Source organism: Comamonas sp. GB3 AK4-5, assembly GCF_041320665.1.
GTDB lineage: Bacteria > Pseudomonadota > Gammaproteobacteria > Burkholderiales > Burkholderiaceae_C > Comamonas.
Genome location: NZ_CP166730.1, coordinates 1257096 through 2171224 on the forward strand (window position 1 = coordinate 1257096; position 914129 = coordinate 2171224).

The 914129-nt window shown below is 62.4% G+C and carries 789 protein-coding genes, 35 tRNA genes, 3 rRNA genes, 1 other RNA gene, 11 pseudogenes and 2 riboswitches (2 of these 841 cut by a window edge); of the genes and pseudogenes, 490 read left to right on the top strand and 349 right to left on the bottom strand.

What is annotated here, in order from left to right:
• Nucleotides 1–229, top strand: the end of a protein-coding gene (locus tag ACA027_RS05585; RefSeq protein ID WP_370681418.1) for a cytochrome c oxidase subunit 3. It extends 653 nt beyond the left edge of the window; only the last 229 of its 882 coding nucleotides appear in the window; its start codon lies off the left edge, out of view; its stop codon occupies nucleotides 227–229.
• Between the two features lie 138 nt (nucleotides 230–367).
• Here the strand turns inward: ACA027_RS05585 and ACA027_RS05590 are convergent, their stop codons facing one another.
• Nucleotides 368–598, bottom strand: a complete 231-nt coding sequence (locus ACA027_RS05590) for a twin transmembrane helix small protein (protein ID WP_370681419.1) — start codon at nucleotides 596–598, stop codon at nucleotides 368–370.
• Between the two features lie 15 nt (nucleotides 599–613).
• On the opposite strand from ACA027_RS05590, the gene ACA027_RS05595 reads away from it, so the two are divergent.
• The 4 genes from ACA027_RS05595 (at nucleotide 614) to ACA027_RS05610 (ending at nucleotide 4844) form a co-directional block, all read left to right on the top strand.
• Nucleotides 614–1411, top strand: coding sequence for an SURF1 family protein (locus tag ACA027_RS05595; protein ID WP_370681420.1), 798 nt, complete (start codon nucleotides 614–616; stop codon nucleotides 1409–1411).
• Nucleotides 1395–2078, top strand: coding sequence for a hypothetical protein (locus tag ACA027_RS05600; RefSeq protein WP_370681421.1), 684 nt, complete (start codon nucleotides 1395–1397; stop codon nucleotides 2076–2078). The genes ACA027_RS05595 and ACA027_RS05600 overlap by 17 nt, the downstream gene beginning before the upstream one ends.
• Before the next feature lie 205 nt (nucleotides 2079–2283).
• Nucleotides 2284–2901: an SCO family protein gene (locus ACA027_RS05605; RefSeq protein ID WP_370681422.1), complete on the top strand. Its 618-nt coding sequence runs from the start codon at nucleotides 2284–2286 to the stop codon at nucleotides 2899–2901.
• A 248-nt stretch (nucleotides 2902–3149) separates the two neighbouring features.
• On the top strand, nucleotides 3150–4844 hold the full coding sequence (locus ACA027_RS05610) for a methyl-accepting chemotaxis protein (protein ID WP_370681423.1): 1695 nt from the start codon (nucleotides 3150–3152) through the stop codon (nucleotides 4842–4844).
• Between the two features lie 36 nt (nucleotides 4845–4880).
• Here ACA027_RS05610 and ACA027_RS05615 read toward each other — a convergent pair whose 3' ends face one another.
• The 7 genes from ACA027_RS05615 to ACA027_RS05645 all read right to left on the bottom strand — a co-directional run bounded on the left by ACA027_RS05615 (nucleotide 4881) and on the right by ACA027_RS05645 (nucleotide 13843).
• Entirely contained in the window at nucleotides 4881–5873 is a 993-nt protein-coding gene (locus tag ACA027_RS05615) for a Bug family tripartite tricarboxylate transporter substrate binding protein (RefSeq protein ID WP_370681424.1), read from the bottom strand.
• Nucleotides 5874–6036: 163 nt separating this feature from the next.
• Nucleotides 6037–6987, bottom strand: coding sequence for an RNA polymerase sigma factor RpoH (rpoH, locus tag ACA027_RS05620; RefSeq protein WP_370681425.1), 951 nt, complete (start codon nucleotides 6985–6987; stop codon nucleotides 6037–6039).
• 169 nt (nucleotides 6988–7156) lie between these two features.
• Complete coding sequence (fdhE, locus tag ACA027_RS05625; RefSeq protein ID WP_370681426.1) at nucleotides 7157–8077, bottom strand: formate dehydrogenase accessory protein FdhE; 921 nt, start codon at nucleotides 8075–8077, stop codon at nucleotides 7157–7159.
• Between the two features lie 72 nt (nucleotides 8078–8149).
• Nucleotides 8150–8815 carry a formate dehydrogenase subunit gamma gene (locus tag ACA027_RS05630; protein ID WP_370682516.1) on the bottom strand — a complete coding sequence of 222 codons (666 nt, stop codon included), beginning with the start codon at nucleotides 8813–8815 and terminating at the stop codon, nucleotides 8150–8152.
• 80 nt (nucleotides 8816–8895) lie between these two features.
• Nucleotides 8896–9879 (bottom strand): formate dehydrogenase subunit beta, encoded by a 984-nt coding sequence (fdxH, locus tag ACA027_RS05635; protein ID WP_370682517.1) that lies wholly within the window; start codon nucleotides 9877–9879, stop codon nucleotides 8896–8898.
• A 56-nt stretch (nucleotides 9880–9935) separates the two neighbouring features.
• Nucleotides 9936–13052: a formate dehydrogenase-N subunit alpha gene (gene fdnG / locus ACA027_RS05640; protein ID WP_370681427.1), complete on the bottom strand. Its 3117-nt coding sequence runs from the start codon at nucleotides 13050–13052 to the stop codon at nucleotides 9936–9938.
• Between the two features lie 443 nt (nucleotides 13053–13495).
• The gene (locus ACA027_RS05645; RefSeq protein ID WP_370681428.1) at nucleotides 13496–13843 is read right to left on the bottom strand and encodes a winged helix-turn-helix domain-containing protein; all 348 of its coding nucleotides are present in this window, start codon (nucleotides 13841–13843) and stop codon (nucleotides 13496–13498) included.
• A gap of 282 nt (nucleotides 13844–14125) precedes the next feature.
• Between ACA027_RS05645 and cutA the strand changes: the two genes are divergently transcribed.
• Nucleotides 14126–14515: a divalent-cation tolerance protein CutA gene (gene cutA, locus ACA027_RS05650; RefSeq protein ID WP_370681429.1), complete on the top strand. Its 390-nt coding sequence runs from the start codon at nucleotides 14126–14128 to the stop codon at nucleotides 14513–14515.
• Between the two features lie 191 nt (nucleotides 14516–14706).
• On the opposite strand, the gene ftsY is transcribed toward cutA, so the two are convergent.
• Nucleotides 14707–15894: a signal recognition particle-docking protein FtsY gene (gene ftsY, locus ACA027_RS05655; protein WP_370681430.1), complete on the bottom strand. Its 1188-nt coding sequence runs from the start codon at nucleotides 15892–15894 to the stop codon at nucleotides 14707–14709.
• A 28-nt stretch (nucleotides 15895–15922) separates the two neighbouring features.
• Between ftsY and ACA027_RS05660 the strand changes: the two genes are divergently transcribed.
• From ACA027_RS05660 to coaD, 4 genes are all read left to right on the top strand, one after another.
• Nucleotides 15923–17398, top strand: coding sequence for a M16 family metallopeptidase (locus tag ACA027_RS05660; protein ID WP_370681431.1), 1476 nt, complete (start codon nucleotides 15923–15925; stop codon nucleotides 17396–17398).
• Between the two features lie 19 nt (nucleotides 17399–17417).
• Complete coding sequence (locus tag ACA027_RS05665) at nucleotides 17418–18773, top strand: M16 family metallopeptidase (RefSeq protein WP_370681432.1); 1356 nt, start codon at nucleotides 17418–17420, stop codon at nucleotides 18771–18773.
• A 32-nt stretch (nucleotides 18774–18805) separates the two neighbouring features.
• Entirely contained in the window at nucleotides 18806–19531 is a 726-nt protein-coding gene (rsmD, locus tag ACA027_RS05670) for a 16S rRNA (guanine(966)-N(2))-methyltransferase RsmD (RefSeq protein ID WP_370682518.1), read from the top strand.
• Between the two features lie 211 nt (nucleotides 19532–19742).
• The gene (gene coaD / locus ACA027_RS05675; protein WP_370681433.1) at nucleotides 19743–20237 is read left to right on the top strand and encodes a pantetheine-phosphate adenylyltransferase; all 495 of its coding nucleotides are present in this window, start codon (nucleotides 19743–19745) and stop codon (nucleotides 20235–20237) included.
• Here the strand turns inward: coaD and ACA027_RS05680 are convergent.
• The 4 genes from ACA027_RS05680 to ACA027_RS05695 form a co-directional block, all read right to left on the bottom strand.
• Nucleotides 20234–21361: a putative zinc-binding metallopeptidase gene (locus tag ACA027_RS05680; RefSeq protein WP_370681434.1), complete on the bottom strand. Its 1128-nt coding sequence runs from the start codon at nucleotides 21359–21361 to the stop codon at nucleotides 20234–20236. The two genes, coaD and ACA027_RS05680, sit on opposite strands and share 4 nt — an antisense overlap.
• 136 nt (nucleotides 21362–21497) lie before the next feature.
• Nucleotides 21498–21818: a BON domain-containing protein gene (locus tag ACA027_RS05685; RefSeq protein ID WP_370681435.1), complete on the bottom strand. Its 321-nt coding sequence runs from the start codon at nucleotides 21816–21818 to the stop codon at nucleotides 21498–21500.
• 54 nt (nucleotides 21819–21872) lie between these two features.
• Nucleotides 21873–22289, bottom strand: a complete 417-nt coding sequence (locus ACA027_RS05690) for a hypothetical protein (RefSeq protein ID WP_370681436.1) — start codon at nucleotides 22287–22289, stop codon at nucleotides 21873–21875.
• A gap of 367 nt (nucleotides 22290–22656) precedes the next feature.
• A complete protein-coding gene (locus ACA027_RS05695) occupies nucleotides 22657–24012 on the bottom strand; it encodes a CHASE3 domain-containing protein (protein WP_370681437.1) in 1356 nt (451 codons plus the stop codon).
• 133 nt (nucleotides 24013–24145) lie between these two features.
• Between ACA027_RS05695 and ACA027_RS05700 the strand changes: the two genes are divergently transcribed.
• Complete coding sequence (locus tag ACA027_RS05700) at nucleotides 24146–24778, top strand: response regulator (RefSeq protein ID WP_370681438.1); 633 nt, start codon at nucleotides 24146–24148, stop codon at nucleotides 24776–24778.
• 65 nt (nucleotides 24779–24843) lie between these two features.
• Here the strand turns inward: ACA027_RS05700 and ACA027_RS05705 are convergent, their stop codons facing one another.
• From ACA027_RS05705 to gpmA, 4 genes are all read right to left on the bottom strand, one after another.
• A complete protein-coding gene (locus ACA027_RS05705; protein WP_370681439.1) occupies nucleotides 24844–25224 on the bottom strand; it encodes a response regulator in 381 nt (126 codons plus the stop codon).
• Between the two features lie 121 nt (nucleotides 25225–25345).
• Nucleotides 25346–26098, bottom strand: coding sequence for a ThiF family adenylyltransferase (locus ACA027_RS05710; RefSeq protein WP_370681440.1), 753 nt, complete (start codon nucleotides 26096–26098; stop codon nucleotides 25346–25348).
• 358 nt (nucleotides 26099–26456) lie between these two features.
• A complete protein-coding gene (locus ACA027_RS05715; RefSeq protein ID WP_370681441.1) occupies nucleotides 26457–27893 on the bottom strand; it encodes a S41 family peptidase in 1437 nt (478 codons plus the stop codon).
• Nucleotides 27894–28055: 162 nt separating this feature from the next.
• Entirely contained in the window at nucleotides 28056–28799 is a 744-nt protein-coding gene (gene gpmA, locus ACA027_RS05720; RefSeq protein WP_370681442.1) for a 2,3-diphosphoglycerate-dependent phosphoglycerate mutase, read from the bottom strand.
• 175 nt (nucleotides 28800–28974) lie between these two features.
• Here gpmA and ACA027_RS05725 point away from each other — a divergent pair, with 175 nt between their 5' ends.
• The 4 genes from ACA027_RS05725 (at nucleotide 28975) to ACA027_RS05740 (ending at nucleotide 31652) form a co-directional block, all read left to right on the top strand.
• The gene (locus tag ACA027_RS05725; protein ID WP_370681443.1) at nucleotides 28975–29382 is read left to right on the top strand and encodes a rhodanese-like domain-containing protein; all 408 of its coding nucleotides are present in this window, start codon (nucleotides 28975–28977) and stop codon (nucleotides 29380–29382) included.
• 75 nt (nucleotides 29383–29457) lie between these two features.
• Complete coding sequence (grxC, locus tag ACA027_RS05730) at nucleotides 29458–29715, top strand: glutaredoxin 3 (protein WP_370681444.1); 258 nt, start codon at nucleotides 29458–29460, stop codon at nucleotides 29713–29715.
• A 264-nt stretch (nucleotides 29716–29979) separates the two neighbouring features.
• On the top strand, nucleotides 29980–30435 hold the full coding sequence (gene secB, locus ACA027_RS05735; protein WP_370681445.1) for a protein-export chaperone SecB: 456 nt from the start codon (nucleotides 29980–29982) through the stop codon (nucleotides 30433–30435).
• 212 nt (nucleotides 30436–30647) lie between these two features.
• Nucleotides 30648–31652: an NAD(P)H-dependent glycerol-3-phosphate dehydrogenase gene (locus ACA027_RS05740; RefSeq protein WP_370681446.1), complete on the top strand. Its 1005-nt coding sequence runs from the start codon at nucleotides 30648–30650 to the stop codon at nucleotides 31650–31652.
• 24 nt (nucleotides 31653–31676) lie between these two features.
• Here the strand turns inward: ACA027_RS05740 and ACA027_RS05745 are convergent, their stop codons facing one another.
• The 5 genes from ACA027_RS05745 to ACA027_RS05765 form a co-directional block, all read right to left on the bottom strand.
• On the bottom strand, nucleotides 31677–32549 hold the full coding sequence (locus ACA027_RS05745; protein WP_370681447.1) for an alpha/beta fold hydrolase: 873 nt from the start codon (nucleotides 32547–32549) through the stop codon (nucleotides 31677–31679).
• Between the two features lie 40 nt (nucleotides 32550–32589).
• Entirely contained in the window at nucleotides 32590–33372 is a 783-nt protein-coding gene (mhpD, locus tag ACA027_RS05750) for a 2-keto-4-pentenoate hydratase (protein ID WP_370681448.1), read from the bottom strand.
• A gap of 14 nt (nucleotides 33373–33386) precedes the next feature.
• Nucleotides 33387–34307: a 3-carboxyethylcatechol 2,3-dioxygenase gene (locus tag ACA027_RS05755; RefSeq protein WP_370681449.1), complete on the bottom strand. Its 921-nt coding sequence runs from the start codon at nucleotides 34305–34307 to the stop codon at nucleotides 33387–33389.
• Nucleotides 34308–34534: 227 nt separating this feature from the next.
• On the bottom strand, nucleotides 34535–35320 hold the full coding sequence (locus tag ACA027_RS05760; RefSeq protein WP_370681450.1) for an SDR family NAD(P)-dependent oxidoreductase: 786 nt from the start codon (nucleotides 35318–35320) through the stop codon (nucleotides 34535–34537).
• A gap of 34 nt (nucleotides 35321–35354) precedes the next feature.
• A complete protein-coding gene (locus tag ACA027_RS05765) occupies nucleotides 35355–36338 on the bottom strand; it encodes a Bug family tripartite tricarboxylate transporter substrate binding protein (protein WP_370681451.1) in 984 nt (327 codons plus the stop codon).
• Between the two features lie 320 nt (nucleotides 36339–36658).
• On the opposite strand from ACA027_RS05765, the gene ACA027_RS05770 reads away from it, so the two are divergent.
• Entirely contained in the window at nucleotides 36659–37480 is an 822-nt protein-coding gene (locus ACA027_RS05770; protein WP_370681452.1) for a DNA-binding transcriptional regulator, read from the top strand.
• Nucleotides 37481–37516: 36 nt separating this feature from the next.
• Here the strand turns inward: ACA027_RS05770 and ACA027_RS05775 are convergent, their stop codons facing one another.
• Nucleotides 37517–38386 carry a MurR/RpiR family transcriptional regulator gene (locus ACA027_RS05775; RefSeq protein ID WP_370681453.1) on the bottom strand — a complete coding sequence of 290 codons (870 nt, stop codon included), beginning with the start codon at nucleotides 38384–38386 and terminating at the stop codon, nucleotides 37517–37519.
• 262 nt (nucleotides 38387–38648) lie between these two features.
• On the opposite strand from ACA027_RS05775, the gene ACA027_RS05780 reads away from it, so the two are divergent.
• Together ACA027_RS05780 and ACA027_RS05785 are read left to right on the top strand one after the other, a co-directional pair.
• Nucleotides 38649–39833 (top strand): M20 family metallopeptidase, encoded by a 1185-nt coding sequence (locus ACA027_RS05780; protein WP_370681454.1) that lies wholly within the window; start codon nucleotides 38649–38651, stop codon nucleotides 39831–39833.
• 78 nt (nucleotides 39834–39911) lie between these two features.
• Nucleotides 39912–40904 carry a tripartite tricarboxylate transporter substrate binding protein BugE gene (locus ACA027_RS05785; RefSeq protein ID WP_370682519.1) on the top strand — a complete coding sequence of 331 codons (993 nt, stop codon included), beginning with the start codon at nucleotides 39912–39914 and terminating at the stop codon, nucleotides 40902–40904.
• Nucleotides 40905–41193: 289 nt separating this feature from the next.
• Here the strand turns inward: ACA027_RS05785 and ACA027_RS05790 are convergent, their stop codons facing one another.
• Nucleotides 41194–42156, bottom strand: coding sequence for an aldo/keto reductase (locus ACA027_RS05790; RefSeq protein WP_370681455.1), 963 nt, complete (start codon nucleotides 42154–42156; stop codon nucleotides 41194–41196).
• Between the two features lie 400 nt (nucleotides 42157–42556).
• On the opposite strand from ACA027_RS05790, the gene ACA027_RS05795 reads away from it, so the two are divergent.
• The 4 genes from ACA027_RS05795 to ACA027_RS05810 all read left to right on the top strand — a co-directional run bounded on the left by ACA027_RS05795 (nucleotide 42557) and on the right by ACA027_RS05810 (nucleotide 49776).
• The gene (locus tag ACA027_RS05795) at nucleotides 42557–44569 is read left to right on the top strand and encodes a TonB-dependent receptor plug domain-containing protein (RefSeq protein WP_370681456.1); all 2013 of its coding nucleotides are present in this window, start codon (nucleotides 42557–42559) and stop codon (nucleotides 44567–44569) included.
• A 263-nt stretch (nucleotides 44570–44832) separates the two neighbouring features.
• On the top strand, nucleotides 44833–48843 hold the full coding sequence (gene cobN, locus ACA027_RS05800) for a cobaltochelatase subunit CobN (RefSeq protein ID WP_370681457.1): 4011 nt from the start codon (nucleotides 44833–44835) through the stop codon (nucleotides 48841–48843).
• A gap of 41 nt (nucleotides 48844–48884) precedes the next feature.
• Entirely contained in the window at nucleotides 48885–49415 is a 531-nt protein-coding gene (locus ACA027_RS05805; protein ID WP_370681458.1) for a MotA/TolQ/ExbB proton channel family protein, read from the top strand.
• Nucleotides 49416–49425: 10 nt separating this feature from the next.
• Complete coding sequence (locus ACA027_RS05810; RefSeq protein WP_370681459.1) at nucleotides 49426–49776, top strand: DUF2149 domain-containing protein; 351 nt, start codon at nucleotides 49426–49428, stop codon at nucleotides 49774–49776.
• A gap of 968 nt (nucleotides 49777–50744) precedes the next feature.
• Here ACA027_RS05810 and lysA read toward each other — a convergent pair.
• Complete coding sequence (gene lysA, locus ACA027_RS05815; RefSeq protein ID WP_370681460.1) at nucleotides 50745–51992, bottom strand: diaminopimelate decarboxylase; 1248 nt, start codon at nucleotides 51990–51992, stop codon at nucleotides 50745–50747.
• A gap of 179 nt (nucleotides 51993–52171) precedes the next feature.
• Between lysA and ACA027_RS05820 the strand changes: the two genes are divergently transcribed.
• The gene (locus tag ACA027_RS05820; RefSeq protein ID WP_370681461.1) at nucleotides 52172–53116 is read left to right on the top strand and encodes a LysR family transcriptional regulator; all 945 of its coding nucleotides are present in this window, start codon (nucleotides 52172–52174) and stop codon (nucleotides 53114–53116) included.
• A gap of 12 nt (nucleotides 53117–53128) precedes the next feature.
• Nucleotides 53129–53921, top strand: a protein-coding gene (locus ACA027_RS05825) for an IS5 family transposase (RefSeq protein WP_370678786.1) whose coding sequence is annotated in 2 segments (ribosomal slippage) — nucleotides 53129–53388 and nucleotides 53387–53921 — 795 coding nt in all. Because the reading frame shifts where the segments join, the coding sequence is not laid out codon by codon here.
• A 463-nt stretch (nucleotides 53922–54384) separates the two neighbouring features.
• Here ACA027_RS05825 and ACA027_RS05830 read toward each other — a convergent pair.
• The 5 genes from ACA027_RS05830 to ACA027_RS05850 form a co-directional block, all read right to left on the bottom strand.
• Complete coding sequence (locus ACA027_RS05830) at nucleotides 54385–54837, bottom strand: MaoC family dehydratase (protein WP_370681462.1); 453 nt, start codon at nucleotides 54835–54837, stop codon at nucleotides 54385–54387.
• Nucleotides 54838–54960: 123 nt separating this feature from the next.
• Nucleotides 54961–55992: a DUF1254 domain-containing protein gene (locus tag ACA027_RS05835; RefSeq protein WP_370681463.1), complete on the bottom strand. Its 1032-nt coding sequence runs from the start codon at nucleotides 55990–55992 to the stop codon at nucleotides 54961–54963.
• Nucleotides 55993–56188: 196 nt separating this feature from the next.
• Complete coding sequence (locus ACA027_RS05840; protein ID WP_370681464.1) at nucleotides 56189–56884, bottom strand: amino acid ABC transporter permease; 696 nt, start codon at nucleotides 56882–56884, stop codon at nucleotides 56189–56191.
• On the bottom strand, nucleotides 56881–57639 hold the full coding sequence (locus tag ACA027_RS05845; RefSeq protein ID WP_370681465.1) for an amino acid ABC transporter permease: 759 nt from the start codon (nucleotides 57637–57639) through the stop codon (nucleotides 56881–56883). The genes ACA027_RS05840 and ACA027_RS05845 overlap by 4 nt, the downstream gene beginning before the upstream one ends.
• A 586-nt stretch (nucleotides 57640–58225) precedes the next feature.
• Nucleotides 58226–59047, bottom strand: a complete 822-nt coding sequence (locus tag ACA027_RS05850) for an ABC transporter substrate-binding protein (RefSeq protein ID WP_370681466.1) — start codon at nucleotides 59045–59047, stop codon at nucleotides 58226–58228.
• Nucleotides 59048–59241: 194 nt separating this feature from the next.
• Here ACA027_RS05850 and ACA027_RS05855 point away from each other — a divergent pair, with 194 nt between their 5' ends.
• Nucleotides 59242–59619 (top strand): hypothetical protein, encoded by a 378-nt coding sequence (locus ACA027_RS05855; protein ID WP_370681467.1) that lies wholly within the window; start codon nucleotides 59242–59244, stop codon nucleotides 59617–59619.
• Between the two features lie 243 nt (nucleotides 59620–59862).
• Nucleotides 59863–60921, top strand: a complete 1059-nt coding sequence (locus ACA027_RS05860; RefSeq protein ID WP_370681468.1) for a hypothetical protein — start codon at nucleotides 59863–59865, stop codon at nucleotides 60919–60921.
• Nucleotides 60922–60939: 18 nt separating this feature from the next.
• Here the strand turns inward: ACA027_RS05860 and ACA027_RS05865 are convergent, their stop codons facing one another.
• The 3 genes from ACA027_RS05865 to ACA027_RS05875 form a co-directional block, all read right to left on the bottom strand.
• Nucleotides 60940–61962 carry a porin gene (locus tag ACA027_RS05865; RefSeq protein WP_370681469.1) on the bottom strand — a complete coding sequence of 341 codons (1023 nt, stop codon included), beginning with the start codon at nucleotides 61960–61962 and terminating at the stop codon, nucleotides 60940–60942.
• A gap of 277 nt (nucleotides 61963–62239) precedes the next feature.
• Nucleotides 62240–63271 carry a porin gene (locus ACA027_RS05870; RefSeq protein ID WP_370681470.1) on the bottom strand — a complete coding sequence of 344 codons (1032 nt, stop codon included), beginning with the start codon at nucleotides 63269–63271 and terminating at the stop codon, nucleotides 62240–62242.
• A 307-nt stretch (nucleotides 63272–63578) separates the two neighbouring features.
• Complete coding sequence (locus ACA027_RS05875; RefSeq protein WP_370681471.1) at nucleotides 63579–64610, bottom strand: porin; 1032 nt, start codon at nucleotides 64608–64610, stop codon at nucleotides 63579–63581.
• Nucleotides 64611–64927: 317 nt separating this feature from the next.
• Here ACA027_RS05875 and panB point away from each other — a divergent pair, with 317 nt between their 5' ends.
• The 4 genes from panB to ACA027_RS05895 all read left to right on the top strand — a co-directional run bounded on the left by panB (nucleotide 64928) and on the right by ACA027_RS05895 (nucleotide 68458).
• A complete protein-coding gene (gene panB, locus ACA027_RS05880; RefSeq protein ID WP_370681472.1) occupies nucleotides 64928–65809 on the top strand; it encodes a 3-methyl-2-oxobutanoate hydroxymethyltransferase in 882 nt (293 codons plus the stop codon).
• A 29-nt stretch (nucleotides 65810–65838) separates the two neighbouring features.
• Nucleotides 65839–66687, top strand: coding sequence for a pantoate--beta-alanine ligase (gene panC / locus ACA027_RS05885; RefSeq protein ID WP_370681473.1), 849 nt, complete (start codon nucleotides 65839–65841; stop codon nucleotides 66685–66687).
• Nucleotides 66688–67170: 483 nt separating this feature from the next.
• Nucleotides 67171–67917 (top strand): Crp/Fnr family transcriptional regulator, encoded by a 747-nt coding sequence (locus ACA027_RS05890; protein ID WP_370681474.1) that lies wholly within the window; start codon nucleotides 67171–67173, stop codon nucleotides 67915–67917.
• A gap of 223 nt (nucleotides 67918–68140) precedes the next feature.
• Nucleotides 68141–68458: a hypothetical protein gene (locus tag ACA027_RS05895; RefSeq protein WP_370681475.1), complete on the top strand. Its 318-nt coding sequence runs from the start codon at nucleotides 68141–68143 to the stop codon at nucleotides 68456–68458.
• A 273-nt stretch (nucleotides 68459–68731) separates the two neighbouring features.
• On the opposite strand, the gene ACA027_RS05900 is transcribed toward ACA027_RS05895, so the two are convergent.
• The 12 genes from ACA027_RS05900 to ACA027_RS05955 all read right to left on the bottom strand — a co-directional run bounded on the left by ACA027_RS05900 (nucleotide 68732) and on the right by ACA027_RS05955 (nucleotide 79498).
• A complete protein-coding gene (locus tag ACA027_RS05900; RefSeq protein WP_370681476.1) occupies nucleotides 68732–70186 on the bottom strand; it encodes a diguanylate cyclase domain-containing protein in 1455 nt (484 codons plus the stop codon).
• A 79-nt stretch (nucleotides 70187–70265) separates the two neighbouring features.
• Nucleotides 70266–70958, bottom strand: a complete 693-nt coding sequence (locus ACA027_RS05905) for a tRNA-uridine aminocarboxypropyltransferase (RefSeq protein WP_370681477.1) — start codon at nucleotides 70956–70958, stop codon at nucleotides 70266–70268.
• Between the two features lie 49 nt (nucleotides 70959–71007).
• Nucleotides 71008–71367, bottom strand: a complete 360-nt coding sequence (locus ACA027_RS05910) for a 5-carboxymethyl-2-hydroxymuconate Delta-isomerase (RefSeq protein WP_370681478.1) — start codon at nucleotides 71365–71367, stop codon at nucleotides 71008–71010.
• A gap of 108 nt (nucleotides 71368–71475) precedes the next feature.
• On the bottom strand, nucleotides 71476–72687 hold the full coding sequence (gene bioF, locus ACA027_RS05915; RefSeq protein WP_370681479.1) for an 8-amino-7-oxononanoate synthase: 1212 nt from the start codon (nucleotides 72685–72687) through the stop codon (nucleotides 71476–71478).
• Nucleotides 72678–73388, bottom strand: a complete 711-nt coding sequence (gene bioD, locus ACA027_RS05920) for a dethiobiotin synthase (RefSeq protein ID WP_370681480.1) — start codon at nucleotides 73386–73388, stop codon at nucleotides 72678–72680. The genes bioF and bioD overlap by 10 nt, the downstream gene beginning before the upstream one ends.
• Nucleotides 73385–74731 carry an adenosylmethionine--8-amino-7-oxononanoate transaminase gene (gene bioA, locus ACA027_RS05925; protein ID WP_370681481.1) on the bottom strand — a complete coding sequence of 449 codons (1347 nt, stop codon included), beginning with the start codon at nucleotides 74729–74731 and terminating at the stop codon, nucleotides 73385–73387. Before bioA ends, bioD begins: the two co-directional genes overlap by 4 nt.
• 132 nt (nucleotides 74732–74863) lie before the next feature.
• On the bottom strand, nucleotides 74864–75889 hold the full coding sequence (gene bioB, locus ACA027_RS05930; protein ID WP_370681482.1) for a biotin synthase BioB: 1026 nt from the start codon (nucleotides 75887–75889) through the stop codon (nucleotides 74864–74866).
• Between the two features lie 600 nt (nucleotides 75890–76489).
• A complete protein-coding gene (locus tag ACA027_RS05935; RefSeq protein WP_370681483.1) occupies nucleotides 76490–76858 on the bottom strand; it encodes a 6-pyruvoyl tetrahydropterin synthase family protein in 369 nt (122 codons plus the stop codon).
• A gap of 154 nt (nucleotides 76859–77012) precedes the next feature.
• Nucleotides 77013–77651, bottom strand: a complete 639-nt coding sequence (gene queE, locus ACA027_RS05940) for a 7-carboxy-7-deazaguanine synthase (protein WP_370681484.1) — start codon at nucleotides 77649–77651, stop codon at nucleotides 77013–77015.
• A gap of 90 nt (nucleotides 77652–77741) precedes the next feature.
• Entirely contained in the window at nucleotides 77742–78680 is a 939-nt protein-coding gene (locus ACA027_RS05945; protein WP_370682520.1) for a ScpA family protein, read from the bottom strand.
• A gap of 88 nt (nucleotides 78681–78768) precedes the next feature.
• The gene (locus ACA027_RS05950) at nucleotides 78769–78972 is read right to left on the bottom strand and encodes a DUF3460 family protein (RefSeq protein WP_370681485.1); all 204 of its coding nucleotides are present in this window, start codon (nucleotides 78970–78972) and stop codon (nucleotides 78769–78771) included.
• 37 nt (nucleotides 78973–79009) lie between these two features.
• Nucleotides 79010–79498 carry a hypothetical protein gene (locus ACA027_RS05955; RefSeq protein WP_370681486.1) on the bottom strand — a complete coding sequence of 163 codons (489 nt, stop codon included), beginning with the start codon at nucleotides 79496–79498 and terminating at the stop codon, nucleotides 79010–79012.
• A 114-nt stretch (nucleotides 79499–79612) separates the two neighbouring features.
• Here ACA027_RS05955 and ACA027_RS05960 point away from each other — a divergent pair, with 114 nt between their 5' ends.
• Entirely contained in the window at nucleotides 79613–80116 is a 504-nt protein-coding gene (locus ACA027_RS05960) for an outer membrane protein assembly factor BamE (RefSeq protein ID WP_370681487.1), read from the top strand.
• 399 nt (nucleotides 80117–80515) lie between these two features.
• A complete protein-coding gene (locus tag ACA027_RS05965; RefSeq protein WP_370681488.1) occupies nucleotides 80516–81592 on the top strand; it encodes a diguanylate cyclase domain-containing protein in 1077 nt (358 codons plus the stop codon).
• A 186-nt stretch (nucleotides 81593–81778) separates the two neighbouring features.
• Here the strand turns inward: ACA027_RS05965 and soxZ are convergent, their stop codons facing one another.
• The 10 genes from soxZ to ACA027_RS06015 all read right to left on the bottom strand — a co-directional run bounded on the left by soxZ (nucleotide 81779) and on the right by ACA027_RS06015 (nucleotide 93066).
• Nucleotides 81779–82108 (bottom strand): thiosulfate oxidation carrier complex protein SoxZ, encoded by a 330-nt coding sequence (soxZ, locus tag ACA027_RS05970; RefSeq protein ID WP_370681489.1) that lies wholly within the window; start codon nucleotides 82106–82108, stop codon nucleotides 81779–81781.
• Between the two features lie 189 nt (nucleotides 82109–82297).
• The gene (locus ACA027_RS05975) at nucleotides 82298–82798 is read right to left on the bottom strand and encodes a thiosulfate oxidation carrier protein SoxY (protein ID WP_370681490.1); all 501 of its coding nucleotides are present in this window, start codon (nucleotides 82796–82798) and stop codon (nucleotides 82298–82300) included.
• Nucleotides 82799–83155: 357 nt separating this feature from the next.
• On the bottom strand, nucleotides 83156–84499 hold the full coding sequence (locus tag ACA027_RS05980) for an NAD(P)/FAD-dependent oxidoreductase (protein WP_370682521.1): 1344 nt from the start codon (nucleotides 84497–84499) through the stop codon (nucleotides 83156–83158).
• Between the two features lie 558 nt (nucleotides 84500–85057).
• Nucleotides 85058–86101, bottom strand: coding sequence for a YeeE/YedE family protein (locus ACA027_RS05985; RefSeq protein ID WP_370681491.1), 1044 nt, complete (start codon nucleotides 86099–86101; stop codon nucleotides 85058–85060).
• Nucleotides 86102–86425: 324 nt separating this feature from the next.
• Nucleotides 86426–87712, bottom strand: a complete 1287-nt coding sequence (locus tag ACA027_RS05990) for an FCSD flavin-binding domain-containing protein (RefSeq protein ID WP_370681492.1) — start codon at nucleotides 87710–87712, stop codon at nucleotides 86426–86428.
• Nucleotides 87712–88059, bottom strand: a complete 348-nt coding sequence (locus tag ACA027_RS05995; protein ID WP_370681493.1) for a cytochrome c — start codon at nucleotides 88057–88059, stop codon at nucleotides 87712–87714. Before ACA027_RS05995 ends, ACA027_RS05990 begins: the two co-directional genes overlap by 1 nt.
• Nucleotides 88060–88478: 419 nt before the next feature.
• Nucleotides 88479–88766 (bottom strand): hypothetical protein, encoded by a 288-nt coding sequence (locus ACA027_RS06000; RefSeq protein ID WP_370681494.1) that lies wholly within the window; start codon nucleotides 88764–88766, stop codon nucleotides 88479–88481.
• Nucleotides 88767–88774: 8 nt separating this feature from the next.
• Nucleotides 88775–90844, bottom strand: coding sequence for a methionine--tRNA ligase (metG, locus tag ACA027_RS06005; RefSeq protein WP_370681495.1), 2070 nt, complete (start codon nucleotides 90842–90844; stop codon nucleotides 88775–88777).
• Nucleotides 90845–90992: 148 nt separating this feature from the next.
• The gene (locus tag ACA027_RS06010) at nucleotides 90993–92231 is read right to left on the bottom strand and encodes a patatin-like phospholipase family protein (RefSeq protein WP_370681496.1); all 1239 of its coding nucleotides are present in this window, start codon (nucleotides 92229–92231) and stop codon (nucleotides 90993–90995) included.
• A 271-nt stretch (nucleotides 92232–92502) separates the two neighbouring features.
• Nucleotides 92503–93066, bottom strand: a complete 564-nt coding sequence (locus ACA027_RS06015; protein ID WP_370681497.1) for a restriction endonuclease — start codon at nucleotides 93064–93066, stop codon at nucleotides 92503–92505.
• 210 nt (nucleotides 93067–93276) lie between these two features.
• Between ACA027_RS06015 and apbC the strand changes: the two genes are divergently transcribed.
• Nucleotides 93277–94368 carry an iron-sulfur cluster carrier protein ApbC gene (apbC, locus tag ACA027_RS06020; protein ID WP_370681498.1) on the top strand — a complete coding sequence of 364 codons (1092 nt, stop codon included), beginning with the start codon at nucleotides 93277–93279 and terminating at the stop codon, nucleotides 94366–94368.
• A 469-nt stretch (nucleotides 94369–94837) separates the two neighbouring features.
• On the opposite strand, the gene ACA027_RS06025 is transcribed toward apbC, so the two are convergent.
• The gene (locus tag ACA027_RS06025; RefSeq protein ID WP_370681499.1) at nucleotides 94838–96496 is read right to left on the bottom strand and encodes an L-lactate permease; all 1659 of its coding nucleotides are present in this window, start codon (nucleotides 96494–96496) and stop codon (nucleotides 94838–94840) included.
• A 307-nt stretch (nucleotides 96497–96803) separates the two neighbouring features.
• On the opposite strand from ACA027_RS06025, the gene ACA027_RS06030 reads away from it, so the two are divergent.
• The 3 genes from ACA027_RS06030 to ACA027_RS06040 all read left to right on the top strand — a co-directional run bounded on the left by ACA027_RS06030 (nucleotide 96804) and on the right by ACA027_RS06040 (nucleotide 101266).
• Nucleotides 96804–97475 (top strand): transcriptional regulator, encoded by a 672-nt coding sequence (locus tag ACA027_RS06030; RefSeq protein WP_370681500.1) that lies wholly within the window; start codon nucleotides 96804–96806, stop codon nucleotides 97473–97475.
• A gap of 28 nt (nucleotides 97476–97503) precedes the next feature.
• Entirely contained in the window at nucleotides 97504–98460 is a 957-nt protein-coding gene (locus tag ACA027_RS06035) for a threo-3-hydroxy-L-aspartate ammonia-lyase (protein WP_370681501.1), read from the top strand.
• Nucleotides 98461–98740: 280 nt separating this feature from the next.
• Nucleotides 98741–101266, top strand: a complete 2526-nt coding sequence (locus tag ACA027_RS06040) for an ABC transporter permease (RefSeq protein WP_370681502.1) — start codon at nucleotides 98741–98743, stop codon at nucleotides 101264–101266.
• 126 nt (nucleotides 101267–101392) lie between these two features.
• Here the strand turns inward: ACA027_RS06040 and ACA027_RS06045 are convergent, their stop codons facing one another.
• A complete protein-coding gene (locus ACA027_RS06045) occupies nucleotides 101393–102277 on the bottom strand; it encodes a LysR family transcriptional regulator (RefSeq protein ID WP_370682522.1) in 885 nt (294 codons plus the stop codon).
• Between the two features lie 279 nt (nucleotides 102278–102556).
• On the opposite strand from ACA027_RS06045, the gene ACA027_RS06050 reads away from it, so the two are divergent.
• The 3 genes from ACA027_RS06050 to ACA027_RS06060 all read left to right on the top strand — a co-directional run bounded on the left by ACA027_RS06050 (nucleotide 102557) and on the right by ACA027_RS06060 (nucleotide 105483).
• Nucleotides 102557–104011, top strand: a complete 1455-nt coding sequence (locus ACA027_RS06050; protein WP_370682523.1) for an MFS transporter — start codon at nucleotides 102557–102559, stop codon at nucleotides 104009–104011.
• Between the two features lie 47 nt (nucleotides 104012–104058).
• Entirely contained in the window at nucleotides 104059–104466 is a 408-nt protein-coding gene (locus ACA027_RS06055; protein ID WP_370681503.1) for a group II truncated hemoglobin, read from the top strand.
• A 429-nt stretch (nucleotides 104467–104895) separates the two neighbouring features.
• Nucleotides 104896–105483 (top strand): LemA family protein, encoded by a 588-nt coding sequence (locus ACA027_RS06060; RefSeq protein ID WP_370681504.1) that lies wholly within the window; start codon nucleotides 104896–104898, stop codon nucleotides 105481–105483.
• A gap of 531 nt (nucleotides 105484–106014) precedes the next feature.
• Here ACA027_RS06060 and ACA027_RS06065 read toward each other — a convergent pair.
• The 6 genes from ACA027_RS06065 to radC form a co-directional block, all read right to left on the bottom strand.
• Nucleotides 106015–106674, bottom strand: coding sequence for a Smr/MutS family protein (locus ACA027_RS06065; protein ID WP_370681505.1), 660 nt, complete (start codon nucleotides 106672–106674; stop codon nucleotides 106015–106017).
• Between the two features lie 75 nt (nucleotides 106675–106749).
• Nucleotides 106750–107919 carry an esterase-like activity of phytase family protein gene (locus tag ACA027_RS06070; RefSeq protein WP_370681506.1) on the bottom strand — a complete coding sequence of 390 codons (1170 nt, stop codon included), beginning with the start codon at nucleotides 107917–107919 and terminating at the stop codon, nucleotides 106750–106752.
• Nucleotides 107920–108013: 94 nt separating this feature from the next.
• The gene (locus ACA027_RS06075; protein WP_370681507.1) at nucleotides 108014–110572 is read right to left on the bottom strand and encodes a TonB-dependent siderophore receptor; all 2559 of its coding nucleotides are present in this window, start codon (nucleotides 110570–110572) and stop codon (nucleotides 108014–108016) included.
• 142 nt (nucleotides 110573–110714) lie between these two features.
• Nucleotides 110715–111719, bottom strand: a complete 1005-nt coding sequence (locus ACA027_RS06080) for a DUF4880 domain-containing protein (protein WP_370681508.1) — start codon at nucleotides 111717–111719, stop codon at nucleotides 110715–110717.
• A 7-nt stretch (nucleotides 111720–111726) separates the two neighbouring features.
• Nucleotides 111727–112239 (bottom strand): sigma-70 family RNA polymerase sigma factor, encoded by a 513-nt coding sequence (locus ACA027_RS06085; protein ID WP_370681509.1) that lies wholly within the window; start codon nucleotides 112237–112239, stop codon nucleotides 111727–111729.
• Nucleotides 112240–112398: 159 nt separating this feature from the next.
• On the bottom strand, nucleotides 112399–113088 hold the full coding sequence (gene radC, locus ACA027_RS06090; protein WP_370681510.1) for a DNA repair protein RadC: 690 nt from the start codon (nucleotides 113086–113088) through the stop codon (nucleotides 112399–112401).
• Nucleotides 113089–113187: 99 nt separating this feature from the next.
• On the opposite strand from radC, the gene ACA027_RS06095 reads away from it, so the two are divergent.
• Together ACA027_RS06095 and ispH are read left to right on the top strand one after the other, a co-directional pair.
• Nucleotides 113188–113655: a peptidylprolyl isomerase gene (locus ACA027_RS06095; RefSeq protein ID WP_370681511.1), complete on the top strand. Its 468-nt coding sequence runs from the start codon at nucleotides 113188–113190 to the stop codon at nucleotides 113653–113655.
• A gap of 1 nt (nucleotide 113656) precedes the next feature.
• On the top strand, nucleotides 113657–114646 hold the full coding sequence (gene ispH / locus ACA027_RS06100) for a 4-hydroxy-3-methylbut-2-enyl diphosphate reductase (RefSeq protein WP_370681512.1): 990 nt from the start codon (nucleotides 113657–113659) through the stop codon (nucleotides 114644–114646).
• 104 nt (nucleotides 114647–114750) lie between these two features.
• Here ispH and ACA027_RS06105 read toward each other — a convergent pair whose 3' ends face one another.
• Nucleotides 114751–115104 carry a hypothetical protein gene (locus tag ACA027_RS06105; protein WP_370681513.1) on the bottom strand — a complete coding sequence of 118 codons (354 nt, stop codon included), beginning with the start codon at nucleotides 115102–115104 and terminating at the stop codon, nucleotides 114751–114753.
• Between the two features lie 543 nt (nucleotides 115105–115647).
• A complete protein-coding gene (locus ACA027_RS06110) occupies nucleotides 115648–116319 on the bottom strand; it encodes an HPP family protein (protein WP_370681514.1) in 672 nt (223 codons plus the stop codon).
• Nucleotides 116320–116535: 216 nt separating this feature from the next.
• Here ACA027_RS06110 and serS point away from each other — a divergent pair, with 216 nt between their 5' ends.
• The 39 genes from serS to ACA027_RS06305 all read left to right on the top strand — a co-directional run bounded on the left by serS (nucleotide 116536) and on the right by ACA027_RS06305 (nucleotide 150932).
• Nucleotides 116536–117864 carry a serine--tRNA ligase gene (serS, locus tag ACA027_RS06115; RefSeq protein ID WP_370681515.1) on the top strand — a complete coding sequence of 443 codons (1329 nt, stop codon included), beginning with the start codon at nucleotides 116536–116538 and terminating at the stop codon, nucleotides 117862–117864.
• A 32-nt stretch (nucleotides 117865–117896) separates the two neighbouring features.
• A tRNA-Ser gene (locus ACA027_RS06120) sits at nucleotides 117897–117986 on the top strand.
• 2 nt (nucleotides 117987–117988) lie between these two features.
• A tRNA-Arg gene (locus ACA027_RS06125) sits at nucleotides 117989–118065 on the top strand.
• A gap of 149 nt (nucleotides 118066–118214) precedes the next feature.
• Nucleotides 118215–118291: transfer RNA gene (locus tag ACA027_RS06130), tRNA-Arg, on the top strand.
• 82 nt (nucleotides 118292–118373) lie between these two features.
• The gene (gene greB / locus ACA027_RS06135) at nucleotides 118374–118937 is read left to right on the top strand and encodes a transcription elongation factor GreB (protein ID WP_370681516.1); all 564 of its coding nucleotides are present in this window, start codon (nucleotides 118374–118376) and stop codon (nucleotides 118935–118937) included.
• Nucleotides 118938–119050: 113 nt separating this feature from the next.
• Nucleotides 119051–119650 (top strand): GspH/FimT family pseudopilin, encoded by a 600-nt coding sequence (locus tag ACA027_RS06140; protein WP_370681517.1) that lies wholly within the window; start codon nucleotides 119051–119053, stop codon nucleotides 119648–119650.
• A 7-nt stretch (nucleotides 119651–119657) separates the two neighbouring features.
• Nucleotides 119658–120293: a type IV pilus modification protein PilV gene (gene pilV, locus ACA027_RS06145; RefSeq protein WP_370681518.1), complete on the top strand. Its 636-nt coding sequence runs from the start codon at nucleotides 119658–119660 to the stop codon at nucleotides 120291–120293.
• A 24-nt stretch (nucleotides 120294–120317) separates the two neighbouring features.
• Nucleotides 120318–121373 (top strand): PilW family protein, encoded by a 1056-nt coding sequence (locus tag ACA027_RS06150; RefSeq protein WP_370681519.1) that lies wholly within the window; start codon nucleotides 120318–120320, stop codon nucleotides 121371–121373.
• Nucleotides 121374–121428: 55 nt separating this feature from the next.
• On the top strand, nucleotides 121429–122169 hold the full coding sequence (locus ACA027_RS06155; RefSeq protein ID WP_370682524.1) for a pilus assembly protein PilX: 741 nt from the start codon (nucleotides 121429–121431) through the stop codon (nucleotides 122167–122169).
• Between the two features lie 17 nt (nucleotides 122170–122186).
• Complete coding sequence (locus ACA027_RS06160) at nucleotides 122187–122663, top strand: type IV pilin protein (RefSeq protein ID WP_370681520.1); 477 nt, start codon at nucleotides 122187–122189, stop codon at nucleotides 122661–122663.
• A gap of 54 nt (nucleotides 122664–122717) precedes the next feature.
• Complete coding sequence (ribD, locus tag ACA027_RS06165; protein WP_370681521.1) at nucleotides 122718–123842, top strand: bifunctional diaminohydroxyphosphoribosylaminopyrimidine deaminase/5-amino-6-(5-phosphoribosylamino)uracil reductase RibD; 1125 nt, start codon at nucleotides 122718–122720, stop codon at nucleotides 123840–123842.
• A gap of 197 nt (nucleotides 123843–124039) precedes the next feature.
• Nucleotides 124040–124306, top strand: coding sequence for a 30S ribosomal protein S15 (rpsO, locus tag ACA027_RS06170; protein ID WP_042418801.1), 267 nt, complete (start codon nucleotides 124040–124042; stop codon nucleotides 124304–124306).
• Between the two features lie 217 nt (nucleotides 124307–124523).
• Nucleotides 124524–126758, top strand: a complete 2235-nt coding sequence (gene pnp, locus ACA027_RS06175) for a polyribonucleotide nucleotidyltransferase (RefSeq protein WP_370681522.1) — start codon at nucleotides 124524–124526, stop codon at nucleotides 126756–126758.
• Nucleotides 126759–126913: 155 nt separating this feature from the next.
• On the top strand, nucleotides 126914–127900 hold the full coding sequence (locus ACA027_RS06180) for an NAD(P)H-quinone oxidoreductase (RefSeq protein WP_370681523.1): 987 nt from the start codon (nucleotides 126914–126916) through the stop codon (nucleotides 127898–127900).
• Nucleotides 127901–127909: 9 nt separating this feature from the next.
• Complete coding sequence (tpiA, locus tag ACA027_RS06185; protein ID WP_370681524.1) at nucleotides 127910–128656, top strand: triose-phosphate isomerase; 747 nt, start codon at nucleotides 127910–127912, stop codon at nucleotides 128654–128656.
• A 38-nt stretch (nucleotides 128657–128694) separates the two neighbouring features.
• Nucleotides 128695–129096 (top strand): preprotein translocase subunit SecG, encoded by a 402-nt coding sequence (gene secG, locus ACA027_RS06190; RefSeq protein ID WP_370681525.1) that lies wholly within the window; start codon nucleotides 128695–128697, stop codon nucleotides 129094–129096.
• A 126-nt stretch (nucleotides 129097–129222) separates the two neighbouring features.
• A tRNA-Leu gene (locus ACA027_RS06195) sits at nucleotides 129223–129308 on the top strand.
• Between the two features lie 67 nt (nucleotides 129309–129375).
• Nucleotides 129376–129735, top strand: a complete 360-nt coding sequence (locus ACA027_RS06200; RefSeq protein ID WP_370681526.1) for an NADH-quinone oxidoreductase subunit A — start codon at nucleotides 129376–129378, stop codon at nucleotides 129733–129735.
• A gap of 25 nt (nucleotides 129736–129760) precedes the next feature.
• Nucleotides 129761–130240, top strand: coding sequence for an NADH-quinone oxidoreductase subunit B family protein (locus ACA027_RS06205; protein ID WP_066539321.1), 480 nt, complete (start codon nucleotides 129761–129763; stop codon nucleotides 130238–130240).
• 9 nt (nucleotides 130241–130249) lie between these two features.
• On the top strand, nucleotides 130250–130858 hold the full coding sequence (locus tag ACA027_RS06210) for an NADH-quinone oxidoreductase subunit C (RefSeq protein WP_370681527.1): 609 nt from the start codon (nucleotides 130250–130252) through the stop codon (nucleotides 130856–130858).
• Nucleotides 130859–130886: 28 nt separating this feature from the next.
• Entirely contained in the window at nucleotides 130887–132140 is a 1254-nt protein-coding gene (locus ACA027_RS06215) for an NADH-quinone oxidoreductase subunit D (RefSeq protein ID WP_370681528.1), read from the top strand.
• On the top strand, nucleotides 132137–132628 hold the full coding sequence (nuoE, locus tag ACA027_RS06220; protein ID WP_370681529.1) for an NADH-quinone oxidoreductase subunit NuoE: 492 nt from the start codon (nucleotides 132137–132139) through the stop codon (nucleotides 132626–132628). Before ACA027_RS06215 ends, nuoE begins: the two co-directional genes overlap by 4 nt.
• Nucleotides 132625–133998, top strand: coding sequence for an NADH-quinone oxidoreductase subunit NuoF (gene nuoF / locus ACA027_RS06225; protein WP_370681530.1), 1374 nt, complete (start codon nucleotides 132625–132627; stop codon nucleotides 133996–133998). Before nuoE ends, nuoF begins: the two co-directional genes overlap by 4 nt.
• Nucleotides 133999–134013: 15 nt before the next feature.
• A complete protein-coding gene (gene nuoG, locus ACA027_RS06230; protein WP_370681531.1) occupies nucleotides 134014–136128 on the top strand; it encodes an NADH-quinone oxidoreductase subunit NuoG in 2115 nt (704 codons plus the stop codon).
• Nucleotides 136125–137201, top strand: coding sequence for an NADH-quinone oxidoreductase subunit NuoH (nuoH, locus tag ACA027_RS06235; protein ID WP_370681532.1), 1077 nt, complete (start codon nucleotides 136125–136127; stop codon nucleotides 137199–137201). The genes nuoG and nuoH overlap by 4 nt, the downstream gene beginning before the upstream one ends.
• A gap of 15 nt (nucleotides 137202–137216) precedes the next feature.
• A complete protein-coding gene (nuoI, locus tag ACA027_RS06240; RefSeq protein ID WP_370681533.1) occupies nucleotides 137217–137726 on the top strand; it encodes an NADH-quinone oxidoreductase subunit NuoI in 510 nt (169 codons plus the stop codon).
• Nucleotides 137727–137756: 30 nt separating this feature from the next.
• Nucleotides 137757–138419: an NADH-quinone oxidoreductase subunit J gene (locus ACA027_RS06245; RefSeq protein WP_370681534.1), complete on the top strand. Its 663-nt coding sequence runs from the start codon at nucleotides 137757–137759 to the stop codon at nucleotides 138417–138419.
• On the top strand, nucleotides 138416–138724 hold the full coding sequence (gene nuoK, locus ACA027_RS06250; protein ID WP_370681535.1) for an NADH-quinone oxidoreductase subunit NuoK: 309 nt from the start codon (nucleotides 138416–138418) through the stop codon (nucleotides 138722–138724). Before ACA027_RS06245 ends, nuoK begins: the two co-directional genes overlap by 4 nt.
• A gap of 28 nt (nucleotides 138725–138752) precedes the next feature.
• The gene (nuoL, locus tag ACA027_RS06255; RefSeq protein ID WP_370681536.1) at nucleotides 138753–140792 is read left to right on the top strand and encodes an NADH-quinone oxidoreductase subunit L; all 2040 of its coding nucleotides are present in this window, start codon (nucleotides 138753–138755) and stop codon (nucleotides 140790–140792) included.
• Between the two features lie 12 nt (nucleotides 140793–140804).
• Entirely contained in the window at nucleotides 140805–142280 is a 1476-nt protein-coding gene (locus ACA027_RS06260; protein ID WP_370681537.1) for an NADH-quinone oxidoreductase subunit M, read from the top strand.
• Between the two features lie 24 nt (nucleotides 142281–142304).
• Entirely contained in the window at nucleotides 142305–143798 is a 1494-nt protein-coding gene (gene nuoN / locus ACA027_RS06265; RefSeq protein WP_370681538.1) for an NADH-quinone oxidoreductase subunit NuoN, read from the top strand.
• Nucleotides 143799–143815: 17 nt separating this feature from the next.
• Nucleotides 143816–144130 (top strand): DUF2818 family protein, encoded by a 315-nt coding sequence (locus ACA027_RS06270; protein WP_370681539.1) that lies wholly within the window; start codon nucleotides 143816–143818, stop codon nucleotides 144128–144130.
• Nucleotides 144131–144287: 157 nt separating this feature from the next.
• Complete coding sequence (locus ACA027_RS06275; protein ID WP_370681540.1) at nucleotides 144288–144767, top strand: DUF1178 family protein; 480 nt, start codon at nucleotides 144288–144290, stop codon at nucleotides 144765–144767.
• 364 nt (nucleotides 144768–145131) lie between these two features.
• Complete coding sequence (locus tag ACA027_RS06280) at nucleotides 145132–145902, top strand: ABC transporter ATP-binding protein (protein WP_370681541.1); 771 nt, start codon at nucleotides 145132–145134, stop codon at nucleotides 145900–145902.
• A 2-nt stretch (nucleotides 145903–145904) separates the two neighbouring features.
• A complete protein-coding gene (locus ACA027_RS06285) occupies nucleotides 145905–146627 on the top strand; it encodes an ABC transporter ATP-binding protein (protein ID WP_370681542.1) in 723 nt (240 codons plus the stop codon).
• A gap of 118 nt (nucleotides 146628–146745) precedes the next feature.
• Complete coding sequence (locus tag ACA027_RS06290) at nucleotides 146746–147942, top strand: ABC transporter substrate-binding protein (protein ID WP_370682525.1); 1197 nt, start codon at nucleotides 146746–146748, stop codon at nucleotides 147940–147942.
• A 115-nt stretch (nucleotides 147943–148057) separates the two neighbouring features.
• Entirely contained in the window at nucleotides 148058–148942 is an 885-nt protein-coding gene (locus ACA027_RS06295) for a branched-chain amino acid ABC transporter permease (RefSeq protein WP_370681543.1), read from the top strand.
• Between the two features lie 15 nt (nucleotides 148943–148957).
• Entirely contained in the window at nucleotides 148958–149950 is a 993-nt protein-coding gene (locus tag ACA027_RS06300) for a branched-chain amino acid ABC transporter permease (protein WP_370681544.1), read from the top strand.
• Nucleotides 149951–150290: 340 nt separating this feature from the next.
• Complete coding sequence (locus ACA027_RS06305) at nucleotides 150291–150932, top strand: DUF924 family protein (RefSeq protein ID WP_370681545.1); 642 nt, start codon at nucleotides 150291–150293, stop codon at nucleotides 150930–150932.
• Nucleotides 150933–151259: 327 nt separating this feature from the next.
• Here ACA027_RS06305 and ACA027_RS06310 read toward each other — a convergent pair whose 3' ends face one another.
• From ACA027_RS06310 to ACA027_RS06320, 3 genes are all read right to left on the bottom strand, one after another.
• Nucleotides 151260–152123 (bottom strand): sulfurtransferase, encoded by an 864-nt coding sequence (locus ACA027_RS06310; protein ID WP_370681546.1) that lies wholly within the window; start codon nucleotides 152121–152123, stop codon nucleotides 151260–151262.
• Between the two features lie 354 nt (nucleotides 152124–152477).
• Nucleotides 152478–153395, bottom strand: coding sequence for a DMT family transporter (locus ACA027_RS06315; protein WP_370681547.1), 918 nt, complete (start codon nucleotides 153393–153395; stop codon nucleotides 152478–152480).
• A 94-nt stretch (nucleotides 153396–153489) separates the two neighbouring features.
• Complete coding sequence (locus ACA027_RS06320; protein ID WP_370681548.1) at nucleotides 153490–154629, bottom strand: aromatic ring-hydroxylating dioxygenase subunit alpha; 1140 nt, start codon at nucleotides 154627–154629, stop codon at nucleotides 153490–153492.
• Between the two features lie 722 nt (nucleotides 154630–155351).
• Here ACA027_RS06320 and xseB point away from each other — a divergent pair.
• The 3 genes from xseB to dxs all read left to right on the top strand — a co-directional run bounded on the left by xseB (nucleotide 155352) and on the right by dxs (nucleotide 158501).
• The gene (gene xseB / locus ACA027_RS06325; protein ID WP_370681549.1) at nucleotides 155352–155597 is read left to right on the top strand and encodes an exodeoxyribonuclease VII small subunit; all 246 of its coding nucleotides are present in this window, start codon (nucleotides 155352–155354) and stop codon (nucleotides 155595–155597) included.
• Complete coding sequence (locus tag ACA027_RS06330; RefSeq protein ID WP_370681550.1) at nucleotides 155597–156514, top strand: polyprenyl synthetase family protein; 918 nt, start codon at nucleotides 155597–155599, stop codon at nucleotides 156512–156514. The genes xseB and ACA027_RS06330 overlap by 1 nt, the downstream gene beginning before the upstream one ends.
• Before the next feature lie 106 nt (nucleotides 156515–156620).
• On the top strand, nucleotides 156621–158501 hold the full coding sequence (gene dxs, locus ACA027_RS06335; protein WP_370681551.1) for a 1-deoxy-D-xylulose-5-phosphate synthase: 1881 nt from the start codon (nucleotides 156621–156623) through the stop codon (nucleotides 158499–158501).
• 108 nt (nucleotides 158502–158609) lie between these two features.
• Here the strand turns inward: dxs and ACA027_RS06340 are convergent, their stop codons facing one another.
• From ACA027_RS06340 to ACA027_RS06350, 3 genes are read right to left on the bottom strand one after another with little or no spacing between them, the layout of a single operon-like run.
• Nucleotides 158610–159242: a hypothetical protein gene (locus ACA027_RS06340; protein ID WP_370681552.1), complete on the bottom strand. Its 633-nt coding sequence runs from the start codon at nucleotides 159240–159242 to the stop codon at nucleotides 158610–158612.
• 2 nt (nucleotides 159243–159244) lie between these two features.
• A complete protein-coding gene (locus ACA027_RS06345) occupies nucleotides 159245–161551 on the bottom strand; it encodes a hypothetical protein (protein WP_370681553.1) in 2307 nt (768 codons plus the stop codon).
• 3 nt (nucleotides 161552–161554) lie between these two features.
• On the bottom strand, nucleotides 161555–164257 hold the full coding sequence (locus tag ACA027_RS06350; RefSeq protein WP_370681554.1) for a type VI secretion system Vgr family protein: 2703 nt from the start codon (nucleotides 164255–164257) through the stop codon (nucleotides 161555–161557).
• Nucleotides 164258–164630: 373 nt separating this feature from the next.
• Between ACA027_RS06350 and ACA027_RS06355 the strand changes: the two genes are divergently transcribed.
• Together ACA027_RS06355 and ACA027_RS06360 are read left to right on the top strand one after the other, a co-directional pair.
• A complete protein-coding gene (locus ACA027_RS06355) occupies nucleotides 164631–165713 on the top strand; it encodes a TRAP transporter substrate-binding protein (protein WP_370681555.1) in 1083 nt (360 codons plus the stop codon).
• 169 nt (nucleotides 165714–165882) lie between these two features.
• Nucleotides 165883–166962, top strand: a complete 1080-nt coding sequence (locus tag ACA027_RS06360; RefSeq protein WP_370681556.1) for a TRAP transporter substrate-binding protein — start codon at nucleotides 165883–165885, stop codon at nucleotides 166960–166962.
• Nucleotides 166963–167032: 70 nt separating this feature from the next.
• On the opposite strand, the gene nhaA is transcribed toward ACA027_RS06360, so the two are convergent.
• The 5 genes from nhaA to ACA027_RS06385 form a co-directional block, all read right to left on the bottom strand.
• Nucleotides 167033–168451 carry a Na+/H+ antiporter NhaA gene (gene nhaA / locus ACA027_RS06365; protein WP_370681557.1) on the bottom strand — a complete coding sequence of 473 codons (1419 nt, stop codon included), beginning with the start codon at nucleotides 168449–168451 and terminating at the stop codon, nucleotides 167033–167035.
• Nucleotides 168452–169634: 1183 nt separating this feature from the next.
• Nucleotides 169635–171425, bottom strand: coding sequence for a TRAP transporter large permease subunit (locus ACA027_RS06370; RefSeq protein ID WP_370681558.1), 1791 nt, complete (start codon nucleotides 171423–171425; stop codon nucleotides 169635–169637).
• 17 nt (nucleotides 171426–171442) lie between these two features.
• On the bottom strand, nucleotides 171443–172054 hold the full coding sequence (locus ACA027_RS06375; RefSeq protein ID WP_370681559.1) for a TRAP transporter small permease subunit: 612 nt from the start codon (nucleotides 172052–172054) through the stop codon (nucleotides 171443–171445).
• A 257-nt stretch (nucleotides 172055–172311) separates the two neighbouring features.
• Nucleotides 172312–172815 carry a low molecular weight protein-tyrosine-phosphatase gene (locus ACA027_RS06380; protein ID WP_370681560.1) on the bottom strand — a complete coding sequence of 168 codons (504 nt, stop codon included), beginning with the start codon at nucleotides 172813–172815 and terminating at the stop codon, nucleotides 172312–172314.
• 11 nt (nucleotides 172816–172826) lie between these two features.
• Nucleotides 172827–173711: a LysR family transcriptional regulator gene (locus ACA027_RS06385; RefSeq protein ID WP_370681561.1), complete on the bottom strand. Its 885-nt coding sequence runs from the start codon at nucleotides 173709–173711 to the stop codon at nucleotides 172827–172829.
• A 156-nt stretch (nucleotides 173712–173867) separates the two neighbouring features.
• Here ACA027_RS06385 and ACA027_RS06390 point away from each other — a divergent pair, with 156 nt between their 5' ends.
• On the top strand, nucleotides 173868–174860 hold the full coding sequence (locus ACA027_RS06390; protein WP_370681563.1) for a Bug family tripartite tricarboxylate transporter substrate binding protein: 993 nt from the start codon (nucleotides 173868–173870) through the stop codon (nucleotides 174858–174860).
• A 97-nt stretch (nucleotides 174861–174957) separates the two neighbouring features.
• Nucleotides 174958–176151 carry an amidase gene (locus tag ACA027_RS06395; RefSeq protein WP_370681564.1) on the top strand — a complete coding sequence of 398 codons (1194 nt, stop codon included), beginning with the start codon at nucleotides 174958–174960 and terminating at the stop codon, nucleotides 176149–176151.
• Between the two features lie 170 nt (nucleotides 176152–176321).
• Here ACA027_RS06395 and ACA027_RS06400 read toward each other — a convergent pair whose 3' ends face one another.
• On the bottom strand, nucleotides 176322–176699 hold the full coding sequence (locus ACA027_RS06400) for a hypothetical protein (RefSeq protein ID WP_370681565.1): 378 nt from the start codon (nucleotides 176697–176699) through the stop codon (nucleotides 176322–176324).
• Between the two features lie 98 nt (nucleotides 176700–176797).
• On the opposite strand from ACA027_RS06400, the gene ACA027_RS06405 reads away from it, so the two are divergent.
• Nucleotides 176798–177472: an ATP-binding cassette domain-containing protein gene (locus ACA027_RS06405; protein ID WP_370681566.1), complete on the top strand. Its 675-nt coding sequence runs from the start codon at nucleotides 176798–176800 to the stop codon at nucleotides 177470–177472.
• A gap of 400 nt (nucleotides 177473–177872) precedes the next feature.
• On the opposite strand, the gene ACA027_RS06410 is transcribed toward ACA027_RS06405, so the two are convergent.
• Entirely contained in the window at nucleotides 177873–178700 is an 828-nt protein-coding gene (locus ACA027_RS06410; RefSeq protein WP_370681567.1) for an alpha/beta hydrolase, read from the bottom strand.
• Between the two features lie 25 nt (nucleotides 178701–178725).
• Nucleotides 178726–179553, bottom strand: coding sequence for a peptidase (locus ACA027_RS06415; RefSeq protein ID WP_370681568.1), 828 nt, complete (start codon nucleotides 179551–179553; stop codon nucleotides 178726–178728).
• 237 nt (nucleotides 179554–179790) lie between these two features.
• Here ACA027_RS06415 and ACA027_RS06420 point away from each other — a divergent pair, with 237 nt between their 5' ends.
• The 6 genes from ACA027_RS06420 to ACA027_RS06445 all read left to right on the top strand — a co-directional run bounded on the left by ACA027_RS06420 (nucleotide 179791) and on the right by ACA027_RS06445 (nucleotide 190893).
• The gene (locus tag ACA027_RS06420; RefSeq protein ID WP_370681569.1) at nucleotides 179791–181296 is read left to right on the top strand and encodes an efflux RND transporter periplasmic adaptor subunit; all 1506 of its coding nucleotides are present in this window, start codon (nucleotides 179791–179793) and stop codon (nucleotides 181294–181296) included.
• 49 nt (nucleotides 181297–181345) lie between these two features.
• Nucleotides 181346–184531 carry an MdtB/MuxB family multidrug efflux RND transporter permease subunit gene (locus ACA027_RS06425; RefSeq protein ID WP_370681570.1) on the top strand — a complete coding sequence of 1062 codons (3186 nt, stop codon included), beginning with the start codon at nucleotides 181346–181348 and terminating at the stop codon, nucleotides 184529–184531.
• Between the two features lie 162 nt (nucleotides 184532–184693).
• Nucleotides 184694–187873 carry a multidrug efflux RND transporter permease subunit gene (locus ACA027_RS06430; RefSeq protein ID WP_370681571.1) on the top strand — a complete coding sequence of 1060 codons (3180 nt, stop codon included), beginning with the start codon at nucleotides 184694–184696 and terminating at the stop codon, nucleotides 187871–187873.
• A 254-nt stretch (nucleotides 187874–188127) separates the two neighbouring features.
• Entirely contained in the window at nucleotides 188128–189546 is a 1419-nt protein-coding gene (locus ACA027_RS06435) for an efflux transporter outer membrane subunit (protein WP_370682526.1), read from the top strand.
• 69 nt (nucleotides 189547–189615) lie between these two features.
• A complete protein-coding gene (locus ACA027_RS06440; protein WP_370681572.1) occupies nucleotides 189616–190248 on the top strand; it encodes a LysE family translocator in 633 nt (210 codons plus the stop codon).
• A 312-nt stretch (nucleotides 190249–190560) separates the two neighbouring features.
• Nucleotides 190561–190893, top strand: a complete 333-nt coding sequence (locus tag ACA027_RS06445) for a helix-turn-helix domain-containing protein (protein WP_370681573.1) — start codon at nucleotides 190561–190563, stop codon at nucleotides 190891–190893.
• Nucleotides 190894–190957: 64 nt separating this feature from the next.
• Here the strand turns inward: ACA027_RS06445 and ACA027_RS06450 are convergent, their stop codons facing one another.
• The 6 genes from ACA027_RS06450 to ACA027_RS06475 all read right to left on the bottom strand — a co-directional run bounded on the left by ACA027_RS06450 (nucleotide 190958) and on the right by ACA027_RS06475 (nucleotide 195382).
• Complete coding sequence (locus ACA027_RS06450) at nucleotides 190958–191755, bottom strand: LytR/AlgR family response regulator transcription factor (protein WP_370681574.1); 798 nt, start codon at nucleotides 191753–191755, stop codon at nucleotides 190958–190960.
• Nucleotides 191752–192816, bottom strand: coding sequence for a sensor histidine kinase (locus ACA027_RS06455; RefSeq protein WP_370681575.1), 1065 nt, complete (start codon nucleotides 192814–192816; stop codon nucleotides 191752–191754). Before ACA027_RS06455 ends, ACA027_RS06450 begins: the two co-directional genes overlap by 4 nt.
• A 6-nt stretch (nucleotides 192817–192822) precedes the next feature.
• A complete protein-coding gene (locus ACA027_RS06460) occupies nucleotides 192823–193113 on the bottom strand; it encodes a 2TM domain-containing protein (RefSeq protein WP_370681576.1) in 291 nt (96 codons plus the stop codon).
• 144 nt (nucleotides 193114–193257) lie between these two features.
• Nucleotides 193258–193662, bottom strand: coding sequence for a DUF2306 domain-containing protein (locus ACA027_RS06465; protein WP_370681577.1), 405 nt, complete (start codon nucleotides 193660–193662; stop codon nucleotides 193258–193260).
• Between the two features lie 125 nt (nucleotides 193663–193787).
• A complete protein-coding gene (locus ACA027_RS06470; protein WP_370681578.1) occupies nucleotides 193788–194807 on the bottom strand; it encodes a GlxA family transcriptional regulator in 1020 nt (339 codons plus the stop codon).
• A 14-nt stretch (nucleotides 194808–194821) separates the two neighbouring features.
• On the bottom strand, nucleotides 194822–195382 hold the full coding sequence (locus tag ACA027_RS06475) for an isochorismatase family protein (RefSeq protein ID WP_370681579.1): 561 nt from the start codon (nucleotides 195380–195382) through the stop codon (nucleotides 194822–194824).
• A gap of 219 nt (nucleotides 195383–195601) precedes the next feature.
• Here ACA027_RS06475 and ACA027_RS06480 point away from each other — a divergent pair, with 219 nt between their 5' ends.
• The gene (locus ACA027_RS06480) at nucleotides 195602–196426 is read left to right on the top strand and encodes an undecaprenyl-diphosphate phosphatase (RefSeq protein ID WP_370681580.1); all 825 of its coding nucleotides are present in this window, start codon (nucleotides 195602–195604) and stop codon (nucleotides 196424–196426) included.
• A gap of 493 nt (nucleotides 196427–196919) precedes the next feature.
• Here ACA027_RS06480 and mutS read toward each other — a convergent pair whose 3' ends face one another.
• A complete protein-coding gene (mutS, locus tag ACA027_RS06485) occupies nucleotides 196920–199508 on the bottom strand; it encodes a DNA mismatch repair protein MutS (protein WP_370682527.1) in 2589 nt (862 codons plus the stop codon).
• Nucleotides 199509–200295: 787 nt separating this feature from the next.
• Between mutS and ACA027_RS06490 the strand changes: the two genes are divergently transcribed.
• The 4 genes from ACA027_RS06490 to ACA027_RS06505 all read left to right on the top strand — a co-directional run bounded on the left by ACA027_RS06490 (nucleotide 200296) and on the right by ACA027_RS06505 (nucleotide 205273).
• Nucleotides 200296–200862: a fimbrial protein gene (locus ACA027_RS06490; RefSeq protein ID WP_370681581.1), complete on the top strand. Its 567-nt coding sequence runs from the start codon at nucleotides 200296–200298 to the stop codon at nucleotides 200860–200862.
• Between the two features lie 108 nt (nucleotides 200863–200970).
• On the top strand, nucleotides 200971–201645 hold the full coding sequence (locus ACA027_RS06495; RefSeq protein ID WP_370681582.1) for a molecular chaperone: 675 nt from the start codon (nucleotides 200971–200973) through the stop codon (nucleotides 201643–201645).
• A 212-nt stretch (nucleotides 201646–201857) separates the two neighbouring features.
• Nucleotides 201858–204266 carry a fimbria/pilus outer membrane usher protein gene (locus ACA027_RS06500; RefSeq protein ID WP_370681583.1) on the top strand — a complete coding sequence of 803 codons (2409 nt, stop codon included), beginning with the start codon at nucleotides 201858–201860 and terminating at the stop codon, nucleotides 204264–204266.
• Nucleotides 204263–205273 carry a fimbrial protein gene (locus tag ACA027_RS06505; RefSeq protein ID WP_370681584.1) on the top strand — a complete coding sequence of 337 codons (1011 nt, stop codon included), beginning with the start codon at nucleotides 204263–204265 and terminating at the stop codon, nucleotides 205271–205273. Before ACA027_RS06500 ends, ACA027_RS06505 begins: the two co-directional genes overlap by 4 nt.
• Before the next feature lie 78 nt (nucleotides 205274–205351).
• Here ACA027_RS06505 and ACA027_RS06510 read toward each other — a convergent pair whose 3' ends face one another.
• Both ACA027_RS06510 and ACA027_RS06515 read right to left on the bottom strand, forming a co-directional pair.
• Nucleotides 205352–206473, bottom strand: a complete 1122-nt coding sequence (locus ACA027_RS06510; RefSeq protein WP_370681585.1) for a sterol desaturase family protein — start codon at nucleotides 206471–206473, stop codon at nucleotides 205352–205354.
• A 155-nt stretch (nucleotides 206474–206628) separates the two neighbouring features.
• Nucleotides 206629–207492 (bottom strand): inositol monophosphatase family protein, encoded by an 864-nt coding sequence (locus ACA027_RS06515; protein ID WP_370681586.1) that lies wholly within the window; start codon nucleotides 207490–207492, stop codon nucleotides 206629–206631.
• 314 nt (nucleotides 207493–207806) lie between these two features.
• Here ACA027_RS06515 and ACA027_RS06520 point away from each other — a divergent pair, with 314 nt between their 5' ends.
• The 3 genes from ACA027_RS06520 to ACA027_RS06530 all read left to right on the top strand — a co-directional run bounded on the left by ACA027_RS06520 (nucleotide 207807) and on the right by ACA027_RS06530 (nucleotide 210292).
• Nucleotides 207807–208622, top strand: coding sequence for an RNA methyltransferase (locus tag ACA027_RS06520; RefSeq protein WP_370681587.1), 816 nt, complete (start codon nucleotides 207807–207809; stop codon nucleotides 208620–208622).
• Between the two features lie 34 nt (nucleotides 208623–208656).
• Nucleotides 208657–209517 (top strand): serine O-acetyltransferase, encoded by an 861-nt coding sequence (gene cysE / locus ACA027_RS06525; RefSeq protein ID WP_370681588.1) that lies wholly within the window; start codon nucleotides 208657–208659, stop codon nucleotides 209515–209517.
• A gap of 115 nt (nucleotides 209518–209632) precedes the next feature.
• Entirely contained in the window at nucleotides 209633–210292 is a 660-nt protein-coding gene (locus ACA027_RS06530; RefSeq protein WP_370681589.1) for a nitroreductase, read from the top strand.
• 403 nt (nucleotides 210293–210695) lie between these two features.
• On the opposite strand, the gene ACA027_RS06535 is transcribed toward ACA027_RS06530, so the two are convergent.
• Both ACA027_RS06535 and map read right to left on the bottom strand, forming a co-directional pair.
• Nucleotides 210696–211028 carry an SMR family transporter gene (locus ACA027_RS06535; protein ID WP_370681590.1) on the bottom strand — a complete coding sequence of 111 codons (333 nt, stop codon included), beginning with the start codon at nucleotides 211026–211028 and terminating at the stop codon, nucleotides 210696–210698.
• A 17-nt stretch (nucleotides 211029–211045) separates the two neighbouring features.
• On the bottom strand, nucleotides 211046–211840 hold the full coding sequence (gene map, locus ACA027_RS06540; protein WP_370681591.1) for a type I methionyl aminopeptidase: 795 nt from the start codon (nucleotides 211838–211840) through the stop codon (nucleotides 211046–211048).
• A 353-nt stretch (nucleotides 211841–212193) separates the two neighbouring features.
• Between map and ACA027_RS06545 the strand changes: the two genes are divergently transcribed.
• On the top strand, nucleotides 212194–213507 hold the full coding sequence (locus tag ACA027_RS06545; protein ID WP_370681592.1) for an NAD(P)/FAD-dependent oxidoreductase: 1314 nt from the start codon (nucleotides 212194–212196) through the stop codon (nucleotides 213505–213507).
• 936 nt (nucleotides 213508–214443) lie between these two features.
• On the opposite strand, the gene ACA027_RS06550 is transcribed toward ACA027_RS06545, so the two are convergent.
• Entirely contained in the window at nucleotides 214444–215355 is a 912-nt protein-coding gene (locus ACA027_RS06550; RefSeq protein WP_370681593.1) for a LysR family transcriptional regulator, read from the bottom strand.
• Between the two features lie 170 nt (nucleotides 215356–215525).
• On the opposite strand from ACA027_RS06550, the gene ACA027_RS06555 reads away from it, so the two are divergent.
• From ACA027_RS06555 to pobA, 10 genes are all read left to right on the top strand, one after another.
• Nucleotides 215526–216665, top strand: coding sequence for a 4-oxalomesaconate tautomerase (locus tag ACA027_RS06555; protein WP_370681594.1), 1140 nt, complete (start codon nucleotides 215526–215528; stop codon nucleotides 216663–216665).
• Nucleotides 216666–216716: 51 nt separating this feature from the next.
• Nucleotides 216717–218072 (top strand): MFS transporter, encoded by a 1356-nt coding sequence (locus ACA027_RS06560; RefSeq protein ID WP_370681595.1) that lies wholly within the window; start codon nucleotides 216717–216719, stop codon nucleotides 218070–218072.
• A 51-nt stretch (nucleotides 218073–218123) separates the two neighbouring features.
• The gene (locus tag ACA027_RS06565) at nucleotides 218124–219152 is read left to right on the top strand and encodes an amidohydrolase family protein (protein WP_370681596.1); all 1029 of its coding nucleotides are present in this window, start codon (nucleotides 218124–218126) and stop codon (nucleotides 219150–219152) included.
• Nucleotides 219153–219273: 121 nt separating this feature from the next.
• Nucleotides 219274–219957, top strand: a complete 684-nt coding sequence (gene ligK, locus ACA027_RS06570) for a 4-carboxy-4-hydroxy-2-oxoadipate aldolase/oxaloacetate decarboxylase (RefSeq protein WP_370681597.1) — start codon at nucleotides 219274–219276, stop codon at nucleotides 219955–219957.
• A gap of 362 nt (nucleotides 219958–220319) precedes the next feature.
• Entirely contained in the window at nucleotides 220320–221255 is a 936-nt protein-coding gene (locus ACA027_RS06575) for an amidohydrolase family protein (RefSeq protein ID WP_370681598.1), read from the top strand.
• Nucleotides 221256–221342: 87 nt separating this feature from the next.
• The gene (locus ACA027_RS06580) at nucleotides 221343–223034 is read left to right on the top strand and encodes a tannase/feruloyl esterase family alpha/beta hydrolase (RefSeq protein WP_370681599.1); all 1692 of its coding nucleotides are present in this window, start codon (nucleotides 221343–221345) and stop codon (nucleotides 223032–223034) included.
• A 20-nt stretch (nucleotides 223035–223054) separates the two neighbouring features.
• The gene (gene ligA, locus ACA027_RS06585; protein ID WP_370681600.1) at nucleotides 223055–223513 is read left to right on the top strand and encodes a protocatechuate 4,5-dioxygenase subunit alpha; all 459 of its coding nucleotides are present in this window, start codon (nucleotides 223055–223057) and stop codon (nucleotides 223511–223513) included.
• 3 nt (nucleotides 223514–223516) lie between these two features.
• The gene (locus tag ACA027_RS06590; protein WP_370681601.1) at nucleotides 223517–224386 is read left to right on the top strand and encodes a class III extradiol dioxygenase subunit beta; all 870 of its coding nucleotides are present in this window, start codon (nucleotides 223517–223519) and stop codon (nucleotides 224384–224386) included.
• 2 nt (nucleotides 224387–224388) lie between these two features.
• Entirely contained in the window at nucleotides 224389–225360 is a 972-nt protein-coding gene (locus tag ACA027_RS06595) for a Gfo/Idh/MocA family oxidoreductase (protein WP_370681602.1), read from the top strand.
• Between the two features lie 38 nt (nucleotides 225361–225398).
• On the top strand, nucleotides 225399–226574 hold the full coding sequence (gene pobA, locus ACA027_RS06600) for a 4-hydroxybenzoate 3-monooxygenase (protein ID WP_370681603.1): 1176 nt from the start codon (nucleotides 225399–225401) through the stop codon (nucleotides 226572–226574).
• A gap of 190 nt (nucleotides 226575–226764) precedes the next feature.
• On the opposite strand, the gene ACA027_RS06605 is transcribed toward pobA, so the two are convergent.
• From ACA027_RS06605 to ACA027_RS06635, 7 genes are all read right to left on the bottom strand, one after another.
• Nucleotides 226765–228075: a citrate synthase gene (locus ACA027_RS06605; protein WP_370681604.1), complete on the bottom strand. Its 1311-nt coding sequence runs from the start codon at nucleotides 228073–228075 to the stop codon at nucleotides 226765–226767.
• 32 nt (nucleotides 228076–228107) lie between these two features.
• A complete protein-coding gene (locus ACA027_RS06610) occupies nucleotides 228108–228401 on the bottom strand; it encodes a succinate dehydrogenase assembly factor 2 (RefSeq protein WP_370681605.1) in 294 nt (97 codons plus the stop codon).
• A gap of 12 nt (nucleotides 228402–228413) precedes the next feature.
• Nucleotides 228414–229118 (bottom strand): succinate dehydrogenase iron-sulfur subunit, encoded by a 705-nt coding sequence (locus ACA027_RS06615; protein ID WP_370681606.1) that lies wholly within the window; start codon nucleotides 229116–229118, stop codon nucleotides 228414–228416.
• Nucleotides 229119–229145: 27 nt separating this feature from the next.
• Nucleotides 229146–230951 (bottom strand): succinate dehydrogenase flavoprotein subunit, encoded by a 1806-nt coding sequence (gene sdhA, locus ACA027_RS06620; protein WP_370681607.1) that lies wholly within the window; start codon nucleotides 230949–230951, stop codon nucleotides 229146–229148.
• Nucleotides 230952–230985: 34 nt separating this feature from the next.
• A complete protein-coding gene (gene sdhD, locus ACA027_RS06625) occupies nucleotides 230986–231351 on the bottom strand; it encodes a succinate dehydrogenase, hydrophobic membrane anchor protein (protein WP_370681608.1) in 366 nt (121 codons plus the stop codon).
• A 30-nt stretch (nucleotides 231352–231381) separates the two neighbouring features.
• Nucleotides 231382–231816, bottom strand: coding sequence for a succinate dehydrogenase, cytochrome b556 subunit (gene sdhC, locus ACA027_RS06630; RefSeq protein ID WP_370681610.1), 435 nt, complete (start codon nucleotides 231814–231816; stop codon nucleotides 231382–231384).
• Between the two features lie 134 nt (nucleotides 231817–231950).
• Complete coding sequence (locus ACA027_RS06635; RefSeq protein WP_370681611.1) at nucleotides 231951–232742, bottom strand: GntR family transcriptional regulator; 792 nt, start codon at nucleotides 232740–232742, stop codon at nucleotides 231951–231953.
• A gap of 313 nt (nucleotides 232743–233055) precedes the next feature.
• On the opposite strand from ACA027_RS06635, the gene ACA027_RS06640 reads away from it, so the two are divergent.
• The 7 genes from ACA027_RS06640 to ACA027_RS06670 all read left to right on the top strand — a co-directional run bounded on the left by ACA027_RS06640 (nucleotide 233056) and on the right by ACA027_RS06670 (nucleotide 242744).
• Nucleotides 233056–234042 carry a malate dehydrogenase gene (locus ACA027_RS06640; protein ID WP_370681613.1) on the top strand — a complete coding sequence of 329 codons (987 nt, stop codon included), beginning with the start codon at nucleotides 233056–233058 and terminating at the stop codon, nucleotides 234040–234042.
• A gap of 12 nt (nucleotides 234043–234054) precedes the next feature.
• Nucleotides 234055–234852 carry a trans-aconitate 2-methyltransferase gene (gene tam / locus ACA027_RS06645; protein WP_370681614.1) on the top strand — a complete coding sequence of 266 codons (798 nt, stop codon included), beginning with the start codon at nucleotides 234055–234057 and terminating at the stop codon, nucleotides 234850–234852.
• Nucleotides 234849–235874 (top strand): CoA ester lyase, encoded by a 1026-nt coding sequence (locus ACA027_RS06650; RefSeq protein WP_370681615.1) that lies wholly within the window; start codon nucleotides 234849–234851, stop codon nucleotides 235872–235874. The genes tam and ACA027_RS06650 overlap by 4 nt, the downstream gene beginning before the upstream one ends.
• A 19-nt stretch (nucleotides 235875–235893) precedes the next feature.
• Nucleotides 235894–236481, top strand: a complete 588-nt coding sequence (locus tag ACA027_RS06655) for a hypothetical protein (RefSeq protein WP_370681616.1) — start codon at nucleotides 235894–235896, stop codon at nucleotides 236479–236481.
• Between the two features lie 69 nt (nucleotides 236482–236550).
• Nucleotides 236551–239136 (top strand): bifunctional aconitate hydratase 2/2-methylisocitrate dehydratase, encoded by a 2586-nt coding sequence (acnB, locus tag ACA027_RS06660; RefSeq protein ID WP_370681617.1) that lies wholly within the window; start codon nucleotides 236551–236553, stop codon nucleotides 239134–239136.
• Between the two features lie 185 nt (nucleotides 239137–239321).
• Nucleotides 239322–242243, top strand: coding sequence for an aconitate hydratase (locus ACA027_RS06665; protein ID WP_370681618.1), 2922 nt, complete (start codon nucleotides 239322–239324; stop codon nucleotides 242241–242243).
• 213 nt (nucleotides 242244–242456) lie between these two features.
• Nucleotides 242457–242744 (top strand): hypothetical protein, encoded by a 288-nt coding sequence (locus tag ACA027_RS06670; protein WP_370681619.1) that lies wholly within the window; start codon nucleotides 242457–242459, stop codon nucleotides 242742–242744.
• Between the two features lie 422 nt (nucleotides 242745–243166).
• Here the strand turns inward: ACA027_RS06670 and bamC are convergent, their stop codons facing one another.
• The 7 genes from bamC to ACA027_RS06705 form a co-directional block, all read right to left on the bottom strand.
• On the bottom strand, nucleotides 243167–244270 hold the full coding sequence (bamC, locus tag ACA027_RS06675; protein WP_370681620.1) for an outer membrane protein assembly factor BamC: 1104 nt from the start codon (nucleotides 244268–244270) through the stop codon (nucleotides 243167–243169).
• Between the two features lie 65 nt (nucleotides 244271–244335).
• On the bottom strand, nucleotides 244336–245232 hold the full coding sequence (dapA, locus tag ACA027_RS06680; protein WP_370681621.1) for a 4-hydroxy-tetrahydrodipicolinate synthase: 897 nt from the start codon (nucleotides 245230–245232) through the stop codon (nucleotides 244336–244338).
• 181 nt (nucleotides 245233–245413) lie between these two features.
• Nucleotides 245414–247525: a hypothetical protein gene (locus tag ACA027_RS06685; protein WP_370681622.1), complete on the bottom strand. Its 2112-nt coding sequence runs from the start codon at nucleotides 247523–247525 to the stop codon at nucleotides 245414–245416.
• A gap of 56 nt (nucleotides 247526–247581) precedes the next feature.
• On the bottom strand, nucleotides 247582–248160 hold the full coding sequence (locus ACA027_RS06690) for a class I SAM-dependent methyltransferase (RefSeq protein ID WP_370681623.1): 579 nt from the start codon (nucleotides 248158–248160) through the stop codon (nucleotides 247582–247584).
• A gap of 63 nt (nucleotides 248161–248223) precedes the next feature.
• A complete protein-coding gene (locus ACA027_RS06695; RefSeq protein WP_370681624.1) occupies nucleotides 248224–249036 on the bottom strand; it encodes an SDR family oxidoreductase in 813 nt (270 codons plus the stop codon).
• A gap of 42 nt (nucleotides 249037–249078) precedes the next feature.
• Nucleotides 249079–249249 carry a hypothetical protein gene (locus tag ACA027_RS06700; protein ID WP_370681625.1) on the bottom strand — a complete coding sequence of 57 codons (171 nt, stop codon included), beginning with the start codon at nucleotides 249247–249249 and terminating at the stop codon, nucleotides 249079–249081.
• Nucleotides 249250–249254: 5 nt separating this feature from the next.
• Nucleotides 249255–250448, bottom strand: coding sequence for an MFS transporter (locus ACA027_RS06705; protein ID WP_370681626.1), 1194 nt, complete (start codon nucleotides 250446–250448; stop codon nucleotides 249255–249257).
• Nucleotides 250449–250640: 192 nt separating this feature from the next.
• Here ACA027_RS06705 and ACA027_RS06710 point away from each other — a divergent pair, with 192 nt between their 5' ends.
• The 4 genes from ACA027_RS06710 (at nucleotide 250641) to ACA027_RS06725 (ending at nucleotide 256886) form a co-directional block, all read left to right on the top strand.
• Nucleotides 250641–252620, top strand: coding sequence for a DNA topoisomerase IV subunit B (locus ACA027_RS06710; RefSeq protein ID WP_370681627.1), 1980 nt, complete (start codon nucleotides 250641–250643; stop codon nucleotides 252618–252620).
• Nucleotides 252621–252805: 185 nt separating this feature from the next.
• On the top strand, nucleotides 252806–253597 hold the full coding sequence (locus ACA027_RS06715; protein WP_370681628.1) for a lytic transglycosylase domain-containing protein: 792 nt from the start codon (nucleotides 252806–252808) through the stop codon (nucleotides 253595–253597).
• Complete coding sequence (gene parC, locus ACA027_RS06720) at nucleotides 253594–255957, top strand: DNA topoisomerase IV subunit A (protein ID WP_370681629.1); 2364 nt, start codon at nucleotides 253594–253596, stop codon at nucleotides 255955–255957. Before ACA027_RS06715 ends, parC begins: the two co-directional genes overlap by 4 nt.
• 179 nt (nucleotides 255958–256136) lie before the next feature.
• On the top strand, nucleotides 256137–256886 hold the full coding sequence (locus ACA027_RS06725; RefSeq protein WP_370681630.1) for a class I SAM-dependent methyltransferase: 750 nt from the start codon (nucleotides 256137–256139) through the stop codon (nucleotides 256884–256886).
• A 93-nt stretch (nucleotides 256887–256979) separates the two neighbouring features.
• On the opposite strand, the gene ACA027_RS06730 is transcribed toward ACA027_RS06725, so the two are convergent.
• The 3 genes from ACA027_RS06730 to ACA027_RS06740 all read right to left on the bottom strand — a co-directional run bounded on the left by ACA027_RS06730 (nucleotide 256980) and on the right by ACA027_RS06740 (nucleotide 260403).
• Nucleotides 256980–258539, bottom strand: a complete 1560-nt coding sequence (locus ACA027_RS06730; RefSeq protein WP_370681631.1) for a malonyl-CoA synthase — start codon at nucleotides 258537–258539, stop codon at nucleotides 256980–256982.
• 34 nt (nucleotides 258540–258573) lie between these two features.
• Nucleotides 258574–259560: a Bug family tripartite tricarboxylate transporter substrate binding protein gene (locus tag ACA027_RS06735; protein ID WP_370681632.1), complete on the bottom strand. Its 987-nt coding sequence runs from the start codon at nucleotides 259558–259560 to the stop codon at nucleotides 258574–258576.
• A 93-nt stretch (nucleotides 259561–259653) separates the two neighbouring features.
• Nucleotides 259654–260403: an enoyl-CoA hydratase/isomerase family protein gene (locus ACA027_RS06740; protein WP_370681633.1), complete on the bottom strand. Its 750-nt coding sequence runs from the start codon at nucleotides 260401–260403 to the stop codon at nucleotides 259654–259656.
• A gap of 48 nt (nucleotides 260404–260451) precedes the next feature.
• Here ACA027_RS06740 and ACA027_RS06745 point away from each other — a divergent pair, with 48 nt between their 5' ends.
• Nucleotides 260452–261117, top strand: coding sequence for a GntR family transcriptional regulator (locus tag ACA027_RS06745; protein ID WP_370681634.1), 666 nt, complete (start codon nucleotides 260452–260454; stop codon nucleotides 261115–261117).
• A 63-nt stretch (nucleotides 261118–261180) separates the two neighbouring features.
• Here ACA027_RS06745 and ACA027_RS06750 read toward each other — a convergent pair.
• Nucleotides 261181–261387, bottom strand: a pseudogene (locus tag ACA027_RS06750) (NAD(P)-dependent alcohol dehydrogenase); the annotation flags it as partial.
• Nucleotides 261388–261836: 449 nt separating this feature from the next.
• Nucleotides 261837–262484, bottom strand: coding sequence for an OmpA family protein (locus ACA027_RS06755; protein WP_370681635.1), 648 nt, complete (start codon nucleotides 262482–262484; stop codon nucleotides 261837–261839).
• A gap of 431 nt (nucleotides 262485–262915) precedes the next feature.
• On the opposite strand from ACA027_RS06755, the gene ACA027_RS06760 reads away from it, so the two are divergent.
• The 4 genes from ACA027_RS06760 (at nucleotide 262916) to ACA027_RS06775 (ending at nucleotide 267048) form a co-directional block, all read left to right on the top strand.
• Nucleotides 262916–263356, top strand: coding sequence for a tripartite tricarboxylate transporter TctB family protein (locus tag ACA027_RS06760; protein WP_370681636.1), 441 nt, complete (start codon nucleotides 262916–262918; stop codon nucleotides 263354–263356).
• Nucleotides 263357–263358: 2 nt separating this feature from the next.
• On the top strand, nucleotides 263359–264858 hold the full coding sequence (locus ACA027_RS06765; protein WP_370681637.1) for a tripartite tricarboxylate transporter permease: 1500 nt from the start codon (nucleotides 263359–263361) through the stop codon (nucleotides 264856–264858).
• 83 nt (nucleotides 264859–264941) lie between these two features.
• Nucleotides 264942–265634, top strand: coding sequence for a response regulator transcription factor (locus ACA027_RS06770; protein WP_370681638.1), 693 nt, complete (start codon nucleotides 264942–264944; stop codon nucleotides 265632–265634).
• Nucleotides 265635–265650: 16 nt separating this feature from the next.
• Nucleotides 265651–267048, top strand: coding sequence for a sensor histidine kinase (locus ACA027_RS06775; RefSeq protein ID WP_370681639.1), 1398 nt, complete (start codon nucleotides 265651–265653; stop codon nucleotides 267046–267048).
• On the opposite strand, the gene ACA027_RS06780 is transcribed toward ACA027_RS06775, so the two are convergent.
• Together ACA027_RS06780 and ACA027_RS06785 are read right to left on the bottom strand one after the other, a co-directional pair.
• The gene (locus tag ACA027_RS06780) at nucleotides 267040–267678 is read right to left on the bottom strand and encodes a hemolysin III family protein (RefSeq protein ID WP_370682528.1); all 639 of its coding nucleotides are present in this window, start codon (nucleotides 267676–267678) and stop codon (nucleotides 267040–267042) included. The two genes, ACA027_RS06775 and ACA027_RS06780, sit on opposite strands and share 9 nt — an antisense overlap.
• A gap of 202 nt (nucleotides 267679–267880) precedes the next feature.
• Nucleotides 267881–268051, bottom strand: a complete 171-nt coding sequence (locus ACA027_RS06785) for a hypothetical protein (protein ID WP_370681640.1) — start codon at nucleotides 268049–268051, stop codon at nucleotides 267881–267883.
• A 647-nt stretch (nucleotides 268052–268698) separates the two neighbouring features.
• Between ACA027_RS06785 and ACA027_RS06790 the strand changes: the two genes are divergently transcribed.
• A complete protein-coding gene (locus tag ACA027_RS06790; RefSeq protein WP_370681641.1) occupies nucleotides 268699–270345 on the top strand; it encodes a methyl-accepting chemotaxis protein in 1647 nt (548 codons plus the stop codon).
• Nucleotides 270346–270686: 341 nt separating this feature from the next.
• Nucleotides 270687–272360, top strand: a complete 1674-nt coding sequence (locus tag ACA027_RS06795) for a methyl-accepting chemotaxis protein (RefSeq protein ID WP_370681642.1) — start codon at nucleotides 270687–270689, stop codon at nucleotides 272358–272360.
• Between the two features lie 176 nt (nucleotides 272361–272536).
• Here ACA027_RS06795 and ACA027_RS06800 read toward each other — a convergent pair whose 3' ends face one another.
• Entirely contained in the window at nucleotides 272537–272995 is a 459-nt protein-coding gene (locus ACA027_RS06800) for a RidA family protein (protein ID WP_370681643.1), read from the bottom strand.
• Nucleotides 272996–273143: 148 nt separating this feature from the next.
• Here ACA027_RS06800 and ACA027_RS06805 point away from each other — a divergent pair, with 148 nt between their 5' ends.
• From ACA027_RS06805 to ACA027_RS06820, 4 genes are all read left to right on the top strand, one after another.
• On the top strand, nucleotides 273144–275615 hold the full coding sequence (locus tag ACA027_RS06805) for a DNA internalization-related competence protein ComEC/Rec2 (RefSeq protein ID WP_370681644.1): 2472 nt from the start codon (nucleotides 273144–273146) through the stop codon (nucleotides 275613–275615).
• 111 nt (nucleotides 275616–275726) lie between these two features.
• On the top strand, nucleotides 275727–277253 hold the full coding sequence (locus ACA027_RS06810; protein ID WP_370682529.1) for a circularly permuted type 2 ATP-grasp protein: 1527 nt from the start codon (nucleotides 275727–275729) through the stop codon (nucleotides 277251–277253).
• A 49-nt stretch (nucleotides 277254–277302) separates the two neighbouring features.
• Nucleotides 277303–277443 (top strand): alpha-E domain-containing protein, encoded by a 141-nt coding sequence (locus tag ACA027_RS06815; protein ID WP_370681645.1) that lies wholly within the window; start codon nucleotides 277303–277305, stop codon nucleotides 277441–277443.
• The gene (locus ACA027_RS06820; RefSeq protein ID WP_370681646.1) at nucleotides 277437–278402 is read left to right on the top strand and encodes an alpha-E domain-containing protein; all 966 of its coding nucleotides are present in this window, start codon (nucleotides 277437–277439) and stop codon (nucleotides 278400–278402) included. Before ACA027_RS06815 ends, ACA027_RS06820 begins: the two co-directional genes overlap by 7 nt.
• A 58-nt stretch (nucleotides 278403–278460) precedes the next feature.
• On the opposite strand, the gene ACA027_RS06825 is transcribed toward ACA027_RS06820, so the two are convergent.
• The 3 genes from ACA027_RS06825 to ACA027_RS06835 all read right to left on the bottom strand — a co-directional run bounded on the left by ACA027_RS06825 (nucleotide 278461) and on the right by ACA027_RS06835 (nucleotide 280987).
• Nucleotides 278461–278793 (bottom strand): hypothetical protein, encoded by a 333-nt coding sequence (locus ACA027_RS06825; RefSeq protein WP_370681647.1) that lies wholly within the window; start codon nucleotides 278791–278793, stop codon nucleotides 278461–278463.
• 185 nt (nucleotides 278794–278978) lie between these two features.
• On the bottom strand, nucleotides 278979–279983 hold the full coding sequence (locus tag ACA027_RS06830; RefSeq protein ID WP_370681648.1) for an LLM class flavin-dependent oxidoreductase: 1005 nt from the start codon (nucleotides 279981–279983) through the stop codon (nucleotides 278979–278981).
• Between the two features lie 5 nt (nucleotides 279984–279988).
• Complete coding sequence (locus ACA027_RS06835; protein WP_370681649.1) at nucleotides 279989–280987, bottom strand: TRAP transporter substrate-binding protein; 999 nt, start codon at nucleotides 280985–280987, stop codon at nucleotides 279989–279991.
• 301 nt (nucleotides 280988–281288) lie between these two features.
• On the opposite strand from ACA027_RS06835, the gene ACA027_RS06840 reads away from it, so the two are divergent.
• Nucleotides 281289–283019 carry a thiamine pyrophosphate-binding protein gene (locus ACA027_RS06840; RefSeq protein ID WP_370681650.1) on the top strand — a complete coding sequence of 577 codons (1731 nt, stop codon included), beginning with the start codon at nucleotides 281289–281291 and terminating at the stop codon, nucleotides 283017–283019.
• A gap of 78 nt (nucleotides 283020–283097) precedes the next feature.
• Here ACA027_RS06840 and ACA027_RS06845 read toward each other — a convergent pair whose 3' ends face one another.
• The 7 genes from ACA027_RS06845 to bfr form a co-directional block, all read right to left on the bottom strand.
• The gene (locus tag ACA027_RS06845; protein WP_370681651.1) at nucleotides 283098–285290 is read right to left on the bottom strand and encodes a TonB-dependent siderophore receptor; all 2193 of its coding nucleotides are present in this window, start codon (nucleotides 285288–285290) and stop codon (nucleotides 283098–283100) included.
• A 78-nt stretch (nucleotides 285291–285368) separates the two neighbouring features.
• Nucleotides 285369–285548 (bottom strand): hypothetical protein, encoded by a 180-nt coding sequence (locus tag ACA027_RS06850; protein ID WP_370681652.1) that lies wholly within the window; start codon nucleotides 285546–285548, stop codon nucleotides 285369–285371.
• 33 nt (nucleotides 285549–285581) lie between these two features.
• Nucleotides 285582–286094 carry a hypothetical protein gene (locus tag ACA027_RS06855; protein ID WP_370681653.1) on the bottom strand — a complete coding sequence of 171 codons (513 nt, stop codon included), beginning with the start codon at nucleotides 286092–286094 and terminating at the stop codon, nucleotides 285582–285584.
• Nucleotides 286095–286184: 90 nt separating this feature from the next.
• The gene (locus ACA027_RS06860) at nucleotides 286185–286541 is read right to left on the bottom strand and encodes a DUF3325 family protein (protein WP_370681654.1); all 357 of its coding nucleotides are present in this window, start codon (nucleotides 286539–286541) and stop codon (nucleotides 286185–286187) included.
• A 3-nt stretch (nucleotides 286542–286544) separates the two neighbouring features.
• The gene (locus ACA027_RS06865) at nucleotides 286545–288218 is read right to left on the bottom strand and encodes a PepSY-associated TM helix domain-containing protein (RefSeq protein WP_370681655.1); all 1674 of its coding nucleotides are present in this window, start codon (nucleotides 288216–288218) and stop codon (nucleotides 286545–286547) included.
• Entirely contained in the window at nucleotides 288215–288523 is a 309-nt protein-coding gene (locus ACA027_RS06870; RefSeq protein ID WP_370681656.1) for a DUF3649 domain-containing protein, read from the bottom strand. Before ACA027_RS06870 ends, ACA027_RS06865 begins: the two co-directional genes overlap by 4 nt.
• A gap of 356 nt (nucleotides 288524–288879) precedes the next feature.
• Nucleotides 288880–289356, bottom strand: coding sequence for a bacterioferritin (gene bfr, locus ACA027_RS06875; RefSeq protein WP_370681657.1), 477 nt, complete (start codon nucleotides 289354–289356; stop codon nucleotides 288880–288882).
• Nucleotides 289357–289626: 270 nt separating this feature from the next.
• Between bfr and ahpC the strand changes: the two genes are divergently transcribed.
• Both ahpC and ahpF read left to right on the top strand, forming a co-directional pair.
• On the top strand, nucleotides 289627–290190 hold the full coding sequence (ahpC, locus tag ACA027_RS06880) for an alkyl hydroperoxide reductase subunit C (RefSeq protein ID WP_370681658.1): 564 nt from the start codon (nucleotides 289627–289629) through the stop codon (nucleotides 290188–290190).
• 97 nt (nucleotides 290191–290287) lie between these two features.
• The gene (gene ahpF, locus ACA027_RS06885) at nucleotides 290288–291844 is read left to right on the top strand and encodes an alkyl hydroperoxide reductase subunit F (RefSeq protein ID WP_370681659.1); all 1557 of its coding nucleotides are present in this window, start codon (nucleotides 290288–290290) and stop codon (nucleotides 291842–291844) included.
• 190 nt (nucleotides 291845–292034) lie between these two features.
• On the opposite strand, the gene ACA027_RS06890 is transcribed toward ahpF, so the two are convergent.
• The 3 genes from ACA027_RS06890 to ACA027_RS06900 form a co-directional block, all read right to left on the bottom strand.
• A complete protein-coding gene (locus ACA027_RS06890; protein ID WP_370681660.1) occupies nucleotides 292035–293879 on the bottom strand; it encodes a DUF885 family protein in 1845 nt (614 codons plus the stop codon).
• 237 nt (nucleotides 293880–294116) lie between these two features.
• Nucleotides 294117–295115 carry a Bug family tripartite tricarboxylate transporter substrate binding protein gene (locus ACA027_RS06895; protein ID WP_370681661.1) on the bottom strand — a complete coding sequence of 333 codons (999 nt, stop codon included), beginning with the start codon at nucleotides 295113–295115 and terminating at the stop codon, nucleotides 294117–294119.
• A gap of 114 nt (nucleotides 295116–295229) precedes the next feature.
• Nucleotides 295230–296408, bottom strand: coding sequence for a muconate cycloisomerase family protein (locus ACA027_RS06900; RefSeq protein WP_370681662.1), 1179 nt, complete (start codon nucleotides 296406–296408; stop codon nucleotides 295230–295232).
• A 144-nt stretch (nucleotides 296409–296552) separates the two neighbouring features.
• Between ACA027_RS06900 and ACA027_RS06905 the strand changes: the two genes are divergently transcribed.
• From ACA027_RS06905 to kefC, 9 genes are all read left to right on the top strand, one after another.
• Nucleotides 296553–297449, top strand: a complete 897-nt coding sequence (locus ACA027_RS06905) for a LysR substrate-binding domain-containing protein (protein WP_370681663.1) — start codon at nucleotides 296553–296555, stop codon at nucleotides 297447–297449.
• 260 nt (nucleotides 297450–297709) lie between these two features.
• A complete protein-coding gene (locus ACA027_RS06910; RefSeq protein WP_370681664.1) occupies nucleotides 297710–299932 on the top strand; it encodes a TonB-dependent hemoglobin/transferrin/lactoferrin family receptor in 2223 nt (740 codons plus the stop codon).
• A gap of 70 nt (nucleotides 299933–300002) precedes the next feature.
• Complete coding sequence (locus tag ACA027_RS06915; RefSeq protein ID WP_370681665.1) at nucleotides 300003–300461, top strand: hypothetical protein; 459 nt, start codon at nucleotides 300003–300005, stop codon at nucleotides 300459–300461.
• On the top strand, nucleotides 300458–301549 hold the full coding sequence (locus ACA027_RS06920) for a hemin-degrading factor (protein WP_370681666.1): 1092 nt from the start codon (nucleotides 300458–300460) through the stop codon (nucleotides 301547–301549). Before ACA027_RS06915 ends, ACA027_RS06920 begins: the two co-directional genes overlap by 4 nt.
• A gap of 91 nt (nucleotides 301550–301640) precedes the next feature.
• Nucleotides 301641–302549 (top strand): hemin ABC transporter substrate-binding protein, encoded by a 909-nt coding sequence (locus tag ACA027_RS06925; protein ID WP_370681667.1) that lies wholly within the window; start codon nucleotides 301641–301643, stop codon nucleotides 302547–302549.
• On the top strand, nucleotides 302546–303637 hold the full coding sequence (locus tag ACA027_RS06930) for a FecCD family ABC transporter permease (RefSeq protein ID WP_370681669.1): 1092 nt from the start codon (nucleotides 302546–302548) through the stop codon (nucleotides 303635–303637). Before ACA027_RS06925 ends, ACA027_RS06930 begins: the two co-directional genes overlap by 4 nt.
• Nucleotides 303634–304539: a heme ABC transporter ATP-binding protein gene (locus ACA027_RS06935; RefSeq protein WP_370681670.1), complete on the top strand. Its 906-nt coding sequence runs from the start codon at nucleotides 303634–303636 to the stop codon at nucleotides 304537–304539. The genes ACA027_RS06930 and ACA027_RS06935 overlap by 4 nt, the downstream gene beginning before the upstream one ends.
• 155 nt (nucleotides 304540–304694) lie before the next feature.
• Nucleotides 304695–305015: a hypothetical protein gene (locus ACA027_RS06940; protein ID WP_370681671.1), complete on the top strand. Its 321-nt coding sequence runs from the start codon at nucleotides 304695–304697 to the stop codon at nucleotides 305013–305015.
• Between the two features lie 189 nt (nucleotides 305016–305204).
• A complete protein-coding gene (gene kefC, locus ACA027_RS06945; protein ID WP_370681672.1) occupies nucleotides 305205–307055 on the top strand; it encodes a glutathione-regulated potassium-efflux system protein KefC in 1851 nt (616 codons plus the stop codon).
• 990 nt (nucleotides 307056–308045) lie between these two features.
• On the opposite strand, the gene ACA027_RS06950 is transcribed toward kefC, so the two are convergent.
• Entirely contained in the window at nucleotides 308046–308324 is a 279-nt protein-coding gene (locus tag ACA027_RS06950; RefSeq protein ID WP_370681673.1) for a DUF2798 domain-containing protein, read from the bottom strand.
• Nucleotides 308325–308469: 145 nt separating this feature from the next.
• Between ACA027_RS06950 and ACA027_RS06955 the strand changes: the two genes are divergently transcribed.
• A complete protein-coding gene (locus ACA027_RS06955; protein ID WP_370681674.1) occupies nucleotides 308470–309537 on the top strand; it encodes a LysR family transcriptional regulator in 1068 nt (355 codons plus the stop codon).
• Between the two features lie 233 nt (nucleotides 309538–309770).
• Here ACA027_RS06955 and ACA027_RS06960 read toward each other — a convergent pair whose 3' ends face one another.
• On the bottom strand, nucleotides 309771–310595 hold the full coding sequence (locus tag ACA027_RS06960) for a pyruvate, water dikinase regulatory protein (RefSeq protein ID WP_370681675.1): 825 nt from the start codon (nucleotides 310593–310595) through the stop codon (nucleotides 309771–309773).
• A gap of 218 nt (nucleotides 310596–310813) precedes the next feature.
• Here ACA027_RS06960 and ppsA point away from each other — a divergent pair, with 218 nt between their 5' ends.
• The 3 genes from ppsA (at nucleotide 310814) to ACA027_RS06975 (ending at nucleotide 315627) form a co-directional block, all read left to right on the top strand.
• Entirely contained in the window at nucleotides 310814–313204 is a 2391-nt protein-coding gene (gene ppsA / locus ACA027_RS06965) for a phosphoenolpyruvate synthase (RefSeq protein ID WP_370681676.1), read from the top strand.
• Nucleotides 313205–313229: 25 nt separating this feature from the next.
• Nucleotides 313230–313556: a DUF4212 domain-containing protein gene (locus ACA027_RS06970; protein ID WP_370681677.1), complete on the top strand. Its 327-nt coding sequence runs from the start codon at nucleotides 313230–313232 to the stop codon at nucleotides 313554–313556.
• Between the two features lie 61 nt (nucleotides 313557–313617).
• A complete protein-coding gene (locus ACA027_RS06975) occupies nucleotides 313618–315627 on the top strand; it encodes a VC_2705 family sodium/solute symporter (RefSeq protein ID WP_370682530.1) in 2010 nt (669 codons plus the stop codon).
• A gap of 226 nt (nucleotides 315628–315853) precedes the next feature.
• Here the strand turns inward: ACA027_RS06975 and ACA027_RS06980 are convergent, their stop codons facing one another.
• Nucleotides 315854–316207 (bottom strand): FKBP-type peptidyl-prolyl cis-trans isomerase, encoded by a 354-nt coding sequence (locus ACA027_RS06980; RefSeq protein ID WP_370681678.1) that lies wholly within the window; start codon nucleotides 316205–316207, stop codon nucleotides 315854–315856.
• 115 nt (nucleotides 316208–316322) lie between these two features.
• A complete protein-coding gene (locus tag ACA027_RS06985; protein ID WP_066539105.1) occupies nucleotides 316323–316628 on the bottom strand; it encodes a helix-turn-helix domain-containing protein in 306 nt (101 codons plus the stop codon).
• A gap of 459 nt (nucleotides 316629–317087) precedes the next feature.
• Here ACA027_RS06985 and ACA027_RS06990 point away from each other — a divergent pair, with 459 nt between their 5' ends.
• The 4 genes and pseudogenes from ACA027_RS06990 (at nucleotide 317088) to ACA027_RS07005 (ending at nucleotide 321334) form a co-directional block, all read left to right on the top strand.
• Nucleotides 317088–318305, top strand: a complete 1218-nt coding sequence (locus tag ACA027_RS06990) for a CaiB/BaiF CoA transferase family protein (RefSeq protein ID WP_370681679.1) — start codon at nucleotides 317088–317090, stop codon at nucleotides 318303–318305.
• Nucleotides 318306–318370: 65 nt separating this feature from the next.
• A complete protein-coding gene (xerD, locus tag ACA027_RS06995; RefSeq protein WP_370681680.1) occupies nucleotides 318371–319315 on the top strand; it encodes a site-specific tyrosine recombinase XerD in 945 nt (314 codons plus the stop codon).
• A 151-nt stretch (nucleotides 319316–319466) separates the two neighbouring features.
• Nucleotides 319467–320468 carry a Bug family tripartite tricarboxylate transporter substrate binding protein gene (locus ACA027_RS07000; protein ID WP_370681681.1) on the top strand — a complete coding sequence of 334 codons (1002 nt, stop codon included), beginning with the start codon at nucleotides 319467–319469 and terminating at the stop codon, nucleotides 320466–320468.
• A gap of 58 nt (nucleotides 320469–320526) precedes the next feature.
• Nucleotides 320527–321334, top strand: a pseudogene (locus tag ACA027_RS07005) (IS5 family transposase).
• A 128-nt stretch (nucleotides 321335–321462) separates the two neighbouring features.
• Here ACA027_RS07005 and ACA027_RS07010 read toward each other — a convergent pair.
• The 3 genes from ACA027_RS07010 to ACA027_RS07020 form a co-directional block, all read right to left on the bottom strand.
• A complete protein-coding gene (locus tag ACA027_RS07010; RefSeq protein ID WP_370681682.1) occupies nucleotides 321463–322758 on the bottom strand; it encodes an EAL and HDOD domain-containing protein in 1296 nt (431 codons plus the stop codon).
• 44 nt (nucleotides 322759–322802) lie between these two features.
• A complete protein-coding gene (locus ACA027_RS07015) occupies nucleotides 322803–324080 on the bottom strand; it encodes an EAL and HDOD domain-containing protein (protein WP_370681683.1) in 1278 nt (425 codons plus the stop codon).
• A 109-nt stretch (nucleotides 324081–324189) separates the two neighbouring features.
• A complete protein-coding gene (locus ACA027_RS07020; RefSeq protein WP_370681684.1) occupies nucleotides 324190–324999 on the bottom strand; it encodes a ferritin-like domain-containing protein in 810 nt (269 codons plus the stop codon).
• 47 nt (nucleotides 325000–325046) lie between these two features.
• Here ACA027_RS07020 and ACA027_RS07025 point away from each other — a divergent pair, with 47 nt between their 5' ends.
• Nucleotides 325047–325571 carry a gamma carbonic anhydrase family protein gene (locus ACA027_RS07025; protein WP_370681685.1) on the top strand — a complete coding sequence of 175 codons (525 nt, stop codon included), beginning with the start codon at nucleotides 325047–325049 and terminating at the stop codon, nucleotides 325569–325571.
• A gap of 32 nt (nucleotides 325572–325603) precedes the next feature.
• Entirely contained in the window at nucleotides 325604–326599 is a 996-nt protein-coding gene (locus tag ACA027_RS07030) for an Hsp33 family molecular chaperone HslO (protein ID WP_370681686.1), read from the top strand.
• Between the two features lie 181 nt (nucleotides 326600–326780).
• Here ACA027_RS07030 and ACA027_RS07035 read toward each other — a convergent pair whose 3' ends face one another.
• Nucleotides 326781–327989, bottom strand: a complete 1209-nt coding sequence (locus ACA027_RS07035; RefSeq protein ID WP_370681687.1) for a serine hydrolase domain-containing protein — start codon at nucleotides 327987–327989, stop codon at nucleotides 326781–326783.
• Between the two features lie 236 nt (nucleotides 327990–328225).
• Entirely contained in the window at nucleotides 328226–329053 is an 828-nt protein-coding gene (locus ACA027_RS07040; RefSeq protein WP_370681688.1) for a helix-turn-helix transcriptional regulator, read from the bottom strand.
• A 69-nt stretch (nucleotides 329054–329122) separates the two neighbouring features.
• Between ACA027_RS07040 and ACA027_RS07045 the strand changes: the two genes are divergently transcribed.
• Entirely contained in the window at nucleotides 329123–329881 is a 759-nt protein-coding gene (locus ACA027_RS07045; RefSeq protein ID WP_370681689.1) for an aspartate/glutamate racemase family protein, read from the top strand.
• 20 nt (nucleotides 329882–329901) lie between these two features.
• Nucleotides 329902–330546, top strand: coding sequence for a DUF2625 domain-containing protein (locus tag ACA027_RS07050; RefSeq protein WP_370681690.1), 645 nt, complete (start codon nucleotides 329902–329904; stop codon nucleotides 330544–330546).
• A gap of 44 nt (nucleotides 330547–330590) precedes the next feature.
• Here ACA027_RS07050 and ACA027_RS07055 read toward each other — a convergent pair whose 3' ends face one another.
• Nucleotides 330591–331472: a LysR family transcriptional regulator gene (locus ACA027_RS07055; RefSeq protein WP_370681692.1), complete on the bottom strand. Its 882-nt coding sequence runs from the start codon at nucleotides 331470–331472 to the stop codon at nucleotides 330591–330593.
• 77 nt (nucleotides 331473–331549) lie between these two features.
• Here ACA027_RS07055 and ACA027_RS07060 point away from each other — a divergent pair, with 77 nt between their 5' ends.
• Both ACA027_RS07060 and ACA027_RS07065 read left to right on the top strand, forming a co-directional pair.
• Nucleotides 331550–332476, top strand: coding sequence for a DMT family transporter (locus tag ACA027_RS07060; RefSeq protein ID WP_370681693.1), 927 nt, complete (start codon nucleotides 331550–331552; stop codon nucleotides 332474–332476).
• A 302-nt stretch (nucleotides 332477–332778) separates the two neighbouring features.
• Entirely contained in the window at nucleotides 332779–333219 is a 441-nt protein-coding gene (locus tag ACA027_RS07065) for a hypothetical protein (RefSeq protein ID WP_370681694.1), read from the top strand.
• Between the two features lie 261 nt (nucleotides 333220–333480).
• Here ACA027_RS07065 and dxr read toward each other — a convergent pair whose 3' ends face one another.
• From dxr to ACA027_RS07095, 6 genes are all read right to left on the bottom strand, one after another.
• Nucleotides 333481–334644 carry a 1-deoxy-D-xylulose-5-phosphate reductoisomerase gene (gene dxr, locus ACA027_RS07070; protein WP_370681695.1) on the bottom strand — a complete coding sequence of 388 codons (1164 nt, stop codon included), beginning with the start codon at nucleotides 334642–334644 and terminating at the stop codon, nucleotides 333481–333483.
• 474 nt (nucleotides 334645–335118) lie between these two features.
• The gene (locus tag ACA027_RS07075; RefSeq protein ID WP_370681696.1) at nucleotides 335119–335721 is read right to left on the bottom strand and encodes a hypothetical protein; all 603 of its coding nucleotides are present in this window, start codon (nucleotides 335719–335721) and stop codon (nucleotides 335119–335121) included.
• A 118-nt stretch (nucleotides 335722–335839) separates the two neighbouring features.
• Complete coding sequence (locus ACA027_RS07080) at nucleotides 335840–336118, bottom strand: septum formation initiator family protein (RefSeq protein ID WP_370681697.1); 279 nt, start codon at nucleotides 336116–336118, stop codon at nucleotides 335840–335842.
• A gap of 41 nt (nucleotides 336119–336159) precedes the next feature.
• Nucleotides 336160–337446 carry a phosphopyruvate hydratase gene (eno, locus tag ACA027_RS07085; protein ID WP_370681698.1) on the bottom strand — a complete coding sequence of 429 codons (1287 nt, stop codon included), beginning with the start codon at nucleotides 337444–337446 and terminating at the stop codon, nucleotides 336160–336162.
• A gap of 175 nt (nucleotides 337447–337621) precedes the next feature.
• Nucleotides 337622–338479, bottom strand: a complete 858-nt coding sequence (gene kdsA, locus ACA027_RS07090; protein WP_370681699.1) for a 3-deoxy-8-phosphooctulonate synthase — start codon at nucleotides 338477–338479, stop codon at nucleotides 337622–337624.
• Nucleotides 338480–338518: 39 nt separating this feature from the next.
• The gene (locus ACA027_RS07095; protein WP_370681700.1) at nucleotides 338519–340177 is read right to left on the bottom strand and encodes a CTP synthase; all 1659 of its coding nucleotides are present in this window, start codon (nucleotides 340175–340177) and stop codon (nucleotides 338519–338521) included.
• A gap of 104 nt (nucleotides 340178–340281) precedes the next feature.
• On the opposite strand from ACA027_RS07095, the gene coaBC reads away from it, so the two are divergent.
• The 4 genes from coaBC to ACA027_RS07115 all read left to right on the top strand — a co-directional run bounded on the left by coaBC (nucleotide 340282) and on the right by ACA027_RS07115 (nucleotide 343905).
• Nucleotides 340282–341496, top strand: coding sequence for a bifunctional phosphopantothenoylcysteine decarboxylase/phosphopantothenate--cysteine ligase CoaBC (coaBC, locus tag ACA027_RS07100; protein ID WP_370681701.1), 1215 nt, complete (start codon nucleotides 340282–340284; stop codon nucleotides 341494–341496).
• A 181-nt stretch (nucleotides 341497–341677) separates the two neighbouring features.
• Entirely contained in the window at nucleotides 341678–342205 is a 528-nt protein-coding gene (locus tag ACA027_RS07105; RefSeq protein WP_370681702.1) for a hypothetical protein, read from the top strand.
• Nucleotides 342206–342276: 71 nt separating this feature from the next.
• Nucleotides 342277–342726: a dUTP diphosphatase gene (dut, locus tag ACA027_RS07110; protein ID WP_370681703.1), complete on the top strand. Its 450-nt coding sequence runs from the start codon at nucleotides 342277–342279 to the stop codon at nucleotides 342724–342726.
• Between the two features lie 345 nt (nucleotides 342727–343071).
• Nucleotides 343072–343905: a hypothetical protein gene (locus ACA027_RS07115; RefSeq protein ID WP_370681704.1), complete on the top strand. Its 834-nt coding sequence runs from the start codon at nucleotides 343072–343074 to the stop codon at nucleotides 343903–343905.
• Nucleotides 343906–344046: 141 nt separating this feature from the next.
• Here the strand turns inward: ACA027_RS07115 and ACA027_RS07120 are convergent, their stop codons facing one another.
• Genes ACA027_RS07120 through ACA027_RS07130 form a run of 3 tightly spaced genes read right to left on the bottom strand, consistent with a single transcriptional unit; the run spans nucleotide 344047 to nucleotide 346507 of the window.
• On the bottom strand, nucleotides 344047–345453 hold the full coding sequence (locus ACA027_RS07120; protein WP_370681705.1) for a sensor histidine kinase: 1407 nt from the start codon (nucleotides 345451–345453) through the stop codon (nucleotides 344047–344049).
• On the bottom strand, nucleotides 345450–346139 hold the full coding sequence (locus tag ACA027_RS07125) for a response regulator transcription factor (protein WP_370681706.1): 690 nt from the start codon (nucleotides 346137–346139) through the stop codon (nucleotides 345450–345452). Before ACA027_RS07125 ends, ACA027_RS07120 begins: the two co-directional genes overlap by 4 nt.
• Nucleotides 346139–346507, bottom strand: coding sequence for a PepSY domain-containing protein (locus ACA027_RS07130; RefSeq protein ID WP_370681707.1), 369 nt, complete (start codon nucleotides 346505–346507; stop codon nucleotides 346139–346141). The genes ACA027_RS07125 and ACA027_RS07130 overlap by 1 nt, the downstream gene beginning before the upstream one ends.
• Nucleotides 346508–346664: 157 nt before the next feature.
• Here ACA027_RS07130 and ACA027_RS07135 point away from each other — a divergent pair, with 157 nt between their 5' ends.
• Both ACA027_RS07135 and ACA027_RS07140 read left to right on the top strand, forming a co-directional pair.
• Nucleotides 346665–346997 carry a PepSY domain-containing protein gene (locus ACA027_RS07135; protein WP_370681708.1) on the top strand — a complete coding sequence of 111 codons (333 nt, stop codon included), beginning with the start codon at nucleotides 346665–346667 and terminating at the stop codon, nucleotides 346995–346997.
• Nucleotides 346998–347092: 95 nt separating this feature from the next.
• Nucleotides 347093–348484: a ferric reductase-like transmembrane domain-containing protein gene (locus ACA027_RS07140; RefSeq protein WP_370681709.1), complete on the top strand. Its 1392-nt coding sequence runs from the start codon at nucleotides 347093–347095 to the stop codon at nucleotides 348482–348484.
• A 272-nt stretch (nucleotides 348485–348756) separates the two neighbouring features.
• Here the strand turns inward: ACA027_RS07140 and ACA027_RS07145 are convergent, their stop codons facing one another.
• Complete coding sequence (locus ACA027_RS07145; RefSeq protein ID WP_370681710.1) at nucleotides 348757–349281, bottom strand: peptidylprolyl isomerase; 525 nt, start codon at nucleotides 349279–349281, stop codon at nucleotides 348757–348759.
• Between the two features lie 234 nt (nucleotides 349282–349515).
• Between ACA027_RS07145 and ACA027_RS07150 the strand changes: the two genes are divergently transcribed.
• The 4 genes from ACA027_RS07150 (at nucleotide 349516) to ribB (ending at nucleotide 352762) form a co-directional block, all read left to right on the top strand.
• Nucleotides 349516–350643 (top strand): JmjC domain-containing protein, encoded by a 1128-nt coding sequence (locus ACA027_RS07150; RefSeq protein WP_370681711.1) that lies wholly within the window; start codon nucleotides 349516–349518, stop codon nucleotides 350641–350643.
• A 128-nt stretch (nucleotides 350644–350771) separates the two neighbouring features.
• Complete coding sequence (locus tag ACA027_RS07155) at nucleotides 350772–351290, top strand: MarR family winged helix-turn-helix transcriptional regulator (RefSeq protein ID WP_370681712.1); 519 nt, start codon at nucleotides 350772–350774, stop codon at nucleotides 351288–351290.
• Between the two features lie 110 nt (nucleotides 351291–351400).
• The gene (locus ACA027_RS07160; RefSeq protein WP_370681713.1) at nucleotides 351401–351691 is read left to right on the top strand and encodes a putative quinol monooxygenase; all 291 of its coding nucleotides are present in this window, start codon (nucleotides 351401–351403) and stop codon (nucleotides 351689–351691) included.
• Between the two features lie 96 nt (nucleotides 351692–351787).
• Nucleotides 351788–351956, top strand: a riboswitch (FMN riboswitch).
• Between the two features lie 104 nt (nucleotides 351957–352060).
• The gene (gene ribB, locus ACA027_RS07165; RefSeq protein ID WP_370681714.1) at nucleotides 352061–352762 is read left to right on the top strand and encodes a 3,4-dihydroxy-2-butanone-4-phosphate synthase; all 702 of its coding nucleotides are present in this window, start codon (nucleotides 352061–352063) and stop codon (nucleotides 352760–352762) included.
• A 66-nt stretch (nucleotides 352763–352828) separates the two neighbouring features.
• Here the strand turns inward: ribB and ACA027_RS07170 are convergent, their stop codons facing one another.
• From ACA027_RS07170 to ACA027_RS07180, 3 genes are all read right to left on the bottom strand, one after another.
• Nucleotides 352829–353725 (bottom strand): helix-turn-helix transcriptional regulator, encoded by an 897-nt coding sequence (locus ACA027_RS07170; RefSeq protein ID WP_370681715.1) that lies wholly within the window; start codon nucleotides 353723–353725, stop codon nucleotides 352829–352831.
• 3 nt (nucleotides 353726–353728) lie between these two features.
• Nucleotides 353729–354361 (bottom strand): YbhB/YbcL family Raf kinase inhibitor-like protein, encoded by a 633-nt coding sequence (locus ACA027_RS07175; RefSeq protein ID WP_370681716.1) that lies wholly within the window; start codon nucleotides 354359–354361, stop codon nucleotides 353729–353731.
• 271 nt (nucleotides 354362–354632) lie between these two features.
• Nucleotides 354633–355262, bottom strand: coding sequence for a DUF5610 domain-containing protein (locus ACA027_RS07180; RefSeq protein ID WP_370681717.1), 630 nt, complete (start codon nucleotides 355260–355262; stop codon nucleotides 354633–354635).
• A 341-nt stretch (nucleotides 355263–355603) separates the two neighbouring features.
• On the opposite strand from ACA027_RS07180, the gene ccoG reads away from it, so the two are divergent.
• The gene (gene ccoG / locus ACA027_RS07185; protein WP_370681718.1) at nucleotides 355604–357070 is read left to right on the top strand and encodes a cytochrome c oxidase accessory protein CcoG; all 1467 of its coding nucleotides are present in this window, start codon (nucleotides 355604–355606) and stop codon (nucleotides 357068–357070) included.
• Between the two features lie 327 nt (nucleotides 357071–357397).
• Here ccoG and ACA027_RS07190 read toward each other — a convergent pair whose 3' ends face one another.
• Nucleotides 357398–358831 carry a PLP-dependent aminotransferase family protein gene (locus tag ACA027_RS07190; protein ID WP_370682531.1) on the bottom strand — a complete coding sequence of 478 codons (1434 nt, stop codon included), beginning with the start codon at nucleotides 358829–358831 and terminating at the stop codon, nucleotides 357398–357400.
• Between the two features lie 298 nt (nucleotides 358832–359129).
• Nucleotides 359130–360017, bottom strand: coding sequence for a DMT family transporter (locus tag ACA027_RS07195; protein WP_370681719.1), 888 nt, complete (start codon nucleotides 360015–360017; stop codon nucleotides 359130–359132).
• Nucleotides 360018–360713: 696 nt separating this feature from the next.
• Between ACA027_RS07195 and ACA027_RS07200 the strand changes: the two genes are divergently transcribed.
• The 8 genes from ACA027_RS07200 to ACA027_RS07235 all read left to right on the top strand — a co-directional run bounded on the left by ACA027_RS07200 (nucleotide 360714) and on the right by ACA027_RS07235 (nucleotide 370543).
• On the top strand, nucleotides 360714–361925 hold the full coding sequence (locus tag ACA027_RS07200; RefSeq protein WP_370681720.1) for an ROK family protein: 1212 nt from the start codon (nucleotides 360714–360716) through the stop codon (nucleotides 361923–361925).
• Nucleotides 361922–363508, top strand: a complete 1587-nt coding sequence (locus ACA027_RS07205) for a sugar ABC transporter ATP-binding protein (protein ID WP_370681721.1) — start codon at nucleotides 361922–361924, stop codon at nucleotides 363506–363508. The genes ACA027_RS07200 and ACA027_RS07205 overlap by 4 nt, the downstream gene beginning before the upstream one ends.
• On the top strand, nucleotides 363411–364436 hold the full coding sequence (locus ACA027_RS07210; protein WP_370681722.1) for an ABC transporter permease: 1026 nt from the start codon (nucleotides 363411–363413) through the stop codon (nucleotides 364434–364436). The genes ACA027_RS07205 and ACA027_RS07210 overlap by 98 nt, the downstream gene beginning before the upstream one ends.
• A gap of 563 nt (nucleotides 364437–364999) precedes the next feature.
• Nucleotides 365000–365953, top strand: coding sequence for a substrate-binding domain-containing protein (locus tag ACA027_RS07215; protein ID WP_370681723.1), 954 nt, complete (start codon nucleotides 365000–365002; stop codon nucleotides 365951–365953).
• Nucleotides 365954–366214: 261 nt separating this feature from the next.
• A complete protein-coding gene (locus ACA027_RS07220) occupies nucleotides 366215–367309 on the top strand; it encodes a sugar phosphate isomerase/epimerase family protein (RefSeq protein ID WP_370681724.1) in 1095 nt (364 codons plus the stop codon).
• Entirely contained in the window at nucleotides 367306–368457 is a 1152-nt protein-coding gene (locus ACA027_RS07225) for a Gfo/Idh/MocA family protein (protein ID WP_370681725.1), read from the top strand. The genes ACA027_RS07220 and ACA027_RS07225 overlap by 4 nt, the downstream gene beginning before the upstream one ends.
• 123 nt (nucleotides 368458–368580) lie before the next feature.
• Nucleotides 368581–369507, top strand: a complete 927-nt coding sequence (locus ACA027_RS07230; RefSeq protein WP_370681726.1) for a sugar phosphate isomerase/epimerase family protein — start codon at nucleotides 368581–368583, stop codon at nucleotides 369505–369507.
• Nucleotides 369508–369646: 139 nt separating this feature from the next.
• On the top strand, nucleotides 369647–370543 hold the full coding sequence (locus ACA027_RS07235; protein WP_370681727.1) for a sugar phosphate isomerase/epimerase family protein: 897 nt from the start codon (nucleotides 369647–369649) through the stop codon (nucleotides 370541–370543).
• 18 nt (nucleotides 370544–370561) lie between these two features.
• Here ACA027_RS07235 and ACA027_RS07240 read toward each other — a convergent pair whose 3' ends face one another.
• The gene (locus tag ACA027_RS07240; RefSeq protein ID WP_370681728.1) at nucleotides 370562–371479 is read right to left on the bottom strand and encodes a LysR substrate-binding domain-containing protein; all 918 of its coding nucleotides are present in this window, start codon (nucleotides 371477–371479) and stop codon (nucleotides 370562–370564) included.
• Between the two features lie 139 nt (nucleotides 371480–371618).
• Here ACA027_RS07240 and ACA027_RS07245 point away from each other — a divergent pair, with 139 nt between their 5' ends.
• The 4 genes from ACA027_RS07245 (at nucleotide 371619) to ACA027_RS07260 (ending at nucleotide 376824) form a co-directional block, all read left to right on the top strand.
• On the top strand, nucleotides 371619–373340 hold the full coding sequence (locus ACA027_RS07245; protein ID WP_370682532.1) for an acyl-CoA dehydrogenase family protein: 1722 nt from the start codon (nucleotides 371619–371621) through the stop codon (nucleotides 373338–373340).
• Nucleotides 373341–373460: 120 nt separating this feature from the next.
• Entirely contained in the window at nucleotides 373461–374444 is a 984-nt protein-coding gene (locus ACA027_RS07250; RefSeq protein ID WP_370681729.1) for a tripartite tricarboxylate transporter substrate binding protein, read from the top strand.
• Between the two features lie 127 nt (nucleotides 374445–374571).
• Nucleotides 374572–375573, top strand: coding sequence for a Bug family tripartite tricarboxylate transporter substrate binding protein (locus tag ACA027_RS07255; RefSeq protein ID WP_370681730.1), 1002 nt, complete (start codon nucleotides 374572–374574; stop codon nucleotides 375571–375573).
• A gap of 39 nt (nucleotides 375574–375612) precedes the next feature.
• Complete coding sequence (locus ACA027_RS07260; protein ID WP_370681731.1) at nucleotides 375613–376824, top strand: CaiB/BaiF CoA transferase family protein; 1212 nt, start codon at nucleotides 375613–375615, stop codon at nucleotides 376822–376824.
• On the opposite strand, the gene ACA027_RS07265 is transcribed toward ACA027_RS07260, so the two are convergent.
• Nucleotides 376797–377438 carry a TetR/AcrR family transcriptional regulator gene (locus ACA027_RS07265; RefSeq protein ID WP_370681732.1) on the bottom strand — a complete coding sequence of 214 codons (642 nt, stop codon included), beginning with the start codon at nucleotides 377436–377438 and terminating at the stop codon, nucleotides 376797–376799. The two genes, ACA027_RS07260 and ACA027_RS07265, sit on opposite strands and share 28 nt — an antisense overlap.
• Before the next feature lie 159 nt (nucleotides 377439–377597).
• On the opposite strand from ACA027_RS07265, the gene ACA027_RS07270 reads away from it, so the two are divergent.
• Nucleotides 377598–379229 (top strand): acyl-CoA dehydrogenase family protein, encoded by a 1632-nt coding sequence (locus ACA027_RS07270; RefSeq protein WP_370681733.1) that lies wholly within the window; start codon nucleotides 377598–377600, stop codon nucleotides 379227–379229.
• Nucleotides 379230–379452: 223 nt separating this feature from the next.
• On the top strand, nucleotides 379453–380958 hold the full coding sequence (locus ACA027_RS07275; protein ID WP_370682533.1) for a class I adenylate-forming enzyme family protein: 1506 nt from the start codon (nucleotides 379453–379455) through the stop codon (nucleotides 380956–380958).
• 62 nt (nucleotides 380959–381020) lie between these two features.
• On the opposite strand, the gene ACA027_RS07280 is transcribed toward ACA027_RS07275, so the two are convergent.
• Nucleotides 381021–382127: an NADH:flavin oxidoreductase/NADH oxidase gene (locus tag ACA027_RS07280; protein WP_370681734.1), complete on the bottom strand. Its 1107-nt coding sequence runs from the start codon at nucleotides 382125–382127 to the stop codon at nucleotides 381021–381023.
• A gap of 306 nt (nucleotides 382128–382433) precedes the next feature.
• Between ACA027_RS07280 and ACA027_RS07285 the strand changes: the two genes are divergently transcribed.
• From ACA027_RS07285 to ACA027_RS07305, 5 genes are all read left to right on the top strand, one after another.
• The gene (locus ACA027_RS07285) at nucleotides 382434–383969 is read left to right on the top strand and encodes a TolC family protein (protein WP_370681735.1); all 1536 of its coding nucleotides are present in this window, start codon (nucleotides 382434–382436) and stop codon (nucleotides 383967–383969) included.
• A gap of 44 nt (nucleotides 383970–384013) precedes the next feature.
• Complete coding sequence (locus ACA027_RS07290) at nucleotides 384014–384772, top strand: efflux RND transporter periplasmic adaptor subunit (protein WP_370681736.1); 759 nt, start codon at nucleotides 384014–384016, stop codon at nucleotides 384770–384772.
• A gap of 196 nt (nucleotides 384773–384968) precedes the next feature.
• Nucleotides 384969–392618, top strand: a complete 7650-nt coding sequence (locus tag ACA027_RS07295; RefSeq protein ID WP_370681737.1) for an Ig-like domain-containing protein — start codon at nucleotides 384969–384971, stop codon at nucleotides 392616–392618.
• Nucleotides 392619–392636: 18 nt separating this feature from the next.
• Nucleotides 392637–394007, top strand: a complete 1371-nt coding sequence (locus tag ACA027_RS07300; protein WP_370681738.1) for an efflux RND transporter periplasmic adaptor subunit — start codon at nucleotides 392637–392639, stop codon at nucleotides 394005–394007.
• The gene (locus ACA027_RS07305) at nucleotides 394004–396127 is read left to right on the top strand and encodes an HlyD family efflux transporter periplasmic adaptor subunit (protein WP_370681739.1); all 2124 of its coding nucleotides are present in this window, start codon (nucleotides 394004–394006) and stop codon (nucleotides 396125–396127) included. Before ACA027_RS07300 ends, ACA027_RS07305 begins: the two co-directional genes overlap by 4 nt.
• 121 nt (nucleotides 396128–396248) lie before the next feature.
• On the opposite strand, the gene ACA027_RS07310 is transcribed toward ACA027_RS07305, so the two are convergent.
• The 3 genes from ACA027_RS07310 to ACA027_RS07320 form a co-directional block, all read right to left on the bottom strand.
• Entirely contained in the window at nucleotides 396249–397130 is an 882-nt protein-coding gene (locus ACA027_RS07310) for a plasmid replication/partition related protein (RefSeq protein WP_370681740.1), read from the bottom strand.
• Nucleotides 397131–397326: 196 nt separating this feature from the next.
• Entirely contained in the window at nucleotides 397327–398709 is a 1383-nt protein-coding gene (yegQ, locus tag ACA027_RS07315) for a tRNA 5-hydroxyuridine modification protein YegQ (RefSeq protein ID WP_370681741.1), read from the bottom strand.
• 248 nt (nucleotides 398710–398957) lie between these two features.
• The gene (locus ACA027_RS07320) at nucleotides 398958–399854 is read right to left on the bottom strand and encodes a LysR family transcriptional regulator (RefSeq protein WP_370681742.1); all 897 of its coding nucleotides are present in this window, start codon (nucleotides 399852–399854) and stop codon (nucleotides 398958–398960) included.
• Between the two features lie 215 nt (nucleotides 399855–400069).
• Between ACA027_RS07320 and ACA027_RS07325 the strand changes: the two genes are divergently transcribed.
• Nucleotides 400070–400834 carry a sulfite exporter TauE/SafE family protein gene (locus ACA027_RS07325; protein WP_370681743.1) on the top strand — a complete coding sequence of 255 codons (765 nt, stop codon included), beginning with the start codon at nucleotides 400070–400072 and terminating at the stop codon, nucleotides 400832–400834.
• 109 nt (nucleotides 400835–400943) lie between these two features.
• On the opposite strand, the gene tolA is transcribed toward ACA027_RS07325, so the two are convergent.
• From tolA to ACA027_RS07370, 9 genes are all read right to left on the bottom strand, one after another.
• The gene (gene tolA, locus ACA027_RS07330) at nucleotides 400944–402071 is read right to left on the bottom strand and encodes a cell envelope integrity protein TolA (protein WP_370681744.1); all 1128 of its coding nucleotides are present in this window, start codon (nucleotides 402069–402071) and stop codon (nucleotides 400944–400946) included.
• 61 nt (nucleotides 402072–402132) lie between these two features.
• Nucleotides 402133–402564, bottom strand: coding sequence for an ExbD/TolR family protein (locus tag ACA027_RS07335; protein WP_370681745.1), 432 nt, complete (start codon nucleotides 402562–402564; stop codon nucleotides 402133–402135).
• A 16-nt stretch (nucleotides 402565–402580) separates the two neighbouring features.
• Nucleotides 402581–403285 carry a protein TolQ gene (tolQ, locus tag ACA027_RS07340; RefSeq protein WP_370681746.1) on the bottom strand — a complete coding sequence of 235 codons (705 nt, stop codon included), beginning with the start codon at nucleotides 403283–403285 and terminating at the stop codon, nucleotides 402581–402583.
• Entirely contained in the window at nucleotides 403282–403707 is a 426-nt protein-coding gene (locus tag ACA027_RS07345) for a YbgC/FadM family acyl-CoA thioesterase (protein ID WP_370681747.1), read from the bottom strand. Before ACA027_RS07345 ends, tolQ begins: the two co-directional genes overlap by 4 nt.
• An 8-nt stretch (nucleotides 403708–403715) precedes the next feature.
• Nucleotides 403716–404912, bottom strand: a complete 1197-nt coding sequence (locus ACA027_RS07350; RefSeq protein WP_370681749.1) for a pyridoxal phosphate-dependent aminotransferase — start codon at nucleotides 404910–404912, stop codon at nucleotides 403716–403718.
• 81 nt (nucleotides 404913–404993) lie between these two features.
• Nucleotides 404994–405533: a transcription antitermination factor NusB gene (nusB, locus tag ACA027_RS07355; protein WP_370681750.1), complete on the bottom strand. Its 540-nt coding sequence runs from the start codon at nucleotides 405531–405533 to the stop codon at nucleotides 404994–404996.
• A 3-nt stretch (nucleotides 405534–405536) separates the two neighbouring features.
• Nucleotides 405537–406001 (bottom strand): 6,7-dimethyl-8-ribityllumazine synthase, encoded by a 465-nt coding sequence (ribH, locus tag ACA027_RS07360; RefSeq protein ID WP_370681751.1) that lies wholly within the window; start codon nucleotides 405999–406001, stop codon nucleotides 405537–405539.
• 6 nt (nucleotides 406002–406007) lie between these two features.
• Nucleotides 406008–407129 carry a bifunctional 3,4-dihydroxy-2-butanone-4-phosphate synthase/GTP cyclohydrolase II gene (gene ribBA, locus ACA027_RS07365; protein ID WP_370681752.1) on the bottom strand — a complete coding sequence of 374 codons (1122 nt, stop codon included), beginning with the start codon at nucleotides 407127–407129 and terminating at the stop codon, nucleotides 406008–406010.
• Nucleotides 407130–407333: 204 nt separating this feature from the next.
• Complete coding sequence (locus ACA027_RS07370; RefSeq protein WP_370681753.1) at nucleotides 407334–407630, bottom strand: 2Fe-2S iron-sulfur cluster-binding protein; 297 nt, start codon at nucleotides 407628–407630, stop codon at nucleotides 407334–407336.
• Nucleotides 407631–408200: 570 nt separating this feature from the next.
• On the opposite strand from ACA027_RS07370, the gene ACA027_RS07375 reads away from it, so the two are divergent.
• The 5 genes from ACA027_RS07375 to ACA027_RS07395 all read left to right on the top strand — a co-directional run bounded on the left by ACA027_RS07375 (nucleotide 408201) and on the right by ACA027_RS07395 (nucleotide 414842).
• Nucleotides 408201–409130 carry an SDR family NAD(P)-dependent oxidoreductase gene (locus ACA027_RS07375; protein ID WP_370681754.1) on the top strand — a complete coding sequence of 310 codons (930 nt, stop codon included), beginning with the start codon at nucleotides 408201–408203 and terminating at the stop codon, nucleotides 409128–409130.
• 142 nt (nucleotides 409131–409272) lie between these two features.
• A complete protein-coding gene (gshA, locus tag ACA027_RS07380; protein ID WP_370681755.1) occupies nucleotides 409273–410802 on the top strand; it encodes a glutamate--cysteine ligase in 1530 nt (509 codons plus the stop codon).
• A gap of 297 nt (nucleotides 410803–411099) precedes the next feature.
• The gene (locus ACA027_RS07385) at nucleotides 411100–412785 is read left to right on the top strand and encodes a methyl-accepting chemotaxis protein (protein ID WP_370681756.1); all 1686 of its coding nucleotides are present in this window, start codon (nucleotides 411100–411102) and stop codon (nucleotides 412783–412785) included.
• A 124-nt stretch (nucleotides 412786–412909) separates the two neighbouring features.
• On the top strand, nucleotides 412910–414064 hold the full coding sequence (gene pabB / locus ACA027_RS07390) for an aminodeoxychorismate synthase component I (protein ID WP_370681757.1): 1155 nt from the start codon (nucleotides 412910–412912) through the stop codon (nucleotides 414062–414064).
• Between the two features lie 154 nt (nucleotides 414065–414218).
• A complete protein-coding gene (locus ACA027_RS07395; protein WP_370681758.1) occupies nucleotides 414219–414842 on the top strand; it encodes an aminotransferase class IV in 624 nt (207 codons plus the stop codon).
• A gap of 11 nt (nucleotides 414843–414853) precedes the next feature.
• Here ACA027_RS07395 and ACA027_RS07400 read toward each other — a convergent pair whose 3' ends face one another.
• Nucleotides 414854–415084 carry a hypothetical protein gene (locus ACA027_RS07400; protein WP_370681759.1) on the bottom strand — a complete coding sequence of 77 codons (231 nt, stop codon included), beginning with the start codon at nucleotides 415082–415084 and terminating at the stop codon, nucleotides 414854–414856.
• 141 nt (nucleotides 415085–415225) lie between these two features.
• Here ACA027_RS07400 and ylqF point away from each other — a divergent pair, with 141 nt between their 5' ends.
• A complete protein-coding gene (gene ylqF / locus ACA027_RS07405) occupies nucleotides 415226–416158 on the top strand; it encodes a ribosome biogenesis GTPase YlqF (RefSeq protein WP_370681760.1) in 933 nt (310 codons plus the stop codon).
• Nucleotides 416159–416198: 40 nt separating this feature from the next.
• Here ylqF and ACA027_RS07410 read toward each other — a convergent pair whose 3' ends face one another.
• Complete coding sequence (locus ACA027_RS07410) at nucleotides 416199–417392, bottom strand: M20 aminoacylase family protein (protein ID WP_370681761.1); 1194 nt, start codon at nucleotides 417390–417392, stop codon at nucleotides 416199–416201.
• Nucleotides 417393–417802: 410 nt separating this feature from the next.
• Here ACA027_RS07410 and ACA027_RS07415 point away from each other — a divergent pair, with 410 nt between their 5' ends.
• From ACA027_RS07415 to ACA027_RS07425, 3 genes are all read left to right on the top strand, one after another.
• Nucleotides 417803–418804 (top strand): DHH family phosphoesterase, encoded by a 1002-nt coding sequence (locus ACA027_RS07415; RefSeq protein WP_370681762.1) that lies wholly within the window; start codon nucleotides 417803–417805, stop codon nucleotides 418802–418804.
• Nucleotides 418805–419855: 1051 nt separating this feature from the next.
• On the top strand, nucleotides 419856–420587 hold the full coding sequence (locus tag ACA027_RS07420; protein ID WP_370681763.1) for a TetR/AcrR family transcriptional regulator: 732 nt from the start codon (nucleotides 419856–419858) through the stop codon (nucleotides 420585–420587).
• A 53-nt stretch (nucleotides 420588–420640) separates the two neighbouring features.
• Nucleotides 420641–422347, top strand: coding sequence for an acyl-CoA dehydrogenase family protein (locus ACA027_RS07425; protein WP_370681764.1), 1707 nt, complete (start codon nucleotides 420641–420643; stop codon nucleotides 422345–422347).
• 172 nt (nucleotides 422348–422519) lie between these two features.
• Here ACA027_RS07425 and ACA027_RS07430 read toward each other — a convergent pair whose 3' ends face one another.
• Complete coding sequence (locus ACA027_RS07430; protein ID WP_370682534.1) at nucleotides 422520–423308, bottom strand: pseudouridine synthase; 789 nt, start codon at nucleotides 423306–423308, stop codon at nucleotides 422520–422522.
• 347 nt (nucleotides 423309–423655) lie between these two features.
• Between ACA027_RS07430 and ACA027_RS07435 the strand changes: the two genes are divergently transcribed.
• Nucleotides 423656–424654 (top strand): diaminopimelate dehydrogenase, encoded by a 999-nt coding sequence (locus ACA027_RS07435; protein WP_370681765.1) that lies wholly within the window; start codon nucleotides 423656–423658, stop codon nucleotides 424652–424654.
• Nucleotides 424655–424736: 82 nt separating this feature from the next.
• Here ACA027_RS07435 and ACA027_RS07440 read toward each other — a convergent pair whose 3' ends face one another.
• The 7 genes from ACA027_RS07440 to ACA027_RS07470 form a co-directional block, all read right to left on the bottom strand.
• The gene (locus ACA027_RS07440; RefSeq protein WP_370681766.1) at nucleotides 424737–425270 is read right to left on the bottom strand and encodes a RidA family protein; all 534 of its coding nucleotides are present in this window, start codon (nucleotides 425268–425270) and stop codon (nucleotides 424737–424739) included.
• Between the two features lie 68 nt (nucleotides 425271–425338).
• Nucleotides 425339–425824, bottom strand: a complete 486-nt coding sequence (locus tag ACA027_RS07445; protein ID WP_370681767.1) for a cytochrome c — start codon at nucleotides 425822–425824, stop codon at nucleotides 425339–425341.
• Nucleotides 425825–425853: 29 nt separating this feature from the next.
• Nucleotides 425854–427446: a flavin monoamine oxidase family protein gene (locus tag ACA027_RS07450; protein ID WP_370681768.1), complete on the bottom strand. Its 1593-nt coding sequence runs from the start codon at nucleotides 427444–427446 to the stop codon at nucleotides 425854–425856.
• 196 nt (nucleotides 427447–427642) lie between these two features.
• On the bottom strand, nucleotides 427643–428176 hold the full coding sequence (locus tag ACA027_RS07455) for a RidA family protein (RefSeq protein ID WP_370681769.1): 534 nt from the start codon (nucleotides 428174–428176) through the stop codon (nucleotides 427643–427645).
• A 72-nt stretch (nucleotides 428177–428248) separates the two neighbouring features.
• Complete coding sequence (locus ACA027_RS07460; protein ID WP_370681770.1) at nucleotides 428249–428731, bottom strand: cytochrome c; 483 nt, start codon at nucleotides 428729–428731, stop codon at nucleotides 428249–428251.
• A gap of 49 nt (nucleotides 428732–428780) precedes the next feature.
• Nucleotides 428781–430376, bottom strand: coding sequence for a flavin monoamine oxidase family protein (locus tag ACA027_RS07465; RefSeq protein ID WP_370681771.1), 1596 nt, complete (start codon nucleotides 430374–430376; stop codon nucleotides 428781–428783).
• Nucleotides 430377–430826: 450 nt separating this feature from the next.
• The gene (locus tag ACA027_RS07470) at nucleotides 430827–432017 is read right to left on the bottom strand and encodes an MFS transporter (protein WP_370682535.1); all 1191 of its coding nucleotides are present in this window, start codon (nucleotides 432015–432017) and stop codon (nucleotides 430827–430829) included.
• Nucleotides 432018–432465: 448 nt separating this feature from the next.
• On the opposite strand from ACA027_RS07470, the gene ACA027_RS07475 reads away from it, so the two are divergent.
• Nucleotides 432466–432804 carry a hypothetical protein gene (locus ACA027_RS07475; RefSeq protein WP_370681772.1) on the top strand — a complete coding sequence of 113 codons (339 nt, stop codon included), beginning with the start codon at nucleotides 432466–432468 and terminating at the stop codon, nucleotides 432802–432804.
• Between the two features lie 72 nt (nucleotides 432805–432876).
• Here ACA027_RS07475 and ACA027_RS07480 read toward each other — a convergent pair whose 3' ends face one another.
• Together ACA027_RS07480 and ACA027_RS07485 are read right to left on the bottom strand one after the other, a co-directional pair.
• A complete protein-coding gene (locus tag ACA027_RS07480) occupies nucleotides 432877–434220 on the bottom strand; it encodes a LysR family transcriptional regulator (RefSeq protein ID WP_370681773.1) in 1344 nt (447 codons plus the stop codon).
• A gap of 358 nt (nucleotides 434221–434578) precedes the next feature.
• Complete coding sequence (locus ACA027_RS07485; protein ID WP_370681774.1) at nucleotides 434579–435448, bottom strand: DUF4377 domain-containing protein; 870 nt, start codon at nucleotides 435446–435448, stop codon at nucleotides 434579–434581.
• 453 nt (nucleotides 435449–435901) lie between these two features.
• Here ACA027_RS07485 and ACA027_RS07490 point away from each other — a divergent pair, with 453 nt between their 5' ends.
• The gene (locus ACA027_RS07490; protein ID WP_370681775.1) at nucleotides 435902–436459 is read left to right on the top strand and encodes a DUF2242 domain-containing protein; all 558 of its coding nucleotides are present in this window, start codon (nucleotides 435902–435904) and stop codon (nucleotides 436457–436459) included.
• A gap of 64 nt (nucleotides 436460–436523) precedes the next feature.
• Here the strand turns inward: ACA027_RS07490 and ACA027_RS07495 are convergent, their stop codons facing one another.
• Complete coding sequence (locus ACA027_RS07495) at nucleotides 436524–437420, bottom strand: peptidoglycan DD-metalloendopeptidase family protein (protein WP_370682536.1); 897 nt, start codon at nucleotides 437418–437420, stop codon at nucleotides 436524–436526.
• A gap of 195 nt (nucleotides 437421–437615) precedes the next feature.
• Between ACA027_RS07495 and ACA027_RS07500 the strand changes: the two genes are divergently transcribed.
• Nucleotides 437616–438773 carry an acyltransferase family protein gene (locus ACA027_RS07500; RefSeq protein WP_370681776.1) on the top strand — a complete coding sequence of 386 codons (1158 nt, stop codon included), beginning with the start codon at nucleotides 437616–437618 and terminating at the stop codon, nucleotides 438771–438773.
• Nucleotides 438774–438835: 62 nt separating this feature from the next.
• Here the strand turns inward: ACA027_RS07500 and ACA027_RS07505 are convergent, their stop codons facing one another.
• Nucleotides 438836–439477, bottom strand: a complete 642-nt coding sequence (locus ACA027_RS07505) for an FMN-binding negative transcriptional regulator (RefSeq protein ID WP_370681777.1) — start codon at nucleotides 439475–439477, stop codon at nucleotides 438836–438838.
• A 263-nt stretch (nucleotides 439478–439740) separates the two neighbouring features.
• Here ACA027_RS07505 and ACA027_RS07510 point away from each other — a divergent pair, with 263 nt between their 5' ends.
• Nucleotides 439741–440874, top strand: coding sequence for a diguanylate cyclase domain-containing protein (locus ACA027_RS07510; RefSeq protein ID WP_370681778.1), 1134 nt, complete (start codon nucleotides 439741–439743; stop codon nucleotides 440872–440874).
• 127 nt (nucleotides 440875–441001) lie between these two features.
• Nucleotides 441002–441373, top strand: a complete 372-nt coding sequence (locus ACA027_RS07515; protein WP_370681779.1) for an oxidoreductase — start codon at nucleotides 441002–441004, stop codon at nucleotides 441371–441373.
• A gap of 169 nt (nucleotides 441374–441542) precedes the next feature.
• Here the strand turns inward: ACA027_RS07515 and ACA027_RS07520 are convergent, their stop codons facing one another.
• Complete coding sequence (locus tag ACA027_RS07520; RefSeq protein WP_370681780.1) at nucleotides 441543–443354, bottom strand: glutamine--tRNA ligase/YqeY domain fusion protein; 1812 nt, start codon at nucleotides 443352–443354, stop codon at nucleotides 441543–441545.
• 487 nt (nucleotides 443355–443841) lie between these two features.
• Here ACA027_RS07520 and ACA027_RS07525 point away from each other — a divergent pair, with 487 nt between their 5' ends.
• The 7 genes from ACA027_RS07525 to ACA027_RS07555 all read left to right on the top strand — a co-directional run bounded on the left by ACA027_RS07525 (nucleotide 443842) and on the right by ACA027_RS07555 (nucleotide 448775).
• Nucleotides 443842–444174 (top strand): hypothetical protein, encoded by a 333-nt coding sequence (locus ACA027_RS07525; protein ID WP_370681781.1) that lies wholly within the window; start codon nucleotides 443842–443844, stop codon nucleotides 444172–444174.
• Between the two features lie 139 nt (nucleotides 444175–444313).
• Nucleotides 444314–444760, top strand: a complete 447-nt coding sequence (aroQ, locus tag ACA027_RS07530) for a type II 3-dehydroquinate dehydratase (RefSeq protein WP_370681782.1) — start codon at nucleotides 444314–444316, stop codon at nucleotides 444758–444760.
• A gap of 147 nt (nucleotides 444761–444907) precedes the next feature.
• Nucleotides 444908–445864 (top strand): alpha/beta fold hydrolase, encoded by a 957-nt coding sequence (locus ACA027_RS07535; protein ID WP_370681783.1) that lies wholly within the window; start codon nucleotides 444908–444910, stop codon nucleotides 445862–445864.
• An 11-nt stretch (nucleotides 445865–445875) separates the two neighbouring features.
• Nucleotides 445876–446280, top strand: a complete 405-nt coding sequence (gene arfB, locus ACA027_RS07540; protein WP_370681784.1) for an alternative ribosome rescue aminoacyl-tRNA hydrolase ArfB — start codon at nucleotides 445876–445878, stop codon at nucleotides 446278–446280.
• A 222-nt stretch (nucleotides 446281–446502) separates the two neighbouring features.
• Nucleotides 446503–447405: a dioxygenase gene (locus tag ACA027_RS07545; protein WP_370681785.1), complete on the top strand. Its 903-nt coding sequence runs from the start codon at nucleotides 446503–446505 to the stop codon at nucleotides 447403–447405.
• Nucleotides 447406–447431: 26 nt separating this feature from the next.
• Nucleotides 447432–448103: an alpha/beta hydrolase gene (locus ACA027_RS07550; RefSeq protein WP_370681786.1), complete on the top strand. Its 672-nt coding sequence runs from the start codon at nucleotides 447432–447434 to the stop codon at nucleotides 448101–448103.
• Between the two features lie 105 nt (nucleotides 448104–448208).
• Nucleotides 448209–448775 (top strand): hypothetical protein, encoded by a 567-nt coding sequence (locus ACA027_RS07555; RefSeq protein ID WP_370681787.1) that lies wholly within the window; start codon nucleotides 448209–448211, stop codon nucleotides 448773–448775.
• 100 nt (nucleotides 448776–448875) lie between these two features.
• Here the strand turns inward: ACA027_RS07555 and ACA027_RS07560 are convergent, their stop codons facing one another.
• The 3 genes from ACA027_RS07560 to ACA027_RS07570 form a co-directional block, all read right to left on the bottom strand.
• Entirely contained in the window at nucleotides 448876–449628 is a 753-nt protein-coding gene (locus tag ACA027_RS07560) for an ATP-binding cassette domain-containing protein (protein ID WP_370681788.1), read from the bottom strand.
• Nucleotides 449629–449675: 47 nt separating this feature from the next.
• Nucleotides 449676–450590 (bottom strand): aliphatic sulfonate ABC transporter permease SsuC, encoded by a 915-nt coding sequence (ssuC, locus tag ACA027_RS07565; protein ID WP_370681789.1) that lies wholly within the window; start codon nucleotides 450588–450590, stop codon nucleotides 449676–449678.
• 61 nt (nucleotides 450591–450651) lie between these two features.
• Nucleotides 450652–451638 (bottom strand): sulfonate ABC transporter substrate-binding protein, encoded by a 987-nt coding sequence (locus ACA027_RS07570; protein WP_370681790.1) that lies wholly within the window; start codon nucleotides 451636–451638, stop codon nucleotides 450652–450654.
• Between the two features lie 193 nt (nucleotides 451639–451831).
• Here ACA027_RS07570 and ACA027_RS07575 point away from each other — a divergent pair, with 193 nt between their 5' ends.
• Nucleotides 451832–452632, top strand: a complete 801-nt coding sequence (locus ACA027_RS07575; RefSeq protein WP_370681791.1) for a hypothetical protein — start codon at nucleotides 451832–451834, stop codon at nucleotides 452630–452632.
• Between the two features lie 87 nt (nucleotides 452633–452719).
• Here ACA027_RS07575 and ACA027_RS07580 read toward each other — a convergent pair whose 3' ends face one another.
• Complete coding sequence (locus tag ACA027_RS07580; protein ID WP_370681792.1) at nucleotides 452720–453853, bottom strand: helix-turn-helix transcriptional regulator; 1134 nt, start codon at nucleotides 453851–453853, stop codon at nucleotides 452720–452722.
• 404 nt (nucleotides 453854–454257) lie between these two features.
• Here ACA027_RS07580 and ssuE point away from each other — a divergent pair, with 404 nt between their 5' ends.
• Nucleotides 454258–454878, top strand: a complete 621-nt coding sequence (gene ssuE / locus ACA027_RS07585; RefSeq protein ID WP_370681793.1) for an NADPH-dependent FMN reductase — start codon at nucleotides 454258–454260, stop codon at nucleotides 454876–454878.
• 67 nt (nucleotides 454879–454945) lie between these two features.
• Nucleotides 454946–456109 (top strand): FMNH2-dependent alkanesulfonate monooxygenase, encoded by a 1164-nt coding sequence (gene ssuD, locus ACA027_RS07590; protein WP_370681794.1) that lies wholly within the window; start codon nucleotides 454946–454948, stop codon nucleotides 456107–456109.
• 265 nt (nucleotides 456110–456374) lie between these two features.
• Here ssuD and ACA027_RS07595 read toward each other — a convergent pair whose 3' ends face one another.
• From ACA027_RS07595 to ACA027_RS07615, 5 genes are all read right to left on the bottom strand, one after another.
• Nucleotides 456375–457214, bottom strand: a complete 840-nt coding sequence (locus ACA027_RS07595; protein ID WP_370681795.1) for a zinc-dependent peptidase — start codon at nucleotides 457212–457214, stop codon at nucleotides 456375–456377.
• A gap of 37 nt (nucleotides 457215–457251) precedes the next feature.
• Complete coding sequence (locus ACA027_RS07600; protein WP_370681796.1) at nucleotides 457252–458064, bottom strand: UDP-2,3-diacylglucosamine diphosphatase; 813 nt, start codon at nucleotides 458062–458064, stop codon at nucleotides 457252–457254.
• Between the two features lie 160 nt (nucleotides 458065–458224).
• Nucleotides 458225–458752, bottom strand: coding sequence for a peptidylprolyl isomerase (locus ACA027_RS07605; protein WP_370681797.1), 528 nt, complete (start codon nucleotides 458750–458752; stop codon nucleotides 458225–458227).
• Between the two features lie 52 nt (nucleotides 458753–458804).
• Nucleotides 458805–459389: a peptidylprolyl isomerase gene (locus tag ACA027_RS07610; RefSeq protein WP_370681798.1), complete on the bottom strand. Its 585-nt coding sequence runs from the start codon at nucleotides 459387–459389 to the stop codon at nucleotides 458805–458807.
• A gap of 93 nt (nucleotides 459390–459482) precedes the next feature.
• Entirely contained in the window at nucleotides 459483–460016 is a 534-nt protein-coding gene (locus ACA027_RS07615) for a tetratricopeptide repeat protein (RefSeq protein WP_370681799.1), read from the bottom strand.
• A 196-nt stretch (nucleotides 460017–460212) separates the two neighbouring features.
• On the opposite strand from ACA027_RS07615, the gene cysS reads away from it, so the two are divergent.
• The 12 genes from cysS to ACA027_RS07675 all read left to right on the top strand — a co-directional run bounded on the left by cysS (nucleotide 460213) and on the right by ACA027_RS07675 (nucleotide 472558).
• Complete coding sequence (gene cysS, locus ACA027_RS07620; RefSeq protein ID WP_370681800.1) at nucleotides 460213–461592, top strand: cysteine--tRNA ligase; 1380 nt, start codon at nucleotides 460213–460215, stop codon at nucleotides 461590–461592.
• 16 nt (nucleotides 461593–461608) lie between these two features.
• Nucleotides 461609–462268, top strand: a complete 660-nt coding sequence (locus tag ACA027_RS07625) for a DNA-3-methyladenine glycosylase (protein ID WP_370681801.1) — start codon at nucleotides 461609–461611, stop codon at nucleotides 462266–462268.
• Between the two features lie 48 nt (nucleotides 462269–462316).
• A complete protein-coding gene (locus tag ACA027_RS07630; RefSeq protein WP_370681802.1) occupies nucleotides 462317–463288 on the top strand; it encodes an acetyl-CoA carboxylase carboxyltransferase subunit alpha in 972 nt (323 codons plus the stop codon).
• A gap of 233 nt (nucleotides 463289–463521) precedes the next feature.
• Entirely contained in the window at nucleotides 463522–464478 is a 957-nt protein-coding gene (gene tilS / locus ACA027_RS07635; RefSeq protein WP_370681803.1) for a tRNA lysidine(34) synthetase TilS, read from the top strand.
• 101 nt (nucleotides 464479–464579) lie between these two features.
• Nucleotides 464580–465845, top strand: a complete 1266-nt coding sequence (locus ACA027_RS07640; RefSeq protein ID WP_370681804.1) for an aspartate kinase — start codon at nucleotides 464580–464582, stop codon at nucleotides 465843–465845.
• 54 nt (nucleotides 465846–465899) lie between these two features.
• Nucleotides 465900–465992, top strand: a tRNA-Ser gene (locus ACA027_RS07645).
• 322 nt (nucleotides 465993–466314) lie between these two features.
• Nucleotides 466315–467849, top strand: a 16S ribosomal RNA gene (locus tag ACA027_RS07650).
• A 93-nt stretch (nucleotides 467850–467942) separates the two neighbouring features.
• Nucleotides 467943–468019, top strand: a tRNA-Ile gene (locus tag ACA027_RS07655).
• A gap of 30 nt (nucleotides 468020–468049) precedes the next feature.
• Nucleotides 468050–468125, top strand: a tRNA-Ala gene (locus tag ACA027_RS07660).
• A 379-nt stretch (nucleotides 468126–468504) separates the two neighbouring features.
• Nucleotides 468505–471380 (top strand): 23S ribosomal RNA (locus ACA027_RS07665).
• Nucleotides 471381–471505: 125 nt separating this feature from the next.
• A 5S ribosomal RNA gene (gene rrf / locus ACA027_RS07670) occupies nucleotides 471506–471618 on the top strand.
• The 16S, 23S and 5S rRNA genes sit together here with 3 tRNA genes alongside, the layout of an rRNA operon.
• A 205-nt stretch (nucleotides 471619–471823) precedes the next feature.
• Nucleotides 471824–472558, top strand: coding sequence for a 16S rRNA pseudouridine(516) synthase (locus tag ACA027_RS07675; RefSeq protein WP_370681805.1), 735 nt, complete (start codon nucleotides 471824–471826; stop codon nucleotides 472556–472558).
• Between the two features lie 154 nt (nucleotides 472559–472712).
• On the opposite strand, the gene ACA027_RS07680 is transcribed toward ACA027_RS07675, so the two are convergent.
• The 5 genes from ACA027_RS07680 to ACA027_RS07700 form a co-directional block, all read right to left on the bottom strand.
• Nucleotides 472713–472797: transfer RNA gene (locus tag ACA027_RS07680), tRNA-Leu, on the bottom strand.
• An 82-nt stretch (nucleotides 472798–472879) separates the two neighbouring features.
• Nucleotides 472880–472964: transfer RNA gene (locus ACA027_RS07685), tRNA-Leu, on the bottom strand.
• An 82-nt stretch (nucleotides 472965–473046) separates the two neighbouring features.
• Nucleotides 473047–473131 (bottom strand) — tRNA-Leu (locus ACA027_RS07690).
• A gap of 84 nt (nucleotides 473132–473215) precedes the next feature.
• Nucleotides 473216–473300 (bottom strand) — tRNA-Leu (locus ACA027_RS07695).
• Between the two features lie 120 nt (nucleotides 473301–473420).
• A tRNA-Leu gene (locus ACA027_RS07700) sits at nucleotides 473421–473505 on the bottom strand.
• Between the two features lie 34 nt (nucleotides 473506–473539).
• On the opposite strand from ACA027_RS07700, the gene rnr reads away from it, so the two are divergent.
• Nucleotides 473540–475945, top strand: a complete 2406-nt coding sequence (gene rnr / locus ACA027_RS07705; protein ID WP_370681806.1) for a ribonuclease R — start codon at nucleotides 473540–473542, stop codon at nucleotides 475943–475945.
• A 203-nt stretch (nucleotides 475946–476148) separates the two neighbouring features.
• Here the strand turns inward: rnr and ACA027_RS07710 are convergent, their stop codons facing one another.
• The 3 genes from ACA027_RS07710 to ACA027_RS07720 all read right to left on the bottom strand — a co-directional run bounded on the left by ACA027_RS07710 (nucleotide 476149) and on the right by ACA027_RS07720 (nucleotide 480638).
• Nucleotides 476149–477708, bottom strand: a complete 1560-nt coding sequence (locus tag ACA027_RS07710; RefSeq protein WP_370681807.1) for an NAD(P)H-hydrate dehydratase — start codon at nucleotides 477706–477708, stop codon at nucleotides 476149–476151.
• Between the two features lie 241 nt (nucleotides 477709–477949).
• Nucleotides 477950–479218 carry an FAD-dependent oxidoreductase gene (locus ACA027_RS07715; RefSeq protein ID WP_370681808.1) on the bottom strand — a complete coding sequence of 423 codons (1269 nt, stop codon included), beginning with the start codon at nucleotides 479216–479218 and terminating at the stop codon, nucleotides 477950–477952.
• 46 nt (nucleotides 479219–479264) lie between these two features.
• The gene (locus tag ACA027_RS07720) at nucleotides 479265–480638 is read right to left on the bottom strand and encodes an amidase (protein WP_370681809.1); all 1374 of its coding nucleotides are present in this window, start codon (nucleotides 480636–480638) and stop codon (nucleotides 479265–479267) included.
• 237 nt (nucleotides 480639–480875) lie between these two features.
• Here ACA027_RS07720 and rpsB point away from each other — a divergent pair, with 237 nt between their 5' ends.
• The 20 genes from rpsB (at nucleotide 480876) to ACA027_RS07820 (ending at nucleotide 502068) form a co-directional block, all read left to right on the top strand.
• Entirely contained in the window at nucleotides 480876–481628 is a 753-nt protein-coding gene (gene rpsB, locus ACA027_RS07725) for a 30S ribosomal protein S2 (RefSeq protein ID WP_370681810.1), read from the top strand.
• Between the two features lie 105 nt (nucleotides 481629–481733).
• On the top strand, nucleotides 481734–482627 hold the full coding sequence (gene tsf, locus ACA027_RS07730; RefSeq protein WP_370681811.1) for a translation elongation factor Ts: 894 nt from the start codon (nucleotides 481734–481736) through the stop codon (nucleotides 482625–482627).
• 73 nt (nucleotides 482628–482700) lie between these two features.
• Nucleotides 482701–483423: a UMP kinase gene (gene pyrH / locus ACA027_RS07735; RefSeq protein ID WP_370681812.1), complete on the top strand. Its 723-nt coding sequence runs from the start codon at nucleotides 482701–482703 to the stop codon at nucleotides 483421–483423.
• A 62-nt stretch (nucleotides 483424–483485) separates the two neighbouring features.
• Complete coding sequence (gene frr, locus ACA027_RS07740; protein ID WP_370681813.1) at nucleotides 483486–484046, top strand: ribosome recycling factor; 561 nt, start codon at nucleotides 483486–483488, stop codon at nucleotides 484044–484046.
• A 30-nt stretch (nucleotides 484047–484076) separates the two neighbouring features.
• Nucleotides 484077–484808, top strand: coding sequence for a polyprenyl diphosphate synthase (gene uppS / locus ACA027_RS07745; protein WP_370681814.1), 732 nt, complete (start codon nucleotides 484077–484079; stop codon nucleotides 484806–484808).
• Between the two features lie 14 nt (nucleotides 484809–484822).
• Entirely contained in the window at nucleotides 484823–485674 is an 852-nt protein-coding gene (locus ACA027_RS07750) for a phosphatidate cytidylyltransferase (RefSeq protein WP_370681815.1), read from the top strand.
• Nucleotides 485674–486849 carry a 1-deoxy-D-xylulose-5-phosphate reductoisomerase gene (gene ispC / locus ACA027_RS07755; RefSeq protein ID WP_370681816.1) on the top strand — a complete coding sequence of 392 codons (1176 nt, stop codon included), beginning with the start codon at nucleotides 485674–485676 and terminating at the stop codon, nucleotides 486847–486849. The genes ACA027_RS07750 and ispC overlap by 1 nt, the downstream gene beginning before the upstream one ends.
• A 143-nt stretch (nucleotides 486850–486992) precedes the next feature.
• Entirely contained in the window at nucleotides 486993–488342 is a 1350-nt protein-coding gene (gene rseP / locus ACA027_RS07760) for an RIP metalloprotease RseP (protein WP_370681817.1), read from the top strand.
• A 41-nt stretch (nucleotides 488343–488383) separates the two neighbouring features.
• Nucleotides 488384–490717 (top strand): outer membrane protein assembly factor BamA, encoded by a 2334-nt coding sequence (gene bamA, locus ACA027_RS07765; protein ID WP_370681818.1) that lies wholly within the window; start codon nucleotides 488384–488386, stop codon nucleotides 490715–490717.
• Between the two features lie 2 nt (nucleotides 490718–490719).
• Entirely contained in the window at nucleotides 490720–491223 is a 504-nt protein-coding gene (locus ACA027_RS07770; protein WP_370681819.1) for an OmpH family outer membrane protein, read from the top strand.
• A gap of 22 nt (nucleotides 491224–491245) precedes the next feature.
• Nucleotides 491246–492244 carry a UDP-3-O-(3-hydroxymyristoyl)glucosamine N-acyltransferase gene (gene lpxD / locus ACA027_RS07775; protein ID WP_370681820.1) on the top strand — a complete coding sequence of 333 codons (999 nt, stop codon included), beginning with the start codon at nucleotides 491246–491248 and terminating at the stop codon, nucleotides 492242–492244.
• Nucleotides 492245–492246: 2 nt separating this feature from the next.
• Nucleotides 492247–492684, top strand: coding sequence for a 3-hydroxyacyl-ACP dehydratase FabZ (gene fabZ, locus ACA027_RS07780; RefSeq protein ID WP_370681821.1), 438 nt, complete (start codon nucleotides 492247–492249; stop codon nucleotides 492682–492684).
• 6 nt (nucleotides 492685–492690) lie between these two features.
• The gene (lpxA, locus tag ACA027_RS07785) at nucleotides 492691–493485 is read left to right on the top strand and encodes an acyl-ACP--UDP-N-acetylglucosamine O-acyltransferase (protein ID WP_370682537.1); all 795 of its coding nucleotides are present in this window, start codon (nucleotides 492691–492693) and stop codon (nucleotides 493483–493485) included.
• Nucleotides 493486–493567: 82 nt separating this feature from the next.
• The gene (lpxB, locus tag ACA027_RS07790) at nucleotides 493568–494758 is read left to right on the top strand and encodes a lipid-A-disaccharide synthase (protein WP_370682538.1); all 1191 of its coding nucleotides are present in this window, start codon (nucleotides 493568–493570) and stop codon (nucleotides 494756–494758) included.
• The gene (rnhB, locus tag ACA027_RS07795) at nucleotides 494721–495449 is read left to right on the top strand and encodes a ribonuclease HII (protein ID WP_370681822.1); all 729 of its coding nucleotides are present in this window, start codon (nucleotides 494721–494723) and stop codon (nucleotides 495447–495449) included. The genes lpxB and rnhB overlap by 38 nt, the downstream gene beginning before the upstream one ends.
• Nucleotides 495450–495505: 56 nt before the next feature.
• A complete protein-coding gene (locus tag ACA027_RS07800; RefSeq protein WP_370681823.1) occupies nucleotides 495506–496297 on the top strand; it encodes a TrmH family RNA methyltransferase in 792 nt (263 codons plus the stop codon).
• Nucleotides 496298–496480: 183 nt separating this feature from the next.
• Entirely contained in the window at nucleotides 496481–497662 is a 1182-nt protein-coding gene (gene carA / locus ACA027_RS07805) for a glutamine-hydrolyzing carbamoyl-phosphate synthase small subunit (protein WP_370681824.1), read from the top strand.
• Entirely contained in the window at nucleotides 497655–500903 is a 3249-nt protein-coding gene (gene carB, locus ACA027_RS07810; RefSeq protein WP_370681825.1) for a carbamoyl-phosphate synthase large subunit, read from the top strand. Before carA ends, carB begins: the two co-directional genes overlap by 8 nt.
• A gap of 218 nt (nucleotides 500904–501121) precedes the next feature.
• Entirely contained in the window at nucleotides 501122–501598 is a 477-nt protein-coding gene (greA, locus tag ACA027_RS07815) for a transcription elongation factor GreA (protein WP_370681826.1), read from the top strand.
• Between the two features lie 11 nt (nucleotides 501599–501609).
• Nucleotides 501610–502068 (top strand): DUF4149 domain-containing protein, encoded by a 459-nt coding sequence (locus ACA027_RS07820; RefSeq protein ID WP_370681827.1) that lies wholly within the window; start codon nucleotides 501610–501612, stop codon nucleotides 502066–502068.
• A 137-nt stretch (nucleotides 502069–502205) separates the two neighbouring features.
• Here the strand turns inward: ACA027_RS07820 and ACA027_RS07825 are convergent, their stop codons facing one another.
• Both ACA027_RS07825 and ACA027_RS07830 read right to left on the bottom strand, forming a co-directional pair.
• Entirely contained in the window at nucleotides 502206–502958 is a 753-nt protein-coding gene (locus ACA027_RS07825; RefSeq protein WP_370681828.1) for a glycosyltransferase, read from the bottom strand.
• Nucleotides 502959–502993: 35 nt separating this feature from the next.
• The gene (locus ACA027_RS07830; protein ID WP_370681829.1) at nucleotides 502994–503464 is read right to left on the bottom strand and encodes a YhbY family RNA-binding protein; all 471 of its coding nucleotides are present in this window, start codon (nucleotides 503462–503464) and stop codon (nucleotides 502994–502996) included.
• Between the two features lie 32 nt (nucleotides 503465–503496).
• On the opposite strand from ACA027_RS07830, the gene ACA027_RS07835 reads away from it, so the two are divergent.
• From ACA027_RS07835 to glmM, 4 genes are all read left to right on the top strand, one after another.
• Nucleotides 503497–504153, top strand: coding sequence for an RlmE family RNA methyltransferase (locus ACA027_RS07835; RefSeq protein WP_370681830.1), 657 nt, complete (start codon nucleotides 503497–503499; stop codon nucleotides 504151–504153).
• A gap of 183 nt (nucleotides 504154–504336) precedes the next feature.
• A complete protein-coding gene (ftsH, locus tag ACA027_RS07840) occupies nucleotides 504337–506265 on the top strand; it encodes an ATP-dependent zinc metalloprotease FtsH (RefSeq protein WP_370681831.1) in 1929 nt (642 codons plus the stop codon).
• A 67-nt stretch (nucleotides 506266–506332) separates the two neighbouring features.
• Nucleotides 506333–507178, top strand: a complete 846-nt coding sequence (gene folP / locus ACA027_RS07845; RefSeq protein WP_370682539.1) for a dihydropteroate synthase — start codon at nucleotides 506333–506335, stop codon at nucleotides 507176–507178.
• Between the two features lie 50 nt (nucleotides 507179–507228).
• Nucleotides 507229–508563, top strand: a complete 1335-nt coding sequence (glmM, locus tag ACA027_RS07850; protein WP_370681832.1) for a phosphoglucosamine mutase — start codon at nucleotides 507229–507231, stop codon at nucleotides 508561–508563.
• A 326-nt stretch (nucleotides 508564–508889) separates the two neighbouring features.
• Here glmM and ACA027_RS07855 read toward each other — a convergent pair whose 3' ends face one another.
• Together ACA027_RS07855 and ACA027_RS07860 are read right to left on the bottom strand one after the other, a co-directional pair.
• Nucleotides 508890–511124: an EAL domain-containing protein gene (locus tag ACA027_RS07855; protein WP_370681833.1), complete on the bottom strand. Its 2235-nt coding sequence runs from the start codon at nucleotides 511122–511124 to the stop codon at nucleotides 508890–508892.
• A 256-nt stretch (nucleotides 511125–511380) separates the two neighbouring features.
• A complete protein-coding gene (locus ACA027_RS07860) occupies nucleotides 511381–512304 on the bottom strand; it encodes a Ppx/GppA family phosphatase (protein ID WP_370681834.1) in 924 nt (307 codons plus the stop codon).
• Between the two features lie 298 nt (nucleotides 512305–512602).
• Between ACA027_RS07860 and ppk1 the strand changes: the two genes are divergently transcribed.
• Nucleotides 512603–514669, top strand: a complete 2067-nt coding sequence (gene ppk1, locus ACA027_RS07865; RefSeq protein WP_370681835.1) for a polyphosphate kinase 1 — start codon at nucleotides 512603–512605, stop codon at nucleotides 514667–514669.
• A gap of 214 nt (nucleotides 514670–514883) precedes the next feature.
• On the opposite strand, the gene ACA027_RS07870 is transcribed toward ppk1, so the two are convergent.
• Complete coding sequence (locus tag ACA027_RS07870) at nucleotides 514884–516347, bottom strand: exopolyphosphatase (protein WP_370681836.1); 1464 nt, start codon at nucleotides 516345–516347, stop codon at nucleotides 514884–514886.
• Between the two features lie 375 nt (nucleotides 516348–516722).
• On the opposite strand from ACA027_RS07870, the gene pstS reads away from it, so the two are divergent.
• The 7 genes from pstS to phoR all read left to right on the top strand — a co-directional run bounded on the left by pstS (nucleotide 516723) and on the right by phoR (nucleotide 523395).
• On the top strand, nucleotides 516723–517763 hold the full coding sequence (gene pstS / locus ACA027_RS07875; RefSeq protein ID WP_370681837.1) for a phosphate ABC transporter substrate-binding protein PstS: 1041 nt from the start codon (nucleotides 516723–516725) through the stop codon (nucleotides 517761–517763).
• A gap of 161 nt (nucleotides 517764–517924) precedes the next feature.
• Complete coding sequence (pstC, locus tag ACA027_RS07880; protein WP_370682540.1) at nucleotides 517925–518863, top strand: phosphate ABC transporter permease subunit PstC; 939 nt, start codon at nucleotides 517925–517927, stop codon at nucleotides 518861–518863.
• Nucleotides 518860–519744 (top strand): phosphate ABC transporter permease PstA, encoded by an 885-nt coding sequence (gene pstA / locus ACA027_RS07885; RefSeq protein WP_370681838.1) that lies wholly within the window; start codon nucleotides 518860–518862, stop codon nucleotides 519742–519744. The genes pstC and pstA overlap by 4 nt, the downstream gene beginning before the upstream one ends.
• Before the next feature lie 18 nt (nucleotides 519745–519762).
• Nucleotides 519763–520545 (top strand): phosphate ABC transporter ATP-binding protein PstB, encoded by a 783-nt coding sequence (gene pstB / locus ACA027_RS07890; RefSeq protein ID WP_370681839.1) that lies wholly within the window; start codon nucleotides 519763–519765, stop codon nucleotides 520543–520545.
• An 11-nt stretch (nucleotides 520546–520556) separates the two neighbouring features.
• Nucleotides 520557–521258: a phosphate signaling complex protein PhoU gene (gene phoU, locus ACA027_RS07895; protein WP_370681840.1), complete on the top strand. Its 702-nt coding sequence runs from the start codon at nucleotides 520557–520559 to the stop codon at nucleotides 521256–521258.
• A 21-nt stretch (nucleotides 521259–521279) separates the two neighbouring features.
• Nucleotides 521280–521975, top strand: coding sequence for a phosphate regulon transcriptional regulator PhoB (gene phoB / locus ACA027_RS07900; RefSeq protein WP_370681841.1), 696 nt, complete (start codon nucleotides 521280–521282; stop codon nucleotides 521973–521975).
• 70 nt (nucleotides 521976–522045) lie between these two features.
• The gene (phoR, locus tag ACA027_RS07905) at nucleotides 522046–523395 is read left to right on the top strand and encodes a phosphate regulon sensor histidine kinase PhoR (RefSeq protein WP_370681842.1); all 1350 of its coding nucleotides are present in this window, start codon (nucleotides 522046–522048) and stop codon (nucleotides 523393–523395) included.
• Nucleotides 523396–523466: 71 nt separating this feature from the next.
• Here phoR and ACA027_RS07910 read toward each other — a convergent pair whose 3' ends face one another.
• The 5 genes from ACA027_RS07910 to trxA all read right to left on the bottom strand — a co-directional run bounded on the left by ACA027_RS07910 (nucleotide 523467) and on the right by trxA (nucleotide 528939).
• The gene (locus ACA027_RS07910; RefSeq protein ID WP_370681843.1) at nucleotides 523467–524825 is read right to left on the bottom strand and encodes an MATE family efflux transporter; all 1359 of its coding nucleotides are present in this window, start codon (nucleotides 524823–524825) and stop codon (nucleotides 523467–523469) included.
• 2 nt (nucleotides 524826–524827) lie between these two features.
• Entirely contained in the window at nucleotides 524828–526519 is a 1692-nt protein-coding gene (locus ACA027_RS07915) for a hypothetical protein (RefSeq protein ID WP_370681844.1), read from the bottom strand.
• Between the two features lie 118 nt (nucleotides 526520–526637).
• Nucleotides 526638–526883, bottom strand: coding sequence for a type B 50S ribosomal protein L31 (locus ACA027_RS07920; RefSeq protein ID WP_027015840.1), 246 nt, complete (start codon nucleotides 526881–526883; stop codon nucleotides 526638–526640).
• A 184-nt stretch (nucleotides 526884–527067) separates the two neighbouring features.
• A complete protein-coding gene (gene rho, locus ACA027_RS07925; protein WP_370681845.1) occupies nucleotides 527068–528330 on the bottom strand; it encodes a transcription termination factor Rho in 1263 nt (420 codons plus the stop codon).
• Between the two features lie 276 nt (nucleotides 528331–528606).
• Entirely contained in the window at nucleotides 528607–528939 is a 333-nt protein-coding gene (trxA, locus tag ACA027_RS07930) for a thioredoxin TrxA (protein WP_370681846.1), read from the bottom strand.
• Between the two features lie 374 nt (nucleotides 528940–529313).
• Here trxA and ACA027_RS07935 point away from each other — a divergent pair, with 374 nt between their 5' ends.
• The 3 genes from ACA027_RS07935 (at nucleotide 529314) to ACA027_RS07945 (ending at nucleotide 533078) form a co-directional block, all read left to right on the top strand.
• The gene (locus ACA027_RS07935) at nucleotides 529314–530573 is read left to right on the top strand and encodes an NAD(P)/FAD-dependent oxidoreductase (RefSeq protein WP_370682541.1); all 1260 of its coding nucleotides are present in this window, start codon (nucleotides 529314–529316) and stop codon (nucleotides 530571–530573) included.
• Nucleotides 530574–530814: 241 nt separating this feature from the next.
• Nucleotides 530815–532437 (top strand): ABC-F family ATP-binding cassette domain-containing protein, encoded by a 1623-nt coding sequence (locus ACA027_RS07940; protein WP_370681847.1) that lies wholly within the window; start codon nucleotides 530815–530817, stop codon nucleotides 532435–532437.
• A gap of 194 nt (nucleotides 532438–532631) precedes the next feature.
• The gene (locus tag ACA027_RS07945; protein ID WP_370681848.1) at nucleotides 532632–533078 is read left to right on the top strand and encodes a GNAT family N-acetyltransferase; all 447 of its coding nucleotides are present in this window, start codon (nucleotides 532632–532634) and stop codon (nucleotides 533076–533078) included.
• A gap of 31 nt (nucleotides 533079–533109) precedes the next feature.
• Here ACA027_RS07945 and ACA027_RS07950 read toward each other — a convergent pair whose 3' ends face one another.
• Entirely contained in the window at nucleotides 533110–533571 is a 462-nt protein-coding gene (locus tag ACA027_RS07950; RefSeq protein ID WP_370681850.1) for a GNAT family N-acetyltransferase, read from the bottom strand.
• A gap of 137 nt (nucleotides 533572–533708) precedes the next feature.
• An RNA gene (gene ffs / locus ACA027_RS07955) (signal recognition particle sRNA small type) lies at nucleotides 533709–533805 on the bottom strand.
• A gap of 90 nt (nucleotides 533806–533895) precedes the next feature.
• On the opposite strand from ffs, the gene dnaX reads away from it, so the two are divergent.
• The 3 genes from dnaX (at nucleotide 533896) to recR (ending at nucleotide 537307) form a co-directional block, all read left to right on the top strand.
• Entirely contained in the window at nucleotides 533896–536073 is a 2178-nt protein-coding gene (gene dnaX / locus ACA027_RS07960) for a DNA polymerase III subunit gamma/tau (RefSeq protein ID WP_370681852.1), read from the top strand.
• Nucleotides 536074–536164: 91 nt separating this feature from the next.
• Nucleotides 536165–536497, top strand: a complete 333-nt coding sequence (locus ACA027_RS07965; RefSeq protein ID WP_370681853.1) for a YbaB/EbfC family nucleoid-associated protein — start codon at nucleotides 536165–536167, stop codon at nucleotides 536495–536497.
• Nucleotides 536498–536713: 216 nt separating this feature from the next.
• Nucleotides 536714–537307: a recombination mediator RecR gene (gene recR / locus ACA027_RS07970; RefSeq protein WP_370681854.1), complete on the top strand. Its 594-nt coding sequence runs from the start codon at nucleotides 536714–536716 to the stop codon at nucleotides 537305–537307.
• A 314-nt stretch (nucleotides 537308–537621) separates the two neighbouring features.
• Here the strand turns inward: recR and ACA027_RS07975 are convergent, their stop codons facing one another.
• Nucleotides 537622–539133, bottom strand: coding sequence for a transglycosylase SLT domain-containing protein (locus ACA027_RS07975; protein ID WP_370681855.1), 1512 nt, complete (start codon nucleotides 539131–539133; stop codon nucleotides 537622–537624).
• Nucleotides 539130–539924: a hydroxyacylglutathione hydrolase gene (gene gloB / locus ACA027_RS07980; RefSeq protein ID WP_370681856.1), complete on the bottom strand. Its 795-nt coding sequence runs from the start codon at nucleotides 539922–539924 to the stop codon at nucleotides 539130–539132. The genes ACA027_RS07975 and gloB overlap by 4 nt, the downstream gene beginning before the upstream one ends.
• A gap of 19 nt (nucleotides 539925–539943) precedes the next feature.
• Between gloB and ACA027_RS07985 the strand changes: the two genes are divergently transcribed.
• Together ACA027_RS07985 and rnhA are read left to right on the top strand one after the other, a co-directional pair.
• Entirely contained in the window at nucleotides 539944–540717 is a 774-nt protein-coding gene (locus ACA027_RS07985; protein WP_370681857.1) for a class I SAM-dependent methyltransferase, read from the top strand.
• Between the two features lie 4 nt (nucleotides 540718–540721).
• Nucleotides 540722–541171, top strand: coding sequence for a ribonuclease HI (gene rnhA, locus ACA027_RS07990; protein ID WP_370681858.1), 450 nt, complete (start codon nucleotides 540722–540724; stop codon nucleotides 541169–541171).
• A gap of 214 nt (nucleotides 541172–541385) precedes the next feature.
• Here the strand turns inward: rnhA and ACA027_RS07995 are convergent, their stop codons facing one another.
• A complete protein-coding gene (locus tag ACA027_RS07995; protein ID WP_370681859.1) occupies nucleotides 541386–541862 on the bottom strand; it encodes a hypothetical protein in 477 nt (158 codons plus the stop codon).
• 1099 nt (nucleotides 541863–542961) lie between these two features.
• On the opposite strand from ACA027_RS07995, the gene ACA027_RS08000 reads away from it, so the two are divergent.
• From ACA027_RS08000 to ACA027_RS08025, 6 genes are read left to right on the top strand one after another with little or no spacing between them, the layout of a single operon-like run.
• The gene (locus tag ACA027_RS08000; RefSeq protein WP_370682542.1) at nucleotides 542962–543804 is read left to right on the top strand and encodes a M15 family metallopeptidase; all 843 of its coding nucleotides are present in this window, start codon (nucleotides 542962–542964) and stop codon (nucleotides 543802–543804) included.
• 36 nt (nucleotides 543805–543840) lie between these two features.
• On the top strand, nucleotides 543841–544110 hold the full coding sequence (locus ACA027_RS08005; protein WP_370681860.1) for a PAAR domain-containing protein: 270 nt from the start codon (nucleotides 543841–543843) through the stop codon (nucleotides 544108–544110).
• 60 nt (nucleotides 544111–544170) lie between these two features.
• Complete coding sequence (locus ACA027_RS08010) at nucleotides 544171–545718, top strand: hypothetical protein (protein WP_370681861.1); 1548 nt, start codon at nucleotides 544171–544173, stop codon at nucleotides 545716–545718.
• Between the two features lie 45 nt (nucleotides 545719–545763).
• Nucleotides 545764–549570 carry a type VI secretion system membrane subunit TssM gene (tssM, locus tag ACA027_RS08015; RefSeq protein WP_370681862.1) on the top strand — a complete coding sequence of 1269 codons (3807 nt, stop codon included), beginning with the start codon at nucleotides 545764–545766 and terminating at the stop codon, nucleotides 549568–549570.
• Complete coding sequence (gene tagF / locus ACA027_RS08020; protein WP_370681863.1) at nucleotides 549567–550574, top strand: type VI secretion system-associated protein TagF; 1008 nt, start codon at nucleotides 549567–549569, stop codon at nucleotides 550572–550574. Before tssM ends, tagF begins: the two co-directional genes overlap by 4 nt.
• Nucleotides 550571–551392 carry an OmpA family protein gene (locus ACA027_RS08025; protein WP_370681864.1) on the top strand — a complete coding sequence of 274 codons (822 nt, stop codon included), beginning with the start codon at nucleotides 550571–550573 and terminating at the stop codon, nucleotides 551390–551392. Before tagF ends, ACA027_RS08025 begins: the two co-directional genes overlap by 4 nt.
• Nucleotides 551393–551451: 59 nt before the next feature.
• On the opposite strand, the gene ACA027_RS08030 is transcribed toward ACA027_RS08025, so the two are convergent.
• The 3 genes from ACA027_RS08030 to aat all read right to left on the bottom strand — a co-directional run bounded on the left by ACA027_RS08030 (nucleotide 551452) and on the right by aat (nucleotide 553859).
• A complete protein-coding gene (locus tag ACA027_RS08030; protein WP_370681865.1) occupies nucleotides 551452–552258 on the bottom strand; it encodes an IclR family transcriptional regulator in 807 nt (268 codons plus the stop codon).
• 81 nt (nucleotides 552259–552339) lie between these two features.
• Nucleotides 552340–553107 (bottom strand): arginyltransferase, encoded by a 768-nt coding sequence (locus tag ACA027_RS08035; RefSeq protein WP_370681866.1) that lies wholly within the window; start codon nucleotides 553105–553107, stop codon nucleotides 552340–552342.
• Nucleotides 553104–553859, bottom strand: a complete 756-nt coding sequence (gene aat, locus ACA027_RS08040) for a leucyl/phenylalanyl-tRNA--protein transferase (protein ID WP_370681867.1) — start codon at nucleotides 553857–553859, stop codon at nucleotides 553104–553106. The genes ACA027_RS08035 and aat overlap by 4 nt, the downstream gene beginning before the upstream one ends.
• A gap of 304 nt (nucleotides 553860–554163) precedes the next feature.
• Between aat and ptsP the strand changes: the two genes are divergently transcribed.
• The 4 genes from ptsP to ACA027_RS08060 all read left to right on the top strand — a co-directional run bounded on the left by ptsP (nucleotide 554164) and on the right by ACA027_RS08060 (nucleotide 560582).
• Complete coding sequence (gene ptsP / locus ACA027_RS08045; RefSeq protein WP_370681868.1) at nucleotides 554164–556716, top strand: phosphoenolpyruvate--protein phosphotransferase; 2553 nt, start codon at nucleotides 554164–554166, stop codon at nucleotides 556714–556716.
• Between the two features lie 65 nt (nucleotides 556717–556781).
• Nucleotides 556782–558458 carry an N-acetylglucosamine-specific PTS transporter subunit IIBC gene (gene nagE, locus ACA027_RS08050; RefSeq protein WP_370681869.1) on the top strand — a complete coding sequence of 559 codons (1677 nt, stop codon included), beginning with the start codon at nucleotides 556782–556784 and terminating at the stop codon, nucleotides 558456–558458.
• 8 nt (nucleotides 558459–558466) lie between these two features.
• Complete coding sequence (nagA, locus tag ACA027_RS08055) at nucleotides 558467–559570, top strand: N-acetylglucosamine-6-phosphate deacetylase (protein ID WP_370681870.1); 1104 nt, start codon at nucleotides 558467–558469, stop codon at nucleotides 559568–559570.
• Nucleotides 559563–560582 (top strand): SIS domain-containing protein, encoded by a 1020-nt coding sequence (locus ACA027_RS08060; RefSeq protein WP_370682543.1) that lies wholly within the window; start codon nucleotides 559563–559565, stop codon nucleotides 560580–560582. The genes nagA and ACA027_RS08060 overlap by 8 nt, the downstream gene beginning before the upstream one ends.
• 70 nt (nucleotides 560583–560652) lie before the next feature.
• Here the strand turns inward: ACA027_RS08060 and ACA027_RS08065 are convergent.
• The 5 genes from ACA027_RS08065 to ACA027_RS08085 form a co-directional block, all read right to left on the bottom strand.
• Nucleotides 560653–560728: transfer RNA gene (locus ACA027_RS08065), tRNA-Asn, on the bottom strand.
• A 43-nt stretch (nucleotides 560729–560771) separates the two neighbouring features.
• Nucleotides 560772–560847: transfer RNA gene (locus ACA027_RS08070), tRNA-Asn, on the bottom strand.
• Between the two features lie 43 nt (nucleotides 560848–560890).
• Nucleotides 560891–560966: transfer RNA gene (locus ACA027_RS08075), tRNA-Asn, on the bottom strand.
• 46 nt (nucleotides 560967–561012) lie between these two features.
• A tRNA-Asn gene (locus tag ACA027_RS08080) sits at nucleotides 561013–561088 on the bottom strand.
• Between the two features lie 103 nt (nucleotides 561089–561191).
• Complete coding sequence (locus ACA027_RS08085; protein ID WP_370681871.1) at nucleotides 561192–561605, bottom strand: YbaN family protein; 414 nt, start codon at nucleotides 561603–561605, stop codon at nucleotides 561192–561194.
• 126 nt (nucleotides 561606–561731) lie between these two features.
• On the opposite strand from ACA027_RS08085, the gene def reads away from it, so the two are divergent.
• Entirely contained in the window at nucleotides 561732–562271 is a 540-nt protein-coding gene (gene def, locus ACA027_RS08090; protein ID WP_370681872.1) for a peptide deformylase, read from the top strand.
• A gap of 68 nt (nucleotides 562272–562339) precedes the next feature.
• On the opposite strand, the gene ACA027_RS08095 is transcribed toward def, so the two are convergent.
• Nucleotides 562340–562825 (bottom strand): YajQ family cyclic di-GMP-binding protein, encoded by a 486-nt coding sequence (locus tag ACA027_RS08095; RefSeq protein ID WP_370681873.1) that lies wholly within the window; start codon nucleotides 562823–562825, stop codon nucleotides 562340–562342.
• A gap of 97 nt (nucleotides 562826–562922) precedes the next feature.
• Here ACA027_RS08095 and murB point away from each other — a divergent pair, with 97 nt between their 5' ends.
• Nucleotides 562923–563981, top strand: coding sequence for a UDP-N-acetylmuramate dehydrogenase (gene murB / locus ACA027_RS08100; protein ID WP_370681874.1), 1059 nt, complete (start codon nucleotides 562923–562925; stop codon nucleotides 563979–563981).
• A 368-nt stretch (nucleotides 563982–564349) separates the two neighbouring features.
• Here murB and ACA027_RS08105 read toward each other — a convergent pair whose 3' ends face one another.
• The gene (locus tag ACA027_RS08105) at nucleotides 564350–564838 is read right to left on the bottom strand and encodes a hypothetical protein (protein ID WP_370681875.1); all 489 of its coding nucleotides are present in this window, start codon (nucleotides 564836–564838) and stop codon (nucleotides 564350–564352) included.
• A gap of 299 nt (nucleotides 564839–565137) precedes the next feature.
• Here ACA027_RS08105 and ACA027_RS08110 point away from each other — a divergent pair, with 299 nt between their 5' ends.
• Nucleotides 565138–565809 (top strand): 7-cyano-7-deazaguanine/7-aminomethyl-7-deazaguanine transporter, encoded by a 672-nt coding sequence (locus ACA027_RS08110; RefSeq protein WP_370681876.1) that lies wholly within the window; start codon nucleotides 565138–565140, stop codon nucleotides 565807–565809.
• Between the two features lie 10 nt (nucleotides 565810–565819).
• Here ACA027_RS08110 and ACA027_RS08115 read toward each other — a convergent pair whose 3' ends face one another.
• A complete protein-coding gene (locus ACA027_RS08115) occupies nucleotides 565820–566758 on the bottom strand; it encodes a DMT family transporter (protein ID WP_370681877.1) in 939 nt (312 codons plus the stop codon).
• Nucleotides 566759–566874: 116 nt separating this feature from the next.
• On the opposite strand from ACA027_RS08115, the gene ACA027_RS08120 reads away from it, so the two are divergent.
• Nucleotides 566875–567762 (top strand): LysR substrate-binding domain-containing protein, encoded by an 888-nt coding sequence (locus tag ACA027_RS08120; RefSeq protein ID WP_370681878.1) that lies wholly within the window; start codon nucleotides 566875–566877, stop codon nucleotides 567760–567762.
• A 142-nt stretch (nucleotides 567763–567904) separates the two neighbouring features.
• Here ACA027_RS08120 and argG read toward each other — a convergent pair whose 3' ends face one another.
• The gene (gene argG, locus ACA027_RS08125) at nucleotides 567905–569242 is read right to left on the bottom strand and encodes an argininosuccinate synthase (RefSeq protein ID WP_370681879.1); all 1338 of its coding nucleotides are present in this window, start codon (nucleotides 569240–569242) and stop codon (nucleotides 567905–567907) included.
• 194 nt (nucleotides 569243–569436) lie between these two features.
• Nucleotides 569437–569754 (bottom strand): pyrimidine/purine nucleoside phosphorylase, encoded by a 318-nt coding sequence (locus ACA027_RS08130; RefSeq protein WP_370681880.1) that lies wholly within the window; start codon nucleotides 569752–569754, stop codon nucleotides 569437–569439.
• A 504-nt stretch (nucleotides 569755–570258) separates the two neighbouring features.
• Between ACA027_RS08130 and ACA027_RS08135 the strand changes: the two genes are divergently transcribed.
• Both ACA027_RS08135 and potE read left to right on the top strand, forming a co-directional pair.
• Nucleotides 570259–572418: an ornithine decarboxylase gene (locus ACA027_RS08135; RefSeq protein WP_370681881.1), complete on the top strand. Its 2160-nt coding sequence runs from the start codon at nucleotides 570259–570261 to the stop codon at nucleotides 572416–572418.
• A gap of 11 nt (nucleotides 572419–572429) precedes the next feature.
• Nucleotides 572430–573749, top strand: a complete 1320-nt coding sequence (gene potE, locus ACA027_RS08140; protein WP_370681882.1) for a putrescine-ornithine antiporter — start codon at nucleotides 572430–572432, stop codon at nucleotides 573747–573749.
• A 137-nt stretch (nucleotides 573750–573886) separates the two neighbouring features.
• Here the strand turns inward: potE and ACA027_RS08145 are convergent, their stop codons facing one another.
• Nucleotides 573887–574426, bottom strand: coding sequence for a hypothetical protein (locus ACA027_RS08145; protein WP_370681883.1), 540 nt, complete (start codon nucleotides 574424–574426; stop codon nucleotides 573887–573889).
• A gap of 49 nt (nucleotides 574427–574475) precedes the next feature.
• Nucleotides 574476–574838 carry an ArsC family reductase gene (locus ACA027_RS08150; protein ID WP_370681884.1) on the bottom strand — a complete coding sequence of 121 codons (363 nt, stop codon included), beginning with the start codon at nucleotides 574836–574838 and terminating at the stop codon, nucleotides 574476–574478.
• 48 nt (nucleotides 574839–574886) lie between these two features.
• Here ACA027_RS08150 and folC point away from each other — a divergent pair, with 48 nt between their 5' ends.
• From folC to ACA027_RS08250, 20 genes are all read left to right on the top strand, one after another.
• Nucleotides 574887–576209 carry a bifunctional tetrahydrofolate synthase/dihydrofolate synthase gene (gene folC / locus ACA027_RS08155; protein ID WP_370681885.1) on the top strand — a complete coding sequence of 441 codons (1323 nt, stop codon included), beginning with the start codon at nucleotides 574887–574889 and terminating at the stop codon, nucleotides 576207–576209.
• A gap of 30 nt (nucleotides 576210–576239) precedes the next feature.
• On the top strand, nucleotides 576240–577145 hold the full coding sequence (locus ACA027_RS08160; RefSeq protein WP_370681886.1) for an SPOR domain-containing protein: 906 nt from the start codon (nucleotides 576240–576242) through the stop codon (nucleotides 577143–577145).
• A 16-nt stretch (nucleotides 577146–577161) separates the two neighbouring features.
• Entirely contained in the window at nucleotides 577162–577656 is a 495-nt protein-coding gene (locus tag ACA027_RS08165; protein ID WP_370681887.1) for a CvpA family protein, read from the top strand.
• 79 nt (nucleotides 577657–577735) lie between these two features.
• Nucleotides 577736–579244, top strand: a complete 1509-nt coding sequence (gene purF / locus ACA027_RS08170; protein ID WP_370681888.1) for an amidophosphoribosyltransferase — start codon at nucleotides 577736–577738, stop codon at nucleotides 579242–579244.
• A gap of 199 nt (nucleotides 579245–579443) precedes the next feature.
• Nucleotides 579444–580658, top strand: a complete 1215-nt coding sequence (locus tag ACA027_RS08175) for an O-succinylhomoserine sulfhydrylase (protein ID WP_370681889.1) — start codon at nucleotides 579444–579446, stop codon at nucleotides 580656–580658.
• Nucleotides 580655–582064, top strand: coding sequence for a glutamate--tRNA ligase (gltX, locus tag ACA027_RS08180; protein ID WP_370681890.1), 1410 nt, complete (start codon nucleotides 580655–580657; stop codon nucleotides 582062–582064). Before ACA027_RS08175 ends, gltX begins: the two co-directional genes overlap by 4 nt.
• Nucleotides 582065–582139: 75 nt before the next feature.
• Nucleotides 582140–582215: transfer RNA gene (locus tag ACA027_RS08185), tRNA-Ala, on the top strand.
• Between the two features lie 51 nt (nucleotides 582216–582266).
• A tRNA-Glu gene (locus ACA027_RS08190) sits at nucleotides 582267–582342 on the top strand.
• A gap of 48 nt (nucleotides 582343–582390) precedes the next feature.
• A tRNA-Asp gene (locus ACA027_RS08195) sits at nucleotides 582391–582467 on the top strand.
• Between the two features lie 98 nt (nucleotides 582468–582565).
• Nucleotides 582566–582641 (top strand) — tRNA-Glu (locus ACA027_RS08200).
• A 48-nt stretch (nucleotides 582642–582689) separates the two neighbouring features.
• Nucleotides 582690–582766, top strand: a tRNA-Asp gene (locus ACA027_RS08205).
• Nucleotides 582767–582776: 10 nt separating this feature from the next.
• Nucleotides 582777–582852, top strand: a tRNA-Ala gene (locus ACA027_RS08210).
• A 51-nt stretch (nucleotides 582853–582903) separates the two neighbouring features.
• A tRNA-Glu gene (locus ACA027_RS08215) sits at nucleotides 582904–582979 on the top strand.
• A gap of 48 nt (nucleotides 582980–583027) precedes the next feature.
• Nucleotides 583028–583104 (top strand) — tRNA-Asp (locus tag ACA027_RS08220).
• A 9-nt stretch (nucleotides 583105–583113) separates the two neighbouring features.
• A tRNA-Ala gene (locus ACA027_RS08225) sits at nucleotides 583114–583189 on the top strand.
• Nucleotides 583190–583240: 51 nt separating this feature from the next.
• Nucleotides 583241–583316, top strand: a tRNA-Glu gene (locus ACA027_RS08230).
• A 48-nt stretch (nucleotides 583317–583364) separates the two neighbouring features.
• Nucleotides 583365–583441: transfer RNA gene (locus ACA027_RS08235), tRNA-Asp, on the top strand.
• 10 nt (nucleotides 583442–583451) lie between these two features.
• Nucleotides 583452–583527: transfer RNA gene (locus ACA027_RS08240), tRNA-Ala, on the top strand.
• 51 nt (nucleotides 583528–583578) lie between these two features.
• Nucleotides 583579–583654: transfer RNA gene (locus ACA027_RS08245), tRNA-Glu, on the top strand.
• A 48-nt stretch (nucleotides 583655–583702) separates the two neighbouring features.
• Nucleotides 583703–583779: transfer RNA gene (locus ACA027_RS08250), tRNA-Asp, on the top strand.
• Between the two features lie 125 nt (nucleotides 583780–583904).
• Here ACA027_RS08250 and nth read toward each other — a convergent pair.
• Nucleotides 583905–584564, bottom strand: coding sequence for an endonuclease III (gene nth / locus ACA027_RS08255; RefSeq protein WP_370681891.1), 660 nt, complete (start codon nucleotides 584562–584564; stop codon nucleotides 583905–583907).
• 248 nt (nucleotides 584565–584812) lie between these two features.
• Here nth and ACA027_RS08260 point away from each other — a divergent pair, with 248 nt between their 5' ends.
• Together ACA027_RS08260 and ACA027_RS08265 are read left to right on the top strand one after the other, a co-directional pair.
• Nucleotides 584813–586009: a PLP-dependent aminotransferase family protein gene (locus ACA027_RS08260; RefSeq protein ID WP_370681892.1), complete on the top strand. Its 1197-nt coding sequence runs from the start codon at nucleotides 584813–584815 to the stop codon at nucleotides 586007–586009.
• Between the two features lies 1 nt (nucleotide 586010).
• A complete protein-coding gene (locus ACA027_RS08265) occupies nucleotides 586011–586235 on the top strand; it encodes a SlyX family protein (protein ID WP_370681893.1) in 225 nt (74 codons plus the stop codon).
• Nucleotides 586236–586641: 406 nt separating this feature from the next.
• Here ACA027_RS08265 and msbA read toward each other — a convergent pair whose 3' ends face one another.
• Nucleotides 586642–588402, bottom strand: a complete 1761-nt coding sequence (msbA, locus tag ACA027_RS08270; protein WP_370681894.1) for a lipid A export permease/ATP-binding protein MsbA — start codon at nucleotides 588400–588402, stop codon at nucleotides 586642–586644.
• 158 nt (nucleotides 588403–588560) lie between these two features.
• Here msbA and tolB point away from each other — a divergent pair, with 158 nt between their 5' ends.
• From tolB to ACA027_RS08295, 5 genes are all read left to right on the top strand, one after another.
• Complete coding sequence (gene tolB, locus ACA027_RS08275) at nucleotides 588561–589883, top strand: Tol-Pal system beta propeller repeat protein TolB (protein WP_370681895.1); 1323 nt, start codon at nucleotides 588561–588563, stop codon at nucleotides 589881–589883.
• A gap of 53 nt (nucleotides 589884–589936) precedes the next feature.
• Nucleotides 589937–590470: a peptidoglycan-associated lipoprotein Pal gene (gene pal, locus ACA027_RS08280; protein ID WP_370681896.1), complete on the top strand. Its 534-nt coding sequence runs from the start codon at nucleotides 589937–589939 to the stop codon at nucleotides 590468–590470.
• Nucleotides 590470–591240, top strand: coding sequence for a tol-pal system protein YbgF (gene ybgF / locus ACA027_RS08285; protein ID WP_370681897.1), 771 nt, complete (start codon nucleotides 590470–590472; stop codon nucleotides 591238–591240). Before pal ends, ybgF begins: the two co-directional genes overlap by 1 nt.
• Entirely contained in the window at nucleotides 591240–592061 is an 822-nt protein-coding gene (locus ACA027_RS08290) for a ThiF family adenylyltransferase (protein ID WP_370681898.1), read from the top strand. Before ybgF ends, ACA027_RS08290 begins: the two co-directional genes overlap by 1 nt.
• A gap of 62 nt (nucleotides 592062–592123) precedes the next feature.
• Nucleotides 592124–592199: transfer RNA gene (locus tag ACA027_RS08295), tRNA-Lys, on the top strand.
• A gap of 51 nt (nucleotides 592200–592250) precedes the next feature.
• Here the strand turns inward: ACA027_RS08295 and ACA027_RS08300 are convergent.
• Together ACA027_RS08300 and ACA027_RS08305 are read right to left on the bottom strand one after the other, a co-directional pair.
• A complete protein-coding gene (locus ACA027_RS08300) occupies nucleotides 592251–593258 on the bottom strand; it encodes a tyrosine-type recombinase/integrase (protein ID WP_370681899.1) in 1008 nt (335 codons plus the stop codon).
• A 54-nt stretch (nucleotides 593259–593312) separates the two neighbouring features.
• Nucleotides 593313–593708, bottom strand: coding sequence for a hypothetical protein (locus ACA027_RS08305; RefSeq protein WP_370681901.1), 396 nt, complete (start codon nucleotides 593706–593708; stop codon nucleotides 593313–593315).
• Nucleotides 593709–593834: 126 nt separating this feature from the next.
• Between ACA027_RS08305 and ACA027_RS08310 the strand changes: the two genes are divergently transcribed.
• From ACA027_RS08310 to ACA027_RS08355, 10 genes are all read left to right on the top strand, one after another.
• Nucleotides 593835–594002: a hypothetical protein gene (locus ACA027_RS08310; RefSeq protein ID WP_370681902.1), complete on the top strand. Its 168-nt coding sequence runs from the start codon at nucleotides 593835–593837 to the stop codon at nucleotides 594000–594002.
• A gap of 316 nt (nucleotides 594003–594318) precedes the next feature.
• Entirely contained in the window at nucleotides 594319–595590 is a 1272-nt protein-coding gene (locus ACA027_RS08315) for a replication initiation factor domain-containing protein (protein ID WP_370681904.1), read from the top strand.
• Between the two features lie 22 nt (nucleotides 595591–595612).
• Nucleotides 595613–595930 carry a hypothetical protein gene (locus ACA027_RS08320; RefSeq protein ID WP_370681905.1) on the top strand — a complete coding sequence of 106 codons (318 nt, stop codon included), beginning with the start codon at nucleotides 595613–595615 and terminating at the stop codon, nucleotides 595928–595930.
• 3 nt (nucleotides 595931–595933) lie between these two features.
• Complete coding sequence (locus ACA027_RS08325; RefSeq protein ID WP_370681906.1) at nucleotides 595934–596128, top strand: hypothetical protein; 195 nt, start codon at nucleotides 595934–595936, stop codon at nucleotides 596126–596128.
• Nucleotides 596129–596407 (top strand): hypothetical protein, encoded by a 279-nt coding sequence (locus tag ACA027_RS08330; protein ID WP_370681907.1) that lies wholly within the window; start codon nucleotides 596129–596131, stop codon nucleotides 596405–596407.
• A 54-nt stretch (nucleotides 596408–596461) separates the two neighbouring features.
• Nucleotides 596462–596698 (top strand): hypothetical protein, encoded by a 237-nt coding sequence (locus ACA027_RS08335; protein ID WP_370681908.1) that lies wholly within the window; start codon nucleotides 596462–596464, stop codon nucleotides 596696–596698.
• Nucleotides 596699–596831: 133 nt separating this feature from the next.
• Nucleotides 596832–598193 (top strand): hypothetical protein, encoded by a 1362-nt coding sequence (locus ACA027_RS08340; RefSeq protein ID WP_370681909.1) that lies wholly within the window; start codon nucleotides 596832–596834, stop codon nucleotides 598191–598193.
• Between the two features lie 11 nt (nucleotides 598194–598204).
• Nucleotides 598205–598492 (top strand): DUF2523 family protein, encoded by a 288-nt coding sequence (locus tag ACA027_RS08345; RefSeq protein WP_370681910.1) that lies wholly within the window; start codon nucleotides 598205–598207, stop codon nucleotides 598490–598492.
• Nucleotides 598493–598495: 3 nt separating this feature from the next.
• Nucleotides 598496–599566, top strand: a complete 1071-nt coding sequence (locus ACA027_RS08350; protein WP_370681912.1) for a zonular occludens toxin domain-containing protein — start codon at nucleotides 598496–598498, stop codon at nucleotides 599564–599566.
• A 119-nt stretch (nucleotides 599567–599685) separates the two neighbouring features.
• Entirely contained in the window at nucleotides 599686–600927 is a 1242-nt protein-coding gene (locus tag ACA027_RS08355) for a type II secretion system protein GspD (RefSeq protein ID WP_370681913.1), read from the top strand.
• Nucleotides 600928–600969: 42 nt separating this feature from the next.
• Here the strand turns inward: ACA027_RS08355 and ACA027_RS08360 are convergent, their stop codons facing one another.
• Nucleotides 600970–601227, bottom strand: a complete 258-nt coding sequence (locus ACA027_RS08360) for an antitoxin VbhA family protein (RefSeq protein WP_370681914.1) — start codon at nucleotides 601225–601227, stop codon at nucleotides 600970–600972.
• Between the two features lie 302 nt (nucleotides 601228–601529).
• On the opposite strand from ACA027_RS08360, the gene ACA027_RS08365 reads away from it, so the two are divergent.
• Nucleotides 601530–603332: a DUF262 domain-containing protein gene (locus ACA027_RS08365; RefSeq protein ID WP_370681915.1), complete on the top strand. Its 1803-nt coding sequence runs from the start codon at nucleotides 601530–601532 to the stop codon at nucleotides 603330–603332.
• 852 nt (nucleotides 603333–604184) lie between these two features.
• Here ACA027_RS08365 and ACA027_RS08370 read toward each other — a convergent pair.
• Together ACA027_RS08370 and ACA027_RS08375 are read right to left on the bottom strand one after the other, a co-directional pair.
• Nucleotides 604185–604328 carry a hypothetical protein gene (locus tag ACA027_RS08370; RefSeq protein WP_370681916.1) on the bottom strand — a complete coding sequence of 48 codons (144 nt, stop codon included), beginning with the start codon at nucleotides 604326–604328 and terminating at the stop codon, nucleotides 604185–604187.
• A 345-nt stretch (nucleotides 604329–604673) separates the two neighbouring features.
• On the bottom strand, nucleotides 604674–605795 hold the full coding sequence (locus ACA027_RS08375) for a fimbrial protein (protein ID WP_370681917.1): 1122 nt from the start codon (nucleotides 605793–605795) through the stop codon (nucleotides 604674–604676).
• Nucleotides 605796–606762: 967 nt separating this feature from the next.
• Between ACA027_RS08375 and ACA027_RS08380 the strand changes: the two genes are divergently transcribed.
• Nucleotides 606763–608307: a methyl-accepting chemotaxis protein gene (locus ACA027_RS08380; protein ID WP_370681918.1), complete on the top strand. Its 1545-nt coding sequence runs from the start codon at nucleotides 606763–606765 to the stop codon at nucleotides 608305–608307.
• A gap of 144 nt (nucleotides 608308–608451) precedes the next feature.
• Here the strand turns inward: ACA027_RS08380 and ACA027_RS08385 are convergent, their stop codons facing one another.
• Nucleotides 608452–608610 (bottom strand): hypothetical protein, encoded by a 159-nt coding sequence (locus tag ACA027_RS08385; protein WP_370681919.1) that lies wholly within the window; start codon nucleotides 608608–608610, stop codon nucleotides 608452–608454.
• Between the two features lie 935 nt (nucleotides 608611–609545).
• Between ACA027_RS08385 and ACA027_RS08390 the strand changes: the two genes are divergently transcribed.
• The 4 genes from ACA027_RS08390 (at nucleotide 609546) to ACA027_RS08405 (ending at nucleotide 613034) form a co-directional block, all read left to right on the top strand.
• Entirely contained in the window at nucleotides 609546–610493 is a 948-nt protein-coding gene (locus ACA027_RS08390; RefSeq protein WP_370681920.1) for a pseudouridine synthase, read from the top strand.
• 50 nt (nucleotides 610494–610543) lie between these two features.
• A tRNA-Gly gene (locus tag ACA027_RS08395) sits at nucleotides 610544–610617 on the top strand.
• A 584-nt stretch (nucleotides 610618–611201) separates the two neighbouring features.
• A complete protein-coding gene (locus ACA027_RS08400) occupies nucleotides 611202–611744 on the top strand; it encodes a hypothetical protein (protein ID WP_370681921.1) in 543 nt (180 codons plus the stop codon).
• A 249-nt stretch (nucleotides 611745–611993) separates the two neighbouring features.
• Nucleotides 611994–613034, top strand: a complete 1041-nt coding sequence (locus ACA027_RS08405) for a LacI family DNA-binding transcriptional regulator (protein WP_370681922.1) — start codon at nucleotides 611994–611996, stop codon at nucleotides 613032–613034.
• Between the two features lie 20 nt (nucleotides 613035–613054).
• Here the strand turns inward: ACA027_RS08405 and ACA027_RS08410 are convergent, their stop codons facing one another.
• The 5 genes from ACA027_RS08410 to xylF all read right to left on the bottom strand — a co-directional run bounded on the left by ACA027_RS08410 (nucleotide 613055) and on the right by xylF (nucleotide 618928).
• Nucleotides 613055–613966 (bottom strand): NAD-dependent epimerase/dehydratase family protein, encoded by a 912-nt coding sequence (locus ACA027_RS08410; RefSeq protein ID WP_370681923.1) that lies wholly within the window; start codon nucleotides 613964–613966, stop codon nucleotides 613055–613057.
• Between the two features lie 16 nt (nucleotides 613967–613982).
• Nucleotides 613983–615056 carry a lactonase family protein gene (locus ACA027_RS08415; RefSeq protein ID WP_370681924.1) on the bottom strand — a complete coding sequence of 358 codons (1074 nt, stop codon included), beginning with the start codon at nucleotides 615054–615056 and terminating at the stop codon, nucleotides 613983–613985.
• Between the two features lie 4 nt (nucleotides 615057–615060).
• Nucleotides 615061–616260 (bottom strand): sugar ABC transporter permease, encoded by a 1200-nt coding sequence (locus ACA027_RS08420; protein ID WP_370681925.1) that lies wholly within the window; start codon nucleotides 616258–616260, stop codon nucleotides 615061–615063.
• Nucleotides 616261–616264: 4 nt separating this feature from the next.
• The gene (locus tag ACA027_RS08425) at nucleotides 616265–617809 is read right to left on the bottom strand and encodes a xylose ABC transporter ATP-binding protein (protein ID WP_370681926.1); all 1545 of its coding nucleotides are present in this window, start codon (nucleotides 617807–617809) and stop codon (nucleotides 616265–616267) included.
• 111 nt (nucleotides 617810–617920) lie between these two features.
• Nucleotides 617921–618928, bottom strand: a complete 1008-nt coding sequence (xylF, locus tag ACA027_RS08430) for a D-xylose ABC transporter substrate-binding protein (protein WP_370681927.1) — start codon at nucleotides 618926–618928, stop codon at nucleotides 617921–617923.
• 1002 nt (nucleotides 618929–619930) lie between these two features.
• Between xylF and ACA027_RS08435 the strand changes: the two genes are divergently transcribed.
• Together ACA027_RS08435 and ACA027_RS08440 are read left to right on the top strand one after the other, a co-directional pair.
• Complete coding sequence (locus ACA027_RS08435; RefSeq protein ID WP_370681928.1) at nucleotides 619931–621352, top strand: MFS transporter; 1422 nt, start codon at nucleotides 619931–619933, stop codon at nucleotides 621350–621352.
• Nucleotides 621353–621430: 78 nt separating this feature from the next.
• Complete coding sequence (locus tag ACA027_RS08440) at nucleotides 621431–623596, top strand: beta-glucosidase (protein ID WP_370681929.1); 2166 nt, start codon at nucleotides 621431–621433, stop codon at nucleotides 623594–623596.
• A gap of 70 nt (nucleotides 623597–623666) precedes the next feature.
• Here ACA027_RS08440 and ACA027_RS08445 read toward each other — a convergent pair.
• The 4 genes from ACA027_RS08445 to ACA027_RS08460 form a co-directional block, all read right to left on the bottom strand.
• Nucleotides 623667–623757: transfer RNA gene (locus ACA027_RS08445), tRNA-Ser, on the bottom strand.
• An 85-nt stretch (nucleotides 623758–623842) separates the two neighbouring features.
• Nucleotides 623843–623933: transfer RNA gene (locus ACA027_RS08450), tRNA-Ser, on the bottom strand.
• A 353-nt stretch (nucleotides 623934–624286) separates the two neighbouring features.
• Nucleotides 624287–625195, bottom strand: coding sequence for an SPFH domain-containing protein (locus ACA027_RS08455; RefSeq protein WP_370681930.1), 909 nt, complete (start codon nucleotides 625193–625195; stop codon nucleotides 624287–624289).
• Between the two features lie 479 nt (nucleotides 625196–625674).
• Nucleotides 625675–626100 carry an NfeD family protein gene (locus tag ACA027_RS08460; RefSeq protein ID WP_370681931.1) on the bottom strand — a complete coding sequence of 142 codons (426 nt, stop codon included), beginning with the start codon at nucleotides 626098–626100 and terminating at the stop codon, nucleotides 625675–625677.
• Between the two features lie 158 nt (nucleotides 626101–626258).
• Here ACA027_RS08460 and ACA027_RS08465 point away from each other — a divergent pair, with 158 nt between their 5' ends.
• The gene (locus tag ACA027_RS08465) at nucleotides 626259–628826 is read left to right on the top strand and encodes an Orn/Lys/Arg decarboxylase N-terminal domain-containing protein (protein ID WP_370681932.1); all 2568 of its coding nucleotides are present in this window, start codon (nucleotides 626259–626261) and stop codon (nucleotides 628824–628826) included.
• A gap of 133 nt (nucleotides 628827–628959) precedes the next feature.
• On the opposite strand, the gene ACA027_RS08470 is transcribed toward ACA027_RS08465, so the two are convergent.
• The 5 genes from ACA027_RS08470 to fabI form a co-directional block, all read right to left on the bottom strand.
• A complete protein-coding gene (locus ACA027_RS08470) occupies nucleotides 628960–629736 on the bottom strand; it encodes a DNA ligase (RefSeq protein WP_370682544.1) in 777 nt (258 codons plus the stop codon).
• Between the two features lie 293 nt (nucleotides 629737–630029).
• Nucleotides 630030–630974 carry a ZIP family metal transporter gene (locus ACA027_RS08475; protein WP_370682545.1) on the bottom strand — a complete coding sequence of 315 codons (945 nt, stop codon included), beginning with the start codon at nucleotides 630972–630974 and terminating at the stop codon, nucleotides 630030–630032.
• 81 nt (nucleotides 630975–631055) lie between these two features.
• Nucleotides 631056–631691 carry a superoxide dismutase gene (locus ACA027_RS08480; RefSeq protein WP_370681933.1) on the bottom strand — a complete coding sequence of 212 codons (636 nt, stop codon included), beginning with the start codon at nucleotides 631689–631691 and terminating at the stop codon, nucleotides 631056–631058.
• Between the two features lie 50 nt (nucleotides 631692–631741).
• Nucleotides 631742–632263 carry a hypothetical protein gene (locus tag ACA027_RS08485; protein WP_370681934.1) on the bottom strand — a complete coding sequence of 174 codons (522 nt, stop codon included), beginning with the start codon at nucleotides 632261–632263 and terminating at the stop codon, nucleotides 631742–631744.
• A gap of 156 nt (nucleotides 632264–632419) precedes the next feature.
• Nucleotides 632420–633220: an enoyl-ACP reductase FabI gene (fabI, locus tag ACA027_RS08490; RefSeq protein ID WP_370681935.1), complete on the bottom strand. Its 801-nt coding sequence runs from the start codon at nucleotides 633218–633220 to the stop codon at nucleotides 632420–632422.
• A 72-nt stretch (nucleotides 633221–633292) separates the two neighbouring features.
• Here fabI and ACA027_RS08495 point away from each other — a divergent pair, with 72 nt between their 5' ends.
• Nucleotides 633293–635125, top strand: a complete 1833-nt coding sequence (locus ACA027_RS08495; protein ID WP_370681936.1) for an extracellular solute-binding protein — start codon at nucleotides 633293–633295, stop codon at nucleotides 635123–635125.
• A gap of 2 nt (nucleotides 635126–635127) precedes the next feature.
• On the top strand, nucleotides 635128–636141 hold the full coding sequence (locus ACA027_RS08500; protein ID WP_370681938.1) for a microcin C ABC transporter permease YejB: 1014 nt from the start codon (nucleotides 635128–635130) through the stop codon (nucleotides 636139–636141).
• Between the two features lie 242 nt (nucleotides 636142–636383).
• Here the strand turns inward: ACA027_RS08500 and ACA027_RS08505 are convergent, their stop codons facing one another.
• Entirely contained in the window at nucleotides 636384–636863 is a 480-nt protein-coding gene (locus ACA027_RS08505) for a DUF2127 domain-containing protein (RefSeq protein WP_370681939.1), read from the bottom strand.
• A gap of 146 nt (nucleotides 636864–637009) precedes the next feature.
• Between ACA027_RS08505 and ACA027_RS08510 the strand changes: the two genes are divergently transcribed.
• Nucleotides 637010–638071 (top strand): ABC transporter permease, encoded by a 1062-nt coding sequence (locus ACA027_RS08510; RefSeq protein ID WP_370681940.1) that lies wholly within the window; start codon nucleotides 637010–637012, stop codon nucleotides 638069–638071.
• Nucleotides 638068–639708: an ABC transporter ATP-binding protein gene (locus ACA027_RS08515; RefSeq protein ID WP_370681941.1), complete on the top strand. Its 1641-nt coding sequence runs from the start codon at nucleotides 638068–638070 to the stop codon at nucleotides 639706–639708. Before ACA027_RS08510 ends, ACA027_RS08515 begins: the two co-directional genes overlap by 4 nt.
• A 116-nt stretch (nucleotides 639709–639824) precedes the next feature.
• Here ACA027_RS08515 and pbpC read toward each other — a convergent pair whose 3' ends face one another.
• From pbpC to ACA027_RS08530, 3 genes are all read right to left on the bottom strand, one after another.
• A complete protein-coding gene (gene pbpC, locus ACA027_RS08520; RefSeq protein WP_370681942.1) occupies nucleotides 639825–642170 on the bottom strand; it encodes a penicillin-binding protein 1C in 2346 nt (781 codons plus the stop codon).
• Nucleotides 642171–642406: 236 nt separating this feature from the next.
• The gene (locus ACA027_RS08525) at nucleotides 642407–648397 is read right to left on the bottom strand and encodes an alpha-2-macroglobulin (RefSeq protein WP_370681943.1); all 5991 of its coding nucleotides are present in this window, start codon (nucleotides 648395–648397) and stop codon (nucleotides 642407–642409) included.
• Nucleotides 648398–648616: 219 nt separating this feature from the next.
• Nucleotides 648617–649246, bottom strand: a complete 630-nt coding sequence (locus ACA027_RS08530; RefSeq protein WP_370681944.1) for a lipocalin family protein — start codon at nucleotides 649244–649246, stop codon at nucleotides 648617–648619.
• Nucleotides 649247–649621: 375 nt separating this feature from the next.
• On the opposite strand from ACA027_RS08530, the gene ACA027_RS08535 reads away from it, so the two are divergent.
• From ACA027_RS08535 to typA, 8 genes are all read left to right on the top strand, one after another.
• Nucleotides 649622–649783 carry a hypothetical protein gene (locus ACA027_RS08535; RefSeq protein ID WP_370681945.1) on the top strand — a complete coding sequence of 54 codons (162 nt, stop codon included), beginning with the start codon at nucleotides 649622–649624 and terminating at the stop codon, nucleotides 649781–649783.
• A gap of 229 nt (nucleotides 649784–650012) precedes the next feature.
• Nucleotides 650013–650402 (top strand): thioredoxin family protein, encoded by a 390-nt coding sequence (locus tag ACA027_RS08540; protein ID WP_370681946.1) that lies wholly within the window; start codon nucleotides 650013–650015, stop codon nucleotides 650400–650402.
• Between the two features lie 204 nt (nucleotides 650403–650606).
• Complete coding sequence (gene rimP / locus ACA027_RS08545; RefSeq protein ID WP_370681947.1) at nucleotides 650607–651188, top strand: ribosome maturation factor RimP; 582 nt, start codon at nucleotides 650607–650609, stop codon at nucleotides 651186–651188.
• An 85-nt stretch (nucleotides 651189–651273) separates the two neighbouring features.
• On the top strand, nucleotides 651274–652761 hold the full coding sequence (gene nusA / locus ACA027_RS08550; protein WP_370681948.1) for a transcription termination factor NusA: 1488 nt from the start codon (nucleotides 651274–651276) through the stop codon (nucleotides 652759–652761).
• A gap of 24 nt (nucleotides 652762–652785) precedes the next feature.
• On the top strand, nucleotides 652786–655605 hold the full coding sequence (gene infB / locus ACA027_RS08555; protein WP_370681949.1) for a translation initiation factor IF-2: 2820 nt from the start codon (nucleotides 652786–652788) through the stop codon (nucleotides 655603–655605).
• A 3-nt stretch (nucleotides 655606–655608) separates the two neighbouring features.
• The gene (gene rbfA / locus ACA027_RS08560; RefSeq protein WP_370681950.1) at nucleotides 655609–655986 is read left to right on the top strand and encodes a 30S ribosome-binding factor RbfA; all 378 of its coding nucleotides are present in this window, start codon (nucleotides 655609–655611) and stop codon (nucleotides 655984–655986) included.
• 2 nt (nucleotides 655987–655988) lie between these two features.
• The gene (gene truB / locus ACA027_RS08565) at nucleotides 655989–656981 is read left to right on the top strand and encodes a tRNA pseudouridine(55) synthase TruB (protein ID WP_370681952.1); all 993 of its coding nucleotides are present in this window, start codon (nucleotides 655989–655991) and stop codon (nucleotides 656979–656981) included.
• On the top strand, nucleotides 656978–658804 hold the full coding sequence (typA, locus tag ACA027_RS08570; RefSeq protein WP_370681953.1) for a translational GTPase TypA: 1827 nt from the start codon (nucleotides 656978–656980) through the stop codon (nucleotides 658802–658804). Before truB ends, typA begins: the two co-directional genes overlap by 4 nt.
• Before the next feature lie 173 nt (nucleotides 658805–658977).
• Here the strand turns inward: typA and ACA027_RS08575 are convergent, their stop codons facing one another.
• Nucleotides 658978–660528 carry a TerC family protein gene (locus tag ACA027_RS08575; protein WP_370681954.1) on the bottom strand — a complete coding sequence of 517 codons (1551 nt, stop codon included), beginning with the start codon at nucleotides 660526–660528 and terminating at the stop codon, nucleotides 658978–658980.
• 296 nt (nucleotides 660529–660824) lie between these two features.
• On the opposite strand from ACA027_RS08575, the gene ACA027_RS08580 reads away from it, so the two are divergent.
• Nucleotides 660825–661919 carry an enoyl-CoA hydratase/isomerase family protein gene (locus tag ACA027_RS08580; RefSeq protein ID WP_370681955.1) on the top strand — a complete coding sequence of 365 codons (1095 nt, stop codon included), beginning with the start codon at nucleotides 660825–660827 and terminating at the stop codon, nucleotides 661917–661919.
• Nucleotides 661920–662029: 110 nt separating this feature from the next.
• Here the strand turns inward: ACA027_RS08580 and ACA027_RS08585 are convergent, their stop codons facing one another.
• Together ACA027_RS08585 and smpB are read right to left on the bottom strand one after the other, a co-directional pair.
• Complete coding sequence (locus ACA027_RS08585; RefSeq protein WP_370681956.1) at nucleotides 662030–663628, bottom strand: methyl-accepting chemotaxis protein; 1599 nt, start codon at nucleotides 663626–663628, stop codon at nucleotides 662030–662032.
• Between the two features lie 384 nt (nucleotides 663629–664012).
• Complete coding sequence (smpB, locus tag ACA027_RS08590; protein ID WP_370681957.1) at nucleotides 664013–664489, bottom strand: SsrA-binding protein SmpB; 477 nt, start codon at nucleotides 664487–664489, stop codon at nucleotides 664013–664015.
• 150 nt (nucleotides 664490–664639) lie between these two features.
• On the opposite strand from smpB, the gene ACA027_RS08595 reads away from it, so the two are divergent.
• The 10 genes and pseudogenes from ACA027_RS08595 to ACA027_RS08640 form a co-directional block, all read left to right on the top strand.
• On the top strand, nucleotides 664640–665092 hold the full coding sequence (locus ACA027_RS08595; RefSeq protein ID WP_370681958.1) for a type II toxin-antitoxin system RatA family toxin: 453 nt from the start codon (nucleotides 664640–664642) through the stop codon (nucleotides 665090–665092).
• A gap of 49 nt (nucleotides 665093–665141) precedes the next feature.
• Complete coding sequence (locus ACA027_RS08600; protein ID WP_370681959.1) at nucleotides 665142–665396, top strand: RnfH family protein; 255 nt, start codon at nucleotides 665142–665144, stop codon at nucleotides 665394–665396.
• A gap of 207 nt (nucleotides 665397–665603) precedes the next feature.
• Nucleotides 665604–667079 carry an IMP dehydrogenase gene (gene guaB, locus ACA027_RS08605; RefSeq protein WP_370681960.1) on the top strand — a complete coding sequence of 492 codons (1476 nt, stop codon included), beginning with the start codon at nucleotides 665604–665606 and terminating at the stop codon, nucleotides 667077–667079.
• 66 nt (nucleotides 667080–667145) lie between these two features.
• Nucleotides 667146–667598 carry a DIP1984 family protein gene (locus tag ACA027_RS08610; protein WP_370681961.1) on the top strand — a complete coding sequence of 151 codons (453 nt, stop codon included), beginning with the start codon at nucleotides 667146–667148 and terminating at the stop codon, nucleotides 667596–667598.
• 290 nt (nucleotides 667599–667888) lie between these two features.
• Entirely contained in the window at nucleotides 667889–668149 is a 261-nt protein-coding gene (locus tag ACA027_RS08615; protein WP_370681962.1) for a type II toxin-antitoxin system Phd/YefM family antitoxin, read from the top strand.
• Nucleotides 668146–668586: a type II toxin-antitoxin system VapC family toxin gene (locus ACA027_RS08620; protein WP_370681963.1), complete on the top strand. Its 441-nt coding sequence runs from the start codon at nucleotides 668146–668148 to the stop codon at nucleotides 668584–668586. Before ACA027_RS08615 ends, ACA027_RS08620 begins: the two co-directional genes overlap by 4 nt.
• Nucleotides 668587–668627: 41 nt before the next feature.
• Nucleotides 668628–670244, top strand: coding sequence for a glutamine-hydrolyzing GMP synthase (guaA, locus tag ACA027_RS08625; RefSeq protein ID WP_370681964.1), 1617 nt, complete (start codon nucleotides 668628–668630; stop codon nucleotides 670242–670244).
• 210 nt (nucleotides 670245–670454) lie between these two features.
• Nucleotides 670455–671687: a tyrosine-type recombinase/integrase gene (locus ACA027_RS08630; RefSeq protein WP_370681965.1), complete on the top strand. Its 1233-nt coding sequence runs from the start codon at nucleotides 670455–670457 to the stop codon at nucleotides 671685–671687.
• A gap of 117 nt (nucleotides 671688–671804) precedes the next feature.
• The gene (locus tag ACA027_RS08635; protein ID WP_370681966.1) at nucleotides 671805–672575 is read left to right on the top strand and encodes a hypothetical protein; all 771 of its coding nucleotides are present in this window, start codon (nucleotides 671805–671807) and stop codon (nucleotides 672573–672575) included.
• A 126-nt stretch (nucleotides 672576–672701) separates the two neighbouring features.
• Nucleotides 672702–672835: pseudogene (locus tag ACA027_RS08640) on the top strand (transposase); the annotation flags it as partial.
• A gap of 11 nt (nucleotides 672836–672846) precedes the next feature.
• Here ACA027_RS08640 and ACA027_RS08645 read toward each other — a convergent pair.
• Together ACA027_RS08645 and ACA027_RS08650 are read right to left on the bottom strand one after the other, a co-directional pair.
• A pseudogene (locus tag ACA027_RS08645) lies at nucleotides 672847–673614 on the bottom strand (IS30 family transposase); the annotation flags it as partial.
• Between the two features lie 41 nt (nucleotides 673615–673655).
• Nucleotides 673656–673790, bottom strand: a pseudogene (locus ACA027_RS08650) (transposase); the annotation flags it as partial.
• A 269-nt stretch (nucleotides 673791–674059) separates the two neighbouring features.
• Between ACA027_RS08650 and ACA027_RS08655 the strand changes: the two are divergent.
• The 3 genes from ACA027_RS08655 (at nucleotide 674060) to ACA027_RS08665 (ending at nucleotide 677434) form a co-directional block, all read left to right on the top strand.
• On the top strand, nucleotides 674060–674278 hold the full coding sequence (locus ACA027_RS08655; protein ID WP_370681967.1) for a helix-turn-helix transcriptional regulator: 219 nt from the start codon (nucleotides 674060–674062) through the stop codon (nucleotides 674276–674278).
• Nucleotides 674275–676062 carry a DUF927 domain-containing protein gene (locus ACA027_RS08660; protein WP_370681968.1) on the top strand — a complete coding sequence of 596 codons (1788 nt, stop codon included), beginning with the start codon at nucleotides 674275–674277 and terminating at the stop codon, nucleotides 676060–676062. The genes ACA027_RS08655 and ACA027_RS08660 overlap by 4 nt, the downstream gene beginning before the upstream one ends.
• A 142-nt stretch (nucleotides 676063–676204) precedes the next feature.
• Entirely contained in the window at nucleotides 676205–677434 is a 1230-nt protein-coding gene (locus ACA027_RS08665) for a phage/plasmid replication protein, II/X family (RefSeq protein ID WP_370681969.1), read from the top strand.
• 204 nt (nucleotides 677435–677638) lie between these two features.
• Here ACA027_RS08665 and ACA027_RS08670 read toward each other — a convergent pair whose 3' ends face one another.
• The 11 genes from ACA027_RS08670 to ACA027_RS08720 form a co-directional block, all read right to left on the bottom strand.
• Complete coding sequence (locus ACA027_RS08670) at nucleotides 677639–678793, bottom strand: thioester reductase domain-containing protein (protein WP_370681970.1); 1155 nt, start codon at nucleotides 678791–678793, stop codon at nucleotides 677639–677641.
• A gap of 9 nt (nucleotides 678794–678802) precedes the next feature.
• A complete protein-coding gene (locus ACA027_RS08675; RefSeq protein ID WP_370681971.1) occupies nucleotides 678803–679543 on the bottom strand; it encodes a thioesterase II family protein in 741 nt (246 codons plus the stop codon).
• Complete coding sequence (gene acnA, locus ACA027_RS08680; RefSeq protein WP_370681972.1) at nucleotides 679540–682203, bottom strand: aconitate hydratase AcnA; 2664 nt, start codon at nucleotides 682201–682203, stop codon at nucleotides 679540–679542. Before acnA ends, ACA027_RS08675 begins: the two co-directional genes overlap by 4 nt.
• Before the next feature lie 29 nt (nucleotides 682204–682232).
• A complete protein-coding gene (locus ACA027_RS08685; RefSeq protein WP_370681973.1) occupies nucleotides 682233–682973 on the bottom strand; it encodes a sulfite exporter TauE/SafE family protein in 741 nt (246 codons plus the stop codon).
• Between the two features lie 69 nt (nucleotides 682974–683042).
• Nucleotides 683043–688007: a beta-ketoacyl synthase N-terminal-like domain-containing protein gene (locus ACA027_RS08690; protein WP_370681974.1), complete on the bottom strand. Its 4965-nt coding sequence runs from the start codon at nucleotides 688005–688007 to the stop codon at nucleotides 683043–683045.
• A 50-nt stretch (nucleotides 688008–688057) separates the two neighbouring features.
• Entirely contained in the window at nucleotides 688058–688630 is a 573-nt protein-coding gene (locus ACA027_RS08695; RefSeq protein ID WP_370681975.1) for a PaaI family thioesterase, read from the bottom strand.
• Nucleotides 688631–688742: 112 nt separating this feature from the next.
• Entirely contained in the window at nucleotides 688743–689324 is a 582-nt protein-coding gene (locus ACA027_RS08700; RefSeq protein ID WP_370681976.1) for a glutathione S-transferase family protein, read from the bottom strand.
• A 34-nt stretch (nucleotides 689325–689358) separates the two neighbouring features.
• On the bottom strand, nucleotides 689359–690261 hold the full coding sequence (locus tag ACA027_RS08705) for an EamA family transporter (protein ID WP_370681977.1): 903 nt from the start codon (nucleotides 690259–690261) through the stop codon (nucleotides 689359–689361).
• Between the two features lie 21 nt (nucleotides 690262–690282).
• Nucleotides 690283–691071: a YqcI/YcgG family protein gene (locus ACA027_RS08710; RefSeq protein WP_370681978.1), complete on the bottom strand. Its 789-nt coding sequence runs from the start codon at nucleotides 691069–691071 to the stop codon at nucleotides 690283–690285.
• A gap of 93 nt (nucleotides 691072–691164) precedes the next feature.
• Nucleotides 691165–692880 carry a thiamine pyrophosphate-binding protein gene (locus tag ACA027_RS08715; RefSeq protein WP_370681979.1) on the bottom strand — a complete coding sequence of 572 codons (1716 nt, stop codon included), beginning with the start codon at nucleotides 692878–692880 and terminating at the stop codon, nucleotides 691165–691167.
• A 15-nt stretch (nucleotides 692881–692895) separates the two neighbouring features.
• Nucleotides 692896–694101 carry an aldehyde dehydrogenase family protein gene (locus tag ACA027_RS08720; protein ID WP_370681980.1) on the bottom strand — a complete coding sequence of 402 codons (1206 nt, stop codon included), beginning with the start codon at nucleotides 694099–694101 and terminating at the stop codon, nucleotides 692896–692898.
• A 319-nt stretch (nucleotides 694102–694420) separates the two neighbouring features.
• On the opposite strand from ACA027_RS08720, the gene ACA027_RS08725 reads away from it, so the two are divergent.
• A complete protein-coding gene (locus ACA027_RS08725; RefSeq protein ID WP_370681981.1) occupies nucleotides 694421–695959 on the top strand; it encodes an IS3 family transposase in 1539 nt (512 codons plus the stop codon).
• Nucleotides 695960–696265: 306 nt separating this feature from the next.
• On the opposite strand, the pseudogene ACA027_RS08730 reads toward ACA027_RS08725, so the two are convergent.
• A pseudogene (locus ACA027_RS08730) lies at nucleotides 696266–696525 on the bottom strand (IS3 family transposase); the annotation flags it as partial.
• On the opposite strand from ACA027_RS08730, the gene ACA027_RS08735 reads away from it, so the two are divergent.
• The 3 genes and pseudogenes from ACA027_RS08735 to ACA027_RS08745 all read left to right on the top strand — a co-directional run.
• Nucleotides 696476–697654, top strand: coding sequence for a GlxA family transcriptional regulator (locus ACA027_RS08735; protein WP_370681982.1), 1179 nt, complete (start codon nucleotides 696476–696478; stop codon nucleotides 697652–697654). The pseudogene ACA027_RS08730 and the gene ACA027_RS08735 sit on opposite strands and share 50 nt — an antisense overlap.
• A gap of 910 nt (nucleotides 697655–698564) precedes the next feature.
• Nucleotides 698565–698975, top strand: a complete 411-nt coding sequence (locus tag ACA027_RS08740) for a 4'-phosphopantetheinyl transferase superfamily protein (RefSeq protein WP_370682546.1) — start codon at nucleotides 698565–698567, stop codon at nucleotides 698973–698975.
• Between the two features lie 131 nt (nucleotides 698976–699106).
• Nucleotides 699107–699673 (top strand): annotated as a pseudogene (locus ACA027_RS08745) (IS481 family transposase); the annotation flags it as partial.
• Between the two features lie 239 nt (nucleotides 699674–699912).
• On the opposite strand, the gene ACA027_RS08750 reads toward ACA027_RS08745, so the two are convergent.
• On the bottom strand, nucleotides 699913–701193 hold the full coding sequence (locus tag ACA027_RS08750; RefSeq protein WP_370681983.1) for an IS110 family transposase: 1281 nt from the start codon (nucleotides 701191–701193) through the stop codon (nucleotides 699913–699915).
• An 80-nt stretch (nucleotides 701194–701273) separates the two neighbouring features.
• On the opposite strand from ACA027_RS08750, the pseudogene ACA027_RS08755 reads away from it, so the two are divergent.
• Nucleotides 701274–701634 (top strand): annotated as a pseudogene (locus tag ACA027_RS08755) (integrase core domain-containing protein); the annotation flags it as partial.
• 176 nt (nucleotides 701635–701810) lie between these two features.
• On the opposite strand, the gene ACA027_RS08760 reads toward ACA027_RS08755, so the two are convergent.
• Nucleotides 701811–702137 (bottom strand): helix-turn-helix domain-containing protein, encoded by a 327-nt coding sequence (locus tag ACA027_RS08760; RefSeq protein WP_370681984.1) that lies wholly within the window; start codon nucleotides 702135–702137, stop codon nucleotides 701811–701813.
• Between the two features lie 114 nt (nucleotides 702138–702251).
• On the opposite strand from ACA027_RS08760, the gene ACA027_RS08765 reads away from it, so the two are divergent.
• Complete coding sequence (locus tag ACA027_RS08765; RefSeq protein ID WP_370681985.1) at nucleotides 702252–703859, top strand: hypothetical protein; 1608 nt, start codon at nucleotides 702252–702254, stop codon at nucleotides 703857–703859.
• A gap of 390 nt (nucleotides 703860–704249) precedes the next feature.
• On the opposite strand, the gene ACA027_RS08770 is transcribed toward ACA027_RS08765, so the two are convergent.
• Entirely contained in the window at nucleotides 704250–705155 is a 906-nt protein-coding gene (locus ACA027_RS08770) for a hypothetical protein (RefSeq protein ID WP_370681986.1), read from the bottom strand.
• A gap of 425 nt (nucleotides 705156–705580) precedes the next feature.
• The gene (locus ACA027_RS08775) at nucleotides 705581–706213 is read right to left on the bottom strand and encodes a DUF2026 family protein (RefSeq protein WP_370681987.1); all 633 of its coding nucleotides are present in this window, start codon (nucleotides 706211–706213) and stop codon (nucleotides 705581–705583) included.
• Nucleotides 706214–706600: 387 nt separating this feature from the next.
• Between ACA027_RS08775 and ACA027_RS08780 the strand changes: the two genes are divergently transcribed.
• The 9 genes from ACA027_RS08780 to ACA027_RS08820 all read left to right on the top strand — a co-directional run bounded on the left by ACA027_RS08780 (nucleotide 706601) and on the right by ACA027_RS08820 (nucleotide 716541).
• Nucleotides 706601–708100, top strand: a complete 1500-nt coding sequence (locus ACA027_RS08780; protein WP_370681989.1) for a flagellin — start codon at nucleotides 706601–706603, stop codon at nucleotides 708098–708100.
• Between the two features lie 410 nt (nucleotides 708101–708510).
• The gene (locus tag ACA027_RS08785; protein WP_370681990.1) at nucleotides 708511–708660 is read left to right on the top strand and encodes a hypothetical protein; all 150 of its coding nucleotides are present in this window, start codon (nucleotides 708511–708513) and stop codon (nucleotides 708658–708660) included.
• A gap of 57 nt (nucleotides 708661–708717) precedes the next feature.
• Nucleotides 708718–709059 carry a transposase gene (locus ACA027_RS08790; RefSeq protein WP_370681991.1) on the top strand — a complete coding sequence of 114 codons (342 nt, stop codon included), beginning with the start codon at nucleotides 708718–708720 and terminating at the stop codon, nucleotides 709057–709059.
• A 35-nt stretch (nucleotides 709060–709094) separates the two neighbouring features.
• The gene (locus tag ACA027_RS08795) at nucleotides 709095–709475 is read left to right on the top strand and encodes a transposase (protein ID WP_370681992.1); all 381 of its coding nucleotides are present in this window, start codon (nucleotides 709095–709097) and stop codon (nucleotides 709473–709475) included.
• A gap of 131 nt (nucleotides 709476–709606) precedes the next feature.
• Nucleotides 709607–711745 (top strand): AAA family ATPase, encoded by a 2139-nt coding sequence (locus tag ACA027_RS08800; RefSeq protein ID WP_370681993.1) that lies wholly within the window; start codon nucleotides 709607–709609, stop codon nucleotides 711743–711745.
• Nucleotides 711745–713526: a UvrD-helicase domain-containing protein gene (locus tag ACA027_RS08805; protein WP_370681994.1), complete on the top strand. Its 1782-nt coding sequence runs from the start codon at nucleotides 711745–711747 to the stop codon at nucleotides 713524–713526. The genes ACA027_RS08800 and ACA027_RS08805 overlap by 1 nt, the downstream gene beginning before the upstream one ends.
• A gap of 624 nt (nucleotides 713527–714150) precedes the next feature.
• Complete coding sequence (locus tag ACA027_RS08810; protein WP_370681995.1) at nucleotides 714151–714498, top strand: type I restriction endonuclease subunit M; 348 nt, start codon at nucleotides 714151–714153, stop codon at nucleotides 714496–714498.
• Nucleotides 714498–715121, top strand: coding sequence for a hypothetical protein (locus ACA027_RS08815; RefSeq protein WP_370681996.1), 624 nt, complete (start codon nucleotides 714498–714500; stop codon nucleotides 715119–715121). The genes ACA027_RS08810 and ACA027_RS08815 overlap by 1 nt, the downstream gene beginning before the upstream one ends.
• A 118-nt stretch (nucleotides 715122–715239) precedes the next feature.
• A complete protein-coding gene (locus ACA027_RS08820) occupies nucleotides 715240–716541 on the top strand; it encodes a hypothetical protein (RefSeq protein ID WP_370681997.1) in 1302 nt (433 codons plus the stop codon).
• A gap of 402 nt (nucleotides 716542–716943) precedes the next feature.
• Here ACA027_RS08820 and ACA027_RS08825 read toward each other — a convergent pair whose 3' ends face one another.
• Complete coding sequence (locus ACA027_RS08825) at nucleotides 716944–717900, bottom strand: LysR family transcriptional regulator (protein WP_370681998.1); 957 nt, start codon at nucleotides 717898–717900, stop codon at nucleotides 716944–716946.
• A gap of 148 nt (nucleotides 717901–718048) precedes the next feature.
• Between ACA027_RS08825 and mdlC the strand changes: the two genes are divergently transcribed.
• From mdlC to ACA027_RS08840, 3 genes are all read left to right on the top strand, one after another.
• Nucleotides 718049–719674: a benzoylformate decarboxylase gene (gene mdlC, locus ACA027_RS08830; RefSeq protein ID WP_370681999.1), complete on the top strand. Its 1626-nt coding sequence runs from the start codon at nucleotides 718049–718051 to the stop codon at nucleotides 719672–719674.
• A 49-nt stretch (nucleotides 719675–719723) separates the two neighbouring features.
• Entirely contained in the window at nucleotides 719724–721172 is a 1449-nt protein-coding gene (locus ACA027_RS08835) for an aldehyde dehydrogenase (protein WP_370682000.1), read from the top strand.
• Nucleotides 721173–721236: 64 nt separating this feature from the next.
• Complete coding sequence (locus ACA027_RS08840; RefSeq protein ID WP_370682001.1) at nucleotides 721237–722637, top strand: MFS transporter; 1401 nt, start codon at nucleotides 721237–721239, stop codon at nucleotides 722635–722637.
• 24 nt (nucleotides 722638–722661) lie between these two features.
• On the opposite strand, the gene ACA027_RS08845 is transcribed toward ACA027_RS08840, so the two are convergent.
• The 9 genes from ACA027_RS08845 to ACA027_RS08885 form a co-directional block, all read right to left on the bottom strand.
• The gene (locus ACA027_RS08845) at nucleotides 722662–723744 is read right to left on the bottom strand and encodes an NAD(P)/FAD-dependent oxidoreductase (protein ID WP_370682002.1); all 1083 of its coding nucleotides are present in this window, start codon (nucleotides 723742–723744) and stop codon (nucleotides 722662–722664) included.
• Between the two features lie 12 nt (nucleotides 723745–723756).
• A complete protein-coding gene (gene fdxA, locus ACA027_RS08850) occupies nucleotides 723757–724086 on the bottom strand; it encodes a ferredoxin FdxA (RefSeq protein ID WP_370682003.1) in 330 nt (109 codons plus the stop codon).
• 306 nt (nucleotides 724087–724392) lie between these two features.
• Nucleotides 724393–725772, bottom strand: coding sequence for a sulfate adenylyltransferase subunit 1 (locus ACA027_RS08855; protein ID WP_370682004.1), 1380 nt, complete (start codon nucleotides 725770–725772; stop codon nucleotides 724393–724395).
• Between the two features lie 154 nt (nucleotides 725773–725926).
• A complete protein-coding gene (gene cysD, locus ACA027_RS08860; RefSeq protein ID WP_370682005.1) occupies nucleotides 725927–726859 on the bottom strand; it encodes a sulfate adenylyltransferase subunit CysD in 933 nt (310 codons plus the stop codon).
• 220 nt (nucleotides 726860–727079) lie between these two features.
• Nucleotides 727080–727715: a phosphoadenosine phosphosulfate reductase family protein gene (locus ACA027_RS08865; protein WP_370682006.1), complete on the bottom strand. Its 636-nt coding sequence runs from the start codon at nucleotides 727713–727715 to the stop codon at nucleotides 727080–727082.
• Nucleotides 727712–728098 carry a DUF934 domain-containing protein gene (locus ACA027_RS08870; protein WP_370682007.1) on the bottom strand — a complete coding sequence of 129 codons (387 nt, stop codon included), beginning with the start codon at nucleotides 728096–728098 and terminating at the stop codon, nucleotides 727712–727714. Before ACA027_RS08870 ends, ACA027_RS08865 begins: the two co-directional genes overlap by 4 nt.
• 44 nt (nucleotides 728099–728142) lie before the next feature.
• Nucleotides 728143–729927, bottom strand: coding sequence for a nitrite/sulfite reductase (locus ACA027_RS08875; protein WP_370682008.1), 1785 nt, complete (start codon nucleotides 729925–729927; stop codon nucleotides 728143–728145).
• 239 nt (nucleotides 729928–730166) lie between these two features.
• Nucleotides 730167–730532: a hypothetical protein gene (locus tag ACA027_RS08880; protein WP_370682009.1), complete on the bottom strand. Its 366-nt coding sequence runs from the start codon at nucleotides 730530–730532 to the stop codon at nucleotides 730167–730169.
• Between the two features lie 107 nt (nucleotides 730533–730639).
• The gene (locus ACA027_RS08885) at nucleotides 730640–731086 is read right to left on the bottom strand and encodes an Lrp/AsnC family transcriptional regulator (RefSeq protein ID WP_370682547.1); all 447 of its coding nucleotides are present in this window, start codon (nucleotides 731084–731086) and stop codon (nucleotides 730640–730642) included.
• 134 nt (nucleotides 731087–731220) lie between these two features.
• Between ACA027_RS08885 and ACA027_RS08890 the strand changes: the two genes are divergently transcribed.
• Both ACA027_RS08890 and rocF read left to right on the top strand, forming a co-directional pair.
• Entirely contained in the window at nucleotides 731221–732330 is a 1110-nt protein-coding gene (locus ACA027_RS08890; RefSeq protein ID WP_370682010.1) for an ornithine cyclodeaminase, read from the top strand.
• Complete coding sequence (gene rocF, locus ACA027_RS08895; protein WP_370682011.1) at nucleotides 732331–733308, top strand: arginase; 978 nt, start codon at nucleotides 732331–732333, stop codon at nucleotides 733306–733308.
• A gap of 130 nt (nucleotides 733309–733438) precedes the next feature.
• On the opposite strand, the gene ACA027_RS08900 is transcribed toward rocF, so the two are convergent.
• The 4 genes from ACA027_RS08900 to ACA027_RS08915 form a co-directional block, all read right to left on the bottom strand.
• Complete coding sequence (locus ACA027_RS08900) at nucleotides 733439–734284, bottom strand: type 1 glutamine amidotransferase (RefSeq protein WP_370682012.1); 846 nt, start codon at nucleotides 734282–734284, stop codon at nucleotides 733439–733441.
• Between the two features lie 108 nt (nucleotides 734285–734392).
• Complete coding sequence (gene mnmC / locus ACA027_RS08905) at nucleotides 734393–736303, bottom strand: FAD-dependent 5-carboxymethylaminomethyl-2-thiouridine(34) oxidoreductase MnmC (protein ID WP_370682013.1); 1911 nt, start codon at nucleotides 736301–736303, stop codon at nucleotides 734393–734395.
• A gap of 195 nt (nucleotides 736304–736498) precedes the next feature.
• Nucleotides 736499–737164, bottom strand: a complete 666-nt coding sequence (locus tag ACA027_RS08910; RefSeq protein WP_370682014.1) for a trimeric intracellular cation channel family protein — start codon at nucleotides 737162–737164, stop codon at nucleotides 736499–736501.
• A 175-nt stretch (nucleotides 737165–737339) separates the two neighbouring features.
• A riboswitch (glycine riboswitch) is annotated at nucleotides 737340–737434 on the bottom strand.
• 147 nt (nucleotides 737435–737581) lie between these two features.
• Entirely contained in the window at nucleotides 737582–737854 is a 273-nt protein-coding gene (locus ACA027_RS08915) for an oxidative damage protection protein (RefSeq protein ID WP_370682015.1), read from the bottom strand.
• Between the two features lie 148 nt (nucleotides 737855–738002).
• On the opposite strand from ACA027_RS08915, the gene ACA027_RS08920 reads away from it, so the two are divergent.
• Nucleotides 738003–739028 carry a sulfate ABC transporter substrate-binding protein gene (locus tag ACA027_RS08920; RefSeq protein ID WP_370682016.1) on the top strand — a complete coding sequence of 342 codons (1026 nt, stop codon included), beginning with the start codon at nucleotides 738003–738005 and terminating at the stop codon, nucleotides 739026–739028.
• 49 nt (nucleotides 739029–739077) lie between these two features.
• On the top strand, nucleotides 739078–739230 hold the full coding sequence (locus tag ACA027_RS08925) for a hypothetical protein (protein ID WP_370682017.1): 153 nt from the start codon (nucleotides 739078–739080) through the stop codon (nucleotides 739228–739230).
• A 797-nt stretch (nucleotides 739231–740027) separates the two neighbouring features.
• Here ACA027_RS08925 and putA read toward each other — a convergent pair.
• A complete protein-coding gene (gene putA, locus ACA027_RS08930; protein WP_370682018.1) occupies nucleotides 740028–743807 on the bottom strand; it encodes a trifunctional transcriptional regulator/proline dehydrogenase/L-glutamate gamma-semialdehyde dehydrogenase in 3780 nt (1259 codons plus the stop codon).
• 89 nt (nucleotides 743808–743896) lie between these two features.
• On the opposite strand from putA, the gene ACA027_RS08935 reads away from it, so the two are divergent.
• The gene (locus ACA027_RS08935; RefSeq protein WP_370682019.1) at nucleotides 743897–744403 is read left to right on the top strand and encodes an Lrp/AsnC ligand binding domain-containing protein; all 507 of its coding nucleotides are present in this window, start codon (nucleotides 743897–743899) and stop codon (nucleotides 744401–744403) included.
• A gap of 311 nt (nucleotides 744404–744714) precedes the next feature.
• Here the strand turns inward: ACA027_RS08935 and ACA027_RS08940 are convergent, their stop codons facing one another.
• The 3 genes from ACA027_RS08940 to ACA027_RS08950 form a co-directional block, all read right to left on the bottom strand.
• Nucleotides 744715–746160, bottom strand: a complete 1446-nt coding sequence (locus ACA027_RS08940) for an IS1182 family transposase (RefSeq protein WP_370678848.1) — start codon at nucleotides 746158–746160, stop codon at nucleotides 744715–744717.
• Between the two features lie 175 nt (nucleotides 746161–746335).
• Nucleotides 746336–746824: a hypothetical protein gene (locus tag ACA027_RS08945; RefSeq protein WP_370682020.1), complete on the bottom strand. Its 489-nt coding sequence runs from the start codon at nucleotides 746822–746824 to the stop codon at nucleotides 746336–746338.
• A gap of 121 nt (nucleotides 746825–746945) precedes the next feature.
• Nucleotides 746946–747182, bottom strand: a complete 237-nt coding sequence (locus ACA027_RS08950) for a hypothetical protein (RefSeq protein WP_370682021.1) — start codon at nucleotides 747180–747182, stop codon at nucleotides 746946–746948.
• 46 nt (nucleotides 747183–747228) lie between these two features.
• Between ACA027_RS08950 and rlmD the strand changes: the two genes are divergently transcribed.
• Complete coding sequence (gene rlmD / locus ACA027_RS08955; protein ID WP_370682548.1) at nucleotides 747229–748683, top strand: 23S rRNA (uracil(1939)-C(5))-methyltransferase RlmD; 1455 nt, start codon at nucleotides 747229–747231, stop codon at nucleotides 748681–748683.
• Nucleotides 748684–748947: 264 nt separating this feature from the next.
• Entirely contained in the window at nucleotides 748948–749652 is a 705-nt protein-coding gene (aqpZ, locus tag ACA027_RS08960; RefSeq protein WP_370682022.1) for an aquaporin Z, read from the top strand.
• A gap of 55 nt (nucleotides 749653–749707) precedes the next feature.
• Here the strand turns inward: aqpZ and ACA027_RS08965 are convergent, their stop codons facing one another.
• The 3 genes from ACA027_RS08965 to ACA027_RS08975 all read right to left on the bottom strand — a co-directional run bounded on the left by ACA027_RS08965 (nucleotide 749708) and on the right by ACA027_RS08975 (nucleotide 752188).
• The gene (locus ACA027_RS08965; protein ID WP_370682023.1) at nucleotides 749708–750076 is read right to left on the bottom strand and encodes a hypothetical protein; all 369 of its coding nucleotides are present in this window, start codon (nucleotides 750074–750076) and stop codon (nucleotides 749708–749710) included.
• A gap of 154 nt (nucleotides 750077–750230) precedes the next feature.
• Nucleotides 750231–750716 (bottom strand): SH3 domain-containing protein, encoded by a 486-nt coding sequence (locus ACA027_RS08970; RefSeq protein ID WP_370682024.1) that lies wholly within the window; start codon nucleotides 750714–750716, stop codon nucleotides 750231–750233.
• Between the two features lie 164 nt (nucleotides 750717–750880).
• Entirely contained in the window at nucleotides 750881–752188 is a 1308-nt protein-coding gene (locus ACA027_RS08975) for a cytosine permease (RefSeq protein WP_370682025.1), read from the bottom strand.
• A 503-nt stretch (nucleotides 752189–752691) separates the two neighbouring features.
• Here ACA027_RS08975 and ACA027_RS08980 point away from each other — a divergent pair.
• From ACA027_RS08980 to ACA027_RS08990, 3 genes are all read left to right on the top strand, one after another.
• Nucleotides 752692–752768 (top strand) — tRNA-Pro (locus tag ACA027_RS08980).
• Between the two features lie 123 nt (nucleotides 752769–752891).
• A complete protein-coding gene (locus ACA027_RS08985; RefSeq protein WP_370682027.1) occupies nucleotides 752892–753212 on the top strand; it encodes a single-stranded DNA-binding protein in 321 nt (106 codons plus the stop codon).
• A 230-nt stretch (nucleotides 753213–753442) separates the two neighbouring features.
• Complete coding sequence (locus ACA027_RS08990; RefSeq protein WP_370682028.1) at nucleotides 753443–754240, top strand: MetQ/NlpA family ABC transporter substrate-binding protein; 798 nt, start codon at nucleotides 753443–753445, stop codon at nucleotides 754238–754240.
• Between the two features lie 341 nt (nucleotides 754241–754581).
• Here the strand turns inward: ACA027_RS08990 and ACA027_RS08995 are convergent, their stop codons facing one another.
• Complete coding sequence (locus ACA027_RS08995; protein WP_370682029.1) at nucleotides 754582–754947, bottom strand: hypothetical protein; 366 nt, start codon at nucleotides 754945–754947, stop codon at nucleotides 754582–754584.
• A gap of 510 nt (nucleotides 754948–755457) precedes the next feature.
• Between ACA027_RS08995 and ACA027_RS09000 the strand changes: the two genes are divergently transcribed.
• From ACA027_RS09000 to ACA027_RS09030, 7 genes are all read left to right on the top strand, one after another.
• Nucleotides 755458–756444, top strand: coding sequence for a TRAP transporter substrate-binding protein (locus tag ACA027_RS09000; RefSeq protein WP_370682031.1), 987 nt, complete (start codon nucleotides 755458–755460; stop codon nucleotides 756442–756444).
• A gap of 206 nt (nucleotides 756445–756650) precedes the next feature.
• On the top strand, nucleotides 756651–757166 hold the full coding sequence (locus ACA027_RS09005; protein ID WP_370682032.1) for a TRAP transporter small permease: 516 nt from the start codon (nucleotides 756651–756653) through the stop codon (nucleotides 757164–757166).
• Nucleotides 757167–757194: 28 nt separating this feature from the next.
• Nucleotides 757195–758478, top strand: coding sequence for a TRAP transporter large permease (locus ACA027_RS09010; protein ID WP_370682033.1), 1284 nt, complete (start codon nucleotides 757195–757197; stop codon nucleotides 758476–758478).
• A gap of 286 nt (nucleotides 758479–758764) precedes the next feature.
• Nucleotides 758765–759751, top strand: a complete 987-nt coding sequence (locus ACA027_RS09015; protein ID WP_370682034.1) for a TRAP transporter substrate-binding protein — start codon at nucleotides 758765–758767, stop codon at nucleotides 759749–759751.
• 223 nt (nucleotides 759752–759974) lie between these two features.
• Nucleotides 759975–761252, top strand: a complete 1278-nt coding sequence (locus ACA027_RS09020) for a hydantoinase/carbamoylase family amidase (RefSeq protein ID WP_370682035.1) — start codon at nucleotides 759975–759977, stop codon at nucleotides 761250–761252.
• 46 nt (nucleotides 761253–761298) lie between these two features.
• Nucleotides 761299–762264 carry a helix-turn-helix domain-containing protein gene (locus ACA027_RS09025; RefSeq protein ID WP_370682036.1) on the top strand — a complete coding sequence of 322 codons (966 nt, stop codon included), beginning with the start codon at nucleotides 761299–761301 and terminating at the stop codon, nucleotides 762262–762264.
• Nucleotides 762261–762953, top strand: a complete 693-nt coding sequence (locus ACA027_RS09030; RefSeq protein WP_370682037.1) for an orotate phosphoribosyltransferase — start codon at nucleotides 762261–762263, stop codon at nucleotides 762951–762953. The genes ACA027_RS09025 and ACA027_RS09030 overlap by 4 nt, the downstream gene beginning before the upstream one ends.
• Nucleotides 762954–762973: 20 nt before the next feature.
• Here ACA027_RS09030 and ACA027_RS09035 read toward each other — a convergent pair whose 3' ends face one another.
• Nucleotides 762974–763399 (bottom strand): molybdopterin-binding protein, encoded by a 426-nt coding sequence (locus ACA027_RS09035; protein WP_370682038.1) that lies wholly within the window; start codon nucleotides 763397–763399, stop codon nucleotides 762974–762976.
• Nucleotides 763400–763620: 221 nt separating this feature from the next.
• Nucleotides 763621–764256, bottom strand: coding sequence for an FMN-dependent NADH-azoreductase (locus tag ACA027_RS09040; RefSeq protein ID WP_370682039.1), 636 nt, complete (start codon nucleotides 764254–764256; stop codon nucleotides 763621–763623).
• Nucleotides 764257–764397: 141 nt separating this feature from the next.
• Here ACA027_RS09040 and ACA027_RS09045 point away from each other — a divergent pair, with 141 nt between their 5' ends.
• Nucleotides 764398–765327 carry a LysR family transcriptional regulator gene (locus tag ACA027_RS09045; protein ID WP_370682040.1) on the top strand — a complete coding sequence of 310 codons (930 nt, stop codon included), beginning with the start codon at nucleotides 764398–764400 and terminating at the stop codon, nucleotides 765325–765327.
• A 14-nt stretch (nucleotides 765328–765341) separates the two neighbouring features.
• Here ACA027_RS09045 and ACA027_RS09050 read toward each other — a convergent pair whose 3' ends face one another.
• Nucleotides 765342–766919, bottom strand: coding sequence for a methyl-accepting chemotaxis protein (locus tag ACA027_RS09050; RefSeq protein ID WP_370682041.1), 1578 nt, complete (start codon nucleotides 766917–766919; stop codon nucleotides 765342–765344).
• A 399-nt stretch (nucleotides 766920–767318) separates the two neighbouring features.
• Between ACA027_RS09050 and ACA027_RS09055 the strand changes: the two genes are divergently transcribed.
• From ACA027_RS09055 to ACA027_RS09075, 5 genes are all read left to right on the top strand, one after another.
• A complete protein-coding gene (locus ACA027_RS09055; protein WP_370682042.1) occupies nucleotides 767319–767903 on the top strand; it encodes an RBBP9/YdeN family alpha/beta hydrolase in 585 nt (194 codons plus the stop codon).
• Between the two features lie 585 nt (nucleotides 767904–768488).
• Nucleotides 768489–769297, top strand: a protein-coding gene (locus ACA027_RS09060; RefSeq protein WP_370678446.1) for an IS5 family transposase whose coding sequence is annotated in 2 segments (ribosomal slippage) — nucleotides 768489–768819 and nucleotides 768819–769297 — 810 coding nt in all. Because the reading frame shifts where the segments join, the coding sequence is not laid out codon by codon here.
• A gap of 119 nt (nucleotides 769298–769416) precedes the next feature.
• Nucleotides 769417–770280: an SDR family oxidoreductase gene (locus ACA027_RS09065; protein WP_370682043.1), complete on the top strand. Its 864-nt coding sequence runs from the start codon at nucleotides 769417–769419 to the stop codon at nucleotides 770278–770280.
• Nucleotides 770281–770282: 2 nt separating this feature from the next.
• Nucleotides 770283–771779, top strand: a complete 1497-nt coding sequence (locus tag ACA027_RS09070) for an AMP-binding protein (protein WP_370682044.1) — start codon at nucleotides 770283–770285, stop codon at nucleotides 771777–771779.
• A 28-nt stretch (nucleotides 771780–771807) separates the two neighbouring features.
• On the top strand, nucleotides 771808–772779 hold the full coding sequence (locus ACA027_RS09075) for a Bug family tripartite tricarboxylate transporter substrate binding protein (RefSeq protein ID WP_370682045.1): 972 nt from the start codon (nucleotides 771808–771810) through the stop codon (nucleotides 772777–772779).
• Between the two features lie 40 nt (nucleotides 772780–772819).
• Here the strand turns inward: ACA027_RS09075 and ACA027_RS09080 are convergent, their stop codons facing one another.
• Entirely contained in the window at nucleotides 772820–773713 is an 894-nt protein-coding gene (locus ACA027_RS09080; protein WP_370682047.1) for a LysR family transcriptional regulator, read from the bottom strand.
• Nucleotides 773714–773951: 238 nt separating this feature from the next.
• On the opposite strand from ACA027_RS09080, the gene ACA027_RS09085 reads away from it, so the two are divergent.
• The 6 genes from ACA027_RS09085 to ACA027_RS09110 all read left to right on the top strand — a co-directional run bounded on the left by ACA027_RS09085 (nucleotide 773952) and on the right by ACA027_RS09110 (nucleotide 779680).
• Nucleotides 773952–774953, top strand: a complete 1002-nt coding sequence (locus ACA027_RS09085; RefSeq protein ID WP_370682048.1) for a sulfate ABC transporter substrate-binding protein — start codon at nucleotides 773952–773954, stop codon at nucleotides 774951–774953.
• Nucleotides 774954–775009: 56 nt separating this feature from the next.
• Complete coding sequence (cysT, locus tag ACA027_RS09090) at nucleotides 775010–775909, top strand: sulfate ABC transporter permease subunit CysT (RefSeq protein WP_370682049.1); 900 nt, start codon at nucleotides 775010–775012, stop codon at nucleotides 775907–775909.
• Complete coding sequence (cysW, locus tag ACA027_RS09095; protein WP_370682050.1) at nucleotides 775906–776934, top strand: sulfate ABC transporter permease subunit CysW; 1029 nt, start codon at nucleotides 775906–775908, stop codon at nucleotides 776932–776934. The genes cysT and cysW overlap by 4 nt, the downstream gene beginning before the upstream one ends.
• Nucleotides 776935–776965: 31 nt before the next feature.
• Nucleotides 776966–778093 (top strand): sulfate/molybdate ABC transporter ATP-binding protein, encoded by a 1128-nt coding sequence (locus tag ACA027_RS09100; protein ID WP_370682051.1) that lies wholly within the window; start codon nucleotides 776966–776968, stop codon nucleotides 778091–778093.
• Nucleotides 778094–778144: 51 nt separating this feature from the next.
• The gene (locus ACA027_RS09105; RefSeq protein WP_370682052.1) at nucleotides 778145–778642 is read left to right on the top strand and encodes a disulfide bond formation protein B; all 498 of its coding nucleotides are present in this window, start codon (nucleotides 778145–778147) and stop codon (nucleotides 778640–778642) included.
• 303 nt (nucleotides 778643–778945) lie between these two features.
• A complete protein-coding gene (locus ACA027_RS09110) occupies nucleotides 778946–779680 on the top strand; it encodes a pseudouridine synthase (RefSeq protein WP_370682053.1) in 735 nt (244 codons plus the stop codon).
• Between the two features lie 50 nt (nucleotides 779681–779730).
• Here the strand turns inward: ACA027_RS09110 and ftrA are convergent, their stop codons facing one another.
• On the bottom strand, nucleotides 779731–780741 hold the full coding sequence (gene ftrA, locus ACA027_RS09115) for a transcriptional regulator FtrA (RefSeq protein ID WP_370682054.1): 1011 nt from the start codon (nucleotides 780739–780741) through the stop codon (nucleotides 779731–779733).
• A 65-nt stretch (nucleotides 780742–780806) separates the two neighbouring features.
• Between ftrA and ACA027_RS09120 the strand changes: the two genes are divergently transcribed.
• Nucleotides 780807–781202, top strand: a complete 396-nt coding sequence (locus tag ACA027_RS09120) for a rhodanese-like domain-containing protein (RefSeq protein WP_370682056.1) — start codon at nucleotides 780807–780809, stop codon at nucleotides 781200–781202.
• 298 nt (nucleotides 781203–781500) lie between these two features.
• Here ACA027_RS09120 and ACA027_RS09125 read toward each other — a convergent pair whose 3' ends face one another.
• Nucleotides 781501–781887 carry a YkvA family protein gene (locus ACA027_RS09125; protein ID WP_370682057.1) on the bottom strand — a complete coding sequence of 129 codons (387 nt, stop codon included), beginning with the start codon at nucleotides 781885–781887 and terminating at the stop codon, nucleotides 781501–781503.
• Nucleotides 781888–781947: 60 nt separating this feature from the next.
• Nucleotides 781948–782619, bottom strand: a complete 672-nt coding sequence (locus ACA027_RS09130) for a glutathione S-transferase (protein ID WP_370682058.1) — start codon at nucleotides 782617–782619, stop codon at nucleotides 781948–781950.
• A gap of 319 nt (nucleotides 782620–782938) precedes the next feature.
• Here ACA027_RS09130 and ACA027_RS09135 point away from each other — a divergent pair, with 319 nt between their 5' ends.
• A complete protein-coding gene (locus ACA027_RS09135) occupies nucleotides 782939–783412 on the top strand; it encodes an OsmC family protein (RefSeq protein ID WP_370682059.1) in 474 nt (157 codons plus the stop codon).
• A 181-nt stretch (nucleotides 783413–783593) separates the two neighbouring features.
• Here the strand turns inward: ACA027_RS09135 and ACA027_RS09140 are convergent, their stop codons facing one another.
• Genes ACA027_RS09140 through ACA027_RS09150 form a run of 3 tightly spaced genes read right to left on the bottom strand, consistent with a single transcriptional unit; the run spans nucleotide 783594 to nucleotide 785338 of the window.
• The gene (locus ACA027_RS09140) at nucleotides 783594–784436 is read right to left on the bottom strand and encodes an MBL fold metallo-hydrolase (RefSeq protein ID WP_370682060.1); all 843 of its coding nucleotides are present in this window, start codon (nucleotides 784434–784436) and stop codon (nucleotides 783594–783596) included.
• 18 nt (nucleotides 784437–784454) lie between these two features.
• Nucleotides 784455–784745, bottom strand: a complete 291-nt coding sequence (locus ACA027_RS09145) for a hypothetical protein (protein WP_370682061.1) — start codon at nucleotides 784743–784745, stop codon at nucleotides 784455–784457.
• Between the two features lie 41 nt (nucleotides 784746–784786).
• Nucleotides 784787–785338 carry a sugar ABC transporter gene (locus tag ACA027_RS09150; RefSeq protein WP_370682062.1) on the bottom strand — a complete coding sequence of 184 codons (552 nt, stop codon included), beginning with the start codon at nucleotides 785336–785338 and terminating at the stop codon, nucleotides 784787–784789.
• Between the two features lie 157 nt (nucleotides 785339–785495).
• On the opposite strand from ACA027_RS09150, the gene ACA027_RS09155 reads away from it, so the two are divergent.
• Complete coding sequence (locus ACA027_RS09155; RefSeq protein WP_370682063.1) at nucleotides 785496–786392, top strand: LysR substrate-binding domain-containing protein; 897 nt, start codon at nucleotides 785496–785498, stop codon at nucleotides 786390–786392.
• Nucleotides 786393–786607: 215 nt separating this feature from the next.
• Here the strand turns inward: ACA027_RS09155 and ACA027_RS09160 are convergent, their stop codons facing one another.
• Entirely contained in the window at nucleotides 786608–787423 is an 816-nt protein-coding gene (locus ACA027_RS09160) for a DUF817 domain-containing protein (protein WP_370682549.1), read from the bottom strand.
• 432 nt (nucleotides 787424–787855) lie between these two features.
• Between ACA027_RS09160 and ACA027_RS09165 the strand changes: the two genes are divergently transcribed.
• Complete coding sequence (locus tag ACA027_RS09165; protein WP_370682064.1) at nucleotides 787856–789073, top strand: amidohydrolase family protein; 1218 nt, start codon at nucleotides 787856–787858, stop codon at nucleotides 789071–789073.
• A 118-nt stretch (nucleotides 789074–789191) separates the two neighbouring features.
• On the opposite strand, the pseudogene ACA027_RS09170 reads toward ACA027_RS09165, so the two are convergent.
• Nucleotides 789192–790033: pseudogene (locus ACA027_RS09170) on the bottom strand (LysR family transcriptional regulator).
• A 117-nt stretch (nucleotides 790034–790150) separates the two neighbouring features.
• On the opposite strand from ACA027_RS09170, the gene bla reads away from it, so the two are divergent.
• From bla to ACA027_RS09195, 5 genes are all read left to right on the top strand, one after another.
• On the top strand, nucleotides 790151–791110 hold the full coding sequence (bla, locus tag ACA027_RS09175; RefSeq protein WP_370682065.1) for a class A beta-lactamase: 960 nt from the start codon (nucleotides 790151–790153) through the stop codon (nucleotides 791108–791110).
• Nucleotides 791111–791616: 506 nt separating this feature from the next.
• Nucleotides 791617–792765, top strand: coding sequence for an HD-GYP domain-containing protein (locus tag ACA027_RS09180; RefSeq protein ID WP_370682066.1), 1149 nt, complete (start codon nucleotides 791617–791619; stop codon nucleotides 792763–792765).
• A 15-nt stretch (nucleotides 792766–792780) separates the two neighbouring features.
• On the top strand, nucleotides 792781–794478 hold the full coding sequence (locus ACA027_RS09185) for a PAS domain-containing protein (protein ID WP_370682067.1): 1698 nt from the start codon (nucleotides 792781–792783) through the stop codon (nucleotides 794476–794478).
• 284 nt (nucleotides 794479–794762) lie between these two features.
• Nucleotides 794763–795911, top strand: a complete 1149-nt coding sequence (locus tag ACA027_RS09190; protein ID WP_370682068.1) for an HD-GYP domain-containing protein — start codon at nucleotides 794763–794765, stop codon at nucleotides 795909–795911.
• 15 nt (nucleotides 795912–795926) lie between these two features.
• Entirely contained in the window at nucleotides 795927–797606 is a 1680-nt protein-coding gene (locus tag ACA027_RS09195; RefSeq protein ID WP_370682069.1) for a PAS domain-containing protein, read from the top strand.
• A 65-nt stretch (nucleotides 797607–797671) separates the two neighbouring features.
• On the opposite strand, the gene argA is transcribed toward ACA027_RS09195, so the two are convergent.
• Complete coding sequence (gene argA, locus ACA027_RS09200) at nucleotides 797672–799018, bottom strand: amino-acid N-acetyltransferase (RefSeq protein WP_370682070.1); 1347 nt, start codon at nucleotides 799016–799018, stop codon at nucleotides 797672–797674.
• 308 nt (nucleotides 799019–799326) lie between these two features.
• The gene (locus tag ACA027_RS09205; RefSeq protein WP_370682071.1) at nucleotides 799327–800556 is read right to left on the bottom strand and encodes an MFS transporter; all 1230 of its coding nucleotides are present in this window, start codon (nucleotides 800554–800556) and stop codon (nucleotides 799327–799329) included.
• A gap of 614 nt (nucleotides 800557–801170) precedes the next feature.
• Between ACA027_RS09205 and ACA027_RS09210 the strand changes: the two genes are divergently transcribed.
• Complete coding sequence (locus ACA027_RS09210) at nucleotides 801171–801419, top strand: hypothetical protein (protein ID WP_370682072.1); 249 nt, start codon at nucleotides 801171–801173, stop codon at nucleotides 801417–801419.
• 33 nt (nucleotides 801420–801452) lie between these two features.
• Here ACA027_RS09210 and ACA027_RS09215 read toward each other — a convergent pair whose 3' ends face one another.
• Nucleotides 801453–802604: a metallophosphoesterase gene (locus ACA027_RS09215; protein WP_370682073.1), complete on the bottom strand. Its 1152-nt coding sequence runs from the start codon at nucleotides 802602–802604 to the stop codon at nucleotides 801453–801455.
• Between the two features lie 137 nt (nucleotides 802605–802741).
• Nucleotides 802742–802906: a hypothetical protein gene (locus ACA027_RS09220; RefSeq protein WP_370682074.1), complete on the bottom strand. Its 165-nt coding sequence runs from the start codon at nucleotides 802904–802906 to the stop codon at nucleotides 802742–802744.
• A gap of 288 nt (nucleotides 802907–803194) precedes the next feature.
• On the opposite strand from ACA027_RS09220, the gene ACA027_RS09225 reads away from it, so the two are divergent.
• The 4 genes from ACA027_RS09225 to ACA027_RS09240 all read left to right on the top strand — a co-directional run bounded on the left by ACA027_RS09225 (nucleotide 803195) and on the right by ACA027_RS09240 (nucleotide 806355).
• Nucleotides 803195–803611, top strand: a complete 417-nt coding sequence (locus ACA027_RS09225; protein WP_370682075.1) for a hypothetical protein — start codon at nucleotides 803195–803197, stop codon at nucleotides 803609–803611.
• Nucleotides 803612–804120: 509 nt separating this feature from the next.
• Nucleotides 804121–804948: an RNA ligase family protein gene (locus ACA027_RS09230; protein ID WP_370682076.1), complete on the top strand. Its 828-nt coding sequence runs from the start codon at nucleotides 804121–804123 to the stop codon at nucleotides 804946–804948.
• Between the two features lie 29 nt (nucleotides 804949–804977).
• Nucleotides 804978–806129, top strand: coding sequence for an AAA family ATPase (locus ACA027_RS09235; RefSeq protein ID WP_370682077.1), 1152 nt, complete (start codon nucleotides 804978–804980; stop codon nucleotides 806127–806129).
• A gap of 73 nt (nucleotides 806130–806202) precedes the next feature.
• Entirely contained in the window at nucleotides 806203–806355 is a 153-nt protein-coding gene (locus ACA027_RS09240) for a lipoprotein (RefSeq protein ID WP_370682078.1), read from the top strand.
• A 65-nt stretch (nucleotides 806356–806420) separates the two neighbouring features.
• Here the strand turns inward: ACA027_RS09240 and ACA027_RS09245 are convergent, their stop codons facing one another.
• Together ACA027_RS09245 and ACA027_RS09250 are read right to left on the bottom strand one after the other, a co-directional pair.
• Complete coding sequence (locus ACA027_RS09245; protein WP_370682079.1) at nucleotides 806421–808364, bottom strand: AAA family ATPase; 1944 nt, start codon at nucleotides 808362–808364, stop codon at nucleotides 806421–806423.
• A gap of 17 nt (nucleotides 808365–808381) precedes the next feature.
• Nucleotides 808382–808606, bottom strand: coding sequence for a hypothetical protein (locus ACA027_RS09250; RefSeq protein ID WP_370682080.1), 225 nt, complete (start codon nucleotides 808604–808606; stop codon nucleotides 808382–808384).
• A gap of 320 nt (nucleotides 808607–808926) precedes the next feature.
• On the opposite strand from ACA027_RS09250, the gene hrpA reads away from it, so the two are divergent.
• Nucleotides 808927–813003 (top strand): ATP-dependent RNA helicase HrpA, encoded by a 4077-nt coding sequence (gene hrpA / locus ACA027_RS09255; protein WP_370682081.1) that lies wholly within the window; start codon nucleotides 808927–808929, stop codon nucleotides 813001–813003.
• A gap of 21 nt (nucleotides 813004–813024) precedes the next feature.
• Here the strand turns inward: hrpA and ACA027_RS09260 are convergent, their stop codons facing one another.
• Nucleotides 813025–813915, bottom strand: a complete 891-nt coding sequence (locus ACA027_RS09260; protein WP_370682082.1) for a LysR family transcriptional regulator — start codon at nucleotides 813913–813915, stop codon at nucleotides 813025–813027.
• An 89-nt stretch (nucleotides 813916–814004) separates the two neighbouring features.
• Between ACA027_RS09260 and ACA027_RS09265 the strand changes: the two genes are divergently transcribed.
• From ACA027_RS09265 to panD, 4 genes are all read left to right on the top strand, one after another.
• Entirely contained in the window at nucleotides 814005–814892 is an 888-nt protein-coding gene (locus ACA027_RS09265) for a CoA ester lyase (RefSeq protein ID WP_370682083.1), read from the top strand.
• A 69-nt stretch (nucleotides 814893–814961) separates the two neighbouring features.
• The gene (locus tag ACA027_RS09270; protein ID WP_370682084.1) at nucleotides 814962–815954 is read left to right on the top strand and encodes a tripartite tricarboxylate transporter substrate binding protein; all 993 of its coding nucleotides are present in this window, start codon (nucleotides 814962–814964) and stop codon (nucleotides 815952–815954) included.
• A 15-nt stretch (nucleotides 815955–815969) separates the two neighbouring features.
• Nucleotides 815970–817121, top strand: coding sequence for a CoA transferase (locus tag ACA027_RS09275; RefSeq protein ID WP_370682085.1), 1152 nt, complete (start codon nucleotides 815970–815972; stop codon nucleotides 817119–817121).
• Between the two features lie 168 nt (nucleotides 817122–817289).
• Complete coding sequence (panD, locus tag ACA027_RS09280) at nucleotides 817290–817670, top strand: aspartate 1-decarboxylase (protein WP_370682086.1); 381 nt, start codon at nucleotides 817290–817292, stop codon at nucleotides 817668–817670.
• On the opposite strand, the gene ACA027_RS09285 is transcribed toward panD, so the two are convergent.
• The gene (locus ACA027_RS09285) at nucleotides 817654–818901 is read right to left on the bottom strand and encodes an MFS transporter (RefSeq protein WP_370682087.1); all 1248 of its coding nucleotides are present in this window, start codon (nucleotides 818899–818901) and stop codon (nucleotides 817654–817656) included. The genes panD and ACA027_RS09285 overlap by 17 nt on opposite strands.
• An 89-nt stretch (nucleotides 818902–818990) precedes the next feature.
• On the opposite strand from ACA027_RS09285, the gene ACA027_RS09290 reads away from it, so the two are divergent.
• The 3 genes from ACA027_RS09290 to ACA027_RS09300 all read left to right on the top strand — a co-directional run bounded on the left by ACA027_RS09290 (nucleotide 818991) and on the right by ACA027_RS09300 (nucleotide 823455).
• Complete coding sequence (locus ACA027_RS09290) at nucleotides 818991–819914, top strand: LysR family transcriptional regulator (protein ID WP_370682088.1); 924 nt, start codon at nucleotides 818991–818993, stop codon at nucleotides 819912–819914.
• A 142-nt stretch (nucleotides 819915–820056) separates the two neighbouring features.
• Complete coding sequence (locus ACA027_RS09295) at nucleotides 820057–821487, top strand: MBL fold metallo-hydrolase RNA specificity domain-containing protein (RefSeq protein ID WP_370682089.1); 1431 nt, start codon at nucleotides 820057–820059, stop codon at nucleotides 821485–821487.
• A gap of 270 nt (nucleotides 821488–821757) precedes the next feature.
• Entirely contained in the window at nucleotides 821758–823455 is a 1698-nt protein-coding gene (locus tag ACA027_RS09300; protein ID WP_370682090.1) for a long-chain fatty acid--CoA ligase, read from the top strand.
• 103 nt (nucleotides 823456–823558) lie between these two features.
• Here the strand turns inward: ACA027_RS09300 and ACA027_RS09305 are convergent, their stop codons facing one another.
• Nucleotides 823559–824068 (bottom strand): HugZ family protein, encoded by a 510-nt coding sequence (locus ACA027_RS09305; RefSeq protein ID WP_370682091.1) that lies wholly within the window; start codon nucleotides 824066–824068, stop codon nucleotides 823559–823561.
• Between the two features lie 167 nt (nucleotides 824069–824235).
• Here ACA027_RS09305 and ACA027_RS09310 point away from each other — a divergent pair, with 167 nt between their 5' ends.
• The 6 genes from ACA027_RS09310 to ACA027_RS09335 all read left to right on the top strand — a co-directional run bounded on the left by ACA027_RS09310 (nucleotide 824236) and on the right by ACA027_RS09335 (nucleotide 828252).
• Nucleotides 824236–825012, top strand: coding sequence for a 2OG-Fe dioxygenase family protein (locus ACA027_RS09310; protein WP_370682092.1), 777 nt, complete (start codon nucleotides 824236–824238; stop codon nucleotides 825010–825012).
• Nucleotides 825013–825126: 114 nt separating this feature from the next.
• Nucleotides 825127–825564, top strand: a complete 438-nt coding sequence (locus ACA027_RS09315; protein WP_370682094.1) for a universal stress protein — start codon at nucleotides 825127–825129, stop codon at nucleotides 825562–825564.
• Between the two features lie 160 nt (nucleotides 825565–825724).
• Nucleotides 825725–826843 carry an NAD(P)/FAD-dependent oxidoreductase gene (locus tag ACA027_RS09320; RefSeq protein WP_370682095.1) on the top strand — a complete coding sequence of 373 codons (1119 nt, stop codon included), beginning with the start codon at nucleotides 825725–825727 and terminating at the stop codon, nucleotides 826841–826843.
• 143 nt (nucleotides 826844–826986) lie between these two features.
• Nucleotides 826987–827298, top strand: coding sequence for a DUF883 family protein (locus ACA027_RS09325; RefSeq protein WP_370682096.1), 312 nt, complete (start codon nucleotides 826987–826989; stop codon nucleotides 827296–827298).
• A 196-nt stretch (nucleotides 827299–827494) separates the two neighbouring features.
• Nucleotides 827495–827890: a phage holin family protein gene (locus tag ACA027_RS09330; protein WP_370682097.1), complete on the top strand. Its 396-nt coding sequence runs from the start codon at nucleotides 827495–827497 to the stop codon at nucleotides 827888–827890.
• Entirely contained in the window at nucleotides 827887–828252 is a 366-nt protein-coding gene (locus ACA027_RS09335) for a hypothetical protein (protein ID WP_370682098.1), read from the top strand. Before ACA027_RS09330 ends, ACA027_RS09335 begins: the two co-directional genes overlap by 4 nt.
• Before the next feature lie 115 nt (nucleotides 828253–828367).
• On the opposite strand, the gene ACA027_RS09340 is transcribed toward ACA027_RS09335, so the two are convergent.
• On the bottom strand, nucleotides 828368–829303 hold the full coding sequence (locus ACA027_RS09340; RefSeq protein ID WP_370682099.1) for a helix-turn-helix domain-containing protein: 936 nt from the start codon (nucleotides 829301–829303) through the stop codon (nucleotides 828368–828370).
• Nucleotides 829304–829547: 244 nt separating this feature from the next.
• Between ACA027_RS09340 and ACA027_RS09345 the strand changes: the two genes are divergently transcribed.
• Nucleotides 829548–830825, top strand: a complete 1278-nt coding sequence (locus ACA027_RS09345; protein WP_370682550.1) for a cytochrome P450 — start codon at nucleotides 829548–829550, stop codon at nucleotides 830823–830825.
• A gap of 3 nt (nucleotides 830826–830828) precedes the next feature.
• Here ACA027_RS09345 and fusA read toward each other — a convergent pair whose 3' ends face one another.
• Nucleotides 830829–832940 (bottom strand): elongation factor G, encoded by a 2112-nt coding sequence (gene fusA, locus ACA027_RS09350; protein WP_370682100.1) that lies wholly within the window; start codon nucleotides 832938–832940, stop codon nucleotides 830829–830831.
• Between the two features lie 446 nt (nucleotides 832941–833386).
• On the opposite strand from fusA, the gene ACA027_RS09355 reads away from it, so the two are divergent.
• Complete coding sequence (locus ACA027_RS09355) at nucleotides 833387–833725, top strand: ArsR/SmtB family transcription factor (protein ID WP_370682101.1); 339 nt, start codon at nucleotides 833387–833389, stop codon at nucleotides 833723–833725.
• Between the two features lie 275 nt (nucleotides 833726–834000).
• Here the strand turns inward: ACA027_RS09355 and ACA027_RS09360 are convergent, their stop codons facing one another.
• The gene (locus tag ACA027_RS09360; RefSeq protein ID WP_370682102.1) at nucleotides 834001–835047 is read right to left on the bottom strand and encodes a quinone-dependent dihydroorotate dehydrogenase; all 1047 of its coding nucleotides are present in this window, start codon (nucleotides 835045–835047) and stop codon (nucleotides 834001–834003) included.
• 34 nt (nucleotides 835048–835081) lie between these two features.
• On the opposite strand from ACA027_RS09360, the gene rpiA reads away from it, so the two are divergent.
• On the top strand, nucleotides 835082–835780 hold the full coding sequence (gene rpiA, locus ACA027_RS09365) for a ribose-5-phosphate isomerase RpiA (protein WP_370682103.1): 699 nt from the start codon (nucleotides 835082–835084) through the stop codon (nucleotides 835778–835780).
• 126 nt (nucleotides 835781–835906) lie between these two features.
• Here the strand turns inward: rpiA and ACA027_RS09370 are convergent, their stop codons facing one another.
• Entirely contained in the window at nucleotides 835907–836941 is a 1035-nt protein-coding gene (locus ACA027_RS09370) for a P1 family peptidase (protein WP_370682104.1), read from the bottom strand.
• 158 nt (nucleotides 836942–837099) lie between these two features.
• On the opposite strand from ACA027_RS09370, the gene ACA027_RS09375 reads away from it, so the two are divergent.
• From ACA027_RS09375 to ACA027_RS09385, 3 genes are all read left to right on the top strand, one after another.
• Nucleotides 837100–837933 carry a MetQ/NlpA family ABC transporter substrate-binding protein gene (locus tag ACA027_RS09375; protein WP_370682105.1) on the top strand — a complete coding sequence of 278 codons (834 nt, stop codon included), beginning with the start codon at nucleotides 837100–837102 and terminating at the stop codon, nucleotides 837931–837933.
• A gap of 164 nt (nucleotides 837934–838097) precedes the next feature.
• Entirely contained in the window at nucleotides 838098–839147 is a 1050-nt protein-coding gene (locus ACA027_RS09380; RefSeq protein ID WP_370682106.1) for a porin, read from the top strand.
• 311 nt (nucleotides 839148–839458) lie between these two features.
• Nucleotides 839459–840289 carry a MetQ/NlpA family ABC transporter substrate-binding protein gene (locus ACA027_RS09385; RefSeq protein ID WP_370682107.1) on the top strand — a complete coding sequence of 277 codons (831 nt, stop codon included), beginning with the start codon at nucleotides 839459–839461 and terminating at the stop codon, nucleotides 840287–840289.
• A 63-nt stretch (nucleotides 840290–840352) separates the two neighbouring features.
• Here the strand turns inward: ACA027_RS09385 and ACA027_RS09390 are convergent, their stop codons facing one another.
• The 11 genes from ACA027_RS09390 to ACA027_RS09440 all read right to left on the bottom strand — a co-directional run bounded on the left by ACA027_RS09390 (nucleotide 840353) and on the right by ACA027_RS09440 (nucleotide 850683).
• The gene (locus tag ACA027_RS09390) at nucleotides 840353–841561 is read right to left on the bottom strand and encodes a leucine-rich repeat-containing protein kinase family protein (RefSeq protein WP_370682108.1); all 1209 of its coding nucleotides are present in this window, start codon (nucleotides 841559–841561) and stop codon (nucleotides 840353–840355) included.
• Nucleotides 841562–841699: 138 nt separating this feature from the next.
• Entirely contained in the window at nucleotides 841700–842050 is a 351-nt protein-coding gene (locus tag ACA027_RS09395) for a copper-binding protein (protein ID WP_370682109.1), read from the bottom strand.
• Nucleotides 842051–842145: 95 nt separating this feature from the next.
• Nucleotides 842146–842643: a DUF411 domain-containing protein gene (locus ACA027_RS09400; RefSeq protein ID WP_370682110.1), complete on the bottom strand. Its 498-nt coding sequence runs from the start codon at nucleotides 842641–842643 to the stop codon at nucleotides 842146–842148.
• A 101-nt stretch (nucleotides 842644–842744) separates the two neighbouring features.
• The gene (locus ACA027_RS09405) at nucleotides 842745–843242 is read right to left on the bottom strand and encodes a plastocyanin/azurin family copper-binding protein (RefSeq protein ID WP_370682111.1); all 498 of its coding nucleotides are present in this window, start codon (nucleotides 843240–843242) and stop codon (nucleotides 842745–842747) included.
• Between the two features lie 15 nt (nucleotides 843243–843257).
• The gene (locus ACA027_RS09410; RefSeq protein ID WP_370682113.1) at nucleotides 843258–844646 is read right to left on the bottom strand and encodes a multicopper oxidase family protein; all 1389 of its coding nucleotides are present in this window, start codon (nucleotides 844644–844646) and stop codon (nucleotides 843258–843260) included.
• A gap of 1 nt (nucleotide 844647) precedes the next feature.
• Nucleotides 844648–846090 (bottom strand): TolC family protein, encoded by a 1443-nt coding sequence (locus ACA027_RS09415; RefSeq protein ID WP_370682114.1) that lies wholly within the window; start codon nucleotides 846088–846090, stop codon nucleotides 844648–844650.
• Nucleotides 846090–846548 (bottom strand): hypothetical protein, encoded by a 459-nt coding sequence (locus tag ACA027_RS09420; protein ID WP_370682115.1) that lies wholly within the window; start codon nucleotides 846546–846548, stop codon nucleotides 846090–846092. The genes ACA027_RS09415 and ACA027_RS09420 overlap by 1 nt, the downstream gene beginning before the upstream one ends.
• Nucleotides 846549–846642: 94 nt before the next feature.
• Complete coding sequence (locus ACA027_RS09425; protein WP_370682116.1) at nucleotides 846643–847086, bottom strand: hypothetical protein; 444 nt, start codon at nucleotides 847084–847086, stop codon at nucleotides 846643–846645.
• 288 nt (nucleotides 847087–847374) lie between these two features.
• On the bottom strand, nucleotides 847375–847530 hold the full coding sequence (hemP, locus tag ACA027_RS09430) for a hemin uptake protein HemP (RefSeq protein ID WP_370682551.1): 156 nt from the start codon (nucleotides 847528–847530) through the stop codon (nucleotides 847375–847377).
• 140 nt (nucleotides 847531–847670) lie between these two features.
• Nucleotides 847671–848330 (bottom strand): YitT family protein, encoded by a 660-nt coding sequence (locus ACA027_RS09435; RefSeq protein WP_370682117.1) that lies wholly within the window; start codon nucleotides 848328–848330, stop codon nucleotides 847671–847673.
• A 253-nt stretch (nucleotides 848331–848583) separates the two neighbouring features.
• Nucleotides 848584–850683 carry a heavy metal translocating P-type ATPase gene (locus ACA027_RS09440; RefSeq protein ID WP_370682118.1) on the bottom strand — a complete coding sequence of 700 codons (2100 nt, stop codon included), beginning with the start codon at nucleotides 850681–850683 and terminating at the stop codon, nucleotides 848584–848586.
• A 39-nt stretch (nucleotides 850684–850722) separates the two neighbouring features.
• Here ACA027_RS09440 and ACA027_RS09445 point away from each other — a divergent pair, with 39 nt between their 5' ends.
• From ACA027_RS09445 to ACA027_RS09455, 3 genes are all read left to right on the top strand, one after another.
• The gene (locus tag ACA027_RS09445; RefSeq protein ID WP_370682119.1) at nucleotides 850723–851178 is read left to right on the top strand and encodes a Cd(II)/Pb(II)-responsive transcriptional regulator; all 456 of its coding nucleotides are present in this window, start codon (nucleotides 850723–850725) and stop codon (nucleotides 851176–851178) included.
• A 146-nt stretch (nucleotides 851179–851324) separates the two neighbouring features.
• On the top strand, nucleotides 851325–852026 hold the full coding sequence (locus ACA027_RS09450) for an HAD family hydrolase (RefSeq protein ID WP_370682120.1): 702 nt from the start codon (nucleotides 851325–851327) through the stop codon (nucleotides 852024–852026).
• 147 nt (nucleotides 852027–852173) lie between these two features.
• A protein-coding gene (locus tag ACA027_RS09455; RefSeq protein WP_370682121.1) for an IS5 family transposase occupies nucleotides 852174–852966 on the top strand; the annotation gives its coding sequence in 2 pieces (ribosomal slippage) (nucleotides 852174–852433 and nucleotides 852432–852966; 795 coding nt in all).
• Between the two features lie 61 nt (nucleotides 852967–853027).
• On the opposite strand, the gene tssA is transcribed toward ACA027_RS09455, so the two are convergent.
• The 4 genes from tssA to tssJ all read right to left on the bottom strand — a co-directional run bounded on the left by tssA (nucleotide 853028) and on the right by tssJ (nucleotide 857288).
• On the bottom strand, nucleotides 853028–854080 hold the full coding sequence (gene tssA / locus ACA027_RS09460; protein WP_370682122.1) for a type VI secretion system protein TssA: 1053 nt from the start codon (nucleotides 854078–854080) through the stop codon (nucleotides 853028–853030).
• Nucleotides 854081–854490: 410 nt separating this feature from the next.
• A complete protein-coding gene (gene icmH, locus ACA027_RS09465) occupies nucleotides 854491–855279 on the bottom strand; it encodes a type IVB secretion system protein IcmH/DotU (RefSeq protein ID WP_370682123.1) in 789 nt (262 codons plus the stop codon).
• Nucleotides 855276–856631 carry a type VI secretion system baseplate subunit TssK gene (gene tssK, locus ACA027_RS09470; RefSeq protein ID WP_370682124.1) on the bottom strand — a complete coding sequence of 452 codons (1356 nt, stop codon included), beginning with the start codon at nucleotides 856629–856631 and terminating at the stop codon, nucleotides 855276–855278. Before tssK ends, icmH begins: the two co-directional genes overlap by 4 nt.
• 30 nt (nucleotides 856632–856661) lie before the next feature.
• Nucleotides 856662–857288 (bottom strand): type VI secretion system lipoprotein TssJ, encoded by a 627-nt coding sequence (gene tssJ, locus ACA027_RS09475; protein ID WP_370682125.1) that lies wholly within the window; start codon nucleotides 857286–857288, stop codon nucleotides 856662–856664.
• A gap of 306 nt (nucleotides 857289–857594) precedes the next feature.
• Here tssJ and ACA027_RS09480 point away from each other — a divergent pair, with 306 nt between their 5' ends.
• The 19 genes and pseudogenes from ACA027_RS09480 (at nucleotide 857595) to ACA027_RS09570 (ending at nucleotide 880159) form a co-directional block, all read left to right on the top strand.
• The gene (locus ACA027_RS09480; protein WP_370682126.1) at nucleotides 857595–858284 is read left to right on the top strand and encodes a tetratricopeptide repeat protein; all 690 of its coding nucleotides are present in this window, start codon (nucleotides 857595–857597) and stop codon (nucleotides 858282–858284) included.
• 67 nt (nucleotides 858285–858351) lie between these two features.
• Nucleotides 858352–858864: a type VI secretion system contractile sheath small subunit gene (gene tssB / locus ACA027_RS09485; RefSeq protein WP_370682127.1), complete on the top strand. Its 513-nt coding sequence runs from the start codon at nucleotides 858352–858354 to the stop codon at nucleotides 858862–858864.
• Between the two features lie 11 nt (nucleotides 858865–858875).
• Nucleotides 858876–860363: a type VI secretion system contractile sheath large subunit gene (gene tssC, locus ACA027_RS09490; protein ID WP_370682129.1), complete on the top strand. Its 1488-nt coding sequence runs from the start codon at nucleotides 858876–858878 to the stop codon at nucleotides 860361–860363.
• An 87-nt stretch (nucleotides 860364–860450) separates the two neighbouring features.
• The gene (locus ACA027_RS09495; RefSeq protein ID WP_370682130.1) at nucleotides 860451–860954 is read left to right on the top strand and encodes an Hcp family type VI secretion system effector; all 504 of its coding nucleotides are present in this window, start codon (nucleotides 860451–860453) and stop codon (nucleotides 860952–860954) included.
• A 93-nt stretch (nucleotides 860955–861047) separates the two neighbouring features.
• Nucleotides 861048–861536: a type VI secretion system baseplate subunit TssE gene (gene tssE, locus ACA027_RS09500; protein ID WP_370682131.1), complete on the top strand. Its 489-nt coding sequence runs from the start codon at nucleotides 861048–861050 to the stop codon at nucleotides 861534–861536.
• 32 nt (nucleotides 861537–861568) lie between these two features.
• A complete protein-coding gene (gene tssF / locus ACA027_RS09505) occupies nucleotides 861569–863404 on the top strand; it encodes a type VI secretion system baseplate subunit TssF (protein WP_370682132.1) in 1836 nt (611 codons plus the stop codon).
• Entirely contained in the window at nucleotides 863368–864444 is a 1077-nt protein-coding gene (tssG, locus tag ACA027_RS09510) for a type VI secretion system baseplate subunit TssG (protein ID WP_370682133.1), read from the top strand. The genes tssF and tssG overlap by 37 nt, the downstream gene beginning before the upstream one ends.
• Nucleotides 864445–864509: 65 nt before the next feature.
• Nucleotides 864510–867155, top strand: coding sequence for a type VI secretion system ATPase TssH (tssH, locus tag ACA027_RS09515; protein WP_370682134.1), 2646 nt, complete (start codon nucleotides 864510–864512; stop codon nucleotides 867153–867155).
• 54 nt (nucleotides 867156–867209) lie between these two features.
• Nucleotides 867210–870869 (top strand): type VI secretion system Vgr family protein, encoded by a 3660-nt coding sequence (locus ACA027_RS09520; protein ID WP_370682135.1) that lies wholly within the window; start codon nucleotides 867210–867212, stop codon nucleotides 870867–870869.
• Nucleotides 870866–871243 carry a hypothetical protein gene (locus tag ACA027_RS09525; protein WP_370682136.1) on the top strand — a complete coding sequence of 126 codons (378 nt, stop codon included), beginning with the start codon at nucleotides 870866–870868 and terminating at the stop codon, nucleotides 871241–871243. The genes ACA027_RS09520 and ACA027_RS09525 overlap by 4 nt, the downstream gene beginning before the upstream one ends.
• 77 nt (nucleotides 871244–871320) lie before the next feature.
• Nucleotides 871321–871683: pseudogene (locus ACA027_RS09530) on the top strand (hypothetical protein); the annotation flags it as partial.
• A 171-nt stretch (nucleotides 871684–871854) separates the two neighbouring features.
• Nucleotides 871855–872211 carry a hypothetical protein gene (locus ACA027_RS09535; RefSeq protein ID WP_370682670.1) on the top strand — a complete coding sequence of 119 codons (357 nt, stop codon included), beginning with the start codon at nucleotides 871855–871857 and terminating at the stop codon, nucleotides 872209–872211.
• Between the two features lie 28 nt (nucleotides 872212–872239).
• Nucleotides 872240–875161, top strand: coding sequence for a T6SS effector BTH_I2691 family protein (locus ACA027_RS09540; protein WP_370682137.1), 2922 nt, complete (start codon nucleotides 872240–872242; stop codon nucleotides 875159–875161).
• A 23-nt stretch (nucleotides 875162–875184) separates the two neighbouring features.
• Nucleotides 875185–875976: a putative type VI secretion system effector gene (locus ACA027_RS09545; protein WP_370682138.1), complete on the top strand. Its 792-nt coding sequence runs from the start codon at nucleotides 875185–875187 to the stop codon at nucleotides 875974–875976.
• Complete coding sequence (locus tag ACA027_RS09550; RefSeq protein ID WP_370682139.1) at nucleotides 875973–876734, top strand: putative type VI secretion system effector; 762 nt, start codon at nucleotides 875973–875975, stop codon at nucleotides 876732–876734. The genes ACA027_RS09545 and ACA027_RS09550 overlap by 4 nt, the downstream gene beginning before the upstream one ends.
• An 11-nt stretch (nucleotides 876735–876745) precedes the next feature.
• Complete coding sequence (locus ACA027_RS09555; RefSeq protein WP_370682140.1) at nucleotides 876746–877252, top strand: putative type VI secretion system effector; 507 nt, start codon at nucleotides 876746–876748, stop codon at nucleotides 877250–877252.
• A 686-nt stretch (nucleotides 877253–877938) separates the two neighbouring features.
• Entirely contained in the window at nucleotides 877939–878457 is a 519-nt protein-coding gene (phaR, locus tag ACA027_RS09560; protein WP_370682141.1) for a polyhydroxyalkanoate synthesis repressor PhaR, read from the top strand.
• A 252-nt stretch (nucleotides 878458–878709) separates the two neighbouring features.
• Nucleotides 878710–879518 (top strand): IS5 family transposase gene (locus ACA027_RS09565; RefSeq protein WP_370682142.1). Its coding sequence is split into 2 segments (ribosomal slippage): nucleotides 878710–879040 and nucleotides 879040–879518, totalling 810 coding nucleotides; the frame shifts between segments, so codons are not numbered across the junction.
• A gap of 308 nt (nucleotides 879519–879826) precedes the next feature.
• Nucleotides 879827–880159 (top strand): hypothetical protein, encoded by a 333-nt coding sequence (locus tag ACA027_RS09570; protein ID WP_370682143.1) that lies wholly within the window; start codon nucleotides 879827–879829, stop codon nucleotides 880157–880159.
• Nucleotides 880160–880371: 212 nt separating this feature from the next.
• Here ACA027_RS09570 and ACA027_RS09575 read toward each other — a convergent pair whose 3' ends face one another.
• Complete coding sequence (locus tag ACA027_RS09575) at nucleotides 880372–881403, bottom strand: hypothetical protein (RefSeq protein ID WP_370682144.1); 1032 nt, start codon at nucleotides 881401–881403, stop codon at nucleotides 880372–880374.
• Between the two features lie 246 nt (nucleotides 881404–881649).
• On the opposite strand from ACA027_RS09575, the gene ACA027_RS09580 reads away from it, so the two are divergent.
• On the top strand, nucleotides 881650–882621 hold the full coding sequence (locus ACA027_RS09580) for an IS481 family transposase (protein ID WP_370682145.1): 972 nt from the start codon (nucleotides 881650–881652) through the stop codon (nucleotides 882619–882621).
• 81 nt (nucleotides 882622–882702) lie between these two features.
• On the opposite strand, the gene ACA027_RS09585 is transcribed toward ACA027_RS09580, so the two are convergent.
• Complete coding sequence (locus ACA027_RS09585; protein ID WP_370682146.1) at nucleotides 882703–882960, bottom strand: hypothetical protein; 258 nt, start codon at nucleotides 882958–882960, stop codon at nucleotides 882703–882705.
• Between ACA027_RS09585 and ACA027_RS09590 the strand changes: the two genes are divergently transcribed.
• Nucleotides 882959–883276 (top strand): hypothetical protein, encoded by a 318-nt coding sequence (locus ACA027_RS09590; protein WP_370682147.1) that lies wholly within the window; start codon nucleotides 882959–882961, stop codon nucleotides 883274–883276. The genes ACA027_RS09585 and ACA027_RS09590 overlap by 2 nt on opposite strands.
• Before the next feature lie 626 nt (nucleotides 883277–883902).
• Here the strand turns inward: ACA027_RS09590 and ACA027_RS09595 are convergent.
• Both ACA027_RS09595 and ACA027_RS09600 read right to left on the bottom strand, forming a co-directional pair.
• Nucleotides 883903–884232 (bottom strand): hypothetical protein, encoded by a 330-nt coding sequence (locus ACA027_RS09595; RefSeq protein WP_370682148.1) that lies wholly within the window; start codon nucleotides 884230–884232, stop codon nucleotides 883903–883905.
• 613 nt (nucleotides 884233–884845) lie between these two features.
• Nucleotides 884846–885124 carry a hypothetical protein gene (locus ACA027_RS09600; RefSeq protein WP_370682150.1) on the bottom strand — a complete coding sequence of 93 codons (279 nt, stop codon included), beginning with the start codon at nucleotides 885122–885124 and terminating at the stop codon, nucleotides 884846–884848.
• 273 nt (nucleotides 885125–885397) lie between these two features.
• Here ACA027_RS09600 and ACA027_RS09605 point away from each other — a divergent pair, with 273 nt between their 5' ends.
• From ACA027_RS09605 to ACA027_RS09620, 4 genes are all read left to right on the top strand, one after another.
• On the top strand, nucleotides 885398–885916 hold the full coding sequence (locus tag ACA027_RS09605) for a hypothetical protein (protein ID WP_370682151.1): 519 nt from the start codon (nucleotides 885398–885400) through the stop codon (nucleotides 885914–885916).
• Nucleotides 885916–886215, top strand: a complete 300-nt coding sequence (locus ACA027_RS09610; protein WP_370682152.1) for a hypothetical protein — start codon at nucleotides 885916–885918, stop codon at nucleotides 886213–886215. The genes ACA027_RS09605 and ACA027_RS09610 overlap by 1 nt, the downstream gene beginning before the upstream one ends.
• 81 nt (nucleotides 886216–886296) lie before the next feature.
• Complete coding sequence (locus tag ACA027_RS09615; RefSeq protein WP_370682153.1) at nucleotides 886297–887613, top strand: hypothetical protein; 1317 nt, start codon at nucleotides 886297–886299, stop codon at nucleotides 887611–887613.
• Between the two features lie 185 nt (nucleotides 887614–887798).
• The gene (locus ACA027_RS09620; protein ID WP_370682154.1) at nucleotides 887799–888329 is read left to right on the top strand and encodes a VapE domain-containing protein; all 531 of its coding nucleotides are present in this window, start codon (nucleotides 887799–887801) and stop codon (nucleotides 888327–888329) included.
• On the opposite strand, the gene ACA027_RS09625 is transcribed toward ACA027_RS09620, so the two are convergent.
• A protein-coding gene (locus ACA027_RS09625) for an IS5 family transposase (RefSeq protein WP_370678786.1) occupies nucleotides 888316–889108 on the bottom strand; the annotation gives its coding sequence in 2 pieces (ribosomal slippage) (nucleotides 888316–888850 and nucleotides 888849–889108; 795 coding nt in all). The genes ACA027_RS09620 and ACA027_RS09625 overlap by 14 nt on opposite strands.
• 45 nt (nucleotides 889109–889153) lie before the next feature.
• On the opposite strand from ACA027_RS09625, the gene ACA027_RS09630 reads away from it, so the two are divergent.
• The 7 genes from ACA027_RS09630 (at nucleotide 889154) to ACA027_RS09660 (ending at nucleotide 895156) form a co-directional block, all read left to right on the top strand.
• Nucleotides 889154–889861 carry a VapE domain-containing protein gene (locus ACA027_RS09630; RefSeq protein ID WP_370682155.1) on the top strand — a complete coding sequence of 236 codons (708 nt, stop codon included), beginning with the start codon at nucleotides 889154–889156 and terminating at the stop codon, nucleotides 889859–889861.
• Nucleotides 889862–890246: 385 nt separating this feature from the next.
• Entirely contained in the window at nucleotides 890247–890576 is a 330-nt protein-coding gene (locus ACA027_RS09635; RefSeq protein ID WP_370682156.1) for a hypothetical protein, read from the top strand.
• A gap of 3 nt (nucleotides 890577–890579) precedes the next feature.
• On the top strand, nucleotides 890580–891008 hold the full coding sequence (locus tag ACA027_RS09640) for a hypothetical protein (RefSeq protein WP_370682157.1): 429 nt from the start codon (nucleotides 890580–890582) through the stop codon (nucleotides 891006–891008).
• Nucleotides 891009–891156: 148 nt separating this feature from the next.
• Complete coding sequence (locus ACA027_RS09645) at nucleotides 891157–891531, top strand: HNH endonuclease (protein ID WP_370682158.1); 375 nt, start codon at nucleotides 891157–891159, stop codon at nucleotides 891529–891531.
• A gap of 127 nt (nucleotides 891532–891658) precedes the next feature.
• Nucleotides 891659–892147, top strand: coding sequence for a hypothetical protein (locus ACA027_RS09650; RefSeq protein WP_370682159.1), 489 nt, complete (start codon nucleotides 891659–891661; stop codon nucleotides 892145–892147).
• Nucleotides 892148–892311: 164 nt separating this feature from the next.
• Nucleotides 892312–893850, top strand: a complete 1539-nt coding sequence (locus ACA027_RS09655) for a terminase large subunit (RefSeq protein ID WP_370682161.1) — start codon at nucleotides 892312–892314, stop codon at nucleotides 893848–893850.
• Between the two features lie 7 nt (nucleotides 893851–893857).
• Nucleotides 893858–895156, top strand: coding sequence for a phage portal protein (locus tag ACA027_RS09660; protein WP_370682162.1), 1299 nt, complete (start codon nucleotides 893858–893860; stop codon nucleotides 895154–895156).
• 6 nt (nucleotides 895157–895162) lie between these two features.
• On the opposite strand, the gene ACA027_RS09665 is transcribed toward ACA027_RS09660, so the two are convergent.
• Nucleotides 895163–895971 (bottom strand): IS5 family transposase gene (locus tag ACA027_RS09665; RefSeq protein ID WP_370682163.1). Its coding sequence is split into 2 segments (ribosomal slippage): nucleotides 895163–895641 and nucleotides 895641–895971, totalling 810 coding nucleotides; the frame shifts between segments, so codons are not numbered across the junction.
• Nucleotides 895972–896067: 96 nt separating this feature from the next.
• Between ACA027_RS09665 and ACA027_RS09670 the strand changes: the two genes are divergently transcribed.
• From ACA027_RS09670 to ACA027_RS09695, 6 genes are all read left to right on the top strand, one after another.
• A complete protein-coding gene (locus ACA027_RS09670; RefSeq protein WP_370682164.1) occupies nucleotides 896068–896586 on the top strand; it encodes a hypothetical protein in 519 nt (172 codons plus the stop codon).
• A 62-nt stretch (nucleotides 896587–896648) separates the two neighbouring features.
• Nucleotides 896649–897062, top strand: a complete 414-nt coding sequence (locus ACA027_RS09675) for a hypothetical protein (protein ID WP_370682165.1) — start codon at nucleotides 896649–896651, stop codon at nucleotides 897060–897062.
• On the top strand, nucleotides 897059–897520 hold the full coding sequence (locus ACA027_RS09680) for a D-Ala-D-Ala carboxypeptidase family metallohydrolase (protein ID WP_370682166.1): 462 nt from the start codon (nucleotides 897059–897061) through the stop codon (nucleotides 897518–897520). Before ACA027_RS09675 ends, ACA027_RS09680 begins: the two co-directional genes overlap by 4 nt.
• A complete protein-coding gene (locus ACA027_RS09685; protein ID WP_370682167.1) occupies nucleotides 897517–897918 on the top strand; it encodes a hypothetical protein in 402 nt (133 codons plus the stop codon). Before ACA027_RS09680 ends, ACA027_RS09685 begins: the two co-directional genes overlap by 4 nt.
• A 101-nt stretch (nucleotides 897919–898019) precedes the next feature.
• A complete protein-coding gene (locus tag ACA027_RS09690) occupies nucleotides 898020–898223 on the top strand; it encodes a hypothetical protein (protein ID WP_370682168.1) in 204 nt (67 codons plus the stop codon).
• A gap of 251 nt (nucleotides 898224–898474) precedes the next feature.
• Nucleotides 898475–898663 carry a DUF3775 domain-containing protein gene (locus tag ACA027_RS09695; protein WP_370682552.1) on the top strand — a complete coding sequence of 63 codons (189 nt, stop codon included), beginning with the start codon at nucleotides 898475–898477 and terminating at the stop codon, nucleotides 898661–898663.
• 66 nt (nucleotides 898664–898729) lie between these two features.
• Here ACA027_RS09695 and ACA027_RS09700 read toward each other — a convergent pair whose 3' ends face one another.
• Entirely contained in the window at nucleotides 898730–899035 is a 306-nt protein-coding gene (locus ACA027_RS09700; RefSeq protein ID WP_370682169.1) for a hypothetical protein, read from the bottom strand.
• A 60-nt stretch (nucleotides 899036–899095) separates the two neighbouring features.
• On the bottom strand, nucleotides 899096–900751 hold the full coding sequence (locus tag ACA027_RS09705) for a recombinase family protein (RefSeq protein ID WP_370682170.1): 1656 nt from the start codon (nucleotides 900749–900751) through the stop codon (nucleotides 899096–899098).
• Between ACA027_RS09705 and rimO the strand changes: the two genes are divergently transcribed.
• A complete protein-coding gene (gene rimO, locus ACA027_RS09710; RefSeq protein ID WP_370682172.1) occupies nucleotides 900738–902135 on the top strand; it encodes a 30S ribosomal protein S12 methylthiotransferase RimO in 1398 nt (465 codons plus the stop codon). The two genes, ACA027_RS09705 and rimO, sit on opposite strands and share 14 nt — an antisense overlap.
• A gap of 166 nt (nucleotides 902136–902301) precedes the next feature.
• Here rimO and ACA027_RS09715 read toward each other — a convergent pair whose 3' ends face one another.
• Nucleotides 902302–902769, bottom strand: coding sequence for an Lrp/AsnC family transcriptional regulator (locus tag ACA027_RS09715; protein WP_370682173.1), 468 nt, complete (start codon nucleotides 902767–902769; stop codon nucleotides 902302–902304).
• Nucleotides 902770–902919: 150 nt separating this feature from the next.
• Here ACA027_RS09715 and metC point away from each other — a divergent pair, with 150 nt between their 5' ends.
• From metC to ACA027_RS09735, 4 genes are all read left to right on the top strand, one after another.
• Nucleotides 902920–904128, top strand: coding sequence for a cystathionine beta-lyase (gene metC, locus ACA027_RS09720; RefSeq protein WP_370682174.1), 1209 nt, complete (start codon nucleotides 902920–902922; stop codon nucleotides 904126–904128).
• A gap of 73 nt (nucleotides 904129–904201) precedes the next feature.
• Nucleotides 904202–905197, top strand: coding sequence for a Bug family tripartite tricarboxylate transporter substrate binding protein (locus tag ACA027_RS09725; protein WP_370682175.1), 996 nt, complete (start codon nucleotides 904202–904204; stop codon nucleotides 905195–905197).
• Nucleotides 905198–905259: 62 nt separating this feature from the next.
• Nucleotides 905260–906192, top strand: coding sequence for a uroporphyrinogen decarboxylase family protein (locus ACA027_RS09730; RefSeq protein WP_370682176.1), 933 nt, complete (start codon nucleotides 905260–905262; stop codon nucleotides 906190–906192).
• 237 nt (nucleotides 906193–906429) lie between these two features.
• Nucleotides 906430–907932 (top strand): NAD-dependent succinate-semialdehyde dehydrogenase, encoded by a 1503-nt coding sequence (locus tag ACA027_RS09735; protein ID WP_370682177.1) that lies wholly within the window; start codon nucleotides 906430–906432, stop codon nucleotides 907930–907932.
• Between the two features lie 84 nt (nucleotides 907933–908016).
• On the opposite strand, the gene ACA027_RS09740 is transcribed toward ACA027_RS09735, so the two are convergent.
• Nucleotides 908017–908628: a LysE family translocator gene (locus ACA027_RS09740; RefSeq protein ID WP_370682178.1), complete on the bottom strand. Its 612-nt coding sequence runs from the start codon at nucleotides 908626–908628 to the stop codon at nucleotides 908017–908019.
• Between the two features lie 67 nt (nucleotides 908629–908695).
• Between ACA027_RS09740 and ACA027_RS09745 the strand changes: the two genes are divergently transcribed.
• Complete coding sequence (locus tag ACA027_RS09745) at nucleotides 908696–909616, top strand: LysR family transcriptional regulator (protein ID WP_370682179.1); 921 nt, start codon at nucleotides 908696–908698, stop codon at nucleotides 909614–909616.
• Nucleotides 909617–909691: 75 nt separating this feature from the next.
• Here the strand turns inward: ACA027_RS09745 and ACA027_RS09750 are convergent, their stop codons facing one another.
• Together ACA027_RS09750 and trpB are read right to left on the bottom strand one after the other, a co-directional pair.
• Nucleotides 909692–910258 carry a superoxide dismutase family protein gene (locus ACA027_RS09750; protein WP_370682180.1) on the bottom strand — a complete coding sequence of 189 codons (567 nt, stop codon included), beginning with the start codon at nucleotides 910256–910258 and terminating at the stop codon, nucleotides 909692–909694.
• A gap of 129 nt (nucleotides 910259–910387) precedes the next feature.
• Nucleotides 910388–911599 carry a tryptophan synthase subunit beta gene (trpB, locus tag ACA027_RS09755; protein WP_370682181.1) on the bottom strand — a complete coding sequence of 404 codons (1212 nt, stop codon included), beginning with the start codon at nucleotides 911597–911599 and terminating at the stop codon, nucleotides 910388–910390.
• A gap of 398 nt (nucleotides 911600–911997) precedes the next feature.
• Here trpB and ACA027_RS09760 point away from each other — a divergent pair, with 398 nt between their 5' ends.
• The 4 genes and pseudogenes from ACA027_RS09760 to ACA027_RS09775 all read left to right on the top strand — a co-directional run.
• Entirely contained in the window at nucleotides 911998–912960 is a 963-nt protein-coding gene (locus ACA027_RS09760) for a tripartite tricarboxylate transporter substrate binding protein (protein WP_370682182.1), read from the top strand.
• Nucleotides 912961–913443: 483 nt separating this feature from the next.
• Complete coding sequence (locus ACA027_RS09765; protein ID WP_370682183.1) at nucleotides 913444–913575, top strand: hypothetical protein; 132 nt, start codon at nucleotides 913444–913446, stop codon at nucleotides 913573–913575.
• 42 nt (nucleotides 913576–913617) lie between these two features.
• The gene (gene infA, locus ACA027_RS09770) at nucleotides 913618–913878 is read left to right on the top strand and encodes a translation initiation factor IF-1 (RefSeq protein WP_370682184.1); all 261 of its coding nucleotides are present in this window, start codon (nucleotides 913618–913620) and stop codon (nucleotides 913876–913878) included.
• Nucleotides 913879–913973: 95 nt separating this feature from the next.
• Nucleotides 913974–914129: pseudogene (locus ACA027_RS09775) on the top strand (RNA recognition motif domain-containing protein); its annotated part runs 195 nt beyond the window's last position; the annotation flags it as partial.

Genomic DNA, 914129 nt, shown 5'->3' on the forward strand with positions numbered 1-914129 from the left:
CAACCTCAAGCTCAGCTCGGGCGTCTATGGCTCCACCTTCTACCTGCTCACCGGCTTTCACGGCTTTCACGTGTTCGTGGGCATGGTGATGCTGCTGGTCATCACGCTGCGGCTGCAGCGCGGCCATTTCTCGGCCCAGCGCCATTTCGGTTTTGAAGGTGCGGCCTGGTACTGGCACTTTGTGGACGTGGTCTGGCTGTTCCTCTACGTGCTGGTGTATTGGCTGTAAGCGGGAAATGGCATGGCGTAGAAAAAACAGCGCTATGCCATGCATAGCTGCATGTGCAATGGAGTCAAGCCTTCTGCGTGGGTTGGATGCGAGAAGCGAGGCTGAAGGCGCGGTGGATGCTCTCTTTTTTGAGGGCAGCTACCGCTGCAGCGGCAGTCCGGTGGGCTGGATATACCCCAGCTTCCAGGCCAGCAGCAGGCAGACAAACAAGACCACCGACAGGGCCACGCGCACGGCCAATGCCCGGGCCATGCGGCGGCTGCGCTCCTGGTCGGAAGGGGCATCCTCACCTTGGCGCAGCATGAAAAACAAGGCGGCGCCCAGGCTGACAAGAATGGCCAGAAAGGCCAGTGCTACAAGGTATCCCATGCAAGGCATTATGGAATGAGCCAGTCGCCGCATCCCCGGGGAATACGCGGGTGGCTGGTGGCCGCTGCGGCCCTGGTCTGCCTGCTGGTGACGGCCCGTCTGGGCTGGTGGCAGCTGGACCGTGCTGACCAAAAACAGGCGCTGCAGACCGCCGTGCAGGCCCAGGCCGCTGCCCAGCCCTGGGACAACGCAGCCTGGCGCGTTGCACTGCAGGCGACGGACCATGTCGATGCCGCGGCGCAAGCCGGCGCGGCCCTGCTGCACCACCCCGTGCTGCTGCGCGGGCGCTGGCTGGCGCAGCAGCAGGTGTTTCTGGACAACCGCCAAATGCAGGGGCGCCCCGGCTTTTTTGTCATCACGCCGCTGCTGCTGGAAGGCGGCGGTGCCGTGGCCGTGCAGCGTGGCTGGGTGCCACGCAATTTTCAGGACCGCACGCTGCTGCCCGCCATCACCACGCCCACAGGGCCGGTGGTGGTGCAGGGGCGGGTGGCGCCACCGCCCTCAGCCCTTTACCAATTGGGAAGCGATGCCCCCGAGGCCGGGCCGGCGCAGATTCGCCAGAACCTGGACCTGGCGGCCTATGCGCTGACCACGGGGCTGGATCTACCGCCCTGGAGCGTGTTGCAAACCGACGCGGCAGCCGATGGCTTGCTGCGCGACTGGCCTCAGCCCGATAGCGGCGTGGCCAAGCACTACGGCTATGCGGCGCAGTGGTTTGGCCTGAGCGCCCTGGTGGCGCTGCTGTATTTCTGGTTCCAGATTCTGCGGCCCCGGCGCCGCACCCACGAGCATGCCCATGACCCCGTCTCCTGAATCATCCGCTCCCCAGCCCTTGGGCCTGACCGTGCACAGCCTGCCCAGCCCTCAGGACCTCCCCGCACAGCGCACCCGCCTGGGCCGCTGGAAGATGCTGGCCGTGCTGCTGGTCTGTGCCGCACCCGTCATTGCCTCCTACTTCAGCTACTACGTCATCCGCCCGCAGGGACGCAGCAGCTACGGCGTGTTGGTGGCGCAGCAGCCGGCCATGCCGCAGTTGCAGGCCCAGCGTCTGGATGGCAGCGCCGTGCCCCTGACCAGCCTGCAAGGCCAGTGGCTGCTGGTCAGCGTGGCGGGCGGGGCCTGCGCTGCGGCCTGCGAAGCCCATCTCTATCTGCAGCGCCAGCTGCGCGAAAGCCTGGGCCGCGAGAAGGAGCGGGTGGACTGGGTGTGGCTGGTCAGCGATGCAGCCACGCCGGCTGCCGCGTTGCAACCGGCCCTGGCCCAGGCCCAGGTGCTGCGCCTGCCGCAGGCGCAAATTCAGGCCTGGCTGCAGCCGGAGCCCGGCCAGGCACTGGAAGACCACCTCTATCTGGTGGACCCCCAAGGCCACTGGATGCTGCGCTGGCCTGCCAGCCTGAATCAGGCCAGCGCCGGCCGTGCCAAGCGCGATCTGGACAGGCTGCTGCGGGCCTCGGCCTCCTGGGACCAGTCGGGGCGCTGAATCCGGGCTGGACCAGCAGGCCCCCACCTGGGCACGGCGCCCCCATAGCCCCAGAGCGTGGCTGCTCCTCGCAAAGGCCGTCGTCCTCTTGGGGAGAAGGCTGGCGGCGCATCAGAGGGGAGGGCGTTACGATGGCACATTTGAATCAATGCGGGTGCCGCTGCGGCCAGGCTGCGAAAGCGTGCGCCGCTGTGGGAGAGTAAGAATGGACAAACGACGCGCACTGCACTGCCTGGTGGCGGCAGGCATGGCAGCCACCTTGGGCGCAGGCTTGGCAGGTTGCTCGGACCAGCCCGGGGCCAAGCTCAACGGGGTGGATGTCACCGGTGCCGAATATGCCAAGGGCTTTTCGCTGCCCGATGCCGATGGCAAGCAGCGCTCCATCAAAGACTTTGCCGGCAAGGTCACCGTGGTGTTCTTCGGCTACACCCAATGCCCCGATGTCTGCCCCACCACCTTGCAGGAGCTGGTGGAGGCCAAGCAGCATATGGGCGCCCAGGGCGACAAGCTGCAAGGCGTTTTCGTTTCGGTGGACCCGGAGCGTGACACGCCCGAGGTGCTCAAGGCCTATGTCGGCAACTTCGACCCCGGCATGGTGGCCCTGACCGGCACGCCCGAGCAGGTGGCCGCCATGGCCAAGGACTTCAAGGTCTATTACAAAAAGGTGGAGGGCCAGCAGCCCGGCACCTACACCCTGGACCACACGGCAGGCCTGTACATCTATGACCCGCAGGGCCGGCTGCGCGTGTACCAGCGTTACGGCGCGGGTGCCAAGGTGCTGGCCGAGGACGCTCTGACCCTGCTGGCACAGCCGGCGGCGTAAGTCCGTCCTGCTCACTACAGGCCGCTGCCGGGGCGCGGGTCTGTGGTGCTAATAAGGAAAATAAATCGATTGCAGGCCAGGGTTGATTTTTATCAACCGGTACGGCGGAGGTGCTGCGCATATTGGCCCATTTTGGGCGGCGCAGCCCTCTGTGCATGTGAACGAACCCCTCGCGGCGCACTCGCGAACGGGGTTGTCCACAGACTCTCAGTGGCGCGCACGCATTGTGCAAGTCACCGGGAGCCTCCATGCGGCGCAACCTGCCTGTCACCACGACTGAACTCCAGCTGCAAGATGACGCCACCTTGCTGTCGGCCACGGACCTCAAGGGCAAGATCATCTATGCCAATGATGCTTTCTTGAAGATTTGCGGCTACGACTACGAAGAGCTGCATCTGCAGCCCCACAACATCATCCGCCACCCAGAGACACCGGCGGTGTTGTTCGAGGACATGTGGAACACCTTGAAGCAGGGCGCCAGCTGGACCGCCGTGGTCAAGAACCGCTGCAAAAACGGTGACTTCTACTGGGTTCGGGCCAATGCCAGCCCCATCCAGGCAGGGGGCAAGACCATTGGCTATCTGTCGGTGCGTACCAAGCCCTCGGCCCAGGAAACCCAGGCACAGCAGTCGCTTTACGACCTGCTCAACAGCGGCGCGCAGCACCTGCAGGTACGGCGTGGCTTTGTTTTTCCCAAGGGCTGGCGTGCGTGGTGGAGTCTGCTGCACTTTGTGCCCATGTCCACCAAGCTCTATGCGGGGGCTGCCCTGTTGTTGCTGTGCGCCCTGGCCCTGGTGGGGGCGGCGGCCTGGGGCCTGGAGCCCCGCACGCTGGGGGCCATGGCCTTGTGCTGGATGCTGTGTGCCTTCACCGGCCTGCTGTGGGTGGGGCGCCGCCTGGTCTGGCCGCTGCACGCCGTGCTGCGCCAGGCACGGCAGGTGGCCAGTGGGGACAGTGCCCAGTCGCTGTTTCTGGAGCGGCGCGATGAAGTGGGCAGCCTGATGCGCAGCGTGGAGCAGGCCGGGCTGAACATGCGCTCGCTGGTGGGGGACATCGAAGGCAAGGCCGAGCAGGTCAGCGTCTGCGCCCAGCAATTGCAGGCCGGCAATGTGCAGCTGGCCTTGCGCACCCAGCAGGCCTCCAGCGAGCTGGAGCAGGCCGCCGCTGCGCTGGCGTCCCTGGGTCAGACCATCAGCAGCACGCAGACCCAGGCCGAATCTGCCATGCTGCAGGCGCAGGACGGCGTGCAAGGCGTGATGCAGGGGCAAAGCAGCGTGGACCAGCTGGTGCAGTCCATGGCGGGCATAGACGCCGCAAGCCGCAAGGTGGGCGACATTGTGGGGCTGATCGATGGCATCGCCTTTCAGACCAATCTGCTGGCGCTCAATGCCGCCGTGGAGGCCGCCCGCGCGGGCGAGCATGGCAAGGGCTTTGCGGTGGTGGCGGCCGAGGTGCGCCAGCTTTCACAGCAAAGTGCCCAGGCGGCGCGCGACATCAAGCAGCTGATTCAGGGCTCGCGCCAGCAGGTGGAAAAAGGCCATGCGGCCGCGGAGACTGCACGCATCACCATGCATTCGGTGGTGGAGGGCATAGAGGGGCTGGCCCACACCATGGCCAGCATCCAGGAGCACACCCAGGTGCAGGCGGCCGGCAGTGCGCAGATCAGCGACGCGGTGGCCCATCTGCGTGGTCTGAGCGATCAAAACCGCTCCATGGCCCAGGAAAGCGCCCAGCTCAGCGATGTGCTGGCCCTGCAGGCCCAGCGTTTGCACGGTGCGGCCGGCGTGTTCATTCCACGCCAGCGGCAGGCGCTGCACAGGGAGGAAGGCGCAGCCGGTATTGCACAGGCAGGGCTTGCGCCGCCAGCGTTCCAGCCACCTGCCCTGGCTCCAGCAGGCCTGGCACCGCGGCGCTCACCGGCACCGCAGGCCATGGTGGAGTGAGGCGATCCGCCGCTGGCCCACCCCGCTGCAGCCGGTTTACTGCGCGCGAATGCCTTGCTCGCGGATGATGCTGCCCAGGGCCTGCACATCCTGCTGAATGCGGTTGGCCAGGCCTTCGGGGCTGCTGCCCACCACCTGCCAGCCCTGGAGTGCCAGCTTGGCCCGCATCTCCGGCGTACGCACGATGGCGCTGACGGCGACGGCCAGTTGCTCCACATGCTCGCGCGGCATGGCCTTGGGGGCGGCCACGGCGTTCCAGATTTCCAGGTCAAAGTTCTGCACGCCCAGCTCCTTGAGGCTGGGCAGGCCGGGTGCCAGCGGGCTGCGCGCGACCGAGGTGACGCCAATGCCACGCAGCTTGCCGGCTTGAATCTGTGCCATGGCCAGTGCCGGCGGCAGCATGGACAGCTGCAGATCGCCGCCCTGGATGGCGTTGAACACCTGGGGGTAGCCGGCATAGGGAATGTGCACGGGCTTGAGGGCAGAGCGGCTCTTGAGCAGCTCCATGCCCAGATGACCCACCGTGCCCACGCCGGGTGAGCCATAGCTCCACTGGTTGCCGGCCTTGGCGCCTGCGGCAAAAAAGGCCTTGCCCTCCAGGGAGATGGCGGGCGCCACCAGCACCAGCGGGGCCACGCCGATGAGGCTGACGGGCTGCAAGTCCTTGACCGGGTCATAGCGCACGGCCGGGTTCAGCAGCTTGGCAATCGTCATATTGCCGTTGATCATCACGCTGAAGGTGTGGCCGTCTGTGGCCTTGGCCACGGTTTCACCGGCAATGTTCCCGCCCGCGCCCACCTTGTTTTCCACAATGATGGTCTGGCCCAGGGCTTTTTCCAGCGGTTCGGCCAGGGCGCGGGCCGTCAGGTCCGGCGAGGAGCCGGCCGGAAAGCCCACGATCAGGCGCAGGGGCTTGTTGGGCCAGCTGGGGCTCTCAGCCTGCGCCGGTAGGCCAAGGCCCAGGGCGGTGGCGCTGGCCAGACTCAGCAGGCTGCGGCGGCACAGGGTGCGGTAGGGGGATGCGCTCATGGCAACTCCAGATACAAAATTGATAGCTGCCTCAGCGTGTGGTGTCTGTAGCAAAGCATAAAAAAACCCGGAAATTATCCGGGTTTTCGTCTGCAACTTGGCAGCCTTGTCGGGCGGCTGTTTGCAGGTTTGTGCGGTCCAAGGCCGGTGGTCAAGCAGCTTCTTAGGCAAACTCGGTGAGGGCCTTCTTCATCTTCTTCATGGCCGCCACTTCAATCTGGCGGATGCGTTCGGCGCTCACACCGTACACGGCGGCCAGCTCATGCAGCGTCATGCCGCCCGAGCCGTCATCGTTCACCTTCAGCCAGCGCTCTTCCACAATGTGGCGGCTGCGGGCGTCCAGCGCTTCCAGCGCCTGGGCAATGCCGTCGGTGGCCAGCACATCGCGCTGCTGCGACTCGATCATGGAGGTGGGCTCGTGGGCGGCATCGGCCAGATAGGCGATGGGGCCAAAAGCCTTGTCGTCATCGTCGCTGGGCGAAGGGTCCAGCAGCACGTCACCGCCCGAAAGCCGGGTTTCCATCTCGATGACTTCCTCGCGCTTGACGTTCAGGCGCGCGGCCATGGCGTCGATCTCTTGCGCGGTCAGCGTGTCGCGGAAGGCGGCTTCGCCCCCTTCCATGGCGGCGTCGGCCTTGAGCTCCTGCTTCATGGAGCGCAGGTTGAAGAACAGCTTGCGCTGGGCCTTGGTGGTGGCCACCTTCACCATGCGCCAGTTCTTCAGAATGTATTCGTGGATCTCGGCCTTGATCCAGTGCATGGCGTAGCTCACCAGGCGCACGTTCTGGTCGGGGTCAAAACGCTTGACCGCCTTCATCAGGCCCACATTGCCTTCCTGGATCAGGTCGCTGTGGGGCAGGCCATAGCCCAGGTACTGGCGCGAGATGGACACCACCAGGCGCAGGTGGGACATGATCAGACGCCCAGCGGCATCCAGATCGTTTTGTTCTTTGAGCTTGCGTGCGTAGTCCTGCTCTTCCTCTTGGGTGAGCATGGGCAGGTGGTTGACCGCGGAGATATAGGCATCCAGGTTGCCCAGTGGCGGCACCAGAGCCCAAGGATTTGCAGGCGCCAAAGCCGTTGCAGCCGTAAGGTTGCTCGTCTGTGTAGTCATTGCTTTCATCCTTTCTTCCATCGGTTCATGTTAGCACTCTCTATGACCGAGTGCTAAACGAGAAGTTCCGTCCACATCACGCGATAAGGGTGTAACAGATTTCGCTAAACCCCAGGCCTGTTACAGGCCATCCGCCAGGCCCATGGGGCCGAGGCAGGATGGTTTCCGCTCAGTACCCCAGCAGATAGGGATTGAGCCCGCCGCGCCGATACGGGGTTTCGCTGCGCATCAGCAGGTCCAGGCCCAGGCTGCCCACATCGTCGGCCACGGGTTCCAGGCTGGGGTTGCGTACCTGGTAGAGCAGCTTGGTCCAATGGCCGCATTCCTTGCAGACCTCGGCCTTGACCGTGGCGTCGTCGGTACCGGCGCTGCGGTAGCTGATGCCCTTGGTGGAACCGCAGCACAGGCATTGGATGCGCACCTCGTTCCACTGCGTGGCGCAGCAGTTGCAGCTGGCATAGCGCACGTTCTCGATATCGCGCAGGCCGATGACGGAGGATGTTACGGGCAGGCCGCCGCAGGCCGGGCAGACGCCGGTGGCCACGGGCTGCAGCGCCTCGGCGGACAGGCTGGTGGCCAGGCGCGCCAGGTGCAGCTGCACTGCAGCCGCGGCAAACAGGTGGGGAGCCACCGCATCTTCAGGGATGGCGTCGCCCAGCACATTGGCCAGCAGCCAGCGCAAATCGTCGGCTTCGGCGCTGCGCAGGGCGTCCAGCGCCTGGCGTGCGGCGGCTGGCATGGTGATGCTGGTGGCTCCCTCGCACAGGGCGTGCAGGCAGTCCAGCAGCTGAGCGTCATCAGCCAGGGCCGTGCGGTCTATGGGAGGCAGACCGGCCTGCTTGGCTTGCTGCAGGCGTTCGCTGCTGATGGGCACTGGCGCCGGTAGCGCCTGCACCAGCCTGGCCTGTAGCGCGGCCAGGTCGCCGAGAAACTGCAGATAGGGCGCCAGATCGTTGCTTTGGGCCAGAAAGTGAAAGCGGCTGGCACGGCTTGTAAAGCATTGCGCGGGCGGTTGTTGCAGCGTGAACGGGGTCTTGGCAATGCCCCCGGTGATGAAGGAGGGATCGGGTTGGATAGGGCTGTCTGCCATGGGGGGAGGCCGGCAGGCCGGCGTTGGGAATCGGGGGGGCTCGGGCATCCGCGCTGGGCGGATGCTGCGAAATCAATCGGGTGAGGACTTGGTCGCAGGAGGTGGAGCAGCAGGCGCCGCCGCCTCATGCGGGCGCTTGGCCAGCTCGCGCAGCCATTTGCGGTGGTGGCGAAAGGCCCAGCCCCCGGTGACGGTGCCGCGCGTCATTGCCGGGATGGTGCCCCGCGTCCAGATGGCAGCATACACGTGGGCCACAAAGATGAAGAAGCAGCCCAGGGCCGCCGCCGCATGGGCGACCACGGCAATGCGCCGCAGCGGGATGGGGATCAGAAATGGGAAGTACTGTTCCCAGATCATGATGCCGGTGACGATGAGCAGCAGGATCAATCCGCTCATGCCCCAGAACACGCCTTTTTGCCCGGCGTTGTACTTGCCCAGCTCGGGCAGGTTTTCTTCCTTGCCCTGGAGCACATCGCCAATCTGCATGCTCCATTGCAAGTCTTCGCGGCGCGGCAGGTTGAGGTGCCACATCTGCAAAAACAGGCCCAGAAAGCTGAAGAACAGCAGCACGCCGATCCAGGGGTGGATCCAGCGCGTCATCTGGCCGCCACCAAACAGCTTGGACAGCCAGAACAGCGAGGGGTGGAAGAACGCTGCCCCGGTGAGCAGCAGGGCGATCATGCAGGCGGCCGTGATCCAGTGGTTGAAGCGGGTGATGCCGCGGTAGCGCACCACCATCACCGGCTTGCGGCTGGCCAGCTCATCGCCCTTGGCAGAGTAGACGCGCTGGCTTGCAGCGTTTTTTGTTTGGTCGGCCATCATTGCTCCTTGCCGTGCGCCTGTTCATGGCCATGGCTGTGGTCGTGCCCATGTCCATGCGGGTAGCCATCGCCGCCCTGGTCGACATCGTCCACCAGCTCTTGGGCCTCTTCCTCCTCGTGCGGGGTCACGGCATTGGGCTTGGCAAAAATGCCGTGCAGCACCGCACCCACGGTGGCCAGGCCCGCAGCGATCAGGCCCAGCTTTTTGGCCGAGCCCTTCCACAGCGCCACTGTGGGCGAGATCCTGGGGTCGTCCGGCAGGCCTGCGTACAGCGAAGGCTTGTCGCGGTGATGCAGCACATACATCACATGGGTGCCGCCCACGCCTTGGGGGTCGTAGAGGCCGGCATTGTCGTAGCCGCGCTCCTTCAGGTCTTCCACGCGCTCGGCGGCCAGGGCCTTCATGTCCTCCTTGGTGCCGAAGCTGATGCACTGTGTGGGGCAGGCCTTGGCGCAGGCCGGGCCCTGGCCCATGGCCACGCGGTCCGAGCACAGCGTGCATTTCTTGGACACATTGGTGGTCTTGTGAATGCGCGGCACATTGAAGGGGCAGCCCTTGACGCAGTAGCCGCAGCCAATGCAGTTGTCGGAGATGAAGTCCACGATGCCATTGCTGTACTGCACGATGGCGCCCGGCGAGGGGCAGGACTTCAGGCAGCCCGGTTCCTCGCAGTGCATGCAGCCGTCCTTGCGGATCAGCCATTCCAGCTCCCCGGTGCCGGGGTTCTGGTATTCGGTGAAACGCATCAGCGTGAACATGTCCGGCGTCAGATCATGCGGGTTCTCGTAGATGCCCACGTTCTCTTCCATGGTCGGGTGGGTGTCGTTCCACTCGATGCAGGCCGACTGGCAGGCCTTGCAGCCTATGCACTTGGACACGTCGATCAGCTTGGCCACCTTGGTCAGCTGGCGTTCGGGCGTGGGAACGTGGTCCGTGGCCGAGATCTTGATCACGTCCGTGGGCAGCAGATTCGACGCCATGGGCTGCACCGGCGGGTTGGCGGCCGCGGTGCGCGGCTGTTGGGCCTGGGGGAAGCTCATGACGTCAACCTCTTGATGTCTTCGGCGCTGGCCGGCTCGATGTTGACGAGAAAGGCCTTGGACTCGGGCGTGTCGATATTCGCCTCACCGGCAAACACCGTCAGGCTGTTGGCACCAAAGCCCTTGCGGGCCGCACCCTTGAAGCCCCAGTGGATGGGGATGCCGATCACATGCACCTCCTTGCCGTCGCAAATCAGCGGGCGTATGCGCTTGGTGACCACGGCCTTGGCCCAGACCTCACCGCGCTTGTTCCACACGCGCACGCGCCCACCCTTGTTGATGCCGCGCAGCGCCGCCAGCTCCTCGCTGATTTCCACGAAAAAGTCGGGCTGCAGCACGGCATTCACCGTGTTGTGCTTGGTCCAGGTGTGGAAATGCTCGGTCAGGCGGTACGACGTGCCCACAAAGGGGAACTCTTCGCTGGTGCCCAGCTGTTCCAGGTCGGCCTGGAAGATGCGGCCCACAGGATTGCCGCGCATCTTCTTGTTGAAGGGGTTCTCCACCGGGCTTTCCCAGGGCTCCATGTGCGTGGGGAAGGGGCCGTCGCGCAGCATCTTGCGCACGAACAGCCGGGCCGTGCCCTCCTGCGTCATGATGAAGGGGCGCACCACCTCGGGCTGGGCCGTGGGCGAGAAGTCCGGCACGTCAAAGCCTTCCCAGAGCTGTTTGTCGGCATTCCACTCCAGCAGCTTGCGCTTGGCGTCCCAGGGCTTGCCCTGGAGGTCGGCGCTGGCGCGGTTGTAGAGAATGCGGCGGTTGGCCGGCCAGGCCCAGGTCCAGTTCAGATAGGTGCCTATGCCGCCCTCGTCGTGGTTGTTGCGGCGGGCCATCATGTTTCCCTGCTCGGTCCAGGAGCCGGCATAGATCCAGCAGCCCGACATGGTGGAGCCATCGGCGCGCAGCTCGCTGAACGCCGCGTGCTGCTCGCCGGCCTTGCGAACCAGCTTGCTCGGGTCGTTGAGGTCGTATACGTCTTTGAGCGCCCGGCCATTCATTTCCTTGGCCAGTTCCTCGGGCTCGGGGTCATTGGGCTTGTGGTAGTCCCAGCTCAGATTGAAGATGGGATCGGGGCAGACGCCGCCTTCCTTGCGGTAGAGCTCACGCACGCGCAAAAAGATCTCGGCCATGATCCAGGTGTCATGCTTGGCATTGCCCGGCGGGTTGGCGCCGGTCCAGTGCCATTGCAGCCAGCGGCCGGAGTTCACCGTGGCGCCTTCGTCCTCGGCAAAACAGGTGGAGGGTAGCTCCAGCACCTCGGTCATGATCTCGGCCGGGTTCACATCGTTGTAGACCCCGTGGTTTTGCCAGAAGGCTGCGGTCTCGGTCTCCAGCGGATCGATGGATACCAGCAGCTTGAGCCTGGACAGCGCCCGCGTCAGCTTGGCCCGGTTGGGGAAGGACATCAGCGGATTGAAGCCCTGGCAGAAGTAGAGGTTGACCTTGCCTTCCTCCATCATGGTGAAGGTGCGCAGGATGTCGTAGTAGGGCACATCCAGCTTGGGCAGCCAGTCGTAGCCAAAGCCGTTGTCTGCCGTGGCCTTGTCGCCCCACATGGACTTCAAAAAGCTCACCATGAACTTGTCGGTGTGCTGCCAGTAGCTGGTCTGGCCCGGGAACATGGGCTTGTTGGTCTTGGTGGCCAGGTAGGCCTGCAGCGAGGTCTCGCGCTCGTTGGGCAGGCCCATATAGCCGGGCAGCATGTGGGACAGCAGACCCAGGTCGGTCAGGCCCTGGATGTTGGCGTGGCCGCGCAGCGCGTTCACGCCGCCACCGGGCAGGCCGATATTGCCCAGCATCAGCTGCAGCATGGCCATGCCGCGGATGTTTTGCGCACCCTTGGAATGCTGGGTCCAGCCCAGGGCGTAACAGGAGGTCATGACCTTGTCGGTGGCCGCCGTCTCGCCGATCATCTCGCAGATCTTCAGAAAGCGGTCCTTGGGCGTGCCGCAGATGTTCTCCACGAACTCCGGCGTGTACACCTCCACATGCTGGCGCAGCAGATTCCACACGCAGCGCGGGTGTTGCAGCGTGGGGTCGGTCAGCGGCTGGCCGTTGGCGTCGTACTGGTAGTCCCACTCGCTTTGGTCGTAGCTGCGCTGTTCCTCGTCATAGCCGTTGAACAGGCCATCCTTCCAGCCAAAGCCGTCGCGCACCAGGTAGCTGGCATTGGTGTAGTGCTTGAGGTATTCCCACTGCACCTTGTCATTGGCCATGCAGTAACGGATCACGCCCATCAGGAAGGAGATGTCCGAGCCCGGCCGTATGGGGGCGTAGTAATCCGCAACCGATGCCGTGCGGTTGAAGCGGGGGTCCACAACGATGAGCTTGGCCTTGTTGTGGTGTTTGGCCTCGGTCACCCATTTGAAGCCGCAGGGGTGGGCTTCGGCGGCATTGCCACCCATGACGACGACGAGGTCGGTGTTCTTGATGTCTGTCCAGGCGTTGGTCATTGCGCCACGGCCAAAAGTCGGAGCCAGACTGGCTACCGTAGGGCCGTGTCAGACGCGTGCCTGATTGTCGAAGGGCAGAACGCCGAGAGCGCGCACCGTTTTGTAGGTGATCCAGCCGGTTTCGTTGGTGCCGCCCGAGGCGGCCAGAAAACCCATGCTGGTCCAGCGGTTCACGGTGGTGCCGGCTTCGTTCTTCTCGACAAAGTTGGCGTCGCGGTCGTCCTTGATGTGGCGCGCAACCTTGTCGAGGGCAAAGTCCCAGCTGACCTCTTCCCAATGGTCAGCCCCCGGTGCGCGGTAGCGCGGCACCTTGGTGCGGGTGTCGGAGTTGACGAAGTCCTTGATGGCCGCACCCTTGGGGCACAGCGTGCCCTTGTTGGTGGGGTGGTCTGCATCGCCTTCGATGTGGATGATCTTGGCCTTTTCGCCCGCGTAGAAATCACCCTTGGAATACATGATGATGCCGCAGGCCACCGAGCAGTAGGTGCAGATGTTGCGGGTTTCGGTGGTGGTGGCCAGCTTGAACTGGCGCACATGGGCTGCCACATGGGCCTCGGCCTCGCCGAAGCCCATGGCCGCCAGCGATGTGGTGGCCACGCCCGCGCCGGCCAGCTTCAGAAAGCCGCGCCGGGAAAGGCTGTGGGGAATAGGGGTGTCTTGCATGTCGGTGGAGAGCCGGTTTGGACGGGGTGGGCGAACTGCGGTGCACCCTGATGCAGGGCGGAAAAACGAGGTTTACGGCGCACCAAAAGAATGTGCCGGCATACGCCTTGCGGTGATATGCCGGCACCCATTGCGCAATAAGCGTCAAGCGCAAGGTTGGTGTGGTGCTTCCGTAATGCGTTAGTCGCTCCTTTTTCGCGATGTGTTCCCGGTTGGGATCGCCAAAAACTGATGGATGGAAGAGGGCAGCGCAGTGGTGAAGAGAACAAGCGTCAACTCAAGGTCCCAGGCAGTGCGCTGACACGGCATGGCCGCTACCTTCGGTAACGGTTCGCTATATTTGACCATATATAACGAAGGCGGTGCAAGAAGCGCCGCCCAAAAGACTTGCAGGGTTCAGGGTCAGTGCCTGCGGATGGCGGCGAGCCCGTGCGCCGCACGGGTCAATGTTTCAGCAGGGCTTTCAAGGCATCGATCTCTGCCACGGCGGCCTGGCTGGCAATGGCCTCGATGTTGCGGTAGCCAGACACAATGGCTTCGCCGGTTGGTGTCAGCTGGGCACCACCCCCGCCGCTGCCGCCGGGCGAGGAAGTAACGGCAGGGCTGGTCAGCGACTGGTTCATCTCGTCGACCAGGTTCCAGGCCCGGCGGTAGGACATGTCCAGGGAGCGCGCAGCGGCGGAAATCGAGCCATGGGCCTGGATGGCCTGCAGCAGCTGCACCTTGCCAGGGCCAATGGCGATGGTGTCATCCAGGTAGATGCGAAGGCGAAAAAGGGCTTGGGTGGTCATGGGCACTCGTGGGGGCTGCATGGCAGCCGGCTTGCAAAGCGCCGGCGGCTGCGCCGTGGTGATGTGCTGGCTCTGCTGGTGTCCTGAGTTGGTGCTTGGTTCTGCGAACTTCTATTTCAGGACGCGAGGGCATGGCCGCGTGGGGCCCACAGTGTAGGTGAGGCGCTGTGGCCAGTGTCTTCGCACCCTGCCACACTGCCAGGCCTTGGGGCAGGGTGTTTGGTGCGACGCTGAATATGCGGCACTATCACCGTCTATCGGAATCGCTGTGAGGAGCGCTGCATGACTGTTCTTTCCCCCCGCCGTCCTGCCAAGGGCTTTGGTTTCATGGGCATCAGCGTGGTGACCACCACCTTGCCCACGGCCGAAGATGCCCAGCGCATGGCCAGCGGCGCCGTGCAGGCGCGCCTGGCAGCCTGTGTGCAGGTGGATGCCATCACCTCCCACTATGTGTGGGAGGGCGCGCTCGAAGAGCTGAGGGAATGGCGGTTGGTGCTGAAGACTGTGCCGGATGCGGTGCAGCCCCTGGTGGAATGGCTGCGCAGCCAGCATCCCTATGAGCTGCCGCAAATTCTGCTGCGCGGTGAGCAGGCCCAGCGCGACTACGGCCAGTGGGTGGCGCAGAACGTGCAACTGCCGGTTGAGGCGCCGGTCAGCCTGCGCAAAGCCTGAGAGCCGCGCGGCAAGCGGCCGCTGGTTGGTAGCATAGGCCTTGGTTTTTTGATAGCGGTCACTGCTGACGGGTTCTAGGTTTGCAATAGCTAAAAGTCGCAAATACAGCACTGAAGCGCGATGGCTGCTCCTGAAAAAACAAAGCCCCGCACGGGGCGGGGCTGGGATGCAGCGCTGCGCTGGCTTGAATGTCAGGCCAGCAAGGCCTGGGCAAACTCGGCGGCGTTAAAGGTTTCCAGATCTTCCACCTTTTCGCCCACGCCGATGAAGTAGACCGGAATCGGCCTTTCCTGGGCGATGGCGGCCAGCACGCCGCCCTTGGCCGTGCCGTCCAGCTTGGTGACGATCAGCCCGGTCAGGCCCAGGGCCTCGTCAAAGGCCTTGACCTGGTTGAGGGCGTTCTGGCCGGTGTTGCCATCAATCACCAGCAGTACCTCGTGCGGGGCCGTGCCATCGGCCTTGCTCACCACGCGCTTGATCTTCTTCAGCTCTTCCATCAGGTGCAGCTGGGTGGGCAGGCGTCCGGCCGTGTCGACCAGCACCACGTCCTTCTTGCGTGCCTTGCCGGCAGACACTGCGTCAAAGCTGACGGCGGCGGGGTCGCCCCCTTCCTGGCTGACGATTTCCACGGTGTTGCGCGTGGCCCAGACACCCAACTGCTCGCGCGCGGCGGCGCGGAAGGTGTCGGCCGCCGCCAGCAGCACGGTCTGGCCGTTGTCAGCCAGGTGCTTGGTCAGCTTGCCAATGGAGGTGGTCTTGCCCGCGCCGTTGACGCCGGCCACCATGATGACGGTGGGCTGGTGCTCGCCAATCACCAGCGGCTTTTGCAGGGGCGCCAGCAAATCGGTCAGGGCCTGGGCCAGCAGGCCTTTGACGGCGGCGGGTTCGGTGGTCTTGGTGTCCTTGACGCGGCGCTTGAGGTCTTCCAGCAGATGCTGGGTGGCCTTGACGCCGGTGTCGGCCATCAACAGCGCGTCTTCCAGCTCTTCATACAGCGCATCGTCAATGCGTGTGCCGGTGAAGACGGTGGTGATGCTGCTGCCGGTTTTGCGCAGACCGGCCTTGAGCCGGTCCATCCAGCCCTGGCGGGCGTCGGCCGCTTCGGGCTTGGCCTGGGGCTCGGCCACGGTGGGCATGGCGAAATCTGGGGGCGGCGCGTCGCCAGCGGGCTGGGCCGGAGTAGCATCACCCTTGGTGCCGCCAAAGGTGGTGCGCAGCCAGCCCATGGCCCCGCTTTTGGCGGGTTCCTCGGGAGCTGGCTGGGGCACGACAGGGGCGGGCGCATGGGACACGGGCGCCTGTGCATCGGACCGAAGGCCTTCCGTTTCGGGGGCGACGGGCTCGGTGTGTGGGGGCTTTTTCTTGAAAAAACTGAACATTGGTGGATTCTTGGAATCACTCCATTCTATGAAACGTACCCTTACCCTCCTAGGACTTGTGGCAAGCACCGCACTGGCGCAGGCTGGCTCTGCTGCCGGAGCCCCGGTTTTGGCCGCCTCGCCATCGCTGTCTTCCTCGCTGGCCGAATGGGCCATGGCCGCGCCGGGCGCCGCCTCCAGCGTGCGCCAATACCAGCTGGCCAATGGCATGCAGCTCATCGTCCAGCCCGACAAGCGCGCCCCCACGGCCGTGAACATGGTCTGGGTGCGGGTGGGCTCCATGGACGAGGTGGATGGCACCTCCGGCATCGCCCACGTGGTGGAGCACATGATGTTCAAGGGCTCGGCCAAGGTGGCGCCAGGCGATTTCTCGCGCAAGGTGGCGGCACTGGGCGGGCGTGAAAACGCCTTCACCAACCGCGACTACACCGGCTACTACCAGCAGATTCCCGCCAACAAGCTGCGCGAGGTGATGGCGCTGGAGGCCGACCGCTTTGCCAGCAACCAGTGGCCGGACGCCGAGTTCACCAAGGAAATCGAGGTGGTCAAGGAAGAGCGCCGCATGCGCACCGAGGACAATCCGCGCTCCATGCTGATGGAGCAGCTGATGGCCACGGTGTTCCAGGCCTCGCCCTACCACCGCCCCGTGGTGGGCTGGATGGATGATTTGCACGCCATGACGGCCGACGATGTGCGCCAGTTCCAGAAGGCCTGGTACCAACCAGCGAATGCCGTGATCGTGATTGCCGGTGATGTGGACCCCGAGCAGGTCAAGGTCTGGGCGGAAGAAAGCTACGGCCAGATTCCCGCCCGCGCCGTGCCTGTGCGCAAGCCGCGCCCCGAGCCGGCCCAGATCGGCGTGCGCCGCATCGAGGTCAAGCAGCCGGCCGAGCAGGCTTTTGTGGCCATGGCCTACCGCGTGCCCGCTTTTCAAAACCTGGCCCAGCCCGGCGAGCAGGACCGCGACGCGCTGGCGCTGACCGTGCTGTCCGCCGTGCTGGATGGCTATGACGGCGCTCGCCTGGAGCGCGCCCTGGTGCAGGGCAAGGGCCGCGTGGCCGATGGGGCCGGCAGCTCGGCCTCGGTGTTTGGCCGTGGCCCGGCGCTGTTCATGCTCAGCGGTGTGCCGGCCAAGGGCCACACCGCGGCCGAGGTGGAGAAAGCCTTGCGCGGCCAGATCCAGCGCATTGCCAAGGAGGGCGTGCAGGCCTCCGAGCTGGAGCGGGTGAAGACGCAGTGGATGGCCTCCAACGTCTACGAGCGCGATTCCGTGTTTTCGCAGGCGCAAACCCTGGGCAGCTACTGGATCATGGGCATGCCCGTGGATGCCGAAGACCAGGTGCTGCGCCAACTGATGGCCGTGACGGCCGAGCAGGTGCAGTCCGTGGCCCGGCGCTACTTCGGTGACGACCAGCTCACCGTGGGCGTGCTGGTGCCCCAGCCGCTGGCGGGCAAAAAGCCCAGACCCGCTTCTGCTGCCGCCGCAGGCGGTGATCTGCATTGAGCCCTCGGAGCATCACGATATGAAGAATATGAAAACCATAGCTGCCTGTGCTTATGTGGCTTGCACATTCGCCGGTTTTGGCATGAATAACGCCTGGGCGCTGCTGCCCATCGAGCATTGGACCCAGGCCAGCGGCGCCCAGGTCTGGTTGGTGGAAAGCCCCGGCATTCCCATGGTGGATGTGCAGGTCTCCTTCGATGCCGGTGGCCGCCGCGATCCGGTGGCGCAGTCCGGCCTGGCCAGCGCCGTGGCGCTGATGGCGTCCAAGGGCGTCAAGGCCGACGGCAAGCAGCCCGCGCTGGACGAAAACGCCCTGGGCGAGGCCTGGGCCGATCTGGGTGCCTCCTTTGGTGCGGGCGCCGGCCGGGACAGCTTTAGCTACTCGCTGCGCTCGCTGACCGTACCCGATCTGCTGAACCGCTCGGTGCAGCTGGCCTCGCGCCAGATGGCCCAGCCCAGCTGGCCGCAGGAGGTGTGGCTGCGCGAGCGTGCCCGCTGGAGTGCAGGCATCCAGGAAAGCAACACCCGCCCCGGCGTGGTGGCAGGCCGCAGCTTTGGCGAGAGGGTGTACAGCGGCCATCCCTATGGCATGCGCACCACGGAGCAGACCCTGGCCCAGATCCAGCTGCCCGCCATGCAGGCCTTGCATGCCCGCTCCTTCCAGGCCTGCCGCGCCAAGGTCAGCGTGGTGGGAGCCGTCAACCGCCAGCAGGCCGACACCCTGGTGCAGCAGCTGCTCTCGCGCCTGCCGGCCAATGATGGCAAGGGCTGCCAGAGCCTGCCGGCCGTGGCCGAGGTGCCAGCGCTGCAGAAGGCTGTCGAGGAAAAAATCCCCTTCCAGTCGGCCCAGGCCCAGGTGTTGATAGGCCAGCCCGGCATACAGCGCAAGGACCCGGACTTCATGGCCCTGCTGGTGGGCAACCATATTCTGGGCGGTGGCGGTTTTGTCTCGCGCCTGATGGAAGAGGTGCGTGAAAAGCGCGGCCTGACCTATGGCGTCTCCAGCGACTTCTCGCCCGGCCTGCATGCCGGCGCCTTTGTCATCAGCCTGCAAACCCGTCCGGACCAGGCCGAAGAGGCGCTGAAGGTCACGCGTGAGGTATTGGAGAAATTTGTGGCGGAAGGCCCTACGGAAGCCGAGCTGCAGGCCGCCAAGGACAATCTGATTGGTGGCTTTGCCCTGCGCGTGGACAGCAATGCCAAGCTGCTGGGCAATGTGGCCAATATTGCCTGGAATGGGCTGCCACTGGATTATCTGGACCATTGGACGGACCGCGTCCAGGCCCTGACCGTGAATGACATCCGCGCTGCCGTGCAGCGTGTGCTGCACCCGGACCGCATGGTGACCGTGGTGCTGGGAGAAAAGAGCAAGTGAGCCGCAACAGTTATCGCACCCTGGAAGAAGCCATGGCCGTGGAGGCCAAACTGCGCCGCCGCCAGGAAAAAGCCCAGCAGGAGGCCGAAGCCGCAGCCGGCGCCGTCAAGGGCGCGGCCAGGGCATCGGCCGCCCGGGCCAAGCAAGGCGGGGGCAACAAGGCGCCGCGCCAGGGCAATGTGGGCAATGGCGAGGTGCGCATCATCGGTGGCCAATGGCGCCGCCGTCGCCTGCCCGTGGCCACCAGGCCCGGGCTGCGCCCCACGCCCGACCGCGTGCGCGAGACCCTGTTCAACTGGCTGGGCCAGGACCTGGGCGGCTGGCGCTGCATAGACGCTTTTGCCGGCACCGGCGCCCTGGGGCTGGAAGCCGCCTCACGTGGCGCGGCCGAGGTGTGGATGGTGGAGCAGGACGCGGCGCTGACCGGTCAGATCCAGCAGCTGCAGCAGCAACTCGGTGCCAACGCCGTGCGTGTGCAGCGCGGCGATGCGCTGGCCGCGCTCAAGCAGGCCGCACCTGGCCACTGGCATATTGTGTTTCTGGACCCGCCTTTCGAGGCGGAGCAGCTGTTTACGCCCGCGTTGCAGGCGGCGGCACAGGCCGTGGCTGCCGATGGCTTTGTCTACCTGGAAGCACCCGTGGCCTGGGAGGGCGAGGCCCTGGCGGCCCTGGGCCTGCAGGCCCATCGCTATCTGAAGGCCGGCAATGTGCATGCGCATTTGCTGCGCCGCCTGCCGAAGGCCGAGCCTGCGGTTTAGTCTGGTGAGGCTGGAAGCTCCTGTTTCAGGAGCTTCCAGCGTAGATGCAGCAGGCAAAAGAGGCCTTTGAGGCCTCTTTTTTTATGGGCTGGAGCATGGCGATCTGGGCGCCAGGATATGGGGTCACACAGGCGCTGGTGCTTGCCAAAAGGGCGGCGGCATAATGGCCGCTGATTTTTTGGAACCGCTCGCAGAGCAAGGAGATTTGTCCATGTCGCATCCCCCGGTGATCGCTGTCTACCCCGGCACCTTCGACCCCATCACCCTGGGTCACGAAGACGTGGTGCGCCGCGCCTGCCAGTTGTTCGACCATGTGATCGTGGCCGTGGCTGCGGGCCACCACAAGAAGACCTTGTTCACGCTGGAGGAGCGCCTGGAGATGGTGCGCGAATCCGTGGCGCCTTACCCCAATGCCTCGGTGGAGAGCTTTACCGGTCTGGTGCGTGACTTTGTCGTGGCCAAGGGCGGCAAGGCCATGGTGCGTGGCCTGCGCGCGGTGACCGACTTTGACTATGAGTTCCAGCTGGCGGGCATGAACCGCCATCTGATGCCCGATGTGGAAACCGTGTTTCTGACGCCGGGCGACAAATACCAGTTCATCAGCAGCACCTTTGTGCGCGAGATCGCCTCGCTGGGGGGCGAGGTGGACAAGTTTGTTTCCCCTGCCGTGCAGGCCAGACTGATGGAGCGCGTGGGACGCGCTTAAGCGGAGACATCAACCGGCTGCGCTGGCAAGGCCCGTCGGTGGGCGGCCAGCAGCTCATGCACAAAGCGCAGCTTGGTCATGGCGCCGCTGGACAGGGCAAAGGGGTAGGCGTCCTGCTGGCCCAGGCTGCGGTTGAGGCTGTTGAGCAGCAGGGTCAAGGGCACCCAGGCCTGCAGCATGGCGTCGAACTGGTCCCAGGGCGGTGTGAAGGGGTCGTGCACGGCCTGCGGCTGGGCTTGGCCCGGAATGGTGACCGAGGTGCCAAAGCTGGCGGCGGTCTCCAACAGGTCCACCAGGTGCAGATAATGGGCCCAGGTTTCGGCCCAGTCCTCCCAGGGGTGTGCGCTGGCATAGGCGCTGACATGCTGGCTGTGCCAGTCGGCAGGGCCTGCCGGCCCCTGCACATAGTGGCGCTCCAGGGCCTGGGCATAGTCCTGACGCTCGTCACCGAACAGCTGGCGAAAGCGCTCCAGCACTTGGGCGTTGGCACGGACCAGCAGCTCCCAGAAGAAATGTCCGGACTCATGGCGCAAATGGCCTTCCAGCGTGCGGTAGGGCTCGTGCAGCGCTAGGCGGCGGCGGGTGCGTTCATCCTCATCAGCCTCGGCCACGTTCAGCACAATGGTGCCGTGGCTGTGGCCTGTGATCACGGGCGGCTGGCCGGGCTGGTCCGCCAGAAATTCGTAGGCCGGAGAGGGAACGCCGTCCAGCACAGTCAGGCGCAGCCGGGCCAGGGTGTAGAACAGCTGGCGCTTGGCGTCTTCCATCAGCCGCCAGCGGCGCAGATGGGCGCTGTCTTGCAGATCGGGCAGCCAGCGGGTCTGGCGGCAGGCCAGGCACAGCGCCTGGGGGTCATCCTCGTGCACCGAAAAATTGCAGGCCTGGTGCAGGGCCTGGTTGGCGCACATGCGCCAGCAGCGGGCCGGGGCTGCCATGTCGGCCGTGGGTGCCAGGGCTTGCCAGTGCTGCAGCGCGGGAGCTGCCGCGTCCATGGGCCGGGCAGGGCGCAGCGCCACCATGCGCAGCAGCTCGGGCACAAAGGCCAGTTTGCTGCCGCAATGTACGCAGTGCACGCTGTCGAAAAAGACCAGGTGGCCGCAGTGATCGCAGTTGAACGCTCGCATAGCGGCCCAGCTTAATCAAAGCAGGGCGCCATGCCCAATTCAAGGGTATGCCTTGAAAGCCAACAACACCGGCCCAGCTTGGCGCCAGACCGGTGTTGCAGGGAGGTGGTGGCGCCAGGCCGGTGGCCGGCGCCGTTCAGGGGCGCACGAGGATGCTGTTGCGCACGGCCTTCACGTCCTTGGTGTTGCGAGCAATGGACTCGGCGCGGTCTTTCTCTGCCTGGGTGGTGGCAAAGCCCGATAGCTGCACGGTGCCCTTGAGGGTCTCCACACTGATGGCCGTGGCCGAGACGGTTTTGTCTTCCGCCATCTTGGCTTTGACGGCGGTGGTGATGGCCGAGTCATCGATGTAGGAGCCAACGCTTTGCTGGTCGCGCACGACCGCGCAGCCGGTGGCACCCAGAACAGCGCTGCCCACAAGCAGGGAAAAGGCAATGGCACGGGTGGTGGCTTGCATGGTGGGGCTCTCCAAAAAGGTGAGAAAGGGAATGTGCAGGGGCCGGGCGCGGGCTCAGCGGCGGCGCGACCCCATCAGCAAGGCGGTGGCCAGGGCTGCGCCCGCTGCAGCGGCCAGCAAGATGGACTTGCCGGGTTGCTCCACCACGTAGCGGGTGGTGACCTCGGTGGCGTTCTGGAGCTGGCGCCGCGCGCGCTCCGAGCTGTCTGCGCAGAAGTTGATGCTGCGCAGGGCGATTTCTTGCGCTTTGGCCGCGAGCTCGTTGATGGAAGGATTGAGCTCGTGCTCCACGGCCTGGATGCCTTCTTGTGCCTTGTCAAAGGCATTGCTGGCAGCGGCACGGGAGGTTTTCATGGCTTCCTTGGCCGTGGCGGACACGTCATCCGCAAACTCTTTGGCGCTGTGCAGCGCTTCTTGCGCCTCCTTGGTGGCCTGGTCAAAGTGCTTGGTGGTTTTGTCGGAGATGGGCATGAGAAGTTCCTTGTATGAGACAAAGGTGTGAGGCCTTGGGGCTCAAATTCAGCACGGAGGCGATTGCCGCCAGAGTGACAAAGACATGTGCGCCGATGTCTTGGCAATGCCTGCCGTGCTGGCAGCTGCGCGACCCCATCCGGATGCGGCGGCAGTCAAGGCTAGCACCAGAAATACCGTGGCGTAATAGAGCAAGGCCCTGTTCGCGCTGCGGTAGGGGGAAGGGTCAATGTAGCGCCGCTGGCGCGGGAAGGGCTGCCGGCCAGCCTTTGCCGATGCTGACAGTGTGCGCTGATGTGGCTGTCCGAGAGGGACTACAAATGACCACAGCCAGCGGGGCTGGCTGTGGTGGGGACTGCGCGCGGGTTTAGGCCGCCAGGGACGACTGGGCCGAGGGGATCACGGCGGAGATGGTGGTGCCCTCGCCGAGGGAGGAGGTGATGGTCAGGCGACCTCCTGCGGCTTCCACGCGGTGGCGCATGCCCGCCAGCCCGTGGGATTTGGGGCGTATGCTGCGCAAGTCGAAGCCGTTGCCGTTGTCCTGGATCTGGACCGCGACATAGGTGGGGTAGTTGTGCACGCTGACCACGGTCCGTGTGGCGTTGGCGTATTTGCCGATGTTGGTCAAGGACTCCTGGATGATGCGGTAGACCGTCAGCTGGGTGGCGTCAGGCAGCTCCACCTGCTCCAGGCTGCTCTCCACTTCAATGTTGGAGCGCTGTGCAAACTCGCGCGTCAGGATTTCCAAAGAGGTGGTCAGCCCCAGGTTGGACAGCGAAGAGGGGCGCAGGTCTTCGATGATGCGGCGCTTCAAGGCAATCCCGCAGTTGAGCGTCTCGGTGAGGTGCATGATGCGGTCCGCCACCTCGGGCACGGTCATGTCGATGCGCGACTTGAGGCGGGCCACATCCAGCTTGGCGGCGGTGAGCAGGGAGCCCAGCTCGTCGTGCAGCTCGCGGGCCAGATGGCCGCGCTCGTCCTCACGCACCTGCTGCAAGTGGTTGGCCAGCTCCGTCAGGGTGGCCGTGCGTTCGCGCACCAGGTCTTCCAGCCGGCTGCGCTCTTCGCTCTGGATTTTCTGCTCCCGCTTGTGCACGGCTTCCAGGGTGTGAGATTGGCGCAGGTACATATAGAAAGCCAGCAGGCCGATGGCGGTCACGGTGGCAATGCCCAGGCGCGAAATCCACAAGGCTTTTTCCACATCGATGCGCTTGGCTTCTGCGCGGGCACCACTGCGTGCGATCAGCTGCTGGGTGTAGCCACGTATGGCATCCATGTTTTGCTTGCCCATATCGGTGAACATCACAAAACGCCAGGCCTCTTCATTGCCTTCGCGAAAAAGCCGCAGGCTGAGTTCCATTTCGGCGGTTTTGCGCGATACCTGTCGGGACAGCGGGGCAAAGGTGCTGAGGTCATCGGGGCTGGTGATGAACAGCTCGCGCAGCTGATCCATATCGCCGTTGATTAATGCAATGGCCTTGTTATAGGGCTCCAGATAGCGTTCATCGCTGGTCAGCAAATAGCCGCGCAAGCCGGTTTCGGCATCCAACATGTTTTGCATCATGTGGTTGATGGCATTGCGATTTTTTTGCGCATGCACCATTGCGTCGAGTGCCTGGTTGGAGCGCTGGTACCCAACCTCGTTAATTGCCACCATGGCAATTGCTGCCAGCATGGCCAGCGGCAAGCTGATGGCCATGCGGCGTATGTGGGTCCACTTCATCGAAATCCTCCTGCGGATGGGAGTGTGGTGCAGTTATTCTGCATAATCAAGTTGCTTCAGAAATGGTTCGTCATACAAGGGCGCTGTCGCTTTCGGCAAGACCGGCAGTTCCAATTCAAAGAGAGGTGTTGCAATGATCAAAGTAGGCATAGTTGACGACCATGCCATCGTGCGCCAAGGACTGCGTCAGTTCCTGTCGGAGCATGTGGATTTGCGGGTGGTCGGAGAGGCTGCCAATGGCAGGGAGGCCATCGATCTGGTGCGGGAGCAGGAAATTGATGTGCTGGTGATGGACCTCTCTATGCCGGGGCAAAGTGGTCTGGATGCTCTGGGCATGCTGCGCGCCAAGGTGCCCGATATGGGTATTTTGATTTTGAGCGGTTATCCGGAAGAGCATTACGCCATCAATATGATTCGCCAGGGAGCGAGCGGTTACTTGAACAAGGAGTGCGACCCTCCAGAAATTGCGGAAGCCATTCGCACCATTGCCTTGGGACGTCGCTATCTGACGCCTACGGTGGCAGATTTACTAGCCCAGCAACTCAATCGAAAAGACGATGCACCGCCGCATGAGCAATTGTCCGAACGTGAATTTCAGGTCTTTCTGAAATTGGCCAAGGGTGAAACAGCCGGTGATATTGCAAAATCTTTGTCTCTAAGTGTAAAGACTGTGAGCACTTACAGAACGCGCCTGATGGAGAAAATGGCACTTTCGTCAAATAGCGATCTGACCTACTACGCATTGAAAAACAGGCTGATTGATTGATATCAGTGCTCCAGCCATAAAAAAGCAGTCGTAAAGACTGCATTTTTTATGGCGCGGAGATGGTTTCAGGCAGCAGCGTTGCTTTGTTGCATGCAGTAATCCACCAATGCATCAATTTCATTGGATTTATCGAAGACGGCATCCACGCCCAATTGCGTGCAGCGTGCACGCACATCGGCCGTGGCGTAATTGCTGAGTACCACCATGCGCTGCTGGGGCGCGCGTTGCTGGCAGGCCGTCAGCACGCCCAGGCCACTGCCTTGGCGCAGAAAGAGGTCGACGATGGCGATGTCCCAGTGTGCCGCGTTGGCGGAAAGCCAGCTCGTACCTTCGCTCTCGGTCTCGGCAATGCCCACGGTCTCGACATCGGCCAGCTCAGCCAGAGCGTCGATCAGGTTTTCACGGATCGTGGCGTTGTCTTCAACGATGTAGGCGCGCAGTTTCACTGTGTTCTCGTCCAGGGTTGATGGGACGCAATGTGGACGATGGTGGAGGGAAATGGGCTGTGGGGTAAGCGAAGGTCGTCAATTGTGCCAGCGCCTTGCGGGGTGAAATGTAGGTGAACTCCTACTGGTTTTTGCTGCATACCGTGCAATCTGCGTTGCGGTGCGTGCGCATGCGGCTCCATTGCATGCTGCGGCCGTCGAGCATCAGCAACTGGCCTGTCAAAGGCTCTCCAATCCCCACGATCAGCTTCAGGGCCTCGGCGGCCTGCATGCTGCCCATCACGCCCACCAGGGGTGCCAGCACGCCCATGGTGGAGCATTGCACCTCTTCAAACTCCGCTTCAGGCGGGAAGATGCAGGCATAGCAGGGCGTGTCTTCCTGGCGCGGATCGAACACGCTGATCTGCCCATCCAGGCGAATCACGGCAGCGGCCACCAGGGGGATGCCGTGGCGTATGCAGGCCGCATTCACGGCATGGCGGGTGTGGTAGTTGTCGCTGCAATCCAGCACCACGGTGGCGCGGGGGATTTCCTGGTCCAGCAGCGCGGTATCTGCGCGCTGCACCAGACCATGCACTTGCACCTCGGGGTTCAGTGCCAGCAGCGCCGTGGTCAGCGAGTCGACCTTGTACATGCCGACGCGGGCAGTGCTGTGGCCAATCTGGCGCTGAAGATTGCTCATGTCCACCTGGTCGTGGTCAAGCAGGGTGATCTGCCCGACACCGGAAGCCGCCAGGAACAATGCCGCCGGGCAGCCCAGCCCTCCGGCGCCCAGGATCAGCACATGGGCGTCCAGTATGCGCTGCTGGCCTTCGATGCCGATTTCGTCGAGCAGGATATGGCGGGAGTAGCGCAGAAGTTGATCGTCATTCATGGTGGCTCAAAAGGATAAGGCTCTTTACGGCATATGGGATGGAGATGCGCCGGGGCAGTCTGGCGCAGTCAGTCTAGTGGCATGCTCTGGCCTTACGGCCAGTTGCCGCCTCGTGTGACGGCGGCCATACAGCGCTTCATGCTTTGTTGTTCGCCCTTGCCGTAGATGACGACTGTCTGCGGGCAAGACGCCGTGCCTGAAGCGCTGTGTGGGTTGAGGGCCCACGCCAGCGGTGCTGCAGAGGCCGGTTCCGGCCGATATCGGGCTTTGCCGTTGTATGGTGATCCCCAAAGAAAAAGCCGGGCAGGGTGCCCGGCTGTGTCTGAATTGGCTTGCCAGTCAGAAAAAAGCCGAGGGCTTACTCTTCCTTGGTTTCCGCAGGGCGCTCGGTGGCGGTCTTGCTGACTTGCACCGGCTTGCCCTTGAGCTGGTTCAGGGCCTGCTGCAGCTGGAAGTCCTTGTCCGAGCCAAACTCGGGCAGGCGGCGCTCGGCGATGGGCTTTTTGGCCTCTTCTTCCAGGCGCTTGCGGGCTTCTTCGCGGGCCTTTTCACGGGCTTCGTCCTTGACCTCGTCGCCTTGGCCGCTGGAAAGGTGCTTTTCCAGGTCGGCTTCACGCATGCGCAGGGCCGCATACATATCGCCATTGGCGGTTTCATCCAGCATCACGTCGGGCACGATGCCCTTGGCCTGGATGGACTTGCCGCTGGGGGTGTAGTAGCGGGCCGTGGTCAGTTTCAGACCAGTATCTGGGCCGAGGGGGCGCACGGTCTGCACCGAGCCCTTGCCGAAGGTCTGGCCGCCCATGACGGTGGCGCGGTGGTGGTCCTGCAGGGCGCCGGCCACGATCTCGCTGGCCGAGGCCGAGCCTTCGTTGACCAGCACCACCATGGGCACTTTCTTCAACGCTGCGGGCAGGCGCTGCAGCGGGTCGCCCTGGCCACGGCGGGTGTAGAACTCGGGGTTGGCCTTGAAGGTGGCCTTGCTTTCGGGCAACTGGCCGTTGGTGCTGACCACGGTCACGCCTTGCTGCAGGAAGGCGGCCGAGATGGCCACCGCTGCGTCCAGCAGGCCGCCCGGATCGTTGCGCAGGTCCAGCACCAGTCCCTTCAGATTCGGGTCTTGCTTGTAGATCTCTTCGACCTTGCGCACAAAGTCGTCCACCGTGTGTTCCTGGAACTGGCTCAGACGGATCCAGCCGTAGCCGGGCTCCACCAGCTTGCCCTTGACGGACTGGGTCTTGATCTCTTCGCGGGTGATGGTGACGGGGAAGCTGCGGCTTTCGTCCTTGCGCAGGATGGTTAGCGTCACCTTGGTATTGGGTTCGCCGCGCATACGCTTGACAGCGTCATTCAGCGACAGGCCCTTGACGGCAGCTTCATCGATCTTGGTGATCAGGTCGTTGGTCTTCAACCCGGCGCGGTCGGCGGGCGAGCCTTCGATGGGCGAGACGATCTTGATCAGCCCGTCTTCCTGAGTGATTTCAATGCCCACGCCCACAAAGCGACCGGAAGTGCCTTCGCGGAATTCCTTGAACGACTTCTTGTCGAAATACTGGGAATGTGGATCCAGGCTGGACACCATGCCGGAGATGGCATCGGTGATCAGCTTTTTGTCGTCCACCGACTCCACATAGTCGGTCTTGACGATGCCGAAGACTGCAGACAGTTGCTGGATCTCTTCCAGCGGAAGCGGTGTCATGGCACCACGTGCCACGGTTTGCAGCGACACGGTCGTCAATGCGCCGGCCAGCACACCCACAGAAACCCATCCAGCAATTTTCAGTTTTTGGCCCATAGATCCATACCTTTAACGGCGCAATATACACCGGGGACCTTGGCCCTTGGTGGGCCTCGGGTCCGAACTCGCTATAGATTTACCGAGTGTGACTTTTCAGCGTGTGCTTGTGATCTCCGCGCGAACACGGATTGGCGCTTCGCGGGGAGATCGCTCGCATGCTCAGGCCTTGCCTTGGGCTGCGACGGCTGCAGCCGCCTTGGCTGCGGCTTCGGCGTCGCCCAGGTAGTAGCTGCGGATGGGCTTCAAGTTGTCATCCAGCTCATACACCAGCGGAATGCCATTGGGCACGTTCACACCCACGATGGCATCGTCGGCGATGTTGTCCAGATACTTGATCAGGGCGCGGATGGAATTGCCGTGGGCTGCCAGCACCACGCGCTTGCCAGCCTTGATGGCGGGCGCCATGGTGTCGTTCCAGAACGGCATCACGCGGGCCACGGTGTCCTTCAGGCATTCGGTCAGCGGAATCTGCTCGGGCTGCAGGGCTGCATAGCGGCGGTCGCTGCGCTCGCTGCGTGGGTCGGACGCTTCCAGGGCCGGTGGCGGCACGTCGTAGCTGCGGCGCCAGACCAGCACCTGGGCGTCACCGTATTGCTTGGCCATGTCTGCCTTGTTCAAACCTTGCAGGCCGCCGTAGTGGCGCTCGTTCAGGCGCCAGTTGTTTTCCACCGGGAGCCAGGTGCGGTCCATCTCGTCCAGCACATGCCACAGCGTGCGGTTGGCGCGCTTGAGCATGCTGGAGAAAGCCAGGTCGAAGTCATAGCCCTCGGCCTTCAACAGGCGGCCTGCGCTCTTGGCCTGTTCCACACCGGTGTCGGTCAGGTCCACATCGGTCCAGCCGGTGAAGCGGTTTTCGAGGTTCCAGGTGGATTCACCGTGGCGGATCAAAACGAGCTTGTGCATGAAGTCCCTTGGCGCGGCACGCGCGCGGCAAACGAAATAAAGAAAAGGTGCGGATTGCGTAAAACCGTTGATTTTAGGCCGCAGCAGGCGCCGTGTTCGGGCTGCATGCCCGTTCAGACCGGAATGCCGGACTTCTCCCCCTAGAATTGCGCGGTTTGCTACCCCGAGGACTGACGTGAATTTCTTCATCGAGAACTGGTATTTGATCCTGCTGGCCATTGGCTCCGGCGCGTTGCTGTTGGTGCCTTCGCTCAAGGGCGCGGGAGCTGGCAGCCTGACGGCGGCCGACGCCGTGCAGCGCATCAACCGCGAAAAAGCCGTGGTGGTGGATGTGCGCGAGCCGGAAGAATATGTCCAGGGCCACATCACCAACGCCAAGAACATCCCGATGTCGCAGCTGGAAGAGCGCCTGCCCCAGGTGGTCAAGAACAAGGCACTCCCCGTGGTGCTGGTGTGCGGCAAGGGTCCCCGCGCCGTGCGTGCCGAAGCGGTGGCCAAGAAGCTGGGCTATGAAAAGGCCCAGGCACTGGCTGGCGGCATGAAGGGCTGGCGCGATGCCAGCCTGCCGGTTGTAAAGACCTGAACCGCCCCCAGCTGCTGAGCATGCGCGGCCCACAAGTTGGGCCGGCGCAGCCCCATCACCCAGGAAAGAGACCCCATGCAAGCCGTCAAGATGTACACCACCGCCGTCTGCCCTTACTGCATTCGTGCCAAGCAGATTCTGAAGTCCAAAGGCGTGGAGCAGATTGAGGAAGTGCGCATCGACACCGACGCCGCCGCCCGCGATCACATGATGCAGACCACCGGCCGCCGCACCGTGCCGCAGATCTTTATCGGCGACACCCATGTGGGCGGCTGTGATGACCTGATGGCCCTGGATGCCAAGGGCGGCCTCGTACCCCTGCTGAATGTTTGACACCCCCCTGAGGCACTGCGTGCCTTCCCCCCGCTCTCGCATCGCATGGCGATGCGGGCAGGGAGACGCTGCCAGCGCGGCGGGGCGGCCCTTGCGCGGCAGCCCTGGCCAGCGGGACGTCAGCTACATCGACTGTGGACGGTGCGCGGCATCGTGGTCCATAGAGATGCGCATTGCATAATGCTCGCCACACCCGCTGCACAGCTGCTGTGCCGGCGGGCTTTTTTGTATATCCGGTTGCTTTTGACCTGAAAGACTGACTCCATGTCCGAACAAGAAAACCCCGTGTTCCAGATCCAGCGCGTGTACCTGAAGGACCTGTCGCTCGAACAACCGAATTCCCCCGCCATCCTGCTGGAACAGACCCAGCCCAGCGTGGACATCCAGCTGGGTGTGGAAGCCACGCCCGTAGCCGAAGGCGTTTTTGAAGTGGCCGTTACCGCCACCGTGCAGACCAAGATCGAAGACAAGACCGTCTTCCTGGTCGAAGCCAAGCAGGCCGGCATCTTCGAAATCCGTAACATCCCCGAAGAGCAAATGGGCGGTGTGATCGGCGTGGCTTGCCCGCAAATCATTTACCCCTATCTGCGCGGCAACGTGGCCGACATCGTGACTCGTGCCGGCTTCCCGCCCGTGCACCTGGCCGAAATCAACTTCCAGGCCATGTACGAGCAGCAAGCCGCTGCCGCAGCACAGGCCGACGGTCAGCTGCCCCAGTAAGCGCGCTTTCAGCCGCTTTCGGTGATGTCCGCATGCAGGCTAGCCTGCAGACTCACCACAAGGCCCTGCGGGGCCTTTTTCTTTGGCCGCTTTTGAGTCAGGGTAGGGCGTGCGGGCCGCAGCGTCTGCTGCGCGTACCATGCGGGCTCGGCCTTGCCCGAGCAGCCGCATTGAATGACTATGGAAAGCTTATGGATACAGCACAGACAGCTATGAAAATCACAGTGATCGGCGCCGGCGCCTGGGGCACGGCCATGGCCATGGCCGCCGCGGCCCATCCAGCGGGTCACCAGGTGCTGCTGTGGGCGCGTGATGCACGCCAGGCCGAAGACATGTATGCCATCCGCCAGAACACCCGCTATCTGCCCGGCCTGTCGTTTCCTCCGGGCTTGAAGATCGCCCAGGGTGCGCAGCTGCGCGATGTGCAGGCCGCCGTGGCCGACGCGCAGTTGGTCATCATTGGCACGCCCATGGCCGCACTGCGCGGCTGGCTGCAGCAGCTGCAAGGCCTGCGCGTGCCGGTGGCCTGGCTGTGCAAGGGCTTTGAAGCCGGCACCGGCCTGATGCCGCACGAGGTCTGTGCCGAAGTGGCGCCCCTGCTGCGCTGCGCGGCCCTGAGTGGCCCCAGCTTTGCGCAGGAGGTGGCGCGCAGCCAGCCATCCGCCCTGGTGGCCGCCAGCCGCGATGCCCAGGTGCGCCGCGCCCTGGTGGACGCGCTGCACAGCCCTGCGCTGCGCGTCTATGGCAATGAGGACATCGTGGGCGTGGAAGTGGGCGGTGCCGTGAAGAACGTGATGGCCATTGCCGCCGGCCTGTGCGACGGGTTGGAGCTGGGGCTGAATGCCCGCGCGGCCTTGCTCACACGCGGCCTGGCCGAGATGACGCGCCTGGGCGTGGCCCTGGGCGCCCGTCCCGACACCTTCATGGGCCTGTCCGGCCTGGGGGATTTGATGTTGACCGCCACCGGCGACCTGTCGCGCAACCGCAAGGTGGGCCTGCTGCTGGCCAGCGGCATCAGCCTGGCCCAGGCCGTGGAGTCGTTAGGCCATGTGGCCGAAGGCGTGTACAGCGCCCGCACCGTGCTGGCCCGTGCCCAGGCCCTGGGTGTGGACATGCCCATCGCCGCCACCGTGGTCGACCTGCTGGATGGCAAGGTCGCTCCGGCCCAGGCCGTGCACCGGCTGATGGAGCGCGACCCCAAGCAGCAGGAGCGTTAAGCCGCCGCCGCATTCAATCTGCGGCTACGCAGCGCCTGGGTGCGCCAGAAATTCTTGAACCATGCGGTTGAACCTGTCCGCATGTTCCCACTGCGCCCAGTGGCCGCATTGGTTGAAGATGTGCATCTGGGCGTTGGGAATGCCCCAGATCACGCGCAGGCCGATGTCCAGCGGCACAAAGCGGTCATCACGCCCCCAGATGACCAGGGTCTGGGCCTGGATCTCGGAAAGGCGGTTGCTGTAGTCGCTGAACTGCCTGGGGTTGATCTGCAGGCTTTTGACGAAGTTCTCCAGATGGTCGCGGCGCGCGAGTATGTTGGCCAGGCGCTGCTGGTAGAGTTCCTCGGTGAGGCTGCTGGCGTCATAGACAAAGACATTCATCATGCGTTTCAGGTTCTCCACCGTAGGGTCACGGTAGAGCGCGCCGATGAGTTTGATGCCTTCGGTGGGCATGGGCACAAAGCTGCTGGGGCCACCTGTGCCGCCGCCCATGAGGATCAGCTTGTCCACCATGGTGGGGTGGGCCAGTGCAAAGCCCACGGCGCTGTGGGCGCCCATGGAGTTGCCGATGATGTGGACCTTGGTCAGGCCCAATTGGTCGAGCACGGCCTTGAGGCAGCGTGCATTGAGATCGGAGCGCGATCCCGTGCTGACAATGCTGTCGCTTTTGCTCCAGCCGGGGCAGTCCAGCAGCAGGACGCGCCAGCCGGCTTCGACCAGGGGCTCGATATTGCGGTGAAAGTTGGCCCAGCCGCTGGCCCCTGGCCCTGAGCCGTGCAGCATGACCACGACCTGATCGCCGTGGCCCACATCGTTGTAGTGCAGTTTGAGTGGTTTGCCATCTTCGGTGATGGTCACAAAGCGGCTGGTTTCTGCTTCGCCGATGCTGGGGTTCATACGTTGTTGTCTCCTGAATGCATGGTTGGGGGCGCGTGATTTATTGGCCAAACTGGGCACGTACACAGCCCAGGCCGCTGATATGGGCCTCGAAGCGGTCACCTGCCTGTACGGGCACCATGGGGCCCAGGGCACCGGTGAGTACCAGATCGCCCGCGCGCAGCGGCTGGCCCAGGCCGGCGAGCTTGCGTGCCAGCCATGTGGCCGCATTCAAGGGATGGCCCAGGCAGGCGGCCCCATTGCCCTGGGAGGCAGTCTCGCCATTGCGTGTGAGCCGCATCTCGCAGAGCTTGAGATCCAGAGCGTCAAGTCGTACGGGAACGGCACCCAGCACCACCAGGCCGCTGGAGGCGTTGTCGGCCACGGTGTCCACAAAGCGGATGTTCCAGTCGGCAATGCGGCTGCCCACAATCTCCAGTGCTGGCAGTGCATAGGCCGTGGCGTTGATGACATCGACCAGGGTGGCGTCTGGCAGGTCCAGGTCGTGCTTCAGGACCAGGGCGACTTCGGCCTCTATCTTGGGTTGCAGCGTGCGCTGCCTGGGCAGGACTTCATCGTCGCCATACACCATGTCGGCAAACAAGGTGCCAAAGTCCGGTTGGTCCACGCCCAGCTGCTTTTGCACGGTCAACGAGGTCAGACCTATCTTGCGACCCACGATGCGCCGACCCTGGGCCAGGGCATGGCGCACATTGGCCAATTGCACCGCATAAGCGTCGTCGTGGTCGCTCATTTCGTCGCGCAGGGGGGGAATAGGCTTGCGCATTGCTTCGGCTTGGCGCAGTCGCTGGGCCCAGGTCTGGATTTGCTCAGGAGAGGTCATGGAAAAGTCCTATTTCAGGTGTGCATGAACATCAGGCCGTAGCCTGCGATGAGCGCGGGAATCGCGCGGTAGGCATAGACGGGGCAGTGCAGAGGGTGGTCTGAAGGCAAAGCCGCACGTGCGACCAGCCAGGTCTTGGACTCATGGGCCGAGTTGCCGGCGAGCTCGGCAATCGAGGCCTCGCTCATGGCGCACAGCGCATCCAGCTCGCCGTGGCGCAAGGTGTTCATCCATTGCTGGTCCCAGTCCGGGTTCAGGGGTTTCATCCAGTGGTCGCCACGCGCCAGGGCCATGCCTGCGGCCATGACGCGCTCGGTCTTGGCGGCCTTGTCGGCTTCAGTCGGGAGGCGCTTGACCGTGATGCGCTCGCGCACGGCAGGGTCGGGGTGTTGCATGGTGGGCACGGGTGGCTCGTGTGAAAGCCCGCCTGAGCCAATGACCAGCGTGCGCTGTGGCAAACCGTCCAGGTAGGAGCCTATGGCCTCGCCCAGGGCCTTGCAGCGTGCCAGCCGTGCAATCCCAGGCTGGGCGACAGCGTTGAGGAAAATCGGGATCACAGGTGGGGTATCCAGATCGTCGCCCCACAGCACCTGCAAGGCCTGGGAGAAACCATGGTCGACTTGCATGCGGCGCGAGACGGCCAGGTCAAAGTGCCGGTCCATCAGATAAGCCGCCATCGATAGCGCCAGCTCCTCGGGCACGTTGAGAGGGCCTGCAGGGGTGAGGTAGTCGCCCACGGCCCAGGCCTGGCTGCCCAGGCAAAAAGGCGGCATGAGTTCGTTGAAAAAACCGTTGTAGTGATCCGGTCCTATGAGCACGATGAGCTCGGGGTCAAAGGCCGCTATGGCGGCACGCGCCTGCTCCACGGCTTCATCTAGCACGCGCTGGTCCTGCGGGTCTATGGGATTCAGGCCCAGCAAGGGGGAGTGGGACATGCCCAGAAAGGCGCGTTTTGGCGCTTGTTGTGGAGTCTCTGGCTTCATATCTTTCAGGGAGAAAATTCGGTCAATCTCGATCGATTGGAAGATTGTCAAGATGCCGCTGGTGAATGAGAACAGCGTGCGCAGAGTGCACCTATGACCCAGGGCTTACCCCCGGTTCGTCACACCGGGCGCAAAAAAGCCACCGCAAAGGGTGGCTTGAAATGCAGGAGTGGCTTGGCTTATTGCACCAGGCGCCCACCGTCTACGACCAGGTCGGCTCCCGTGATCATGCGGGCGTCGGCCGAGGCCAGAAAGGCCACGGCAGCCGCCACATCCGCAGGTTCGACGATCTGGCCCATGGGATTCATCTGTTTCACGGCTTCCAGGGCCTGCTCGCGGCCGCCGAAGCGTTCGGTCAGCTGCTGTTCCACAAAAGGTGTCCACAGATAACCGGGGTGCACCGCATTCACGCGCACCTGGTAGCCATGGCGCGCGGCGCTGATGGCGGCCTGCTTGCTCATGGTTTTGAGAGCGCCCTTGCTGGATGCATAAGTGCCCAAATCCTTGGAGCCCACATAGCCCGAGATGGAGCCCATGTTGACGATGGCACCGCCATGCGCTTGCGTCTTCATGGTCTTGAGCGCGGTCTGCATGCCCAGCAGGGCACCCTCTACGTTGACGGCAAACACCTGGCGCCATTCGTCCAGGTCAAGCTCGTCAAAAGCCGCAGGCTGCCGGGGAATCATGCCGGCGTTGTTGACCAGCACATCGAGTCTCCCGTGCTTGTCGACGATGGATTGCGCAATCTGCTCCCATTGCGCGCGGCTGCGCACATCCAGCTGGACCAGCTCGGGCGCAGACGCACCACGGTGTGCGAACTGGGCCTGAATGGCCTCGGGGTTGTCAAAGCGCAGATCGGCAAGCACCACATGCGCGCCTTCGCTGGCCAGACGCAGGCCACAGGCCAGGCCTATGGCACCTGCACCGCCGGTGATCAAAACGGTTTTTTTCTCAAAACGCTGCATAAGGGCTATCCATTCTTCAGATCACGCAAGGTGCTTACTCTGCCTTCATTCCGGCGTCTTTCATGATCGGCACCCAGCGCTTGGCTTCCTCGCGCGTGTAGCGGCTAAACTCCTCGGGAGAGCTGGTCTTGATCAGCAGGCCCTGGCTGAGGAATTTCTCCGCTACCTTGGGGTCGCGCATGCCAGCATGTGCGGCCTGTGCAATTCTTTGCACCACCGGGGCCGGCGTGCCAGCCTTGACGGCAACGCCATACCAGAAGGTGGGAACAATATCGCCATAGCCCAGCTCGGCCAGCGTGGGCACCTGGGGCAGCACTGTCGAGCGCTTGTCCTCGCCCACGGCCAGTGCGCGCATCTTGCCCGACAGCACATAGTTGCCTGCGCTGGGCACGGTGTCATAGAAGAAGTCCACCTGCCCGCTCATGACATCGACCAGGCCGGGGGCAGAGCCGCGGTAAGGCACATGGTTCATGGGCACGCCAATCTTTTTGCTCAGCAGCACGCTGAACAGCTGGCCGCCAGAACCCACGCCCTGGGATGCGTAGCTCAAAGGCTTTTGTGGATGGGCCTTGGCATGGTTGACCAGGTCCTGCAAGGTCTTGAATGGGCTGTTGTTGGGCACGACAAACAGGCCCGGAGCCACGGTGAGCTGAGAGACCGGGATCAAGTCTTTTTGCGGGTCATAGGACAGCTTGGCAAAAAGACCGGTGTTGGTGGACAGCGAAGGCACATCGCCGACCAAAATGGTGTGGCCGTCGGCAGGCGCATTCTTGAGCATATTGACCGCGACCTGTGCTCCGCCACCAGGGCGGTTTTCCACGATCACGGGCTGTTTGAAGTCCTGGGTCAGATAGCTGGCCAGCTCGCGCGCCAGTTGATCCGTGGGGCCGCCGGCGGCGTAGGGGACGACCAGGGTCACGGGCTTGGTGGGAAAGTCGGGCGCAGCCAGGGCCGGGCCGGCCAGTGCCAGCAAGGCAAGACCTGTGGCGAACGAAAGTGCGGTGCGACGTGTATTCATGCTTGTCTCTCGAAGGAAAACTGTTTTTGGAAGATGCCTGCAGTCCAGTACTCAGCCGTTGTGCCGCTGTAAAACCTATCCGCTCAGCGCCATGTTTCGCCACGGTTCATGGCTGCGGCGATTTTCATGACTCGAATCAAGTACCCCAATAGAGTGCACCTGGTGCACTTTTTGAAGAGGGTTAACCATAGGCAAATCTTGCACCATGGGGTTGCAGCAATGGTGCGAGGGAGCGCGCAGGCGCAATCCTCATGGCCAATGCTGAAGGCTGGCTTGGGGGGGCGGGGAGAAACCATGGCCGGTCCGGCCTATGATTTGGGATGATCTTTTCACCCCCCAGCCTGAATGGCGCGGACGAGGCCGACTACAAAGAGGTGCGCAGTCTTTCGCGCGGCCTGGCCATCTTGCAAGCGCTCAACCGCGCCCCGGGCGGCATGGCCTCGACCACCATGCTGGCCGAGACCACGGGTGTGCACCGAACCACCGTCAAACGCATCTTGGAAACCCTGCGTGCCGAAGGTTTTGTGCGGCGTGGAGAAAAGGAGGGGCAGTACTACCTGACCTTTGCCGTGCGCAGCCTGAGCGAGGGCTTTGCCGACGATGATTGGGTGGAGCAGGTGGCGCTGCCATTGATGCGCGCAGCGGTTCCCGAGCTCATGTGGCCTTGTGACCTGGGGACGTTGGAAGGCGGTTTCATGGTGGTGCGCGAAAGCACGCACCGCTTCAGCCTGTTGTCCCAGCACCGGGGCATGATTGGTGAGAAGCTGCCGCTTTTCTTCACGGCCATGGGGCGGGCCTATTTGGCGGCTTGTGCCGAAGACGAACTCGAAGGCTTGCTGGCGCTGCTGGCACAGCGCAACGATGCCGTGGGCCATATGGCCAAGGACCGTGCGGCCGTGGACGAATTGATCGCCAAGACCCGGGCCCGTGGCTATGCGGTCAATGTCGGCGACTGGGACCGGGAAGCACCGTTCGGAGCTATTGCCGTCGCCTTGCGCAGCGGTCACAGACTGATTGGTGGTGTGAACCTGATCTTCCCCAAGTCTGCGGTTTCGCCCGAGGACATCGAGGCCCGATATCTGCCTCGCCTCAAGCGCCTGGCGCAGAGGATGGGGCGCGACATCCAGCCCTGGGTGGGGTAAGGGCAGTTCATCACCTTTGTTGGGCGAGCCGCAGCTTCACCGCTGCAGCCCTTCCAGCGCATCGCGTTCAAAGCCGCGCCAGATGTCGTCGCGCCGCTGCAAGGTCTGGGCAACTTCGGTGGAGCGCTGCTGGGCCACGGCCGAGATCAGGGCATTGCCCAGAAAAAAAGCGGCGGTGTAGGAGTCGAAGGGCGAGGCATTGGCCGTGTGCACCAGCAGGTGGTGGCTGCTGTGGGCCAGCACCGGTGCCTGCGGGCTGTCGGTGATCACCAGCACCTTGCAGCCCTGGGCATGAAAGTGCTGGGCCGCATGCAGGGCGCCGCTGGAGTAGCGGCGCACGGTGTAGACCAGCAGCACATCATCCGGCTGGGTCCAGACCAGGCGGTCCACCATGAAGCGGGAGCCCGCGGCCAGCTCGTGCACATCGGGGCGGCACAGGCTGAGGTGGGTGGCCAGATAGGCCGAGACCGGTGCGCTGTTCTTCTCGCCCAGCACATAGACCTTGCCGGTGGACTGGGCCAGGGCCTTCACCATGGCGCGAAAGGCCTGCATGTCCAGGCCACGGCGCGTGGCTTCCAGGTTGTGCTGGTCATGCAGCAGCGTGTCGTCCACGTACTCCTCCAGGCTGCGGCCCTTGCCCAGGGTGGCGGGGGCGCGCAGGGCGGCGCTTTGCAGCCGGGTGGTGACTTCGGCACGGGCTTCGCGCCGCAGCTCGGCCAGGCTGTCATAGCCCAGCTTGGCCACCAGGCGCACCACGGTGGAGGCACTGGTGCCTGTACGTGCGGCAAGCGCACTGGCGGGCTCCAGCAGGCCATGGGGGTAGTCGCGGTGCAGGCTCTCGGCCAGCGTGCGTTCGCTGGCGGTGAGATGCGGTGCGTGGTGGGCAAGCCGTTCGTTCAGCAGCATGGAAAGACGAAGAAAGAGAGCTGTGGAGGCGGGGGAATCAGCAGAAAAACGCCTGGAAGATGCCTGTGGATACGGGCGCCCAAGCATAGCGGCAAGCACTGCGGCCATGGCTGCAGGGCAGCGGAAACCACTATTGCAATGAAATTTGCAGAAAAATATGATTTCTGCAATGTTTGTTTCATAATCGCCGCGCACCAGCAGGTGCCACCACCTGTTCTTGGCACGGGTTTCGACTGCCACTCTCCCCCCTCTGTTTGCCTCCATGTCTTCGTCTGTCTTGCATCCTGCTTCCGCTTTGGGCTCCAACCACCAACCGCTGCTGGATTGGCTGGCCTCCCAGCATGACGCCATGTGCGCATTGCTGGAACGTATCGTCAACATTGACAGCTGTAGCAAGGACGAGGCCGGTGTGCGCCTGGTCGCGACTGCCTTGCGCGAGCGCCTGGAAGCCGCTGGCATTGCCGTGCAGACCCTGGCCCAGCCCGGCTGGGGCGACTGCCTGCTGGCCACGCTGCCCGGCCGCGATGCCGCAGCCAACGGCCATATCCAGCTGATGGGCCATACGGACACCGTTTTCCCTGCAGGTACTGTGGCCGAGCGTCCCTTTGCGGTGCGTGACGGCCGTGCCTATGGCCCGGGTGTGGCGGACATGAAGTCCGGCCTGGTGCTCAACGTCTTTGTGGCCGAGGCCCTGGCCCGCTTCGGCGGCAATGCCTCGCCAGTGCAACTGCTGTTCACCTGCGATGAAGAAGTGGGCTCACCCGTGTGCCGCACGCTGATTCGCGAGCGCTCCCAAGGCGCGCGCGCCGTGCTGAATGCCGAGCCGGGCCGCATCAGCGGCAATGTGGTCAACCAGCGCAAGGGCTCGACCCGCATCGAATTCGAAGTCTTGGGCGTGGCGGCCCATGCCGGCATCAACCCGGCCCAGGGCGCCAGTGCCATTGCCGCCTTGGCCCACAAGACGCTGGCCCTGCACGCGCTCACCGATTCGCAGCCTGGCGTGACGCTGAACGTGGGCTTTGTGCAGGCCGGCATGGCCGCCAATGTGGTGGCGCCCCAGGCCCTGGCGCATCTGGATTTGCGCTACACGGCCGAGACCGATATGGACGCGCTGATGGCCCAGATCACCACCATCATCGAGGCCGAGTCACTGCCGCGTACCAGCGGCCGTATCCTGGCCCAGACCGGCACCCTGCCCATGGCCAAGACACCCGATGCGCTGCTGGCGCTGTACCAGCGCTCGGCCGCCAGCGTGGGTTTTGCCGTAGAGGGCGAATTTACCGGTGGCGCAGCCGACAGCGGTATCACCTCGTCCATGGGCATACCCAGCCTGTGTGCGCTGGGCCCTGTGGGCGGCTACCCGCACAGCGAGCGCGAGTTCTGCGATCTGAGCACCTTTGTTCCCCGTGCCCAGGCCATGGCCTTGACCGTGATCGGCCTGGAATAAGCCATCGAACCTGGCCTTGTCGCCCCCTGTTTTTTTATCTTGAGCATTCCCATGACAGAGCACACCAATTTCCCTGCCATGCCCGCGCGCCGCAAGGCCATGGGCCAGATTGCCGGCCTGGCCGCAGGCCTGGGCCTGGGCGGTCTGCCCGCGCTGGCGGCAGAAAAATATCCCACGCGGCCCATCACACTGGTTGTGCCATTCCCACCCGGTGGTTCGGTGGACGTGATGGCCCGCCAGTACACCGAGGCCCTGGGCCGTTTGCTGGGCGTGCCCATCGTGGTGGAAAACAAGGCCGGTGCCGGCGGCTCCATTGGCTCGCAGTTTGTGGCCCGCTCCAAGCCCGACGGCTACACCCTGGTGGCCTCGTCGCAAAGCAGCCACCTGGCCAACCCGCTGGTGCAGCCCAATCTGGGCTATGACCCGCTCAAGGACTTTGACAATATCGCCCTGATGGGCCGCCAGCCCAATGTGTTGCTGGTTCACCCCAGCCTGCCGGTCAAGACCTTTGCCGAGTTTGTGGCCTATGCCAAGCAGTACCCCGAGCGCCTGAATTTTTGCAGCGCTGGCGCCGGCAGCATGGGCCAATTGAATGTGGAGATGATGCAGCTGGCCACCGGCATCAAGGGCACAACCCATGTGCCTTACCGTGGCGGCTCGCCTCTGATCACGGCCGTGCTCAGCAACGAGGTGCAGTTCGGCCTCGATAACCTGGTGATCTTTTTGTCCCATATCCAGGCCGGCAAGCTACGTGCATTGGCTGTTGCCTCGCCCACGCGCATTCCGCAAATTCCGGATGTGCCCACATTTGCCGAGCTGGGCTTTCCCCAGCTCAACCAGCCTTCGTGGACCGGTATTGCCGCGCCTGCCAACACGCCGGCACACATCGTGGCCGCCATCCACAAGGCTGTGCGTACCGCCGCCACCGAGCAGTCCATGGTGGACAACCTCAAGAGCCGTGGCGTGATTCCGCCTGAGGAAATGAGCCCGGAGCAGTTGGAGAAGATGATGGCCGAGCGCTTGAAGGCCTACGCCGAGGTGGTGCGCAAGGCTGGCGTAAAACCTGAATAAGAGGCACCCCCTGAGCCGCTGCGCGTCTTCCCCCTCTTTAGGCGCTACGCGCCGGAGGGGGACGGCACCAGCGCGGCGGGGCGGCCCTTGCGCGGTGCCCTGGCATGGGCTGCGCTGGGTTAGAGCGCATGGTTTCATGCGTGCTTCTGATGGTGCACCAGTCATTCCCTTGGGCAATGCGTGCGTCCTCCTGGAGAGGTGCCTGCGCAGCGGATCAGCGAAATAGAAAACGGCCTGGTATTTGCCAGGCCGTTTTGCATGGGGCGGCGGATGCGGAATGCGAGGCGCTTTAGTCCTCCTGGCTGGCTTCGTTCAGCAAGTCCAGGGCTGCGGCATCGAGCTGCAGCGTGGCGGCGTTGACCAGGGATTGCAGTTGTTCCAGGTTGGTGGCACTGGCAATCGGCGCGGTGATCCCAGGCTGGTGCAGCAGCCAGGCGATGGCCACTTCGCCGAGCTGGGCGCGGTATTGGGCGGCCACTTGGTCGATTGCGTCCAGAATGCGCAGGCCGCGCGGGTTGAGGTAGAGGCCGGTGGTCTTGGCACCGCGCGCACTCTTGGTGGCATCGGCTTCGCTGCGGTATTTGCCGGTCAGAAAGCCGGCGGCCAGGGCGTAGAAATTGATCACGCCCACATCACGCTCCACGCACAGCGGCTGCAGCTCTTTTTCAAACACGGCGCGGTCGTAGAGGTTGTACAGGGGCTGCAGGCTGTCAAATCGGGCCAGGCCATGGCGTTCGCTGCAATCCAGCGCCTCTGCCAGGCGCTGGGCGCTGTAATTGCTGGCGCCAATGGCGCGCACCTTGCCCGCCTGGATCAGCTCGCCCAAGGTGCCCAGCACGTCTTCGAAGGGGATGCTCGGATCGTCGTCGTGTGTCTGGTAGAGGTCGATGTAGTCGGTCTGCAGGCGTTGCAGTGATGCATCCACGGCCTGCTTGATGTACTTGGGGTGCAGGCCCACTTTGCCGTCGCCCATGTCCTTGCCCAGCTTGGTGGCCAGCACCAACTGCTTGCGTTTGCCGGATTTTTTCAGCCACTGGCCTATCAGGCGTTCGGACTCACCGCCCTCATGGCCGGGCACCCAGCGCGAATACACATCGGCGGTGTCCACAAAGTTCATGCCCGCGCCCAGCCAGGCGTCCAGCAGATTGAAGCTGGTGGCGGGGTCTGCGGTCCAGCCAAACACATTGCCGCCAAAACACAGCGGCGAAACCTGCAAGGCCGAGCGACCTAGGGGGCGGGTAGGGAAGGACATGGAGGGCTCCTGAAGAAGAGAGGGGAGTGCTCTGATTAAGTGAGCTTGCTATGCAGATGTAATCTGCTTGAGGGGGTGTTTTGATGACAAACACTGTACACCTGCATTTGCAGCGCTTTGACGGGCATCGCCACCCGCGTGACAGGGTGATGGGCAGTACCAGGACCTGGTTCAGGGCAGGACGCGCCGTGTGCCATCCAGCCCGCAGACCGTGGTGCATGCAGACGCCCGCAGCGGCAGAAGTACCCTTGGTGGTTGTAAGCAAATGAAATATTGATAATACAAATGAGACTGGTTCCCATATACACTTTCGCGGAATTTCTCTCCCCCTTCATCCGGCTGCGGATGCGCCCTGTGCTCTTTTGGTGCGGGGCGTTTGTTTTTCCGAAAGTTGTTTCCCATGGATTTCCAGTCAGGCTCCGCCCCTGCCACCTTGCCTTCGTCGCGGGCCACCTCCCTTGCCACTTCCACGTTCCGTGCCACACCTTTGGCGTTGGCCTTGTGCCTGGCCATGCCGGTGCTGGCCCAAGAGGCTGCCCAGCAGCAGGAACAGCCGGTGAAACAGACCAAGCCGACGCAGACGGTGTTGGAGGACGTGACGGTCACTGCCACCATGAGCGCGCACGATGTGCGCACAGCACCGGCCAGCGTCAGCGTGGTCAACCGCAAAAAGCTCGATGAGCGCATGCCCGCCAACCTGATGGAGGCCGTGCAGGACGAGCCGGGTGTGGGGTTTAACGTGATCAGCACGGCGGGTCGCAAGACCTTGTCCCTGCGCGGCATGGAGAGCAAGCACATCCTGACCATGGTCGACGGCAAGCGCATTGCGGGCAGCGACGATGTGGTGGGCCACTCCGACTATTCGCTGGGCTGGGTGCCCATGGTGGCGGTGGAGCGTGTGGAAATCATTCGCGGCCCCATGTCCACGCTGTATGGCTCGGAAGCCCTGGGCGGCGTGGTCAATATGATCACCCGCGAGCCCGGCGACACCTGGAAAACCTCGGTGCTGCTCAAGGCCGGCACCCAGACCGATCGCTCGGGCGGTGGCTTCACGCAGCAGTCGATTTACTCCGCAGGCAAGGTCAACGATGTGCTGTCGCTGAAGCTCAGCGGCACCAATGCACGCAACAGCGATATCCCCGGCGTTCTGAACCCCCAGGTGTCCGAGCTGGAAGGCGCGCACAACATGCAAGGCGGTGTGGGCGGCATCTTGAACCTGGCCCAGGGCCACAAGCTGGACTTCAACGTCATCCGTGGCAAGGACGAGCGTTTCTTCGATACCTCCAGCGGAAAAAAAGGCACCTACCGCAACGGCTATGACATCAACCGCAGCCATGCCGACATCGGCTGGCGTGGCGAGCTGGCCGGCTGGACCGGCAAGGCCCGTGCCTATATGAGCCGCATCGAGTCCATCAACACCCCGGCCGCAGGCGTGGATGCCACGGCCGCACACACCTTGAAGGAGCAGGTGCTGGACACCTCGTTCTCGCGCAGCTTCAAGGACCATATGCTGACCTGGGGCGGTGAGTTCCGCCGTGAAAGCCTGGAGCATGAGGGCCTGACGGGGGGCAAGACCAATGTGAACCACCAGGCCTTGTTCGTGCAGGATGAATGGGCACTGGCGCGCAGCCTGGTGCTGACCTCGGGCCTGCGTCTGGACCACCATGCCCGCTTTGGCAACGAGCTGAGCCCACGCCTTTACGCGGTGTGGACGCCGACCGAAGAACTGGTCATCAAGGGCGGCTACAGCCACGCCTTCCGGGCTCCCAACCTCAAGCAGGGCGACCCCAACTACGTCTACAGCTCCAGCTCCTATATCTACTACGGCAATGGCGACCTCAAGCCCGAATCGGTGAACAGCTTCGAGCTGGGCGCATCGTGGAAGACCAGTGCGGCCGAACTGTCGGCCACCTTGTTTCACAACAATGTGCGTGACCTGATCAGCAGCGAACGCCTGGGCAAACAGGGCTCGACCACGCTCAACCGCTATGTGAACGTGAACAAGGCCAAGATCACCGGCCTGGAGCTGGGCGCCAACTGGGAGCTGGCCCGCCAGTGGAGCTGGATCAACAACGCCACGGTGCTGATGAGTGCCAAGGATGCGACCACGGGCAACCGCCTCAACTACCGACCGCGCTACAGCGTGAACTCTGCGCTGCAGTGGGAAGGCGAGGACGGCTGGGCCGCACGCGTGGGCCTGCGGCATGTGGGCAGCCACCAGGCCAGCGCCACCATTGGCCTGCCGGCCTACAACCTCTGGAATGCCAGCCTGAGCAAGCGGCTGAGCAAGACCTACCAGATCGGTGTGGCGCTGGAGAACATCGGCAATGTGAAGCTGGCCGAGCGTTCCAGCGACTTCAAGACCGCCGAGCGCGGACGTGCCATTTCGGTGAGCCTGCAAGCCGATTTCTGAGCGCTGCCGTGGCGCCATAGGCGCCATGGTGCGTGCGACAACCAAGCGATGGCAGAGCAGGTGCGGGCCCGTGGCGGGCCACATCGGCTTTGTCTTGTGAGCCAGGTAATGGAGAAGGAAAGAGCGCTTGCCGCGCTTTCCGAGACAGGACAAGTCAAGTGATAGCGAAATGGATAGGGCTGGGGCTGTGGTGGCTGTGCGGCCTCGGTGCGGGCGCGCATGCCCAGCCCGTGCCTCCGCAAGCGGCAACGCTGCCAGCCGGCATGACGGTGCTTTTTATCTCGGCCAGCAACGTGCCCCTGGGCAAGTTTCATGCGCTGGAAAAGATTGCCGCCCCCCACGGCATTGCCGTGCGCCAGCAATCCCTGCAGGGGCTGGCGGACAATGTGGACGCGGCCAGCCTGCCGGCGGCCGACCTGGTGGTGATCGATGCCTACCAGCAAGAGCAGGTGCAGGCCAAGCTGGGCCAGGCCATGGCCGATATGGAACGGGCGCATCGGCCCTATCTGTGGCATCTGGAAAAAGGCCCCCAAGGCAGCGGCATGCCGCAGGCCCTGGTGCAGCGGCTGGCCGCCTACTACCTCAACGGTGGGCAGGCCAACTATGCGCATTACTTCCAGACCCTGCAGCAGTGGCATGCGGGCTCGTCTGGGCCGGCCATTGCCGACCCCGTGGTCTATCCCAAGGTGGGCATCTACCACCCCAAGGCCCAGGGCCAGGTGTTTTTGGGCACCCAGCAGTACCTGGGCTGGCGACAGCTGCAGCCAGGAAATCTGCCGCCCGTGGTGGCCATCAACTTCCACCAGCAGCAGTTGAGTGGCATGCAGACCGAGGTCATCGATGACCTGATCGCCCGCATCGAGCAAACCGGCGCCGTGGCCTTGCCCTACTTCAATCCCTCGGCCGATGAAGAGGCCCACCACGCGCTGCTGACGCTGCAAGGCCAGCGCGTGGCCGATGTGCTGATCAACACCCGCATCATGCTGAATTCCGAGGGCTCGCGCCGCGCCTATGAGGCCCTGGGCATCCCCGTCATACAGGCTACGACCTACCGCAGGGGCAGCGCCGCAGACTGGGAGGCCGACCCCCAAGGCATACCCGCCATGGACCTACCCTTGTACGTGGCCCAGCCCGAGTTCACAGGCATTTCCGACATCCAGATTGCTTCGGCCGTGGATGGGCCAAGCGGCTCGGCCCTGCCACTGGAGGCACAGGCCCAGTCGGTGGTGAACAAGGCGTTGCGCCTGGTGGCCTTGCAGCGCAAGCCCAACGCGCAAAAGCGCATCAGCCTGTTTTTCTGGAACTCCCCGCCGGGCGAAAAAAATCTGGCCTCGGCCTTTATGAATGTGCCGGCCAGCATGGTGAATGCGTTGCAGGCCATGCAGGCGGCAGGCTATGCCACCGAGGTGCCGCCGCAGGAAGTCTTGATTCCCCAGCTGCAAAGCCTGCTCACCCATATCTACCGCAACACCCGCTTGCAGGATCTGGTGGAGCAAGGCCAGGCGGACACCTTGCCGGTGGCGCAGTACGAAGCCTGGCTGGCGCAGCTGCCCGCCTCGGTGCGCCTGGGTGTGGATGCGCGCTGGGGCGCACCCGCGCAATCGGACATGGTGATAACGCACCAGGGCCGCGCAGTGTTTGTCATCCCGCGCCTGGTGCTGGGCCATGTGGCCCTGCTGCCGCAGCCGCCACGCAGCGACAAGCGCGACGACCAGGAAAAAGCGCTCTACCACTCGCTCAGCAGCGTGCCCACGCACTTTTACCTGGCCACCTATCTGTGGGCGCGTGAGGCCCAGGGCGGCTGGGGCAGCGATGCCATCATCCACTTCGGCACGCACGGCTCGCAGGAATGGCTGCCCGGCAAGGAGCGCGGCCTGCGCGTGACGGACTATGCCTCGCTGATGGTGGGCGACCTGCCCGTGGTCTACCCCTACATCGTGGACAACATCGGCGAAGCCCAGCAGGCCAAGCGCCGTGGCCGTGCGCTCACGCTGAGCTACCAGACGCCGCCCTTCCAGCCCGCAGGCATGCACCAGGACTGGACGGCGCTACACGATCTGCTCCATGCCTGGCAGGAGCAGGACACGGGCGCAGTCAAAGACCAGTACCGCACCGACATCCTGGCCAAGGCACAGGCGCTGCGCATGGACAAGGACATGGGCTGGAAGCCGCCCCATACCCCCGAGAACTTCGCGCAGTTTGTTGACAGCCTGCATGCCCATTTGCACGAGTTGGCCGAAACCATTCAGCCCCTGGGCCTGCACAGCCTGGGCCAGGCACCGGCCGATGAGCACCGCATCGCCACCGTGGCCATGATGCTGGGCAAGCCCTATTGGTATGCGGCGGCCAGGGCCGCAGGCGTGGAAGAGGGTGAAATCGACGAAGCCATGGTCGGCCCGTATGAGACCATGCAGCAGTCGATACCGTTGCAGCTGCTGCAGCATGCGCTGCAGGGCAGCGGCCAGGTGGCAGGCCATGCGGCGGCCAGCATGGCCGCCTATGCTGCCGACCCGGCCCTGCGCCCCTGGCTGGAACAAGGCCGTGACTGGTACGCCCGCCTGGGCGCGCAAAACGAGCTGCCGGCCTTGCTCCATGCCTTGTCCGGCCAGTACATCCCGACGTCCTATGGCGGTGATCCGGTCAAGAACCCCGACGCCTTTCCCACGGGCCGCAATCTCTACGGCTTCGACCCCGCGCGCGTGCCCAGTCCCCAGGCCTGGCAGGCCGGCAAACAGGCTGCGGAACAAATGCTGGAGGTGCACCGCCAGGCCACGGGCAAGCCCCTGTCCAAGGTGACGTTCTCGCTGTGGTCGGTGGAGACCATGCGACACCAAGGCATCTTGGAAGCGCAGGCCCTGCACCTCATGGGCGTGGAGCCGGTGTGGGACAAGGGTGGGCGCGTGGTAGACGTCAAGCTGCAAAGCCGCCAGGCGCTGGGCCGCCCGCGCGTGGACGTGGTGCTGTCGGCCACCGGCCTGTACCGCGACCATTTCCCCAACACCCTCAAGCTGCTGGCCAAGGCCGCCAAGCTGGTGGCCACCACGCAAGAGGCTGACAACCCCGCCTGGGCCTTCAGCCAGCAGCTGCGCCAGCGGCTGCTGAGCCAGGGCGTGGCCGAGGATGTGGCCGACGATGCCAGCCAGACCCGCATCTTCTCTACCGCCTCTGGCGAATACGGCACCGGCCTGCCCGAGGCCACGCTGGCCACCGACTCCTGGGGCAGCAAGGAAGAGGGCAATGCCAAGCTGGCCCAGCTCTACCTGAACCGCATGCAGACGGCCTATGGCCCGGACGAAAAGCGCTGGGGTATGCAGGGTGTGGAAGGCGCGGCGCCCGGCACCAATCTCTATGCAGAACAGCTCAAGGGCACGCAGGCCGCCGTGCTGGCGCGCAGCTCCAACACCTACGGCATGTTGACCACGGACGATCCCTTTCAGTACCTGGGAGGCATTGGCCTGGCGGTGCGCGCACTCAATGGCGAGGCGCCGGCGCTGTACATCAGCAATCTGCGCAATCCCGGCGCCACCCGCACCGAGGCGGCCCAGGACTTTCTGGCCAAGGAACTGGCCACGCGCCAGTTCCACCCCGGTTATATCCAGGGGCTGATGAAGGAAGGCTATTCCGGCACCCTGCGGGTGCTGGATGCCACCAACAACCTGTGGGGTTGGACAGCCGTGGCGCATGAAATCGTGCGCGATGACCAGTGGCAGGAAATGGCCGATGTGTATGTCAACGACAAGCACCAACTGGGCGTGCAGCAATGGATGGAGGAGCGCAATCCCCACGCCTACGCCCAGACCATGGAGCGCATGCTGGAAGCCGCACGCAAAGGCTACTGGCAGGCCGATGCGGCCACGCTCTCTCAGCTCAAGGCCCGCTACAGCGCGCTGCAGCAGCGCTTTGATGTGCACAGCGCCAACCAGGCCTTCATGGACTATGTGCAGCAGGGCAGTGAAGTGGCGGCCTTGCCCACACCGAAGGCAATGCCTCAGCCCTCCGCACCGGCCGCACCGCAGGCCCAGGCTGCGCCGGCAGCGTCCCCGCCCGATCGACCCGAACAGCCTGATGACGCGCCGCCTGACAACGCCCCTCCCACCACCCAGGTGAGCGGCATGGTGCTGGAGAAGACCGAGCCCACACCCGACCCCAAGCCGGCCGACGCGGTGCTACAGGCGCTGGAGCAACTCTTTCTTGCCGGCCTGCTGCTGGCCATGGCCGCACTGGGCGCCTGGGCGCAAACCCGGCCCGTGGCCCAGGCCCGCCGCAAGGCATGACGACGCAAGCCCTTACCACCATAACGACACTGGAAACCACCATGAGCCACCATATTGAAAACTGGATGTACCTGATAGGGCAGATTTTTCTGATCCCCACGCTGGCCGCCATTGCCCTGCTGTTCTTCTATTCCCTGTTTGCCTTTGGCGCGTTTGCTGTGGCCTGGGGACAGCGCCGCAACCAGACGCTGCAAGCCGCTGCGCAGCAGCCTTCGCGGGCCTACCCCTTGCTGGCCCTGGCGCAAGCCCAGCCCGGCATGGGCGCAGATGCGCGCGACCTGGCCGCCCACAAGCTGCTGGAAGTGCCCCGCGTCATCACCCGCGTCATGCCCATGCTGGGCCTGGTGGCCACCATGATTCCCATGGGGCCTGCGCTCAAGAACATTGCCGGTGGCGATATTGCCGCCGTGGCCGACAACCTGGCCGTGGCGTTTTCGGCCGTGATCCTGGCGCTGATTGCCTCGTCACTGACCTACTGGATCGTCTCGGTGCGCAAGCGCTGGCTGGCCGAGGAGCTGGTGTGGCTGCAAAGCCAGGATGCAGCCAACGGCGCGGCACGGGCCGCTGCGTGAAGGGGCTGCCATGAAGTTTCTGCAGGAAACCGATAGCGACGATCCCATGCTGTCGGTGGTCAATCTGATCGACATCTTCTTGGTGATCATCGCGGCTTTGCTCATCACCATCGCCCAGAACCCCTTGATGGCCGCCATGGCCAAGCAGGACGTGACCGTGGTCACCGACGCAGGCAAGGACGGCATGGAAATGCTGGTGAAAAAAGGCGACAAGATCGAGCGCTTCAAGGCCAATGGCCAGACCGGCGAAGGCGAGGGTGCCAAGGCCGGCGTGGCCTACCGCATGAAGGATGGGTCGGTGGTCTATGTGCCCGAGAGCACCGAAGCCGCAGCCGGTGAAACCGCGCTGACTGCGCCCTGATGGTGGGCGTTGGCCAGGCGCGAGCGGCTCTTAAAAAGAGAGCTGTCTGCGCTCTCCATACAAGGGATTGAGGTGTGTTTGGCCTGATTAGCTACATACCTCAGATGAAGCTCCACTACGAATTGCGCTACAGCGCGGATATGACGTTCTGAGGCCGGGACTCGCCCCGGCGGGCGACTTCATTTTCTTGAGCGCTCAAGAAAACGAAGCAAAAGAAACCGCCCCTGCTGCCCATGTCCCTGCGCTTCGCTGCGGGCAAGCTCGGTGCTCGATCCCAGGGCGGCGCCGCAGAACTCGCTTTGCGGCAGAGCCGCGCCGCTCGAACAACCGCGGCGAGTCAGTTCACGAAGCAGCTGTGTCCTGCGGCACAGCTGCCCGCCCCGGGCTCTGCGCGCCAAGCCATGGGCAAAAGGGGAAGGCGGGAACCGGATACCTGCCCTGCGCGGGCTGCGCTATTGGCAAACCTTATTTTTCATCTCTCGACACCAGCCGCTTCGTCACACTGCTGGCGCTGCGGTTGTTCCCCTTCTATACACGCCTGCGGCGCACAGCACACAGGGCCGCATGGCTGCCGCAGGACAGCCATGCTTCGTCAACTGACTTGCCGCGGCTGTTCGAGCGGAGCGCTGAAAGCGCGCAGAGAGTTCTGCGGCAGGCCCTGTGTGTTGGGTGACGCAGGTTGCCCCGGCGCGACAGCGCTGGGGTCGGGGATAGCAGGGGCGCATTCTTCGCCTACCTTCTTGTGCGAGCAAGAAGGTAGGTCGCCCGCCGGGGCGAGACCCGGCTTCGGAACATCACTTCACAACAGTGCCTGAGACAAGTATCTAATCAGGGTGTTTGGCTCTGAATCCTTGGATGTATCTGCATAGGCTGCTATGTATTGGATAGTGCATAGCCCCATGCATGCACATTGAAAAAGCCCGCAGTGCGGATGGTTCTGCGGGCTTTTTTGTGGGGGTCGGTAAAGCTTACAGGCCCAGCTCCAGCGCCAGCAGCTCGTCCACGGTCTGGCGGCGGCGGATCAAGCGGGCCTGGCCTCCATCGACCAGCACCTCGGCCGCCAGCGGGCGGGTGTTGTAGTTGCTGGACATGGAGCTGCCGTAGGCGCCGGTGTCATGAATCACCAGCAGATCGCCCACGCTGGCGCCGGCCAGCGAACGCGGCAGCACCACGCCGCCGTCGCCCTGGGTGAACACATCGCCGGATTCGCACAGCGGGCCGGCCACCACGCTGTCGCGTGCGGGCAGTTGTTGGCCGTCGCGGCGCAGCACTTCCATACCGTGGTAGCTGCCATACATGCTGGGGCGCATCAGCTCGTTAAAGCCGGTGTCGACCAGTACAAAGTGGTTGTTGCCGGCGTTCTTGGTGGCGCGCACCGTACCCAGCAGCACGCCGGATTCGGCCACCAGAAAGCGGCCAGGCTCCAGCTCCAGGCCCAGGCGGTGGCCAACGACTGCTTCGGCCTGTTTGCGCGCCGCATCCCACAGGCCGTGGTAGTGGGCGGTGTCGATGGTGGCGTCGCCCTTTTTGTAGGGGATGGACAGGCCGCCGCCGGCAGAGATCGCATGCAGGTCCACGCCCGCGGCCTTGCTGCGCTCCACCAGCTTGACCATGGCACCGCAGACCTCTTGCAGATGGCCGTAGTCCACGCCCGAGCCTATGTGCATATGCAGGCCGGCCAGCACCAGGCCGCCTTGCTGGATGGCGGCCAGCGCGGCCTCCAGCTCGGTGTGCCAGATGCCGTGCTTGCTGTGCTCGCCACCGGTATTGGTCTTGTTGCTATGGCCATGGCCAAAGCCGGGGTTGATGCGCAGCCACACATGGTGGCCGGGCGATGCAGCGGCCAGCTGGTGCAGCATGTCGATGGAGCCTGCGTTGACGGGCACCTTGTGCTCCACCACGGTAGCCAGCGTGGCCTCATCCATCACATCGGCGGTGAAGACGATGTCGGCCGGCTCGCCAAAGCCGGGCGTGAAGCCGGCGGCCAGAGCACGCAGGATTTCACCGCGCGAGACCGCGTCCACCTTCACGCCTTGTTCGCGCATCAGCTTCAGGATGTGGATGTTGGAGCAGGCCTTTTGCGCAAAGCGCACGGTGTCAAACGCCTGGAGCTGGGCAATGCGCTCGCGGATGGTGGCCGCGTCGTACACCCACAGCGGGGTGCCAAATTCGTCGGCCAGGGCCCAGAGCTGGGCGGGGGAGAAAGGGTTGCGCATGGTGGGTACTCTGAAATCAATAGCTGCTGTTGCAGATACAGACTGCGCCAACGGCCAAAAACATGGTTTTTTGCAGCCTGGGCAATCTCACTGGGTGCTGAGAATGCCCCAGGGACTTCATCTGGTCGAATGCTTTGTTATGGCAAAGTCATTCATTTCTGATATGTGTTGATTTGCCCATGCCCCCATCCACCACCTCGTTGTCCGAACGCATCAGCCACCGCCATATCGAGGTGTTTCGCGCCGTGATGCTGGCCGGCGGGGTGACGGCAGCGGCCCAGCTGCTGTTTACCTCCCAACCCACCGTGAGCCGCGAGCTGGCGCGGCTGGAGCAACTGCTGGGCTATGCGCTGTTCGAGCGCGTGCAAGGCCGGCTGCGGCCCACGGCCCGGGCCTTGGCGTTGTGGGCCGAGGTGCAGCGCAGCTGGCAGGGCCTGGAGCGCGTGGTGGACAAGGCCTTGGAGCTGGGCCAGGCCCAGGGCACCCATGTGCGGGTGCTGTGTCTGCCAGCCCTCAGCCATGCGTTGCTGCCCGGGGCGCTGGCGCGCTTGCAGGCCGAGCATGGGGCGGTGCCGGTGAGCATCACCACCCAGGAGTCACCGCTGCTGCAGGAATGGATGGCGGCCCAGCGCTTTGACCTGGGCCTGGCCGAGCTGGCGGACGCTCCACCCGGCACGCGCAGCCTGCCGCTGCCGGCACGCGATGAGGTGGTGGTACTGCCCGCAGCCCATCCGCTGGCCCAGCGTGCGGTGTTAACGGCCGAGGACTTTGCCGGCCAGCCCTTTGTCAGCCTGGCGCGGGACGATCCCTATCGATTGCAGATTGATGCGGTGTTCGAGCAGGCGGGCGTGCCGCGCCAGTTGGGGCTGGAGACGGCCAGCGCCGTCTCGGTCTGCGCCCTGGTGCAGCAGGGCCTGGGCCTGGCCATCGTCAATCCCTATACGGCCCAGGCCTGCGCCGGGCCGCAGCTGGTGGTGCGGCCGCTGGCCTTTTCCATTCCCTACCAGGTGCATGTGCTGCTGCCGCTGCACCGACCGGCCGAACCCGCGGTGGATGCGCTGGTGGCCGCTCTGCAGCAAGCGAGCACAGCACTTAGAACGTGTTCAAAGTCTCGCCAGATGTGAGAAGCTCGCAGGATGAGAAAAGGCTACCCCAGCGATATCAAGCGCGAGCAGTTCGAAGTGATCCGGCCAATGCTGGAGAGTGCGCGCAAAAGGACGGCCCCACGCAAGGTGGAGCTTTACGAGGTGTTCTGCGCCGTGCTGTATCTGCTGCGCACGGGCTGCCAGTGGCGAGCGCTGCCCAGCGACTTTCCCAAGTGGCGCACGGTGCATTCGTACTGGGCGATCTGGAGCGAGCCCCGCGAGGAAGGCAGCCTGCTGGAGCAGGCTTTAAAAAAATCAGGTTGGCGCGGCCCGCGAGAAACTGGGGCGCAACGCATGCAGCGCGTTCTTGATTGTGGACGCGCAGAGCGTGAAGAACACGGACACGGCGGGGCTGAAGGGCTATGACGCGGGCAAGAAGGTCTGTGGGATCAAGCGCCACATTGCGGTGGACACGCAGGGGCTGCCACATGCCATTGCGGTGACCACGGCCGAGGTAACGGACCGCAAAGGTGCCCTGCAGGCCCTGCAGCGCTGTAAGCGGACGTTGGGGCGAGTGCAAGGCGTGCTGTGCGACAGCGGCTACGTGGGCCAGCCCTTTGCGCAGGGCGTACAAGAGATTCTGGGCGAGCACGTGACGGTGCAAATCGCCAAGAGGAGCGAGATGCACAGCTTTAAGGTCATGCCCAAGCGCTGGGTAGTGGAGCGCAGCTTCGCCTGGCTGGAGAAGAACAGAAGGTTATGGAAAAACTGCGAGCGTTGGCTCAACACCAGCTTGCAGTTCGTCCATCTGGCGTTCTTGGGGCTCTTGCTCAGGAGACTTTGAACACGCTCTTAGAGCGTGTTCACAATCTCTACGCAGACGCGTTGGAGCGCAATCGGAATGAGTTCGAGCCGATGGGACGCAGCTTGCACCGGGGTGCAAGCAAGAGCCAGCGCGAAGAAGTCGCCCGATTTCGCTTCAACCCGAAGGGCCAGTGCCTTTGCGGGCGGTCTACGGTGTTGCGAATCCTCGCAATAGCACGGCTATTGCTGCGGTATCGCGCCTTGTATCCCATCCCGCAAAGACGCTGGAGCGCCGCGAGGAGATCGTGAACACGCTCTTAGGCCCACCCCTTTCAAGGTCTTGGTGTCGGTGCTCTTATCTGACCTAAATCAGTCGGCAATCAACAGCAAAACCAGCATTGGACTGCCTGTTTTTTGTGCACGATGACACTAATTTGGGCTTGTTGGTGTGCAAATGCAGGTAGATAGAGCCGGTTGCTCAAACACCTTGAAAGGGATGGCTCTTAGGCCGCCGGCCGCTTGAAGGAAATCATCTTGGGGCGAAAGCGCTGCAGCACCTCGCCACGCTGGTTCTTGGTCTCGCACAGCACGCGCAGCATGGCGCGGTTGGGTTTGGACTGGGAGGGGATGATCTCCACAATCTCCGACTCCACATGCAGCGCATCCTCGGGGCGGGTGGGCTGGGGCCAGGCCAGCTCCTCCATGCCGCCGCCAATCACGCCATCGGCCAGCGGAATGCTTTCGGTCACCAGGCGCATGCTGATGGAGGCCGTGTGCCAGCCGCTGGCGGCCAGCCCCTGGAAGAAGCTGTGCTTGGCCGCTTCGGGGTCCAGGTGAAAGATCTGGGGGTCAAACTGCTGGGCGTAGGCAATGATTTGCGCCGCGTCCAGCTGGTGGTCTCGGCTCTTGAATTTTTGGCCTACGTACAGGTCTTCCAAATACAGCTTCTCGCTCATGCAGCTCTCCTTGTGAGGTGCTGGGCAGTATGCATGGTGCGATGTGGCGGCCCTGTAGCGCAGGCGGCAGCTTGCCGGCCAGAGCCTGCGGATCAGGCATCGGGGACAGCTGCATAGAGAACGCTAGCGGATGGGCTCGGGTGCCGGAAACTGCCAGCTGCCGTTCAAGACTTCTGGGCGGGGGCGATAGAGTCTGACGGTGTAGTTCCAGCCCGTGACGATGGGGAGGCAGTTGCTGACCTTGCTGCCGCAGCCGCCGAACTGCATGGTGATGGAGCCGTCCGCTGCCTTCTTCGCGGTGAGGTTGTTCAGCGTGTAAGCGTTCTGGGCGTTCTTCTGGAAATAGCCTTTTGCGTTGTAGACGCTGACGGACCAGAAGGCGTCCACGGGAACCTCTTTGACGTGCAGTCGATAGACCGTCTTGCCATCGTTTTTCTTCGGCGTCACGTTGAGGTAAACAGCGTCCTTGGGCGGGTTGCCGCCCCACGCCGCTGCGACCCCGATGAGGTGCTGCACCGGGTCCACTTCCTCTTTCGGGCCGAGCGCCTTTTTGAAGTCGGGGAGGGTGGTGGCAAGCGTCAACAATGCGTCACGCACTTTCTTTTGGCTGGCGGGGTCCCAGGTCGGCAGCTCCAATGTGCCGGCGCTTTTCTGAGCGACCGCAATCTGGTCTTGCAGGGCATGTGCCTGCTGGAGGTCTGCAGGAATGTTGGGGTCCATCAATGTGCGGACCACTGCTGCGACATAGCGTGTCCCGACGTTCTCTTTCGTCAGCTGGTGTGTGCCTGCGCCGTAAAAAACGTTCGGAACGAAATGGTCCTCGTTGATGACCTGCAGCGACATGAAGCGCTTGCCGGAGTCGGGCAGCGTGATGCTGACAGGCCCCGCATCGAGGTCGAAAACACCTGTTGAATACAGAGTGTCTCGGTTCAATCTGACGACGTTTTGCTGCGCGATGGATGCAGGCTCGCGTAGATGGAATAGCTTGCCCACCCCCGCCCTTTTCGCCAGCGATGCAAAGTAGGTGTCGGTTTCGGCACGCACGAAGTTTTCCACCGTGACCGGGTGGGCTGTGGGGGTGTCTTGAGAGCGGGCGCTGAGAGCCGTGAGTGAAACTACGGCGAGGATGAGCGAGACAAAGGGCGTCTGGTGCACAAATGGTCCTTTCTAGGCGGAGATCCTGAAGAGAAGGTTGACCGTGCTCCTTGTCATTCCGGACGCCGGTCAGTCGCGACCATAACGCTTGGGGGAGGGGTGTTGTATCGACTTTGAAAGCGTGCTTACGATCGTTACGTAAGCACGTTAAAACATCGATGGAATGGGTGGGCGGCAGTGGAGCGCAAGGCCGGGTTCAGGTATGCACGGGCCGCAGCTTGCGGCTCAGGCTCCAGGTCAGCAGGTTCAGCAGCGAGCACAGCAGCCAGTAGACGGCGCCGACAAAGATGAAGACCTCCGTGGGGTTGACCATCAACCTGGCATTCACCTGGGTGGCCAAAAAGGACAGTTCGCTCACACCCACGATATAGGCCAGAGAGCTGTCCTTGATCAGGGTGACCCACTGGTTAAGGAAGGAGGGCAGCATGATGGAGAGTGCCTGGGGCAGCACCAGCAGGCGCAGCACCTGCCAGCGCGTAAAGCCCAGGGCCGCGCCTGCATCCCATTGCCCCTGGGCAATGGCGTGGATGCCGGCCGCCACGCTGTGGGCCAGATAGGCTGCCGAAATCAGCGACAGTGCGCAGACCACGGAGAACAGGGCCGGCACATCCAGGCCAAAGAGCACGGGCAGCAAAAAGTAGATCCAGAAGATCAGCATCAACACCGGTATGGCGCGCAAAAAGCCCAGCACGGTGCGCAGCAGCCGGGCTCCCAGGCTGCGGCTGTCCTGGCCCATGGCCAGGGCAATGCCCAAGGCCAGGCCCAGCACGGCCGAGATCACCCCGGAGATGCCGCTCAAGATCAGCGTGAGCAGGGCTCCGCCGGGTGGGCCGTCGGGAAACGTACCCCACAGAAGGTATTGCCAATCATCGACCAGGGCAGAGAAGTTCATGCGCGCTCCATGCGAGAGCGGCCCCAGCGGCGACGGGATTGGATATGGCGGCTCAGCAGCTCCAGCAGCAGCACCAGCAGGATGTACAAGGCCGTGGCAATGCCGTAGACCTGAAAGGACTGGAAGGTCTCGGCCTCGGCCTGGCGCGCGCGGTAGGACAGCTCCACCAGGCCGATGGCCATGCCCAGCGAGGTGTTCTTGACGATGTTCATGTATTGGCCAAACAGCGGGCCCACGATGTGGGCCAGGGCCTGGGGCAGCACCACATGGCGCAGCACCGAAAGCGGCCGCATGCCCAGCGACAGTGCAGCCTGGGTCTGGCTGCGCGCCACGCTGCCAAGGCCGGCGCGAATCTCTTCACCCACATAGGCTGTGGAATACAGCACCAGGCCCACCATGGCCGCCACAAACTCGAACGAGGGCCAGCCCAGGCGCAAGCCCCCCAGTTCCAGCCAATGCGGGCTGTTGAGCCAGTCCATCCACTCCGGCGGCAGCAGGCCGGGCACGCCAAAGTACCAAAAAAACAGCTGCACCAGCAGCGGCGTATTGCGAAATATGGACAGGTAGACATGGGCCGCCCAGCGCACAGGCAGCAGCTGCGCCCCGCGTGCCACGGCAAACGCCATGCCCAGCAGCGTGGCAGCCGCAATCACCAGCAAGGAGGTGAGCAGGGTGACGGCCGCGCCATTGAGCAGCCAGCCCCAGTACTTGGCGGCCAGCAGCGGCTGTGACCATTCTGTAAGTGCAGCAATCATGGGGAAAAAGACAGCGCCTGAAATGGTTTCAGGCGCTGGGAGTGCAATGCAGAGGAACCGAAAATAATAGCTTGTACCGCAGCACTGGAAGCGCTTACAGGCTGTTTTTTCCAAAAGCTACGACCATGTCAAAACCGGTACAGCCCGAGCCGGCAGATACCGACTTGGGCTGTCGTTCACTTTGCAACTGGCGCAGCTCAGAGACCGCTTGCAATGGCCTATGCCGGCCGCGCCGTAGCGCGGCTGTCGTTACCCATTGGAGAATGTGCTGGCCCTGTCCATGGGAATGGCCGGCTTGGTGGCAGTCTCCAAAGCCAGACCCCAAATCCACAAAACCGGCGCAGCCCAAGCCAGGGACACCGTGCAAGGGCCTATGCCGGCCGCGCCGCCCCGCAGCACCGGTGTTGTCCCCCTTGAAGGAATAAGCCGGCCGTGCCCAGCGGACTTCTCGGCGTAGCAAAGACCTGCTGGCGCCCCAGCCGCACAAAACCGGCACAGCCCAAGCCAGGGACATCGAGCAAGGGCCGCCCCGCAGCACCGGTGTCGTCCCCCTGGGGGGAAGGCGCCGCAGGCGACTCAGGGGGGCTTACTTCTCCCCGATCTTGAAGTTGCGAGTCAGCGGTGTATTGCTCTTAGGGCCAAACCAGGTGTCGTAAATCTGGCCGGCACGGCCCTTGGCTTCCAGCTCCTTGAGCGTGGTGTTGACGAAGTCGGTCAGCGCTGTCTCGCCCTTGGGCAGGCCCACGCCGATGTAGTCGCTGGAGATGGTGAAGGCCGGCACCTCCCACTTGGCGCGTTCCTTGGCGTCCTTGATAGTGGCCAGCAGGCCCACCAGCTTGGGGCCGTCTTGCGAGATGGCCTGCACATTGCCGTTGCGTAGCGCGGTGAAGGCAAAGGGTGTGTCGTCATAGGCCACCAAGGTGGCTTGCGGGTAGTTTTGGCGCAGCACGATCTCATTGGTCGTGCCCTTGTCCACGCCAATGCGCAGGCCGCTGAGTTGCTCGGCCGAAGTCAGCTTGCCCTTGGGGGCCAGAAACTGGGTGCCGGAGGCGAAGTAGGGAATGCTGAAGTTCACCTGCTTGCTGCGCTCTTCGGTGATGGTGAAATTGGCCAGCACCAGATCCACCTTGCCGGACAGCAGCAGGGGCACGCGGTTGGCAGGGTTGGTGGGCACCAGTTGCAGCTTCACGCCCAGGCGCTTGGCGAATTCATGGGCATAGTCCACATCCAGGCCCACGATCTGGCGGGTCTTGGGGTCTACAAAGCCGAAAGGCGGGTTGCCATCAAAAGCGGCCACGCGTAGCACGCCGGCTTTCTGGATGTCTTGCAGGCGGTCTGCCCAGACTGAGCCCGAGGCCAGCAGGGCTGCTGCGGTGGTGGTGGCGGTGATCAACTTCTTCAAGGTCATGACACTCTCCCCGAAAGGGAACACAGGTGATGGGGCCAACGCGCCGGTCGCTGCCAAGGTGCAGCGGGAAAATACCGATGGTGTTGGGATGGAAGCTATTTTGGAAATAATTGGTTAGAACTGCAAAGAATATTTATTGAAAAATATATATAGTTTTGTGTATGAGGGATGTGAGAGTGATGGAGCCTGCCTGGATGTTTGAATTTGCCGATGCCGAAGTGGCGGCCTGTCAGCTGCAAGGCAATGTGCTGACCCTGCGCTTTGCCGCCGCGCGCGTGCAGTCGGGCCCGCGCAGCGAAGCGCAATGGATGGCGCTGCAGCTGCTGGCCGGTGGTGTGCAGCAAGCCAGTGCCGGAGGTGCCGCTGCCAGCGTGGGGCGCTTGCATGACGGCCTTCTGCGTTGGGCGGACGACGGCAGCCGCCAGCGCCATCTGCCCCTGCCTTTTCACAGTGAGCGCGCATGCATGCTGGAGCTGGAGTTTGCCCAGGGCGAGCGCTGCCTTTTTTCGGCACAGAGCCTGCAACTGCAAGTGCTGCCAGGGCGCTGCGCCGTGGATGCCTACCAGTGCTGAAGTGAAACAGCTCCTGCGTCGCTGATGTGCCTTCCCCCTCAAGGGGGGATGGCTTTTGCAGGCTGTGTCTGGCACCGTGCATGTCGGCGGCAAGTCCGCGGCATGTGATGCGGGTGGAGCGTCGCGCAATGGTCAGTGGGCATGGCGGCTGAGGGCAGCGGCTGCCGCGATACTCACGCATTGTTTTTTTACCCTCACCACAGGATGCCCCGCATGCACGAGCCCGTTGCTTCACGCCCTTCAATGACTGCCTGGACTTTTGCCGACCAGCTCAGCAGCTACCGTTTTTGGGGGCTGTTGGCTGCCTGGGTGTGCGCTGCCCTGAGCATGCAGCTGCTGCGCAGCAATGCGCTCAAGGACGCCATGGACGTGATGGGCCGGTTCGAGATGGTCCAGGTGATGGGCGTGGTTCCACCCCTGGGCATGCTGCTGGGACTGGTGTTGGGCTTGCTGCTGGTACGCGGGGCCTTGGTGCCTGGGCTGCTCGTCTTGTTGTCGCTCGCCGCCGTGCTGTGGCCGCTGGCTGCAGGCCTGTGGATGGAGCCATCGCTGCTGGCGCTGGGCGTGACGCTGCTGGTCGGCCAGCTGCTGCCATTCACCTTGATGGTGGTGGTGCTGGCTGTGCTGGCCGGCGGGCGTGGTGGCACGCTGGCGTTTGCCAGCGTGCTGGTGGTGGTGCTGGCACTGAAATCCATGTTGGAAATGCTGGCCCCGGGGCTGGGCCTTTATCTCCTGGACGGACGCTGGCCCAACTGGGCAAGCCCTGGCCTGGGGTTGTTGGCTGTGCTGTGTTTGCTGCCCTTGCTGCGGCCTGCAGCCCGGGCCTTGTTCAATGCCGCACCGCCCGTGCGCCATCAAGCGCTCAAGCCATGCCCGCGCAGCCCTTGGGGCATGGCGCTGTGGGTGGGCCTGGTGTGGCTTGCGGTGCTGATGCAATTGCTGCTGCTGTGGCTGGACATGGCCGGGCGCTGGACCTACCTGTCCCAAGCCTGTGCATTGGCCGGCCTGGTGGGGCTGGTGCGCTGGAACTATCGCCTGCATGGTGAAGTGGCGTTTGTGGCGCCATCCCCCGAACTGCTGACGCCGCGCGCAGCCGCCTGGGCCAGCTTGCTGGTGCCGCTGTCGTCGCTGCTGCTGCCGCTGCAACTGGCCGCTGTGCTCAACCAGGCGCAGCGCAGCCGCATCTCCATGGGCTGGCTGTTGTTCTGGTGCCTGTTGCTGCCGCCGGTGGCCCTGGCCTTGGTGCAGCGTGCGCTGAACGAGGCGGCCGCCACGCCGATGCGAACAGAAGGTGAATACTGAGAGAGCGCCAGCACGCTCTCAAAAGGAGTGGTACAGACCGATCTCTTGGCCAGAGAGGTTGGTGCCTGCTGTGACCGAATAGCTCAGAGTGCCTGCCAATTTGCGTGAGGCTTTTTTCTCGTTGCGCATATGTGCAACGGAGCAAAAGATGCGGGTGCGTTTTGACAGCGCGTAGGAGTATCCCAAGGCCAGGCGCTGGCTGTTGGAACTGTCTTGCACCTTGTTCTGGAACCAGGTGTAGCCCATGCGATATTCGCTGCTGCCCTGGTAAAACTTCCAACCCGCGCTATAGAGGTCAATGCGCTTGCTGTTTCCCCGTTCCGTGACGTACAGCAGCGTGGGTTGAAAGCCCCGTACTTTGTAGGAAGCACCCAGCTGGAAGGTTCTGTAGCTCACACCTTCGGCCTCGGTCCCCCCTCGCGCCAGGGCGTAGGCAGTGGCCAGTTGCACCGGGCCGCTGCTATAGCCGGCCCGCACCATGGTGTTGCTGCCCAGCCTGTCGTGGCCTGCCTGCTCGCCAAAGCTGTAGCCGAGTCGGCCAGAAAAGCCGCCCATATTTGGAGACAGGTAGGCGATGCTATTGGGGCTGCTCCATGAACTGGAGCCGTTGATGGAGCCGATGGCGGTTCCACTGATCATGTTGCTGGCGTTGATCCCGATAATGCCGGCGCCCCCCGTAGGGTTGAAGCCGTCGCGCATGTCGCTGAGCATATTGGAGAGCTTGCCGGTCTGAAACTCGCCAAAGCGGCCCTGCAGTTTGATGCGGCCGCCGGGCTTGATCTCATGATCGGCGCCATCTGCCTTGTAGCTGCTTTCTAGCTGAAAGCTCAGCTTGTAGCCGCCGCCCAGATCTTCCACACCGCGCACGCCGATATTGGAGCCGGAGCGTCCCCCGCTGGCCATGCCCGTCACACTGTTTCCGGGCATGGAGATATGGACCACCGAGGTATCCACTTCGCCATAGATGCTGAAGCTGGATTGGGCCGCTGCGCCATCTGCCATGGCAAATACCGCCGTGGCAAGAAGTTGTCTCTTGTTCATGTTTTTTATTCAATTCGATATTCGTGAACGCTTGCGCACCTGAATCGCAGAGCCATTAAATCCAGGCCGAACGAAACATTCTTTGTTTATTGGTATGTAATTAAAAAATTTTGTGCACGCATGTAACTGGTTGGTAGGGCTCTGGCATACCGCTCCATGCGCGCTTGTGCAGCGCTTGAAAAGCCTGGTTTTGAGGTTTGGGAGGATTTAAAACACAGGTGGTTTACCCCGGTGGCGAGCGTTGTGGAGATCGGATAGCGCTAACTTTTATTGGTCATCAAAACCTGTGGTAAATCCCGATTTCGTAACCACTGATACTTTGACCTGCACCTACGGAATGGCTGAGCATCGTTGCCAGCTTGCGTGCAGCATTTTTCTGGTTTTTCAAACGTGCCACGGAGCTGAAAATCTCTGTGCGTTTGGAGAAAATATAGGAGTAACCAAGAACCAGCCGTTGAGAATCGGCCCGGTCTTGTACCTTGTTCATGAACGATGTGTAGACCCCGCGCAGCTCGTGGGTGGCCCATCGGTATTTGATGCCAAGGCTGTAGAGGTCTACGCGCTGGCTGTTGCCGCGCTCCGAGCCAAGCAGCAGCATGGGCATGAAGCCTCTGATCCAATAAGAAACGCCCAGGTTGTAGGTGCGGTAGCTCACGCCCAGGCTGTTGGTTCCGCCACGGGCGAGGTTGTAGCCTAGGGACAGGTGCAGCGGGCCGTTGGAATAGCCCACCCGTGCGGAGATATTGCTGCCCAGGCGGTTGTTGCCAGCCTGTTCGCCAAAACTGTAGCTCGCCCGGGCATATACCTTCCCTAATTTGGGTGAGAGGTAGGTGATGCTGTTGGGGCTTGTCCATGAGCTGGAGCCTGTGATCGAGCCTACGGTGGTCCCACTGAGCTGGTTGTTGCCGTTGAGCCCCATGATCCCCGAGCCCCCGGTGGGGCTGAAGTCATCCCGCAGCTGGCTGAGAATGTTGGCATCCCTGCCCACGCGCAGCTCACCAAAGCCGCCTTGCAGGCCAATGCTGGAGTGACCGCTGAACTCGAAGGCCGAGGTGCTGCTGCCGTCTGATTTGACCCCGCCTTCCAGCCACAAATTCAGCCGGTAGCCATTGCCCAGATCTTCACGGCCACGAATGCCAAGCTTGGAGCCGGAGCGCCCGCAGCAGGCAAGACCCGCCACGCTTTTTCCGGGAATGGAAAGGTGAACCACCGAAGTATCCACAGCGCCGTAGATGGTGAGGTTGGATTGGGCCGCTGCGCCATCTGCCATGGCAACTACCGCCGTGGCAAGAAGTTGTCTCTTATTCATGTTTTTTTATTCAATTCGATGTTCGTGAACGCTTGCAATCGATGGATTGCTTTGTGTGGAACGCTTGTGTACCTGAATCGCAGAGCCATCAAATTCAGGCTGAATGAAACATTTTTTATTGGTATGTAATTAAATTTTCTTGTGTATGCCTGTAACTTTTTTGGAAGGGTTCGGCATACCGTTCCATGCGCGTTTGTGCAGCGCTTGAAAACGCCTGGTTTTGAGGTTTCGGATAACTTAAAACACAGGCGGTTTACCCCAGTGGCGAGCGTTACGGAGATTGGATGGCACTAATTTTTATTGGCCATCAAAACCTGTGGTAAATCCCGATTTCGTAACCACTGATATTTTGGCCAGCATCCATGGAATGGCTGAGCATCGTAGCCAGCCTGCGTGCGGCGTTTTTCTGGTTTGTCAAACGTGCCACAGAGCTGAAAATCTCGGTGCGTTTGGAGAAAATATAGGAGTAACCAAGAACCAGCCGTTGAGAGTCAGACCGCTCTTGTACCTTGTCCATGAACGATGTGTAGACCCCGCGCAGCTCGTGGGTGGCCCATCGGTATTTGATGCCAAGGCTGTAAAAATCTACGCGTTGGCCATTGCCGCGCTCTGAGCCAAGCAGCAGCATGGGCATGAAGCCTGCGATCCAGTAAGAAGCGCCCAGGTTGTAAGTGCGGTAGCTCACACCCAGGCTGTCGGTTCCGCCCCGCGCGAGGTTGTAGCCTAGGGACAGGTGCAGCGGGCCGCTGGAATAGCCCACCCGCGCGGAGATGTTGCTGCCCAGGCGGCTGTTGCCTGCCTGTTCGCCAAAACTGTAGCTTGCCCGACCATACATCCCTCCCAATTGGGGTGAGAGGTAGGTGAGGCTGTTGGGGCTTGTCCATGAGCTGGAGCCCATGAGTGAGCCTATGGCGGCCCAACGGAGCAGGTTGTTGCCGTTGAGCCCCATGATCCCCGAGCCCCCGGTGGGGCTGAAGTCATCCCGCAACTGGCTGATGATGTTGGCATCCCTGCCCACGCGCAGCTCTCCAAAGCCGCCTTGCAGGCCAATGCTGGAGCGACTGCTGAACGCGAAGGCCGAGGTGCTGCTGCCGTCTGCTTGGATTGAGCCTTCCAGCCACAGATTCACTCGATAGCCATTGCCCAGCTCTTCGGAGCCACGGATGCCAAGCGCGGAACCGGAACGCCCGCCGCCGGCCAGACCCGTCACGCTTTTTCCGGGAATGGAAAGGTGAACCACCGAAGTATCCACAGCGCCGTAGATGGTGAGGTTGGATTGGGCCACTGCGCCATCTGCCATGGCGAAGGTCGCCACGGCGAGAAGTTGTCTCTTATTCATGCTTTTATATTTGATTTAATGTTTGCAAGCACTAGCGATCGTGGAATCGCTTGGTGTAGAACACGCGAGCTTCGAAATCGCAATACCATTAAATCCAAGCCGAATGAAACATTCTTTGTTTATTGGTGTGAAATTAAGTTGATTTGTGTTCTCGTGTAACCAGTTGAGGTGGTGCGGGGATGCGTGCTTTCTGGGCGCTAATGCGACTCCCGAATGCGCCTGGTCATAGGGGCCATGGCCGCATCGCATAGACTCGCCGCAATTTCTTTGTCTTCCGGCTCGCCACCGCGGCCTTGAACACCCTGAGGAAGTTCTGCATGACCGTCTCTGCTCCCGCATCCGCCACGCCCTACGGTACCTTGCCGCCGGCGTCCCCCTTGCCCCAGCGCTCTCCGGTCAGCCTGCCGCGCCTGGCGCAGATGCGTGCCGCCGGTGAAAAGATCACCATGCTCACGGCCTATGACGCCACCTTTGCCGCCATGGCCGATGCGGCCGGGGTGGAGTGCATCTTGGTAGGCGATTCGCTGGGCATGGTCTGCCAGGGCCTGCACAGCACCGTGGGGGTCAGCCTGGACGATATGCGCTATCACACGGCCTGCGTGGCACGTGGCCTGCACCGCGCCCAGGCCACGGCCTGGCTGATTGCGGACCTGCCCTATGGCAGCTACCAGGCATCGCGCGAGCAGGCTTTGCACAGCGCCAGCGCACTGATGCAGGCGGGCGCGCACATGGTCAAGCTCGAAGGTGGTGGCTGGACCGCTGCCACGGTGCAGTTTTTGACGGAGCGCGGCATTCCCGTCTGCGCCCATCTGGGCCTTACGCCCCAGACTGTGCATGCCCTGGGCGGCTATCGCGTACAGGGTCGTGACGATGTGGCTGCCACCTTGCTGCGTCGCCAGGCGCATGAGCTGCAGGATGCCGGCGCCACCATGCTGGTGCTGGAGATGGTGCCTGCCAGCCTGGCCGCCGAGTTGACGCAGGCCTTGACGCGCTGCCACACCATTGGCATAGGCGCGGGCAATGGCACGGCGGGCCAGGTACTGGTGTTGCACGACATGCTGGGCGTTAACCTGGGCAAGACACCGAAATTTGTGCGCAACTTCATGCAAGACGCTGGCAGTGTGCAAGGCGCCATGCAGACCTATGTGCGTGCGGTGAAGGATGGCAGCTTTCCCGACAACCAGCTGCACGCCTGGTAAGCCTTTTTCTGAATCAGACCATCCGCTCCATGCACATCGTTCATTCCATTGCCGAGCTGCGCACTGCGCTGGCCCAACGTGGCCGTCCCGCCTTTGTTCCCACCATGGGCAATCTGCACGCCGGTCACCTGTCCCTGGTGCAGCTGGCGCGCCAGCATGGCGACGTGACCGTGGCCAGCATCTTCGTCAACCGCCTGCAATTTTTGCCGCACGAAGATTTTGATAGCTACCCACGCACATGGGGTGCGGACTGCAGCCAGTTACAGGCCGCAGGCTGCGACATTCTTTTTGCCCCGCGCGAAGCCGATCTTTACCCCGAAGCCCAGACCTTCAAGCTGCACCCCGATCCAGCGCTGGCCGACATGCTGGAAGGCCATTTCCGCCCAGGCTTCTTCACCGGCGTTTGCACCGTGGTGCTGAAGCTGTTCTCGGCCGTGTTCGCCACCACAGGCGGTGGCGTGGCCGTGTTCGGCAAAAAGGACTACCAGCAACTGATGGTGATAGAGCGCATGGTGCAGCAGTTTGCCCTGCCCATCACCATCATCGCCGGAGAGACCGCCCGCGTCGCAGGTGGCCTGGCGCTGAGCTCTCGCAATGGCTATCTGAGTGCCATGGAGCTGGAACAGGCCATGGCCTTGTCGCAGGCGCTGCGCCAACTGGCCCATGCCGCACGCAGCGGCAGCATGCCCCTGGCCGACCTGGAAACCCAGGCTTTGGACCAACTGCGCGCATTGGGTTGGGCGCCCGACTACCTCACCGTGCGCCAGCGCTGTGATCTGCAGATTCCCAGTGCAGCAGCCTTGCAACAGGCGCCGCTGGTGGCCCTGGGCGCGGCCAGGCTGGGCAACACCCGGTTGATCGACAACCTGGAGTTTTAGAGCGTGTTCACGATCTCTACGCAGGCGCGTTGGAGCGCAATCGGGAGGAGTTCGAAGCGATGGAGCGCAGCTTGCACCGGGGTGTAAGCAAGCCACAGCGCGAAGAAATCGCCCGATTTCGCTCCAACCCTTCGGGCCAGTGCCTTTGCGGGCGGTCTACTGTGTTGCGAATCCTCGCAATAGCGCGGCTATTGCTGCGGTATCGCGCCTTGCATCCCATCCCGCAAAGACACTGGCGCGCCGCGAGGGGATTGTGAGCACGTTCTAAAGCTGAGTTGCGAGCCCCGTCCATGCAGCGGCGTGATTGCTGCGCTGCTGTGTGGGCCTCTCCTGTCTGCGCCAGCCTCCGGATGGGAGGCTCAGACAGAAAGCTACTTTCGTGTAGCCAGCCAAGACCTCGCCCCGCAATATTTGCGGGGCTTTGTGCGTTTGGAAACCTGCGAACACAGACGCAGGCCATGGCATTTATGCACAATGCATTCCATGCCTGCCTCCTCCGCTTCCACTGCGCTGCAGCCTGTTTCACCGCCTACGCTGGCGCCTTTGCCTGCGTCCTGGCAGGTGTTGCAGCATCTGCCTTTGCTGGCGCATATGGAGGTGCCAAAGCTGCAGGCATTGGCGGGTCAGTTTCAGTGGCGGTTGCTGGAGCCGGGCCAGGCCCTGCCCGATGCCTTGTGCAGCGGTGCTTTGCACCTGTTGGTCACGGGGCGTTTGTGGGTGCGCTACTTCGGCAGCCAGGGGCGTGAGCTGGTGGTGGGCGATCTGCTGCCAGGCCAGTGGTGCGGACTGCATGTCCCAAGCAGCCAGCCCTCCGTGCACCTGGTGGCAGAAGCGGCGGAGTCCAGCCTGATTGCCTCACTGGACGCCGAGGTGGTGCAGGAGCTGGTGGAGCGCGAACCCGCCATGTTGCGCGCCATGCTGGAGGGGGCCAACCGCCTGATCTGGGCCCTGGTCGCCCGTGTGGTGGACATGGGCACGCTCAATGTGCGCGGGCGCTTGCATGCCCGGCTGCTGACCCTGGCCGAGCGCGCGGGCGTGCAGAGCAACCAGGCCTTGCTGCAGCCCGCACCCACCCAGGTCAGCCTGGCGGCACTGCTGGGCAGCAGCCGCGAAGAGGTGGCGCGTGAAATGTCGCGCCTCACCCGTCTTGGCTTGTTGCGTCGCGAAGGGCGTGGACTGTGCCTGACCAATGTGGATGGATTGCGGGTGCTGCTGGAGGACATGAGGTAGTACTCCCTGAGCCGCTTCGCATCTTCCCCTCTCTCGCAAAGCGCTGGACGGCACCGGCGCGGCGGGACGGCCCTTGCGTGGTGTCCTGGGCTGTGGGGCATTCCGGTGCGGGAAGAAAATGCTGCAGTGCGTGAGAAAACGCACAGACGCCATAAGAACTCCGGGAAGACACTGCTTGCCATGGCGTGCAAAGGCACGCTCTGCTGTCAGAAAGGACACTGTGATGCGCAAGCAATGGATGGTCGCCGCCGCGACCGTGATGACCCTGGTGGGCGCTGCCCACGCTGAAATTCAAACCACCCAATTGGTCGACGCCGCCACGCGCCAGCGCGCCGAGGTGCGGGCCGATCTGGAACTGTGGCACCAAGCTGGCATGAGCTTTCTGCCTTCGCCCGCAGCCTATCCCCAAGTGCGGGAGACGGCGCAATACCGCAAATATGAGCAGCTGCGTAATGGTCCTGCCTTCCAGGAGGCAGTAGCCAAATATTTGCCCGCAAGCCATACGCTGGCCCAGCAAGGCGAGATCGCCAAACAGCCGTAAGCGTGTGCTGACGATCTCCTGGGCGGCAGGCCTGCATGGAGATCGACAGAACGTCTTGAGAATCACGAGACACATGCACCGGATGGCCGGGCATGGCGTGCGTCAGGCCAGCCTTTATGGTGTGGCCTGCCGGATGAATAAGGGCTGTGTGCGCTGCTCCTGCATCCGGTTTCTGCACGGTTTGTACGCTGCCTTGGGGCAGCGTTTTTTTTGCCTGTTTTTTACGGGTTTATTTGCCCCCTACCTGTGCATGGCCCTGGCTTCAGCCCAGGCCTATGGCGGAGGGAGCACTTTCAAACCGCTGGGTGTGAAGAGCTGCACCACATTGCGCCCCTGGCGCTTGGCGCGGTAGAGCGCGCGGTCGGCCTGAGCCAGCAGCTCATCCAAGGCGGTGCTGGAGTGGGGGTCTACCGCCAGGCCTATGCTGACGGTGCAGCGCAGCGGGACGGCATGTCCGGGTACGGGAATGTGCAGGGCGGCGAACTGCCCACGCAGGCGCTGCGCGGCGGTCGCGGCCTCTTGCGCACCGGTGTGGGGCAGCAAGATGGCAAATTCCTCACCGCCCATGCGACCCAGCAAATCCTGTTCGCGCAGATGGGCGCGCAGCAATTGGCCAAATTGCGCCAACACCGCATCCCCTGTGGCATGGCCGTAGCCGTCATTGACGGACTTGAAATGGTCAATGTCCATCATCAGCACAGCGCAAGAGGCCTGCTGCTTTCGCAGGCTTGGCATGGTCTGGCGTGCGGCCTCCAGAAATGCGCGGCGATTGGGTAGCTGGGTGAGCGGGTCCTGGTCGGCCAGCAAGCGCAGCCGCTGCGCCAGGGCGCGGTTGGTGACCATGACGCTAGCAACCATGATGGGGGCCAGCATCATCAGCGCCAGGCCCAGGCGCACCGACAGCAGCAGCTCGCGGTCCACCATCTCCGGCGTGCCGGTCTGCAAGGCCATGGCCAGGCCCACCAGCGACCAGACGCTGACGCCAAAGCTCAGCACGGTGGTTGAGAACAGGTTGTAGCTGACGGCACACCACATCAGTGCAGGCACCGGAAACGCAATCGCCCCGGGCCCACCCACTGCGATGCCCAGCCCGACCGACAGCAGCAGCGTGAAGGCAGGCAGCAGCCTGGCGGGACGCAACTGCAGGCATTGTCTGTGTGGCCTGCGCCATTCCGGCAAGGCCAGCAGCATGGGCAGGACGGCAACCCCCGTCGCAAGCTCGGTGCCGCACCACATGGCAAAGCCTCGTAGCGGGCTATCGCCAAGCAGGTCGGGGCCGGCATACATGCCGAACAGGCCCGCAGTGAATGCGGTGCAAAGCAGGGCCAGCAATATATACAACACCGAAGCCGGCGTTTGCAGCCGGTGCATGGAGGGGGTTATCTGGCGAAACACCAGATAACCCACCGCCACAGAAACCAGATTGCCAGCGTTGATCAGCAGACTTTGCTCCAGAGGGCTGCTTGCCATGGCATCGGCCAGGACATAGCCCAGTGCTGCAGCCAACCAACTGCTGCGGTGGGCAAAGTGCGGGTAGCGCACCAGCATGCCCAGCAAGAAGGCATTGGCCGGCCAGAACAAAGCCAGATCGCCCAGGGGTCTGGAATAGATGCCCAGCAGGCACAGCAGCCATACGCCCAGGCCCAGCAGGCAGGCATTGGTGGTAGGGCGGTACAAACCTCGGGGGAGAAATGCAGCGTCCACGGCGCGGCGTGGAGGGGGAGTCATGCGGGAGAGGCAGAGACTGGGGAAGCAAGCCCTCCATGGTAGACGCAGAAGCTGTAATTGCGTCTATTTGTAAATGGGTTTAACTAAATTTGACAAGTTGGTCCTGGGGCGAGTTTTTATCCCCAGAGGCCCAGTGACGGTATTGCTGCTGCAGTGTGGCCATGGCCTGCAGCAAACCGTTCAGCGCAGGCTGGGAGGGCTCCAACTGGTGCAGGGCGGCCCAGCTCGCTTCCAGTGTGGATAGCTGGCCGGGCAGATGGGCCTTGCGTATGGTGTAGCTGCCTTCGGGCAGGTCACGCAGCGGCAGGCGCGGCAGCTGTTGCAGGGCCGGGTTCAGATAAAGCATTTTGCGGCTTTTGCGCCAGGTGCCATCCAGCACCACCAGGCGCAGGGGGCTGCCTTCGGGCAAGCGCGCCAGATCTGCCATCTCCCAGGCCGGTGGTGGTTGCAGCGGCAGGCTGGGGTCGGGCGGTGAAGGAGGGTAGAGCAGCAGCGTCAGCGCCGGGGCTGGCAGGGCAGCGCTCCAGCGACCGTGCAGCAGGGCTTGCAACTCGGCCTCGGGCCAGACCTCGGCCACTTCCATGCGGCTGTGGGGCAGGCACAGATGCAGCAGCCGTGCCGTGCCCTTGGGGTGCATGGCCTCCATAGGATGCTGCAGCAGCAGCACCTGGGTGCGGTGCTCCACCGGCTGCACGCAGTGGCAGATGCAGGCCGTGCTGGGGCGCAGGCATTGCGGGCAATGGGCGCGGCGGCCGGGTATGGGGTTGCGCATGAAAAAGAGCATTCAGCGCAGTCGGTGTCTGCGAAGAATGCTGTTGGGCTTACAGGCGATCTTTGTAGTAGCTGGTCTTGTCCATGTCGGCAATTTCTGCACTCAGTTGCACCATCACGCCAGCGGGGTGGGGCACCTCGGCGCGCAGCACGGCGGCGATGGCGTCGGAGAGTTCTTTCTTGACTTCCGGGGTGCGGCCAGCCAGCAGGCGCAGTTGCACATGGACAAAGCCACGATGTGCCGGCTGGGTGCCGATGCGGAACTGCGACAGTGCGGCAATGCGGGCCTTCACATCGGCTTCATCGGCCACGGTGGGGTGGCCGCAGACCACGGCGTTGAGCTTTTCGAGCAGGGCCTGCTCGTTCAGGCCGACGAGGTTGTTGCTGTATTCCACAAACAAATGGGGCATGGTGGTCTCCTGGGATGGTGGCAATAGGACAAGCTTGCAGCAGGCGGGCTGGCCGCCTGCGCCAGGGTCGATTGTCAGGGCAAGCGTAGCCCCTGCTGGAAAACCGGGCTATGGAGTCGCCAGCTCGGTCAATGCGGCCAGCAGCAGCTCTACATCGTCCTCGGTGTGGGCCGCCGACAGGGCGATGCGCAGCCGCGCCGTGCCCTGGAGCACGGTGGGTGGGCGTATGGCAGGCACCCACAAGCCGCGCTGGCGCAGGCCCTCCATCAAGGCCAGGGCGGCGGCGTTGTCGCCCACCACCAGGGCCTGTATGGCGGTGTCCGAGGGCAGCAGCCGCCAGCCCGTGCGCGCCAGCAACGGAGCCAAGCCCGCGCGCAATTGTTGGATGCGTGCCTGCAGCCGGGCTCGCAGCACGGGCTCGTGCTCCATCAGCCGCAGGCTGGCCTGCAGCGCCCGCGCCAGCAGGGCCGGGGCGGCGGTGGCAAAGGTGTAGCTGCGGGTTTTTTGCAGCAGCCATTCCACCAGTACTTCGCTGCCAGCGACAAAGGCGCCGGATACACCGGCTGCCTTGCTCAGCGTGGCCATGTACAGCACGCGGGGCGATGCCTGCTCGCCGGTCAGGCCGGCTGCGGCCAGGCTGCCACGCCCCTGCGGGCCCAGCACGCCCAGGCCGTGGGCGTCGTCCAGCATCAGCAGCGCGTCATGGCGCTCGCACAAGGCCAGCAGGCCGGGGATGTCGGCCACATTGCCATCCATGCTGAACACGGCGTCGCTGACCACCAGCTTGCGCCGTGCCGGGCTGGCGGTCAGCAGCGTATCCAGCGCGGCCAGATCGCCATGGGGGTAGCGCTGGATGTCGGCGCGGGACAGCCGGCAGCCATCGATGAGGCTGGCGTGGTTCAGGGAATCGGAAAACACCGCGTCGCCCGCAGCCACCAAGGCGGGAATCACGCTGGCATTGGTGGCAAAGCCGGCATAAAAGTACAGGGCGCGTGGCAGTTGTACAAAGCGTGCCAGGTCGGCTTCCAGCGCGGCATTGGCCGTGCTGTGGCCGCTGACCATGGGCGAGCCGCCGGAACCCACGCCAAAGTCTTGGGCTCCGGCGCGGGCCGCGTTCACCAAATCAGGGTGGCTGGCCAGGCCCAGGTAGTCGTTGCTGCAAAACTGCAGCAGCGGCTGACCGTCGACCAGGATATGGGCCCCCTGCAGCGGTGCCACGGAGCGGCGCGTACGGCGCAGCTGCTGGGTGTCCAGCGCGGCCAGTTGTTGGGGCAATTCGGCCAGCCAGGAGCTGTGGGGGAGGGCTTGGTTCATTGCCATTCCTTGGGCAGCTGTACCGTGCAGCGGCGGGCATCGGGCTGGGCCTGGTAGGGCATATCGGCCAGCAGCGGCGCGCCCAGATTGCGCTGCAGCCAGGCGATATTGGCCTCGGGCTCCAGCATGGCCGGGTCGACGCGGCTGACCATCCAGCCCGCCAGCGTCAGCCCCTGTGCCCGTATGGCCATGGCGGTGAGCATGGCGTGGTTCAGACAGCCCAGCTTCAGACCCACCACCAGCACCACCGGCAGTTGCAGGGCCACGGCCAGGTCGGCAATGGACAGTGCGGGTGCCGCTGAAGCTGGCACGGCATCCGGTGGTGCGTCCGACAGCGGCACCAGCCAACCGCCCGCACCTTCCACCACCACGGCATCGGCCAGCGTGGCAAGTTGTTGGTAGGCCGAGACAATGGGTGCCAACGTCACCACGCGGCCGGCGCGCTGGGCCGCGATATGGGGCGATACCGGGTCGGGCAGCAGCACCGGGTTGCTCAGCGCATGGGGCACGATCAGCGTGGAGGCCGCGCGCAGGGCCCGCGTGTCTTCATTGCTCCAGCCGCCCAGCCCATCGGGCTCAGCCCCGGCGGCCACGGCCTTCATGCCCACCACGCGGGGGTGGTGGCGCGCCAGGGCGTGCAGCAGGGCGCAGCTGGCCAGGGTCTTGCCCACGCCAGTGTCGGTTCCGGTGACAAAACAGCCGATCATGCTGATGCCTCCTGCGCAGGCAGCTCTTGTTCCTGTAGCAGGCAGTCTTCCAGCGCGGCCAGCGCGGCGCGGCCCAGGTGGGCCACGGCCTCATCGTCCAGCACATAAGGCGGCATGCAGTACAGCGTGCGGCCTATGGGGCGCAGCAGCAGGCCATGCCGCAGGGCTGCGGTGTGGTAACGCTGGGCAAAGTCGGGCAGGGCGGTGTCCACATCCCAGGCCCAGACCATGCCCAGCTGGCGTGCGTGGCGCAGGCGCGGGTGGGCGTTCAAAGGGGCCAGGGCGGCGCTGATGCGCTGGGCCAGTTGCTGGTTGGCCTGCAAGGTGTCCAGCTGCTCGAACAGCTCCAGCGTGGCCAGGGCGGCGCGGCAGGCCAGGGGGTTGCCGGTGTAGGAGTGGGAGTGCAAAAAAGCGCGCGCCGCATCCGTGCCGTAGAACGCGGCATAGACCGCATCCGTGGTCAGCACGGCCGACAAGGCCATGGTTCCGCCCGTGAGGCCCTTGGAAAGGCAGACAAAGTCCGGTGTGATGCCGGCCTGCTGGTGGGCAAACAAGCTGCCGGTGCGGCCAAAGCCGGTGGCGATTTCGTCCACCACCAGGTGCACCTGGTAGCGATCACACAGCAGCCTGGCCTGGCGCAGATAGGCCGCGTCATACATCACCATGCCGGCGGCGCACTGGATCAGGGGCTCGACGACCAGCGCTGCGGTTTCGGCATGATGCTGCTGCAGCCAGGCCTCCAGGCCCGCAGCGGCGCGCAAGGCCACATCGGCGGCCGTTTCCCCGGGCAGGGCCTGGCGCGCATCCGGGCTGGGCACGGTGGCGGACAACCGCGTCAGCGGCGCATAGGCGTTGCGGAAAATCTCCACATCGGTGACCGACAGCGCGCCCACGGTTTCGCCGTGGTAGCCACCGGCCAGGCCGACAAAGCGGTGCTTGCCCGGCTGACCCCTATTGCGCCAGTAATGGGCGCTCATCTTCAGCGCGATTTCGGTGGCCGATGCGCCGTCGCTGGCATAGCTGGCGTGGCCCAGGCCGGTGAGGGCGGCCAGGCGCTCGGACAGCTCCACCACCGGCGCATGGGTGCAGCCGGCCAGCATGATGTGGTCCAGCCGCTCCAACTGATCGTTCAGCGCCGCGCGGATATGGGGGTGGCCGTGGCCAAACAGATTCACCCACCAGGAGCTGATGCCGTCCAGGTAACGGCGCCCCTCGGTGTCATACAGCCAGGGGCCGCTAGCGCGGTCTATGGCCAGGGGCGGTGTGGCCTCGTGCCGCTTCATGGGCGTGCAAGGGTGCCAGACGGCCGCCGTGCTGCGGGCGGCCAGGGAAGAGGTGGTCATGCAAAACTCCCCGGGCCTGCAGCGCAGGCGCTGTCGGCCCCTAGGGTTGGGAACGGCGCTGCGGCGTGCAGCTATCAAAAGCAAAGCGCTGTCTGCGCTATGGCAAAGGCTTGGAGCCGGTTTTGGCTTGAATCAGGCTGCGGCCTGGGTTTGCAGTCCGCGCAGGCCCAGCTTGCGCAGCAGCTGGGTGTCGGCCTCCACATCGGGGTTGCCGGTGACCAGCAGCTTGTTGCCGTAGAAGATGGAGTTGGCGCCGGCCAGAAAGCACAGGGTCTGCACGGCCTCGCCCAGCTGCTGGCGGCCGGCGGACAGGCGCACGCGGGCCTTGGGCATGGTGATGCGGGCCACGGCAATCACGCGTACAAAGTCCAGCGGGTCCACGGGCTCGCTGTCGGCCAGCGGGGTGCCGGGCACGGGCACCAGGCTGTTGATGGGCACGGACTCGGGGTAGGGCTCCATATTCGCCAGCTGGGCCATCAGGCCGGCGCGGTGTACCACCTCCTCCCCCATGCCGATGATGCCGCCGCAGCACACGCTGATGCCGGCGCCGCGCACGGCGGCCAGGGTGTCCAGCCGGTCCTGGTACTGGCGGGTGCTGACCACATCCTGGTAGTACTCGGGGGCGGTGTCCAGATTGTGGTTGTAGTAGTCCAGACCAGCCTCGCGCAGCGATTGCGCCTGGTGGGGCTGCAGCATGCCCAGCGTGGCGCAGGTCTGCAGGCCCAGGCCTTTGACCGCGCCAATCAGTTCATTCATCTTCTCGATGTCACGGTCCTTGGGGGCACGCCAGGCCGCACCCATGCAAAAACGGGTGGCGCCTGCGTCTTGCGCGGCCTTGGCGGCGCGGGTGACTTCCTCCACGCTCATCAGTTTTTCGGCCTTGACGCCGGTGTCGAACTCGGCGGATTGCGGGCAGTAACCACAGTTCTCCGGACAGCCTCCGGTCTTGACCGACAGCAGCGTGGCCAGCTCGATCTCGTCAGCTGGCCAATGCTGGCGGTGCACGCTCTGGGCCTGGAAGAGGAGGTCCATCAAGGGCAGGTCCAGCAAGGCCTGTATGGCCTCCACCGACCAGCGCTGCGATGGCGTTGAGGCTGGCGCCGGAGCGGGGTGCCAATGCACGGTCTGCGTGGCAGTGGAGGTAGTGGCTTGCGACATGGCGATGGCTCCTGAATCAAGGGGGAATGCCAGGCATTGTGGGCAGGCCAAAGAGGGGATAAATCACGCCAAAACCGCCATGTGAACGCTCGCGCTGCAGGCAAGGGTTTTGGTGTGTTTTTATGGATAGATGCGGGCTGTTGGGTGTGGGTTGTCCGTAACTTTGGATAAATTGGCGTTAAGTTGCGGATATTTTGTGCTGATCTGCCTGGTTTTATCGGCTCAAACCCACAGGGTTTGCCGCTGTTTGCGGTCTTTCGGGGTGTGGATGCGCTCCCCGAGCAGGTGGTTGCAAAACATGCCAGCTGCAGGGCCGTGTTTGCTACCGACTCTGGCTGTTTTGGGGAAGAAAAAAGCGCCGGTAATTCCGAGCGCTTTGAGGGGGGATGTGATGTGGGGCGGTACTTGCTCTGGGGGCTGCCCCTCACCCCCCACCCTCTCCCCACAGGGGCGAGGGAGCAAGACTAGGTGCGCAGCGCACGGAACTAGCGCAGCGCTGGTGCAGCCCCACGCCAGGGCTCCGCGCAAGGGCCGCCCCGCCGCGCTGGAGCCGTCCCCCTCCCTCGCGTAGCGAGAGAGAGGGGGAAGACGCGAAGCGGCTCAGGGGGTGAGGTCCAATACACACCCATCCCCAATCCCCTCGCGCCACACGCGCACGCGGCTGGGGGCGGGTTGCAGGTCGGCCAGGGCGGTGGCGATGAACAGGCTGAGGTTTTCCAGCGTGGGCTTGCCCAGGCCTTCCACCTCGTCCAGAAAACGGTGGTCCAGCTGCTCACGCAGCTGATCGAGCCGCTGGCGCAGATAACCCAGGTCGCTCACCATGCCGCTGCCTTCATGGCGGGGGCCGGTGATGCTGACTTCGGCGTGGTAGGTGTGGCCGTGGATGCGGCGGCTGCTCTCGGTTTCGATAGCGCGGTCCAGCGTGTGGGCCGCATCGAAGAAAAAGCGTTGGTGGATGGTGAATTGCATAAAAAATCCGAAGAGGTCGAGGGCGCAGCATTAGAGCCGCTCACACGAGCCAGCAAATCGAAGATTTGCGTTTGAGACGAGGCGCGAAGCCGCAGGCAGTACAGGAGTACGACAAGGCTTCGCTACGACGTATCAAGGCTTGTGTGAGCGGGTCTCAACGTATGCCGGTGAGCTTGTGGGTCTGCAGGCTCAAGCGCCAGGCCGGGCGCTGCATGCACTGGGCAATGCAGGCCTCGGTGTTGGCTGCCTGCCGGGCGTTGTCCATGGGCTGCAGAAAGTAGTTTCCAAAGTGGGTGCTGGCTTCAATTTCGGATAAATCAAAGCCGGGTTGGGGCCACACCAGCTTCAGTTCCTGGCCGCTGCGTTGCACCCAGTCGGCGCCGGCCTTGGGGCTGATGCACAGCCAGTCAATGCCCGCGGGCGCGGCCAGCGTGCCATTGCTTTCCACGGCAATGCGAAAGCCGCGTGCATGCAAGGCATCAATCAGCGCGCTGTCCACCTGCAGCAGGGGCTCGCCGCCGGTGAGCACCACCATGCGGTGGCTGCTGTCGGTGGCCGGCCATTGGCCAAGAATGCGCTCGGCCAGGGCATCGGCCGTGCTGAACTTGCCGCCCTGCGTGCCATCGGTGCCGACGAAATCGGTATCGCAGAACTGGCAAACAGCGTTGGGGCGGTCCTGCTCGCGGCCGGTCCAGAGATTGCAGCCGGCAAAGCGGCAGAAAACTGCGGGCGTGCCAGCCTGGCCACCCTCGCCTTGCAGGGTGTAGAAAATTTCTTTGACGGTGTAAGTCATAAAAGTGGGTGCTGGAACAGCAAGGGGCTGCGCGCTGCGCAGCGAAACACAAAAAAGAGGGCCTGGGGCGCGGCCTACAGGAGCGCGCTTTTAGTCGGCCGAGAAAACGCCTTCGCCCGGGTCGGGGTCGATCTCGGCTTCGGCGATGGCCAGCACGGACTCAATGGGACGATAGGCCAGGCGCACATAAATCGGCGCATAGGCCTCGGCCTGGGTGATCTCGATCAGGGTTTCCTTGCCCAGCTCCAGCAGGGCAATAAAGGTCACCACCATCACGGTGCGGCCCTTGCTGGGATCGAAGATCTGCTCGAACTCCACAAAGCGCCGGCCTTGGAGCTGCTTGAGGATCTGGCTCATGTACTCGCGCACCGAAAGCTCTTCGCGCGTGATGCGGTGGGCCTGGACAAGCTTGGTGCGCTTCAGGATATCGCGCCACGCGGCCTGCAGCTCGGAAATCTCCACATCCGGAAAGCGCGGCTGCAGGCTTTGCTCGATATAGACCTGGGCCTTCAGAAAGTCGCGCCCGTATTGCGGCAACTGGCCCAACTGGCCGGCGGCCAGCTTGATCTGCTCGTACTCCAGCAGGCGGCGCACCAGCTCGGCGCGCGGGTCTTCAGCCTCTTCCTCGCCCTCTTTTTGTTTGGGCGGCAGCAGCATGCGCGATTTGATCTCGATGAGCATGGCTGCCATCAAGAGGTACTCGGCCGCCAGCTCCAGATTGCGTGTGCGGATCTCGTCCACATAGCGCAGGTACTGGGCGGTGACATCCACCATGGGGATGTCCAGGATGTTGAAGTTCTGCTTGCGGATCAGATACAGCAACAAGTCCAGCGGGCCTTCAAAGGCCTCGAGGAAGACCTCCAGCGCATCCGGCGGGATGTAGAGGTCATTGGGCAGATTGAACAGCGGCTCCCCGTACAGGCGCGCCAAAGCCACCTGGTCCACCACATCGGGCAGGCCGTCGGCGGACAGGGGCGTGGACGAGGCGCTCAGCGCATCGTCGGCACGGGCATCGGAGGCGCGCTGCATCATGGACTGCTTTGGAATCAGGAGCTATCGGTGCAGATGTGGTCTGCTTTAGCGCCCGAAAAGGCTTGCAAAACTGCAAGCCAGGCCATCAGCTGTTGGTCTGGTAGACGTAGGGCTTTTGCGCCACGGCAGCCTGGGCCGAATCGGCCGCCACTTCGTGGTTCACATTCTTGTCCCACAGCAGGGCGCGACCGGCCAGCTGCTGGGCTTCTAGCGCAGGGTTTTGCTGCTTGAGGCCGTTGATGAACTGGGTGGTGTCGGACTGGTAGTCGGGGCGGCGGAAAAGATACATGTAGTTAAACCTCGGTGAAGCCAATGATTTTAGCGGGTCAGGGACGGATTGCCTTGCGAGCGTCTTCCAGACAGACTGCTGCAAACTCCTTGCATTCCTCAGAGGCCTGGGGATGGTGTGCCAACTGCTCCAGCACGGCGGCGTATTCCGCTGGGCGCACGGGGTTGGGGCCTCCGGGCAAATCCATGCCTTCGGCACGTACGCAGCGGTCCAGCCAGCCCATGACCTGCACGCTGGGCTGGCGCTGCAGCGAGGCCAGCAGCGCCGGTGTGTAGGCAGCCATGGGATGCTCCTCAATCAGGCTGCCGAAAGGGCCGGGACCGCCATAGTCCAGCGTGGGATAGGTCTCGATCAGCTGCAGGATATGGGGCAGCAGCTGTTCCAGAGGCTGGGCCGCCAGCAGCTCCATGTGTTCATACACCGGATCGATGATCAGCCATTTGTCGTCCTGCTGCAGGGCTTGCGCGGCGCAGCCATGGAAGGTGGAAAACAGAGCGGGCAGGGGAGAGGAAGTCGTGTCAGGCACAGTATCTGGCGAGAAGGAAAAAGAGCGTCATCATGCCTTGAGGAATCCCAATCGCAGCGTATCTTGCGCTTCTGCGGCGATAGACTGGCTTTTTGCAATCACTGGGATATGCCCATGAAATTTTTCTCTCGTCTTGGCGGCATGCTGACGGCGGCAGCGCTGGGCGCCTTGAGCCTGCTGGGTTGCGACCAGCAAAAAATAGACAAGCTGGAGGAGGGGCTGTCCACCGAGGCCGATGTGCGCGCCCAGTTTGGCGAGCCGGCCTTTGTGTGGAAAGAGGCGGATGGCGGCCGCACCTTTGAATACAACCGCCAGCCCATGGGCCACCAGAACTACATGATCACCATCGGCGCTGACGGAAAAATGAGCGCGCTGCGCCAGGTGGTGGCGCCCCATGTGTTTGCACAAATCCAGCCGGGCATGAGCGACGATCAGGTGCGCCGCATGCTGGGCATGCCGGCCAAGCGCATGCGCTTTGCGCTCAAGCAAGAAACCGACTGGGACTGGAACTGGATCGATCCGCCCAACCGCGACATGATCTTCACCGTGACCTTTGGTGATGATGGCAAGGTGTTGCGCAGCGCATCCATGCAAAAGCCCCCGCAAGGCAACCACTGAACTTGCGGCAAGCAATGCAGGTTTGCGGGTCTGCATTGCAGGAAGGCCTTGCCATGGTGGGGCCGGTTTTCTGGATCGCGCGCGGCCCGGGCGTCAAGCGCTCTGTGTGCTGTAAGCGACGTTGCGATACCGCAGGGTTCAATTGATGCACTATATCGGTTGACGATTTTTTATAATTAAAGGCTAAATTGTTTGGGCTGCCTCTGATGGCGGCCTTGTTTTTTGGAGTCCTTGGGCAGTCGGTGCAGGGTGCGTTCCGCGCAGCCAGCTTTCCCGGCTGCTTTGCAGCTGCTTGCACAGGCCACCTGGCGCAGCAGGCTGCCACGCCCCATCCCCATACAGGCCATGGCACACACCTTGAGCGCTTCCGCCGCGCACCGCGTCCATTGGGCGGTGCGCATGAATTGGAAAAACCGCAGCCTCTCCTTTGTCTGGCTGGGCTTGGCCATTGGCAGCCACCTCTATGCCACAGGGGCTGCGCCCTGGGTCTGGGCTTGCCTGGTGCTGCAGTTTGGCCTGTACCCGCAGCTGCTGTATTTGCACGGCCGCTATGCAGCGCACCCAAGCAGGGCAGAGGTGCAGAACATGCTGATCGATGCGGCCTGCTTTGCCATATGGGCTGCAGCACTGGGCTTTCCGCTGTGGATCAGCTTTATCTTGTTCATTGGCGCGGGCATCAATTTGCTGGCCTTTCGCGGCTGGCTGGGCGGCCTGGAGGTGCTGGCCGTCATGGCCGCTGCGGTGGTGTTGGTGGGGCTGATACAGCCGCTGCATTTCAGCCCGGACACCACGGTGCTGACCACGGTGCTGTGCATGTGCACCCTCAGCAGCTTTCTGGCCGTGTTTGCCCAGGACAGCTTTCAGCGTGCCAGCTTGCTGCACCGGCAGCGCAATCTGCTGCAGGGCCAACTGGTGGAAATCCAGGCCCTGAAAGATCGCCTGGCCGAGCAGGCCGAGCGCGATGCCCTGACCGGCTTGCTCAACCGCCGTATGCTGGAATGGCATCTGCCGCGCCTGCTGGCCGGTTGCCGAGGGCGCCACAGCTCCCTGGTGCTGATGCTACTGGACATAGACCACTTCAAGCAGACCAACGACACCTACGGCCATGCGGCAGGCGACCAACTGCTGCAGTCTTTGGCGCGCCATCTGCTGCAGTACTGCCGCTCGCAGGACATGGTGTTTCGCTACGGCGGCGATGAATTTCTGGTGCTGTTCCCCGACACCTCCTTGGAAGTGGCGCATGCGCGGGCCAAGGCCTTGTGCGAGGCCTTCTCCCAAAGCCCCAGGCGGCTGGAGCGGCTGTCGCTGCCGGTGAGTCTGTCCTGCGGCTTGTCGGCATTCCCGTTGCATGCAGACCAGGCCACGACCTTGATCGAGGGTGCGGACAAGGCCCTCTACCAGGCTAAGGCACAGGGCCGCAACTGTGTGGTGGTCTATGCGCCTGCGTTTGATGTGGCAGTGCCTTCAAGCGCATGACCTTACGGGTTCACCTCGCGAGCCCATTGAACGCCCATCCGGATCGGGCGCGGACTCTGAAAAAGTGAGCTTCTCAAGCCTGCCATGTCAGCGTTTGCAGGCCATAGGAGCTGAGGCGCGCGCAGCTCCTGTGGACGAAAAAAAGCCCGGCCAATGACCTGGCAGGGCAAGCCGGCGCCTCCGCGCTCAGCCGACCGTGACCGTCTTTTGCGCGCGCAGTGTCTGGCCGGCATCGTCGTGCCAGACAAAGTGCAGCTCGCCGCTGCTGCGGGCCAAAAAGGTGAATTCGATATAGGGGTTCTGTGCAATGGAGATGCCCGGTGTCCAGGCAAACAGCGGCTGCTTGTCCAGCAGGGCTTCAAAGCGCTGGATGATGTTGCGCGGGCGCAGCTTGCCGGTGGCCGGGTCGGTGCGCAGACCGCTTTCCATCACATGTTCCATCTGGGCGCGCACGCGCAGCAGCTCACCCTTTTTGGGCGTGGCATTGCTGATCCAGATGCGGGGGGGCTTGATCATGGTTCTTCCTTGTTGCTGCCACCGTTGTCTGGGGCATGAGATTGACAGAGCGTGGTTTCGGCCGAGGGCCAAGGCCAGCAACCGCCGCGCAAAGGCCGCCCTGCCGCGCTGGCGGTGTCCCCCTCGGCTGCGCTTGGCGCAGCCAAACAGAGGGGGAAGGCGCACAGCGACTCAGGGGGTGTGGTGGTGTCACATACCGCAGCCGCTGGCGGCCACGGTCACGGCCTGCTTGGCGGCCAGCAGCTTGCCGCTTTTCATGCGGGCCAGGGCGTGTATGGTTTGCGACTGCGAAAGGCGTATGCGCACCGCAGCCTCGGCCGTGCCGGTCAGCGCGGTGAACTGCAGCTTGCAGGCCAGGGGCGAGGGATTGAGCTCGGCCAGCACGATGATTTCCTCGCACCAGTCCTGCTCGGTGATGGGCAGCGTGACCTTGACCTTTACCGGCACCGCGCTGGGGTTGTCTGCCAGCACGGGCACATCCAGCTGCAGGCCTTCGGCCGCCACCGTCTTACCGGCGCTGAACTGCTCCACCGCCTTCTTGAACTCGGCGGGATTGGGGGCCAAAGGGCCTACCAGCGGGGACTTGCCTGCCGGCGTGGAGGCCTGGGCCAGAGCGGCGCCAGGCAAGGCCAGCGCCATGCCCGAAGCCGCAGCGCCCAGCACCCAATTTCTGCGTGTGGTGTGGTTCATAAAAATTCCAAAACTCAAAAATCACTGTGTGGGTGCATCGTGCGTAGATGCCCATACAGCCCTTCATGCTGTGTTGCTCGCCCTTGCCGTACCCAGGTACTGTCTGCGGGCAAGCGCCTAGCCTGAAGGGCTGTCTGGGCGCTGTGGAGAGATGTCCAAGCGCATCTGTGCTTCCTCGGCCCGCTCTTGCTGAAATCCCAAATTCAATGTGATATCGCCGGAGCCTCAAAAACTGGCGCTCCCCTCGTCAGGGAACCGCGCAAGGGCCGCCATGTACCCCTGGTCGGCGCTGGTGCCGTCCCCCTCCCGCGTAGCGAGAGAGGGGGAAGACGCGCAGCGTCTCAGGGGGTGTCTCGGTTATATCCCCAGGAAGTCACTGAACTTGCTGTTGATCCAGTCAAAGTCTTCCTTCACCAGGTCGGAGGTGCGCACGTCCATATCGATCTGGTGCTGGATCACATTGCCGCTGGCCGCATCCACCTCGTATTCGAACTTGACCGAGATCTCTTCCTGCGGGTCGCCGTTGACCATCATGTAGCACAGGTTGTCGGGCAGCAGCGGTGTCACTTCCTTGCCTGCCACGCGCTGGGCGATGTTCTTGGCCACGATCTTGCCGATGTAGTTGGCCACATGGGCGCTCTTGGGGTAGTGGCCGAACTGGGGCGAGATGGCCCCCATCAGGTCGCCCACAAAGTAGACGCGGTCGTCGGTCTTGGCGTGGTAGAGGCGGTTGTGCATATCGGCCCAGCCCGTGGGCTTGCCGGTGGCGGGGTCCTTGCCGATCAGGTCGGCCTGCCAGACCATGTCGGCCGCCTGGTGGGGGGGCATGAGAATGGCGTCGTCGAACTTGAACTCGCCCGCCGCCGTCTTGATGCGCTTGTTGAAGGGGTCGACCTCCAGCACGCGGGCATTGGGCACATGGGTGATGATGTCCGGATACAGCTCTTCAAAAGCCTGCTGGTAGCCCATGCTGATGGGGGCGATCTTGGGCTTGGGGTCCAGGATCAGCACCTTGCCGGGAATCTTGTTTTTCTTGATGTGCCAGGCGATCAGACAGGCGCGCTCGTAGGGCGAGGGCGGGCAGCGGTGGGGCGGGGGCGGCAGCGTCATCACCAGGGTGCCGCCCTTGAAGTTCTTCACCTTCTGCTTGAGCGACAGCATCTCCTGGTTGGGGATGTAGGCATTGGGGAAATGCGTGCGTGTGTATTCAATCGCGCGCTGGTCGTTGCCAAACCAGGCCTCGTAGTCGTTGCGAATGCCGCCCGAGAGAATCAGGAAGTCATATTCGATCAGGCCGTGGGCCGTGCGCACCAGCTTCTGGTCGCGCTCAAAACCGTTGACCTCGGTCTGCAGCAAGGTGTAGCCGTATTTGTTGGCCGGGTGCAGCATGTCGCGGTTGACGAAATCGGTGTTGACGATGTCGATCAGCCATTTGTTGCTCATGGGGCCAGACCAGAACGTGGGGTTGCGCTCCAGCAGCACCACGTCGGAATTGGGGATCAGCTCGCGCAGATAGCGGGCCGCTGTCATGCCGCCCCAGCCACCGCCGCAGATCACAATGCGCGGGCCCTTGCCCTGGCGCGGCAGAATGCGCGAGGCCGGTGTGAGGATGCTGGGGGCCGCCTGGGCGGGCAGCACGGAGGCTGCGGCTGCACCCAATGCCAGTGCAGGCGGGGTCAGCAAAAAGCGACGGCGGGGCAGGGCCGTGTTGGCGGCGGTCGTGATGTCAGGCGTTGCGTGGTCTGGCATAGGGGCTCCTGGTGTGTGCACCGCAGCGATGCAATGCAATAGGCGAAGGCGTCAGCCCGCCTGGACGCTGCGGCCAGAGGCTGACGGCAGCGGCTCCCGCCCACAGGCACCATGGAGTCCTCCCTCAGCCGGCACGCGGCACAAGCGAATAAAGAACGTGTTTACGATCTCTACGCAGGCGCGTTGAAGCGCAATCGGGATGAGTTCAAAGCGATGGGGCGCAGCTTGCACCGGAGTGCAAGCAAGCTTCAGCGCGAAGAAATCGCCCGATTGCGCTTCAACCCTTCGGGCCAGTGGCTTTGCGGGCGGTCTGCGTCGTTGCAAATCCTCGCAATAGCGTAGCTATTGCTGCGGTATTGCGCCTCGCATCTCATCCCGCAAAGACACTGGCGCGCCGCGAGGAGATCGTAAACACGTTCTAAGCAAACGCAAATTCTAGAGGCGATGTCCGCCGCCACCCTCTATACCCTTGTGCAGTGCTGCGAAAGCGCCACAGCACTTGCAATACCCTCAAGCCTTCTGCCTTGGCAGGCGCAAAGCAAGCCAGGCCCCAGCCAGCATGCCCAGCACGGCGGGCAGGCTGGCCCAGGCCAGGCTGCTCAGCCCCGACAGCCCCTGGCCTATGGAGCAGCCCGCCGCCAGGGCGCCACCCAGGCCCATCAGCAGTCCACCCCCTGCCGAGGCGGCCAGGTGGCGCGTGCTGTCAAAGCCTTCCCAGCGTGTCTGGCGTGACAGCAAGGCAGCCACTGCCGCCCCGCACAGCACGCCCGCCACCAGGGCCGGGCCTATGCTGATGGCGCGGCCCACGGAGACTTGCAGGTACAGCAGGCTTTCGGCGATGGGGCCGATAAAGCTTAGCGAGCTGAGCTTGACGGGGTCGAAAGGGTCTACCTCCAGCGTGGCGGTAATCCACCAGCCCGTGGCCACCAGCAGGCCTATGCCCAGGGCCGCCAGCGCCTGCCAGGGGCTGCGGCGCAGCGCAGGCCGCCATGCGGCATAGGCCAGCAGCAGGGCCGCGGGCAGCACGGCCGTGGTGGTAAATATGGCCGCCGGGCTCCAGTCCCGGGCCAGCAGGCTTTGGGTCAGCGTGGCATGTTCCAGCGTCAGCGGTGCCAGGCTTCCCAGCCACTGGCGCAGCGGCAGCAGCACGCCAGTCATGCTGGCCTGGGCGCCCAGTCCCAGAAACACCACCGTCACCAGGCTGCGCAGATTGCCACCGGCCAGCAGCACCAGGGCCCGGGCACCGCAGCTGTTGGCCAGCACCATGCCCACGCCAAACAGCGCCCCACCCAGCAGCATGCCCAGGGCCGAGAAACTGTTGCGGGCTACCTGGGTCTGGCCCAGATCCACCAGGCCGGCCAGCTGCAGCCCCTGGGCCGCCAGCAAGGCCACGGCCAAGGCCAGGGCAAAAGCCTGCAGCGCCGGTGCGCTGCCCCGTGCCTCGCCCCCATCCAGCCCCAGCTGCTGGCGCAGCCCGCGCAACAGGCAAAAGCGCGAAAGACGGGCCAGCGCACCAAAGCCACAGCCCAACAAAAATCCAGCCCACAACAGCATGTCAGTGCCTCACAACATATTCAGGTCTTCGTGCCGCGCAGCCCCTCACCCCTACCCTCTCCCCAGAGGGGAGGGGGAGAAATTCAGGGGCCAAGCCCCCATCCCCGCCTTCCCCCGGCGGGGGAAGGAGCAACACGGCATGCATCCCACCAAGCTCCCAGCCAAAGGGGCGAGGGCGTAAGACCAAGGGCAGTGCGCGTAAAACTGGCGCGGCCCACGCCAGGGCACCGCGCAAGGGCCGCCCCGCCGCGCTGGTGCCGTCCCCCTCCGGCGCGTAGCGCCTAAAGAGGGGGAAGCGGCGCAGCCGCTCAGGGGGAGCGGCATTCATCCACCCCAGATGTCCGCACTGATGGCCCTGTACCAGTCCGCCCCATAGTCGGCCTCGGCCTTGCGGAAAGTGGCATTGCCATCCATGGGGCTGACGCCGCCCGAGCCCGCCACTTCGATCAGCTTGCCCTCCTGGGCGCGGTAGACGCCGGCCACGGAGATGCCGTAGTCCGAGCCAATCAGGCTGTAGCAGGTGTTGGCGTAGGCCGCCGTGGGCAGGGGCTGGCCGGTCAGTTCGGCCGCAATGGCGGCCGCGGCCACCTTGCCCTGGGTGTTGGCGACAAAACCGGACTTGGGCATGGGCGCGGCAATGGTGGCGTCCCCCAGCACGTAGACATGGGGCGCCAGCCGGGATTCAAAGCTCTCGGCCTTGACGGGCACCCAGCCGCTGGCGTCCGTGACCCCGGCGCGGTCGGCAATAAAGCCGGCTTTCTGCGGGGGGATGACGTTGAGCACATCGGCCTGGTGGATGGCGCCAAAGGCGGTTTCCACTTCGCGTTTGGCGGCATCCACGCGCATGACCTTGCCGTCGTCCGACTGCTTGACCCATTCGATCATGTCGCCATACAAGGCCTTCCAGCCCTGGATGAAAAGGCCCTGTTTGGAGAAGGCGTCCTTGTCGTCCAGCAGCAGGATCTTGGACTTGGGTTTGTGCTGTTTGAAGTAGTGGGCCACCATGGCCGCGCGCTCGTAAGGGCCCGGCGGGCAGCGGAAGGGGTTGGCGGGGATCACCATCACAAACTTGCCGCCATCGGGCATGGCCTCCAACTGCTTTTTCAGCAACTGGGTTTGGGGCCCGGCCTTCCAGGCATGCGGGGCCAGCTGGCTCGCCGCCTCGTCATAGCCTTCTAGCGCATTCCAGCGCATGTCCACGCCGGGCGAGAGCACCAAGCGGTCGTAGCGCAGCGTCTGGCCGTTGGAGAGTTTGACACTGCGGGTCGCGGCATCCACGGCTTCGGCGCTGGCTTGCACCACGGTCACACCGGCCTTGCGCAAGCCGTCGTAGCCATGGCCTATGCTGTCCCAGCTGCGCAGGCCGGCCAGGTAGAGGTTGGAGAAGGGGCAGGTGTAAAAGCGCGCGGCGGGTTCCACCAGCGTGACCTGCAACTGGGGCGCAAACTGGCGCAGATAGCGTGCGGCCGTGGCGCCGCCAAAGCCCCCGCCGACCACCACCACATGGGCGGAAGCGGCCTGGGCGCGCACGAAGGAGGGCAGGGCCAGGCTGGCGGCACCGGCCGCAGCACTGCCCAGAATCTGGCGACGGTTGAAACGGTTGAATGGCATCACTTGCCCTCCTTGCTGAACCAGGTGGCCAGCGCCTGGATTTGTGCGTCTTCATAGCCTTTGGCCAGGCGTGTCATCACGGTGGCGTCAGCCGCAGTACCGGCCTTGAAGGCTTGCAGCCGGGCCTGCAGATAGGCCGCATCCACACCGCGCAACGTGGGAATGCCGCCGGTGGAGCGGCCATCCGGCCCATGGCAGTTGGCACAGGTGGCGGCCAGCACGGCCACATCCTGGGCACGCAGCGGTGCCGGGGCAGCAGGGGCGGGCTGGGCTTGGGCCGCAGCGGCCAGCACCAGGCTGGGCCAGAGCAGATGGCCCAGGCGGGAGGGGGAGAATGCAAAACGCATCGGGGCTCCTGAATGGTCGGCGGGGCAGAGCCTGAAAAGGCGTTCTGACCCAGGGGAAAAAGCCTCCAAGCTTGGGCGTTCCCACCGAGGCGGTGGGGCGCGGAGCGCACCGTGGGTGCAGTCTCTGAGCCGTCACGCGGCACAAGCAGAGCAGGGGTTCTGAGATTCTAGGAAACAGTCTCTGTGGCGCTTCCCATACCGGGGCGGCGTAACAGGATGTTCTGGGTTATTTATTTATACCGCCGCATTGTGCTTGCGGCTGGTGCTTGCAGAGCAGGTGCTCCGAAAAAAGAAGCGATCAAAACTCTATGGATAAGCCTTGGCGCGGTATTTTTTGTGAAATATGGCGCGCTGGCGAGCGTGCGCAGGGGCGCCATGGCATGGACGCCAGAAGACGTGATCTGCGCGCTGGTGCTGGTTTATGGCGTTGGCGGCGGGCTGGGCTCGTCGCTGCCATGGTTGAGGGCGGGCTGCTGCGTTGCAGGGGAGGTGGGCGTTTCCTCTTCGGTCATGGCGTCATAGGCCTTGCCCACACCTTTGCCAACGACTTTGGCCGTGCCCACGGCCGCATCGGCCGCCACACCGACCACGGTGGCAGTGACTCCTACGGCCGCAGCGCCCACGGCGATGACCGTGCAGCCAGACAGCCACAAAGCACAAGCCCCTGCGGCCAGAACAGAACGCAGGGGCTTGTGCAAACAGGTCATGCGGCGCCTTAGCCTATGCGCATGCCGGGCTGGGCGCCGGGGAAGGGCTCCAGCACATAGATGCCGGGCTGGGCTTTTTCGTCGGCATGGCTGGCGGCCAGCACCATGCCTTCGGAGATGCCGAACTTCATCTTGCGCGGTGCCAGATTGGCCACCAGCACGGTGAGCTTGCCCTGTAGCTGTTCGGGCTGGTACATGCTGGCAATGCCGGAGAACACATTGCGCATGCGGCCTTCGCCGGCATCCAGCGTCAGCTGCAGCAGCTTGGTCGAGCCTTCGACGGGCTTGCATTCCACGATCTTTGCAATACGCAAATCGATCTTGGCAAAGTCGTCGATGGTGATGGTGGGAGCAATCTCCTCGCCACCTGGCTTCACGGCCTCGACCACGGGAGGTGCTGGAGGCTCGAACAGGGCATCGAGCTGCTCCACCACCACGCGCTGCATCAGGTGTTCGTATTTGCCGATGGCGTGGCCGGCGCCCAGCAGGCGGTCGGCATCGGCAAACTGCAGGGCCTCGACCTTCAGGAAGGCTTCCACCTGCTCGGCCAGGGCGGGCAGCATGGGCTTCAAGTAAATGGTCAGCAGGCGGAAGGCCTCGATGCAGGTGCTGCACACATCTTGCAGGCGGGCATCCATGCCTTCTTGCTTGGCCAACTCCCAGGGCTTGTTGGCGTCCACATAGCTGTTGACCTTGTCGCACAAGGCCATGATCTCGCGCGCGGCACGGGCCGTATCGCGGGCCTCGTAGGCGGCGATGATGGCGCTGTGGGGCTCGCGCAGCGCGGCCAACAGGGCCTGGCCGTCTTCGGAAACCTGGCCCAGCTTGCCGTCAAAGCGCTTGGCGATAAAGCCGGCGGCGCGGCTGGCAATGTTCACGTACTTGCCGATCAGGTCGGCGTTGACGCGCAGCATGAAGTCTTCGGCATTGAAGTCGATATCTTCATTCTTGCCATTGAGCTTGGCGCCCAGGTAGTAGCGCAGCCACTCGGGGTTCATCTTGAGTGCCAGGTACTTGAGCGGGTCCAGGCCGGTGCCACGGCTCTTGCTCATCTTCTCGCCGTTGTTCACGGTCATGAAGCCGTGCACGCAGATCTTGGTCGGTGTCTTGCGGCCGCTGAACTTCAGCATGGCAGGCCAGAACAGCGTGTGGAAGGTGATGATGTCCTTGCCGATGAAGTGGTACTGCTCCAGATCGGGGTTGGCCATATAGGCATCGTAGTCCTCGCCACGGCGGTTCAGCAGCTCTTTCAGCGAGGCCAGATAGCCCACGGGCGCGTCCAGCCACACATAGAAGTACTTGCCCGGTGCATCGGGAATCTCGATGCCGAAATAGGGCGCATCGCGCGAGATGTCCCAGTCGTCCAGGCCTTCGCTGGTCGAGCCATCGGGGTTGGTGCGCACACCAAACCATTCCTTGATCTTGGCGGCCACCTCGGACTGCACATGCTTGCCGTTCTGGGTCCATTCGGTCAGAAACTCCACGGCGCGTGGGTCGGAGAGCTTGAAGAAGAAATGCTCCGAGCTCTTGAGCACCGGCGTGGCACCCGACAGGGCCGAGAAGGGGTTGATCAAATCGGTGGGCGCATAGACCGAGCTGCAGACCTCGCAGTTGTCGCCATATTGGTCTTTGGCGTGGCAGCGCGGGCATTCGCCCTTGATGAAGCGGTCGGGCAGGAACATGTTCTTTTCGGGGTCGAAGAACTGTTCGATGACACGGGTTTCGATGAAACCGGCGGCCTTGAGATCGCGGTAGATCTGCTGGGACAGCTTGTGGTTTTCCGGGCTGTCGGTGTTGCTCCAGTTGTCGAAGGCGATGTGAAAGCCGTCGAGGTACTGCTTGCGGCCGGCGGCAATGTCGGCCACGAACTGCTGGGGCGTTTTGCCGGCCTTTTCGGCGGCAATCATGATGGGTGCGCCGTGGGCATCGTCGGCACCCACAAAGTTCACCGCATTGCCCTGCATTCGCTGTGCACGCACCCAGGTGTCGGCCTGGATGTATTCCATGATGTGGCCGATGTGGAAGTTGCCGTTGGCATACGGCAGGGCGGTGGTGACGAATAACTTGCGTTGGGACATACGGTTTTCTCGTTGCGGATCAAACATCAAACGAACCTGACATTGTAGGAGGCACAGCGCACGCGTGCCGGCGCTGGGACATGGGCTGGCTGCCATGCCCCAGAGGCGCTGCAGTTTCGCGGTTCAGGTCGGCTGGCCGAGGGGTGTATCAGGGGCTGTGCGGCGCCACCTGGGCGCTGCGCTCATCCCAGCCAAAAAAGTGGCAGACCTCGGCGCTGCGCGCCAACGTGTCCTGACGGCCCAGGTCCATGAGGCGGCGTGTATAGCCGGGCTCGAACAGCAAATAGCTGGCCAGCGCTGCGCTGCTGGCGCTGCCGTGCTCGGACACGCCGGTGGCGCCCAGCAGGGTGCGCACGGGCCGGGGCAGCTCGTGCAGATGCGCCAGTGCGAGCGCGTCCAGCGACTGCGAAGGCGTGAACACCAGCAGGTCCACGGGATGGAGCTGGCTGCGCGCGCGCTCGGCCGCGGGGATGAGGGACAGCGTGTGGTTGATGCGCTGGGCGCGCTCTATGTCCACCGAGAGCGCATCGAGAAAAATCGTGGACAGCGCATGGCCGGCCACCTGGGCCAGCGAAGGGTAGGGCGCATGCTGGCCCGTGGGCAGACGGGAGACCTCGTGCGAGCGGCCCACGCCCACGACCACGATGCGTTTGGCACCCAGGTGGATGGCGGGCGCCAGCGGCGCGGTCTGGCGCATGGCGCCATCGCCGAAATAGCCATACTCGCCATGGATGGAGAGTTCCGTGGGCGGGAAAATAAACGGGATGGAGGACGAGGCAATCAAATGCTCGTGGCGGATGCGGTCCTGCACGGCACGGCGCTGAGAGCGCGACCAGGGGTGCAGATGCGGGCCGGTTTCGTAGAAAGTCAGATGCTCGCCCGTGGTGTAGCTTGACGCGGTTACGGCCAGGGCCGCGAGCTGGCCGCTGTGCAGCAGCTCGGGCAGCCGCTCCAGCGGCAGTGTTTCTTGCAGCAGCTTGTGCAGCGGCGCGTTGTCCAGCAGCGAGCGCGGCTGGGTGCGGTGCCAGCGCGTCAAGGCCCATCCCAGGGTCAACAGGGTCAGCCAGCGTGCGCCGCTGCGCATCACGCCAAAGGAGTCGGCGCGATACACCTGGGCGGTCTCAAAATTGCGCCAGACCTTGGACAGGCGCTGCACGGCGGTGTCGAAATGATCGGCCCCGCAGGCCAGAGCTGTGGCATTGATGGCGCCGGCCGAGGTGCCTACGGCAATCGGAAACGGTGTGGGCTGGTGGCTGGCCCCGGCCTTTTGGCGCAGCCGTGACAAGGCCTGCAGCACGCCGACCTGGTAGGCCGCTCGCGCGCCCCCGCCGGAAAGCACAATGGCCGTGTTGGTGGATTCGGGTGCATGGTGCAAAGAAGCGGGCATCATTTCTCCACCTTAGCGCAGATGCGCGCAGCCACAGTGCCAGGAATACCTGGAGAATTTTCCGCCTTATATCTGTTAGCCCCCTGCCCGCGATCCCAGCGAGCGAAGAGGGAGGATGGGTGCGATGTGCCCACGGAGGTGGCTTGAATGCCACCTCCCCAAACGCAGCCCCTGGAGCGTAAAACCGGCGCGCTCCCAGATCAGGGACAGCGAGCAAGGGCCGCCCCGCAGCGAGGCTGTCGTCCCCCTCTGGGGGAAGCAGCGCAGCTGCTCAGGGGGTTTGTTTCACCAGCAGCGCGGCCAGGTCAGCCCCCTGCAGCACCACCATCTGGTGCGCGTCGGCAAAGGCGCTGGCCTTGGCCTGCAACGGCTGCAAGGTGATGTAGACCGCGTCCTGCAGGTTTTGGGTCTGGCGGGCCTGGTGCAACAGCTTCAATGGCTCCACGCCGTGGTGGGCGGCTTTCCAGCGCTTGGCGCAGACCAGGGCGGTCTTGCCTTGGCGCTCCAGACGGAAGTCGGCCGCGGGGCTGCCAATGGGCTGCACCGTGTAGCCCTCGGCCTGCCAGGCGGCCTGCAACTGGGCGGAGAACTGGGGCCAGCTTTGCTGGGCCGCCACATCAAGCAAGGCCTGGACCTTGGCGGGGCTGGGTGCATTGAACTGCCGCACCATGGCCACAATGCCCACGGCAAAAAATGGCGTGGCGCCCAGCGCGCCCACCAGCTTGTAGTCCAGCGGCAGCAGCGCAAAGGCCAGCAGCGCGATGACGGCCGCCACGGCAAAGCTGATCCACCAGCGCGAGCGCAGCAGGATGGCGAACAGGGAGTTGGGGGCCATTTTGAACTTCACAGGGGTGCCTTCGTCGTCGGGGCCGCGCAGCGGCTTGGTGGGGGTGCTGGATTGTCCCGTATACGCAAGGGGTGCTGTGCTTGGATAGACTGATCGCCCCATCAACGTCTACGAAGTTCCGCCGGGCGTACAGAACAATCACCCAGGCGCCGCATCAGCCCAGGGATTGCCTGCATGTGCGAGGCGGACACCACTGCAATGTCTCTTACCGAATCCAGTCTGCTGGCCGCGTTGGCAAGCGTTCAAGATCCCCATACCGGCAAAGATTTCGTCAGCGCCCGCGCCGTGCGAAACCTGCAGATCAGTGGCGGGGATGTCGCCTTCGATGTGGAAATCGGTTATCCCGCAAAAAGCCTGGTGCCAGGCCTGCGCAGCGCCTTCATTGCTGCGGCCAAGACCGTGGCGGGCGTGAGCAATGTCTCGGCGAATATCGTCACCAAGATCCAGGCCCATGCGGCCCAGCGCGGCGTGCCGCTGCTGCCGGGGGTGAAGAACATCATCGCCGTGGCCTCGGGCAAGGGCGGCGTGGGCAAGAGCACCACGGCGGCCAATCTGGCCCTGGCCCTGGCCGCCGAAGGCGCCCGCGTGGGCGTGCTGGATGCCGACATCTACGGCCCCAGCCAGACCATGATGCTGGGCGTCTCCGGCAAGCCCGAAAGCAGCGACGGCAAGACCATGGAGCCCAAGGTCAACCATGGCGTGCAGGTGATGTCCATCGGCCTCTTGGTGGACAACGACCAGGCCATGATCTGGCGCGGCCCCATGGCCGTGCAGGCGCTGGAGCAGATGCTGCGCCAGACCAACTGGAAGGACCTGGACTATCTGGTCATCGACCTGCCGCCGGGCACGGGCGACATCCAGCTGACGCTGAGCCAGCGCGTGCCCATGACCGGCGCCGTGGTGGTGACCACGCCCCAGGACATTGCTTTGCTGGACGCCAAAAAAGGCATTCAGATGTTCGAGAAGGTGGGCGTGCCCATCCTCGGCGTGGTGGAAAACATGGCCATGCATGTCTGCAGCAACTGCGGCCATGTGGAGCATATCTTCGGCAACGGCGGCGGCGCCAAGATGGCGGCCGACTACCACATCGACTTCCTGGGCTCGCTGCCCCTGTCCATGCAAATCCGCGAGCAGGCCGACAGCGGCACGCCCACCGTGGTGGCAGCACCGGACAGCGAGGCTGCAGAGATCTACAAAAAGCTGGCACGCGATGTGGCGGTGAAGGTGGCCCAAAAGGCCAAGGATTTTTCCGCCAAGTTCCCCACCATCACCGTCAGCCAGAACACTTGATTTGTTTTTGGGGTGGGCTTTTCGTTTGGGGGCGGCCATACAGCGCTTCATGCTTTGTTGCTCGCCCTTGCCGTAGATGACTACTGTCTGCGGGCGAGACGCCGCGCCTGAAGCGCTGTCTGGCCGTTGTGGGGGGAACTTCAAGGCCCACAGGGCTTCTTGGGCCCGCTCCGGCAGACCTACCGAACTTTCACAGTGTGCGTAAAGCATCAAAAAAACCGGCAGAGATGCCGGTTTTTTTATAGCTGCCTACGTAGATAGTGCCTGCATTTGCACATAAAAAATGCCGCAAACCCTTGGTGGATCTGCGGCATTAGCTCTTAACTTTTCAAGGCGCTGCGCCTAAAACTGGCGCGCCCCATGCCAGGGCACCGCGCAAGGGCCGCCCCGCCGCGCTGGTGCCGTCCCCCTCCATCGCATAGCGATAGAGAGGGGGAAGACGCGCAGCGTCTCAGGGGGTGCTTTCTAGCTAATTCACCATCAAGTGGAACGGCCAGACATAAGCCTGCAGCGTCACATACAGACCCATCAGGCAGGCCAGTGCAATCGAGTGGAAGAACACATAGCGCAGGATGTCGCCCTCATGGTTGAACCAGCGGGTGGCGGTGGAGGCCACGACGATGGACTGGGCGTCGATCATCTTGCCCATCACGCCGCCCGAGCTGTTGGCCGCGCCCATCAGGTTCGGCGACAGGCCCAGTTGCTCGGCCGCCACCTTCTGCATGCCGCCGAACAGCACGTTGGAGGCGGTGTCCGAACCCGTCAGCGCCACGCCCAGCCAGCCCATCAAGGTGCCGAAGAAGGGGTAGAACACACCGGTGTTGGCAAAGGCCAGGCCCAGCGTGGTGTCGGTGCCCGAATAGCGCGTCAGCGTGCCCAGGGCCAGCATCAGCACAATGGTCAGCAGCGAATAGCGCACCAGCCACAGCGTCTTGAAGAAGGTGCGAGCGATGGCCACGGGGTTGTACTTCATCACCAGGGCGCTGAGCACGGCCGACAGCAAGATGCCGGTGCCGGTGGCAGACAACAGGTTCAGCGTGTAGACCGCGCCTTCCTTGGTGGGTTGGGCCACCACGGGGGGCATCTTCTCGACCAGGTTGTGCAGGCCGCCCATGGGGAATGCCGGGGCAAACAAGGTGTTGAGCCAGGTCTTGACCGCAGGCAGGCCCCAGATGAAGACGAAGACCGACAGGATGAGCCAGGGCGTCCAGGCTGCAATCAGGGCCGAGCGGCTGTGCTTGGCCACGGCCTGGGGCGGCTTGGCTTCGGAAGCGCTGACGTCCTTACCGCGCAGCGAGGCCGAGGTCCAGATCTTCTTGGGCTGCCATACGCGCAGAAAGCCCACCAGGCAGACCATGGAGACGATGGCGGCAATGATGTCCACCAGCTCGGGGCCGATGAAGTTGGACACCAGGTACTGCGGAATGGCGAAAGAGACACCGGCGACCAGGATGGCGGGCCAGATTTCCCACATGCCCTTGCGGCCGGCAAAGGCCCAGATCAGCCAGAACGGCACCAGCACCGAGAAGAAGGGCAGTTGGCGGCCGATCATGGCCGTCACCTCCATCAGGTCGTAGCCGTGGACCTTGGCCAGCGTGATCACCGGCGTGCCCAGGGCGCCAAAGGCCACGGGGGCGGTATTGGCGATCAGCGACAGGCCGGAGGCGGCCAGCGGCGAAAAGCCCAGGCCGATCAGGATGGCGGCGGTCACGGCCACGGGCGTGCCGAAGCCGGCCGCGCCTTCAAAGAAGGCGCCGAAGGAAAAGGCAATCAGCAGCAGCTGGATGCGGCGGTCTTCGGTGATGCCGGACAGCGAGTCCTGCAGCACCTTGAAGCTACCGTTCTGTTCCGTCAGCTGGTGCAGAAAGATGATGTTCAGCACGATCCAGCCAATGGGCAGCAGACCGGTGAAGCCGCCATACAGCGCGGCGGTGCCAGCCATATCGGCCGGCATGTTGTAGACAAAGACCGCGATCAGCAGTGCGGCGACCAGGCCTGCGCCGGCCGCAATATGGGCCTTCAGATGCAGAAAGCCCAGTCCCACCAGCATGACCACGACCGGGATGGCGGCAAGCAATGTGGAGATCCACATATTGCCCATCGGGTCGTAGATTTGTTGCCAAACCATTTTTTATGCTCCCAAGTTATGTGTTGCGGGCGCAATAGTCCTGTGATAGAGGTTTTCAGCGCCTAGAGGAAACCCGTGGTTTTGCTGCGCTGCAGAAAATTTCAAAACCACGCGAAATACCTTCAATCTCTCAGCCCGGCATGGACAGCTGCCTGTCAGCAAATGCAACATCTGTCGGTGTGGAGAAACGAGCCGGTTTGGCGCAATGCGGGTGAAAGGTCGGAAGTGGGTGCCCGCATGCATGGCCGCGGTGTGGCGCTCGCATGGGGTTTGACAAAAAATCCAAATAAAAACAAAATGTCCAGAAATGAAAACGCCTACTTCCGAACAACGCTTGCTGCTGGAGCAGTTGCGCCATGTGGCCGACGGGCTGGGGCAGACGCTGGCCCCTTTTTGCGAAGTGGTGCTGCATGACCTGCTGGACCCGGCGCATGCGGTGCTGGCGCTGCACAACGGCCTGTCCGGCCGCGCCGTGGGGGACCCCACCACCGAGATGGGGCGGGCGCGCATCCATGACAGCGATTACGCGCAGGTCATTGCCAACTACCCCAACCAGTTTGCGGATGGCCGCCAGGTCAAAAGCAGCTCGATCGGCATCAAGGACAGCGAAGGCCGCTATGTGGCGGCGCTGTGCCTGAATGTGGATCTGACGCTGTTCCAGGGCTTTCAAAGCATGTTGCAGCAGTTCACGGCCGTCACCGGCAGCGCGCCCACCACGGAGTCGCTGGAGCCACCGGGCGGCGACGCCATCCGCGCCCGCATCGACCAATTTGCCGCCCGCCTGGCCACCACGCCACGCGCCCTGCGCCCCGAAGACCGGCGTGCCCTGCTGCAGGAGCTGCGTGCAGCCGGCCTGCTGGAGCTGCGCCGCGCCATGGACACCATCGCCGCCCACCTGGGCGTGTCGCGGGCCACGGTGTACAGCGATGTGCGGCCCAGCGCCCCGTCTTCCTCCGCCGCATCTGGCGATCCGATCTGAATCTCTCACCCTCTCAGGAGTTCTCGCAATGGCACAGCTTCCCACCTATGACGATGTCGTGGCCGCCGCCGCACGCATTCGCGGCCAGGCCCACCGCACCCCCGTCATGACTTCGCGCACGGTCAACGAAGCACTCGGGGCCGAGGTCTTCTTCAAATGCGAGCATCTGCAGCGCATGGGCGCCTTCAAATTCCGCGGTGCCTTCAATGCGCTTTCGCGCTTCACGCCCGAGCAGCGCAAGGGTGGGGCGCTGGCGTTTTCTTCGGGCAACCATGCCCAGGCGATTGCGCTGTCGGCCCAGATATTGGGCATGCCCGCCACCATCCTCATGCCCCAGGACGCGCCCGTGGCCAAGGTCGAGGCCACCCGGGGCTATGGCGCCGAAGTGGTGCTGTATGACCGCTATACCGAGGACCGCGAACAGCTGAGCCGTGATCTGGCCGCCAAGCAGGGCATGACCCTGATCCCGCCCTACGACCATGCCGATGTGCTGTGCGGCCAGGGCACGGCGGCCAAGGAGCTGTTCGAGGATGTGGGCCAGCTGGATGCGCTGTTCGTGCCCCTGGGCGGTGGTGGCCTGCTGTCGGGCACGGCCCTGGCCACGCGCGCCCTCAGCCCCCAGTGCAAGCTGTATGGCGTGGAGCCCGAGGCCGGCAATGACGGCCAGCAATCGTTTCGCAGCGGCCAGATCGTGCGCATCCCCACGCCACAGACCATTGCCGACGGTGCCCAGACCCAGTATCTGGGGGCACTGACCTTTGCCATCATCCAGCGCGATGTGAGCGACATCCTCACCGCCACCGATGCCGAACTGGCCTCGGCCATGGGATTTCTGGCCGCCCGCATGAAGCAGCTGGTGGAGCCCACGGGCTGCCTGGGCTTTGCTGCGGCCCGCCATCACAAAGACCAGCTGCAGGGCAAGCGCGTGGGCGTGATCCTCAGCGGCGGTAATGTGGACTTGCAGCGCTTTTGTAGTTTTCAATAAGTAAAGCTCCCCCTGAGCCGCTGCGCGTCTTCCCCCTCTCTCGCGCAAAGCGCGGGAGGGGGACGGCACCAACGCTGCGGGGCGGCCCTTGCGCGGTGCCCTGGCATGGGGATACTGCCAGCGCTGCGCCGATGCTGCGTACTGGCCCCTGGTATGGCTCCCTCGCCCCTTTGGGGGGAGGGTGGGAGTGAGGGGTCTGCCCGCAAGACGCAGCGCTTGCACCACGGCCCCTGTACCGCTACGTACCGAGGGCTTGCCCGCCTGGGTTATCGTGCGCAGCATGCATTTATCTTCTGTGTGGCGTTTGGCCTGGCGCAGCTTGTGGCGTGATGCCCGTGCGGGTGAGTTGCGGCTGTTGGCCGTGGCGGTGGCTCTGGCTGTGGCGGCGCTGACTTCGGTGGCGTTTTTTGCCAACCGCCTCGAAGGTGGTTTGCAGCGTGATGCGCGCCAGCTGCTGGGGGGCGATGTGGTGATTGCCAGCGACAACGCACCGCCGCCGCTGTTTGCCCAGCAGGCTCAGCAGCGGGGCATGCGTACGGTGCAGACCCTGAGCTTTCCCACCATGGGCCGCTCCACGGATGCGCAAGGCGGCGCTGCACGCCTGGTGGCCTTGAAGGTGGTGGACGCCGGCTACCCATTGCGTGGCGCGCTGCAGACCGCCTTGGCTGCAGACCAGCCGGGCGCCATCACGCAAGATATTCCCGCCCCCGGTGAAGCCTGGGTGGATGCGCCCTTGCTCACCGCGCTGGAGCTGAACGTGGGCGATACCTTGCTGCTGGGTGACGCCCGCCTGCGCATTGCCCGGGTCATCACGCTGGAGCCGGACCGGGGTGCCGGCTTTCTGGGCTTTGCGCCGCGCGTGATGATTGCGGCCGCCGACATCGCCGCCACCGGCCTGGTGCAGCCGGCCAGCCGCATCAACTGGCGCCTGGCCGTGGCCGGGGATGATGAAAAAACCATAGCGGCCTATGCCCAGTGGGCCGGCGTAGAAGCCGAAAAAACCATTTACCACGGCCTGCGCGTGGAAAGCATGGACAGCGGCCGCCCCGAGATGAAGCAGACCCTGGAGAGGGCCGAGAAATTCCTGAACCTGGTGGCCTTGCTGGCCGCGCTGTTGTCCGCCGTGGCCGTGGCCCTGGCCGCGCGCAGTTTTGCGGCCCGTCATTTGGATGCGGCCGCCATGCTGCGCGTGCTGGGCCTGCCGCAGCGGCGCATTGCCGGCGCCTACGCGCTGGAGTTCACGGCCGTGGGCCTGGCGGCCAGTGCCGTGGGCGTGCTGCTGGGCTGGGCCGTGCACCATGTGTTTGTCTGGTTGCTGGCAGGGCTGGTGGAGGCCGGCCTGCCGGCGCCCGATGGCTGGCCCGTGGTGTTTGGTCTGGGCATGGGCCTCACGCTGCTGCTGGCCTTTGGCCTGCCGCCGGTGTTGCAACTGGCCCAGGTGCCGCCGCTGCGCGTGATGCGCCGTGAGCTAGGCGCGCTCAAGCCAGCATCGCTGGGCGTGCTAGGCCTGGGCGTGATGGGTTTTGCCGCGCTCTTGATGGCAGTGAGCCGCGATGCCAAGCTGGGCAGCATTGCCGTGGGCGGCTTTGCGGCTGCCACGCTGCTCTTTGCCGGCCTGGCCTGGCTGGCGGTGCGCAGTCTGCGCGCCCTGGTGAACGAGGCCACGGCCCCGCGCTGGCTGGTGCTGGCCACGCGCCAGATTTCGGCACGCCCTGGCTATGCCGTGGTACAGGTCAGCAGCCTGGCCGTGGGCCTGCTGGCCCTGGTGTTGCTGGTGCTGCTGCGCACCGACTTGATTGCCAGCTGGCGTGCGGCCACGCCGCCGGATGCGCCCAACCGCTTTGTCATCAACATCCAGCCCGATCAGGCCCAGGACTTTCAGGCCGCGCTGTCGCGTGCCGGCGTGGCGCATTACGACTGGTATCCCATGATTCGCGGGCGCCTGGTGGCGGTCAATGGCAGGGCCATCAGCCCTGCTGACTATGTCGAAGAGCGTGCCCAGCGCATGGTGGACCGGGAGTTCAATCTCTCCAACGCCCTGCAATCACCCATGCACAACCCCATCACCGCCGGCCGCTGGACGCCGGGCGAGCAAGATGGCGCCAGCGTGGAAGAAGGCATTGCCAAGACCCTGGGTCTGCACCTGGGCGATACCCTGGTCTTTGATATGGGCGGCATCCAGCATGCCGCGCGCATCACCAGCTTGCGCAAGGTGGACTGGGGCAGCATGCGGGCCAACTTTTTTGTCATGTTCCCGGTGGCGCAGCTGGACGATGTGGCCACCACCTATTTGGCGGCCTACCGCGCGCCCGCTGCGCCTGGCTTTGACAACGCCCTGGTGCGCGACTTTCCCAACATCACCAATGTGGACATGAGTGCCACCCTGGCCCAGGTGCAGCGCGTGCTGGAGCAGGTGGTGCGTGCGGTGGAGTTTTTGTTTGCCTTCACCCTGGCCGCCGGCCTGGTGGTGCTGTTTGCCGCCGTCACCGCCACGCGCGAGGAGCGCGCCCGTGACTATGCGCTGATGCGGGCCATGGGCGCTTCGGGCCGCTTGCTGCGCCAGGTGCAGCGGGCCGAGCTGGTCGGCGTGGGCCTGCTGGCCGGGCTGCTGGCCAGCGGCATGGCCCTGGCCGTGGGCTGGGCCCTGGCGCGCTGGGTGTTTGACTTTGCCTGGACCGCACCGCTGTGGGTGCCACTGGCGGGTGCCGTGGCCGGTGGCTGCCTGGCGCTGCTGGCCGGCTGGTGGGGTCTGCGCGAAGTGTTGCAACGCCCGGTGATGGCCACGCTGCGCGAGGCGGCCGAATGATGACCCGGCCTGTTTTGCTCTTTAAAGCAGAGCTTCTGTTGCTTATGGGATAAGCACTGCAGGCTTTTTTTTGCAAATTACTGGGACCGGCCTTGCTGGCCTTGGGCTGAAAAGCCCCGGCAGTCTTTATCGGCCCTCGGTAAAAAGATGCTGGCTGGCAAAGTCCACAAAGGCCCGCACCTTGGGCGAGAGCTGGCGGCTGGAGGGCCACAGCGCAGAGAACTGGCCGCTGTGCGTGAGCTGCTCGGCCAGCAGGCACTGCAGCTCGCCGCGCTCCAGCGCCTCGCGTGCCAGAAAGTCCGGCATATAGGCCACACCCATGCCGGCGACGGCGGCGCCCAGCATGGCTTCCATGTTGTTGCAGACCAAGGCAATCGGCAGCGCATCCGGCAGGCCGGGCAGTACCCATTCCTCCAGCTTGCCGCTGCCCAGAAAGCGGTAGCGCAGGCTGTGGTGGCGGGCCAGATCAGTCGGCGTCTGCGGCACACCATGCCGGGCTAGATAAGCCGGCGATGCCACCAGGAGGAAGCGAAACGGCCCCAGCCTGCGTGCCACCAGCCGTGAATCGGCCAGCTCGCCGCTGCGGATCACCACGTCCAGGCCGGCTTCGATGACATCCACCAGGTGGTCGTTGAAGTCCAGGTCCAGATCAATCAAGGGGTAGCGGGCCTGAAAGGCCGGCAGCACCGGCAGCAAAAAGCGGTAGCCAATGGTGGGCAGGCTCACACGCAATCGGCCGCAGGGAGTCTCCGCCACGGCCTGCATGGCGGCGCGGGCATCGTGCAGCGCATCAAAAATACGCTGGCAATGCTGGTGGAACAGCGCGCCCTCTTGTGTGAGCCGTACTTTGCGCGTGGAGCGGTGGAACAGGCGCAGGCCCAACTGCTGCTCCAGCCGCGCCACGTTCTTGCCCACGGCCGAGGCCGAAATGCCCAGCGAACGCCCGGCCTCGGCAAAGCTCAGCAGGTCGGCCGCGCGCACAAAGGATTCCATGCCTTGAAAGCTGTCCAGGGGTGTGGTGGTGTTGATTGGCAACTTTGGGTTGGGAGTCTTGGGAGTGATGCCGCTATTTTCACTGGATTGAAGCGCTTTTATCTTTGATGCCTGAGCGCCGGGGTGGCCTGGCGTGTTGTGCAAGCGTTTCTTTTCAGGATTCCCGCCATGTCTTCTTCCCGCTGCTGCGCCGGTGCGCAGGCGAGCTCTCCACCTCGGTCGGCATCATCTGCCGCAGTCTCTTCACGCAGGGGCGCAGCCCTGGCCTTGCTGGCGGTGTGCCTGGCCGCATTGGCCATGCCCTTGAGCTTTACCGGGCCGGCCGTGGCCCTGCCTGCGCTGCGTGAGGCCCTGGGCGGAGGGCCTGTAGCGTTGAACTGGGTGACCAATGCCTTCATGCTGAGCTTTGGTGCCACGCTGATGGCCGCCGGCGCCCTGGCCGATGTCCATGGCCGGCGCCGCGTTTTTCTCTGGGGTGTGGCCGTGGTGGGGGCCAGTGCCCTGGCCCTGGCCGGTGTGCGCGGCCCAGGCGCCATCCTGGTGTTTGATGGTTTGCGGGCCGTGCAAGGCCTGGGTGCGGCAGCGGCCTTGGCGGCCGGTACGGCAGCCCTGGCCCAGGTGTTTGAGGACGCGCAGCGCATGCGGGCCTTCAGCTGTGTGGGCACGGCCTTTGGTGTGGGCCTGGCCCTGGGGCCACTGATGTCAGGCTGGTTGCTGGAGCATGGCGGCTGGCGTGCCGTGGTGCTGAGCGTGGCCGGGGTGGCGCTGGCTGCATGGGCATTGGGTTGGCGCTGTCTGCCTGAATCGCGCAATCCACAGGCCCAGGGCCTGGACCGTGGGGGCGCGTTGGCGTTCACGGTGGCCCTGGCCTTGCTGACCTGGGCTGTGCTGCAGGCGCCGGAGCGGGGCTGGAGCGATGTGGGGACGCTGCTGCCCCTGGCCGGGGCGGCGCTGGCGGCCTTGGTCTTTGTGCGTGTGGAACTGGCCTGCGCCCACTCCATGCTGGATTTGTCGCTGTTTCGCCTGCCGCGCTTTGTGGGTGTGCAATTACTGGCCGCAGCACCGGCCTATGCCTTTGTGGTGCTGCTGGTGTTGCTGCCTGTGCGCTTTATCGGTGTGGAAGGCATGTCGCCCATGGAGGCCGGCTGGCGCATGCTGCTGCTGTCCTTGCCCATGCTGGTCGTGCCCTTGCTGGCGGGTTGGCTCACGCGCTGGTGCTCGGCCGCGCTGCTGTGTCTGCTGGGCTTGCTGCTGTGCGCCGCGGGCTTGCTGTGGCTGGGGCATTGCCCTCCGGGAAGCGCCCTGGCGCAGATGGCCGGGCCGCTATTGCTGATAGGCGCTGGCATGGGCCTGCCCTGGGGCTTGATGGATGGCATGGCCGTCAGCGTGGTGCCGCGTGAGCGTGCGGGCATGGCCACCGGTATTTTCAGCACGGTGCGCGTGGCGGGCGAAGGGATTGCACTGGCCGTGGTGGGCGCAGGGCTGGCGGCCTTGCTGGCGCAGGAGCTGGCGGGCCAGCAGGGGGCACTTGCGGCAGACCCCCGCAGTCTGGCGCGGGCGGCCCAGCTGCTGGTGACGGGCGACCGGCAAAGCGCCCAGGCGCTGCTGGGGGACATGCCGCTGCCCGCGCTGCTCCAGGCCTATGGCCGCGCCTTTTCCTGCCTGCTGGGCTGGCTGGCCGGCATGACCGTGGTTACGGCGGTCAGCGTGTTTGCTTTCTTGCGCACGGGCCAGCATGCGCCGCATGCCTGACAATGCGGGATTGCAGTGACCAGTCCGCGTAGCCGGCTTTGTTTGCCATGTCAGAGGAATCCCCGAACACCACAGCCCAGACCCCTTTTGAATGGATAGGGGGCGAAGACCGCGTGCGCCAGCTGGTGGACCGTTTTTATGACTTGATGGATCTGGAGCCGGCCTATACCGAGCTGCGCGCCGCCCATGGCAGCACGCTGGAAGATGCCCGTCAGAAGCTGTTCTGGTTTCTGTGCGGCTGGCTGGGCGGGCCGGATTATTTTGTCGAGCGCTTCGGCCACCCGCGCCTGCGTATGCGCCATATGCCTTTTTCGATCGGTATCAAGGAGCGTGACCAGTGGGTGGCCTGCATGGACCAGGCCATGGGCGAGGTCGAGGTGCCCGCCGCGCTGCGCGAACGCCTGCGCGACAGCTTTATGCAGACGGCGGACTGGATGCGCAACCGGGGTGCTTAGAACGTGTTCAAAGTCTCCTCGCGGCGCGCCAGCGTCTTTGCGGGATGGGAGACAAGGCACGATACCGCAGCAATAGCCGTGCTATTGCGAGGATTCGCAACACCGTAGACCGCCCGCAAAGGCGCTGGCCCGAAGGGTTGGAGCGAAATCGGGCGATTTCTTCGCGCTGAAGCACAGCTTGCACACGAGTGCAAGCTGCGCCCCATCGTCTCGAACTCATCCCGATTGCGTTCCAACGCGCCTGCGTAGAGACATTGAACATGTTCTTAGCGACCGGCCAAAGCCCATGCTCTGCGTCAACGCTTGATTGATGCGGATCAAATGCCGACCGCTTTGGCTGGCGAGAGGCTGACGGTCGTACGTACATTTACCTAGGGATTCCGCTAGGATGCGCCATCCAAGAAAAATGACAGGGAGGCGCATATGGCCATGGGCGAGTGGGGAGTGTTGGGTATGGTCGTGCTGGCCCTGTTGTGGGCCATGGTGACCCTGAGGCGTTTGCGCCGCCTGTATCGCAGTGTGGAAGCCGCTTATGGCCAGATTGATGTACAGCTGCAGCGGCGCTATGCGCTGATTGCCCAATGGGTGGATGCGGCCCGTGCCTATCTGGCGCAGGAAACCGCTGTGCTGGAATGTCTGCTTCGCGCCTGCAGCGAGGCCCAGGGGGCGGCCAGCACGGCCCGGCTGCATCCCGGCCAGCCCGGCACCATGGGGGCGCTGGCCATGGCAGAACAAGGGCTGAACCACGAGCTGGACCGGTTGCGTGGGCTGGTGTCCGCCACCCCCGAGCTGCGCTCCGATACCCATATGCAGCAGCTTGGAGATGCCATTGCCACGGCTGAAAGCCATATTGGATTCACCCGCCAGATCTACAACGACCAGGTGCTGGGCTACAACGACCACGCCGCGCGCCTGCCCGATCTGCTGGTGGCCAGACTGATGGGCTTTGCCCCCTTGGACATGCTGGTGGTGGCGCCTGGAACCCGCGTTCGTTCCGTACCCCAGATGCCGCTGTAGCCGCTGCGGTTGCTCGGGCCGCGCTTTTCCTGGGGTCTTAAAAGAAGAGCGGTCTATGCAGATGCCGTGGGCCTTACAGGTCGATTTCGCCTGATTAGCTACATGCCTCAGATGAAGCTTCACGACGAACTGCGCTGCTGCGTCGACATGACGTTCTGAGGCCGGGACTCGCCCCGGCAGGCGAGGTACTTTTCTTGCTCGTGCAAGCAAAGTACCCAAAAGAACACGCCCCTACTGCCCATGTCCCTGCGCTCTGCTCCGGGCAAGCTCGGTGCTCGATCCCAGGGCGGCGCCGCAGAACTCGTTACGCGGCATGGCCGCTTCACTCGAACAACCGCGGCGAGTCAGTTCACGAAGCAGCTGTGTCCTGCGGCACAGCTGCCCGCCCTGGGCTCTGTGCGCCGAGCCATGGGCAGAAGGGGGAAGGCGGGTACCGAATACCGGCCCTGCGAAGGCTGCGCTATTGGCAAACCTTATTTTTCAGCTCTCGACACCAGCCGCTTCGTCACATTGCTGGCGATACGGCAGGCGTCAGCCGCCCGGCACCCAGCGCTTGCTGGGTTGCAGCAGCACCACCAGGGCGCCGGCCCCGCCTTCGGCCGGGCGGGCCTGCACAAAGGCCAGTACCTCTTTCTTCTGCACCAGCCAGCTTTGCACCCGGCCCTTGAGCACCGGGGTCTTGCCCGGCGAGCCCAGGCCTTTGCCATGCACCACGCGCACGCAGCGCAGGCCGGTGCGGTGCGACAGGCGTATGAATTGGCCCAGGGCCTCGCGGGCCTCGTCCACGCGCAGACCGTGCAGGTCCAGCTGGCGCTGGATGCTCCATTGCCCACCGCGCAGCTTGTGGGTCACCTCCGTGCCAATGCCGGGGCGGCGAAAGCTGAGCTGGTCATCCACGTCCAGCAGGGTGCTGACGTCGAAGGCATCGCTCATGGCTTCGTGCAGCACGCGCTGCTCGTCCAGCACAAACTGCATGGGCTCGGGCGGGGGCGGTTCGGGCGGCTGCCAGCATTGGTTGCTGGCGCTGCGCAGCGGCAGCACCTCGCCCACATAGTCCTGGAACAGGGTTTGCTCGGCGCGCCGGCGGCGTTCCAGCTCCAGGCGGCGCTGGCGCTCGGCCTCGGCGCGTGCGGCTGCTTGCGCCAGCGCCTGGCGCAGCGGCTGCAGTTCCTGGAGGGATTTGGCTTTCATGCCCGGGGTTGTACCGCATTCACATGGCGTTTTTGCGGTGGCGGGCGTTTTTCCGCAGTGCTTGAGCGGCTTTGCTCAGTCGACTGTGGCCGGTGCATTGCGCCAGGCCAGTGCGATGAACTGGGTGGTCTGGGCGGGGTTGAAGTTGTCGTCCGACACCAGCAGCAGCACACGCGAGCCATCGGCCAGCGATGGCCCCCAGCCCATGCCCTCCAGGTTGTCTACGGCCTGGGGTAGGCCTAGCTGGGCCATGTCGGCCACCAGGGTTTTGGCTACAGGGCGGTACTGGCCGGGCTGCAGCGCGGCGAGGTTCAGGGTGTCGCTGCCACTGTTCAGCGCCACGCGGTATAGCCGCACAGACACGCCCACGCCGGCGCTGTAGGCACGCTCCAGCACCAGCAGATGCTCAGTCCCGTCGGCCAGGATTTCGCTCACGCCGTTGTTCTGCGGCCCCAGGGGCACGCGGCGCGCATGAGGTATGGCGTCGGGCTGATAGGCCAGCTGGCGCAGTGCCTGGCCGCTGGCCGTGTCGAACGCGGTGATGCGCACGGCGCCGCCGGGGGCCTGGGGTGTGGCCACAGGGCCGTCCTGGCGCAGCGGTTCTTCCATGGCCAGCCAGGTGGTGCGGCCGTCGGGGCTGAGGGCCATGCCCTCCAGCGTGCCATTGTTGCGCGGGCCGCTCTGGCCTTTCCAGGGGCCGCTCAGCAGGGCGGGCAGGGGGCGCTCGCGCAGCCAGCGGCCGTCGCTGTGATGCTCCAGCCACTGGGGCGGATGGCCGTGGGCCGGGTCGCCCTCGCTGGTCCACAGCAGGCTGTCGCCACCGGGGGCCCAGCGTGCGGCTTCGGGGTCGGGCACGGCCAGCTGGACGCGTGCCTGGCGGGCCGATGGATAGGGCAGGCCATCGGGGGCCTGCAGCAAGACCACGCCCGTCAGCTGCACCGGCTCCAGCTGCCGGGCGCTGTAGCGGATCTGTGCGGTATAAAAACGTGCTGGCTGGTGGGCGCTGCGGTCATCGCTGAGCAGCAGCCAGCGGTCATGCGCGGGGTCGTAGTCGATGGCAGACAGCCCACCCACGGTGGTGCCCTGGTAGTCCATGCCCCGCGCCAGGGTCTGCATGCCGATGGCGCGCACACAGGGTGCAGCACTGCCGTTGCACACCCAGGCCGTCGGCGCCACGGGCTGTGCCGTGCAAGCCGCCAGCAGGGGCAGCAGCCCCAGTATCCACCCCGTTTGCCATTGCTTCATTGCGTCTTTCCCGTTGTCTGCGCCATGTTGCCGCCGGTTGTACCGCATACAGGTGTGCGGTGACCGCAAGTTCCATGGCGGTTTGCGGGAATTTTTAGAAGCGATAGCGGGCGCTGAACTGCACATTGCGCGGGGCGCCGTGCATGCCTGAATACCACCAGCCAGACATGGCCGAGATGTATTTGCGATCGAACAGGTTGTTGACGTTCATGGACAGCGTCAGCTGGTCGTTGACCTCATAGCGGGCCATCAGGCCCACCACGGCGTACGAGGACTGGCGGGCCGTCGCCATCTTGCCGATCTGCCAGATCTCTCCGGTGTACGAGATGCCGCTGTTCCAGTTGACGCCGCCGCCCACGGTCAGCCGGCGCCAGTCGCCGGGCATGCGGTAGGTGGTCCACAGACGGACCATCTGGCGCGGGAAGGTGGTGTTGATGCGCAGGCCGTTGGCGTCGTGGGAGCTGCTGAAGTTGTAGGAGGCGGCCACGGTCCAGTCACGGGTGATGGCGCCGTTGAGCTCCAGGTCTATGCCCTCTGTTTTCGCCCCCTTGATGGCGCGCGAGGCGGTGTCGCTGGTGCCGGGAATCAGGTGGCCAGGATCGTCGGCAGACAGATTGTCCTGGCGGACCTGGTAGAGGGCCACGCTGGTGCCCAGGCGCCCGCCCAGCCAGTCGCTCTTGATGCCGGTTTCGTAGGTATTGCCTTCTTGCGGGTCGAGGTAGGCGCCGTTGCGGTCGCGGGCGGTTTGCGGGTTGTAGATGGTGGAGAAGCTGGCATACAGCGTGTGCTGCGGGTTCAGGGTGTAGACCAGGCCGGCATAGGGCGTGAACACCCCGTTTTCCGAGGACTTGGGGTTGGAGTTCCAGCCTACGGACTCGGTCTGGTAGTTGCTGCGGTAGTTCATCAGCTTGCCGCCGACGATGAGCTTGAGGTCGTCGGACAAGGCGAAGCGGCCGGCGCCATACAGGCTGGTCTGGCGGCGCCCGCTGTCGTAGACCACGGATGGCGCGCCAAACACGGGCTTGCCGCTGTTGTCCCATTGGTAGATGTTGATGGGCTTGCCCCGCAGGCCGGAGATGTCGAAGCTGCCATCGGTCAGGCTCTGGAAGTCGGTGTAGTCCATACCCAGCACCAGCTCATGCTCGCGCCCGCCCAGGGTGATCGGGCCACGCATATTGATGTCAAAGCTCTGGTTGTGCAGGCGGTAGTCGCGGCGCTCGGCATTGAGCTTCAGACCATCGCCGGTGACGGGGTCGAAGGGCGGGGCACTGACGTTCAAATAGACCGCATCTTCGCGCTGGGTGGAGCGCAGGTAGTTGGCCGAGAGCTTGAGCTTCCAGTCATGGGCCAGCGATTGCTCCAGCGTGGCAAAGGCGTTGGTGGAGTTGGTGTTGAACTGGTTGTGGCGGCTGGCGCTGTTGAACGACACCGGGAAACTGTTTTGTTCGCCGTTGCTGTTGAACAGCGGAAAGCCCAGGTAGGCCTGCGAGCCGTGTGAACGGCCGCGCTGGTAGTCGATGCCGGCGGTGAGTTTGAGGGAGGCGTTCAGATCGGCCTCCACCACGCCGTACAGCACATCTTTTTTCTTGCCGTAGTAGTCGATATAGCTGTCGCCTTCATCGTGCACGGCCACCAGGCGACCGCGCACGCTGCCCGCCTCATTCAGAGGGGATGAAATGTCCAGCACACCGCGGCCCTGCTTCCAGGAGCCGGCGCTGACCTCTACCGATGCCTGGAATTGGTCGGTGGGCTTTTTGCGCACCATGTTGACGATGCCCGAGGGATCGCCCGCGCCCGTGGTCAGGCCCGATGCGCCGCGCAGGACTTCGATGCGGTCGTAGAGCGCCATGTCGGCAATGCTTTGTGTGGGCAAGGCGTCCAGCCCCAGAAACTCGGTATGGGTGCTGACGCCATCGAGCTGGTAGTTGGTGATGGCGTAACCCCGTGCATTGGCATTGGTGCGTTCGGTGCCGAGCACCGAGGTCGAGATGCCCGGGGTGCGCGCCAGCACTTCGTGAATGGTGGTGAGGTGCTCGTCCTCCATGCGCTGCTGCGTCATCACGCTGATGGACTGCGGGGTGTCGCGCAAGGCCATGGAGAGCCCGGTGGCCATGCTGGTCGGCCCTTTGGCGGTGTAGCTGCCCGTGCCTTCGGTGGTGCCGGATTCCAGGGCCGCTGCTGCGGTGACCTTGACCTCGGCCAGGCTGGGGTCTGCGCTGCGGGGCGTGGTGAGGGCTGCAGGCGACGCTGGCGCAGGGGCGATGGTGAGCGTGCCCTGCGGGGTGTGGGCCAGTTGCAGCCCACTGGCCGCCAGTGCCAGCCGTGCCGCCTGTTCCACGCTGTAGTCACCCTGGATGGCGGGAGCCCGCTTGCCGCTGAGCAGGGCCGGATCGGCGCTGATGCTGCGTTGGCCCTGGCGGGCGATGCGCGCCAGGGTGTCATCCAGTGCGCCTGCAGGCAGGTTCCAGCGGTAGGTGCTGGCGGCGCTGGCCGAGGCGGGCGCGGTCTGCGGCTGGGCCTGGGCGGCGGGGATGCCGGCCAGGGTGCATGCCAGTGCTGCGGCCAGGGGCAGCAGCGCTGTCGCGGGGCGCAGGGAGGAATGTGCAATGGGGGCGCCCTGGGTGGCGCGAGAGGCGTGGCGTGCGAGGGCCATGGTGTGGCAAGTCCTTGTGGTTGCAGCAAAGTGAATGGGATTCATTTCCTTTGTGCAACGAGGCTGGCAAAACCCGTCATCGCCGGCAAAAAACAATGCCAGAGGGCCTACGGTCAGGCCGGGCTGACTGCGCTATCCAGCTCTACCCCGAGCTGTTCCGTAGATCGATCACCGTGAGCCACGGCCCCCAGCGGCGCACATGCACGGGGTGGGTGGCTTCCAGATCCAGCAGCACCTGGGCGGGCCGGTCCAGCGGAAACACGCCAAACACCCGCAGTCGCGCGGCTTCCGGGCTGATGCGCAGCACACCGCTTTGATAGGGCCGCAAGGCGTCAATCACCTCGCCCAGCGGCTGGTTGCGCACCTCGATCAGGCCATCGGACCAGGCCGCGGGCGCCAGGCGTGTGTGCACTACCGGCGTGATGCGATCCGCCTCCATCCAGGCACTGGCGCCTTGGTGCACATCGTGCTGCAGGCCGGACAAGGTGGTCAGGCGCACGCTGTGTTCCAGCACATGCACCAGGGTGCGGCCCTCGGCCTGGCGCACCATGAAGCGTGTGCCCAGGGCCTGTGCCAGGCCTTGGGCGCTTTGCACCACAAAAGGCCGCCGCGCAGCCTGCTCGGGCGTGGCGCTGCGGGCCACCTGCACCAGCAGCGCGCCTTCGCGCAGGCGCAGCAAACGCTGGGTGGCGCTGTAGGCAATGTCGGCCCCCGAGCGTGCATCCAGCAGCAGCTCGCTGCCATCGGGCAGCCAGTGGTGGCCGCGCTCGCCTGTGCCGGTGCGCAGATCGGCAGCCAGCATGGCCAGCGGGGTTTGGCGGTCGATCAGCCAGGCCGTGGTCGTGCCCAGCAACACGGCGGCCACGCCACCGCGCAGCAGCCCGCGCCGGCGCGCTGCCGTGGGGGGCGGCGCGAGGAGGGCCTGGCGGCCCAGGCTGGCGCCGCTGTGCTGGCGCAACTGGACCAGCACCGGCTCCACGCCATGCGCTTGTCCCCGCGAGAGGCGGCCTTGCACGCAGGCCCAGGCCTGGGCATGGGCTGGCGACTGCTGCAGCCAGCATTCAAAGGCCTGCTGGTCTTGGGCCGTGGCATGGCCGGAGTCGAGCCGCACCAGCCAGTCGATGGCCTGATCGGTGGCGATGTCCATGGGGCCGTCAGTCCCGGGGCCACATCGGCGATTGGTAAAGGTGCACCAGGGCCTGCTTCATATAGCGTTCCACGGTGGTGATCGACACGGCCATCACCTCGGCAATTTCTGCATGCTTCATATCGTCGAGGCGGCGCAGCAAAAACACCTGGCGCACCTTGGGAGGCAGGCCGTCCAGCCACAGGTCCAGGGCTTCGACAGCCTCGCGCACCAGGGCATAGTCCTCGGGAGAGGGTGCGACCTCTTCGGGCAGGCTGGCGAGCGCATCCAGCCAGGCCTGTTCCAGCTCGCGTCGGCGCCAGAAGTTGTAGAGCACCCGCTGTGCCAGCGTGGTCAGATAGGCCCGAGGCTCGCGAATGGCATGGACCTGCTCGGCCACGATCACCCGGACAAAGGTGTCCTGCGCCAGGTCGGCGGCCTGGTGGGTGTTGCCCAGTTTGCGCAGCAGCCAGCCGTGCAGCCAGGCGTGGTGGTTGACATAGAGCGCGTGCACCGGGTCGGCGGCAGGAGAGGAAGACATGGCTCCATGTATGCAAATGAGAACTCTTCGCATTTTACATGCTGACATACCAAAGCCGCCGCTTTGCTGGTGAAGGGGCGGCGCTGCGGGCCGGTTGTGGGGGAAATCCGACAGCGCCCCTGGTGGCGCGCGCATGGCATGCAGGCCCAGTTCCCTCGGCTACAAAAGACCTTCTTCGGCCATGGACAGCGCCACGCCGGGGCCGACGATGACATGGTCCAGCACGCGCACGTCCACCAGGGCCAGGGCGGCCGTCAGGCTGCGGGTGAGCTCGCTGTCGGCAGGGCTGGGTTGCACGCTGCCGCTGGGGTGGTTGTGCGCCAGGATGAGGGCGCTGGCCTGGTGGTGAAGGGCGCGCAGCAGCACCTCGCGTGGATAGACCGCTGTGGCGGTGAGGCTGCCGTGGAACAGTTCTTCCAGCGCAATCAGCCGGTTCTGGCTGTCGAGGAATAGGACTGCAAACACCTCGTGTGGGCGCTGGGCCAGGCACAGCTGCAGGTGGTGGCGCACGGCCTGCGGGTCGGTGAACACCGTGCGCTCGCGCAGCTGCTGGGCCGTGGCGCGTTTGGCCAGCTCCATCACGGCCAGCAGTTCGGCCCGCTTGGCCGGTCCCAGCCCCTTGATACGGGCCAGGTCCTGGGCGCTGGCGGAGAGCAAACCTGCCAGGCCATCAAAACCGCCCTGGCTTGGCGTATTCAGCAGGCTCTGCGCCAGCTGCAGCACGTTGCAACCGGCCAGGCCGGTGCGCAGCACGATCGCCAGCAGCTCGGCGTCGGCCAGAGCGGCCGGGCCACGGGCCAGCAGTTTCTCGCGGGGTTGGGCATCGGTTGGCAGGTCTTGGAGGGCCATGGCAGCACAGTAGTGGCAAAGAGGGCTGCGGTTATGCGCGGAGTCTGCGCGGGGGCATGCCCGGTTTTTTACAATGGGGCCAGATTACTCGGGACCACCATGACGACTACGACCCACGCATCCACGCCCACCGTACAGCCGGGCTCCTTTCTCACCCTGCATTACCGCCTGGCCGGCCTGGCTGGGGACGTGATCAACACCTTCAACGAAAAGCCCGCCACGCTGTCGTTGGGCGCGGGTGAGTTGTCTCCCGCCATGGAGGAGCTGCTGCTGGGCCTGGCCGAAGGCACGCACACCACGTTCGAGCTGGTGGCCGGCGCCGCCTTTGGCGAGCGCAATGTGGACATGATGCAGTGGGTGGCGCGCAAGCTGATGAATGAGCTGGGCGACCCGGACGAGCAATACATGGCCGGCGATGTGGTGCAGTTCCCCACCCCCGACGGCTTGGGCAGCTATGCCGGTGCCGTGGTGCAGGTGCGCGAAGACGGCGCCGTGCTGTTCGACTTCAACCATCCGCTGGCAGGCCAGCCGGTGACGTTCGAGGTCAAGATCATCGGAGTGCTCTGACGTGGTCGGAGCCAAGGAAATCCTGCTGGCCGAGCCGCGCGGCTTTTGTGCCGGCGTGGACCGCGCCATCGAGATCGTGGAGCGCGCGCTGGCCAAGTTTGGCGCGCCCATCTATGTGCGCCATGAGATCGTGCACAACACCTTTGTGGTCAATGACCTGAAGGCCAAGGGTGCCATCTTTATCGAAGAACTGGATGACGTGCCTGCGGGCGCCACCCTGGTGTTCAGCGCCCATGGCGTGTCCAAGGCCGTGCAGGAAGAGGCCAAGGCCCGTGGCTTTGCCATCTTCGATGCCACTTGCCCGCTGGTGACCAAGGTGCATGTGGAGGTGGCCAAGCTGGCCAAGGAAGGCTACGAATTTCTGATGATCGGCCACAAAGGCCATCCGGAAGTCGAAGGCACCATGGGCCAGCTGTCCGAAGGCATTCACCTGGTGGAAGACGAGGCCGATGTGGCCACGGTGGCGCCGCGCCAGACCGAAAAGCTGGCCGTGGTCACCCAGACCACGCTGTCCGTGGACGACGCTGCCGGCATCATGGCCGCCATCACCGCCCGCTTTCCGCAAGTGCGCCAGCCCAAGCAACAGGACATTTGCTATGCCACGCAAAACCGCCAGGACGCCGTCAAGGTGCTGGCGCCGCAGGTGGACGTGTTGATTGTGGTGGGCAGCCCCACCAGCTCCAACAGCAACCGCCTGCGCGAGCTGGCGGCCCGCCTGGGCACGCCGGCCTATATGGTGGACAACGCGGACGAGCTGCGTGAGGAATGGTTTGCCAATGCCGCCCGCGTGGGCCTGACGGCGGGGGCCTCGGCACCCGAGGTGCTGGTCAACGACGTGATTGCCCGGGTGCGCAGCCTGGGCGCGGTGGCGGTGCGCAAGATGGATGGCATCGAGGAAACCATCAAGTTTCCCCTGCCCAAGGGCTTGAAGATCGACGCGGCCACCGGCCTGGAGATCGAGGTGCGCAAGGCGCCCGAAACCGGCGCCTGAGATTGAACCGGAAACGCTGTCTGGCGTAGACAGCTACTGAATAAAGAGCACTCCGTGCGTATGCGGCCAGACAATGCAGTCGAAAACTGCTGCAATCTGGCCACTCATGCGCTGAGGGTGCTCTTTTTTTTGAGGGTGGCTGGACGGTGGATGCCAGGCCCTGCGCAAGGCCTGGTGCAAGGCGCAACGCAAGAACTAATGCCAGGCGGCCACCGCCTGCGGGCGATGGCGCAGGCGCTGCTGAGCACGGCCAGCAGCAGGCTGCTGCGCCAGGGGGCAGAGCTACCCTGCCAGCTGCTCCAGCCTGCCGCGATGGTCAGCAGCAAGCTGGTCAGCGCGCCGCCCAGCATCAGCAAGACCAAGGCGGCCGCGCGCGCCGGGTTGGGGGCCTGCGGGTTCAGAGGCCAGAAGGCGAGTGTGGCGGTGCACAGCAAGCCCAGCAGACAAAGCACAAACATGGCAACTCCTTGCAAGAGCGTGTTGACGATCTCTACGCAGGCGCGTTGAAGCGCAATCGGGATGAGTTCGAAGCGATGGAGTGCAGCTTGCACGCGTGTGCAAGCAAGCCACAGCGCGAAGAAATCGCCCGATTTCGCTCCAACCCTGCGGGCCAGTGCCTTTGCGGGCGGTCTACTGTGTTGCGAATCCTCGCAATAGCACGGCTATTGCTGCGGTGTCGCGCCTTGTATCCCATCCCGCAAAGACACTGGCGCGCCGCGAGGAGATCGTAAACACGCTCTAAAGGGCACCCCTTTCAAGGTCTTGGTGTCGGTGCTCTTATCTGGCCTAAATCAGTCGGCAATCAACAGCAAAACCAGCATTGAACTGCCTATTTTTTGTGCACAACAGCGCTAATTTTGGCTTGTTGATGTGCAAATGCAGGTAGATAGCGCCGGTTGCTCAAACACCTTGAAAGGGATGGCTCTAAAGGGTGATGCAGCGCGTGGCGCATTCCTGGGGTCAATGTAGAGACTGCGGGCCTTTTGTGCGCAGGTTGCGCATCAACTCCACAAATCCAGAGGGGGATCGCTGGCAATGGCCTTGAGCAAGTCATTGCGCGAGACAAAGCCGGCCAGCTGCCCCTGGCCATCAGTGACGGGCAGGCCAGGCAGGCCGGTGTCCAGCAGCACGCTGGCCACGCGGCGCAGGTCGGCGCTCTCATCCACCGTGGGCACGGGGGTGAGCATCACCTCGGCCACCGGGCGGCGCGCCAGCGCAATGGCGTCGCGCACGGCGCCGGGCTCGGGCAGCAGATCCAGTGGCGCCATGTCGGCGCGCAGCAGCAGGCCAATGACCTGGCCGGCATCGTTGAGTACCGGAGCCTGGCTGATGCGGTGCTTGGCCAGGTGGTGCCAGGCGTCGTTGACCATGCTGCGCGGCGACACGGTGAATGCCCCGCGCGTCATCACATCGGACACCAGGCGCAGCGGGTGGCGTTCTTCCTTGGGCCCCTGGGCCGTGCCCTCATAGGCGGAGACGGCGCCTTGTGCCAGGGGGCTGCGCAGCGTGGTTTCCGTGGAGGGCTGGTGCAGGGCCGGGCTGCTGCTTTCGTCCTGGGTGGTGAGCGTGTTCAGCGCCTGGCTCCGTGGCACGCGGCGCACCGGAGCGATCTGCGACAGTCGCTCCGGGCCGCCGTGGTACATGGGGCCGTTGATGCCGAATACGTAAAACATGGAGTCTCCCTTGAATGGTGGGTGTGGCCGAACGTGGGTGCCGGCCTCTGGATTTCGGCAATGCCTGTACATGCTATCTATCGGCAGCTGTGCGCATTTCTTGTGGGTGGATGCGGTGTGCCGCCCTGAAGATTTCACGCGGCAGCACCTGCTCTGGGTTCGGAACATGCCACTGCGCTGCACGCAAGCGCGGCTGCACCACTAAAATCGCCGTCTATGCTCGATATTCAACTTCTTCGCAAAGACCTGGACTCGGTCGTCGCCCGACTGCTGACCCGCAAGAACCCGCAAGCCTTCCTGAATGTGGAAGCCTTCAAGGCGCTGGAATCCGAACGCAAGTCCATCCAGACGCGCACGGAAGAGCTGCAGTCCAAGCGCAACCAGCTGTCCAAGCAGATCGGCATGCTGATGGGCAAGGGCGAGAAAGACGCCGCCGAAGCTGCCAAGGCCGAAGTGGCCGCCATGAAGTCCGAGCTGGAGCAATCCGCTGCGCGCCTGGACCAGATCCAGAGCGAGCTGCAAGCCATGCTGGCCGCCGTGCCCAATCTGCCGCACGACAGCGTGCCCGTGGGCGCGGACGAAGAAGGCAATGTGGAAGTGCGCCGCTGGAGTCCTGATGGAAAAGGTCCCAAGCAGTTCGACTTTGCGCTCAAGGACCATGTGGACCTGGGCGCACCCCTGGGGCTGGATTTTGAAGCCGGCGTCAAGCTCAGCGGTGCCCGCTTCACGGTGATGCAGGGCCAGATCGCCCGCTTGCACCGCGCCCTGGCCCAGTTCATGCTGGACCTGCAGACCGAGCAACATGGCTACACCGAATGCTATGTGCCCTATATTGTCAACAGCGACTCCCTCAAGGGCACGGGCCAGTTGCCCAAGTTCGAATGCGATTTGTTTGCGGCCAAGAAGGGCGGCCAGGACGCAGAACCCGTGCCCGATACCGCAGCGCTCTATCTGATTCCCACGGCCGAAGTGCCGCTGACGAATCTGGTGCGCGACGAGGTGCTGGCCGAAGAGCGCCTGCCCATCAAGCTGACGGCGCACAGCCCCTGTTTCCGCTCGGAAGCCGGCTCCTCCGGCCGTGACACGCGCGGCCTGATCCGCCAGCACCAGTTCGACAAGGTCGAGATGGTGCAGATCGTGCATCCGGAAAAAAGCTACGAGGCGCTGGAAGAGATGACGGCCCACGCAGAGGCCGTGCTGCAGAAGCTGGGCCTGTCTTACCGCGTGATGAGCCTGTGCACCGGTGACATGGGCTTTGGCGCGGCCAAGACCTATGACCTGGAAGTGTGGGTGCCGGCGCAGAACACCTTCCGCGAAATCAGCTCTGTCTCCAACTGCGAAGCCTTCCAGGCGCGCCGCATGCAGGCCCGCTTCAAGAACGCCCAGGGCAAGAACGAACTGGTCCACACCTTGAACGGTTCCGGCCTGGCCGTGGGCCGCGCCTTGGTGGCTGTGCTGGAGAACTACCAGAACGCTGATGGCTCGATCACCGTGCCCGAAGCACTGGTTTCGTACATGGGTGGCAAAACTTTGCTGAAGGCCTGATTTTTTAGGCTATAATTTCAGCTTCGACACACGGAGAGGTGGCAGAGTGGTCGAATGTACCTGACTCGAAATCAGGCGTACGTGCAAACGTACCGTGGGTTCGAATCCCACCCTCTCCGCCAATGCGGCTGTAGCTCAGCTGGATAGAGTACTTGGCTACGAACCAAGGGGTCGTGGGTTCGATTCCTGCCAGCCGCACCAGATACAAGCCCCAGAAACGAAAGTTTCTGGGGCTTTTGTCTATTTGTGAAAGCCTTGTTTTTCAGCGTCATGAAAAACAGGTTCTCTTCCAAAGTAATTTGGAAAATTCGAATTTAGGGTTATCAACTGGCCCTATAATCGATAGCTTAGCGGCTGTAGCTCAGCTGGATAGAGTACTTGGCTACGAACCAAGGGGTCGTGGGTTCGATTCCTGCCAGCCGCACCAAACGACAAGCCTCAGAACAGAAATGTTCTGAGGCTTTTTCGTTTGCGCAGCGCATTGCCCGTATGTGTGAAGATGGCGGGCTATGAACAAGGCTTTCACCAAAGAATCCGACGGGGATGACGACGACGAGATCGGCGCGCTGCCGCCATTGCCGCCTGGGGGTAAGAACTACATCACGCCAGCAGGCTACCAACGGCTGCGTGCCGAGCTGCTGGAGTTGATCGACAACGAGCGGCCCAAGATCGTGGAGGTGGTGCACTGGGCGGCCAGCAATGGCGACCGCTCCGAAAACGGCGACTACCTCTACGGCAAAAAACGGCTGCGCGAGATCGATCGCCGCATCCGCTTTCTGACTAAGCGCCTGGAAATTGCCGAAGTGGTGGACCCCGCCGTGCACCATGGCAGCGAGCAGGTCTACTTTGGCGCCACCGTGACCTATGCCGATGATGAAGGTGTGGAGCGCACCATCACCATCCTGGGCATTGACGAGGCCGATAGCGCCCAGGGTCAGGTCAGCTGGATTGCGCCGGTTTCGCGCGCGCTGCTGAAATCACGCACAGGCGATGAGGTGCCGCTGCCCACACCCGCAGGTGTGCGCATGCTGGAGGTGCTGGAGGTGCAATACCCCAAGCCGGCCAACATGTAGTCAAGCCAGCAGTAAACCCGGCCGGGCCGCCTTGGTTTTGGCGCCAGCCGGGCGGTGGTGACCGGGGAACAAAAGGCGGTTGGGCAAAAAACGCCATCGCCATAATGGGCCGCATGCGTGGCCCTTATTTTTTAGCCGGTCATTTCAGATATGCAGGCTTCACTTTGGTGGAATTGCTGCTCACGGTTTTTATTCTTTCCTTGTGCTTGCTGTTGGCGGCGCCCGCGCTGCAAGAGTTCTTTGTCAAAATCAAGCTGCGCCGCATTGCCGATGATTTTGCACAAACCGTTTTCAAGGCCAGAAACACGGCGGTGGGCAAGAACGTCTGCACCACCATGTGCATCAGCAGCAGTGTTGACAAGGACTTGCCGGCCTGCGGCAGCAAGGGTGATGCGGACTGGCAGCCGGGGTGGATGCTTTTCCTCAACCCTTCTTGCGATGCCAATAAAAATACGCCGGATGCGCTGCAAGACATTATTGAGCTGCGTATGGGATGGAGCGAGGAATATTATCTGCAGTCCCAATCCGGGGTGAAGAAAATCAACTTCAACGCCCGTGGTGGAAATGCGATTGCCAATGCCTCGGAATTCGATATTTACTATCGCTCTGCCGGCAATGCCCTCAACGATAAATATGGCTTGAATATCTGCCTGGATGCGCTGGGGCGTGTGCGCACCATTCCCTCCAGCCGCAGCTGCAACAACTACAAATGAGCCGGACATGCGGACCCATCCATATGTTTTGCATCAAGCCGGGGCTTCGCTGCTGGAGGTGATGGTGGCCTTGCTGCTGATGGCCGTGGGCTTGTTGGGCATGGCGGCGTTGCAGGCGTCCACGGCGAAATACCGGGTCAATGTCCAGGCCCAGGCGGCCGTGGCCCTGTTGGTGTCCGACCTGGCGGAGCGGGTGCGCATCAACGCCGGTGCGGCAGGGCCGGGCTTTGGTGTGTACCAGGGCGGTGGTGTTTCGCTGTATGTACTGGAAAGCAGCTGGGCTGACCAGGCCGGGGCGCCGCCAACCGTGGGCAAGGACTGCGAGCGCACGCTCTGCAGCGCGGCCGAGCGTGCAGGTTTTGACATGGCGCTGTGGCGCCAGCGCGTCAGGGAGTTGCTGCCCCAGGGCGCGGCCATGGTGCAGGGCGATAAAGCCTTGGGCATCGATGTGACGCTGATGTGGATGGACAAGGAGCAGCTCAGCGAAACCCGGGAAAAAGACGGTGGCGGTATCGCCAAACAGCTGCGCCTGGCGCCGGTGTGCGTTCTAGACGCCGACCAGACCATGGTCTACAACTGCTGTCCGGGCCAGGCCCGGGCGCCTGCGGGTGTGCGCTGCTGGCGCATGTCGTTTCTGCCCTGATCTACCCTGATGCAAAGGCCGGCCATGCACAGGGCATATGCCAACCACCGGCAGCAGGGCCTGAGCCTGGTGGAGCTGATGGTGGCCATGGCCATCGGCCTGTGGGCCGTGTGGGCGTCCGCCACGGTCTATTTGCACACCGCCAGCCTGCAGCGTGCCCAGGAGCGGCGCAGCGCAGCCGAGGAGGCAGGTGCGTTTGCCATGGGGATGCTGGGCCGCGATATCTTGAATGCGGGCTTTTACCCGGCCAGTTTTGCGTCCAGCGCGGTTGATGGCAGCCAGGTGGGCGGCTATGACAGCTATCCGCCGCTGGAGTCTGCCGTGCGCAAAGACAGCGACTGGCAGAACATGGCACAGGGCTGGCCGCCCCTGGCCTATAGGGCGGGGATTTATGGCTGCGATGGTGGGGAATTCAATGTGCAGACCGCCACCTGCCCCGCGGTGGATGCCAGCCAGCCCGACAGTCTGGTGGTGAATTACTTCAGCGCCGATGCCATGGGCGATGGCGGCAGCCGCAAAGACTGCACCGGCTCGGCCGTGGACAACGACCCCAGCAACAAATACCGGAGCAATGCCGGAAAGAAGCTGAATCAACCTCCGTTGCAGCCGCTGTTTGTCTCCAACCGCTATGCGCTGCGCGATCTGAAGAATTTTGTCGATCAGCAGGATGTGGTCACCAAGAGCCTGGCCTGCTCGGGCAATGGCATGAGCGCCTTTGGCAGCCCCGGCATTTACCAGCCCATGGTCTCGGGCTTCAAGGACATGCGGTTTCGCTATGGCGTGTATTCTGGCGAGGCCGACAGCCTTCCCGAGCGCTTTTATTCCGCGGCGGAGGTCGATGCCATGCCGGTGGTGGGCATCCATGGGCAAGCCTATACGGGCTGGCAGCGGGTCAGTGTGGTCAAGGTCTGCATCCTCATCCAATCCCAGGGTGGTGCGGTGCGGCTGGAAGATCCAGCAGGTCAGGCAATGCGCTATCTGGACTGCGACGACAGGCCGCAGGCCCAGCCTGCGGGCCAATGGGTGCAACGCCTGGTGCAGCTCTTCGGGGTGCGCAATGCGTTGCCATACAGCTATTGAGCGGTGCACCCATGCTGCAGTCCGGCGCCCGCAGCGCGGGCTGGCCTTGATCGTGGTGTTGCTGTTTTTGCTCCTGACTGCCGCCATCAGCGTGTGGGGCGTCAAGCAATCCATTTTTTCCGAGCAGCTGGCACGCAACCAGCTGGATTACGCCGCTGCGCACGAGGCCGCAGAAACCGCGTTGCGCGATGCCGAGCGCGATCTGCTCAACCCCGGCATGACCTTGCTGACCAACGCCTCTTGCAGCCGCGGTGTATTGGCCATCACGCCGGCCGACTTCAGCGCCGATTGCGGCCGTGGCCTGTGTGTACTCAGTGATGCGGCCTACGCGGTGATGGACTGGAACAAGCCCATTGGCGGAGAGGTCTGGTGGCCCACGGCCAAGGGTGGAAAATGGAATAACAACTTTGCGCAAAAGCCCGGCCGCGTGCCTGCCAGCGCCGGTCGCTGTAATTTCTCGGGCGGCGTGCCCCTAGGGGCTTTTACCGGTGCCGCGCCGGTCAAGGCTGTGGCCCGCCAGCCCGAATACCTGGTGGAGTATTTCCGGCGCAAAAAACTGCGCATCAACCAGCAAGAATCGCAGACAACTTCCGGTGACAGCAATGCCTTGCCATGGTCTGCCATGTACCGCATCACGGCACGGGGTTTTGGCTATTCGATGCAAACCCAGGTGGTGCTGCAAACCGTGGTGTTCCCCGATGCGCAGCAGCCGGCGGCGGGCCAGGGAATGGCCGGCAGCACGGCGCCGCGCCTGCAGTGGCGGGAGATTCCCGGCCTGCGCACCTATCCCGATTAGCCAAAGGAGTCTGCGCCATGTCTTCTTCCCCGTCGCGCGGTTTTACGCTGATCGAGCTGATGATGGTGGTGGTCATCGTTGGCGCGCTGGCTGCCTTGGCCTATCCCAGCTATGCCGAACACCTGGCCCAATCCAGGCGCGTGGCCATGACGGCGGTGCTGGCCCAGGGGCAGCAGTGGCTTGAGCGTTTCTATAGCGAGAACTTCAGCTATTACCAAGTGCGGGGCAGCACGGCCTTGGCTGTGGATGGCTTTCCGCCCTCGTTGGCGCAGTCCCCGGCGCCGGGTGAGGGTGCTGCGCACTACACGCTGGAGTTGAGCGTGGATGCCAGGCAGCCTGAGGCCTATGGCCTGAAGGCCAGGCGGACGGGCGCCATGGACGCCGACCGCTGCGGTGATTACCGCATCGACCAGTACGGCCGCAAAACCCTGGAGAATTACGACAGCAGCCGCTTTGCCGATGCAAAGCAGGCCATGGCCTATTGCTGGAAATAGAGCATCTCAAACATCTCTCCGGCGGGCCAGGCCGCAGAAGAACAAAGGACCGATATGCAGGCAGCCGCCGCAGCACAGGCCAGCAGCCGCTGGATGGACAGAGCATTGGATTTGGCCGAGCAGGCGCTTTACCGCACCTCACCCAACCCCCGTGTGGGCTGTGTGCTGGTGGACGCGCTAGGCCAGGTGATTGGCGAAGGCGCCACCCAACGTGCCGGAGGCCCGCATGCCGAAGTCATGGCCTTGCGCGATGCCCAGGCCCGTGGTCATGCGGTGGCGGGCGCCACGGCCTATGTCACGCTGGAGCCCTGTGCCCACACCGGCCGCACGGGGCCTTGTTGTGTGGCCCTGGCCCAGGCCGGCGTGGCCAAGGTGTATGCCGCGCTGCTGGACCCCAACCCCAGGGTGGCAGGCCAGGGCGTGGCCTATCTGCGCAGCCAGGGTGTGGAAGTCGAAGTCGGCTTGGGAGCGGAGCGGGCCCGCGAGCTGAACCTGGGTTTTTTGAGCCGCATGGTGCGCGGCCAGCCCTGGGTGCGCATGAAGGCGGCCACCTCGCTGGATGGCAAAACCGCTTTGCCCAATGGCGCCAGCCAATGGATCACGGGAGAGGCCGCGCGCAACGATGGCCAGCAATGGCGGGCCCGTGCCTGCGCCATCCTCACCGGCGTGGGCACGGTGTTGGCCGACAATCCGCGCCTGGATGTGCGCAGCATGGCCACCGAACGCCAGCCACGGCTGGTGATTGCCGACAGCCAGCTGCGCACTCCGCCCGATGCCACCCTGTTTGCGGCCGAACGCCAGGTGCTGATCTATACCGCGCGGGCTGATGTGCCCCAGGCCGCAGCGCTGCAGCAGCGTGGCGCGGTGTTGGTTGAGATGCCGGATGCGCAGGGGCGGGTGGATATCCCCGCCATGCTGCGCGACCTGGCCCGGCGCGAGGTCAACGAGCTGCATGTGGAGGCCGGCGCCGTGTTCAATGGCGCACTGCTGGCCAGCGGCATGCTGGACGAGCTGCTGCTCTACCTGGCGCCCAGCCTGCTGGGCATGGGGGCGGACATGGCGCAATGGGGTCCGTTGACCGACCTGGCCCAGCGCGTGCCGCTGGGCTTTCAGGAGGTACGCCAGGTGGGGGCCGACCTGCGCGTGCTGGCGCGGGTGCCGGGGCGCGACCGCTTCTGAGGCTGCCAACACGCGCTTGGCACGCTCTGAAACTGTGTCATGGCGATGGGCTGCCGCTGGCTTGCCAGGATGCGGGATATGGGCTCTTGCTATAATCACAGGGTTTTGCATGGTGCAAGACGCACGCCGGAGCCTTTCCAGCCCTGGCGCAAGTAACCAAAAGATGGCCAAGCGCTGTCTTTCTACAAGGAAAAATCATGATCGCTGCCTCCAAAAAGGCTGAAGTTGTCAAGGCCAACGCCCGTTCCGAAAACGACACCGGTAGCCCCGAAGTGCAAGTGGCCCTGCTGACCGCTCGCATCAACGAGCTGACTCCCCACTTCAAGGCAAACGCCAAGGACCACCACGGTCGTCGCGGTCTGCTGCGTATGGTGAGCCGTCGTCGCAAGCTGCTGGACTACCTGAAGTCCAAGGATGCGGACCGTTACACCGCCCTGATCGCCAAGCTGGGCCTGCGTAAGTAAGCACAGTGCAAGATCGGAACGCCTGAGTTAGCGCGCTAGCTCAGGCGTTTTTTACTTTGGAGTTTGTGCAAACAGAGCGAAGCTGTGTCATTCCACCAGCCCACGGGCTATCAAAAAAGATAGCTGGATGTGCGTTTGTGGAATGGCATCGTGTTCTGTTTAGCCTCCAAGCCATTGCTGCAAAAGCTATTGCAGCTACATAACCAGGAGTACACATATGACGATGTTCAACAAAGTCACCAAGACCTTCCAGTGGGGCCAGCACACGGTCACCATGGAAACCGGCGAAATCGCTCGCCAGGCCTCCGGCGCCGTGCTGGTCAACATCGATGACACCGTGGTGCTGGCCACTGTGGTGGGCTCGAAGATCGCCAAGGCCGGCCAGGACTTCTTCCCGCTGACCGTGGACTACATCGAGAAGACCTACGCCGCAGGCAAGATCCCCGGCAGCTTCTTCAAGCGCGAAGCCAAGCCTTCCGAGCTGGAAACCCTGACCAGCCGCCTGATCGACCGCCCCATCCGCCCGCTGTTCCCCGAAGGCTTCTACAACGATGTGCACGTGGTCATCCACACCATCTCGTTGAACCCCGAAGTCGACGCCGACATCGCCGCCATGATCGCCGTCTCCGCCGCCCTGTCGGTGTCGGGCCTGCCCTTCAACGGCCCCATCGGTGCTGCTCGCGTGGGCTACATCAATGGTGAATACGTGCTCAACCCCGGTCAGACCCAGCGCAAGGATTCGCTGATGGACCTGGTGGTGGCTGGTACCGAAGCCGCCGTGCTGATGGTGGAGTCCGAAGCCCAACAACTGCCCGAAGAAGTGATGCTGGGCGCCGTGGTGTTTGGCCACGAGCAAGGCCAGATCGCCATCAACGCCATCCATGACCTGGTGCGTGAAGGTGGCAAGCCCGCTTGGGATTGGACCGCTCCTGCCAAGGACGAAGCCCTGATCGCCAAGGTGGCCGAGCTGGGTGACGCCAAGCTGCGCGCTGCCTACCAAGAGCGCAACAAGCAAGTGCGCACGCACGCCTGCCGCCTGGCCTACGCCGAAGTGAAGGCTGGTCTGACCGAGCAAGGCATTGCCTTTGATGGCGTCAAGGTCGAAGCCATGCTGTTCGACATCGAAGCCGGCATCGTGCGCTCGCAGATCCTGGCCGGTGAGCCCCGCATCGACGGCCGCGATACCCGCACCGTGCGCCCCATCGAAATCCGCAACTCCGTGCTGCCCCGCACCCACGGCTCGGCCCTGTTCACCCGTGGTGAAACCCAGGCCCTGGTGATTTCCACTCTGGGCACCGAGCGCGATGCACAGCGCATCGACGCCCTGGCCGGCGAGTTCGAAGACCGCTTCCTGTTCCACTACAACATGCCTCCCTTTGCCACCGGCGAAGTGGGTCGCATGGGCTCGACCAAGCGCCGCGAAATCGGCCACGGTCGTCTGGCCAAGCGTGCACTGGCTGCCTGCCTGCCGACCAAGGAAGAATTCCCCTACACCATCCGCGTGGTGTCGGAAATCACCGAGTCCAACGGCTCCTCGTCCATGGCTTCGGTCTGCGGCGGCTGCCTGTCCATGATGGACGCCGGTGTGCCCATGAAGGCGCATGTGGCCGGTATCGCCATGGGCCTGATCAAGGAAGACAACAAGTTCGCCGTGCTGACCGACATCCTGGGCGACGAAGATCACCTGGGTGATATGGACTTCAAGGTGGCCGGTACCACCAATGGCATCACCGCCCTGCAGATGGACATCAAGATCCAGGGCATCACCAAGGAAATCATGCAAGTCGCCCTGGCCCAGGCCAAGGAAGCCCGCATGCACATCCTGGGCAAGATGCAAGAAGCCATGGGTGAGGCCAAGACCGAAATTTCGTCGTTCGCTCCCAAGCTCTACACGATGAAGATCAACCCCGAGAAGATCCGTGACGTGATCGGCAAGGGCGGCGCCACCATCCGTGCGCTGACCGAAGAAACCGGCACCCAGATCAACATCGCGGAAGACGGCACCATCACCATCGCTTCCAGCGACGCTGCCAAGGCCGACGAAGCCAAGCTGCGCATCGAGCAGATCACGGCCGAAGTCGAAATCGGCAAGGTCTACGAAGGCCCGATCACCAAGATCCTGGACTTCGGCGCCCTGGTGAACCTGCTGCCCGGCAAGGACGGTCTGCTGCACATCAGCCAGATCGCCCACGAGCGCGTGGAAAAGGTCACCGACTACCTGCAAGAAGGCCAGATCGTCAAGGTCAAGGTCATGGAAACCGATGACAAGGGCCGCATCAAGCTGTCCATGAAGGTGCTGGCCGAGCGTCCCGCCGGCATGGAGCGCAGCGAGCGCCCAGCTCCCGCCGAGCGTGAGCCCCGTGCTCCTCGTCAACCTCGCGAATCCCGTGAGCCCCGCGCTCCCCGCGAATCGCAGGACGACGTTGAGCAGCAGCAACAACAACAGCAATAAGCTGGGTTGAGCGGCTTTGCCGCAGGCCGTGGACAGGTGGCGCATTCGTGCGCTGCCATCCACGGTTTTTGTGTCAAAAAAATGAGCTGCCGTCGCTTTCTCTATCTGCGTGAGCGACGGTTTGGCTGCCAATTTGTAAAGGACGTGCGCACAGCATGCAGGCCATAGAAATCAGTCGTTTCGGTCCGCCCGAAGTGCTGCAGCCTTGCGAGCGCCCCATGCCTCAGCTGCAAGCAGGTGAGGTGTTGATCCGGGTGAGCGCCAGCGGCGTGAACCGCCCGGACGTGGTGCAGCGCAAGGGTGCTTATCCACCGCCGCCGGGTGCTTCCGACCTGCCGGGTCTGGAAGTGGCAGGTGTCATCGAAGCGGGTGACGCGGTCGCCATGGCGGCCGCAGGCTTTGCCGTGGGTGACCGTGTCTGCGCGCTGCTGCAAGGCGGTGGCTATGCGCAGTACTGTGCCGTGCCGGTGGGCCAATGCCTGCCGGTGCCGCAGGGGCTGAGTGATGAGGAGGCTGCGGCTTTGCCGGAGACCTTCTTCACCGTCTGGAGCAATGTGTTCCAGCGCGGGCGTCTGCAGGCGGGCGAGACCTTGTTGATTCAAGGTGGCAGCAGCGGCATTGGTGTGACGGCCATCCAGCTGGCCAAAGCCTTTGGGGCGACGGTCATCGTCACGGCCGGCGCCGACGCCAAATGCGCCGAATGCCTGAAGCTGGGTGCCGACCACGCCATCAACTACAAGACCCAGGACTTTGAGCAGGAGGCCTTGCGGCTGACGGCCAAGCGGGGTGTGGATGTGATTTTGGACATGGTGGCCGGCAGCTATGTGGAGCGTGAAGTGCGCTGCCTGGCGGAAGACGGTCGCCTGGTGGTGATTGCCGTGCAAGGCGGTCTGGAAGCAGGCCTGAATGCCGGCCTTTTGATGCGCCGTCGCCTCACGGTGACGGGCAGCACGCTGCGCCCGCGTGACGTGGCCTTCAAGGCGGCCATTGGCCGCGAACTGCGCGAGCAGGTGTGGCCGCTCCTGGAGCAGCGCCTGGTGCGTCCCATCATCCACAGCCGTTTTGCGGCGCAGGATGCGGGCAAGGCCCATGCGTTGATGGAGTCGGGTGATTTGATCGGCAAGATTGTTTTGACCTGGTGAGCAAAGCGGATGAAGAAGAAACTGATTGTTGGCAACTGGAAGATGAACGGCGGTCTGCAGGCCAATGCCGAGCTGCTGGCGGGCATCCGCCAGGGGCTGCCCGCTGCGCTGTCGTGCGGCGTGGGTGTGGCCGTGCCGGCGCCTTATCTGGTGCAGGTGCAGGCAGCCGTGCAGGACTCGCCCATTGCCGTGGGTGCGCAAGATGTCTCGCAGCATGAAAAAGGGGCTTACACCGGTGAGGTGTCGGCCGCCATGCTGCAGGAGTTTGGTGTGCGCTACGTTCTGGTGGGTCACAGCGAGCGCCGCCAATACCATGGCGAAACCGACGCTGCGGTGGCGCTGAAGGCCCAGGCTGCACTGGCCAAGGGCATCACGCCCGTGGTGTGTGTGGGTGAGACCTTGGCCGAGCATGATGCGGGGCAGACGGAGGCTGTGGTCAAGCGCCAACTGGCTGCGGTGATCCAGCAGGTGGGCCATTGCGTCAGCGAGCTGGTGGTGGCCTATGAGCCCGTGTGGGCCATTGGCACCGGCAAGACCGCCACACCCGAGCAGGCCCAGGCCGTGCATGCCGTGTTGCGGGCCCAACTGGCTGCGGCCACGGCTCAGGCCGATCGCGTGCCGCTGCTGTATGGCGGCAGCATGAATGCCGCCAATGCAGCCCAACTGCTGGCACAGCCCGATATCGATGGTGGCCTCGTGGGTGGCGCCGCATTGAAGGCGGGTGACTTTTTGCAAATTATTGCTGCGGCCCAATGATGGTACGCACAGCAAGCTATTGATTTAGGAGTGATTGAATGCAAGCATTATCTGGTGTGATTTTGGGTGTGCAAATGCTCACCGCCCTGGCCATGATCGGCCTGATCCTGATCCAGCACGGCAAGGGTGCGGATATGGGTGCTGCCTTTGGCAGCGGCAGCTCGGGCAGCCTGTTTGGAGCCTCGGGCAGTGCCAACTTCCTGTCGCGCACCACCGGCGTGTTGGCCACGGTGTTCTTTGTTTGCACCTTGGCCCTGGCCTATCTGGGCAACAGCCGCCCTGCTGCCAGCACGGGCAGCGTGCTGGAAAGCACGCCCGCAGCCAGCATTCCTGCACCTGCAGCGCTGAACCCCGAAGTGCCCGCTCCGGTGGTCAATGACGTGCCTGCACCCGTGCAGCAGCCTGCTGCGCCGGCAGCAGAGCAGGTGCCTGCGAAATAAATGGGCACCATCCTGAAAAATCCTCAGAGCAGGGGTTTTTCAGGATAGAATCTGGGGATCGCCTGGAAAGCCAAAGCCTTTGTTAGAGGAGGCTCCTCATGCCATCCAGGCACTCGGGACGAAAAAGCCGTCGTGGTGGAATTGGTAGACACGCTATCTTGAGGGGGTAGTGGCGTAAAGCTGTGCGAGTTCGAGTCTCGCCGACGGCACCACACATAACAAGCCTGCCCTGATCAGGCAGTGGTCGGGGCAAGGTCAAGCGGGAAACGCGACCTCAAGATGAACCTCGATCAATACCTCCCCGTTCTCTTGTTCATCATCGTGGGCATGGCCGTAGGCATCGGCCCCCTGGTGCTCGGCTACGTGCTCGGCCCCAACCGCCCGGATGATGCCAAGAACTCCCCTTACGAATGCGGCTTTGAGGCCTTCGACGATGCCCGCGGCAAGTTCGATGTGCGCTACTACCTCGTCGCCATTCTGTTCATTCTTTTTGATTTGGAAATCGCTTTCCTGTTGCCCTGGGCCGTTGCGCTCCAGGACGTGGGTTTGGCCGGTTTCATTGCTGTGCTGATCTTCCTGGCGGTTCTGGTCGTGGGCTTTGTCTACGAGTGGAAAAAAGGCGCCCTGGACTGGGAATGACAGCGAAATACAAAGAGGAAACACGATGATCGAAGGTGTGATGAAGGAAGGTTTTGTCACCACCAGCTATGACGCTGTGGTGAACTGGGCCAAGACCGGATCGATCTGGCCCATGACGTTCGGCCTGGCCTGCTGCGCAGTGGAAATGATGCATGCCGCTGCAGCACGCTATGACCTGGCGCGTTTCGGTGCGGAAGTGTTTCGCCCCAGCCCGCGCCAGTCCGACCTGATGATCGTGGCCGGCACCCTGTGCAACAAGATGGCCCCGGCCCTGCGCAAGGTGTATGACCAGATGTCCGAGCCGCGCTGGGTGCTCTCCATGGGTTCCTGCGCCAACGGTGGTGGGTACTACCACTACAGCTATTCCGTGGTGCGCGGCTGCGACCGTGTGGTGCCTGTGGATGTGTACGTGCCTGGCTGCCCCCCCACTGCCGAAGCCCTGATCTACGGCATCATCCAGCTGCAGCAAAAAATCCGCCGCACGAACACCATCGCTCGCGTCTAAGGAGTTCAGATGTCTGCAATCGCTATTCAGCCCGAAAAGCTTCGGGATCTGGTGGCTGCTGCCTTGGGCGAAAAAGCCCGCAGTGTCACAGTCGCGCTGGGCGAGGTCACCGTCGAGGTGTCTGCCCCCCAGTATTACGCCGCCATGCAAGTGCTGCGCGATGCTCCGGAATGCCAGTTTGAACAGCTGGTGGATCTGTGTGGCATGGACTACTCCACCTATGCAGAAGTGGGCACCGAAGGTGCCCGTTTTGCTGCCGTGTCGCATCTGCTGTCCGTGAGCCTGAACCAGCGCGTTCGCGTGCGTGTCTATGCCGAGGATGACGAATACCCGGTGGTGGCTTCGGTGACTCCGCTGTGGAGCGCGGCCAACTGGTTCGAGCGCGAAGCCTTCGACCTGTACGGCATCGTGTTTGAAGGCCATGACGACCTGCGCCGCATCCTGACCGACTACGGCTTCATCGGCCATCCCTTCCGCAAGGACTTCCCCCTGTCTGGCTATGTGGAAATGCGCTATGACGAGGAGTTGGGCCGTGTGGTGTACCAGCCGGTGACCATTGAGCCGCGCGAGATCACCCCGCGCATCATCCGCGAAGAAAAGTACGGAGGCCTGCACTGAAGCGCGTAGCGCCTCCTAGTGGACGATCATGGCAGAAATCAAAAACTATTCCCTGAACTTTGGTCCTCAGCACCCGGCTGCGCACGGTGTGTTGCGCCTGGTGCTGGAGCTCGACGGTGAGGTGGTGCAGCGTGCCGACCCGCACGTGGGCCTGCTGCACCGCGGGACTGAAAAGCTGGCCGAGCACAAGACCTATATCCAGTCGCTGCCCTATATGGACCGACTGGATTACGTGTCCATGATGAGCAACGAGCATGCTTATTGCCTGGCCATCGAAAAGCTGCTGGGCCTTGAAGTGCCCAAGCGCGCCCAGTACATCCGCGTGCTGTTCTCCGAAATCACGCGCCTCTTGAACCACCTGATGTGGCTGGGTTCGAACGGCATGGACTGCGGTGCCTCCACGGTGCTGATGTACACCTTCCGCGAGCGTGAAGACCTGTTCGACATGTACGAAGCCGTGTCCGGCGCGCGCATGCATGCGGCCTACTTCCGTCCGGGCGGTGTCTACCGCGACCTGCCGGACACCATGCCCCAGTTCAAGGCCAGCAAGGTGCGCAACGCCAAGGGCGTGGCCGAGCTGAACAAGAACCGCCAGGGCTCGCTGCTGGACTTCATCGAAGACTTCACCAACCGCTTCCCCAAGTGCGTGGATGAATACGAAACCCTGCTGACGGACAACCGTATCTGGAAGCAGCGTATGGTGGGTATCGGCGTGGTGACGGCCGAGCGCGCGCTCAACATGGGCTTTACCGGCCCCATGTTGCGTGGCTCCGGCATTGCTTGGGATCTGCGTAAAAAGCAGCCCTACGAGGTGTATTCCGAGCTGGACTTCGACGTGCCCGTGGGCAAGACCGGCGACTGCTATGACCGCTACCTGGTGCGCATGGCCGAAATGCGCCAGTCCACCAGCCTGATCAAGCAGTGCGTGAAGTGGCTGCGTGCCAACCCCGGTCCGGTGATCACCGAGAACCACAAGGTGGCGCCGCCGGCCCGCGAAGCCATGAAGTCCAACATGGAAGAGCTGATCCACCATTTCAAGCTCTTCACCGAAGGCTTTACCGTGCCCGAAGGCGAAGCCTACGCAACGGTGGAACATCCCAAGGGCGAGTTTGGTATCTACATGGTGAGCGACGGGGCCAACAAGCCTTATCGCGTGAAGATTCGTGCCCCGGGCTTTGCCCACCTGTCCATGATGGATGAGGTGATTCGCGGACACATGCTGTCTGACGTGGTGGCCGTCATCGGCACCATGGATATCGTGTTCGGAGAGATTGACCGATGATTACTGAAGCGACTAAGGCGCGCTTTGCGCGCGAGGTGGCCAAGTACCCGCCCGAGCAGAAGCAGTCTGCCGTGATGGCCTGCTTGTCCATCGTTCAGCAAGAGCAGGGCTGGGTCAGCCCCGAGAGCGAGGCGGTCATCGCCGAAGTGCTGGAGATGCCCCAGATTGCGGTGCATGAAGTCACCACCTTCTACAACATGTACAACCAGCAGCCCGTTGGCAAGTACAAGCTCAACGTCTGCACCAATCTGCCATGCCAGCTGCGTGACGGCTACAAGGCCTTGAACCACCTGGAATCCAAGCTGGGCATCAAGATGGGCGAGACCACGGCCGATGGCATGTTCACGCTGCAGCAGTCGGAATGTCTGGGCGCCTGCGCCGACTCGCCCGTGATGCTGGTGAACGACCGCTGCATGTGCAGCTTCATGAGCAATGAAAAGCTCGACGAGCTGGTGGACGGCCTGCGCGCTGCGGAGGGCAAGGCATGAGTGGCATCCTGAACAATCCCGCCGCCAATGCGGTGCTGGCCAAGTTCGCTTCGTCCGGCAACGAGACCTGCTTTCATGGCCGCCACATCAACCCCCAGATCTATGCCGATCTGAATGGCAGCAACTGGTCCATCAAGGACTATGAAGCGCGTGGTGGCTATGCAGCCCTGCGCAAGCTGCTGGGCAAGGATGGCAGCGAAGGCCTGACGCAAGACCAGGTCATCGCCACCCTGAAGGAATCCGGCCTGCGCGGTCGCGGCGGTGCGGGCTTCCCCACCGGCCTGAAGTGGAGCTTCATGCCCCGCACCTTCCCCGGCCAGAAGCACCTGGTGTGCAACTCGGACGAGGGCGAGCCGGGCACCTGCAAGGACCGCGAGATCCTGGTGCACAACCCCCATATCGTGATCGAGGGCATGATCATTGCTGCCTACGCCATGGGCATCACGGTGGGCTACAACTACATCCACGGCGAAATCTTCGACGCCTACGAGCGTTTTGAAGCCGCCCTGGAAGAGGCGCGTGCCGCTGGCTATCTGGGTGACAACATCCTGGGCAGCAGCTTCAGCTTCCAGCTGCATGGTCACCATGGTTTCGGTGCCTACATCTGCGGTGAAGAAACCGCGCTGCTGGAATCGCTGGAAGGCAAAAAAGGCCAGCCCCGCTTCAAGCCGCCATTCCCGGCCAGCTTCGGCCTGTATGGCAAGCCGACCACCATCAACAACACCGAAACCTTTGCGGCCGTCCCCTGGATCATCCGCAACGGCGGCCAGGCCTACCTGGAGTGCGGCAAGCCCAACAACGGCGGCACCAAGATCTTCTCGGTCAGCGGTGACGTGAACCTGCCTGGCAACTACGAAGTGCCCATGGGCACGCCGTTCTCCAAGCTGCTCGAGCTGGCGGGTGGTGTGCGCACCGGTCGCAAGCTCAAGGCTGTGATCCCTGGTGGTTCGTCCTCGCCCGTGTTGCCGGCCGACATCATCATGGAATGCACGATGGACTACGACTCCATCTCCAAGGCCGGCTCCATGCTGGGCTCGGGCGCCGTGATCGTGATGGACGACTCGCGCGATATGGTCGAGAGCCTGCTGCGCCTGTCCTATTTCTACCAGCACGAATCCTGCGGCCAGTGCACGCCCTGCCGCGAAGGCACGGGCTGGCTGTGGCGCGTGGTGAACCGCATCCAGCACGGCGAAGGCCGTCCGGAAGACATCGAGTTGCTGGACTCCGTGTCCGTGAACATCATGGGTCGCACCATCTGCGCCCTGGGCGATGCAGCGGCCATGCCGGTGCGCGCCATGATCAAGCACTTCCGCCACGAGTTCGAAGCGAAGATCCAGAACGCTTCCAAACAGGCTGCCAAGGCCGCCTGATCGCGAGATAAGCATATGGTTGAAATTGAACTGGACGGTAAAAAGGTGGAGGTCGCTGAAGGCTGCATGGTCATGCATGCAGCCGAGAAGGCCGGCACCTATATCCCGCATTTCTGCTACCACAAGAAACTGTCCATCGCGGCCAACTGCCGCATGTGTCTGGTGGATGTGGAGAAGGCTCCCAAGCCCATGCCTGCCTGCGCCACGCCTGTGACGCAAGGCATGATCGTGCGCACCAAGAGTGACAAGGCCATCAAGGCCCAGCAATCGGTGATGGAGTTTTTGCTCATCAATCACCCGCTGGACTGCCCCATCTGCGACCAGGGCGGCGAATGCCAGCTGCAAGACCTGGCCGTGGGCTATGGCGGTGGCAGCTCGCGCTACGAGGAAGACAAGCGCGTGGTGTTCCACAAGGATGTGGGTCCGCTGATTTCCATGCAGGAAATGAGCCGCTGCATCCACTGCACCCGCTGCGTGCGTTTTGGCCAAGAGATCTCCGGCATCATGGAGCTCGGTATGGTCAACCGTGGCGAGCACTCGGAAATCACCACCGTGGTGGGCGATACCGTGGACTCCGAGCTGTCGGGCAATATGATCGACATCTGCCCCGTGGGCGCCTTGACCAGCAAGCCCTTCCGCTACAGCGCCCGTACCTGGGAGCTGTCACGCCGCAAGTCGGTCTCGCCCCATGACTCCACCGGTGCCAATCTGATCGTGCAGGTCAAGAACCACCGTGTGATGCGCGTCGTGCCGTTCGAGAACGAAGCCGTCAACGAATGCTGGATTGCCGACCGCGATCGCTTCTCCTATGAAGCGCTCAATGGCGAAGACCGCCTGACCCGCCCCATGCTCAAGCAAGGCGGCGAGTGGAAGGAAGTCGACTGGCAGACCGCACTGGAATACGTGGCCAACGGCCTGCGCAACATCAAGAACGACCATGGTGCCAACAGCGTTGCCGCCCTGGTCAGCCCGCACAGCACGCTGGAAGAGCTGTACCTGGCCGCTGCCCTGGTGCGCGGCGTGGGCAGCGACAGCATCGACTGGCGCCTGCGCCATGGCGAATTCGCCGCCGCACAAGGCGTGCGCTGGCTGGGTATGCCTATTGCCGCGCTGAACGAGCTGCAATCGGTGCTGGTCGTGGGCTCCAACCTGCGCAAGGACCATCCGCTGTTTGCACAGCGCATTCGCCAGGCTGCCAAAAAGGGCTGCAAGGTGTTCGCCATCAATGGCCGCGTGTACGACTGGGCACTGCCCGTGACGGCATCGGTGGTGGCTCCGACCGACTGGGCCCAGGCCCTGGCCGATGTGGCCGCTGCCGTGGCCCAGGCCAAGGGCGTGGCCGCACCCGTGCCGGGTGCCGGCAATGCGGAAGCCGCTGCCATCGCGCAAGCGCTGCTGTCGGGTGAGCGCAAGGCCGTGCTGCTGGGCAATGCCGCTGCACACCATGCCCATGCGGAAAGCCTGCTGGCACTGGCGCAGTGGATTGGCGAGCAGACCGGCGCAGCCGTCGGCTACCTCACCGAAGCCGCCAACACCGTGGGCGCACAATGGGCCAAGGCCCAGCCGCAAGCCCAGGGCCTGAACGCTGCGCAAATCACCTCGGGTCAGGCCAAGGCCGTGATCCTGCTGAACAACGAACCCCTGCTGGATACGGCTGCGGGTGCCAAGGCGGCCGAAGGTCTGTCCAAGGCCGAGATGGTGGTGACGCTGAGCCCGTTCAAGACGAATCTGGAATTCAGCGATGTGCTGCTGCCCATCGCCCCGTTCACCGAAACCTCGGGCAGCTTCGTCAACGCCGAAGGCCTGGTGCAGAGTTTCCACGCCGTGGTCAAGCCGCAAGGCGAAGCCCGTCCGGCCTGGAAGGTGCTGCGCGTGCTGGGCAATCTGCTGGGCGTGTCGGGCATGGACTTCGAGTCCTCGCAAGACGTGCTGGCCGTGGCCGCTGGCGGCACCAGCCAGCTCACTGCCGAGCTGAGCAACCGCACCACCGCCGCTGCGGCCGTGGTGGCAACGCCGGCCGCCGACCCGGTGACCGCAAGCATTTACCAATTGGACAGCATCGTTCGCCGTGCGCCTGCGCTGCAACTGACGGCAGATGCGCGCGAGGCCCGTGAAGGAGGCGCTGCATGATCGACGCAATCTATAACGGCGGCCTGAATATGGTCGCAGCCTCTTGGTGGGCGAGTGCCGCCTGGCCCGTCATCTGGGCCTTGCTGGGCATCATCTGCATCGTGGCGCCGCTGATGATCGCGGTGGCCTATCTGACGCTGTGGGAGCGCAAGCTGCTGGGCTGGATGCAAGCGCGTCCCGGTCCCAACCGCGTGGGCCCCTGGGGCTTGCTGCAGCCCATGGCCGACGGCCTGAAGCTGCTGACCAAGGAGCTGATTTTCCCCACGGCTGCGGCCAAGGGCCTGTTCTATGTCGGCCCGGTGATGGCCATCATGCCGGCACTGGCTGCCTGGGTGGTGGTTCCCTTTTCGCCCGACGTGGTGCTGGCCGACGTGAATGCCGGCCTGCTGCTGGTCATGGCCATCACCTCCATCGAGGTCTATGGCGTGATCATTGCGGGCTGGGCTTCCAACTCCAAGTACGCCTTCCTGGGCGCGCTGCGTGCCTCGGCACAGATGGTGAGCTATGAAATCGCCATGGGCTTTTGCTTCTTGGTGGTCATCATGGTCAGCGGCAGCATGAATCTGACGCAGATCGTGGTGGGACAAGGCCAGGGCCAGTTCGCCAGCATGGGCGTGGGCATTCTGTCGTGGAACTGGCTGCCGCTGCTGCCTATCTTCATCGTCTACCTGATCTCCGTGGTGGCCGAAACCAACCGTCACCCCTTTGACGTGGTGGAAGGCGAGTCGGAAATCGTGGCTGGCCACATGGTCGAGTACTCGGGCATGGGCTTTGCCGTCTTCTTCCTGGCCGAATACGCCAGCATGTGGCTGGTGTCCATCCTGGCGGTGATCATGTTCCTGGGTGGCTGGTTGCCTCCGCTGGATGTGCTGTCCTTCGTGCCGGGCTGGATCTGGCTGGCCATCAAGACCTTCATGGTGGTGTCCTGCTTCATCTGGATCCGCGCTACTTTCCCGCGCTTCCGCTATGACCAGATCATGCGTCTGGGCTGGAAGATCTTCATTCCCGTCACCCTGGTGTGGCTGGTCATCGTGGGTGCCTGGTTGCACTCGCCTTGGAACATCTGGAACTAAGCGGGGATACGAAGAATGTCTGCTGTTGCTGCAACCCCATTTTCCTTCAAGGATTTCCTCAAGAGCTTCATGCTCTGGGAGCTGGCCAAGGGCATGGTACTGACCGGTCGCTACGCGTTTTCGCGCCGTGTGACGATTCAGTTCCCCGAGGAAAAGACCCCGCTGTCGCCACGCTTCCGTGGCCTGCACGCGCTGCGCCGCTATGAAAACGGTGAAGAGCGCTGCATTGCCTGCAAGCTGTGCGAAGCCGTGTGCCCCGCCATGGCCATCACCATCGAGTCGGATGTGCGTGACGACGGTTCGCGCCGTACCACGCGCTACGACATCGACCTGACCAAGTGCATCTTCTGCGGTTTCTGCGAAGAGAGCTGCCCGGTCGACTCGATCGTGGAAACACAGATCTTTGAATACCACGGTGAAAAGCGTGGCGACCTGTACTTCACCAAGGACATGTTGCTGGCCGTGGGTGACCGCTATGAAGCCGACATCGCCGCTGCCAAGGCAGCCGATGCCAAGTACCGCTGAAGCGGCTCCTGATCCAGAAAGATTCGAATCATGGATGCCAAGACTGGTTTTTTCTATCTCTTCTCGGCGGTGCTGCTGTTTGCAGCCTTCCGGGTCATCACGGCGCGCAACCCTGTGCACGCTGTGCTCAATCTGATTCTGGCCTTCTCGCAAGCTGCGGCCGTGTGGCTGCTGCTGAAGGCTGAATTCCTGGCCATTGCCCTGGTGCTGGTGTACCTGGGTGCGGTGCTGGTGCTCTTCCTGTTCGTGGTGATGATGCTGGACATCCGCATCGATACCGTGCGGCGCGGTTTCTGGCGGCATTTCCCGCTGGCAGCCTTGATCGGCGCGGTCATCACTTTCGAGATGGTTCTGGTGGTGATGGGTGGCTTCAGCAGCATGGATGAACCCAAGCCTGTGGCCGAGCTGCTGAATGCTGCAGGCCAGGTGCTGCCTTACTCCAACACCCAGGCACTGGGCAAGCTGCTGTATACACAGTATCTGTACCCGATCGAGATCGCCTCGGTGATTTTGCTGGTTGCCATGATCACGGCCATTGCCCTGACCCTGCGCAAGCGCAAGGACAACAAGGCCATCAGCGTTTCGCTGCAGGTGCGCGTGCGTGCCGAAGACCGTCTGACCATGGTCAAGATGCCCAGCACCCAGGCCCCCGCGCCTGTGGACGCAACCGTTGTCGAGGAGAAGAAGGCATGACGCTCACACTGGGACATTTCCTGACCTTGGGTGCGATGCTGTTCGCCATGTCGGTGATCGGGATTTTCCTGAACCGCAAGAACCTCATCGTGCTGCTGATGGCCATCGAATTGATGCTGCTGTCGGTGAACATGAACTTCGTCGCGTTTTCGCATTACCTGGGTGACATGCACGGCCAAGTGTTCGTGTTTTTCATCCTGACGGTGGCAGCGGCCGAATCGGCCATCGGCCTCGCCATCCTGGTGCTGCTGTTCCGCAACAAGTCCAGCATCAATGCGGAAGATCTCAACGCCCTGAAGGGCTGAGTCGCCCGTCTTAGCAAGGTCCAGAAGAATGAGTCAAACCCTCTCTGCATCCATGCTCCTGGCGGTGCCATTGGCACCGCTGGCGGGCTCCGCGTTGGCAGGCATATTCGGCACTGCCTTTGGCGGCAACAAATTTGGTCGCGCGGCCAGTCGTTCCCTCACCATCCTCGGGGTGTTGATTGCGTTCGTCCTCTCCGCGATGACGTTCCAGTCCGTCGTTTTCGACGGAGCCACTTTCGATCAGACCATCTATGAATGGATGACGGTGGGCAGCCTGAAGATGGAGATCGGTTTCCTGATCGACAGCCTCACTGCCATGATGATGTGCGTGGTGACCTTTGTGTCGCTGATGGTGCACATCTACACCATCGGCTACATGGAAGAAGATGACGGCTACAACCGTTTCTTCTCCTACATCTCGCTGTTCACCTTCTCCATGTTGATGCTCGTGATGAGCAACAACCTGCTGCAGCTGTTCTTCGGCTGGGAAGCCGTGGGTCTGGTGTCCTATCTGCTGATCGGTTTCTATTTCAAGAAGCCCTCGGCCACCTTCGCCAACATGAAGGCCTTCCTGGTCAACCGTGTGGGTGACTTTGGCTTCATCCTGGGCATCGGCCTGATCGCTGCCTACACCGGCACCTTCAACTACGCAGAAATCTTTGCCAAGCTGCCCGAGATCCAGAACACGCTGCTGCCGGGTACGGCATGGCTGCTGGTGACGGTCACGGCCATCTGCCTGTTCATCGGTGCCATGGGCAAGTCGGCCCAGTTCCCGCTGCATGCCTGGCTGCCGGATTCGATGGAAGGCCCGACCCCCATCTCCGCGCTGATCCACGCCGCCACCATGGTGACGGCAGGTATCTTCATGGTCTCGCGCATGTCGCCGCTGTATGAGCTGTCGGACACCGCGCTGAACTTCATCCTGGTGATCGGCGCCATCACGGCCCTGTTCATGGGCATTCTGGGCATCATCCAGAACGACATCAAGCGCGTGATTGCGTATTCCACGCTGTCGCAGCTGGGTTACATGACGGTGGCTCTGGGTGTGTCTGCCTACTCGGTGGCTACCTTCCACCTGATGACGCACGCCTTCTTCAAGGCCTTGCTGTTCCTCGGTGCGGGCTCGGTCATCATGGGCATGCACCACAACCAGGACATCCGCTGGATGGGTGGCGTGCGCAAGTACATGCCCATCACCTGGATCACCTTCCTGCTGGGCAATCTGGCTTTGATCGGCACGCCGTTCTTCTCGGGCTTCTACTCCAAGGACGCCATCATTGAAGCGGTGCACGCCTCCAACCTGCCTGCAGCTGGCTTTGCCTACTTTGCGGTGCTGGCTGGTGTGTTCATCACGGCCTTCTACTCCTTCCGCCTGTACTTCATCGTCTTCCACGGCAAGGAGCGCTACGACCAGAACCCCGATGCCCACCATGACGAGCACCATGCGCACGATGACCACCACGGTCATGGCCATGATGCCAAGCCGCATGAGTCGCCCTGGGTGGTGACCGGCCCTCTGGTGCTGCTGGCCATTCCTTCGGTGGTGATCGGTGCCATGGCGCTGATGCCCATGCTGTTCGGTGACTTCTTCAAGGGCGTGATCTTTGTCGACGCCACCAAGCACCACGCCATGGCCGAGCTGGCACAAGAGATCCACGGTTGGGTGCCCATGGCACTGCATGGCTTCCAGGCTGCGCCTTTCTGGCTGGCTCTGGCGGGCGTGGTGGTGTCCTATGTGTTCTACATGGTCATTCCCAGCATTCCGGCTGCCATCAAGTCGTTCTCGCAAAAGATCGGCCTGTACCAGGTGCTGGAAGGCAAGTACGGCGTGGACTGGGTCTACGAGAACGTCTTTGCCCGCGGTGCACGCTGCATTGGCACGGGGCTGTGGAAGGCCGGTGACCAGACCCTGATCGATGGGGTGCTTGTCAATGGATCCTGGAAGCTGGTGGGCAAGATTGCCGCACTGGTGCGCCGTCTCCAGTCTGGCTACATCTACCACTACGCATTGGTCATGATCCTGGGCATCTTCCTGCTCATGACCTATTTCGTGTGGCTCAACAAATAAGGAAGTAGAAAAATGGGATTGTTGAGTCTTGCTATCTGGACACCGATCGCCTTTGGTGTCCTCTTGCTGGCCCTGGGCCGTGAAGGGCAGGTCCGCACTGTGCGCTGGCTGGCCTTGATCGGTGCAGTGCTGGGTCTGCTTGTCACGCTGCCGTTGATTGCCGGTTTCGACACGTCTACGGCCAATATGCAGTTTGTCGAAAAGACACTGTGGATTGAGCGCTTCAATATCCACTACCACCTGGGCCTGGATGGTCTGTCGTTCTGGTTTGTGCCGCTGACGGCCTTCATCACGGTGATCGTGGTGCTGGCTTCCTGGACCAACATCACCGAACGTGTGAACCAGTACATGGGCGCCTTTTTGATCCTGTCGGGTCTGATGGTGGGCGTGTTCTGCGCACTGGACGGTCTGCTGTTCTACGTCTTCTTCGAAGCCACCCTGATCCCCATGTACCTCATCATTGGTATCTGGGGCGGTCCGAACAAGATCTACGCGGCCTTCAAGTTCTTCCTGTACACCTTGATGGGCTCGCTGCTCACACTGGTTGCGCTGATCTATCTGTACAACCAGTCCGGTGGCAGTTTCGACATCCAGACCTGGCACAAGCTGCCCTTGAGCGGCACGGCCCAGACGCTGATCTTCTTTGCCTTCTTCGCCGCCTTTGCGGTGAAGGTGCCCATGTTCCCGGTGCACACCTGGCTGCCCGACGTGCACGTGGAAGCGCCTACCGGCGGCTCCGCCGTGCTGGCCGCCATCATGCTGAAGCTGGGCGCCTATGGCTTCCTGCGCTTCTCCCTGCCCATTGCCCCTGACGCCGCCCGTGAATGGGCCTGGCTGATGATTGCGCTGTCGCTGATTGCCGTGATCTACGTGGGCATGGTGGCCCTGGTGCAGACCGACATGAAGAAGCTGGTGGCCTACTCGTCCGTGGCGCACATGGGCTTTGTGACCCTGGGCTTCTTCATCTTCAATGACCTGGGCGTGGCTGGCGGCATCGTGCAAATGATTGCCCACGGCTTTGTCTCGGGCGCCATGTTCCTGTGCATCGGCGTGCTGTATGACCGTGTGCATTCGCGTGACATCGCAGCCTACGGCGGCGTGGTCAACACCATGCCCAAGTTCGCGGCCTTCGCCCTGCTGTTTGCCATGGCCAACAGCGGTCTGCCTGCCACGGCTGGCTTCGTGGGTGAGTGGATGGTGATCCTGGCCTCCGTCAAGTTCGACTTCTGGGTCGGCCTGGGCGCAGCCACGGCGCTGATCTTCGGTGCCTCCTACAACTTGTGGATGTACAAGCGTGTCTACCTGGGCCCGGTCGCCAATGACCATGTCAAGGAACTGAAGGACATCAACTGCCGCGAGTTCCTGATTCTGGGCGTGCTGGCCGTTGCCGTGCTGTACATGGGCATCTATCCCAAGCCCTTCACGGATGTGATGGATGTTTCGGTGGCCCAGCTGCTGCAGCATGTGGCACAGAGCAAGCTCCCCTGACAGGAATGAACTGAGAGATTCGAGATGATTGACAACATCAGCTGGCTTTCGATCTACCCGGAGATCGTGCTCCTGGTCATGGGGTGCGTAATCGCCTTGGTAGATCTGGGCATCAAGAGCCCCCGCCGCACCGGCACCTATGTACTGACCATGCTGACCCTGGCCGTGGTGGCCGTCATGCAGGGCATGTATGCCGCAAGCGGCAACACCTTCTATGGCTGGGGCAATATGGTGGTCTCCGACGCCATGGGCAACTGGCTCAAGTGCTTCGCCACCATCGCCGTGATGGTGACGCTGGTCTACGGCCGTCCCTATGCGGCCGATCGCGACATGCTGCGCGGTGGTGAGTTCTTCACCCTGTCCATCTTTGCGCTGCTGGGCATGTTCATCATGATCTCCGGCAACAACTTCCTGCTGCTGTACCTCGGCCTGGAGTTGCTGACGCTGTCCAGCTACGCGCTGGTGGCATTGCGCCGCGACCACGCCACGTCGACCGAAGCCGCCATGAAGTACTTTGTGCTGGGCGCCATGGCTTCGGGCTTCCTGCTGTATGGCATTTCCATGATCTACGGCGCCACTGGTTCGCTGGACATCGGTGAGGTGTTCAAGGCCATCAACTCCGGTCAGCTCAAGCACCAGGTGCTGGTGTTCGGCCTGGTGTTTGTGGTGGCAGGTCTGGCCTTCAAGCTGGGCGTGGTGCCTTTCCACATGTGGGTGCCCGACGTCTACCAGGGCGCGCCTACGGCCATTACCGCCCTGATCGGTGGCGCGCCCAAGCTGGCCGCGTTCGCCATGGTGATGCGCGTGCTGGTCGACGGCCTGCTGCCGCTGGCCATCGACTGGCAGCAGATGCTGATGGTGCTGGCCGTGGGCTCGCTGCTGGTGGGTAACCTGGCTGCCATCATGCAGACCAACCTCAAGCGCATGCTGGCCTACTCCACCATCTCGCAGATGGGCTTTGTGCTGCTGGGCTTGCTGTCGGGTGTGGTGGACGGCAACGTCAACCCCGCGAGCGTGGAAAGCGCCTACAGCTCCGCCATGTTCTACGTGGTGACCTATGTGCTGACCACCCTGGCCAGCTTCGGCGTGATCCTGCTGCTGTCGCGTGAAGGCTTCGAGAGCGAAGAAATCTCCGACCTGGCCGGCCTGAACCAGCGCAGCCCGCTGTACGCTGGTGTGATGGCTGCCTGCCTGTTCTCCATGGCCGGTATCCCTCCGCTGGTGGGCTTTTACGCCAAGCTGTCCGTGCTGCAAGCGCTGGTGGCTTCGGGCCAGGCGCTGTATATCGGTCTGGCGGTGTTCGCGGTCATCATGTCGCTGGTGGGTGCCTTCTACTACCTGCGCGTCGTCAAGGTCATGTACTTCGACAAGCCTCTGACCGCCACCACGGTGTCGGCCCCCTTCGATGTGCGCGCCGTGCTCACCGTCAACGGTGCCCTGGTGCTGCTGCTGGGCATCTTCCCTGGCGCACTGATGTCCCTGTGCGCCGATGCGATAGTGCGCTCTTTGGCGTCTTGAGGCCCTAGAATCGAAGCGTGACCCAAACTGCTTCTATCTGGCTCGTGATATTGGCTGCCCTTGTGGCAGCCAATTTGCCTTTTCTGAATGAGCGCTGGCTGCTGGCCGGCCCGGCGGCGCGTCCGCGCAAACCCCTGTGGGGCCGCTTGCTGGAGCTGCTGCTGCTGTATTTCCTGGTCGGAGGCCTGGCCCTGGCGCTGGAGCACCGTGCCGGCCAGATCTACCCCCAGGGCTGGGAGTTCTACGCCGTGACCGCCACGCTGTTCCTGACGCTGGCCTTCCCCGGTTTTGTCCATCGCTACCTGGGCCAGGGCCGCCGCGCAGTGGCCTGAGTGCCTGATATGACCGCATCCCCTGTGGCGCTTTGCGCCTTTCCCCTCTCTGGCTGTGCCGGAGGCGGATGCCAGCCCAGGCATGGGGCATGTATCTGCTCCATGGGTTGCGCGTAAAGCGCAATGCCATGGGGGCAGAGATAAAGGACGACGGGCCATGAAGGTGTTTGATCTGCATTGCAGCCAAGGCCATGTGTTCGAGGGCTGGTTCGGCTCGGAAGACGACTTCCAAAGCCAGCTGGCCCGCGACCTGATTGCCTGCCCCCTGTGCAACAGCGTGCAGGTGCGCAAGGGCTTGAGTGCCCCCCGATTGAATCTGGGCGCAGCGCCCGTACAGAGTGCGGCTGCGGCTTCTGAATCCGTAGCGCCTGCGCCAGCCTCTGCCCCCTCTGTTGCGGATGAGCGCCTGCGAGCCCTGCAAGCGGCCTGGCTGCAGATGAGCCGGCGCATTGCACAGCAGACCGAAGATGTGGGTGCAGGCTTTGCCGACGAGGCTAGGCGCATCCACCGGGGTGAGGTGGAAGAACGCGGCATCCGCGGCCAGGCCACGCCCCGTGAGGCCATGGAGCTGCTGGATGAGGGCATAGGCGTGCTGCCGCTGGCCTTGCCCGACGGAGCCAAGGAAACCTTGCAGTAAGGCCTCCTCTTTTTTCTTCCCATCGATCCCAAGCGCCTCTCGAGGCGCTTTTTTGTGGCCTGCATATCCACGCAGACCGGCTTGTTTGCATGCAAGCTGACAAAAAGCTGCCGAAGCACGGAAAAGGCGACAGCCTTATGCGCGCAATACGACTGGCTCTGTATCGCAAGTGATTGAAATTTCAGGTGATTTTGGTTATTTGTGAAGTCTAGGGTTTGTGCTTAGGTTGTAAGTCTTACGCATTACTCCCAGTGCGGTGGAGCAGCCCCCTCCGTAGGATGCGCTGCAGCATAAAACATGGATGGCGCGGCATGGGAACAGGCCGGTGACGGCGCCTTCTCAACCTGGAAGTGGGACTGCAGCGATGAGCGATGTCATTTTGGAAACCCGGAACCTGACCAAGGAGTTCAAGGGTTTCACCGCCGTGAGCAACGTCAATCTGGACGTCAAGCGCGGCAGCATTCACGCCCTGATCGGGCCCAACGGCGCAGGCAAAACCACATGCTTCAACCTGTTGACCAAGTTTCTGGTGCCCAGCTCGGGCACCATCAAATTCAACGGTGCGGACATCACCCGTGAAGCGCCCGCGCAGATTGCGCGCCGTGGCGTTATCCGCTCCTTTCAGATCTCGGCCGTGTTCCCCCATCTGACCTTGATGGAAAACGTGCGCGTGGGTCTGCAGCGCAAGCTGGGCACGGAATTCCATTTCTGGCGCAGCGAAAAACTGCTGGACCAGCTCAACGGCCGCGCCATGGAGCTGCTGACCGAAGTGGGTCTGGAAGACCTGGCCGATGAGGTCACGGTCAATCTGCCCTATGGCCGCAAGCGGGCGCTGGAAATTGCCACCACGCTGGCCATGGAGCCCGAGCTGATGCTGCTGGACGAACCCACCCAGGGCATGGGCCACGAAGACGTGGACCGCGTGACGCAGCTGATCAAGAAAGTCTCGGCCGGCCGCACCATCTTGATGGTGGAGCACAACATGAAGGTGATCTCCTCCATTGCCGACCGCATCACCGTGCTGCAACGCGGTGCGGTGTTGGCCGAGGGGCCGTATGAAGAGGTGTCCAAGAATCCGCAGGTGATGGAGGCCTACATGGGCACCACCGATGGCCAGTTGCAAGGGGCGCATTGAGCATGAATAACAAGACGAATACGCCGGCACTGGAGATCAAGCAGCTGCAGGCCTGGTATGGCGAATCCCATGTGCTGCATGGTGTGGACATCGTGGTGCAGCCCGGTGAGGTGGTGACGCTGCTGGGCCGCAACGGTGCAGGGCGTACCTCCACCATGCGTGCCGTGATGGGACTGACCGGCGCACGCAAGGGCTCGATCAAGGTCAACGGGGTGGAGACCATCCACCTGCCCACGCACAAGATTGCCCACCTGGGCGTGGGCTACTGCCCCGAGGAGCGCGGCATTTTCTCCAGCCTGTCCTGCGAGGAAAACCTGATGCTGCCCCCGCCGCTGAAGACCGGCGAAAAAGGCATGAGCGTGGACGAGATCTACGAAATGTTCCCCAACCTCTACGAGCGCCGCCACAGCCAGGGCACGCGACTGTCGGGTGGGGAGCAGCAGATGCTGGCCGTGGCCCGCATTCTGCGTACGGGCGCACGCCTGTTGCTGCTGGACGAAATCTCGGAAGGCCTGGCCCCCGTGATCGTTCAGACCCTGGCCCGCATGATCACCATGCTGCGGGCCAAGGGCTATACGGTGGTGATGGTGGAGCAGAACTTCCGCTTCGCCGCACCGCTGGCTGACCGCTTTTATGTGATGGAGCACGGCTGCATCGTCGAGCGTTTTGAGTCCGCACAGCTGCAGGAAAAGATGTCTGTACTCAATGAATTGCTGGGGGTCTGAGCGCAGCCCGCGCCAGGCATCCACTCTCAGAACAGGAGCTGCTTGTGCAAGATGCACAGCGCTTCCAAGCCCTAAACGATTCCGAATTCAAGGAGACAAAACCATGCAAGCATTCTCGATGAAAGCCCTCGCTCTGGCACTGACCGCCACCGGCCTGCTGGGCGCTAGCGTCCAGCTCCAGGCCCAGGCACAAGAGAAGGTGAAGATCGGCTTCATCACCGACATGTCCAGCAACTACGCCGACGTGGACGGCAAGAACGGCGCCACCGCCATCCAGATGGCCATCGACGACTTTGGCGGCAAGGTGCTGGGCAAGCCCATTGAGTTGCTGACGCAAGACCACCAGCACAAGCCAGACATCGCCGCCACCAAGGCCCGCGAGTGGATCGACACCCAGAACCTGACCATGCTGTTTGGCGGCACCAACTCCGGCGTGGCCCTGGCCCTGGCCAAGGTGGCTGCGGAGAAGAAGCGCGTTTACTTCAACAACGGCGCTGGCGCCTCGGCCCTGACCAACGAGCAGTGCACCCCTTACACCGTGCACTACGCCTACGACACCGTGGCCCTGGCCCGTGGCACGGGTGGTGCGGTGGTGGACCAAGGCGGCAAGAGCTGGTTCTTCCTGACCGCCGACTACGCCTTCGGCCACTCGCTGGAAGCCGACACCACCAAGGTCATCGAGGCCAAGGGTGGCAAGGTGGTGGGTGCGGTCAAGCACCCGCTGAACGCTTCGGACTTCTCTTCCTTCCTGCTGCAGGCCCAGAACAGCAAGGCCCAGATCCTGGGCCTGGCCAATGCGGGCGGTGACATGATCAATGCCGTCAAGGCTGCGCGCGAGTTCGGTATCAACAAGAGCATGAAGATGGCCGGCCTGCTGGTGTTCCTCACCGACATCCACAGCCTGGGTCTGAAGAACACCGAAGGCCTGTTGCTGACCACCAGCTGGGACTGGAACCTGAACGATGAAACCCGCGCCTTCGGCAAGAAGTTCATGGCCAAGACCAAGCGCATGCCCACCGACATTCAGGCCGCCAACTACTCCGCCACCACCAACTACCTGAAGGCCGTGGAAAAGGCCGGAACCACCGACGCGGACAAGGTCATGGCCGTGCTCAAGAGCACGCCGCTGAAGGACTTCTACGGCCAGGGCGTGATCCGTCCCGACGGCCGCTACGCCCACGACATGTACCTCATGCAGGTCAAGGCACCCAAGGAATCCAAGGAAGCATGGGACTACTACAAGGTCGTCACCAAGCTGCCGGCCGACCAGGTGTGGACCACCAAGGCCGAAACCAAGTGCGCGCTCTGGAAGTAAGCCGCAGCCGCTGCGCCTGAGTACCTAAGGTGCTAGTGCGCGGCCCGGCCTCCGCCTGCAGGTGGGGGCCGGTGCCAGCAGGGCATTTCCCTTTCCCCCTTTTGTGTTTGTCCCCATGGAAATCTTCGGTGTGTCATTGCCGGGCCTGATGAGCCAGCTCTTGCTGGGGCTCGTCAACGGCTCGTTTTACGCGATTCTGAGCTTGGGCCTGGCCGTGATCTTTGGCCTGCTCAATGTGATCAACTTTGCGCATGGCGCACTGTTCATGCTCGGAGCGATGGTCACCTGGATGGCCATGAACTATTTCGAGATCAATTACTGGGTCATGCTGATCCTGGCCCCCTTCATCGTCGGGCTGTTTGGCGTGTTCATCGAGCGCTTCTTGCTGCGCTGGATCTACAAGCTCGATCACCTGTATGGCCTCTTGCTCACGCTGGGCCTGTCGCTGCTGATCGAGGGCTTGTTCCGCTCGGTCTACGGCGTTTCCGGCCTGGGCTACGACACGCCCGAGCTGCTGGAGGGCGCGACCGATCTGGGCTTCATGATCCTGCCCAACTACCGTGCCTGGGTGGTGGTGGCCTCGCTGGTGGTGTGCTTTGCCACCTGGTATGTGATTGAGAAGACCCGCATCGGCGCCTACCTGCGCGCCGGCACCGAAAACCCCCGCCTGGTGGAAGCCTTCGGCGTGAACGTGCCGGTGATGATCACCCTGACCTATGCCTTCGGCGTGGGCCTGGCCGCCTTTGCCGGCGTGCTGGCCGCACCCGTCTACCAGGTCACGCCGCTGATGGGGCAGAACCTCATCATCGTGGTGTTTGCCGTGGTGGTGATTGGCGGCATGGGCTCCATCATGGGCGCCATCCTCACCGGCCTGGGCCTGGGGATCGTCGAAGGCCTGACCAAGGTCTTCTGGCCCGAAGCTTCCTCCACCGTGGTGTTCTTCATCATGGTCATCGTTCTCCTGATCCGCCCCGCCGGCCTGTTCGGCAAAGAAAAGTAAGCAGGGGCACGCCACATGAACTCCAAGAAACTCGCTTCCCTCGGTTACGGCCTGCTGCTGCTGGGCCTGATCGCCGCCCCCTTCTTCGGGGCCTATCCGGTGTTCGTCATGAAGCTGATGTGCTTCGCGCTGTTCGCCTCGGCCTTCAATCTGCTGCTGGGCTACACCGGCTTGCTGTCCTTCGGCCATGCCGCCTTTCTGGGCGGTGCTGCCTATGTGGCGGGTTATTCGATCAAGGCCTGGGCCGTCACGCCCGAGCTGGGCCTCATCTTGGGCACCCTGGCTGGTGCCGCCCTCGGCCTGGTTGCGGGCTGGCTGGCCATCCGCCGCCAGGGCATTTATTTCTCGATGATCACCCTGGCACTGGCGCAGATGCTGTTCTTCGTCTTTCTGCAAGCCCCGTTCACGGGCGGCGAGGACGGGCTGCAAGGCGTGCCGCGCGGAAAATTGTTCGGCCTGATCGACCTGTCCAGCGACCTGACCATGTACTACGTGGCCCTGGCGGTGGTGACCCTGGCCTTCTTGCTGATCGTGCGCACCGTGCATTCGCCCTTTGGCCAGGTGCTCAAGGCCATCAAGGAAAACGAGCCGCGCGCCATCTCGCTGGGCTATGACGTGAACCGCTTCAAGCTGCTGGCCTTTGTGCTGTCGGCCGCGCTCACCGGCCTGGCGGGCTCGCTCAAGACCCTGGTGCTGGGCTTTGCCACGCTGTCGGATGCACACTGGACCACCTCGGGCCATGTGATCTTGATGACCTTGATGGGTGGCCTGGGCACGCTGTCCGGCCCCATCGTCGGCTCGGCCGTGGTGGTGGCGCTGGAAAACAAGATTGGCGACTTCGGTGCTTTCCTGGCCAAGCTCACCGGCGTGGAATGGTTCACCACGCTGGGCGAGTCGGTGACCATCGTCACCGGCCTGATCTTTGTGATCTGCGTGCTGGCCTTCCGCCGCGGCATCATGGGCGAGATCATTGGCTGGCTGACACGATGCAAGAACGGAACGGCTTGACATAAAGCACTCCCTTGCGCCGCTGCGCGTCTTCCTCCTCTCTGGCGCTCTGCGCCGGAGGGGGAGGGCACCAGCGCGGCGGGGCGGCCCTTGCGCGGCGCTCTGGCATGTGTGCTTCCCTGTCTGGCTCCCTCGCCCCTTTGGGGAGAGGGCCGGGGTGAGGGGCTGGCACTGGTCCGGCACCGGCTCTTTGATGCATCAACGCCACGGGCCAAGGTCCGTGGCGTTGTGCTTTGCGGCTTTGCACCGCGGGCGCCGTGGTGTGGGGCTGTGGTATTGCCGTCAATGGCTGCAGCGCGCACTACCATGCGGGTTACGGTGCTGAAACAAGGAGAGAGAAATGGTGTTCACCCTGCAAACAAGCCAGCCGCCGCTGGACCCAAGACTGGCACAGGTGCTGGAGTACTGGCTGGGTGCCGAGCAGCCCAGCAATGCCTCGGCGCTGGCGCGCAAGCAGCTGTGGTTCACGAAGTCGGAAGCCGTGGACGAGGAAATCCGCCACCGCTTCGGCGCCGTGATGCAAGAGGCCCTGGCGGGCCGTCTGGACCATGAGGTGGCGACACCCCTGGGGCGGCTGGCCGTGCTCATCGTGCTGGACCAGTTCATGCGCAATGCCCACCGGGGCACGCCCAAAAGTTTTGCTGGCGATGCCCAGGCCCTGCAACTGGCTCTGGATGGCGTCTCCCACGGTCATGACAGCGACGACAGCGTGCCTGCCGCAGCGCGCATTTTTTGCTATCTGCCGCTGGAACATGCCGAAGACCTCAATATGCAAAACCACAGCGTGGTCGCCTTTGAGCAACTGGCCCAGGAAGCCACGCCCGACACCCGCGAGTTTCTGGCCGGCACCCTGGACTACGCGCTGCGCCACCGCGAGGTGATCGAACGCTTTGGCCGCTTTCCCCACCGCAACGCCATGCTGGGGCGTACCAGCACCGAGCAGGAGCTGGAGTATCTGGCCCAACCAGGGGCGGGGTTTTAGGGGCCTGCCTGAGTATCGAGATCAGAACAGCCTGAGGAGGTACTTGTCTCAGATGTGGCTGTGAGGTGTTATCCCGAAGCCACGAGTTCGCCCCTCGACTTCGGAATCCCTTTTGCGCACAGGATTCAATTCGCCGTGGAGGCCTAGTTGAGACAGAATTTTCATCAGTAAAATAGGCTTCTAGCGCTTTCCTTGTAAGCGATGAATGCTCATAAATAAAGAGCGCCTGCGCGAACACCTTGTGCCAATAGACAAAGAAAAAGCCCTGCATCGCAGGGCTTTTTCGCAGCGCCGCCGCAGCGGCAGCGGGAGAGTGGGGGCAAGGACTCAGCCCCGCTCCACCGACCGGCTCGCATCCGAGCACCATTCGCTCCAGCTGCCGGCAAACAGCCTGGTGGGGGCGTAGCCCGCCACTTCCATGGCAATCAGATTGGGCAGGGCGCTGACGCCGCTGCCGCATTGGTGCACCACCGTGGCGGGGTCGCGGCCCTGCAGCAGTGCGTCGAATTCGGCGCGCAGCAGGTCTTTAGGTTTGAAGCGGCCGTCGGCGGCGATATTGGTGGAGAACAGGCGGTTGAGTGCGCCGGGGATATGGCCGGCCACGGGGTCCATGGGTTCTTCATCGCCCCGATAGCGGGCGGGAGCGCGGGCGTCGATCACGGTTTGCACTGCGGGCTGGCCCAGGGCTTGGAGCACGTCGCTGGCCGTGCTCAGCTGGCGCAGCGGTGTGCCCAGTGCAAACTGGCTGGGCGCAGGGGCTGCGGCGTTGCCGGCTTCCAGGGGCAGGCCGGCGGCTTGCCAGTGCTGCAGGCCGCCGTCGAGCACGGCCACGGCCTCATGGCCAGCCCATTTCAGCATCCACCACAGGCGGCCGCAGTAGTTGGCGCCGTTGCGGTCGTAGACCACGGCCTGCATGCCATTGGCAAAGCCCACGCTGGACAGCCAGGCCGCAAAGCGTTCGCGGCTGGGCAGGGGGTGGCGGCCACCGGAGGCGGCCTGGTCGCCGGGCTGGGCGCTGAGGGCCTGGTCCAGGTCGGCGTAGACGGCGCCGGGGAGATGGGCTTGCAGGTACTGCTCGCGGCCCAGGCTGGGCTGGGTCAGGGCAAAGCTGCAGTCAAACACCATCAGGGGCTGGCCCTGGGCCTGCAGGGTCTGGAGCTGGGCAACGGTGATGAGGGTGGAGTAGGTCATGGGCAGAGGGCGTGGGTCGGCACAGGTCAAACAATGCAGACATTGTGCGCCAGCCGGGTGCATGACTTGGCAGCGCGCTTCAAGCGCATGCAATGCGGTGACGCTGCAGGCATGCACTCCCTGGGCCCAAAGCCTTGTGGCTTTGCTGTGGCATCGTGGGAAGACGCCCATACGGTGCTGGATGCTGCGCACCCTTGCCGTGAGGAGCACGGTTAAGAGCACTGCTCTGCGGGCGTGCGTCGCGCCAGGGGTCGCGTCTGCTTGTTGTGGGAGATTGCCAGCGCCGTCGCCACATTGCAAAAGCCCACGCCTGCAGGCAAGGCGAGCTTCTGTGCCCGCCATGCTGTGGGGCGTCTAGGTTTTGCTGGTGGGTACCGGCTGGGCCGCACCCCGGGCGCGGAAGATGGAGGCCGCCATGCCGCAGATGACGATCAGTGCCATGCCGGTCCAGCCGGCAAGGCCCAGCGCGTCGCCAAAGAGGAACAAGCTGTACAGGCTGGCAAACACGATGCCCGAGTACTGCAGATTGGCGGCCACCAGGGTGCTGCGCTGGGTTTTGGCGCTGGAGTAGGCCTTGGTCAGTGTGATCTGCCCGCCCGCGGCGAGCAGGCTCAGGGGCAGCAGCCACAGGGCCTGCTGCCAGCCCGGCCAGGGGGACATGCCCATGAACACCATGCCGCCCAGGCCCATGAGCGTGGAGCCCAGGCCAAAGTAGAAAACGGTACGGCTTTCGGGCTCGCCAATGCGGGCCATGGCACTCAGCTGCATATAGGCCAGGGCCGAGAGCAGGCCCGAGCACAGGCCGATCAGCGCGGGCACGGTCTGGTCCTGGGCAAAACTGGGCTGCAGCATCAGCACCACGCCGGCAAAGCCAATGGAGATGGTGATGACCAGGGGAATGTTCAGCGCCTGGCGCTGGCCCTGGTAGCCGGGGCGCAGCGTCCAGGCCGCGCCCAGCAGCAAGATGACGGCAATCCACAGGCTGCTCATGTAGTTGAGCGTCATGGCGCTGGCCAGCGGAATCTGGGTGAGGGCATAGAACCAGCAGCCCATGGAGGTGACGCCGGTCAGGCTGCGCCAGGCGTGCATAAAGGGGTGGGGGGTTTTGAGGCTGACGCCCTGGGAGCGCGACATGGCCCAGAGAATGGCCATGCCCACCAGGCCGCGGTAGAAGACGATTTCTGCCGTGTTGAAGCTCTCCGACGCGTATTTGATGCACACCCCCATCGTCGCGAAGAGGAATGTACTCACCACCACCCACAGCACTTGCATAGTTGAAGGGCCGCTGACTGCGGCTTGCAGAACGAAAAAAGCTGCCGACGCTTTTTTCCAAGCGCCGGCAGCTTTGCAAATGCTAACAAAAACCTCAGCCTTGGGGCACGTGCTCACCCATCGTGGATCGATACCACTCGTGGAAATGTTGCATGCCGTCTTCCATGGGGCTTTGATAGGGGCCGACCTCGTTGTCGCCGCGTTCATACAAGGCCTTGCGGCCTGCGTCCATACGCTCGCCGATCTCGTCGTCTTCGATGGCAGTTTCCATGTAGGCGGCTTTTTGGGCCTGCACGAACTCGGGCTCAAAAGCGGCGATTTCTTCGGGGTAGTAGAACTCGACCACGTTCATGGTCTGCGTCGGGCTGACAGGGTGCAGCGTGGACACGGTGAGCACATGCGGATACCACTCCACCATGATGTGGGGGTAATAGGTCAGCCAGATGGCGCCGCGCTCAGGCAGCTCGCCGTTGCGATACTGCAGCAGCACCTCGTGCCATTTTTTGTACACCTCGGAGCCTGGCTGGCCAAAGCTGGGCGCCACGCCCACGGTCTGCACCGAGTACTCCTTGGCAAATTCCCACTGCAGGTCATCGCAGGTGACGAAGTTGCCCAGGCCGGGGTGGAAGGGGCCTACGTGGTAGTCCTCCAGATAGACCTCGATAAAGGTCTTCCAGTTGTAGTTGCACTGGTGCATTTCCACATGGCTGAGCACAAAGCCGTCAAAGCGCAGCTGCTCCTTGAGGCACATGCCTGCCAGGTCCGCATTCACGTCGCGGCCATTGGCCTCGAACAACATGCCGTTCCATTCCTGCAGCGGGTAGTTGTTCAGATGCAGACAGGGGTCGTGACTGAAGTGGGGCGCGCCCAGCAGCTCGCCGCTGGGGCTGTAGGTCCAGCGGTGCAGGGGGCAGACGAGGTTGCCGCCGGCATGGCCTTTGCCCTCGGTCAGCAGATTGCCCCGGCCCCTGAGCATCACGGCCTGGCGGTGGCGGCAGATGTTGGAGATCAGCTCCACCTTGCCGCTGGCATTGCGCACCAGGGCACGGCCTTCGTTTTCTTGTGGCAGAGCGTAGTAGTCGCCTGCCTCGGGGACCGAGATGGCGTGGCCCACATAACGTGGTCCTCGCTGGAAGATGGTTGCCATTTCGCGCTGGAACAGCGCTTCATCGAAATAGCTGGAAACTGGTAGTTGGCTGGCCGCCTGCTGCAGTTGAAGACTTAAATCAGACATGGAAGACCTGACCTAAAGACTCCCCACGGGAGGGTGCGCGTGCGCACGCAATGAAAACAAAAACCGGCCATGGGGCTGGCAGAAAGCGGACAGGCTTGGCTGGCAAGAGGCTTGCACAGCGGGGCGTCCGTCTTGTTGCACAGGCGCCGTGGGGCCGGTTCGACGGGAATGGGATTGTAGGTGGTGGGGTTATTTCCGCCCCGTATGTATGTGTATTCGGATTTTCGTTAATTGCCTCTTGAAACGCTTTCCCCCACCCCTCGCGCTCGTAGCTCGGTGCGGGCTGCGGGAGGAGGGCATCACTTCGGGGTGGCCCTTGCCCGCAGTCTCTGGCCCGAGCTGCGCCAGTTGCATTGGTTGGATCAGGGGGCGCAAGGGCAAGCGAGGTCTCTGGCCTTTTAGAGCGTGTTTACGCCCTCTACGCAGGCGTGTTGGAGCGCAATCGGGATGAGTTCGAAGCGATGGAGCGCAGCTTGCACCAGGGTGCAAGCAAGCCACAGCGCGAAGAAATCGCCCGATTTCGCTCCAACCCTTCGGGCCAGTGCCTTTGCGGGCGGTCTACTGTGTTGCGAATCCTCGCAATAGCACGGCTATTGCTGCGGTGTCGCGCCTTGTATCCCATCCCGCAAAGACACTGGCGCGCCGCGAGGAGATCGTCAACACGCTCTTACAGTCAGGCACAGCGCCTAGAATCCTGGGTTTTCTTCCCTTCGAGAGCTGCCATGCCCAAAAAGGCCTCCGCGCCCCCCGATCCCATTGAGACGCCAGAGAGTTATGAGGCGGCTGTGGCCGAGCTGGAGCAGCTGGCCGTGCGCATGGAGTCGGGCCAATTGCCGCTGAACGATATGCTCACCGGCTACCGCCGCGCCTCTGTGCTGCTGGCTTTCTGCCGCGAGCAGCTGGATGTGGTGGAAGCCCAGATCAAAGTATTGGACGGCGAGACGCTGAAGAAATGGGCCCAGGAGTGATGCAAGCAATGAGTGAGGATGTGAAGGCAGGGGCGTTCGACCTGTCCGCCTGGTGCCAGGTGCAGTTGCAAGCGATGGAACAAGCGCTGTCGGCCTGGGTGGGCGTGGATGCGCCGGCAGGCCTTGGCGAGGCCATGCGCTACGCCGTGCTGGATGGCGGCAAGCGCCTGCGCCCCTTGCTGGTGCTGGCCGCCTGCGAGGCGGTACGCGGCAATGCCGAGGCCGCGCTGCGCGCCGGCTGTGCCGTGGAGCTGATCCACGCCTATTCGTTGGTGCACGACGACATGCCCTGCATGGACAACGATGTGCTGCGCCGGGGCAAGCCCACGGTGCATGTGGCTTTTGGCGAAGCACGCGCCTTGCTGGCGGGTGACGCCTTGCAGGCCCTGGCCTTCGAGCTGCTCACCCCTGAAGGCGACACCGTGCCCGCCGCCATGCAGGCCAAGCTCTGCCGCCTGCTGGGCCGCGCTGCCGGTGCCCAGGGCATGGCCGGTGGCCAGGCCATTGACCTGGCCAGCGTGGGCCTGCCGTTGAATGAAGACCAACTGCGCCAGATGCACCGCCTGAAAACCGGAGCCCTGCTGGAGGGCAGCGTGTTGATGGGCGCGGCCTGTGGCCAGGCGGATGCGACAGCGCTGCAGGCCTTGCAGCGCTATGGTGCTGCGCTGGGCCTGGCTTTCCAGGTGGTGGACGATGTGCTGGACGTGGTGGCCGACTCCGCCACACTGGGCAAGACCGCAGGCAAGGACGCCGCCAACGATAAGCCCACCTATGTCTCCCTGATGGGTTTGGAGGGCGCTCGCGCCCATGCCGGCGCTTTGCTGCAAGAATCACTGAGCGCGCTTGCTGGCAGCGGCCTGGAAGATACCCAGGCCTTGCGTGCCCTGGCGCACATGGTGGTGGACCGCTCGCACTGAGGCTGCCTGGCGGTTCAGCTGGGAGCCGCCAGACCACCGACCCATTGATGAAAACTGCTGCTTATGTAGGCCCTTTCTGCATGAGCAGCTCTCAAAAAAATAGCTGATGACCACCAACGCCTACCCCCTGCTACAGAAAGTGAATGCGCCGGCCGACCTGCGCGCCCTGTCCCGTGGCGACCTGAAGGCGCTGGCGCAGGAATTGCGCGCCTATGTGCTGGACAGCGTCTCCAAGACCGGTGGCCACCTCAGCTCCAACCTGGGCACGGTGGAGCTCACCGTGGCCCTGCACCGCGTGTTCGAGACGCCCTATGACCGCATCGTCTGGGACGTGGGCCACCAGACCTATCCGCACAAAATCCTCACTGGCCGCCGTGACCGCATGGCCACGCTGCGCCAGTTCGGCGGCCTGTCGGGCTTTCCGCTGCGCAGCGAAAGCGAGTACGACGCCTTCGGCACGGCGCACTCGTCCACCAGCATCTCGGCTGCATTGGGCATGGCCATGGCGGCCAAGCAAAAAGGTGAAAACCGCCGTGCGATTGCCGTGATCGGTGATGGCGCCATGACGGCGGGCATGGCCTTTGAGGCGCTGAACAACGGCGGCGTGGCCGATGCGAACCTGCTGGTCATCCTCAACGACAACGACATGAGCATCAGCCCGCCCGTGGGCGCGCTGAACCGCTATCTGGCCCAGCTCATGAGCGGCCAGTTCTACGCCAAGGCGCGCGATGTGGGCAAGAGCGTGCTCAAGCAGGTGCCGCCGCTGCTGGAGCTGGCCAAGCGCCTGGAGCAGCAGGCCAAGGGCATGGTGGTGCCGGCCACCATGTTTGAGCAGTTCGGCTTCAACTACATCGGCCCCATCGACGGCCATGATCTGGACTCGCTGATCCCCACGCTGGAGAACATCAAAAGCCTCAAGGGCCCGCAGTTTCTGCATGTGGTCACCAAAAAAGGCCAGGGCTACAAGCTGGCCGAGGCTGACCCCGTGGCCTACCACGGCCCCGGAAAGTTCGACCCTGCCGTGGGCCTGGTCAAGCCGGCCACACCGCCCAAGCCAAGCTTTACCCAGGTGTTTGGCCACTGGCTGTGCGATATGGCCGCCAAGGACCAGCGCCTGGTGGGCATTACCCCGGCCATGCGCGAGGGCTCGGGCATGGTGGAGTTTCACCAGCGCTTTCCCGGCCGTTACCACGATGTGGGCATTGCCGAGCAGCACGCTGTCACCTTTGCCGGTGGCATGGCCTGCGAAGGGCTGAAGCCCGTGGTGGCCATCTACTCCACCTTCTTGCAGCGCGCCTATGACCAGCTGATCCACGACGTGGCGCTGCAAAACCTGCCCGTGGTGTTTGCCCTGGACCGCGCAGGTCTGGTGGGCGCTGATGGCGCAACGCACGCCGGCAATTACGACATCGCCTTTGTGCGCTGCATTCCGAATATGAGCATGGCCTGCCCGGCAGACGAGCGCGAAACCCGCCAGCTGCTGAGCACTGCCTACGAACAGAACCACCCCGTCTGCGTGCGCTACCCGCGCGGCGCCGGTGTGGGCGTGGAGCCGCTGCAAAGCCTGGAAGGCCTGCCCTTTGGCAAGGGCGAAATCCGCCGCGAATCCGCAGGGAACAGCACCTCCAAGAAGATCGCCATCCTGGCCTTTGGCACGCTGCTCTACCCAGCGCTGCAAGCCGCCGAGGCCCTGGACGCCACGGTGGTGAATATGCGCTGGGCCAAGCCCTTGGACGAGGCCTTGCTGCTGCAGGTGGCTGCCGAGCACGACGCCATCGTCACCGTGGAAGACGGCTGCACCATGGGCGGCGCCGGCTCCGCCGTGGGTGAGGCCCTGGCCGCCGCAGGCCTGGCCAAGCCGCTGCTGCAGCTGGGCCTGCCCGACCAGTTCATCGAACATGGCGACCCGGTCAAGCTGCTGGCGCTGCAGGGGCTGGATGCCGCGGGTATAGAGCGCTCTATTCGGGAGCGGTTTGTGGAGGGGTGAGGCCGGCTTTCAAGCAGTTTCTCGTACCTTCTAAAAAGCCCTTATCCTGTTTGCAGGATGAGGGCTTTTTAGTGGGTATTTTTACTGAAAATTGATATCGCCTCTATATTAATCGAGAAATTCAATACTTTGAATAATTTCCAAAGCATAAGGGAGTAAATTGCTTCTGGGATCATTTAGCATCATTATGCGACCGTTGCCGCATAGAACCTGAGTTTTGTGTATAAGGCAAAAATCTAGCATTCGCCGCCTTCTTTCCTCATCGCCATTGATATCATCTTCTGTGATAGCAAATCCTTGACTATTTTTTGCTTTAATATTTTTTATCTCTGTGACTTTATCTAAAATATTGGCAAGCTCAGGATCATCACTGGTATCAAGGCGGTTTTTTATATTTTTAATCCAGATTTTTTTTTGTTCATCGAACTGTATCGCTCTGCCCTTTTGCCAATCATCAGAAAATTTCTCAAAGCAAATAAAACTAAACCCTAATTCATTGTACACAGACTTCATGTTTTTTATTATTGCATGTCGATAACCGCTTCCTCCAATACTTGCATTGTAAGGGTTGAGAATATTTATATGACAGTTTTTTGATTCGGAATTTTCTCTGAAGGATGGTATATTAACCTCGGAAAAATATGAAGTGGCGATGGGTATATATTGTCGTTGCTCTTCTGCATGTGAATTTGCGATGAAAAAAGCTACTAGAAAAAAATAGTCAGATATTTTTAATCTCATGATTATCGCCTGGGTAAATATCCTTCTGGAAATGAAATTGTCAGTACACCTGAAGCATCTGGGAATGATATTTCTCCTAGAACTGCAAGTGCCTGAGCCCAAGGAACACAGCGGGCAATGTAACCGTTGAAATTTCGATTGTAATTATTTACAGCACTAGGTAAGTTTACTGATGCTGATGCATTCCAAAAACTCTGACTACTGTAGTATGTTTTTATGCTATTATTTGTTTTAATGGTGTTTCTTGTGATAGTGCTTTTTTTGTCAGCATATGTCGCCATATTGTTTTTTATCCAATAAAAACCAGCACTGTCTGCCGGGGAGTGGATGTTTTCTATGCTGAAAGAGGCGCCATCACCAGCAACTTGATCTCGCCATAGCTTTATCTGCTCTGTAATTTTAGGCCAATCTTTATCAGCAACACTTTTTTTGCTGTTGCTGGCGTCAGCCATGGATTGATAAAGAGAATCATCAATTTCTCTTCCCCTGAAACGCCAGTAATTCATGTAATTGTAAGGGTGGGTAAGTTGTAAAAATCCACGGCCATCCCATGGGGCATACCATGCTGAACTTAAACCTTCATGAAGCTTACCCCACCATTGGGTCTCTTGAATGGAATTTCCAAAATATGCAGCCATGCGATATGGTTTGTTTACTCCATATTTTCTCATCATGATATTTTGAGATTTTCTATGTTTAATAAAAATACTGTCTGATTTACTAATATCAGTACCAACGCGCTCCCAAATAGCTTCATCTTTACCTTTTTCACGTAGAACTTGTTTTGGCAGGAGTTGCATGAACTCCTTTGCACTCAACCACCCACACTTCCTAAAATGAACAATAAACTCCACGGGATTTAAATGCCAGTGCTTCTGCGTGAGGCGGTTCTTATCCTCCACCGGTAATTTTTCCCAAAAACAGAGCTTTTGCGCAAAGTCGCTCATTTCCGTGAAATCACTTTCATCCTGTAGCGGGTAGGGAACATAAGGACTCCCCTGTTCGCGTACCCAGGCCCAGCGTGTGCGTACTTCGGCATCAGCCCATTCGGTGGGGAATTTGCAAATGGTCTTGCCTAGCTGCCGCTGGATATCCGTGTCGGCCAAGCTGCGCAGTCGGTTTGCGGCTTTTTGAGCGGGCGTGGTTTGTGCCATTTCGGGTGCTGGTGATGTGGAACCCGTCAAACTTGGTGCCGTTTGAGGCTGTGCAGGGGGCGAGAGCATGGCATCGATCATGGCCGAGTTGCATTGGCTGTTGCTGTCCTCGATATCGTCATCCACCAGCTTCCAGCCCATCCAGTGCGGGAAATCCGCATCGCTGAATTTCTTGGTGCCAGCAGCATTCAGGTCCACCCAAACGGCCCCTGCTTGGCCAGGGAGAGAGACCTTGCGCCAGTGGGCTGCATTGCTGGGCAAAGGGTCAGGCCCCAGGTTGCGGCCAAAACGCAGCAGCTCATACCAGCCGCTGGGGCTGCTATCTGGCAACGCGGTTGCACTGTTGCCTATTTGCAGATTAGTGCGCAGATTGTTGTGGCGTTGAGTGGCCTCCGTGTAAAGGTTGTACTCAGCGTCCTTTTCTGGAACGGGAACCCCTTGAACCTCTCCGGTGAGTTGGTAGGTGGTTAATGTTGCTTGCCCCATCGCATGTTGAATCCCTATGACGAGCTGCTCTGCGCCGCTATCGCCTGAAGGGGCTGGGTTGTTGGCTGCGCGAGGATCGCTTGCATAACAAGCGCTTTGGGCGGGTAGCAGCACATAGATCTGCCCATAGACCGCATCGCTGCGGCCATCGCGTGTCAAATCCAAGTCCCCTGTGCTGCGGCCCAGCAGCTTTTGGGCATCGGCGTCGCCCGCGACGATTTCCAGGTGGATACGGTTGGCTGTGCCATGGATAAAGCCCGCCAGTCCCAGCTTGTCCTTGCGGTAGATGGGCTGACCTACAGCGGGCAAGTCCTTGTCGAGTTTGCGCAGGTGTTGGTAGATGGAATAGAACACCACTTCCGTTGCGGTATCTCCCTGAGCACCTATTTCGGTCGTGTGGCGCAGCACGACGCAGCCCGTGGAATGGTCTTGGGCGTCGTAGCGCACCAGTTCTGCATCGCGTTTGAAAATGACCACCCCATCTGCAATGGCGCGAACGGGCTCCTCGGCCGATGTGGCTGTGAAATGCATTCCTCCATGCCATGCCATGGCTTGGCTGACGGGGAAAAAGCCATTGCCAGGCGCGGCGTTGGGCATGAGGGTGCGTACATCCTCTTCGCTGTAAACCGCTGTGTCTTTCAGGGGAAGGAACGGTGGGCTGATGATCATGGCTTAGAGAGAAAAGTTGAATTTCCGAGCCGGAGGTTTGATGCGTGGCGTTTCCAACTCCACCTCTCCTGCGGGCAAATCCGGCAGCGCCGCCGGGCTCCCCCCCGGCCCCACAAAGCTCTTGGTCACCCCCTTGATGTCCAGCAGCCCCGGCATGGTCAGCGTGATGTTCTCTCCGTCGAGCTCTATGCTGACCTCGCCCGCAGCCAGCCTGATCTTTCCCTGGGCCAGCACTTCCACGTCTTCGCCGCTGCTGGTGACGGTGATGTTGTCCTGGGCCGTCCATTCCAGCGGGCCCTGGTGGGCTTGCAGGGAGACGGGGCCGGCCTGGGCGATGGCCTTGAGCCCGCCTTGCTGGCTGTAGAGGCCGGCGCTGCCGCCTGCGGCCATGGCCAGGGTGCGCCCGGCTGCGGCATGCCAGTCTTGCTGGCTGGTCCAGTGCAGGGCCTGGCCGCCATAGATGGCGGTGCTGGCCGGTGTGGCGGCGTTGAGGCTGTTGGCGGCGTCAAACACCATGGCCGGCCTTGCGAAGGCGGGCACGGGCTGTGTGCCCTGGCGCTGGCCAGGGGCTGCGATGGTGGCACTTTGGCCGTTGAGCTGATCGGGCAGCTTGCCTTTGGCTTGCGGGTTCAGGTCATCAATAAAGGCTTGCAGGTCTGCGGTGGCTTGCAGCGGCAGGCCCTGGGCCTGGGTCACGGCATCGTGGATGCGCTGGGCCGTGTCGTGGGCGGCCTGGAACTGCCCCACGGCGGCGCTGGCCTCATGCACCGTGCCGGCGGCCTTGGCTTGGGCGGTGGAGCTAATCAGCAAGCCTTCGCCGGCGCGCACCACGGTCCAGGCATCGCTGCGCAGCTCGGCGCCCGTGCCGCGCCAGGCGCCGCGCTGGCTGCTGTCGGGGGCGTGGTTGATGAGGTGGCCCAGGTTGAGCTGGCTGGCGGCCTGGGATGAGGCCAGGCGGGTGCGCACCTGGCCGGGCGCATCGTCGGTCAACCATTGGTTGTAGCCGCTGCCGTCCAGGCTGGTGGCATGCCAGCCCGAGATCACGCCAGGGTGGTTGCCTGCACCGTCCTGGCCCGCGCTCCAGGGCGGCAGGTCCTGGGCGGAGTGCAGCTGCTGGCTGACGAGGGGGCGGTCGATATCGCCGTCGATAAAAGACAGCAGCACCTCGGTGCCCACCCGGGGCAGCACAAAAGCGCCCCAGTTGGGCCCGGCCATGGGCGTGGCCACGCGCAGCCAGACGCTGGGTGTGTGGCTTTTTCTGCGGGAGGCCGTGGCACTGCGTGGCGTGTCTGCAGCATCTGCAGCGTCTGTGGCGGTATTGCCTGCGGGGCCATGCTGCTGCCAGTAAAAGCGCACTTGGACGCGGTGGTCGCGCTGGGTGTGCACGGCGTGGCGGCCGCTGCCTTCGGCCGTGTTGTGCGCATCTTCGCTGTCATCCTCCTTGCCTACGACCAGAGCCAGCATGGCGTCGGGTGCGCAGGGCTTGGCCCTGGGTGTGGGGAGGATGGCAGCCTTGGCATCCAGGGCCTCGAAGCGGTTGCGGTAGCTGCCGGCTTCGATCTCCGGGCGCTGTAGCAACTGGGCCATTTGTGCGCCCAGGTTGTTGGCAGCCCGGTGCCAGAGCTGTGTGGGGCGCAGCTGTAAATCCGTGCCCGCTTCCTGTCCATAACGCTCATGGCCGCTCAAGGCAAAGTGCTGGCCGGGGGCCAGATCGCGCACGCTGGACTCGGCACGCCAGCGTTTGGCCTGGGCCTCCCAATGCTGCAGCCAATGCTCGGCCTGGGTCTGGGCTGCATCGCTGTCGGCATGGCCTTGGGTGCCCAGGGCCATGTGCTGCTCCAGCAGTGGCAGCTGGCCGAGATCGAGTGCGCTGCGGGTCTGGGCCGAGGGGGCGTGCAAGCGGCTGTGGTCCCAGGAGGAGACGGTGGCGATCTGGGGCACGGCCTGGCGCATGGCCTGGAGGCGGGTGATGCTGTCGCGGCCCTCGGTGGCATCGACTCTGTGAAAGCGTATGGGGCTCAGCGGGTAGGCGGGGAATTCGGTGCGCTCATCAAAAATGAGCAGCTTGTGCTGAGAGGGCGGGCTTTGTGAGCCGTTTGTGCCTGAATTGCTGTCATCCCCATCTTGCTGGTGTTCAAACCGATAGCTCAGGCCTTCATCAGCCAGCAGGCGCAGCACAAAGTCCAGATCGCTTTCGTGGTGCTGCACCCTTGTGGGATAGGCTTCCCAATCGCGCTGGGCCTGGATGGCAAAGTGGGCATTGGGGTAGTCGACAAAGATGTCGGCCAGGATATCGGGCAGGGTTTGCATGCCCCAGACATGGCTGTCACGGCGCAGCTGCAGGGCCGATACCCAGGGGCGTAGATACAGCTGGTGGCGGGCCAGGCCGCCGTCGCCGCCCAGGGCATCGCAACCCTGGAGCACGCCATGCCAGGCGCGAAAGCTGCCATCGGCCTGCAGCAGGCGCAGCGTCAGCTCCTGGCCGATCAAGCTGGCGGGGGCAAAGCTGGCATCCACACACAGTGTGGTGACGTCAAAGGCGAACAAGGTGTTCAAGCCCTCATGGCCGTCAAAACGCTCCACCACCAGCGCTGGTGTGTCCGCTCCCTCGGGCAGCTGTATTTGCAGCAGGCGTGCGTTCTGGCTGGGCAAGGCCACGCTCAGGCCGCTGAGCTTCCATAAGGTCTGGAGGGGACTGCTTGACATAGGCGAAATAAAAAATAGGAAAACAACCAAGGCCGGGGCCGTGAAACCGCAAGCGGGAGTGGGGCGCGTTGCATGATGTCCGGGCCTGCGGTAAGCAGGTCATACAAGGCGGTAAGACTTTGAAAGAGCAGCGCCGGAAATGCCACGGCATTCGTCGGAGAGTGCTGCTCCCGCCTCGCGTTGCGGGTTCCGGCAGCGCCAGGCTGGGCGACGGCTGACAGTTGTCTGAAGCCCGGCTGGGCATATGCACCAAATTGGGGGTTTACCCCCGCGGGGCGTGCATTTGTCCCTTCCTACAATCGCGCACTGTTGCGCTGCCATCGTCCCCCGGCGCCTGCTGCAGCTGCTTCATGTGCACTTTTCAGGAGAAAAAATGGACCGTCGTTCCCTTATCAAAAAGGCTGGCCTGGCTGGCGTGTTGGCGGCTGGTGTCGCCCCTGCCGTACATGCCCAGGCCGCGGTGCGCTGGCGCATGGCTGCAAGCTTCCCCAAATCGCTGGACACCATCTTCGGCAGCGGCGAGAAGTTTGCGCAAACGGTCAAGGCGCTGTCCGGCGGCAAGTTTGAAGTCTCCCTGCACGCTGCCGGCGAGCTGATGCCCGCCTTTGGTGTGGTGGACGCGCTGGAGAACAGCACCATCGAAATGGCGCTGACGGCTCCCTACTATTTCACGGGCAAGAGCTCCATCTTTGCCTTCGGCTGCGCCGTGCCCTTTGGCCTGACCGCACGCCAGATGGATGCCTGGATGGAGCATGGCAACGGCCGCAAGTTGTTCGATGCCTTCTGCGCCAACTACAACATCAAGAGCTACAGCGCCGGCAACACTGGCACGCAAATGGGCGGCTGGTACCGCAAGGAAATCAAGTCGGTGGCCGACCTCAAGGGCCTGAAGATGCGCCTGGGCGGCGGCCTGTTCGGTGAAACCATGGCCAAGCTGGGCGTGGTCTCGCAGAACATGCCTGCCGGTGATGTCTACCAGGCTCTGGAAAAGGGCACGCTGGATGCCACCGAGTTCGTCGGCCCCTACGACGACCAGAAGCTGGGCTTCAACAAGGTGGCGCCTTACTACTACTACCCCGGCTGGTGGGAAGGTGGTGCCGAGCTGGGCTTCTTTGTGAACAACAAGGCCTACAACGCGCTGTCGACCGAGAACAAGGCCATTGTGGACGCGGCCACCCGCATCGCGGCCCGCGACATGACGTCCAAGTACGACGCAGTCAACCCCATCGCGCTGAAGAAGCTGGTGGCCGACAAGACCATTCTCAAGGCCTTCCCCAAGGACACCATGGACGCTGGCTACAAGGCCGCCATGGAAGTGTTTGCCGAGCACGAGGCCAAGTCGCCCGAGTTCAAGAAGATCCACCAGGACATGCGCGCCTTCCAGCGTGACCAGCTGCTGTGGGAGAAGTTCTCCGAGTTCCGCTACAACAGCTATATGGCCTCGATCAAGCTCTGATAGGTTCCCATGCTGCAACACATTCCGCGAGGACTAGGTTGCAGCTTGCACTGCAAGCCGACACCGAAGTTCGATTCACATCGAACGATGGGTCGGCTTTTTTGTGCCTGAAATCCGCCACAGAAGCGGATTCGCTTCCCGCAACCTGAGTCAACACAAGGAGAAGTAAATGGACCGTCGTTCCGTACTCAAGCATGCCGGCGTTGCCGGTGTGCTGGCTGCCGCTGCAGCGCCAGCCGTGCATGCCCAGCCCATGGTGCGCTGGCGCATTGCCTCGAGTTTCCCCAAGTCGCTGGACACCATCTACGGCTCGGCCGAGGTGTTTGCCCAGGCCGTCAAGGCCATGTCGGGGGGCAAGTTTGAGGTCTCGGTGCACCAGGCCGGCGAGCTGATGCCCGCCTTCAACGTGGTGGATGGCGTGCAAAACGGCACGGTGGAAATGGCCCACACCGCGCCGTATTACTTCTTTGGCAAGAACGAGGTGTTTGCCATTGGCGGCGCCATTCCCTTTGGCATGAACTCGCGCCAGCTGACCTCGTGGATGGTGGATGGCAACGGCGCCAAGCTGATGACTGAGTTCTATGCCAAGTACAACATCGTGCCGATGCTCGGCGGCAACACCGGCGCGCAAATGGGAGGCTGGTTCCGCAAGGAGATCAAGAGTCCGGAAGACATCAAGGGCCTGAAGTTCCGCGTCGGCGGCTTTGCCGGCAAGGTGCTGGAAAAGCTGGGCGCCGTGCCGCAAAACATCCCGGCCGGCGAGATCTACCAGTCGCTGGAAAAAGGCACCATCGACGCGGCCGAGTGGATTGGTCCTTATGACGACCTCAAGCTCGGTCTGAACAAGGTGGCGCCTTTTTACTACTACCCCGGTTGGTGGGAAGGATCGCTCAACCTGTCCTTCTACATCAACGACAAGGCCTTCAACACCCTCAGCAACGAGCAAAAAGCCATTGTCAAATCCGCAGCCCACGAGGCCCATGTGACCACCCAGGCCCGCTATGACGCCCGCAACCCTGGTGCACTCAAGCAACTGGTGGCCGCCAAGGCCAAGGTGTTGCCCTTCCCGCAGACCGTGATGGATGCCTCGTTCAAGGCCACCATGGAGCTGTACGGTACGCTGGACTCCAGCAACCCCGACTGGAAGAAGATTTACGCCGACTACCGCAACTTCCAGCGCGACCAGGTGCTGTGGTTCCGCTTTGCAGAGTCGCGTTTTGACAACTTCATGTCGGCGCAAAAGCTGTGAGGGTGTGAATCCATAGGAGCACAAAAAACCGGGCAGCTGCCCGGTTTTTTCATGTGGGCAGTACGGTGTCTTACTGCGCCAGGCGGTGGCGTACCAGCAGGCCGTAGGCCAGACCCAGCACGGCCGAGGTGGCCGAGGCCGCCAAAATACCCAGCTTGGCCGCGCCCAGCAGGGCTGCATCGTCAAAGGCCAGGCCGGCCACAAAAATGGCCATGGTGAAGCCAATGCCGGCCAGCAGGCCCACCAGCAGCACGCCGCGCAGGTTCACCCCTGGGGGCAGGGCGCACAGGCCGCTGCGCACGGCCAGCAGCGTGGCCAGCACCACGCCCACGGGCTTGCCCAGCACCAGGGCCAGCAGCACGCCCCAGGCCACGGCCTGCGGGGCGCTGGCGGACAGGTCCACACCATCAAGCTGCACACCGGCATTGGCCAGGGCAAACAGCGGCATCACGCCAAAAGCCACCCAGGGGTGCAGCAGCTGCGGCAGGCGAAACACCGGAGGCAGCAGATCGCGCTGGGCGCGCTCCACGGTACGCAGCTCCTGGTGCAGGGCTGCAGCGTCAAAGCGGCCTTGCTCGGCATGGCCCTGCACACGGCCCAGCGCCTGGTGGGCGGCCTCCAAGGGATGGGCGCGGGCCGATCGCAGGGCCACGGGCGTCATCAGCCCCAGCACCACGCCGGCCAGCGTGGGGTGGGCGCCGGTATAGAGCAGGCCCAGCCACAGCACGGCACCGGGCAGCACATAGGCCCAGGCACTGGCCAGGCCCATGCGCTTGAACAGCAGCACCAAGGCCAGGCCCGCCAGGGCCACGACCAGGCCTTGCCAGGCCAGGCCGCCGGAGTAGAAAAAGGCAATGATGAGCACGGCCACGATGTCATCGATGATGGCCAGGGCCAGCAAAAAGATGCGTAGCGGCCCCGGAATATGCCGCCCCAGCAGGGCCAGCACGCCCACGGCAAAGGCAATGTCGGTGGCCGTGGGAATGGCCCAGCCATTGCGCGCGGCGGGCTCGCCCCAGCTCAGCCCCAGGTAGAGCAGGGCGGGCACCACCACGCCGCCCAATGCGGCCAGCACCGGCAAGGCCGCCAGGCGCAGCTGGGACAGGGCGCCCTGGTGCAGCTCGCGCCGGATTTCCATGCCTACCACCAGGAAGAAGATGGTCATCAGCACATCGTTGACGATGAAGTGCAGATCGGTTTGCCAGCTCCAGGGCCCCAGGGTCAGGGCCACGGGTTGGTGCCAGGTGGCGAAATAGCTGGCTGCCCAGGGCGAGTTGGCCCACAACAGGGCACAGGCAGCAGCCAGCAACAGAACGGTGCCGCTCATGGCCTCGATATGCAGCCAATGGGCGATATGGGCCTGGGCGCGTTCGGTGGCGCGCTGCAGCGGCGGAATATGCGGGCTGGGTGCGGGAAAGTCGGGGTGGAGCGCGGTGGCGGTCTGGGCGGCGTGCGCGGACGCCTGGCCCTGCGGGTCGTGAGGGTGCATGGACGGAGTTGTGGCCTGTGATGCACAGGCGGCCCGACCTGTGCTGCAACAACCTGCCATCACCCCCGTATGGGGTGGGCACCCAGCAGGCAGTGTAACGGGCTGCCAGGCCCCGCGTGGGAAAACCGTCTGCCCCGCGGGGCATGGCTTGACGTCGCAATCACTGGCCTGACTGCTCATCAAACCAGAGCGGCTACAGCGTTTGTGTATTGGGTTTCCAAATTCAAGTACCTGATTAGGTACTTATCTCAGGCACTGCAGTGAAGTGATATTCCGAAGCCGGGAATTCGCCCCGGCGGGCGACCTACCTTCTTGCTCGCACAAGAAGGTAGGCGAAGTTCACGCTTGCGTGGGGCGGAACTTATATGGCGTAGCCATGTAAGTGGAGACCAATGCGCCCCTCTATCCCCGACCCCAGCGCTGTCGCGCCGGGGCAACCTGCGTCACCCAGCACACAGGGCCTGCCGCAGAACTCTCTGCGCGCTTTCAGCGCTCCGCTCGAACAGCCGCGGCAAGTCAGTTGACGAAGCATGGCTGTCCTACGGCAGCCATGCGGCCCTGTGTGCTGTGCGCCGCAGGCGTGTATAGAAGGGGAATAACCGCAGCGCCAGCAGCGTGACGAAGCATCAGGTGTTTATGGCTTGGAGATAAAGTTCGTCAACGGCACAGCCTATGCAGGGCAGGTATTCGGTTCCCGCCTTCCCCCTTTTGCCCATGGCTCGGCGCGCAGAGCGCGGGGCGGGCAGCTGTGCCGCAGGACACAGCTGCTTCGTGGTCAAGCTTGCCGCAGCATGTTTGAGCAGAGCGGCTACGCCGCGCCGCGAGTTCTGCGGCACCGCCCAGGGATCGAGCACCGAGCTTGCCCGAAGCGAAGCGCAGGGACATGGGCAGCAGGGGCGGTTTCTTTTGCTTCTGTTTTCTTGAGCGTTCAAGAAAATGAAGTCGCCTGCCGGGGCGAGACCCGGCCTCGGAATGTCATGTCTGCGCAGCAGCGCAATTCGCAGTGAAACTGCATCTGAGGCATGCCGCTAATCAGGTCCAGGCGCTCAAAAGTGCAGCGTGCAAACGCTATGGACGCTCACTTTTTTGTAGCTTTCCTGTGCGCGTGGAATGGCCTGGGCATGAAAAAACCCCTGGGCCGGGGCCGCAGGGGTTGGATGGGGCGCAGGGGGCGCTGGGGTGCTTACTTGGCGGGGGACTCGCTTTGCAGCGCGTCCTGCATGGCCTTGAGCGGGTCGTCCTCGGCGGCGGGGGCGGTCTCGGGGGCTGGTTCAGGGGCAGCCTCCGGCGAGGCTTCCATGTAGGGATTCTCGAAGTCTATGGGCGCTGCCATATCGGTCTCCATTTGCTCGCGCACCTTGTCCAGGTCATAGTCCACCTTCTCGTCCAGGCCGCTGGAGACAATGCCCGGGAAGGCAATGATCAGGCCCACCATCAGCAGCTGTATGCACAGGAAGGGGATGGCGCCCATGTAGATCTGCGTCGTGGTCACCGGGGCGATGCGCTGCTTGGTGAGCTTGTCGGTGTACTCCTTGTCCGGGGCCACCGAGCGCAGGAAGAACAGTGCAAAGCCGAAGGGCGGGTGCATGAACGAGGTCTGCATATTCACCGCCAGCAGCACGCCGAACCACACCAGGTCGATGCCCAGCTTGTCGGCCACCGGGGCCAGCAGCGGCACCACGATGAAGGACAGCTCGAAGAAGTCCAGGAAGAAGGCCAGCACGAACACCATGATGTTCACGACGATCAAAAAGCCTAGCTGGCCACCAGGCAGGCCGGCCAGCAGATGCTCCACCCACAGCGGGCCATCCACGCCCTGGAAGGTCAGGCCGAACATGGTGGCGCCGATCAGGATGAACAGCACAAAGCAGGACAGCTTGGTCGTGCCCACCAGGGCTTGGCGCAGCAGTTGGTAGTTCAGGCGCTTGCGCAGCAAGGCCAGGATGATGGCGCCCAAGGCACCCATGGCGCCGCCCTCGGTGGGCGTGGCAATGCCCAGGAAGATGGTGCCCAGCACCAGGAAGATCAGCAGCAGCGGCGGGATCAGCACAAAGGTGACTTTTTCAGCCACCTGAGAGAGCAGGCCCATGCGGGTGATGCGGTTGATGGAGGCGGCCACAAAGGCCAGGGCCACGCCAAAGCACATGGCGAAGACGATGGTTTCATCGGTGGCCACTTTCTCCACCACTTCACCGGACAGCCAGGTGTGGATGGCTTCCATGTTGTGGGCGGCGAACAGGGACACGCCCACGCACAGCACGGTGAGCACCAGCAGCGAAGGCAGGCCGGAGGAGCCGTCTTTTTCCTTCAGGCTGCGCGCTTCGGGCGGCAGGGCCGGCACCAGGGCGGGCTTGAAGATGGCCAGTGCAAAAATCAAGAGCATGTACAGGCCCACCAGCATGAAGCCGGGGACAAAAGCGCCCTTGTACAGATCACCCACGCTGCGGCCCAGCTGGTCGGCCAGCACGATCAGCACCAGTGATGGGGGAATGATTTGCGCCAGCGTGCCCGAGGCCGCAATCACGCCCGAGGCGATGCGCCGGTCATAGCCGTAGCGCAGCATGATGGGCAGCGAGATCAGGCCCATGGAGATCACCGAAGCCGCCACCACACCGGTGGTGGCGGCCAGCATGGCACCCACCAAGATCACCGCGATGGCCACGCCGCCGCGAATGGGGCCGAACAGCTGGCCCACGGTGTCGAGCAAGTCCTCGGCCATGCCGCTGCGCTCCAATATCAGCCCCATCAGGGTGAAAAAGGGAATCGCCAGCAGCGTTTCGTTTTGCATGATGCCGTAGATGCGCAGCGGCAGCGCCTGCATCAGGGCTTCGGGCAGCACGCCCATTTCGATGCCGACCACGGCAAAGAACAGGCCACAGGCGCCCAGGCTGAAGGCCACGGGGAAGCCCAGTAGCAAAAAGCAGATCAGGCCCGCGAACATGATCGGGGCCATATTGTTGGCTAGGAATTCCATCGCTGTGTCTCCCGCGTTCAGGCGTGCTTGGCGCCGTTGCGCGCGGCTTCTTCTTCGGCTTTGCGTATGGCTTCTGCCAGCGCTTCTTCTGCGGTTTTCTCCACGATCTTGACCGTGGGGTCATCGATCAGGCCCATCAAAAAGGCAATGCGCTTGATGAACTCCGAGACGCCCTGCAGCAGCAGCAGGCCAAAGCCCAGGGGCATCATCAGGTAGACGGGCCAGCGAATCAGGCCGCCGGCGTTGCTGGACATTTCTCCGCTGCTCCAGGCCTGCAGGAAAAACGGCGTGCCGTAGCGCAGCACCACCACGCACATGGGCAGCAGGAACAGGGCAAAGCCCAGCACATCGATCCACACCCGGGTGCGCAGCGACAGCTTGGCGTTGAGCACGTCCACCTTCACATGCTCTTTCTCCAGCAGGGTGTAGCCCGCGGCCAGCAGGAAAGAGGCTGCAAACAAATACCACTGCACTTCCAGGAAGGCGTTGGAGCTGGTGTGGAAGACCTTTCGCACAACCGCGTTGATACCGCTTATGACGGTGGCGGCCAGGATCAGCCAGATAACGTAGCGGCCGACCAGCGCGTTGAGCCGGTCTATGCCTCTGGATAGCTTGAGTAAAGCCTGCATGGTGTCTCCGAAGAATGGCGAAGCGCAAAGCCCGCAGTCCTGCATGCCAGTGACGGTGCGCACTGACAAACCAAACCGCAAGACGCTTACGAAGGCGCGATTTTACGGAGCACTGTCGGTCGTTTCTGACGGCAGCGTGACGGTGGAATCCCTAGTTGCTGTCTGCATTTGATGCTACTAAATATGAAGCATTAAGGGTTAACGCGAGGCTTGATGTGGGTCATTTCGCGCGGCCGGCAGGCGCGAGGGGGCGCGCCCTATGGCAGCTGCGGGTGCAGGCGCGCCAGATGCTGCAGCAGGCCTTCGCAGGCGTCTTCCACCAGATCCAGTACTTTTTCAAAGCCCTGGTTGCCACCGTAATAGGGGTCGGGCACGCTGGCGCTGTGGTGGTGCAGGCAGAACTGGGTCAGCAGATGCAGCTTGTGCTGCAGGGCGGGTGGGCACAGCTGTTCCAGCCGGGCCATGTTCTGCGGGTCCATGGCCAGAATCAATGCGTGGCGCTGGAAGTCCTCGGCCTGCACCTGGCGGGCTCGCAGATCGGACAGGTCATAGCCACGCTGCAATGCGTGCTGCTGGGAGCGGGCATCAGGGGCTTCACCCACATGGTAGCCATGGGTGCCGCAGGAATCCACCGTGACCAGCGCCTGCCAGCCGCGTGCGGCAATGCCGGCACGCAGCACGCCATGGGCAGTGGGGCTGCGGCAGATATTGCCCATGCAGACCATCAAGACCGCAATAGGGATGGGGTGCGGTGTGGGCATGTTCTTATGGCTTATGTGAGTTGGTCTTTGAGCAGCCGCAAAAAGCTGTGCATGCAGACCGAGGTGTCGTCGCTGCGATGGACCGCTGCCAGCTCCGCCGTGACATGTTCGATGCCGTTGATGGGGAGGTGGGTGAGCGTGTCATTGCGCAACCGGGTCAGCGAGTGCGGAACAATGGCCGTGCCCATGCCGCTTTCCACCAGCAGCAAGATGGTGGGCACCATGGACAGCAGGGTCGGCCGGGTGGGCAGGTCCGCCTGTACAAACAAACGCTCCAGCAGATCGCTGAAGTAATGCGAGTCCTTGGAGTGGTAGCCGATCACGCGGGTCTGCATGGCCTCTTGCAGGCTGACCGAGCCCACGGGTTCTTTGAGGCCCTCGGAGGGCAGGCTCAAAAACATGGGCTCGCGGTAAATCACCTGCGAGCTCAGGGCATTGCTGAGGGCAAACGGCCGGGCAATGGCCAGGTCGATGTGGCCAGCCATCAAGGCCTGGCCCATGTCGCGTGAATTCATCTCCTTGAGCGTGAGCTGCACGCGCGGAAACTGCTCGCAAAAGCGCCGCAGCACCTGGGGAATGGGCGAGAAGGCCGCCGTGGGCGTGAGGGCGATGGCGAACTCCCCCTCCATGCCCAGGCCGGTCTGCCGCACGGCCTCGATGGCCAGGCGGTGTGCTGTTTCGATCTCGGGCAGGCGCTGCAGCAGCTCGGCGCCGGCGCTGGTGAGCTGCACATTGCGCGTGGTCCTGACGAACAGGGGCACGGCCAGCTGCTCCTCCAGCTGGCGAATGCTCAGGCTCAGGGGCGGCTGGCTCATGTTCAGCCTCTGGGCTGCCCGCCCGAAGTGCAATTCTTCGGCCACGGCCTTGAAGGCGCGCAGCAAGCGACTATCGATCATCACATTAAGACACGCATCCTATTAATCCATCCAAAAGCGGTATTGGACCCGGTGCTCTCCTGTTTCCTACTATTGCCCCGAGCGCCAACCAACGCTTTGCCCAAGCGGCTCATGCAGCGGCTTATCAACAATAGATTGTAGAAGTGAGACATTCAAATGGGGAATCGTAGAACCACCGTCGCGAAGTTGCTGGCTCTGGGTGTTGCCGGACTGGGCCTGTGCCAGACCGCAGCGGCCAACCAGCCGGCCTATCCGAGCCAGGTCATTACCTTCATCGTTCCCTATGCGGCAGGCGGCAGCTCGGACACGCGTTCGCGCCAGCTGGCGCAACTCATGGGCCAGGAACTGGGCGTGACCGTGGTGGTGGACAACAAGCCCGGTGCCAGCGGCAACATCGGCACCACGGCCATCGCCAAGGCCAAGCCCGATGGCTACACCATAGGCCTGGGCAATTTTGCGCCCCTGTCGGTGAACGCCCACCTGTACGGCTCAACCATGCAGTTCAACCCGCAAAAAGACCTGGCTCCGGTGGCCCTGATCGAGCGCGGCGCCGTGGTGATGGCTGCCAAGGCCAATGGCTCCATCAAGTCGGCCAAAGACCTGATGGCAGGCAAAGCCACCCATGCGCTGAGCTATGGCTCCACGGGCGCGGGCAGTGCTTCGCACCTGAGCACCGAGCTGTTCAAGCAACTGGCCAAGGTCGAGGCCGTGCACGTGCCCTATCGCGGTGGCGCACCGGCGCTGAACGACCTCATGGCCGGCAATATCGACTTCTACATGGAGCTGCCCAGCCTGTTCATGGGCTATGTGGGTGGCGACAAGCCCCGCATCGTGCCTTTGGCCGTGGCCGGCCCGACCCGCCTCAAGGCCATGCCCGATACGCCCACGTTCGAGGAACTGGGACTCAAGGGCATGGTGGCCTTCAACTGGTTTGGTGTTGTGGCGCCTGCCGGCACACCCAAGGCCATCGTCGACCGCCTCAACGCCGCCGTGAACAAGGCCTTGAAAGATCCCAACTACCGCTCGGTGGTCGAGTCGCAAGGTGCCGAAGTGGCTGGTGGAACGCCCCAGGAGTTCAAGCAGTTCATTGAATCCGAGTCCCAGAAATGGTCTCAGCTGATCAAGGACCGTGGCATTCAGCTGAACTGAGATTGCCTGGGCCCTGCGCGGCCAGGTCGCTTCCCTCTCCCGCTTGGGGAGGGGGTGGCTGCTGGGCGATGGAGGGCTGCGGCCGGCGCACAGCGCCATGGATAACGAAGAGGTAGTGCATATGTGGGAGTGGCAGCGGCACGGATTCATGTCCGAGGTCCAGATCAAGGCATGGGCATGGCTTCCTGCCATGCAGGAGGCGGCCCAGGAAGCCGGCGGCCCTTTGGCCGGGTTGAAGTTCGGTGTCAAGGATGTGATGGACGTTCAGGGCATGCCCACGCGCTACGGCTGCGAGGGCATGCCAGAGACTCCCAGAGACTGGGACGCCGCGGTGGTGGCGCAGCTGCGTGCCGCAGGCGCCATGCCCATTGGCAAGACCGTGACCGCCGAGTTCGCGTTTGTGAAGCCCGGCCCCACATGCAATCCCCACGCCCTGGCACATACGCCGGGGGGCTCGTCCAGTGGCTCGGCCGCTGCGGTGGCTGCCGGCATGGTGGACTTTGCACTGGGCACGCAAACCGGCGGCTCCATGATGCGGCCTGCGGCCTATTGCGGTGTGGTCGGCTACAAGCCCAGTTTTGGCCTGCTGCACCGCCAGGGCATGATGGTCACGGCCGAAACCCTGGACACGATTGGCTGGTTCACGCGCGACGTTGCACTGTCCAGCCAGCTGCTGTGCACCCTGACCCAGCAGCCGCCTGCCGCACTGGATTTGCCACAGAAGATGGTGCTGGTGCGCGGCTGGCCCGAGCTGGAGCCCGAGGCCGTGGTGGTGCTGGAAAAAGCCGCCATGGCGCTGCAGCAATACGGTGTGGCCGTCGAAGTCATAGACGCCATGCCGCACTATCTGCAGCAACTGGCGGAGCTGCACCAGCTCACGGTGCGCTACGAGCTGGCCCGTGGCATGTTGGGGACCTTTCAGGCCAGCGAGCATTTGCTCAGTCCCCTGCTCAAGAGCGCCATTGCCCAGGGCCTGACCATTGACCGGGACAGCTATGCGCGCGCCCAGCAGGCGCGCGGGCGTCTGGCGCAGCAACTCACCGAGGTGCTGGGATCAGCGGCCTGCATCATGGCACCCAGTGCCATCGGCCCTGCACCACAGGGCCTGACCAGCACTGGCTCGTCCCTGCCGAACCGGCCCTGGTCCTTGCTGGGCTGGCCCAGCATGCACTTGCCCGTGGGGCACTCGGCCCATGATCTGCCGCTGGGGGTGCAGCTCATAGGCCGGCCAGGGAAAGACCATATGCTGCACGCGCATGCTGCGGCCATCGCAGGGATTCTGGGCGCTTAGCTGGAAGCAAACGCTGACACTGCACAAAAAAGCCGGCAAACCCGTTGTGGAGGTTTGCCGGCTTTGCTGCATTTTCAGTAGCTGCTTGTGCAGCTGGGCAGCGCTTTACACGCTGTTTTGACTGAGAATTTGAAGCCTGCAGCGCCGCGGGCTGGCGCTGCCGTGCAGGCCTAGTCCACGGCGAAATGCTGGACAAAGGCTTCGGCAAAGCTGCTGCGGCCCGTCAACGTGAGGGAGAGGGTGAGCAGCGCATCGCTGGCCACGGGCGGGTGGCGCAGCGCGGAGGCATGCAGGTCCGCATCCAGCGCAATGGCGTGGCCTGCGCCATCGCTGGCGCTGAGATCAAAGTCCCAGGCCGCGCCTTCATCGATGGCACCGCGTTGCTGGGGAAATTGCCGTTCGGCCCAGCACAGCACCTGCAGCACCTCCTGCTCCAATGCAGGCAGGCGCTCGGCACGCACCGTGGCCATGGCGTCCCAGGTGGCGGTGCCTTCGTCGTCTTCGCTGTAGTCAAAAATCAGATAGTCCAGGGCGGTGGTCATGGGCATGAAATCCTGCAAGGGCGCAGATTGTGCGGTGTCTGGGCATCGCCATGGTTTCTAGAATGGCATGCCCCTCATCGTCTCTCAAAGGAATGGACTCACCCATGCCGTCTGTGGTTCCCGGTTTTTTGCCTGCACCCCGCAGCTTGTCTGCGTCACATCAACTACAGCTGCAAGGGCTGGAGATCGGCCATGGGCCATGGCAGCTGTGCCAGGGCTGGAACCATGGCTGGGCGCCGGGGCTGCATTTGCTGCAAGGGGGCGATGGCGCGGGAAAGAGCAGCCTGCTGCGGGTGCTGGCGGGCGCAGAGCCACCGCGCGCGGGACAGGTGCTGCTGGCTGGCCAGCCGCTGCAGGCGCAGGACTGCTTCTGGATGGACCCGCGCCAGGCCCAGAGTGCAGACCAGGCCCAGCAATTGGTGAAGGACTGGGTGGGGGCGCAGCAAAGCCGCTACCCACGCTGGCAGGCCGCGCAGTGGCAAGCCCATGTGCAGCACTGGCAGTTGGAGACGGCGCTGGACAAACCCTGGCTGGCCCTGTCCACCGGCACGGCACGCAAGCTGTGGATGGCGGCCGGCCTGGCCAGTGGTGCGGCCCTGGTGCTGATTGACGAGCCCATCGCCGGGCTGGACCGCCCTTCGGTGGCCTATCTGCACGCGCTGCTGGCGCAGCAGGCCGGCGTGCAAAACCGCTGGGTGATGGTGGCGCATTACGACGATTTGCAGGGCCTGCCCTGGAATACCCAATTGGTTCTGGAAAGCCTCCCCCTGAGTCGCTGACGCGCCTTCCCCCTCTCTGGCGCTGCGCGCCGGATGGGGACGACAGCCTCGCTGCGGGGCGGCCCTTGCTCGCTGTCCCTGGGCTAGGCTGCGCCGGTTTTATGCAGCGTGGGTCAAATCCCATCCTTGCTCTACGAAAGAAGTCCCCGTGGGCACGACATGCTCAAGCTCGGAGTGAAGATGATGTCGGTGCTACGAGTCAGAAACCTGGATTTTTCAGTCGGCCGGAGCGGGCCAGCGCAGCACAGCGGGCGTTCAACCAACATCCCCAACGGCCAGACAGCGCTTCAGGCGCGGCGCGTGCCCGCAGACAGTATTCCTATACGGCCAGGGCACGCAACAAAGCATCAAGCGCTGTATGGCCGCCTCAAAACGAGGCAAATCCCAGAAATATTTGTTGTTAACGTTGTGCGCGCTGGCGGACAAATTCCAGGTTGAGCAGGGCCGCTTCCATGGAGGCAGCGCACGCCTCGGGTTGCTCCATGGGGAAAAGATGGCTGCCATCCAGCATGCTGATGCGGCCCTGGGTGATGCGCTGGGTCAGATCCATGCCGACTTGCTTCATCTCGCGCGAGGCGCGCCCGCCGATAAAGGCCACGGGGCAGCGCAGCGGGTGGCGGGCCAGCCAGCTGCTGAGGTTGTCCGGCAGCGTGTTGTAGATGGCGGTCTCCACCTCGCGGGTAAAGCGCAGGCGCTGCTGGCCCTGGGCATCGGCCTCCAGGCCAGAGGCCAGATAGTCGTTCAGCACCTGGGGATGCCATTGGGCAAACAGGCGCTTAGCTTGGAAATGGCTGTGTGCATCCTGGGGGGAAGGCCAGCTGTTGCGCCGCCGCTGGCTGATCTTGCCGGGGGAGACGCTGCCCACCAGCTGGGTGCGTTTGGCCACCCCCAGGGTGGTGGCGCGCCAGCCGGCAATCAAGGGGGAGTCCAGCATCAGCACGCCCCGGGCGAGCTCGGGGTATTTGGCCGCCGCCATCACGCTCAAGAAGCCGCCTAAAGAATGGCCCACCAGAAAGGGCGCACTGCCCCAGCGTGCCTGCTGGGCCTGGGCGAATTCGGCCAGCTGGTCCACCAGATGGGGCCAGTTGTTGGAGACGGGAAAGCGCGGGTCATGGCCAAAGCGGTCCACGGCCTGCACCTCCATGCCGCGCTGCTGCAGCAGCTCAAACAGCAGGGAATAGGTGCCGGCCGGAAAACTGTTGGCGTGGGCAAAGACAACGGGAAGCATGGCAGGGCAATCTAGCCGCAAGGGCTTACACCAGCTTTTCGCTGGGGGTGGTGATTTTCTTCAGCGGCTGTGCGCGCACGCTTTGCACCCGAATCGGGGGGCTGCTGTTGGCGTTGTTCCAGTCCGGGCTGTCAAGGCTGTCGAAGGCCGCGCGCAGGCGTTCGCCCCAGCGCTCGTGTAGCATGCGCAGATAGGGGTTGTGTTCGTCGATGCAGACCAGCTTGTCGGAGCTGAAGCGGTCTGCTGCATAGATCGCCATGTCCAGCGGAAGGCCCACGGTCAGATTGGATTTGAGCGTGCTGTCCATGGACACCAGCGCGCATTTTGCGGCTTCGTCCAGCGGCGTATCGGCGGTGATGACGCGGTCCAGCACGGGCTTGCCGTACTTGGTCTCGCCGATCTGGAAGTAGGGCGTCTCGTGGGTGGCCTCGATGAAGTTGCCGGCCGAATACACCTGGAACAGGCGCATGCCCTCGCCCCGGATCTGGCCTCCGAACAGCAGCGAGACATTGAAGTCCACACCGGCGCGCTGCAGGGCCGCGCCGTCGCGCTCGTACACATGGCGCACGGCGGCACCCAGTACGCGGGCGGCATCGAACATGCTGCTGGCATTCCAGATGGTGAGCCGCTCGCCAGTGGCATCGTCGTGGATGCTCTGGGCCTGCAGGATTTCGCGTATGGACTGCGAGATGGACAGATTGCCCGCCGACAGCAGCACCATGAAGCGCTCGCCGGTCTGCTCGTAGACCATCATTTTTCGAAAAGAGCTGATCTGGTCCAGTCCGGCATTGGTGCGGGAGTCGGACAGGAACACCAGTCCGGCATGGAGCTTGATGGCGACGCAGTAGGTCATGGTGGGGCGGGCAGCGACAAAGTAGCGAAGTGTAGTGCGCAGGCGTGGATGCCGGTCGGGCATGCGGGCAAGGCGCAGCTCGGAAGCGCCAGCCTGCCAGCGAGTGCCATGGTCTCGAAACCCGCATCGCGCAAGCCTTTGGGAGGCGCCAGACGGTCTCGGTGAAGACTACGTAAAGCTTACAAACCAGGCGTGGAGCGCGGCTAGGATGGCGGCAGTCGTTGTTTGGAGTGGACTATGCATTTTCCGCAGAGCATGCGCGGGCGGGTATCGAGGGCATGGCTGGTGCTGGGCTGCGCCGCCGCGCTGGTGGCGGGTGGGTTGTGGTGGTGGCTGGGCCATCGCCAGGCGGATACCACGCCGGGCGCTACGGCCACGCAGGGGCCGGGGCGGGGCGGGCGCATGGGCCCGGGCGCGGCCGGTGCGCAGCCGGTGTCGGTGGGGGTGGTGGACCGGCGCGATATGCGCCAGCTGGTCAGCGCCATCGGCACCATGAATGCCAGGGCCACGGCGGTGGTGCGGGTCAAGGTCTCGGGCGAGCTGCAAAAGCTGCACTTCAGGGAAGGCGACGAGGTCAAGGCTGGGCAGTTGTTGGCCGAGATCGATCCACGCAGCTTTCAGGCCGTTCTAGACCAGGCGCTGGGCGCCTTGCAGCGCGACCAGGCGCAACTGAAGAATGCCCAGCTGGATTTGCAGCGCTACCAGGCCTTGCTGGCCCAGGATTCGATTGCCAGCCAGCAGGTGGACACCCAAAAGGCCTTGGTGCAGCAGCTGCAGGGCACGGTGGCCAATGACCAGGGGCAGGTGGATGCCGCCAGGCTGCAGCTGAGCTACACCCGGGTGACGGCCCCCATTGCGGGCCGGCTGGGTCTGCGCCAGGCCGATCTGGGCAATGTGCTCAACCCCACAGACACCAACGGTCTGGTCAGCATCACCCAGGTGCGGCCGATTGATGCCGTGTTCTCCCTGCCCGAGGTCCATGTCAGCACCCTGGCCCAGCAACTGGCCAAGGGCCAGCAACTGCCGGTGGAGCTGTGGGATCGCGACCAAAAACAGCTGCTGGGCAAGGGGCAGTTGAATGCCCTGGACAACGCCATCGACACCACCACCGGCACCGTGAAGGCCAAGGCCGCATTCCCCAATGCCGACGGCAGCCTGTTTGCCAACCAGTTCGTGAATGTAAAGCTGCAGGTGAACCGCTTTGACCAGGCGCTGACCGTGCCCAGCACGGCGGTGCAGAACAACTATGTCTACCTGGTGCAGGCCGATCACACGGTCACCCAGCGCAAGATCAAGGTAGGTGTCACCGACGGCGACCGCGTCAGCGTGCAGGGCGAGCTCTCTCCCGGCGACCAGGTCGTCACCGACGGCATAGACCGCCTGCGTGAAGGCGCCCAGGTCACGGTGATCGCGGCCGACAAGGTGGAGAAGGTGGACCAGGCCGTGCAGGAGGCCCGCAGCCAGCCGCGTGGCATGGGCAAGCTCACGCCCGAGCAAAGAGAGCGCCTGGCCAAGCTGCCACCCGAGCAACGGGAAAAGCTGGCCAAGATGGGCCCGGATGAGCGCAAGGCGTTTTTCCAGAAGCTGCGCGCCGAACGGGATGGCAGCGCAGGCGGTGCCGATGGCGCGGGGGCATTCCCAGCGGCATCTGCTACTGTTTCGGGAGCTGCTCTTGCAGACGCCGCAAGCACAAAAGCCGCATCTGGCAACAATGCGGCAGCAGGTGCTGCGGGTGGCCGCTGAGTCGGTTTTTATTGAATAGCGCAGCAACGCAGCAGCGTCTTCGGCCACCATGAACCTCTCCCGCCTTTTTATCCTGCGGCCCATTGCCACCTCGCTCTTGATGGTGGCGGTGCTGATCTCCGGCATCCTGGCCTACAGGCTGCTGCCCACCTCGGCCCTGCCCGAGGTGGACTACCCCACCATACAGGTCACCACGCTGTACCCGGGTGCCAGCCCGGATGTGATGACCTCCAACGTCACCGCGCCGCTGGAGCGCCAGTTTGGCCAGATGCCGGGGCTGGACCAGATGTCCTCCACCAGCTCGGGTGGAGCCTCCGTCATCACCTTGCGCTTTGCGCTGACCATGGCCATGGATGTGGCCGAGCAGCAGGTGCAGGCCGCCATCAATGCCGGCACCAATCTGCTGCCCACCGATCTGCCCATGCCGCCGCTGTACAGCAAGGTGAATCCGGCGGATGCACCCGTGCTGACGCTGGCCATCAGCTCGCCCTCGCTGCCGGTGATTCGCGTCAACGATCTGGTGGAAAACCGGCTGGCGCCCAAGCTGTCCCAGGTCAAGGGCGTGGGCCTGGTGGCCATTGCCGGCGGGCGTCGTCCGGCCGTGCGCATCCAGGCCAACCCCACGGCCCTGGCCAGCTACGGCCTGACGCTGGACGATGTGCGCACCGCCATTGCCGCCGCCAACGTCAACAGCGCCAAGGGCGGGTTTGATGGGCCGGAGCGTGCCTCCACCATCGATGCCAACGACCAGCTGCAGTCGGCGACCGAATACCACAACCTCATCCTCGCCTTCAAGAACGGCAACCCCATACGCCTGAGCGATGTGGCCGAGGCCGTGGACGATGCCGAGAACACCCGCCTGGCAGCCTGGGCCGGCACGCCCGCGCAAGGCTCCACGGCGGCGGTGATCCTCAACATCCGTCGCCAACCCGGCGCGAACGTGATCGCCACGGTGGACGCCATCAAGGCCTTGCTGCCCCAGCTGCAGGAGACGCTGCCCGCCGCGCTGGATGTGCACATCCTCACCGACCGCACCGTCACCATCCGCGCCTCGGTGGCAGACATGCAGTGGGAGCTGGCCCTGGCCATTGCCCTGGTGGTGATGGTGATCTTTCTGTTTCTGCGCAGTGCCTCGGCCACCCTCATTCCCAGCGTGGCCGTGCCCCTGTCCCTGGTGGGCACGTTTGGTGTGATGTATCTGGCGGGCTTTTCCATCAACAACCTCACGCTGATGGCGCTGACCATTTCCACCGGCTTTGTGGTGGACGACGCCATTGTGATGATAGAGAACATCGCCCGCTATGTGGAAAAGGGCGAGCCGCCCATGCAGGCCGCGCTCAAGGGCGCCAAGCAGATTGGCTTCACCATCATCTCGCTCACTATTTCGCTGATTGCGGTGCTGATCCCGCTGCTGTTCATGGGCGATGTGGTGGGGCGCCTTTTCCACGAATTCGCCATCACCATGGCGGTGTCGATTCTGATTTCGGCCGTAGTCTCGCTCACGCTCACGCCCATGCTGTGCGCCAGATTGCTGCGCCACCAGCCGGTGGATCCGGGCGCGGCCCCGGCCCAGCGCAGCGCCTGGGGCCGTGCGGCCGATGCCGTGGGGCGCTGGTTTGACGGCGTCATCGCGCATTACGGCCGCTGGCTGGACTGGGTGCTGGAGCACCGTGGCCTGACCTGGGCCGTGTTCCTGGCCACGCTGGCCATCACGGTGCTGCTGTACATGCTGGTGCCCAAGGGGTTCTTTCCTGACCAGGACACGGGCACGATTACCGCCACCACCGAGGCTGACCAGTCCATCTCGTTTGCCGCCATGGCCGAGCGCCAGCAGGCTCTGGCCGAGCAGTTGCTCAAAGACCCGGCGGTGCAAAGCATTTCCTCCTTCATCGGCGTGGATGGCAGCAACACCACGCTGAACACCGGGCGCATGCAGATCGACCTGCTGCCTCATGGCCAGCGCGAGGCCATGCCTGCCGTGCTGCGCCGCCTCAGCGATGGCGCCGAGCAGGTGAGCGGCATACGCCTGTATGCCCAGCCGGTGCAGGACCTGACCATCGAAGACCGTCAGGCCCGCACCCAGTACCAGCTGCTGCTGTCCTCGCCCGATATGGCCCAGCTCGAGCGCAGCACCCAGGCCCTGGTGGAGCGCTTGCGCCAGCTGCCGCAGCTGCTGGATGTGGGCAGCGATCTGCAGAACCAGGGCCGTCAGGCCTATGTGGAAATCGATCGTGCCCAGGCCAGCCGCCTGGGGGTGACGGTGGCTGCGGTGGACACCGCGCTCTATAACGCCTTTGGCCAGCGGCTGATTTCCACCATCTTCACCCAGTCCAACCAGTACCGCGTGGTGCTGGAAGTGGCGCAGCAGTTCAAGCTGGGCCCCGAGGCGCTGCAGTCCATCTATGTGGCCTCCACCACGGGGGCGCCCGTGCCCATGACCTCGGTGGCCACGGTGCGCGAACGGCCCATGGCCTTGGCCGTGAACCATGTGGGCCAGCTGCCGGCGGCCACCATTTCCTTCAACACGGCGGCCGGCGTGTCGCTGGGCGATGCGGTGCAGGCGGCCCAGCAGCAAATGCAAACCCTGCGCGGCGAAGGCCTGCTGCCGCTGTCGGTGGATGCCGAGTTCCAGGGCGCGGCCCTGGCCTTCCAGGCCTCGCTGTCCAACACGCTGCTGCTGGTGCTGGCCGCCGTGGTGACCATGTACATCGTGCTGGGGGTGCTGTATGAGAGCACCATCCACCCCATCACCATTCTTTCCACCCTGCCTTCGGCCGGTGTGGGCGCGCTGCTGGCGTTGCTGATGGCGGGGCTGGATCTGGACGTCATCGCCATCATCGGCATCGTGCTCTTGATCGGCATCGTCAAGAAGAACGCCATCATGATGATTGACTTCGCGCTGGAGGCCCAGCGCGAGCAGGGCATGGCGGCACGCGCCGCCATCCACCAGGCTTGCCTGCTGCGCTTTCGCCCCATTCTGATGACCACATTGGCCGCCTTGCTGGGTGCGCTGCCGCTGATGATTGGCGGCGGCGTGGGCAGCGAGCTGCGCCATCCGCTGGGGGTGACGATGGTGGGCGGTCTGCTGCTGAGCCAGTTGCTGACGCTGTTCACCACGCCGGTGATCTACCTCACGTTTGAAGGCTGGGTGGAGCGCTGGCGCGTGAAGCGCGGTCTGCCCGCCGTGCAGCATCTGCGGCACATGGACGATGCGGCGGAGGACGGCCATGTGTGAGCGCACAGTGCAGATGGCTTTGCTGCTCCATCTCCCTCACCCTATCTCTCTGGGAGAAGGCAGGGGTGAGGGGCTCCTTGCCAGGGACTGGGTTTGTCCCCGTCCCAACCTTCCCCCGGTGGGGGAAGGCGTGGGCACGGGTCGTATGAAGGGGCCGCAGCCATGAGCCTGTCCACCCCCTTTATCTTCCGTCCCGTGGCCACCATGCTGCTCACCATCGGCATGGCCCTGGCTGGCGGTGTGGCCTATTTCCTGCTGCCGGTGGCACCGCTGCCGCAGGTGGACTTTCCCACCATCTCGGTCACGGCCAGCCTGCCCGGCGCCGCACCGGACACCATGGCCGCCACCGTGGCCACGCCGCTGGAGCGGGCCCTGGGGGCGATTGCCGGGGTCAATGAAATGACCTCCAGCTCCAGCCTGGGCAGCACGCGCATCACGTTGCAGTTTGATCTGTCGCGCACCGTGGACAGCGCCGCGCGCGATGTGCAGGCGGCCATCAATGCGGCGCGCACCCTGCTGCCCTCGGGCATGCCCAGCAATCCCACCTACCGCAAGGTGAACCCGGCCGATGCGCCGATTCTGATTCTGGCGCTGACCTCGGACAGTCTCACGCGTGGGCAGATGTATGACGCGGCCTCCACCGTGCTGGCACAAAAGCTCTCCCAGGTGGAGGGCGTGGGCCAGGCCAGCATCAACGGCGGCGCCCTGCCGGCCGTGCGTGTGGAGCTGGACCCGGTGCGCCTTGCGGCCAATGGCGTGTCGCTGGAGCAGGTGCGTACAGCCATCACCAGCACCAATGCCAACCGCCCGCTGGGTGCCGTGGAGCGCGAGGACCATTACTGGCAGATCGCCACCAACGACCAGGCGACCAAGGCCGCCGACTACGCCCCCCTGGTGCTGCGCTGGGACAACGGCAACGCCGTGCGCCTCTCGGATGTGGCCGAGGTCAAGGACTCGGTGCAGGACGTGCGCAACTTTGGCGTGGCCAATGGCAAGCCCTCGGTGCTGCTGCAGGTCTTCAAGCAGCCGGACGCCAACATCCTCGAAGCGGTGGACCGGGTGCGTGCCCTGCTGCCCCAGCTCCAGGCCTCCATTCCCGCCGCCATCGACATGACCATCGTCTCCGACCGCACGCCCACGCTGCGGGCCTCGGTGGAGGAGGTGGAGCGCTCGCTGCTGATCTCGGTGGCGCTGGTGATCCTGGTGGTGTTTCTGTTCCTGCGCAATGCCCGCTCCGCGCTGATTCCGGCGGTGGCCGTGCCGGCCTCGCTGATGGGCACCTTCGGCATCATGTATTTGTGCGGCTACACGCTGGACAACCTCTCGCTGATGGCCCTCACCGTGGCCACGGGCTTTGTGGTGGATGACGCCATCGTGGTGCTGGAGAACGTGATGCGCCACATGGAAAAGGGCAAGTCACCGCTGCAGTCGGCGCTGCAGGGCGCACGCGAAATCGGCTTTACCGTGGTCTCCATGAGCCTGTCGCTGATTGCGGTCTTCGTGCCCATTTTGTTCATGGGCGGCATCGTGGGACGGTTCTTTCGTGAGTTCGCCGTGGTCATGTCGGCGGCCATTCTGGTGTCCATGCTGGTGTCGCTCACCACCACGCCCATGATGTGTGCCGTCCTGCTGCGCACCAATGCCCAGCAGACCGAGGCCAGGGCGCGCAGGCCTGCCGGTCTGTGGCGCCAGCGCTGGGACGGGCTGTGGCAGCGGGTCTCCTCCGCCATAGGCCGGGCCGAAGACGCGCTGGCCCATGGCTACCGCCACTCGCTGGCCTGGTGTCTGCGGCGCCAGCCCCTGGTGCTGCTGGTGCTGCTGGCGGTGATTGGCCTCAACGTCTACCTGTATGCGGTGATCGAAAAAGGCTTTATGCCCCAGCAGGACACGGGCCGGGTGATGGGCTTTATCCGTGCCGACCAGGCCGCGTCCTACCAGTCCATGGAGCGGCGCATCCAGCGCTTTCTGGCCATCATCCAGCAAGACCCGGCGGTGGAATATGTGACGGGCTTCACCGGTGGCGGCCAGCGCAATTCGGCCAGCGTCTTCATGTCGCTCAAGCCCCTGGCCGAGCGCAAGGACTCCAGTGACCAGGTCATTGCCCGCCTGCGCGAGCAGCTGAAAAACGAGCCCGGCGCCACATTGTTCATGATGGCCCAGCAGGACATACGCATAGGCGGGCGCCAGAGCATGGCCTCATATGACTACACGCTGCAGGCCGACGACAACGCCGTGCTGCGCACCTGGGAGCCGCGCATACGCCAGCAGCTGTCCACCTTGCCCGAGCTGACCGATGTGAACAGCGATGTGCAGGACAAGGGCTTGCAGACCACGCTGGTGATCGACCGCGACCAGGCCACACGCCTGGGGCTGACGGTCTCACAAATCGACAATGCGCTGAACGACGCCTTTGGCCAGCGCCAGGTGGGCGTGATCTACAACCCGCTCAACCAGTACCGGGTGGTGATGGAGGCCGCGCCCCAGTTTCTGCAGAGCCCGGAAACGCTGCGTGGCTTCTTTCTGGTCAACAGCAGCGGCGAGCAGGTGCCGCTGACGGCATTTGCCAAGGTCACCACCACCAACACGGCGCTGTCGGTCAGCCACCAGGGCGGCACGCCAGCCAGCACCATCAGCTACAACCTGCCGCTGGGGGTGTCGTTGTCCCAGGCCAATGAGGCCATACGCCAGTCCATTGCAGGGCTGGGCGTGCCGGTGTCCATACGCGGCAGCTTCAGCGGCACGGCCGGGGCTTTTCAGCAGGCACTGGCGGGCCAGCCTTTGCTGATTCTGGCGGCCATCATCACCATCTACCTGGTGCTGGGCGTGCTGTATGAAAACCTGGTGCACCCGCTGACGATTCTGTCCACGCTGCCATCGGCCGGTGTGGGCGCGCTGCTGGCGCTGATGCTGTGCAAGACCGAGTTCTCGCTGATCGCCTTCATCGGCGTAATCTTGCTCATAGGCCTGGTGAAGAAGAACGCCATCATGATGATTGACTTCGCGCTGGAGCGCGAAAAAAGCGGCCATGTCTCTGCGGCCCAGGCCATTTACCGCGCCGGCAATCTGCGGCTGCGCCCGATTCTGATGACCACCATGGCCGCCATCTTTGGCGCGCTGCCGCTGGCCCTGGGCCGGGGCGACGGCGCCGAGCTGCGCCAGCCGCTGGGCATTGCGATTGTGGGCGGTCTGCTGGTCAGCCAGCTGCTGACGCTCTACACCACGCCCGTGGTCTATGTGCTGCTGGATAGGCTGCGCCTGCGCGTGCAGAAGATCTGGCAAGGCCGCCCCGCCTGGCTGAAGCGCGGTGCGGGCCATGCGGCAGCTTCGGGAGCCAGTGCATGACTGCCTGGATTGAATTTATGCAAGAAATCGGTCTGAAACGCCCAGCCCATAAGCAGAACATGCTCATAAAGATGATCTCTCCCCTGAGCCGCTTCGCGTCTTCCCCCCAGGGGGGGGCGGCCTTTGCTCGGGCAGTCCATGCTGCGGGGCGGCCCTTGCTGGCCGTCTCGCGCAAAGCAGTTCTGCGGACGCCTGGTTCGTGGACGCGTTCCGCCTTGCCCTTGGCCGTGGCCGCTGTGCTGGCCGGCTGCAGCATGGCGCCGCTCTACCAGCGCCCGGCGCTTTCTGTGCCGGCCCAGTTCAAAGAGGCCACGCCGGCTGCGGCCGAGCAAGGCATCTGGCTGCCGGCCCAGCATGGTGCAGACACCCCGTCCAGAACCTTGCCCACCGACTGGTGGACGGTGTATGGCGACGCCACGCTCAACCAGTTGCAGGCCCAGGCCGCGGCCGGCAGCCCCTCGGTGGAACAGGCCGTGGCCCGGCTGCGCGCTGCCCAGGCCCTGGTGGCCAGCAGCCGGGCGGCCCAGTCGCCCACGCTGGGCCTGTCGGGCAGTGGCAGCCGCGCCCGTTCCAACACCACCAACAACAGCAGCAGCACCCAGTCCAGCCGCATCAGCGAAAGCTATTCTCTGGGCCTGAATGCCAGCTGGGAGCTGGACCTGTGGGGGCGGCTGTCCGGCCAGGTGGATGCCAACCGCCTCAGCGCCCAGGCCAAGCAGGACGACCTGGATGCCGCCCGCCTGAGCGCCCAGGCCACGGTGGCGCAAACCTATTTCTCGCTGCGTGCCGCCGAAGCGCAAATGCTGCTGCTGCAAGACACGCTCAAGGCCTACCAGCAAAGCCTGCAGCTGACGCAAAACCGCTACCGTGCCGGCGTGGCTTCGTCCGCCGATGTGGCCCAGGCCGAGTCGCAGTACAAAAGCACCCAGGCCCAGCTGCTGGCCAGCCAGACCACGCGCGCCCAGTACGAGCATGCCTTGGCTGCCTTGCTGGGCCTGGCACCGGCCAGCTTCAGTCTGCCCGTCACCGGCCAGTTGCCGGCCCCGCCCCAGGTGCCGGCCATGCTGGCGTCCACCCTGCTGGAGCAGCGGCCCGATATCGCCTCGGCCGAGCGCAGCGTGGCTGCCGCCAATGCCCAGGTGGGTGTGGCGCGCGCCGCCTACTTTCCCTCGCTGACGTTGTCGGCCGCCGGCGGCTATGCCGGCAGCACCTTGTCCAATTTGCTGAGCGCGCCCAATCTATTTTGGTCACTGGGCCCGGCGCTGGCGCAAACCCTGTTCGACGGTGGTGCGCGCTCGGCCGCCGTGGAGTCGGCCCGCGCCGCGCTGGACCTGGCGGGCGCCACCTACAAGCAAACCGTGCTCACGGCCCTGCAGGAGGTGGAAGACAACCTGGTGGCCGCCACCAATCTGGCACAGCAGCAGCAGGTTCAGACCGAGGCCGTGGCCGCTGCCGAGAAAGCCCTGAGCGTGGTCAGCAACCAGTACCAGGCCGGCACCGTGGCCTATCTGAATGTGCTCACCGCCCAGACCACCATGCTCAGCGCGCAGAGCAGTTTGATCAGTGCGCAAAACCTGCGCCTGGCGGCGATCAACACCTTGCTGAAAAACCTGGCCGGGCGCTGGACGCCCCTGGACGCCGTGGCCCGCAACGAGGCGGGGGCAACGCCTTGAGTGTGGCCTGAACGCCCTGCCCACAGGACTTCTATACTGGCCGCCTTTTTTGCTTTGCATGGTGCAGATATGGATGCCCTGGCCTTTGCCCCGCTGAGTGTGCTCATTGCCCTCACGCCTGGCCCCAACAATTTTTGTGCGCTGAACAACGGCATGCGTACCGGCGTGGCCAAGGCGGTATGGGCCACCTGGGGCCGGGTGGTGGCGTTTGCCATTTTTTTGACCGTGTCGGCCGTGGGCCTGGGAGCCATGCTGCTGGCGTCAGAAACGGCGTTCACCGCCGTCAAATGGGTGGGGGCTCTTTATCTGTTCTGGCTGGGCTGGCGCACCTGGCGCAGCCGCGACTTCAGCGGCCTGGATCTGCTGGACGATGATGCCAATGGCGCGCCACCCCAGTCCTGGTCGCTGCGCAGGCTGATAGGCCAGGAGTTTGCCCTGGCCATCACCAATCCCAAGGCCATCATCTTGTTTGCGGCGATTTTTCCGCAGTTCATCGATCCGGGGCAAGCCGCAGCACCGCAGTTTCTGGTGCTGGGCTCGCTGTATCTGGCGGCGGAATTTGTCTCCTCGGCAGTCTATGCAACGGGTGGGCGCCAGATCCGGCGCTGGATACGCACACCGCGTGGCGCGCTGCGGCTGAATCGTGCCACCGGTGGCATTTTTATGGGTGCAGGTGGCCTGCTGCTGGGTGCGCAGCGCTGACGAGGAAGCAGTACCTTGGCCGCCAGAAAATCCCAGGGCTGCGGCCTTTAAAATACGCAGGAATATTCGCTTTGGCGCGATTCGAAAATCAAGCAGGCGCAGTCGTTGATTTTCTAAAAATAAAGTATCTTGCGGCAAGAAAATACGGTTAATTCTGCGTTGAAAAATATTTTTTTCTAAAAAAGTTATAATGTATAGGCGCCCCTGGATGTTTTTGCTGTATAGCAGGCAGGAATTCATGTGAATTTCTCCATGCAGTGCAGCAGATTTCCCAGGAAATCGGGACCATCGATACGATTAAGGAGCTGAAATTTGATTACATCCATTACTGCGGCACAACGTCTTCAAATCATCAAATTGCATGATGGAGGCAAATCCTGCAGCGTCATCGCTGAGAAGATGGGCATTTCCCCCAAGGCAGCCTCTCACTACGTGGCAAGCAAGGGACGACTCACCTCCATCCACTCGCTGAGCAATCGCAGCAAGGGCCGCAGCACAACCAAGGCATCGCCAACGGCGATTCCCCTGAAAACAGCGGACACCATCTACACCATTGACAAATTCAAGCCCGATCCGAATGGGCCACATTTGAATGCCACCATGACCGGGCGATATCTGGGCTTGGAGCTGGATTACCGCAGATAAAAATAATATAAAAATAACAGGCACGGAGAACCTTGGGCTCTGTGCCTTTTTTCATTCTTCGGCATCACATTGCTTTAAATCGGTCGGCATACAGCCGGCTGACGGCCAGTTTCTCCGGCCGTTCGCGCAGTGTCAGCTGCAGCCGGCCCTGGGCGTCGCGCGTGGCGCTGGCCACGGCGCTGGCGCGCACCACGGTGCCGCGGTGCACCTGCCAGAACTGGGCGGTATCCAGCTGGGGCAGCAGGGTTCTCAGCGGTGTGCGCACCAGATATTCCTGGGTGGCGGTGCACACGCGCACATATTTGTCGGCGGCTTCCAGATACAGCACCTCGGCCACCGGCACCAAGTGGATATGGGCGCCCTGGCCGGCCTGCAGCATCTGCAGCGGCGGCGCACTGGCCGCAGGTGCTGCGGCCAGCAAGGCACGCAGCTGGGCCAGTGTGCTGTCCAGCGAGGTGTCGGAGGCTGCGCTGGAGCGTGCGGCCAACTGTTGCTGCAGCCGCTGCACGGTGCGCGCCAGCCGCGCTGGCTGCACGGGCTTGAGCAGATAGTCCACGGCCTGGGCTTCAAAGGCCTGCAGCGCGTATTCGTCATAGGCGGTGACAAACACCAGGGCGGGAAAGAGCGCATCGGCCGGCCAGGCATCGGCCAGCTCGGCAGCAGCCTCCAGCCCGCTTTGGCCTGGCATGCGGATGTCGAAAAACAGCACATCGGGCCGCAGCGCCAGGGCTTGTTCCACGGCCGAGATGCCGTCCATGGCCAGGGCGCTGGTATCCAGCTGCGGCCAGGCCTGGGCCAGTGCCTGCTGCAGGCCCAGGGCCAGCAGGGGTTCGTCTTCGGCAATCAGGGCGCGCGGGTTCATGGGTTTTTCAAAGGAAAAGTGATGGTGGCGCAGGTACCGCCTGCGTCGGCAGCTCTCAATTCCAGAGTGGCGGCCTCGCCGTACAGCGTGCTCAGGCGTTCGCGCACCTGCTGCAGGCCAAAGTGGCGGGCGCTGGTATCGGGCTGTGCAAAGTCGGCCGGCAGACCCAGGCCGTTGTCGATGATCTGGAGCTGCAGCCGGGCTTTGCTTCCCTCGCCCAACTGGCGGGCCTGCACCGTGATGTGCCCGGCGCTGGCTTGAGGCTCCAGGCCGTGGTGTATGGCGTTTTCCACCAGGGGTTGCAGCAGCAGCGGCGGCACGGGTGTGGCGGCCAGCTCGGTGGGGAGCTCCAGCGCATAGGCCAGGCGAGGGCCCATGCGGACCTGCATCAGCGCCAGATAGTCCTGCAGCCGGGCAAATTCCTGCTCCAGACCATGCCAGGGCTGGCGAGATGCCCCCAAGGTGGCACGCAGATAGCAGTTCAAATGGTCCAGCATGGCCTGGGCCTGCGGCGGGTCGGTGGCGATCAGCACGCGCAGATTGGCCAGTGTGTTGAACAGCATATGGGGCTCCAGCTGGCTTTCCAGCAGCTTGAGCCTGGCCTCGGCGGCATCGCGCTCGGCCGCGGCTTTTTGCATCTCCAGCATGCGGGCCTTGCCACCCAGATAGAACATCCAGGTGGACATGCCATTGGCCAGCAGCGCCAACAACAGGGTGGAGCCCCAGTTGGACAACTTCAGCAAGCTTTGGCCCGCAATCAGGCGCAGCACCCCATCGCCCACCAGCAGGCCTACGCACATGCCCGCCAGCACCAGGGCCGGGCCACGCCAGCCACATGGCCAGGGCGTGGCCTGGTCGCGGCTGAGCCACAGACGCCCGGCATCGATGACCAGCCAACTGGGCAGGCCTATAGCGAGGGACACCCAGAGGTTTTGCAGCCAGTCGGAGGGAACCAGTATGGTGCGTACCAGTGCAATGCCCAGGCACAGCAGCAACACCCTGGGGGCATTGCGCAGCAGTGGCACAAACAGCGTGGAGGAGGCGGGCATGGCGGCAGACATGCTACGTCAGTCCTGGGACATTGACGCAGCGCTGGCCTGCAGCCTGGCACGCTCGCGTGCGACCTGGCGCTCAAACCATGGGCTGCCGGCGCGCATAAAGACCATGGACAGACCGTGGGCCAGCAGGCCTATGCCCCAGCCAAGCAGCGGATAGACAAACCACTGCCGGCCCTGGTGCCAGCACAGCAGTGCCAGGCCCAGATTGACCAGCAGATACAGCATGGCATGGCCCCACCAGCCCAGCTTGGCATGGGTGCGTTGCCGGGCCAGGCGTTCGAGTGAGGCGGTGTGGGGCATCTTGGGCTCCTGTGGATGGAATGGGCGCCACTGTGGTGCAGCAGCAAAGGCGGCACCAGTGCGGTGCGATGGATTGCGGCTGGAGCGTGCCAACGGGGGGATAGCACGGCATCAAGTGCATGGGCCTGTTGCAGCGATGCTTGCTCAGCCTATGTGCTGCCAGAGCCAATCGCCCAGCAAACGCCCCGGCAGCAGGGTGAATGCACCAGCCACCAGGCAAGCACCAAAGTACAGCTTGCGCATGATGCGGCGATGCCAGTCAATGCGGTGATGGGCCAGATGCCAGAAGGACCATCCCAAGCTGCCCAGGGCGACGGGCACCAGCAGGTGAATGGGCGTGAAGCCGGCCACATTGGGGTGGCGAAAGTCGCGTATGAACATGGCCGATAACGCGGTGCCCAGCATCAGCAGCACGAATGCATAGCCTGCAGCACGGTGCAATGCGGGGCGCTGCGCACCACGGCGGCGCGCCCACAAGGCGATGGGGCCTACAGCGGTTGCGCCTATGGCGCACACCAGGTGAAAAGCAATCAGCGGTGTCAGTTGCATGGTGTGGCTCCCTCCTGCGGGTGGCGCACACTGTGCGGCTGCGCGAGAGGAGCGCCGAGTGCCATGCGACCAACTGCTGCCAGTGCGGTGCCAAATGTGGCCGGCTGCGCTGAACTGCTGCGTGCTTAGCGTGCCTTGTTGGCCTGTGGCCGCGCTTGGGATGGCGTGCCACACCAGCCCAGACGCTGCCAGGCGCGGCGCAACTGGGTGTCGGAGCTAAAACCTGCTTGCAATGCGGCCTGTGTGACATTGGCGCCGGCCTGCAGCGCGGCCTGGGCCGTGGCCAGGCGGATATGGCGCAGATAGTCCAGCGGGGCAATGCCGGCATGGGTGGCAAACAGCCGCGCCAGGTGGCGTGGTGAGGTATGGGCCAGGCCCGCCATGGTGCTGGCGTTCCAGTCTGCGGCGGGTTGCTGGCTGATGGCGTCTTGCACGCGGTGCAGGGCAGCGTGCAAATGGTTGCGGTGCTGCAAAAACGGCGACAGCTCCGGGTCATGCGGGCCGCGCCGCAGCGCCACCACCATGGTTTGCGCCACCTGGGCGGCCAGAACGGGGCCGCAGCCCTGGGCAATGCGTTCCAGCATCAGGTCCAGCCCTGCCGTCACGCCGGCGCTGCTGTGCAGCGGGCCGTCAGAAACAAACACCCGGTTGCTCAACACCTCGCAGCCCGGGGCTGCGGCGGCCAGCGCCTGCAGGTATTGGTGGTGGGTGGTGGCGCGGCGCCCATCCAGCAAGCCGGCATGTGCGGCCAGCAGGGCGCCGGCGCAGATGGTGATCAGCTCCAGCCGCCCGGTTTGCAGCCGCAGGCCGCGTAGCCAGTCCACCAGGGCCAGGCCATCGGGGTCTTGTGTGCCCGGGCCGCTGTCGGGCTGGCCCACCAGCACTACCCAGTTCTCACCACCTGCTTGCAGCTGCTGCGTGGGTGGCAGCGGCGCCAGGCCATGGAGCTGCACCCCCACGGATGCTGTTTGCTGCGGGCTGGGGCTGGTGAATGTCAGAACAAAGCGGGCGGACTGACCCATGGCCTGCAGGCGCTGGTTGGCGATGCGCAGCGCTTCGGCCGGGCCAGCCCAGTCCAGCACCAGGCTGTGCGGCAGCAGGGCAAACAGCACGCGGATGGTGGCGGTGGGCGAGGTGGGTGGCATGGGTAGGGGTGGGCTCAGGCAACGGCGCGCGCCAAGGCCTGTTCCACCGTGCACAGCGTAGCAAAACGGCCGGCCAGCACGGTGGCGGTGCGGGTCTGGATATCGGCCGCGCTCAGCGTCTGGCCATCGGGCTGCTGCATGGCAAAGGTGAGCGTGGCCTCGGGCACAAAGTCCACCTGCCAGCCCAGATCGCTGGCGTGGCGGGCCGTGGTTTCACAGCATTGCTCGGTGCGTATGCCGCTGATGACCAGCCGGTCGATCCGCTGCTGCGTCAGCCATACCTCCAGCCCCGTGCCCACCAGCGCACTGTGGCGCGACTTGGTGAATTGGGCTGCGGCCGTGAAATCGGCCAAACCCTGCAGTGGCCGCACATGGCCGGAGGCCTGGGCAAAAGGGTTGTCCAGCTGTTCGGGGCCGGAGCTGTGAAAAATGCGCACCACGGCCAACTGGCGGGCCTGAAAGCCGGCAATCAACGCGTTCTGTGCCGCCAGATAGGCTGGCAGCGCGGCGGGGTCAAAGAAAGGGCGATGGCGGAAGGATTCCTGTACATCGATCACCAGCAGACAAGTTGCCATGAAAGCACTCCAAGGGATGAGGGCTCCCATGGTCGGACACTGCTGCGGTGCTGTCCCGGCAAGGTGGGACGGCTATCGATCAGTTTGGGACATGCTGTGCCTGGCCGGTGCACGCAGGTCCAGGAAGAGGCCGAGACATCGGCAATGGGGCGACTGTTCATCTGACGGTCATTGCGGGGACGGATAATGCCGGCTTCCCTATTTGCATGACAAAACACCGTGGACACTGTACTGCTGCTCAAGGCCGCCATCATGGGCATTGTGGAGGGCTTGACCGAGTTCCTGCCCATTTCTTCCACCGGCCATTTGATTTTGGCGGGCTCTTTGCTGGGCTTTACCGACGAGAAAGCCAAGGTCTTTGATATCGCCATCCAGACCGGCGCCATTTTTGCCGTGGTGCTGGTGTATTGGGAAAAGATTCGCAGCACCCTGGTGGAGCTGCCCAGCAGCCGCCAGGCGCAGAAGTTTGCGCTGAATGTGCTGATCGGCTTTTTGCCGGCCGTGGTGCTGGCGCTGATTTTTGGCAAATTCATCAAGGCGCATTTGTTCACCCCCACCGTGGTGGCCACCACCTTTATCTTGGGTGGCTTTATTATTTTGTGGGCCGAGCGCCGGCCTGCATCGGCCACACGGGTGCACAGCGTGGACGATATGACGGCGCTGGATGCGCTCAAGGTCGGCCTGGTGCAATGCCTGGCCATGATCCCCGGCACCAGCCGCAGCGGCTCCACCATCATCGGCGGCATGCTGATGGGCCTGTCGCGCAAAGCGGCCACCGACTTCTCTTTCTTTCTGGCCATTCCCACGTTGATTGGCGCGGGCGTCTACAGCCTGTACAAGGAGCGCGCCCTGCTGAGCACGGCCGATATTCCGTTGTTTGCCGTAGGCCTGGTGTTCTCGTTTATCAGTGCCTGGATTTGCGTGCGCTGGTTGCTGCGCTATATCTCCAGCCATAGCTTTGTGCCGTTTGCCTGGTATCGGATTGCCTTTGGCATCATTGTTCTCGCCACCGCCTACAGCGGCCTGGTGAGCTGGCACGATTGATTTCTTTTAGCCTTTGGCTGGGGCTGCGTTTCGTTTTGGGGCGCCCATACAGCGCTTCATGCTTTGTTGCTGGCCCTTGCCGTATCTCGATACTGTCTGCGGGCCAGCGCCGCGCCTGAAGCGCTGTCTGGGCGTTGTGGGGATTGATTCGATGCCCACTGGGCTGCGAAGGCACGCTCCGGCAGACATTGAACTGCCAGTAAAAATGCCAGCCTGGGTGAACCGGGCTGGCATTTTTTTGTGTGTGGCGCTCAAATGCTGCGGTGTAAAAACAGGAGCTGTTGATGCCTTTATAGGGCAGCTTTGAAAAAGAAAACTATCTGAGATCTAGCTGTGCAGCGCACAGGCTGCTCCTGCTTTTAACGCCCTCCCCTCGCGGGGGAGGGTTGGGGTGGGGGCCAGCGGCGCACATGCCTCCCAGGTGCTGGCCGCTGTTCAGGGGGCCGCCCCCATCCCCACCTTCCCCCGAAGGGGAAGGAGTCATACCAAGGGGTCAAGTTCGTTGTGCCAGCTTCTTCAGCTGGTACAACGCCTCCAGCGCCTCGCGCGGGCTGAGGGCGTCGGGGTGGATCTGGGCCAGGGCCGCATCGATGGGGCTGGCGCCCAGGTCGGTGTCGGCGGTGGGCGGGGCTTCAAACAAGTCCACCTGCAGGCGGTCCTCGTTGGCGCGTTCTTCCAGCGTGGCCAGGGCGTGGCGGGCGTGATTCAGCACGCCGGCGGGCATGCCGGCCAGCTTGGCCACGTGGATACCGTAGCTGCGGCTGGCGGGGCCGGGCTGGATTTCGTGCAGGAAGACGATGTCCGTGCCGGCTTCGGCCGCGCCCACATGCACATTGATGGCGGCCTTGGCCTTGGCGGGCAGGTCGGTCAGCTCAAAGTAGTGGGTGGCAAACAGGGTGAAGGCCTTGGTTTTGTCGTGCAGCTGGGTGGCAATGCCGCTGGCCAGGGCCAGGCCGTCAAAGGTGCTGGTGCCGCGGCCAATCTCGTCCATCAACACCAGGGAATGGGGCGTGGCGGCATGCAGAATCTGCGCGGCCTCGGTCATCTCCATCATGAAGGTGGACTGGGCATTGGCCAGGTCGTCCGCCGCGCCAATGCGGGTGTGGATGGCGTCGATAGGGCCCAGCAGGCAACGTGCGGCCGGCACATGGCAGCCCATGCTGGCCAGCAGCGTGATCAAGGCGACCTGGCGCATATAGGTCGACTTACCGCCCATGTTGGGGCCGGTGATGATCTGCATGCGGGTGTTCGTGCCCAGCTGCGTGTGGTTGGGGATGAAGCTGCCGCTCGAAGTTTCGGCCATGCGCGCCTCGACCACGGGGTGGCGGCCGGCTTCGATCTCGATGCAGGGAATCTGCGTGAACTCGGGCGCGCACCACTGCAGCGTCAGGCTGCGCTCGGCCAGGGTGCACAGCACATCCAGCGCGGCCAGGGCCTGGGCCACGCGGGTGAGGCCGGCCACATGGGGCTGGAGCTGGTCCAGCACCTGTTCGTACAACAGCTTCTCGCGCTGCAGGGCGCGTTCCTGCGCGGACAAGGCCTTGTCCTCAAAGGCCTTGAGCTCGGGCGTGATGTAGCGCTCGGCGTTCTTCAGTGTCTGGCGGCGGCGGTAGCGCTCGGGCACCGCGTCCTTATAGCTGTTGGTGATCTCGATGTAGAAGCCGTGCACCTTGTTGAACTGCACGCGCAGATTGGGAATGTTGGTGAGCAGCTTTTCCTTGGCTTCCAGCTCCAGCAAAAAACCGTCGCAGTTGTCCTGGATGGCGCGCAGCTCGTCCAGCTCGGCATCAAAGCCGGTGGCAATCACGCCGCCGTCGCGCACCAGGGCGGCGGGCTCCTCCTGGATGGCGCGGGTCAGCAGCTCGGCACAGCCTTCGGGTGGGACCAGGTCGGCAAAAATCTGGTTCAAATAGTCCGAAGGCGCATTGCCAGACAGCGCCAGCTGCTGCGCTTTGTGTAGCGTCTTGCCCAGGGCCACCAGCTCGCGCGGGCGCACCTGGCGCAAGGCGGTGCGGGCGGTGATGCGCTCCACATCGCTGACGCCCTTCATGGCGTCGCGCAGGCTTTGCCAGGGCGCTGTGCCGCTGCCCTGGCCGCGCAGCACCTGGGTGGCCTGCAAGCGGGCGATGGCATGGCTGCGGTCGCGGCGTGGCTCCAGCAGCCAGTGTTTGAGCAAGCGGCTGCCCATGCCGGTCATGCAGGTGTCCAGCAGCGCAAACAGCGTGGGGCCGTCTTCGCCGCGCAGGGTTTTGACCAGCTCCAGATTGCGGCAGGTGGCCGGGGGCAGGGCGATGAGCTCGTCATCGCGCTGTACCTGAATGCTGTGCAAATGGGTGAGGCTGCGGCCCTGGGTGTGCTCGGCATAGCTCAGCAGCGCGGCGCAGGCGGCATGGGCCAGGGGCAGGTCTTCGGCATGCCAGGCATTGAGGTTGGCGCTGCCCAATTGCTCCAGCAGCTTGCGCTTGCCCAGACCGCTGTCGAACTGCCAGTCGGGCCGCGGTGTCAGTGGTGCGGCCAGGCTGCCGGACTGGCGCAGGGCGTACAGGCCTTTTTCAAAACGCTCGGTTACGCCGGCGCTGTACAGCACTTCGCTGGGGTTGATGCGTGCCAGCCAGGCGCCCAGCTCGTCGGCGCCGCATTCGGCCATATGGATGCGGCCTTGCGTCACGCTCAACCAGGCCAGGCCGCAGCGCTGGCGGCCTGCGGTGTGCAGGGCCAGCAGCATGGCTTCTTGCTTGTCGTTCAGCAGCTCGCTGTCGGTGATGGTGCCGGGCGTGACCACGCGCACCACCTTGCGCTCCACCGGGCCCTTGCCCACACCGACCTCGCCCACCTGTTCGCAAATCGCTACCGATTCGCCCATTTTGATGAGGCGGCCCAGATAGCTCTCCAGCGCATGAAACGGCACGCCGGCCATGGCCACCGGAAAGCCCGCCGACTGACCACGCGTGGTCTGGGTGATGTCCAGCAGGCGGGCGGCTTTTTCGGCGTCTTCCCAGAACAGCTCGTAGAAGTCGCCCATGCGGTAGAGCACCAGGGTGTCGGGGTAGTCCGCCTTGATCGCCAGATACTGCGCCATCATGGGCGTATGGGCCGACAGCGGCGCACTTTGGGGCGTGGCTGCGGGCGCAGGGGTTTCGTTCTGGGTGTCGGAAGAGGTGGGAGCCGGGCTGTGCAAAGTGGAATTCCTTGAGGACTTGCGCCCACCAAAAGGGCACGGGCCGGGGCCTCAAGATGAGGCGCTGGCCTGAACCGGGTGGGCGTGCGTCATGTGCCACGCGCAGCGCCAGGCCGCGCGTGGGGATCAGCCGGCCATTATCCCGGATGGCAATACCGGGGCGTTGCTGAGGATGTCTTGCGGACTGGCCGTGCTGAAGTGTGAGCCACTGCCTGGGCATTCCATGCTGTTGTGTTCTTGCGGCGGGACGGTTGGAATGTGATGCGCATTCCTATTCTCATTTTGGTCGCGAGCAAGCCATATTGAGACCGTGTAAGCATCTTGTGCATGTCTGATTGACACCGAATGGTCTCAAAATGAATTTCAAATGCGGGTACTTACTTTTCAGGAAAATGCCTTTTGAAGCCAGGCGATGGGCAGGGTTACGGCATAGTAATAATTGATTTGATTTTTTGGGATTTTTCCTAATACTCAGGCAGCTTGTTTGAAAGAATTAGGGATTAATTCGCAGAGAGGGTGAGTATTAGCTTCGGTGAAAAAATTGGTTTTGGGAAAAATCCTAAAGAAAACTGTAATCGAGTGTATAGCATTAGGGCTAATGTTTGATGAATATGTTTTTAGAACTTCTTCTTGAATGTATTCAAAGAGCATATACGCATCAATCGTCATTTAAAGTTTTCAAGGAGTCACCATGAAGTCCTATTTTCTGAAGCCTATTCTCTGTGCAGCTCTGTTGGCCGCTGGTGTGGCCCATGCTCAATCGGCCAGCACCAACACCGGCAGGGTGTATATGAAGGGGAAAATCATTGCCTCGACCTGTGAAGTGGTGGTGAACGGCCAGCCGGGTGCAAAAGATGCCACCGTGAACATGGGAACTTATGGTGTGGCTGATTTCAAAAAGGCGGGCGATCTGGTTGGCGGTTCCGGCATGGAAGGGCAGGTGAAATTCGAGCTGACCAATTGCCCGGAAGGCAAGAGTCAGGCGAAGCTGCAGTTGGAAGCAACGACAGTTTCAGGGGATAAATATACGATTAAGCTGGATGATGGTAGCAATAATGCAGGGAATGTCGGCATTCAGCTCTTTGATAAAAAAGAAATGGCCAACCCGCTGAGCCTGTCGCTGGTGCATAACTACCCGATTGATAAAGGGACGAATAAGGCCACCATCGAGTTGGTGGGTAAATATGTGAGTCTGGCGGACACCGTGACTCCAGGAGATGCGAATGGAAACTTTAACTATAAAATCAGCTACAATTGAAATAAGCAAAACACATGGTGTTTTAAAAACCATTCGTGTCTCACGGGGGCGGCAGGTGCCGCCCTTTTTCTTCACCAGGTTTTATTCATGCATTGGAGGAAATAACAAATGATTAAGAAAATATTGTTTCTCGTGGCTACTACCTGTGTTGGACTGAGCAATAGCTGGGCGGCGTTTTCTGTGGAAGCCACACGCCTGGTGTATGAAGAAAGCAATAAGAGTGAGCAAGTCACGGTGGCGAACAAGGGGGGGAAAAACTATCTGGTGCAGTCCTGGATAGAAGATGCCAGTGGAAAGCACACCATGGACTTCCTGGCGGTGGCGCCGCTGTTCAAGCTCAAGGGTGATTCCAAACAATCCATTCAGATCATTCGCAACAGCGCGCAGCCGACGGACAGGGAATCGCTGTACTGGATCAATATCAAGTTCGTGGAGCCAACTTCCAAGGACGGAGTCAATGTGCTGCGCTATTCCTTGGTCAATAGAATCAAGCTGCTCCACCGCCCCGATGTGCTGCGTGATGTGCAGGTCGCGGAAGAAGTGAAGAAGTTGAAGGTTGCGGTGGAAGGCAAACAACTGGTATTGGAAAATCCCAGTGCGGTATATATCAATACGAATAATATTTATGTGAATGAGCAAGCCGTGGAAAACCCCGGGTATATTGCTCCGCATAGCTCGGCGCGTATCGACTTGGAAGAGGCTCCAAAGTCGAAAAGCCTTGTGCGTGTGAACTACATCAATGACTATGGTGTGTCATTGAATCAGGAGTTTGGAATTCAGTGATTCATGAATATTTCAGCGAATGTGAATTTGTAATGTATACATAAATTCCTGCGCTGAGAAAGATAAACAGGTGTTTTGCGCGGCAGAATCAAGACCTAAAACACTCTGCGATTGAAGATAAATATTTATATCCACCCTGGCGGGTAGGGGAGGGGATGTTGGATTTCAAACTAAATAAATTGCAAGGTGCGGTGCTGCTCGCGTGTGCTGCAATGGCGAAGTTTGCCATGGCAGAGGATTACTACCATGCCGATCTGCTGCGCATTGGCGGCGAGGCATTGCAAACCGAGGAAAAAATTGCAGTCCTGGCAGATAACGAATTTCTGCCGGGTACTTATGAAGTCAGGCTGAACATCAACCGCAAGCTGGCCATGGTGCGCGAGGTGGATTTTGTGTTGTACCAAGGTCATGTCACCCCCTGCCTGAGCAAGGAGCTGCTGACAGAGCTTGGGCTGAAGCTGCACGATGCCGAAGAGTTTGCGTGGGAAGGCCAGTCTTGCGTGGACTCCAGCAAGCTCGACTATGTGGACTTCATTGTCAACTGGGAGAACCGTTCGCTGAATTTGACCGTGCCGCAGATTCATGTGGATGAAAAGCGCCTGCTGAAGGCCCAGGAAAAGCTGTGGGACAACGGTGTCAACCACTTTTCCATGAACTATGCTTTCTCCTCCTACACCACCCAGGACAGCTCCTCCAACCAGTATCTGAATCTGAGGCCTCGCGTAAATATCGGGGCCTGGCGCTTGCAAAATTATTCGGTCTGGACCAACCAATCGAGCTGGAACCACATCAACACCAGCGCATCTCGCAGCCTGGTGGCCATACGCAGCGAAGTATCGCTGGGCGACACCTATTCGTCGTCGTCCATGTTTGATTCGCTCAAGCTGCGGGGGATGTCGCTGCAAAGCAGTGAGCAGATGCGGTCTGCCAACGAGCGCGGCTATGTGCCGGCGATTTCGGGTATTGCCAATACCGATGCGCTGCTGACCGTGGTGCAAAACGGCAACATCATTTACCGGGCGAATGTGCCAGCGGGCCCGTATGCGATTACGGATTACTACCCCGCCAGCATGGGCGGCGATCTCACCGTCAGTTTGCGCGAGGCAGATGGTGAGGTGAAGACCTCGATTGTTCCCTACGCAGCCCTTCCCATCATGGAGAAGAAGGGGCGCTTTAAATACAGCTTCAGCAGCGGGCGCTTGCAAGAAGACACCGGGCCGGTGTCCAACCAGTATGTCAACCAGCTTGAGGTGGTCTATGGCCTGACGGAACAGCACACGGTCTACAGCGGCCTGCAGGTTTCGCAAAACTACAAGGCTGTGGTGTTGGGCGTTGGCTCCAACCTGGGCAGCTGGGGCGCGCTGGCCACCGACCTCACCCGCTCCTCCCATAAGCTGCCCGAGGGCCGGACTGAGTTGGGCAATGCCTTGAAGCTCAATTACGCCAAAGGCTTTGAGACGTCGACCATGCTGTCCATGACATATTCGCGCAGCCTGAACAATGGATTCGCCCGCTTTCGCTCGGCCGTGATGTCGCCGGATTCGGACCGTGAGAAGGCCCAGCTCAATCTGGCGTTGAGCCAGACATTGCCCAATGGCCTGGGTGGGCTTTCCATGAATATGTCGCGCTATGAGCACCAGAGCGGCCAGAGCACGCTCTCCTATAGCCTGGGCTACAACGGCTCGTACAAAAGCATCACCTATGGCGTGTATGTGAACAAGTACAGCAACGAGTGGAGCTTTGGCGGAAACACGGGCAGCTCGGTGTCGGTGACGGCCAGCATTCCCTTGTCATTGCTGACGGGCCAGACCCGAAGCAATACCTCGGTCAGCTATTCGGCCAGCCGCGACCAGAATCAGGATATGGACCAGAGCGTGCGCCTGAGCGGCACGGCCATGGACAACCAGCTTTCCTGGGGCGGTTACCAAGGTTATGGCAACCATGGCATGGGCGCTTATGGCGGGATGAGTGGGACTTACCGCAGCAATATGGGCGATGTGAATGCCAGCTACGCCTATGCCGGAGGCGGCAACCGCAACTGGGGTTTCGGTGCGGTGGGTGCCATGACGGTCACGCCGTACGGGGCCGTCATGTCGCGCTCGCTGCATGAATCCAATGCCCTGGTGGTGGTGCCCGATGCCAAGAATGTGCGGGTCAAAAACCAGGCATCGATTGAGACCAATCGCTGGGGTCTGGCCATTGTTCCGGGCATGGGCGCTTTTCGCAGCAACACCGTGTCGCTGTCGACCGACACCATTCCCGACAATGTGGAAATTGAAAACAACGTTGTGACCAATCTGTTCCCTACGAAGGGTGCGCTGATTTTGTCGCGTTTTGAGACCCGCCTGGGATACAAGGCCTTGTTCGTGGTGAACAACCAGGAAATCCCCACAGGCGCCAAGGCGCGCATCGCGGATACGGATACGGTCTCTGTGGCCAGTGGCTTCAACCAGATTTATATGGTGATGCCCACCCAAAAGGGCAGGCTGGAACTGTCTTGGCTGCACGATGGCCAGGAGAAAAACTGCAGCATGGATTTTGATATTCAGCATGCCAACAAGGCTGGCGGGCTGTATCTGGTGAATGCCGCATGCCTGCCCAATCAGGAGGAATTGCAATGACAAAAATGATTCGTTATCTCCCTTGGATACTGCTTTTTTCGCTGGGGTGGATGCACAGGGCATTTGCCGACTGTGCGCCTGGCGGCATCAACCACGGCACCATGATGGCAGAGGTCGTGTTGGATGTGACGGGCAATATCAAGGCGGGTGATTTTATCGGCTCAGTCCCTTTCAGCCGGGAGCAGAACGTAAACACCCCTGTGGGCCATTGTGACCCGGGGACAGAGCTTTTGCTGTATGCGTTTTCCAGCCCGGATGGCCGCAAGGCCAAATACTACGGGAATATTGATGGCCGCGAAGCCTTCTACATCTTCTATGGCGGGGCGGATTACGCCTACACCATTGAGTGGGAGGGCTACCCCTTTAGCCTGGGTGGAACCAAGAAGCCCCAGGAAGGGGAGTGGACGACGCCGAATGGCTCCATGCTGCATATTTATGCAGCGGTGGACAATCCAAAACCGCTTTACAGCTGGCAGGGTGGAGACAATGCGCCTTATCTGGGGGCGATACGCTTGACGCCAACCAACCAGCAACGTGGTTTCAGCTATCGGGCCAAGTTCAATATCAAGGCCATCACCAGCTGTGAGGTGACCAACCGGGACTTGCATATTGATTTGCCCACCATCACCGTTGACAACTTTCCCTCGACTGGATTTTCCCAGCAAGAGGCCAAGGGACAGGATTATCTGAATGTGGCTTGCTCGGGGGATATGACGGCGTCCATCCGCATCAATAGCATGTATGGCATGGCGTCTTACCAGGGCAAGAATGTGGTTTTCAAAACCCAGAACGAAGGTCAGGGGAGCAACGCATCGGGTTTTGGCTTTGTGCTGAGTTCCCCCAATTATGTGAATGGCTATTTTGCGGACAACGAAACCGTCTCGCTGGGAAAGATTGGCAGCAGCGGGGCCAGCATTCCCATCCAGGCAGAGTACTACCGCTATGGCGATAGCGTGCGCCCAGGGAGCATGCAGTCTGCCGCCTCATTCGTGATTGAGTTCAATTGAGTGTGGCAGCCACAAAAAACCGCCGGATCGGGGAGGTGCGGCGGCTGTTGGCAGGTGCCTGCAGGTGCTGGTAGGTCTCTATGGGCGCCGGGAGGCTGATTTCTGCCGGGTGTCTGGCATGGCGCCGGAGAGCGGAGGTGCTGAGGAGGAGAGGGCCTGGGCTTCCAGGTCTTGGTCGTGAATGGGGGCATAACCCGGCCCGCTGAAGGAGACATCGCCCAGGCGCCAGCCCGCGCGGCAGCGCACGGCTCCCCAAAAGCGCTGCAGCGTATACCACTGCATGGCAATCACGCCCATGCCGTTGTCGGCGTCCACCACGGGGTCGCCTACGCCCGTGGGGCGCATGGGCTCATCGTGATAGAGGGCAGTGCCAAAAAGCTGGTCCCACCAGGGCAGGACCTGGCCGAAGTTGCAGTTGTGGCGCTGGGGCCGCTGCGCATCCCGCAGCATGTGGTGATTGCGGTGAAAGCGCGGGCCTATCAACAGGCGCTCGCCCACCTTGCCCAGCCAGCCCAGGCGCAGCGCCACATTGGCGTGCGAGAAGTTTTGCACCAGCTCGCTGAGCAGCGCCAGCAGCGCGAACTCGGCGGGCTCCACGCCCATGGCCAGGGCCACGCAGGCCAGGATGATGGATTGCAACATGCCATCCAGGTAATTGCTGCGGTCATTGGCCCAGCAGCCCATCTGGCGCTGGCTATGGTGCATGCTGTGCATGGCCCACCACCAGGGAATGATGTGCTGGGCGCGGTGTATCCAGTAGTAGACGCAGTCATACACCATGTAATACACGGCAAACAACACATAGGGGTGGTCTTCAAACCACGGCAGCAGGGCCTTGAGGCCGCTGGCCTCGGTGGTCGAGGGGCCGGCGCCCAGCAAATGCGCAAACGGCATCAGCACCAGAAAGCTGAACAGTGGAAAAAGGCCCAGCAGCATCAGCAGCGTGAAGTTGCGGTCCACCGTGGTCAGGCGCCGGTCCTGCCAGTGCTCGGCGGGCAGCAGGCTCTCCAGTGGGCGCATCACCGCCGCAATCAACAGCAGCTGGATGGCGGCGATCAGCACGGCCTCTGCGATCTCGCGCGGCTCGCCGGCAGCCTGTGCAATGTCCAGGGCCTGCACCACCGGCACCACGGCCTGTGTGCTCACCCAATCGATGGCCAGCTGCCAGTGCTGGCTGAAGAACTCAAAGAAAGAAGCCATGTCCATTCATGCAATAGCACCCGGCTGTTGCGGGCCGATCAAGAATTATCGAAGACCAATATGTGCAAACTGTGGAGGGCAGAGTGCTGCGGGCAAAAAACAAGGAGCCCATGGGCTCCTTGTGTCGAGAGGTGCGGGCTTGTGCAGCTGCGGATTTATTCAGCGGTGTCTTGCTGCAGGCTGGCTTGCACCGCCAGCTTGTCGTCCACGCCGGCAAACTTGCTGTACTTGCCCAGGATGCCCACCAACTGGCCATAGGCGCGGGGATTGCCGGCCAGGCATTCGCGCTGCTCCAGGAAGTCGGCTTCGCCGGTGAAGTTGCCCACCAGGCCGCCAGCCTCGGTCACCAGCAGGCTGCCGGCGGCGATGTCCCAGATGGACAGGCCGGTTTCAAAGAAACCATCGGTGAAGCCGGCGGCCACATAGGCCAGGTCCAGCGCGGCAGAGCCGGGGCGGCGCACGCCGGCCACGCGCTCGGTCACGTCGGCAAACATCTGCAGGTATTGGCGCAGATTGTCGCCGGGACGGAAGGGGAAACCGGTGGAGACCAGGCAGTCCTTGAGCTGGGCACGCTTGGAGACGCGGATGCGGCGCTCGTTCAGGAAGGCGCCACGGCCACGGGTGGCGGTGAACAAGTCGTTGCGGCTGGGGTCATACACCACGGCGTGCTCGATCTTGCCCTTGTAGGTCAGGGCAATGCTGACGCAGTACACGGGGAAGCCGTGGATGAAGTTGGTGGTGCCGTCCAGGGGATCGATGATCCAGATGTGGTCGGAGTTCTTGTTGCCGTATTCGGTGCCGGATTCTTCGGCCAGGATGCCATGCTGGGGATAGGCGCCCAACAGGGTTTCGATGATGGTGCGCTCGGAAGCCTGGTCCACCTCGGTCACAAAGTCGTTGACCTGCTTTTGTGCCACGCGCACGTTCTCCACATCGAGGGCAGCGCGGTTGATGACAGCGCCAGCGGCGCGGGCGGCCTTGATGGCCACGTTGAGCATGGGGTGCAGGTTGGTCGACATAGATTGTGTAAGCGTTGGGGGCTAGGCCGCGGACGCGCGCATGCTGTACTTCGCACAAACTTTTCTCAGACAACAACCAGCATGACGCACCGCTCGCAGCGGATGAAGAACTCTTTGAAGCCACCGGGGCACAGTGAAATGACTGGCTTCCGGTGCTCTACGCACGCCCGGCGATGCGGACAGCGACAATAGGGGCGAGATTCTAACTGGCTTTAAAAAAACCTGCCGACAGCCCCAGAGCCGCTTCGGGGAGATGGTGTGGGTGAGGGGCTGAGCGCCAAGCACAAGGCCATGGACAACCAAGATTGAGTGTGATGAAAACCCGTTTTGTACTGATTGAGACCAGCCATGCTGGCAACGTAGGCGCGGCCGCGCGGGCCATGAAGACCATGGGCTTTGACGAGCTGGTGCTGGTGCGTCCGCGCTGGGAGAATGTGCTGCGCAAGGAAGAAACCATACAGCGCGCCAGCGGTGCCCTGGATGTGCTGGCCAATGCCCGTGTGGTGGACACGCTGGACGAGGCCCTGGATGGCATCAGCCATTTGTGCGCCACGGCCATGACGCCGCGCGACTTTGGCCCGCCCACGCGCATGCCGCGCCAGCATTTCGAGATGCTCATGAAAGGTGAGCTGGATGTGCGCTCTGCGCCTGCGCCTGCGCCTGAGGGCGATTTGGCTCCAGGTTCTGCCGTGGCCGATGCAGCCCAGCCGGCCTGCAACCAGACCGGCGTGGGCCTGTTGTTTGGCTGCGAGCGCTTTGGCATGAGCAACGACGATGTCTACCGCTGCGATGTAGCGCTGTCGATTCCGTCCAACCCCCAGTTCGGCTCGCTGAACCTGGGCGCCGCCATCCAGGTCGTGGCCTATGAATGGCGCCAGGCCCTGGGTGGCTTCCCCGTGGAGGAGCATGCGCCCGAGCCGCTGCGTGCCGATGTGGCCCAGGTGGGGGGCATGCTCACGCATTGGGAACAGGCGCTGACCCATATCGGTTTTCTGGACCCGGCCGCGCCCAAAAAGCTGATGCCGCGCCTCAACCAGATGTTCAACCGGGCGCAACTGACGCAGGAAGAAATCCACATCCTGCGCGGTGTCGCCAAACGCATGCTGATGAGCCAGCCCGCAAATCGCTAGACTGGCGAGCCCTGTCTTTACTTTGTTACACCTGATGCTTTCCCGCCTGCGCTCCGACATCCAGTGCATCCTCGACCGCGACCCCGCGGCACGCAGCACCTGGGAGGTCGTCACCTGTTACCCCGGTCTGCATGCCATCTGGCTGCAGCGCCCGGCGCACTGGTGCTGGACGCATGGCCTCAAGTGGCTGGGGCGTTTTATCTCCCATATGGGGCGCTGGCTCACGGGGATTGAAATCCATCCCGGTGCGGTGATTGGTCAGCGCGTCTTCATAGACCACGGCATGGGCGTCGTCATCGGCGAAACCGCCGTGGTGGGCGATGGCTGCACCATCTACCACGGCGTCACCCTGGGCGGCACCTCGCTGTACAAGGGCAGCAAACGCCACCCCACACTGGGCCAGAACGTGGTGGTGGCCGCCGGCGCCAAGGTGCTGGGGGGCTTTGAGGTGGGCGACAACGCCAAGATCGGCAGCAACGCCGTGGTCATCAAGCCCGTGCCCGCAGGTGCCACGGCCGTGGGCATTCCGGCCCGCATCATCCCCTCCAGGGAAGGCAGCAGCGCCGATGTGACCGAGGTGGGCGATATGCAACCCAGCCCGGTAGCCGACGCCGCAAGCGCACAGCCCATGCGCCCGGCCGCCATTGTCTCGCCCTGCTCGGGCCAGGAAGGCCCTTTCACGGCCTATGGCGTGACGCAGGAGGACGACCCGCTGTCCCAGGCCATGCGCGGCCTGGTCGATGGCGCGGCCTGCCATGAGGAGCAGCTGGCCAAGTTGTGGACCGTGGTGGAAAAGCTCTCCGAACAGCTGTCGGCCCGCGACTGCGTACCGGCCAAGGACGAGCGCGGCCAGCATTTCGAGACCGACAAGATCAAGCAAATCCTGGGCAAGTAAGCGGGCGCTGCTGCTGCCTGGCTGCAGCTTTGCGTCACCTAGGCGGCCCGTATCGGGCCGCTGCTCTTGTACGCTTGCGTTTTTCATCTCTTTGACACACAGGACTTTCTTCCCCATGGATGTGAACCAAGCCCTGCGCGAACGCCGTTCGGTGCGCGCCTTTACCGACCAAGTGCCCGACGCCGAGCTGGTGCAGCGCATCATGCAGGACGCGGCCCTGGCCGCATCCGGCGGCAATATGCAGCCCTGGCGCGTGGCGGCCATCAGCGGTGCGCCGCTGGCCGCCATGCTGGCCGATGTGGCCCAGACCCAGGGTGAAGAAAACCCCCAGCATCTGTCCTACCCGCCCAATCTGTGGGAGCCTTACCGCAGCCGCCGTTTCGTCAACGGCGAAGACCTGTACAAAAGCATAGACATCCCGCGTGAAGACAAGGCCGGCCGACTGCAGCAGTTGGCCAAGAACGCCCGCTTCTTTGGTGCGCCCGTCGGGCTGATCATGTTCACCGAGGAACGCATGGGCCCGGTGCAGTGGATGGACCTGGGCATTTATCTGCAGTCCTTCATGCTGCGCGCCACCGAAGAAGGCCTGGCCACCTGTGCCCAGGGTTTCTGGCGCCGCTATGACAGCATCGTCCAGCAACATATCGAGGTGCCCGAAGGCTATCTGGTGACCTTTGGCATTGCCCTGGGCTATGAAGACAAGAGCGCCCCCATCAACACCATGCGCGCCACCCGCGCCGAGTTCGCCGAGTGGGGCCAACTAAAAGGTTTTTGAAAAACCTTTGTGTTGGACGCGAAGCCTAGCGGTTTCGTGGGGCTTGGTTTGGAGGCGGTCATACAGCGCTTGATGCTTTGTTGCACGCCCTTGCCGTATCGGCATACTGTCTGCGGGCGCGCGCCGCGCCTCAAGCGCTGTCTGACCGTTGTGGGGTGGGATTCGGGGCCCGTTGCTGTGCCTGGTCCCGCTCCGGCCGGCATCTTGCCCAAGGAAGATGCGCTGCGTACCCATGGAGATGGCGGGCAGACCTTCAGGCCCGTAAATCCAGCCCCTGTCGCATAAAACTGGCGCAGTCGACATCGGGGCGCCGCGCAAGGGCCGCCCCGCCGCGCTGGCGCCGTTCCCCTCCGGCGCATCGCGCCAGAGAGGGGGAAGACGCGCAGCGGCTCAGGGGGTGTTTTCAATGTCCAGCGGTTTTCGAGAACAGATTGATCACCAGCACGCCGGCGAGGATCAAGCCCATACCGATCAGCGCTGCGGCATCCAGCTTCTGGTGCAGAAACACCCAGGCAATGCCCGAGACCAGCACAATGCCCGCGCCCGACCAGATGGCGTAGGCCACGCCGGTGGGGATGGTGCGCAGCGTCAGCGACAGAAAGTAAAACGACAGCACATAGCCCAGGCCCACGGCCAGGCTGGGCCACAGGCGCGAAAAGCCTTGCGTGCTTTTGAGCAAGGAGGTGGCCACCACCTCGCAGGCGATGGCAATCGCCAGAAAGCCGTAATTTCCCATGCGGTGCGGGCCTGGGTTCAGGGGGCAGGATAGGCGCCCGTACCTTCGGGCCAGGGGGTGAGCACCTCGTAGCCGTTGGCCGTCACCACCACCATATGCTCCCATTGGGCCGACAGCGACTGGTCGCGGGTGATGACGGTCCAGCCGTCATCCAGCTCCTTGGTGGTGGACTTGCCGGCGTTGACCATGGGCTCGATGGTGAAGATCATGCCTTCCTGCAGCGCCATGCCCTGGCCGCGCTGGCCGTAGTGCAGCACCTGGGGTTCGTCGTGGTAGGTCTGGCCTATGCCGTGGCCGCAGTAGTCGCGCACGATGGAGAACTGCTCGCGGTGGGCTACGGTCTGGATGGCGTGGCCGATATCGCCCAGCGTGGCGCCGGGCTTGACGGCGCGTATGCCGGCCACCATGGCTTCGTAGGTGGTGTCTATCAGCCGGCGCGCCAGCGGCGAGACCTGGCCCACGGTGTACATGCGGCTGGTGTCGCCAAACCAGCCGTCCTTGATCACCGCCACATCGATGTTGACGATGTCGCCATCCCTGAGGATTTCCTTCTTCGACGGAATGCCGTGGCACACCACATGGTTGACCGAGGCGCACACCGTCTTGGGAAAGCCGTGGTAGCCCACGTTGGCGGGAACGCACTGCAGCGCATTGACGATGAAGTCATGGCACAAATCGTCGAGCTGCTCGGTGCTGACGCCGGGCTTGACATGGGGGGTGATCATTTCCAGCACGCGGGCAGCCAGCATGCCGGCTTCGCGGGATTGGGCGATGGCGGCCGCGTCGTGGATGGGGGGAAGGCGTTTGCGCATGGCGAATAGGCTGAGGTGGTGGTCGCAGGGCAGAAGCTGCAGATGCTTCCCATTATCGGCTGCGTGCATGCCCCTGTGCGGCGCTGAGGTGCAATGGCGGAAAGTTCTGCGTCGACGGCCCGGCCGCAGAGGGCGGAATGCACCGGGTTGGGTGAGTCTTGTATTAGATATAAAACATGGGTTAAACCATTGTCAATGCTGGTTTTGTTGCTATTAAATTTGTTGCAAAATGCACCGCTTGCGCACAAGGTCGGGGGCTGCAGCGGGGGGAGAGTCCGATGGCAGCGCCCGGCCTGGTGGCATACAGTTTTTGGCACAGACCCTCCTATCTACCTACCGCAAAGGATGTCCCCATGGGCGAAGAGCGCACAGCAGCAAACCAACCGGCCCGCATCGTCGTGGTGGGCGGTGGTGTGGCGGGTCTGGAGATTGCCTCCGCCCTGGGCAAGCGCCGCGATGCGCAGATCGCCAGCATCACCTTGATCGACAGCGACTCGGCCCATGTCTGGAAGCCCATGCTGCACACCATTGCCGCCGGCACGCGCGACCTGGCCCAGCAGCAAACCACCTACCTGGCCCAGGCCGCCGATGCCGGCTTTGCCTACCAGCCGGGCGAGATGTGTGGCCTGGACCGCGTGGCCAAGGAGCTGCTGCTGGCCCCCATTCATGCACCCGATGGCCGCGAAGTGGTGCCGGGCCGGCGCCTGCCCTACGACAAGCTGGTGCTGGCCATTGGCAGCGGTGCGAATGACTTTGGCACGCCCGGTGTGCTGGCGCACTGCTTCATGATCGACTCGCGCCGCAAGGCCGATGCCTTCAACCACGAGATCCGCTTGCGCATGGTGCGCAGCATGACCCAGGGCGAGGGCCTGCAGGTGGCAATTGTGGGCGGCGGCGCCACCGGCGTGGAGCTGGCGGCCGAGCTGGTGCAACTGGCCGAAAGCGCCCGCGCCTACGGCGCCATCGGCGAGGCCGCACGTTTTGGCATTGTGCTGGTGGAGGCCGGCCCGCGCTTGCTGCCCAGCTTTACCGAGGACATCTCGGCCGCCACCCAGCGCCGGCTGGAGGCCCTGGGTGTGACGGTGCGCGTCAACGAACGCGTGCGCGAGGCCACGGAAGAGGGTCTGGTGCTGGGGGATGGTGAGCTGGTCAAGGCCGGGCTGCGCGTATGGGCCGCGGGCGTGAAGGCCCCGGAATTCCTCTCCCGCCTGGGCCTGCAGACCACGCGCGGCCACCAGCTCATCGTCAACGGCCATTTGCAGACCGACGACCCCGATATCTATGCCGTGGGCGATTGCGCCAGCTTCACATTGCCCGGCCAGGAGCAGCCCCTGCCACCGACGGCCCAGGTGGCCCACCAGCAGGCGCGCTATCTGATCGAGTACCTGCCCCGGCTGCTGCGTGGCGCCCAGGAGAAGCCGGGCCACAGCTTTGCCTACCGCGACATGGGCGCCCTGGTGTCGCTGGCCAATTACGACGCCTATGGCTCGCTGGGCAAGTTCGGCCTGTTCAACGGCGGCACCATACGCGGACGCCTGGCCATGCTCAGCCATCTGTGGCTGTACCGCTCCCACCAGGCCCGGCTCTACGGCTTCTGGCGTGGCGGTTTTTTGTGGCTGGTGGACATGATGAATTCGCGCTTGCGGCCCTCGATTCGGCTGGATTGAGTGCCTTCAAAAGGAGAGCGCTTACTGCCGGCGGATGCTGGTTTTCAGGCTGATAAGCCCTGATTAGCTACATGCCTCAGATGAAGTTTCACTGCGAATTGCGCTGCTGCGTGGATATGACATTCTGGGGCCGGGTCTCGCCCCGGCAGGCGACTTCATTTTCTTGAGCGCTCAAGAAAACGGAAGCAAAAGAAACCGCCCCTGCTGCCCATGTCCCTGCGCTTCGCTTCGGGCAAGCTCGGTGCTCGATCCCAGGGCGGCGCCGCAGAACTCGCGGCGCGGCTATGCCGCTCTGCTCAAACATGCTGCGGCAAGCTTGACCACGAAGCAGCTGTGTCCTGCGGCACAGCTGCCCGCCCTGGGCTCTGTGCGCCGAGCCATGGGCAAAAGGGGAAGGCGGGAACCGGATACCGGCCTTGCGTGAGCAGTGCCGTTTGTGAACTTGGTCTCCAAGCTATGGACATCTACCGCTTCGTCACACTGCTGGCGCTGCGGCTGTTCCCCTTCTATACACGCCTGCGGCGCACAGCACACAGGGCCGCATGGCTACCGAAGGACAGCCATGCTTCGTAGACTGACTTGCCGCGGCTGTTCGAGCGGAGCGCTGAAAGCGCGCAGAGAGTTCTGCGGCGGGCCCTGTGTGTTGGGTGACGCAGGTTGCCCCGGCGCGACAGCGCTGGGGACGGGGATAGCAGGGGCGCATTGGTCTCCACTTACATGGCTACGCCATATAAGTTCCGCCCCACGCAAGCGTGAACTTAGCCTACCTTCTTGTGCGAGCAAGAAGGTAGGTCGCCCGCCGGGGCGAATTCCCGGCTTCGGAACATCACTTCACAACAGTGCCTGAGACAAGTACCTAATCAGGTGATAAGCATCTGCAAATCAGACGATATCTGCACCACATGCTCTCTTATCAATAGCGGTCAGTAGCGCCGCTTATGGCGCAGACCCGCTGCGCCCGCAAACCTCCCGGCTGATGCGCTGCAAGACTTCACGGCTGCGTTGCATCAGCGGCGTGCTTCTTTTCTTGACGGACTGCATCAGGCACAGCGTGCAATCCACATGCGGCTTGCGTATGGGGTGCTGGCTCAGCCCCTGTTCGGGGGCATGGGTGTGCAAGGCGCTGTCGGTCAGCGCCGCATAGCCGTAGCCGCCGCGCACCAGGTCCAGAATCGCCGGCACGCTGGAGACCTCCCACACCACATTCAGCTTGACCTGCAGCAGGGCGGCCTGGGCCTCCATCAGCTTGCGAAAAATCTGGCCGCGCGGCGGCATGATCAAGGGAAAGCGCGGCAGCTCGGCGAAGGCCACCTCGGTGTTGCGCGGCAGGGCAGAGGCCGGTGCAATCAGGTGCATGCGCTCACCCAGCACCGGCGTCACTTCCAGATCGGGATGGGCTTCGGGGCTGTAGACCAGGCCCAGGTCCATGCGCCCGGAGGCCAGCCATTCCGCGATGCTCACGGAGAACCCCTCGGCAATCACCAGATGGGCCTTGGGCATTTGCTTGCTGAAGATGTCAATCAGCGGCAGGGTCAGCCGCCGCGCCAGGCTGGGCGGAAGGCCCACCACAATCTGCCCTGCAGGCTCGCCGCGCTGGCTTTGCAGGTCATCCTTGGCCCATGCCACCTGCTGCAAAATGCCGTGCGCATGCACCAGCAGGCGTTGCCCGGCATCGGTCAGCTCCACCCCACGGCCGGTGCGAATCAGCAGGGTTTCACGCAGCTCCGTCTCCAGTGCGCGCACCTGGCGGCTCAGGGCCGGCTGGGCAATGTCCAACAGGTTCGCGGCCTTGCTGAAGCTGCGGTTTTCGGCCACATGGACAAAGGTTTCCAACTGCTGCAGGTTCATACGGGTTCCAGCGATTTGTTGAGCGCATGTTGGTGGCCTCTGCGCTGGCGCGCCACGTGGAGATCGTCAACATGCTTTTTCAGCATATCTGATAGATGAGGAATGCCATGGCGTTATGCGTCCCGGCTGCGCACAATTTCTCCCAATGGATTCTTTCGGGAGATAAAGCCATGCGGCAGACAGCGATTCCCGCCATGTGGATGCGGGGCGGCACCTCCAAGGGCTTGTTCGTCAAGACCTCGGCACTGCCGGCAGACCGCGCCTTGCGCGACCGGGTGCTGCTGGCGGCCATGGGCTCGCCCGATCCGCGCCAGATCGATGGCCTGGGCGGTGCCCATCCGCTGAGCAGCAAGGTGGCCATGGTCTCGCTGTCCAGCCGGCCCGGCATTGATCTGGAGTTTTTGTTTGCCCAGCTGCAGCCCGACCTAGATACGGTGGACACCACGCCCAACTGCGGGAATATGCTGGCCGGCGTCGTCCCTTTCGCGCTGGAGTCGGGCATGGTCCAACCCCGGGGAGAGCGCAGCAGCTTTCGCGTGCTGACGCTCAACACGGGCATGGCGGCCGACATCACGGTGCCCACACCGGGTGGCCAGGTGGAATACGAGGGCGCCGCCCGCATCGATGGCGTGCCGGGCAGCGCGGCGCCTGTTGCCATCGCTTTTCTTGACACCGCCGGCTCGGTCTGCGCCAGCCTGCTGCCCACGGGCCATGCCAGGGATGTGGTGACGGTGACGGGCCTGGGTTTTGCACCCTTCACGCTGGAAGTGAGCTGCATAGACAACGGCATGCCGCTGGTGATGGTGCGGGCCGCCGACCTGGGGGTGACGGGCCTGGAGAGCGTGGCCGAGCTCAACGCCAATGCGGGCCTGAAGCAGCGCATCGAGGCGCTGCGCCTGCAGATCTCGCTGGCCATGGGGTTGGGTGATGTCTCGGCCAAGAACTATCCCAAGATGACCTTGGTTGCAGCGCCGCAGCATGGCGGCGCCATCAGTACGCGCAGCTTCATCCCCCATGTCTGCCATGAGGCCATCGGTGTGCTGGCCGCCGTGACGGTGGCCACCGCGGTGAAGATGCCGGGCACGGTGTGCGAGGGCCTGGCCCAGTTGCCGGGCGCCCAGGGCGTTGAGGGCGCCACCACCGTGTCCGTGGAACACCCCAGCGGGGAATTCAGCGTCACGCTGCAAAGCGATCCGGCTGCACCTGCCGGGGTGGGCCGTGCCGCGCTGCTGCGCACCGCGCGCCTTTTGATGCGGGGCGAAGTCATGGTGCCGCATGCGGTGTGGAGTGGCGCAGGGCGGATGGACTGAGGTGCACCACCAGGTGCAAACAAACAAAACAAACAAGAACGGAGACCCACCATGGGCTTATCACCCGCAGCAGCCTCGCCTGAAAGCAAGGCGGTCAATGTGCAGGCCGTGCTCAACGCACACCCGTTTTCACGCTACCAGTGGCTGATTTTTTCCCTGTGCTTTTTCATCGTCCTGTTCGATGGCTTTGACACCGCCGCCATCGGCTATATCGCGCCATCGCTGATGGCCGAATGGGACGTGAGCAAGTCCGGACTGGCCCCTGTGCTCAGCGCTGCGCTGTTTGGTCTGGCCGGTGGTGCCATGTTGTCCGGCCCGCTGGCGGACCGGTTTGGTCGCAAGCAGGTGCTGGCTGGGGCGGTGGGCTTGTTTGGTGTGGCATGTTTGTGCTCTGCCCTGGCCCTGGATCTGGAAACGCTCACGGCGCTGCGCTTTGTCACCGGCCTGGGCCTGGGGGCCGCCATGCCGAATGCCGTGACGCTGATGAGCGAGTACTGCCCGGATGCGCGCCGCTCCATCATCACCAACGCCATGTTCTGCGGCTTTCCGCTGGGGGCGGCCTTTGGCGGTTTTCTGGCGGCATGGATGATTCCGTACTGGGGCTGGCGCAGCGTGCTGCTGCTGGGTGGCACGGCGCCCTTGCTGCTGGTGGTGCTGTTGCTCGTGCTGTTGCCCGAGTCGGTGCGTTACATGGTGGCCAAGCAGTACCCGGCCGAGCGCATACGCCAGGTGCTGTCGCGCATTGCCGGGGCTTCGGTGCAGGGCGTGCGCAGCTTCGCCATGACGGAGAGCAAGTCCGTGGCGCCAGGCCAGCATGGCCTGGCCGTGGTGCTGTCCAGGTCTTACTGGCTGGGTTCGGCCATGTTGTGGCTGGCCTATTTCATGGGCCTGGTCATCTTCTATGCCCTGGTCAACTGGATGCCGGTGCTGTTCAAGGAGGCCGGGCTGGACACCCGCACCAGCACCCTGGTGGCGGCCTTGTTCCCGCTGGGGGGTGTGGGCGCGGTGTTCTTTGGCTGGCTGATGGACCGCTTCAATGCCAACCGCATCATCGCCATCGGCTATGCGCTCACGGCCCTCTCCATTTGGTGGATAGGGCAGGAGGCAGGCCGTCTTGGCTGGCTGGTGGTGGCCGTGTTTGTGGCCGGAACTGTGATGAACACCGCCCAGTCGTCCATGCCCGCATTGGCCGCCGCCTTCTACCCCACCAGCGGACGGGCCACCGGGGTGGCGTGGATGCTGGGCATAGGCCGCTTTGGCGGGATTGCCGGCTCCTTTCTGGTGGCCGACCTCACGGCGCGGCAACTGGATTTCAGCACCATCTTTGCCGTGGTGGCGGTGCCCGGGCTGATTGCCATGGCAGCGCTGATCGTCAAGCAGATGGCCTCGGCCCCCGCCCGCGACTGATTTGGCGCGGCAGGGATTCCATTCGCATCACCTGGCTTCAAAGGTTTTCCGATGATCATTGACGTACATGGCCACTACACCACGGCGCCTGCCGCACTGAGCGCCTGGCGCGATCTGCAGATTGCGGGGTTGCAAGACCCGAGGAAGACCCCCAAGGCCGGTGATCTGCACATCAGCGATGACGAGATCCGCGAAACCATCACGCGCAACCAGCTCAGGCTCATGCAAGAGCGCGGCGCAGACCTCACCATCTTCAGCCCGCGTGCCAGCTTCATGGCCCACCACATCGGGGACTTTGCCACCTCGTCCACCTGGGCCGCGATCTGCAACGCGCTGTGCTTTCGCGTCAGCCAGCTGTTTCCCGATCACTTCATCCCCGCTGCCATGCTGCCCCAGTCGCCGGGCGTGGAGCCCAAGACCTGTATCCCCGAGCTGGTGAAATGTGTGGAGCAGTACGGCTGCGTGGGCGTCAACCTCAACCCCGATCCCTCGGGCGGCCACTGGACCGCGCCTCCGCTGTCCGACCGCAGCTGGTATCCGCTGTACGAGAAGCTGGTGGAGTACGACATCCCCGCCATGGTGCATGTCTCCACCAGCTGCAATACCTGTTTTCACACCACGGGCGCTCACTATCTGAATGCCGACACCACGGCCTTTATGCAGTGCCTGAGCAGCGACTTGTTTCAGGACTTTCCCACGCTCAAGTTCCTGATCCCCCATGGCGGCGGCGCCGTGCCCTACCACTGGGGGCGTTTTCGTGGTCTGGCCCAGGAGCTGAAAAAACCGCTGCTGGAAGAGCATTTGCTCAACAACATCTTCTTTGACACCTGTGTCTACCACCAGAGCGGCATCAATCTGCTGACCGAGGTGATTCCGGTGAAGAACATTCTGTTTGCCAGCGAAATGATTGGCGCCGTGCGTGGCATAGACCCGCAGACCGGCCACCACTACGACGACACCAAGCGCTATATCGAGGCCACACAAAACCTCACGGACGCGGAGCGGCACATGGTCTATGAAGGCAATGCACGCCGCGTGTTCACGCGGCTGGACAAGGTGCTCAAGGCCAGGGGGCTGTAAAAAAAGGAGCTGTCAGTGCTTTTAGGGACTGGATTTTCAATGGAATTCATATGGAAACCTTTGAGATCAAAGCGCTGAATGCTCATGTTTTTTGGGACGCATGGTCTCAAGGAGAACCGCAATGTACGAACTCGGAGTTGTTTACCGCCGCATCCTGCGCGCCGACCGCACTGCCGCCGATGGACTGGCAGTGTTGGGCACGGCCACGGTGCATGAGGCCATGGGCCGCGTGGGCCTGCTTCAACCCTTTATGCGACCCATTCATGCGGGCCAGCAGGTTTCGGGCACGGCCGTCACGGTGCTGCTGCAGCCTGGCGACAACTGGATGCTGCATGTGGTGGCCGAGCAGATTCAGCCCGGCGACATCGTGGTGGCCGCCGTCACCAGCAGCTGCACGGATGGCTATTTTGGTGACCTGTTGGCCACCAGCTTTCAGGCGCGTGGTGCCAGGGCTTTGGTCATAGACGCCGGCGTGCGCGATGTGAAAACGCTGCAGGACATGGGCTTTCCCGTGTGGAGCAAGGCGATCTCCGCCAAGGGCTGCATCAAGGCCACGCTGGGCTCGGTGAACATCCCCGTGGTGTGTGCGGGCCAACTGGTGCATCCCGGCGATGTGATCGTGGCCGATGACGATGGTGTGGTCTGCGTACCCGCCGCCCGCGCGACGCAGGTGCTGGAGGCCGCGCAAAAACGCGAGCAGCTGGAAACCGAGAAGCGCGCCAGGCTGGCCAGCGGCGTGCTGGGGCTGGACATGTACCAGATGCGTGAGCCTCTGGAAAAAGCAGGCCTGCGGTATGTGGGTTGATATGGCCCCCCTGAGGCGCTTTGCGCCTTCCCCCCGCTCTCGCATCGCACAGCGATGCGGGCAGGGGGACGCTGCCAGCGCGGCGGGGCGGCCCTTGCGCGGCAGCCCTGGCATGGGCCCGCGCCAGTTTTTTGCATCGGGCCCTGATTTGGGCCACGTCAGTTGTGTGAGATCCAGGCCATCTCCGATGGGCACATGGCATCCATGCTCTCGCATCGCACGGCGATGCGGACAGGGGAACGCTGCCAGCGCGGCGGGGCGGCCCTTGCGCGGCAGCCTTGGCTTGGGGCGCGCCAGTTTCGTGCGCTGCGCCAGCGTCGTTGGTGGCTTGTGGTGTGCCGTGGATGACGGAGGCGAAATGTATGCATGTATTTGAAAAAACACCGGGCTGGCTGGACTGGTATGCCAACCCCTCCCAACCGCGCTTTCAGCTGCCGGCGGGTGCGGTCGATGCCCATTGCCATGTGTTTGGCCCGGGCGACGCGTTTCCGTTTGCGCCCGAGCGCAAATACACGCCCTGCGATGCGGGCAAGGCCCAGCTGTTTGCCCTGCGTGACCACCTGGGTTTTGCCCGCAATGTGATTGTGCAGGCCACCTGCCACGGCGCTGACAACAGCGCCATGGTTGATGCCTGCCAGGCCAGCGCGGGCCGGGCGCGCGGGGTGGCCACGGTGCGTCGCAGCGTCACGGACCAGGAGCTCCAGACCCTGCACGATGCCGGCGTGCGCGGTGTGCGCTTCAACTTCGTCAAGCGCCTGGTGGACTTCACACCCAAGGACGAACTGCTGGAAATTGCCGGGCGCATCGCCCAGCTGGGCTGGCATGTGGTGGTCTATTTCGAGGCCGCAGACCTGCCCGAGCTGTGGGACTTCTTCACCCGTTTGCCCACCACCGTGGTGGTGGATCACATGGGCCGCCCGGATGTGGCCCAGGGCGTGGACAGTGTGGAGTTCGCGCTGTTTCTCAGGCTGATGCGCGAGCACGCCAACATCTGGTGCAAGGTCAGCTGCCCAGAGCGCCTGTCCCTCACCGGCCCTGCGGCGCTGCGCGACGCGCCGCATCTGGAGCAGGGCGCCTACCGCGATGTGCTGCCTTTTGCGCGCCATGTGGTCCAGGCCTTTCCCAAGCGCGTGCTGTGGGGCACGGACTGGCCCCATCCCAACCTCCGGCAGCACATGCCCGATGACGGCCTGCTGGTGGACCTCATCCCCCATATCGCGCCCACCGCCGAGTTGCAGCACAAGCTGCTGGTGGACAACCCCATGCGGCTGTATTGGCCGCAGGAGTGGGACAGCTAGGCGGCGGCTCCCAAACCGCCATACCTGGCCCCAGGTCCATACCGTCCCATAGCTTGCACAGAAAAATACCCAAGGAGACAAGACGCTATGCATATTCCCCCCATTTCGCGGCACGCCCGGCCTTGGCTGCTGCTCGTCAGCGTTGCGCTCGGCAGCGGCTGTGGTGCAGAGACCCTGGAGGGTGATCCGGCGGTGGTCTGCGCCGCACTGGCCGCAGCGGTGCCTGCGAGTGCGCTGGTTTTGCCCAGTGCAGGGGCCCGCATCGCCTCGGCTGCGCTGATGCCAGCCTCACCACTCAAGGTGGGCAAGCCTGGGCCATGGCCTGGCGCAGGCATACAACCCGCAACGCCGGCCTACTGCCAGGTGCAAGGCCGTATCGGCCCGGTCGATCCTGCGGCACCGCCGATTCAGTTTCAGGTCAATTTGCCGCTGCAATGGAATGGCCGCAGCCTGCAGTACGGCGGCGGGGGCTTCAACGGCGTGCTGGTCTCCGGCGTCGATTTGCTGCCGGCCGCGCGCTTTGACCGGCCTGCGCCCTTGGCCCAGGGCTTTGTGACGTACGGCACCGACTCGGGCCACCAAAGCCAGCCGGGCGAGCCGCTCCAGGCCTTTGCCCTGAATGAGGAGGCGCTGGTCAATTTTGCCCATGCCTCCTATAAAAAAGTGCGCGATGTGGCCCTGGTGCTGATGCACCGCGCCTACGGGCGTGGGCCCGAGCGTATGTACTTCATGGGCAGCTCCGAAGGTGGGCGTGAAGCCTTGACCATGGCACAGCGCTATCCCGCAGACTTTGATGGCATCTTCAGCCATGTGCCCGTGGTCAACTGGACGGGATTGCAGCATGCGGGCGTGCGCAATGGCCTGGCCACCATGGGCCAAGGCTGGCTGGGGCCTGCCCAGGTCAAGCTGGTCAGCGATACGGTGCTTGCAGCCTGTGATGGCGCCGATGGGCTGAAAGATGGGCTGGTATCTGACATGCTGGGTTGCCAGCGCCGTTTCGATGTGGCCGCGCTGCTGTGCAAGGGCGCAGCCGGAGGAGATGACTGTCTGAACCAGGCCCAGGTGCAGGCCGTGCAGACATTGCATGCGCCCTATCGCTTCGCGTTTGCCCTGGCCAATGGGGTGACGGAATACCCGGGGCGGGGTGTGTCGGGCGAGGGGCTTGGGCCCTTGGGCATAGCCGGTGGCTGGCGGCCCTGGTGGTTGGGGGCGGCTCCGCCTTCGAGGCAGCCCACATCGGCGGATCCGTTGGCTTGGGTCTTTGGCAGCGGCGCCTTGCGTTATTTTTTTGCACGTGACCCGCAGGCCGATTTGCAGCGCTACCAGCCAGAGCAGCATGCCGCGCGTGTGCGCCAGGTCTCGGCCCTGATGGATGCCACCGACCCCGATCTCTCGGCCTTCCAGGCCCATGGCGGCAAGCTCATCCTGATGGAGAACCTGGCCGACTATGCGCAAAGCCCGCTTGCGGGCATTGGCTACTACCAGTCGGTGGTGGCGCGCATGGGGCAGCCCAAAGCCGACGGCTTTGTGCGGCTGTACATGGCGCCCGGTGTGGACCATGTGGGCTTTGGTGGCCCTGCCAATGTGGACATGCTGCCCGCGCTGGTGGCCTGGGTCGAGCGTGGCAAGCCGCCTGCCGGCCTGGAGCTGGCCGAGCAATCCAGTCAGCCGCCTTTTGAGGTTGCGCGTACCCGCCCGCTGTGTGCCTGGCCCAGCTGGCCGCGTTACCGCGGCGCTGGCGATGCGCGCCTGGCAGCAAGCTTTGCATGCACACCCTGATGGCAACAAGGAGGTCTGAAATGGCACTGGACAAACCTTATCTGGACGTACCCGGCACTATCATTTTTGATACCGAGCAGTCCCGCAAGGGCTACTGGCTCAACCAGTTCTGCATGTCGTTGATGCAGGCCGAGAATCGCCAGCGCTTCAAGGCCGACGAGCGTGCCTACCTGGATGGTTGGGCCATGAGCGAGGAGCAAAAGCAGGCCGTGCTGGAGCGCGATCTGAACTGGTGTCTGCGCACGGGCGGGAACATCTATTTTCTGGCCAAGATCGGCGCCACGGACGGCAAGAGCTTTCAGCAGATGGCGGGCTCCATGACCGGCATGAGCGAGGAGGCGTACCGCGCCATGATGGTGGCGGGTGGCCGGTCGGCCGAGGGCAACCGCTATGTGGGTGAGGAGGGCGATGCACAGGACCACCGCCAGCCTCAAGCAAAGCCAGTGGGCGCTGCCGGCATATCTGGCGAGAAGGACTAAGCCATGGCCCGCATCACCGCATCCGTCTACACCTCGCATGTGCCCGCCATCGGCGCGGCCATGGACCTGGGCAAGACCCAGGAGCCTTATTGGCAGCCGCTGTTCGCCGGCTATGACTTCTCCAGGCAATGGATGAAGGACCACCCGCCCGATGTGATTTTTCTGGTTTACAACGACCATGCCACGGCCTTCAGCCTGGATTGCATTCCCACCTTTGCCATAGGCACGGCTGCCGAGTACCTGCCCGCCGATGAAGGCTGGGGGCCCAGGCCCGTGCCCAAGGTGGTGGGCCACCCCGAGCTGGCCGCCCATATCGCGCACAGCGTGATCCAGCAGGACTTTGACCTCACCATCGTCAACAAGATGGATGTGGACCACGGCCTGACCGTGCCTCTGTCGCTGCTGTGTGGCGAGCAAGACCCGGTGCACGGTGCCTGGCCTTGCCCGGTGATTCCGTTTGCGGTGAATGTGGTGCAGTACCCCGTGCCCTCGGGCCAGCGCTGCTTTCAGCTGGGCCGCGCAATCCGCCGTGCGATAGAGCGTTTTGACCAGGACATCAATGTGCATATCTGGGGCACGGGTGGCATGAGCCACCAGTTGCAGGGCGCGCGTGCCGGCCTGATCAACAAGGCCTGGGACCAGCGCTTCATGGACCTGCTGATCGCCAACCCCTCGGGCCTGGCCCAGATGCCGCATATCGACTATGTGCGCGAGGCCGGCTCCGAAGGCATAGAGCTGGTGATGTGGCTCATTGCCCGTGGCGCCATGTCCGATGTGGATGCCCCCGCAGACCCGCCCCAGGTGGTGCACCGCTTCTATCACGTACCCGCTTCCAACACGGCCGTAGGCCATTTGATTCTGGAGAACCGCTGACCATGCGCAAAACCATCAAAGTCGCCCTGGCGGGCGCCGGAGCCTTTGGCATCAAGCATCTGGACGGTATCCAGAACATCGATGGCGTGGAAGTGGTGTCCCTGGTCAGCCGTGACCTGGAGCAGACCCGCGCCGTGGCCGACAAATACGGCATACGCCATGTGAGCACCGCGCTGTCCGACAGCCTGGCCCTGGCCGAGGTGGATGCGGTCATTCTGTGCACGCCCACGCAGCTGCATGCGGCCCAGGCCCTGCAGTGCATGCAGGCCGGCAAACATGTGCAGGTGGAGATTCCGCTGGCCGACAGCCTGGAGCAGGCCGAGGCCGTGGTGGATCTGCAAAAGCAAACCGGCCTGGTGGCCATGTGCGGCCATACCCGCCGCTTCAACCCCAGCCACCAGTGGCTGCACCAGAAAATTGCGGCCGGCGAGCTCCATATCCAGCAGATGGATGTGCAGACCTATTTCTTTCGCCGCACGAATATGAATGCCCTGGGTCAGCCGCGCAGCTGGACCGATCACCTGCTGTGGCACCACGCGGCCCATACCGTGGACCTGTTTGCCTGGCAGGCCGGAAGCCCCGTGGTGCATGCCCATGCCATCCAAGGCCCCATCCACCCCCAGCTGGGCATTGCCATGGATATGAGCATCCAGTTGCAGGCCGCCAATGGCGCCATCTGCACCCTGAGCCTGTCGTTCAACAACGAGGGGCCGCTGGGCACATTTTTTCGCTACATCGGCGACAGCGGCACTTATATCGCCCGCTATGACGATCTGGTGCGCTCGACCAAAGAGGGCAAGGAAGAGAAGGTCGATGTCTCCCGGGTGGATAGGTCCATGAATGGCATAGAGCTGCAGGACCGCGAATTCTTTGCCGCCATACGCGAGGGTCGCGAGCCCCGGTCCAGTGTGGCCCAGGTGCTGCCCTGCTACCAGGTGCTGCACGGGCTGGAGCAGCAGCTGAGCCAGTCGTAGAGCGCATTGCCTGCTATCGATGTGAGAGGAGACACACCATGCGAACCCAAGTGGTCATCATTGGCGCAGGGCCCGCCGGCCTGCTGCTGGGGCAGTTGCTGCACAAGGCCGGTATTGACAACATCATTCTGGAGCGGTGCAGCGCAGCGTATGTGCTGGGCCGTATCCGCGCAGGTGTGCTGGAGCAGGTGGCGGTCGATCTGCTGACCGAGGCGGGGGCGGATGTGCGGCTGCGTGCCGAAGGTCTTCCGCATGACGGCATAGAGCTGCTGTTTGGTGGAAAGCGCCATCGCATCGATTTGCATAGCCTCACGGGCGGCAAGCGCGTCATGGTCTATGGGCAGACCGAGGTCACGCGTGACCTGATGCAGGCGCGTGCCGACCAGGGGCTGGTCACCATCTATGAAGCCGTGGACGTGCAGCCCTGGGGCTTTGAGGGCGAGCACCCCCGCGTGCGCTATGCAAAAGATGGCGAGGTTCAGGAGATCGACTGCGATTTCATTGCCGGCTGCGATGGCTTTCACGGCGTGTGCCGGGCCAGCGTGCCAAAGGACCATATGCGCTGCTTTGAAAAGCGCTACCCCTTCGGCTGGCTGGGGCTGCTGTCGGATACGCCGCCGGTATCCGGGGAGCTGATCTATGCCCATACCGAGCGCGGCTTTGCCCTGTGCAGCCAGCGCAGCGCGACGCGCAGCCGCTACTACCTGCAGGTGCCGCTGACGGACAGGCCGGAGGACTGGAGTGATGCGGCCTTCTGGGCGGAGCTGCGGCGGCGCCTGGATCCCGAGGCTGCCGAGCGGCTGGTCACCGGGCCTGCGCTGGAAAAAAGCATTGCGCCATTGCGCAGCTTTGTGACCGAGCCCATGCGCTTCGGGTGCCTTTTTCTGGCGGGCGATGCGGCCCACATCGTGCCGCCCACGGGGGCCAAGGGGCTGAACCTGGCCGCGTCGGACGTGGGCTATCTGGCGCAGGCGCTGTCCGTCTATTACCGGGACAAGAGCGATGAAGGCATAGAGGCCTATTCGGCGAAATGCCTGTCGCGAGTCTGGAAGGCCGAGCGCTTTTCCTGGTGGATGACGTCGCTGCTGCACCGTTTCCCGGAGGAGGGGGGCTTTACCGCCAGGGTCCAGGAGGCGGAGCTGGACTATACGGTGCATTCGCTGACGGCCTCCGGCGCATTGGCCGAGAACTATGTGGGTCTGGCGCTGGGGTGAAGCCTTCTCCTTGAGAAGCAAGAAAAAAGCCCGCAGGCACAAGGCATGCGGGCTTTTTTGTCAACGCTTCTTCGTTGGGTGCGCAGTCTTAAGGGCTGGCACGACCTGAGCGCGAGATGGCCAGCAAGGGCCGCCCCGCAGCAAAGGCCATCGTCCCCCTTTGGGGGAAGCCGCGATGCGGCTCAGGGGGTTAGCGTTGGGCGATGGGCTTGACGTTGCGGGCGACCGAGCCGGTGAACAGCTGGCGGGGACGGCCGATCTTGTACTCGGGGTCGGCCATTTGTTCGTTCAGCTGGGCAATCCAGCCCACGGTGCGGGCCAGGGCGAAGATGCCGGTGAACAGGTTCACTGGAATGCCGATGGCGCGCTGCACGATGCCGGAGTAGAAGTCCACGTTGGGGTAGAGCTTGCGCGAGACGAAGTAGTCGTCTTCCAGGGCAATCTTCTCGACTTGCTTGGCCAGGGCGAACAGCGGGTCTTTTTCCAGGCCCAGCTCGGCCAGGATCTCGTTGCAGGTTTCCTGCATGAGCTTGGCGCGGGGGTCGTAGTTCTTGTAGACGCGGTGGCCAAAGCCCATCAGCTTCACGCCGCTGGACTTGTCCTTGACCTGCTCCATGAACTCGCCGACCTTGGCGATGCCGCCGTTGGCCTGGATATGTTCCAGCATGTTCAGGCAGGCTTCGTTGGCGCCGCCGTGGGCAGGGCCCCACAGGCAGGCCACACCGGCGGAGATGGCGGCAAACGGGTTGGTGCCCGAGGAGCCGCACAGGCGCACGGTGGAGGTGGAGGCGTTTTGCTCGTGGTCAGCGTGCAGGATGAAGATGCGGTCCAGCGCGCGCTCGACCACGGGGTTCACCTTGTACTCTTCGCAGGGGTTGCCGAACATCATGCGCATGAAGTTGCCTGCATAGGACAGGTTGTTCTGCGGATACATGTAGGGCTGGCCCATGCCGTACTTGTAGGCCATGGAGACCAGCGTGGGCATCTTGGCGATCAGGCGGATCGCGGCGATTTCACGGTGCTCAGGGTTGGTGATGTCGGTGCTGTCGTGGTAGAAGGCCGACATGCCGCCCACCAGGCCGGTCAGCACGGCCATGGGGTGTGCATCACGGCGGAAGCCACGCAGGAAGAACTGCATCTGCTCGTTGACCATCGTGTGCTGGGTCACGCGGTTTTCGAAGTCAGCCTTCTGGGTTTCGTTGGGCAGCTCGCCGTACAGCAGCAAGTAGCAGGTTTCCAGGAAGTTGCAGTTCTTGGCCAGTTGCTCGATGGGGTAGCCGCGGTACAGCAGCTCGCCCTTGTCGCCGTCGATGTAGGTGATGGCCGATTGGCACGAAGCGGTCGAGAGGAAGCCGGGGTCATAGGTGAACATACCGGATTGACCGTAGAGCTTGCGGATGTCGATCACATCCGGGCCAATATTGCCCTGGTAGACCGGCAGCTCGACGCTGGGGGCTCCGTTGCTGAAAGACAGCGTAGCTTTGTTATCAGCTAATTTCATTTCCAACTTCCTTCTCTGATGAGCTAGTGGGCCTAGCTTGTGTGTGTCTGTGCTCCCGGCTGGCGCTTGCGCACCAGCTCGAGCACTTCTCTAACTTCGGGGATGTCCAACGGACCTTCCGGCTCCTTGCGGCGCAGGAACAGGTCCATCAGATCGTTGTCCGCCAGATCCATCAGGGCGGACATGCCAGCTGCGTGCCTCCGCGTCAGCTGGTCGCCGTAGGTGGCGAAGAACTGCTCGATGAACAGATCGTTCTCCACCAGGCCACGCCGGCTACGCCAGCGCAGCAGGTCGCGTTCTCGTTCTTCGAGCAGCGGTTCGGTCATGGCTGGTACCAATTAGATGGCCCGACGGACCATCAGTTCCTTGATTTTGCCGATGGCCTTGGTGGGGTTCAGGTGCTTGGGGCACACGTCCACGCAGTTCATGATGGTGTGGCAACGGAACAGGCGGTACGGGTCTTCCAGGTTGTCCAGGCGCTCGCCAGTGGCCGTGTCGCGGCTGTCCGCGATGAAGCGGTAGGCCTGCAGCAGACCGGCCGGACCCACGAACTTGTCGGGGTTCCACCAGAAGCTGGGGCAGCTGGTGGAGCAGCTGGCGCACAGAATGCACTCGTACAGGCCGTTGAGCTCTTCGCGCTCTTCGGGCGACTGCAGGCGCTCCTTGCTCGGCGTGGCGTAGATGTCGCTTTGCAGGTAGGGCTTGATCGAGTGGTACTGCTTGAAGAACTGCGTCATGTCCACGATCAGGTCGCGGATCACGGGCAGGCCGGGCAGGGGCTTGAGAACGATGTCGCCCTTGAGGGTGTTCATGTTCGTCAGGCAGGCCAGGCCGTTCTTGCCATTGATGTTCATAGCGTCCGAACCGCACACGCCTTCGCGGCAGGAGCGGCGGAAGGAGATCGTGGGATCTTCGGCCTTGAGCTTGACCAGGGCGTCCAGCAGCATGCGCTCATGGCCGTCCAGTTCGACTTGGACGGTCTGCATGTAGGGCTTGGCGTCTTTATCGGGGTCGTAGCGGTAGATTTTGAAAGTACGCTTCATTTTGATCTTCTCTCGTGGGCGGCTGGATTAGAACGTGCGGACCTTGGGCGGCACGCTGTCCACGGTCAGGGGCTTGAGGTTCACAGGCTTGTACGACAGGCTGTTGGTGGCGCTGTCCCACAGGGTGTGCTTGAGCCATTCCTTGTCGTTGCGGCCCAGCGGGAATTCGGCGTGATCGGCAGGGTGCTCGTAGTCGTACACGGTGTGTGCGCCACGGCATTCCTTGCGTGCGGCAGCAGAAGTCATGGTGGCCTGAGCGACTTCGATCAGGTTGTCCACTTCCAGTGCTTCCATGCGGGCGGTGTTCCAGACCTTGGACTTGTCCTTCAGGGTCACGGAGCCCACTTGCTCGCGCAGGGCATTGATCTTGACCACGCCTTCGTCCATGCTCTTTTGCGTGCGGAACACGCCAGCGTGGGTTTGCATGCTCTGGCGGATTTCGCCGGCCAGATCCTGGGCGTAGACGCCGTCCTTGGAGTTGTCCAGCTGGTTGAGGCGTTCCAACGTGCGGTCAGCAGCGTCGGCAGGCACGCTGTGGTGCGAGCCGTAGTTGTTGACGAACTGCACGATGTGCTTGCCGGCAGACTTGCCGAACACCAGCAGGTCCAGCAGCGAGTTGGTGCCCAGGCGGTTGGCGCCGTGCACCGACACGCAGGAGCATTCGCCCACGGCGTAGAGGCCGTTGACCACTTGGTTTTGCTGGCCGTCCCAGACAACGACCTGGCCGTTGATGTTGGTGGGCACGCCACCCATCTGGTAGTGGATGGTAGGCACCACGGGAATGGGTTCCTTGGTGATGTCCACGTTGGCGAAGTTGTGGCCGATTTCTTCCACCGAAGGCAGGCGCTTGCGGATGGTCTCTGCACCCAGGTGGTCCAGCTTCATCAGGATGTAGTCCTTGTTGGGACCGCAGCCGCGACCTTCCTTGATTTCCTGGTCCATGGAGCGGGACACAAAGTCGCGCGGGGCCAGATCCTTCAGCGTGGGAGCGTAGCGCTCCATGAAGCGCTCGCCTTCGCTGTTCAGCAAAATGGCGCCTTCACCACGGCAGCCTTCGGTCAGCAGCACGCCCGCGCCGGCCACGCCGGTGGGGTGGAACTGCCAGAACTCCATGTCCTGCAGCGGGATGCCAGCGCGTGCTGCCATGCCCAGGCCGTCACCGGTGTTGATGAAGGCATTGGTCGAAGCCTGGAAGATGCGGCCGGCACCGCCGGTGGCCAGCATCACTGCCTTGGCGTGCAGCTCGTACAGGTCGCCGGTTTCCAGTTCGATGGCCGTGACGCCGACCACATCGCCCTGGGGGTTGCGGATCAGGTCCAGTGCCATCCACTCCACGAAGAAGTTGGTCTTGGACTTGACGTTCTGCTGGTACAGCGTGTGCAGCATGGCGTGACCGGTACGGTCAGCCGCAGCGCAGGCGCGTTGCACCGGCTTTTCGCCGTAGTTGGCGGTGTGGCCGCCGAAGGGACGCTGGTAGATGGTGCCGTCGGGGTTGCGGTCGAACGGCATGCCGAAATGTTCCAGCTCGATCACCACGTTTGGTGCTTCGCGGCACATGAACTCGATGGCGTCCTGGTCGCCCAGCCAGTCAGAGCCCTTGATGGTGTCGTAGAAGTGGTAGTGCCAGTTGTCCTCGGACATATTGCCCAGGGAGGCGGACACGCCGCCTTGGGCGGCCACGGTGTGCGAACGGGTGGGGAAAACCTTGGACAGCGAGGCGACGGACAGGCCGGCGCGGGACAGTTCCAGGGCAGCGCGCAGACCGGAGCCGCCGGCACCGACGATGACAACGTCAAACTTGCGCTTGGTGATATTCGCTTTGGAGTAGCTCATTCTTAACCTTCAATCGTGGAGGGGAGGGCGCAAGTCACAGACGCCACAGGACTTGGAAACCCCAGCCAGCACAGCCGACCAGCCAGACAATGGTGAACACCTGCAGGACCAGGCGCAGGCCCGTAGCCTTGACGTAGTCCATCCAGACGTCGCGCACGCCGATCCAGACATGCCATGCCAGCGAAATGATCACGCCGAAGGTGACGAACTTCATCCACTGGGCGGAAAAGATGCCGGCCCACAGGTCGTAACCGATGGGGCCTTGGCTGAACACCATCTGGGCCAGGACGGCCACGGTGAACAGCACGATCAGGACGGCGGTAACGCGTTGCACCAGCCAGTCGCGGATGCCGTAATGGGCACCGACCACGGTGCGCTTGGAGCCGTAATTCACGGACATGTTGGTATTCCTTCTACTTCTAACGTGAGATCAGTACAGGCCGAACAGCTTGGCGCCCAGGACCACGGTCAGGGCAATGCTGCTGACCAGCACGGTCACGGCGGAAGACTTGCCGAATTCCTTGGTCACGGAGGTGTGGGACACGTCCATCCACAGGTGGCGCAGGCCGGCGATCAGGTGGTGCATCGAAGCCCAGATGATGGCCAGCGTGACCAGCTTGATCAGCCAGCCGGGTACAAAGCCAATGCCGACGTTGAAGGCGGCCTTGAAGGTTTCAAAGGAAATCTCGGAGGACAGCGACTTGTCGAACATCCAGAGGATGAACGGCAGCAGCAGGAACATGATCACACCGCTGATGCGGTGCAAGATGGAAACCCATGCGGCCGGAGCCATGCGATAGGTGGGGAGGTCCTGGAGGGCGTGGATATTGCGGAACTCAGGCCGCTTTTTTGCTAGCTCAGTCATGGCGGGGTGCTTTCGTGATGTAACTGCGTTGTAATTGCGTGGATCTCAACGACCCAAAATTCTATTGCAATGCCGCAGTTTCGGGTGCCTGGGAATCCGGGATTGTGCGGTATCTCCGAGGGTGCGGGCGGCGATCAGCTCAATTCATTGCGGTAGTGGTGGGTGTCGGTGCGGTAGATACCGCGTCGTAACTCCATCGGAATGTCGTTGTACGTATAGGCAATGCGCTCCACGCTCAGCAAAGGGGTGGTGGTGCTGACTTGCAGCAGGCGTGCCTGCTCTTCATCGGGCAGGACGGCTCGGATTTTTTCATCGGCGCGCACCATGCGCACGCCGTACTCCAGCTCGAACATGGCATAGGTCGGGCCCTGGTAGCTGCCCATTTGTTCGGCCGTGAGGCCTTTGAAGGCCTGGCCGGGTAACCAGATGTCTTCCACGATGGTGGGCATGCCGCTGAGCGTGAGCACGCGGCGAGCCTGGATGACGGCGTCGCCGCTCTTGAGTTGCAGCAGTCGGGCCACTTCGGCACTGGCGCGCACACGCTTGCATTCCAGAATGCTGCGCTGTGCGCGGCCTTCTTTTTGCAGGTCGCCGGTGTCGGGCTGCAGTTTCAGAAAGCGGTATTGGACCTGCTGCGCAGCGTGGGTGGCCACAAACGTGCCCTTGCCCTGGCGGCGCATGACCAGGTTTTCGGCGGCCAGCTCATCGATGGCCTTGCGCACCGTGCCCTGGCTGACCTTGAATCGCGCTGCCAGCTCCATTTCGCTGGGAATCAGCTCGCCGGGCCGCCACTCGCCAGCCTGCAGGCTCTGCAGGATCAGCCCCTTGATCTGCTGGTACAGCGGGCTGAAAGAGGGGGTGGAGGCGCCCGAGGCGGGCCCAGATTTCTGGGGGGGCTCGGTGGCGGGAGTCAAGGGTGGTGGCATGGTGCGAAAATTGATGCGGTCAGCAATCTCCGGGAGGCAAAAAGCAGTCGGGAAGGTCTTGTGATCGAAGTGGCGATCATATCTTATATAAGACATAAGACAAATTGACCGAGGAATCAAATCAGCAGTACACTTTCACACTGTGTGCGGAGCATGGGCGGCTGGTGATGGATGCTGGTGCTTCCTTGCACCGACAACTGTACGACTTGCGCAAATCTGGTGAAGGACAGCCCTCACCGTGGGATACAGGCCAGGCGCCATCCCTGCTTGCGTAAGTCCTGAACTGTTTTATCCATACCTCTGGAGTTCTCACATGAGCAAGAAGCCCGTCCGTGTCGCCGTTACCGGCGCAGCTGGCCAAATCGGTTACGCCCTGTTGTTCCGCATCGCCTCCGGCGAGATGCTGGGTAAAGATCAGCCCGTCATTTTGCAACTGCTGGAAATTCCCGACGAGAAGGCTCAGAACGCGCTGAAGGGCGTGATCATGGAGCTGGAAGACTGTGCTTTCCCCCTGCTGGCTGGCATCGAAGCCCATTCCGACCCCCTGCAAGCCTTCAAGGACACCGACTACGCCCTGCTGGTGGGTGCACGTCCTCGCGGCCCTGGCATGGAACGCGCCGACCTGCTGGCCGCCAATGCACAGATCTTCACTGCCCAGGGCAAGGCCCTGAACGCCGTGGCTTCGCGCAATGTCAAGGTGCTGGTGGTGGGCAACCCCGCCAACACCAATGCCTACATCGCCATGAAGTCGGCCCCCGATCTGCCGGCCAAGAACTTCACCGCCATGCTGCGCCTGGACCACAACCGCGCCGCTTCGCAACTGGCTGCCAAGGCCGGCTTCAAGGTGGGTGACATCCGCAAGCTGACCGTGTGGGGCAACCACTCCCCCACCATGTATGCCGACTACCGCTTTGCCTCCGTGGATGGCAAGTCGGTCAAGGACATGATCAACGACCAGGTCTGGAACAAGGACGTGTTCCTGCCCACCGTGGGCAAGCGCGGCGCCGCCATCATTGCAGCGCGTGGCCTGTCCTCGGCTGCCTCGGCAGCCAACGCCGCCATCGACCACATGCGTGACTGGGCCCTGGGCTCCAACGGCGAATGGGTCACCATGGGCGTGCCTTCCAACGGTGAGTACGGCATTCCTGCCGGCATCGTGTTCGGCTTCCCTGTGACCACCGAAAACGGTGAGTACAAGATCGTCCAAGGTCTGGAAATCGATGCCTTCTCGCAAGAGTGCATCAACAAGACCCTGGCCGAGCTGCAAGGCGAGCAAGACGGCGTCAAGCACCTGCTGTAATCAAAGAACGGCATGCTCGACTGGAACCCCGCGCTGTACCTGCGCTTTGCCGATGAGCGCACGCGCCCTGCGGCAGAGCTGCTGGCGCGGGTGCCGCTTTCTGCCGCCCAAGTCCGCCATGTGGTGGACCTTGGTTGCGGTCCGGGCAATTCCACCGAGCTGCTGGTGCAGCGTTTTGCCGCTGCCCAGGTGCTGGGCGTCGACAACTCCGCTGCCATGCTGGCCACGGCAGGTCAACAACTGCCGCAGGCCAGGTTCGCGCTGGGCGATATTGCCCACTGGGCGCCAGAAGCCGGTTGTGCACCGGATCTGATCTATGCCAATGCCTCCCTGCAGTGGGTGGGCGGGCATGAAACCCTGATTCCCCGTCTGTTCTCGCTGCTGGCGCCTGGTGGCGTGCTGGCGATACAGATGCCTGACAACCGTCAGGAAGCCACGCACCGCCTGATGCGTGAGGTGGCGCGCCTGCCCGAGTTTGCCCCGTACATAGCCGATGCAGACAAGGTGCGCACCGACATTCTGCCCATTGGGGCGTATTACGATTTATTGGCTGCGCCCCATGCGCAAAGCGCTCTTGTGGATGTGTGGCACACCATCTACCAGCATCCCATGGAGTCCGCTGCGGCCATGGTGCAATGGGTGCGCAGCACAGGGCTGAAGCCTTTTGTGGAAGGCCTACCCCAGGACTTGCAAGCCGCCTTTCTGGCGGAATATGAGCGCCGCGTGGACGCGGCCTACGCCGTGCGGGCCGATGGCCAACGCCTGCTGGCATTCCCTCGACTGTTTCTGATCGCCCAACGCCAAGCATGAGCATGTCTTCCATCCATCCCGCGCAGGTGCTGCTGGACGCCCAGGCGGGTGCAGCCCAGCGCCTGCCTGTGTGCGACCACTACAGCGGCGTGGAAGAGCGCATGCGCAAAAGCCTGCAGCTGCAGGCAGACATGATGGCCGAGTTCGGCGCCTGCGTGTTTGACGTCACCTTGGATTGCGAAGACGGCGCACCGGTGGGCCAGGAGCTGGCACATGCCAAGCTGGTGGCCGCGTTGGCCCGCCAGGCCGCGCCCGGTGCCCGCGTGGCGGCCCGGGTGCATGCGGTGGATCACCCCGCGTTCCAGCAGGATCTGGACATCATCGCCGGCGAGGCCGCAGGCCATCTGTGCCACATCATGCTGCCCAAGGTGGAGAGCGTGGACGACGTGCTTGCTGCAGAAAAAGCCCTGCAACGCGCGACAGACAAGCATATCCCGCTCCATGTTTTGATTGAGTCGCCGGCTGCCGTGCACCGCGCGTTCGACATCGCCGCCCACCCGGCCGTGCAAAGCATCTCCTTTGGACTGATGGACTTTGTCTCGGCCCACGGCGGTGCCATTCCTGCCAGCGCCATGGGTGTGCAGGGGCAGTTCCAGCACCCGCTGGTGGTGCGTGCCAAGCTGGAAATTGCGGCCGCCTGCCATGCACATGGCAAAGTGCCGTCGCACTGCGTGGTGACCGAGTTCAAGCGTCCCGAGGTCATGCAGGCGGCGGCCAGCCAGGCTTTTCAGGAATTTGGCTTCACCCGGGTCTGGAGTATTCACCCCGGACAGATTCGACCCATTCTTGCGGCTTTCACGCCCGCCAGCAGCGAAGTGGCGCTGGCTGCGGATATTCTTGTCGGTGCCGCCAAGGCTGAATGGGCTCCCATCAGCCATGATGGCGTGCTGCACGACCGTGCCAGCTACCGGTATTACTGGCAGTTGCTGGAGCGTGCACACCAGACGGGGCAGCATATTCCCGAGGCCGCAAGCCTCTGGTTTGCCCCGCTGGCTCTTAAAACCGTAGCAAACAACACATAGAAATCGCTGGAGTTGTGAAATGAAAGCCATCATTGCCTCCGTCATCGCCCTTGTCCCCGCGCTGATGCTGGTGCAGCCTGCTGCTGCCAAAGAACAGGTCTCCCCTGCAGCCTCCAAAAAGGTTGCAGCCGCCAAGAAAACACCTGAAAAGAAACCCGCTGCGAAGAAAACGCCTGCCAAGAAAACAGCCGCTGTGGCTGCAGGGGCCGGTGCGGCTGCGGCCACCGTGGCCGTGGCTTCTTCCAATCTTTCGCCCGAAGCCCTGGTCCTGGCGGATCGCGTGCACACCGGTCGCATCGGCTGCGAGCTGGGTCAGCATGTGAACGTCACCAAGGACGGCAGCAACCCCGGCTACTTCTTTGTGGATGGCAAGGGCTTCAAATTCCACATGGCCCCCGTGGCTACGTCCACCGGCGTGGTGCGCCTGGAAGACAAGGGCGCCGGCGCCGTGTGGTTGCAGATTGCCAACAAGTCCATGCTCATGAACCAAAAGCAAGGCCAGCGCCTGGCAGACGAGTGCATGAGCGCTGAGCAAATCCAGGTGGCTGAAGCCATCAAACACAACCCACCTCCCAGCCTTTTGGAAAGCCCTGCTGCCGGCAAGTGATGCACTGATGCCGGGAGTGGGGTGCTGACTAGAGGTCGCCCCACCCATAAAACCATTGGAGAGAGAACCATGTTGAAAGCCTACCGTGACCATGTGGCCGAACGCGCCGCGCAGGGCATCCCCCCGTTGCCCCTGGATGCCAAGCAGGTTGCAGAGCTGATCGAGCTGATCAAGAACCCGCCCGCTGGTGAAGGTGACTTCCTGCTGGATCTGCTGACCCACCGCGTGCCACCCGGAGTGGACGATGCGGCCAAGGTCAAGGCTTCCTTCCTGGCTGCCGTGGCACACGGTGACCTGAAAGTGGCACTCATCTCCAAGGCCAAGGCCACCGAGCTGCTGGGCACCATGGTGGGGGGCTACAACGTGCACCCCCTGATCGAGCTGCTGGACGACGCCGAAGTCGCCGCCGTGGCCGCCGAAGCGCTGAAGAAGACATTGCTGATGTTCGACTTCTTCAACGACGTGGCCACCAAGGCCAAGGCCGGCAATGCCAAGGCCCAGGAAGTGCTCAAGAGCTGGGCCGATGCCGAGTGGTTCACCACACGCGCCGCCGTCGAAAAGAAGATCACCGTCACCGTCTTCAAGGTGCCCGGTGAAACCAATACCGACGATCTGTCGCCCGCGCCCGATGCCTGGAGCCGTCCCGACATTCCGCTGCACTACCTGGCCATGCTGAAGAACACCCGTCCTGACGCGGCTTTCAAGCCCGAGGAAGACGGCAAGCGCGGCCCCATGCAGTTCATTGAAGACCTGAAGAAAAAGGGCAACCTGGTGGCCTATGTGGGCGACGTGGTGGGCACGGGCTCTTCGCGCAAGTCGGCCACCAACTCCATCATCTGGGCCACGGGCGTGGACATTCCCTTTGTGCCCAACAAGCGCTTTGGTGGTGTGACCCTGGGCGGCAAGATTGCCCCCATCTTCTTCAACACCCAGGAAGATTCCGGCGCGCTGCCCATCGAAGTTGATGTGTCCCAGCTGGAAATGGGCGACGTGATCGACGTCTACCCCTACGAAGGCAAGATCGAAAAGAACGGCGCCAAGGTGGCTGACTTCGCTCTGAAGAGCGATGTGCTGCTGGACGAAGTCCAGGCCGGTGGCCGTATCAACCTGATCATCGGCCGCTCGCTGACCGCCAAGGCGCGTGAAGCCCTGGGTCTGCCCGCTTCCACCGCCTTCCGCCTGCCCCAGGCGCCTGCCGAGTCCAAGGCAGGCTTCACCCTGGCGCAAAAAATGGTCGGTCGTGCCTGCGGCCTGCCCGAAGGCCAGGGCATTCGCCCCGGTACCTACTGCGAGCCACGCATGACCACCGTGGGTTCGCAAGACACCACCGGCCCCATGACCCGCGACGAGCTGAAGGACCTGGCCTGCCTGGGCTTCTCGGCCGACATGGTCATGCAGAGCTTCTGCCACACGGCCGCCTACCCCAAGACCGTGGACGTCAAGACCCACCGCGAGCTGCCTGCTTTCATCAGTAACCGTGGCGGCGTGGCCCTGCGTCCCGGCGACGGCGTGATCCACAGCTGGCTCAACCGCCTGCTGCTGCCCGACACCGTGGGCACTGGTGGTGACTCGCACACGCGCTTCCCCATTGGTATTTCCTTCCCCGCAGGTTCCGGCCTGGTGGCCTTTGGTGCTGCCACCGGCGTGATGCCGCTGGACATGCCCGAGTCGGTGCTGGTGCGCTTCAAGGGTGAAATGCAGCCCGGCGTGACCCTGCGTGACCTGGTGCATGCCATTCCCCTGTACGGTATCAAGGCCGGTCTGCTGACCGTGGCCAAGGCCGGCAAGATCAACGTCTTCTCGGGCAAGATCCTGGAAATCGAAGGTCTGCCAGACCTGAAGGTGGAGCAGGCTTTCGAGCTGTCCGACGCCTCGGCCGAGCGCTCGGCCGCTGGCTGCACGATCAAGCTCAACCCCGAGCCGATCAAGGAATACCTGACCTCGAACATCGTTCTGATGAAGAACATGATCGCCGACGGTTATGCCGACGCCAAGACGCTGCAGCGCCGCATCGAGAAGGTCGAAGCCTGGCTGGCCCAGCCCGACCTGATGGAAGCCGACAAGGACGCCGAGTACGCTGCCGTGATCGAGATCGATCTGGCCGACATCAAGGAGCCCATCGTCTGCTGCCCCAACGATCCGGACGACGCCAAGTTCCTGTCCGAAGTGGCCGGCACCAAGATCGACGAAGCCTTCATCGGCTCTTGCATGACCAACATCGGTCACTTCCGCGCCGCGGCCAAGCTGCTGGGCGGCCAGCGTGACATCCCCGTCAAGCTGTGGGTGGCTCCTCCCACCAAGATGGACGAGAGCGAGCTGATCAAGGAAGGCCATTACGCCGCCTTCGGCACGGCCGGTGCACGCACCGAAATGCCGGGCTGCTCGCTGTGCATGGGCAACCAGGCACAGGTGCGCGAAGGTGCCACCGTGATCTCCACCTCCACCCGCAACTTCCCCAACCGTCTGGGCAAGAACACCAATGTGTTCCTGGGCTCGGCCGAGCTGGCCGCCATTGCCTCGCGCATCGGCAAGCTGCCCACCAAGGAAGAGTATTTGAAGGAAATGGGTGTGATCGACGCCGACAAGGCATCGGTCTACCGCTACATGAACTTCAACGAAATCGCCGAATACGCTGAAGTGGCCGAGAAGATCTAAGCCTTGTGCTTTCCGCAGCCTTTGACGGCTGCGGGTCCTCACCCAAACCCGCCTCAGGCGGGTTTTTTTGCGTCACTACATCACGCAAGGTCTGCTATCCGATAGACGTGTCATCTGGGGCGCCGCACAATGGTCTGGTCAACATAAGCATCGGGCTTATGGCTTTTGAGGACGGAGAACCACAGATGAAACATGCGAAACATGCGTTTGCTTCCACCCTGAAGGAATTTCACACGGCTTCTGGCAAAGATGGCCGGTTTTTTTCACTGCCCGCCCTGGCCAAGAAATACCCCAACGTCAAGCGTCTGCCTGTGTCGCTGCGCATCGTGCTGGAGTCGGTGCTGCGCAACTGCGACGGCAACAAGGTGACGCGCGAGCATGTGGAGCAGTTGGCGAACTGGAAGCCCCAGGCCGAGCGCGTGGACGAAATCCCCTTTGTGGTCTCGCGCGTGGTGCTGCAGGACTTCACCGGCGTGCCGCTGCTGGCCGATCTGGCCGCCATGCGCTCCACTGCCACACGCCTGGGCAAGAAGGCCGCCGCCATTGAGCCCCTGGTGCCCGTGGATCTGGTGGTGGACCACTCCATCATGGTGGACTACTTCGGCACCAAAAAAGCGCTGGACCTGAACATGAAGCTGGAATTCCAGCGCAACCAGGAGCGCTACCAGTTCATGAAATGGGGCATGCAGGCCTTTGACACCTTTGGGGTGGTGCCGCCGGGCTTTGGCATCGTGCACCAGGTGAATCTGGAGTACCTGGCACGTGGTGTGCACAAGGCCAAGGGTGGGGTGCACTATCCCGACACCCTGGTGGGTACCGACAGTCACACCACCATGATCAACGGCATTGGCGTGGTGGGCTGGGGTGTGGGCGGCATCGAGGCCGAGGCCGCCATGCTGGGCCAGCCGGTGTACTTTCTCACGCCCGATGTGGTGGGCTTTGAGCTGACTGGCCGTCTGCGCGAAGGGGTCACGGCTACCGACCTGGTGCTCACCGTCACCGAGCTGCTGCGCCGTGAAAAAGTGGTGGGTCAGTTTGTGGAGTTCTTTGGTGCCGGCACGGCCAGCCTGACGCTACCCGACCGCGCCACCATCGGCAATATGGCGCCCGAATACGGCGCGACCATGGGCTTCTTTCCGGTGGACGAGAAGACCATGGACTACTTCAAGGGCACGGGGCGCAAAAAGAGCGAGATCGAGGCCTTTGAGGCCTATTTCCGCGCCCAGGGCTTGTTCGGTGTGCCCCAGGCGGGTGAGGTGGATTATTCGCGCGTCGTCACGCTGGACCTGGGCACGGTGGCGCCCAGCCTGGCAGGCCCCAAGCGCCCACAGGACCGCATCGAGCTAGGCGATGTGGCTGCCAAGTTCAACGAGCTGTTCAGCGCCTCGGCCGCCAGCAATGGCTTCAACCAGTCTGCCGACAAGCTGGGTCAGCGTTTTCGCGTGGGCTGCGGCGATGGTGGGCCGGCCACGGACGCGCCATCGCCGGCACCAGGATCCGACCGTGCGGTGGTGGAAATGGTGGGCAACCGGCCCACGCTGGAAACATCGCACGAAGACGCCAGGTTCAATGCGGAGTGCGCCTTGCCAGGCAGTGGCGACGAAGGCTTGCACATTGGCAATGGCGATGTGCTGATTGCGGCCATCACCAGCTGCACCAACACCTCCAACCCCAGCGTGCTGCTGGCAGCTGGCCTGCTGGCCAAGAAGGCGGTCAAGGCCGGCCTGAAGGTGCGGCCCCATATCAAGACCTCGCTGGCGCCGGGCTCGCGCGTCGTCACCGAGTACCTGACCGAAACCGGTCTGTTGCCCTATCTGGAAAAGCTGGGCTTTGCGCTGGCAGGCTATGGTTGCACCACCTGCATTGGCAATGCGGGCGATCTGACACCTGAGCTCAACGAAGCCATCACCCGCAACGACCTGGTGTGCGCGGCCGTGCTGTCGGGCAACCGCAACTTCGAGGCGCGCATTCACCCCAATATCAAGGCCAACTTCCTGGCCAGCCCGCCGCTGGTGGTGGCCTATGCCATTGCCGGCACGGTGCGTCGCGACCTGATGACTGAACCTGTGGGCAAGGGTAAGGGCGGTAAGGACGTGTACCTGGGTGACATCTGGCCCAGCAGCGAAGAAATCCATGCGCTGCTGAAATACGCCATGAATGGCAAGGCCTTCCGTGCCAACTACGAAAAGGTGAAAACCGAGCCCGGCAAGCTGTGGGAAAAGATCAAGGGTGTGACCGGCGCCACCTATTCCTGGCCCGAGAGCACTTATATCGCCGAGCCGCCGTTCTTTGCGGATTTTACTATGGAGTTGGGAGCATCCCCTGCTGACAAGGCAAGCGCCAAAGGCAAAAAAGAAACCAAATCCAGTAATGCGGTACATGGTGCGCGCGTGATGGCCTTGTTCGGTGACTCCATCACCACCGACCACATCTCGCCGGCCGGCTCCATCAAGGAAAGCTCACCCGCCGGCCAATGGCTGCTGGCCCATGGCGTGCAAAAGGCCGACTTCAACAGCTACGGCTCACGCCGTGGCAACCATGAGGTGATGATGCGCGGCACTTTTGCCAATGTGCGTATCAAAAACCTGATGCTTCCCGCGCAGGCCGACGGCTCGCGCGAGGAGGGCGGTGTGACGCTCTACCGCGACGCACAGGGCAAGGTGGAGAAGATGTCCATCTACGACGCGGCCATGCAGTATCAAGCTGAAGGCGTACCCACCGTGGTGCTGGCAGGCGAGGAATATGGCACGGGCTCCAGCCGCGACTGGGCCGCCAAGGGAACGCAGCTGCTGGGCATCAAGGCCGTGGTGGCACGCAGCTTTGAGCGCATCCACCGCTCCAATCTGGTGGGCATGGGCGTGCTGCCGCTGCAGTTCAAGGGCAACGACAGCTGGCAAAGCCTTGGCCTGACAGGGGATGAACACCTGGACGTCATTCCTGCAGCCAACCTGGCGCCACAAAGCGATGCCCAGCTAGTCATCACCCGGAAAGATGGCCGCCAACAAGCAGTAATAGTGAAGTTGCGTATCGACACACTGATCGAAGTCGACTATTACCGCCACGGTGGTATCCTGCCGTTCGTGTTGCGCCAGCTACTGGCGGAATAAGGGACATGACGCTGGTTTACATAACGGATACAATTTATTTTCGAAATCAGCGTCAACCCTGTAAACCGACTGTTAGCCTCGTGCGTTTTGATCAGTACATGCGTGTGCATGCGTGCCCTCGGCGGGCATGTGCGTAGCACCTGATTGACAGCGTCCATGGTGGACTGGCAGGTGCGGCATACCGAATAACTCATCCTCAAGAGGAATATTGTCATGAAGAAGTCTCTGGTTCTGGCTACCGTGATCGCTGCTGCTGCTCTGGCTGCCTGCGGCAAGAAGGAAGAAGCTCCTGCTGCTCCCGCCGCTCCTGCTGTGGAAGCTCCCGCTCCTGCCGCCGAAGCTCCTGCTGCTCCCGCCGCTGAAGCTCCTGCTGCTGACGCCGCCGCTCCTGCTGCTGACGCTGCTGCTCCTGCCGCTGACGCTGCTGCTCCTGCCGCCGCTGAAGCCGCTGGCCAAGCTGCTGACGCTGCCAAGCAAGCTGCTGAATCCGCTGCCAAGTAATTTGCACGCCCTTCCCGCGTAGTCGGTACTGTCTGATTACGCAGGCAAGGTGAATGCACAAAGAACCCGCCTCTGGCGGGTTTTTTGTTGTCTGAAACAAAGCCTCTTTGAGCCGCCTTCAGTGTCCTGCGCTGCAATAGGGCTGGGGCAGAGCGTGTTTGTGGTCTCATTGCGGGATTGATGCCCCTGGCTTTGAGGTGCACCTGTTCCATGCCGGATGGTGCGCCGCGCTGTGAAGCCCGGCAATCTGCGGGTCGGCTGTGGTGGCTGCAAAACGCGGGCCACATATTCCGATTCGAGTGCGATCCAAGTCCGGTGGCTGGGTTGCTGCGGCGAAATAGCGCAGGTCCGCGCCAAGCATGCGGCCGGCATGAAAAAAGGCTGCCGAAGCAGCCTTTGTTGGTGTGGCGGAACGCCGGGTATTACTTGAGGTCGTCGGCAATGACGCGCACGATGCGCTGGGCATTGACGTCGGTCTCGGGCTGGCCGTTTTCGCCCAGCACCACCACATGCGACTTGCTGCCTTCGCTGCGCACGGCAATCTGGTATTTGGCAGGCTTGGCTTCAGCCTTGGAGCCGAACAGTGAGCCGAAGAAGCCCTTCTTCTTTTCTTCGGTGTCGGGGTTAGCCGGCACGTAACGCACAAAGTACAGGCCCTTGCTGCGGTCGCGGTCTTCCACGGTGAAGCCGGTGCGGTCCAGGGCCACGCCTACGCGGCGCCATGCGCGGTCAAAGCCTTCGTCGATTTCCACGGCAGGCTGGCCATTGAGCGTGCTCACGCGTGCGGTCTGTGCCACGGTGATCTTGTTGCCACTGGCGGCCACCACGGCCTTGGATTGCTCGTCGGTGCTGCCCAGGCGCACCATGATGCGGCGCAGGAACTCGGTTTCCAGCTCGGGGTCGGCCGCGCGGGGCTGCCACACGGTGCTGTCCTTTTGCTGGTTGCTGTAGACCTCTTGCATGCCGCGGTGCGTCACGTAGATTTCGGTCTTGCCATCGGGGCGGCGCTCCAGGCGGGTGCGGAAGCGGTCACGCTCGCTGGTGGAGTACAGCGAGTCCAGCACCTTGCCCAGTGCTGCGCGGATCACGTCCTGCGGCAGCTTGGCGCGGTTTTCGGCCCAGTCGGTTTCCAGAATGCCCAGCTCGGGCTTTTCGGTGGCCAGGTTGAAGCCGCTTTCCAGCCAGAAGTCGCGCACCGGATCCCACAGCTTGTCGGCAGGACGGTCGACCACCAGCCAGCGCTGGTTGCCGTCGCGCTCGATGCTCACGTCACCCACGGTCAGTGCAGCAGCCTTGGACAGCGGCGGTGTCACGCTGGCCTGACCGGCTTGCAACTCACGGGCCGAGACGCTGGCGCCAGGAACGTTGTAGCGGGTATCGCGCGAGAGCTGGTTCAGATCAGGAGGCACTTCCAGGGTCACGCCCTTCTTGGCACTCTTGTAGTCGATCTTGTCGTTGTCCAGCACGGAACAGGCCGACAGAGCGACGGCCATGCCCAGCAGGCTCAGTCGTGTGATGTTTTTCACGCAGGAAATCCTTGAGGGTCGAGACAGTGGAATGCGCCGTGGCCAATACCAGGCGCAAACCTCTATTAGATCAGACCGGCAGCGCGCAGTGAAGATTCCACAGCAGCATGGTTGCCCGCAGACAGCTCGGTCATGGGAAGGCGCATGGTAGCGCCACACAAACCCATACGCGCGACTGCCCATTTCACGGGAATGGGGTTGGCTTCGATGAACAGGTTTTTGTGCACCGGCATCAGCTTGAACTGAATCTCCATGGCGCGCTTCACATCGCCTGCCATGGCTGCCTTGCACAGCTCGCTCATCAGGCGGGGGGCCACGTTGGCCGTCACGGAGACGTTGCCATGGCCGCCCAGCAGCATCAGCGCGACGGCGGTGGGGTCATCACCGGAGTACACGCCGAAGTCCTTGGGCACTTCACGGATCAGCCACTGTGCACGTTCGATATTGCCCGTGGCTTCCTTGATGCCGAAGATGGAGTCGATCTGCGCCAGGCGCAGCACGGTGTCGTGCTGCATATCGGCCACGGAGCGGCCGGGCACGTTGTAGAGCATCATGGGCAGATCGCCCACGGCCTCGGCAATGGCCTTGAAGTGCTGGTATTGGCCTTCTTGCGTGGGCTTGTTGTAGTAGGGAACGACTTGCAGCTGGCTGTCTGCGCCCACCTTTTTGGCGTACTTGGCCAGCTCGATGGCTTCGTGCGTGCTGTTGGCGCCGCAGCCCGCCATCACCGGCACACGGCCTGCGGCCTGCTCGACCGAGACACGAATGATCTCGCAGTGCTCCTCCACATTCACCGTGGGCGATTCGCCCGTGGTGCCCACCACGCCGATGCAGTTGGTGCCTTCGGCCACATGCCAGTCGATGAGTTTGCGCAGGTGGGGATAGTCAACGCTACCGTCCTCATGCATGGGGGTGACAAGGGCAACAATGCTGCCCTGCAGGGCGACGGAAGAAGTAGTCATGTCCGCAAAGTAAAACGGGAAAAATTCATTCTACCCAGCCGTTCTGGCAAAGAAAGCGCTGCATGCAAGCTGGCAACGCTACAGAGGCTGTTTTTGTCGTTTCGATGTGTACATCCGCCGTTTCGGCAGAAAAATATTTTTTCTGCCGTCGAATTTGTTGTGGCGTTGGCGGGTTTTTCGCTCAGACCTGCTGTAGCCAGGCGCCGACGGCGGCCTGGTCCAGGCGCTCCAGCAGATGCTCCGCATCGGCCTGGCGCACCACCAGAAAGCGCAGGGAGTCGTCATTGGTGCGCAGGCGGACCAGGGCCAGGCCCTGGGGCGCCAGATGCGCTTGCAGGCTGTCAAAGCCGTCCTCCATGCCATCGCCCTGGCTGTGTCGGTCCCACTGCCATTCGCTGGCACCGGGCAGCCAGTGGCTGTCCGCCAGGCTGTCGGCATCTTTCCAGTCCAGGTGGGCGAACTGGCTGCCAATGGCCAGCAGGTGCACCCAGTACAGCGTCAGCGCGTTCTCGCCCTCGGGCAGGTGCATCACATCGGGGTCGATCTCGTCCTCTTCGTCCCAGCCCATGTCGTCGGGGTCGGGCACGGCCACGCAGCTGCGCCATTGCTGCAACAGCGTTTCGGCTTCTGCTTCGTCGCCCAGGCACAGCATGCCTGCCACGTCCTGCATCCAGTCCGGGTCTTCGGCGGCGATCAGCGCACTGCGCTGCATCTCGTGCGTGGCCACCGGCTCACCCAGGCCCTTGAGCATGCCGCGCAGCGCCTGCTGGTAGTCGGCCCAGGTTTCGCCCGTGGGGCTGAAGCTGTAGTCCTTGAGCGAAAACATGCCCAATTCGGCCTCCGGCCCTTCACCCATGAATGCCAGTAGCTCATTTTTTTGCACCTTGCGGTGCAAAGGAGGGCTCCAGATATCGGGGCTGGCCAGCAGCTTGCCCTTGGTATTGAACACGCGCGGCTGCCCTTTGTGGGTAAAGGCCAGCAGCTTGCTGCCGGGCAAGACCTTGGGCGGCGAGTCGGCAAAGCCGCGCTCGATCAGCTCGAATTCGCAGGGCAGGATTTCCTGACCGCTGCGATGCACCACACCTTCGAACAGGCGGGTGTCGGGCTCGCCTTGCGCATTGGTCCAGGGCTGGCGCTTGACCGCTACCGCCAGGCCCGTCTTGGGGCTGAAGTCGTTGACGCATTCATAGCAGCTGTCAAACAGCGGCTGGCCATGGATGTCGAGCAGCAGCATGCGGGCCTGCGTATCCAGGTCGCGTGAGACGCGGATGATGGCGTCTTCCTCCGCATCGAACATGGCGGTGGTCACGGTTTCGTGCAGCAGCGCCAGGCCCGGCAGGCTGCGCAGATCGTGGTAGTGCGGCACATGGGGCGATTTGCACTGCATCACATGGGGCGTGATGGCGTAGGCGTCCAGATAGCCTGCGGAAGGCGCAATCACCCATTGACCGTTCAAATCCTTGAGGCCGGATGGGGCGCCTTCGCCCGGCACGGCTTCGGGCCAGTGCACATTGAGGTGGTCGCCGCTGGCAAACACCATGCGGGCGCCTTCGCTGGGCTGCTGCAGCCAGCGGCCATAGGGGGTGACCAGGCCCACGGGCCAATCGTCGCGCTCGGCCTCGTCTTTCGGTGGCAAGCCGGTGCGTGGGTGCAGCTTGGGCATCACGCTGTAGGCATCGACTTCTTCCTCCCAGGCGCCGTGGTAGCGCTCCTGGTAATGCGTGGCCAGCCAGTCAGGCCAGTCATCGCAGAGTTCGCACTCTATGACTTCGGTGCGGGCAATGACGGCAGGGCTCCACCAGCCCTGTGGGGTGGCTGGTGACTGCAGCAAGCTTTGCAGCGCTTCGGGCAGGCCGGGGGCGCTGCAATCCCATTGCAGGCATTGCGCGCGCTGGGCCTGCAAAAAGGCCATGAATTCCGGCTCGTCAAAGTCGTGGGGGCTGAGCGTGGCACAGTCCAGCAGCAGCCATTGGCGCGGGCTGGTGGTGATGACGCGGTCGATCTCCTGCCACTGTGCGAGCAAAGGCCCCATCTGGGCCTTCAGCCACTGCCAGCGGGCCTTGACGCCTGCCATGGGCGCCGCCAGGGCCGACAGGCTTTCTTTGTCCTGGTAGGCGCTGCAGGGCACGAGCTGGGGCAGTTCCCGGGCATCGCCCAGCAGCAGGCTGAACAGCAAGGGCGTGTGGTTGAACCACTCGGCCCAGCCATCGCAGGGGCCACCCGGGGTGGCGGGCCAGACCGTGGTGGAGCAAGGGAATTCGTCGTGGGCCAGCAGCAGGGCGTAGGTAGGCATCGCGGTCGGGGAGAAACGTCGCAGAGGAAAAGCGAGACAGGGTCAGCGAGATGGACTCAAGGGGTCAGGCAGGCGGTGCTGGTGGCCGGGCCTGTTGCATTGGGGCGAATGGCTGCAATGCGCTGCACCACGCGGTCGGGCTGGCGTAGCTGGCCGCATTCATAGGCCACCACATTCCAGTCGCGGCAAACCTGCAGCAGCTCGCCGGGCGCCAGCAAAAAATCCGGGCGCGAGGGCTTGCCAAAGGCCTCGTTGCCCAGGCCAAAGGTCTCATACAGCAGCACGCCGCCGGGGGCCACGCTGTCCAGAATCTGGGGCCACAGCGGGCGCCACAGATAGTTGGTCACCACCACGGCGCCAAACTGGCGGCCAGCCAGCGGCCAGGGCCCGTTTTCGATATCGGCGCAGACCAGCTCACCCAGGCCTTGCAGGCCGGACAGTGCGGCGCTGTCGCGGTCCACGCCCGTCATGCTGTGGCCGTTGGTGGCCAGCCAGCGCAGGTGGCGGCCGCTGCCGCAGGCCAGATCCAGCACCGGGCAGCCCGTGGGCAGCAGATGGCGCCAGCGTTCAATCCAGGGCGAGGGCGCCTGGGAGCAATGGGCAGAAGCAGGAACAAAAGAAGAGGGGCTGGTCATGGAAAAACTATAGCAGCCCCAGCGCAGCCACTCTGCAGTTGAGCTTGTCAGCACTGACCAGGGTCAAGCGTCTGTGTGGGGGTGTTTCAGTGCGGCCAGGGCCATGCGCTCCACCACGCCGGGGGCAATCAGCTTGACCCAGCGGCCCAGCTTGCCCTGGCGGGTCATGACCACCTCGCGCTGGCGGCGCTCCATGCCTTGCACAATCAGCCGCGCGCACTCGGCCACGGGCATGGCGTGGTTTTCCTTGAGGCCGCTGACGCCGGCGGCCTCGCCTTGGGCGTTGTAGCCGTGGTAGCGAATGCGGGTGTCCACCACGCCGGGGTAGGCAATGGTGACGGCCACGCCTGCGGGTTTGAGCTCGGTGCGCAAGGCCTCGAAGAAGCCGGACATGGCGAACTTGCTGGCGCTGTAGGCCGTGCGACCGGGCACGCCTACCAGCCCCGCCAGCGAGGACACAGCCACGATGCAACCCCGCGAGGCCTTCAGATGGGGCAGGGCTTCATGGGTGCACCAGACGCTGCCCCAGAGGTTGGTGCGCATCAGGCGCTCGTACCAGGCCAGGTGTTCGGCGCTGACATCTGAAAGCAGCGCATGGGCCGACACGCCGGCGTTGTTGACCAGCACATCCAGGCCACCAAATTGCTGCACGCTGCTGGCGATCAGCGCCCGGCACTGGTTTTCCTCGGACACGTCGGTGGGCAGCACCAGGGTTTGCGCGCCATGGGCCTGGCATTGCGCGGCCACGGCTTGCAGGTGCTCCAGATTGCGTGCCGCCAGCGTCAGCTGCAGGGCTTGTCGGTGCTGCTGCGCCAACTGGCGGGCCATTTCGGCGCCTATGCCGTCGGAGGCTCCGGTGATGATGATGCGGGGCATGGTGTGCCTCCGGACCATGCCGCCGAGCCGAAGCGCTCTGGCTTAAAAGCAGGCCCACACCTGGTCGGCCAGTGTGACCATGAACTCCGGCAGCAGATACAGGGCAAACACCGCCATCAGCACCAGGGCGATGGCGGCCCACAGCAGCAGCCGCTTCCAAAGCGGCAGAGGGCGTGGGGCAGGCGTAGCAGGCGTGGATGAAGGCGTAGACATGGTGCTCAGGCCAGAGAGGGTTTGCGCACCAGGGACTGTTCGCGCACCGGCAGATTGACCAGGGCGGCAAAAATGCCCAGCGCAATCGCCAAATACCAGACCATGTCGTAATTGCCGTTGCGGTCATACAGATAGCCGCCCAGCCACACGCCCAAAAAGCTGCCCACCTGGTGGCTGCAAAACACAAAGCCGCCCAGCATGGACAAATGCTGCACGCCAAAGATCTGGGCAATGGTGGCATTGGTCAGCGGCACGGTGGACAGCCACAGAAACCCCATGGCAGCCGAGAAGATGTAGACCGACCAGGGCGACAGCGGTGCCAGCAAGAAGGCCACGATGATGACCGAGCGCAGGCCGTAAATGCCCGACAGCAGATAGCGCTTGGGCATTTTCTGGCCCAGATTGCCGGCGATATAGGTGCCAAAGATGTTGAACAGCCCCACCAGGGCCAGCGAATAGCTGGCCACCTGCGGGGCCATGTTGAAGTCCTTGAGATAGCTGGGCATGTGCACGCCAATGAACATCACCTGAAAGCCGCAGACAAAATAGCCCGCCAGCAGCAGCACAAAGCTGGGGTTGGTCCAGGCCTCGACCAAGGCCTGGCCAATGGTCTGGTCACGCAGTGGTCGAGGGCCGGCATTGGCGCCAAAACCGGGTTCACGCAGGCCAAAGGCCAGCACGGCAATCAAGAGGGCGATCACGGCCAGCAGCAGCAGGGCGTTGCTCCAGCCGAACTGGGCAATCAGCCCGCCTTCCACTGGCACCATAAAGAACTGGCCGAAAGAGCCGGCCGCAGCCGTCACCCCCATGGCCCAGCTGCGCCGCGCCACGGGAATCTGCCGGCCCAGCACGCCATAAATCACCGCATAGGTGGTGCCGGCCTGGGCTGCGCCAATGACCACCCCCGCCGTCAGGGCGAACCAGGTGGTGGTGGGCGACAGCGCCATGCCCGCCAGGCCCAAGGCGTAAAGCATGGCGCCCCCCACCAGCACCTTGAAGGCGCCCAGCTTGTCGGCAATCATGCCCACGAAAATACCCAGCACCCCCCAGGACAGGTTCTGGATGGCAATGGCCAGCGCAAAGGATTCGCGCGTCCAGCCCATCTCCTGGGTGATGGGCTGCAGCCACAGGCCAAAGCCATGGCGTATGCCCATGGACAAGGTGACCACTGCGCCCCCGCACAGCAGCACTTGCAACATGGATAGATGCTTGAATGTGTTGTTTTGTTTTTGCATAGGCCCAGAATGTAGCGAGTTCGTCCACCGTTTGCGGTGCTGCCCCACCTCGCGGATGGACACTGGCGCGACACCCCGGGCAACAAACCATGTTGCCATGGGGTAACTGTTTATTTATCCAGCGGTGCGCCAGCGCGCGCACTACAATCCGCCCCCATGGCAGCCAAACCCTCTACTTCCATTCCCGAATATTCCGAAGGCTCGATCCGCGTCCTCAAGGGCCTGGAGCCGGTCAAGCAACGTCCCGGCATGTACACCCGCACCGACAACCCCCTGCACATCCTGCAGGAGGTGATCGACAACGCGGCCGACGAAGCCCTGGCCGGCTATGGCAAGCGCATCAAGGTGTCGCTGCACACCGATGGCTCGGTCAGTGTGGAAGACGACGGCCGTGGCATTCCCTTTGGCATCCACCCCGAAGAAGGCGCCCCCGTGGTCGAGCTGGTCTTCACCCGCTTGCATGCGGGCGGCAAGTTCGACAAGGGCCAAGGGGGGGCCTACAGCTTCTCGGGCGGCCTGCACGGCGTGGGCGTGTCGGTGACGAATGCGCTGTCCACACGCATGGAAGTCACCGTGCACCGCGACGGCCAGGTGGCCCGCCTGGTGTTTTCCGGCGGCGATGTGATCGAGCCCCTGACCGTGCGCCCGCTGCAAAGCGGCGAGCGCAAGCAGGGCACGACGGTGCGCGCCTGGCCTGACGCCAAATACTTCGAATCCTCCAATCTGCCCATGGGCGAGATGGTGCATTTGCTGCGCAGCAAGGCCGTGCTCATGCCCGGTGTCACCGTCTCCCTGGCCAATGAAAAAAACCGTGACACGCAAAGCTGGCAGTACAAGGGCGGCCTGCGTGACTACCTGGCGCAAAGTCTGACGGGCGACCCCGTCATCCCCCTGTTCGAGGGCGAGGGCTTTGCCGACAAGCACCACGACAGCTTTGCCGAAGGCGAAGGCGCTGCCTGGTGCGTGGCCTTTACCGAAGACGGCGCGCCGCTGCGTGAAAGCTATGTCAACCTGATCCCCACCACCGCCGGCGGCACGCATGACAGCGGCCTGCGCGACGGCCTGTTCCAGGCGGTGAAGGCTTTTATCGACATGCATTCGCTGCTGCCCAAGGGCGTGAAGCTGATGCCCGATGACGTCTTTGCCCGCGCCAGCTATGTGCTGAGCGCCAAGGTGCTGGACCCGCAGTTCCAGGGCCAGATCAAGGAGCGCCTGAACTCGCGCGACGCCGTGCGCCTGGTCTCGGGCTTTGTGCGCCCGGCGCTGGAGCTGTGGCTCAACGAACATGTGGAGCATGGCAAAAAGCTGGCCGAGCTGGCTATCAAGGCCGCGCAAACCCGCCAGCGTGCCGGCCAGAAGGTGGAAAAGCGCAAGGGCAGCGGCGTGGCCGTGCTGCCCGGCAAGCTCACCGACTGCGAAAGCCGTGACCTGGCCCACAACGAGGTGTTTCTGGTCGAGGGTGACTCTGCCGGCGGCAGCGCCAAAATGGGCCGCGACAAGGAAACGCAAGCCGTGCTGCCGCTGCGCGGCAAGGTGCTCAACACCTGGGAGGTGGACCGCGACCGCCTGTTTGCCAACACCGAAATCCACGATATCTCGGTGGCCATTGGCGTGGACCCGCATGGCCCCAATGACACCCCCGACCTGTCCGGTCTGCGCTACGGCAAGATCTGCATTCTCTCGGACGCTGATGTGGACGGCTCCCACATCCAGGTGCTGCTGCTGACCCTGTTCTTCAAGCATTTCCCCAAGCTGATGGAGGCCGGCCATGTCTGCATCGCCCGCCCGCCGCTGTTCCGCGTGGATGTGCCGGCGCGTGGCAAAAAGCCCGCGGCCAAGATTTACGCCCTGGACCAAAGCGAGCTGAATGCCATCCTCGACAAGGCTACCAAGGAAGGTGTGGCGCGCGAGAAATGCCAGATCAGCCGCTTCAAGGGCCTGGGCGAGATGAATGCCGAGCAGCTGTGGGAGACCACGCTCAACCCCGACACCCGCCGCCTGCTGCCGGTGCAGGTCGACACCACGCCGCTGACCGATACCGAAACCCTGATGGGCCGGCTGATGGGCAAGGGCGAGGCCGCTTCGCGCCGCGAGCTCATGGAGCTGCATGGCGATGAGGTCGAGGTGGACATCTGAGCCGCCACATGCATTGCCCAGCCTTCGCATCGACCGAACAGGCCGTGGCGTTGCTGCGCCCTGCGCCAGGCGATAGCCATCAAAAAATGCATCAAAAAATGCATCAAAAAATGCATAAAAAAGCGCGCTACAGCTTGTGGATAAAGCACAGGCTGCTCTCTTTTTCGCTAGCTGCTGCCGGCGCGATGCTGTTGTTGCCCGGCATGGCCAAGGCCGATATCTGGGCCTATGTGGATGCCCAGGGCGTGACCCATTTTTCCAACCAGGCACTGGATGCACGCTATCGCCTGTTCTTCCGAGGCAGCAGCTTTGACACCCAGCGCGATGCCATGCCGCGCCAGGCCGGCCAAGCAGGCCCTGGGCTGAAGGTGGACGCGGCCTCGGCCGGCGCAGCAGCCAAGCTGGCCGGTTATTTTGCCAACTCCAACCAGTACAAGCAGGTGCGCACCCATGTGGAGCGCACCGCGCAAAGCACCGGGCTGGACCATGAGCTGCTCAAGGCCTTGATTGCCACCGAATCGGGTTTTGCGGCCCATGCGGTCTCGCCCAAGGGCGCGGTGGGCCTGATGCAGCTCATGCCCGACACCGCACAGCGCTTTGGTGTGCGCGCCGACAAAGACCGCACCGTGGCGCAAAAGCTGACCGACCCGGCCACCAATCTGCAGGCGGGTGCCCGCTATCTGCAATACCTGATGGGCCTGTTCCCCGGCCGGCTGGACCTGGTGCTGGCCGCCTACAACGCCGGCGAGAACGCCGTCAAACGCTTTGGCCAGGCCATTCCGCCTTACCAAGAAACCCAGAACTACGTCCGCACCGTGCTGGCGCTGTATGAACAGCTGGCGCCTGGCGCCGCGCAAAACCATGGCCGTGCCGCAGTGCCCGGTCGCACCCCTGCCGTCACTGGCCGGGTGCGCATGGAGTTGCCCGGCAGCCAGCCCGCAGCGGACCTGAGCAACACCCCGAGCTTTCTTCCATGAGTGATCTTTTGACATTGGAACCGGCCCGCCCCGACAGCGCGGGCGACTTGCTGGACCTGGGCGCCTACGCCCAGCGCGCCTACCTGGAATACGCACTGTCCGTGGTCAAGGGCCGGGCCCTGCCGGACGTGAGTGACGGCCTCAAACCCGTGCAGCGCCGCATTCTGTACGCCATGGACCGCATGGGGCTTTCCTATGGCGGCAGCGGCGGCAACACGGCGGCCAAGCCGGTAAAAAGCGCCCGCGTGGTGGGCGATGTGCTGGGCCGCTTTCACCCCCACGGTGACCAGTCTGCCTACGACGCCCTGGTGCGCATGGCCCAGGACTTCAACCAGCGTTATCCGTTGGTAGACGGCCAGGGCAACTTCGGCAGCCGCGACGGCGACGGCGCCGCTGCCATGCGTTACACCGAGGCGCGCCTGTCCAAGATCAGCCGCTTGCTGCTTGATGAAATCGACCAGGGCACGGTGACTTTTGTACCTAATTACGACGGCAGCACCGAAGAGCCCCAGCAGCTGCCGGCACGCCTGCCGTTCTCGTTGCTCAATGGCGCCAGCGGCATTGCCGTGGGCCTGGCCACCGAAATCCCCAGCCACAACCTGGTGGAAGTGGCCGAGGCCTGCATGGCCCTGATCAAGCGGCCCACGCTGAGCGACAGCGAGCTGTTTGAAATGATCCCCGGCCCTGACTATCCCGGTGGCGGCCAGATCATCAGCAGCAGCCACGACATTGCCGAGGCCTACCGTAGCGGCCGCGGCAGCCTGAAGGTGCGCGCGCGCTGGACGATTGAGGAGCTGGCCCGTGGCCAGTGGCAGCTGGTGGTGGTCGAGCTGCCCCCGGGTGTGAGCACGCAAAAAGTGCTGGAAGAGATTGAGGACATCACCAACCCCAAGGTCAAGACCGGCAAAAAAGCGCTGACCCAGGAGCAAAACCAGCTCAAGGCCAGCATATTGGCCGTGCTAGATGGCGTGCGCGACGAATCCAGCAAGGACGCGCCGGTGCGCATCGTCTTCGAGCCCAAGACCGGCAAGGTGCCGCAGGCCGAGCTGGTGACCGCGCTGCTGGCCCACACCAGCCTGGAGACCTCCAGCTCCATCAACATGACCTGCATAGGCCTGGATGGCAAGCCGGTGCAAAAACCGCTGCGCCAGATGCTGGAGGAGTGGATTGCCTTCCGCCAGGCCACCATCACCCGCCGCAGCGAATACCGCCTGTCCAAGGTGCTGGACCGCATCCACATCCTGGAAGGCCGTCAGGCCGTGCTGCTGAACATCGACGAGGTGATTGCCCTCATCCGTGCCAGCGACGAGCCCAAGCCCGCGCTGATGGAGCGCTTCAATCTCTCCGAGCGCCAGGCAGAGGACATTCTGGAAATCCGCCTGCGTCAACTGGCGCGGCTGGAGGCCATCAAGATCGAGCAGGAACTGGCCACACTGCGCGGCGAGCAGCAGGGGCTGGAAGACATACTGGGCGACGCCAAGACCCTGCGCAACCTGATGGTCAAGGAAATCAAGGCCGACGCCAAAGAGTTTGGCGATGACCGCCGCACCCTCATCCAAGAGGAAAAGAAAGTCGTGGCCGAGGTCAAGGTGGTGGATGAGCCCGTCACCGTGGTCATCTCCGACAAGGGCTGGGTGCGTACCCGCCAGGGCCATGGCCATGAGGCGGCGGTGTTCACCTTCAAATCGGGTGACCAGCTGCGCAGCACCTTTGAATGCCGCACGGTGGACCAGCTCATCGTGTTCGGCGACAACGGCCGCGTCTACAGCGTGGCCGTGGCCAGCCTGCCCGGCGGGCGCGGTGACGGCCAGCCCGTCACCACCATGATCGACCTGGAGGCCGGCACCCAGATCACCGCCTACTTTGCCGGCAACGGCGACAGCCAGTTGCTGCTGGCCAGCTCGGGCGGCTATGGCTTTGTCGCCAAGCTCGACTCCATGGTGGCGCGCAACAAGGCCGGCAAGGGCTTTGTCACCGTGCAAGACGGCGAGACCCTGTGCCAGCCCTCCATCATCGACGCCTTGCCTGCCTCCACGGCGGATGGCGCCGAAACACCGGCCGCCACCCATGTGGCCTGCCTGTCCAGCGACGGCCATGTGCTGACCTATGCGCTGTCCGAGCTGAAACTCATGAGCAGCGGCCGTGGCCTGCAGCTCATGAAGCTGGACGACAAGGCCAGCCTGGTGGGCGCCGCCGCCTACACCCGCAGCGTGCGCATCACCGGCAGTGGGCGCGGTGGCAAGGACAAGGAAGAAAACCTGGAAATCCGCAGCCTGAACAACGCAGCCGGAAAGCGCGGTGCCAAGGGCAAGGCCACGGGTTGGACCTTCAAGCCCAATGGCATTTGCCGGGTGGAGTAAGGGCTGCTCACCAGTCGATAGCCGCAAATGCTTGTGTACCAAGCGTTTGCGGCTGAAAAACGTAAAAGCTGTGAACCTCTTGCAAGAGGCCACAGCTTTTTTCATGTGTATTCCCACGCATGGCTATGCTGTGCCATGGTCGCTTTCAAGCTCATTTTCACGCTCGAGGGGAAGGCTGCATGGACTTCTACGACGAACTCGCACCCCTCTACCACCTGATTTATCCAGACTGGGACCGCAGCATGGCGCTCCAGGCCGAGCAGCTGGACCAACTGGTGCGCCAGCACTGGCCTGGCTCCCACAAGGTGCTGGATGTGGCCTGCGGCATTGGCACCCAGGCCCTGGGACTGGCTGCCTTGGGCTATAGCGTGGTGGCGTCAGACCTGTCCAGCAAGGAAGTGGAACGCGCCCGTGCAGAAGCTGAAAAACGGCAACTCACACTGGCGTTGAAGGTCGGGGACATGCGCCAGGCCCATGCCTTGCACGGTGGTGGTTTCGATGTGCTCATGGCTTGCGATAACGCCGTGCCCCATCTGTTGAACGACGAGGACTTGCTACAGGCCTTCAAGCAGTTCTTTGCCTGCCTCAAGCCCGGCGGCGGCTGTCTGATCACCGTCCGCGATTACGTCCGGGAGGAACGCGGCCGCAACCTGGTCAAGCACTACGGCGCACGCGTGGAAGACGGCAAGCGCTATGTGCTGTTCCAGGTTTGGGATTTTGAGGGCAGTCACTACGACTTCTCGTTCTTTGTGGTCGAAGAAGACCTGGCCACGGGCCAGGTGCACACCCATGTCATGCGCTCGCGCTATTACGCCGTTTCCACCGAGCGCTTGTGCGCGTTGATGGAGGACGCGGGGTTCGCGCAGGTGCAGCGCCTGGATGGCTGTTTTTATCAACCGGTGCTGGTGGGCACCAGGCCTCAAACCTAGCAGCAAGACCCGCCCCTTCCGCCGTGGTATATGCACCGTGGAAGAAGCGGAGTGGCCTTAGCATTGGGCGTGCTGGGGCTCGGCCTGAAGCGCTCAGCAGACGAGGGCGAAGCTGTCCTGATAGGTCTGACGCAAGATGTTTTTCTGCACTTTTCCCATGGCATTGCGGGGCAATTCGGCAATGACATGGCAGCGTTTTGGAACCTTGTATGCCGCCAATTGGGCTTTCAGTCGTTCCAGCACCTGCTGTTCATCGATGTGCACGCCTGGCTTGGCGATGAGGAGCAAGACACCGGCTTCACCAAAGTCTGCGTGAGGCACTCCGACTACAGCGCTTTCTTCCACGCCGGGCAGCTCGTTGACCATGGCCTCAATCTCTGCGGGATAGACGTTGTAGCCTCCTGAAATGATCAAGTCCTTGTTGCGCCCCACGATGCGCAAATAGCCTCGTGGGTCTATGAGCCCGACATCACCTGTCTTGAACCAGCCGTCTTGCGTGAATTCCTCCGCTGTTTTTTCGGGCATGCGCCAATAGCCGGAAAAAACGCTCTCTCCTTGCACCTGGATATTGCCTATCTCGCCTTGTGCAAGCGGTTGATTGGCATCGCTGGTGATGCGCAGCGCCATCTCGGGTAGCGGGAATCCCACGGTGCTGCCGCAGCGCTCAGACTGGTTTTGGTAACGGGGGTCAGGTGTGTAGGGGTTGGACGAGATGATGATGGTCTCGCTCATGCCATAGCGCTCCAAGATGGTGTGGCCGGTTCGGACTTTCCATTCGTTGAAGGTTTCAATCAGCAGCGGAGCCGAGCCCGAGATAAACAAGCGCATATGACGTGCTATCTCTGGTGTGAGGCTGGGCTCGCTCAGCATGCGCACATAAAAGGTTGGTACGCCCATCAACACGGTGGCCTTGGGCAGCTGGGCAATGACTTGCTTGGCATCAAACTTGGGTAGCCAGATCATCTTGCTGCCGTTGATCAACGCTGCGTGGATGGCAATGAAAAGGCCGTGCACATGGAAGATGGGAAGGGCGTGGATGAGCACATCGCCGTCTTGCCAGCCCCAGTATTGCTTCAAGCTGTGCGCATTGGCCATCAGATTTCCATGGCTGAGCATGGCGCCCTTGCTGCGCCCCGTGGTGCCACTGGTGTACAGAATGGCCGCGAGTGCGTCGGCTGTGCGGTGGACGTCATCGAACGCGCTGGCGAACAGATCCAAATCGGCCAACAGTGAGCCTGTGCTGTTGCCATCCAGCGTGAACACATGCCGGATGCCGGCCGAACCGGCCAGGGCATGGATCCAATCCAGATTCAGCGAGGTGCACACAAGCACCGCAGGCTCTGCGTTCTGGATGAAATATTCCATCTCGCCTTTTTTGTAGGCAGTGTTGAGCGGCAGAAAAACATGGCCGGCACGTACGGCGCCGAGGTACAGCGCTATGGCCTCGACGGATTTCTCCACCTGCACGGCAATGCGGCTGGCGGGAGGTAATTCCAGTGCTTGCAACTTGTGGGCAATCTTGGCGCTGAGCGCGTCCAGCTCATCCCAGGAGTAAGTCCTTGTGCCTCCGTCAGGCAAGATGCTTTCGATGGCTGCAGTGTGGCGATCGGCAGGGAAAAACGATTTCAGCTGGGTATAGAGGTTGTGGTTCATTCCAGAGCAATCCAATGGTGAAGTTGCAAACAGATCAGTTGCTGGTGGCGCCCGATTTCTTGACGTATTCCAGTGCCAGCTTTCCTTGGGCGAGTGCCCAGGTCTTGAACTGCTCGGGGCTTTCGGAGGCGGAAGGGGCATTGCCGGATTTCTCCAACTTCTCTCTAACCTTGTCGTCCTGCAGCGTTTTTTGGGCGGCGGCAAATAATTTGGCTTTGATCGGCTCGGAGAGTCCTGCAGGTGCATACAGGCCAAACCAGAAGTCTTGTGAGAAGCTTCCAAGGCCAGACTCCTTCATGGCAGGGAGTTCCGGGAAAAGCTTGGAGCGCTCGCTTTGCGTCACGGCAATCAGGCGGATCTTTCCGGCTTGGGCCAGGGGCAGGATCGAGGGTGGGGTGGCAAATTTCATATCGACATCGCCTGCGCCTACCGCTTGAATAGCCTGGGCCCCACCGCGGAAAGGTACCGCCAGCACATCAATGCCAGCGGCCGTCATGAATTGCAAGCCTGTGGTGTGGGTGAATACGCCGACGCCAGAGTGGCCATAGGACATTTTTCCGGGTGCTTTTTTGGCTGCGGCTACCAGATCCTGGACATTCTGATAAGGCAGCTTGGCACTAACGCCTATGAGTAAAGGTGCAGAGACCAATCGCGTAATAGGGGTGAAGCTGTTGGCCGCATCGTAATTGGCCGACTTGAAAAGGTATTGGTCGGAGCCATGCAGGCTGACCCCTGCCAAGAGGATGGTGTAGCCATCGGCAGGGCTTTTGGCCACCTGACTGGATGCCATGGTGGTGCCAGCGCCAGGCTTGTTCTCGATGATGATGGGCTGTCCCAGATTCCTGCCCAACTGATCGCCCACGATGCGCGCGACGGCATCCGCACCTCCTCCAGGAGGAAAGCCAACGACCAGCGTGATCGGCCGTTCTGGGTAGTTGTTCCCGGCTTGCGCCGCGCTTGTGAGCAGCAGCGTGGTGAAGGCGGCCGCTTGAAGTGCAGTCCGAATAAAGCATGTGGGCATTGTTGTCTCCTACTGGTTGTGATGGGCCTAGCACAATTTGCTCGCGGCCCTTTTTTGGCAAACCTGGCTGTCTGTGCTTGTCTTGGGCCTTGCTCAATGGCCGCTAAACGAAGGGAGGCGTTTTTCTTTCCATGCCTGCATTCCTTCGCGCAAATCGGCGGAGTTGACGGAGGCCTGTACGTCCAACTCCATTTGCTCGATGTCCCAAAGCCCGTTGGCGATCCTGTTGAGATTGCGCTTCATGCCGTGCAAAGCCAGCGGAGCCATTTTTAGCAGCTGCATCTCGAGCTGCATGAGGGTGGTGTCCAGCGCTTCGTGTTCGCAGTAATCGGTGAGCACGCCCAGCTCCTTCATCTCCAGGCCCGCAAAATGCTCGGCACGCAAAAGCACGCGTTTGGCTGCGTCGATACCCAGCCGTGTACACATGCGCTGCATACCTGTGGGATAAAAGTGCAAGCCCAGCTTGGCCGGTGGCACTTGCATATGAGATTGGCTGCTGCCTAGCCTAAAGTCGCAGGCTAGAGCGAGATCGACCGCGCCACCGTAGACGGCACCTTGTATGCGTGCGATGGTGATGGCTCTACATGCTTCGATGGCATCCACCATCTCACCGAAGGAGGTGCCTTTGGCCTGGCTTTGCTGGATGTTTTCAATATCAAAGCCGCTACAAAAATGACGGCCTTCGCCGACAATTTTGAGAATGCGCACGCTGGTGGTGCGATTGATCTGTTCAACATGGCTGCGCACAACGGCCAGGTCGGACAGTGTCAGCTTGTTAGCGACCTCGGGGCGTCGTAAGTTGAGGGTGGCCACAGCCCCCTGTATTTGTAGATCTGGTGACATACTACATCCAGTTATTGATATATCAGTTAATTTACCAACAACCATTCAATGCAGCAGATGGGACAAACCACTAATTCATCGTCCAGCCTCAGAGAGCGGATCAGGGCCTACATAGAGGAGTGTTTGCGGACCGGCCTGTGGACGCTGGACCAGACCATTGATGAGCAAGCCATTGCTAGCCACTTCGGTAGTTCAAGAACGCCGGTGCGTGAGGCTTTGCTGACTCTGGAGTCCATGGGCGTAGTGGCAATCGTGCCTCGATCAGGCACCAGAGTGCGACGTTTGGAGACGCGCGAGCTGGTCGCGATGATGGAGGCCTTGGGGGAATACGAGGGCATCGTGGCGCGGCTGGCCAGCTTGCGTGTGCAGGCAAAGGAAGGTGAGCAACTGCGCGCAGCGCTGGAGCGCACGGAGCATTACGCACAGATGCTCGATAGCGATGGCTATGAAAAGCAGAACAGAGTGCTACATGATCTGATATATCAGATTTGCAGAAATCCCTATATCGTGGAGCACACGCGCCTGATTCGTCTGCGTATCGCACCTTATCGCGGGCAAATGTTTGCGAGCCCGGCAAGGCTGAGAGAGTCTCAGCAGGAGCATGCCCAGGTGGTGGGGCATATCCTGGAAGGGCGTCCGGATGCAGCTGCAGAGGCGATGCGCAATCACATCTCCATGGGTGGCAAGGTATTTGCCAATTTGCTGCTGGTGTAAGCGTGGCAAGCGCAGCCAGCAAGGCTGGCTGCCGCGATTGGGGTGGTGACTTTGCGCATGTTCTCAAACCGCTGCTGCCTTGCGTTTGAGCGAGATGATGACGATCACAAAGCGGTACTCCACACTGCTTTTCAGCATGCGCGCATAGGCTTTGACGATGCTTTGGATGTCTATGCGTCCAATGTCCGAGGCGATGTCGTACTGGCCGCAAAAGTCCAGCATTTCCTGGGTTTCGGCAATGCAGCCAATGACGGAGCCGGCCACGGCCTTGCTCAGCGTCAGCGCCATCTGGCTCAGGCCAACCACGGCCACCTTGCTGCCGGGGCCCACTTTCCTGTGGCGCAGTGGGGCGACCAGGCCGTGGTGTCGATCCTTGTCTGATGGAGCAGCACAGCCTGCCCGGGTGTGGGCCGGCCTTGAAACGGCTGCTGGATCATCCGGATTTCGTGCTCAGCCCGCAGGTGCAGGAGGCCGTAGCCCGGCATGTGGCAGGCTGGAAAAATGTGTTGGCGATCTTCTCGCGGAGCGCCTGCGTAGAGACCGTCAACACCCTGTCAGGGGCGTGTTCCCTCTCTCCACGGCGCTGCGCACCACCCACGACGCATAAAACTGGCGTGCCCCAGGCCAGGGCACCGCGCAAGGGCCGCCCCGCCGCGCTGGTGCCGTCCCCCTCCGGCGAAGTCAGAGAGGGGGAAGACGCGCAGCGGCTCAGGGGGGCTTTATTTGCTCTCCATCACAAAAATCTCCACCCGCCGGTTCTGGGCGCGGCCGGCTTCGGTGTAGTTGCTGGCAATCGGCTCCCGTGCGCCGCGGCCCTCGGTTTGTATGCGTGGGCCTTGCACCTTGCGGCTGAAGATATAGCTGCGCGTGGTGTTGGCCCGCTGCAGCGACAGGGTTTCGTTGCTGGCAGCGTTGCCGCTGCTGTCGGCATGGCCCACGATCAGCACCTGGGTGGTGGGGTTGCGGCGCAGGCTGTTGGCAAAGCTGTTGAGTACGGTGCGCGCCTGGGGCCTGAGCACGGCGCTGTGGCTGTTGAAGGTGATGTCGGCGGGAAAGTTCAGCTTCAGGCGGTTGTCGTCCGTGCGCGTCACTTTGATCCCCGTGCCCTTGGTGGAACGCTCCAGCTCCTGCTTTTGGCGCTCCATGTTTTTGGACCAGAGATAGCCCACGGTGCCGCCGACTGCCGCACCCACGACCGCACCGGTGGCAGCTTTGCCGCCTGTGGCATGGGCCACGCCGGCCCCGGCAACCGCTCCCACGGCTGCGCCGGTGGCGGTATGGCGCTGGGTGGGGGTGGTGTTCTGGCAGCCGCTCAGGGCCAGGGCGGCCGCCAGGGCCAGGGGCAGTACAAGCTTGCAGCGCAGCATGGTGGGTCAGATGTAACAAAAATCAAGAGGCTCGATGGTAGCGGCTTTGCATGCAATCAACTGCAAAAGCTTGTGCAGAGCGCATAACGAGCTACAGGAAAGTGAGCGTGTGTTGGACGGTTCTCCCAGCGTAGCTGTTACATGCCGGTCGTACCGGGAACATGCTAGGGCTTGCTGGCTTCGCGGCCTGCTGAAAGACCTCTGGGTGGTGAGGAGGGAAATTATTTTTTCCCCATGCGCCATGCATTTTTGCCTGGAAAGATTAATTGTTTTTAATCTTTGCTCCATGGCTTGCTGTTTTTGTGGTGATAGTTAATTGTTTTTAATTTTGAAAGTTAAACAAAATTAATGCACGAAATTCTAGGTAATTTTGCGTACGACTTTTACCTGGGTGATCAAGACAATGGGCATCCTCTACGAACGGAGGTTGCATGTTAGATAGAGATATAAGAGACATATTGGCTGGTTTGTTCGTCTCCACCGTGGGTATTTATTTTGCCCTGGTGGGGTCTGAATACACTTTTGGCACGGCGGGGCGCATGGGGCCGGGTTATATACCCGTGGTGCTGGGCTGCATTCTGGTGGTGCTTGGCATCTTCATCATGACTCCCGCCTTTTTCCGCAAAGGGGAGAGCATAGAAGTGCACTGGGACAGCCTGATTGCATCGCTGCTTTCCTTGGTGGTTTTTGCTTTTGCGCTGAATATCATGGGCGTGTTTTTCAGCACCATGATTGCCGTGCTGATTGCCAGCGTGCCAAAACCCATGCATCTGATCAAGCGATTCATGATTGCTGCCGTGATTGCCGTGGTTACTTCGGTGATTTTTGTTATTGGTCTGGATATGACCATCTCCATGTTTCCTGAATTCTGAAAATGGAATTATTCAATAATCTCCTCTTGGGTTTGCAGGTTGCGTCGGACCCCGCCATTCTCTGGTTTTGTTTTCTGGGCGTTTTTCTGGGCACTGCCGTGGGCGTGCTGCCCGGCATTGGGGCCTTGGCGGCGATTTCGCTGCTGCTGCCTATGACGTACCACATGTCTCCCACCTCGGCCATCGTGATGCTGGCCGGCGTTTACTACGGCTCGCAATACGGGGGTTCTACCGCATCGATTCTGATGAATCTGCCGGGTGGGCCGGCTTCGGCGGTGACCTGTCTGGATGGCTATCCCATGGCCAAAAAAGGCAAGGCGGGCATAGCGCTGTTCATCACCACGATTGCATCACTGGTGGGCGCCATGATCGGCCTGCTGCTGCTGGTGCTGTTCTCGCCGGTGATTGCCGAAGTGGGTCTGAAGTTTGGCCCGGCCGAGCTGTTTGCCATGATGGTGATGGGCCTGGTGGCGGCGTCGTCCATTGGTGCGGGCTCGCCCGTCAAGGGTCTGGCCATGGTGGTCATGGGCGTGTTGCTGGGCATGGTGGGCACGGACGTGAACACCGGTATTGCGCGCTTTACCTTCGATATTCCGGAGCTGATGGATGGCATCAATCTGGTGGCGCTGGCCATGGGCTTGTTCGGTGTGTCGGAAGTGGTGCGCAACATCCATGGCCAGGATGAAACACAGAAGGTGGAGTCGGTGACGCTGCGCTCCATGATCCCCACGCGCCAGGAAATGAAGCGCTCCTACCCCGCCATGCTGCGCGGCTCGGCCCTGGGTTCGGCCCTGGGGGCGCTGCCCGGCGTGGGGCCGTCGATTGCGGCCTTTATGTCCTATGCCATTGAAAAGCGCGTGGCCAAGAACCCCGAGGAATTTGGCCACGGTGCGGTGCAGGGCATCTCGGCTCCCGAGTCGGCCAACAACGCCGCCGCGCAGACTGCCTTCGTGCCTTCGCTGTCCCTGGGCATTCCGGGCGATGCGGTGATGGCCATCATGCTGGGTGCGCTGATCATTCACGGCATCACCCCCGGGCCCATGCTGATCACCGAGCAGCCCGAGATGTTCTGGGGCCTGGTGGTGAGCTTTGCCATCGGCAACATCATGCTGGTGCTGCTGAATATTCCCACCATCGGCATCTGGGTGTCGCTGCTGCGCATTCCGTTCACCTGGCTGTATCCGGCCATCCTGGTGTTCGTGGCGCTGGGCGTGTACAGCGTCAACAACAACCACTTCGACATCTATATGGTGGCGGTGCTGGGGGCTCTGGGCTATTTGCTGATGCTGCTGCGCTTTGAGGCCGCACCTCTGCTGCTGGGCTATATCCTGGGGCCCATGGTGGAAGAGAATCTGCGCCGCACCTTGCTGATTTCGCGTGGTGATCCGTCGGTGTTCTTTGAGCGTCCCATCAGTGCCGTGCTGCTGTATGTGACGCTGGCCATGCTGGCCTGGACAATGTTCAAGTTCGTGCGTGGCAGCCTGCGCAGGCCACGCGTTTAAGCCGGTCTATCCTCCCTAGAATGGCCCTTTGGTGTGCAAACGCCTTAGAGCGTGAACACGTTCTTAGGGCCTTTTTTCTTGTGATGAAGCATATTTTGTTGATTGAGGACGACGGCGCGAATGCCCAGTACGTGATGGAGCACCTGAACCATTCGGAGTGCCAGATCACGCATGCCGCCGAAGCCAATACCGGGCTGCAGCTGGCGCTGTCGCGCACCTGGGACTGCATCATCCTGGACCGCATGCTGCCCATGGGGGTGGATGGCATTGACATCCTCAAGGCGCTGCGTGCCATTGCCAACCGCACGCCGGTGATTGTGGTGAGTGCACTGGAGCAGACCGAGGAGCGCATACGCTGCCTCAAGGCCGGTGCAGACGACTACCTCACCAAGCCTTTTTACCTGGGCGAGCTGGCGGCGCGGCTGGAAGCTTTGATGCGGCGCAGCGCGACGGTGATGGGCCAGGCCGAGCATATGTTGCAGCTGGGGGCGCTGCATGTGAATCTGCTGACCCATGCGGTTTACCGGGCCGGTGAAAAAATCAGTCTGAATCCACGCGAGTTCAAGTTGCTGAGCTATCTGGTGAAGAACGCCGGCCAGACCGTGACACGGGCCATGGTGCTGGAAAACGTCTGGGAGTACGACTTTCAGCCGGAGACCAACATCATCGATGTGCACATCAGCCATTTGCGCCAGAAGATCGATCTGCCGGATGCCAACTCGCTGATCCGCACGGTGCGCGGTGTGGGCTACCGCATTGATGCGCCGCTGGCCTGATGGAAAGGGAAAGCAGATGGCGTTGTCGCCGCGCAGGGCGTGGCAGTCCAATTCGTTTCGCGTGGCGCTGTGCTTCAGCGCCGTGGTGGTCAGCATACTGGCCGGTACGCTGGCGGTGTACTACGTGGAGATCGTGGGTACGGACAGCCAGCGGCTGGACGACTACGCGCTGCGCAACAGCAAGCGGCTGCAGGCCGTCTACGAGCAGCAAGGCGAGCCGGCGCTGATCGCGGAAATCCAGCAACTGGTGAGCGACGGCATAGACAGCCAGGAAGAGATCTTCAGCTACCAGGACGCCCAAGGCCAGGCCTGGGCCGGCAATGCCATTGCCGATATGCGCCATGCCCAGGATTCGGCCGCATTGCAGGATTTGCCTTTTGAGCGCGAAGACCTGCGCTTCACCGGGCGGGTGCAGCTCACAGCGCTGGGCGAGGGGCGGTTTTTGATCGCCGGCAGTGACCTGCAGGCGCTGACCGATATCCAGCACCGCTATATGAAGGCCACAGGCCTGGCCCTGTTGCTGGCGGTGGGGCTGTCGCTGCTGGGGGCGCTGGCCTTTGTGCGGCTGATGGACCGGCGCGCCGGTGATATCCGCCGTGCACTGCGCCAGGCCGGCCAGGGCAATCTGCAGTTCCGCATTGCCATGAAGCAGGGCAAGAGCGATGAGTTCACGCTGCTGGAGCAGGACATCAACCTGATGCTGGAGCAGCTGGAGCATCTGGTGGGCGGCATACGCCATGTCTCGAACATGATGGCCCACAATCTGCGCACGCCGTTGAACCGCGCTTTGCACCATGTGCAGTCGGCCCTGGATGCACCCGAAAGCCGCAGCCAGGAGCAGCTGGAACAGGTGCTGGAGGAACTGGGCCAGCTCCAGCGCCTGTTCTCCAAAATGCTGCTGCTGGCCGAGGTGGAAGCCGGTGTGGGTCAGCACAATTTTGCGCTGCTGGACCTGGATCAGGTGTTGCAGGAGGTGCTGGACTATTACGCGCCGTTGTTCATTGACCGCCAGGTGCTGCTGCACACCGATCTGCATCCGCACTGCACGGTGCGCGGTGACAGCCATTTGCTGGCCAACGCCCTGTCCAACCTATTGGACAATTTTTTGAAGTATGGCGAGCAGGACGGCCTGCTGCGGCTGGAGATTGGCTTGCGTGTGCAAGATGGTGCGGTGTGCCTGCGTTGGCGTGACCATGGCTGCGGCGTGCAAGAGGAAACATTGCAGCGCCTGGCCGTGCATTTTGTGCGTGACCCGCGCCACCAGCAGCTGCCCGGCCACGGCCTGGGCCTGTCCAGCGTGCAGGCCATTGTGCGGCTGCATGGCGGTGAGATCGGCTGGCGCAACAGCCAGCCTGGGCTGGAGACCGTGATACGTTTGCCGCTGGCGGCCGAGGAAGTGCCGTCTTCAAGCTGAGCCGGCTGCGTCCGGCAGCACATAGGCCAAAACGGTCGCATAGTGCAGGGCGCTGCCGGCCAGCACAAACAAATGCCAGATGCCGTGGAAGTGGCGCACACGCTGGTCCAGCGCAAAAAACACAATGCCCACGGTGTAGAGCAGGCCACCCAGGGCCAGGCAGACAAAACCGGCCGTACCCAGGGCCTCAAGCAGCGGCTCCACCGCCACCAGCGCCACCCAGCCCATGAGGGCATACAGCACAAGGGACAACACCCTGGCCTCGCTGCGGGGCTTGAGCTCTTGCAGCATGCCCACTGCGGCCAGGCCCCAGACCACGCCAAACAGCGACCAGCCCCAGGCACCGCGCAGGCTGATCAGGCAAAACGGTGTGTAGCTGCCGGCAATCAAGAGGTAGATGCTCAGGTGATCCAGCTTGCGCAGCACCTGTTTGGCCCGGCCGCGCACGCTGTGGTAGCTGGTGGAGATGGCATACAGCAGCACCAGGGTGGTGCCGTAGACCGCCACGCTGGTAATGCCCATGCCGTCGCTGTGCAAACTGGCATAGACCAGCAGCCATACGGCACCACCCAGGGCCAGCAAGGCACCCAGCAGGTGTGACCAGGCATTGAATCGCTCTCCTTCATACATGGTTCGCAGTTCCTCTCGCATACGCCGATGTGAAGTGCAGGCAGTGTGTCGTCTCTATGTAAAGCAACAGCCCCGAAAACCATGCGGCGTTCGGGGCTGAAGGGAGTGTTGAGGCTCCGGAAACCGGAGCGGCAGCGGCAGAGCCACACACAGCGAAAGAGGTCTGCTTTGGCCGCTCCGGCGGAGAGGGGCGCCTGGAGGCTTATTCGCTTTCGCTGGGGCTGCCGCAGTCGTCGCAGGCTTCGGTGCTGCAGCCGCCTTCGGCCTCGATGGTGTGGGTGCACATGCAGTGCGGGCAGAGGATGCGGCCGAGGTAGCTGCCTTCGGTGGAAGCGGTGGTGTCAGCGGCGAGGGTCACGTGGCGGTTGGGCATGGGATGCTCCTTCAAAGCAGGTGGCGCTGGCGTTGAGGCCTGTTGCGCCGAATGAAAGTCATGGGTGTGAAACACCATCCCTTGCACAACTTGAATTTAAGCACGGTAGTGCGGAAATTCTGGCTGGCAGTGCGGTACAGCAGGTCAACGCTGTGGTCCTGAGCGGGGGCGTCGGAGGGTGAATCCAGCGCCACCACTGCGGGTTGGCATGGTTTGTATTGTTTGCGTCGCAGCAATTTTTTTAAAACTGTGCAAAAAATAATATTTCCTTTTTAAATCAATAAGTTAAATTAGTTTTCCGTATTGTGGGAATATTTTGCGTGGTGCAAAAAGGCCAAATCCTCTGATTTTTTTGCAATATGAAATCAAAATTTCGTAATACGGGAAAATGCGGCGATGCAGCGTGAATCTGCGGCAGCATCTGCAGCAAAAGGCGGTGGCGTGCTGGGATGGTGAAAGAAATGCACCAATGCCAGATTTTTGGGTGCTGATAAGACCAACTGAATGCGCCTTGTGTGGGGTCGAGATTCGGGGACATGGTGCTAACACCAATACGGACGGCCGGCGGTTTGTTGTCCACTCCATAAAGCGAACGGATGTGCTTTTTTGTGCGGAGGTCGCGATAAAAATAAAGGGAGACAAAGGCTATGAAGCACATCGGCGTGACACACAAGCTGTGGCTGGGAGTGGGGGCCATCGTGGTGGGGTCTGTGGTGATCGTGGGGCTGGCGGGCTACAACTCGGCCCAGCACCAGAAAAAGCATGGCGAGCAAGACCGGCTGCTGTCGCTGCGGCTGGAGCAGGCCACGCGCTGGCAGGCCCTGGCACAGGTGAATGCCGTGCGCACCCAGGCCTTGGTGCGCAGCAGGGACGCTCAGGATCTGTCCGAGATGCAGGCGCAGCTGCAGGCCACCAGCGGGCAGATCAGCCAGCTGCAGCAGGCGCTGGAGTCTTCGGGCCTGGATGATGCCGATCGCAGCCAGATGCAGGAGCTCAAGCAGCAGCAGCAGGCCATGCAGGCCCAGCGCGAGCGCCTGGTGCAGCAAGCGCGGGATGCCGCGGCCCAAGGGCAGCAGGCGGCCAGTGGCGACTTTGAACAAGCCATGCAGGTCTATCTGGCGGCACTGCAGACCTTTGTGCAGCACCAGGCCGATGGGCTGGCCTCCATGCGGGCCGAAATGGGGGCGGCCCGCCAGGGCGTGGTGCGCGCAGCGGCCCTGAACATGGTGGTGCTGCTGCTGGGCATCGCCGTGGGGGCTTATGTGCTCATCAATGGCATACGCCGCTCGCTGGTGCAAGCCAATGGCATTGCGGGGGAGATTGCCGAGGGCGATCTGCGTGCGCAGTGGCAGGTGCAGCGCCAAGATGAATTTGGCCAGCTGCTGCTGTCGCTGCAGGCCATGAGCCAGTCGCTGGGGGGCATGATCCAGGACGTGCGCACCAGCGGCGATGCGATTGCCCAGGCCAGCGCCGAAATCGCCAGCGGCAACCAGGATTTGTCGCAGCGCACCGAGCTCACCTCCAGCCATTTGCAGCAGGCCGCCAGCGCCATGCTGCAGCTCAACGGCATGTTGCAGCAAACGGCAGGCAGCGCCCAGCAGGCGGCGGGCCTGGCGCAGCAGGCTTCCGGCGTGGCCGAGCGCGGTGGGGCCGTGGTGCAGCAGGTGGTGAGCACCATGACCGACATCCACGTGCGCAGCCAGAAGATTGCGGACATCATCGGCGTCATCGATGGCATTGCCTTTCAGACCAATATCCTGGCACTCAATGCCGCCGTGGAAGCCGCACGCGCAGGTGAGCAGGGCCGGGGCTTTGCCGTGGTGGCATCCGAGGTGCGCTCCCTGGCCGGGCGCAGCGCCCAGGCTGCCAAGGAGATCAAGCAGCTGATACAGGACTCGGTGGACCGCGTGGCCGATGGTGCCCGCCTGGTGCAGGACGCGGGCACCACCATGACCGAGGTGGTGCAGTCCATACAGCGCGTCAGCAGCGTGATGGCGCAGATCAACGCCAACGCGGCAGAGCAGCGTGACGGCGTGGCCCAGGTGAGCGAGGCCGTGGGCGCCTTGGACCAGATGACCCAGCAAAATGCGGCCCTGGTGGAGGAGAGCGCTGCCGCTTCCAAAAGCCTGAGTGAGCAGTCCCTGCACATGAAAACCGTGGTGGAGCGTTTCAAGGTGCCCGCCGCAACGGCAGTCGCACCAGGCATGGGTCTGATGGCGCAGGCCGGAGGCGGCGCGCAGCATCGCAATATGGCGGTTGCCGCACCGCAGGGCATGCTGGAGCTGCAAGCCTAGGCCACGGCAGCATGCATCTGCCAGCGGTAGCGGAGCCCGCGTGGAAAAGGCCTGTCTTGTGATGGGGCTGGCTCTCGGGGGACGCTTCCCGCTGGCTCTGTGCGGCACAGGCCGGGGCTACACAGAGTCGCATCAAGGCCCTGCACATGTATAAAAAAAATCAGCACGGCATCCGGCATGGTTTGTGCTGCATCACACCGGCGTGGAATAACGGTGGCACCAGCGTCAATCTATCCGGTGAACCCCTGATGCGAACCTAGGGACTGGCACGTTCCACTCACGGTATCCAAACGCCAGAACGCACGGCGCGTGCTCCCTACGCCTGCCAACCAGGAACAGCAATGAACAACATCAGTGTGACGCGCAAACTGTGGATCAGTGTGCTGTGCATCGTGGCGGGGCTCGCAGGCCTGGCCGGTTTTGCCGGTATCAGCGCTTACCGCATGCAGCAACAGCAACAGGCGCAGGAGGCCGAGTTGGCCGAGCGCATGGAGCAAGCCAGCCAATGGGCGGGGCTGACCCGCGCCAATGCGGTGCGCACCCTGGCCGTGGTGCTGAGCACCGAGCCCAGCGTCAGCCAGGAGTTCTCGCCCACGATCAAGGCCACCACGGAGCGGATCTCGGGCGTGCAGAAAAAGCTGGAGGCTGCCGACCTGACCGCCGCCGACAAGGCGCAGATGGAACGTATCGCCCAGCTGCGCAGCGACATGATCCAGCTGCGCCAGCAAGCCCTCAAGCTCAAGGAGGCAGGGCAGACGGCAGAAAGCGCACAGCTGGTGCAGTCCCGCTTCAAGCCGGCGGTGGACCAATATCTGGAAGGGTTGCAGGCCTTTGTGGACATGCAGGAGGCCGGCATTCTCCGCATGCGCGGCGACATGGCCGGCACGCGCGGCCAGCTGGCGCTGTGGTCGGGGCTGGGGCTGCTGGCGCTGGTGGTGGCCATTGTGTTGGGCGCGTACTGGCTGATCAACAGCATCCGCCAGCCGCTGGCGCAGGCCAACGCCATTGCAGAGCGCATTGCCGCAGGCGATCTGAGCCAGCATGTGGGCGTGGACCGCAGCGATGAATTCGGCCAGTTGCTGCTGTCGCTGCGCAATATGAACCAGGCGTTGGGGGGCATGATTTTGGAGGTGCACCGCAGCACCGACAACATTGCCCTGGCCAGCAGCGAAATCGCCGTGGGCAATCAAGACCTGTCGCAGCGCACCGAGCAGACTTCCAGCCGATTGCAGCAGGCCGCCACGGCCATGACCGAGCTCACCGGCACGCTGCAGCAAACGGCCGGCAGTGCCCAGCATGCGGCAAAGATGGCGGAGCAGGCCTCGGGCGTGGCCCAGCGCGGTGGCCAGGTGGTGGGCCAGGTGGTCAACACCATGAATGACATCCATGCCAGCAGCCAGAAGATTGCCGACATCATCGGCGTCATCGATGGCATTGCCTTCCAGACGAATATCCTGGCGCTGAATGCGGCGGTGGAAGCGGCGCGTGCCGGAGAGCAGGGCCGGGGCTTTGCCGTGGTGGCTTCCGAGGTGCGTTCGCTGGCCGGGCGCAGTGCCGAGGCCGCCAAGGAGATCAAGCTGCTGATCCAGGCCTCGGTGGAGCGTGTGGCCGATGGCGCCCGCCTGGTGCAGGAGGCGGGTGGCACCATGCAGGAAATCGTGCAGTCCATTCAGCGCGTGACCTCGACCATGGCCGAGATCAACGCCGTGGCCGCCGAGCAACGCGATGGCATCACCCAGGTGAGCGAGGCCGTCAGCTCGCTGGACCAGATGACGCAGCAAAACGCCGCTTTGGTGGAAGAAAGCGCGGCCGCTTCGCAAAGCCTGAGCGAGCAGTCCCAGCACATGAAGGCGGTGGTGCAGCGCTTCAAGGTGCCGGCCGACATGGGCCAGGGCCTGGGCATGATGGCCCAGGCGGGCGGCGGCGCGCACCAGCACATGGGGATCCCCGCAGCACGCGGGAGCCAGGCCGCCTCCGCCCGGGCTGCGCAAAACATGCTGGAGCTGGAAGGCTGAGCGCCACGCCGGGGCTACCCATAAAAAAACCGCCACAAGCCTGATGGGCTGTGGCGGTTGTTCTTTGGATGCTATCGAGAAGAGAGCTTCACTAGCCTATGTGTCAATGGTTTCATGCATAAACACCATGAAGATCCAGTGTGCAAAGGCGATGGCTGCTCTCTTTTTTATGAGATTCAGGCGATCTCGGCGATCAGCTCGATCTCCACGCAGGCACCCATGGGGATTTGCGCCACGCCAAAGGCGCTGCGGGCATGCGTGCCCTTGTCGCCAAACACCTCGCCCAGCAGTTCGGAGCAGCCATTGGTGACCAGGTGCTGCTCGGTGAAACCGGAGGTGGAGTTCACCAGGCTCATCACCTTGACGATGCGCTGCACGCGGTTCAGGTCACCGCCGCAGGCGGCCTGCAGCGTGCCCATCAGGTCCACGGCCACGGCGCGTGCGGCCTGCTTGCCTTCTTCGGTGCTGATGGCGCCGCCCAGCTGGCCTGCCCACACCTTGCCATCCTTGCGGGCAATATGGCCGCTCAGAAACACCAGCTTGCCCGTCTGCACAAAAGGCACATAGGCCGCAGCCGGCACCGCCAGCGGAGGCAGGGTGATGTTCAGGGCTTGGAGTTTGTCGTAGACGCTCATGGAAATTCCTTGAATGGGATGGGAAAAAGGCCGGGCGCTGCGCGCCTATGGGGCCGCGCAGCGATGCGGACCTCCGGGACCAGCCTGACAGTATGCCAAGAGCCATCCCCTTTTCTGCGCAGCTTCGCGCTTTGTTCGGCCTTGTCGCATGTCCACCACCTCGACTTTGTTGCGCACACCATGGGCCCGCCCGGGCAGCTGGGCCTTGGCAGCGGTGGCCGGTGTGGCGCTGCAGCTGCTCCAGCCCGCGCTGTGGCGCATCCAGGTCTATGCAGGGTGTGGCCTGGGAGCTGCCGGGCTGTGGCTGGCCTGCTGGTCCATGGCCTGGCACTGGCGGCGCTCGCCACAGTCCCGCTGGCGCTGGGTGTTGTGGGCCATGGGGTGGGCGGCCTGGGCCTGCATGGCTTTTGCCAGCGCCGGCCTGCAGGCGCTGCAGCAGCAGGCGCAGCGGCTGGCCCCCGATCTGGAAGGTGTGGACCTGCAGGTCCACGCCGTGGTGGACGCCATGCCGCAGCGCACGGCCCAGGGCTGGCGGCTGCGGCTGGCCGTGCTGCACGCCCAGCGCCCCAGACCCGAGGGCGGTCTGGTGGATGCCGAGCTGCCCCAGTTGCTGGAGGTGATGTGGTATGCACCGCGCACCGCCCTGGCTGGAGCGCAGGAAGCCGTGTCGAGCGAGGCATTGCCCGCCGTGCTGGCCGGTGAGCGCTGGCAATGGACGCTGCGCCTCAAGGCCCCGCATGGTGCACGCAACCCCCATGGCTTTGACTGGGAGCTGTGGCTGTGGGAGCAGGGCGTGGGTGCCACCGGCTATGTGCGCACCGGGCCAGGCCTGCCGCCGCCCGAGCGCCTGGCCGCAGCCGGCATGGCGCGGCCCGTGGAGCAGCTGCGCCAGCATGTGCGCGATGCCATCGTGGCGCGTGCCGAAGCACAGCCGCAGGGCAATGCCCATGCCCGGGCCCTGGGCGTGGTGGCGGCCCTGGTCACGGGTGACCAGCGCGCCATTGCCACGGAGGACTGGGAGGTGTTCAGGCGCACCGGTGTGGCCCATCTGGTCAGCATCTCGGGCCTGCACATCACCATGTTTGCCTGGCTGGCCACGGCGGCCATGGGCTGGTTGTGGCGGCGCAGCCAGCGCTTGTGCCTGTGGTGGCCGGCACCCCAGGCCGCGTTATGGGCCGGCGTGCTGCTGGCCGCCAGCTATGCCTTGTTCAGCGGTTGGGGGCTGCCGGCCCAGCGCACCGTAGGCATGCTGGCCGTGGTGGCCTGGCTGCGCAGCGGCGGCTGGCAATGGCCCTGGCATGCGGTGTGGGCCGTCACCTTGGCGGTGCTGGCGCTGTGGGACCCCTGGGCGCTGTGCCAGGCAGGTTTTTGGCTCAGCTTTGTGGCCGTGGGGGTGCTGCTGGCCTCGGGCACCGCCGCGCCGTCCCAAGGCCTGTGGGGCGAGCTGCGCAAGCTGGCGCGAGAGCAGTGGCTGGTGGTGGTGGCGCTCAGCCCGCTGTCGCTGCTGTTCTTTGGCCAGGTGTCGCTGGCGGGCATATTGGCCAATCTGCTGGCCATTCCCTGGATCACGCTGGTGGTCACACCGCTGGCCATGCTGGGAGTGGTCTGGCCGCCGCTGTGGGAGGCGGCCGCTTTCTGCGTGCAGTCCATGCTGTGGCTGCTGCAGGCCATGGCGGCCTGGCCCTGGGCCAGCCTGGCACGCCCCCAGGCGCCTTGGTGGGCGGCACTGGCGGCCATGGCTGGGGGCGTGTTGCTGGCCATGCCCTGGCCCCGTGCTTGGCGGCTGCTGGCCCTGTCGCTGCTGTGGCCGGCGCTGTGCTGGCAGACACCGCGCCCAGCGCATGGCATGTTCGACCTTTTGGCCCTGGATGTGGGCCAGGGCAGCGCCATCTTGCTGCGTACGGCGCGGCACAGCCTGCTGTTTGATGCCGGCCCAGCCTGGTATGGCGGCGACGCCGGCGCGCGTGCCGTGCTGCCCCTGTTGCAGGCCTGGGGCGAGCGCCTGGATGTGCTGCTGCTCAGTCACAGCGATATGGACCATGTGGGCGGTGCGGACAGCGTGCTGGCGGCCCAGCCCTGGGTGGACTTGCGGGGTGCGGGCGCTGCCGACCTGGCCTCTGCGCAGCACAAGCCCTGGCAGCCCTGTGTGGCAGGCCAGCAATGGGAATGGGATGGCGTGCTGTGGCAGGTGCTGTACCCGCCGGCTGGGGGCGCGGTGCAGGGCAACCCCTCCAGCTGTGTGCTGCGGGTGCAGGCCGCCAATGGCGCGGCGGCGCTGTTGACCGGCGACATCGAGGCGCCGCAGGAGGCCGCGCTGCTGCGTTCCGGCCAGCGACTGACGGCCGATCTGCTGCTGGCGCCCCACCATGGCAGCCGCACCTCATCCAGCCCGGCTTTTGTGGCGGCGGTAGCGCCGCGCACCGTGGTGGTGCAGGCCGGCTACCGCAACCGCTTCGGCCATCCGGCCCCGCAGGTGGTGCAGCGCTATGCAGGCCTGGGCGTGGCGGTGGTGGCAACGCCCCAATGCGGTGCGGCGTATTGGCAGGCCGAGGCCGCACAAACCGTGGACTGTGAACGCCAGCGCCACCGGCACTATTGGAGTGCGGCCACAGCACCGTGACGCCTTGGAGGTCGTGTCGCAGTGTGGGCTTACACTGTTTGGTTGATTCCATAGAACATCGCTATGGCCCGTAACTTGCTTGGTAATCCCAGGAGGCCCACGATGTCCATGATGCAGAAGTACGACGAGATGTACGCCCAGCTGCCCTTTGGCGGCAGCGATGTGCGTGCGCATTACAAGGCCTATGCGCAGTGGCTGGCGCAGCAGCCTCCCGCCACCCTGGCGGACCGGGCCGCCGAGGCCGAACTGATCTTCCGCCGTGTCGGCATCACCTTTGCGGTGTACGGCGACAAGGACGCGGGCGGCGCGGGCACGGAGCGGGTGATTCCCTTTGACCTGATTCCCCGCATCATCCCCGGTGCGGAGTGGCAGCGCATGGAGGCCGGCCTGGTGCAGCGGGTGACGGCGCTCAACCGTTTCATTGAAGACATCTACCATGAGCAGGCCATTTTGCGCGCCGGCCTGGTGCCTACCGAGCTGATTGCCCGCAACAGCCAGTACCGCCCCCAGATGGCCGGGGTGGAAGTGCCACGCGGCATTTATGCGCAGATTGCCGGCATCGACATCGTGCGGGCCGCGAACGCCCAGGGCGAGGGCGAATACTTTGTGCTGGAAGACAATCTGCGCGTGCCTTCTGGCGTGTCCTACATGCTGGAAAACCGCCGCATGATGATGCGGCTGTTTCCCGATCTGTTCACCCGCCATGCCGTGGAGCCGGTGGCCCATTACCCGGACATGCTGCTGGAGACGCTGCGCGCCAGCGCGCCGGCGGCGGCCTCATCGGCCTCGGCCACGGTGGTGGTGCTGACCCCGGGCATGCACAACAGCGCCTATTTCGAGCATGCATTCCTGGCCCAGCAAATGGGCGTGGAGCTGGTGGAAGGGCAAGACCTGGTGGTGCGGGACAAGCGGGTCTATATGCGCACCACGCGGGGTCTGCGCCAGGTGGATGTGATCTATCGCCGGGTGGATGACGATTTTCTGGACCCCCAGGTGTTCCGTCCGACTTCCACACTGGGTTGCCCCGGTTTGATGGAGGCCTTGCGCGCCGGCAACGTCAGCGTCTGCAACACCGTGGGAACCGGCATTGCCGACGACAAATCCGTCTACCCCTATGTGCCGGAGATGATCCGCTTCTACCTGGGCGAGGAGCCCATTCTCTCGAATGTGCCCACCTGGCTGTGCCGCAAGCCCGATGATTTGAAATACGTGTTGGACCATTTGCACGAGCTGGTGGTCAAGGAGGTCCATGGCGCCGGGGGCTATGGCATGTTGATAGGCCCGGCCGCCACACGCGCCGAGATCGCGGACTTTCGCCGCGCCCTGCTGGCCAACCCCGAGGGCTATATCGCCCAGCCCACGCTCAGTCTGTCCAGCTGCCCGACCATGGTGGACAGCGGCATTGCGCCGCGCCATATCGACCTGCGCCCCTTTGTGCTCAGCGGCGAAACCGTGCGCATGGCCGCCGGCGGCCTGACCCGCGTGGCGCTGCAGGAAGGCTCGCTGGTGGTGAATTCTTCGCAGGGCGGCGGCACCAAGGACACCTGGGTGTTGAATGCCGAGGCATCGGGCCAGCCATCGCCCGAGCTGGTGCAGGCATTGGGCGGGATGGTGCAGGGCATGGGGGGGCGTTTGTGATGCATTGCCTGTCTTTTACCCCTTGCCACAGCTTGTTCAAGGAGGACCTATGCTGAGCCGCACTGCCGACCATTTGTTCTGGATGTCTCGCTACACAGAAAGGGCAGACAAGCGCGAAGCGCTTGCGCTACAACAGTGCCGGCATGCGCAGCATGCACGGGGTTTTCTGCCCAGGGAGGTTCTATGCTGAGTCGCACTGCCGACCATTTGTTCTGGATGTCGAGGTACACAGAAAGGGCAGAAAACACCGCCCGCATGCTGCGCGTCAGCTACGAGACTTCCATGCTGCCCCAGCCGGCCGAGGCCGTGCGCAAGGACTGGCTGGGCGTGCTGTCTATCAGCGAGCTGATTCCCGCCTACCACCGCCTCCATGACCAGGTCACGCGCGATGGCGTGTTGCATTTCATGGTGTGCGATGCGCGCAATCCCTCGTCCATTTATGCCTGCCTGCAGGCCGCGCGCGAAAACGCCAGGGCGGTGCGCGGAGCGCTGACCTCGGAGGTGTGGGAAACCCAGAACCAGACCTGGCTGGAGTTGAACCTGCAGCTCAAAGACGGGCGCTTTGCGCAAGACCCCGCCAAGTTGCTGGAGTGGGTCAAATACCGCTCCCATCTCTCGCGCGGGGTGTCGTCGGGCACCATGCTGCAGGACGAGGCTTTCCACTTTGTGCGCCTGGGCACTTTTCTGGAGCGGGCCGACAACACGGCGCGCCTGCTGGATGTGAAGTTCCATGCGCTGGAGCATGACTACCACGGCACCGACCCCCGCCGGGCCGGCCAGCGGCAGTTTGACTTTTACCACTGGAGTGCGCTGCTGCACAGCGTCTCGGGCTTTGAGGTCTACCGCAAGGTCTACCGCGATGCCATCACCCCCGAGCGCGTGGCCGAGTTGCTGATTCTGCGCCGCGACATGCCGCGCTCCCTGCATGCCAGCCTGCATGAGGTCATGGGCCATTTGCGCCAGGTGGTGCATGAGGACGCCAGTGAAAGCCTGCGCAGCGCCGGCCAGCTGCTGGCCTTGCTGCAATACGGCCGCATTGGCGAAATCATGGAGACCGGGCTGCACGCCTATTTGACGCAGTTTCTGGACCGGGTCAACGCCTTGGGTGGCCAGATCAGTCGCGACTTTCTGGCACCCGAGCTGGCCTGAGCCTGGGCCAGGGCCTGGCGCCGCTTCAATCTGCTGTCTGCCCGGTTGCGGGTAGAGCCTAGACCTGCGCCTTGGGGGGGGATGGGGCGCAGGCTTCCTTGCGCAGCGGCGGCGTGGGCAGGCCATGGGAGCGCAGCACCCAGGCCTCCAGCTCGCCCGAGGCCCGGGCACACACCAGCTCGGCAATGACTTCGGCGCGGCTGCGGCCGGCCGGGGCGGAGGGCGATGCGGACCGGGCATCTGCCGTGGCTTCTGCGGCCTGGACGCTTGTGGGCAGCGAGGGCTGAGCGAACTGCTGTGCCTGGGCTGCACTGCCCAGCAGCATGCTCAGTGCCAGCGGCAGCAGCCCTGTGGTGGCTGCAGAAAAAGTGGAAACAACGGTGGTGGACATGGACCGCTCCTGGGCGCGGCAACAGCGCCGCAGCCAGGACTGTTGCGGCGCATGCCCACCGTGGACAGCGCGCTGCGACGAAACCCGGCCCGCGCGGAGCGGCCGGGCCCTGCATGGCGTGAAGCGTGGCCGGGGTTGGCCATGCCATGCTGCGCCTGCAGAGCGCGGGGTCTGGGGCAGGCTGTTTACTGGCCGGTGCGGCGCTGCACCTCGGGCATGACCTCATTGGCCATGCGGCGCATGGAGTCGTGCACCAGCTGCGAATCCAGCACGCCAAAGTTCTGCAAGAACATGACATGGTCTATGCCCATCTCGTGCAGGTTCACCAGCTGGTCGGCCACGGTGGCGGGCGAGCCAAACATGCCCAGGCCGGCGCTCACCACGGTGTCGTAGGTGCGGCGGGTGTCGTAGAACAATCGCGTGTCCAGGTAGAGGTTGAAGGCCTGCTCGGCATTCAGCTTGGCCTGTTCATCGGTCTCGGCCACATGGCAGTGAAAGGCCAGCACCGCGCTGCCTTCGCCCGGCGCGCCGGACTCGCGATAGCCCTTGCGGTAGTCTTCCACCAGGCCCCGGATTTCCTCGAACGAGGTCAGGCAGGAATAGGGCAGGGAGAAGATGTTGCGGCCCTGGCGGCCCACATGGTAGGCCGCCTCGCGGCGTTGTATGGCCACATGGATGGGCAAACGGCTTTCCTGCAGCGGCTGCACATTCAGTGCCACGCCGGGGATGTCGTTGTACTTACCCTGGAAGTTCACCGGCTCGCCCGACAGCGCCTGCACCAGCACCTGCAGGTTTTCGTCAAAGCGCTCGCGCTTTTCCTCGGGGCTGACACGGTGGCCCTCGAACTCATGGCGCAGATAGCCCGAGCCCACGCCCAGCGTCAGGCGGCCGCCCGAGAGCATGTCCACCATGGCGTAGTCTTCGGCCACGGTCAGCGGGTTGTGGATGGTGATGTTGGACACGGCCACGCCCAGGCGAATCTTGCGCGTTTCGCGCGCCAGCGCTGCCAGGAACACGGCCGGATTGGGCACGGAGCCGCATTCATGGAAATGGTGCTCGGCCACGAAGAAGGTGTCATAACCCAGGGACTCGGCCAGTTGGGCCTCGGCGATGACCTGCTCATACAGCTGGGCGACCGAACGGTGCAGACCGGGATGGTGGTCCTGCACGGAAAAAATGGAATAGCGCATGGTGCTTAAGGGGTCTGGCGAATGCGTTCGATGGTCTGGGCACCGAACTGCTGGTTGAAGGTTTTGTAGCTGGCTTCCAGGGCGGCCACAAAGGGGGCTTTGTCGATGCGTTCGACCACTTCCATGCCGTGCTGGCGCAGATTGCGCACGCCCGACAGCTCATCGGCGGCCACGCGCTGGCGCATGGCCACAGCGCCGGCCTTGGCCGCGGCGCGGAAGGCCTCCTGGTCGGCCTTGGAGAGCTTGCCGAACAGCGCAGGCGAGGCCAGGAACAGCGCAGGCGAGTACAGATGCTGGGTCAGCGACAGGTATTTCTGCACCTCGTAGAGCTTGGAGGCCTCAATCACCGAGATGGGGTTGTCCTGGCCGTCCACGGTGCGCTGCTGCAGCGCCATAAAGGTTTCGGGCCAGTTGATGGGCGTGGGGCTGGCGCCCAGACCCTTGAAGGCCGCGATATGCATCGGGTTCTCTTGGGTACGGATCTTGAGGCCGCGCAAATCCTTGGGGCTGGTGATGGGGTGCTTGTTGTTGGTGATGTGGCGAAAGCCGCCTTCACCCCAGGCCAGGGCCACCAGGCCGCGGGCGGGAAAGCGCTGCAGCATTTCGTTGCCGATGGCACCGTCCAGCACCGCATGGGCGTGGGCATAGTCGCGGAACAGAAAGGGCAGATCGAACAGCGTCACCTGGGGCACAAAGTTGCCGATGGCGCCCGTGGACACCAGGGCCAGGTCCTGGCTGCCCAGCTGTATGCCCTCGATCATTTCACGCTCGCCGCCCAGGGCGCTGGAGGGAAAGAGCTTGACCGTGAAGCGGCCCTCGGTGCGCTGCGACAGCGTTTGCGCAAAGGCCGTGGCCGCCGCGCCGAACTGGGAGTTCTGGGGCAGCGGAAAGCCCAGCTTGAGTTCGGTGGCCGCCTGGGCGGTGGGGGAAAAGAGAAGGGGGAGCGCAGCGGCAGCGGCCGAAGCCATGAAGGCGCGGCGGCCGGTGAGAGAGTGCGAAGACATGTGAGTGATTTCTGAGAACGTGAGTACGTTCTTAAAGTCCCAGACTGGGAACACAGCCCCTGCGTGGGAGGCGCAGCGGCTGTTCATGCCGTATGCATGAAAGCGGCGAATTTTAAAGCCCGCGGCGGCTGACTGCAGCGCTGCGGCTTTGCTGTCCCCATGGCGTCTGCGCCTGCGTGACCCTGCGGGTGAATACTCTGCCTCTGCGGTAACCCTGATTTCATAATGGGCAGCCGGCTGCGGGCACGCAGACTTGCGGGGTCAGGCCGGCGTTCTTTCGGAATGAACACAGGGAGACCATATGGTGCAGCGCAGTGCAGGCCATCTGCTGGTGGAATGCTTGATCGCCCAGGGCGTGGACATGGCGTTTGGCGTGCCGGGCGAGAGTTATCTGGATGTGCTGGACGGGCTGCATGTTCACCGTGATCGCATCCGCTTCATCACCTGCCGACAGGAAGGCGGCGCCAGCTTCATGGCCGACGCCTACGGCAAGCTCACTGGCAAGCCCGGGGTGCTGATGGTCACACGCGGGCCGGGGGCCACCAATGCCTCCATAGGCATACACACGGCCTTCCAGGACTCCACGCCCATGGTGGTGCTGATCGGCGATGTGGGTAGCGATATGCGTGACCGCGAAGCCTTTCAGGAGGTGGACTTCGGCAGCTTTTTCGGCCCGGGCACACGCGGCATGGCCAAGCGGGTGGAGCGCATCGATGACGCCCGCCGCATTCCCGAATACATGGCCCGCGCCTTCACCACCGCCCTGCAGGGCCGTCCCGGCCCGGTGGTGTTGGTGCTGCCCGAAGACATGCTGACCCAGAAGGTGGATGGCCAGCCCCTGCCAGCCGCACCCGTGGTTCAAGGTGAAATAGGCCAGCAAGGCGCTCTGCAATTGCGTGAGATGCTCTTAAAAGCCAAGCGCCCCCTGGTGATCGCCGGCGGCCCAGGCTGGACGCCGCAAGCCGCCCAGCAGCTGCAGGCCTTTGCCGAGCGCTGGCAGCTGCCGGTGGGCAATGCCTTTCGCTTTCAGGACACGTTTGACAACCACCACCCGCTGTATGCCGGTGATGTGGGCATTGGCATCAACCCGGCGCTGGCCCAGCGCGTCAAGGATGCGGATCTGGTCATTGCCCTGGGCGCCCGTTTGGGTGAGATGACCACCAGCGGCTACACCCTGCTGCAATCGCCGCGCCCGGCCCAGCAGCTGGTGCATATCCACCCCAGCGCCGAAGAGCTGGGCCGTGTCTACCGCGCAGACCTGCCGCTGTGCGCCACCATGCCCGCCGCCGCCCAGGCGCTGGCTGCGCTGGAGCCGCCGGCCCATCTGCCCTGGGCCGACTGGGCTGCGGCCGCCCATGCCGATTACCTGGCCAATCTGCAGCCCCAGGCCCTGGCCGGGCTGGATGCGGTCAAGGACGGCGCCATTGACATGCCGGCCATCATCGCCACGCTGCAGCGCCTGCTGCCCCAGGACGCAGCCATCACCAACGGGGCGGGCAATTTCGCCAGCTGGGTGCACCGCTATTTCCGCTTTCATGGCTGGAGCAAGGGCCACAAAACCCAGCTGGCGCCCACCAATGGCGCCATGGGCTATGGCGTGCCGGCCGGTATTGCGGCCAATCTGGTCACCGGGCGCACGGCCTTCACCATTGCGGGCGATGGCGACTTTCTCATGAACGGCCAGGAGCTGGCCACGGCCATGCAGCATGGCGGCAAAAGCATCATCGTGCTGCTGAACAACGGCATGTACGGCACCATCCGCATGCACCAGGAGCGCGAATATCCGCATCACACCAGCGGTTCGGATCTGGGCCAGGGCAACCCGGACTTCTGCGCGCTGGCCCGGGCCTATGGCTATGCGGCCGAGCGCGTGGAGCGCACCCAGGACTTTGAAGCCGCACTGCAGCGCGCCCTGGCCGCGCCCACGGGCACGTTGATCGAGATTCCGCTCAGCCCCGAGGTCATCACCACCCGGGCCACGCTGAGCCGCATTCGCGACAACGCCTTACAAAGCCAGAAGGCTGGCGGCTAGGCTGCAGACTGTGGCCGTGCAAGACAGACCCGCAAGCGCCTGTCTTGTGGGGGCGGGAGATGCGCCCCGGTCTGCCCGTCAATAACGGTAGCTGGCCGTGAGCAGCACATTGCGCCGCTCGCCATAAAAGCAGTCGCCGCGCGCCAGGCATTGGGTCAGCACCACCTTGTCCGTCAGATTGCTGGCGTTCAGCGCCACACGCCAGTTGCCTGCGTCGTAGGCCAGCATGGCGTCGGCCAGCAGCGCCGAGGGCGTGGAGATGGCCGAGGTGCCCGACCATTGCGAACCCGTGTAGCGCAGGCCGGCACCCACGCTCCAGCCGCCCCGCCCTTGGGCGGCAAAGCGGTGCATCAGCCAGCTGGATGCGGTGTGGCGCGGCACGCCGGCCACACGCTGGCCCTGATCGCCGCCATTGCTGCGGCTGATGCTGGCATCCACATAGGCATAGCCCAGAATCCAGTCCCAGTGCTTGGCCAGGCTAGCTGTGAGCTCGGCCTCAAAGCCCTGCATGCTCACCTCGCCCAGTTGCAGGCTGTTGAGGGGATTGCCCGGGTCGCTGGTCTTGCGGTTTTGCTCGCGCAGGTGGTAGAGGGCGGCATAGCCGGAAATACCTTTGCCTTCGGGGATCCACTTCACCCCTGCCTCCCATTGCTTGCCGCGCTGCGGTTGGTAGGGGCTGCCGTAGAAGTCCACACCACCCAGAGGTTGGAAGGACTCGGCATAGCTGAGATAGGGGGCCCAGCCCGCACCGGCCTGGTAGGTCAGGCCCAGGCGCTTGCTCCAGGCGGAATCGTCGGCAGCGGCGCTGGGCTTGCCTTCGGTGTCTGTCTTGGCACTGTCATGCCGAAGCCCCACCGTGGCCGTCCAGGCGCCCCAGCGCAGCTGGTCCTGCAGGTAAAAGCCCAGCTGGCGCTGGGACACATTGGGGCGGCGCTTCAGGTCGGCGGCAGAGGGCGGGGTGAAGCTGCCGTACACGGGCTGGTAGATGTCAATGGCCGGTGCTGCGCCGCTCCAGCTCGACTGGCTGGTGCTGCTGCGCTGCCAGTCCATGCCGGCCAGCAAGGTGTGCTCCACGGCGCCGGTTGCCAACCGGCCTTCGAGCTGGGTGTCCACCAGCAGCATGCGTCCGCCATTGCGCTGCCAGGAGGCAGCGCGTCGCAGGCTGCGGCCGTCGGCTTCGAACACCGGCCGCGCGGGCCTGCCGGTGGCCGGGTTGGACGCAAAGCTGGTGTAGATCGAGCGGTAGTCCACGTCGGTGACGGCGCGGCGCAGGTTTTGGCGCAGCGTCCAGCCCGCGTTCAGCCTGTGGCTGAACAGATAGCCAAAGGATTTGCTCTCGCTGTCGTATTTGTCCCAGCCGGGTTCGCTGATGAAGGCGTTGGAGGGAATCTGGCCATAGGGGCTAGAAAGTCGCGTGCCCTGCCAGGGGAAGAAGCCGATCAGCGAACCGCTTTTGTCCTTTTGGTAGAGAGCCTGCAGCGTCAGCGAGGTGTCGGCATTCGGGTGGTAGGTGAGAGAGGGTGCGACCACCACGCGGTCGTCCTTGACATGGTCTACCTGGGTGTTGCTGTCGCGGCCCACCACCACCAGGCGATACAGCCACTGGCCTTGCGCATCGAGCGGGCCGGTCATGTCGCTGGCCAGCTGTTTGCGGCCATGGCTGCCCAGCTGTACCTGGACCTCGCGCTGCGACTCGGCCAGGGGACGTTTGCTGGTTAGGTTGAGCACACCGCCCACGCTGCCCTGGCCGTAAAGCACGGATGACGGGCCGCGCAGAAACTCCACGCGCTCCAGCGTATAGGGCTCGACCTTGATGCTGTTGTAGGTGCCATAGGTGCGCAGCATGCCGTCCTGATACTGGCTGACATCGCCGCCGCGCGCCTTGAAGCTGTCGACCCGACTGTCGAAGTAGTTGGATACCACGCCTGCGGTGTAGCGGGTGGTTTCACGCAAGGTGCTCACGCCCTGCGCCTCCATCTGGTCGCGGGTGACCACGCTGATGGCCTGGGGCGTCTCTATCAGCGGGGTGTCGGTCTTGGTGGCCGACAGGGCGCGCTTGGCGACAAAGCCGCTGACCTGGCCGGTGGCCGTTTCGCCCTCGCTGTGGCCTTGCACGGTGATGGGGGCCAGCGTGGCCTCTGGCGTTGGCGCAGTGGACGTAGGGGGCGCGGCATTTTGCGCCAGGGCGCCGAGAGGGCTGCTGCCCAGCAGGGCACACAGGGCCAGTTGCAGAGCGCAGGAGTGCGTTGGGGTGGGAGAGGTGGTAGACATGTTGCGACGGGGCAAGGGCTGTCAAAAAGGGAGGAGAGGGAAAAAAGGGGAAGAAAAAGGGCCTGAGCGGCCCTTGTTTCAATGCTTGGCGGCTGCCTCTGGCAACGCGGGAGACGCCATGCCTTCGCTGACCCGAAAGCTCAGCGTGGTCACATAGCTGGCTTCGCCATAGCCCTTGCTTTGGGCCTGGCCTGCGGTCTTGTCCTGGTGCTGGACTTCGGCCACGTACAGGCCTTTCCAGGGCAGGTCGAAATACACCGTGCCCTGGGCATCGCTGTGGGCCTCGCGGGCCTAGCCCGAGGGGGCCACCATCTGCACCTTGGCTTTGGGCAGCGCCTGGCCGTTGAACACCACTTTGAACTGGCCGTTCTGGCCGGTAGGCACCAGGTCCAGGGCCTGGCCATTGGCGCTCACGGACTGGGACGGCGTGGCCACCCAGCGGGCGGCCGGCACCCACAGCAGAGCGGCCTCATTGCGCTTGCTGCGGTCAATCAACGGATAGCTGGCAGTCACGAAGAGGGTGCGCGCGTCGTGGCTGATGGGGTAGGCAAAGCCCTTGGCCGTGAGCTGACCGCCTACTTCCTGCTGGCCCGCTGCCGTGTGCTGCGCCAGCACGGGCGTGCCAAGAAATTTGTCCAGCGCGCCGGGAGAGGACTCGCGCAGGTTGTCATGGAATTCACCAAAGAACAGCAGGGCCTGGCCCTCGGTGTTCTCCAGCCAGACCTGGTGGGCTTGGGCGCTGACAACGCTGGCGAGCAGCAAAGTGGCGAGCGCGATGGGATGCGGAAGGATGGTGCGTGGCACGGTGGTTCCTTGAGGCAGGGGTGTGATGGGGGAATAGCTGCCTGGGCCGCATCAAGGGGCTGGGTGGCTGGTGGTGAAACGGGTCGGGGGCTAGGCCAGGGCACGCAGCAGCAGGCTGATGGCACCGGCTGCCAAAGCGCCCAGCCCCAGCAGGGGTTGTTGCTGGGGCATCCAGGTGCTTGCTGCGGTGGCGGCCACGGCCGACAGCGACAGGGCCACCACCCACACCACGGCGGCCAGGGCGCGGCTGCTGTGGGTGGGCAGGGTCAGCGCCAGGGACAGCGATAAGGTCAGCAGCAAGCAGCCCGTGAGGGCCAGTTGCTGGCGGCGCCGGGCGATGGGCGCGGCTTCGGTATCGCTGCCGGGCCAGGCCTCTTCGTAGTGGCGGTCCATGGCCAGGGCAAGGGCCGACCAGGCGGCAAAGCACAGCAGAAAGTCGGTCAGCATGGCTTAGGCCTCCTGTGTGGTGGTGGGCGTGGCTGCTGCGGAGCGGGCAGGTCTGGCTGCGCGTTGGGGCAGGGGGGCGCTGCGGTGCAGCAGATGCCGGGTCAGTCCGATCAGCAGCAGGCCGAAGACGGAAAAAGACAGGTCCATGCCGGCCCAGACCCATTCATGGGCCGGCAGGCTGGCACCCAGATGGGCGGCCGTGGTCAGTGCGTTGAGCAGGGGCAGCGCCAGAAAGCCCAGGCCGGCAGTGCCCAGCACGGCCGCCCAGCCGCTGCGCTGGGGCCACAGCAGGCCTACAAGCAAGGCCAGGCCCCAGGCGCTGAAGAACCAGAGCAGCTCGGCATCGGGGCGCTGTGGCAGGGTGGCCGGCAGCAGGCGGTTGGCATACAGGATGGCGGCAATGGCCAGCGGCAGTCCCCCCATCAGACCGATGTTCAGGCCGGCCACCAGGCGCTCGTCAAAGGGCAGGCCGGCAACGGCTGCCTTGCGCTGCGACTGTGCACGGCGCTTGACGGACCACAGCACCATGCCTGAGGCAATCATCAGCGAGCCCAGCACGCCAAAGCCAAACAAGGTCCAGCGCAGGCCGGTGTCGGCAAAGCGGGCCAGGTGCAGGCCATACAGCACGCCATAGGTCTTGATGGCCGGCCCTTGCGGGTTGAGTTCATTCAGCAGGGAGCCGGTGCTGCCATCAAAGCGCAGACGGGGCGGGCCGTATTGCAGGCGGTCGCCATCGTGGCGGGTGATCTCGACCACGGGGCCTTGGGGGCTGCCGGCCACGCTTATGCCGCCCACGCGGCCCCCTTGCCATATGTGACCCGCCTGCTCCAGCATGGGTGCGAGCTTGATCTCCGGCAGCGGCTGGGCCTGCGCGTCACCACCCCGCGTGCGCCGGGCGCTGCGCGCACCGGCCACGTCGCCTTGCAGCTCGTCAAAGTAGGCCTGGGTGTCCGTGCCCTGGGCGCCAGGGTAGCCTGCGTTGATGCCGGCCGGCATGTAGATGGCATGGAAGATCATCAGCCCGCTGAAGGTGATCATCAGATAAAAAGGCAGGGCCAGCACGCCGGAGACATTGTGGGCATCCAGCCAGGCGCGCTGCCCGCCCTTGCGGGGGCGGAAGGTGAAGAAATCCTTGAAGATGCGCCGGTGCGTGACCACGCCGGTGAGCAGTGCCACAAACATCAGCAGCGTAGCCACGCCCACGATCCAGCGGCCCTGCAGCGTCCAGCGGCCGCTGTGCGCGGTGCGCAGCTCAAAGTGAAAACGGTAGAAAAACTCCCCGCCTGCGGTCTCGCGTGCCTGCAGCACGGCACCGGTCTGGGGGTGGAGCATCAGGGTCTCGAAGCGGCCGTTGCCCGTGCCGCGCCACAGCACGGTGACCGCGGGCGTGCGCGGGTCGGGCAGGCGCATGATGAATTGCGTCACATCCGGGGCATGGGCGCGCAGGGCCTGTTGCGCGCGCTGGGCCACCAGGCTGTCGGCCGCAGGCAGGCCGTGCAGCTCGGGCCGCATCCAGAGGTTGAACTCGTTCTTGAAAAAGCTCAATGTGCCGGTGACGAAGATGGCAAACAGCAGCCAGCCCAGCACGAGGCCCGACCAGGTATGCAGCCAGGACATGGCCTGGCGAAACCCCTCCTGGGCCGTGCTCTTTGCAGGTGGTGTCGTGCTGCGGCTCATGCGCTGGCTCCCAGCCATTGCCAGCCGTAGGCGCCTGCCGCCAGCGCCAGAGCGGGCAGCAGCACCCCCAACCCGGCTCGCCAGGTCGTGCGGGCGTAGAAGGCCCAGGCAATGGCGCAGGCATAGACCAACCAGGACAGCAAGGTGGCCGTCATCACGGCTTCCACGCGCGACAGCGAGCCGGCCAGGGTCAGCGTCAGTACCGCCGCACTGGCAGCAGCCAGTGCATAGCCCCCGGCGCCAGCGACCAGAGCGCGCGAGGTGACAGCCAGGCGATAGCGCCACAGCGGTTGTGTGGCTTTCATGCTGCCTCCTGGCGCATGAAAGGATGTGGAGGCAGGGCGTGGCGCACAGCCAAGGCCGTGGCACAGCAAGAAGAAGGGCAGAACAAAGGGCGGCGCAGCATGGATGGGCAGACGGTGAACCCGTTTCGCTGGCTGGCCATTTGCGGTGAACGGGCTGGCGTGCGAAGTATTGTAAAGTTGAATTGTACTTTTTATGAGAATGGTTTGTATTCAATATTTAGATGAGGGAAGCCTGTTGCTGCCCATGCAGCCCATGGATGCGGCGGCGGAAAACAAACAAGGGCCCTGAGGCCCTTGTTGAGAGTGTCACCTGACCGAGTAGGGGGCAGGCGCTGCGCGGGGTGTGCCGGGCGGAATCAGTCCGCTTCGTCCATCTGCGACTGCAGATAGTTCTGCACGCCCACTTTCTCGACCAGGTCGAGCTGGGTGTCCAGAAAGTCGATGTGCTCTTCGACTTCTTCCAGAATCTCCTGCAGCAGATCGCGCGAGACGTAGTCCTGTGCTTCTTCGCAGCTGGCAATGCCTTGCTTGAGGGTCTGCTGCGAGGCCTGTTCCAGGCGCAGATCGCAGGTCAGGGCTTCGGGCACGTCTTCACCGATTTGCAGCTTGCCCAGGTCTTGCAAATTGGGCAGGCCATCCAACATGAAGATGCGGTCCATCAAGGCGTCGGCATGCTTCATCTCGCGGATGGATTCCTTGTATTCCACCTTGGCCAGCTTGTCGAAGCCCCAGTGCTTGAACATGCGGTAGTGCACAAAGTACTGGTTGATGGCGGTGAGTTCGTTTTTGAGTTGTGCCTGCAGGCAGGCAATGACTTGGCTGTCACCTTGCATGGGGGCTCCTTGTGGTCGCGGTAATGGGGGGATTGTCGTGCACCGTCGCGGCGGCGAATGGTTTGCCCCCAAGAATGCGGATGGGCTGCGTTTGATGCTGAGAAGCGTTCGCGTCCCTTGCGGTTTTTCTGAGGCTATTGCAACCCATTGGTAATAGTTTAAGACAATCAATCTAATGAGTTCAATTGATTGGATTTATGCAACATTTTGTCCTACACTGAGTCTCAGTAGTTAAACAACTGCAGCCGACCATCAACTGAAAGGAAAGACATGTCCGTTTTGAACACCCAAATCAAGCCCTTCACCGCCCAAGCTTATAAGGGCGGCAAGTTCATCGAAGTGACCGAAAAAGATGTTCTGGGCAAGTGGGCCGTGTTCTTCTTCTACCCTGCCGACTTCACCTTTGTGTGCCCCACCGAACTGGGCGACGTGGCCGACCACTACGCCGAGCTGCAAAAGATGGGCGTGGAAGTGTATTCCGTGTCGACCGACACCCACTTCGTGCACAAGGCATGGCATGACACTTCGGACACCATCGCCAAGATCCAGTACACCATGCTGGGCGACCCCACCTGGCAAATCAGCCAGAACTTTGACTGCCTGCGTGAAGGCCAGGGCCTGGCTGACCGCGCCACCTTCATCGTCGACCCCCAAGGCGTGATCCAGGCCATGGAAATCACCGCCGAAGGCATCGGCCGCAATGCCGAAGACCTGCTGCGCAAGGTCAAGGCTGCCCAGTACGTGGCATCGCACCCCGGTGAAGTCTGCCCCGCCAAGTGGCAGGAAGGCGAAGCCACGCTGGCTCCTTCCCTGGACCTGGTCGGCAAGATCTAAGCCTTTGCCCGCTGAAAAAAAGCCCGGGCCACCGGGTTTTTTTTCAAACCGCAAATAGCAGACTATCGAAATTTAAAACTAATAGGATTTGACTAATATGCTGGACGCCAACCTCAAAACCCAACTCAAAGCTTATCTGGAGCGCTTGCAAAAGCCGCTGGAGATCGTGGCTACCCTGGACGACAGCAAGGCCGCCGGCGAAGTCAAGTCTCTGTTGGCCGATCTGGTCGCACTGAGCGACAAGATCACCGTGGTCGAGAACAACGACCTGGATGTGCGCAAGCCCTCTTTTTTGATCACCAACCCCGGTGTGGACAGCGGCCTGCGTTTTGCCGGTGTGCCCCTGGGCCATGAATTCACCTCCCTGGTGCTGGCACTGCTGCAAGTCGGCGGCCATCCCTCCAAGGAGGCGGCCGATCTGCTGGAGCAGGTCAAGGCCATTGACACCCCGCTGCACTTCGAGACCTTCTACTCGCTGTCCTGCCACAACTGCCCGGACGTGGTGCAGGCGCTGAACCTGATGGCCGTGCTCAACCCCCAGATCAGCCACACCGCCATTGACGGTGGTCTGTTCCAGCAGGAAGTGCAGGACCGCGAAGTCATGGGCGTGCCCACGGTGTTCGTCAACGGCGAGCGCTTTGGCCAAGGCCGCATGGAACTGGCCGAGATCGTCGCCAAGGTGGACACCGGCGCTGCGGCCCGCACCGCCGCCAAGCTGTCGGCCAAGGACGCGTTTGATGTACTGGTCATCGGCGGTGGCCCTGCCGGCGCTGCGGCCGCCATCTACGCTGCCCGCAAGGGCATTCGCACCGGTATCGCGGCCGATCGCATCGGCGGCCAGATGCTGGATACCGTGGACATCGAGAACTTCATCTCGGTCAGCAAGACCGAAGGCCCCAAGCTGTCCGCAGCCATGGATGCCCACATCCGTGACTACGACGTGGACATCATGGGCCAGCAGCGCGGTGCCAAGCTGATTCCTGCCGCCACCGAAGGCGGCCTGATCGAGGTGCAGACCGAGTCCGGCGCCACGCTCAAGGCCAAGACGGTGGTTCTCTCCACCGGCGCGCGCTGGCGCAATATGAATGTGCCGGGCGAGGAGCAGTACCGCACCAAGGGTGTGACCTACTGCCCGCACTGCGATGGTCCGCTGTTCAAGGGCAAGGATGTGGCCGTGATCGGCGGCGGCAACTCGGGCGTGGAAGCCGCGATTGATCTGGCCGGCCTGGTCAAGCATGTGACGGTGCTGGAGTTCGCGGCCGAGCTGAAGGCCGATGCCGTGCTGCAGAAGAAGCTGCACAGCCTGCCCAATGTGACCGTGGTTCTGAATGCCCAGACCACCGAGGTGAATGGCGACGGCAAAAAAGTCACCGGCATCACCTACAAGGACCGTACCAACGACGAGATCAAACAGATCGCGCTGGAAGGCATCTTTGTGCAGATCGGCCTGCTGCCCAACACCGACTGGCTCAAGGGCGTGGTGAATCTGACGCGCTTTGGCGAGATCGAGATCGACGCCAAGGGCCAGACCAATGTGCCTGGCGTGTTTGCTGCCGGCGACTGCACCAATGTGCCGTACAAGCAGATCATCATCGCCGCGGGTGCCGGTGCCACGGCTGCGCTGTCGGCGTTTGATCATCTGATCCGGCATTGAGGCCAAGCACCCACTGAGCCGCTTCGCGTCTTCCCCTCTCTAGCGCTGTGCGCTGGAAAGGGGGACGGCATCGGCGCGGCGGCCCTTGCGCACTGCCCTGGCCTAGGATGCATCACCCTGCTGATGCAGGGTGGATGGGCGTAAGGCGCTATGCAAACAGGACTGCTTCGGCAGTCCTTTTCTTTTGGGCTCAAGCCTTTTTGCGTTGAGCGATATAGCGGTCGATCACACTGGGCAGCACGGTGAGCGGCACGCCGCCGCTTTGCACCAGCGCATCGTTGAAGCTGGCCAGATCGAACTCGCCGGCCAGTGCTTGTTGGGCGCGTGCACGCTGGCGCAGGATGTCGTTGTGGCCCATCTTGTAGCCGCAAGCCTGGCCCGGCATCACGGCGTAGCGGTCGACCTCGCTGGTCATGGCCTGAAGGCCACGGCCGGTGTTCTCGACCAGAAAGCGGACGGCCTGTTCACGCGTCCATCTTTTGGCATGTATGCCGGTGTCCACCACCAGGCGGCAGGCGCGAAATTGCTGGGCCTGGAGGTAGCCGATCTGGCTGAGCGGGTCGTCCACATACAGGCCAAGCTCATCGACCAACTGCTCTGCGTACAGGGCCCAGCCCTCGGTAAAGGCGTTCAAGTTGATCAGCGATGCCATCAGCGGCAGCTTGTCGTGGTGTTCGGCCAGGTAGGCGCCCTGCCAGGCGTGGCCGGGGATGCCTTCGTGCGCGGTCAACGTGGCCAGTTCCGATTTGGGCCACAGCATGGTCGACTTCAGGTTGATGTAGTAAATGGCCGGGCGCGCACCGTCCAGCGAGGCAAAGTTCATAAAGCCCAGTGGTGCCCCGGCCTCGATGTCGATGGGCACACGCTTGATCTGCAGCGGCGCCTGCAGGTTCAGGCGGGAGAGCTGTGGCATCAGCTTGCGCATGGCAGCCACGCGCGCGTTGCAGTAGGCGATCAATGCCTCGCGGCCTTGCTCATCGTTGGCGTAGAAGTTGGCGGGATTCTTGGTCAGCGCCTGCAGGCGCTCGCCCACGCTGCCTTGCGTGAAGCCTCGTTTTTTCAAGAGGGCGTCGATGCGCGACTGCAGCTGCAGGTTCTGTTCCAGGCCTATGGCATGGATTTTCTCGGGACTGTGGGTGGTCGAGGTGCCCAGGCGCAGTGCCCATTCATAGTAGGCATCGCCTTCGGGGAGATGGTGGACGCCAGCGATATCGCTGGCCTTGGTCGCCGCCTGGCCCAAGGTGGCGATCTGGCGCTCCAGCGCCGGATAGACCGAGGTCTGCACCAGTTTCAGTGCGCGTGCGTGCCAGTCTCCGGCGATGTTCTGTGTGCGCTCGGTGATCGAGGTCAGCAGTTTTTGTTGGGCTGCCGGGGTCTTGCGAAAGTCCTGCAACTGGCCCAGTGCGGTTTGGCACACAAAACTCGGTGGCGCAATGCCCTGGCGGGCCTGGTCGGCGACACGGGCTGTCTCCTGGTCCAGCATAGTGGCCATGGTGGCCAGGCGGGCCAGATAGGCCTCGGCATCGGCCGCATCGCCGATCTGGTGCTGTGCGTCGAGAAACTCCGGAATGCGTGTCAGCGCACAGTCTTGCTGGTTGACCGGGTAGGGCATGGTGATGCCCTGGAAGCCGGCAGATGCGCGGCCCAGCGAAAAACCTGCGCCCTGGGCTCCTAGTTCGATGGCATAGGCGACGGTGTCGTAACGAGTTTGGGCATGGCCGCTCAGTGTGGCGCGGGCGATGGTGCCAAGGCGGTTTGCCATGGACTGGCAGGCGCTTGCCCAGTTGGCATCACCTGTGGGAGACATGTCTTCCAGCCGCGACTTGAGTCCGGCGCGCTTGCCCTTGTCCAGGCCCAGGCTGGTGGCATTGCTCGGTGCCAGCGACAGCACTTCCTCGGCGAAATCGTCCAGCAGCAGAGCAAAGCGTTGGTCTGCTGTGGTGGAGGTTTGTGCCTGCGCCAGATCAGGAACTGCGCTGAGGGTGGTGGCAGAAATGGCTGCCAGAAGAAACTCTCGGCGGGAGTGGGGCTGCATGTCGTCCTTGCGAGGTGGATGGAACGACGCAGACATTAGTTGGCCGCGAGTTGGCGTGTCAACGACTGTTAGCCATGCTTACCGAGTCGACCTCGCTGCTGAAATGCAGGCACTTGGCGGACACATGGAAGCATTTGCCACGCTGCATAGAGGGATGACGCAAGCGCTACGCACTGGTCTGGGAGCACGCAGCAAAAAGGCCTGCAAGCAGGCCTGAAGCGAGGAGTGCGGGGCGTATCAATCCACCTTGATATTGGCCTGCTTGATCAGATGGGTCCAGCGATCGGTCTCGGTCTTCAAATGGGTGCGCAGTTGCTGGGGTGTGCTGCCCATGGCTTCGGCGCCAATGGATTCAAAGCGCTTCTTCACCTCGGGGTCCTTCATGGCTTCGTTCAGCGTCTTGCCCAGCTTTTCCACAATGGCGGCGGGTGTGCCGGCCGGCATAAAGGTGGCAAACCAGGGCGAGACCTCATAGCCCGGCACGCCGGCTTCGGCCACGGTGGGCACATCGGGCAGCGAAGGCGAGCGGGTCTTGGTGGTGATGGCCAGGGCGCGCAGCTTGCCCGACTGCAGATGCGGGCGGGCCGAGGTGATGCTGTCAAACATAAAGTCCACCTGGCCACCCAGCAGGTCGGTGATGGCGGGGCCGCTGCCGCGGTAGGGCACATGCAGCATGTTTACGCCGGTCATGGCGGTGAAGTTGGCGCCGGCCAAATGGATGGAGGTGCCGTTGCCGGCCGAGGCGTAGGTGAGCTTGCCCGGGTTGGCCTTGGCCTTGGCGATCACGTCCTTCACGTTTTTGACATCGGTCTGCTTGCTGCCGGCCACCAGGATGTTGGGCACCACGGCCAGCAGGCTGACGGGCTCGAAATCCTTGATGGGGTCATAGGACAGCTTGCCGTACAGCGCGCCATTGGTGGCCATGCCGATGGAGGTGATCATCAAGGTGTAGCCGTCGGCTGGCTGTTTGGCCACATAGTCGGCACCGATGTTGCCGCCGGCGCCGGCCTTGTTCTCGATCACAAAGGGTTGGCCCAACTTGCGGCTGGCCACATCGCCCAGGGTGCGGGCAATGGCATCCATAGCGCCCCCTGGAGGGAAGGGCACCACCCATTTGATGGGGCGGCTGGGCCAGCTATCCGCCGGGTTCTGGGCAGAGTTTTGGGCTATGGCGGGCAGGGCGCAGCCCAGCAGGGCGGCGATGGTGAGTGCCTGGGTGGCGAAACGACGTTGCATGTTTTTTGTCTCCCTGAATCGGGTGTTGTGGGTGGTGAAAGTGCTGTGCCGGCCCAGGGGAGGGCCGCAGTGTAGGGGCGTGAAAGCTGGAACGCTGGAAAGGGGGAAGGCGTGCTAGCTGGTGCGGTGCGATCCCATGTCCACCTGCAGAGGCTGTTTGCCGGCGTTGGCGCGGTCAAAGCGCTGGAGCTGGCTGAGCGATACGGTCAGGCCATAGCCCGGGCCATCGGGCAGCTGCAGCGCAAAGTCGCGGATGGGCATTTGCGTCTCCACGATGTCGTCCACCAGCAGTTGGGGGCCGAACAGCTCGCAGCCATGGTGGGCACCGGGCAGGGTGGAAAACACATGGGCCGATGCGGCGCTGCCGATGGAGGTCTCCAGCATGGTGCCGCCATACCAGCCAATGTCGGCCGCCTCGGCCACGGCCGCCACCTTGCGGGTGCGCAGCAGGCCGCCATGCTTGGCCACCTTGAGTGAGAACACCTGGGCCGCCTGCTCGCGCGCCAGCAGCATGGCGTCTTGCGGGGTGCACACGGTCTCGTCGGCCATGATGAGTGCGCCCTGCAGTGTTTGCGTGAGCTGGCGCAGCGCCGGCACATTCCACTTGGCCACGGGCTGCTCGATCAGGGTCACGCCGGCTTCTATCAGCTGGGGCAGATAGCGGCGGGCCGTGTTGCCATCCCAGGCCTGGTTCACGTCCACGGTCAGCGTGGCGCTGGCGGGTAGGCCGCGCGCAATGCGGCTGACATGGGCCACATCGTCCTGTGGGGCGCGGGCGCCTATCTTCATCTTGAAGATGCGGTGGCGGCCTTGCTCCAGGCGCAGCTGGGCTTCCTGCAGGTCACGCTCCACATCGCCGCTGGCCAGGGTCCAGGCCAGGGGCAGGCTGTCGTGTACCTTGCCACCCAGCAGCTGCCAGGCGGGAATGTCCAGCGTGCGGGCCAGGGCGTCGATCAAGGCCATTTCCACCGCCGACTTGGCAAAGGCATTGCCCTTGCAGGCCAGGTCCATGCGTGTCAGCAACTGCTCGATATGGGCGGCTTTTTGGCCCACCACGGCCGGGGCCAGGTAATGCTGGATGGCATGGGCAATGCTCTCTGGCGATTCCTCGTTCCACGATGGGCCGCCGATGGTGGCGGCCTCGCCAAAACCGGTGGCGCCGTTGCGCAGCCACAGCTGCACGATCACCGGGCTTTGGCGCTGGATGGCGCCAAAGGACAGCTTGTGGGGGCGGATGGTGGGAATGTCCAGAATGCGGGCGTCGATCCTGTCGATGGTGAAGGCTTCGTACATGCGGTCTTGTGCTGCGAAAAAGAGAGGGGCTGTTGGCTTGTAGCCAAGCTTAGGGCCGGGTTTGTCAGCGATCTATTGATTTATTTCGCTGCAAAGCTTCGATAATTTCGAACAGTCGACCCCCTGTTTTCGGAGCCATAAACCATGGAAATTCGCCAGCTGCGCTACTTTCTGGACATTGCCCAGACCGAGCACCTCACCACCTCGGCCAAGCAGCTGTATGTGACCCAGTCCACCCTGTCCCACGGGCTGCGCCAGATGGAGGAAGCCCTGGGCGTGCAGCTGTTCGACCGCGTGGGCCGGGGGCTGAAGCTGTCCCAGGCCGGCATGGTGTTCAAGGACTACGCCGCGCGGGCGCTGCAGGAGCTGGAGGCCGGGCGCATGGCCCTGGCCGACCTGGCCAGCCTGCAGGCCGGCCGCCTGACCGTGGGCGTGATCCCCACTTTTTTGCATACCGTGGTGCCGGCCGTGGTGGCCCAGTTCAATGCCCGCTATCCGCAAATCCATGTGGTGCTGCGCGAGCTGCTGGCGCCCGAGATCGAGTCCCTGCTGGTGGGGGGCGACCTGGACATGGGCATTGCCTTTCACCCGGCCGAGGCGGAGGGCATTGCCTCCGAGCCCTTGTTCGAGGAACGCATGCAGCTGGTGGTCCACCCCGAGCATCCGCTGGCCCAGGCCCACACCGTGGCGCTGCAGCAGCTCGATGGCGTGCCACTGGTGCAACTGTCGCGCCGCTTTGCCACCCGGCGCTTGCTGGAAAGCCATTGGCAGGCGGCCGGTGTGCGGCCGCTGGTGCGGGTGGAGATGGAGTCCGTGCACTCGCTGATCGAGGCCTGCCGCTGGGGCCCGCAACTGGCCAGCGTGGTGCCGGACCGCGCCGCCGCACAAAGCGGCCATGGCCTGAAGGTGATTGCCATCGAGCCGCCGCTGCTGCGCATGGCCAGCTTGCTGTGGAACGGCCGCATCTCCCGCAGCCCGGCGGCCCAGACCTTTGCGCAGATGCTGGTGGCACAGCTGGCGCTGCCGTCCTCCAGCAATTGAGGGTCAAAACAGCTTCTCGTGCAGGTCCATGGCGCATGAGAAGCTATCAAAAATGGAGTGAAGGCAGAGATTGGAGGGCGGCGTAAACCCCTGTTTCTGTTTCTTTACACGGTGTTTCTGAGTGTATTGAGAATTATTCTCATACAATTGCAAGCTCTGCCAGCCACCGGAAGGCGATTGCCACAGGCCATGCCTGTGGCCACGTACCGAAAGCCAGCGCTCACCACGCTTGTTGATCTCTGTCGAGAGAGGGTTTCGGTATGGCCATCGCTGCTGCCCAGTATTCCAGCACTTCCCGTGCGCTCCCCCTTCATCCCCTGGCGGCTGCCTGTCTGCTGCTGTGCACCTCCGTCGTGAGCAACACCGCCGGTGCCGCGGAAGGCCTGCTGCCCCAGACCACGGTGGTTGCACCGGCCCAGGCGGTCGATGTGCTGGACCCCGGCCAAACGCCTTATGCCACCGAGCAGCTGGACCGCGCCGAGATGGAGCGCCAGCAGGTGCTGGACATCCGCGATGCCACGCGTGAGATGGTGAATGTGGAAGTGCCGCGCCAGCCCGCGCGCGGCAGCGGTATTTCGGGCACCACGGGGCGCGAGGGCAATACCGGTTTTGAAATCCGTGGCCTGGGGGGCAATCGGGTGCAGACCTTGGTGGACGGCATTCCACTGCCCGAGGCCGAAAGTTTTATGGGCAGCCACAGCTTTGGCCGTGACTATGTGGACCCGCTGACCCTGTCTGCCATCGAGGTGCACAAAGGCGTGTCCCCGGTATACATGCCCGCCGGTGGCATTGCCGGAGCGGTGAATATGCGCACGCTGATGCCCTCCGAGCTGCTGCAAAACGGCAAGACCTTGGCGGGGCGCGCCTTGCTGGGCTGGCGCAGTGAGAGCCGGGGACTCACTGCCGGCGCCGTGCTGGCAGGCAAGGCATCGGAGCAGTTGCAATGGCTTTTTGCACTCAATGGCGACTGGAGCGACGAGACGGAAACCATGGGCACGGTGGGTGGCACCGGTCTGGCGCGCACCGAGGCCAATCCGCAAGACCAGCGCCGCCATTCGGCACTGGCCAAGCTGGTGTTCCAACCCCATGCCGGCCAAAGCCATGTGCTCACTGCCGAGCAGCGCAGCCAGACCACATGGGTCAACAACCTGCATGACTTTGCCAACGGCAGCACCAAAAGCCACACCGACCGCAATGGCAGCACGCGCAATCGCGTCTCGCTCAAATCGGATTTCCGCCTGGACTCTGCTGCGGTCGATCTGCTCACCGGCTACCTGGCCTGGCAGGACAGCAGCTCCACCCAGCAGCTGAATGTAGACACCACCACCCAGGGGCTGCGCCTGCGCGAGCACAGCTATGACGAGCGCATGCTGCAGGCCGGCTTGCAGGCGCGCAAGCAACTGGGCAAACATGCGCTGCATTACGGCCTGGACCTGAGCCGCATGGACAGCAAGCCCCAGAGCCTGTCCACCGACCGGGGCGTGACCACGGCCGTGCCCAAGGGCCCGGACACCCAGACCACGCGCTGGGGCGCTTTTGTGCAAGACACCGTGGAGCTGGGCCGGCTGACCCTGAAGCCCGGCCTGCGTTATGAGTCCGTGGATGTGCAGGCCGATGCCAGCAGCATCAATATGGGTGCCTCCGGCGCCACAGCCGTCTCCAAGCGCTTTGATGCCTGGTTGCCCCAGCTGGGCGCGCAGTGGCGCCTGGGAGGCGGCACGCAATTGTTTGCCAATTACGCGCGCGGCTTTCGTGCGCCTTCAGCGGGCGAGTTGAACAACTTCTTTGGCAACGTCACGCCCTACTACGGCTACTACATCCTGCCCAATCCCAACCTCAAGGCTGAAACCAGCAACAACTTCGACCTGGGGCTGCGCGGGGCCGAAGGTTCCGTGCAATGGGAGGCCAATGCCTTCTATGGCCGATACCGCAACTTCATCGAGCGCTATGCCAATGCCGGCTCCATAGGCACTTCCCCCGTCATCACGCTGCAGCAATCACGCAACCAGGCACGCGCCACCATCAAGGGCATAGAGCTCAAGGCCAAGACCGAGCTCGGGCGCTCATGGGGTGGCGCCTGGCAGCTGCGCGGCGGCTATGGCTATACCAAGGGAACGGGCGAAGACGGTCAGGGGCTGGAAAGCATCTCGCCACACCAGATCAAGCTGGGCCTGGGCCAGAAGGCCGCGCGCTGGAACTGGGAGCTGGCCGCCACGCACACGGCCACCAAAAAACAAGGCGATGTGCCCCAGAACAGCAGCGCGCTCTTTCTCACCCCCTCCTTCACCGTGCTGGACCTCACGGCACAGATGGCGCTGCGCAAAGGGCTGCGCCTCAATGTGGGCTTGTTCAATCTGACCGACCGCAAGTACTGGAACTGGGCCGATGTGCGCGGCGTGAGCGTGGCTTCCGAGCGTGCAGCCATCGATGCCTATAGCCAGCCCGGGCGCAATCTGCGTGTTTCGTTGGTGATGGACTTTTAAAACCATAGCAGACAGTGGCCGCGCATCCAGCGCTGGCAGCGTTTTCATTTCTGAGCCACAGGAGTCCCCCATGCCCCACGACGTCACACCACACCCACAGGCCGAGAGCCACCCCGCCAACCAGGACGAGGAATACCTGCTGTCCGAGCCAGAAGCCGTGCTGGCCGCCACGCTGGCGCTGATGACGGGCTTTGCCCACGGCTGCTGTCCGGCCCACAAAGGGCCCATGGCCGCCAAGGTGGCCGACCAGTTGGGCGCCCTGGTGCACAGCCTGCAGGGGCCCAAGCTGTCCTGCGATATGCAGGCCCTGCTGCTGCGTCTGCGCACGCGCTGGATGGCCTGTGCTGCCCACTACACCGCCCACTACGCCGCAGATTACGCCGAGCAGCATATGGACAGCCTGCGCCGCCAGCTGCACAGCCAGGCCGAGGCCGCCACCACTGCGGCCCTGGCGCCCAGGCCCGATCACCCCGCCGCCACCCATACCCCCGAAGTGCTTTGGCACGCCCCCCTGGAGACTTTGCAATGAACACCGCCACCATGGACCGCCAGACCCTCTCCACCTTCAGCGATGCCGCCGCCGTGCGCGCCGCCTTTGCCAGCCAGCGTGCCGCAGGCCGACGCGCCAAGGATGCGGCCCAGGCCATAGGCCTGAGCGAAGGCGCCGTGGTTCAGTCCCACACCGGTACACATGATCAGTCGCTGCAGGCCACGCCCTTGCGCGGCGGGCAGTGGCTGGCCGTTTTGCAGGCCCTGGAAGCCTGTGGCCCGGTGATGGCGCTCACCCGCAACGAAACCGTGGTGCATGAGAAAGACGGCATCTACCGCAATCTGACGCAGCAAGGCCCCATAGGCCTGTGCGTGAATCCCGACATCGACCTGCGCCTGTTCTTTATGCACTGGCATGCCGGCTATGCCGTTGTCGAGCCCGGTCGCGGCGGCAGCACCGCCCACAGCCTGCAGTTTTTTGACGCAGCCGGTGTGGCCGTGCACAAGGTCTATGCCCGCCCCGCCACCGACCTGGCGGCCTGGCAGGCCCTGGTGGCGCACTTTGCCGATGTGGGGGGCGAGCATGGTTTCAAGCCCGCTGCACCCCAGCCCGCCGTGGCGCCCGATGCCAGCATCGACGCGGCCGGCCTGCGCAGCGCCTGGGCCGCCATGCAGGACACGCACGAATTCTTCGGCCTGCTGAAAAAGTTTGGCTGCGAGCGCCAGCAAAGCTTCCGACTGACCCAGGGCGAGTTCTGCCAGCCCCTGGCCACCACGGTGGTGACCGCGCTGCTGCAGCGTGCGGCGGAGGCGGCCACGCCCATCATGGTGTTTGCCGGCAGCAAGGGCTGCATACAGATTCACTCCGGCCCTGTGCAGCGCATCGTGCCCATGGACACCCCGGGCGCCCAGTGGATCAATGTGCTGGACCCCGGCTTCAATCTGCACCTGCGCACGGATCGCGTGCGCAGCGTCTGGCTGGTGCGCAAGCCCACGGCCGATGGTGTGGTGACCTCGGTGGAGGTGTTTGACGACACGGGCGAGGTGGTGGCCATGTTCTTTGGCGTGCGCAAACCCGGCCAGCCCGAGCTGCCGCAGTGGCGCGATTTGGCTGAGAGCTTGCAATGAAGCGCCCCCAGGTTTTTCTCCCTCGCCCCTTGGGGGGAGAGGGCAGGGGTGAGGGGGCGGCCCGCACGGCGCAGCGTCATGGAATAGGGAGATGAAGAAATTGAACTTGAAACGCAGAGCCGCACTGCAGCGGCTGGTGGCGGGCACGGCCCTGGCATGGACGGGCGCGGGCTGGGGCCAGGCGGCTGCTTCCAAAAAAGAAGCTGCAGGAGCCGTGGCAGCACGCCGCATCATCAGTTTGGGCGGTGCGGTGACCGAGGCGGTCTATGCCCTGGGCGCTGAGCACATGCTGGTGGCCACGGACACCACCAGCCTTTACCCCGACGCTGCGGCGCGTACACCCAAGGTGGGTTATCTGCGCCAGCTCTCGGCCGAAGGGGTGCTGTCGCTCCGGCCCGGTGTCGTGATTGGGGCCGGTGAATCCGGCCCGGCCACGGTGCTGGATCAGCTGCGCGCTGCCGGTGTGCAAGTGGAGGTGGTGGCTGCTACCCATGACTGGGCCGAGGTGCTGGCCAAGCTGCGCATGGCCGGTCGCGCCACCGGCAGGCAGGCGGCGGCCGAGGCCCTGGCCTTGCAGCTGCAGCAGCAATGGCAGGCCACGCAGGCCGAGGTGGTACGGGCCCGCACGCAGCCCCGTGCACTGTTCATCCTGGCGCACAGCGGCACGCCCATGGTGGCTGGCACGGGCACGGCGGCCCATGCCCTGCTGCAGATGGCAGGTGCACAGAATGTGGTGCAGCAGTTCGCGGGCTACCGGCCGCTGGCGGCCGAGGCCATGGCTGCCGTAGCCCCCCAGGTGCTGGTGACCACCACCCAGGGCCTGGAAGCCATGGGCGGCGAGCAGGCCTTCTGGAAGCGGCCCGAGCTGGCCTTGACCCCGGCCCACGCCAGGCGTGCCCTAGTGGCCATGGAGGCCAACCACCTGATGGGCTTTGGCCCGCGCCTGCCTTCGGCCGTGCGCCAACTGCACACGCAATTGCTGCAACAGGTGGTGGCATGACCCAGGCCCTGACCCCGCCGGCGAGGGCCGCATGGCGCTTGCCCAGTGGGCGTTTGGCGCCGGCTGCAGCGCTGGCCGGCTTGGCGCTGCTAGCCGTGCTGACCCTGCTATGGGCCAGTGCCCAAGGTGCTTACGCCATTGCCCCGGGCCAGCTGCTGCGCATGCTGGGCCAGTGGCTGACCGGGCAGGAGGGGCAGGGCGGCCAGGCCACGCAGGCGCTGGTGTTTTTGCATATCCGCCTGCCACGGCTGATGCTGGGTGTGGCGGCGGGCGCAGGGCTGGGTCTGGCCGGCGCGCTGATGCAGGGACTGTTTCGCAACCCGCTGGCCGATCCGGGGCTGATTGGTGTCAGCAGCGGTGCGGCACTGGCGGCGGCCTTCACCATCGTGCTGGGCCAGACCTGGTTGCCGGGCATGAAGCTGGGCCTGGGCAGCTGGGTGCTGGCGCTGGCGGCCTTTGGAGGCGGCATGGGGGTGACCGTGATGATCTATCTGCTGGCCCAGACCCAGGGCGGCACCCGTGTGGGCTTGATGCTGCTGGCCGGTATTGCCATCAATGCACTGGCCGCCGCCGGCCTGGGTTATCTGAGCTATGTGTCCAGCGACGAGCAGTTGCGCAATCTGCAGCTGTGGCTGATGGGCAGCCTGGGCCAGTCGCACTGGCCTTCGGTGCTGTTGGTGGGCGCTGTGGTGCTGCTGTGTGCGCTGGCGGCGCGGCGCCTGGCCCGGCCGCTGAATGCGCTGGCCCTGGGCGAGGCCCAGGCCCAGTTGCTGGGCGTGCCGGTGGAGCGCAGCAAACGCCTGATCGTGGTGGTCACGGCCCTGGCCGTGGGCGCCGTGACCTCGGCCACCGGCATCATCGGTTTCATCGGCCTGGTGGCCCCCCATGGTGTGCGCCTGATTGCGGGGCCTGACCACCGTGTGGTGCTGCCGGGCTCGGCCCTGCTGGGCGCGGCCCTGGTGGTCGGGGCCGACGCCCTGGCGCGTACCGTGGTGCAGCCGGCCGAAATGCCCCTGGGCGTGCTGACGGCCTTTGTTGGTGTGCCCCTGTTTTTGTGGATGCTGCGGCAGTTCAGGAGTGGGCTGTGAATGCTTTGACCGAGGAAGAGGCCGCCATGCTGCAAGGCCTGGAACCAGCCCGGGGTGCGCACGGCGGCCTGCATTGCCAGGGCCTGCAGATTGCGGCGCAGCGGCGTGGGCCGCTGCTGGCCCAGGTGGATGCCAGGCTGCGCCCGGGGCGGGTGACGGCGATTCTGGGCCCCAACGGAGCGGGCAAATCCACTCTGCTGGCCGCGCTGTGCGGCCAGCAGCCGGCGCGCCAAGGTCTGCTGCTGTGGGATGGCCAGCCGCTGGCACGGCAGCCGTCCACCCAGCGCGCCCGCCGCATGGCGGTAATGCACCAGGACACGCAGCTGGCCTTTGCCTTCACCGTGCAGGACGTGGTGGATATGGGGCGCTACCCGCACCGCCAGGCCCCGGCGCCGGATGAGGCTGCCATCGTGCAGCACTGCCTGCAGGCCACGGGCGTGGCGGCCCTGGCCCAGCGCGAGATGGCTTCTTTGTCCGGCGGTGAACGTGCCCGGGTGCAGCTGGCGCGGGCGTTGGCGCAAATCCATGGGGTAGCCGGCCCTGAAGGCGATGTGGGCGGCAGCCGCTGGCTGCTGCTGGACGAGCCCACGGCCGCGCTAGACCTGCAGCACCAGCACCAGGCCATGGCCCTGGTGCGTGCGCGGAGCCGCCAGGACGGCCTGGGCGTGGTGGTGGTGTTGCATGACCTGAACCTGGCGCTGCGCTATGCCGACGATGTGCTGCTGCTGCCCGGCCAGGGTGCCGCCGCGCAATGGGGAGCTGTGCAGCAGGTGCTGACCCTGGCCACCATTGCCCGCGTGTGGCGCATGCAGGGCGAGTTTTCGGCCGCCAGCGACGGCACACCGCAATTCATTGCCGGTGCCTGCTGTAGCCCGCAGCGACAGTCGGATGGCACTGTTTGAAGCTGGGGGCGCCGCTGCCGCAGAGGCGGTGTGCACCCAGGTTTTTGAGGCTTGTGCAGCGCCTTGGCCCAGGGGGAGAGCCAATCAGAGGAGAATCCTTGTCAGCGAGCTTCATACCGAACTCGACCACTACAGGCGCGCAAGCGCAGCACAACATGGAAACCTTCTCCTCCGACCAAAAGGCCAAACTGCCTTACACCCTGCTGCTGGACCCCGAAACCGGCCGCGCAGCGGCCTACAACAGCACCAACCACCTCATCACCGACCAGGCCAGCAAGAAGCTGATTGAGTTTGCGCTGGCCAACGTCAAGCAAGATCTGGCTTTCGACGTGGAAGGGCATGCAGCAACCCCGCACCGCCGCCCGCCTCCAGCCTGGGCCACACCCGAGGTGCAGGCACGCATGCGCCTGATCTGGATCCAGCGCCCCGCTGGCGACGCCCCTGCGCAAGAGTGGCTGGCCATTCCCGCCCGGTAAAAAACCAGGGCAGCTTGCCCGGGGCGATGCTGGCAGGCGTTGGCTGAGAGGGAGCACTGGGCCAGCCTTTGCCCCATAAGCAGTTGGTGCTCCTGATTTGGATGCGGCCATGAGACGACCGTCTGCAGCCCGCCGGGTTGCGCCAAAAAGCCCTCAAAATGTGCAGCTGCCCGCGACTTTTGAGCCCCTATGGAACACCAAGCCCCCATCTGGCTGAGCTACGGCTTTGTCTACCTCAGCGCTGCGGTGCTGGCCGTACCCCTTGCACGGGCCCTGGGCCTGGGCGCCATCATTGGCTACCTGGGGGCTGGCATTGCCATGGGGCCCTGGGGCCTGGGCCTGGTCAGCAATGTGGACGACATCCTGCACTTTGCCGAATTTGGCGTGGTGCTGATGCTGTTCGTCATCGGCCTGGAGCTGCAACCCCAACGGCTGTGGGAGATGCGCAGGCCGATTCTGGGCTGGGGCATGGCGCAGATGCTGGTTTGCACGGGCATTTTGTTTGCGGCCGGCTGGGCCCTGGGCTTTTCCTGGCGCACCAGCCTGATTGCGGCCCTGGGTCTGGCGCTGTCGTCCACAGCCATCAGCCTGCAGGTGTTGGGCGAGCGTAATCTGATGCGCACGCCCAGCGGCCAGGCCAGTTTTTCGATACTGCTGTTCCAGGACGTGGCGGCCATTCCCATCCTGGCCTTGATTCCGATTCTGGGTGCGGCCAAGGCCGCCGAGGCTGCGCAGGGCGAGCATCTGCTGTGGCTGCAAATTGCCAAGACCGTGGGCACGCTGGCCCTGGTGGGCCTGGGCGGACGCTGGCTGTTGCGCCCATTGCTGCGCTGGATTGCGCGCAGCCGCACCACAGAGATTTTTACCGCCGCCTCGCTGCTGCTGGTGATCGGCATGGCCATGCTGATGGTGCAACTGGGCCTGTCCATGGCCCTGGGCGCCTTTTTGGCCGGCGTGCTGCTGGCCGACAGCGAATACCGCAGCGAGCTGGAAACCAATATCGAGCCCTTCAAGGGCTTGCTGCTGGGCCTGTTCTTCATGGCCGTGGGCATGAGCATCGACTTCGGCGTGCTGCTGCTGGCCCCCTGGACCATGGCCGCTCTGGTGCTGGGCTTTCTGGCGCTCAAGGCCGCCGTGCTGTGGCTGCTGGCGCGCCGCATGCAACTGCCCTGGCGTGAGCGTCCGGTGTTCACGCTGCTGCTGGCGCAGGGCGGGGAATTTGCCTTTGTGGTGTTCCAGAACGCGGCCCAGTACCAGGTGTTCGAGCGCAGCGTCTCGTCCATGCTCGTGGCGGCTGTGGCTCTGTCCATGCTGCTGGGCCCTTTGCTGCTGGTGCTGCTGGACAAGCTGCTGCTGGGGCGGAGCGTCTGCGAGATCGAAGAGCCCCAGGCCGAGGAGATTGCCGAGCCCCAGGATGCGCAAATCATCATTGCCGGCTTTGGTCGCTATGGACAGATCGTGGCCCGCGTGCTGCTGGCCCAGGGCATTCCCTCCACCATCCTGGACCACAGCGTGGAAATGCTGGAGGTGGCCCACACCTTTGGCTACCGGGTGTTCTTTGGCGATGCCACACGCATGGACCTGCTGCGCATTGCCGGCGCCGAAAAGGCGAAAATTTTGGTGATTGCCGTGGACTCGGCCGAGCAGTCCATCAAGATCGCCACGCTGGCGCGCAAGCATTTCCCCCAGCTGCAGATCGTGGCCCGGGCGCGCGATATGAACCATTGGTACCAGCTGCGCGATCTGGGTGTGCAGCATGCGGAGCGCGAGGTCTTCGAGTCCAGTCTGCTGTCGGCACGCAGCGTGCTGGAACTGGCGGGCCAAAGCCTCGAGCAGGCCGAACGCATGACAGAGCGCTTTCGTGCCCACAACCTGGAGCTGGCCGAGCGCATGTACCCCCACCATAAAGACCGCGCCCAGCTGATTGCCGTGGCCAAGCAGGGGCGTGAGCAACTGGTGGAGCAAATGGCCAGGGAGCGGCAGGAGGCAGAAGAAGCCGAGGCCGCAGAAAAGTCGCAGCAGGCCGCCAAGCCGGACTGAGTGGGTTGAGTTGCTACCCCATGTCTGGCTCTGGCCTACCGGCGCAGCGTGGAAGGGGTGCAGACCGGGCGGGTATACCGTGTGCATGGCTGAGCTCCTACCCACACGCTTGATTTTTTGAGAGCGTGCTGTGCAGGCCTGCACATGGTTTGAAAGCTATTTGTCCTGATTAGCCACATACCTCAGATGAAGCGTCACGACGAATTGTGCTGCTGTTTGCACATGACATTCCGAGACCGGGACTCGCCCCGGCAGGCGACTTCATTTTCTTGAACGCTCAAGAAAACGAAGCAAAAGAAACCGCCCCTGCTGCCCATGTCCCTGCGCTTCGCTGCGGGCAAGTTCGGTGCTCCATCCCAGGGCGGCGCCGCAGAACTCGCTGCGCGGCATAGCCGCTTCACTCAAACAACCGCGGCGAGTCAGTTCACGAAGCAGCTGTGTCCTGCGGCACAGCTGCCCGCCCCGGGCTCTGCGCGCCGAGCCATGGGCAAAAGGGGGAAGGCGGGAGCCGAATACCTGTCCTGCGTGGACTGCGCTGTAGGCGAACCTTATCTCTAAACCCTCAATGCCCGGGGCTTCGTCACACTGCTGGCGCTGCGGTTGTCCCCATACACGCCTGCGGCGCACAGCACACAGGGCCGCATGGCTGCCGAAGGACAGTCATGCTTCGTCAACTGACTTGCCGCGGCTGTTCGAGCGGAGCGCTGAAAGCGCAAAGCGAGTTCCGCGGCAGGCCCGGTGTGTTGGGTGACGCAGGTTGCCCTGGCGCGACAGCGCTGGGGACGGGGATAGCAGGGGCGTGTTCTTTGGCTCCTTTCTTGCACGAGCAAGAAAGGAGCTCGCCCGCCGGGGCGAACTCCCGGCTTCGGAACATCACTTCACAACAGTGCCTGAGACAAGTATCTAATCAGGCTATTTGTCCGTGAAAACCAAGAGCATCCTACGCAGGATGCTCTCTTTTTATCTAGGTGCTACCAGCCATGCAGGCCATCAGATATCCACGGTGGCCGCCACCAAGCGTGTGACCAGGGGGCGCACCAGCATCACGCAGGCAAAGGCAATGGGCATGGCGAACACATAGGCGCCCAGCACGCGCAGCAGATAGCCGTTGCTGAAGCCGCTGTTGATGCCGACGATGGCCGCACACATCAGCAGGGCCATGATGGCCGACATATAGAAGGCAAACACCACGGGGGCGTAGGGGCGGGGCAGTTTGCGGCGGGTGCGTGCCGCAGCGGGCTGGGAAGAGGGGGTGGATGTACGTGTCATGGTGTGTGTTGCTTGTTGTGCCGGGCGGGGCGCTACGGTCGAATGGGCAGACTGTACGCAGCAGCTGCTCGCAGCGGTAGCGCAGCGCAGCTTGCTAGACTCGTAAGTTAAATTTACGAATTGATCGCTCCATCAGTTATTGGATATGCCGAATCTGCGCGCCATCGAAACCTTTGTCAAAGCCCTGGAGGGAGGCTCCATCGCCTCGGCAGCGCGCCAGCTGGGCATCACGCCGGCGGCGGCCAGCCAGAACATCGCGCGGCTGGAGCGCGAGCTGGGCACACGCTTGATCACCCGCACCACGCGCTCCATGGCACTGACCGAGGCCGGCGAGCGCTATCTGGCGCGGGTGGCGCCGGTGCTGGGTGAGCTGGAAAAAGCCCAGTCCGATCTGTCGCAGCTGCATGGCGAGCTGCAGGGCCGGCTGCGCATTGCCTGTATGGCCGCTTTTGGCCGCCATGTACTGGCGCCGTTGCTGCCGGCCTTTGCCGCGCGCCATCCCAAGCTGTCGCTGGAACTGCTGAATGTGGACCGGCAGGTGGATGTGCTCAAGGAGGATGTGGACATCAGCGTGCGCTACCGCGATGTGCTGGAGCCGGGCATGGCCGTGCGCCCCCTGGTGGAGGTGCCGCGCAGGTTGTATGCCGCTCCGGCCTATCTGCAGGCCCATGGCTGGCCGCGCACGGCCGAGGACTTGCTGCAGCACCGCTGCCTGCTGTACCGGCGCGAGATGGATGGGCGCATCATGCGCTGGCCGTTTTACAGCGAAGGCCGGCGTGTGGAGCCGCAACTGTGCATTGCCGCCATTGCCAACGACATCGACGCGCTGGTGGAGATGGCGGTGGCCGGGGGCGGCCTGATCTGGGCCGGCTTCTTTCTGGTGCACGAGCAGGTGCGCCAGGGGCGCCTGGTGCATTTGCCCATGCCTCCCATGCCGCCGGTGCAGGCCTATGGCGCGGGCCAGGCCCTGCAGTTCGTGGAAGAGACGCTGGACTTTTTTGCCTGCTTTCGCGACCGGCAATATGTGCCGGCCAAGGTGAGGGCGCTGGTGGACTATCTGCTCGAAGTGCTGCCCCTGCAGCCAAAGCTGCAGATCCCGTTGGCAGCGCTTGGAAAGCAAGACAGCCTCACGGCAAACCGGGAGGCTGTCGCTGGCGAGCGCGTGGTCCGCCGGGCTCAGAGCGTGTTCACGATCTCTACGCAGGCGCGTTGAAGCGCAATCGGGATGAGTTCGAAGTGATGAGGCGCAGCTTGCACCCGTGTGCAAGCTGTGCTTCAGCGCTAGAAAATAGCCCGATTTCGCTCCAACCCGAAGGGCCAGTGGCTTTGCGGGCGGTCTACGGTGTTGCGAATCCTCGCAATAGCGCGGCTATTGCTGCGGTATCGCGCCTTGTATCCCATCCCGCAAAGACACTGGCGCGTCGCGAGGAGATCGTGAACACGCTCTCAGTAATGGCCCAGGCGCTCGGGCAGCACTTCCTGCAAGATGGTGGTGGCGATCTCTTCGATGGACTTGGTGGTGGTCGACAGCCACTTGATGCTGCTGCGGCGCATCATGGCCTCGGCCTCGGCCACTTCATGGCGGCAGTTTTCCAGGCTGGCGTATTTGGAGTCCGGGCGGCGTTCGTTGCGGATGGACGACAAACGGCTGGGGTCAATCGTCAGGCCAAACAGTTTTTTGCGCAGCGGCTCCAGCGCCGGGGGCAGCTGGCGACGGTCAAAGTCCTCGGGAATCAAGGGGTAGTTGCCCACTTTCAGGCCGAACTGCATGGCCAGGTACAGGCTGGTCGGGGTCTTGCCCGAGCGGCTCACGCCCACCAGGATCACATCGGCGCCGGCCAGGTCGCGGTTGCTCTGGCCGTCGTCATGGGCCAGGGTGTAGTTGATGGCCTCCATGCGGTCGAAGTATTCCTTGCTGTGGCTGACGTCCGAAAAGCGCCCCACACGGTGCATGGATTTTTCGCCCAGCTCGTCTTCCAGCGGCTGCACAAAGGTGCCGAACATGTCCAGCAGCATGCCTTTGCAGCCGTTTTTGATGATTTGCTGGACTTCGGGGTGCACCACGGTGGTGAAGACGATGGGCTTTTTGCCCTCCACATCACCGGCGTGGTTGATCTGGCGCACGGCCTGGTGGGCCTTGTCCGCCGAGTCCACAAAGGGAATGCGCACCAGGCGGGGCTTGACGTTGAACTGGGTCATCAAGGCCGAGCCAAAGGTCTCGGCGGTAATACCTGTGCCGTCCGAGACGACAAAAACGGTGCGCGTATGCATGGCAGTGCCCAATGTCAAAAAAACGAACAGCCCGCAGTCGACCTAGACTTTGTACGGCGAGCCTACAATGGCGCCCATTATTCCCAATTTCACCCCCACGTTCGCACAACACCAACATCCAGAACAGCAAAGTGTGTGCTGCCAGATGTGGGGGATTTGCTGCAGGGCTGCCGAGCAGGCCTGAGCGAATGAGCCGGTTTTTAACTTTGGAGCTTCCCATGTCTGAACGTTTTGAGGCGACCGCTCTGGTCGTTCCGTTCGAAAACCTGCGCATGAGCGACGTTGAAGTCGTCGGCGGCAAGAACGCATCGCTGGGTGAAATGATTTCCCAGCTGCCCCAGGGCGTGCGCGTGCCCACAGGTTTTGCCACCACGGCCCACGCTTTCCGCGACTTCCTGGCCCACGAAGGCCTGGCCGGCAAGATCTCCGCCAAGCTGGCGGCCCTGGATGTGGACGATGTTCGAGCCCTGGCCGCTGTCGGCGCCGAGATCCGCACCATGGTGGAGGCCCAGCCCTTCCCGGCCGATCTGGAAGCCGCCATCCGCGCCGCCTTCATCGAGCTGCAAGGCGGCAACGCCCAGGCCTCGTTTGCCGTGCGCTCCTCGGCCACGGCCGAAGACCTGCCCGACGCTTCGTTCGCAGGCCAGCAGGAAACCTTCCTCAACGTGGTGGGCATCGAAGACGTGCTGCACAAGATGAAGGAAGTGTTTGCCTCGCTGTACAACGACCGCGCCATCTCCTACCGCGTGCACAAGGGCTTTGAGCATGACGTGGTGGCCCTGTCCGCCGGCGTGCAGCGCATGGTGCGTTCCGACCTGGGCGCTGCCGGTGTGATGTTCACCATCGACACCGAATCGGGCTTTGAAGAAGTGGTCTTCATCACCTCCAGCTACGGCCTGGGTGAAACCGTGGTGCAGGGCGCCGTCAACCCTGACGAGTTCTATGTGCACAAGCCCATGCTCAAGGCCGGCAAGAAGGCCTTGATCCGTCGCAATCTGGGCTCCAAGCTGATCCAGATGGTGTTTGCCACGCCCGAGGAAAAGGCTGCCGACGGCAAGCTGGTCAAGACCACCGACGTGGCCCCCGAGCTGCGCAACCGCTATTCGCTGACCGATGCCGAAGTGCAGCAGCTGGCGCATTACGCGCTGGTGATCGAGCAGCACTATGGCCGCCCCATGGACATTGAATGGGGCAAGGACGGCACGGATGGCCAGATCTACATCCTGCAGGCGCGCCCCGAGACCGTGAAGAGCCAGGCCAAGGGCCAGGCCGAGATGCGCTACAAGCTCAAGGGCACCGGCCCCGTGCTGGCCGAAGGCCGCGCCATTGGCCAGAAGATCGGTACCGGCCCTGTGCGCCTGGTGTCCGACATCTCGCAGATGGACCAGGTCCAGGCGGGCGACGTGCTGGTGACCGACATGACCGACCCCAACTGGGAGCCGGTGATGAAGAAGGCCGCCGCCATCGTCACCAACCGCGGTGGCCGTACCTGCCACGCCGCCATCATTGCGCGCGAGCTGGGTATCCCTGCCGTGGTGGGCTGCGGTGATGCCACCGAGCTGCTCAAGGACGGCACCCTGGTGACCGTGTCCTGCGCCGAAGGCGATACCGGCAAGATCTACGACGGTCTGCTGGAAACCGAAGTCACCGAAGTCACCCGCGGCGAAATGCCCGCCATCAAGACCAAGATCATGATGAACGTGGGCAACCCCCAGCTGGCCTTTGACTTTGCCCAGCTGCCCAACGAAGGCGTGGGTCTGGCCCGCCTGGAATTCATCATCAACAACAACATCGGCGTGCATCCCAAGGCCATCCTGGACTACCCGGCCGTGGACTCCGACCTGAAGAAGGCCGTGGAATCCGTGGCCCGTGGCCATGCATCGCCCCGCGCCTTCTACGTGGACAAGGTCGCCGAAGGCGTGGCCACCATTGCGGCAGCCTTCTGGCCCAAGCCCGTGATCGTGCGCATGTCGGACTTCAAGTCCAACGAGTACCGCAAGCTCATCGGCGGCAGCCGCTACGAGCCCGAGGAAGAAAACCCCATGCTGGGCTTCCGTGGCGCAGCGCGCTACATCTCCAAGGACTTCGGCGAAGCCTTCCGCATGGAATGCGAAGCGCTCAAGCGCGTGCGTGAGGACATGGGCCTGACCAACGTCAAGATCATGATTCCTTTCGTGCGCACGCTGGGCCAGGCCAAGCGCGTGACCGAGCTGCTGGCCGAGAACGGCCTGAAGCGCGGCGACAACGGCCTGCAGCTGATCATGATGTGCGAAGTGCCTTCCAACGCCATCCTGGCCGACGAGTTCCTGGAGTACTTCGACGGCTTCTCCATCGGTTCCAACGACCTGACCCAGCTGACCCTGGGCCTGGACCGTGACTCCGGTCTGGAGCTGCTGGCTGCCGACTTCGACGAGCGCGATCCCGCCGTCAAGAAGATGCTGGAGCGCTCCATCTCCGCCTGCCTCGCACAGAACAAGTACGTGGGCATCTGCGGCCAGGGCCCGTCGGATCATCCCGACTTCGCCCAATGGCTGTCCGATCAGGGTATTTCCTCCATCTCGCTGAATCCTGACAGCGTGGTGGCCACCTGGCAGCGCCTGGCAGGCTAAGGCAGCCGACGGCAGCGGACGCCCCATGCACCGGATTGAACTTCCACATGAGGCGTCTGCGGCAGACGGGGTGACGTTTCCCCCCGATCTGCACGACACCCACCACCTCTGGCTGAAAGCAGTCTTGCTGACAGTCTGGGTGGTGGTGTCATTTGGGGCCTGCTTTTTTGCGCGCGATCTGCAGGCCTGGGGGCAAGGCTGGCCTCTGGCTTACTGGATGGCCGCCCAAGGGGCAGTCCTGATATTCATGCTGCTGGTTGTCATTTACTGTGTAGCCATGGATCAGTTTGAACGCAACGACACTGCGCGCCGCCGCAGTGCCCAGGCGGCGCACCATGGCCGGCCCGAGTAACGCCCCCAGCAGCAGCGCCCTCTCTCCCACCTCCCCACGTTACCTCTGGCGCCTGCACCGCATGCTGGCGCTGTATGTGCTGGGGGTGCTGGCGTTTCTGGCCGCCATGGTCTGGGCCGAGCAGCAAGGCCTGGCGCGCCATTGGATAGGCCCCATTTTTCTGTTCCTGACGGTGATGATGTATGCGGGCATTGGGGTCTACGCCCGCACCAGCAACCCCGAGGACTATTACGTGGCCGGGCGGCGCATTCCGCCCATGTACAACGGAATGGCAGCGGCGGCGGACTGGATGAGTGCCGCCTCCTTCATCAGCCTGTCTGGTGCGCTGTATCTGCAGGGCTTTGGCGGCACGCCGGGGCAGCCCGGCGGCCTGGCCTATCTGCTGGGCTGGACCGGGGGCTTTTGCCTGGTGGCCATGCTGGTGGCGCCTTATCTGCGCGCCATGAAGCTCTACACCGTGCCGGATTTTTTCCAGGTGCGCTTTGGCGGACGCTGGCCACGCATCATTGCGGCGCTGGCCACGGTCATGTGCTCCTTCACCTATGTGGTGGCGCAGATTTATGGCGTGGGCCTGATTGCCTCGCGCCTGACGGGGGTGCAGTTCGAGATCGGCATCATGCTGGGCCTGGGCGGCGTGCTGCTGTGCTCTTTTCTGGGGGGCATGCGGGCCATCACCTGGACGCAGGTGGCCCAGTATGTGGTGATCCTGCTGGCCTTTTTGATCCCCGTCTCCTGGCTGGCTTACAAGCAGCTGGGAAACCCCGTGGCGGCCATGGCCTATGGCGGGCAGCTGACCAAGATTGCCAGCCTGGAAGAGGGCTTGCTGGATTCCGTGGCCGAGCAGGAGGTGCAGGACGCCTACCGCCACCGCGCCGAAATCATCCAGTACAAGCTGAATATGCTGCCCCAGTCGCTGGAGCAGGAGCGCATGGCGCTGGCCGAACATATCCGCAGCCTGCGCACCGAGGGCGGCGATGTGGGCCAGCTGGTGACGGCCAGCCGTGAATATGCCGATCTGCCGCGTGATGCCGATGCGGCCAGGCTGCGCTGGCAGCATGAAATGGCAGAGAGCCTGGAGCGCTCCAAACCCATGGGAGGGCTGCCGCACCACAGCCAGCCCTTTGCGGGCGACCCGGACGGCACGCCGGCCCAGCAGGCCGAGTACCGGGATGCCCGCATCAATTTTCTGGCACTGATGTTCTGCCTGATGGTGGGCACGGCCGGGCTGCCGCATCTGCTCACGCGCTATTACACGGCGCCTTCGGTGTCGGGGGCGCGCACCTCGGTGGCCTGGACGCTGTTCTTCATCGGCCTGCTGTACCTGACGGCGCCGGCCCTGGCGGCCCTGGTGAAGTACGAGGTGCTGAACAACCTGGTGGGGGTGCGCTTTGACGAGCTGCCCAACTGGATGGGCCAGTGGGCCAGGGTGGACCCGGCCCTGTTGTCGGTGGAGGACATGAATGGCGATGGCCGGGTGCAGTTTGGTGAAATCCGCCTGGGCGCCGATCTGATCATGCTGGCCACGCCCGAGATTGCGGGCCTGCCCTTTGTGGTCTCGGGCCTGGTGGCGGCCGGTGGGCTGGCGGCCGCGCTGTCCACGGCCGATGGCCTGCTGCTGGCCATCAGCAATGCCCTGGTGCGGGACCTGTACTTTCATGCCCGCCCTGGCCGGGTGACGCCGGAGCAGCGGGTGATTTTGTCCAAGTTCGCGCTGCTGGCCGTGGCGCTGGCCGCAGCCTTTGTGGCCGGGCGGCGCTCCTCGGACATCCTGCCCATGGTCACGGCCTCGTTCTCGCTGGCCGCCTCGGCCTTTGTGCCGGTGATGGTGATGGGCATCTTCTGGCGCGGCACCACCCGCCAGGGCGCGTTGGCCGGCATGCTGGGCGGGTTGGCGGTGACGCTGTACTACATGCTCTCGCATGCGCCTTTGGTGCAGGCCTGGCTGCCGCATGTGCTGCTGGCCGATGGCTTGTGGTTTGGCATTCAGCCGGTGTCGGCGGCGGTGTTTGGGGTGCCGGCCGGCGTGTTGCTGACCTGGGCCGTCAGTCTCTTCACCCGTCCGAGGAGATAGCTTCTCGAGGGGATAGCTCTTGGGATGTGCTTTTTGCTGAGGCGCCCACACAGCGCCTCATGCTTTGTTGCTGGCCCTTGCCGTATCTCGATACTGTCTGCGGGCCAGCGTCGCGCCTGATGGCTGCATGGCGCCGGACCGCTCCGGCTGCCCTGTCGCCTATTGGCCTATCGATGCAGCAATGAAAAAGGCGCCCTGAGGCGCCTTGGTGCATGGGTCGCTGGGCTTAGATGGCCAGCAGCTCCACGTCGAACTTCAGCGTGGCGTTGGGGGGGATCACGCCGCCGGCGCCACGGGCGCCATAGCCCAGCTCGGCGGGGATGATCAGGGTGCGCTGGCCGCCCACCTTCATGCCTTGCACGCCTTCGTCCCAACCACGGATCACCATGCCGGCGCCCAGGGGGAAGACGAAGGGGTCGTTGCGGTCCTTGCTGGAGTCGAACTTGGCGCCTTGCACGCCGTCCTGGTAGAGCCAGCCGGTGTAGTGCACGGTCACGTTCTTGCCGCGGGCGGCTTCGGCGCCTTCGCCCACGACGGTGTCTTCATATTGCAGGCCGGAGGCGGTGGTGGTCAGGGCCATTGGGAGTCCTTGAAAGTCATCAACAAAACAATCAGGCCTGCGGGCATGCCCGGGGCCTGATGGTGGTCCGGTCCGCGCCAAAATCAGCGCGGCCGATGGGGTCAAGCGCTAAAGCTTACTTCTTGGCGCGTGCTGCCGCCCAGCGCGTGGCAAAAGCCTGTACGTCGCTGAGGCGTTTGAGCAGGTCATGGCCCTGGGTGGTGACGGTGTAGCCGTCGCTGCCATGCTCCAGCAGGCCGCACTCGCGCAGCTCCTTGATGCGGGTGTTCAGCGTATTGGGGGTGATACCGCCCACGCTGTCTTGCAGCAAACGGAAAGTCTGGGGGTGCCCGTCGCGCAGCGCCCACAGCACACGCAGTGCGTAGCGGCACTCCAGCTTTTCAAAAAGCTGGTTGATGGCGGCGTTTTCCTTGGAGCTCATGGACGCTTCTCCTTGCGCATGTCGTTGATGAGGTAAAGGGCCTTGGGCGGCCCTCTGTCAAGTCGGAATGAATATAGCGTGGATCGCATTCTGCTACAAGTTTGGTAGCTCGAGAGGTAGAGCATTCATGCAAACAGTGCAGAAAACAGGCAAAAAAGCCGCAAGTGTTGCAAGTGGGCCACGCCCCAGCTGACGGTGTAGAGACTGGAAACACGCTCTTGGGAATGCGGCAGCTTCCCAAATGGTGGGGCCAGGTGAGGAGCATGACCATGGGGGCTTTCTACAATGGGCCGCAGATACAAGCCCTGAACCGCCTCGCCCCTTCTCCCTCCGGGGGCGGCGGCCCCGCTGAAGGGCGGCCTCGCTTGCTGTTCCTGGCCTTGGTGTGCGCCGCTTGCATGCGCTGCTGCACTGCTGCACTGCTGCACAGCGTGTGGGGCCAGCGCTCTGGATACTGATATGACTGACTCTTCTGCCTCCACCCCCGCCGCCAAGTCTTTGCCTCTGCAAGGCATTCGCGTGGTGGAGTTTTCCCATATGGTGATGGGCCCGTCCTGCGGCATGGTGCTGGCCGATCTGGGCGCTGAGGTCATCAAGGTGGAGCCCCTGGAGGGCGATCGCACGCGCCACCTGCTGGGCGCGGGTGCGGGCTTTTTCTCCATGTTCAACCGCAACAAGCAGAGCATTGCCATCGACCTGCGCAGCGCCCAGGGCCTGCAGGTGGCGATTCGCCTGGCAGCATCGGCCGATGTGGTGCTGCAGAACTTCAAACCCGGCGTGATGCAGAAATACGGCCTGGACTACACCACGCTGCGCCAGCTCAACCCCGGTCTGGTCTATGTCAACCACACCGGCTTCCTGCCCGGTCCTTACGAGCGCCGCACCGCCCTGGACGAGGTGGTGCAGATGATGGGAGGCCTGGCCTATATGACGGGGCGCCCGGGCGATCCGCTGCGCGCCGGCAGCAGCGTGAACGACATCATGGGCGGCATGTTCGGCGCCATCGGTGCCATGGCCGCCTTGATGCAGCGTGCCCAGACCGGCAAGGGCCAGGAGGTCGATGCGGCCCTGTTCGAGAACAATGTCTTCCTGGTGGGCCAGCACATGATGCAGTACGCCGTCACCGGCCAGGCCGCAGCGCCCATGCCCGAGCGCATCTCGTCCTGGGCCATGTACGACGTGTTCACCGCCCGCGATGGCGAACAGATTTTTCTGGCTGCCGTCAGCGATGCGCAGTGGCGCGTGTTCTGCGATGCCATGGGCTATGAGGACCTGAAGAACGATGCCCAGCTGCAGAGCAACAACGACCGCGTGCGTGCCCGGCCCACGTTGATGCCGCTGCTGCGCCAGCGGCTGGCCCAGCACAAGGCCGCCGAGCTGGCCGCCATCTTTGAGCAGCACCAGCTGCCATTTGCCCCCATCTCCCGGCCGGAGCAGCTGTTTGACGACCCACACCTCAACGCCACCGGCGGCCTGGCCGAAGTGGTGCTGCCCGATGGCGAGCGTGCCGGCCAGACCGCGCGCACCACGCTGCTGCCGCTGCGCATGGATGGCCAGCGCCTGGCCGTGCGCCACAACCCGCCCACGGTGGGCCAGCACACGGCCGCGTTGCTGCAGGGCCTGGGCTACGACGAGGTCGAGATTGCCCAGCTGCGGGCAGACGCTGCGGTGGCTTGATACCCCCTTTTGAGCCGCTCCCCGTAGCCCGGCGGGACGCGGCCGGCAGGCGCGACAATCAGCCCATGGACGCAACACCGAACCCAGCGCCAAGCGAGCCGAATGCACTGAGCGAGGCCAGTCAATCGGCCGTAGACGCCTTTATCGAGGCCCTGTGGCTGGAAGACGGCCTGGCCGACAACAGCCTGCAGGCCTACCGCCGCGATCTGACGCAGTACCTGCGCTGGCTGCAGCAAGTGCATGCCGCGGTGGAGCTGGATGCCACGCAGGAGGCCCATCTCCAGGGCTATCTGGCCCACCGCATGGACCAGCGCAGCAAGGCCACTTCCGCCAACCGTAGTTTGAGCGTGCTGCGCCGCTATTTTCAGTGGGCGCTGCGCGAGGGCCGCATCCATCAGGATCCGGTGGTGCGCTTGCAGCCCGCCAAGAAGCCGCCGCGTGTGCCGCACACGCTGACGGCCGAGCAGGTGGAGCGCCTGCTGAAGGCGACCGATCTGGGCAATCCGCTGGGCCTGCGCGATCGCGCCATGCTGGAGTTGATGTATGCCAGCGGCCTGCGTGTGAGCGAGCTGGTGGAGTTGCCGCTGTTTCAGGTCGACCTGCGCGCCGGTGTGCTGCGGGTCATGGGCAAGGGCAGCAAGGAGCGGCTGGTGCCTTTTGGCCAGGAGGCCCAGCATTGGATGGAGCAGTATCTGCAGCAGGCCCGCGCCGAGTTGCTGGGCGGGCAGCACAGCGATGCCCTGTTTGTCACCCGGCGCGGCAGCGGCATGACGCGGGTGATGTTCTGGACCCTGGTGAAGAAATACGCCGCCATTGCCGGCATCACGGCGCCGCTGTCCCCCCACACGCTGCGCCATGCCTTTGCCACGCATTTGCTCAACCATGGCGCCGATCTGCGCGTGGTGCAGATGCTGCTGGGCCATGCGGATATTTCCACCACCACCATCTACACCCATGTGGCGCGCGAACGCTTGAGGCAGTTGCACGCCCAGCACCATCCGCGCGGTTAGGCATGGGTATCGCTGCGCATGAAGTGTGTGTGCGGCCGCTGTCGAATTGCCGCTTGAACCGATGTCAAATCGGCGAAGCACTGGAGGCGGCGCCAGGGACATCGCGGCTGCGGAAAAATCGGCGCATCGATATTCCTGTGTGCATAGGTTCATGACTGATTTTTCGCGCCGCCAATGGCTGGCTTGTGCCCTGGCGACAGCCTTGCCCGCTGCTGCTTCCCTGTCTGCGCAGGCTGCCCATGTGGCCGACGGTGCCTGGCCCAGCCGCCCGATTCGCATGGTGGTGTCCTACCCCGCAGGAGGGGTCAGCGACAACGTGGCGCGAGCGCTGGGCGACAAGCTCTCGGCCCAGCTGGGCCAGGCCGTGGTGATTGAGAACAAGGCCGGTGCCGGCGGCGCCATTGGCCTGGACCAGGTGGCCAAGTCCCCGGCCGATGGCTATACGCTGGGCTTTTCCTCCATCAGTCCGCTGGCGCTGAGCCCACACCTGGGCAAGATGGCTTTTGACCCGCACAAGGACATCACGCCCGTGGTCAGCGTCATGTATTCGCCGGTGCTGATTCTGGGCACCAAGGCCAACAAGGCCGGCAGCTTTGCGGCGCTGCTGGCGCAGTCGCGCAAGGATCCGGGCAGCGTGCGCTGGGCCACGGCCGGTCTGGCTTCGCTGGGCCATATCGTGCTGGAGCAACTGCGCCTGCAGGCCAAGGTCTATATCACCCATGTGCCTTACAAGGGCGGCGGTCAGCAGCTCAACGATGCTCTGGGTGGGCAGTATGAAATCCTGTCCACCAATGCCAGTCCCACGGTGATGCCGCATATTCAAAACGGCAGTCTCACACCGCTGGCGGTGGGGGCGCCCAAGCGTCTGGAGTCATTGCCCAAGGTGCCCACTCTGGCCGAGCTGGGCTACCCCGCAGCCAACAGCAGCTCGCTGTTCGGCATTTTTGCACCGGCGGGCACGCCCAGGCATGTGCTGGATCGCTTGAATGCCGAAGTCAACAAGGCCCTGGCCGAGCCAGATATCCAGCAGCGCCTGAAGGCCAGCGACAACGTGGCCACCGGTGGCAGTGCGGCCGCGTTTGCCCAGCAGATTGCGACCGAGTCGGCCGGGAACGCCAAGATCATCCAGACCTCGGGCATGGCCTTGGAGTAAGAGTGGCTAACACCACTTCTCCAGAGGGCCTCGCAGAGCGGTTATGCTCGCTGCCCTCATGGCACGACGACCCGTAAGCAAAGAACTGTGGCGACAGCTACAACCCCTGATCCCAGCCTTCGTGCCTTCTGCCAAAGGCGGTGCGCGCAAACTCGCAATCAGCGATGAAGCTGCCCTCAACGGCATCTTGCTCGTGCTGCAAACAGGCATTCCATGGGAAGACCTTCCCCAATCCCTGGGCTACGGCAGCGGCATGACTTGCTGGCGGCGCCTGCGCGACTGGAACGCCGCTGGTGTCTGGGAGCAGCTGCACCAAGCCATGCTGACTCGCTTGCGTGAACATGACCAAATCGATTGGAGCCGGGCCAGCATTGATGGCTCCTCGGTACCAAGCCCCCGGGGGGCCAGGAAACGGGCCCAAACCCCACGGACAGAGGCAACTCGGCTCCAAGCGACACATCGTTGTAGACGCCAGAGGCATCCCGCTGGTGATCTTGGTCAGCGGCGCGAACCGGCACGACTCCAAGATGTTCGAGAGGTGCGTGGACGCGATTCCTGCGATTGCTGGCCTGCCAGGACGTCCCCGTAGAAGACCGGCAAAGCTGCACGCCGACAAAGGCTACGACTTCAAGCGATGCCGAGCCCACCTGAGGCAGCGGGGCATCATGGGCCGAATTGCCAGACGAGGCATTGAGAGCAGCGAGCGGCTGGGCAAACATCGGTGGGTGGTGGAGAGGACGCACAGCTGGTTTGCAGGCTTTGGCAAGCTGCGAATCCGCTTTGAACGACGGCTGGATATCCACGAAGCGCTGCTGAAATTGGCGGCAGCGATCATCTGCGCGCGCTTCGTGGATCGGTGGTGTTAGCCACTCTAAACCGGCCGGCCATGGCCATGGCCATGGCCATGGCCATGGCCATGGCGGCTCAGCCCTGAAGCTGCGGTTTTGAGAGCTGTCGAAGCGCTTGTGGTCTGCGCTCGGTGCGGTTTTGATTGCTATTTAGTCTTGGGTGATTCGGGTGCTGCGGCCAAGGCCTCGGCCCAGGCCAGCGCCTGCAAATGGGCCCAGTTGACCTGGTGGTTGGACAGCTGCAGCACATGGGCCGAGTGGGCAAACCCCTGGTCATCCCCCTGTTCACAGGCCAGGGTCAGCGCCAGAAAAGGGGCCAGCACCCCGCTGCGGTGCAGCAGGGCATCGCGCACGGGCTGGGGCAGCGAGACGGACTCCAGGGCCTGGGTCATGGGCAGGTTCAGCATGCTGTCCAGCAGCGAGAACACGCCCACCACAAAGGCATGCTCGGCCTCTTCGGGCGGCAGCAGCTCCCGGGCCAGCAACTCCATCAAGCGGCCGCGCACCACGGCTGTGTGGCCCACGGCTGGTACCGGGCAATCGGCGCTGGCCGTGGTCAGCAGCAGGGCTGCCCAGCGAAACAGCTTTTTCAGACCCAGAATCACCACGGCATGGCGAAACGAGGTGATCTCGCAGGACAGGCCAAAACCCGAGCTGTTGATAAAGCGCAGCAGGTGGTAGGACAGCGTGGGATCGCGCTTGAGCAGGGCCTCGATCTCCCCGATTTCGGCCTGTTTGCGCACCAGGTCAATCAGCTGCAGCACCGTGGTCTGTCCCGGGCGCATGGTCTTGGTGTGCACCACATCGGGCTGGGCAAACCAAAAGCCCTGGAACAATGTGACGCCCAGGGCCTGCATGAACTCGAACTGGGCCTGGGTCTCCACCTTCTCGGCCACGATGTCGGCGCGTGTGTGCTGGCGGGCGAACCTCACCAGGGCTTCGGCCTGGCCTGCAGCAACCTGGCGCATGTCCAGCTTGATGAAGGCCGCCATCGGCAGCCAGCCCACATGGCTGCGACGCAGCAGGCTTTGGTCAAAGGCCAGGCGAAAACCGCGTGCGCGCAACTGCGCAAAAGTGGTGAGCTGGGCCGCCACCTGTTCGGGCGTGGCCGCATCGCCCAGCGTGGGAATCTCCAGCACCACTTTGTCCGGGTGGATCAGCTCCAGATGCCCGCTGGCCAGGCTGGCCAGGGTGCAGTTGATGAAGACGGTCTTGTGGCCGACCAGGGCTTTTGCGCCGGCATAGGACAGGGCGTTGACCAGCAGGGCCGCATCGCTGGCGGCGGTGTGGGCATGGGCGGGGGTGGAGCGGTCAAACAGCTCGTAGCCAAAGACTTCGCGTTGGGCGTTGACGATGGGCTGGCGCGCAATGATGGCGGTGCTTGCATCCCGCGGGTCGCCGGGCTGCGGTGCTGGGGCGGTGTGGTGGCTGGGCTCGGGCATGGCGATGGTGGCAGAGCCACCCTCGCAGACAGCGCGGGGCGTGCTCAGGTCGCCAGATTGTCCATCCAGGCCAGCGCTTGCAAGTGCGCGTGGTTGATTTGCGCATCGCTGAGCCGTGACAAAGTGGCCGAGCGGTGGTGCAGATGCTGGCTGCGGTCCTCACAGGCCTGGACCAGGGTCAGCAGCTCGCCCAGCACGCCTTCGCGGCGCAGCAGGGCGGCGCTCACGGCATCGGGCACCTGCACCAGCTGCAAGGCCTTGGGCATGGGGATGTGCAGCATCATGTCCAGCAGCGAGAACACGCCCACGACAAAGGCCTGGTCGGCCTCTTCCTCGCCCAGCAGCTCCAGGGCCAGCAGCTCCATCAGCCGGCCGCGCACCACGGCGGTCTGCCCCACGGAAGAGGGCAGATCACCAAACTTGGAGGCCATCAGCAGCAGGGCAGCCCAGCGGAAGAGCTTTTTCAGGCCCAGCAGCAGCACGGCCTGGCGGAAGGAGGTGATCTCGCGCGCCAGCGCCAGGCCGGCGGAGTTGATCAACCGCATCAGATTGAAGGACAGGCCCGCGTCCTTTTTCAGCACCTCCTCGATCGCTTCGGGCTTGGCCTGCTGGCGCAGCAGATTGATCAGCTGGATGGTGTAGCCCTGGGCGGGCGCCAGCATGCGGGCCTGTACCGGGGCCGGCCGTGCAAACGGAAAGCCCTGGAAGTAGCGAATGCCCAGCGACTGCAGCATGGCGTGCTGCTGGGCACTGTCCACCCGTTCCGCCACGATTTGCGCCGGCGTGTGGCGCTGGGCATAGCCGACCAGAACGGCCAGCTGGCCGTCGCGCAGCACACCCAGGTCCAGCTTGATGTAGTCAGCCAGCTGCAGCCAGGCGGCATAGGCCGACTCCAGCACGGTGTGGGTAAAGGCCAGGCGAAAGCCCCGCAGGCGCAAGGCCCGCAAGATGGGCAGGCGGGCCTGCACCTCGCTGGTGGCGGCCGAGCCCAGCGAGGCCACTTCCAGCACCACGCGCTCGGGGCTGACCAGCTCCAGCTGGCCGCTGGCCATGCTTTCGTGGGAGCATTTGACGAAGAGGGGGCGGAAATTGACCGGGTCTTCGCCGCCGGTATGGGCCAGGGCCGCAAAGATCAGGCTGACATCCTGGGGGGCGCTGTGCGCGGCCGGGCTGCGGGAGCGGCTGAACAGCTCATAAGCCACCACATCGCCTGCCTGGTTCACGATGGCCTGGCGCGCAATCATGGCGCCCGAACGGGGCACCTCAGCAGCGGGAGGCGGGGCAGCAGCAGACGGGGGCTCGAAAGACGGCGGCGGGCTCATGAAGACAGGGTCTCTGCCGCAGCGAGGCGGCAAAGACAGAGGGGAAGCAAACGCCGGGCATCATGCAGCACATGTGCCGCTCTTGTCGATGCTTTGCGTCAAAACCTTGCTACATCACCTGCTGTAGCCATTCCAGCTCGGCCTGGGTAAAGCCGGCCTGCAGACGGGCTGCGGTGTTGAAGGGCGGGCGCAGGCGCGGGGCCTCGTAGCGCGCCGTCAGCTCCAGGTACAGCGCCTCGGGGTCCAGCCCCTGCTGCTGGCACAGCCAGCGGTACCAGTGGTTGCCTATGGCCACATGGCCGACTTCCTCGCGCAAGATGATGTCCAGAATGTCCACGGCCGCCAGGGCATCGACGGCCTTGGTATTGCGCAGCTTGAGCTGGATCTGCGGCGTGGCGTCCAGGCCGCGCGCCTCCAGCGTGCGCGGCACCAGGGCCATGCGGGCGGTGATGTCGTCGGCGGTCTTCTCGCACATGGTCCACAGCCCTTGGTGGGCCGGGTGGTCGCCATAGTCCTGGCCGTGGTGCTGGCGCAGGTGGTCGCGCAGCAGCAGAAAATGTTTGCCTTCTTCGGCCGCTACCTGCAGCCAGTCGCGGTAATAGGGCTCGGGCATGCCGGCAAAACGCCACACAGCATCCAGCGCCAGGTTGATGGCGTTGAACTCGATATGGGCAATGGCATGGATCAGCACGGCCCGGCCTTCGGCTGTGCCCGGGGCGCGGCGGGCCACCTCGGTGTGGTGGCGCAGCGGGGGGCGTTCCGGGCGGCCGGGCAGCGCGGCCGGGTCCATGGCCGGCAGCTGTGCATCGGCTGCTATGGAATACAGAGCTTGCTGCGCATGTAGATCAAGCGCTGCAAGGGCTTTTTGTTCGGGGTCCGTGAGGCGCAAGACCTCCAAGGCACGGTGGCGTAGCTCCATCTTTACAATTTTAGGTTCCACAACAAAACCAATGGAGACAGTCCCCCATGGCAATTTACGAACTTGACGGCGTGGCGCCAGTGATTCCCGCATCGGCCTGGGTGGCCGACAGCGCCGAGGTGATGGGCCGGGTTGAATTGGGCGAAGACGCCAGCATATGGTTCGGAGTCGTGGTCCGTGGCGACACAGACCACATCACCATAGGCGCCGGCAGCAACATCCAGGACGCCAGCGTGCTGCATGCCGATTTCGGCGCGCCGCTGACCATTGGGGCCAACGTCACCGTGGGCCACCAGGTGATGCTGCATGGCTGCACCATTGGTGATGAATCCCTGATCGGCATTGGCGCCGTGGTGCTCAATGGGGCGAAAATCGGCAAGAACTGCCTGGTGGGCGCGGGTTCGCTGGTCACCGAGGGCAAGGAGTTTCCCGATGGCTCCATGATTTTGGGCAGCCCCGCCAAGGTGGTGCGCCAGCTGAGCCCGGAACAGATCGAAGGCCTGCGCCAAAGCGCACGCCACTATGTACTGAATGCGCAGCGCTTCAAAAGCGGCTTGCGCAAGCTCGGCTGAACTGCCGGGCTTTTTTTGAGAAATGAGACAGCGTGTCTGAACTGCATAAATTCCTTTTCGACGGCCAGCCGGTGCGCGGCATGATCGTGCGCCTGACCGATGCTTGGCAGGAAATCCTGAGCCGCCGTGCCAGCAACACCGAAACAGGCCCCTACGCCACGCCCGTGCGCGAGCTGCTGGGCGAGATGGCGGCCGCCGGCGTGCTGATGCAGTCCAACATCAAGTTCAACGGCGCGCTGGTGTTGCAGGTCATGGGGGACGGCCCGGTCAAGCTGGCCGTGGCCGATGTGAACTCCGACCTCACGCTGCGCGCCACCGCCAGCGTGCAAGCTGCCGTGGCGGATGGCGACGGCCTGCCCGAGCTGGTGAACCTGCAGGGCGGTGGCCGCTGCGCCATCACACTGGACCCCAAGGACCGCCGCCCCGGCCAGCAGCCCTACCAGGGTGTGGTGCCGCTGCAGGACGCCGACGGCAAGAAGTTCGCCCGCCTGCAGGACGCGCTGCAGTTCTACATGCTGCAGTCCGAGCAGCTGGAGACCACCATCGTGCTGGCTGCCAACGACCAGGTGGCCGCCGGCCTGATGATCCAGCGCATGCCGGTCAAGGGCGAGGCCAATCTGGCCGGCGCCACCGAAAGCGACGCCCAGGGCGATGACCGCAACGGCTTCAACGAAGACTACAACCGCATCGCCCACCTGGCCGCCAGCCTGACGCGTGACGAGCTCTTGAGCCTGGATGTGGAGACCATCCTGCACCGCCTGTTCTGGGAGGAAAAGCTGCTGCGTTTTGCCCCCCAGCAGGACGAGGAAACCGGCCCCCGCTTTGCCTGCACCTGCAGCCGCGAACGCGTGCAGAACATGCTGCGCTCGCTGGGCCAGGAAGAGGTGGACAGCATCGTGGCCGAACGCAGCCATGTGGAAGTGGGCTGCGACTACTGCGGCCAGCAATACCATTTCGACGCCATCGACGCGGCCCGCCTCTTTGCCGACGCGGCCACGCAGCCGCCAGCGTCCAGCGTGGTGCAGTAAAGCCGTTCTTGCGGCTGCGCTCGCGCGACCAGGCCTTGCTGCGGCAAGGCCTTTTTGTTGGGGAGCGGGTTGCGGAGCGGGGGAGTGCCAGGCCCAAAGCGGTCACGGCAAAGCCGGCTGACGCTGGCGGCTGGGCCCCGTCATGCGAAGTCCGGGGCAGCAGTGGCCACCGGCGCATCCGTCATCGGGCCGGCAGCGCTCCTTCTGCGTCGATGGCTTTTTGCACCTCGCGGTAGAAGCTTTCACGCGCTGCGGTGGCCTCCGGGTCTCGCGCCCCGCCGGCCCAGCTGGCGTTGGAGACGATCACCAGTTTGCGTTGGGGGTCGATAAAAATGCCCTGGCCAAAAATGCCGCGGGCCGTGTAGCTGCCATCGTCATAGGTCCACCACTGGTAACCGTAGCCGCGCCCAGGGAGGCCGATCTCGGTGCGCTTGGTGCTCGCCTCGGCCCACCAGCCATCGGGCACGATGCTCTGGCCGTTGACCTTGGCGCCATTCAGTATGAACAGGCCCAGGCGGGCATAGTCGCGTGGCGAGGCCTGCACGCAGCACCCGCCAATCTCCTTGCCGGTTTTGCTCACAATCCACGTGGCCTGCTGCTCCATGCCCGCAGGGCCCCAGACCTTCTCGGCCAGATAGGTGGCCAAAGGCTTTTGGGTGGCCTGCTGCACCAGCGTACCCACCAGATTGGTCTCGCCCGTGCTGTACAGCCAGCGGGTGCCGGCCGGTGCTTCGCGCGGAAGTTTGCGCATATAGCTCACCAGGGCTTCCATGCCTTTTTCCGGCTGGTGGTTGTTGAACTTGGCCACGTCCGAGTTGGGATCGGCGTAGTCTTCATTCCACTTCACGCCGGAGGTCATGGTCAGCAGCTGCCGCACGCTCACCTCGTCGTAGGCCGAGCCCTTGAGCTCGGGAATGTAGATGCTCACCTTGTCGTCCAGGCTCTTGATGAAGCCATCCTTCACCGCAGCACCCACCAGCGTGGAGGTGAACGACTTGGCGACGGAAAAGCTGGTCCAGCGCCCCGTGCCATCAAAGCCCAGGCCATAGCGCTCCAGTCGCAGCTTGCCGTCATGCACCACCAGCAGCGCGGCACTGCGCTGGCCCGCCATATAGGCATCCACATCGCTCTTGAGCTTGAGCGGCGCGCCTGGGGGCAAGGGGGAGACGGTGCCACTGGCCGGCACCACATGGGACTTGGCGAGCAGGGGGATGCGGTCCAACGCGCGAAAGGCGGCGTCGCGTTGCGGCTGCGTCCAGAACAGCACATCGCGATTGGTCGGTACCGTAGCCAAAAGCCCCCGCGTCTCCTTGTCCAGGCTGAACCAGCCGCCCACGGCGGCAGCACCCACAATGGTCAGAGTGCCCAGCATCCGTTTTTTCAAAGACAAGTCCGTCTCCTTATCGTTGGGGGAATCCACCATCCAGGGCATGGGCGGCGCGGTACACCACGCTCGCTGCCTATCGTCTGCACAGATGCAAGCAACGCTGGCAGGCCGGCTCCCGGCCGCATTCACACGTCATTTGCGCCAGTGTGGATGCTTTCATGGGGTAAATCGATAGGGGGTATCTCGCCTTTGCGACGGATCGGTCCTGAGATCGTGAACACACTCTTACGCAATGGCTGCTATGGTTTTTTGAGTGCCAAGGGCCTGTCTTGCAGGGGCTGAATACGCTGCAGCTGTCGGTATTGCATGGGCGTCAGCCCCAGCAGCTTGCGAAAGGCTGCGCCCATGTGCGATTGGTGGGCAAAGCCGCAGTCCAGGGCAATGTCGGCCAGGCTGGCATGGCCTGCGCGCAAGGCCGCACGCGCCGACTGCATGCGGGTTTCGACGATGAAGGCATGGGGTGTCATACCCACCTGCCGGGTGAAGCCGCGCAGCAATTGCAGCGGCTGCAAGCTCTCAGCCCCTGCCAGATCGGCAAGGGTGAGGGGCTGGTCGAATTCGGCATGGATGCGGTCCAGCACACGCCGGTAGCAGGCCTGCTGGACTGGATTGGAGATGCGTGTGGGGGGGATGGGGCCAGCCAAAAATTCCCATGCCGCTTCTTCCACGGCGAGCCGGTCTGGCTCGGCTGCCAGCAGGGCGTGGCGCAGGCGCTGTGATGCCGCCAGTGCCTTGGCCTGGCCCGTCCAGGAGTGGCGGCGCTGCGGCATGCCGGCGTTGGACAGTACATCGTCCGAGGCCCAGCGTAGCACCAGGTACTCGCCGCCCACGGCCGATTCGGAAAAGACATCGACACCGGGTGGTGTGTACGACAGCGTACCGGGCCAGGTGTCAAAGTCTTGGCGGCGGTCAGAGCCAATGGCATGCACGCCGCGCTGGCGCTCCAGCGCGATACCCAGCGCGTGCATGCGCGCAGGGTCGCTGCCGCTGTAGGCCTTGCGCGCCAGCAGTTCCACCTGAATCAGCTGATCAGGCGCAGGGGCTTGTAAACAGGGCGAATCGCGCATGGAAAGGGCGGCAGGGCGAGGTGAAATTTCATGATAGACCATGGGCGCCACTCCCAGGACACTGGCGGCATGACAGCACACACCACATTGCTTCCGGACATTCCCCGCGTCATCGGCCTGGTGGGCGGGATGAGCTGGGAATCCAGCGCCCTCTACTATCAGCAGATCAACCAGGAGGTGCGCCGCCGCCTGGGCCCGCTGCGCTCGGCCAGGCTGTTGATGTACAGCGTGGATTTTGGCGCCATTGAGCTGGCCCAGCGCGAAGGCCGTTGGGACGATGCGGCTGCCATCCTGGCAGATGCCGCACAGCGCCTGCACCGTGGCGGCGCCGATGGGCTGGTGCTGTGTACCAACACCATGCACAAGGTGGCCGCGGCGATGGAGCAGGCCGTGCCCATTCCACTGCTGCATATTGCCGACCCCGTGGGCCGTGCTGCGCAAGCCATGGGTGCGAGCGCGATTGGCCTGCTGGGCACGCGCTTCACCATGGAGCAGCCTTTTTTGCGCGAACGCCTGGAGCAGCAATGGGGGCTGCAGGTGCTGGTGCCCGATGCCGAGGAGCGCAGCGAGGTGCATCGCATCATTTATGACGAGCTGTGCGCCGGCGTCATTGATGCGGGCTCGCGCCAACGCTACCAGGCCATCATTCAGCACCTGGCCGCACGCGGCGCGCAGGCCGTGGTGCTGGGCTGCACGGAGATCACGCTGCTGATCCAGCCCACCGACAGCGCATTGCCCGTGCTGGACAGCACCAGACTGCATGCGCTGGCGGCCGTGGACTTTGCCTTGGATGGATCCGCCGCAATGCCAGAATGCAGCCCTTGTTAGCACCGTCATAAGGGAAATCGATGCGAACACTGGACGCGCTGCTGGATGCGCATGATCCGGCTTTGCCACTGATCAAAGCCTGGGCCCAAGACGCCCGCGTCCCCGTGGAGCTACTGCCCCCTTCGGCAGAGCGGGACGCCGTGCTGCTGGCGCTCCAGGTAACCACTCGCTCCCCGCTGGGGGCGCTGGCGCATGGCACTGGCGGCATCCTGGTCGATGGCGGCTGGCTGCGCATGCTGGGCTCGGGCCATCCCCGGCTCACCCGCCAGCTGCATGGTTGGAACCAGGGGCGCAGCCATGGATTCTTGTTGATTGCGGATGATGCCGTGGGTGGCTTTTTTGCCATCAATGGCGGTGGTTTGGGTGAGGATCTGGGCAAGGTCCACTACCTCGCGCCGGACACCTTGGCCTGGGAGTCGTTGGAGATAGGTCACACGGCTTTTGTGCAATGGGCTTTCAGCGATGGGCTGGGCGACTTCTACCGCGATCTGCGCTGGGAGGGGTGGCAGCGCGATGTGGCGGCCCTGGATGGCGACAGCTGTTTCAGCTTTTATCCCTTTCTGTTCACCGCACAGGGCGCGGTGCAGACCAGTGCACGCAAGCCCGTACCCGTGGCGGAGCACTATGCCTTCGTGCAGCAAGTAGGGGGCGAAGACCTGCCGTGACTCGCTGGCCAGTTGCTGGCCTGCGGCAGGCCTGTTGCAGCTCATCAGCCCAACTCCAGCAACTTGCGCCGCTTTCGGGCCATTTCGACAAAGGCCTGCGCCGCAGGCGAAAGCTTGTCAAAGCGCAAGGCCGCCAGTGCAATATCGCGGCGGCGACGTGGCTTGAGGCTGCGATAGACCACGCCGGCAGGCGGCTCTGGCAAGGCCAGCCGCGCCGCAATGGTGATGGCATCGCCCTGGGCGACAAAACCCATCATGGAGCTGAGCTGCTCCAGCTTGAACCGCGTGTGAGGCACTGCGCCCGCGCTGGCCAGGAACTGGTCAATATGGGGGCCGGAGCCTGCAGAGGTTCGAATGAAGGGCTGCCCATGAAAGTCGCGGGCCTGGAGTGAGGCCTGGGCGGCCAGAGGGTGGGCCGCAGGCAGCACGGCCACCAGCTCATCCGCCACGAGTGGCAATGTGTCCAGGCGCTCCTCAGGCAAGACCACAAAGCCCAGCTCCACGCGCCGCTCCAGCAGCCATTGCACCACCACGCTGTCGACGGCCTCCTCGATCTGTACCTCCACCAAGGGGTGTGCTGCCTGGTAATGCGCCATGAGCTGGGGCAGCAGGCGCAGCGATGAGGTGGCGCCAAACGAGGCGATGCGCAGCGTGCCCCGCGCAATGCCGCGCTCCAGATGGGCCTCTTGCTGCAGCGCTTCTTTTTGTTGAAGCATGTCGTTGGCGCGGGCCAGCAGCCTGCTGCCCACTTCGGTCAGGGTCGACGCACCGGCTTCGCGCTGGAGCAGGCTGACACCCAGCTCGGTTTCCAGCTGCCTGATGGCATGGCTGACGCCGCTTTGCGTGATGCCCAGAACACTGGCGGCTCGGGAAAAGCTGCCCAGCTTGGCCAGCACGGAAAAGATTTCCAGTTGCGCAAAGGTCATGGGCAGATGCCAGGGGTAGGTGTCATGAGCGATTACTCATTCGACGATGAATCTTGATGAGCAGATATTAGCGCGCTATGACTTTTCGTAAATCCTCCACCCACCTGGGTTTGATCGCCATGGCCGCCTTGTGGGGCGCCTCCTGGCCTTGGGGCCGCGTGGTGGCGCAGGCCATGCCGCCGCTTGCGGCAGCCAGTCTGCGCTTTCTGCTGGCCAGCGTGGTCCTGCTGCTGTGGCTGTGCCGCAGTGGCCGCATGGGCGGGCTGCGGGCCCTGGCGGTGCGCCAGTGGCTGGGCCTGGCCTGTGCAGCCGCCGTGGGCGTGCTGGGCTATTCCATCTTCTTTTTGCTGGCGCTGCAGACCGTGCCTGCAGGCAAAGCCGCCATGGTCGTGGCCCTCAACCCGGTGCTCACCATGCTGTTTGCCGTCCTGCTGTTTCGCGAGGCCGTGAATGCGGTCATGTGCGCCGGCCTGGTGCTGGCCGTGACTGGGGCGCTGTATGCACTGGGTGGCGGCGCTTTCACCGCGCTGCTGCCCGCTTCATCGGGCGTGGGCGAGCTGCTGTTGCTGGGCTGTGCCGGCTGCTGGGTGGCCTACACCCTGATCGGCCGGTTGGTGCTGACCTCTGTGGATGCGCTCACCACCACCACCGTCACGGCCGCCATGGGCGCCGCGCTGCTGCTGGCGGCCAGCCTGGTGTTGGAGGGGCCGGCGGCATGGGCCGGCCTGCCTGCAGCCCCAGCGAATGCCTGGTACAGCCTCGTCGCGCTGGCGCTTGGGGCCACGGCCCTGGCCTATGCCTGGTATTTGCACGGCGTGCGCGTGCTGGGTGCCGGCGCGGCAGCGGCTTATATGTCCCTGGTGCCGCTGTGGGGCATGCTGTTTTCCAGCATCTGGCTGGGCGAGACCATCACTGCCTCGCTGCTGGGAGGTGGGGCGGCCGCCATTCTGGGCATGCTTTTGATGTATTGGGGGCGGTTGAGGATGGCACAGAAGAGTGCCTGATGGGTGGCAGCTGCAGGCTGCTTTCGGCCAGGAACAGCCGTGCGCGAAGGCTGCTTGGCCGACTGCTTCAAGCTGTGGCTTCAACACCGAATGTCGGCGGCGATCAACAGCTGAACTTGATGGACTCTGGTTGCAATCTCCAAGAATCGGCATTCAAGGATTTCCGCAGCCCTTGTCAGAGGCAACCCCGACCCGGCCCCTTGACGACGATTCACCGTGCCTTCAGGCAAAATCCAGATGATCGGGGCAAGCCAGGCGTCAGGTCTGCCGGGAAGCCCACCTTGAAGAATGGAACAGCATCAATGGCACTGACGAAGAAGGGCGAGTTTTGGTACGGGACGACGTCCGGCGACACCCAAGCCGAGCTGCGCAGCTACAGCGTTGCGAATCGCCATGAGGCCGTCCGGTTTGCCTCGTCCAAATGCAATTGCGGGTGCCGGACTTTTGCGTTGCAGACCGATGAAGAAGCCGGTGTGGCAATCCGCGCCTGCACCGACTGCGGGCAGATACACCTGATGGGCGACAGCGAGGACTACATTGAAGAGGCCGCCCCCGAGACGCACGAGTGCGTGTGCGAGAACGAGGTGTTCGAGCTGATGTCCGGCGTCTCCGTGTACGAGGGCACACATGACGTGCGCTGGTACTACATCGCTTGCCGCTGCGTGGAATGCAATCTGGTTGGGGTCTTCGCAGACTGGAAGTGTGAAGCGGGTGATGCGACGGCCTTCCTCGCCAAGGTATGAGCGCGCCCCCGCAGAGATCATGCTCGCAGGCCCGAGCGGCCGAGGAGTGTCATGAGGTGGTTGGTGAACTTAGCTGTATCAATGACGGCAGTCGCTGCGCAGCAGACATTGGCCGTCGAGGCACGAACAACAGCAACGGGTCGACTGCGACCGATCACAGATCGGCCAGGAGCGGACTTCCACAAGTGGGGCAAGACCGCACCTGGTGTTGACCCGTGCCTGATGCTCTAGACACAGGGCGATCGACTAAAAAGTCGGTTCCTAGGCGCGTGCGAGTATGAGGCGATTGGCGATCTTGGCGGCAAGCGACTTGGCTTCGTGATCGGCAGCCATCAGCTCGTCTAGTTCCACATCGAATTGGGCGGTATCGCAAGACAGTGATTCAGAAATTATTTCGCTGATTTCATAAAAGCCGATTCGGCTTTCCATGAACATGCGCCCGGCTATTTCATTTGCTGCGTTAAACATCATGGTTGCGCCCGGACCCGCATTGACTGCTTCCCTGGCCAGGGTTAGGCACGGAAATTTTTCTGAATCCACGCTTCGAAATTCGAGGGAGCGGACCTCGCCCAGATTGAGATCGTCAACGCCGGTGTGCAGTCTGTCTGGATATGACAGGGCATAGCCGATAGCGTTCTTCATGTCGTTGTGGCCAAGAAGCGCAATCATGGTCCCGTCTATATAGCTTGCTGCGGAGTGCAAAAGAGATGAGGGGTTGACGAAAACGTCGACATGACTCGATGGCATATCAAAGAAGTAGCAGGCCTCGATCAGCTCCAGCCCCTTGTTTGCCAGCGTGGCGCTGTCCAGGGAGTTTTTTGGACCCATCTGCCAAGTTGGGTGCCTCAAGGCTTGATCCACGGTGGCATTCACAATTTGTGCTTTGCTCCAGTCTCGGAAGGGGCCGCCACTTGCAGTAAGTACCAAGCGTCGTAATTCCTCCCTCCTGCCGAGTTTCACGCACTGGTAGATTGCACTGTGTTCAGAGTCAACGGGGATCACCTCGGAGCCATGCTCTTTGGCTAAGGTGAGGAGCTTGGTGCCGCCGCAGACAAGAGCTTCCTTGTTTGCGAGTGCAACCCGATTGCCGGCTTTTACAGCGGCATGGACAGAGGGGAAGCCAATAGATCCGGAGATGGCTGCAAGCACCACATCTACCGGCATGCTCGCGACTTCCGCTGCGGCGTTGGGGCCGGCGATGACATGACACGGGCCATCGATAGCTTCTGAAAATGAGCTTGCAGCGGCAGGGTCGGAAAATGCCACCACTTCGGGAGAGAATTCCCTATAGATGGCTACAGCGCTTTCCCAAGACTTGGCAAAGGAGGCCGCTTTTAGCGAAAAGCGATTGCGGTGGAGACGGAGAAATGCCAAGGCATTGGTTCCGATAGAGCCCGAGGCACCAAGGATGGTGACGGATTTCATAAACTTCCTTTTCAACGTGTTCAATCGGTGGTGCAAGCAATCTCTTTGCCCATGTGCGTGTGCGGCAGGAGCGCTTGGTCCGCCCTCGCAAACTGCGATATGTACATGCTCTTCTGAGAAGTCTGCGAGGATAAGCCACACCCCTGGGTAAATCTTCATCCTGGCGATCGAGTCTCCTTGACGATGGCGGAACGACCTGCAGCCTAGATGTGCCCCACAGAGCCCTGTCTTTCTAGACAGGGTAAATCGAAGTGGCATAAGGCCGTATGCCTGCTTCGGGCGATTGCAGAACCCCTCCCACTCGCAACCCTGACCGCCATAGGCAAGGCGCTACACCACGCGCAAGCCCAAAGCTGCCCACGGCGTATGCGGCATGCATTCATCGATGTTTGTGCCGCAGACACAGTCATGGTCGGTAGATGCTGCTATTTTTTTGTGAGCGTGGCGCGCGGGCAGCATGCGCCATGGCGCGGCTCACAGGCGGGAGGGTGGTGATCTGGATGCCAGCAGGTGGCTGAACAATCTCCGTTCGCTGTCCGGGTCCAGGCATTCGCGGCAGCGCATGCCGGGGGCGTGGCCGTGGCGCGGAGGGCTTGCCATGTCCGGGCCTGCGGGGGTGGCCGTGGCGGTCATGCCAGGTGCGGCCCTGTGGCTGGCGTTTGCGGCCTGCCAGGTCTGCAGGCATTCCCACAGCGCGGTTTGCTGGTGCTGGGGCAGGCCATAGAGCAGGCGCAGCATGCCGCCGGCCTGCACATAGGCCATCAACTGGGTGCGGCAGCGCTGCTCCAGCGCTTGGTCGTAGGCGGGGGCCGAGGGTGGCGTGGGCAGCCAGTACACCGTGTGTAGCGCTGCGGTCAGTGGCAGCGTGGCTGCGCTGGCATCGGCGTTGATGCCGGTGCCGGTGCCGGTGCCGATCTCTGCACTGTGATCGGCAGTCCAGCAGGCCAGCGGGCAGGGGGTGCCGGGGTATTGCCGGGCCCAGGCGGCTTGCATGGTTTGCGCCAGGGTCTGGGGGGCGCTGGTGATGGTGCCGGCCAGCAGCAGCGGGAAGGTGGTGGTGGCCGAGAGTGTGTTCATGGGGTGCTCATGGGTGCATCAGGCGGTGAAGGCTGTGCTGCAGCCAGGATGCGGTGGCATAAAAAAACCACGGCGCGCGGGGCGGGCCGTGGTGGCGGGGCAGGGCGTGCTTGCGCGCTCAGGGGCGGGTGACCTGCACATAGATCTCGCCCGGCTTGACCATGCCCAGCTCGCTGCGGGCTTTTTCTTCCACCATGTCCTTGCCTTCGCGCAGGTCGGTCACTTCGGAGGCCAGGCGGTTGTTTTCCGCGCGGGCCACCTCGTTGGCCGACTTGATCTGGGCAATCTGCATGCGCATCTCCTGCACCAGGTCCATGCTGTAGCTGCCCAGCCAGAGCTGGGCGTGCACGATGGCCAAAATGGCCAGCAACACCAGCGTGACAATGCGATGAACCATGGTGCGAAAGAGGCGCTGAGCGGAAGTGGCAGGTCTGCAGATTAACGCAGGTTGTAGAAGGCAGCACGGCCGGGGTACTCGGCCACGTCGCCCAGGTCTTCTTCGATGCGCAGCAGCTGGTTGTATTTGGCGATGCGGTCCGAACGGCTCAGGGAGCCGGTCTTGATTTGACCAGCATTCAGGCCCACAGCAATGTCAGCAATCGTCGAGTCTTCGGTTTCGCCCGAGCGGTGCGAGATCACGGCGGTGTAGCCGGCGCGCTTGGCCATTTCGATGGCGGCGAAGGTTTCGGTCAGCGTGCCGATCTGGTTGATCTTGATGAGGATGGAGTTGGCAATCTTCTTGTCGATGCCTTCCTTCAGGATCTTGGTGTTGGTGACGAACAGGTCGTCGCCCACCAACTGCACCTTGGCGGCCAGCTTGTCGGTCAGCACCTTCCAGCCGTCCCAGTCGCCTTCGTGCATGCCGTCTTCGATGGAGATGATGGGGTACTTGTCGCACCAGCCGGCCAGCATGTCGGCCCATTGCACGGCGGTGAGGGTCATATTGCCTTCGCCGGCCAGCACGTACATGCCGTCCTTGTAGAACTCGGAAGCGGCGCAGTCCAGGCCCAGGGCAATGTCTTCACCGGCCTTGTAGCCGGCCTTGGCGATGGCTTCCAGGATCAGTTGGATGGCGGCTTCGTGGTTTTCCACGGAAGGCGCAAAACCGCCTTCGTCGCCCACGGCGGTGCTCATGCCCTTGTCGTGGATGATGGCCTTGAGGGCGTGGAACACTTCGGCACCCCAGCGCACGGCTTCGCGGAACGTGGGCGCGCCCACGGGGATGATCATGAATTCCTGCAGGTCCAGGCTGTTGTTGGCATGGGCGCCGCCGTTGATGACGTTCATCATGGGCACGGGCAGCTGCACGCCGCCCATGCCACCGAAGTAGCGGTACAGGGGCAGGCCGGCTTCTTCAGCGGCGGCGCGGGCCACGGCCATGGACACGGCCAGCATGGCGTTGGCGCCCAGGCGGCTCTTGTTGTCGGTGCCGTCCAGATCGATCAGGGTCTTGTCCAGAAAGGCTTGCTCGGAGGCGTCCAGGCCCAGCACGGCTTCGGAGATCTCGGTGTTGATGTGCTCCACGGCCTTGAGCACGCCCTTACCCAGGTAGCGGCCCTTGTCGCCGTCACGCAGTTCAATGGCTTCGCGCGAACCGGTGGACGCACCCGATGGCACGGCAGCGCGGCCCATCACGCCGGATTCCAGCAGCACGTCGCACTCGATGGTGGGGTTGCCGCGGCTGTCCAGGACTTCGCGTCCTACGATGTCAACGATTGCACTCATGGTCTTCCTTTGAAGGTTTTTTACAAACTCTGGTCTCTGAGGACTTGGCGGTGAATTCCGCCGACAAAGCAGGCTGGCTAAGCACAGACTGCTCTGTTTTTGATACGAAAAAGCACGCTCTTGCGGAGCGTGCTTGGATTTCAACACCGAATGGCGTGCATGGTAGGCGCTGCGATCAGGGTTGGAAATTGTTTTCCAGAAAGCCGGTGCGCTTGGTCACATCGTCCAAGGCCACCAGCGTTTCCAGCAGCGCGCGCATGTGCTTGAGGGGCACGGCATTGGGGCCGTCGCTCAGGGCGTTGCAGGGATCGGGATGGGTTTCCATGAACAGACCCGCCACGCCCACGGCCACGGCCGCACGGGACAGCACAGGCACCATCTCGTGCATGCCGCCGCTGCTGGTGCCGTTGCCGCCGGGCAGCTGCACGCTGTGCGTGGCGTCAAACACCACGGGGGCGTTGGTCTCGCGCATGATGGCCAGTGAGCGCATATCGCTCACCAGGTTGTTGTAGCCAAAGCTGGCACCGCGTTCGCAGGCCATGAAGCTGTCTTCGGGCAGGCCCACTTCCTTGGCGGCAGCACGGGCCTTGTCGATGACGTTCTTCATATCGTGCGGGGCCAGGAACTGGCCCTTTTTGATATTCACCGGCTTGCCCGACTGGGCCACGGCGCGGATGAAGTCGGTCTGGCGGCACAGGAATGCCGGGGTCTGCAGCACGTCCACGATGGAGGCCACATAAGGCACCTCGGCCTCGGTGTGCACATCGGTGAGGATGGGTACATTGAGTTCCTTCTTCACCTTGGCCAGAATCTCCAGGCCTTTTTCCATGCCGGGGCCGCGGAAGCTGGCACCGGAGGAGCGATTGGCCTTGTCAAAGCTGCTCTTGAAGATGAAGTGGATGCCCAGGCTGGAAGTGATTTCCTTGAGCTGGCCCGCCACGTCCATCTGCAGTTGCTCGGACTCGACCACGCAGGGTCCGGCAATCAGAAAAAAGCGTCGGTCCAGGCCGATGTCAAAGCCGCAAAGTTGCATGGCGGGTTTCCTCAGAGGTTGCGCTGGGTTGCTTGCGATTCAGGCCTTCTTGGCCTTTTGCTTGCCGTCCACGGCCGCCTTGATGAAGGCGTTGAACAGCGGGTGGCCGTTCCAGGGCGTGGATTTGAACTCGGGGTGGAACTGCACGCCGATATACCAGGGGTGGACCTTGGCGGGCAGCTCGACGATTTCGGTCAGCTGCTCGCGCTGGGTCAGGGCCGAGATCACCAGGCCGGCCTGGCGCAACTGGTCCAGATACTGGGTGTTGGCCTCATAGCGGTGGCGGTGGCGCTCTGTCACCACATCACCGTAGATGCTGTGGGCCAGGGTGCCGGGCTGCACGTCGGAGGACTGGGCGCCCAGGCGCATGGTGCCGCCCAGGTCGGAGTTCTCGTCACGCGTCTTGATCGTGCCGTCCTCGTCCTTCCACTCGGTGATCAGGGCGATCACGGGGTTGGGCGTTTGCGGATCGAACTCGGTGGAGTTGGCACCCTTGAGGCCGGCCACATGGCGGGCGTACTCGATGGTGGCCACTTGCATGCCCAGGCAGATGCCCAGGTAGGGCACCTTGTTTTCACGGGCGAACTTGGCGGTGGAGATCTTGCCTTCCACACCGCGCGAGCCAAAACCGCCGGGCACCAGAATGGCGTCGTACTGGGACAGCTGTTGCTTGGCGTTGGCGTCGGTGATGGTTTCCGAGTCCACATGGGTGATCTTCACGCGCACATGGCTTTGCATGCCGGCGTGCTTGAGCGCTTCGTTGACCGACTTGTAGGCGTCGGACAGCTCCACATACTTGCCCACCATGGCCACCTGGACCTCGCCTTGTGGGTGCTCGGTCTCGTGCACCAGGTCATCCCAGCGCTTGAGGCTGGTGGGGGGCGTGTTCAGGCGCAGCTTGTCGCAGATCAGGCCGTCCAGGCCCTGCTCGTGCAGCATGCGGGGCACCTTGTAGATGGTGTCCACGTCCCACATGGAGATCACACCCCACTCGGGCACGTTGGTGAACAGCGAAATCTTCGCCTTTTCCTCTTCCGGCACCTGGTATTGGGCGCGGCACAGCAGGGCGTCGGGCTGGATGCCGATTTCGCGCAGCTTTTGCACCGTGTGCTGGGTGGGCTTGGTCTTGAGCTCGCCTGCCGTTGCGATATAGGGCAGGTAGGTCAGGTGGACAAAGGCTGAGTTGTTGGGGCCGTGCTTGAGGGCCAACTGGCGTGCGGCTTCCAGGAAGGGCAGGGATTCGATGTCGCCCACGGTGCCGCCGACTTCACAGATCGCCACGTCCACGGCATCGGGCGTGCCCATGCCGGCGCCACGCTTGATGTATTCCTGGATCTCGTTGGTGACATGGGGGATGACCTGCACGGTCTTGCCCAGGTAGTCACCACGGCGTTCCTTCTCCAGCACGGACTGGTAGATGCGGCCCGTGGTGAAGTTGTTGGACTGCTTCATGCGGGTTTCGATGAAGCGTTCGTAGTGGCCCAGGTCCAGGTCGGTCTCGGCGCCGTCGTCCGTCACGAACACTTCGCCGTGCTGGAACGGCGACATGGTGCCGGGGTCCACGTTGATATAGGGGTCCAGCTTGATGAGGGTGACTTTGAGGCCGCGCGATTCGAGGATCGCAGCAAGGGAGGCTGAGGCGATTCCCTTGCCCAGGGAAGACACCACACCGCCGGTGACGAAGACGAACTTGGTCATGTCTTTTATTGGTGGTGGGAAATTCGAATTATAGGGGCCACCCCGGTGGATGCATGCGGCGACCTGGCTATCACCTTGGAGCCAGTCTGATAAATTCCCGCCTCATGACACTGCTTGCTGGAAAACACATCGTGCTGGGCCTCTCCGGAGGCGTGGCCTGCTACAAGTCGGCCCACCTGTGCCGTCTGCTGATCAAGGCAGGTGCCACCGTGCAGGTGGTGATGACGGAGGCGGCCGAGCAATTCATCACCCCGGTGACCATGCAGGCCCTGTCAGGGCGCACGGTGTACGGCTCGCAGTGGGATGCGCGCGAGCCCAACAATATGCCCCACATCAACCTCAGCCGCGAGGCCGATGCCATTGTGATCGCACCTTGCAGCGCCGACTTCATCGCCAAGCTGGCCCAGGGCCGGGCCGATGAGTTGCTCAGCCTGATGTGCTTGGCCCGTCCCATAGACCGCATACCGCTGCTGCTGGCCCCGGCCATGAACCGCGAAATGTGGGCCCATCCGGCCACGCAGCGCAATCTGGCCCAGGTGGCCAAGGACGGCGCCAAGGTGCTGGGCGTGGGCGTGGGCGACCAGGCCTGTGGTGAAACCGGTGACGGCCGCATGCTGGAGCCCGAGGAGCTGCTGGAAGACCTGCAGGCCTTTTTTGCGCCCAAGTTGCTGCTGGGGCGCCGCCTGCTGATCACGGCCGGCCCCACCTTCGAGGCCATAGACCCGGTGCGCGGCATCACCAACCTCTCCAGCGGCAAGATGGGCTTTGCCATCGCCGCCGCCGCCAAGGCCGCCGGGGCGGAGGTCATCGTGGTGGCCGGCCCGGTGCACCTGGCCACGCCGCGCGGCGTGCAACGCATCAATGTGCAGTCGGCCCAGCAAATGCTGGCCGCCGTGCAGTCGCAGGTGGGCAGTGCCGATGTGTTCATCGCCACGGCTGCCGTGGCCGACTGGCGCCCGGCCAATGCGGCCGACCAGAAGATCAAGAAAGACGGCTCGGGCGATGTGCCGGCCCTGGCCTTTGTCGAGAACCCCGACATCCTGGCCACCGTGGCGAAGTCCGAGCGTGCCCAAAAAGGCGCACTGTACTGCGTGGGCTTTGCCGCCGAAAGCCATGACCTGCTGGCACATGCTACGGCCAAGCGCCAACGCAAGGATGTGCCGCTGCTGGTGGGCAATATCGGCCCCGCCACCTTCGGCCAGGACGACAATGCCCTGCTGCTGGTGGATGCCCAGGGCCACAGCGAGCTGCCCCGGGCCTCCAAGACCCAGCTGGGTGTGCAACTGGTGCAGGAGCTGGCGCGCAGGTTGGTGAAGTAATCAGCCTGGGGCTGATGGCTTCGTTGTGAGGGATGCGCTAGGCTTGGCAGGTCTGTTGAGGCCCGCGCCGGCCGAAATCTTGCCATTCCCCGCTGGCAGCCTGCGCAGTGGAGAAGAGGGCAGGCCGTGTATTGCAGTATTCGCGGGTGCTGCCGCCCGTTTTTTGTTAGGCTGAAGCGCTATGTCCATTTCCAGTTACGAAGGCCCGCGTGGTGGCGACTATGTCCGCTATGTGAATGCCATGCTGCGCCAAAGCGCGCTGTATCCCGCTTCCCTCCGGGCTTTGAAGCAGAGCAGCCGCAGCGATTTCACGGGCAGTGATGCCCTGCAGACTCCGGGTGCCCAGCCTGCATCGGCCTGGGAGCGCTTGCGCGAGCAGGCTCTGGCGGCCGTGGAGCAAGCCCAGCGCGAAGCGCAGGAGCGCACCCAGGGGGCGCAGCCCGCTGGCCAGCGCAGCCGTGGCCGCCAGGGGCAAACGAATGGTGAGCGGGCCGCCCGCCGCGAAGCGCGCAAGTCCGCGCCCCAGGCGATGCAGCAAAGCCAGACCCCGGAAAAGAAAAAAACCGGCTTCCGTATCACCCCTGGCCATATTGTGTTGCTGGCAATTTTGGCGGTGGTGGGCATGGCCTTCCCCGGCTTTGGCGCCATCGTGCTGCTGATCGCCATCGTCAATGGGGTGCGCAAAGGGATTCAATCGTTCAAGGGCTAGGCTGCACGGCACAATGCAGGCCTTGTATTTTTTGAAGCAGGCGGTGTTGCGCCGCCTTCCCCTGTATTGCCATGAACGTTGACCTGAAAATCCTGGATGCGCGCCTGCGCGAGAACATGCCCGCCTATGCCACGCCCGGCAGCGCGGGACTGGACCTGCGTGCCTGCATCGATGCGCCGCTGACCCTGGAGCCCGGTCAATGGCAGCTGGTGCCCACCGGCATGGCGGTCTACCTAAAAGATCCCGGCTACGCCGCCATGATCCTGCCGCGCTCCGGCATGGGCCACAAGCACGGCATTGTGCTGGGCAATCTGGTGGGCCTGATCGATAGCGACTACCAGGGCCAGCTCATGGTCAGCGCCTGGAATCGCTCCAGCACCGCCTTCACCCTGCAGCCCATGGACCGCCTGGCCCAGATGGTCATCGTGCCCGTGGTGCAGCCCCAGTTCAACCTGGTCGAGGAATTTGAAGCCGTCTCCGAGCGTGGAGAAGGTGGCTACGGCTCCACCGGGAAACATTAATCCCCCCTGAGGCGCTGTGCGCCTTCCCCCTAGGGGGACGACAGCCTCGCTGCGGGGCGGCCCTTGCTCGCTGTCTGCTGATCTAGGCTGCGTCAGTTTGATACGTAATGTCCTGATGCAACGTCGGTGGGGTAAATGCCCCGTTGGGGCGTTACGCGCCGTTTTCGTTCTCGCATAGCAGGGGGACGATACCGGCGCGGCGGGGCGGCCCTTGCGCGGTGTCCCTGATGTGGGGAGCGCCAGTTGCATGCACTGTGCCCTGGTCTTGCTCCCTCGCACCGAAGGGGAGAGGGTTGGGGTGAGGGGATGGCGTCACCGGTCTTGCGCTCCATCATCTGTAAAACCATGGCCCCATCCGGCAAACGTCCCTCTCCCCAAACGCTGTCCAACTGGACCCGTGTGCAGCTTCTGCAGGAGGCACGCATGCGCCGGCGCTTGCAGCAACGCTATTGGTTGCGTCTGCATGCGTTGCTCACGGGTGTGTTGAGCCTGGGCTGCATGCTGGCCCTGAGTGGAGGGCTGCTGCACGCAGGTGTGCACAGCATGGGCCTGCGCTACGGGCTGGCGCTGGGCGGCGGCTATGTGATTTATCTGTTGCTGGTACGGCTATGGGCCGGCTGCATGCTGCGCCAGGATGGCGCAGATATGCCCCTGGACCTTTCTTCCGGCAGCTATACCAAAGCATCGCCCACGGATGCGGGCCTGGAAAGTGGGCAGGGTGGGGCTTTTGGTGGCGGCGGTGCCAGCGGGCAGTGGGGTGAGGGGGAGGCGTCGCAGCTGGAGTTGCCTGGTCTGCCCGATGCCGCCTCAGCCTCTTCTTCGGCACTGGAGGTGCCGGGGTTGGACGCTCTGGATGGAGAGGGCGTGGTGCTGGTGCCCGTGCTGCTGCTGTTTGCCGGCCTGCTGTTGCTGGCCACGGGGGCGGGTTCGCTGTTGTGGCTGGTGTTGGGCTCGGAGCTGTTTCTGGCTGTGGCGATGGAGGTCGCCTTTGCCCTGCTGATGGCGCGCACCCTGTATGTGGTGGAGCGCGAAGGTTGGCTGCTAGCTGCCCTGCGCCTGAGCTACAAGCCCATGCTGAGTGCCCTGGTGGCGGCCGTGGTGCTGGGCGCTGTGGCTGATTGGTTGTTCCCACATGCGGACACGCTGGCCCAGGTGGTCAAGGCCTTGCACGGGGGCTGAGCGCTTGCCTGTATGGCCTCTCCCCCGCTGGGGGAAGGCGGGGACAGGGGCTGGTTGTGTGCAGTGCTGCTCCATATAAGAGAGCAGACTATGCAGACGGGTATTGTGCCAGGAGGTGATTTTGTTTGAAATAGGAGCGCGTCACTCCTGGGTTGCTGCAGGCAGGCACAAGCGCATGCGCAAGCCTCCCAGGGGAGAAGGCAGGGCCTCTATGCTGCCGCCATAGGTGTGGGCCAGCTCGCGCACGATGTCCAGCCCCAGGCCGGTGCCGGGGCGCTGCTCGTCCAGGCGCTCACCGCGTTCAAAGATGCGCTGGCGCTGTGCGTCGTCGGCAATGCCGGGGCCGTTGTCGTCCACGGTAAAGCACAGGCTATCGCCTTCGCGCTGTACCTCCAGGCGCACCTGGCTTGCGGCCCATTTGCCGGCGTTGTCCAGCAGATTGCCCAGCATCTCGAACAGGTCCTGTTCTTCGCCACGGAAAGCCATCTCCGCGTTGGCTCCATGCAGCGAGAACTGTAGCTGGCGCCCGGCATGCAGCCGCTCCATGGTGCGTAGCAAGGCCTGCAGCGGTGCCTGCACCGGCGTGCGCAGGCCGGTGGCGCGCACGCCGGTGGCGGCGCGGGCGCGGGCAAGGTGGTAGTCCACCTGGCGCGTGGCCGTGGCCACCTGTTCGCGCACCAGCTGGGCCAGCGGTGAGTGCTCTTGCGCGGCGGCATTGCCCAGCACGTTCAACGGGGTGTGCACCGCATGGGCCAGGTTGCCGGCCTGGGTGCGGGCGCGCTGCACGATGTCGGCGTTGGCGGTCAGCACATGGTTGAACTCGCTCACCAGGGGCTGCAGCTCGTTGGGGAACTGGCCCTGCAGCTGTGCGGCCTGGCCGGTGCGCACAGCGGCCAACTGCCGGCGCAGCAGCCGCAGCGGGTGCAGTGCCAGGTGCAGCTGCACGGCCACGGCCAGCAGCAGGCCGCCTGCCAGCAGGCCCAGTGCGACCAGCAGCATGGTGGTAAAGCGCTGCAGCGGCTCGGCCAGCAAGGCCTGGTCGGCGGCCACGGTCAGGCGCAGGCGCGGTGCATCGGCTTCCGGCAGTTGCAGCGGGCGGCTCACGGCCGTCAGCGCATTGCCCTGGCTGTCGTGCAGCTCCAGCACGCTATAGCCACGGCGACCTTGAGTGGGTGCGGGCAAGGTAGCGGGGAGTTGCAAATCCTGGTCCCATAGCGAGCGCGAGCGGGCCAGGCCGCTGTGCTCCACGCTGCCGTCTTCGGTCAGGGCATCCACCTGCCAGTACAGGCCGGACAGCGGGCGCTCCAGCCGCGCATCGCCGGCCATGGGGGCCACGTCCACGCGCCGGCGCGTGTCCAGGTTGACGGATGCGCTCAGCTGATCGAGCTGGCGCACCAGCTGGTCTTGCAGCTGCTGGTCCACATGTTCGTGAAACAGATTGCGCAAGCCCCAGCCGGCCAGGGCCAGTGCCAAGGTGATCCAGACCAAGGTGCCCAGCAGCAGGCGGCTGCGCAGCGACAGCGATGCGGGGAATGGGTGCCACTTCATGCCGAGGCCGCTCCGTCGTCCATGCCTTGCGCAGGCAGCAGGCGATAGCCCAGGCCGCGCACGGTCTCTATGCTGCCCGCGGGCAGTTTTTTGCGCAGCCGGCCCACAAAGACTTCGATGGTGTTGGAGTCGCGCTCGCTGTCCTGGGGGTAGAGATGCTCGGACAGCTCGGTGCGCGACAGCACCTCGCCAACCCTTTGCATCAGCAGCGAGAGGATTTTGAACTCATGGCTGGTCAGCACCAGTGGCAGGCCGTCCACCGACACGCTTGCCTGGCGCGTGTCCAGCAAGATGCTGCCGCATTGCCACTGGGCGCTGCTGTGTGCAGACAGGCGCCGCAGCAGGGCACGCAGCCGGGCCAGCAACTCCTCCATGTGAAAGGGCTTGGCCAGGTAGTCGTCGGCGCCGGCGTCCATGCCGGTGACCTTCTCGTGCCAGGCACTGCGTGCCGTCAGGATCAGCACCGGCATGCTGCGGCCCTGGGCACGCCAGTGGCGCAGCACGCTCAGGCCGTCGACCACGGGCAGGCCCAGGTCCAGCACAGCGGCATCAAAGCTCTCCACCTCGCCCAGGTAGCGCGCGGTTTCGCCGTCGGCAGCCGTCTCCACCGTGTGGCCAGCCTGGGTGATGGCATGGGCCAGTTGGGCCTGCAGCGTGGGTTCGTCTTCCACTACCAGAATCCGCATTACTTCTTTCCTTTCTGCTTGACCTTGAGCACCCTGCCGTTCACGGCATCCAGCTCAATCTTCAGCGCCTGGCCATTGGCCTGCAGCACGCGCAGTTCGTAAATGAATTCGCCGTCGTCATGCTCGAACTCCACCTTGATGACCTGGCCCTGGAACTCGCGCTCCACCTGGTCGATCACGGTGCGCAGCGGCAACACCTTGCCCTGTTGAACGGCCTGGCGGGCCAGCTCGTGATCGCGGCTGTCCGAGTGGGCCTCGGGCAGGCCCAGCAGCAGCCCGCCCCACAGGGCTGCCACCAAGGCGGCAGCGCCCAGCCACAGCAAAGAGCGCGGCAGGGGGCGGCGCAGGTGAGGGGGGGAAGAGGTCATGGCAACAGTCTCCGGCAGACAAACAGATATGGTTTTTATAGCGGGAGGGCCATGAACCTGAGATGAACAGCTGCTTCAGCTTGGGTTCACCCCGGGTTTTGAACAATGGCTTCAGCCCGGCACGGTGTCGGGCGCTGTTTCACAAGGAGTGTTTGTCATGACCCGTATTTTTCACAAGTTCTCGCGTTCCGCTGGTGTGCAACTGGCTGCTGTGGCATTGGCTGCCGGCCTGGCTGGCGTGGCCATGGCCCAGACCCCGGCAGTGGCCCAGGCTGCTGCACCCACGGCTCTAAGCTGGAAAGCCGAGCCGGGGCTGACCATACGCCAAGTCTATGACCGCCTGGAAGCCGCAGGCTATCGCGATCTGCGCGAGATCGAATGGGACCACAGCCACTACGAAGTCAAGGCCCGCGATGCCCAGGGCACCTGGGTGAAGCTGGATGTGGATGGCAGCACCGGCGCCGTGCTGCGTAGCCGCAACAAGCGCTAAGTCAAGGCGGTGCATGCTGGGTGGCGCTACTTCCGCCCGGCACGCAGCCGCAGTGCGATGGCGGTGAGAGCGTTGTAGAAAAAGAAGGAGGATGTATGCGAGTGCGCGCAGTATGGGCCTTGTGGTCGGCCGTATTGACCGCAGCCTGGATGCTGGCGGTGTGGATAGAGCAAAGCCAGGGTCTGGGTGGTGGCGACATCCAGCTGGTCTGGCTGCTGCGGCGGGATGTGCTGCTGCTCAGCGGTGTGTGGAGCGTGGGCATGATGTCGCTGGCCATGTGGCTGTCGCTGCGCCAACCCTGGATGGAGCGCCCGCTGGGGGGCATGGACCAGGTCTATCGCCTGCACAAATGGCTGGGCATCAGTGCCACGGTGGCCGCCGTGCTGCACTGGGGGGCCAAGGAGGCCGGAGGCTGGATCAAGGCCGGCTGGGGAACGGCCGGACGCCCGCCGCGTGATGCCATGCTGTCCTGGCTGGCCGATGGGCGCGGCCTGGCCAAGGACATGGGGGAATGGGCTTTTTACGCCCTGCTGGTGCTGGTGGTGGTGACGCTGTGGCAGCGCCTGCTGCCCTACAAGCCCTGGCGTTGGGTGCATCGCGTGATGCCGGTGCTGTATCTGGCCCTGGTCTGGCACAGCCTGGTGCTGCTGCCACAAACCTATTGGCAGCAGCCAGTGGGCTGGTTGATGGGGGCGCTGATGGCACTGGGCTCGGTGGCTGCACTGTGCTCGCTGCTGGGGCGCATCGGCCGCGCGCGCCGCTATGCGGCCGAGGTGCATGCCGTGCAACTGCTGGGTGACAAGCCGGGGCAGGACCCGCTGGAAGTGCTGTGCGCATTGCCCGCGCAGTGGCCGGGTCACCGTGCCGGGCAGTTTGTGTTTGCCAGCTGGGATGCCCGTGAAGGTGCCCACCCGTTTACCGTGGCCAGTGCCCCGGGCGCCTGTGGCTACACGCCCGATGGCAGGCCGCTGCTGCGCCTGGTGATCAAGCCCCTGGGTGATTACACGGCCCAGCTGCACCGCAGCCTGAAGCCGGGCATGGCCATGCAGATTGAAGGCCCTTATGGGTGTTTTGATGGCCAGGTCGGCCATGCCACGCAGGCGCCAACCCAGGTCTGGGTGGCCGGCGGTGTTGGCATCACGCCCTTTATGGCCTGGTTGGAAGCTCGTCAGCCCGATGCTGTGGCAACTGCGGGCCAACTGCCTGCCTATCTGCACTATTGCACCCGGGATGCGGCCCATGACGCCTTGCTGCCCCGTGTGCAGGCGCTGTGCGCCGAGGCCAGTCCCCCTGTATCGCTGACGGTGCACGATGCGGCCCAGGGTCAGCGGCTACACCCCGAGGATCTGGAGCGCCATGGCGCGGCGCTGGACATCTGGGTGTGTGGCCCGCAGGGCCTGGGCAATGCCCTGCAGCAGGGTGCCGATGCTATGCGGGCACAGGGCGGCCGCTGGCGCCTGCACCGCGAGGCATTCGAGATGAGATAAGCCACCCCCTGAGCCGCTGCGCGTCTTCCCCCCCTCTATCGCTACGCGATGGAGGGGGACGGCACCAGCGCCAACCAGGGAGACAAGGCGGCCCTTGCGCGGTGCCCTGGCTTGGGATGTGCCGGTTTTATAGGCCGTAGGCGGTGTGTAGAGCCGGATATTGCAATTCAAGTAATCTGCTTGCAGAACAATGTCAGATTGGATTGGCAGCTATCAAAAACGATAAAAGCACCCAGTTGGGTGCTTTTCTTTTTTGGGGCGCTGGGCCGGGTTCAATGCAGCAAGTCGTTGCCGGGTGCTTGGGGTTGCACGCGGAAGAAACCGGTACCGGCGCTGCCGCGGCCGACTTCTTCTTCGGTGGCTTCGCGCACGGCTTCCACCTTCAGGTGGATGCGCAGCGCAATGCCTGCCAGTGGGTGGTTGCCATCCAGCACCACATGTTCGGGGTAGATGTCGGTGACGGTGTAGAGCGCATCCTTGGGCGCCTCGGGGTTGCAGCCTTCGGGCAGGGCGCTGCCTTCAAAGGTCATGCCTTCTTCCAGCTCATCGGGGAACAGCTTGCGCGGCTCCAGAAAGATCAGCTTGTCGATGTAGTCGCCAAAAGCGTCTTCGGGCTCCAGGTGCAGGTCCAACGTGGCGCCCACGGAATGGCCTTGCAGCGCTTCCTCGATGCGCTTGAGCAGGTCGGAGCCACCCAGCAAAAACTCCACCGGCTCGTCCAGCACATCCAGCTCTTCGCCCAGGGTGTCTTTGAGCACCCAGGTCAGTGCGACCACGCATTGTTCGGTGATTTCCATGTCTGTGCCTTTTTCATCTAGGTGCATGGGCCGTCCGTGGCCCGTGCGGGAGGCCAGAATTGTAGCGATCCGGTACCGTCCTGGGGCTGCACCGGCTTTGCGCCCCCGCAAGGCGGGGCTGCTGCGTGCATGGGACAATTGCCGCCATTCGCAGGCCGTCGACCGCAATCGATGGGCTTGCTTCGCAACCTATCTGATTGTGGTGCTGCCTCGGGTGGCGCCCCAGGAAACGCCATGGACATCCAATCGCCTCTCCAACTGCTCGGCGGCATTTCGCCCGAGAAATTCATGCGCACTTACTGGCACAAGAAACCGCTCTTGATCCGCCAGGCCATCCCCGGCTTCAAGCCCTTGCTCAATCGCGCCCAGCTGTTGGCACTGGCCGGTGAAGAGGGCGTGGAAGCACGTTTGATCGAGCAATTGGGTGAAGGCGCCTGGAAGCTCTCCCACGGCCCCTTCCCGCGCCGCAAGCTGCCTTCGCTGACCAAACCCGGCTGGACCGCGCTGGTGCAGGGCGTGGACCTGCATCTGCAGTCCGCCCACGATCTGCTGCAGCAGTTCCGCTTTGTGCCCGATGCGCGCATGGATGATTTGATGATCAGCTTTGCCACCGACCAGGGCGGCGTGGGTCCGCACTTCGACAACTACGATGTGTTTTTGCTGCAGGCCCATGGCAAGCGTCGCTGGCGCATTGGTCGGCAAAAAGACTTCTCGCTGCAAGAAGGCGTGCCGCTGAAGATCCTCACCAACTTCGAGCCCGAAGAGGAATGGGTGCTGGAACCCGGTGACATGCTGTACCTGCCGCCCAAGTGGGCGCATGACGGCATTGCCGAGGGCGAGTGCATGACCTATTCCGTGGGCTTTCGCTCGCCCAAGCAGGACGAGCTGGCACGTGAAATCCTTTTGCGCATGTCCGATGCGCCGGACGAGGCGCCCAAGGAAGTGGTCTACAAAGACCCCAAGCAGCCCGCCATCAGCCACCCCGGCGCCATTCCCACCGACCTCTACGACTTTGCCCGCGAGGCCTTGAAGAAGGCCCTGGCCGAGCCGCTGGCGCTGGAGCGCGCCCTGGGCGAGTACATGAGCGACCCCAAGCCCCATGTCTGGTTCGAGCCGGCCGAGGACTTCGGCATGATCGAGGGCGTGGTGCTGAACCGCCGCACCCGCATGCTGTATGACGCCAAGCACATCTTCATCAATGGCGAAAGCTATCTGGCCGGCGGCAAGGATGCCAAGCTGATGCAGCAGCTGGCCGACACCCGCCGCCTTGCGGTGCGCGAGGTGCAGCAGTTCAGCGACGACGCGCTGGAGCTGCTGTCCAGCTGGGTGGATGCGGGCTGGGCCCATAGCGTGCCCGCGTAAGCGGTTTCTCGCTTCACCCCACCAAGGCTGCTGCGGCAGCCTTTTTGCTGTCCTTTTTATCTCCGCTTCTACAGGGTTTGACGGCATATATGTAGCCAGCTACATTAAATGCCAAGAAAGCCATGCCCATGTTTGAACTCAAAGACCTGCCCAGCTACGACACCTTGGAGCGCTTCGGTGCCGTCTATGGCAACACCGATGTGCAGGGCCTGCAGACCTGGCTGGTCTGGGCATCGGCCACGCAGGAGATGTTGACCGCCTTCGAGGCCAATCTGGCCAACAGCTGCGGGCTGTCCCAAACCCAGTTCTTTGTACTGTTGCTGCTCAAACGCAATCCCGATGGCCTGGGGGTGGGGGCGCTGGCAGAAGGTGTGTCCGTGACCTCGCAGACCATGACGCGCATCATCGACCGCATGGTGGTGTCTGGCCTGTGCAGCCGTGAGGTAGGCCCTGTCGATGCGCGTGCCCGCGTGGTGCGCCTGACACCGGCCGGCGATGCCATGCTGGCTCAGGCCCTGCCCAGCCACTATGCCTGGGTGGCCAGATTGATGAGCCACTTCAATGCCGAGGAGCGCCATATGCTGAACCAACTGATGCGCAAGCTGAACCAGATGGATGGGCTGAACGAACCGCAAGCTATGGGCTGATTTTTTTATGCATTTATGTAGCTGGCTGATTATTTGAAGGCGCGTCATGTCATCTCTGCTGTACTTTCCGCCTCGCCGCCATGGCGACCTATCTTCCACAGGAGAATCCCATGTTCCACTCCGGTTATTACGTAACGGCTGAACTGCGGCTCAAAGATCTGGCCCGTCTTGATGAGGCTTGCCTGGCTTTAAAGGTGCTGGCCGAAAAGACACTGCTGGAGCCTGGCTGCTCGATCTTTGTCGTGCACCACGACAGCGCAACATCTTCCCGCTTTGTGCTGTGGGAGCGCTTTGATGACGAAGCTGCGTTTAGGCTGCATTTCGAGCAGGCCCACACTCTTTCGTATCTGGCCCAGGATTTGACTGAGGTGGTGCAGCATTTCGCAACGGATGTGCTGTAACGGGGGCGTCTGGGGCGGGCTTGCTTGATCCGCCTCAAATGCTGGCGCGCAGGCAAGGCGCTGGCCTCCCTAGAATGGCGGAGTTGGCCCATGCCAACACGTCTTCAGGGCGGGGTGCAATTCCCCACCGGCGGTAGGCGAGGCTGCGGTGCACACCGCTGGGCCCTCGCAAGCCCGCGAGCGCTCCCGGCTTCACGCCGGGAGGTCAGCAGATCTGGCACCACTCCAGAGCCGACGGTCACAGTCCGGATGAAAGAAGATGGGCAAAGCGCGCGCTGCGCGGGGGAGGGCTGCGGCCTTGCCCTGGCGCGCGTGCCTTGCTGCGTGCCCCGAAAACGTCTTCTCCACCTTTTATTGAGGAGCGTTTGCATGTTTGAAACCCCGATCGCGGAGCGCCAGCCGCCCGCATTCCCCGAGCCTTCTTCCGATGTCGTGGCCGTGCGCGAGCGCGTGCATGCCGCATTACAGGCCGTGCGCAACGGCGTGCCTGTGGTGCTGATGGACGACTACGACCGCGAGAACGAGGCCGATCTGATCCTGGCGGCCGAGCGCCTGACCGAGCAGACCATGGCCCAGCTCATACGTGACGGCAGCGGCATTGTCTGCCTGTGTCTGACCGATGCGACTGTGCAGCAGCTGCAACTGCCGCAGATGGTGCAGCACAACGAAAGCGCATTCAGCACGGCCTTCACAGTCACCATCGAGGCCCGCCAGGGCGTGAGCACCGGCGTGAGCGCGCGTGACCGGCTGATCACCATACAGGCCGCCATTGCCCCGGACGCCAAGCCCGAAGATCTGGTGCGCCCCGGTCATGTGTTCCCCCTGCGTGCCCACCCGGGTGGCGTGCTGGCGCGCCAGGGGCATACCGAAGGCTCGGTCTGCCTGGCCGCGCTGGCCGGTCTGCGGCCCATGGGGGTGTTGTGCGAGCTGATGAACCCTGATGGCAGCATGACGCGTGGCCAACAGGTGCTGGACTATGCCTGCGCCCATGGGCTGCCGTTGCTGGCCATTGCCGATCTGGTGGTGTATTGCCAGCAGACGCCGCAGGCGCAGTCGGTGTGGGCGGCCTAAAGTCACCGTGGTGGCCTGCTATGCCTGCATGTTGCGACCACCGGCCTATGCGTTGCTGCCCAGGTGTCAGCGGACGGCGGAGGGCAGGTAGCCAAAGCGTGTGCGGAATCGCTCGGCGAAGCGCGCACGGGATTGGTAGCCGCAGGCCTGTGCAATGCGGGGAATGCTCCAGGCAGTGGTCTGGAGCAGCATCATGGCGTGGTGCATGCGGATGTCGGCCAGCAAGTGCTCAAAGCGCACGCCCTCGCCGGCAAGGCGGCGTCGCAATGTGGCTTCGCTCATGGCAAGGGCCTGCCCTGCGGCATGTGCTGTCCAGCGCTGCTCGGGTGCTTCCCCCATCAAGGTGCGCAAGCGCCCCGCAGTGCCGCGTTGTCTGGCATCTTGAAAGCCATGGCCGCGCTCGGCGAGCAGCAGGAGGAAATCCATGAGCCGGTGCTGCAGGCGTGCATCGCTCACACGCTGGATGTTCACGCTGTCGACCACCCGCCGGAATGTGGACGCCAGCTCATCATCCAGCAGGGGCTGCTGATAGGGCACGGGCTGGCTGCTGTTCTGTGTGCGTGCGCCATGCGTCTGCTGATGTGCCTGGTGGAATGCCTCCAGCAGTGTGCTGGAGAGCGTCAGGAAAACCGAGCGAAAGCGTTGCTCGGCGCCACCCGGTGTTTTTTGCAGATCGGCACATGTCCCTGGCTCGATCAGCAGCAGCGATGTGGGCGCATCCACCGAAAGCTGGCTGACGCCAGCGTCGACATCGAGCCGTCCCGCTGCAACCAGCAGCACGGTGGCGTCGTGAAACAGAAACCGTGGCGTGTGCTGGGCCTGTGCCAGGCAGGGCTGGGCCAGAGCGCACAGGCCCTGCCGCAGCACCGGCGCCGCAGAGGGCAGCAACCAGTGGGCGCCGGCCCCTGCCGGGGCCTGGGCGCTTTGCTGCGGTAATGCGGTGATGGTGCTGGGCCTGCTCACCGCTCAAAGAGGTAGGGAGGGGTTGAGGCGATACAGGCCGGTCAAGCTGGCTTGTCCCAGCACAGGGGCAGCGGCCAGTGCGGCCCGCACACGGGGGCCTGTCAGCGGGCCTTCTACGGCCAGCGTGGGAGTGGCCAGCGCGTAGACCGTGAAAATGTAGCGGTGCACCAGCATGTCGTTCCAGGGTGGGCAGGGGCCGTCATAGCCATAGTATTCGCCCTGCATCTGTGCATCGCCCGCAAACCAGGCGGTGTAGTCGTTGATGCCGTGGCGCAGACCCTGGCCGGTGCTTGGGCCGGGTTTGCCAGAGGGTGTCACTCCGCTCGAATGCGCGCCGGCCTCGATCTGGGTGGTGCTGGCGGGAATGTCGAGCAGCAGCCAGTGAAAGAAGTCGACGCGTGGCAGATCGGCAGGCACGACGCGGCCTTCCTGGTTCACGTCATCGCCGCGGCTGGGCACGTCGGGGTCATGGCAGACGATGACAAATGACTGGGTGCCCGCAGGCGCACCGCTCCATGCCAGGTGGGGATTGCGGTTGGATGACAGCGCAATATGGGAGGAAGCATCGGGCACGGCGAAGGCAAATTCGCCGGGAATCGCCTGGCCGTCCTGGAAGCTGTGGCTGCTGAGTTGCATGTGAAGTTCTGACCTCTGTGTGGGGGGAACATGGGGGAATGGGCTGTGTGGCGCAAGCCAGCACATTGCCCAAAATTCTAGGGGCGCATGGATTTTGGAAGTTGGCAAATCCAGTCAATGTTTTGCCCTATGCACTCAACTTGACTGCCTGTGGTGGGTTTTGAGGGTGAGGCCGATGGGAGCAAGACCGCCGCAATGAGAAAAGGCCCCTTGTGGAGCCTTGGTGCTTGCCTGCCCCTTGGGGGCATGGGCTTGGGCGTTGAAGCGGCGCTCAAGCCGTTGCGGTCTTGGCGGAGCTGCCTTCGGTGTCGCCGGCGCTGTCCTGCGGCGCCTTCAGGGCCGCCAGCCTTTGCTGCAGAAAGTCGTCAAAGCCCTTGTGCACCAGGCTGTAGGTGCGTTCCACGGCGCTGCGCACGGGGCTGTCGGCCTCGCCCCAGACGCCCAGGCCTTGCAGGATGTCCTTGGCCTCGCCATAGCCTTGCTCAAAGCCGCTGCGTATGGTGGCCACAAAGTCCTGCAGCAGGGTCTCGGGGTCTTTGTTCGGGTATCTGGCGGCGTAGCGGTCGAACAGGGCGGTGGACAGGGAGACGATGCGCCCGGCCACGGCTTCGCTGCTTTGGTCCTGCTGCTGGGCCTTGGCGATGGCGTCTTCGCCCAGCTCGGGGGCCAGCACCTCGTTGAGCTTGTCCACCGCGGCGCGGTAGAGCAGCGTCATGCTTTGGTTGCCGGCCGAGATGGACACATCCATCGACGCCTGCAGGATTTGCGCATTGCGCTGGGTGCGCTGGCCTTCGCGGCTGGCGGCGGCGCTGCGTTGGGCCTGTTCCAGCTCGCTGCTGGCGGGCTTGGCGCTGGCTGTGGACACATTGGGTGCGGCAAGGCTGCTGGTGGTGCTGACCATGGTCTCCTCCTGTGGTGATGGATGTTTTGCGGTGCAGCTTGCAGGGCTGCTTATCGTGCTTATCGGCAGCGGAGGAAAGAACTTGAGGCCGCTCCGCCGTAAATAAAAATGAGAGCAGTTGCTGCAAGATGGCACTGCGTTGTGGATATAAAACTGCCTGAAACCGTTGTGCAGAAAGCATAGCCAGCTCTTGTTTTGCAGTGACTGATCTGGTGCTTGGTAAAAATATTTCATCTGATATGGTCTTTCTGCCCCCTATCTGATTCTGTGCAAGAAGTGGCGGGCGTCGCATAGTCGGCTGCATTCCATGGCCTCAGAGCTACGACTGTGTTGACCTCCCGATGAAACCGTCCCACGACTCCTCCCGCAATGCCTCCGGCAAGGCGGCTGCCCGTAAAACCATTCCCATCCATGTGGCCGAGCCCGAAGGCGAGTCCTTCTACGAAAAGCGCCAGAAGGTCCAGCCCCGCTCGGTGACCGGGCGCTTTGCGCACTGGCGCTGGGCGCTGGTGTGGATCACGCAGCTGTTTTTCTACGGCGTGCCCTGGATGCAGATCCACGGCCGCCAGGCCCTGCTCTTCGATCTGGAGCAGCGGCGTTTCTACATCTTTGGCTGGTTGCTGGTGCCCCAGGACTTCATCTACCTGGCGGTGCTGTTGATCATCAGCGCGCTGGCGCTGTTCCTGTTCACCACCGTGGCAGGGCGGCTGTGGTGCGGCTTCAGCTGCCCGCAGACCGTCTATACCGAGCTGTTCATGTGGATTGAGCGCCGCACCGAAGGCGACCGTAGCGCCCGCCTGCGCCTGGATGGCAGCGGCTGGACGGCCGAGAAAATCCTCAAGCGCGGCAGCAAGCATTTGCTGTGGGTGCTGGTGGCGCTGTGGACCGGCGTGACCTTTGTGGGCTACTTTGTGCCCATCCGCACGCTGGTGGTGGACCTGGCCAGCTTTGTCGGCCCCTGGCAGATGTTCTGGGCGCTGTTCTACGCCACGGCCACCTATGGCAACGCCGGTTTTTTGCGCGAGCAGGTCTGCAAATACATGTGCCCTTATGCGCGTTTTCAAAGCGCCATGATGGACAGCGACACCCTGGTGGTCAGCTACGACAGCGCCCGCGGTGAAGGCGAAAAAGGCCGTGCCCCGCGCGCCAAGGGGGTGGACCACCATGCCCAGGGCCTGGGCGACTGCATCGACTGCGGGCTGTGCGTGCAGGTCTGCCCCGTGGGCATTGATATCCGCAACGGCCTGCAGTACGAGTGCATAGGCTGCGGTCTGTGCATCGACGCCTGCAACAACGTGATGGACAAGATGCAGTACCCGCGTGGTCTGATTCGCCTGACCACGCAAAAAGCCCTGGCCGGCGGCTGGCGTGCGGCCCAGACCTGGCGGCGCATTGCCCGCCCCCGTGTGCTGCTGTATGCCACGGGCCTGGTGGCCATCAGCGTGGCCATGGTGGTCAGCCTCTACCAGCGCACGCCGCTGCAGGTGGACGTGGTGCGCGACCGGGGCACGCTGTCACGCATCGTGGCCGGCGGCCAGATCGAGAACATCTACCGCGTGCAGATTGCCAACGCCACCGAGCAGCCCCAGCGTTTTCGCCTGAGTGCCAGCGGACTGGAGGGCATACGTGTGGCCTCCGACACCGATGTGGGGCTGGACGCTGCCCAGGACCGCTGGGTGGTGGTTCGCCTGCAGGCGCCCTATGGCGTGGCGGCGGCCGGCTCGCATACCGTGCACATCCATGTCCAGGCCGAGGGCGATGTGGCCCTGCAAGTGGCCGCCAAGACCACCTTCCTGGTGCCGCGCTAGCCCAACAAAGGCGCCTGTTTAAGGCTCCTGTATCCCTTGTGTTGCTGGCAGCTTTCCGCTGCCATCCTTTACGGTCTGCTTAGTCAGACCGTTTTTTTTATTTCCTTCTTCTGAGAAGCCTTGCGGCTTCATGGGCAGCTCGTTTGAAGGCGGCCATACAGCGCTTGAGGCTTTGTTGCCTGCCCTTGCCGTATACGCATACTGTCTGCGGGCACGCGCCGCGCCTGAAGCACTGTCTGGCCGTTGTGGGGTGCCGTTCTGCGCCCGCTGCACTGCCTAGGCCCGCTCCTGCCGGCACTCCGCCTCGCAATTCCGTGGTGAATTTTTTCAGGCCGAGGCGGGTGCTGTCATCTCACAGCACCACTGCCCCAGTTGTTGGAGCGCAGTGTCTATGGCGGGGCTCCACGCCATCCCATAGTTCAACCGCAGGCAATGGGCAAAAGCCGGGCTGGCGCTGAACATGGCGCCGGGCGCCAGGCTGATGCCCTGCTGCAGCGCGCGCTGGTACAGGGCCCAGGCGTCGCAGCCTGCGGGCAGCTCCAGCCACAGAAAATAGCCGCCTTCTGGCCGGGTGGCGCGGGTGCCGGCGGGGAAGTGGCGGGCAATGGCCTCGGCCATGCGGTCGCGCTGCAGTGCCAGGCCGTGGCGCAGATGGCGCAAATGCTTGTCGTAGCCCACACCTTCCAGGTACTGGGCCAGGGCGGCCTGGGCCGGGGCGTTGCTGCCAATGGAGGTGGTGAGCTTGTGGCGTGCCACGGCGGCGGTAAAGCGCCCGGCTGCGGCCCAGCCTATGCGCCAGCCCGGCGCCAGGCATTTGGAAAACGAGCTGCAGTGCAGCACCCAGCCCTCGCGGTCCCAGGCCTTGGCGGGCAGGGGGCGTTGGGGGGCAAAGTACAGCTCGCCATACACATCGTCCTCGACCAGGGGCAGGCGGTGGCGTGTGACCAGCTCTACCAGGGCCTGCTTGTGGGTTGCGGGCATCAGGCTGCCCAGCGGGTTCTGGAAATTGGTCATCAGCCACACGGCCTGGGGCTGGTATTGGGCGATGGCAGCCTCCAGCGCCTGCAGGTCCAGGCCATCGCGCGGGTGGGTGGGCACCTCGATGGCATGCAGGCCCAGGCGCTCCAGCGCCTGCAGGGCCGCGTAAAAACAGGGCGATTCCACCACCACCGCGCCACCGGGGCGGGTGACGGCGGCCAGGCACAGGTTTAGCGCCTCCAGCGCGCCATTGGTGATGACCAGGTCATCCACGGCCAGCGGCATGCCATCGGCCAGATAGCGCCGTGCAATCTGGCGGCGCAGGCCCAGGTGGCCGGGGGTGAGGTCATCCAGTGCCGGCCGGTCTTCGGCCGATTGCCGGGTGCTGGCCACCATAGCGCGTGCCAGCCGGTGCCAGGGAAACCATTGCGGCCCGGGAAAGGCGCTGCCCAGCGGCACCGTGCCCTGCTGCAAGCTGGCCTGCAGCACGGAAAACACGCGCTCCGTCACATCCACCTGCACCGATGCGTTGTCGGGCTGGGACAGGGCTTCGGGCTCCGGTGGCGCCAAGCGCCCGCCCTGGGCCACAAAGTAACCCGAGCGCTCACGCGCACGGATCAGCCCACGCGCTTCCAGCAGGTAATAGGCCTGGAACACGGTGGACGGGCTGACCTGGCGCTGGGCACAGCTTTGGCGCACCGAGGGCAGGCGATCGCCCGGGCGCAGCACACCGTCGCGTATGGAGGCTTCAATCTCCGCCGCCAGTTGCTGGTAGCGGTTCAGGGGTGAGGAGGAGGCAGAGGACACAGGGCGCAAACTGTAGCGCAAGCGTCGGAGCCATCCCCCGACCGCGTTGTTCATGCCTTGGTTTGTGCAATGCTTCTGCGCCAGGTCATGTTCATGTTTGGGACATCCCCGTGCCCAAGGGGTAACTTCGCGCAATACAGGCGTTTCATCAGGTCGCTGCACGCAAAAACTGGCGCGACCCATGCCAGGGCACCGCGCAAGGGCCGCCCCGCCGCGCTGGTGCCGTCCCCCTCCGGCGCGCAGCGCCTAAAGAGGGGTGAAGGCGCAAAGCGCCTCAGGGGGTGCTTGGTCTGAGAACCAACCACAGCGCCAACGCGATCAGCCCGCCGCCGGCCACATGGGCCCAGCCCACGGCCTCGCCCAGCAGCAGCCAACCCCAGAGCACGCCAAACAGCGGGATCAAAAAGGTCACGGTCAGCGCCTTCAGCGCGCCCACATCGGCAATCAAGCGGAAATACAGCACATAGGCCCAGGCCGTGCACAGCAGGCCCAGGGCCAGCAAGGCGATGGCCACGGTGGGCGTCAGCGCGGCCAGCGGCAAAGGCTGCAGCCACAGCGAGCCGGCAGCCAGCGGCAGCAGCATGGCCACGGCGCCGCACTGGCTGCCCAGGGCCACCAGGCGGCTGTCCAGACCGCCGCGCTGGCCTATCCAGCGCTGGGTCAGATAGCCCGCCAGCCCATAGCACAGCGTGGCCACCAGGCAGGCGGCCACGGCCCAGAGTGCGGCCGCATCCAGCGGCAGCGGGCCGGTGCGCATCAGCACGGCCACGCCGGCCAGGCCCATGCACAGTCCCAGCAGCTTGCTGGCCGTGGCGCGCTCGCCAAAGAACAGGCTGCCCAGCAGCACACCCATCAGCGGCGTCATGGCGTTGAGGATGGCGCTATAGCCCGCCGGCAGCACCTGGGCGGCCAGGGCATACATGGCAAAGGGAACGCCGGAATTGACCAGGCCCAGCGCCAGCGCGGCACGGCCCTTGCCGTCAAAACGCAGGGGCACGCGCTGCAGCCCCACCAGCAGGGCCAGGCCCAGGGCACCCAGCAGCACCCGGGCGCCGGCCGTGGGCAGGGCGCCCAGCGCGGGCACGGCAATGCGCATGGACAGATAGCTGCCGCCCCACAGGGCGGCCAGCAGCAGCAGGCGGATCAGACTGGCGAGTGGCATGGCTGGTGTTGGAGAAAAACGAGGGTTTGTGAAGAAGCAGGGGGAAGCATGTGATCCAGGCAAAACAGGGTTTGCATATCCGCCACGCGTTGCCGAATTTCAGCTTGGAGAGCGCCCTAAATCTCACACGTTTGGTGTGCTTGGAAGAACGCACTGTAAGGGGAACGCACATGACGTGCTTCCCGTTTTTTGCGATGTAGTTGCAGACATGAAATACACAACACGCTTGCCAGAGAACGATCCAGTGCACTGCATTGCTAGAGCGCTGCAGATGGAATGCGCCACGCATTGACTTGGCGCTATACCCAGATGTGTGCCTGCTTTGCTTGGTCGCACGCGATGCACGACCAGTGGCGTGTCGACCAGGGGGCGTGGTTTAGCGTCGGTGTTTTGAAACCGGTTGTATTGCCCAGTTCCCCGTGGGATGTACAGCGGATCAGCCTGCACACAGCTTGCCGTACCGAAGACGGTTTGTAGCGTCTACGTTGCGTGACAAAGCTGCAGCAGGAGTCGGGCAAGGGGCGCTAGTGTCCGGCGGCTCGTTCGCCCGAGCGGGCCGCCATGGCCCCGGAAGGGGCTGCTGCTGCGGCGCATTGCCTGGCGGGAATTCGGCCTGAATTGGGTCGAACTTCGATCTTGCCGCCACGACCTCGCGAGGCGGATATTTGCCTAAAGAACCATATTGGAGACTTCCCCTTGGATTCCTGGTCCTCTCTTGCCGCAGGCGAGCAACTTGTGCTGGAGTCGCTGTTCTGGTCCAAGGCCGCATCCCGCAATGAACTTGCCCTGCGGCTTAGACAGTCGAAGAGCAAGGCCAACACCGTGGTGGCAGCGCTGATTGCCCAGGGCCTGGTGGCGGAAGTGGGGCATGTGTTGCACGGCACGGGCCGGCCTGCCGAGATGCTGCGTATCTCGGACACCTTGGGCGTGCTGCTGGCCATTGATATCGGCGCGACCAGCATGTCGGTCGCGGTGTTGACGCCGAATATGTCTATATTGGCACTGCACAGCGAGGAGGTGGATGTCCGCGATGCGCAGCAGGGCCCTACGGTGGTGCTGGCGCGGGCCAGAACCTTGGCCTTGACGCTGCTGGAGCGCCGAGGAAAAAAGGCGAGCGATGTGCTGGCCATAGGCATAGGCGTTCCCGGGCCGGTGAACATGGAAAGCGCGCAGCTGGTCAACCCGCCGCTGATGCCGGGCTGGGGCGACTTCTCCATTCGGGACTTCATGCGCGACAGCTTCAGCGCGCCGGTGTTTGTCGATAACGATATGAACATCCGGGCCATCGGCGAGCTGCGGCAGCTGCACCGCAGCGTCTCCAATTTTTTGGTCGTCAAGGTGGGCACCGGCATAGGCTGCGGCATCGTTTGCGAAGGCAAGATCTACCGTGGCGCCACAGGGTCGGCAGGCGATGTGGGCCATATCTGTGTGGATATCAACGGGCCGCGCTGCCATTGCGGCAACGTGGGCTGTGTGGAGGCCATGGCCGCCCGTCCGGCCGTGGAGCGCCTGGCCCAGGAAGCCATGGAGCGCGGTGACAGCGAGGCGTTGCAGCGCCATGCCGGCAAGGAAGGGGCGCTGGACCTGGCCGCTGTGGGAGCGGCCAGCCGCGAAGGCGATGTGGTGGCCAACCGCATCATCCAGCGCTCCGGCATGCTGGTCGGCCAGATGCTGGCCTCGGTCGTCAACTTCTTCAACCCCTCGCATGTTTTTTTGACGGGCAGCATCGTCACCATCGGGCCCTTGTTTCTCGCGGCCGTGCGGCAAAGCATCTACCAGCGCTCGCTGGCGCTTTCCACCCGCAATCTGCATGTGCAGTACACCTCTTTGGGCGATACGGGAGGTATCACGGGTGCGGGCGTGCTGGCCATGCAAGAGCTGCTCAAGTCGGGGCGTCTGCGCCCATGAACGCGGCACCATCTCTTGGCGTGGAGTTTGTCGATGTCGTCAAGGCATTCGGCGCCGTGCGTGTGCTGCGCGGGGTGAGCTTTGTGCTGGACGCTGGCCGCGTGCACGGGCTTCTGGGTGAAAACGGCGCGGGCAAATCCACGCTGATGAAAATTCTGGCGGGCTATGAAGCCGCGACCTCCGGCAGCGTGCTGGTCAACGGGCAGGCGCAGCGCTTTGCCAGCTCCCGCGATGCCGAGGCGCTGGGCATTGTGCTCATCCACCAGGAGTTCAATCTGGCCGATGACCTGAGCATTGCCCAGAATATTTTTCTGGGCCACGAGCTCAAGCGTGGCTGGCTGCTGGACGAGGCCGTCATGGAACGTGCGGCCGCCGATGCGCTGGCGCAGATCGGCCTGCAGCTGTCACCCAAGACCCGGGTGGGGGATTTGCAGGTGGCCGAAAAGCAGATGGTGGAGATTGCCAAGGCGCTGTCGCGGCGCGTGCGCCTGCTCATCCTGGACGAGCCCACTGCATCGCTGACCCCCAATGAAGCCCAGCGCCTGTTTCAGCTGATAGAGCGGCTGCGCGCAGACGGGGTGACCATGGTCTACATCTCGCACAAGCTCCAAGAGATCGAGCGCATCACCGACGACGTCATCGTCATGCGCGACGGTTGCCTGGTGGCGCGGGCCCCTACCTGCGCCTTGACGCGTGCGCAGATGGCCCATTTGATGGTGGGACGCGAACTTGCAGACCTCTACCCCCCACGCAATGTGATTCCGGACGATGCCCCCGTCATGCTCTCGGTGCGTGATTTCACAGTCCTGGGCCGGGTCCTGGAGGCTGGGTTTGCGGTGCGCGCCGGGGAGGTGCTGGGCTTTGCCGGGCTGGTGGGCGCGGGCCGTACCGAATTGTTCGAGGGCCTGCTGGGCCTGCGGCCTGCCCATGGCGAGGTGGTGATGCAGGGCAAGCGCCTGCTGCATGGCAAGGGCTGGCGCAATCCGAGAGAAGCCGTGCAAAGCGGCCTGGGTTATCTGAGCGAAGACCGCAAAGGCAAGGGCTTGCACCTGGAGCTGGGGCTGTCGCAAAACCTGACGCTGATGGCGCTGCAGCAGCACGCCAGGCCCTGGTTGCAGCCCGCTTCCGAAAAGGCGGCGCTGGAGGAGGCCATCAACCAATACGGTATCCGCAGCCGTTCGCTGGATGTGAAGGCAGGAGCGCTTTCGGGCGGCAACCAGCAAAAGCTGGCACTGGCCAAGGTGCTGCAGCCATGCCCCAAGGTCGTCGTGCTGGATGAGCCCACACGCGGCGTCGATGTGGGTGCCAAGCGGGATATTTATTTTCTGATCCACGAGCTGGCCTGCGCCGGGCTGGCCGTCATCGTGATTTCTTCCGAACTGGTTGAGCTGATCGGCCTGTGCCACCGCGTGGTGGTCATGCGTGCCGGTCGCTGCGCGGCCACGCTGGATGCCCACCATCTGACCGAAGAGGAGTTGATAGGCCATGCAACAGGAACCGTCGCCGACCCTGACACAGGCTGCGCCAGCAGCCGGGACAAGCACCCGCAGCAACCGGATCCCTCTTGCCCGCCAGTGGCATAAGCTGGGCCCCGCGCTGGGGCTGGGGCTGCTGTGCCTGGCCGGGTCCTGGCTCAACAGCGATTTCGCCAGCCTGGAGAACCTGCTGAATGTGCTGTCGCGCACGGCCTTCATCGGCATCATTGCCGTGGGCATGTGCTTTGTCATCACCACGGGCGGCATCGATCTGTCGGTGGGCTCCATGGCCGCGCTCATTGCGGGCTGCGTCATCTGGTGCATCAACGCGGTCGCGCCCTGGCTGGACTCTGCGCTGCTGAGCGTGGCTCTGGGCGCCGCGCTGGCCGTGGTCATGGGCGCTTTGTGCGGGCTGGCCCATGGCCTTTTGATCACCAAGGGGCATGTCGAGCCCTTCATCGTGACCCTGGGCACGCTGGGCATCTTCCGCGCGGTACTGACCTATTTGTCGAATGGCGGCGCGCTCTCTTTGGATGACAGCTTGCTGAGCGTCTATGCCCCGGTGTACTACGGAAGCATCGCCGGCATTCCCGTGCCGGTGTGGGTGTTCATCCTCGTGGCGCTGGTGGGTGGTGTGATCTTGGGACGCACGCCCTATGGCCGCTATGTGCAGGCCGTGGGCTCGAATGAACAGGTGGCGCGTTACGCCGCCGTTGATGTGGTGCGGGTCAAGATCACCACCTATGTGCTGCTGGGCGTTTGCGTGGGCATTGCCACGCTGCTGTATGTGCCGCGTCTGGGGTCGGCCTCTCCCACCACGGGCCTGCTGTGGGAGCTGGAGGCCATCACCGCCGTCATCGTGGGCGGCACGGCGCTCAAGGGCGGCAGCGGCACCATGACGGGCACGGTCATAGGCGCCATCGTGCTGTCGGTGATCAGCAACATCCTGAACCTGACCAGCATCATCAGCGTCTACCTGAACGCGGCCGTGCAGGGCGTGGCCATCATCGTTGTCGCGTTGTTGCAGAGGCGGTGAGATGGGACACCCCCTGAGCCGCTTCGCGTCTTCCCCCTCTCTGGCACTGCGTGCCGGAGGGGGACGGCACCAGCGCGGCGGGGCGGCCCTTGCGCGGCGCCCTGGCATGGGCCCGCGCCAGTTTTTTGCATCAGGCCCTGATTGGGGCCACGTCAGTTGTGTGAGATCTAGGCCATCTCTGATGGGCACATGGGATCCATGCTCTCGCATCGCACGGCGATGCGGGCAGGGGGACGCTGCGAGCGCGGCGGGGCGGCCCTTGCGCGGCGCCCTAGCATGGGCCCACGCCAGTTTTTTGCATCAGGCCCTGATTGGGGCCACGTCAGTTGTGTGAGATCCAAGCCATCTCCGATGGGTACATGGCATCCATGCGCTCGTGGGCAGGTGGCGCGTCAGTTTGGTGTGCCCTGGTCTTGCTCCCTCGCCCCTTGGGGAGAGGGTGGGGTGAGGGGGCTTCTCGCCCCGCTGGGCTCGCCCTAGCAGGCCAGGGTCACACGTCCGCTTTCTGCGCCATAGCGCACCGGTTTTTTTGCAGTGACTTCATTTCAACCAAGGAGGCATTTATGACGGTTGCCACACGACTTGCCATGTTTTTGTGGGCGGTGATTGCTCCGCTGTCCGCGCTCGCGGAGGCCGAGGTCCGGCTCGGCGTCTCCATTCCGGCGGCCACGCACAGCTTTATGGGCGGCATCGGTTACTGGGCCAACCGGGCCAAGACCGAGCTGGAGAAAAAACACAAAAACCTGGTCATCACCATCAAGACCTCGGCCAATGCCTCGGAGCAGGCGAACCAGTTGCAGGATCTGGCCGGGGTGAACCGTATCAATGCGCTGGTCATCTTTCCTTTTGAATCCGGTGCGCTCACGCGCCCGGTGGCCGAGGTCAAGCGCAAAGGCGTCTACATCACGGTGGTGGACCGGGGCCTGACCGACACCAGCGTGCAAGATGCCTATGTGGCCGGCGACAACCAGGCATTCGGGAGCGTGGCGGCGAACTACATCGCCAAGGAGCTGGGTGGGAAAGGGGAGATCGTCGCCCTGCGCGGTATTGCTACCGAGCTGGACAACGAGCGCATGAATGCCTTCAACACCGCCCTGGCCAAGTCACCCGGCATCAAGCTGCTGGATGCGAAATACGGCAACTGGAACCGCGACGATGCCTTCAAGGTCATGCAGGACTATCTGACCCGCTTCAAGCATATCGATGCGGTCTGGGCGGCCGATGACGACATGACCGTGGGCGTGCTCAAGGCCATACAGCAGGCCAAGCGTGAAGACATACGCCTGGTGTTCGGCGGTGCCGGGGCCAAGCATATGGTCAAGACCATCATGGATGGCAGTGACAAGCGCATCACGGCCGATGTCAGCTACTCGCCCAAGTTCATCTACGACGCCATCCGGCTCACGGCCGAGGCCAGGCTGGCGGGCCAAAGCCTGCCGGCCACCACCATCGTGCCTTCGGTATTGATCACCAAGGACAACGCCCGGCAGTTTTATTTTCCGGATTCGCCGTTTTGAGATGTAGCACCCCCTGAGCCGCTGCGCGGCTTCACCCCTCTCTCTCGCTGCGCGAGGGAGGGGGACGGCACCAGCGCGGCGGGGCGGCCCTTGCGCGGTGCCCTGGTATGGGGCTGTGCCAGTTTCGTGTGCAGCGCTCTTGGCTCTGCTCCCTCGCCCCTTAGGGGAGAGGGTGGGGGTGAGGGGCTGCCTGGCAAAGCACAGCGCCATGGATAACGGGGAAGCGGTGAACTCAAATTGCCTTCAACAGGATGCATAGGGATGAAGACCATCAAGGGACCGGCGATTTTTCTGGCGCAGTTCATGGGGCATGAGCCGCCTTTTGATAGTTTTGCCAATATGGCTTGCTGGGCCGGCGAGCTGGGCTACGAGGGGGTGCAACTGCCCGCCGATGCCCGCTTGATCGATCTGGAGCTGGCGGCGGCCAGCACGGCCTATTGCGATGACTTGCGCCGCCAGGCTGACGATGCCGGCGTGGCCATCACCGAGTTGTCCACGCATTTGCAAGGGCAGCTGGTGGCCGTGCACCCGGCCTATGACGCGCTGTTTGACGGCTTTGCGCCGGTCCATGTGCGGGGAAATAGCCAGGCGCGTACGGCCTGGGCCATGGAGCAGTTGCTGCTGGCGGCACGCGCTTCGCACAATCTGGGGCTCAAGGCCCATGCCACGTTTTCCGGGGCGCTGGCCTGGCCCTATGTCTACCCCTGGCCGCAGCGGTCGGCGGGGCTGGTGGAGCAGGCTTTTGATGAGCTGGCGCGGCGCTGGCGGCCGATTCTGGATGCTTTTGACACCGCGGGCGTGGATGTCTGCTACGAGTTGCATCCGGGCGAGGACCTGCACGACGGTGTGACGTTCGAGCGCTTTCTGGTTGCGGTGCATGGGCATCCGCGCGCCTGCATCCTCTACGACCCCAGCCACTTTGTGCTGCAGCAGCTGGACTACCTGGCCTTTATCGACATCTACCACGCACGCATCAAGGCCTTCCACGTCAAGGACGCCGAGTTCCGCCCCACGGGCAGGCAGGGCGTGTATGGCGGCTACAGCAGCTGGGTGGAGCGCGCCGGGCGCTTTCGCTCGCTGGGCGATGGGCAGATCGATTTTGGCGCCATCTTTTCCAAGCTCACCCAATATGGCTACCCAGGGTGGGCGGTGCTGGAGTGGGAGTGCGCGCTCAAGCACCCGCAGCAGGGCGCGCGCGAAGGGGCCGCCTTTATTCGCCGCCATCTGATTCCCGTCGCAGACCATGTCTTCGATGATTTCGCGGGCAGCGGCATCAGCAGCGCGCAGACCCGCGGCCTGCTGGGTTTGGGCGAAGCAGCCGCTCCCCACAGCATGCCAGGAGAGCGCCCCCAATGACGCGCAAACTCAGACTGGGCATGGTGGGCGGCGGTGAAGGCGCCTTTATCGGCGCCGTGCACCGCACGGCCGCGAGGCTGGATGCTCATTACGAATTGGTGGCGGCCGCGCTGTCCAGCGATGCGCAAAGAGCCGCCCGCAGCGCGGCCGCCCTGGGGCTGGCGCCCGAGCGCAGCTATGCCGATTACCGCGAAATGGCCAGGGCGGAAGCCGCCCGGGCCGATGGCATCGAGGTGGTGGCCATCGCCACGCCCAATGACCTCCATGCGCCGGTGGCCACGGCATTTCTGGAAGCCGGCATGCATGTGATTTGCGACAAGCCGCTGGCGTTGTCGCTGCAAGAGGGCGAAGCATTGGCCGCACTGGCCAGCCAACGCGGCCGGGTGTTTGCGCTGACCCATCCCTATGCGGGCTACGCCATGGTGCGCCATGCCCGCGCCATGGTGCGCGAGGGTGCGCTGGGTGCGCTGCGGCTGGTGCAGGTCGAGTACCAGCAGGACTGGCTGAGCCAGCCCATAGCACCGGGTAGCGAGCACAAGCAGGCCGGCTGGCGCCTGGACCCGGCACGCAGCGGCCCCACGGGCTGCCTGGGCGATATAGGCACCCATGCCTACCAACTGGCGGCTTTTGTGACGGGCATGAAACCATCGCAGCTCAGTGCCGAGCTGTGCAGCTTTGTGCCGGGCCGTCAGCTCGACGACCACGCGCAGATGATGCTGCGCTATGCCTGCGGCGCCCGGGGCCTGCTGTGGGCCAGCCAGGTGGCAGCGGGATGCGAGAACGCACTGCGGCTGCGCGTTTTCGGCAGCCAGGCCGGGCTGGCATTCGATCAGGAGCAACCGGACGAGCTCTGGTTCACCCCCGTGGGCGGTACGGCCCAGCGCCTGCGGCGGGGGCGGGTGGACAGCGCTGCGGCGCGCCATGCCAGCCGGGTGCCCGCCGGGCATCCCCAGGGCTACCAGGAAGCTTTTGCCCAGCTCTATACCGATGCGGCGGAGCTGATCCGGGCGCAGCAGCAAGGCCGCACGCCTTCCGCTGCATCGCAGGACATGCCCACGATCGAGGACGGGCTGGCGGGCCACCGCTTTATCGATGCCGTGTTGGCCAGCCATCGCCAGAACGGGCAATGGGTGGGCATTGCGGGCTGAGCGCACCGGCGGGGACGCAAGCGCTGGGATGCTGCCAGTGAAGTCACCACCCTGAAGGTGGTGGTCGGGGAGTGGGGCACCCAGGTGCCGCGAGGCTTTCATTTCATCCAGGAGACATGATCCATGCACCGTGCGCGTCGCCACTTTCTCCTGCAAAGCGCTGCCGCGGCGGCCGCTTTGGCCGTCGGGCTGCCAGGCTGGGCTGCCACCCGCTGCAAGCTGCACCCAGGCAGGCCCATAGGCATGCAGCTCTACTCCATCAGCCGGGCGGTGGAGAAGGACCCCGACGCCGTATTCGCGCAGTTGGTGGCCTTCGGCTATCGCGAGGTCGAGGCGGGCAAATATGCACGCCTGGCACCGTCGGCCGTGCGCCATGCGGCGCAGAAGGCGGGCTTGCTGCTGCGCTGCGCCCGGCTGGACGCGGCAAACCGAGAGGATTTGTCCGCCGAGTTCGATATCGCACATGACATGGGTGCCCTCCAGGTGGCCAGCTCGGTGCTGCCACCGGAGCCGCAGGAAGTCACCAGTTTTTTGCGCACCACGGATGCCTGCAAGACCAGCGACTACCAGCGCATGGCGGAGCGGGCCAACCGCATTGGCGAAGCGGCGCAGCGCGTGGGCCTGTCCTATGCCTACCACAACCATAACTTCGAGTTTCGCGATCTGGGTGGGGGCATTTGCGGCTACGACGTGCTGCTGCGCGAGACGGAGCCGCGCTACGTCAAATTCCAGCTCGATTGCGCGTGGATCAGCTTGGCGGGCCGTGACGCCGCGGTCTATCTGAAACGCCATGCGGGGCGCTTCAGCTCGTTGCACATCAAGAACATCGATGCCGTCACCCGCTCGACGCTGCACGATGGCGCGGCGCTCTTGCACATCACCGAGCTGGGACAGGGCGCGATTGATTACCGCCCCATTCTTGCGCAGGCGCTGCAGCAGAACATTCCCTACCTCACCATCGAACATGACCCGCGCGAGGGTGTGCAGATCGGCATGGACATGGTGAAGCGGGAATTCGATTTCCTCCAGGGGCTGCTGGCGGCGGCATAGCCATGCACCCCGCAATCTCGAACTCCCAGATGCCGGGGGAGGCCAGGGCATCTGCCTGCCGGCTGTGTTTCATTCCATTCAGGAGATATCCACCATGCACCGAGAGCGTCGTCAATTTCTCCAGCAAAGTGCTGCTGCCATGACAGGTATTGCCCTGGGATTGCCTGGCTGGGCTGCCAAAAGCCCGAGCCCTGCAGCCCGGCCCATAGGGCTACAGCTTTTCACGCTGGGCAAGGCCGTCGAGAGGGTGCCGGAGGCCGTGCTGGCGCAGCTGGCGGGGTTTGGCTATAGCGAGGTCGAGGCCATCGCGTACGCCACGCTGGCGCCATCGGCCCTGCGCCGCGCCGCAGTCCAGGCGGGCCTGCAGATACGGTGTGCGCACCTGGACTTCGCGAGCCAGGAAGACCCATCCCCGGCGTTCGACATGGCGCATGAGCTTGGCGTTCTGCAGGTGGCCAGCTCCGTGCTGCCGCCGACGGCGCGGTCGACCTTGAGTGCGCTGCCCCTGATTGACTCCGCCACCGTCAGCGACTACCAGCGCATCGCCGCCCGTGCCAACCGCATAGGTGAAGCGGCGCAGCGCGCAGGCCTGTCCTATGCCTATCACAACCACAATTTCGAGTTTCGCGACCTGGGCGCCGGGGTTTGCGGCTATGACGTGCTGCTGCGCGAGACGGAGCCGCGCTACGTCAAATTCCAGCTCGATTGCGCGTGGATCGACTTTGCAGGAAAAGATGCCGTCACCTATCTCAAAAACCATGCGGGGCGCTTCAGCTCGCTGCATATCAAGAACGTCGACGTGATTGGGCGCTCCACCACGCTGGACCAGGCCGCGGCCTCGCATTTCGCGGAACTCGGTCTGGGGGTGATCGACTACCGACCTATTGTGGCGCAGGCGCTGCGCCAACATATTCCCTACCTCATCATCGAACATGACCCGCAACAAGGAGTGCCCATCGGCATGGACATGGTGAAGCGGGAGTTCGATTTTCTGCATGGCCTGCTCGAGCATCGCGGGCCGAAAGCCATGGCCTAGCCCCGTGGAGACCCAGGCTCAGGCTGCAGGCATGGGGGTGGGCTGGTGCGCGGCGGAGGTCATTTGCGCCTGCAGCAGTTGCACCAGGGCGGCCGCCAGGGGCTGCTCGGGCACGGGCCGCCACATGGCCTGCAGCTCGGAATGCGCTGCGGCCTGGCGCAGCGGGCGGAACACCAGGCCCGGCATGCCCACGCGCTGCAGGCAGGCCGGGACGATGGACACGCCCTGGCCGCAGCCCACCAGCGACAGCACGGACAGCCAGTGGCGCACCTCGTGGCGCAGCTCGGGCTCAAAGCCGGCGCGCTGGCACAGGCCACGGATGCTGCGGAAATACTCGGGCGATACCGCGCCGGAGAACAACACCATGCGCTCCGTGGCCAGGCTGGCCACGGCCACGCGGGCCTGGCTGGTCAGCGGGTGGCCCTCGGGCAGGCAGACCATAAAAGGCTCGCGCAGCAAGGTCTGGGCCTTCAGCCCCGTGGGTACGGCCATGGTGTGCATCAGCCCCAGGTCCAGCTTGCCCTGCTGCAGCGCGCCCACCTGTTCGGCACTGTTGAGCTCGTGCAGGTCCACGCGCACCTGGGGGTGTTGCTGCTGCAACTGGGCCAGGGCCTCGGGCAGGCCGCGGTACATGCTGGAGCCCACAAAGCCCAGGCGCAAACAACCGGCCATGCCCTGGGCCACGGCGCGCGTGTCCATGGCAGCGCGGCGGCTGCGCTCCAGAATATCGCGCGCCTGCACCAGCAGATGCTGGCCGGCGGCGGTCAGCCGCACCTCCTTGCTGCTGCGCTGAAACAGCTGGGCCTCGAGCTGGGCTTCCAACTGCTGTATGGCCACGCTCAGCGGCGGCTGCGAGATGTGCAGCCGCTGCGCGGCGCGGCTGAAGTGCAGCTCCTCGGACAGCACCACAAAGTAGTGCAACTGGCGCATTTCCATGGCGTTTTCCCTAGGTTTATATATTCGTAATAGCTATGGATGAATAGCTTAATAATATTCGACACGAATGGTATTGCTTCGCAGAATTTGATGCATGTCAGACCCAGGCGAACAGCGCCTGATAGGAGTGATGATGAATATGCGCCCTCTGCTCGATACCGCGCTGGCTGCCGCCGCAGCCTCGACAGCCTCTTTGGATCACCCGGTGCCAGACCGCCACGGCAGCAATCTCTACACCGGCGATACGCAGTTCGCGCTCTTGCTGCAGCAATACCTGCCGGCCGAGGTCTACGCCCATCTGCAGCCCTATCTCACCCACATGGGGCAGCTGGCAGGTGGCCGGCTGGATGAGCTGGCCCTGACCGCCGACAAGAACCCGCCCACGCTGGAATACCGCAGCCGCAGTGGCCAGGACGCGCAGCGCATCGTCAAGCACCCGGCCTATGTGGAGATGGAGCGTGTGGCCTATGGCGACTTCAGCCTGGCCATCATGTCGCACCGTGAAGGCGTGCTGGGCTGGCAGGGCAAGCTGCCGCCGCTGGCCAAATACGCGCTGACCTATTTGTTTGTGCAGGCCGAGTTTGGCCTGTGCTGCCCGCTGTCCATGACCGATTCGCTCAGCCGCACGCTGCGCAAATACGGTGCGCCCGAACTGGTGGACAAATACTGGGGCCAGCTGACGGCCGTGGACTTTGAAGACCAGGCCCAGGGCGCCATGTTCATGACCGAACAGGCTGCCGGATCGGACATTGCCAACACCCAGACCATGGCCACCCCCCAGGCCGATGGCAGCTGGCGCCTGACGGGCGAGAAATGGTTTTGCTCCAACCCCGACGCGGCCTTTGCCATGGTGCTGGCCCGGGTCGAGGGTGCGCCCGCCGGCATGAAGGGCATCTCGCTGTTTCTGCTGCCGCGCCAGCTGGACGACGGCAGCCACAACCACTACCGCATCGTGCGCCTGAAGGAAAAACTGGGCACCCGCTCCATGGCCAGCGGCGAGATCCGCATGGAGGGCGCGGTGGCCTATCTGGTGGGCGAGCAGGGCCGGGGCTTTGTGCAAATGGCCGATATGGTGAACAACTCGCGCCTGTCCAACGGCGTGCGTGCAGCCGGCCTGATGCGCCGCGCCGTAGCTGAGGCCGAGTTCATCGCCAGCGAACGCCATGCCTTTGGCAAGGCGCTGCAGGACATGCCGCTGATGCAGCGCCAGCTCGACAAGCTGCGCATACGCGCCGAGCAGGCCCGCACCATGGTGCTGCAGACCGCGGCAGCGCTGCAGCGCTCGGACGCAGGCGAGGAGGGCGGCTACGCCCTGCTGCGCATACTCACGCCGCTGATCAAGTTCCGCGCCTGCCGCGACGCCCGCATGGTCACCGGCGACGCCATGGAGGTGCGCGGCGGCTGCGGCTATATCGAGGAATGGAGCGACCCGCGCCTGGTGCGTGATGCCCACCTGGGCAGCATCTGGGAAGGCACCAGCAACATCGTGGCCCTGGACGTGCTGCGCGCCATACGCCGCGAGGGATCGCTGCCGGTGCTGCAGGCCCATGCGGCCCAGCTGCTGGCCGAGATCAACGATACCGAGGCCGCTCCGGCCTTCAAGGCCGTGTTGCAGGACGCGCTGGAGCGCGCCGGCCGCTTTGCGCAGTCGGCCGTAGAAGCAGGCCCCGAGGGCGAGCGTCTGGCGCGCACGGCGGCTTCAAGCCTCTACCACAGCTTCACCGCCATCGCCATGGCCTGGGAGGCCTCACAGATGCGCAGTGCCGAACGCATGCGCTGGGCGCAGCTGGTGCTGGTGCACCGCGTGCTGCCGCGCGACCCTTTGCAGGACAGCGAGATTCCGGCGGGCTGGCTGGCCTGAGCCGGCGCGGCTTTCCTGCCCGCTTTCTTGCGCTGCATGCGCCGCTGCCTGCCAGCGGCGGCGCTCTCACCCCAAGCCCCGAGACAGGGGCAGGGTCTATTCCCATCAGGAGACAACACCATGGATAAACGCAGTTTTGTGCGGGGGCTGGGCTGTATGGCCCTGGCGCCTTGGGCGGCCGCTTTCAGTGCGCCGGCTCGGGCTTCCACGGCCTACCCCACCAAGCCCATCACGCTGATTCAGCCCTATGCGCCGGGAGGCCCTACCGACCAGCATCTGCGCGTGCTGGCCGAGGAGGTGGGGGAAATCCTGGGGCAGCCGGTGCTGATAGACAGCCGCCCCGGCGCCAACGGCGTGACGGCCGCCGCCGCGCTGACCCGCGCCGCCCCCGATGGCTACACCCTGGGCGTGCTGCCGGCATCGGTCTACCGCGAGCCCTATATCAACAAGGTGCCTTTCGACCCCAACACCAGCTTCAGCTACATCGCCCTGTTGTCGGACTACAGCTTTGGACTGGCCGTGCGCCACGATGCTCCGTGGAAGACCTGGGCCGATCTGGTGGCAGACGCCAAGAAGCGGCCCGGTGCCATCAACATCGGTGCCACCGGCGGCGCCCTCAGCACCCCGCGCATTGGCATGGAAGAGGCCATGGCCGCTGCCGGTGTCAAGGTGAATATGGTGCCCTACAAGGGCGATGCCGATGTGGTGACCGCCGTCCTGGGCGGGCATATCGACGCCTCGCCGCTGTCCGGCGTGGCCGTGCCCCACATCACGGCCGGCAAGATGCGCTATCTGGTGATGCTCACCGCCCAGCGCGTGCCGCAGTTTCCTGATCTGCCCACGCTCAAAGAGTCGGGCGTCAACGTCTACATCGACTCACCCTATGGCGTAGCCGGCCCCAAGGGCATGGACCCCGCACGCGTGGCCCAGCTCAGTGGCGCATTCCACCAGGCCTTGCTCTCGCCCGCAGGCAAGCGGGTGATGGAGCAGCTCAACCAACAGCCCAATTACAAGAGCCCGGTGGACTACCAGAGCTACGCCGCAGAGACCTACCTCCGCGAAAAAACGCGTGTGGCCTGGATGCACAAGCACGGCCTGTTGTAGGCCGCTTGGGTAGCTTGGGAATACGAGGCTATCAAAGGTTTTATGCAATACACATAAGCTTTTGATGCTTCTGAAAAAATAGCAAAAACAGGCAGGCCCATGTGCCTGCACCTATGGAGACAACACCATGCACACCATTTTTCATCGCTCTGCACGCAAGGCATTGGCCACCAGCTTGGCCCTCACCGCACTGGCTGCTGTGGCACCACAGCTGGCATGGGCGGATAACTTTCCATCCAAGCCGGTGACCTTTGTCGTGCCTTTCCCACCCGGTGGTCCCACCGACGCCATGGCCCGCACCCTGGCCGTGGCCCTGACCGAAAGTCTGGGCCAGAGCGTGATCGTGGAAAACCGCGCCGGCGCCGGCGGCAACATCGGCGCCGATGCCGTGGCCCGCAGCAAGCCCGACGGCTACACCATCATGTTCGGCACCTCGGGCCCGCTGGCCATCAACAAAAGCCTCTACAGCAAGATCAGCTACGACCCGGCCACCAGTTTTGCGCCCATCATCCGCGTGGGCTATCTGCCCAATGTGCTGGTGGTGCATCCCAGCGTCAAGGCCAACACCGTGCAGGAGCTGATTGCGCTGGACAAGGCCCAGCCCCACAAGCTGAATTACGCCTCTTCGGGCAATGGCGCCTCATCGCACCTGGCGGGTGTGCTGTTCAATGAAAAAGCCGGCACCACGCTGCAGCATGTGCCCTACAAGGGCACGGGCCCGGCCCTCAATGACTTGCTGGGCGGCCAGGTGGACATGACCTTCACCGACATCCTCACGGCCCTGCCTTACATCAAGACCGGCAAGGTCAAGCTCATTGGCGTGGCCACCGAAAAGCGCTCCCAGGCCCTGCCGCAGGCGCTCACCATTGCCGAGCAAGGCCTGCCCGGCTATGACGTGAGCGTGTTCTTTGGCGTCGTAGCGCCTGCAGGCACACCGGCCGACCGCATTGCCATCTTGAACCGAGGCTTTCGCCAGGCGCTGGAAAGCGACAAGGTGCGCACCCTGTTTGCCTCCCAGGGGCTGGAGGCCTCGCCCGATCTGACGGCTGAAGGCCTGGCGCGCTTCATCCCCGCCGAGGTGACGAAGTGGCAGCGCGTGGTGCAGGTCTCGGGCGCGCGCCTGGACTGAGCAGCCATTGGATGCATTGCTGAACAAGGGTAGACAGGCATGAACGATTTTTCACCATCTCACGCCGCTGCGGCCAGCGCGGCGTCTTCACCCCTGGGGGCGCTGCAGGGCCTGCGTGTGCTGGACCTCTCGCGCATTCTGGGCGGGCCGCTGTGCGGCCAGATTCTGGGCGACCACGGCGCCGATGTGCTCAAGGTGGAGCCACCCCAGGGTGACGACACGCGCAGCTGGGGCCCTCCGTTTCAGGACGGTGTGGCCTCGTATTACCGGGGGCTGAACCGCAACAAGCGCACCCAGTTTCTGGATCTGAGCGATCTGGAGGGGCAACTTCGCGTGCAGGCACTGATGGCGCAGGCCGATGTGGTGGTGGAGAACTTCAAGATCGGCACGCTGGAGAAATGGGGCATTGGCTGGGAGCAGATGCAGCAACGCTTTCCGCGCCTGATCTGGTGCCGGGTCAGCGGCTTTGGGGCCGACGGCCCGCTGGGTGCCTGGCCGGGCTATGACGCCGCCGTCCAGGCCATGAGCGGCATCATGAGCGTCAACGGCGAGCAGGGCGGCGATGCGCTGCGTGTGGGCCTGCCAGTGGTGGACATGGTGACCGGCATGAACGCCGTCATCGGCGTGTTGCTGGCGCTGCAGGAGCGCCAGCGCAGCGGCCAGGGCCAACTGGTGGATGCAGCCCTGTATGACAGTGCCATCTCCCTGCTGCACCCGCATGCGCCCAACTGGTTTATGGACGGCAAAATGCCGCAGCGCACCGGCAACGCCCACCCCAATATCTACCCCTATGACACGCTGCAGACCGGCACCATTCCGGTGTTTTTTGCCGTGGGCAACGACCGGCAATTCCGCCTGCTGTGCACGCATATCGGTTGCCCGCAGCTGGCCGAGGATGCGCGCTTTGCCACGGCCGGCCAGCGCTCGGTGCACCGCGCCACGCTCAAGCCGCTGCTGGAGCAGTCTCTGGCCGCTTTTGAGGGCGAGCAGCTGGCCAACGACTTGATGGCCTTGGGCGTGCCTGCCTCGCCGGTGTTGTCGGTGCCGGCAGCACTGCAGCACCCGCACACGGCGCACCGGGGAATGTGGGTGGAAATGCCCGGTGGCTACCGGGGGCTGGGCGCACCGGTCAAGCTCAGCCGCACACCGGCCAGCTATCGCCTGCCGCCGCTGACGCAGGGCGCAGACTTTGCGCCACGGGGCGAGCCCGTGGAGGCGGTGGCTTACGCGGCAGCCAGCGACGCCAGATAGGCCGTCAGCACCGCAGTGGCCTGCTGGGGCAGGGCGGCTGCGGCGCCCTGCGCATCGGCGCGCAAAAAAGCGTGGGTGAACAGGCCGTAGACCATGCCCTGGCAGATGCGTGCCGCTGCTGCCGCATCGCAGTCGGCGGGCATATCGCTGGCGGCCCGCAGGGCCTGGGCCCAGACCTCGACAAAGCGCTCATAGGTGCTGCGATAGGCCTGCAGGCTGGAGAACTGCCGCTCCAGCAGATAGTGGGCGCCCCATTCCTCGGCCGGCCCCTGGTGCGCAGCCCACAGGGCCTGCACCAGCGCAGGGCCCAGCATTTGCAGGGGCTGGCCGCGCTGGGCCGTGGCGGCCTGGCGCAAGGCCAGCAGCAGCGCCTTGGAGCGCAGGTGCAGGCTGACCTGGGCCAGGTCCTGCTTGCTGGCGAAATACTCGTAGAAGCTGCCCAGGCCGGTGCCGGCCACCAGCACGATTTCGCGCACGGTGATGGCGGCATAGCCGCGCTCGACCAAAAGCCGAACAAAGGCGTCCTGCAGGGCTTGCGAAGTCTGCTGCGCACGGGACTGGAGAGGGCGCCGTCGCCCGGCTGTGGGGCGTGACGCGAAGCGGGAAGTCAGCATCTGGGAATCCGAACATGGTGTGTGTGCACACTGCCTAGAATAAAAGAGGACAGCAGCTTGCGCACCAGCATGGCAGCCGCCGCTGGCGCTGACAAGCATCTGGGCAACAGCCCCATTCCAGGCTCCCGCAAGAGGTGCTGTATCGACAGGAGACCGCATATGCATCCGCACAACCAGGCGCCCGAACTCAAGGACTACAACCTCTACACCAGCGACCCGGCGCTGCGCCGCGCCGTGCAGCACCATGGCGCACAGTGGCGCGACGCCGAGCTGCTGCGCCAGGGCGCGGCCTATGGTGCCGAGGCCACGCTGCGTGCCGCCGAAGATGCCAACCAGTTCGAGCCCGTGCTGCACACCCATTCGCGTGGCGGTGACCGCATTGACGAGGTGCGCTTTCACCCGGCCTGGCACCAGATGATGACCATGGCCCGTGCCAGTGGCATTGCCAATCTGCCTTTTGCCGATGCGCGCGCCTCGGTCTGGCCGGCTTATGGGGCCTCGCTGTATATGCACAGCCAGATCGAGTCCGGCTCCACCTGCCCCACCACCATGACCAAGGCCAGCATCCCGGTGCTGCAGCTCAACACCGCGCTCTATGCGGCGCTGCAGCCCAAGCTGCTGAGCACCGCGTACGACGCGCGCGACATTCCGCTGGCGGAAAAGCAGTCCATCACCATTGGCATGGGCATGACGGAGCGCCAGGGTGGCAGCGATTTGCGCACCAACACCACGCGGGCCCAGCCCACGGGGGTGAGCGGTGACTGGGGCGAAGAATATCTGATCACCGGCCAAAAATGGTTTTTCTCCGCCCCCATGTGCGATGGCCACCTGGTGTTGGCCCAGACGGGCGAGGGCCGTGCCACCTGCTTCTTCGTGCCGCGCTGGCGGCCCGATGGCAGCAAGAACGCGGTCTTCATCCAGCGGCTCAAGGACAAGGTGGGCAACCGCTCCAACAGCAGCAGCGAGGTGGAATTCCACGAAGCCTGGGGTGTGCGTGTGGGGGATGAGGGCCGGGGCATTCCCACCATCATTGAAATGGCCACCTACACGCGGCTGGACTGCGCCCTGTCCAGCGCCGGCTTTATGCGCCAGGGTTTTGCCCAGGCGCTGTTCTACACGCGCAACCGCCATGCCTTTGGCAAGGCCCTGGCCGAGCAGCCGGCCATGACCACACTGCTGGCCGATATGGCGCTGGAGTCCGAAGCCGCCACGCTGCTGGCCATGGACCTGGCCGCCCGCTTTGGCTCGGATGAGCCGCTGGACCAGGCCTGGCGGCGCATCGTCACGCCGGTGGCCAAGTTCTGGAACTGCAAGCGCGCCGTGGGCTTTGCCGGCGAGGCCATGGAAACCTTTGGTGGCAACGGCTATGTGGAAACCGGGCCCATGGGGCGCCTGTTCCGCGAGGCCCCGGTCAACTCCATCTGGGAGGGCTCGGGCAATGTGATGTGCCTGGACGTGCTGCGTGCCCTGGCGCGCCGCCAGGACGATATGCATCTGCTGCTGGACCATTTGCGCGATACCGCCACGCAGGAGCCCCGGTTGCTGGCCCAGGTGGAGCAGCTGCGCGCCAGCAGCTCCCAGCCGCCGCAGGCACTGGAGCGCGAGGCCAGGCGCTTTACCCAGCGCCTGGCGCTGCTGGTGCAAAGCTGTTTGATGCTGGGCCAGGCCAGCAGCGAGATGGCCAGCGCCTTCATTGTCAGCCGCTGGGACCCGGACTGGGGGCCGGTGCTGGGCGCGGCCTGCGGCACGGACCGGCCCGAAGCCTTGCTGCGCGCTGCCTGGGTCGACTGAGCCTGATTGCGCCCGGTTGCACCTGATTGCATCTGACTGCATCTGATGGCGCGGGCTGCGCGGGGCACAGGGTTGACCATGGCGGGCCATTCTGGGTAGGCCGCCGTGCCGTGCGGGCTTACCTTGGCGGGTGGTAGCGGTCCGCTGCCACACCACTTGCATGTGATCTGTGGGGGCCTGAATGCTGTGGCACAGGCCCCTTTTTTGAAAAGGGCTGACGATGATGGATTTTGTTTCCCTGCTGGACCAGCAGGCTCGCACCCGTCCCGAACAAGTGGCATTGCGCGCCCAGGAGCGCGAGTGGAGCTATGCCGCCCTGGCGGATGCCGGCAGGCGCGCGGCCGCCGTGCTCCATGGTCAGGGCGTGCGCGCCGGGGACCGCGTGGCCCTGCTGTGTCTGAACACGCCGGGCTTTGTGCTGGCGCTGCTGGGGGCCTGGCGCCTGGGCGCGGCCGTGGTGCCCATCAACCACAAGCTACAGCCGCCCGAGCTGGCCTATATCCTGCAGCACAGCAAGGCCTCGGTGGGCATTGTGGACGGCACGCTGGCTGCCCGGCTGGCCCAGGCCGATAGCAGCACCCGCTGGCTGAGCACCGACAGCGCGGCGGGCGGCCTGGCCTGCTTTGACACCCTGCTGGAGCAAGCCTGGCCTGCACCTTCGCATGAGAGCTTGCCTGGGGCCGCTACCTTGGCCGAAATCCTCTACACCTCGGGCACCACGGGCCGGCCCAAGGGCTGTCTGCACAGCCATGGCAATGTGTTTCACGCCGCCCTGTGCGCGGCCGTCAGCACCAGTCTGTCGCCGCAGGAGCGCACGCTGGTCGCCATGCCGGTGTGGCATTCCTCACCGCTGAACAACTGGCTGCTGGGCACGCTGCTGGTGGGCGGCACGGCGGTGCTGATGCGCGAGTACGCGCCCCAGGCATTTCTGGAGACGCTGGAGCGCGAGCGCATCAGCTTTACCTTTGGTGCGCCGATTGCCTTTTTGGCGCCGCTGTCGGTCGTGCCCGATGTGGCAGCCTATGACTTCAGCGCCATGCGGCTGTGGGCCTATGGCGGTGGCCCGCTGGGGGCCGACATGGCGCGCAAGCTGGCCCAGGCCTACCGCAGCGACCGCTTCATGCAGGTCTATGGCATGACGGAATCCGGCCCGCTGGGCACGGTGCTCTACCCGGAGGAGGCGATTGCCAAGGCCGGCTCCATAGGCCGCTGCGCCGTGCCGGGCGTGTTGCTGGAGGTACGCCATCCTGACGGGCAGCGCTGCGCGCCGGGCGAGACCGGAGAGATCCACATGCGCTCCGTGGCCATGATGCAGGGCTATCTGGATGATGCGTCCGCCACGGCTGCAGCCTTTGATGCCGAGGGCTGGTACCGCAGCGGCGATCTGGCGCGGCTGGACGAGGATGGCTACCTCTACATCGTGGACCGGCTCAAGGACATGATCGTCACCGGCGGCGAGAACGTGTATTCCAAAGAGGTGGAGGATGTGCTGTCCACCCACCCCGATGTGCAGGATGTGGCGGTGGTGGGCCGGCCCCACCCGGAATGGGGCGAGACCGTGACCGCGGTGCTGGTGCTCAAGCCAGCGCGGACATGGGACGAGCAGGGCGTGCGCGACTTTCTGGCGCCGCGCCTGGCGCACTACAAGATTCCCCGCCGCTACGAACTGCGCGACAGCCTGCCGCGCACCGCCACCGGCAAGCTGGTCAAGCATTTGCTGAGAGGGTAGTCGTTAGATCGTGAATACGCTCTTAGGCTGCTCTTCTATAAAGAGCAGCCTGCGCAATCCCGTCAAGCACCAAACAGGGTTTTGGCCCCATGGGGCTGGCAGCGCTGGTACTGCGGCGCGGCGTGGATCTGGGCGCCCAGTTGGCGCGCTGCCTCCCAGGGCCAGCGCGGGTGGTAGAGCATGGCGCGGGCCACGCCGATAGCATCGGCCTGGTCGGCTTGCAGCACGGCCTCGGCCTGGTGCGGATCGGTGATCAGACCCACGGCAATCACCGGCATGGCGCCTTGCAGACTGTCTTTCAACGCTGCGGCCAGTGGCACCTGGTAGCCGGGGCCCACGGGGATTTTTTGCTCAGGATGCAGCGCGGCGCTGGACACATGCAAAAAGTCGCAGCCGCGTTCCGCCAAGGCCTGGGCCAACTGCTGGCTTTGCGCCAGGTCCCAGCCTGCGGGTTCCATCCAGTCGGTGGCGCTGATGCGCACCCCCACGCTCATATGCGGTGCCACGGCGGTGCGCACCGCGTCGAACACCTCCAGTGTCAGCCGCATGCGGTTGTCCAGACAGCCGCCGTAATGGTCGGTGCGCTGGTTGGACAGCGGTGACAGAAACTGGTGCAGCAGATAGCCATGGGCAGCATGGAGCTCGATGGCGTCCAGGCCCAGCTGCTGGGCACGCAGGGCCGCATCCACAAAGGCCTGGGTGATGCTGGCAATCTCCTGCAAAGAGGCCTGGCGCGGCGCGGGATCGGCGGGGGAGAAGGGCAGATCGCTGGCGCTGACCGTGGGCCAGGCCAGGGCATCGTTGGCCGGCAACGCGCCGCCACCTTCCCAGGGCCTGCGGCTGCTGGCCTTGCGGCCGGCATGGGCCAGCTGCACGGCGATGGGTATGGGGCTGCTGCGGCGGATGTGCTGCACCACCGTGCGCAAGGCCTCGGTGTGGGCGTCGCTCCACAGACCCAGGTCGTAGGCGCTGATGCGACCGCGCTCCTCTACCGCCGTGGCTTCCAGCACCAGCAGTCCGGCACCCGACTGGGCCAGGTTGCCGTAGTGCATCAAATGGAAATCAGTGGCCAGCCCGTCCTGCGCGGAATACATGCACATGGGCGGAATGACGATGCGGTTGGCCAGGCGCAGCGGGCCGAAAGCGAGGGGGGAGAACAGGATAGACATGGGGGCGTGGAACTCCAGAAATGCTGCTTTGCAGCATGACATAGCTTGCGGCGGGAGGCTGTCAAATCCAAGACTGCGAAGATTTATTCATTTTCAGAAAAAAAATTCAATTCATCATTTCTAAATCGAATGAGTAAATGTGTTTTTCTGCAAAAAATCACAAGAATCAGTGATTGTCTGCAGGGCTGTGGGCACCTAGCATCACAAATCTTTACAAACAAAGCGCCTGTATCTGCCCGGGCATACGTGGGCGCATCGCTGGCGAGTTGGCTGGAATTCACTTTGCGACGTTTTCGCCTTTTTCACATGAATACATATTCGTTCCTTGCTTGCTTGCCCCCCATGGTGGGCCGCGCCTCGCTTTGGCTGGGCAGTGGTCTGGTGCTGACGGGCTGCGCCAGTTTCAATGCCCAGCCTTTGACCGAGGATGAACTGCGCAGCCAGGTGCAGGCCGATCACCAGCAACTGACACAAGACATGGTGCCGTTGCCGGCCACTGTCACGCTGGAAGAGGCGATTGCCCGCGCCATCAAATACAACGCAGTCCAGCGCTTGCGCGCCATGGAAGAAGCGCTGGCACACAACACATTTGAAGCCAGCAAGTTCGACATGCTGCCCAAGCTGGTGGCGTCGGCAGGCTACCGCGACCGCAGCAAGGACTTGATCACCCGTAGCGAGGACTTTGTCACCGGCCACTTCTCACAGGGCAATCCCTATATTTCGACGGACAAGGAATCCACGCTGTACTCGCTGGGCTTTTCCTGGAGCCTGCTGGACTTTGGTCAAAGCTATTACGCCGCGCGCCAGAACGCCGACCGTGCGCTGATTGCCGAAGAGCGCCGCCGCAAGACCTTGCACAACCTGGTGCAAGACGTGCGCACCGCCTACTGGCGCGTGGCCGCCCACCAGGCCCTGCAGGCCTCGCTGCGCGGCGCCACCCAGTCGGCCGACCTGGCGCTGGCAGATGTGCGCAAGGTCGAGTCCGAGAAGCTGCGCTCGCCGCTGGAGCCGCTGCGCTACCAGCGCCAGCTGCTGGAAAACCTGCGCCTGCTGGAGACGATTGAGCAAGAGCTTTCGCCGGCCCGCATCGAGCTGGCCGCGCTGATGGGCCTGGTGCCCGGACAGGCCGGTGGCGCTTGGAAGGTGGTGGAGCCCGCGCCCGGCGCCCACCAAAGCTGGCTGCAGCGCCCGGTGGAAGATATGGAAGCCCTGGCCTTGCTGCGCAACCCCGACCTGCGTGAAAGTCAGTATGGCGCCCGCATTGCCCGTGAAGAAACCAAGCGCGTGCTGCTGCGCATGTTCCCCGGCCTGTCGTTCAACTACGCACTCAACCACAGCACCGACAGCTATCTGATCAACGACAGCTGGCGCGAAGCTGGTGTGCAAATCTCCTTCAACCTGCTCGGCCTGCTGTCCGTTCCCGCGCAAAACCGCCTGGCCAAAGCCGGCGTGGCCCTGGCCGACCAAAAGCGCATGGCCACGCAAATGGCCGTGCTCAGCCAGCTGCACATTGCACGCCTGCAGTTTGCCAACGCCGCACACCAGTACGAGAGAGCCGACGCGATTGCGGAGGTGGACCAGCGCCTGACCCAGCATGTGGACAACCAGGTCAAGGTCGAAAAGCAGACCCGCCAGGACAGCGTGGCCCAACAGACCGCATCCATTCTGTCCACGCTGCGGCGCTACCAGGCCTTGGCCACGCTGCAGTCCGCAGGCTCGCGTCTGCAGGCCACGCTGGGGCTGGAGCCGGTGATTGAGGGCTCCGACAAACTGCCGCTGCCCGAGCTGACCAGCGCTGTCGGCCAGGCCCTGCAACGCTGGGAAGCGGGGCAGTTGCAATGAAGGCGCATCACATGCTGCGCAGCGCTGCATTCTTTGGGGTGAGCATGGCTGTCATGCTTGCGGTACAAGCACAGCCAGCTCCGGTATCCGTAGCAAAAAAGCCGGCGGCAGCCATGCCCGGCGTGACCAGCGCGCTGGAGCAGCGCGACATCCGCGCCCAACTGGCGCCGCGCCGCTACACCACGCTGGCGGCCGAAATCGGCGCCAAGGTGCAACGCCTGCCCGTGGTGGAGGGTGGCGCCTTTCGCCAAGGCCAGTTGCTGGTGCAGTTTGATTGCAGCCTGCAGCAGGCCCAGCTGAACAAGGCCCAGGCTGGCGTGGATGCCACCGAGAAAACCTGGCGTGCCAACCAGCGCCTGGCCGAGCTGAACTCGGTGGGCAAGATCGAGCTGGACACCTCCCAGGCCGAATGGAACAAGGCCCGTGCCGATGCGGCGGCCAGCCGCAGCCTGCTGGGCAAATGCCAGATCACCGCGCCCTATGCCGGCCGCATCGCCGAGCAAAAAATCCGAGAGCAGCAATACGCCCAGCCCGGTCAGGCGCTGTTGGACATCCTGGATGACAGCGTGCTGGAGCTGGAGTTTCTGGTGCCATCACGTTGGCTGAGCTGGCTGCACCAGGGCACGGCCTTTGAGGTGCGCATAGACGAAACCGGCAAAACCTACCCGGCCAAGGTGCAGCGCCTGGCCGCGCGGGTGGATCCGGTGAGCCAGTCCATCAAGGTCAACGCCGCCATCCACGGCAAGTTCCCCGAGCTGATTGCCGGCATGAGCGGTCAGGTGCTGATGGCGCCGTCGCAGTAACCCCACTTTTTCAGGAGCAGCCTGTGCTGATGCCCTATGGCTTTGAAAGCAATCTCTTGCTGAAAACCACGCTGTAAGCGCATGGGTAGCTCCTGAAATTCAATAAGCCAGGCCCGTAGCACTCCCAGCGATTGCCCCATGCCAATGCCAGCTCGCCCGTGAAAAGGGCTGCCAAGGCACAAGGAAGGAAAATTTGATGACCACACCACACAAGCCCTTCTGGCGCCGCTGGATGCAAGCCTCCACAGCTTCCAACGCCACGCTGCTGACCGGCAAAACCCCCAACGGACCAGTCAGTGCCATGCGCCCCTTGGCGCTGGAGCAGCGCTTTATGTTTGACGGCGCGGGTGCAGTCGATGCCGTACATGCCGCACATGCGGTGGCTGACGGCGTAACCACCACCACCGACGCGGCAGCGGACACCACCAGCGCACTGCGCCATGCGCTGATGGCGGAGGTGCCCGCGGCTGACAGCCAGCGCCAGGAAGTGGTGGTGCTCAATGCTACGGGTGTTAACCCACCCATATTGGTGTCTGCGACCTTCTCCGACAGCGCACTGAAAATTGGCGAAACCTCCACCGTCACCTTTGTGTTCTCCACGGCGGTCACCAGTTTCACCACGGCCGATCTCACCACCCCCAACGGCCAAATCACCAGCCTGAGCAGCGGCGATGGCGGGACCACCTGGACCGGCACCTTTACCCCGAACGCGGGCGTGACAGATTCCACCAACGTCATCACGGTGGACCTGAGCGGTGTTACCAGCGTCAGTGGTGGCTTCGTCGGCAGCGGCACTGCCGACTCCAGCAACTACGCCATCGACACGCTGGCGCCCAGTGTCAGCTCCGTTTCCGCAACAACCGCCAATGGCAGCTACGTCGCCGGGCAGAGCGTCGATATCACCGTCAACTTCAACGACAACGTGACGGTTTCGGGCACGCCGCAGCTGACGCTGGAAACCGGTAGCTCCGACCGGGTTGTGAACTACCTCAGCGGCTCGGGCACCAATACCCTGACCTTCCGCTACACCATACAGGCAGGTGATACCAGCCTGGATCTGGACTATGTCAACAGCAATGCGCTGACACTCAACGGCGGCGCCATCCGCGACAGCGCCGGCAATGATGCAACGCTGACCTTGGCGGCACCTGGCACAGCTGGCTCCCTGGGGGCCAACAAGGCCATTGTGATCGACTCGGCACCCAGCATCAGCAATCTGAGTGGCGACAGCGTGGCCTGGCCGGGCGCAGGCAATACGGTCACGCTCGATGTGGCCAGCAACGCCACCCTTTCTGACGCGGAATTTGGTGCGCTCAACAGCGGCAACGGCAACTGGAGTGGCGGTAGCCTGACGGTGCAGCGCGCCGGCACAGCGGCCTCTGCGGATGTTTTTGGCTTCAATACATCCGGTGCCTTGTTCACCGTAAGCGGTGGCAACTTGCAATCCAACGGGCTGACGTTTGCGACGTTCACCAGCACCGGCGGCGTGTTGGCGATCACCTTCACCAGCAGCGGCACGACAGCCACCACCGCCTTGGCGCAGGATGTGCTGCAACGCATAACCTATCGCAATGACACGCCGGCTGGCGATGCAACCATCCGCTTCAGCGTGAACGATGGCATCAGTACCACCACAGCCGATGTGACGGTGGCCAGTGACACGATCTACGTTACCAATGCCATCGACACGAGCACGATCGATGTCTCCGACGGCGTGAGCTTCAGCGAAGCGATTGCAATTGCCGCAGCAGATATCACCGGCAAGCAGACGATCGTGATCGACGCCAGCCTGGCTGGCCAAACAGTATCGATCTCAGCTGCTACCGCTTTAAATGAAAACTTGACCCTTGACCTCGGGTTGGCCCATGGTGTCACCCTCGCGGGTGGTTCGTTGGCGATAGGTGCTGGTTTTAACTTGGAGGTCGTTATCGGTTCAGGTAATACCGCCACCATCGCGGCAACCTTGACGAATCTGGGCAGCTTCACCAAAAGCGGAGCCGGCACCCTGACCCTGTCTGGCGCTAATACCTACACAGGCACCACAACGGTTTCTGCGGGCGTCCTGGAGCTGAATGGTGGCCTGGCCTTATCCAATAACAATTCAGTTTCAGTTTCTTCGGGTGCTGAATTAAAGGTGAGCAATAGCGAGGAAATCGGCGCATTGAGTGGATCGGGCACTGTGAGGGTGAGCACCAGCCAAACGCTGACGGTTGGCAATGTTGTGTCCAGTATATTTTCCGGCAGCCTTACCGGTAATGGTGGACTGACTGTGAGCCAGACAATGGGCAACACCAACACATTGACCCTCAACGGTGACAATACCGGTTTGGGTGCTCAGATACGTGTGATCAATTACGGTCGGTTGATTGTGGATGGTGAAAATGCAATCGGCGACAATACCTCGGTTACTGTCAATAGCAATGCGATATTCACTTTATCGTCGAACCAAACCATTGGCAGCCTGGCTAGTAATCTTTCTACTGCCAGTATCCAGTTGGGTAGTTTTACCCTGACTGTCGGTGGTAATCACACCAGCACTACCGTCTCTGGTGTGATTTCCGGTACCGGTTCATTGGTGAAGCAAGGCAGCGGCACGCTGACCTTGGATTCGGGCAGTAACAGCTACTCGGGCGGAACCACGTTGAGCGCGGGCGTTCTGTCTGTGCAGGCCGGCGGCGCTCTTGGCAGTGGTGCCATTACCTTCAACGGTGGTGCCATGGATATCGGAACCACCACGCCGTTGACCTTTGCCAATATGGTCCAAATGACATCCGCCGGCACCATCCGCTTCATCGAAGATGCAGAAGCCACCTTCAGCGGCGCTTTCACCGGTAGCGGTGCCCTGACTGTGACGGGCGCGGCAGGTGGAGCACGTGAGGTGTTGACGCTGAGCAACAGCGCCAACTCGGCAGGATGGAGCGGCACGATGACGGCAACCAACGCCACCTTCCAGGTGGCTGCCGACAGCATGCTGAGTTCAGGCTCGATCACCCTCAACAACGGCAGCGTCTTGTTGACTACCGCCGCGACCACCATTGACAACGCCGTGAATATTGGCGGCGCAGCCATTCTCTATTCCAATTCCGGTGCGTTGGTATTGTCCGGCGTGGTGTCGGGTTCGGGCGCGCTGACCACTGGCGGAACTGTCGGCACCAGTGTGACCTTGTCCGGCAGCAACACACACAGCGGCAGCGTCACGGTTGCCGCCGGCAAGCTGATCCTCAGCGGCGGATCGGCTGTTGGTGACACCTCGGCAGTCACCATCAGCAATTCCTCGACGCTCGAGCTGGCAGCCAATGAGACCATCGGCTCGCTGGCGGGTACCAGCGGTACGATCCTGACGCTGGGTAGCAATGCCCTGACCATCGGCGGCAACAACAGCAACACCACGTTCGCTGGCTCCATCGGCGGCACTGGCGGCGGCCTGACCAAAATCGGCAGCGGCACGCTGACACTTTCCGGCATCAATACCAACACTGGCGCGATCCAGATATCTGCTGGCGGCCTGACCGTAAGTGGTGGTAGTGCCATTGCCAACACTGCCAGTGTGACCGTGTCATCAGGTGCCACATTCACCTTGTCGACCAACGAAACCATAGGTTCCCTGGCCGGCGCTGGCACGGTGGAATTGGGCAGCTCCACGCTGAGCAGCGGCAGTACGGGCGTCAGCACGACGTTCAGCGGCACCGCCACCGGTACCGGTAACCTGACCAAGACCGGCAGCGGCACCCTCACGCTGAGCGGTACCAACAGCTACACCAACACGACGGTGAGCGGTGGCGGTACGGTCAGCATCACCGACGCCAGCAACATTGGCACCGGCACGATAACCATAGGCAACGGCAGCATCTTGTTGGTTACGGGTGACAACGTCACGCTGAGCAACAACTTCACCAGCGCCGCTGGTGGCGGCAAGATCAGCAATGCCAACGCGGTGACCTTGTCCGGTGTGGTGTCCGGCGGCTCGCTCTTCACCAAAGAAGGCGCTGGTGTACTGACGCTTTCAGCAGCCAACACGCTCAACGGCGGAACAGAGGTATCAGCAGGCACGCTGATGCTGACGGGCTCGTTGACCGCTACGAATCATGTCACAGTCATGAGCGGCGCCACGCTCGCGGGTACCGGCACCATCACGGCCGTCACTACCGTGACGGTGGCTAGTGGTGCAACGTTGGCGCCGGGGATCACGGGGGTCAACAACGGTGTTGGTACGCTGACGATCAATGGCAACCTGGTGATGGCTTCAGGCAGCACATTGGCGGTCGATATCAACGGCAGCACCGCCGGCAGTGGCTACGACCAGGTGATCGTCAACGGCACGGTCTCCGTGAGCGGTGCCACGCTCGCGGCCTCCCACAGCTACACGGCCAGCAACGGCGATACCTACCGAATCGTCGACAATGACGCGGCCGATGGGACCACGGGTACCTTCAGCGGCATGGCCGAAGGCAGCACGCTGACAGCCGCAGGCAATGGCACGGTCCTGACCGGCAGCTACATCGGCGGCGATGGCAACGACTTCACGCTGACGGCACCGGTCGCGCCGGTTGTGACCGGTGTATCGTCCAGCACCGCCAATGGCACCTACAAGATCGGTGATGTGGTCACCATCACCGTCACGTTTGACACCACGGTGTGGGTCACAGGCATACCGCAGCTGCAGCTGGAAACCGGCGCCACAGACCATTGGCTGGACTACGTGTCTGGCTCGGGCACAGACACATTGACGTTCAGCTACACCGTCCAGGCTGGCGATAGCTCCGCAGACTTGGACTATGTCTCGTCCTCGGCGCTGGTGCTCAACGGCGGCACTATTCGTAGTGGCGCCAACACCGATGCCTTGCTGAACCTGGCCAATCCTGGTGCCGCCGGCTCTCTGGGCGGCAACAAAGCACTGGTCATCGATGGTGTGCGCCCCACGGCCACAATTGTGGTGGCCAATGGCAATATGGGGATTGGTTCCACCTCCCTGGTGACCATCACCTTTAGCGAAGCCGTGGCCGGTTTCACCAATGCCGATCTGACCGTTGACAACGGCACTCTGAGCGCGGTCAGCAGCGGCGACGGCGGCATCACCTGGACTGCAACTTTCGCACCGGCGGCGGGTATCAGCAACGCCACAAACGTCATCAGGCTGAACAACAGTGGAGTGACCGACATGGTGGGCAATGGGGGCAGCGGAAGCACCGACTCCAACAACTACGTCATCGATCAACAGCCTCCTACGGCCACCAGCATCGTGCCGGAGAACACGTCCGCCAATAGCAACGCGGTCAGCTTCACCGTGACCTTCAGCGAGGACGTGAGTGGAGTGGACCGCAGTGATTTCAGCCTGGTACCTACCGGATCGGCCAGTGGCCAAATCGCCAGTGTCCTGCAGATCAATGCACGCACCTACACCGTGCATGTGCAAGGATTGAGTGGTGAAGGCACTGTGCGCCTGGATTTGAACAGCAGCGGTACCGGCATTGTCGATCAGGCGGGCAATGCCATTGTGGGCGGGATACAAGGCAGCATCCACTACGTCGACTGCGTGGCGCCTGCCGTTACCAGCGTCAATGTGCCTGCAAACGGCACTTATATCCCAGGCCAGAATCTGGACTTCACCGTCAACTTCAGCGAGAACGTGGCGGTCGATACCACCAGTGGCACGCCGCGCATTGCCGTGACGCTGGACACCGGAGGTACTGTGTACGCCAACTATGTGTCCGGATCTGGCAGCAGTGCTCTGGTGTTCCGGATGACCGTGGCCAGCGGTCAGCTGGATAGCAATGGCATCAGCCTGGGCAGTGCGGTGCAGCTCAATGGCGGCAGCATTCGTGACACCGCTGGCAACGACACCGTGGTGACCCTGAACAGCGTCGCTAGTACGACCGAGGTGCATGTTGACGGTGTGGTACCGGAGGTGGCCAGCGTCACCGTACCAGCTGATGGAAGCTACAAGGCAGGTGATGTGTTGACCTTCACCGTCAACGCCAGCGAATCAGTGCTCGTCGATACCCAGAGCGGTACGCCACGGCTGCGGTTGGATGTGGGCGGTAGCACCCGCTATGCCAGCTATGTGTCGGGCAGCGGCAGTGCGGCCCTGGTGTTCACCTACATCGTGCAGGCAGGCGACAACGATGGCGACGGTATCGCCCTCGCTGGCACGCTGGACCTCAACGGCGGCGCGGTGCGTGATGCCGCAGGCAACCCCCTGGCCATGGCCCTGAACGCCGTGGGCGCCACGGCGGGGATTGTGGTGGACACCACGGCGCCCACGGCGAGTCTGTCACTGGATAAAAGCCTGTTGAATGCACAGGGAACGGCGCAGCTGACGGTGCGCTTTAGCGAGGCGGTGACGGGCCTCACCACGGCGGACTTTACGGTGGCCAATGGCACGCTCAGCAATCTGCGCTCAGCCGATGGCGGCATCACCTGGACGGCGACATTCACACCGAACGCGGACATCACCGGCGGCACGAATCTCATCACGCTGAACAACACCGCTGTGACCGACCTGGCGGGCAATGCAGGCAGCGGAACCACCGACTCCAACAACTACGCCATAGATACCGAGCGACCTACTGCGACCATCACGGTTGCCGACAGCAGCCTTATCGCTGGCCAGACCTCGCAGGTCACCATCACCTTTAGCGAGGCGGTGACGGGCCTCACCACGACGGACTTCACGGTGGCCAACGGCACGCTCAGCAATCTGCGCTCAGCCGATGGCGGCATCACCTGGACGGCGACATTCACACCGACTGCAGGCATCACCGGCGGCACGAATCTCATCACGCTGGACAACACCGGTGTGCAGGATGGCGCAGGCAATACCGGCATGGGGACGACAAGTTCAAACAGCTACGCCATCGACACGGTGTTGCCGGATCAGCCCGTGTTGCAGGTGGAGAGCAATGTGGAGGGGAAAGCCACGGTGCGTGTGGATGCGCTGGTGGCAGGTGGGCACTGGGAGTACTCGCTGGATGGCGGTCAGACCTGGGCAGCTGGACAAGGGAATTCCGTAATCTTGCAAGGTGCAGGCGTTTATGCGCTGCAAGTGCGACAAAGTAGTGCGGTGGGGAATATGTCGACGGCTTCACTGCTGTCGATTGAAGTGTTCCCCGTGGTGGTGCCACCCACTGTGGCCTGGCCTTCTTTTGAAAGCGCGTGGGGCGGCAGCTTGCCAGGAGCTTTTGGTGCTTCAACGGGTGCTTCTGCGTGGGGATTGGGTGGTGAGCCTCCTGCGGAAAGTGCTGGCAGTCACACCTTCTTCGCTTTGGGCAACAGCGATGGCCGCGTGTGGGGCACATCCGGCTTGTCCTCGTTCTTCAGTGGTGGCGTGGCGAGTGAAAACCAGGAGCTTTCCCACGGTTTTCTAGGCGTTGGACACAGCGGTGCCGGTGTGTTTGGCGCATCCACCCTCTCCGGTCTTTTCGGCCTTGCCATGCCGGAGTCCGGAAAAGCAGACCCTGGCCCGGTGGTGCGCAATGCGGTGGATGCATTGGAAGCCGGTGCAGGCCAGCAGGTGGATTGGCAGGTGCCGCCCACCCTGTTTGGCCACAGCGATCCGCTGGCGAGCGTGCAGCTGTCTATGACGCAGGCCGATGGCCGAGCATTGCCGGCCTGGCTGAAGTTTGATGCGCGCACTGGCAAGCTCACCGGGACCATGCCCGAGGGCTTTCGGGGCGAGCTGGTGTTGCGCTTGACGGCCCGCGACAGCCAAGGCCATGCGGTGCACACCCCCATCAAGCTCAAGGCTGCAGAGGCTGCCCCTGTGGCCCGCACGGGTGTGGCGGAGCAATTGCAGCATGCTGCTCAGCTGCGTGCTGGCCAGATGACGGCCCAGCGTCTGCATATCTGATCCGGAGATGATGGCGCAGTGAATGCATCGATAACAACGGGCCGCGTGCACCCTGCAGCGCTGCTGCTGGAGCTGGGCCACCGGGCCCGGCAATCTGCCACGGTGCAGGAGCTGGAGTTCCTGCTGGTCAATGACAGCCGCTTGCTGTTGCCGTATCGGCAGGCCGTGTGGTGGACGCATCAATGGGGGGTGCAGGCTCTGTCCGGCGTGGTGCAGCCGGACCGCAACGTGCCCTATGCCCAGTGGGTGGCGCAGGTCTGCCGCCATCTGGTGCAGCAGCAAAGCGCCGCCTGTGTGCTGACGGCGGTCGATCTGCCTCCCGACTTGGCGTCGCAGTGGGCGCAATGGTGGCCGGCCCATGCGGTGTGGCTGCCCATGCACCTCAAGTCCGGGGCGGGTGAGGCCGCGGCCGCAGGTGTGTTGTGGGCCGGGCCAGAGCCTGTACCGGCCGACCGCCTGCCGCTGCTGGTGGAGTGGGGAGACATGTGGATCCATGCCTGGCAGGCCCTGCAGCGTCAGCGTCTGGGTTCGCCACGCCAGTGGTGGGCACGCCTGCGACACCAGCAAACCCGGCAGGCCTGGTGGCGCCGGCCCGTGGTGTGGGCCGCGTCTGCGCTGCTGGTGCTGGCAGCCTGGCCGGTGCATTTGACGGTGTTGGCCCCCGGCGAGCTGGTGGCCGCACAGCCGGTCGTGCTGCGCGCCCCCATGGATGGGGTGGTGGAGCAGATCCATGTGCAGCCCAACGAGATGGTGCAAGAAGGTCAGCTGCTGTTCAGCCTGGACGAAGCGCAAATTGCCAGCAGGCTGGAAGTGTCGCAGCAGGCCTTGCAGACGGCCGAGGCCGAATACCGCCAGTTTGCCCAGCTGGCACTGGGCGATATGCGCTCCAAATCCCAGCTGGCGGCCCTGGCCGGCAAGATTGGGGAGCGGCGCGCCGAGCAGGCCTTTTTGACCGAACAACGCCAGCGCGCCCAGGTCCTGGCGCCGCGTGCCGGCATGGTGCTGTTTGACGCGCCCACGGAATGGATAGGCAAGCCGGTGCAGACTGGCGAGCGCGTGATGCGCATTGCACAGCCGGATGTGGTGGAGGTGGAAGCCTGGCTGCCGATTGGCGATGCCATTGCACTTCAGGTCGGTGCTCCGGTGCAGCTGTATCTGGCTGCAGACCCGCTGCAAGCCGTGCAGGCGCAGCTGCGGTATATGGCGTATGACGCCGTGGCCCGCCCGGATGGTGCCTACGCCTACCGTGTGCGTGCCGGACTGCTGCAGCCGGGTGCACAGCGCATAGGCCTCAAAGGTACGGCCAAGCTGCAAGGGGAGAAGGTCAGCCTGGCGTACTGGATGGTGCGCAAGCCCTGGGCCAGTATTCGCCAGTGGGTGGCGCTGTGATCGGGCAGCCCCAGGCCTGGCAGCCGCTGCGTGAGGAGCTGGATTTGTTGGCAGGGCCGGTGCTGGCCGATGGCCAGCCCAGTTGGACCTTGCATGACCCGGTGCGCAATCTGTTTTTTCAGCTCGATTGGGCCAGCTTTGAAGTGCTGCGCCGCTGGCATATGGCCGATGCCCAGGCCATTGCCCGTGATGTAGGGGGCCACACCACCTTGCATGTGAGCGCGGCCGATGTCGAGGTGTTGCAGCAGTTTTTGCAGGGCAATGAGTTGCTGCAACCTCCGCTGCATGGCGCTTCGGCACTGGATGCGCAGTGGCAGCGCCGGCGTGCGGGCTGGTCGCAGTGGTTGCTGCACAACTACCTGTTTTTTCGGGTGCCGCTGCTGCGCCCGGACCGCTGGCTGACACGCTGGGCACCGCGTCTGGATTTTTTGTTTCGCCCAGGCTTTTGGTGGCTGACGCTGGCCGCGTTGCTGTGGGGGCTGTGGGGCGTGGCCCGCTCCTGGGAGGTGTTTCGTGCCACCTTGGTGGACATGTGGAGCCTGCAAGGCCTGCTGGCCTATGGTGTCACGCTGCTGGGTGTGAAGTGTCTGCATGAGGTGGGCCATGGCATCACCGCCAAACGCTATGGCTGCAAGGTGCCGGCCATGGGCGTCGCTTTTTTGGTGTTGTGGCCGGTGGCCTATACCGATACCAACGAGGTCTGGAAACTGACGCGCCGCGACCAGCGCCTGAAAGTGGCCGCAGCCGGCATCACCACCGAGCTCTTGATCGCCGTATGGGCCTTGCTGGCCTGGCTGTGGCTGCCCGAGGGCTGGCCTAAGTCCTCGGCGTTTTTGCTGGCCACCACCACCTGGGTGAGCACGGTGCTGATCAATGCCAGCCCCTTCATGCGTTTTGACGGCTATTTTCTGCTGTCTGACTATTTGCAGCTGCCCAATTTGCACAGCCGTGCATTTGCCCTGGCGCGCTGGGATTTGCGCGAGCGACTGTTTGCACTGGGCGAAGCGCCACCCGAGCACTTTGGGCCCACGCGCCAGCGCCTGCTGATTGTCTTTGCCTGGGTCACATGGATTTATCGCCTGGTGCTGTTCCTGGGGATTGCGGCCCTGGTCTACCACTTCTTTATCAAGGCGGTGGGTATTTTGCTTTTTGGAGTCGAGATCTTGTGGTTCATCGCCAAACCCCTGTGGTCCGAGTTGAAAGCCTGGCACGAGCGCGGGGCGCAGATTGCACGCAGCCGGCGTGCACGCCGCAGTGCGCTGGTGTTGCTGGGCCTGTTGGCGTTGCTGGTGGTGCCTTGGCCGGTGCCGGTGCACAGCAGCGGCATGCTGCAAGCCACTGCGCAGTGGCAGCTGCATGCGCCCGAGGCCGCGCAACTGGTGCAAAAGCCCCTGGACGAGGGCAGCTTGGTGACGGCGGACACCCACCTGTTTGCCCTGGCATCGCCGGTGCTGCAGGCCGCGGCCCTGAGCAACCAGGCGCGTTTGCAGCAGGTGGTGCAGCAATCGGCCGCAGCAGGCATGGATGGCGAGCTGCGGCGGGATTGGCAAGTCTGGCAGGACCGCCAGGCCGAAGCCCTGGCGCAGCAGGCCGCCTTGGACGCCGATGCGGCGCGCTACCAGGTGCAGGCTGGCGGCAGCGGGATGCTGCGCGATGTGGACCCGGATTTGCAAGCCGGTGCATGGCTGGCCCGCAGAGAGCTGCTGGGCCGTGTTGTGGACACGCAGCGCCTGGAGGTGGTGGCCTATGTTGAGGAGCAAGCGTTACACCGCATACGGCCGGGCGATAGCGGGTTGTTCATCACCGAAGGATCTGGCAGCAAGACCCTGGCGTTGCGCGTGCGCAGCATCGACCAAGATGCCAGCCGCAGCTTGAATGAAGGCGCACTGGCCGCACCGGCCGGCGGCAATGTGCCGGTGCGCAGCCAGCAAGAGATTCTCTACCCCGAGCAGCCGGTGTACCGAGTGGTGTTGGACGTGGTGCCGGGCGAGGCCCTTCCTGCCTGGGCGGGCCAGCATCGCTGGCGTGGCCGGGTCAGCATACGGGGCGCTTGGGAGGCCCCCAGTGCGCAGTTTGTGCGCAGCGCCGCCAGCGTGTTCTGGCGTGAGGCGGGGTTTTAGAACCGCTCACACAAGCCTCGATACGTCGTTGCTCAGCCTTGTCGTACGAGGTGTACTGCCTACGGCCTCACGCCTCGTCTCGACCGCAAACCTATGGTTTGCTGGGTTGTGTGAGCGGCTCTTAAGCTTGCTCGGCCAGCAGCTCCTGTAGCGTCTTGACCTGCAGGCGCAGGCGCTCGTTCTCGGCTTCCAGCTCGGTCACGCGGGCCTGCAGTTCTTCGGCCGATGCGGGCGCAGCGGCCTCTGCACCGTCCTCGGTCATGGGCTTTTCGGCTTTGTCTGCTTTCGGCTTTTTCTTGGCGTCGCGCACGCGCTTGGCGCCTTGCTTCAGGCCGTCGGCGCCTTCGGCGGCCATGGCCTGCTGCTCTTCCAGGGGCAGGGTGGCGACCACGGCGGCGGCGTTCAGTGTCAGCTCGCCGGCGCGCACGGCGGCCACCACTTCGGGGGCGGCCTTTTCCTGGATGGTTTCAATCATCTTCACCTGGCCGGCGGACAGGCGTGCGGCGCGGGCCAGGGCTTCGCGGGTGTCCAGGGCCTGCTCGGGCACCTTGGGTACATTGGCCAGGGCCTGGGCCACCACGGGGTCGGTATCGCCTTCCCAGGGGGCTTCGCTGGCGGCTTCACCAGCGCCGGCCTTGGCGGCATTCACGGCAGCAGCGGCAGCGGCGCGGCGCTCGGCAATGATTTCGCGCTTGCGCAGGGCCAGCACACCGCGCTGAAAGTCGGAGACGGAGCGACGGCCCAGGTGCTGGTCGATCATCCACAGGTGGATGTCTTCCATGTTCTGAAAGCGCTCGTTCTGTATGGTCTTGAAGGGCAGACCGTGCTTTTGGCAGATGCCGAAGCGGTTGTGGCCGTCCACCAGGATGTTGCCCCACAGCACCAGCGCATCGCGGCAGCCTTCGTCGAGGATGCTGCGCTCCAGCGCCTCATGTTCGTCGGGGGTCAGGGGGTCGATATAGGCCTTGAGTTCGGGCAGAACCTGGATTTCTTCGGGATTCACTTGTCGTTCCTTGTCTTCAGGCAAATTCAGGCAAAAAGAGCTAAAGGCCCCGCAGGGCCTTTAAAAACAGGAGCATATCCAGCCTATATGCTGCGGGTTTCAAATGTGTTTCATACTGAAAACCGCCGTGTATAAGCGCAGATAGCTATGGTTCTAGAGCGTGTTTACGACCTCCGTAGAGATCGTAAACACGCTCTTACGCTTGCTCGGGCTGCAGCAAGCGGGCGATCAGCGCCCCTTCCCACGGGCCTTCCAGGGGCACGCGCACACGGATGGGGTTGCCCTGGGCCACTTGCACCGGCGCGCCTTCCAGATTGAACATCTGCGTGAGCTTGACGGTGCGGTTGCCGCTGGGGTGGATGACCTCTATGGTATCGCCCACGGCAAAGCGGTTCATGGTTTCGATCTCCACCATGCCGTTTTCATAGCCACGCACCTGGCCCACAAAGTGGCTGCGCTGCAGCACCGAGGTGCCGGTTTCGTAGTTCTGGTAGTCGTTGGCGGGGCGGCGCTCCAGCAGGCCGCCGGTGTAGCCACGGTTGGCCAGGCCTTCGAGCTCGGTGATCAGATGCGGGTTGAAGGGGCGACCAGCCGCGGCGTCATCGATGGCGCGGCGGTAGGTTTGCGCGGTGCGGGCCACGTAGTACAGGCTCTTGGTGCGGCCCTCGATCTTGAGCGAATCCACACCGATCTTGGTCAGGCGCTCCACATGCTCGATGGCGCGCAAGTCCTTGGAGTTCATGATGTAGGTGCCATGCTCATCTTCCATGATGGGCATCATCTCGCCGGGCCGGCCTTTTTCTTCCAGCAGGTAGATGGCGTCGGCCTTGGGGTGGCGGTTGCCGTCGCCGCAGGTGCTGGTGAACTGGTTGTCCAGATCGTTCTTGGCGTCTTCAAAGTTGAAGCCCGCTTCCATACTCTGGCCCAGGGCCTCGCCGGTGTTGGGGTCGACCTGCGCGTCATGCGTTTTGTAGTCCCAGCGGCAGGCATTGGTGCAAGTGCCCTGGTTGGGGTCGCGGCGGTTGAAGTAGCCCGAGAGCAGGCAGCGGCCGGAGTAGGCAATGCACAGCGCGCCGTGCACAAACACTTCCAGCTCCATATCGGGGCATTCCTGGCGGATTTTTTCGATCTCGTCCAGGCTCAGCTCGCGCGAGAGGATGATGCGCTCCACGCCCATCTTCTGCCAGAACTTGACGGTGGCGTAGTTGGTGGTGTTGGCCTGCACGGACAGGTGAATCACCGCCTCGGGCCATTTTTCCTTGACCATCATGATCAGGCCGGGGTCGGCCATGATCAGTGCGTCGGGCTTCATCGCGATGATGGGCTCGATGTCGCGCAGATAGGTGCGGATCTTGTCGTTGTGCGCAATGACGTTGCTGGTCAGAAAGAACTTCTTGCCACGCTGGTGCGCCTCTTGAATGCCCTGGGCGATCTGCTCCAGGCGGAACTCGTTGTTGCGCGCGCGCAGGGAGTAGCGCGGCTGGCCGGCGTAGACGGCATCGGCGCCAAAGTCATAGGCAGCGCGCATCTTGTCGAGCGAGCCGGCCGGCAGCAGCAGTTCGGGGGCTTTGAGGGTCATGATGGGGCGTATTGTCCTAGAACTTGGATGACCCCCTGAGCGGCGATGCCGCTTCCCCCTGGAAGGGGGACGACAGCCTCGCTGCGGGGCGGCCCTTGCTCGCTGTCCCTGGCTTGGGCGGCGTCAGTTTTATAGGGTGTGAGCGGTACTGAACAGGTAGCAGTTCATGGTACCCCCATGGGCACTTTGGGGATGGGTTCGTACATGGCTTTCCGGGCCCGTATGTCTGGGGCGCAGGCCATGGACGCTTAGGCAGCTTGGGCCTGTTCCTGCAGGTGTTCCAGCAGCAGCTGGGCATGGGCCGGCAACTGCACACCGGGCCGGGTACACAGCAGCAACTGGCGCTGGGCCCAGGCGTCCTGCAGGGCGACGGCACGGGCGCCGCTGCGGCTGGCATGGCGGCGGGCTGCGGATGCTGGCAGCACGGCCACGCCGGTGCCCTGGCCCACCAGCTGGCAAATGCTGTCGAACTGCTGCAGCTGCACCCGCCAGCGCAGCGGCCGGCCTAGGAGCGTGGCCTGCTTCTGCACCAGGGCCTGTAGGGCCGAGCCGCGTGGCAGCCCAATCCAGTCCTCTGTGAGCAGCTCCGAAAGCCGCAGCGATACGCGCCGCGTCAGCGCGTGGCCGGCCGGCAGCACCACTACCAGCGGATCGGGGCGCCAGGGCCTGGCATCCAGGCCGCTGGCATCCACGGCATCGCAGGCAATGCCCATGTCGCACAGGCCTTGGCGCAGACCATCCATGACGGCCTCGCTGCGATGCTCCTGCAGCTCCAGGGCCACGCGGGGCTGGGCCTGCAAAAAGCCGGCCACGGCCAGTGGCAGGTGTTCGGCCACGGCCGAGGTGTTGCCGCGTACCCGCACCTGGCCGGCCAGGCCATTGCCGAAGTCGGCCAGATCGCCACGCAGCTGCTCCATCTGCTGCAGCACCTGGCGCGCATGCAGGCCCAGGGAGTGGCCGGCCGCCGTGGGGCGCACGCCACGCGCGCCGCGCTCCAGCAGCGGAGCGCCCAGCTGGGCCTCCATGCCCCGCACGCGCTCGCTGGCCGAGGCGAGGGTCATATGTGACAGGCCTGCCGCGGCCGTGAGCGTGCCGCTGTCCAGGATATGGACAAACAGTTGCAAATCGGTGAGGTCAAAGCGCATGGCGGGTTTTCCAGGGCATTGGGGTCAGGGAGTGGCTCAGGTATAGCCTGAGTCTGGCTGCAGCAATTCCACATTGTGCATCTATGGCCATACACAGAAGAATAAGGCATTGCGTGATTGAATTTAGGAGTGCTGCAGATGGGAAAGGTTCAGTTTGAAACGAAGGCTTACAGTGATGCTGTTCGGCGATGGCCGCCAGCATGTGGAGCGCAGGCATGAGCGCCGATTTCCCCGCGCTGGCGTGGCCGCTGCTGGCGGCGGCCGCGGTGTTTGCCCTGGCCGGCGTGGTCAAGGGCGTGGTCGGTCTGGGCCTGCCCACGGTGTCCATGGCGCTGCTGGCGCTGTTCATGTCCACGGGCCAGGCTGCGGCCTGGTTGTTGCTGCCCTCTTTGGTGACGAATCTGCTGCAGATGCGGCCCATGGGGCAGCTGGGGCCGGTGTGGCGCCTGCTGTGGCCCATGCAGCTGGGCGTGGTGGCCGGCACCTTGGGTGGGGTTTGGTATTGGGGGCCACTGGGTGAGATGGCCGCTGCCCGCCAACTGCTGGGGGCAGCGTTGCTGGTCTATGCCTTGTGGGGCTTATGGGGCCGCAGCATCACCATCGCGGCCCGCCACCAGCGCTGGCTGGGGGGCGTGGTGGGCTTGGTGACGGGAGCCATCACCGCCTTGACCGGGGTGTTTGTGATGCCGGGCGTGCCCTATCTGCAGGCCTTGCAGCTGCCGCGCGCTGCGCTGATGCAGGCCATGGGCCTGAACTTCACGGTCTCCACCTTGGCGCTGGGCCTGGGGTTGAGCGGGCTGGCCGGTGGCAGTGCGCAGCTGGATGCCACGGCGCTGTGGGCCTCTGCCGCCATGCTGCCGCCGGTGCTGCTGGGCATGCGCTGGGGAGAGCGGCTGCGCAGCAGCCTGTCTGCAGCCATGTTCAAGCGGGTGCTGATGCTGAGCTTGTTGGGGCTGGGGGCTTATATGTTGATGCCCTGACAGCTGATTTTCACGCTCGAATGAAGCTGCAACGCAGAAGGTCGATTCCGAGGCTGGGGCGAATTCCTGGCCTCGGAACATCACTTCGCTATGGCTTTCTATAGCCGCGTCAATCCTGCGGCCGGAACCCAATCACCAGAGTGGAGGGTACGCGGCCATCCACATCCTTGGGCAGGTTTTCGGTCTTGTGCAGGGCGCGCACCACGGCGTCGTCCCAGGCCTTGTTGCCGCTGGACTTGGTCAGGCGCACGCTGGTGATGTCGCCGCCGGGGGCGGTGCGCACTTCCACCTCGGCGCGTGGGTTGCCGCTGATGGCGTCGGGGTAGACGATGTTGGGCTTGACCTTGGCCGCCACCTTGGCACCGTAGCCGGCCGAGGGGCCGCTGCCGCCGCCGGCACCCGTGCCAGCCCCTGCGCCACTGCCCCCGCCCTTGCCGGCATTGGGGCCGCTGCTGCGCTCGGCCGAGCCATTGCCGCCGGAACCGGCAAGACCGGCCATGCGGCGCAGATTGTCCTGGCGCATTTTTTCCGCAGCGGCGGCGTCCTTGGCGGCTTGCTCTTTTTTCTTCTTCTCGTCTGCGGCTTTTTTCTGGGCGTCGGCCTTGTCCTGTTTGGCCTGTTCGGCCTTGTCGGCTTTTTCCTTTTCCAGGCGTTCCTTGCGCTCTTGCTCGGCCTTTTCCTTTTTCTCCTTGTCCTTCAGGAGCTTTTCTTTTTCGGCCTTCTCCGCTTTCTCGGCTTTTTCTTTTTCCAGGCGGTCCTTGCGCTCCTGCTCCAGCTTTTCTTTTTTCTCTTTTTCCTTTTGCTGCTTGGCCTGTTCCGCCTTCTCGGCCTTTTCCTTGGCCAGGCGTTCTTCCAGCTCGTGCTTGGCCTTCAGGTCCTGCTGGCGCTTTTTCTCCAGCGCCAGCTCGGCCTCATGGGCTTGTTGGGCGGCTTGCAGCTGCTGGGGCGTGGGCTGGGGTGGTGTCACCACGGGCTCGGGTTCTGGCGGGGGCTTGATGGGCTCCGGTTCGGGTTCGGGCTGGGGAGGGGGCGTGGGTGCCTGCGGGGCCGCCTGGGTGGGCATTTCGGACCACAGCTCGGCCTCCACGGCGGCCTCGTCCACGGCCTTGGGCGGGTGCACCGTCCACAGCAGCGCCACGAGCAGCAGAATATGCGCCGCCAGCGCCATCAGCCAGGCACGCAGGTACTTGGAGCGGGGAGGCGGGGCAAACAGGTCGTGGTCGTGGCGGGAGGACATGGAATCGGGGTGCGGTGCTAAAGGTTGCGGGCCATGGGGCTAGGCGGTGTGGGCCCGAGGGTCACTTGCCGGCGGCGGACTTCACGCCCAGGGCCACGCGCTTGACGCCGGCTTTCTGGAGTTCGCCCATGGCGTTGACCACGGTTTCATAGGTCAGGGTCTTGTCGGCCTGGATCATGACGGCGCTGTCTTCGGGCTGGTCGGCCTGCCAGCTGGCGGCGGCGGCGCCCAGCTCGGGCAGGCTCAGGCTCTGCTCGCCGTTGGGCGTTTTCAGGCGCACCGTGCCGTCCTTGTCGATCAGCACATGGGCCACATGTTGCACCGCGGGCTTGCTGGACTTGCCGGCGCTGGGCACGTTGATGGAGCCCGGCGTGAGCATGGGGGCCGTGACCATGAAGATGATCAGCAGCACCAGCATCACGTCGATGAAGGGCACCATATTGATTTCGTTGACGGTGCGGCGGCCTTTGCCGCGGGAGCGCATTGCGGACATGGGGTGGCGCTCCTGCTCAATGGCCGGACGCGGTGCTGCTGCCCACGCCGCTCACATTGCGCTGCAGGATGTTGGAGAACTCTTCGATGAAGGTTTCCTGCTGGCTGGCGATGCGGTCGATCTTGTGGGCGTAGCGGTTGTAGGCCGTCACGGCGGGAATGGCGGCGAACAGGCCCATGGCCGTGGCCACCAGGGCTTCGGCAATGCCGGGGGCCACGGTGGCCAGGGTGATCTGCTCCATATTGGCAAAGCCGGTGAAGGCGTGCATCACACCCCACACGGTGCCGAACAGACCCACATAGGGCGAGACCGAGGCCACGGTGCCCAGAAAGGGCAGGCCGGATTCGATCTCATCCATCTCGCGCTGGAAGCTGGCGCGCATGGCGCGGCGTGTGCCGTCCATCAAGGTGTCGGCATTGGTGATGCGGCGCTCACGCAGCTTTTGGTATTCGCGCATGCCGCTGGCAAAAACGCGCTCCATGGGGCCGCCGGTCTTGGCGTTGCGTGTGGCGCTGATGTACAGGTCGTTGAGGCTGGTGCCGGACCAAAAGTCTTGCTCGAAGCCCTCGTTCTGCGCGCGCACCTTGTTGAGCGTCTGCATCTTGCGAAAGATCATGGCCCAGCTGGCCACGGAGGCCGCCACCAGGATCAGCATGACGAGTTGGACCACCCAGCTGGCTTGCAGCACCAGGTGGAGGATGGACATGTCTTGGTTGTTCATGAAAGTTGTTCCAGGATGCTGGCGGGGATGCGGGCGGGGCGCATGCTGGTGGCATCGACCCAGCCAATGCGGATGCGGCCTTCACTTAACAGTTGGGGCTGGTCATCGGATGACACCGCGTGTTGTAACAAAGCTTGTTGGCTCAGAGTGATGGAGGCGCGGCCGGCCGACTCCAGCTGGGCCGTGACCCAGAGCTGGTCGTCCAGCCGTGCCGGGGCAGCATAGTGCACCGAGGCATGGGTTACGACAAAGATGCCGCCGGTTTGTTCCCGCAGTTTTTGCTGCTCAATGCCCAGGGCGCGCAGCCATTCGGTGCGCGCACGCTCATAAAAATGCAGCATCTTGCTGGGGTGGACCAGGCCGCGGCCGTCGGTGTCCTCCCAGTAGATGCGCAGGGGGAAGCGAAAGACGGGAGATTGCATTGCCTGCATCAGCCCAGCAGCTTTTCCATGCGGGCCACGGCTTCTTGCAGCTGGGCCATGGAGTTGGCGGTGGAAAAGCGGATGTGGCGTGCGGTGTCTGCCGTACCAAAGTCACGGCCGGGTGTGGCCGCGATATGGGCTTGCTGCAAGAGCGCGTGGGCAAAGTCCCAGCTGCAGTTGCTGCCCGCCGCCACGCCCAGCTTGTGGGCCACGGGGGCGCAGTCGGCCCAGGCGTAGAAAGCGCCGTCGGGCATGACGGGCACGGACAGACCCAGGCGATTGAGCTCGGGCAGAAAGTAGTCGCGCCTGGCCTTGAATTCGGCGCGGCGGCGTTCGAACTCGGCAATGCTCTCGGGGGCAAAACAGGCCAGGGCCGCATGCTGGGAGATGGTGGAGGCGCAGATGAACAGGTTTTGCGCCAGACGCTCCACCACGGGCACCATGGCATCGGGCACCACCATCCAGCCCAGGCGCCAGCCTGTCATATTGAAGTATTTGCTGAAGCTGTTGATGCTGATGATGCTGTCATCCATCGCCAGCGCGGTCTGGCCGAAGGCGTCGTCATAGGACAGGCCCAGGTAGATTTCATCGACGATGGTGATGCCGTTCCTGGCCTTGACCACCTCGTGGATGCGGCGCAGCTCGGCCGGGTCAATCGAGGTGCCCGTGGGATTGGAGGGCGATGCCAGCAGCACGCCACGGGTCTTGTCGCCCCAATGGGCTTGTACCTGGTCCGCGCTGAGCTGAAAGCGATCGGCAGCGCCGGACGGAATCAGCTTGGCCACGCCCTCGGCCGCACTGACAAAGTGGCGGTTGCAGGGGTAGCTGGGGTCGGGCATCAGGATTTCATCGCCGGCCTCGATCAGGGCCAGGCAGGCCAGCTGCAGCGCGGCGCTGGCACCGGCCGTGACCACGATGCGGCGGGCCGGCACCGCCACGCCAAAGCGGCTGGCATACCAGCCACTGATGGCTTCGCGCAGCGGCTCCAGGCCCAGGGCATTGGTGTATTGCGTGGCCCCGCTGGCGATGGCGCGGGCGGCGGCTTCTTGCACCAGCGGCGGCGCGGTGAAATCGGGCTCGCCAATGTTCAGAAAGATGACGGGCCGGTCGGTGTGGGCCACTTCGCGGGCCATGGCCTGGGCGGCCTTGGCCACCTCCATCACGTAAAACGGTTCGATGCGTTGCGCGCGCGTGGAAAACTGCATGGGCTCTTCAAAGAGCGGCGGGGCCGCAGGAGAACAAGAAAAAAGGCAGCGTTCCGGGGAAGGCTGCCTGGGAGGCGGGGCTCAGTCCTGTGCAGGCTTGCCGGCCTTGTCGGCGGCCACTTCCTGCGGGCGCAAGGTGGGAGCCAGGGCGTGGAGCACACCGTTGACATATTTGTGGCCGTCGGTGCCGCCGAATTCCTTGGTCAGCTCGATGCTCTCGTTGAGCACCACGCGCCAGGGCACATCGGGGCAATGCAGGAACTCGTAGACGCCAATCCACATGCAGGCGTGCTCGATGGGCGAGAGCTCTTCCAGGCGGCGGTCCAGCTGGGGGGCGATCAAGGCGTTCAGGTCTTCGGCCGTGTCGATGCAGCCATGCAGCAGCGCGTCGTAATGGGCCGCGTCGCATTTGTGAAAGCCGGCCAGATCGCGCGTGAACATATCGATGGCCGTGGCGTCGTTGCCGCCCACCAGATGCTGGTAGAGCGCCTGCAGCGCGAATTCACGCGAGCGGCTGCGGGTGGACTTGGAAGAGGCCTTGCGCACGCCGGTGCTGGTCAGGCCTTTGCGGTTCTGACGGGGGCGGCCTGGGGTCGGGGTGGATTGGTTGTCGTCGCTCATGGCTTATTTCAAGGTGCGGAGCAGGCAGGCCATTTCGACGGCTACGCGGGCAGCGTCGGCGCCTTTTTCGGTCTGGCGGGCAATCGCCTGCTCCAGGTTCTCGGTGGTGATGATTGCGTTGGCAATCGGCAGTTGGTGGTCCAGGCTCAGGCGGGTCACGCCGGCCCCCGATTCATTGGCCACCAGCTCGAAGTGGTAGGTTTCGCCGCGGATGATGCAGCCCAGTGCCACCAGGGCGTCGTAGCGGCCGCTGCGGGCCAGGGCCTGCAGGGCCACGGGCACTTCCAGGGCGCCGGGCACCAGCACATGGTCTATGGACTCGGTCGCCACGCCCAGCTCCAGCAGGGTCTGGGTGCAGGCCTGGTTCAGGGCGTTGGTGATGCTTTCGTTCCAGCGTGCCTGGACGATGCCAATGCGCAGTCCCTGGCCGTTCAGTTCGGTGGCATGGCCTTTTTCAGCGTGCAGCATGGGGCTTTATTCCTTGGTGATGTATCCGGTGATTTCCAGGCCGTATCCGGCCATGCTGGGCATGCGGCGGGGCTGGCCCAGCAGCTTCATTTTGTGCACACCCACTTCGCGCAGGATTTGGGCGCCCACGCCATAGGTGCGCAGGTCCATGCGGCCGCGCTCGGGCGCCTGGGCTGCGCGGGCCTTGCCCTCGAACTGCTCCAGCAGCTGGGAGGCGCTTTCGTCGCAGTTCAGCAGCACGGCCACGCCCTGGCCTTGTTGGTTCAGGTATTGCAAGCTGGTGTCCAGGCCCCAGGAATGCATGGAGCGGTTGACTTCCAGCATGTCCAGCACGGACAGGGGCTCGTGCACGCGCACCGGCACTTCGTCGGTTTCGCTCCAGCTGCCTTTGACCAGGGCCAGGTGCACGGCGTTGCTGGGCTTGTCGCGGAAGGCGTGGCAGATGAATTCGCCGTAAGGCGTTTGCATGGGGCGGCTGCCCACCTGCTCCAGCAGCGATTCGGTGCGGCTGCGGTACTGGATCAGGTCGGCAATGGTGCCGATCTTCAGGCCATGCTCGGCGGCAAACAGCTGCAGATCGGGCAGGCGGGCCATGGTGCCGTCGTCCTTCATGATCTCGCAGATCACGGCCGAGGGGCTGCAGCCGGCCATGCCGGCCAGATCGCAGCCGGCTTCGGTGTGGCCGGCGCGGATCAGCACGCCGCCATCGACGGCTTGCAGCGGGAAGATATGGCCGGGCTGCACCAGATCGGAGGGCTGGGCATGCTTGGCCACGGCGGCTTGCACGGTGCGGGCGCGGTCGGCAGCGGAGATGCCGGTGGTCACGCCTTCGGCAGCCTCGATGGAGACGGTGAAGGCCGTGCTGTAGACGGTGCCGTTGCGTGCCGCCATGGGGGGCAGCTTGAGGAATTCGCAGCGCTCACGGGTGAGCGTCAGGCAGATCAGGCCACGGCCGAACTTGGCCATGAAGTTGATGGCTTCGGGCGTGACATGGTCGGAAGCCAGGACGAGGTCGCCCTCGTTCTCACGGTCTTCCTCATCGACCAGAATGACCATGCGGCCGGCGCGCATTTCGGCCACGATGTCTTCCACGGGCGAAATCGGCACGGGGTTCAGGGGAGAGTTCATGGGAGCGGTTTCCTTGGGGTCCTGTGCATGCGGCGGCAATGTGCCCGCAGCGTCCTGCGTAGGGGCTGGTTGCAGGACACCCCCCAAAGAACGCGATGCGGGCGCTTTTATGCATTCTCTGCCGCATGGGAGCGGGCGCCGGATGGTGCCTGACTCCGAAGCTGGGCATTTTAGTCCAGCGGCAGCATCCATGCGGCGGAGGTCTCAGTTTTGGGGGTCTTGCAGCACCACGTCGCCGTTGGGAATGGCCACGCAGGGCAGCACACAGCCTTGTTCTTTTTCCTCGGGGCTGAGGCCAGGCCACTCCACGGCGTAGTGCACGCTACCGGACACCAACTGTCCCAGGCAGGTGCGGCAGGTGCCGTTGCGGCAGGAGCTGGGCCAGTCCAGGCCGCCTTGTTCCATGGAGTCCAGCAGCGACTGGTCGGCCCAGGCATCGCATTGCTGGCCGCTGGGTGAGAGGGTGGCAGTAAAAAACGGGGGGGCGAATTCGGAACTCATAAGACTTCAAGCATGCTGGGCCCGGCGGGCCCCAACGCGCATTGTGGCCCAGCGGTCATTGCCGGGAGGCCGGGCAAAGCAGCGCGACCTGGGGTGGGGTGATCTGCCTAAAAAACAGGCATGGCAAGCGAGGGCATGTGAAATCAATGACTTAGCAGCCTGGATTTGGGCGCTTACGGAGTTGTCCACAAACTTTTCCAACGAGATTGGTGACAACTTTGTCAGTGTGATGACGTGCTTAAAAAATATGCAAAAAGAAAAAGCAATTACAAAACAATGACTTGAAGACTAATTTCAAAACTGTGCATGGCTTATCCACAGGGCTTTGCGCAGCGGATGGGGATAAGTCCTGTGTGCGAGCGCCTTGCTGCCGGCATGGGCCGGGCCCGCACCGCAAGCGGTGGTTTCGTGTGGTGCTGGTGCGCTGCAGCAAGCGCCCGGCAGTCGCCTGGGCAACTGCAGGCGTGGGGCAGGGCGCGTAGAGTCGCAGGCCAACAGCGGGGCTGGCGACGGTGTTTGTGGCTTGCCGGCCCGGCTTTTATTCCAATGACCCAGTGAGGAGACTTCAGCATGCAAACCCAGGCGCAGGAACTGGAATTTCACGGCCGCGTGGCCATTGTCACCGGCGCAGGTGGCGGGCTGGGGCGCCAGCATGCGCTGGCACTGGCGCGTCGGGGCGCCAAGGTTTTGGTGAATGATCTGGGCGGCACGCTGGATGGCAGCGGTGGCTCGGTCAGCGCCGCACAGGCCGTGGTGGATGAAATCCGCGCCGCCGGTGGCGAGGCCCTGGCCAATGCTGCCTCGGTGACCGATTTCGCCGCCGTGCAAGCCATGGTGCAGCAGGCGGTCGATGCCTGGGGCCGAGTGGACATCCTGGTCAACAACGCCGGCATCCTGCGCGACAAAAGCTTTGCCAAGATGGACATGGACGACTTTCGCCTGGTGGTGGAGGTGCATCTGATGGGGGCTGCGCATTGCTGCAAGGCGGTCTGGCCACAGATGCAGGCCCAGAACTACGGTCGCATCGTGATGACGACTTCTTCCTCGGGTCTGTATGGCAACTTTGGCCAGAGCAACTATGGCGCGGCCAAGCTGGCCCAGGTGGGGTTGATGCAGACCCTGGCCATAGAGGGCGCCAAACATGACATCCGGGTGAATGCCCTGGCCCCCACCGCCGCGACCCGCATGACCGAGGGACTGATGAGCGCGGAAGTGCTGGCTGCACTGCAACCCGAGGCCGTGGTGCCCGCCATGCTGGTGCTGGCCCATGACAGTGCGCCCACGCGCACCATCTTGTGTGCAGGCGCCGGGGCTTTTGAGGCCGCGCACATCACGCTGACCCAGGGCGTGTTCCTGGGAACGGGTGAGACGGTGCCCGCGCAATTGGCGGCTGCCTTGCCCCAGGTGCTGGATCCGGCGCAGCAGCAGGTGCCGCAAAGCGGCCAGGCCCAGACCCAGCTGGAAGTGGGCAAGGCCCTAAACCAGGTCGGCCAACGCTGACGTGCCAGTGCCCGACTGACCCAGTCAGGGCATGGTTAAGGGCTGGGTCAAGGCGGCGTTGCTAGCATTTCTCTATCATCGGCGACCCGTGGCCCGCATGCTAAGTTCGGGCACCGTCACACGGCCAACCACCAGAGACAGAATGAATTACAACGCCGCTCTTACCCTTCCCGACACCCAGCGCCTGGCCGGCATTCGCCGCGGCATTGAAAAGGAAGGGTTGCGTGCATTGGTCAATGGTGCACTGGCCCTGACCCCGCACCCCACCGCCCTGGGGGCGGCGCTGACCCATCCGCACATCACCACCGACTTCAGCGAATCGCAGCTGGAGCTGATCACCGGCGCCCACCTGGGGGTGGAGGACTGCCTGGAAGAGCTGCGCCGCACCCACCAGTTTGTGCTGCGCACGCTGACGGCCCAGTGCGAGCCCGAGCTGATGTGGGCCTCCAGCATGCCTTGCGGCCTGCCCACGGACGAAACCATTCCGTTGGGCCGCTACGGCAGCTCGCATGTGGGCCGCTCCAAAAGCGTCTACCGCATGGGCCTGGGCCATCGCTACGGCCGTCGCATGCAGACCATCTCGGGCATTCACTACAACTGGTCCATGCCCGGCATCCGCAGCGAGGAATATTTCTCGCTGATCCGTAATTTCCGTCGCCACGCCTTTGTGTTGCTCTATCTCTATGGTGCATCGCCGGCGCTGTCGCCCTGTTTTGTCGAGGGGCGTCAGCACCAGCTGCAGCCCATGGGCCATGAGGGAAAGGCCTTTTACCTGCCCCATGCCACCTCGCTGCGCATGGGGCGTCTGGGCTACCAAAGCGATGCCCAGGCCTCCATCAACGTCAGCTACAACGGGCTGGAAGGCTATGCCAACTCCCTATATGACGCGCTGACGCGCCCCTATCCTGCCTACCAGTTGGTGGGCGTGCGCAACCCCGGCGGTGACTACAACCAACTGGGCACCAGCCTGCTGCAGATCGAAAACGAGTTTTACGGCACCATCCGCCCCAAGCGCATGGTGAAAAGCGGCGAGCGCCCGCTGCATGCGCTGCGCGAGCGCGGCGTGGAATATGTCGAAGTGCGTTTGATGGACATTGATCCTTATGAGGATGTGGGCATCCACGGCAGCACCATGCGCATGCTGGACGTGTTCCTGCTGCACTGCCTGCTCAGCGACAGCCCGCCGGACTCGCCCCAGGAAATCGCCGACATCAAGCACAACCAGCATCTGGCAGCCGAGCGGGGGCGCGAGCCTGGGCTGCGCCTGCTGCGTGGTGGCCGAGAGGTAGAGCTGGCTGCCTGGGCCGATGAAGTGCTGCAGGCCTGTCGCCCGATTGCCGAGGCTCTGGACCAGGTGCATGGAACCCAGGACTACAGCGCGGCGCTGCAGCTGGCCCTGACCCGTGTGCAGGACAGCCAGCAAACCCCGTCGGCACGGGTGTTGCACGACATGGAGCACGACTTCGGCAACCAGTTCAATGCCTTTGGCCTGGCACGTTCGCAGTGGGTGCGCGACCAGTTGCTGGCCCGCCCATGGGCCGAGGGTGACGAGGCGCAGTTCCGGGCCTGGGCGGCCGAGTCGCTGCAGGCACAGCGCGCCATCGAGGTGGCCACCGTGGGCAGCTTTGAGGATTGGCGCCAGCATTACATGGCGGCGCAACAGCTGGGGTGACACCCCCTGAGGCGCTGCGCGCCTTCCCCCTCTCTCTCGCTACGCGAGGGAGGGGGACGACACCAGCGCGGCGGGGCGGCCCTTGCGCGGTGTCTCTGGTCTGGGGCGCGCCGGTTTTATGCGGCCTTGGCACAAACAGGTCTTTGATGGAGTACAGAAATCCCGGTGCGCGCAGCTAAAGCAAGGGGTAGCTGTTCTGTCACAGCTTGTGTCCTGACATGAATTTGTAACGCGCGATCGCTACATTGCAGGCCATAAGCCGCCCTGGTGGGCGGCAGAGGGTGGACACCGCCTGCTATGAATTCCGTTGCAACGCGTATTTCCCAGCCCCGCGCCGCTTGGTGGGCGCGTATTCACAATCTCTCGCTGGCGCGCAAGATCGGACTGGTCTTTTTCGGCTTGCTGCTGTCGGGTGCGCTGGTGGCCGTGGCCTTGCTGTGGCAGCTGCAGCGCGTCAACCAGGACGTGGCACAGACTGCAGAGGTGAGCGAGCAGCGCATGCTGTGGTCCGTGCGTTGGCAGGCCCTGTCCAACCAGGCGCTGGAAGTGGCCTTGGCCGGTGTGCAGTCTTCCGAAGAAACCTTGATTGCCAGCGCCAACGACAAGGCCCGCAAGCTGTGGGCCCAGGCCGAGCAGGCGCGCCAGTCGCTGCTCGCGCATATCGACAGCGATGAAGACCGTGCGCTGATGGCGCAGGCCGAATCCGGCCAGGCCCAGCTGCTGAAGCACTATGAGGCGGCTTTTCGCGCCCGTGATCTGGGCCAGGCCTGGGAGGTGCAAAAACTGGTGGACCAGGCCTTGCTGCCCGCGGCCAATGCCCAGGTGGAGCTGGTGCAGCGGCTGATGGACAGACAGGAGACCTTGCGCGCCGATGTGATGGAGGCCGGCGCCGCCGAGCGCGGCCGTGCGCTGTGGTGGGCCTTGGGCATTTACTGCGGCCTGCTGGCGCTGGGCATGCTGCTGGCCGGGGCCATGGTGCGCTCGCTGACCCGCCCGCTGCAGCAGGCCGTGGTGGTGGCGCGCACCATTGCCCAGGGGGATTTGCGCGTGCAGGTCGACAGCGCGCGCACCGATGAAATGGGTGTGCTGCTGCACGATCTGGGGCGCATGGCCGGTCAGTTGCAGACCCTGGTGGGCCAGGTGCATGACGGGGTGGATGCGGTGACCCAGGCCTCGGACCTGATTGCGGCCGGCAACGGCGCCTTGGCCGAACGTACCCACCAGACTTCCGACCATCTGCGTGACAGCGTGGAACGCATAGAACAGGTCACGCAGACCCTGATGCAGACGGCAGAGACCGCCCAGCAGGCCGACCAACTGGCAAGGGCCGCCGCCAGTGCCGCGCGCGCCGGTGGCGATGCCGTGGGCGATGTGGTGGACAGCATGCAAGGCATTGCGGCGCGCAGCCGCGAGATTGCCTCCATCACCGGCGTCATCGACGGCATTGCCTTCCAGACCAATATCCTGGCGCTGAATGCTGCGGTCGAAGCCGCGCGCGCCGGCCCGCAGGGACGCGGCTTTGCCGTGGTGGCGGCCGAGGTGCGGGCCCTGGCCCAGCGCAGTGCCGAAGCGGCCAAGCAGATCAAGGGCTTGATCAGTGATTCGCTGCGCCAGGTGGACAGCGGTGTGGTGCTGGCCCGCCAGGCCGGAGGGCGCATGCAGGGCATTGTGGGTGACGTGGCCCAGGTGGGCCAGCTGATCGAGCAGATGGCCCAGGCCTCCACGGCACAGCGCACCGGCATCTCCCAGATTCACAGCGCCGTGCTGGAGCTCGATGGCATGACGCGCCAGAACGCGGGCATGGTCGAGTCCTGTACCCAGGCCACGGACGATATGCAGCAGCAGCTGCAGCAGCTGGCACAAGGGGTGGGTGTGTTTCGCCTGCAGTCACGTGTGGCCCTGTCTGCGCCTTCGGCTTCTGCTTCGCAGCAGGCTCAACCTCCGGCGCTGTTTCACCAGCGACCGGCTTCCATGCCGGGCTGAAATCCCAAACTCCCATGGTGGACGAGAAACATGCCCGCCCTGGCGGGCATTGTCTTGGGTGAGTATTTGCTCTCGATAAAATAGCTTGCTACGCATATTCGCTAGGCGTTGTGAGCTGTTTTTTGTGAATTTTCTTGTTGATTTTCCCAACCCACGCAATGCCGCGGCACCCCGGCAGCGCCATGCTTTTGGCCAGCCGCTGCGCGTGTTGGCGGCCCATGCGCATGACCAGGTGATGCCTGTGCTGCGGGCCGTGCAGCAGGCGACCGAGTCCGGCCTGTGGTGCCTGGGCTGGCTGCGCTACGAGGCCGCACCGGCATTCGATGCGGCCTATGCCCAGGCAGTGCACGCGCCCACGCCGGGCAAGCCCCTGGCCTGGTTTGCGGTGTTCGATGCCCCGCAGGCCTGGCCCGCGTTGCCAGCCATGTCAGGCCAGCCCCTGGTGCAATGGCAGCCTGGCTTGGAGCGCCAGGCCTTTGATGCCGCGCTGGCACGCATCCATGCGGCGATTGCGGCGGGGGACTGCTACCAGATCAATTACACGGCCCAGTTCATGGGCCGGCTGCGCAATGCCTCGCCGGCGCAAGCGCAAGCCTTGTTCGCCGCCATGTGCCAGGCCCAGCCCTCGGGTTATCTGGCCTATGTGGACAGCGGCGAGGAGCAGGTGCTTTCGGTCTCGCCGGAGCTGTTTTTTGATTGGGATGGCGAGCGCATTCTGACCCGGCCCATGAAGGGCACGGCCGCACGCGGCGCCACGCCCGCACAGGATCAAGCCCTGCTGCAAGCCATGTTGGCATCGCCCAAGGAGCGGGCCGAGAACGTGATGATTGTCGATTTGCTGCGCAACGATGTCTCGCGCATTGCCCGCCCCCACAGCGTGAAAGTGCCTAGGCTTTTCCATGCCGAGGCCTTGCCCACGGTGTGGCAGATGACCTCGGATGTGGAGGCCATCACCCGCGCCGATGTGGGCTTGGACCATGTGTTCCAGGCCTTGTTTCCCTGCGGCTCCATCACTGGCGCCCCCAAGCGCCAGGCCATGCAGCTGATCCGCGAACTCGAGCCCGGTCCGCGCGATGTGTACTGCGGCGCCGTGGGCCTGGTGCGTCCGGGCAGCGAGTCCGGCCGCATACATGCCACTTTCAACGTGCCCATACGCACGGCCCAGGTCGAGGGCGACAGCGTGCGCTGCGGCATAGGCAGCGGCATTACCTCGGGGGCTCAGGCCGATGCGGAGTGGCAGGAGTGGGCCAACAAGCGTGCCTTTTTGAACCAAGTGTGAGACACCCCCTGAGTCGCCTTTGGCGCCTTCCCCCCGCTCTTCGCTCGCTGCGCTCGCGGGCAGGGGGACGATGCCAGCGCGGCGGGGCGGCCCTTGCGCGGCATCCCTGGTCTGGGTTGCGCCGTTTTTGTACATAGCACCATGGATGACCCATATGGACTTTGACATTCTTGAAACCCTGGCCTTGCGGGGCGGCGTTTTCCACAACCTGGATCGCCACCTGGCGCGCATGCAATCTGCGGCCCTGCACTTTGCGCGGCCCTGCTCCGAAGCGGGGTTGCATCAGGCACTGGAGCAACTGCGCCAGGCCCATGGCACAGGCGATTGGCGTGTGCGCCTGGCACTGGATGCTGCGGGTGCGGTCCACACCCAGGCCGTGGTGCTGCAGCCCACACCCACGCCGGTGCGCCTGCAGCTGGCCGCCAGCCCTATCGCCAATGCGGTGGCGATGGGGCCCTGGGTGGCGTTCAAGACTTCGCAGCGCGCGCATTACGAGGCGTTTGCGCCCGTGCAGGCCGGTGTTTTTGACAGCGTGCTCTACAACGAAGACGGCCAGATCACCGAGGGCACGCGCGGCAATCTGGCCATGCGCCTGGATGGCCGCTGGGTCACGCCGCCGCTGGCCTGCGGCCTGCTGCCCGGTGTGGGGCGGGCTCTGGCTTTGGCGCAAGGCCGCATCGTGGAGCAGGTCGTGTGCCTGCAAGACCTGCCGCGCGTGCAGGCCTGGGCCTTCATCAACAGCCTGCGCGGCTGGCTGGACGCCGAGCTGAAGGCGTAGCCGCGTAGCGTTTATTGCCCATCGCGCTGGCGCAGCCGGCGCAGTCCGTCCTTGGCGACAAAGGCCAGGCCCAGTGCCAGTGCAAACCAGGCCACCACGCTGGCTTGCACAAACAGGCTGCGCAAGGGAGTGTCGGACATGAATTGCGGCGCAACGAGCAGCACCAGGCCGATCAGCGCCAGGATGACGCCGCGCACCAAGGTGTCGTTGGCAGAGGGTTTGCGAAAGGAAGAGGAGGCCATGGCACAGTAGACGACGGTAGAAGAAGCTTGCGATTATCCTTGCGCCCCTTGAGAACAGGTTTACGGTTTCTACGCAGGCGCGTCGCGCAGAGACTCTGGGCCGTTCTGCTCCCCTGATATCCCCGCAGAAAGACAAAAGTTATGGCCATCCAGTGGTTCCCCGGTCACATGAACCTCACGCGCAAGCTGATTGCCGAGCGCATCAAGGACATCGATGTGGTGATCGAGGTGCTGGACGCCCGCATTCCCGGCTCCAGCTTCAATCCGCTGCTGCAGGAGCTGACAGGGCACAAGCCGCGCCTGAAGCTGCTCAACAAGCAGGATGTGGCCGACCCGGTGCAGACCCAGGCCTGGCTGGACTGGTACAACGCCCAGCCCGACACCCACGCCCTGCCCATGGATGCCGAAGAGGCCGCGCCGGCGCGCCGCCTGGTGCAGGCCTGCCGTGCGCTGGCGCCCAACCGGGGTGGCATGGCCAAGCCGCTGCGGGTGCTGATTTGCGGCGTGCCCAATGTGGGCAAGTCCACCTTGATCAACACCATGAGCAACAAGCGCCAGGCCAAGGCCGCCGACGAAGCCGGCGTGACCAAGGACGAGCAGCGCATCGTGCTGGACGATGATTTTTATTTGTGGGACACACCCGGCATGCTGTGGCCGCGCATCATCGTGGAGCAAAGCGGCTTCAACCTGGCAGCGGCCGGCTCTGTGGGGCGCAATGCCTACGACGAAGAGCTGGTGGCGCTGGAGCTGCTGCTGTATCTGCAAAAACACTATGCCCAGCTGCTGGAAGACCGCTACAAGCTGGGTTGGGGCGCGGAGAAAATTGCTGCCGCCCACGACGATGAGCTGCTGGAAGCCATAGGCCGCAAGCGCGGCGCTGTCATGAGCGGCGGGCGGGTGAACACACAAAAAGCGGCGGAGCTGGTGATCACCGAATTCCGCACCCATGTGCTGGGCCGCATCACGCTGGAAACGCCGGCCGAGTTTGCGCAATGGCTGGCCGTGGGCCAGGAGGCCGAAGTCAAGCGCCAGGCCTTGCAGGAAGAAAAAAAGCGCCGGAAAAAACGGCGCTGAGTGTTTGACTCCCTCGCCCGCTTGCGGGAGAGGGCGGGTTTTAGCCCTGAGGCTGGGCAAACCAGCGACGTGCCAGGCGGTCCCAGAATTTCGAGCCGAGTTCGATGTTGTCGTCGTTGAAGTCGTAGCCGGGGTTGTGCAGGCCCACGCCGGGCTGGCCGCCCTGGCCGTTGCCAATCCAGCCGTAGGCGCCGGGCACTTCTTCCAGCATGAAGCCAAAGTCTTCGGCCGTCATGGCGGGGTCTATGTCGGGGAAGGCATTGCCCTGGCCCACCATTTCCTGCATCACCTCGCCCATGAAGCGGGCCTCGCGCTCGGTGTTGGTGGTGTTGGGGTAGCCGGGCTTGTGGATGTAAACAGCCTCGCACAGATGGGCCTGGGCCACATGGCTGGCAATGCGCTGCAGGCCGGCGACCATATAGTCCTGGGTCGACTTGCTGAGTGCGCGCACCGTGCCGTAGATGGCGCATTCGTCGGGGATGATGTTCTCCACCGTGCCGCCTTCAATTTTACCCACGGTGAGCACCGCGCTGTCTATGGGGTCCACGCCGCGCGAGACCAAGGTCTGCAGCTGGCTGACGATGGCGCAGGCCACGGGGATGGGGTCCAGCGTCTTGTGCGGCATGGCAGCGTGGCCGCCCTTGCCGCGCACGCGGATCTCGAAGCGCATGGTGGAGGCCATGATGGGGCCTACGCGCACGGCCATCTGGCCCTGGGGTAGCGAGGGCCAGTTGTGCAGGGCAAACACCGCATCGCAGGGGAAGAGGGTGAACAGGCCGTCGTCCATCATGGCCTTGGCGCCGGCGCCGCCTTCTTCGGCCGGCTGGAAGATCAGGTGCACCGTGCCATCAAAGTCGGGGTTTTGCGCCATCAGCGTGGCCGCGCCCAGCAGCATGGTGGTGTGGCCGTCATGACCGCAGGCGTGCATCTTGCCGGGCACGCAGCTGGCGTAGGCAGCGCCTGTGGTTTCGGCCACGGGCAGGGCGTCCATGTCGGCGCGTATGCCAATTTGGCGGCCGGGGTTTTCTTTGCTGCGGCCCTTGCCGTAGACGCTGGCCACCAGGCCGGTGCCGCCCAGGCCCCGGTGCACGGGCAGGCCCAGGGCCGTCAGATAGGCCGAGACCTTGCCGGCCGTGCGGTGTTCTTCGTACTTCAGCTCGGGGTTGGCGTGCAAGTCGCGCCGAAAGCTGACCAATTGGCCCAGATAAGGGGTGATATCGGATGCGGTAGTCATCGTGAATCGGTGCCGGCACACGATGCGCCTGGCACGGGGTCGGAAAGTAGCTTCACATTATCGTCAAAAGGAATATCCGCTCATAGGGAGAAGCCGTATTTCGATGGCTGGGTGCGTGGGTGCTGATTTTTGAGTGAAATATGAGTTTTGTGTATATGAGTAAATCATTTGTAGCTATATATTCGATAGTGTTTTGGCGGAGGGTCGACTAAGTTAAGTCGCAATTGGCATAGGGCGTCAGGCGCTGCTACGCTGTGTTTGCCGGTTTTTTGAAATTCCTTTTTGGAATGTTTTGGGGCCTGGGCAGGGCCGCCATTCCGGGTTGGGCATGCCTAGCGCTGCCTGCGCCTGCTGCGGGTACACAACGGCGCAGCGCGCATGCGCAACAGAAGCGGCGACAATCGGCGGCAATGATTCGATCCATTCTTCCCCTGCAACTGCTGGTGGGCCCCTCGCACGACGACCCGCGCCCCCTCATCCTCTATCACGGCCGCCGCTGCCCGGACGGCTTTGGCGCCTCGCTGGCTGCCTGGCTGTATTACGGAGATGCGGCCGAGTACCGGGGCCTGGACCATGGCGAAATCCAGACCGACGACGACCTGGGCGAGCTGGATGGCCGCGCCGTCTATGTGCTGGACTTTGCCTTCGAGCCCGAGCTGATGGCCGCCATCGAGGCGCGCGTGTCCAAGCTGGTGGTGCTGGACCACCACAAGAGCGCTGCCGAAAAACTCACCGGCTACCAGTGCCGCTGCGGTGTGGTGCACTTCGATATGAACAAGTCCGGCGCGCGCCTGGCCTGGGAGTTCTTCCACCCCGACAAGCCCGTGCCCGGCCTGATCCGCTACATCGAAGACCGCGACATCTGGAAGTGGGAGTTCGCCGAAAGCCCGGCCTTTCTGGCCGCGCTGGAGATGGAGCCCCGCACCATTGCGCGCTGGGCCGAGATCGCCGCTTTCACGCCCGAGCAGGAGGCCGAGTTCATGGCCCGTGGCGGTGCCATGGACGAGAAATACCAAAAGCTCTGCGCCGACATTGCGGACGGTGCCCAGCCCCTGGTCTTCAACGGCCAGCAAGGCCTGATGGTCAACTGCAATGGCATGTTCCACAGCCAGGTGGGCGATATCCTCTCGCGCCAAAGCGGCAGCTTTGCCCTGATGTGGCATGCCAGCACCAAGGGCGTGAAGGTGGGCCTGCGCTCGCGCTCGGAATTCAACTGCATTCCCCTGGCCGAAGCCATGGGCGGTGGCGGCCATGCCCAGGCCTGCGGTTTCAAGATGGGCAACGAGCGCCTGGTGGAGCTGCTGACTGGCAGCTTCAAGTCCGATGCCGAGGCCGATTACGCTTTTGTCAAAGCCCCGCTGATGGAGTTTGATGAGGCGGGCAAGTGGATACGCCCGCCCAAGGCGGACTAAGTCTACGACTTTCCCCAACGCCGCACTGCGGCGTTTTTTTATGCCCGGAGCGATTGCTATGCAAAGCGGAGCTTTCGGTGCTTTCGTGCAGAGCATTGGCGGTAGGAAAGCCCTGATTAGGTACTTATCTCAGGCACTGCTGTGAAGTGATGTTCCGAAGCCGGGAGTTCGCCCCGGCGAGCGACCTACCTTCTTGCTCGCACAAGAAGGTAGGCGAAGAATGCGCCCCTGCTATCCCCGTCCCCAGCGCTGTCGCGCCGGGGCAACCTGCGTCACCCAGCACACAGGGCCTGCCGCAGAACTCTCTGCGCGCTTACAGCGCTCCGCTCGAACAGCCGCGGCAAGTCAGTCTACGAAGCATGGCTGTCCTTCGGCAGCCATGCGGCCCTGTGTGCTGTGCGCCGCAGGCGTGTATAGAAGGGGAACAACCGCAGCGCCAGCAGTGTGACGAAGCGACAGACATTGAGGGTGAGGGTTCAGAGATAAGGTTCACCAACGGCGCAGCCCACGCAGGGCCGGTATTCGGTTCCCGCCTTCCCCTTTTGCCCATGGCTCGGCGCGCAGAGCACGGGGCGGGCAGCTGTGCCGCAGGACACAGCTGCTTCGTAGTCAAGCTTGCCGCAACATGTTTGAGCAGAGCGGCATAGCCGCGCCGCGAGTTCTGCGGCACCGCTCTGGGATCGAGCACTGAGCTTGCCCGAAGCGAAGCGCAGGGACATGGGCAGCAGGGGCGGTTTCTTTTGCTTCCGTTTTCTTGAGCGTTCAAGAAAATGAAGTCGCCCGCCGGGGCGAGACCCGGCCTCGGAATGTCATGTGCGAACAGCAGCACAATTCGTCGTGACTCTTCATCTGAGGCATGTAGCTAATCAGGAGGAAAGCTTTTGAAGCCAAGGCGTCAAGCGCCGCGAATGCTCTCCTTTTGAAAAAATCTGTCCCATGCTGGACATTGCAGCCATGCGGCATGGCACACCCGCTGCGGGTAAACCACAGGCAATGTTGGCAATGAATGAACATAGATTCACTTCATCCCTGAATCAGCATCCATTTTTTGATGGTCTATCGCCAAACCCCCGCCGTCGAAGCCCGCTTGCAAGACAACCGCAGCCGGATCCTGGCCGCCGCTCGCGCCCTGGTCAGTGAGGGCGGCTGGGCCGAAGCCCAGGTGGCTAGCGTGGCCGCCAGCGCCGGCATGGCCACGGGCACGGTCTACCGCTATTTCGCCTCCAAGGCCGAACTGTTTGCCGAGGTGCTGTCCGCCGTCTCGCAGCGCGAGGTGGATGTGCTGGACGGCATTGCAGCCACCAGCGACGACGCCCATGCCCGGCTGCATGCCGCCGTGGCGGTGTTTGTGCGCCGTGCCATGCGCAATCCGCGCCTGGCCTATGCGCTGATTGCCGAGCCCTGCGACAAGGCCATCGACGAGGTGCGGCTGCAGTACCGCGCGGCCATCAGCGCCGTTATCAGCCGCTTGATTGCCCAGGGCCAGGCCAGCGGGCAGATGCGCGCCGACATGCTGGCCGATACAGCGGCCTCCTTCATCGTTGGCGGTTTTATGGAAGGGCTGATCGGCCCGCTGTCTCCGCTGAACCAGCCGTTGCACAACCACCCCGATCCCCAGGCCTGCCAGCGCGATGCAGAGGCATTGGCCGAGCAAATGGCCCATCTGGCCTGCGCCAGCGTGGCTGACCCGCACGGCCTGGCTGCAGCCACCGTGCCCGAGGTCAGCGCTGTACCTGCAACGCCAGTGCGTGCCGCACGGCGCCGTCCGTCTGGCACGGCCTAGCGCGGACCACAGCATCGATTTCTCTCCCCCTTCCACCTTCCAAAGGAGTGCCCATGCTGACCCGTACCGCCGCCATTTCTTCCAGCGTTTTTGCGCCGACACATGAGGTGCGCAACCAGGCATTGCCCGCCAGCGGCTTCAACGCCTTCACCGGCGACGCGGTGCTAACCGCAGCCATCGCCCGCGATGCGCCTTGGGCTGCCCAGCGCTGCGCGGCGCTGGGAGCGCTGGCCGGTGATGAGGCCGTGCAGGAGCTGGCCCGCCTGGCCAACCGCCATACGCCCGAACTTCAGTCCCATGACCGCTTTGGCAACCGGGTGGATTGGGTGGAATTCCACCCTGCCTGGCACCAACTGATGGCGCTGGCCTGGCAGCATGAGGTGCCCAACCTCAGCTGGCGCACCACCGAGCGCAATGGTCATCTGGCGCGCGCCGTGCTGTCTTATCTGTGGAACCAGGTGGAGCAGGGAACGGCCTGCCCCACGGGTATGGCCTATGCCAGCCTGCCGGGCTTTGAGGCGGAACCGGCGCTGGCCATCTGGGCCGAGAAGGCGCGTGGCACGGCCTATGAATTCAGCCGCCGCGAGGTGGCGGACAAGCCCAGCGTAGTTATTGGCTACGCCATGACGGAAAAACAGGGCGGCTCGGACCTGCGCGAAACCCAGACCACCGCCTGCTTTGTGCAGTCGGCCGACTACCACGGTGCCACCGCCCACTGGTATGCGCTGACGGGCCATAAATGGTTTTGCTCCGTGCCGCAGTCCGATGGTTTTTTCACCCTGGCCAAGGTGGAGGGCGGCGTCACCTGCTTTTTCCTGCCGCGCACCCTGCCGGATGGCAGCCGCAACCACTTCTGGGTGCAGCGCCTCAAGGACAAGGCGGGCAATCGCTCGAATGCTTCCAGCGAGGTCGAATACAACGGCACGCTGGCCATCCGCGTGGGAGAGGAGGGGCGCGGTATCCGCGAAATCCTCTCGCATGCCCATCTGACGCGGCTGGACTTTGCCGTGGGCTCGGCCGGGTTGATGCGCCAGAGCCTGACGCTGGCCCTGCGCCATACCCAGACACGCAATGCCTTCGGTAGCCGCATTGCCGAGCGGCCCATGATGGTGCAGGTGCTGGCCGATATGGCCGTGGAAGTGGAAGCCGCCACGCTGATGGCGCTGCGCGTGGCCCGCGCCACCGATGGCATGCAGGACAACGAGCAGGAGCGCCTGCTGGCCCGTGTCGCCACGCCGGCGGCCAAGTACTTCAACTGCTCGCGCGCGCCCTCGATTGCCTACGAGGCCTTGCAATGCCATGGCGGCAACGGCTTTATCGAAGAAAACCCCATGGCACGTCTGTACCGCGAGGCACCGCTGAACAGCGTGTGGGAAGGCACGGCCAATATGATGTGCATGGACGTGCGCCGCGCCATGCAGCGTGATGGCCGCTGCGTCGAAGCCTTGTTTGCCGAGCTGGCCCCCCTGGCGGGGCAGGACTCGCGTTTTGATGCGCTGGTGCGCCAGACGCAGCAACTGGTGCAGGGCGCGTTGCAGGACGAATACCTGGCCCGCCCTATGACCGAGTCCGTGGCCCGCGTGCTGCAGGCGGCGGAATTGCTGCGGTACAGCCCGGAGGAGGTCAGCGATGCCTTTCTGGTCACACGCAGCGGCGTGGCCGGCCAAGGCTGGGGCGTGCATTACGGCACCTGGCAGAACGCCGGCAGCCAGCCGGCGGCGCAGCGCATTGTGCAGCGTGCCGCCGTGCAGCAGGCGTAGAGGTCGTCAACACGCTCTCGGTGCGAGAAGTGGAATCAGCAGGGCTGGCTGCAGCATGCTCCGTGGGTATTTTCAAAAAAGGGAGCATCTACAGCGTATCCTTCAAGGGTTTGGAGCGCTTTCTGCCGTACGTCCATGCCAGTGCTGCGCCAGCCCATCACTGCGGCAAGGACTACAGCACTACGCCGCAGCTGTCCGGCAGCGGATTGGGCCCGCTTTTCCAGCCCGGCAGGGCCAGCAGTGCCTTCCATTGCTGTACCTCGGGCACATCCGCCAACTGGCGCCAGTCGGCACAAAAACGCATCACCTCGCCCGTGGCCGGGTGGGGGATTTCCAGCGCATGGCCGTGCAGCCACAGCCGCTGCAGGCCTATGCGCTCCGCCCACCAGCGGTTCAGCGGCCCCTTGCCATGGGTGGCATCGCCAATGATGGGGTGGGATTCATGCTTTAAATGGCGGCGGATCTGGTGGCGGCGGCCGGTCTTGGGGAAAGCCTCCACCAGCGAGATGCGCGTGCCGGGATGGCGGGCGTCATAGGCCTCGGGCCATTCCAGCTGGGCCAGGCCGCGCAGCAGGGTTTGCGCCGGCTGGGCCGGTGCGTCGGGCGGGGCATCGTCAGGCTGCAGGGCGTAGTCCACATCGATATGCGCGGGCATCCAGCCGCGTGCCAGCGCCAGGTAATGTTTGTGGGCGCGGTGTTCGGCAAAGGCGGCGGCCAGTTTTTGCGTGGCCTCTTTGTGCAGGCCAAAAACCAGCACGCCGCAAGTGCCCTGGTCCAGCCGGTGCACGGGCCAGACATGGCGGCCAATCTGGTCGCGCAGGCGCTGCAGCACAAAGCGGGTCTCATGGCGGGCAATGGCCGTGCGGTGCACCAGCCAGCCCGCGGGCTTGTAGACCACGACCATGTCCTCGTCCTGGTGGAGGATGTGCAGCGGCGGGCGCTCGGGCGCGGCGTCGATCATGGCCAGGGCGGTGGAAAGCGGGGCGCCGGGCGGCAGCAACAGGTCGGAATCGGGGGAAGGCATGCGGCTTCAGCTCGGGCAAAAAGAGAACCGGCCGCTGCGCGCAAACAGGGGCGCTGCGGGGCGGCCGTGGCCCTGAAGTGTAGGTGCGCAGCGCCGCCGCTGCCGTGAGCGACGTGCACACCCTTGCTGGTGCGCGGTGACAGGGTGCCGGCTTTGCGGTGAAAATTACCGATTTGGTGCATTTTTGGGGACTGCACCAGGCAGGGAAGGCTTGGCCGTGTGCGCGCGGCGAGCCCCATGACGCCCTCGCTCTCTTTCCCCCTACCAGACAAGGACTCCGTGGCATGACCGCTTCACAACACACTCCCATCCGCATTGGCGTGGTGGGCTATGGCAACCTGGGCCGCGGCGTGGAGGCCGCCGTGGCCTTGAACCCCGACATGGTGATCACCGGCCTGTATACCCGCCGCGACCCCGCGCAGTTAAAGCCTGCCAACCCCGCCACACCGGTCTATGGCATGGAGGCATTGGCCGGCCATGTGGGCCAGGTGGATGTGCTGATTCTGTGCGGCGGCTCCAAGGACGATCTGCCCCAGCAGTCGCCTGCGCTGGCGGCCCAGTTCAATATCGTCGACAGCTTTGACACCCATGCCCGTATCCCCGAGCATTTTGCGGCCGTGGATGCGGCAGCCCAGGGCGGCAAGACCACGGCGCTGATCTCCGCCGGTTGGGACCCCGGCATGTTCTCCATCAACCGCATCATGGGCGAAGCCCTGCTGCCCGAAGGCGCGACCTACACCTTCTGGGGCAAGGGCCTGAGCCAGGGCCACTCCGACGCCATCCGCCGCATCCCCGGCGTGGCCGGTGGTGTGCAATACACCATCCCCGTGGAAGCCGCCGTGGAAGCCGTGCGCAGCGGCACGCGCCCACAACTCTCCACGCGCCAAAAGCACGAGCGCGTGTGCCATGTGGTGCTGGCCGAAGGTGCGGACGCCGAGGTGGTGCGCAAGACCATCGTCGAGATGCCGCATTACTTTGCCGAGTACGACACCACGGTGCACTTCATCAGCGCCGAGGAGCTGGCACGTGACCACGCCGCCATGCCCCATGGCGGCTTTGTGATCCGCAGCGGCAACACCAGCGCCGGCGCCAAGCAGGTGATCGAGTACCGGTTGCAGCTGGACAGCAACCCCGAGTTCACCTCCAGCGTGCTGGTGGCCTATGCCCGCGCCGTGCACCGCATGCAGCAAATGGGCTTGCATGGCGCCAAGACGGTGTTCGACGTGGCACCGGGCTGGCTGTCGCCCAAGAGCGCAGCCCAGCTGCGTGCCGAAGCGCTGTAAGCCAGCATTTTGAACCAAAGCGCCTGAAGCCTAACAAGCGCAAGCATCAGCAGCTCCTGTATCAGGAGCTGCTGCAAGAGGCTTACTTGCTGACCGAGGTGGCCCCGCGCACGGCCACCACTTCAATCTCCACCAGCAGGGCGGGGTTGGCCAGGGCGGTGACCTCGAAGGTCGAACGCGCAGGCAGATGGGGCTGGGCTGCCGTGCCAAAGAATTGGCTGTAACCCTTCATAAAGCCGGCATAGTCCATCTTTCCACTCTTGGCCGGGTCTTTCACCAGATAGACCTGCATCTTCACCACATCGGACAGGGTAAGGCCCATGCCCTGGAGCTGGGTGTCAATGCTTTGCAGCACGGAAACCGTCTGGGCCTCGGTGTAGCCATAGGCCGCGATGTCGGTGGGCGACTTGCTCTTGTCCTGCACAGCGGCGGTCTTGCCCGAGAGGTAGATGGTGCTGACGCCGGCCGGCACGGCCACGGCGGTAGCGACAGGGTAGTTGCTGTTTGGCAGCTTGTAGCGCAGCAGCTCGGGGCCGGGGCCGCTCTGGCCGGCGCAGCCTGCGAGGACCAGGGAAGCGAAGAGGGCTGAAGCCAGCCAGGGAGTACGCAAAGACATGGGGAAACCTTTCTAAGTCGAACAAAGGGCGCCAGCCTTGAGATCCAGACTGCGCGGAGGAAAACCGCTTAGGGGCGGAACAGTTGCACGTCGTTGGCGCTCACCGGGTCGGTGTAGCGGTTGCCAAAATGGCTGCGCACGTAGTTGATGACTTCGGCGACCTGTTCGTTGCTCAGCCGATCGGCAAAGCCGGGCATGCCATGCAGTCCATGCAGGACCACGGCCACCGGGTAGGCGGAGGCCGTGAGCTTGGGGTTGGAGGCCAGCGCCGGGTAAAAGCCTGCACCCTGGCTGCCCTGGGCCTGGGCCATGTGGCAGCTCTGGCAGAGAGCCTGGTAGATTTTTTCGCCGTGGTGCTGGGTCAGGCGCTTGCGGTCGCTGGAAAAACTGGCTTGCAACGCCGCCACCTGTGTCTGGCTGAGGGCCAGCACTTCGGCGGCGCTGCCTGTGGCGTGGTGAGCGAGGGCGGGTGCGGCCATGCAGGGCTGGTTGAACAGGCCGGCCAGCCACAGGCTGCCCAGGGCCAGCGCCCTGAAAGTGGGGGTGGTGTGCATGAGTTCGTGGCTCCTGGAAGATGGGGCGCTCATACGCTGATGGCTTTGGCATGCAGGCGCTGGATGGCATCCAGCGAGGACAGCACGGCGCTCTCCTGCCAACCCAGATGGGACAGGTGCTCGCCCGCCAGCACGATGCGGCCATCCACCTGGGCCATGGCCAGGTAGTGCTGCGCGCGCAGCGCATCACTCCACTTGCCAAAGCAGCCCTGTGCCCAGGGAATGCGGTGCCAGGCCACGCTCACGCCACTCTTGAATTCCTTTTTGTACTGGGGATGCAGCTGGCTGCCGTATTCCAGCGCCAGGCGAATGCGTTCCTTGGGGAGGAGGGAGGAGAAGTGGTAGGCATTCGTGGTCTCGAATGCGTAGGCCCCCAGCAGCACGGCGGGGCCGGGGCGCATGTAGTGGCTGGAGGGATAGGCGATTTGCTGTATGGGCAAATCGGTGTAGCTGATGCCGCCGTAGATATGCTCGTCCTCTTCCCAGAAGCGGCGCTGGAATTCCAGCCCCACCTTCATTGCGCTGCCATAGGGCAGGCTGTCGATGCCGGCGCGCATGGCGCCGCTGACCTGGATGTCGAGCTGGCTCAGGATGGAGGCGGGAATCGTGCACACGCACCAGTCGGCGCTGCGCTGGCGCAGTGCGCCGGGCCGACGTGCATCGCTGTAGTGCACGGTGACGGACTGCGCGTTTTGCTCTACCTTGCTGACCTTGGCGTTGTAGTGGATCAGCCCACCCAGATCGCGTGCCATGGCCTGGGCCAGCATGTCCATACCGCCCACAGGCTGAAAGATGGTGGTCTGGAGCTCATGCAGATTGCCCGCGCCGATCTGGTTCCACAGATTCGATTGCAGCAAGGTGTGCAGGTCTATGGGTTCGGAGGCCTGGGCCTTGGGCATCAGCCCGCCGCCATGGGGGCGGGCAAAGCCGCGAAATTTGCTGCTGTGCTGGCTGGCACTGTAGCGGTAGTCCTTGTCCAGCGCCCCCCAGGATTTGAGGCCTGCCAGCAGTTTTTCGCGGTCTTCGGTGGTGATGGCTGCGTCCAATACGCCCTGGTGCGTGGCCTTGGACAGCAGCTCGCTCACATGGCCGCGCACATCGCTGCTGATGTGGTGAAAGCGCTGGGGTTTGCCGCCAAAAGCCTGGGTCTGGTGCACATAGGCGCTGTGGTTGACCTGGTTGAAGGGCTCTAGCGCGATGCGATAGCGGCGGTACAGATCCATCATCGCGTGGTGGTTGAAGGGCACGCGCCAGGGGCCGGGGTTGAGGTAGTTGCCCTGGGAAAAGCCCACGGTCTGGGTGCTGCCGTCGAGTTCGGTGAACTGGTCGCCGCCACGCAAGGTCCAGCAGCGTCCACCTGCACGGTTTTGGTATTCCAGCACGCTGACCTGGTAGCCGGCGTTGCGCAGCTCGATGGCGGCCAGCATGCCGGCCAGGCCGGCGCCGAGCACCACCACGCTGGCGCCGGGCTTGGCACGGCCCAGTGGGGCGTGGCCTTGGTAGCCGGATTCAGCGGCATAGCCCAGGCTGGACATGGCCTGGTACATGGCCGCGCCACCGGCCACTTGGCCAATCCTGGAAAGCAGGGCGCGTCGGGTGGGCAATGTGTCCGCGGCGGGCATAGGTCTGTTCGCTTTCTTGATCTTGAGGCCGGTGGATGGCTGCAGGTCAAACAAGGCTGCAGTGCTTGTTTCGTGAGCAATGGCTGCTATCAAAAGCAGGGTGTGTGGACAAAGGCTTGTTCAGGTCCGCGGTGTGCCGCGGCCCCAGGGTCAGGTGCTTAGATCGTGAACACGTTCTAAGAGATGAGATGGCCAGCTATTTGCTGACCGAAGTGGCGCCGCGCACGGCCGCCACTTCGATTTCCACCAGCAGGGCGGGGTTGGCCAGGGCCGCGACCTCGAAGGTGGAGCGTGCCGGCAGATGGGGTTGGGTGGCCGTGCCGAAGAACTGGCTATAGCCCTTCATAAAACCGGCAAAGTCCATCTTGTCGCCCTTGCCGGGGTCTTTGACCAGATAGACCTGCATCTTCACCACATCGGACATGGACAGGCCCATGCCTTTGAGCTGTGCATCAATGGTTTGCAGCACGGAGACGGTCTGAACCTCGGTGTTGCCATAGGCCGCGATGTCGGTGGGCGATTTGCTCTTGTCCTGCACAGCGGCGGTCTTGCCCGAGAGGTAGATGGTGCTGGCGCCGGCAGGCACTTCCACGGCATTGGCAATGGGGAAGTTGCTGCCGGGCAGCTTGTAGCGCAGCAGCTCGGGGGAGGATGGCGTCTGGGTGGCACAGCCGGCCAGGGCCAGGCTGGTCAGCAGAGCGGGAAGCAGCAAGGGGGCACGGAAAGACATGGTGGAAAACCTTTTCAGATCGAGACACAAAACACCACCGCCATCGCCAGAGATGCGGTGGCAAGAGAACGTTTACGGCCGAAACAGTTGCACGTCGTTGGCGCTCACCGGGTCGGTGTAGCGGTTGCCAAAATGGCTGCGCACGTAGTTGACGACTTCGGCCACTTCCTGGTTGCTCAGCCGGGGAGCAAAGCCGGGCATGCCGTGCAGTCCATTCAAGACCACGGCCACGGGGTAGGCAGAGGCCGTGAGCTTGGGGTTGGAGGCCAGCGCTGGATAAAAGCCTGCGCCCTGGCTGCCCTGGGCCTGGGGCATGTGGCAGCCCTGGCAGATGGCCTGGTAGATTTGCGCGCCGCTGCGCTGGGTGAGCTGCTGCGGTGTGCTGGCAAAGTCGGCCTTGAGGGCCGCGACCTGGGTGGGGCTGAGGGCCAGGACTTCGGCCGCGCTGCCGGTCGTACCCTTGAGGCTGGGCTCGGCAGCCATGGTGGCCAGGGGCAGCAGACAGGCCAGCAGCAGGCCACGCAAAGCCAGGTCTTGTGAAGTGGTGGTGTGCATAGAGAGGGCTCCGTGAAGTGGTGGGAATGGCGTGTGGCCCAGGCCTGGCTCAGACGCTGATGGCCTTGGCGTGCAGGCGCTGTATGGCGTCCAGCGAGGACAGCACCGCACCTTCCTGCCAGGCGGGGAGATAGGACATGTGTTCACCGGCCAGCACGATGCGGCCGTCCACCTGGGCCATGGCCTGGTAGTGCTGGGCACGCAGTGCGTCGCTCCATTGGCCAAAGCAGCCCTGAATCCAGGGCACGCGGTGCCAGGCCACGGCCACACCGGTTTTGAATTCCTTGAGGTATTGGGGGTGGATCTGGCTGCCGTATTCCAGCGCCATGCGGATGCGCTCCTGGGGCGTGAGCGAGGCAAAGCGGTAGGAGCCGTTGTCCTCCATGGTGTAGGCGCCCAGCAGCACGGCGGGGCCGGGGCGCATGTAGCCAGTGGAGGGGTAGGAAATTTGCCGGATCGGCAGGTCGGTGTAGCTGATGCCGCCGTAGATGCGCTCGTCTTCTTCCCAGAAGCGGCGTTTGAATTCCAGGCCGATCTTGTTGGAGCTGGCATAGGGCAGGCTGTCGATGCCGGCGCGCATGGCGCTGCTGACCTGGATGTCGAGCTGGCTCAGGATGGAGGCGGGGATCGTGCACACACACCAGTCGGCGCTGAGCTTGCGCAGGGCGCCGGGCCGGCGTGCGTCGCTGTAGTGCACGGTGACGGATTGCGCGTTTTGCTCCACCTTGCTGACCTTGGCGTTGTAGTGGATCAGCGCACCCAGATCGCGTGCCATGGCCTGGGCCAGGGTGTCCATACCGCCCACGGGTTGGAAGATGGTGGTCTGGAACTCGTGCATATTGCCCATGCCGATCTGGCTCCACATCTTGGATTGCAGCAGGGTGTGCAGGTCTATGGGCTCGGAGGCCTGGGCCTTGGGCATCAGCCCGCCGCCATGGTTGCGGTCGAAGCCGCGGAATTCGCTGTTGTGCAGGCTGGCGCTGTAGCGGTAGTCCTTGTCCAGCGCCCCCCAGGATTTGAGGCCTGCCAGCAGTTTTTCGCGGTCTTCGGTGGTGATGGCTTCGTCCAATACGCCCTGGTGCGTGGCCTTGGATAGCAGCTCGCTCACATGGCCGCGCACATCGCTGCTGATGTGGTGAAAGCGCTGGGGTTTGCCGCCAAAAGCCTGGGTCTGGTGCACATAGGCGTTGTGGTTGACCTGGTTGAAGGGCTCCAGCTGCACGCCGTAGCGGCGGTACAGGTCCATCATGGCGTGGTGGTTGTGGGGCACGCGCCAGGGGCCGGGGTTGAGGTAGTTGCCCTTGGCAAAACCCACGGTCTGGGTGGTGCCGTCGAGTTCGGTGTGCCGGTCGCCACCGCGCAGCGTCCAGCAGCGCCCGCCCGCGCGGTTTTGGTATTCCAGCACGCTGACCTGGTAGCCGGCATTGCGCAGCTCGACGGCGGCCAGCATGCCGGCCAGGCCGGCGCCGAGCACCACCACGCTGGCGCCGGGCTTGGCGCGGCTCAGCGGGGTGCGGCCTTGGTAGCCGGATTCAGCGGCATGGCCCAGGCTGGACATGGCCTGGTACAGGGCCGAGCCACCGGCCGCCTGGCCAATCATGGTGAGCAATTTGCGTCGGGTGAGCGCTGCTTTTTCTGCGGGCATAGGTCGGGGTGCTTTCTGGTGGGCTGCAAGCGCGGGGGCTGCGCCTGCTGTCTGGCTTAGTGCAACTGGCATGCCAGCTTTTCCAGCCGTGGCCAGATTTCCCCGGGCCACCTGCATGGCCGTCCCCTTGCCTGTATTGCGCTCCCTGGCGTGGGTGGTGCCAAGTGCGTGGGGCAGCAAGCGGTGCTGAGGTGGGAGATGGTTGGTGCTATCAAATTTGCACTTTTCTGGGCCTGGATGTGCACCAAGCCTGCGAGGAGAAAAGCTACTTTGGTGCAGCTTGTGAGCGACCGTATTTGCGCGTTAATGCATGTGTCGGTAAGGCCCGGAGACGCGCAGCCACCACGCCATGCCGGCGTAAAAAAGCCCGCGCATGGCGGGCAGGGAGTACGGCGAAAAAGCGCTCAGACGCTTATCCCATAAGCGATGGATGCTCTTTATTGAAGCGCGTCAGAGCTGGGTGGGGTCGTTGCTGCGTGCCGCATCTTCCAGGCGGTCCACATCGCGCAGCGGGGCGAACAGCCGCGTCCAGGCGCCCACCACGCCCAGGGTGCACAGGCTGCCGACAATGGCGGCAGGCACCGCGCCGATGGCAGCAGCCATGCTGCCGGCGCGGAACTCACCGAGCTCGTTGCTGGAGCTGATGAACAGCATGTTCACCGCATTGACACGGCCACGCATGGTGTCGGGTGTGGAGAACTGCACCAGGGCCGAGCGAATGTAGACGCTGACCATGTCTGCCGCGCCGGCCACGGCCAGGCAGGCCAGCGACAGCCAGAACCAGTGCGACAGCGAAAAAACCAGATTGGCCAGGCCGAACACGGCCACGGCTGCAAACATCACCTTGCCCACATGGCGCTGTATGGGCCGGGTGCTGAGCCACAGGCCCATGGCCACCTCGCCCACGGCCATGGAGGAGCGCAGCATGCCCAGCCCCTCGGGGCCGGTGTGCAGCACCTCCTTGGCATAGACCGGCAGCAGCGCCACCACGCCGCCCAGCAGCACGGCAAACAGGTCCAGCGAGATCGTGCCCAACACAATGGGCCGGCTGCGGATAAAGCGTATGCCTTCGCTGGCCCGCTGCCACATGCTGCCTTCGACGGGTTGGCGCGGAGCCGCAAAGCGCACAGGCACGCGCGCCAGCAGCAGCACGGCCAGCACCAGGGCGATGGCGCAGACGGCATAGGTCAGCTCGCCGCCGCCCAGCCCGTACAGCGCGCCGCCCAGCATGGGGGCGGCAATGGCCGAGGTGCGCATCAGCATGCTGTTGGTGGCCAGCGCCTGGGCCAGATGTTCGCGCGGCACGATTTGCGGCAGCAGGCTTTGCATGGCCGGGCTGGTGAAGGCGCGGCTGCAGCCAAACAGCACCAGCACGGCATAGATGCCGGCCACACCATGTTCACCCAGCGTGGTCAACCACAGCAGCAGAGCCGCACAGAGCGCGGCCACGCTCCAGCTGGCGGCCAGAATCTGTTTGCGGCTCATGCGGTCGCTCAGGTCGCCGGCTGGCACCAAGAGCAGCAGCATGGGAATGAACTGCGCCAGCCCCACCAGGGCCAGCGAGAGCGGGTCACGCGTGATGTCGTAGACCTGCCAGGCCACGACGATGGCCTGCATCTGCTGCGCGAAAAAGCCCAGCATGCGGGCCGCGAGAAAGGGCACGAAACCCGGCTGGCGCAGTGCGCCGCCCGATACCGGGGTGGGAAGGATGGCAGACAAGGGGGAGCTGAATGCAAGGTGAAGTGGCGCATTGTGGCCGAAGCGGGCGCAGGAGTCTGTGGAGAAGTGTCGGCGCTGAAAAAAGTGGCATACGGTGCAAACCCTTGTGTGGCGTGATGCTGGACGCTTGTGCCCCGATTTATCCACAGGGCCGTCCACAGTCTGCGGGCATAAGTGCGAGGGGCGGCGCAAGGTAGGCCGCTGGTCGCCGGTGTAGGAGGGCTACGGCGTGGGCCGCCAGCCTGTCAGACGGCTCACGGATGCAAATTTTTCCTACATGCATGCGGAGCAGGTCGCGGAACAATGATTTCCATAGCAACAGCGCAGGGTCGCCGGCGCTGCATTTCCGCCAACCACCGAGGCTGCAACCATGAACACGCAATACTCTGGAGCGCTACTGGGACGCCAAGCCGTGATCGAGTTCCCTGAAAGCATTGCTGAAGTGCGCTACACCGTTCGCGGTGATTTGCACTGGCGTGTGCGTGACAAGAACGGCAACATCACCCAGGGCCATGAGCGGCTGAGCTATTTGCAGCTTTCCGACACACTGCATTTTTTGAACTGGATCGAGAAGACCGGCTTCACCGTTAGCCAGGTCATCGATACCGAAAACGGCACGGTGAATGCTTTTTGGTCGTACGCCGATGACCAAAGCGAAGGCGGTCATCGCGCGTCCATGTTTGTGGATGGCAAGTTCCGTTTTTGCTGAGCCATGCTTTGTAGGGGCGTGTGCGGGATAGGCCATAGCCAGGGCATGGGCCCTGAGGTCGTCAACACGCTCTCACGGCTTGGCGCCTGTGTATGCCAGGGAAAGCGCCTGGCCAGCACCTGACTGGGACATGGAGATCGGGGTTATGGCTGCACTGCGGTGCAGCCATTTTTTTGGGCCGGGTTTTGCGGCGGCATATGTGCCCTGCAGCACATCCAGGAGGCTCGTCAGGTCGGCGGCGGTTTCTCCTTCCGATCGCCAGGCCATGCCAATGTGCCTGACGGTTTGCGGGAGCGGGATGGGCACGATGCACAGCGGAGCCGCTTCGGGCCCAAGGGCTTCCGCCAACGAGGCCAGCGCCAGCCGCCCCGTTTGCAGTACGACGGCGCGTGTCAGCGTCGGGCTGCCTGCGTACAGGCGGCTTGTGGGCGGTGGCAGGCCGGCTTGGGCAAAGGCCCGGTGCAGCGCGGACTCTGCAGGGGAATGGGGCAAAGGCAGCACCCATTCATGCGCCAGCAGATCGGCCAGCCCGGGCTTGGGCAGCGCAAAAACGGGATGCCCGGCCTGGGCCACCACGGCCAGCGAGTCCTCCATCAGCACTTTTTGCTGAATACCGTCCGGAGGTGGAAATCGCAGTGCACCCAGCAGCAGGTCAATGTCTGCCCGAAGCAGCTGCTGCACCAGGCTTTCGTAAGTCCCATCGACGGCCCGAATTTTCAGTGCCGGGTGGGCCCGAAACACGGCATCCACCGCCGTGGGGAGCAGCAGGGAGACAGACAGCGGCAGTGCGCCGATGACCAGCTCGCCACGGACTTCTCCGCGCCACGGTGCCAGGTCGGCGTGCAGGGCGCGCAGCTCTGCAAACGCCAGCTGGACGCGGTGCAGCAGCGCATCGCCTGCCGGGGTCAGGCGCGTTCCGTGCGTGGAGCGGTGGAAAAGGTGAACGCCCACCAGATGCTGTAATTGCTCCAGCACGCGGTGGACAGTTGCTGGCGTGATCTGCAGGTGCGTGGCCGCACGCGCTTCACTGCCGCAGAGGGCGATGGCGGCCAGGGCCTGCAGGCTCGAAGGCGTGACGCGTGCGGCAAAGTGCTGTGCAGAGCAGAGTGCAACGTGGTGCCGTGCACCCAGCGCATGTGCGGCCTTTGCGCCCTGTTCGAGCAGCAGCAGCAATGCCTGCGTTCGCCGGCTGACCAGCCGGCCTGGGACCGTGGCTGCCATGCCGCGTCCGCCGCGCTCAAACAGCGCAACGCCGCAGACATGCTCCAGCTTCTGGATGGCCCGGGTGACGGCGGGCTGTGAGAGGTGCAAGGCCTTGGCTGCACGCAGCGCGCTGCCATGCACCACCACGGCTGCCGCGCAGCGCAGCGTGCGCAGCGAATCGAGAAACGGTGCGTCGCGTGCGGCGAGGTTCATGCGGGAGCATGGTACTTACGGTCGGTGCTGGTGTGCTCGACGCATAGTAAGTGAAGGTTTCGGATGTGGTGGATTGCTTACATCGCCGCACAACGAGGGTTTGCGGCCTTCACATGGGCTCAAGCGCAGCCAGGTCGTGACAGCATTTCAGCCATGGAGAAAAAGGTCGTGTCTTGAAATCTTTCAACGTTTTTTCAGTGTGTTGAAAATTGCCAGTCAGATTCTTTTTGTAATAAAAATTGCCGCTGACTGAAGCGGCTCGATGCCGCCACAAGCCACCCCATGCCGGCCGCCAGCCATGGGCTTCAAAGAGGCCGGCCCCTGCGAGGCCGTAGCCAGCAGGGGGCGGTCGTCGTTATCAGCGGGGTTTGACGATTTCGGATTCCACCACCATGTCCAGCACGTAGACATATTTGGAGGCATCGGCCGGCACATTGCGGCGCTCATAGCGCTGCACGCGCAGCACGTTGCGCACGCCAGCTTCATGGCGATAGCCCTGGATATCGCTGTAGAACAGCTCCCATGGGCCTTCCTGCGTCTTCAGGCCACGGCTGTCGTATTGCACCTTGCGCACCTTCAGGCACTGCATGGGTGCCACACCCACGCAGCGTTCGCGCTGGGGGGCCACTTCCAGAAACTCGCGCACGCCTTCGCTGCCGTACAGCGTGGCCGGTGTGGGCTCGCCTTGCAGCTCCCAGCGGGTGCCATCCTTGAACGTCAGCTGCAGCACGGGCTCTGCCTGGTCGGCGGAGGAAGGCACTTGCCAGGACGCCAGCTGCGGCACCTTGGTGGCCACGCGGCGTTCCAGCTCCATCAGGGCCTGGCTGGAACAGGCGCGCAGGGTGGAGACCATCTGGTCCACCTGCATGCGGCTGCCATCAATGGTGTAGCGACCATTGAGCTGGTTGCACAGGTTTTTCACGCTGATCATGCCGTCCCGGCTGAAGTCCAGCTGGATGCTCTGGCCTGACGTGGCTTCGGCTGGCAGCTGCCAGTGGGATTGGGTGCGGCCTTGGGCGTCGGTGGCACGTGTCAGCTGCCAGTGGTAGCCGGGCAAGGTGCTGGCAGGCAGGGAAGCAGGGGCAGTGGTCACGGTGGATGGGGTCTTGGATTGCGGAGCAGAGGTGGTGGCCGCGCAGCCTGCGAGCATCAGCAATGCCATGCTGCTCGCGCCCAGCGTGTAGGCGGCGGTTCGGATGGTGCGGGAGTGTGTGTACAGGTGTTTCACGTTGGCCTCGGGTGCAGTTTGAACATCAATCCGGCCTGACGAGCACACAGGCATGCCTGTGTCCAGGCCCGTCAGTACATTGTGTGACGATACTTGCTCTTGCCGCGAGACTGGGGCAGCAGCCTCCATGAAGCTCGCATAAATGGCAAAAAAATGTATCCAGCTCGTGTCTGTGGGATGGCCTGTACGCCTTGCTGCGCAAGGGGCCTGCTGCTGTAAGGGCCAACGGCGCCGGGCTAGAATCTCAAGCTTCAGGGCCTGTTGCACAGCGCATTTTTTGAAAAATACGTTGCATGGCGACAGGCCTGTAGGCGTGACCGCTGCCGACTTTTTCGTAATGTGGGCAGTCTTGCCACCCTGTATGGGGCGGGGCGCGCGAAGCTGATGGGACTTTTGCATGGGGTGCGGATGAGCGCAATTGGGCAAGCAACAAAGCCCGCAGCCACTGCGGGTATGTCGGTGGTCATGGCAGCGCTGCTGCTGTCGGGCTGCGGCGGTAGTAGCAATCTGCAGACCTTGCCGCCACAAGAGAGTTTTGCGTCGGCGGCGACGTTCTCGCGCATGTTCGATGCCCGGGTGGAGCAAACCTGTGAAGCCGCGCGGCGTGCGCTGCTCAGCCAGGGCTACATCATCGACACCAGCCGCAAGGATCTGGTGGAGGGCAACAAGAACTTCCAGCCGGATGCCGAGCGCCATCTGCAAATGCATATTCGCGTGGTGTGTGCGCCCGAGTCGGCCGATGGCTCGCTCAGCGTGGGCTTTGTCACGGCCGTGCAGGACTCTTATGCCCTGCGCAAGGCCAGCAATTCGGCCAGCTTGGGTGTGAGTGCCTTCGGCTCCTTGTCGCTGCCGTTCTCTGCGGGGCATGACTCCATGATCAAAGTGGGCAGCGAAACCATCCAGTCCGAACGCTTTTATGAAAGCTTTTTCGAGCTGATGCGCCGCTATCTGATGGTGGATGTGGTGGAGCAGTCCGCCAGCACGGAAGTCAGCAAAAAAGCGGCACCTTGAGCGCCCAGAGCGCCAGTCAGGTGCTCTGTGGGCCGTCTGAAATTGCTGGAGCTGAATGCAGGGCTCAGCCCAGGAACAAAGCTGGGTCCACCATGCTGCGGTTCAGCAGCACCCCCCAGTGCAGATGGGGGCCGGTCACCCGGCCGGTAGCGCCCACTTTGCAAAAGCGGTCGCCGGTGCGCAGCACATCGCCCACTTGGCAGTCCATGCGGCTGAGGTGGCAGTACATGCTGAGCAGCCCACCCCCATGGTCGAGCCAGACCGTGCCGCCGTTGAAGAAATAATCGCCCACATCGACCACCGTACCCGGCAAGGGCGCGGCCACTGGCGTGCCCGTGGCGGCGGCAATGTCCATGCCGCTGTGCGGGTTGCGGGCCTGGCCGTTGAAGACGCGGCGCAGCCCAAAGCTGCTGCTGCGACGGCCCGGAACCGGTTGCTGCATGCGCAGCGTCCCCTCCGGTAGGGGCGTGCTAAAGCGCGCCATGATGCCTTGCTGGTGGGCATGCTCGCGCTCATAGCGGGCTTGGTCATCGGGTGCCAGGTCCACGGTTTTGGGCGCCACCTTCAAGCGCTGCTCGGCGTATTGCTTGTTCTGTACCTGGTAGCTCAAGGTGCGGGCCTTGCTGTCTGCTTGTACCTGCACGCTGTGGGTGCCTGGCGGGGTCGACAGGGGAATGCCGATCAGGGCGGTCCACTCGATCATGTCTCCCACCACCAGCACGGGCACATCGCCCGCCAGAACCTGGGGGCGCTGTGCAGCCGGCCCCAGCGAGAGGCAGGCCACCCCGCCGGGCACGCGGCTGTCTTTTGGCCAGATGCGCTCATCCCCCGCCGCGCGGGCCTGCCAGGGCGCAGCTGCCAGCAGGCCGAGGCTGGCCCACTGCAGCAACTGCCGGCGGTTGGGAGAGAGAGGCTGTGGTCCTGCCCGCAGCGGGGCATGGGGAAAAGCAAAGCGGTCCATGGCCTGCATTGTGGCGTGTACCTGAGGATGTTCTGGTGGCCGTAAGCGAATGTGCTTGTTACGAGATGGCAGCGCAGCGGCCTGCACATCGGTGTCGACTTGGCTACCATGGGCCCCCTCGCAAGTTTTTTTGAACTGCTTGTAGAAGCCGGCCATGCCGGCTTTCTCCTTTGTGCAGTCCATGCGCTGAACTCCATGTCTTCCCGCAATACCTGGCTGGACCAGGTCAAAGGCCTCGCCTGTCTGCTGATCATCTGCCACCACCTGGCCTTTTATGGCCCTATGTCAGATGTGGTCAAACCCATGGCCACGGGCCTGATGGACTGGCTGTTTGAATACGCCCGCATGGCTGTGCAGGTGTTTCTGGTGCTGGGGGGCTATCTGGCTGCAGCCGGGCTGGCGCCGCAGGGCTTGACCCGTCACAGCCAGCTGCTGTCTTTGCTGGGCAAGCGTTTTGTGCGGCTGGTGCTGCCCTTTGCGGCGGCGCTGGCATTGACCATGCTGGTCACCGAGCTGGTGCGCAATATGGGGTTTGAGCATGCGTCCATGTCGGCGCCACCCACCTGGAGCCAGCTGCTGGCCCATTTGTTCCTGCTGCAGGGCGTGGGGGGCTGGGAGTCGCTGTCCGCCGGCGTCTGGTATGTGGCCATCGACTTTCAGCTCTATGCCCTGACGGCGCTGTGGATCTGGACCTGCCACCGCCTGCTGCGTGCGCCGCAGGCCGCCCGAAATGGCCAGCCCTTGCCCACGGGGTGGCACCGCTTCCCCCTGACGCTGGTGCAGCTGGGAGTGCTGGTGTTGACCCTGGTATCCCTGTGGGACTGGAACCGCGACAGCGAGTTGGACAACTGGGCAATTTATTTCTTTGGCACCTATGGCCTGGGCATGATGGCCTGGTGGGCCGCACACAGCGTGCACCCCATGGGGCGCTGGTGGTGGGCTGCCGGCATGATGCTGCTGGGTGCCGTGGCCCTGTGGGTGGAGTGGCGCACCCGCATTGCCCTGGCACTGGTTACGGCGCTGGTGCTGGCGCTGGCTGGCAGCGTGCGTTGGCCGGCGCGGGTGCGGAGCCTGAACTGCGCGCCGCTGCAGCAGCTGGGGCAGATGTCGTATTCGGTCTTCCTCATCCACTTTTGCACCAGCCTGCTGGTCAATGCCGTGTGGCATATGCTGTGGCCCGACAGCGTGGTGCTCAATGCCGTGGGCCTGCTGCTGGCGGTGCTGCTGTCCGTGGCGGCCGGTCACCTGCTCTACCAGGGCGTGGAAAGCCGCAGCGCCAACTGGCAGGAGCTGCTGCGTTGGCAGGCCGGCACCATGGGCGTAGGGGCCGCGGTGGCACTGAATTTGATTTGATGCCAACCCCTCCCTGAGGTGCTTGCGGCCCTCCTTCTGGGGGGCGCAGGCTCCAGGCCGACTCAGGCGTCCCGCATATGCTGTGCCAGGGCGGTCTGGCCAGTGACCTGCAACTGATCGGCCACAGCCAGTCTGTCTTGCGGCAAGCGGTTCTGGCTGATCTTGAACTTGCCTTCCAGCCGGCTCACGGCAATCTCCAGTCCCACGATGGCGCCCAGCATCTGCTGCAAGGCATCGGGTGCGGCGTCGGCCATCTTCCAGGCGGGGTAGGCTTGGGGGGATTGCTGTTGCACCAGGGCCTCGTGGTGCTGTGTCAGCCGCCCCACCACGGCGCGCAAAAATTTCTCGTCATCGTGCACCGTCAGCTGGCCGTGAGCGTGGACCACGCGGTAGTTCCAGGTGGGCACCAGCCGATGCTGTTCATGCTTGCTGGGATACCAGTTGGGCGAGACATAGGCTTGCTCGGCGCGAAACACCACCAGCACCGGGCCACCGCCCGAAAGCTGCTGCCACAACGGGTTGGCCCGGGCCACATGGGCTTGCAAATAGGTCTGGCCCTGGGCGTCCACGCGTAGCCAGAAAGGCAGGTGGTGGGCGTCGAGCTGCCCCTCGGTCTGCAGCACCAGCATGCCCAGCGGGTGTTGCTGGATCAAGGCTTGCAGCGGTGCTGCATCGTCTACGGCGAAATGGGGTGGGTTGTACATGGCAATGGCAGTAAGAGCGTGTTCATGATCTCCTCGCGGCGCGCCTGCGTAGAGATCGTGGGCATGCTCTAAGCGAGTGGAAGGCCTGTGCTTTATATACTGCACCCGCTTCCGGTTCTGTGCCGGGGTGTTGCCCGCCATGCCGGAGGCAGCCATAACGACAAGATTCAAGCCGCAAGGGGAGGGGCGTCCTATGCCCATGGCAGCGTTTTTCATGGCCGCAGGCCCAGGCGCGTCAAAGCCTGGGCGGCACGGGCCGCCGCATGTCTAAGGCCCCATTCCCTGGGGTGGGCAGCTCCGAAATCCTGCTGGCCCTGGTCCAGCCTTTGCTGGCCGTCGTGGTGGCCTGTCTGTTCCTCGCGCTGGCGCGGCTGGGCGGGAGGCTGCGTTACTTTGACTGCTTCGGGGCGGCCTTTGTGCTCTATGCCCTGGGCAGCGCCATGCAGGTGGCCCGGGTGCCGGAGCAGGTGGTGCTCAACGTGCTGGCCAGTGGTCTGGCTTATTCAGGGGCTGCGGTGTGCTTTGCCCAAGGGCTGGCGCAGATTGCCGGGCGCAGTGTGTGGCGCTCGACCACCTGGCTCATGGCGGCCGCGCTGCTGGTGCGTGCCTGGTTTGTGGTGGTGGATGACCAGGTCACTCTGCGCCTGTGGACGCTGCAGCTTTCGGTCACCGCCGTGCTGGCACTGGGGACCTGGCAAACCCGTGCGCTGTGGCAAGGGGGCAAGGCGGAGCGGTTTTTCTTTGTGGTGCTGGTGGGCTTTACCGCCAGTTTTGTGCCGCGCACCTTGCTGACGCTGCCGGAGCAGACCGCGACCTTGGTGGGATATGACCGATCCCCTTATTGGCTGGGTGTGCAGATTTGCTTTTATGTCTTTGGCCTGCTGTTCACATTGGCATTGCTGGTGCTGACCGCCTCCCGCCTGCTGGGAGAAGCGCGCGAGCACAGTCTGCGCGACCCGCTGACCCGGTTGCACAACCGGCGCGGTCTGGAGAGCCATCTGCTGCCCTCGGGCGCTTTCAGCCTGATCTTGCTGGATATCGATCATTTCAAGCGCATCAATGACCGCTGGGGCCATCGCCAGGGCGACAAGGTGCTGGCGGAGCTGGCTTGCATCCTGCAGCAGCATATGCGGCCCAGCGATGTGGTGGCGCGCTTGGGGGGCGAGGAATTTGCGCTGTATTTGCCCGGTGCGCCCCAGCCCCTGGCCGAGCAGGTCGCCGAACGCTTGCGCCAGACCATTGCCCTGCATGCGTTTTCTGACCAGATGGCCTGCACCTGCAGCTTTGGTGTGGCCGGCTTCGATACGCAAGTGCCTTTTGATGCGGCCTATGGCGAGGCGGATCAGCGCCTCTACCAGGCCAAGGCCCAGGGGCGCAACTGTGTGGTAGCGGGCTGAAGCGCCAGGCGCTGCACGCAGAAACGGTTTTTGACCTGGAGCAAGCCGCTGCTGTGGCGTAGTGAATTTCCCTGTGCAAATGCTGCGCTTTTTCTATGATGGCAGGCAATAACCGGAGGGAGAAACAATGCAAAGCATTCAGATTGTGGTGATTGGCGCTGGCGAAACCGGCACCCCGCTGCTGCGGCAGCTGCTTGATGCACCCTTTGTGCAACTGCGCGGCGTGGCCGACCTAGACCTCAACCAGCCCGGCATTGCACTGGCGCGTGAGCGCGGCGTGCATGTCACCACCAACTTCATGGAGCTGGTGGACCACACGGTGGACATCGTTATCGATGTCTCCGGCTCGCACCTGGTGCGCGAGGTGCTGCGCAGCAATATGGTGGACACCGACAACACCCACACGCTGATCGTGCACGAGGCCATTGCCCTGTTGATGCTGTCGCTGTCTGCGGGCCGTTTGGTACACAGCAAGCACGGGACGCTGGAGTATATGTAGCCCGGGCTGGCGTAGCATGCGCTCATGTTTGGATAGCTGCCTGCGCAATGGTGGTGGGCTTTCGGGGTGGGGAAAGCTGAAATCTTGCTCCCCGACTCACGCGCTTTCCACTGCATCACCATGAAAAAAGGCTGCCCCATGGCAGCCTTTGTCGCAGTGCAGCGGGTGCTTATTTGCCCCAGCTGTCCTTCAAGCCCGTGATCTTGTTGAAGACCGGATGGGCCGCGCTGTGGTCCTTGCGGTCGGCCACAAAGTAGCCAAAGCGCTCGAACTGGAACTTGTCGTCCGCCTGGGCAGCCTGGAGCGAGGGCTCCACATAGGCCGTCACCACTTTCAGGCTGTCCGGGTTCATCAGGGCCAGATAGTCCTTGCCGCCGGCGTCGGGCTGGGCATCGGTGAAGAGGCGGTCATACAGGCGCACCTCGGCCTGCAGGCCGTCGGCCACACCCACCCAGGTGATGGCGGCCTTGACCTTGACGGCATCCGCTCCGGGCGTGCCGCTCTTGGTGTCGGGCACCACGGTGGCCAGCACCTTGGTCACATGGCCGTCGGCATCTTTTTCGCAGCCCGTGCACTCGATCACATAGCCGCCCTTGAGGCGCACCTTGTTGCCGGGGAACAAACGCTTGTAGCCCTTGGGCGGCACTTCGGCAAAGTCCTCGCGCTCGATCCAGACCTCGCGGCCCAGGGTGAAGCGGCGCTCGGGAGCGGACTCGCCTTCCCCATGGTGGGGCAGGGCGGGCAGGCTGCAGGCTTCCAGGTGGTCGGCATTGCCAAACACCTCGGCCCAGTTGCTCAGCTCCAGCTTCACGGGGTCCAGCACCACCATGGCGCGGTGGGCCTGGTTTTCCAGGTCTTCGCGCAGACAGCCTTCCAGCGTGGCGTAGTCGATCCAGCTGTAGTCCTTGGTCACGCCGATGCGGTCGCAGAAATTGCGGATGGAGGCCGGTGTGAAGCCACGGCGGCGCAGGCCGAAGATGGTGGGCATGCGCGGGTCGTCCCAGCCGGAGAGCAGGCCGCTGTCCACCAGGTGCTTGAGCTTGCGCTTGCTAGTGACCACATAGGTCAGGTTCAGGCGCGAGAACTCGTACTGGCGTGGCTGGGGCGCACCAATCAGGCCGCCTTCGCGCAAATGGTCCAGCAGCCAGTCGTAGAAGGGGCGCTGGTCTTCGAATTCCAGCGTGCAGATGCTGTGGGTGATGTGCTCCAGCGCGTCCTCGATGGGATGGGCGAAGGTGTACATGGGGTAGATGCACCACTGGTTGCCGGTGTTGTGGTGCTCGGCATGGCGCACGCGGTAGATGGCCGGATCGCGCAGATTGATATTGGGCGCAGCCATATCGATCTTGGCGCGCAGAACGGCGGCGCCGTCTTCCAGCTTGCCGGCCTTCATGTCGGCAAAGCGTTGCAGGTTTTCGGCCACGGAGCGGTCGCGGAAGGGGCTGTTCACGCCGGGGCGGCCAAAGTCACCGCGGTTGGCCTTCATGTCCTCGGCCGACTGCTCGTCCACATAGGCCACGCCCTGCTCGATCAGGTAGACCGCGGCGCGGTACATGAAGTCGAAGTAGTTGCTGGCGAAGTACAGGTTCTCGTGCCCGTCGGCATCTTTCCAGTCAAAGCCCAGCCAGTGCACGGCATCGATGATGGCGTCCACATATTCCTGGTCTTCCTTGACGGGGTTGGTGTCGTCAAAGCGCAGATGGCAGGTGCCGCCAAAGTCGCGTGCCAGACCGAAGTTCACGCAGATGGACTTGGCATGGCCCACGTGCAGATAGCCATTGGGCTCGGGCGGAAAGCGGGTGCGGATCTTGGCCTCATCCACCTGGCCTTGCTGGTGGTGTTGGGCATCGCCGGGCTGGCCACCCCAGCGGCGCTGGGCGTGGGTGCCTTTTTCCAGGTCGGCTTCGATGATCTGGCGCAGGAAGTTGGTGGGCTTGACGGCTTCCGGCGCGTTGTTATTGGTGTTGGCAGGGGTGCTCATAGGGGAAGGATTGTAGGCGGGCGGCTATGGCCTTGCCGTGGCGCCTTTGCCGCAGCGGGGCTGGGCGCTTTTTAAAAGAGCGTGTTCACGATCTCTACGCAGGCGCGTTGGAGCGCAATCGGGATGAGTTCGAGCCGATGGGGCGCAGCTTGCACCGGGGTGCAAGCAAGCGCCAGCGCGAAGAAATCGCCCGATTTCGCTCCAACCCTTCGGGCCAGTGGCTTTGCGGGCGGTCTACTGCGTTGCGAATCCTCGCAATAGCGCGGCTATTGCTGCGGTATCGCGCCTTGTATCCCATCCCGCAAAGACACTGGCGTGCCGCGAGGAGATCGTGAACACGCTCTAAAGTCAAGAAACGTTAAGAAACAAAACTATCAAGAGTGATGACATCCAAATACAAGGCTGCCGCGTTGAATGCTCAAGTGAACGGCGCGGCCTCCTGGCCCAGCGCCGGCCTCCACCGTACTACAACGAGGAGATCGTATTTATGTGGAAGAACCCCATTCCTGCTTTGCTCGTTGCCGCAGCAGCTTTGACCAGCGCCATTGGCACGGCATCTGCCGGCAATGTGACCTGGTCGGTCGGCATCCAGGCCGGCCCACCGGTGGTGTACGGCCCGCCCCCGGTCTATATGGCACCGCAGCCGGTGTACGTGGCTCCGCCCCCTCCGGGCTATTACGCCCCACCGCCCCGTGTGGTGTATGGGCCTCCCCCGGTGGTGATGTGGGCCCCTGCGCCACCTCCGCCCCGCTGGCGCCACCATCACCACCGCCGGCATGACCGCGGTGACTGGGACGGTGACGGCCGCTACCGCCGCTGACCTGGCAGGCCCTGCTGCGCAAGTGCTGGTGCAGGGCTGGCAAGGCAGTGGCCCACGCCAATGTCGGCAAGGCGTCAGCCGTGAGCCCGGACATGCCAGATGGGCAACGCATAATTCCCCGCAATTGCCGGAGTGATGCATGCCTTCCACTATTTTTGTTCTCAATGGCCCGAATCTGAATCTGCTGGGCACGCGCGAGCCCGCAGTCTATGGCTCCGACACCCTGGCCGATGTCCAGGCCTTGTGTGAACAAGCCTGTGCCCGCCACGGGCTGGCGCTGCGCTTTCACCAGAGCAACCACGAAGGCCAGTTGATCGACTGGATCCACGAGGCCGGCCGCCTGCATGCCCAGGGCCAGCTGGTGGGCCTGGTGTTCAATGCCGGGGCCTATACCCACACCAGCGTGGCGCTGATGGACGCAGTCAAGGGCACGGGTGTGCCGCTGCTGGAGCTGCACATCAGCAATGTGTTTGCGCGCGAGGCCTTCCGCCACCATTCCTATCTGTCGCCGGTGGCGCGGGCCGTCATGTGCGGGTTGGGCGTGCGCGGCTATGCCCTGGCCATTGATGCGGTAGCGAGTTGGTAGGAGTGCACCCTCTGAGCCGCTTCGCGTCCTCCCCCTCTCTGGCTTCGCCGGAGGGGGACGGCACCAGCGCTGCGGGGCGGCCCTTGCGCGCTGCCCTGGATTGGAGGCCGCCGTGCCTGGATTTTTGCCCCTTGATGAGTGATTCCCTTGTCCGAAACCGTTTTTGAATCTGATGCCAGCCTGCCCGCACTGGGCTGGAGCGACGGCCCTGAAGCCTTGGAGGCCATGGCCGCTGGCCAGCTGCAATCCACCGAGGTGTTGCAGATGCTGGCGTTGGGCGAGCGCGTGGTCCATCCCCATGGCCGCGGCCACACCGTGCTGCACCACTGGAAACCCAAGCAAGCCAATGGCCGAGCACCCGTAGTGCTGCTCCACGGCGGCAGCGGCAGCTGGACGCACTGGGTGCGCAGCATAGCCCCGCTGACCGAGGCGGGCCATGATGTCTGGGCCGTGGACCTGCCGGGTTTTGGCGATTCCGATCCGGTGGCGGGTGCCCACGATGCCGATGGCCTGATTGAGCCTTTGGGCCATATGCTGGAGGCGCTATTCCCCCGGCAGCCCGTGCAGCTGGTGGGCTTTTCCTTTGGCGGCATGACGGCGGGTATGCTGGCCGCGGCCTTTCCGCAGGCGGTGCAGCAACTGGTGATCCTGGGGGCGCCCGGCATCGGCCTGAGTGCCAAACACCCTTTCAGGCTCAAGGGCTGGCGGCATCTGAAGTCGCCCTATGCCCAGCTGCAGCACCATGTGTTCAATCTGGGCGAGCTGATGCTGCGCGACGGTCAGCGCATCACCCGCGACACCGTGGCCCTGCATGTGGCCAATGTGCAGCGCGATCGCCTGCCGCGCCGGCGCATCTCCAGCACCGACATCTTGCTCAAGTCACTGCAGAAGGTGGGCTGCCCCGTCACCGCCATTTATGCCGAAGGGGATGCGCTCTACCCCAGCCTGCTGGGTGAGGTGGAAACGCTGCTGGCCGCCAGTGCCCGTGATTTCCGGGGCCTGCACCGTGTGGCCGATGCCGGCCATTGGGTGCAATACGAGGCGCCAGCAGCCGTGCATGCGCTGCTGCTGCCCATGCTGAGCCGCAAGCCGGAAGTGGGCTGAAAGGGCAGGCCATGCGCTGGCAGTTGCAAGAAGACGAGGTCAGCTGGACCGCCATCCGCGCCCAGGGGGCGGGCGGCCAGAATGTGAACAAGGTCGCAAGTGCCGTGCACCTGCGCTTTGATGTGGCTGCATCTTCCTTGCCCGACACGCTGAAAGAGCGGCTGCTGGCGCGCTGCGGCCATGACCAGCGCTTCACCCAAGAGGGCGTCATCGTCATCAAGGCCCAGGCCCACCGCACGCAGGAACGCAATTTGCAAGATGCCATGCAGCGCCTGCAGGAGCTGCTGGCCGAGGCCGCCCACACCCCCAAGGCCCGCAAAGCGACCAAGCCCACACGCGGTAGCCAGCGCCGCCGCGTGGAGGGCAAAAAACGCGACGGGGAAACCAAGGCTGGGCGGAAAAAGCTGCGAATTTGATAGCTGCTCATGCACGTGTATGTAGCGTGAAAGCCATTTTCAATGCATTTTTTTCGGAATCTAGAGTGGGCAGAAGCCGCGCCTCCATGGTGTGATTGCTTGGATATTTGGAACAATCTGTAGCAGTAAGGCTATCTAGTGCCGCAGTGCTTGCGCCCCTACATTCACACAGTTGCCAGGGCCTGCATCCGTTGCGCCCCGGCCTTGTTGGAAAGACTTGCCATGATTGCCTCCCAGATTGCTCCCTCCTCCACGGCCTTGGCTGCGGCCTCTGCGCAGCGGTTGCCTGCTCTCTTCGTCTCCCATGGCTCGCCCATGTATGCGCTGGAGCCGGGTGAGACCGGCCCGGCCCTGCAGCGTTGGGGTGCAGAGCTGCGCGCCGAGTTTCCTGGCCTGCAGGGGGTGGTGCTGATGTCGCCGCACTGGATGGGGCGCAACCTGGAAGTCATGGCCGCATCGCAGCCCGCCACCTGGCATGACTTTGGCGGCTTTCCACAGGACCTGTATGGCCTGCGCTATCCGGCGCCGGGTGCACCGCGGCTGGCGCAGCAGGTGGCAGCTTTGCTGCAGGCTGCGGGCCAGCAGCCGCATCTCAACCCCGAGCGGCCCATGGACCATGGTGCCTGGGTGCCGCTGATGCATTTGTTCCCCGAGGCCGATGTGCCCGTGGTGCAGATCTCCCTGCCTGCCGACGCCGGCCCGGCCGATGTCTATGCCCTGGGCCAGGCCCTGCGCCCGCTACGCGATGCCGGCGTGCTGCTGATGGGCTCGGGCAGCATGACGCACAATCTGCGCGACTTCATCACCGGCAACCGCACGGGGCTGGACTATGTCCAGGCCTTCAGCCGCTGGATTGAGGCGCGCATCACCGAGCGAGACATGGCCGCCTTGCTGGACTGGCAGCACCAGGCCCCGCTGGCGCTGCGTGCCCACCCCACGGACGAGCATTTCCTGCCGCTGTTCTTTGCCCTGGGCGCGGGCGGCCCGGGCGCCCAGGCCCGCTACCTCAGCCGCGAGGTGGTGTATGACTTTCTGGCCATGGACAGCTTTGCGCTGCAAGACCCGCCACTGCAGGCCCCGCTGCCGCAGGCACAGGCTGGACAGGCCGTGCAGGCATTACAGTGACGGCCTGCTGAAACCCAAGGAAACGCATGGAAGCCCCCGCACTGCAACTGCCACTGAATGGCTATATCCGCCCGGCCCAGGCCGCGCCTGAAGCGGCCTGGCTGCTGGTACTCATGCACGGCGTGGGCAGCAATGCCCAGGACCTGTTCAGCCTGGCACCCTATGTGCCGGCCCAGTTTCATGTGCTTAGCCTGCAAGCGCCCTATGCCATGGGGCCGGATGCGTTTGCCTGGTTCCAGTTCAGCGTCAACCCCGATGGCAGCCGCAGCATTGCGGCCGACCAGGAGCTGCACAGCCGCGCTCTGGTGGCCCAGACCGTGGAGCAAGCTGCCCAGCAACTGGGCGTGCCGCCCGAGCGCGTGGTGGTGGGCGGCTTCAGCCAGGGCGGCATCATGAGCCTGAGCCTGCTGCTGACCCAGCCCGCGTTGCTGCATGGCATTTGTGTGTGGCACAGCCGCCTGCTGCCCGAGGTGTTGCCGGCACAGGTTGACCCTGCGCAGCTGGCCGGCCGCCAGGTGTGGCTGAGCCACGGCACCGAGGACAACGTCATCCCCTTGCGCAGCGCTCACCAGGCCCGCGACCACCTGGCGCCGCTGCCGGTGGCGCTGGACTACCGCGAGTACCCCTGCACCCACACCATCCACCCCGATGAGCTGCGTGACTGTATGCAGTGGCTGCAGGGACTGACCAGCGCCTGAGTGCATGTGTACGCCCCCATGCGGCGCGCCAGCATGGGGCATTGAATGTACATACGGGGCCCTGGAGATGGTGCCCATCGGCCCTGGACATCGCCACCACGCAAGATGCAGTTAATTGAACAATATCTTCCCGCGTTCCAGTTTCGGGAGCAGCACGCCATCATTGCGGATGCCTCTCCCAGGCGTTTGCTGGAAGCGGCATTGCTTCCCGAGGCGACGGAAGACCCCTGGGCGAAGCGTTTTATCCGGCTGCGGGAGCTGCCTGACCGCGTGCTGGGCGCATGCGGGGTAAAAAGCGGTTTGCAGCATCGCCCAGCCTTTGGCCTGCATGAATTTATGCCGCTAGGGGCTGACATGGAGCGCGAGCTGGCATTCGGCCTGGTGGGCCGCTTCTGGCAGCGCGACTATGGCCTGGTGCAGCTGGCTGCGCCGCAAACGCAGTTTGCACATTACCTGGAGCCTAATCTGGCGAAGCTGCTGCTCAACTTCAGCGCGGAAACTTTGCCAGACGGCAGAACGCGGCTGATGACGGAGACCCGTGTGTATTGCTCGGACGCCCAGGCCTTGCGCAGCTTTACCCCTTATTGGTGGTTGATCCGTCCCGTCAGTGGTTTGATTCGGCGCCGCCTACTGGCCCGTATTCGGGACGTGGCAGCATCCCATAGGCCTTGATGGCGCTCACTTTTCCAGAGAAAACGCGGCCACACACGCGTGCCCCCAGCGCACAGAATGCGCTGGACTCCAGAGCGGTGGCTGGCACGCAGTCAGCCGGCTACCCAAAGCGCGCAGCTTCTGGCTGCTGCAGCACCCGCTGCAAGATGCGCTGTGCAATGGCGGACAGCGCGGGATCGCCATGGCGGCGCGGGCGGGCGATGGTGATGCGCTCATCCCAGGCAATGCGGCCCGCTTCGATCAGCACCACCCGGTCGGCCAGTATCACGGCCTCCTGCACATCGTGGGTCACCAGCAAGGCGGTGAAGCCGCGCTCCAGCCAGAGGGCTTCGATGAGGCGGTGCATCTCCATGCGGGTCAGAGCGTCCAGCGCGCCCAAGGGCTCATCCAGCAGCAGCAATTGTGGCTTGTGCACCAGGGCGCGTGCCAGGGCCGCGCGCTGGCGTTGGCCGCCGGAGAGATGGGCAGGCCAGTCCCGGGCGCGCTCCGCCAGGCCCACTTGCTCCAGCAGATGCAGTGCCGCGCCCTGTTGCCTGGCGGGCAGGCCCAGCACCACGTTGTCCAGCACCGTGCGCCAGGGTAGCAAGCGGGCTTCCTGAAACATGATGCGGGCCTGTGTGTTCAGGCCCTCAATGGGCTGCAGATTGTGTGTCAGGCGGCCCTGGCTGGGCGGCTCCAGGCCGGCGACCAGGCGCAGCAAGGTGCTTTTGCCGCAGCCGCTGCGGCCCACGATAGCGACAAACTCGCCGGGCGCAATGTCCAGGTGCAGGGCGTGCAGCACCTCTCTGTGGCCAAAGCGTTTGCTGACGGCCTGGGCATGCAGGTGCACACCCTTGGCGGAAGATGGGTGCATGGTGTGAAGCAAAAAGGTGGATGGAGGCGGTGCAAGGTCACCACGGTTCAGTGCGCATAACCGGGGTGCCAGCGCAGCCACCAGCGCTCCAGGTTGCGCGCCAGCACATCGGCCAGCTTGCCCAGCAGGGCATACAGCAGCACCCCGACCAGCACCACATCGGTCTGCAGGAATTCGCGGGCATTCATGGTCATATAGCCAATGCCGGCCTGGGCGGAAATGGTTTCGGCCACGATCAAGATCACCCACATCAGCCCCAGTGCAAAGCGCAGCCCCACCAGAATCGAAGACACCGCTCCGGGCAAGATGACATCCCGGTACAGGCCCCAGCGCGGCAGGCCGTAGGTGCGGCCCATCTCGATCAGCTGCGGGTCCACATTGCGGATGCCGTGAAAGGTGTTGAGGTAGATGGGAAAGAACACCGACACCGCGATCAAGAATAGCTTGGCGGATTCGTCGATGCCAAACCACAGAATCACCAGCGGAATCAGTGCCAGGGCCGGCACGTTGCGCACCATCTGGATGGTGGAGTCGAGCAGGGTTTCAAAAAATCGCACCGAGCCGGTGAGCAGGCCCAGAGCCAGACCCAACCCGCCACCCAGGGCCAGGCCTGCCAGTGCCCGGCCGGTGCTGACCTTGACATGGCTCCACAGCTCGCCAGAGGCGGACAGGGCCCAGGCTGCCCGCAGCACTTCGATGGGGGAGGGAAGAATGCGCGTGGGCAGCCAGCCCAGCGAGGCCGCCCCTTGCCAGGCCAGCAGCAGCAGCAGGGGCAGCAGCCACGGGAGCAGGGCATGGGCCAGGCGTGCCAGCCGCCCTCCCAGCCAGCGCAGCGCTTGCAATATTGTCTGGTACGGCGGTGCGGTGCGGGGCGATGGTTGTAGAGGGACAGCCCCCTGGTGCGAGGCGCCCAGTGAGGGGGTGAAGCCCTGGATCAGCAGCGAATGCAAGGTGGCTGGCATGGCAACTCCGGTAAGAGGTCGAGGGGATTCCGTAGCAGGCGCTATGGCTCAGAACATGTACTCAGGGCTTGCTAGGCAAGATGGCGTCTTGCACCTTGATGGGCTTGGGAATGAGTTTTTGGGCGTAGAAGGTGTCGGCCACTTTTTGCTGCTGGGCCACGATGTCGGCGGTGATGGGCTGGGCATTGAATGCAGAGCGTTGCAATGCCAGCTCCACCACATCCACCGGCAGACCTTGCAAAGGGGCAATCAGCTCGGCTGCCTGGCGCTGGTGACTTTTCAGCCAACGGCCTTGCTCCACCGCATCGGCAAACAAGGTCGCAATCACCTGGGGGTTCTTCTGCACAAAGCTGTGCTCGCCCAGGTAGTAGGAATAGTTGGGCGCCACACCGTTGCTGCCATTGGCCAGCACACGGGCGCCTGTGGCTTTTTCTGCGGCCGCTTGAAACGGCTCCCAAATCGCCCAGGCATCTACGCTCTTGCTTTCAAAGGCGGCGCGGCCGTCGGCAGGGGCCAGGTAAATGGGCTGAATATCAGAGGGCTTCAGACCATGTGTTTCCAGCAGGCGTAGCAACAGGTAATGCACATTGCTGCCCTTGTTCAGCGCCACCTTCTTGCCTTTCAGATCGGTGACTTTCTGGATGGGGGAGTCCTTGGGCACCAGAACGGCTTCGGCATGCGGGGCGGCAGGGTCATAGCCAAAATAGACAAACTGCGCCCCGGCAGCCTGGGCAAATATGGGTGGGGCCTCTCCGACAAAGCCCACATCGATGGCGCCCACATTCAAACCCTCCAGCAATTGCGGGCCTGCGGGAAATTCCACCCATTTAACGGCAAAGCCCTGGGCCAGGAGCTTTTTCTCCAGACTGCCCTGGGCACGCTGCAGCACAAACAGGCTGGCGGATTTTTGAAAACCTATGCGCAGCGTTTGTGCAGTCTGTGCCTGTGCCGAGGGGTTGCCCAGCAGGCCGAGCAGCAATGCCAGCGTCAAGGCCTGCAGCAGGCGCAGGGGGCGCGATAGAAAACGGATCCATGGGGAGGGAGACATCAACATATCTTTCAAATGTGGAGATATGCGGCCCATGTTGGCAAAGAAGCTGATGCAATAAAACCAATAAATTATTTCTTGTTTATAAATATTTTGGCTAAAGAGCACTTCTCAAAATCCCGCCTGTTTCCCGTAGTGCTCTGAAGTTCGGCTGGTTTTTCGCTGCCTCGCGCAAACGTCAACGCAGCGCAATATGCGCACCACCAAGCTGCGGACCAAGCTTGAGAAGCTGCTGAAGGGGGGCGCCACATTGCGCTCGGTGGGCGCGTATTCGGTGCGCCCGCCTTGGGACTGGGTGATGAGAGGTCCCCGTCCGGGGAATTTTCCCAATTCATCACCCTTAGGGGTGATGAGATGCGGAGCACTGAATGTTGAAATGCAAATTGTTTCCTCAAGCCTCAAAAATTTACACGTAACACATATGCGCGCCCAACACTTCATGCCAAGCATGCGCCTGCTGAAAATCCTCATCTTGGTGTTTTCTTTCAATGTACTGAGCGGTTGTGGACTTCTCTGGAAGCCCCAGGGTGCCACGGATGAGTCTTGGGCCGAAATGAAAGAACAAAAAAGGCGCTGGCTGGCAGAGCAAAAGCAAGCCGATGCCGCAAGAGCGCCGGATGAATCCACCCAATGGATAGGCGCGGTTGGCGGAGCTTTGGCGGGAGTCGGGGCTGCTGGCGGCCGTAATGCTGCGCAAATGGCCGCACTCGGGAATGCCATGCAGTTTTCGGCCACCAATCCGAATGCAAGTTCGGTGGAAATGATGGGTGCTGCAAGCAGCATGGCAGCGGAGCAGAAAAAATCCCCGAAAAATTGCACGAGAAAAGTGAATGCGATTGAGGACGCCAAAAAAATGTGTGACTGCGAAGGAGGCCGTTCTGAGAGGAAAATAGACCCGCGCGCAACGCGCCTTATATGTCATTTGCCCCAAAATACGTCATGGACTTGCTCTGTTTACAATGATGGTAGTCGCTCACAATGTGCGACAAAATAAATCTTTATTCTTGAATTTCTCCGTGCCAGGAATACAGAGATTTTCTTGTTTGTCTCTGTGGGATTGATGCGTTTTTCTCCAGATTCTTCATCTCGAAGGTCGATGCTGCAGAAATGCCATACGAGTCACCTCGGCCATGCTGCTGACGCCCAGCTTGGCTTCAATCGCCTTGACTTGCGTGCGTACGGTGTTCAATGACACTTGGCGGAAATCAGCACATTCTTTTTGCGACAGACTCTCGAATGCCAACAGCACGCAAAGTTCAGCCTCTGCCTGCGTCAAGCCATACAACGCGCGCAATTGCTGCACCCGGGTGGTTGGCGATGGTTTGTCCGGCCCCAGCATCAAGGTCAGTGGCCGCTGCCAATGGCGGGCTAGCCGAGTATCTGGAGGCATGGGGTACAAGGTGAATGGCAGTGACTCACCAGCCTCTCCCCGCAGCAACAGCACGCCTTGTTTGCTGGCCTGCTGCCATTGCGCAGATTCAGACCAACCTGCCGGCATGAGGCGCCCGCCGACACAGCGCAAGGCCATGGGGTGCGCTCGCATCAAGGCATGCCCCGCAGCATTGACCTGCAGCAGTACACGCGCCTCGTCCATGACAAACACCGGGACATCCAGCGCATTCAGTGCCGCGTCAGCCAATGCGGCTTTTTGCTCAAGAGGTTCCAGCCGACTCTGCAGCTGCAAAGCCCTTGCCAGATGGGTTCGCAGTAGTGCCAGCGTACGGCGTTCTTCTTCGCTGGGGCTTGCTTGGCCACGGCCGTAAAGCAGGCTCAGGTAGTCGCTGCGTTGTTCGCCTTTCTGGATGAAAAAGCCGCAGAAGCCACCAATCTCGAACGAGGGCATGCATTGCTGGTGATACACACCATGTGCGCGTTGCTCCGAGCTAATGTGGTGGTGGTCATCGAACCACCGGCCTGGCTCCCAGTTTGCGACCACTGCTGCCGTTGGGTCGTATAGACGATATTCCTGCTGATATTCGGCCAGAAATCGTGTGCTCCAGCCCTGATCGTCGCCGGCAAATACATGGCCCGAAGGCAATCCACTCTGCATGTCCAGCGATAGCAGCCCTACGCCACGCAGACCCATGTGCGTTCGCAAATAAGTGAGCGGAGCTTCCCAAGGTACGTCGCTCATGCCTGCTGCATACACAGCACTGAGCAACGATGAGAAGTGAGCATCTGCGGCAAGCTCAGTCGTTGAATGGGCATTCAGCACTTCGAGTCTCTTGCAAGGGTGTGGTTGGTTGAATCCGCCAAAATGCTCAGCGTTTGTAACGCTACCTGATTTTCCAGGCAATAGGGTGATGCGTGGGTGCCTCCATGATGCCGGAGCTTGAATGATTTTTTGGATTCGAGAAGTCTACCAAGCCTTATCTCATATGATTTTCAATGGTGTTATGTGGATCGTGTTGTTCATGCTTTTGAATAAATGATTTTATATTTGATGGAATCTTGTACTTTTAAATCATTCCTTTCTAAGAAATAAATATAAGAAGAAAAACTGATTTGAAAAAATCAAAATATTATTTTTCATTTCAATGAAAGCATTCAACACTTGGACCCCATGGCCGCCGCAGCATCGGGTTTTCGCGGTGTCGATGATTTTTCCTGGAGTCGCTGATGTCGGTTTTATTGATTGCAGGCAGCCCCACCCAGCCTTCGCGCTCTGCCGCTTTGCTGGAGGTGGTGGGCCGCCAACTGGAGGCGCAAGGCGCGGCGGTGGCACGCCTTGCCGTGAGGGATGTGAATGCACAGGCGCTGCTGCACGCCGAGTTCTCGCACCCGGACATCGCGGCCGCGGCGGCGCAGGTGGCGCAGGCCGAGGTGATCGTCATGGCCACGCCGGTGTACAAGGCCGCCTATAGCGGGGTCTTGAAGGCCTGGCTGGATCTGCTGCCGCAAACAGCACTGCAGGGCAAAACCGTGTTGCCCTTGGCCACGGGGGGCAGCTCACACCATATGTTGGTGCTGGACTATGCGCTGCGGCCGGTGCTCCAGTCCCTGGGGGCCCGGCATGTGCTGGCAGGTGTTTATGCCACCGATACCCAGGTGCAGCTGCCACCCAAGGACATGCCCGATGGGCCGGTGCAGCTGGACGCGGCACTGCAGCAGCGTGTGGATGAAGCCGTGCATACCTTGTGGGCCGAGCACCTGCAGGGTCACAGGCGCCATGCGGCCACGTTGGCGCTCTCTCCACGCTTGGCTTTTGTGCCTGGCGTGTCGGTGCTGCGCCGCGCCTAGGCCGCAGCGCTTCAGGGCCATCGCGCTGCGGCGGCAAGCCACGGATTACCCGGAAAGGACATGGACGATGGAAGTCTTTTGGTTTATTCCCACCCACGGCGACAGCCGCTATCTGGGCACCACCCAGGGTGCAAGGCCGCTGACGCATGACTATATGAAGCAGATCGCCATCGCGGCCGATCACCTGGGCTATGCGGGCGTGCTGATTCCCACGGGCCGCTCCTGCGAAGATCCCTGGGTGATCGCTTCCAGCCTGATTGCCGTCACCCGCCGCCTGAAGTTTTTGGTGGCCGTGCGCCCGGGCCTGCACCAGCCCGCGCTGGCTGCGCGCATGGCGGCCACATTCGATCGCCTCTCCGAAGGGCGCTTGCTGATCAACCTGGTCACCGGGGGGGATCAGGCCGAGCTGGAGGGCGATGGCGTGTTTTTGGACCATGCCCGGCGCTACGAGGAGTCGGCCGAGTTCATCCATATCTGGCGTGAAATCCTGGCCCGCAGCCACCAAGGGCAGAGCCTGGACTTTGCTGGGCAGCATTTGCAGGTCAAGGGGGCCAAGTTGCTCTACCCCCCTTTGCAAAAGCCTTATCCGCCCGTGTATTTCGGTGGGTCTTCACAAGCCGCCCAGGTGCTGGCCGGGGAGCAGGTCGATGCCTATCTGACCTGGGGTGAGCCGCCCGATGCCGTGGCCGCCAAGATCGCCAGTGTGCGGGCCCAGGCAGCCCGCCATGGCCGGACACTGCGCTTTGGCATACGCTTGCATGTCATCGTGCGCGAAACCGAGGAGCAAGCCTGGCAGGCCGCCGAATCCCTGATCAGCCACCTCAGTGACGACACCGTGCAGCAAGCCCAGGCGGCACTGGCGCGCATGGATTCCGAAGGTCAGCGCCGCATGAGCGCGCTGCACGCCGGTGGCCGCAAGCGCAGCCGCGCTGATCTGGAAGTCAGCCCCAACCTGTGGGCCGGCGTGGGCCTGGTACGCGGCGGTGCGGGCACGGCCTTGGTGGGCAATCCCCAGCAGGTGGCCGCGCGCATAGAGGAATACGCGGCCCTGGGCATAGACAGCTTTATCTTCTCCGGCTATCCGCACCTGGAAGAGGCTTACCGCTTTGCCGAGCTGGTCTTTCCCTTGCTGCCTCTGGCCACACAGCAGCTATTGCGCGCACAGGCCGCCAATTCGCCCCTGGGGGAAATCGTGGGCAATAACTTTGTGCCGCGCGCGGCGGCGAGTTAATCCTATCCCCCCCTGAGTCGCTAACGCGCCTTCCCCCAAGGGGGACGACGGCCTTTGCTGCGGGGCGGCCCTTGCTGGCCGTCTCTGGCTTGGGGCGTGCCAGTTTCGCGGGCTATGCCACATTCGGCCGCTGGTGATGCGCCGGCTATTCCGATGGGCGAGTCTCTTTTTGCGCAGCACCTGCACAGGCAGCGCATTCTTTATCAAATCCGGCGTTGGGCTATAGAACGGGAGCTGGTCGTGCTCTGATTGGCAGAGCAGGTCATCAGTGTTCAGGGGGGTGTTGGAAAAAAGCATCCAGGGCGGCCGTCACACTGGGCAGCTCCTGGGCCATGCGTTCGCGATCCACCCAATAGCCTTCGCAGGCCACGGCAAAGAATTCGGCCGGGTCGGTGGCGCCATAGGCATCCAGCCAGGGTGCGGCTTGGCCAAAGCGCTCGTGGCAGATCACCTGCTCGCGAAACAGCTGATACGCCGGACTCCAGATGGCGCTCCAGGCCTGGCGGGCGGCGCTGGCGCTGTGCTGCCCCATAAAGCCAGCGGGCAGGGGCGGGCAGCCGTTGGCACTGCCATCGCGCAGGTCCAGCTTGTGGGCGAATTCGTGGATCACCACGTTGCTGTGCGCGGCCAATAGCGCATGGCCGGGTTGCACGGCGGCCCAGCTGAGCATGATGGGGCCGCCCTCCATGGCCTCGCCCATCAGCTCCTCGTTGTAGTGGTGGACCACGCCGGCCTCGTCCACCACCTTGCGGCGGGCGATCACATCATCTGGCTGCACCACGATGCCGACAAAATCGGCATACCAGCGCAGGGCATCGGCGGGCTCGCCCCAGTACAGTAGCAGCACGCAGGCCTGGGCGGCAATGGCCACGGCCATGGCATCGGTGATTTCCAGGCCATGGGCGCCGCTGAATTCCTTGTGCTGCAGAAAATGCGCTACCAGCAGCTGCAGCTGGGCGTCTTCGGCCGGCGTGAGGCTGGCCAGAAAAGGGTAGAGGGCCACGGTGGACTGCCACAACGCGGTGGGCACGGGCTGTGGAGCCAGGGCGCCGGCCCGCACCGCAGTGCGGCGGGCCCAGGCAGGGAGCAGGCGTTGCCAGTTCATGCCTGTGACCTGCGGGCGCGGCAGAGGGCGGTCGCTTTCACGCTGCCTCGGGGGGCAGGCGCTGCCAGCCCTGGGGCGTGAGGCGCAGCACTTCGCTGCGCTGGGGGCCGTCATCGTGGTCGGCGTCGAGATGCCAGTCGCTGGTGACGATGCGCCAGCGGCCATCGGCCAGGGGGTGGTCGGCAGGTTGGTGGGTATGGCCATGCACCAGCCATTGGGCCTGGGCTGCGTCCATCCAGGTGCGGCTCATCTGGGCATCGGCATCGGCATAGGGGACGCCAGCCTGCTTGCGCTGCTCGCTCTCGCTGCGGGCCGATTTGCCAATGGCGCGGCGCACGGCCAGCGGCTGGGCCAGCACCTGCTGCTGCCAGGCTGCCGAGCGCGACAGGGCGCGGAATTGCTGGTACTGCACATCGTCCAGGCACAGGGCGTCGCCATGGCTGAGCAGAATGCGGCGCTGACCCTCACCATGTGGCCAGACCAGCACCGTGGGCTCGGCCAGGCCGGTCATGCCGGTGCGCGCCAAAAAGGCACTGCCTGCCAGAAAGTCACGGTTGCCCACCATGAAGAACAGCGGGCGTTGCTGTGCAGCGGCGTGCAGCACCTGGGCGCATTCGGCTTCGAAGCTGCCGGGCTCGTCGAGGGCATCGTCGCCCACCCAGACTTCAAACAGATCGCCCAGAATGAACACGGCATCGGCCGTGGTGCGTGCCAGATAGTCGCGCCAAGCCTGCACGGTCTGCGGCTCCGAGGGCTGCAGGTGCAGGTCTGAAATCACATCGACCGTGCGCCAGTTGGGCGCAGCCAGCAGCTGCGCTACGGAGGGGGCGGTTGTACGGGGGTCTTGCATCAATTCAATGATCTTGGGTGCGGCGCACGACCCGCAGCGCACAAAACTGGGCGCGGGCCCAAGTGAGGGACACCGCGCAAGGGCCGCCCCGCCGCGCTGGTGTCGTCCCCCTCCCGCGCAAGCGAGAGAGGGGTGAAGGCGCGTAGCGCCTCAGGGGGAGTTAGATGGCCACAGCCTTGTCGATCACCACGGCGTCGAAAGGCACGTCGTCGTGGAAGCCCTTGCGCGTGGTGCGCACCTTCTTGATGGCTTCCACCACGTCTTCACCCTTGACCACTTTGCCGAACACTGCATAGCCCCAGCCTTGGCCGGTGGGGGCGGTGTGGTTCAGGAAAGCGTTGTCCACGGTGTTGATGAAGAACTGGGCCGTGGCGCTGTGCGGATCGCTGGTGCGGGCCATGGCGATGGTGTACTTGTCGTTCTTCAGGCCGTTCTTGGCCTCGTTTTCGATGGGTTCACCCGATTCCTTTTGCTTCATGTCGGCGCTGAAACCACCGCCCTGGATCATGAAGTTCTTGATCACGCGGTGAAAAATGGTGCCGTTGTAGAAGCCCTGGTTCACGTAGTTCAGGAAGTTCTCGGTGGACTTGGGCGCATTCACAGCATCCAGCTCCAGGGTGATCACGCCGGGGGTAGCGGTATCGGCCACGTTGATGGTGATATGCAGTTCAACTTGTGGGTTGCTCATAAAGCAGTCTTTCTCTCAATCGAAAAGGGGAGGGCGGTTGCCCGGGGTCGCATCAGCGCAGCACGGTGGCTTTGGTGATGGTGACCGGTGTCGTGGGCACATTTTGGTGCATGCCACGGTTGCCCGTAGGAACGGTGCGGATTTTGTCGACGGTTTCCATGCCCTCCACCACCTTGCCGAACACCGCATAGCCGTAGCCGTCGGGCTTGGGGGCGTTGAGCGAGTCGTTGTTGGCCACGTTGATGAAGAACTGGGCCGTGGCCGAATTCGGGTTGCCGGTGCGGGCCATGGCGATGGTGTATTTGTCGTTCTTCAGGCCGTTCTTGGCTTCCAGCGGAATGGGTGCGCGCGTGGGCTTTTGCTGCAGGTCGGCGGTAAAGCCGCCGCCCTGGATCATGAAACCGTCCATGACGCGGTGGAACACCGTGCCGTCGTAGTGCTTGTCGTTCACATACAGCAGAAAGTTCTCCACCGTCTTGGGGGCCGCGCTGGGGTTCAGTTCCAGCACGATGTCGCCCATGCTGGTGGTCAGCTTGACGCGAGGAGGCCCGCTTTGGGCCCAGGCGGGCGCTGCGAAAATGCTGGCCGCCAGTGCGGATGCTGCGAGCGTGAGAGCGGCTTTTCTACGGTTAAACATGGGTGGGGTTCCAAAAAAATCGGTCAATCCTGCAAGGCAGCCTGGGCGCTGCGGCGGTGCTGCCATGCGGTGCAAATGGGGGATGCTAGGGGCTCAGTGCGGAGCGGGTGCTTGCAGCAGGCTACGCAAGGTGGACAGCTTGAGCTTGAGGGCCTTGTTGGGGCCGCGCAGCTGCTGCGAGCGGCTGTATGACTGAAAGGCCAGGCGGGCATAGATGTCGCCCAGGTTTTCATGTGCCACCGCATAGCCCGGGTTGTTGCGCACGGCGGTTTCCAGCGCGCTGCGGGCCTGGTCCAGGCGGTCCTGGCTGGCGTAGATCACGGCCAGGTTGTTATAGGGTTCGGGCAGCTCGGGGTATTCCTCGGTCAGCTGCGTGAAGGTGGTGATGGCCTCGTCGTTCTGGCCGGCTGCGGCCTGGGCCGTGCCTTTGAGAAAACGCATCTGCGGGTCACGCTGGTTGGCGCTCAGGTATTTGTCGGCCTGGGTAATGGCTTGGGCAGTCTTGCCTTCGCGCACCAGCTTGGCCACGTCGCTGTAATCATCGGCATGGGCCGCGCCACCGGCCGCCAGCAGGGCCGCCACGGTGAGGGCGCGCAAGGTGCAGAAAAGTGCGGGGCGCAGGGACATGAAGTAGGTGCTTTCGAGGAGATGACGGCGCCCCCGCACGGGGGGCTTTATACTGCGACGCATTGTAGCTGAGGGGTGTCGGGCCACTGTGCGTAGCAAAGGCCGCCTGGACACCCCTTTTTCGCTGCTGGGAACGCAGGGTCGGACGGGCCGGCCACAAGCGCTTCCCCCTTCTCTGTGAACAAGACACACCTCCATGAGTTTGCGTATCTACAACACGCTGTCGCGTGCCATGCAAGCGTTTGTGCCATTGGTGCCGGGCCATGTCCGCATGTATGTATGCGGCATGACCGTGTACGACCTTTGCCACCTGGGCCATGCGCGCTCCATGGTGGCTTTTGACGTGGTCCAGCGCTGGCTGCGTGCCAGTGACTACCAGGTCACCTATGTGCGCAACATCACCGACATTGACGACAAGATCATCAGGCGCGCGGTGGAAAACGGCGAGACCATTCGCGGCCTGACCGACCGCATGATTGCCGCCCTGCACCAGGACGCCGATGCCCTGGGCATTGCGCGCCCCGACCATGAGCCGCGCGCCACCGACTATGTGCCGCAGATGCTGTCCATGATTGGCCAGCTGCAGCAAAAAGGCTTGGCATATCAGGCGGGCAACGGCGATGTGAACTTTGCCGTGCGCAAGTTCCCTGGCTACGGCAAGTTGTCGGGCAAGTCGCTGGACGAGCTCAATGCTGGCGAGCGCGTGGCCGTGCAGGACGGCAAGCTGGACCCGCTAGACTTTGTGCTGTGGAAATCCTCCAAGCCCGAAGAGCCGGCCGATGTGAAATGGCAAAGCCCCTTTGGCGAAGGCCGCCCCGGTTGGCATATCGAATGCTCGGCCATGGGTTGCGCCCTGCTGGGCGAGAGCTTTGATATTCACGGCGGCGGTGCGGACCTGCAGTTCCCCCACCACGAAAACGAGATCGCCCAGAGCGAGGGCGCCACGGGCAAGCAGCTTGCCCAGACCTGGATGCACAACGGCTTCATCAACGTGGATAACGAGAAGATGTCCAAGTCGCTGGGCAACTTTTTCACCATCCGCGATGTGCTCAAGGAGTACGACGCCGAGACCGTGCGCTTCTTCGTGGTGCGCAGCCACTACCGCAGCCCGCTGAACTACAGCGATGTGCACCTGGATGATGCGCGCAGCGCCTTGAAGCGTTTGTACACCGCGCTGAGCATGGTGGCTGCGGACGAGGTTCAGATCGACTGGGCGAACACCCATGCGGCCCGCTTCAAGTCCGCCATGGACGAAGACTTCGGCACGCCCGAAGCCGTGGCCGTGCTGTTCGAGCTGGCCGCCGAGGTGAACCGCAGCAAGTCGCCCGAAGTGGCGGGCTTGCTAAAGGCCTTGGGCGCGGTGCTGGGCTTGCTGCAGGACGATCCGCAGCAGTTTTTGCAGGCCGGTGCCGCCGGTGTGGACGCCGCCGCCATCGAGGCGCAGATTGCAGCCCGCGCCGCTGCCAAGGCCGAAAAGAACTGGGCCGAGGCCGACCGCATTCGCCAGGCCTTGCTGGCCGAGGGCATTGTGCTCAAGGACTCTGCTGCTGGCACCACCTGGGAGGCCGCCCAGTAGGGCACAGGACACTCCCATGGCATCCTCTTTGAAAGAACTGCCTGTGCCGCCGCAACATGCGCCGGCCTACTGGGCAGAGGCGTGCAAGCATCTGGTCAAAAAAGACCGGGTGCTGCGCCGACTGATTCCCCAATACCCGGGGGAGACCTTGGTCACGCGCGGCGATGCGTTTGTGACGCTGGCGCGCTCCATCCTGGGTCAGCAGGTGGCGGCCAAGTCGGCCTCTGCCCAATGGAAAAAACTGCTGGCGCTGCTGCCCGAAGGCCTGTCGCCTTCCCAGCTGCTGCGCCTGAAGGTGGATGACATGCGCGCCGCCGGACTGTCTGCCCGCAAGGTGGACTATCTGGTGGACTTGGCGGTGCATTTCACCGAAGACCGCCTGCATGTGCAGGAGTGGGGGGGCATGGACGATGAGGCCATCATCACCGAGCTCACCGCCATCCGCGGCATAGGCCGTTGGACCGCGGAAATGTTCCTGGTGTTCTACCTGCAGCGGCCCAATGTGCTGGCGCTGGATGACGCCGGATTGCTCAAGGGCATCAGCGAGAACTATTTCTCGGGCGAAGCCGTCAGCCGCAGCGATGTCCGTGAAGTCGCCGAGGCCTGGAAACCCTGGTGCACCGTGGCGACTTGGTATATTTGGCGCTCGCTCGACCCGCAGCCTGTGACCTATTGATGTGTTCCGTAGGCCCCTCTAGGCGAGGCCGGGACAAGGAGAATAATTTTGGCGAAAAAGACTTTTCTGGACTTCGAACAGCCCATTGCCGAACTCGAAGCCAAGATCGAAGAACTGCGTTATGTGCAGACCGAAAGTGCTGTCGATATTTCGGAAGAAATTGACCAGCTGAGTAAAAAGAGTAACCAGCTCACCAAGGACATCTACAGTGACCTGTCGCCCTGGCAGATCACCAAGATTGCGCGACACCCCGAGCGCCCTTACACGCTGGATTATGTGCGCGAGTGCTTCACCGACTTTGTCGAGATGCATGGCGACCGCCATTTCTCGGACGACAAATCCATCATCGGTGGCATGGCGCGCTTCAACGGCCAGCCCTGCATGGTCATCGGTCACCAAAAAGGCCGCGACACCAAGGAGCGCGCACTGCGCAACTTTGGCATGACGCGCCCCGAGGGCTATCGCAAGGCGCTGCGTCTGATGAAGACGGCCGAGAAGTTCAAGCTGCCGGTGTTCACCTTTGTCGACACGCCGGGCGCCTTCCCCGGCATCGATGCGGAAGAGCGCGGCCAGTCCGAAGCCATTGGCCGCAACATCTTCGAGATGGCCCAGTTGCAAACCCCCATCATCACCACCATCATCGGTGAAGGTGGTTCGGGCGGCGCCCTGGCCATTGCCGTGGCCGACCAGGTGCTGATGCTGCAGTACTCCGTGTACTCGGTCATCAGCCCCGAAGGCTGCGCCTCCATTCTGTGGAAGACCGGCGAAAAAGCCCCGGAAGCTGCCGAGGCCATGGGCATCACCGCCCACCGCCTGAAGGCCCTGGGCCTGGTGGACAAGATCATCAACGAGCCCGTGGGCGGTGCCCATCGCGACACCAAGCAGATGGCCTCCTTCCTCAAGCGTGGTCTGAGCGATGCCTGGCGCCAGCTGGCCGACCTCAAGCCCAAGGAACTGCAGGACCGCCGCTACGAGCGCCTGCAAAGCTATGGTCGCTACACCGACACCAAGGCCAGCTAAGGCGCTGGTTCTGCAATGACTGGCATGCAACACGCTGCCCCCATGGCCCTTCGGGGCCATTTTTCTTGGCGCTGCGCTTTGCAAGAAGATGAGCTGCGACCGTATACAGATAAAGCATCTGCGATGGATTTGTACCGGAGATTGGCTATATATATGCGGCAGCAGCTATGGTTTTATGGGGCGCTTTGCGCCGCCCGCTGTAACCATGGTCGCCAAGACCGCAAGGAGGGCGCATGACCCAGTCCGTGGACCAGGCGCTGCAAGCCTTTGCCGAAAGCCATCCCGCGCTGCCGCTGGCTGTGGCTTATAGCGGCGGGGCGGATTCCAGCACGCTGCTGCATGCCTGTGCCCAGCGTTGGCCGGGGCAGGTGCATGCCATCCATGTGCACCACGGCCTGCAGGCCGCTGCCGATGGTTTTGCCGCACATTGCCGCAGCACATGCGCTGCGCTGCAAGTGCCCTTGGTGGTGGCGCAGGTGGATGCCCGCCCCGCTGCGGGTGATAGCCCGGAAGAGGCGGCCCGGCGCCATCGCTACGCGGCGCTGACGCAACAGGCCTTGCAGGGCTTTGAGCGACCCATGGCCACGGTGGTGCTGGCCCAGCATGCGGACGACCAGGTGGAAACGCTGCTGCTGGCGCTGTCGCGTGGTGCCGGCCTGCCCGGTCTGGCGGCCATGCCCCGGCATTTGCAGCGCGGCGGGCTGGATTGGTGCCGGCCACTGCTGCAGGTGGCCGGCGCCGACGTGCGCAGCTGGTTGGTGGAGCGGGGCCTGCCCTGGGTGGAAGACCCGAGCAACACCGATGCGCGCTACACCCGCAACCGCATACGCCACCAGCTGCTGCCGGTGCTGGAGCAGGTGTTCCCGCAGTTTCGCGACACGTTTGCCCGCAGCAGCCAGCATGCGGCCCAGGCGCAGCGGCTGTTGGTGGCCCAGGCTCAGGGCGATTTGCAGGCCGTGGGTGTGCCTCCGCAGATCAAGGCCGTGCAGGCGCTGGCGCCCGAGCGCCAGGCCCAGCTGCTACGCCAGTGGCTGCTGCAGTCGCATGGCGCTACGCCGTCGGCCGCCCAGCTGCGCGAGCTGCTGCGCCAGATCAGCCATTGCAGCACGCGAGGGCACCGTATCCATATCAAGGTGGGGTACGGGTTTGTGGTGAGGCAGGGCAGCAGGCTCGCTTGGTACAATCCCTGAGTTTTGGTCTACATTCCTTAGCACGAAAACCGGCGGCGCGCCAAAACAGCACACCGTTCCTCCAGCGCCGTGGCAAGCAGTTTCGTCACCCCTGTTATCCAATGGCACTGATCGTTCATAAATACGGCGGCACTTCGATGGGCTCGACAGAGCGCATTCGCAACGTTGCCAAGCGCGTGGCCAAATGGGCTCGGGCAGGTCACCAAGTGGTGGTCGTTCCCAGTGCCATGAGTGGTGAAACCAATCGTCTGCTGGGCCTGGCCAGCGAATTGGCACCCGCCAGCCCCCAAACCTCTTATTACCGCGAACTCGACATGCTGGCCTCCACGGGCGAGCAGGCTTCGTCTGCCCTGCTGGCGATTGCGCTGCAATCCGAAGGCATGGGCGCGGTGAGCTATTCGGGTTGGCAAGTGCCTGTGCGCACCAACAGCAGCTACACCAAGGCGCGCATCGAATCCATTGATGACCAGCGCGTGCGTGCCGATCTGGACGCCGGCCGCGTGGTCATCATCACCGGCTTCCAGGGCATTGACCCGTTGGGCAACATCACCACGCTGGGTCGTGGCGGCTCCGACACCTCGGCCGTGGCCATTGCTGCAGCGCTCAAGGCCGACGAATGCCTGATCTATACCGATGTGGATGGCGTCTACACCACCGACCCCCGCGTGGTGCCGGCAGCCAAGCGCCTGACCACGGTGAGCTTCGAGGAAATGCTGGAGATGGCCAGCCTCGGCTCCAAGGTGCTGCAGATCCGCTCGGTGGAATTTGCTGGTAAGTACAAGGTGCCCATGCGCGTGCTCTCCAGCTTCACGCCCTGGGACATCGATCTGGAAGAAGAAGCCAAGTCCGGCACGCTGATTACTTTTGAGGAAGACGAAAAAATGGAAAAGGCCGTCGTATCCGGCATCGCATTCAACCGCGGCGAAGCCAAGATATCCGTGCTGGGCGTGCCCGACACCCCCGGCATTGCTGCCGGCATCCTGGGCCCCGTGGCCGATGCCAACATCGAAGTCGATGTGATCATCCAGAACATCTCCAAGGAAGGTAAGACCGACTTCTCCTTCACCGTCAGCCAGGGCGACTACCAGCGCGCACTGGAGCTGCTGCGCGAGAAGGTGGCTCCGGCACTGGGCGCTTCGGAAGTGGTGGGCAATCCCAACATCGCCAAGGTGAGCATCGTCGGCATCGGCATGCGCAGCCATGTGGGCGTGGCCTCCACCATGTTCCGTGCGCTGAGCCAGGAAGGTGTGAACATTCAGATGATCTCCACCTCGGAGATCAAGACCTCGGTGGTCATCGATGAAAAGTACCTGGAGCTGGCCGTGCGCTCCCTGCACACCGCCTTCGGTTTGGACAAAAGCGAATAATTTTCGCAACTTTGCCTGAGCGGCCCAAAAAGCTGCTTACAATAGCGTCATTGCGGAAACGTGACCGAGTGGCCGAAGGTGCTCCCCTGCTAAGGGAGTATGGGGTGTAGAGCCTCATCGAGGGTTCGAATCCCTCCGTTTCCGCCAGATCAAAGAAAAAGCCGAAAGGCTTTTTCTTTTTGCAAGAATCCTTGGGGTGCTTGCAAAAAGTTTAAGAACTTTGATCTGTGCAATGAAAGTTGTGCTACAATACAAGGCTTCGCTGATCGCAGCGAGTCAAGCTTGAAGGCCTGGTGGTTTTTGAGTGGATTCATTAAAAATGTACAGCCGATAAGCGTGGGCGTTTGAAGGCGATTGCCAAGTTCTTTGGAACTAAAACAAACGCTCACAAAAACAGTAATGAGGAAAGAGAAATCTTTCTTGATTCCGTCAAGTGAGTGAGTAGTCGAAAGACTTTAAATTCAAGATCGAACTGTAGAGTTTGATCCTGGCTCAGATTGAACGCTGGCGGCATGCTTTACACATGCAAGTCGAACGGCAGCACGGACTTCGGTCTGGTGGCGAGTGGCGAACGGGTGAGTAATACATCGGAACGTGCCCAGTTGTGGGGGATAACTACTCGAAAGAGTGGCTAATACCGCATGAGAACTGAGGTTGAAAGCAGGGGACCGCAAGGCCTTGCGCAACTGGAGCGGCCGATGGCAGATTAGGTAGTTGGTGGGGTAAAGGCTTACCAAGCCTGCGATCTGTAGCTGGTCTGAGAGGACGACCAGCCACACTGGGACTGAGACACGGCCCAGACTCCTACGGGAGGCAGCAGTGGGGAATTTTGGACAATGGGCGAAAGCCTGATCCAGCAATGCCGCGTGCAGGATGAAGGCCCTCGGGTTGTAAACTGCTTTTGTACGGAACGAAAAGCCTTTTTCTAATAAAGAGAGGTCATGACGGTACCGTAAGAATAAGCACCGGCTAACTACGTGCCAGCAGCCGCGGTAATACGTAGGGTGCAAGCGTTAATCGGAATTACTGGGCGTAAAGCGTGCGCAGGCGGTTTTGTAAGACAGTGGTGAAATCCCCGGGCTCAACCTGGGAACTGCCATTGTGACTGCAAGGCTGGAGTGCGGCAGAGGGGGATGGAATTCCGCGTGTAGCAGTGAAATGCGTAGATATGCGGAGGAACACCGATGGCGAAGGCAATCCCCTGGGCCTGCACTGACGCTCATGCACGAAAGCGTGGGGAGCAAACAGGATTAGATACCCTGGTAGTCCACGCCCTAAACGATGTCAACTGGTTGTTGGGTCTTAACTGACTCAGTAACGAAGCTAACGCGTGAAGTTGACCGCCTGGGGAGTACGGCCGCAAGGTTGAAACTCAAAGGAATTGACGGGGACCCGCACAAGCGGTGGATGATGTGGTTTAATTCGATGCAACGCGAAAAACCTTACCCACCTTTGACATGTACGGAATCCTTTAGAGATAGAGGAGTGCTCGAAAGAGAGCCGTAACACAGGTGCTGCATGGCTGTCGTCAGCTCGTGTCGTGAGATGTTGGGTTAAGTCCCGCAACGAGCGCAACCCTTGCCATTAGTTGCTACATTTAGTTGAGCACTCTAATGGGACTGCCGGTGACAAACCGGAGGAAGGTGGGGATGACGTCAAGTCCTCATGGCCCTTATAGGTGGGGCTACACACGTCATACAATGGCTGGTACAAAGGGTTGCCAACCCGCGAGGGGGAGCTAATCCCATAAAGCCAGTCGTAGTCCGGATCGCAGTCTGCAACTCGACTGCGTGAAGTCGGAATCGCTAGTAATCGTGGATCAGAATGTCACGGTGAATACGTTCCCGGGTCTTGTACACACCGCCCGTCACACCATGGGAGCGGGTCTCGCCAGAAGTAGGTAGCCTAACCGCAAGGAGGGCGCTTACCACGGCGGGGTTCGTGACTGGGGTGAAGTCGTAACAAGGTAGCCGTATCGGAAGGTGCGGCTGGATCACCTCCTTTCTGGAAAACAGAGCAATCAAGTTTGAACGTCCACACTTATCGGTTGTTGGAACAAGCCGCAAGGCTGCAAAGAGATTTGCGGCGTTGAGGAATGGGTCTGTAGCTCAGCTGGTTAGAGCACTGTGTTGATAACGCAGGGGTCGTTGGTTCGAGCCCAACTAGACCCACCATCAAATTCCAATGCCAGTGCAGAGGATCCCGGGGGATTAGCTCAGCTGGGAGAGCACCTGCTTTGCAAGCAGGGGGTCGTCGGTTCGATCCCGTCATCCTCCACCAACGAAAACTGCGCCTGAGAAGGTGCTACAATCGTTGGCTTCGCACTGAAAAGCGTTTAATACAAAAGCAGTCTTGCAAAGACTGCTTTTGTATTGATCGACACGATCAATAGGCTGTTCTTTAAAAATTCATAGAGTCGAAATCAGCGTTGCTGGTGGAAAGCGAAGTCGAAAGATATTCGCACCGTGCCGCCAGCAACATTTTGATTGCGTCAAAACAGATATTTTGCGAATGCGAAATTATCTAGTAATGACGAATATCTCCAAGATAGCAATATCGAGGAATTATTCACATTACGGCATAACGCGTGAGGTGAGAGACCTCACAAGTCTTTGAACACCGAAATGGCGATCTCTAGCGATAGAGGTCAAAGTTATAGGGTCAAGTGACTAAGAGCATGTGGTGGATGCCTTGGCGATTACAGGCGACGAAAGACGTGATAGCCTGCGATAAGCTTCGGGGAGCTGGCAAATAAGCTTTGATCCGGAGATTTCTGAATGGGGAAACCCACCCGCAAGGGTATCGCATACTGAATACATAGGTATGCGAGGCGAACCTGGAGAACTGAAACATCTAAGTACCCAGAGGAAAAGACATCAACCGAGATTCCGATAGTAGTGGCGAGCGAATTCGGAACAGCCTTCTAGTGATAGTCGATTGGTTAACAAAACGGAATGGAAAGTCCGGCCATAGTGGGTGATAGCCCCGTATGTGAAAACCGAACGGTGGTACTAAGCTAGAGAAAAGTAGGGCGGGGCACGAGAAACCTTGTCTGAATATGGGGGGACCATCCTCCAAGGCTAAATACTCGTAATCGACCGATAGTGAACCAGTACCGTGAGGGAAAGGCGAAAAGAACCCCGGGAGGGGAGTGAAATAGATCCTGAAACCGCATGCTTACAAAAAGTAGGAGCCCTAAGGGGTGACTGCGTACCTTTTGTATAATGGGTCAGCGACTTACATTCAGTGGCAAGCTTAACCGAATAGGGGAGGCGTAGAGAAATCGAGTCCGAATAGGGCGTCCAGTCGCTGGGTGTAGACCCGAAACCAAGTGATCTATCCATGGCCAGGATGAAGGTGCCGTAACAGGTACTGGAGGTCCGAACCGACTGATGTTGCAAAATCAGCGGATGAGCTGTGGATAGGGGTGAAAGGCTAAACAAACTTGGAAATAGCTGGTTCTCTCCGAAAACTATTTAGGTAGTGCCTCAAGTATTACCGTCGGGGGTAGAGCACTGTTTAGGCTAGGGGGTCATGGCGACTTACCAAACCTATGCAAACTCCGAATACCGACGAGTACAGCTTGGGAGACAGAGCACCGGGTGCTAACGTCCGGACTCAAGAGGGAAACAACCCAGACCGCCAGCTAAGGTCCCTAAAATTGGCTAAGTGGGAAACGAAGTGGGAAGGCTAAAACAGTCAGGATGTTGGCTTAGAAGCAGCCATCATTTAAAGAAAGCGTAATAGCTCACTGATCGAGTCGTCCTGCGCGGAAGATGTAACGGGGCTAAGCCAGTTACCGAAGCTGCGGATGTGCAATTTATTGCACGTGGTAGGAGAGCGTTCTGTAAGCCTGTGAAGGTGCCTGGAGACGGGTGCTGGAGGTATCAGAAGTGCGAATGCTGACATGAGTAGCGTTAAAGGGGGTGAAAAGCCCCCTCGCCGTAAGCGCAAGGTTTCCTACGCAACGTTCATCGGCGTAGGGTGAGTCGGCCCCTAAGGCGAGGCAGAGATGCGTAGCTGATGGGAAACAGGTCAATATTCCTGTACCGATCAATAGTGCGATGTGGGGACGGAGAAGGTTAGCTCAGCCAACTGTTGGATATGTTGGTTCAAGCCTGTAGTCGTGCCTGGTAGGCAAATCCGCCGGGCTTAGATGAGGGGTGATAACGAGTGTGCTTGCACACGAAGTGAGTGATACCCTGCTTCCAGGAAAAGCCACTAAGCTTCAGCTATTGACGACCGTACCGCAAACCGACACTGGTGCGCGAGATGAGTATTCTAAGGCGCTTGAGAGAACTCAGGAGAAGGAACTCGGCAAATTGATACCGTAACTTCGGGAGAAGGTATGCCCCAAGTAAGTGAAGTTGAACAAACGGAGCTAAAAGGGGTTGCAAAAAATCGGTGGCTGCGACTGTTTAATAAAAACACAGCACTCTGCAAACACGAAAGTGGACGTATAGGGTGTGACGCCTGCCCGGTGCTGGAAGATTAAATGATGGGGTGCAAGCTCTTGATTGAAGTCCCAGTAAACGGCGGCCGTAACTATAACGGTCCTAAGGTAGCGAAATTCCTTGTCGGGTAAGTTCCGACCTGCACGAATGGCGTAACGATGGCCACACTGTCTCCTCCTGAGACTCAGCGAAGTTGAAATGTTTGTGATGATGCAATCTCCCCGCGGAAAGACGGAAAGACCCCATGAACCTTTACTGTAGCTTTGTATTGGACTTTGAACGGATCTGTGTAGGATAGGTGGGAGGCTTTGAAGCCAGGACGCTAGTTCTGGTGGAGCCAACGTTGAAATACCACCCTGGTGCGTTTGAGGTTCTAACCTAGGTCCATTATCTGGATCGGGGACAGTGCATGGTAGGCAGTTTGACTGGGGCGGTCTCCTCCCAAAGCGTAACGGAGGAGTTCGAAGGTACGCTAGTTACGGTCGGACATCGTGACGATAGTGCAATGGCATAAGCGTGCTTAACTGCGAGACTGACAAGTCGAGCAGATGCGAAAGCAGGACATAGTGATCCGGTGGTTCTGTATGGAAGGGCCATCGCTCAACGGATAAAAGGTACTCTGGGGATAACAGGCTGATACCGCCCAAGAGTTCATATCGACGGCGGTGTTTGGCACCTCGATGTCGGCTCATCTCATCCTGGGGCTGTAGTCGGTCCCAAGGGTATGGCTGTTCGCCATTTAAAGAGGTACGTGAGCTGGGTTTAAAACGTCGTGAGACAGTTTGGTCCCTATCTTCCGTGGGCGTTGCAGATTTGAGGAAGCCTGCTCCTAGTACGAGAGGACCGGAGTGGACACACCTCTGGTGTACCTGTTGTCACGCCAGTGGCATCGCAGGGTAGCTACGTGTGGAAGAGATAACCGCTGAAAGCATCTAAGCGGGAAACTCGTTTCAAGATGAGATCTGCCGGGGCCCTGAGCCCCCTGAAGGGTCGTTGTAGACCACGACGTTGATAGGCTGGGTGTGGAAGCGCAGTAATGCGTTAAGCTAACCAGTACTAATTGCCCGAGAGGCTTGACCCTATAACTTTGACTGCCATGCAGTTCAGACTAGTTATGCCAAGTTTTACGCAATCAAGATAATCGCTGATTAAAGACTCTATGAATTTGAGTTGTAGATAGGAATATCTGCAGCTTTACAAGTTATGCCTGATGACCATAGCGATTTGGTACCACTCCTTCCCATCCCGAACAGGACAGTGAAACGAATTTGCGCCGATGATAGTGCGGGTTCCCGTGTGAAAGTAGGTCATCGTCAGGCTCTTACAAGCGCAACACCCCCAGCTCTCGCAAGAGGCTGGGGGTTTTGTCTTGTGTGCTGCAGTGAAATCAATAGCATCTGCAGCATGCCACATCTGGCTTTAGTGTGAAAATTCTTGGAAAGCCTGGGTAGGCGCGTTGGGTGTGCTACGGCTTTTGAATGTGCTATCAAGGATTGCTAAGAGCAATCGTGCAAGGTAATCGTTATGCAGTTGCAAGATATTCTGTACTCCCAGGGTTTTGGTATTCGCCGTGTGTGTTCCGGCCTGGTGCAGCAAGGCTGGGTCGAGGTGTGCGTGGATGGTGAGATGCAGCGCACCACGGACTCCACGCTGGATCTGGAGCCGGAGGGGTTGAAATTCCGCGTGCAGGGTGTGGATTGGGAATATCACGAAAAAGGCTATGTGCTGCTGTACAAGCCGGCGGGCACGGAATGCTCGCAAAAGCCCTCGGCCCATCCCAGTATTTACACCTTGCTGCCCGCACCGCTGCGCCAGCGGCCGAGCAAGAATGCCATCCAGGGTCTGCAGGCCGTGGGGCGTCTGGACCAGGATACGACGGGTCTGCTGCTGCTCAGCGATGATGGCCAGTTTATCCATCGCATGAGCTCTCCCAAAAAGCATGTGTCCAAGGTGTACCGGGTGACGGCCAAGCACGCGGTGACGGCGCAAATGGTTGAGCGCTTGTTGGCGGGCGTGGTGCTGGACGATGACCCCAAACCTGTGCGCGCGGCGGCCTGTGTGCAGGTGGATGAGTGCACCATCGATTTGACGCTGACGGAAGGAAAGTACCACCAGGTCAAGCGCATGTTGGCGGCCGTTGGCAACCGTGTGGAGTCTCTGCACCGTTGGAAGATTGGCGGCCTGGAGCTGCCGGAGACCATGCAGCCTGGTCAGTGGCGCTGGTTGGCGGCTGCTGATTTGGAGCTGCTGCGCGCTTAATGCTCTAGGGCGCAGTGCCCTGTATTCGTCCCCTAAAAAAGCCCATGTCTGTAACTGCAGGCATGGGCTTTTTGTTTTGTTCTCAAGGCGTGCTGGGGATCTTCAGCGGGAGAAAACAAAAAAGGCAGTTGTCGAAACAACTGCCTGATGTGTTTGGTGCCCAGGAGAGGACTCGAACCTCCACGGAATTACCCGCTAGTACCTGAAACTAGTGCGTCTACCAATTCCGCCACCTGGGCAAAGAAAAACTGTTTAACAAGGGCGTGGTAGCGCCAACAGTTTGACTTGCTGCACATGCCAGCGCATGTGCTTTCGATTTTTTGGTGCCCAGGAGAGGACTCGAACCTCCACGGAATTACCCGCTAGTACCTGAAACTAGTGCGTCTACCAATTCCGCCACCTGGGCAAAGGCAAACCGTTTTACAAGGGCGTGGTAGCGCCGGCGATTTGACTTGCTGCACACCTAGGAGATGTGCGATTGAATTTTTTGGTGCCCAGGAGAGGACTCGAACCTCCACGGAGTTACCCGCTAGTACCTGAAACTAGTGCGTCTACCAATTCCGCCACCTGGGCATAGGCAAACTTTGCAATGATGAATGAACAGCACACAAAATTTTGCCTAAAGAGGGCTGCAGAAAATACAGCCATCCCAAAATTTGGTGCCCAGGAGAGGACTCGAACCTCCACGGAGTTACCCGCTAGTACCTGAAACTAGTGCGTCTACCAATTCCGCCACCTGGGCTTATCTGCTCTTCCAAGCAGATGCTTTTCCTAAAGCGTATCCTTATCTACGCAAAACATGATCATTGTGGTAGCAATGAGCCTTGTTTTTACGAAAACCAGAGCTGGTTGTCGTTAAACTTGGTGCCCAGGAGAGGACTCGAACCTCCACGGAGTTACCCGCTAGTACCTGAAACTAGTGCGTCTACCAATTCCGCCACCTGGGCGCCTCAGGAAAGACTGAAATTGTATAGTAAAAAAATGAACCTCCGCGCAAAGACAGCCAATTTGTCGAAAGAAATTGAAGGCACAGTGCAGGGGCATCGTGACGGTCATGGCTTCCTCCTGCGGGATGACGGCGAAGGCGACATCTTTCTTCCTCCTAATGAGATGCGTGCGGTGCTGCACAAAGACCAGGTGCGCGTGCGCATAGTGGGCCAGGACCGTCGTGGCCGCCCGGAAGGCCATGTGCTGGAGATTGTGGAGCGGCCCACCAAGACGCTGATCGGCCGCCTGCTGCAGGAAAGCGGTGTCTGGTTGGTGGCGCCTGAAGACAAGCGCTATGGGCAGGATGTGTTGGTGCCGGGCACGGCCATTGGCACGGCCAAGGCCGGTCAGGTGGTGGTGGTCGAGCTGACTGAGGCACCGGCTCTGTTTGGTCAGCCCGTGGGGCGTGTGACCGAGGTACTGGGTGAAGTCGATGATGCGGGCATGGAGATAGAGATCGCCGTGCGCAAATACGGCGTGCCCCATGTCTTCAGCGATGCCTGTCTGGCCGAAGCCAAGGCGCTGCCGGACAAGGTGCGCGCTACTGACCGCAAGCACCGTATTGACCTGCGCGATGTGCCCCTGGTCACCATCGACGGTGAAGATGCCCGCGACTTTGACGATGCCGTGTACTGCGAACCTGCCAAGGTGGGGCGCAGCAAGGGCTGGCGTCTGCTGGTGGCGATTGCCGATGTGAGTCACTATGTGCAAAACGGCAATGCCATCGACATTGATGGCTATGAGCGCGCCACCAGCGTGTACTTTCCGCGCCGCGTGATTCCCATGCTGCCGGAAAAGCTCAGCAACGGCTTGTGCTCGCTCAACCCCGATGTGGACCGTTTGTGCATGGTCTGCGACATGCTGATCACCTCCAAGGGCGAGCTGCATGCCTACCAGTTCTACCCTGGGGTTATGCACAGCCATGCGCGCTTTACCTATACCGAGGTGGCCGCCATTCTGTCCAACACCCGTGGCCCCGAGGCTGCGCAGCGCAAGGAGCGGGTGCAGGATTTGCTGAACCTGCACGATGTGTACCGCGCCCTGCTGCAGGCCCGCCATGCCCGCGGTGCGGTGGATTTCGACACGGTGGAGACGCAGATCGTTTGCGACGACAACGGCCGCATTGAAAAAATCGTGCCCCGCACGCGTAATGACGCTCACCGCCTGATTGAAGAGGCCATGTTGGCCGCCAATGTGTGCTCGGCCGATTTCATTGAGCAAAGCGGTCAGAACGGCCTGTACCGCGTGCATGACCGGCCTTCAATGGAGAAAATCGAGATTCTGCGCGGCTATCTCAAGGCCATGGGTGTGGCCATGTCGGTCAGCGACACGCCGCATCCGCGCGAGTTTCAGGCCATTGCCGACGCCACGAAGGACAGGCCTGATTCCCAGCAGATCCACACCATGCTGCTGCGCACCATGATGCAGGCTTTCTACACGCCCGAGAACAACGGCCACTTTGGTCTGGCGTTCGAGGCTTATACCCACTTCACCAGCCCTATCCGCCGCTATCCGGACTTGCTGGTGCACCGTGTCATCAAGGCCACCTTGAACGATGCGCGCTACCGCCTGCCTGTGTTGCCCACGCCGGGCGAGGCCCAGGCCAAGCTGGCCAAGCGCCTTGCATCGCGCGTGGTGGAGCCACGGCAAAAGCCGCTCAACCGTGCCGCCCAGGCCGAGTTGCAGGGCTGGGAAGCCGCTGGCCTGCATTGCAGCGCCAACGAGCGCCGTGCCGATGAGGCCAGCCGCGACGTGGAGGCCTGGCTCAAGTGCAAATACATGCGCGACCACCTGGGCGAGGAGTTTGCCGGCACGGTGTCATCGGTGACCACCTTTGGCATCTTCGTCACGCTGGATGCCATGTATGTGGAAGGCCTGGTGCATATCACCGAGCTGGGTGGCGACTACTTCCGCTTTGACGAGGCCCGCCAGGAGCTGCGTGGTGAGCGCACCGGCATCCGCTACACCATAGGTACCCGCATGCGCGTGCAGGTCAGCCGGGTGGATCTGGATGGTCGCAAGATCGACTTCCGCATCGTGCACGACGAAGACGAGCTCGCCCAGCGTGCCCCCACGCGCAACCGCGCTGGCAAGCGGGCCCGCCGTGAAGAAGTCGATGTGCAGGATACGGATGAGGGCGTGTTTGTGCCCAATGCCCGCGGTGAGGCTGGTGCGGAGCGGGTACAACCCCAGGCTAAGGGGCAGCGCCGTGACGCACAGCGCGCCCATCGCAAACCCGAGCGCTCAGCCCAGGGCCAGGGGGCCGCAGCACCCGCTGCGTCCTCGGTCGATCAGCCCGGTGGGCGTGGGGCGGCGCGTGATGCAGCCATGCCAGCCAAGGCCGCGCCACGCAAGGGTGTGAAGAGCGGCAAGGTGGGCAAGCGCAAGCCGGCACGCTGAACGCAGAAGCAGTAAAAACAAGAGCGCCTATAGCGCGTTGTGCAAGGGATTCAGATGCTTAGGGCTCTGAATCCCTTTTTTGATAGACATTCGCTGCTCACTAATCAGCATGTTTCACACGCAGCGCAGCAGGGCATCAGTTGTGCAGGTGTGAAAACATGCATCTATGAATATGGCTGCTGTTTTGTGGGGCCCGTGTTCACTTATGCACAGCGTGCCAGTGCGCTGGCAGTCAATGGCAGGTGGGCCGGCCAGGTGTCAGCCAGATGGCCGTGCTGCCATACCGCCCATTGGGCGGCGGTGTGGGCGGGCAGGCCGGCAGCCCAGGCGGCCGCTACCATGCCGGCCAACACGTCACCAGTGCCGCCTGTGGCCAGGAGGGCATTGCCGCTGGTGTTGATGCAGGGCAACTGGTGCGGGCTGTGGATGATGCTGCCCGAGCCTTTGAGGACCACGGTGCTGTAGGTCTGTTGGGCCAGGGCGTGCGCGGCCTCCAGGCGGTTGGCCTGCACATCGTCGGTGTGCAGGTCCAGCATGCGAGCGGCTTCCAGCGGATGGGGGGTGAGAATGGTCTGCAGCCCGATATGGGCGCGGCTGGCCAGCAGGCGTTGCAGGTGGCTGTCGGCCGCAATGGCATTCAGTGCATCGGCATCCAGCACTAGGCGGTGGGCCTGCTCCAGCACCTGGGGCAGCACGGCGGCCACGGCCTGGCCGCCACCACAGCCGCACACCACCACGCCCTGGTCCCAGCGCAGGGCCTCTATGCGGCGCAGCATCAGCTCGGGCTGCTCGGGGAGCAGCTTGCAGTTGCCGCCATCCAGCAGGGTCAGCATGACGCGGCCTGCGCCCTGGTGCAGGGCGGCGGTGGCTGCCAGCACGGCGGCGCCCCCCATGCCCATGCCGCGCAGCGCAAGGCCTTCCCCCCCGATCACGGTCACATCGCCAAAACGGCCTTTGTGGCTGTCGTGGGGACGGCTGCGCCGGGACATGGGGCCGCCTAGCAATGCGCTGGGGCGTTGCTGGCAGAGCAGGCCGGGCTCCACGCCCAGAGGGGCCCACCACACGGTACCGGCAGCGTCGCGGCCCTGGCTGGTGAACAGGCCGGGTTTGAGGGTCAGAAAGCTCAGCGTATGGCGTGCGCTGTGTGGCGGGTGTTCAAAACCCAGGCCGGGCAGGTAGCGGCCGGTGTCGGCGTTCAGGCCGGAGGGCAGGTCGGCGCACAGCACCGGGGCTGGGCTTTGGTAGAGCGTTTGCAGCAGTTGGTTGAGCGGGCTGTCACCGGGGTCATGGCTGCGGTGGGCGGTGGCGCCAATGCCGAGCAGGGCGTCGATGGCCAGGTCCTGCGGGCCCAGCGGCGGTGGGGCTGTGTCCAGCAATTGCACGCCAGCCTGCTGCGCGGCCCGCCACGCGGCGAGGGTGTCAGGGCTGCAATCCTCGGGCGTGCCCAGCCAGTGGGCGCTGGTGGTGTAGCCCGCGGTTTGCAAGGCAGCGGCGGCTTGCAGGCCGTCGCCGCCGTTGTTGCCGGGGCCGCAGGCCACCCACACCTGGCGGGCATGTGGGGCCAGCGCTTGCCCCAGCTGGGCCAGGACGAGCCCGGCGCGCTGCATCAACCGGGGTTGTGGGTTGGCGGCCAGGGCCTGGGCTTCAATCAGGCGGGTGGCCGCGGTGTCGTGCAAGGGGTGGCCGCCGGCTGCGCGCAACAGGGTTGGCAGGCGGGCTGGCAGGGAAGGGGTGAGCGAAAGAGGCGGGACGATCACTGACATGGCCGCAGTGTGCATGGACAAGCGGTGTGTGCTGGCCGTTTTTGTGGCAAAAGGCCAACGCGATATGCGCAGGCCTCAGGCCAAGCAGAAGTCCTTGAATGTGAATGAAAACAGCCGGAAATGCAGAGCTTGTGGGCTTGTGCTGCTCTTTTTTGTGGAGCGAGTCGGCTGCGGTCCGCGGCCGTTTCTGTAATGGTGACGGAGTGTGAGCAAAGCCCCGGGCTGGCCCCGGGGTCGATGTTTAAGGCTCGAAGCGCAGCGGTGATAGCGCTTGGACTTCGGTGGGAACATCGCGCCCGGCAATCTGGTCTGCCAGGATGCGTGCGCAGCCATTGGCCAGGGCTGCGCCGTGGGCGCCGTGGCCCAGGTTGAACCAGATGCCGCTTTGGGTCGTGCGTCCCAGCAGTGGCAAGCCGTCGGGCAAGGTGCCGCGTGTGCCGCGCCAGATTTGCACCTGGGGTGAAGACAGCTGGGCTGCACCCGGATACCAGTCGTTGAGGGTGCGGTACATGCGGGCCAGGGTGTCCTGGTTGTAGGCATCGGGCGCGGTGCCCAGCTCGGCGCCACCGCTGATGCGCAGGCGCTGGCCGATGCGGCTGATCACCAATTGCTGGGCCCAGTCCAATGCCGCTGCCTGGGGGGCGTAGCAGGGGTCGCGCAGCGGGGCGCTGATGGTGTAGCCATGTACGGGCATCAGCGGCAGGCGCAGGCCGCTGCAGTCCAGCAGCGCAGGAGACGCTCCGGTGCAGACCACCACGGCATCATGCAGATGGGCAGCGCTGTCGCCTTCCAGAAGCAGGTGAACCTGTTTGCCCACGCTTTGGACGCTGCGCACGGTGGCATTCGACTGCAGTTGCACGCCGCGTTGCAAGGCAAGCTGGCGCAGCTGCTGCGTCCATTGGCGGCAGTTGATGGTCTCGCCCTCGGGCAGGTGCAGGGCGCCGGCCAGAGGTGCTTCAGGGCTGAGCCCGGGTTCCACGGCGCGCACGGCATCGGCTGGTAGCAGCTGGGCGCGCACGTCCAAGGTGCCCAGGGCTTGCAGCAGCGGCTGCATGCTTTGCATGTCCTGCGTGCTGCGCAGCAGCACCAGATGGCTCTGGTGGCTTTCGGTGCTCAGCTCATGGGCGGCACTGATGTCATGGCGCAGTACCTGGCTGAAGGCGCTGAGCTGCTCCAGGGCGCTGGCGGCGGGGTTGTGCAGGCCTTGGGTCTGGCATTGGCGCTCTGCTGCTTTCCAGCGGCGCAGCCAGCGCCAGTTGTGCCCCAGCCAGGGGCCGGGGGCCTCTAGCAAAGCATGTTTGCCGCGCAATTGCTGGCGCAGTGGCAGCGTCCAGCCCGGGGTGGACCAGGGCTGGAGCAGGGTAGGGGTCAGCCAGCCAGCGTTGGCAAAGCTCGCGCCTTCGGCCGCAGCGTTGTGCTGCTCGTAGACCGTGACGCGGTGCCCGTCCTGGGCGAGTTCGTAGGCAGTCGCAATGCCGGCAATGCCGGCGCCGACAATGGCGATGTCCATGGGAGGAAGATTGGCTCCGGGCGGACAATGCCGCCGGCAGTAGGTGTCAATGCGAAAGAAACAGGGATTCTGCCTGCAAAGCGAGGTCCAGGACTACATCATCTTGCAGCATGCTGTGCCATAGCATCACGCCCATAGGCAATTCGCCAGGTATGTGGCAGGGGAGGCTGATGGCGCAGCCGTCGAGTTGGTTGACCACGCTGGTGTTGCGCAGCAGCAGCATATTGCAGCGGGTGAAGGCCGCGTCGCGCTGGGCATCGGCTGCGGAGTCTAGTCCGTCTGCAGGTGCCACTTCGGAAATCAGGGGTGCTGTGATGGGGACGGTGGGCGAGACCATGGCGTCAAACCCTTGCATTGCGGCCTGCATGCGTTGCTGCCAGTCGTGGCGTAGGCGCTGCAACTCTTGGTAGTCGCTGGCGCTGATCAGCGCACCTTTTTCAATGCGGCTGCGCACGCGCGGGTCGTACTGCGCGCCCCGCGTGGCCAGCCGCTCGCGGTGCCAGGCATGGCTTTCGGCAGCCGTCAGGCCTCCGGCGGCGTTGATGCTGGCCAGTTCGGCGGTTTCGGGTAAGTTGATTTCGACCACCTCGGCGCCAGCGGCTCGCAGGCGCTGCAGGCTGCGTTCAAAGGCTGTGGCCACCGCCGGGTCCAGCGCCTGCAGGAAAACCGTGGTGGGTACGGCCAGGCGGCAGCCTTGCAGGGGGCGCTGACCGGTGTGCACCCGGCGTGCGGCCAGGATCTCGTGGGCCAGTATGGCGTCTCGCACGCTGTGGGTAAGGGCGCCCGCGGTGTCCAGTGAAGGCGCCAGCGGGACGGTGCCATCCAATGGCGTCAAGCGGGCCGTGGGCTTGAAGCCCACCAGGCCATTGAGCGCCGCAGGAATGCGAATGGAGCCGCCGGTGTCCGAGCCCAGGGCCAGCCAGGCAGCGCCCGTGGCAACCGATACGGCAGCGCCGGAGGATGAGCCTCCGGGGGCGCGGGGTGGTTGCAGCGGCGTGTGATTTCCATGCAGGGCATCCACGGCGGCCGGTGTGCCGTGGTGCGGGTTGGTGCCCACCCCGGAGTAGGCAAACTCCACCATATGGGTATGGCCCAACAGGCTGGCACCTGCAGCGCGCAAGCGGGCCACTGCCGTGCTGTCGCGTGCGGCGGCGGGCGCGTCGGCCAGAGCGCGGGCGCTGGCCGTGGTGGGGTGGTCTTGTATGTCGAACAAATCCTTGACGGAAACAGCCAGGCCGGCCAACGGGGTGCCGGCAGCGGTCTGGGCCGCGCTGGCGCGGGCGCTGTCGAAAAAAGTGCGCGCAAACACATGGTTGCAGGCGGGAGATTGGGCTGCGGCAATGGAGGCTTCCATCGCCTGGCTGGCCGTGTTGCGGCCTTCGCGCAGTAAAGCGCGGGTGGCAAGAAGATCAGGCTTCATGGGCTGTGCTAAAATCTTTGGGCTTTGCGCAGTGCAGGCTTTGTCTATGGATGGAGCCACACTTTGTTTGGAGTGCTGAAAAGCCGGGAGCCCCAAAAACCGTTTGCGGTTTTTGCAGAGGCTTTTGGCAGGTCGCCAGGCAGTGCAAAGCAAATTGCAAACCAGCTCCCTCAAGGTGTTGTGCCGGTCGGCACAAGTATCGAGCTGGATTTTAGACCCAACCTTTTGGAGTTTTTTATGTCCGTTACCATGCGCGAAATGCTGGAAGCCGGTGTCCACTTCGGTCACCAAACCCGTTTCTGGAATCCCAAGATGGCTCCGTTCATCTTCGGTCACCGCAACAAGATCCACATCGTCAACCTGGAAAAGTCGCTGCCGATGTTCCAGGACGCCCAGAAGTTCGCCAAGCAACTGGCTTCGAACGGCGGCAACATCCTGATGGTGGGTACCAAGCGCCAAGCCCGTGAATTCGTGGCCGAGCAAGCTCAGCGTGCTGGCGTGCCTTATGTGGACCAGCGTTGGTTGGGCGGCATGCTGACCAACTTCAAGACCGTGAAGACCTCCATCAAGCGTCTGAAGGAAATGAAGGCCCAGCAAGAAGCCGGCCTGGAATCCATGTCCAAGAAGGAACAGCTGATGTTCGTGCGCGAACTGGAAAAGCTGGAAAAGGACATCGGCGGTATTCAAGACATGAACACCCTGCCTGACGCCATCTTCGTGATCGACGTGGGCTACCACAAGATCGCCGTGTCCGAAGCCAAGAAGCTGGGCATCCCCCTGATCGGCGTGGTGGACACCAACCACAACCCCGAAGGCATCGACTACGTCATCCCCGGTAACGACGACTCGGCCAAGGCCGTGGAACTGTACGCCCGTGGCATGGCCGACGCCATCCTGGAAGGCCGCGAAGCCCGTTTGAACGAAGTGGCCAAGGCTGCTTCCGGTGAAGGCACCGACGAATTCGTGGAAGTGGAAGAATCCGCTGCCTAATTCCCGGCTGCGCGCTGCGGCGCGATGAAAAAGCGGGGCTCTGGTAGCCCCCTTTTTTTAGCTGGAATCCTGTAGAGAACTGAATACTGAAGACGGAGAAACAAAATGGCTGCAATTACCGCAAGCATGGTCGCTGAACTGCGCGCCAAGACCGACGCCCCCATGATGGAGTGCAAGAAGGCACTGACCGAGGCCGATGGCGACATGGCCAAGGCGGAAGAGCTGCTGCGCGTCAAGCTGGGTACCAAGGCTGGCAAGGCCGCTTCGCGTGTCACGGCCGAAGGCGTGATCGCTGCTTTCATCGACGGTGGCAAGGGCGCCATGATCGAAGTCAACAGCGAAACCGACTTCGTCTCCAAGAACGACAGCTTTCTGGCCATGGCCAGCGCTGCTGCCAAGCTGGTGGCTGCACACAACCCCGCCGACATCGAAGCCCTGGGCGCTCTGGCCTATGAGCAAGACGGTTTCGGTCCCACGCTGGAAGACGTGCGCAAGGGCCTGGTCGGCAAGATCGGCGAGAACATGTCTTTCCGCCGCTTCAAGGCTTTCAATGGCGCTGGCCTGGCTTCCTACGTGCACGGCACCCGCATTGGCGTGGTCGTCGAGTTCGACGGTGACGCCACCGCCGCCAAGGACGTGGCCATGCACGTGGCTGCCATGAAGCCCGTGGCTGTGACCAGCGCCGATGTGCCTGCCGATCTGATCGCCAAGGAACGCGCCGTGGCCGAAGGCAAGGCTGCCGAATCCGGCAAGCCCGCCGACATCGCCGCCAAGATGGTGGAAGGTTCGGTGCAGAAGTTCCTGAAGGAAGTCTCGCTGGCTGACCAGGTCTTCGTGAAGGCTGCCGACGGCAAGCAAACCGTGGCCCAGATGCTCAAGGCTGCCAACACCAATGTGAAGGCATTCACCATGTACGTGGTGGGCGAAGGCATCGAAAAGAAGGTGGACGACTTTGCTGCTGAAGTGGCTGCCCAAGTGGCCGCTGCCAAGGGCGCCTAAGCCCTGACAGCCGCACTGCCGACACAACGACCACATTCCCCTCTCACCTATTTGAATCGAACGGAGTTTCCCCATGTCCCAAGCCAAACCAGCCCACAAGCGCATCCTGCTCAAGCTGTCAGGCGAGGCGCTGATGGGGGATGACCAGTTCGGCATCAACCGCGCCACGATCGAGCGCATGGTCTCCGAGATCGCCGAGGTGACCAAGGTGGGGGTGGAAGTGGCCGTGGTGATCGGTGGCGGCAACATCTTCCGTGGCGTGGCTGGCGGCTCTGCCGGCATGGACCGCGCCACGGCGGATTACATGGGCATGCTGGCCACCGTGATGAACGCGCTGGCCCTGGCGGATGCCATGGACAAGCAAGGCCTGACGGCCCGTGTGATGTCGGCCATCGGCATCGAACAGGTGGTCGAGCCCTATGTGCGCCCCAAGGCGCTGCAATATTTGGAAGAAGGCAAGGTGGTGGTCTTTGCTGCCGGCACCGGCAATCCCTTCTTCACCACCGATACCGCAGCCGCATTGCGTGGCGCGGAAATCGGTGCCGAGGTGGTGCTCAAAGCCACCAAGGTGGACGGTGTGTACACTGCAGACCCCGTCAAAGACCCGAGCGCCACGCGTTACGCCACGCTGTCGTTTGATGAGGCGATTTCGCGCAACCTGGGCATCATGGATGCCACGGCTTTCGCTTTGTGCCGTGACCAGAAGCTGCCCATCCGCGTGTTCTCCATCGTCAAGCCTGGCGCGCTGCTGCGTGTGGTCATGGGTAATGATGAAGGCACCCTGGTGTCCGCTTAATTGCGAAGACCGCGAGCCCGCCCGGTAAGTGCGGGCGGACATTGGCTTCCCGAGGTAAACACATGACGATCGCTGACATCAAGAAGAACACCGAAACCAAGATGGGTCAGTCCATCGAGGCTCTGAAGAACAATCTCTCGCGTATCCGTACCGGCCGCGCCAACCCGCAGCTGCTGGACTCCATCCATGTGGACTACTACGGCTCCATGGTGCCGTTGTCGCAGGTGGCCAATCTGTCGCTGCTGGATTCGCGCACCATCGGTGTGCAGCCCTGGGAAAAGACCATGGCTGCCAAGGTGGAAAAGGCCATCCGCGAAAGCGATCTGGGTCTGAACCCCGCTTCGCTGGGTGACGTGATCCGCGTGCCCATGCCTCCCATGAGCGAAGAGCGCCGCAAGGAAATGACCAAGCTGGCCCGCAACGAAGGCGAATCTTCCAAGGTGGCCATCCGCAATCTGCGCCGCGACGCCAACGAAGGTGTGAAGAAGCTGGTCAAGGACAAGGAGGCCTCGGAAGACGATCAAAAGCGTTCCGAAGCCGAAATCCAGAAATTGACCGATAAGCACATTGCCGAGGTGGACACGCTGGTGACCTCCAAGGAACAGGACATCATGGCCGTCTAAGGCTGGCTGTCGCTGGCTAATCGAGTTCGCATGACAGTCTCTACCGTGGTGCCCCACCACGTCGCCATCGTCATGGATGGCAATGGCCGCTGGGCCACTAAGCGTTTCTTGCCGCGCCTGGCCGGTCACAAGCAGGGCGTGGAATCGCTGCGCCGCTGTGTGCGGGCCTGCATTCAGCGTGGCGTGCGGGTGCTGACGGTGTTTGCCTTCTCCTCGGAAAACTGGAATCGCCCGGCCGAGGAGGTCTCCGGCCTCATGTCCTTGCTGGCCATGGCGCTGGGGCGCGAAGTCCCCAGCCTGTCTGCCGAAGGTGTGCGCCTGCATTTTGTGGGCGACCGCCAGGGCCTGAGCGAGAAGGTGGCTGCCGGCCTGGCCCAGGCCGAGCAATCCACGGCGCACAACGAGCGCCTGGTGCTGAATGTGTGCTTCAACTATGGTGGCCGTTGGGACATTGCCCAGGCCGCCGCCAGCTTGGTTGCACGTGGTGAGCCCATCACCGAGGCCGGCCTGAACGGCGCCATGGCGCTGGCCCATGTGCCCGATCCCGATCTGTTCATCCGCACGGGTGGTGAATACCGCATCAGCAACTTTTTGCTGTGGCAATCGGCCTATGCCGAATTCTTTTTCAGTCCCAGCCTGTGGCCGGACTTTGACGAAGCCGCACTGGATGCGGCATTGCAGGACTATGCCAGCCGCGAGCGGCGCTTTGGTCAGACGTCCGCCCAGATCCAACAAGTGGCCGCATCCCAGGTGCGCGCCTGAAAGGGGAGTGCAGCATGCTCAAGCAGCGTGTGATTACCGCCATGGTCTTGCTGGCCATTTTGTTGCCCGCGCTGTTTGCCAGCTCGCCGTTGCCCTTCACCTTGCTGGTGTTGGTGATGGTGGCGGCCGGCGCTTGGGAATGGGGGCGTTTAAATGGTTTTGGGCAGGCGGCAAGCGTAGCCACCGCGGGTGTTTGCATGGCCTTGTGTGGCCTGGCCTGGCAGCAGGGCTGGGTGGCGCGTGATCTGCGCCTGCTGTGGCTGGCGGCCGGTGTGGCCTGGGTGCTGGGTAGTGTGGCCCTGATCCGCCTGGGTGTACCTGGCTGGGCGCAGATTCCGCGTGCAGTGCGCTGGGCTGGAGGCGTGCTGGCCTTGTGGCTGGCATGGCTGGCCGTGGCCCAGGCGCGCGCCATCGGGGTGAATTTTCTGCTTTCCATCATGGCCCTGGTCTGGGCGGCGGACATCTGCGCCTATTTTGCCGGCCGCCGTTTTGGCCTGAAATTCACGCGCAACAAGTTGGCGCCCGCCATCAGCCCCGGCAAGAGCTGGGAAGGTGTGTGGGGCGGCGTGGCAGGCGTGCTGCTGCTGGCCCTGGTCTGGGTGTTTCTGGACCGCCATTTTGCGGCCAGCGTGCCCAGCTTTTATTCGCAACTGGCCCGGGCGGGCTGGCCCTTGCTGATCGTGGCGGCGGTGTTCATGGCCGCCATGAGCGTGGTGGGGGATTTGATTGAATCGCTGATCAAGCGCAGCGCAGGCGCCAAGGACAGCAGCAATCTGCTGCCGGGCCATGGCGGTGTGCTGGACCGCATCGATGCGCTGCTGCCGACATTGCCGCTGGCCATGATGCTGACCACCTTGGTGTATTGATGAAACAATGTTTGACGGTGCTGGGCTCTACGGGCTCGATTGGCACCAATACCCTGGATGTGGTGCGCCGGCACCGCGAGACCTACGACATCTATGCCCTCAGCGCCTCCACCCAGGTGGAGCTGATGCTGGCGCAATGTGCCGAATTCACACCGCAGTTCGCCGTGATGGCCAGCGCGCCCCATGCGCAGCAACTGGCGGAAAAACTCAAGGCAAATGGGCTTGCAACGCAGGTTCTGCAAGCAAAGAATGCTCTTGAAGAGATAGCGTCTGCCGAGGCGGTGGATGCCGTGATGGGCGCCATTGTCGGTGCGGCCGGCCTGGCGCCTTGCCTGGCGGCGGCGCGTGCTGGCAAGCGCTTGCTGCTGGCCAACAAGGAAGCGCTGGTCGTGGGTGGTGCCTTGTTCATGGACACGGTGCATGCCCATGGCTGTACGCTGCTGCCCATTGACAGTGAGCACTCCGCCATCTTTCAGTGCTTGCCCGAAGACCCCGGCACCTGGGCTGCCCGTGTGGACAGCCTGCTGCTCACGGCCTCGGGCGGGCCTTTCCGCCAACGCGACCCGGCCACGCTGGCCCAGATTACGCCCGATCAGGCCTGTGCCCATCCGAACTTCGCCATGGGTCGCAAGATCTCGGTGGACTCCGCCACCATGATGAACAAGGCGCTGGAGGTGATTGAGGCGCGCTGGTTGTTTGACATGGCGCCGGACCAGATCAAGGTGGTCGTGCATCCGCAGCAGATCATCCACTCCATGGTGCAGTTCAAGGACGCCTCCATCCTGGCCCAGTTGGGCACGCCCGATATGCGTGTGCCCATTGCCTGCGGCCTGGCCTGGCCTGAGCGCATTGCCAGTGGTGTGACGCCGCTGGACTTTGCACAGTTGTCGGCGCTCACATTTGAGGAGGCGGATGCGCAGCGCTTTCCGGGCCTGCACCTGTCCTGGCAGGCATTGAAGGCACCGGAAGGCACGGCCACGGTGCTGAATGCCGCAAACGAGGTGGCGGTGGCCGCTTTCTTGCAAGGCCAGCTGCGTTTTGACCGCATCCACGCCGTGAACCTGTCGGTGCTGGAGGCTGTGGTGCCGTCTTGCCGGCCAGAGTCGGTGGAGGCGCTGATGGCGCTGGACACCGAGGCCCGGGCAGCAGCCACTGCGGCAGTGCAGCGCTGGTGAGCTGGGAATGAAATACCCCTTGCGCCGCTGTGTGTCTTCTTCCTCATTGGCAGCGCCGGTTTCATGGAGCCGCAGCGCCAGGGGGATAGATATGGCGGTTGCTGCAGCCGTTACGCTGAAACCGTCTCAAAAGGAGTGAGCCTGTGCTGACTGTTGTGGCATTTGTGCTGGCCCTGGGCATCTTGATTGCCGTGCACGAGTGGGGGCACTACCGTATGGCAGTGGCCTGCGGCGTCAAGGTGCTGCGTTTCTCGGTGGGTTTTGGCAAGCCCTTGCTGCGCTGGCGGCGGCGCAGCGACAGCACGGAATTTGTGCTGGGTGCCCTGCCCCTGGGGGGCTATGTACGCATGCTGGACGAGCGCGATGGTCCGGTGGATGCGGCAGAGCAGCACCTCGCCTTCAATCGCCAGCCGCTGCGCGCGCGCGCAGCCATTGCGGCAGCAGGGCCTGCTGCCAACCTGGTGCTGGCTGCGCTGCTATACACGATAGTCAATTGGGTGGGCATGCCCCAGCCGCAGGCTGTGCTGGCCACGCCGGTTTCGGGCTCGGTGGCCCAGCTCAGCGGCCTGAAAGGCGCGGAGCGGGTGCTTGCCGTGCAGGTGGGGGAGGGTGATGAAGTTGCGGTGCGCTCCTTTGAGCAGCTGCGCTGGGCGCTGACCCAGGCAGCACTCGAAAAGCAGGATGCCCGCATCACCTGGGTGCTGGTGGGTACATCTGCACAGCACAGCACATTGCTGCCCCTGTCTCAGCTTTCAAACAATGCCCTGGACGGTAATTTGGGTGCCGTCATTGGCGTGCAAATGCCCTGGGCCCCGCCCGTGGTGGAACGTGTGCTGCCGAAGGGAGTGGCCGCTTCCGCAGGGCTGCAGGCCGGAGACACCGTGCGCCAGGCATTTGGCGTGCAGGTGGTGGATGGCACGCAGCTGCGGGAGTTGATTCGCCAGCATCCGGGTCAGTCCAGTGTGTGGGATGTGGAGCGCGAGGGGCGCAAGCTGCAACTGACGCTGGTGCCGGAAGTGGTTCAGGACAAGGACGCGCAGATCGGTCGCGTAGGTGCTTACATTGGCGGCGCCGTTGCCATGGTGACGGTGCGACAGGGGGTGTTGGAAGGGTTGTGGGGCGGCATCACCAAGACCTGGGATATGTCGGTGCTCAGCCTGAAAATGATGGGGCGCATGCTGATTGGCCAGGCTTCGCTGAAGAACCTCAGCGGCCCATTGACCATTGCCGATTACGCCGGGAAGTCGGCCGGCATGGGGCTGCTGCAGTACATTGCATTTTTGGCTTTGATCAGCGTCAGCCTGGGTGTGCTGAACCTGTTGCCGGTGCCGGTGCTGGATGGTGGGCACCTGATGTATTATCTCTGGGAGGGAATCATAGGCCGCCCAGTCACTGAATTGTGGATGGAGCGGCTGCAGCGCGTTGGCGTCAGCGTGCTTCTTGTCATGATGTGCATCGCTTTTTTTAACGACATCAGCCGCTTATTGGGCTAAATTTACGGCCTTCCAGATTCTGGCGGCGTTCGATTTCATTCATGAACCAACATTTCAAACGCTTCGGCGCACGCACGGCCTCGGCTGCTGCGGCTTTGCTCTGCTTGGCGCAGGCAGCTTGGGCGCTTTCGCCCTTCAAGGTGCAAGACATTCGCGTGGAGGGCCTGCAGCGCGTGGAAGCGGGCACCATCTTCGCCTCCATGCCACTGCGCGTGGGTGACCAATACGACGACGAAAAAGGCGCTGCAGCCATTCGCTCCCTGTTTGCCCTGGGCCTGTTCAAGGACGTGCGCCTGGAGGCCGATGGCAACGTGCTGGTGGTGGTCGTGGAAGAGCGTCCCACCATTGCCGATGTGAGCTTTGTGGGCACCAAAGAGTTCGACAAGGACACCCTGGTCAAGGCCATGCGCGATGTGGGCCTGGCCGAAGGCCGTCCCTTCGACAAGGCCCTGGCAGACCGTGCCGAGCAGGAGCTCAAGCGCCAGTACATTAACCGCAGCCTGTATGGCGCGGAAGTGGTCACCACGGTCACACCCATGGAGCGCAACCGCGTTAACCTGACCTTCTCGGTGACCGAGGGCGAACCCGCCAAAATCAATGAAATCCATGTGGTGGGCAACAAGGCCTTCAGTGAATCCACGCTGAAAAAGCAGCTGGACCTGGATACCGGTGGCTGGATGAGCTGGTATACCAAGTCGGATCGCTATGCCCGCAGCAAGCTCAATGCCGACCTGGAGGCTCTGCGCTCCTACTATCTGCAGCGCGGCTATCTGGACTTCCGCATCGACTCCACCCAGGTGGCCATCTCGCCGGACAAGGAAAAGATTTCCCTGACCATCAATGTGCACGAAGGCGACCGTTTCGTGGTCTCTGGCGTGTCCCTGGAAGGCAATTACCTGGACCGTGACGACGAGTTCAAGTCGCTGGTCAAGGTGCGTCCCGGCGAGCCCTATAACGCCGACCTGGTGGCGGAAACCACCAAGGCCTTCACCGACCACTTCGGCAATTTTGGCTATGCATTTGCGCGCGTGGATGCGGTGCCTGAAGTGGACCGCGACAACAACCGCGTGCACTTTGTGATCCGCTCGAACCCCTCGCGCCGTGCCTATGTGCGCCGCATCAACGTCAGCGGCAACGAGAAGACGCGCGACGAAGTCGTGCGCCGTGAATTCCGCCAGTACGAGTCCTCCTGGTATGACGGCGACAAGATCAAGCTGTCGCGTGACCGGGTCGACCGTCTGGGCTACTTCACCGAAGTCGATGTGGAGACCCTGGAAGTTCCTGGCTCGCCTGACCAGGTGGACCTGGTGGTGAACGTGAAGGAAAAGCCCACCGGCTCCATCCAGCTGGGTGCGGGTTTCTCGAGCGCCGAAAAGGTGACGCTGAGCTTTGGTATCAAGCAGGAAAACGTGTTTGGCTCGGGCAACTACCTGGGGCTGGATGTCAACACCAGCAAGTACAACCGCAATCTGGTGCTGAGCACCACCGACCCTTACTTCACGCAAGACGGTATTTCGCGCACTGTGGATCTGTACTACCGCACCAGTCGCCCCTACTCGTACTACTACGAAGGGGTTGGGAGTGTGAATACCAGCGATATGTACAAGATCGTGACGCAGGGTGCGTCCATCAAGTTTGGCGTGCCATTCAGCGAAATCGATACCGTATTTTTCGGCGTTGGTATTGAACAGACCCAGATCAAGAGTGGTTTGTACATGCCGGAGGCCTACCAGAATTACGTCAATGAATTCGGCTCTAACAGCACGTCCTTTCCATTGACCATGGGTTGGTCGCGCGATAGTCGCGACAGCGCTCTGGCGCCCAATTCGGGCCGTTACCAACGTTTGAATGCGGACTGGTCTGTGGCGGGTGACGCCCGCTATATTCGCGGTAATTACCAGTTCCAGCAGTATGTGCCGCTGACCAAGAGCTTTACCTTTGCCTTCAATGGTGAGCTGGGTTGGGGTAAGGGCCTGAATGGCCGTCCTTTCCCGCTGTTCAAGAACTTCTATTCGGGTGGTCTGGGCTCGGTGCGTGGCTTTGAGCAAGGCAGTCTGGGACCTATTGATGGAACGGGTTCTTACCTGGGGGGTAACAAGAAAGTCACTCTGAATGCCGAGTTCATTGCACCTTTCCCCGGTGCGGGCAATGACAAGACCCTGCGTTGGTTTACATTTGTCGACGTAGGCAATGTGTTTGGTGAAGGGGTGGGTGCTGAAGATTTCTCCGTCAGCAATTTGCGCGCCTCTGCAGGTCTGGGCTTGAGCTGGATTTCCCCGCTGGGTCCGCTGCGTCTGGCGTGGGCCAACCCGATTCGCAAGAAGTCGACCGACCGTTTGCAGAAAATTCAATTCCAGATCGGAACATCGTTTTAACCATGAAAATCTACCAACCTATCGCTGTTGCACTGCTGTGCGGTGCCGCTGCTGTGTCGGCTCAGGCACAGGATTTCAAGGCCGGTTTCGTCAATACCGACCGCATCTTCCGCGAAGCCAATTCCGCCAAGGCGGCCCAGGCCAAGCTGGAGCAGGAGTTTGCCAAGCGCGAGCGCGAGCTGGTCGATATCGGCAACCGTCTGAAGACCGATTCGGAAAAGTTCGAACGTGATGCGCCCACCATGTCGGAAGCCCAGCGCTCTGCCAAGCAGCGTCAGCTGATTGAGCAAGACCGCACCTTCCAGACCAAGCGCCGTGAATTTCAGGAAGACCTGAACGCCCGCAAGAACGAAGAGCTGTCGCAAGTGCTGGACCGCGCAAACAAGGTGGTCATGCAAGTGGCAGAGGCCGAAAAGTACGACGTGATCCTGCAAGAAGCGGTGTATGTCAACCCCAAGCTCGACATCACTGACAAGGTGATCAAAGCGCTGAACGCGGCCAAGTGATCCTCGGACAGGGCCAATCGACGTGAGTTTGACATTAGGACAAATTGTCGATGCCTTGGGTGGAGCGCTGCGAGGGGCGGCCAAAACGCTGGAAATCCAGCGCATTGCCCCCCTCGAGTCTGCCGAGGCAGACGCCATCAGCTTTCTGAGCAACCCCAAGTATTTGCACCAGCTGGCCGCCTCCCAGGCGGCCTGTGTCGTTGTGGCGCCTGCACAGCAGGATGCAGCAGTGGCGCGCGGGGCATGCATCGTGGTGGACAACCCCTATCTGTACTTCGCGCAGCTGACCCAGCTGTGGAAGCGCATGCATGCCGAAGCCGGTGTGCAGGGCGTGCATTCCACGGCCGTGGTTCATCCCCAGGCCAAGGTACACCCCTCGGCCACCATCGGGCCGCTGTGCGTGGTGGAGCGGGGTGCAGAAATTGGTGCCGACACGGTGCTGAAGTCGCGCGTTACCATCAGCGAATACTGTGTGGTGGGGGAGCGCTGCCTGCTGCACCCCGGTGTGGTGATCGGTGCCGACGGCTTTGGATTTGCCCAGCAGCAAGGGCAGTGGGTGAAGATCGAGCAGCTGGGTCGGGTACGCATTGGCAGCGATGTGGAAATCGGTGCCAACACCTGTATCGACCGCGGTGCGCTGGACGATACCGTCATTGCCGATGGCGTGAAGCTGGACAACCTGGTGCAGATTGGTCACAACGTGCAGGTGGGGGCGCACACGGCGATTGCCGGCAACGCCGGTGTGGCGGGCAGCGCGCAGATTGGCGCGCATTGCAGCATTGGCGGAGCCTCCAATATCTTGGGGCATTTGACGATCGGCGATGGCGTAGCCATTTCTCCGACATCGGTGGTGATGCGTTCCGTGACGCAGCCAGGCCTGTACACTGGCATATTCCCATTGGCGGCCAATGCGCAATGGGAAAAGAATGCGGCGACACTCAAACAATTGCACGCACTGCGCGAGCGGATCAAGGCGCTGGAAAAAGCGTTGGATGCCCAGCGCAGCCCTAACGGAAATTGACAATGGATATTCAAGGAATTCTCAAGCAACTGCCCCACCGCTACCCTTTCTTGCTGGTGGACCGGGTGCTGGAGCTTGAGAGCAACACACGCATCAAGGCGATCAAGAACGTGACTTTCAACGAGCCGTTCTTCACCGGGCATTTCCCTGGTCGTCCCGTGATGCCCGGGGTGTTGATTTTGGAAGCCCTGGCGCAGGCCGCAGGCCTGCTGGCCTTTGATGCCATGGGCCAGGTGCCGGACGAAAACAACATCTACTACTTTGTCGGTATTGATTCGGCGCGCTTCAAGCGCCCCGTGGTGCCAGGAGACCAGCTGGCGCTGGAGATCACCATCGACCGTGTGCGCGGTGGTATCTGGAAGTTCAATGCTGTGGCCAGCGTGGACGGCGAAGTGGCTGCCGAAGCGCAGCTGATGTGCACCATGCGCCACGTGGGCTAAGTGTCGATGGTGGCGGCGAGTCTTATTCACCCCACCGCAGTGGTGGACCCTGCGGCTGAGCTTGATTCATCGGTATCGGTGGGGCCTTATGCCGTCATCGGGCCCCAGGTGCGCCTGGGTGCTCGCACTTCGGTGGGGGCGCATTGCGTCATTGAGGGTCACACCACCATCGGTTGTGACAACCAGATCTTCCAGTTTGCTTCCCTGGGTGCAGACCCCCAGGACAAGAAGTACGCGGGAGAGCCCACGCGGCTGGTGATGGGCGACCGCAATACCGTGCGCGAGTTCTGTACCTTCAACACCGGTACCGCGCAGGATCGGGGTGAGACCACCATAGGTTCGGACAACTGGATCATGGCCTATGTGCACATCGCACATGACTGCATCGTGGGCGACAACACCACCTTGGCCAATAACACCACATTGGCGGGCCATGTGCATGTGGGCGACTGGGTGACCGTGGGTGGCCTGACTGGCGTGCTGCAGCGCATGCGCATAGGCGCCTATGCCATGGTGGGTTTCCAGGCCCATGTGAACAAGGATGTACCGCCGTTTATGACGGTGGATGGCAATCCACTGGCGGCGCGCAGCGTGAACCTGATCGGCCTCAAGCGCCGCGGCTTTTCGGATGTCCGCATTGCCGCCGTGCGCGAGATGCACAAGCTGCTCTATCGCCAGGGCTTGTCGCTGGAAGCGGCCATGCAGGCCATGGATGCACTCAAGGCCGAAGCCGACGCCGTGCAAGACGTGGAACTGATGCAGGGCTTTCTGGCCTCTGCTGCCTACGGCATCACACGCTAGCCGCTTGCGCGGCCTTGGCGTCTTTTGTGTTTTTCTTCACCCCTGTCCGTGAGTTTGCGACGTGAATAGCTCTGCAACGCCCATGCAGCCAGCGCAAGCTGCTGCAGATTCCGTAGTGCCTCGCATTGCCATGGTGGCGGGGGAGACCTCCGGCGATCTGCTGGCCTCTTTGCTGCTCGATGGCCTGCGTCAGCGCTGGCCTGAGGCCCAGTCCATGGGCATTGGCGGCGCTGCCATGCAGGCCCGAGGCTTTGATGCCTGGTGGCAGTCCGAGCGCCTGGCTGTGCATGGTTACAGCTGGGAAGTGCTGATGCGGGTAGCCGAGTTGCTGGGCATTCGCAAAAAACTGCGCCAGCGCCTGCTGGCCCATCCCCCCTCGGTGTTTGTGGGTGTGGATGCGCCCGATTTCAATCTGGGCCTGGAGACCGATCTGCGCGCTGCGGGCGTCAAGACCGTGCATTTTGTCTGCCCCTCCATCTGGGCCTGGCGGGCTGACCGCGTGGAGAAGATTCGCCGTGCGGCCGACCATGTGCTGTGCATTTTCCCCTTCGAGCCCGAGCTGCTGGCCCAGCACGGTATTGAAGCCACCTATGTGGGCCATCCGCTGGCCCAGGTGATTCCCATGCAGCCCGATCGTGCCGCCGCGCGCCGCCGTCTGGGCTTGCCCGAAGACGGGCTGGTGCTGGCCTTGCTGCCGGGCAGCCGTCGCTCGGAAGTGCGCTATATCGCCTCCGGGTTTTTCAAGGCGGCAGCGCTGGTGAAGAAGGCGCTTCCAGCGATTAAAATAGTCGCCCCTGCCGTTCCCAGTCTGCTGGAGGAGTTGCAGCGCATTGCCCAGCAAAACGGCATGCAAGACCAGGTGCTGATCGTGCCCGGTCAGTCGCATGATGTGCTGGCAGCCTGTGATTGCACGCTGATTGCCAGTGGTACCGCCACGCTGGAGGCCGCGCTGTTCAAGCGCCCCATGGTCATCAGCTACAGCATGCACCCCTGGAGCTGGCGTCTGATGCAGCGCAAGCAGCTGCAGGCCTGGGTGGGGCTGCCGAATATTTTGTGTCGCGACTTTGTCGTGCCCGAGTTGCTGCAGGACGCGGCCACGCCCGAGGCGCTGGCCCAGGCCGCGTTGGCCTGGCTGCGTGCCAGCCAGGATGCACCGGCCACCATTGATGCGCTGGAGCAGCGCTTCACGGCCCTGCACCACGAACTAAAAAGAGATACCGCCGAATTGGCCGCCCATGCGATCGAAAAAATCATTGCCATCCCCGCTGCTTGAGCAAGAAAGCCTGCCCTGGCATCCGCCCGGGTTGGTCGCAGGGGTGGACGAAGCCGGGCGTGGCCCGCTGGCCGGCCCTGTGGTGGCCGCAGCCGTCATCCTGGACGACCAGAACCCCATCGCCGGCCTGAACGACTCCAAAAAACTCACGGCCCGCAAGCGCGAGCAGTTGTTCGATGAAATCCGTGCCAAGGCCCTGTGCTTTTGCATTGCCCAGGCCTCGGTGCAGGAGATCGACAGGCTCAACATCCTGCAAGCCACCTTGCTGGCCATGCGCCGCGCCGTGCTGGGCCTGCGGCTCAAGCCGGTGCGTGTGCTTGTTGATGGCAACCAGCTGCCCACGCTGGAGGTGCCGGCCGAGGCCATTGTGCAGGGCGATGCGCTGGTGCAGGCGATTTCGGCAGCTTCCATTCTGGCCAAGGTGACACGTGACCGCTGGTGTGACCAGCTCGATGTGCAATATCCCCAGTACGGTTTTGCCGCCCACAAGGGCTATGGCACGGCCGTGCACCTGGCCGCGCTGCGCGAGCATGGTGCGACGGTGGAGCACCGCAGCTCTTTTGCCCCCGTGGCCAAGGTGCTGCAGTCGGGTGTCTTGTGTGTCGGCCTGCAGCCCGCTCCCATTGCCTGCGAAAGCGGTGTCTCGGCCTTGCGTGCGGGGGGCATGGCGCAGGCTTCGCTGTATTCCTGAGCCCGGTTTCCGGGCCTCGGGGCCTTGGTGCCCCATCACCAAATCAAGAGGTTGCCATGACTTTCGCTGCCCAGCCCATGCATATAAAGGCGCGTGACAACGCCTTCGTCAAATCCCTGCGCCGCCTGTCCCAGGACAGCACGGCCTACCGCAAACAAGCCCAGGTCTGGCTGGAGGGCGACCATCTGTGCCGTGCTGCATTGGCGCGTGGTCTGTCGCCGCAGCTGGCCGTTTTTTCAGAGTCTTTTTGGCCTCTGGCGCCCAAGGAGTGGGCGCAAGCTGCTCCCAAAGTCATAGTTTTGGCAGATGCCTTGTTTGCCGAAATCAGCAGCCTGGAGTCCCCAGCCCACATGGGCTATGTCATGGCCTGGGATGGTGCGGCCGCCGTGCGCCCCGGCGTCTCCACCGTGGTGCTGGACCGGGTGCAGGACGCAGGCAATGTGGGATCCATCCTGCGCAGTGCATCGGCCTTTGGCTTTGGCCAAGTGCTGGCCCTCAAGGGCACGGCTGCGCTGTGGAGTCAGAAAGTGCTGCGCGCCGGCATGGGCGCGCATTTCGGCCTGCATCTGGTGGAGTCGGCCTCCGAGGCCGATGTGCAGGCCTTGCAGCTGCCTCTGGTGGTGACCAGCTCCCACCAGGGCACCTTGATCCACGAAGCCGATCTGCCCTGGCCTTGCGCCTGGGCCATGGGGCATGAAGGGCAGGGCGTGGGTGAGGCGCTGATGCAGCAGGCCCAGCACCGCATCAGCATTGCCCAGCCTGGGGGGGAAGAGTCGCTGAATGTGGGTGCGGCGGCCGCGATCTGCCTGCATGCCAGCAGCGTCAGCATGCTGCGCCGTCAAGGGTAATCCCGCGCCAAGTCATGGGGCAGTAGCCGCACAAGTCTATAATGGGCGGCTTTCCAGCATTCCTTCCTACGCCTAGCGACGCTTTCTCGCCATCCCCTGTTGACACATCTGTCCCCACGCGCATGCGAACAGCATGTGAGGGGCTGCGTTGGGCGTAACCGTAATAAAAAACCGGAGAACCCAGTGCTTTTGTCTCTCAAGGGAGCCTTCCCACCCGCCATCTTGGCGCTCGCAGACGGCACGGTCTTTGTTGGCAACTCGATTGGTGCGCAAGGCACCACGGTGGGCGAAGTCGTTTTCAACACCTCGCTGACCGGCTACCAGGAAATCCTCACCGACCCCAGCTATTGCCAGCAGATCGTGACTCTCACGTATCCGCATATCGGCAACTATGGCGTCAATCCCGAGGATGTCGAGGCTGACAAGATCCATGCCGCAGGTCTCATCATCAAGAACCTGCCGCTGTTGGCCAGCAACTTCCGCAGCACCCAGACCCTGTCCGAGTACCTGATTGAAGGCAAGACCGTCGCCATCGCCGACATCGACACCCGCAAGCTCACGCGCTTGCTGCGTGACAAGGGGGCGCAAAACGGTGCCATCGTGGGCCTGGCCGCTGGCGAAGAAGTCACCCAAGCCAAGATCGATCAAGCCATCGCTGCAGCCAAGGCCGCCCCCGACATGAAGGGCCTGGACCTGGCCAAGGTGGTGACCACCACCAAGTCCTACCCTTGGAGCCAAACCGAGTGGAAGCTGGGCCAAGGCTACGGCAAGCTCGAGTCGCCCAAGTTCAAGGTCGTGGCCTATGACTTTGGCGTGAAGACCAACATCTTGCGCATGCTGGCCGAGCGCGGCTGCGACGTGACCGTGGTGCCGGCCCAGACGCCCGCCAAGGACGTGCTGGCGCTGAACCCCGATGGCGTGTTCCTGTCCAACGGCCCTGGCGACCCAGCGCCTTGCGACTACGCCATTGCTGCGGCACAAGAGATCATGGCTGCCAAAAAGCCCTTGTTCGGCATCTGCCTGGGCCACCAGATCATGGCCCTGGCCTCGGGCGCCAAGACCTTCAAGATGCAAAACAGCCACCACGGTGCCAACCACCCCGTGAAGGAGCTGGACACCGGCCGCGTCAGCATCACCAGCCAGAACCACGGTTTTGCCGTGGAGCTGGAGTCGCTGCCCGCCAATGTGCGCGCCACCCACATCAGCCTGTTTGACGGCACGCTGCAAGGCCTGGAGCGCACCGATGTGCCCGCCTTCTGCTTCCAGGGCCACCCCGAGGCTTCGCCCGGCCCGCACGACATCGCCTACTTGTTCGACCGCTTCACGGCACTGATGGCCAAGGCCCAGGAGAAAAACAATGCCTAAGCGCACCGACCTCAAAAGCATTCTGATCATTGGCGCCGGTCCCATCGTGATCGGCCAGGCCTGCGAGTTTGACTACTCCGGCGTGCAGGCCTGCAAGGCGCTGCGCGAAGAGGGTTACAAGGTCATTTTGATCAACAGCAACCCCGCCACGATCATGACCGACCCGGCCACGGCCGACGTCACCTACATCGAGCCCATCACCTGGCAGACGGTCGAGAAGATCATCGCCAAGGAGCGTCCCGACGCCATCCTGCCCACCATGGGCGGCCAGACCGCGCTGAACTGCGCGCTGGACCTGTGGCACAACGGCGTGCTGGACAAGTACAAGGTCGAGCTGATCGGCGCCAAGCCCGAGGCCATCGACAAGGCCGAGGACCGCCTGAAGTTCAAGGACGCCATGACCAAGATCGGTCTGGGCTCCGCGCGCTCCGGCATCGCCCACTCCATGGACGAAGCCTGGGCCGTGCAAAAGGAAATGGGCTTTCCCACCGTGATCCGTCCCAGCTTCACGCTGGGTGGCACGGGTGGCGGCATTGCCTACAACTCGGAAGAGTTCGAGACCATCTGCAAGCGCGGTCTGGAAGCCTCGCCCACCAACGAGCTGCTGATCGAAGAGTCGCTGCTGGGTTGGAAAGAGTACGAGATGGAAGTGGTGCGCGACACCGCCGATAACTGCATCATCGTCTGCTCCATCGAGAACCTGGACCCCATGGGCGTGCACACCGGTGACTCCATCACCGTGGCACCTGCCCAGACGCTGACCGACAAAGAGTACCAAATCATGCGCAATGCCTCGCTGGCAGTGCTGCGTGAAATCGGTGTCGACACCGGTGGCTCCAATGTGCAGTTCTCGGTGAATCCCAAGGACGGTCGCATGATCGTCATCGAGATGAACCCGCGTGTCTCGCGCTCCTCGGCGCTGGCCTCCAAGGCCACGGGCTTCCCCATCGCCAAGATTGCGGCCAAGCTGGCCGTGGGCTTCACGCTGGACGAGCTGAAGAACGAAATCACCGGTGGCAAGACCCCGGCCTCGTTCGAGCCCTCGATCGACTACGTGGTCACCAAGATCCCGCGTTTTGCCTTCGAGAAGTTCCCTACGGCCGATAACCGCCTGACCACGCAGATGAAGTCCGTGGGCGAGGTCATGGCCATCGGCCGTACCTTCCAGGAGTCCTTCCAGAAAGCCCTGCGCGGCCTGGAAGTGGGCGTGGATGGCATGAACGAAAAAACCCAGGACCGCGAAATCCTGGAAAAGGAACTGGGCGAGCCCGGTCCCGAGCGCATCTGGTATGTGGGCGACGCCTTCGCCGCCGGCTGGACGCTGGATGAAGTCCACAACATCACCAAGATCGACAAATGGTTCCTGGTGCAGATCGAAGAGATCGTGAAGATCGAACTCGACCTGGACAAGCATTTTGAAGCCCATGGCGACAAGGCCTTGTCGCTGCTGGACGCCACGACGCTGCGCACGCTGAAGCAAAAAGGCTTCTCCGACCGCCGCCTGGCCAAGCTGCTGCACACCACGGACAAGGCCGTGCGTGAAGCACGCAAGGCCTTGAAGGTGCGCCCCGTGTTCAAGCGCGTGGACACCTGTGCGGCCGAGTTCGCTTCCAACACTGCGTACATGTACTCCACGTACGACGAGGAATGCGAAGCCGCGCCCACCAACAAGAAGAAGATCATGGTGCTGGGCGGTGGCCCCAACCGGATCGGCCAGGGCATCGAGTTTGACTACTGCTGCGTGCACGCCGCCATGGCCATGCGCGAAGACGGCTATGAGTCCATCATGGTCAACTGCAACCCCGAGACCGTGTCCACCGACTACGACACGTCCGATCGCCTGTACTTCGAGCCGCTGACGCTGGAAGACGTGCTGGAAATCGTGGCCATCGAGCAGCCTGTCGGCGTGATCGTGCAGTACGGCGGTCAGACGCCTTTGAAGCTGGCCCTGGGCCTGGAAAAAGAAGGCGTGCCCATCATCGGCACCTCGCCCGACATGATCGACGCGGCCGAAGACCGTGAGCGCTTCCAGAAGTTGCTCAACGACCTGGGCCTGCTGCAGCCGCCGAACGCCACGGCCCGTACCGAAGCCGAAGCGCTGGAAAAGGCCGCCGGCCTGGGCTATCCCCTGGTGGTGCGCCCCAGCTATGTGCTGGGTGGCCGCGCCATGGAAATCGTGCACGAGCAGCGCGATCTGGAGCGCTATATGCGCGAAGCCGTGAAGGTCAGCAACGACTCGCCCGTGCTGCTGGACCACTTCCTGTCCAACGCCATCGAGTGCGATGTGGACTGCGTGCGCGACAGCAGCGGCGCCGTGTTCATCGGCGGCGTGATGGAGCATATCGAGCAAGCCGGCGTGCACAGCGGTGACTCCGCCTGCTCGCTGCCGCCTTACTACTTGAAGCCCGAGACCGTGGCCGAGATCAAGCGCCAGACCGCTGCCATGGCCGAAGGCCTGCATGTGGTGGGTCTGATGAATGTGCAGTTCGCCATCCAGGAGCGTGACGGCCAGGACATCATCTATGTGCTGGAAGTTAATCCCCGCGCCTCGCGCACCGTGCCCTTTGTCTCCAAGGCCACGGGCATCCAGCTGGCCAAGGTGGCGGCACGCTGCATGGTGGGCCAGACCCTGGCCGAGCAGGGCGTGACCAAGGAGGTGACCCCGCCTTACTTCAGCGTCAAGGAAGCCGTCTTCCCCTTTGTGAAGTTCCCCGGTGTGGACACCATCCTCGGCCCCGAGATGAAGTCCACCGGCGAAGTCATGGGCGTGGGCAAGACCTTTGGCGAGGCCTTTGTGAAGAGCCAACTGGGCGCCGGCGTCAAGCTGCCTACCGAAGGCAAGGTCTTCCTCACCGTGAAGAACAATGACAAGGCGCGCGCCGTGGTCATCGCCAAGGAGTTGGCGGCCATGGGCTTCACCCTGTGCGCCACGCGTGGCACGGCGGCTGCAATCGCCGAAGCCGGTGTGGAGGTGCAGACCGTGAACAAGGTCACGGAGGGCCGCCCCCACATCGTGGACATGGTGAAGAACGAAGAGATCGCCATGGTCATCAACACGGTGGAAGAGCGCCGCAATGCGATTGCCGACTCGCGCGCCATCCGTACCAGCGCCCTGCTGGCACGGGTGACCACCTTCACCACCATCTTCGGCGCGGAAGCGGCTGTGGACGGCATGAAGGCCATGCGTGGCAATCTGGATGTGTACTCTGTCCAAGAGCTGCACGCCCAGTTGGCGCATTGAGCCGGCAGCGGGTTTTTTCCGCACCGATGCCGTGGCAAACGCGGCATAATCGGCACTGACCGATAAGAGACCACCGCCGCGCTGACAGCGCGGCGGTTTGTTTTTGTGGGGTATGGCCCCCATATCGGGCCCCATATTGCCCAGGCCGCATGGCCATGGGCGACCCCGCGCGCCGGGTGCTCACCGCACCTGGCAATGCTTTTAGTGGAGACTTAACTATGGCCACCATTCCCATTACCAAGCGCGGCGCAGAGAAGCTCAAGGAAGAGTTGCAGCGCCTGAAGACCGTGGAGCGTCCTGCCGTGATCCAGGCGATTGCCGAGGCACGTGCCCAGGGCGATCTGAGCGAGAACGCCGAATACGAATCCGCCAAGGAACACCAGGGCTTTATCGAAGGCCGCATTGCCGAGATCGAAAGCAAGCTGTCCTCGGCCCAGGTCATCGAGCCCTCGTCGGTGGACGCAGGTGGTCGCGTGGTGTTTGGCGCCACCGTGGAGCTGGAAGACGAAGACAGCGGCGCCGCCGTGACCTACCAGATCGTGGGTGAGGACGAGGCCGACCTGAAGCTGGGCCTGATCAACATCTCCAGCCCCATTGCCCGCGCGCTGATTGGCAAGGAAGAGGGCGATGTCGCCGTGGTGCAGGCCCCGGGTGGCGAGCGCCGCTACGAAGTGGTGGCGGTCAAGTACCTGTAACAAGGCAAGGCATGCACGGTTTGCAGGCCCGTTTGCCCTGGCTGCTGGCCGCCCTGTGGTGGGGCAGCCTGACGGCCATGGGCGTGGCCGTGCAGGTGTTGTTTGCCCACTGGCCACGCACACCGGCCGCAGGTGCGGCGGCGGCCTTGCTGGCAGCGCAGGCCTGGATTTCCGTAGCATGTGGTGTGCTGCTGCTGGTGATTTCCAAGAAAAAACATGCGCAAAAGCAGGAGCCATGGGCACAGGATGCTCTGGTTTTTGTGCTGGGCGGCTTGCTGCTGGCGCTGCTGGGTCAATACGGCGTGTTGCCGCGCGCGCTGGCCGGGCAAGGTGCTGTCTGGTTCTATCTGGGCCTGGCGCTGTATGCCCTGCAGTGGCTGTGCGCGCTGTGCGTGGTGTGGCGATTGACCAGGACTCCCCTTGAGCAGCCTTCCGCGTCTTTCTCCCAGGAGGAGGACGGCAGAGCGTAGGCCCTGGCTCGCTGTCTCCAGCTTGGTGTGGCCTTTGCCGCGCCCTATACAAAAAAGCAGTCCCTGGGACTGCTTTTTTCATAGCGCCTTACACAGGTGGTGTATGCGATTGGAGCGGGTTTTGCCTTGAATTCGGCTCACTCGCGCCAGTGCTCGGCCACCCACAGAGCGGGCTTGATGAAGCGAAAGCGGCGGTTGCGCCGGCCGGCCAGGGCGTCGGGCGGGTTGCACTCGCCATGGAAGATGACGATGCGCGCGCCTTCGGGCACAAAGGGGGCTTTCCAGTAATTGGTGGGCCAGCTGGGGATGCCGTGGTATTTGAAGCTGGGGCACCAGGCCGCTGGCCAGTATTGGAGCTTGCCTTGCTTGTGCAGCACATCCGACAGATAGGCCTGCTCATTGCGGAACTGCTTGCGGATTTCCTCGAAGTGGCCGCGGAAATATTCCAGCACATCCGGGTGGGCGCCCAGCTCGAAGCGGTACACCGACGAATTGCCGGTGATGCGCCAGGGCCGCTTGTGGTCGTGGATGATGAGGAATTCACCCGGGTGGGTGAAGAACTCGTCCAGAGGGCCGGTGACCACCACGTCCACGTCCAGAAACAGGGCCGTGCCCTTGAGGCCGTGCAGGTCGGCGGCAAAGGTGGTCAGCTTGGTCCAGCCGCGCTCGGGAATGCCGGCAGGCAGGTCCAGCGAGGGAATGGGCAGGCATTGCACCTCGGGGCGAATCCCTTCGCTGTTGTCGGTCAGGCAGACAAAGCGAAAATCACCGCTGAGATGGCGGCGCACCATGGCGTAGAGACGGTTGACGTACTCCGGGCCGTACTTGGTGCCCCACTTCATGCAGAGGATGTGGCGCTCGGGCGCCGCCGATGTCGTATTCAGTGCCATGGCAGGTGTGTTGTGGGTGTGCGGCGTACGCAAGCTCAGCCCAGTCGGCCCTTCTTGACGGATTTTTGCTTGGGCTTGGCACGCTTGATCTGGCCGCCGGCCGTCAGGCGCTGGTTGCCCAGCACGCGCAGCTGCTTGACTTCAGGGCGCTGGCCGGCTTTGCCGAACTTCAGCACCTTGACGTCACGCGGGCCGGGCATGCGGTCTTCATCAAAGGCCTTTTCCTTTTCGGGGATAGGGCGCCACAGCACCAGCAGCTTGCCGATGTGTTGGATGGGGGCCGCGTTCAGCTCGTCGCACAGCTGCTGGTAGATCTGTTCACGGGTGGCGCGCTCGTCGCCGAAGACACGGACCTTGATCAGGCCATGGGCGTTGAGCGCGGCGTCCACTTCCTTCTGGACGGCAGGGGTGAGGCCGTCGCCACCGATGAGGACCACGGGGTCCAGGTGGTGGGCGTTGGCGCGGTGTTCCCGGCGCTCTGCGGGAGTCAATTCAATTTGGGGCATGGGCCGTATTATCGAGGCAGGAAGAATTTCGCATGAAGATCAAAACCAAAAGCAAGAAAGTGGATAAGGCATGGCTGAACAGCCATGTCAACGATCCCTATGTCAAAGCCGCGCAAAAAGACGGCTACCGCGCCCGTGCGGCCTACAAGTTGAAGGAAATCGACGAGGCATTCAAGCTGATAAAGCCCGGCGACATTGTGGTGGATCTGGGCTGTGCACCCGGTGCCTGGAGCCAGTACCTGCGCCGGCGCCTGGCGCCGCAGGGTGCGGCCGTGGGCTCGCTCCAAGGTGCCATCATCTCACTGGATCTACTGCCCATGGAGTCTATCGAAGGCGTGCACTACATCCAGGGGGATTTCCGCGAAGGAAGCGTGCTGGCCCAGCTCGAGGAGGCTGTGCAGGGACGGCCCGTGGATGTGGTGGTGTCGGATATGGCGCCCAATCTGTCGGGCAACGGGACCACGGACGGTGCCCGCGTGGCGCATTTGATCGAGCTGGCGGTAGACTTTGCCACCCAGCATCTGCAGCCCGATGGGGCGCTGGTGGTCAAACTGTTTCACGGCAGCGGCTATGAGGAGCTGGTGGCGCTGTTCCGCCAGACCTTCCGCGTGGTCAAGCCGTACAAGCCCAAATCTTCGCGCGACAGATCGTCTGAAACATTCCTGATCGGAATGGGTTTAAAGCCCTAAAGCCGTCTGAAGGCGCAAGGGCTTCCCGCCAATGGGGGCTTGATGGGCCGAATGCCCTGGGAGCCCTGTCGCCTTCGCAGGAATAAGGTTTCGGTTCATCCGCTTGAAACACCTAAAATAGGCCTTATATGGATGGCATTGCCCGTCCAGGTCTGAATTTCGCCTTTTTCATTGGAGCCCCGCTTGAACAATCAGTGGTTTTCTAAAGTTGCCGTATGGCTTGTCATCGCCATGGTGCTGTTTACGGTGTTCAAACAGTTCGACACGCGTGGCGGGGCCAGTGCGGGCTATGTGGGCTATTCCGATTTTCTGGAAGATGTGCGCAGCAACCGCATCAAGAGCGTGACGATCCAGGAAAGCCCGGGCGGCACGGAGATCATGGCCGTCACCAACGACGATCGCCGCATCCGCTCCACGGCCACCTACCTGGACCGTGGTCTGGTGGGTGATCTGATCAGCAACAACGTCAAGTTTGACGTCAAGCCGCGCGAAGAAGGTTCGCTGCTGATGAGCCTGCTGATCAGCTGGGGCCCCATGCTGCTGTTGATCGGCGTCTGGGTGTACTTCATGCGCCAGATGCAGGGCGGCGGCAAGGGCGGCGCGTTCAGCTTTGGCAAGTCCAAGGCGCGCATGCTGGACGAAAACAACAACACCGTGACCTTTGCCGATGTGGCCGGCTGTGATGAGGCCAAGGAAGAGGTCAAGGAGGTCGTGGACTTCCTGAAAGACCCCAACAAGTTCCAGAAGCTGGGCGGCCGCATTCCGCGTGGCCTGCTGCTGGTGGGCCCTCCCGGCACCGGCAAGACCTTGCTGGCCAAGTCGATTGCGGGTGAGGCCAAAGTGCCTTTCTTCAGCATCTCGGGCTCTGACTTTGTGGAAATGTTCGTTGGCGTGGGCGCGGCCCGTGTGCGCGACATGTTCGAGAACGCCAAGAAGAATGCACCTTGCATCATCTTCATCGATGAAATCGACGCCGTGGGCCGCCAGCGCGGCGCCGGCATGGGCGGTGGCAACGACGAGCGCGAGCAGACCCTGAACCAGATGCTGGTCGAGATGGACGGCTTCGAAACCAATATGGGTGTCATCGTGGTGGCCGCCACCAACCGCCCCGATATTCTGGATGCCGCCTTGCTGCGTCCCGGCCGTTTCGACCGCCAGGTCTATGTGACCTTGCCCGACGTGCGTGGCCGCGAGCAAATCCTCAATGTGCACATGCGCAAGATCCCTGTGGGTCAGGATGTGAACCCCAACATCATTGCCCGCGGTACGCCCGGCATGTCGGGTGCTGATCTGGCCAATCTGTGCAACGAGGCCGCCTTGATGGCTGCACGCCGCAATGCGCGCACCGTGGAGATGCAGGACTTCGAAAAGGCCAAGGACAAGATCATCATGGGTCCGGAGCGCAAGTCCATGGTCATGCCCGAGGAAGAGCGCCGCAACACGGCCTACCACGAAGCAGGCCATGCACTGATCGGCAAGCTGCTGCCCAAGTGCGACCCCGTGCACAAGGTCACCATCATCCCGCGTGGTCGCGCCCTGGGCGTGACCATGAGCCTGCCCGAGAAGGACCGCTACTCCTACGACAAGGAGTTCATGCTCAACCAGATCGCCATGTTGTTCGGTGGCCGCATTGCCGAAGAAGTGTTCATGCACCAGATGACCACGGGTGCGAGCAATGACTTCGAGCGTGCCACGCAAATCGCCCGTGACATGGTCACGCGCTACGGCATGACCGATGCACTGGGCCCCATGGTCTATGCCGAGCAGGAGGGCGAGCCCTTCCTGGGCCGCTCCATGAGCAAGCCCAGCAACATCAGCGAAGAGACCATGCAAAAGGTCGACGCCGAGGTGCGCCGCATCATCGACGAGCAGTACACCCTGGCGCGCAAGCTGATCGAGGACAACTCGGACAAGATGCACGCCATGGCCAAGGCCATGCTCGAGTGGGAAACCATTGATGCCGAGCAACTGGACGACATCATGGCCGGCAAGGAGCCGCGTCCGCCCAAGGACTGGGTGCCGCGCAATCCACCGTCCAACAGCAATGACGGTGGCACCAGTGGCGGCACACCTGCGGTGGACCCCGACACAACGGCGCCATCTGCGGTGTAATCACCTCACACACACGACAGCGGGGCTCTTGGAGCCCCGCTTTTTTTCAGGGATGAAGGCAATGGCTATGCAGGCGCAGTGGCAGGTATCACGTTTCACCATCGATCTGTCGACGCCCAAGGTGATGGGGATCGTGAACACGACGCCTGACTCGTTTTCTGACGGCGGCCAGCATGACAGCGCCGGCGCGGCCCTGCAGCATGCCGAAAGGCTGCTTCAGCAAGGCGCCGACATACTGGATATCGGCGGTGAGTCCACCCGGCCTGGCAGCCCTGCGGTTCCGCTGGATGTGGAGCTGCAGCGCGTGCTGCCCGTGGTGCAAGAGGCCGTGCGCTGGCAGGTGCCGATTTCCGTGGATACCTACAAGCCCGAGCTCATGCGCGCAGTGCTGGACCTGGGGGCCGACATCATCAATGACGTCTGGGCATTGCGGCAGCCCGGTGCCCGCGACATCATTGCGGCCCATGGCCGCTGTGGCGTGTGCCTGATGCACATGCACCAGACGCCGCAGACCATGCAGTTGCAGCACATGGAAGGTGATGCCGTGGCGGCGGTGAAGCGGTTTTTGCAGGAGCAGTCGCAGCAGCTGCAGGCCATGGGGGTGGATGCACGGCGACTGGTGCTGGACTACGGCATAGGCTTTGGCAAAAGCGTTGCGCAGAATTTCGCCTTGCTGGCCCGTCAGCCAGAGCTGCTGGCGCTGGGCTTGCCGCTGCTGGCAGGCTGGTCACGCAAGGGCTCGCTGGGCCAGGTCACCGGTTGCGGGGTGGAAGACAGGCTGGTGCCCAGTGTCACGGCTGCCGTGCTGGCGGTGGAGCGCGGGGCGCGCATTGTGCGGGTGCACGATGTGGCTGCCACAGTGGCGGGCCTGAAGGTATGGCAGGCCATGCAGCGACAGAATCCACAGGATTAAGTGGCCACGGGACGGCCTGAAAAAATCAAATCACACAAAGGAGGAACGCGATGGCGCGTCGGTATTTTGGAACAGACGGTATTCGCGGCACGGTGGGTCAGGCGCCCATCACCCCGGACTTTGCACTGCGGCTGGCCCATGCGGTGGGGCGTGTGCTGCGCCAGACCCAGGACAGGCCCACGGTGCTGATTGGCAAGGACACGCGGATCTCGGGCTATATGCTGGAGGCCGCCATGGAAGCCGGCTTCAATGCCGCTGGTGTGGACGTGATTTTGCTGGGCCCCTTGCCCACACCGGGTGTGGCCTATTTGACCCGGGCCCAGCGGGCCAGCCTGGGGGTGGTGATCAGCGCCAGCCACAACCCGTTTCAGGACAATGGCATCAAGTTCTTCAGTGCCCAGGGCACCAAGCTGCCGGATGCCTGGGAAGAGGAGGTCGAGGCCCTGATCGATGCCGCGCCGGCCTGGGTGGACTCGCGCAACCTGGGCAAGGCGCGGCGCCTGAATGATGCGGCCGGTCGTTACATCGAATTCTGCAAAAGCACTTTCCCTTCGGACCTCAGCCTGCGTGGGCTGAAGATCGTTGTGGATGCCGCCCATGGCGCGGCCTACCAGATTGCCCCCACGGTGTTCCACGAGCTGGGCGCTGATGTGGTGGCCATTGGCTGTCAGCCCGATGGCCTGAACATCAATGACGGTGTGGGCGCCACCCATCCCGATGCGCTGGCCTTGGCGGTGCGGGCGAATCACGCCGACTATGGCGTGGCCCTGGATGGCGATGCCGACCGCTTGCTGATGGTGGATGCGCATGGCCGCATCTTCAATGGCGATGAGCTCATGTATCTGATGGTGCTGGACCGCATCCAGTGCGGCGAGCCGGTTGCGGGTGTCGTGGGTACCTTGATGACGAATATGGCCGTGGAAAAAGCGCTGGAGGCGCAGCAAATTCCCATGGTGCGTGCCAAGGTGGGCGACCGCTATGTGCTGGAGGCGCTGCAGCACAACCAGTGGTTGCTGGGCGGTGAAAGCTCGGGGCATTTGCTGGCTCTGGACAAGCACACCACGGGCGATGGCCTGGTCAGCGCACTCCAGGTGTTGCAGGCTTGTGTGCGCAGCCAGAAGACCATGGCGGCGCTGCTGGAGAATCTGCAGCTCTACCCTCAGGTGATGGTGAATGTGCGCCTCAAGCCGGGGCAAGACTGGAAGACGAATGCCAAGCTGCCGCAGGCACAGCAAGAGGTGGAGCAGCAGCTGGCAGGCAAAGGCCGTGTGCTGGTGCGCCCCAGTGGCACCGAGCCTTTGCTGCGTGTGATGGTGGAAGCCCAGGACGGTGAGCAGGCCAGCCGGCTTGCCGAGCAGCTGGCCGAGGTGGTGCGCGCGGGGTGACTTGATCCCCCTGGGTCGCCTTCGGCGACTTCCCCCAAGGGGACGACAGCCTCGCTGCGGGGGGCGGCCCTTGCTCGCTGTCCCTGGCCTGGGCTGTGCCAGTTTTATATGGCTTGGGCCGCAAGCATTTTCGGTAAGCATTCCGAAATCCCCGTGGGCTCTGCATACCCGCTCCAGGGAGGGGGCCGCCTCTGTGTCGGGCTCTCCAGCTTTGGTGAGTAGCGATGACGGTAGCGTAGAGATGCTCTTGTTCTGGGAGCATTTCGTGTAGGTATACCTAGCGCTTAAGGGCGTTATTGCCTGAAATGAAGTGGCTTCGGCTGCGATCAATGCTGCAGCCGGTATTGCTGCAAAAAGCTGGCGAAATCCATGGCGGCCAGTGGGCGGCTGAAGTGGTAGCCCTGGGCTTCGTCGCAGCCTTGCGCGCGCAGAAAGTCCAGCTGCTCCTGGGTCTCTACGCCCTCGGCGGTGGTGCGCATGCCCAGAGCCTGGGCCATGCGGATGATGGCGCTGACGATGGCGCGGTCGTTGCTGTCGTGGTCGATGTCGCGGATGAAGGACTGGTCGATCTTCAGCTTGTAAATCTGAAAGCGTTTGAGCTGGCTGAGTGAAGAGTAGCCCGTGCCGAAGTCATCCATGGAAAGGCGTATGCCATGCGCATTCAGTCGGTCCATGGTGACGGTGGCGGTGCGCGGGTCTTGTACGGCTACGCCCTCGGTCAGCTCCAGCTCCAGCAAGTCGGGGGAGATGCCTGACTCCGTCAGGATGCGGCTCACCATTTCCGGCAGCTGGGGCTGGTGGAACTGGATGGCGGACAGGTTGACGGCCACCTTAATCCGCCCCAGCCCTTCGCCGCTCCAGTGCTTGAGCTGCTCCACGGCGGTGCGCAGCACCCATTCGCCAATTTGCAGAATCTGCCCGCTGTCTTCGGCCACGGGAATGAACTCTGCTGGGGAAATGGCTCCGAGCTCTGGGTGTTGCCAACGCAGCAAGGCCTCGGCGCTGCGAATGCCCCCCGTGTGCAGGCACACCTGTGGTTGATAGTGCAGCTGGAACTGGTTGCGCTCCAGTGCCCGGCGCAAAGCGTTTTCCAGCTGCAAGGCCCGTAGGGACTTGGCCTGCATTTCGGGTGTGTAGAAGCGGAAGGTGTTGCGACCATCCAGCTTGGCGTGGTACATGGCCACATCGGCGGACTGGGTCAGCGTATCGAAGTCCGTGCCATCTTGCGGATGCAGCGCAATGCCCATGGAAGGGGCAATCGTCAGCTCATGGCGCTCTATCTGATAGGGCTGCAAGGCCGCTTGCTGGAGCTTTTCCGCCACGCGCGCAGCCCCTTGGGCGTTGGCTCCGGGCAGCAGCAGCACGAATTCGTCGCCCCCCAGGCGGGCGACGGTGTCCCGTTCACGCACGGCAGCGCGCAGGCGCTTGCCAATCTCCACCAGCAAGGCGTCGCCCACCTTGTGGCCCAGCGAGTCGTTGACATGCTTGAAATGGTCCAGGTCCAGAAAGATCACGGCCAGCGGCGTGGCGTTGTCTGTGGCCGTCTGTATGGCGGCAGTGCTGCGCTGCGCGAGCAGGGTGCGGTTGGGCAAACCTGTCAGCGGGTCATAGTGGGCGAGCCAGTAGATGCGCTCCTGATCCTGCAGCCGGTCTTGCACCTCGCGGTGCAAGTCGGCGACCGTGGTGCTCAGCTCCTGGGTGCGCTCAAGCACCTGCTGCTCCAGCCGCGACTGAATCTGCGCCAGCTGCTGTTGTGTCTGCTTGCGGGACGTGATGTCTTCCAGTATCCAGACGCTGCCTTGCGTTGGGTCCGCCGCATCCAGCAGCTTGCAACGTATTTCGCAGTCAATGTGCGCGCCATCCTTGCGGCGCAGGCGAATCTCGGCATCAAAACGCAGGCCGTGGAGCAAGAAACTCTGGTTTTTTTGCTGCAGCAAGCCCCATGCCTGCGTGTCGGAGATCAGGCAATGGGGGGCCACCTCTTGCAACTCCCCTGTGCGGTAACCCAGCATCTGCTCCAGATGGGGGTTGCAGCGGGTGATCAGGCCATTGCGGTAGAAGGCAATGCCGATGGCAGCATGGTCAAAAAGCAGTTGTTTTTCGCGCACGGCATTGCCGAGCAAGGACTGGGCCTGCTTGTGCTCGTCGATGTCGTCGATGATCCAGACGGAGCCTTCGCTGGTGTCCTCGGGGTTGATGAGGCGGCCCGTCAGCGCTCCCCAGAACAGGCGGCCGTTTTGGCGCTGCATCAGGCGCTCGGTCTTGAATGTCTGGCCTTGGGACAAAAAAGGGTAGGCGCTGCGTCCCAGTGCGCGAAAGTCGGCGCGAGAGGGGTGAAAGGTGGCGCTGCTGATGCCCGCTACATCCTGAGGCGTTGTGTAGCCAAACATATCGGCATAGCGCTGGTTGCAGCGTACGATGACACGCTGGCGAATGAAAGCAACGCCTACGCCTGCACTGTCCAGCAGGGTCTGGTGTTCGCGCAGCAGACGCTGAATGGCCGCCGTATCGGCATGCTCAAGCGCCTGCGCGTGTGGAGAGACATCAAGCAGATGGGACATGTGCACAATGCAATGCGCAGGCAGAAAGAAAAAGCTGCAGCGCCTGGAGTCTGCAGCTTCTCAAGATGTTTATTTATGTTACACGCGTTGACCGATGCGCGTGCGCATGAGTGTCCTGCCTGTAGCGCGGGGTTCCACAAAATTTGACGCAGTGCAAGAAAGTGCGTAAGAGCTCATGCTAGTGGATGAGTGGCCTGTGGCGCTGCGCTTCTGGCCGACAGGGCGCCGAGCATGCCTGGTCGGCCTTGAGTCCATTTCAGCCGCCTTGCAGCAGGCTGGCCAGCAGTCCATGGCGCAATGCGCCCTGGGCCATGCGCATATGCTGCAGCTCCAACACCTCGAAAACCGCACACATCAGGCTGATGCCGCCACCAATGACGGGCAGAAGCTCCGGCTTCAGTCCCTGTAACTGCAGACGGTCGACATGGCCTAGTGTTTGCAGCTGCGCCCGCAGCTGCCACAGTGCTTCGCGTGTGATGGCTCCGGTGGGATGCCCCTGGGCACACAGCACCTTGCTGATGGCGCCTGCCGTGCCGGATGCGCCATACACCACGGCATCAGCGTGGGCTTGCAGGGACGTCAGCAGCACCCGTGCGGGGGGCAATATCTGCAAGGCGGCGGCATGTGCTGCGGCAAAGCAGTCGGCAGACAGCCTGCCCTGGGGAAAGAAGCGCTGGGACCAGGCGACGCTGCCCAGCGGATAGGAGCTGGCATGTTCCAGCCGGGAGCCGTGGCCCAGGGCCAGCTCTGTGGAGCGGCCACCGATGTCCACCACCAGCCGCAAGCCTTGTTGCTCTGGCAGAAAAAGCGACACGCCCTGGTAGATCAGCCGTGCTTCCTGTTCGCCCGTGATCACCTCGATGGGGCATTGCACAATGGCCGAGGCACGGTCCAGGAAACTGCTGCGGTTGGTGGCTTCGCGCAATGTCTGCGTGGCCACCACGCGGCGGTGGGTAGTGGGGACATGGGCCATCAGGGTGGCGTAGTGCTCCAGGCATTCCCAGCCGCGTTCCATGGCGTCGGCCTGCAGCAGGCCCTGGGCATCAAGGGCGCCCCCCAGGCGTATGGCTTCCTTGCGGTGCAATTGCAGACGGATGCGGCCGCGCTCTATGCGCGCGGTTTCCAGCAGAACGCTGTTGGACCCGATGTCGATCGCGGCCAGCGCGCTTCCTTCTTTCATGACATTGCCCCCAAACGAAGCCGCGCAGGTTACCACCGTTGCCGCTGGAATCATCCTTGCTTTGATTGATAGTGACTACACACTTTCTTTCAAAGCTTTGCGCGATGTCATCGATTTGTCATCAATTTGACATCGCCATCGCTAATACTTGCGTTTCCGCATTTTGAAATTGGACTTTTCTGTGCCTTCTAATGTTTTGGGTGACAACACCATGACAGTGGCGAGAGGGGACGATGGCGCGACGCAAGGTAGGCGGGATTTCAGAGGGGAGGGAGATGACAGTTTGCGTCAGGCTCCCATGACAGCGCCAACACCTGCGTTGCTGCCCCTGCTGGACCGGGATCTGAGCATCCTGGCGTTCAATGAACGCGTGCTGTACTGGGCGGTTCGCACCGATGTGCCCTTGCTGGAGCGGCTGCGCTTTTTGACCATTGTTTCGTCCAATCTGGATGAATTTTTCGAAGTGCGTGCAGCGCCGCAGGTCACCGCTATCCGCGCGGCGCAGGAGCAAGGCGCGGCCTTGCCTGCTGTGCTGCAGGCGTTGATCGATCGTGCCCATGCGCTGGTGGCGCAGCAGTACCGGCTGTACAACGAGGCCATCATCCCGGCGTTGGTGCAGGAGGGAATCCGTGTGGTGCCCCATCGCGATCGCACAGCTGCACAGCGCGAGTGGGTGCGCGGCCATTTCACCAAGGAAGTGCGGCCCTTGCTCATGCCTGTCGGCCTGGATCCCGCACACCCCTTCCCCAAGGTGGCCAACAAGACGCTGAATTTCATTGTGCGCCTGCAGGGGCGTGACGCCTTTGGGCGACACAACGATGTGGCCATCTTGCGTGTGCCCCGTGCGCTGCCGCGTCTGCTGGCGCTGCCCGCCAGAATGTGTGGTGGTCGGCGCCTGTTTGTCAGCTTGACCAGCATCGTGCGTGCCCATGTGCAGGATTTGTTTCCCGGGCGCAAGGTGCTGGAGTGCTCGCAGTTTCGCGTGACCCGCCACTCCGACTTGGCGGTGGATGAGGAGGATGTGCCCAATCTGCGTACGGCGCTGCGCCAGGGCCTGCACCACCGGCATTACGGCATGGCTGTGCGGCTGGAAGTGGAGGCGGGTTGCCCCGACCCGCTGGCCCAGCTGCTGCTGACCCAGTTCTCGCTGCCACCGCAGGTGCTGTTCCGTGTCGAAGGATCGGTGAATCTGGTGCGGCTTGCGCAACTGGTGGATCTGGTGGATGCGCCGAAGCTGCTGTTCCCGGCCTGGCAGCCGGTGTGGCCCCGTGGCTTGGTGCAGGGCCGCTCCCTGTTCGCCCAACTGCGCCGGCGCGATGTGGTGATCCACCAGCCGTTCGAGAGTTTCGACGGCGTGTTGGCATTGCTGCGTGAAGCAGTGAACGATCCCCGGGTCCTGGCCATCAAGCAGACCATCTACCGCACAGGTGCCGACTCCGAGCTGATGCGGCTGCTGGGCGAGGCCGTGCGCCGTGGCAAGGAAGTGATGGCGGTGGTGGAGCTCAAGGCCCGCTTTGATGAGGAGGCCAACATCAACTGGGCCGAGGCGCTGGAGGATGTGGGCGCTCAGGTGGTCTATGGTGTGGTGGGGCTCAAGACCCATGCCAAGATGCTGCTGGTCACCCGGCGTGAAGGCCGGCGACTGCGCCGCTATGGCCACCTGTCCACAGGCAACTACAACGTGCGCACAGCCCGCGCCTATACCGACCTGGGCCACCTGACGGCGGACGAGGCCATCACCGCCGACATGGATGCGGTGTTCAGCCACCTGGCCAACCAGAACCACATGCCCCAGTTGCAGCAATTGGTGATGGCGCCGTTTGCCCTGCATGACCGGCTGCTGGAGCTCATGGCCCAGGCTGCCGAGGCCGCGCGCCGAGGGCAGACCGCCCGCATCGTGGTGAAGATGAATGCGCTGACCGATGAAGCCTTGGTGCAAGGCCTGGTGGCCGCCGGGCAGGCCGGGGTGGACATTGACCTGATTGTGCGTGGTGCCTGCATATTGCCGCCGCAGCTGGCCGGGTATACAGAGCGGATCCGGGTGCGCTCGGTGATCGGGCGCTTTCTGGAGCACACCCGGGTCTTTTATTTCGCCTGGGGTGAGAAGGAGCAGTTGCTGCTGTCCAGCGCCGACTGGATGAGTCGCAACATGCTGCGCCGTGTGGAGCTGGCCTGGCCGGTGAAAGACCCGGCACAGCGCCAGCAGATCATTGATGAATGCCTGGTGGCCTATCTGCATGACGACCGTAATGCCTGGAGTCTGCAGCCCGATGGTCATTACCAGCCGCCTGTTGATCCTCGTACCGGTCATGGTGCCCAGCAGGCCTTGATGCAGCGCTACGGTGCTGTGGACACTGCCTTATAGCCCCTGATTGCAGGGCCTTGAAGGGCTATTGCCCCGCTCCTGAATACAGAGCTGCTCCCGCGCCATGGCTGTGCGGGAGCAGCTTTTTTTATGCAAAAACCAAAGCCGGCAGGGTCTGCGGTGGTCCATGGCCGCCCTGCTGCACAGAAGCTGCTTCCGTAGCCAAGGTCGTCGTCCCTCCAGGGAGGGAGCGACGAAGGCGACGCCCGGGGGGTCAGCTCTGCACCAGGTCCAGCTTCCAGGCCGTCTTGCTCCAGGCCTCGACTTCTTCGGCCAGCAGATGGGCAGACTGCGGAAACTGCTGGCTCCAGCCCGCAGGCAGGCACAGCGTGAAGCAAGCTGCCCGGCGCGAAAGCTGCAGGCCTTGCAGCATGGGGGCTTGGCGGGCGTGGCACAGGATGACGGCCAGGCGCAGGGCCAGCAGTTCCATGGCGCCGGGCGCCTGGGCGATGAACTCTTCCATCTTCTTGAGCTTGCCCCGGTGTCCCAGTACCAACTGCGCCAGATGCTGCAGCTCCGCCTCGGTAAATCCTTTGGCGCCGCAATGCTGCAGGATGTAGGCGCCATGGCGGTGGTAGTCGCTGCGGTTGATGCGCTGGCCTGCCTCATGTACCAGGGCCGTCCATTCCAGCGGGTGCTGGGGGGGCAGGGCCGTACCGGCCAGCTCGCGCGCCAGGTGCTGGGCCGTGTCTGCCACATGGCGGGCATGGGCGGTATCCACGGCAAAACGGTGGGCCAGGGCCTGAATGCTGGCGGTGCGCAGGTCGCCCGTGGGGAGGTCGGCGTCTGCCAGGTCGTGCAGCACGCCCTGGCGCAGCGCACCCTGGGCAATCTGCATCTGGTCTATGCCCAGCAGGTCAAAGGCGGCGCGCATGATGCTGATGCCGCCGGCCAGCATGGGGCGGCGGTCTTCACGCATGCCTTCCAGGCGAATGCGGTCCACCTGCTGGGCGCGCAGCAGCTGCTCCAGCAGCCAGTTCAGTCCGTCGCGGTCAATGACACCCCGGCTGCGCCCGTTGGCGATCAGCACCTCGCCCACTGCATTGGCCGTGCCGGCCGATGCATAGGCACGGTCCCAGCTGCCGGGGCGGAAGGTGTCCAGCGCCTCGTCCAGCACGGCCCGGGCCGCCAGCTCGGCATTGGAAAAGGCTTCTGCGGTCAGCAGGCCCTGGGGGAAGTAGCGCATGGACCAGGCCACGCTGCCAATGCGGTAGGAGGCCAGGGCCTCGGCCTGCACGCCGTGACCCAGCACGAATTCGGTGGAGCGCCCGCCAATGTCCATCACCAGGCGGCGTTCGTCGGTCATGGGCAGCTGGCTGACCACGCCGCGGTAGATCAGGCGCGCTTCTTCTTCACCGCTGATGACATCGATGGGAAAGCCCAGCAGCTCGTTGGCACGTTGCACAAAAGCTTCACGGTTGCGGGCTTCGCGCAGGGTTTGGGTGGCTACGGCACGCACGCATTCCGGTGCAAAGCCACGCAGACGCTCGCCAAAGCGGGCCAGGCATGCCCAGCCGCGTTCCATGGCTTCGGGGCTCAGGTTGCGCTCGCTGTCCAGGCCATTGCCCTGGCGCACGGTTTCCTTGATGTATTCCACGCGCTGGATTTGCATGTGTTCAAAGTTGCCTATCTCCAGACGGAAGCTGTTGGAGCCCAGATCGATGGCGGCAAGATTCATGGCGTGGGGCATGGAAGGCAAGAGTGACAAAGCGAGAAAGTGCGCAGCTTAGCAGCGTCGGTTGGCGCTGAGGTCCAAAAGACCGTGCGGCGTAGGGTGGGGTGTTGGACTTGCATGGCAGTGAGTGGCTGCGAGGCCGGGCTCGGAGTGGGGTGCATGCATGCTCGGCATGCCTGCGGACCTTTGACAAAATCCTGCACGCTACGCCAGCACCATGACAGTTGCATGACACAGCTGCCGATGACGGAAGACGGTCTTTGCGCCAGGTGGCAGGCACTTTGTCACTCGCTGAAATATGTCACGACGCTGTCATAAACAGTTTCTACATTCGCATCCATTGCTTTTATTGCTTTTTCCCCAACCAAGAGGTTTTTCATGAAATTGTCTGTATTGCGTGGTGTGGTGACGGGTGTGGTCGCTGTGGCCGGCGTGTCTGCTGTGTGGGCACAGCAAGAAGCCACGGGCGCGGGCGCCAGCTTCCCTGCTCCTCTGTACTCCAAGTGGGCCGCGGATTACAACAAGGCCACTGGTGTGAAGATCAACTACCAGTCCGTGGGCTCCAGCGCTGGTATCAAGCAGATCGAAGCCAAGACCGTGGACTTCGGTGCTTCGGACGAGCCGCTGAAGGACGACGAGCTGGCCAAGAAGGGCCTGGTGCAGTTCCCCACCGTGATCGGCGGCATCGTGCCCGTGGTCAACATCAAGGGCATCCAGCCCGGTCAGCTCAAGCTGAGCGGCCAGGTGCTGGGCGACATCTACCTGGGCAAGATTGCCAAGTGGAACGACCCCGCCATCGTGGCACTGAACCCCGGCCTGCCCCTGCCTGATGCTGCCATCGCCCCTGTGCGCCGCGCTGACGGCTCGGGTACGACCTTTGGCTTCACCAACTACCTGAGCAAGGCCAATGCCGAGTGGAAGGAAAAAGTGGGCGAAGGCAAGGCAGTGAACTGGCCTACCGGTGCCGGTGGCAAGGGCAATGAAGGCGTGGCCGCCTTCGTGGGCCGCCTGAACAACTCCATCGGTTATGTGGAGTACGCCTACGTCAAGCAAAACAAGCTGACGTTCGCTCTGCTGCAAAACAGCACTGGCGCCTTTGTGTCCCCCAGCGAAGCCACCTTCAAGGCCGCAGCTGCCGGTGCCGACTGGAGCAAGAGCTTCTACCAGATCCTGACCAGCCAGCCTGGCAAGGATGCATGGCCCATCACCAGCGCGACCTTCATCCTGATGCACACCAAGCAGGAAAAGCCCCAGCAGGCCGAAGCCGCACTGAAGTTCTTCCAGTGGGCCTATGAGTCTGGCGACCAGACTGCATCCGGCCTGGACTATGTGCCCATGCCCGACTCTGTCAAGCAAGTGATCTACAAGTCCTGGGCCCGCATCCAGGACGGTGCTGGCAAAGCCATCGCGGTGAAGTAATCTGATCGTTTAGTTTCGATGTCGCCGGTGCCTGCAGCGCCGGCGGCATGTCATTTCCCACAAGGTAGCTTCTCGTGTCTCAAATGTCTTCGGCCACTGCTTTGGCGGGTGCGCAAGCGCCAGAGCGCAAGGCCAGCGCTCCTTCGCCCCGCCGTTCGCCCCTGATCTCAGGGGTGGTGGCGGATCGTTTGTTTGCATTCTGTGCCAAGTCGGCGGCATGGATCACCTTGGGGCTGTTGGCCGCCATCATGGTGTCGCTGCTGATTGGTGCCTGGCCTGCCATCAAGGAATACGGCCTGGGGTTTTTGATCAACAGCGAATGGGACCCCGTGCAGGACAAGTACGGTGGCCTGGTGATGATTTACGGCACCTTGATGACCTCGCTGATCGCGCTGGCGATTGCGGTGCCGGTGAGTTTCGGTATTGCGCTGTTCCTGACCGAGCTGTCGCCCACCTGGCTCAAGCGTCCCCTGGGTACTGCCATTGAGTTGCTGGCGGCCGTGCCTTCCATTGTGTATGGCATGTGGGGCCTGATGGTGTTCGGCCCGGTGCTGGCCACCTATGTGCAGCAGCCGCTGCAGGCACTGCTGGACGGTGTTCCTTATCTGAGCGCGCTGGTATCCGGCCCACCGGTGGGCATCGGCATTTTGTCGGCCGGGGTGATCCTGGCCATCATGATCATTCCGTTCATTGCCTCGGTGATGCGCGACGTGTTCGAGGTGACGCCGGCCCTGCTCAAGGAGTCGGCTTATGGCCTTGGCGCCACGACCTGGGAAGTGGTGTGGAAAGTGGTGCTGCCCTATACCAAGGCGGGTGTGCTGGGTGGCGTGATGCTGGGCCTGGGCCGTGCCCTGGGTGAAACCATGGCCGTCACCTTTGTGATCGGCAATATGAACCAGCTCAATTCTCTGTCGGTGTTTGAGGCCGCGAACAGCATCACCTCGGCACTGGCCAATGAATTTGCCGAAGCGGGCGAAGGCCTGCACCAGGCGTCGCTGATTTATCTGGGCCTGGTGCTGTTCTTCATCACCTTTGTGGTGCTGTCTCTGTCCAAGGTGCTGCTCAACCGCCTGCAAAAAAATGAAGGAGCGCGTGCATGAGCTCAACCAGCCAACGCATGTTGCAAGAAGCGGATCTGACGGTGCGCCGTCAGGCCAAATACGCACGCCGCAAGCGGCTGAACCAGGTGGCATTGACCTTGTCGCTGGCGGCCATGGCCTTTGGCGTGTTCTGGCTGATCTGGATTCTGTGGGAAACCATCACCCTGGGCGTCAGCGGTCTGAATGCCGCGCTGTTCCTGGAGATGACGCCGCCGCCCAATGACGGTGGTGGTCTGGCCAACGCCATTTTTGGCTCTGCCACCATGGTGCTGCTGGCTACGCTGGTGGGCACGCCCATCGGGGTGATGGCGGGCGTCTACCTGGCCGAGTACGACCCGCGCGGCTGGCTGGCGCGCACCACGCGCTTTGTGAATGACATCTTGCTGTCAGCACCCTCCATCGTGATCGGCTTGTTCGTCTATGCCGTGGTGGTGGTGCGCTTCAAGAGCTTTTCCGGCTATGCCGGTGTCGTGGCGCTGGCGCTGCTGGTGATTCCGGTGGTCATTCGCACCACCGAGAACATGCTGGTGCTGGTGCCCTCCAGTCTGCGCGAGGCCGCCTATGCGCTGGGTACACCCAAGTGGAAGGTGATCAGCCGCATCACGCTGCGCGCCGCGCAAGCAGGCGTGATCACCGGTGTGCTGCTGGCCGTGGCCCGTATCGCCGGTGAAACCGCGCCCCTGCTGTTTACTGCGCTGAACAACCAATTCTGGAACGCCGACCTGTCCAAGCCCATGGCCAGCCTGCCGGTGACCATTTTCAAATTTGCGATGAGCCCGTACGAGAACTGGCAGCAACTGGCCTGGGCCGGTGTGTTCCTGATCACCATGGCCGTACTGGCATTGAACATCCTGGCGCGTCTGTTGACCCGTCAAAAGTAATAGCAAGGAAAACTGCAGATGTCTGCTTCTACCGTGAATTCGGCCTCCTCCGCCAAGCTGTCAGTGCGCGATCTGAACTTTTTCTACGGCAAGTTCCACGCCCTCAAAGGCATCAATCTGGACATTCCTGAAAAGAAAGTCACTGCCTTCATCGGTCCTTCGGGCTGCGGCAAGTCCACCTTGCTGCGCACCTTCAACCGCATGTTCGAGCTCTATCCCGAGCAGCGCGCCGAAGGCCAGATCATGCTGGATGGCGAGAACCTGCTGACCAGCAAGCAAGACGTGGCCCTGATCCGTGCCAAGGTGGGCATGGTGTTCCAAAAGCCCACGCCGTTTCCCATGTCCATCTACGACAACATTGCCTTTGGCGTGAAGCTGTTCGAGAACCTGAACGCGGCCGATATGGACGACCGCGTGGAATGGGCGCTGCGCAAGGCTGCGCTGTGGAACGAGGTCAAGGACAAGCTGCAGCAGACCGGTTCGGGCCTGTCTGGTGGTCAGCAGCAGCGTCTGTGCATTGCCCGGGGCATTGCCATCAAGCCCGAAGTGCTGCTGCTGGACGAGCCTTGCTCGGCGCTGGACCCGATCTCCACGGCCAAGGTGGAAGAGCTGATTGCCGAGCTGAAGAGCGAATACACCGTGGTCATCGTGACCCACAACATGCAACAGGCCGCACGCTGCAGCGACTACACCGCCTATATGTACCTGGGCGATCTGGTGGAGTTCGGCGAGACTGAGCAGATGTTCTTCAAGCCCCAGCGCAAAGAGACCGAAGACTACATTACCGGCCGCTTTGGCTAAGGAGCAGCAACATGACAGACAAGCATTTATCGTCGCAGTTCGATTCGGAGCTCAACCGCGTTTCCGCCCGCGTCATGGAGCTAGGTGGCCTGGTGGAGCAGCAGATTCACCAAGCGGTGCACGCGCTCACACAATTCAGCACGGAGTCGATTGCGCAAATCCACGCCAACGAAGACCGGGTGAATGCCATGGAGGTGGAGATCGACTACGAACTCTCTTCCATCATCGGCCGTCGCCAGCCCACGGCGCGCGATCTGCGCATGCTGATGGCCTTTTCCAAGGTGACGGCCAATCTGGAACGCATGGGCGACGAGGCCCACAAGATTGCCCGCATGGTGCAGTCCATCATCGAAAGCGGTGCCGCCCGCTCCCTGCCCGCAGGAGAGCTGCGCGTGGCCGCCGAGATGGCCTCTGCCATGCTGCGCAAGGCCCTGGATGCGCTGGCACGTTTGGACACCAAGACTGCAGTGCTTATCCTGAAAGATGACGATCTGATTGACGATGAGTTCGATGGTTTTGTGCGCAAGCTCATCACCTACATGATGGAAGACCCGCGCAAGATCTCGCCCAGTCTGGATCTGTTGTTCGTGGCCAAGGCCATCGAGCGTATTGGTGATCACTCCAAGAACGTGGCTGAACTGATCATTTACCTGGTCGAGGGCAAAGACATTCGCCACCAGAGCATGGATGTGATCGAGTCTGCGGTGAAGTGAGCGAGAAACGGTATTTTTGGAATGAAGAAAAATCCCCGAATCCTGATCGTGGAGGATGAGCCTGCGATTGCAGAGCTGATTGCAGTCAACCTGCGCCACAACGGTTTTCAGCCCATCTGGACGGAAGATGGCGCCAGCGCCCAGCGAGAGCTGGATGCGGTGCTGCCGGATGTCATCTTGCTGGACTGGATGCTGCCAGGCTCCAGCGGGCTGGCACTGGCGCGCAAATGGCGTGCAGACTCTCGCACCAAGCACATTCCCATTCTGATGCTGACGGCGCGCGGCGATGAGCCTGACAAAGTGGCCGGGCTGGATGCCGGCGCCGACGACTACATCACCAAACCCTTTTCCACCCAGGAGCTGCTGGCGCGCATTCGCGCCGTGCTGCGTCGGCGGGCGCCTGAACAGGTGACGGCCCGGGTCGCAGTGGGTGATCTGGAGCTGGATGCGGCTACCCACCGCGTGGCCTATAGCGGTGAAGCCTTGAAACTGGGGCCCACCGAATTCAAGCTGCTGAACTACCTGCTCAACCACCCTGAACGCGTGCACAGCCGTGCCCAGTTGTTGGACAAAGTCTGGGGTGACCATGTGTTCATCGAGGAGCGCACGGTGGACGTGCATGTCAAGCGCTTGCGCGAAGCATTGGGCGAAGCCGGCGCCATGGTCCAGACCGTACGCGGTGTAGGCTATCGCCTGAGCGGGCCGGCGCAAGGCTGATCGGCACACAGGGCCGCCGCGTGCGGCCGGGCTGTGCAGGCAGCCGACATCCAACCGAAGAGAATCAAACATGACATGGCGTGGATTGGCATTGGCGCTGGCACAGGTGGCGCTGGGCGCACTGGGCTGGTGGCTGGGGCAGGCTTGGGGTGCGTTGGCCGGTGTGGTGCTGGCCTCCTGGCTGTGGCTGGCGTGGGATATGTGGCATGCGCGCAAGCTGCTGCTGTGGCTGCGCTCCACAGAATTGCCACTGGCGCCATCCATGTCCGGTGTGTGGGGGGAGCTGGCCACCCGCATGCGCCGTTGGCTGCGTCTGGATGCACAGCAGGTGCAGCAAAGCGAGCAGCGCTTGCAGGATATTTTCTCGGCCCTGCAGGCCAGTCCTAATGGTTTGATTTTGTTGGATGCAACCGGTCACATCGAGTGGTGTAACCAGACGGCTGAGCAGCAGTTCGGCCTGGATGCCGAGCGGGATTTGCAGCAGTCCATTGGCAATTTGGTGCGGGACCCCGCATTCAGTGCCTACTGGACGCGGCATGATTTCGTGCAGCCTGTGCTGCTGCAAGGCCGTGACAGCACGCCGGGGCGGCCCATGCGCCTGTCGGTGCAGCTGTATGCCTATGGTGATGGACGCCATCTGCTGCTGTCGCGGGACATCACGGCGCTGGAGCAGGCCGAAGCCATGCGCCGCGACTTTGTGGCCAATGTGTCCCATGAAATCCGCACGCCGCTGACGGTGCTGCTGGGGTTTGTGGAAACCTTGCAGACCCTGCCGCTGGAAGAGGGCGAGCGCAAACGCTATTTGTCGCTGATGGCACAGCAGGCGGCGCGCATGCAAAGCCTGGTGCAGGACTTGCTGACGCTCTCGCGCCTGGAAGGCAGCCCATGGCCGGCGCGGGATGACTGGATTCCGCTGGCGCCGCTGCTGAGTCAGTGCGAGGACGAAGCCAGTGCGCTGTCCGACATGCTGACCCGCAAGGCGGGTGCGCCGCATGCGTTGGTGTTCCCCACAGCGGCTGCGCTGCAGTCGGACCTGGCCGGCGTGTCAGCCGAGCTGCACAGCGCGTTTTCCAACCTCATCAGCAATGCCATTCGCTATACGCCGCCGGGTGGCAGCATCACCGTGCGATGGCAGCCCCATGCCGATGGCAGTGCCACGTTCTCCGTGCAAGACAGCGGACGCGGTATCGACCCGGAGCATGTGGGCCGGCTGACGGAGCGGTTTTACCGCATTGACCGCAGTCGCTCGCGTGAGACCGGGGGCACAGGCCTGGGGCTGGCCATCGTCAAACATGTGCTGCAGCGCCATGGCGCGCAGCTGCACATCGCCAGCGTGTTGGGGCAGGGCTCCACCTTCTCGGCAACCTTCCCGGCCGGGCGGCTGCGCCCCCATGGCCCAGCATACGCTGCGCAGGCCTAACTGCCTACGGACAGGTCAAGGAGGGATGGTGGTGCGCGCGTCACCGAAGCCTGCCCTCCGGCACCAAGAATTTATGCTGCCTGGCCGGCAGTGCTGGAGATGCGGTGCAGTTGCTGGCGCAGCATTGCTGCAAAAATAATAGCTGTCAACGTTAGTGCTGCGGCGCTGGTGGCCCAAAAGGCTGTGGGTTCACCCAGCCAGGTGGGTGGCCATTGCAACTGGTAGGCCAGCAGATAGCCGCCCCCCAGTCCCACGCCCCACAGCAGCAGGCCGTAGGTCAGCAGCGGTGCCAAGGTGATGCGAAACGAGCGCAGCACAAAGATGCAATAGCACTGCACGCTGTCTGCCAGGTGGTAGAGCGCGACCCATACCAGCAGGCCGCCAGCCAGGGCGGCGACGGCCGCATCGCGGGTGTAAAAGCCCAGGATGGCATCGCGCGCCAGCCACACCCCCAGGGCCAGGCACAGGCCCAATGCCGCCGCCAGCTGCAGCCCTTGGCGGGCCATATGCGCGGCCAGAAGCGGGCGCTGCGCCCCCAGCCAGTAGCTGACGCGGGCGCTGGTGGCAATGGCCAGGGACAGCGGCACCATGTAGCACAGTGCGGCCAGGTTGGCTGCAATCTGGTGGCTGGCCGAGGACAGGCTGCCCTGGCGGGCAACGAACAAGGCCATCAATGTGAAGGATGTCACCTCCACCGAAATCGACAGGCCGGCGGGAATGCCGATGCGGGCAAACTGCCGCAGCTGGCTCCAGTCGGGTGCTTCCATGCGGCGCCACAGCTGCAGCGGGTGGTAGAGCGAAGCCGTACGCAGCAGCCACAGGGCCAGCAGCAGCATGGCGTATTGCACCAGCAGCGTGGCCCAGGCACAGCCGGCAGCGCCGAGTGCGGGGACGCCGGCACCGCCGAAGGTGAACCAGATCGACAGCAGTATCTTGGGTAGCAGGGAGAGCAGCTGCAGCATGGTGACCAACTGGGGATGGCCCAGAGACTGGTTCAGCGTGGTGAACAGCCGCAGCAGCAGGGCGGCAGGCAGGGCCAGTGCCACGATATGCAGATAGGCGCGCACTTCGGGCTGCAGGGCAGGCGGGACTTTGGCGGCCTGCAGCAGCGGGCCGGGCATCATCAGCACGGCCATGCCCAGGCAGGTGGCCAGCAGGCACAGATAGAGCGACTGGCGAAAGCTCTGGCCTATGCGCAGGGGCTGCCCTTGTCCATGCTGCTCGGCCCAGATGGGCAGCAGGGCTTGCAGCACGCCCATCAGCGAGATGTAGACGCTGACAAACACGGCGCTGCCCACGGACAGGGCGGCCAGGGCCGTGGCGTCGTAGCGGCCGGCCACCATGGTGTCGGTGACGGCAAAGGCCATCACGGCCAACTGGCCTGCCAGCACGGTGCCGGCGTGCCGGGCCAGAGTGCGCAACTCACTCATGTTCAGGGCCTGCGCTGCAGGATCAGCAGCAGATCGTCATGGTCGGTGGGGCGGGCTTGGGTGGCGAATGGCTTCCAGGGCGCGGTGGCGGCGGGCGACAGCGCGGCCCAATAGCGGGGCTCGGTAATGGTCCAGTCGCATTGCTGGGCGCGGTCCACGCGGAACAGTTGTTGCTTCCAGGGGCCGTAGTAGTGCAGGGCTGCCACCTGGCCGCTGCTGAGGCCTGCTACGTTGACGCAGGCCGTCTCGGCAGGAATGGCATTCACGAGCAGCCGCATCTGGGGTGCGTAGCTGCGCGCGTAGTCCAGTGCGGGCAACCACAGCGTCATCAGCAGCACCCAGCCCAAGGTGGCGCCGCCTGCAGGCAGGACCAGGCTCTTCCAGATAGCGGCGCGGTGGCGGCGGGTGCGCCAGGCGACCAGCAGCAGCCAGCTCACGGTGGCGAACAGCGCCACGGCAAAAGGTAGCCAGGAAAAGCTGGGCGTGAAGCCGGGGGCCAGCCTGGCCACGTTGGCGGCTGGCTTGGCGGGAACTCCCGTCATCATGGACATCCAGATCACCCAGATGGCAATGGCCGATACGGTAAAGAAAATCAGCGTGAACCAGTCGATCAGTGCGCCGATGCTGCGTTTGAGCGTGGGCAGCGCAAAGGCGGCCAGGGCCGAGATGGCAGGCAGGCCCAGCAGCAGGGCGCGGTCGGCAGGGTGGGTGAGTGCGGCCGAGGTCAGCGTCAGCAGCCACCACCACAGGGGCAGGCTCAGGTGTGGGTGGCGCAGCAAATCCAGCACCTGTCGGCGCCAGCGCCACAGCGTCCACAGGGCCAGCGGCCAGGCCGGCCAGCTGAACCAGGTCAGCAGGCGGAGCAGGCTGCGCCATTCCCGGGGCTCGCTCGAGGGGGTGATGCGCCATTCCCACATATGGAGCTTCCAGGCCACAAAGCTGGAAAACGCCACGGCACACAGCCACCAGGCTGCCCAGGTGCCTTGGTGGGGCAGCTCGGTGCTGCGGCTGCGCCAGGTGAGGACGGCCACGCCCAGGCCCATCAAGGCCGCCAGCGATGGCGCACCGCTGAGCACCAGGCCCAGCATGCCGGCGCTGGCCAGGGCGATGGCCCAGCGTGCGTGGTAGGGCATGGAGGCCGCAGCCAGCAAGGTGAGCGTGGCACAGGCCAGCTGGGCCAGGTAGCTGCTGGTTTCGTGGGTCAGCTGGGCCAGGCCCAGGCAGGCCAGCAAGGCCAGCAGGCCTGCATCGGCCATGGCGCGGGCGTAATCCTGGGGGCGGGCTTCACCGCCAAAGGCAAAGGCCACGGGCTGCGCGCCGGGCGTGCGAGCCAGGTAGTACACCGTCCACCACATGGCCGTGAGCGTCAGGGTCAGCAGGGCAATAAAAGGCAGGCGCACCACCCACTCGGGGCTCCAGCTTGTGGGGAAGATCTGCAGAGCCCATGCGCCCAGCCAATAGGGCAGAAGGCCTTCGGTGGAGGGGGCCTGGCCCAGCAGCGAGGGGTTGAGCCATGGCGTGTCGCCAGCAGCCAGGGCGCGCATATAGCCGAAGGCGGCAATGTCGGTGTCCCGCCATGGGCTGCGACCTATGAATCCTGACAGGATATAGGCCGCGCACAGCAGCCACAGCGTCCATCGGGGCAGGGCGCGCACGGCATTCTGGGCAACAATGGCTGGGCTGGGCGGATTCATGGTGAGTCAGGCAAAAGGCGTCACACAAGCCGGCAGTGACGCAGGGCATGCGCGTGCCGCGGCAAACAAAAAGGCAGCGCGGTCGCCCGGGCTGCCTGGATGGCGAAGGAAGTAAAGCTTACTTCTTGCCGAAGCGGTTGCGGAAACGCTCCACGCGGCCGCCCATGTTGTCCACGGACTTTTGGGTGCCAGTGTAGAAGGGGTGCGATTCGGAGGAGGTATCCAGCTTGAACAGAGGGTATTCCTTGCCTTCGAAGGTTTCGGTTTCCTTGGTGTTCACGCACGAACGGGTCACGAACTTGAAACCGTTCGACAGGTCCGCGAACAGCACTTCGCGGTAGTTGGGGTGAATGCCTTCTTTCATGATCAATCCTTTGGGTCAAGTGCGGTAGCCGTGCCTAACCTGCTACAACCCTTGTAGCAGTCATTCATTAAGCGTACTTTCCGCAATAGAAAAAGCCCCCCATTATAGCGTGGAGGGCTTGAGGTGTGCTTGATGTCTTTCGCTGAAAGCCACAAGCCAGGGGGTAAGCCCCTGTGTTGGGTACTTAGCCGCCGCGGCGCATGGCCTCGAAGAACTCCACGTTGGTCTTGGTTTCCTTCATCTTCTTGATCATCAGCTCCATGGACTCGATCTCGTCCATGTTGTACATGAACTGGCGCAGGATGCGGGTCTTTTGCAGGATCTCGGGCGGCAGCAGCAGCTCTTCGCGGCGGGTGCCGCTCTTGTTGAGTTCGATGGCCGGGAACACACGCTTTTCATAGAGGCGGCGGTTCAGGTGCAGTTCGCTGTTGCCGGTGCCCTTGAATTCTTCAAAGATCACTTCGTCCATACGGCTGCCGGTGTCGACCAGGGCGGTGGCGATGATGGTCAGCGAGCCGCCTTCTTCCACATTGCGGGCCGCGCCAAAGAAGCGTTTGGGGCGTTGCAGGGCATTGGAGTCCACGCCGCCGGACAGCACCTTGCCGGAGCTGGGCACGACGTTGTTGTAGGCGCGGGCCAGGCGGGTGATGGAGTCCAGCAGGATGACCACGTCCTTGCCCAGTTCCACCAGGCGCTTGGCGCGTTCGATGACCATCTCGGCCACGTGCACGTGGCGGGTGGCGGGTTCGTCGAAGGTGGAGGCAATGATTTCGCCCTTCACCGAGCGCTGCATTTCCGTCACTTCTTCAGGGCGCTCATCCACCAGCAGCACCATCATGTGCACGTCGGGGTAGTTGGCCGTGATGGCGTGGGCAATGCTTTGCATCATCATGGTCTTGCCGCTCTTGGGCGGTGCCACGATCAGGGCGCGCTGACCGCGACCGATGGGGGCAATGATGTCGATGATGCGGCCGGTGATGTTCTCTTCGCCCTTGATGTCGCGCTCCAGGCGCATTTGCACCTTGGGGAACAGCGGGGTCAGGTTTTCGAACATCACCTTGTGCTTGTTCTGCTCGGGCGAGCCGCCGTTGACCTTGTCCAGCTTGGTCAGGGCAAAGTAGCGCTCACCGTCCTTGGGTGTGCGCACTTCGCCTTCGATCATGTCGCCGGTGTGCAGATTGAAGCGGCGGACCTGGCTGGGCGAGATGTAGATGTCGTCCGTGCTGGCCGTGTAGCTGGTGTCGGGGCTGCGAAGAAAGCCAAAGCCGTCGGGCAGGATTTCCAGCACGCCATCGGCAAACACTTGTTCACCCGCCTTGGCGCGCTTTTTGATGATGGCAAACATCAGTTCCTGCTTGCGCATACGACCGACGTTTTCGATCTCAAGCGCTTCGGCCTGCTTCAACACTTCGGACACGTGCAGTGCCTTGAGTTCGTTAAGGTGCATGGAATTGCTCCGGGAAGGAGTCTTTCAGAAATCAGGGGGTGGGCGTAGGGCGCCTGGATAGACCAGTGATTGCGTGGTCTGTTGGCGCTGCCGAAAGAGAAGGGACTGCGATCGCCGATGCTGCGATACGAAGTCTTGGGCAATTATGACAGGAAAAGCTGCGATATGGCTAGCATGGCCCGTGCAGCGGCTGGAGTGTTGTTGACTGGGGCCGCAAACTGCCCAAAAAACGACGCCTGGCGCGGTGAGCGGCCAGGCGTTGGGGTCAGGGGCGTATCAGGCCAGGTTCTGGTCGATGAAGGCCGTCAGCTGGGCCTTGGCCAGGGCGCCGACCTTGGTGGCCACCAGCTCGCCGTTCTTGAACAGCATCAAGGTGGGGATGCCGCGAATGCCGAACTTGGCCGGGATTTCACGGTTCTCGTCCACATTCATCTTGGCAATGCTCAGCTTGCCCTCGTAGGCGCCAGCCACATCATCCAGGATGGGCGCGATCATCTTGCAGGGGCCGCACCACTCGGCCCAGTAGTCCACCAGCACCGGGGTGCTGGCCTGGAGCACGTCGGCTTCGAAACTGGCGTCAGAGATATGCTTGATCAGGTCGCTGGCCATGGGGTTCCTTATTGCTTGCTTGTTGCAGAACGAAATCAAAAAATGGGTTGGCACTCGGGCGCCAAGACTGCTGGCATTGTCGCAGAAAGCAATTTCCAGTCTGGGGATGTGGGCTGTGCTCCGCCTGCTATGACTGTGATAGTTTTTCCTGCCGACGAATGGCTGGCTGGCTGTGTACCGCCGTTGTCTGCACTTTGCATCCTTGTCCGGTGCCCAGAGCCATGGAAAGTCGCCAGGCTACCGCCGCCGGCGCCTGCAGGCTGGCCATGCTGGCGCCACAATGCGGCCTCTTTGCTGTGCTTGATGGAAAGCTCTTTGGTATGTCTGCTCCCCTGTCCCCTTTTGCCGTCGCGACGGAAACCGCTGCCTTTGTCATGGAGGGCGGGATCTCCATCATCGGAGCCGGCCCCGCAGGGCTGATGGCGGCCGAGGTCTTGGCCAGTCAGGGGCATGAGGTCCATGTCTGGGACGCCAAGGCATCGGTGGGGCGCAAGTTTTTGCTGGCGGGCAAGGGTGGCATGAATCTGACGCACTCCGAAGCGTTCGAAAGCTTTGTCACGCGCTACGGCAGCAGCAGCGAGCCGCTGCGGCCCATGCTCCAGGCCTTTGGCCCGCAGCAAGTGTGTGATTGGGTGCATGGTCTGGGTCTGGAGACTTTTGTGGGCTCGTCCGGACGGGTGTTTCCCAGTGACATGAAGGCCGCACCCCTGCTGCGGCTGTGGATGGCGCGGCTGCGCCGCCTGGGCGTGCAGTTTCATATGCGCCACCGCTGGACCGGCTGGGCGGCGGATGGCGCGCTGCGCCTGGTGTCCGAAACTGGTGAAGTCACCGTGCGCCCGCGCGCCACGCTGCTGGCGCTGGGCGGCGGCAGCTGGGCCCGCCTCGGCTCGGACGGCGCATGGTTGCCCTGGCTGGCAGCGCGCGGTGTGGATGTCGCGTCCCTGCAGCCATCGAACTGCGGTTTTGATGTGGGTGGACTGCGCGGTGACCCTGCGGCCCAGGGCTGGACGCCTTTCTTTGCCGAGCGCTTTGCCGGCCAGGCTTTCAAGTCGGTGGCCATACAGTTCACCGACAGCCAGGGTCGCAGCTTTGCGCGCCGTGGTGAATTTGTGGCCACGCAAACCGGTATCGAGGGCAGCCTGGTCTATGCCGTCTCCAGCTTGCTGCGTGACGAGATTGCGCACTCGGGCAGGGCCACGCTGCATCTGGACCTGCTGCCGGCGCACAGCGCGGAGCGGGTGTTGGAGGCCGTGCGCCATCCGCGCGGTGCGCGCAGCCTGTCCAGTCACCTGAAAAGCCGGTTGGGCCTGGAGGGGGTCAAGGCCGCTGTGTTGCGGGAGGTGTTGGACAAGGATGGCATGGACGACCCTGTGCGCCTGGCCCAGGCCATCAAGGCCTTGCCGTTGACCGTGGTGGCGGCCCGCCCCATTGATGAAGTCATCAGCACTGCCGGCGGTGTGCGCTGGCAGGCCGTGGATGACATGTTGATGAGCCGGAAACTGCCAGGCTTGTTCTTTGCCGGAGAAATGCTGGACTGGGAGGCGCCCACGGGCGGCTATCTGCTCACGGCCTGTATGGCCACCGGGGTGCGGGCCGCGCAAGGCATACAGCAGTATGTGGCGCAGCCTGACTGAGCGAGGAGCGCAGGCAGAGGTGCTGATCCCTTTGCAAGGCACAGCCTGTCTGCGTGATGTGCTGCAGTTTGAGGAGTGGCGCTCCTCGTGGTTTGGCGCTGTGCGCGGCTTGGATTAAGATCCACGCTTTCGCACTCAACCAGGTATTCGTCCCATGCGCCATTGATGCCGCCGTTTTTGCAACGGCCTAGCTTTCGTCCCCACCACCGGGTTGGGGATTTATTGGCTTCTTGGCATCGATATGACGAATACCTTTCTTACGCTGCAAGGCGTGTCCCTTGTTTTGCCCCATGGCAAAACGCTTTTTACCCAGCTCGACGCTCAATTCGACGCCAGACCCACGGGCCTGGTCGGCCGCAACGGCGTGGGTAAAAGCCTGTTGGCGCAGATGCTGGCAGGCCAGATTCAACCCAGTGCGGGCCAGGTACTGAGCGCCGGGCGCGTGCACTACCTCTCACAGCAAGCCATTACCGAAAGCGCAACAGTGGCGGCCCTGGCCGGTGTGCAGCCCACGCTGGATGCGCTGCGCCGCATAGAAGCCGGCAGCACCGATGTGGCGGACTTTGAGGCTGTGGGTGATCGCTGGGACTTGCAGCAACGGCTGCAGGACGCGCTGCAGGCTCAGGGGCTGGGCCATGTGGGCATAGATGCCCCGGTGTCCGAACTCAGTGGTGGCCAAGCCATGCGCGTGGCCTTGATGGGGGCCTTGCTGCTGGATGCAGACTTCCTGATTCTGGATGAGCCCAGCAATCACCTGGACCGTCCCAGTCGGGCCGCCTTGCTAGCGCAACTGCGCCAATGGTCCCAAGACTGGGGCAAGGGCTTGCTGGTGATCAGCCATGACCGGCAGTTGCTCAACACCATGGAGCGCATGGTGGAGCTGACATCGCTGGGCCTGAGCAGCTGGGGTGGCAACTACGACTTTTACGAACAGGCCAAGGTCCAGCAAGTCGAGAACATGGCCGAGCAGCTGCAGCAGGCCAAGCTGGAGCGCAAGCGGCAGCAACATGTCTTGCGCGAGCAGCAGGAGCGCCAGCAAAAACGCGAGGCGCGTGGCAGGCTGCAAGGGCAGGAGGCCAACCAGGCCAAGATCTTGCTGGACCGGCAAAAAGAGCGCAGCCAGGGATCGGCCGGCAAGCTGGCCTTGCAGCAGCAGGCCCAGCGCGAGCAGCTCAATGCCCGTGTGCGCGAAGCGGCCGCGCAGCTGGAAGATGAGCAGGCCATCGTGCTGCATGCGCTGCCGCCCATGGCCGGCGGCGTGCGCACCGTGGCCGAGCTCGACGGGGTGCGCCTTCCTTTTGTGCAGGCCTCGGAGGCCAGGGTCAGCATGCGCCTGGAAAGTGGCCAGCGTGTGGGCGTGCTGGGGCCCAATGGCTGTGGCAAGTCCACCTTGCTCAAGCTGCTGGCAGGCCGGCTGGCGCCGCTGGAGGGAAGCTGCAGGCGCGTGGGGCACAGTGCCTATCTGGACCAGCAGTTGGACCAGTTGCCGCCGGATCGCACGGTGCTGGAGCTGATGCAAGAGGCCAATGCCGCGCTGCCCGAAGCCGCTCTGCGCATGCGCCTGGCACAGCTGGGTTTGACGGCGCAAAAGCTGGCCCAGCCCTCAGGCAGTCTGAGTGGGGGCGAGCGCTTGAAAGCCGCGCTGGCCTGCGCGCTCTACGCCGACCCACCCGCACAAATGCTGCTGCTGGATGAGCCCAGCAACCACCTGGATCTGGTCTCGCAAAAAGCCTTGCAGCAGATGCTGGCGGGCTACCAGGGTTGCCTGGTGGTGGTCTCGCATGACGATGCGTTCTTGCAGCAGCTATTGCTGTCACATCACCTGGTGTGCGCGGAGGAGGGCTGGAAGATGGAGGCTTGCTAGAGTTGTCCCCGGGCTGGACTACAGCATTGGGGGTGGGCGAGGCGGCGGAGCAGGGTAGGCCTGCGGCATTGTTATCTTTCAAAATGCTTTTTGCATGCAGATACCGTAGCCAGGCGCTAGATTCGGTTTGTGCCTTTGACGAGTGTTGTTGGCATCAAGGCTTTGGTCGCGGGATTTTTGGAGGAAACCATTGCATGGCCACCGTATTCACCTTGCTCAATGCGTCCACCATCCCTGCATTTGCGGGCTTGTATGTGGCTGTTTTTAATGCCCCGCCGTGGAATGATGGCTGGGAAGCGTCTGTCGCTGTGGAGCGGTTGAATGCGTTTGCCGGGCACCCGAAATTCCATGGGCTGGGCATGCAAGTGGATGGTGCGCCGGTGGCGCTGATTTTGGGTTGGGGTGAGCGCTGGATACGGACTTGGCATTTCCACATCAAGGAAATGTGTGTGGCGCCCCATCTGCAAGGCCGGGGTCTGGGTGCAGCGCTGCTTGCAGAGCTGGAGAGCAGGCTGGCTGAGATGGGCTACACACATGTGCACCTGACCACGGGGCAGGCCGTGCCTGCCCGGCATTTTTACCAGCGCCATGGCTACCGGGACTTGCCGCTGTTATCGCTGGGCAAGCGCTTGCAGGCTTGAGTGGCAGCCTGCAATGACTTTGAACACGTTCTTAGCCCGGAGTTTTGAACTTCAAAAAACGCTGGCCTTCGTATTCCAGTGTTCCCGCAAACGAGAAGCCATATCTGGCCAGGCCTCTGGTGCGCACGCGGCTCGGTGGCAGCAGAATGCTGACCGGGCCTATGCCCAGCAAGGCCTTGCTGCTCATGAAGGCGCGAAAAATGGCTGCGCCCTGGCCCCAGTACCGGGGCAGCAGCACCAGGGCAAAGTCGGCCTCATCGCCTTCGCGCTGAAAACCGCCCCAGCCTGCAAAGCGGCCATCAACCCGGATGGCGCGTGGCCCGTAGCCATGCACCTGCCATTGCCCGTCCTTGCCGTTGGCCCAGTCGGCGACAGCGCTCTCATCCCAGCGGGTATCGGCCAGCGGCATGTGGCGGATCACGTCCGGGTGGTTCAGCAAAACCATCCAGTCTTGGACGGGGATCTCGGAGAAGGGGTGCAGGGAAAAGGCCATGGCCTGGGGGCTCTTGTGGGCAGGAGGCAGCACAAAGGTGGCGTAAGCCAAGCCGCGCAAACACTGCGCGCAGCAACATCAAGAGAGCACTTTCTTTGGAAGACAGGTTCTTGTGGTGAAAGAACTTTCCATCGAAAGGTGACGAGCCTTACCCTCGGCACTGGTTTCACAGTTAGGGCTGCTTGGTTCCCCACCTGACCCGGTTGGCCGCTTCCCCATGCGAGGAGGCCCGTCAAGGCGAATTGTACCCGAGGAATGCGGCGGCTTCGTGGTCGATGCCAAGCCGGGCCAAGGTCAAGGCGCCAGCCCGTAGAATCGGGCCCCATGTCTTATTTAGTGCTTGCCCGCAAATACCGTCCCCGCAATTTCTCTGAAATGGTGGGGCAAGAGCATGTTGTGCAGGCGCTCACCAATGCGCTGACCCAGCAGCGTCTGCACCACGCCTACCTGTTCACCGGAACGCGCGGCGTGGGAAAGACCACGGTATCGCGCATTCTGGCCAAGTCGCTCAACTGCGTGGGCCCCGATGGCCAGGGCAGCATCACCGCCACGCCCTGCGGCGTGTGCCCGGCCTGCCAGGAAATCGACAGCGGTCGCTTCCCCGACTACACCGAGCTGGATGCGGCCTCCAACCGTGGTGTGGACGAGGTGCAAAGCCTGCTGGAGCAGGCCGTCTACAAGCCGGTGCAGGGGCGCTTCAAGGTCTTCATGATCGACGAAGTGCACATGCTGACCAACACGGCCTTCAACGCCATGCTCAAGACGTTGGAAGAGCCGCCCGAATACCTCAAGTTCGTGCTGGCCACCACCGACCCGCAGAAGGTGCCGGTCACCGTGCTCTCGCGCTGCCTGCAGTTCAATCTGCGGCCCATGGCGCCCGATACGGTGCTGGAGCACCTGATCAGCGTGCTGGGCACCGAGAATGTGCCGGCCGATCCCCAGGCACTCAAGCTGCTGGCGCGTGCCGCACGCGGCTCCATGCGTGATGCCCTGAGCCTGACCGACCAGGCCATTGCCTTTGGCAGCGGCCAGCTGCAGGAGGCCACCGTGCGCCAGATGCTGGGCAGTGTGGACCGCAGCTATGTGTTTCGCCTGATCGCGGCGCTGGCCCAGGGCGATGGTCGCACCGTGGTGGAGACGGTGGACCACCTGCGCCACCACGGCGTTTCGGCCTCGGCCACGTTGGAAGATATGTGCAGCGTGCTGCAGCGCATGGCCGTGTTGCAGGCCGTGCCCCAGATGGCCGATGCGGCCGACCCCACCGACCCGGAGGCGACCGAAATGGCCGCCCTGGCCCAACAGATGGCGGCCGACGAAACCCAGTTGCTCTACAGCATCTGCCTGCATGGCCGTACCGAGCTGGGCCTGGCCCCCGATGAATACGCGGCCCTGACCATGGCGTTGCTGCGCCTGTTAGCCTTCAAACCCCAGGGGCAGCCATCGGCTGCGGCGGAAAAAAAAACTCTAGCGACAGCCCCGGCGAGCAAGCCAGCACCCGCTGAAGCCGCTGCCAAGGGAGAGGCAGCCGCGCCGCTGGCCGCTCCAGTTTCAGCGCCTGTGGCTGTTGTGCCAGCCGCCATACCGGCGGTGGCCGCAGCACAGCCGCCCCAACAGCCTTCTGCCCCAGAACCGGTTGCGGAGTTGTCTGTGGCGCCCATGGCAGAGTCCATTGGTGCATCGGTTGCGCCCGCTGCACCTTCTGCATTGCAGGTGGCAGAGCCCGCGGCTGCGCCCCTCGCCGCCGTCGTTCAGCCCAGTGCTGTGCCTGCTGTGGCACCGGCCGTGGCCGCGGTGGATTCCACGCCGCCGCCCGCAGTGCCTCCAGTGCCCGCTGCGGTAGCCGAGGTGCAGCCGCCTGCCCAGAGCGCAGCCGCTGCGACCCAAGCCGAAGTGCCGCCCTGGGAAGACATGCCGCAAGATGCACCGGAAGAGCGCGACGCACCCGATGCCAGCGACGACCCGGACTTACAGCCTCCGCCCTGGGAAGGCCCCATGGAGGGCGACCCTATGGAGCTGCCGCCGGATGCGGACGAGGCCCCCGTGGCCGAACCTGCGCCGCGCGCCGCACCGCCGGTGCAGGACTTCACGCCCGCCCCCTTGCCGCAGGAAGTGGCCACCACTCCGCTGGGCGATGCCTGGTATGCCGTGGTCAAGCAGCTGGTGCAAGCCGAGGCCGTCACGGCCCTGGTGCGCGAACTGGCCCTGCAGTCCCAGCTGGTGGCCCAGGACGGTGACAGCTGGACATTGCAGGTGGAGCGCACCTCGCTGAACCAGGCCACCGCCAAGGAGCGCTTGCGCAAGGCTTTGGCCGAGGCAGGACATTGCCAGCAGCTGGTGGTGGAAAATGGCGTGGCCGCCGATACCCCGGCCAAGCGCAATACCGCCGCTGCCCAGCGTTTGCAAAAACAGGCCGAGGCCATTGTGCTGGCCGACCCCCAGGTGCAGACCTTGATGCGCGAGCATGGTGCCAAAATCGTACCCGGAAGCATTCGCCCCGCCTGATCGCAGGGCAGGCCGGCACGGCACAGCGCTGCGCCGGCCACAAGCCATCTCTTAACCCCATACCCAGACAATCAACGCAAAGGATTTAGCCATGTTCAACAAAGGACAACTCGCCGGCCTGATGAAGCAAGCCCAGGCCATGCAGGACAACCTGAAGAAGGCCCAGGACGAGCTGGGCAACATCGAAGTGGAAGGTGAATCCGGCGCCGGTCTGGTGAAGGTGGTGATGACCTGCAAGCACGACGTCAAGCGCATCACCATCGATCCCAGCCTGCTGGCCGAAGACAAGGACATGCTGGAAGACCTGGTGGCCGCTGCCTTCAACGCCGCCGTGCGCAAGGCCGAAGAAACCAGCAACGAGAAGATGGGCAAGCTGACTGCAGGCATGCCCGGTCTGCCCGGTGGTATGAAGCTCCCCTTCTGAGCCGGGGCTGAGCCTCATCAAACAACATAGCTGCTTGTGTATATGGGCACTGGGTTTCAAGGCGATAAGTCTTTGAGATGCAGGCCACCAAAGCATAGATAGCTATGTTTTTAGCGCTGCCCGCCAGCGCCACAGGGAAAGCGCAAGCGCTTTCCCTTTTGCTTTGGGTGCCGGCCGCATGGGCTGCCGCCCCGCCTGGAATCTGTGGAGTGCCTCATGTCCGAACCCATTCAACCGCTGGAGCCTCTGATTCAGGCGCTGCGCCGCCTGCCGGGCGTGGGCGTCAAATCGGCGCAGCGCATGGCATTTCACCTGCTGCAGCGTGACCAGGACGGCGCACGTCAGCTGGCGCGTGCCTTGCAGACGGCCGTGGATTCGGTGCGCCACTGCGAGCAGTGCAACACCTTCACCCATGAGCCGGTCTGCAGCATCTGCCAGGACGCAGGGCGCGACGGCGCACGCCTGTGCGTGGTGGAAACCCCGGCTGACCTGGCCGCCATGGAGCGCACCGGCGCCTACAAGGGCTATTACTTTGTGCTGATGGGGCGGCTGTCGCCCATGGATGGTGTGGGCCCCAAGGACATAGGACTGCCCGAGCTGCTGGTGCGGGCCCAGGGCGGAGCTGTGCAGGAGGTGATTTTGGCCACCAGCTTCACGGCCGAAGGCGAGGCCACGGCCCATGCCATCAGCGAGCTGCTGCAGGGCCGCAACATCGAAGTCACGCGCCTGGCGCGCGGTGTGCCCATTGGCAGCGAGCTGGAATATGTGGATCTGGGCACCATTGCCCATGCGCTGGTGGATAGGCGCTAAACCAGACCAAAGATTTTTCTGCCCCCGGCCGTGTGAAGCCGGCGCGCTGCAGTTCAGCAGGTCGCGAGTAAGTCGCCACCTCGCATCAAGGTCAAGCTTTCTTCAGGAGTGTGCATGGCGTACCCAAGGGAATGGCAGGTTATCACCAGGCCTCCACGCTAGGCGCCGCCACTCCAGGCGGGCACCACATAAGTCAGGGCACTGCGCAAGGACCTACGCTGGCCGCGCCGCCTTGCAGCCCTGGTGCCGTTCCCTCCGGCGCGTAGCGCCGAAAGAGGGGGAAGGCGCGAAGCGGCTCGGGAGGTGCCTCTGTTTTAACGCTTGCGCTTGGACGGGGTGCCGCCCTTTTGCGCTACTGTGGACTTGCCTGTATTGCGGGGTGCGGCCTTGGTCGGGGCCGACTTGCTGCTGCCGCCGCCGGATGGGGCGGCAGCAGCGCTCATGCGCACTGGCAGATAGACCACCAGCGACTGACCCGCGCGCAGCGCCGTGTTGGCGCGCAAATCGTTCCAGCTCACCACCTCGCTGGAGCTGATGTTGTAGCGCCGAGCCAGGCTGATGATGGTGTCCCCCTTGCGGGCCTTGACGGTGCTGCGGCGCGTGACCACCTCGGGCGCAAAGGCGATGCGTGCGGTGTCGGCCACCTGGCCGGAGACATCGGCATCCATGGCGCTGGTGCGCGGCACCATCAGCGCCGAGCCGGACTTGATCAGCATGCGCGGCGGGATGTTGTTGACGTTGCGCAGGTCGTATTCGCTCATGCCCACGCGCTGTGCGGCATCGGCGGTGGACATGGTGCGCGGTAGCACCCACACGGTCCAGCTGGCGAACTGGCCTTTGTCATAGGCGTCCAGGTTGCGGCGGAAGATGTTGGCGTTGTCCCAGGGCAGCAGAATCTGCGGCGTGCCGGCCGCCAGGATCACGGGCTTGTGCAGCGAGGGGTTGAGTGCGCGGAAGTCTTCCTCGCGCACATCGGCCAGCTTGGCGGCCAGGGCGATGTCGATGTCGCGGTTCAGATCCACGGCCTGGAAGTAGGGGTGGTTCTCGATAAGGGGCAGCTCGGTGCTGAAGGTCTCGGGCCGGGCGATGATGTTCTTCACCGCTTGCAGCTTGGGTACGTAGTTGCGTGTCTCGGCCGGCATGTTCAGCTCGGCATAGCTGGTGCCCAGGCCTAGGGCCTGGTTGCGCTTGATGGCGCGGCCCACGCTGCCTTCACCCCAGTTGTAGGCGGCCAGGGCCAGGTGCCAGTCGCCAAACATGCCATGGAGCTTTTGCAGATAGTCCAGCGCGGCGCGGGTGGAGGCCAGTACATCGCGGCGGTCGTCGCGGAAGGCGTTTTGCTTCAGATCGAAATAAGTGCCGGTGGCAGGCATGAACTGCCACATGCCGGCCGCTTTGGCACTGGAGACGGCCTGCGGGTTGAAGGCGCTTTCGATATAGGGCAGCAGTGCCAGCTCGGTGGGCATGTCGCGGCGTTCCAGCTCTTCGACGATGTGGAACAGGTATTTGCTGGAGCGCTCGGTCATGCGCTGGATGTAGTCGGGCCGGCTGCTGTACCACTGCTCATGGTTTTGCACCAGGTCCTGCTCTAGGTCGGGCATGGCAAAGCCCCGGCGAATGCGCTCCCACAGATCGGCCGGCGCGGCCAGCGAGGCCACCTGGCTGCTGCGGGCGTTTTTGCTGTTCAAGGGGGTCAACGGGCCTTGGGGGATATGGGACGCTGCCGAAGTCCTGGTGGCCGGGGCTGTGCTGTTGGGCGTGGTGGTGGTCGCGCAACCGGCCAGCCACAGGGCGCTGCACAGCAAAAGGAGATGCCGCAAATTCATTGGAATACGTTTTTCCATTCACGCAGCGCGGTGAAGACGCTGAGCGGGTTGAGTGTGTCGAGATGTGGTGCGAATTGTCTCGCCCCTTGGGCTACCTGCACAATGCCACAGCGCAAAAAAGGGTTGACAGCCAGCTCCAGCTCCAGCGTGGAGGGCAGGGTGGGTAGACCCTGGGCCCGCAAGGCCTGGCACTGCTGTGCATGATGGAGCAGCTGCTTGTTGTTTGGTTCCACGGCCTGGGCAAAGCGCAGGTTGGAGACGGTGTACTCATGGGCGCAGCAGACACGGGTGCGTCCATCCAAGGCAGCCAACTGCTGCAGCGAGGCATGCATTTGCGCGGGCGTGCCCTCAAAAATACGACCGCAGCCACCTGAAAAAAGCGTATCGCCACAAAACAAAATGGGAGCGATGGCGCTGCCGCCGCCCTCACGTGCTTCACTGCAGTAATAGGCCACATGGCCGCTGGTGTGGCCGGGAATGTGAAGCACCTGCCAGTGCCGGCCGAGCAGCTGCAGCACTTCACCGCCTTCCACGCGTTGGGCCGGTTCGGGAATGGCCTCAAAGGCTGGGCCATAGACCTTGGCGCCCGTGGCGTCACGCAGCGCAGCCACTGCGCCGACATGATCGGCATGGTGGTGGGTCACTAGAATGGTTTGCAGCGTCAACCCCTGGGCCTGCAATGCATGCAGCACAGGTTCTGCGGCACCGGGGTCCACGACCAAGGCCTCATGGCCATCGTGCAGCAACCAGATGTAATTGTCCGCCAGTGCGGGTATGGGCAACAGGTTCATGAATGAAACAATGCGGGTGATGCACCCATGGAATGCCACAGCTTCTGGCCAGTACCTGCTGGACTGGGAACAGCAACGCTGCGATGAGGCCGTGGCCGATATTTTCGGCTATCACAGCCTGCAGTGGGGTATGCCAATGCTACAGGGCTTGCGCATGAGCCGCATGCCCCATCGTTGGTTGGGACTGGAAAGCCTGCAACAGGCCTGCCACTGCCCGTCACCGGCTGCCAGCGATCCGCCAGAAAGCCCGCCCTGGGGGCCCGCTTTCTGTGCCGACTCGCGGGCCTTGCCATTGGCCGATGCCTGCATGGATTTGCTGATTCTGCCGCACACGCTGGAGCTCAGCCCCGACCCCCATGCCACGCTGCGTGAGGTGGCCCGTGTACTGGTGCCCGAAGGGCGGGTGCTGATCTTTGGTCTCAACCCCTGGAGTCTGTGGGGGGGGCAGCATGCACTGGAACGGCCAGAATCCGGCGTGCCCGACGCTATGCGCGGCATTACCTATCTGCGGCTGCGTGATTGGCTGCGCTTGATGGAGATGGAGGTTGAGGCCGTGGATTTTGGTGGCTTTGCTCCCTATCTGCAGCAAGCCCGCTGGCAGCAGCGTTGGAGCTGGATGAACCGCGTGGGGAGTAAAACCTGGCCCATACTCGGCGCTGTCTATGGGGTGATGGCAGTCAAGCGCGTGTATGGCATGCGCTTGATGGAACCGGCCTGGCGCTCGCGCCGCACGGCCGCTGCTGCTGCGCGGCCTGTGGCCCAGCGCAACCCCTCATCCAACACAAGGATATGAAGCTTTGAACAAGGTCGTGATCTACACCGATGGTGCCTGCAAAGGCAACCCCGGCCCCGGTGGCTGGGGCGTGTTGCTGCAAGCCGGCAGCGCCCAGAAAGAACTGTTTGGCGGCGAACGCGAAACCACCAATAACCGCATGGAACTGCAGGCCGTGATCGAGGCACTCACCGCCCTCAAGCGCCCCTGCGATGTCACGCTCTACCTGGACAGCCAGTACGTGCGCAAAGGCATTACCGAATGGATCCACGGCTGGAAAGCCAAGGGCTGGCGCACGGCCAGCAAGGAGCCAGTGAAAAATGCCGAGCAATGGCAGCAGCTGGACGCTCTGGTCAGCGGTGCCGGCCACCGCATCGACTGGCGCTGGGTCAAAGGCCATGCCGGCGACCCCGGCAACGAACGTGCCGATGCCCTGGCGAACAAGGGGGTGGATAAGGCGTTGGGGAGGTTGTAGGGCGGGGTGGTGGCTGAATACCAAGCCGCCTCCTAGGCCGGCCGCATGGGCCAGGGGAAGCAGGCTGTTGTCGTTGTCCGCTGCGGCTTGGCCGCCCGCCGGGTGTGGGTGTGATCCCTCCCGCACCTTGCTCGTTGTAGAGCGCGGAGATGGCGATGGGCTGATCGGGGTCGCCATCGGTGAATTTGGCCAAGACCTCCTGGCCTATCCTGGCCTATGCTGCGCGCACCCAGCGGGTGCAGCGGTTGTCGGGGCGGGGATTGCCGTCTTGCTGCTGCAGCTGCTTGCCTTGCCAGTGAAAGCGCAGCCGCAGGCGCGCATCGCCACGGGCATTGGTGTGGATCTCGTCGGCGCCACTGGCCTGGGGGCTGCCATCTGGGCCCACGATGATGGCGCTGTGCACCCCAAAAACCTGGGGCGGTTGAGCATAAAGCTGCTGGGCGTGCTGGGCAGTGGCGGGCGCCAGGGCCTGCACGACCGGTCTTGAAAGATCTGGCTGCGCCCTTGCTGGGTGGCCAGCCACAGCCAGGGAGCGAGGGTAAAGCGCTAGCGTGCCAAGCACGCCTTGTGCATTCAGGCGCCCGGCTAGGCGTACCAGATCGCTGCGGGTGTAAAGGCTGCCGTCCGCGCAGACCGTGGGCAGCAACAGGCCTTGGCCGAGCAGATCGTCCAGCACCAAATCGGCCTGCAAGCTCAGGCATAGCAGACGTATCTCACCGATCTCGCTCAGCGCCTCACGCGCAATCCAGGCCTCGGCTGTAGGGCTTGCACCATGGTTTGGGCTGCAGTGGAATCTGAATGGCCGGGAGCCAGTTCCACTGGCGTCGGCGCTGAGGGTGACGGGGGCGAGAAGGCTCGGGAATGGGCTTTGATGGCGAAGCGAGAGACGAAAACTGCACGAATGTTTATTTGCGCTGTCCGGGTGTTTGAGGGTCGCGGCGCTGGAGCAGCGTGGCCAGCAGCTCTGCGTCGGGGTCCACCTTTTCAGCCTGGCGTGATGGCGCTTTCGGATTGGCCACGGCCCGCTTGGCTGGCGCCTTGCTGGTGTCGCTGGATGGGAGTGTTTTGACGGGGTTGGCCCTTGATTGCCCCGTTTTGGTGGGGGCAGGATGTGGCTTGGCGGAGGCTGTCGTGTCTGCTTTTTTTGAGGCAGTTTGGGCCGTAGGTGAGGGCGTAGATGCCAGGCTTGCGAACTGCAGGGGGTCTGGTGCGGCGTGGCTGCTGGCCTGTGTGGATTCCGTGCTTTGTTGTGTGGGCGTGCTGTCTTGCAGGATGCGTGCTGGTTGCGGCGCTGTTTCGGCAGGTGTTTGTGTGGGCGCTGCAGGGAGCGCGGAGGCGGTCACCGCCGAGTTTGCGGAAGAAGAGGGTTCATGGCTGGGAATTGGGGCTGGGGTGCGCCATGCATACAGCCCGCCTCCGATAAGAAGTAGTGCTGCTAGGAACACTTTCCCAAGGTGCTTTTGGGGTGAAGAAGACGGAGGCTTGCGCCCCTCCAGGTGGGCCAGTACGCGGTGGTTTTCCGGCGTGTCGGTTGCACTGCTGTGGCGAGCACCAAGCAGACTGGGCTTGCTGGAGGGTTGTTCTTCATTGAGAGGCGACATGATTTATCTGCATTGAAGCTGCCGGGCAGCGGAAATCGCGCTTTCAAACCCGGCACTGAAAAGGAATTTCAGCCAGACGCAGCGCAGATGGGGAATATTGGGCTGATACTTCTAAAGAATAGCAGTCTATTACCCAACTCCTCACTCCATTTGGGCATTCAAATTGTTTCGAGTGCCTACAGATATGTAATGTTATTTGTTGTAACTTTTTTTTATTTTGCACTGGTAGTGTTGATCGCGGCTTGCATTTTTTTACCAGGAGTCCGTCGTCGTGCTGTGCTTTTGTCAAGTACATTTTGTCGTTTTGTTTTTCGCTTAATGGATTCGATTTTTAGTGCTGCCAGCAGCTCGTCGGGTGTTGCCGGGCAAGGTGTGGAGCGGTACTTCTCTGCAGCTATCCAGCATATGGTTCAGCACCGTCTGCTTTGGTTGGGAGGTGCTACGGTTATTGCCATTCCCATGGTGCTTGGAGTTTTTCTGGGGCGAAACAATCTTGCATTTTTTGATGAAGCCGCACGCGACCCAGATGTACGGGTGGCCTTGTTGTTACAGGGGGAGCAACTGGTTCCGCCGCCGCCTTTGCCGCCTGAAGTCTTTGACGCACCGGAGGTGGAGATTGCCCGGCCGCTTGTCCGGGAAGCTAGTCGTAATTGGGATTCACTTGACGAGGAGTTTCGAACTCGCCTGTTGCTGGTTTACAAAATCATGCGTGAACGGCATGGCTATGAAATGACATTACTGGAAGGCTATCGGAGTCCGGAGCGTCAGGCTCGGCTTGCTGCTTTGGGGAATCAGGTGACGCGCGCTGATGCTAATCGCAGCTATCACCAATATGGTTTGGCCGCAGATAGCGCTTTTTTTCGAGATGGCCGTATCGTGATTTCAGAGAAGGATGCTTGGGCGATGGAAGGCTACCGTTTATATGGCGAAGTTGCTCAGTCGGTGGGTTTTGTTTGGGGTGGAAACTGGTCATTCCGCGACTATGGCCATGTTGAATATCGTAAGCCTGGTTTCAAATTGCCTGCGAGTTAAAAAGATAGTGAGAAAAAACAGAAGGTGTATCGATGTATGACTAATCCATTGATTGTGGTGGGCGATAAGACAGACCATGGCGGTGTGGTGCTGACAGGATCATCCGTCACGCTGGTTGACGGTAAACCGGTCGCTTGCGTGGGTGACTCCGTGAGCTGTCCACGCAAGGGGCATGGCAGCACGACGGTGATTGCCACTGGCTCGTCAGGTATGGCTGTGGATGGCCGGATGGTGGCGCGCCATGGTGACAAGACGGCTTGTGGCGCTACTTTGCTCTCGTCTCAAGTGGAGACCTCCAATGCCTGATGCAGCGGTGCGTACGACGGGTGCTCGCTCAGGTGTCGGCCGCAGCGTGAGGAGGGATGAGTGGCACATCGGTTGAAAATGGCTGCCCTCTGGCTGGGTGGGGTGTTCGTGATTTGGGCCGTGGTCGGCGCTACTTGGCGTTGGCGTGCGTACGAGCCATCAAGCGGTGATTTGCTGCTGGGTTTGATTGGAGTCCCAGCGCCGCTGATAGGGGGTTATCTCTTGCTTCAGCGTGTGCTGGGTGGCATGTTGCAGCCACCGGCCTCCGAGGCCAGCATACGCACCCAGGCGGTAGCTGTGACCATGCCCAAGGATATGGCATCACTCACCGCGCAACTGCCGTGGTTATGGGTGTTGGGGGGCAGCGTCAAGCTGTCAACAGGCGGGGCCGACGAACTGAGGCAGGCATGTATTGAAGGTGTAAGGCCAGGGCTTGATGCTGAGCTGCGCGATGCACAAGGGTTTCCAGTGATGGCTGCGCGTGTGGCCGAGCTTGACGCTGTTGATGCACAGGCCTGGTGGGATGGGGTGGATCTGGATGGGGTGCTGCCATGGGTAAGGGGCTGGCTTTTGCAGCTGCCAGCCGCGAGAGTGCGTGAATTGCGGCTGCTGACAGATGTGTTGACCGACGGTGCAATGGCGGTAGAGCGTGAATGGCTGGAGGCAGCCACGCCGCAAGTCGCAGCAAGCGCAGCGCCAGCAAGATTTTCTGGTGTGAGAGCCGAGTCCGATGCGCAGCTTCCCACAGTGCATGTTCGGCTTGCCTTGCAAGCTTGGGCCCCCAGCGAAGGGGGGCAGCTGCAGTCCTTGGTACAGACTTGGCTGCAGAGAGCTGTGCCAGCGCTGCACTTTGACGTCCAGATGTACTCGGGAGGCGCTGCGGAGCAACAGAAAGATTTTCCATGGCCTGCGGCATTGCTCCAGGACAGAGATGGCATCTTGATGGGATCTGCCTCTGAAAGCAGTACGAGGGAGGGGCTTTGGCTGCTCGCCGCCGCGCATTCGGACGTCAGCCAGCCAGAGGTCGACAGATTGGGCGCTGCAGGTCGGCTTTACGGGCCGCAGCGGCGGGAGGGCTGGATTGCCGGGGAAGGCGCTGCCGCGATGGTGCTGTTGCGCCATGACCCAGAGCATATGCCTGCCATGGCGACAGCCCTGCAGCGATTTCCTGTGATTGCCATGGCCAGAGTCGCTCCGGCTGCAGAGGCTGCGGGAGCGTTGGGGCCGCAAATGCTAGCCCCCATGCTGGAGTCCTGCGGTGTTCCTGCAGCAGCAGTTACCCGGGTTCTGTGCGATGCCGATCATCGATCAGGCCCAGCAATGGAGGCCGCCATGCTGCTGTCACAACAGTTTCCAGATCTCTCTCTTGAAAAAGACTGCGCCATGGTTGGCGTGCCTAGTGGACATACCGCAGGTGTCGCTGCCCTGGCAAGTCTGGTGCTGGCCGCTGAGTTTGCAGTGGAAGAGCAGCGTGCTGCATTCGCGATCGCACTGGCTTCAGCGTCTTGGCGTGCTGCGGCATTGCTGATGCCACCAGGATGGCCCGCGACGAAAACTCCCGATGGCGCAGAGGCTGAAGCGCCGACTTACCGAGGCGCGAAAGCCTGAGTCAACTCCATCAAAACAATAACGTGTAAGAAAAGAACGAATGTTATGCACCGTGTACTCCGCTTCCTGAGTGATCCGCGCACGCTGTCGGTGATTGGTGTGGTGGCGCTCACCATATTTTTGCTGCTTGGTGCGCGTACGCTGGAGATCCGGCTGCTCTATGCAGTGGGGGCTTTGGCGGTTGTTTTGGCTGTAGGCGCTTTGGTGTGGTTGCTTCGACGGTGGCGTGCTCGGGCCGCAGAAAAGCAGCTCAGTGCGGCGCTGGAGGTCCAGGCCGACAAAGCCGTTCACAGCAGTGCAGATCCTGCGCGAAAAGCGGAGTTGGATGAACTGCGCTCCAGGTTGTCTCAGGCCATCAAGACCATCAAAACTTCAAAGTTGGGCCATCTCAGTGGGAGCCGAGCACTGTATGAGCTGCCTTGGTACATGGTCATTGGCAACCCGGCGGCAGGCAAGAGTTCCGCCGTACTGCATTCCGGTTTGCAGTTCCCGTTTGCCGAAAAAGGAAGCTCGGTTGTGCAAGGCGTGGGAGGAACGCGTAACTGCGACTGGTTCTTCACGACGGAAGGTATTTTGTTGGACACGGCTGGCCGGTATTCCGTGCATGAGGAGGATCGCAGTGAGTGGTTCGGCTTTTTGGATTTGCTCAAACGTCATCGCCCCAAGGCGCCGATCAACGGCATCGTGGTGACTGCCAGCATTCCTGAGTTGATGAACGCCCGCCCTGACGTGGCTATCAACTTGGCCAAAAGTTTGCGCCAACGGGTTCAGGAGTTGACGGAGAGGTTGGAGATCTTCGCGCCGGTGTATGTCATGTTCACCAAGGCGGATTTGATCACCGGTTTTACACAGTTCTTCGGCGATAGCGAAAAACTCGAGCGTGACCGTGTGTGGGGCGCAACCTTGCCCTACGACCCTCAGGAAAAATCGGACCCGATGGCGCAGTTTGATGTTCGCTTTGACGAGCTCTACGCGGGGCTCAAAGAGATGAGTGTGGCCAAGGTGTCTATGGCTCGTGGGGGGAAGGCATCACCTGAGGTACTGGCATTTCCACTGGAGTTTGCTGCAACCAAGCCAGCGCTCAGAGCATTTCTGAGCACGCTTTTTGAGGTCAACCCCTTTCAGTACAAACCGGTTTTTCGAGGTTTTTACTTCACCAGTGCTTTGCAGGAAGGAACCGTACGCAGCGTCTCGACCGAGCGTATCGCCACGCGCTTCGGTCTCCAACTGCGGAGCCGGCCGGAGGCTGATCGCGACATTCAATCGCAAAACGGTTTTTTCTTGCGGGACTTGTTCTCTAAAGTGATTTTTGCCGACAAGGGAACGGTACGGCAGTTTGCCCACCCGTTCAAAACCCGGTTGCGCTACGTTGCCTTTTTTGGTTTCGTGCTGGCACTGGGCCTGTTGCTGGGAGGCTGGACCTGGTCGTATATGGGAAACCAGCAGCTGTTGGCCAATGTCCAGTCTGACCTTGAAAAGGCTGTCAAAGTGCAGCAGGCGCAGTCTGGCTTGCAGGCGCGCTTTGAAGCACTGGGCATCCTGCAGGACCGAATTGAACAGTTGGCCAAGTTTCGAGTCGATCGTCCCCTTTCTCTGTCATTGGGGCTGTATCAGGGCGACTACATGGAAGATCGCTTGCTGACGGAGTATTACGCGGGCTTGCAGCAGATTTTGCTGGCACCCGTTGCAGCCAATATTGAAGAGTTCTTACGGTCAGCCGATGCATATTCTGAGCTGCCGCCGCCCTCTCGCCCGGAGGGGGGCGCCACATCTGAGGCCGCGCAAGCCACGGCGCGAGTGCCGCAGACAGGACAGCTTTACGCAGGGTCTTCGCCAAGCAACAGCCAGGACGTTTACAACGCACTCAAGACCTACCTGATGCTGGGTGACAAGCGACATGTTGAAACAGCGCATCTGACCGATCAGCTCTCCCGTTTTTGGAGGGGGTGGCTGGAAACCAATCGTGGAGAGATGCCACGTGATCAGATGATCCGCGATGCTGAGCGCACGCTGTCGTTCTACCTCAGCCGGGTGGGAGACGATACATGGCCCACGCTGCGCGCGAGCAATCTGCTGTTGGTCGACCAGACGCGTGAAAAGCTGCGAAAAGTGGTCAGAGGCATGCCTGCGCGTGAGCGTGTTTATGGCGAGATCAAGGCGCGTGCAGCGACACGCTTTGCACCAATGACCGTGCCGCGTATTTTGGGGGCGGAGTCTGGTCCGGGGCTGATTGCCGGCAGCTATGTCATATCGGGCGCTTTTACCCGTGAGGCATGGGAGCAGTATGTCGACAAGGCCATTCGCGATGCGGCAACCCAGGCGAGCAGTAGCACGGACTGGGTACTGAATGTTGCAGCCAGCGATGACCTCACGTTGGAAGGTAGTCCTGAACAAATTCGCAAGCTTTTGGTGGGCATGTACAAGCAGGAATACACCAAAGAGTGGCAGCAATTCCTGCAGGGCGTGGCGATCCGTGAGATGTCTGGATTCGAGCAGGCTGTCGTGGCCATGAACAATCTGGGAGATCCGCAGAACTCGAGCATTCGCAAGCTGCTTGCAACGGTGTATGAGCAGACCTCCTGGGACAACCCTGTCTTGATCAATGCCGGGTTGAAGAAGGTCAGCCCTGGCTTCATGGGCTGGTTGAAGGGGCTCTGGAGTCGCTCGACCCCCGTGTCGGTGGAGCCGCCCATCGGCGGTGATGGCCAGGCAGCCCAACTGCCAGTGGGGCCTGTTGGCCGTGAATTCGCAGGGGTGGCGCGCATCATGGTAGACCGTGATGGAACGACCTTGCTCAAGGGGTACCTGGACACGCTGTCCAAACTGCGCACCCGCTTCAATCAAATTCGGAACGAAGGTGATCCCGGGCCTGGGGCTCGCCAGCTGATGCTGCAGACCATCGAAGGCAATGGTTCGGAATTGGCCGCAGCGCTTAAATATGTGGATGAGCAGGTGCTCACAGGTATGGATGGTGCGCAGCGCCAAGTGCTGCGGCCTTTGTTAGTGCGCCCCCTGCTGCAGGCGTATGCCGTGGTGATGAAGCCTGCATCGGTTGAGCTCAACAAGGTCTGGGATGCTCAGGTGTACCAGCTATTCCAGCACACGCTGGCCAGCAAGTACCCGTTTGATGCCAGTGCCAAGGTGGAGGCATCAGCGGCCGAAATTGGTCAGGTGTTCGGCCCTGAGGGGGCGATCAGCAAGTACGTCACCAACACCTTGGGGCCTCTGGTGGTTCGCCGTGGGGACTTGCTTTCACCCAAGGTGTGGGGTGAGGAAGGGTTGCGGTTGAAGCAGGAACTGGTTGCAGGCTTCAGTGCTTGGGTGGCTCCACTGGCCGGGGGGGCCGCCAGTGCAGGAGCTCCGCATCAGACCCTGTTCCAGATCCAGCCACGTCCCTCACCTGGCGTGACCGAATACAGCATTGACATTGATGGTCAGCAACTGCGCTATCGAAATACGCCGGCGCAATGGTCTAACTTTGCATGGCCCAACCCGCAGGGGACGCCTGGGGCCAAGGTGGTTGCAACGGCATTCGACGGTCGCTCGGTAGAGCTGGTCAATGAACCCGGCAATTTCGGCCTGGAGCGGCTGGTCAATACGGCGAAGCGTAACCGCCGGCCAGACGGCAGTTTTGAGCTGATCTGGAGTCGCGATGGCGTAGCGGTATCCGTGCTGCTGCGCATTATTCAAAGCCCCCAGTCTGCAACACAAGGGGGAGATTCGCCGCAAGGCAATCGCTTGCGCAACCTTGCGCTACCGAAAGCCGCTGTTGATGTGCCCACTGCTGGCGCTGCTCCAGCTGCAGCTGCTTCTGCGCCCATGCCTGCGCCCGCAGCGGGAGGTTCGTTATGAGCTCATCGGCGCTACAGGTGAGGCAGCTGTCTTACTTTGGAAAAATTCCCAGCCGTGGTGACTTCATCAAGGGGAGTTACAACCCGCAGGTTTCCAAGATACTTGACGGTTGGCTGTCGCAGACCATGGAGCTGCTGGCCGAGGATGCGCTGTGGAAGTCCATTTATGACCGAGCCCAACCCTTGCAATATGTTTGCATGGGGTCACGCAGCAAGCTGGCAATTGCAGGTTTTTTGGCCCCTAGCCGAGATAGCGCGCAGCGGCGTTACCCCTTGGTGCTGGCTACGCCGCTTGAGGCCGATCAGGCGCTGGATTTCATGGCCGGGGTTCCGCTGTTGCTGCAGCCGTTCTGGCAGAAATGCCAGCAGGTATGCAGTCGCTTGACCTATCCAGAGGTGGATACGGAAGCGCAGTTGCGCGAGCTTGATGGTTTGCAGATCCCGGTGAGAGCCGTTTTTCGCGAAACCGCCGAACACGGTGCCTATGAGGCCTTCATTCATGGGCATAACCTTCTGCACCTGGACCAGATGCTCAATCCTCCTGGTCAAGCCGCGGAGCAAAATGTGTCGGTTCGCCGCTTGATCCTGGCGCTGGGTCTGTTGCTTCAGCCCGTGATGGCAAGCGCCGTCTCGCGGCTCGACAAGGGGCTGAGCCTGCCACTGCCGCTGGACCCCGGCAGCGAGGCTTTGGTGGCCAGTTTATGGCTGGACTTTGTTTCCCGTTTTGTGCAGCGTGCAGACTTTGAACTCGCTGTTTTCATTGGCGAGGTACAGGGCCGCCGTCGCTTGGTGATCGGCTTTAATGGCCTGTCTGCAAAGAGCTTGCAAAGCGTGTTTCATCCACAGGTCTATGTCGAGCACAACATCGACATAGACAACGCCGAATGGGTGGAAGACAGCATCCACAGCAACTATGCACTTTACAAATTGGTGAGCTATCTAGAGCAGCCCCAGCTGCCGCTGGAGGTGGTGCTTGGCGCATTCAGAGAGGTGTTCATCGGATGAAAAAAACAGCTTTGTTGAACGTGGGTGGGTGGTGCGTAGTTGCGTTGGCGGCAATGCTTGGCGTTGCACATGCCCAGCAGGTTGGAGCCCAGATCCAGAATGCACAGACGGGGGCTGGCTCACAGGTGGTGGTCGGTGGGCAGGTTCCGGATGAGGCCACCCGTGTGTCTGTCCTCAATGCGCTGGCCAAGGTCTACGGAATCTCCAATGTGGTGGACCGTATTGAGGTCGTGGGATCGATTGCGACCCCGCCGAATTGGGCAGTGAATGTGGGCAAGCTTCTGACGCCCGAGTTGCAGCAGATACACAAGGGGCAATTGCAGGTCACCGGCACGCAGCTCGTGGTCAACGGTGAAGTCGCCAATGAAGCAGTTCGGCAAAAGCTGTTGAGCGACATGGCTACCAGCTTGAACCCGACCTATACCATCCGCAACAACCTGCAGGTGCCGGCGGCGGGGAGCCAGCAGCAGGTCGATCAGGTGCTGGCAAATCGCACCATCGAATTCGAAACCGGCAGCGCAACATTGACCGACCACGGGCGCCAGGTGTTGGATGCGGTGGTGCCGGTTCTGACCGGAATCGGCAATCGCAAGTTGTCGTTGGTGGGGCACACAGACAATAGCGGTGATCGGCGGCTCAATCTGACATTGAGTCAGGCCCGTGCGGATGCGGTGAAGGGCTATCTGGTCGGCAAAGGTATCGATCCTGGCAGGATCACCACATCGGGTGTGGGGCCTGACCAACCTATCGCACCCAATGATTCGGCAGATGGCCGTGCCAAGAATCGCCGCATTGATTTCCGGGTCGGTAATCGCTGATCCAGGGTTTGGCGGATGCGGGCTCCAGCCCATCCGCCTGGCTTGCCAGGCGTTGCGGCTCAGATGGCGGATGCGCTCTGACGGCGGCGATCACCTGGGTAGCCCAGGGCTAGCGAGATTTCCTGGGCTGCTTCCTGCAGCTTGGACAGCCAGCCTTCGTCGAGGCGGTCAGCGGGGGCCGAGATGGACAGGCCTGCCACCAACTTGGCCTGGTCGTCGTAGATACCGGCTGCCATGCAGCGCACGCCCAGCTCCAGCTCTTCGTTGTCACGGGCGATGCCGTTTTGGCGGGCTTTGGCAAGCTCCTGCTCCAGTGCATGCAGCTGGGTGATGCTGTTGTGCGTGTTCCCGGCCAGGCCGGTGCGCATGGCATAGGCGCGCACACGCTGGGGGTCGTCAGCCGCCAGGAACAGCTTGCCATTGGAGGTGAGGTGCAGCGGTGCGTGGCCGCCGATGGCACGCACCACCTGCATGCCTGAGCGCTCGCTGTAGGCACGTTCCACATACACAATTTCGTCGCCCTGGCGTACGCTCAGATTCACTGGCTGGTGGATTTGCTTGTGCAGGGCACGCATAGGGCCCAGGGCGGCTTCGCGCACGCTGAGTCGACCCTTGACCAGGTTGCCCAGCTCCAGAAAGCGCATGCCCAGGCGGTAGCTGCCGGATTCCGGGCGGTCCACAAAGCGGCCCAGGGTCAGGTCGTTGAGGATGCGGTGGGTGGTGGAGGGGTGCAGCCCGGTCTTTTCGCTGATCTCTTTCAGCGAAACAGCTTCCTCGCGGGAGGCCAGGACATCGATCAGGATGAACATGCGCTCCAGCACCTGGACGCTGGGCTTGGCAAGGGAATCGTGATCGTTTTTGGTCATGGGCTCAGGTGATGCTCGCGTTGGGCGGATTCTATGCTGCGTTTGCGGCACTGCAGCAAAAAGGAGAAGGCCATGCCGAACTCAATCGGCATGTGCGCGTTGCTGGAGCGACCTGTCTACGCGCCGCCACTGTTGTTCGTCCAGCACTTCATGCGGCAGAAACTGCGCTTTGTAACGCATCTTGGGGCTTTGTGCGATCCAGTAGCCCAGGTAGACATAGGGCAGCCCCATGGCTCGGGCCTGCTCCAGCTGCCAGAGCACGTTGTAGGTGCCATAGCTGGCCGAAGGCTCGGGTTCATAGAAGGTGTAGACGGCCGAAAGCCCATCGTCCAGTGCATCCAGGATGGACACCATGCGCAGTGCGCCAGGATGCTCTCCATCGTCGGGCTCGCGAAATTCCACCAGCCGCGAATTGACTCTGCTTTGCAGCAGAAACTGGGTGTACTGGTCCACGCTGTCCTGGTCCATACCGCCGCCGCTGTGACGCGCATGCTGGTAGCGCTGGTAGAGGGCGTAGTGCTCGGCCGAATAGGCCAGGCGCTGGGTGCTGGCCTGTAGCTGTTGGTGCTGTTGCCAAGCGCGCTTTTGGCTGCGATTGGGGCGAAAGTCGCGGGCCAGGACGCGCAGCGGCACGCAGGCCTTGCAACCACGGCAGTAGGGGCGGTAGGTGAACATGCCACTGCGTCGAAAACCCTGGGCCACCAGCTCGGAATAAATGCCGGTCTGGATCAGATGACTGGGTGTGGCGACTTGCGAGCGGGCTTCTTTCCCCTCGATATAGCTGCACAGGTAGGGGGCGGTGGCATAGAACTGCAGTGTTTGCAGCGGCAGATCGTTCGGGTGCGTCATGCGGTATCCATGGAGGCCGGCAAGAGTGCATCCCAGTATACGGAATGAAACCGCCAATCCATTGCAGGCCGTGCCCGCTGTCGGGCTACTTCCTCCAGGAACTGGCGACGAGGGATTTCGCGGGCGCCCAGCGATGCCAGGTGGCTGGTGGCCTGCTGGCAGTCGATCTGGCTGGCACCCTGGTGGCGGCACAGTCCCACCAGGGTGGCCAGCGCAATCTTGGAGGCGTCGGTCGCATGGGCAAACATGGACTCACCAAACACGGCGTGGCCCAGTGCGACGCAGTACAAGCCTCCCACCAGTTGGCCATTCACCCAGGTCTCCACACTGTGTGCCAGGCCTTGGTGGTGCAGCTCCGTATAGGCGGCCACAATGCTGTCCACAATCCAGGTGCCATCCTGGCCGTTGCGCGGGGTCTGGGCGCAGTGGCGCATCACCTGCTCGAATGCCGTGTCGATGCGCACCTCGCAGCCGGGCGTGTTGCGAAAACGTTTGAGTGTTTTGCGCAGCGAGGGGTGCAGGCGGAATTGCGCAACCCTGAGCACCATCCGTGGATCGGGGGACCACCACAGAATGGGTTGGTCGGCGCTGAACCACGGAAAAATGCCTTGGGCATAGGCCGCCTGCAAATGCTCTGCATCAAGACGCCCGCCTGCGGCCAGCAAGCCGGGCAAGGGGTCTTGTGCCCCCCAGGCCATATCGACAGGGGGGAAGTGGTCGGTCTCGGAGAGCCAGGGCAGTTGATGGGTCATGCTGCGCAAGGTAATAAAGCCATGGCTGGAAGTGTGCCGCAGTCTGCGCTTGGCTGGGGCATACAAGGAGAGGGTTATTGCGGCACCCCATCTTGCTTGGTAGCCGTCTTTGCAAAGAGGCGGACCTTGCAACCCCGATCAAGAATGACGCAATGAAATCAAGGGGTTGAAGCACTTCTGCGTCGAGTTTTGGCGGTCCCCAGAAGTTCCTGCATAAGGTGCAATGAGTGTAAGTAACTACTTATCTCATTTGTGGCGGCATTGATAATGCTCGCCCAGACCTAGGCGTATTGCAGGAGGAGACATGCCCGACTTCAATCATGAGCTGATTTTGCGGGCTCCGTTAAGCGGCCTGTTGGTTCCGCTGTCCGAGGTGCCTGATCTTGTTTTTTCAACCGGTATGCTGGGGCCGGGCTTGGCTATAGACCCCACATCGGGTGAGCTGCTTGCACCTTGCAACGGCCGGGTCACCCAACTGGCCAGTGCAGGTCATGCGCTCACGCTGACAGCAGCCAACGGCGCACAAATCCTGCTGCACATAGGCATTGATACGGTCAAGTTGCGCGGCCAGGGGTTTGCCCCCTGTGTGGCGGAAAACGACGCGGTGCGCGCCGGCGATGTACTGATCCGTTTCGATGTCGACAGCATCGCGGCAGCCGTGCCCAGCCTCATGACCGTGCTGGTAATTGGCAATGCTGAGGACTTCATCGTGACAGAGGTCGCCACGCCCGGTGCGGTGAAAGCCGGGCAGGGTGGGTTGCTGCACATAAGCCCCAAAGCGGCAGAACCTGATTTGGCGTCCGGGCCGCTCCATGCCGGGGACGACGCCATCACCCTCAGGCGCTCATTTGTGCTGGCTTGCCCGGGGGGCTTGCATGCACGCCCTGCTGCCAGGGCCAGGGCTGCGGCAAAAGCGTTTGGTGCGGAGGTGGTCTTGCTCTACCAGGGGCGTCAGGCCCGTCTGGGCAGCTTGGTGGAGTTGCTCCATCTTGGGGCCGGTGAATCGGCTTCTTTGGAGCTGGTGGCCAGCGGTGCGGATGCTGCAGCTGCGGCCAGTGCGGTGATTGCGGAGCTGCAGCGTGAAGGAACGGGCGAAGCCGATGCCTTGCCTGAAACTGCTGAACCAGGCCAGGCGCACAGGGAGACGGTAAGCCGGGGGCCTGTGGTGGCCGCACCCGGCATCGCCGTGGGGACATTGTTTTGGTGGAATGAAGTCGAGGAGCAGCTTGTCGAGACTGGGCAGGGCGTGGAGCATGAGCGCCATGCACTGGGCCAAGCCATAGAGCAGGCCCATACGCAACTGGCTGCGGCCATAGAAAAGGCAGAGCGCCATGGTGCTGCGGGTGAGGCAGGGATTTTTGCCGTGCACCAAGCCTTGCTTCAGGACCCCGCGTTGCTGGCGCAGGCCGATAGGCTGATGGCCGAGGGCAAGAGCGCAAGCTTTGCATGGCGTGTGACCATGCGCGCCCAGGCTGCGAGCCTGTCGGCGCTGGATGAGCGCAGGCTTGCGGAACGCGCCGGCGATATGCGGGATCTGGAAAAGCGGGTGCTGCGCAACCTGGGGGAGGCAACTGGGCAGGCCGTTGGAGGGGCCCTGGTTCTGCCCGAGGGCGAGGTCAGCGCAGTGCTGGCGGCCGAAGAATTTACACCCTCGGATCTCGTGGGCTTGGATGTCTCACATGTTGTGGCCTTGCTCATGGTGGGGGGGGGCCCCACCTCGCATGCCGCCATCATTGCGCGCCAGCTGGGCCTGCCATGTTTGGTGGCTGTGGGCCGCGGGCTCAGAGATGTGGCCCAAGGCACGCTGATCATTGTCGATGCCGACCATGGCCGCGTGGATCCGGCACCGTCTGCGGTCGAGCTTGCCGGTGCCAGAGAGCGTGTGCGGCAGCGCAATGTGCGCCGAGAGACCGAGCTCAAGGCTTCGCACGATCCTGCCATCATGCGCGATGGTGTGAGGATCGAGGTCGCGGCCAATATCGGCAATCTGGACGATGCCCACCAGGCTGTAGCGCATGGGGCTGACGCCATAGGCCTGCTGCGCACGGAAATGCTGTTCATCAGCGACAGCCTGCCGCCCTCGGTGGCCGACCATACCCGCACATGCCAGGCCATCGTTGATGCGCTGGGAGGGCGCAGCGTCATCATCCGCACGCTGGACATTGGAGCCGACAAGCAAGTGGGCTATCTGGACTTGCCCTTCGAAGCCAACCCGGCCCTGGGCCTGCGCGGCATTCGTCTGGCCTGGTGGAAGCCTTCGCTGCTCGAAGATCAGCTGCGTGGGCTGCTTGCACTGCGTACCAAGGGGCCGCTGCGGATTTTGTTGCCGATGGTGACCGAGGTGAACGAGCTCATTGTCTTGCGTGAGCATATCCAGGCGCTGGCCGAAAGCATGGGCCACAGTCAGCCTGTGGAGCTGGGCGTGATGGTGGAAGTGCCATCCGCGGCCTTGCTGGCGGACCAGCTCGCCCAATATGCCGACTTTCTTTCCATAGGGACCAATGACCTGACCCAGTACGCGCTGGCCATGGATCGCGGCCAGCCGCAGTTGGCCGGCAGGCTGGACGGCCTGCATCCAGGGGTGCTGCGCCTGATAGAGGCCACGGTAGAGGGGGCGGCCCGATATGGCCGCTGGGTGGGTGTGTGCGGCGCGCTGGCAGGAGATCTGTTGGCGGTGCCGGTACTCGTTGGGCTGGGGGTTTCGGAGCTGTCGGTGGACGCAGGCCTCGTGCCAAGCGTCAAGGCAAGGCTGCGCAGTCTCTCGCTGGACGAATGCCGAGGGCAGGTGCAGGCCTTGCTGCAACTGCCCTCGGCCCAAGCGGTGCGGGCGCACAGCCGGCAGCGCTGGCCACTATAAAAACGAAAGAGCGATTCGATGTCATCTGCCACGGGCGCCAGCGCCCATTCGCAAAGGAGACAGTGATGAAGCTAAATCTGCTTGCCAAGATACAGCGCCTAGGCGCGACCTTGATGCTGCCGATTGCGGTGTTGCCGGTTGCAGGCTTGCTGCTGCGGCTCGGTCAGCCTGATGTGTTCGATATCCCCCTCATGGCCCAGGCTGGTGATGCGGTGTTTGCCAATCTGGCGCTGCTGTTTTCCATAGGCGTGGCAGTCGGCTTTGCCAAGGAGAACAACGGCACGGCCGCTCTGGCCGGCACCATTGGTTATCTGGTGCTGACCTCGGTGCTCAAGACCATAGACAAATCGCTCGATATGGGCGTGCTGGCTGGCATCTTGACAGGGGGGACTGCGGGCCTGCTCTACAACCGCTACCGAAACATCACGCTGCCCTCGTATCTGGGTTTTTTTGGCGGCAAGCGCTTTGTGCCGATTGTGACGGGTCTGGTCTGCCTGGTATTGGGCATTGTGCTGGCCTATGTCTGGGCTCCCGTGCAGACGGCCATCAATGCTGCGGGGACCTGGCTGACCACGGCTGGCCCCATAGGTGCCTTTGTGTTTGGCGCGCTCAACCGGCTGCTGCTGATGACGGGCCTGCACCATGTGATCAATACCCTGGCCTGGTTTGTGTTCGGCTCCTATACCGACCCGAATACGGCGGTGGTGGTCACAGGTGACCTGCACCGCTACTTTGCGGGTGACAAGACTGCGGGCACCTTTATGGCCGGCTTTTTCCCCGTGATGATGTTTGGCCTGCCGGCCGCCTGCCTGGCCATGTACCACGAAGCCCCGCGCGAGCGGCGCGCTGCGGTTGGTGGTTTGCTTTTCTCCATGGCCTTGACTTCGTTTTTGACCGGTGTGACCGAACCCGTCGAATTCAGCTTCATGTTTCTGGCTCCCTTGCTCTACGGCATGCATGCCGTGCTCACGGGTTTGTCCCTGGCCATTTGCGAGTTGCTGGGCATCCACCTGGGCTTTACCTTTTCGGCCGGTGCCATCGACTATGTGCTGGGTTATGGACTGTCCAGCAATGGCTGGATGGCGCTGCCGCTGGGAGCCGTGTACGCCGTGGTCTATTACGCAGTGTTCCGTTTTTGCATTCGCCGCTTCAAGCTTCCGACCCTGGGTCGCGAGCCGCAGACGCCTGCGACGGCCGCCGAGGGGGAGGCAGCCGCCGCCAGGAGCACATCCATGTCGAGCCGGGCAGAGAACTATCTCCAGGCTCTGGGGGGCGCCGCGAATCTGCAGGAGGTGGATGCTTGCACCACGCGTTTGCGCCTGAATGTGGTCAGTGCCGATCGCGTTGCAGAAGCCGAGCTCAAAGCGCTCGGAGCGGTGGGCGTGCTCAAGCTCACGCCCCATGCCGTGCAGGTCGTGATCGGGCCCGAGGCCGAGCAGGTCGCCGACGAGATTCGTGCGCTCATGGCCGGCGAGTCCAAGGCCACGCAGAGCCAGTCACCCGCTTCGGACGACGTGGCCCGCGAGGCTGAACGCTGGATCGAGATGCTTGGCGGTGCCGCAAACATCGTGAGCTTCGAGGAGGTGGCCAACAGTCGCTTGCGTGTCGTGGTGCGCGAGCGCAAGCCAATGGAGGCCAGCGGCCTGATGTGGGTTGCAGGCAATACCGCGCACATCGTGCTCGGCCATCCCGCCAAAGCGTATGTCTCGGCTTTCGAGCATGCGCTGGCCGGCAAGCGGTGATCCACAGCATGCAAGGCAATATCCTGACACCCCGGGGCTGGGTTCTGGGGCGGGTTCACGTTGGAGAGGATGGGCGCATCACGCACATAGAAGGGGTTGCGACCTCACCCGAGTCCAACCCCGAACCCTATGTGCTGCCCGGCTTTGTCGACCTGCTCAACCACGGAGGGGGCGGCGCCGATTTCATGGATGGAGAGCAGACCGTGCCGATCATCTTGCGCACCCATGTGCGCTTTGGCACGACCAGTCTTCTAGGCAGCACCATGACCTCGCCGCATGCGGTTTTGCTGCCTGCCCTGCAGCAGCTGGAGAAGGCCGGGCGTGAGCGGCCGCCAGGGGCAGCGCGCATGCTGGGCGTCCACCTGGAGGGGCCTTACATCAACCCTGGCAAGCTGGGCGCGCAAGCCAATAGCTCGGCCGTGGCGACGCGCGATGAGGTCGAGGAATATCTGGCAGCCGCTCCGATTCGCATCGTCACTCTGGCGCCCGAGCTGCCGGGACATCTGGACATCGTCGCCTTGCTGGCGCGGCACGGTGTACGGGTGCAGCTGGGCCATACCTTGGGCAGCTATGAGGATGCCATCGCCGCGCTGCAGCAGGGCGCCAGCGGCTTCACGCATTTGTTCAATGCCATGACGGCACTGGAACACAGGGCTCCCGGCATGGTGGCTGCAGCGTTGGCCCATGCGGAGTTTGCCGAGCTGATCCCCGATCTGCTGCATGTGCATCCGGGGGCCATACGTGCGGCGCTGCGTGCAATTCCGCGTCTGTACGCAGTGACCGATGCCACGGCTGCTGCCGGCATGCCCGACGGCAGCTACCACCTTGGTGAGCAGACCGTGTTCAAGACCCGGGGCAGTGTGCGCCTGGCTGACGGCACGCTGGCGGGCAGCGCGCTGACCATGGACCAGGCGCTGCGCAATTTGGTGGACATAGGCCTTGCGCTGGAGGATGCCTCGCGGCGTGTCTCGCTGTACCCGGCCCAGTACCTGGGTCTGGCCGACCGGGGCCTGCTGGCCATTGGCGCCTGGGCCGACATCACGGTGTTGAATCGCGATCTCGAGGTGAAAGCGGTCTTTGTGGAAGGGGAGTTCTGTGTCGAAAATGCTTGAAGAAGCGTGCAGCGCCCCGGGCGTGGTGGCCGCCCAGCTGGAACAGCTTGGGTTGGTCGATGCGTTTGTGCGGGAACTGTCGGGCCAAAGCCTGTCCGTGGTGCTGACGGTGGCGCGTGGCAGCTCTGACCATGCGGCAGCCTATTTTGCGAGCCTGGTGATGAACCGGCTGGGCTTGCCCGTGGCATCGCTGCCCATGTCTACGGTGACGCTGCACGACAGCCTGATGCAGGTGGAGGGGCAGTTGGCTGTGGCCTTTTCCCAGTCGGGGCGCAGCCCGGATTTGGTGGAAACCATGCAGGCCTTGCGTCGCGCGGGTGCCGCCACGCTGGCTCTGGTCAATGTGCCGGGCTCACCGCTGGCCCTGGCCTGCGATTACAGCCTGCCGCTGGCCGCTGGGGCAGAGCACAGTGTGGCCGCAACCAAGAGCTATATCGCCATGCTGTCCATGTCGGCGCTGTTGGTTGCCCATCTGGAGTACGGCCGCCATGGGCGCGCGGAGCTGTTGGGTGCGCTGAGCAGCTTGCCGGCCGCCCTGCTTGTGGCTTTGGAGCAGGACTGGTCTGCCCTGACGCGCGAGTTGGGCGATGCCGAGCGCATGATGGTTGTGGGGCGTGGAGCCGGGCTGGGTGTTGCGCAGGAGGCAGCTCTCAAGCTCAAGGAGACCTCGGGGATTCAGGCCGAGGCTTTCTCCGGCGCTGAGGTGCGCCACGGCCCCATGGAGATCATAGAAAAGGACTACCCGCTGCTGGTGTTGGCGCCCCGTGGGCCGGAACAGCTGGGCTTGCTGGCCCTTGCCTCGGAAATGCGCGCACGTGGCGCCAAAGTGCTGCTGGCCGCGCCCAAGGGCACGCCAGAGGTGGCGCTGCCGATTGCCGAGACCGGCCATGTGTTGTTGGATCCGATCTCGGTCATCCAAAGCTTTTATCCTGCAGCCGAGCAACTGGCACGCGCGCGCGGGCGAGAGCCTGACGCACCCCGGCATTTGCACAAGGTCACGCAGACGCGTTGAATGCATGCAACGCTGAAGGGAAGTGCGGCACAAAGAAAAAAGGCCTGCACATGGTGCAGGCCTTTTGATGTGGCTCCCCGACCTGGGCTCGAACCAGGGACCTGCGGATTAACAGTCCGTCGCTCTACCGACTGAGCTATCAGGGAATAATCGGTATTGGCTGCGTGCGATTGCGCAGCCTGCAAATTTTGGCTCCCCGACCTGGGCTCGAACCAGGGACCTGCGGATTAACAGTCCGTCGCTCTACCGACTGAGCTATCAGGGAATAATCGGTGTTGGCTGCATGCGATTGTGCAGCCTGGAAATTTTGGCTCCCCGACCTGGGCTCGAACCAGGGACCTGCGGATTAACAGTCCGTCGCTCTACCGACTGAGCTATCAGGGAACATTTCGGTGTTGGCCGCGTACGATTGCACGGCCAGTAAAAAAGGTGGCTCCCCGACCTGGGCTCGAACCAGGGACCTGCGGATTAACAGTCCGTCGCTCTACCGACTGAGCTATCAGGGAACAAGACGTCGATTATATACACAGAAAAAAACGACCCACGGCAAAACGCACCGAAAAATCGTGAGGCCTTGCGCTTTGCATGCGCAGAGATCGCCAATACGCTCTAAGGCTCGGGGCGGATCCACAGCCAAGCCATCACCACGGCCATGCAGCCTGTGGCCAAAAGCCTTACCCAGGTGGGCGTGGGTGCCAGCCACAGCACGGCTGCACTGAGGACCATCATGGCGGCTGCACTGTACTTGGCCTTGCGGCTGACCTGGCCACCTTGGCTCCAGTTCAGCAGCATGGGGCCGAACAACTTGTGCTGCCACAGCCAGGCATGCAGGCGCGGCGAACTGCGTGCGGCGGCCCAGCCTGCAATCAAAATGAAGACGGTGGTGGGCAGGCCTGGAATGAAGATGCCTGCAATGCCCAGCCCCAAACTGGTGATGGCCAGCAGGCGCAACAGCAAGCGCGTCAGCCAGTTGGCTGCGGGCCGGTGCGCGGGGGGCAGAAGAGGAGGGGGAGTGTCAGGCACGCGGAGCTGGGGAGGGGAAACAGCCGCATTGTGCCTGCTCGTGTGCTTGGCACGCTATGCTTTTCCTTGTAAGAAGCAGGCTTGCCGGTGGCGGCCAGGTGCGTTCTTGCGAGAAAGTGAATTCCTATGGCTATATGCCCTATCTTGAAAATGGGTGATCCACTGCTGCTGCTGCAGGCGAAGCCAGTGCTGCAGTTCGACACTCCGGCATTGCATGCCCTGATTGCCGACTTGCGCGACACCATGCGCGCAGCCAATGGTGCCGGTATTGCCGCGCCGCAAATCGGTGTCAGCCAGCAGGTGGTGATCTTCGGCTCGGAGCAGCGCAACCCGCGCTATCCGGATCGTCCCCTGGTGCCGCCCACGGTGTTGGTCAACCCCACGATCACGCCGCTGTCGCAGGAAGAAGAAAGCGATTGGGAGGGCTGCCTGTCCGTGCCCGGGCTGCGTGGCTGGGTGCCGAGGTGGCAGCATATTCGCTACACCGGCTTTGACCCGCAAGGCCGGCCCATAGACCGCACGGTGGAAGGCTTTCACGCCCGGGTGGTGCAGCATGAGTGCGACCACCTGTGGGGCAAGCTCTACCCCATGCGTGTGCGGGACTTCAGCCGATTCGGCTACACCGAGGTGCTGTTCCCAGACATCAGCGCGGCCGAGGACGATTGAAGGCTGCTGGTGCGCCATGGGCAGCACCAGCCGTGCGCTATTTAGCGTTTAGATCGTGAACACGACTCTTAGTCGCGGAAGTTGTTGAAGGACAGTGGGTGGTCGGCCAGGTCCTTGCGGATCAAGGCCATGGCGGCTTGCAGATCGTCGCGCTTGGCGCCGGTCACGCGCACGCTTTCGCCCTGGATGGCGGCCTGCACCTTCAGCTTGCTGTCTTTCAGCAGTTTCTGCAGCTTTTTGGCCAGCTCGGACTCGATGCCGTTCTTCACGGTAATGACCTGCTTGACCTTGTCGCCGCCAATCTTCTGTGCCTTGCCCACATCGAGGAAGCGCACATCCACATTGCGCTTGGTGAGCTTGTTGCGCAGCAGGTCTTCCACTTGCTGCAGCTGGAACTCGGCGTCACCGAACATGGTGATTTCTTTGTCTTTCAACTCCACAGCGGCCGATGTGCCTTTGAAGTCGAAGCGGGTGCCAATTTCCTTGGAGGCGTTTTCTACAGCGTTTTTGACTTCGACGAAGTCGGCTTCCAGCACGGTGTCAAAAGAAGGCATGGTGTGACTCTTTCCTTGTATGGGGTGGAAATGGAGGAGATGGGGCCATCCGCCGGCTGCGCAATCCTCTGCGTGCGGCGGTGCGACAATTGAAGGGATGTTAGTCGAGAAAAACGCCCCCCTGCAGGACTGCAATACCTTTGGCATCGTGGCCAGCGCCGATACGCTGGTGCGCGCGCGCAGTGCAGCCGATGTGCAGACGTTTGCCGCCAGCCCGGTCTACCGTGGCCGGCGCACCCTGGTGCTGGGAGGGGGCAGCAATATGGTGCTCACCGGCGATGTGATTGACGCCGTGGTGCTGAAAATGGAAATCACCGGCCTGCGCCTGGTGGAAGAGACCGAGCGGCACTGGATTGTTGAAGCCGGCGCCGGTGAGCGCTGGCATGACCTGGTGGCCTGGAGTGTGGCCCAGGGTTATGGTGGGCTGGAGAACCTGGCCCTGGTGCCGGGCACAGTGGGAGCGGCGCCGGTGCAGAACATCGGCGCCTATGGCGTGGAGCTGCAGGACCGCTTCCATTCCCTGGATGCCGTAGATCTGCGCACGGGCGAGGCATTCACGCTGAATGCTGCGCAATGCGCGTTCGGCTACCGCGACTCTATCTTCAAGCATGCTCCCGGCAACGATGGGCGCGGCATGGGCCTGGCGGGCTGCGCCGTGATTTGCGCCGTGCGCCTGGCCTTGCCCAAGTCCTGGAAGCCCGAGCTGGGCTATCTGGACCTGCAACGTCGCCAGCAGGAAGAGGGGGTGGCGGCGCCCACGGCACAGCAGATTTTCGACTGGGTGTGCGCCATACGCCGTGCCAAGCTGCCCGATCCGTCCGTGATCGGCAATGCCGGCAGCTTTTTCAAAAACCCCACGGTGACCGAAGACCAATGCCGCGACATCATCGCGCGCGAGCCCAAGGTGGTGCACTACCCCATGCCCGATGGCTCCATCAAGCTGGCGGCGGGCTGGCTGATTGACGCTTGCGGTTGGAAGGGCAAAACCATGGGCCACGCCGGTGTCTATGACAAGCAGGCCCTGGTGTTGGTCAACCGTGGCTCGGGTGGCGTCAGCGTCACCGGTGGCGAGGTGATGACGCTGGCGCGCGCCATACAGACCAGTGTCTACGAGCGCTTTGGTATCCGCCTGGAGCCGGAGCCGGTAGTGGTCTAAGAACGTGTTCACGATCTCTACGCAGGCGCGTTGGAGCGCAATCGGGATGAGTTCGAAGTGATGGGGTGCAGCTTGCACCGGGGTGCAAGCAAGGGCCAGCGCGAGGAAATCGCCCGATTTCGCTCCAACCCGAAGGGCCAGTGGCTTTGCGGGCGGCTTGCGTCGTTGCAAATCCTCGCAATAGCACAAGCTATTGCTGCGGTATTGCGCCTCGCACCCCATCCCGCAAAGACACTGGCGCGCCGCGAGGAGATTGTGAACACGTTCTCAGCTCCGTTCTCAGGCGTGGTGTCACGCAAAAAAAGCCGCCAGGCAATGACTGGCGGCTTTTTGTTGGGAGCGGGCTGCGGAGGCAGGCCGCGCTGTGCTTACTTCTTCCAGTAGCCGGGGCGAATCAGCAGGCTGTGGATGCGGTAGGGCGCCTTGTCTTCCACGGCAATGTCCATGGGTACAAAGGCCTTTTCGCACTGCAGCAGGAAGCCGCTGGCAAAGGACACGGGGCTGCGCATCTGGGCGGCAATCTTGCAGGCGCCCACGCTTTGGTGCACCTGCTGCAGCACTTCCTTCATTTGCTCGGCGCTGACTTGCTTGTTGAAGTCTTCGGTGAAGTGCTTGGCTTCCGGCAATGCGGCCTTGCCTTCGAAGGCGGCAAAAACACTTTGGAAGCGCTGGTTCAAGGCCTTCTCGGCAGCGGGGTTGGGCTGGGGAGCCTGCTGTTGCTGCGCCTGGGCATCGGCGGGCGCTGCGGGTGCAGTGGCGGCGTTGTCTTCGGCGGCAAAAGCGGGAGCTGCGACAGCAGCGGCCAGCAAGGTGGTAGCCAGTGCCTGACGGCTCCAGCGGCGGGTAGAACGGATCATCAGCGCTCCTTTGCGCAAAAAACGTTGGGTGTCACTGTATCCGTAGTGTAAGTAGATGGCGTAACTCTTGGTTTTGGTAGCGCGCTGTGTACGGTTTTCCAGGGTTTGAGCGTGATATTTGTTGCAAAACAAGACGGAGTCTGCAAAGGCCGCGCCCTCAAAAAACGCTGCCGGGTCGGTGCTGGCTGGCGCTCCGTACCTGGCGACAGGTCATGGGATTGAGGAACTGCCTACAATCGCGGTCCGGCAATTTCGCCACCCATGGGTTCCCTCGCCCCCATTCATCAAAAAGGAAAGCCATGTGCTCTCTTCAGCGCACGCCGTCGCGCGTGCCGTTTTACCTCTCCGTTCTGGTGGCGTTTCACATCGCCATCGTCATCGCCAGCAACTACCTGGTGCAGCTGCCCATCAATCTGCTGGGCTTTCACAGCACCTGGGGCGCCTTCAGCTTTCCCTTTATTTTTCTGGCCACGGATTTGACGGTGCGCCTGATCGGCAAGGTCCCGGCACGCCGCGTGATCACGCGGGCCATGCTGCCTGCGTTGCTGGCCTCTTATGTGGTGAGCGTGCTCTTCCATGAAGGCCACTTCAATGGCTGGGAAGCCCTGGGTGACTTCAACGGCTTTGTGTTTCGCATCGCCCTGGCCAGCTTCGCGGCCTATGTGCTGGGCCAGTTGTTGGACATCCAGGTGTTTGACCGCATACGCCAGCAAAGCCGCAACTGGTGGCTGGCGCCGGTTGCGGCCTCGGTGTTCGGCCAGGCGCTGGACACCGTGGCGTTTTTTGCGATTGCTTTCTGGCGCAGCGCCGATCCCTTTATGGCCGCCCACTGGGTGGAAATTGCCGCCGTGGACTATGTGATCAAGCTCTTGGTCAGCCTGCTGCTGTTCGTGCCGGCCTATGGCGTGATGCTGGCCGCCATTGTGCGTGCCATGGGCCAGGGAGCAGGGCCTGCGGTGACTGCACGATAGCGCAGCAACATCAGGGTGATGCGGGCCCTTGGGGCCGTGCCTCCCGCACGGCTTTTGTTGGTGAGGCGGAGGCCCGCGTCACCAGCAAGATGCCGATGATGACGGGCAGCACGCCGATCAGGTCACGCCAGACCAATTGCTCGTCCAGTAACAGCCAGCCCATGAGCAGGCCCAGCGGCGGCGTCAGAAACAGCCAGGCACTGACCGTGCCCGCATCGGCACTGCGCAGCAGCGCAAACCACAGCAGATAGCCGCCCATAGACACCACGGCCACGCACCACAGCAGCGCGCCCAGGGTGTTGGCGCTGAACTGCACCGCAGACCAGGACTCGGTGGCCAGGCTCCAGGGCAGCATGATGGCGCTGGCCAGCAGCGTTTGCAGCCCCAGGCCGCCGAGCAGGCTGGCAGGCACGGTGATGCGTTTGAACAGCACGGTGCCGCACGAAAGAATCAGCAGCGCGCAGCCCACCAGCAGGGCGCCGCGCAGGCTGTCGCTGCCGCCGTGGCCTATGCGGCTGGAGACCACAAACACCACCCCGCCAAAGCCCAGCAACAACCCGACCAGCTTGCGCAGCGTCATGCGCTCACCCAGCAGGGGAATGGCCAGCAGCGCCACCAGAATCGGGCTGGCGCTGATGATGATGGTGGCCAGGCCCGAAGACAGCTGCCGCATGCCCAGCCAGCTCACGCCGAGGTAGAAAGCCTGGTTGCTGGCGGCCAGCAAGGCCAGAGCCAGCCAGTCGCGCGGCCCCAGCCGGAAGCGCTCGCCCTGGGCATAGGCCAGGGCGGTCAAGACCAGTCCCGCCAGCAGAAAGCGCAGGCACAAAAACGCCAGCGGCGGGCAGTCGCGCAAAGCGAACTGGGTGGCGGGAAAGGCGCTGGCCCAGATTACGGTAAATGGCAGGGCCAGGGTGAATGCCTGGCGGTTGAAGCTGGCGTGGGTGGGCATGGTGTGGGTGCGTGCAAAGGGTGGGCCCACTGTAGGGATGGCTTGATGGATTGGGAAATGAAAAGATCGGATGCTTAGAATTTGATTTCCCGATCCATCAAGTCAGGGCATGCACCATGGCCGATTTCGATATTGCGTTGCTGCGCACCTTTGCCAGCGTGGCTGACAGCGGCGGCTTTTCCCGCGCGGGCGAGCGGGTGCACCGTACCCAATCCACCATCAGCCAGCACATCAAGAAACTGGAGGAGCAGGCCGGGCGGCAGCTGCTGAAACGCAGCGCACGTGCCGTGCAGCTCACGCCCGATGGCGAGCGCATGCTGGGCTATGCGCGCCGCATCCTGTCGCTGCACGACGAGGCGCGCAATCTGTTTGCCGAAGACTTGCCCGATCTGGTGCGCATCGGCGTGACGGATGACTTGTCCGTCGAAGCCCTGCCGCAGCTTCTGGCGCCTTTGGCCCGCGCCCACCGCCATCTGCGCCTGGAGCTGTGCTGCGCGCGCTCCCAGCAGGTGCGGGCCGATCTGGAGGCAGGGCTGCTGGATGTGGCGCTGATGCGGACCCTGGGCGTGGATGGCCTGCAGGCGCTGGAAAGCTGGGACGAGCCCTTGTACTGGGTGGCTGCACCTTCCATGGAGCCATCGCAAAGACAGGTGCTGGATTTGGTGCTCTACCCCCATGGCTGCCTGCTGCGAAGCTATGCGCTGGCGCAGCTGGATGCCCAGAACCGGGCCTGGCGCATGGCCTATACCAGCCCCAGTCTGACCGGTGTGCTGGCAGCGGTGCAGGCGGGTATGGGCGTATCGCTGCTGTCTCAGCGCATGCTGCAAGGCGCGAGCGGTTTGCGGGTGCTGGGCCCGCGGGACAGCTTGCCCGATACGCCTGCCAGCCGCATTGTGCTGGCCACAGGGCCCAGGCCGGTGAGCTGGGGTGCCAGCCAGGTGCTGCAGCTGGTGCGTGCGCATATGCACCAGGCCAATGAGCAGCCTGCGCTGGCATGGGCGTGATGTGCGTGGTGGATATGCTGGGTTTGCATGGCCTGCCATGAAAAAACCGCCTGCCCCTTGCGGGGAGGCGGTTTCGTTTTGATAGCTGCTAGTGCTTGATGGTTAAGCGCTGGCGGCTTTTTAAGTGTGCAATGGGGAGAGCTTATTGCTTGTCGCCGCCCAGCTGGGGCAGGGCGCTGGCGCTGCTCACGCTCAGCAGGCCGGCCTTGGAGTAGATAGCCAGCTTCTCGCGGGTGTCGATCAGGTCCAGGTTGCGCATGGTCAGCTGACCGATGCGGTCGGTGGGGCTGAAGGGTGCGTCTTCCACTTTTTCCATGGACAGGCGCTCGGGGGCGTAGGTCAGGTTGGCGGACTCGGTGTTCAGGATGGAGTAGTCATTGCCACGGCGCAGCTCCAGGGTCACGGTGCCGGTGATGGCACGGGCCACCCAGCGCTGTGCGGCTTCGCGCAGCATGATGGCTTGCGGGTCGAACCAGCGGCCTTGGTACAGCAGGCGGCCCAGCTTCAGGCCGTTGACGCGGTATTGCTCGATGGTGTCTTCGTTGTGGATGCCGGTCACCAGGCGCTCGTAGGCGATGTGCAGCAGGGCCATGCCGGGGGCTTCGTAGATGCCGCGGCTCTTGGCTTCGATGATGCGGTTTTCGATCTGGTCGCTCATGCCCAGGCCGTGGCGGCCGCCGATGCGGTTGGCTTCCAGGAAGAATTCCACCGGGTCTTCGATGCGCTTGCCGTTCAAGGCCACGGGGCGGCCTTCTTCAAACGTCACCGACACTTCTTCGGCCTTGACTTCGACCTCGGGCTTCCAGAACGCCACGCCCATGATGGGGTTGACGATGCGGATGCCGCTGTTCAGGAACTCCAGGTCCTTGGCTTCGTGGGTGGCGCCCAGCATATTGGAGTCGGTGGAGTAGGCCTTCTCGGCCGACATCTTGTAGCCAAAGCCTTCCTTGGTCATGAAGGCCGACATTTCAGCGCGGCCGCCCAACTCGTCGATGAAGACATTGTCCAGCCAGGGCTTGTAGATCTTCAGCTGGGGGTTGGTCAGCAGGCCGTAGCGGTAGAAGCGCTCGATGTCATTGCCCTTGAAGGTCGAGCCGTCGCCCCAGATGTTGACGTCGTCTTCCTTCATGGCGGCCACCAGCATGGTGCCGGTCACGGCGCGGCCCAGGGGGGTGGTGTTGAAGTAGGTGATGCCGCCGGTGGAGATGTGGAAGGCGCCGGCCTGGATGGCGGCAATGCCTTCGTTGGCCAGCTGGGTGCGGCAGTCGATCAAACGGGCTTTTTCAGCGCCGTATTCCATGGCCTTGCGCGGGATCTCGTCGTAGTCCGACTCATCGGGCTGGCCAAGGTTGGCAGTGTAGGCATAGGGCAGGGCGCCCTTGTTCTTCATCCAGCGCAGGGCGGCGGAGGTGTCCAGGCCGCCGGAGAAGGCGATGCCGACCTTCTGGCCGACGGGAACGTTTTGCAGGATGGTTTCCATGGTGTTGATCTCTATAAAAACGATAGCTGCCAGCGCTTGATGGTCATGCGCTAGTGGCGAAATTTGATGCGGTTGCGACTGCGTTCCAAGGGCCTTTCACGGTGCTGGAGGCGAGGCGCAGATCCGAAGGCAGTAGCAGCGCTACGGCGAGGGTCTGCAACGACGCATCAAGTGTTGTGAAGGCCCTGTGGCACTCAGGCGTAGTGGCAGATGTAGTGGTAAGTCTCTGCCACGCGGATCTCGAATTTGGAGTTGGCGGGAATCTGGAAAGATTCGCCGGCCACCGACTTTTTCCACTCGCTTTCGCCGTCGAGCTTGTACTCGCAAGCGCCGCCCACGCATTCCATGATCTCGGCAGCGGCCGTGCCAAAGGTCAGCGTGGCCGGCAACACCACACCCACGGACTTCTTGGTGCCATCGGCCAGGGTGAAGCTGTGGCTCACGCACTTGCCGTCAAAGTAGACATTGGCCTTGGTGGTCAGGGTGACGCCGGGGATGTGGTCGGTGCTCATGGGTAAAAGCGCTCGAGAGCTGCGCGGTGGTGATCGAAACCGGCCATTCTAGGCCAGCCCAAGGGGGTTGGCTTCGCCAGGGGTGCTGGCGCAGTGCACTGTCACTGTTGCATGCAATTTCCAGATGCGGGTGCACGCGCGACCAGGGCGTCTGTTTCTTCGGTCCTGTCCGTCGCTTTCTGCCGGGACTGATAGCGCGCAAACGACCACATTTCCCTATTCGCATGGTCAGTGGGTGGTGCCGGTTGTTTGCGTGCACCCGAATTGGCATTCGCCTCCATATGGGTGTGCAGTTCGCCGTGCCGCGGATATTCACGTGGGCGATTTGGGGAGGCCATGGTTTCAAGCCAGAACAGATGGCGGAATGGGTGGGATGCTGCTGCTCCTGGTGCAGGCGGTTCTCCTACATCGAGAGGGGGAGGGTATTGCTAGCCTACGAACGGAGTTGACAAGTTTTTACATTTGTCACCGACGGCTAATACTTGTCTCATACCAGGAGAGTCCATGCAGAAGCTCAAAATTGCCGTGAGTCACTCGGTTGCCGAAAGCTTTATTACGGATTATGAAAAAGTGGATGCAGCATTGACCGACTTCACCAATGTGGCTGCGGTGGTTGGCTCACGCGAAGATGCGCATGACTTGCTGGACCGAATCAACAGAACCGGGTTTGAAGTGCCTTTCTTTCTGGCGCTCAAGGACAACGAGGATGTGCCCGAGGGCTTTTTTTCTCGCTTGAGCGGTGTCATTCAGATTGACCGTGGCAACCGCCATCACTATGGCCGCAAGATCACGGCAACCGCAGACAAATATGTGGATGCGCTGTATCCCCCCTTCTTTCGGGCGCTCAACGAATATGTCAAGCATGGCAATTCGGCCTTTGACTGCCCTGGCCACCAGGGAGGGCAGTTCTTTACCAAGCACCCTTTGGGTCGACAGTTTTTCCATTTCTTTGGTGAAACGCTTTTCCGCTCCGACCTGTGCAATGCCGATGTCAAACTGGGTGATCTGCTGATCCACGAAGGCGCGGCGCTGGATGCGCAAATGAATGCGGCGCGCATCTACAACGCAGATAAAACCTATTTCGTGCTCAATGGCACATCGACTTCCAACAAGGTCGTCACCAGCGCCTTGCTGGCCAAGGATGATCTGGTTCTTTTTGACCGCAACAACCACAAGTCCATTCACCTGGGGGCCTTGGTCTTGTCCGGTGCATTGCCGGTTTATCTGGAGACGGCGCGCAATCCTTTTGGATTCATTGGCGGCATCGATGCCCATTGCTTTGATGAGGCCTATATCCGTGAGGCCATTCGCGCGGTCTCTCCGGAAAAAGCCGATGCGCCACGCCCGATTCGCCTGGCCGTGATCCAGCTGGGCACTTACGACGGCACCATTTACAACGCACGCCAGGTGGTGGATCGCATAGGCCACCTCTGTGACTATATTTTGTTTGACTCCGCCTGGGTGGGGTATGAGCAGTTTATTCCCATGATGCAGGCCAGCTCGCCGCTTTTGCTGGAGCTGGGTGAAAACGACCCCGGTATTTTTGTTACCCAGTCGGTGCACAAGCAGCAAGCGGGTTTCTCGCAGTCGTCACAAATTCACAAAAAGGACCGGCACATCAAAGGCCAGCAGCGCTATGTCACGCACAAGCGCCTGAACAACGCCTACATGATGCATGCCTCCACCAGTCCGTTCTATCCCATTTTTGCGGCGCTGGATGTCAATGCCCAGATGCATGCGGGCGCTGCGGGCCGTCAGCTGTGGCGCGACTGTGTGCGTGTAGGGGTAGAGGCTCGCAAGCTCATTTTGCGCAACTGCAAGCACATTCAGCCCTTTATTCCCACCATGGTGGATGGCCGTCCCTGGGGTGAATATGAGACGGAGATGATCATTGATGACTTGAGGTTCTTCAAGTTCCATCCCAATGAGCGCTGGCACGCGTTTGAAGGCTATGCCAGCAACCAGTATTTTGTGGATCCCTGCAAGCTGCTGCTGACCACACCCGGCATTGACAGTCAAAGCGGTGGATACGCCAGCTTCGGCGTCCCGGCGTCCGTGTTGGCGCACTATCTGCGTGACAACGGCATCGTTCCTGAAAAAGCCGATCTGAACTCCATTCTGTTCTTGCTCACGCCTTCCGAGCGGCTTTCCAAGATGCAGCACCTGGTTTCGTATCTGTGCCGTTTTGAACGCCATCTGGAACTCGACAGCCCGATGGAAGAAGTTTTGCCCACGGTCTTTCACAAGCACCCCGAGCTCTACCGGGGCTACACCATCCGGCAGGTATGCCAGCGCATGCATGATTTCTACAAGAGCCACAACATGCAGGCCTTGCAGAAGTCCATGTTCCGCAAGGCCGGGCTGCCGAGCCAGACCCTGACTCCTTATGAAGCCAATGCGGAGCTGGTGCGCAACAACGTGGAACTCGTGCCGCTGACGGAGATTGCAGGCCGGATTGCCACCGAAGGTGCGCTGCCCTATCCCCCCGGTGTGCTGTGCGTGGTGCCTGGTGAAGTCTGGGGCGGTGCCGCGCTGCAATACTTTCTGGCTCTGGAAGATGGCATCAACAAGCTGCCAGGCTTTGAGCCGGAAATCCAGGGCGTCTACCTCCAAACCGAGGCCGATGGTTCGCGCCGCGCATATGGCTATGTGGTGAAGCGCTAAGGAGTCCACCCATGAGCAACTCCAAGAAAATGGGTGTGGTTCAGCTCACCACATTGACCATTGTGAACATGATGGGCTCGGGCATTATCTTGTTGCCCACCAAGCTGGCGCAGGTGGGGACCATCTCCATCTTTTCCTGGCTGGTCACGGCCTTGGGCTCTTTGGCGCTGGCTTATGCCTTTGCGAAATGCGGGCGTTACAGCCGAAAAGGCGGGGGTATGGGCGGGTACGCGGAATACTCCTTTGGCAAGGCCGGCAACTTTCTCACCAACTACACCTATGGCGTGTCGCTGGTGATTGCCAATGTTGCCATTGCCACCACGACGGTGGGCTATCTCACCTCTTTGTTCGGCTGGCAGCTCTCACCTTTGCATATTGCTTTGGCCACCATCGCCACCCTGTGGATGGCGACCATTCCCAACTTCGGGGGGGCTCGCATCACGGGGAGAATCAGCGGTATCACGGTCTGGGGCATTATTTTGCCGGTGGTGGGTCTGTCGCTGTTTGGCTGGTTCTGGTTTGATGCAAGCCTGTACCGATCGGCATGGAACCCGCATGAGCTTCCGTTCTGGAATGCCGTGACGGCCTCTATCTCTGTCACGCTATGGGCTTTTCTGGGATTGGAGTCGGCCTGTGCCAATACGGACGCCGTAGAGAACCCGGAAAGAAATGTGCCGATTGCCGTGCTGGTGGGAACGTTGGGCACGGCGATCATCTATATCGCCTCCACCAATGTGGTCGCAGGCATTGTGCCGAATCTGCAGCTGGCAAACTCCGCCGCGCCTTTTGGCCTGGTGTTCGCGCAAATGTTCACCCCTGAAGTGGGGCAGGCGGTGATCGGGTTGATGATCATCTCCTGCTTTGGCTCGCTGCTGGGCTGGCAGTTCACCGTGGCGCAGGTGTTCAAAAGCTCTGCCGATGAGGGCTATTTCATCCCGGCCTTCGGTAAGGTGACGGCGGCTGACGCCCCTGTGCTGGGGATGATCATTATTACGGTTGCGCAAACCTTGCTGACGCTGATGACCATCAGCCCCACCTTGGTCAAGCAGTTTGATATTTTGGTCAACCTGGCGGTGGTGACCAATCTGGTGCCCTACATACTGTCCATGGCCGCCATTGCGGTGCTGCTCAAAAGCGCTGCGACGGGAGCTGGTGAACTGCGGCTCACCTTGGCAATTTCTGCGGTTGCGCTGCTCTACAGCTTTTATGCGCTCTACAGCGCAGGACAGCAGGCGGTGTATTGGGGCGCTTTGGTCACCTTCCTGGGCTGGGTGCTGTATGGATTCATCACCTCGCACAAATACGATTTGACCCAAAAGGTCGAGTACTAGATGGCTCTGCATGGTGGCGGCCTGGCATGGGCTTGCTGCCTCGCACTTGCCCGCCTCTGATGCCCGCGTTGTGCGGGCATCAGGCCTTCAGGCACCCGATGGCTGCCTGCTGCCGGGCATGTTGTGCCGCGTGCTCTTTAGTTGGGAGAAGGGCGTGGCTGTGGGCGCGGCGGGTAATACGGGTAGGGGTAGCGCGGATCCACATTGATCACCATGGGCATATCGGGCATGGGCGTGTCGTAGCTGATGCTCTCGGTCACCGTGGTGCCGGGTGGGGTCGAGCCGTACACGCCGGGGCTGACGGCGCCGCCCTGCAGACCCGCGCTGTCGTAATTGCCGGTGGACTGCTTTTGCACCAGCACCCAGCGGCCGGGGTCATGGTCCATACGGGTGGTGTGGCGGCGGCCGGCATATTCGTAGCTCACGTCCCAGCCCACAGTACGGTTTTCGTAGCGTGTGGTGTTGACGCAGCGGCGCATGGGCTGGCTGCCGGGGTAGACCTGCATGGGGCGGTCGCCATAGGTGGGGGCGTCATCGCAGACCTGCTGCGGCACGGCCACCTGCTGCACCACCGGCACGGATTGCAGTACGCGGGCGCGCTCCTGGGCCTGGGCCAGACCCGTGCCCAGGCCGGCCGCCGTGACGGCGCTCCAGATCAACCAATGGCTTGCTCTCATGGAATGCTCCTTGCGCGATATGTCGCACTGTAAACGCTGCGGGCCGGTTTCAGCGGCCCAGCGCAGCGGCCCAATCTTCGGGCTTGAAGCCCACGGTGGTGCGGCCATCCGCCCACTCCACCACCGGGCGCTTGATGACGCTGGCATTGTCCAGCATCAATCGGCTGGCGCTGGCGTCGTCCTGGACCGCTGCTTGCACGGTGGGCTCCAGCTTGCGCCAGGTCGTGCCCTGGCGGTTCACCAGCTTTTCCCAGCCCACGGCCTGCAGCCAGCGCGGCAGGTGGTTGGCGGGCACGCCTTGTTTCTTGAAATCGTGGAATGTGTAGGCAATGCCTTGCTCGGTCAGCCAGGCGCGGGCCTTTTTGACGGTGTCGCAATTCGGAATGCCGTAAAGAATGTGCGTGGTACTCATGCCCTCCATCATCAGGGATACAGAGGGTGGGCGACAATCTCGCCTCGTATGCACCACACACCGACCACCCTTTCCGAGTGGCTCGCCCATTGCGAGCAGATCCATCCTCAGACCATTGCCATGGGCCTGGAGCGCGTGCAGGAAGTCGCGCGCCGCATGCAGCTGCGCTTTGACTGCCCCGTGATCACCGTGGCGGGCACCAATGGCAAGGGCTCCACCTGCGCCATGCTGGAAGCCGTGGCCCTGCAGTCGGGTTTCAAGCCCGGGGTCTATACCTCGCCCCATCTGGTGCACTTTGAAGAGCGCTGCCGTATGCATGGCGAGATTGCCAAGGCCGAGGAATTTCTGCCGCATTTCGCCGCCGTGGAGGCCGCGCGCCTGCAGGGCGAGGTGGTGCTGCTGACCTATTTTGAATTCACCACGCTGGCGATCTTGCGCATGCTGAGCCTGGCCAAGCTGGATGTGGCCATCTTGGAAGTGGGCCTGGGCGGCCGCCTGGATGCCACCAACATCGTGGATACCGACTGCGCCATCATCACCAGCGTGGACATCGACCACACCGCGCTATTGGGCAATGATCGCGAAACCATTGGCCGCGAAAAGGCCGGCATCATGCGCGCGGGCCGCCCGGTGATCGTCAGCGATCCGGTGCCGCCGCAAAGCGTGATTGACCATGCCGAAGCCATAGGCGCTGATCTGTGGCGCTTTGGCCGTGACTTCAACTACGACGGCGACAAGCAGCAATGGGGCTGGGCCGGCCGTGGCCGCCGCTATGCTGGCCTGTCCTACCCGGCGCTGCGTGGCGCCAACCAGTTGGTGAATGCGGCCGGTGTGCTGGCCGCATTCGAGGCCATACGCCAGCTGTTGCCGGTGACGGCCCAGGCCGTGCGCACCGGCCTGGCCATGGTGGAGCTGCCGGGCCGCTTCCAAATCATTCCCGGCCAGCCCACGCTGGTGCTGGACGTGGCGCACAACCCGCACTCGGTGGCGGCGCTGACGGCCAATCTGGACGCCATGGGCTACTTCCCCACCACGCATGCCGTCTTTGGCGCCATGGCCGACAAGGATTTGGCACCCATGCTGCTCAAGCTGGCGCCGCTGATTGATCGCTGGTATTTCACCGACTTGCCAACCCCCCGGGCCGAGACGGCAGTCAGCCTGCAGCAGAAGTGGAATGCTGTGCAAATGGTGGCCAGCGGCCGTCAGCAGGTGAGTACCAGCCTGCATGCCAGCCCCGAAGCGGCTTTGAATGCAGCCGTGGCTGCAGCAGAGCCGGCTGATAGAATCGTGGTCTTTGGCTCGTTCTTCACGGTGGGTGGTGTGCTGCAGCATGGCGTTCCGCGCCTTGAAGGCAAGCACTTGCAAGCTTGACGTCCCTATAGCCTCCCCGCATCGCACTCCATGGCATTTTTCAAGTTCCGTTGGCCCGGCAAAAAAGAAGAGGCTGAGCAGCCGTCTTCGCGGCGCGCCTCCCGCAATGCCCAGTCCGAGGGCATTGAGTCGCTGCGTCGCCGTGCGCGCCATCGCTTGATCGGTGCGGCCGTGCTGGTGCTGTTGGGGGTGGTGGGCTTTCCGCTGCTGTTCGACACCCAGCCACGCCCGGTGGCGGTGGACGTGCCCATCGAAATTCCCGATCGCAACCAGGTGGCACCCATGGTGGTGCCCGGTGAACACACCACCATGCCGGCCAACCCCAGGGGCGCCGCCATGGCGCCACCCCGTGGCGCGCCTGCGGCCGTGGGGACCGAAAACAGCCTGGGTGAGGGGGAGGAAGTCTTCACGCCTTCCACGCCCGCACCGGCCGCCGGCACTGCTTTGCCGGTGCCGCCACCCGTGCCCCGTGTGACCCCTCCGGTTGCGCCGCCTACCGAAGTGAAAAAACCCGAGCCCAAGCCCGAACCCAAGGTGGAGGCCAGAAAGCCCGAGCCCAAGCCGGAACCCAAACCCGAGCCAAAGCCTGAGCCCAAGCCCGAACCCAAAAAGCCCAGCCATGACGACGAGGCCGCGCGTGCCCGTGCCTTGTTGGAAGGGCGCTCGCCCGCTGCGTCGGCGGCCCAGCCTGCGGCGGCCAAGCAAGAAGGCCGTTTCATCGTGCAGGTGGGCGCTTTTGCCGATGCCGACAAGGCGCGCGAGGTGCGCCAGCGCCTGCAAGGTGCCGGTCTGAATGCCTATACCCAGGATGTGAACACGGCCGCAGGCAAGCGCATCCGCGTGCGTGTGGGACCATTCAATGGCCGTGACGCTGCCGACAAGGCCGCGGCCCGCATCAAGGGCATGGGCCTGGCGGCTGCGGTGCAGCCGGCCTGACGCACCCAGGACAGGCATGCAGACTTTGGACGCGGTATTGCTGGTGCTGTGCTGTGCCTCCCTGTTGCTGGGGGCATGGCGCGGCCTGGTGTATGAATTGTTTTCGCTGGTGGGCTGGATTGCCGCTTTCTGGGTGGCACGGCTGTTGGCTGGCGATGTGGGGGTCTGGCTGCCCATGGAGGGCTTTGACCCCACGGTGCGTTATGCGGCCGGCTTTGTGTCAGTCTTCGTGGTGGCGATTTTTGCCTGGGGGCTGCTGAGTACCCTGGCCAAGAAATTGATAGAAATTGTGGGGCTGCGCCCGGTGGATCGGGCCTTGGGCGCCCTGTTCGGCGTGCTGCGCGCGCTGGTGCTGGTGCTGGTGGCGACGCTGGTGGTGGTGAATACCTCGCTGTACCAGCAGGACTGGTGGCAGCTGTCGCTGTCCGGTCCTTTGCTGGCCGATCTGGTGGGCCAGCTGGTGCCGGCACTGCCGCAGGATCTGGGCAAATACCTGGCCGCCCCGGTGTAAGGCTTGAAAGGCGCAGGGCCGTGCAAGCGGCCTTGCATAGCAACGCAGGATGTCCTCCTGCCATTGATGGAACGCAACTATGTGTGGAATCGTCGGCGTGGTCAGCACCGCGCCCGTGAATCAGCTGATCTATGACGCCCTGCTGCTGCTGCAGCACCGCGGCCAGGATGCCGCGGGGATTGTGACCCAGCAAGAACGCAAGTTCTTCATGCACAAGGCCAAGGGCATGGTCAAGGACGTGTTCCGCACCCGCAATATGCGGGCGCTGCCGGGCACGGTGGGCCTGGGCCAGGTGCGCTACCCCACAGCGGGCAATGCTTCCAGCGAGGAGGAGGCCCAGCCCTTCTACGTGAACGCGCCTTTTGGTGTGGTGATGGTGCACAACGGCAACCTCACCAACGCCAAGCAGCTGCGCCATGAGCTCGCGGATACCGACCACCGCCACACCAACACCGAGAGCGACTCCGAAGTGCTGCTCAACGTGCTGGCCCACGAAATCGGCCGTGCCACCAGCGGTGCACCGCTGACGCCCGATGAAGTCTTCAAGGCTGTGCGCGCCGTGCACAAGCGCATCAAGGGCTCCTACGCCGTGATCGCGCTGATTGCGGGCTATGGCCTGCTGGCCTTTCGCGATCCCTTTGGCATTCGTCCGCTGTGCATGGGCAAGGGCGCGGATGGCACTTATATGCTGGCCAGCGAGTCGGTGGCGCTGGAGGGCACGCTGCACCAGTTCGAGCGCGATATTGCGCCCGGCGAGGCGGTGTTCATCGGCAATGACGGCGTTCTCCACAGCGAGCAATGTGCTGAGGAAACGCAGCTGAGCCCCTGCGTGTTCGAGTATGTCTACCTGGCGCGCCCCGACTCCACCATGGATGGCATCTCGGTCTACCAGGCGCGTCTGAACATGGGCGAGACCCTGGCCAAGCGCGTGGTCTCCACCGTGCCGCCCAGCGAGATCGACGCCATCATCCCGATCCCCGAATCCAGCCGCCCCAGCGCCATGCAACTGGCCCAGCTCCTGGGTATTCCCTATCGCGAAGGTTTTGTCAAAAACCGCTACGTGGGCCGCACCTTCATCATGCCGGGCCAGGGTACGCGCAAGAAGTCGGTGCGCCAAAAGCTCAATGCCATCGGCAGCGAGTTCAAGGGCCGCAACGTGCTGCTGGTGGATGACTCCATCGTGCGTGGCACCACCTCCAAGGAAATCGTGCAGATGGCGCGCGACGCCGGCGCCAACAAGGTGTATCTGGCTTCGGCCGCGCCCCCGGTGCGCCACCCCAATGTCTACGGCATCGACATGCCCACCCGCGCCGAGCTGGTGGCCCATGGCCGCACGGTGGAAGAGATTCGCCAGGTGATTGGCTGCGATGCGCTGATCTACCAGGACGTGGCCGCCATGAAGCAGGCCGTGGGCAAGATCAACCCGGCGGTGCAGGGCTTTGAGGCTTCCTGCTTTGACGGCGTCTACATCACCGGCGACATCTCCAGCGAAGAGGTCACGGCGCTGAACGAAGGCCGCAACCGCGGCGGCGAAGAGGAAGAAGAAGACACCTCGCGCCTGTCCTTGCCCAACGCGCAAGACCTGTAATGTCTGGCCCTGTGTGCGGCGCTATGGGCGCGGCACGCAGGGTGCTCATAAAAACATGAGCTTATGGTGCTGGTATAGACTGGTTTTGCGCATGTTTTATGCTGAAGAACAAGACTGCATCAGCTTCATAAGCTCATATTTTTACTACGGTGTGCAAGCCCTGTGAGGTGCAGGGAGGTGCATCCACAAGGAAGCCAACGTGACCGAACACTCCCTGCCTGATGGCTTGCACCTAGAAACCCTGGCCGTGCGCGAAGCAGTGGAACGCAGCCAATGGGGTGAGCACAGCGAAGCCCTGTACCTGGCCAGCAGCTTTGTGCAGCCGAATGCCGAAACCGCGGCGCGCCGCTTTGCGGCCCAGGAAGAGGGCTATACCTATAGCCGCACCAGCAACCCCACAGTGACCAGCTTCGAGCGTCGCCTGGCGGCCATGGAAGGCACGGAATGCGCGGTGGCCACATCCACCGGCATGTCGGCGATTTTGCTGGTGGCACTGACCGCACTGAAGGCGGGCGACCATGTGATCTGCTCCCAGTCCATGTTCGGCTCCACCATCAAGCTGCTGGGCACGGAAATGGCACGCTTTGGTGTGGAAACCAGCTTTGTCTCGCAAACCGATGCGGCGGCATGGAAGGCCGCCTTGCGCCCCAACACGCGGCTGCTGTTCGCCGAAACGCCCACCAACCCGCTGACCGATTTGTGCGATATCGCCGCGCTGGCCGAGATCGCCCATGCCCATGGCGCCTTGCTGGCTGTGGACAACAGCTTTGCCACGCCCGTCTTGCAGCAGCCCGCCAAGCTGGGAGCCGACATCGTGGTGCACTCGGGCACCAAATTTCTCGATGGCCAAGGCCGTGTCATGGCGGGTGCGGTCTGCGGAACCACGGCGCTGGTGGACAAGGTCATGGGCACTTTCTTGCGCAGCGGCGGCCTGAATCTGGCGCCCTTCAACGCCTGGGTGGTGATGAAGGGGTTGGAGACGCTGGCCCTGCGCGTCAAGGCGGAAAGCGCGGCCGCGCTGGAACTGGCCACCTGGCTGGAGGTCCACCCCAAGGTGGCACGCGTGTACTATCCCGGCCTTGCCAGCCACCCGCAGCATGATCTGGCCATGCGCCAGCAAAGCGGTATGGGCGGCGCCGTGATTGCCTTCGATGTGATGGGGCAGGGCGCCGAGCAGTTGCGCGCCAACGCCTTCCATGTGGTGGACAGCACGCGTGTGTGCTCCATCACCGCCAACCTGGGCGATGTGAAGACCACCATCACCCACCCGGCCAGCACCTCGCACGGCCGCCTGACCGAGGAGCAGCGCCAGGCTGCGGGCATCGGCCAGGGTTTGATTCGTATTTCCGTGGGGCTTGAGCATTTGGACGACCTGAAAGCCGATTTGTCCCGTGGACTGGATACCTTGAAATGACAACTAACAAAATTCGCACCCGTTTTGCCCCATCGCCCACCGGTTTCATCCACCTGGGCAATATCCGTTCCGCCCTCTACCCCTGGGCCTTTGCCCGCGCCAATGGTGGCGACTTCATTCTGCGCATCGAAGACACCGATCTGGAGCGCTCCACCCAGGCTTCGGTGGATGTGATCATCGAAGGCATGGAATGGCTGCAACTGAGTCATGACGAAGGCCCGTTCTACCAAATGCAGCGCATGGACCGCTACAAAGAGGTGCTGGCCACGCTGCAGGAAAAAGGCCATGTCTACCCCTGCTATATGAGCATGGAAGAGCTGGACGCCCTGCGCGAGAAGCAAATGGCGAACAAGGAAAAGCCGCGCTATGACGGCACCTGGCGCCCCGAGCCCGGCAAGGTGTTGCCCCAGATTCCCGAAGGTGTGAAGCCCGTGCTGCGCTTCAAGACGCCCAAGGACGGCGTGGTGGCCTGGGAAGACAAGTGCAAGGGCCGTATCGAGTTCCAGAACTCGGAGCTGGACGACCTGGTGATTGCCCGCCCCGATGGCACGCCAACCTACAACTTCTGTGTCTGCGTGGACGATATGGACATGGCCATCACCCATGTCATCCGTGGTGATGACCATGTGAACAACACGCCACGCCAGATCCACATCTTTGAAGCCCTGGGAGCCCAGGTGCCCGTGTTCGCCCACCTGCCCACCGTGCTCAACGAGCAGGGTGAAAAGATGAGCAAGCGCAACGGCGCCAAGGCCGTGACGCAGTACCGCGACGAAGGCTATCTGCCCGACGCCATGGTGAACTATCTGGCCCGTTTGGGCTGGAGCCATGGCGATGACGAAATCTTCAGCCGTGCCCAGTTCCTGGAGTGGTTCAATCTGGACCATCTGGGTCGCAGCGCCGGCCAGTTCGACGAGGCCAAGCTGCGCTGGGTGAATGCCCAGCACCTCAAGGCCATGGATGACGCGACGCTGGCTGCGCTGGTGAAGCCCTTTGTGGTCAAGGCCGGTGTGGATGCTGCTGTGCTGGACGCCGACGACCGCCTGGTGCGCATTGCTGCGCTGTTCAAGGACCGCTGCGAGACGCTGGTGGACCTGGCCAACTGGGCCAAGGTCTTTTATGTGGACCGCGTGGAGCGCAACGCCGAAGACTACGCCAAGCATGTGACGCCCGAGGCCAATGCCGTGCTGGACGCCTTTGCCGCCGCCATGCAGGCCGTGGAGTGGAGCAAGGAAGCCATTGCTGCCGCCATCAAGGAAGTGCTCAAGGCCCAGGGCGTGAAAATGCCGGTGCTGGCCATGCCGGTGCGCGTGCTGACCGTGGGTTCCGCCCACACGCCATCGGTGGACGCGGTGCTGGAATTGCTGGGCCGTGAAAAAATTCTGACCCGTTTGGGAAACCGCTAAAAATCTGCCCTATAATTCGAGGCTCTGCACAACGCGATCAAGAAAAAAATTGAAAGCGTTGGCGGTAAGGATTTTGGGGGTATAGCTCAGCTGGGAGAGCGCTTGCATGGCATGCAAGAGGTCATCGGTTCGATCCCGTTTACCTCCACCAAAACAACGACGTCGGTTTGCAGTGATGCGGGCCGCAAGCGTTCTAGGAATTGACCCTATCGTCTAGAGGCCTAGGACACTACCCTTTCACGGTAGGTACCGGGGTTCGAATCCCCGTAGGGTCGCCAAGTTTGAAGCACTTGTAGCTACAAAGTAGTGAGCAAAGCTTTCTGCCAGGAGTGGTAGTTCAGTTGGTTAGAATACCGGCCTGTCACGCCGGGGGTCGCGGGTTCGAGTCCCGTCCACTCCGCCAGTTTCGGTCAGCTGCGGTCAGTCGCTTGATTAAAAAAGCGCCTTTTCAAGTGAAGGCGCTTTTTTAATCGGAGCTGAAAAGCACAGATTCTAGGTTTTGACCCTATCGTCTAGAGGCCTAGGACACTACCCTTTCACGGTAGGTACCGGGGTTCGAATCCCCGTAGGGTCGCCAAGTTTGAAGCACTTGTAGCTACAAAGTAGTGAGCAAAGCTTTCTGCCAGGAGTGGTAGTTCAGTTGGTTAGAATACCGGCCTGTCACGCCGGGGGTCGCGGGTTCGAGTCCCGTCCACTCCGCCATGGATTTTTTGGGGGTATAGCTCAGCTGGGAGAGCGCTTGCATGGCATGCAAGAGGTCATCGGTTCGATCCCGTTTACCTCCACCAAAACAACGACGTCGGTTTGCAGTGATGCGGACCGAAAGCGTTCTAGGAATTGACCCTATCGTCTAGAGGCCTAGGACACTACCCTTTCACGGTAGGTACCGGGGTTCGAATCCCCGTAGGGTCGCCAAGTTTGAAGCACTTGTAGCTACAAAGTAGTGAGCAAAGCTTTCTGCCAGGAGTGGTAGTTCAGTTGGTTAGAATACCGGCCTGTCACGCCGGGGGTCGCGGGTTCGAGTCCCGTCCACTCCGCCATGGTTTTTTGGGGGTATAGCTCAGCTGGGAGAGCGCTTGCATGGCATGCAAGAGGTCATCGGTTCGATCCCGTTTACCTCCACCAAAACAACGACGTCGGTTTGCAGTGATGCGGGCCGCAAGCGTTCTAGGAATTGACCCTATCGTCTAGAGGCCTAGGACACTACCCTTTCACGGTAGGTACCGGGGTTCGAATCCCCGTAGGGTCGCCAAGTTTGAAGCACTTGTAGCTACAAAGTAGTGAGCAAAGCTTTCTGCCAGGAGTGGTAGTTCAGTTGGTTAGAATACCGGCCTGTCACGCCGGGGGTCGCGGGTTCGAGTCCCGTCCACTCCGCCATGGATTTTTTGGGGGTATAGCTCAGCTGGGAGAGCGCTTGCATGGCATGCAAGAGGTCATCGGTTCGATCCCGTTTACCTCCACCAAAACAACGACGTCGGTTTGCAGTGATGCGGACCGAAAGCGTTCTAGGAATTGACCCTATCGTCTAGAGGCCTAGGACACTACCCTTTCACGGTAGGTACCGGGGTTCGAATCCCCGTAGGGTCGCCAAGTTTGAAGCACTTGTAGCTACAAAGTAGTGAGCAAAGCTTTCTGCCAGGAGTGGTAGTTCAGTTGGTTAGAATACCGGCCTGTCACGCCGGGGGTCGCGGGTTCGAGTCCCGTCCACTCCGCCAGATTTTGAAAACCGCTGTAGCGTCAAGCTGCAGCGGTTTTTTTATGCCTGCATGATTCAAGGCGATTGTTGCGCACGCTAAAGAAATAGCAGCGCCAGGCGCTGCTATTTGGTGAGGCAGGGTATTTAGCCGCTGCGTCTTTTGGCCGCAGGCATGGGCGTTTTGGGTTTGAAGTCGCAGTACGGCGCCACCAGGCATTCCCAGCACTTGGGGGTGCGTGCCTGGCAGACATAGCGGCCCAGCAGAATCAGCCAGTGGTGGGAGTCCACGGCATATTCAGCCGGAACGCGCTTGAGCAGCTGCTTTTCCACTTCCAGCGGGTTTTTTCCGGGCGCCAGGCCGGTGCGGTTGCTGACGCGAAAGATATGCGTGTCCACCGCCATGGTGGGCTGGCCAAAGGCCACGTTGAGCACCACGTTGGCCGTCTTGCGGCCCACGCCGGGCAGGGTCTCCAGCTCCTCGCGCGTTTGCGGCAGCTGGCCGCCAAAGCGCTCCACCAAAATCTGGCAGGCCTCCATCAAATGCCTGGCCTTGCTGCGGTACAGGCCAATGGTCTTGATATAGCCCTCCAGCCCTTCAATGCCCAGGTCCAGAATGGCCTGGGGTGTATTGGCCACGGGAAACAGCTTGCGCGTGGCCTTGTTCACGCCCACGTCGGTGGCCTGGGCGGACAGCAGCACGGCGGCCAGCAGCTCGAAATCGCTGCTGTATTCCAGCTCGGTTTCCGGGTGCGGGTTGGCGGCTTGCAGGGTTTGAAAGAAGGGGGCGATCTGCGAGGTTTTCATGCTGGGTCGCATTGTCGCCCAGCCTGGGCTGGGGTGCGTGTCTGTGCTTGCATGGCCGTTGCATCGCGGCTGGCGAAGGGCAGGGCGCTGCAAAGCGGAGGCGGCCGGACGTGGGGATGTGGCGGCCTTGCTGCCCGGTGGTGACAGAAAGGCCGACAATGAGGGCTTGCCTGCGGCGGCCGGCCTGGCCTGTGGTGCCGCGCATGTCTTTCTTTTTTACCGACCTCTTTTGACCGGAAGTTTTCCCCATGCAATTCGCCGAGCGTCTGAACCACGTCGAAACCTCTGCCATCCGTGAGCTGTTCAAGCTGCTGGGCAAGCCGGGCATCATCAGCTTTGCCGGCGGCTTTCCCGATGCGGCGCTGTTCGATGTGGCCGGCATGCAGGCCGCCTCCCAGGCCGCGCTGAGCGAGGAGCCTGGCGCTGCCCTGCAATACGGCGCCACCGAGGGCTACCAACCCCTGCGCGAGCAGCTGGCCGGCTTTATGCAGGCCAAGGGCGCCCGCGATGTGGCGGCCGAGCAGCTCATCGTCACCACCGGCAGCCAGCAGGCGCTGGACCTGCTGGGCAAGACCATGATCTCGCCCGGTGACAAGGTGATTGTGGAAGGCCCCACGTTTTTGGCCACCATCCAGTGCTTTCGCCTGTATGGCGCCGAGGTCATCAGCGCACCGGTGGACAGCCAGGGTGTGCAGGTGGATGTGCTGGAGCAGCTCATCGTCGAGCACCGCCCCAAACTGGTCTATCTGATCCCCACCTTTGGCAACCCCAGTGGCGCCACATTGAGCCTTGCGCGCCGCAAGCGCGTGCTGGAACTCGCTGCCAAGCACCAGGTGCTGGTGGTGGAAGACGATCCCTACGGCGATCTGTACTTTGACGCTGCGCCCCCCCCCAGCCTGCTTGCCCTGTCCAAGGACGTGCCCGGCAGCCGCGAGTGGCTGGCGCATTGCGGCTCGCTGTCCAAGGTGCTCAGCCCAGGCCTGCGCATTGGCTGGCTGATTGCCAACCCCGAGCTGCTGGCCAAGGCCGTGATGTGCAAGCAGTTCAGCGATGCCCACACCAGCACCTTTGCCCAGGCCACGGCGGCGCAATACCTCAAGGCCGGCCATATGCCGGCCGCGCTGGCCAAGGTGCGCAAGGTTTACGCCGCCCGCGCCCAGGCCATGATGGATGCGCTGCGCAGCGAACTGGGTGATGCCGTGGAGTTCACCGCCCCCATGGGCGGCCTGTTCCTGTGGCTGCGGCTGACGGGCAAGGGTGGCAAGCTGGCCGATGCCGCTGTGCTGGCCAAGCAGGCCATTGAGCAAGGCGTGGCCTTTGTGCCCGGCGCACCTTTCTTCAGCCAGAACCCGGATGCGGCCACGCTGCGCCTGTCGTTTGCCACGGCCGACGAGGCCAAGATCCGCGAAGGCGTGCAGCGCCTCAAAAAAGCGTTGGAAAGCTGAAATGACGGATAACGTGAATGCGCAGGATGCGCGGCTGACCGATCTGGAGATCAAGCTCAGCTATATGGAAGACCTGGTGGAGCAGCTCAATGTCAGCGTCTACCGCCAGCAGCAGACCATCGATGTGCTGGTGGAGGAGGTGCGCAATCTGCGCCGCCAGGCCGCGCCGGCCGAAGGGGCGACGGCCCAGGGCAATTTGCGGGACGAGCTGCCGCCGCATTATTGACCCCCCCTGAGCGGCGTTGCCGCTTCCCCCCCAAGGGGGACGGCAGCCTCGCTACGGGGCGGCCCTTGCTCGCTGCCCCTGGCCTGGGGCATGCCGGTTTTTGCGCTGCGCCTTTGGTATTTCTCCCTCGCCCCTCTGGGGAGAGGGCTGGGGATGCTGCCAGTGCTGCGGGGCGGCCCTTGTGCGGCAGCTCTGACATGGGGCGCGTTTTATGCGCAGCTCCCTGGGTGCGGCAGAAGATTCACACTGCAGTACCGCTCTTAAATCAGAAGCTACCTGTGCTTATGGTGCTTATGTTTCAGCATCGAATGTGCTGTAAACCAAGGCGCTATAGGCACAGGCAGCTCTTTTTTTGATAGGGGCCGTTTGCGGCGTCCCATGGTGTGCGGCGGCTTAGAACATGTTCTTACGGCGCGCTGTGGCCCGACAGTGCCTGCAGGCGCGCATACAGCCCGCCTTGGGCGATCAGCTCGGCATGCGTGCCCTGTTCGGCAATGCGGCCGCGTTCCATGACGACCACGCGGTCGGCATGTTCGATGGTGGAGAGGCGGTGGGCAATCACCAAGGTAGTGCGGCCCTGCATCAGGGTCTGCAGGGCTTGTTGCACCAGGCGCTCGGATTCGGTGTCCAGGGCCGAGGTGGCCTCGTCCAGAATCAGGATGGGTGCGTTCTTGTACAGCGCGCGGGCAATGGCCAGGCGCTGGCGTTGGCCGCCGGACAGCTGGGTGGCGTTGTGGCCCACATTGGTGTGAATGCCCTGGGGCAGGCTGCGCACATGTTCGCCCAGGTTGGCGGCTTCCAGGCAGGACCAGATGCGGGCCTCATCCGCCTCGGCGCCCAGGGCCACGTTGGCGGCAATGCTGTCGTTGAACATCACCACATCCTGGCTGACCATGGCGAACTGGCGGCGCAGATAGGCCAGATCCCAGTCCTCGATGGCCTGGTCGTCGATGGTGATGCGGCCCGCGCTGGGCAGCAAAAAGCGTGGCAGCAGATTGACCAGGGTGGTTTTGCCCGCGCCAGAGGGGCCGACCAGGGCCACCACTTCGCCGGGGTGCACGGTCAAGTCCACATGGTCCAGGGCCGGCGCCTTGTCGGGGCCAAACTGCACGCCCACGCCTTGCAGCGTGATCTCGCCGCGCACCGGGCTGGGCTGGGCGCTGCCGCTGTCCTCGGGCTGGCTGTGCTCCAGCAGGCCCAGGCCGCGTTCCAGAGCGGCCACGCCGCGCGTGATGGGGTTGGCCACATCGGCCATGCGGCGCAGCGGGGCGATCAGCATCAGCATGGCACTGATAAAGGCCACAAAGCTGCCCACGGTGACATCCTGGCTGCCCTCAAAGCGGCTTTGCCACAGCGCAATGCAGATCACGGCCGACAAGGCCGCGGCTGCGAGCAACTGGGTCAGCGGCGTCATGGCTGCCGAGGCGATGGTGGACTTGATGGCCAGGCCGCGCAGCGTGCGGCTCAGGCCCTGAAAGCGCTGGTTTTGCTGCTCCTGGGCACCATGCAGGCGCACCACGCGGTGGGCCAGCACGCTTTCCTCCACCACATAGGCCAGCGAATCGGTGGCGTGCTGGCTGCTCTTGGTGATGCGGTACAGGCGCTTGGACAGGGTCTTCATGATCCAGCCCACGCCGGGCACCAAAAAGGCCACGGCCAGCGTCAGCTGCCAGTTCAGATAGAGCAGATAGCCCAGCAGGGCGATCAGGGTGAAACCGTCGCGCGAGATGCTGAGAAAGGCCTGTACCAGCTGGGTGGCGCCGGTCTGCACCTCATACACCACGGTGTTGGACAGGGCGCTGGCCGACTGGTTGCTAAACAGCTGGGCCTGGGCGTTTTGTACGCGGGCAAACAAATCCTTGCGCAGACGCAGCATGCCCTCGTTGGCAATGCGTGCCAGCGCGTACTGGCCGGTGAACTGGGAGATCCCGCGGATCAGAAACACGCCGATGATGAAGAGCGGCACCATCCACAGATTGAGTGTGCCCTTGGTGAAGCCGCTGTCGAGCAAGGGCTGGAGCAGGGCCGGAATCAAAGGCTCGGTGGCCGCGCCGATCAGGGTGGCCAGGATGGCAAGCCCCCATGCCAGGCGTTGGTTGCCAAAATAGGGGGCGATGCGGCGAAGCCGTTGCGTGAGTGTCAAGTCCGGGGTGCCCAGAGTCGACATCTTTGTATGGTCAGGGGTCTGCATTTCAGGGCAGATTCTACGGGGGCGTACTATGATGGTGTGTCTCAGACAGACGCAGACATTTTTTGTTTTGCACGTGCTGTGTATCAATCACAATCCGGATTGCCGAGACGGGCTCGGCTTCTTGATGGCTGCTAATGACTATTGAACGTACACCAACCACCACCTCTCCAATAGCGGCGGTGCCGCTGGCGTCACGCCGCAGCGTTCTCGCTGCCATGGCTTCGGCTTCAGCACTGCCGGCGCTGGCTCAATTCCGTGTCGAAGTGACGGGTGTGGGCCTGACCCAGTTGCCCATTGCCTTGCCCGCCTTTCGTGGCGAAGACGGCGCCCCGCAGAAAATCTCCGCCATCATCAAGGCCGACCTGGAGCGCAGCGGCCAGTTTCGCGGCGTGGACGCTTCGGGCGTGCAGCTGGACGAAACCACCCGCCCCGACCTGGGCGTATGGCGCCAGCGCGCAGCGGACTCCATGGCTGCCGGCTCGGTGACGCGCCTGGCCGATGGCCGCTATGACGTGCGCTTTCGCCTGTGGGATGTGGTCAAAGGCCAGGACTTGGGTGGCCAGGGCTATGCCGTCACCCAGGCCGATCTGCGCCTGGTGGCCCACCGCATTGCCGACTACATCTACGAAAAGCTGACTGGCGAGAAGGGTATTTTCTCCACCCGCATCTCTTACGTGACCAAGGCCGGCAAGCGCTATGTGCTGTGGGTCGCCGATGCCGATGGCGAGAATGCCCAGTCGGCGCTGTCGAGCAATGAACCCATCATCTCGCCAGCCTGGTCGCCCAGCGGCGGGCAACTGGCCTATGTGTCGTTCGAGTCGCGCAAGCCCGTGGTCTATGTGCATGAGATCGCTTCGGGCCGCCGCCGCCTGGTGGCCAATTTCCGCGGCTCCAACAGTGCGCCGGCTTGGTCGCCAGATGGCAACACGCTGGCGGTGACGCTGACGCGCGACGGCTCGTCGCAGCTCTACACCATCTCTGCCCAGGGCGGCGAGGCGCGCCGCCTGATGCAAAGCAGCGGTATCGACACCGAGCCCAGCTACGCCAGCGATGGCCGTACCATTTATTTCGTCAGTGATCGCGGCGGTGCGCCGCAGATCTACAAGGTGGCTGCTTCCGGAGGTGGCGCACAGCGCGTCACCTTCAATGGCAGCTACAACATCTCTCCGTGTGTGAGTCCCGACGGCAAATGGCTGGCGTACATCTCGCGCGTGGGTGGCGGCTTCAAGCTGCATGTCATGGACCTGGCCTCCGGCACCGTGACTGCACTGACCGACACCACGGAAGACGAAAGCCCGAGTTTTGCCCCGAATAGCCGACTCATTGTCTACGCCACCAAGCAGCAAGGTCGTGAAGCCCTCATGACCACTACGCTCGACGGAAAGATCAAGGCGCGACTGGCGGGTCAAAGTGGAGACATACGGGAACCCTCATGGGGCCCGTTCCAGAAGTATTGAGATCCGACCCCTTTCTTTCACCGTAAAACAAACCTCTTTTTGGAGAAATTCCAATGATCGAATTCAAACGCATCTCCCTGGCTCTGGCCGTGGTCGCATTGATGGCGGGTTGCAGCTCCGGCGTGAAGCTGGACGACTCTGCCAACAAGGATGGCGGCGCGCTGACCTCCAACGGCGCTGGCGCCGGTGGTGCTGGCCAGAGCGGCGTGACTGGCGTGGACCTGTCGGGTACCGATGCCAATGCTCAAGGCCCTGTGGGTGTGAGCCGCATCGTCTACTTTGACTTTGACAGCTATTCCATCAAGGCCGATGCACAGCCCCAGATCGAAGCCCATGCGCGCTTCCTGAAGGAAGCGAACAGCCGCAAGCTGGTGATCGAAGGCCACACCGACGAACGTGGCGGCCGTGAATACAACCTGGCGCTGGGTCAAAAGCGTGCGGAAGCCGTGCGCCGCGCCATGGGTGTGCTGGGTGTGAACGACAGCCAGATGGAAGCCGTGAGCTTCGGCAAGGAAAAGCCTGCCGCTACCGGTCACTCTGAAGACGACTTCGCTCAAAACCGCCGCGCTGAGCTCTCCTACCGCTGATGATGACTGCTAGCTCCGACTTTCGCCTACCGCGCCTGCGAGGCCTGTGCCTTGCGGCATTGCTCACCATGACGGCGGCTGCCTCGCAGGCAGCCCTGTTTTCTGACGATGAGGCGCGCCGCGCCATCTTGGAGGTGCGCCAGCGTGTGGACACGCTGCAGCAACGCCAAGCCGATGACGTGACGCAGCTGCGCCGCTCGGTGCTGGACATGCAGCGCCAGATTGAGACGCTGCGCTCGGACGTGGCCCGCTTGACGGGTCAGAACGAGCAGCTGGTGCGTGAGGCGTCGGAGCTGCAGCGCAAGCAAAAAGACATGGCGCAAGGTGTGGATGAACGCCTGCGCCAGTTCGAACCCGTGCAAGTGACGGTGGACGGGCAGCAGTTCCAGGCCGATCCGGCGGAGCAGCGCGACTTCGATGCCGCGCTGGCCCAGTTCCGTGCCGGGCAGTTTCCGGAAGCACGCAAGGCGTTTGCCGCCTTTGTGAACAGCTATCCCAAGAGCGGCTACGTGCCTTCGGCACGTTTTTGGCTGGGCAATACCCAGTATGCAGGGCGCGACTACAAGGAGGCGATTGCCAACTTCCGCTCCATGCTGACGGCCGTACCCAACCATGAACGCGCCCCGGAAGCCACGCTGTCGATTGCCAACTGCCAGATCGAAATGAAAGACACCCGGGCAGCACGCAAGACGCTGGAGGAGCTGCTCAAGGCCTATCCCAACTCCGAAGCTGCAGTGGCAGCCAAGGACCGCCTGGCCCGACTCAAATAATGGTGCAAACCCCATCGCAAGCGCTGCCCGCGTCGGCAGCGCTTGCTGTTTCTGAGGACGACCTGCTGCGCCGCTTTGGCGGGCTGGAGCGTCTGTATGGCGTGGAAGGTGCTGCCCGCATCCGTGCCGCCCATGTGGTGGTGGTAGGGATTGGTGGCGTGGGCTCCTGGGCCGTGGAGGCGCTGGCGCGCAGTGGCGTGGGGCAGCTGACGCTGATTGATCTGGACAATGTGGCTGAGTCCAATATCAACCGCCAAATCCATGCCCTGACCGATACCGTGGGCATGGCCAAGGTGGACGCCATGCGCTTGCGCATTGCGCAAATCAACCCGCAATGCGTGGTGCATTGCGTGGAGGATTTTGTCACCCCCGAGAACTGGGATGCGCTGCGCCCCGCCGGTGCGCATGCCGTCATCGACGCCTGCGACCAGGTCAAGACCAAGGTGGCCATGGCCGCCCATGCACGCCGCCATCGCTACCCCTTTATCTCGGTGGGCGCCGCAGGCGGTAAGCGTTGGGCGCACAAGGTGGATATCGACGATGTCTCCGCCGTCACCCACGACCCCTTGCTGGCCCAGCTGCGCTATCGCCTGCGGCGCGAGCATGGCGCCCCGCGGGACGGCAAGAAGATGGGCGTGAGCTGCGTCTTCAGCCGTGAGGCCGTGGCCCAGCCTGATGCATCCTGCCAGCTGGTCCAAGGCGATGGCAGCCTGAACTGCCACGGCTATGGCTCGGTGGTGGCCGTCACGGCCACCTTCGGGCAATGCGCGGCCGGCTGGGCGCTAGAGCGTTTGTGCGAAGCAGTTTCCCAAACCACCTGAAATTTGGTGCTACAATCGTGGTCTTCGCTGATTAAGAAACATTTTTGATTTGCGATGTGTGTGGGTCTTTAGCTCAGCCGGTAGAGCAGCGGACTTTTAATCCGTTGGTCACGAGTTCGAATCTCGTAGGACCCACCAATGAATTCAAGGACTTAGGTTAACGCCTAAGTCCTTTTTTCGTTCCAGGTGTCAACCAACTGTCAACGCAGATAACGGGTTGAGCTTGACCACCTCTTGCAGGTGGTCTGGCGCCAGGTGGGCGTAGCGCATCGTCATGGTCAGATTGGCATGGCCCAGGCTGCGCTGGAGCACCAGGATGTTGCCGCCATTCATCATGAAGTGCGATGCGAATGTGTGCCGCAGCACATGTGTGAGCTGCCCATCTTGCAGCTCGATGCCGGAGCGTCCAACAGCATCACGAAACGCCGAGTAGCAGGGTGCAAAAAAGCGTTGGCCTGTCTCGGCCTTGAGGTGGTGTGATTGGAGTTGCTGGGCCAGTTCGGGATCAATTGGGATGGCGCGCACCTTCCCGGACTTGGTGCCTGCGAATTGCACCTGGTCGTTGCGCAGGTGGCGGGCTTCCAGGCTCTCTGCTTCGCTCCAGCGTGCACCGGTTGCCAGGCAGACCCTTGCGACCATCGCCGCGTGGCGGTTCTTGCCCTTCTGCAGCTCCGATAAAAGATCATGAATTTGATCCGCTGCCAGGTAGGACAGCTCGGACTCCTGCACCTTGAACTGGCGCAGTTCTGCAAGGGGGTTGGGCTTGCTCCACTGCCCCAGTCTCCGCAGCTCATTGAATACGGAGCGCAGATAGGCATGCTCACGATTGACGCTGTTGGGGACGATCCCGGCCGCGAGGCGCTCGGTGCGGTATGCCGTGAACGTGTTGACCGTAAACCGGTCGGCTATGGGGTTGCCCATGGCTGTGCAGGCGAGCTTGAGCCGGTTGTAGGTGTCGGTGCCGGCCTTGAGGCTGACCCCGTGATGGGTGTGCCAGAGGTCGATCAGCTCACTGAGCTTGCGCGTGTCTCTTTTCTCGGGTTGCCACTTCGCGCTTTGATTGACCTGGGTCTTGAGCCAGGCTTCCCACGCCTTGGCTTCGGCCTGCGTTTTGAACGTCTTGCGGAAGCGCTTTGATCCGCGGCCGCCTGGTTGGCTGTCGACGAGCCAGCCGGTATCTACTTTCTTGATTGCCATCTTTTTCTCGGGTCGTAATGGGGCGATGCGGCCCTTCTGCCGGGGTGTTCGGAGTCAGTCCCCTTGCTTGTCCTTCAGCCTGCGCGAGATCGATGCGGAAAGGGCTATGAGACGTTTGGCATCTACTTCCAGCGCTTGTTGCTGGCTCAGTGAGAGTGGCCGCTCTAGGACTGCCAGATCCAAAGTTTGTGGCTCCTCAGGTGTTGCGCTCTCCACTGTCGGATCTTGTTGCCTCCAGTGCGAGAGTGACCCAGTCAGTAGCCATTCGCAGTAGGCCGGAAATTGCCGGGCGAGAGATTCAAGTAGATCTGCTGATGGCCTCGTTCCTCGGGTGTAGTAGGTCTTCCAAGTTGAGGCGGATATGCCCGTGCTTTCCTCTAGCTCCTTGTATCTCCTGGAAGGGGAGGTGGTGGCATCAATCAAGGCCTTCATTCGTTCGTTCAAATTCATGAGCTGTTCTCACTTGACGGTGAGTTCAATTGAATCTACTATTGGATTCAGTTGAACCGATTCATGTAAACCGATATGAACCAGCATACAGCAAGCCCCTCAGTTTCGTCGCTACATGTGCCTCTCATGACCCGTGAAGCTTTTGCTTTTGCAATTGGATTGCCTCTCGGAGTGCTTGTTGGTCAGGCTGAGCGTGGCTACTGGCCACAAATCACGGTCGGCAAGCGGGTGTTCATCAATGTTGAGGCCGTTCGGATGAAGGCTGCTGAGCGCGCAGCGGAGTTCACGCTATGAGCTTCTTTGACATGAGCGGCGGTGCCCGCCTTCTCCACATCGTGCGTCGTGGATACGTGCTGCACAACGATGAGTCCTCGCTCCAGGAGGCTCGACAGATTGCCGCGCGCTTGATTGGGGCAGGGTGCGAGCCCCAGGCAACCGACATAGCTTCCAACGCGGAGCGCACCGGCGCCTGCCCGCAGCGTAGCGAGGACAGCCGCCGGGGCGTGCCGCCGGTGGCGCTTGCTGCTATCAATTTTGGTGGGTACGGCGGCGCTGCTACCACCTCCGTCCCCGTAGGTAACACGGGGACAACTTTTACGGGGCAGAGCCTGTGAGCGCCCGCCGCCGTAATGACCTTCTTCTGGAAGGTCGCGAGATCAAAGCCCGCCTGCATGTTGACCATCAGCGCTACGGTGCCCATATCCACGTTGATTGGCTCCGCTTCACTGTCAATCGTCGCTTTGCGCCCGTGCCCAGCGTAGAGCTGCTGTTTCCAAAGGCAGATAACGGCATTGACTATCAGGCAGTGCGGGACGGCTGGAGTGAAACAGAGCGCATGAACGCCCATTCCGTTGTGCTGGGCCGTCGCCAGCGCATTGTGCGGTTGCTGCGTGACCTGCCTGACCCGGACTACGCAGCCAGCTCTCAAGCCTTCACTTTGGCTGAGGACGTTGCAACCATCCTGGGTCCAGAATTTCGCGTCGATACGCTCATTCAGGGCGGCAAAGACTTTTACCGCTTCCGCATCGACATTCTGCGTAACGACCATCCTGTCGGTTGGGTCGGCTTCCTTTCCACCTCGACCAGCATTCGTGGGCAGGCCCAGGCCAACACCCTTCATTGCAACCTGGAGGGGATGGCCTGCACCTTTGCGCAAAGTGGTTGGCTGGACTCCATGGCCAACTACATCGAGCTGCATCGGGGCCTGCTCACCAGGGTGGACTTGGCCGCTGATTTTTTTGATGGCATGGATCACAAGGGCCATGAAGATGCATTCGCGCGCTTCGCTCACGAATACAGGTCCGGGCTGATGGATCACCTGGGGCATCGACCACAGGAAAACATGGCGGGCTCCTGGCTCTCCAAGAAGAAGGGCCGAAGCTTCTACCTCGGGTCACGCGAAAGCGGCAAGCTCACCAACCTCTACGAAAAGGGCAAGCAGCTCTTTGGCAAAGAGGATGAGTCCAAGTGGCTGCGCGTAGAGCTGCGCTATGGCAACCAAAAGCGTTTGCTGCCTGCAGAGATCTTGCGCCGTCCTGCCAGTGCATTTGCCGGTGCCAGCGAATGGCACGCCAGCATTGTGCGTGAACTGGAATTGCAGGCAGTCCCCATGCCTGTCAAGTGCGAGCCGTGTTTGCCAACGCAAACCGTTGAGGCCGAAGTCACGCGCAACGCCCGTTGGTTCATGAACACCGCTGGGGCCAGTGCTGTTCTTGCCTTCATGAATCTCCCCAAGAACCTCATGCACTCGCTGTTTGATGAGTTCGAGCACAAGTTGCCCAAACGCCTTAGCAAATTCACGCGTGCCGAAGTGGCGTCTTGCTACGAAAAAGTCTTTACCAAGCTGGCTAGCAGTGGGCGCGCTAGTCCGGCATTTGCCTAATGCCTGCACCAAGGAAGAAAACATGCGATTTCAAGCACAAGGAATTCTCACCGGTATCAAGTCCAGCAAGGGCGACTTTGAAGGCCGTGCTTTTGACTCCACCACTTTCCATCTGGCCGTGGATTTACCCGATAGCCAAAGCGGTGAAAGCCTCGGCCAAGTCACGCGCCCATTCAAACTGGGCAGCTCGGCTGAGTTCGCCAAGTGGAAACATCTGAAAAAGGGCTGGCCTGCAGGAGGTGTCTCCGTTGACTGCATTTTTGAAATGGCAGCCGGTGCGGAGCAGTCGTCCAAGCTGATCTTGGTCGATATCCAGCCGAAGAGCACAGCAAAGGCCTAAGCCATGCCTCGCTACGTGGTTCAGTCGTCATTTACTGGCGCGTTTCTGGCCCCTGACCCTGACGATGGTCAGCCGCGTTGGGTGATGTTGTTGCGTGATGCATTTGCACTGGGTGACTTGGAAACCGCTGCAGAAATGATCGCGGATCACGTAGACCCTTTTCATCGGGCGCAGATCGTTGATTTGGAGGGCATCTGAGTGCCTGTGTCTACGGTCGGCGCAAGCCAGGTCTACGTCCTCTATTGCGAAACGCCGCATGGCATCGCGGCAGGCACCACGCCCAGCCAATGCCCGGATGCCTACCGCAAAGAGGTGGCCATCGACCTGCAGGCGCTCCAGCAGCCCGCCAATGCGATTCCCCAGCTTGACCCCGGCGACGTGGCCCAAGCCTTTGGCATGGGCTTCGGTGTCGTCGTGCTGTTCTTCCTGGTCGGCCGGGGAGTCGGCGAAGTTTTGCGGCTCATTCGTCACGGATGAGCCCACCGTCGAGCGGGCGGTTCCCGTTCAAACCAACCCAAGAGAGGACTTCATATGAAGAAGCAATTCAACACCAAGACCGCCATTGCGGCGGCAGTAATGACCGCCCTGGTGCTCGCCAGCGGTGCAGCCGCCGCTGAGGGAACGGGTATCGACCTGACGCCCATTACGGGCGCCTTCAAGGCCTCGGATGTGGTCACCGCTGTGTTGGCTGTGGCCGGCGTGCTGGCGGCCATCTACGCGACCATGACGGCCGCCAAGATGGCGCTGCGTTGGATTCGTGGCGGCTAAGCCCGCGATCTAAAGCGATTCGGGCGGGCCTGATCACCCCGCTTGAATTGATCCCTCACATGACATCACTTTGGTATTTGTTTATTTTTGCCTGGGGCATCGTCTGTGCCTGGGCACTTATCAAGGGCCTGGAATGACGATCTTCAAGCGCTGGCTCCTTCTCAAAATCTGTGTACTGCTTGCCATGCCCATGTACGCATGGCCGCAGGCTTTGCCAAAGCCCCAGCCAGAGAATGTCAATCGCGCAATCTCTGGCACCATGGGCAACGTCATGGCGAATCGTGGGTTTGCAGCCAACGATCCAAGAGTCGCCAACACCATCGCGCGAATGTCACCTGCCCTGCAGGGCATCGCGGGTAGTGCGGCCGTCATTACCGTTGGCACTGTCACCGCTCCAGGCTGGATCTCTGGTGCAGTGGCGATCGGTATCGGTGCTGTCATCTCATATGCTGTTGGCGTGGCCGTCAATGCGGTGGTGAACTGGCTGTTTCGCTCGGATGGGAAAATCGACCAGTCCGGGCTGGAATCAGAGAAAGACCCATCTGGTGGCATCTCTCCTGGTGTGCCCGCGTGGCGCTCGAAGCAGTGGGTTACGCGCTCCACCACCGAATTCATCTGGGGCGGCGACGGCTTTGCGGTTGCCCGTGAGGCCGAGGCCAGCTATCGCGCGGTCAACGGACTTACGCCAAACACGCCTGCATGCACGCTCGCTGCTGGTGGGCAATCAGCCATTTGCGGCAACTCCATCGCCACACTCAACCCCGAAGGGCCTCCAGGGGCATGTCCAAAGGGCACGTTCTGGGTGGCTGGCAACTGCTCCCTCTATGGATTTCTTGCCCCGGCCGGCGTGCCCACCGTTATCGGTCAAACACCGCAGCAGGCGGTCAATGCGCTTCCCAGCGCGGAGCTGGGCAAGGATTTGAATCCCCGGATCATTGCCGCTCTGGCAGATCGTGCATGGCAGTCTGCTGCCAGCCAGCCCGGCTATGACGGCGTACCGTATCCAGTGTCAAAACCAGTGACCGAAGCAGATGTGCAACCCTGGGTGAACGCCAATCCAGAGATTGCACCGAAGGTCCAGGACTTCGTTACCCCCAATCCGGTATCGCCCACGAATCCCAATCCCTGGGCGATTCCTTTGGACCCCAAGGCCCCCGTAATCAAACCTGGTGTGCCCAACACCGGCACCACCAACCCCGCAGCCGCAAACCCCGAGGCGAATCTGGGCCCAGATCCTGGTATTGGTGCCCCCACACTGGAAGCCATCCCCACGGCCCAGCAGATCGCCAATCCCATCCTGCAGCTCGCACCCGATCTGCGAGGGTTCCAGGCCAGCGGCCAAGCTGGCGTCTGTCCACGGCCCACCATCGAGCTGTACGGTACCCATGTGCTCGATGCCCATTGCAAGCTGATCGATGACAACAAGCAGGTGCTGCAGCTGGCCATGGCTTTTGCCTGGGCGGCGATGGCTTTGTTCATCGTGCTGTCGGCGTGAGGGTGTGAACCATGTTTGGCATCCTGCTTTCCGCCCTGAATTCCATCCTGGGTTGGGTGTTCCGTTCGCTACTGATCAAGTTCGTGCTGTTCTTTGCGCTGTACTTCATCACTAGCGAATTCGTGGGCTTCATCGCCGCCTTGCTGCCCAATGCCAGCTCTATCAATGGCACGCTGTCAGGCATCACAGCGGGAACCTGGTTCTTTCTCGATGCGTTCCAGCTTCCCATGGGCATCTCGGCCCTGGTGTCGGCCTACGCCGCACGCTTCATCATCCGTCGCATGCCGGTGATTGGATAAGCCATGCCCATCAACACCTACACCGGCCTGATGGGCTCGGGCAAATCCTATGAATGCGTGTCCTCGGTGATCGTGCCTGCCGTCAAAGCAGGGCGTCGCGTGGTCACCAATGTGGATGGCATCGACAGCGATGCCATTCGGGCCTACTGCCAAGACAAATTCAGCGTACCCATGGAGCAGCTTGGCGAGGTCGTGCATTGCACCAATGACGATGTGCCCAAGGCCAGCTTTTTGCCGCATGGCCAGGACGTGGATACCTTCTGCAAGCCCGGCGACATCATCTGCATTGACGAGGCTTGGCGCTTCTGGGGCACCGACTGCAAGCTGTTGCCCGAGCACAAGGTGTTCTTCCGTGAGCATCGGCACTTCGTCCATCCCGATACCAAGGTCTGCTGTGACTTGGTGCTGATGGTGCAGGACATTACCGACCTACACCGCACGTTACGCGTGGTGGTCGAGGTCACATTTCGCACCACCAAGATCAAAACATTGGGCTGGCAAAAGACCTACCGCGTCGAAATGTGGGAGGGCTACAAGCTCTCGGCCAAAGGGCGGGTGTCGGTCGAGAACAAGCGCTACGACACCGAGATATTTCCGCTGTACAGCAGCTACACCGGAGGCACGGGTAAAGAGCTGCAGGTGGACAGCCGCCAGAACGTGCTGCGCAATCCCAAGCTGTGGTTGCTGGCCGTGGGCGTGGTAGTGCTGTTCGGCTGGGGCGTTTACACCATCCTGGGCTTCTTCAATGGCACGCGGGCCAAGGTGGTAGATGGAAAAAGCGAGCCCGGCAAGACAGTTTCAGCGCTCCCACAGGCTGCTCCCGGCAGCAGTCCCAAGATAAATTCAGCGCAACCAGATGGTGGTGCCCAAGTTTCTGGCGTCTGGCGCCTGGTCGGCACATTTCAGGCCCAGGGCAAGCATTTCGTGGTCATAGAAGGCCAAGGCGGGCGCATTCGCCTGGAGCATCCATCGGCCTTCGTGAACACCGGCGCGGTGATGGTGGGCGAGGTGGACGGGCAGAGAGTGACGGCTTGGAGTGGTAGCGCTCCTTCCAGTCGAAAGGGACAGGAATGATTGGCGACAGATTGAGCCTGGCCAGGTTGGTGAATTGTCACCATTCAGGAGGCGGTAGTAATAGTAGTAGTGCTATTGCTACTATTACTACGCGAGGTCTGCAGGGCGCTGCAAAGCGCATGTATCAATACCTTGCGGCTGCGTGTTTGGCGGCAGCGCTGACCCAGCCGGCGCAGGCTGCGCCCATGGCTGCCAGCTTTGATCTGCAGGGCGCGAATGTGTCTGAGGTGCTGCAGCTGCTCTATGGCGAGGTCATGAGCACGCCCTATGTGCTTGATCCAGAGGTGCTGGGCGATACCCGGCAGGTGTCCTTCCGCTACAAGCACGGGCAAGGTGATCTGCAGACCTTTGTGAGTGGTTTTCTGGAAAGCCTTGGCTACACCTCGGAGAGCAAGGGCGGCGTGGACTTTGTGCGCAAGCGCAAAGCCGAAGAGGCTCCACCGCCCGAAACACGTTTGCATCTCTACCGACCGCAATACCGCGACGTGGCGTACCTGGCGCGCGTGTTGGCTCCGTTGTTCAAAGGTGCGTTTTCAGTTAATCGCAGCATTCGCGCTTCGGGTCAGTCGATGCCGGAAGGGAATGTACCCAATGGCTCGGCCGCCGCGTTGATCGACCAGGATGCCGATGTGTTGCTGTTCTCGAGTACCCAGCCCGAGATAGAGAAGCTGCAGGAGTTGTTGCCGCAAATCGATGTGGCCACTGGCGAAGTGCTGGTGCGCGGCGTGGTCTACGAGGTCAGCCGTACCGACAAATCAGGCTCGGCTTTTGGACTGTTGGCGAACCTCTTGGGCGGCAAGCTCAATCTGGGTGTCGGCTCGGCCGTAGGCAACCTGGGCAACTTCATTCAGCTCAAAAACACCGCGCTGGATGCTGTGTATTCCATGCTGGAGACAGATAGCCGTTTCAAGGTGATTTCATCGCCATCACTGCGCATCCAGTCAGGCGCACGTGGGGTGTTTTCAGTCGGCCAGGATGTTCCCGTGCTGGGCGCACTGTCATTCCCGCAAGGGGCGGGCCAGGCCGTGCAATCGGTCGAGTACCGCAGCTCGGGCGTGATCTTCGACATCAGGCCCACGGTGCGGGATGCTGTGATTGAAATGGCGATCAGCCAGCAACTTTCGGACTTCATCAAGACCACCACTGGCGTGAACAACAGCCCGACGCTGACCAAGCGAGAGCTGAAGACCAAGGTAGGCCTGCAGGACGGTGATGTGATCGTGCTGGGCGGCCTTGCTGAGGACAAGACCTCCAGCAGCCGCGATGGGCTTTCGTTCCTGCCAAACTTCTTGCACACCAGGGGTCATGAGTCGACTGGTACCGAGGTCTTACTTGTGCTGCAGGCGCAGCGTGTGAAGTAGCAGGTCATGTAGGAAATTTGGTCATGACCAAGCAAGACAAATTCAGCGTGTCGGCTTCACGAACTCGGTAAGGTCGATTTCACCAGCTATAAGCTGGGCGGCTTGCTGCTCGCAGGCCTCGGACGGCTCAAACCCTTCCAGGTACACGGAAGCACGTGCATGGTCGACTGCATTCTGGCGCTTGCGGCGCTGCTCGGTATCGGTGATGGGAGTATCGGTCGAGGTGGTGACAATCATTGGATCGACATCCGGATGCAAAAGTGGCGTATTCGTAAGGCTGCTTCGTGTGATGCCTGCCATGGGTAATGATCTTACAGAGCCTGCGAAACCTGCAAGCCATAGTCATGTAGGTTGTCTTTACGTTTTAGAAATTTGGTCATGACCAAGTGCCGTAGATGGCGGCTCAAGCCCCACTGCGGTCGGCCGACTTTCCCCGACATAGGCGCCGAGTTCCACATACAACATGCATTAGCAACCAATCCATAAAAATGCAAGGTCAGTAGCTAATTTACATCAGTGATCGGTGCAGCGGTTGATCGTTGGTAGTAGTTGGCTGTGCTCCGTAATGAGCTACGCTTACAAGCTAATTCAAAGGAAGTTCAATGGTCGATACACAAAAATCTCGGCAGGATCTCACCGTCAAGGGAGAGTCGGTGGAGCGGATCTTCGGAAACTATCAAGCTTGGCGTTACATCGTCAACCGGCGATATCAGCGCAAGTTGGTCTGGACATTGGATGAAAAGCGTCGCTTTATCGACTCCTTACTTTCAGGGTATCCGGTGCCAATAGTTCTCCTCGCTGAACGTAAAAGCATCCCCGACCAAGGATTGTTCGAAATTATTGATGGGATGCAGCGGTTGAATGCAGTTTTCGGGTTTATCGAAAACGAGTATGCCGTCAACGGTTCTTTCTTCGATCTGAATACGATGGCCGAAACGAAAGCACTGCTGGATGCGGGTGCTATCAAGCAACGTGAGCCGATTTTGTCTCGAGAGGCTTGTGTTGCGATAGCTGCGTACACCATCCCGCTGTCGATCTATGAATTTTCTGGCGATGGCGATGTGGATGAGGTGTTTCGTCGGATCAACTCGGGTGGCCGTAAACTTTCACGTCAGGAACTCCGGATTGCCGGTAGTACCGGGCACTTTGCTCAGGCCGTGCGCTACATTGCTTCAAAGGTGCGAGGCGATGTTTCATCGTCTGATGAGTTACCGCTGAACGAGATGAAGAAGATCTCTATAACAAACAAAGAGCTTGAGTACGGTATCGATGTCGATGGGGTATTCTGGATCAAACAAGGGGTGCTGACAAAGGAACAGGTACGCGAGTCGCGTGATGAAGAAGTCATCGCAGATGTCCTTGCCTTCATGATCCTCGATACCAAACCACCCTCTCGCAGCGAAGTACTGGACGACTTCTTTGGCTACAGTGAGGGTGAGGGTACTCAGCAAAGGTATGAGCAAGTCGAGCTGGCTATGCAGAAGCATACGGTGGAAGTTGTTACGTCGGACTTCCAGCGCGTTTTAGATCAACTCAAAGTGACCTTAAGCCGGAGCAATAAGACGCTCGGCCAACTGCTTTTTGGTGAGCAGCCGCCGAGGGCTCCGCGCTACTTTCAGGTCGTCTTTTTGGCTCTGCACAAACTCATCGTCGTCCAGAACCAAGAGGTCGTTGATCAAGATCAAATGATTAAGTTGATGGACGGAAGTGGTAAGCAAATCACCGTACCGGAAGGTGGGCGCTGGGGTGCTGAAGACCGCGAAAAATCCATAAATGCCGCATCAGGCGTCTATGGTGCAGCATTCGTACCGTCCAAGGGTTACGATCCCGCCCGAGTGCGCTGGATCACGCAAATGGAGAACATCCTCACGCAGTCATACACCGAACAAGGTGCCTACGACTTCAAGCAAGGCTTCCTTCGCCTTGATGGCAAGAGTGCCTTTGATGATGACAGCTTTGACAAGATCCTAAAGACCCTCGTCGGCATCGCAAATATCCGTAAGGGCGTTCGAGGGTACGTGCTGGTTGGTGTTGCTGATACGTCTGCTGACGCGCAACGAGTGTCCACGCTGTATGGGGTCAGCCCAACACCCTTCGATAGATTCTTTATCACTGGCGTTGAGCATGAGGCGAAAGCGCTGGGTAAATCCCTTGATGATCTGTTCATGGAACTTACTACCAAGATCAAGACATCGGGGTTGTCGGAGCCTCTGCGCGACTACGTTGCGCGCAATGTGAAGTCGGTCAGGTATTACGACAAGACTATTTTTGTGTTTGAAACTCACGCCCAGGATGAGCCCTCTAACTTTAATGGTGCATTTTTCGTTCGTCATGGCAACCAGCTTTCAGAGATTCCCACAGCGCAGTACGGAGAACTTTTCAAGCGATTCCTCGCAGGCATGTAGGTTTCGAACAGGGGGCATGCCAGCATGCGGTTTCGGAGCTGGCGGGAAGTAAGCTGGCTGGAGCCCCGCATATATGCGAGTTCATAGCTTGCGGCCCAGCAATAGAGGCTGTGAAGGCGCAACTTCTGGTCGATCTGCGGCGGCTGTAGGTCTGTCCTAGAGTAGCTTGCAACCCGGGGGGTATGGGGAGGCTTCCCCATGCGCATTTTTTGTCGCGCAACGTGCCCAGTGCTTAGGGCGCAGCATCACCAGCGCGCCCGCCGTTGCCATGGTCTTGGCGGTTGATGAGCCACTGGCGTGTCGCGGCGGCGGTGATCGCAAAGGAGTCGGCCGCGTAGCTCGTTGCACGCAGAGCAAGGCACTTGCTGCGCGCCCTGTAAGACGGGCCCGCCGCAGGCGTTCTGAAAGAAGACCACCAGCGTCAACAAACTGTCGACGGGATAGCGGGATAATGCTTGCCTATTGCTGTTGTAATTCATACAAGTCATTGTTTTTGCTGGATATAGCGGCGTAATGCAGGTTTATCGCGCGGACTTTTAATCCGTTGGTCACGAGTTCGAATCTCGTAGGACCCACCAAAGAATACAAGCGCTACAGCTACAAAAGCTGTAGCGCTTTTTTCGTTTTATTCCCGCGGCAGGAATCTTCTGCACTTGAGAGAAGGTCTTTTGCCAGAGTGGCGTGATCGCGGTGTGGGCCTGTGGTTTGGGTAGGCTGCCGTCTGCCTCTTTGTGCGGTGTGATGCGTGGGTGCGCAGGTTGAGTGTGGGTGCATCCGTGCAGGCTTTTTGATGCAGCTGGCGGCAAGAAAAAACCGCCTCAATGGGCGGTCGGTCGTTTGGCGGTGGAATGCTCAGAAGGCATCTACGCTGTATTCACCTTGTGGGGGCTCTTGGGCCAGCAGGTGTAGTACTTCCTCGGGTGAGCGAGGGGCGGGCATGGGGGTGTTGTCCTGCTGGGTAGCTTGGTACTGGATGGCGGCGGAAAGAAAAGTCATGGCTGATTCCTTTGAGTCGCGCGGCACGGATTGCCGTTGTGCTGTCTTTGTCTAACGTCTGAAGCGTTGAAGCCGTTGACTTCGCAATGCTCGGAGCGTCGAGGCAGTTGTTGAGCCTCGTTCCTGGCATTGCGTTGTTCTGTGGCAGGACCGGGTGAATACATGCATGTGCTTGGCAGAAATGTGTGTTGCAGCCCGCTGCCTGGATGCCAGTCATGGGGCGGGGTGCCGGGTGTGCTGCCCAGAAAAACAAAGCCCGCGCGGGGCTTGTGCCGGGCGGGCTGGAATGCCAATGGAGGAGAGGGGGAAGGCTTTGGGTGGCTCCTGACAGGCAAGGCTTTTTTGCTAGTCGTACACAAAAGACACTGTGGTGGCTGCCTGCATATCGCCAGCCTTCACAGCACCTGCTTCCGCGTTGGGAAGCCGTACATATTGTGCAGTAATCGGTATGTAAAGATTACCCATGGCAACTGTCACAGGGCCTTCTGTAATTGGCGGGCGTGATGGCAATGTAGAGCCAACAGGTGCTGGTCCAAACTGTATGGGTGTCTGGCTTTGGTCGTAATACAGGCGAACACCAACAGATTGGTTGGACGAGTTTAGGTAGTTATTTGATGCAGAGGGTGATCGAGCATCGGTGAAATAGGCATTGATGACGGTGCCCTTTGGGCAGTTTCGGCCAATGAGCCGAAAATATAATTCTCCTGCTGTACCGCTGTTTCTGCTGCTTCCATACGCTGCGATTTGGGAGGCATTGATGGAATTCATTTTTGCGTTCAACGAAATATCAGCTGAGGCGCAGGTCGGTATTGCTGGCTCTGGTAACTCCGGAACATTCAGCTCATTGGTCACGGCAGTCATAAGATTGACGCCGCCTCCATAGCATTGTTGAGGGTCCAGTCCCGGTCTTGCCGTGGATGTGATTGCTATAACACGGTTTGAGTCGGTAATAATTAATTTCCCGCCCTTGTATTTGTCTTTGTCAATAATGACAATTTCGTAGTCATAGTAAAAAATAACTGAGAAACTGCTGCGTGCGGTGGCTTTGAAGATGTTCTGCCAGCTTATTTTTGTAAGAATTGCTCCTGGCGGATATTGCAGACTGACATTAATGCTGGAGGTCGTGTAATGACCGCCCCACTTCACTCTGACTCCGACCCCTGGGGTCTGTGGCATTGGCACTGCATCATAATCGTGGTTCAAAGCATTCAAGCCTCCAGCTGTAATAATTGGGGCATTCTGAGGTATTGGCATCGAGTAGGTAATACTGGCCCTTGTTGAACCTATAACCTGGCCATTTGTAAAACTACTGCCTGGAGGACTCATTTTCCAGCCGTTTGAGACCAGTGCTCCATTAGAAGAGCAGTAAGGCTGGGCATGGGTATTGATGGAATGGAATGCCAAAATATTAAAAACAAATAAAAGGAAAATATATTTCAATATGAAGCGGTAATGATACTTGCTCATGGCTACCTTAAAAATTTTGGAATGCAGTATTTTTATTTTATTTTACTGTAGGGTGTGAAAAAGTTTCTAGGATTATTCCTATAGTTTATGAAGGGAAGAATATAAGAAGAAATATTTTTAAAAATGTTTTATGCAAAGCGTCAAGCACTTTTCGCATAAAAAACCGCTATGAGGCAATGCAGCTTCGTCAGAAGCCGGCTGCTTTCAGAGGCGTGAGGAGCGGCTCAAGCCTGGGTGCATACCACTGGCGGGTTTGACGGTCACTTGATCTTGCAGCTTTCCGTGTTGTCCGTGCGCCTTGGCACCAGGCGGTCAAAGGCGGTCCTGGGTTGGTGTCTTGCCGCCGGAGCGGGGGCAAAGACCCGCTAACACAAGCCTTGATACGTCGTTGCTTCGTCTTGTTGTTCCTCCTCTGTACTGCCTGCGACTTCGCGACTCGTCTCAAACGCAAATCTTCGATTTGCTGGGGCGTGTGAGCGGCTCTCAAAGCTCTGCGAATCAGGATGAGGGGTCTGCCGGCTAAATCCGTGCAGTGCCCAGCTCACGGATCAGAGCCGGCCGATGCGCTGGCTGCAGTGCGGGGCGGGGAGTGCTGCGTTGCACAGGGTATGGGCTTGTGGCCCTGTGGGGAATGGCCCTTGCCGCCCAGTGCTGCAACCATGATCGGCCATGGAGCTGCCCGGCTCGCGGGTCGAAATGGCCCTCTCTATACCAAAGCCAGCACCGTCTCAGCCCGTTTTTTTAAGGAAAAACTCAAAGACTTCCTTAGTCTCATAGGGAAAGCCTCCTACATTTGATGTGGGTAAATGTAAATAAGCTGTATTTTTGGTAAGTAGCGAAACGAAAGTTGTCGTTTTATAAAAAACAGCCCACAAACCTTTGACAGAGCTTGCTGAACCCTCATGCGTTTGCAGCTCTGCTACGGGTCGCACGGCAATTAGGCTCTGAATGAGGGCAGGGAACGCTTATGCGCAACAATCAGCCGGTTACCAATAATGAATACGTGATGGAGGACAACGCGACGTTGATGTCCACCACCGACCCGCAAAGCCATATCAGCTATGCCAACGCTGCATTCGTCAGTGCCAGCGGCTATACGCTGAAAGAGCTGCAGAGCCAACCGCACAACATCGTGCGCCACCCAGACATGCCGTCAGAGGCATTTGCAGACATGTGGGCCACGCTCAAAGCGGGTGAGCCCTGGAGTGCGTTGGTCAAAAATCGTCGAAAAAATGGTGATTTTTACTGGGTGCGCGCCAACGCCATCCCTATCGTGCGCAACGGTGTTGTGAAGGGCTATATGTCGGTGCGCACCAAGCCCAGCGCGCAAGAAACCCAGGCTGCCGGCGCACTGTACGCGGCCATGCAGGCGGGCAAGGCGAAGGGTAGACGCATTTACAAAGGCATCGTGGTGGGCAATGGGCTCGCCAAAATTTTCTCGGCCGGCAAGCTGATGTCGGTGCGCACACGCGTTCGCCTCAACATCGCGGGGCTGTGGCTGCCTGCCGTTGGCGCTGTGTTGGTGCTGGAGGGGGGCAGCGCAGAGGGATACAGTCTTGCGGGTGCGATCACCTGCATATTTGCCGCAGGCTGTGTGCTGTTGGAGAGGCAGTTTGCATACCCCATTGAACGCTTGCGCCAGCAAGCGCTGGATGTGGCCACCGGGAATAGCCGAGCCGCTCTGAATATCGACCGCGTGGATGAGATTGGAACAACCATGCGCACCATCAGCCAACTGGGCCTGATGTTTCGCTGGTTGATTGACGATGTCAGCCACCAGGTGCTGAATGTGCGCACTGCCGTGGAAGAAATTGCAAGAGGAAACCTCGATTTAAGCGAACGCACGGAGCGTTCTGCCGCCAGCGTGCAGCAAACAGCGTCTTTTATGGAGCAAATGACCAGCACCGTCGAGAACAACACCGGCACCTCGGCGCAGGCTACGCAGTTGGCGCACAAATCGTCTGCCACCGCCAATCAGGGCGGGGAAGCCATGCACAAAGTCTCCGAAGTGATGGCGGAAATCTCCTCCAGCTCCCAGCGCATGCACGACATCATTGGCACCATCGACTCTATTGCATTCCAAACCAATATCCTGGCCCTGAATGCCGCCGTGGAGGCCGCGCGCGCAGGTGAACAAGGGCGCGGCTTTGCGGTGGTTGCGGCCGAAGTGCGAACCTTGGCGCAGCGTAGCGCGACCGCTGCCAAAGAAATCAAAACACTGATTGGTGCTTGCGTGGGCAAGATTCAAAATGGCAGCAGCCTCGTGGCCAGCACGCAGGCGGAGATTGAATCCATCGTGCACCAGGTGCAGCAAGTTTCCAATTTGATCACCGAGATCAGCGCGGCCACGCGCGAGCAGCGGGATGGCATTTTGGAGGCCAGCCAATCCGTTGGCCAGATGGACTCCATCACGCAGCAAAATGCGGCCCTGGTCGAGCAAAACACTGCCGCTGCACAAAGCCTGGAAAGCCAAACTCAGCGCCTGGTAGAGGCGGTCGGCGTATTTCACTGACCAGGTCTACGGCAACTGGTGAGCGGGCATCGCCGGCCACGCCTGGGTGGGATCGGGCCGGTCGCTCATGGACAGCAAAAAGCCCGCACTTGGCGGGCTTGGGAAAGCTAGGGGGCCTAGACAAGGCCCCGAGAGCGCGCGTGGTCAGCGCAGCAGGGGGCTGCGATGCAGTTGCTGCACGGTTCTGACACTGATCGCAGCCGCTTTCGGAAAGCGTTTCATGGCATCTTCAAGCGCCGCGCAGGTACTGGGAAACAGTGCCGTGTAATACGCACCTGCAACTTTGATGATGCATCGCCTCATGGGTGTCTCCTCGCACTCTGCCGTTAACCTACTGTTTATCGGCCAATCTGTATCAAACTGAAACAGAAAATTGTAACGGCGCGATGCTGTGGGAGCTGCGGGGTGCGTGAGGCTGGGTGGCGCGCAGCCATTGAGGAGGCAAAAGCCGGTGTTTTACGCGCAAGGCCCTTGCCCGACTGGAACAGAAGATGGTCGCCGTGTGAGCCCCGGCTTGGTTGCACTCAGTCAAGAGAGACGCTGACTTTCACGGCTTGCTGGCGGGCAACTGCCAGTCACACCATCAGCAAAGGCCACGCAGGCTGCGTTGTGGCCTTTGCTGAAGGCCCTGCGTTCTTGTCGCAGGTCAATCGCTCGGGAGTGTACCTAGCGCGGCCCACATCTGCTCTCCACGGAGCATAGGCAGAGGATGGTTGCAGCCAATTCCAGCCCTGTTGCGTGGAGGCTCAATCGCTTTGGAGATCCACGGCAGCGCTGCCCGCCGTAGCCTTGCCGGTCTGCAGCTTTGCCCGCAGCTTGCGTGTCCGCCCTGGTCGACCCGCAGTGGCTGGAATGGTGCCCATGCATGGTTTGGGCAGCAGGGTGTCGTGCCTGTTGCTGCCGCCGACGAGGATTGCCTGCAGGATGCTCTTGGCATCTACAGCGATGTGCCGCTTCAGATTCCCGTGGGCATCAGGCCGAGCAAGCCGCCTCAATGCTTGGCTGCAACGGGGTAAAATATCCACATAAACCTGCTGTAAGCCGTATGGATATTGGGTTGTGGTGTGAATTTTTCATCCCTGGGCTGCGCGCTGGAATCTCGTGGGGCTCACCAAAAATTTCAAAGCCTGCTACTTCATTGGTGGCAGGCTTTTTGTTTGAGGTCGCGGTGTGGTGCGGTGCGTCTGTGCTGCAAGCGCAGTAGGTGCGGGTCTGGCTGATGTTCAAAGGGAGTGAGGGTGTACAACACGCATGATCCTCGGGTGTTGCCGGTGCGTGGGGGCGTCAAGCCCAGTTGCGTGGTGCTGCCCTCGCAAGGGCAAGGCGTGGTGCTGGACTATCTGGTGCAGCGCCTGCCCCTGGTGGCGCGTGCGGACTGGTTGAGGCGCATGGCCCAGGGCGAGGTGGTGGATGAGCATGGTGTCTGCGTCGCGGCAGACACGCGATTCATGCCGGGTGTGCGCATCTACTACTACCGTGAGGTGGAGAGCGAGCCCGTCGTGCCTTTTGAGGCGCAGTTGCTCTACCAGGACGCCCATATCGTGGTGGCAGACAAGCCGCATTTTCTGCCGGTGACGCCGGGCGGCTGTTATTTGCAAAACACGTTGCTGGTGCGGCTGAAGCGGGAGCTGGGGCTGCCGGATTTGTCGCCCGTGCACCGCATAGACAGGGATACGGCGGGTGTGGTGCTGTTCTCGGTGCGGCGGGAAGACCGGGGCGCCTACCAGGCGCTTTTCCGCGACAGGCAGGTGCACAAAACCTATGAGGCGGTGGCGCCGTGGTCATCGCAGCTGCAGTTTCCGTATGTGCACAGCAGCCGGATGGAGCCCAGTGGCGATTTCATTCGCATGCATGAGGTGCCGGGTGCCGCAAACAGCAGCACGCGCATCGAGGTGCTGGAGCACAACGCGCAGTGGGGGCGCTATCGTTTGCACCCTGTCAGTGGCAAGCGCCATCAGCTGCGTGTGCATATGGCGGCGCTGGGCTTGGGGCTGTGGGGGGATGCGCTGTATCCCCAGGTCTGTGATGCGGAGGAGGGTGATTTCTCGCGCCCGCTGCAGCTGCTGGCGCGCCAACTGGAGTTTGTCGATCCGGTCACCGGTGCGGAGCATTGCTTTGCAAGTCGCCGGCAATTGCGCGCTTTGCCTGCTGTGACTGGCACTGGGGTTATCGCGGGTGAAAAATAACGGGCGCAGCGGCAGGCGGGCTGCTGGCTGTGCCTATAATTTGCGAGTTCGCGGGCGTCGTTCAATGGTAGGACTCTTGCTTCCCAAGCAAATAACGTGGGTTCGATTCCCATCGCCCGCTCCACTTTTCTCCCATGCCAGCCGTGTTGCACGGTCCGGCAGCAGCAAGGCGAAGTACTTCGCACCCTCCCAAACAAGATAGCGAGTCAACAGCCACACCGTGCTTGTTGACTCGCTATCTTGTTTGCGCACTCAGCCTGCATCCAGGCACGGGCAACCGACGTGCAAGTTGCTCCCCAATCGCTAAAACCTCTCCTGATTTTGTGCCCGTGCGCTGCAAAGAGTCCGTAGGCCTGTGCTCCACGGTGGGTGTAGCTTTGCCGTGCAACTGGCTTTGTGGTGTATGCCCATCATCAGGTGTTTGGGCGCGGTAGTGAGGCCTTACCGAGCCGAAAAGGGCGGTGCCTGCAAGCCCTTTCTATGCCATCATTTTTTATCAATAGCTCCCCATTGATGAAATATGCCCTGATTGATGTGGCAGGGTATTTTTATCTCGCGGGTGGATGATATGGTCGCTGCTGCGTGGGCCGGAGAATGGCTGCAACGCATACCGCCTTGAAAATTTTGAATTGCACTGTGTACGCTTTACGCAGAAAAAGAATTTTCATCAAGCTTGTGGGTATTCAATCATCGGGAGAGGTGTGATAAATGAAATTAATTACTAGAGGGCTGATGGTCCTGGTGAGCTTTTTGCTTGTCGCTTGTGGGACGTTGTCGAATTCTACTGTCGGCGCACACAATGAAAAGGTCGCAGGTCTGGAGATCGCAGAGACCGTCAAGACCAAAGAGCTGTATGGGGCTTGGGGCGCAACTGAGGATGAAGCCATTGAGATTTTTTACCTCGCCTTGTTTCTGCCCAATCACTCAGGGCTGAACTACATGACGATGAATAAGAAAAATGGCAAGCCTGAGTCTGAGCATTTTGAGTACTACACTTGGGAATTCAACGAGAAAAATAAAATATTCACCATGAAGTCTTTCAAGAGGAAGTCCTCGGAAGGCGGCGGGCCAGAGAAAGTGGAGGTAATCAAAGAAGTAAAGGATTACAAAACCACGGTGTACAAAGACGGTAAAAATATTTTGGCGATCCGCTTTACTCGGCCGGGTGAAAGCTTCACCTTTCTGAGGCTGGATAACGAGACCTATCAAAAAATGGTCAAGAGTGTCCCCGGACTCCCCAGCTTGAAATAATGCACTGTGCTGCTGCACTGAATGAAAAGATGAGCGCTCTGTGCTTATGGTGTCTCATTTGCCCACTGTATTGAGAGTGAGGCTGAGGCACTACCAGAATAGAGTGCTCGCTTTTCGATAGTGGTTGTCACGGGGCTCTCCTGTATAGGGCCTCCGGTAGACTGGGACTGCGTACGGCCGGTGCAAGGCCGGCGGGGCATGGGTGTTGCGCAGTCCTCTGTGTCGATCCGGATCAATGAGAGCTCAAGCATGACAAGCAGCGGGGAAAAAAGGGCGGTGACGGTCAACGAGGTGGCAGCCGAGGCCGGCGTGTCCATCAAGACGGTGTCACGTGTGCTCAACAACGAGCCCAATATCAGCGAGAAGACCCGTGCGAAAGTGGTGGCCGCCATGGCTGCCCTGAAGTACCAGCCCAATCCCGCAGCCCGCCGGCTGGCCAGCAAGCGCTCGGACCTGCTCATGCTGGTCTACGACAACCCCAGCGACAACTATCTGATCAATGTCCAGCACGGTGCGCTGGATGCGTGCAAGCAGCACTTCTACAGCTTGCTGCTGCACCCCTGTGACTACCGTGCGCCTGATGTGGCGGCCGGCATAGTGCAGGCCGCGCGCTTGCATGCCTGTGCGGGCTTGCTGCTGACGCCCCCGTTGTCGGATCTGCGTGCGTTGATCGACATCCTGGACCAGGGCGATATGCTCTATGTGCGTCTGGCTCCCAGCACGCCCTGCATCAAAGGCCTGGAAGTCGGCACGGACGACCGCGCTGCAGCGCGAGACATGACGCTGTATTTGCTGGAGCTGGGCCATCGCCGCATTGGCTTTGTGGCCGGACATCCTGACCATGGCGCAGTGGGGGAGCGTTTGCTGGGCTACCGTGATGCCCTGGAGGCTGCCGGCCTGGTGTTTGACGAGGGCCTCGTAGCGCAGGGCATGCATTCCTTTGACTCCGGGGTGGAGTGCGGGCAGCAGCTGCTGGATGTGGACGACCGGCCGAGTGCCATTTTTGCGGCCAACGACGATATGGCCGCAGGCGTGCTGTATGCCGCGCATGCGCGCGGCCTGCCGGTGCCCGAGGCGCTGTCCGTGGTGGGCTATGACGACACACCGCTGTCGCGCCAGACCTGGCCCAAGCTGACCACCTTGCGCCAGCCTATACGGGCCATGGCCTATGCGGCAGTGGAGCAATTGGCCGCGCGCGAACCCCAGGCCCGTGTGCGAACCTTGGGCTACGAGATCATGGTGCGCGATTCAACCCGGGCACCGGGCAAGGGCTGGGACAGAGGCGAATAAGCCCATTTTTTCTGGGCGCATCAACGCAGATGCGCTTGCACATCGTCCTGGGGGGCATAGCCAATGCTGTCGCGCCCGGCCACCACATCCCAGACGCTGCCGTGGTTGGCCGACACGCCGTTGACGATGACGTTGCCGCATGGCCAACGGGCTGCATCGGCCGTCAATGCCGCGATCAGCAGGCGTTCCAGATCGTGATTGGACAGCCACATGCCACGAAACCACTGCAGGGCATGCAGGCTGGCTTCGTCGAGGGCTTGGCTCTCTGGCGCGTGCTGGTGTGCCACACCGGAGTAAGTGATGTCGCGCGGGTCGTTGTCTCCCGGCAAGGCCCAGCCTATGCGCAAGGCCACGGTGGAGAGCCGGCCCTGTGTGACGGCGGAATAGGCGCGGCACAGCCGCTCGCCCATGACTTTGGACGTGCCATAGGCGAGGGAGTGGACCTCGCGCTGGCCATCGAACCAGCGCGTACCAGGCGCAGGCTTGGTATGGGCGGTCAGCTTGCCAGGCCCCATGGATGCGGCCAGCGGCAGATCCTTGTAGCCGCCCATGGCGTGGTTGGAGGAGGAGAAAACCAGGCGCCCCACATCGTAGGTGGCGGCGGCCGTGAGCACGTTCAGCGTCATGTCGTAAGAGCCCAGTGCATCCTCCCAACTCGCATCGGGTGTGGAGTGCTTGGCGGCCAGGTGCAGCACGGCATTGCTGCCTTCGAAATAGTGGGTCCAGGCCGGGTCGGGGCGCTGCAAATCGGCGGTCACCAAGGTCAGGCGCTCACGCTGCTCGGGGCTGAAAAGGCTGGCATCGGCCTGGACATCGATGCCGATGAGGCGTTTGCACCAGGGCTGGCGTGCCAGCAGGGCGATGGCTTTGCGGCCGATTTGGCCGGTGGCGCCGGTGACCACAATCTGGGCTGGAGGGAGATGCTCGGACACGGTACAGGCTTTCTATTCAAGGCAGAAGGCAAAGGCAGGCGGGCGAATGCAGGCGAAAGGGCTGGCCTTGTGCCTGCGGCAGTCCGGTGCAAAGGTCGAGCTGCAGGGCGCGGATGAAATGGTCGTCCTGCGAAGCCACGAGCAAAAAAGCACCGTCGGGTGTGAAGGCCATATCACGCGGGGTGCGGCCACCGACAGGGATGAAGCCCAAGGGCTCCAGCCACGGGGCGGCACGGTGCACGCGATAGACCGCAATGCTGTCGTGGCCGCGGTTGGCGGCGTACAGCAGCTCGCCGTTGGGGTGCAGGCGCAAGGCCGAGGCGGTGTTGGTGCCGTGCCAGTCCGTGGGGAGTGTGCTGACCCGGGCCAGCGCCTGGGCCTGCTCTCCCAGGGCATACAAGGTCACGGTGTTGGAGAGCTCTTCCACCACCATGGCCTGTGCGCCATCTGCCGCCAGCACCAGGTGGCGTGGGCCCGAGCCGGGAAGCGATTGCAGGCTTTGCCACGGCTCGCTCTCCAGCCTGTTGGGCAGCACATGGTGGCAGGCGACCGTATCGGTCCCCAGGTCGCACAGATAGACCCGTGACCCATCAGGCGATGGCGTCGCGCAGTGCAGATGGGATCTCCCCTGGCGGTCGGTGCGCGGGCCTGCGCCCTGGCGGGCAATGACCTGCGGCACGCCATCGGGCAGGCCTTCGCTGTCCAGGGTATGGCACATCAGCTCGCCCGAGCTGTAGTGCGACACATAAAGCTGCTGGGCCTGCAGATTGATGCTGATATGGCAGGGGTCGGCGCCCAGCGATGCAAAACGTCCCATGCGTTGCAGACGCACGCCATCAGCTGCGATGGCAAACACCGACAGCGTGGCCTCCCGGTTTTTTTCGCAAACGCTGTACAGGCGTCCGGGTGCAGCACAGAGGTAGGAGGGGTTGGTGAGCTGGTCGCGCAGCACCTGCCGCTCCGCAAAGCTGGCGGTGGCGCCGTCGAATTCCAGCAGATGAATGCCCTGGCCGCTGCCCTGCACATGGGGCAGAACCTCGGTATAGGTGCCCACGGCCAGCATGCAGCTGCTTGGGTGTGAAGAAGTCATGTGATCAGCCACGTTCAGACCTTGTTGCAACATCGATCCAGACGGCCAGCACCAGTACGGCACCTTTCACCATCATTTGCCAGGAGCTGTCGACGTTCATCTGCTGCATGCCGTTGTCTAGGCTGGCCATGACCAGCGCGCCAATCAGGGCGCCATACACAGTCCCGGAGCCGCCACGCATCGAGGTGCCGCCGATAAAGCAGGCGGAGATGGCGTCGAGCTCGCCGCCCATGCCGGCAGAGGGGGAGCCCGCAGCAGCCCGCGCGGTGGTGACAATGCCCGCAAAGGCGCACATCAGGCCCATCAGCACAAACACCAGCAGCTTGACGCGGTCCACGTTGACACCAGACAGGCGCGTGGCTTCCGTATTGCCGCCCACGGCATAGACATGGCGGCCAAAAACGGTTTGCGTGGCCACATAAGAGAAGATGGCCAGCAGCACCAGCAGAATCAAGACCGGCAGCGGTACGCCATTGGCCTGGTTGAGCACGGCGACAAAACCCAAGGCGGATGCCGCTATGGCCAGCAGCTTGAGGCCGTCCACCCATGCGGGCGTTTGTGTGCGCGGCTGCGGCGCATGTCCGTAGCGGCGGCGCAGGATCAGCCCGGCAAACAGTGCCACGATCACGGCTGCCAGCGACCAGGCCAGCCACGCGGGGACAAAGCTCTGCGCGATGTTGGTGAGCTCGTCCGGCACCGGGGCAATGGTCACGCTGTCGGTGCCCCACTGCAGCAGACCGCGAAAAGTCAGCATGCCACCCAGGCCGACAATGAACGAGGGCACACGCAGGCGGGTGGCGATAAAGCCGTTGACCACCCCAATGGCCGCACCCGTGGCCAGTACCGTGGCCACGGCCAGCCAGGTGTTCCATCCCAGGTTGACCGTGAGAATGGCGACCAGCCCGCCCAGAAAACCCAGCAAGGAGCCGACCGACAGGTCGATTTCACCCGCGATGATGACAAACACCATCCCGCAGGCCAGCATGCCGGTGACCGACATCTGCAAAAACAGGTTGGAGATGCTGTTGGGCTGGAGAAAAGTCCCCCCGGTCTGGACATAGAAGAAGACCCAGATCAGCGCCACGGCCAGCAGCAGGGCCAGCAGCTTGTAGCGCATAAACAGTTGGTGGATGGTGTGGCTGTCCATACGTGGTGCGCCAGTGCTGCGCTTGGGGAGCAGTTGAGAGGGCAATGTGTTCGACATGGTGTCAAGCCGCAGGGCGGCTGAGTTCGGCGTTGATGGCGGCGGCCAGGATGCGCTCCTGGGTCAAGCCTTGGTTGATGAAGTCGCCACGCAGCTGGCCGTCCCCCATGACGAGGACGCGGTGGCTCATGCCCAGGATTTCCGGCATTTCGGAAGACACCAGCACAATGGCCACACCGGTTGCCGCCAGCTCGGCAATCATTTGGTAGATGTCGTACTTGGAGCCCACGTCCACGCCGCGCGTGGGCTCGTCCAGGATCAAGACCTTGGGCATGGTCAGCACCATCTTGGTCAGCACCGCTTTTTGCTGGTTTCCGCCCGAAAGCGATGCAATCGCCAGCGAGGGGCTGGCGGTCTTGATGTGCAGCCGCTGGATTTCGCGCTGGACCACGGCGTGTTCCGCGTTCTTGTCGACATGCATGCCGCGTGCGTAATGGGCCAGTGTGGCGAGGGTGATGTTCTCTCCCACCCCCATCAGCGGCACGATGCCGTGGCGCTTGCGGTCTTCAGGCACCAGGCAAATACCACTGGCAATGGCCTGCGTGGGCGTGCCGATCTTGACGGCATGGCCCTGCATGACGACCTGGGCCGTGAAGCGGCCGGGGTAGGCGCCAAACAGGGCAGACACCATCTCCGTACGCCCCGCACCCACCAGGCCGGCAATGCCCAGAATCTCGCCACGGCGCACGGAAAATCCCACGTTGTCGACCCGCTTGCGATTGGGGTTGGTGGCATCCCAGCAGGTGATGTTGCGCGCCTCCATGACCACCTCGCCCACGCGGTGTTCCACCTGCGGAAAGAGAGTGCTCATCTCGCGGCCCACCATCATCGTGATGATGTCGTCAATGCGCATATTGGCGGCCGGGTAGGTGCCTATATGTCTGCCATCGCGGATGACCGTGATGGTCTCGCATACCTGTTTGACTTCGTCGAGCTTGTGCGAGATGTAGATGCAGGCCACACCGCTGCGCTTGAGGTCTTCGATGATGGAGAGCAGTACCTTGATCTCCTTGGTCGACAGCGACGAGGTCGGCTCGTCCAGAATCAGCAGGCGTGCATTCTTGGCGAGTGCCTTGGCAATCTCGAACAGCTGCTGCTGGCCGCTGCCGTAGTGCATCACGGGCGCGGTCACATCCACATCGGTCAGGTGCAGGCGGGCCAGCAGCGCTTTGGCCATGGCGTGCATGGCGTCGTAGTCCATGCGGCCGCCGGGCTTGGTCATCTCGTTGCCCAGGAAGATGTTTTCCGTCACAGAGAGCTGCTGCACCAGCATCAGCTCCTGGTGGATGATGACAATGCCCGCGCGCTCGCTGTCACGCACCGAATGCGCCTGCAGCAGCTGGCCTTCCCAGAGGATTTCCCCTGCAAAACTGCCATGGGGATAGACCCCGGAGAGCACTTTGACCAGGGTGGATTTGCCCGCACCGTTTTCTCCGCACAGACCCAGGCATTCACCGGGGTTGACCGTCAGGCTGATCCCTTCCAGCGCACGTACGCCGGCAAAGGACTTCTCGATGTTGCGCATCTCAAGCAGGGTGCTGCTGCCCATTGCGTTCTCCTGTGGAGCTGGGGGTGAGAGAGGTGGCTGTCGCCCCGGGCTTGGGTGCGAAGGCTGGCGGGCGGGGGCCGGCATGGCGCATGTGACGGTGCAGCGCCAGGCCTATTTGCCGAAGATTTGCTGGTGTGTGTAGAAACCGTCCTGAATGACGATGTCCAGCGTGTCCTTGGTCAGCAGCGTGGGCGTCAGCAGCAAGGTTTCCACGTCTTTCTTGCCGTTGTTGAGCTTGGTGTTGAACTTGGGCTTGCCGCCTTTGACCAGAGTGATGGCCATTTCCGCCGCGCTGCTGGCGATCTGCTTGATGGGCTTGTACACCGTCATGGCCTGGGTGCCTTCGGCCACGCGGCGCACGCCGGCCAGGTCGGCATCCTGGCCGGAAACCAGCACCTTGCCCGCCAGCTTTTGGCCATTCAATGCCTGGATGGCGCCACCCGCCGTGCCGTCGTTCGAGGCGACGATGCCTTGGATGTTGTTGCCGTTGGCAGTCAGCGCATTCTCGACAATGCTCTGGGCCTTCATCGGATCCCATTCCGGCGTCCATTGCTGACCCACGATCTTGATGTCGCCCTTGTCCACCAAGGGCTGGAGCACCTTCATCTGGCCTGCGCGGAACATGCGGGAGTTGTTGTCGGTGGAAGCGCCCCCCAGCAAAAAGTAATTGCCTTTGGGCGCCAACTTGACCAAGGCCTGGGCCTGCATCTCGCCGATCTTCTCGTTGTCGAACGAGATATAGGCATCCACGTCGGCGTTCAGAATCAGCCTGTCGTAGGACACCACCCGAATGCCTTTTTTCTTGGCGCTGGCAATGGCGTTGCTCAACACCTTGGAGTTGAAGGGAACGATCACGAGTGCGTCGACGTTCTGTGCAATCAGGTTTTCGATCTGGGCGATTTGCTTGGCCTCATTCGCATTGGCCGACTGCACATTGACGGTGGCCCCCATCTTCTGGGCCGCTTCGACAAAGTAGTCGCGGTCATGGGTCCAGCGTTCGACCCGCAAATCGTCAATCGAAAAACCAATCACCGGCGCTTGCTTGCTGGCGTGCGCAGAGGAGGCCGCCAGGGACAGGAGCGCGGCAGCGAACAAGGTGGGGAGTGCGTGTGAAATCATGGCAAGTCTTCTGTGAGGTGGAAGGACATGGGCTGTGTTTCAAGCGCATGGCGCATGGGCGCTGGCGCTGAACGCGTTGTGGTGCGTAGACGGGCCAAGGCCCGACCGATTGCACCGGGCTGCTGCATACGGGGCCACGGCATCGAAAAGCTGCTGGGGCTGCATAAACCGGTCTCCTGTTGCTGCGCTTTGGATTGCCGTTGACATCGCTGTCATTTTTTTAGATGGCTTGTTCGTGCTGCGCTGTGGCTAATATCCATTCCAAATGACAGCGCTGTCAATTTGGGGTTTGCCTTATCCGGGAAAACGCATGGAGGGCTCCAGAAGCAAGCCTCGCAGAGTGAGCCTGTGGGCGCTTCTTGCGGGCGGAACAAGGCGGGGTCTGGGTCTCTGGATGACGCGCCGCGTCACAACAAGCGGCCCTGGCTCCGCAACAGAAAGATGCGCTTCGACCTGCTGCAAACCCTGAATTGACAGCGCTGTCAATTCCGCGGGACATTAATCCCGGTGCAGCGAATGCCAAGGCCCAGGTGAAACGGCAGGGCTGCCATTGCATGTGAAAACACAACAACAGGAGACAGTTTGATGCAGTCCCCACAGCTTGCCGCGATCGGGTGTGAATTGCTCCGCGTGGCGTGGAATGCCGGCCACATGCGGCAGGCCGGAGCGGCCTGACTGGCGGCTTGTTGGCAGGCCCTTGGCGTGGTCTCGCGCAGCGGGTGCTTGACTGTGAGTTGCAGCGGCCGGTGGCGGTGGAGCAAGGGGGTCTGCGGAGGTGCGCGGTAATGCATCCGCGTGCCCTGGCGCATCGACCTTCATCCCCCGCTTTCGCCGAGCCCGGCGCCCCCGATGGCTGCTGTCTTGGGGGGCGTCCGTGGCCGGCCCATCAATTTCCGTGTGGATGCAGGTGCACAAGGCCTTTGCAGGGGCTGGGATTGCATGGCTTCCCAATTCGGTTGCCCATGGCAACCCCTGGTGATTCCTGTTTACGAGGTCATGTCCATGAATACAGTCAATCCAGATTTGGCCATTGCGCAGGCGCCGCCTGCCACCCAGGCCACCGTGCAAGAGGGGAGTGGCCGACTGCCTTTTCGGGTGAGGTTTGGCTTTGGTGTGGGCGACTTTGCATTCAACCTGTACTGGCAGGCGACCACGCTCTACCTGCTGTACTACTACACCGACGTCGCAGGGCTGTCGCCGGTGGTGGCGGGCTGGATGTTTGGCGCGGCCATGCTGTGGGACGCGTTCTGCGATCCTGTGGCCGGTTACATCGCCAACCGCACCAGTTCACGCTGGGGGCGCTATCGCCCTTATCTCTTGTTTGGCTGCGTTCCGCTGGCGCTCAGCTTTGTCGCGATGTTTGTGCCCGCTTATGCAGGTGGGGCGAACCTGCTGGCATGGGTGCTGGGCACGCATGTGCTGTTCCGGACCACCTATACCGCGCTGTCCATGCCTTACAACGCACTGATGGCCACGCTGACGCACAACAGCCAGGAGCGCGGCAGTCTGGCCGCATACCGCATGGTCTGCGCCAGCTCGGCCGCCCTGTTGGTGGCTTTGTCCACGCTCAAGCTGGTGCAGCTGTTCGGGCAGGGGGATGAGAGACTGGGGTTTTTGCTGGTGATGGCCCTGTATGCGCTCATTTCCATCCCCGTGTTCCTGTTCACATTCTTCTCGACCAGGGAGAGCGCGCGGCCGGATACCCATGGCATCACGGTCCGTGAGGCGTTGTCTGTGGTGCTGTGCAATCGCGCATTTTTGCTGGTGTGTGGGATGACGGTGGCGCTGGCCGCTGCAAGCGCTTTTCTGTCCAAGACGCTGCCCTATGTGCTGAAGTATGGGTTGCACCGGGAAGACTTGATCGGGCCTGCACTGGGCATTGCTGCCGTGCAGGCCTTTATTTCCATCCCATTTTGGGCATGGGTGATGCGGCGCCGGTCCAAACGGCTGGTGGCGCTGTGCGGTGGCGGCATTGGCATGCTCGGCTATGCCGTTCTTGGCTGGGTGGGCATCCAGGATGTGGCGCTGCTTTTGGGTCTGCTGGGCCTGCTTGGTTTTGCCGGTTCGGCATCGGTGCTGGCAGTGTGGGCCATGGTGCCCGATACCGTCGAGTACGGTGAATGGCGCACCGGAGTGCAGGGCGAAGGGACCATCTTCGGGGTGTTCTCCTTTGCACAGAAGGCGGCACTGGCCATTGCTGTCGCCGGCATAGGGCATTTGCTTGGTGCGGTGGGTTTTGTGGCCAACCAGCCCCAGTCGCAGGTCGCCACCGACGGGATCCAGACCATGCTGTGGTTGGCGCCTATGGTGCTTCAGAGCATGGGGGTGCTGTGCGCTTTTTTCTATCCCATCTCGCCGTCCGCACACCAGCACATGCTCGGTGCGCTGCGTCAGCGTCGAAAAGGGGCGGGAACTTCCTGCTGATATCGCCGTTGTCAGCGCTTTCTGGCTGCAACGCTTTTGCGCCATGGGCGCTGTACCTGCAATGCATGGAGCTTTTTGATGTCCAGTGATCTCTGTCTCAATGCGGTTCCGATTTCGCTTCAGTCCCTGGCAGCGCTGCACATGGCTGCCGATCCCGATACCCGCGCCCGTGATACCGAGGCGCAGATGACGGATGACGAGCGCTTTTCGCTGCTCTACAGCCTGATGGTCAGGGTCTTTGGCAAGACCGAGCGCGAGCCACGTGTGCCGGGCGATGTGCCTGTGGTTGCCGGCTATGTGGCCGGTGTTCCGCGCCTGGGCATTCCGGCGCTGCTGCTGGCCGATGCGAGCCTGGGGCTGCGCCACACCGGTGGGCCGGACGATGGCGCCACGGCGCTGCCCTGCGGCCTGGCCATGGGGGCGAGCTTCAACCCCCATCTGGTGCAGGAGGCGGGCAAGCTGGTGGGCAGGGAGGGGCGGGCGCGCGGCTTCAATGTGCTGCTGGGTGGGGGCATCAACCTGGTGCGCGAGGTGCGCGGCGGAAGAAACTTTGAATACATCTCGGAAGATCCGCTGCTCTCCGGCCTGATGGGTGCCGCCATGGCGGCTGGCATGCAGCAACAGCAGGTCATTGCCGTGCTCAAGCATGTGTCGTTGAACGCCAGCGAAAGCAATAAATTCTTTCTGGATGCCGTGATCGAGCCTGGCGCACACCGCGAAAGCGATTTGCTGGCCTTTCAGATCTCCATGGAGCGCAGCGAGCCCGGGGCCATGATGGGGGCCTACAACCTTGTGAATGGTGCTTACTGCTGTGGCAGCCATGCCATCTTGCAGGAGAGCATCAAGGACGCCATGGGCTTCAAGGGCTGGGTGATGTCGGACTGGCTGGCCGTCTACCACTGGGATTTCGCACTGTGCGGGCTGGACCAGCATTCCGGCGCCCAGCTGGATGCGCAGGAGTGGTTCAACGGGCCGCTGCGCCAGGCCTATGAGGCCGGGCTGGTGCCCAAGGCACGCATCAGCGAGATGGTGCGGCGCATGCTGCGTTCCTACTACGCCGTGGGCATAGACCAGCCGCAGCCTGCGGTGGCCGTGGACTGTCAGGCCCACCATGCAGTGGCGCTGCAGCTGGCCCGCGAAGGCCTGGTGCTGCTGAAAAACGAGAACGCTGTGCTGCCCCTGGCGGCCAAGGCGCAGCGCATTGCCGTGATGGGCGGTTGGGCGCAGGCCGGGGTGCTGTCAGGAGATGGCTCCAGCCAGGTGATGCCGGTGGGAGGCTATGCGGCAGAGCTGCCTTTGCGCAGCCATCCCTTGCTGGGCCCCACGACCATGCGCTTTTTCGGCCCCTCTCCGCTGGCGGAGTTGCACAGGCTATTGCCAGAGGCCGATGTGGTGTTTGACAGCGGTACCCAGGTGGCCGATGCGCTTGCGCTGGCCCAGGGGGCGGACGTGGTCATTGTGTTTGCCGTGCGGCATGAGGGCGAGCGTTTTGACAGCCCCGATATGGCGCTGCCGTTTGGGCAAGATGCCTTGATTGCGGCGTTGGCTGATGTCCATTCCAAGGTCATCGTGGTGCTGGAAACCGGCAACCCGGTGGCCATGCCCTGGCACAGCAAGGTGCAGGCCATTGTGCAGGCCTGGTTCCCGGGGCAGGGGGGCGCGCAGGCCATTGCCGAGGTGTTGACGGGGGCCGTCAACCCTTCGGGCCGCTTGCCCATCACCTTTCCGGTGGATGTGGAGCAGACACCGCATCCCATGCTGCCGGGCGCCGATGTGAAGCTGGGAACGCCCATCAAGGTGCACTACCACGAGGGCGCGGAAGTGGGTTATCGCTGGTGTGCCCAGCAGAGCCAGCAGCCGCTGTTTGGCTTTGGCCATGGCCTCAGCTATACGTGCTTCGCCTATAGCGATCTGCACATCAGCGGTGGCGAGACAGTGTCGGTGGTGTTTACCGTGACAAACACGGGAGCGCGCGAGGGCAGCGATGTGCCGCAGCTGTACCTGACCGATGCGGCGGGTGAGCCGCGCATGCGCCTGCTGGGCTTTGAGCGGGTTTTGCTGCAGCCCGGTGCTTCGGCCCGCATCAGCCTGACCGCAGACCCGCGCCTGCTGGCGCGGTTTCAAGCCGCGTCCGGGCGCTGGCATATCCAGGCCGGCATCTACCGCGTGGTGCTGGCACGTTCTGCCACTGTATTCGAATGCGCCGCCAGTGCCATGCTGTGGGGGCGTGAGTTCGGGCATTAACAGCGCAGTAGGCGGTACTGCAGAAAAGCAAAAAACCATGCAACTCGTGGAGCTGCATGGCTTTTAACTTTGGCGGAGTAGGCGGGATTCGAACCCGCGGTGGGCTATTAACCCACACACGCTTTCCAGGCGTGCGACTTAAACCACTCATCCACCGCTCCGCAAAAACGGTTGTCTACCTTGGTAGGGCAAACAAAAAACCAAGCTGTTCAAGGCTTGGTTTTGGAAACTGTCTTATCAGTCACTTGGCGGAGCAGGCGGGATTCGAACCCGCGGTGGGCTATTAACCCACACACGCTTTCCAGGCGTGCGACTTAAACCACTCATCCACCGCTCCGTGTGATGAAGCCGCTATTCTAGCCTGAATTTTGGAGGCCCTCGGGAAAGTACTGCATTTTGTTTCGCAAGGCTGCAAGTCAGGGTTTCAGGTGCGGTCCTGATCTTGGCAGCTGGCGCCGCCCAAGTCAGAGCACTGCCCAAGGGCCGTCCCGTGGGAAGGCTGTTGTCCCCCGGGAATGAGCAGGTCGTGCCCATGGGGGCTGTGGTGCAGCAAAGATCTCACTTGGAACCAGGCCATATAAAACCGGTGCGGCCCACGCCAGGGCACCGCGCAAGGGCCGCACCGCCGCGCTGGTGCCGTCCCTCTCCGGCGAAGCCAGAGAGGGGGAAGACGCGCAGCGGCTCAGGGGGTTACTTGCCCACCTGCACCATCTTCATCGCCGAGGTGATGAGGCTGGAGACTTCCGTCATGTTGCTGGGCACCACCAGGGTGGTGGTGGCGTCGGCTGCGACCTTGCTGTAGGCGTCAACGGCGCTTTCGGCCACCTTCAACTGCACAGCCAGCTGGCCGCCAGGTTGTTGGATGGCGGCGGCCACACGCTCCAGGGCCTGGGCGGTGGCTTCGGCCACGGCCTTGATGGATTCGGCCTCACCCTGGGCCTTGTTGATCACGGCCTGCTTTTCACCTTCGGAGCGGGCGATAAAGGCCTCGCGTTCACCGGTGGCGATGTTGATCTGTTCCTGGCGACGGCCTTCGGACGCAGCAATCAGGGCACGCTTTTCACGCTCTGCCGTGATCTGGGCTTGCATGGAGCGCAGGATTTCGGCGGGAGGCGTCAAGTCCTTGATTTCATAGCGCAGCACCTTCACGCCCCAGTTGAGCGCAGCCTCGTCAATGGCCGACACCACCTGGGCGTTGATCATGTCGCGCTCTTCAAAGGTCTTGTCGAGCTCCAGCTTGCCGATCACGCTACGCAGCGAGGTCTGGGCCAGCTGGGTCACAGCCATGATGTAGTTGGACGAGCCGTAACTGGCGCGCATGGGGTCGGTCACCTGGAAGTACAGAATGCCGTCCACCTGCAGCTGGGTGTTGTCGCGCGTGATGCAAACCTGGCTGGGCACGTCGAGCGGGATTTCCTTCAGGCTGTGCTTGTAGGCCACGCGGTCCACAAAGGGTACGAGGAAGTTCAGACCGGGCGTGAGCGTGCCGGCGTACTTGCCAAGGCGTTCCTTGACCCAGGCGTGCTGCTGGGGAATGACCTTGACGGACTGGGCCACAAAGATGATGGCGATGACGAAGAGAACGATGGCAATTTCCATGGATGCTCCTTAAGCATGAAAGGGGAGTTGCTAGAAAAAGAAGAGCTGCTTATGCAGATGGGTAGCGCATGAGAGCCGTTTAAGCACCATGATACCTAGACCCTGAATTCAGGGCGCTGTACATGAAACTGGTGCCCTCCACGACAGGGAGTCGTGCTGGCGCTGCCTGCTGCCAGCCACACTCACAGAGGTTTTTTGGACTTGAGAATATTTCGCGAAAGCCCTCAGGCGCATAAAACTGGCGCACCCCACGCCAGGGCACCGCGCAAGGGCCGCCCCGAAGCGCTGGTGCCGACCTCGGGGCATGTGTATGCCGTGCCCACGGGGATTTCTGTGGTCTTGCAAATATTTGGTGCAAGCCCCCAGGCATACAAAACCGGCGCGCCCCAAGTCAGCAGACAGCGAGCAAGGGCCGCCCCGCAGCGAGGCTGTCGTCCCCCTGGGGGGACGGCGCCGAAGGCGACTCAGGGGGGAGCACCTCAAGCCTTATCCACCACCAGCCGGTTGCCCTGCAGGGCAACCACGCGGTATTGGCCGGGCGCCGGCATGGCGCCGGGGCGCAGCACGGCCGTCCATTGCGCGCCGCGGTAGGGGACGCGGCTGGTGCCGTCGGCCTCCCACTGGGCGACGGTGATGGTCTCACCAATGTCCAGGTTGACGGCGGGATCGGACAGGGCCGGCAGGCCTTTGCTGCGGGCGCGGCGAATGCGGCGTGCCACCATCACGCACAGCACGCCCACCACGGCGGCCGTGGCAATTTGCACGGGCAGGCTCAGGCCCAGGTGGGCGGCGACAGCGCCTGCCGCCAGGCCCAGGCCAATCATCAGCAGGTAAATGGTGCCAGTCAGCAGCTCGGCCACGACGGCCAGGCCCGTGAAAATCCACCACCAGGTGCTTACCTCCATGTTGTCGAATCCTTTCAACGCCGTAACGCGGCGTTATTGTGTTGGTACAAAACCCTGATTTGCTTCGGAATGTAGGCAAGCCCTAGGGAATGCCCTCGATATTACTTACACTGCGCGCCTGTTCCGTTTTTTAACACCCGGTCGCACGGGGTCTGCGCATGAAATTCCGCTTTCCCATCGTCATCATCGACGAGGACTATCGTTCCGAGAATACTTCGGGTCTAGGTATCCGTGCGCTGGCGCATGCGATTGAGCAAGAGGGCTTTGAGGTGCTGGGCGTCACCAGCTATGGTGACCTCTCGCAGTTCGCCCAGCAGCAGAGCCGGGCCAGTGCTTTTATCTTGTCGATCGACGACGAAGAGTTTACCCAGGGTGGAGAGACCGATCCCGAAGTCATCCACAGCCTGCGCAGCTTCATCGGCGAGGTGCGTCGCAAGAACGAAGATGTGCCCATCTACATCTACGGTGAGACCAAGACCAGCCGCCACCTGCCCAACGACATCCTGCGCGAGCTGCATGGCTTCATCCACATGTTCGAGGACACGCCCGAGTTCGTGGCCAAGCACATCATCCGTGAGGCCAAGAGCTATCTGGAGGGCGTGCAGCCGCCGTTCTTCAAGGCGCTGCTGGACTACGCCGAAGACGGCTCGTACAGCTGGCATTGCCCCGGTCACTCCGGCGGTGTGGCGTTCCTGAAGAGCCCCGTGGGCCAGATGTACCACCAGTTCTATGGTGAGAACATGCTGCGCTCCGACGTGTGCAACGCCGTGGAGGAGCTGGGCCAGCTGCTGGACCACAACGGTGCGATTGGCGAGAGCGAGCGCAATGCCGCGCGCATCTTCAACGCAGACCACTGCTACTTCGTCACCAATGGCACGTCCACGTCCAACAAGATCGTCTGGCACCACACGGTGGCCCCGGGTGATGTGGTGGTGGTGGACCGCAACTGCCACAAGTCCATCCTGCACTCCATCATCATGACGGGTGCGATTCCGGTGTTCCTGAAGCCCACGCGCAACCACTTCGGCATCATCGGCCCGATTCCGCAAAGCGAGTTCAGCGTGGAGTCCATCCAGGCCAAGATTGCGGCCAACCCGCTGCTCAAGGGCGTGAACGCCAAGACCGTCAAGCCGCGCGTGCTGACGCTGACCCAGTCCACCTACGACGGCGTGCTCTACAACACCGAGGCCATCAAGCAGATGGTCGACGGCTATGTGGCGAATCTGCACTTCGACGAGGCCTGGCTGCCGCATGCCGCCTTCCACCCTTTCTATGGCAGCTACCACGCCATGGGCAAGAAGCGTGCGCGCCCCAAGGAATCCGTGGTGTATGCCACCCAGTCCATCCACAAGCTCTTGGCCGGTATCAGCCAGGCCTCGCATGTGCTGGTGCAGGACAGCCAGACGCAAAAGCTGGACCACCACCTGTTCAACGAGGCGTATTTGATGCACACCTCGACCAGCCCGCAATACAGCATCATTGCCAGCTGCGACGTGGCAGCCGCCATGATGGAGCCACCCGGTGGCACGGCGCTGGTGGAGGAATCCATCCTCGAAGCTCTGGACTTCCGCCGCGCCATGCGCAAGGTGGACGATGAGTTCGGTGAGGACGACTGGTGGTTCGAAGTCTGGGGCCCCGAGGCCCTGGCGGAAGAGGGCGTGGGCTCGGCCCAGGACTGGATCATTCGCGGCCCCGACGCCTCGCGCAAGCACAAGGCCAAGGGCAAGAGCGGCAAGGAATTCGACAACTGGCACGGCTTTGGCGATCTGGCCGACGGCTTCAACATGCTGGACCCCATCAAGTCCACCATCGTCACGCCCGGTCTGGACCTGGACGGCGACTTTGCCGACACCGGCATTCCCGCCTCCATCGTCACCAAATACCTGGCCGAGCATGGCGTGGTGGTCGAGAAGACCGGCCTGTACAGCTTCTTCATCATGTTCACCATCGGCATCACCAAGGGCCGCTGGAACACCATGCTGACCGCGCTGCAGCAGTTCAAGGACGACTACGATCGCAACCAGCCGCTGGCGCGCATCCTGCCGGAGTTCTGCCAGCAGCACCGCCGCTACGAGCGCATGGGCCTCAAGGACCTGTGCCAGCATGTGCACGAGCTGTATGCCAAGTACGACATTGCCCGCCTGACGACGGAGATGTATTTGTCCGATCTGCAGCCGGCCATGAAGCCTTCGGACGCCTACGCCCACATCGCCCAGCGCAAGACCGAGCGTGTGGAGATCGACCACCTGGTGGGCCGCACCACCGTGGGCCTGGTCACGCCATACCCACCTGGCATTCCGCTGCTCATTCCCGGTGAAGTCTTCAACAAGAAGATCGTGGATTACCTGCTGTTCGCCCGCGAATTTGCCAAGGAATGCCCGGGCTTTGAAACCGACATCCATGGCCTGGTGGAGAAGGAAGACGAGGATGGCGAGGTTCGCTACTACGCGGACTGCGTGATGCAGCGCAAGCCTGCCGCGAAGGCCGCAGCCCAGCCCGCTGCCAAAGCGGCGGCCAAGAAGGCAGCCACCCCGCGCGCGGTGAAAGCCGTGGCGGGCAAGACGGTCGCCGCGAAGGCTGCGACCCAGCCTGCAGCCAAGGCCGCTGCCAAGCCTGCCACCAAGGTGGCGGCAAAGGCCCCGGCCAAGAAGGCCGCAGCCAATGTCGTGGCCAAGCCTGCGGCCAAAAAGCCGGCAGCCAAGAAGCCCGCGACCGCCAGCAACTAAGCCAGGCGCGGTGCAGCGCAGCGGCCCGCCCGGGCCGCTGTAAAAAGTGAGCTGTTTATGCTTGCTATCTGCCGGTTTCAGTGTTGTTTCACACTGAAAGCCATCAGGTATCAGCATAGGCAGCTCATTTTTTTTATGGCGGGCTGCCTGGGCCCATGTCCTCGCGCAGGCGCAGAAAACGCGCAAAACGCGGCAGGCCGCTGTCGTGCAGGCCTTGGTAGCGGTAGGTTACCCAGGCACCCAGCGGCGGTGGTTGGCGGCGCAGCTCGGCCGTCAGGCCCGCACCCAGCGCAAAGCGCAGGCCCTCGCGGGTTTGCAGCAGCAGGGCCCCGGTCTGGCCCTGCCACTGGCCTTTGCCGGGCTTGTAGCCCACCACCTGGCCCTCGGCATCGTCATAGGGCTTGAGCTTGAGCAAATCGCCGCTGCGGCCCGCGCGGTAGGGCGCAGCGGCCTTGTGCAGCACCAGACCTTCGCCGCCGGCGGCCACCACCTTGGCCAACTGGCGCTGCAGCTCTGCCTCGCTGACCACGCGCCACTGGGGCGCGGCCTGTACCCAGTCCTGGCCTATGGCGGCCACCACGGCCCGTAGCTGGGGCAGGCGTTGGTCAAAGCTGCCGGCTGCGGCGGGCAGGTCAAACACCATAAAGCGCATGCGCCGCCAGGCCGCATCGCCGGCCTGGGTCTGGCGCGTGGTGGACTGGGCGTGGGAGAAAGCGCCGCGCCCGGCCCAGAGCTCGCCATCCAGGGGCGTGGCCGGCCAGCCCTCGGTGAACCAGGCCGGTACGGCAATCACCTGGCCGCCTCGGCTGATCAGCCTGTGCCCGTCCCAGTAGCCGCGCACGCCGTCGTATTTCTCGCTGACCCAATAGTCCTGCACGGCCAGACCGCTGTGCCAGACCTGGGCCAGCATCAGCGCGGGCGGTGGCGGTCTTACCGCTTCCTCGGCTGCTGCCGAGCCCAATGGCTGCGCTAGCAGCAGGACCAGGGTGGCACAGCCCAGGCAGCGGCCAAGGCTGCACAACAGGGTTTGGAAGAGGCGATGCAGAGAGAGGCCGGTGTGCGCTGGCGTGGTCATGAAAGCGTCCCACTGTGGCAATGCCTGCATGCTGACAGCCCGGGCCGTGTGCAGTGGCCTGCGGCCGGCCTGTAGTCGGCCTGCGGCGGTGCAGCGGAGGCGCCACCTGCTTGCACCGTCGAAGGGCTTTAGCCCAGGGCCGTGTCCAGCACCATCATCAGCACAAAGCCCAGCATCAGCCCGCCGGTGGCAAAGGCCTCGTGGCCCTTGCGGTGGGACTCGGGAATGATTTCATGGCTGATCACAAACAGCATGGCGCCAGCAGCAAAGCCCAGGCCCCAGGGCAGCAGCGCGGCGGAACCGCTGATGATGGCGGCACCGATGACGGCACCCACGGGCTCCACCAGGCCGCTGGCCATGCCCAGCAGCACGGCAAAGCGCCGGCTATAGCCGGCGGCCAGCAGGGCCACGGCCACGACCAGGCCCTCGGGCACGTCCTGTATGGCAATGCCGGTGGCCAGGGCGTTGGCACGCATGCCCTCATTGGCGGCATAGCCCACGCCGATGGCCAGGCCCTCGGGCAGGTTGTGCAGCGCAATCGCGATCACAAACAACCAGGTGCGGCGCAGCTTGCGCGCCATGTCCAGGTCCAGACCTTCGCGGCCCTTGATGAAGTGCTCGTGCGGCAGCAGCTTGTCCATCAGCATCATCACGCCCGCACCCAGCAAGATAGCGCTGCCCACAATGCCGCCCGCCGCCCAGGCGTTGCCACCCCATTGCGGCTGTGCGCGCACGGCCTCCAGACCCGGCAGGATCAGCGAGAAGGCGCAGGCCGCCAGCATCACACCGGCGCCAAAGCCGAACAATGTGTCCTGTGTGCGATCGGACAGGTTCTGCGACAGCAGCACCGGCAGCGTGCCCAGGGCCGTGGCCAGTGCGGCCACCGAGCCCCCCACGAGCGCCTGCAACACCACGGGGTTGTGCTGGAGGTACTGCCAGAACTGGCTGCCCAGCACGCTGGCACCCGCCAGGACGATCAGCCACCCCAGCGCGTGGCGCAGGCGGTGGGCGGTGCGGGACGCGGGTGCTGGCGTGGGCTCAGGCACAGGGGGATCGGAGGGCAGTCGCGGCATGTTCGCGGAAGAAGGTGCGAGTAGGGACATGGTGGAGGAGGGGCGTGGTCTGTGCAAGATGGACGCTACGGCGGCAGGGGATCAGCTCCGGGCAGCAGCGAAGCGGCGGGCGACTTCGTCCCAGTGAATCACCTGGTAGAAGGCGGCGATGTATTCGGGGCGGCGGTTCTGGTACTTCAGGTAATAGGCGTGTTCCCAGACATCCAGGCCCAGGATGGGCGTGCCGCCCGAGCCAATGCCCTGCATCAGCGGGCTGTCCTGGTTGCCGCTGCTTTCAATGGAGAGCTTGCCGTTCTTGCCCACCACCAGCCAGGCCCAGCCGCTGCCAAAGCGCGTCAGCGCGGCCTGGGTAAAAGCCTGTTGGAAGGCCTCGATTCCCCCGAGGTCGGATGCCATGGCCTGGGCCAGTGCCCCTTGGGGTGTACCGCCACCGCCCTGGCCGACCGGGGCCATTACCGTCCAGAACAGGCTGTGGTTGGCGTGGCCACCGCCGTTGTTGCGCACGGCGGCGCGCAGGGCCTCGGGCAGGCGGTTCAGGTCGGCAATCAGCTGCTCCACCGGCTCATGGGCGAAAGCGTTGTCCTTGAGCGCGGCGTTCAGGTTGTTGACATAGGCCTGGTGGTGCTTGCTGTGGTGGATCTCCATGGTCTGGGCATCGATATGGGGCTCCAGCGCGTCATAGGCATAGGGCAATGTGGGCAGGGTGTGGATGCTCATGGGAAGCCTTTCGGTAAGGGGATGGAGATGCGGGCGTGAAAGCAGCGGCTTCAATGCAAGCGGGAGGGCGTGCGGGTGTGCGGGGCATGCGCCATGGGGGCCGTGCCATTTGCGGCCCGCAGCGCCGCGGTGGTCTGGGCCTGGACGCCATGCTGGCGCTGCCACAGCAGCAGGGCGGAGCGGGTTTCGCGCAGATGGCGCCAGGCAGCTTGCTGGACTATGGCGCTGGCATGGCGTTCGGCCAGGTCGGCCAGGCCCAGGTGGGCATCGCACAGGTATTCCAGGGCCAGCGGCCGCTGGCCGCATTGCGACAGCACATCGACCAGGTTGTGGTGGGACACCACCCAGGCCGCCAGACAGTGGTCGGGGTGCACGTCCAGTTGGGGGCTGGCCATCAGGCGCTGGGCCATCTGCTGGGCCTTGAACAACAGCGGCAGCACGGTCTGCGGGGGCTGGGTTTGCAGATGCTGCGTGGCCTGGCGGGCCAGTTCCTCCCATGCCGTGAGGCTGGCGGGCGCAGTGCGCAGCAGCATGAACAAGGGAAGATCGCCGGCAGCGGGATGGATGCTCATCGCTGTTCTCCAGTCTGAATGCAATTAAATAAGTAATGAGAATTATTCTCAATATTAAATGATTGCAGTCAATCCATGCTGCCATCGGGGTTGTGGCATGAAAAAACCCTGCAGGTCTTGCGAGCTGCAGGGCTGGTGGGGGGCGTGAAACGCTATTTAGACTTGGTCGGCCGACAGGCCTGCGGTCTGGCTGAAGCCGCCGTCCACATAGGTGATCTCGGCGGTCACGCCCGAGGCCAGGTTGGACAGCAGGAAGGCGGCCACATTGCCCACGTCTTCAATGGTCACATTGCGGCGCAGGGGGGCTGCGTCGGCCACGCGGCCCAGCAGCTTGCCGAAGTCCTTGATGCCCGAGGCGGCCAGGGTCTTGATGGGGCCAGCGGAAATGCCGTTGGCGCGGATGGCGCGGCCGTCTTCGGTGCGGCCCACGGCCTCGGCCAGGTAGCGCACCGAGGCTTCCAGCGAGGCCTTGGCCAGGCCCATGGTGTTGTAGTTGGGGATGGAACGCAGCGCGCCCAGGTACGACAGGGTCAGCAGCGAGGACTTGTCGTTCAGATAGGGCATGGCCGCCTTGGCCATGGCCGGGAAGCTGTAGGCGCTGATGTCGTGGGCAATGCGGAAGCCCTCGCGCGACAGGCCTTCGAGGAAGTTGCCGGCAATGGCTTCGCGCGGCGCAAAACCGATGCTGTGCACAAAGCCGTCGAACTTGCCCCAGACAGCGGAGAGGTCGGCAAACATCTTTTCGATCTGGGCGTCGTCGCCCACGTCGCAGTCAAACACCAGCGTGGAGTTGAACTCGGCGGCGAACTCGGTGATGCGGCCCTTGAAGCGCTCGCCTACATAGCTGAAGGCCAGCTCGGCGCCTTGCTCATGGCAGGCCTTGGCAATGCCGTAGGCGATGGAGCGGTTGGACAGCACGCCCGTGATCAGCAGTTTTTTACCAGCCAGGAAACCCATTGTTCTTCTCCTCGGTGTGAAAACGCGCCGGCAAAGTGGCGCGTGGGATAAGGCATAAGGCAGAATTGTCGCATGCGCCATTTGCCCCGAGTCCTGGCTTTTGTTTTGTTTGTGCTCTCCGCGCCTGCCTGGGCCGTGCATGGCATGGGCATGGGCTATGCGCCCAAGTACCAGGCCAGCTTTCAGCATTTCGACTATGTCAACCCCGATGCTCCCAAGGGCGGGCAGCTGACGCTGTCGGCCTCGGGCAGCTTTGACAAGCTCAACCCCTTCACCTTGCGCGGGCAGATTGCGGTGGGCATGGGCTACAACCTCAACGGCTTTGTGTTCGCAGAATACGGCTTGTTGTTTGACTCGCTCACCACCCCCAGCGAGGACGAACCCTTCAGCAGCTATGGGCTGCTGGCCGAGGACATTGCGCTGGCCCCCGATCAGCTTTCGGTGACTTTTCGCCTGCGGCGTGAGGCCCGGTTTTCCAATGGCGAGCCGGTGCTGGCCGCCGATGTGAAGCATTCCTTTGACACCTTGATGGGCAAGGAGGCCTCGCCCGTTTTTCGCTCCTACTGGGGCGATGTGAAGCGTGCCGTGGTGGTGGATGCACACACCATTCGTTTTGACTTTTTGCGCCGCAATTCCGAGCTGCACATGATTTTGGGCCAGTTGCCGGTCTTCTCGCGCCAATGGGGCGGGGGCAAGCCGCTGAGTGAGCTGCAGAATGAGGCACCTCTGACCAGCGGACCCTATGTGGTCGCGGAGGTGGACTGGGGCAAGCGCATCGTCTACCAGCGTCGGCCCGATTACTGGGCCGCCAATTTGCCGGTGCGCCGTGGCATGTTCAATTTTGACCGCGTGGTCTACCAGTACTTCCGCGACCGCTTGGGCGAGGAGGAGGCCTTGAAGGTGGGCGAGCTCGATGCGTTGGAAGAGTTCGGCATCAGCTCCTGGATGCGCAAATACAAGGGGCGTCGCTTTGATTCGGGCGAGATCGTCAAGACCGAGATTGCACACCATCGCATGACGGGCATGCAGGGACTGGCATTGAACCTGCGCCGGCCGCAGTTTGCCGATGTGCGGGTGCGGCGTGCACTGGACCTGGCCTTTGACTTCGACTGGCTCAACCAGCGCCTCTTCTACCAGCGCCGGGCGCGCACGGGCAGCTATTTCAACAACACCGACGATTTGATGGCAGGGCCTGATATCAGCCCCGAGGAGCGGGCGGTGATCGATAGCCTGCGCCATCGCAATGCCTACCTGGCCGGTACCCAGGGGGCTTTCCCCGGCAACGAGGGCACGGGTGCCTCGGCAGAGGGACTGCGCCGCAATCTCAAGCAAGCCCAAAGCCTGCTGACCGAGGCGGGTTGGACTTTTCGCGACGGCGCGCTGCGCAATGCGCAAGGCCAGCCCTTTGTGATCCGCATGGATTTGGCCGATCGCTCGTCGGAGGTGGTGTTTGCCCCCTATGCCCGCAATCTGCGCCGCCTGGGCATTGCCTTTGAATATCGCCTGGCCGATCCCAGCATCATCCGCAAGCGGCTCAATGAATTCGACTTCGACATGGCCGTGGCCATTTTGGGCGGATCTTCCAGCCCCGGCAACGAGCTGTATGACGATTTTGGTGCCAAGTCTGCGGACCAAACAGGCAGCCAGAATCTGCCCGGCATCAAGGACCCCGTGGTCGATGAGTTGATAGACCGCATCGTGGCCAGCCCCGATCGCCAGGCCATTGCGGCGAGCACCCGGGTATTGGACCGCTATCTGCTCTACCAGCACTATGTGGTGCCCATGTACTACGGCAAGCATTTCTTCATGGCGAACAAACGTCACCTGCACCACCCCGCAGCGTTGCCTAGCCGCCTGCTGGCGGGTTCCTGGCTGCTGACCATGTGGTGGATGGAGCCCAACTGATCATGCTGTCCTATCTGCTCAAGCGCTTTGCGCTCATGTTGCCCACCTTGCTCGGGGTGCTGGTGCTGAATTTCGCCGTGATCCAGTTTGTGCCCGGTGGGCCGGTGGAGCAACTGATGTCGCAGCTGAGCAACCGCGAAGCCCAACTGGGCAACCAGGGGCCACGGCGTGCGCTGGAGCCCCAGCAGGTGGAAGAAATCAAAAAACTCTACGGCTTTGACAAGCCCGCGCATGAGCGCTTTTTCCAGATGCTGGGCCAGTTTGCCCGCTTCGATCTGGGCAAGAGCTTTTTCCAGAACAAGGATGTCTGGCAGCTGATCAAGGACAAGCTGCCGGTCTCCATCAGCCTGGGGCTGTGGACGTTTTTCATCAGCTATCTGGTCGCAGTGCCCCTGGGCGTGGCCAAGGCGGTGCGTGCGGGCTCGCGCTTTGATCTGGTGACCACACTGCTGATTTTGGTGGGCTACGCCATTCCGGGCTTTGTGCTGGGCGTGGCCCTGCTGGTGATCTTTGGCGGCCAGCTGCAATGGTTTCCGCTGCGGGGGCTGACCTCTGCCAACTGGGAAGATCTCAGCCTGATGGGCAAGGTGGTGGACTATCTCTGGCATATCGCGCTGCCGGTGACGGCCATGGTGGCCGGCAGCTTTGCCGTCACCGCCATGCTGACCAAGAACGCCTTCCTGGAAGAGATCCGCAAGCAATATGTGCTGACGGCGCGGGCCAAGGGCCTGTCCGAGCGCCAGGTGCTTTACAAGCATGTGTTTCGCAATGCGCTGATTCCCATCATCACCGGCTTCCCCGCCGCCTTTATCGGTGCCTTCTTTGCCGGCTCGCTGTTGATCGAAACCCTGTTCTCGCTCGACGGCCTGGGCCTGCTCAGCTACGAAAGCGTGATGCGCCGCGACTATCCGGTGGTGCTGGGCTCGCTGTTCTTGTTCACCCTCATCGGGCTGGTGACCAAGCTGGTCAGCGACCTGTGCTATGTATGGGTAGACCCGCGCGTGAAATTCGATTGATGGTGCGACACCCCCCTCAGGCGCTGCGCGCTTTCCCCCCGCTCTCGCATCGCATAGCGATGCGGGCAGGGAGACGCTGCCAGTGCGGCGGGGCGGCCCTTGCGCGGCAGCCCTGGCTGGGGTCACGCCCGTTTTTCGCGTCCTGCCCCGGAATGACCCCTTCCCCCACCGGGGGAAGGTGGGGATGGGGGCTTGTGGGAGCGGGAGAGGAGCTGTTCGAGCGGATGCGGCGCAGGCTGCGCTCAAGCCCTGCGCCGCTGGCGCAAGCGCAGGGCCAGCACGGCGATCAGGCACAGGTTGACCAGCAGCACCAGGCCGGCCTGCCAGCTGGGTTTGTGCAGCAGGTGTGCGATCTCCAGCGGCAGATACAGGCCGCAGGAGAGCACGCCCAGCCATTCGCCCCAGGCCTTGTCCCGCCACAGGCCCCAGGCTTCCAGCCAGCGGGCTGCGGTGTAGGCGCTGCCCAGCAGCACCAGGGTGTGCACCGGCGTGGTGTTGAGGCGGTCTGCGCTTTGCAGCAGCAGGGCCGCAAAGCCGGGGTGGGACGACAGGCCCAGATGGTCCACCCACTCCAGGGCCAGGTGGTGCAGATCGTGGTGCAGCAGACGCAGCAAGCCGAACATGGCGCAGATGGCCAGCAGCCCCTTGAGGGCCTCGAAAATGGCCACGCTGCGCACGGCCTGGCGCAATGCCGCAGTGGAGGAGTCTGTGGTGATGGGCAAGATGGAAATATGCGAAAGCCGGGCCATCCACGCCACAGCGCGGTGCGTGGTGTGGGTATGCGACGCAGTATGCCGTGGGGCATGGCCGAAGGGCAATGCGGGCCGGTGACGGTGCGGCGCGCAGCGCGCCAACAAGGAGAGATGGTATGAAGGTGGAGGCAGGGCGTTCGCCCGCGGCCCGCGCCTGGGCGCGTTTTAGGCGCAACCGGCTGGGTTTTGGCAGCCTGGTGCTGCTGGTGGTGCTGGTGGCCTTCAGCCTGTGTGCCGAGCTGGTCAGCAACGACAGACCGCTGGTGGCGCGCTATGACGGCCAGACCTATTGGCCGCTGTGGAACGACTACCCGGAAACGCAGTTTGGCGGTGACTTTGACACCCCTGCCGACTACCTGGACCCCTTTGTCCAGGCGCAGCTGTCCAAGCCGGGCAACTGGGCCGTGTTTCCGCCCAATCGCTATGGTGCGCAAACCCTGAATTACTTTGCCCAGACGCCCAATCCGGCTGCCCCCTCGGCCGCCAACTGGCTGGGCACGGACGACCGTGGCCGCGACATGCTGGCCCAGCTGCTGTATGGCTTTCGCGTCAGCGTGTTGTTTGCGCTGGCGCTGACGGTGACCGGCGTGGCCCTGGGCGTGTTGACCGGAGCTATCCAGGGATTTTTTGGTGGCAAGACCGACCTGGCCCTGCAGCGCCTGATTGAAATCTGGGGCTCCATGCCCGAGCTGTACCTGCTCATCATCTTCAGCGCCGTGTTCGCCCCCAGCGTGGCGTTGCTGATTCTGCTGCTCAGTCTGTTTGGCTGGATGGGGCTTTCCGACTATGTGCGCGCCGAGTTTCTGCGCAATCGCCAGCTCGACTATGTGAAGGCGGCGCGCGCCCTGGGCGTGCCCAATGGGCAAATCATCTGGCGCCACATCCTGCCCAACAGCATGACGCCGGTGGTGACATTCCTGCCGTTTCGCATGAGCGCCGCCGTGCTGGCGCTGACCTCGCTGGATTTTTTAGGCCTGGGCGTGCCGCCGGGTACCCCCAGCCTTGGCGAGTTGCTCAGCCAGGGAAAAAACAATATCGACGCCTGGTGGATTTCGCTGTCTACCTTTGGCGTGCTGGTGGTCACCTTGCTGCTGCTGACCTTTATGGGCGATGCGCTGCGCGATGCCCTGGATCCACGCAAGGCCATGGATACGCCGGCCACCAAGGAGGGCGCATGAGCGATGTGTTGAACCAGGCCGTGCACATCGCTGCCTCGCCCTTGCTGGCCGTGCGTGATCTGCGCGTGGCCTTTGCCGGCAAGGAAGTGGTGCATGGCGTCAGCTTTGATCTGCATGCCGGCGAAAAACTGGCCCTGGTGGGCGAGTCCGGCTCGGGCAAGACCGTGACGGCCCTGGGCCTGCTGCGCCTGGTGGGTGAGGCGCGCATCAGCGGCCAGGCCTTGCTGGATGGGCGTGATCTGCTCACCTTGTCGGAGCGGCAGATGCGCGCCGTGCGCGGTGACGACATTGCCATGATTTTTCAGGAGCCCATGACGGCGCTCAACCCGCTGATGAGTGTGGGTGCCCAGGTGGCCGAGGTGCTGCAGCTCAAGCAGGCGCTGAGCAAGGCCCAGGCCTGGGCCCAGGCCGTGGAGCTGCTGGCCGCTACCGGCATCCCCGAGCCTGGGCGACGTGCGCAGGCCTATCCCCACCAGCTCAGCGGTGGCCAGCGCCAGCGTGCCATGATTGCCATGGCTCTGGCCTCGCAGCCGCGCGTGCTGCTGGCCGACGAGCCCACCACCGCCCTGGATGTGACGCTGCGCGTGCAAATTCTGGAGCTGCTGGGCAATTTGCAGCGCCAGACCGGCATGGCCATGGTACTCATCACCCATGACCTGCACCTGGTGCGCCGCTTTGCCGACCGCGCCGTGGTCATGGAGCATGGCCATCTGGTGGAGCAGGGTGCGGTGGCCGATTTGTTTGCCGCCCCCCAGCATCCCTATACCCGCAAGCTGCTCTCCAGCCAGCCCCGGCGCCAGGTGGTGGAGGTGGATGCCGCAGTCCCCCTCCAGGCGCCGGTGCTGCATACGCAAGACCTGCGCGTGGCCTATGCCACGCCGCTGCCCGGCGTGCGGGGCTGGTTTCGGCGTGGCGAATTTGTGGCCGTGCAGGGCGCCAGCCTGGCCCTGGAGCCGGGGCGGACGCTGGGCGTGGTGGGCGAATCCGGCTCGGGCAAATCCACGCTGGCCCAGGCCGTGCTGGGGCTGCTGCCTTTTCAGGGGGCGCTGGATTTGACGGGCCAGCAGTGGCAGCAGCCGGCCACACGCAATACCGCCCACAACCAGGCGCTGCGCCGCCAGGTGCAAGTGGTGTTTCAGGACCCGTTCTCCTCGTTGTCACCGCGCATGACGGTGGGCGAGATCGTGGGCGAAGGCCTGCGCGTGCATGCCCCCGCGCTGAAGCCCGAACAGGTGCAGCAACAGGTGCTGGCCATCTTGGGTGAGGTAGGCATGGGCGAGGCGCAGTTTCCGGGGCTGCTGGAGCGCTACCCGCATGAATTTTCTGGTGGCCAGCGTCAGCGCATTGCCGTGGCAAGAGCCTTGATTCTGGAGCCGCAGCTGCTGGTGCTGGACGAGCCCACCAGCGCCCTGGATGTGACCATACAGCAGCAGGTGCTGGCCCTGCTGCAACGCCTGCAGCGTGAGCGCGGCCTGGCCTATTTGCTCATCACCCATGACATGGACGTGATCCGTGCCATGGCCCATGCGGTGCTGGTGCTCAAAGACGGTGCCATTGTGGAGCAGGGCCCGGCGCTGCAGTTGCTGAGCCGTCCGCAGCACCCCTATACGCAAAAGCTGGTGGCGGCCACGCAGTAGGGCAGGGCCTTGCGGTGGCTGAACTTTGTTTTGATAGCTGCCTATGCGCTACTGGAAAGCGTTTGCGGCGGTTTTGATGCAATATTTTCTGCTGCGCTGGCTGCAGGTATTCCCCTTTAGGGGGTGATGTCCACCACGATCTCCCGCGTCGCTGCCCGCCCCGTTTCATCCACGGCGCGCAGCATATGGTTTTGGCCGGACTCGGCCATGGGCGGCAGCCAGGCCAGGCCTTCGCCAGGGGCGGTGCGGCCTATCAGCGAGTCGCCCGCAAACCAGTAAATGCTGTGTGTGCTGGCCGCCGCTTCGGCGCGCAGCACCAGGGGCTCGGGCTTGCGGCTGCGCAGCGTATGGCGCACGCCGCGCAGCGGTGAGGTGATGCGCGGCCCGGCATCATCCGCCGCCTGGTCGCTGGGCCCGTCCTCGCTGCAGTCGGGCGCCTGCAAGCTGGTGCGCGGCAGGCCGCTTTGGCGGAACAGGCGCTGCATATCGCTGCTCCATTGCTCCACCACCTGCTGGCGCGCATGGGGGCCGGGGCCGCACAGCAGCTCGCCGGTTTCCGCATGCACCCAGACGCTGCGGTGCAGCGCATTGGTCTTGATGGGTGACTTGCCGGCGATGAACCAGGTCTTGGTGCGCACGGGGCACAGGGCATCGGGTAGCTCGCCCGTGGCCGCGCAGACTTCAATTTCACGCAGATCGGCGGGCTGGGGTTTGGACAAGGCGCCCGGGTCCAGGCGCTGGGCGCGCAGGGCATCGACCATGCGCAAAAACAGCGGCGCCGCCGCATCCACGCCCACCAGGGCCTGGTTGCTGCTGCCGTCGAAATTGCCCATCCAGACCACCAGCACATGGCGGCCAAAAACGCCTGCCGTCCAAGCATCGCGAAAGCCCCAGGAGGTGCCGGTCTTCCAGGCCACGGCGGGGCGCGCCGGCAGGCCGGTGTCGGGTCTAGGGGCGTGGCGCAACATGTCCAGGGTGATAAAGGCGGCCTCGGGGCTGAGCAGTTGCAAGGGCTGGGCCGGAGGCTGCTCTTGCGGAGTCTGCTCATAGCGCAGCGGCTGGCTGGCGCCGCCATTGGCCAGCATGGCATAGAGACCGGCCAGTTCCTCGGGTGTGACCTCGCCACCGCCCAGCACCAGGGCCAGGCCGTAGTGGGCCTGGCTTTTGAGCTTTTGCACACCGGCCAGGCGCAGAAAATCATGCAGCCCGGGCTGCCCCAGTTGCGCGGCCACGGACACGGCGGGGATGTTGCGGCTGCGTATCAGCGCATCCTGGGCCGAGACCTGGCCGGCGAAGCGCAGGTCGAAGTTCTCGGGGGCATAGGGGCCGAAATGCGTGGGCGCATCCTTGAGCATGGTTTTGGCATGCAGCAGCCCCTGGTCCAGCGCCAGGGCATAGACAAAGGGTTTGAGCGTGGAGCCCGGCGAGCGCTTGGCCTGGGTGCCGTTGACCTGGCCGGCAATCTCCACCTTGTGCCAGTCGGCCGAGCCAATCAGGGCACGTACCTCCATGGTGGAAGCGTCCAGCAGCAGGGCGCTGGCATTGCGCAGACCCTTGTCCGCCTGGGTGCGCAGGTACTGGCCCATGATGCGCTCCAGCGTGGTCTGCATGCGCAGGTCCAGCGTGCTGTGGATCTGCTGGCCGTGCGCGCGGGCCAGCAGCATATCGGTGGCGTGGGGGGCCAGAAAGGGCAGTGCGGAGCGGGCCTGGGCGGGCAGCACCAATTGGGCATCGGCCGCATGCAAAAGAGCCTCGGGTGCCCGCTGCTGCCACAGTGCCAGCAGCCGCTGGCGTGCGGCCTGCAGCGCCGTATTGCCACCCGATTGGTTGCCGCGTTCGGCCATGCGCTTGGCCGGGTTTTGCGGAATCACGGCCAGGGTCAGGGCTTCGGGCAGATTCACATGGGCAGCGGGCTTGCGAAAGTAGATCAGGCTGGCGGCCTGCACGCCCTCGATATTGCCGCCATAGGGCGCGGTGTTGAGATAGGCCTCCAAAATATCACCCTTGCTGTGGCGGGCCTCCAGCCACAGCGCGGCGGCCAGCTGCTGCAGCTTGCCGCCATAGCTGCGGCTGTCTATGCCGTAAACGCGCCGGGCCAGCTGCATGGTGAGGGTGGAGCCGCCCTGGCGCCGCCCGCCGCTGGCCATATGCCAGGCACTGCGCAGCAAGGCCGTGGGGCTGATGCCAAGGTGCCAGAAAAAGCGCCGGTCCTCATACAGCAGCACGGCATCCACCAGCGTGGGCGAGATTTGATCCAGCGGCACCCAGAGCCGGTATTGCTGGTCCGGCGCCAGCGTCAGCCGGAGCAGCTCGCCCCCCCGCGCATACACGGCGCGTGAGCTGCTGATGCCCTCGCGCAAAGGCGTATGCGGCCACAGCCGCAGGCCCGCGAACAGGACCAGGAGCAGCAGCAATGCCAGGCCCACCTGGGCCAGCTTGTGATGTGGGGGACGCAAGCGCATGGAGGGCATCGTCAAGCGCGGCATTGGCGGCATTGCGCCGCCCCCTCACCCCAGCCCTCTCCCCGGAGGGGCGAGGGAGTCATGCCAGGGCCCAGCGCTTGAAACTGGCGCAGCCCATGCCAGGGCTGCCGCGCAAGGGCCGCCCCGCCGCGCCGGCAGCGTCCCCCCGCCCGCATCGCGTAGCGGTGCGAGAGCGGGGGGAAGGCGCGCAGCGACTCAGGGGGGTGTTTCACGTTTTATTCCACCACCTTCAATCGCCCACCCATGGCGCGCGAGAACACTCGCCGGTCATACATGGCTTCGCCATAGGCCGGGGGCACCACATAGTCGCCCACGGTGGAGGCTCTGGCCTTGTAAGTGATTTCGGACAGGTCCTTGCCCACATCGCCATAGAGCACGATGCGGTCCTCGCGGATGTCGGCGTATTCCAGGTTCCATGAGCCCTTGGAGGCCAGGCGTTTCTTCCACAGCGGCTCGGCCTCTTGTTCTTCGCCTTCCTCTTCATCCGCTGCATCGCTGGCGCTTTGCAGCACGGGCTCCAGGCCGCCGGGCAGCATGTCCACCAGGGCCACGTTGGGGATGAGGGCCTTGTCCAGGCTGCGCACCCGCACGCGCACCGTGACCTCATCGCCCAGCTTGACCTGGGTGACGGGCTGGCCCTTGGCGTCCAGGATGTCATGGAAGATTTCCATGCCCTTGTGCAAGGCTTTGTCCGGCACATTGCGCTCAAAGCCCTGCTCGGCCCAGCTGTAGTAGAGCGTGAAGTCGCTGTGGTTGGACAGTTTGAGCTTGTGGCTGCCATCGGGCACGGCGGTGCGCGCCAAGGGGTTGATGCCACCCAGGGCCAAGGCCGTGGCCTGGTTCTTGGCGTTCAAGGCCTGCACATCGAGCTTGCCTTCCACATTCAAGGCCACGGCGTCGAAATAGGCATCCACGGCCAGCAGCATAGAGGCCGAGGACAGGCTGTTGTACCAGCCGTCGCGCACCATGCCGGCCAGGCCTTCCCAGACGCTGGGCTTGAGCGTCTTGAGGCGCTCGGGGAAATGGCGTGCCACCAGGTGCAGCAACATGCTGTCATGCACCAGCGGGTCGTAATAGCTGCCCCACAGCGTGCGGCGTTGCTTGCTGTTCACGCGCTTGAGCAGATCGGCCCAGACCGGATCCAGCAACTCCTTGGCGGCCTTGTCCTGCTTGACCAGCAAATAGGTGGCGGCCAGGTAGGCTGCACCCAGGTCGTCGGACAGGGCTGGCTGGCTGCTCCAGCTCTGGCGCAGATTGGCCAGGGCCGAAGGCAGCACCATGCCCTGGCGGGCCAGCAGGTACACGGCCTGGGCACGCTGGCGCCAGGCATCTGGTGTGGTGCCGCCGTTGCCCAGCCACTGGTGCAGATAGCTGTTGGCTTGGTCCAGCAGGTCCTGGGGTACGGTCAGCTTGTGCTGCTTGGCCTCCACCAGCAGTTGCACGGCATACAGCGTGGCAAAGGGATCGGCATGGCTGCCGCCGGGCCAGGCCGCAAAACCGCCCTCGCTGCTCTGGCGTGTGCGCAGCTGCACCAGGTAGCGGTCCAGCGTCTTGCGTGCCGTGGGCAGCGGGCCTTGCTCGGCCGTGCGGCCGCGCTGCATTTCCTTGAGCAGCTCGGGCCGGGTGGACAGCAGCACGGCCGGGAAGGTCTGGCTGGTGATTTGCTCGGTGCAGCCGTGGGGATAGGCCTCCAGGTATTGCATCAGCCCCGTGGCAAAGGCCCAGGGCGCGGCCGAGACCGCCAGGTCGCTGCGCCGGAAGTTGGGATAGAGATCGGCCTGGCTTTGGAGCTCGCCCGCGCGCTGGAAGCTGCCGGCCTGCACCAGGCTGACATAGGGCGATGCCGGGCGCACGCTGACCTCTTCGCTCAGGCGCGTGCTGTAGCTTTGGTGGCTGGCGCTGAACACCAGGGGGGCAGAGCCCAGCTGGGCCTGGGCACCCGGCTTGGCGCGCACCTTGAAGCGGGCCCGGCCCTCGCCGCCTTCGTTCACGGACAGGGTTTGCGTGGCCTCTCCCACTACCTCCAGCCCGCCCGAGGCGCTGAGGCTGAGCTTGATGGGGGCTTTTTTGCCCGAGCCGCGGATGTTGTTGGCCAGGCCCACGCCCACTTCCACCACATCGCCGGGCGCCATGGCCAGCGGGGCGCTGGGCAGCAGCACCATGTCGCCACGCACCGTGGTCTGTGTGCTTTGGGCGGCAGCCTGGCTGTCGCTGATGGCCACGGCCATGACGCGCAGGCTGCCGTTGAAGCGCTCGGGCACGGTGTAGCTGAATTCGCGGCTGCCATTCACATCGACCAGGCCGGACCAGTAGGCCACGGGCTTGTCGCGTTTGCGCTTGAAGGGGTTGAGGTGTTTGCCTAAAGCGCCTTCACCGTCGCCACCGGGGGCGGCGGCCTGCATGAGTTTTTTGAACTCGGGCAGGATCATGTCCAGCGTCTGCTGGGTGTCGACCTCCAGGGCGCGCTTTTGGAAGAAATGCTTGAGCGGGTCAGGCGTCTTGTAGCGCGCCACCTGCAAAATGCCTTCGTCCACGGCAAACACCACGGCGCGCGTGGGCTTGTCGCTGGTCAGCGTCATTTTCATGGGCTGGCCGGGCTTGATCAGCTCGCTGCTGGTCAGCGTGATCGTGGCGCGGCGCTGGTCCAGCGTGGTGGCAAAAGGCATGACACCGTGGGACAGCGGGCTCATATAGATCTCGTCCGAGGACGGGTCGCGCACAAAATGCACGCTGACATAGCCTGTGCCTTCAAAGTCCTTGGGCAGGGTGATCTTCTGCACCGAGGCGGTCTTGTCGGTCTTGAACCAGCTGTGGGCATAGACCTTGTCGCGCTCTATGGTGATCAGGCCCGCGCCCACATAGGGTGCGCGGATGCTGACCGAGATCTCCTGGCCGGGCGTGTAGTCCTTTTTGTCCAGGGTGAGTTCAAGCTCGGCATTGCGGTCCAGCGAGCGCGTGATGTTGGCGCTGCCGGCCACGCTGTACTCGATGCGGTTGAGCACCTGGTCCTGGGCATTGCGCAGCACATAGGCAAAGTTGCCGGGCGTGGCCGTGTCCAGTTGCAGCTGGCTACCTGGGGCATCAATGGCCCAGGGTTTTTCGTCCAGCAGCACATCCTTGCGGCGCGATTCGTAGCGGTACAGGCCGTTGCCTTGCTTGACCAGCACCGACAGTACCTTGCGTTCCACGCGCTGCAGCTTGAGCGCAGGCAGGGCCATCTTCTGCGCTTGCGGGTTGATGGCAATCAGCTGGGCGTTGCGCACGGCGCTCTTGCTGATGTAGCGCGTATCGCCGTCGAGCTTGACGCCGACCAGATAGGGCTGGTCGCTGACCAGGGTGCGCACCTCGGCCGAGACACTGCGCCCGCCTTCGGGCTCAAAGGCCTTGGCCAGCACCTGTACTTGGTAGGTGGCGGGGGCAAAGCGCGACAGGCGCAGGTCGAACTCGGTCTTGCCGTCGTCACCGGTTTCTTGCTCGCCCAGCTCGTCCTCCTGGCGCTCGCCTTCGTGCTGGGGCAGGTAAAAGCCATAGTCCGCATGGGCACTGAAAGAGGGAAAGGCCGGTGTCAGCGTCATCGTGGCCACCACCTTGCGCTGGGGCGCAGGTGTGCCGAACAGGTTTTGCACATCGACCAGGGCCTTGAGGTCCTGGGGGCGCACCCAGCCCTCAGCGCTTTGGTTGTTGAGCGTCAGCTTGATCTTGCTGCGGTCGGGCAGAAATTCCTGGACCTTGACCGTGGTGCTGCCCAGCAGCAGGCCCTGGGCATCGGGCGAGCCTGCGCTGGTCTGGCGCGGCAGATAGAGGTTGACCGTGTAATTGCCCGTGGGGGCGGTGTCCTCGGTGCTGTGTTCAATTTCGGCAGCGCCGCTGGGGCCCAGGCGCAGTTTTTCACGGCGCACGCTCATGCCACGGGCGTCGGTGATCTCCACCTCCATGGGTAAATCGCTGAGCGAGGTGGACCAATTGCCGGCCTTGACCATCATGGCGATGTGCATGCTCTCGCCGGGGCGGTACATGCCGCGGTCGCTGAACACATAGGCCGTCATCTGGTTGGGAATGCCGGCGGAGCGCAGGCCGCCCACGTCGAAGCGGGAGACATCCAGCGTGCGGTCGTAGCGGTTCAGCGGCAGAAAGCTCAGGTCGCCGCCCTTGCGCACCACCAGCGCAATGGGTGCCTTCTCGCGCTGAAAGCCCGCCAGGCTGGGTACTTTGGCATGGCCTGCGGCGTCGGTGGTTTGCGTGGCAATGGCCTGGCCGTTGCGGCCCCAGATCTCGACCTGAGCGCCGGCCACGGGCTGACCCGTGGCAATGCTTTGCACAAACACATCGCGTGTGCCCGACAGCGATTTTTTAATCACCAGGCCCAGATCGGTGACCAGCACCAAGCGCTGCTCGCCATAGCGCTCCAGCGCGTCGCTTTCGTCTTGTTCTTCTTCGGCCTCGGCTTCTTGCTGCTGGGCATCCGTCTCGGGCTTTTTCTTGGCCTTGGCCGGGTCGTAGCCACGCAGCTTGAGCAGGAAGACGCCACGGCGGTTGTTGGCATCGGCATGCAGATAGCTGCCGAAGTCCACGGTTTCGTAATGGGGCTTGCCCGGGCGCAGGTTCAGGGGTATTTTTTTCTCGAACCGGTCCACCAGGTCATCGGCCTCTATGCCGTTGTAAAAGCGTGGGTTCTCAAAAATGCCCTCGCTCTGCGAGATCAGGTGCTGGAGCTGTGCCGGTAGCAAACGGCCAATTTCCAGCCGTACGCCCGGCAGGTCGCGCACCAGGATGGGCAGCTTTTTCTCGCCTGACAGCGCCAGCAGCGCGCCCTGGCCCACGATGCTCAGCTCCGGTGAGAAGGGCTTGAGTCGGGCGATGCGCTGGTAGGGCTCGCCCATCTGGTAGCCGCCCGGGGTCTTCATGCCCTTGGCCACGCGCACCAGCAGATAGCGCCCGCCTTCGGCCTGGGGGAGACGGAAACTGTGCAGCGCGCTGTGTTCGAGCTCGCTGGGGATCAGCACCGGCGCCAGCTTGCGTGCGCGGGACAGCACTTCATCGCTTACCGCCTCTGGCGAGGCTGACCAGTCAAAATCAGCCGCGTCGCTGCCGGGCTTTTGTTTGGCAGGCAGCATCCAGGCACCGAGCACGCGGGTGATCTCGCGCTCGGGCACGGCCATGGAGGCCGTGAGGTGCAGCACATGCTCGGGTTCACCATTTTCATTGCTGACGATGCTGGGCTCGGCATTGGCGATGGAGAGGCTGTACAGCCCGGGAATCGCCAATTGGTGCACCAGCTTGCGTTCCACGGCAGGTCCGCTGCGCTCGGCCACGCTGCCTTCCGCGAGTCTGAACTCCACCTGGCTGGACTGCTTGGGAATTTCCAGCGGCTCGGATTGCACCGTGACCTGCTGCTTCCACTGGTCATAGCGCACCGTGTGCGCAAGCGGCTTGCAGGCCTCCTGGGGGTTGCGGGCTTGCGCGTTGCAGTCGCCGTAGCGCAGGGCGATGCGCTTTTCCAACTCCGTCGTGTTCACCGGATGGGAAAAGCGCAGCGTGAACAGGGCGCGGCGCACATCGGCCTGGGTGGGGTCTTGGTAGAACTCGGCGCTCTCCAGGTTGACGGTGAAGGCCGGTGCGCTGAATTCGTACTGGTCCTGGGCGATCTCCACATGCGGGGCCAAGGCTTTCTTGCCCAGGCGCACGCGGTATTTCTGGCCAATGGGCCAGTCCTTCTCGGGTTTGAATTCCAGCAGGTCGGCCTGGGTCCAGGTCCAGCTGCCAGCCAATGCGGGCTCCATGCTGATATCCAGGGCTGGTTGGCCTACCAGCTCTATGGGGGCCGCATCGGCCGAGAAACGCAGGCGCGCGGGATTGAACAGGGCGTCGGACTCTATGCGGGTGCGATTGGGCGGCTCCATCGTGGCACTGACCTGTTGGGGGGGGATCTGCTCAGGCGTGAGTCCATGCCACCACTTCAGCACCGAGGGGCTGGCCAGCCAGCCCAGCACCACCAGCAGGGCGGCGATCAGTACCCAGGCCAGGCGCTGCTGCAGCCAGGACAGCAGATGCGCCAGCTGGCGGCCCATAAAGGCCATCCAGGCCGGTGGCTGCCAGGAGCCCATCACCAGACGCAGCAAACGATGCAGCGGAGACCAGCATCGCGCCAGCAGTTGCAGCAGCACGGCACTGGCCGCAGCCAGTTTTTGATTGGCAAGCCCAAACATGAGAGTGGTTCCCGGGATTTGTTGTATGCGATATGCGGGACAGGGACCTCCTGCAGGGAGGAGGTCCTGGCACTGGTGTTCTCAGAACTTCTTCGAGAGCGGAGGCAGAACTCTAGAGCTTATCGAGAAGAGAAGAAGGGGCGTAGTGTGCCGTGGATCGGCTGGCGCTATGGTCTGGTCATCGTGGGTCAGGCCATGCGCGGCATGGGCCGCCCTCGTTTAGTAGCTGCCCGTGGGGTTGACGCCGTCCTGGTGCACCCATTGCATCTGGTCCACCGGAACTCCCAGGCTGCGGGCCTGGTAGAGCAGGCGGTCTTCCAGGCCAGCGGGCAGAAAAGGGGTGCGCGAGAGGATCCAGAATTCGTCGAGCTGTGAGCCCACCACCATGGCCCAGCGGTACTTGGGATCCAGCGCCACCACGTTGTAGCCGCTGTAGAAGGGGCCGAAGCTGGACACCTTCAAGGCGCCTACATCCCGGCCCAGCACGGGCTTGGCGCGGCCGGAGGAGCAAAGCCATTCACGTTTGCGTGGGTCATAGCCCCGGTGTTCCATCCGGATGCTGCCATTGGCGCGGCGCGCATATTCCACCTGTGTGCGCTGCAAGGCCTCTTCATTGCCGCCGTCAATACGGGCCACCTCATACCATTTGCCCATGAAGCGCTCCAGATCGAAATCCGAGACGGGGATCACGGACGCTGGAATGGGCGGGCGGCGCAGTGCATACCAGGCAGCGGCGCCCACAGCGCTCAGGGCCAATACGGCAAGCAGCGACGCATTGCGCTGCAGCCGGGCGCTGCTGGGAAGGGAGAGGTCTTGATCGGGAGCGTCGGGGCGGTGGCGGCTGGGCATGGCATTCGTCCTTGAGACATATCCGTGGGGCAGGCCCACAAGCGATGTATGCGAAAGATGACGCAAGCTTAGGCCAAAGCGGCACTTTCTTGCTATAGCTTCTGAATGTAGGTGTGGCGTGCAGGCTGCGCCTGTAGGCCATTTTTGGTGAAAAGCGTGCGTGACCGGCCCTGTTGGCAGCCTGGGGCCATGGAAAACCGAGAAGGTTGAATACCTTTGATGCATGGGCGAAACAGGACTTGCACACGGATATCAAGGGCTCGACGGGGTCGGAATGGGTGATTGTTGACAGGGAAATGTGCAGACAAGCTTCTATCGCAGGGCAGGATGTGGAAGAATCTCGCCCTTTACCGTTGTTCGCAAAAGGAGTCCATCATGGGCAACAAAATCGTGACCGAAGCCGATCGCAAGTTCACCCCCCAACCCAAGACCCCCAATGGCGTGGTGCTGCCCACTGGTGGCCGTGGCCAGCGCGTGAGCCTGGAGCGTGGTTCGCACACCCGCAGCAAGAAGAACCCTGGCAAGCGCCACGGCTGATTCCCTGTCTGGGGCAGGCCCTGTGCCTGCTGCCCGGCACTGCAGCACAGCCCGCTTTTGGCGGGCTGTTGTTTTTGGTGGGCCTGAAAGACTCCCTTGCAGCGTGGCCCATGCTGCGGTGAGTGGTGTCGGTCATGGGTAGCCCGCTACCATGCGTGCTGGCGGTTGCAGTCTGGTGGTTCAGGGGGTAAGCCCCGCACTATGACTGGGCGGACAAACAAGGAGTGCGATGCAAATGATGGATGCGGCTGCGCCGTCTGCGGCGCCCGAAGCGGGGGAGTCCGCGTGGTGGGTGGTGTGCCTGTGTGCCGGCTGGTGCGGAGTGTGCCGTGAATACCGCAGCGGTTTTGAGGCCTTGGCCCGGCGCAGGCCGGAGCTGCGCTGGCACTGGCTGGATGTGGAAGATCGCGAAGACCTGGTTGAGGACATGGACGTGGAAACCTTCCCCACCTTGCTGATAGGGCAGGGTGCGCAAGCCTTTTTTCTGGGGCCGTTGCTGCCGCAGCACGCGGTGCTGGAGCGGCTGGTGGACTCTTATATAGACGGCGCGCCCGCTGCAGCCTTGCTGCCCGCCGAGGCAACGCCGCTTTTTCTACGGATTGCCAAAGCCCTGGCCTGAGTGCACAATGCCCCGCACAAATGTCGATGAGGCTTGTCTTTGCGAATCAATGCTTTAGCGGCTACAATACTGGCTTCACGACCAAACGGGCGGGTAACAACCGCCCGTTTTTTTTGGTCGGTTGGATTTGGAGCTCGAAGCTGCCGCCAACCTGTGCGGGCGGCTGTCGGGTTTTTTGTACTTCCGGGATTGAACTGAATACACGTGGCATTACAGCAAATCGTTGAAGAAATCGTGACTGGTCTGGGCTACGACCTGGTGGAGATTGAACGCTCTGCAGGCGGGCTGCTGCGCATTACCATCGATTTGCCCTGGGTGCCACCAGCCGAAGACCAGGCCGAGTCGCTGGCTGAGCAGTTCATCACCGTGGAAGACTGCGAAAAAGTCACACGCCAGCTGCAGTTTGCACTGGAAGTCGATGGTGCGGACTACCGCCGACTGGAAGTGTCGTCGCCGGGCATCGACCGCCTGCTGCGCCATGAACAGGACTTTGTCCGCTTCCAGGGGCAGGAAGTGGACCTGACACTCAAGGAAGCCATTGGTGCGGCCGCCGCGGGCAGTGTCAACGTCAATCGCAAGAAATTTCGCGGCACGCTGGAGCGCGCCGAGGACGGAGGCTGGCAGATCGTCTGGAGCGATGCCCCTCCCGTCAAGCCGGGTCAAAGAGTAAGTAAGAAGCGCGAACCCGCGCCGTTGCAGGCGATGGGCTTCACGCTGGATGAGTTGCGAGAGGCGCGTTTGGCGCCCATCGTTAATTTCAAAGGGCGTGCAGCCAAGCCGGTGTGAGTCGCTGGCAGTTGTCATCGTTTGGAGCAAGGCGGGCGCTGTGGATGGCGCCTTCGCTTGAGATATGAAATAGGAGAGTCGTCGCATGAATCGCGAACTGTTGATGTTGGTAGAAGCCATTTCGCGTGAAAAGAATGTAGAGCGCGATGTGGTGTTTGGTGCGGTGGAGCAGGCGCTGGCTCAGGCCACCAAGAAGCTGTACGCAGGAGAGGTGGACATCCGCGTGCACATCGACCGCGATAGCGGCGACTACGACACTTTCCGTCGCTGGGAAGTGGTGTCTGACGACGCCGGCCTGCAAAACCCCGAGGCGGAAGAAATGCTGATGGATGCGGTGGATCGCAAGCCGGACGCACAGGTGGGCGACTTCCTGGAAGAGCAGATCGAATCCCTGCCCATCGGCCGTATTGGAGCGATGGCGGCCAAGCAGGTCATCTTGCAGAAGATCCGCGACGCTGAGCGCGAGATGCTGCTCAACGAATTCATGGCCCGTGGCGAGAAGATCTTCACCGGCACGGTCAAGCGCATGGACAAGGGCGACATCATTGTCGAGTCCGGCCGCGTGGAAGGCCGCTTGCGCCGTGGGGAAATGATTCCCAAGGAAAATCTGCGCAACGGTGACCGTGTGCGCGCCATGATCATGGAAGTGGACCTGACGCTGCGCGGCGCGCCCATCATTCTGTCGCGCTCCGCGCCCGAATTCATGATCGAGCTGTTCCGCAACGAAGTGCCTGAAATCGAGCAGGGTCTGCTGGAAATCAAGAGCTGCGCACGCGATGCCGGCAGCCGTGCGAAAATCGCAGTGATCTCTCACGACAAGCGCGTGGATCCCATCGGCACCTGTGTCGGTGTGCGTGGTTCGCGCGTCAACGCGGTGACCAATGAGCTCGCTGGCGAGCGCGTGGACATCGTGCTGTGGTCGGAAGATCCCGCCCAGTTCGTGATTGGTGCGCTGGCCCCGGCCAACGTCTCCTCCATCGTGGTGGACGAAGAAAAACACGCCATGGACGTGGTGGTGGATGAGGAAAACCTCGCCATCGCCATCGGCCGTGGTGGCCAGAACGTGCGTCTGGCATCCGACCTCACGGGTTGGAAGATCAACATCATGGATGCCGCCGAGTCTGCCCAAAAGCAGGCTGTGGAAACCGACTCCTCCCGCAAGCTCTTCATGGAAAAGCTGGACGTGGATGAGGAGCTGGCAGGCATCCTGATTGATGAAGGCTTCAGCAGCCTCGAAGAGGTGGCCTATGTGCCCATCGCCGAAATGCTGGAAATCGAAGCGTTCGACGAGGAAACCGTCAACGAACTGCGTGCACGTGCCAAGGATGCCCTGCTGACGATGGAAATCGTTCAGGAGGAAAGCGTGGCACTCGTGTCCCAGGATTTGCGTGATCTGGAGGGTCTGACCCCCGAGCTGGTGGCCAAGTTGGCCGACGGTGGCGTGCAAACCCGTGATGATCTGGCCGATCTGGCCATCGACGAGCTGACCGAACTGACCGGCCAGACTCCCGATGAAGCCAAAGCTTTGATCATGAAGGCGCGCGAGCACTGGTTCACGCAAGGTGAAGAGTAAGGGTCACGGAGGTAAGTAGGAAATATGTCGTTGAACACCGTCGCCGAGTTTGCCGCTGAACTCAAAAAATCGCCCGAAACCCTGCTCGACCAACTCAAGTCCGCTGGGGTAGCGAAGTCGTTGCCTTCGGATCCTTTGACCGACTCGGATAAGCAAAAACTCCTCAGTCACCTGAAAGCCAGCCATGGCGCAGAAGGTGCTGACCGCAAGAAGATTACGTTGACCAAAAAATCGACGAGTGAAATAAAGCAGGCCGATGCCACTGGCAAGGCCCGCACCATTCAGGTTGAAGTGCGCAAAAAACGCACCTTCATCAAGCGCGAAGACACTCCGGCCGAAGTGGCAGCCCAGGCTGCACGTCCGGCCGTGGAGCTGGCTCGCCGCGAGGAAGAAGCCCTCCAGGAAGTAGAAGCCCTGCGCAAGGAAGAAGTGGCCTTGGTCGCAGAGCGCAAGGACCGCGAAGACCGGGAAGACCGCGAGCGCAAGGAACGGGAAGCCGAAGAGCGCGCCCGTGCCTATGCCGTGGCCGAAGCCACCAAGGTGCGCCAGGAAAAGGAAGCCAAGAAGGAAGCTGCGGCCGAAGCCGCTGCTGCCGCAGAGGCCCGTGCACAGGCACAGGTCGATGCACGCTCCAAGGCCGAAGAAGAGTCCAAGGCCCGTGCGGCCGAGGAATCTGCTCGCGCCAAGGATCTGGATGAGCGCCGCCGCAAGGCCCTGGCCGAAGCCGAGGCCATCCGCGCCATGATGGCAGCACCCAAGAAGGTGCTGGTGGCCAAGAAGCCGGAAGAAATCAAGAAGGCAGCCCCGGCTGCGGATGCCAAGAAGCCCGCAGCCGCCAAGGACGCCAAGCCCGCTGCAGGCGCTGGTGCCGGTGGCAATGCAGGTGCTGGTGCCCGTGCCGGCAAGGAAGTCAAGTCGGCCAAGCTGTCCTCCAGCTGGGCGAATGACGCCGGCAAGAAGAAGGAAATCAAGACCCGTGGCGACAGCTCGGGTGGTGTCGGCCGCTCCAACTGGCGCGGTGGCCCCCGTGGTGGCCGTCGCGGTAACGACCGCAACGAGCACCAACAGCAGCAGGCGCCGGAATTCCGCCAGCTGGAGATCTCCGTGCCGGAGACCATCACCGTGGCCGAACTGGCGCACAAGATGGCCATCAAGGCATCCGAGCTGATCAAGGTGCTGATGAAGATGGGCCAGATGGTCACCATCAACCAGCCGCTGGACCAGGACACCGCCATGATCGTGGTGGAAGAAATGGGCCATACCGCCAAGGTCGCTGCACTGGACGAGCTCGAAGCCTTCACGGCCGAAGAAGTCTCCAGCGCCGAAGCCGAGCTGCTGCCGCGTGCTCCTGTGGTGACCGTCATGGGTCACGTGGACCACGGCAAGACCTCGCTGCTGGACTACATCCGCCGCACCAAGGTGGCCTCTGGCGAAGCCGGTGGTATTACCCAGCACATCGGTGCCTACCACGTGAATACCCCACGCGGCATGGTGACCTTCCTGGACACCCCCGGTCACGAGGCCTTCACGGCCATGCGTGCACGCGGTGCCAAGTCCACCGACATCGTGATTCTGGTGGCCGCTGCCGACGACGGCGTGATGCCCCAGACCAAGGAAGCCATCAAGCACGCCAAGGCGGCTGGTGTTCCTATCGTGGTGGCCATCACCAAGTCCGACAAGCCCGAAGCCAACCCCGAGCGCGTCAAGCAAGAGCTGGTGGTGGAAGAGGTGCTGCCGGAAGAATACGGTGGCGACTCTCCCTTTATCGCTGTGTCGTCCAAGACCGGCGAGGGCATCGACGCCCTGCTGGAGCAAGTGCTGCTGCAGGCCGAAGTGCTGGAGCTCAAGGCGCCTGTGGAAGCCGCCGCCAAGGGTATCGTGGTCGAAGCCCAGCTGGACAAGGGCCGCGGTACCGTGGCCACCGTGCTGGTGCAATCCGGTACGCTGAAGGTGGGTGATGTGGTGCTGGCAGGCCAGACCTATGGCCGCGTGCGTGCCATGCTGGACGAAGATGGCAAGCAGACCAAGGAAGCCGGTCCTTCCATTCCGGTGGAAATCCAGGGCCTGAACGAAGTGCCGCAAGCCGGTGATGACTTCATGGTGCTCAGCGACGAACGCCGTGCCCGTGAAATCGCCACCTACCGTGCCGGCAAGTTCCGCCATACCAAGCTGGCCAAGCAGCAAGCTGCCAAGCTGGAAAACATGTTCGCCGAAATGTCCGCTGGCGATGTGCAGACCCTGCCCATCATCATCAAGGCCGACATGCAAGGCTCGCAGGAAGCACTGGGCGCCTCGCTGCTCAAGCTCTCCACGGAAGAGATCAAGGTTCAGCTGGTGTACTCCGGCGTGGGCGGTATCTCGGAGTCCGACGTCAACCTGGCGCTGGCATCCAAGGCCATCATCATTGGTTTCAACGTGCGTGCAGACGCCCAGGCCCGTAAGACGGCCGAAGGCAACGATGTGGACGTTCGCTACTACAACATCATCTACGACGCCGTGGATGAGGTGAAGGCGGCCATGTCCGGCATGCTGGCTCCCGAGAAGCGCGAAGAAATCATCGGTATGGCCGAAATCCGTACCGTGTTTGTGGCAACCAAGATCGGTACGATTGCAGGTTCCTACATCACCCAGGGTCACGTCACTCGCAATGCACACTTCCGTCTGCTGCGCGACAACGTGGTTATCTACACGGGTGAGATCGAATCGCTGCGCCGCATGAAGGACGACGTCAAGGAAGTCAAGGAAGGCTTCGAGTGCGGTATCAAGCTCAAGAACTACAGCGACATTCGTGAGAACGACATGCTGGAAGTCTTCGAGATCAAGGAAATCGCGCGTACGCTGTAAATCATGGCTACCCGTAAGAAATCCGCTGCGCCTAACCGCAGCTTCAAAGTCTCCGACCAGATCCAGCGTGATCTGTCGGAGCTGATCGCCCGCGAGTTGAAGGACCCGCGCGTTGGCATGGTCACGCTGCAAAGCGTGGAGGTGACTCCTGACTATGCCCACGCCAAGGTGTTCTTCAGCCTGCTGATTGGTGATCCTGAACAAACCGAATTGGCACTGAACCAGGCCGCAGGCTTTCTGCGCAACGGCCTGTTCAAGCGCCTGCACATTCATACCGTGCCTACGCTGCACTTCCATTTCGACCGCACCACCGAGCGTGCGGCCGACATGAACGCCTTGATCGCCAAGGCTGTGGCGTCGCGCGGCCCCGAAGAAGGCTAAGCATGAACGCCACTCGCACAAGGGTGCAGCGGCGCCCTGTGCATGGGGTGGTGCTGCTCGACAAGCCGCTGGGCCTTTCCAGCAACGACGCTTTGCAAAAAGTGAAGTGGTTGCTGCGCGCGGAAAAGGCCGGCCATACTGGAACGCTGGACCCCCTGGCCAGCGGCGTCTTGCCGCTGTGCTTTGGTGCGGCCACCAAGTTCAGCCAGCTGCAGCTGGAGGCTCCCAAGACCTATATCGCCATCGCCCGCCTGGGCCAGACCACGACCACGGCCGACGCCGAGGGCGAGGTGCTGCGTGAGCGCGTTGTGGATATGGCGGCCATCACGCCCGAGCGTCTGGCTGCCGTGCAGGCGCAGTTCAGCGGCGACATTCAGCAGGTGCCGCCCATGTACAGCGCGCTGAAGAAAGACGGCAAGGCCTTGTATGAATACGCCCGCGCCGGCATCGAGATCGAGCGCCCCGCGCGCGCCGTCACGATTCATGCATTGCATCTGCGGCTGACGCAGGACGAGAGCGCACAGCCAGCTATCGAAATGGAAGTGACCTGCAGCAAGGGCACCTACATCCGTACGCTGGCCGAAGACGTGGGCGAAGCCCTGGGCTGCGGTGCCCATCTGCGGGCACTGCGCCGCACCGACACCGGGGGCATAGGACTGGCGCGCTGCGTCACGCTGCAGGACTTGATCGCTATGCCGGAGGAAGAGCGCATGCAGCATGTGCTGCCTGCGGACACATTGCTGCATGCCCATGTGCCTGTCACATTGGGCGAGCAAGATGCCGGGCGTTTTCTGTCCGGCTTGCGCCGTCGTGGAGGCTGGCCGGATGCCAGCGCCGTGGCGGTGTATGGAGAGCATCCCCGTGCCCTGCTGGGCGTCGGGCATGTCACAAGCGGGGAGCTGATTCCTGACCGCCTGCTCAGTCCCCTGGAAATTCAACAGATTTTGGAAGGCACGCCGCTGCGCACAGAGCACGGCAGTTTGGAAACTTTATGAGCAAACAAATCCGCAACATCGCCATCATCGCGCACGTTGACCATGGCAAGACCACCATGGTTGACCAGCTGCTGCGCTCCTCTGGCACATTCGCCGAACACGAAAAAGTCGTGGACACGGTCATGGACAACCACGCCATCGAACGTGAGCGTGGCATCACCATCCTGGCCAAGAACTGCGCCGTGTCCTGGAAGGACACCCACATCAACATCCTCGACACACCCGGTCACGCGGACTTCGGTGGTGAAGTGGAACGCGCCCTGTCCATGGTGGACGGTGTGGTGCTGCTGATCGACGCGCAAGAAGGCCCCATGCCCCAGACGCGCTTCGTGACCAAGAAGGCGCTGGCCCTGGGCCTGCGCCCCATCGTGGTGGTGAACAAGGTGGACAAGCCTGGTGCCAACCCCGACAAGGTGATCAACGCCGCTTTCGACCTGTTCGACAAGCTGGGCGCCACCGACGAGCAACTGGACTTCCCCGTGGTCTACGCCTCGGGCATCAACGGCTGGTCCTCCAAGGTAGAGGGCGAGCCCGGTGCGCAGTGGGGCCCCGATATGTCGGCCCTGTTCGACACCATCCTGGAACATGTGCCTGCCGTGCAAGGTGACGCATCGGCGCCGCTGCAGCTGCAGGTCTCTGCACTCGACTACTCGACCTTTGTGGGTCGTATCGGCGTGGGCCGTATCACCCAGGGCACGCTGAAGGTGGGCCAGCAAGTGGCCGTGATGGCCGGCCTGGACGGCAAGAGCTACAACGGCAAGATCAACCAGATCCACACCTTCCAAGGCCTGGATCGCGTGCAAGCCACCGAAGCCGGTCCTTCGGAAATCGTGCTGATCAGCGGCATTGAAAACATCGGTATCGGCGAAACCATCACCGACCCGGCCAATCCCCAGCCGATGCCGATGCTGAAGATTGACGAGCCCACGCTGACCATGAACTTCTGCGTGAACAACTCGCCGCTGGCGGGCCGTGAAGGCAAGTTTGTGACCAGCCGCCAGATCTGGGACCGCCTGCAAAAGGAACTGCGTTCCAACGTGGCCCTGCGCGTCAAGGAAACCGACGAAGACGGTATCTTTGAAGTCTCCGGCCGTGGCGAGTTGCACCTGACCATCTTGCTGGAAGAAATGCGCCGCGAAGGCTACGAGCTGGCCGTGTCCAAGCCCCGCGTGGTGATGCAGACCATCGATGGCGAGCGCCATGAGCCCATCGAGCTGGTGACGGCCGACATCGAAGAAGGCCACCAAGGCGGCGTGATGCAAGCCCTGGGCGAGCGCAAGGGCGAGCTGGTGAACATGGAACCCGATGGCCGCGGTCGCGTGCGTCTGGAATACCGTATCCCGGCCCGTGGTCTGATCGGTTTCACCAACGAATTCCTGAACCTGACCCGTGGTTCCGGCCTGATCGCCAACATCTTCGACAGCTACGAGCCGCACAAGGGCGACATCGGTGGCCGCAAGAACGGCGTGCTGATCTCCATGGACGACGGTGAAATCTTCACCTACGCCCTGGGCAAGCTGGACGACCGCGGTCGCATGTTCGTTAAGGCCAACGACCCCGTGTACGAAGGCATGATCATCGGCATCCACAGCCGCGACAACGACCTGGTGGTGAACGCCACCCGTACCAAGCAGCTGACCAACTTCCGCGTTTCGGGCAAGGAAGACGCGATCAAGATCACGCCTCCCATCGAGCTGTCGCTGGAATACGGCGTGGAATTCATCGAAGACGACGAGCTGCTGGAAATCACCCCCACCAGCCTGCGCGTGCGCAAGCGCCACCTGAAGGAGCATGACCGCAAGCGTGCTTCTCGCGACGCGTAAGCTGCTTGCTCGGAAGGATGGGAATGCCCATCCTGCTTGCATAAGCTGCTATCAAAAAAGGCCGCCCTCGGGCGGCCTTTTGACGTCTGGGGTGTGCTGAAGCAGGGCTGGCGCTACAGCGCAGCGCCGCTGCCACCCCCTGAGATCGTAAACACGCGCTGAGAGCAGGCGGCTCAGGGAGAGATGTGCCTTACATCCACGCTGGCGATGCGCCGGCCCTGCAGCTGCAGCACCTGCAGGCGCAGGCCGGGCAGCTCCAGCACCTCGCCGGCGGCGGGCAGCCGGCCCAGATGGTCCATCATCAGGCCGGCCAGGGTGCTGTAGTCGGCATCTTCGTCCATCAACTGCATGCCGGTGGCGCGCTCCAGTGCATGCAGATCGGCTACGCCGCTGACGATCCAGTGAGCGCCGCCGGGCTGGGGTTGGATTTCGGGCACCTCGTCCTCATCAGGGAACTCGCCGGCAATGGCTTCCAGCAGATCGATGGGGGTGACCAAACCCAGAATGCTGCCGTACTCATCGCTGACCAAAACCATCTGGCGGCGCGACTGGCGCAGCATCTCGGCCAGTTTGAGCACGCCCACCGAGCCTGGCACCACCAGGGCCGGGCGCAGGCTGCGTTCCTCGTTGATCTGGCCCTGGGTCAGCAGGTCGGACAGCAGGTCGCGCGTGTGGGCCACGCCGACGATATGGTCCAGCGAGCCACGGCCTACGGGCAGCAGACCATGGTCGGCCTGCAGCAGTTGCTGGCGCAGTGCGGCGGGGTCGATCTCTACATCCAGCCATTGGATGGCGTAGCGCGGCGTCATCACCGACTCGGCATTGCGCTCGCCCAGGCGCAGCACGCTGCTGACCATGTGGCGCTCGGCGTGGCCAAAGGCCTGGGGCAGCAGCTGGGCAATGGCGTCGCGCGAAGGTTCGCTGCTGGTGGGCGCCGGGGCCGCGGCCGGTTCGCCCAACAGGCGCAGCACGGCACGGGCCGTGCGCTCGCGCATGGGCAGGCGTGCCTCGTGCCTTTGCTGGTTGCGCAGGCGCAGCTGGTTGAAGAACTCGATCATCACCGAGAAGCCAATGGCCGCATACAGATAGCCCTTGGGCAGATGAAAGCCCAGGCCCTCGGCCAGCAGGCTGAAGCCAATCATCAGCAAAAAGCTCAGGCACAGCACCACCACCGTGGGGTGGGCGCCCACAAAAGTGGTCAGCGGCTTGGAGCCCCACATCATCACGCCCATGGCAATCACCACGGCGGCCATCATCACGGGCAAATGGTCCACCATGCCCACGGCGGTGATGATGGAGTCCAGCGAGAACACCGCATCCAGAATCACGATCTGCAGCAGCACCATGCCAAAGCTGGCATAGCCCTGGCCGCCAGTTTCGCCGTGTTCCACGCCCTCCAGGCGCTCATGCAGCTCGGTCGTGGCCTTCCACAGCAGAAAAATACCGCCGGCCAGCAAGATCAGATCGCGCCCGGAGAGCGAAACCCGCCACCACGAGAGCAGTGGCTCGGTCAGCTTCATCAGCTGCGACATCACCGAAAGCAGTGCCAGGCGCATGACCAGGGCCAGGGACAGGCCGATGAGGCGGGCCTTCTCGCGCTGTGCCGGTGGCAGCTTGTCGGCCAGGATGGCGATAAAAACCAGGTTGTCTATACCCAGCACGATCTCCAGCACGACCAAGGTCAGCAGGCCGGCCCAGATGGTGGGGTCTGTGAGCCATTCCATCAACGCAGCCTCCTGGAAATGTGGCCCGGCAGAGCAAGGACATGAATGGGAGAGAAAAAGGCGGTGCGGCGCAGCGGCCGCAGGCCAAGATGGCGTGGCAGACCACGCCTGGAACAGGGTGCAGATTCCATAGGTCGCCTATTTTAAAAGAAGGGCTTGCGGGCAGGAGTCCGGCATGCCGGACTTGCGGGTGACAGGAAGCACGCCGCACCCTCTGGCACAATCGCCGCCGCGTCTATGGTCACAAGCCGTATCGGCTGCGACCGTCACATCGAATAACAGTGAGGAGACTTTTCATGAGCACCCCCCCCAGCCACATCCATGCCGAACGCCGTGGCCAGATCGGCCTGATCACGCTGCAGCGCCCGCAGGCGATCAATGCCTTGTCGCTGCAAATGGTGCGCGATCTGTATGCGGCCCTGCTGCAGTGGCGCGACGACCCCAGCGTGCTGGCCGTGGCCATTCGCGGCAGCCACAAGGAAGGCGTGTTCGGCCATTTCTGCGCCGGCGGCGACATCCGCTTCCTGCATGCAGCGGGCAGCAGCGGCAACCCCGAGCTGGAAGACTTCTTCACCGAGGAATACGCGCTCAACCACCTGATCTTCACCTACCCCAAGCCCTATATCGCTTTCATGGACGGCATCGTCATGGGCGGCGGCATGGGCATCAGCCAGGGCGCCAGCCTGCGCATCGTGACCGAGAAAACCAAGATGGCCATGCCAGAGACCATCATCGGCCTGTTCCCCGATGTGGGCGGCGGCTACTTTCTCTCGCGCTGCCCCGGCCAGGTGGGTGAATGGCTGGCCTTGACGGGCGACACTGTGGCCGCCGCCGAGGCTATTGGCTTCAAGCTGGCCGATGCCTATCTGCCCGCTGCTGAGCAGGCCGCACTGTGGGAGGCGCTGGCCAGCCAATCGTTTGCCGATGGCAAGGCGGTGGAGGCTTTTGTGCAATCGCGCACCCAGGCCCAGGCGCCGGGCGCGGTGCGCAACACGGCCGATATCGATCGCGTGTTTGCCCTGCCCACGGTCAAGGCCATCATCGATGCGCTGGAAGCCGACACCAGCGAATGGGCGCAGGCTACGGCCGCGGCGCTGCGCAAGCGCTCGCCGCTGATGCTGCATGTGGTGCTGGAGCAGATTCGCCGTGCGCGTGGCATGGATGTGGCCACCGATTTGCGCATGGAGCGCGACATGGTGCGCCACTGCTTTTACCTGCGCCCCGGCCAGAGCGAAACCGTGGAGGGCGTGCGCGCCCTGGCAGTGGACAAGGACCACAACCCGCAGTGGAACCCCGCACGCATCGAAGACGTGCCCGAAGACCTGTGGCGCGCGTTCTTCGTCAGCCCCTGGCCGGCGCATTCGCACCCGCTGGCCATGTTGAAGGACTGAAGGTTTACTCCCGCGCCGGCCTCCGGCGCTGAGGGGGGTAAAAAATGCCGCATGCGCTAGCGGCGGGCTCTGGTGGTGGGTGTTGCTGCGGCTACGGTGCAGGGGAGGGCTCAAGCCATCAGCAGCGGTGCAGGGGTAGACGTGGGAGTGGCTTCCCGGCTGCTGCCCAGGCGGAAGGCCTGCACCGTGGTCTGCAAATCCTGGGACTGGGCATGCAAATGGGCGGCTGCCGCGCTGGACTCTTCCACCAGGGCCGCGTTCTGCTGGGTCATCTGGTCAAGCTGGGCAATGCTCTGGTTCACCTGGGCCGCACCCTGGCTTTGCTCGCGGTTGGCTGCATTGACTTCGCTGACGATGTCCTGCACGCGCGTGACGTTGTCCAGGATGTCCTGCATGGACGCGCTGGCCTCTTGCACCTGCTCGCTGTTGGCCTTGACGCTGCCGAGGTTGGAGTCGATCAGGCTGCGAATCTCCTTGGCGGCCGTGGCGCTGCGTTGCGCCAGGGCGCGCACCTCGCCGGCCACCACGGCAAAACCTCGGCCTTGCTCGCCGGCGCGGGCGGCTTCCACGGCGGCGTTCAGCGCCAGGATATTGGTCTGGAAGGCAATACCGTCGATGACGCCGATGATGTCGCCAATCTTCTGGCTGCTGCGGTGGATCTCTTCCATGGTTTGCCGCATTTGCTGCGCCACCGCGTGGCCCTTGTGGCTGGCATCGCAGGAGCTACGGGCCAACTGCTCGGCCTGGCGGGTGGCGTCGGCACAGTGCAGGGCCGAGGTGCTCAGCTCTTCGATAGCGCTGGCGCTTTCCTCCAGGTTGGCGGCCGTGTGCTCGGTGCGCTGGCTCAGGTCGTTGCTGCCACTGGCCACCTGGGCGCTGGCGGTGGCAATGCTCTGGGCGGTCATCAGCACGTGCGACAGGGTCTGGTTCAGCGTGCTGCGCATCTGGTCAATGGCCTGCAGCAGCTGGCCGGTTTCGTCGCTGCCGTAGCTGGCCTGGGGGCGGCCGCTCAGGTCCAGCGTGGCCATGGAGCGTGCGGCGGCGGTGGCCAGGTGCAGAGGGCTGGTGATGCTGCGGGTGACCCGGAAGGACAGGATGCAGCCCAGGGCCAGGGCGGCCAGCGTGAAGACGATCAGCTGCCGCGCGCTGGACTGGCGGGCGCGCTCGCTGGCTGCGGCCAATTCGTCAAAGCGTTCGCGCTGCTTGTCGGCCAGCAGGGCCACGGATTGCAGATAGGCGCGCATCGTGGGCTCGAACTGCTCGGTGAAGACGCGGTGGGCGCCGCTGGCATCGCCGCCGGCCTTCAAGGCCGCAATCTGCTTGCGCTGTGCCAGGTAGCTATCGCGCAGCTGCGAGGACTGGGCCAGCATGGCCAGTTGCTGCGGGTCCTTGAGCCGCTCGTTGATGATCTTCATCTGGCGCGCGGTGTCGGCCGTGGCGTCCTTGGTGGCCTGGTCGAAGTACTGCACCAGGCTGTCATCGCTGCTCTTGGCAATGGCTGCGGCGCGTTGCACGCCGGCCGTGACGTTCATGGACCAGTCCTTGAGCGCACGCTCTGCCACCAGCACGTCGGAGAGCATGGTACGCAGCACGGCATCTTGCTGCTTGGACTGGTAGATGGCCAGACCGCTGCCGGTCAGAAACAGCACCAGGATGCTGGCGATCAGTGCGGCCAGCTTGCGGCCAATCGGCCAATTTGCCAAAGACATTCTTACTCCCGAAGCCTGCCGTTCTGGCGTCGTGCCTGTGGTTTGCATCCGTGGCGGCGACGCACTTTGTTGGGGAAAATCACGGGTTGACGGCAGTGAATCTAATTGTTACAGGTGTAAATATGACGGGCGTATGACGTGGCGGGCTGCGGTTTAAGCTGTATCAAGCTCTGGCGAAATAAGCCGGTGCGGGGCCTTGGCCAGCAGGGTGCGAAGCCGCAGGCAGTCCGCTGTTTTGTACCCCGCAGCCGCAATGTGGTTGGAAAAAACAAGAGCTGCCTACGCTTATCTGCCCAGCGTCTCCCATGCTTTTCATGGTGAAGTGCTTGGCAGATAAGCGTAGGCAGCTCTGGGTTTGGGAGCGGTCTATTCGCCGGTGCAGCGTCAGCGGTTGCGGCTTTTCATGGCGCGTTCCACCTCGCGCTTGCCTTCGCGGTCCTTGATGACATCGCGCTTGTCATGCTCGGCCTTGCCCTTGGCCAGGGCGATATCGCATTTCACCAGGCCGTTCTTCCAGTGCAGATTGATGGGCACCAGCGTGTAGCCTTTTTGCTCGACCTTGGTCGTCAGGCGTTCGATATCGTCTTTCTTGAGCAGCAGCTTTTTGATGCGCACTGCATCGGGGTTGACGTGGGTGGATGCCGTCTTGAGCGGGTTGATCTGGCAGCCCAGCAAGAACATTTCACCACCCTTGATGAGCACATAGCCATCGGTGAGCTGCACTTTGCCTTCGCGCAGGGCTTTCACCTCCCAGCCGTGCAGCACCATGCCCGCTTCATAACGCTCTTCAAAGAAATAGTTGAACGCCGCTTTCTTGTTGTCTGCAATGCGCGACGGAGTTTCGGTTTTTTTCGTTGCCATGGGTTCTTTGATACGGTGCGCCCCGTGCAAGCAGGGCTCTCTCTACAATGGGCGCTTTGCCGCATACAGTGATTCTAGTTTCGCACGGGCTGCTGTGCCGTCAGCGTCCGCAATCCCCGCGCACGGCGGTTGCCCCCGTGTTACCAGCCGATGAAAAACGTCCATAAGTCCGTCCTGATCTGGTACAGCCCTGCCGAAATGTTCGCCCTCGTCTCCGATGTGGCGCGCTATCCGGAGTTTCTGCCATGGTGCTCGCACACCCAGGTGCTGGAGCAGGATGCGCAGGGCATGACCGCCGAGGTCGGCATGTCGCTGGCTGGGTTGAAGAAGTCGTTTGTCACCCGCAACACCAACGAAGCCGGTCCGGCGGGTGGTCACACCGTGGCCATGCGTCTGGTCAAGGGCCCGTTCTCGCGCCTGGAAGGGCGCTGGATCTTTCACCCCGTGGGCGACGGCAGCCAGCGCGCCTGCAAGGTGGAGCTGCAGCTGGACTACGGCTTTGATTCGGCGGCGCTGGCCGCCGTGGTGGGCCCGGTGTTTGACCGCATCGCCAACTCCATGGTGGATGCCTTCATCAAGCGCGCCGAGAATGTGTATGGGTGACGTGCTGGTCTGGCATTCGCCTGCACCGGGACAGGTTCAGGAATGCACCGTGCACCTGCCGCAACCCGCCACCGTGGCCCAGGCCTTGCAGGCTGCCGGGCTGCCTTGGGAGGGCCTAGCCTGCGGCATCTGGGGGCGGGTGTGTGATGCCGCCACCTTGGTGCAAGCCGGCGACCGGGTAGAGCTCTACCGCCCGTTGACCGTAGACCCCAAGGTCGCACGCCGCACCCGTTTTGCCAGCCAGGGCGCGCGCAGCACCGGCCTGTTTGCCAAGCGCAGGCTCAATAGCAAAGCGGGTTACTGAACTCGGAGCGCAGGCTGGGCCAGTCCGGTTGGTGCGGCTTTTGAGGTGGGACGTGAAATCGCCGCAGCTCATCGCTGGCGCTGAAGGCCGACCGGCCTGCGCAGTCTTTTCAGGACGCGATTGGGCTTGGAGGGCTGCGGTCATGGTGCTGCCACTTCTGCAAAGGGAACCGTTGGGCAGGTACAATCTTTCTTTTGGAGCCCTCACATGCGCCTTCTCGGAAAAGCACTGACCTTCGACGACGTTTTGCTCGTCCCCGCCTACTCCGAAGTCCTGCCCAAGGACGTATCTCTCTCCACCCAATTCACACGCAACATCACGTTGAACCTGCCCCTGGTGTCCGCCGCCATGGACACGGTGACGGAAGCGCGTTTGGCGATTGCCATTGCCCAAGAAGGCGGCATTGGCGTGATCCACAAGAACATGACGGCCGAGCAACAAGCTGCCGAAGTGTCCAAGGTCAAGCGCCATGAATCCGGCGTGGTGCACGACCCCGTGGTCATCACCCCAGCACACACCGTGCTGCAAGTGCTGCAGCTGTCGGAAGAGCGTGGCATTTCGGGCTTCCCCGTGTGCGACGGCGGCAAGGTGGTGGGTATCGTGACCAGCCGTGATGTGCGCTTCGAGACCCGCTATGACGTCAAGGTCCGCGAGATCATGACGCCCCGCGAAAAGCTCATCACCGTCAACGAAAAAGACGGCACCAGCCCCGCCGAAGCCAAGGCGCTGCTCAACAAGCACAAGCTGGAACGCATTCTGGTGGTGAACGACGCCTTTGAACTCAAGGGCCTGATCACCGTCAAGGACATCAACAAGCAAACCACCTTCCCCAACGCTGCGCGTGACGCTGCCGGCCGCCTGCGCGTGGCTGCTGCCGTGGGCGTGGGTGCTGGCACGGAAGAGCGCGTGGCCGCCTTGGTGCAAGCCGGGGTGGACGCCATCGTGGTGGATACGGCCCATGGTCACTCCAAGGGTGTGATTGACCGCGTGCGCTGGGTCAAGCAACACTATCCGCAAGTCGATGTGATTGGCGGCAATATCGCCACCGGCGCAGCTGCGCTGGCCCTGGTGGAGGCCGGTGCCGACGCCGTCAAGGTCGGCATTGGTCCTGGCTCCATCTGCACCACCCGCATCGTGGCCGGTGTGGGCGTGCCCCAGATCATGGCCATCGACGGCGTGGCCCAGGCCCTGAAGGGTACGGGCGTGCCCCTGATTGGTGACGGTGGTATCCGCTTCTCGGGCGACATCGCCAAGGCCCTGGCTGCTGGTGCCTCCACCATCATGATGGGGGGCATGTTTGCCGGTACCGAAGAAGCGCCGGGCGAAGTGATTTTGTACCAGGGTCGCTCCTACAAGAGCTACCGCGGCATGGGCTCCATCGGTGCCATGCAGCAGGGCTCGGCCGACCGCTATTTCCAGGAATCCAGCACCGGCAACCCCAATGCCGACAAGCTGGTGCCCGAAGGCATTGAAGGCCGCGTGCCCTACAAGGGCTCCATGGTCTCCATCGTCTACCAAATGGCCGGCGGCGTGCGTGCCTCCATGGGCTACTGCGGCTGCAAGACCATTGCCGAGATGAACGACAAGGCCGAGTTCGTGGAAATCACGGCGGCCGGCATCCGCGAATCTCACGTTCACGACGTGCAGATCACCAAGGAAGCGCCGAACTATCGCGCGGACTGATGACGGAAAAATGGCTGCTGGATGGCAGCCATTTTTCTGTGCTTGAAAGCTTGAACTGGAGTCTCCATGAAATTGGCGGAAGCCTTGCTGCTGAGGGCGGATCAAAAAAAGAAGCTGGCCTCTTTGCGTGAACGCATTGCTCGCAATGCCATCGTGCAAGAGGGGGAGCAACCCAAGGAAAAAGTGGCGGACTTGCTGGCAGAGGCGACATCCACCTTGCAGGAGCAGCAAAAGCTGGTGCGCACCATCAATGCCGCCAACGAGGCTGCCAAGTTGGCAGACGGCCGCTTGCTGGCCGATCTGCTGGCGCAGCGCGACATGCTGGTGGCCCAGCATTCCCTGTTGAGCTGCGCTATCGATGCCACCCACAAAGATGTGGACCGCTACAGCCAGCGCGAAATCAAATGGGTGCCGCAGATTGATGTGGCCAGTGTGCAAAAGCAGGCCGATGATGTGTCGCGCAAGATCCGTGAGGTGAACGTGACGATCCAGGCCGCAAATTGGCAAATTGATATCTGAGTTTTGGAGCGTCGCGGGCGAGTGCTAAGACCTCGGTGAGGCCAGGAGGTTGAAAACAAGCTGGTCTCTCAACTGGATGCGCGAAGGGCAGCGCACGGTGCTCAATACACCATGTACCAATCAGCCCATCACTGTTTACAGCGCACTTTGTAGACTTCACCCCGCACCACCTTGCACTGACGCGACGCTCCCTTCTTTGCAGACCAGATTGCGATCTTCTGGTCTGAATGTTAAAATCTGACCTGAATTAAATTTCAGGCCAGATTTTTCTTTTTCCGCAGTCTCTTCCCATGCAATCCGTCGGTATCTACGAAGCCAAGACCCGTTTCTCTGCCCTGATCGAATTGGTCGAGCAGGGCGAGGAAGTGCGCATCACCCGCCACGGCAAGGAAGTGGTGCGCATGCTGCCCATGCGCCGCAAGCCGGTGATCACTGACGAGCAGATTGCCCAGGAGTTGGCGCATATTGCGGCGCTGCAGTCCACCATACGGGCTGCAGAAGCTATGGATTCCGTAGCAAGCCTGCGCCACTGCGGAAGGAGCCAGGCATGAGCGCCGCAGCTTTTGTGCTCGATGCCTCGGTCACCGCAGCCTGGTTGTTGCCAGACAACGCCAGCAGCCATACCCAGCGCCTCTACACCCGCATACGCCGCGATGAGGTCGACCCGCAAGCCCCCAATCTCTGGCAGTGGGAATGTGGCAATCTGATCGCCTCGGGTGTGAACCAGGGCCGTATTCCGCGCGCCAGTGTGGAAGGCCTGTGGGGCGTGCTGGAGGCCATACGCCACCGTGTGGAGCTGCATGAGCTGGCGCCCGCACAACACAAGGCCGTGCTGGATGTGGCGCAGGACACGGGCCTGCCCATTTACGACGCAGCCTACCTGTGGTTGGCGCAGTCGCTGCGCCTGCCGCTTGCCACATTCGATGCTGCCCAGATCGCCGCCGCCCGCAAAAGCGGTGTGCAGCTCTTGGCGCCCGAAGATTTCTGAACGTCTCCCTTTTTCTCCTACCCTTCTTGCCCTTGACCACCATGCAACACGACAAGATTCTCATTCTGGACTTCGGCTCCCAAGTCACCCAGCTGATTGCCCGCCGCGTGCGCGAAGCCCATGTCTACTGCGAAGTCCACCCCTGCGATGTGAGCAGCGACTGGGTGCGCGAATTCGCCGCCGACGGCAAGCTGAAGGGCGTGATCCTGTCCGGCAGCCACGCCAGCGTTTATGAGGTGGACGACCGCGCGCCCGATGCCGTGTTCGAGCTGGGCATTCCCGTGCTGGGCATTTGCTACGGCATGCAGACCATGGCCACCCAGCTGGGCGGCAAGGTCGAAGGCAGCAACAGCCGCGAATTCGGTTACGCCGAAGTCCGCGCCCATGGCCATACCGCGCTGCTCAAGGGCATTGAGGACTTTGTCACGCCCGAAGGCCACGGCATGCTCAAGGTCTGGATGAGCCATGGCGACAAGGTCACCGAGCTGCCCCCGGGCTTCAAGGTCATGGCCTCCACACCGTCCTGCCCCATCGCCGGCATGGCCGACGAAGCACGTCGCTACTACGCCGTGCAGTTCCACCCCGAAGTCACGCACACCGTGCAAGGCCAGGCCCTGCTGAACCGCTTTGTGCTGGACATCTGTGGCACCCAGGCCGACTGGATCATGGGCGACTACATCGCAGAAGCCGTGGCCAAGATCCGCGAGCAGGTGGGTGACGAAGAGGTGATCCTGGGCCTGTCCGGCGGCGTGGATTCTTCCGTCGCTGCGGCCCTGATCCACCGCGCCATCGGCGACCAGCTGACCTGCGTGTTTGTGGACCATGGTCTGCTGCGCCTGAACGAAGGCGATGCAGTCATGGAGATGTTTGAAGGCAAGCTGCATGCCAAGGTCATCCGCGTGGATGCCTCCGAGCTGTTCCTGGGCAAGCTGGCCGGTGTGTCCGAGCCAGAAGCCAAGCGCAAGATCATCGGCGGACTGTTTGTCGATGTGTTCAAGGCCGAAGCCGCCAAACTCAAGGCCGCCACGGCCGGCAGCAAGGGTGCGACCTTCCTGGCCCAGGGCACCATTTACCCCGACGTGATCGAGTCCGGCGGTGCCAAGAGCAAAAAGGCCGTCACCATCAAGAGCCACCACAATGTGGGCGGTCTGCCCGAGCAGTTGGGCCTGAAGCTGCTGGAGCCGCTGCGTGACCTGTTCAAGGACGAGGTGCGCGAGCTGGGTGTGGCCCTGGGCCTGCCCCGTGGCATGGTCTACCGCCATCCCTTCCCTGGTCCCGGCCTGGGTGTGCGCATTCTGGGCGAGGTGAAAAAGGAATACGCCGACCTGCTGCGCCGCGCCGATGCCATCTTCATCGAAGAGTTGAACAACTGGATCGACGAGGCCAGCGGCAAGAGCTGGTATGACCTGACCAGTCAGGCCTTCACCGTCTTCCTGCCCGTCAAGAGCGTGGGCGTGATGGGCGACGGCCGCACCTACGACTACGTCGTGGCCCTACGCGCCGTGCAGACCAGCGACTTCATGACAGCCGACTGGGCCGAGCTGCCTTATGGTCTGCTGAAGAAGGTCTCCGGCCGCATCATCAACGAAGTGCGTGGCATCAACCGCGTGACCTACGACGTCTCGACCAAGCCGCCTGCAACCATTGAGTGGGAATAATTTAAAGTTTCCAGCAACGTACGGTAGCGTTCTGGAAACTGCTGATTCCCTATAAGGAATCATGGGTTGTTCGTCCAAGGACAACCCATAAAATACAACAATAGCCGTAAATTCATGCGGTACGCCTGACGGTAAAGCTGTAACATTTCGGAACGTTGCTTTCCCATACCGACACCTCCCTGTGACGGTATCAACGAAAGCCTAATCAAAATGCTTACTGACACCGAACTACGCAGCCTGCGCCCTAGAGAAAAAGCCTACAAAATCTCGGATCGTGATGGTATGTATGTCATGGTGACTACTGCTGGCACGAAGTCATTTCGCTATGACTACCGCCTCAATGGCCGACGAGAAACACTCACTATTGGTAAGTACGACGACACTGCAGGGGCTAAACACCCTAGAAGCCCAGATCAGCTTGAGTTTGGGATGACGGTATCGTTAGCTGAAGCCAGATCACTGCTGACGGTAGCGCGACGGTATGTTGAGCGTGGCCAGTCACCAGCCAAAACCAAGGCACTTACCAAGCAGGAAGCCATCAATGCTCTGACCTTCGCTTCTTGGGCTGAACGCTACTTTGAGGACAAGGCAGATCCGAACAATGGTGCAAAGCTTGCGGACTCAACGCTGGCTATGCGGCGGTCTGTATACACCCGGCACTTGTTACCAGCGTTTGGCAAACTGAAGTTGGAAGAAATCACACCTGCATTGTTGATGCAGCTTTGTGAAAAAATTAAAAAGAATGGTGCTCCAGCTCCTGCTGTGCAAGTTCGTGAAATCACGTTGCTTGTGTACCGATTTGCACTATCCAAAGATAAAACGCTTCAAGTCGGCAACCCAGCAGCTGATATTAGGCCAAGCGATATTGCGAGCTTTAAGCCTCGTGATCGTGCACTAAGTCCCAATGAAATAAAAATATTTTTTGAAAGTCTAGAAAAAATTGGGACTACCCCAACCCTAAGATTAGCGATTAAATTTATTCTTTTAACTATGGTTAGAAAAGGAGAGTTTATAGATGCAACTTGGGATGAGATCGATTTTGATAATTCCGCCTGGATAATCCCCAAAGAGCGGATGAAAGCATCAAGGCCACACGTCGTTTACTTGAGTGACCAAGCACTTGATATATTGGTGAGTTTTCGGGCTTGCTTTTCAGCTTCTAAATATATTCATCCTGGAAGATACGACTCATCAGTTCCTCTGAGCAATGCAACATTAAATAGAGTAATCGATATCGCTGTCAAAAAAGCAAATGAACTTGGGAATGAATTAGAGAGCTTTACAGTGCATGACTTGCGAAGAACAGCGTCATCACTGCTGAATGAGTTTGGGTTCAACAGGGACTGGATTGAGAAGTGTTTAGCCCATGAAGAAAATAGCGTGAGAAGTACTTATAACAAGGCTGAGTATTCGCATCAAAGAAGAGTAATGCTTCAAGCTTAGGCAGATATTGTTGATTGTTTTATTTATGAGCGTCAATTGGGTGATTTGGTAAAAAATTCAAGAATAGAGGCATTAAATTTTTAAGAATAAATTTAAAATATAATGTGAGGAAATTAAATGAGGGAATTTACTCTTTCTGATTTCAATGAAAATAATAAAAGCATTCCGCCTCCAGATTGGGCGATGGAATGTATCGTCTCGATTAGATCATTGTGGGAGATCTCTGCAATGGCTGGCGATGTTGCACCAATACTTCCGGTAGTCAAGGAGAAAAAATCCATAGACAAAAAATGGAGGTCTGATTATTTTGAGCGGACTCGTGAAATGAGTAAGGTGCTGCAGTCTGATCGAAATCAATTAGGTGATTTTGTGTACTACGACCCGCACTTGGGAGTAAATTCCATAAAAACGGGGAAAAAAGAAAAAACGAAAATAGATTTAAGAAATACACAAGTCGATGTCATTAGTGCTATTGAATTTCTTTGGAATAGATACGGAAAGAGTTCTTTTCCGGAAGGGTTGGAGCTAATCCATAAAAAACAAAAGGAGCGAAGACTTTATCTTGCATCCAAGGCTGACAAAGAGAAGAAAAATTATTATTTTAGCTCTGGTGAGAATGAAGCCAAAGAATCTGCAGCCAATAGGCAAGATAAGGCCAATGCAACAAAGGAAATAAAAAGGCTGCAGGCTATGCTTTATATCATTTCATGTGCTAATCATGGCATTGATTGGAAAATTAAATCTTTAGACATGGATTTGATTTTTAATTGGCTTGACGATATAGAAGAGGTCGGGTTTGAAAAAGTTCATGGATTCGGGCAGCATGCCATTGAAAATCTTGTAGAAAAATGCTTTAAGGCATACTGGGAACTAAAAGAAAAAAAATAATGGAAGATGAGGGGGTATAAAGTGGCAGCAAAAAACGTTAAAAGACCACTAACTGGACGCATGTAGTCCCCTTGAGAACCTGAGCCAGCGGGAAGTAGAGAATTCGCAAACCAACGGAGTCTCTACATGAAGAAATCCAGATTCAGCGAAGCGCAGATAGTCAGCATCCTTAAAGAGGTTGAGATGGGGGCAAGGTTGGCGACACATGCAGAAAGCTTGGCGTGAGCGAGCCGACGTACTACAAATGGAAGAGCCAGTTCTCGGTGCGGGTTCAACCGGTCGATGCAACACATTCGTTGAACATCTCCGTTGGTGTCCTGAATCCCAGAGGCTTCCTGGGCGCTCATTCAATTTTCTCGCAATCGTATCCAACTCCTGCTACGAGTAGCAAGACACATCCATGCTCTTGGGCAGGTACTGCCGCAGCAGCCCATTGGTGTTCTCGTTGGTGCCGCGCTGCCAAGGGTTCTGTGGGTCACAGAAGTAGACCTGGATGTTTGTGTCAGTGGTGAAGCGCTTGTGGCCTGCCATCTCCGAGCCTCGGTCCCACGTCAAGAATCGGTAGAGTTCTTGCGGCAAGATGCGGGCATGCCTGGCCAACGCTGCTGCGACGGTATACGAGTCTTTGTCCGCCAGCTTGACCAGCATCACGTAGCGCGTGTGCCGCTTCACCAAGGTGGCGATCGGCTATGTGCGCCACCGAACAGCATCAGTGGCCCGGCACTGCCCGGTCCTCGATGCACACGGGCCGCTCGCTGATGGGCACTGCATCCACGATGCGGCCATGGATGGGCGTTTTCTGGGTGCAGTGGCGCGAGCGGCGCATCCTTCTGGTCCGGCGCAAGTGCGTCAGCAACTCCTTCTTCAAGGCCCCACGCGCTTGAACGAACAACGTGCGGTAGATGGCTTCGTGCGACACCTGCCAATCCTTTTCACCTGGGTATGTCCGCTTGAGCCATCCTGCGATTTGCTCAGGCGACCACTGGCTTTGCAATTGCGTGGCCACGATCTGTGCCAGTGCAGGATGCTTGATGCATGGCGATGAAGGCGTACTTCAGTCGGACTGACTGGCATCTGCTGCTGGCGAACCCATTTGTACAGGCTATGTGCGCTCACCCCCAAGCGGCGAGAGACATCGGCCACGCTGTGGCCGTGTTCCGGGATTTGCTTGGCGGCTGCAATCCTGAATTCTTCGGGGTAACGTTGACTGCTCATAAGGACTCCTATTGAAACGGAAATAGGAGGCTTTGAACTATCTACCAAACTCTGGTCGATTCAGTCTCAGAAATTCGAGGGGACTACAACAACAGCTCCATACGCAATCATCCGTGACCCGTCAACTCGACTCATCATCAGTTTTGATGGGTTAGTCATGGGTTAGAAATTCAGGGATGTCGCGCCTCCAAAATTGAACCCATCCGGATGCTGATGGGTTCGACGGGACTCATTGAACCAACTTCAATAGTTCTTTCAAGGAGGCTTAAATGGCACAACAATTTCAAGAGGCACTGATTCGCAAGTGCAAAGTTCTGGAGATGACCGGTTGGTCCAACTCGACTTTATATCTTCGGATCTCTAAGGGTGAGTTCAAACCAGGTGTCAAAGTCGGCAGCCGCATGGTCGCTTGGCCCCTGAGCGAGGTTGAGGCATACATCAAAGCGCGCATCTCTGAGCGTGACGAGCAGATCGGTGGGGCAGCATGAAGCGCAAAAAGGCTCATAGCAGCCCCACGCTGCACACTGCTGCCACAGCACAAAACCCGCAGCAGGACATTCCTTCTCCGGTGAAGCAGGATAAACGTGCCAAAGAACCGTTGAACCTCGACGAGGAGCATGCTCCGTCCCCTCTGCCTAAGGCCATCAAAGCAGTCTTTCGTGTTGTCGATGAATTCGGCAAGCGAACCGGCCACCTTGCTGTCGAGTCAGTAAACGAAGCCGCTGAAACCGTGCTGAGCCCAATTGACTTGAAGAAGATGAGCAATGGAAATTTGGAAGAGGTTACGGCGCTTGCGGTGGACGCGGACTTGAGCCCGTTCCAATCTCGAAAGGGCGGTAATGAGCTTGCTGCGCTGATCCGTCAGCCTCACCACCATCGACCCGCTTACATCGCTGACCGTGATGGTTACCATCGGGTGGACTATGGCGGCAAGGTCATCGAATTTTTCGTGTGGCGCGACAAGATCCATATGTTTGGTGAAGAGTCTCCACCTATCGCGCTGCTCGTTTCCAAGGAGGTTGCTGCCTATCCGCCTGCATCCGGAACGCAAAACGACTGGATGTCAGAAGTTGGGGTGCACGTTGTTCGTAACCCATACATGCTGATTGCCGTGCTAGCTGGCTTGGCTGCCTTGCTGAGCCAAGCATTCGCTTTGCCGAAATTGGTGCTCATGTTTGTTGGCCCCAGCAGCCAAGGCAAAACAACACTGCTGCGTGTTGGGCAGTCGCTTATCAGCTCTGGCAAGACTATTGAGACCTTTGCGGGAACCACCAAAGGTATTGAGCTCAAGTTGCGTGAACATTCGGATGCGCCAGCGTTCATGGATGAGCTTCGCCAAGCCGATGTTCCTTCCGATTTGATCAAGCTGGTTTTCGACATTGAGAACGGCGCGAATCGCAAGGTCAGCTCAGGTGCTCAGAAAGTTGTTCAGCGTGGTGCCATTCGTGCCGCGCTGGTAGCCGCCAACGAAAGCACTGTGGCCGAAATTACGTCGGGAGTACGGGTCAAGGTCAACGAGGGCATTGCGGCTCGCTTGCTCGAAGTGCACATTCAGGCCCCACATGGCACCTTCCATGTCCTGCCCGACAACATGACGGCCAAGCAGTTCGCTGAGCACATGAAACTTGCTACGTCTCGTGTGTATGGTGCAGTTTGGGACGCTTGGGTGCATAGCGTGGCTACAAATGCATCCAACATTCGCAGCTGGCTTGGAAAAAACCTTGCTCAATTTGAGGAAGAGTTGTTGGAAGGGCTACCTGTCAACAACCCGGTTACTGCTCGCCTGGTGCAGGGTATGGCTGCTTGGTGCTGCGCGGGGATGTTGGCGCGGCGCTTCGGATTGCTGGACATTGATCGCAAAGCCATCATTTCGGCAGTTCGGCTGGTGCTTGAAGAGCACTTGAAACGCAACATTCATGGCAGTCACAGCGTTGCTGAGCAAGTAGTGGCAACTGTACGTGCATGTATTGACCAGAACGCGAGCAAGTTTCCTCCTCTGGCGCAGTTCCACTCACCAGAGCACTCCCGCATCTATGGGTATCGCGTTGGTCACGGCGAGGATGCGGAATTTTTGTTCTTACCTTCTGTTTTTGAGCAGCTCGTTGGTCAGAAGTATGGAACCGAAGCTGCCGCTCGCGCGCTCTCGACTGCGGGTTTTCTGAAATGCACCAAAGGTGCTGGCTATCAGTATCAGAAGCGTGTTCCCAGCATGAGCGGTGAATCAGAGCGCAAACGCTTTTATGCGGTTTTTGGCCGCATTCGATTCGTCTGAATTTGCACGTTAACGAGCTCTTGCTGTCACGTTGTCACAACGTCACAAGCATTTAGCACGACAGCGTGGCAGTACGCATCAACCAATTCATGGCTGGCTGTAATACATGACATCAGCCTGCTCAAGCCCCTGGATATTACAAATGAACCTCAATAACGTAGCTCGTGGTGCAGCACCATTGACTTTGCGTGAACGTTGGATGGCGAAAGCTTGTAGTGCTGCACTTGCAGAGTTCAAGCGTATTACGACACTGGTGGACGTGGATTTCAGCCCCAACTTAGATGCCCAGTTGGAATCTAGCACCAACGTTAAAGCTAAAGTCAAAGTGTGGAAGCCGTTTCACTCATTCCTAATTGATACGGTCAAGGTCAAGGTGCGGGTACTTCACCCACCCTTGCAAGAACTTGCGCTGAACAATGCCAACGTCAAGCAGGATGGCTACAAGTTCCTCATCAAATGCCCAGATACTGGTGCGTGCGTTCAAATGTTTAGCCAAGAAAACTGCCAGGCGTTGTTGCTGGAGTTCAGCGTACCCAAATTTCTAACAGGGCAAAACATCGTAGGCCACTTGGACGTGCACGCGGGAGCTCTTGCTGCTATCAAGAAAGCATTCAAGCTCTTAGGCTTTGTTCCCTCGCCGGAGGAGCGTGCAGCTATTGGCCGCGGCCAGTACGCACTCACGCGTGTTGATGTGACAGTGCATGTTGACTGCGGATCTTCGGACTACGCTCAAGCCTTGATGATCGCGCTGCGTGAATACATCGTCAGCAACGCTGGTGATGTGAGCTTGTATGGCTTGGAAACAGGCTACATAGGTCAGGGCTCGAAACGCCGCACCCTCAAGTGGTATCGCAAGGGTATTGAGTTGAAGAAGAAGGGGCGTGCAATCCCGGCTCATGTTCATGGGTGCGAATACTTGACCAAGGTTGCTGATCGACTGGTGCGCTTTGAACTGACACTGCGTGGCAAGGAGTTGGCACGTCTCAAGTTGTCGTCACCAATGGCGTGGAACGAAGACGTAGCCAAAAAGCAGCTGTTGCCTTGGCTCTACAAGCTGAAGCAAGCGGAGGGTGTGCTGCCAGACACCAACGGTATCAATCTGCTGTCCCCAGCCATGCAAAACAAGCTTCGGCTTTGGCTTTTGGGTGATGTTCTAGCCTTTAGCCGTGGTGTTTCCAAGGATGCCTATCGCGATGCCCGTAAAAAGGTCAAAACGGCAACAGGCTTGGACATTGAGCTGGCTCGGAGCCCTACGCAGCAAGCTGCAGCATTCACAACTATTCGCCAGCTGTTTGAGCGTGGGCTGGGCTTTAAAACCTACGAGGAAAAGTGGGAGCTGTTGGTTCAGAGTGCTCACAAGCACCACGGCTAGCGGCTGTCATAGTGAATCGACCAGAGTTTTTTAGATAGTTCAAAGCCTCCTATTTCCATTCCAATAGGAGTCCTTATTAGCACTGTGTTTGCGTCTTGATTTGATGGTCATCGATTTCTCTAGGTTTGGCCTGATCTCAGGCTTTTTTACGGGAAGAAATCTCGCTTCGCCAACTGTTCAAAAAACCGGGACCACTTCTAAATTTCACCGTTCCGCAGGATGAGTAAGGAAACCCGATCGCCAGAGGTACTCGAAATAGGTGGTCAGCAACTCGCCCTTGCGCTTCTCATAGGCGATGCCGTTACGGCTCATAGCTCTCATGGCGAATTTGCTTTCATACTGGTCGATGTTGATGGCAGAGCTCAGCACGCGATGCTCCGCATCGTCCTTTCGATAGAGCGGAAGGAACTTGTAGATTGCGTTGTCCTCGGCAATTGCGTCCAGCCTGCGTTGCCATGAGGAAAACGGCATCTGCTCCATGACGTAGCCTTGTGCAGCGAGCCAGTCGATGATCTCTCTCCACGAGACGAGTTCTGCGCCGTTGAAAGCGTTGAATACTTGCCCACCTGTGCCCAAGAACTCAGGGGCCGCCATCAGGCGTGAGATGGTGTCTACTGGTGTCATGTTGATAAGACGCTCCATCATCGGAGCGGCACCTAGCTGGATACATCCCTTGATCAGCATGAAGAGCTGATTGTCCTGGTGCAACGAAACGCCTGTGACACTGTGCCCGGTAATCCGGCCCAGCCGAAAGATGTTCGCTGGGTATCCGCTTGCGTGAACACGGGCAAGAAGCCGCTCTGATGCCCACTTCGACTGAAAGTACCCCATGCTGCTTTCGAGTGGCGTGTCATCTGGGAAGTCCTCGGCCAGCAAACCCTGGGGTGTCCGGCGGGCCGCTGCCCCTAGGGTGGAGACGAAATTAAGCACCTTGGGGCGCCCCTGCAAACTTAACCGAGCGAGTTGTGCCGTGCTTTCGACGTTGGAGGTGCGGAGCTCTGAATAGGGCAAGAGATGGTTGACTTGCGCGCCAACGTGATAAATGGTATCGACCTCGTTGGCCAACATGCTTTGCGTTGCTGTTGACAGTCCCAGTGTAGGCAGCGCCAAGTCGGCCTCGACTATCACGATTCTGGGTGAAGGCTGTAGCGGTACAAGCTCGAACCGGTTAAAGCTTAGGGCGAGCTTCGATTCAAGATCGAGCTGGCGACCGCTTCGGCGCAGCAGAACGTAGATACGCCCGATGCCTGCGATTTTTGCCAGTTCGACAAGAAGGTGAGCTCCGACGAAGCCGGTGGCTCCAGTTATCAAAACTGTTCTCTCCAACGAACGCGCAGCGTTCAACTCTTCAGCAGGCATGGGAACCTTTCACATTGAAGGGGTCTGGATTTGCAACACGCGCCGGCAAAGCAACTGCGAGAAAAGCACCGGGTTCTCATGTATGAAGAAATGGCGGCCAGGTAGTCGGTCTAGCGTGAATGCCTCCGAGGTCATCGCGCGCCAGCCGTCCAGCGCCGCGAAATCCACGTCCTTGTCATCAATCCCACCGAAGACATGAATGGGAATAGAGAGTCGGATCAGAGAGGGCCATGACCACGTTTCGAGGAGTGCAAGATCACCTCGAATGGCGGGCTTGATCAGTTCGAACAGTTCCGTTGGCATGCCGAGTTCGTCGATACCATTGGCCATTAGCCGTTGATAGAGACCAGCATCGTCGGTAAGATGAAGAAGAGGTGGCCGAAAAGGCACACTGGGTGCACGGCAGCCCGAGACGATCAGCGCGCAAGGTAGAGGGCCTTCTCTGTACTCATACAGCCGGCACGCTAGCGCATAAGACATCCACCCTCCCATGCTATGGCCAAAGAACGCGAATGGCCGGTCAAGCCAGGGCCGAATCGCTTCGTCCACTTCTGTAACTAACATAGCGAAGTCCGTCGGATGCCTGTCCTGCAGCCTCGCCTGCCGACCGGGCAGCTCAATGCCGCACAGCTCGAAGTCGCCAGGCAGCGATGCCAGTACCTGGCGATAGCAGCTTGCGCCTCCTCCTGCATATGGAAAGCAGAACAGGCGCACCGCTGCACTTGGGAGGGGCCGAGGACAGACGATCATTGCGGACTTTCGGAGCGCTTGAGAAACCCTCCTACCACATAGGGAAGGATTCCGCCGCTACACAAATAGGAAAGTTCTTGCTCCGTGTCGATGCGGACGGTCACCTGAAACTCCAATGTCCGATCATCACCAATCGCCTGAACGGTGCCACTTCCCTTGACCACCATCGGGCAGTGAATGGCCAGGACTTCATCTCCACGCAAGCCGAGAGACGACAAAGACCGTCCTTCGGAGAGTTCCAGCGGAAGCACACCCATGCCGACAAGGTTGGCCCGATGAATGCGCTCAAAGCTCTCCGCGACTACGGCCCTAACTCCCAGCATTGCCAGTCCCTTTGCAGCCCAATCTCTGGACGATCCAGCGCCGTACTGCTTCCCTGCGAGAATTACCAGGGGTGTATCGCTTTCCACATATCGCATCGCCGCATCGAAGATGGGAAGAATATGCCCCGTTGGATGGTGGATCGTCATTCCACCTTCTCCTGAAGCGATGAGTTTGTTCCTGATCCGTTGGCTCGAAAGGATGCACCGCACAGAGATGTCGGAGTTACCACGGCGCGATCCGTAGGAGTTGAAATTCTCCGGACGAATACCTCGGGCGAGGAGGTATTTCCCGGCGGGGCTATCCACCGGAATGGCTCCCGCAGGTGCGATCAGGTCAGTATTGACGGCATCACCCAGTATCGCAAGCACGCGCGAATCCTGGATCGAAATCACATCATCGTACAGTTGCTTGGGACGCACGACATATGGAGGCCTTTGAATGTATGTAGAGTCATCGGGCCAGTGGAATAACGGACTGCGAATCTGCGCGAGGGTATCCCAGCGCTCGCCGCCTTCCAACACCGACGCATAAATGGTTCTATAGCGATCAGCGTTGACGTGTGCGGCAATGGCTTTCTCCACATCCGTGCGCTCAGGCCAGATGTCTCGCAGATATACGGGCTCCCCTCCGGGCGTTGTACCGAGCGAGGCATTTGCGATGTCAAAATCGATCCGCCCGGCCAGCGCGTAGGCAATCACTAGGGCGGGCGAGGCGAGCACGTTCATGCACACGTCGTCGTGAATGCGTCCCTCGTAGTTCCTGTTTCCCGATAGCACCGCGCATACCGCCAGATTCCGCGCCTTGACCTGTGCGGCGACCTGCTCGTTGAGCGCGCCTGAATTTCCGATGCAAGTAGTGCAACCGTACCCTACGACGTGAAAACCGAGTTGCTCCAATGGATCAATCAATCCCGCTCGGCCAAGATAGTCCTCGACCACGCGCGATCCAGGTGCAAGGGATGTCTTGACCCAGGGCTTGGTTGTCAAGCCGCGTGCTACTGCGTTTTTCGCGAGCAGCCCCGCGCTAATCATCGAGGCCGGATTCGAGGTGTTGGTACATGAGGTAATGGCGGCGATCACCACGGCACCTTCCATCAAGGTAGGCGCTGTGTCGTGGCTATTGTCTGCCTTGGTCGATCCACTTTCCGTTGCCTTTCTCAATGCCTCCCCGAAGACCGCTCCAGCGGATTCCAGAGGCACTCGGTCGTGGGGTTTCGCGGGTCCTGCCACGCAAGGAACAATGACCGATAGATCAATCTCAAGCTCTTGCGAGTAGCATGGCTGTTTGCCTTGTGCATCATAGAAGAGCGCCTGTCTTCTCGCGTAGCTCTCAACCCTTGTCACATCTTCGGGCGTGCGCCCCGTCAGGTGCAGAAAATGCAGCGTTTGCTCATCGATTGGAAAGAACCCCGTAGTAGCCCCATATTCGGGGGCCATGTTTGAGATAGTGGCGCGATCGAATACGGAAAGCTTCGAAACGGCAGGCCCAATGAATTCGACGAAACTCTCAACCACATCTATCTGACGAAGCCTCTCGACGATAGTGAGAACGATATCGGTTGCAGTGACGCTGGCCTGCGGGCTGCCAGTCAGCCGGATGCCTACAACTCTGGGAATGCTCATAGGCACCGGCAACCCCAGCAACGCAGCCTCAGCCTCAATTCCGCCAACGCCCCATCCAAGGACGCCGAGCGCATTGACCATGGGGGTGTGCGAATCTGTTCCTATGACGGTGTCGGGAAAGGCAATGCATTGCCCGTCCTCCAACTGCTGCTCGCAGACGACGCGCGCCAGATATTCGAGATTGATTTGATGAACTATGCCCTTACCAGGCGGGATGATCCTCACATCATCGAATGCGTCCTGGCACCAACGCAAGAACTCGTAGCGTTCTCCGTTGCGCTCATACTCCTTTGCTAGGTTCCTTTCTTCCGCATCTGATTCTCCTGCGTGATCGACCTGCACCGAATGGTCAACCACAAGCTCGATGGGTATCGCCGGCTGCACAAGATTGGGGTCACCACCGCATTCCCGGATGACGTCACGCATGGCGGCCATGTCCACCAGTGCTGCGACACCAAGAAAATCCTGCATGAGAATTCTCGAAGGATAGAAAGGCATCTCCATTCGATGGCTCTCGGGTTCCGGCCATGCAAGGATTGCCTCGATCAGCTCGGCTGCGTGTGTGATGCGGGAGGCATTGCGCAGAATGTTCTCAAGCAGAATGCGCAGTGTGAATGGAAGGTGCGAGATGTCACCATATTGGCCTATCTCAAAAATCTCCGGCACCCCAGTGGTCGGTCGGATTACTGGTTTATGGCGCTTTCTGCGTTGCATGTGACAGTCTCCTTGCACATCTCGACGGATTACCTGATGCCGCTATAGATGAGTTGAGCTGCGGCGATCAGCGCCGCGCCCTGGATACAGCGTTTGAAGATGTTTTCGTTTAGAATTCCGATCAACCGATACCCTATGTAGCCGCCGAGCAGTGCCAACGGAATGCACATGACATTTAGGATCAGCGAATCCGCAGTGATGAGGCCGATGCTGGCCGAGAAGGGGAGCTTGAAGGCGTTCAGCAGCAGGAAATACCAGCTGCGCGTTCCGATGAATCCTTTCTTGTCCATGCCCAGCTGCAGAAAATAGATGCCTAGGAGCGGGCCCGCCGCGTTAGCCAGCATGGTGGCGACTCCCACCAGCAAACCGACGACGATGGTGTAGCTCCACTGGGCTATCTGTCCCAGTTTCACGCGCTCCACCACCATCCCAGTCAACAGCATTACGATGATCGTGACACCCAGCACGAGGTCGAATACCTTGTTTGGTATGGCATCCAGAATCAGGTAGCCTATCCCGACCCCGGCTGCGGTCAGCGGGAAGAACTTCAGGATGACCCGCCAATCACAGTCTCGCCGGTAGTAGAGGACAGCGAGCAGATCCGCAAAGACCATCAACGGAAGAATGATGCCGGTGGACTGCTTACCAGGGAATCCGATGGCCACAAGTGGGACTGCAAGGATCACCAGACCCCCTACGGATGTTTTGGAAAAACCAATCAGGATTGCGGCGAGGAAGATACAGATGTAGGCGGTTGCACTGTAGTCCATAGTGAGATTTTTTTGTTGGTTGTGGTTGTTGCCGTCCGTTGGGTTGGATGGCCGGTTTGCTTCGAGTACCTACACGTTTTGTACTTTTTCCCAGAGCGTCGCAACATCCTGTTCTAAGTTCTCCGCATGGGATGTCTGCGCACTTGTGCGCCTTGTAGGACTTGCGTCGCTCACTTGTGGAGCCCTTGTCGACAGGGTGCCCGAGCAGCGCACTAGGTCATGTGCTATTCCCAGTACCGTTGCGTTTCGGTATAGCTGACCTATGTCCAACGAGATTCCCATCTCCTTCGAGATCAGTCTCTGCATCTGCATCAGAACCATTGAGTCTCCGCCCAATGAAAAGAAGTTGTCGCCCTGTTGCACTCCTTCAACACCCAGAAGCCGTTCCCATATTCCCGAGACGCCGCAAATGAAGGAATCTATGTCCATTGGTACGGTGGAGATCTGTTCGTCGGCTGGCTGGGACGAATCGGACCCGTTGGAGCCGGCAGATGTCGCTGATTCCAGCAGCGGATCGATCCAGAATCTTTTGCGCTGAAACGGGTAGGTCGGCAACGAGATCTTGTGACCATTGCCGCCGCCGTAATAGCGATGCCAATCCACTCCTACCCCCAACTCCCAGGCACGGCCCAGTGCCTGCTTGAAAGCCGTGTCGTCGGAAATGGGGCTCTTCTGGTGTCTGCATGAAGAGATCACCTTAGTTGGCACCATTCCTGAAGACGCCTCCACGAAGTTCTTGAGAACTTGCCCGGGCCCGACTTCAATCAAAACTAGGTTCTTCATGGAACCCAGCCTCTCGACGCCGTCGTGAAAGCGAACCGTCTGGCGAAGGTGGCGAACCCAGTAGTCCGGATTCGTCGCCTCGTGCGCTGACAGCCAGTCTCCCGTCAGATTTGAGACGATGGGCAAACTGGGGGGGGCCATCTCGATACCGTCGAAGCAGCGCCTGAATTCATCTAGCACGCCATCCATCATGTGCGAGTGAAAGGCATGCGATGTATTCACACGTACACAGCGAATGCCTTCTTTCTCCAACTCGACCTGGCAGCGGTCGATTTGGTCAAAATCACCAGAGACGACCTGTTGCATTGTGAAGTTGATGGCAGCCAATGAGCACCCCGTCTTTGTCAATGCATCATCAAGCTGCTGCACAGAACAGGTGGCAGCCAACATCGTACCTGGGGAAACTGCTTGCATCAGGCGGCCACGGGCCGCAACTAAGTCGAGCGCGCTTTCGAGCGAAAACACGCCTGCGATGCAGGCCGCAACATACTCGCCGAGGCTGTGTCCCATGCACGCGGCAGGGGAGACTCCCCAGCGGATCCACAATTGGGCCAGTGCGTATTCAAACATGAACAGGACGGGCTGCGATATGCGCGTTTGCTTGAGCGCTTCCTCCGCAACTGCCTCATCACCAGGATGAGGAAAGACAATCCGAAGTACATCCTCTTGGAGCAGCGGGTCGAGGATCTCACAGCATCTGTCCACGCACTCGGAGAACGAGGGGACGTTGAAGTAGAGGTCACGCATCATCCCGATGTGTTGAGTCCCTTGGCCTGGAAAAAGAAAGGCAACCTTCGGCTGCATCCGAGCCACCCGACTTAGTTTCGATGCCAAGAAATCGTCCATTTCCTCCAACAGCGTCGATGTAGTACTGGCCACGAAGGTCGCTGCGTAGGGGTGGTGTACCCTGCCGCACGCAAGCGTCAACGCTATGTCTCTCAACGGAATGAGCGGCTGGGCGCGAAGAAAGGATGCTATTTTGGCGACATAAGCATCAAGTGCGCGGGGTGTTTGCCCCGAAAGGACAAAGATCTCCGCTCCATCAGAATCGGTGGCTGAGCCGCGCATCGGGATTGCCTGGTGATGCTCGAGCACCACATGGGCGTTTGTGCCGCCTAGCCCGAAAGCGCTCACCCCTGCCAACCGCGAGCCCGTGCAATCTTTCCAGGGCACCGACTTCGTATTGACATAGAAAGGCCCTTGGTGAAATGGAATGTGCAAATTCGGTGATTCGTAGTTGATACTTGCCGGAAGAATCCCATGCTTGAGCGCCAGAGCGACCTTCATCAACCCCACAACTCCCGATGCGGTACTCAAGTGTCCGACGTTGCCTTTTATCGATCCGATTGGGCACCGAGCGCCGCTGGGATAGTTTGAGAAGACATGATTCAATGCGGTGATCTCGATCGGATCACCGACAACAGTCGCCGTTCCATGCGCTTCGATATAGTGGATATCTGACGGGGCCACGCCGGCGTCGTGGATCGCCCGCTCGATGGTAGCGATCTGCCCTGCTACTGCTGGCGCTGTGAAACCCACTTTCTCCGTGCCGTCGTTGCCGACTGCGGAGCCCCGGATGACGCCATAGATATGGTTTCCTTCACTCAGCGCATCCTCCAACCGCTTTAATAGAACGACGCCAGCGCCGCTGCCGAACACCGTTCCAGATGCGTTGCGATCGAAGGGACGGCATTGACCGTTTGACGACTCGATTCCACCTTCCCCACGAGCATAGCCATGCCCGTGAGGAACAATGACACGGACCCCTCCCGCTAGCGCTTGCTTGCAGTCCCCTGCCTGAAGGCTTCGAACCGCATTGTGCACGGCGACCAGAGAGGATGAACACGCCGTGTCGATATGCATGCTGGGCCCTTGCAGGTCGAGCTTGTAGGAAAGAAAGGATGCGGCGTAGGTCCGGTCGTTGAACAGTAATGCGCGCCGATCTCCGATCTGAGCGATCAAGTCGTCTCGTGCCCGAACATTGTTGAGGTAGTAGTCGCTTTTCCCCACGCTGACGAAAACGGCCGTTTGCGGGGTCTGTGATGGCAACTCGCCGGCATCTTCAAAGGCTTCGACACTGCACTCCAGAAGAACCCGGATCTGAGGGTCCATTAACTCAGCCTCCCGAGGCGTCATCCGAAAGAACTCGTTGTCGAAGTATTCGATGTCGTGTAGCAGTGAGGTCACCAGCACGCGATCCGAATCGCGGATGGCCTCGACCGCGATCCCCTGTCGCTGCAGCGTCTCGACATCAACAGGCGATAGCATCTCGACGCCGTGAACTAGATCCTTCCAGAATTCCGGAAGCTCCCGCCCTCCCGGAAAACGCCCGGCCATGCCGACGATGGCGATGGGAGATCGCTGCGATTCGGGGCGCTTTCTTACTTCAGGCAGCAATGGTTGAGCCATTTCCTGGCGCAGCCGAACAGCTGGCTTCGATGCTGCCTTGGTGAGGATGTGCCCAGAGAGCGACTCCACAGTCGGGTGTTGGAATATATCCACCAGCTGCAAATTGACCTTCAACTCCTTGACGAGCATCCGATAGAGGCTCACGAGTTTCAGTGAATCAGCCCCAAGCTCGAAGAAGTTAATCTTCCTTGGCAAGGGGCGTACCCCCAGGGCACGAGAACAGATGTCTTCCACGGCATCAACTGGGGCTTGCTCCTCGTGTTCATTGGAGAGCGCGGGAAGTTTCAACGCGGCCAGGGCATTTCTGTCTTTCTTTCCATTCGGAAGCAGTGGGATCTTTTCCATAACGACGATGTGTGAAGGGATCATGGTGGCAGGAATCTTTTCTTCGAGCATTCGACGTAGATCAGATGCATCACCGGCCCAGGCTTGCGTCCATTCCACGTATGCGACGAGAACGAGCTGTTCAGTCGCATCGGGTTTCGCAACTACCACTACTTCTTGGGTTGCGCCAGTGCGCAAGATCGACTGCTCCACCTCGGGAATTTCGATCCGATTCCCACGGATCTTCACTTGCAGATCCTTGCGGCCTCGGTGAACGAAGGATCCATCTGGCAGTTTCTGAGCAAGGTCTCCCATCCTGAACAGGCGGCCATGGTCGCTTCTGTGTTCCGACGAGAAGCGTTCCGCGCTAAGAGCGGCTTTACGCCAATAGCCCGGAGAGAGATATGCGCTCTTGATAACGATTTCTCCGACCTCGCCATCTGCAACAAGCGATCCCGCGTCATCAAGCAGGAGAATCTCTACATCCTCGACTGGGCGCCCCATCAGTGCCACGTTGCTTGAGAGGAATGTCGACTTGTTGATGAAGTATTGCGTGACGGCACCTGTTTCGGTGGATGCTAGACCGCAGGAAAGGCGGCATTGATCAGAGGTGCACCTCTTGTAAAGATCGATGTCCTGCGCATACACCACTTCGCCCCCCAGCTTGATGATTCTCAAATCGGGGAATCGGATCTTTTCGTCTAGCCAGCGCCCCAATTGCCGGAAGATCGTCGCAACCGAACAATAGATGCTGATCTCCTCGCTACGCAGCCAGTCTGGAAGGAGTGCGAGCTCCTCACTCTTGACGGAGAGGACGTGCAATGATGCGCCGTTGAGCAGGGCATTGAAGGTGTCGCGGATTGATCCATAGACATTGCAGGGGTAGAGCAATGACTGCTTGTCGTTCGCGCTGATCTCGAAAGACTTGGAGTGAACCCATACGTTGTGCATTAGCTGTCGATGACTTTGCATGACGCCTTTGGGTGTACCCGTTGTTCCCGAGGTGTACAGCAAGCATGCTAAATCGTCACCCTTCACTCCAACAGCCGGATTGACCTCATCCAGATCATCCCCTAGTTCGTCAATATCAATCAGCGCAGCTGCCTCGGTTAATCTGGCCCGGCTCTGCGATGAGAGCGTGCCGTCGACTACAAATAGCTGAGCCTCTGAATCCCGGAGCATGTGTTCGGTGCGATCCACGGGGACACTCGGATCAAGCGGAACGTAGAATCCTCCAGCCTTTAGGATGCCCAGTGCTGCTGCAATCATGTTGATTCCCTGGGGAATCAAAATAGCGACGGGCAAATCTCGTAGTCGTCGCTCTCCACATCGAAGTAACCTACTTGCGATACGGTTGGCAAGCTGGTTGAGTTCACCGTATGACACGGATCCATGCAGGGTCTTGACTGCCAGCTTGTTCGGTAAGGTTGCGGCAATCAACTCGAATCTTTCGTGCACCGCCGCCGACAAAACGGTCTCTGACCAATGTAATTCTTCGCTCGTATCGTGCTTAGACATAGGACCTCTCCAGAGATGCTTAAGAGTCTTGTTTCTCTTGGTTTGCAGCTTCAACTGCGTTCACTCACTGCTTCAGTTGCATCGACCGCTCTAAGTACCAAACAAGTGGTTGTCGCATGGGCATATAACATCCCATCAGGGCCGATCAGACGAGCCTCAGCGGTGGCCAGCTTGCGCCCGCAGTGGATCACAGTCCCCTCGGCGCGTACGCGCAGCACATTCAGTGACACGCTACGTACCAAGTTCACGCTCAGTTCGGCCGTGGTGTAGCCGTACCCTGTAGGTATCAAGGTGTAGACGGCGCAGCCCATAGCCGAGTCCAGCAGCGTGGCGTACCAACCACCGTGCACGGTGCCGATGGAATTAAGTAGATTCAGACTCGGTGTTCCTTGAAATATGGCTTTACCCGGCTCAACGGATATCAGCGTGTAGTTCAGTGTTTTCGCCATTGGGGCGCATGGAATTTCTCCATCCAGCATCGCCTGAAGGACTTCGAGCCCGGATTTGCCTGAAGTCTGCGTTTGCGAGGCAACCCCAGGCCCTGGGCCGAGTGTTCTGCGGGCATTGGTCGTCTGCTCTTGCTCCAACCACTCGGCCAAGGAAGAGGTCTGTTCAATGGGCATGCATACTCCTGATAGGGTTGGCTTGGGTTCCCGTAATTCGTGTCCTGGAGACCTTCAGAGCTTCGGATGAGGGTTGAATCCACCTTCGATGTAATCCCAGATGGCAATGCCCTCACGTTCGAGCACACGTTTCACTGCGGGCCGGTCCTCCAGTCGTCGCGCATGCAGAGTCCAGGCTGGAAATCGAGAGGCCATGTAGATAGGGATCGACCGCGCTGTACTGCCTGCCGACGGCATACGGTTCCCGACTTAAATGACCTTCGATGCGCTCGAAGGCTTGAGTCAAGTTGATGCGGCCCTTAGCCTCGACCTGAGCCTCTAAGCAGGGCTCGCCGATGAAGCGACCGGCCTGCCACACCTGGCCCACAGCCATCGTGTGAACGGTGCCCGACAGCCAGTTGAACCATTCGGCGCAGCGCGCTAAGGCCATCGGATGGGCGGTCGGCAACCAGTTTCCCTCCGGGTGGCGCAGAGCGAGATACAGCAGGATGGCGGGCAACTCGGTGAGCACCTCGGCGCCAACGACGAGCACCGGCACACGGCCCTTGGGATTGATCCGCAGGAAGCCGGCCGAGCTAGTCATCCCTTGTGGAATCGACACGCACTCCTGAGTGAAAGGCTGGCCGATCTCCTCCAGCAGCACGTGTACTGCGAACGAGCAGGCACCTGGCGAGTAGTAAAGTTTGAGGGCCATCGGTCTTCTCTGCAATGTGTGGATGAGCGTCCAGCTAGCCAGTGGATGCGGAGGAGCGCCGGAAGTACGAGGTAATTCGTGCGCCGAACGTTGCAACGAGAACACCTGCCAGCACCAGAGCGGCAGCGGCCAGCTTCCACGGCAGCAAGGGCTCATCAAGGACCACAGCGGACGACAAGATGGTCAGCACAGGCACCAACAAGGTGAACGGCGCCACTTGAGTCGCGGGGTAAAGCTGCAGTAGCTTGCTCCACAATGCGTATGCTAAGAAGGTGCCGAAGTACGCCATGTAGAACATCGAGCTCACGCCGACACCCGACAGATTTCGGAAGCTGTGCACAACCAATTCCGGCCCTTCGAGTACCAGTGAGGCCAGCAGCAGAGGTGGCCAGGCGAAGAGACTACCCCAGGCGATCAAGGCCAGTAGGTTCACAGGACCCAAGTGCTTACTGACAATGTTAGCCGTACCCCAGGCCGAGGCTGCCAGCAACATCAGCAGCAAGCTCAACACGCTGAATCCGCCGGCGGCGGAGCCTACGTGCATGGCGACTAGGCCCAGCCCAGAGAACGAGATCAGCGAGCCCAGGATTTGCCACCGGCTCGGCCGCTCCCTCAGGAATACCGCGGCGAGCGCTGCCGTCACGAACACATGCACCTGCAGCAGCACCGCTGCCATTCCTGCCGGGACTCCCTGATGGATCGCCACCGCCAGAAGACCAAGCTGCATGGCGAACATCAAGATACCGTATAGAGCCACCTTGTACAGGGACACAGAGGGGCGTGGCAGTATCAGTATCCAGGGCAGCGAAGTCAGAAGCAAACGCACCGTGGACAAGGCCAGCGGTGGCATGTCGCGCAATCCCAGCTTCACAGCCAGGAAGCTCAGCATCCAGAGCACGACTATTAGCAATGCCAAGCCTACGTGCTGGACTCTCATGTTGGCCTCACGGACATAAATTCACATGGGTTTGTCAGCGCTGGCGGCGGACATACTGCTGCCGGCCGAGGCTTTCTGGGGAGGCTGCTTTGCTCCAGAGAACGGGCAGCGTCCCGTAGCAGGTGAGTTGTCATCAGAGGCGCAATACTGCTTCCACCGGAATGCCAACGTCTCGTCAATGACGTTGAAATCCGGGTGCATTTCCATGTCTCCGTCGTAGGCTTGGAGCTTCGGACGAATGATCTTCCGTGCCTGAATGCCGCCAGGCGTGGCACCCTCGATACCAATGAATACGCGCTTGGGCTGAAACAGGATCATCATGCTTTTCCCAAAGCGTCGGCTGTTGCGCTGCTTGTAGGCAGGGAAGCCGCAGAACAGGAAGATGTCGTCGCCCGAGAAGCAGAACTCCCAGTTGGGGTTCTCCGTATCCTCGGTCACATGCGCTGGCCACGGAAGGGGATCATGCTGGTGCAGATAGTTGACAATTTCCCAGAACCGCTTTTGATAGTGGTCGAAGTCATGCTCTTCTTTTTCTGGCTCAAAGAAGGTGATATAGGCATGCCGAACGTCTGCGTGCTCACGCGCGAACTGCATAAATTCATTGAGCTTTGCCGGCAACTCATGAAGCGCGTCCCGGTTGATCACGCCATAGCGCATCTCGTCTTTCTTCACCCCCACCGTGCCGAAGTAGCACGGGAAACTTGAGTGAGTGACCTTTTTATGGAAGATGTCAAACTCGTCAATGGCCCAAGGTGCTATCAGGCTGGGGTCACGCATGTCTGCATTGGTTAGCGGCCGGTTTGTATTCATCATTGTCTCCATCAGGTTGAACAAGAAATGGCCCGATCCTGGAAGAGACGGGCAAGGGAGCATGTGAGGGGCCATGAAGATCGTGGCAGTTCTTCAGCCATAGAAATCACCCAAGGCCGGCGCCACCTCGATACCGTCGATCTGCACGTCCACTACGACTGTCTGACGGTTTTGATATGCATCAAATGCTGCGATCAGCGCATCGCTCAGTGCCTCACGGTGCCGCACTGGCAGCAGCACAATGTCTCGGTGTTTGAAATTGAGATCACTATTGAAGCCAAAGCCTGAGCTGGTACAAATGTGGGGGGCGCCATTTTGCAGACTTTGCTGCCACTGGCGTTCCAGCCACCCGTAGGAGCTGTTGTTAAAAACCAGATAGATCACGGGCAATTCGTGGTCGGGCGCAGTGCAAAGATCGCTACGAAAGAGATTGAATGCGCCATCACCGACCAAGGCCATCACAGGGGAGTTTGGGCGCGCGAGCTTGACCCCGATAGCTGCCGCCGCGCCAAAGCCCAGTGTGGTTTGCTCGCTTGGAACGATGCTGCATTGACCATCCCTCAATGCAAAGTAGGGGTAGAAATAGCTCCACATATCGGCCAAGCCGTTTTCGTGGACAAAGACCGTATCCGGCGGCGCTATACCGTGAAGTGTCCTCACAACATCCGCCGGCCGGATTCCGCTGCACCCCGGCTCGATGGCTGGTAGCTCGGCCATGTATGCGCTGCAGTCCGCGTGGGCCTGTCTGCGCAATCTGGCGATTTGGATCAACCACTTGCCTTTTGCCGGCTGATCCCCCGCTGCGGCGGCTGGGGCTGGAGTCTCCATGAGGGAAAGCCAATGTTCTGCGCAGGCTGCGGCATCCCCCATCAGCTTGAGACTTTCGACACGGTGGGAGAAATTGGACGGCTCGACATCCACCTGAATCCATTGCGCGTCGGGAGAGATTTGCGGCAGCAGTGCCAAGGCCGTCTCCTCAAGCCTGGAACCAAGCACCAGCACTAGGTCAGCGTGGAACCAAAGCTCACGTAACGCCTCGGCAGTGTAGATGCCTGCTAGGCCGCAGAACAGAGAGTGAGACTCTGCTACGGCGCCACGGCCCGATGCTGTTGTGAAGAGAGCCATTTCATTGCGCTCGGCCAGACGCTCATAGAGCCCTGTGCCACGCGCTGCCGCAAGGGCCCCGCCACCCAGCAGGAGAATCGGCCGTTGAGCCCGCTTCAGCCTGTACCAGGCTTCCTGCAGCACAGCTACCTCAGGCGTACATAACAAACGGTATGGAGGGGATGGCAGTAATACCTGCTTCCCAGCAGGAGCCGTTGCCAGGTTTTCCGGCAACTCCACGTACACGGGGCCCGGCTGACCATTGACTGCCAGGAATGCGGCTCGCTGCAGTGCCCAGCCCAGGCGCTCCATCTGCTCGACTCGGTAGGCCCACTTCACCAGCGGTCGCACCATCGCCATCTGATCAGCCTCCTGGAAGGCGCCGTTTCCGATGGATTCCTGGGCCGTGCCGGTGGCCAACAGGAGCACTGGTGCGGACAACGATTGGCATTCCAGCAAGCCTGTCAGTGCGTTGCCCAGGGCAGGCCCTTTACCCACTACGCAGACCGACAGCCGTCCACTGGCCAGGCTCTGTCCGCCGGCCATGAACATTGCGTTCCGCTGGTCTCTCGTCAAGATCCAGCGCAAGCCGTGCCGCCGCACTGCCTGCAACGCCGCCAGGTCGTCATTGGGCAAACCAAAAACGGCTCGCACGTCCCATTGCTGCAGTGTGCGCATCACGAGATCCCATGCATTGCTGCTCATAGCGTGCTTCGGTGATCAAAAATGCTCACCCACCACCTGCGACAGCAGGATGGGCGCAGGCTTCACGCGTCCGGCATGAAACACGTAGTTGGCCATCTGCCCATAACCACCGAAGGGCAAATTCCCATCCTCAATGTCGAACAAGGTCTGCTCGATGGCGACCATGTGATTGGCTTGGAGGAATTTGGCCAGTACCGGACTGCCATGCACGCTTGCCCCCATTGCGCGATCCCGGTAGAAGCTCTGATCCAGTTCCGCCATGAGACTGGCCTCGTCGCGGTAGCTGACGATGCTGAAGATCGGGCCGAAGTATTCGACCACCGGAGGTTTGTCTTCAAGGCTGCTCCGCAGAATGGTGGGCTCGATCTTCCGCTTGGAGAAATCGATGGTCCCGCCAGCCTGGATGTACCGGGCGTTGTCTGCTAGATATTGAGACAAGGTCGACATCGTTGACGAGTAGAAAATCGGCCCATAGTCAGCTTGCGGATCATGTCGCGGGCCGAAGACCATGCTGGACAGTCGCTGACGCATGTACTCGCTGAAATCGTGTGCCCGATCCTGATGAACGAATAGCACGTTCGGCCCCATGCAGTCCTGCCCTGTATTGAACATGCGGGCGGTAATCAGATCCTGCACAGCACGCTCAATGTCCGCACTGCCGCCCACAACTGCGGGATTTACGCCTTGACCAAAGAACACGTAGGTCTGCCGGTTAGACGAAAGCCTGCAGCGCACCAATTCAGCGTTCTTGTACGTGCCGGTAAACACTACCAACTGGGCCCGAGACACTGATTCTTCAATGAATATCCTCTGGCTAACAAGCTGCAGGGAAATGGGCAATTGATGTACTGGCTCCAGCAGTTGATGCAGGAGTGCGGTCTGCTCGGTGATATGCGAAGATGGCCTGAAAAAAATTCGCTGCGTGTAGAGAGACGGAATGACAAGGTACAGCACGTAGAAATACAGCACCATGTTCGACGGCATGAAAACGGCCATGCAGTCCACAGACTGATCGTTGACATGCTGCTGTACCTCTTGCTCCGCGCCTTTCAGTGCCTTGACGCTTGACTGCCATTCGGCCGCCGCCGCCGCATAGCCAGCGTGACCCGTCAGCAGCCTTATGACTTTTTCCTTGTTCTCGTCCATGAATTCCGTCAGACGCCGAATGGAATTGATACGGTCTTGCCTGGATTGCTTGGCGCAGCCAATCGAAGAGGTCATCGCTTTCTCCGGTTACTCAAAAACTGCATTTGTCGCCGCGGCAGTCTTTGCCATTTAGTGACGCTCAGAATAGGAGCACGCCAGAAGGGGAAACTGACGATTTCGCCGCAGATTCGGCCATCTATTGCCAAAGCTCAAACTGGACTGCTACCGGTTCGGTAGACAAATCCCAGCCTCAAGCCGAGGCGCGTTCAAACGCCTTGGGGCTATGCCGCCGAGATGACTGTGGCAGCGGGTTCGGTTGCAGAACTGTTGATTTCCACCCAGAAGTGACCCTTTGGGGATGCGGACAAAAACTTGGACTACCAGGAGGTAGTTCATGTACTCATACGCAGACAGGATTCGTGTAGTTGAGCTTTACATCAAGCTTGGCTTGCGTGTCAGAGCCACGATTCGCCAGTTGGGATACCCAACCAAGAACGCATTGAAAGGCTGGTATCAGCACTATCTGAAGCATCAGGATTTGCCAGCAAGCCAAGCTCCAAGAGCACCAAAATATTCGCTGCAGCAAAGGCAGGTGGCGGTTGCTCATTACCTCGCCCATGATCGCTGTATTGCTGCAACGATGAGGGCTTTGGGTTATCCGGGTCGAGGAACGTTGACTGCGTGGGTTCGGCAAGACTGCCCTGACACCTGCAAATCGATAGCAGGCAGATCTTGGCTGGCTACAAAGCCTGATGCCTTGATGTGCGAGGGCGTGGTGCAACTGTGTACCCGCCAATCAACTGCGCAGGAGATAGCGGACAATTTTGGGGTATGCAGAGGAACCTTGTACAACTGGAAAAATCAGTTGCTTGGCCCTTGTGCCCCCGCCTCGATGAAACACAGTCCAAAGCGATCGCCAGTGTTGGATGAAGCAGCGCTGCGGCGCCAAGTTGAATCATTGCGCCAGGATGTCCGGCGGCTGAAGATAGAGCGCGAGCTCCTCAAGCAGGCCCATGAAATCTTAAGAAATGGGTCCGACATTGACCTGCATAGGCTGACAAACAAAGATAAGGTCGTGCTGGTTGAGGCGTTGCGCGGGCAGTATAAATTGCCAGAACTGCTCTCTCTTGTAGGTCTTGCTAGAAGCTCGTATTTTTACCGTCGTGCCAGGCTGAAGCTGACTGAAAAATACTTGGATGTACGCCGAAGCATCACAGATATCTTCGACAACAACTACCGTTGCTATGGATATCGCCGAGTCCAGGCATCCCTGCTCAAGGAGTGCACGGGCATCTCAGAGAAGGTGGTTCGCCGGCTGATGAAGCAGGAGGGTTTGATCGTGGCCAAGCCCAAACGCCGCAGATATAACTCATACCTTGGAGAGATAGGTGCTGCCCCGCAAAACCTAATCAATCGAGACTTCCATGCTGCTGCGCCCAATGAGAAGTGGCTCACCGACATTACCGAATTCCAGATTCCTGCTGGCAAGGTTTACCTGTCGCCAGTGATTGATTGCTTTGACGGGTTGGTGGTGAGCTGGTCCATTGGGCCCCATCCCAACGCAAATCTCGTCAACACAATGCTGGATGCGGCCATTGATGCTGTTCAAGGCAGCGAGAGCCGTCCTGTGATTCATTCTGATCGTGGAGCTCACTACCGCTGGCCGGGATGGCTCTCGCGGGTGCACGATGCAAAATTGGTTCGTTCAATGTCCCGCAAAGGGTGCTCACCAGACAACGCTGCGTGCGAAGGCTTCTTTGGAAGGCTAAAGATGGAGTTGTTCTATCCCGGCAACTGGCAATCAACGACGATTGAGCAGTTCATTGAAGCTGTCGATACTTACATTCGTTGGTACAACGAAAAACGTATCAAGGTATCTCTGGGACGTTTAAGTCCTGTGGAATACCGGCACAAACTTGGCCTAGCCGCATAAAACCAGTCCAAGTTTTTATCCGCACCTCCACTAGCCCCCGGCGGGTCAGTTTTGCGTGGAAATTAACAGCAGAACGCCTCGATGTAGTCGAAGACGTCGGCGCGAGCTAAATCCCGGGTCTTTTAGATTCGCTTTTGGACGCATGCCCTCTTCAGGCTGATGAAGAAGAACTCGGCGACGGCATTGACGCTCCTATGTCAAGGGCTACGCGAAGACTCCGTCAAATCGACCATGATGAGCGGCAACAGCTCGCGCACGATGTAGCATTTGAGACATCGGAGGATCTCCTCGCTGGCCCCCTCTCGATTCACGGAGGTTGCCAAAGACACGCCGAGCACCATAGACGCCACAGCTGGCAGCATAGAAATGGCAGATGAGCTCCAGCAGCCTGGTGTCGTCCTTGGCTCGGTCGGACACCGGGCATTGCAGCCAGGCATACAAAATCCGCACCCCCTCCGTGCCACCTGAAGAATCCGGCACATCAAGGCCAGCGGATATTCATGACGGTGTTCGTTCATGAAGCGATACTTCACTCTGGCTCCCTTGCAAAGTACCGCGCGGCTTTTTTACTCCTCTTGTCTACCAGACCGGGAGCAGTCGAACCAGATCGGTGGCAGTCCAGAAGGGAAACTTCCAAGGCTATGCTGGCAATTTCGTAATCTTGCCGCAATTTCAGCCATGCCCGCCAGACAACTCAATACATCAACACAGACCCGCGTCGTGGTACTGGTTGTTTTCGATGGATTTCTGTCGCTCGACGTGTCCGGCCCTTGGGAGGTCTTTTCCAAGGCTTCGCGCATTGGCGCCGCGAAATCTGGACGCCCCGCCTATCGCCTCGTTTTGGCATCGCCCAACGGCGGCGTGGTAGGTTCCAGTTCCGGCTTGGAGTGGGGTAATACCGTTGCCGTTGCCGACCTCCATGGGCCTATTGACACGGTGCTGATAGCTGGAGGTGATGTCAGGGTGTACGAGCCCGGAGGGGCAGCTGTAAGCCTCCTGCCTTGGCTGCGGCGCAAGGCCCAAATGGTCAGGCGCATGGGCAGCGTGTGTACAGGTGCATTCGCATTGGCCGCAGCGGGCTTACTGGATGGGCGCCGGGCAACCACGCACTGGAATGCCTGTGCGCGGTTGGCGAAGACCTACCCCAGCGTGCAGGTGGAACCCGATGCCATCTATATCACCGACCCACCTTTCTATTCTTCGGCAGGCGTTTCAGCCGCTATCGACTTGTCGCTCGCCCTGGTTGAAGCAGATCTCGGACAACCCGTTGCCTTATCCATCGCGCGTGATCTGGTGCTCTACTTGCGCCGCCCAGGAGGGCAGTCGCAGTTTTCTGCGGGCCTACAAGCCCAAATGGAGGCTAATCACCGTTTCCGTGACCTCGTGATATGGATGATCGAAAATCCAAGGAACGATTTGAGCATCGCCATGCTGGCTGAACGCATGGCGATCAGCGAGCGTCATTTCGCACGCCTGTTCCGCAGTGAAACCGGCAAAACACCCGCTCGCTTCGTGGAGGAGTTAAGGCTGGATCATGCGAAAAACCATCTGGAGCAAACATCCTGGCCGTTGGAGCGTGTAGCGCAGCGTGCTGGCTTTGGATCTGTTGACAGCCTTCAGCGCAGTCTGCGCCGCCATGCCGGTATTACCCCTGAGTTGTATCGCCAAAGGTTTGGCCAAAAAGGAGAGTACTGATCTTGCCCCAAAAATGGCGTTGTTGCATAAATGAATTTCCTTTCTCCATAGTAGGCGATCAAGAAATATTCTTACCCTTATATGCGAGCAAGATCCTTTCCTAAAGAATCTCCGCCCTGAAGAAAAATTGTTTTATGCAACAATGCCGGACTCCTATTGAAACGGAAATAAAAGGCTTTGAACTATCTACAAAACTCTGTCGATTCAAATAAACTGAAAATTCGATGTGCCATTCTCGATCGCTTCATTGAATTGGGCCGTCCTCAGACGGTGGTTCTGGCATAAGTTTGCCTGGGGTTGGGGAAAGCTCGTTGTGCATTCCATTTATGCAACAGCGTCTCATGGACTGCAGCTCAAACCCATTCACAACAGTGTCGTCTTTGGTCGTTGTCGGAGCGGAATGACCGGTGGATTCGCTGATCGGCAAGAGCCCCCATAAAGCGGGAATTCGTCGTGCATTGAGGGAAAGTCCCTGTAGTGCAACAGCGCCTATTCGTGGCTAAAATAATAGTGAAACTAATTTTTTCGAGAAGCTTTAAAATATACCCTGATGTCCTTTAATATCGCCGTGAAGCCTTCGGGCAGTGACCGCCTTTCACAATATGTATGGAGGCTCCGTACTCCCATAGGCATCGGTGATTTAACTCGAGACCTAATCGTGGGTCGCAGTTCCGAGATACTGGCTATTTATGGCCACTGGATCAAGTATTTTTCGGATGCTGAGCATAATCGTGCAGATCTCTTTGTTAATCAAGTCGACAGATTAGATTTTATCGCTGCCCATGTCTTAGCCCGCCACATGGTTGCCGCGCTATGCTTCACGGGAGTGGAAACGCCAATTCGCATAACACAGCAATGTGGTGTCTGTGGGGGAGCCCACGGGCGCCCATACCTTCTGGACATAGATGGTATGTATGTGTCGTGGGCACACTCCAAGGGTATCGTTGCAGCAATAGCGTCCGAGGCCGAAGTAGGCATTGATATTGAGTGTGCAAAGTCTATTCAGATTGATGAGTCCCTGGCTCAGGCGTTCCTCAGTACGAGGGAAGTTAACCGTTGGATGAGATATAAGAAATGGGTCGGCGTTGATGCCGGAAAGAATTTTGCGATTCAGCAATGGGTTAGAAAGGAGGCGTGCGTAAAATTAGGTGCCTTTGGAATTGAGCAATTTCCCGCGATAACGTGCTTACCGAGGTTACGCCCCTGTGGCCGTCAGGCGGGCCGACGAATGGAGGTGGATTTAGGTGCCCATAGTGCCTACCTAACAGACTTCTGTATCGACGAGTTGGGTGTACTAGGTTCCGTCGCAAATTGGACATAGCTTTCTTCTCAGCAGCCGACCAGCGCCGCCTACGCTGGTCTCGGGTGATGACCCCATCGTCTCTGTATGCCTAGGTGTTTAGTCCCGTGTTTTGATGGTGCAATCTTCTCAGCGAAATGGAAGGAAGCGCTATGGGCCAAGTTCTGCACGGCAGCGCCACAACGACAGAGGCAGTCCGTCGAGCAATACAAAATAGTCAAGAGAGCCTGAGAGCGCTTTCTGGACGTTACGGTATTAATCAGAAGACGGTGGAGCGAACTTCGGTCACCGATCTTCCAACCGGGCCGAAACAGGCATGCTCCACCGTTTTGTCGATCGAGGACGAAGCAGTCATCGTTGCCTTTCGCAAGCACACGCTGCTGCCGCTGGACGACTGCCTCTACGCGCTGCAGCCAAAGATTCCGGACCTGACGCGTTCGTCGTTGCACCGATGTCTCCAACGCTACGGCATCTCGCGACTGCCTGAGGTCGAGGGCACCAAGCCAGCCAAGAAGAAATTCAAAAGCTACCCGATCGGCTACATCGCAGAGGTGCAGACGGCCCAAGGCAAGCTCTATCTCTTCGTGGCCATCGACAGGACCTCCAAGTTCGCCTTCACCGAACTCCATCCCACAGCCGGTAAGATGATTGCTGCACAGTTCCTGCGCAACTTGATCGATGCCGTGCCGTACACCATTCATACGGTGCTGACCGACAACGTACTAAATGCAAGAGGGGCTCCCGCAAATGACAACAGCATCGCATCCGGTCTTGCAGAGCAGATCGGCCGATAGCAAAGAGCGATGAGCAGAATCAGCGACGCGGTTCCGCCGCACATGGATGCCTCGGTTAACCATAGTGGAAACAAGATTCACGACGTGGTCGTGATCTTCACCGTACCTAAAACAGCGTAGGCAGCCCAGCGGAAGGTCCGAGCATTATCTAAGGGGTCTCCGACTTACGTCGGCGCCCCGACGGCCCTATTGAGAGGGATCGATCCGCTGGGCAAACTCTGCTCAAAGAACTGCCTGTAGGGCTGGTTCTTCTTGACGATTCCGTACGCCATGCGCGCCATCTTGGCAGCCACGGCCGTGAGCGCCTTGCGCTTGAGGTCGGGGTCTTTGGGGTTGCTGCTGACGTATCGATCGTACTTCTGCCGAAACGAGTTCTCGCGGGCCCGAATCGCAACGACGGCGGCCAGCCAGAAGGCCAGACGCAAGCGGGCGTTACCACGTTTGGACAACTGTTCACGACCGCGGCGAACACCCGACTGGCTCTTAGCCAGGTCAAAACCGCAGTACTTCAGAAACTGCCGGTGATGCCCGAACCGGCGCAGATTACCGGCCTCGGCAAGGATGGTCAGCGCGTTGATGGGGCCAACACCCGGCAAGGACATCAGGCTCATGTAGTCCGCATTGCTGGCCAGTAGGTTCTGTGCTTGTCCTTCGAGCTGGCGGCGCATGTCATTGAGGTGCTGGTAGTGATGCAGCGTGAACAGAAAGGTCTGGACCGCAACGCTTTGCGGATCGTGCGGTAACGCCCCGGAGTCTGCACAGCACTCCCAGATCTCAGTCAGCTTGGCAACGCGATGGACGCGTCGGCCAACCACTGGTGAAGCCAACTCGATAAACTCCTGGCAGGTGTGTTGCCGCACATGCGCAGGGGTGGGGAACTCGATCATGAACCTCACCCACCATTCGTTACGGGTGCTGGTCCAATACTTGTGCATCTCTGGAAAGTACAGCGGCACATGGTGGTTGATGATGGCGTGCTGAACCTTGGTCCTGGCGCGGCTGATCTGGTAATAGGTTTTGGATAGCTCCTGGATGTCATGGTGACCCGCCAGCATGGGATCGACGTACCTCTGAGTGCGCCCCTGTTTGAGCATCTCCAGGATGACAGCGGCATCCTTGGGGTCGTTCTTGTCCCACGAGTTGAACATCGCTTCGCGAAACCTCGACTGGGCCACCGATGAGATCGAGACGAGCTCAAAGCCGGCTTGCAGTAACCGATGGGCGATCGGGCGGTGATAGTCTCCAGTGGGCTCTAGGGCCACTCGAGATTGACCACCAAGGCCGAGCAAGAAGTCGATAAGACGCTGCATGTCTGCAGCGCTGTTGGTCATACGAAAGCGATGGCGTTGACCGGATGCCGTCTCGGCAAGGACCGCATTCCAGTAGCGGGCCACGTCGATTGCAACCCAGTGCAGCGCGGGCGTAGGATGGTTCAAGTCAGCCATTGGGTGGTCTCCTTCGGAAGTCAGCGATCCAAAGGATGCTTGCTGCCGACAGTGGCTGACAACCACTATGCATTTACTACGGCATCCAGTTCACAAATCGAACCTGTGATCGGTACGCCTTCGACCACATCTTCGGTCGGGTCTGCGTCGAACATGTCATCGAGCATCGCCTGACCAAGGTGAAGTATCCATTGGACCAATGGGCAGGTCGAACGCATGAACCGGATCACCAAGGAGATGACCGTCAAACGCTTCCATTACAACGATCACGCTCAACTGCGTCAGCATTTGGCTGACTTCATCGACGCCTACAACTTCGGGCGAAGACTCAAGACGCTCAAGGGTCTGACACCCTACGAATCCATCTGCAAACAGTGGACATCCGAGCCTGAGCGATTCACGATTGATCCGATCCACCAAATGCCGAGACTAAACACCTAATACTACTTGCCGTTGAAGTGCTACTGTCAGTAAGGCGCTGTTTTCACAGATCGAACCACTCATTCCCCGATCGTCGCATTACGCAACGGTGGTCGCACCATCAGTGATGAAGCAGACCGCAACGGCATTTTTTGTCCTACACACATGGCATTCCATAGGAAGACTTAAAGATTCTGTTACATGTCTTGCGGAGGCTGCTCAGGAAGAAGGGCTTGAATCCTCAGGCGCACTTCATCAGAAGCCTTCCCGTACCTGAACAACAGTTCGGCAATTTCATCGTCCGTGTCAGCGTAGAAGAACGCAACAGGAACTCGGAGCACAGCAGCCAGCTTGCGTACAGTCAGCAGGTCAGGTTTGTGGATGCCAAGTTCATAGCGATTGATGCGCGTGCTGGCCACGAACGCATCGATTCCCGCTTCAATCCCCAGCATCTTTTGTGACAGCCCCACAGCCAAGCGGGCCTGTTTGAGCCTCGCGCCCCATTGTTCATCTGCGTCAGACATCTCGCACCTTTAAAAGGCTACGAGATTCGTAGTTATGATTTATTCTCGATACTACGAGTTACGTAGCTCTGCTGAGGCAAGAAGCAACTGCCCAGCCCAATAAGAGGACAAAGCATGGTAGTGAGAGAGGGAACGCGCTGGCTCACAGCGCTGGGTGTGTTGGGATTCGCTGCGGGCGCTTGGGCACAGGCTGTCGGCGCTCGTGAAGGTACTCAACTGGCATCAAGGGTGCATGACTACTACATGGAATGCCACAACCCTGACACTGAACTGTGCTCCGTTAAAAGCCCTGAGCCGTCGCTGTACATGTACACGGTGCTCACGCCCGACATTCCCTTTGATGACCTAGGGGCGCACTGGGTGGTGGATTTGCGCAAGTTCCAACCCACGAAGAGAGCTGTGAAGGTGCTACGTGTAGCGTCCAACATCGGAGAAGTGCATGCCATTCATCTGAAGCTGATTTATGACAAAACTGCTTTGGCACATGCCGCACGCAAGCCATCACCAGTCGCCGCTTCAACGTCGCCTCCTGCAGTGCCACAGCCCGCGTTGCCCACGCCAGCCACAACGGTTGTGCACAGTGCATCACGGCCCGGTTCGGCACCGACAGCACGTGGTGAAAAATCATCCGAATCAGCTCCGCCTAGTAACGTGGTGCGAACAGGAAAAGCAGTACCTCCTAACCCATCATCTTCGACGTCGTCCGCCAGGGTTGAGGGAACATCCGTTGAGCAGCCCGATGTGAAAAAGACCAGCACCAAAGCCGCTGCTGCTTCAACTTCTGAAGCCGCTGCTGCTTTGCCGTCTCCCTGCCTTGATGGAATTTGCCTGGGAGCATCCATCCAGACATTGAACGCACCTTTTGAGCCTGTGTTGACTTTGGCTGATCAATTGCGCTCTGGCCTCACTTTGCACGGCACTTTGCCTTCAAATGCGGAGGAAAGTTTCAAGCGCATGGAAGCCTTGTACCGTAAGGGCGACAAGGAGGGCCTTGAGAAGGAAGCACTGACATGGCCCACATCCTATAACTCCGGGCGTGATCAGCTGCTCAAGAACCTTTTCCATCTGGTTCAGGCATATGAGTTGGCGGAACAGGCATTGGGAGGAAAACGCAATGCTGATACCGTTGCGCTTGCCATGTACTTTGTGCCCCAGCCAGCAAGCCAAAAACAAGGCTTTCGAGGCACCGTGAACATCAAAGCCAACCCGATGGGATTCGCGTCTGGGTCAAGCCTGAACTTTGACCTAGGCTTGCCGAAGCTGATGGCAAAAACCAAGCCGAGATTTTGCGGGGCGTTTCGCCTCGAAGGCTATTACGAAAGCCAATCAGGCGACCCAACCACGATCGCGGTGCAGACCGATAGCGACGGCGACTTCAAAGTCATCACCACTCAGCGCTTGTTCACGAACGCCTCCCGGGGCAGCGTGCAGCAACTGCATGAGGAACTGGCGCAGCGCTATGCGCCGGCCATCAAAGCCAACATCGCTAAGCTGAAAACGGAAGGATCAAGAGTACAGTTGAGTTTCATGCACCCGATCATGATCCAAGGGGTGGGTGCGGGTGCCGACGAGGCCAGCAAGCTTTTTCAAGCGCTCTGGCAGCAAGGCTGGATGGACTTCAAAGGCAAGAACGCGGGCTTGCTGGGTGCCATGAATACCATTAGCAATCAGAACAAGAGCAGCATTGCAGCTTGCAAGCCAAAGGCACTACCACTGGATTGATGGCGAGTGGATTCTTCCGTGACTCAAGCCAGGTTCAGTGGAAGTGATGCTCGGGTGCATGTTGGCACTGATCAGATCAGAACTTCTACAGATCAGCAGAGCTTTCAGCACCGTTCCGGTGTTTGCTGCAAAACGGCTAAGCAGCCTGCCTGTTGCCGCGATCGCGGCGTCTCATTCTTAGACGAGCCAAGGCGGCGGCCCACTTCACGTTCTAGCTCATGCGCCATACCACGTGCATCTTTCTCTTCCTGTAGTGCTCGCTGTCGCCATTCGAGCTACTGGAGGCACAAACGGGAAGGGCCCCTCTTTTGACGGAGAGCCCCTTTGGGAGTTGGTGCCGATCACCTGACTCAAACACAATATGGAAGTCCCTTTTGTTATGACGCCCACTCAACGTCGTGGCCAAATCATCTCGCCGACGCGGCAGCAAATGAAGGGGTAGCGATGCACGGTGAACAGGGCCGTGTCCTCGCCGTCTTGAGTGCCAACGAAGAATAGCCAGGCTTTCTCGGGCTGGCCGGCCTTGCCCTTCACTGCGTCCTTGGCGATCTCAATTTCCTCCCGTAAGGTGTTGCGTTGCCTGTCAGTCCAGTCAGCCCACATCACGCGAACCTTGTAGAACCTCGTTGGGCGCTCCTCATCTTTCGGCCACTCGCCTGCATCCAAGGCCCACTCGATGTAGGTGTCCGTTTCGACTGCTGAGCGCCAGCGCAATGCAGCGCAAAACAATCGCGTCGGAGATTGTTGCCTTTCGATCCCGAAGAAGCCAAGTCCTCGAAACACCGTGGTATAGGTCGAGCCTGGGCAGCCGGGGATTTGCAGCGGCAACTGTGCGCGGTCGTTAGGGAAGTCCATGAACACACGACAAACCGGACGGATGGTCTTGACCGTGTGGCCGTGATACGACCGGCCGCGCTCGCCGTTGGCACGGGTTCGTGCGCGGCCGGCTCCCTCACCAGCTCTGGGCACATCCCCTCCAGTTGTAACTGGGCGCTCTTCATCAAAACGGAGACGATTCGGGAATGGAACAGGAAAGCCCTCAGGAGTACCAACCTGTTCTTTCCTTGCCTTCTTGACCAGCTTTTCTTCACCATCGACACCGCAGGGCTGGATGTGCTTGTTGTCCATCGGGGTGAAGTACGGGCGCTTCTTGTTAATGTTCTTCCGGTACGAAGCCGGAAAGACTTGAATGCCGCATCCGGGGCATTCGTAGGCATCCTTGTCCACGACTTCCAAGTCCCAAAGCTGCTCTGCGTCGATGATGTCGCAGGTACGTTTGTCGCGGGCACTATCCACTGATTCTCTCCTTACTGTCTTGTCAGGCTCCGGATGGAGCGCAGCCCTAAGCTAGTTTCTGGCGAAGGTGCCAAGATGTTGATCGATTCGATGCGAGATGGTTCACTTTAAAGATGCGCCAACCCGCGTGCTAGTTGACGCAGACGCCGGCAGATTTCATTGAAAAGATGATCCGTGAAGTGGTCGGAATCAAAATTCCAATTGATCGGCAAGCTCAATGCTAGGCAGGCATGAAGCCATGCAAGATCGGGCGGGAACCGTCACCGGACTGATCTCTGTAATTGACCCAAAGCTTCTGTCGAAGCCTCGTTAGAAACCAGCAGCAATCGTCGCAAAGAGGTCAGTTGTGTTGGTCATGCCTGCAGACTGCTAAAGCGCGCCAGTCGCAAGCATGGAGATGCGCTTATGGCTCCTGATCCATCGCATTACCAAACCCCGTCAATGCTAGGTGCCTGTAGGGGCACCACAGATTTGGATCCGGAAGGTCCATTGAGACGCCTTGCCAATGGTGGCATGTCTGCGGGTGGCCTCCGATACCAATGTTGGCAGACGTCAATGATGTTGAAGAATTCGTGTGATTGGCGGTCGATCAGAGATTCGGTAACGGCTTTGTCGTGATAGCAGAAGAATTCTCCTTCGTGCTGAACCTCTTCCGCATAATTCTTTCGGTCAGCAAGTGGCTTCTGCAGCATGCGGCGCGGGACATTGAAGTTGCATCCATCCTCAATGAGTGCCTGTCCCAGGATGGGTGCCATAAAGTCGACGAGCCAGCCATCAACTTCGACCCATGCATGAAAGCCTTTTGTGTCGTAAATCCACTGGTCATTCACTTGGCGACCATAAACGACCACCAGGGCGGATTCCTCATCGACCATGAGAGCCATGCTTCCGGCACTGATCGTGGCATCCAAACCATAGTGGTTTCTCAAAAGCAACATGCCTGCCGTCGCAAAGGTTAGGCATGCGCGGTGCCGAGCCAAGCCGGCCGATTTTATGACGCTATAGATGGTCTGGTAGATGCGTTCGTAGTCTTTAAACGGGAGCGGTGGTTGGGGCATTCTGTGGTGTTGAAAGGCGATGCGATGCCGGCTGAGTCCTGGAAGCACAGGATATTGACCAAGACAGTATGCAGGAGTTGAGAGCTCAGCTGCACTGATGGCCTTTCCTGGTTTTTTTGCTCCAGGTGCTCTGGCTGGTCATGCTCTTGTGGCTTATCCAGACTCGACCGGAGGTTCCTGGCCGGGCATACGCTGCGGCTCATTGCATCAGTTTTGACTACGAGATACGTAGTTTTTGCCGCTTTGTTTGCACCTTTGATCTGAGGCTGTGTCACTACCATGATGCTACGAATTACGTAGCTTCGGTGAGGAAGCCGCTAGCCACTGGTCTCTCATCAGCTCGTGAACCACCCTCACCAAGACAGCTGGAGCAAAGCACCGTACGCAATGGCTTTAACGATCAATACCAATACTCCCTCCCTCACTGCGCAGCGGCACTTGGCGCTGTCGGGCACTGTTTTGAGCACCACCATGCAGAGGCTGTCGTCGGGCTTGCGCGTGAACAGTGCCAAGGACGATGCGGCAGGCTTGGCTATCAGCGAACGCATGAGTACGCAGGTGCGAGGTGTGGGGGTGGCTCGTCGCAACGCCAACGATGGCATTTCGTTGTCTCAGACGGCAGAAGGTGCGATGCAAAAGCTCACGGACATCTTGCAGCGTAGTCGAGAGCTAGCGGTGCAGGCCGTAAACTGGACGAATTCGGCTAGCGACAGACAAGCCCTGGACAGTGAGCGGGAGCAGTTGCTGCAGGAGTTCTCACGCATCGTGAGCACCAGCAATTTCAATGGACAGAAGCTCATTGATGGCAGCTTTATGGCGCAGACCTTTCAGGTGGGAGCCAATGCCGGAGAGATCATTGGCATGAGTCTGCCTTCGCTACAGGCTCCGGACTTGGCCGCTGCGATATGGACTGGCAGTTCAGAACGCACATTTACTCGCGGCGATAACGGACTTCCAGCAGGAGACTTGGTTTTGCGTGGCACAGCAATACCTGTTGCGCAAAACGAAAGCGTTACCTCGATTGCTAAGAAGGTGAACAGCACTGCACTGGAGCCCCAAATCTATGCCGAGGTTGGTGGCACCAGCGCGTGGGTGATGTTTGGTACTCCAGCCACGTGGCCTGTGGACGTGACGCTCAAGGTGGCTAATGGTGATGCAACCAAGGTGCAAACCGTGGCCTTTACTTGGAACCCGAGCGATCCAGCCGCGACTCGGAATGCCATCGGAGCCATCAATGCGGTCAGTGGCCAAACGGGTATCCGGGCGACAGGCGTCAATCAGCAAGGCATGGTGCAGCTAGTCAATGAAACGGAAGAGATCCGGTTGCTCAACGACTCTGCGCCAGGCGTCAACATGTTTGTCAACGACTGGGATGGCAATGCTTTCAGTGCTTTTGCGAATGCAGCTGGAGCCGGCGGCAATGGTGCCTTTGGCGGACCAAACGACGTGCTGGTGAATGGAACCCTCACACTCATTTCGGAAGAAGAGTTCAGTGTGAATGGGGGCTATTATGACCAGGATGACAACCAAGTGGGGCCGTTCCCTGATGCAGGAGACTCAAGGCATACCGCCACGCTGTCGGATGCAAAACTCACCACACCCGCTTTGGCGAGTCGGGCATTGGTCATCTACGATGCTGCGATCAAGCAGGTGAGCCGTGCACGAGTTGATGTAGGCGCAATGCAGTCGCGCTTTGAATCGGTGGTGAGCAACCTCGGTATCGCTGAAGAAAATACAGCCGCAGCGCGTGGCCGTATCGTGGACGCTGACTACGCGGTGGAAACAGCCAACCTCAGTCGTACGCAGATCCTGCAGCAGGCAGGCGCGGCCATGGTGGCGCAAGCCAACCAGATTCCGCAAAGCGTGCTGCAGTTGCTTAAGACCTGAGTTCAGCACATGCTCTGTTTCCCATGTCGCCAAGAGAATGTGCCGGGGCGATTCAGAACTGGATTGCGGCATCGGTTGCACTGAGCAGTGCCGCACGACCTATGCTGACGGTTAGCCGAGCATCTGCTCACCGTAGAGTTTCCATGGCTCCGGGCCATGTTTTCAACCTTGATTCGAGCCAGACTTCACCTTGGTCGCGCTGCAATGTAGGTCCCATGCTGGACCCTCGCTTTGAGTTGGCTTTTCGATCGCTGGGGCAGGTTCGCTAAGCGTCTTTCAGACCTCAGTGGCACTCATTCTTGGCTGCAATTTAGGGGCTGCTCGCAGAGCTAGAGCTGCCACCTAGTTCTACGCGGCTTACCAGCTTAGACAGCTGCCTCAGCGGAGTCGGCTTTCAGTATTTGTTGGATATGTTGTCTCGTTTCCTGATTGGCGTGTCCGTACTGGAAAAGCAGTTCAGCCACTTCATCGTCGGTGTCTGCATAGAAGAACGCGACAGGGACCGTAAGCATCATCGCAATTTTGCGCACAGTCAGCAAATCGGGCTTGTGGATGCCTAGGGCCTGTTCACGTTAATAGTTGAGTGCATGCTGGAGCACTGAAAATCGTGCGCCTGCATGTACATCACTCGCGCTCAGTTCAAACGTATTCGTCACCTACTGCCCAAGCCACACGGCAGTAAATTGATTAGCCACTACAGGTTCCTCAACGCATTGGCTTATATGGTCAGCAATGGCTGCAAGTGGCGAGCCTTGCCATCCCGATTTGGTCCTTGGCACACGGTATACATGCGTCTGTATCGCTGGGCTCACAGCGGTGTTCTGGTGCAGGTGCTCAATCACCTGCAACAACAACGACTTAGTCAGTGGGTAGTTCAGGCATTGAGCCTTGACTCCACCATCGTCAAAGTTCACCCCGATGGCTGTGGCGCTCAGAAAAAAACGGCCCCCAAGCCATAGGCAGAAGTCGGGGAGGCTAGAGTTGCAAGATCCATATGATCGCAGCCAGCTGCAAAGATGCGCTTGATTGGAGTATGACACCCGGGCAAGCAGGTGACTGTCCAGAGGGCTGCAACCTCATTGATGCAGTTGGGGCTCAGGACAGCGCGGTGTATCTGCTGATGGATAGTGCCTATGGCAGCGATGAGTTGCGTTCGATGGCCGAGGCAAGAAATCTCATACCAATTGTTCCTGCCCACCTGCAACGCAAGAATCCTTGGTTACTGGATAAGCAAAGGTATCGCCAACGCAATGAAGTCGAGCGGTTGTTTCGACGAATCAAAGCGTATCGGCGAGTTTTTACGCGCTACGACAAGCTGGATGTGATATTTGCCACATTCGTCTCAATGGCCTTGATCTGTGAGCAACTTCGCTAAGGTGAACAGGCCCTAGGCATATGCACAGTCCTGTCCCTATCTCACTAGGGCCAGCGTTCTCGCCATCCTTGGTACGCTACGATAGCTTACAACTAGACACTAGCGCCTCAGGGAGCAGGAGGGCCAAAGGTATGCACATCTCCAAACTTACGCTGGTCAACTACAGAAACTTTAAGAACACCAATCTGACGTTTCAGCGCGGCGTCAATACCATCATCGGAGAGAACGGTGCGGGCAAGTCCAACATTCTCCGCGCCATACGGCTGCTCCTGGACGACAACATGGTTCGCGCAGCTTATCGGCTGGAAGAGTCCGATTTCAGCCGCGCGCTGGATCAGTGGAAGGGCCACTGGATCATCATCAGCATGGAATTCGAGAACCTCAGCCCGGATGAGGCGGTCCAGGCGCTGTTCTTGCACGGCACCGCCGGGATCCACGCCGGACCGATTTCCAAGGCCACTTACAACCTGATCTTCCGGCCCAAGAAGGAGATCCGGCTGAAGCTGGCAGCCCTCGAGGACTTTGACAATGCGGGGTTGAAGGCAATTCGGGATGGCATCACCATCGACGACTACGAGACCATCTTCACCGGCCGAAGCAGCGCTGATTTTGGTGATCCGGCCACATATCAACGGATCGTCGGAAACTTCGACGTTTGTTCCTTCTCTGTCGAAACCGAGTTCCCTGAGATTGGGGCCAAGGTGCCAGGATTTCTGTCCGTCACCAAGGAGGTGTCACTTACCTTCATCCAGGCGCTTCGCGACGTCGTGGCTGAGTTTCACAACAACCGGACTAATCCGCTGCTGACTCTGCTCAGAAGCAAGAGCGGTGAGATCGACGCGGCGGCCTTGGTCCCAATCGTGGACAAGGTGCGCGATCTCAATGGCGCCATCGAAGGGCTCGAGGACGTGCAGTCGGTGCGCAAGCATATCCGAGAGACCATCAAGGACACTGCCGGCGAAACCTACTCCCCGACCTCGCTGTCGATCAGGTCGGATCTACCCGAGGAGGCGGAGCAGTTGTTTCAGTCACTGCGTCTGTTCATTGGGGAGTCGGAGGACGGATATGAAGGGACGATCAACGAACTCAGCCTTGGCGGTGCCAATCTGATCTACCTAACCCTCAAACTGCTGGAGTTCAAGTACCAGCGAGAGAAGATGGCGATCGCGAACTTCTTGCTCATCGAAGAGCCCGAAGCGCATATCCACACCCATATCCAGAAGACGCTGTTTGATCGCATCGCCTATGAGGATGCTCAGGTCATCTACACGACGCACTCCACCCACATCTCCGAAGTGAGCAATGTGAGCAACGTCAACATCCTGGGTCGACGCGGTTCGTTCTGTGAGGCTTACCAGCCGGCGACTGGACTGGATCCTGCGCAGGTGACAAGCATACAGCGGTACCTGGACGCAGTGCGAAGCAACCTGCTGTTCGCCAAGAGCGTGATTTTGGTGGAGGGAGACGCGGAAGAGATCCTGATCCCTGTGCTCGTAAAGCGGGTCCTGGGTTTGAGCGTGGATGAGTTGGGGATCAGTGTCATCAACATCCGAAGCACCGGGTTCAAGAACGTCGCGGTTCTGTTCCACGACACCCGGATCCGCAAGCGGTGCGCGATCGTCACGGACCTGGACACGATATTTTTCGATACCACGCCGAATCCGACGGATGGGGACGTCTTGGCTGCTAGGAAGCGAAAAGCGATTGGCTCGCAAACGGCTGGAGCGCAGCGAAAGGTCGATTTGGACGCATTTGCCGCAGACAATGCCTGGGTGCAGAGCTTCTACGCTACACATACGTTCGAGGTGGATCTGGTCGGCTCAGGCAATCATGAAGCCTTCGTTCGCAGCGTCGACAAGGTCTACAAGGCACCAGCGACGATCACGCAGGCAATGACCGACCTTCGCTCGGGCCTAATTCATCAAAGTGGCTGCCGGACCTTGACGATGGCCGAGCAAGAAGGCAAGGGGTGGTTCGCCATCCTGCTCGCGCAAACGCTGGATCACCAAGCAGTGGTGCCTGGCTACATCCGAGAGGCCGTCCTATTTGCGCATGGCCCGTTCTCGCGACCGCTGATTATGCGAATCCTCCGGCACCGGATGAACTGTCTGTGGGGCACGGATCACGCTGCGCGTCCACGCCTGACGCTCTTTAATTCTGAGGTGGAGCGTTTTGGGCGCTCGGAAATCGATTTAGTCACTCTTCGTACTGCGGCCATAACGGCGTTGCCGGGAGACGTGATCCATGTGTTCCTGGCTGGGATGACCTGATGTTTGTTTGGGATGCCACCGAGCTCAATCCCGAGCAAGCTGCCGCCGTTGAAGAAGCATCGAGCGTGTTCCTGGTCGCCTGTCCGGGCAGCGGAAAAACGCGCACGCTGACCTACAAGATCGCCTACGAACTGTCCCGACGCACGGACAAGCGCATCGTCGTGGCCATCACTTATACGCACCGGGCCGCTGACGAAATTCAGGAGCGAATTGAAGCCCTTGGCGTCGATACCTCCGCCTTGTGGATCGGAACCATTCACTCTTTTTGTCTCGAATGGATCATCAAGCCCTACGGAATTTATGTCCCAGAGCTGGCTCGCGGGTTCACGGTCTTGGACCGGCACGACCGCGACAAGATGCTCGAGCGACTGTGCGCACCGTACCGCGGCGTGACCTTGTGGGACTGCGACTATTACTTTGAAGGAGATAGTTACCGGCTGGGATGCGCTGACACGCGAAAGCACGACAGCATCCATGAGGTCTTGGCAGCCTACTTTCGAGAACTGGCGGATACGAGGCGCATCGATTTTGAGTTGATCCTTTGGCACTCCCAGGTACTGATGCGGAGCCAGCCGCATATCGCGACGCTGCTCTCGCAAGTCTTTTCATATGTCCTAGTTGATGAGTACCAGGACACGAAGCAGATCCAGTACAACCTAGTGGGGGCCATCCTTCGGGCGGGCGCCGGCAGCACCAAGACGTTCATCGTGGGCGATCCCAACCAAGCAATCTATGGCTCACTTGGCGGTTATGCCATTTCGGTGTCGGATTTTCGTGCGCTCACGGGCATCCCCATTCGGGAGATGGCGCTTAGATTGAACTACCGCTCAAGCGCGCGGATCATCGGGCACTTCTCCAACTTCAATGTGCACGCTACCGACATCGAGGGAGCAGGCAGGATGGTCGGCTTTCCCAGCCACGTCTCCTACAACCGCCTCGTTGCGCACGGCAATCTTCATGATGAACTGGTCAGGCTCATTCAAAACAGCTTAGCCGAAGGGCATGCACCCGAAGAGATTTGCGTGTTGGCGCCGTGGTGGATCTTGCTGGCGTCAACCACCCGAAAACTGGTAGCACTGCTCCCCGACCAGCAGTTCGACGGTCCGGGATTGGTGCCGTTCAGCAATGATCCCGATAACTTTTGGTTCAAGCTGTCCAAGATCTTGCTGACGGAGTCGTCGCCCCAAATGTTGGTGCGACGCATGCGATGGGCCAGGGACGTCATTGCCGACCTGCGAGATTTCGGTGTCGACACGTCCAGAATCACGCAGCGGTCGCTGCTGCGGGAGTCCAACTCCCTCGCCATTACCGAAACAAATGGCTTGGCGTATCTGGATCAAGCATTCGTCGCGTTGCTGGATCGCCTGGGGATCGCGCTGCGTGCTTTCCCCGCGCTGGTGGAGCATCGCGAAGCATTCTTTGCGAGTTCCCAGGCGCGGCTGGAGAAGCTACAGAATTCCGGCGCCGGCTACATCACCGATCTGTCGTTCTTCAAGAAGGTGTTCCGTGAACGGACCGGGATCACGGTGTCGACCATTCACGGGGTCAAGGGAGCGGAGTTTGACGTAGTCATCGCGTTCGGTCTTCTCCAGGGCATGGTGCCCCACTTCAGCGATTCCGACGGTGATCTCGCAGCCAGCAAGCTGCTGTACGTCTTGGCCTCGCGCGCTCGAAAGCACTTGCACCTCATCTCGGAGGTCGGTCGCTCACGCGGAAGATATGGCAGCTACGAGCCCACCGAAGTTTTGGCCCGCTGTGATTTCGATTACAACGGGGAGTGAGGGCGGGGTAGCTACCGCAAGAGCGGTTTAGTCCTGTGTCCATTACCTACGGCACCTGGCTTCGAGCCAGCGAGGTGATTGACACAAAAAGTTAGCCAAAGGCTGCTATCACGGATGGGCCCAGGCGGTACGAACGGCATCATCACATCGGTCGCACTGCTTCAGCGCATGCAAAGCGGCCTGTCTCTAGTGAAGCTTTGAGGTGTGGAGTGGACTTGCATGGAAGGCTCAGGGCAATGACTGCTTGGGGTCGCAGCAGTCATGATCCGCGGACTGGTCAACGCGGATATGCGCCAGGTGGTCAGACTTGCCGCATAGTTTGGTTAGTAAGTCTATAAATTCATATATCAAATATAATTGATATATGTTATTTGGTATAATGAATGGCCTGGTGCTGCGTAAGCTGCCTCCTTGGCACCTGATCACGGGCCTCGTTCTCCGCTCGCGTTTCGAGCACTTTCCCCCTTTGCCCTCGTCCTCCGCCTGAATTTATCAGGCCGATTGCCCGCGCGTGCCTTCAACGGCATGTGCGGCGTAGCTGTGCCTGTCTTTTTTGGGGGGCGAGGTTGGGGCAAGGGGCTGGTTAGCCGCTGAGCGTTGCTTCCGCTTTCCACCTTGCCCTTAATGGAGTTTTCTATGACTGATTCAGGTCAGGCCGCCGCATACCAAAATGATTCCTCTTCTGCTTCTGGTGTTGCAGTTCCCTTGTTGCCCCTGGGCCAGGTGCTCGCTACTCCGGGGGCCGTTGAGTTGCTGCTCTCTTTGAAACTGGCCCCGCTTCGGTTTTTACTGCAGCATATGGGGGGCGATTGGGGTGATATCTGTGAGGAGGACCGGCAGACCAATGCCGAAGCCCTGGTGCACGGCGCGCGGGTTATGTCGGTATATGAGCTGGAGCCCACGCAGCGTCTGTGGATCATCACGGAAGCCGACCGCAGCACCACCACGCTGCTGTTGCCCGAGGAATACTGATGCCGGGGCAGCGCTTTGTGTTGCATTCCCAGCTGAGCGTGGGGCGCCAAGGGGCGCTGGCCCACGGTGACAAGGTATTGCTGCGCCAGGGCGAGAGTGACATGGCTTGTGGCCACCACTGTGTGCTGATGGCGCTCATGCTGCTGGGTGTGGTGTCGCGCGATGCCTTGTATGAGGATGAGCCCGATGAGCGCTTGGTCGAGGTTTGTGCCATCGGGCAGTCCCGCTATTTCACGGGCTGTTCGGCTGCGCAGCTCAAGGAGCAGTTTGCCCCATTTTCTGAGCAGGTGCATTGCCGCCCCTTGCGCCGTGACTTAGAGGCTCGCACGATAGCCGCCCTGGAATCTGACCATGTGTGCCTGGTGCGCTTCACATCGCCCAGCTATAGCCATTGGGTGCTGGCGGTGGGGGTGATGTATGCCGATGGCAAGCCGCATTCCTTGCTGGTGCTCGACCCGTTGATGGACGGTGTGCCGCTGACCCCATGGAATGCCTTGCTGGAGCATTGGGGCAGCAAGCGGTTGCGCAACACCAATGCCCGCTGGTCAGAAAAAGCCACCTTGGACAAGGTGGTGCAAGTCGGTTTGTGCAGCCGCCGTGGCACGGCCATTGCGCTGGCTTGAGTTTCAGTTTCTCGCTCTCTTTTTCCTGATTTCCCTTGTGAACGTTGTGCGCCTGGTGCTTGGCTCTTGAAGCTGCACTCAGGTGCCGTTGCGGCGTGCCTGTTTTGAAAGTTCAACCATGCACCCTTATCACTTGAGGTGGTACCGCTACCGGCGTTTGTTGGCTGCGGCGATGACATTGCCTGCACTAGATACCTCAACGCTTGTTTCGCATGAATACAGTGGGCAGTGGCCGTGCTGCTTCAATGGCTGTGCCGAGGCTGGGCGTTATGTGCATACAGCCAAGCCCTGCATGGAGCCGCAATCAGCCATGGTGCTGGAACTGGTCGATGCAGCGTTGCAGACCGTAGACCCCATCAGCCAGCGCACTGCTGCATGGCAGGCATTTGCACGGTGTGCTGTGCCGCAACAGGGCTTGGGCAGCTTGGCGCGGTTGGAAGCACTGCTGTTGCAATACGGGCCTGATGAGGATGCTGAGCTGGCTGTATTGCTGTGGCAAGGAGAAATAACTCAGCAAGTAGCAGCACTCAAGGCCGTGCAGCGTTTGCGCAGCCTGGTCGCATTCTTGCAAAGCCAGGGCATCACGGATGGAGCCAGTTGGTTGCAATGGCGGGATTCGGCAGATGCGCAAGCGGTTGTGCACGGTGCACCGCATCAGGTGCCAGACACGATCAACGCTTTGCTATGGCACTTGGATAGTGGTCGCTGTGATGTGCCCTGGGTGCTGATGTTTGCAAGGCGGGTGCTCGGTCAAGCTCCTGCGCATGGCCACATCATGCTGGCTATTCAAGAAATGGCTGAGGCCATGAACCTGAGTGCCAAGGCTTTAGCCAGGCGCATTGCATGGCATGAACGACTGTTTCAAGCATTGGGCGACGTGCCCGAGCTTCGGCTGGCGTGGTGGCGGTGCGTGAAGCGCACTCTGCAAGCGCAACTAACCAACGCTACATCGGTCAAACTGCAAGTGCAGGGAGTCAAAGAGCCTTTGCCGCTGTCACTGGCCGTGCACCTGCGCCAGGGACAATCCATGCTGACGATTCAGTTGCCCCGTGCGTTTGGTGCGGCACCAGCATGGCCCAAACTGACCATGGTGCAGCTGCGGCAAGAAGGCTGGGGGGCTGGTCTAGGGCTGCGCTTGCTGCTGCAAGGCGAAGGTGTGTTGGCAACCGAGCTACAGCTGGACATCGCCAAACGCTGGAAAGCAGCGCAACTGCAGCTACCAATGTTTGAGCGCATCAGCGCCACCAAGTGGAAAATCAGTTGCTGTTGGTGCGATGGGCTGTGGAAACCATCTAGCATGAGCCCGGCGGATGTGACCGACTGGGCGACCGACACTGCGCTGCAGGTGATGGAATATGTGCAGTTGCTCAGGGGGCTGCTAGATTGGAAAGTTACGGCTGCAACGGTGTTATCGTGCTAGCCTTTATCGGTTTCGCTCAACGTCCAGTAACGCTCAGAGACAACCAGTTGCTTTGACGGTAAAAGTGACGGTATGGTCTTTTCTAGCTAGGCCAAAGCATGTGCAACAACGTGCAGCTTCGTTCAATAGCGGGTTGATTTCTGATCTGTTGACAATTGAGTGGGAGTGATTCGGCGTCTGGCATTGACTGGCGCCGAATAGCACCAGCATCCATCTAAGCCCGCATCAATGCGGGCTTTTTGGTGATTTTTTTCTGGCATCGACTGGGGATTTACGGTTTTGAAATTCCCTCGAATACCTGAACCAGTCGGAAGTGAATCGACCATCCTCTCCATAGATAGCCTGGAGCCTCACGGAATTGCGTCTCGCGCACTTTACGGGAGAGAGGCCATCTGCGGCCGGCTATGGCTGCAGACCTGTCTCCATCGCGGTACCTGACTCGGAGCCGGGTCGGCTCAAAGGCCCTGTCAACTTGCGCAACTGCTCCAAGAACTTGCTGGCAGGGGCGGGCAGCAGGCCCTGGCGGCGCCGAAAAGCCGTCAATGTGCGGACATCGCTGGCATCCGGCAGAGGCAGGGGGGCGAGCAGGCCGGCCTCGGATTCGGTGCTGAACATGGGGCCTGCCATCCAGCCCAGAAAGCTGGAGTGGCCCATCAGGCTTTTGAGCATGGTGACGGAGCGGGTTTCAACCACCGCGCTGGGCATGGGCAGCCCGTGGCGCGTAAACAAGGCCTTGAGTTGTTCAAACGGGCCGGTGCCCTTGGGGAACATGGCCCAGCGTTCCTCCAGCGTGTCGGCCAGGCCCAGGCTGGGCTGATGGTGCAGGCGGTGGTGGCTGCCCGCCACGATATAGCTGCGGTCTTGCCAATGGCAGTCCGGGATGGCTTCGATGAGGTCGCAGTCCTCCAGCGCCACACCCAGCGCCAGATCAATCTCGTGCGAGGTCAGCGCACAGGCCAGCTTGTCCCACACCCCTTCGAGAACCTGTACCTGGAGCTGGGGCCAGGTATGGCAGGTCTGGGCGATGGCGATGGGCAGCACGGAACAGGCAATGCTGCCGATGGCGCCTACGCGGATGACCCCCCGGGCCAGGCCGAGATGGGCCCGGATCTCTTCTTGCGCATGCTCTGCCTCGCGCAGCAGCAGGCTGGCATGGGGCAGCAGTGCCCGGCCTATGTCGGTGAGCTGCATGCCCTTGGAATGGCGCTCGAAAAGTGCGGCCCCTGCTGCGGCTTCCAGTTTGCGGATGGTTCTGCTGAGGGCGGGCTGGGTGATGTGCAAGGCGATGGCTGCACGCCCCAGGCTGCCCGTGGCCACGATGGTGTGGAAGGCTTTGAGATGTTGCAGCTCGAAAGTCATGCCAAAAGATAATGACTCTGGTGCAAAAAAGCAATTTGCAAACAGGCGCGCATTGGCAAAACTGATAGTGATTGCTCATTGTTTTGGCCTTGTAGGGCCTTTGTGATGGCAGCGCTTGAGGTCAACCACAGAACCATGCGAGGCCCAGATGCACACCACCAACCCCCAGGCCGTGGACGATACGGCCATGCAGACCGCGCTGGAGCGCATGACGGTGCGCGATGCCGTCATCGACCTGCTGCGCCAGCTTGGCATGACCACGGTGTTTGCCAACCCGGGCTCCACCGAGCTGCCGCTGTTTCGCAACTTTCCGGCAGATTTCCGCTACATCCTCGGCCTGCAAGAGGCCAGCGTGGTGGGCATGGCCGACGGCTTTGCCCAGGCCAGCCGCCGCGCCGCCTTTGTGAACCTGCATTCGGCCGCCGGCGTGGGCAATGCCATGGGAAATATCTTCACGGCCCACAAAAACGGCACGCCCTTGGTGATTACGGCAGGCCAGCAGGCGCGCTCCATTCTGCCTTTTGATCCATTTCTGGCCTCGGTCCAGGCCACCGAGCTGCCCAAGCCTTATGTGAAGTGGAGCACAGAACCGGCGCGGGCCGAGGATGTGCCCCAGGCCATTGCCAGGGCCTGCTATCTGGCCATGCTGCCGCCGCGTGGCCCGGTGCTGGTGTCCGTGCCGGTGGATGACTGGGACAGACCGGCCCACAGACTGGTGCGGCGGCGGGTCAGCACCGAGATCCGGCCGCAACCTGCGGTGCTGGAGGGGCTGGGGCTGGCCCTGGATGGCTGTGAACGCCCGGCCTTGGTGGTGGGCGCTGCGGTGGACCGCGACGGCGCCTGGGAGCAGATCATTGCCCTGGCGGAGCGGCACAACGCCCGCGTGTTTGCGGCCCCCATGTCCGGGCGCTGCAGCTTTCCTGAAGACCACCGTTTGTTTGCCGGTTTTCTGCCCGCCTTGCGCGCGCGCGTGGTGGAGCTGCTGGCCGGCCATGATGCGATCTTCGTGATGGGCGCCCCTGCATTCACCTACCACGTGGAGGGTGCAGGCCCCTTCATACCGCCAGGGGCCAAGCTGTTTCAGATCACCGATGACCCCGGTACGGCGGCCTGGACGCCGGTGGGCACCACGGTGCTCGGCAGCATGCGCCTGACGCTGCAGGATCTGCTGGCCCGGCCCGCATGCGTGCTCCGCCCGCCCCCCGCAAGCCGGCAGCCACCACCCATGGCGACCGCCACGCCACGGATGACGGTGGCCTATGTGCTGCAGACACTGGCGCAGCTGCGCGATCCCCAGGACATCGTGGTGGAGGAGGCGCCCAGCGCCCGCCCCGTGATGCAGCGCCATCTGCCCATGACGCGCAGCGCAAGCTTCTACACCATGGACAGCGGCGGCCTGGGCTGGGGCATGCCGGCTGCGGTGGGCGTGGCACTGGCCAGGCCAGGGCAGCGGGTGATTGCGTTGATAGGCGATGGCTCCAGCCTGTATTCCATGCAGGCCATGTGGACGGCGGCGCAGCAGCGCTTGCCCATCACCTTCCTCATTTTGAACAACGGCCGTTATGCGGCCGTTGAGGATTTCGCGCCAGTGTTTGGCTTTGTCCCTGGCGAGGTGGTGCAGGGCACGGCGCTGTCCGGACTGGACTTTCCCGCACTGGCGGCGGGCTGGGGCTGCGTGGGGCAGCGCGTCAGTGCCGCTTCCGAGCTGCCCCAGGTCTTGCAGCAGGCGCTGCACAGCGACGGGCCTTGTTTGGTCGACATCGCCGTGGCCTGAGACGGTATTTCCGGCAAGCCGCAGAGCAACCTGGATCGAGGAGGGCGTGATGCAGATTTCCATGTACATCAACGGTGTGGCCGTGCCCGCCAGCAACGGCGCCACGTTCGAGCGCCGCAACCCACTCGATGGCAGCGTGGCCACGGTGGCGCCTGCGGCCACGCTGCAGGACGCTGTGGCCGCAGCCGATGCAGCTGCAGCCGCCTTTGCAAGCTGGTCGCAGACCGGCCCCAGCGAGCGCCGCGCCGTGCTGCTGCGGGCGGCGCAGCGGTTGGAGTCCAAGGGCGAGGCCTTTGCCGCTGCCATGGCGGCCGAAACCGGTGCCACGGCACAGTGGGCCGGCTTCAATGTGCAATTGGCGGCCGGCATGTTGCTGGAGGCCGCGGCCCTGACCACGCAGATTCAGGGCGCTGTCATCCCCTCCGATGTGCCGGGCAGCCTGGCGCTGGCCGTGCGCCAGCCGGCCGGTGTGGTGCTGGCTATCGCCCCCTGGAATGCGCCCGTGATCCTGGGCGTGCGGGCGCTGGCCACGGCCCTGGCCTGCGGCAACACGGTGGTGCTCAAGGCCAGCGAGCGTTGCCCGGCCACCCATGGCCTGATCGTGCAGGCGCTGCAAGAGGCCGGCTTGCCTCCCGGGGTGGTGAATCTGCTGAGCAACGCCCCGGCTGATGCGGAAGGCCTAGTCAACGCGCTGATTGCCCACCCGGCCGTGCGCCGTGTCAACTTCACCGGCTCGACCCGGGTGGGAAAGAAAATTGCCCTCAGCTGTGCCACCCACCTCAAGCCCGTGCTGTTGGAGCTGGGTGGCAAGGCGCCCCTGCTGGTGCTGGACGACGCCGATATCGATGCCGCAGTCGATGCGGCTGTGTTCGGGGCCTTTGCCAACTCGGGCCAGATCTGCATGTCGACCGAGCGCATCGTGGTGGACGGCAGCATTGCAGACGTGTTTGTGCACCAGCTGGTGGCTCGGGTGGCTGCGCTGCCTCAGGGTGATCCCCGCGATGGTCCTGTGGTGCTGGGCTCTGTGGTGGACATGGACACGGTGCAGCACTGCAACGCGTTGATTGACGACGCCCTGGCCCAGGGCGCGCGGCTGCTGACCGGGGGCAAGGCGCTGAGCACGCTGATGCCGCCCACCTTGCTGGATGGTGTCACCGCGCAGATGCGCATCTACCACGAAGAGACTTTTGGCCCGGTCAAGGCCATTGTCCGGGTGCAGGGGGTGGAGGCGGCTGTGGCCTGCGCCAATGACAACGCCTATGGTTTGTCTGCGGCGGTGTTTGGCCGCGATGTGGCACGTGCATTGGAGGTGGCCGCGCGCATCGCGTCCGGTATCTGCCATATCAACGGGCCCACGGTGCATGACGAAGCCCCCATGCCCTTTGGCGGCGTCAAGGGCAGCGGCATGGGCCATTTCGGTGGCCAGGCCGGTATCGCGGCCTTTACCGATTTGCGTTGGGTCAGCGTGCAGAAAACCCCGCGTCACTACCCCTTCTGATGCCTGTTGGCTGCTGCAGCTCACATTCCCGCCCCCTCATTCCCCCCACGCAGGAGACCAGCAGATGGAAAACAGGATCTCACCCCATGACGATGCGCAGCCGCCTCCAGGGCCCAGCACGGGCGCCAGTGCAGCATCGAGGGATGTCGATGTGGGCGAGTTGCTGGACGATGGGCCGTTCACGGCCATGCAAAAGTGGGTGGTGCTGCTGGCTGCCATCTCCATTGTGATCGATGGCTTTGATGGTCAGCTCATTGGTTTTGCCATTCCCTTCATGATCCAGGAATGGGGCATCACCAAGAGCGCCATGGCACCCGCCGTGGCGCTGGGCCTGGTGGGCATGGGCATAGGCAGTGCGTGTTCGGGCCTGCTGGCCGATCATTTGGGGCGGCGTCTGGCGGTGATCACCAGCGTTTTTGTTTTTGGTTCGGCCACCTGCTTCATCGGGCTTGCGGGCGATGTCTGGACATTGGCCGCATTGCGCTTTGTTGCCGGCTTGGGCATTGGCGGGGCCTTGCCTGCGGCGACCACGGTGGCCGCCGAGTTCACTCCCGCCCACCGACGCACCCTGGCTGTGACGGCCACCATCGTCTGTGTGCCGCTAGGAGGCATGCTGGCGGGGCTGTTTGCCGCCGAGGTGCTGCCTCGGCTGGGCTGGCGCTGGTTGTTTTATATCGGCGGCACTTTCCCGCTGCTGCTGGGTTTGATGCTGCTCGCTGTCTTGCCGGAGTCCCCCCGTTTTCTGGCGCGCTATGCCAGCCGCTGGGAGGAGTTGCGCCGTCTGCAGGCACGCATGGGCCGGCCGGTGGACAGGGCAGCGAGTTTCTCCAATGCCTCGGAAGCTCAGGTAGGGCCGCACGCCGGTTTCCATACCTTGTTCCAGCCCCTTTTTGTCCGCGATACGGTTGCGGTGTGTCTGACATTTTTCATGTGTTTGACGGCGGTCTACAGCGCTTTCAGCTGGCTGCCCACCATGCTCACCACCGAGGGCTTGTCGCCAGGGCTCGCCACCTCGGGCTTGACGGCCTACAACCTGGGCGGCGTCATCGGTGCCTTGGGCTGTGCCGTGGTCATTGGGCGTCTGGGGTCACGCTGGCCCATGGTGGTGTGCAGCGTAGGGGCCGCGGTCACGGTGTTTGCCATGCTGGGCATCAACACGGCAACCTCGCCCGCGCTGCTGATATGGGGCTTTGGCATCCATGGCCTGTTTACCAATGCGGTGCAGTCCACGATGTTTGCGGTGTGCGCTTTTATCTATCCCACCACTGTGCGTGCGCGTGGCACGGCCTGTGGTTTGGTGTTTGGGCGCCTGGGGGCCATCTTGAGTGCTTTTGCCGGTGCGGCCGTCATCACGGCTTATGGGGCAGCGGGCTATTTGAATCTGCTGGGCATTGCCATGTTGCTGGCGGCCGTGGCCTTGCTGTTGGTCAAGCACCATATTCCGCGCCGGGTGAGCAAGGCCTAGCGCCTGTGGCGCCGCGAAGGAGTATCAGTCGCCCGGATGCGGCACACCCAGCAAGGCGTGCAAATGGCTGCTGCTGCTGGTGTATTGCAGCAGTGGTGGCCGGCCCTGCAACTGCTCGGCGATGGCAAAGGCGGCCAGCGTGGCTTCGTGAAAACCGCACAGAATCAGCTTGCGTTTGCCGGGGTAGTGGTTGATGTCGCCCACGGCGTAGATGCCGGGCTCGGCCGTGGCAAAGCGCGCGCTGTCCACGGGCAGCTGCTTGCGTTCCAGCGCCAGGCCCCAGTCGGCCAGGGGGCCCAACTTGGGCGAGATGCCCAGATAGCCCAGCAGCAGCTCGGCTGGCAATGCCTGGGTGCCGCCCTCGGGCAGCGACAGCTCCAGGGCCTGCAGCGCGCCATCGGTGCTGTGCTGCAGGGCGGCGGGCTGGCCGGCCACCACCTGCAGCAGGCCCGCGCTGCGCAGCTCGGCCAATTGGGCCAGCAGGGCATCGGGGCCGGTAAAAACATCGCGGCGATGTACCAAGGTCACGCTGGCGGCTTGGTCCACGCAGGACACAGCAGCGGCTACGGCGGTCTCATCGCCACCCAGCACCACCACATGCCGGCCCTGGGCCAGAGGTGCCAGGTTGTGCTGGCTGGGGTGGTAGTGCAGCTGGCCGCGTGCGGCCAGTGCTTCGGCGCCATTGAGCTTGAGGGGGCGCGGCACAAAAGCCCCCACGCCGGTGGCCAGAATCACACTCTTGCTGCGCAGCCAGGTGCCGGCCGTGGTGCCCAGCAGCAACTCGCCGTCAGGCAGGCGCTGCAAGGTCTGCACCTGTTGGCCGAGGTGGTAGGTCGGCTTGAACGGCGCGGCCTGGGCTTGCAAGCGCTCTGCCAGCTCCAGGCCGGTGCAGGCGCGAATGCCGGGGATGTCGTAGATGGGCTTGTCGGCATAGAGCTCGACACATTGCCCGCCCACATGGGGCAGGGCATCGACCACCTGGGCCTGTATGCCTTGCAGCCCGAGCTGGAACACTTGGAACAGGCCCACCGGACCGGCACCTATCACCACAGCATCGACCGTGGTGATGGCGCTATCGGGCGGCAGGGTCGAGGTTTCCAGCGGCATGGGCGCAGCGGCTTAGCGCACCAGGTCTTTGAGCTTGCCGGGCTCGCCGTTGAAGCTGTCGGCGTCGGGCATCGAAGCCTTGCGCTTGGTGATGCTCTTCCAGCCCTTGGCCAGCGACAGCTCGGCGTTCAGCTTGATGAAGGCCAACTGGTCTGCGGGCACATCTTCTTCGGCAAAGATGGCATTGGCCGGGCATTCGGGAATGCAGACGGCACAGTCAATGCACTCATCCGGATCGATGACCAGGAAGTTCGGGCCTTCGCGGAAGCAGTCCACGGGGCAAACGTCCACACAGTCGGTGTATTTGCACTTGATGCAGTTTTCGGTGACGACGTGAGTCATGGTTGTTCTTATGAGGTTCGGTGAAACCCCATGATTTTAGGTGTTTTCCCATGCCCCTCCAGCAGGCGGGGCGGAACAGGAGTTAAAGGCCCATCTGCGACGGGCGCAGCGGGTGGCTCAAGGTGGCGCTCAGTGCACCCTATCGCTCCTATGGAATAAAGCCTGGGCGCGACGTATAAAACTGGCGCCGCCCCAGGCCAGGGCTGCTGCGCAAGGGCCGCCCCGCCGCGCGGGCAATGTTTCCCTGCCCGCGAGCGCAGCGAAGCGAGAGCAGGGGAAGGCACGCAGTGCCTCAGAGGGGCCATCTCACCCCACCAGAACAGCAGCGGCCGTGGCATGGCTGGCGGTGTCCACCAGAATCAGCGAGCCGAGCTGGCGCGCCGTGGCAAAAGAGGCGGTGGGAATGGCCTCCTGCAGCGCCAGCTCCACCACGCCAATGGCATTGGGCTCCAGCTGCTGGGCTTCTTCCTGGGCCAGGCTGTGGATGTTCAGCCGGTGCACCACACGCTGCACCTTGGCCTTGACCCAGCGGTGGCCGTGCAAGGCGTTATAGACGCGGCCGGGCACCAGGGGCTCGTTGTCCATCCAGGCCACGGTGGCACGCAGTTGGCGGCTGCTGGGCCAGGGGCTGGTGGCTGCGGGTTGGTCAAAGTCGTCTTCCGCCGCTGCGGCCTGCACCGGCGCGGCGATGATCCAGTCCCCACGCGATACATCGACCTCGCGGTCCAGGGTGATGCCGGCAGACAGACCTGCAGCCACAGCCTGGGGCGTGCGGGCGTGATCGATCACCTGGGCGATATGGGCCAACTGGCCGCTGGGCAAAATCTGCACCTGGGCGCCCAGCTGGGCGCTGCCTGCGGCCACGCGGCCCCAGAACACGCGGCGGCCCTGGGTGGTGACGGCGCTATCGTGGAACTTCTCCACCCACTGCACGGGCAGGGCCAAGGGCAGGGCGGTATCGGCCGGGGTGTTGGGCAGTCGCTCCAGCAACTGCAACAGGCTGGGGCCTTGGTAGCCGGCCCAGCCAGGCTCGGCCGTTACCACGTTGTAGCCCTTGAGGGCCGAGACCGGCACCGTGGCGGTGACGGCAATCCCGGCCTCCTGGGCAAAGCGCTGCAGGGCGGCGCTGATATGGGCAAAGGCCAGGGCCGGATCGGCCACGGCGTCCAGCTTGTTGACGGCAAACACCAGGGAATGCACGCGCAGCAAATGCACCAGCAGGCTGTGACGGCGGGTTTGCGGCAGCAGCGTGAGCGCGGGGTTTTGCCAGTCCAGCTTGTTGGCGTCGACCAGCACCACGGCGGCGTCGGCACTCGATGCGGCGGTGACCATGTTGCGGGTGTACTGCTCATGGCCGGGCGCATCGCCAATGATGAACTTGCGCGCCTCGGTGGTGAAGTAGCGGTAAGCCACGTCGATGGTGATGCCTTGCTCGCGCTCGGCCGAGAGGCCGTCGGTGAGCAGGGCCAGATCCGTCTCACCGCTTTTGGTGACGCCAGCCAACTGGTCCTGCAGCACGGCGCGCGTGTCCACCAGCAGCCGGCCAATCAGCGTGCTCTTGCCGTCATCCACCGAGCCGCAAGTGATAAAGCGCAGCGCGGATGCATGGTCGGTATTTTGATTGTTTGAGGCCGCAGCGCTTGCTGTGCCTGCATGAGCAGCTATGGAAGTAATAGTTTCAGTCATCAAATTCTTTCTGCGATCAAGCTTGTCCCACGCCGCATAAAACTGGCGCGCCCCACACCAGGGCGCCGCGCAAGGACCGCCCCGCCGCGCTGGTGCCGTCCCCCTCCGGCGAAGCCAGAGAGGGGGAAGACGCGCAGCGTCTCAGGGGGAGTGCTTAGAAATACCCGTCTTTCTTGCGCTTCTCCATCGATGCCTCGCTGGTCTTGTCATCCATGCGCGTGGCGCCGCGCTCGCTCACATCCGCCGCCAGGGTTTCGACCACGATGTCGGCTGCCGTGGCGGCCCGGCTTTCCACCGGGCAGGTGCAGGTGATGTCGCCCACGGTGCGAAAGCGCACATCGCGCTGCTCCACCTGTTCGCCGTCCTTGGGCGGGGTCAGCGGCGTGACGGGCACCAGCAGGCCCTTGCGCTCCACCACCTCGCGCGGGTGGCTGTAGTAGAGGCTGGGCAGGGCGATGCGCTCGCGGTCGATGTACTGCCACACATCCAACTCGGTCCAGTTGCTGATGGGGAAGACGCGGAAATGCTCGCCCGGGGCAATGCGGGTGTTGAACAGCGTCCACAGCTCGGGGCGCTGGGCCTTGGGCTGCCATTGGCCAAAGCTGTCGCGGTGGCTGAAGATGCGCTCCTTGGCGCGGGCCTTTTCCTCATCGCGGCGGGCGCCGCCAATCAGAGCGTCGAAGCGGAATTCCTCGATCGCTTCGAGCAGCGTGACGGACTGGTGCACATTGCGCGATTCGCCCGCATGGGCCAGGCGCACCGTGCCGCGGGCCATGGAGTCTTCCACGTTGCGCACAATCAACTCGGCACCCAGTTCCTGGGCGCGCAGGTCGCGGAAATCGGTCACCTCGGGGAAGTTGTGGCCGGTATCGATCATCAACAACGGATAGGGGATACGGCCCACGCCAAAAGCTTTCTCGGCGCAGCGCAGCATGACCAGCGAATCCTTGCCGCCGGAAAACAGCAGGGCCGGGCGTTCAAAGGCGGCGGCCACTTCACGCAGGATGAAGATGGTTTCCTCTTCCAGCGCATCCAGATGGCGGTTGCTGAGCTGGCTCAGCACGGCGGTATCAACACGGGCGTTCATTGCTTTATCCATTCAAATCGGGTGACAGCTTTGCTGTCTGATATCCAACATTGCTCCATGGCAGCCAGCCCCTCACCCCCACCCTCTCCCCGGAGGGGCGAGGGAGTGAAGCCAGGGCGCGGCGCACGTCAGGGCACCGCGCAAGGGCCGCCCCGCCGCGCTGGTGCCGTCCCCCTTCCGCGCAGCGAGAAAGGGGGAAGCCGCAACGCGGCTCAGGGGGTTAGTGAGATATATGCAGCCCGCACTCGCGGTTGTCCTCACCCTTGGTGGGGTCCACATAGTCGAAGTTGTTGGGCAGGCCGTGCTTTTCGCAGTACTCGTACAAGTCCTTGGACGACCAATGCAGCAGCGGTGCCACCTTGATCAGCCCGTCGGGGTTGATGCTGACGGGCTCCATCTGTGCACGTACGGCGGTGTCGGTGGCGCGCAGCGCGGTGAACCAGACCTTGGGTGCCGTCTCGCGCAGGGCGCGGGCAAAGGGCTCAAGCTTGACTTCGCCGGTGAAGTCGCCGTGGCGCGGGTCGTCCAGCGCGGGCGTGGGGCCTTCCACGGCCTCGCGGTGGGCGCGGGAGCGGCGCGGCAGGTAAATCTTCAGATTGAGCTTCAGCTGCTTGCTCACCGCGTCGGCAAAGCGGTAGGTGGCCTCGGTGTTGTAGCCGTTGTCCATCCAGACCACGGGCATATCGGGCTGGACTTGCGTGACCAGGTGCAGGATCACGGCCTCGAAGGGGCGGAAGTTGGTGGTGATTATGCTGGGCTGGCCCAGGGCCGCGGCCCAGCGCACCAGGGCTGCGGCGTCATGGCCGAGTTCGGCGTTGACGCGGTCTAGGTCCAGGCTAGGGGCGGACTGGCTCATGCGGCCTCCTGGGCAAAGTGGGGCTTGGCGTGCACGGCATCGGCCTGGTAGAAGCCGCCAAAACGCTCGAACTGTCGCTGGGCTGCGGAGGCATCCACGTCCTCGCGCAGCACGGCGCTGCTGAAACCCGTGCGCTGCATTTGCACCAGCTGGTCGATCAGCACATCGCCGGTGGCGCGGATATCACCGGCAAAGCCGCGGCGGCGGCGCAGCAGATAGGCCTGGGTGAAGGCGCGGCCATCGGTGAAGGCGGGGAAGTGCAGGTCCACCTGGGTGATGCCGTCCAGCTTGGCTTCGAGTGCGTTCACATCGTTGGCCAGCACCAGCACGCTGCCCTGGCTTTCGGCGGGGAGCTGGTAGTCGGAATGGGCCAGAATTTTCATGGAATGTCCTTGTGCTGCTTGGTTTTTTTCTGGTGTGAGGGGGCTCAGGCTGCGGTGTCTTCCAGCTCGGGCGCCGGGTGGCGTGCGCCCTTGCCGGCTTCCTTGAAGGGCTCCAGGCCGATGCGGCGCACCGCGTCCACAAAGGCTTCGCCGGGCTGGCGCAGGTCGCGGTAGGTGGAGAGCACGGCCTCCAGCACATCGGGCACTTCGGCGGCGCTGAACGAGGGGCCGATCACCTTGCCGGCCTGGGCAGGGCCGGACAGCTCAGCGCCGTCCGAGCCCCCCAGCGTGACCTGGTACCACTCCTTGCCGTCCTTGTCCACGCCCAGAATGCCGATATGGCCGCTGTGGTGGTGGCCGCAGCTGTTGATGCAGCCGCTGATGTGCAAGTCGATGTCGCCGATATCGTCCAGCTCGTCCAGGTCCTGGTAGCGCTGGGTGATGGCCTCGGCAATCGGCAGGCTGCGGGCATTGGCCAGGGCGCAGAAGTCGCCGCCGGGGCAGGCAATCATGTCGGTCAGCAGGGCCACATTGGTGCTGGCCAGGCCCAGGGCCTTGGCGCGCTGCCACAGTGCATGCAACTGGCTCACCTGCACCCAGGGCAGCATGACGTTCTGGTCGTGGGTGACGCGGGCCTCGCTGGCGGAGAAGCTGTCCATCAGCTCGGCCAGGGCATCGAGCTGGTCGCCGGTGGCGTCGCCCGGGGCCTGGCCCACGCGCTTGAAGGACAGGGTCACGGCGCGCAGGCCGGGTGTTTTGTGGGCATGCACATTGCGCGACAACCAACGGGCAAAAGCAGGTTCGGCAGCGGCTTGCTCGACCAGGGTTTGCTCGTCGGTTGCAGGATCAGCCACCACGGGCAGGGCGGGCGTGGTGAACATGGTGGCCACGCGGTCGAACTCGGCCTGGGGCACGGTGTGGGGGCCGCCATCGACCTCGACGATTTGCCGGTACTCGGCCTCCACCGCGTCGATATAGGCCTGGCCTTCGGCCTTGACCAGGATCTTGATGCGGGCCTTGTACTTGTTGTCGCGCCGGCCCAGCTCGTTGTAGACGCGCACGATGGCCTCGATGTAATTCATGATCTGGTTCCAGGGCAGGAACTCGCGGATCACGGTGCCAATCACCGGCGTGCGGCCCATGCCGCCGCCGACAAACACCTTGAAGCCCACCTCGCCGGCCGCGTTCTTCAGCACATGCAGGCCCACGTCATGCCAGCCGGTGGCGGCGCGGTCTTCCTGGGCGCCGCTGATGGCGATCTTGAACTTGCGCGGCAAAAAGGCGAACTCGGGGTGCAGCGTGGTCCACTGGCGCAGGATTTCGGCATAGGGCCGGGGGTCGACGATCTCGTCGGGTGCAATGCCGGCCAGGGCGTCGGTGGTGGTGTTGCGTATGCAGTTGCCGCTGGTTTGGATGCCGTGCAGATTGACGCTGGCCAGCAGGTCCATCACATCGGCGGACTTGGACAGCGGAATCCAGTTGAACTGCACATTGGTGCGCGTGGTGAAGTGGGCGCAGTGCGTGGGCAAAAAGGTGGTGCCCAGCTTGCTCTGGCCTTCCATGGCGGTGCGGAAGACTTCGGCCTCGGGGGCGTCGTATTCGCGGGCCACGCGGGCCAGCACGCGGATCTGGGCGGCATTGATTTCGCCGTAGGGCACGGCCACGCGCAGCATGGGGGCGTAGCGCTGCACATACCAGCCGTTTTGCAGGCGCAGGGGGCGGAAGTCGTCCTCGGGCAGCTTGCCGCTTTGCCAGCGCTCAAGCTGGTCGCGGAACTGGGCGGCGCGTTGGTGGACGAAGGCTTTGTCGAATTCGGTGTATTGGTACATGGCTACGGTGCGTGCATGGGATGCCGGCCTGGCTGGATGGACTGCACTGTAGAGAATGCTTATATGAAAACAAACTATTGTTTTCTGCTTCATGTATATCTAATTGAATATATAAAAGCATCAAGCAAGGCGCAAATAGAGGGTAAGGAGACGCGAAAGGGCGAAAAAAAAGCCCGCGCGCGGCGGGCTGATGAAGAGGGTGGATTTGCCGGAGTTGGGCTTAGAACGTGTTCACGATCTTAAAACGGCTTGGTGCTCATGATGCCGGCCGTGGCCACGAGGAACAGCAGCTGCGCCGCCAGCAGGGTGCGGCGGGTGGCCGCAGCGGGGTCGCAGAGCAGGCGCTTGGAGAAGGTGGCGCACAGGCCGTGCACCACAAACAGAACCAGGCCGATGTAGGGATAGACCATGTGCTGCCAGGGGCCGACAAAGGTGATGGCCAGGCCCGTCAGTGCGGCCAGGCCGCCGCTGATGCGGGTGAGCACATACCACAGCGGGGTCTTGCCGGCGGGCTGCTGCTTCCAGGCCGTGGCGGTGAACAGCAACGCGCACAGCAGCGACAGCACGGCCAGCAGCATGTGGGAATGCTTGAGAGCGAGGTACATGGGGGACTCCGTTCCAGGATGACTTATTAAAAATAGGAGCTTGTTGTGCGGTTGTTATCTGGCTCTGCGGGGCATTGTGCTTGGAAATGCAAGCAGCACCCGCACAGTCAGCTATCTTTTTTGCTAGATGCCGTGGCGCGCAGCGTTTCCAGGTGGATGCTGGTTTCCGAATGGCTGATGCCCTTGATCAGGCGTATGCGCTCCAGCGCCCGGGCCAGCTCGGGCAAGGTGGCCACCTGCAGCTCGGCCAGCAAATCCCATTGGCCGTTGGTGGCATGCAGGGCCTGCACGGCCGGGTCGCCCAGCAGCGTCACGGCCACGCGCCGGGCGTCGTTGCCCTCGATGGCAATGCTCATCCAGGCCTGCAGGCCATCGGTTTCGGCCTCGGGGCGCAGGCGCAGCGTGTAGCCCACGATCACACCGTCATCTTCCAGCCGGCGCAGGCGGTTGGTCACGGTGCCGCGCGACACGCCCAGCCTGGTCGCCAGCGTGGCCACGCTCTCGCGGGCGTTGTGGCGCAGCAGGGCAATCAGGCGCTGGTCAATCTGGTCCAGATTGGACATAGTGGCAATCAAAGCTGTCTAAATGGCAGGTATTTGACTATTTTCATAAGAATTTGGCAATTTGAATTGTTAGCCTTCTGTGTCACGCTTGGAGCATCCGCTGCACGCAGCCCGATGGAGAGCCTATGACTGCCTTGCCTACCCGCCTGCACCAGCCCCAGGTGCAGACCGATTTTTTGAGTGCCAGCGACGCCGCCCGCCTGGTGGTGCGCGTGGGCGTGCTGGAATGCCTGCGCCAGATGGTGAGTGCGCTGGAAGCCGACTTTGCCCGCTGGAACGACTTCGACAAAACCGCGCGCACGGCCGCCCATTCCGCCAGCGGCGTGATCGAGCTCATGCCCGTGGCCGATGCCCAGGACTACGCCTTCAAATACGTCAACGGCCACCCCATCAACACCCAGTACGGCCTGCCCACGGTGATGGCCTTTGGCGCCCTGGCCGATGTGGCCACCGGCGCGCCGCGCTTTGTCAGCGAGCTGACGCTGACCACCGCGCTGCGCACCGCGGCCACATCGGCCATGGTGGCGCATCGCCTGGCCCGCCCGGACAGCCGATGCATGGCCTTGATAGGCAATGGCGCGCAAAGCGAATTCCAGGCCCTGGCCTTTATCGATTTGCTCGGTGTGCGCCGGCTGCAGCTGTTCGATGTGGACCGCGCAGCCTCCGAGAAACTGCAGCGCAATCTGGCACCCTGGGCCGCCGCGCTTGGCGTGGAGCTGCACATTGCCGACAGCGTGCAGGCCGCCGTACAAGGCGCCGACATCGTCACCACCGTCACCGCCGACAAGCGCAATGCCGTGGTGCTGGACGCCAGCGTGCTGGCGCCGGGCATGCACCTGAACGCCGTGGGCGGCGACTGCCCCGGCAAGACCGAGCTGTCCGCCGAGGTGCTGGAGCGCAGCAGCGTGTTTGTGGAATACGAGCCCCAGACCCGGCTGGAGGGCGAGCTGCAGCAAATGCCGGCCGACTTCGCCGTCACCGAGTTCTGGCGTGTGCTGGCCGGTCAAGCACCGGGCCGGGTATCCGCGCAGCAGATCACCCTGTTCGACTCCGTGGGTTTTGCGCTGGAGGATTACTCGGCCCTGCGTACCATGCATGCGCTGGGCCGCGAGGCCGGCCTGCTGTCGCGCATCGAGCTGGTGCCCACGCTGGACGATCCCAAGGATCTGTTCGCTCTGTTGAAAGCACAGGCTGCAGCAGGCAAGGCTGCAAACGCCTGGCAAAAAGTCGCCTGAATGAAGTCACTGCAAAAAGAGGAGTACGAAGTGCAGACACCGCAAGCCGTCACACTGATTGGAGTGCCTACCGACGTGGGGGCCGGCCGCCTGGGCGCGGCCATGGGGCCCGATGCGCTGCGCGTGGCCCAGCTCGGCCCGGCGCTGGCAGGCTTTGGCGTGCAGGTGCACGACATAGGCAACCTGGCCGGCCCACCGAACCCCCGCAGCGAGCGCGACGCGCAAGGCCTGCGCAATTACGCCGAATGCCTGGCATGGAATCAGGCCACGCACGACGCCGTGCTGGAGCAGCTGCAGGCCGGCAACCTGCCCATCATGCTGGGCGGCGACCACACCCTGGCCACCGGCTCCATCAGCGCCGTGGCCCGCCACTGCCGTGCCACGGGCAAGCGTTTGCGCGTGCTGTGGCTGGACGCCCATGCCGACTGCAATCTGCCCGACATCAGCCCCACCGGCAATCTGCACGGCATGCCCGTGGCCAGCCTGTGCGGCCATGGGCCGGAACCGCTGGCCACCATGTCCGGCGCCAAGCCGGCGGTGCAGGGCAGTGCCATCTGCCAGATCGGCCTGCGCAGCGTGGACGATGTGGAAAAACGCATGATCCAGAAGCTGGGCCTGGAGGTGTTTGACATGCGCGCCGTGGACGAGCTGGGCATGCGCGAAGTCATGCTGCGCGCCCTGGCCGGCCTCAGCGGCCCTGAAGGTGACGATGTACACCTGCACCTGAGCTTTGACGTGGACTTTCTGGACCCCGACATCGCGCCCGGCACCGGCACCACCGTGCGCGGCGGCCCCAACTACCGCGAGGCCCAGCTGTGCATGGAAATGATTGCCGACACCGGCCGCCTGGCCTCCATCGACATCGTGGAGCTCAACCCCGCACTCGACATCCGCAACCAGACCGCCGAGCTGGTGGTGGACCTGGTGGAAAGCCTGTTCGGCAAAAGCACCCTGGTGCGCACGCCCGAGGCGCGCTGAGCTGAACAGAGGTCGGCATGCTCGCGATAAATGAGCGGCCTTTGTAGATATAGCAAGCGATAGCGGCGAAAAATAAAAGCGGTACCACCAAAAGTGGTACCGCTTTTTTCATGCTGCCGATTGCAGGGCCTCAATGTGCTGCACAGGCCAAAATAGCCCGGGTCTGGCGGGCCAACGGAGCCTGGTATTGCAGCGCTGGGTCTGGGAGGCTGGGGGAAGGTGGCAATGCCTGGGCCTGTGGCCAGGCGGGGCGGTGCTGGCCCAGGTGGATGTGCGCGGGTCGTTCCAGCTGGCGGGTCCAGGCGCTGTAGGTGCGCAGCGCCATGGTGTGCAACTGGGCGATATGCAGGGGGAGTTGCGCCAGGATCTGGCTTTCATGCTGCACGGCGGGGCCATGGGCATGTCGCAGCTCTTCGTGGCCTTCGTGGCACCAGGCGCGCACGCTGGCTTCGGTCACTTCCAGGTGGCCTTGAAACGCCCAATGGCGGCCATGGACAAAGCCCTTGTTCAGACACCAGGCGCCATACATGGTGCGGCGGGCGCCGCAGGGAATTTCGAAGGTGTCGTAATGCCAGTTGAAGATGACGGCCTGGCGCGGCAGCTGCATCAGCTGCTGGGCCTGCTGTGTCACCCACACCGGTGCCCAGCCAATGTTGGGGCAGGGGTTGCGCCCGACGCGGGCGCCCATGGCGCGGGCCAGCATTTGCGCGCCAAAGCAGTGGCCCAGCACCGGTACATCGCAGGCCAGTGCGTCCTGCAGCAGGCAGCGTTCCTGCTCCATCCAGCGCAGGTTTTCATTGGCGCAGTGGTTGCTGCCCAGCACCACAATGCCGCGGTAGTCACGGGCATGGATGGGGGCACGGCCTTCGGTGCATGGCTGGATCAACTGGTAGGCAATGCCTTGCTGCTGCAGATGGTCCAGCAAGACGCCAGGGCCTTGCGAGGCTTCATGCTGGAGGATGGCGACAGGCTTCATATCCCTGAAACGGCTGGGTCTGCCAGCCGCAGTGGTTGCGATGGGCCACTGTAGGAATTGCGCCATCAAGCCCGCGCAGCCATTGCAGGGCGCGCTATCAAGATGGCATCAAGCCGCAGGCTTTATGCCGCTGCGCTTGTGCAGCCGTTCCGTGCCCAGGTGCTGGGCCAGCTTGGCATCCAGTGGCAGAGGCTCGCCATGCAGGCGTGCGGTCAGCAGCTCGGCGCAGAGCACGGACAGCGTGAGCCCGCGCGCCCCCAGGGCCGTGAGCGCCCACAGGCCGGGGCATGCCTGGCCTTGGGCATCCAGCACCGGGCCGGCAATGGGCAGGCGGTCATGGCTGGCCACGCGCACCCGGCCCCAGGTGGGCTGGCAGCGGGCGTCTTGCGGGTCGAACCAGGGCGCCATGGCGGCGCCGCTGGCGGGCAGCAGCGTGGACAGCTTGCCATGGTTGACGGCATGGGCCGCGGCCTGGTCGGCAGCGCTGATGGGCAGCTGCGTCACATCGCGCTCAAAGGTGGAGCCCATGACCCAGCTGGGCCCTTGCGGCAGTGGGATGTGGGTCACCAGATTGCCATTGCCATTGACCGGAAAGGGCGGCAGGGCGGTGGCATTGTCTGCGGTGTGTGGCCCCCAGCTGATTTGCCCGCGTATGGCTTGCAGCGGCCAGTGCAGGCCCAGGTTGGTGGGCAGCAGCGCGGCCGTGGCCGGGCCGCAGGCCAGCACGGCCAGGTCGGCCTCGGCCAGCAGTTGGCCTTGCGCGTCCAGCGCCTGCCAGCGGCCGCTGGCCATGCGATGCAGCTGGGCCACGGTAGCCAGGGGCTGAAAGCGAATCAGCGGGTGGTTCAGCTGGGCTTGTACCAGCTGCGCCGGGCACACCCAGCCGGCCTGTTGGTGCCAACAGGCCGCGGTGTCCGGTGCCAGGCCGGCCCGGGCCAGTTGCTCGGGGCTGGCAGCGTGGCTCCAATCGTCACCCGGGCCGCCGGCCCAGTGGGCGGGCAGGCCGGTGCCGCCATCGGTGCAATGCTCCAGCACACCGCTGGGGGCCCAGTCCTCGTCTTCATGGCACAGATCGCGCAGGCGCTGCAGCGTTTGGCGCACGCCGTTGCGCGACAAGCGCGAGAGCACGCTGTCGTCTGGCGAGACATGGGGGCAGAACAGGCCGGCAGGCAGGCCGGAGGCGCCATCGGCCGGGCCGTCGCCCACGGCCAGCACCGTCACCTGCCAGCCGCGCAGCGCCAGGCTGTGGGCTACCGCACTGCCGGCCAGGCCTGCGCCTATGACCAGTGCTGTGCCTGGCTGCGTGACCGGTGCCGGCCCCTGTGGTGCGCGTACACGTGGCTCCCAGGCCGGGTTGAAGCAGGCTTGCAGCAAGGGCGTGGCGGAGGGCTGCAGGGCAAAGCCGCATTGGGCCAGTGCATTGCCTAGGCCCATGTCTACGTCCACGGTTGCCGCCGCCAGCCGCGTGCCGCGCCGGCAATGGCGGGTCAGGGCCTTGAGGGTGTGAACGTCCCAGGTACTGGGGAGGGTGTCCGGGCCCGGGCTGGGCGGTGCAGCCTGCAGATACATGCTGTCGGCCACCGTGGTCTGCTGGCGCAGCATGGCCTGGGTGTCGCCCACCCACAGCGTCAGCTGTACCTGCCCGTTCTCAAAGCTGAGACGGTGCACACCGGGCAGCAGACCGTGAAAGCGCGCTGCCAGCTGCTCGGCCAGCGGGCGCAGTTGCGGATCGCTCGGTGCGGCACGCAGCAGGTCGGCAGCGCTGACGGGAAAAGTCTCTGTCGCGGTGAAATGCAGTAGGCGCGGGCGTTGCGGGTCGGCCCGCCATGCGGCCCAGGTGGCCAGAAAGTTCAGGCCATCACCAAAACCGGTTTCCAGTACTCGCCACTGGGCCTGCCCCGCCCAGGCTGCTGGCAGACCGCAGCCAGCCAGAAACGCCTCGCGCGTTTGCTGCAGACAGACACGATCGGTGCCGTTATAGGGCGTGCCATCAGGCAGCTGGCTCATCGGTTCGGACATGGAAAAAAACCTGTATCAGTGTTTGGGGGCGGGCCCCTCACCCCCACCCTCTCCCCAAAGGGGCGAGGGAGTAAACCCAAAGGCGCAGCGCACAAAACTGGCGGGCTTCAAACCAAGGCTGCCGCGCAAGGGCCGCCCCGCCGCGCTGGCAGCGTCCCCCTGGGGGAAGGCGCCGAAGGCGACTCAGGGGGGAGCTTATTCCCAGCGCTGCTGGTAAGAAAACATGGGCAGGCGCCAGTGAAAGCGGATGGCGGCCAGCCGGAACATCAACCCGCCGACAAAGCACACCAGGGTGCTGATATTGGAGTTGACCTCCAGCGCGCGCAGGCCCAGGAACAGGAGGCACACGGTGAGGGAGACGCTGGCATACAGCTCGCGGCGGAACACCACCGGCACCTGGTTGCACAGCACGTCACGCACAATGCCGCCGCTGATGCCGGTGATCATACCGGCCATGATGACCACCACCGTGGGGTAGCCCAGCTCCAGTGCCACATTGCAGCCTATGAGCGAGAAGGCAATCAGGCCCATGGCGTCCAGCAGCAGGAACACCTGTTTGAGGCGGATCATGTGGCGTGCCACCACCGTGGTCAGCAGGCCGGCGGAGATCACCAGATAGACATATTCGGGGTGCTGGGTCCAGCCGATCGGGTAATGGCCCAGCACCATATCGCGTATGGTGCCGCCGCCCAGGGCGGTGACAAAGGCGATGACGACCACGCCAAAAATGTCCATATTGCGCCGGCCCGCGGCCAGGGCGCCCGACATGGCTTCGGCCGTGATGGCAATCAGATAGATCACCAGCATGACGGTGATGTTGGACAGCTGGAACGACTCCAGCAGCGAAATGGAAGGCAGCATGGCTGAGGCCCATCAATAAAAAACCAGGCCCGGAACCTTGTCCGCTGCCTGGTGCGCCTCTCCCGCTGTCCTTTGTACCTGAGAGTTGCGTGCCCCAGCCCTGGTGCTGCGGCACTTGCCCCTTCGGTGAGCCCTGTGCATGCATGGGCACGCGGGGCTGCTCTCCAGTTGGCGAATGTTTTCTGCGGTACTTCGGCCTGAGCGATTATGGGAGTTTGCGCCTTCGGCGGAGGCAGCCATGGGGCCGCCTCGCTCTCCCGCAGAGAATCTGGAATTCTAGGTGGTTTTGCTGCGCTGCAAAACTTTCCATACAACAAAGCCCCAGGGCGTTGGCGCAGGGGCTTTGTGTGGGGTCAGCCGCAAGTGCTGCCTGGGATGGCGCGCCGGGCGAAACCCTTTCTTCAGCGCTTCATGGCATTACGCGCTGGGCGGGACGTAGCCTGCTGCGGCGTCTGCGCCGCTGCCAAAGAAATGGTTTTCCATCTGGCGGGCCAGGTATTGGCGGGCGCGGGCGTCGGCCAGGTTCAGGCGGTTTTCGTTGACCAGCATGGTCTGGTGCTTGAGCCAGTCGGCCCAGGCTTGCTTGCTCACGCCTTCATAGATGCGCTTGCCCAGTTCGCCGGGATAGGGGGGGAAGTCCAGACCTTCCGCGTCTTGGCCGAGCTTGATGCAGTGAACGGTACGTGCCATGGGGAATCCTTATGGGGAAATTCTTCGGATGTTTGAGTAATAACAAACTGAAATCTTATTGGTTTCAGTTTTGAGGATGGGGTTTCAGAATGCGCAGCAACGGGATTCAGAACCGTTTGCCACGCAACCAGAACCACCGAGACCCTCAATGACCAATCGCCGCCACTTTATCAAGTTTCCCCTGCTGGCCAGCCTGTTGGCCGGCTTGACCCTCGGCGCTCTGCCGGCACTGGCGCAGCAGCCGGTGACGCTGCTCAACGTCTCCTACGACCCCACGCGTGAGCTGTATGTGGAATACAACCAGGCCTTTGCCAAATACTGGAAGGCCAAGACCGGTCAGGACGTGAGCATCAAGCAGTCGCATGGCGGCTCGGGCAAGCAGGCGCGCTCCATCATCGACGGCATCGACGCCGATGTGGCCACGCTGGCCTTGGCGGGCGATGTGGATGCCCTGGTCAAGAACGGCAACCACCTGGCCGCCGACTGGCAAACCAAGCTGCCGCACAACAGCGCGCCCTACACCTCGACCATTGTGTTTCTGGTGAAAAAGGGCAACCCCAAGGGGCTCAAGGACTGGGACGACCTGATCAAGCCCGGCGTGCAGGTCATCACCCCCAACCCCAAGACCAGCGGCGGCGCGCGCTGGAACTATCTGGCGGCCTGGGAGTTTGCCAAGCGCAAATACGGCGGTGAGGCCCAGGCCAAGGATTTTGTGAAGAAGCTCTACCAGAACGTGCCCGTGCTGGACACCGGCGCGCGTGGCTCGACGATTACCTTTGTGCAGCGCGGCGTGGGCGATGTGCTGCTGGCCTGGGAGAACGAAGCCTTTTTGGCGCTGAAGGAATTCGGCCCCGAGAAGTTCCAGATCGTGGCGCCTTCGCTGTCCATCCTGGCCGAGCCCACGGTGGCCGTGGTCGACAAGGTGGTCAACAAAAAGGGCACACGCGCCGTGGCCGAGGAATACCTGAAGTATCTGTACTCGCCCGAGGGCCAGCGCATTGCCGGCAAAAACTTCTACCGCCCCACCGACGCCAAGGTGGCGGCCGAATTTGCCAGCCAGTTTCCCAAGCTGGAGCTGGTGACCATAGACAAGGCCTTCGGCGGCTGGACCAAGGCTGACAAGGACCACTTTGCCGACGGCGGCAGCTTCGACCAGATCTATACCAAGAAGTGAGCATGCGGCGGGCCCATCCGGCCTGCTGCTATTTGAAAAGGAGCTAACCATGCGCACACAGACTGCACCCAAGCCCGTTTTGACCCGCAAGCGTATGCCCGCCATGGTCACGCCTGCCCATGTGTGCCAGCTGTTGCGGGTGACTGCGCGCCAATGGGGGGTGTCGCTGCGCACCACACCCAGGCCTTGCCTGGGCGCATGAAACAAAAAGGGCGCGCTGCACAGGCATGCGGTGCGGCTGTGCAGAGGGCAATGCCTGAATCATTCATCCAGCGCGAAAGCCCGGGGTGAATGGATGGTCAGGCGCAATCACGCGTTGTGCCTGGCGCGGGATTTTGATGTCCCCAACGGTGTTGCGCTGCAGCAGATTTTGGTGTGGCCTTCACCATATTTTGCAAAGCGCTGACTGGATGAGCGTGCAAATAGTGTAGGGCGCGCTGAAGAAACGCCAGAGGCGCTCTCAAGCCAGGGCCAGGTAAATCCACCTGAGGCTCTGCATTCGCTGCCGCCAGGAATGGCCAAAAGCGTATTCCGCCTGGCCTGTGCTGCTGCACGGGCTGTTTTGCGCAAGCCCCTCGAAAGGCAGAAAGCGCTGCGTTGTATAGCAGCTTATGCAGGCTGGGTGCGGGCTGTGGCCGGTTGGCACCAAAAGGAATGCTGAAAGCGCGGAGAAAGAGCCAAAAGGAAACCAAAAAAATAAAAAGGCGCCTGGGGCGCCTTGTTCTCAACTTGGAGGTTCCAAACCACAGGTCCTGCACGGTCTACCAATCGGACTCTCCCCCCTCTCGGAATCCCATGAATAAAGAGCACTGTGGTTTGGAGTGCGTATATTAACCGGGTTTGAAAGCTTGATTCAAGCGGATTATGTCAGGTAGAGAAAAAATCTGACAAAAAGCAATATTTGGGGAGAATGGGGCGGGCTGTCAGTATGGCGTGAGGGTTTTGTGCGAGAGGCGTGGTAGGGCAGATAAAGCCTGGGGCTTGGGGCCCCAAGCTGTATCAGGCCATGGTCATCAGGCTGGCATTACCACCGGCAGCGGCCGTGTTGATGCTCACGGCGCGCTCCAGCAGCAGCCGCTCCAGGGGGATGGTGGCTTGGGCGCTGTCCATATGCTGGCAGGCCACCAGCGGGCCGCTGCGCGCTGCCAACTGCTGCTGCAGGGCCTGCAGTGACGCCGCGCTGCCGCAGTGCAGGGCCACATCCACAGCGGTCGTGACCGGCTCGGTGTGTGGCGCGCTGCTGTCGGCCAGCAAGGTGATGCATGGCTGCACAGCAACTGGCAACTGGCGGTAGAGCGGGGCATGCCGGGCGGCCCACAGTGCCTGGCCGCCCACGGCCAGCACGGCGGCCAGCTGGTGCAGCAGGGCGTTGTGGCTGTCCGGGCCGCCATCCACCTGGCACAGCACCTGGCTGCGGGGCAGCAGCGTGTAGGTGTTGCGCTCGCCCGTGGGGCCGGGCAAGGTATAGCGCAGGCCGACCGGGGATTGGGCGGGCAGCTGCTGGCACAGGGTGTGCAAGCCCGGCTGCCCGGCTTGGGCGGTGGCCCAATGTGCCAGGGCTTGAAGGGCAGCGCTGTGTTGCGGCGCGCTGTTTGCAGCCGGCCCGCAGGCGCGCTCCAGCACGGCACGCAATTGCCCTGGGTGGCGTGCCAGCAGGCGCAGCACATACAGCGGGCCGCCGGCCTTGGGCCCCGTGCCTGACAGGCCTTCGCCGCCAAAGGGCTGCACGCCCACTACGGCGCCCACCATATTGCGGTTGACATACAGATTGCCGGCCTGGGCGCGGGCCAGCACCAGGTCCACGGTTTCGTCGATGCGGGTGTGCAGGCCCTGGGTGAGGCCGTAGCCGGTGGCCGCAATCTGGTCCAGCAGCTGGGGCAGCTGGTGGCGGCGCCAGCGCAGCACATGCAGCACCGGGCCGAACACCTCGCGCTGCAGCTCGTCTATGGACGCGATCTCGATCAGCGTGGGCGGCACATAGCAGCCGGCGGCGGCCACTGCGGCGCTCAGTGCCGCCTGGGTGGTGTGGCGGCCCTTGGCCTGCATGGCCGCGATATGCCCTTGGATGCCGGCTTGGGCCTGCACATCAATCACCGGGCCCACATCGGTGGTCAGGGCGCTGGGGTTGCCGCATGCCAGCTCCTGCATGGCGCCGCGCAGCATGTCCAGCACGCGCTCTGCGGCGTCTTCCTGCACGCACAGCAGGCGCAGGGCCGAGCAGCGTTGGCCGGCGCTGTCAAAGGCCGAACTCAGCACATCACCCACCACCTGTTCCACCAGGGCGGAGGAGTCCACGACCATGGCGTTTTGTCCCCCGGTTTCGGCCACCAGCACCACGGGCTGGCCGTCGGGGCGCAGGCGCTGGGCCAGGCTGCGCTGTAGCAGGCGTGCCACCTCGGTGGAGCCGGTGAACAGCACGCCTTGCACCCGGGCATCGGCCACCAGGGCGGCGCCCACGGTTTCGCCCTCGCCGGGCAGCAGTTGCAGCGCGCCGGCGGGAATGCCGCTGCCCTGCAGCAGTTGTACGGCCAGATGGGCAATCAGCGGCGTTTGCTCGGCCGGTTTGGCCAGCACCACATTGCCGGCGGCCAGGGCAGCCGCAATCTGGCCGGTGAAGATGGCCAGCGGGAAGTTCCAGGGGCTGATGCACACCACCGGGCCCAGCGGAATATGCGTGGCGTTGGCAAAGTCACGCTGCACCTGGGTGGCGTAGTAGCGCAAAAAGTCCACGGCCTCGCGCACCTCGGCCACGGCATTGGCGGCGGTCTTGCCGGCCTCGCGCAGCAGCAGGGCGATGAACTGGGGCAGCTGGGCCTCGTAGGCATCGGCCGCGGCCCGCAGCAGGCGCGCGCGCTCGGCGGGAGGGGTTTGGGTCCAATCGGCCGCAGAGGCTTGTGCAGCAAGCAGAGCCAGCTCTACTTCGGGGAGCGTGGCCGCACGCACCGTGCCCAGTACATCGCCATGGTCGGCGGGGTTGCGCACGGCCTGGGTCGGATGGCTGGCTGCGGCTTGCGGCGGTACAGCCAGCAGCGGCGCCGCATGCCATCGGGTGGTCAGAGCCTGCGTGAGTGCGGCCTGCAGCGGCTGCAGCACGGCCTCGCTGGCCAGGTCCAGCCCTTGGGAGTTGCTGCGCTGTGCACCGTAGAGCTGGCTGGGCAAAGGGATGTGCGGGTGGTGGGCGCCCAGCAGGCCTTCGGTGGCGGCGGCCTGGTCGACCGCTGTGATGGGTGATGCCGCCAGCTCCGCAAGCGACAGGCTGGGGTCGGCAATGCGGTGCACAAACGAGGTGTTGGCGCCGTTTTCCAGCAGACGGCGCACCAGATAGGCCAGCAGCGTCTCATGCGTGCCCACCGGGGCGTAGATGCGGCAGGGGCGTTGCATGGGGCCTACCACCTGCTCGTACAGCGACTCGCCCATGCCGTGCAGGCATTGGAACTCGTACTGGCCGCGTGCATAACCCTCGGGCCCGGCCATCTGGTAGATGCTGGCCAGGGTTTGCGCATTGTGGGTGGCGAACTGGGGGTAGACCGCATCGGGCGCGGCCAGCAGGCGGCGCGCGCAGGCCAGGTAGGACACATCGGTGTGCACCTTGCGGGTGTAGACCGGGTAGTCGGCCAGGCCATCAATCTGGGCGCGCTTGATCTCGCTGTCCCAGTAGGCGCCCTTGACCAGGCGCACCATCAGCCGGCGGCGGCTGCGGCGAGCCAGATCGATCACATAGTCGATGACGGCGGGGCAGCGCTTTTGGTAGGCCTGGATGACAAAGCCCAGGCCGTTCCAGCCGGCCAGCGATGGGGCCTGGCTCAGGGCTTCCAGCAGGTCCAGCGACAGCTCCAGCCGGTCGGCCTCTTCGGCGTCGATGTTCAGGCCGATGTCGTACTTGCAGGCCAGCTCGGCCAGCTGCAGCACACGCGGCAGCAGCTCACTCATTACTCGGCCATATTGGGCGCGGCTGTAGCGCGGGTGCAGGGCGCTGAGCTTGATCGAAATGCCCGGCCCCTCGTAAATGCCGCGCCCGTTGGCTGCCAAACCAATGGCGTGTATGGCCTCCACATAGGACTGCAGATAGCGTTCTGCATCCTGGGCGGTGAGGGCGGCCTCGCCCAGCATGTCGTAGGAATAGCGAAAGCCCTGGGCCTCCAGCCGGCGGGCATTGGCCAGGGCCTGGCCTATGGTTTCGCCGGTGACAAACTGCTCGCCCATCATGCGCATGGCGATATGAACGCCCTTGCGCACCAAGGGCTCGCCCCCCTTGGCCGTGAGCCGCGCCAGCGCCGAGCCCAGGCTGCCTTCGCTGTGGGTGGCCACCAGCTTGCCGGTCAGCAGCAAGCCCCAGGCCGCCGCGTTGACGAACAACGAAGGGCTTTTGCCCAAATGGCTGTGCCAGTTGCCATCGCGAATCTTGTCGCGGATCAGCGCATCGCGTGTGGCATTGTCGGGAATGCGCAGCAGGGCCTCCGCCAGGCACATCAGCGCAATGCCTTCCTGGCTGGACAGCGAAAACTCCTGCAGCAAGCCTTGCACCAGGCCGCTTTTGCCGCCACCAGGCTTGCGTGCGCGCAGCTGCTCCGACAATTGCAGCGCCATGTCTTGCACGGCCCGGGCCATGGCCGAAGGCAGGCGGGCTTGCTCCAGCAGCGGGGCGACGGCCTCAGGCTCGGGGATGCGGCAGGCCGCGGTAATGGCCGCACGCAAAGGCGTGGCAGGGGCCGGGCCGGCGGCAAAATAGCGCACCGCTTCGGCGGTGTGCACAGCGGCAGCAGTCAGGTGGCTGGACATGGAAACGCTCCCTCAATACAAGTCGGTGCAAGGCCGTGAATGGAATGGCGCGATGATTTCCGAATGTGTACCGAATAAAATTCCGAAAAATGTCTGAACCGACGAACAACTCACCAAAGCCTGCGGACGATGACGGCACGCTGGACCGCATAGACCGGCGCATCCTGGCCATATTGCAAGAAGACGGCCGCATCTCCAACCTCAAGCTGGCAGAGCGCGTGGCCCTGTCACCCACGGCCGTGCTGGCCCGCGTGCAACGCCTCACGCGCGAAAAATTCATCCTGGGCTACGAGGCACGGCTCAACCCCCACAAGCTGGGCGCCGGCATGCTGGTGTTTGTGGAGGTGCTGCTGGACCGCACCACCCCCAATGTGTTTGATGAATTCAAGGCCGCCGTGCAGGTCCACCCCGAAGTCATGGAGTGCCATATGGTGGCCGGCGGCTTTGACTACCTGCTCAAGACCCGCATGGCCGATATGCAGGCCTACCGCGCATTCGCTGGCCGCGTGTTGTGGCAACTGCCCGGTGTGCGCGAGACGCGTACCTATGCGGTGATGGAAGAGGTCAAGGACGGGGCGAAGCTGGCGCTGGGGTAAGGCCTGGCCTTTGCCTTTGGAGAGCCTTGTCGCGCGGTATGCGGTGCTGCTGGGGTTGCTCACCACCCGGTGTAGGTGGTGAGTTTTTCGGCCTTGTCGGTGGACATTGACCTAGAAAAGTGGTTTTGTGGAGGGCTTTTTTCGACCGAGGCTGTGTGGAAACTCAAAAACTTCACCGGCATCTCAGCCAATGGGTCAACAAGCTCTTGCATTTCGTGGTGTTGAAGATTTTTTCCCTCAAGAACGACCTGTCCCCTCCCAATCGGGCATCCAACGCCGTTTCTGACTCCAATTTCACCCTTTAAAAGGGCTCACCTGCCTACCAGACGCATTGCAGCCATGGTTCTTGCGAACCCAAGAATTCCAAGCACTCGCTTAAGGTTGTAGGCCAGCACATTCAAGCTCATCTCGGTGCTCACATTCGGCAGCCGCCTGGTTAGGAAGTGCGTGTACCCCATCCAATGCTTGAGCGTGCCGAACACATGCTCCACCGTCCGCCTTCTCACCATCATGGCGTCAGGCATTTGGTCCAAACGCTGCTGCGCTCGCTCCACGACGTCTTCGTGCTCCCATCGACTGATGCGGCGGTAATCGCTGGGCGTGCACTGGGATTTGATTGGGCATTGTTTGCAAGCGCTGCTCCAGTAGCGTCGCATTTGCAGACCTGCCTCCTCGCGGGTGAAGCGGTAGATGGCCCGCTGTCCTGCGGGGCACTGGTATTCGTCATCTTTCTGGATGTAGATGAAGTCTGAGCGATCGAAGCGGCCTTTGGCACGCGCACCAGATGTATTGGGCTTGGGAAGAATGGCTGCTACACCAGTGTCTTCGCATGCTTTGATCTGCTCACCACTGTAATAGCCACGGTCCGCAATGGCTTGCAGCTTGCGTTTGCCCATGGCCTTGCGTGCAGCCAGTGCCATGGAAGCAAGAGCACTTCTGTCATGGCCTTGATTGATCACTTCATGGGCGACGATCAGATGATGTTTGGCATCTACCGCTACCTGAACGTTATAGGCCACCATGCCAGAGCCTCGGCCACTGGTGGCCATGGATCTGGCATCTGGGTCTGTTGTTGATAGCTGCTTGTCCGGCTGCTCTTTGAGTTGTTCCTTCACCTCATCGAGTGCCTGCATTTGTTTGCGCAGCAAGGCTATCTTGTCTTGGAGTCGGGTGGTCCGCGCCTCAAGCTCCGCAGGCTGCGTGCGATCTGCTGTATCCAGATCTGCCAGGTAGCGCTGAATGCTTTCTTCGATCTGCTGTTGGCGCTTGTCAATCTTGCCCAAGGTGAAGTTCTTGTCACGAGTGTTGACGGCTTTGAACTTGCTGCCATCAATCGCTACCAGAGCCTTGGTAAACAGCTTCAGATCACGACACAGCACTACGAACCGGCGGCATACATTGCGGATGCCTGCGCCGTTATCTCGACGGAAATCAGCGATTGTTTTGAAGTCAGGTGACAAACGGCCAGTGAGCCACATGAGCTCCACATTGCGCTGCGCTTCACGCTCCAGGCAGCGGCTGGATTGGATGCGGTTGAGATACCCGTAGATGTAGACCTTGAGCAGTACCGCAGGGTGATAAGCCGGGCGACCTGTGGCTGCAGGTGTTGCCCCATCAAAGCCCATCGAACACAAGTCCAGTTCTTCAACGAACGCATCGACAATGCGCACGGGATTGTCTACACCCACAAAGTCATCGAGACACTCGGGCAGCAAGGTCACTTGCTCGCGGGCCTGGCCTTCAATGAATCGCTTCATGGGTCACCTCGCTAAAACCGGGTGCTGTGATTTTAAATTTTGAAGCGTGAGCGGCCAAGCGTTTTCACACAGCCTCGACCCATTCCTGGCATTGCGGCCAGCGGTCACTCAATTGCGCGTTCAGACGTGCCCTTGGCGACCAACTGTACCCAAACGGTATTAGGCTTCTTTGGTCCTATGTCTGTCGCAATTGCCGCTCTTTCCGCATGAAATTTTCATACTGCCCGAACTGAGGAGCTGGCTCGTAATTTGACGAAACGTCGGCGCGCGTGCTGGCAGTCTCAAGCCCGTACACAGGCTCGAAGCACTCGCGATGAATCTGGACGTCGCCATTCTGTTTAAAGATGTAGCAGGTCCCATGTGTCACCTTATCGGTTTCCCCTTGGTACTCACGATGCACCGCCATCGTGAGGAAATAGTGTTCTGCTGACATCTCTTGGAATTGATAAGACAACGCCGCACGCAAATGCTCATCGAGGAAGTCCACGAAAACAGCCTTTGGGGTCACCGTTAAGTTGCAGAAAGGACGCTCAAGCGAGTCAGCCAGGACTGTGTAGTTTCGACCAACCTTATGCGCGGCTTTGGCTTGTGCTTCCGTCCAAACTTCGATGGGAATTTTTTTAGCCGCAAACCACGACTTGCAGAAGTAGAGTGAGCGTTGCATTGGGGCCTTTGAATATCAACATCCGAGGATGTCTTCTTTTGGCCAAATTATGCCGACTGGGTGACCGACAGCTCATGGCCGAAAGCACGCCTGCAAAGCACATAGAAAAGAACAACGCAGCTCAGTTCCACAGCGCTGCCCTGTTCGTCATCAAATAATACGTTTTTGCCGTGGCGATAAAAGCCGGGCAGCCCAGGCCGCTGCCCACCAGCAGCACGTTGGAGAGGATGTGCAGGGTTTGAGCCGCAGACAGGGATTCATCATTTCTCCGCCCTCCTGAGTTGCCCGCACGCCGGCCCAGGGGGAGTTCCTGGTTTTCAGGCAAGGTACTCCGAGCCTGAGACAATTGCGCCACCATGAGTGACCAGAACGACAAGATTTCCCCCGACAGCGAATACGCCGACATGCCCGCCGCCGACCCCAACCTGCCTGAGGGTTGGCTGGAAGTGGTGTCCATGGACATGGATGCCAAGGGCGTGGCCCGCAAGCCCGATGGCAAGGTGGTGTTCATCGACGGAGCCCTGCCCACCGAGCTGGTCACGGCCAATGTGCACCGCAAAAAGAACAACTGGGAAGCCGCCTCGCTGACCGCCGTACACCGCGAATCCGCGCAACGCGTGCGGCCCGGCTGCCCGCATTTCGGCCTGCACGAAGGTGCTTGCGGTGGCTGCAAGATGCAGCATATGCATGTGGGCGCTCAGGTGGCCATCAAGCAGCGGGTGCTGGAAGACAACCTCTGGCATCTGGGCAAGGTCAAGCCCGAAACCCTGCTGCGCCCCATCGAGGGCCCGGCCTGGGGCTACCGCGACCGCGCCCGGCTTTCGGTGCGCTATGTGATCAAAAAAGGCAAGGTGCTGGTGGGCTTTCACGAGCGCAAGAGCCGCTACATCGCCGATATGGAAACCTGCAAGGTGTTGCCACCCCATGTGGACGCCATGCTGATGCCCATGCGTGCGCTGATTGCCAGCCTGGATGCGCGCGAGACCTGTCCGCAGATCGAGGTGGCCTGTGGCGACCAGGTGACGGCCCTGGTGCTGCGCCATCTGGAGCCCTTGAGCGATGCCGATCTGCAGCGCCTGCGCGATTTTGCCGCCCAATACGACGTGCAGTGGTGGCTGCAGCCCAAGGGGCCGGACACCGTGCATCTGATGGATGCAGGTGGCCCCCAGCTTGCGTACAGCCTGCCGGAGTTTGGCATCCACATGCCGTTCAAGCCCACGGACTTCACCCAGGTGAATCCGCACATCAACCGCGTGCTGGTCACGCGCGCGCTGCGCTTGCTGGATGTGAAGAAGACCGAGCGCGTGATCGACTGGTTCTGCGGCCTGGGCAATTTCACCCTGCCGCTGGCCACCATGGCGCGCGAGGTACTGGGCATCGAAGGCTCGGACGCACTGGTGCAGCGCTCGCACGAGAACCTGGCGGCCAACAACGCCACCCGTGCCGAGGGCGACAAGCTGGCACCCACGCAGTTTGTGGGCCGCAATCTGTTCAATATGACGCCGGCCATTCTGATGGCCGACGGCCATGCCGGGAAATGGCTGGTAGACCCCCCGCGTGAAGGCGCGTTTGCCCTGTCCAAGGCCCTGGCCGACATCCACCAGATTCGCATCGGCGCCAAGCAGATCGGTGTGGCCAGCGAGGAGGAGCCTGATCTGCTGCTGCCGCTGCCCGAAGGGCATGAAAGCTGGCAGTTCCCCGAGCGTATCGTTTACGTCAGCTGCAACCCCGCCACGCTGGCGCGCGATGCCGGCCTCTTGGTGCACCAAGCGGGCTATCGCTGCGTGGCCGCAGGTGTGGTGAATATGTTCCCCCACACGGCCCATGTGGAATCCATGGCGGTGTTTGAACGGGCGTGAGTGGGCGGCCCGGCTGGGCGCGGGTGCTGCTGTTTTTGCACCTGCCGCGCTGGGTTGAGGGTGGAAAAGCCTGCGCGGAAAATACCGCTCGTCGGATCCCCAAAGCCTGCTCCCGTCTGACGCGCAGCGGCTTCGTAATTATTAACATTTACCAAAATTCGAAAGCAATAGTTAAGGGCTATAAAAGCGCCGCCGACCTCCATGCGGAGGGTGGTGCGCTTTGGATCCGGCGCGGGAGACGGGTCCGGTTTGAGCTCTTATTCCATGCACACAACATTTCAAAAATGGTCGGCTGAATTTATTGGTACTTTGTGGTTGACCTTGGGCGGTTGCGGCGCAGCCGTGCTGGCGGCCGCGTTCCCCGGCGTGGGCATAGGTCTGGTGGGCGTGTCTCTGGCCTTTGGCCTCACGGTGGTGACGGGGGCTTATGCGCTGGGCCCTATTTCGGGTGGGCATTTCAATCCCGCAGTTTCCGTGGGCCTGGCCATGGGTGGGCGCTTTGCCTGGAAGGAGCTGCCCGGCTATGTGCTGGCCCAGGTCTTGGGCGCTGTTGCGGGCGCCGGCATTTTGTATGTGATTGCCACGGGCAAGGCGGGTGCCGAAATCGGTGGCTTTGCCAGCAACGGCTTTGGCGGCCACTCGCCCGGTGGCTACAGCCTGATGGCGGCCCTGGTCACCGAGGTGGTGATGACAGCAGTGTTCCTGATCGTGATCCTGGGTGCCACGGCCAAGCGTGCGGCCGCAGGCTTTGCCGGGCTGGCCATTGGCCTGTGCCTGACGTTGATTCACCTGGTCTCGATTCCCGTGACCAATACCTCGGTGAATCCCGCGCGCAGCACGGGCCCGGCCTTGTTCGGACCCTCGATTGCGCTGGACCAGCTGTGGCTGTTCTGGGTGGCGCCGATTGCAGGCGCCATCATTGGCGCAGTGATTTACAAGGCGCTGCTGGCGAACGACAGCGAAGATTGAAGCGCACCAAGGCCTGGTGCGAAGACCGGTCTGGTCACACTCGGCCTATGGGGGCTCAGCTGCGGCTGGGGCTTTCGGTGTCGGCCGCTTCGTTGTCAGCGTCGTTGCGGCTGCGGCGGGTGGCGGGCTTTTGGGTGAAGACCGAGGGTGTGCCTTCGATCTTGTGCTCGCGCATATAGGAGTCCATGTCCTTCCAGCCTTCAAACACCATGCCCTTGGCGGACTTGGGGTTCAGGGCGTAGCAGTCTTCCAGGCCGCGCATGGCGTGGCGGCAGGCTCCGCCTATGGCGCGCGCCTCGTTTTCCTTGGCGACAGTGCGGGGGTCCGGGCCCAGGCCCGGGATTTCATTACAGCCTGCCAGGAGCGCGCTGAGGGCGCAGGCTGCGATCAGGGCTGGGCGAATGGGGGTGTGGATATAGGCCATATTCCCTCCATTATCGGCAGGTGTAAAAAAATGTTGAGGCCTTTTGCAGATGTAATTTCAGCGGCCGCTGTGTTGTGCGGCAGGGCGCATGCCGCTGTGGCTCCAAAAGGCCTGCAAAGCAGGCGCCCTCTGCAGCACCTGCTTCATTTTTTGCTTACCAGCCCCACAGCAGATTGCGGGCCACCCAGCCTTGGGTGCCGCTGTCGCTGCGCACCTTGATCCAGTCCTTGCGCTTTTCCAGGGTGCGCACCACCTCGTGCTGCTGCAGCTTGCCGGCGATGCGGTGCTGGGTGCCCGGGCCTTGGCGCAAATTGGCCGTGCGGGCCTTGACCACATGGTGGGCTTCGTTGCTGGTGAGTGGGCGATGCACCCAGCCCAGCGAGGCGTCGTAGTCGCGCACCTTCAGCCAGTTGCCCTGGCGTGCAGTGATCTGCAGCGGATAGCCCTTGGACAGTTCCCACAGGATCTCGGCCCGGGTATTGGGCTGGGCGCGCACATTGACGGTCTTGCCCTTGACGCTGACGAATTGCTGGGCCTGGGCTGCGCTGGGCAGGGCCGTCAGGCTGGCGGTTGCAGCAACGGCGGCCAGCAGGACATGGGTGGTGGAACGGCGAAGGGTGTGTAGGGCGGCTGTGAACACGCGGCAAAGACTCCTGTTGTGCAAGGCTGCGTGCCCGGAGGGATCTGCGGGCATGCAGCCTCTGTCCATGAAACAGCGCCCCGGTGTGAGGCGCTTGCAGGGAGGGAGTGGCTTGCTACGGCAAAGTTCCGCCTGTTTTTCCCCAGTTCCAGCGCAAAAGCTGCTCAGCCGCGTGCGGCCGTAGGGCGGCTGAGCCAGGACAGGGCAAAACAGACGATCAGCGTGGGCAGGGCCGCACCCCAATGGGGTTGCCAGTGGGCGATGGCGTGGTACAGCGCAATGCCGGACAACCACAGGGCCACGGCGCTGCCATGCCAGGGGCGGGCCTGCTGCATCCAGGCGGTGGCGTTGTCGGCACGCAAGGCTGCGGGCAAAAAGGCCAGCCGCCCCAGGATGACGCCGAACATGGGCACGAACACCGAGCTGAGCGTCAGCAAAAAGGGCTCGATGCTGTGCATGGGCAGCACCAAGGCTAGGGCGGTGCACACCGCGGTCAGCAGCAGGCCCCAGCGGCGCACGCTCCACATGGGGAGCAGGCTGTGCAGCGACAGGCTGCCGGAATAGGTGTCGCCGTAAGCGTTGTCCACTTCGTCGAGCAGGATCAGGGTCAGCGCAATCAGGCCGCCCTGGGCCAGCAGCAAGGCGGTGAGCAGGTCTTGTGCCGGCAGCGTCAAGGCCACCAGCACGCCCAGGCCATAGCACCAGCAATTGGCCACGGCAAAGCCCAGCCAGGTGCCGCGCAGTGCGCCATTGCCACTCTTGCCGTGGCGGGCGTAGTCGGCCACCAGGGGCAGCCAGGAAATGGGCATGGCAATCACCAGGTCCATGGCCGACAGCCAGGACATGCCGCCGTCGCCGCGCCGCTGCCACAGGCTGTCCCAGCCGATGGTGCCGGCGCGGTCCACAAAATGCCAGCTCAGCCACAGCAGCGACAGCACCACCAGGGGCAGGGCGATGCGGGCGATCAGCTGGCGCACCAGCTTGACCATGGAGCCGCTGATCATCAGGCCCACCACGCAGCCCCACAGCACGGTGGCGCCCAGGGTCCAGCCCTGGCCGGCCTGGCCGCTGATGGCCAGCGTGGCATCGCGCATCACCACCAGCTCGAAAGTGCCCCAGCCCATCAGCTGGATCAGATTGAGCGCAATCGGCAGCTTGGCAAAGTGGCTGCCGTAGACATGGTGCATCAGCGCCGCACTGCCCAGGCCGCTGTCACAACCTATCTTGGCTACCCAGCCCAGCAGGCCAGCGCCCACCAGCGAGCCCAGCACAATGGTCCACAGCGCCTCGCGCAGGCCCAGGGCTGGCACCAGATAGGCACCCACCTGCATCACCAAAAGGCCAACACCCAGGCTGAACCACAGCGCCGCATGGTCGCGCGTGGCAAACACGCGTTCAGTGGCTGCAACGGGCCGCAAGGCGGTGTTGGTTCCGCTGGCTGCCGCGTCGGAAGAAGAGGAGGAAGGTGACATGAATGCTCCGTAGCTACGAAGCAGGGCGCGTGGCCAGCGGGTGCGGGGCGAAAGCCTGTGGCAAGAGGCCATGGCCCTGGGCTGGCACCGAGATGGTTCGGCTTCCCTGCGCGAGGATGATCTCGGTACGCGCCACGGCAATCCGTGGTGCGCACAAACAGGTTCAAAGGGTGTGATCTCAGTCTGGGCTGGCGCCCGGACACCCCTAGCGTATGCAGTCTTGCGGCTGCGGCGCAGATTGTAGGGCCGTGGCATTCTGGCCAGGCTTGTTGGGGGTGCTTGTATGCGGATCGCAGATTGATGGCTGTGAGCGCTGAATGGGTCTAAATTTTGGCTACAATAGCGGTCTTGCTTGAGAGCGAATTCTTTGAGTCAACAGGCCAAAGAAAGCCGGCGCAGCCCTGTAAAGCCCCAGGTTGCGAAGGTGCTCAAAAAGCAGCTTCAAAAAATTGTCTGAATTTCGATTTAGCACTCATTTTTGTAGCATACAATCTAGTTTCTGTCGGAATGTAGCGCAGCCTGGTAGCGCACTTGCATGGGGTGCAAGGGGTCGCGAGTTCGAATCCCGCCATTCCGACCATTTATTCAGAGCAAAGGGCCAGCAAGCAATTGTTGGCCCTTTCTTGTGTTCGAGACTTGATTTCTTTTTGTATTAAAGCGGCGGCGCACTGCTGACGCTTCACCCAACGGGTAGTGAATATTTATGATCGAAGGTTTGATCGCAGGTCGCCTGACCGGAACGCCTGAAGAGCGTACAGACCGTTTTGGCAAGCTGTTCATGGTGGCACGCATGCGTGCCACGGCCAATGACGGCAGCAGCCTGTTTGTGAATGTGGTGGCATTCGACCCCGTGCCCTGCAACCAGCTGCGCGAGCTGGAAGAGGGTGATGCCGTGAGCCTGACCGGCCCCATGACGCCCAAGGTCTGGACCGACCGCCAGGGCGTGAACCACGCTGCTCTGGATGTGGTGGCCTACCGCGTGCTGGCCCTGCCGGTCAAGCAGGCGGTGATGGACTACAACTAAGCGCCCCCTGGGCGACTGGCCACCAGGAGTGGCCTTGCTTCAGGCTTGGGGTCGCAGCCTTCAGTCACCTCGAGGGCGGAGCCTTTGCGGCGCGGCCGGCGTAGGCCCTTGCTGGTTTGCTTGCCGCTGTGCTTTATGCGCGTGGCTTCTTTGCATGCGCGAAAACCGTCTAAAGCGATGCACCGCCAGCGCGGTACATTGCGGCTTTCCCTTTTGCGAGAGAGTTTCCCTTGAATAAGCGCCATTTTTTCCGCCATGCACTGGCGGCCGCTGCCGTGGTGTCTCTGTCCCTGGCCGCCCAGGCGCAGGACAAGGTGATCAAGATCGGCGTGACGGCCGGGCCCCATGCCCAGCTGATGGACCAGGTCAAGAAAGTGGCCGAACGTGATGGTCTGAGGCTGCATGTGATCGAGTTCAGCGACTATGTGCAGCCCAATGCAGCCCTGGTGTCGGGCGATCTGGATGCCAACAGCTACCAGCACAAGCCCTATCTGGATGCCCAGATCAAGGACCGTGGCTACAAGCTGGTGAGCGTGGGCAATACCGTCAACTTCCCCATCGGCCTGTACTCCAAGAAGGTCAAGCGCCTGGAGGATCTGAAGTCGGGCGCCAAGTTCGGCATTCCCAACGACCCCACCAATGGCGGCCGTGTGCTGCTGCTGCTGCAGGACAAGGGTTTGATCAAGCTGAAGGCCCAGGCCGGCCTGAAGGCCACGCCGCTGGATGTGGTGGACAACCCCAGGAAGCTGCGTTTTGTGGAGTTGGATGCGGCCCAGCTGGCCCGGTCGCTGGATGACCTGGATGCCTCGGCCATCAACACCAATTTCGCAATCTCGGCAGGCTTGAATCCCAAGACGGACGCCATCGCCATGGAGCGTGCCGACAACCCCTATGTGAACATTCTGGTCACGCGCGAAGCCGATAAAAACCAGCCCTGGGTGGCCAAGCTGGTCAAGGCCTACCACTCGGATGAAATTCGCCAGTTCATCGACAAGGAATTCAAGGGCTCGGTGATGCCGGGCTTCTGACGAGGGTGGCCTGGTGTCCTGAAGTAGAAGTTCGTTGAAAAATCCCCCGAATATCTTCGCCATGCCGTGTTGCCAATTCTTGCCATAGCTGCGGCTGCGGTTGGCGCCTTGCCTGGCGGTGATCTCGGGCGATTTTTGATGCCACGAACCTCCAACTTAGAACGCCAGGGCTGATTCTGGAATGGGGTCTGCGGCAAAAAGGCTGCGTTGGCATCTGCCACGCAGCCTTTTTTGCGCCCTGCCGCTTGCTATTGAAATCGTAGCTTCTGGAGCGCATCACCGCTGCATGAGCGGCGATAAACACTGAAAACCGGCGCAGCGCGAGCGCGGAATATATGGGTTCAGCGGCGCTTGGCCAGGCTGTCGTCGATGGCGTCGACGATGGCGATGCCAGTGGACTGCACGCCCGGCTTGTCAAAACCAGGGCCGGGGGTCACGCCGGGGTGGGCCAGCAGGCGGGCGCGGATTTGCTGGGCCTGGGTGAACTCGACCGGCATGGGCGGCGCAGGCTTGGGCGCGGTGTAGTGCAGATAGGCGTCGTTCAGGCGCTGCTGGCTGCGCATTTCCTCTTGGGCATCCCAGCGGCTGGTCAAGAAATAGCCTGCGGCGAACATGCACAGCACGGCGACCACGGTGATGCTGAGCAGGGTCAGCACCCAGTTTTCGTCACTGGCGCGGCGGGGTTTGTTGGCGATGTATTGCGGCATACCTGGGGCTTTTCGGCACAAAGGCCAGAAACTTGATGCGATCTTACCTGTGAGGGTGGGAGAGACGTTGGGTGGGCCTGTGCTGTGGGTGGGCATGCCTGGAGCAGGCGCTCGCATGGCCGGCGTTGGACCGCGTGCATGTTGGGGGTGCGCGTGGTGTCAAGTGGGCGTGTGCGGCATCGTGCTTGGCGATGGTGGGGCCGGTCATTGCGGTGGATTGCGCTACTGGCTGCATGGCGCTTCATGGCGTCGGTGCGAGTATTGGCGTCTTTTGTTTCAGATATATGTCCTGTTGCCGCCCGTTGGCGCATTTTTTCTGCGTTTTTTCGGCCGGCGGCATGAGCCGGTCTGCCATGTCGAAACGGCATGGTGCGCTGGCCGCCATGTCACAGGGCCACTGCGGGGCTGTGCAGGCGCCGGCGCAGCCAGCTGCGCTCCCTAGAATTCCTGCAGCGGTATGCCGAGTCGGATGCCGGTTCTTCAATTTTTGGACAGACACGGGGATTTCTTATGAGCATGTTCCGACGCTCCTTTATTGCAGCCTGCGCAGGCGCCAGCCTGGTGGCTGCAGCCGGCTCGGCCCTGGCCGCAGGCAAGGAAGTGAAGCTGGGCTACGCCCTGGCGCAAAACTCGCATTACGGTGCGGGCGCCAATGGCTGGTCGCAGGCCATCGACAAGTCGCTGGCCGGCAAGTTCAGCTTCAAGCAGTTCCCCTCCAGCGCCCTGGGTGGCGAGCGTGAGCTGATTGAGGGCCTGCAGCTGGGCACGGTGGAGGCGGCTATTGTTTCCACTGGCGCACTGAGCAACTTTGTCAGCGACGTGGGTGTGGTGGACGTGCCTTTTCTGTTCCGCGACACGGCGCACGCCCGCGCCGTGCTGGATGGCAAGTTCGGCCAGGACCTGCTGGCCAAGTTCCAGCAGCGCGGCCTGATCGCGCTGGCCTGGGGCGAGCAGGGATTTCGCCACCTGACCAACAACAAGCACGCGGTGAAAACCGTGGCCGACATGAAGGGCCTGAAGATCCGTGTGACCGAGAACCCGGTGCACATCACCGCCTTCCGCACCCTGGGTGCATCGCCCACGCCCATGAGCTGGCCCGAGGTGGTCAGCGCCCTGCAGCAGGGCACCATCGATGGCCAGGAGAACCCGGTGTCGGTGCTGGCCTCCACCAAGCTGTGGGAGGTGCAAAAGCACCTTACACTGACCGCTCACGTGTATGCACCTGTGGTCTTTCTGGTGTCGCCCAGCTTCTGGGCCAGCCTGAGCGACGCTGAAAAAGCGGCCTTTACCCAAGGCGCCAAGGCGGGTGCAAATGCTTCGCGGGTCTTTGTGGACACCGTGGAGAAAAAGGGCGTGGAAGAGGCCAAAAGCCACGGCATGCAGGTCGTCGACAAGGTGGATCAGGGGGCTTTCCGTGCCGCCCTGGAGCCTGCTTACAAGCAGTACGCCAAGAAGTTCGGCCAACAGACGCTGGACGCCATTGCCAACGTGAAGTGAGTCGCGCGCGAATTGCATAGCTGCTTGCGGGCCCGCCATTTCCTGTGGAGGAGGGCGGGCCGCATGCCATGATGCAGCGCGCGTTTTTGTGTCGGGTGGCGACCGCTTTCAGGCGCTTGCTCCGGCTTGCTTTGATTCCTCCCTACGACGGAGCGGCGTGCTCTGTGTGGTGGCCCTGGTGGCCTCTGCCAACGCCGTGACTGCTTATGCTCAATCGCATTGAAAAAAGCCTGGTGGCAGTGAACCGCTGGCTGCTGATTCTTCTGTTGCTGGCCATGGCCAGCATCATCTTCACCAACGTGGTGCTGCGCTACACCACGGGCGACTCCATCATCTGGGCCGAGGAAGTCTCCCGCCACATGATGATCTGGGTGGCCTTTTTAGGCGCCGGCCTGGCGCTGCGCTTTGGTGGCCATGTGGCCATCGACAATCTGCACCGCGCCGTGAACACCGGCACGGCGCGCGCTTTGCGCGTGCTGGTGGTGCTGGGGCTGTCGCTGTTCTTCATCTTCATGACCGTGGCCTCCAGCGACTATGTGTGGCGCACCCGCTTTCAAAGCACGGCGGCCACGGACATTCCCATCTCCTTTATCTATGCAGCCATGCCTGTGGGCTTTGTGCTGATGCTGGTCCACCTGCTGTTCATTGCGCGCGGCTATATCGCGGATGGTTCCTACAAGGACTCCGACGAAATCGACGGCGAAGCCGCCGGTTCGCTGTAAACCAAGGTCCCGAGAAAGAAAACACACCATGGCTTTGACCTTGTTTCTTTGCATCGTGCTGCTGATGGCCCTGGGCTTTCCCGTGGCCTTTGCGTTGGCGATTTCTTCCGCTATCGCCATTTTTGTGGGTGGCAAATACCCGCAACTGGTGGTGTTCAAGGAAATGTTCACCGGCATCGACAGCTTTCCGCTGATGGCCGTGCCCTTCTTCATCTTTGCGGCCGAGCTGATGTCCGGCGGTGCGCTCACCCATGTGCTGCTGCGCTTTGCGGCCCAGTTTGTGGGCCATCTGCGCGGCGGCCTGGGCTATGCCAATGTGGGCTCGTCGGTGCTGTTTGCTGGTATCTCGGGCTCTGCCCTGGCAGACGCTGCCGGCCCCGGCGCCATGATGGTGAAGATGATGGAAAAAGCCGGCTACGACCGGCCGTACTCGGCTGCGCTGTCGGCCAATGCCGCCATCATCGGCCCCATTATTCCGCCCTCGATCAGCATGATCATCTATGCCCTGCAGGATGAGAACGTGTCCGTGGGCGGCCTGTTCATTGCCGGCTTTATCCCCGGTCTGCTGATTGCCGCCGCGCTGTGCGTGGTGAACTGGTGGGTGAGCAAAAAGCGCAATTACCGCTCCACCGAGGTGCGCCCCTCGGGCCGCGAGATGCTGATCAACACCATCAAGGCCTTGCCGGCCTTGGGTCTGGTGGCGCTCATCATTGTGGGTATCCGCTTTGGTGTCTTCACGCCCACCGAGGCCTCGGTGGTGGCCGTGGTCTATGCCTTTGTCTGCGGCAAATGGGTGTATCGCACGCTGCGCTGGGATGCAATCCCTGCCATTACCTCGCGCTCGGCCTTGCTCACCGCTTCGGTGTTGCTGGTGATGGCGGCCTCTCAGCCCTTTGCCTGGATTCTGACGGTGGAGGGCATTCCGCAGTACATGTCCGAGCTCATCATCAGCTGGGAGCTGTCGCCCATCATGTTCCTGCTGGCGGTGAACGTGCTGCTGCTCTTGTTCGGCATCTTCATGGAGCCGCTGCCCGGCATCATGATCTTGGTGCCCATCCTGGCGCCCATCTCCTTTGCCCTGGGTATTGATCCCATCCAATTCGCCATGGTGGTGGTAGTCAATCTGACGCTGGGCATGATCACGCCGCCGGTGGGTGGGTTGTTGTTTGTGACCTGTGTGGCCACCAAGACCACCATCACCGAGCTGACGCGGGAGCTGCCTCCGTTCCTGGTGGCGCAGTTCGTGGTGCTGATGCTGCTGACCTTTGTGCCGGCGCTGTCGACCTGGCTGCCGCATGCACTGGGGTTCTGACACCCCCTGAGCCGCTTCGCGTCTTCCCCCTCTCTATCGCTGCGCGATGGAGGGGGACGGCACCAGCGCGGCGGGGCGGCCCTTGCGCGGTGCCCTGGCATGGGGCGCGCCAGTTGCATAGGGCAGGGCAGAAGTCCACAGCACCCTGCGTGACTGAATCAAAAGCTTTGCTCTTTTAAGAAGAGCGTGCTGTGCTTATATAGTCTGCGTTTCAGGCAGAAAAACCATCCATGGCTGCGGCAGGCATGCTGCGGCTGCATCCCATACCAACAAGGAGACTTTCCCCATGCACATCATTCGCCGCACTTTCATGGCCACTTCGGCCGCCGCCCTGTTGGGTCTGGGCAGCCTGAGCGCTGCCGCCGCCGGCAAAGAGGTCAAGATCGGCTATGCCCTGGCCCAGCAGTCGCATTTTGGCGCTGCGGCCCTGGGCTGGTCGGGTTCCGTGGAGAAGGCCACGGGCAATGCTTTTCAGTTCAAGCATTTCCCCTCCAGCGCCCTGGGCGGTGAGCGCGAGTTGATCGAGGGTCTGCAGCTGGGCACGGTGGAAGCCGCCGTGGTGTCCACCGGCGCTCTGAGCAATTTTGTGGGCGATGTGGGCGTGGTGGACATTCCCTTTCTGTTCCGCGATCTGGGCCATGCCCGCGCGGTGCTGGATGGCAAGTTCGGCCAGGACCTGCTGGCCAAGTTCCAGCAGCGCGGCCTGATCGCGCTGGCCTGGGGTGAGCAGGGCTTTCGCCATCTGAGCAACAACAAGCATGCGGTGAAAACCGTGGCCGATATGAAGGGCCTGAAGATTCGCGTGACCGAGAACCCGGTGCATATTGCGGCCTTCCGCGCCCTGGGTGCTTCGCCCACGCCCATGAGCTGGCCCGAGGTGGTCAGCGCGCTGCAGCAGGGCACCATCGACGGCCAGGAGAACCCGATTTCGGTGCTGACCTCGGCCAAGCTGTGGGAGGTGCAAAAGCATTTGACGCTGACGGCCCATGTCTATGCACCCATGGTGCTGCTGGTCTCGCCCAGCTTCTGGGGCAGCCTGAATGCCCAGCAAAAGACGGCCTTTACCGAAGGCGCCAAAGTGGGTGGAAAGGCCTCACGCAGCTTTGTGGATGAGGTCGAGAAAAAAGGCGTGGAAGATGCGCGCAAGCACGGCATGACCGTGGTGGATAGCGTGGACCGTGCGGCCTTCCGCAAGGCCCTGGACAAGCCCTATGAGCAGTTCGCCAAGAAGTTCGGCCAGAAGACGCTGGACGATATCGCCGCCACCAAGTAATCCCCGTGGCGGGCGGCTGCTGCTGTTGCCGCCATGGATACTGCCCCAGGCCTGCCTTGTGCAGGCCTTTTTCATGCCCTGTTTTTATGGTGTGTATCAAAAAAGAAGAGGGTGATTCTCTTTGGAGATGGCATTGGATATCTGGATATCTCTTTTTTGAGATTACCATGCTGCCTTGGCAACCCTTATTGGGCCTGGCAGTCTGGCCGGCCCACGCTCCCCCATGGAATTGCAGACTTTTCAGCCGCTGGCGACGCAGCTGTTCGCCGATATCCGCTCCCTGACTTTTGATGGCGTGGGCGTCACCCGTGCCAGCTATGGGCCTGGTGAAGACCAGGCCGCCCGGCACCTGGAAACCTGGGCCCAGGGCGAGGGCCTGCAGGTCGACCGAGACCGCGCCGGCAATCTGGTGTTCAGTGATCCGCAGGACAGTCGCACCCAGCCCGCCGTGTGGGTGGGCTCGCACCTGGACTCCGTGCCCCAGGGTGGCAATTACGACGGCCTGGCCGGCATCGTGGCCGGTCTGCTGGTGCTGGCCGCTGCGCGCCATGAGGGCGTGCAACTACCGGCACCGCTCAAGGTGCTGGGTTTTCGCGGCGAGGAAAGCGCCTGGTATGGCAAGGCCTATATGGGCTCGGGCGCGCTGTGGGGCAAATTGTCTGCAGCCGATCTGCAATTGCAGCGCCGCGGTGACGCTCAGACCCTGGGCGAAAGCATGCAGGCCTGCGGCGCCGATGTGGAGGCCATTGCCCGCCAGGAAAAGCTGCTGAACCCGCGTGACATCCGCGCCTATGTGGAGCTGCACATCGAGCAGGGCCCGGTGATGGTGGCGCGTAAGATTCCCCTGGGCGTGGTCAGTGGCATACGCGGCAATGTGCGCCACAACCTGATTGGCTGTGTGGGCGAGGCCCAGCATTCCGGCGTGGTGCCGCGCTGGCTGCGCCATGACGCGGTGTTTGCCGTGGCCGACCTCATCATGCGGCTCGATACCCACTGGCGCGCGCTGCTGGAGCGCGGCACTGACCTGGTGGTCACCTGCGGCGTGCTCCAGACCAACCCCGCCGAACACTCCATCTCCCGCGTACCGGGCTATGCCAGCTTCAGCCTGGAAGCACGCAGCAAAAGCATTGACACGTTGGAAGCCTTCTACCAGCTGGTGCAGGCGGAAATGCGCTCGATTGAGCGCGAGCGCGGTGTCACGTTTGAGCCCGACCGCCGCCTGCTCAGCGACCCGGCCACCATGGATACGCAGCTGTCCGAGCTGCTGGCCCAGGCCTGTGCTGCGCGCGGCATTGCCCATGAGTCCATCCCCAGCGGCGCAGGGCATGACGCGGCCCTGTTTGCCAACGGCGGTGTGCCCAGTGCCATGCTGTTTGTGCGCAACCAGAACGGCTCGCACAACCCGCATGAAGCCATGGACATGGACGACTTCATGCAGGGCGTGCAGGTGCTGGCCGATATGTTGCAGGCCTTGCCGGCCCAGCAGGGTGCCAAGGCCTGATGCTGCCGCTATAGTGCGCGCCAGCCTGTGACCTGCCAGAGCCACCATGACGCCCGCCACACCCACCATGCCTTCCAGCGATACCCCTCGGCCTTCCATTGACTATGCCGGTCTGGGCGATCGCCTGCGTGCCTACCGCATGGGCGCAGGTCTGCAAGCCGACGATGTGGCGGAGCAATTGGGTGTCTCGCGTGCCGTGGTCTACCGCATGGAAAAAGGCGAGATCGTCAAGATCGACACGCTGGAGCGCCTGGCGGCCTTGCTGGGCACCAGCATGGCCTCGCTGCTGGGCGTGGAGACCGAGTACTACGCGTCCGCGCTGGCGCTGTTTGAGCGCATGCGCCAGCTGGAGCAGGGTTCGGACCGCATCCTGGCGCATTTCGAGCCCATCTCGCTGCTGCTGACCTCTGATGCCTACCTGGGCCACCTGGAGCAGATGCTGTACGAAGGCCTGCCGGCCACGCTGCTGGCGGCCGAAGCCCAGCAACGCCGCCAGGAGATTGCCCGCATGCTGGAGGTGTTGCAGGAGCGGCGGCGCTATTTTGAACAGCGCAAGCCCCAGATCGTCAGCCTGGTGGGCCTGCGCGAGCTGGAGCGCTTTGTGCTGACAGGCCTGGTGGGGCGGGTGGATCTGCCACCCGAGCTGCGCGCCCAGCGTGTGCAGGCGGCCTGCCACGAGGTGCTGCGCATGGCGGATCTGATGGACAGCGAGCCCTGGTATGTGCAGGTCGGCTTGGTGGATGACGCCATGCCATCTGCCACCTACCAGTTGCTGCGCGGCCCCCGGCACAGCGTGCTGCTGCACAGCCCGTTTCGCTTGGGCGAGTTGCCCAATGTGCACAACGGCATCGCCATGGTCACCAGCTCACCCGAGGCCGTTCGCCTGCATGAGGCCATGACCCACCAACTGTGGAGCGCCGCCTGCAAAGGCCGTGAAGGCGCACGCAGGTTGCGCGACCTGGTGGCGCGCTTGGAACAAATGCCGCCAACCACATTCCGGAGTAGCCCATGAACACCACCCTCTCTTCTGCGTCGCCTTCCCTGCCCAACTCCCAGTTTCTGCGCCGCCAGGCTGCGGGCTGGCTGCTGGATGCCGGCTGCGTGGAAGCCCGCACCACCGATCCTTTTCGCCTGCCTTCGGGCTGGACCACGCCGGTCTATATGGATGGCAGCCGTTTGATTTCCTTCCCCAGCATTCGCCGCGAGCTGATGAAGCAAGGCCTGCAGCGCCTGCTGGATGCGGGCGCGCTGCAAGGTCTGAGCGGTGTGGCCGGTGGCGAATCCAGCGGCATTGCCTTTGCCGCCTGGCTGGCCGAGAAGATGGACCTGCCGCTGCAGTACGTGCGCAAGCGCGCCGTAGGCGTGCGCCAGGTCGAGGGCGTGGTAGAGCAGAGCGGCAAGGTGCTGCTGGTGGACGATATGGTGTCCGCCGGCCAATACAAGCTCAGCTTTATCGACGCACTGCGCGCCGAAGGCGCCAGCGTGCAAGACCTGTTTGTGGTGTTTGACTACGGCTGCCTGGGCGCTGCGCCGCTGCTGGCCCAGCACGGCGTGCGCGTGCATGCCCTGTGCGACTGGCGCGACGTGCTGGAACAGGCCCGCGCGCGTGGCCAGTTCAGCGACGCCGCGCTGCAGACCTGGGAGGAGTTTCTCCAGGCACCGGCCGAATGGTCGGTGGCCCATGGGGGCGTGGGGCAGTAAGCAGGCCCCACGATAAGTGCTTAGGCGGGCACGGCCAGCACCACGTGCGATGCCTTGAACAGCGCCGTGGCCTGCTTGCCCGGTGCCAGGCCCAGTGTGCTGGCACTGTCGTTGGTGATGATGGCCACCACCTGCAAGCCCTGAGACTCGATCTGGACGTCGCTGTTGACGCTACCGGTTTTGATAGCCGTCACCTTGCCCTGCAACTGGTTGCGGGCCGAAAAGCGCATACCCTGGGCATCGGTCACCACGATCACGGAAGGGGCCTTGATCAAGGCAATCACCTGGCTGCCGTTTTTCAGCCCCAGAGTCTGGGCGCTGCCATGGGTGATGGTGGCCACCAACTGGGCACCGCTGTCGGTCTGGATCTGCACCTCATCGGTGACCACGCCAGCCTGAATATGTTGCACGACACCGGAAAAGTGATTGCGGGCGCTGCTTTGCATGGGGAACTCCTGGCTCGGTAAAAGCCCTGTTGTAACCTGTGGGCAGTCACCGGCCTGCAGTAGCGCAGCGCCAGCATGGGTTTTTGCCACCCATGAGCTGGCAGGTGTGCCGCACAGGCGGGATACAAAAAGCATAAAAAAACCCCGCCAAAGCGGCGGGGCAGTACCAGGCGCGGTCTCGTCACAAGGGCGCCGGGAGTACAAAAACCAAACCGGGCCGCTCAGGCTGCAACGGCTTCTTTCTGGGGGGCGGTCACGATCTCCACATCCTTGGCGGCGCTGGAGAAAGCAGTGGCCACGGCGTTAGGGCCCAGGGCCAGGCCTTCGGCACGCACAAAGCGCACATCGGTGATGCCAAAGAAGCCCAGCATCACCTTCAGATAGCTTTCCTGGTGTTCGATAGCTTCGGCTGCGGCGCTGGTGGAGTAGATGCCGCCGCGTGTGGACGCGACGATCACAGTCTTGCCCTTGGCCAGGCCCTCAGGACCTTCGGCGGTGTAGCGGAAGGTGCGACCGGGCTGGGCAAGGCGGTCGAGCCAGGCCTTGAGCTGGGTGGGAATGGTGAAGTTGTAGAACGGGGCGCCCATCACCACCACATCGGCAGCCAGGAATTGCTGTACCAAGCGTTCGGACACGGCGTTTTCGGCCACTTGCTCGGGGCTCAGGTCTGCGGTCTGACCGGTGCGGGGGGCCATGGCGGCGGCGGTGAAGTGGTTGGGGGCATTGACCACCAGATCCAGGTAATCGACCTGGGTATGGGGGTGGCTGGCCTTCCAGGCCGAGACGATTTGCGCGGTCAGCTTGCGCGAAACGGAGTTTTCGCCGGTGATGGAAGAGTCGATGTGCAGCAGTTGCATGGTGTTCCTTGCGAAGCAGTCAATATGGTGTGTGAGGCACAGAAAGTGCGATGGATGAAGTGTGATTGCATGCGCCCTCTTTGATAAGACGGTGTGAATGCGATAGATTGTTCTGTAGTTGGAACAATCAAGCCCTCCACCATGAATGATCTGAACGACATGCTGTACTTCGCCGAAGTGGTGGAGCGCGGTGGTTTTGCCGCCGCGGGGCGCGCGCTGGACATCCCGAAGTCGCGGCTGTCACGCCGCATTGCGGAGCTGGAGGCCAGGCTGGGCGTGCGCCTGATGCAGCGCACCACGCGGCGACTGGCGCTGACCGAGATCGGCGAAGCCTATCTGCGCCATTGCCAGGCCATGCGCGATGCGGCCCAGGCCGCGGCCGACACCGTGGCCCAGGTGCAGACCGAGCCGCGCGGTACGGTACGGGTCAGCTGCCCGATCACGCTGATGCAAACCGTGCTGGCGGACCGGATGCCTCAGTTTCTGCGCCAGTACCCACAGGTGCGGCTGGAGGTGCGTGTGAGCAACCATGCGGTGAATCTGCTGGAAGAGGGCATCGATGTGGCGCTGCGCGTGCGTCCCTCGGTGGAGGACAGTGGCTCCATGGTGGTCAAGCGCCTGGACGTGGCGCGCAGCGTGCTGGTGGCCGCACCTTCTGTGCTGCAAGGGCGGCAGTTGCCGCAGCAGCTGGATGATTTACAGGAGTTGCCGGCGATTGCCATGTCGGCCCATGAAGGGGTGTGCAGCTGGAGCCTGGTGGGGCCGCGCGGCCAGAACGAGCAGGTGCAGCATGTGGTGCGCTATGTGGCCGATGATCTGCTGTCGCTGAAGATGGCGGCCCTGCAGGGGGTGGGCATGTGTTCCCTGCCTGACTATATGTGTATCGACGCGCTGCAAGATGGTCGCCTGGTGCGCTTGCTGCCGGAATGGAGCCAGAGCCCGGGCATTGTGCATGCGGTGTTTCCCTCGCGCCGAGGCCTGTCGCCAGCGGTGCGCAGCTTTCTCGATTTCCTGGGCGAAAGCATGCCCGGCACCAGTGCGCCGCTGGCGCAGGACGGGGCTTTTATTTAGGCCGGCCTTTTTCTTCAGTGTGCATGCAGCGTGGGCAGGTCTTGCTGGTCCAGGTGAAACTGGGCCACGATGGTGCTCAGGCGTTGCGCTTGTGACTGCAGCGCTCCAGCAGCCTGGCTGCTGTCGCCCACCAGGGCGGTGTTTTGCTGTGTCATCTGGTCCAGAGCTCCCACGGCCTGGTGCACCTGCTCGATGCCGCTGCGCTGGGCACCTGCAGCGCTGCTGATCTCGCCAAGCATGGCATTGACGCGCTGCACGCTGTCCACGATCTCCTGCATGGTCTTGCCTGCATGGCGCACCAGGTCGCTGCCGGTGTCCACCTGCTGCACGCTGGCGCTGATGAGCTGTTTGATTTCGCGTGCTGCGTTGGCGCTGCGCTGGGCCAACTGGCGCACTTCGGTGGCCACCACGGCAAAGCCGCGTCCCTGATCGCCAGCGCGGGCGGCCTCGACGGCGGCGTTCAGCGCCAGGATATTGGTCTGGAAGGCGATGGAGTCGATGACGCCGGTGATGTCGCTGATCTTTTGGCTGCCGGCCTGGATGGTCTGCATGCTGTCCACCACCTCGCACATCACCTCACCGCCGCGTACGGCGGTGCTGGCTGCCTGGGTGGCCAGGGCATTGGCCTGGCGTGCCGACTCGGCGCTGTGGTGCACGGTCTGGGCCAAGGTGTCGATGTTCTGTGCGATGCCGGCCAGGTTGTGACCGGCTTCGGTGCTGCGCTGCTCCAGCCGTTGGTTGCCGTTGTGAAGGTCGTCGCTGATGCCGTGCAGCTGCTGGACGTTGTCGCACACGGCAGACACCAGACCGTGCAGCTGGCTGCGCATGTCCCGCAGCGCCACCATGACGCTGTGCGTGTCTTGGGGGCGCAGCGGAATGTCCACCGTCAGATTCCCTTTTTGCATGGCACGGATCACGGTGCGCACCTGCTGGGGCTCGGCACCGAGCTCGCTCAGAATGCTGCGGCTGAGCAAAAAGCTGATGAGGCCGCAGGCCACCACCGCGATGGCGCACAAGGCCAGCATGACCTGCGGCAGCTTGGCCGAGGCGGTGCTGGCGCCTTGGGTGTTGTCGCGGATGCGTGCTTCCAGAAAGTCGATCAGCCGGTTGATGGCGGCCAGCCACTGCTCGTACTGGGGCTTGGCGTCGCTCCACAGCAGGGCGCTGGCCTCGCGCTGCTTGTGCTCGTGCATGAGCTGCAGAATGCGTTGCGTGGTCTTCACGGCGCGTGCCTCTATGGCAGCAATGCCTTGCACCAATGGCCCTACTTCGGGCGGCACCTGGGGTGTGGCTTTTAGCGCGGCCTGCAATGTCAGGGCCGAGCTGGCATAAAACTTGGCCAGACGCTCAATGGTCTGGACCTCACGCGTGATGGTCTCTTCGGAAGGGGCCAGCACCACATCGCGGATGGCAATCGAGCGGTCATGGGCCGAACCACGGAAATTGATCGCCGCGCGCTGCACCACGCTGTTGAAGCTGGAGTTTTCGCTCAGGCGCAGGTCTATGCGGCGGGCCGTGAAGATGCTGTAGACCGAGACCCCCAGCAGCATCAGCACCAGCAGGGAAAATCCCGCCGTCAGACGGCTTTGCACCGTATGCAATCTACCCCGCGGACGAACCGCTATGGCGGCGAACAAAGGCGCGTCATGGGCGGGGGAGAGGGGCATGGCATCCTGGAGGTGGAGGCGATGCTGGAGATTTTAGGAACACCCTGTCTGTATGGTTGATAGAAAAAAATTTCCAACCAGCGCTCTTGCATAGACCCGCATCCAGGCCTGCCGATGTGGACCCCAGGGCTTCACGCAAGGGCCATCTTGTATCCTTGGCCGGCGCCGCTGCCATCCCCCTCCGGCACACAGCACTAGAGAGGGGGCGCCGCGAAGCGGTTCAGAGGGCGTTTTCTGCACATGCTTATGCCCATAAGAAAACAAAAAATCCGTTGTTGGGAATAGGCCAGGTGTTGCAGACAATCTTCGCCAAGGAGACTTGGCATGCCGCAGCACATTCGCACCCTCATTGTTCCCGGTTGGCGGGATTCGGGCACCGGTCACTGGCAAACCCTGTGGCAGGCCCAGTTGCCCGATGCCGAACGTGTGGTGCAGGACGACTGGTACACCCCGCGCCGTGCCGAGTGGGTGCAGGCTCTGGAGCAACTGATTCTCTCCCGGCCCGAGCCGGTGGTCATCGTGGCCCACAGCCTGGGCTGTATCACCACCGTGCATTTGGGAACAGCTGCCGCCGCCCAGGTGCAGGGCGCCTTGCTGGTGGCGCCAGCCGACCCGGAGCGCCGGGGCGCATTGGTGGATTTTGCCCCTGTGCCGGCCGAACCACTGTCCTACCGCAGCCTGGTCGTGGCCAGCAATACCGATCCCTATTGCCCCGTGCGCCTGGCCGGTGCCTATGCGCGCAGCTGGGGCAGCGAGTTTGTGCGCCTGCAGGATGCCGGCCATATCAATGTGGAATCGGGTCACGGCCATTGGCCGCTGGGCTGGGCTTTGCTGCAGTCACTGCGGCAAGAAGCGCAGCAGGCCGCAGATGCCGTGGCCTTGCCCCTTGCCGCACAGGCAGCAGCCTGAAAGAACGGCAGAAAAAACGGCAGGGGTGCTTGCACCACCTGCCGCCAATGAGGCTGGCATCACAGCCTCCCCCTCGGAGAATCACGCCAATGCGCTGTACCGGAGCCTGTCATATCGGCACGCTTCGTGCAGCGCGGGTTGATGGGGCAGGGAGACAATGGTGCTCAATCGTTGCGCCAGGAACTGCAGGGCGCTGTCCGTCTGGCTGCTATCGTCGACCAGCGTCTGATTATTCTGTCCAGTGCATCGATGGTTTGTTTCTTCTGCTCGACGTTGATGTGCTACTTGCTGCTGGGCGTGCGAGCTGCCTAGGGGCTGGGCGATGGCGCACATTGGCATTGGTCAGCGCGAGCGATATGGACGTGTCGCGCAGGGTTCGGCACCCAACTTGGGCAGGATGCTGGCCACACAGGCAGGACACGCAGGTGCAGTGACCAGCTTCACTGCTTCGAGCTTGAATGCTCTTCTTGTTTTCATAAACCCCCTCTGGTTGCATCCTCGACCTTAACAAGGTGTCGTCGAAATTAGAGTGGCTAACACCACTTCTCCAGAGGGCCTCGCAGAGCGGTTATGCTCGCTGCCCTCATGGCACGACGACCCGTAAGCAAAGAACTGTGGCGACAGCTACAACCCCTGATCCCAGCCTTCGTGCCTTCTGCCAAAGGCGGTGCGCGCAAACGCGCAATCAGCGATGAAGCTGCCCTCAACGGCATCTTGTTCGTGCTGCAAACAGGCATTCCATGGGAAGACCTTCCCCAATCCCTGGGCTACGGCAGCGGCATGACTTGCTGGCGGCGCCTGCGCGACTGGAACGCCGCTGGTGTCTGGGAGCAGCTGCACCAAGCCATGCTGACTCGCTTGCGTGAACATGACCAAATCGATTGGAGCCGGGCCAGCATTGATGGCTCCTCGGTACCAAGCCCCCGGGGGGCCAGGAAACGGGCCCAAACCCCACGGACAGAGGCAAGCTCGGCTCCAAGCGGCACATCGTCGTAGATGCCAGAGGCATCCCGCTGGTGATCTTGGTAAGCGGGGCGAACAGGCATGACTCCAAGATGTTCGAGAAGTGTGTGGACGCGATTCCTGCGATTGCTGGCCTGCCAGGGCGTCCCCGTAAAAGGCCAGCCAAGCTGCACGCCGACAAAGGCTACGACTTCAAGCGATGCCGAGCCCATCTGAGGCAGCGGGGCATCATGGGCCGAATTGCCAGACGAGGCATTGAGAGCAGCGAGCGGCTGGGCAAACACCGGTGGGTGGTGGAGAGGACGCACAGCTGGTTTGCAGGCTTTGGCAAGCTGCGAATCCGCTTTGAACGACGGCTGGATATCCACGAAGCGCTGCTGAAATTGGCGGCAGCGATCATCTGCGCGCGCTTCGTGGATCGGTGGTGTTAGCCACTCTTAGTAGCAACCCAGTTTGTTTGTTTCCACGGGGGAAACAAACAGGTTCCTGTAGCCGGCTATTTCCCTGAAGACGATGTCTCTACAGTGTGTAAAACGCAGGAGACAACCATATGTTTGATACGAATTTGTACCGTGGACAACGGGTGCTCGTGACGGGGGGCGGAACAGGGCTTGGTTTTGCCATGGCGTGCAAGCTGGCCTCTTTAGGAGCTGAGGTGCATCTGTGCGGACGCCGCATGGACGTGCTGGAGCAAGCAGTGCGAACCCTGAAGGGCGAATTTGGCGCGAAAGCTTTCGCGCATAGGTTGGACATTCGCTCTGCTGAGCATGTGGCGCAGATGGTCGAAGGCATATGGCAGCTGCATGGACCACTCACAGCATTGGTCAATAACGCTGCAGGCAACTTTGTCAGCCGTACCGAAGACCTGAGCATCAATGGTTTCCATGCAATTTCCGACATCGTGTTCCGAGGCACGTTCTACGTCACGCAAGCGGTCGGTAAGCAGTGGATTTCTCAGGGATTGCCAGGTGCGGTCTTGTCCATTGTGGTGACCTGGGTGGATACGGGATCGCCGTTTGTGGTGCCTTCCGCCATGTCGAAAGCAGGTCTGGATGCGATGACTAAGTCCCTGGCAGTGGAATGGGGGCCCAAAGGCATTCGTCTGAATGCCATTGCACCAGGTGTGATCCCGACCCAGGGGGCCAGCGCGCGACTGCGTCCCCAGATTGGTGGCAATGAGGATGCGGTCAATCAGCGTCAACGGGACAACCCCATGCGGCGTCTGGGAGCGGGCGAAGACATCGGCAATCTGGCGGCTTACATGCTGGCGCCAGGCAACACCTGGCTCAATGGCCAGACCATCACATTGGACGGCGGCGATGCACTGGCCAATGGCGCGTATTTCACGGATTACCAAGCCTGGAACGATGCGGACTGGGCCCAGGCCAAGGCTTTGGCCAAGGAGGCTCGTTGATAATGGTGCAACCTCACTCCACTTTGCTGTGCAACGGTCTCAGTTTGGATGCAGCGCAGCAGCAAGAGCGCGGTGCTCGCCTGGCGCAGGGTTTGGTGCGATTGGGTTTCAATCCCGGTGACGTGCTTGCGGTCCTTTTGAAGAACTGTCCGCAATACGCCGATGTGGTACATGCCTGTCGTATGGCAGGCGTGGTGTATTGCCCGATCAATTGGCATTTCACGGCTGCAGAGATCCACTTTTTGCTGCAAGACAGCGGTGCCAAGGCTTTGCTTTGCAGTCAGGATTTGCTGGACGAGCTGGCGCCTGGATTGGCGACGCAGATCCCCAAGCTTGTGATTGATGCGGCCCATGGCAATCACGATTACGAAACCTGGCTGGCTGGCCTGACCGCTTATGACGGGCCCTTGGTTGCTCCTCGTGGGCATATGGCATATACCTCGGGCACCACGGGGCGGCCCAAGGGGGTGGTGCGCTTTACCTTTCCCCTAGAGGAGTTGCCGCATCGCCAGGCAGTCAATCGGACATTGGTGGAAGTTGCCTACGGGTTGCGCTATGGGGCACGTACCTTGCTTACCGCACCGATCTATCACAGTGCACCGAGCCTGTATTTTCAAAACGCCTTGATGCTCAGCGAGCTGGTCGTATTGACATCACGCTTTGATCCCGAACAGTTTTTGCAGTTGGTCGAGACGCACCGCATCGACACCGCTTACATGGTGCCCATCATGTATGTCCGGCTGCTCCGCTTGCCACTGGAGGTACGCAGTCGTTACGACATCTCGTCGCTGCGCTTTATTGCTTCCACTGGATCGCCCTGTGCCCCCGAAGTGAAAAAAGCCATGATCGAGTGGATGGGGCCCATCGTCCATGAGACCTATGCATCCAGCGAAGCGGGGCTGGTCACCTTCATGCACGCGCAAGACGCGTTGACGCATCCTGGCAGTGCAGGGCGCCCCTTGCTGGATGCGCAAGTGGAGATTTTGGACAAGGCTCACAACCTTGTCCCCAGGGGAGAGGTGGGCCTGATTTATGTGCACCAGCCTGCGTATGCCGACTTTACTTACCAGGGCAATGAAGCTGCACGCCAAAAGATTGCCTATAACGGCATGATTACCTTGGGTGATATGGGTTATCTTGATACCGAAGGCTTTCTATATGTGTGTGACAGAGACTCGGATTTGGTTATTTCTGGTGGTGTGAATATTTATCCAGCAGAAATTGAAAATGAGCTGCTCAAGCATTCTTATATTTCAGACTGCGCGGTGATTGGTGTGCCGGATGCCGAGTATGGCGAAAAGTTGCTGGCATTGGTAGAAACCGTAAAAGATGCCAGCATGCTGGAAAAAGAACTCCTCACATGGCTGCAAGGAAAACTTTCGGCCTATAAAATCCCGCGCCACTTCGTATTTCAAAAACTCCCGCGCGATGAGAACGGGAAAATAGCAAAGAAAAAGCTGCGTGACACCTATTGGCTAACATCACAGCGTAAGGTGTGATTTATTGAAAATATGCAGGAGACAAGTCATGAAGAAAATGCTAATAGCGATCTGTGCGTTGGCTGCAGTGGGCAGTGCTTGGGCGCAGAAAAATGAATTCCCGAATAAGCCCATCAAGCTGATCACCCCCTATGCCCCCGGTGGATCGGCAGATGTACTGGCCCGGACACTGGCGAATTACTTGTCGGTGGAAATAAAACAGCCGGTGATTGTGGAGAACAAGCCGGGTGCAAACACCATGATTGCCGCCGCCGCAGTGGCGCGTTCACCAGCAGATGGCTATACCTTGCTATTGGCCAGTAATGCCAGCATGGTACTCAATCCTTTGTTGTACAAAAAACTGGCCTACAACCCAGACAAAGAATTGACGTTGCTCAATATCCTTGCGGAAGCCCCCTTGGTGCTGGTGAGTAATAGCCAAACGGGGATCAAGGATATCGAAAGCCTGAAGGCATATGCCAAAGATCATAGTGGGCAGATTAATTACAGCTCGATTGGATTAGGCAACCCCCTGCAACTGACGACGGAGTTAATTAAATATCGCTTGAATGTGGCCGCAACCCATATTCCCTTCAATGGCAGCGCGCCGGCATTGACTGCATTGATGTCCAACGATACGCAAATGATGGTGGATGTGATAGGAACATCTCTGCCTCAAATCAAATCTGGTAAGTTGCTGGCGATTGCCACCACAGGATTAGAGCGTTCGCAGTTCTTGCCTCAAACGCCCACGGTTGCTGAATCAGGATTCCCAGGGTTTCGGGCATCGACCTGGTTTGGGATATCCGTCCCAACGGCGACGTCGCCCATAATTAAAAACCAGCTGCAACAAATTATTAATGTGGTCATGCAAAAAACGGATTTCATCACCACATTGACCAAGCAGTATCTGGTGGCTCAGAAGCCGCAGAGCCAGGCGCAACTGGACGCATTTTTGTTGTCGGATAGAAAAACGTGGCACCAAGTGATCGCTGACAATCACATCACGTTGGATAACTGAGCGGTTCCTCATTTCAAGGTCTGCAGCATGTGACCTGGTTTCAGGAAACAAATCGCTGCAGATTTTCCTTGAGGAAATCGGTCATGACCCTGACGGCATGCGAGGGGCGGCGATCCTCTGCGGTCACGATATACAGGCGATCTCCCAGCCCTGAAATGCTCCAGTCGGGGCACACACGTTGCACCGATCCATTGCGAAGTTCATCCACGACCATGTAGTGGGGGAGCGCCGCAACGCCACAGCCTTTGAGCATGGACTGCTTCAGAAAAGGGAAATGCTCACTTGTCAAATAGGGCTCGCATTTGAGTGCAATTTCCTGGTGCTGATTTTTGATGGTGATGGCGTAGGTTTTCCCATCTCCCGGGGGAGTGATTAAGACTCCATGTGGAATTTCGGTGGGGCTGGCAAAGCGATGGGCTTTCGAGAAATCGATGTGCGCATACAGGCCAAACTCCACAGGCCCAAGGTCGCGGGCCACCAAATGGTCTTGCACGCCCAGCGCCAATCTCACCGCCACGTCAATTTCCGCGCTCATCAGGTCGTTGACCCGGTTGGAGAACAGCACCCTGATGCGCACCTGTGGATAGCGCTTGTGAAATGCCAACAACATGTCGGCCAAATACAGCTCTCCCAGCCCGGTTGGAATGCTCAGTCGTACTGAGCCAGTCACCACATGCTGTAGTGCATCAATGGCCCCTTGGGCGGCTTCAACTTCTTGGATGATGCTGCGGCCATGGGTGTACAAGACTTCTCCCGGAGCTGTCAGCAAAATGCGCCGCGTGGTGCGGTGTAGCAATGTCACACCAAGCGCGGCTTCCAGGGCTTTGAGTTCCTTGCTGACTTTGGAGCGTGTGATGTCGCGTCGCCGCGCCGCTGCGCTCAGGCTGCGTGCATCGACGATCTCCACAAAATTTCGAATGAGGTTGATGTCCATGCAAGTCACGCCCAAGCTGAGAACAGCGTGCAGTGTAGTTTTTTGCGACTCTCGCGGCTGAAACAAGCCTGGACGGAGGATGCGGCACAGCGTTCTCCATACCCAGGCAGTAAGTTGCATGCGTCTTTATTCGGAAAAACGATAAATTAACAAGAATATATTCTTTTGAGTTTTAAGAGCGCATCTTCACAATGCTTGCATTACTGAACAAAACGACACATGTCGAAGGCAAGGACTTATGACCGCTTGGAAGCTCAAGACTCTTTTGGCCACCCTGGCACTGGCTGCCGGCGGCATGGCGTCGGCCCAGGATCAGTTGCTCAACGTCTCCTACGACGTGGCACGTGAGTTCTACAAGGACTACAACCAGGCCTTTGTGGCCCACTACAAAAAGACCACGGGCAAGGATGTGAAGGTGGACCAGTCGCACGGCGGCTCCAGCGCCCAGGCGCGTGCCGTCAATGACGGGCTGGATGCCGATGTGGTGACCTTCAACACCACCACCGACGTCGACTTTCTGGCCCAGAACGGTGTGGTGGCCAAGGACTGGAACAAGAAGTTCCCGCATGACGCATCGCCCACCACCTCGACCATGCTGTTCCTGGTGCGCAATGGCAATCCCAAAAACATCAAGGACTGGAAAGACCTGACCCGCCCCGATGTGAAGGTGGTGGTGGTCAACCCCAAGACCGGTGGCAACGGCCGCTACGCCTATCTGGCCGCATGGGGCTCGGTGCGCGAGGCCGGCGGCACGGATGCCCAGGCCCAGGAATTCGTCAAGCAGCTCTACAAGAATGTGCCTGTGCTGGGCAAGGGTGGCCGCGATGCGACCTCCATCTTTCTGCAGCGCAACATCGGTGACGTCTTGATCACTTTCGAGTCGGAAGTGATCTCGGTGGACCGTGAATTCGGCAAGGGCAAGGTCGATGCGGTCTACCCCAGCGTGTCCATCGTCGCGGAAAACCCCGTGGCCGTGGTGGAACGCACCGCCAAGAAAAAGGGCGGCGACACCCTGGCCAAGGCCTATCTGGACTATCTGTATTCCGACGAGGCCCAGGAAATTGCCGCCAAGCATGCCATCCGCCCACGCTCCGAAGCGGTGCTGAAAAAGCATGCCGACCAGTTCAAGCCACTCAAGCAGTTCACCGTGGGCAAGTACTTCGGTTCGCTGGCTGAGGCGCAGAAGACGCACTTCAACGACGGCGGTAAGTTCGACCAGATCTACGCCCCGGGCAAGTAAGCCGGGCGCACCACAAGCCTTCACCACCACGACCTTCCGGCTGCCAGGAAACCTTGATGTCTGCTGCGATTCCTTCCAGCCCAGCGCCTGGCGCCGCCACCTCCGCCCCCACCAGGGTGCGCCGGGGTGGGGGCGCCAAGCGCGTTCTGCCCGGCTTCGGGTTGACGCTGGGCTATACGCTGTTTTATCTGAGCATCATTGTGCTGATCCCGCTGTCGGCACTGCTGTTCAAAACCTTCACGCTCACCTGGCCCCAGTTCTGGGATGCGGTCACCGCACCGCGCGTGCTGGCCTCGTACCAGCTGACCTTTGGTGCCAGCTTTCTGGCGGCACTGGTGAACCTGGTGTTCGGTCTGCTGGTGGCCTGGGTGCTGGTGCGCTACCAGTTCCCCGGTAAAAAAATTGTGGACGCATTGGTGGACCTGCCTTTTGCCTTGCCCACGGCCGTGGCCGGAATTTCGCTCACCGCCTTGCTGGCTGGCAATGGTTGGGTGGGCCAGTACCTGGAGCCGCTGGGCATCCAACTGGCCTTCAACCCCAATGGGGTGGTGATTGCGCTGATCTTCATCGGCCTGCCCTTTGTGGTGCGCACGGTGCAACCGGTGCTGGAAGACTCAGAAAAAGAGCTGGAAGAGGCCGCCACCAGCCTGGGCGCTTCGCGCTGGCAGATCTTCTACAAGGTCATCCTGCCCGCCATCACGCCCGCGCTGCTCACCGGCTTTGCCATGGCCTTTGCCCGGGCCCTGGGCGAATACGGCTCGGTGATCTTCATTGCCGGCAACATGCCCATGATTTCGGAGATCACTCCGCTGATCATCATCGGCAAGCTGGAGCAATACGACTATGCCGGCGCCACCGCCGTGGCCGTGGTGATGTTGGTCTTCTCCTTCGTCATGCTGCTCATCATCAACGCGCTGCAAGCCTGGCAGCGCCGCCATTCGGGAGCGCCGGCATGAATCTGAACTTCACCGAGCAGCACTACTTTTTGCTCAAGGTGCTGGGCGCCATTTTTGCGGCCGTGCTGCTGGCCTACAAGCTGACGGCCCCGAAAAAGGGCAGCAAGCCCGAGAAGCTGACCACCACCGAACCGCGCGCCGTGCGTTGGGTGTTGATAGGCATTGCGCTGACTTTCATCGCGCTGTTTCTGGTGCTGCCGCTGGCTGCGGTGTTCACCGAAGCGCTGCGCAAGGGCTGGGCTGCCTATCTGGAAGGCCTGCGCGAGCCCGATGCCTGGTCTGCCATCCAGCTGACACTGATCACCGCCGTCATCGCCGTGCCGCTGAATCTGGTGTTCGGCGTGGCAGCGGCCTGGTGCATTGCCAAGTACGAGTTCAAGGGCAAGGCCTTTTTGACCACCTTGATTGATCTGCCGTTCTCCATCTCACCCGTGGTGGCCGGCCTGATGTATGTGCTGGTGTTTGGTGCCAACGGCTGGCTGGGCCCGTGGCTGTCGGAGCCGCATACCTTCAAGCTGTGGTTTCTGAGCTTCACCATCCCGGAGATCAAGATCATTTTTGCCGTGCCCGGCATTGTGCTGGCCACCGTCTTCGTCACCTTCCCCTTTATTGCCCGCGAGCTGATCCCGCTGATGCAGGCCCAGGGCAATGATGAAGAGCAGGCCGCCATCGTGCTGGGGGCCAGTGGCTGGCAGACCTTTTGGTATGTGACCCTGCCCAATATCAAGTGGGGGCTGCTGTATGGCGTGATTCTGTGCAACGCCCGCGCCATGGGCGAGTTCGGCGCGGTGTCGGTGGTGTCCGGCCATATCCGGGGTCAGACCAACACCATCCCGCTGCATGTCGAAATTCTCTACAACGAATACCAGTCCGTGGCCGCGTTTGCCGCTGCCTCGCTGCTGGCGCTGCTGGCTTTGGTGACCCTGGTCATCAAGACCGTGGCCGAGTGGAAGGCCGAGCAGCAGCGCAAGGCCGCCTCCGCGCTGCCGCCCGAGCGCCCGACCCCTGTGACTGTCCAGCCCTGAAACAGGCGCCACCACCGAATCCGAGAACACCATGAGCATAGCTATCCGCAACGTCAGCAAGCAGTTCGGCGACTTCCAGGCCCTGCGCGATGTCAGCCTCGATATCCAGTCGGGTGAGCTGATCGCGCTGCTGGGCCCATCGGGCTGCGGCAAGACCACGCTGCTGCGCATCATTGCCGGGCTGGAAACGCCCGATGTGGGCAGCATCCACTTCAGCGGCGCAGACACCACCGATGTCCATGTGCGCGATCGCAACGTGGGCTTTGTCTTCCAGCATTACGCGCTGTTCCGCCATATGACCGTGTTCGAGAACGTGGCCTTTGGCCTGCGCGTCAAGCCGCGTCGCGAACGCCCCAGCGAGGCCCAGATCAAGGAAAAGGTGATGAGCCTCTTGAAGCTGGTGCAGCTGGACTGGATTGCCGACCGCTTCCCCTCGCAACTGTCGGGCGGCCAGCGCCAGCGCATTGCCCTGGCCCGCGCGCTGGCGGTGGAGCCCAAGGTACTGCTGCTGGATGAGCCCTTTGGCGCGCTGGATGCCAAGGTGAGAAAAGAGCTGCGCCGCTGGCTGCGCCGCCTGCATGACGAGCTGCATGTGACCTCCATCTTCGTCACCCATGACCAGGAAGAAGCCCTGGAAGTGGCCGACCGCGTGGTGGTTATTAACCAGGGCAAGATCGAGCAGGAAGGCACGCCCCAGCAGGTCTGGGACAACCCGGCCAGCCCGTTTGTGTATGGCTTTCTGGGCGATGTGAACCTGTTCCAGGGCCGCGCCAGCGATGGCCGTGTCTACCTCGATGAGGGCCTGCAGCTGGAAAGCCAGGACGCCGCCGGCGCCACCGACTCCAAGGCCTTTGCCTATGTGCGCCCGCATGATCTGGATGTGGAGCGTTACTCGCCCGGCCAGAACCTGGACCTGCAGGGCCGGCCCACGGGCATTGTGGTGCAACTGGTGCGCGCCATCGTGGTGGGGCCGATTGCGCGGCTGGAACTTATTCCCGTGGACAGCACCCAAGCAGCGGACAATGGCGGCGAGGATCAATTGATCGAAGCCCAGATCCCGGCCCAGCAATTCCAGGCCATGGCACTGCGCGAAGGCGAGACCCTGGTGGTCACCCCCCGCCGCGCCAAGGTGTTTGTGGACGAGGCCGCCGGAATCTGAACACGCGCACCCTGCATGGGGCAGGGAGCGCCCCAGACAACAAGGATGAGCATGCAGTTTGTAAACACCCTCAGCCAGGCCCCGCGCCGCGTGCTGGCCCTGATCTCTGCGGTCTGCGTGGCCATGCTGGCCTTTGGCCTGTATCTGCAGCATGCGCAGGGGCTGGAGCCTTGTCCCATGTGCATCGTGCAGCGCTATGCGCTGGTTGCTATGGCCGTTTTCACCGGCCTGGCCAGCCTGAATGGCCGCAAGGCTTGGTGGATGGGGTGGAGCGTGCTGGCGCTGCTGGCCAGCGGCTTTGGTGCCTTTGTGGCCGCGCGCCAGAGCTGGCTGCAGTGGTATCCCCCCGAGTTCGCCAGCTGCGGCCGCGACTTCTACGGCATGATTGAAAACTACCCCATCAGCCGTTCCATCCCCATGATCTTCCGCGGCTCGGGCGATTGCGCGGCCGTGGACTGGACCTTGCTGGGCGGCTCCATCGCCAACTGGTCTTTTATCTGTTTCGCGGGCTTTGCCTTGCTGCTGGCGGTGCTGCTGCGCCGTCGTTGAAATAAAGCACCCCCTGAGCCGCTGCGCGTCTTCCCCCTCAAGGGACGGCAGCTCCGCTGCGGGGTGGCCCTTGCTCGCTGTCTCTGGCTTTGGGGGCGCCAGTTTTATGCGGCTTTGGCAAAGCCAGATCTTTTAAGTCGCCAAGAAATTCCCATGGGTACAGCATGCGCGCGTCGGAGAGACGACAGCCTTGCTGCGGGCGGTGCAGGCCCTTGCTCGATGTCCCTGGCTTGGAATGCGCCAGTTCGCGCAGCGCCTGAGCCTCCTGCATAGACACTCGCTTGGCGCGACAATGCCGGTTCCATGCCCCAGTACATCCTCTTTCACAAGCCCTATGGCGTGCTGTCTCAGTTCACGCCCGAGGACGGCGCGCGTTCGCTGGCCGAATTCAATCTGCCTGCAGGCGTCTACCCCGCAGGGCGGCTGGACAAGGATTCCGAAGGCCTGCTGCTGCTGACCGATGACGGCCCGCTGATCGAGCAACTGCTCAACCCGCGCAACGAAAAGCCCAAGACCTATTGGGCGTTGGTGGAGCGCCTGCCCGACGAAGCCGCGCTGCAGCGCATGCGGGCCGGCCTGCGCATAGAGGACTACACCACGCGCCCCTGCCAGGCCGAGCTGCTTGCGCCGCAACCCGAGGTGGAGCCGCGCGACCCGCCGGTGCGTGTGCGCAAAAGCGTGCAGGACTGGTGGCTGGCCATCACCGTGGTCGAGGGAAAGAACCGCCAGGTGCGCAAGATGACGGCCGCCATAGGCCACCCCACGCTGCGCCTGATTCGCCGCAGCATGGCCAATCTGGAGCTGGGAGATCTGGCCCCAGGCCAATGGCGTGCCATTGTGCGTGAGGACATTCATTGGGGTACAGAGGGCGAAGGGGCGGATCGCGTCACGGACAGCGGCGTGGCGGTGCGCTACCGCAAGGACGAAGCCCCAGGCAACGCAAGGCGACGTGGCGGTGACGCCAAAGCTGCGCCGGGCCGTCATCGCAATGCCGCAAGCACACGTCAGCCAGGAAGCTGGTTTGCTTCCAAGAAGTGAGCTGCTAGCGCCCGCTGTATCTGCGAAAAAGGCCGAAAAGGCTTGAGGTTTCAGGTATTGACAGAGGCCGCCGCCGTACCGGGCGCCGCAAACATGCGGCGGTAGTCTCTGGGGGCCAGCTGGAGCTGGGCCTGGAAATGATGGCGCAGCGCCTGCATGCTGGCAAAGCCCACGGCGTGGGCGATTTGCTCTACCGACAGCCTGCTGCCTTCCAGCAATCTTTGCGCCTCGGCCACCCGCTCGGCAATCAGCCATTGCGCCGGCGTCTGGCCGGTGGCCTCGGTAAAACGGCGCACCAGGGTGCGGGGGCTCATGCTGGCGGTCAGGGCCATGCGCTCCACACTCCAGGGGGCAGATAGATCGCGGCGTACCTGCTCCAGCACGCCAGCCAGGCGGTGCTGGCTATCGGCAGGCACGGGCCGCTGGATGAACTGGGCCTGCCCGCCGCTGCGGTGCGGCGGCATCACCAGCCGGCGCGCCACGCTGTTGGCGGCTTCCACGCCAAAGTCGCTGCGCACCAGGTGCAGCATCAAGTCGATGCCGGCCGCGCTGCCGGCGGAGGTGAAGATGCGCTCCGCATCCACATACAGCACCTGGGCATCAACCTCTATGGCCGGGTGGCGTTGGCGCAGCGCCTCGGCATAGCGCCAATGCGTGGCCGCGCGGCGGCCATCCAGCAGGCCCGTGGCGGCAAGCACAAAGGCGCCGGAACAGATGGACGCCAGGCGCGCACCACGCTCCCAGGCTGTGCGCAGGCGCTGGGCCAGTGCGTCAGGCACCGGAATGTGCGCGGCTTTCCAGCCCGGCATGACGATCAGGTCCGCCTGCTCCAACAGCTCGGGGCCGCCATCTGCGGTCACGGTCAGACCGCCATGGGCACGCAGCGGCCCGGGCTCTATGGCGGCACTGGCAAAGCGGTACCAGCCGCTGCCCATCTCCGGGCGCGCCAGGCCAAAGATTTCGGCGGTAATGGCGAATTCAAATGTGCACAGTCCATCGTAGACCGGTGCCACTACCAGGGGGCCGGTGGTGTTTGGCAGGATTTTTTCCATCAATGTCATTGAGGCCAATTGTGGCGAATAGCCAGAGCTCGCACCATGTGAATTCCCTTGCTACGGAGCTTGATATGCCCTCTCATGTGACTGCGATTCCTGCTGCACCTTCGGCCCAGGCCGAAGCCCATTTCGCCGCCGCCTTCAGCTTTGAAACCGATTGCTGGGATGTGCACGATGGTTTGGCGCAGGGCGCAGATTTTGTGCTGCTGGATGTGCGCTCGGCCGCGCTGTTTGTCCAGGGCCATGTGCCGGGTGCCATCCACCTGCCTCATGGAAAAATCGTGGCCAGCAAACTTGCCGATTGGCCTGCCGATACCTTGTTTGTGACCTATTGCGCAGGCTCGCACTGCAACGGTGCAGCACGCGGGGCACTGCGGCTGGCGCAACTGGGCCGGCCCGTGAAGATCATGGCCGGCGGCATCACCGGGTGGGTGGATGAGGGCTTTGCGCTGGAGACGGTCTCGTAGCAGTTGCATCCACAGTCCCGTGCGGGGTCTGCGCTGTGCACCGCCATGGAGTTTTCAAAAAAGTGAGCTTTCCATGCGCTGGCCGTATGTGCTTCCAGGCATTTTGTCCTGATTAGATACTTGTCTCAGGCACTGTTGTGAAGTGATATTCCGAAGCCGGGTCTCGCCCCGGCCTCAGGATGTCATGTGCGAACAGCAGCACAATTCGTCGTGAAGCTTCATCTGAGGTATGTAGCTAATCAGGCATTTTGTTTGGAAGGCATACATGGCATGCACTGGAGTCTGGCCAGGCAGGCCATCACCGCAGCCCATACCACCCCAAAGCCGCAAGCACGGCCAGCCACAACAACACGATCAACACGGCACCCAAGCGGCTGCGGGGCTTGGCGTGGTCAGCCTGCAGCCAGGCATCGGCCTGGGTGCGGCAGTCGTTCAGCACCTGGGCTGGCAGCAGGCGTAGGGTGAGCCAGATCAGCGCTGGCAGCAGCAATACATCGTCCACATAGCCCAGCACGGGGATGAAGTCTGGTATCAGATCAATCGGGCTGAGCGCATAGGCCACCACGAAAAGGCCCAGGGCCTTGGCATACCAAGGCGTGGCCGGGTGGCGGCGCGCAAACCACAGCGTCAGCCCGTCGCGCTTGATGCGGCGGGCCCAGTGGCGCAGTCGTTCGGCAAAACCCATGCCGCCCCCGTGTGGCTGCGCAAAAGCGCGCAGCTGCATTGTGCAGCCTGCGTCAGGATGTCAGTCGGACTCCACGCTGTCCGTGCTGAACGTGGGGCCGGTGCTACCGGGCACCCAGCCGGGGTAGGTTTCCATCACCTCGGCAAACAGGGCAGAGTCGATCCAGCGCTGCAACCAGTCTTGCAGATGGGGCCAGGGCTGCTCGGCCCACTGCGCTTCGTCAATGCGGGCGAACTGGCGCACAAAGGGGCGCAGCGCCATATCGGCCAGGCTGGGGTTCTGGCCAAACAGATAGCCTGTCTCGGCCAGCTGTGCGTCCAGCTCCGCCAGCCAGGTGATGGCATCGGTCTGGGCCTGGTTCACTTCCTCGGCGCTGTAGCGCTCGGGGTATTTGCAGCGGTCCAGCGCCTGTTTGAAAAAGCCGTCGTTGCGCTCAATCAGCGCCAGCATGTCTTGCAGGCTGCCGGCCGTGGGCGCCAGCCAGGCATCCGGGTCATTGGCGCGCAGCGCGTGCAGCATCACTTCCAGGCTTTGGTCGATCACCGTGCCGTCCTGCAGCACCAGCACCGGCACCGTGCCCTTGGGCGAGGCATCCAGCAGCGCCTGCGGCTTGGCGCGCAGATTCACTTCCCGCAGCTCGCAGGCCAGCCCCGCATGCGCCAGCGCCAACCGGGCGCGGATGGCATAGGGACAGCGGCGAAAGGAATAGAGAACGGGCAGGGCGGTGGACATGGAGTGTGTGGGGTGGGCCGGGCGAGCCCGAGTCGGAAAGCCGGGAATGATAGCGGTTTGGGGGCAGCGAGTGGGGTGCCGGGCTATGGAGGGAAGGCAGCTGGCTTGCGGTCTGTGACCGATCGCAGATCGGCCAGAAGTTGCCGGTCATTTGACCCCTGCAGAGCTGGACCATGATCAAATACTCGCCGTGGCATTCATGTGTCATGCCTCCATCACTCGATGGTTGCTTGAACAGGCCATGCCACAGTAGCCGAGCTGAGAAAAAAGATAGTTCGAGCTTGAGAGCAAAATCAGTTCCATCCTGGAGGAAGCCGACATGGCACATCACAAGCACAGCTATCGCGTATCCGTGGCGTGGACAGGGAATAAGGGCAGCGGGACGTCGGGATACAGAGCATACGGTCGGGATTTCACCGTCGAGGCGTCAGGTAAGCCCTCCATCCCGGGCTCTTCAGATCCTGCATTCTTGGGAGACAAGGCCCGCTGGAATCCAGAGGACCTGCTTCTCGCGTCGGCATCAGCTTGCCACAAACTGTGGTACTTGCACCTTTGTGCAGATGCCGGAATTGTTGTTGTTGCCTATGTCGATGAAGCCGAAGGGACGATGGTGGGCGGTGACCAGGGGCATTTCACCCAAATTGTCTTGAGGCCCAAAGTGACGATCCGCGCAGGTGACGATCTCCAGCGGGCCACACAGTTGCACCACGAGGCGCACAAGCAGTGCTTCATTGCGAATTCGCTGAATTTCCCCATCCTTTGCGAAGCGACATTTGAATTCGCTGCTGAGTAGTTCTCGCTAATGCGACTCCTGGCTGTAGTCGGCCAGTGGGCGCGACTCTGTAGATTTTTTGATATGACTGCTTCGAAGCGCATTGAGGTCGTTCAACGCTCCAGCATTGTTGAACGCTGATGCCTCTCCCGCAAGAGTTCAACGGCCGCTCTGAGACCTCGAAGGGCACTTGGCCCGTCGATCAATTGTGGTCGTATTGCAGGCTGAAGCCGCTGCGCTCGCGCTGGATGCGGGCAAATCCAAGCTCTCCCAGGTGCATGCCTGCAATCCATAGCTGGTCTGCGCTGGCCATGTCCAGCATGCGCGAACGGGTGTTGGCAGACAAGGCAGCATCTTGGTCAAAGGCGATCGTGACATCGGGCCGTTGAATCTGGATATGGGGGAAATGCACGATGTCACCCCACACCAGCAGACTCTCTTCTGCCGAGGTCAATAGATAGCCCGTGTGGCCTTGCGTGTGGCCCGGCAAAAGCATGGCCTGCACACCAGGAAGCACCTCTCCGGTTTCGAAGGTTCGCAGTTGTGGGTGGTAACTTTCAAACACATCGCGAGCGATCTGAAAATTGCCACGGGCGCGTTCGCTTGCGCGGCTGAGATGCACGTCATCCCGCCAAAAGTTCCATTCACTGCGATGCACGACCAACTCGGCGTTGGGGAACACGCGCTGACCTGCCGCGTTGAGCAGCCCGCCCACATGGTCGGGATGGGCGTGGGTCAGCAAGATGGTGTCGATATCTCCGGGAAGCACCCCAGCCAGCGCCAAGTTTTGCAGCAATAGGCCGCCCCATTGTTTGATGCCGCCTGCACCCGCATCAATGAGCACGGTGTGCCTGGCGCTGCGAAGCAGATAGCAGTTGATGTGAATGGCCTCGGGGGGGCGCTGCCCTGCGCTGCTTTGCATCTGCGTGGCGTCGGCGAGGTCGATATTCGACAAAAGACCAAGCGGGGCATGGAGGTAGCCATCGCTGATGGCCGTGATGTCGAAGTCACCCACTCGGTGACTGGGGAAAATTTGCGCAAGCATGGGTGTCTGTTGCCTTGGTCAGTGAAGTGCGTGAATCTGGGCAGCGTCGTAGCCAAAACACCGGATGCGGGCCCGAAGTGCTGTGTGCTGCAAGATGGATTGCTGCAAGTTCTGCATAAAGCGCTCCATCACCTCGGGCGTTCGAAATGGCTCCAAGCGGTATCGGACTTCCACAAAGATGGGCAGCCCATGCCCTGGGCAGGCCTCGACATAGATCACATGAACGTTCTGCTTTTGCGCTGCCAGCACCATGGTGCACAGCTGCATGCAGTCGTCCGACAGCCGCGCCAAATCTGCTTCGGACGGCATGGGCGCTGAAATATAGAAAGAAAGGTTGGGCATACCCAGTCTCAACAGGCGCTTTGGAGGCAAGCCGTCTTGCGCAGTTGCTCCGTCATGGCTTCATAAGCGTGGATGCCCGGGGGCAATGCAGCCATGGCATGGCGCTGCTCCACCGTCAGCTTGGCCATCCAACGTTGCGGCGGGAATCCCTTCAAAGCCACCGCGTCCATGGCCAATGGGCTGAGTCCCATGTGCTGCAAAGCCTCGGGGCCATGCGGGCTTACCAGCAACAACTCCCCCGCTTGCACGGCCGGTGCGGCCTGCACACAGGCATAGAGGTTGCGATGCCAGTTCGTGATGTGTTGTTGCCAGCGGGCAAAGTTGCCGCCGCCTTTTTCCCGGTATTCGTCGCCCGTCAGCACGCTGAGGTCATTAATGGTGTGCAGTGCCAGGTAAACGGGCACAGAGGCAGGGGTGCCTGCGGCCAGCACTTTGAAGCGCTGGGAGGTATGAAAGCCGCTGACAGAGATCAGCGCAGGCAGTTTCTGCAGGCTGTAGAAGTCATTCCACTCGGTTTCGGTCTGCGCATCGGCGTAGCTGCATTCAACGGTGTAGATCATGGTGAATTTCTTGGGTGGCGGTTGCTGCTATTGCTTGGAACTCGGTGTTCTCATTGCAATAAGCTCATGCTAGCCAAAGAAATTCAGCCCATATAGCGATATAAAATCGATCTTCATTGATGTTTGGTCAAGCTACTCTTTTGGCTTGTCTCCAGCCATGCGACGCAAAATCCCCAGCAATTCCGCCCTCCAGGCCTTCGAGGCTGCCGCACGCCACGGCAGCTTTGCGCGTGCAGCGGAGGAGCTGGCGCTGACGGAAGGCGCCATCAGCCGTCAGATTGCGAGGCTGGAAGCGTTTTTGGGCATGGCGCTGTTCGAGCGCGTTGGCAACCGTGTGCGATTGGCGCCCAGTGGCGTGCGCTATGCAGCGCAGGTGCGCGAGGTCCTTGATCGTCTGGAGCGGGAAAGCCAATACCTGATGGGGCAACCCGCGGGTGCGGCGAGCTTGAACCTGGCCGTCATTCCCACGTTTGCCACGCGCTGGTTGATTCCTCGCCTCAAGCGCTTTCAACAGGCCAGCCCGCAGATCTCCTTGCACATCGCGGAGCGCATGGAGCCTTTTGTGCTTGCGGGAAGCGGCTTTGACGCAGCGCTGCATTTTGAGCATCCCGCTTGGGCAGGCATGCGCACACACCGTTTGCTGGAAGAAGTGCTGGTTCCCGTTTGCAGCCCCTCGCTGTTGGCCGAGTACCCCAAGGATTGCGGGCTGGATGCCTTGCCGCGACTGCATCGCATGCAAAACCCGGATGCCTGGCAGCGCTACGCCGAAGAGACTGGCATGGTGTTAACAAACCCCGCCGTGGGCTCGCGCTTTGATTTGCACGCCATGTTGATAGAGGCAGCGCTTTGCGGGCTGGGCGTGGCCTTGGTGCCACGCCTTTATGTGGAAACGGAACTGGCGCTGGGCCGCTTGCTCGCTCCCTGGCCGCCGAGCCAATCCGTTGCCAAAACATTTTGCCTGGTGTTGCCCGAACCATTGGGGCTGAGCGAAGCACCGTTGCAGGCCTTTGTCAGTTGGATTGTGGCTGAGGCGAAAACGACAAGTTCTGTTTAGCCGCAGGCCTTTGGCCGTCACTGGCTTGGTGAGCGGCCGCGTCTTGAACGGCTGCATTGAACAGCAACGCGGTCATCGCCTGCTTGGATCAAATGCTCGTTGTGGGTTGATTGCAGCCCCGCTGCACCCACCCAGCTGCACCAGCCCATCTCGGGCCTGATGAAATCAAACTGTACGACCCCCTTGCATGCAGCGCTCCCGCCCCTGCTGGGGGCTCACGCCGGCACATGAATATGCCGCTTGATGTGTTTGAGGTTGGCCACGATGGTGAAGGTCATCACCACCAGCATGGACCAGGAGCTCCACTTGCCCACATGCACGGCCGACCAGGCGCCCAGCTGGTTGGGGTAGCTCCACACGCCGGCAAAGGTGGAGATGTTTTCGGCCAGCCAGATGAAAAAGCCAATCAGCACAAAGGCCAGCAGCAGCGGCATGCGGCGGTCGCGGTCCAGGGGGCGGTAGAGCACGGTGGTGCGGGCATACAGACCCAGGGCGCAGGCGGCCAGATACCAGCGGTAGTCGCCTATGTAGTGGTGGGTGAAGAAGTTGGCGTAGATCAGCACCGCAATCAGTGCGCCCATCCAGTGCGGGGGATGGTGCAGTATGCGCAACTCGAACAGCCGCCAGGCCTGGATGATGTAGCTGCCCACGGCGGCATACATAAAGCCCGAGAACAGCGGAACGCCCCAGAGCTTGGTGTAGGCAAAGTCTGGGTAGGCCCAGGACTTGATGCCACTGGAGGTCTTGAACACCTCCAGTGCAAAGCCCACGACGTGGAACAAGGTGATGGCCTTGAGCTCGTCCCAGGTCTCCAGCCGCGTGGCCACCATGGCGAACTGAATGGCCAGGGCGGCGATCAGCAGCAGGTCGTAGCGCGGCATACCCCACAGGCCGGCGCGGGGCATGGCGAATACGGCGCCAAAGAACAGGCCCACAAACAAGCAGCTGCGCGCGTTCTTCAGACCAAAGAACCAGAACTCCCAGGCAAAGCGCTTGAACCCTGTGAGGTGATCGGGGACGGGGCGGTGCATTAGCCAGTCGTCCAGGGCATTGAGGCGGTGCAGGGTGGAGCGGGACGGGGCAGCAGCGGTGAGTGAAGGGGATGGCATGGAGGCGAAGAGCAGGGCAGGCGCAGGCAAGGCAAACGCGCAAGTATGCCCAGGATTGCGGCACAGCTGCCACAGCCCATTCCGTCGCCATGGCCCTCAGAGCGTGTTCACTATCTGTACGCAGGCGCGCCGCGAGGAGCGCGTCAACACGCTCTTACGGCTTGGCTGTGCAGGTGTGGATGTATTTGGAAACCCGGCATGTCCAATCTCGATATTTAATTTGGGGGTGAATGATGGCTGATGCAGCGCGGGCTGCTCAGGCATATCTGCCTTCAATACAGGGCCGCACCCTATGGATATGCCATGCCTGCGCCAGCACGGTTGTTGCGGCCCTTGCCAAAACAAAGACTCACCATGAACGACCGCTTATTTGTGAATGCCGTCGCAGCCGATGGTTCTGCGCTTCATATCGCCGTGCAAGACGGCCGCATCGCCAGCATGGGCAGCAATCGCCCCGCGCTGCCGCAGGCCGAGGTCATAGACCTGGCAGGCCATTTGGTGCTGCCCGGTTTTGTGGACGGGCATATTCACCTCGATAAAAGCTTTGTGGGCGATCGCTGGCGTCCGCACCAACCGGCCTCTAACCTGCGCGAACGCCTTGCCATAGAGAAAAGCGCGCTGGCCTCGGCCAGGCCGATTGCCGAGCGCGCCGATGCGCTGATTTGCCAGGCCGCCTCGTTTGGCACCATGGCCATGCGCAGCCATGTGGACGTGGATGCGACCACGGGGCTGGACCATTTGCACGCCGTGATGCAGGCCCGCGAGCAGTGGAAGGACTTGATCGACATCGAGTTGGTGGCCTTTCCGCAGGCCGGCGTGGTGTCCTGCCCCGACACGGCTGAGTTCCTGGACGCTGCCATCCGCGAGGGTGCGCAGGTGGTGGGCGGCATTGACCCCAGCACACTGGATGGAGATGCCGACGGGCAGCTGGACATCATCTTTGGCATTGCCGACAAGCGCGCTGCCAAGATCGATATCCACCTGCACGAGCCCGGTGAAATCTGCGCGGCCCAGATGGACCGCATTGCCCAACGTACCCGCGCGCTGGGCATGGAAGGCCGCGTGGCCGTCAGCCATGCCTATGGGCTGGGTGATCTGGGCACTGCCGAGCTGGACCGTATGGCCGGCCTGCTGGCACAGGCCGGTATTTCCATCATGACCAATGCGCCGGGCGACCATGGTTTTCCGCCGATTCTGCGGCTGCGTGAAGCCGGCGTGCGGGTGTTCACCGGCAATGACAACATCCAGGACGCCTGGTGGCCTTATGGCAACGGCGACATGCTGCAGCGCGCCATGCTGATCGGTTATCGCTCGGGTTTTTATACCGACGAAGCACTGCAGGTGGCGCTGGACATGGCCACCGTGGCCGGTGCCGACGTGCTGGGCAAGCGCGGCTATGGGCTGGCAGTGGGCAACGAGGCCAGCTTTGTGGTGCTGCGCGCGCCCAATGCGGCAGCGGCCGTGGCGGCAGCGCCTTGCGAGCGTGCCATCGTGCGGCGCGGCCGCTTCTGGAGCGGGCGTGTCGGGGGAGATGCGAATCCGCTGGCATTCAAGCCCGAAGCCGAAGCTTGATGCACAGCGGTCTGGAGCAGGGGCAGCAGGCGTGATGCCCAGACAACTGGTGGCTTCCAGCTCGGTTTGCAGCGCTTGACTGTGCCCAGGCTATGTGGGCAGAGCCTACCGGTGTGGCTTAGCCCGTTTGCTCTAGCAACCACTGGCGCAACTGCGCCAGCGCGGGCCAGGCGGGGCGGGCCTTGGGGCTGGTGAACCAGTAGGCTCCCGCCGGCACGGTGGCGGCAAAGGGCTGGACCAGGCGGCCGGCGCGCAGCAAATGGGCGAACATGGCCGGTGGCAGCAGGGCCACGCCCGCACCCAGGGCAGCGGCCTCGGCCAGGGCGATGGAGCTGTCGAACATGGTGCCGCTGGCACGCAGCGGGGGCAGGCCGGCGCTGTGGCACCACTGCTCCCATTCCCCGGTGCGAAACGAGCGCAGCAACTGCTGGCCGCGCAGATCGGCCGGCTGGCGCAGACGCTCGGCAATGGCCGGGGCGCACAGCGGCGTCAGCGGGGCCTGCACCAGCAGATCGGCCTGCAGCCCGGGCCAGGCGCCATCGCCAAAGCGGATGGCCGCATCCAGCCCCTCGGCGTTCAGGTCTACGCGGTTGTTGTGGGTCTGCAGCCGCAAATCGATCTGCGGGTGCTGGGCTTCAAAGGCAGGCAGCCCACGGCAAAAGTGCCCACCACCCCCAGGGTCAGCACCTCGCGCGGGTGTTCATCGCGCAGCTGGGTGAAGGCGCGCTCCAGCCGGCCCAGGCTGTCCTGCACCACGGGCCACAGGCTCTGGCCCTCGTCGGTCAGCGCCAGGCCGCGGGGCAGGCGCTTGAAAAGCGGGTGACCCAGCCAGTCTTCCAGGCGGCGGATATGCTGGCTCACGGCGGCCTGGGTTACATGCAGCTCCTGGGCCGCATGGGTGAGGTTGAGGTGGCGCGCTGCCGCATCAAACATGCGCAGGGCATTCAGTGGCAGTTGCATGGTGGCTATAAGTTTTACTTGGGTTTGACCGCAGAATTTATCGCTGCTCGACAGTTAGAGTGGCGTTTATGCTTGGGTTTATTGTGCAAGAGTCATAGCTGAAAGTGGGGAGGTAGCATGCAGCGACGTATATTTTTGGCAGGAACAGCCCTGGGGTTGAGCGCTTTGGGCGCCTGCACCACCACCAAGAAAAACTATCAAGATGAAGCGGCAGCCGGTATACCCCGGGATGCCGACCAGGCATTGCAGGCCGCAGCCCGCCAGGTAGAGGCGCAGACCGGTGGCCGTCTGGGCCTGGCCGTGCTGGACACGGGCAGCGGTCGCCAGCTGAGCTGGCGCGGTGGCGAACGCTTTGCGCTGTGCAGCACCTTCAAAACATTGCTGGCGGCCCAGGTGCTGCAGCGCGCCGAGCAGGGCAAGGAAGTGTTGCACCGCCGCGTGCTCTACCGCCGTGACGAGCTGGTGAGCTATTCCCCCGTGACCGAGGAATGGGCCGACACCCTGGAGGGACTGAGCGTGCAATCGCTGCTGCGCGCCAGCGTGGTGCTCAGCGACAACACCGCTGCCAATCTGCTGCTGCGCAGCGTGGGAGGGCCCGAGGCCTTGACCGAGTGGCTGCGCGGGCTGGGCGACACCGAAACCCGGCTGGACCGCTGGGAGCCCGAGCTCAACAGCGCCAAGCCCGGCGATGTGCGCGACACCACCACGCCCGATGCCATGACCCGCACCCTGCGCCGCCTGCTGGTGGACGAGAGCGTGCTGCAGGCGCCCAGCAGCACGCAACTGACGCGCTGGCTGGTGCAAAGCCGCACCGGCGACCAGCGCGTGCGCGCCGGTTTTCCGGTGGACTGGGTGGCGGGGGGCAAGACCGGCTCGGGCGAACGCGGCACCAGCAATGACACGCTGATTGTCTGGCCCGGCCCGCGCAAGCCGCCCATGCTGGTGGCCTGCTATCTCACCGACAGCCGCCAGAGCGCGGCGCTGCGCGATGCCCAACTGGCCCGCCTGGGTGCGGCCCTGGTGCAATGGCAGCAAGCCGGGCCTGCGCCGGCAGGCGCCACGGCCACGCTGCCTTAGAGCGTGTTCACGATCTCCTCGCGACGCGCCAGTGTCTTTGCGGGATGGGATACAAGGCGCGATACCGCAGCAATAGCCGCGCTATTGCGAGGATTCGCAACACCGTAGACCGCCCGCAAAGCCACTGGCCCGAAGGGTTGGAGCGAAATCGGGCGATTTCTTCGCGCTGGGGCTGGCTTGCACCCCGGTGCAAGCTGCGCCCCATCGGCTCGAACTCATCCCGATTGCGCTTCAACGCGCCTGCGTAGAGATCGTGAACACGCTCTTATATGCCGGGCTGAATACTGCTCTGCCTGCCTGGGCGCGTGCCGAGCGCGTGACCTGGGCAGGGCGGCAGAGCAGGGTAAGCGATAGGGCTGCGCTGTTGCGGCCGGGCAGACGGAGGCGGCGAATCGACCCCGGTGGTTGAGGTGCATCAAAGGTGGGTCACCTCAATTGTCACAAAACGTAATTAATGCCCTAAAAAGCATTTCCTTCGTTTTGCTTGCTGCCTGCTGCCCACCACCATGCGACGTATTCGCCAGAGCGATCTGGTCCTGAATGAGCCCTTGCCTTGGCCGCTGTTTGATGAAAACGGCAACTTGCTGCTGCGCGAAGGCTATGTGCTGAGCATTCCGCGCCACATCAATGCCTTGCTGGAGCGTGGCGCTTTCGCACCCGATTTGCCGGCTAATGATGCGGACCAGCCCACGCTGGCCTTGCCCGAATGCCATGCCCGGCCGCAGGCGGGCGACCCGGTGTTCGAGCGTGCCGACACCCTGGCCATGACGCTCAAGCGCCTGCATGCCCATTTGCAAAGCGGCTCTTTGAAGGCAGAGCTGCGCCCGGTGGTGCTGGGCCTGGCCCACGGCATTGTCGATGCCTGTAACGAAGACGCCGATGCGCTGCTGGCAGCCCTGCACCTGAGCCGCCAGCACCCTTATCTGGTCATCCAGCAACTGCTGGGCGCGACCTTGGTGGAGATGGCTGCGCGCGAGCTGCCGCTGGACGAGCCCACGCGCCTGTCGCTGGCCTGTGCGGCGCTCACCCGTGATCTGTCCCTGTTGCCGCTGCAGGCCCAGCTGGACAAGCAGGACGGCGCACTGACCACTCCGCAAATCGAGCAGGTGCGCAGCCATCCCGAGCGCTCCGCCTCGCTGCTGCTGGAGATGGGGGTGACGGATACGCTGTGGCTGGAACTGGTGCGCCAGCACCACGAGCGCATCGATGGCTCGGGCTACCCCCATGCCTTGCACGGCGATGCCATCCTGCCCGGTGCCAGGCTGCTGGCGATTGCCGACTCCTACGCCGCCATGGTCACGCCGCGCCCCAACCGCCCGGGGCAGTTCCCGCGCGAGGCCTTGAAGTCCTTGTTCCAGGACCGCGCCCGGCTGTATGACGACCCGCTGCTGCAGCTGTCCATCAAGACGCTGACCATGTACCCGCCCGGCATGCTGGCGCGCCTGGCCAATGGTGAGTTTGCAGTGGTGCGCTCACGGAACCGGCACAACGACTCGCTGGATCTGTGGAGCCTGTACGACAGCAGCGGCATGCCCATTCTGCAGCCGCAGCGTCGCGACTCGAACGACCCCGCGCACGACATCACCGGCACGCTGCGGGTGGAGGAGTGCCGCAGCGCCGCCCTGGTGCTCAAACGTCTGTGGATGCAATCCTAGAGAAAGCCCTTGTCCATGAAGCAGAACCTGCCTGTGACCATCCGGCAAACCGAAATCCCGCCGGGGGCAAACCTGGTCTCCAAGACCGACCTCAAGGGCCTCATCACCTACGCCAACGAGGCCTTTGTCGAGGTCAGCGGCTACACGCTGGAGGAGCTGCTGCACCGCAGCCACAACATCGTGCGCCACCCCGATATGCCGCCCGCTGCCTTTGCCGAGATGTGGGCCACGCTGCAGCGCGGCCATCCCTGGCGCGGCATGGTCAAGAACCGCTGCAAGGACGGTGGCTACTACTGGGTGGATGCCTGTGTCGTGCCCATCACGCGGCATGACCAGGTGACGGGCTATATGTCGGTGCGCAGGCACGCTGCGCCCGAGGCCATTGCCTCTGCCGAAGCCCTGTATGCCCGCATGGCCGCAGGCCACAAACCGCGCCGTCTGCAACTGCCGCGCTGGCTGGGCATACGCAGCGGCATGCGGGCCGGCAGCCTGTTTGTGGCAGCGCTGATGCTGGCCGGCGGCGTGCTGGGCATAGGCGGGCTGACGCTGGCGGACCGCGCTTTCTCGCGCCTGTACCACGGCCAACTGGAGCCGGTGGCGGCCATTGGCGCCATCGAAGCGCGGCTGAGCGAGAGCCACACCACCATGCTGGAAATACGCCTGGCACGGCGTGACCAGGCCATTGCCGGCGACCCGAGCACGGCGCTGGAGGTGCAGGTGGCCAGGCTGCGTGCCAACCGTGACGAAATCCATCGCCTGCTGGACCAGCTCAAGGGCACGACGGAGGAAGTCACGCTGCAAAAACTGCGGCTGACCGAGGCATTGACGCATTACACCGACGACGGTCTGCGCTGGGTGGAGCAGGCGGCCGCGCGCGACAATCTGGCCCAGGTGGACCGCCTGGTGGCCTTGCGCGTGCTGCCGCTGGAGCAAGACGCCATGGCCGCCGCCGTGGACCTGCGCCAGGCCTTGCTGGGCGCGGCCCAGGGCGAGTACGGCGACACGCTGGAGCGCAATGCCCGCATTCGCTACTTTGCGGCGGCAGGCATTTTGTTTGGCCTGCTGGTGGTGGCCCTGGTGGGGCATATGTTCATTCGCGGCATTGTCGATCCGCTCAATGCCTCCATACGCCGGCTCAACCGCATCGCCCAGGGCGATCTGCAGGGCGAGATCGATCTGTCCGGTACGGGCGAGAGCGGTCAGCTCAACCATGCGGCCGCCGTCATGCAGCTGCACCTGAAGGTCATGATCGACGAAATCGCCCTGGCGGCGCGGCGCATTCACCGTCACTGCGCCACGCTGAACACCGCCTTGTACGAGGTGACCGAGCATTCCGAAGAGCAGCATGAACGCGTCTACGCCGCCATCACGGCGCTGGACGCGGCCATGGCCGAAACCAGCGATCTGGGTGTGCGGGCCGAGCGTTTGCTGCATCTGGCCAGCCAGCAGGAATCGCCTGGCACAGGCCAGGCGCTGGTGCAGGATGCGCGCGAGCTGGCCACCGCCACCCGCTTGGCCGCCTTTGGCGCGGAGGAAGTGGCGCGCAGCATGCACCAGGTGGCCGATTTGATTGTGGAAAACCGGGGCGAGGCCCAGCGTGCCTGGCTGGCCTCGGAAGCGCTCAAGCACACGGCGGGCGAGCTCAAGCTGCTGGTGGACTATTTCGAGCCGCCCGCGCCCGCGCCTGAGGCAGAGCCCATGGCATTGGCTTGAATGCTCAGGCCCCTGGGGATGGCGGTCACGGCCGCCATCACCGTAGCAACAGCGATGGAGGTTGCGCCAGTTGCTGCGGCGCTTTCCTGGCCGCTTTGCAGGCCTGCGGAGGCCTTTTTGGGTGGCTAGCAATTAGCGAGAGGAATAGCTAGAGGACAAATGCCTGTCAACTGATGAGTGGTCGATATACATCAAAAACACACATCGGCAATTGTCACAAAACGTAATGCATGTCATAAAAAAAGCATTCTTTTCGTTTTGCTTGCTGACTGCAGCCCATCATCATGCGACGTATTTGTCAGAGCGATTTGGTCCTGAATGCGCCTTTGCCATGGTCGCTGTTTGACGAAAACGGCAACCTGCTGCTGCGCGAAGGCTATGTGCTGAGCATTCCGCGCCACATCAATGCCTTGCTGGAGCGCGGTGCGTTTGCCCTCGAGCTGCCGGCCCAGGATGCGGACCCCTCCACGCTGACCCTCCCTGAATGCCATGTTCTGCCGCAGGCCGGTGACTCGGTGTTCGAGCGTGCAGACAGCCTGGCCATGACGCTCAAGCGCCTGCATGCCCATTTGCAGGCCGGCTCGTTGAAGATGGAGCTGCGCTTGGTGGTGCAAGGCCTGGCCCACGGCATTGTGGAGGCCTGTAACGAAGACGCCGACGCGCTGCTGGCGGCCCTGCACCTGACGCGCCAGCACCCCTATCTGGTCATACAGCAGCTGCTGGGCGCCACGCTGGTGGACATGGTGGCACGCGAGCTGCCGCTGGATGAGCCCACGCGCTTGTCGCTGCTCTGTGCGGCGCTGACCCGCGATCTGTCTTTGCTGCCGCTGCAGCCGGTGCTGGACAAGCAGGACGGGCCGCTGACCTACCCGCAGCTGGAGCAGATGCGCAGCCACCCCGAGCGTGCGGTGCAGCTGCTGTTGGAGATGGGCATCACCGACATGCTGTGGCTGGATCTGGTGCAGCAACACCACGAGCGCATGGATGGCTCGGGCTACCCCCATGCACTGCGCGGTGCAGCCATCCTGCCCGGTGCCCGGCTGCTGGCGATTGCCGACTCCTACGCGGCCATGGTGACGCCACGCTCCAACCGCGTGGAACAGTCTCCGCACGAGGCCTTGAAGACCCTGTTCCAAGACAACACCCAGCGCTATGACGACCCGTTGCTGCAGCAGTTCCTCAAGACGCTGACCATGTACCCGCCGGGCATGTTGGTGAAGCTGGCCAATGGCGAGTCTGCGGTGGTGCGCTCGCGCTACGGACTGAACGATGCGCTGGACCTGTGGTGTCTGTATGACAGCAGCAGCATGCCGGTGCTGCGCCCGCAGTGGCGCGATGCGAATGACCCCGCGCATGAGATCGCCGGCACGCTGCGGGTGGAGGAATGCCGCAGCGCCGCTCTGGTGCTCAAACGCCTGTGGATGCAATCCTAGAGAAAGTCTGTGCCCATGAAAGAAAACCTGCCTGCGACATCCCGAAAAGCCGAAGTCCCGCCAGGGGTGAAGCTGATCTCCAAGACCGACCTCCAGGGCGTGATCACCTCGGCCAACGAGGCTTTGTGCGAGGTCAGCGGTTATTCGCTGGACGAGCTGCTGCACACCCAGCACAGCAAGCTGCGCCACCCCGACATGCCGGAGGCCATCTTTGCCCAGATGTGGGCCACGCTGCAACGCGGCCACCTGTGGCGCGGCATGCTCAAAAACCGTTGCAAGGACGGCGGCTACTACTGGGTGGACGCCAGTGTGGCGCCCATCAGGCGGCATGACCGGGTGATGGGCTATATGTCGGTGTGCAAGCGCGCCTCGGCCGATGCGGTGGCCGCTGCCGAGGCTTTGCATGCCCGGCTGGCCGCGGGCTACAAGCCGCGCCGTCTGCATCTGCCGCGCTGGCTGGGTGTGCGCGGAGGCATGCGGGCCGGCAGCCTGTTTGTGGCGGTGCTGATGCTGGCCGGTGGCGCCCTGGGGATGGGGGGCTTGACGCTGGCAGACCGTGCTTTCTCGCGTCTGTACCACGGCCAGCTGGAGCCGGTGGCCGCCATCGGGGCCATCGAAGTGGGGCTGCATGAGAGTCGGGCCACCATGCTGGAAATTCGCCTGGCGCGCAACGGGGGGGTACAGCCCGCGGCCAATGGCAGACCCTCGGAGCTGGAAGCCCAGATTGCCAAGCTGCGCAGCAACCGCGATGACATCCTCCAGTTGCTGGACCAGCTCAAGGACACGACAGAAGAAGTCGCCCAGCAAAAAGCATGGCTGGTCCAGGCTTTGACCTACTACACCAACGATGGGCTGCTGCGGGTGGAGCTGGCAGCCGCACACGACGATTCAGCCCAGGTGGACCAGTTGGTGGCCCAGCGCGTGCTGCCGCTGGAGCAGCAGGCCATGGCGGCGGCCGTGGACCTGCGCTATGCGCTGCTGAATGCGGCCAAGGCGGAATACCAGGATACGTTGGAGCGCAATGCCCGCATCCGTTACTTTGCGGCGGCCGGCATTGCACTAGGCCTGCTGGTGCTGGCATTGGTGGGGCATTTGTTCATCCGCAGCATTGTGGACCCGCTCAATGCCTCCATACGCCGGTTCAACCGCATCGCCCAGGGCGATCTGCAGGGCGAGATGGATTTGTCGGACTCTGGCGAGAGCGGTCAGCTCAACCATGCGGCCGCCATCATGCAGCTGCATCTGAAGGTGATGCTCGATGAGATCGCCGTGGCGGCGCGGCGCATTCACCGCCACTGCGCCACGCTGAATGCCACCTTGTACGGGGTGACCGAGCATTCGGAAGAGCAGCATGAGCGCGTGTATGGCGCCATCAGGGCGCTGGATGCCTTTACGGTCGAAACCAGCGATCTGAGTGCGCGGGCAGAGCGTTTGCTGCAACTGGCCAGCCAGCAGGAGTCACCAGGTGCGGGCGAGTCGCTGGTGCAGGACGCACGCGAGCTGGCCACCGCGACCCGGCTGGCCGCCTTCGGCACCGAGGAGGTGGCGCGCAGCATGCACCAGGTGGCCGAGTTGATCGTGGAAAACCGGGGGGAGGCCCAGCGCGCCTGGCTGGCATCGGAAGCGCTCAAGCAGACGGCGGGCGAACTCAAGCTGCTGCTGGACTACTTCGAGCTGCCCGCGCCTGCGCCGTAAAAAGCGCCTAGAGCGTGTTGGCGATCTCTACACTGGCGCGCCGCGAGGAGATCGTGAACACGTTCTTAAAGCTGCTTGACCAGCACCTGGCTCTTGCGGCTCCAGTTGTACTTGGCCTTGCGCGCCTCGGGCAGCCAGTCCGGATCCACGGGCTGGAAGCCGCGCTTGATGAACCAGTGCATGGTGCGCGTGGTCAGCACAAACATGCTGGTGCAGCCCAGTGCGCGGGCGCGCTGCTCGATGCGCTTGAGCAGCTTCTCACCGTCGCCCGTGCCCTGGCTTTTGGGCGAGACGGTGACGGCCGCCATCTCGGCGGTCTTGGATTCCAGATAGGGGTGAAGGGCTGCGCAGCCGAAGATCACGCCGTCATGCTCGATCACGGTGTAGCTGGCAATGTCGCGCTCGATTTCGGTGCGGTCACGCTTGACCAGGGTGCCATCGCGCTCGAAGGGTTCGATCAGCTGGATGATGCCGCCCACATCGTCGATGGTGGCCTCGCGCAGCTCTTCCAGCTTCTCGTCGATGACCATGGTGCCTATGCCGTCGTGCACATAGATTTCCAGCAGCAGCGCCCCGTCCACGGCAAAAGGCAGGATGTGGCTGCGCTCCACGCCATGCTCGCAGGCGCGCACACAATGCTGCAGGTAAAAGCCGGCGTCGGCCGGGCTTTGCGCCGGAGGCAGCTGGGCCAGCAGGCGGCGGGCGCTGTCCACCGGCAACTCGGTGTTGATGGGGTTGTCCTCGCCCTCGGGCTCCAGAGGCTGGGTGCGTATGCCGGCCACCTCGGTCATGAAGAGCAGCTTGTCGGCCTTGAGCTCGGTGGCCACGCGCGTGGCGACTTCCTCCATGCCCAGGTTGAAGGCCTCGCCCGTGGGTGAAAAGCCAAAGGGCGAGATCAGCACCATGGCCTGGGAGTCCAGTGCCCGGCGAATGCCTTCCACATCGACCTTGCGCACCAGGCCGGAGTGCATAAAGTCCACCCCGTCCACGATGCCCACCGGGCGTGCGGTGAGGAAGTTGCCTGAAATGACCCGCACGCGCGCACCGGCCATGGGGGTGTTGGGCAGGCCCTGGCTGAAGGCGGCCTCGATCTCATAGCGCAGCTGGCCGGCGGCCTCCTGGGCGCAGTCCAGGGCGATGGAGTCGGTCACGCGCACACCGTTGTAGTAGCGCGGCTCCTGGCCCTTGAGGCGCAGCTGCTCGTTCACCTGGGGTCGAAAGCCATGCACCAGCACAATCTTCACGCCCATGGCCTGGATCAGCGCCAGGTCTTGCACGATGCCCTGCAGCTTGCCGGCGGCAATGGCTTCGCCGGTCAGGCCCACCACGAACGTCTGGTGTCGGAATTTGTGGATATAGGGGGCCACAGACCGGAACCAGGGGACAAAGGTGAAATTGAAAACCGTGGACATGTGGGTGCAGACAGTGGGGGCGAGAGAGTCCAGTCCGCCGGCCAGGCATGCTGCCTTGCCGACCTCAGAGGGGCAAAAGGCCCGCCACTTTGGAAGAAGGGCGAGCCAGGTCAGCCGCGAGTGTAGCGGCGCACCAGGGCGTGCTGCAGAAGTTTTTGCAGTTGTGCCTGCACGCAAGCGATGCTGTCGCGCAGGCCGCACGCGGGCTGCGGTGCTCGAAATCCCATGAAATCAGCCTGAAGCGCATGCTGCAAGCACTGAGAGCGCTTTCTTTTTGAGAGCGTTTGGCACAGGCGCTGCGGCCGGCATCAGGCCGGCAGAGAGCTGCCCGGGCGGGCTCCACGCCCTTGCACCGCCAGCAACACCAACACCAGGGCTATCAGCGGCAGCATGCCTGCATTGATCTTGGCCCAGCCCACGCTGTGCATCAGCTGGCCGGAGCCGAACGAGGCCATGGCCACGGTGCCGAACACCAAAAAATCATTCAGCGCCTGCACCTTGGCGCGTTCGCTGGGGCGGTAGCACTCGGTCAGCAACGAGGTGGCGCCGATGAAGCCAAAGTTCCAGCCCAGGCCCAGCAGCACCAGCGAGCCCCAGAAATGGGTTAACGAAAGCCCGGCCAGGGCCAGCAGTCCGGAGACTGCAATCAGCACCAGACCCAGGGCGGTGATGCGGCGCTTGCCAAAGCGGGCAATCAGCCGGCCGGTGAAAAAGCTGGGCGCAAACATGGCCAGCACATGCCACTGAATGCCCAGTGCCGCCTCGCCCACGCTGTGGCCGCAGCCCACCATGGCCATGGGCGCGGCCGTCATCAGAAACGACATCAGGCCGTAGCTGACCACGCCGGCCGCGGCGGCCACCACAAACTGGGGCGAGCGCGCAATCTCTGCCAGCGGCCGTGCGTCCGTGGCCACGGCCTTGGGCGCTGGTGGCGGCAGGCGCAGGCCGGCCAGCAGCGGCAGGGCCAGCAAGGCCAGCAGGGCCTGGCTGTAGAAGCTGCCGGCAAAAGGCGTCATGGGCAGGGCGTCACGCGTCCAGATCACTACCTGCGGGCCAATGATGGCGGCAATCAGCCCGCCCACCATCACCCGTGAAATCGCCTGGGCCTGGCGCGAAGGCTCACCCACCGCATCGGTGGCGGCAAAGCGGTAGCTCTGCACGCAGGCGCCGTAGAAACCCGCCAATGCCGTGCCCAGGCAAAACAGCATGAAGTTGGACTGGGCAATGCCCTGGGCTGCCACCAGGCCCGAAAGCAGGCCCATGACGGCCCCCAGTACATAGGCTGTGCGCCGCCCTTGGCGGTGCATCAACCAGGCGGCAGGCAGCGTGGACAGGGCCAGCCCCAGTTGGTAGAGGCTGACCGGCAGCGTGGCCGCAGACGGGTTGCTGGACAGCTGCTGGCCCACGAGCCCGCCCAGGGAAATGATGATGGGGGGCGAGGCACCACCCAGGGACTGGGCCGCCACCAACAAGCCCAGGTTGCGCCGGGAAGAAGGGGCTGAGGCGTGCGTGGTGGGCGTAGGCGAAGAGGCAGTCATGGCAGAGCGGGCGGGCGCGGGTGAAGGTAGGCAGCGATGTTGGCTAAGAGTGTGTTTGCGATCTCTACGCAGGCGCGTTGGAGCGCAATCGGGATGCGTTCGAGCCGGTGGGGCGCAGCTTGCACTCATGTGCAAGCAAGCCACAGCGCGAAGAAATCGCCCGATTTCGCTCCAACCCTGTGGGCCAGTGGCTTTGCGGACGGTCTACGGCGTTGCGAATCCTCGCAATAGCACGGCTATTGCTGCGGTGTCGCGCCTTGTATCCCATCCCGAAAAGACACTGGCGCGCCGCGAGGAGATCGTCGCAAACACGCTCTGAACACTATGAGGGCTGTATGAAGACCTGTCTGTCACCTGCAGGCGGGCCGATGGCCCGGCGCACTGCTTTTGCGCCAGATCAGGGTCTGCAAGCGGGCACAGCCTAGCATGGGCCCATTTTGAGAAGTGTGTGGGTGTTCACGCGCGAAGCATCACGCAGGCCAACCACCACGGGGCGCGGGAGCCTGGGCTTTCGCATGGGCTGCAGCGTGCCGGAGGGGATTGCGCTGCGCGAGGGCCGCACATGGCAGTGCACAGGCCCTTTGACATAGGTTCTTGCTGGGAGGGTTGTGCATATGGATGGGGCCATTGTCTACCTGCTGATTGCCGTGCTGGCGGCATTCACGCTGTCGTTTTTGCTGGTCTTTCACCTGCCCGATGGCCGCTGGGTGGATGGCATAGGCCTGTTCTTCGGTGGCCTGGGCAGCGTGGGCCTGTTCTATCTGTTCGTGCTCATCAACGACGGCCCGCGCGACACCCAGCCCCCGCGCCCGGTGCGGGCCGCAGTGACCTGGGCGGCGGGGGAGGGCGCTGCGAAGCGTTGATGCCGCGTGGCAGGGAGGGGGCGAAAACCGCGTCTACGACGGGCTGCGCAACACCAGCAGATCGATGCTGGAAGGCACACCCAGGCGCAGCGCAAAGCCGGCCCACAGGCCTGCGCCGCTGCTGACAAAGAGCGTCATGGGGCCCAGGTCGTAGCGCCCGCGCACAAAGCCGTCGTTGAAGGGAGCCACCAGCCAACGGTCCAGGCCCACGATATGGCCGCCATGGGTGTGGCCGGAAATCTGCAGGTCCACACCATGCTGGGCATTGCTGCGTGCCAGCTTGGGCTGGTGGGCCAGCAACAGGTGAAAGTCAGCCCCCTGGGCCTGCTGCGCCACGGCTTCGATATCGGGCGGTAGGCCTTCGGGCACCAGCGGGTCGCTGTTCTGGGGCGAAAGGCGGCCATAGGCCGGATCGCCCACGCCCGAGATCGCCACGCGCTGGCCCCGGATGTCCACCACGCGCGACTGGTTCTCCAGATAGTGCAGCGGCGACTGGCGCAGCACCCTGGCCCAGGCGTCATAGCCGCCGTAGTACTCGTGGTTGCCGGGCGCGGCCCATACGCCATGGGGCGCTTGCAACTGGCGCAGCGGGGCCAGGTGTACGGCCTGGGTGGGTGCGTCCCCATCCACGAGGTCGCCGGGCAGCACAATCAGGTCGGGTTGCGCGGCCAGGGTGCGTTCCACCAGGGCCTGCACATAGGCCGCGTTGTTCACCGGGCTGGCGTGCATATCGGCCAGCACGGCCACGCGCAGGCCATCCAGGGCCGCAGGCAGCTGCGGCAGGCTCAGGGTCTGCTCGCGCAGCTGGGGCACTTTCAGGCCCTGCAGCGTGCCATATCCCGCCACCAGCAGGCCCAGTGCAGCCGCTGCCACCGAGGGCCAGGTTTTGCGCCAGTGTCGGGCATGGCGGCCGGCCAGCAACCAGACCAGATCGCGCAACACGGCCAGCAGCCAGGCCAGCAGCAAGGAGGCCAGCAACCAGCCGCTGACCACCTGCAGGGGCGCAATGACGTCATAGGACAAGGTGGTATTGCGCACGATCCACAGCATCAATGCCGTGGAAAGGCCTAGCAGCGTGGTGGTGCCAAGCGCTCCGTAAAAAACACGGCCATGCACGGCCCGCAGCGGATACCACAGCCACAGGGCCAACAAGGGAACGGCCACAGCGGCCCAAAAGACGATCACGGTGAGGAAATGTGGCTGAAGTGGAAGGAAATGCTGCAGAGCGCAGCGGCGGCACAAACTGGGGTTGGGGTGCAGAGCGGGGCAGAAAGTTCCCTGCGCGGCAGATGCCGAGTCTGACCGACCCTGAGCAAATCTGACTATGGCAGGTCGGGGCGGCGGTCATTGTCTGTGCTGTCTGCAGTGCCAGTGCGCATGCAGCGGTCCACCCATTCTTCCACGCACTCGCGTGGCACCACCATGTCCCTGAGCAAGGCGGACATCAAGAGCACGGTCAGCAGCACCAGCAGGCGTTTGAAGGCCACAAAAACTCCTTGGGGAGATGGAGAGGGGGATGTGGCCAGTTTTCAAGCAGGCGGTGAATACCGTGTGAAGCGCATGTAAATCTGCGCCAAAGTTTTGTAGGTTGCGCTACCAATCGTGCTTGCCGGAACGCCGCTTCAGAGGGGGGCTTATGCCGCTAGCGGGGCGATGTGCATGCCGCCATACCGTCTGTCCCAGAGGCTTAAGCCAGGCCTAAGCCGGTCGCCAACAATGGACTGACCGCATCCCCTGATGCGCATTGCGATGGACTATCCAGAAAGGAGCACACCATGCAAAACAGGCAAGAGCAGGGAGCCCGCACCGTAGCGGCCATACGTTTGGGCGACATATTGCGCAGAGGGCGTACATGGTGGGCCGTGGGTGCGGTGGCGGGCGCTGCCGCGCTGTCGGGTTGTGCCGTGGTGCCCGCTTCGCCGGTGTACGGGCCGGGCTATTACCAGGGCGAGTACATCGCCGGTGCCGGCGCACCGCCCGCTCCCTATGTGGAGACCATTCCCCTGGCCCCCTTTGTGGGCGCCATCTGGATCGGGGGCTTCTGGGACTGGGAGGGGGGACGCCATGTCTGGCGACCTGGTCACTACGATCGCCCGCGTCCCGGCTTCAGCTACCGCCAGCCGGGCTGGCATGCCGGCCCTGATGGCCGCTGGATGTTGCACCGGGGCGGCTGGGAGCGCGGTCGCCGCTGATGGCCGATGAGAAAGGCTGCAGGGCCAGATTGCCGCAAGGCCCTGCAGCCCCTATACTTTGCGCCTTTCTCCAACCCTCACCGCTACTGAGGTGCACCATGCCCCGCCGCACAGTTCTCTGCTGAACGACATTGCCACACGCTGACCTGGTCATTGCCCGGTCATTTCTTGCGTGTGCGCTGCGGTGCGTGGCTTTCCTTTTTGCCTGATTCACGCCGCTCCCAATGCCTGGGAGCGTTGGCATTGCACTTGTGTTTGTGCTTTTGCTGAATCCGGCCTGCTTGTGTAGCCATCTTCTTTCAGGCCTTTTGCGTTGTCCCCTCTTTGGCGGACCAGGCCTTTGCTGCGTCGTGGCGCAGTCGCTCTCAGCTTTTCACACGTCCTGCGGCCTCGCTGCGGGTCGTTTCCTTTTTCAAGATCTGCGCGCACCAAAGCGCGAGCCAGGCCTGCCGCAGCGCAGGCCGCCGGCTCCTGCCGTGCCGGCGCAGGTCGCGTTTGGAAAGCTCGATATGAGCCATTTATTCAATCTGGACATTCTCAAATACCCGCGCACCCTGCATTTGCGCGGCTCGCGCCTGCAAGCGGGCGATCAGGACGACGCCATCGCCTATGAGCGGCTTGAAGGCCGTCATATCGTGGTCGAGGAAAAGCTGGACGGCGCCAATGCCGCGCTGAGCTTTGGCGCCGACGCCGGCTTGCTGCTGCAGTCGCGCGGCCACTATCTGCAGCCGGGCTCGGGCGGGCGCGAGCGCCAGTTCAATGCCTTCAAGCAATGGGGCGCAGCGCATGAAGCGCGTTTTCTCGAACGGCTGGAAGACCGCTATGTGATGTATGGCGAATGGCTGTACGCCAAGCATTCGCTGTACTACGACGCGCTGCCGCACTGGTTTTGCGAGTTCGACATCTGGGACCGACTCCACAGTTGCTTTCTGGACACGCCGCGCCGCCATGCTTTGCTGGCTGATCTGCCCGTGGTCTCGGTGCCCGTGCTCTACAGCGGCCCAGCGCCGCGGCGCTTCAAGGACTTGCTGGCTCTGCTGGCGCCGTCCTTGGCGCGCAGCGCGGGCTGGCGCCAGGTATTCGAGCAGCAGGTGCTGCGCCAGCTGCTGGACCTTGCCTTGTGCTGGCAGCAAACCGATGGATCCGACCTGGCCGAAGGCCTTTATCTCAAGGTGGAAGAGGACGGCACAACCGTGGAGCGCTACAAGTTTGTACGGCCCGATTTTGTGCAGACGATTCTGGACTCGGGCTCGCACCACAGCGAGCGGCCCATTGTGGCCAATGGCTTGCGGGCTGGGGTGGACATTTTTGCGCCCGAGATCAGCAAGCGCTGGTGAACCCTCAAAAACAGAACAAGGAGGTTCCCATGTGGAACTGGAAACAGATTCAAGCCCTGGTGCCCCAGCCAGAAGCAGCAGGATGGGGAGCGGTGGACTTTGCCGCCTGCCTGGCCACATTTCCCCTGCTGGAGCAGGCTAAGACCACGCCCCAGGACCCGATCTACCACGCCGAAGGCGATGTGTGGACCCATACGCAAATGGTGGTCCAAGCCTTGCTGGACGATGCGGCCTATGCCGAGCTTGCGCCCGCCGAGCGCGAGACCGTGTTCCTGGCCGCGCTGCTGCACGATGTGGCCAAGTGCCGCACCACGGTGGTGGGGGAAGACGGGCGCATCAGCCAGCCCGGCCATTCACGCAAGGGGGCGCTGGATGCCCGCCTCCTGCTGTGGGAGGCTGGAGCCCCCGTGCTGCAGCGCGAGGCCATATGCCGGCTGATTGCCGTGCACCAGGTGCCGTTTTTTGCGTTTGGCATGTCCCGCAGCGGCCAGTCGCCGGAGTTCATCCTGCGCGAGCTGTCCTGGCAGGTGGATTTGCACCTGCTGTGCATGCTGGCCCGGGCCGATATCCTGGGCCGCATCTGCCCCGATGTGGAGGGCGTGCTGCTCAATATCGCGCTGCTGCGCGAGCTGGCGCTGGAAGAAGACTGTCTGCGCTCGCCGCGCCGCTTTGCCTCGGCCGAGACGGCGCTGCGCTATTTCCGTGGCGCCCAGCTGCATCCCGACTACGCCCTGCATGAAGCGCCGGGCTCCGACGTCATCGTCATGTGCGGCCTGCCGGCCAGTGGCAAAAACACCTGGGTGGCCGAGCACCATGCCGACAGGCCCGTGGTCTCTTTCGACGATGCGCGCGCTGAACTGGGCCTGCGCCATGGCCAGAACGACGGCGCGGCCGCCCACCGGGCGGTGGACAAGGCCAAGGCCTTGCTGCGCAGCCATGCGCCCTTTGTGTGGAATGCCACGCATTTGTCGCGGCAAATGCGAGGCAAGACCCTGGACCTGTGCCTGGCCTATGGCGCACGCGTGCAGCTCGTCCATCTGGAAGCCAGCAAGAGCGAGCTTTTGGCGCGCAACCGCGCACGCGACACCACGCTGAGCAACGCCGCGCTGCTGGCCATGCTGGGGCGCTGGGAGGTGCCTTTGCCTACCGAAGCCCATGGGCTGTCGCTGCTGACCGCTTGAAAAAGTTTGACAAAGCACTGGCGCCGAAACCCATAGACTCGCCGCGCCCGTTGGATGAATTGAAAGGTGATTTGTGAAAAAAATACTGGCTCTGGCCGCTGCGGCCTTTGTTTTGAGTGGCTGTGCTGTCTACCATGATCGCCACGGCGACCGCTATGACGATGGCTATAAAAAGCCCCATCCCCATGGTTGCCCTCCGGGGCAGGCCAAGAAGGGCAACTGCTGACGCAGCGGCCATGACGCAAAAAGAAACCCGCCAAGGCGGGTTTCTTTTTTGAGCGCAGCAGAGCTTCAGGCTTGGCCGGCACGGAACGCCGCCAGGCGCTCGGCAAAGGGCTCCAGCACCAGGCTGTCGTCGGGCTGCTCGCTGGGCATGCGCAGCGCCATGCCAAAGCCGGCCATGAGCGTACCCATCTCCTGCGGCGTGATGGAGCCTCGGGCCATGAGGGCATCTACCGTGGCGCCAAAGGCGGGGTGCTGCTGCTCCAGCAGCGCACGGGTGCGCTGGTATTGGGCTTGCAGCAGCTCCTCTATGGCTTGGTTGCTGGGGGCCACATCGGTGTTGAGGTGGTCTTCGGTTTCCGAAGTCACATCGGTGCGGCTGATGCGTGTGCCAAAGCCGTGGTAGCGGATATGGCGCGCCGCCAGGGCCGTGGCCTGCTTGTAGTCGCTTTCCGAGCCCGCGGTGCAGGCCATCTTGCCAAACACCAGATCCTCGGCCACGCGGCCGGCCAGGCTCACGCACATCATGTCCAGCGCGTTCTGGCGTGTGGTGGCCTTGAGACTGGCAAAGCTGTTGTAGCCGCCCTCGAAGGAGGCGATGTTGATCTTGATCTCCTGGGGTGCCTGGCCGAACAGCAGGGCATAGACCAGGCCGTGGCCGGCCTCGTGCACCGCAAGCAGGGCGCGGAAGTCGGCATTGGCGCGCTGCTTGAGGCGGTCCAGGTCCAGCGTGACCGCAAAGCGCTCGCTGGTCTGGATGTCACTGTCTTGCAGCAGGCCGCTGGCCAGCAGATGGCGGCGGTCCGCAGCCAGGCTGATGTGCACGGGGCGCTGCAGATCCAGGCCTTGCTCCAGCGCCCACAGCGTGGTCTTGACCAGGGTGCTGCTCAGAATGGCATGCACGGCAGAGAACAGCGGCCGCGTGCCCTGGGCCGGGAAGACCGAGTTGGCATACAGCGCATCCAGCACATCGGCACCCAGCTCCAGCTGCACATCGGTCTGGGCCTTGATGTCATGCACATAGCCGGCGCACAGCTCGTGGATCAGGCGCTCGTAGGTGGCGCGGCTCAGCGAGGGGTAGATCACATGGTTGTTGCCAAGGCGTGCGATCTGCTCGGGCTTGAAGCGCTCGGACAGGGCCTTTTTCACGTCGATGACGGACAGGCGCTGGGTCAGGCGGTGGAAGATGTCGGCATCGGTGTCGCAGTCCTCCACGCGCTGGGCCGTCTCGCGGTACATCTCGTCGAGGTTGCCGCAGACAAAGACCAGCAGACGGCTGTAGTCGGTCTCCCAGTGCTGCTGGGCCTCGCGAAACTGCACGAACAGCTGGTGCACGCGCTCCGAAGGCCATTGCATGATTTCGGTCAGCGGCTCGTGCAGCTTGAAGCTGCGCTTGAGCTCCTGGGCATCCCAGGCGTCGAGGCGGAAGCGATAGGCCTTGTCGGGCTTTTCTTCATCGTCGCGCTCGGCGTCGTACTGCTGGCCGGCCAGCTTGCGCTCTATGTCCACCAGCGCGCCCAGGGGCGGGGGCAGGCGGCCGTCGGACAGCAGCATCCACACGTCCTGGTAACGCTCGGCCTTGGCATCCTCGCCCTTGTTGTCCTTGGTGCGGTAGCGCTGGAACTCGTCCAGCACCAGGATGCCGGGCGCGCCCTCGTCAATGCCCGAGTCTTCGAGCATGGAGGCAATGGAGGAGCCGCGATAGCTGCCCGCGCCATTGCTGAAGCCATCCATTTGCACTTCCACAAAGCGGTCGTAAAAACCCAGCAGCTGGGCCAGGCGGCGCGTGAGCTGGGTCTTGCCCGTGCCGGTGAGGCCCCAGAGGCAGACGATGACGGGGCGGGTAATGCACTGGGGCAGCACATACCAGGCACGCACGCTGTCGATGACGCGGTCTATGACCTCGTCGATGCCGAACAGCTCGGTCTTGAGCTGGGCCGCAATCTCGGCCAGGTGTTGCTGGCGCTGGGCCAGCAGGGGCTGCAGTTCGCCTGCAGCAATGGTCTTCTTCATATCCATGGTGTTTGTTCTTATTCGTGGTGAAACTGCCGCAGGCTGCGCTGCAGCTGCATGCGGTCGGCACGGCGCTGGGCGCCTTGGCTGTGGAGGTGGCGGCCAGCGCCGCCGCTGCTGGCGCGGGCGGCCAAGGCCCGTGCCACGGGGTTGCGTGGGGCTGCACTGGCCTCAAGAGAGACTGTCAGCGAAGTCCCGGGCCGGCCCGCTTGGGCAGGCCTTGAGGTGGGGGATGCACGCATGTGCGAATTCCTGAAAACAAAAAGCCCCGGCTCATGGGCCAGGGCTTGTGTGCGCATTGCTTGCGCCGCAGCCTTGGCTGAACCTTGATGTGGTGCGACACGGTTCAGCCGGGGCGGGAAACCGTGTTCAGTGGGTGAGGGGGTGAAGGTCAAACATGGGGGAAGCTCCTGGGTGAAGACGCGGCAAGGTCGCTAGTTGCCGCGCGGTGAAGCGAAGCTGGGGATTATGAAGTCGTGTTCGCAAATGGCAATCCGTATGCGGGTGCTTGTTGTGCATGCCCAACGTCAACCGTCTCCTAGCCCCGATAATCCAGCCCCTTATGTCTTTGAAGATCACCTTCCCCGAGTCGCTTCCCGTATCCAGCCGCCGTGACGAGATCATGGAGGCCATGGACCGCCACCAGGTCATCATCGTCTGTGGCGAAACCGGCTCGGGCAAGACCACGCAGCTGCCCAAGATCGCGCTGGCGCTGGGCAGGGGCAAGATCAATGCGGTGCCCGATGAAAAAGGCCAGGTGCGCGGCCATTTGATCGGCCACACCCAGCCGCGCCGGATTGCCGCGTCTTCCGTGGCCAAGCGCATTGCCGAGGAGCTGAACACGCCCCTGGGCGAGGTGGTGGGCTACAGGGTGCGCTTTCAGGACACGCTGCAAAAAAACGCCTCGGTCAAGCTGATGACGGATGGCATCTTGCTGGCCGAGACCCAGACCGATCCGCTGCTCAAGGCCTACGACACCCTGATCATCGATGAGGCCCACGAGCGCAGCCTGAACATCGATTTCTTGCTGGGCTATCTCAAGCAGCTCCTGCCCAAGCGCCCCGATCTGAAGGTGGTGGTGACCTCGGCCACCATCGATGCCGAGCGTTTTGCCAAGCATTTCGAATCCAAGGACGGGCCTGCGCCCGTGATCATGGTCTCGGGCCGCACCTACCCGGTGGAGATGCGCTACCGCCCCTTAGAGGGCGAAAAAGACAAGGACTTGAACGACGCCATTGCCGATGGCGTGGACGAGCTGTGGCAGGGCGGCAGAGGTGGCGACATCCTGATCTTTCTGCCCGGCGAGCGCGAGATCCGCGAGGCCGCAGACCATGTGCGCAAGCATTTGCAGAACTCGCCCACATTGCGCAGCGCCGAGGTGTTGCCGCTGTTCTCGCGCCTGTCCCAGGCCGAGCAGGACCGCATTTTTGACGGCCATACCGGCCGCCGCATTGTGCTGGCCACCAACGTGGCCGAAACCTCGCTCACGGTGCCTGGCATTCGCTACGTGATCGATGCAGGCACGGCGCGTGTCAAGCGCTATTCTTTCCGTAGCAAGGTGGAGCAGTTGCTGGTGGAGCCCATCTCCCAGGCCGCTGCCAACCAGCGCGCCGGCCGCTGTGGCCGCGTGGCCAACGGCATTTGCATACGCCTGTATGACGAGGCCGACTTCAACGGCCGCGACCGCTTTACCGACCCCGAAATTCTGCGCAGCTCGCTGGCCGGCGTGATTTTGCGCATGAAGTCCCTGGGCCTGGGCGATGTGGTGCATTTCCCCTTTCTGGAAGCGCCCTCGGGCCGCGCCATTGCCGACGGCTACCAGCTGCTGGCCGAACTGGGGGCGGTGGACGAGCGTGGCGAGCTGCTGGCCATGGGCAAGGAGCTGTCGCGCCTGCCGCTGGACCCGCGCGTGGGCCGCATGATCGTCGAAGCGAAAAGCCGTGGCGCGCTGGCCGAGGTGTTGATCATTGCCTCGGCGCTGTCGGTGCAGGATGTGCGTGACCGGCCCATGGAGGCCCAGCAGCAGGCCGACCAGGCGCATGCCAAGTTTGACGACGAGAAAAGCGAATTCAGCGGCTATCTGCGGCTGTGGAAATGGCTGTCGGACGCGCGCGGCGGCAAGGTGGTGGCCAAGAGCCGGGCCGAGATGGCCGCGCAAAGCAAGCCGGCGGCCAAGCCCAGCACCCGCAGCCAGGCGTTCTTGCCGGTGAGCCAGCGTGCCAGCGGCGCCCAGGTGGAAGGTACGGTGGAGGAGCGCCTGGCGCTGTTCAACCCTGCCGAGCCGCAGCAAGAGGCCGCCACGCACAAGGTCAGCAACCGGCAGTGGGAGCAGTTGCTGCGCCAGAACTTCATCAACATCCGCCGCGTGCGCGAGTGGCGTGATATTCACTCCCAGCTGCTCACCGTGGTCAAGGAGCAGAAATGGCAGATCAACAGCGAGGCCGCAGGCTATGAGGCCATGCACCTGTCCATGCTCTCCGGTCTGCTGGGCAATATCGGCTACAAGGGCGAGGAAAGCGAAGCCTATCTGGGCGCCCATGGCATCAAGTTCCACCCCCACCCCGGCGCGCACCTGAGCAAAAAACCGGGCCGCTGGATTGTGGCGGCAGAGCAGGTCGAGACCTCGCGCCTGTACGGCCGTGGCATTGCCGCCATCGAGCCGCAGTGGCTGGAAGAGGTGGGCGCCCATCTCTTGAAAAAGCAACTGCTGGACCCGCACTGGAGCAAAAAACAGGCCGATGTGGTGGCGCTGGAGCGGGCCACGCTGTATGGCCTGGTGGTCTACAACGGCCGGCGCGTGAGCTATGGCCGCGTGGACCCGCATGCGGCGCGCAACACCTTTATCCGCCAGGCCCTGGTGGAGGGCGAGTGGGAAACCAAATGGCATTTCCTGCCCGCCAACCTCAAGCTGATGCGCAAGGTCGAAGAGCTGGAGCACAAAAGCCGCCGTCAGGACGTGCTGGTAGACGACGAGCTGATCTTCGCCTTCTACGACCAGCAACTGCCGCGCGATGTGTACAGCGGCGCTACCTTTGACCAGTGGTTCCGCCTGCACAGCAAGGACAAGCCCGAGCTGCTGCGCCTGTCCAAGGACGAGCTGATGCGCCACGAGGCCGCCGGCATCACCACCGACAACTTCCCCAAGTTGCTCAAGCTCGGCGGTGTGGACTGCACGGCCAGCTATCTGCACAGCCCCGGCGATGCACGCGACGGCGTCACCGTTACCGTGCCGCTGTTTGTGCTCAATCAGGTCAGCGAGGAGCGTGCCGAGTGGCTGGTGCCGGGCATGCTCAAGGACAAGATCCAGGCCCTGCTCAAAAGCCTGCCACAGCGCCCGCGCAGCCGCTTTGTGCCACTGCCCGAAAGCGCGGCCCGCCTGGCCGCGCTGTTCACCCAGCCCGAGCGCTGGGCCCAGCAGGGCAGCGGCCTGATCGATGCCTTGCTGAAACAGGTGCGCGACGAAACCTCGCTGGATGTGAAGCGCGCCGACTTCAAGCTGGACATGCTCAGCCCGCATCTGTTCATGAACTTCCGCATCACGGACGAGCATGGTCGCCAGCTGGACCAGGGCCGCAACCTGGGCGCGCTCAAGTCCAAACTGGGCAGTCAGGCGCGCGGCGCCTTCCAGGAGCTTGCTTCCTTAAAGGTAGCAGCCGTAGCATCTGTGCAGCCTGATGTGGCCATAGATGAAGCGCAAACCGGCGCCCAGAAAGCACAGGCTGCTGCAAAAACAGAAGCAGTTGCAGGCAAGGCCGGACAACCCAAACAAGCCGCAGCAGCCCAGCCGCATGACGCCCGCTACAAGGAATGGAGTTTTGGCGAGCTGCCCGAGCTGATGGAAATCCGCCAGGGCAACCAGACTTTGCTGGGCTTCCCGGCGCTGATCGATCACGGCGACTGCGTGGGCATCGCCGTGTTTGACGAGCCCGAGATGGCCGCGGCCAAGCACCGCGTGGGCCTGCGCCGCCTGTTTGCGCTGCAAATCCGCGACGCGCTGAAATACCTGGAAAAAAACATCCCCGATCTGCAGAAGATGGCCGTGGCCTATATGCCGCTGGGCACGCAGGAGGAGCTGCGCGCCCAGATCATCGACGTGGCCATAGACCGTGCCTTTTTGCAGGAGCCTTTGCCAGCCAATGCCAACGACTTCAAGCAGCGTGTGCAGGACGGGCGCGGGCGCCTGACCCTGATCGCCAACGAGGTGGCGCGCATGGCCGGTGTGATTCTGGTGGAGTACGCGGCTGCCGCGCGCAAGATCAAGGACACCAAGAATGCGCCTGATGCCACCAAGGACGCTGGCGAGCAGCTGAACAAGCTGATGCCCAAGAACTTTATCGCCGTGGCGCCTTGGACGCAGCTAGGCCATTACGCGCGCTACCTGAAGGCCATCACCACACGCCTGGACAAATACCGCGCCGACCCCGCGCGCGACGCCCTCAAGCTCAAGGAGCTGCAGCCGCTGGAGCAGCGCTACTGGCGCCTGGTGGCCGAGCGCAAGGGCCAGGTCGATGCCCGCATGCAGGAATACCGCTGGATGCTGGAGGAGCTGCGCGTGAGCTTTTTCGCCCAGGAGCTGCGCACGCCGTATCCGGTCAGCAGCAAGCGCCTAGACAAGGTCTGGCAGCAGCTGCAGCACTGATGCCGCGCTGGCCTTGCTGCTTCAGCGTGCCTGGCGCTGGCGCTCGGCCAGCACGTGCCGCGCGCTCTCGACCAGCTTGTGGATGAGGGCCAGCCTTGCGGAAGAGCGCAGCCACATGACGCCAAACCTACGGGTCTGGATGGCATCGGGCAGTGGAATGCGCACCACGTCTTGCCCATCCGGCAGGTTCAATGCGGTGTCGGGCACCAGGGCCACGCCCAGCCCGCGGTCGACCATCATGGCAATGGCCGCGAGCGAGCTCAGCTCGAAGCGCTCCTGGGGGGCGACGCCAATGTCCTGCAGATAACGCTCCACCATCTTGCCGCCACCCAGAGTGCGGTCATAACGCACCAGGGGCTGGGTGCGCAGCAATTGGTGCGGGTCTCGCCTGGCCATGCTTTTGGGGGCCAGCAAGATCAGCTTTTCCTCCCGCAGCTGCGACCAGTCGCAAGTCTTGGCCAGCGGAAAGTTGGGGTAGAGGCAGACCGCAGCATCGATATCGCCGGTTTGCATCTCCTCATACAACTGGTGGGTGGTGGCCGAGCGCAGATAGACCTTGACGTCCGGGCATGCCACGACGAACTTGGCGAGGATGTCGGGTAGCAGGCTGTGCAGGGCCGTATTGATCGTGCCAATGACCAGCTCGCCCGTGTTGGCATCCTGATTGACCAGGGTGTGGGTGTTCGAGAGTTCACGCAGCAGCGCGGGGACGCTGTCCTTGAGCCGGTGGCCCGCCGGAGTGGGCACCACGGTGCGCCCTGCGCGCGTCAGCAGCGGGGTGCCAAATTCTTTTTCCAGATTGCGCATCTGCTGTGCCACGGCGGCCGCCGTGAGGTGCATGCGGCGTGCGGCCTCCGCCATGGAGCCGGTCTCTGCGACCAGAAGAAAGCTGTTCAGGTAGCTGGTTTCCATCAGAGGGTGCGTAAAAAGAAAGTTTTTCTATCTTCTGAACGCATGGTACAGCGCTTTATTTCAGGGGGATCCCTTCAGACAATCGCTGCATGAGAAGCAAATTGTTTGTTCCAGGCTCCCGGCCTGAGCTGTTTCCCAAGGCCTTGCGCAGCGATGCGGACAGCCTGTCCTATGACCTGGAGGATGCCGTGGCGGAGCCGCGCAAGGCAGAGGCGCGGGCCTTGCTGAGCGCCTTTTTGCAAAGCGATGCGGCGCGTGCCCATGACAAGACCATCATCGTGCGGGTCAACGCCATGGACACCCCGCATTTCGCAGCGGACGTGGCCGCCGTCGTGCAGCAGGGTGTGCAACTCATCAACTTGCCCAAGCCTGAAAGTGCGCAGCATGTCAGAGACGCAGCCGAGCAAATCGCTGTCGCAGCGCAAGCCAATGGGCTGGATGCGGCGCCTGGTTTGCTGCTCAACATTGAAACCCCGAAAGCATTGCGCACTGCGGCGGAGCTGGCAGGCGCGCACCCCAGCGTGGTGGGCCTGCAGGTGGGGCTGGGCGATCTTTTCGAGCCTTACGGCATTCACCGGCGGGAGCGTGCGGCCATTGAGCAAGTGCTTTTTGCCGTGCGCATGGCAGCGGCAGAGGCCCATGTGCTGGCCTACGACGGCGCGTTTTCCAACATCAGCGACACCGAAGGCTTTCGTGCCGAGGCGCAACTGGCCCACAGGTTGGGATTTCAGGGCAAGACCTGCATCCATCCCAGCCAGGTCGCCTTGGCCAATGCCGTCTTTCAGCCGACTGCCGCAGAAATTGAAGAGGCGCTCAAGGTGGTGGCGGCTTCGCACGAAGCACAGCACAGCGCAGTGGGTGCCTATGTGGTGGACGGAAAGATGATCGACAAGCCTTTTGTGCTGCGTGCGCAAGCCATCGTGGCGCGCGCCCGGGAGCAGGGCTTGATTCCGCCCTCGCCATCGCGGGCGGCGTAGGTGCACAAGGCGATGCACTGCGCGCTGTGCGATGGACCGCTTTGATTCATATAACGACAGGAGACATAGATGAAACCGACAACTTCCCTGGTTCGCCGCACGGTGGCCGCTTCAGCGTGCATGCTGGCTTTCGGCATGGCTTTTCCCGCATTGGCCAGTGGTGCGCCTTATCCCAGCAAGGCCATCACCCTGGTCGTGCCTTACCCGCCCGGAGGCTCCAATGACGTGTTTGCACGCCTGGTGGCCAAGGAAATGGGCGAGATGCTCAAGCAGGCCATCATTGTGGAAAACCGTCCGGGTGCCAGCGGCAACACGGGCACGGCTTCCGTGGCCAAGGCGCCGGCAGATGGCTACACCATCGTGGCGGTGTCTTCCAGCATGACGACCAATGCGGCGGTGCAACCGAAGATGCCGTTTGACCCGGTCAAGAGCCTGGCGCCCATTGCGATGCTGGCCAAGGGACCGATGGTGGTGGCGGTGAACAACGAATTCCCTGCCAGCACGCCCGAAGAGCTGATCAAGGCTGTGAAGGCCAACCCCGGCAAGTTCAATTACGCCACCTCTGGCACCGGCAGCGTCAACCACATTGCGACGGAGTATTTGCGCGCCATGGCGCCTGGCTTTGACATCACCCACATCCCCTACAAAGGCCAAGGCCTGGCGGTGACCGATGTGGTGGGCAACCAGGTGCAGATGCTGATGTCCAGCGGACCATCGATCCTGCCAATGATTCGCAACGGAAAGCTCAAGGCGGTGGGCATCACCAGCTTGAAGCCCAGTCCGATTGCACCGGACCTCAAGCCTATGGCCTCGGCCGTGCCGGGCTTTGAATTTGAGTTGTGGTGGGGCCTGCTGGCCCCGGCAGGAACCCCTGCCGACATCGTCAACCAGCTCAATGCCACCGTGAACAAGGCGCTGGCCAAGCCCGCGCTGAAAGATCACTTCCTGCGTGAAGGTGCACTGGTGACACCGATGGCGCCGGCCCAGTTTGGCGAGGTGATCAGCAGCGATGTGGCGCGCTGGAAGCAATTGGCCAAGACAAACAATATCGTTGCAGATTGATGGAGTGAGTGACGGATGAGTTTCGCCCTTATTGAACGTGAAGGTCCCAAGGGTCCGTTGAGTGGGATTCGTGTCCTGGACCTGAGTGCCTACATCGCTGGCCCCTACGGGTGCTCGCTGCTGGCAGATCAGGGGGCGGAGGTCATCAAGATCGAGCCCCCAGCTGGCGATAACCTGCGCCAATACCCTTCCACGCTGGAGGCCGAGAGCCGGGCTTTTCTCGGGGTCAATCGCAGCAAATGGGGCATGGTGCTGGATTTGAAGCAGGCGCCGGACCATGCGGTGCTCTTGAAGCTGGTGCGGGATGCGGATGTGCTGGTGCACAACTTTCGCCCCGGCGTGCCGGAGCGCCTGGGGATTGCTTTCGCGCAGCTCAGCGCCATCAACCCGCGTTTGGTGTATTGCAGCGTGACGGGCTATGGCAGCAAAGGACCGCTGAAGAACAAGGCAGGCTACGACCAGGTGCTACAAACTTTGAGTGGCATGTGCGCCATGCAGGGCAAGGCCGATGGGCCGCCCGAAATCCTTTACGGCTCGGTGGTCGACTACTACGCCTCGGCACTGGTGGCCAGTGGCGTGGCATCGGCCTTGTACGAGCGCGAGAAGAGTGGGCTGGGCCAGCATGTGGGGGTTTCGCTGCTGGGCGCCGCACTCACCATGCAGTCTGCCCGCCTGGTCTGGGCGAGCGGCGAACCTCGGGAAGTGGGACGGGACATGCGCTCGGGTGGCATTACCGGCATCCATCCCACCAGGGAGGGCTTTATCTACATCTCCGCCAACACCCAGCATTTCTGGGCGGCACTGTGCGCGAAGACGGGCATGCATGACCTGGCGCGGGACGCGCAATACGACACGGTGCGCAAGCGCGCCCAGCACAAGGCGCTGCTGGTGGAGCGATTGCGCAGCGCCTTGCAGGCGCAGACGGCGCTGGAGTGGGAGGGCATCTTCGGCGAGGAGGTGCCCTGTGCCGCAGCGCGCACGGTGGAAGATATGTTCGATGACCCCCAGGTGCAGGCGGAAGGGCTGATTGCCGAGTTCTCGCACCCCGTTGTTGGCCGCTACCGTGGTTTCACCCGCCCTGTGGATTTTCACCGCACCCCCGGACCCACACCGTTTGCTGCGCCGGCACTGGGGCAGCATACCGTGCTGCTCAAGGGCCAAGGCTGACGACCGCGGTGTGGCGAGGCAGGCACTGCCTTGCTGTGCCGTCTGAATCTTCTGCATGGCCTGCGCTGTCACATGGCCGCAGCCCGCCTGGGTGTTTGGTTTGAGGGGGCTGGTGGTGCGCCATGCACAATGCGCGGCGCATTACCGCCACCCCAAGAGGAGACACCCATGTTCCGCACACTTTTGAAGTCCAAGATTCACCGCGTCAAGACCACGCACTGCGAGCTGCACTACGAAGGCTCCTGCGCCATCGACGAGGATTTGCTGGACGCCGCCAATATTGCCGAGAACGAGCAGATTCATATCTGGAACATCGACAACGGCGAGCGCTTTGTCACCTATGCCATCAAGGGCCAGCGCGGCAGCGGCATGATTTCGGTGAATGGCTCGGCAGCGCGCCGTGCCGCTGTGGGGGATTTGCTCATCATTGCCGCCTTTGCCCAGGTGCATGAAAGCGATGTGGCAGACCACCAGCCCCAGCTGGTGTTTGTGGATGATCACAATCGCCAGACGGAGCTGCGCCACAAGGTGGCTACGCAGACGCTGTAGGCCGCAGCAAGGCCCGGCTGGACAAGGCCAGGCCCAGGGCCAGCAGGGCCGCCAGCACCAGCAGCCAGAGGGCGCCGTTGGCTTGCATGGCAGTCAGTCCCATCAACCATGCGGTGCCGAAAAATGCCAGGCTGGAGCCCAGGTGCATCAAGCTGGTTTGCAGCATGGAAAAGCTGGTGCGTCGCTCAGGGCTGGGATGGGCCGCGCTGGTGGCAGCCGCTGCGACCAGGGCCGTATAGGTGCTGGCCATGAAGCACACCATGAACAGCCCGCTGGCCATGGCGCCCAGCGGGCCCATCACGCCGCTGGCGCAGGCCAGCAAATTGGCTGCCAGAGCCGCCAGCCCCCAGCGGAACACGCGCGGCCCGCCAAAGCGGGAGACGGCCTTGCCCGCCAACCTGGAGGCCAACAAGCCGGCTACGCCACCCAACAAAAACCACAGCGGCAATTGGGCGCTGCCACCGGTCAGACCCATCAAGATGGGCGCCAGCATGGGAATCACCAGCAGGGCCGGAAATTGCGACAAGGCATTGAGCCCGGCGTGGCGCAGCGTGCCGCCGCGCAGGCCGGACAGCATCTGCCCGAGCGAGGCCGCACGGGCTGGTGGGCGTGTAGCGGGCAGCTTCCAGGCCGCAGTGCACAGGCACAGCAGACAGCAAGCGCCGATCAGGCGAAACGACCAGCGCCAATCCGCAGCCTGTGCCAGCCACAACACCAGCGGCGTGCCGGCAATGCTGACGGCGGAAAACGCCACCACCGTGAGCGCCAGCAGGGCCGGCCGTTCTTTTTCGCTGGCATGCACCAGCAAAATGGCCGAGGCGCTGCCCATGGTGATGCCACCGGTGAGCCCGGCCACGGTGCGCCAGAACAGCAAACTGCCAAAGCCTTCGGCCATGGAGGTGGCCAGCGTGGTCAGGCTCAGCACCGACAGGGCCGCCAGCAGCAGCCGCTTGGGCTGTACGCGGTCTGCCAGACCATAGGCTAGCAGGCCGGAGACGATGGCTGCGATGGTGTAGGCGCCGGCGGCATAGCCGGCCCAGCCCACGGGAACGCCCAGGTCGCCCGCCATCCAGGGGAACAAGGGGCTGACGGCCATGTACTCCAGCGCATTGGTGAACTGGATGGCGGCCACCACCCAGGCAATGCTGCGTGCGCTGCCGGTCATGGAGGGCGTGGTGGGTGACTCTGGTGCAGAGGCCGATGAAAAAGAAGAAGGACTGCGATCTTGCATGGCAGGTGCTTGGTAGCCGGAAAGTGCCGCAGTCTAGGTGCCAAGCGCTGTCTAAAATAGGTCGTTTTTGATAACGATTGAATATCAAAATGAGTCAGAAAAAAGAGCGGCTGAATCTGAATGCCTTGCGTGTGTTTGTGGCCGTGGCGTCCCGACAGAGCTTTGCTGCGGCCGGGCGGATGCTGGAACTGCCCACGTCCAATGTCAGCCGCCATGTCAGCACGCTGGAGCAGAGCCTGGGCCTCAAATTGCTGGACCGGCGCGGCCGCAGCCTGCGCTTGACCGAGGCGGGCCAGGCCTTGTGCGAGCGTTTTGCGCCGCTGCTGCTGGATGTGGAGGGCTTTGTGGACACACTCAAACCCGCCGGCGCTGCACTGCAAGGCAGCTTGCGCATCAGCCTGCCCAGCGAAGCCGGTCCCTATCTGCTGGGGCCGGCCCTGGCCGACTTTGTGCACCAGAACCCCGAGCTGGAGCTGCGCTGCATCACCACGCTTGCAGGTGTGGAAGGGGGCTTGGAGGACATGGACCTGGCTGTGGTGGTGGGGCGCGGTGACCTGCCCGACACCAGTTGGGTGGCCCAGCCCCTGGCCGAGCTGGAGAGCGTGGTGGTGGCCGCGCCGGCCTTGCTGCAGCGCTATGGCACGCCCACCCATGTCAGGGAGCTGGAACAACTGCCCTGCATCACCACGGTCGATGTGCTGGGCGGCGCACCCTGGCGCTTTGTGCAGGGCAGGGGGCGCATCTGGCAGCAGCCGGTGATGGCGCGGGTGAGGCTGGACAGCGGCGCCCTGGCATTCATGGCCGCGCGGCGTGGCACGGGCTTTGCCATTTTGGCCCGCCAGGCCTGCGAGCAGGCCATAGCGGCAGGGGAGCTGGTCGTCATTTCTCTGGACAAGCAGCCCGCACCGCTGCGTTTGCTGGCCATCTACCCCCAGCGCAAATACCTGCCGCAAAAGGTCAAGGCGCTGATTGCGCACTTCCGCCAGGCCTTGGGCGCGCAGGGCAGCGCTTGAGTACAAGAGGGCCAGGTAGCGCATGTGAACTTGACTTGAAGCAAACCGTAGCACAGCCCCGGGGCAGTCCGGCTGTTACAGTTTGCGGCATGCAGGGCAGCCCAGGTAGGCGCTGCCGGCGTAGCCAGCGGGTTGAACACAGATGCAAATCACGTTTCATGGGGCCGCGCAAGCGGTGACGGGCTCTTGCTTCCGGGTGGAAGTAGGAGATGGCAGTTTTCTGATCGATTGCGGCATGGCCCAGGGCGGGCAGCTGGCGCAGGCGCACAACCAGAGCGCCTTTGCCTTCGACCCGCGCGAGATCGATTTTGTGTTGCTCACCCATGCGCACATAGACCACAGCGGCCTGCTGCCCAAGCTGGCAGCCCAGGGCTTTCGCGGGCCTATTTACTGCACACCGGCCACGGCCGATCTGCTGGAGGTGCTGCTCAAGGACAGCGCCCATATCCAGAGCATGGAGGCCGAACGCCACTGGCGCCGTGCCCGCAAGGGGCGCCAGAACGGCGGCAAGCATGCAGGCCACGGCCAGCATGAGGAGGACGAAGTCGCGCCGCTGTACACCCAGCAGGACGTGGCGCGGGCGCTGTCCCTGGTGGAGGCCAAGCCTTATGAGCAGCTGTTTTCCCCGCACCCGGCCGTGCAGGTCAAGCTGCGCGATGCCGGCCATATTCTGGGCTCGGCCATTGTCGAAGCCTGGCTGACCGAAGAGGGCCGCACGCGCAAGCTGGTGGCCAGCGGCGACCTGGGCCAGCCCGGCCGGCCCATTCTGCGCGACCCGGCCATCATTGATGAGGCCGATGTGCTGCTGATCGAATCCACCTACGGCGATCGCCTGCACAAGGACAGCGGCGCCACGCTGGAAGAGCTGGTGGAGGTGATCAGCCGCACCGCGCCGCGCGGCAATGTGGTGATCCCTGCCTTTGCCGTGGGCCGCACCCAGGAGCTGCTCTACCACTTTGCCCAGCTGGCGCGCCAGGGCCGCTTGCCGCCGGTGGAGATTTTTGTGGACTCGCCCATGGCGGTGACGGCCACGGCCATCACGCTGCGGCATTTCGCCAGCTTTGATGCCGAAACCCGCCAGCTGATGGGCAGCCCCGAGCACTTGGCCCAGTGGCGCCAGTTGCACTTCATCAGCGATGTGGAGGAGTCCATACGCCTGAACCGCATCAAGGCTGGCGCCGTCATCATCTCGGCCAGTGGCATGTGCGATGCCGGCCGCGTGCTGCACCACCTGCACAACAACCTGGAGCGTCAAGACTGCGCGGTGTTGATTTGCGGCTACCAGGCCGCAGGCTCGCTGGGCCGCCGCCTGGTGGATGGAGAAAAGCGCCTGCGCTTGTTTGGAGACGACATCGAGGTGCGCGCCTCGGTGCACACCCTGGGCGGTTTTTCGGCCCACGCCGACCAGAAAGCCCTGCTGGACTGGGCAGGGGCATTCCAGCGCCCACCAGCCCAGACCTTTGTGGTGCATGGCGAAGCCCATGCGGCCCAGGCATTGGCAGGCCAGCTGCGGGCGCTGCCGAACTGGGGCCAGGTACAGGTGCCGGAAGAGGGCAGCAGCTGGCAGCTGTAGCGGAGTCAGGGGTTGTACTGGCCAGCTGCGATGCTCCTGAAAATGGAGCGATCATGGCTTTGGGGTATTGCCTTCTCGGCCTGTTTTCCTGAATTTTTGGGGCGAATGCCTGCCTGGAAGTTCCGGGCAGGCATGGTGTGTCGCGGCCCTGCGGGGTCGCACAAGCGACCCGGTGTAGGGGACGCTACGGATGCCCGGAAGAGGGCAGAGGTCTAGCGTAGGGGGATGTCTTCACTCTCTGCCTCCTCCACCCCAACCTCCACCACTGCCATGCGCCCACACCATGCTTTTTGGCCCCGCCGCCTGCCCCATGCCCTGACCGTGCCGGTCACCTCGCTGTGGGACAACCTGGACACCAGCGCGCGCCGTTACCCGGACAAGGTCGGGCTGGTGTTCATGGGCCGCCGTATCAACTACCGCGAAATGGCCGACACGACCGAGCGCCTGGCCGCCCACCTGCATGCCCAGGGCGTGCGCAAGGGCGACCGCGTGATCTTGCTGATGCAAAACCTGCCGCAGCTGGTGATGGCGCATTTCGCCATTTTGCGGGCCAATGCCGTGGTGGTGCCGGTCAACCCCATGAACCTGGCCCAGGAGCTGTCGCACTACATCACCGATGCCGGCGTGAAGCTGGCCATCACCACGGCCGATCTGGCCCCCGAGCTGGCCAAGGCCAGCAATGCCCTGGGCGCGGACCAGCGCCTGTCGCACATGGTGGTCAGCCAGTTGCACGACTACCTGCCCGCCGGTGCCGATTGCGAAGCCATGCCAGAGGCCTGGGAGGCCTGGCTCAAGCCCGAACGCCCGCTGCCCCAGCTGGAAGGCGGCAGCGTCAGCCAGTGGAAGGACGCGGCCAGCACCACGGCCGCAGCGCCCGCGCTGGAAGTGGGCAGCGATGATTTGAGCGTGCTGCCTTACACCAGCGGCACCACCGGCCTGCCCAAGGGCTGTATGCATACCCACCGCTCCATCATGCACAACGCCGTGGCGGGAGCGGCCTGGGGCAGCGGCACCTGCGAAATGGTGACTCTGGCCGTGGTGCCCATGTTCCACATCACGGGCATGGTGTCCATGATGCACACCTGCATCTACCAGGGCGCTTGCATGGTGCTGCTGCCGCGCTGGGACCGCGAGGTGGCCGGGCGCTTGATTTCGCAGTACCGCGTCACGCACTGGACGAACATCCCCACCATGGTCATTGACCTGATGGGCAGCCCCAACTACCGCAACTTTGACCTGAGCAGCCTGGTCTACATCGGCGGCGGCGGTGCGGCCATGCCCCAGGCCGTGGCCCAGCGGCTGAAAGATGAGTTCGGCCTGTCCTTCCAGGAGGGCTATGGCCTGACCGAGACCGCAGCGCCCACGCACAACAATCCTTCCGATCACCCCAAGCAGCAATGCCTGGGCATTCCGTTCATGAGCACGGAGTCCTTTGTGGCCAATCCCGACACGCTGGAGGAGATGCCCGTGGGCGAGTCCGGTGAGATCCTGGTGCACGGCCCCCAGGTGTTCCAGGGCTACTGGAAGAACCCGCAGGCCACGCAGGCCGCGTTTGTGGACATCGGCGGCAAGAAGTTCTTTCGCACCGGCGACCTGGGGCGCATGGATGAGGAAGGCTTTTTCTTCCTCACCGACCGCCTCAAACGCATGATCAACGCCAGCGGCTTCAAGGTCTGGCCGGCCGAGGTGGAGGCGCTGATGTTCAGCCACCCCGCCATCCAGGAGGCCTGCGTCATCGCCGCCAAGGATGCCTACCGGGGCGAGACCGTGAAGGCCGTGGTGGTGCTGCGCCAGTCCTTCAAGGGCCAGGTCAGCGAGGCCGACATCATCCAGTGGTGCCGCGAGCACATGGCCGTCTACAAGGTGCCGCGCCTGGTGCAGCTGGTGGATGCACTGCCCAAGAGCGGCAGCGGCAAGGTGATGTGGCGGCTGCTGCAGGAGTCGGAGACCGCAGCGCCTGGCGCATAGCCCTGCGCTGCACGCGACAGCCCGACAGCCTGGCTTGAAGTGTTTCAGGCCTGGCTGGCTGTCAGCGTAAGCAAAGCATGCTCTGCATTGAAGAGCAGGGCAGTTACGGTGCGGTGGCGGGTGGGGTCTGCAGCAGCTGCCGCAGCGCTTCTGCATCCACATCGCGGGCCGCGCCAAAGCCGGCCACATGGCGGGCGGACAGGGGCTGCAGGCACACCAGGCGAAAGTCGCCCAGCTCCATCATGAAAGCCACATCGGCAAAGCGTGCCAGATAGGCCGTGCGGGCCGCCAGCCACTCGGGGCTGTCCCGCTCCGGGGTGTGTGCACGGACCTGCAGGCTGACGCGCTCCAGGGCATGCACGGCGCCGTCTTCGGGCTCGGCTGCGGCCACCATCAGACTGGCCAAAGGCTGGGCCTGCAACTGCCGGGTGTGGGCCGCCAGGCCCGACAGATGCAGCACCAGCAGGCCGCTGTGCGCATCGATGGCATAGGGCACCAGGGACACAAAGGGCTCCGGCCCTGCAGCCGTGCTGGCCAGGCTGCCCAGGGCCGCCGTGCGGCGGTGGTGCAGCAGCTGTCGCAGGCTGTGGGAGAGACGGGGTTCATGTGCCATGGCGCAAAGGATGCTGATGGAAAAAACGCATTGTAGGAGGCCGCCTGGGCCGTGCTGCGGCGCTGTTGGTGCATGGCCACTGCGCAGCGAGCCATGCCGAAAAAGCACAGCCACTGCGGCGGCGGCAGCTGCTGAAGCTGCTGCAGCGGCGTTAAGCTCGGGGCACCATGTCCCAACTGAGCTTCGCCCCTCCCTATCACTCGCCCGCCCATGTCGAGGCACAGATCCGCGACCACGGTTTTGCCGTGCTCCAGCCTTCGGATGTGGCGCTGTGGCTGGGCACCACATTGGGCGAGCTGCACCAGATGGATGCCGACTGGCCCGGGCTGCCGGCCGATGCCTTTTTGCGCGATGGCGGTCGCTACCGCTACCGCCGCCACTCCTGCTTTGTGGTGGAGCAGGGCGTGGTGCAGCAAGTGCCGCACCGTGCGCACTGGCAGCCGGTGGAGTACAACGCCTTGCACGGCGGCATGCAGCGCCTGTTCGCCCCCATGCAGGAGGCCACGGTGGCCCTGCCGGTGTGGCAGCAACTGGTAGAGCAGTTGGCGGTGTTGTCCAGTGCCCTGTTTGACCCGGCGGGGCCGGTGCCCGGCCCCTGCTATGTGGAGGCGCACCAGTTTCGCATCGACACCGCCAACGGCATTGGAAGGCCCACCCCCGAAGGCGCGCACCGCGACGGTGTGGATCTGGTGGCCGTGTTCCTGGTCAACCGCGCGCAGATCAAGGGCGGCGAGACGCGGGTGTTCGAGGCCAATGGCCCGGCAGGCCAGCGCTTCACGCTGACCGAGCCCTGGTCGCTGATGCTGCTGGATGACGCCCGCATGATCCACGAATCGACCCCCATACAACCGCTGCAGGATGGTGGCGTGCGCGACACCCTGGTGGTGACCTGCCGCCGTGGCGCATTTCAAGGTGACAATGCACCGCAATCCCTGCAAGATTGACCAAGGTCAAGCGGCGATCCGGCCTGCCGCTGCAGACTGATAAGCAAGGGTTGTTGACGGCACTGCCAGCAGCCCACCCCTCTTCTCAACAGGAAAAGCCAGGAGTTTTCTTCCATGTTCAAGCACATTCTCGTTCCCGTAGACGGTTCCGAAACCTCGATGCTGTCGGTGGCCAAGGCGGCCGGTCTGGCCAAGGCCTTTGGCAGCGAAGTGACGGCGGTCTACGTGCTGGACCCCTATCCCTTCACCGGCGTGGGCGCAGATTTCGCCTATGGCCAGGCCCAGTACCTGAGCGCCGCCACGGCCGAAGCCAATACCGCGCTGGAAGCCGTGAAGAAGCTGATGACCGAAGCCGGCGTGGAAGTCAAAACCATGGTGGGCGAGGGCCATGCCATCCACGAAGGCATTGTGCGCGTGGGTGACTCCGTGGGCGCTGACCTGATCGTCATGGGCTCGCACGGCCGCCGTGGTCTGGAAAAGCTGGTGCTGGGCAGCGTGGCCCAGCGCGTGCTGAGCGCAGCCCGCATCCCGGTGCTGGTGGTGCGCCAGTAAGGCGCAGAGACCTTCAGCAAAAACAAAGGCAGCCCAGGCTGCCTTTTTTGATGCTGCGGCAGGTCTGCATCGTGTTTTTTTCTACGCGCCATCAAAAATCCCCGGACAATGTTTGCCACGCTGCTGTGGGCGGCGCTGGATATAAAACGAGGAGCGAACAATGGTGGACAGGGTTGGATGCGTGGTCATAGGCGCCGGCGTTGTAGGGCTGGCCGTGGCCAGGGCGCTGGCGCTTGCGGGGCGGGAAGTGTTGGTGCTGGAGCAGTCGGAGGCCATAGGCACGGGCACCAGCTCGCGCAACAGCGAGGTGATTCACGCCGGCATCTACTATCCCCAGGGCTCGCTCAAGGCGCGGCTGTGCGTGGAGGGCAAGCAGATGCTGTATACCTATTGCGATGCGCGTGGCGTGCCCTATAAGCGTTGCGGCAAGCTGATCGTGGCCACCTCGGCCGAGCAGGTGCCGCAGCTGGAAACCATACGCCACAAGGCCATGGCCAATGGCGTGACCGATCTGGTGCCACTGTCGCGCGCGGAGGCCAGGGCCATGGAGCCGGCACTGGAATGCGAGGCCGCGCTGCACTCGCCCAGCACCGGCATTGTGGACAGCCACGCGCTGATGCTGGCGCTGCAGGGCGATCTGGAAAACGCCGGCGGCATGGTGGTCTGCCACGCCGAGGTGGATCAGGCCGCACTGCAGGCCGATGGCAGCTGGCAGATTTCCACGCGAGACGGGACGGTGCTGCAGACACCGCTGCTGGTGAATGCCGCTGGCTACTGGGCGCCGGTGCTGGCCCAGCGCTTTGAAGGGCTGGCGGCAAAGCATATCCCCACGGCGCATTACGCCAAGGGCAACTACTTTGTACTCAGCGGCCGTGCGCCGTTCTCGCAGCTGATCTACCCCATCCCCGAGGCCGCAGGCCTGGGCGTGCACCTGACGCTGGACCTGGGTGGCCAGGCCAAGTTCGGCCCGGACGTGGAGTGGGTGGACGACCCGCAGCAGCTGCAGGTGGACCCGCGCCGGGGCGACGGCTTTTATGCCGAAGTGCGCCGCTACTGGCCGGCGTTGCCCGATGATTCCCTGGTGGCCGGCTATGCGGGCATACGCCCCAAGATCTCCGGCCCACACGAAGCGGCGGCCGACTTCTGCATTCAGGGGCCGCAGACCCATGGCGCTGCAGGCCTGGTCAATCTGTTCGGCATTGAGTCGCCGGGCCTGACCAGCTGCCTGGCCGTGGCCGAGCAGGTGGTGCAGACGGTGGAGGCCGCTGCAGTTGCTTGAGAATTGCTTGAGGGGGTGCCTGTGCCTTGGTCTGCACTCGCTGGTCAAGCCGCTGGCATTCGTTAAGATGGACTGGTCTTTTTGAGAATTTCGGCGGCCTTGGCCGCTGCAATCTGCTTCATTCCACAAGAAAGGTGCTAACCATGTCGTTTTCTGTCTCCGATACCGTTTCCAACGCCCAGGCTGACCTGGAGAAGCTGGTGGGCGACCTGCGCGGTCTGCTGGCCAGCAAGGATCTGGACGCTGTGCCCGATATCCATGTGCTGCGCCAGCGCCTGGACGACGGCATCAGCAATGCCCGTGACTCCGCCGTGCGCGCAGCCCAGGACGCAGCCCGCCAGGCCAAGGAGGCCGCCATCGCTGCCGACCGCTACGCCCATGACGAACCCTGGCGCGTAGCCGGTGCCGCCCTGGCCGTGGGCGCGCTGGTGGGCTTTTTGCTGGCCCGTCGTTAAAGCGCTGCGGTGGCCAAGCCACCGCTACCCACAAGCCGCCAGCCTTGCGTGTTGCCGCATTCCGCGTACGGCATGAGGCTGGCGCTTTCCCAAGTCAGGGACAGCGAGCAAGGGCCGCCCGTAGCGAAGCTGTCGTTCCCCTTTAAGGGGGCGATGCGCAGCAGCTCAAGGGGTGGCCAGAAAGGAAGCACAAGCCGTGAATTGGTTATCCGCACTGGGATTGGATGCACTGCTGGCCCGTTATCGGGCCGCTGTCGTTGAGGTGGCCACTGCCGCAGAAGACCGGGTGGATCTGGCCAAGCTGGAGTGGAAGCTGCAGCGCAACCGCATGCAGGTCATTTTGGTGCTGGCCATTGCACTGGGCGGGCTGACCGTGGTGGCACTGGGCCTGCTGTCGTTGGCCGTGCTGATCCATTTCTGGGACAGCCCCGACCGCAGCACCGTGGCCTGGGTGATTGCCGCTGTGTGGGTGGCCGCCTGGATGGGTGTGCTGTGGGCGCTGTTGTCGGCGCTGCGCAAAATGCGTGCGCCCTTTGTGCAGACCCGGGCCGAGCTGGCCCGCGATTGGCAATCCCTCAAGGAGAAGCTGTGAGCGAAACCCCTATCCAGTCTGCCGCTTCGTCTGTGGCCCCAGGCTCCGCTCTGGCAGCGTTGGAAAAAGAAGCGCGCTGGGCCCATGCCACCGTGCAGGAGCAGGCCGTGCTGCGCCGCATTGCGCAGCAGCGCGATCGCCTGGCCGCTCGCAAGGCAGCCAAGCAGCAGGCACGCACTTTGCAAGCCCAGACCCAGGCCATTCCTGCCGATGCCCCCTTTGTGGAGCGCGCGCTGGCTTTTGCCCGCTTGCACCCGCTGGCCTCCGTGGGCCTGGTGGGCGTGGCCCTGTGGGTGGGGCCGCGCAAGCTGATGCGTGTGGGCATGGCCGTGTTGCCGCTGCTGTCCAAGCTGCGCCGCTGAAAACGTTCAGCTTTTCGCTGTTTTTGCCGTTACAGGCAGATGTAGAAAGCAGTTGTAGCTATCAAAAACAAAGCCCGTGGCAGTTTTGCCATGGGCTTTGTTTTTGGGAATGTCGCTATATCCAGAGCCGGTAGGGCCAGAACGACTCGTCCTGCTCGTATCTGCGTGCGAACTCGGCGGGAGAAAATCCCGTGATCCTGTGCACGGCCCGGCTCATATGCGCCTGGTCGGAAAAGCCGCCTTGCAGCGCCAGGTCGGCATAGTCCAGGGTCAGGCCTTGCTGCTGGCGGCGCACACCTTCCTCAAACAAGGCTTCGGTGCGCACAATGGCCTGCCATTCGCGCACCGAGCGCCCGCTGAACAGCTTGATGCGCCGCTCCACCTGGCGTGGTCCCAGCTGGGCGCGCCATGCGCGCGCCTTGAGCCCCAGGCGCATCAGCCAATGTCGGCCCGATGCGGCCAGCGATGGCGGTGCCTCTGCGTCGCAACTTCGAACCTCGCGCCAGCGCGGCGCCAGATGCTGCTCCAGCACGGCCATGAGTGTCCGGCCGTCCTGCGCCGCGAGCAGGGCCTCGCACAAGGGCTGCCACGCGGGGCCCAGTGCCTGTGCTGCGGGCACAAAGCAGTCCTGTGTGGCCTGCAGATCCAGACCGAACAGCTGCTGCGCCGCATCGGGAGAAAAACAGGCCATGCCGCCATAGCCTGCATCCGGCATCCAGCCCACCGTGGGCCGGGTCTGGCTGCCCGAAAGCATGACGGGGCTTTCATATTCCTGCCACAGGCTGCGGCCGTCGGCGGTCTGCACCACCATGCCATTGCGGCCTTGCTGCGTCCAGGACAGGCAGACCATGGGCGTGGCGGGGAAATGCGAAAGCCTTTGCGCGTCGCTGAGTCCCAGCCCCCGGGTGTCTCTGCACACCAGGGCCTGCAAGCCGCCTTGCAAGCTGGGTGGTGGCAGATACAGCTGCGCATGCGGCGCGCACCCTTGCCAGCGGGGTGCTCTGGCCTGCGCGGGTGGGCAGGTGGGCAAGGAAAGAGAGGCGGCGTGCATGAACCCAGTGTAGAGCGACCTCTGTGTACGGGCGCGCTACAACCCGGATGACGTTTTCGTTCAAGACCCGAAGCGGCGGCAAGACCAGCATGGGGCCATGAACCACCGCACCACACCTTCCGATAGCGCAGGCCAGACCTGTCCTTTTGCTGCACGCCAGCCCGCTACGCGCGTCGACGCCGCGTCATCTCCCTGGCCGCCGGGCCCGCCCTCGGGGCTGGCGGGCTGGGGTCTGCTCAGGCAGATGGCGGGCGATATGTTGGGGACCTTGTCCGCATGGCAGCGGCGTTATGGCGATGTCTTTCATGTGCGCACCTGGCCCGAGCACCAGGTCATGATCACGGACCCGGCCCTGGTGCGCGAGCTGCTCGTGGGCCAGAACCAGGCACTGATCCGCTGGGAGCATGGTCTTCGGGTGCTTTCTCAGCTGCACGGGCGCAGCGTGCTGATCAGCGAGGGAGAAGCCTGGCGCAGCAAACGCCAGGCCCTGGTGCCCTTGTTTGCCCCCAAGGCCATGCAGGCCCGGGTGCCGGAGTTGGCCATGACGATAGCCAGCGCTCTGGATACCTGGCCCAGCCAAGCCGAGGACTGGCCCGTCGAGGAGGCGATCACCGCTTTGACCATGGACATCATCATGCGTCTGGTCTTTTCCCTGCCCATAGGCGAGCATGGGGCGCAGGCCCAGCACAGTCTGCGTGTGTTGAGCCATGCGGCCGATCGCGAGTTTTACTGGCGCTGGCACTGGCCCGACTTCATGCCCTGGAAAAAGGCCAAGCGCGAGACCAAGGCCTGGCTGCATGGCTTTATCGACCGCCAGGTCCAGGCGCGCCTACAAATGAAGGAGGGGCCCGAGGACTTGCTGGGCCGCTTGCTTGCATTGCACCGCGAACAGCCCCAGACCTGGAGCCTGCAGGCCGTGCGCGATGAATGCATGACCGCGTTTTTGGCCGGCCATGAAACGGTGGCCAGCACGCTGACCTGGTGGGCCTGGTGCATGGCGGCCCATCCCGAAGCGCAGCAGGCTGCGGCCCAGGAGGTTGCGCAGCAGTTGCAGGGCCGCCAGCCCACGGCCCAGGACCTGGCCGGCCTGCACCAGCTCAACCTGGGTTTGCAAGAGACCATGCGGCTCTACCCCGCGGCCCCCTTGCTTCTGAGCCGGCGCAGCACCCAGCCCATTGCGCTGGGGCCCTGGCGCTTTCCCGCGCGCACCATGTTCATGTTGCCGCTGGGGCTGATGCAGCGCGATGCACGCTGGTTTCCCGAACCCGATGCCTTCAGGCCCGAACGCTTTGAAGCGCCCATGGAGCGCGGCAGCTTTATGCCATTTGGTGCCGGGCCGCGTGTGTGCCTGGGCCAGCATCTGGCCAGCACGGAGATGGTGGTGATTGCCGCCATGCTGCTGCAGCGCTTTGTATTGCAGCCTCTGCCCGGGGCCCAGCCGCCCCAGCCCAGGCTGCACATCACGCTGCGGCCGGCCACACCGCTGCGGCTCAGGCTGCGGCGGCGTGGAGTACAGAACTAAAGGCTAACGACTGCGCGCATTGACCACGGCATCGGCCACATTGCTCGGCGCTTCGCTGTAGCGCTTGAACTCCATGCTGTAGGTAGCGCGGCCCTGGCTCATGGAGCGCAGCTGGGTGGCATAGCCAAACATCTCGGACAGTGGCACCTCGGCCTTGATGCTCTTGCCGCCGCCGGCGATGTCGTCCATGCCTTGCACCATGCCGCGGCGTGAGGACAGATCGCCCATCACCGAGCCGGCATAGTCTTCGGGCGTTTCCACCTCCACCGCCATCATGGGCTCCAGGAGCACCGGGCTGGCCTGCTTCATGCCGTCCTTGAAGCCGAAGATGGCTGCCATCTTGAAGGCTTGCTCGGACGAGTCCACGTCGTGGTAGGAGCCAAAGGTCAGGCGCACGCGCACATCCACCACCGGATAGCCCGCCAGCACGCCGGAGGTGATGGCCTCGAGCACGCCTTTTTCCACGGCCGGGATGTACTCGCGCGGCACAACGCCGCCCTTGATCTCGTCGGCGAACTCAAAGCCCTTGCCGGCCTCGAGCGGCTCCAGCGTGAACACCACATGACCGTACTGGCCCTTGCCACCGGACTGGCGCACAAACTTGCCGTCCACATCGCTGACACGCTTGCGTATGGTCTCGCGGTAGGCCACCTGGGGCTTGCCCACATTGGCCTCCACATTGAACTCGCGCTTCATGCGGTCGACGATGATTTCCAGGTGCAGCTCACCCATGCCGGCGATGATGGTCTGGCCGGACTCCGGGTCGCTGCGCACGCGCAGCGAGGGGTCTTCCGCTGCCAGGCGCGACAGGGCCAGGCCCATTCTTTCCTGGTCGGTCTTGGCCCTGGGCTCTATGGCCTGGGCAATCACCGGCTCGGGAAAGCTCATCTTCTCCAGCACGATGGGGGCGCTGGGGTCGCACAGCGTCTCGCCCGTGGTCACGTCCTTCAGGCCCACGCAGGCGGCAATATCGCCGGCGCGGATCTCGTCGATTTCCAGGCGCTCGTTGGCATGCATTTGCACGATGCGGCCGATGCGCTCCTTCTTGCCGCGAATGGGGTTGTAGACCACATCACCCTTGGACAGCACGCCCGAATACACGCGCACAAAGGTGAGCTGGCCCACGAATGGGTCGGTCATCAGCTTGAAGGCCAGGGCGGCGAATTTTTCACTGTCGTCGGCATGGCGCACCAGGGTGGCGCTGTCGTCACTGTCCTCGCTGTGGCCCAGCACGGGCGGCACATCCAGCGGCGAGGGCATGAGCTCCACCACGGCGTCCAGCAGGCGCTGCACCCCCTTGTTCTTGAAGGCCGAGCCGCACAGCATGGGCTGGATCTCGGTGGCAATGGTGCGCAGGCGCAGGCCGGCAATGATGTCGGCCTCGGGCAGATCACCATCGTTCAGGTAGCGGTCGGTCAGCTCCTCACTGGCCTCGGCCGCGGCCTCGACCATTTTCAGGCGCCATTCGGCAGCCAAAGCCTGCAGCTCGGCCGGGATCTCGCGGTACTCGAACTTCATGCCCTGGCTGGCGTCGTCCCAGTAGATGGCCCGCATCTTGACCAAATCGACCACGCCGGCAAACCCTGCCTCGGCGCCGATGGGGATCACGATGGGCACGGGGTGGGCCTTGAGCCGGTCCACCATCATCTGGCGCACGCGGAAGAAGTCCGCTCCGGTGCGGTCCATTTTGTTGACAAAGGCCAGGCGCGGCACCTTGTACTTATTGGCCTGGCGCCACACGGTTTCGGACTGGGGCTGCACGCCACCGACCGAGTCATAAACCATGACGGCGCCGTCGAGCACGCGCATGGAGCGCTCCACCTCGATGGTGAAGTCCACGTGGCCGGGGGTGTCGATGATGTTGATGCGGTGGGCCGGGAAGTTGCGCTCCATGCCCGACCAGAAAGCCGTGGTGGCCGCCGAGGTGATGGTGATGCCGCGCTCTTGCTCCTGGGCCATCCAGTCCATGGTGGCGGCACCGTCATGCACCTCGCCCAGCTTGTGGCTCACCCCGGTGTAGAACAGGATGCGCTCGGTCGTGGTGGTCTTGCCGGCGTCGATGTGCGCGGAGATGCCGATGTTGCGATAGCGTTCTATGGGAGTGTGGCGGGCCATGGTGACCTCCTTGGGTGTAGCCGCGAAAGTGATTCTGCGCTGGAAAAATGACAAGCGCTGCACCTGTAGCGCCGGCGCGGAATCGGAAGCAGTAAATATTAAATGTACGAAGACATTCGTACTGTTAGCATGGGTATTGCCTGCCGGCGCACAATAAAGACTTGGCGTGTAGTGATTGCGACAAGCTGGCAGCTCCCAGTGATTCAGAGCGAAGTGTTCTTGTGTCCATGGCCTTAAAACAGGCGCGTACCAAGACCAGGGCAGCGCGTAGGGGCCTAAGCCGGCCGCCCCGCAGCGCTGCTGCCGTCCACCTCCCGCGCAGCGAGAGAGGGGGAAGGCGCCAAAGGCGACTCAGGGGGAGTTAGAACTTATGGCACATTACGCGGCTTTGCTTGTTACATGTCCGGGGCTGTTGCAACAGCCCCGGCACTGGACCGAACGGAGCCATGATTCCCAACCACCCTGAACGCGCGCAGATTCGCCTGGAGAACTTGCTCACCGCCCTGGGCAACCCCTTGCGCCTGGCCATCGTGCGCCAGCTGGCGCAGCTGGCCGAGGGCGAGGAACGCAGCTGCGGCTCGCTGCTGCGTGACCAGAGCAAGTCCACCATGACCCACCACTGGCGCGTGCTACGCAGCAGTGGCGTGATCTGGCAGCGGCCCGCCGGCCGCGAGAATCTGCTGTCCCTGCGCCGCGATGATTTGGAGGCGCGTTTTCCGGGTCTGCTCGATGCCTTGTTGAGCGCGATGGAGAGCGATGCGCTGACCCAGCAAACCACGGCCTAGGAAGCTTGATTTTTCAATCAAAAAGCGCTGTAAGGCTTATGCGGACTGCGTAAGAAGCTATCAAAACAAAAGCCCGCTTGAAAACCAGAGCGGGCTTGGAGGGCGGCCGGAGCGGGCGTCAGAAGTCCGGAGGGCGCTCGGATTTTCTCCACAACGCCCAGACGGCGCTTCAGGCGCGGCGTCTCGCCCGCAGACAGTACGAGATACGGCAAGGGTGAGCAACAAAGCATGAAGCGCCGTCTGGGCGCCCCAAAACGATTCACCTATAAAAACTTCTATCGCATATCGCGCAGGGCGCGGGCGGATTGGAGGATGAGCTCAGGGCCGGCATAGATCAAGCCGCTATAGATCTGCACCACATCAGCCCCGGCCTGAATCTTGGCCACCGCATCTTCGGCGCGCATGATGCCGCCCACGCCGATGATGGGAAAGTCCTTGCCCAGGGCTGCGCGCAGCAGGCGGATCACGCGGTTGCTGGCTTCAAAGGCGGGCGCGCCGCTGAGGCCGCCGGTTTCCTCGGCATGGGCCATGCCTTTCACGGCTTCGCGGCTGATGGTGGTGTTGGTGGCAATCACGCCATCCATGCCGTGGCGGCGCAGCGTGGCGGCAATCACATCCACCTGGGTATCGTCCAGGTCGGGCGCAATCTTCACAAAAATCGGCACGCGGCGGCCTTGCAGGGCGGCCAATTCCTCGCGGCGATCGGCAATGGCGGCGAGCAGCGCGTCCAGCGCCTCATCGCTTTGCAGGGCGCGCAGATTCTTGGTGTTGGGCGAGCTGATGTTCACCGTCACATAGTCGGCGTGGGGGTAGACGCCTTCCAGGCAAGTCAGATAGTCGCGGGTAGCGTCTTCAATGGCCGTGGCGGCGTTCTTGCCGATGTTCAGGCCCAGCAGCATGGGCTTGCCCTGCTGGCGAGCTGTGGACTTTTTGACGTTGGCGATAAAGGCGTCCAGCCCGTCGTTGTTAAAGCCAAGGCGGTTGACCAGAGCCTTGGCCTCGGGAATGCGGAACATGCGGGGCTTGGGGTTGCCCGGCTGGCCTTTGGGGGTGACGGTGCCCACCTCCACAAAGCCAAAGCCCATGGCGGCTAGACCGTCGATCACGCGGGCGTTCTTGTCCAGACCGGCAGCCATGCCCACGCGGTTGGGAAAGTGCAGGCCGGCCAGCGTGACGGGGTCGTTCACCAGTTCATTGGACCAGGCACATTGCAGCGGCGTGTTCTGGCCCCGGGCCAAAGCGTTCATGGTGAAGTCGTGGGCGGCTTCGGGATCCATGCTGAACAGAAAGGGGCGGAGCAGGGCGTAGGGAATAAGGGACATGGAGATAATTCGAGGATTTGCTGGATTTTCCCCCATGACGACCTCTGCTGCACCCCTCACCCAAGATGAACTCAAAACCCTGGTCGGCCAGGCAGCCGTGGCCTATGTGACGCCGGGTGACATCGTGGGGGTGGGCACGGGCTCTACGGTCAACAAATTCATCGATGCCCTGGCCCCCATCAAGGACCAGATCAAGGGCGCGGTCTCCAGCTCCGTGGCCAGCACCGAGCGCCTGAAGGCACTGGGCATCCCCGTGTTCGACGCGAATGAGGTGGACAGCCTGGCGGTCTACATCGACGGCGCCGATGAAATCGACGGCCAGGGCCATATGGTCAAGGGCGGTGGCGCCGCACTGACGCGCGAAAAAATCGTTGCTGCCATGGCCCAGCGCTTTGTCTGCATTGTCGATGCCTCCAAGCTGGTGAAGGCCCTGGGTGCCTTCCCGCTGCCGGTGGAAGTGATTCCCATGGCCACGCAGCAAATCGTGCGCCGCTTTGCCGCCATGGGCGGCCAGGCCACGCTGCGCCTCAAGGACGGCCAGCCCCTGGTGACCGACAACGGCCAGCATATCCTGGACGTGCGTGGCCTCTCGGTGACCGACCCGCTGGCTTTTGAGTCCGAAGTCAACCAGTGGCCCGGCGTGGTCACCGTGGGCGTGTTTGCCCACCAGAAGGCCCACATCTGCCTGATGGGAACGGCAGAGGGCGTGAAGAATATTGCCTACACGCTCTGAACAACCTTCTTCAAAGCCAAGCGCTGCGAAGCGAAGGCTCCCAGGGCTTGTCTGTTCTGGCCATGGCCTTGGCCAGGGTTGGCAGCATGTGCATGCCGTAGGGCCTTGATTGGAGGCGCGATGGGTTTAGCGCTGCCAATCGCTCCAGCTCGGTAGCCGTTCCTGCCCCACCACCTCCACCGACTGGGCCAACAAAATGGCCCGCGCCGTGGCCACTGCTACGGCCTCGGCGGCCAGGGTGAAGAGGGTCATCAGGCCCAAGGTCTTGCCGGCCTGGCCCGTGCCCAGGGCGAACAGCGTGTCGCCGTCGCTCATGGTGTGTACCGGGTTGATGGCGCGCGCCAGACCGTCGTGGGCCACGGTGGCCAGGCGCTGGGCCTGGGGCTTGGTGATTTGGGCGTCGGTGGCCACCACGCCGATGGTGGTGTTGCTGCCGGCCAGAATGGGCCGGGGCTCTTCACCGCGCAAGAGCGCATCGCGGCTGCACAGCAGCTGCTGTCCATCGGCCGTGCGTGCGCCAGCCAGCAACTGGCCGGTGTAGGGGTGGTAGACATCGCCCAGGGCATTGCAGGCCACCAGGGCGCCCACGGTGACGCCATCCACGGTGAAGCTGGCCGTGCCAATGCCGCCCTTCATGGCCCGGGCGGCGCCAAAAATTTTGCCCACCACGGCCCCTGCGCCGGCGCCTACGCTGCCCTCCAACGGGCGTTCGCGGCTGGCGGCCTGGCAGGCTTTGTAGCCGGCAGCGGCATCGGGCCGGATGCGCATATCGCCCAGCATCACATCAAACAGCACGGCGGCGGGTACCAGCGGGATGCGGCCCACGCCAATGTCCAGGCCGGCGCCTTGCTCTTCCAGCCAGCGCACGCAGCCGGTGGCCGCGTCCAGCCCCCAGGCACTTCCGCCGGCCAGGGTGATGCCATGCACCTGCTGCACCAGGTGGCTGGGGTCCAGCAAATCGGTCTCGCGCGTGCCGGGCGCGGCACCGCGCACATCGACACCACCCACGGCGCCTTGCGGGCACAGCACCACGGAGCAGCCGGTGGGGCGGCGCGCATCGCTGTGGTGGCCCACGGTGATGCCTTGCACGCGGGCGATATGGCCGTTGTGGGCCAGCAGGTCATGGACGGAGGCGGGAGCAGGCAGAGGGCTGGTGGTCATGGGGCAGTGTGGTGCTTTATATGCTTTAAGTGATAAACAAATAGGCTTTGATTCTCTAGAGAGTATCCGTGGTGGCCTGATACTTGGAGGTTACATATCGCCGCCAGTGTTTGCCCGCAGGCGCTCTCTTTCTCTCTGTCCTTCGCGAGTCCTTTGATATGAACGCACGCATTTTCTCTCGCCGCCACGCCGTGCTGGCGGCTTCGGCCCTGGCCTTGTCGGCTGCCCTGGGCGCTGCCCCGGCCCTGGCGCAAAACGCCGCCAAGAAAAACCTGTTGATCGGTGCCACCGCGGGCTCCAACTACGACCTGCTGCAAAAAGGCATTGTTCCGCTGCTGCAGAAAAAGGGCTACCAGATCAAGCTGGTGGAGTTCAACGACTATGTCCAGCCCAATCTGGCCTTGTCTGACGGCTCGCTGGATGCCAACTTCTTCCAGCACCGCGCCTACTTTGACCAGTTCACCGCCGACCGCAAGCTGGCGCTGACCGCCATCGCCCAGGGCCCTGTGGCGCCTATGGGTGTCTACAGCAAAAAGCACAAAACCTTGGCCAATGTGAAGACCGGCGCCAAGGTGGCCCTGCCCAATGACCCCAGCAATCTGGCACGCGCGCTGCTGGTGTTGCAGCAAGCCGGCCTGGTGCAGATCAAGCCCGGCGTGAACCCGGCACGCATTTCCGAGCTGGACCTGGCGGCCAATCCGCACAAGCTCAAATTCCTGCCGCTGGAGGCTGCCCAGCTGCCGCGAGTGCTGGAAGACGCCGATTACGTGGTGGTGAACGGCAACTTCGCCATCTCCTCCGGCTTGAAGTTGAGCGAAGCCGTGGCGCTGGAAAAAACCCCCGACCAGTACCTGAATGTGGTGGCGGTGAAGACCGGCAACGAAAACACCGAATGGGCCAAGGACCTGGCCGCTGCCTACCGCTCGCCCGAGTTCAAGGCCGTGGTGGACAGCCAGTTTGTGGGCTACGCCAAGCCGGCCACGCTGCGCTGAGCGGTCCCGCCTGGGTCAGCAACAAGGGCCGCATCTGCGGCCCTTGTTGCTTTTTTACCGCAGATTGCGGCGTAAAACGAAAAAAACGGCCTGCTGTCCTCTGTTCAAAGCCGATTTCTTGTGCACACAGTTGAAAATCCGCCCCGTAGTCACAAGGAAACCCCATGAAAAAAACATTCATCGCCTGCGGCGCCGCTTTGGCCTGCCTGAGCGCCGCCCACGCACAAAGCAATGTCCAGGTCACCGGTCTGGCAGATGCCTATGTCGGCTCCATGAAGCTGGCGGGTCAGGAACGCACCAACCAGGTGGGTTCGGGCGGCATGACCACCTCCTGGTGGGGCGTGCAAGGCACGGAAGACCTGGGCAGCGGCCTGAAGGTCGGTTTCAACCTGGGCGCTTTCTTCCGCCTGGATGAAGGCACGCCCGGTCGCTTCAATGGCGACACCTTCTTTGCCCGCGACGCCAATGTCTGGCTGGGTGGCAATTTCGGTACGGTGCGCCTGGGCCGCTCTATGGCCCCCAACTTCCTGCCCACCATCTTGTTCAACCCCTTTGGCGACTCCTTCACCGTCTCGCCCCTGGTGCTGCATGGCAACACGCCCTGGCCTTCCTTCGCCCAGGACTACCGCACCACGGCCGCTGACACGGGCTGGAGCAACCAGATCACCTACACCACGCCCAAGTTCGGCGGTCTGACGGCCAATGTGCACTACCAGTTCGGCGAGAAGGCCGAGGCCAACAGCAAGAAGAACGTGGCTGCCAACCTGCTGTACCAGCAAGGTGCTCTGGGCCTGACCGCCTTCATCGAGCGTGCCCAGGTGAACAACCCCAGCCTGGCCCTGCTGCCCTACACCAAGCAGAACTGGATGCTGGGCGGCAGCTACGACCTGAGCGTGGCCAAGCTGTTTGCCACCTACGGCCAGTCCAAGAACCGCAACAGCGACACTTACGAAGGCAAGACCTTCTCCCTGGGCGTGGATGTGCCCGTGACCAAGGCTGGCTCCATCAAGGCCGCTTTTGCCCAGACCAAGGTGGAAGCCCGTGCCGTGAACGGCGGCCCGCTGGTGTTTGACGGCAAGCGCTCGACCACCTCCATCGGCTACGACCACAATCTGTCCAAGCGCACCGATGTGTACGGCGTCGTCATGAATGACCGCGTCACCGGCCTGAAGTCGGGCACCAGCGTGATTGCTGGCATTCGCCACCGCTTCTAAGCCGATCTCGGCGGGCTGCATGCCCGCTGTGCATCGCATACCCACCCGGCCTTGGCCGGGTTTTTTTATGCCTGCCACTGCCAGAGTGAGATGTTACATATTGATATGAAGATAAGGATTTGACTTTTTATTCGTTGGGGATTGAAGAGCCTCCCGGGATACTGGCTGTCACAGTTCAACGCAGGCGTGGGTAGATCTCTTGATCCACCGTGAAAAACGGCATAGAGGCATATCCAGATTGCGTGAGCTGCTCACTTTTTAGCTAGCATCATTGCCGCAAGGCGCACCAGAGATTCCAGGAGATTCACCCTATGTTCCCCCTGTCCACCACCCGCCGTTCCATTCTGGCCGCTGCCGTACTGGCTGCCGCTTCCATGGGACTTTCTGCCCCTGCACTGGCCCAGGACGCCAGCAAAAAGCAGCTGGTGATCGGCGGCACGGCCGGCTCCAATATCGACCAGCTGCAGTCCGGCATCGTTCCTTTGCTGCAAAAAAAGGGCTACAAGGTCAAGCTGGTGGAGTTCAACGACTATGTGCAGCCGAACCTGGCGCTGGCCGATGGTTCGCTGGATGCCAACTTCTTCCAGCACGAGGTCTATTTCAACCAGTTCAAGACCGACCGCAAACTGGACCTGGTGGCGCTGACCCAGGGCCCCATCGCTCCCATGGGCGTGTACTCCAAGCAGCGCAAAAGCCTGGCCGAGCTGAAAGAGGGCGACCGCGTGGCCCTGCCCAATGACGCCAGCAACCTGGCGCGCGGCATCTTGCTGCTGCAGCAGGCCGGCCTGGTCAAGCTCAAGGAGGGCGTGAACCCGCTGCGCGTGTCCGAGCTGGATCTGGCCTCCAACCCCAAGAAGATCAAGCTGGTGCCGCTGGATGCCGCCCACCTGCCGCGCGCTCTGGATGATGCGCAGTTCGCCATCATCAATGGCAACTTCGCCATCTCCTCGGGCCTGAAGCTGACCGAGGCCGTGCTGCTGGAGAAGGTGCCTGACCACTATCTGAACATCGTGGCCGTGAAGACCAAGGACAAGGATGCGCAATGGGCCAAGGACCTGGCCGAGGCCTATCGCTCGGCCGAGTTCAAGGCCGTGGTGGACAGCAAGTTTGCCGGCTACGCCAAGCCCAAGTTCTTGCAGTAAACACCTTTGAGCCGGGGGCTGTACCAAGGGGCTGCATTTGCAGCCCCTTTTTTGCAGCAGCGCTTAGCGCGCTGCGGCGTAGAGCTCGTCGCGCAGAATGTCCAGCGCGCGGCGCTCCAGCTGCATCAGGCCCCGGGCCTGGGTGGCCGGCAGGTCGCTCAGCAGCGTGGCGGCACCAAAGTCGCCGAGCAGGGCGCTGCCACTGATGGGGTCCCACAAAATATTGTGGGCATACAGGTCGCCGTGCAGCACGCCGTGCAGGTGCAGATGGCGCACGGCAGCGGTGACTTGGGCCAGGATATGTTGGGCCATGGCGGGTGACAGCTGGAGCTCGGGCGCATAGACATCGCGTGTGCAGCTGCGCAGGCTGGGTGGGCCCGCCAGGGGCCGCATGGCGGCGGGCAGCAGTGGCAGGGCAATGGCCAGCTCGCCTTGAGGGGGCGGAACCACCGTGGCCAAAGGTGTCAGCAACTGGGGGTGCTGGCCGGCGGCCAGGCCTGCTGCCAGCTCGGACTCGGGAGCGCCATCGCTGGTGTGGGCCTGTTGAAAAACCTTGAGCGCCAGGGTCTGGCCATTGCTGTGGCGGGTGGCGCGGTAGACATGGCCGCTGGCCCCACGGCCCAGCAGCTCGTGCATCTGCAAATCACTGCCGAGAATCGATGTTTTCGCAGTGCTGGAAAGCACCTGCTGCTCACTTTTTTGTGTGAATGGATTGCCCGCCAGCGCCAGCCAGGTCAGGCGCGGCAGCTGCAATATGGGCGGTGGTAGGGCCTGCAGGCGGTTGCCAGCCAGGCGCAGCAGCTCCAGCCGGCCGCATTGGGCCAGGCTGTCGGGCAAGACCTGTAGCTGGTTGCAGGCCAGCATCAGCTTTTGCAGCCGGGGGCGCTCTCCCAGGGCAGGGGGCAGGCTGGTGATCTGGTTGTCGGTCAGGATCAGCCAGCGCAGGCGCGGTGGCAGGCTCTCGGGGGAAACGGAGTGGATGCAGCAGGCCTTGAAGCCCAGCATCTCCAGCTCGGGCAGCTGGCCCAGCATGGGCGGCAGGGCCGTGAAGCGGTTGTGCGAGGCAAACAGCACGCGCAGGCGGTGCAGGCGGGCAAAGTCATCGGGCAGGCTGGACAGGCCGGTGCCGGACAGGTCCAGCACCTCCAGCGAATCGGCCAATTGGTATAGGGCGCGGGGGAATTCGGTCAGCGTGCCCACCAGCTTGATCTCGCGCGCGCCAGCCAGCACGCCTTGCTCCAGCTGGCGATGAAACTCAGAAACAGTCCACATAAGGGGCGAGAGTCTAAGCGGACTCCTCCCTGCCTCCGGCCAAATTGGGCGAGAAACGCTGCCAGCCAAGGCCTTGTGTGGCCGCTGTTTGCGCCAGCGCAGCAGTGCTGCGGGTGCTTAACAGGCCATCACAGCGGATCAGTTGGCGGGCTCAATGCGGGTGATGACCAGGGCACCACCTTGCTCCTCGGCATGAAAGCGCACGCGGGCGCCGGGCTGGAGTCCGGTCGCAGACTGCGGGTCTTGCAGGTTGAAGACCATGGTCATGGGGGGCATGTCCAGGTTGGCGATGGTCTCGTGGCGGATGGTGAGCTTGCCGCTGCGGGCGTCCACGCGGGTGATTTCGCCGGCGGTCATCACGGCGCCGGCAGCAGGTGCTGCGGCAGGCGCGCCATGGCCGGCATGGCCGTGCTCCTGGGCCAGGGCAGGTGCGGCCAGCACAGCGCTCAGGCCCAGGGCAGCGATAAAGGTTGTGAAGGAGTTGGGCATGAATGCTCCAGAAGGTGTGAGAGGGGGAAGGCTGTGCGATGCGTTCAGCCTATGCAACTGGCGCGGCCCCATCAGGGCTGCCGCGCAGGCGACTCTTAGCGGCGATAGCTGGTGAACACGCGGGTGCCGACATTGGCATTCATCAGATTCTTGGTGACCAGCAACACGTCATAGGGGTCTTTGCGGCCACCGTATTCGGGGCCGTCCATGCCGGGGCTGCCCACGGGCATGCCGGGCACGGTGATCCCCAAGGCCTTGGGTTTTTCCTGGAGCAGCTTGCGCACATCGGCGGCTGGCACATGGCCTTCGACCACATAGCCACCGACCAGGGCGGTGTGGCAGGAACCCAGGTTTTGCGGCAGGCCCAGCTTGGCGCGCACGGCGGTGTTGCCGGTGTTGTGCACGGTGATGGCAAAGCCGGCCTTTTCCATGATGTCTATCCAGTCCTGGCAGCAGCCGCAGTTCGGGTCTTTCCAGACTTCCATGGAGACTTTGGCGGACTGGGCCAGTGCGGGTAGACCGGCCAGCGCGGCCGCGGCCGCGATCAGTCCCAGCGCATGGCGGCGGTTGCTCGTGGCGGTGGTGGTGTGCATGGTGTTTTCCTTTTCAGAGAGTGGGTGCAGAGAGCAAAAACGGATTCAAGTGCTGCAGCAGGTCCAGCCGGTTGCTGGCGGCAGGGCCTGCTGCGGCGTGTTCAAGGCGTGACCGTGAAGCGGCCCGCCATACCGGCCTGGTAGTGGCCCGGAATCAGACAGGCAAAGTCAAAGCTGCCGGCACGGTTGAAGTTCCACACCAGATCCTCTTGCCGGCCTGGCGCCACATGGGCCATAAAGGGTTCGGCATGCTCCATGCCGGGGAATTTCAGCATCGTCTGGGCGTGTTCCTTCAGGCTGTCCTGGGTGCCCAGCACCACTTCGTGCATGAGCTGGCCCTGGTTGACCACGCGCAGGCGCACGGTTTCGCCCTGCTTGACGCTGAAATGGCTGGGGGTGAAGCGCATGTCATCCGTCATGGCCAGGGTGATAGTGCGCAGCCCGGCTTTGGCATCGCCGGCAATGCCCCAGGCTTTTTGCTCCTTGGCCACAGAGCCTGTGCTCTGGTGGGCAGCGTTGCCGTGGGCGAATGCAGCAGGAAATACGGCTGCAGCGCTTGCTGCAATTGCACAGATAGCTATTGATTTGGTAGTTTTCATGGTGCGGGCTCTATTTCAGTGGTGCGCATGGTCAGCGGCATCTGTATGGGGTTTGCGCACGCTGGGTGCGCCGGGGGCCTTGCCGGGTGCGGTCTGGCGCGGGGCTTGGGATGCCAGCGGTGCACCTTGCCATTCATAGGCGGTCGTGCCCTTGGGGGGCTGGTACCAGCCCGGGTCGCGGTAGTCATGGGCGCCCAGGTTTTGGCGCACCTTGAAGCTGGTGAACATGCCGCCCATTTCGATGGCTCCGAAGGGGCCTTTGCCCGCCATCATGGGGAAGGTGTTCTCGGGCAGCGGCATTTGCATGGCGCCCATATCGCCCATGCCGCGCTCGCCCATCAGCATGTAGTCGGGCACGATTTTTTGGATCTTGCCCACCAGGCCGCTGTGGTCGATGCCAATCATGGTGGGCACGTCATGGCCCATGGCGCCCATGGTGTGGTGGCTTTTGTGGCAGTGGAATGCCCAGTCACCGGGCTCGTCGGCGATGAGTTCCACCTGCCGCATCTGGCCCACGGCCACATCGGCCGTGACCTCGGGCCAGCGCGAGCCCTTAGGCGTGGGGCCGCCATCGGTGCCCGTGACCTCGAACTCATGGCCGTGGATGTGGATGGGGTGGTTGGTCATGGAGAGGTTGCCCACACGGATGCGCACGCGGTCGTTCTGGCGCGCCACCAGGGGCGTGATGGCGGGAAAGGCGCGGCTGTTGAAGGTCCAGATGTTGAAATCCGTCATCTCATTCACACGCGGCGTCATGGCACCCGGCTCCACGTCGTAGGCGCTGAGCAGAAAGGCGTAGTCGCGCTGGACATCGGCAATCAGCGGATGTTTGCCCTTGGGGTGGGTGATCCACAGCCCCATCATGCCCATGGCCATCTGCACCATCTCGTCCGAATGCGGGTGGTACATAAAGGTGCCGGGGCGGCGCGCCTGGAATTCATAGACATAGGTTTTCCCGGGCGGGATATGCGGCTGGTTCAGCCCGCCCACACCGTCCATGCCATTGGGCAGACGCTGGCCATGCCAGTGGATGGTGGTGTTCTCGGGCAGGCGGTTGGTGACAAAGATGCGCACCCGGTCGCCCTCGACCACCTCGATGGTGGGCCCCGGTGACTGGCCGTTGTAGCCCCACATGTTGACGAAGAAGCCGGGGGCTACTTCGCGCACCACGGGCTCGGCCACCAGGTGGAACTCCTTGACGCCGGCGTTCATGCGCCAGGGTGTGGTCCAGCCATTGAGCGTGACCACGGGGTGGTAGGGCCGGCCATTGGGTGGTAGCAGCGGTGCAGCAGTGTCGGCACTGGCCTGGGAGATGGGCTCCGGCAGAGCGGCCATGGCGACGCGGCTGACGGAGGTGGCGGCCACGGCAGCGGCCGCGCCGGTAAAGAAAGTACGGCGTTGCATTTCAATGGCCTTGTTCGGTGGTCGCGGGGGCGGCGGAGGTGGCGAGGGTGGGCGTGGCGCCGGGCGAGGTGCTGGTCAGTGCCAGCTGCAAATCCACCTCGGCCAGCCAGAAGTCGCGCTGCGCCTCGGTGGCCGTGGCCACGGCTTGTGCGGTGGCGCGGGCCTGGGCCAGCAACTGCCAGGTGCTGATGAACATGCCGTTGTAGCGGTAGACCGCCTCGTCCTGCATGAACTGGGCCAGGGGCAGGACCTCGCTGCGCTGCTGCTGCGCCAGGTCGTAGGCCGTGCGGTAGCGTTGCCAGTGGCTGCGGGCTTCGCTGCGCGCGCGCAAGGCGGTATCGCGCAGCTGGGCCGCGCTGCGCTGCAGATTGGCGCGTGCCGCGCCGCTGGCGGCACCGCCCCAGTCGAAAATCGGCAGGGGAATGTCCAGCTCCCAGCCGCGGGTGACGTCATCGTGGCGGGTGCCCCGCTCGGTGGCCGTGTTGCGGCTGTAGCTGGCACCGATGTCGCCAAAGATGGCGCCCACGCGGGCAAAACCATGGCGCTCGGCCGTGGTGTCCAGGTCGCGCCGCAGGGCGCGCAGGTCCAGGCGCTCGCGCAGGGCGGTGGCTTCGGCGTCCTCACCGCCGCGCAAGGCCTCGGCTTGGGGCAGGGGCGGTAATGCGGCGGGCAGGGCAAAGCCGGCCTGCGGGCCCCACAGGCCCATGAGCCTGGCGAGTTGCTCGCGCTCCAGTGCGGCATTCAGCCGGGTGCGGGCCAGGTGGGCCGCGGCTTCTTGCTGTACGCGCAGTTCCTGGGCCTGCTCCAGCTTGCTGAAATTGCCCACGCGCGCCATGCGCCGGGCCAGCTCGCCCCCGGCCGCAGCAGCCTCGTGCATGGTCTGGGCGGTTTGCAGGCTTTGCTGGGCGGCCACGGCACGCAGCCAGGCGCGGCGCGTGTCGGCCGCATGCAGCAGCACTTGCTGGGCGGCGGTGAGCGTGGCCTGTTCCATTTGCCAGCCTTGCCAGCGTGCACGCCAGGGCAGGGTGATGAGGCTGACCAGGCCAAAGCTGAGCTGGCGCTCGATCTCACGCTCATGGCCGTTGACGAAGCGGCCCAGTGTCAGCGTGGGATTGGGCAGGGTCAGCGCCTGCACGCGCTGGGCATCTTGCATGCCCAGTGCGGCCATTTGCGCTTCCAGTGCCGGGCTGTTGAGCAGGGCGATGCGCACGGCGTTGTCGGCATCCACCGGCTGCTGCAGCCAGGCGGCGATTTGCTGCTGTGCCTGGGCGCGGGCCGTGGGTGAGGGGTCGGCCAAGGTCGCTTGGCTGGGCAAACGGCCTTCGGTGTGCTCGCCCACCGCGCTGCGCAGGCCGTCCGGTGCGACGCTGGCGCAGCCGGCCAGTACCAGGGCGGCCAACAGCGGTGAGAGGCGGGTGGTGGTGCGGGTCAGGGTGGAGGCCATCAGTGCGAGCCTCCATGCGGGGCCGGGGCGGCCGTGGGCGCCGTGGGTGGCGCGCTGTTGGCGGGCTGGCCGGCGGGGCTATGGGGCGCGCCATGCGCCATGCCCATGGGGCATTGGGCGGGCATGGCATTGCGGGAGGCTGCATCCAGGGCGGGTTGTGCGGCGCTTGCATGCTGCACGGCTTCCCAGCGCAGCACATCGGCATGGCCGCGCGGAAAGGCGGCGACGGCGGCATGGGCGTCGGCCCAGGTGGTGCTGGCTTGTTCTACAGCGCCACTGGCTGGCAGGCTTTGGTGCTGCAAGGGCAGGCTGGGGGCTGCCGGATTCAGCCAGTTGGCTGCGGCGGCGCCGGATGCCGCAGGTGAATCTGCAGAAGGGGCGGTCTGGGCCCAGGCCCAAGGAGTGGCAGCGGCCCAGAGGGTGGCGCTGCACAGGGAGAGAGAGTGCGCGAGGCGCATGCGGATATCTCCTGAAACATGACAAACACGGCGTCGGCCGGGCCGGCCTGCAAGAGCAACCGGTCGCGTGCGGACGCACTTCGGGCGTCAGGTCTCAGGAAATAGGCGGTTTGGATGCCTGCAGCGGCTGGGCGCTGGCAAAGCGCGCGGGTGCGCTCAGGGGTTGGGCGTGGGGCAGTTCTCCGGCCATGGCGGGCAGCAACATGGTGGGAGAGACGGCCGAGTGGCAGATCACACAGGCGGCGCAGGGCGCGCCATGGTTGTGCTCGCCACAGGCAGGTGTTGCGGCGTCTGCCGCGGCGCAGATGTCGCCGTACGTCATGGGACGGGGGCTGTCTTCGGGGCTGTGGTGGTGCAGGGCCAGTAACTCGGAGGCAGCCACAGCGGCCTGTGCGTGGTGGCTGCCATGGTCTGCGCTGTGGGCCATGCTGGTGTGGGCCGTGGCCTTTGTTGCCATGGTTGGCAAGCTGCCCATGGCCATGGCGTCGCCCGCCAGACCCCGCAGGGCCAGCAAACACACCAGGAAAAAGGTCAGCATGCGACGCATGTCTTGAATGATACGTGCAGTGCGCAAAAGTTCCGCTGAGCGGGCCGCATCAGCCAACTTGGAAGACAAAAGCCCGCAACCGCTGCAGTGGAGCGCTTTGGCAGCTATGCAGAAAATAGCAAGTCAACGCATACCCTCGACCGGCAAGCTGTTGAAATGCAGAGGCCGTAGCCAAAGGGATGGCTGGTATATCGCACCAGTCTTGCCCCTGGTGCTCAAGACGGCACAGTGCAGGCGAGAGACCGCGCCCAAGGGCCACCGCGAAAGCGGCCCAGGGGCTTATTTGGTCAGAATCAGCTTGCCCAGCTTGGTGGCTTGCAGGCGGTAGGTGGAGCCGTTGTGTACGATGCTCACGGTCTTCTGGCCTTGCAGCAGATCGTCGCTGTGCAAGGTCGCCTGGGAAGCGGGCGAGGCGGCAACCATGGAAATGCCCATGGCAGCAGGGGTGGGCAGGGGGTGAGCAAGGGACAGAGTGGCCATGGTGCGGTTCCGAAAGGGTGAAATTGCAGTAATGATAATAATTCTTATTCATAAATGCAATTGCCCTGCTTCCACTCCGGCCATGGGCTAGCAGCTCACACCACCTGGTAGCGGCCGGGGCGGTGGTTCATGGTCAGGGCCAGATTGAGTGTGACGGCCGCCACAATGGACCACAGCACGTTCTCGGGCGACACGGTGACACAGGCCAGCAGCAAGATGACGCAGTCCAGCGCCATCTGCACCTTGCCGGCGCGCCAGCCGTAACGCTCTTGCAGATAGAGGGCGGCAATGCCTATGCCGCCCAGGCTGCCCCGGTGGCGAAAGAGCACCAGCATGCCCACGCCCATGAGCAGGCCGCCGGCAATGGCGGCATACAGCGGGTGCAACTCGCCCAGGTGCATCAGCCGGGGCTGCAAGGTGGTCAACAGCGACAGCAGCAGCACGGCGGCAAAGGTTTTGAGGGTGAAGGTGCGGCCCATTTTCTGCCAGGCCAGCCAGTAAAACGGCAGGTTGAGCGCAAAGAACAGCGGGCCCAGCGGCAGGTCGGTGGCGTAGTGCAGCACAAAGGCCAGGCCCACCACGCCGCCGGTGAGCAACTGCGCGCCCGCGCACAGAGCAATGCCCACCGAAATCAGCACGCAGCCGGTAAACAGGGCTGCAGCGTCTTCTACCAATGAGTGGGGAAGGTTGGCGGGAGCGGAAAGCGTAGGTGCCGCAGCCGGTGTGGCTGCAGAGACGGAAGAGGGCGCGTTCATGGTGAAAAAACGGTACAGGGCCAGAGCAGCAAGCCAAAGCGGGCTGGCCCGCACGACCACAAAAAACCCCCGGACTGCGCGGCAGTGCGGAGGTGGGTGTGAGCGGTCTTGGTGGACAAGAATCCGGCGCTTGATCGATATTCGGTAATAGAAGTCGAAAGTCTATCGGGGTTTATACGCAGAATTCATGCGAATTTATCCGTGTTGACGCAGGGTGTGCGGCGCTGCGGCGATAGGTCGCAGCGCGCGGGAATCACCCTCGCCAGCGGCGCAGGCGCAGGCCGTTGGCCACCACCAGCAGGCTGACCCCCATGTCGGCCATCACGGCCATCCACATGGTGGCCATGCCGGCCATAGCCAGGCCAAAAAAGGCCGCCTTGATGCCCAGGGCCAGGGCAATGTTCTGCCACAGCACCGCATGGGCCTTGTGCGAGAGGCGAATGGTTTCGGGAATACGGCGCAGGTCGTCATTCATCAGCACCACGTCGGCGGTTTCCATGGCCATGCCGGTGCTGTGGCGTCCACCCATGGCAAAGCCCAGGTCGGATTGGGCCAGGGCCGGCGCGTCATTGATGCCGTCACCGGTCATGCCGGTGGGGCCTACATCGCGCTGCAGCACGGCCAGGGCGTCGAGCTTGTCCTGGGGCAGCAAGCTGCCGCGCGCATCGCGTATGCCGGCCTCGGCGGCGATGGTGGACACAGTGGCCTGGTTGTCGCCGCTGAGCACCACGGGCGTCACGCCCAGGGCCAGCAACTGGGTCACGGCCTCGGCGGCCTGTGGGCGCAGCGGGTCGGCCACGGCAAACAGGGCGCGCACGGCTTGGCCATCGGCCAGCAGGGTCACGGTGCGGCCCTGGGCTTCTTGCTGCTCCAGCAAGGCCTCCAGTGCCGGATTGGACAGCTGCTGTTCGCGGGCCCAGCGCAGATTGGCCAGGGTCCAGCGCTGGCCGTCCAGCAAGGCTTGTACGCCCCGGCCAGGCAGGGCTTGCAGGTGTTGCACGGCGTCCGAGGCGGGGCCGGAGGGAAGGCCGGCCGCAATGGCGCGCGAGACCGGGTGGTCCGAGCCACTGGCCAGACGCCAGGCTGTGCGGGCCAGGTCTTGAGGCTGCGAGGCAGTGGCGTCACCGGTCCAGGCCTGCCAATGCACGAGGCTGGGACTGCCACTGGTGAGGGTGCCGGTCTTGTCCAGGGCCACGGCGTGCAGCAGGCGGGCGGTCTCCAGCGAGCGGCCACCCTTCATCAAGATGCCGCGCTGTGCTGCGGCGGTGAGTGCGCTGACCACGGTGACGGGGGTGGACAGCACCAGGGCGCAGGGGCAGGCAATCACCAGCAGGGCCAGGGCCTGGTAGACCGCATCGTGCCAGGCCCAGCCCAGCAGCCAGGGTGCGAGCACGGCCAGCAGCACGGCCAGCACCAGCACGGCGGGGGTATAGACCTGGGCAAAGCGGTCCACAAAGCGCTGGGTGGGCGCGCGCGTGGCCTGGGCCTGCTCCACAGCGTGGACGATGCGCGCCAGCAGGCTGTCGGTGGCGGGGGCTGTGACCTCCATGGTCAGCATGCCGTGCTGGTTGACGCTGCCGGCGAACAGCGCGTCACCGGGCTCTTTATCTGCCAGGGCGCTTTCACCGGTGATGGGGGCCTGGTTGACGCTGCTTTCGCCTTGCGTCACGGTGCCATCCAGTGGCACGCGGGCTCCGGGGGCAATGCGTACCAGTGCACCCAGGGCCACTTCGGCCACGGCGGTCTTGCGCACGTTGCCATCGGCAAGGATGACGTCGGCGGTTTCAGGCGCCAGTTGCAGCAGGCTGCGAATGGCCTGGCGGGCGCGTTCCATGGCCTGGTCTTCGATGCGTTCGGCCGCAGCGTACAAGGCCATCACCATGGCGGCTTCCGGCCATTGGCCAATCAAAAAGGCACCGGTCACCGCCACGGCCATCAGCGCGTGGATGCCCAGCTTCAGCTTGGCCAGGTCTTTCAGTCCGGCCTTGTAGACGCCCAGGCCTGCCAGGCCAATGGCGACTACGGCCAGGGCCATGCCGGCATATTCCAGCCAGGGCAGCGTGGATTTGCCCCAGTGTGCGGCTTCGGCCAGAACTGCCAGCACCAGCGCGGCCGTGATGCGCGGCCAGCCGGGCAGCACGCCATGGTCGTGGCCGGCATGGGCGTCGGCGTCAGCGGTTTGTGGGCCATGGTCATGGTCATGGCCTGCGTGCTCACCATGGTCATGCTTGTCCGTTGCAGGGCGTGACGGAGATGGCGCGGCCATGCCTTGGGGTTGTGGGGGTGCGCAGCTACCGCCGCCGCAGCAACTGTGGGTGTAAGCCTCTTCGTGGCGTGGATGATTTTTGCTCATGCCATGATTGGAAACCTGAAACCCACTTCAAGGTCAAGCATGTCCCAATATCGCATTGGTGAGGCCGCACGAATGTCTGGCGTCACGGCTGCCAATATTCGTTACTACGAGCGCGAAGGCCTGGTGCAACCCAGCGGCCGCGCCGAGAACGACTACCGCTTCTACACCGATGCGGATTTGCACCGGCTGCGTTTTATCCGCATGTGCCGGGCCATGGACATGTCGCTGGCGGAGGTGCGGACTTTGCTGGTGCTGGATTTGAACAACAAGTCCGACTGCGCTGCTGCCAACCATACCGTGAACGGCCATTTGCAGCATGTGCGCGAGCGCCTGTATGAGCTGCAGATCTTGGAGCAGGAGCTGCTGGCGCTGCGTGACCGCTGTGATGGCAGTGACACCCGCTGTCACATCATCGAGGCCTTGCATGCCCAGGCCGATGTGCCCTTGGAAGACACACGCCTGCCTGCAGCAGGGGCCAGCAAGCGGCACGTGTGATGCGTTTGCGTACGACAGGCGCCGCAGTGCGACACCGGGGTATGGGTACAGCCGCCATAGTGGTGACATGTTGCGGTGCACAATCAACGGTTCATGCACTGCACCTGCCGGGTGTGGTGGCCGTCGCGATTCAAGAGGAGGTGGGTGTGCAGCAATTGCCCGTGCAGTGGAGTGAAGTCAAGGCCTGGGTGTTCGATCTGGATGGCACCTTGCTGGACAGCAGGCCCGACATTCTGGCGGCCGCCAGCGCCACCTTGGTGGACTATGGCCATGCCGCTTTGCCCTTGGGCTACCAACTGCCCAATCTGCATGGCATGGCGGGTGAGTTGGTGCGCGATGTGTTTGTGGAGCGAGGCTATCCGGCGCCCACGGACCTGGTGCGTTTGCGTGCCGAATTTGAAGCCCATTACGCGGCCCAGAACCCCAGCCAGGCCCGCTTGTATGACGGCGTGCCCGAATGGCTGCATTGGGCGCGCAACCAAGGGGTGGCCCTGGGCGTGTGTACCAACAAGCTGGAGCGCCTGGCGCGCGATGGCATGCAGCAGCTGGACATTGCGGCCGGGTTTGGTGCCATCACCGGCTCGGACACCTATGGCGTGGGCAAGCCCTCACCCGAGCCGCTGCTGCGCACGCTGGAGGAGCTGGGCGTGGCGCCCGCCGATGCCGTCTTCTTTGGCGATACCCATGCCGATGCGGCTTGCGCCCAGGCTGCTGGCGTGCGCTTTGCCTGGCACAGCACCGGCTACGGCGATGCCCGGGTGCAGGCCTTGCCTCAGGTGTTACGCTATGGGCGCTATGCAGAGCTGCAGCGCCAGGTGGACGCAGCGCATGCTGCGGCCCCGGTTTAGAGCGGCGAACAAAACTCGGCAAATCGTAGATTTGCGCTTGAGACGAGTCGTGAAGCCGCAGGCAGTACCAAGGTGCCAAGGTACGGCAAGGCTGAACACGCTCTTAGAACGTGTTCAAAGTCTCGCCAGATGTGAGAAGCTCGCAGGATGAGAAAAGGCTACCCCAGCGATATCAAGCGCGAGCAGTTCGAAGTGATCCGGCCAATGCTGGAGAGTGCGCGCAAAAGGACGGCCCCACGCAAGGTGGAGCTTTACGAGGTGTTCTGCGCCGTGCTGTATCTGCTGCGCACGGGCTGCCAGTGGCGAGCGCTGCCCAGCGACTTTCCCAAGTGGCGCACGGTGCATTCGTACTGGGCGATCTGGAGCGAGCCCCGCGAGGGTGGCAGCCTGCTGGAGCAGGCTTTAAAAAAATCAGGTTGGCGCGGCCCGCGAGAAACTGGGGCGCAACGCATGCAGCGCGTTCTTGATTGTGGACGCGCAGAGCGTGAAGAACACGGACACGGCGGGGCTGAAGGGCTATGACGCGGGCAAGAAGGTCTGTGGGATCAAGCGCCACATTGCGGTGGACACGCAGGGGCTGCCACATGCCATTGCGGTGACCACGGCCGAGGTAACGGACCGCAAAGGTGCCCTGCAGGCCCTGCAGCGCTGTAAGCGGACGTTGGGGCGAGTGCAAGGCGTGCTGTGCGACAGCGGCTACGTGGGCCAGCCCTTTGCGCAGGGCGTACAAGAGATTCTGGGCGAGCACGTGACGGTGCAAATCGCCAAGAGGAGCGAGATGCACAGCTTTAAGGTCATGCCCAAGCGCTGGGTAGTGGAGCGCAGCTTCGCCTGGCTGGAGAAGAACAGAAGGTTATGGAAAAACTGCGAGCGTTGGCTCAACACCAGCTTGCAGTTCGTCCATCTGGCGTTCTTGGGGCTCTTGCTCAGGAGACTTTGAACACGCTCTTAGGCCTGCCAGCGGCATGCTGGCTCCACATTCAATGCGTAGGGAGCGTGGCTCAGTTCTCGGGTGCTACACGGGCGTGGCTGGTCACGCCGAGCATTTCTTCCAGCTGGGCTAGCTCTTCATTGCTTTTGACCACATGTTTGAGCCATTCATGCAGGGGCAGTTGGGCCCAGCGCGCCGCTTTTTTGGCCATATAGGCTGCGGGGCTGGAGGGCTCGGTGCGCTCAAAGAATGCAGCGGCTTGCTGCAGCAAGGCTATGGCATCTGCCCGCGTGAGCGGGGTGTGGGGCTGGCCGTGGCTGCTCTGGTGGACATGCGCTGAGGTCTGCAGGGTTGCAGGCATGGTGGTGTCTGCAGCGGTCTGGGGAATGGCTTGCACGGCGTTGGCAGCGGGCATGCTGCCAGCGGGGACTTCATCGCCGCCACCCCAGCGGCGGACAAGATGCTGCAGCTGGTCCAGCATTTCACGCACGGCGGCAAAGCTGGGGGCCTCGTCGCCCAATTGCGCATCCAGTGTGTTTTCAAAGGCAGACAGCGCTGACCGGCATTGCGCCAATTGAGGGCCGAGGGCGCGCAACTGGCTGCTGGGCACCTGCGCCCGCTGGCGCTCCAGCTCATCGAGCGTGGTTTTGCCTCGCACGATGTCACTGGCCTCTGATGGGTTGCGGCGCACGGCCTGATCCAGTGCCACCGCGCTTTGCCAGGTGAGCAGGCTGATGTGGGCGCTTCCTGCACGCAGCAGTGGTGCGCGTTCCAGCTGCTCCACCGTGCGTTTGAGGAACCAGCTGATATTGCCTATGCGTGCGCTCATGTCGCCGTCTTCGGGTGCCGGATGCACGCTGTCCCAATAGCGCGAGGCCAGTGCATCGAGCAAGGCATAGCCCTGTGTCAAGCCTTGCAGACCATGCTGGCTGGTCAGTGCATCGGTCAGCCAGATGGCCAGGCGCAAGTCCTTGGTTTTCTCCTGCAGCAACTGGATGCAGCGCTGGACCACAAAAGGCAAATCGGCTTCCTTACGATCGGTGACCCACTCGCCCTGGTCCAAGGACATGTCCTCTTGTTGCCGCGCCGTCTGGATGTCATCGAAATCCGTGCTCAGCAGCATATCTGCCCCACTGGGCTGTTCAGCGGTAATGGGCTCTAGCAGTGCGGAGAGGTCAGAAAATGGAGGGGAAGACATAGATAAAGCAGGCTTTTATTGCGCAGTGACTACAAAGGTGAAGTGGAGCCGCATTGGTTGTGCCCCTTGATGCCCAGCGCGGAGGGCGTGGTCAGCGTGCTGCCTTCCCCGCTCAACTCAAGGACCTCCTGAGTGGCCGGCAGTGAAAAGCTTCTCGGGGCCGCGACCTGTTCTTCTTTGCTACTGTGGGTGAGTTGGGCAGGCAGTCCGGCGCGGCCGCCTGCGCCTCTCCCATCTTGCAGGCAAAGCCGCGCCACGCTCAGGCCGCTGATGCTCCGCAAGGTGGTCTGAGCATGAATGGACATGGGCGATCACGGAGATGACACAGCGAATGGCTAGGGCAGCGAAATCGTCAAATTCGCTTGGCGTGGACCCAGTTGCACAATGTCCTGGTAGGCGGAAAGCCGGTCACGCGAAGCAGAATTGAGGTGGGTGGACAGGCCAATGAAGGCGGTGAGCCCGATCAGCGAGAAGACGGCTGCAACCACCCATTGGGGCGCTTCGCGTTTGAGTGCGTGTGTGATCAGGTCGGGCAACGACCAGTGGGGTGAGAATGCAGCGCGCTGGCCTTTGATGTTGGCGATTTCATCACCGAGGCGGGCCGTCAAATAGGCCAGTTTTTCCGGTCCTTCCAGCATATATTGCCCCTGGAAGCCCAGTAGCAAGCAGATGTGAAATACCTCCATGGCCTGCAGGCGAGGAGCTCCCAACGCGCGCTGTTCTTCCAGAAGTTTGAAGAAATTTTCGCCAGCGAGTTGATCCCCGAACAAGGTCAGCTGCAGTGGCCGGCGCTCCCATTCCACGTGAATGGCAGCCTCGGGGTTGGCGAGTATGAATTCGTCAACGCTGGCGCAAAAGGCGTACTTGGCAGCGTAGACCTCTTCGGCGCTGATTCCATATTTGCGCGCATTGCGTTCAAACTCGCCGAGGTAGCGCTGCATTTCCTGGAAGAACGCGTCGGCTTGCGAAGGGGTGTTGTTGTTCTTGAGTAGAAATAGCATCACCAGCCCGTCGTACAGCAAATCGAGCAGAGTGGCGTTCGCTCCATAGCGGGCGTCACCAGCAGACGGAGGGAGTGGGCTGGCGGAGGGGCTTCCAAGCAAAGAGGGGGCTGTGGTGCTCATGATGTGACGGCAATGAGTTCGATACGGAGGTCAGGAATGCCGTTGGGCGTGTAGATGGCCACGCTTTGGGCCTGCAGCATGCGCTCATACAGAGGATTGCGGCTATCGAGCAAAAAGTAGCAGGCGCCAGGCTGGACTGGAATGGCCGGAGGCACCTGGGGCGTGTAGCCCAGCCGCACACCAGGCATGGCAGAGAGCACAAATTTGTCAACGTCGTCTGGTGCACCAACTTTCAGGCGCATGGGGATGGCCTCGACCAGTTCTGCCGCAGGCATGCTGGATGTCGCACTGATGTAGAACGAGGTCTTGTCGTCGATCTTTCCGGAGTCGAGATGACCAACGTGAAACGACCGCCGGGTTTCGGTGAGGGCAATGGCGAAGTAACGCGTCGAAATAACCGTGTCGAGCAGCTCACGCAAAAGACTGTCGAGGGCGGCGAAACCCGGGCCAGGGTTGTCATGCATATAGGTCGGCAGATCCGCCAGCGTATGTGCCTTGGTAAAGGTCATGAGGCTGCCGGCAAGTCCGAGCAACTCTTGGAACAGCCGCTCGGGATGCAATGCCGGCTGGCGAAACAGGTGCGAAAGTGTGGCGAAGGCCGCGTTGGCGGTATGCAGCAGCCAGAACGAGGCTACATCACCTGAGCGGAACTCGATGATGTTTTTGCTCGGCTCACGGTGAAAGCCATAGAGGGAATTGACTTTGGCCTGAAGCATGTCGAGCAATCGACGCAATTGCTGGTAGATGGCTGGACTGGCTTCGATGGAGGCGGTGGGCGGGACAAACGAGGGGTCGTATTCAAAGCCTCCGGCGGAGCTGCGGCGGATACGAATCACCGGAAGCGTGACGAGCTGATCGCGTGGCTCGCTATCGACTATCAGGCGCACGTTCTTGCGCAAATAGATCACTTCTGCGTCGACAGCGTTGGTAAAAAGGTCTGCGCAACTGTTTGCGTCATCGGCGTAGCGGGCCATGCTTGCATTGGCAAGGCTGTTGGACTGTCCACTGCTGTTGTTGCCAAGGTCTTTCATGGGGGGCAGTGCAAGATAGAACGTGAATTCAGTTTGGCCAGAAGGTAATGAGTCCAGTGCAATGGCCGGAGGGAGTCGGTCGGCTCCAGGGGCGGAATAGGGCTCGCCATCTGGAAAAATGACGGAAAGCTGCGAGGTGCGCAACATGCCGCTCGCAAGCGCATCAAGATCAAAAGAGAGGGCTCGCACGCCCCAGTAATAAGGGTGCAGTGAGAGCGCTGTGTGGTGTAAGCGGGACTCGTGGTATGCGTCTTGCCGCTGGAAATGCTGAGGCCGAAGAAAGAGTCCCTCGCCCCATAAAATTTTGGATGTGTAGCTCACGGTAGATGCTCAGGCTGTGGGGGGGAAGAATCAGGAAGCCGCTGGGCAGTTAATGGATACAAGGCTGCCCCATTGGGGCGCTTTTGTTTGTGTAGTTTGTTCAGGCGCTTGGGATGACTGGATGCTGCCGCGCGTAGCAGTCATGGCGCAGGCATGAATGCCAACCAAAATTCCGTCTTTCTCCGATTTTTCTGCATCAAAGGCAATGCGCCAGCGCTGTGGTGCAGGTGCATAAAACAATGTGACGATGCCCACGTATTTGGCTTGCTGGGGAACTTTTTCAATTACGTTGTAAGTTTGCCCAGGAGATAAAGTGATTTCCTGTACAGAAACCAGACTGCTCCCGAGCGCAGCACGGTCTCGATCAGGCAGGACAAAAGTGTCATACGGCACGAGCCAGAATGCATTGGCATCTTTGAGGTGGTATATGCGCACCACAGCTGCTTGCGCCTGCTGCTTCTCATCTGCATTGAGATTAGCCCCCGCCTGAAGTTGTAACTTCATTTGACGAGGGGGCTTTTGCTCTTCGGGGACTTCGGGTTTCCCAACCCCCATGATCTGAAGGGCTGCACTGCCAATGGCGGCGACAGGAGATGCACACCCAGGAAGCAGAAGTGTAATTATTGTTAATGCAATGAAATGTGTGACTGGCTTCATATAGATAGCAAACGATGACACTTGTAGCATTTAATTTCGGATGACATTGCCGTTCATCATGCGCATCCATCCTGCCGGCATATAGGGCCTATGGCATCTTGCTCGACTTATACCGTTTCGATATAAAAAGATGAATGGAGCGGTTTCGTGAACTTTGCGTAACAAAGTACAGTGGGATCTAGTCTGGAGCCTGCATATCATATGCGCTACTTTGGGTGTTTCGGTATCCAGTTGTCCATCTGGATACTCGGTTGTTGACTTTCTAAGTACGGCTGTAGATAGTCGATGCGGCGCCCTCTGAAGAAGATGAGTTTGACTCTCTATAGAGAGTATTTTAGGTATATGTATTTGTTTGAAAATAGTGAGATGAAAATGTTTTTTTCGCAAAAATACTGTCTGGCTTTAGTGTTGGTTGGTGCAGGATTTTTAACAGGTTGTGCGACAGCGAATCGAGGGTCTGGAGGGGCTGAAGATTATGCGAGGCGTATGACGGATGCCGAGGCTTTACTCGTTGCAGGCAAGCAGGATGCGGCTGTTATCTCCTATGAAAAAATTGCAGAGGATAATCCCTCTCAAGGTGTTCCATGGTCCAAGATTGCACAAATAAAATTCGCGCAAGGGCATTACAGCCAGGCAATCGTTGCTGCAGAGGAAACATTGCGACGTGACCCGTCAAGTAGAGAGGCTAAAAGCGTTACGGCTGTTGGCGGTTTAAGGTTGGCTGTGCGCTCGTTGGAAGACCTGCGCAATGATGCCGCTCTGGCCGGTGATGCCAAAGTCGATGCCGTAAAGCTTGCTCTCATGCTGCGTGAGACGCTGGGCGAGCCTGTCTTGGAGCCCAAAAGCAAAGCTCCAGTGCGCAAATCTCCCTCTCCTCAGCGTTCACCTAAGTCTGCGACGGAAAGCCAAGCAACCCCTGCTGCAAATTCAGCACCTGCTGCAGCACCGGTACCGGCACCAAGTCGCGGAAATAATCCGTTTGGATCATTGAAGTAATTCTTATTGCATTAAAAGTAAGCATGGATGCTATGCAGAGATCGGCAGCTTCCTTATAGAGGAAAATATGGCAACGAAAAAACAAAGCATACAAAAAAGACTGCAAAAGGTCCGTCCGCCGCGGGTGCAGTTGACCTATGACGTGGAGTTGGGTGACGCTATTGAGAAAAAGGAGTTACCTTTCGTTGTGGGGGTCGTTGCAGATCTGGCAGGGCAGTCTGAAAAGGAACTTCCAAAACTTAAGGAGCGTAATTTCGTCAATATTGATAGAGATAATATTGATGATGTAATGAAGGGGATCGCTCCACGCGCCGCATTTAAGGTTCCGAACAAGCTTGATGAGTCACGTGGTGGCTCTATTGCGGTCGACTTATCGTTTGCTTCAATGGATGACTTCTCACCTGAAGCTGTAGTGTCGCAAGTTGAACCTCTACGCAAACTTTTGGAAGCGCGCTCCAAGTTGGCAGACCTTCGGAACAAGCTTGCAGGTAATGACAAGCTCGAAGAATTGCTAGCAGATGTTCTTGGTAATACTGAGGCACTGCAACGGCTGAGTTCTGTCAAGATACGAGATGAGTAAGGAGACGCGAGATGATTAATCAAACGGCAGTCACCGCTCCATCGCAGATAGAAGAAGCAGCTGAAATTGATTTGCTTGACCAAATTGTTGAGCAGAGCAAAGTCGCAAAATCAAATGCCGAGCATGCGAGAGCACGGGATATCGTGGGGGAACTTGTTGCGCAGGTCCTTGATGGGAGCATGTTGCTTTCCGATAACCTCTCGGCTACGTTGGATGCCCGCGTGGCAGAGCTGGATCAGCTGATATCAGCACAGCTCAGTGCGGTAATGCACGCACCTGAGTTCCAGAAGCTGGAGAGTACTTGGCGTGGGCTGGACTATCTGTGCAAGGAGTCCAATACCAGTGCAATGCTAAAAATCAGGGTGATGCATGCAACCAAGCGCGATTTGGTACGCGACTTCAAATCCGCTATCGAATTTGATCAAAGCGCAATGTTTAAGAAGGTTTATGAGGAAGAGTTCGGGACTTTTGGTGGTGCACCTTTTGGTACTTTGATCGGTGATTATGAAATCACTCGTCAGCCAGAGGATATGTATTTTCTTGAGCAGATGTCACATGTTGCCGCCGCTGCTCACGCTCCATTTATTAGCTCTGCATCCCCCGAACTTTTAGGCTTGGAAAGCTTTTCGGACCTAGGCCGTCCAAGGGATATGGCCAAAGTCTTTGATACAGTCGAATACGCTAAATGGAAGTCGTTCCGTGAATCAGAAGATTCCCGCTACGTGGGCCTGACCTTGCCGCGTTACTTGGGCCGTCTTCCGTATGATCCTAAAGAGGGTACGGTGGTTGATAGCTTCAACTTTGTTGAAGACGTTGACGGAACCGATCATTCGAAATACCTGTGGTGCAACGCAGCCTGGGCATTTGCCACACGATTGACAACAGCATTTGATGAATTTGGGTGGTGTGCAGCTATACGTGGTGTCGAGGGCGGGGGGTTAGTGGAAGATCTGCCGACCCACACATTCAAGACTGATCAAGGTGAGATTGCACTCAAATGTCCAACAGAGATAGCAATTACTGATCGTCGCGAAAAAGAGCTTAGCGATCTAGGCTTTATCCCTTTGGTGCATTGTAAAAATACTGACTATGCAGCCTTCTTTGGCGCTCAGTCAGGACAGAAGCCTAAAAAATACAACACAGATAGTGCAAATGCTAATGCGGTACTTTCTGCTCAGCTTCAATATATTTTCTCTGTATCTCGTGTCGCGCATTATTTAAAAGCCATGATGCGAGATAAGATAGGGAGCTTTGCTTCGGCACAAAATGTAGAAACCTTCCTGAATCGTTGGGTTTCTCAGTATGTTCTACTTGATGATAATGCAACGCAAGAACAAAAAGCCCAGCTTCCATTACGAGAAGCATCTATTCAGGTAGCAGAAGTTCCTGGGAAACCTGGCGTTTATCGTTCAGTAGCATTTTTGCGTCCCCATTTCCAACTTGATGAGCTATCAATTTCTTTGCGACTGGTCGCCGATCTGCCCAAGGCGGCAGGATAATTTTCCCTTATAGAGCCTTAAGGCTTATTTCCAGGTGAGCTTTACATGAAGCTTACTATTTTAAAATTTATCTAATAGGAGGCGGTAATGAAGGATATCTACGTTAAATTCAGTGGCCCCAATATCAATGGTGAATCTCAGGATAAGGATCACAAGGATTGGACTGAGGTAGATACTTGGTCTCATAAGATCGTCCAGCCCCGTTCAGCTACGGCATCGACTTCAGGAGGCCATACAGCTGAGCGTTGTGAGCATGGCGAGATGATTTTCTCTAAGGCTATGGATGTTGTTAGTCCACTGCTTTATCAGCATGCATCGGGAGGCACTACATTTGATGAAGTTGCCATTGAGTTTTATCGCGCTGATGGTGAGGGAAAGCGTGTGCGCTATTTGGAGATCAAGCTCAAGTACGTGTTGATCGCTAGCGTGAACCCATCTGTCGCATCTGAAGGGGTCCCGACTGAGAGTTTTTCATTGAAGTATGCCGCTGTTCAATGGACTTATACCCAGCAAAAAATCGCGGGCAACCAGAGTGGTAACTCCAAGGGGGCATGGAGTCTGACGAAGAACGACAAGACTTATACGGTGTAAGCCAATTCAGCCAAGGTCGTAGCACATTGGTTTCATTCGAAGAGTGAGGAAATGTGCTGCGACTCCTAATTTCCGGGCAGGAGTGTGTCAGAGATGAATGGATTTGAACCAGGATTATTTGACAAACTCTTCGATGACGAGCTGAGTTTATCAACAGCTATGCTGAGAAGAATGTCGGCGGAAGAAATGAAGGGCGTTGTTGCACATGACCTAGAGTCATTGCTGAATGCCCGTATCTCTTTAAGTGAGGCTGATCTTGAGCTGTATCCCCAGTGCAGTCGATCTGTTTTAACATATGGTCTCAATGATTTTGCCGGCATGAGCCTCGTCAGCCACTACGATCGTGTTTATATCTGTAATTCATTACAGAACGCAATCGCACGGCATGAGAGTCGGCTGCGCCAAGTGGAAGTTTCGCTGGTTGGGAAACGACGTGCTGGAAGTAGCGCTTTGTGTTTCAATATTTCAGCTGTGCTGATGTTGCCGGGGATACGTGAGCCAGTCAATTTTGACGCCATGCTGCAGCCAACCACTCTTCAATATTCGGTGTCCAAGGCTAGGCCACAGCCTGTGCCTTATTGAATGCAGAGCAATGTGCTACTGCAGTTTTTTACATGCAAGATTTGCTGCCATTTTATGAACGCGAGCTGGCGTTCTTGCGTAAGCAATCTCAGGTCTTCGCAGCCAGTTACCCGAAGATCGCAGCCCGTCTAACCATCTCTCAAGACGGTAGTGAGGATCCACATGTTGAGCGGCTCATTCAATCGTTTGCTCTGTTGAGCGCGCGTATCAGCAAGAAGCTTGACGATGATTATCCCGAATTCACAGAGGCGCTGCTTGATGCTCTGTATCCGCAGTATCTGAAGCCTTTTCCAAGCTGTTCTATCGCGCAGTTTAGTTTGCCCTCAGGTGCAAATCCTAGCCAGCCAACGATATTACCGCGTCATACGGAGCTGTTGTCGAATGCCGTGCGCGGGGTGCCTTGTCGTTTTCGCACTGCGTATGAAGTGGTCCTATCTCCGATGAAGGTGACTGCCGCTCGCTATCAACCTCTGGCAGTAGGTAGCTCCAATATCGTGCTGCCACGACAAGCGACCTCCTGTCTTTCGCTCACTATCGGTGCTGGTGAAGGTGGTTGGTCTGTGGCTAAGCAAGATAGGCTACGTGTTTTCGTGGATGCTGAGACATCGCTGGCTTCCTTGTTGATGGATGCACTGCTGGGCCATATTTGCGCAGCATATGTTGCACCAGAGGCTTCTGAGCGCTGGATTGAGCTGGAAAAAATTCCATTGCAGCCGGTCGGCTTTGGCGAGGATGAGCTGTTGGTGCCACAAGCAGGCTCGACACACCCCGCGTTGGGCCTGCTTGCGGAGCATTTCGCCTTCCCAGAAAAGTTTTACTTTTTCGATATTGATATCGCGGAGCTGAGACGCAGCCTGCCTACAGGGAACGCAGCGGTGCTGCACTTGGTATTCCGAGACTTGCGCGCGGGCTCTCATGCATCGCAAATGTTGGAAGAGGTTGGCGTTCAGCATTTCCAAACGGGTTGCAGTCCAGTTGTCAATTTATTTGAGAAGCTGGGCGACCCCATCCGCCTGACGCATGCCAGCGGCTCTTATCCAGTTTTGGCTGATGGCCGCAATGCGACCGCCTACGAGGTCTACAGCATTGACAGCGTCAAACTTGTGCGCCAGAGCGCACAAGGCGATACGGTGGTGTCATTTCAGCCCTTTTACTCGCTCAAACATGGTCAGACGCCACAGCGAAATGCGCATTACTGGCTGATGCGGCGCAATGCTGAACTGGCAGAGCGTAGCCCTGGCTATGAAGCCGAGATATCCATCATTGATACAGACTTCAATCCATTGGTCACACAAAGCGAGACCTTGAGTCTGGCGCTGACCTGCACCAACCGCGATTTGCCCGCGCTGCTGTCGTTTGGGAAAGCAAATGGGGACTTGTTCGTGGAAGGTAATTCGCAGGCCAGTCGCATTCGGCTGCTGCGTCGTCCCAGTGCAGCGCTACGGCCCCGGCGCGGCAAAAGTATGCATTGGCGACTTGTGTCCCATCTTGCCCTCAGCCATCAGTCATTGGTCGATGGCGATGCTGCTGCACTGCGCGAGCTGTTGTACCTCTATGACTGGCGACGCTCTTCGGTGTCGTCCCAGCAGATTGAAAGCATTGTCGGTATTACGCACCGACAAAGCATGCAGTGGCTGCCTGGCCAGCCTTTTGCAACCTTTGTGCGCGGCGTAGAGGTGCATCTGCGGGTTGATGAGGCGCGCTTTGTCGGTAGCAGCCTGCAGGTATTTGTCGCAGTGCTTGACCGGTTTTTCGGGCTCTACGTCAATCTCAACAGCTTCACACAGCTGGTGGTGTTCTCTGCTCTGCAGGAAGAAAAGGAGCTGGCACGATGCCAACCCCGCAGCGGCGACTCGACCCTCCTGTAGCGCAGCGGCTGCATACGCAGTTTTATCGCTTCGAATTTTTCCAGGCTGTAAAGCTGTTGGAGCAATTGTTGTTGCGCCAGGGCTTGTCGATGCGCGAAGTGGCTGACCGGATTTCCTTTGCGAACTCCACATCGCTGGCTTTTCCTGCCAGCGAGATTGAAGCGCTGCGCATGCAAGACGAGGAGGGCCGCTGGCTGGGTGAGCAGGTCGATTGGCAGGGTGTGCGGATTGGTGCTGTGCAAATCACCCCCGCTTTTTTTAGTTTGCTGGGTGCCCATGGTGCCTTGCCTTCTGGCTATACCGAGCAATTACTGCAGCGTGAGTCGCAAAGCAAAGAACGTGCAGCCAGTGCCTTTTTGGACATCTTTGTCCAGCGTGCGCTGCGTCATTTCTACCGCGCTTGGCGCAAATACCGGCTGCCTTTGTGTGATGAGCAGCCTGGCCGCAGTGCGTATCTACAAGCGCTGGTTTGGCTCGGGGGTGGAGGGCGCAGGCTGGAGGACATCGCACAGCCCTATGCGGTTGACCATGTCTTCGATGAGACGCTGGGCCACTATGCCGCAGCAGGGCGCCAGCGGCCATTGTCTGCTGCATATCTGCAGCGCATCTTGTGCACACATTTTGATTGCAACATCCGTGTCGAGCAGTTTGCTGGCAAGTGGTATCAGGTTCCGGAGCGCCAGCGTTCAGCGCTTGGTGCAGGCCAGGCGGTATTGGGACGTACAGCGCTGGTAGGGCAGCGGGTATGGCAAAGAGACCTGCGCGTACGCCTCTGGATTGGTCCTTTGGACAGGTCCGCGTTTGATGCCTTCTATCCCGGACAGCCATGTTCCCGGGCTTTAGCGCGTTTGCTCAAGGCGCTAGCTGGCGTGACCTATGAATACGAAGTGCGGCTGATCTTGGACCGACGTGCTATTGGCCTGCTGAGTCTGGAGTCAAAGGGTGATGCCAGGCTGGGCTGGAACTGTTTTCTCTGTGGATCGGGGCGCAGCGATGTTGACCGCAGCGATGCCGTGTACGAGCTCGAAGTCCTGCCATGACTGATTGGAGAGGCATGTGCATTCAGCGTGGTGTTAAACGAAAAATTTGAACGTTCTATTTATCCATGACTACATCGCTCAAGACCCTGATCACCAAGCTCAACAGTGCTTCGCGCATGGCTACCCAGCGTGCAGCCAATATCTGTATGGCCCACGGCCATTACGAGGTCGATCTCGAGCACCTGTTCCTGGCGCTGCTGGAGCAGACCGATGGCGACTTTGCGGCCATTCTCCAAGCTAGCGGTGTCAGCCCGAGCGGACTGCAGGCCGATCTAGAGGCTGAAATCGAAGGTTTCAAAAAAGGCAACACCCGCACGCCGGTGTTCTCGCAGTACCTACAAAAATTGCTCCAACATGCCTGGTTGCTGGCCTCATTGGACGAGGGGGCCGCCCTTATTCGCTCCGGCCATCTGCTGCAGGCCTTGTTGACGGAATCAGATCTGGCACAGCTGGCACTGCGCGGATCACCGCGCTTTGCGCACATCAGTCGAGAAGATCTCAAGCACCGCTTTCATGACATCACACGTGGCTCGAGTGAGGCGCAGGATGGGTTCACCCTGCAAGAGGGCGCAGTCGATCCAGCAGGAGGTACAGCAGTAGGGCTGTCTGCAGCCACACCAGCATTGGACCAATACACCAACGACCTGACGGCCCGGGCGCGCGAAGGCAAGCTGGACCCAGTGATTGGCCGTGACCGGGAAATTCGGCAAGTCATTGATGTGCTGATGCGCCGCCGACAAAACAACCCCATCCTCACCGGAGAGGCCGGTGTGGGTAAGACCGCCGTGGTCGAAGGGCTGGCATTGCGCATCGTTGCAGCGGATGTGCCGCAGCCGCTGCGTAACGTCTCGCTGCGGGTATTGGACCTTGGGCTTTTGCAGGCAGGTGCCAGCGTCAAGGGCGAATTTGAGAATCGCCTCAAAGGGGTGATTGATGAGGTCAAGAAAAGTCTCACCCCCATTATTTTGTTCATCGATGAAGCCCACACCATGATTGGTGCCGGTGGTGCCGCAGGACAAAACGATGCGGCCAACCTGCTCAAGCCACCGCTGGCGCGGGGCGAGCTGCGCACCATCGCCGCCACCACTTGGGCCGAATACAAAAAATACTTTGAAAAAGATGTGGCTCTGGCGCGCCGCTTTCAGGTGGTCAAGGTGGACGAGCCCAGCGAAGAGCTGGCTGCCGCCATGCTGCGTGGCATGGCGCCGCTCATGTCCAGCCACTTTGGCGTCACCTTGCTGGATGAGGCCGTGACTGAAGCTGTCCGCTTGTCGAGTCGCTATATCACTGGGCGCCAGTTGCCGGACAAGGCCGTCAGCGTGCTTGACACGGCATGCGCGCGCGTGGCCCTGGGGCAAAGTGCAACGCCTGCGCAGATTGATGATGGCCGCAAGCTGATTGCGCGTTTGGAGCAGGAGGTTGCGGCCTTGGAGGTCGATGCGCAGCGTGCAGGCACCGCTGTTCAGCCCATTCAACGTTTGGATGAACTGGCAGATCGCTTGCAGCAGGCACGTGCTCAGCTTGCTGAAGACGAGGCCAGATTGGCGCGTGAACAGGTGTTGGTGCAACGTATCCATGCCCTGCGTGCGGCCATGGCACAACCCGAAACCGCGACCAACAAAGTATGTGCCGAGCTGGAAACCGCCCTGCAACAGCTGCGCGTGGAGCAAGGCGAAAGCGGCATTGTGCCGCTGCAGGTCGACGGCCATGTTGTGGCAGAAATCGTCTCTGCCTGGACAGGCATCCCCCTAGGGCGCATGGTCAAGGATGAGATTCGCACAGTGCGCCGGTTGGCACCGCTGCTGGCTGAGCGTGTCATCGGGCAGGACCACGCACTCGAGGCCGTGGCCCAGCGCGTGCGCACCGCCAGTGCCAGGTTGGAAGATCCCCACAAACCGCGTGGTGTTTTCATGTTCGCCGGCCCTTCGGGTGTGGGCAAGACCGAGACCGCATTGGCGCTGGCCGACATCCTGTATGGCGGCGAAAAAAAGCTGGTCACCATCAATATGAGTGAGTACCAGGAAGCGCACAGCGTATCGGGGCTCAAGGGTTCACCGCCAGGCTATGTGGGCTATGGCGAGGGCGGAGTGTTGACCGAAGCGGTGCGGCGCAACCCATACAGCGTGGTGCTGCTGGATGAAGTCGAGAAGGCACATCCTGACGTGCTGGAGATGTTCTTCCAGGTCTTTGACAAAGGCGAGATGGACGATGCCGAGGGCAGGCCCATCGACTTTCGCAACACCCTCATCATCCTGACATCCAACGTCGGCTCCACCCAGATCATGCAAGCCTGTCTGAACAAACCGGCTGAGGAGCTGCCTGCTGCCGACGAACTGGCCGAGTCTTTGCGCCCGGTGTTGTTCAAGCATTTCAAGCCGGCCTTTTTGGGGCGTATGAAGGTGGTGCCTTACTACCCCATCAGCGACGCGGTGCTGGAGGGAATCATCCAGCTCAAGCTCGGCCGCATTCGTGACCGCGTACAGGCCAGCCACAAGGCGCAGTTCGAGTGGACGCCTGCGGTGGTGGAAACCATCTTGGCACGCTGCACCGAAGTTGATTCTGGCGCGCGCAATGTAGACCACATCATCAATGGCACCTTGCTGCCGGCCGTGGCAGGGGCAGTACTGGACCGCATGGTCGACGGGCAGGCCATAGCCCGTGTCAAGGTGAGCGCCACCAAGAGTGGCGACTTCAAATACAAGGTGGAGTAGGGCTATGCCTGCCCCATACCTCTGCCTCCGCCGATTTAGTACGGAAATACGACCATGAATGCTGCTGTCACCATTGCCAGCACAGCAGGCCAGGCAGCGCAGCTACTGTCCGCTGCCCGCTATACGCAGACCAACCGTTTGCTCAAGCTGTACACCCCATTGGGTGAAGACAAGCTGCTGGCCGAGCGACTGCAAGGCCAGGAACAGATGGACAGCGGAGGCTTTGTGCTGATGCTGGATGCACTCAGTGACGATGCCCAGATCCCGCTCAAAAGCCTGCTCGGCAAAGCCGTGCGGCTCGATATACAAACTGCTGAAAGTCAGCCGCGCGTCTGGCATGGACATGTCACCGGATTTGAGCTGCAGGCCAGCAACGGCGGCTTTGCGCGCTATCGCTTGCGAGTCGAACCCTGGCTGGCATTTCTGCGTTGGCGCCAGGACAGTTTTTTGTTCCAGCAGCGCAGCGTGGTCGATATTGCCGACAGTCTTTTTGCCGACTACCAGGGCTCGGAAGGTATGGATGTGGCCTGGCGTTGGGCGCTGGCCGATGCCGCGGTCTATCCCAAGCGCGGCACCACCACCCAATTTCACGAAAGCGATCTGGCATTTCTGACACGCTTGCTGGCTGAGGAGGGCGTGTATTACTGGTTCGAGCACCAAGCCACTGAAACGGGCAGTGCACAGGGTGATGCCAATGCATATCTGGGACGTCACACCTTGGTGTTGGCCGACGCTGTCACCGTTCACCAGCCCGGCGTGCAAACGCATATGACATTTCAGCGCGCGGACGTCACCGAGGCTCGCGACACCTTGCAACATTGGCAAGCGCAAAGCCGCTTGCAAACCAGCAAGCTGGGGCGAAGCAGCTGGGATTACCGCAGCGTGGATGCGCGTCCGCTGCAAGCCAGCGCCTTGCATCTGGGCAGCGCTGTAGAGCCTTTGGCCTGGGCAGACGACGCAGGGCTCTACAGGTGGCCCACGAATGAGCAAGGCCAGCGCATGCTGGACAACGCGGCCCAGGCCCTGACAGCAGGTGCGCGCGTTTGGCAAGGGGAGTCGACGGTGCGCACGCTGGCACCGGCCACCACCTTTGTGCTTGAAGGCCACCATGCACATGCCGCCGAAAGCGAAGAAGAGCGCCGCTTTCTGGTGCTGGAGGTGTCGCACAGCGCCCGCAACAACTTCGATGAAGATCTGCAAAGCGCAGTGGACCAGGCCTTGGGCCGCAGCCAGCTCGATCCCGGTGCTGATGGTGGCAGGGCCGAAGCAGACAAGCCAAAAGGCAATGCAGAGGCCGACATCCCGTTCTATCGCAACCGTTTTACGGCCATACGTGCCGGCACCCCGTATCGCCCCTTAAACCGTGATGGCCACGGCATGCTGCTGCACCCCAAGCCCACGGTGCACGGTAGCCAGAGCGCCATTGTGGTGGGCACGCAGGGCCAGCCCGTGCACAGCGACCGTGACCACCGCATCCAGATCCAGTTCCACTGGCAGCGGGGAGCCCAGGCCAGTGCCCGTGGGCAGGGACACCCCAGTGATGAAGACAACGCTCCGGCCAGCGAGACACTGGGCGCTTGGGTGCGCGTGGGCAGTGCCGTGGCCGGAGACAACTGGGGCCATGCGGGCGTGCCTCGCATCGGCCTGGAAGTGCTGGTGGACTTTGTAGGCGGGGACATCGATCGGCCTGTAGTGGTGGGCGCCGTCTACAACGGTGCGGGTGAGGCCAATGGCCAGAGCAACCAGCAGCAGGCAGGTGCGGCAGGCGCAACCGGCAATGCCCCAGCCTGGTTTACTGGCGACAGTGGTGAGCATGCCCATGCCGCCGTCTACAGCGGCATCAAAACCCAGGAGCTGCAAAGTAGCCAAAGTGGTAGTGGCAGCCAGATTGGGCCGGGCTATAGCCAGCTGGTGTTTGATGGCACACCGGGGCAGGAGCGTGCAGCCCTGGCCACCACCCAGGCGGCCAGCCGGCTGCATCTGGGCCAGCATCGCCAGCAAGCAGACAACCAGCGCGGAGCAGGCCGTGGTCATGGTGCAGAGCTGGCCACACGCACCCAGGGCGCGGTGCGCGGCGGCGCGGGCGTGCTCATCAGCGCCCAGGCACAGGCGCAAGGCCAGGGTGCCTTGCTGGCGGGGCAGAGCGAACAAGCGCAAACACAGCAAGCCCAGGAGCTGGCCCAAAGCCTGGCCCAAAGCGCTCGCACGCAAACAGCCCAGTTGCCCGATGAAGCCAGCCAGGCCCAAGACTTGCCTGCCATTGCCGCGTTGACGCATATTGCTGAAGTCATCCAAGCCACCACCCAAACAGGTGGAGCTGCAATGGCAGAGCAGGTGGAAGATGGCAATGCACTGGCTCCCGGTATCGGCGGCTCCATACGTGCCACCGAAGGCGGGCTGGGCACCGTCACCGCCTACGGAGAAGCGCATCTGCAACTGTCAGCCCCCCAAGGCATTGCGCTGGCCACGCCCACCCAGGCTGTAGTGGTCAGCGGCAGCACCAGCAGCCTCACCGGTGGGCAAGACATTGAAGTCATCGCCCAGGGCCAACTGTCGCTGGCTGCGGCCAAAGGCCTGAGCCTGTACACCGTGGGCAATGAGGCCCCCGCCAACGACCCCAACACCGAGCGTGGCATCAAGCTGCATGCGGCCGCTGGCAGCGTCGAGGTGCAAAGCCAGCAAGGCGAAAGCAAGATCGCCGCCCAGCAAAGCGTGACATTCGCCAGCGCCACCCAGGGCGCAAGCGTACTGGCTGCCAAACACCTGCTGCTGACGGCGAGTGGTGCCTATGTGCGGCTGGAGGGCAGCGGCATCCAAATCCATGCACCGGGGGCGGTCACGTTCAGGGCGGGGGCGCATAACTTTGTGGGGCCGGGGGCGAGCAGTGTGGAGGCCGCGCTTTCAGGCTCAGAAATGCGTGGTTGTGAGCCTCAGTTGGCACAGACTGCAGTCTTCGGTGCAGGCATGCTAGGGCTTGGAAATCAGGGACATAGCGCTTTGCAGTCAGTGCGTGCAGGCGATGGGGCAGCCGCTATGCCAAACCAGGATTGGAGTGTGGACGACATCCTTTCCGAGCTTTGCCCTGGCGACAAGGACGTAGTGGAGGCTCTGGCTGCACAGGATGTCGCCATCGTCGATGAGGCCTACTTTGAAGATCCCTACTACGACGGCACACAGTGGACCACCAAGCGTTTTGATGCAGGGGGGCTGCAAGGTGCAGATAGCGGTATCACCCTGGTGCGTAGCGGAACCCTCAGCGCCAAGGACGCCGCAACGACGCTCTATCACGAGACGGTGCACTCCACACAGCCAGACGATATGGCTTGGGTAGACAAGGAAGTCGAGGCCTACCAGAAGACGGAAGCCTGGACTATCGCCAAAGGATATCCAAGCCAGGGGGAGCAGCTCAGAACACTGGGGGCAGATGGTTTGCCCCAAGTAGCAGATAGCAGTGAGGTGAAAAACTTCGTTCTCAAAGCCTATCCCATTGCCGTAGAAGGCCCAGAGGCAGAGAGCAAAGCCGCCGCCAGTGAGGCTGTGACCGTGGTCGGGCGCGACACCAACGGTATGACGCTGTTGAGCAGCGGCAGCTTGCGGGCGCCCAAGGAGGGCGATACCTACGCAGGTGATCCCATCCTCACTGGTGCAACCACAGTGCCGCGATCTGCTTGGAAATGCCCGCAAGAAATGGGCAACAAAGGAAGCACGCCATGATGGCAGCAGATCAGCACCAGATCTATCAGTCGGCCTACGAGTCTGTCGCGATAGAAACCCAGCACGGCCTGGAACAAGTGTCGTTAGATGCACTGCAGCAGCTGCGCCAATCGCTCAGAGAGAAGTTGGCCCAAGACCCTGTGCAGTACACCGCACTTGCTCGCGAACTGGATGCCTCTGCTGTCTTTATTGACGGAGATCGCCGGGCGCACATCGGCGCTTGGCAGCTTTCGGTGCAGGCAGGGCGACCGGTGCTGTTGCGCCAGCAAATGCCACGCACAGCACGCATGCTGTTTTATGTGGCGCTACTTGCCAAACAAGATGGCAAATGGCGGGTCGAAGCCATTGTGCTGCAAAAGGTTCAGGGTCTATGAACGCGGGCGAAGCAGATGTGGCTCTGCACGTTGCTGCAGACCAGCTTTCGCAGCAGTTGCATGAGAGCGCGGCAGAAATGGGCTCTGGCCGCATTGCCGTGCTGCTAGACCCAACGCGCCAGCCGTTGGATGAAGCGGATCTGGCGCAATGGAAGCACGCAGGCGCCAAACTGCATATTGCGCGGGTGCAGCACCCTGATGTGGCATGGAACCGCTGCCCGGTTCTGGCCGAAGTTGATAGCAGCAATTGGGCTGGCAGCGAGGCTTTGGCGGCAAGCAGCCTTGCCGCATACCAAGAACTTCAGCCTGCGTCATTGCGGGCTGGAAAAGGACGCAGCACTTGCAGTTGGTGGTTGAGTGAAGCGCCTTATAGCGACCTGGCCCTTCACCTTGCCCGCATGATGCTGCAAAGCCACCCCCATGGCGGAGCTGTTTGGCTGCGCTTGCAGGATCCCCGGGTTTTGTGGGCCTTGTGGCCGTTGTTGGGCCCAGCCCAGCAAGGCAGCCTGTTGGGGCCAGCTGCCCAGGTTTTGCTGCTCGACCCCAAAGGGCAGGTGCAGACTTTGGCACCTGTACCAGGCGCACGCAAAGGCCTTGGTATACCGCTGAGGTTGAGCCCCGCGCAGTGGGTGGACGTTGGCAACATCGAAGCGCTGCAGCAAATGCTGATGGACCTTGATTTGCAGACATATGCCGATCTGGAGCAGTTGCGCAGCACCGCCATGGCTGCCCTGCGCCGTGCCCACGCCGCAGGGCTGGATGACCGCAATGACTTAGCCACTTTCGCTGCCAAAGCGGTGACGGTGCATCCGAACTTTGACCGGCACCCACAGATAGCGGCCCTGCTTGCACACAAGCAGGCAGGCGATTACTTCACCGCCCTCATTGACGACCTTTCGGTCACTGATTGGCAGCGCATTGCGCGCGATATGGATGTGCCCCAGGCCATTGAGCCAGCGCGCAACTAGCAACAGCTACTGAAAAGGCTTTACCAACATGGGTCAACCTAACGCTCCAGCGCCGGCGGCGGATGCCGGCAATAGCTGCGATCAGTGCAAGGCCACAGGCTTGTCCATCTTGCCTGTGCGCTACGCCGTGGCGCCTGTCGCCATCAAACCGGCACTGCCGGGCTGGGTCTCGGGCGATAAGGTCAAAAGCGTGGCATTGGGAAGTGAATTTCACTACGTGCTGCGCACATTGCGTTCAGGCTTTGTGTATTTGTTCTATGAGAAAAACGCGCGGGGCAGCAAGTTATGGGAGTGTTATGTTGTAGGTGCTGACGGTAGTCTGATACGCCAACCCAGCCCTATGTTTGCTCAGCCTCAAAGCACACCGGTGCTGCAATGTGCGCGCCACGGCAGCAACAACACCCAGGTGCATTACCTGGTGATCGAGCAGCCCGAGAAATGCGGGCCCACATGGATTGCCTTCAGCCAAGACAAGTGGAGTAATGCGACCTTGGAGCGCTACACGCGCGACACCAAGGCGCGCAATGCGCGCATGCAGAGCATTCACCCTGCTGAAATGGCCGCAGGTAGCAAGCACAGTCATGGCAATTTGGCAGAAGCCAGTGCGCTGGAAGCCGTGCTGGAATATGCGCCGGCGCTGGATACCTCCAAATTAAAAGATGGCGCGCCTACGGCGGCACTCAGCAAGGAGGACGGCAGCTATACCAAGGAACTCGTGCCAGGCGTTTGTACACGCTACCCTTGGCATCTACGCAAAGGCATGGCGCAGTCCACGGCCGCACATATGCAAGGGCGTAGCCAGGGGAGCAAGCCACATGTGCTGGCATTGTGGGATGGCGTGGGGATTGCGCATGAACTCAATGGCTACCGCACAGATGCCAAAGCTTGGTTGGCCCTGTATTTGAAAGAAAGAGTGCTGGAGTCGGATGCCGTCGAGCGCTATGACGAGATTCAGCAGCTCATCAAACACCGCGCCTTGGTTGTGGGGGACCAAGGCGCGGAGCGTGCACGTAGCGAGTTGGATCGCATAGAGGCGGAGTCAGAAGACTACATAGGGCAAGACTATGACTCGGAGGTGCAATCCATCAAAAACGAACACCGGACCCTGGTCACTAAGCTGAAAAATGGCGACATCGACTTTGCTGCATACAAGGCTGAGCGCAATGGCGTGATTGAGCGCAACACCTTGGATGAATACAAGCAAAGTAGCCTCAAAACACGCTACGCCATGCACGATGCCTTGCGTGCGCTCAATACACCACGAGGGCGGGAAGGGGCCCGTGCCGGCTACAAGAAAATGTCGGAATCCGATTGGGGGCGTTTGTATGAGCCCAAGATCTACATAAAGAAGGCCGAGGCATTTAAAAAACAGCAACAGGCGCTGACGCAAACCGTAGAGCAGCTGCAAGCACAACGCACAGCATCCGTCAAAGCTTGGTTGCAAGCGCCTTTGTTTATTGGCGCACTCAATGATTACGACGGAAGCAGCCTGGAAGACGGCCTGTGCTACGAAGAAGCCGTGACCACGGCGTTGGAGGGCCTGGGCTCGGAGGCACAAGGCCTGGCGGCACTGCTGGAAATCATCAATCTGCCAGGCAATGTGCCGGAAAGCCTGATCTGGCGTGCCATGGCGCTCAACCAAAGCCAGCACTGCGAAGGGATGGCCAAAACAGCCGCACTGGCCGCCAGCCATAAAAATGCGCAAACAGATGCTGGGGGGGCGTTTTTAAAAACAACAGCCACGGCGATGGACTACCTCAAGCCGCTGAGCGACCTTTATCAAAAATCTGCGGAGCTTGCCAAGAAAAAACAGGGCGCAACAGGCAGCGAGCAAGCACTCAAAAACTCAGGCGTAGACCGTTTGATGAGCAGCATAGGTTATGCCCTGCTGAAATGGACGGGGGGGAATTTCATTGCCGACAGCCTGGCATGGTGTGTTGTGCAGTCGGTCTTGATGGTGCGCGCAGGTGCTGCAGAGGCGGATGTACGCCGCCTGATTCAACAGCAGGCCAAGCATGACCCCGCCATCAGGGCCAAGGTGCTGCAGCGCTGGAAAGCACTGAGCCAGAGCAAACCAGGAAGTGCTTTGATTCTGGCGCTGTCCGAGGTTTCCGAGAGTGATGGCAGCCGCACCATGCGGGCCGAATGGGAAAAGATCAAAGCAGGTGGCAGTGCAGAAGACCACCGTTTTGCCCCCCGCATGGCGGTGGTGGCAGGGCTGATGGAGATGGCAAAGCTCACCATTTTTTGTGCGCAGGCAGATAAAAGCTTGAAAGACTATTCGCTGGCCGTGGCCTCACTGATGTCGGTGGTGGCAGCATATTCCACGGTGGCCATGGAGGTGGAGAAAAAGTTGTTTTCAGAAGCCGCCAAAACTGTGACCTATTGGAAGGCAATGGGGGCTTATATGAGTGCTGGTGGGGCATTTGTAGGGGTGGTTTGGGATGCTAATGATGTAGTAGAAAATTATGATAAAGAAAGATATGGATTTTTAATGATTTTCATGTTGAAAACAATTATTGGGATAGGATCTTCTATTGCTTTTTCATTGACAGCTCTAAGTTTTTCGGCCAGCTGGTTAGCGAAACAAGGCGTCCGCCAAGGTTCAATCGTTTTCCTGGAGCGAGTGGGGGCCGGTATTGCGGCGTATGAAACACAAGCAGCGGCCAAAGCCACTGGCACGGCTGTAGCCAAAGGTGTTGTACAGCGCAGCGCATTCATTGGCCTGGGCCGGTTTATCGCCATCATGGCCGGCTGGGAAGTGGCTGCAGCACTGGTTGCCATTCAATTGTTGGTATGGGCGTTGGCACCGGATGATTTGCAAGACTGGTGCGAGCAAAGCGCCTATGGAAAAAAGAAAAAATTTACCAAGCTGGAAGAACAGCGCACAGCCTATGACAAAGCAGCCAAGGCTGTGGGCTTGGTCCCGCAAGCACCAGCTGCTGCATAAAATATAAATACCGATTTGGAACCATGAAAACTTCACCATCCACAAACCATGGCAAAGCCACGGTGTTACTCAAAGGTCGTATAGAAAATTACCGCGCTAGCACCCAGCAGGTCAATTTTTTTGAGGCCGTGGTGGAGCGCAAAAAAATGGCAGCAGCCTCTGCCGCTGCTGCCTTGGCAGGCATGGGAGGCATTGCCGTGGGTACAGCCCTTTTAGGCAGTGACGATATGAAGGAAGACTGCGATCTGGTGGAGTTTGAGCTGAACGGAAAAAAGCTGGAAGGTTATCTGTGGCTGTCTCCTTTTCAGGAAGGGGATCATGTGGAGGTGGCAGCAGAGCCGCTGGCAGATGGCCGCTATTTTCTCTATGGTATGTGCCGGCCTTTGGATAAAATAATCGCTTTAGCTCCGCATTGCACCAGAGGTAAGATATCTCATTATTGGATGTCTTTGCGATTCTATTCTAGATTGTTTCTTTTTATATATATACTGGCTTTTCTTTTGATAATGGCAATCGCATGGCTGAAAAATCTAGATGGCTGGATGAAGTTTATTGGTTTTTTACTTTTGTCAGGAGTATTTTCTTATATCGTTTGCGGAATTATAGCCATAAGAGTTTCAAGAAAATACCTTGGATTTGTGGAAATTACAGAATCTGTTTTGTCTATGCTGGGGTGGAAAGACCCTGCGCGTACGGATCTTCCCAGAATTCATAAGCGCAATGCCAGCGCGCATGACACATCCAACCATGGCAGCTGTTTTTTTCGCTATGACGATAGCGTTTTTACGCCAGCAATGGGAAAAGGGCCGCAATGAGCCGCGCCGCCATGGTATTGCTCAAAGGCCGTATAGAAAATTACCGTGTCAGTACCCAGAGGGTTAATTTTTTTGAGGCCGTGGTGGAGCGCAAAAAAATGGCAGCAGCCTCTGCCGCTGCTGCCTTGGCAGGCATGGGAGGCATTGCCGTGGGTACAGCCCTTTTAGGCAGTGACGATATGAAGGAAGACTGCGATCTGGTGGAGTTTGAGCTGAACGGAAAAAAGCTGGAAGGTTATCTGTGGCTGTCTCCTTTTCAAGAGGGGGATCATGTGGAGGTGGCGGCAGAGCCGCTGGCAGATGGCCGCTATTTTCTCTATGGTATGTGCCGGCCTCTAGATAAGATTGTTGCATTAGCACCACACTGTACTAGAGGTGAAATCGCACACTATCGAATCTCTGTCAGAATTTTTTTCTCCATCATTATGTCGCTTACAACCATGCTTATGGTTGTTGTCGGCTGGATTGATGGATTTTCTGAATGGGTGAATTTTTTTAAAGTTTTCTCTGGAGGAGTTGGATTAAGTTTTATCATATTTGGTTTAATTGCCTTTAGAACCTCAAGAAAATATCTAGGATTCGTAGAAATAGCAGAATCTGTTCTATCAGCACTGGGATGGTATGACCCCGCACGCGCTGATCTCCCCAGAATCCATAAGCGTAATGCGAGTGTGCATGACACATCCAACCATGGCAGCTGTTTTTTCCGTTATGACGATAGCGTTTTTGCGCCAGCAATGGGAAAAGGGCCGCAATGAGCTGTGCCGCCATGGTATTGCTCAAAGGCTGTATAGAAAATTACCGCGCCAGCACCCAGCAGGTTAATTTTTTTGAGGCCGTGGTGGAGCGCAAAAAAATGGCAGCAGCCTCTGCCGCTGCTGCCTTGGCAGGCATGGGAGGCATTGCCGTGGGTACAGCCCTTTTAGGCAGTGACGATATGAAGGAAGACTGCGATCTGGTGGAGTTTGAGCTGAACGGAAAAAAGCTGGAAGGTTATCTGTGGCTGTCTCCTTTTCAAGAGGGGGATCATGTGGAGGTGGCTGCAGAACCGCTGGCAGATGGCAGTTATTTTCTTTATGGTATGTGTCGGCCTTTGGATAAAATTATTGCGTTAGCCCCGCACTGCACCAGAGGAAAGATTGCACATTATTGGATGTCATTTAGATTCTTGCTTAGATTTTTTATGGCTATGTGGTTATTCGCCTTAATTTCACTTGCCATAGCTTCTTATATCAATGATGTAGCCGATTGGGGTGGTTTTTTTACGTGTCAATGACAAGTGGTGGGGGAGCATTTTTAATATTTTCTTTAATCTCTGTAAGAGTGGCTAGAAAATACCTTGGATTTGTGGAAATCACAGAATCTGTTTTTTCAACGCTAGGGTGGGCAGACCCTGCGCACATTGATCTTCCCAGGCTTCATAAGCGCAATGCTAGCGCGCATGACACATCCAACCATGGCAGCTGTTTTTTTCGTTATGACGATAGCATTTTTGCACCAAAAGCAGGGCAAGGGTAGCAATGAGCTGTGCCGCTACAAGGTAGTATAGAAATTGCCGTTTCAGTATGCCCTAGGTTAATTCTTTGTAGGCAATAGTGGATCTGAAAGAAACTGCAGTCTCTTGTTTTTGCAGATTTTTAGGTAAGCGGTCTTGCCATTACTACGGCCTTTTCGTTGACCTTCTCGAGGCAGTCAGCTGCCTGTGCTTCAGAAAATATAGCTTTTATGCAAGAACTCCTGATCGGAGAAATCTCTAGACGCTATGTGATTTGGGGTGTCGAGGGACTTTAACTATTCCTGTGATGGCGGGTTATGCTACAAAGTCTGAGAGCAGATGCCGCGCTGCGCATGTTTGGATCCATGCCTCAGGGTTTGGCCCCGCGTGGCGCGTGATGCGGTATCTTTAGAATCGAGCACATACAGATTGACACAGGCAGCGGGCCCGGGCCCGGAGGAGTCCAGATGACAGCCACAGAACAAAGCATCCCCCCGTCCGCTGCCAAGCAGCGCGTCATCAAAAAATACCCCAACCGCCGGCTGTACGACACCGACACCTCTTCCTACATCACGCTGGCGGAAGTGCGCCAGCTGGTGATCGAGCGTGAGCCGGTAGTGGTACGCGACGCCAAGACGGGCGAGGATCTGACCCGTTCCATCCTGCTGCAAATCATTCTGGAAGAAGAGGCGGGCGGCGCGCCCATGTTCAGCGAGGCCATGCTGGCCAATATGATCCGCTTCTACGGCCATGCCATGCAGGGCTATATGGGCAACTACATCGAGAAGAACGTGCAGATGTTCACCGACTTCCAGAACAAGATGGCCGAGCAGTCGGGCGTGGGCGGCTCGGACGCCTGGGTCAAGATGCTGCAAATGCCCAATCCCATGCTGCCTACCGGCTACGCCGAGCAAGTGCAGAAGATGCAGGACCAGATGCAAAAGCAATCCGAGCAGATGTTGGCCATGTTTGGCCTCAAGCGCTGAGCAGCGCAGGCTTGCCAACAAGAGCGGACCGTGAGGTCCGTTTTTTTTATGTCTGCACGGGAGCGTGCAGCAGACGCAAAGCCGCGCTGCAGCATGGATTGCCTGTGGCGGATAAAATAAGGGGTTAATGTCGGCTCGCTGGCCAAAGGGCTGGTGATGATCCCCGTGGACTGCGCGGGTGAGCCTCAAGCTAAGAGTGGCTAACACCACTTCTCCAGAGGGCCTCGCAGAGCGGTTATGCTCGCTGCCCTCATGGCACGACGACCCGTAAGCAAAGAACTGTGGCGACAGCTACAACCCCTGATCCCAGCCTTCGTGCCTTCTGCCAAAGGCGGTGCGCGCAAACTCGCAATCAGCGATGAAGCTGCCCTCAACGGCATCTTGTTCGTGCTGCAAACAGGCATTCCATGGGAAGACCTTCCCCAATCCCTGGGCTACGGCAGCGGCATGACTTGCTGGCGGCGCCTGCGCGACTGGAACGCCGCTGGTGTCTGGGAGCAGCTGCACCAAGCCATGCTGACTCGCTTGTGTGAACATGACCAAATCGATTGGAGCCGGGCCAGCATTGATGGCTCCTCGGTACCAAGCCCCCGGGGGGCCAGGAAACGGGCCCAAACCCCACGGACAGAGGCAAGCTCGGCTCCAAGCGGCACATCGTCGTAGATGCCAGAGGCATCCCGCTGGTGATCTTGGTCAGCGGCGCGAACCGGCACGACTCCAAGATGTTCGAGAAGTGTGTGGACGCGATTCCTGCGATTGCTGGCCTGCCAGGGCGTCCCCGTAAAAGGCCAGCCAAGCTGCACGCCGACAAAGGCTACGACTTCAAGCGATGCCGAGCCCATCTGAGGCAGCAGGGCATCATGGGCCGAATTGCCAGAAGAGGCATTGAGAGCAGCGAGCGGCTGGGCAAACACCGGTGGGTGGTGGAGAGGACGCACAGCTGGTTTGCAGGCTTTGGCAAGCTGCGAATCCGCTTTGAACGACGGCTGGATATCCACGAAGCGCTGCTGAAATTGGCGGCAGCGATCATCTGCGCGCGCTTCGTGGATCGGTGGTGTTAGCCACTCTAAGCCGCCACTGAGGTACTGGCCGGTGTACTGGCGCCCTGCAGCGCGGATGCGGAAGGTGCTCAGCATGCCGATCCCCTTGGCAGGGAGTAAATCGCGGTCACCCCAGGGTGAATGCTGGTGGGGAGGCTGTTGGTCACATGAAGTGCGCCAGGGGTTATGTCAGCCCCTGGGCGCCATTCATCAATGATGTTTTTGTGTGGAATGCCGAGCTGCGTAGCCAACATTGGTGCCAGCCAAGATTTACCGGCGCCGCCAGGAAGGCAGAAAATCACCGCTCCATTCATCTCGGAGACTGATTCATGCCCTTCTCGATTGGTCGCAGCCTGCTGCCCATGCGCTTGGAGCGCCTTGACGATGGCCGCTATATCGCGCTGAACCGCAACTACAAACCTGTCGGCACGTTCAGTCGTGACCGGGTGGACTACGAAACGCACCCCGGTGCCTTCCGCTTCCGCCGGGAGCTGACTGCGCAAGACGCGCGGTTGATGAGCTTCGACGCGAATGACGACCTGAATGCCATCGTGCTGTACGACGATGGCACCAATCCGCACGCCACTGCTGAGAACTGGCTTGATTACAGCCGCCGCCTGGACTACCTGATGAATCTCAGTGTCGACCTGGCTGAGCGGTGACTCAAAAGTTACGTCAATTTTGCCAATGGCCGGCACTCGGCCGCATGTGCACACGTGTGCACTGGTTGCTGTCTGCATTGCACGCTCCTGACCGGCTGGGCCGGCGTTGAAAACAAAAAACCCGCCGGGTTAGGGCGGGTCTATTGCCTGTTGAGCACATGCGGCACCCCTCAAGGGGGGCGATTATCTTCTAGAGGGTTTCGAATAAGCGGTTAGCTTTTATCGGCCTTCCCGGACATACTGGAAATTGTCTTGGATATTCGTTCAATAATTGTTGTGGCTTTGTCAAGAGATACCAAGTCAATATCATCTACTTTAGTACTTGGTGTGGTAGACGTGTTGTTGATATTCCAGTTTTCAAAAACTTGTTTGACTTGCTCCCAATCATGGGTAGAGCCGTAGGAGTCTAGATAAAATTTTCCAAAACTAATTGCATGCATTCTGTCTGAAATCTTTAATGCTTCTTTTAAATATGTGTTGCTTAGAATGTATGCATATCTGGAAAATCCTGCTAGCAATGAGATGCTAATAAATCCTTTTAAAGTTAAGAATATCACAATTTCCCAGGTCATCTTCTCCGGAATAATTGGTGCGCTTTTATATGCTAAATCAATAAAGTAAGCCAAGGCAGCCGCAAGTGCAATACCTCCTAAGGAACTGCATATCATTGAGAATATCTGATATTTTATTTCCTTTGATTTTAATGCTTTAAGTGTTTCTGTAATATATGTCTGTGATGACCTGAAAATCTTTTCATTTAATTCTTTTTTTGATTGAGCACTTTCTGCTTCCATTTTTTTAATGGATTCATCTAACAACGCTTTATTTTTAACTCTCTCGGATTCGATGGTCTCCATTCTCCGGTGATAATTCGCGAGATGATCTGCTTTTTCGGTATTAAAACTCTTAATTTCTAAATCTATTTGTTTTCTTTGTTGAGATATATAATTCTCATGTTCTTTTATTCTTTTCTGTAAATCATCTCTTTCATTGGCATTAATCTTTTCTCTTTCATTAAGCTGTTCTTCTTTTTTTGCAAATGTTTCTTCTAGTTCTCTTTCTCTTTTTTGATATTCGGCGCGATATTTATTATTGTTTTTATCGACTGCCAATTGAATTCTCTTATCTCTTTCATTGTTTTTTTGGTTTTCTTCAATTAGCTGGATGATTTTAGGTATAGATAATGAAGGATTATATTTGTCAGATCCATTTTCATCATCTGATAAATTATTATTGCTGGTCATTTGATTTTGTAATCTAAGTGTTAGAAAGAATTAACTAATAAGAAGCCTCTTATCGATTGTGACAGATTGTAAGAATTCTTGAGAAATTAGCAATACGTCTTTCATGCGCAGTGCCAAGCCATATTGCACAGTACGTAGATGTCGCATCCCGGATGATTGCATAGACAAAAATCGTTATCCACTGCTCATTGCTCGCGATGTGCTTCGTGAGCTTGTACAGTCCTTGCAAGCAACAGGGAGCCTGTGATGCAAATTGCTTTACACAAGAATGCCCGCACCACACCCGCTGTGCGTGCCGAGATCGCGAGCAGCAATGAGCCCGCACGCGTACTGGCACAGCGCCATGGCATTACCGAGCAGACGGTCTACAAATGGAAGAAGCGCGATAGCGTGCAAGACCGCTCTCACACTGCACACCGTTTACAGACACAGTTGACGTCTGCGCAGGAGATCGTGGTGGTGCATCTGCGCCGGGCCTTGCAGTTGCCACTGGATGACTTGCTGGCCGTCACCCACGAGTTCATCAGCACCAAGGTCTCGCGCTCGGGCCTGGACAGGTGTTTGCGCCGCCATGGCGTTGGCAATCTCAATGCCTTGAAACCTGCCGTGCCTGCGCAGCCCCACAAAGCCTTCAAAGACTATGTTCCGGGTTATCTGCACATGGATGTGAAGTACCTGCCGCAGATGCAGGATGAAACCAAGCGCCGCTATCTGTTCGTGGCCATTGACCGTGCCACGCGCTGGGTGTTTGTGCGGGTCTTTGTCAACAAAACGGCAGCCAGCGCCAAGGCGTTTTTGAAGGCTTTGCACAAAGCCTGTCCGATCAAGATCACCAAGCTGTTGACCGATAACGGCAAGGAGTTCACGGATCGCCTCTTTGCCAGCCGTGAGCGTGAGCCCAGCGGCAATCACGAGTTCGACATGCTGTGTGAGCAGTTGGGCATTGAGCATAGGCTGACCAAGCCCAGGACGCCCAAAACCAATGGCATGGTGGAGCGCTTCAATGGGCGTATTGCCGATGTTTTGAAGACCCACCACTTCAACAGTGCCGAGGACTTGGAGCAAACGCTGCTGCGCTATGTGGCCTTGTACAACCATCAGTTACCGCAGTCAGCGCTGCAAAGCAAAACACCCATGCAGGCCATGAAAAAGTGGCATCAGACGCATCCAGACCTGTTCAATAAGCGACCATATGATCGTCCGGGATGCGACACGTAGCACGTGAGCGAACTGAGTGAAATGTGCTACGACTCGCCCTGCACTTTGCAGGGCATAGCACCGTCAGGGTGTCGCAAGTGCTCAATAGATCCGCTCCAGCGTGATGACCCGATCTCCTGGCGCGGATTTGTACTGTTCGCCTGGCAGGTGTTCAAGGAAAATCACATCTGCATCAGGCCAGTGGGTTTGGGCTTCATCGCGGTCTTTCATGAACTCGGTCATCGGGTCGTCAACCCCTGCGCATTTCATGTTCCGGCGTTCGAAGTCCTTGCTGATGAGGACCGCCATTGCGGTCTTGCCGCTTCCTTGTTCGCCTACTAGATGGATGATTTCTGCCATGAGTGTTCCTTCCGTTAAAAGAGATGAGTTGCCTTACACGCTGCTGTTGGACCCTTTGACTGGTACAGCAGCCGCATACACGAACAGGCACCAACTCATTGCTGAGTCGGCGTCAGAAAAATTGATCCAGTACGCGCTGGACAACACGAGCAAATCCGTCCCGTTTGATCGCAAGCTCCACCAGCCCGATTCCGAGTGGAGGCAGTTGCCGGTGTGGGCCACTGAGGATGTGTTTGACCGGCTGAAGATCGTGTGGATCAAACGGCCCCACGGTGATGCCCCAGAAGAGGTGTGGGGAGCCATCCCGCGCCATTGACCACGTGAAGAGTCAACACCCGCTGTGGCGGGTTTTTTTGCGCCTGGAGAAAAGGCCGCATAGCCCGTGGCAAAAAAGAGAAGGGAGGGAGGAGACCACCACGGGCGCGGCACAAACCGCAACGCACTGGATGTAATGCGCTGGGGTTTGCCCTGCACTCGGCAGGGCATGGCACCGCAAGGGTGCCGCATGTGCTCAACAGGTTTTTAGAGATCCGGGCGTGACCCGGATCGATGCCGTGGTGCCCATCGCATTGCTGCGACGGGATGTAATTTAGCGTTTGCTAACGAATTATGCAAGTGCAAATGCTAACGAATGAAGAAAATATTTTTAGCACTTGCTATCGGCGGTGTGCTGGGCTGTCTCTAAAGCAAGCACTTGGTGCAGATTGTTGATGGCTAGCCGGACAGCTCGCTGAGCATGGGTGTCGTCGCATGCACATGCCGCCAATTCCAGCAAGCTGATGCAGTCTTCCGTGAGGATTGCCTTGTGCGCAGCGACCTCTGACTGGCGCAGTTTTAGTACGCCGCCGCACGGTTGTTCAAGGCAAATTGATGGAGGGGTCATTGAGTGCGTTACAGTTTGTGCTGTTTAAATATACAGTACATCGGTAGCGCAGTCTATGACTACTTGAGCAAGGGGAGCCCCAGCATGGTGCGGATGGTGTTCTCTACACGCTTGATTTCATTGGTGTCTTGCTTGCTAAGGAAGCTTAGAAGCTCCGGCGAGAGGGATTGGTTCTTCTCGTGCCGACTAAACCAGCCTGCGTAACCTGGTAGCGCTTCGCAGGCGGCCACGGTCTTTTCTGTAATTGGGCGTAGGCCCGAGATCATTTGCGATACGAAGGCCCCATCCCGGTAGCCCAGCATCCGGCCGAGGGGCGCTTTTCCGCCTACGGCTTCGGCTAGTTCTTCGAGGCGTTGCTGTCGGGTGGTGTTGGTGTCTGTTTCGCTCATGTTCCGAGCCTACGCAACCGTGGACTGCTATCAAAATTAAGAAAATAGCATTTGCTAATTGAAAACACTAGCAAATGCTAATAATATCGTGGCTTATGAAGCTACGTGACTACCTTTCGAGCCCAGGTGCGAAGACTGCTGAGCAGCTTCGTGTGGACATTGGGGCGCGTAGCGCATCCCAGATACATCAATGGGCCAGCCGGTGGAAAGGGCGTCAGCCAAGCGCGGCCTATGCAATGCAGTTGGAGATCGCCACGGGTGGTCTTGTTCAGCGGCAGGAGTTGCGTGACGACTGGAAATTGATCTGGCCTGGCTTGCCAGAGCCCGCCGCTGAGGCTCAGTGCTCCCTGGAAGAGGTGAGCCATGGCTGAGCAGCACACAGTACGCGTGATGCTGTGCTCAAAGGGTGCAGTGGTCGATGTGACCCGGGTGGACGGGCAAGGCCGGGTCTGCTCTGTTATTTGGCAGAGGCCAGTAGCTGCAGAAGAGGGCCCTTTCTCGTTCATCAATGAGAGTGCAGCTGGTTCTGCTGGGCCTGGAGAGTTGGCGGTGCGCTTTGAAGACGTTGCTGCTGATCGACGAGCCCGTGAGCTTTTCTTTCGCAGAATGGTCGCTACAGCTTTCCCGCCGCGCTGTCCCGAAAAATCGCCTTCTGGTGCATCTGTGTCAGCAGGTCCTGAGTGCTCTCGATTGAGCTGCGGTACGCATCCAGCATCGCCTCGCTGCCCGGTGTACTCAATAAGAGGCCTCCGACTTCGGGGCCGTTTTTCTCGAACTCTTGCCGGATTGCTTTCAGTGTTTGCGCTGGGAGTATGCGCAGGACTGCTTCTATCAGGACGTTGGTTGCAATGAGTTGGCCCTGCAATCGATCCGGTGACGCTTTCTCGTTCATGTTCGCCCTCCCTGTGGCTGTTGGTTGTGTAAGCGACGCCATCGTAGCTCAGGGTGTGGCGGGCGCCTTTCCCTATCCCCATCACCACCCCATCGGCCACGTCGCCGGGGGTCTTGTCTCCACCCTCTATTTCCAAGGTGCTGCCGTTAGCCATTTCGTGCAGCTTGCGTGGTTGGTGGTGATGGGTTTTTTCTTTGCTGTGCATGCCTGCAGTGTCAGCCGCGCTGGCCTGGGGCACCAGCCTGATCAATTTCAATTTCAAGGGGGCCGCCCATGACCTGCCATCTCTCACCGATTGATTGGCGTGACGTTCTTTACAACACCGTGCGCAATGCGCCGGGCGGTGTTGTTGCCGCCGCCGCTTTCCTGACTCAACGCCGTGGTCGATCCATGCACCCCGAGACTTTGCGTTCCCGCCTGCGTGGCGTGGATGGCGAGTGGGTGAACCTGGAAATCCTGGAGCTGCTGACCGAGTGGATGCTGGAGGTGCGCGAGCCCTCCGCCCGCCAGTGGCTCCATACCCTGAACAACGCCCACGGTCTGGTCGTTGTGGAGCTGCCCCCGCCGCCAGCTGGTGGCTGGGCCTGCGAGGCAACGGCCATTCGTGACAAGGCTATGCAGACGCACGTGGAGGGCGGTGTGCTGACGGCTTTGGTGATGAAGATTACCGCTGACTACAAGGTATCGCCTGCCGAGGCGCAGGAGGTCAAAGCTCAGGCTATGACGGAAATCACGCTGCTGTGCCGTCTGATCCGAAACGTAGATCGTGCTGCTGGCTTGGAGGTGCAGTAATGCGGCCGGCAGGTGACGTGAGCAAGGCGCTGCTGCTGGCAGTGCAGCAACTGGCCACGGCTGAGCGTGCGCCCATCCTGAAAGAGCTGGCCGCGCACGCCAATTTGCCCGAGGGCTTGGTGATGCAGACCCTGAAGAACATGAAGCGCTACGGCCGCGTGTGCATTGCACGCAAGCGCCGTGTGCCCTGGTGCACCCGCCCGGTTGCTGAATTCGGATTGCCCGTGGTGGGGCAGGCCGCAGCAAATGACGCGATGGGTGATGTTGGTTTTGCGGCTTTGGCCCGCGCTTGGGGATAGTAGATGGGTATTCGACACGCTGCCGGTGTTGCGGACGCTGGCGTGGCAATGGTCTTTAACGTGCGCGCAGGGGGGGGCTGTATGACCCAGCACCGGGAAGAACTGCCGCCGATTCAATACAAAGCACTGGCCGATGCGTTGCTGCCCATGGCGGACAGGCTGGTGCCAGAGTGGCTGTCTGGCGGGCGGCGCGAGGGGCATGAGTGGAAGTGCGGCAGCCTGGCCGGGGAAGCTGGAAGTAGCTGCAGCGTGAATCTGACCACGGGTGCCTGGTCAGACTTTGCTGGTGATGCTGATGATTCGGGCCGGGACCTGTTGAGCCTTTACGCCAAGATCCATGACCTGCCCATGGCCAAGGCTGCGGTGCAGCTGGCGCGTGAGCATGGGCTTGAGGGTGTGGCTGGCTTGGTGAAGACGGCTGCCGGCAAGCCGGTGCAGCCGCTGGCAAACCCTCGGCAAGCACCTGCACCCAAGGCTCAGGTGAAAGAGGCGTGGTCTACCTTGCGACCAGTGCCCAGCTTTGCGCCACCGCCTACGTTCAGTCACTTTTCTCGTCTGCCTGTGGATTTGATGCACAGGGCTGAGTACCGCTTGGGTGCGGATCTGAGTGGGTACGTGGTGCGGTTCCGCTGCAGCGATGGCAGCAAAGACACGCTGCCCTATACGTTTTGCAAGAGCGACAGCGACGGTGCGGCCAAGTGGCATTGGAAGACGTGGGATGAGCCGCGCCCGCTTTTCTTGCCTGGGTTTGCCTTGCCCAATGGCCGCACCGTGGTGGTGGTGGAAGGTGAGGTCAAAGCCGAGGTGCTGCAGCAGCTGTTGGATGACTACGCCCCCGGTATCTACTGTGTAGTGAGCTGGCCGGGGGGCAGCCCGGCATGGAAGAAGGCGGATTGGGCCTGGCTGGCCGGTTGCACTGTGATCTTGTGGCCAGACTGTGATGCGCTACGGGAGCGGCTTACCAAGGCTGAGCGGGAGCAGGTGGCAGATGATGAAGCGGCCAAGGCTGCACTGCAACTGACCAAGCCGATATTGCCCGAGGAAAAGCAGCCCAGCATGAAGGCGATGCAAGGTGTTGGTGCCTTGCTGCGTGATACGCACGGCGCCACCGTAAGCCTGTTGCCTATTCCGAAGCCGGGCGAGAAGGAAAGCGGCTGGGACTGCAAGGACGCGATCCAGGTTGAAGGCTGGACAGGTGAACAGGTGCTTGCCTTCTTCGGCCAGGCGCAGCCGCTGCCTGCAGCCGGCGCAGCAGAGCCTGCGGCCGAAGCCGCTGCCCCTGAAAAAAATCGCGATCCCCCGTTGGCACGAAGGGGCAGGAACCTGGCGATGGCGACGCTGACGATGGCGCAGGCGACGACGACACGCCGGCGCCCAAGGGCACGCCCTGGTGGCTGAAGCCGTACTGGGACCGCCGAAAGGCGCGCTGGAATATTAGCCGCAAGACGGTGATTGCGGCCCTGGAGAACGACGACGATCTGCGCGGGGTGGTTGCCTTCAATGAGCTGACGAACAGCGTGCAGTGCCGTAAGGCATGGCCCTGGCCGCATGCGCGACCAGGCGAGATCAAAAATTCTGACGGTTTGCTGTTGGGGAAGTACCTGACCGACACCTACAGCCTGCCCAGCGTGAGCCGGGCATCGCTGGAGGAAGGGGTGTTGACGGTGGCGCATACAGAGCGCTTTCACCCAATCCGCGAGTGGCTGATTGATTTGAAGTGGGATGGTGAGAGCCGGATTGATAAGTGGCTGGTTCACGCCCTGGGTGAGTCGCCCAAGACCTTGAACCCGGCCCTGTTTGAGTACCTGCAGCTGGTGGGTCGGTATTGGCTGCTGGGCATGGTGCACCGTGTGATGGACCCGGGCTGCAAGTTTGACTATTGCCCGGTGCTGGAGGGCTTGGGCGGTTTGCGCAAGTCCACCTTGGTGGAGGTGCTGTGCGGCAAGGACTATTTCAGCGACACGCCTTTTGACATGAGCCGGGGTAAGGAAGCCCAGGAGCAGGTGCAGGGGATCTGGCTGTATGAGATTGCCGAGCTGAGCGCCATGAGCAAGGCTGACGTGAACGCGGTGAAGGCGTTTATCAGCTCTAAGAGCGTGTTCAAAGTCTCCTGAGCAAGAGCCCCAAGAACGCCAGATGGACGAACTGCAAGCTGGTGTTGAGCCAACGCTCGCAGTTTTTCCATAACCTTCTGTTCTTCTCCAGCCAGGCGAAGCTGCGCTCCACTACCCAGCGCTTGGGCATGACCTTAAAGCTGTGCATCTCGCTCCTCTTGGCGATTTGCACCGTCACGTGCTCGCCCAGAATCTCTTGTACGCCCTGCGCAAAGGGCTGGCCCACGTAGCCGCTGTCGCACAGCACGCCTTGCACTCGCCCCAACGTCCGCTTACAGCGCTGCAGGGCCTGCAGGGCACCTTTGCGGTCCGTTACCTCGGCCGTGGTCACCGCAATGGCATGTGGCAGCCCCTGCGTGTCCACCGCAATGTGGCGCTTGATCCCACAGACCTTCTTGCCCGCGTCATAGCCCTTCAGCCCCGCCGTGTCCGTGTTCTTCACGCTCTGCGCGTCCACAATCAAGAACGCGCTGCATGCGTTGCGCCCCAGTTTCTCGCGGGCCGCGCCAACCTGATTTTTTTAAAGCCTGCTCCAGCAGGCTGCCTTCCTCGCGGGGCTCGCTCCAGATCGCCCAGTACGAATGCACCGTGCGCCACTTGGGAAAGTCGCTGGGCAGCGCTCGCCACTGGCAGCCCGTGCGCAGCAGATACAGCACGGCGCAGAACACCTCGTAAAGCTCCACCTTGCGTGGGGCCGTCCTTTTGCGCGCACTCTCCAGCATTGGCCGGATCACTTCGAACTGCTCGCGCTTGATATCGCTGGGGTAGCCTTTTCTCATCCTGCGAGCTTCTCACATCTGGCGAGACTTTGAACACGTTCTAAGGTGGACAAGTACCGCCCGGCATATGGCACCACGGTGGAGAGCTACCCGCGCCAGTGCGTGCTGGTGGGGACTACCAATGATGACCAGTACCTGCGCGACCGCACGGGTAACCGCCGGTTTTGGCCTATTCATGTGCGCCACCAGATCAACACGGAGTGGGTGGCGAAGTACCGCGCCCAACTGCTGGCCGAGGCGTTTGCCCTGTACCAGCAGAGCGTGGCTTATACGCCCAGCCAGGACCAGGAAGCCCGGTTATTCAAACCCATGCAGGACAGCCGTTTGATTGAAACGGCGGTGGAGAGCAGCTTGATGGAGCTGTTGACCCGGGATGCGCATGGAGCGCAAGCGGTGTCTTCTGGCTTGCATGTGGACTCCGCTTTTGTGCGCCTGGACCAGGTGGTGCTGGCCCTGGGGTCGGACATCGCCAAGTCTTCGGCCGCGCTGGAAAACCAGATCCGGGGCTGGCTGAAGCAGCAGGGCTGGGAGCACGGGAAAAAGCAGGTGAACGGCAAACGGTCCAGCGGGTATTTCCGCCCGGCTGTATGGCCGCCTGTAGGTGTTGTGGTGGGCCTGGACCAGATCGAGCGGGATGGTGGCGCGGAAGCGCCCCCATCCCCTGCCGAGCCGGCGCAAGCCGAGCCATCGGTGCCGCTGACTGCTGCAGAGCAGTTCATTCAAGACCGCGATGCGGATACCGCGCCTTTTTGACGCATGAAGCACGCCTGTCTTTTTCTTCAACCTTTGGCGGCGCCTGAAACGCGCTGCACTGCCCACACAGGGGGAGGCGTGATTCGCGCCTGTGTGGTGGCCAGGGCGATGGTGCGCCCGGTCTGCGGTGCAGTGGCGGGGATGGGGTTGTCTGCGCCTATGACGTGAAAGTGTCCAAGTGTCCGCGGTGTCCTGTGTTTTGCAGGGACTGTGTGGGTAATGCCAACCACTGGTTTTCAGTGGTTGAGGCCGCTGCATTGCCCAAGCGACACGTGAACCTGTCCACATGGGGGCGGTGCGGGTGTGGGCAGGCGGGTGCAGGCGGCGGGCACAGATGCGCGTGCGCGGACCCACGGGCGGCTTCCCGCAATCTCTATAGAAAAGGGTGGACAGTATGGACAGTAGGACAGTTCAAAAGCAGCAAGGGGCGGCAGTGAATGAGGGCGAGGTGCTGCAGATGATTAAAACGGCTATGCCCCAGACATACCAAAGCATCCAGAACAAGGCGGCGCAGTTTGGCAATGATGTGTACCGGCTGGTGAGGCAGGGGATTCGCGGGCAGGCCAACTGCTTTTGGGCGGTGGAAGGGGGCCGCGTGGTGGGAACGCCGTTTGCATCGACCCACCCGGTGGCTGCGGTGGTGGCGCAAGGGCTGGTGCAGTTCGGCTGTGCACACGTGTGCATTGTTGCCGAGCCTGCCAAGGCGGAGGGCTGACGCATGGCGCGACTGCCACACATCAAGCAGCGGCTGGAGAACTGGGCCATGTGGCGTGCCCGCCGGGAGAGCCACGGGCTGGGCTTTGCCTCCCGGAACATGCTGGCGAACTGGATGGCAAGCGCCGGAGAGGTGAGCCGATACAGCAGGGATGTGACCATCCCGGTGCTGCACCTGGAGGCGGAAGAAACGGATGAGGCGGTGGAGGCGATGCGGCTGGGCTACGGACATTTGCACGTGACCCTGATGTGCGTTTACGTCAAGGACCTGGGGGCGGCGGGCACAGCACGGCACATGCGCCGGCAGCCCAGTACTGTGTATGGTCAGCTTGACCAGGCAGACCGCTGGATTGATGCCTACCTGCAGGCGAAGCGGGACGCCAAGGATGCGCTGCTGCAGCGCGCATCGGCCCGTCTAGGGGGCGCGCCATAGCTGCCGGGGAGTTTTACACCTTGGAGACTTCCGCTACATTTCAGGCAACTTGCTGTTGGTGTCCGCAACCACCGCAGCAGGCCAGAAATCCCGCACGGTGTCACCAGCTGTGCGGGGTTTTGTTTTTGAATTCTTGAAAGGACACGCTGTGCCATCTGCTGCCCCGCGCCCATGTTCGCATCCCGGCTGCGGCGTGCTGGTTAGAGACGGCACGGGCCGGTGTCCAAAGCATCCGAAGCAGTCCTGGGTCAAGAAGCCCACGGCGGCGAAGCGCATCACAGGCCGCAAGCTGCAGCAGTTGCGCAAGGAATTGTTTGATCGTGAGCCGCTGTGCAGGCCTTGCTGCATGGCTGGCTTGGTGGTGCTGGCGACTATGCGCGACCACATCGTGCCGCTGGAAGAGGACGGCCAGGATGTGGAGTCGAACGTGCAGCCCATCTGCGAGCCATGCCACGACGTGAAGTCGAAGGCCGAGCGTGCACGCGGGGTGCAGCGGGCCTGGGGCGCCTACCGGGATAGATGAGATTTATTCTCATCAAAAGGGGAGGGGGGTGTCAAAAGTTTTGACCGAGCCCTTCGGAAACCGAGCGCCCAGACGAACTTTTATGGAAAACAAAAACTACCCCCTGGGGGTTTAACCAAGGATGACCATGACTAGCAAGACCACGGCGTTTGCGGTCCTGCCGCCAGCCGTGGGTGCTGGCCAGGTAACGGGCTTCAAAACAGAAATCGATTCTCCGGCTGCGCCCCAGCAGCTGCAGTTCACGGTGGATGAGCAGGAACTGTACGACTACATCTGCGACTCGCTGCGCAAAGCTGGCATTGAGCACATGACTGCCGGAATCCCCATCGCCGTGATCGTGCGCACTTTCGCAGACTGGCTTAAGGCGGTGGCGAAGTGCGAGAAGGAAGGCCGCACCCAAACGTCAAAGACGGGGTGGGTCACGGAAATGCCCTGGGCCAAGGATGAGGTCCGCCTCAAGATGGAGCTTGGCCAATGGCTACCCAAAGCATGTTTGACCATTCCGTCCCTGGCGCGAGTGCGCAAGGACACGGGGGCGCAGGGCGGACAGGACGACCTGTTCGGCGCACTCGTCGCGCACGGTACCGCCTCACCCGGAAACAGACCGACGCACTGATCCCGGCCGAGCTGCAGCAGTGGGATGTGGAGTACGGGCTCCCTGTACTGCGTAACGAAATCTGCACTGGCCGCTACACCTACCTGGCAGTGGTGCGCCATTACCGTGATCTGCAAGAGGCAGGCGCCCGTGGGCTGGTGTTCGCACCCAGCTATGCATGGCACATGATCCAGTTTATTGAACGGTTCTTTGTGCACATCAAAGGCCCGCTGGCTGGGAAGCCGATCCTGCTGGACCCGTGGCAAAAGTTTTGGACAGCCGTGAAGTACGGCTGGCGGCATGCAGACGATATGCGCCGCCGCTTCACGCGGGCCTATGAAGAGGTGGCCCGCAAGAACGGCAAGAGCACATGGACGGGGCCACAAGGCGCCTACCTGTTCTCCATGGATGGCGAAGCCGGTGCCGAGGTGTATGCGGTGGCTACCACCCGGGCGCAGGCCATGTCGGTGTTCAAGCCCGCATTCGACAACATCAAGCGCTGGGCTCGGCGCTCCGCAGGGGTCAAACGTAGTTTCAAGATCCATGAGGGCTTGAACCAAGAGCGCGTGCAGATGGACGCCAGCGTGTTTGCTCCGCTGCCTGCTAATGCAGAAAGCCTGGACGGTCTAAACCCTTCCGCAGTGTTGTTCGATGAGCTGCACGCTCAGGCCGACCGCGATGTATGGGATGTGATGGAGTCAGCGCTGGGTGCCCGGTTGCAGCCGCTGTTGTCTGCCATCACCACTGCTGGTTTCATTCTGAACGGCATCTGCGTAGAGATTCGCAGCTACTTGGTCAGTGTGCTGGATGGAAAGCGCCAGGACGATGATTTGTTCGGCTGCATCTACACGCCGGATGTGGGGGACGATCCCTACGATGAGCGCAACTGGATCAAGGCCAACCCCGGGCTGGGTCGCAGCAAGACCTGGGACTACATGCGCGCCCAGGCGCGCAAGGCCAAGGCGCTGCCTGGTGCACGTGCCAACTTCCTGACCAAGGACTTGAATATCTGGTGCAACTCAGCCGAAGGCTGGTTTGACATCCAAGTGTGGGATGCCTGCGGCAAGGGGTTTAACCCGGCCATGCTCAAAGGCAGACGGTGCTTCGGCGGTCTTGACCTGGCGAGTGTGCGAGACCTGACGGCGTTTGCATTGGTGTTCCCACCGCTGGAGGGGGAAACCACGGTGCACGTGCTGGTATGGCACTGGTGCCCCGAGGCAAAGCTGGCGACCGAAGCAGAGGATGAGGCCTCTTACAAGCAGTGGGCAGAAGAGGGGTGGCTGACAGTCACGCCCGGCAACGTCACTGACTATGCCGCTGTGGAGCGGGACATTCTGGCTGCCAGCCAGATATACGACATCGTCGAGCTTGGCTTTGACGATTGGAATGCCACGCAACTGGTCAACAACTTGATGGAGGCCGGTTTGCCCATGGTCAACGTTCCGCAAAACACGCATGGGATGGGGCCAGGTAGCAAGGCCTTGGAGTCCCTGATCTACAGCGGCAAGCTCGCGCATGGTGGAAATCCAGTGCTGCGCTACTGCGCCGGGAATGTGTCGCTGCTGTTCGACAGTAATGGCAACTACAGGCCAGATAAGAAGAAGAGCAAGCAAAACGGGCGCATCGACGGCATCGTGGCCGTGGTGATCGCACTTGGTCGTTACCAGCAGCCAGACGATTCTGGCGATGTGGATGGTTTCTTTGCCGCCCCTGCAACGAAGTGAGATATCTATGAATGCAACGCTTCATCAGCGCCGGCCTGGTCGCATCCGTGCGGCCATAGGTGCATTGCTGGGAAAGACCACCAGCATCAGCGATGCTGCGGGCACATCTGCGCTCTTCGGAGTAGATGCTGACAGTGGACAGACAGTTGATGCATCGGGTGTCATGCGCCTGTCCACTGCTTGGGCTTGTGTCCGCATCATTTCGCAGACGATTGCCACACTACCTCTCAACCTGTATGAGCGTAAAGGTAAAAGCAAAAACCTTGCTGAAAGCCATGCGCTCTACAGCGTGCTGCACTCCATTCCAAACCCAGGCTCTACAGCGGCGGTGTTTTGGGAAAGCATGGTCGCAGCCATGCTGCTGCGCGGTGCCGGCCGGGGTGAGCGGCTTATGTTCGATGGCCGCTTGGTGGGCTTGGTCTTTCTGAACCCAGACAGGCTGACGCCCCGCAGCCAGCAGGGTAGTGTCGTCAAGGAGTGGAGCTACGTTGAGCCCACCGGAGTGCGGCGCATCGTCCCTGCAGATCGCGTGTGGACGGTTCCAGGCTTTTCTCTTGACGGTGTCAATGGTGTCAGCGCTGTGCAATACGGTGCAGCAGTTTTTGGGCAAGCCAAAGCTGCTGAAAGAGCGGCTGGCAGGGCTTTCCGAAACGGTGCTCTGCAAAGCATTTACTACACAGTCAAAGATTGGCTCAAGAAAGAACAACGCTCCGACTTCCGCGAAAACGTCATGGGCCTTATCGAGAAGGGGGAGACGCCTCTTCTGGAAGGTGGTACTGACGTTAAATCACTGGGGATAAGCCCCAAAGATGTACAGCTTCTGGAGTCCCGCGGATGGAGTGTGCAAGAAATCTGCCGCTGGTTCCTGATGCCGCCCTGGATGGTGGGGCACACCGAAAAGTCCACCAGTTGGGGCAGTGGAATTGAGCAGCAGCTCATCGCCTTTCTGACCTTCTGCATTGGCCCGCTGCTGCGCCGTATTGAACAGGCCATCATCAAAGACCTACTCACGCCTGCAGAGCGTTTGCGCTTGTACCCCAAGTTTGCGATTGAAGGCCTGCTGCGCACGGATAGCGCGGCCCGTGCTGCCTTTTACGGCGTCATGGTTGACAAGGGCATCCTCACCCGCGACGAAGTGCGCGAATTGGAAGACCGCGAGCCCATGGGCGGCAATGCCGCTGTGCTGACCGTGCAGTCCGCCATGACAACGCTCGACGCTATCGGGCAAACCGATCCATCCACTGAGGCCCGCGCTGCTTTGCGCCACCTGCTGGGCTTTTCATCTGAAGAGCCCGAGAAAGGCTAAGAGTGGCTAACACCACCGATCCACGAAGCGCGCGCAGATGATCGCTGCCGCCAATTTCAGCAGCGCTTCGTGGATATCCAGCCGTCGTTCAAAGCGGATTCGCAGCTTGCCAAAGCCTGCAAACCAGCTGTGCGTCCTCTCCACCACCCACCGGTGTTTGCCCAGCCGCTCGCTGCTCTCAATGCCTCGTCTGGCAATTCGGCCCATGATGCCCCGCTGCCTCAGATGGGCTCGGCATCGCTTGAAGTCGTAGCCTTTGTCGGCGTGCAGCTTGGCTGGCCTTTTACGGGGACGTCCTGGCAGGCCAGCAATCGCAGGAATCGCGTCCACACACTTCTCGAACATCTTGGAGTCGTGCCGGTTCGCGCCGCTGACCAAGATCACCAGCGGGATGCCTCTGGCATCTACGACGATGTGCCGCTTGGAGCCGAGCTTGCCTCTGTCCGTGGGGTTTGGGCCCGTTTCCTGGCCCCCCGGGGGCTTGGTACCGAGGAGCCATCAATGCTGGCCCGGCTCCAATCGATTTGGTCATGTTCACACAAGCGAGTCAGCATGGCTTGGTGCAGCTGCTCCCAGACACCAGCGGCGTTCCAGTCGCGCAGGCGCCGCCAGCAAGTCATGCCGCTGCCGTAGCCCAGGGATTGGGGAAGGTCTTCCCATGGAATGCCTGTTTGCAGCACGAGCAAGATGCCGTTGAGGGCAGCTTCATCGCTGATTGCGAGTTTGCGCGCACCGCCTTTGGCAGAAGGCACGAAGGCTGGGATCAGGGGTTGTAGCTGTCGCCACAGTTCTTTGCTTACGGGTCGTCGTGCCATGAGGGCAGCGAGCATAACCGCTCTGCGAGGCCCTCTGGAGAAGTGGTGTTAGCCACTCTAAGTCACTTACTGCAACCCTCTATATATCGCGCTGATATGCATGAATTGATTCATACATTTGGAGACGACGGCTATTACCTGGGCTCGTCTGAGTTGCCACCGTTTGCGGTTGGCCCAAATCCAGAAATCGCAACACTTGATCCACTACCTGATTTCGACAAAGAATCGCAGCGCTGCAGGCGATTGAATGGTGTGTGGACTGTCGAGCAGATTCCGAAGCCAGAGCCAGAGCCAGAGCCAGAGCCAGAGCCAGAGCCAGAGCCAGAGCCAGAGCCAGAGCCAGAGCCAGAACCGGAGCCATTGCCACCGCAGTGGCCGCGCTATTACGGCAACGACAAGCTGGATAAGCCATTTACGCAAGCGGAGCAGATCGCCGTGGTCACCGCCGCGATGACTGACCCCGTGGTAAAGCTGCTCTATGACCGCTTACTTAACGCGGCGTACCTGAGCTACGAAGACCCGGAAACCGAGCAGGGCCTGGCTGTGCTGCTGGACAAGGGGCTGCTGACGCCGGAGCGCAAAGAGGAGATCGTGGCGCAGATGCAGCCGCATTGATTACTGCAAAACAACAACCAACCCGCCCTCGGCGGGTTTTTTTACGCCCATAGGGAGGGCACATGGAACCAACAAGCAGCGCGGCCGCAGGGGTGGGCGCTTGGAAAGCGGCCGTCTGGCTGATGGGGCTGGGCGCATTCGGCTTTGGCCTGGCCGCCATTGTCGTGATGTGCATGACGCCACCGCGCACGCCCAAAGAGCAGGCGGTGGCGTTGATCAGCACCCTGGTGTGCAGCCTGTCGCTGGGCAGCGGGGTGGTGATTTATTTTGAGCTGCATGGGCTGCTGACAGCGCCGGATCTGGGCCAGCAGGTGGCTGGGATGTTTGCCTTGGGCGGCATTTTGTTTGCCTGCGGCCTGCCTGGCTGGGCTGTGGTGCGGTGGATCTTCAATGCCCTGGCCAAGCGCGAGGGGCAGGACATCGTGCAAGTGCTGCAGGAAATGCGCGACATCAAAAACGGAGGGACGAAAGCATGAAACTCACACCCCATTTCACCCTGGCAGAAATGACGGCCAGCAACACCGCTCGCCGCCTGGGCTTGGACAACACGCCCACGGCCGAGGCCTTGGCCAACTTGCAGCGCACGGCCGAGATGTTGGAGCGCATCCGCGCCCACCTGGGTGGCAAGGCCATCATCGTCACCAGTGGCTACCGTGGCCGTCAGGTCAACCAGGCTGTGGGCGGCGCTACATCCAGCGACCACATGAGCGGCCAGGCCGCAGACATTCAGGTGCCCAGCTACGGTACGCCCTATGACGTGGCCAAGGCCCTGGCCCCGTACATCGATGCGCTGGGGATCGGCCAGGTCATCTATGAAGTCCACGGCAACAGTCACTGGGTGCATGTGTCCACACGTGTGCCGGCCAAGCAATTGAACCGCGTCATCACCATTGCCGTTGGCAAAGGCTCCTTCCTGGGAGTGCAGCACGTATGAGCTGGGCCGCTGAAATCAAACTGCTCGGCCTGGCCGCCGGCGCCCTGGCGGTATCCCTGCTCGGCAATGCACTGCAGGGTTACATGTATCTGCAGCAGCGTGATGCGCTCACAATGGGGCGCACCAAGCTGGAGCAAGCCACTGGCGACACTGCCACGGCACGCGCTGCGGCCGAGGCCTGCAGCAGCAGCGTGGAGGGCTTGGCCAACAGTGCTGCGGTGCTGGCCAGCCAACTGACCACGGAGCGCGATGCGGCCGCTGGCCGTGCTGGCCGGCTGTACGCTGCTGCGGACAAAATCCTACGCACGCCGCCCGCTGTGCCTGGCGATGCGTGCGCAAGCGCCAAGGCCCTTGTGGCTGACGTGCTGCAGTCCCGTGACCGCAAGGGGGGCAAGTAATGCATACGTGTGCACGCATACCCCTTGCCTCCGCTGCGCTTGCGGCTGTGTTGCTCTCCGGCTGCGGAGCCACGCCGGCACCGCGCACTGAGATCCAGCGCGTGAGCGTGGCCATCCCCGTGGCCTGCCAAGAGCCGGAGCCGGCGCGGCCGCAGATGCCCACCGAAGCATTGCCGGACGACGCCGACGTGGACACGTATGTGCAAGCCGCTGCGGCCGAGATCGAGCGCCGCGAGGGCTATGAGATTCAGTTGCGCCAGGCCTTGGCCAACTGCAAGCGGCCGCTGCCTGGCGACAAAGAATAATGAAAGCTGCTCTTGAAATTCTGTGATGTCGCGCAATCTGGACATTTCATATCAAGGGGAGGCCTATGAGACTACAATATTTAACAGCCCATCATGTCCGCAGCGTGGTGGCAGCTTGCCAGGCGCTGGAGGCGGAGTACCAAACGTCTCCGCAAGGATCCGTTCAGATAGATCCGCTCTCAACTCCGCGAAGCCTTGCAATTGCTCGCGAAGCTCTATCTACGGCCTTAAATGTGATTCCTAATGATGCAATGGTTGAGTTGCAGGCTCTGGCCTGGTTTGGGCGCGGCGACTCAGGATCGGACTTCAGGTTGATTCTTGAATATTCGCGTACTAGATTTGATACAAGCTCTCGGGAGTACTTGGCTTCAAAGTCGCCGCTTCGGAGATACATAGAAGATGGTTTGAAAAACTCTGGTGTGCAGCTCGCCCTAGGGTAGAGCCGAAAAGCCTCTCTAGTACTCCTAGAAAGGCTTTCGTTCGTGAGCGTTCCAGGCGCGGAGACGTCAGTACCTGCTGTCTGCTAGGTCGGCGGCAACTGCCTTGATCTGTGCTTGTTGTTTTTGTGTGGGATCGGGGGTTGGGATCGGCGTATGTTCCACTGTCCCGATGATATTTCCACCTGCATCAGTAATCAGATGCTCGGGTCTAGATTCTGCGATCGCATTGTGTTCGGCGGTTGCTGCTGAGATGGCCTCCTTGCGAGGCGTTCCATTGAGAACAATTAGTGCAGCAGCTCGGCTATCAATAGCCTGTTCGTGTTCTTCACGAACACGCTCTTCCTGTTCTTCCAAGTGGTAGTCCGCGGCCATAAATACCTCCAGTTGTTACTTGGTAAGGGGGTCGGGATTGTAGCTGATTTTTATTTTTTGCTACGCATCTGCATCCTCTCCAACAATCCATTGGCCATCCCGATCCACCCGTAGCATCCGTGTGTTGCCGCCCTTGGCCACCAGCAGAATGTCGATGTGGTAGTCGCGGCTGCCGAGGTCCGAGGCAGGGCGCAGGCCGTGGTGGTAGACCACGATGCGCTCAAAGGTGTCGGCAACTAGTTGGCGGGCCTTGAGGCGGGGGGCAACCTCTTGGGCCTCAACACCAGCAGCCAGCTCCCGCCACAACGTATCAGCCCCGCTCAGATTCAATCTGGTTGCATTGACCAGCTCGCGTTCTGCTTGAGCTGCTGCCTTTTCGGCCTGCTCCAGCTCTGTCTCTAGCTGCCTGGCACGGCGGGCAAAGACCAGGGGAGTGCCTTCGTTGGCCGTGACCAGCATGGCGTCGGTCAGCTTGTCCAACTGACCGCGCAGATCATCTACCTGCTTTCTCGCTTCATGCACACGTTTGCGTGGGCCTTCGCTATGGTCGCTGCCGTAGAGGGCCTGCAGGTTCAGGATGTCGGAGCAGTAAGACATGATGGCGCGCTCCACCGGGGCCACGCTGGTGGACCCAGGCACAGGGCATCCACCGCCATAGGCTGCGGCTGAGGCGCACAGCAGGCGCCGGTATCCGTCACGGATTCGTCCATCAGGCAGGCGCGGCTTGGTGGCCAGGTTCTGCCCGGCCATGGGCTTACCGCAGTAACCGCAGGTGGTAACTCCTATGCCGGTGATCACATGGGGTAGGTCGCCTTTGACGCGCCGGCGACCTGAGCTGTTGGCTACGCGCTGTAACTCCTCCCAGGCGGCCTCGGTGAGCAGGGCAGGGTAGTAATCACGCAGCAGGTAGTCCGTGCCATTTACGCTGACAGGCTTGTGTCCTGCAAGCTGTGGCAGGCGGATGATGCGATAGACCTGGGTGGTCAGGTTACTCTTGCTGGTGGTGTACAGGCGCAGTCCCTCTTCATCCAGGGTCTGCACGATGCGTTTGCCCCCAATACCGTCGGTGTACAGCTCAATGGCTCGGTGTATGGCTGCGGCACGGTCCTTGTCGATTTCCCAGCCGTGCTCGGTGCGCTGCAACCATGCAGGGTCGTGCCCTTGCTCAACCCGGCCCCTGTAGCTGCCCTCAATCCATTTCTCACACAAGCGCTGCACGCTGGCCTTTACCCGCTTGCTCTTCGTGTCGCTTTCTTCGTGGGCGCGGATCATCACCAGCAAGCTGTAGACAAGGTCCATGGGATTGTCTTTTAGCCGTTGGCGGCTGTAGGTCTTGCCGTCGCTGGCGGTCACCACGGTGATGCCGGCATTTACAATCTGCGCCAGTTGCGCTTGGGCCTGGATCGGCTCGGCGCGTGATAAGCGGTCCAGACCTTCCACAATCAGCACCGATCCATTGGGCACGCGCCCGTCTTCCACGGCGCGCAGAAACACGCCCAGCGCCCCCGACTTGATGTGCTGCTGGTGGTAAGCCGATAGGCCTTCGTCCCTCAGCGATAGATTCGTGTCCAGCTTGAGTCCGTGCTCTGCCGCCCACTTTGCGGCGTAGGCCAGCTGCCGATCCGTACTTCCGCCGGCGGACTGCTTAGGGTCAGAGAACCGTAGATAGCTATAAACCAACCCATTTTCGATTGCGTGCCCCATGACTGAAACCACCTCCCAACAGGATCGCCTGCCGCGTATAGGTATGGTATCACTCGGGTGCCCCAAAGCACTGACGGACAGCGAGCTCATCCTCACCCAGCTCAGCGCAGAGGGTTACCAGACCTCCAAGACCTTTGAGGGCGCGGATCTGGTCATCGTCAACACCTGCGGCTTTATCGATGACGCCGTCAAGGAAAGCCTGGACACCATTGGCGAGGCCCTGGCCGCCAATGGCAAGGTGATTGTCACCGGCTGCCTGGGTGCCAAGGCCGGCAAGGAGGGGGGTGCCACCATGGTGGCCGAGGTGCACCCCAGCGTGCTGGCCGTCACTGGCCCCCATGCCACGCAGGAGGTGATGGATGCTGTGCATGCCCACCTGCCCAAGCCCCATGACCCCTTTGTAGATCTGGTGCCTGGCAGCTTTGGCGATGCTGGCATCAAGCTCACGCCCAAGCACTATGCCTATCTGAAGATTTCCGAGGGCTGCAACCACCGCTGCACCTTTTGCATCATCCCCAGCATGCGCGGCGATCTGGTCTCGCGCCCGATTGGCGATGTGCTCAAAGAAGCCAAGGCGCTGTTTGAAGGCGGCGTCAAAGAGCTGCTGGTCATCAGCCAGGACACCTCGGCCTATGGCGTGGATGTGAAGTACCGCACCGGTTTTTGGGACGGCAAGCCGGTCAAGACCCGCATGCTGGAGCTGACCGAAGAGTTGGGCAAGCTGGCCGCCGCACACGGTGCCTGGGTGCGCCTGCACTACGTCTACCCCTATCCCACGGTGGACAACATCCTGCCGCTGATGGCGCAGGGCCTGGTCCTGCCTTATCTGGATGTGCCGCTGCAGCACAGCCACCCCGATGTGCTCAAGCGCATGAAGCGCCCGGCATCGGGTGAGAAGAACCTGGACCGCATCCGCGAATGGCGCGCCATCTGCCCCGATCTGGTGATCCGTTCCACCTTCATCGCCGGTTTCCCCGGTGAGACCGAGGAAGAGTTCGAGCACCTGCTGGACTTTATCCGCGAGGCGGAAATCGACCGCGCTGGTTGCTTTGCCTACAGCCCAGTGGAAGGCGCCACCGCCAACGAACTGCCCGGCATGCTGCCCGAGGAAGTGCGCGAAGCGCGCCGCGCCCGCTTTATGGAGGTGGCCGAAGAGGTCTCCGCCAAGCGCCTGCAGCGCCGCGTGGGCCAGGTCATGAAGGTGTTGGTGGACAAATCGGTCAGCCTGGGTAAAAAGGGCGGCCTGGGTCGCACCTATGCCGATGCGCCCGAGATTGACGGCGTGGTGCATATCCAGCCACCCACCAAAGCCAGCAAGACCTACAAGGTGGGTGACCTGATCAGCGTGCGCATTCTGAGCGCGCAAGGCCATGATCTGGTGGGTATCCCCGTCTGAGCGGGTGCCGCGTCGCCAAAGCACGGCTTTCAAAATGTGAGCGCTTCTAGCGCTTTTATCAAAGGGTTGAATGGCTTGGGCTGTTCAGCCCTTTGTTGTATGCGCGGTAGATGCTCACTTTTTTGCGTGAGCTGTACCGGCCTTTGCCGCATTGCGGGCAGGGCGCTCAGGTGCCCGGTATATAGCCCAGCGGCAAGGCCGTGGTCCATTTGATCTGTTCCATGGCAAAGCTGGACGACACGCCCGACAGCTCTATGCCCTTGACCAGGCGCTTGTACACCGCGTCATAGGCGCTCACATCGGGCACGACCACGCGCAGCAGATAGTCGATATCGCCGCTCATGCGATAGAACTCCACGATCTCGGGGATCTCGTTGATCACCCGCGTGAGCTGGTGCATCCACTGGTCGTTGTGCTGGGTGGTGCGTATGGACACAAACACAGTCACCCCGACATTGAGCTTTTGCGGCGACAGCAAGGCCACGCGCCGCTGGATAAAGCCTTCCTGCTCCAGCCGCTGCAAGCGGCGCCAGCAAGGGGTGGACGAGAGGTGCACGGCCTCGCTGAGTTGCTGCAGCGAGAGGCTGGCGTCTTCCTGCAACAGCGACAGAATTTTTAGGTCTATGCGATCCATTGGAAAAAAATTCTCTAAATAAAAAATTCAATGGAAATATTTTGCCAGAAGGCGCCCAAAACGTTCGAAAAAGGAATCCCTTTTCCAAGGCGTAATTCCTAGACTGGAGCGCATTACAAGTACCGCTCATCAGCCTCGTTTTTCGCCGCCATGTCACACAAAACGCACGACTCGACCTTTCTGGCCCATGCCGCCCGCCGCCCCGAGCAGCACCACGGCATGGTGAACACGCCCATCTACCGGGGCTCCACCATTCTGTCTTCCACGCTGGAACAGTGGGAAAGCCGCAAGCAGCCCGACAACCCCTATGCCTCCTACGGCCGCTTCGGCACGCCCACCACGGGTGCGCTGGAAGAGGTGGTGGCCCAGGCCGAGGGTGGTTATCGCTCCCTGGTGCTGCCCTCCGGCCTGGCGGCCTGTACCCACGCCATCCTGGCTCTGGTGAGCGCTGGCGACCATGTGCTGCTGCCCGACAGCGTCTACGGCCCCACGCGCGCCTTTGCCCAGCAGGTGCTGGCGCGCTTTGGCATAGAGGCCGAGTTCTACGACCCCTGCATAGGCGCCGGTATTGCCAACCAGATCAGCCCGCGCACCCGGGTGGTGTTTGTGGAGGCGCCGGGCTCGGGCACTTTCGAGATGCAGGACATTCCCGCCATTGCCCACCAGGCCCATGCCGTGGGCGCCTATGTGGTCATGGACAACACCTGGGCCACGCCACTGTTCTTCAAGCCCTTCGAGCATGGGGTGGATGTGTCCGTGCAGGCCGGCACCAAGTACCTGGTGGGCCATTCGGACGCCATCCTCGGCATCGCCACGGCCAACGAACGCGCCTGGCCGCTGCTGCGCAAGGGTGTGCAGGATTTTGGCCAGACCATAGGCCCGGACGATGTCTTTCTGGCCCTGCGCGGCATGCGCACTCTGGCGCTGCGCATGCAGCAGCACTGGGCCACCGGCCTGCATCTGGCGCAGGTGCTGCAGCGCCATCCGCTGGTGGAGCGTGTCATGCACCCGGCCCTGCCCACCGACCCCGGCCATGCGCTGTGGAAGCGCGACTTCCTGGGCGCCAGCGGCCTGTTCTCGATCGCGCTGCAACCCATGGACCGCCAGGCCCTGGCCGCCTTCATCGACAACCTGCAGCTGTTCGGTATCGGCCTGTCCTGGGGCGGCTACGAAAGCCTGGTTGTGCCTCTGGACCACCCCAAGCGCAACACCCGCGCCTGGGACTTGCAAGGTCCTCTGGTGCGAATCCATGCCGGTCTGGAGGATGCGGGTGATCTGGCGGCCGACCTGCTCCAGGGGCTGGAGGCAGCCCAGCACTGCATGGAGCGCAAGGTGTCGGCGCTGGTATCCGTAGCCTGAGTCGGATTTCCCAACAAAAGTAACCTTAGATTACTTTCTTTGACTTTCAATGACCTTCAAAAAGGAGACAAGCATGTCCTCTATTTCCCGCCGCAGTTTTGCCTTGGGCGCTGGCGCCCTGCTGGTCGCCGCAAGCGTCCAGGCCCAGACACCGGCTTCGGCCTACCCCTCGGGCAACACCCCGATTCGCCTGGTTGTGCCCTATGCGGCCGGCGGCTCCTCCGACTTTGTGGCGCGGCTGCTGGTGCGCAAGATGGGCGTCAACATGAAGCATGCCTTCGTGGTCGACAACCGCCCCGGTGGCAACACCATCATCGCGGCCGAGCATGTCTCCAAGTCCAAGCCTGATGGCTACACCTTCTACCTGATCGGCGAGCTCACCCATGCCTCGTTGAGTGCGCTCAACGCCAAGCTGCCTTTTGATCCGGTCAAGGACTTCACCGGCATCACCAACCTGGTGGAGTCGCCCCTGGTGATCTCGGTGCCGCCCCAGTTCCCGGCCGCCAACCTCAAGGAATTCGTGGATTACGCCAAGGCCCACCCGGGCGAGGTCAACTTTGGTTCGGCCGGGCTGGGCAACACCTTGCACCTGGCGGGCGAGAACTTCTCGCGCCAGACCGGTGTGCAGCTCAACCATGTGCAGTACAAGGGCGCATCGCAGGCCATTCTTGATTTGCTGGCCGGCCGCATCCAGGTCATGTTCGACCTGCCCCAGACGCCCATGCCCCATATCCAGAGCGGCAAGCTCAAGGCCCTGGCCGTGACCTCGGCCCATCGCCTGCCCATGCTGCCGGATGTGCCCACCACCACCGAGGCCGGCTTCCCCAACTACCGCTTTGTGACGCGCATTGGCGTGGCAGCCCCCGCTGGCACACCCAAGCCCATCATCGACAAGCTCTACGCTGAAGTGACCAAGGTGGTGAACGACCCCGAATTCCGCACGGCCGTTGAAGGCCAGGCCATGTTCCCCGCGCCCAGCGCTTCGCCTGCGGCTTACCAAAAGCGCCTGCAGGACAGCATGGTCACCGTGGGTGAGCTGCTGCGCGGCGCCAATGTGCAGCCCCAATAAAAGCGCTTAAAGCGCTTTTTGAGTCCCGCACCGCTTTGTAGTTTTGCTTTTCCGATAACAACATGAATCAACGCCAACGCTTTCACGCCGCCGTCAAGGGCCAGCCTGTGGACCGTCCCCCCGTCACGGCCTGGGTGCACTTTCTGTCCGACCATTTGCAAGGCCGCCAGACCGCCGACCTGCACATCGAGTTCCTGCGCGAATACCAATGGGATGTGCTCAAGGTCATGAACGACTACCGCTATCCCGTGCCGGCGGGTGTGCAAAGCCTGCAAGACCCTGCCAGCCTGCGCGCCTACCAGCGCATCTCGCTCAAGGACCCATGTTTTGTGGCCCAGCTGGAATGCCTGCAGCGCATTCAGGACGCCTGCCCCGAGACGCCGCTGCTGGAAACCGGCTTTGAGCCCTACCAGCAAATCGTGCGCAACATCGGTTTTTCCCAGATGCAGAACTTCTACAGCCACCGCGGCGAGGCCCTGGCCGCGCTGGAGGTGGTGACCGAGGTGATGTGCGAGTACATCGCTGCCGTCAAGGCCATGGGTATCGAGGGCATGTTCTTGTCCATCAACGGAGCCATTCCTGCCAATGTCGCGCGTGGTGCCACCGAAGAGCAGCATGAGGTGTTCCAAAAGCCCTTCACCGTGGCCATTCTCCAGGCCGCCGAAGGCATGGCGCGCGTGCTGCATGTGCATGGCAGCTCGCTGGCCATGGAGCGTGTCCAAGGCTATCCGTTTGAAGTGCTCAGCGTCTCTGACCGCCTGCCCAGCAACCCCAACCTCAGCCAGCTGCGCGCCATGAGCGACAAATGCCTGATGGGGGGGATTGATGAAACCAAGATCCAGGAGCGCACCCTGCCCGAGATCGCGGCCGAGGTCGATGACAGCTTTGCCCAGGTGGGGCGCCAAAACTTCATTCTGGCGCCGGGCTGCACCATTCCCTCGTTCACTTCGCAGCGTAATCTGCGGTACCTCCGGGAATATACAAGCACCCCCTGAGGCGCTGTGCGCCTTCCCCCTCTCTATCGCTGGGTGATGGAGGGGGACGACACCAGCGCGGCGGGGCGGCCCTTGCGCGGTGTCTCTGAGTTGGGTGGCGCCGGTTTGCGGCGCTTGCGATGGCCTCGTTTTGCAGCGCTCAAGAGGGCGCAGCCTGGGCCTCTCTATCTCTTACGACAAACCGGTCCTGGCTCAGCTGTGGTGCCGGTTTTTTTGTGCCTCATGCATTGGATTCCCATGACTTCCAACACCGTTTCGCGCCCTTTGCTGGCGCTGAATGATTCTTCCTTGCTGCGCACTGATGGGCTGGTCAATGGCCGCTGGTGCGCGGGTGGCTCGCGCTTTGCGGTGCATGACCCGGCCACGGGTGCACACCTGGCCGATGTGGCCAATCTGGGCGTGGACCTGGCCCGCGAAGCCGTGGCTGCGGCCCAGGTGGCGGGTGAGACCTGGAAGCAGCAGACCGCCAAGCAACGCAGTCAGTTGCTGCGCCGCTGGTTTGATCTGCTGAACCAACATGCCGAAGACCTGGCGCGCATCATGACGGCCGAGCAGGGCAAGCCCCTGGCTGAGGCCCGTGGCGAAGTCGCCTATGCGGCCAGCTTTGTGGAGTGGTTTGCCGAAGAGGCCAAGCGCATCAATGGCGAGACCCTGCCCACGTTTGACAACAACCGCCGCCTGCTGGTGCTGCGCCAGCCCATTGGTGTGTGTGCGGCCATCACGCCCTGGAATTTCCCGTTGGCCATGATGACACGCAAGGTGGCTCCGGCCCTGGCAGCCGGCTGCACCGTGGTGATCAAACCGGCCGAGCTCACGCCCCTCACTGCCCTGGCCGCGGCCGAGTTGGCACAGCGCGCGGGCATTCCCGCAGGCGTGATCAATGTGCTGAGCGCGGACAGCGCCAACTCGGTGGCCATTGGCAAGCTGCTATGCGAAAGCGATGTGGTGCGCCACCTGAGCTTTACCGGCTCCACCGAGGTGGGGCGCATTCTGATGGCCCAGTGCGCGCCCACCATCAAAAAGCTGTCGCTGGAGCTGGGTGGCAACGCCCCTTTTATTGTGTTTGACGATGCCGATCTGGACTCGGCCGTGGAAGGCGCTTTTGCCAGCAAATACCGCAACTCGGGCCAGACCTGCGTCTGCACCAACCGCTTTTATGTGCAAGACAGCGTGTATGAAGCCTTTGTGGAAAAGTTTGCCCAGCGTGTGCACCAGGCCAAGGTGGGCAATGGTTTTGAAGATGGCGTGGTGCAAGGCCCGCTGATCGAAGAGGCCGCGCTGCAGAAGGTGCAGCGCCATATCGATGACGCCTTGGCCCTGGGTGCACGCGTGGTGGCCGGCGGCCAGCGCCTGGGCGATCTGGGCAGCGGCCAGTTCTTTGCACCCACGGTGCTGGCCGATGTGACGCCGGCCATGGCCTGCACGCGCGAGGAGACGTTTGGCCCGCTGGCGCCCGTGCTGCGTTTCCACACCGAGCAGGAGGTGATTGACGCGGCCAATGCCACGGAGTTTGGCCTGGCCAGCTATGTGTATACGCGCGATGTGGGCCGCATCTTCCGTGTGGGCGAGGCGCTGGAATACGGCATGGTGGGCGTGAACGTGGGCATTCTGGCCAGCGAACATGTGCCCTTTGGTGGCGTCAAGCAGTCCGGCCTGGGGCGTGAGGGCTCGCGCCACGGCATCGATGACTATGTGGAGATCAAGTACATGTGCATAGGGGATGTCCTCACGACTCCCTGAGCTGCCTGCGGCGCCTGGGGCAGTGCCCGCTCCATGTGATGCGGGCACTGCAGGGTGCGAGCGGTGATCGAGCCGTTGGTTTAATCACCGCCGCGCCAAGGCCAGCAAGGTGCCAAAGCTGATCAGCAGGCCGCCGCAGATGCGGTCTATCCAGTGGCGCATGGCCAGCAGTCGCTGGCGCACGGTGCTGCTGGAAAAGCACCAGGCCAGCAGGCCAAACCAGGCCATGTGCGCCAGCGCGATAAAGGCGCCGTAGGCGATTTGTTGCGCCAAGGGCGTGCTTGGCTGCACCACCTGCATGAACAGGCTGACGACGAATACCGTGGTTTTGGGATTGAGTGCGTTGGTGAAGAACCCGCAGCGCAGCGCAGCCGCGTTGGATGTCGGCAGTGCACGGTCCGTCGCCAGGCTGCCACCGGCCTTGGTACGCAGCATCTGCAGTCCCAGATAAATCAGATAGGCAGCCCCCACCAGCTTGATGGCTTGAAACAGCCACAGCGATTGCTGGATCAGCAGGCCCACGCCCACCAGGGTGTAGCCCACATGCACCCACACGCCCAGGCTGATACCCAGGGCCGTGAGCAGGCCGGCGCGGCGCGACAGCATCAGGCTGTTGCGTGTGACCATGGCAAAGTCCGGGCCGGGGCTGATGACGGCCAGCAGGGTAATGGTGATGACGGCTATCCATTCATTCATGTCGTATCCTGTGAGGAATCAATGCAATAGGGCGCATGCTAGGGATTCACAAGGGAAATGGATAACGATGTTTGCTGACCATGATGGTGAGTTAAATTCACCATACGGCGATGCACGCCTGCCTTCGCTGCAGGCGCTGCGCTGCTTCGAGGCGGCGGCCCGTTTGGAGCATTTCGGCCGGGCTGCGGACGAGTTGCATCTGACCCATGGCGCGGTCAGCCGTGCCGTGCGCCTGCTGGAAGAGGAACTGGGTGTGGCCCTGTTCGAGCGCCGCAGCCGGCGCGTATTTCTCACCGATGCCGGCCGCAAGCTGGCGCGGGCTGTGGGAGAGGGCTTTGGCCTGATGCGCCAGGCCGTGGGTGAGCTGCGCAGCAGCGCTCGCCAAACCCGGCGCTGGGTGCTGTCTTGCGAGCCCACCTTGCTGATGCGCTGGTTGATTCCGCGCTGGCCGGAGTTTCAGGCGCGCCACCCCGATTTGGAAGTGCAACTGGTGGCCGGCGGCGGGGCTTTCTGCTTTGCTGGCGGCATGGACCTGGCCATACGCCGTGACGACTTTGCCTGGCCTGCCCATTACCACTCCGAGCCATTGTTTGCCGAGGAAATCGGCCCGGTTTGCCGCCCGGACCAGGTGGAAGCCTGGCTGAGCACGCGGCGCGGCCGGGCGCTGCGTGCGGCCACGCCTTGTCTGCATACGCGCACACGCCCGGATGCCTGGCAGGCCTGGGCCAGGCTCACGGGCCAGACCCTGCCCACGGCGGCGGGCCAGTATTTCGAGCATTTTTATTTCAGCCTGCAGGCCGCCGTAGCCGGTCTGGGCGTGGCTATGGGGCCGTGGCAGCAGGTGCGTGACGATGTGGCCAGCGGCGTGTTGGCTGCGCCGCTGGGTTTTGTCGAAGACGGCACGCGCTACTGCCTGCTTTCGCCCCAGCCCTTGCCGGAGCAGGGGCCGCAAGCCGATCTGCTGGCCTGGCTGCGTTCGTTGGCCTGAGTCTGATGGGGGCGCAGGCCTGTTGGAAGCGAAAAACCGGCCGCCAGGGCCGGTCTGAGGTGCTTCAATCGCGGCTTATTTCACCGCCGTGATCACCGCACAGGCCAGGCGGGCGCCGGCATTGCCCGTGGGCTGGCTGACAAAATCGTCGGCATCCTTGTGCACGATCAGGCCGCGGCCGACGATGTTGGTGCTGCCCTGGCCGATGGTGATGCTGCGGGTGCTGTAGTCAAAGCGTGCCGTGCCGCTGGCATCGGCCTGCAGGCTGTACAGATCGCCTGCATGGCCGTGGCCCATGTGACCATGGGGGCTGTTGCCCGGGTTGAAGTGGCCGCCGGCGCTGGTGGCGTCGGGGGCGGAGCAATCGCCTTTTTCATGGATGTGAAAACCATGCTCGCTGTTGGGCGCCAGGCCTTGCACCTCGCCCTGTACACGCACGCTGCCGTCTTTTTGCGTGCTGAAGCGCACCTGGCCCTGCACCTTGCTGGCCAGCGTGGGCTGTAGCTGGGCCTGGGCCACGGCGCCGGGCGCCAGCGGGTCGAAGGGTGTGTGGCTGCAGGCTGCGAGCAGGGCGGTGGCCAGCAGCGCGGTGATGCTCAGGGCCGGGCGGGCGGCCGTGTGGCAGGCAAGGGCTTGGGACATGGCGAATCTCCGAGGTCGGTCTAGGAAAGGCGCGTGGCGCAGGCCGCGCACCGGGGCAAACCATTGCAAGGGCAAGCTGGCCCGGCGTCAATCAGACGCCGCCTTGACGGTGTCTGATTGGGTGGAGACTCAGGCCAGGTTCAGCACCTTGGCCACATAGTCCGCGTCCTTGTCGCCGCGGCCGGACAGGTTGACCAAAATATGCTGGTCAGGGCCCAGCTTGGGTGCGGTGCGCATGGCCCAGGCCACGGCGTGTGCGCTTTCCAGCGCAGGGATGATGCCTTCCACGCGCGACAGCGTCATAAAGGCGTGCAGACATTCCTGGTCGTTCACGGCCTCGTACTGGGCGCGGCCCAGGTCTTTCAAATAGCTGTGCTGCGGGCCTACGCCGGGGTAGTCCAGGCCGGAGGCAATGCTGTGCACGGCGGCGGGCGTGCCGTCGGCGTTTTCCAGCACATAGCACTGCATGCCGTGGATGGCGCCAGGCTTGCCCACGGACAGCGTGGCCGCATGGCGGCCGGGGCGGTCTATGCCTTCGCCCGCAGGCTCCACGCCCACCAGCTTGACCTCCGCATCATTCAGAAAGGCGGTGAACATGCCCATGGCATTGCTGCCGCCGCCCACGCAGGCCGCCACATAGTCGGGCAGGCGGCCGAGCTTGGCCTGGAACTGCTCGCGGGCCTCGCGGCCGATGATGGACTGGAAGTCGCGCACCATCATGGGGAAAGGGTGGGGGCCGACCACCGAACCGATGGCGTAGAGGTAGTCTGTGGGGTTGGTCAAATACTCGTCGAAGGCGCTGTCCACGGCCTCCTTGAGCGTGGCCGCGCCGCGCGTGACGGCCACCAGCTTGCAGCCCAGGATGCGCATCTTGGTGACATTGGGGTGTTCTTTTTCGATGTCCACCTGGCCCATGTGGATCTCGCAGGGAATGCCCACCAGCGCGCAGGCCGTGGCTAGGGCCACGCCATGCTGGCCGGCGCCGGTTTCGGCAATCACCTTTTTCTTGCCCATGAACCTGGCCAGCAGCGCTTCGCCCAGGCAGTGGTTGATCTTGTGGGCGCCCGTGTGGTTGAGGTCTTCGCGCTTGAGGTGGATTTGCGCCCCCCCCAGCTGGGCCGACAGGCGCTTGGCATGGAAGATGGGGCTGGGCCGGCCCACATAGTCGGCAAACAGGCTGGCCAGCTCGTCCTGAAAGTCCTGGCGCTGGGTGATTTGCGCATAGGCCTGGTTGATGTCGTCCATGGCCTGCTTGAGGTGGGGTGGGACCAACTGGCCACCGTAGGGGCCGAAAAAACCCTGGTCATCGGGCATGGGAGCGAAAGAAGAAGCTGCGTTCATGGTGCAAGGGTCAAGTGAGAAAACCGTGAGCCACGCGGCGTTGGCGTGGGGTGTGGACCGTACGGGTACAGAAATAGCATGGCTGGCTTACGCCAGACCCGCAAGCACTGCGCAAAGCGTTGTGGCCTGTGTCGCACAGAGGACGCCAGCGACCGGTGCCATGCCGCTGCGGCGGGCTCTTTGCTGGAGGCGCTGACAGGCAAGTGCTTGATGGGATAGGAAAAAGACCGTGGCATCTGGGCTGTGGGCAGGCAGCCCTAGGGTAAGCACGAGATCCGGGATTTTTTGGGTGTTTGCCCTAGCGGTTCGCGCTGGGAGCGCTTCTATATTGGAAGCAGACCTGTCGCCCGCAATGGGGGCGGCTGACAAATTCATCGCCTTCCCGAAAGCAGAACACCATGCACAAGAGGATCCTGTTGGCCTATGGCGTTGCAACGCTGTCCATGCTGGCTCTGGCCCCTGCCGTTCAGGCGCAGGCGGCCTATCCCAGCCGGCCCATCACGCTGATCGTGCCCTATGGTGCGGGTGGGGTGACCGATGTGATTACCCGCGCCTTGGCACAGGGGATGGGCAAGTCGCTGGGGCAGGCCATCATCATTGAAAACAAGCCGGGGGCCGGCGCCTCCATGGGCGTGGTCGATATGAAGACCGCCAAGCCCGATGGCTACCGCCTCACACTCACGCCGGTGGGTATATTCCGCCAGCCCCATGTGCAGAAGGTGAACTACGACCCCGTGGCCGATGTCAGCTATGTGGCGGCCTTTATGAACTACGACTTTATTTTGGCGGTGCCGGCCAACTCGCCCTTCAAGTCACTCAAAGACATGGTGGAGGCCGCCAGGCGCGATGCTGGCGCGGTGGACTACGGCACGCCTGGCAAGTTTTCGGCCAACCATGTGGCCATGGCACTGCTGGAGCAAAAGGCGGGGGTGCACTTCACCCATGTGCCTTTCAAGGGGGATGCCGAGGCCATCAACGCTTTGTTGGCCGGGCACACCAAGACCGCCATCATGGGCAATACCGTGCAGCCCTATCTCATCAGTGGCAAGCTGCGTGCGCTGGCCATCGCGGCCGACAAGCGCTCCGAGGCCTTTGCCGATGTGCCGACCTTCCGCGAGCAGGGCTATGCGTTTGACGTACCTTCGCCGCTGGGCATTGCCGGCCCCAAGGGACTGCCAGCCGATGTGGTGCAGAAGTTGGGAGCCGCTGTGCAGGCGGCAATGCAAGAGTCAGGGTTCAAGCAGGTGGCGGCCAACTACGGCATTCGCCTGGAATATCGCAATGCACAGGACTACAGCGCCTTTGCCAAAAAGGCCTTTGCCGAGGAGAAGGATGTGGTCCAGGGCATTGGCCTGGACTGAGGGGCGGCGGTGCGATGTGGTCGGACAGCATCCCTCTGTGCGTCTCCGTGCCACTCGCTGTCCAGGGAGGGCAGCAGCGGAGTGTTGGGCCGGCAGCTGAATACTGCTATAATCTTTTAGTGCAAAAAAGTACGTCTGGTTTATAATGCGTGCTTTTCGGCCTTGATTTCAGGTGCATGCACAGGTTTTAGGGTCCATCGTTTCAGGCGGTGCTTTCACTTTTTGCCGTGCGGTTTCTGGGTCGCCGGTGATTGCAGTCTCTTTTTTCGTTCCTTATGGGGCGAAAACCTTTGTTGTCATGCTCACCATTGGGTGCAGCGGGCTTGTTTCAAGCCTTTTTATTTGCGCGTTTGTGCACGCCGACGCGGCCTGTTGTTGAACCACACTGCCTTTCTCCTCTCAGCTTTTCCTGCCCCTGGCCGCTACCAGCTGACTCCTGATTCCCTTTCGAGCCCCCGCGGCAGCCGTGCTGCAATGCCGTCCATGCGAAGCCAGCATGGGCCGGTGCGCCATACCCGGGCATTTCTCTGGGCGCCTGCATGCGTTGTCAATGCAGTGGCCGCCACCTTCTACGCGCTGGAACAGCGCCTGCGCAGGCTGCGCCTGTCTGCGTAAGCAGAGCGCCGCTTTCGCTTTCCATCATTACAAGGATTCCAAATGTCAAAAGAAGACCTCATCGAAATGCGCGGGCAGGTGATGGAAGTGCTGCCGGATTCGCGCTTTCGCGTGACGCTGGAAAACGGCCATTCCCTGGTTGCCTACACTGGCGGCAAAATGCGCAAGTTCCGTATCCGTATCCTGGCTGGAGATAAGGTCTCGCTGGAGATGTCGCCCTATGACCTCACCAAGGGCCGCATCACCTTCCGCCATATCGAAACCCGCTCGGGTGCTGCCCCGTCGGCGCCTCGGCGCCGCTAGTTCTGGTGGGTGCGTTCGGCAACGGGCGCATCCATCACCTCATGTCCCGCGCGGCAGCAGCAAGCGCAGGTCATTTTTTCTCTGAAAGTTCAAGCATGAACAACAAACTCTACGTCGGTAACCTCTCTTACTCTGTCCGTGACGACGACCTGGCTCAGCAATTTGCCTCGTTCGGCACTGTCACTTCCGCCAAGGTCATGATGGAGCGCGATACCGGCCGTTCCAAGGGCTTCGGCTTTGTGGAAATGGCT

Bases quoted from the DNA above. Each gene is read 5' to 3' on its own strand.
- ACA027_RS06360 (WP_370681556.1), top strand. From the start codon at position 165,883: ATGGACCGTCGTTCCGTACTCAAGCATGCCGGCGTTGCCGGTGTGCTG.
- ACA027_RS07060 (WP_370681693.1), top strand. From the start codon at position 331,550: ATGACTTTTCGTAAATCCTCCACCCACCTGGGTTTGATCGCCATGGCC.
- ACA027_RS07470 (WP_370682535.1), bottom strand. From the start codon at position 432,017: ATGCTGGGCTTTTTCGCGCAGCAGATGCAGGCCATCGTCGTGGCCTGG.
- ACA027_RS06340 (WP_370681552.1), bottom strand. From the start codon at position 159,242: ATGAGATTAAAAATATCTGACTATTTTTTTCTAGTAGCTTTTTTCATC.
- ACA027_RS05610 (WP_370681423.1), top strand. From the start codon at position 3,150: ATGCGGCGCAACCTGCCTGTCACCACGACTGAACTCCAGCTGCAAGAT.
- ACA027_RS09345 (WP_370682550.1), top strand. From the start codon at position 829,548: ATGGCGGGCGATATGTTGGGGACCTTGTCCGCATGGCAGCGGCGTTAT.
- ACA027_RS06825 (WP_370681647.1), bottom strand. From the start codon at position 278,793: ATGTCCACCACCGTTGTTTCCACTTTTTCTGCAGCCACCACAGGGCTG.
- argG (WP_370681879.1), bottom strand. From the start codon at position 569,242: ATGGAAACCATCCTGCAAAACGTTCCCGTCGGCCAGAAGGTCGGCATC.
- ACA027_RS09730 (WP_370682176.1), top strand. From the start codon at position 905,260: ATGAATCAACGCCAACGCTTTCACGCCGCCGTCAAGGGCCAGCCTGTG.
- ACA027_RS08880 (WP_370682009.1), bottom strand. From the start codon at position 730,532: ATGTACCTCGCTCTCAAGCATTCCCACATGCTGCTGGCCGTGCTGTCG.
- ACA027_RS06955 (WP_370681674.1), top strand. From the start codon at position 308,470: ATGCCGAATCTGCGCGCCATCGAAACCTTTGTCAAAGCCCTGGAGGGA.
- ACA027_RS09160 (WP_370682549.1), bottom strand. From the start codon at position 787,423: ATGCACCGCCCCGTCCCCGATCACCTCACAGGGTTCAAGCGCTTTGCC.
- parC (WP_370681629.1), top strand. From the start codon at position 253,594: ATGAGTGATCTTTTGACATTGGAACCGGCCCGCCCCGACAGCGCGGGC.
- ACA027_RS08355 (WP_370681913.1), top strand. From the start codon at position 599,686: ATGTATCAATACCTTGCGGCTGCGTGTTTGGCGGCAGCGCTGACCCAG.
- ACA027_RS07940 (WP_370681847.1), top strand. From the start codon at position 530,815: ATGACGAATACCTTTCTTACGCTGCAAGGCGTGTCCCTTGTTTTGCCC.
- ACA027_RS09155 (WP_370682063.1), top strand. From the start codon at position 785,496: ATGCGACGCAAAATCCCCAGCAATTCCGCCCTCCAGGCCTTCGAGGCT.
- tssB (WP_370682127.1), top strand. From the start codon at position 858,352: ATGGCAACGAAAAAACAAAGCATACAAAAAAGACTGCAAAAGGTCCGT.
- ACA027_RS08670 (WP_370681970.1), bottom strand. From the start codon at position 678,793: ATGCCTGCTGAAGAGTTGAACGCTGCGCGTTCGTTGGAGAGAACAGTT.
- ACA027_RS07320 (WP_370681742.1), bottom strand. From the start codon at position 399,854: ATGCGCTTTGACCTCACCGATTTGCAACTGTTTGTCCATATCCTGGAC.
- nusB (WP_370681750.1), bottom strand. From the start codon at position 405,533: ATGAGCGACGACAACCAATCCACCCCGACCCCAGGCCGCCCCCGTCAG.
- truB (WP_370681952.1), top strand. From the start codon at position 655,989: ATGAACGCCACTCGCACAAGGGTGCAGCGGCGCCCTGTGCATGGGGTG.
- ACA027_RS05760 (WP_370681450.1), bottom strand. From the start codon at position 35,320: ATGCAGCGTTTTGAGAAAAAAACCGTTTTGATCACCGGCGGTGCAGGT.
- ACA027_RS08340 (WP_370681909.1), top strand. From the start codon at position 596,832: ATGACGATCTTCAAGCGCTGGCTCCTTCTCAAAATCTGTGTACTGCTT.
- panD (WP_370682086.1), top strand. From the start codon at position 817,290: ATGTTCCGCACACTTTTGAAGTCCAAGATTCACCGCGTCAAGACCACG.
- typA (WP_370681953.1), top strand. From the start codon at position 656,978: ATGAGCAAACAAATCCGCAACATCGCCATCATCGCGCACGTTGACCAT.
- fdhE (WP_370681426.1), bottom strand. From the start codon at position 8,077: ATGGCAGACAGCCCTATCCAACCCGATCCCTCCTTCATCACCGGGGGC.
- ACA027_RS06560 (WP_370681595.1), top strand. From the start codon at position 216,717: ATGGGCTTATCACCCGCAGCAGCCTCGCCTGAAAGCAAGGCGGTCAAT.
- tolB (WP_370681895.1), top strand. From the start codon at position 588,561: ATGACTATTGAACGTACACCAACCACCACCTCTCCAATAGCGGCGGTG.
- ACA027_RS06160 (WP_370681520.1), top strand. From the start codon at position 122,187: ATGTCTTCTTCCCCGTCGCGCGGTTTTACGCTGATCGAGCTGATGATG.
- ACA027_RS07600 (WP_370681796.1), bottom strand. From the start codon at position 458,064: ATGCAAGACCCCCGTACAACCGCCCCCTCCGTAGCGCAGCTGCTGGCT.
- ACA027_RS09435 (WP_370682117.1), bottom strand. From the start codon at position 848,330: ATGAACGCGCCCTCTTCCGTCTCTGCAGCCACACCGGCTGCGGCACCT.
- ACA027_RS07555 (WP_370681787.1), top strand. From the start codon at position 448,209: ATGCAGTTAATTGAACAATATCTTCCCGCGTTCCAGTTTCGGGAGCAG.
- ACA027_RS05875 (WP_370681471.1), bottom strand. From the start codon at position 64,610: ATGAATAAGAGACAACTTCTCGCCGTGGCGACCTTCGCCATGGCAGAT.
- tpiA (WP_370681524.1), top strand. From the start codon at position 127,910: ATGAAGAAGAAACTGATTGTTGGCAACTGGAAGATGAACGGCGGTCTG.
- ACA027_RS09550 (WP_370682139.1), top strand. From the start codon at position 875,973: ATGAGCCGCGCCGCCATGGTATTGCTCAAAGGCCGTATAGAAAATTAC.
- ACA027_RS06690 (WP_370681623.1), bottom strand. From the start codon at position 248,160: ATGACCAGCCCCTCTTCTTTTGTTCCTGCTTCTGCCCATTGCTCCCAG.
- ACA027_RS07525 (WP_370681781.1), top strand. From the start codon at position 443,842: ATGTGGAAGAACCCCATTCCTGCTTTGCTCGTTGCCGCAGCAGCTTTG.
- ACA027_RS08580 (WP_370681955.1), top strand. From the start codon at position 660,825: ATGAGCACCCCCCCCAGCCACATCCATGCCGAACGCCGTGGCCAGATC.
- ACA027_RS09325 (WP_370682096.1), top strand. From the start codon at position 826,987: ATGTCGTTTTCTGTCTCCGATACCGTTTCCAACGCCCAGGCTGACCTG.
- ACA027_RS07495 (WP_370682536.1), bottom strand. From the start codon at position 437,420: ATGGACCGCTTTGCTTTTCCCCATGCCCCGCTGCGGGCAGGACCACAG.
- ACA027_RS06285 (WP_370681542.1), top strand. From the start codon at position 145,905: ATGAATAACAAGACGAATACGCCGGCACTGGAGATCAAGCAGCTGCAG.
- ACA027_RS07325 (WP_370681743.1), top strand. From the start codon at position 400,070: ATGAGCGCCGATTTCCCCGCGCTGGCGTGGCCGCTGCTGGCGGCGGCC.
- ACA027_RS09020 (WP_370682035.1), top strand. From the start codon at position 759,975: ATGGAATTGCAGACTTTTCAGCCGCTGGCGACGCAGCTGTTCGCCGAT.
- phaR (WP_370682141.1), top strand. From the start codon at position 877,939: ATGACAGCCACAGAACAAAGCATCCCCCCGTCCGCTGCCAAGCAGCGC.
- ACA027_RS09275 (WP_370682085.1), top strand. From the start codon at position 815,970: ATGAGTTTCGCCCTTATTGAACGTGAAGGTCCCAAGGGTCCGTTGAGT.
- nusA (WP_370681948.1), top strand. From the start codon at position 651,274: ATGAATCGCGAACTGTTGATGTTGGTAGAAGCCATTTCGCGTGAAAAG.
- ACA027_RS09685 (WP_370682167.1), top strand. From the start codon at position 897,517: ATGAGCTGGGCCGCTGAAATCAAACTGCTCGGCCTGGCCGCCGGCGCC.
- cysE (WP_370681588.1), top strand. From the start codon at position 208,657: ATGCTTTCCCGCCTGCGCTCCGACATCCAGTGCATCCTCGACCGCGAC.
- greB (WP_370681516.1), top strand. From the start codon at position 118,374: ATGAACAAGGCTTTCACCAAAGAATCCGACGGGGATGACGACGACGAG.
- pstA (WP_370681838.1), top strand. From the start codon at position 518,860: ATGAGCTCAACCAGCCAACGCATGTTGCAAGAAGCGGATCTGACGGTG.
- guaA (WP_370681964.1), top strand. From the start codon at position 668,628: ATGCAACACGACAAGATTCTCATTCTGGACTTCGGCTCCCAAGTCACC.
- ACA027_RS05910 (WP_370681478.1), bottom strand. From the start codon at position 71,367: ATGCCCCATTTGTTTGTGGAATACAGCAACAACCTCGTCGGCCTGAAC.
- tssE (WP_370682131.1), top strand. From the start codon at position 861,048: ATGAATGGATTTGAACCAGGATTATTTGACAAACTCTTCGATGACGAG.
- ACA027_RS09615 (WP_370682153.1), top strand. From the start codon at position 886,297: ATGACCCAGCACCGGGAAGAACTGCCGCCGATTCAATACAAAGCACTG.
- ACA027_RS06035 (WP_370681501.1), top strand. From the start codon at position 97,504: ATGGCACAGCTTCCCACCTATGACGATGTCGTGGCCGCCGCCGCACGC.
- ACA027_RS09270 (WP_370682084.1), top strand. From the start codon at position 814,962: ATGAAACCGACAACTTCCCTGGTTCGCCGCACGGTGGCCGCTTCAGCG.
- ACA027_RS06960 (WP_370681675.1), bottom strand. From the start codon at position 310,595: ATGCATACGCGCACCGTTTTTGTCGTCTCGGACGGCACAGGTATTACC.
- sdhD (WP_370681608.1), bottom strand. From the start codon at position 231,351: ATGTCCGTGAATTACGGCTCCAAGCGCACCGTGGTCGGTGCCCATTAC.
- ACA027_RS06320 (WP_370681548.1), bottom strand. From the start codon at position 154,629: ATGTCTGATTTAAGTCTTCAACTGCAGCAGGCGGCCAGCCAACTACCA.
- ribD (WP_370681521.1), top strand. From the start codon at position 122,718: ATGCAGGCAGCCGCCGCAGCACAGGCCAGCAGCCGCTGGATGGACAGA.
- ACA027_RS07595 (WP_370681795.1), bottom strand. From the start codon at position 457,214: ATGAACTGGCAACGCCTGCTCCCTGCCTGGGCCCGCCGCACTGCGGTG.
- ACA027_RS06150 (WP_370681519.1), top strand. From the start codon at position 120,318: ATGCACAGGGCATATGCCAACCACCGGCAGCAGGGCCTGAGCCTGGTG.
- cysT (WP_370682049.1), top strand. From the start codon at position 775,010: ATGTCTGCTGCGATTCCTTCCAGCCCAGCGCCTGGCGCCGCCACCTCC.
- ACA027_RS06450 (WP_370681574.1), bottom strand. From the start codon at position 191,755: ATGAACCCGCGCGCCCTGATTGCCGAAGACGAACCCCTGCTGGCCCTG.
- kefC (WP_370681672.1), top strand. From the start codon at position 305,205: ATGGAACACCAAGCCCCCATCTGGCTGAGCTACGGCTTTGTCTACCTC.
- ppk1 (WP_370681835.1), top strand. From the start codon at position 512,603: ATGACAGCGCCAACACCTGCGTTGCTGCCCCTGCTGGACCGGGATCTG.
- cysS (WP_370681800.1), top strand. From the start codon at position 460,213: ATGAGTTTGCGTATCTACAACACGCTGTCGCGTGCCATGCAAGCGTTT.
- ACA027_RS08915 (WP_370682015.1), bottom strand. From the start codon at position 737,854: ATGGCACGTACCGTTCACTGCATCAAGCTCGGCCAAGACGCGGAAGGT.
- nhaA (WP_370681557.1), bottom strand. From the start codon at position 168,451: ATGCACCCTCACGACCCGCAGGGCCAGGCGTCCGCGCACGCCGCCCAG.
- lysA (WP_370681460.1), bottom strand. From the start codon at position 51,992: ATGCGCAACCCTTTCTCCCCCGCCCAGCTCTGGGCCCTGGCCGACGAA.
- cutA (WP_370681429.1), top strand. From the start codon at position 14,126: ATGACTGTTCTTTCCCCCCGCCGTCCTGCCAAGGGCTTTGGTTTCATG.
- ACA027_RS09140 (WP_370682060.1), bottom strand. From the start codon at position 784,436: ATGCTTGCGCAAATTTTCCCCAGTCACCGAGTGGGTGACTTCGACATC.
- tolA (WP_370681744.1), bottom strand. From the start codon at position 402,071: ATGTCCTCCCGCCACGACCACGACCTGTTTGCCCCGCCTCCCCGCTCC.
- ACA027_RS07105 (WP_370681702.1), top strand. From the start codon at position 341,678: ATGTCCATTTCCAGTTACGAAGGCCCGCGTGGTGGCGACTATGTCCGC.
- ACA027_RS08480 (WP_370681933.1), bottom strand. From the start codon at position 631,691: ATGAGCATCCACACCCTGCCCACATTGCCCTATGCCTATGACGCGCTG.
- ACA027_RS09540 (WP_370682137.1), top strand. From the start codon at position 872,240: ATGGGTCAACCTAACGCTCCAGCGCCGGCGGCGGATGCCGGCAATAGC.
- ACA027_RS08785 (WP_370681990.1), top strand. From the start codon at position 708,511: ATGTTGTCTCGTTTCCTGATTGGCGTGTCCGTACTGGAAAAGCAGTTC.
- ssuC (WP_370681789.1), bottom strand. From the start codon at position 450,590: ATGCCAGCCACCTTGCATTCGCTGCTGATCCAGGGCTTCACCCCCTCA.
- ACA027_RS07835 (WP_370681830.1), top strand. From the start codon at position 503,497: ATGAAGATCAAAACCAAAAGCAAGAAAGTGGATAAGGCATGGCTGAAC.
- phoU (WP_370681840.1), top strand. From the start codon at position 520,557: ATGACAGACAAGCATTTATCGTCGCAGTTCGATTCGGAGCTCAACCGC.
- ACA027_RS06745 (WP_370681634.1), top strand. From the start codon at position 260,452: ATGCAGCAGATGGGACAAACCACTAATTCATCGTCCAGCCTCAGAGAG.
- ACA027_RS07945 (WP_370681848.1), top strand. From the start codon at position 532,632: ATGGCCACCGTATTCACCTTGCTCAATGCGTCCACCATCCCTGCATTT.
- ACA027_RS05865 (WP_370681469.1), bottom strand. From the start codon at position 61,962: ATGAACAAGAGACAACTTCTTGCCACGGCGGTATTTGCCATGGCAGAT.
- ACA027_RS07800 (WP_370681823.1), top strand. From the start codon at position 495,506: ATGACTTTCGCTGCCCAGCCCATGCATATAAAGGCGCGTGACAACGCC.
- hemP (WP_370682551.1), bottom strand. From the start codon at position 847,530: ATGGGCATTTCCATGGTTGCCGCCTCGCCCGCTTCCCAGGCGACCTTG.
- ACA027_RS07375 (WP_370681754.1), top strand. From the start codon at position 408,201: ATGCAAACCCAGGCGCAGGAACTGGAATTTCACGGCCGCGTGGCCATT.
- ACA027_RS09065 (WP_370682043.1), top strand. From the start codon at position 769,417: ATGTTTGATACGAATTTGTACCGTGGACAACGGGTGCTCGTGACGGGG.
- ACA027_RS06070 (WP_370681506.1), bottom strand. From the start codon at position 107,919: ATGAAGCAATGGCAAACGGGGTGGATACTGGGGCTGCTGCCCCTGCTG.
- acnB (WP_370681617.1), top strand. From the start codon at position 236,551: ATGTTGAAAGCCTACCGTGACCATGTGGCCGAACGCGCCGCGCAGGGC.
- mhpD (WP_370681448.1), bottom strand. From the start codon at position 33,372: ATGACCTCTCCTGAGCAAATCCAGACCTGGGCCCAGCGACTGCGCCAA.
- ppsA (WP_370681676.1), top strand. From the start codon at position 310,814: ATGTCTGAACGTTTTGAGGCGACCGCTCTGGTCGTTCCGTTCGAAAAC.
- ACA027_RS09600 (WP_370682150.1), bottom strand. From the start codon at position 885,124: ATGAACGAGAAAGCGTCACCGGATCGATTGCAGGGCCAACTCATTGCA.
- ACA027_RS09085 (WP_370682048.1), top strand. From the start codon at position 773,952: ATGACCGCTTGGAAGCTCAAGACTCTTTTGGCCACCCTGGCACTGGCT.
- ACA027_RS08435 (WP_370681928.1), top strand. From the start codon at position 619,931: ATGAATACAGTCAATCCAGATTTGGCCATTGCGCAGGCGCCGCCTGCC.
- ACA027_RS09385 (WP_370682107.1), top strand. From the start codon at position 839,459: ATGTTCCCCCTGTCCACCACCCGCCGTTCCATTCTGGCCGCTGCCGTA.
- xylF (WP_370681927.1), bottom strand. From the start codon at position 618,928: ATGATTTCACACGCACTCCCCACCTTGTTCGCTGCCGCGCTCCTGTCC.
- ftsY (WP_370681430.1), bottom strand. From the start codon at position 15,894: ATGTTCAGTTTTTTCAAGAAAAAGCCCCCACACACCGAGCCCGTCGCC.
- ACA027_RS09415 (WP_370682114.1), bottom strand. From the start codon at position 846,090: ATGGCCTCCACCCTGACCCGCACCACCACCCGCCTCTCACCGCTGTTG.
- ACA027_RS09265 (WP_370682083.1), top strand. From the start codon at position 814,005: ATGAGAAGCAAATTGTTTGTTCCAGGCTCCCGGCCTGAGCTGTTTCCC.
- ACA027_RS09650 (WP_370682159.1), top strand. From the start codon at position 891,659: ATGACTAGCAAGACCACGGCGTTTGCGGTCCTGCCGCCAGCCGTGGGT.
- pbpC (WP_370681942.1), bottom strand. From the start codon at position 642,170: ATGCGCTTGCGTCCCCCACATCACAAGCTGGCCCAGGTGGGCCTGGCA.
- ACA027_RS07205 (WP_370681721.1), top strand. From the start codon at position 361,922: ATGAACGCGGCACCATCTCTTGGCGTGGAGTTTGTCGATGTCGTCAAG.
- ACA027_RS09180 (WP_370682066.1), top strand. From the start codon at position 791,617: ATGCGACGTATTCGCCAGAGCGATCTGGTCCTGAATGAGCCCTTGCCT.
- ACA027_RS08440 (WP_370681929.1), top strand. From the start codon at position 621,431: ATGTCCAGTGATCTCTGTCTCAATGCGGTTCCGATTTCGCTTCAGTCC.
- ACA027_RS07675 (WP_370681805.1), top strand. From the start codon at position 471,824: ATGCAGTTGCAAGATATTCTGTACTCCCAGGGTTTTGGTATTCGCCGT.
- ACA027_RS09035 (WP_370682038.1), bottom strand. From the start codon at position 763,399: ATGCAAAGCAGCGCCCGCAATCACTTTTCCGGTGTCGTGCAACATATT.
- ACA027_RS08130 (WP_370681880.1), bottom strand. From the start codon at position 569,754: ATGAGCACCGACCACATCCCCGGCGTCACCCTGACCACCAAGGCCAAT.
- ACA027_RS06870 (WP_370681656.1), bottom strand. From the start codon at position 288,523: ATGAAAGCCACACAACCGCTGTGGCGCTATCGCCTGGCTGTCACCTCG.
- sdhA (WP_370681607.1), bottom strand. From the start codon at position 230,951: ATGAGCTACTCCAAAGCGAATATCACCAAGCGCAAGTTTGACGTTGTC.
- dnaX (WP_370681852.1), top strand. From the start codon at position 533,896: ATGTCTTATTTAGTGCTTGCCCGCAAATACCGTCCCCGCAATTTCTCT.
- ACA027_RS06780 (WP_370682528.1), bottom strand. From the start codon at position 267,678: ATGTATGAAGGAGAGCGATTCAATGCCTGGTCACACCTGCTGGGTGCC.
- ACA027_RS09715 (WP_370682173.1), bottom strand. From the start codon at position 902,769: ATGGATCGCATAGACCTAAAAATTCTGTCGCTGTTGCAGGAAGACGCC.
- ACA027_RS09295 (WP_370682089.1), top strand. From the start codon at position 820,057: ATGCAAATCACGTTTCATGGGGCCGCGCAAGCGGTGACGGGCTCTTGC.
- ACA027_RS08110 (WP_370681876.1), top strand. From the start codon at position 565,138: ATGTGCTCTCTTCAGCGCACGCCGTCGCGCGTGCCGTTTTACCTCTCC.
- ACA027_RS07195 (WP_370681719.1), bottom strand. From the start codon at position 360,017: ATGCCACTCGCCAGTCTGATCCGCCTGCTGCTGCTGGCCGCCCTGTGG.
- ACA027_RS06695 (WP_370681624.1), bottom strand. From the start codon at position 249,036: ATGCCCCGCATCATCATCACCGGAGCCTCCGACGGCATAGGCGCCGAA.
- ACA027_RS08060 (WP_370682543.1), top strand. From the start codon at position 559,563: ATGCTTGAAGAAGCGTGCAGCGCCCCGGGCGTGGTGGCCGCCCAGCTG.
- ACA027_RS08375 (WP_370681917.1), bottom strand. From the start codon at position 605,795: ATGAGCAAGTATCATTACCGCTTCATATTGAAATATATTTTCCTTTTA.
- ACA027_RS08840 (WP_370682001.1), top strand. From the start codon at position 721,237: ATGGAAAACAGGATCTCACCCCATGACGATGCGCAGCCGCCTCCAGGG.
- ACA027_RS07545 (WP_370681785.1), top strand. From the start codon at position 446,503: ATGATTGCCTCCCAGATTGCTCCCTCCTCCACGGCCTTGGCTGCGGCC.
- ACA027_RS07820 (WP_370681827.1), top strand. From the start codon at position 501,610: ATGCACGGTTTGCAGGCCCGTTTGCCCTGGCTGCTGGCCGCCCTGTGG.
- ACA027_RS05985 (WP_370681491.1), bottom strand. From the start codon at position 86,101: ATGCTGTTGTGGGCTGGATTTTTGTTGGGCTGTGGCTTTGGTGCGCTG.
- ACA027_RS09700 (WP_370682169.1), bottom strand. From the start codon at position 899,035: ATGGCCGCGGACTACCACTTGGAAGAACAGGAAGAGCGTGTTCGTGAA.
- ACA027_RS09545 (WP_370682138.1), top strand. From the start codon at position 875,185: ATGAAAACTTCACCATCCACAAACCATGGCAAAGCCACGGTGTTACTC.
- ACA027_RS09010 (WP_370682033.1), top strand. From the start codon at position 757,195: ATGGCTTTGACCTTGTTTCTTTGCATCGTGCTGCTGATGGCCCTGGGC.
- ACA027_RS09005 (WP_370682032.1), top strand. From the start codon at position 756,651: ATGCTCAATCGCATTGAAAAAAGCCTGGTGGCAGTGAACCGCTGGCTG.
- ACA027_RS08370 (WP_370681916.1), bottom strand. From the start codon at position 604,328: ATGACTTTTCTTTCCGCCGCCATCCAGTACCAAGCTACCCAGCAGGAC.
- ACA027_RS08510 (WP_370681940.1), top strand. From the start codon at position 637,010: ATGAAGGTGGAGGCAGGGCGTTCGCCCGCGGCCCGCGCCTGGGCGCGT.
- ispC (WP_370681816.1), top strand. From the start codon at position 485,674: ATGAAACAATGTTTGACGGTGCTGGGCTCTACGGGCTCGATTGGCACC.
- ACA027_RS05690 (WP_370681436.1), bottom strand. From the start codon at position 22,289: ATGCCCATCTCCGACAAAACCACCAAGCACTTTGACCAGGCCACCAAG.
- ACA027_RS06345 (WP_370681553.1), bottom strand. From the start codon at position 161,551: ATGATCATCAGCCCACCGTTCCTTCCCCTGAAAGACACAGCGGTTTAC.
- ACA027_RS06655 (WP_370681616.1), top strand. From the start codon at position 235,894: ATGAAAGCCATCATTGCCTCCGTCATCGCCCTTGTCCCCGCGCTGATG.
- ACA027_RS07625 (WP_370681801.1), top strand. From the start codon at position 461,609: ATGGCATCCTCTTTGAAAGAACTGCCTGTGCCGCCGCAACATGCGCCG.
- ACA027_RS08575 (WP_370681954.1), bottom strand. From the start codon at position 660,528: ATGGAATGGCTCACAGACCCCACCATCTGGGCCGGCCTGCTGACCTTG.
- ACA027_RS07475 (WP_370681772.1), top strand. From the start codon at position 432,466: ATGAACACGCAATACTCTGGAGCGCTACTGGGACGCCAAGCCGTGATC.
- ACA027_RS08890 (WP_370682010.1), top strand. From the start codon at position 731,221: ATGACTGCCTTGCCTACCCGCCTGCACCAGCCCCAGGTGCAGACCGAT.
- ACA027_RS05870 (WP_370681470.1), bottom strand. From the start codon at position 63,271: ATGAATAAGAGACAACTTCTTGCCACGGCGGTAGTTGCCATGGCAGAT.
- ACA027_RS08500 (WP_370681938.1), top strand. From the start codon at position 635,128: ATGCTGTCCTATCTGCTCAAGCGCTTTGCGCTCATGTTGCCCACCTTG.
- ACA027_RS07265 (WP_370681732.1), bottom strand. From the start codon at position 377,438: ATGCTGACTTCCCGCTTCGCGTCACGCCCCACAGCCGGGCGACGGCGC.
- ACA027_RS06650 (WP_370681615.1), top strand. From the start codon at position 234,849: ATGAGCATGTCTTCCATCCATCCCGCGCAGGTGCTGCTGGACGCCCAG.
- tolQ (WP_370681746.1), bottom strand. From the start codon at position 403,285: ATGAACAACCAAGACATGTCCATCCTCCACCTGGTGCTGCAAGCCAGC.
- ACA027_RS09100 (WP_370682051.1), top strand. From the start codon at position 776,966: ATGAGCATAGCTATCCGCAACGTCAGCAAGCAGTTCGGCGACTTCCAG.
- ACA027_RS06110 (WP_370681514.1), bottom strand. From the start codon at position 116,319: ATGTTTTACGTATTCGGCATCAACGGCCCCATGTACCACGGCGGCCCG.
- ACA027_RS07855 (WP_370681833.1), bottom strand. From the start codon at position 511,124: ATGTCCCATCTGCTTGATGTCTCTCCACACGCGCAGGCGCTTGAGCAT.
- ACA027_RS09015 (WP_370682034.1), top strand. From the start codon at position 758,765: ATGCACATCATTCGCCGCACTTTCATGGCCACTTCGGCCGCCGCCCTG.
- ACA027_RS07115 (WP_370681704.1), top strand. From the start codon at position 343,072: ATGGCCCCATCCGGCAAACGTCCCTCTCCCCAAACGCTGTCCAACTGG.
- ACA027_RS05590 (WP_370681419.1), bottom strand. From the start codon at position 598: ATGGGATACCTTGTAGCACTGGCCTTTCTGGCCATTCTTGTCAGCCTG.
- tam (WP_370681614.1), top strand. From the start codon at position 234,055: ATGCTCGACTGGAACCCCGCGCTGTACCTGCGCTTTGCCGATGAGCGC.
- ACA027_RS07640 (WP_370681804.1), top strand. From the start codon at position 464,580: ATGGCACTGATCGTTCATAAATACGGCGGCACTTCGATGGGCTCGACA.
- ACA027_RS09370 (WP_370682104.1), bottom strand. From the start codon at position 836,941: ATGACCACCAGCCCTCTGCCTGCTCCCGCCTCCGTCCATGACCTGCTG.
- bla (WP_370682065.1), top strand. From the start codon at position 790,151: ATGCAGCGACGTATATTTTTGGCAGGAACAGCCCTGGGGTTGAGCGCT.
- ACA027_RS09670 (WP_370682164.1), top strand. From the start codon at position 896,068: ATGCATGAATTGATTCATACATTTGGAGACGACGGCTATTACCTGGGC.
- ACA027_RS07915 (WP_370681844.1), bottom strand. From the start codon at position 526,519: ATGAATCCGCCCAGCCCAGCCATTGTTGCCCAGAATGCCGTGCGCGCC.
- ACA027_RS06795 (WP_370681642.1), top strand. From the start codon at position 270,687: ATGAACAACATCAGTGTGACGCGCAAACTGTGGATCAGTGTGCTGTGC.
- ACA027_RS08795 (WP_370681992.1), top strand. From the start codon at position 709,095: ATGATCGCAGCCAGCTGCAAAGATGCGCTTGATTGGAGTATGACACCC.
- ACA027_RS06725 (WP_370681630.1), top strand. From the start codon at position 256,137: ATGGACTTCTACGACGAACTCGCACCCCTCTACCACCTGATTTATCCA.
- ACA027_RS07385 (WP_370681756.1), top strand. From the start codon at position 411,100: ATGAATTCCGTTGCAACGCGTATTTCCCAGCCCCGCGCCGCTTGGTGG.
- ACA027_RS08675 (WP_370681971.1), bottom strand. From the start codon at position 679,543: ATGATCGTCTGTCCTCGGCCCCTCCCAAGTGCAGCGGTGCGCCTGTTC.
- ACA027_RS05685 (WP_370681435.1), bottom strand. From the start codon at position 21,818: ATGCAAGCCACCACCCGTGCCATTGCCTTTTCCCTGCTTGTGGGCAGC.
- ACA027_RS07150 (WP_370681711.1), top strand. From the start codon at position 349,516: ATGGACATCCAATCGCCTCTCCAACTGCTCGGCGGCATTTCGCCCGAG.
- ACA027_RS09315 (WP_370682094.1), top strand. From the start codon at position 825,127: ATGTTCAAGCACATTCTCGTTCCCGTAGACGGTTCCGAAACCTCGATG.
- ACA027_RS09210 (WP_370682072.1), top strand. From the start codon at position 801,171: ATGGATGGGGCCATTGTCTACCTGCTGATTGCCGTGCTGGCGGCATTC.
- sdhC (WP_370681610.1), bottom strand. From the start codon at position 231,816: ATGACTGAGCTAGCAAAAAAGCGGCCTGAGTTCCGCAATATCCACGCC.
- ACA027_RS07260 (WP_370681731.1), top strand. From the start codon at position 375,613: ATGAACGATTTTTCACCATCTCACGCCGCTGCGGCCAGCGCGGCGTCT.
- ACA027_RS06665 (WP_370681618.1), top strand. From the start codon at position 239,322: ATGAAACATGCGAAACATGCGTTTGCTTCCACCCTGAAGGAATTTCAC.
- ACA027_RS08150 (WP_370681884.1), bottom strand. From the start codon at position 574,838: ATGAGTACCACGCACATTCTTTACGGCATTCCGAATTGCGACACCGTC.
- ACA027_RS07500 (WP_370681776.1), top strand. From the start codon at position 437,616: ATGTCTTCCCGCAATACCTGGCTGGACCAGGTCAAAGGCCTCGCCTGT.
- ACA027_RS05600 (WP_370681421.1), top strand. From the start codon at position 1,395: ATGACCCCGTCTCCTGAATCATCCGCTCCCCAGCCCTTGGGCCTGACC.
- rnr (WP_370681806.1), top strand. From the start codon at position 473,540: ATGAACCTCCGCGCAAAGACAGCCAATTTGTCGAAAGAAATTGAAGGC.
- ACA027_RS08945 (WP_370682020.1), bottom strand. From the start codon at position 746,824: ATGCAACGCTCACTCTACTTCTGCAAGTCGTGGTTTGCGGCTAAAAAA.
- pstS (WP_370681837.1), top strand. From the start codon at position 516,723: ATGAAATTGTCTGTATTGCGTGGTGTGGTGACGGGTGTGGTCGCTGTG.
- ftrA (WP_370682054.1), bottom strand. From the start codon at position 780,741: ATGACATTGATGGAAAAAATCCTGCCAAACACCACCGGCCCCCTGGTA.
- ACA027_RS09105 (WP_370682052.1), top strand. From the start codon at position 778,145: ATGCAGTTTGTAAACACCCTCAGCCAGGCCCCGCGCCGCGTGCTGGCC.
- nuoN (WP_370681538.1), top strand. From the start codon at position 142,305: ATGATTGACAACATCAGCTGGCTTTCGATCTACCCGGAGATCGTGCTC.
- rpsO (WP_042418801.1), top strand. From the start codon at position 124,040: ATGATCGCTGCCTCCAAAAAGGCTGAAGTTGTCAAGGCCAACGCCCGT.
- ACA027_RS06790 (WP_370681641.1), top strand. From the start codon at position 268,699: ATGAAGCACATCGGCGTGACACACAAGCTGTGGCTGGGAGTGGGGGCC.
- ACA027_RS08805 (WP_370681994.1), top strand. From the start codon at position 711,745: ATGTTTGTTTGGGATGCCACCGAGCTCAATCCCGAGCAAGCTGCCGCC.
- ACA027_RS08405 (WP_370681922.1), top strand. From the start codon at position 611,994: ATGACAAGCAGCGGGGAAAAAAGGGCGGTGACGGTCAACGAGGTGGCA.
- ACA027_RS08115 (WP_370681877.1), bottom strand. From the start codon at position 566,758: ATGCCCACCCACGCCAGCTTCAACCGCCAGGCATTCACCCTGGCCCTG.
- ACA027_RS07400 (WP_370681759.1), bottom strand. From the start codon at position 415,084: ATGGCCTCCTCTTCCTTTCGCAAACCCTCTGCCAACGACACCTTGGTG.
- ACA027_RS06930 (WP_370681669.1), top strand. From the start codon at position 302,546: ATGACCCAGGCCCTGACCCCGCCGGCGAGGGCCGCATGGCGCTTGCCC.
- ACA027_RS07280 (WP_370681734.1), bottom strand. From the start codon at position 382,127: ATGTCTATCCTGTTCTCCCCCCTCGCTTTCGGCCCGCTGCGCCTGGCC.
- ACA027_RS06375 (WP_370681559.1), bottom strand. From the start codon at position 172,054: ATGCAGGCTTTACTCAAGCTATCCAGAGGCATAGACCGGCTCAACGCG.
- ACA027_RS08585 (WP_370681956.1), bottom strand. From the start codon at position 663,628: ATGTCTTTGGCAAATTGGCCGATTGGCCGCAAGCTGGCCGCACTGATC.
- mutS (WP_370682527.1), bottom strand. From the start codon at position 199,508: ATGATGGCGCAGTATCTGGCGATCAAGGCGGACTACCCCGACACCCTG.
- ACA027_RS07860 (WP_370681834.1), bottom strand. From the start codon at position 512,304: ATGAAAGAAGGAAGCGCGCTGGCCGCGATCGACATCGGGTCCAACAGC.
- ACA027_RS06640 (WP_370681613.1), top strand. From the start codon at position 233,056: ATGAGCAAGAAGCCCGTCCGTGTCGCCGTTACCGGCGCAGCTGGCCAA.
- ACA027_RS08515 (WP_370681941.1), top strand. From the start codon at position 638,068: ATGAGCGATGTGTTGAACCAGGCCGTGCACATCGCTGCCTCGCCCTTG.
- ACA027_RS09575 (WP_370682144.1), bottom strand. From the start codon at position 881,403: ATGACCAGCAATAATAATTTATCAGATGATGAAAATGGATCTGACAAA.
- ACA027_RS07605 (WP_370681797.1), bottom strand. From the start codon at position 458,752: ATGAGCAACCCACAAGTTGAACTGCATATCACCATCAACGTGGCCGAT.
- ACA027_RS07965 (WP_370681853.1), top strand. From the start codon at position 536,165: ATGTTCAACAAAGGACAACTCGCCGGCCTGATGAAGCAAGCCCAGGCC.
- ACA027_RS06290 (WP_370682525.1), top strand. From the start codon at position 146,746: ATGAAAGCCCTCGCTCTGGCACTGACCGCCACCGGCCTGCTGGGCGCT.
- ACA027_RS09245 (WP_370682079.1), bottom strand. From the start codon at position 808,364: ATGAAGAAGACCATTGCTGCAGGCGAACTGCAGCCCCTGCTGGCCCAG.
- ccoG (WP_370681718.1), top strand. From the start codon at position 355,604: ATGAAACCGTCCCACGACTCCTCCCGCAATGCCTCCGGCAAGGCGGCT.
- ACA027_RS09655 (WP_370682161.1), top strand. From the start codon at position 892,312: ATGATCCAGTTTATTGAACGGTTCTTTGTGCACATCAAAGGCCCGCTG.
- ACA027_RS05900 (WP_370681476.1), bottom strand. From the start codon at position 70,186: ATGACTCCCCCTCCACGCCGCGCCGTGGACGCTGCATTTCTCCCCCGA.
- ACA027_RS08525 (WP_370681943.1), bottom strand. From the start codon at position 648,397: ATGTTTGGGCTTGCCAATCAAAAACTGGCTGCGGCCAGTGCCGTGCTG.
- ACA027_RS06310 (WP_370681546.1), bottom strand. From the start codon at position 152,123: ATGACCTACTCCACCCTCATCACCGTTGCCCAGCTCCAGACCCTGCAG.
- ACA027_RS06785 (WP_370681640.1), bottom strand. From the start codon at position 268,051: ATGCCCAACCGCCACGTGACCCTCGCCGCTGACACCACCGCTTCCACC.
- ACA027_RS06865 (WP_370681655.1), bottom strand. From the start codon at position 288,218: ATGAGCCGCAGCACGACACCACCTGCAAAGAGCACGGCCCAGGAGGGG.
- ACA027_RS07440 (WP_370681766.1), bottom strand. From the start codon at position 425,270: ATGTCTTTGCGTACTCCCTGGCTGGCTTCAGCCCTCTTCGCTTCCCTG.
- ACA027_RS06465 (WP_370681577.1), bottom strand. From the start codon at position 193,662: ATGCAACTGACACCGCTGATTGCTTTTCACCTGGTGTGCGCCATAGGC.
- ACA027_RS06085 (WP_370681509.1), bottom strand. From the start codon at position 112,239: ATGTCTTCCTCTCCTGCCGCCGACCCGGTGCACGCGCTCTATGTCAAC.
- ACA027_RS07975 (WP_370681855.1), bottom strand. From the start codon at position 539,133: ATGAATTTGCGGCATCTCCTTTTGCTGTGCAGCGCCCTGTGGCTGGCC.
- phoB (WP_370681841.1), top strand. From the start codon at position 521,280: ATGAAGAAAAATCCCCGAATCCTGATCGTGGAGGATGAGCCTGCGATT.
- ACA027_RS06920 (WP_370681666.1), top strand. From the start codon at position 300,458: ATGAACACCGCCACCATGGACCGCCAGACCCTCTCCACCTTCAGCGAT.
- ACA027_RS09360 (WP_370682102.1), bottom strand. From the start codon at position 835,047: ATGTCCCTTATTCCCTACGCCCTGCTCCGCCCCTTTCTGTTCAGCATG.
- ACA027_RS06615 (WP_370681606.1), bottom strand. From the start codon at position 229,118: ATGAAGCGTACTTTCAAAATCTACCGCTACGACCCCGATAAAGACGCC.
- eno (WP_370681698.1), bottom strand. From the start codon at position 337,446: ATGAGTGCAATCGTTGACATCGTAGGACGCGAAGTCCTGGACAGCCGC.
- nuoG (WP_370681531.1), top strand. From the start codon at position 134,014: ATGGTTGAAATTGAACTGGACGGTAAAAAGGTGGAGGTCGCTGAAGGC.
- folP (WP_370682539.1), top strand. From the start codon at position 506,333: ATGCAGGCGCAGTGGCAGGTATCACGTTTCACCATCGATCTGTCGACG.
- ACA027_RS05790 (WP_370681455.1), bottom strand. From the start codon at position 42,156: ATGTCCTTCCCTACCCGCCCCCTAGGTCGCTCGGCCTTGCAGGTTTCG.
- ACA027_RS06545 (WP_370681592.1), top strand. From the start codon at position 212,194: ATGGGCGAAGAGCGCACAGCAGCAAACCAACCGGCCCGCATCGTCGTG.
- recR (WP_370681854.1), top strand. From the start codon at position 536,714: ATGTCCGAACCCATTCAACCGCTGGAGCCTCTGATTCAGGCGCTGCGC.
- rpiA (WP_370682103.1), top strand. From the start codon at position 835,082: ATGACGACCTCTGCTGCACCCCTCACCCAAGATGAACTCAAAACCCTG.
- ACA027_RS06300 (WP_370681544.1), top strand. From the start codon at position 148,958: ATGAACTCCAAGAAACTCGCTTCCCTCGGTTACGGCCTGCTGCTGCTG.
- nuoI (WP_370681533.1), top strand. From the start codon at position 137,217: ATGTCTGCTGTTGCTGCAACCCCATTTTCCTTCAAGGATTTCCTCAAG.
- ACA027_RS05895 (WP_370681475.1), top strand. From the start codon at position 68,141: ATGCGCAAGCAATGGATGGTCGCCGCCGCGACCGTGATGACCCTGGTG.
- ACA027_RS07830 (WP_370681829.1), bottom strand. From the start codon at position 503,464: ATGCCCCAAATTGAATTGACTCCCGCAGAGCGCCGGGAACACCGCGCC.
- guaB (WP_370681960.1), top strand. From the start codon at position 665,604: ATGCGCCTTCTCGGAAAAGCACTGACCTTCGACGACGTTTTGCTCGTC.
- ACA027_RS08775 (WP_370681987.1), bottom strand. From the start codon at position 706,213: ATGCCCCAACCACCGCTCCCGTTTAAAGACTACGAACGCATCTACCAG.
- ACA027_RS06715 (WP_370681628.1), top strand. From the start codon at position 252,806: ATGCTGTTGTTGCCCGGCATGGCCAAGGCCGATATCTGGGCCTATGTG.
- ACA027_RS07065 (WP_370681694.1), top strand. From the start codon at position 332,779: ATGGCACTGACGAAGAAGGGCGAGTTTTGGTACGGGACGACGTCCGGC.
- ACA027_RS08145 (WP_370681883.1), bottom strand. From the start codon at position 574,426: ATGAGAGCAAGCCATTGGTTGATCTGGAGCGCCGTCACGGCGGCCGGC.
- ACA027_RS06950 (WP_370681673.1), bottom strand. From the start codon at position 308,324: ATGACACGTACATCCACCCCCTCTTCCCAGCCCGCTGCGGCACGCACC.
- ACA027_RS07160 (WP_370681713.1), top strand. From the start codon at position 351,401: ATGTTCCACTCCGGTTATTACGTAACGGCTGAACTGCGGCTCAAAGAT.
- ACA027_RS07520 (WP_370681780.1), bottom strand. From the start codon at position 443,354: ATGAGCACCCCTGCCAACACCAATAACAACGCGCCGGAAGCCGTCAAG.
- mnmC (WP_370682013.1), bottom strand. From the start codon at position 736,303: ATGTCCGAACCGATGAGCCAGCTGCCTGATGGCACGCCCTATAACGGC.
- ACA027_RS07055 (WP_370681692.1), bottom strand. From the start codon at position 331,472: ATGACCTTTGCGCAACTGGAAATCTTTTCCGTGCTGGCCAAGCTGGGC.
- ACA027_RS06505 (WP_370681584.1), top strand. From the start codon at position 204,263: ATGACAAAAATGATTCGTTATCTCCCTTGGATACTGCTTTTTTCGCTG.
- msbA (WP_370681894.1), bottom strand. From the start codon at position 588,402: ATGTCGACTCTGGGCACCCCGGACTTGACACTCACGCAACGGCTTCGC.
- ACA027_RS06425 (WP_370681570.1), top strand. From the start codon at position 181,346: ATGAACCTCTCCCGCCTTTTTATCCTGCGGCCCATTGCCACCTCGCTC.
- rpoH (WP_370681425.1), bottom strand. From the start codon at position 6,987: ATGACTACACAGACGAGCAACCTTACGGCTGCAACGGCTTTGGCGCCT.
- ACA027_RS05630 (WP_370682516.1), bottom strand. From the start codon at position 8,815: ATGGTGGTGCGCTACCGCGGCATCACCCGCTTCAACCACTGGATCACG.
- gltX (WP_370681890.1), top strand. From the start codon at position 580,655: ATGACAACTAACAAAATTCGCACCCGTTTTGCCCCATCGCCCACCGGT.
- ACA027_RS07480 (WP_370681773.1), bottom strand. From the start codon at position 434,220: ATGAACCTCGCCGCACGCGACGCACCGTTTCTCGATTCGCTGCGCACG.
- xerD (WP_370681680.1), top strand. From the start codon at position 318,371: ATGGACGCAACACCGAACCCAGCGCCAAGCGAGCCGAATGCACTGAGC.
- ACA027_RS07250 (WP_370681729.1), top strand. From the start codon at position 373,461: ATGGATAAACGCAGTTTTGTGCGGGGGCTGGGCTGTATGGCCCTGGCG.
- ACA027_RS08615 (WP_370681962.1), top strand. From the start codon at position 667,889: ATGCAATCCGTCGGTATCTACGAAGCCAAGACCCGTTTCTCTGCCCTG.
- ACA027_RS08485 (WP_370681934.1), bottom strand. From the start codon at position 632,263: ATGAGCATCCATCCCGCTGCCGGCGATCTTCCCTTGTTCATGCTGCTG.
- fabZ (WP_370681821.1), top strand. From the start codon at position 492,247: ATGGATATTCAAGGAATTCTCAAGCAACTGCCCCACCGCTACCCTTTC.
- ACA027_RS08000 (WP_370682542.1), top strand. From the start codon at position 542,962: ATGTTATTTGTTGTAACTTTTTTTTATTTTGCACTGGTAGTGTTGATC.
- gshA (WP_370681755.1), top strand. From the start codon at position 409,273: ATGAATTACAACGCCGCTCTTACCCTTCCCGACACCCAGCGCCTGGCC.
- ACA027_RS05945 (WP_370682520.1), bottom strand. From the start codon at position 78,680: ATGCAGCGCGCCTCCGATGCCCGTGCCGACGATGCGCTGAGCGCCTCG.
- kdsA (WP_370681699.1), bottom strand. From the start codon at position 338,479: ATGCAACTTTGCGGCTTTGACATCGGCCTGGACCGACGCTTTTTTCTG.
- ACA027_RS05960 (WP_370681487.1), top strand. From the start codon at position 79,613: ATGAAATTTTTCTCTCGTCTTGGCGGCATGCTGACGGCGGCAGCGCTG.
- ACA027_RS08725 (WP_370681981.1), top strand. From the start codon at position 694,421: ATGTACTCATACGCAGACAGGATTCGTGTAGTTGAGCTTTACATCAAG.
- ACA027_RS09445 (WP_370682119.1), top strand. From the start codon at position 850,723: ATGTCCCAATATCGCATTGGTGAGGCCGCACGAATGTCTGGCGTCACG.
- ACA027_RS06275 (WP_370681540.1), top strand. From the start codon at position 144,288: ATGAAGGTGTTTGATCTGCATTGCAGCCAAGGCCATGTGTTCGAGGGC.
- ACA027_RS08685 (WP_370681973.1), bottom strand. From the start codon at position 682,973: ATGGACTACAGTGCAACCGCCTACATCTGTATCTTCCTCGCCGCAATC.
- ACA027_RS07140 (WP_370681709.1), top strand. From the start codon at position 347,093: ATGCGAGTGCGCGCAGTATGGGCCTTGTGGTCGGCCGTATTGACCGCA.
- bioF (WP_370681479.1), bottom strand. From the start codon at position 72,687: ATGGCAATGAACCAAGCCCTCCCCCACAGCTCCTGGCTGGCCGAATTG.
- smpB (WP_370681957.1), bottom strand. From the start codon at position 664,489: ATGGCAACGAAAAAAACCGAAACTCCGTCGCGCATTGCAGACAACAAG.
- ACA027_RS06915 (WP_370681665.1), top strand. From the start codon at position 300,003: ATGCCCCACGACGTCACACCACACCCACAGGCCGAGAGCCACCCCGCC.
- ACA027_RS07395 (WP_370681758.1), top strand. From the start codon at position 414,219: ATGGACTTTGACATTCTTGAAACCCTGGCCTTGCGGGGCGGCGTTTTC.
- soxZ (WP_370681489.1), bottom strand. From the start codon at position 82,108: ATGATCAAGCCCCCCCGCATCTGGATCAGCAATGCCACGCCCAAAAAG.
- ACA027_RS05805 (WP_370681458.1), top strand. From the start codon at position 48,885: ATGAGCCACCATATTGAAAACTGGATGTACCTGATAGGGCAGATTTTT.
- ACA027_RS06520 (WP_370681587.1), top strand. From the start codon at position 207,807: ATGAAAACCCGTTTTGTACTGATTGAGACCAGCCATGCTGGCAACGTA.
- cysD (WP_370682005.1), bottom strand. From the start codon at position 726,859: ATGAACGCCCGTGTTGATACCGCCGTGCTGAGCCAGCTCAGCAACCGC.
- ACA027_RS07080 (WP_370681697.1), bottom strand. From the start codon at position 336,118: ATGGTTCATCGCATTGTCACGCTGGTGTTGCTGGCCATTTTGGCCATC.
- ACA027_RS07825 (WP_370681828.1), bottom strand. From the start codon at position 502,958: ATGGCACTGAATACGACATCGGCGGCGCCCGAGCGCCACATCCTCTGC.
- rbfA (WP_370681950.1), top strand. From the start codon at position 655,609: ATGGCTACCCGTAAGAAATCCGCTGCGCCTAACCGCAGCTTCAAAGTC.
- ACA027_RS09765 (WP_370682183.1), top strand. From the start codon at position 913,444: ATGCGAAGCCAGCATGGGCCGGTGCGCCATACCCGGGCATTTCTCTGG.
- ACA027_RS08700 (WP_370681976.1), bottom strand. From the start codon at position 689,324: ATGGCCCTCAAACTTTACTACTCGCCAGGTGCCTGCTCGTTCGCAGTA.
- ACA027_RS09305 (WP_370682091.1), bottom strand. From the start codon at position 824,068: ATGGCACATGAACCCCGTCTCTCCCACAGCCTGCGACAGCTGCTGCAC.
- ACA027_RS09390 (WP_370682108.1), bottom strand. From the start codon at position 841,561: ATGTGGACTGTTTCTGAGTTTCATCGCCAGCTGGAGCAAGGCGTGCTG.
- ACA027_RS07275 (WP_370682533.1), top strand. From the start codon at position 379,453: ATGGATTTTGTTTCCCTGCTGGACCAGCAGGCTCGCACCCGTCCCGAA.
- potE (WP_370681882.1), top strand. From the start codon at position 572,430: ATGAGCAACTCCAAGAAAATGGGTGTGGTTCAGCTCACCACATTGACC.
- ACA027_RS09045 (WP_370682040.1), top strand. From the start codon at position 764,398: ATGAATGATCTGAACGACATGCTGTACTTCGCCGAAGTGGTGGAGCGC.
- ACA027_RS07215 (WP_370681723.1), top strand. From the start codon at position 365,000: ATGACGGTTGCCACACGACTTGCCATGTTTTTGTGGGCGGTGATTGCT.
- ACA027_RS08415 (WP_370681924.1), bottom strand. From the start codon at position 615,056: ATGACTTCTTCACACCCAAGCAGCTGCATGCTGGCCGTGGGCACCTAT.
- nuoH (WP_370681532.1), top strand. From the start codon at position 136,125: ATGATCGACGCAATCTATAACGGCGGCCTGAATATGGTCGCAGCCTCT.
- map (WP_370681591.1), bottom strand. From the start codon at position 211,840: ATGCGCAAACGCCTTCCCCCCATCCACGACGCGGCCGCCATCGCCCAA.
- ACA027_RS07350 (WP_370681749.1), bottom strand. From the start codon at position 404,912: ATGCAGTTTTCCACGCGCGCGCAACGCATCGAACCGTTTTACGTGATG.
- nuoE (WP_370681529.1), top strand. From the start codon at position 132,137: ATGATTACTGAAGCGACTAAGGCGCGCTTTGCGCGCGAGGTGGCCAAG.
- ACA027_RS08865 (WP_370682006.1), bottom strand. From the start codon at position 727,715: ATGAGCCAGTCCGCCCCTAGCCTGGACCTAGACCGCGTCAACGCCGAA.
- ACA027_RS06015 (WP_370681497.1), bottom strand. From the start codon at position 93,066: ATGGCCCCCAACTCCCTGTTCGCCATCCTGCTGCGCTCGCGCTGGTGG.
- ACA027_RS06590 (WP_370681601.1), top strand. From the start codon at position 223,517: ATGGCCCGCATCACCGCATCCGTCTACACCTCGCATGTGCCCGCCATC.
- ACA027_RS09040 (WP_370682039.1), bottom strand. From the start codon at position 764,256: ATGCAACTGCTGCACATCGACTCTTCCATCACCGGCGAAAACTCCGTT.
- ACA027_RS08400 (WP_370681921.1), top strand. From the start codon at position 611,202: ATGAAATTAATTACTAGAGGGCTGATGGTCCTGGTGAGCTTTTTGCTT.
- nuoK (WP_370681535.1), top strand. From the start codon at position 138,416: ATGACGCTCACACTGGGACATTTCCTGACCTTGGGTGCGATGCTGTTC.
- cobN (WP_370681457.1), top strand. From the start codon at position 44,833: ATGACGGTGCTTTTTATCTCGGCCAGCAACGTGCCCCTGGGCAAGTTT.
- ACA027_RS06670 (WP_370681619.1), top strand. From the start codon at position 242,457: ATGAAGAAGTCTCTGGTTCTGGCTACCGTGATCGCTGCTGCTGCTCTG.
- ACA027_RS06415 (WP_370681568.1), bottom strand. From the start codon at position 179,553: ATGACCTACTGCGTCGCCATCAAGCTCCATGCCGGACTGGTGTTCCTG.
- ACA027_RS05765 (WP_370681451.1), bottom strand. From the start codon at position 36,338: ATGAATACACGTCGCACCGCACTTTCGTTCGCCACAGGTCTTGCCTTG.
- ACA027_RS07015 (WP_370681683.1), bottom strand. From the start codon at position 324,080: ATGAGCCCGCCGCCGTCTTTCGAGCCCCCGTCTGCTGCTGCCCCGCCT.
- ACA027_RS09025 (WP_370682036.1), top strand. From the start codon at position 761,299: ATGACGCCCGCCACACCCACCATGCCTTCCAGCGATACCCCTCGGCCT.
- ACA027_RS08620 (WP_370681963.1), top strand. From the start codon at position 668,146: ATGAGCGCCGCAGCTTTTGTGCTCGATGCCTCGGTCACCGCAGCCTGG.
- ACA027_RS08660 (WP_370681968.1), top strand. From the start codon at position 674,275: ATGAAGCGCAAAAAGGCTCATAGCAGCCCCACGCTGCACACTGCTGCC.
- ACA027_RS09680 (WP_370682166.1), top strand. From the start codon at position 897,059: ATGAAACTCACACCCCATTTCACCCTGGCAGAAATGACGGCCAGCAAC.
- rimO (WP_370682172.1), top strand. From the start codon at position 900,738: ATGACTGAAACCACCTCCCAACAGGATCGCCTGCCGCGTATAGGTATG.
- ACA027_RS05665 (WP_370681432.1), top strand. From the start codon at position 17,418: ATGAAGAATATGAAAACCATAGCTGCCTGTGCTTATGTGGCTTGCACA.
- ACA027_RS06470 (WP_370681578.1), bottom strand. From the start codon at position 194,807: ATGCCACCCACCTCGCCCACCGCCACCATCCGCGTGCTGTTTGCCCTG.
- ACA027_RS05645 (WP_370681428.1), bottom strand. From the start codon at position 13,843: ATGACCACCCAAGCCCTTTTTCGCCTTCGCATCTACCTGGATGACACC.
- ACA027_RS08350 (WP_370681912.1), top strand. From the start codon at position 598,496: ATGCCCATCAACACCTACACCGGCCTGATGGGCTCGGGCAAATCCTAT.
- ACA027_RS06040 (WP_370681502.1), top strand. From the start codon at position 98,741: ATGCATTTATCTTCTGTGTGGCGTTTGGCCTGGCGCAGCTTGTGGCGT.
- ACA027_RS05715 (WP_370681441.1), bottom strand. From the start codon at position 27,893: ATGGGCCAAAAACTGAAAATTGCTGGATGGGTTTCTGTGGGTGTGCTG.
- trxA (WP_370681846.1), bottom strand. From the start codon at position 528,939: ATGGCCAGCGACCTGATCAAGCATATCTCTGACGCCAGTTTCGAAGCC.
- ACA027_RS09420 (WP_370682115.1), bottom strand. From the start codon at position 846,548: ATGCGCCTCGCGCACTCTCTCTCCCTGTGCAGCGCCACCCTCTGGGCC.
- ACA027_RS08870 (WP_370682007.1), bottom strand. From the start codon at position 728,098: ATGAAAATTCTGGCCCATTCCGACTACCAGCTCCCCGCCGAAAGCCAG.
- ACA027_RS05860 (WP_370681468.1), top strand. From the start codon at position 59,863: ATGACTGCCTGGACTTTTGCCGACCAGCTCAGCAGCTACCGTTTTTGG.
- ACA027_RS07935 (WP_370682541.1), top strand. From the start codon at position 529,314: ATGGAGGGCGGGATCTCCATCATCGGAGCCGGCCCCGCAGGGCTGATG.
- ACA027_RS06500 (WP_370681583.1), top strand. From the start codon at position 201,858: ATGGCGAAGTTTGCCATGGCAGAGGATTACTACCATGCCGATCTGCTG.
- ACA027_RS06845 (WP_370681651.1), bottom strand. From the start codon at position 285,290: ATGTCTACCACCTCTCCCACCCCAACGCACTCCTGCGCTCTGCAACTG.
- ACA027_RS08820 (WP_370681997.1), top strand. From the start codon at position 715,240: ATGCACCCTTATCACTTGAGGTGGTACCGCTACCGGCGTTTGTTGGCT.
- ACA027_RS05740 (WP_370681446.1), top strand. From the start codon at position 30,648: ATGAAAATCACAGTGATCGGCGCCGGCGCCTGGGGCACGGCCATGGCC.
- ACA027_RS06260 (WP_370681537.1), top strand. From the start codon at position 140,805: ATGGGATTGTTGAGTCTTGCTATCTGGACACCGATCGCCTTTGGTGTC.
- ACA027_RS09195 (WP_370682069.1), top strand. From the start codon at position 795,927: ATGAAAGAAAACCTGCCTGCGACATCCCGAAAAGCCGAAGTCCCGCCA.
- ACA027_RS08995 (WP_370682029.1), bottom strand. From the start codon at position 754,947: ATGCCGCAATACATCGCCAACAAACCCCGCCGCGCCAGTGACGAAAAC.
- ACA027_RS08975 (WP_370682025.1), bottom strand. From the start codon at position 752,188: ATGTCACCTTCCTCCTCTTCTTCCGACGCGGCAGCCAGCGGAACCAAC.
- ACA027_RS09695 (WP_370682552.1), top strand. From the start codon at position 898,475: ATGGTTGAGTTGCAGGCTCTGGCCTGGTTTGGGCGCGGCGACTCAGGA.
- ACA027_RS07445 (WP_370681767.1), bottom strand. From the start codon at position 425,824: ATGCACACCACCCCCACTTTCAGGGCGCTGGCCCTGGGCAGCCTGTGG.
- ACA027_RS06105 (WP_370681513.1), bottom strand. From the start codon at position 115,104: ATGTTTGTGCTTTGTCTGCTGGGCTTGCTGTGCACCGCCACACTCGCC.
- ACA027_RS07020 (WP_370681684.1), bottom strand. From the start codon at position 324,999: ATGGAGCTACGCCACCGTGCCTTGGAGGTCTTGCGCCTCACGGACCCC.
- ACA027_RS07000 (WP_370681681.1), top strand. From the start codon at position 319,467: ATGACTGATTTTTCGCGCCGCCAATGGCTGGCTTGTGCCCTGGCGACA.
- ACA027_RS06330 (WP_370681550.1), top strand. From the start codon at position 155,597: ATGCAAGCAATGAGTGAGGATGTGAAGGCAGGGGCGTTCGACCTGTCC.
- secB (WP_370681445.1), top strand. From the start codon at position 29,980: ATGTCCGAACAAGAAAACCCCGTGTTCCAGATCCAGCGCGTGTACCTG.
- ACA027_RS07450 (WP_370681768.1), bottom strand. From the start codon at position 427,446: ATGCCCGCCGCGGACACATTGCCCACCCGACGCGCCCTGCTTTCCAGG.
- ACA027_RS07295 (WP_370681737.1), top strand. From the start codon at position 384,969: ATGACCACACCACACAAGCCCTTCTGGCGCCGCTGGATGCAAGCCTCC.
- pnp (WP_370681522.1), top strand. From the start codon at position 124,524: ATGACGATGTTCAACAAAGTCACCAAGACCTTCCAGTGGGGCCAGCAC.
- ligK (WP_370681597.1), top strand. From the start codon at position 219,274: ATGTACGAACTCGGAGTTGTTTACCGCCGCATCCTGCGCGCCGACCGC.
- ACA027_RS09640 (WP_370682157.1), top strand. From the start codon at position 890,580: ATGGCGCGACTGCCACACATCAAGCAGCGGCTGGAGAACTGGGCCATG.
- tsf (WP_370681811.1), top strand. From the start codon at position 481,734: ATGGCTGCAATTACCGCAAGCATGGTCGCTGAACTGCGCGCCAAGACC.
- pstB (WP_370681839.1), top strand. From the start codon at position 519,763: ATGTCTGCTTCTACCGTGAATTCGGCCTCCTCCGCCAAGCTGTCAGTG.
- ACA027_RS08310 (WP_370681902.1), top strand. From the start codon at position 593,835: ATGACCCGTGAAGCTTTTGCTTTTGCAATTGGATTGCCTCTCGGAGTG.
- ACA027_RS08815 (WP_370681996.1), top strand. From the start codon at position 714,498: ATGCCGGGGCAGCGCTTTGTGTTGCATTCCCAGCTGAGCGTGGGGCGC.
- ACA027_RS09110 (WP_370682053.1), top strand. From the start codon at position 778,946: ATGCCCCAGTACATCCTCTTTCACAAGCCCTATGGCGTGCTGTCTCAG.
- ACA027_RS07345 (WP_370681747.1), bottom strand. From the start codon at position 403,707: ATGCAATCTCCCGTCTTTCGCTTCCCCCTGCGCATCTACTGGGAGGAC.
- ACA027_RS07985 (WP_370681857.1), top strand. From the start codon at position 539,944: ATGCACCCATGGAATGCCACAGCTTCTGGCCAGTACCTGCTGGACTGG.
- ribH (WP_370681751.1), bottom strand. From the start codon at position 406,001: ATGCTGCACGCTGAAAAAGGCCATGCCACCGAACTGAACGGCCAGGGA.
- ahpF (WP_370681659.1), top strand. From the start codon at position 290,288: ATGCTGGACGCCAACCTCAAAACCCAACTCAAAGCTTATCTGGAGCGC.
- ACA027_RS07045 (WP_370681689.1), top strand. From the start codon at position 329,123: ATGACAGCACACACCACATTGCTTCCGGACATTCCCCGCGTCATCGGC.
- ACA027_RS07290 (WP_370681736.1), top strand. From the start codon at position 384,014: ATGGCTGTCATGCTTGCGGTACAAGCACAGCCAGCTCCGGTATCCGTA.
- ACA027_RS06180 (WP_370681523.1), top strand. From the start codon at position 126,914: ATGCAGGCCATAGAAATCAGTCGTTTCGGTCCGCCCGAAGTGCTGCAG.
- ACA027_RS08380 (WP_370681918.1), top strand. From the start codon at position 606,763: ATGCGCAACAATCAGCCGGTTACCAATAATGAATACGTGATGGAGGAC.
- phoR (WP_370681842.1), top strand. From the start codon at position 522,046: ATGACATGGCGTGGATTGGCATTGGCGCTGGCACAGGTGGCGCTGGGC.
- ACA027_RS06075 (WP_370681507.1), bottom strand. From the start codon at position 110,572: ATGGCCCTCGCACGCCACGCCTCTCGCGCCACCCAGGGCGCCCCCATT.
- ACA027_RS06755 (WP_370681635.1), bottom strand. From the start codon at position 262,484: ATGCTGCGCTGCAAGCTTGTACTGCCCCTGGCCCTGGCGGCCGCCCTG.
- glmM (WP_370681832.1), top strand. From the start codon at position 507,229: ATGGCGCGTCGGTATTTTGGAACAGACGGTATTCGCGGCACGGTGGGT.
- ACA027_RS06835 (WP_370681649.1), bottom strand. From the start codon at position 280,987: ATGTCTTCGCACTCTCTCACCGGCCGCCGCGCCTTCATGGCTTCGGCC.
- ACA027_RS07125 (WP_370681706.1), bottom strand. From the start codon at position 346,139: ATGCGGATTCTGGTAGTGGAAGACGAACCCACGCTGCAGGCCCAACTG.
- ACA027_RS08290 (WP_370681898.1), top strand. From the start codon at position 591,240: ATGGTGCAAACCCCATCGCAAGCGCTGCCCGCGTCGGCAGCGCTTGCT.
- rho (WP_370681845.1), bottom strand. From the start codon at position 528,330: ATGCACCTTAACGAACTCAAGGCACTGCACGTGTCCGAAGTGTTGAAG.
- ACA027_RS08455 (WP_370681930.1), bottom strand. From the start codon at position 625,195: ATGGAAATTGCCATCGTTCTCTTCGTCATCGCCATCATCTTTGTGGCC.
- ACA027_RS09285 (WP_370682087.1), bottom strand. From the start codon at position 818,901: ATGCAAGATCGCAGTCCTTCTTCTTTTTCATCGGCCTCTGCACCAGAG.
- ACA027_RS07180 (WP_370681717.1), bottom strand. From the start codon at position 355,262: ATGGTCAGCACCACCAGCAGCCTTGCCGCACCCAATGTGTCCACAGCC.
- ACA027_RS07920 (WP_027015840.1), bottom strand. From the start codon at position 526,883: ATGAAAGAAGGCATTCACCCCAACTACCGCGAAGTGCTGTTCGCGGAC.
- ACA027_RS09595 (WP_370682148.1), bottom strand. From the start codon at position 884,232: ATGAGCGAAACAGACACCAACACCACCCGACAGCAACGCCTCGAAGAA.
- ACA027_RS05785 (WP_370682519.1), top strand. From the start codon at position 39,912: ATGCCCGCGCGCCGCAAGGCCATGGGCCAGATTGCCGGCCTGGCCGCA.
- ACA027_RS06435 (WP_370682526.1), top strand. From the start codon at position 188,128: ATGGCGCCGCTCTACCAGCGCCCGGCGCTTTCTGTGCCGGCCCAGTTC.
- ACA027_RS06510 (WP_370681585.1), bottom strand. From the start codon at position 206,473: ATGGCTTCTTTCTTTGAGTTCTTCAGCCAGCACTGGCAGCTGGCCATC.
- ACA027_RS08535 (WP_370681945.1), top strand. From the start codon at position 649,622: ATGGGCAACAAAATCGTGACCGAAGCCGATCGCAAGTTCACCCCCCAA.
- greA (WP_370681826.1), top strand. From the start codon at position 501,122: ATGGCCACCATTCCCATTACCAAGCGCGGCGCAGAGAAGCTCAAGGAA.
- ACA027_RS09660 (WP_370682162.1), top strand. From the start codon at position 893,858: ATGAATGCAACGCTTCATCAGCGCCGGCCTGGTCGCATCCGTGCGGCC.
- ylqF (WP_370681760.1), top strand. From the start codon at position 415,226: ATGGCCATCCAGTGGTTCCCCGGTCACATGAACCTCACGCGCAAGCTG.
- carB (WP_370681825.1), top strand. From the start codon at position 497,655: ATGCCTAAGCGCACCGACCTCAAAAGCATTCTGATCATTGGCGCCGGT.
- ACA027_RS07425 (WP_370681764.1), top strand. From the start codon at position 420,641: ATGCTGACCCGTACCGCCGCCATTTCTTCCAGCGTTTTTGCGCCGACA.
- ACA027_RS09120 (WP_370682056.1), top strand. From the start codon at position 780,807: ATGCCCTCTCATGTGACTGCGATTCCTGCTGCACCTTCGGCCCAGGCC.
- ACA027_RS09225 (WP_370682075.1), top strand. From the start codon at position 803,195: ATGCAAAACAGGCAAGAGCAGGGAGCCCGCACCGTAGCGGCCATACGT.
- ACA027_RS06370 (WP_370681558.1), bottom strand. From the start codon at position 171,425: ATGGAATTCCTAGCCAACAATATGGCCCCGATCATGTTCGCGGGCCTG.
- argA (WP_370682070.1), bottom strand. From the start codon at position 799,018: ATGTCCACGGTTTTCAATTTCACCTTTGTCCCCTGGTTCCGGTCTGTG.
- ACA027_RS08305 (WP_370681901.1), bottom strand. From the start codon at position 593,708: ATGAATTTGAACGAACGAATGAAGGCCTTGATTGATGCCACCACCTCC.
- ACA027_RS07230 (WP_370681726.1), top strand. From the start codon at position 368,581: ATGCACCGTGCGCGTCGCCACTTTCTCCTGCAAAGCGCTGCCGCGGCG.
- ACA027_RS06760 (WP_370681636.1), top strand. From the start codon at position 262,916: ATGTTAGATAGAGATATAAGAGACATATTGGCTGGTTTGTTCGTCTCC.
- tssH (WP_370682134.1), top strand. From the start codon at position 864,510: ATGACTACATCGCTCAAGACCCTGATCACCAAGCTCAACAGTGCTTCG.
- ACA027_RS07430 (WP_370682534.1), bottom strand. From the start codon at position 423,308: ATGATCGACGCCGCGCCCGAGCGCCCGCCGCTGCACATCCTCCACCAG.
- ACA027_RS08630 (WP_370681965.1), top strand. From the start codon at position 670,455: ATGCTTACTGACACCGAACTACGCAGCCTGCGCCCTAGAGAAAAAGCC.
- ACA027_RS08855 (WP_370682004.1), bottom strand. From the start codon at position 725,772: ATGACTGAAACTATTACTTCCATAGCTGCTCATGCAGGCACAGCAAGC.
- ACA027_RS09130 (WP_370682058.1), bottom strand. From the start codon at position 782,619: ATGTCCACCGCCCTGCCCGTTCTCTATTCCTTTCGCCGCTGTCCCTAT.
- ACA027_RS06095 (WP_370681511.1), top strand. From the start codon at position 113,188: ATGACGACTACGACCCACGCATCCACGCCCACCGTACAGCCGGGCTCC.
- ACA027_RS09250 (WP_370682080.1), bottom strand. From the start codon at position 808,606: ATGCGTGCATCCCCCACCTCAAGGCCTGCCCAAGCGGGCCGGCCCGGG.
- ACA027_RS06730 (WP_370681631.1), bottom strand. From the start codon at position 258,539: ATGAACCACAACCTCTATACCCAGCTGAAATCGTTTTTCCCTGCCGAT.
- ACA027_RS05810 (WP_370681459.1), top strand. From the start codon at position 49,426: ATGAAGTTTCTGCAGGAAACCGATAGCGACGATCCCATGCTGTCGGTG.
- ACA027_RS08495 (WP_370681936.1), top strand. From the start codon at position 633,293: ATGCGCCATTTGCCCCGAGTCCTGGCTTTTGTTTTGTTTGTGCTCTCC.
- ACA027_RS08910 (WP_370682014.1), bottom strand. From the start codon at position 737,164: ATGCTGCCTTCCATTTCGCTGCTGGAGTCGTTCCAGCTGTCCAACATC.
- ACA027_RS07120 (WP_370681705.1), bottom strand. From the start codon at position 345,453: ATGAAGTGGCACCCATTCCCCGCATCGCTGTCGCTGCGCAGCCGCCTG.
- bioA (WP_370681481.1), bottom strand. From the start codon at position 74,731: ATGACCACCTCTTCCCTGGCCGCCCGCAGCACGGCGGCCGTCTGGCAC.
- ACA027_RS08475 (WP_370682545.1), bottom strand. From the start codon at position 630,974: ATGCCGCGACTGCCCTCCGATCCCCCTGTGCCTGAGCCCACGCCAGCA.
- ACA027_RS06215 (WP_370681528.1), top strand. From the start codon at position 130,887: ATGGCAGAAATCAAAAACTATTCCCTGAACTTTGGTCCTCAGCACCCG.
- ybgF (WP_370681897.1), top strand. From the start codon at position 590,470: ATGATGACTGCTAGCTCCGACTTTCGCCTACCGCGCCTGCGAGGCCTG.
- ACA027_RS07025 (WP_370681685.1), top strand. From the start codon at position 325,047: ATGGCAATTTACGAACTTGACGGCGTGGCGCCAGTGATTCCCGCATCG.
- ACA027_RS09190 (WP_370682068.1), top strand. From the start codon at position 794,763: ATGCGACGTATTTGTCAGAGCGATTTGGTCCTGAATGCGCCTTTGCCA.
- ACA027_RS07715 (WP_370681808.1), bottom strand. From the start codon at position 479,218: ATGGACATCGCCATTGTCGGCGCCGGCATTGCCGGCATTGCGACTGCC.
- ACA027_RS09750 (WP_370682180.1), bottom strand. From the start codon at position 910,258: ATGTCCCAAGCCCTTGCCTGCCACACGGCCGCCCGCCCGGCCCTGAGC.
- ACA027_RS08705 (WP_370681977.1), bottom strand. From the start codon at position 690,261: ATGAGAGTCCAGCACGTAGGCTTGGCATTGCTAATAGTCGTGCTCTGG.
- ACA027_RS06380 (WP_370681560.1), bottom strand. From the start codon at position 172,815: ATGCCCACACCGCACCCCATCCCTATTGCGGTCTTGATGGTCTGCATG.
- infB (WP_370681949.1), top strand. From the start codon at position 652,786: ATGTCGTTGAACACCGTCGCCGAGTTTGCCGCTGAACTCAAAAAATCG.
- ACA027_RS08655 (WP_370681967.1), top strand. From the start codon at position 674,060: ATGGCACAACAATTTCAAGAGGCACTGATTCGCAAGTGCAAAGTTCTG.
- ACA027_RS06710 (WP_370681627.1), top strand. From the start codon at position 250,641: ATGGCAGCCAAACCCTCTACTTCCATTCCCGAATATTCCGAAGGCTCG.
- ACA027_RS09290 (WP_370682088.1), top strand. From the start codon at position 818,991: ATGAGTCAGAAAAAAGAGCGGCTGAATCTGAATGCCTTGCGTGTGTTT.
- ACA027_RS09150 (WP_370682062.1), bottom strand. From the start codon at position 785,338: ATGATCTACACCGTTGAATGCAGCTACGCCGATGCGCAGACCGAAACC.
- ACA027_RS09525 (WP_370682136.1), top strand. From the start codon at position 870,866: ATGATGGCAGCAGATCAGCACCAGATCTATCAGTCGGCCTACGAGTCT.
- bioB (WP_370681482.1), bottom strand. From the start codon at position 75,889: ATGTCGCAAGCCACTACCTCCACTGCCACGCAGACCGTGCATTGGCAC.
- ACA027_RS06390 (WP_370681563.1), top strand. From the start codon at position 173,868: ATGGGGAATCGTAGAACCACCGTCGCGAAGTTGCTGGCTCTGGGTGTT.
- ACA027_RS07505 (WP_370681777.1), bottom strand. From the start codon at position 439,477: ATGTACAACCCACCCCATTTCGCCGTAGACGATGCAGCACCGCTGCAA.
- ACA027_RS09380 (WP_370682106.1), top strand. From the start codon at position 838,098: ATGAAAAAAACATTCATCGCCTGCGGCGCCGCTTTGGCCTGCCTGAGC.
- ACA027_RS08325 (WP_370681906.1), top strand. From the start codon at position 595,934: ATGCCTCGCTACGTGGTTCAGTCGTCATTTACTGGCGCGTTTCTGGCC.
- ACA027_RS09125 (WP_370682057.1), bottom strand. From the start codon at position 781,887: ATGGGTTTTGCCGAACGACTGCGCCACTGGGCCCGCCGCATCAAGCGC.
- ACA027_RS07410 (WP_370681761.1), bottom strand. From the start codon at position 417,392: ATGACTACCGCATCCGATATCACCCCTTATCTGGGCCAATTGGTCAGC.
- bfr (WP_370681657.1), bottom strand. From the start codon at position 289,356: ATGCAAGGTGACAGCCAAGTCATTGCCTGCCTGCAGGCACAACTCAAA.
- ACA027_RS06455 (WP_370681575.1), bottom strand. From the start codon at position 192,816: ATGTCTGCCGCCATGCCCGCCTCCTCCACGCTGTTTGTGCCACTGCTG.
- ACA027_RS06770 (WP_370681638.1), top strand. From the start codon at position 264,942: ATGAAGCATATTTTGTTGATTGAGGACGACGGCGCGAATGCCCAGTAC.
- ACA027_RS09300 (WP_370682090.1), top strand. From the start codon at position 821,758: ATGCGCCCACACCATGCTTTTTGGCCCCGCCGCCTGCCCCATGCCCTG.
- ACA027_RS08135 (WP_370681881.1), top strand. From the start codon at position 570,259: ATGCAGAAGCTCAAAATTGCCGTGAGTCACTCGGTTGCCGAAAGCTTT.
- ribB (WP_370681714.1), top strand. From the start codon at position 352,061: ATGTTTGAAACCCCGATCGCGGAGCGCCAGCCGCCCGCATTCCCCGAG.
- ACA027_RS05840 (WP_370681464.1), bottom strand. From the start codon at position 56,884: ATGAACTTCTCTGCCCTGGTCGATGATTGGCAATACCTTCTGTGGGGT.
- ACA027_RS06910 (WP_370681664.1), top strand. From the start codon at position 297,710: ATGGCCATCGCTGCTGCCCAGTATTCCAGCACTTCCCGTGCGCTCCCC.
- ACA027_RS06400 (WP_370681565.1), bottom strand. From the start codon at position 176,699: ATGCCCATGACCACCGCCCTGGACTATCTGATTTTTGACTACAGCGAA.
- ptsP (WP_370681868.1), top strand. From the start codon at position 554,164: ATGCCCGACTTCAATCATGAGCTGATTTTGCGGGCTCCGTTAAGCGGC.
- ACA027_RS09425 (WP_370682116.1), bottom strand. From the start codon at position 847,086: ATGCTGACCTTTTTCCTGGTGTGTTTGCTGGCCCTGCGGGGTCTGGCG.
- ACA027_RS07455 (WP_370681769.1), bottom strand. From the start codon at position 428,176: ATGTCTTTCCGTGCCCCCTTGCTGCTTCCCGCTCTGCTGACCAGCCTG.
- ACA027_RS08160 (WP_370681886.1), top strand. From the start codon at position 576,240: ATGGCATTTTTCAAGTTCCGTTGGCCCGGCAAAAAAGAAGAGGCTGAG.
- ACA027_RS06430 (WP_370681571.1), top strand. From the start codon at position 184,694: ATGAGCCTGTCCACCCCCTTTATCTTCCGTCCCGTGGCCACCATGCTG.
- ACA027_RS07145 (WP_370681710.1), bottom strand. From the start codon at position 349,281: ATGGAAATCACCGAACAATGCGTGGTCGCACTGACCTGGGTGCTCAAA.
- ACA027_RS06605 (WP_370681604.1), bottom strand. From the start codon at position 228,075: ATGAAATTAGCTGATAACAAAGCTACGCTGTCTTTCAGCAACGGAGCC.
- ACA027_RS07010 (WP_370681682.1), bottom strand. From the start codon at position 322,758: ATGCCCGAGCCCAGCCACCACACCGCCCCAGCACCGCAGCCCGGCGAC.
- ACA027_RS09605 (WP_370682151.1), top strand. From the start codon at position 885,398: ATGACCTGCCATCTCTCACCGATTGATTGGCGTGACGTTCTTTACAAC.
- ACA027_RS08835 (WP_370682000.1), top strand. From the start codon at position 719,724: ATGCAGATTTCCATGTACATCAACGGTGTGGCCGTGCCCGCCAGCAAC.
- ACA027_RS06050 (WP_370682523.1), top strand. From the start codon at position 102,557: ATGCCCTTGAGCTTTACCGGGCCGGCCGTGGCCCTGCCTGCGCTGCGT.
- ACA027_RS09480 (WP_370682126.1), top strand. From the start codon at position 857,595: ATGAGTTTGACTCTCTATAGAGAGTATTTTAGGTATATGTATTTGTTT.
- ACA027_RS08760 (WP_370681984.1), bottom strand. From the start codon at position 702,137: ATGTCTGACGCAGATGAACAATGGGGCGCGAGGCTCAAACAGGCCCGC.
- murB (WP_370681874.1), top strand. From the start codon at position 562,923: ATGTTAGTCGAGAAAAACGCCCCCCTGCAGGACTGCAATACCTTTGGC.
- ACA027_RS05820 (WP_370681461.1), top strand. From the start codon at position 52,172: ATGCCCCCATCCACCACCTCGTTGTCCGAACGCATCAGCCACCGCCAT.
- ACA027_RS08780 (WP_370681989.1), top strand. From the start codon at position 706,601: ATGGCTTTAACGATCAATACCAATACTCCCTCCCTCACTGCGCAGCGG.
- ACA027_RS06205 (WP_066539321.1), top strand. From the start codon at position 129,761: ATGATCGAAGGTGTGATGAAGGAAGGTTTTGTCACCACCAGCTATGAC.
- putA (WP_370682018.1), bottom strand. From the start codon at position 743,807: ATGTCCAGCCACCTGACTGCTGCCGCTGTGCACACCGCCGAAGCGGTG.
- ACA027_RS08420 (WP_370681925.1), bottom strand. From the start codon at position 616,260: ATGTCGAACACATTGCCCTCTCAACTGCTCCCCAAGCGCAGCACTGGC.
- ACA027_RS09145 (WP_370682061.1), bottom strand. From the start codon at position 784,745: ATGCCGTCCGAAGCAGATTTGGCGCGGCTGTCGGACGACTGCATGCAG.
- radC (WP_370681510.1), bottom strand. From the start codon at position 113,088: ATGGCCCTCCAAGACCTGCCAACCGATGCCCAACCCCGCGAGAAACTG.
- ACA027_RS08800 (WP_370681993.1), top strand. From the start codon at position 709,607: ATGCACATCTCCAAACTTACGCTGGTCAACTACAGAAACTTTAAGAAC.
- pilV (WP_370681518.1), top strand. From the start codon at position 119,658: ATGCGGACCCATCCATATGTTTTGCATCAAGCCGGGGCTTCGCTGCTG.
- ACA027_RS09735 (WP_370682177.1), top strand. From the start codon at position 906,430: ATGACTTCCAACACCGTTTCGCGCCCTTTGCTGGCGCTGAATGATTCT.
- tssJ (WP_370682125.1), bottom strand. From the start codon at position 857,288: ATGAAGCCAGTCACACATTTCATTGCATTAACAATAATTACACTTCTG.
- mdlC (WP_370681999.1), top strand. From the start codon at position 718,049: ATGCACACCACCAACCCCCAGGCCGTGGACGATACGGCCATGCAGACC.
- ACA027_RS09405 (WP_370682111.1), bottom strand. From the start codon at position 843,242: ATGAAAACTACCAAATCAATAGCTATCTGTGCAATTGCAGCAAGCGCT.
- ACA027_RS08120 (WP_370681878.1), top strand. From the start codon at position 566,875: ATGGCCGATTTCGATATTGCGTTGCTGCGCACCTTTGCCAGCGTGGCT.
- ACA027_RS07575 (WP_370681791.1), top strand. From the start codon at position 451,832: ATGCGCACCACCAAGCTGCGGACCAAGCTTGAGAAGCTGCTGAAGGGG.
- ACA027_RS08360 (WP_370681914.1), bottom strand. From the start codon at position 601,227: ATGGCAGGCATCACACGAAGCAGCCTTACGAATACGCCACTTTTGCAT.
- tssM (WP_370681862.1), top strand. From the start codon at position 545,764: ATGCACCGTGTACTCCGCTTCCTGAGTGATCCGCGCACGCTGTCGGTG.
- ACA027_RS05965 (WP_370681488.1), top strand. From the start codon at position 80,516: ATGAATTGGAAAAACCGCAGCCTCTCCTTTGTCTGGCTGGGCTTGGCC.
- dxs (WP_370681551.1), top strand. From the start codon at position 156,621: ATGACCACCAACGCCTACCCCCTGCTACAGAAAGTGAATGCGCCGGCC.
- ACA027_RS06775 (WP_370681639.1), top strand. From the start codon at position 265,651: ATGGCGTTGTCGCCGCGCAGGGCGTGGCAGTCCAATTCGTTTCGCGTG.
- ACA027_RS07075 (WP_370681696.1), bottom strand. From the start codon at position 335,721: ATGAACACACTCTCGGCCACCACCACCTTCCCGCTGCTGCTGGCCGGC.
- arfB (WP_370681784.1), top strand. From the start codon at position 445,876: ATGCGCTGGCAGTTGCAAGAAGACGAGGTCAGCTGGACCGCCATCCGC.
- ACA027_RS08105 (WP_370681875.1), bottom strand. From the start codon at position 564,838: ATGATCCGTTCTACCCGCCGCTGGAGCCGTCAGGCACTGGCTACCACC.
- ACA027_RS08740 (WP_370682546.1), top strand. From the start codon at position 698,565: ATGTATGTGTCGTGGGCACACTCCAAGGGTATCGTTGCAGCAATAGCG.
- ACA027_RS08005 (WP_370681860.1), top strand. From the start codon at position 543,841: ATGACTAATCCATTGATTGTGGTGGGCGATAAGACAGACCATGGCGGT.
- ACA027_RS08460 (WP_370681931.1), bottom strand. From the start codon at position 626,100: ATGGAGGTAAGCACCTGGTGGTGGATTTTCACGGGCCTGGCCGTCGTG.
- ACA027_RS05850 (WP_370681466.1), bottom strand. From the start codon at position 59,047: ATGACCTTGAAGAAGTTGATCACCGCCACCACCACCGCAGCAGCCCTG.
- ACA027_RS07750 (WP_370681815.1), top strand. From the start codon at position 484,823: ATGCTCAAGCAGCGTGTGATTACCGCCATGGTCTTGCTGGCCATTTTG.
- ACA027_RS07550 (WP_370681786.1), top strand. From the start codon at position 447,432: ATGGAAGCCCCCGCACTGCAACTGCCACTGAATGGCTATATCCGCCCG.
- ACA027_RS09395 (WP_370682109.1), bottom strand. From the start codon at position 842,050: ATGCCCAACTCCTTCACAACCTTTATCGCTGCCCTGGGCCTGAGCGCT.
- ACA027_RS06200 (WP_370681526.1), top strand. From the start codon at position 129,376: ATGAACCTCGATCAATACCTCCCCGTTCTCTTGTTCATCATCGTGGGC.
- uppS (WP_370681814.1), top strand. From the start codon at position 484,077: ATGACAGTCTCTACCGTGGTGCCCCACCACGTCGCCATCGTCATGGAT.
- ACA027_RS06895 (WP_370681661.1), bottom strand. From the start codon at position 295,115: ATGCAACGTCGTTTCGCCACCCAGGCACTCACCATCGCCGCCCTGCTG.
- ACA027_RS06890 (WP_370681660.1), bottom strand. From the start codon at position 293,879: ATGCAGCCCCACTCCCGCCGAGAGTTTCTTCTGGCAGCCATTTCTGCC.
- ACA027_RS09030 (WP_370682037.1), top strand. From the start codon at position 762,261: ATGAACACCACCCTCTCTTCTGCGTCGCCTTCCCTGCCCAACTCCCAG.
- coaD (WP_370681433.1), top strand. From the start codon at position 19,743: ATGTCGCATCCCCCGGTGATCGCTGTCTACCCCGGCACCTTCGACCCC.
- trpB (WP_370682181.1), bottom strand. From the start codon at position 911,599: ATGAACGCAGCTTCTTCTTTCGCTCCCATGCCCGATGACCAGGGTTTT.
- frr (WP_370681813.1), top strand. From the start codon at position 483,486: ATGACGATCGCTGACATCAAGAAGAACACCGAAACCAAGATGGGTCAG.
- ACA027_RS06925 (WP_370681667.1), top strand. From the start codon at position 301,641: ATGAAGAAATTGAACTTGAAACGCAGAGCCGCACTGCAGCGGCTGGTG.
- ACA027_RS08035 (WP_370681866.1), bottom strand. From the start codon at position 553,107: ATGACGCACCCGAACGATCTGCCGCTGCAAACACTGCAGTTCTATGCC.
- ACA027_RS06900 (WP_370681662.1), bottom strand. From the start codon at position 296,408: ATGTACGAAGCCTTCACCATCGACAGGATCGACGCCCGCATTCTGGAC.
- ACA027_RS05680 (WP_370681434.1), bottom strand. From the start codon at position 21,361: ATGCGAGCGTTCAACTGCGATCACTGCGGCCACCTGGTCTTTTTCGAC.
- ACA027_RS08025 (WP_370681864.1), top strand. From the start codon at position 550,571: ATGAAAAAAACAGCTTTGTTGAACGTGGGTGGGTGGTGCGTAGTTGCG.
- ACA027_RS05795 (WP_370681456.1), top strand. From the start codon at position 42,557: ATGGATTTCCAGTCAGGCTCCGCCCCTGCCACCTTGCCTTCGTCGCGG.
- ACA027_RS09135 (WP_370682059.1), top strand. From the start codon at position 782,939: ATGGCACATCACAAGCACAGCTATCGCGTATCCGTGGCGTGGACAGGG.
- ACA027_RS08900 (WP_370682012.1), bottom strand. From the start codon at position 734,284: ATGAAGCCTGTCGCCATCCTCCAGCATGAAGCCTCGCAAGGCCCTGGC.
- serS (WP_370681515.1), top strand. From the start codon at position 116,536: ATGCTCGATATTCAACTTCTTCGCAAAGACCTGGACTCGGTCGTCGCC.
- ssuE (WP_370681793.1), top strand. From the start codon at position 454,258: ATGTCGGTTTTATTGATTGCAGGCAGCCCCACCCAGCCTTCGCGCTCT.
- ACA027_RS09555 (WP_370682140.1), top strand. From the start codon at position 876,746: ATGGTATTGCTCAAAGGCTGTATAGAAAATTACCGCGCCAGCACCCAG.
- ACA027_RS05950 (WP_370681485.1), bottom strand. From the start codon at position 78,972: ATGTATCTTTTCCGCCGCCCCGACTACCAGTCCGACACCACCCAGTTC.
- ACA027_RS06405 (WP_370681566.1), top strand. From the start codon at position 176,798: ATGCCGTCTGTGGTTCCCGGTTTTTTGCCTGCACCCCGCAGCTTGTCT.
- ACA027_RS06575 (WP_370681598.1), top strand. From the start codon at position 220,320: ATGCATGTATTTGAAAAAACACCGGGCTGGCTGGACTGGTATGCCAAC.
- ACA027_RS06980 (WP_370681678.1), bottom strand. From the start codon at position 316,207: ATGGCCCTGACCACCACCGCCTCCGGCCTGCAATATGAAGACACCGTC.
- def (WP_370681872.1), top strand. From the start codon at position 561,732: ATGGCTATATGCCCTATCTTGAAAATGGGTGATCCACTGCTGCTGCTG.
- ACA027_RS06055 (WP_370681503.1), top strand. From the start codon at position 104,059: ATGTCAGAGGAATCCCCGAACACCACAGCCCAGACCCCTTTTGAATGG.
- ACA027_RS08710 (WP_370681978.1), bottom strand. From the start codon at position 691,071: ATGAATACAAACCGGCCGCTAACCAATGCAGACATGCGTGACCCCAGC.
- ACA027_RS08950 (WP_370682021.1), bottom strand. From the start codon at position 747,182: ATGGTGGCGCAATTGTCTCAGGCTCGGAGTACCTTGCCTGAAAACCAG.
- tssG (WP_370682133.1), top strand. From the start codon at position 863,368: ATGCCAACCCCGCAGCGGCGACTCGACCCTCCTGTAGCGCAGCGGCTG.
- ACA027_RS09355 (WP_370682101.1), top strand. From the start codon at position 833,387: ATGATTCCCAACCACCCTGAACGCGCGCAGATTCGCCTGGAGAACTTG.
- ACA027_RS07235 (WP_370681727.1), top strand. From the start codon at position 369,647: ATGACAGGTATTGCCCTGGGATTGCCTGGCTGGGCTGCCAAAAGCCCG.
- ACA027_RS06535 (WP_370681590.1), bottom strand. From the start codon at position 211,028: ATGGGAAATTACGGCTTTCTGGCGATTGCCATCGCCTGCGAGGTGGTG.
- ACA027_RS07710 (WP_370681807.1), bottom strand. From the start codon at position 477,708: ATGTCAGTGATCGTCCCGCCTCTTTCGCTCACCCCTTCCCTGCCAGCC.
- ACA027_RS06705 (WP_370681626.1), bottom strand. From the start codon at position 250,448: ATGTTGCAAGTGCTGCTGTGCGGGGGCGCAGTGGTCACCTTGTCCATG.
- pal (WP_370681896.1), top strand. From the start codon at position 589,937: ATGATCGAATTCAAACGCATCTCCCTGGCTCTGGCCGTGGTCGCATTG.
- tssA (WP_370682122.1), bottom strand. From the start codon at position 854,080: ATGCTGCTGAGCACGGATTTCGATGACATCCAGACGGCGCGGCAACAA.
- icmH (WP_370682123.1), bottom strand. From the start codon at position 855,279: ATGAGCACCACAGCCCCCTCTTTGCTTGGAAGCCCCTCCGCCAGCCCA.
- coaBC (WP_370681701.1), top strand. From the start codon at position 340,282: ATGACACTGCTTGCTGGAAAACACATCGTGCTGGGCCTCTCCGGAGGC.
- ACA027_RS08320 (WP_370681905.1), top strand. From the start codon at position 595,613: ATGCGATTTCAAGCACAAGGAATTCTCACCGGTATCAAGTCCAGCAAG.
- infA (WP_370682184.1), top strand. From the start codon at position 913,618: ATGTCAAAAGAAGACCTCATCGAAATGCGCGGGCAGGTGATGGAAGTG.
- ACA027_RS06025 (WP_370681499.1), bottom strand. From the start codon at position 96,496: ATGGTTTGGCAACAAATCTACGACCCGATGGGCAATATGTGGATCTCC.
- ACA027_RS06080 (WP_370681508.1), bottom strand. From the start codon at position 111,719: ATGGACATCGCCACCGATCAGGCCATCGACTGGCTGGTGCGGCTCGAC.
- ACA027_RS08465 (WP_370681932.1), top strand. From the start codon at position 626,259: ATGAAATTCCGCTTTCCCATCGTCATCATCGACGAGGACTATCGTTCC.
- ACA027_RS08695 (WP_370681975.1), bottom strand. From the start codon at position 688,630: ATGCCCATTGAACAGACCTCTTCCTTGGCCGAGTGGTTGGAGCAAGAG.
- dxr (WP_370681695.1), bottom strand. From the start codon at position 334,644: ATGAAATCCGTCACCATCCTTGGTGCCTCGGGCTCTATCGGAACCAAT.
- tagF (WP_370681863.1), top strand. From the start codon at position 549,567: ATGAGCTCATCGGCGCTACAGGTGAGGCAGCTGTCTTACTTTGGAAAA.
- ACA027_RS05830 (WP_370681462.1), bottom strand. From the start codon at position 54,837: ATGAGCGAGAAGCTGTATTTGGAAGACCTGTACGTAGGCCAAAAATTC.
- ACA027_RS09075 (WP_370682045.1), top strand. From the start codon at position 771,808: ATGAAGAAAATGCTAATAGCGATCTGTGCGTTGGCTGCAGTGGGCAGT.
- ACA027_RS06840 (WP_370681650.1), top strand. From the start codon at position 281,289: ATGGTGCAGCGCAGTGCAGGCCATCTGCTGGTGGAATGCTTGATCGCC.
- ACA027_RS08530 (WP_370681944.1), bottom strand. From the start codon at position 649,246: ATGCCCAGCCGCCACCGCCCCGACGCTCCCGATCAAGACCTCTCCCTT.
- ACA027_RS08260 (WP_370681892.1), top strand. From the start codon at position 584,813: ATGCAATTCGCCGAGCGTCTGAACCACGTCGAAACCTCTGCCATCCGT.
- ACA027_RS05695 (WP_370681437.1), bottom strand. From the start codon at position 24,012: ATGAAGTGGACCCACATACGCCGCATGGCCATCAGCTTGCCGCTGGCC.
- ACA027_RS05890 (WP_370681474.1), top strand. From the start codon at position 67,171: ATGCCTGCCTCCTCCGCTTCCACTGCGCTGCAGCCTGTTTCACCGCCT.
- lpxB (WP_370682538.1), top strand. From the start codon at position 493,568: ATGCAGCCAGCGCAAGCTGCTGCAGATTCCGTAGTGCCTCGCATTGCC.
- ACA027_RS07870 (WP_370681836.1), bottom strand. From the start codon at position 516,347: ATGAATCTTGCCGCCATCGATCTGGGCTCCAACAGCTTCCGTCTGGAG.
- ACA027_RS06460 (WP_370681576.1), bottom strand. From the start codon at position 193,113: ATGCCCCACACCGCCTCACTCGAACGCCTGGCCCGGCAACGCACCCAT.
- ACA027_RS06440 (WP_370681572.1), top strand. From the start codon at position 189,616: ATGGATGCCCTGGCCTTTGCCCCGCTGAGTGTGCTCATTGCCCTCACG.
- ACA027_RS07240 (WP_370681728.1), bottom strand. From the start codon at position 371,479: ATGGAAATGCGCCAGTTGCACTACTTTGTGGTGCTGTCCGAGGAGCTG.
- ACA027_RS08540 (WP_370681946.1), top strand. From the start codon at position 650,013: ATGCAAATGATGGATGCGGCTGCGCCGTCTGCGGCGCCCGAAGCGGGG.
- ACA027_RS08790 (WP_370681991.1), top strand. From the start codon at position 708,718: ATGTACATCACTCGCGCTCAGTTCAAACGTATTCGTCACCTACTGCCC.
- ACA027_RS07510 (WP_370681778.1), top strand. From the start codon at position 439,741: ATGTCTAAGGCCCCATTCCCTGGGGTGGGCAGCTCCGAAATCCTGCTG.
- ACA027_RS09740 (WP_370682178.1), bottom strand. From the start codon at position 908,628: ATGAATGAATGGATAGCCGTCATCACCATTACCCTGCTGGCCGTCATC.
- ACA027_RS09580 (WP_370682145.1), top strand. From the start codon at position 881,650: ATGCAAATTGCTTTACACAAGAATGCCCGCACCACACCCGCTGTGCGT.
- ACA027_RS06385 (WP_370681561.1), bottom strand. From the start codon at position 173,711: ATGATCGATAGTCGCTTGCTGCGCGCCTTCAAGGCCGTGGCCGAAGAA.
- ACA027_RS06315 (WP_370681547.1), bottom strand. From the start codon at position 153,395: ATGCAAGTGCTGTGGGTGGTGGTGAGTACATTCCTCTTCGCGACGATG.
- ACA027_RS05935 (WP_370681483.1), bottom strand. From the start codon at position 76,858: ATGCAATTCACCATCCACCAACGCTTTTTCTTCGATGCGGCCCACACG.
- fdxH (WP_370682517.1), bottom strand. From the start codon at position 9,879: ATGGCGTCGAATCTGCTGCCCACGGACGTGATCAAGATCTCGGCCACG.
- ACA027_RS08470 (WP_370682544.1), bottom strand. From the start codon at position 629,736: ATGCTGGCCCAGGTCTGGCACAGCGGTCTGGCCGTGCAGGACTATTGG.
- ACA027_RS05780 (WP_370681454.1), top strand. From the start codon at position 38,649: ATGTCTTCGTCTGTCTTGCATCCTGCTTCCGCTTTGGGCTCCAACCAC.
- ACA027_RS08425 (WP_370681926.1), bottom strand. From the start codon at position 617,809: ATGGGCAGCAGCACCCTGCTTGAGATGCGCAACATCGAGAAGTCCTTT.
- fabI (WP_370681935.1), bottom strand. From the start codon at position 633,220: ATGGGTTTCCTGGCTGGTAAAAAACTGCTGATCACGGGCGTGCTGTCC.
- ACA027_RS07210 (WP_370681722.1), top strand. From the start codon at position 363,411: ATGCAACAGGAACCGTCGCCGACCCTGACACAGGCTGCGCCAGCAGCC.
- ACA027_RS08165 (WP_370681887.1), top strand. From the start codon at position 577,162: ATGCAGACTTTGGACGCGGTATTGCTGGTGCTGTGCTGTGCCTCCCTG.
- ACA027_RS05975 (WP_370681490.1), bottom strand. From the start codon at position 82,798: ATGAACCACACCACACGCAGAAATTGGGTGCTGGGCGCTGCGGCTTCG.
- ACA027_RS07610 (WP_370681798.1), bottom strand. From the start codon at position 459,389: ATGTTTAACCGTAGAAAAGCCGCTCTCACGCTCGCAGCATCCGCACTG.
- ACA027_RS06555 (WP_370681594.1), top strand. From the start codon at position 215,526: ATGCGGCAGACAGCGATTCCCGCCATGTGGATGCGGGGCGGCACCTCC.
- ACA027_RS07135 (WP_370681708.1), top strand. From the start codon at position 346,665: ATGACCCGTATTTTTCACAAGTTCTCGCGTTCCGCTGGTGTGCAACTG.
- ACA027_RS07130 (WP_370681707.1), bottom strand. From the start codon at position 346,507: ATGACCTCTTCCCCCCCTCACCTGCGCCGCCCCCTGCCGCGCTCTTTG.
- ACA027_RS09000 (WP_370682031.1), top strand. From the start codon at position 755,458: ATGAGCATGTTCCGACGCTCCTTTATTGCAGCCTGCGCAGGCGCCAGC.
- ACA027_RS09165 (WP_370682064.1), top strand. From the start codon at position 787,856: ATGAACGACCGCTTATTTGTGAATGCCGTCGCAGCCGATGGTTCTGCG.
- ACA027_RS08940 (WP_370678848.1), bottom strand. From the start codon at position 746,160: ATGAAGCGATTCATTGAAGGCCAGGCCCGCGAGCAAGTGACCTTGCTG.
- ACA027_RS06905 (WP_370681663.1), top strand. From the start codon at position 296,553: ATGGAAATTCGCCAGCTGCGCTACTTTCTGGACATTGCCCAGACCGAG.
- ACA027_RS07270 (WP_370681733.1), top strand. From the start codon at position 377,598: ATGCATCCGCACAACCAGGCGCCCGAACTCAAGGACTACAACCTCTAC.
- ACA027_RS06735 (WP_370681632.1), bottom strand. From the start codon at position 259,560: ATGCCCACATGCTTTATTCGGACTGCACTTCAAGCGGCCGCCTTCACC.
- ACA027_RS06065 (WP_370681505.1), bottom strand. From the start codon at position 106,674: ATGAAAGCCAAATCCCTCCAGGAACTGCAGCCGCTGCGCCAGGCGCTG.
- acnA (WP_370681972.1), bottom strand. From the start codon at position 682,203: ATGCAACGCAGAAAGCGCCATAAACCAGTAATCCGACCGACCACTGGG.
- ACA027_RS07370 (WP_370681753.1), bottom strand. From the start codon at position 407,630: ATGAGTTCCGAATTCGCCCCCCCGTTTTTTACTGCCACCCTCTCACCC.
- aroQ (WP_370681782.1), top strand. From the start codon at position 444,314: ATGCCTTCCACTATTTTTGTTCTCAATGGCCCGAATCTGAATCTGCTG.
- nuoF (WP_370681530.1), top strand. From the start codon at position 132,625: ATGAGTGGCATCCTGAACAATCCCGCCGCCAATGCGGTGCTGGCCAAG.
- xseB (WP_370681549.1), top strand. From the start codon at position 155,352: ATGCCCAAAAAGGCCTCCGCGCCCCCCGATCCCATTGAGACGCCAGAG.
- aqpZ (WP_370682022.1), top strand. From the start codon at position 748,948: ATGCACACAACATTTCAAAAATGGTCGGCTGAATTTATTGGTACTTTG.
- yegQ (WP_370681741.1), bottom strand. From the start codon at position 398,709: ATGACCCTCAAAGCCCCCGAACTGCTGCTGCCGGCCGGCTCGCTCGAC.
- panB (WP_370681472.1), top strand. From the start codon at position 64,928: ATGACCGTCTCTGCTCCCGCATCCGCCACGCCCTACGGTACCTTGCCG.
- ACA027_RS08925 (WP_370682017.1), top strand. From the start codon at position 739,078: ATGCGCACACAGACTGCACCCAAGCCCGTTTTGACCCGCAAGCGTATG.
- ACA027_RS06830 (WP_370681648.1), bottom strand. From the start codon at position 279,983: ATGCGCTATTCCATTTTTTCCGTGCAGGACCACCATCCCGGTCTGCAC.
- ACA027_RS08610 (WP_370681961.1), top strand. From the start codon at position 667,146: ATGAAATTGGCGGAAGCCTTGCTGCTGAGGGCGGATCAAAAAAAGAAG.
- folC (WP_370681885.1), top strand. From the start codon at position 574,887: ATGCACCACACACCGACCACCCTTTCCGAGTGGCTCGCCCATTGCGAG.
- ACA027_RS07225 (WP_370681725.1), top strand. From the start codon at position 367,306: ATGACGCGCAAACTCAGACTGGGCATGGTGGGCGGCGGTGAAGGCGCC.
- ACA027_RS09260 (WP_370682082.1), bottom strand. From the start codon at position 813,915: ATGGAAACCAGCTACCTGAACAGCTTTCTTCTGGTCGCAGAGACCGGC.
- ACA027_RS09070 (WP_370682044.1), top strand. From the start codon at position 770,283: ATGGTGCAACCTCACTCCACTTTGCTGTGCAACGGTCTCAGTTTGGAT.
- ligA (WP_370681600.1), top strand. From the start codon at position 223,055: ATGGCACTGGACAAACCTTATCTGGACGTACCCGGCACTATCATTTTT.
- ACA027_RS09725 (WP_370682175.1), top strand. From the start codon at position 904,202: ATGTCCTCTATTTCCCGCCGCAGTTTTGCCTTGGGCGCTGGCGCCCTG.
- ACA027_RS08265 (WP_370681893.1), top strand. From the start codon at position 586,011: ATGACGGATAACGTGAATGCGCAGGATGCGCGGCTGACCGATCTGGAG.
- ACA027_RS08935 (WP_370682019.1), top strand. From the start codon at position 743,897: ATGTCTGAACCGACGAACAACTCACCAAAGCCTGCGGACGATGACGGC.
- ACA027_RS06805 (WP_370681644.1), top strand. From the start codon at position 273,144: ATGTCCACCACCTCGACTTTGTTGCGCACACCATGGGCCCGCCCGGGC.
- ACA027_RS06820 (WP_370681646.1), top strand. From the start codon at position 277,437: ATGCTGAGTCGCACTGCCGACCATTTGTTCTGGATGTCGAGGTACACA.
- tssC (WP_370682129.1), top strand. From the start codon at position 858,876: ATGATTAATCAAACGGCAGTCACCGCTCCATCGCAGATAGAAGAAGCA.
- ACA027_RS07950 (WP_370681850.1), bottom strand. From the start codon at position 533,571: ATGGCCTTTTCCCTGCACCCCTTCTCCGAGATCCCCGTCCAAGACTGG.
- ACA027_RS06740 (WP_370681633.1), bottom strand. From the start codon at position 260,403: ATGTCACCAGATCTACAAATACAGGGGGCTGTGGCCACCCTCAACTTA.
- ACA027_RS05995 (WP_370681493.1), bottom strand. From the start codon at position 88,059: ATGCGTTTTGCATTCTCCCCCTCCCGCCTGGGCCATCTGCTCTGGCCC.
- tssF (WP_370682132.1), top strand. From the start codon at position 861,569: ATGCAAGATTTGCTGCCATTTTATGAACGCGAGCTGGCGTTCTTGCGT.
- ACA027_RS06420 (WP_370681569.1), top strand. From the start codon at position 179,791: ATGCATTTTCCGCAGAGCATGCGCGGGCGGGTATCGAGGGCATGGCTG.
- ACA027_RS06140 (WP_370681517.1), top strand. From the start codon at position 119,051: ATGCGTGGCCCTTATTTTTTAGCCGGTCATTTCAGATATGCAGGCTTC.
- ACA027_RS07255 (WP_370681730.1), top strand. From the start codon at position 374,572: ATGCACACCATTTTTCATCGCTCTGCACGCAAGGCATTGGCCACCAGC.
- ACA027_RS08875 (WP_370682008.1), bottom strand. From the start codon at position 729,927: ATGTACCAATACACCGAATTCGACAAAGCCTTCGTCCACCAACGCGCC.
- bioD (WP_370681480.1), bottom strand. From the start codon at position 73,388: ATGATCGGCTGTTTTGTCACCGGAACCGACACTGGCGTGGGCAAGACC.
- ACA027_RS06495 (WP_370681582.1), top strand. From the start codon at position 200,971: ATGATTAAGAAAATATTGTTTCTCGTGGCTACTACCTGTGTTGGACTG.
- metG (WP_370681495.1), bottom strand. From the start codon at position 90,844: ATGTCCCAACGCAAGTTATTCGTCACCACCGCCCTGCCGTATGCCAAC.
- ACA027_RS05660 (WP_370681431.1), top strand. From the start codon at position 15,923: ATGAAACGTACCCTTACCCTCCTAGGACTTGTGGCAAGCACCGCACTG.
- ACA027_RS08765 (WP_370681985.1), top strand. From the start codon at position 702,252: ATGGTAGTGAGAGAGGGAACGCGCTGGCTCACAGCGCTGGGTGTGTTG.
- ACA027_RS06550 (WP_370681593.1), bottom strand. From the start codon at position 215,355: ATGAACCTGCAGCAGTTGGAAACCTTTGTCCATGTGGCCGAAAACCGC.
- rocF (WP_370682011.1), top strand. From the start codon at position 732,331: ATGAAGTCACTGCAAAAAGAGGAGTACGAAGTGCAGACACCGCAAGCC.
- ACA027_RS06295 (WP_370681543.1), top strand. From the start codon at position 148,058: ATGGAAATCTTCGGTGTGTCATTGCCGGGCCTGATGAGCCAGCTCTTG.
- ACA027_RS05745 (WP_370681447.1), bottom strand. From the start codon at position 32,549: ATGAACCCCAGCATCGGCGAAGCAGAAACCAGCCGCTTTGTGACCATC.
- ACA027_RS06490 (WP_370681581.1), top strand. From the start codon at position 200,296: ATGAAGTCCTATTTTCTGAAGCCTATTCTCTGTGCAGCTCTGTTGGCC.
- grxC (WP_370681444.1), top strand. From the start codon at position 29,458: ATGCAAGCCGTCAAGATGTACACCACCGCCGTCTGCCCTTACTGCATT.
- ACA027_RS08985 (WP_370682027.1), top strand. From the start codon at position 752,892: ATGATCGAAGGTTTGATCGCAGGTCGCCTGACCGGAACGCCTGAAGAG.
- dapA (WP_370681621.1), bottom strand. From the start codon at position 245,232: ATGACTACTTCTTCCGTCGCCCTGCAGGGCAGCATTGTTGCCCTTGTC.
- ACA027_RS06530 (WP_370681589.1), top strand. From the start codon at position 209,633: ATGGATGTGAACCAAGCCCTGCGCGAACGCCGTTCGGTGCGCGCCTTT.
- ACA027_RS09745 (WP_370682179.1), top strand. From the start codon at position 908,696: ATGTTTGCTGACCATGATGGTGAGTTAAATTCACCATACGGCGATGCA.
- rlmD (WP_370682548.1), top strand. From the start codon at position 747,229: ATGCCCGCCGCCGACCCCAACCTGCCTGAGGGTTGGCTGGAAGTGGTG.
- ACA027_RS07910 (WP_370681843.1), bottom strand. From the start codon at position 524,825: ATGAGTGAGTTGCGCACTCTGGCCCGGCACGCCGGCACCGTGCTGGCA.
- ACA027_RS09230 (WP_370682076.1), top strand. From the start codon at position 804,121: ATGAGCCATTTATTCAATCTGGACATTCTCAAATACCCGCGCACCCTG.
- ACA027_RS08715 (WP_370681979.1), bottom strand. From the start codon at position 692,880: ATGAGCAGCAATGCATGGGATCTCGTGATGCGCACACTGCAGCAATGG.
- ACA027_RS09410 (WP_370682113.1), bottom strand. From the start codon at position 844,646: ATGCAACGCCGTACTTTCTTTACCGGCGCGGCCGCTGCCGTGGCCGCC.
- ACA027_RS09205 (WP_370682071.1), bottom strand. From the start codon at position 800,556: ATGACTGCCTCTTCGCCTACGCCCACCACGCACGCCTCAGCCCCTTCT.
- nuoL (WP_370681536.1), top strand. From the start codon at position 138,753: ATGAGTCAAACCCTCTCTGCATCCATGCTCCTGGCGGTGCCATTGGCA.
- ACA027_RS08030 (WP_370681865.1), bottom strand. From the start codon at position 552,258: ATGACCAAAAACGATCACGATTCCCTTGCCAAGCCCAGCGTCCAGGTG.
- ACA027_RS09310 (WP_370682092.1), top strand. From the start codon at position 824,236: ATGTCCCAACTGAGCTTCGCCCCTCCCTATCACTCGCCCGCCCATGTC.
- gpmA (WP_370681442.1), bottom strand. From the start codon at position 28,799: ATGCACAAGCTCGTTTTGATCCGCCACGGTGAATCCACCTGGAACCTC.
- ACA027_RS08720 (WP_370681980.1), bottom strand. From the start codon at position 694,101: ATGACCTCTTCGATTGGCTGCGCCAAGCAATCCAGGCAAGACCGTATC.
- ACA027_RS08920 (WP_370682016.1), top strand. From the start codon at position 738,003: ATGACCAATCGCCGCCACTTTATCAAGTTTCCCCTGCTGGCCAGCCTG.
- ACA027_RS06210 (WP_370681527.1), top strand. From the start codon at position 130,250: ATGTCTGCAATCGCTATTCAGCCCGAAAAGCTTCGGGATCTGGTGGCT.
- pyrH (WP_370681812.1), top strand. From the start codon at position 482,701: ATGTCCCAAGCCAAACCAGCCCACAAGCGCATCCTGCTCAAGCTGTCA.
- ACA027_RS09080 (WP_370682047.1), bottom strand. From the start codon at position 773,713: ATGGACATCAACCTCATTCGAAATTTTGTGGAGATCGTCGATGCACGC.
- ACA027_RS06975 (WP_370682530.1), top strand. From the start codon at position 313,618: ATGCTGGCGCTGTATGTGCTGGGGGTGCTGGCGTTTCTGGCCGCCATG.
- ACA027_RS06245 (WP_370681534.1), top strand. From the start codon at position 137,757: ATGGATGCCAAGACTGGTTTTTTCTATCTCTTCTCGGCGGTGCTGCTG.
- pobA (WP_370681603.1), top strand. From the start codon at position 225,399: ATGCGAACCCAAGTGGTCATCATTGGCGCAGGGCCCGCCGGCCTGCTG.
- ACA027_RS09235 (WP_370682077.1), top strand. From the start codon at position 804,978: ATGTGGAACTGGAAACAGATTCAAGCCCTGGTGCCCCAGCCAGAAGCA.
- bamA (WP_370681818.1), top strand. From the start codon at position 488,384: ATGAACCAACATTTCAAACGCTTCGGCGCACGCACGGCCTCGGCTGCT.
- ACA027_RS08735 (WP_370681982.1), top strand. From the start codon at position 696,476: ATGAAGCGATACTTCACTCTGGCTCCCTTGCAAAGTACCGCGCGGCTT.
- ACA027_RS08335 (WP_370681908.1), top strand. From the start codon at position 596,462: ATGAAGAAGCAATTCAACACCAAGACCGCCATTGCGGCGGCAGTAATG.
- ACA027_RS08690 (WP_370681974.1), bottom strand. From the start codon at position 688,007: ATGTCTAAGCACGATACGAGCGAAGAATTACATTGGTCAGAGACCGTT.
- ACA027_RS06810 (WP_370682529.1), top strand. From the start codon at position 275,727: ATGCAGAAGTACGACGAGATGTACGCCCAGCTGCCCTTTGGCGGCAGC.
- ACA027_RS08845 (WP_370682002.1), bottom strand. From the start codon at position 723,744: ATGCCGCTGGAAACCTCGACCCTGCCGCCCGATAGCGCCATCACCACG.
- ACA027_RS07050 (WP_370681690.1), top strand. From the start codon at position 329,902: ATGCGAACACTGGACGCGCTGCTGGATGCGCATGATCCGGCTTTGCCA.
- ribBA (WP_370681752.1), bottom strand. From the start codon at position 407,129: ATGAACTCTCCCCTGAACCCCGTGCCGATTTCGCCCGTGGAAGACATC.
- ACA027_RS09570 (WP_370682143.1), top strand. From the start codon at position 879,827: ATGCCCTTCTCGATTGGTCGCAGCCTGCTGCCCATGCGCTTGGAGCGC.
- ACA027_RS06000 (WP_370681494.1), bottom strand. From the start codon at position 88,766: ATGACCTGTTTGCACAAGCCCCTGCGTTCTGTTCTGGCCGCAGGGGCT.
- ACA027_RS06395 (WP_370681564.1), top strand. From the start codon at position 174,958: ATGGATAACGAAGAGGTAGTGCATATGTGGGAGTGGCAGCGGCACGGA.
- ACA027_RS06355 (WP_370681555.1), top strand. From the start codon at position 164,631: ATGGACCGTCGTTCCCTTATCAAAAAGGCTGGCCTGGCTGGCGTGTTG.
- ACA027_RS09585 (WP_370682146.1), bottom strand. From the start codon at position 882,960: ATGGCAGAAATCATCCATCTAGTAGGCGAACAAGGAAGCGGCAAGACC.
- cysW (WP_370682050.1), top strand. From the start codon at position 775,906: ATGAATCTGAACTTCACCGAGCAGCACTACTTTTTGCTCAAGGTGCTG.
- ACA027_RS08810 (WP_370681995.1), top strand. From the start codon at position 714,151: ATGGAGTTTTCTATGACTGATTCAGGTCAGGCCGCCGCATACCAAAAT.
- ACA027_RS06410 (WP_370681567.1), bottom strand. From the start codon at position 178,700: ATGCTTCCCGTTGTCTTTGCCCACGCCAACAGTTTTCCGGCCGGCACC.
- ACA027_RS09320 (WP_370682095.1), top strand. From the start codon at position 825,725: ATGGTGGACAGGGTTGGATGCGTGGTCATAGGCGCCGGCGTTGTAGGG.
- rnhB (WP_370681822.1), top strand. From the start codon at position 494,721: ATGCGATCGAAAAAATCATTGCCATCCCCGCTGCTTGAGCAAGAAAGC.
- ACA027_RS07615 (WP_370681799.1), bottom strand. From the start codon at position 460,016: ATGTCCCTGCGCCCCGCACTTTTCTGCACCTTGCGCGCCCTCACCGTG.
- ACA027_RS08595 (WP_370681958.1), top strand. From the start codon at position 664,640: ATGAAAAACGTCCATAAGTCCGTCCTGATCTGGTACAGCCCTGCCGAA.
- nagA (WP_370681870.1), top strand. From the start codon at position 558,467: ATGCAAGGCAATATCCTGACACCCCGGGGCTGGGTTCTGGGGCGGGTT.
- ACA027_RS06030 (WP_370681500.1), top strand. From the start codon at position 96,804: ATGAAAACGCCTACTTCCGAACAACGCTTGCTGCTGGAGCAGTTGCGC.
- ACA027_RS07245 (WP_370682532.1), top strand. From the start codon at position 371,619: ATGCGCCCTCTGCTCGATACCGCGCTGGCTGCCGCCGCAGCCTCGACA.
- ACA027_RS09590 (WP_370682147.1), top strand. From the start codon at position 882,959: ATGAGTGTTCCTTCCGTTAAAAGAGATGAGTTGCCTTACACGCTGCTG.
- ACA027_RS09400 (WP_370682110.1), bottom strand. From the start codon at position 842,643: ATGCACACCACCACCGCCACGAGCAACCGCCGCCATGCGCTGGGACTG.
- ACA027_RS07415 (WP_370681762.1), top strand. From the start codon at position 417,803: ATGATTCGATCCATTCTTCCCCTGCAACTGCTGGTGGGCCCCTCGCAC.
- ACA027_RS07460 (WP_370681770.1), bottom strand. From the start codon at position 428,731: ATGCACACCACCACTTCACAAGACCTGGCTTTGCGTGGCCTGCTGCTG.
- ACA027_RS09375 (WP_370682105.1), top strand. From the start codon at position 837,100: ATGAACGCACGCATTTTCTCTCGCCGCCACGCCGTGCTGGCGGCTTCG.
- ACA027_RS06860 (WP_370681654.1), bottom strand. From the start codon at position 286,541: ATGCTGACCGACTTTCTGCTGTGCTTTGCCGCCTGGTCGGCCCTTGCC.
- ACA027_RS08365 (WP_370681915.1), top strand. From the start codon at position 601,530: ATGGTCGATACACAAAAATCTCGGCAGGATCTCACCGTCAAGGGAGAG.
- ACA027_RS07095 (WP_370681700.1), bottom strand. From the start codon at position 340,177: ATGACCAAGTTCGTCTTCGTCACCGGCGGTGTGGTGTCTTCCCTGGGC.
- ACA027_RS06565 (WP_370681596.1), top strand. From the start codon at position 218,124: ATGATCATTGACGTACATGGCCACTACACCACGGCGCCTGCCGCACTG.
- ACA027_RS08635 (WP_370681966.1), top strand. From the start codon at position 671,805: ATGAGGGAATTTACTCTTTCTGATTTCAATGAAAATAATAAAAGCATT.
- ACA027_RS06970 (WP_370681677.1), top strand. From the start codon at position 313,230: ATGCACCGGATTGAACTTCCACATGAGGCGTCTGCGGCAGACGGGGTG.
- ACA027_RS09760 (WP_370682182.1), top strand. From the start codon at position 911,998: ATGCACAAGAGGATCCTGTTGGCCTATGGCGTTGCAACGCTGTCCATG.
- ACA027_RS06580 (WP_370681599.1), top strand. From the start codon at position 221,343: ATGCATATTCCCCCCATTTCGCGGCACGCCCGGCCTTGGCTGCTGCTC.
- ACA027_RS05710 (WP_370681440.1), bottom strand. From the start codon at position 26,098: ATGAATGACGATCAACTTCTGCGCTACTCCCGCCATATCCTGCTCGAC.
- ACA027_RS07490 (WP_370681775.1), top strand. From the start codon at position 435,902: ATGTCGGTGGTCATGGCAGCGCTGCTGCTGTCGGGCTGCGGCGGTAGT.
- ACA027_RS09610 (WP_370682152.1), top strand. From the start codon at position 885,916: ATGCGGCCGGCAGGTGACGTGAGCAAGGCGCTGCTGCTGGCAGTGCAG.
- ACA027_RS06815 (WP_370681645.1), top strand. From the start codon at position 277,303: ATGCTGAGCCGCACTGCCGACCATTTGTTCTGGATGTCTCGCTACACA.
- ACA027_RS07285 (WP_370681735.1), top strand. From the start codon at position 382,434: ATGAATACATATTCGTTCCTTGCTTGCTTGCCCCCCATGGTGGGCCGC.
- nagE (WP_370681869.1), top strand. From the start codon at position 556,782: ATGAAGCTAAATCTGCTTGCCAAGATACAGCGCCTAGGCGCGACCTTG.
- ACA027_RS05595 (WP_370681420.1), top strand. From the start codon at position 614: ATGAGCCAGTCGCCGCATCCCCGGGGAATACGCGGGTGGCTGGTGGCC.
- ACA027_RS06350 (WP_370681554.1), bottom strand. From the start codon at position 164,257: ATGTCAAGCAGTCCCCTCCAGACCTTATGGAAGCTCAGCGGCCTGAGC.
- ACA027_RS08965 (WP_370682023.1), bottom strand. From the start codon at position 750,076: ATGGCCTATATCCACACCCCCATTCGCCCAGCCCTGATCGCAGCCTGC.
- ACA027_RS05775 (WP_370681453.1), bottom strand. From the start codon at position 38,386: ATGCTGCTGAACGAACGGCTTGCCCACCACGCACCGCATCTCACCGCC.
- ACA027_RS06800 (WP_370681643.1), bottom strand. From the start codon at position 272,995: ATGAGCGTCTACGACAAACTCCAAGCCCTGAACATCACCCTGCCTCCG.
- ACA027_RS09495 (WP_370682130.1), top strand. From the start codon at position 860,451: ATGAAGGATATCTACGTTAAATTCAGTGGCCCCAATATCAATGGTGAA.
- ACA027_RS06940 (WP_370681671.1), top strand. From the start codon at position 304,695: ATGGAAACCTTCTCCTCCGACCAAAAGGCCAAACTGCCTTACACCCTG.
- ACA027_RS06765 (WP_370681637.1), top strand. From the start codon at position 263,359: ATGGAATTATTCAATAATCTCCTCTTGGGTTTGCAGGTTGCGTCGGAC.
- ACA027_RS06010 (WP_370681496.1), bottom strand. From the start codon at position 92,231: ATGCCCGCTTCTTTGCACCATGCACCCGAATCCACCAACACGGCCATT.
- ACA027_RS07155 (WP_370681712.1), top strand. From the start codon at position 350,772: ATGTTTGAACTCAAAGACCTGCCCAGCTACGACACCTTGGAGCGCTTC.
- gloB (WP_370681856.1), bottom strand. From the start codon at position 539,924: ATGAACCTGTTGCCCATACCCGCACTGGCGGACAATTACATCTGGTTG.
- ACA027_RS07040 (WP_370681688.1), bottom strand. From the start codon at position 329,053: ATGCGCGATTCGCCCTGTTTACAAGCCCCTGCGCCTGATCAGCTGATT.
- tilS (WP_370681803.1), top strand. From the start codon at position 463,522: ATGACCCAGTCCGTGGACCAGGCGCTGCAAGCCTTTGCCGAAAGCCAT.
- ACA027_RS08345 (WP_370681910.1), top strand. From the start codon at position 598,205: ATGTTTGGCATCCTGCTTTCCGCCCTGAATTCCATCCTGGGTTGGGTG.
- metC (WP_370682174.1), top strand. From the start codon at position 902,920: ATGTCACACAAAACGCACGACTCGACCTTTCTGGCCCATGCCGCCCGC.
- rsmD (WP_370682518.1), top strand. From the start codon at position 18,806: ATGGCCGTGGAGGCCAAACTGCGCCGCCGCCAGGAAAAAGCCCAGCAG.
- ACA027_RS05855 (WP_370681467.1), top strand. From the start codon at position 59,242: ATGTTTGAATTTGCCGATGCCGAAGTGGCGGCCTGTCAGCTGCAAGGC.
- ACA027_RS05700 (WP_370681438.1), top strand. From the start codon at position 24,146: ATGATCAAAGTAGGCATAGTTGACGACCATGCCATCGTGCGCCAAGGA.
- ACA027_RS08665 (WP_370681969.1), top strand. From the start codon at position 676,205: ATGAACCTCAATAACGTAGCTCGTGGTGCAGCACCATTGACTTTGCGT.
- ACA027_RS06635 (WP_370681611.1), bottom strand. From the start codon at position 232,742: ATGCCACCACCCTTGACTCCCGCCACCGAGCCCCCCCAGAAATCTGGG.
- ACA027_RS06990 (WP_370681679.1), top strand. From the start codon at position 317,088: ATGACTGACTCTTCTGCCTCCACCCCCGCCGCCAAGTCTTTGCCTCTG.
- rpsB (WP_370681810.1), top strand. From the start codon at position 480,876: ATGTCCGTTACCATGCGCGAAATGCTGGAAGCCGGTGTCCACTTCGGT.
- ACA027_RS05990 (WP_370681492.1), bottom strand. From the start codon at position 87,712: ATGCCATTCAACCGTTTCAACCGTCGCCAGATTCTGGGCAGTGCTGCG.
- ACA027_RS09340 (WP_370682099.1), bottom strand. From the start codon at position 829,303: ATGCACGCCGCCTCTCTTTCCTTGCCCACCTGCCCACCCGCGCAGGCC.
- ACA027_RS06700 (WP_370681625.1), bottom strand. From the start codon at position 249,249: ATGTCTACGCCTTCATCCACGCCTGCTACGCCTGCCCCACGCCCTCTG.
- ACA027_RS06985 (WP_066539105.1), bottom strand. From the start codon at position 316,628: ATGAGCTCCAAGGAAAACGCCGCCATCAACCAGCTTTTTGAAAAGCTG.
- ACA027_RS06280 (WP_370681541.1), top strand. From the start codon at position 145,132: ATGAGCGATGTCATTTTGGAAACCCGGAACCTGACCAAGGAGTTCAAG.
- nth (WP_370681891.1), bottom strand. From the start codon at position 584,564: ATGAAAACCTCGCAGATCGCCCCCTTCTTTCAAACCCTGCAAGCCGCC.
- ACA027_RS06610 (WP_370681605.1), bottom strand. From the start codon at position 228,401: ATGACCGAACCGCTGCTCGAAGAACGAGAACGCGACCTGCTGCGCTGG.
- fusA (WP_370682100.1), bottom strand. From the start codon at position 832,940: ATGGCCCGCCACACTCCCATAGAACGCTATCGCAACATCGGCATCTCC.
- ahpC (WP_370681658.1), top strand. From the start codon at position 289,627: ATGTCCGTTTTGAACACCCAAATCAAGCCCTTCACCGCCCAAGCTTAT.
- purF (WP_370681888.1), top strand. From the start codon at position 577,736: ATGTGTGGAATCGTCGGCGTGGTCAGCACCGCGCCCGTGAATCAGCTG.
- ACA027_RS06515 (WP_370681586.1), bottom strand. From the start codon at position 207,492: ATGTCGACCAACCTGCACCCCATGCTCAACGTGGCCATCAAGGCCGCC.
- lpxA (WP_370682537.1), top strand. From the start codon at position 492,691: ATGGTGGCGGCGAGTCTTATTCACCCCACCGCAGTGGTGGACCCTGCG.
- panC (WP_370681473.1), top strand. From the start codon at position 65,839: ATGCACATCGTTCATTCCATTGCCGAGCTGCGCACTGCGCTGGCCCAA.
- queE (WP_370681484.1), bottom strand. From the start codon at position 77,651: ATGACTTACACCGTCAAAGAAATTTTCTACACCCTGCAAGGCGAGGGT.
- fdxA (WP_370682003.1), bottom strand. From the start codon at position 724,086: ATGACTCACGTCGTCACCGAAAACTGCATCAAGTGCAAATACACCGAC.
- ACA027_RS07335 (WP_370681745.1), bottom strand. From the start codon at position 402,564: ATGTCCGCAATGCGCTCCCGCGGCAAAGGCCGCCGCACCGTCAACGAA.
- dut (WP_370681703.1), top strand. From the start codon at position 342,277: ATGAACGTTGACCTGAAAATCCTGGATGCGCGCCTGCGCGAGAACATG.
- ACA027_RS08385 (WP_370681919.1), bottom strand. From the start codon at position 608,610: ATGAGGCGATGCATCATCAAAGTTGCAGGTGCGTATTACACGGCACTG.
- ACA027_RS07720 (WP_370681809.1), bottom strand. From the start codon at position 480,638: ATGAAGCCTGATCTTCTTGCCACCCGCGCTTTACTGCGCGAAGGCCGC.
- ACA027_RS06305 (WP_370681545.1), top strand. From the start codon at position 150,291: ATGGTGTTCACCCTGCAAACAAGCCAGCCGCCGCTGGACCCAAGACTG.
- ACA027_RS06060 (WP_370681504.1), top strand. From the start codon at position 104,896: ATGGGCGAGTGGGGAGTGTTGGGTATGGTCGTGCTGGCCCTGTTGTGG.
- apbC (WP_370681498.1), top strand. From the start codon at position 93,277: ATGTCTCTTACCGAATCCAGTCTGCTGGCCGCGTTGGCAAGCGTTCAA.
- ACA027_RS07465 (WP_370681771.1), bottom strand. From the start codon at position 430,376: ATGCCCGCAGAAAAAGCAGCGCTCACCCGACGCAAATTGCTCACCATG.
- ACA027_RS07175 (WP_370681716.1), bottom strand. From the start codon at position 354,361: ATGCAACTCAGCAGCCACAGCTTCCAGGACGGCCAGGCGATTCCCGGC.
- ACA027_RS09055 (WP_370682042.1), top strand. From the start codon at position 767,319: ATGCCGCAGCACATTCGCACCCTCATTGTTCCCGGTTGGCGGGATTCG.
- ACA027_RS08825 (WP_370681998.1), bottom strand. From the start codon at position 717,900: ATGACTTTCGAGCTGCAACATCTCAAAGCCTTCCACACCATCGTGGCC.
- aat (WP_370681867.1), bottom strand. From the start codon at position 553,859: ATGACCCATCAACTGCCCTGGCTCTCCGAGACCGACCACTTCCCCCCT.
- ACA027_RS09185 (WP_370682067.1), top strand. From the start codon at position 792,781: ATGAAGCAGAACCTGCCTGTGACCATCCGGCAAACCGAAATCCCGCCG.
- ACA027_RS07560 (WP_370681788.1), bottom strand. From the start codon at position 449,628: ATGCACCCATCTTCCGCCAAGGGTGTGCACCTGCATGCCCAGGCCGTC.
- ACA027_RS05845 (WP_370681465.1), bottom strand. From the start codon at position 57,639: ATGATTGCTGCACTTACAGAATGGTCACAGCCGCTGCTGGCCGCCAAG.
- ACA027_RS05755 (WP_370681449.1), bottom strand. From the start codon at position 34,307: ATGTCCCACTCCCCCTTGCTGGGCCTGAATCCCATAGACCCGCAGGAC.
- ssuD (WP_370681794.1), top strand. From the start codon at position 454,946: ATGGAAGTCTTTTGGTTTATTCCCACCCACGGCGACAGCCGCTATCTG.
- hrpA (WP_370682081.1), top strand. From the start codon at position 808,927: ATGTCTTTGAAGATCACCTTCCCCGAGTCGCTTCCCGTATCCAGCCGC.
- ACA027_RS07435 (WP_370681765.1), top strand. From the start codon at position 423,656: ATGACCGCTTCACAACACACTCCCATCCGCATTGGCGTGGTGGGCTAT.
- ACA027_RS06685 (WP_370681622.1), bottom strand. From the start codon at position 247,525: ATGCCTACCTACGCCCTGCTGCTGGCCCACGACGAATTCCCTTGCTCC.
- ACA027_RS07570 (WP_370681790.1), bottom strand. From the start codon at position 451,638: ATGTCTCCCTCCCCATGGATCCGTTTTCTATCGCGCCCCCTGCGCCTG.
- ACA027_RS07220 (WP_370681724.1), top strand. From the start codon at position 366,215: ATGAAGACCATCAAGGGACCGGCGATTTTTCTGGCGCAGTTCATGGGG.
- ACA027_RS07770 (WP_370681819.1), top strand. From the start codon at position 490,720: ATGAAAATCTACCAACCTATCGCTGTTGCACTGCTGTGCGGTGCCGCT.
- ACA027_RS06475 (WP_370681579.1), bottom strand. From the start codon at position 195,382: ATGGCAACTTGTCTGCTGGTGATCGATGTACAGGAATCCTTCCGCCAT.
- secG (WP_370681525.1), top strand. From the start codon at position 128,695: ATGCAAGCATTATCTGGTGTGATTTTGGGTGTGCAAATGCTCACCGCC.
- ACA027_RS09520 (WP_370682135.1), top strand. From the start codon at position 867,210: ATGAATGCTGCTGTCACCATTGCCAGCACAGCAGGCCAGGCAGCGCAG.
- ACA027_RS06595 (WP_370681602.1), top strand. From the start codon at position 224,389: ATGCGCAAAACCATCAAAGTCGCCCTGGCGGGCGCCGGAGCCTTTGGC.
- ACA027_RS07515 (WP_370681779.1), top strand. From the start codon at position 441,002: ATGCAAAGCATTCAGATTGTGGTGATTGGCGCTGGCGAAACCGGCACC.
- ACA027_RS05770 (WP_370681452.1), top strand. From the start codon at position 36,659: ATGATCTTTTCACCCCCCAGCCTGAATGGCGCGGACGAGGCCGACTAC.
- ACA027_RS05615 (WP_370681424.1), bottom strand. From the start codon at position 5,873: ATGAGCGCATCCCCCTACCGCACCCTGTGCCGCCGCAGCCTGCTGAGT.
- ACA027_RS05905 (WP_370681477.1), bottom strand. From the start codon at position 70,958: ATGCGCAACCCCATACCCGGCCGCCGCGCCCATTGCCCGCAATGCCTG.
- ACA027_RS08750 (WP_370681983.1), bottom strand. From the start codon at position 701,193: ATGGCTGACTTGAACCATCCTACGCCCGCGCTGCACTGGGTTGCAATC.
- ACA027_RS09675 (WP_370682165.1), top strand. From the start codon at position 896,649: ATGGAACCAACAAGCAGCGCGGCCGCAGGGGTGGGCGCTTGGAAAGCG.
- ACA027_RS09440 (WP_370682118.1), bottom strand. From the start codon at position 850,683: ATGAGCAAAAATCATCCACGCCACGAAGAGGCTTACACCCACAGTTGC.
- ACA027_RS05605 (WP_370681422.1), top strand. From the start codon at position 2,284: ATGGACAAACGACGCGCACTGCACTGCCTGGTGGCGGCAGGCATGGCA.
- ACA027_RS07420 (WP_370681763.1), top strand. From the start codon at position 419,856: ATGGTCTATCGCCAAACCCCCGCCGTCGAAGCCCGCTTGCAAGACAAC.
- ACA027_RS08095 (WP_370681873.1), bottom strand. From the start codon at position 562,825: ATGCCTTCTTTTGACACCGTGCTGGAAGCCGACTTCGTCGAAGTCAAA.
- ACA027_RS08300 (WP_370681899.1), bottom strand. From the start codon at position 593,258: ATGGCAATCAAGAAAGTAGATACCGGCTGGCTCGTCGACAGCCAACCA.